The organism is Bacillus altitudinis (assembly GCF_001191605.1).
Classification (GTDB): Bacteria; Bacillota; Bacilli; order Bacillales; family Bacillaceae; genus Bacillus; species Bacillus altitudinis.
In genome coordinates, this window is the sequence record NZ_CP009108.1 from 402,274 (window position 1) to 1,325,019 (window position 922,746).

The following is a 922,746-nucleotide window of genomic DNA, read 5'->3' on the forward strand; positions in this document are numbered from 1 at the left end:
CAAGCAAAAGCCCATCAATTTAACAAGAAGAGAATTTGATTTACTTATGTTTCTTCTGCTCAATCAAGGCCAAGTCTTTTCCCGTGAACAGCTCTATCAAAAATTGTGGGAATCACACTCACCTAGTGGCTCTTTAAGAACAGTCGATACACATATTAAAACACTAAGACTGAAATTAAAGGAAGCGGAACGGTATATTAAAACCGTTTGGGGTGTCGGCTATAAGTTTGAGGAGGACAAATGAAGCCATTATCTATTAAAAGGAAAGTGCTTTTCTTAATCCTTTCAGTTATAGGCATCGTTGCTGCCTCAGCTCTTGCCCTGACTTATTACTTATACCAGCACTTATATATAGATAAACAGATTGACTCTTTAAGTTTACAAGGAAAGAAACTGGCAGAAATCTATCACAAACACGGGAAAGACACATATTTTACTGACAGAATGAAGTGGGCAAATGACTCAAGTCAGGCAAGTGTTATTTTTACTGATGATCCTATGGAGCTTTCAAGCGGTATTCCTTTTGATACGAATACAAACGATAACCTCATTACGTTTAAAGAACGCCAAAAGCTTCTTCAGGGGAAAACAGTTGTGTTAATTAGAGAACACCCCCAGTTTCATCAAGATATTCTCGGGATTGCCATCCCTGTGTTCTCAAACAAAAATGATTTATCAGGAACCATTTTCCTCTCTATGCCTTTATCTGATGTGTATGAACCGTTTGTTCAAATTCGATTAACGCTTGGCATCTCTATTTTAATTATCCTGCTTTTGATTTTCTTTATTGGATATAAAAGTTCTAATAAAGTCGTAAGGACGATCAATCAAATGAAAGAAATTGCAATGGAAATGGAATCTGGTGATTTTTCAAAACGCATGGCTGTGACCAAAAAAGGGGATGAGTTAAATCAGCTGAGCCGTTCCTTTAATAAACTGTCCTCTACCTTAGAAAAAGTTGAACAACATCGCAGAGAGTTCCTTGCCAATGTCTCCCACGAACTGAGAACGCCTTTAAGTTATATGAAAGGCTATGCTGAAGGAATTGAAGAAGGCATTATTGATCAAAAGAAAGGCATGCAGATTATTCAAGACGAATCCACACGATTAAGCCGGCTCGTCCATGACCTTCTTGATCTCGCACAGTTAGAGGGGGAATCTTACCCACTAACGATGGAACCAATCGTCTTTGCGCAGCTTATTCATGATGTTCTTGATCAAATGACATTCATTACTAGTCAAAAGGGAATCTCGTTCAACCGAGAACTCGAAGAAGATTGTATTATTTATGGTGATAGCGATCGACTTGAGCAAGTCGTTCGTAATTTATTGGACAATGCCATCCATTACACGCCATCAGGAAAATCGATTTCGATTGAATTATTCGTTCACCAACAAACTGCTGAATTGAGAATCACAGATGAAGGCAGCGGAATTCCAAAAGGAGATCTCCCTCATGTTTCTGAGCGTTTTTATCGAGTGAATAAAGCCCGCACAAGAAAAGATGGCGGCTCTGGTCTTGGACTAGCCATTGTTTATCAAATTATAAAAAAACATCGTGGCACGTTCGTTCTTCAATCTGAACAAGGCCTAGGTACGACCGCTGTTATACAATTACCAAGTGCAGAGAGCACTGAAACTCCGCCTGTCTCCTCATAAAATAAGATGACATCTTAAACAAAACAGCTCTTTTCTAGAGCTGTTTTTATTCAACAGAAAAATAAAGAATTGGCCTTTTTTTATTAACAATTTATTCATATTTGCTTGTTACACTTTTTTCAAGTTAAGAAAAAGGAGTGACAAGCTTTTGATTAGACGCTTTCAGAAATTTGATCTTTATTTATTTTTCATATTGATTTTATCTGCCATTTTAAACATTTATAACATTTGGAACGACGATACGGTGAACGCTTATTATACAGCGGCGGTCACAAGTATGATGCAAAGCTGGCATAATTTCTTCTTTGCTTCGTTCGATCCCTCAGGTTATGTCACGGTGGATAAACCACCGCTCGCCTTCTGGCTGCAAACGATCAGCGCCAAAATTTTCGGCCTGCATGGCTGGAGTGTGATCTTACCCCAAGCTTTAGCTGGCATTGGATCTGTTTATTTAATCTACCGCCTAGTCAAACCTACATTTGGCCAGGCTGCAGCAAGACTGTCAGCACTCATTATGGCGTGTACACCAATCGCAGTTGCTGTATCTCGTACAAATAACATTGACAGCTTACTCGTCTTTATTCTTTTACTCGCAACAGCCATGATGTTCAAGGCTGTGAAACAGCAGAAAGTGCTTTGGGCGATTGCTTCTTTTGCAATGATCGGTGTCGGTTTTAATACAAAAATGCTACAAGCGTATATGATTGTACCGGCTCTCGTCCTGTTTTACATCATTGCCTATCGAACGACATGGAAGAAAAAGTTGTTATCGCTGATGATTTCAATGATTGTTCTTTTAGGTGTATCTGCTTCATGGTCTATAGCGGTTGATCTCACTTCCAAAGACAATCGTCCTTATATGGGATCAAGTCAATCGAACTCAGCACTAGAATTAGCCTTTGGTTACAATGGTCTGCAGCGGTTGACTGGTCAACAGTCTGGCGGAGGAGGCGGCACAAATCAGGGTGAGGGACAGCCACCTTCACAGCAGGGTGATCAGCAAAATGACAATAATTCATCCACCATGCCTCAGCCGCCATCAAATGGAACTCAAAACAACTCAGATAATTCAAACCAATCATCCAGTCAGGAACAGCCTTCAATGCAAGGACCACCAAGCAATGCAAACGGCACAACACCACCTGATATGCCTTCAGGCGGTAATGGTGATGGACCGCCAAATGGCGGGGGCGGAAAAATGGGAAATGGTTCTGGCATGTTTGGAACAGGAACAAAAGGGCCATTACGTCTGTTCCAATCTGAACTGTCCGATCAAATCAGCTGGCTGCTTCCATTTGCGCTCTTTGGTGCGATTGGTATCTTCTTCTCGACAGCCTTTGAAAGAAGACGTCTCAATACAAAACAAAAAGAAACACTATTTTGGTTAGCTTGGCTTATACCTGTTGCTGCATTCTTCAGTGTAGCTGGATTTTTCCATCACTATTATTTAATCATGCTGGCACCGCCAATTGCTGTATTAGCAGGAGCCGGATGGGTTTCTATGACTCAATTGTTTCAAACGGGAACTGGCTTTAAAAAATGGCTACTGCCAATTGCGATATTCGTCACAACCGCATTTGAAATCTTTATCCTATCCACTTTTACAAGCACGATCGGTCTTGGACTAAGCATTGCAGTCGGTATCATTGGTGTTGGAAGCACCCTTTCTCTACTCTTGGTAAAAGGGAAAGAAAAACTAAAACAATTCATGTCTCTCATTGCCATCCTTGGGATGCTGATCGCACCACTATACTGGGCAAGCACACCTCTTCTTTACGGAGGAAACAGTATGCTGCCAGAGGCTGGTCCTCAGCTTGCAACTTCAAGTGGCAGCATGAGTTCACAAGTCAATGAAAAGCTGATCAGCTATCTTGAGAAAAACAATACGGGAGAAGAATTCCTATTCGGGACAACAGATGCAACCACTGCTTCGCCTTACATTATTAAAACAGGAAAAGCTGTTATGGCATTAGGTGGATTTAGTGGATCTGATAACATTCTCACGCTTAATGAATTCAAACAGCTCGTTAAAGACGGCAAAATCAAATACTTCTATCTTTCTGGTATGAGAGGCGGCAGCTCTGACATTCTTACTTGGATTCAAAAAAATGGCAAAGAAGTAACTGCTTCTAAATGGCAGAATAGCTCTACATCCAAAACGAACCAGCAAACAGGCAGCCAACAATCCGAACAAAATGATCAGTCAAATGGACGAATGGGCGGAATGGAGAGCGGTACTCTTTATGAACTATCCGTTGATTAATTCATCTATTAAAAGGGAGGAACGATGACTGATGGAAAAGAACATACAATACTCTGTTGTAGTCCCAGTGTATAATGAAGAACTTGTGATCCATGAATCGTATCAGCGCCTCAAGACCGTCATGGATTCGACGGGAGAAGCATATGAGCTTCTCTTCGTCAATGACGGCAGTATGGATCGAACAGCTGAACTGATTAAAGGGTACTGCCAGACTGATCCGCATGTGAGACTTATTGATTTTTCTCGTAACTTTGGGCATCAAATTGCCATTACAGCGGGAATGGATTATGCAAAGGGAGAAGCTGTCGTAGTGATTGATGCGGATTTACAAGATCCACCTGAATTGATTTTAGACATGATTGAAAAATGGAAGGAAGGCTATGAGGTCGTATACGCGGTCCGCACGCAACGAAAAGGCGAAACAGCTTTCAAAAAGTACACGGCTTCCCTTTTCTACCGAGTGCTACGTCAAATCACCGAAGTAGATATTCCTATTGACACCGGCGACTTTAGATTGATGGATCGTAAAGTGTGTCATGAAATGAGAAAAATACGCGAGAAAAACCCATTTGTCCGCGGATTAGTGAGCTGGGTTGGCTTCAAACAGATTGCGGTAGAATATGTTCGGGATGAGCGGTTGGCAGGAGAAACAAAGTACCCTCTCAAAAAGATGCTCAAGCTCTCGATGGATGGGATCACATCTTTTTCTTACAAACCTTTAAAGCTGGCCAGCGTGGCAGGCATTGTCCTTTCAGCTATTGGCTTCATTTCGATGTTTCTTGTCTTATATTTAAAGCTTTTTACTAACAGCACCATCACCGGCTGGAGTTCATTAATTGTCATTCAGCTATTCTTTAGCGGGATCATCCTCTTTATGTTAGGCATGATCGGAGAGTATATCGGCCGAATCTACGATGAAGCCAAGGACCGGCCGCTTTATATCGTCAGGGAGAGCTATGGCCTTCAGGCAAAGCCACATCCCGTTCAATCCCCTGTCCATTTCAAGCAATATAAACAGCATTAAAAAAAGCGTGCGAGACCCTTCAGAAGGTCCTGCACGCTTTTTAATAAATTAGACGGCTGTTTCAAACCGTTTTCTGTTAATAAAGAAAGAAAGTGTAATGATTAAATAAATGCCCATTGTGACCAGCGTTTGAACAATTGGTGTATTGAATACAACGCCGACAAAAATGGCCATGATCGCAATAACGGAAAACCACGTTGTGAAAGGATACAGCTTCACGCGATATCCGCCTGGCTGTGCGACGCTTCGAGATTTCAAATGACCGACGGCAATGATAAACCAGATGAATAGAACTGTGTAACTTAAAGAGCCCATCAAGTAATTAAACGTTTGACTTCCTACAAAAAGAGAAATCAATACAGCTGCATACAAAGTAGATGTACATACAAGGATGGCTCGAACAGGCACCTGCTGTTTTGACAGCTTGGAGAATCCTTTCCATACACGGCCATCCATTGCCTGTGTATAAAGCACCCGTGATGAAGCATACAAGCCAGAGTTCATAGAAGACAAAATCGCTAGTAAGATAATGCCGTTCATGATGTCACTGGCATACGGTACTCCGATCGTTGCAAACACTGTCACAAATGGACTTACTTGCTCATTGTTTACTTGATTCCAAGGGATTAAGCTGACAATGATAAAGAACGGCAATACATAAAAACCGATGATTCGTATAAACGTACTTTGAATAGCCTTTGGAATGACTTTTTCAGGGTTTTTTGTTTCTGCTAAAGTGACCCCAATCATCTCCGTCCCACCATATGAATACACGACAACCAGCATTGCTGCAATTAATCCGCCAGTACCATTTGGGAAAAATCCACCGTGATCCGTTAAGTTAGACAATCCAGGTGCTGCATGCTGTCCGAATGAGACAAATAGCATGGTGAATCCAATGATAATAAATAAGATGATGACAGCAATTTTAATAGAAGCTAACCAATACTCTGTCTCAGCAAACATTTTGACTGAGCAAACATTAATGATTGTGACTACAAGTGAAATGATTAACACAAGCATCCAGATTGGTACTTGTGGGAACCAGTACTGAATAAAGATGGCCGACACAATCGCTTCTGCTGCAATGTTCAGCACCCACATTTTCCAATAGATCCAGTCTAAGAAATAGGCCGGATATTTTCCTAACACAGGTTCAATCAAGTCACGGAATGTTCTTGCTCCAGGTCGTGCAACGGTCATTTCGGCAAGTCCTTGCATAATAAATAATAAAATAAGACCACCAATCATGTATGCCAAAATGACAGCAGGACCCGCAATATCAATGGCAGAACTGCTTCCTTTAAACAGACCAGCACCGATGGCACCGCCAAGCGCAAGCATCATAATATGCCTTGATGTCATTGTTCGTTTTAACTGCACATGTTCCTTTTCCATTTTCTATAGCTCCTTTAAATTTGAATCTTCAGACAAATATGAGATAAAAGCATATAAAAAGGCCAGCCATCTCCTGGAAGAGACGACTGACCTTGCAACCGCGTTACCACTCTTATTGATTCAGCCATGGCTGAATCCAACTTAAAACCCGATAACGGAGGTCACACGTAAAGACTTACTATTCATTCAGTCTTACCGCTCTTTGAGCGAGTTCAATGATTCGTTTTACTGCGTTGCACCGACCCGCAGCTCTCTTAAAAAACGGATGTTCATTTACTATTCTCAAGTCAAAGCGTTTATAGTCAAATTTGTATATTCGTCAAAGATTTTATTTTTTAAATATACTGACTAACCACGCAATTGTCAACAGCCTTTTTCAGACAAACAGCGATTAACGAATCCAAACAGCTACTTCATCCATCGGGCGACGTGTTTTGCCGCGTTTTGGCTCAGTGACACGATAACCAAAGGCTGCCATGACAGAGATGTCGTATTGACCATCCTCCAGTAACCCTTCTTCTTCTAAGATACGATGGATGTGATCGTAGCTAAATCCTTCAACTGGGCATGAATCAATGCCGATCTGTGCCGCAGCTGTCATCATGTTACCTAAGGCAATATACGTTTGTTTTGAAGCCCAATCAAATAATGTACGGTCATTTTCTAGCAGATGAAGATCGTTCTCTTGGAATTCTCTGTAGCGCCCCTTGACCATTTCAAACGTTTCGTCTGTCATTCCTTTGATTTGCTTGTTGATGTATTCTGCATATGCTGAATCATAGCGGGCATCTGTTCTTGCCAAGATGATCACAAAATGGCTGGCAGTTGGAAGCTGCTTTTGCGCCCCCCATGTATACTCTTTTAATTTTTCTCTAAATGCTTCATTTTGAACAACGAGGAACTTCCAAGGCTCAAACCCTACAGAGCTTGGAGAAAGTCTTCCTGTTTCTAAAATAAATGCAAAATCATCCTCTGGAATCTTTTTCGCTGGGTCAAACTCTTTTGTCGCATGACGGAATTCATACGCCTCAATGATTTCTTTTTTTAACTGCTCTTTGTCTCGCATTTTATTCATCCTTTCTAATGAACAGGTGTGCTCCCACAATCCAATTTCTTTCCATTCCCTCATAGAAATTGTTATGATAGGAAAACAAACAACCCGAATGTGTGATGTCCTATCTCTATGGTAAAAGAAAAGCTTCCATTGATTCAAGTACGCACATTTTTGTTCGTTAGGTACAAACATGTTCGTTTATGACCATTTTCGTTTAAGAAAGGAATGTTGAGATGAGTGCACCATCCAATCCAGTCAGTATTGTGAATCATGGCTGTCCCGTGTCTATCACTACAAATGTCATCGGAGGGAAATGGAAAGGCGTCATCCTTTATCATTTGACTTGCGGTCCAAAGCGTTACAACGAAATACGCCGGCTTCTGCCAAGAATTTCGCAGCGTGTCCTGACGTTGCAATTACGAGAACTTGAACAAGACGGGATTGTTCACCGTGAAGTCTATGAGGAAGTTCCTCCTCGTGTCGAGTATTCACTGACTTCTCTTGGAAATACGTTAAAGCCCATTATCTTTGCCATGCGTGAATGGGGCGAATCCTATGGGAGAGAAACGCGCCCAAAAGAAAAAAGCTGCCATCTCTAGCAGCTTTTTTTAAGATGAAATCGCCGTTGGCTCTTGCTGTGGATCGTCCTTCACAAACAAGATACCAAGCTGGTGATGCTCCCCTTCGTAAGAGGCGCGTTTCTCAAACCTTGTCTGACCATTGAGACCAATGATCTCAAGCTTTGTCAGAGCACGATTGGTTTGTAGTGCTTCATAAAATTCTGAAACGGTTTTGATCTCGATTCCATTGACCTTTGTAATAATTTCTCCGATCTCAAGCTTTAAATCAGCCGCAGGGGTATTCGGTATGATACCAAGCACCATAAGCCCTTGATTCCGCTTAGAGAAAAAGAATGGTGCAGCGTTGTCATTCGCCCTCTGCTTCCATGATAAAAAGGCTCTTCCTGCAATCGCTAGAACAACAGCTCCCCACGCAATCGGCTCAAACCAAATACTTGCCGCACCTACTGCAGCAACAGCTAGACCGAGCATCATAATTCGGCGTGACGTAATTTGAATACTGACAATTGGCAGCGATCCTTGAATACGCTGGCCAAAGCCGATGATGTACGGGATCACAATAAATGAAAAGCTTTGATCGTGCACTTGAAGCACAGGCCACCATGGCAGAGAAGAAGTCCATTCACCTGCCGGCATCAGCAAAACAAGTGGTAGAAGCCACAGACGGTTTGCTCGCTGCTGGCCGATCAAAAGTCCTCTCGCACTCATCACCATTGCAGGCGATGTACGTAAATGCGCCGTTCGATAGGCTAACATGCCTTCGGTCATTAACAGTAGCCCTAACAGGATCACAACGGCTGATGCATTCATCATTGAAAGCTGCGGCAGCCAAGAATGGCTCACTTGAACAGACATCAATCCAAATGCCGCAATAAAACTGAAACCGAGTGTGTATGCAGACGAAAGCGCACTCGCCTTAAAGAATAAAGAGAAAACGATGGTCATCGCTGCAATCAGCACGATGAATCCAGGCGGAAGGGAAATCCCTAAGCCTACAGATATGATCGATAGACAAATTCCTGGAACCCATCCCTTTGAATATGTAAATTTCAGTTCATCGTAAACATCTTCTATTCTTGTTTGAAACGCTTTTCTCTCCCGCTTTACGCGGATGTAGCCATATAATAGGCTGATTAATACCATAAAATAAAAAAGAGGATGGATTAAAAACAGACCGACCGCTTTTAATCCGGCTCCCATCCACTCCGAGCTCATTATCGTTCACCGCCCAAGTCAAGCATTTTCTCTTATTCTATCAAATAAATCGATGCTTGACATCAGGTTTATTTCTCCTGATTCATCCAAAGTGTGACATTCGACAGTGAAAAATCTTTTAAATAGTGATTCACATCTACATCTAGTATGCCGCCGAGAAGCTGCATGGACCTCTTGATGTCGGTTAAGTTTATACCAAGTCTCTTATGATTATCCATTAAATAATTGAAGTATATCTCAGCACAGTCTTCATCGATCTCGTCGACTGATTCTACCGTTGTGTAATTGACCAAGTACCTGCTTAACAGCATGAGTAGACTTAATGCCTTTGTAGCCGAAAACGTCACATCTTTCGTACGACTCTTAAGCTCCTCTACCAACTCGTAATATTTTTTCTCTCTCACAATACTTGCCCTTTTCAATTGTGTACCCCCATTTACTAGTTCTTTTAAGAAAAGCGCAAACCTCGGTACAGCTCAATGCTTAAGCTGAATATCCGCAAAAAATAAAATATTTAAAATGAGTGCTACTTTTTATTGTAAGAATTATTTATGTAACATACAACTTTCAAAAGTTTCATTTTCATGACATGTTTAAATCAACAGAAAGTCTCTTATATAAATATGTTATCGGGTAAATTCGAAGGAATGTTATGTTTTTTGTAAAATAAATGAATATATTTCTCGATATAATATATTTTTAAGAATAAATTATTACATGTTCGTAACACTTATGAACCAAAAAAAAGAGGCATTTATTCGCCTCTTTATTTTTTGAGATATAGTGCTTTTAGTGCAGTTTGCAGCTGAAGATCATTCTTTTCATAAGATTTCACTTCATCTACCATCTTGTTCATCATTTTCGCTGTCTTTAAATCAATCACGCCTGATTTTTCGAGATTGTATGTGCTTTGAAATGCGAGTACAGCCTTTTTCGTTTCTTCGTCAAAATATCCATCTACTCTGCCAGGGTCAAATGATAACCCTTTTAACAATGTCTGTGCTTGTCTGACTTCTTCATTGTTCATATCAAGCTGAAGCGGTTCTTTCAGCTGGAGCGGGCCAACGGTGAAGTAATCTGGTTGATGAATCGCAATGGTCGGCACAACGCCTTTTTTGTGAATCCAATTCCCTTTCGGTGTCAGCCACTTATACAGCGTTAATTTAATGTTACTTCCATCTCCCATTGGTACCGCCTGCTGCACAGTTCCTTTACCAAAGGAAACGTCACCTACCACTTCATACTTCCCTGCTTCTTTCATGGCACCAGCCAGAATTTCAGAAGCGGATGCACTTCCTTTATCAATTAAGACATTGACCGGGTATGGTTTTTGTTCTTTTCGTTTTGAAAAATATCGTTTTCGATCGCCATTCCGTTCTGCAATTTGAATATATGGCTGATCCTTTGTGATAAAATGTTTCAAAATATCTTCCACACTTTGTAGATAGCCGCCAGGATTTCCTCTCACGTCCAGCACAAGGCCTTCCATGCCCTTTTTCTCGAGCTTATTCAAGCTTGCCGTGAAATCCTTCGCCGTATCTTCAGAGAAGCTAGAGATCGCGATATAGCCTGTTTTATGACCATTGACCTCTTTCATTGAAGCCGTTACGGTTTCAAGCGGGATTTCTTCTCGTTTGATATGGAATGTTAGCTCTTTTTCAATTCCATTTCGTCTGATTTTCAAGGCGACAGACGTTCCTTTTTTTCCTCTTATTTTCAGTACAGCATCGTTTAGGCTTTTTTCTTTCATCGTCTCACCGTCAATGCTGATGATTTCATCTTTCGGTTTCAGACCCGCCTTTGCTGCAGGGGATTTTTTAAAGGCAGAGACAATGATAATCTTTCCTTCATCCATTCCAACTTCTGCCCCAATTCCTTCAAATGAGGAATCAAGTGAATCCGAAAATTGCTTTGCGGTTTGCTTGTCCATGTATACTGAATACGGATCATTTAAGGTTGAAAGCATTCCTTGAATGGCACCTTCAAGCAGCTTTTGACGATCCACTTCCTCTACATATTCATTCGAAATGAGGTCATAGGCTTTCTCAATTTTCTCCATTCCGTTTTCCTTCGCTCGATCACTTGATTGAGCTTGTCCAGCCACTGCAGCAGCCGCTTTCGGTGACTCCGCCTGAGTCGCCTCTTTATGCGTCACAACCCCTGCACTGATGATGAGAATGACACTTGCCATGATGGATGCGATTTGTTTTTTCATATTTGGCCTCCTTCTTCAACTCTTCCTGATGACCTGAGTTATTATATGCCAGAAGAAGGGATTTCATGTAAAGACATTCTCCTAGGGAGGCTTGACTAATCATTTCATTAGGTGTAATTTTTATTTTGTTACGATCGAGAAGGAGTCATCGCTATGTATATTATATTGACTATGCTTTTATTAGGAATTTTACTAGGGTTTGTAGGAGCTGGCGGGGCTGGTTTTGTCATCGCATTGTTGACGTTAATCTTTGATGTACCAATCCATACTGCACTTGGGACATCTTTAGCTGCTATGGCATTTACGACTTTATCTGGTGCATACAGCCACTACCGGGAAGGAAATATCCAGCTCAAATCAGGTTTGATTGTCGGTGCACTAGCTTGTATTGCTTCATTTGCCGGAGCAAAAGTGGCTCCTTTTATTCCAGAGGATAGCCTGCACTATTTAACAGCTGGTATGCTCTTTTTATCTGCTGTTTTTATGATGATCAAATTGTTTGTCCTAAAAGAAGATGCTGAGCAGCAGCCGCTTTCTTCACGCCAATTGCTGATCAGAGGCATTATATTAGGCCTTGTATCAGGGATGCTTTCAGGGATGTTCGGTATCGGATCAGCACCATTTATTCAAGTGGGGCTTTTGATTTTGCTGAAGCTGTCTATTAGACAAGCTGTTGGCACAACGATGCTAGTGATTATTCCAATCTCTATTGGCGGTGGGATTGGTTATATTTCAGAAGGCTATGTTGACTTTATCCTGCTCGTTCAGATCTTAATCGGTACCGTATTAGGGGCTTTTATTGGGGCAAAATTTACACGCCTTGCGCCAAAACTTTTATTAAAATCCGCTGTGCTTTTAACACCTATTATTGCCGGATTACTGCTGTTATTTTAATTTCATCTACATGAAAAAAGCCGATAACATGATGTTATCGGCTTTTTGTCAGCGGATATATTGTGCTGGATTGACTGCATTTGATTTCGCGCCATTCCATAATCCTTTATGAATTTCAAAATGAAGATGCTGGCCATAAGACTGACCTGTGTTGCCCATATATCCAAGGAATTGACCTTGCTCGACTCTTTGACCTGTTGACACACTTCTTGTTGAAAGATGAGCGTATACCGTTTGATACGTTTGGCCATTGATGTTATGTGTAATGAACACCACATTCCCATAACTCGACGAGTAGCTTGAGTTCGTGACTGTGCCAGATGCGGCTGCAACGACAGATACAGTGCCTTTTGCAGCGATATCTAATCCGTAGTGCTGTCCGCCAGAACGCCCGCCAAAGCCTGATGAGAAACGGCCTGCAGCTGGTTTAATGAAACCTGAGCTACTTGCTGGTGTATCTGACACTTGATCAGATCCTCCACTTGGTGCAGGTACACTTTTTTCAGCAGCTGCTTGTTCTGCTTTCTTCGCTTCTTCTTTTTGACGGCGTGCTTCTTCAGACTTTACCGCCGCTTTCTGATTCGCTAGAATTTCTTGTTCATTTTCAAGCTTTCCTAGTTCATCATGTGCATGTTCTTTTTCTTCCGTTACATGACCAAGGACTTTTCCTTTTTCTTTTTGCTGTTTAGATAGGTCCTTTTTCAACGTTTCAAGCTCTTTCAAAGATGTTTCAAGTCCACTTAGCTGTTTATTTAGCTCTGCTTCTTTTTGCTCCACTAGCTCCAAATCATTTTCGTGTTCTGTAATCATGTCTTTATCTGCTTCGACGATGGTTGTAACAGCTCCCACACGACTGACAAAATCACTAAAGCTACGAGCACCTAGCAGCACATCTAAATAGTTGATTGTACCGCCACTTTTTTGCATAGAACGAATTCGATCTTTGAAAATCGCTTTTCTCTTTTCAATTCGCTCGTTGATGACTTCAATCTCTTTTTTTAGTTTTTTGATCTGTTGTTTCGTCTGTTTGACCTCTTTTTCTTTTTCAGCGACTTTTTCAGTTGCGGCACTTACTTTTTGGTCAATTTTTTCAATTTCTTGCTTTAGCTTTGATTCTTTCTTTTCAAGCTTTGCCAGTTCTGATTTCTTTTTCTTCAAGGTTGATTCAGTCTTCGATGTTTTCTCTTCAATTTGTTGACGTTTTTGATCTAGGTCTTCGTATGCGAATGCACGATTTTCGTTCCCTGGAATGTATAGCCACGTTGTTCCAATAAACGCTGCCATTCCAGCCATCATCAGCTTTCTTTTCAAAACGATATTCCCCTCCCATGACAACTGCCTGCATGAAGAGTCGACCGGATGAATTGGATCAACCGGTCACATCTTCTATAGAATCCTCGAGTGCTGCCATCAATATAAATAGATTTATACTTTCAAGAATTTACGGATGGACGTTAAACTTCCCCACACACCGATAATGGCACCGATCAATAGAAGAACCAGTGATACTTGATAGACAAACGGATTGTATGGAAGCATTGAAATAAATGAACCTTGTACCCTTGGCGCCACCCAGCCGACAGCATATTGATACGTGCCAAGCAATACAGCGATTGGTATAATCGAGCCAAATACACCAAGTAGTAATCCTTCGATGAAGAACGGCCAGCGGATAAACCAGTTCGTTGCACCTACTAGTTTCATAATCTCAATTTCTTTACGTCTAGCAAAAATCGTAATTTTGATCGTATTGGAAATCAAGAACATCGCTGTAAATAAAAGCCCAATAATAAGTGCGATGCCGACATTACGCGCCACTCCGACAACATTAAAGAGTCGGCTGACCTCTTCTTTTCCATAAGTGACTTTATACGTCCCTTTTAGGTTTTCTAATTTCTTCGCTACTTTTGGTGTATCGTGGGGATCTGTTGTTTTCACAATAAACGCATCATTCAATGGATTTTCTTGATCAACCAGTCCCATAGATTGTCCATTTTCACCAAAGCTTTTAATCAGTGCTTTTAGTTCATCATCCTTGGATGAGTATTTCACATCACTAATTTCAGGAATCTTCTCAATTTCTGCTTTTAATTCATCCTGCTGCTTTTGATTCGCAGTTAAATCGATGAGAACTTTTACTTCTACTTCTTTCTCAGCGTTCGATGCCATGTTATTCAAGTTGAGCATAATGACAAGAAAAACCCCAACTAAAATCAATGTGACAGTGACCGCACTAATTGATGCAAATGTCATCCACGTGTTTCTTCCAAGTGAACGGAAGCTCTCACGTAAATGCCGCGAGAGAGTTTTAATCATAAATTCCGTACTCCCCTCTTGCTTCGTCACGCACAATCATTCCATCTTCGATTGCGATGACGCGTTTCTTCATGCTGTTTACAATCTCTTTGTTGTGTGTCGCCATGACGACTGTTGTTCCGCGGTTATTAATCTCTTCGAGCGTCTTCATGATTTCCCATGAAGTATCTGGATCAAGGTTTCCTGTCGGTTCGTCTGCAATGACAACCTCAGGATGATTGACGATCGAACGAGCGATCGATACACGCTGCTGTTCACCGCCGGAAAGCTGATCTGGAAATTGACGAGCTTTGTGCTTTAATTGCACCAAATCAAGTACCTCAAGCACTTTTTTCTTAATAATACTTGGCTGTTCACCAATGACTTCAAGAGCAAATGCCACGTTCTCAAAGACCGTGAGACTTGGAAGTAGTTTGAAATCTTGGAATACTACGCCAATTTCTCTTCTCACGTAAGGAATTTCTTTTTCCTTCATCGAGCCTAAATCTTTGTTATTAATTAAGATTTTTCCTTTGGTTGGCTTCTCTTCACGATACATCATTTTAATGAACGTGGATTTACCAGCGCCACTGGGACCAACAACATACACAAACTCTCCTGGATGGATAGAGACATTGATTCCATTGATCGCCTTTACACCATTAGGATAGATCTTATAGACTTCCTTCATTTCAATCATGTAATCACCTAATCTTTTCTTATTCGCTGTCAAACAGCTTATCATGATGTTCTGACACTTCTCGTCAAAAAACGTTATGTATGGTCACGCACATACCCTTCGATACGCACAAGCAATTTATGTCCTTTTCATCCAAAAAGATGAAAAAATTGAATCGTCTAAATTTCAACAACTCCAATTATACGTCATGAATCGACGCAATGGTATTACATTTATATTTCAAAACTTATAAATAAAAGGTAAATAGAGCAACCAAAACCGAAAAACATGTCTTTTTACCCTTATTTTTTAAATAAAATTTAATATAATACGTTTTCATACTATCCAAAAGTCTTTTTCTACAAATAGAAAATAAAAAAACCTTGTCGATTAGACAAAGGTTTTATTTTTTCTCTGCAAGCCATTTGGCGACTTCTTTTGCTTGTTTTTCATCTACCATTCCACTTGGCATAGATCCTTTACCGTTCTGGGCAATATCTGCAATTTGGCTTTCATTATATTTCTTCCCGACTTCTTTCAGGCTTGGGCCGCCTCCGCCAGATAAGTCTTTTCCATGACAGCCAATACAGTTTTGCTGATAAATCTCTTCACCACTGCTCACATTTGAAGCACTTTTACTGCCTTCTTTGTCACTGCTGCTTGAATTTCCTCCACAGGCCGCAAGTACAAAAAGCATAGCGACAAAAAGAAGCGTTAATCCGCTCTTTTTCATGTATTTCCCTCCCTTACAATCATTTGGTCAACGTTATTATATCCTTGTTTACGCCCTTTTAAAACCCTCACCAAGCACCTCTTTTGCATCCATGACAATGACAAACGCTGATGCATCGATCGCTTTTACCACTTGTTTCAACTTTGTGAATTGTGACTGCCCTACAACACACATTAAAATAGGCCGGTCATGGTCGGTGTACCCACCTACTGCTGAAATCTTCGTTACACCACGATCAATTTGATCAAACACCGCCTGTCTGACCTCATCCTCATGGCCCGTAATAATCATAGCCATCTTCGAGTGACTAAAGCCAGCCTGTACGACATCAATCGTCTTGCTAGAAATGAACACTCCGATCACAGCGTACAGTCCTTCTTCAATCCCAAAAACAGTCATGGCCGCCAAAACAATCAAACCGTCCATCATCGCTAAACAAGTACCTAACGTCAGCCCTGTATATTTATTGATGATTTTGGCCGCAAGTGCCGTTCCTCCCGTTGAACCATTGCCGAGGAAAACGAGCCCAATCCCGATCCCAATCACTACACCGCCAAATATTGCGGCGAGCAGTGCTTCATGGGTGACAGGAGCAATGTGTCTTGTTAAGAACACCATCAAAGGTAAAAAGACAGAACCAACGAGCGTTTTCACCCCAAATGTTCCACCTAATAAATAAAAGCCTGCGATAAACAGCGGAATATTGAGACCCCATTGTACATATGCAGCTTCAAAGCCGAATGATTGCATAATGGTACTGATTCCGCTCACACCGCCAGCAGCAATCTGATTTGGTAATAATAACGTATTAAAGCCAACCGCTACGATAGCTGATCCTATTAAAATGAGTACATAATTTTTCACTTCAATCCAAAATTGAGAATGTTCCTGCTTCATGTCTTTCTTCCTCCGTTACTTCTGAATGCACACCTATTTTAAGCCCTCTCATTCGGATTGTAAATAACAGCCAAATGCAGTGCTAATGGATTAATACTTTATCACACAGCCGGATCAGCGTACTTGCCGTTTGGCAGAAGAGTAAATGATGGTATATTTAATATGTACATGAGAAAGAAGGGACATACAATGAAGAAAATACTGAAGATCACCGGTATTACATTACTTGCACTCATCATCTTAGCTTTTGGTGCTTTCTATACATGGAGCCGCTTTACATATGGACCATCGGAAGCGTTAAAAAAGCAGATGAACATTGAGCAGGTCGATCATAAAAACGGGGTATATTCATTTGAAGCATCGAAAAGCGATACTGGCATCATTCTATATCCTGGGGCAAAAGTTGAACCTCTTGCGTATGCCTATCTTGGGAATGCGCTGATGAAGAAAGGCTATTCGGTCTTTATCCCAGACATGCCATTTTCCTTCGCAATATTTAATACGAAGAAAGCAGACGATATCCTCAAAAATCATCCAGCCATCAAGCATTGGTACATTGGCGGGCATTCACTAGGCGGGACAGCTGCCGCTATGTATGCAGAGAAAAATCAAAGCAAGCTGGACGGCCTCTTTTTCCTTGCCTCCTATCCTGCATCAGATGATTTGAAACAGGCTTCCTTGCAAGTATTATCTATTTCAGGCGAAAAAGATGGTCTCGCAACACGAGAAAAAATCAAAAAATCGAAAAAGCAGCTGCCTTCTCAAACGGTGTATCATGAGATAAAAGGCGGTAATCATGCGCAATTTGGCATGTATGGCAAACAAAAAGGGGATCAGCCTGCAGACATTCCAGTCCTCACGCAACAAAAAGACATCGTTCAGACGATGCTGGAATGGGTAAAACCAGCAAAAAAGCTCCCGTAATGGGAGCTGCCAGATTGTTGACAAAGGGCTAAAATGAACTTGATTTTAGCCCTTTGTCTTCTTTTCAGCGTGATAGAAAACCTTTGCAGTCTAGGAAGGACGAGCATCGGCGCGGAGCGAATTTGACATTCGTGAGCACCGAAGCGCAGGACTGACAACGAATGCGAGGGTTTGTCTACACGCTGAAGCTCCCGTAATGGGAGCTTTTCATTTTTTATGCCTTCGTCGCTTCTAAAAACTCTTCAGCATCTGCCACAGCCAGTGAAATGGCCTCTTCCCAAAATGCTTTTTGAGTAAGGTCGACACCTAGGTGCTTATATGCCAAATCTTCTACAGTCATTGACGCTGTATCTTTTAATAGCGCAATATATTTCTCTTCAAATGATGCCCCAGCCTGCAATGCTTTCGCGTAAATACCTAGCGAGAACATGTACCCGAAGGTGTAAGGGAAGTTATAAAACGGGACACCTGTAATATGGAAATGCAGTTTAGACGCCCAGAAATGCGGATGGTATTCATCTAAAGAGTCGCCAAAGGCTTCCTTCTGTGCTTCTACCATCAACTCATTCAAGCGGTCAGCTGGCACTTCTCCTTGTTTGCGCTCTTCATAAAAACGTTGTTCAAATAAGAAGCGTGATTGAATATTCATAAAGAATGCCACACTGCGCTGCAGCTTATCCTCTAGCAAACTGAGACGCTCTTCTTCATTGGCCGCCTCTTTTAATGAAGCATCTGCCACAATCATTTCAGCGAATGTCGACGCAGTTTCAGCTACATTCATCGCATATTTACGATTCAACATCCGAACATCCTGCATGACTTCCTGATGGAACGAATGACCAAGCTCATGTGCTAGTGTCGCTACATTGGATGGAGTCCCTGAGAAGGTCATAAAAATACGTGATTCTCCGCTATCAGGGAAATTCGTACAGAAACCGCCCACTCGTTTGTTTGGGCGATTCTCAGCTTCTACCCAGCGTTCATTAAAAGCTTTTTCAGTAAAAGCAGCAAGCTCTTTTCCAAACCCTGCGAAATGCTTGATAATAAAAGCGGCTGCGTCTTGATAAGAATAGGTCTTTGTCTCACTTCCAATAGGCGCCCCCACATCAAACCAGCTCAGTTTATCAACCCCAAGCATGTCAGCTTTACGTTGTAAATATTCAATGAATGGCTGTTTATGTTCATCAATGACAGACCACATTGTATCGAGCGTCTCTTGTTTCATCCGGCAAATATCAAGAGGCTCTTTTAATATATGATCCCATCCTCTGGCTTCATATACTTGTAGACGAAAACCAGCGAGATGATTGAGTGTGCTTGCAAACAAATGTTCATCCTGTGTCCATGCATGTTCTAAATTATGATACACGGCTTTTCTCACTTCACGGTCTGAATCATCCATCGCATTTTCTGCTTGGCCTACAGAGATCATTTGTGTTTCACCATTTTGCTCAAATGGAATGGTAATTTTGTTCACCAAGCTAGAATAAAGTTCATCCCACGCATGATACCCATCTACTGCTAGCTTTTGAATGAGTGTTTCCTGTTCAACAGGCAGTTGATCTTTCACATGTTCTCTTCGTTCATTTAATATGTAACGAACATCTGAAAAAGCGGCTGAATCCATTAATTCTTCCCACTGGCTAGTGGGAATCGCAGCAAGTGATTGATCAAACCCGGCTAGAATGGTTCCTAATTCAGCTTCCAGCTTGGCAATGGACCCCCGGAGGCTGCCCGCCTTCATATCCTTTGTATTTTGAGATTGTAGACAAGATACAAATGAACCTGCTTGTGCTAATTTTTTATATGTGATTTCATACGTTTCAAGGACAGCTGTTAACTTTTTTTCAATTTGTGTATCTTCTTTTGAAAAGGCATCTACCTTTTGTCGTAACTCATCTAATAGCTGCTGTATATGCTCTAAGTATGTGATAAATTCTGATGAAGAACTGCCTCCTTTAAAAAAGGCATCTAAATCCCACGTCTCTTGTAATGGTTTTAATCCCAAATTATTTCCCCCTTTAATTGCTAATTTCATCATACAAAGGATATAGAGTCAGTATGGCATATGTATTCCTTTATATTCATTATATTTTCTCACAATTAAAAAAACCCGGCAAGAAGCCGAGTTTTTATGATAATTTTGAACGTAAATACGCATCGATAAAGGAATCTAAATCTCCATCCATCACCGCTTGAACATTTCCCATCTCCGTGTTGGTACGATGGTCTTTCACAAGGGAATATGGGTGGAAGACATACGAGCGAATTTGGCTTCCCCAGCCAATTTCTTTCTGTTCTCCTCTGATTTCATCCAATTCCGCCTGTTGTTCTTCGATCCGTTTTTGATAAAGCTTAGATTTCAGCATTTTCATTGCACGTTCTCTGTTTTTGATTTGGGATCTTTCCGTTTGGCACGTCACGACGACATTTGTTGGGATGTGTGTGATACGAACCGCAGAGTCCGTCGTATTGACGTGCTGACCCCCTGCACCACTTGCACGATACGTATCCACCTTAATATCCTCTGTACGAATATCGATATCAATTTCTTCATTAAATTCTGGCATGACATCACAGGAAACGAAAGATGTGTGTCTACGGCCAGATGAATCAAATGGAGAAATACGGACTAAACGATGGACACCTTTTTCTGCTTTTAAGTAACCGTAAGCGTTATGTCCTTTAATCAGCAATGTCACAGACTTAATTCCCGCTTCATCCCCTGGAAGATAATCAAGGGTTTCAACCTTAAAGCCTCTGCGCTCTGCCCAGCGGGTATACATTCTGAGGAGCATCGATCCCCAGTCCTGTGATTCCGTTCCACCTGCACCCGGGTGAAGCTCAAGAATGGCATTGTTTTTGTCATACGGTTCACTTAAAAGAAGCTGCAATTCAAACTCGTTAAATTGTTTTGTTAAGTTCTTCAGCTCTTTTTCAAGCTCTGCATGAAGATCCTCATCGTAGTCTTCTTTTAATAAATCATGCGTCATTTGCAGCTCATCATGAGATTCACTGAGCTCATGATATGTATTCACATAATCCTTCAGTGCATTGGCTTCATTAATGACACCTTGCGCTTTTTGCTGGTCATTCCAAAAGTCAGCCTCTGACATCGTGGCCTCAAGCTCTGCAATTTTCGCTTCTTTTGTATCGAGGTCAAAGAGACCCCCTAAAATCAGCTAGCCTGCTAGCCATATTTTCAAGCTCTTGTCTAATTTCTACTAATTCCATATCCTTCACCTCATAGATGTATGGGGGCTGACATGAATAGAAAGAGGTTTTCACCTCTTTCCATTACTTATTCTGTCTTCCCATGACAATTTTTATATTTCTTGCCGCTTCCGCAGTGACATGGTGAGTTTCTTCCGATATCCACCACTTTACGCACCGGCTTTTTCTTCACTGTTTTCTCCTCATCGCCTTCTTGAGGCTGATGAGCAGTTGTTTGTCCTTGAACGACTTCTTCACGTTCTAGGTTGTTTTGGATTTCTGATTTTAGCACATATTTAGCAACGTCATCTTCAATTGAAGCGACCATATGCTCAAACATCGCAAATCCTTCCATTTGATACTCACGAAGCGGATTGGTTTGTGCATATGCACGTAAATGGATTCCTTGACGCAGCTGATCCATTGCATCGATATGATCCATCCACTTCGAATCTACTGCACGAAGAACGATGACTTTTTCAAATTCACGCATTTGTTCATCGCCAAATGTCTCTTCTTTTGCATCATATTTCTCTTTAATCCGCTCCATGATGAATTCGGTGATCTCATCTGCTTCTTTACCGAAGATATCTTTGACCGAAATGGCACCTTCATCTAAATAGTTCGTGTTGATTAATTCAACAAGACCATCTAGTTTCCATTCTTCTGGAAGTTCTTCTTTCGGCGTATACGATCCAACAGCCCTCTCAATAGACGATTGAATCATATTGATCACAATCGATTTCAAGTTATCAGAATCGATGACTTCAAAACGCTGTTTGTAAATGACTTCACGCTGTTGACGAAGAACATCATCATATTGCAGAAGCTGCTTACGGGAATCAAAGTTATTCCCCTCAACACGTTTTTGAGAAGATTCAACAGCTTTTGAGACCATTTTACTTTGAATTGGAGTAGAGTCATCCATACCGAAGCGATCAAGCATCGCCATTGTCCGCTCTGCACCAAATCGGCGCATCAATTCATCTTCCATTGAGAGATAGAATTGAGTAATCCCTGGGTCTCCTTGACGACCAGAACGACCACGGAGCTGGTTATCAATACGGCGTGATTCATGACGCTCTGTCCCAATAACAGCAAGACCGCCTAGTTCTTTCACACCTTCGCCAAGCTTGATGTCTGTTCCACGTCCCGCCATGTTTGTCGCAATTGTGACGGCACCTTTTTGTCCAGCTTCCTCAATAATTTGTGCTTCACGCTCATGGTTTTTCGCGTTTAACACTTGATGAGGGATGCCTTTATTTTTAAGCAGTTTTGAAATCAATTCAGATGTCTCAACCGCAACAGTTCCGACAAGGACCGGCTGTCCTGTCATATAACGCTGTGCGACGTCTTCAGCTACTGCTTTAAATTTGCCATCCATTGTGCGGTAAATTAAATCAGGTCTGTCATCACGCACAACCGGTTTATTGGTTGGGATTGTGACAACCTGCATATTGTAAATGTTACGGAATTCCTCTTCTTCCGTTTTCGCTGTACCTGTCATACCAGATAGCTTTTCATACATACGGAAGTAGTTCTGGAACGTAATGGTTGCAAGTGTCATGCTTTCATTCTGCACTTCAAGACCTTCTTTTGCTTCAATGGCTTGGTGCAGACCTTCACTATAGCGACGTCCTTTCATTAAACGTCCTGTGAAGGAGTCAACGATAACGACTTGTCCATCTTCCACAACATAATCAACGTCTTTTTGCATCGCAACATGTGCCTTAAGAGCCTGCGCGATATGATGGTTAAGAGCGACATGTTTGACATCAAACAAGTTCTCGATGCCAAATGCTTTTTCCGCCTTCGTCATTCCGCTTTCAGTCAGCTGTACACTTTTTGTTTTAATATCATAAGTGAAATCGTCTTCTATTTTTAACGTACGAACAAAGGCATTTGCTTGTACGTAAAGTTTCGTCGACTTTGCAGCTTGTCCAGAAATAATAAGAGGTGTTCTCGCTTCATCAATTAAGATGGAGTCAACTTCATCGATGACGGCATAATGAAGTGGTCTTTGAACCATTTGCTCTTTGTACAGCACCATGTTATCTCGTAAATAATCAAAGCCAAGCTCATTGTTTGTTGAATACGTGATATCAGCAGCGTACGCTTCTCTTTTTTCATCTTTGTCTAAACTGTTTAAGTTCAAGCCAACCGTTAATCCAAGAAATTCGAAAATCTTGCCCATTTCCTCTGCATCACGGCTTGCCAAATATTCGTTGACTGTCACAATGTGGACGCCTTTTCCAGAAAGAGCATTCAAATAAACAGGCATCGTTGATGTCAACGTTTTCCCTTCACCTGTTTTCATCTCAGAGATATTCCCTTCATGTAGGGCAATCCCCCCCATGAGCTGCACCTTAAATGGGAACATTCCTGTCACGCGGCGGGAAGCCTCACGAACCGTTGCAAATGCTTCAACCAAAAGGTCGTCTACAGATTGTCCTTTTTCAAGTTTTTCTTTAAATTCGATCGTTTTATTTCGTAAAGCCTCGTCTGATAATTTCTCGAAATCTTGAGCGAGAGCTTCGATTTCATTTGCCTTTTTTTCATATCGGCTGATCGTACGTTTCGTAGGATCAAACACTTTGTTTAAGATTCCAAGCATATAATAACGCTCCTCTATTTCATGCAATTTTTCGGCATGTCCAAAAGTTTGACAGGTCCATATTTACCTGCATTTATCATACCATACCTTCCTTGATTTCCAAAGAATTTGCAATGATTTAGCACAAAAAACCCGCCCCTAATGAAGGGAACGGGTTTACTTTTTTTAGGTCATTTTCGGATCAAAAGGAACGAATGATTAAGCGTTCGGCTCAATGAGTCCGTATTTACCGTCATTTCGGCGGTATACCACATTGGTCAAATTTGTCTCAGCATTTGTGAAGACAAAGAAACTGTGACCTAACATGTTCATTTGGAGAATGGCCTCTTCGCTATCCATTGGTTTTAGATTGAAGCGTTTTTGTCTGACGATTTCTGTTTCATCAATTTCTTCGTCATCTTGAACTGCTACTTCGGAAGCACCGTTTCCTCCAGCAAATAAATGCTTTTTCGCACCTTGCTCACGGAATTTACGGTTCACTTTCGTTTTATGTTTTCTAATTTGACGTTCTAATTTACTGGTTGCTAGGTCTACTGCATTGTACATATCCTCATTATGCACCTCTGCTCGAAGTGCTAGATCAGTCATTGGAATGGTAACCTCAACTTTAGATTCTTGATCGTTGTAAAATTTCAAGTTCACGTTGACTGAAGCATCAACATCTGACTCAAAATAACGCTCCAACTTTCCAATTTTTTTCTCGACATGATCTCTTAGTGCAGGTGTTACTTCGATGTTTTCTCCTCGGACATTGTAATTCATGTAAAGAACGCCTCCTTTAAAATTAAGGATATGTAAACTTATTTCTACTTTTCCCTCCTTTTCTCCTGCTCAAACGTAAAAAAAATGTGAATTTTTATTGAAATTTGTCGAATCCTGCGGTGCTTCAGCTTTTACTTGATAGGTGATGAATATATATTCGATTGATTCTTGAAAAAGACCATCGCACTGTTAAATCTTGAAAGATGAAATAGATGTTTTCAGTGATTGAGACAAAGATTTTAAATCTTCCGCAGCTGCTTTCATTTCCTCATTCGCCGCTAGTGATTCTTCAACAGCCGCCGACATGTACTCTGTTTCCTCAGAATTCCGCTTAGCACCTTCTTCAATAACACCAATTGTTTGAGAAATTTCTTCTGTACTAGCTGAGATTTGCTCTGTCGTAGCAGAAAGCTCCTCTGCTTTCATCGAGATATCACGTATGGATTCCAGAATTTCTTGGAAGCTCTGTTCAGACAATTGCGATACTTTCACACCTTCTGCTACATCTCGTTCCACTTTCGTCATAGATTGAGACGATCTTTCAGTATCTTTGTTCACGTTGGCGAGTAACTGACTAATTTGATCAGTCAGTTGACTTGATTCTTCTGCCAGCTTTCTGACTTCATCTGCAACAACCGCAAAACCTCGTCCATGTTCCCCAGCCCTTGCTGCTTCAATGGCTGCGTTTAAAGCAAGTAAATTTGTCTGATCTGCAATGGCATGAATATTCCCCAGCAGGTCTTGAATGCCGGTAAACTGTACTTGTACATTGGCCATTGTAGAATGATGTTCATTCACAGATTCCTTAATAGAACTCATTTGTTTCACAAATTGTTGAATGAGGGATGCGCCCTCTTCAGCCTTTTCAGTCACTGAAATTGAGTGACCCGAAACATCAGACGTATGTTCAGCCGCATTATGCATACCAGTCGAAACTTCTTGAATTGAAGAAGCTACTTTTCCTACTGCATCCGATTGTTCACGTGAAGCTTCACTGACCTGTTCAATCGAGCTAGACGTCTGTTCACTAGCCGATATGGTTTGACTGATGGTTTCTTCAAATTGAGTAGCTGAATCGGCTAATTGCCTTGACCCGTTTTGCACCTGTAAGATGAGCTGACGCAAATGAGCAGTCATTTGGTTAAAAGCTGTACCGAGCTGGCCAATTTCATTTTTAGAGGTCACTTCAACCTCTTCAAGTGTGAGGTCACCATCTGCCATTCTTCTTGCTGCATGTGTGACAGAGACAATCGGTTTTGTCATACGATGAACAAACCTTGTGCCAATGACTAAAAAGCCGACTATAATCGCTGCGCTAACGAGAATGAGTGTCAGCAATAATTGGTTACTTTCTTCATTGAGCTGACTGATTTTTTGATCACGCTGTTTCAATTGTGTTTGAGCAAATTCTTTTGTAAAAGTATGTATTTCTTGTTCGATAGGTTGTAATTCTTGACTGAGGCGGGTGTTGAATTCTTTTTGATTGTTGGTATTCAATGAGATAAATAGCCTTTTCGTGGATTCATAGTAAAGCTCATTCTTCTGAGAAATCTTTTCTAACAATTTTTTTGCTTGTTTGACTGTACTCAGTTTTAAAGCATCACCTGTTTTTTTATTAATATCAACATAGGTATCTTCAATATTTTGTGAGACTTTCCTATCCTGCACAACCACATACGTTTTAATTTGTGCTTCCTGTTTTTGCAGCAGTGCTTCTAATTCCAGCGAGGTCTGGTACAGCTTCACTTCTTTGGTGAGGAGTGCTTTATACGATTGATCTGTTTTGTAGTAGATAAAGCTAGAAAATCCTAAAATACTGACAAACAATATACATATGACAATAAGCCCAAATAAAAATTGATTTTTTAGTCTCATAAATTCCTCCGAATGGTCTGAATTGAACAAAAATTAATGAATGACATACGGCCTCATACAGGCATGTATTTCATCCATCCACTTTCTATATTCAGGTATAAAATACGATGTAAGGAATGATTGGAAGTGATTTGAAGGGAATGTATAGAAAGCTAGTATATCGAAACTTAAAAAAATTTGGTCAAACGATCGAATCGTCTTGGCAAAGTGCTCATTTTCAATAATTGAAAGAAGAAGCGGGTGTGTTGTCTCTAAATGAAAGAAGGCATGGATCAGATCATTAAAGATCCGATCCCCTTCTGTTTTAGCGAAATCCTTCTCAATTTCATCTAAATATTTTAGACTCTCTTCTATCGTATATAGAAGGTCATAATATGTGGTTAATAAAATATAGTCATCTGAACGATACGCCACAGGTCTCACCTATTTATTTCCGTTTATCGTAGTATACGCCGTCACTTGTCATGGGCTGATACGGATTTTGATAATTCAGCTGTTTTGTTTTCTTACGTTGAATGGCTTGTATATCTGCCTTGATCCCATTTTGAATTTCCGTTAATTGCTTGGCCATCAGTTGATCTGTTTGAATGATTTCTTTGATTTTCTCTTTTTCTTGAACGGAAAGCTCATGTTGAATGTCTCTCATTAGTTCGTCTCTCTCAACTAAAAAAGCATCAAAGTCTTCAACGAGTGTTTCGCTTTGCGGGTTGGCCTCTATTTCCGCTGCCATTTTTAACGTTTGGTCATGCAGTTGGTCCACAATACTCATAGAGATCCCCCAATAGAGTGGTGACGCCCTTTTCGATCGGTTTGAATGACTTCCTTCCAAGCATCTCGGAAATCAGTCACATATTGCTCTACTTCATTCAGGATCTCTTCGTCATTTTGCAGATTGGCTTCAATCAGTCTTCGATAGATGTAGTCATACATACTTGCCATGCTCTTTGATACATCATACGTACGATTTAAGGTAACATTTAATTCTTGGATGATGTTTTGAGCCTTTTTCAGGTTCAAGTTTCTCATTTCAGCATCTTCTTTTTGAATGCCATGCTTTGCTAGTCTAATAAACTTTAAGCATCCTTCATAAAGCATAAGCGTTAACTCGGCCGGTGTTGCGGTCTCAATAGAATTTTTCTGATAGGCGGCATAAGGGTTCTGAATTGCCATATGTTATAAACCTCCAATTATTGTCCAAGCAGTTGAGAAAGATAGCCAGATTGGTTGTTTAGCTTTTGAATCGCACTATCCATGGCGTTAAACTTTTTGTAGTAACGAGCTTCCACTAATTTTAAACGATCTTGGAATGTATCCATTCGTTTTGTCAAAGAATCTAAATCCTTACCAAGTCCATATTCTTTTAGCTCCATTGTTGTACTACCAGCTTTTGTTTGAATACTCTTCGTGAAGGCTGATAAGGAATTTTTGACGCGATAGATGATTCCTTGTTCTTTATATTGCTGCTGTGCTTTGTCTTTGTCTTTAGAATCAACATTTAAAGAACCAGAGATAAACATTTGTCTTACCTTTTCTGGGTCTTCTTCAATGGCTTTTTTTAATTTCTCTACTCCATTAATATTAATTAATTCAAGCTTCCCGCCATCTTTATACGAGGATGAAGTAGAAATACCGATTTGTGTCATGTGAATTTTATTCCCATCACTTGTCGTAATATCAGCATAAAAATCACTTCTTATTTTAGAGGCACCAGCTCGTAAAATAGAATCACTTCTCAGTAAGCCAGACTTAGCGGTTGTTTCCCATAACTCAATTTCTTTTTCAGACATGGCTTTTTTCTCTTCAGCCGTTAATGGTTGATAGTCTCTATTTCGCTTTTCATTCACTTTACCATTGACCAGTTCAACGAGTTCGTTGTATTTATCAACAAATTGTTTAATTTTATCAAAGATGGCATCGACATCTGTTGAAACGTTCAAGCTGACAGGCTTATCTGTTGTTCCTTTCAGCTCATATGTGATACCAGCCTGCGTGAAGGTATTATTGTTATTTTCCATTTTGAGACCATTAATTTCGTATTGCGCTTTCTGCCCTTGAGTAGTCGCAACTAATTTATTATCTCCATCCACTTGGAAGCCTAATTGCGTTAAAAATGAAGCGGAATTGCCATCTGCTGCCTTAATACTGACACCTTCACCAGTCGTACGCGAAGTCAGAGCGATCGTATCTACGTAGTTGGTTCCATCAAAGATCTGGCCTTTATAAGCCGTGACACCTAGTTGAGCATTGTTCAATTTTGACACGATTGAATCAAGGGTATCTGTATCAGTTGTATTAATGGTCACTGTTTTAGGTGTTGTAGAATCTGGTGTCGTCACCTCAAACGTGAACGTACCGTTTGCAGCAGTAAATCCAGATGTGCCAGAAGATTTGAATACGGATGCTGTCGCTAGTTGGGTCACATTAATCGAGCCAGAGGTAGCATTTGTTGAGCCAGTTGCTGTGACAGCAGATTCATTGGAGCTGGTGACCTTTTTTGCGCCATAAGTACTCGGATATGTTAAATTTAGTTTGGCAATGAGATCATCTAATTCTTTGACCTTTGAATTGACCTCGCGGTAGCTGTCTCTTTGCCATTCAAGTGTTTGTTTCTGTCGTGTCATTTTATCAAGTGGTGCTTGCTCAGTTTTCATTAGCTTTGAGACGATTTCATCAATATCAAATACATTTGAAAATCCAGTAATTCGATTAACCATGGTTTATGTTCTCCCTTCAATTACATTCTTTTATCGACAAATAAACCGACAATTTCTGTCATTGCCGCATAGAAATCAAGCCATTCTTTGGAAGGAATCTCTCTAATGACTTCTTCGGTTTGGTTATCTACGACTTTGACATAATATTCATTGAGTTTTTCATGCAATTCAAATTGAAGATGAAATTGAGTAGGTTCAATCAGCTTATTTGCTCCTTGAAGCGTTTTCTCAATTTCTTCTTTTGAAACGACTTTTCCATTTGCTTGTAAATCAGTGTTTGCATTGTCATTTTGATGATTCGTAACACGGGTTTGAAATGCATCAATCAGTGGCTCTAGCGAAGTCAACTTACCAACAGACATAGTTATTCAGCTCCTGTGCTTTAATCTATCTTTTATATCGGCTTTGAATTATTAAATTAAATATAGATGGACCGATTTGTTAAAGTTTCATATAGATGGTGTACTTCTACGGTTTCACACGGAGGAGGATCGACAAATAGGATAAAAAAATCCTCACTTTTTTTGTGAGGATAATTGAGAAAGTAAATCGAAGGACAAGCTAGCAGCACGGCTGTTTTCTTCTTGAATAGACAGGTATACTTCCTTCCTGTGAATATCAATATGCTTAGGAGCCTCAATTCCGACTTTTACTTGATCGCCTTCGATCGCAATAATTTTGACTTCAATATCGTCGCCTATTTGAATCGATTGATTTAATTTACGAGATAGAACTAACATGAGGAAGCCACCTCTAGCAAATGTTTTGTATGATAGGCTGAATCATGCAAAATGACCTGCTTGGCTTTCATGTTTTTCCGATTTACAATAATAGGCGCTCTTAAATTGGCTGTCGTTTTTTCAATAGAAGATCCCATTGTTAAAATAACCATGACTTCCACATCATTGGCATCTTCCACCCCAAGAATGTCTACAACCGATTCTTCTAAGTCAAATTCATATTGATTGAAGAACAAAAATGGGCTGCTGACAATAAAGCCTAGTTCCGCATTTTCCAAAGATTGGAGAACTAAAAATGGGGATTCCTCTGATAAAGGTAAAATGACAAATTGTTTTTGATCCAGAAATCCTGGTATCCCATTAGAGAAGTGAATGATTTGCTCCTCTTTAATCGTCACTTCACCATGGTATTTTGTTTGAATGATCATAATTCACGACCTTTTTCATTTTTCTTAACTATACCTTATCACCATTTTGACCTGTTTCGTCAACTTCTATTTTTAATTCTGGGTATTGTAACATATCAATATGAACTTTACCTGGCTGGTAGTTAACAATTGGTTTATGAGGTGTTGCCTCTATAATAGCTTTTTGCGGCTCCACATCAATTTTAAGTTCAGATGGCTGATAGTGAATTTTCACACTAAAAAATGAAGGAATCACACCGATGTTGAATTGTTTTGCTGGAGGACTGCCATTGATTTTCGCAAACTCAGCAATCGCATTCCCACCATTCTCGATCTTGATGAGTTCACTTCCTTCTTCCGCTCTACGCCCCATTCCTTCTCCAATCGCACGTTTCCCCTCCGCAGCCCATTCCTCTGAACGTCTAAAAATCGACTTAATATCCATATCGGCAAATGCCTCGGTTTGATCTATGGTTAATTTCGACGGTGTCCTTGTGATATTCATGACAGCTCTTGGCTGCTGAATCTCAAGCTCAGCTCTTGGCTGCTCTACTTCTTGCCTGGAAGGGGTTGTCGACATTTGCAGCTTTGCATAAGTTTGCTCCATTAACAATCTAGGGATTTGCATAGGTTCACCTCCATGATGCAAAAAAGCACCCAACGGATGCTTTTTCTTATCTTAAGAAATCGACAAGGGATGGCTGAATCACTTTAGCTGTCGTCGCTAAAGCAGCTCTATTTACAGTCTCTTGTTGAAGAAGATCAAGAATGGCTTTCTCACTTTCTACATCTTCGGCATCTGATTTAGCCTTTTTCAGCACTTCAAATTGCGAAGTCAAACGGCTCCCGACTAAGTCGATACGATTGGATCTAGCCCCAAGATCTGAACGCTCAGCACTCATCACTTCTTTAAACTGATCGATATTTCCTAATGCATCATCAGAATTTGTAAACGTTCCATTTTTTAATGAGTTTTCTAAATCAGTCAGCATTTCAATGACATTTTGACCACTGGCAGATTGCCCACCAAAAGCTGAAAGAGGATTTGAATTCACATTTAATGTGATTCCATCAGAAATGTTCGATTGAACCACGTTTGCATCTGTATAGTTTTCAAAGTTAAATGTAAACGTACCATCTGCATTCTCTACAACTGGTTTAACATTTGTATTCGTCCCATTAAAAACAAACTTACCTAACATCTGCGTGTTCATTGCATCAATGATTTGATTCTTCATCTGACCAATTTCCACTCCGATAGCAGCTAAATCTTCTGGCTGTTTTGTTCCATTGGCCGCATCGAGTACTTTATCTCGTATATTTGACATGATATCAATTATTTCAGTGACACTTGTTTCAGATGTATCAATCCAGTTTCGTGCCTCATTTAAATTAGTTTGGTATTGCTCATTTCGAAACATGGCTGTACTATACTGAAGACTTTTCACTGCTGCCACAGGATCATCAGACGTTTTTGTGAAACGTTTTCCAGACTGTGCCTGCTCATTAATTTTAGAGAGTTTTTCATAACTTTTACTAATATTCCGAAGTGAATTTTGAGAAATCATACCTTGCGTGACTCGCATCAGTTACCCTACCTTCCTACGACACCCATGCCGTTTATTATTTTATCTAATACTTCGTCTTGTAACGTCATAATTCTTGCAGCTGCATTATACGCATGCTGAAATTGGATCATGTTCGTCATTTCTTCATCAATAGATACAGAACTAGTTGACATCCTGCGTTCATTGGCTGAATTCACAAGAGCTGCTGAACTGCTTTCAAGGGTCATGTTCTTTTTAGCTTGTATCCCCATTTCGGCAATGACATTCTGATAGTAATCCTGAATCGTTGTGGTAGTTCCGCCGATTGGCAGCTTTAAGTTTTGAATATTAGCTAATTTCGTAGCATTCGAACCATCACCTTGCGTTTGATTAAGAGATGCAGCAATGTTATCTGTCGATGCTAAAATCACGTCACTCACTTTGATACGTGCTGCCAAGCCTTTATTCAAATCATTGTTATTCTCAATATCGAAAAAGTCTTGTCCACTTGTGCCATTTAACGTGTACCCTTGCTTATGGACATCGTTAAAAGTATCCATAAATACTTTTGCTACTTCATCCAGCTCAGCAAGCATATCTGGGTACATGCCTTTTTCAGCTCCATTAGACATGTAGCCATACGCCTCAACAAGTGCTTTTACTTTACCATTCACTTGTAATTGATCAGCTGCGATGGTTGTCGTTCCAAATTGGAGTGAGTTAACAAGTCCTGTCGTATTATCATAGGAAAGTTGTAATTCAGATTTTTCATTGGTAATGCCATTTAAAATTGTACCAGCAGATTGTCCATTAGCACCGATAATGTCGATGTTAACGGTTCCTTCAGCAATTTCCAGAGCATTTCCTCCAGAAGGGTTGTAGCTCACTTTAATATCAACAAGTGAGGAAAGCTGATCTATAAGAGCGTCTCGGGTATCATAAAGATCATTGGGAAGATAACCATTTGGCTCAACTGTTGCAATCTGTTTATTCACTTCATCAATTTGAGTTAATAGGGTGTTCACATTTTTTGCCGTTGAATCGAGTTCAGTTTTCAAATTCTTTTGTATCGTTGTTAAAGAAGAATTTAGCAGGCGGAATTGATCTACTAAAGCCTGAGCACTTGTCTTAACAACTGTACGGGCTGAAGCAGTATCAGCATTTTTCGATTCCGATAAGACTTGTAATGATTTCCAGAGATTATCAAAGGCTCTATTCAAGCCTTCATCTGTTAAATCATTCATCACTCCTTCCATTTGTGAAAGAGCATCAGACTTCGTCGCATAATAAGACAGGTTATTGTTATGATCTCTATACTGAAGATCTAAAAAGCTGTCTCGAATTCTTTCAACAGTTCCAACTTGGACACCTGTCCCCATTTGGCCGTATGTCTTGCCATCATAAACTGAAATCACTGGGTAAGGATTCTCTGCTTTAAAGGTAACTCTCTGTCTTGAGTAGCCATCAGTATTTGCATTGGATACGTTGTTTGATGTGACATACAGCCCTGCACGCTGGGCTGTGATTCCTCGTTTTGCCGTTTCTAGTCCCATGAATGTAGAACCCATAGATATCCTCCTTGTTTACGCCTTTGAATCAAACAAAGCCCTATGCTGTTTAGGCTTTGAACTCTCAAGACCATTTTGTCCGTAATTCATATTTTCTTTGTTAGGATTCACAAGATCGAATGTCAGTGAAATAAATTGAAGTGACTGCTGAATAAGCTGTTTGTTCAGTTCGTTTACATCTTTCAGTTCCACCATGATGTCATTCAGCTTCTCATATAACGAAATAAGCTCTTCTTGATCCGTTCCTGTAGCTTTTTCGATACATGCGGTGATTGTCGGCGATTGATCACTTTGTAAAAATTGAACTGCTGCTTCAATCCGCTTTTCTTCTAATTGTGAAATGGCCTGAATATATTTTTGCTCAAGGTTCAGAACCTCTGAAAGAGCATCGATCTCGTTATTTTTCAGCATTTCTGTTTTATTCTTAGACAGCTTTAGAAGCTGTTCATGTAATCCGTAGAGACGGTGCAGTTCTTCAATCATTATTTTTACTGACATTCACGCTACTCCCTTTTGTTATTGTTGTTTATAAAAATTCAACATTTTATCTGCAATGCCTTTTGTATCTACTTGATATGTTCCGGCTTCAATGCTTTTTTTAATTTGGTCTATTTTATCTTGACGTTCTTTCATGATATTCGGCACCTTTTGCATTTCGATTGCCTTTTTAGAAATTTCGACTTTGTCAGTTGATTTTGCTTGATTCGATTGCAACGTTTGTTTCTCATATGTTTTCTTGTAAGGATTTACTGGTTGTGTTCCATATCGATTAATTTTCACGGGATTCCTCTCGCTTTCCGTTACAGTCTGTCTTGATTCTATCCATTTTATCGACCAAACTGCAACTTAGTTTAGGGAATCAGTCGTTTTTAGGATTAATGGCATAATAGGTGTCTTTTTTCCTAGATTCAATCTCCCTTTTACGCTCTTCTTCTTGGTCCATTTGGCTGATTTGCGTCTTTATATCCTTTTCACAATGGCTACACAGCTTGTTTTTCCTGATCGGTTGGCCGCATCTTTCACAAGGATAATTGATATTCGGGAATTGACTAATTTGAAGTCTTTTCAAACGGATAAATTTCAGGATTAATTCTTCATCAACTTCTGTTGCGTCTACTATTTCAGCAATGGTTGATTGTCTATTACTTTGCTTACGCAAGAATTTATAAACGATATCAAAAGAACGTTCTTCTTCTTCAAAGCATTTGTTACAAACCGTTTGGATGGTGGTTTTTAAAAATAACTGATTACATTGTGGACAGTTTGCCAATTGATTCATAACCAAAACCCCTTACGTTATTTTCTTTTCTTAATATCGGTTGATTGTCATGATTTTTAACTACGAATCAACGTAAAAGAGGAAACACTTTTGGCGCCTGCTCCTTTTAAAATTTTTGCTGCATGATAGACTGTCGCCCCAGTTGTATAAATGTCATCGATTAACACGACATCCTTTAGAACGATCGGGTTTGACTGCCTTAATTGGAACAAATTCTGTTGATGTAAACGTTCATTTTTTCTTTTCTTAGACTGCTTACTTTGATGTACTTTTATAAGTGGCTCCAATATAGGTCCGCCAATCATGGAAGCAAGCATCATTGACTGATTGAATCCTCTTTCCTTTAATCTCTCTTTACTCAAAGGAATTGGGACAAGGACCGGTTCTTTGATTGAAAAAGAACGTTTAAACGCTGACTGTACATCTTTTTTAAATAGATCAGCTAAAGCCGTATCACCTCGAAATTTAAATCGAGCTAGAATATCTTTCATAAAGTCGTTGTAAGCATAAACAGATCGATTCATCACAAGAATCTCAGCAAAATCCCGTCGTTTATTCCACCTTGAACAATCCTGACACAATTGATCATTTAATTGCGCTCTTCCGCATTTGGGACAAGTAGGACCTTGAATCTTCATCAGGTGGTCCTTACATGCTACACATAAACAATCTTCATTTAATAGTAGGAATGATTTCCATGTAAAAGCAGCCACAAAATGGCTCTCACAAATTGGACAAATCAACGATTTTCTTTGTTCAACGGCAAATGATTTTCGCACCTTGGATATGTTGTGACCGTTGAAGCAGCTTCTGTCAGAATGACGAGCATCGCCGTATTTTTCTGTTTATCCACCATCTCGGATTTACTGTAGGATATTTTATCGATATCTGTTATATATTGCGGTTTCACTTGATTTAGAGAAATGGCTAATACATCTTCTATACATTTTTCACAATGACAAATCATGTTTAATTGGTTGAGATATTGATAGAGAATTTCTTTAAGTAGTATTTCTTTTGCGTTGAGTAGCATATTTTGTCTCTCCTGCCATTTGTGTTTTGTGAATATAATGTACCATGATTTAGTTGAACCCACACTATTTTTCAGAAAACTCTTTTTCAGCTGTATTATTCATTTTTACGATATGTTTCTTTGCTTGTTTCATACTTCTCGTTAAACCAAAATGAAAAAAGTACACGTCTCCATTAAAAAAATCTGGATGTCTCCCTGCTCTACCAGAAATTTGGACAAGTGCACTTTCTGTAAAAATAGGAGATTCCGCACCTAATACGCCCACTTGAACATCTTGAATGGTAACGCCTCTTTCTAGAATAGTTGTTGTAACCAATACATCGTATCTATGATCTCTGAAATGCTGGACTTTTTGCTTCCTTTCTTGATCATCGGCAGAAACTCCCTGTACATTTACACATTGAACTTGAAGAATATGAGTTACCTTCTTCATAGTAGAAATAGAAGGAACAAAGAGTAGCACTCTTTTTTTCTTTGTGATATGTTCATGCAGCCAGTTCATTGTAGATGCTGGAAGCCGATTTCTTTTTAATTTCTTTTTCCAATCTCCAACCCATTGAAATGTTGGGACAGGCAGCGGTTTTTGGTGGAAGCGCAGAGGAATTTTGATCGCTTCTAATTGTCTACAAGCAACATCCTTTTGCATTTTTTTAGATGGTGTGGCACTTAAGTAAATTCTAACTCCTGTTTTTTTCATTGACTTTAAAACAGCAAACTGAAGCCGTTCATCCATTGAATAAGGAAAAGCATCGACTTCGTCTACAATGAGGACATCAAAAGCGTTTTTATATCTCATTAGCTGATGGGTTGTAGCGATCATAAGCGGTGCCATTTGAAATCTTTGAGAACTCCCGCCATAAAGTGCAGCTATATTCAGTCCTTGAAATGCCTTTCTCATTCGAGGTTCAAGCTCAAGTACAACATCGGTTCTAGGCGTCGCAATACAAACACTCATTCCGTTATTTAGCGCATATTTTATTCCGTGAAAAAGCACCTCCGTTTTCCCCGCACCACAAACAGCCCAAACGAGCAGATCAAATTTGTTTTGGATTGCTTCTACTAGCCTATCGGACGCTCTCTTTTGCCCTTTAGAAAGTTCTCCCTGCCATGTTAATTCAACTTGTCTTGTTTCTTTCTTTTGTGGACCCGTCCATTCATAGAGAAAGCCACATTCACTTACTTTTCCCAGCATGATGCAGGATCTACAGTATACACAGTCTTTTTTACATGTTTCACACGGAGAGAGGGCAAAGTAGCGCTTGTTTGATACACCGCACCGGCAGCAGATCAAACCACTCGCCACCCTATTGACAGCAGGTGTTCTATGGATGAATCCTTGATTCTCCAGCCACTCCAATTCGGACTGTGTACATTGACATTCAATAGGAAGAAGATGCCTTGATTGTAGCTTGTGACTGAGTTCCATTGCTTTTTCCAGATTCAATTTCACGCACTACCTTTCCATTCATGTTGACCCATTATGTACAAAGAGAAGGCCTTTCGTCTAATTGTAAAAACAGAAAAACAAATCCCCTTTTCCATGAGAAAAGGGGATTTTGATATCTATCTGATGATCCAGCCAAGTGCTAAAGAGCCTTCGCCTAGATGAGTGCCAATCACGGCACCAAAGTAGCTTTTATAAAATTCAACATGAGGATACTTTTCTAATAAGTGCGCAATTAATTCATCTGCTTCTTCTTCTCTATTACCATGTATCAGAGTTGCTCTCATTGGAACACCACGTGATGCATCTTCATCAAATAATTCAAAAATACGTGAAATGGCTTTTTTGCGTGTACGAATCTTCTCAAAAGGGACAATTAGCTTGTTGTCAAAATGCAAGATAGGCTTTACCTTTAAGAGGCTTCCAATAAAAGCCTGAGCACCATTTAATCTGCCGCCACGTTGTAAATGAGTTAAATCGTCTACCATAAAATAAGCTCTTTGATTTTCTTTCAGATAATTGAGATGGGAAATCACTTCTTCTGGAGAAGCACCACCTTGGATTTTTTCAGCAGCTTCTAACACATAAAAACCTTGCGCCATACAGCTAGTCTCTGTATCAAACGGATAAATGTCGATTCCGTCAACTAGTTCATTCGCTGAGGCCGCACTATTGTATGTTCCACTAATTCCGCTTGACAGATGTATACTAATCACAGCATCATATGTTTCACTAAGTTTTTCATATAATTCTATAAGTTCACCGAAAGCAGGCTGAGAGGTTGTTGGAAGATCTTTATGTTTCTTGACTTCTTCATAATATGTCTTCCAATCCATTTCTACTTCTTCACGGTATGATTCAGTACCAAAGATGACATTCAGAGGGATCATATGAATATGATGTTTATCACGTAGTTCTTGTGGTATATAAGCAGTACTGTCTGTTACAACGGCTATTTTCATTCTTAAATACCTTCCTTATCCGTTAAGTTGCTTTTTGATCATTGTTTTTCACTAGATTTATAATACTAATCAAAAAAGCTTGCCTAATCAATAGGCAAGCCCGCTATATCCGAAAAAGACTCCTTACCTGCCCATCATTGCTCTCTAACTTGAATGTGAGAGAACTAAAAACAGGCGAAAAAGGAGTACTTGTCCGGAACATTATCTCATTTCTACCCAGCCGTTTTTAATTGCTACAACAACAGCTTGAGTACGGTCGTTTACATTCATTTTTTGCAAGATGTTACTCACGTGGTTTTTGACTGTTTTCTCACTAATAAAGAGCGACTCACCAATACCTCTGTTGCTCTTTCCGTCAGCTAACATTTGAAGAACTTCACATTCACGTCTTGTTAAGATATGAAGTGGTCTGCGAATTTCAGGATATACCTCATGCTGTGGATGTGCTGAAACGCCGCTTGTTGCTAAGCGTCGGAATTCATTTACTAAGTTATGAGTGACTTTCGGATGTAAATAAGAGCCTCCGTCAGCTACTACTTTTACTGCTTCAATGAGGGTATCTGCATCCATTTCTTTTAACAAGTAGCCTCTTGCTCCTGTTTTTAATGCATGTGTCACATAGTTTTCATCGTCATGAATAGATAGGATAATGACTTTTGATTCGGGATAAAGCTCTACTAGCTGTTTTGTAGCCTCCACACCATTTACATTCGGCATATTAATGTCCATAATGACAACATCCGGATGATAGTGTTCTACGATACGTGCAGCTTCGTCACCGTCGTCTCCTTCTGCAACTACTTCAAAAGTAGGTTCAAAATCTAAAATCCGTTTGACACCTTCACGGAATAATTGGTGGTCATCGATAATTACAATATTTACTTTAGTCACAAGCTACGCCTCCCCATGTTTATTGTTCTACACCTGAACTTTATGGTCAATATGTCTTTTGTCTCTATTTTACAATTTTATTTTGTAATGTTAACGGTACTCTAATCATGATGAATGTCCCTAGACCTATTTTTGAGTCTATGGTCATTTTACCTTCTAGTAAGTCTACGCGCTCTTTCATACCAAGTAACCCAAAGGATTTGTTTTTATTTGTTTTCACATCTTTCATATCAAAGCCTTTTCCATCGTCTTTGATAATTAACGTGACAAAGTCTTTTGTCACTTCTACTTTTACAGAGATTTCTTCAGCTTCGGAATGCTTCAATGAATTTGTGACAGCTTCTTGGGCTAGTCTAAACAGTGCCACTTCGAACTGAGAAGCAATTCTTTCATTTTCTGTATCCCCTAGGCATTGGAACGTAATTTTGGTTTTTCCATCATATTCTTCAATTGTGTTTAAGTATTTTCGCAGTGTCGGAATGAGACCCAAATCATCTAAAGCCATCGGTCTTAAATCATAAATGATTCTTCTCACTTCGTACAGTGCATTTCGCACATTCTGTCTTAGACTTCTAATTTCTTTAAAGCCTTCTTCTGTTCCACGGTCTCTAAAAATTCGTTCAATTAGTTCTGAACGCATCATCACGTTTGCCAGCATCTGAGCAGGTCCATCATGGATTTCTCGTGATACCCTTTTGCGCTCTTCTTCCTGGGCTTCAATAATTCTTAGTCCAAAATCTTGTTTTGCCTGAGCATCTTCAAGTAAAACACCGACCTGACGTAAATCTTGGTTCAAGTAGTTGAGAACGACCGTGATCTGGCTCACAAGCGTTTCTGAACGTTCAATGACATCTTGTAAGCTTAACAATCGTCTTTCGAGATCATCTCTTCTTTCCCTCAGCTGTTTTTCGCGCTGCTGGATCATGGTCAATTCTACTTGCAGGTTATGTGCTTTTTCATAGGCTTCTCGTATTTCTTCTTCGCTGAATTTGTTGAAGTTTCTGCTGACCTCAGATAATCGATTTCTAGCATGTCTCGTATGTACTTCTAGTTTATCCCCAAAATCAATTACTTCGTTGACTTGCTGTTTAATTTGCTTGAGCTCTTCTACTAGGCTTTCATATTGTTGACGGGACTGTTCGCCGATTCTAAATACTTCGTCCTTACTGCCATCAACTGTACTTAGCATTTTCATGATGATTGAATCCAATAACTTCGGATCCATTTTAGGTGTTGTCATGGCTTTTCCCTCCCGTAACAGTGATGTCATCTTTTTTTATTATAAATGTCATTGATCTGCATTTTATGTCGAATTATAATGAAAGAATGCGTATAAATCATGAAATTTTTATGACGACCCTTTTTCCGCTCCTATCATCATAACAAAATACGCTGTAAAATTCTAAAACCAATGCAAATTTTCTCTAGCCTTACAATTTGCTTGTCAGGAGGGTATGTCTTTTGCTGAACCGCTATCTCACAGTCAAAAGCCGTGGCGAGCATGAGATCGTCATTGAAAAATCACGTTTTATTTGTCATATACAACGTGCTGTCTCAGAAGAAGAAGCACAAGCCTTTATACAATCCATAAAAAAACAACATTGGAACGCCACTCATAATTGTTCCGCCTATTTGATCGGTGAACATGATCTGATTCAAAAAGCAAATGATGATGGTGAACCAAGCGGTACGGCAGGGGTACCCATGCTTGAAGTGCTTAAAAAACGCAAGCTGAAAGATACAGTTGTTGTCGTCACTCGTTATTTCGGCGGTATTAAGCTAGGTGCCGGTGGATTAATTCGCGCGTACGGAAAATCTGTGTCTGAAGCAATTAATCATGTTGGTATGGTAGAGCGCTGTTTAATGCGTACGATGCACACAACAATAGATTATACATTGCTTGGAAAGGTAGAGAATGAGCTTAGAGCCTCATCTTTTCAGCTAAAAGACATCCATTATGCAGAAGATGTGATTTTTGAAACGTATGTAGAAGAAACACAAACAGAGCAGTTCATTGAATGGATGACTGAGTTAACTAATGGAAAGAGTGTTACTAAAGAAGGCGAATTGATTTATTTAGAAAAGGACGTTGGTCCGATAAAGGAGACAGATGAATGGCACAACGAGTAAAAGTGCGTGTACGAAAGAAAAAGAGTAAGAAGAAAAAGATTTTCAAACGGATTCTGGTCTTATTTTTGCTTCTCTTCATCTGCATGGGCGGATTTGCAGTTTATAAGATTGTGAATACACTCCAGGCTGCTGACAAAACTTATGATGAATTAGAGCGTGGGGAGAAATCGAAACTCCGTGATGCTGTCATTGATATAAAGAAAAAACCTTTCTCTGTCCTATTTGTTGGTATAGAGGATTACGCCACAAATGGTGATCACGGCCGCTCAGATTCACTCATCGTCGCAACGATTAATCCTCAGGATAAAACGATGAAAATGGTCAGTATCCCCCGTGACACACGAGTACAGCTTGCTAGTGACACAACGGGAAATAAAGTAAAGATCAATGCGGCATTTGCTAAAGGCGGTAAAGACGAAACGATTGAAACTGTCGAACAATTCTTGCATATCCCAATTGACAAATATGCAACAGTAGACTTTGACGGTTTTAAGGATGTCATTGATGAAGTTGGGGGAATCGATATAGACGTTCCATTTGACTTCAATGAAAAAAGTGACGTCAAAAAATCGAAAAAGATTTACTTTAAAAAAGGGAATATGCATTTAAACGGGGAAGAGGCACTTGCTTATGCGCGAATGAGAAAACAAGATCCACGTGGTGATTTCGGGCGTAACGATCGTCAGAAACAAATCTTACGTGCCATGATTGATCAAATGGCGAAACCTCATAACATTGCAAACGTGGATAATATCGCAAAAGAAGTAAGTGATCATATAACAACCAACTTCCGCATCACAGAAGGACTTGCTCTACAGCAAATTTACAGTGGTTTTAAAGGAGACGATACTGAAACACTATCTATTAAAGGATCAGACCTTTATTTAGGACCAAATCGAACATACTTCTTTGAGCCAGATCAAACCAACTTGGCTGAGGTGCAAAATGAGTTAAGGACGCATTTAAAGCTTCCTGCTGAGTCATCGTCCTCAACTGAAACAAATACACAAACCGATTCATCTTCTGATGCAACAGGGTCAGCCGATACCCAGGCCCCTTCGACCAGCACATCAGGACAATAATAGGAAAACAGCCCGTTCCTTGGAAGCGGGCTGTTTTTTATTGTCTTTTGACCATACGTTTGTAGAATTTCGTAAATGGTTTAAACTCTTCGTTCACCAAACCAGTGACTTCAGCGATAACTTGCATAAACATGACCAGTAAAAAGATGATGATCAATGACAGCCAAATGGTGGCACTTGTCAGCAAAATCGCGCTTAAGCTGAAGACTAAACCAATCATGTAAATCACAATCACTGCCATTCGATGTGATAAGCCAAAGGCCATCAGTCGATGATGGATGTGTGATTTGTCAGGTGCTGAGATAGGCTGTTTATTCAATATTCGTCTGATGATCGCAAAGGTCGTATCAAAAATAGGCACACCTAAAATAATTACAGGGACAACAACACTAAACAAAGTAACACTTTTGTACAATCCTAAAAGTGACAGGACCGAGATCATATAGCCTAAAAATAACGACCCTGTATCACCCATAAATATTTTTGCTGGATGGAAGTTATAAAAAAGAAAACCGATGGTACTGCCAATGACGACAAGAGATAACGAAAGAATCAGGATCTTGTCCGCAGAAAATGCCATGACGGCAATCGTGGTTAAACCGATAACCGAAATTCCGGCAGCCAGTCCATCTAATCCGTCAATTAAATTGATCGCATTTGTAATCCCAACAATCCATAGTACAGTCAGGGGATATGCCATCCATCCTAACTCCAGTCGATCTGTTAAGAAAGGAACAGAGAAAAAGTCCATTTTTAAGCCCGTGCTCACGATTAAGCAAGCAACGAGGACTTGCACAAGAAATTTAAATTTTGCACTTAAATTATATTTATCATCAAATATACCTAAAATGACGATGAGTACAGCGCCAACTGATATAGCTGTAATTTTATTATGTAGAAACAGCCCGCCTGCTAGTGCTCCAGCCGCTACCCCAATAAAAATCGCCAAACCGCCCATTCGAGGCATTACTCTATCATGAACTTTTCGTTTATTCGGCTGGTCCACTGCACCAATCTTAATTGCAAACTTTTTGACGATTGGTGTCACAATTAAAACTGTAGCCAGAGAGACAAAAAACGCTAATAAGGCGCGTTCGTAATCCATAGGTCAGTCTCCTTCTAAATTGAAATCTGTATTTTGTATATTGGCCGCTCTTTCCATTATACAATTGAATATAGGATGATCACAAGCTCCCCCTAAGAAGAAGAAACAAATAAAAACGCACAATCCTGAATGAATTATGCGTTTTCTTTAATATTCGTTAATTCCACCATGTTTGTGAACAGTGCGTGCCAATCTTTTTTCATTGCCCGGCTTTGTCTTAGATGTCTGCATGTCATGTCATCTTTTTTACTGATCACTTTCTGGCAGGCTTCGACGAAGAGAGCTGGATCTTCGCCCTCTACATATTCATACACATCATTCTCTTTTAGCCTTTCCGTTGATGGAAGATTTAAACCAACAACAGGGATTCCGGCAGCTAAAAATTCATACAGCTTGAGCGGAAAAACCGCTTGATTGTAAGGAGACTGTTTGTATGGCATCATCCCTACATCAATTAATTTCATATAAGCAGGCACTTCTTCTGGTGCGACTGCTCCTGTCCATATGACATTGGGCAGTTTGAGTGCATGCTGAAAAGATGGATCTCCATTCGTTCCATCCGGACCGACAAATAAAAATGTCCAATCTGGCTGCATTCGAGCAGCTTGAGCGATCATGTCAAAATCGAGCTTCGGCTTGATCCCACCTATAAAGCCAAGAACCGTTCCCTCTCTTCCCTCTAGCACGTCTTCCCTGCTAGGGAGGTTGCTTTTTGCAAACACATCATACTCGACGCCATTTTCTACTGTAAAGACATCTTTCGGTTCACCCATGAGCCTTTTTTTGATTTGATCATGTAAGTATTGTGAAGAGCATGTAATGCTGTGTGCATATTTAATAATGCGGTTTTCAGCTTTTACAATGACTCGCTGTCTCATATAAGAGAGAATGTTGTTTTTTCCGCTGATGGGCTCTCCCCACAGGTCACTGCAATCATACACAATATGTTTCCATTCAAATAAAGAAGATAAGAGCGGAAATCCCGGAAACGTATACCATAAACAGACGGCTATGCCCTGCTTTTCTTCTTGACGCAAATGCTCAAGAAGAGGAGATAATTTATGAAAATAAAACATATCTTGATAACGGCCAAAGCGAAAAAACTTGCTCTTGAGCACATCAGGAATGGTCATTTGCTTCATTCGATCCGTTATAGGCTGAAAGGGAGTTGAATGACGAGTGGAAGATGGGCATACCCAGATGACCTCTTTCGTTTCTGGATCAGATGCAAGAAATTCCGCCAGTCGATGCCGTCTGTACCTTAAGCCATCGTGGCCCCATTCTCCCGTTGCGACAATCACATGTATGATCGAGTCTGCTTTCACCTTTATCACCTTTTTTCCCTTCTGTTTATAAACGCTTTTTGACAGCATTTGTGGCATAGTGCATAAAACACCAAGATGCTTTCACAAAATGAAGCTGCTCAATTTCTCTATAGACAAACCATGTTTTTTTCGCTGCTTTCCACTTGTTACTAGAAATCGAGTTTCCCACGATGCGATATTCACTGAGCGGCTCACTCATTCCATAGGCAGTAAATCCTTTTTTTAAAATAGAGAGCCATGTGGCTAAGTCCTGCCTTGTTCGAATGTTTGGCATTTCCACGTGTCCTACTTGTTGAAGATCGAGCATCACCGTCAAACAGCCGATAATCGTATTTTTTAAAGCTTCATTGTAGTTCAACTGAGCCGGCGCTGTGACGGTTTTTTGTAACGGCTCTCCATTTTCTGAAATGATGTCATATGCCGTGAAAGTAAAGGCATGATCATTTTCTAACATAAACTTGACCTGCTTTTCGAGCTTTGTCTGTTTCCACATATCATCGCTATCTAAAAAAGCGATAAAGCGGCCTTTCGCCTGTTTGATGGCGGTGTTTCTAGCAATAGCGGCTCCCCCGTTTTCCTCTAAATAAATGACGTTGATTCTGTCGTCCGTCTGACTTAATTCCCCTAACAACTTCCTTGTGCCATCTGTTGAGCAATCATCTGCAATGATCAGCTCCCAGTTGGAATAGGTTTGGGCAAGGACGGAATGAACTGTATCCGTTAAATAACGTTCCGCATTATACGCCGGTGTAATAATTGATACTAACGGTTGATTGTTCACCTAAGACTCATCTCCAGTTCATCATTAAGATTCTTTGAACACTTCAGGTAACACCACAAACATAAGCGAGATGCTAAGGCCAATGACAAGTCCAAGCAGTGCTCGTTTTTTCGCTGACATCCCTTTGTTCCCTTCATCAAGTACTTGGGCAGGATCGACAATCTTTGCCTGCTTCATCCCGAGCTTTGTCGATTCCAATTCATATAAAAATCGTTCTTTATCGACTTTGGAGTCATTGCTGACAGATTCATCTTCAAGAGCGGATAGTCTCCTTTCAATGACTTGCTGTCTTTTCGTAAATAAGGCTTTGTCCTGCTTTAAAAATGTATCTGACACTTGTTTCACTACCGCCAAAGCTCGAGCTTGATCAGCATCTGTAAACGACAACTGCAATTGTGTATCGGACTGGTTCGTGAGAATCAAACGATTTTTCACATCCTGCCTTTCTTCTTCCTTTACATCACGGAGTGCTTGATTCAGAAATGCATCGCTTTTTAATAGAGATGTCACTTCTGACAGATTGTTATACACACCGTCGTCATATTTCCCAAGCGTCAAGGTCACAGCAGCTGTGTAACTAGACTGGTCTACTGTCCCTTTGGCAAAAAAGAAACCAAAAGCAGCTAATGCGACAGGCAGCAGCACAAGCCAGACGATATATTTTTTCATTCGCTTCCCTATTCTTAACATAAAACCAGACATGCTCATTCTCCCAACATTGACGTATTTGCTTTTTCACTAGTGTAGCCATACAAAATCAGCATCACACGTTTGCCCACGGCTTGAAGCGCTGTTTATTTTTCATGATATTGACCGCTGCGATCACCAGCCCTAGAAACACCCAGTGGAAATATAAATTCGAGACGGAACTAGGACTGATACTTGAGACGAGAAAGCTCAGCATGGCAGCAAATAGACCTTCAATGATCATCTTGGCTGATCTCGTGTCAGCCAATTGGTATTGTTTGTACAGTGAGAACATGAGATAGGCATACACTGAGATATAACCTAGCATGACGGCAAACCCAAAATTCGTCATTACCTCTAGCAGCCAATTGTGAACTTCAACGACCTGATCTGTATCAAAGATAGAAAAGTGAGCTAAGTAATAAGACACATTGCCCGCTCCGACTCCGAAACCGTATGAATTCGTAAAGAAATGCCAGGCGTTTTTGATTAAATTCGCACGGGCAATGTTGGACGGAAGTGGTTCGCTAAAAGAATGAGCGACCTGAGAAGCGAGAAACAAGTCATCAAAGACAGAATAGATTTTGGCTGAAAAAATGGCGATACAGATGAATCCAAGCCCGCCTGCTGCCATGATAGACCACTTTTTTAAAAAGCGAGGCATCAGTAGCCATACATAGATTGCCGCTCCAGCTAATATGCCAAGCAAGCTGGCGCGCGATTCTGTTAACAAAATAAGATACAGCGCTAAGATGGCTCCTAGTAATCCGAACGCTTTGATATAACCATTTTTCATTTGGCGCATGCACGCCACATATAAGAAAAAGCTAATAGATAAAAACGTCGCAAAGTCATTTTGGTTAAAGAAGACAGCCGTAGGATAGTGCTGTTTGTACGCTGGTCCAAGATATAATGAGGTATTCGGTAAATGATTCAAGGTCAAGTGATTATAGAACCCGATTCCCATCACAAATACAGTCATGACTAGCCAAATACTATAAAAAGTCACGATCTGATCCATTCGCTGAATGTACATGACCACAAGAAAGACAAAACCCATTCCCATCGCAAGAAGAGACATATATTTCAGGCCGTCTGTGACCGAATGAGCCCAAAGCAGTGAGATGAGTCCGTAAAGAAACCATGCAGCGAAAAAACCAAGAATGCCTTTAACACGAATTTGCTGCCACTGGGATATGTACGTTCCTTTGTCTCTCATCCGCCATATGAATAAAGCAAAGACAGCCAAGAGCATGATGCGGTAGAGAAAGAGACTAAAGAACCCAACACTAATAGAGAAAAAAGCATTATTGAGAAATGTTAATGCAATTAAAAGGTAAATGGCTGACATGAATATGTGTTCACCATTCATGTAGAGCTTCATACATATAGCAGCCGCCATGAGCACCACAAGTAAAACCGGAATGACCACCATCTTCTTTAACCCGATAGGCTGTGCGGATGCCATTTGTACAAGCCCTATACCCGCTGCTAATAACATACATCCGATCATGATTTGCCATGCTGTTTGTTTCACACTCATACCTATTTTCCTCCTAAGCAACCCATCCGATTTGAGGGATTAAGCCTTTACTTCCTGTTCATAGTAGGAAATGGTACGAGCCAAACCTTCTTGTAAAGTCACAACAGGCTCCCATGCTAAGACTTGTTTCGTTTCCTCATTTGCCAATGTACTATGCACAATATCTCCTGCACGCTGCGGCTTATAAATCGGTTCAAGATCTGATCTCGTGACTCGCTTCATCGTTTGAAACAGCTCATTCACCGTGATGGAATGACCACATGAGATATTTAAACAAACGTTTGATTGAGCGGTTAAAGCTGCAACATTCGCTGCGGCTAGATCGCCTACATAGATGAAATCTCTTGTTTGTTCCCCGTTTCCGAAGATGAAAGGTGCCTCATGCTTTGCAAACTTATCAGAAAAAATTGAGACAACACCGCCTTCACCAAGTGCGTCTTGGCGCGGACCATATACATTGCTGTACCGCATAATACAATAGTCCACATCATAGAGTGATTTTGCCATGTGTAAGTATCGTTCAACTGTCAGTTTTGACAAGCCATAAGGTGAACCAGGCTGCAGTGGATGAGCTGTGTCGACCGGCAGATAGACTGGGTCTCCATAAACTGCTGCCGATGAGGCAAACACCACTTTCTCCACCCCGGCTTCAGCCGCTGCTTTGATCACATGCAGCGAACCTTTAATATTGACCTCTTCGTCGTAGACGAAATGTTGAACCGAAACGGCTACACTCACTTGGGCTGCAAGATGAATGATATAATCTGGTGCAATGTGTTTGATCAAATCGACCGTTTCTGATTTTGTGACATCTGCTTCAATGCATTGTACGGAAAGATGAGCGATATTTTCCTTCGATCCAGTTGAAAAGTTATCAAGAACGATGGGCTCATAACCTTTCTCTAATAAAGCCTCTACCGTATGAGATCCTATAAATCCACTTCCCCCAGTGACCAATACTTTCTTCATCCAAGTTCCCCCTATTATTGTGCCTTCGATACCAATTCTGTTTCCCATACGCCTGGGCGGCCGATGGACTGGTAAATAAATCCTCTCTCTTTCATTTCTGCTGGATCAAACAAATTCCTTCCATCAATTAAAATGGGAGAACGAAGTAGCTGCTTGATCTGATCCTTATCCATCTTCTGTACGTCATCCCATTCCGTTAAGATGAGACAAGCATCTGTATCTTTCACTGTTTCATAGAGATCATTGCTGAAGACCGCCTGCGGGCCAAGCTCTCTTTCTGCTTCTACATAAGCAATTGGATCATAGGCTTTGACAAAAGCTCCGAGCTCTCTCAGCATTGGGATAATATCTAGTGCTGGCGCTGAACGCATATCGTTTGTATTTGGTTTAAATGCGAGCCCTAAAACGGAAATCGTTTTTCCTTTAATATCACCGAACACACTCATCAGTTTGCTGACAAGATGGGCTCTTTGGTGGTTGTTTGTTTCAATGACAGATTCGATCAGCTTGAACCGGTAGCCGGCTGTTTCGGCAATTTTGAGAAGAGCCATCGTATCTTTTGGGAAACAAGAACCGCCAAATCCAATGCCTGCTTTTAAAAATTTATGCCCGATACGGCTATCTAACCCAACGCCTTCGCTGACTTTTTCCACATCAGCACCAACTCTCTCGCAAATGTTCGCAATATCATTGATGAATGAGATTTTTGTGGCGAGCATGGCATTTGCCGCATACTTAATCATTTCTGCACTTTCTAGATTGGTCTCAACCACTTCTGTTTGAAACGGATCATGCAATTTTTTAATGATCGTGGATGCATGTGCGCTTGTAGAGCCAATGACCGCTCTCTCCATATTCATCGTATCTTGAATAGCTGAACCTTCCCGCAGAAACTCTGGATTGGAGACGACGTCAAATGGATATTTACTGCGTGAAGCCTTTTGAACAATGGCTTGAACAAGACGTCCTGTTCCAACTGGCACTGTGCTCTTATTCACGATGATTTTGTAGCCATTCAGGTGTTCTCCAACCGTTTGAGCCACAGCTTTCACGAATGTTAAATCCGCTTCCCCCTGAGGTGTCATTGGTGTTCCTACCGCAATATAAATAATCTCTGATTCTCGAATTGCAGCGGGAATATTGGTTGTAAAACACAATCTTCCCTCTTCTGTATTCTTCTCAATCAATTCCTTTAAGCCCGGTTCATAAATTGGAACGAGACCGCTTTTTAAGCTGTTGATTTTTGATTCGTCGATGTCACAACAAATGACGCGATTTCCGATATCAGCAAAACAAGTACCCGATACTAACCCGACATATCCTGTTCCAATCACAGCAATTTTCTTCAACATGTTTCATCCTCTCAGTAAAAGCATATTGGTCGTTCCAAACTGTTTATCTATCAGTCTTTGCACATTTCATCCTGTTTAAACGGTGGATGTTGATTGATTCAGCACCTTTTCATATTGCTGAATCAGGAGCGTAGCATTATGTGATGATGAATAATCTGTATGGACGATGTGGTGAAGATCGTTCTTCACTTGCTCGTTCCATCTGTTTTCATAAAGATAAGCGTGAATCGCTTCTTTTAGCTGACTCGTTGAACGCGGTTCAATGAGCAGATGTTGATAGGTAGAAAATAGTGATGGGAGACCACCAACCCGTGTTGCGATGACAGGCAGTTTTAAAGCGAGCGCCTCAAGGACGACAGTCGGCATTCCTTCACTGTAGGATGGAAGGGCAAACAGGTCAGCTGCCATTAAATAATGTTTGACTTGTTCATTCGGCACCTGCCCCGGGAGTATAATGGATTCTCCCGCCCGTTCGGCCAGCTCCTTTGCGAGGGGGCCTTTTCCGACAAAGACGGCTTTTACACCCTCCATCCCGCTGACAGCTTCCGCTAATTCAAGCAAACCTTTCTCTTTGACTAAACGGCCGACAAAAACGACGAGCTTGTCGTGAAGCGGTAAACCAATCTGCTTTCTGATGGCTGTTTGATCCTCTGGTGTTCTAGAAAATGACTTGAGCGGAATTCCCAGCGGAAGACATTGTGCATCCACCTCTGTCATGTCATGTGTTTTCTTTGCCAGCTCTTCACTCACTGTGAGAACAGCAGACGCCTGTTTTACTGCTGCTTTAAAGGCTGCAAGCGCCCCTTTGCTATAGTTTGGATAGATGTTCACATCACTGCCGTGTAAGGTCAGAAGATAAGGGATGCTCGCTTCCTTTTGGATCACAGCTGCTGCGCCGCCAGACGGCATGGCAAAGTGCGCATGGATGAAATCCGGTGACAGTTCATAACGCTCCATTGCGCGCAGGACAGAAGCTGCGATTCGTTTACTCGGCTGAGCCCATTTTAGCTGTCCAGGCAGTGCTGTATAAGGCGGTCTGTAAACCGGTACTCCGCACCTCACTTCCTGCTGGGGAAGATCTTTTCTCTGACGATAGGAAGCTTTAAGCATCCGTAAGATGGGCGGATTGACAGGGGTAGGACAAATCACGCTCACTTCTACGCCTTGTTTGACCAGCTCCTGCACTTGCGTTTCATGGAAGACGCCTTCACTTGGATGTTTTTCACTAGGATATACACTTGTCAGCCATAGCACCTTCATGACGAACGACCTCTTCTCCATAATTTCCCTGTCACCTGCGGATACATTTTGACAAGCAGCAAGCTATATAAAGCCGCACTTAAACAAATCGTCAGTAGTAATTGAAGCAGTATATCCGCTGATGTCAGCTTCATCCCTTGATGAACAGCTACTGCGCAGCCGGCCATTAACAGCGTCATGACAGCAGGCTTTACGAGTGATTTTACATACACCTTCATATCTAGCTGAATGACATAAGCCATCAGCCACCTGCCGACAATGAAGTTCAGCAGGCTGACCCCTGAGTAGACCCAAGCTACAGTCAATAGACTGCCAGTATGGACTCCTGCATATAAGGCGCATCCATATACGATGAGCATGCCTGTATCCCAATAAAAAGCTAAGTCAGCTCTTCCTTTTGCAAGAAGGATGGAACCATTTGGATTCATCAGCACACGGAGTAGACCAACAATGCACAAAATATTCAAAACCGGGACCGCCACTAGCCATTTCTCTCCAAACACCACTTCTATAAAGCTATCTGATACGGCAGCAAGACCGATGAGGAGTGGAAAACTAATGAGTGCGAGCATATTCGTCATACTGAGGAAGCCCTCACGCAGCCTAGAATGATCACGCTGACTTTTTGCGAAAACTGGGAAAGCCACTCTCGTCACAATCGGGTTAATTTTCAGCACCGGGATTGTGACGATTTGATAAGCCAGGCTGTAAATCCCTAAAGCTTCTGCTCCAAGAAACCGTCCTATTAAAATCATGTCGATATTTGAGCCTGCCCGATTGACTAGTCTTGACGCAAGCTGGAAAGCCCCGAAGGAGAAAAACTCTTTCACTTCCCCTAATGCGAAAACGGGTGCTGGGCGCCACTTCTTCCAATAAGCCGCTGCATACATGAGTCCTTTTCCTGATTGAAGCAGTACTTGAGAGATCACATAGGCCACAATTGGATTAATAAAAAAGGCTAGAATCAGTAGAACAATCAGCGAAATGATCGTCGCTATCGTCTCAATCGTACTTAAGGTTTTAAAGGCTAAATCTTTCTGCATCATATATTGGTATTGCTGACCAATTGGTGCAATAAGAAACATGATCGATAATAACTTGAGCAAGCCTTCCAGCTCAGGTCTGGCATAAAAGGCGGCAATCAAGGGACTTGCGAGGATCAATACACAAAACAAGAGAATTCCCGTCAGCAAGTTGATCCAATATAATGTAGATAATTGACGTTCCGTCGTTTGTTCCTTTTGAATGATCGCAGCACCGATACCTAGATCAAGTAAAATCTGTGTAAATATTGTGACCGTTGTGATCATGCCAACGAGTCCAAATTCTTTCAGTGACATTACGTTTCCTAAAAAGGCGAACTGTGCAATTTGGATGATGGTAATGATCAATGCGGACAAGCTTGTCCATTTTGCTCCGCCCAGCAGGCGATTTTTCATACTTGCCATTTCTCTTCCCTACTTTACTTATCTGGCTCCGTCACCAGTCACGATGACTTTTAACGTTTTTACCATAATCTTCGTGTCGAGAGAAAATGTCAAGTTTTGAATATACTGTAAGTCGTGTGATAATTTCTCACTTGGACTCATTTCATATCCCCCATTTACTTGAGCAAGACCAGTCAGCCCCGGCTTCACTGTCAGTCTTTTTGTAAAGCCTGGAATCGTCCGATTAAATTCGGCAGTAAACATTGGTCTTTCAGGACGTGGACCTACAATACTCATTTCTCCTTTTAACACGTTGATAAATTGCGGCAGTTCATCAATTCTTGTTTTTCTGATGAATGCCCCCACTTTGGTGATACGAGGGTCATTTTTTTGCGCCCATTTCGCTCCTCCGCTTTCTGCGTTGGTTCTCATCGATCTGAGCTTCCATAATTTAAAGTAGACACCGTCTTTTCCGACCCTTTCCTGCATATAAAAGGCTGGCCCTGGTGTTTCTAGCTTAATTAAAAGGGCAAACAGTAAAATGATTGGCGTACTCAACATCAATCCGATGAACGAGAACACGACATCTATGAAACGTTTTGCAAATAAATATCGAACCATATGTTCTGTTAAAGCAAAAGAGTGGTTTCGTCTCACTTCATATTCTCTGTAAAGGTTCATCGCTTTCTCTGCGCTCACTGACCTGCACCTCACCATTCAAAGTAGTTGTTGTGTAAAGAGATGTTCTATGAAAGTCAGTTTAGCAGAGCAACATTAAGCAAATGTAAATGGACTGTTAAGTCTTGTAAAAGTGTGTTAAGAATGTGCCCTTATATCAAGTTATGCCCTTTTAAACGTAAAAAAGACCCGCATTTCTGCGGGTCTACGTGTCTTTTTTTATTTTGCCTTTACGGATTCGATCGTCTTCAGTCTAAGCGTTCCGTTTGCATCTTTTGTATAAGTTACTTTCACTTTTGATTCTTCTTTTAGGCTGTTCACTTGTTTAGAAAATGTATTTCCGAATTGAATGGCTACTTCTTTTCCATCAATGTTGACAGCAATTGTATGTCCATCAGCCAAACCGACATATGTGCCTTCTTTGGTGACTTCATTTTTCTTCGTTGTAGATTCTTTTTTTGTTTTAGATTCAGCTTTTGACTGATCATTTGTCGTTTCTTCTTTTGTGATTTCCTTACTTGAGCTTTCTTTTGCATCTTCATCAGATTGACCTGCTTGGTCTTCTGTTTGAGCAGCTGTTTCTTTGCTTTCATCATCTGCTTTTTCACTTGCAGACTTGTCTTCCGTCTTTTCATCTGTTGCATTTTCTTTCTTTTGATCTGCTGCTTCAGTTGTTTCTTTTTTGCTGTTATCCGTATTGTTATCGTTTGACTGATTTGATGTGCCGCATGCTGTGAGCATTACACCTAGAAGTAAGACTAAAAACGGCATTGTGATTAATTTTTTCAAGATCGTCACCTCTTCATGATTTGTCGATTTGCTGTCATTGGAAGGCAAATACGTGAAAAATCCACCCTCTATGTTTCGATTATAACAAAAATAACCTGAAATGAAATGTATTTTTAACTTGACATATCATTCATCCGATCTATTTTATTCAAAATATTGAGATACACCTGCTGCGATTCCTGAAGCCAGCCTCTCCTTGGCAGTCGTTGATTTTAATATACTGGCATCAATCGGGCTGGTTACGAACCCCGTTTCAAGCAAGATGCTGGGCATTTTTGAATACTTGATCACGTAGAACCCTGCTGTTTTCACACCACGATCCCTTGTGCCAAGGGCTTTCACCATCTGGGGCTGTACCTTTTGTGCCAGCTTTAAACTATTGGCCGAAGCATACGTCGCATCATAATACGTTTCTGTTCCATTTGCACCGCTATGATCATTTGCATTGGCATGGATGCTGATGAACACATCCGCACCAGCCTGTGATCCTTTGCTTACACGTGTTTGCAAGGAATCAAATGTATCAGATGTTCTAGACATGACCGTCAGCGCACCCGCTTGTTTGAGCCTTGCTTGCAGTTTTAACGCGACATCCAGATTAACATTTTTTTCAAACAGCCCATTTCCTACCGCTCCAGCATCCTGTGCACCATGACCTGGATCAATAAAGATGGTTTCACCTAACACATGATTTTTCAGCTGTGTGATCACACTGGTTCGTATGGTTGATGTTCCGCCTAACACTGTAAATGTTGAAATCTTTTTAGTCCCAATGACACGACGAATCGCGTCTGGCACTGATTGAGCGTCTGTAAGAAGAAGGGTTTGCCCTTGCTTGGCTGCCGTACTTGCCGCAGCTGCCGCATCGGCATATGCATAGCCGTTACTCATATACGTTTGGGTTGTCTTCATCGGGTATGTTTTCGCAATTCGGGCTGCCACTTCATACCGATTGGCTCCGCTGATTCTCACGGGTGATGGTAGCTTTTGATAGGCTGCTTGATTGACACTTGTTTCCCCGCCAATCACAATCGTCCGTTTCACCGCTTTGCTTTTTAATAGATTGGCTGTTTCCTGCCGCAGCCCTTTTGCATCGGTTAATAAAATAGGAAAGCCCTGTTTTGCAGCATACGGAGCAATCGCCACAGCGTCTGCATAAGCAGAACCATTCACAATCACAGCTGTATCAGCACTCTTCATTTGCTTAGCAACGTTTGCCGCCAATTCATATCGATTCTTTCCTTGTATTCGCGATACGGATAGATTCATTGCTTTTAGCTGCGCTACGACTTTTTGAGAAATGCTTGCGGTTCCGCCAAGAATGATGACACGCTTCGTTTTCAACTGCTGAAGACCTGACTTAGTTGCACCTGAAAGACTGCTAGTATTCGTTAACAGCACTGGGGCTCCTTGCTGAAAGGCATACGGCACAGCACTTAGCGCATCTGCATAAGCTTCACCGCCTACTAAAACAACTGTAGGTGCTGTCGACCAGCCTCGTTTTGCAGCGTTAACTGCCACCTCATATCGATTACTTCCCTCGATCTTCGATACATTGTGCTGCGCAAATGCAGATGGTACATACAAACATAGTGAAACCACAATCAAAACAAAACATTTGATATAAGAACGCATGAAGTCAACCTCCTTGGTTTTGAACCCTTCACCCCGGAAACACTTCATGTACTTTTGAAAAAAGGCTGCCGAGAGTCGTTTCTCGAGCAGCCTAAGAGGTGTATCTTAGGCACCCCTCATCTGTATGTTTTCTTATCTAAAATAGCCTGAAACACCGCTTGAAATACCTGACGCTAATCGATCTTTATAAGTAGCAGATTTCAAAATATTTGAATCAACTGGACTGGAAACAAAACCAGTTTCTAAGAGAACACTTGGCATCTTAGAATATTTAATCACATAGAAACCAGCTGTCTTCACGCCACGGTCTCTTGTGCCTAATGCACTGACCATTTTAGGCTGAATATTTTGCGCGAGCTTCAAGCTGTTTGTTGCCGCATATGTTTTGTCATAATACGTTTCAGTTCCATTTGCACTGCTGTTATCATTTGAGTTCGCATGGACACTGATGAAGATATCTGCATTTGCTGACGCACCTTTGCTCACCCGTGTTTGAAGACTGTCGAATGTGTCTGATGTTCTTGACATCGTCACAAGTGCACCTGCGTTGTTTAACTTTGTATTTAGACGTTTGGCTACATCTAAGTTTAAGTTCTTCTCATATAATCCGTAGCCTACCGCTCCTGAATCATGAGCGCCATGACCTGGGTCAATGAATACTTTTTTGCCAACGACAGGATTTTTCAATTGATTCACGACAGTTGGTGTCACTGTATTTGTACTGCCAACGACAGTAAATTTGGTGATTTTTTTGCTGCTAATCGTCGCTCTTGTTACCTTTGGCAGCGTCTTTTCATTCGTTAGGAGCAATGCTTTGTTTTGCTTTGCTGCAATTCCTGCCGCAGAAGATGAAGTGGCATAGCCAAACCCTCTTCCTACATAGGTATTATTTGTGCTCATATTGTATTTTTTCACAATATTCGCAGCCACGTCATAACGAGTAGAGCCTTTGATTCGCGTTGGAGATTTTAATTGATTATAAGCTGCTTTTGTGACGTAATTCTCTCCGCCTACGACAATGGTTTGTTTCACATTGCTTGCTTTTGCAACAGAAGCGATTTCAGAACGAAGGCCCTTTTTATCTGTATATAGAATTGGGAACCCTTTTTGTGCCGCTACAGGTGCAATGGCAATTCCATGTGCATAGAATGACCCTTCAACCACAACGACGCCAGCTGGCGTTTTCATTTTTTTCGCGATATTTGCCGATAGCTCATATCGGTTTTTTCCTGAAATACGTTGTGTAGAGATGCCCATTTTCTTTACTTGATTGACCACGTTGTTTGACACACTTGATGTGCTGCCTAAAACAATAACTGTCTTCGTTTTTAAAGCCGTTAAGGCTTTTTTTGTATCTCCAGAAAGGCTTGTACTATTTGTGTAAAGAACTGGTCCATTTTTTTGATGTGCCAGTGGAATTCCTGCTGTTGCATCTGCATATGCAGTTTTCCCCACTAAAACAACTGTACTTGCTGTTCCCCATCCTTTTTTCGCTACGTTTGCTGCTACAGCATACCGGCTCCCACCATCAATTCGGGAGACCGAGTTATCTGCTGAAGCTGTTGGAACAATAACGAAAATGGCGATGAGGCTGAGGATGGCTGTTTTGATCATTGAGCGCATCTTCTAAGTCCTCCTTTTATTCTTAATAGTTTGTTAGTTTTGTACCTGGATAGTAGAACGAAAGTATGGAAGAATACGAGTTTCCAGATTCAGCTCTAGCTTTGGCGCCGTATTGACTCATACCAATGCCGTGACCATAGCCTTTTCCTGAAATCGTGAAATCATTTGTATTATTCTTTACTGACGCAAACGTACTTTTCACCTTTGTTGCGCCCATGACTGTTCTAAACTCTGTCATTTTCATACTTGCCGTTGTACTTTTGTTCACTGTATACGTACCTGTTTTGTTTTTCAGATGGTAATTCAGCTTGATTGAAACGGTCTTCGCACGCTGACCTTTTGTTTTTCCTGAGAATGTCAGGCTTGAAATAGATGCAATTCTCATGTCAGATGCAGCTGTTTCTTTATTTTTCAACAGCCATGATTTTAGACCAGCAAGGTCGGCAGCATTGGCTTCTTTTGCCTTAGACCACTCAGAAGCTGCTGTACTTGCAGTCAACGTAGTACCTAATTGCTTTTTAGACAACTTCAGTGTCCACGCATTGACAGGATCTTTTGTGTCTTTTTTGGCGACTAAGTATGGCAGTGCATTCCCCCACACTTCTTCACTCGCCTCAGTGTATCCGCCATTACTAGAATAATAGGTGGCTGAAATAAGTTGATTGTTGTATTTCAGAACCTTGCCTTTTGTGGCATCCACAGCTTTTGTCGAATTTGTGTACCAGTTATATCCTCCATATACTTGGAAGGCTGTTGTATCAGGTACGACTTTTCCAATACTTTTCACTGAATACGTTCTAGCGGCAACAGCTTGTGCTTTTAATGCCTCAACATGCCAGCTCGCAGGCATTTCGTTTGGCACAACACCTTTTAGATAGTCTTCAAATGGAATATTTTCATTAGTCGGCCTGATATATCCTGATTCAATGGCAAAGTTGACGTTACCTAAGTAAGGCTTCCCTGCGATTTGAAGGACATTTTTGGTTGAATATTTCTCTGGAACAACTCTTAATGTGTTATACGTCTTAATGCCTTTTAATGAAATTTTTCCGTTAGAAATATTCAATTGGTAGTTTTGATTTTTTTTCAGATAGACTTGTTTGGCTAAAGAATTTTTTAAACTATCTGTAATCGCACTTGTGCTACCAGCAAGATGGTAAGCATATGTACCTTTTTCTTTCAGCAATGCTTTTAATGACGCTGTGACAGAATCCGGCTTCACATACACAACGGTACTGTTAGATTTTGCAGCCAATTGCGACAAAGGCATTGCATAAATATAGCTAGAGGCTTTTGCCAAGTACACTTTATCTGCATTAATGTTTAATTTTTTAATGATATTCACAGATAATTCATAGCGATTGGCACCGCTGATTCGTGTCACCTGTGAGGTTTTCTTGATTTGATTTTCTACTTTTTGTCCCGTACTTTTTGTACTGCCGATGATAATGACTTTACTTGGCATTTTATAAGACGGAATGGAATCTTTTTTTGTTAATAGGATTGGGTATCCTTTTCTCGATGCATAGGATGCAATTGCAATCCCATTCATGAATGAGTTCCCGCCGACAACAATTGCTTGCTTATAGTTACCCATTTCTTTGGCGATTTTTTGGGAAATTTCAAATTTGTCTTTCCCACTAATGCGTCTCACTTTTCCATACTTTTTGATTGATTTCTCAGCAGCTGTTGAAATACTTTTCGTATTCCCGACAATTAAGATGTTATCAGGATTCATCTTTTTCAACTGATTTTCGGTTGTCTTCGTTAGCTTTTCAATGTTCGTGTACAAAATTGGGGCGCCTAATTTGTATGCTAACGGCGATACAGAAATGGCATGATCAAAAGCATCTCGGCTCACAATCACAACGGTTGAAGGATTTTTCCATCCTGCAGAAGCAATACTATTGGCTACTTCGTAACGATTTTTGCCGTCGTATCTTTTCGTCACAGCGACATTTGATCCTGATAGTTTGTATTCCCCCGTTGTTGAGAAATCCATGCTGTTTTTGTTTCCGATATAGTTAGACAGTTTTACTGAAATTGTCGAGCTGGCCATGGCAGACTGAAAAGGTGCAATTAGTAGTGTCAGTGTCATGAGAACGATAAGTGTAATGCCTGTTTTCTTCAATTTTGTTCATCCCGCCCATCTTTTTTTACTTCTGTTTTTCAATCTTCTGAATTTCTTTTTGACCACTGTCATTGATAAAGTAAGAGATTTCTACTTTGTCACCTGGTTTAAATTCATTTAATACATCTTTAAAATTATCCGTAAATTCATAGCTTAAAGTCGTATTCACTTTTTTCACTTCGACTGTATGTGCATCAGCCATTCCAATAAATTCAGCTTTTTCTTCCAGCACCTGAGGAGTTGAACTGCTTGTCTTGTTTTCTCCTGAGGATTGCTCAGCCGTTCCACATGCTGCGAGCACGATACCTAGTAGTAGTATTAAGAACGGTAAAACGACGATTTTCTTCATTTTTTTCACCTCATGTCTTTGTATCGTCTTATAACTTAATATTTTAAGGTAAATTTAAGGTTTTTTGAAACCTTTTTTTTGTTACAACGTCTATATCTAGGTTCAGAGTAAAAAAATAACTTGTTTATCAAGATTCGTAAACCTATAATCTTGGAAGAATGATAGAAAAGGTGAGGGACATTATGAGAGCTGAGAGAAAAAGAAAGAAAAAGAAGGTTCTTTGGATTGTTTTATCGATTATTGGCTTATTCGTATTAGCCACTGGCGGATACGCGTATCATCTTTGGAATACAGCCGCATCCACTGTCGCAGGCATTCAAGAGAACTTAAAGAAGTCAGATAAGCGTGACAAAGATGTCGATTTAAGTAAAAAAGACCCGATCTCCATTTTAGTCATGGGTGTCGATGAAAGAAAGAATGACCGAGGCCGTGCAGATACATTAATATACATGACAGTGAATCCGAAAACGAAAACAACTGAAATGGTGAGTATCCCCCGTGATACGTATACAAAAATTGTCGGAAAAGGCACAATGGATAAAATCAACCACTCTTATGCTTTCGGTGGTACACAAATGGCTGCAGATACAGTAGAGGAACTGCTTGATGTACCTGTGGATTACTTTGTGAAAGTGAATATGGAAAGTTTCAAAGACATTGTCGATACACTTGGCGGCATTACGGTGAACAGCACGTTTGCTTTCAGCTATGATGGCCATTCATTTGGTACAGGAGAAATTAACCTGAACGGCGATGAAGCCCTTGCCTATACAAGAATGAGAAAGCAAGATCCTAAAGGTGATTTCGGCCGTCAGCAAAGACAGCGTCAAGTCATTGAAGGCATCATTGCAAAAGGCGCTAACATTTCATCTATTACGAAATTCGGCGATATGTTTAAAGTCGTTGAAAACAACATGAAAACGAATATGTCCTTTGACGACATGTGGACGATGATGAATGATTATCGTGATGCAAGACAAAATGTGAAACAGCACGAGCTGAAAGGTACAGGCGCACGAATCAATAATATTTATTACTATCAGCTTGATGACAGCAGTTTAGCGAAAGTGAAGAAGGAATTGAAGGATAGTTTGGAGCAGTAAAAAAGAAGACTACAGGAATGTAGTCTTCTTTTTTTATGATTGGAATGGGGCTGGTTTTTCATCACTTAAACCATAACGATGGAGAAGCTCTTCGACAATTCGTTTTGACGCTTGTCCATCACCATATGGATTAGACGCCTTTGACATGTTGTCGTACTCTTTCTGATCGACTAGAAGCTGTTTTGCCATGTTGTAAATGGTCTCTTCATCTGTACCTGCGAGCTTCAGCGTACCAGCTTTCACACCTTCAGGGCGTTCTGTTGTATCGCGCAGCACTAGTACTGGCTTCCCTAGAGAAGGCGCCTCCTCTTGTACACCGCCAGAATCCGTTAGAATAAAGTGCGAGGCAGCAGCGAAGTTATGGAAATCAACTACTTCGAGCGGCTCAATTAAGTGCACACGATCAAGATCACTGAATTCTGTCTGAGCCGCATCACGAACAGCAGGGTTTAAATGTACAGGATATACAACCTGAACATCTTCAAACTCTTCTACAATACGTCTAATCGCTCTAAACATGTTTTTCATCGGCTGGCCGAGATTTTCTCTGCGATGAGCCGTTAACAAAATCATTTTATCTGTGCCTATTTTCTCTAAAATAGGGTGTTGATACTGCTCTGTAACCGTTGTTTGCAATGCATCAATCGCTGTATTCCCCGTCACACAAATCGTCTCTTCTTTTTTATTTTCAATTAAAAGATTCTGTTTCGCCTCATTTGTAGGAGCAAAATGAATATCGGCAATCGTGCCTGTCATTTGTCGGTTCAATTCCTCAGGGAACGGCGAGTATTTATTGTGTGTTCTTAAACCCGCTTCGACGTGGCCGACAGAAATTTGGTGGTAGAATGCGGCCAAGCTTCCTGCAAAGGTTGTAGTGGTGTCTCCATGAACAAGGACAATATCAGGTTTTTCCTCTTGGAATAATTGATCTAGTTTCAACAATGCATTTGATGTGATTTCAGATAATGTCTGGCGCTGCTTCATGATGTTTAGATCATGGTCTGGCGTAATAGAAAATGCCTCAAGAACTTGATCTAGCATTTCTCTATGCTGAGCTGTTACAGTGACAATTGAATTTATTTGTGGATGTTTATTAAGTTCAAGGACAAGTGGAGCCATTTTGATTGCTTCAGGTCTAGTACCGAAAATAGTCATTACATTTAGTTTTTTCACTTGTTTATGCCTCTTTCCTAGTATAATACTTTCAATTATACACAATTTGGAGGATAAATTTAATGATATAAAAAAGAAATTTACATTGAATTAACGTTATCATTCACCCTCCTTTACATTTAACATATAAAATGTAAACTATCTAAAAATCATTTTTAGTGAAATCATTTGTCTTTCCTATGATTTGTAAGTTACACTTTATAAAGACGACCAAGAACTAACATTGATTATTAAATCGGTTATCTATGTAAGGAAGGTGCAAAGTTCATTGAAAAAAGTACGTAAAGCCATAATACCAGCAGCAGGCCTCGGAACACGTTTCCTCCCTGCCACAAAGGCTATGCCTAAAGAAATGCTGCCAATCGTTGATAAACCAACCATTCAATATATTATTGAAGAAGCTGTTGAATCAGGAATTGAAGACATTATTATTGTCACTGGAAAAGGAAAAAGAGCCATTGAGGATCATTTTGATTTTGCGCCAGAGCTTGAGCGCAACCTTGAAGAAAAAGGAAAAAGTGAACTTTTAGAAAAAGTGAGAAAATCCTCTAATATTGCTGATATTCATTACATCCGCCAAAAAGAACCTAAAGGACTCGGACATGCCGTTTGGTGCGCACGCAACTTTATCGGTGATGAACCCTTTGCTGTTTTATTAGGTGATGATATTGTCCAAGCCGAAACACCTGGACTTCGCCAGCTAATGGATGAATATGAAAAAACCCTTTCGTCCGTGATCGGCGTTCAGCAGGTAGCGGACAGCGATACGCATCGCTACGGGATCATTGACCCTCTTACCCAAGAAGGGCGCCGCTACCAAGTGAAAAACTTTGTTGAAAAGCCGCCGCAAGGAACCGCACCATCCAATTTAGCCATTTTAGGGCGCTACATTTTCACGCCGGAGATCTTTATGTACCTTGATCAACAAGAAATTGGTGCAGGCGGAGAAATTCAGCTGACAGATGCCATTCAAAAGCTCAATGACATCCAGCGTGTATTTGCCTATGATTTTGAAGGAAAACGATATGATGTCGGAGAGAAGCAAGGTTTCATTGAAACGACGCTAGAGTTTGCCCTTCAAGATGAAGAGCTCAAGAAAAAACTCATTCCATTTATGAAACAACTTCTTGAAAAAGAAGAAGTGAATTAAAAAAAGCTGCCGGCATCGGCAGCTTTTTTATTTGGTCGCTGAAATGGTCAACGTATGCTGTTCATTATCAATGACAAACAGGTTATGTTCGCCCTTTACTGCGAACTTCGTTTGTTTCTCATTCATCCAGACATTCTGTTCTGTCAGTCCAAGTGTTGAAGGAGAGATAGGCATGATCTCGCGGAACACCATCGTATTTGCCTGGCCATTTTGAATCACATAATCGGTTTTCTCAGTGGTCAGCCGCTCAACGGTATCACCTTGCTCACTTTTGACCGAGCTAAGTGTTTGCATTCTTTGCTTCAGCACAGACTCTTCTTTTCCAAGGAAAGAAAGTAAGTACTCATACGAACCCGCAGATGCGGGTGATACGTAGGAATTGAACTGTGCTGGTCCGATGGATAATGGTTTCAATTCATCTGCGTTTTGTAGCGCATCAGGTTTCACATAATACGTCTCTGATGCTGTTTTGATTTGAATGGCTTTTTTATTTTTAGCCACAGCCTTTACTTCTTGTCCAAACGATAATGTGACGTCTGCCTTTTCTTTCATGGCCCTGTCTGTATAAACCGTCATTGGATCTGCCTTAACTATGGCCTGTTGATCAATCTTTTTCATATCATCAGGGGCACCTTTCGTCTCATGGTTCGTTGACTGGGGCGCCTCTGTTTTACCTGAAGGAATTGCACCAAATGTCGCAAGTGTACGAAGCGGGCGATCCGAAAACATTGAAAGGGCAAGTAAGATGGTTAAAACAGCTATCATGGTCACTTGAAACGCTGGTCCAAAAAATGAACGTCGTTTCTCGTTCTCATGATAACGAGACACCTTCTCTGTCTTTTGTACGCCTTTTCGACCTTCTTTGTGCTTCAATTGGTATTCCTTTTTTTCTTTCTTGGAAAGCTTGTTAAACCAATCAACAAACTCCTTATACTCTTTCACAACCTTTTTCGTATCATCAAACATACGAAGTTCACCATAATGCATCCAAGCAACCCGATCACAGATTTTTTGGATTTGACTAATGGAGTGACTGACAAAAAAGATCGTCTTTCCTTGTTCTTTGAATTCGGTGATGCGATCCACACATTTTTGATAGAAGGTTTGGTCTCCTACAGACAGTGCCTCATCAATAATGAGGATATCTGGATCTATATGTGCTGAAATAGCAAAACCAAGACGGGATTTCATTCCGCTTGAATAGCTCTTTACAGGCTGGTCTATAAAGTCTCCAATATCCGCAAACTCTACGATTTTTTCATAAAGATCGTCAATTTCCTTATTTGTCAGACCCATCATTAAGCATTTTAAACGAATGTTGTCTTTACCGCTTAACTGATTGTTCAGCCCTGCCGCAATGGCAATTAACGATGGCTGGCCGTCCATATCAATCTCACCACTTGTCGGTGGAATGATTTTCGCTAGAAGGTTCGACATCGTGGATTTCCCAGAACCGTTGATCCCTACAAAACCAATCGTCTCTCCTTCATAGACATCAAACGACACATCACGAACGGCAAAGAAACCTTTTTCATTTTTATTAGGAAAAAACAGCCCTTTGATCTTGTCAGACTGCTTTTTATATAAGACGTATTGCTTGGATACGTTTCGAAACGAAACCTTTAGTTTCATCGTATAATCTCCTTACTTTTTAAAGAAAATCGACAAATTTATCCCTAAATTTCATATGAAGCAATGAACCGACTGTTAAAAAAAGAAGCGTAATCAGCCAGAAATAAAGCGTATATTTCACATCATGGAAGAACCATTCTCCCTTTAACAAGCTATTTCTGAAACCATCAATAATGTAGAAAAGAGGATTTAATCTTAAAATATCTCCTATCCATGCTTTGTCTCCAGTGAGCTTCTCTGAGATATTCCAAAAAATCGGCAGCAAAAAGAAAAGTAAACGTGTCACTGATTGTAAAAGAAATTGATAGTCCCTTACGAGTACACTAATTGTTGAATTAAACAAACTAAACGAAAACATAAACGCGATCATACATATAAGGTAGTAAATATATTGTAGCCAATGCGCGTCAGGATATATGCCATAAGAAATCAGCACAATAAGATAGACACCCATCATGACAAAATAGCTGAACAAGTTGGACATGATGACCACAGACGGCAGCGCACTAATCGGAAAATTCATTTTTGATACCATATTAATGCGTTTAAACACACTGTTTGATCCATCAAGGATCGTCGGACTAATGAAGAACCACGGTATTAATCCAGCAAGCATCCAGATGATAAATGGAACCTCCATGCCTCCAATGACAATTGGCTGTCCTCCGCGAATGCCTAAACCAAAAACAAACCAGTAAGCCAGCATTTGAATCAATGGATTTAAAAACTGCCATAAAACACCTAAATAATTCATCTGATATTTTGATTTTGTTTCATAAACAGCAAGTCGCATAATCAGCGAAAATGAGCTGATTTGCTCCTTCAGTATCGTCAACATTGCGTTCATTCTAATCTTCCTTAGATATAAGTTTTTGGGATCACTTTTTTAAAAAGCACCGCTCATAATTGTAACAGATAACGATTCACATTTCATCTTATAACAAAAGTCGTATCATTTATTCAAGAAACTAAAAATCCCCCTGAATCCTTGCGATCGTAGATTCAGGGGGCCCCTCAGATGTTAGATGATTTGATGCTCTTTTAAGAAATCAGTAATTCTTTTTGTATTTTGATTATCGTTAAAGCTATTGATCTTCAAATATTTTTCTTTATACTCATCTTCTACCACATACTGATGATCGATTGCATGTTTGACAATACGAATCAGGTCTTGAGTGTTATATGCAATTGGACCTGGTGCATTCTCTTCGTTCACAGGCGGAATGGCCTTGTACTGTCTAATTAAGTAATCTTTCTCTTCCCAATAAAAGATCGGGTAGGCTCCTCTATATTGCGCATCATAAATAGCAGAAGAATAATCTGTAATAAACACTTTCGACACTTTTAGCGCTTCTGAAGGGTTATCAGAAATAATATGTTTATACTGCGGTAAATTCTGATACACATATTGTGAAAATTTATTATGCGGTACAAGTAAAAGACGATCAAGCAAGCCTGCTTCTTCAAAGCTTTTAATGATTTTAATTAGAACTCTATAATAAGAGGTTTCCTCAATTCTATTCGTATAAATAAGCCCCTCTTCCCAATATCGGTAAGTTGGCATGAAGGCAATCTTATCTGCACCCTTTACTAACTTTGCATGGTCAAAGGTCGCAAGCCCGGTCAAAATTAAATCATCACGGTCATAGTTCATTTTATAAAACTCACCGGCTTCTAATTCAGAGCTGATGACTGATTTATAAATATTGTATTGGTTCTTGTCTTTATGGAATCCAAAAGCCATTGGATTATCAACTGGCTTAGCAAACATAATGCCATGCTGTAAAAATACGAGCGGAACACTCATGATTCTCTCTCTAAGATGATCAATATATAGTCTATCATTCAGAACATGGTTAGATAGCTCACTTGAAATAAAATAACTGGCATTAAAAATACTTAAATAGTGTCTCAGACTATATTTCGGAATGATTCCTTTTCCATATTTCGCCTTCAATGCTGGATATGCACTGGATTTCTTATTGAGAATAAAGTAATTCTTTGAGTCTGTTTGACAATTCTCTTGAACATAGTCATAAACCCTAATAGCTGATTCATCTGCTTTGTCACTCTTTTTCTCAAAAAACAAATTGACACCATATTTTTTGTCTTTATAAAACGATGATAAAATGCTCGCTACTTTTATTTTGACCTTACTAAATAAAGAATATTCCTCAGAATAAGGAATAATAGTTGACGTGACATTTCCAAAAAGATTTGTTCTTAGTACTTGTAGCTTGTCCCCATTCTTTTTCGTGATATATGTCTTAACCTTTTTATCTCTTTTTTTCAATCTTAAACTATGGATAATCCGGTGATCATTTCCTACGAACAAGTTATTGTGGATTCTGCTATCTAAATCAAGATCATTTAACGAAATTTTAAAGAAGCCATATCTTTTCAGAAACTTGATCTTTCTAAATGGTCTTGTAAATTTCGCCAATTGGTGCTCAGAGTTTCTAATATAAAGATATTCATACTTCTGGTCTGAATTATATGCGTAATGAGTCAGTCTTCCATAAACATAGAAGCTATTAAACAAACTAAAAATACGTAATCTAGAAGTGTGTTTTGTGACAAGATATGGATTTCCTCTTACTAAATAAACACCATTTGTTCTTACATATATGTAATATCTTTGTTTATTTATCACTAGAATATTAAGAATGTTATCTTCTTTGAATTGCTCTAATGTATCTTTACCGAAAATCTTAAGCGGCTGATATGTAGGAACGAGTCTAAAGTTGACGATTTTCTTTTGCTCAGTTACCTTATTTAGAATTTTGATTTGATTACGGTTATTTACAGTCACTTCAATCTCTTTATGTTCCTGCATCACATCAAACAAGATTTTTCTAACATTTAGTTCTTTATTTTGACAATCGTACGTAATAACAAAGTGGAAAAGACCATATATGATAAAGGAGATGTCCACAAATCTTTTTTCTTCTCCATCAATGGCTAAATCCATTTTGTAATTTTGATTGATCTCATCTACATTTAGCAGCCCTGAGAATAACAACAGTTCCTTTTCTCCACTGTACAAGCCATAGCGGTCTAATCCTAATTGTTTAACATAGATTTTTTCAAATTGATTGTTAATTTCAATTGAATGTATTTGTTTTGGCTGAATCATGTCAGAGCTTTCTTTCAAGATATACAAATTTTGATCCTTAGCATAGAGATAAATCATTTCATTAGAATGATCTATTGTGGATTCAAAAATCATTTGATCCTTTACATCAATTTTACAAATCCACTTTGAATCGTTTACATTTAACTCTTTAAATTCAAAAGTGGACAACTTCTCTATTTCGTCAATATATATTACTAGCTTATGTTCATCAAAATTTAGAATTTCTATAAAATTATGATAAAGTTTGTACATTGAAGCACCTCTATATTATTTTCAGCATATTTACAATACCGGATAATCTTATCTAAATTTAGCATGTTTACTGTTAAATTTCTATGTTTTTTTATTTTTACCATTACTTTTAAATATGTGTACAATGGAATAAAAAAAACAAAAAAGTACCGTTCTACATGAGAGGAACGGTACTTTTTTTACTATTTTTCAGAAAACACTACTTCCACCACACGCTTCGATGACTCTCCGCTCTCTAGGTAGCAGAATTTTTCATAAAACGGCGTAAATGAAGGTGGTAATGTAAATGTCGGCTGTTCTGTTTCTCTTACCCATTCAATCACGCGTGATGTTTCTTTTACAAGTGGTCCTGGTGCTTCTTGTTCAAAGTCGAAGTAGAATCCTCTGAGCTTGTCACGATATGTTTCGATGTCTGGTACATAGAACAGCATCGGACGTTTAAGGTTTGCATAATCAAAGAACACGGAAGAGTAATCTGTAATGAGTAGGTCGGAAATCATATAAAGGTCTCGAATGTCCTCGTAATGAGAGAAGTCATAGGCAAAGCCTTCATATGGTCCGAGATCAAAGTTTTCCGCTACTAAATAGTGCATACGAAGGATGATGATATATTCTTCTCCGATAGATGCTCGTAGCTCATGCAGATCAAGGTCTAAATCAAATTTGTACTGCCCTTTTTTATAAAATTGATCGTCTCTCCATGTCGGTGCATATAAAATCAATTTTTTATCAAGCGGCAAGTTCATTTTTTGTTTGAGCGCTCTCATTGTTTCTTCATTGTTTTGATTGTGAAGGAAATCATTTCTCGGATATCCTGACTCAATCATGGTCTTTTGGAATTGGAACGCACGGGTAAAAATTTCGGTCGAGTATGCATTAGGAGAAATCAGATAATCCCAATTCGATGCTTCTTTCGTGAAATTCTTTTTGTACTTCTTCGTGTTTGTTCCAGGCATATGCACTTCGTCCATGTCCATCGCCAGTCGTTTTAATGGCGTGCCGTGCCATGTTTGTAAGTATTGGGTGTGTTCTGGTTTTGGAACCCATAGCGGCAAACGACTGTTTACGACCCAATACTCAGCTCTTGCCATTGCAAAAATCCATTTCAATGACAGACGATTGATATAGTAGATGCCTTTTTCTTTAAATGGTGCTTCATGACCTTTTTTAACACTCCAGATCAGCGTATATTCAGGGTGAATTTCTTTCATATATTCATAAATAGCACGCGGGTTACAGCTGAATTGTTTCCCATTAAAGCTCTCAAAAATAACGGTTTTCTTTTTGACAGACAGTTTACTCGCCAGTGTAAAGGTCGTTTGGAAAGTACTTGTCACAAGGCGATTGCGAACTTTTTTAATCTTACCCACTTGCTTCTTGAATTTCTTCCACTTGCTTTTTACGTAGTACTTAGCACGTGTCTTCATGGTGTAATCATTAATTCGGATGCCTAAAGTTTGTCTTTTTTTCTTTCTGTACACTTCATATCGAATCGGTACATCGTTTCTTTTATGAATTTGAACAAGTCCTTTGAGTTTGTTTGAACGATCTCCAAGCACTAAAGAAGTTGTTGTTAACGTTTCTTCCACTCCGTTAACATCGCAAATAAACTCAAAATAGAAGCGATAGACAAACCGTTTGTTTAAGGAATAAGTTAACTCCTCTAAAGGAACTTCTGCTGAAAATTGATACAGTTGTGGTGTTTGATGGTCGTCACGATATTGAATGACTTCATCTTTTTTATGTGTCATCTTGACAGGAAAACGATGCTCAACTGGTTCCTCACCATTTTTCTTCAATAGAAGCTTTACTTCTTTGATCTGATAAGGATGCTCTGCACTTAGAACGCCTGCATACCCAGATAAAGATAGCGTGCATTCTTTGTTGAGCTCGATATGATGGAATTTCACAACTTTGAGCTCCCGTTTGATTTTCAATGAAGCATTGCCTTTGTCTGTACGATATGGAATAACATACAACAGCGCTTCTTTATCTTCTAAAAATGTCAGCTCTGGCGTTTCAATTTCCATTTTCAAACGACGTTTATAATATGGTGTTTTTTCTTCTATTTCGGAAGTCGCGCTGGTATCCGCTTCTTTTGCGTCTTCATCCTCTTCTTCCGAATCAGAATCATAGGCTGAGTCTTCGAGCTCGTCTTCGTCCTCTTCTTTGTTTGCGCTCAGATAGTCCGTGACATATAAGTTGTATGTCTGGCCTTGCTCTAACGCAAGCGGAAGCGATGCTTCACTCAGTACCAATTTGAATAGATTCTCTTCTTGATGAACAAGCGGGAGGAATAGTTCTTGTTTTGAGACCCTTTCCCTCATAAACAGATAAAACTCTCTATCTGCTAATGGCATGTCATCGTAGATGCGAACGAGCATTTCCAATTTTTCATGATGATTTTTTAAACCTTCAACGACACTCTTCTTATGGATTCCCTCTTCAATCATTAATCGTTAATCTCCTCTGTTCAAAAATCTTACCGTTATTTGTATCATTATTTTACTTTCCAAGAATAGTTCCCCTGTTTCGTTTGATACGACCAACCATCAATTGAAGATGGTTTATTGGTAAGGAGCTCTCCCTCTACTTCTAGACGTTGCAAAACTTCTTGAAGTTCTTCTGTTTTAAAGCGGATGTAAAAATCCACAAATTTTGTTTGGTTGGTTTCGATGTTTTTCTTTGTTTGAAAATGACCAATTGGGAAACTGACTTGATCATTCTCATCAATTGTTTGAGAAATGATTTCAGCTCCATTCACTCGATCATATCCTGCAAAATCAATTTCCACATGATCCGCTTGGCTCATTTCGTCTGTCATCTTAAGCTGAAGATGAAGAACATGGTGTTCAGAGCTAAGATCATGCAGCACCCATTTCGTGCGATCCACGATCTTTCTCAGCTCATCTTTACGTATACGGTTTTCCAGCATCTGATGAAGTACTGTTTTCCAAGCTGACATTTCATCAGAAGGCACATGGTAGAAATAAGTTTGTTCTCCTAAAACCTTCTCAACATCTTCTTTATGCTTAGTATCGCCAAAGAAGACGGCATCCACTTGCTGTTTTCTTATTTGTTTAAATAATTCTCCATATTGAGAATTGATATGGTGCGGATTTTCCTCATAATGGGCTTCATGCACAAAAGCAGCATAATAAGTTGATTCCGGTTGATCTATTTTAAACAAGTGGCGGTCCTGGTCCCGGTCCTCTGTGACCATCAGTTTTAACCGGTCATTTTGTAATTGAATGCTGGATAGCCATTGTTGTTTTATATCCGTCTTCTTTGTAAATGTTTGAATTCCTGTTTTTTTATACCAATTAATGTGACGGACTGGATTCTTTTTTGCATCACCAGCATAGATGATCTCCATAAAAATGCTGCCATCGTCCTTGATCAATTCTTCTAAATAGAGAGCACCTGTATGAGGAACAAAGCTTTGAACTCTGCGTAAAGCTCCCTGCCAATTGTATTCTTCTCTCTTCATTAATTGCTGCTCTTCATTATATTGATCAATCATACAGATTGGGGAAGAAGGCAGTTCATATCTCGTCACCTGAATGGTCGATGTATCTGCCGGGATAACTGCTTCATTGATGGATTGAGGTACTTCACCCGCAATAAACTCCGAATAATACCTTTTACTTCCGCTCTCTGGCAGAATGTAATGTTCAAATACATTCAGGATGTCAATTTGAGGATGAAAGGTCTCCTCCAAGCGGCGAATACGTTCCTTCACATTTACATCGAAATTCAAAGTTAACATCGCAGTACGTTTATGTTTCTCAGCCAATGGCTCTATTCTTGCTTTTAAAGACTTCGTTAAGCCGTCTTCCTCATTTGGTACGTCACCTACAATAAAGTAGTAGTCCATGTCAGGAATTTCAACTAATGTCATCGTTTCATTTTGTTCAGGTTGATCCAATGTATCTTCAACTTTTTTCTTCATCCAATTTTGAAACAAAGGAAGCTCTCCTTAAAAATCATGATAACTTGCTCATTGTATTTTACATGAAAAAGCACTTCTCACCAAAAGATAAGAAGTACTTTTTTTCGATCTATTAAAGTCCCGCAATTTCTTCCTTAATTTGAGTTGTCGAGATACCTTCTGTTCTCTTCAAGTAAACGACTTCGCAATGCTCTTTCAAGAAATCGAATTTACCTTCCCAGTCATCTCCCATGACAAAGACATCAATGTCATGCTCTTGTACATCGCGGACTTTTTGATCCCAGCTGTTTTCTGGAATGACTTCGTCTACATAACGAATGGTTTCTAAAATCAGCTTTCGATGCTCGTAGCTATGATAAGCCTTTTTGGATTTTTGTAAATTAAATTCATCTGTCGAGATGGCTACCACTAAGTAATCTCCAAGCTGCTTTGCACGCTCTAGCAGCTTAATGTGCCCCCAGTGTAATAAATCAAATGTACCGTAAGTAATAACTTTCTTCATTGCAAACATAAACTCCTTTCTTCATTCCTTATTCGACTGCTTCAAGCAGTAATGTTTATCCGTAATCCTATTATCTTCGATCGTGTTTTTCGCTCTTCGGAACCTCATTATATCACAGCGCCTAACAAACGTTAAGCAGATGTAAAGACAAACTATTTCCAATTTAATGGGCACGGAACGTAAAGTCCGAAAAATCAATGTTTTATGAAGCACCTTCCATATGAAGTTATCAAAATGTCACGAAATTTAAAGGATTGTAAAGTTATTGTTAATATTTCATGGAGCAACTGTGATAAAATGATGAGTAGGCGAAGAATGAATTTACAATGAACGTTTCATAGATAACAAAATGAAAAAGGAGGTCTGAACAATGCAAACAGAAGTGGTCTCTAACCTTTCTTATGTAAATGGTGACTTAGATGAATTTATTAACTATATCAACCAGCATCATATTTCCCAGAGAAGAGGCGCCATGATTGCGACAGTGAATCCAGAGATCGGCTATGCTGTCATGAAGGATGATGCATATCATCAAGTGGTTTCTTCCGCGGATTATGTACTGCCGGATGGTGTAGGTGTTGTGTTGATGTCACGCATGACGCAAAGTCCATTGAAATCAAGAATTGCAGGTTTTGATGTGTTTATGTCTATGCTTGATCTTGCAAACAAGCAATCTAAAAGTATCTTTTTATATGGGGCGAAAGAAGAAGTGCTCGAGGCTGTCAAACAGCGAATTGATACGGAATATCCGAATGTGGTGATTGCAGGGAGCTGTGATGGTTATCAAGCGGATAAACGGTTTGTGGCAAAACAAATTGCTCGTTCAAAAGCAGATATGGTGTTTGTTGCTTTAGGTTATCCAAACCAAGAGAACTTTATTTATGAATACCGTCATTTGTTCCCGCAAGCTGTTTGCATCGGTTTAGGTGGAAGCTTTGATGTATTTAGCGGAACGGTGAAGCGTGCACCACGCTGGATGATTAAAACAAATACGGAATGGCTGTACAGACTCATTGTCAATCCGTGGAGATGGAAACGAATGCTGAATATTCCAAAGTACGCTTTTGCCGTATTAAAAGAAAACAAAGGGAAAAAGCGCTACTATCCTGAGCAAGTAAAAGATCAGACGAAGCAGCTGTGAGAGACTGATACATGATGAATATACGCTCAATGATCATCTCATGCTATGCAGCTTTTGTTTCTTTTGCTGGATGGCTCATGAGCGGCGTGAAACCTCGTGACAATCAGGTGACGCTGCTTGTTTCATTCCAAGAGAATGCAGCTGCTCTCATCGATACTTATCAACAACAGGCGAATATGACAATGAAGCTCACTGTCCTCTATACGAAGCATGCTTCCGTGATAGAAAAGGACGTGCCTCATGTGTCATTTCGCTATTTTCATGAAAAAAATCCCTTCCATCTCATTCAATGTATCTATACGATGCTAAAAAGCAAAGTTGTCGTCACAGATAATTATTTTCTGATGACAAGTGTGCTAAGAAATAGACCTTCTACCACTTGTATTCAAGTGTGGCACGCCAATGGTGCTTTGAAAAAGTTTGGTCTTGAAGATGCTTCAAATCATCACCGGAGTTCTCGTGATCTGCAGCGTTTCAAGCGGGTCTATGCGTCTTTCGATTATATCGTTACTGGCTCAGATCACATGCGCGAGATTTTCAAAACTTCATTTGGCGTCAAGGACGATCGTTTTCTGCCAACAGGTGTACCATTCACAGATGCGTACTATGATGAGCGCCCTATTTCCTTTCAGATGGATATTTTTCCAAAAGGCAAAAAAGTGCTGCTGTATGCGCCGACCTACCGGGACTTTGCAATGGACGGTCTTGTCTTACCTTTTTCTAAAGAACAATTGCAGAGTGAGCTGAATGGTGACTATATCCTGCTCGTCAAACTTCATCCTGCAGTGAAACATTTAGCCAAAGCAGAAACAGATGGTGAGTGGATATTTGATGTGTCCGATCAGCCGCTCTTTCCATTGCTCTCTGTATGCGATGTCCTGATTACAGATTATTCGTCCATTGTGTTTGAATATGCGCTGCTCCGAAAGCCTGTTTTGTTCTTCACTTACGATCTAGAGACTTATCGCATGAAACGCGGTTTAGTCGAACGTTATGAAGACATTATTCCAGGAAAGGCTTGCGTCACTCAAGATATGCTCTTAAAGGAGCTTAAGGGGCTAAACGAATCAGCCAATCAAGACTTATTGAAAACCTTTGCTGAGGAATGGAACCAATATTCAAAAGGGAAATCAAGTCAGCAGCTTCTTTCCTTTATTGAACATCAGCTCTTACACAAAAAACGTCCGGCTTCTCATTAAGAAGCACGGACGTTTTTTTATTTGTTATACACGGGGATATCATAATACAGCGTATAGTTATCAAGTAAGTTATACAAACTATACATACGAGTGACCTGTTTAGAAGCCCAGCCAATATCTGTTGCATATTGGTGAGTCGCTGTCGCAGACCACCGCATTTTGTAAATGGTATCTTGTTTGTATGTGGCGTTATTGATGTAGCTGTTGCCAATGAATTTTGCCCCGCCAATAATGGCTGCCTCTGGTGTGAACCATTGCTGTTCATACGCATACTTTGCACCGAGGTAATTCGGGTTACTGTCATATGCACCAATGCCATACATGTTGTAAACGATTCTATCATTAAACTTCGTACCGTTCGCTAAAATGGAACTGCCGTTGCCTGTTTCCAGCAATGCATGTGAAATGAGATAGATTTCGTTAATATGATACGTTTTCGCTGCTGTGATAAAGGCTTGTCCTTTTCCGGCAAGAATGCCTTTCCCTGCTAAAATCTTCGTATTCACTTCAGTCGGGTTGAGATTTGCAGCTTCAGAGAGTTTGAGAAATTGAAAATAAGATTGAGTGCCCTCCGCGATATTCGCTGGGTCTACATATTTTAATACTTCTGCTGAACTCGCATTTCTCCAGCCGAGGCTGATCTTGATCCAGTTGCCTTCTTTTCCAAGCTGCTTCACTTTTGTTCCTTTGTTCAGCTGTGCGACGATGTTGCTTGCCGAACTTGAATCAGGTGTAGAACGTACATTTAGCCCGTCTGTATTCACTGTGGATGTCGCTGGGTCTACATATGTCGCATAGACATATGCTGCACCATCTGTCTGCGGCGATACCTTCATTTGTTTGTTTACCATCTCATTGACAGTGAGGTTATAATTCGTCTGCATCACCATTGGACCGTTTTTGATTTTTGTCGCTGTGGCTGTCCAGCCGTATTGGCTTTTCACAAAAGCAATGGCCGCATTCGCATTTGGTAACCCTGTAAACTGCTGTGTGATGTTGATTTTATATGCCGGTTTTGTCGTTGTTGTATAAGCAGCTGGTTCATTTCGTTTTTTGAAGAATGTCATGCCTTGGTCTCTTAAGGCAGCAGTCGAAATGACCCCTGTTTTGATCTGATATTGACCATAATCAGTTGCTCCCGTTTTTTGAGCGGCTGCTTTCATTTTTTGTTTGGTTAAATAACTTAAGGCTTGATTCAGTTTTGTCTGATTCACAGTCGCCTCTGTCGTAATACGGTATTGCTTAACAGCTTCTGTTAATGTTTTTGTACTGCTGGCAACTCCATTTTTCTTGATGATCTCTTGCGCTTGCTTTACTTTGCTTTGATCATATACAGGGGTTGTGATTAGGCTGTATGCTTTACTGACGGCTTGTCCCTTGCCTGTTGTGATGCTGCTTGTCACCTTTTGTGCCTTTAAGTATGTAGCACCTTTATTTACTTTTGTCTGATCTGTTGCCTGATTCACAACAAGTCGATACGTGCTGTCAGATGCTTTGCCTGTTTTTTTCGTTGTGGCGGATACTTTTTTCTTTTGGAAAAATGCCGTTGCTTTTTTCGCTTGATCATCGCCCAAAAGATTCCCAGTCACTACTTGATATGGCTGTGTAGAGGAGATCTTTTTAGATGTATAGCGCCATTTCTTTTTCTTGAAAAAGGCAACTGTTTTTGCGTAAGTTGTGTCATTTAATTGATTGAGCTTTACGATATAATTTTTCGTTTTTCCTACTCGCTGTACAGTCCCTGACACACCAGCTTGTTTCTTAATCTGAGCCGCCGCTGAGGCTGCTTGCTTACTGTCTTTGAAATAGCCTGATTCCATGCTATATACATTTTTAACAGCTCCAGCCTTCTGAATCTTTCCGCTAATTTTCGCTTCTTTTTGCAGCTGGGTCAGAAGGGTTTGCGCTTTAGACTGATTCGTTTGTGTAGCAGATGTGACGATGTAATACGGTTTGCCTGCTGCTACCGTTTGGAGTACTGCTTTTAAACCAGATTCCTTTTGAAAACCTTGCAGGATGGTATTTGCCTTACTCTGTCCAACAATATTGCCTGAGATCAGCTGATACACGGTGCCGGCCTTGTTTTCAGTTTGGTATGTACTCGTGACTCCGGCCTGTTTTTGTAGTTCGGTTTGAATATTTTTGACTTTCGTTTCAGAATCAATGGCTCCTGAAATGACCTGATATGATGGTCTGCTTTGATTGATAGCTTCATACGTGCTATTGAGTCCTGATGTTTTCGTCAGCTCGAGCGTCAGTTTTTTCGCCTGACTTTCATCGTTGATTGGATCAGATACGATTTTCTGTAAAGGAAGGCGGTCACCTACTGGAGACACCGTACCGCTCATGCCTAACTCTTTTTTTAATGCAGCGGCACTTGCATTAGCTGCTACTTGTGAGTCATATCCTGAGGCAGTCAGTTGATAAGTCGATGTATTTCCTGAAGTTTGATAAGTGGCTGTCCATTTCTTATCCTTTTTCAACGTGTCAACCGCTTTTTTCACTTCTGCTTCTGTTGTAAATACTTTTGAGGTGCTAATCGTATAAATGGATTGATCGACATAGGAGGCTGCTTGCACTTCTTTGCCTGTGTGTAATGTCATACCAAAGGCAGCTGCGAGTAACATAATCTTGATGGTTTTTTTCACGTTCCCTGTCCCTCTCTTAACTTTGCATAATAGTCTACTAATCTCTTTATCGACAAAAACAAGTCTCTTTCAAGTCTTTTATGCAATAGAAAAATAGAGGACTCTCGAAGTCCTCTTCCTCTTTTTCTTTATATATGTGACACAATCAATTCACAAGATCCTTCAATTGTGAAGTTCCCTGTTTCAGCAGGCAGGATAAAATGGGCTCCTTTTGGCAGCGGATATGTATGTCCATTATGCTCTAAGGACCCTTCCCCATTAATAACGCTGCACAGCAAAAACGGATAATCTTGCGATAGCTCTACTTTTTGATCAATTTCCCATTTATACACAGAGAAGTATTCTGCTTCTACAAATGTTCTAATGGTCACCCCTGGACGAGTTTCTACTGATTCATCTGCATAACCGTCTACATGAGGAACCGTTGTGACATCAATGGCCTGCGTGAAGTGAAGTTCACGTTCATGGCCATTTTGGTCTTTTCGTTCATAATCATACACCCGATAGGTCGTATCTGAACTTTGCTGCGTTTCGAGAACCAGTGTGCCTTCACATAGTGCATGAATGGTACCGCTTGGCACATAATAAAAATCGCCCGGCTTAATTTTCACTCGCCGCAAAAGGCCTTCCCAATCTCCACTGTTCATCATGGTCACAAGCTCAGTTCTCGTCCTTGCATTATGACCGTAGATCATTTCTGCGCCTTCTTTGCAGTCAATGATATACCAGCACTCTGTTTTCCCAAGCTCACCATTTTCATGTCTTTCCGCATAATCATCATCTGGATGAACTTGAACGGATAAATCTTGGTTTGCATCTAAAATTTTTGTTAAGAGCGGGAAGCGATCGCCTTCTATTCCCCCAAACAATTCTCTGTGATTGTTCCATAGTTCGATCAGCGTTTTCCCTTTATATGGACCGTCTTGCACGACACTTGGTCCGTTTGGATGAGCAGAAATTGCCCAGCATTCTCCCGTTTGATCAGAAGGAATATCATAGCCAAATTGATCCCTTAAGGCTGTACCTCCCCATATTCTCTCCTTCAATTCAGGCAGTAAAAAAATTGGTGACTGCTTCATTCAGGATGACTCCTCCCTTTGCTACCCTTTGATAATCCTTGCCTAGCATAATGAAAACTAGCAAGTCTCAACTTTTATTATGACGCTATCTAAAGAGAAGTCAATCCTTTCAGTACACCGAATGAAAACGATAACAAGAAAATCATTTCACCCTTTGACAGAGCCTGCAAGAAGCCCTTTCACAAAGTATTTTCCGAGTAGAATATAGACCAAAAGTGTTGGCAGCGCAGCCAAGATGGCACCTGCCATTTGAACATTCCATTGCACAATTTGACTGCCTGATAAATTTTGCAGTGCAACCATGACCGGCTGATTCTCTGCCGTGGTCATAGTAACCGCAAATAGAAACTCATTCCACACATTTGTGAATTGCCAAATGGCAACCACGACAAACCCTGTGATGGAAAGCGGCAGAATCATATGTCTGAAGATCCCGATAAATCCGGCACCATCCATCTTCGCTGATTCAATCATTTCATCAGGAATGCTCACATAAAAATTGCGGAACATGAGTGTTGTGATTGGCAGGCCATATACGACATGGACAAGCACAAGTCCCGGAATGGAGTTATACAAGCCGATTTCACGTAAAAATTGAATAAGTGGAATGAGGATACTTTGATATGGAATAAACATACCAAACAACATGAAGGTAAACACCACTTCTGATCCTTTAAAGCGCCATTTAGACAGCACATAGCCATTCATCGCACCTAATACAGCTGACAATAAGGTAGCAGGAATGACTAGATAAAGAGAATTCATTAAATTGGGTGATAACTTTTCAAAAGCGATTTTGTAGCTTGAGAAATCTAGTGTAGATGGGAGCGACCACATTCGCTCAAGGGTCACTTCACCTAATGGCTTTAAGCTTGTGACGAGCATGACATAAACAGGCATGAGAAAAAACAAACTGCACATTATTAATAAAGCATAAAGAACTGGACGGACAAACCCTCTTGCGATCATGATGAAGCCCCCTTCCGGCTAGACAGGAGATACGGCACGATAAAGACTGCAACAGAAATCAGCATAACGATCGCAATGGCGGCACCACCTGCATAATGGTTTCCTCTAAAGGTCATTTCAAACATATAAACACCTGGCACATCGGTGACAAAGTTTGCACCTGGTCCTGTCATCGAGTAAATCAAATCGAAGATCTTTAAAGAGATATGTGCCATGATAATGACGACACTCGCTGTGATTGGTTTTAACAGCGGAAAAATGATTTTCCAGTAGATTTGCCACTCGGTTGCGCCATCCATTCTAGCAGCCTCTCTCACTTCCTCTGGAATTCCTCTAAGACCAGCCAAATACATCGCAAGTGAAAATCCTGTCATCTGCCAGACAGCAGCGATGACAACTGCAATCATTGCTGCCGGTACACCAAACTCAATTTTTCCCCAGACAAATCCAGCTAAAATGTTCGTATCCGTGTACCACTTGGGCTGGATGCCGAGTGTTTTTAAAAACAGATTCACCCCAGTTGATGGATTTAGGATCCATTGCCACACAACACCTGTGACAACAAAGGAAAGGGCCATCGGAAAGAAAAAGAGATTCCGAAAAAGTGATTCCCCCTTGATCTTCTGGTCTAGTAAAATGGCCAGTACAAGCCCAGAAGCAATGACTGCTCCAATAAAGAATAATGTAAAAAAGACCGTGTTTCGAAGATCTGACTGAAAGCGAAAATCTTGAAACAGCATGACATAATTTTTCATACCTGCGAAAGAAAAATCAGGAACAAGCGAGGTCCAGTTCGATAATGAAACATATCCTGTCCAGCCAATAAATCCGTAAACAAAAATGAATAATAAAACAGCTGACGGTGCTAAAAATAGCAGGGCAAGCAGCTGGTCTCCATTCCATTTTTTCCGAACACGTTTCACTTTTGCTGCTGGTGTTTTTGTGGTCGGCGATGTGTCCATGCGCATGAAGCTACACTCCTTTTTTTAAAAAAGAGGCGGTGCCTAACGGCCGCCTCTTTCATCTTTATTTCATTGAATCTTTTAAAGAAGAAACGAACTGGCTGCTGTCTTTTTGTGTCACGAAAATATTGACGGCTTGGTTCGCCTTCGTGACAAAACCTTCTTCAGCAGCTGAGCCATGCGCAAGAGACGGTGCCAGCTTTGACTCTTTAAACGCCTTCATTGCCGATTTTCCGTATTCATCATATTTTGATACATCTGCATCCACACGAGCCGGAATTGACCCTTTCAGCGGATTAAACGCATCCTGTCCTTCCACAGATCCTAAGACAGATAAGAATTTTTTCACGTTTTCTGGTTGTTTGACACCCTTCGGCAGTCCGAATGTATCCGTGATGACCATAAAGCTGCCCTCCGTACCAGGAGTTGCCACGTATCCAAAGTCTTTATTCACCTTCAAATCTAGATCATTCACAAAGTATCCTTTTGCCCAGTCGCCCATGACATTCATTGCAGCTTCCCCTTTTGCCACGAGTTGTGAGGCATCCTGCCAGTTACGCGAGCTATGATCGTCGTTGACGTACTCGAGCATACGTCCAAAGATGTCTGCCGCTTCCTTCACTTTTGCATCATCCATTTTTAAGTCGCCCGCCCAAAGTTTTTGATAGTCATCTGCACCTAATACACCTAGAAGAACGCTCTCAAACAAATGAGTCGCTGCCCAAGGTTCTTTATCCCCAAGCGCAAGAGGAGTAATCCCTTTTTTCTTTAAGGCATCGGCTGTTTTGAAAAATTCATCAAACGTCGTTGGTGGCTGTAAGCCCTGTTCTTCAAATACTTTTTTGTTATACCAAAGCACATTGCCTCTATGAATATTCACTGGAACGGAATAGATTTTCCCGTCTTTGCTCACAAGGTCAATCAGTGATTCTGGAAATTTATCCTTCCAGCCTTCTTTTTCATATAGATCATCCAGCGGCTCCATTTTGCCTGCGGCTACCCAGCTCTCATTCAGCTCTGCTCCCCCGTGTACTTGGAAAGTAGCTGGCGGATCATCTCCTTGCATCCGGCTTGTTAGAACAGCTTTCGCATTCGTACCAGCGCCACCAGCGACAGCTGCATTTTCAATTGGAATGTCTTTATTTTTCTCTTCAAACAATTGAATGAGTGCCTTCAGCCCGTCTTCCTCACCTGCACCAGTCCACCAAGAGAAAATTTCTAGTTTCTCCGCTCCGCTCTCTTTTTTTGCATCTGAGTTCGTCGATGAACTGCAAGCAGAGACGACCAGCATACAGAGTGCCAATAAAGTAAAGCCTAATTTAAACTTCATCATGGATCCCCCATCCCTATTTTGTAAGCGTTATCAAAATAAGTATACTGGCAGATCCTTTCCTTTTTTCAGGCAAACTTCTTCACTTTTTTATGAAATTCTTCATTTTTTTACGACCTGTTTTCGATATTCCTTCGGTGAACAGCCAACCATTTTTTTAAACACACGACTGACGTAATTTGGATCAGTATATCCAGCTTGATAGGTGATTTCTTTTAAACTAAGCGAACTCTCTTTCAGTAGCTTCTTCATTTTATCCATCCTACAGGTCGTCACATATTCTTTAAACGTTAGACCTGTCTCATCCTTAAAGCGTTTGGTGAAATACGTCGGGCTTAAATCAACATAGGCGGCCGTTTGCTCCAGCGTGATATGTTCGCAAAAATGTGTTTGAATGTATCGTTTCGCCCGTTCTATATCATTCACCGTCTGGGTTCTTGCTTCATACAGATCAAATAAATGTTCACAGCATTGGCGGCATTCTGTTTCTGTGGTGATAGCTAGAATTGGCACATCTGCACGAAGTCGTGATTTGAGTAAAATGAGCAGCTCTTTCACATGAGAAATGGTTGCCCCTTCTAATTGGAAGGCATCATAGTAAGCAAGAGCATCATCTCTTCTCCCTTCTTCTAGTGCCAGCATCATGTCATCGGCAAGCTCAGGCAAGTTGATCAATACGTAAGATTGTCTATCTGTATAGTAAAAGCCATAACGAACCGCACCGTCATCTTTTTTTCGCTGATAATAGGAAAGCTTCGCTTCTGCCGCACTTTTCTGAAGTTGAAGTGGATTTGAGACAGGATGACCCATGCCAACAATGACAGGGGAATCCTGCTCGCTTGTCATAGCAGCGCGAATGGCTTGCAGTACATTCGCCTTTAGATGACCAGGTGATTGACAGCTGTAAATCAAGCATGTAAACAGCTCACCGCTCACTTGGATAGGCACTGCTTGAAAAAGAGCAGACTCCTGCAAATGATTCAGGAGTTGATCCCCGCCTGTCCGCTGAACAGCGATCACTAGACCTGCTTGAAAATCCTGAAACAGCCGCTCAAACGCTGTTGAAGTATAAGATTGACCGTTCAACACATGGGCTTCCAGCCATTTTGACTGCTGATTGACTTTCTCCGCCTGCCGCAGGGAGACCTCCTGCTGAATTTCTGCCGCAACAGAACGAATCGCTGTAATGGTTTCGTCTTTATCAGCTGGTTTGACAAGGTATTGTTTGACCCCTTCCTGCATGGCTTGCTTGGCATAATCAAATGTATCGTAGGCTGTCAGCATAATAAATTTAGTATAAGGGCAGCTTGCTTTGATCTGTTTGATCGCTGTGAGCCCATCCATGCCTGGCATCTGAATATCCATGAGCACAAGGTCAATTGGCTTAGACCGCGCCAATTCCACCGCCTTTTTTCCATTCGCAGCTTCCCCTGCAATATGACAGTCTGGCAGCCATTCGGTCATGAACTTACGCATCGCCATTCGTTCAATTTTTTCATCATCCACAATCAGCACGTTCAGCATGCTCGTTCCTCCTTGATTGGTATTGTCAATTGAATCGTGGTCCCTTCGTTTGGCTTTGAATCAATTTGAAGGGCATCCTGCACTCCGTAAAACAAACGCAGCCTCGACATCACATTTCGAAGACCAATTCCTGTCGAGTGACCTTTACTACGTGTGTCTGAAAGATCTTCTTCCTCTTGCGATAGCAATCTCTTTTTCTCTTGATCACTGATGCCAAGTCCATTATCCCGAATCCGAATCATGACAAAGCGATCATCTCGATCAATAGAGAGCTCTACAAGCCCCCCCTCCTCTTTTGGTTCTACCCCATGAATAAAGGCATTTTCAACAAGCGGCTGCAATGTAAGGCTCGGAATGTGAACAGATAGACACGACGCATCTATGGTCGTTTTGCATGTAATACGATCGGAAAATCTTGTTTCTTGTATATGAAAATATTCTTTTACCACTTTCACTTCTTGTTCTAACGTAACAGATGCGCTGAGAGGAGATAGCGAATACCGCATCAGCGTAGAAACGGATTGTATCAATCTCGATGTCGCATCAGCTGATTCTAAGTACGCCATACGTGAAACGATGTTTAATGTATTAAATAAAAAATGTGGATTCATTTGGTTTTGTAGTGTTTTCAGCTTCATGTCTTTAATTTTCTGATCTAAAGCAGCCTTTTGTTTCATCTCTTCAATCATGACCTTCATCTCTCGCCGCATTCGCTCAAAGGCATGATTTAACACAGAGATTTCGTCCTTTGATGACACATGCAAATTCGGACCATCAAAATTTCCTTCTGATACTTCTTTGGCACTTCGAGACAGATGAACGATCGGTCTTGAAATTCCACCCGCAATGATATAGGCCATCCATAAAGCGATTCCTATCGATAATGTAAACAGACATAGAGTAAAAAGCGCATACGTTTGATGTCTTTTTTGAAGGGATTGGTAGAGTACTTGATACTCAGATAATTCATCATCCAAAAGAGTCATTGTCTGTTCTTGGATATAAGAGGACACGGTTCTTACTTCTTTCACACTTGCAGCATATTCTTTGATTTTCCCTTTTTTGACATGATTCATTGTCGCATCACTTTCGTTTATGAGCGTCCGCATCATATATTGATATTTTTCAATGGACGGGATGGCGGCATGAAGCCCAGCATCTTTGAGTAATGCTTGATCATATGATGTCATTTTCCGTTTTGATTTAGCATAGCCCTTGGCAAACGCCTGATCCTTTTCGATGGCAAAGGCGTTGACCTTTTCATACATCGTTTTTGCCTCTGTCGAAATATCATTCAGCAGGAGAAAGGAACGAAAGCTCTTGCTATATTCTGATGTGATTTTTGAACTGCTCCAATACACAAAAAAAGCGGCCACATTACCAAGGAGCACAAGAATTAAAAATGCCAATAATAATTTACTTCGTATTTTTCTCATGGCTGAACCCCCTGTGGTCTTTCTGTTTGATGAAGGGGCAGGTCTCCTCGCCGAATCACACTCGTCCCTGTGTACTGAAGCGGTTCTTGTTTATCCCCTTGTTGCAAACGAACAAGAGATTCAACCGCTTGATAGCCCATTTCATAAGGGTGCTGTACAACCACTGCATCAATTTTCCCATCATCCAGCGCTTGAATCGTATCAGGCAGAGTATCAAATGCGAGCACATAAACATCTTTAGATGAATGATATTGCTCTGTTGCTTGAATAATGCCGACACCGTCTAATGCACTTGTTCCATAAAATGCGGTGAGCTGCGTATGATCATTTAACAATTTATACGCAGCACCGGAAGCACCTGATTTCGTAATCGCCGACTCTTCTATTCCAGCAATATGAATGCGTTTCTCACCAGAAACGGCATCTCGAAACCCCTTCACGCGAAGCTTCTGGTGAATCGCATCAAGCCGTCCCGTCACAATGCCCACATACTGTTCGCCTTTTGTATCGGCGATGAGTGCCTGTCCGGCGATAAAGCCAGAATAATAGTTATCTGTTCCGACATACACTTGACGCTTGCTCCCCTCTGCATCGGTATCGACTGTGACGACATCTATACCTTTCTCTCTTGCTTTTTGAAAGAGCGGTTTGTATCTCTTTGCATCAAGTCCTTGCGTCATAATGCCATCCACATGACCAGCAATCGCCATATCAATGGTTTTCAGGTGATCATCCAAATCAGCCTGCTTTGGACCTAGGTATTCAAGATACACCCGATGAACTTCCGCCGCATCAGCAGCTCCCTTTTGCACCAATTGCCAATATTCATTATCAAGTTCCTCCGGTACAAGAACAAAGTGATATTGATAAGTTGATACTGCCTCTTCGGAAGCGCTTTCAATTTTAACTAAATCTTGACCTAATACAGATAAAAAAAGAACAGATATAACACAAAATGTGAGAAATGCGCCTATTCCGAACAACTTCGACCTTTTCATTCACATCCGCCTCCTTCCATTGTTGCCGCATAAAAAAAGAGCTGCTTATAAAAGCATACTCTCTCGACCTCTATAATTCCTTTGTCATAAATAAACTGTTTGGATCTTCTTGGTATGAACCAAAAGGCGGACAATATTGAAATCCAAAGCTTTCATATAATCTTCTTGCTGGTTCAAAGAAAGCAATCGCACCTGTTTCAAGGCTCACTCTTTTATACCCCCGCCGCTTCGCCTCTTGGAGAAGGTGGGTCAACAGATGCTTCGCCACGCCTTTTCGCATATGGGCTGCTGCCGTCCTCATCGATTTGAGTTCACCATGTTCACTCGATAGCTCCTTGATGGCTCCGCAGCCAAGAAGCACCTCGCCATCCCTTGCACTCCATACTGTGACATCTTGTTTTTTCAGATCGTCTAACGGAAGGGCATGAATGCTTTCTGGCGGTGAATGTTTTTTCATCTCTTCTAAATGAGCTTGAATCAATTGTTCAATTTGACCATCTTTTAGTTCATCTTGTTGAATGTACATATCGACCTCTCCTTTATGCTCATTTTACGTGAAAAGATGCGTCTTCTGAGCTTTTTTGTCAGATAAACGAACAAACAACCGGCAGTCATCCGCCGGTTGTTTATGTGAACTACATGATGGTGGAAGAAAGAACAGCCTGTAATTCTTCTGCTGTACTGCTTTCAAGCTGGCTGCCGACACCTACTGCCACGGCTCCTGCTTCAAGCCACTTTGGCACATCGACTGGATGAATGCCTCCTGTTGGGATGAACTCAATCTCTGGAAACGGGCCTTGCAAATTTTTCATATAGGACAAACCGAAGGCGCCGCTCGGAAAAAGCTTTAACACGCTGTATCCATTTGCTTTTGCCTGCATAATTTCACTCGGGGTCAAAACACCTGGAACGTAAAGTGTATCATGAAAAGATAGGTGCTCTCCGATGACAGGAAGATATCCCGGGCTGACGATAAATTGAGAGCCGGCTTCAATGGCTGATTGTGCCTGCTCAAGCGTTGTAATCGTTCCGGCTCCGACAATCAAGTCGTGGTCATGCTGGTAAGATGCAATGATCCGCTCTGCATTGGGCGTGGTATATGTCACTTCGATGGCCCGCACCCCTTTTTTCTTTAAACGACCAATCATCTCTATCCCCTCTGCTTCACTACCTGCTCTGACCACCGCAATGAGTTTACAAGCTGCGAGCTTCTCTTTAACACTCATACTTGCTGACTTTCCCATACCTCTCATCTCCCTTCATATCGTGTCGCCTTTGATATCGTTTGGCTTCTTTTATAAATGCCTGAAGCTCTTCACGAGTCGGCAGTCCCTCGTGATCTCCTGGGGACATGACTGCAAGTGCTCCAATGGCATTGCCTCTTGCTACCGATTTTTCATATGATAAACCGTCCAGCAGACCGCTCATCACTCCCACTGCAAATCCATCACCAGCTCCGACTGTATCCACGACATGAGACACATGGAAACCATCCACTACACCTTGGCCGGATGCACTTTTGAAATAGGCTCCTTCCGCTCCCAGTTTAATGACCACAAGCTTGACACCTTTTTGTAAATAAACATCCGCAATCGCTTCCGGCTCATGACACCCCGTGAGTCTTTGACCTTCTGCAAGCCCAGGGAAAAACCAATCTACTTGAGCAGCCATCTGATTCACCGTATGAATCATGTCTTCTTCCTCTTCCCATAGTTGAAGTCTCAGGTTCGGGTCAAAGGAAATGGTTTTTCCTGCTTCTTTCATTTCTTTAAGGGCATGAAAAGAAAACGCTCTCATTTCACTAGACACAGCAGGCGGGATTCCGGTCATATGAAGATGTCCTGCCTGCTGAAAATAAGTGGACGGGAAATCGCTTGCGTTCAATGTGCTCGCAGCAGAGCCTTTTCGGTAGTACGTCACATCAGGGTCTCCATCGATGACTTTTGATTTAAGCAATATCCCTGTTTTAGCCCCATCATTTGAACGGAGCACTGCCTCAGTATCGACCCCTTCTTTTTGAAGCTCTTCTAAAATAAATGTACCAAGTGAGTCCGCCCCGACCTTGCTCATCCAGCCTACGCTAAAGCCTAATCTTGCCAAGCCGACCGCAACATTACTCTCTGCACCAGCAAGTGCTTTTTGAAACGTATGCACTTGGTGAAGCTCGCCAATTTCTTTTGCATAAAACATCGCCATTGATTCCCCAAATGTGATCACATCCAATGCTTTCACTGATTTCTCCCCTTTCTTGGTACCGGTTTCAAAACAGTTGAAAAAGAGAGAGCATGCACGTATGTATACTCTTCTCTGCCTGACGTTTATAAAGATTTTCTCACAATGATTTCTCCATCAAGTTGAATGGTCTGGGGTGCACTCTTATCCCCTTCAAGACGCGTCTTGATTTTTTGCATCGCCGCTCTCCCCATCTCATGAGATGGCTGCGCCACCGTAGTGATGCCTGGCCCGATCAGCTTATACCATTCTGTATCATCAAATCCAGCAATGCCTATCTCCTCAGGTATCTTCACCCCAAGATCGACGAGTTCACTGATGAGCTTCAGCATAAGTAATCCATTGCCTGCTAAAATCGCTTTTTTCTGATGGTTTGATTGTAAAAACCGACAAATCTCATCTCGCATTTGTTCCTTTTGCTTCAAATTGATTTCTGCAATCATAGGTGTCTTATGTTGACTCATGGCCGTCTGTTCATAGGCTTCTTTTCGTTCTTCACGTGGACTAATCCCATCGACCGGCTCAGTAAAGAAAGCGATATGTTCGTAGCCTTTTTCATACATCTGATGAAGTAGACGAGCCGTGATGTCACGGTTATTCGTTGTGACGGTATCGACCTTGAGTTCAGGTAACTTACGGTCAACAAGAACAATCGGTACACCGTTTTGCTTAAAGTCTTGCAAAATGTCATTGTTTTGACCGGTCGTATTGATGATCAGCCCTTCAATATAATGCGCATTCAGCTTCAGAAGCATTTCTCGTTCTTTTTCTGGACGATTATCTGTGTTGCACACCATGATGCTGTATCCATATTCATCACAAATCTCTTCCACACCACGAAGTGTCGCAACAGAGAACGGGTTCGTAATATCAGCCACAATAAAACCAATGACCTTGCTCTTTCTTACTTTCAATCCTTGGGCAAGCTGACTCGGACGGTAATGGAGCTCCTCAATGGCTTTTTTAATCTTTTTTACCTTTTCAGGAGAAATTTCATTTGTTCTGCCATTGATGTATCTGGATACCGTTGATTTTGAGACACCTGCATATGCAGCAACTTCGTTAATGGTGACTTTCGTTTGCTTTTTCTCTTTCATACAAAAAACTCCCAAGATCGATCTTCTCATTTGTTTCGAAACCGATTTCAAATAAACTTAAAAAAAGCATACCACAAGTTGAACTGTATCAGAAGATTTTTTTCATGAACATGAAGAAAAAAAAGCTTTTATACAATTAAAGAAAGCGATTTCAAATTAACGGTTGACGCCGCTCTCTTTTTCCTCTAGAATTTTCCTTGAAACCGATACCAAATAAAACAATCATATGTTTCAGATGGAAAGGGAGGCTTATCTCAAATGGAAAATCGTTATGCTGTACATCCTGAGCAGGTCAAGCGTTTTACAACAGAGGAACTTCGTCGTCATTTTCATATTCCGACACTCTTTGTCAGTGGTGAATTGAAGCTATATTATTCGCATGAGGACCGTGTGGTGATTGGCGGTGTTATGCCGACATCAGAACCGATCAAGCTAGATGCCGGCGACTTTTTACGTACAGAATATTTCCTTGAAAGACGGGAAATTGGCATTGTGAATGTCGGCGGCCAAGGTACGGTTACAGTCGATGGTGAGTCATTTGTGCTGCAGCATAAAGATTTCTTATATATTGGACTTGGACACGAACATGTACAGTTTGCTAGTTCATCAGGTGAGCAGGCCAAATTTTATCTTGTGTCAGCCACCGCTCATAGAGCGTATCCGACACAAAAGGCTGCGATCGCTGAATTAACACCGAATCATTTAGGGGAAGCATCCGCCTCGAACGTACGGAATCTGTATCAGGTCATTCATGCAGACGGCATCCAAAGCTGCCAGCTTATGATGGGCATCACTCAGCTTGAAACCAATAACACATGGAACACGATGCCTGCTCATATACATGACCGGCGGATGGAAGTGTACTTATATCTTGATATAGAGGAAGACGCACGTGTCTTTCATTTTATGGGGGAGCCATCTGAAACGAGACATCTCGTTGTAGCAAATGAAGAAGCCGTCATCTCACCTGCCTGGTCCATTCATTCAGGCTCAGGTACCGCAAATTATTCATTTATTTGGGCAATGGCGGGAGAAAACTATACGTTTAAAGATATGGACTTTGTCCCGATGGACCAGCTGAGGTAATGAGATGACGACGACATCCTATGTAGCGTCCCTCTTTTCCCTCGAAGGCAAAACAGCTCTTGTCACAGGTCCTGGAACTGGAATTGGGCAAGGGATTGCCGTAGCGCTTGCTCGTTCAGGTGCAGATATCATCGGCACCTACCACCATACGCCGCTTGATGAAACAAAAGAACTTGTCGAACAGACCGGCAGATCATTTCATGCGATTCAAGTAGACTTTTCAGATCCTAAGTCCGCAAAGCGGGATGTTGATGCCCTTTTAAAGCAGCACACAATTGATATTTTGATCAATAATGCTGGGACCATTAAAAGAGAAGAGGCCGCTCAATATTCAGAGGAAAACTGGCATACTGTGATGGATGTGAATATCAACAGTCTCTTTTTCCTCACGCAAAAGGTCGGACAGCAGATGCTGAAAAAAGGGCAAGGGAAAATTGTCAATATCGCTTCCCTTCTATCATTTCAAGGCGGTGTCTTTGTTCCCGCTTATACAGCAAGTAAGCATGCTGTCGCAGGTTTGACGAAAGCATTTGCAAATGAATGGGCAAGTCAGCATATTCAGGTGAACGCGATCGCGCCTGGTTATATTGCAACCAATAACACGCAAGCCATTCGTGACGACGCGAACCGGAATGAAGAGATTCTGAAACGAATCCCCGCTGGACGCTGGGGAAGGCCTGAAGATCTAGCAGGTGCCGCCGTCTTTCTCAGCTCCCCTGCATCTGATTATATGAACGGGCATATTTTAGCCGTAGATGGCGGCTGGCTGGCGAGATAAACATGTGAAGAGAATTCCTATTTTAGGGGATTCTCTTTTTTCTATTTGCATAATTCTTCTCCTTCCGAGTCACTCTATAAAAAAAGACATGAGGGTGAGGTATTATGAAAAGTCGTATTGAACAAGATATAGAGTCCGTCATTCAGCGTGTCAAAAGCTTTGCCGGCAAAAGTGATGATATCGTGTTTCACTCTTTTTCATTTGGTCCTTCCGCTGTCTCTGCATGTCTCGTGTACGTTGAAGGACTCACAGAATTTGAGATGCTTTCCAAACAAATCATTTCACCTATGCAAAAGGAACTGACCATCACCGAGGTCGACCACACCACACTTTCTTCCCTTTCTAAAACGTTCTTTGGCATTCAAAATGATGTGCTGGAAGATATGAACCTTGCCATCGAGCAGTTATACAGCGGCAGGGCTATTTTATTTGTGGATAGAGCCACTCAAGCGCTTGCGCTCCATACGAATCTTTTTCAATTTAGAGAAGTAGAGGAGCCGCAATCAGAAGTCCTTGTAAGAGGACCCCGGATTGGATTTATTGAAAATCTTGAAAAAAACACGGCATTGCTTCGTGAAAGAGCAAACGACCCGAACCTTGTCATTCAAAAGGTAAACATAGGAACTCGCAACAAGAAATCTGCTGCTCTTGTGTATGTTCGTGATATCGCAGACCCCAAACTAGTAGATGATGTCTTCTCTCGTATGAAGCAAATCAAAATGGATGATATTCCTGAGAGCGGCTACATAGAACAGCTGATTGAAGACAGTCATATCTCTATTTTCCCGCAGATTCAAAATACAGAACGTCCTGATCGGGTGATTGCCTCTGTGTTAGAAGGAAAGGTGTCTATTTTGCTCGATGGGACGCCGTTTGCCCTCATTATGCCGATGACTCTCACTGCCTTGATGCAATCACCGGAGGATTATTATCAAAGATGGACAAGTGCGACTCTTTTGCGTTTGCTCCGTTATATTGCCGTGCTTTTGACGATCTTTTTACCGGGACTCTATATCGCCCTTGTTTCCTATCATCCTGGTTTATTACCAACACGAATGGCACTTACCATCGCAGGCAGCCGGCAAAATGTGCCCTTTCCTCCTGTAGTGGAAGCCATTTTGATGTCGTTTACGATTGAACTGCTGCGGGAAGCTGGACTTCGTCTTCCTAGGGCGATCGGGCAGACGATTGGACTGATTGGCGGCGTCATTATTGGACAGGCGGCTGTCCAAGCCAATATCGTCAGTGCCTTAATGGTCATTATTGTGTCTCTGACGGCACTAGCCGATTTCACTGCTCCATCATATGATTTCAGCTTCCCCCTACGCATTCTGCGGTTTATGGCCATCTTCAGTTCAGCCATGTTTGGATTATACGGCCTCATCATGTGTTATTTATTTGTACTTTGTCACTTGATGCAGCTAAAGACCTTTGGTTTTGACTATTTCACACCTGTTTTGTCTTCACCGTTTTCAGATTTAAAAGATACGTACGTTCGTTTACCAATAGGGCTATTTAAATCGAGACCGAAAACAGCCAAGACAAAAAATCTCAAAAGACAAGGAGAGTAAACGATGTACAGAGCTGAGAAGCTATCATTGTTACAAGTCACCATTCTGTGCAGTTCTACAATGATAGGCGCTGGAATTTTAACCATTCCTCGCAGTTCTGCCAATTCAGGATTCCCTGATGGCTGGATCATTGTATTAATACAGGGAGTCATCTTTGCTTTCGTTGCTTTTTTGCTAGGTTGGATTGCGGAGAAGAATGCACCGGATACCATCTTTGAATCGAATACAAAAGGAGCCGGTGCATTCTTTGGCACGATTTTCAACCTAATGCTGATCGGTTATTTACTAGCCATTGTTGGCTTTGAGGCGCGTGTACTTGGGGAAGTGGTTCAATTTTTCCTGCTGCAATCGACCCCGATGACCGTGATTGTGATGATTTTTTTACTAGTGGCCACCTATCATTTAAAAAGCGGAATTTTTCCGGTAGTGAAAATAGTGACATATATTTATCCGATGACCATGATCATTTATATTGGGCTCATGCTGTTTAGTTTGAAAATATTTGATTTTGATTACTTACGCCCGGTAATGAATCACGGGTTTAAAGATTTTAGTAATTTGTTCTCTCAAACATTTATTCAATTTACAGGCTTTGAAGTCATTTTGTTTGTCGTACCGCTTGTCTATAAGGACAAATGGCCAAAAGCGAAATGGGCCGCAGCGATCGGGGTAGGGATCACCACACTTATTTACTCCCTCACGCTCTTTATTGTGATTGGTTCCATGACAGTTGGAGAAACGAAATCACTCACCTGGCCCACTGTCTCCCTCATTCAAGCGCTAGAACTAGAAGGGGTCTTCATTGAACGCTTTGATATTTTCTTACTGACGATCTGGACGTGCCAGCAGTTTATTTGTATGCTTGGCTTTTTCCAATTTGCTATTAAAGGCTGTCAAACGGTTTTTAAAACAACCAATTTAACGAGACTGCTATGGTTGCTGTTTCTGCTGACCTCAGCTCTCTCTCTTTTTCCGAGAAATATCAATGAAGTCTTTTACTACTCGACTTTACTCGGCTATGCATTATTCGTTGTTTTAGCGATTCCTTTTATAACAGCTGTTCTGCTCATGATACGTAAAAAATGGGGAGGTCGATCTGCATGAAAGTGCGGCGTTTATGGCTCACCTTTCTGTCTTGCTGTCTTTTGCTTTTATCGACAGGTTGCTGGGACTTAAAGGATATTGAGAAATTATCGTTTGTGCGCGGTGTTGGCATTGACGAGGAAGATGATAACGGAGTCAAACTTACCTATCAAAACCTTGTCCCTAAAATGGGCGGAACACAAGAAGCAGATTCCCCTGGCTATGTGAATGTCGTCTCAAAGGGGAAAAATGTACTGGAAGCAGTCAGCAATGTCGCTTTGAAGGACCCGCCGATTTACAGTGATCACCTCAAAATCTTTTTGTTTGGCAAAGATCAAGCCGAGCATCATGATATTCAAGGGACACTCAACCACTTTATACGAGATGATGAGGTTCGAAGAAGCAGTTACCTCCTAGTGTCACGGCACGAAGCATCAAAAGTCATCAACCAAAAATTAAAATCACAGCAAAAGGTTCCAGTTGAGCATATTTTTGAAACATCAAAAAACCGGAGCTTTAACGGGAAGATTTTACTGCCAACACGTATTGGCCGAGCGTCCGATTACTTTCAGATGGGTACAAGCTTTCTTGTCCAAAGTGTGGATGTCGTTAACGGAGAACTCACCTATGATGGCGCAGGCATTATCCATGGGAAAACGCGAAAGCTGATAGGATTCATACCAGCAAAAGATGTCCAATCTTTAAACTGGGTCATGAATCGTATCTCAGGCGGAGTCGTACCCGCCACCTACAAAGGCTTTCCGATTACGTATGAAATCAAGAAAGCAAAATCCAAGATTGAACCCTATCTGAAGAACGGAAAGATTTCCTTTAAAATTAGTGTACAAACAAACGGGAAACTATCAGAAGATCAATATCCCCCTGAAAACTCATACGATGAGCAATACATCAAACGATTTGAGCGCATTTTTGAACGCAAAATCAAAGAACGCATTCAAAAAGCTGTCCACCACATGCAAAAAGAAGTTGGCGTTGACCCGATCCTTTTAAATCGGCAGGTGCGCATCAAGTATCCAGACTTTTGGGATCAGCACCGCAATGAATGGGATACACTATTTCAAGAAGTAGACATTGCATATGACGTAAAAGTGAGCATTTTGAACTTTGGTGCAGAAGGCGCTACAAAAAGCTTTAAATGGTAGCACAAAAGGCGGTCATCCGCCTTAGGTGGTTGACAAAGGGCTAAAATGAACTTTGTTTTAGCCCTTTGTCTTCTTTTCAGCGTGATAGAAAACCTTTGCAGTCTAGGAAGGACGAGTACCGGAGCGGAGCGAATGAAGGATTTCCGAGCACCGGCGCGCAGGACTGACAAAGAATGCGAGGGTTTGCCTACACGCTGAGGCGGATTACCCGGAGGGGGAACCGCCTTTTTTACGTGCAACGATCAAAAGCTGATAGAGCGTCACTTGATCAGATAATGCTTTTGTTTGAAATCCAAGTGACTCTCCTACTCTCGCCACTTCGTCAAAAAACAATTGAACGTTTTGATCAATTGGCACATTGATCGGCTGTTCAATCACGCGATGAAATAAATGGTCTGGAAAGAGCGCCCGCATTGTGTTTGGTGTGAAAAATCTCATATGTGTTCGATCTAAAATCCCCACATCTTGATACGTAAAATCACCTGCCAATAAAGGCAGCAGTACTTCCGCATGCATCATATTAGGTAAGCAGCAAATGATCACGCCACCTGGTTTTAAAGACGCATGCGCTTGAGCAATCATCTGCCATGGGTCTGACACATGCTCTAACACATCAGAAAAGATCACAGCATCAAAAAAAGCTTCTTTCTCTGACCAAGGATACGCCTCCGCTTTTGTCTCAATCACTTCTTTGTAATACGCCTTTGCCATCTCTGCTTTTAATGCATCCGCCTCTACTCCGTACATGTCAACGGACTGCCGGTTGATCAGTTCAAGTCCTGTCGCCCCAGCACCACAGCCAACATCCAGCACACATCCGGCATCCTCAGGGAGCAGTGCTGCAAAATATGGATGGGGGGAGATCAGGTTTAAATCAATACCCCATTTATCTAAAAATCGAAGCCTGTTCTCCGCAAACAATGTAGAGATATTCGTTTCTTCATTGGCATTGAATGTGGCATGACCGTGATGATGTACAAATGAATCATGGACGATTTGCAGCTGGTATCCCTTTAGCAAAGAACGCAGACAAAGGTCATCATCCTCAAATGATCCATATACAAACCGCTCATCAAATAACCCTACATCCTCGATCAGCTCTCTTTTGACCAGCAAACAAAAACCAACAAGTCTATGCACATATGTTCTTTGACCTTTTCTCGAAGCCGTATATGCCTTTGCAAAGGCAGGAAGCTCCTTCACATCTGTGTAAGATGGCTGAACGAGCTGAGGACCACTTACATAATTGGAGACAGGCCCTACCATGCCAATACGCTCTGATGCAAAAAGGGCTTCTCTTAAAGGCAAAAGCCAGTTTTCGGTCACAATCGTGTCGTTATTTAAAAAAAGAATACTATCTCCTGTTGCCTTTTTCGCCCCTTGGTTACAGCCCTTGGCAAAGCCTTGATTCTTCTCGTTGTCAATCAACACGACATCTTCCAGTTGTCTCACATATTCCTTTGTTCCGTCTGATGAAGCATTATCCACGATAATGAGTTCATATTCATCACGCCGAGTATGCTTCTTGATACTGTCGATACATTTTTTCGTTAGGTGCAGTTCATTGTACGTCAGCATCACAATGCTCGTTTTTCCTTTCATCTCATTTCCACCTTTCGCCCGCCTGTTCCATATGTATGTCATAGGCAGCACGTTCAGAAGATGAGTGATTGTCCTTTCTTGATTAAACGTTTGTTTAACAAAGGAAGACCAGCGGCCTCATGCAGCTGGTCTTTTTTCATACCGTTTCCCCTTCGTCATTCACGACGGCACGGTTTCTCTTTTTTAAATCTTCTTCAATCTCTTCAAGACTTTTCCCTTTCGTTTCTGTGACTAAATATTTCACAAATAAGAAGGCACCTATGCCGATGGCTGCATAAATAAGGAAAAGGTTACTGATGCCAATTGCACTTAACAAGGCTGGGAATGTGAGCGAGATGATCAAATTCCCTGTATGCAGTAGGAAGGTCGATACCCCCGTACCGATTCCCCGGACATGTACTGGGAACAGCTCCGGCAGCATCACCCATACGACCGGGCCCCAGCTGACAGCAAAAATGACGATGAAAAGTCCTAAACATATAATTGTCGTCCACCCTGCAGCTGTTGATCCCTCGAAAAAACGATTGACCACTGCTAGAACAATCAAACTAAGAACCATCCCTACATTTCCAAATAGGAGTAACGCTTTCCGCCCGACACGATCAATGATTTTAATCGCAACAAACGTCATGACAACATTGACTGCACCAATTCCTACAGTTCCTAAAATGGCTGCTGAATCGCCAAAGCCGACACTTGTGAATGTTTTTGGTGCATAATAAATGATCGTATTTGTCCCAATAAACTGCTGTAAAAAGGCTAAACCGACACCAGCAATTAAAGCGGGGCGCACCCATGGTTCGAGTAATTCCTTAAGACCGCCTTTTTCTTCACTTTCTGCTTTTTGAATATCCGCAATTTCGTCTTCAACTTCTTGCTTGCTTTGTCTAAGTTTGGACAATATTTCTTTCGCCCGGTCCGCCTGTCCTTGGACAAACAGCCAGCGAGGACTTTCTGGCATAAACAAAATACCACATAACAAGAGCACAGAAGGAACAACGGCAATTCCAAGCATCAGACGCCATGCCTCTGCATCTGCTAAAACGTAGTTCACAATATAGGCAAGAAGAATACCAAATGTGATCATGAGTTGGTTTAATGAGGAAAGTGCCCCTCTTGATTCCTTTGGCGCAAGTTCAGATAAATACAATGGAACAATCGTCGTCGAGCATCCGACAGCAAGTCCTAGCACGATTCGAAATAAGACCATGACCTCCGTATTCGGTGCAAGGGCTGTTCCAAATCCGCCGATAATAAATAAAATGGCTGCGGCGATTATCGCTTTTTTCCGTCCGAATTGATCTGTCAGTTTTCCAGAAAGAGAAGACCCGAGCATCGCCCCGATTAAAATCGAGCTGACCACAAGTCCCTCTGTAAATGCATTTAAACCTAAATCCTCTTTCATAAATAAGATAGCGCCAGAAATGACACCTGTATCATAACCATATAAGGCGCCTCCAAGTGCGCCGAAGAAATAAAGCCACCCATTCCGATTTTTCATGATCATAACCCCTCTTTTATCTATGTAATGACTGGATGTTTCTCTATGAAAAATCATTTTCCTCACTTCCTGTCATTTCAAACATTTCGATGTTTTATGACAAATATATTTCATTTGCGTATCATTGAAACTTTTTTAGATAAGGAAACGTCAATTAAGCGTTAGTGAAAAAAATGTCGCACTATATCCCGTTTTAAGGTATATTTGTTTTAGTTTGTAAGCATGAAGAAGGACATCTTTACTATAAAATCATAGCGAGGGTTTAAAATATATGGATCAAACAAGAAGTAAACGCAAAGGCAAAAAGCGTTTAAAACCATGGGTGAAAGTCACTCTTTTTATTTTTGGTATTCTTTTACTGACAACCGCTTCTGTCACCGGCTATGCCTACTATAAAGTGACAACAGCTGCGAAAAAAGCACAAGTCTCTCTAGACCGCGGTGCACAATCTGTCAAACGGATTGAAGCATTTGATCCTGGGAAAGACAGCTTTTCTGTCTTGCTGCTTGGCATTGACAGCAGACCAGGCGAAACCGTCAAACAAGCACGAAGCGATGCTATGGTATTAGCGACAGTAAATCGAACGAATAAAACCGTGAAATTATTAAGTATTCCAAGGGACTCATATGTTAATATTCCAGGTCATGGTTATGACAAAATTACACATGCACACGCATTTGGTGATGCAGACCTCACGGTGAGTACAGTTGAGAATTTACTAGATATCCCTGTCGACTTTGTGATTGAAAGTAATTTCAAAGCGTTTAAGGAAATTGTGAACGAATTAAACGGTGTTTCCGTTAACATTAAAGATGAATATGTTGTGAAACAGATTCTCAAAGATACAAAGGGCAAAGTTCAGCTGCAAACGGGCACTCACACACTAGATGGTAATCAAGCTCTCGCTTATGTGAGAACAAGAAAAGCAGACAGTGATCTCATGCGTGGACAGCGTCAAATGGAAGTATTAAAAGCCATTTTCGATAAATCAAAATCAGTAACATCTATTCCGTCTTATGACAATATCATAGATACTCTAGGCGATAACGTCTCAACTAACCTGTCAATGAAAGAACTAGTCGGTCTTTTCCCACTACTCACTTCATTGAAATCTGTTGATACGATTCAACTAAAAGGATCTGATTACCAGCCAAATGGCGTTTATTATTACCAATTGGATCAAAACCAACTGAACGAAGTCAAAACGGAATTGAAGAAACAGCTTGAATTATCATAAACACAGAAAGCGTCCTTTTGGGCGCTTTTTATGTGTTGAAAAAGGTGTTTGCCCTTTTTCTTCTTTTCAGCGTGATAGAAAACCTTTGCAGTCTAGGAAGAACGAGCACCGGAGCAGAGCGAATTTGATATTCGTGAGCACCGGAGCGCAGGACTGACAAAGAATGCGAGGGTTTGTCTACACGCTAAAAGCGTCCTTTTGGGCGCTTTTTCTTATATCCTTGATCAATTGACCATTTTTGTTTAGCCTTAAAGAGAGGAATCCACGATCCGACTCTTTCATGAGAATGAAGGAAATCGTACATACTTTGAAGAGGCTATTGCATGAATGAAGGAGGATATAACAGCAATGAAAAAAATGATTGCGATTGATTTAGACGGTACACTCTTAAATACGAAAAGTGAAATATCCGCTCAAAACCGGCAGGCATTGATTCGTGCGAAGGAAGCTGGATATATTGTGACCATTTGTACAGGGCGCGCGACTTTTGATGTAAAAGAGCTTCTCGAGGATTTGGATATTCCCATCATTGCGGCAAACGGAGGAACTGTCCATACAGAAGGGTACAAGCTCTTCAGCAGAATCACCCTTGATCAAGAAGCTGGTAGACGTGCTGCAAAGGAATTAGTGGAACGGAACATTTATTTCGAGGTCTATACAGACGATGCCCTCCTTTCCCCATTTGATGGAAAAGATAAGCTCAAAGCTGAATTTGATATGATCAAAAGCGCCAATCCTAACGAGGATGTAGCTGATTTATGGGAAGGGGCGATGACTCAATTTAAACAGTTTGGCATCAAACCTGTCGATGACATCCGTCAAATTTTTGAGTCGAATGAACCAACTTATAAATTACTATGCTTCTCATTTGATATGAATAAGCTGCAAGAAGCACGAGATCTTCTTTCTAAGATGCCTGAGCTCTCCTTGACCTCATCTGGAGAACATATCATTGAGGTACTGCCAAAAGAGTCAGGCAAAGGACATGCCCTCAAGAAACTTGCAGCCCATTATGGCGTTGACCGATCCAATATTTATGCGATCGGTGACAGCCCTAATGATCTATCCATGTTCGATGAAGCAGGACACAGGATAGCGATGGGGAATGCGGTGGATGTCATTAAAGAAAAAAGCACCTATATCACAAAAGGCAACCATGAAGATGGCGTCGCCTATTTTATTGATCTGCTTTTGCAGAATCAATTTCAAGAAAAAAAGACGCTTGTCTGATCAGCGCCTAGTGAGAAGTCGAGAAGTCCGATCTGAGCATTGATCGGGCTTTTTCTTTATTTTTTGATTCTAACAGCCGTCTCATATTTATCCTTCCAATACGTACTTGTTTTCATATTGGTAATGACAACGCCATTTGAAACCGTCACATGAATGACTTGATTTGAACCAGCATAAATGGCTGGCATCAACGAAGTCCCTTTAAAAAAGACAAGATCTCCTGGCTTTAGTTCCGATCGTTTCACAGGTGTACCTGCTTTAACTTGTCCCGGCGCATAGCGAGGCATCTCCATTCCAAGCACTTCTTGATAGATATACTGCGTGAATCCTGCTGTATCAAAGCCTTGCTTTGGGCTCGCACCACCTTTTACATAGGGTACTTCTCCAATATACGTGGCAGCTTTTGATACGACTGGGTCTTCTTTCGCTAGTTTCAGCTCAGTTAATCGTTTCGCACCTGTCCATTTCTCACGCCAATACGATTCAGACAAATAAGAAATTGTCACACTTTCCGAACGGCTCGCATGAATAAAGCGGTCTCCTCCGATGTACATGCCTACATGTGAAATTCCTTTTTTATACGTGTTGCTAAAAAAAACAAAGTCTCCAGGGCGAATATCGTCTCGTGCTACTTTCTCTCCAACCATCCATTGCTGCTCAGCACTTCTTGGTAAATAAATCCCAAGTGATTTTTCAAATAAATATTGTAAAAAACCTGAACAATCGAAGCCTACTTTTGGATCTGATGCCCCGAATACATAAGGGATTCCTAAATATTTCATCGCATCTTTCACCAGTTGATCATCCGACATCTCTTGGGAGACAGGCAGCCGTTTGACCGCATAGAACCGATCGGTCCAATATTTACTTTTGCTGACATCTGTTTTCACCACCCCTTGACTGAGTGTGATGTGGATCACTTGATCATTTCCAGCGTACAAAGCAACATGTGTCGGGATGTCTTTTGTTTCTTCAAGACTGCGAAAATAGACAAGGTCTCCAGGCTTCGCTTTTTCCCATGATACGTTTTCACCGATTTGGTATTGATCAATCACCTTTCGCGGCAAATCAAATGCACCGGTTGTTTTATATACATATTGTATAAAGCCAGACGCATCAAAGCCCGTTTTCGGATCGATTCCTCCTTTATGATAAGGCGTACCTATCAGCGTTTCCGCTTGTTTTAAAGGAGATGTTGTTTGAGCAGACACCTCTGTTTGAGACATAAACATGAGTCCTACAATGGCACATCCTCCAAGCAGTATTCCTTTCCATTTCATCCTCTCTTCCTCCTTTCTTTTATAGTTTCGACATGACCCCTTTCATTTTACACCTTTTTCCGTCAAAAAAGAGCACGCCTCGCGTGCTCTTTTCATCATCATTTCTTTATTTACTCGCTTCCGCTTTTGACTGCTTTTGCTGTTCAATTTTCTGCATTTCAACCGAGATCTTTTGTTTCTCATGATCGGTGAGGCTGTCACTAAATTTAAAAGCAGACATAAAGACAAAGACTAAAATTAACGCAACAAACGGCCAGCTTGCTTTAAGGAATTTCATTTTTTATCCTTCCCCTCGTTTTCTTTTAATGTTTGAACTTTATCAGAATGATCGACTTCAAAGAAAATATGTCCGTCTTTTTCTTTCCAATCCGCATTCGTGCCATTTGTCAGCATACGGATAATCGATTTTGATTCAAGAGATCCTGCTTTGACTGGAGCAGGTGTCGCTTCTTTGATGTACATTGGAACCACTTCAAATGTCGCTTTTCCATCTTCATTCAGATGATACTGAACAATGGCAGAATCACGTGTTCTTGACCAGCCTTGGTCAAAAATAAAGTTCCCCAAGCTATAGAAAATCGCTGTTCCGTTATAGACTTCCATCGGCTCAAGAACGTGCGGGTGTGCACCGATAATGATATCAGCACCAGCCTTTGACATCGCTCTTGCCAGCTCTCTTTGTCTGTCGTTTACTTCATTGTTATATTCCTGTCCCCAGTGCGCATGAACGACAACGATATCTGCCTTTTCAGCAGCTTGTGAAATCATCGGAATAAAGATAGATGGATCAGCTGGTAGAATACCTGCCTTGCGATTTGTTGCTTTAAAATCTTTTCCATATACATCTGTAAAACCAAGGGTAGCGATTTTAACGCCATTCACTTCTTTGTATGAAATGTTCTGCTTCGCATCATTGACGTTGCGCCCTGCCCCTGTATAATCCATGTCAGCTTTTTCAAAGGCATCAATCGTGTTATTTAAGCCTTTTTCACCGTAGTCTGCTGCATGGTTATTCGCAAAGTTTAGTACAGAGAAATTCAAATCCTTTAACGCTTGTACAGAATCTTCATCTGTTTTCAAATGAATATTCTTTTGTGCTGCCTGTTCCTTATCTGAAGCCACTGGATGCTCAAAATTCCCAGTTACATAATCTGATACATCAAAATACGGCTTCGCATAGCGGAACAGGTGCTGCTTTCCATAACGGTCTGTTACTTTCTCTACATTTCTTCCAAACATAATATCTCCGACAAACGAAGCGGTCAGGATGTTTTCTGGATTCTTTTCTACAGTTGGTACTTGTGCTTTCCCGATAAATGTAAATAGAAATGTACAAGCAATGACAATAGGTAAAGCAATCAGTACGTGTTTATTCGTCTTTTTCTTTTGGTTCTTTGTGATTTTCAGCAGCTTTTCCTGAAAGCTCAATTTTTTATTCATCATTGGACACACCTTATCTTAAAATAGATAGTAAACATACATGATGGCAAATGTTGCACCACTTAGAAGTAATGTGCTTCCAAGGGTAATCGTAAGACCTTGCTTTTGAATCGTATTCGCAATCAATCCAGGCACGATGATTCCGATTCCGCGGAATTCTGCTATTTCAAACGGAACCACTGGATAGAAGAAATCAAATATGAGCTTTAAGGCAATCCCTGTAATCAGCATCGCCGCAAACTTTCTGCGTCCGTACAAAATCATAAATTTCGATAGACCAAAACGAACGATCACATATGTCAGCAAGCTGACAGATAAAACAACTAAAATGAAGACTGGCTGGTTAAAGACGAGCGCCAGATAACCTGGAACAACCAACCCAGCTGGTACGATTCCTGTTTTTTCTGCAAAAATTAAACTGAGTAGAACACCTAAAATTAACGAGATATAAAGATCTGATCCGAACATTTTCTATATTTCCTCCTAGCTGACAAGCTGCTTAATTTTGTATTCTTGAATTTTTTCGATTAAAGGTTCAGCGGCGCCGTGAATATTGCCGACTCCATAAACCACTCGATTATGAAGCTTTTTCTCAAGCATGTTCATAATTTGTTCTGTAGATTGATATTCAAGGTTGTGTAAGTGGTCAGCCGGAATTTTCCCATCCTCAAATGCCTTCACAATTGGATCTGTCGTTTCACCAATTAAGACAAGATCACTTGCTTCAATATAAGGAAGTACATCCTCCGCAAACTGGATCGTTCTATCTACGCGATCCGCACGACAGTTCATGATAATAATCGGTTCATCTGTTGGATACCCAATTTCCTTCACACGCTTCCAAATGTTCAATGTAGATGCTGCGTCATTAGCCGCAAATCCATTTACAAAATGTCCAGGTGTTTTTGCATCCATTAATGGAAGAATTCTCATCGCTCCTGGATCAGGCGGCGCATTTAACATTCCTCTGAATGCCGTATCTTCATCAATTCCCAATGCTTGTGCAACACCAAGTGCAAGTGAAGCATTATCCGGGAACACCATATACTCAAATTTCCGTAAATACTCATCGGTAATCTTGGAATTATCTGCAACAATCACTTCAGTATTGCGTTTTTTCGCAATCTCTTTAAAGAAATCTGTATATTCACTATCCGTAATAACCAAGTGCCCATTGTAAGGAATTGTCGCTGTAAAGGCTTCAGCTATTTCATCAAGAGTTGGCCCCATCACATCCATATGATCTTCAAGAACGTTTACGATCACGCCAATATTCGCTTGAAGCAGCTCTTCCTGAAAGATAATTTGGTAATCTGGATTCACCGCCATACATTCACTGACGATGGCATTTGCTCCTCTTTCAACTGTTTCTCTCATAACTTCTTTCTGCTCTCCGATATTTGGTCCTTGCGGTTTCCTTTTAATCGGTTTCTCTTCTGGCGTATCCCAATAAATCATTCTTGCATCCGTTCCTGTTGTTTTGCCGACAGTTTTATAACCTGCCTCCATTAAGATACCGGTTGTCAATCTTGTAACGGTAGACTTTCCGCGTATACCATTAATATTGACGCGTACCGGCAGGGCATCGATATTTTTCTGATGACGCTTCTTTTCAATAAAGCCAATCCCTAACATGATGACACAGGCTATAACGATTAACCACATCGCTTATCTACATCTCCTTTTTTTATGAGTGTGATATGTAAATTCAATCAACAGTATATAGGTTCAGCATAAAATCACAATCGGTATTATGTAACATAATCTTTCACTTCCTCGTATGCCAAATTCCTCTAATCAGAAGGCGTATTTGCCTACCTCACGCTCAAATGAAAAGGCCAAAAGACGGACAAAATGACGGCTGAATTTCTGCTTCAAACAAGAGAAAGCGTTACCATCAAACAGTGAAAAATCTTTTGTCCTTTTCTCCCTAAATTTTTCGACAATTATTAAGATGTATTTTGAATCAATGTTTTAAAGTCCTTTCATCTCTACGAAATCAGTCATATCAGTGCTTTAAATGAATAGTGCGTGTTTTAGAATATTTTATATTTTTAAATGAACAGGTTAGAAAGTCATCCTCATTGGTCAGAACGCTATGTGTTGACCTATGACAAAGGTCACCTGTCAAAAAATCAAGTCATCTGCTTATTTTCAGGTCACAAAAAATTGGGATAAGATGTCAAAGATTAATCATTTTGTTATAGCCTCTCTTTACGATATTCACTCCTTATGACCTAAACAATGAAACATTATTCATTTCTTTTTATCAAGATTCATCATTTCTTAACATTTTTAATGTGATTTTAGTTGAAAGTTGTCGGTGCATGTCATGCTTTCCCCAAAGATGACGCATAAAATCATCTTCTCGGCTTACACTATGGTTAAAAAATCTGTGAGAGGAGGCTAAAGATGCCAAATACGAATGAGCAAACACGCTTACACTTTTTATCAGGCGGTTTTGAGGAAAAGATTCGGATTCTGAAAAAAGCATTTCAACAAAGCGCTGATTTTGAATACCGGGAATTGATGGTGAATGAAACGAAATCAGTGCTGTTTTTTATTAAAACAAGAGTGGATGAAAGTAAATTAAACAACTTCATTATTGGCAACTTGCTTGGCCCTCCTGGAAAACAGGACTATGCAAAATCTCTTAGTTCACTCGAAACAGGTGACTTGACGCTGATTGTCGACAGCATTATTGCCGGAAGTATTGCCTTCCTTGATGAAAAATCCGCACAGATCAAAATATTTGCTGTTGGGCAGCCGCCGCTGCGTTCCATTTCTGAACCTTCTTCTGAAAGTATTATTGCAGGCGCACATGATGGGTTTGTTGAGAGTTTAGATACCAATTTATATTTGCTGCGTTCACACTTAAATGATCGAAAACTTGCAATCCAGTATCATAAGGTCGGTACAAAATCTGAAACAAAGGTTGCAACGGTTTATATTTCTGATATTGCCAATCAAGAAAAGATAGATGAGGTTAACAAACGAATTTCTTCTATTAAAGTAGACACGCTGCTTAGCCCCGGTTCTATTGTAGAGGCGATTGAGGATGATTCGTATTCCATCTTCCCGCAGCTTATTGACACAGAACGACCTGACAAAGTGAGATCCGCCATTCTTGAAGGAAGAATTGTCGTCTTAATGGACGGCAGCCCAATGGCTATCATTCTGCCTATTACGTTCTTTAGCTTCTTTCAATCACCAGATGACTACAATAGCCGCTGGATTCCGGCTACATTTATTCGTATTCTTCGTTATATTGCCTGTATCATCGCTGTGATTTTGCCTTCTTTTTATATTGCAGTCATCGGCTTTCATTATGAGGTAGTCCCGGATGAATTAGCGATTACGATGAAAAATTCCATTATCGGCATTCCTTTTCCGCCGTTAATTGAAGCAATGCTGATGGAGATTACGATTGAGCTCATACGAGAAGCAGGGGTGCGACTGCCAAAGCCAATTGGTCAGACGATTGGGATTGTAGGCGGTTTGGTGATTGGAGACGCTGTGGTAAAAGCTGGACTCATTTCGAATGTCCTTGTCATTGTTGTTGCCGTGACAGCTGTTGCATCCTTTGTCCTCCCATCCTTTGAAATGACGTCCACCATTCGTATGCTTCGTTTCCCTCTCATGTTTATGGCATCGATGTTTGGGTTTATTGGCATTTCATTCGGCCTGTCGATCGTATTGATGAATTTATGCCGCCTCGAATCACTAGGTGTCCCGTACTTATCACCAGTGGCTCCATTTAACTGGCAGGACTTAAAAGATACTGTGATTCGATTACCGATGTGGATGTACAAAAAGCGCCCTGTTTACTTAAATCCAAAAAAGAAAGAGCAAATTGAAAATTTGAGAGGATGGAAAAATAAAGATGAAAAATAAAATATCTCCACCTCAAGCTGTCTTTTTTATCATTCAATCTCAAATTGGTGTCGGTATTCTAGCCCTGCCTCATTTGCTGATGAAAGACATGGGACACGATGGGTGGATGGCGATTATCTTAGCCTGTTTTTTCATTCAAATCATTAACACCATTTTTATTTACATCATTCAGAAGTATCCTGATATATCATTTTTCCAAGCCTTAATTGAAGTGTTCGGAAAATGGATCGGCCGGACTTTGGTGGCACTATATACGTTATACTTCGCCTCCGTCTGCATTGTTGTTTTATCCATTTTCACAAGAATTCTTGGCATTTGGGTACTGCCGCTCACACCAAATTGGGTCATTAATCTGTTACTGATGATCTCCATCATTTACATTGCAAAGGAGCAAATTACGGCCATTGTCAGGTTTAACTTCGTTTTGACGCCCTTTTTGCTCATGCTCTCTCTCTTAATGCTCTATTCATTAAAAGGAACCAATATCGACTACCTCATGCCTTTTTTCCAAGTGGATCTTTCTCAAGTTTCACTTGGATTAAAAGACGTCGTTCTATCTATGAATGGGTTCGAGATGATCCTCATTATCTCTCCATTGATGAAAGGAACCATTAAGGAACGATATAAAGTCATGACCATTGCCAATATATGCACGACGCTTTACTACCTATTTATTACATTGATTTGTTTTATGTTCTTCAGTCCGATTGAGCTCAATATCATTCCCAACCCAGTTCTTTATCTATTAAAAACCATTTCGTTCGGTGTGATTGAACGGACCGATTTAATTTTCCTTAGTTTCTGGGTATTTGTCATTTTAGCTACACTCAGTAATTACCTTTACTTTTGTGCGAAAGGCGTGGCAAGTATTCTTAAGAAAAAAGAACACAAAAAATATGTCTTATATTTTGCCATTTTGATTTATGCGGCTAGCTGTTATCTTGCAACTGATAATTTTAGAATACAGCGCTTTAATGACTTTACCACCATCGCTCAATATTCATTTATTTACACACTCCCAATCTTTATGGCCATTATCATCTTTATCAAACATCGCAAAGGGAAGGTGAAATCACATGCGTCATAAGTACATACTGACGTTGCTTATGTGTCTTTCTCTCATATTCATGCCTGGCTGCTGGGATCAAAATTTATTAAAGAACATCTCTCTTGTGTTAACCTCCGCGGTTGATCAAGGAGAGGATGACAATGCGAAGTACTCAATCACTTATCGAAAAGTGCAGCAGTCTCAAAGTATGGAGCAGGGAAATACCGGCAGCTTTTTAACCACTCTTCTCACAACGGAAGCACCTACTTTAAGAAAAGCAAGAACCAACTTCAGCCGGATAGTGGATCAAAAAATAGACATGTCGAAAATGCGGGTGATGCTGATCGGTGATGAATTTGCGCAAAAGCGTCTTCTGCCCTACTTAGATATGTTTTATCGTGATCCAAAAAGCCCTCTCCTTGCAAACCTTGCCGTTGTTCAAGGGGGAACCTGTGAAGAATTGATAAACGCGCTGCTCAAGGAGAAACTCATCGTGAGTGACTATTTAAATAACTTGATCACAACCGCATCCCGCTCCTCCCAAGTAGCACCTAAAAACATTCAAAGTATTCGATCTAAAATGCTCCAAACTGGAGAAGACTTCACACTGCCGTTGATTCATTTCGATCAATCGAAGAAATTAATCAGTGTAAAAGGGGTTGCTCTATTTGATAATGAGAAGAAGAAAGGCGAGTTGTACGGTCAAGATGCAATTCTGCTCACCGTCATGGACGGAAAAATGGGCAAATATGCCAACTTCACAAAAAAAGTGAGAAGCGACATGAAGTCAAAAGAAAACAATTACATCACCATCCAAGTCACTGATGTGAAGAGAGACATCGAGATTCTGAATCCTGATCATCGAAACTTAACATACTCACTCAAATTTGAATTTAATACTTCTGTCCTTGAGTACCCAAAAGATAATCTAGATACAGACAAAAAAATTGAAATGCTGAACAAAAGACTTTCAACCATCTTAACAAAAGAAGCAGAAAAAATTGTTGCTACATTACAAGAAGCAAATTCTGACGTCTTAAGCCTCGGCAGAAAATACAGAGTCAGACATTATGATGAGTATATGAAAATGAATTGGGTCACCGATTATCCAAAAGTGAAGATCATCCCAAAAATCAAAGTGAACATTACCCAAACGGGCATTATTAGTTAAGAAAAGGAAGACGCCCTCTTTCTTTTCTTTTTTTATTTTTTTAAGATTGTCTTTTTAATGCTTTCGTGATAATCTATCTATGTAAACGGTTACACATCAAAGAAGGGAGGCACTCCATTGGCTACAATTAAAGATGTTGCAAAAGCTGCTCAAGTGTCTGTTGCGACTGTTTCACGCGTGCTTAACGATACTGGATACGTCCATATTGATACGAAAACCCGTGTGACACAAGCGATGCAGGAGCTAAACTACTTCCCCAATGAAGTGGCACGATCCCTTTTTAAAAGAGAATCAAGATTAGTTGGTCTCATCTTACCTGATATCACAAACCCCTTCTTCCCTCAGCTGGCTAGAGGCGTTGAGGATGAGATTCATGCAAACGGTTTTCGCTTATTATTCGGAAACAGTGATGAAGATCGGGAGAAGGAAATGGCCTATTTACAAACCTTTAAGCAAAACCAGGTGGTCGGTGTCATCGCTGTCACAAACGAACCTGAATCGGATTTGTACAATGATGATGAACTGCCTGTTGTCTTCTTAGATCGTACCGTTCCAAATGCGCCTTCTGTGTTTGCAGATGCTACGGCAGGCGGGAAAATGGCTGCAATGGAATTAATCAAACGCGGCAGTCAGCAGATCACATTGCTAAAAGGGCCCGCTCATCTTCAAACGGCGCGGCAAAGATTCAAAGGCGCACTTGATGTTCTGACTGAAGAAGGTGCTAACTTTCATGTGATGTCTAACGCTTCTTTTTCTTTTCAGGAAGCCCGAAAAAGCGCCAAGGCTCTTTTCAAGCTGTACCCTGAAACAGATGGCATCATTGCCAGCAATGACATCGTCGCAGCAGCCGTCGTACACGAAGCACTTCGAATTGGAAAAGCCATTCCAGAAGACGTCCAAATCATTGGATTTGATGATATTCCGCAAAGCGAACTGCTCTTCCCTTCTTTATCAACGATCCGGCAGCCTGCCTATGATATGGGGAAAGAAGCCGCAAAGCTGATCATTAAAGCCATTCAAAAACAGCCTATAGATCAAGCAGTTATTCAAATGCCCGTCTCTTTTATTGAACGAGAGACCACAAGAAAGGTGGATTCACAATGAGTCAAATTGTTGTCGTAGGAAGTTGTTCCATGGATTTAGTTGTTACATCGAATAAACGTCCTAGTGCCGGAGAAACCGTCCTAGGCGAATCATTTAAAACGGTTCCTGGGGGAAAAGGAGCCAATCAAGCAGTAGCAAGCGCAAGGCTCGGTGCAGATGTATATATGATCGGCCGAGTTGGGGATGACGCGTATGGTCAGGACATTATGAGCAATTTGCAAGCACAAGGTGTTCGCACCACCTATATGAAACCGGTTACCGAAATGGAAAGCGGAACAGCTCATATCATTTTAGCTGAAGGAGATAACAGCATTGTTGTCGTCAAAGGAGCAAACAATGAGGTAACACCTCATTATGTAAAAGATGCTCTTTCTTCTATTGAAAATATCGGAATCGTCCTCATCCAGCAGGAAATTCCTGAAGAAACAGTCGAAGCCGTCTGCGCCATTTGCAGCGAAAAAGGGATTCCTGTCATCTTAAATCCCGCACCAGCTCGCAAAGTCTCTCAGCAAATATTAGATCAAGCTGCCTATATCACGCCAAACGAACACGAAGCAGCTCTTATGTTTGATGGACTCACCATAGCAGAAGCTTTGCGCCAATATCCAAACAAATTACTCATTACAGAAGGAAAAAATGGGGTTCGTTACTTTGATGGATCAAAAGAAGTGTTGGTACCGGGCTATCCTGTGAAAGCCGTCGACACTACAGGCGCTGGTGATACTTTTAACGGCGCTCTAGCTGTAGCACTGACAGAAGGAAAATCCCTATTCGACGCACTTGCCTTTGCCAACTTAGCCGCATCTATCTCAGTCACAAAATTTGGTGCCCAAGGCGGCATGCCAGCAAGAGAAGAATTGGAGAATAAGAAATGAAGAAAAATGGTATTTTAAATAGTCATATCGCCAAGGTGCTTGCTGATCTTGGTCATACAGATACGATTGTCATCGCAGACTGCGGCCTGCCCATTCCAGAAGGCCCGGTCAAGATCGACCTTGCATTATCCATCGGCACACCATCCTTTCAGGAGGTTACTTCCCTCCTTCTTGAGGAAATGGCCGTTGAACACATCACAATCGCCAGTGAAATCAAAGAAGCCAATGAGAGAGATCATTTATTTCTAAAGAAAGCGTTCTCACATCCGTTAGATGAAGTCGATCACGAGACGTTCAAAGACATGACCAAACAGGCAAAAGCAGTGATTCGAACGGGTGAAGCCACCCCATACGCAAACTGTATTCTTCATGCCGGTGTCATCTTTTAAAAGGAGGAGCCACTTATGAACATTGAAATGCATAACATCCATAAGGCCTTTGGAAAAAACACTGTTCTCGCCGGGGTCTCCTTTGACCTCGTCACAGGTGAAGTCCACGCACTTATGGGTGAAAACGGGGCAGGAAAATCAACGTTAATGAATCTGCTGACAGGACTCTATTCACTGGATCAAGGAACGATTCAAATCGACGGAAAAGAAACCGCTTTCAAGAATCCGAAAGAAGCCGAGCAGAACGGGATTGCCTTCATTCATCAGGAGCTGAATATATGGCCTGATATGACGGTACTAGAGAATTTATTTATCGGGAAAGAAATCTATACAAAACTTGGTCTCCTAGACACCAAGAAAATGAAAGCCCTCGCCCAAGCACAGCTCGACCGATTGTCTGTCAACCTCTCGCTCGATCAAGAGGCAGGAAGCTGTTCTGTCGGACAAAAGCAGATGATTGAGATTGCGAAAGCGTTAATGACCGATGCGAAGGTCATCATTATGGATGAACCAACGGCCGCTCTCACAGACCGTGAGATTGAAAAGCTATTTCAGGTCATTGAATCACTCAAAAAAGAAGGCGTTTCCATCGTCTACATTTCTCACCGGATGGAAGAAATCTTTGCCATCTGTGACCGAATTACCATCATGCGTGACGGAAAAACGGTCGATACGAAAGCGATACCAGACACGAATTTCCATGAAGTCGTCAAAAAAATGGTCGGCCGCGAATTAACCGATCGTTACCCTGAGCGCACACCTTCTACTGGTGATATCGTCCTAGAGGTGAAGCAAGCAACGAGGAAAGGCCGCTTTCAAGATGTCAGTTTTTCCGTCAAAGCTGGGGAAATTGTCGGTGTTGCAGGCTTAATGGGCGCTGGCCGGACGGAAATGATGCGGTCGCTCTTTGGACTCGATCCCCTGGATCAAGGAGAAATTTGGGTTCATGGGAAAAAGGCTGTCATTAAAAAACCAAGTGATGCGGTCAAGCTTGGCATCGGTTTTATCACAGAGGATCGCAAAGATGAAGGACTGATGCTGGATGCATCCATTCGGGAAAACATCGGGTTACCTAACTTAGACAGCTTCTCTCAAAAGGGGCTGATTGATAAGAAAAACGAACAGGATTTTGTTGACCTGCTCATCAAACGACTCACGATTAAAACCGCTTCATCTGAAATTTCTGCACGCAGCCTGTCCGGTGGAAATCAGCAAAAAGTCGTCATCGCCAAATGGATCGGCATTCAGCCGAAGGTACTGATTTTAGATGAACCAACAAGAGGTGTCGACGTCGGGGCGAAACGAGAAATTTATCAGCTCATGAACGAGCTGACAGATCGAGGTGTTGCCATTTTGATGGTCTCCTCTGAGCTCCCAGAAGTTCTTGGGATGAGTGATCGAGTGCTTGTCATCCATGAAGGTACCATCAGCGGAGAATTAAGTAAAACAGAAGCTACACAAGAACGAATTATGACACTAGCTACAGGAGGGAAGTAACATGAAACCACTTACTTCAAATGGACGATTTGATCACATCATGCAAAAGCTTGGCCCATTCTTAGGACTCATCATCCTTGTCGCCATTGTTTCTATCTTAAATCCGGCCTTTTTAGAACCATTAAACATTTTAAACTTACTCAGACAAATCTCCATTAACGCCCTCATTGCCTTTGGCATGACATTTGTTATTTTAACCGGAGGAATTGATTTGTCTGTCGGTGCCATTCTAGCGCTGTCTAGTGCTCTGACTGCCGGCTTTATTGTTTCTGGTTTGGACCCAATTCTTGCCATCATCGTTGGATGTATCATCGGTGCCATCCTTGGAATGATCAACGGTCTTTTGATCACAAAAGGAAAAATGGCTCCTTTTATCGCAACACTTGCGACGATGACGATTTTCAGAGGATTGACGCTTGTTTATACAGACGGAAACCCAATTACAGGGCTTGGCTCTAACTATGCATTTCAGCTATTTGGCCGTGGATATTTCTTAGGAATTCCTGTTCCAGCGATCACCATGCTTCTCACCTTTATCGTACTTTGGGTCTTGCTTCATAAAACACCTTTTGGCAGAAGAACGTATGCCATTGGCGGAAATGAAAAAGCAGCCCTCATCTCAGGCATTAAAGTACCACGCGTCAAAATCATGATTTACTCATTAGCAGGCTTTATGTCTGCTTTAGCAGGTGCGATCTTAACATCTCGTCTCAACTCAGCACAGCCAACAGCTGGTACGTCGTATGAACTTGATGCAATTGCTGCCGTTGTACTTGGCGGGACAAGCCTATCCGGCGGAAGAGGACGAATTGTCGGCACACTCATCGGGGTGCTCATTATTGGTGTCTTGAACAATGGTATGAACTTACTTGGTGTTTCATCATTCTATCAGTCTGTTGTGAAAGGGATTGTCATCTTGATTGCAGTCCTACTCGACAGAAAGAAATCTGCTTAAGGAGGCAGCTGCTATGAAAAAATATGTAATCCTGATCGTGACTCTCTCATTATTCATGCTCTCTGCCTGCTCGCTTGAACCGCCAGAGTGGGCCAAATCAACAAAGGATGGCAAGAAAAAAGACATTAAAATCGGACTGTCGATCTCGACTTTAAATAACCCATTCTTCGTTTCTCTTAAAAACGGCGTGACAAAAGAAGCGAAAAAGCTTGGCATCGAAGTTGTCATTGCCGATGCACAAAATGATTCAGCGAAACAAACGAGTGATGTAGAAGATTTAATTCAACAAGGGGTTGATGCATTACTCATTAACCCAGCCGATTCCTCAGCTATATCAACGGCTGTCGAATCTGCGAATGCTTCAGACATACCGGTCATCACATTAGACCGCTCCGCAGAAAGCGGAAAGGTTGAAGCGCTCGTTGCTTCCGATAACATCAAAGGCGGCGAAATGGCCGCTAACTTTATCATCGACAAGGTTGGTAAAGGCGCAAAAGTGGCTGAACTAGAAGGTGTACCAGGTGCTTCTGCGACACGTGAACGAGGAAAAGGTTTCCATCAAATTGCAGACAAAAAGTTAGATGTCACAGCAAAACAAGCCGCTGACTTCGACCGGACAAAAGGGCTCAACGTGATGGAAAACCTTCTTCAAGGAAACCCTGACATCAAAGCCGTTTTTGCCCACAATGATGAAATGGCGCTTGGCGCACTAGAGGCCATCCAAAGCTCTGGAAAAGACATTCTTGTCGTCGGTTTTGACGGTAACGAAGATGCACTCAACTCGATCAAAGCAGGAAAACTATCTGCAACAGTCGCACAGCAGCCAGAGCTGATCGGTCAACTGGCAGTCGGCGCTGCGGACGATGTATTAAAAGGAAAAAAGGTAGAAAAAAATATCGCCGCTCCATTGAAACTAGAACAAAAGAAATAAACACTAAACCCCCGATAGCCTCGGGGGTTTTAGATTGTAGACAAAGGCTGAAATGAACTTTATTTTAGCACTTTGTTTTCTTTTCAGCGTAATAGAAAACCTTTGCAGTCTAGGAAGGACGAGGACCGGAGCAGAGCGAATTGACATTCGTGAGCACCGAAGCGCAGGACTGACAAAGAATGCGAGGGTTTGTCTACACGCTGGACCCCCGATAGCCTCGGGGTTATAGATGTTATTCCGGTCTCTTCAGTACAAATGGCGTACCTAAATGGGCATAATCATTCCCCGCTAAACGTGCAACTGGCTTTAATTCATTCGTAAAAATATATCCTTTTTCCGCATCATAGACGGATTCATCTAAATGCGCACACACCACCCGGCCAATGATATGATCGACTGTGATCTCCCCTTCATCATTTTGAAAGGTCAGATGTTTTTCCAGCTGACATTCAAAGCGAATGCGTGCTTCCTTGATTCCTGGCACTGACACCACGCTGCTCTTCACTTGATGAAGACCGGTACGAGTCAGCTCACTCTCTTCCTCTGGCAGTGTAGCAGCTGTTTCATTAATATCTTCAATCATCGCTTCATCACTCACATGGACAACAAATTCTTCCCTGTCGATGATATGTTTTGCTGTATCTTTCATCTCTCCTTGACGACGTCCAATAGAAACAGCGATCAGCGGAGGATGGCCGCTAATGACATTAAAGAAACTAAATGGTGCAGCATTGACGACTTCTTCTTTAGAAAGGCTTGTAATAAATGCAATGGGTCTTGGAACGACGGAACCAGATAATACTTTATATGCTTCTTTTCGTGACAACTGATCCATTTGTAATGTAATCACTTCAGACATGCCTCCTCTTGTATGTAACGACATCATACCATACCCCGTTCTCTCTTCCCTTATTCCGGCTCAGCGCGATGGAGAATATGATGGACAAGATGAAACAATGCCGGATTATGATTTTCTCGTCTATAAGAAATGGTCCATTCCGCGAGTAGCTGCTCACCTTCAATTGACCGATACACCACATCTAAATTAAATAAACGCCGGGCCGATGTTGGAATGATAGCAATTCCGATTCCCGCTGTGACAAGCCCAATGACCATTTGATATTCTGCTGCTTCCTGCACGATATTAGGTGAAAATCCATACTGTTCACAAAGTAGGACAAAATGCTGATAAAGGGACGGCCATGATTCCTTTGATAAAGAAATAATCGGCTCATCACGAATATCTTCAATCGTGACCGCTTCTTTTTCCGCCAGCGGATGGTTTTTCGGAATCGCAAAAATACATTCACTTTGCTTCATTAAACGACTGACCAACTCTTCTTGCGGTGATGTAGGATGCAAAAAACCAATATCAATCTCACCATTCAAAAGCGCCTCAAGCTGCTGCGGGACAGAGAGCTGTTGCAGTTCAATACTGACAGAGGGGTACAGCTCTCTGAATTCACGGACAACTGGCGGCAGAATATCATATGTCGCTGTACCAACGAAACCGATGATAATCTTCCCAAGCTCCCCTCTTGCCGTATGCCGGGCATGATCAACGGCTTTATCAAGCTGATGCAGCACCCCCCGGACCTCATGTAAAAAAACCTTTCCAGCAGCTGTTAACTCCACCACTCTTTTAGACCGGTGAAACAAAGGAAATCCCAATTCTTCCTCAAACTGCTTAATTTGCTGACTAAGTGGAGGTTGTGTCATGTTCAATCGTGCGGCCGCTCTGCCGAAATGCAGCTCCTCCGCGACTGTGACAAAATACTGCAAATGTCTCAGTTCCATCCTTTCACTCCTCAAACACTTATTCGTGAAACATATTAAAACTACGTTAAACATATATTGGAAAATTTATTTTGTGAAATGTATAGTAAATCATATCATGAAAATATATTTTCATAAAAAATTTTACTTGCCGAAAGGAGTGCGGGGTAAATGAATTCTCAAACACAACCCCTAACAAAACGAGGAGCAGAGTTAATTGTCGATACGCTCATTGCCCAAGGTGTGACCCATGTTTTTGCGATTCCAGGCGCAAAAATTGATGCAGTATTTGATGTATTAAAAGACAGAGGTCCAGAGCTTGTGCTATGCAGACACGAACAAAATGCGGCATTCATGGCAGCAGCTGTCGGTCGTTTAACTGGCAAACCAGGCGTTTGTCTCGTCACATCAGGTCCTGGGGCATCCAATTTAGCGACAGGTCTATTAACAGCCAATACAGAAGGTGACCCTGTTGTTGCAATCGCTGGAAACGTCATCCGTGCGGATCGGCTCAAACGAACACATCAATCACTCGACAATGCGGCATTATTCAAACCAGTGACAAAATATAGCGTTGAAGTACAAGACGTAAACAATATACCAGAAGCCTTAACAAATGCTTTTCGCGCGGCACAAAGAGGTCAAGCTGGAGCAGCATTTATCAGCTTTCCACAAGATGTCGTGACCGAACACACCACACAAACACCAGTGTCTGCTCACCCTTCTCCAGAACTAGGTCCTGCACCGGATGCTCTCATCAGTTCGGCCATCGCCAAAATTCAAAATGCGCACTTACCTGTTGCAATTGTGGGAATGAAAGCTAGCCGTCCAGCTGCGGCAAATGCGACAAGAACATTATTAAAAACACTTGGTATCCCATTTGTCGAAACGTACCAAGGAGCCGGCGTTCTCTCAAGAGAGCTTGAGCCTCAATATGTGGGCAGAATCGGCTTATTCCGTAATCAGCCAGGGGACCTTCTCATTGAGAAAGCGGATGTGATTTTAACTATTGGCTTTGATCCAATCGAATACGATCCGAAGCATTGGAATTTGAAACCGCAGCAGCGTCACATCATCCATGTAGATGACATGCAGGCAGATATTGACCATTTCTATGAACCGACGCTTGAGCTTGTGGGCAATATATCTGAAACGGTGCAACATCTAGCCCACGACAGCGTTCCACTTTCATTATGCAAAAAGAACGTAGATCTGGTCACAGAATTACAAGAGCTGTTAAGTGATATCGAAAAAGCACCAGAAAGAGAAAGTCATTTATCACACCCGCTGGATGTCATTCATACGTTGAGACGTATCATCCCAGATGACACGAAAGTGACATGTGATATCGGATCTCATGCCATTTGGATGTCTCGCCACTTCCGTGTTTATGAACCGAACACGTTCCTAGTGAGTAACGGAATGCAAACACTTGGCGTGGCATTACCATGGGCAATTGCAGCCTCCATATTGAATCCAGATGAAAAGATCATTTCAGTCTCAGGTGATGGCGGTTTTCTCTTCTCCGCCATGGAATTAGAAACAGCCGTGCGCATGAAAACAAATCTCGTTCATCTCGTTTGGAACGACAGCACATACGATATGGTGGCATTCCAGCAGGAAATGAAGTATGACCGTACGTCTTGTGTTGAGTTCGGTCAGATCGACTTAGTGAAATATGCAGAAAGCTTTGGAGCAACTGGATTACGTGTCAACTCACCTGAAGAGCTTTCAACTGTCCTTCAAAAGGGTATAAACATAGAAGGACCCGTTATTATTGATATTCCGATAGACTATCAAGACAACCCAGACCTCGCCAGTCAAAAATGGCCAGAAGTCTTTCGTGAAAAACACACAACGAACGTCAGATAAGACTTCGATACATTACTTTAAAGGAGTGAGCGGATATGGGTATGATGCACCCAATGAATCAACAAAACAACACAATACCGCAGGACAAAAAGCAAGAGGTCTATCAAGTATCAACCATGACCTCCTTGCTGGAAGCCGTATACGATGGAGATTTCTCCCTATCACATATTCCCGAGCACGGTGATTTTGGCATTGGCACATTCAATCAATTAGATGGGGAACTAATCGGCTTTGATGGCGCTTTTTATCGACTGCGCTCTGATGGAACAGCCACACCAGTAACCGATCAAGATTATTCACCATTCTGCTCTCTAGCATTCTTTGAAACGGACATCGTTCATCGAATTGATGCACCGATGACGTCCAAAGAGCTAGAGGAAGAAATCGACCGAATCTTACCAAGCAAAAATGTCTTTTATGCGATCCGCATCGATGGGTCATTCAAAAAGGTTCAAACCCGTACGGTTGAAAAACAGGAAAAACCTTACGTTCCGATGGTGGAAGCAGTCAAGTCACAGCCTATTTTCGATTTTGAAAATATTCGCGGGACGATCGCAGGCTTCCGTACACCACAGTACGCACATGGCATTGCGGTAAGCGGATATCATCTCCACTTTATTGATGATGATCGCAGCGTAGGCGGGCATGTATTTGATTACACTGTGGATCAAGTGACCATTCGAATTTCCCAAAAACGTCACATGAATTTACACCTTCCAAATACGCAGGAGTTCTTCCAAGCAGACATTGATCGTGCTGACCTTGCACAACAAATTGCCAGTGCGGAAAGCAGCCCAGAAAAATAAAATGAACACACCCCGGTGATACTGGGGTGTTTTTTCATGCAAAAAGATATGTTATCTTCTTTTATTATTTCATTTCGTTACTCAATTGAAAATCAAACATTCTATTCGTAATAAAATATGATAGAATATCAACAGAAGAAAGGTGGTTATACGGTGGCACATGAATATCGCATTCCAAACTTAACATTAGATGAAAGAGATAAACAAATTCTTTCCTTATTACACGAGGACGGGCGTATGTCCTACACGGATCTAGGGAAACAAGTCGGCCTTTCCCGTGTTGCTGTACAAGCCCGTATTCAGCAGCTCATTGAAGCAGGTGTCATTGAACGATTCACCGCTGTCATTAATCCAGCAAAGATCGGCATTCATGTCTCTGTCTTTTTTAACGTAGAGGTTGAGCCGAAATGTTTAGAAACAGTCGCCCTTCAGCTTGAGCAGGAAACAGCCGTCACAAGCCTTTATCATATGACAGGACCAAGCAAACTGCATATGCATGGCATTTTTCAAAATGAACAGGAAATGGAGACGTTCCTGACAAAGAAGCTGTACCCGCTTGAAGGCGTCGTCAGTGTTGACTGTCAAATGCTCATTAAACGATACAAAAGCCGAATGGGCATGAAATTGTAGATAGGAGTTGAACCACTTGCAATCATATCTTGAACTCATGATCGCCATGGTGCGAACCGGTATTCTGGGATTTGGCGGAGGACCTTCTGTGATCCCGCTCATTCGCCATGAAGCGGTCGTCAAATACAAATGGATCAATGATGACGAATTTGGAGAAACACTCGCCATCGCCAACGCATTACCTGGACCGATTGCTACGAAAATGTCGGCATACCTCGGCTATCGATTAAAAGGTGTATCTGGCGCCATTGTTGCAACAGCTGCACATATTTTACCGACATGTCTCGCTATGGTGGCACTTGTTACACTTGTCAGCGTCTTAAGCTCTTCAGTCATCATTCAAAATATGATCGGTGCTGTGACACCAGTGATTGCCGTTCTGTTAGGAATGATGGCATATGAATTTGGACAAAAAGCGTTGAAGGGCTTCGGCATGATCTTCGGAATCGCCCTATTCCTTTTGGCATTTGTTGGTCTTCAAGTACTCTCGATTCATCCAGGAATCATTGTCATCATCTTTTTATGTTATGGTGCCTTTCATTTTAGACTGAAAGATCGCTGGAATCGAACAAATAAAGAGAAAGGAGTGTCTTCGTGATGCTAATTCTCTTTTTATTCTGGGCATTCTTCTTATCCAATCTGTTAGGGTATGGCGGAGGACCTGCCTCCATTCCGCTCAATTATGAAGAAATCGTCAATCATTTTCATTGGATGACAAACGAAGGGTTCTCCAATATGCTCGCATTAGCCAACGCACTTCCAGGTCCAATCGCTACGAAAATTGCGGCTTATGTAGGCTATGATGTCATGGGATGGCCAGGCTTTATCGTTGCACTGCTTGCGACGGTCCTGCCGTCTGCGATTGGATTGATTTTATTGCTAAAACTCATTGATCGTTTTCGCCAATCTTCTGTCGTCAAAGGCATGACCTTATCTGTACAGCCTGTCATTGCGATGATGATGCTTTTATTAACATGGGAAATTGGCGGAGATGCCGTGAAAGCCATTGGCTGGACGCAATCACTCGCCATTGCTGCCATTTCATTTTTCTTTATGACCAAATTCAAATTGCACCCTGCCTTTCTGATTGTGGCTGCATTTTTATATGGCGGATTCATTCTTCCTCATTAACGAAAAAAACCGATAATCTCACTGTTATCGGTTTTTTTATTTACATATAAATAGGAGAAACAGGCCTACGTCCAATAGAATGATACTCGACCCCAGCTACTTCTGCCGCTTCAAGCGTATGACAATTCCGGCCATCAAAAATGATCGGCTGCCTCATGAAATCTTTATAAGCTGAAAGTGGAAATAACTGAATATCCGACCACTCAGTTAATATACAGACAGCATCAGCATCCTTGATCGCCTCTTCAATCGTTTGAGCAAAAAGGACTTGATCAGGCAGTTCTTGAGCTGCATTGCGAGCGGCAGCAGGATCATAGGCTACGATCTCCGCTCCTAATTGATGGAGCTGATGAGCGATCGGGATTGACGGCGCCTCTCTCATATCATCAGTATTCGGCTTAAAGGAAAGGCCAAGAAGAGCCATTCTCTTCCCTTCCAAGTTTTCTCCCATCCGCTCCTTCACACTTCGAATAAAACTTGCTCGCTGCTCATTGTTGACTTTGATGACAGCCTTCAATAGCTCAAAATCATGGGACACATGCCCTGCAATTTGGACAAGGGCATTTGTATCCTTCGGAAAACAGGAACCTCCGTAACCAATGCCTGCCCTAAGAAACGAAGCACCAATCCGCTGATCGAGTCCCATCCCCTCTGCAACTCTCTCAACATCAGCTCCCGTTTTTCCACAAATCGAAGCAATTTCATTCATAAAGCTGATTTTTGTGGCAAGAAATGCATTTGATGCGTATTTGATCATCTCTGCACTTTTCCGATCTGTTCTCACGAATGGAATGTGGAAATCCGCATACATAGACTCTAGCTGATCTAATCCGTTCTTTGTTTCGGCTCCAATCACCAGCCGATCCGCTCGCAGCGTATCTGAGATGGCAGACCCTTCTCGTAAAAATTCTGGATTCGATGCGATAGATAATGGCTCCTTACGACCTAACACGTGATGAATCAAATGATCAATTTGATCGCCCGTTCCGACAGGCACTGTACTTTTCACGACAAGCACTGCGCCTGGCTTTGCTTGTAAGCCCATCTCCTTTGCCGCTTGAAAGACATACTGCAAATCAGCTTGACCGTCTGCCTGTTGCGGGGTACCGACAGCAATCATTAACACGTCAGCCTGCGAATAGGCTGACGCTCCATCAATATGAAAACGAATGCGTCCTTGCTCCATATTCCGTTTGAGCAGTTCTTTTAATCCCGGCTCGTACATCGGAGGATTCCCTTGCTTCAGCTGCATGACCTTCCGCCGGTCAATATCCATACATGTCACGTCGTGACCCGCCTCTGCTAAACACACACCTGTGACAAGCCCTACATACCCACAGCCTGCAATCGCAACCTTCATGTCACATCAGCTCCCCATACTCCTTATGCTTGTAATGTCATCGTATGCCGGGGATTTTCGTTCCATTCATAAAAGCATACAAAAACCCCCTGCTGAGAGAGCAGGGGGCTACTTTTATGAAACAAGGCCATTTCGAATATGAGCAATCAGATTTTCAAGCATTTCTTTTGTTGTGACATCATTTGAATTTTCACCAATATCATGAGCGTACATCAAAATCTTTAAAAACTCTTCTTGATTTAAACCCTTATTATCCATGTCTGTATCCTTTCGATTCCACTAATTTCATTATTATATGCTGTATGGTTGGTTTATGCAATACTCTAATACATCATTCGACAGCTTTTGAAATTTATGACCATTTTCATGAAAAACTTTTTTATAAATCACCATTGAGCTATAATAAAAGAATTGGAATCTTTTACTTGGTTAGGAGCGGATCAAATGCTTCAGCACAACATCAACGAAGAAGAAATCAAACAAACAGCCGAACAGATCAAAGAACTTCTTCCTGCAACAGATGAAAACAAGCAACTCATCAAAAAAGCATTGATTACTTATAGACAGGACAGCGTATATCGGCTCAAGCAAGAGTCTGATACCGAATGGTCAGCTTATGTACATGATGTCGTGGCAGCAAGAGTCCACCTTCATGTGCTGTTTCCAGTGAGAAGCAGCTGCTCATGTCCAGCTGATGGACTATGTAAACATATCCTCGCTGTCTTCTTTTCGCTATACGCTCAAGTAGAGAGTGTGACCGGCTTTACAGAAAATTGGTCAGAGAAGGATGAATTACAGCGCAGCAAAGAACTCATTCGCCAGCACTTCCAAGTGAAGCGCCCAGATGAACAATCACTTCAGAGCTGGCTGAATTTTTTCCAGGAGGAATTTCACCTCTGGCTGAAACGGACACCGAAGCACCAGCAAACACCACAGCATTTGTATTACGGCTATTTATCGATCCTGAAAAAACACGCACCCACTTCACCTGAATTCAAGAGTTTGTATGCGATTCATACGTCCATCGATGTGTGGTTAAGGCTCCATGAGCTAATCGACCTCGGCCGCCTTGATGCCGAAAAAGACTTTTATTCAATGAATCCATATGTAGAACAGCTCATGAACACCATTTTTGATTCAGTGGATCATTTGAGGACATACGCCCTTTCCTTTTCCCTCGATCCGTTTCTTGAAAACACACCAACTGCCGTTCGGACACTTCTTCAAATCAGCGGACCTTTCCAGCATGAACGAGTTGCGGTCTTTATGGAAATGTGGGGAACTATATTAAATAGAGGGAAATGGGTCAAAAAAGAAACAGAATTACTCAAGAGCGCCCAACAGCAGGAGCAAACGGTTGAGCGCACCATTGGGCTGATGCATATGGATTATTTGCTAAAAGAAGACGAAAGACTCTTCCAGCAATTAAAATTGCTCAATGCAGATATGCTGCCGAATGTGCTCAATTGGCTAAAGGATCTCACAAACCGCAAGGACTGGAAGCGTCTCAAACTTTGGTATCAAGAGATCACATATGTATTAGAAGAATATTGCCAGCTTGACCTATCTTATAGAGAACTGCGTGGAGCCGTCAGCGATTTCTTCTTTTATTTAGACGCGTACTTTAAACAGACGAAAGATCATTTCTTGTATGAACGCTATCTCCAAATCTGTATGCCTTATGCATTTACTGAATATAGTCAGCTCTTATATGCACAAGAACGCTATGCAGAATGGATTGAAATACACAGCCTCGTTGGTTTCTCTATCAGTGAGTTGGAGAAAGAATTAATAAAACAGATTGCAAAGGAAGAGCCTGAAGCACTCATTCCTTCATACCACCGGGAAATCTCACTGCTTCTCGATCAAAAGAATCGAAGTGCTTACCGGGAATCTGTGAAAATGCTCCAGAAACTGCGTACGCTTTATCATAAAACGAAGAAAAACGCGGTGTGGGAAAGATATGTACAGCAGCTGCAAGATTCAACAAAACGGCTGCGTGCGTTCCAAGAGGAAATGAAGAAAGGAAAATTAATTGATGACACGCCATAAACAAATTGTCATTCATGCAGAACAAACCGAAGATTTCTCTTTCACCATTTCAGCGCAAGCAGAGGACGGACAGCCTGTACCGCTAAATGAAATGAAGAGGCAGCTTTTCCAATGGCACGAATCATCTTTTTACGGAACATTCTTAGAAGATGTGAGCTTTATTGGCACACCTGCCTTCCTGTTAAGTCCTTGGATGACCGTTGAATTGTTAGGGAAAAATTCATTCAATACTTTCAGCCATGTGACGTTAACGGATGAAACAGAGCCGCTTATGAAAACAGCCTCAACCATTTACGAATTCATCGAGGATGAAGATTTTGTCCCAGATTTCGAGGCTTGGACAAAAGGGATGCTTCGCTTTAAAGACAAAGAAGGCCTGTTAGATGGCTACACAGCTGATTGGTTCTCCTTTGCCGTACAGGATTACATTCAATATGATGATGCCTTGCAGCACAAATGGAACCGAATGACTGCACAATCGCCTGCTCTTTCCTCCTTCCAAGGTCATTTTTTAGATGAACAGGATTTCTTGGAAACGATCGGCTGGATTGATGATGAGACGCCTTTCACTGTCGGCTTGCGTTTAAATGAGCCTGATTTCGACGGAGATGATTGGAAAATTGAATTGTTTTTGCGTGATAAGAAAAACAGTGATCTGCATTTCTTTGAAGGCATCCGTTCTTTAAAAAAATCATGGCGTCCGTTTCAAGAAAAAATCACCAGAGAGCTAGAGCGGTTCGGTCAGATTGTCCCTTGGCTCTCATTTACATCTGGTACCACCCTCATGTCAGAAGAAGAAGCGTGGCTCTTCCTATCTGAAGCGAGTGAAACACTTGTGAACATGGGGATTGAGATCCTGCTTCCATCATGGTGGCAAATCGTCAAAGAAAGCACCATGATGCTAAAAGCACGGATTTCCTCCACACCACGAGGCGAATCGCACGTTGGAATGGATGCCCTTATGGACTTTAATTGGCGCTTTGCCACAAATGGGATTGAGCTGACAGAAGATGAGTTCAACGAGCTTGTTCAAAGTAAACGTCGTCTTGTCAACATTCGTGGACAATGGATTAAAATTGATCCGACCTTTATCCAGCAAATGAAGAAATGGATGGAGCGCGCTGAGAACGAAGGACTTCATATGTCGGATATTTTATCACGTGAACTCGCAGACCAAGAAGCCTCTTCTGAGTCGATTCCTGAGCTGCTAGACAGTTCAGCCTTTGCCCATATTCAATTTGAACTTTCGTCTCAATTACGAGGGCTTGTTCATCAGTTAAATGATACACAAGAACTGCCATCCTATGAGATGAGTGAGTCCTTTAAGGGCACACTGCGCCCGTATCAGCAACACGGTGTCAACTGGCTTCTGTTCTTAAGGTCTCATGGATTCGGGGCTTGTTTAGCAGATGATATGGGGCTTGGAAAAACGATTCAAATGATCGCTTATTTCACCTATTTGAAGGAGCATCAACAAGACGCTGCTCCATCTCTCATCATTGCACCGACTTCCGTATTAGGGAACTGGCAAAGAGAGCTTGAAACATTCGCACCACATTTGAATGTCGCTCTGCATTATGGACCGTCACGTCCACAAGGTGAGAACTTTACAAAAGCGTACGAATCAACAGATATCGTCCTCACTTCGTATGGTCTCTCACATTCTGACCGTGATGAATTAACAGCAGCCAAATGGAATACCATTTGCTTAGACGAAGCCCAGAACATTAAAAATGCCCATACGAAACAATCGAGAGCCATTAGGCAATTAAAAGGACAGCACCACATTGCCCTCAGCGGGACACCGATGGAGAACCGCTTGACAGAGCTTTGGTCTATTTTCGACTTCGTGAACAAAGGATATCTCGGCAGCCTGACCAGTTTTCATAAAAAGTTCGTCCTTCCGATTGAAAAAGACCGTGAAGAAAAAAGAATCCAACAGCTGCAGCAGCTGATCAAGCCATTCTTATTAAGACGAACAAAACAAGATGAAGAAGTCGCACTCAATCTGCCAGAGAAACTAGAAGAAAAAGAATTCATCCCGTTATCTGCAGAGCAGGCATCTTTATATGAACAGCTGGTCAAAGATACATTCGAACATATGGCCTCATTAACAGGGATGCAGCGGAAAGCCATCATTTTAAGTATGCTTGGCAGACTCAAACAAATTTGCGATCATCCTGCTCTTTATTTAAAAGAGAGCGGGACAGATGTGAAATTGTTGAAACGTTCATTAAAAATGGATAAATTAGCAGAGCTGTTAAAAGCCATACACGAACAAGGAGAAAGCTGTCTCATTTTTACGCAGTATATTGAAATGGGCAACATGATCAAACAGCTGGCTGAAAAGATGTTTGGAGAACCAGTTCAATTTTTAAATGGGAGCTTATCAAAACATGATCGGGACAAAATGGTGGAACGCTTCCAGAAAAAAGAGTTCAACATCTTAATTCTTTCTTTAAAAGCAGGAGGAACCGGACTAAACTTAACCGCCGCCAATCATGTCATTCACTACGATAGATGGTGGAATCCTGCTGTAGAAAACCAAGCAACAGACCGTGCTTACCGCATCGGGCAAAAGCGGTTTGTTCACGTCCATAAGATGATCACAACCGGCACGATAGAGGAAAAAATTGATCAAATGCTCGAAACAAAACAAACGTTAAATGATCAAATTATCCAAAGTGAAAGCTGGATTACAGAGCTGTCAACGAACGAACTAGAAGATTTATTCACGTTAAGTGCAGCCGCTCAATCATCTTAATGACAGCAAAAAGAGGACTTTTCTCAAACTTGATGAAAAGTCCTCTTTTTTTAATCTCATATAAAGGAATGCTTAAATTTGTAGCTTTTTCAATGCAGATTTCACATTCATATACGTATTCAACTCACGGAAGTCCTCTCTCATTTCTCCCATTTTCATCGCAAGATTTGGTTTAATACCTGTCACGATCAGTTCAGTGCCAGTCATTAAAATCAAATCGTTCAGCTTAAAGATCGCATCCGCCACAAATGAATCCACCTCTAATAAACCAGACAGATCCACAATGAAGTAATCGTCTTTGGATTGAGAGATATAAGTGGAGACCGTTGAGATGATTTTATCAAATCTTGGCGCTGTTAACGTACCAATGATCGGCAGTACAGAAATACCATCCTTCACCGGAACAATCGGGACAGAAATATTCAATACTTCATCAATAGATTGCTCAAGAAGCTCTTGCTGTTCCTTCTCTTTCGTAACATCCTTTTGCAGACCGACGAAATAAAGGCGTTTCCCTTCATTTTCATCAATCCATAGAGGCGCCACACTTAACTCGTTCCAAAACATTTGACCAGATTTTTTATAGTTTTTCAACTGTACAGTGACAGCCTCTTTGTTTTCAATGGCTGCCCTAATTTGTTTGAGAGCAATCTGTTCAGTTTCATCTCCTTGAAGGAAACGACAGTTCTTTCCTAATACTTCGGTTTCTTGATAGCCTGTCATATCTAAAAAGCCCTTGTTCACATATATTAAAGGATTATCAGGTAAAGACGGGTCCGTCACCGTCAGGCCAACCTGAGTATAGTCTAAGGCTTCCTTGATTAAATGCAGATTGTCGGACTTATAAGATTCCAGCGCCATTCGTTTACTCTCCTTAACTTCCTTACAAGCGGGTTATATTCATAATTAAATTATATGATGTTCCATAGCAGGTGTAAATAGAAGTAGTTCTGAATTCCTCTTTTGTAGAATGCGCTTCATCCTATGTCATTTATACAAATACATACGATTCAATTATTTCAAAAGATGTTGAATCATATGTGCCACACCATGTTCATCATTTGTTAACGTGACGTGATCAGCTAATTCTTTTATATCCTTTCTCGCATTCCCCATTGCAATTCCAACCCCAGCTGCCCGAATCATCGATTCATCATTTAAACTGTCTCCTACAGCCGCTGTTTGGCTTAATGGAATACCGAGCTTTTCCGCCAGCCTGGTTAACGCCTGCCCTTTCGACGCTTCCTTTGCACCAATTTCAAAGTTATGATCAGCCGAACTGACCAATGTTAATTCAGAATCATGTCCAAACGCATCCCATCCGGCTTTCAATCTGTCTTGAAAAAATGAGAAACCTAAGATGTTATAAAATGAAAGCTTCTGATCCTCACGAAACAATTCTTGATATGTATCAATATAAGCAAAACCTGACTGGCTGTATTGAACTTCAGCCGCTTGCTCAAGAACACGCTGATCCGTTTCTGGATTTGCACTCTTTAAGCGGTCCATTTCTATCGCCAGAAGCTCTCTGCCGCGGTTTGGTGTGTAAATGGCTTCATTCGTAAACACTTCATAATAATAATCACGCTCCTCAAGCCATGATAAGATGTGTTTTGCTTTTTCTTCTTCTAGAACAGCCGAATGATATACCTGACCTTCTGGATCATGAATCACAGCTCCATTTGCACTGATGACCCACGTATTCATCCCAAGCTGATCAAAAATAGATTTCACATCAAAATACGCTCTTCCTGTTGAAACGACAACCTCAATCCCGCTCGCTGCTGCTTCCTTTAACGCCTGCTCGTTTTCCTGACTCACTTTGTGCTCACTGTTCAATAAAGTTCCGTCTAAATCCGTTGCGATTAATTGAATGTTTGTCATCGGTCTCTCCTTTTTTGCCTTCATTTTCAGTTGACCTTCCGTTTATCAAATCCATCATCATTATGAAATGAGTATCCACTATTTGCAAGGGATGATCGGCTTATCAATGAATATAAGAGTACCCGGTCACTCTACATGACCGGATACGCATAAGGGGATTCACAGGGGACACATGACTGATACAAATAAACCTTGGTTCTACTATTACGCAGTGAATATGTGTACAAGGCAAAGTCTATCAGCTATAGCTAGAGGGGGGCCGCGAGATGCTAGACCTTTGCCTTTTGCCTCCTTTCCTTTCAGCTAACCCTAGTCTACTGAGAAATAGCACAAGAGACAAAAAACGAAAATGACAAAATCGTTCTTCAAATTCTTTATTTCCTCAATCATTTTTACTTTTTACCGCTTGCGTATAAAACATCATCTTATTTTGTTTGACGAAATACTTATTTTTCATAAATTGATAAAAAACATCTGAATGAATCCAATTACTAGAAGGCATGTGAATATAGTCAGACCCGTCCCACGCAAACCAATAAAAACAAAGCCTTCCATCATGAATGGACAATTGAAATTCAAAACAGTCCATTTGATCGTCTGTCACGTATTGAAAAGTGAGGGACTCCCCTTCTTCCATATACACATCACAAAATGAGAGAATGTCTCCCCATGTATAGACCCTCACATTGCTTTCCTTTTCCTCACCAATATGTATGTTTCGAAGTTGATAGGACTCCATAAAACATCTCCTTTCACTTATATGCAGCTAGTTCTGAGTAGGTAGCGGTTTCATTTATACAGATGTTGTATGCTATAATGATACTTACGAATAATGAACGCTTGTGAGGTGATAAATATGAAAACCTTTAGGCTGATTGATTTAAAAATCGAACTTGATCCAAAGCAAGATAAAATGTCCAGCATTCCCCTTCGTGACGGCTTAATCATTAATAAAGAAGATGGCGAAAATCACTGGATGATCGAGGCACTGATTCCAAAGAAGCATAGACAAGTGTTTGAGGTGCTCTTCCAGCAGCATACAGAAGTAAAGATTCTCGTGACGATTACAAAAGAAAACAACCGCCCTGTTCATCTATCGGTCCAAGTCAAAAACATCGTTGCCTTAGAAGAAAACATATCTGTATTACTCGACGGTAAAATGATCACAAATCGTTACAGAACAGAAACCGAAGAAGTATTAAAAGACCTCGTCAAAGAGGGGCTGTCAGGAGAAAAACTGCTGGATGCTTTTAAACAGAACACATAAAAAAAGAGCGGGATGAGCCGCTCTTAGATGGTTGACAAAGGGCTAAAATGAACTTTATTTTAGCCCTTTGTCTTCCTTTTCAGCGTGATAGAAAACCTTTGAAGTCAAGGAAGGGCGAGCACCGGAGTAGAGCGAATTTGATATTCGTGAGCACCGGAGCACAGCCCTGACAAAGAATGCGAGGGTTTGTCTACACGCTGAGAGCGGGATGAGCCGCTCTTTTTCTATTGCACATCTTTCGATTGGCTTTGTTTTTTCAATAAATCTCTAATTTCGGTTAACAACACTTCCGTTTGATCTGGCGTTTCAACCACTTCTTCTTCCTCTACCTTTTTCCGTTTTAATTTATTTAAATAACGAATAAAGATAAAAATGGAAAAGGAGATAATCAAGAAGTCGACCACTGTTTGAATGAAACTTCCATACAAAATTTGAGCAGAACCGATTTTAATAGACAATCCGCTAAAATCGTGCCCCCCCACAATAATACCAACAAGCGGCATAATTAAATCATTCACAAGAGAAGTGACAATTTTGCCAAATGCTCCCCCGATGATGACACCGACAGCCAGGTCAATCACATTCCCCTTGACGGCAAACTCTCTAAATTCTTTCAGCATTGTTTATCACCTTCATCTTTTTTTGTCTAATATGACGTTTTTTTGTCAAAAAAGCAAGTCCTTATCCGCTTTGGCTGAATGTTTCCATATAAAAAACGGTTCATACATGATGAACCGTCAGACACATTACGATACTTTAGGACCGATAGAAAATGTCAGTTCTGCTTCACATGCCACTTCGCCATCTACTGTTGCAACTGCTTTTCCTTTGGCAACTGGACCGCGAAGACGCGTGACTTCAACCTCTAAACGTAGCTGATCGCCGGGTTTGACCTGTCTTTTGAATCGGCAGCTGTCAATCCCTGCAAACAAACCAATTTTCCCTTTGTTCTCTTCTTTACCTAACATGATGACCCCAAAAACTTGAGCGAGCGCTTCTACAATAAGCACACCCGGCATGACGGGGTATCCTGGGAAATGGCCATTAAAAAATTCTTCATTTACTGTGACATTTTTGATTCCAACCGCTCTTTTCTCACCATCAACTTCTAAAATACGGTCAACCAATAAAAATGGATAACGGTGTGGAATAATGTCTTGAATTTGCTGAGCATCAAGCATGTCTTGATCTCTCCTTCTTTTCTATATCGCTAATCTTCATTTGATTCCTATTGAAGTATATTATGAATGCAGTCATTTTTCAATGTCTAGCCAACAATTATGGTAAAAAATAACATCTATTATTACCTATTGTCATGAAATATAATCCACTCTACACTCATCGTTTTTTCACAAATATGGTAATATATATTACATCATTGATTGAATAAGAGGGTAAAAATGAATTTTATAAGCGATAAATCCATTAAAAAACTTCTCCATTCGTGGTATACAATGCTAAAACATCGACACTTTTCGAAGGCTGAAGAGATCAAAACGTCCTTAACCAAATATAAACGTAGATTGTCAAAGAAACAGGAGCTTCATTTACATTATCAGCTTATGCTTTTTCGCCATCAGCTCTGGATGAACCAAACAGAAGACTTAGAAAAACTGAAGCATGAACTCATGCTCCACAAAGATCAAATGAACGATCAACTACAATATTATTTTTACTTTTTTCTCGGTTTATACGAATCTTTGAAGAGCGATCAAAATGATGCCATTCATTATCTTGAAAAAGCAGAAGAGAAACTGCCCCTGCTAGACGATGAGCTAGAGGAAGCAGAGTTTCATTTCCGTACAAGTGGTGTTTATTATAACAACCGCTATTCACTGTTATCCATTCGACATGTTGAAAAAGCCATGAATATCTTTGCAAAGCACGGGGATATCCACAGCATTTATCGGTGCAAAATTGTGCTCGCACTTAACTTTAGTGACCAAAAAAAATATGAAGAAGCAGAAGCTATTTTTATTGAAATTATTGAATACGTGAAAATGATTGATGACCAAGAACTGCTTGGTATCGTGTATTATGACGCTGGTTTTATCAAGTCGAGACAGAATCGTCATAAGGAAGCACTAGAATACTTTAAAAAAGCGCTTCGGCTCCCAGCATACCGGAAGTCTGCCCACTCCTATGTATCGTGTCTCTATGAAACTGTGCGTTCCTGCTTTAAAGAGAATTTAACTGATGAAGGAATGAAATATATTCAAAAAGGGCTAAAAGAAGCCGTTGATGCCCAATTTGATCTATTAAGAATCAAGTTCCAAATTTTATTCCTTCTCTACAGCCAAACGCCCAAGGCAGATGAACAGATTGCTACACTCGTCACATGTCTTGAACGAAAAGAAGCCTGGATTGATCTTGAAGATCTGCTTGCAGATGTCTCAGATTTTTATAAAAAAAAGGGCGACTTTGAGCGAGCCGCCTTTTTTATCATGAGAGGCTGACATCCGCCTGCTCATTATCGAATGGTATTAATGAGTCCTAGCATCTGATCGCCCATCGTAATGGTTCTTGAGTTCATCTGATACGAACGCTGTGTTGTCATGAGGTCTGTTAATTCTTTAGACATGTCCACATTCGACGTTTCAAGTGCACCTTGCTGAAGTTGAATGGCCTGACGGTTTGCCCCATTCAGTGCCGTTAAAGCGCCTTGATAGTTGCCGTCGACTGAGAACAAATTTTCTCCTTCAGAGATGAGTGCTGAAGAATTATTCACTTGAACAACCCCAAGATTCACCTGCTGATTCGGTTGATTGCCTCGAGAAATAGCTGTAAGCCGGCCATTTTTATCGATAGAAATATCACGAAAATTCGCATTTAAGACAATCTCATTCCCGTTTTCGTCAAGAATCGGATGGCCTTCGCTTGTCACCAGCTGGACTTGATTCCGATTATTTCCTGGCTGTAAATAAAGAGAGCCATCTCTTGTATACCGGATGTTACCGCCAGCATTGACCTGCAAATACTGAGATGGCGCACCAAATGCAACATCAAGGTCACGACCTGTTTCTTTAATAGACCCTTGCAATGAGTTAATGGATGCATTGACCATCGTTCCAGTTCCAAGCCTTAAACCAGCAGGTGTCAGACGACTGTTTGCCACCTGCTCATTTTTTTCATCTACCTGATTAAACTGTTGTCTCACCAGCTCTGAAAAACGGGTGTTTTTCGCACGATACCCTGTTGTTTCACTGTTTGCGATGTTATTACTAATGATATCAAGCTGCTTTTGCACCTCGTTCATCGACACAGCTGCATTGATCATCGTTCTAAGCATGAGAATCCTCCTCTCTCTTTCATTTCTTCATTAATACACTCTTCCGATTTCATTCACTGCTTTTTCTAAACTTTTATCATATGCCTGAACCACTTTTTGGTTTGTTTCAAATGCGCGGTAGGCTGTTGTCATTTCTGTATATGATTTCGTCACATCAACGTTCGACAGCTCTGATACACCTTGGCTTAATGTATAGGACATTTGACCGTTATTGACCGCACTTGGAAGAGGCTGGTTATCAGCTGTACGGTATAAATCATTTCCTTCACGCGCAAGGTTTCTTGTATCCATTGCAACACGTACATCAATTTGTCCAAGGTTTTGTCCGTTTTCACTCACGGTTCCATCTGCGTTCACTTTGAAATTCTCACTTTGAACGGTAATCGGCTGGCCCGTCACGGAGAGAAGGGCACGTCCATTGATCGTCAGCTGATTTTGATCATTCAATGTAATGGAACTGCTTTTCGTATAACGAACGCCTTCTGGTGTATTCACAGCATAAAAAAGCGCTGACTTTTGATTTGTCTCCGGGTTGATGGGTACATTATTTTCTACTAATGCAATATCAGTTGTTTGATCCGTTGTTTTTAATGTTCCTTGTGTAAATTGGGGAATCAATTCCTGCATGTATGTTCCCGTATTAATTCCGCCGATCGCCGTTTGCTGCGGGATACTAAAGCCTTTGCCTGAAGATGTTTGGAAACGTCCTGATTCCATTCGGCTTAGCAGCATTTCTGGAAATGCGCGCATGGCCCCTTCATCTGCTTTATAGCCTGGAGTATTCGCATTTGCGATATTATTTGAAAGCATTTCTGTCCGCCGCTCTTGAGCGATCATGGCAGATGTTGCGGTGTATAGTCCTTTTAACACGTGCTCACCTCATTCAAATTCTTTCACATGACCTAAAATCATCAGTACACAATCTTCTATGAAATATATCGGCATATTGGCAGGCTTCTTTAATAAAAATCCCCCATTCTTTCTAAAAAGAATGAGGGAAATCATTAGCTGAGTTTACGCTTTGGCAGCTTGTCCATATTATCAAGCATCACGCCAGTACCAACTGCTACACAATCCATTGGATTTTCTGCAACGAAAACTGGTACTTTCAGCTCTTCTGCAAGCAATTGATCAAGCCCGTTTAGAAGCGCTCCGCCACCAGTAATGATGACGCCGCGGTCAATGATATCAGCTGATAATTCAGGTGGTGTTCTTTCAAGAACTTGTTTCGCAGCCTGAACAATGGCAGATACAGATTCACGTAATGCTTCTTCTACTTCTTTGCTTGTGACGGTAATCGTTCTTGGTAATCCTGTCACCATGTCTCGTCCACGAATCGAAATCTCTTCGTGACGTGCGTCTGGGAATACCGTTGCAACTTGGATCTTAATGTCCTCTGCAGTTCGCTCACCGATCAACAGCTTGTACTCTTTTTTAATGTAGTTGAGAATTTCCAGGTCAAATTTGTCTCCAGCCATTTTAATAGAAGAGGCGGTTACAATGTCACCCATCGAGATGACAGCGATATCTGTCGTTCCGCCTCCAATATCTACGACCATGTTTCCACTTGGCTGAAAAATATCCATACCAGCACCAATTGCTGCTACTTTTGGCTCTTCTTCAAGAAATACATGCTTCCCGCCGCTTTTTTCAGCAGCTTCTTTGATTGCCTTCTGCTCAACAGATGTAATGTTTGTCGGGCAGCAGATGAGCATACGCGGCTTAGAGAACAGCCCTTTCACATTCAATTTGTTAATAAAATGCTTGAGCATCGCTTCAGTTACTTCAAAATCAGCAATTACGCCATCTTTTAATGGACGAATCGCAACAATATTCCCAGGCGTACGTCCAACCATACGTCTCGCTTCTTCTCCAACAGCTAATACTTTCCCGCTGTTTTTATCAAGAGCGACAACAGATGGTTCATTTAACACAATTCCTTTTCCTTTGACATGAATCAGTACATTTGCAGTACCAAGATCAATTCCAATATCCCTAGCAAACATCTATATATATCCTCCTTGAAAATCTGTTTCCATAGCAAATACCACATTCTGCCCTAATTATATATTCTATCATAATTTGCAGAAAAAAAGATATTTCTTTACAAAAGTCTTTACAAAATTTGTGGTTAGAAACTACCGATAAGAGGAAGATATATATATCATGTTTATGAACAAAGAACTAAAGCTTACTGTTTTACAGGCTCACCTTCTAAAATTTCTTCTTTTTTATACTTTAACTTTGTGGCTTCTCCCCCTCGCAGGTGACGGATTGATTTATGATAATCCAGTATCTCCTTCACTTCGTTAGCCAGATCTGGATTAATTTCTGGCAGTCTTTCTGTTAGATCCTTGTGTACAGTACTTTTAGAGACTCCAAATTCTTTCGCAATTACACGAACGGTTTTCTTTGTCTCCACGATATACTTTCCTATCTTGATTGTTCGCTCTTTGATGTAATCGTGCACACCACTCGACCTCCCTAAAATGGATGTGAGAAGTGTGAAATGAGATCCGTATCAATATTATCCATTTTCAGCAGCGCTTGTTCGTCTTAATTTCTCATCCATTAGGTAGTAAATGCCAAACACGATCCCTCACCTCAAACACTCTCTTTGTCAGGTTTGTAACAGTGTATTAGCATTGCATAGGGAATATGCTAAAAATGAAGATGGGACAAGGGATTTATCAGAAAAGACAAAACAAAAAATCATTTCGAGTGGCGAAAATTTTCACTTTACAAGCATCGGTGTAACACGTAAAATAGGAAAGGTGATTTTATTTACCTAGATAAATAATGAATAAAGGTGAGCCTATGGATACGTTAAACAGAGAGTGTTTACATCAAATACATCAAAGCGCGCGGCTGCTGTCTAAAAAAGCGAACGAAGCGCTTGCTGCTTATGACTTGTACATGTCCCAGTGGACTGTACTTTTTTGTTTGGATACATTCGGCCCTAAAACACAAAAAGACATTTGGACCTATTTGAACGTCGAAGCACCGACGATTACCAGAACCGTGACGCGTCTAGAAGCAAACGGCTGGGTGAAACGAGTCCAAGGAAAAGACAAACGTGAGAATCTCATCGTCATGACAGACGATACAAAAACAAAGTTTAAAGAAATCAAACAGACGATGGAACAATTTGAAGAAGAATGTCTTTCAGATTTCACCTACGAAGAAAAACAACTCCTCCATACACTTTTACACAAATTATCAACTGAATAGGAAGTGACATACACCATGAACGAACGCATTTGGACAAAAGACTTTATCATGATTGTCCTGGTGAATTTATTTACATTCACCTCTTTTTATGCCCTTTTGACACTACTCCCCATTTACACAATGGATGAATTAAATGGAACAGAATCACAGGGTGGCCTCCTTGTGACGGTCTTCTTATTATCAGCAATTGTGACAAGGCCATTTTCAGGGGCCATTATTGAGAAATTCGGCAAGAAACGCATGGCGATTTTTTCTTCAACGGCTTTTGCCCTGCTCACTTATTTATACATTCCAATTGATCAATTCCAAACACTTCTCATGCTGCGTTTCGTGCAAGGAATCTTCTTCAGCATTTTGACAACCGTAGCAAGTGCCATTGCAGCTGATATGATTCCGAAACATAAACGAGGAGAGGGTCTTGGATACTTTGTCATGTCGATGAACCTTGCCGTGGTCATCGGTCCGTTTATCGCACTGAATCAAGTCGGAAAAATCGGATTCCATTCTTTATTTCTGCTCTTTTCCATCATCGTCTCCATCGGTGCAGCTTTCACGATGCTGATTAGACAGCCAGAGCCTGAAAATGGCGGAAGTGTCGTCTTTCGATTCACTTTTTCTCATCTGTTTGAAAAAGGCGCTTTAAAAACGGCAGCAGTTGGAATCATTATCTCCTTCTGTTACTCGCCGATCATTTCATTTATTTCAGTCTATGCCAATTCACTTCACCTGATGGGTGCAAGCAGTTATTTCTTCATTGTTTTTGCAGCTGCAATGCTTGGATCACGTCCATTTACAGGCAGACTGTTTGACCGAGTCGGGCCTCATATTGTGATCTATCCATCTATTGCTCTCTTTGCGATTGGTTTATGGATGCTGACCGCTACACAAACAGCCACCATGCTTCTTTTATCCGGCGCTGTCATCGGCCTTGGCTACGGCTCTTTGGTGCCATGTCTACAAACACTTGCGATACAGCACTCACCAGCACACCGTACAGGCTACGCCACAGCAACTTTCTTTACCTTGTATGATACGGGGATTGCCGCTGGATCCTTTGTCTTCGGACTGCTTGTCAGCTTCACAGATTTTTCAAATGTATATCTCATTGCTGGCGTTGTCGTGTTACTCAGCATGGGCGTTTTTTATTGGAGCGAACGAAAACCGCAAGAAGCAAAAGCACAAAAGGTTTCCCTATCAGAATAGGATACTGTTTTAAACTTCACTGAAAACATGCTAAAATATAGGATATTTCAAATGAACAGATAGGTCTTTTGAAAAATAGTTGGCGTTAAGCGAAAGTATAGGTGATGTTTTGAATTACGAATTGTTTAAAGTCATACACGGGATGGCTCATCATTCTGAGTTTTTAGATCAGGCCATGATTTTCATTACGAAAAAGGCCATTCTCGTATATGCCCTCGTCTTATTGATTTGTTGGTTTTTAGGTAATCACAAATTTAAGAAGCATGTCTTCTTTTCTGGTGTAACAGGCATCGTGGCACTCATCGTCAATTTTGCCATTACGCTGTTTTATTATGAAGAGCGGCCGTTTGTGGCGCACAAAGTCGACACACTCATCCCGCACTCAGCAGACGCTTCCTTCCCAAGTGACCATACAACAGGTGCACTGGCTCTTTCACTAGCCATTCGATCCCGTAATAAAAAACTCGGCAATATTTTGCTTGTTTTTGGATTACTGACAGGGTTCTCCCGCATCTGGGTCGGCCATCATTATCCATTTGATGTATTAGGCAGCTTAATCGTATCGATTGTGGTTGTCTTTATCATGAATAAATTATGGAAGTTCTTTGACTCTCCAATTGACCGTATCGTGACATTTTACGAGAACATTGTGGGCAAAATTTTCAGAAGGAAGCAAAAGGACCAAGGGTCAGACCTGTCCAACTCTTAAGCGGCTTGCGATAAAGTATGGAAGACCTCTCTTCTACTTTATCCCAGCCGCTTTTTTCATTGTTTGTTTTCCTCTGACCATACTCGAAAAATAAAGGCTGACGCTAATGCCGACAAGAGAAATCATGATCAATGTCCAGCCTAATTGGTCAAAATGAGAACCTGCAATTTCCTCACCAAACAGCATGCCAAGCACGGCAGATGACAGAATGGAACCAAGGTACCTGCATGTTTGAAAAAGCCCAGAGGTCGTGCCAATCATTTGTTGAGGGCTCGCTTTTAACATCGCAGCTTGAAGCGCAACATTTCCAATCCCGTAACTGAGTCCAAGCAAAGCAAGAACCAGTCCTTTCCCCCAGAATGGCGCAGGAATAAAAAAGAAAGTCATGGCGGAAGCGCCGGCCAGCATGAGCACAGCACTTGCCAAAACAGGATGCCGTTCATCGCCGCGATCTACCCACTTGCCAGTCAGCGGCGATACCATAATGCTCACTCCAGACATGCAAAGCATAAAGAGACCCGTCATCTCCACACGCCAGCCCAATTCATCCTGAAAATAACTTGGCAAGCCAAAAAAGAGACAATAGAAGAAAATATTTAAAATGATAAATTGCACATACACAAGTGAAAGCCGTTTCTCCTGCCTGAACATCCGAATTTGGATAAATGGCTCATCCACCTGATGCTCCCACCATATAAAAGCACCCGCACTCACAAGACAGAGAATGCCCTGTACATACTGAATACCATCAGATAGTGATAATAAAAAAGAAAGCAAAAGGACAATACAAACTGTAAATAGCAACATCCCTGGCAAATCAAGCTTTCGGACAGTGTCTCCTATACGCAATTTTTTCTTCTTCTCCTTAGGAAATAAGGAAAAGCCTAGAAAAAAACTGATCAATATGAATGGCAGATTTACTAAAAAGATCGCCGGCCAGCTGCCGATCGTCATCAAAAACCCGCCAAGTGTCGGCCCGAGTGCTGTCATCGCTGAAGCAAAGATGGACAATACCGCTAAAGCAGAAGCTTGTCGTTCCTTCACATGATCCCGAATCAGTCCAACACCTGAAGGATAGATCGCACTGCTTCCAATCGCCTGAAGAAGCCGGATCACAATCAGCACCGCAAAAGTCGGGGCAAACGGCGCACAAATGGCTGAGACTGCCACTAGAACTAGTCCAAATAAAAATAAGGTTCTCCGGCTCATCACATGATCTCCAATTCGTCCACTCACCGGCTGCGTGACCGCGCTGGCCAAATAAAAGGTTGAAATGAGCCAAGATACCGTCGTAAACGACAAACCGAACTCATGCTGAATTTGATGCAAGGCTAAAGAAATCATCGAGGAATTCAGTGGATTTAACATCGTGCCAAAAGCAATCGCCGTTAAAAAAACATTCCGGTTGTCTTTCCATTTGATCATACACCCGCCCCCTTCTTTTGACATACACGTTCTTTGTCTATCTCCTCGTTATTATGAGATTCATTTCCCTTTTTTACCCTTAGCAATTCAAGTTCTCTCTCCGAAAAGCAAGACATACATTCTAAAAAGGGCAAGTGTTGGAAAAGCGCATATAAAATTGAGAATATGAGGAACAAATGGTAAGATGCTACACATATTTAAAAGCCTACTTTCTCCTTATACGGAGAACGGCTGAAAAGGAGGAGAAGCTTATTATTAAAAAAAGACGGTTTTGGGTCCCAGCCCTTTTCTCGGTTGCAGTATTACTTCTGTCTTCGTGCGGTTCAAATGAAACAAATGGGAACGGAGATAAACGTAATTCTACAGCGAAAGGGTCGCCGATTTTGGAAGATGGGAAATTTATTTTTGCAGCATCAGGTGAATTCCATCCATTCAGTTACATGGATGGAAACCAGATGTCCGGCTTTGATATTGATGTCGGCAATGCGATTAGCGACAAGATGGGCCTCGAGCCTGTACAGAAAAAATATAAATTCGCAGGCATCGTCGAAGGCGTCAAAGCAGGCAAATTTGATGCGGCCGTTGCAAGTCATACCATCAACGAGGAACGAAAAAAACACGTCCTTTTTTCTCAACCGTATTACTACTCCGGTCCGCAAATCTTCACAAGACCCGGCGCAGACATTCACAGTGCAGATGACTTAAAAGACAAGGAAATCGCTGTCTCTAAAGGTTCGTCCTATGCGGATATTGCCAAAGAACATAGCGGGCAGGAACCAAAATATTACGACAGTGATGTTGTCGCTTTAGAAGCACTAGCCAACGGCAAACACGATGCGGTCGTCACTGATTTTGCCACGGGTGCAGAAGCCATGAAGAAAAAACTTAAAATTGAAGCACAAGAAAGACTCGGGCAAAGTGAGCAAGCAATCGCTGTCTCTAAAGACAATAAAGAGCTCATGAAAGAGATCAATGATGCGATTGATGCACTCAAAAAAGACGGAACATTAAGACAAATTAGCGAAAAGTATTTTGACGAAGATATTACCGTCAAACAGGATTAAAACCACGATTGTGCGCCTTTCTCTAGGCGCACTTTCTTCAAATGGAGATGATTGTTTTGCCTACCTTATCACACTTTTTTCAAACGCTGATTGATTCTAGAGGCGTTTTCTTAGAAGGAATGCTGCTTACCTTACAACTCACTGTCATCAGTATTTTCATCGGCATGTTCATCGGGCTTTTCTTTGCCTTACTAAAAATATCCCGCGTAGCCGTTTTCGGTTATATCGCAAATGCCTATATCTTCCTTGTACGCGGGACACCACTCATTGTGCAGATTTTTATCCTGTATTTTGGGCTTACAGAATTAAATATACCCGACTTTTGGGCAGCCTCTATTGCGCTTGCCTTCCATAACGGTGCCTATATAGCAGAAATATTTAGAGGTGCGATTCAATCAATCGATCAAGGTCAAAAAGAAGCAGGACGTTCTCTTGGCATGGGGCGATTTCTAACCATGAGACGTATCATTCTCCCGCAAGCGATGCGGCGTGCCCTTCCCCCTCTCGGCAATCAGTTTATTATCGGCTTAAAAGATTCATCACTTGCCGCCTTCATCAGCGTCAATGAACTCTTTAACATAGCCACCACTCAAGGTTCCAACAGTTTTGACAACATGACGTACTTACTTGTCGTGGCTGTCTATTACTTAGTTCTTGTCCTGCTGTTAACATTCGCTGTGCAAACCGTTGAGAAGAAACTTTCAGTCAGTGATCATTAGGAGGAGAAGCATGACAGAATCAAAAGAGATCATTCGTGTTGAAAAACTGAATAAATACTTTGGAGAGCTGCATGTCTTAAAAGATATCGATCTCACTGTATATGAAAATGATGTCGTCGTCTTAATTGGTGCAAGCGGCTCTGGGAAAAGCACCTTGCTCCGTTGTATGAATTTTTTAGAAATAAAAAATGACGGTCAGATCATCATTGATGGCAGTCCCGTTCATCCAAAACGAGATCAATTAAACGAAATGAGGCAGAAAATAGGCATGGTGTTTCAGCATTTTAATCTCTTCCCGCACAAAACCGTGCTTGAAAACATCATCGAAGCACCGGTCATGGTGAAAAAAACAAAGAAAGCACAAGCGATAACTGAAGCCAATGTCTTATTAGAGAAAGTCGGACTAGCGGATAAAGCAAAAGTGTACCCTTCAAAGCTATCAGGCGGTCAAAAACAGCGCGTTGCCATCGCACGAGCTCTCGCCATGAAGCCCGATGTCATGTTATTTGACGAGCCTACTTCTGCGCTGGACCCAGAGCTTGTAGGCGAAGTGCTGCAAACCATGAAAAGTCTTGCCAAAGAAGGCATGACAATGGTCATCGTCACTCATGAAATGGGCTTCGCAAAAGAAGTAGCTGACCGAGTTGTTTATATGCATGAAGGACGAATCGTCGAACAAGGTACCCCATCAGAATTATTTGATTCTCCTCAAGAGGAGCGAACCAAATTGTTTCTCAGTTCGATTTTATAGGTCAAACGCCCTTTATTTTTCGTGATTCATGCACGTTTATTCTCATTTTTTACGAACTTTTCATCCATTTATATTGATAATGACCAAAAAACCATGTTAGATAAACTTACATGAATATGTTATATATGACTTTTCTCTCTATAATGAAGAATTAAGAAATCTATTAATTCTGAATGATTCGGGGGAATGCAGCATGCAAATGGGTGATACAGTATTTATGTTCTTCTGCGCACTACTCGTGTGGTTAATGACACCGGGTTTAGCCTTATTCTACGGAGGACTTGTGAGAAGTAAAAACGTGTTAAGTACGACAATGCACAGCTTAACCTCACTAGCCATTGTCTCTATCGTCTGGATCGTGTTTGGGTATTCACTCGCCTTTGCGCCAGGCAATGCATGGATCGGAGGCTTTGACTGGGTTGGACTAAAAGGCGTTGGCTTTGAACCTGGTTCATATAGTGACACGATTCCACATTCATTGTTCATGATGTTCCAAATGACCTTTGCCGTCCTCACAACAGCCATTATCTCTGGTGCCTTCGCTGAACGTATTCGTTACTCAGCGGTGGTCGTGTTTACACTCCTTTGGGTCACATTTGTATACGCTCCAGTCGCACACTGGGTATGGGGCGGCGGCTGGATTGGAGAAATGGGAGCACTTGACTTCGCCGGTGGAAACGTCGTCCACATATCATCCGGTGTGGCTGGTCTAGTCGTAGCCATTGTTCTCGGGAAGCGAAAAGAAGCGGCAAGTTCTTCTCCGCATAACTTGATCTACACACTTCTTGGTGGAGCTGTGATTTGGTTTGGCTGGTTTGGGTTTAACGTAGGAAGTGCCCTCACATTAGACAGTGTCGCCATGTATGCCTTTATTAACACCAATACAGCAGCTGCTGCAGGAATCATCGGCTGGCTGTTAGTCGAATGGATGATCAACAAAAAACCAACGATGCTAGGTGCAATCTCTGGAGCCATTGCAGGCCTAGTAGCGATTACACCTGCCGCAGGCTTTGTCACACCATTCGCTTCGATCATCATCGGAATCATCGGCGGAATCGTTTGTTTCTGGGGCGTCTATTCACTCAAAGCCAAGTTCGGCTATGACGATGCACTGGATGCATTCGGTCTCCACGGAATCGGCGGTACGTGGGGAGGCATTGCTACAGGCCTTTTCGCCACTACATCTGTCAATGATGGCGGAGCCAACGGCTTATTTTACGGCGATCCAAGCTTACTTTGGAAACAAGTTGTCGCCATCGTGGCCACATACGTCTTTGTTGCAGTTGTCACATACGTGATCATCAAAGTCGTCAACATCTTCTTCAAGATCCGCGCAACTGAAGAAGAAGAATCAGTCGGTCTTGATTTAACGATGCACGGCGAAAAAGCATATCAAGATTAAAGAAAAAAGGGGTGTCTCTATGAGCAAAATGTATAAAGTGGAGATTGTCACACGTCCAGCTAATTTTGAAACATTAAAGGTGGAGCTTGGAAAGATTGGTGTCACCTCGATTACCTTTTCCAATGTGCACGGCTGCGGATTACAAAAGGGACATACGGAACTATACCGTGGCGTCAAAAAGGAAAGCAATGTGTACGAACGTTTAAAGATTGAAATCGTCTTAAGCAAAGTACCTGTTGAACAGGTCGTGGAAACAGCACAGAAAGTACTGCGTACAGGCGAACCAGGGGATGGGAAGATTTTTATATATGAGATAGAAAATACAATCAACATTCGGACAGGTGAAGAAGGACCTGCCGCCTTATAGCATCCCCTCCGCCATATGGCGGAGGTTTTTTTAAAGACAGAAAAAAACCTCTGTGCATTTATCTACACAGAGGATCTGACATGACATTAAGATTGTTTTGTTTCTTCTGACTGACTGCGGTCTTTAGAGGAATCAGAAGACTTTTCTTGATCAGAGGATTTCCCCTTCTCATCAGACTTATCTTCAGATTTTTCTTCAGCCGGCTCTTTTGCCTTATCGTCAGCAGCAGGTTCCTTCGTTTTTTCATCAGCCTTTGGCTGTGCAGGTTCTTTTGCTTCTTCTGTCACTTCTTGCGCTGCTTTTTCAATGGAAGAAACAGGCTTATCAATGAAGCTAAGCGGATTAAGCGCTAAACCTTCCATACGAATTTCAAAGTGAACATGGTTGCCGCTTTCAGCACCATATAGATTCTTACCAGAAGCACCGATGACATCATTCTGCTTTACTTCATCGCCTTCTTTTACACTCACTTGAGACAACGATTGATACACAGTAGACAATCCATCTTCATGTTCAATTTCAACAACGTGACCGAGAACTGGATCTTTTTTCGCCTGAACGACTGTTCCACTAAGAGCAGCTGTGACATCAAACACTTTGCCATCTTTATCTGCAAGATCAATACCTTTGCTTAAGGTATAGGTGTTATTATAGTTTACAAGTGCTGCTTCTTTTTCTTTTTGATCAGCATCTGCTTCATAGAACTTTTTCACGACAGAAACATTCTCAGAATTCTGGACCGGCATAGCAACATTTTCAATTGGCTTTCCAACTTCAACGGCATCATCACGCTGTTCTTGTCCTGTTTGATTTCCATCAGATAATTGGTCTTTCACATCTTTCGATACAGCTTGATACCAAAGAACGGCTGTTAACACGACCGCTGCGCTGACCAAGTAAATAGCAGGGAATACCCAGCGCTTACGGAAAAATTGCTGAACTTTTGTGATTTTGGAAGTACGTTTCTTTTCTTCCTCTCTCATTTTTCATCACCTCAGCAACATTCTGAACACTTTTCAAAAAATATATACACACGAAATCATTTTTCTTTTTATTTTGCGCAATCGCATCAATAATATGTATGATGAATGAAAAAAGATGGGGGTACATATGGTGAAAACTTTCAACCGCATGGCAACAGAAGATGACCTCAAAGAGATCGTCGATATCTACAATTCAACGATTGCTTCAAGAGAAGTAACGGCCGATACAGAACCTGTTACAGTAGAAGACCGCCGTCAGTGGTTTTTGAATCATTCAGAGAAACGTCCTCTCTATGTGAAAACAGATGAGGAAGGAAATATCTACGGCTGGCTCAGTTTTGAAACGTTTTACGGCAGACCTGCATACAACGGTACTGTTGAAATGAGTATTTACTTGAACCAAAACTATCGAGGAAAAGGTTTAGGGTCACTGTTCTTACAAGAGGCGCTCGAATTGGCACCCTCATTAGGCATCCGAACGTTACTTGCCTTTATTTTCGGCCACAACGAAGCCAGCATCAAATTATTTAAGAAGCACGGATTTGAGACTTGGGGACATTTGCCACGCATCGCAGAAATGGACGGCAATCGGTACGACTTAGATATTTTAGGAAAAGAATTATAAACTGAGCGTCTCTTGAAGAAAGACACGCTTTAGATTGTTGACAAAGGGCTAAAATGAACTTTAATTTAGCCCTTTGTCTTCTTTTCAGCGTGATAGAAAACCTTTGCAGCCCGAGGAAGGACGAGTACTGGCGCGGAGCGAATGTCACATTCGTGAGCACCAGCACGCAGGACTGACAAAGAATGCGAAGGTTTGTCTACACGCTGGAGCGTCTCTTGAAGAAAGAGACGCTTTTTTATGAAGCATGCACCAACTGCTCAAATTGCTTCGCATTTTGAAGCGATTTTCTTTTCAGAATGATACCATGTTCATCAATCAGAAGCGCTTGCGGAACAACTGTTACTCCATACAACTCCATAATTTGTGATGAGCGCATATAAACAGCTTGCTCCGGCAGCAATTGAAGAAGCGAGGCATCATCGGCTTGTTCATCTCCATTAATAACAATCACATGAGCATCATCATGTGAAGTTTGAGGCTGCACATCAGACAAAATACTTTTACAAGTCATACAAGTAGAATTCACAAATAACAGCATCACAGCTCGCCCATTTTGCAAATACTCCTTCAAGATCACCTTTTCACCTACATGCGAATAACTGCGAAATAACGGAGCCGGGTCACCAATATCCGCTTCCTTCAATTCAATTCCATCAAGAGATTTTATTTTATTCATAAATCTCCCGATAAAACGGGCAAGCAAAAACACGACAGCCAGCTGGGCAATGACAATTAATAACACAATGATTAATAAAATATCTGTCATTTCATTTTATCTCCTTCTATAATTGATCCATCTGCAATCTGGAATGAGTCGATCCACTTTCGCTTCAATAGCACAATTTCTTGGCTGACCGCTATGATCAAACAGACAGCCGCTGCAATGAGAAAACAAATCATTTTCAACCGCAATGAAATCATTTCAACACTAGGATGTACATAAAATAACCCTGCCACAAGAGTAAGCATCAGCAGATTGCGAATCACAATCCCCCAATGCAGGCGATCGTTTTCCAGTAATCCTCCACAACCGCACGAAATATCACGATGCCCCCTCATTAAATTGAACGTAACCGCTCCAGTGTAAATACATAACAGGGCTGTAAGGCCCACTGCAGGCAGGACAGACATGTTCCATATAAACAAATGAATCGTACAAACCAACTCAATCAACAAAAATACATAAAACATGGGTGCCGCGAAAGAAGGCGGCAGCAGCCGATAAGCATTGATCTGTTGGACATGTGCCTTCTGTTTCCTTGCTTTATCCAGCCATGCACCTGCAAAAATGATTCCTAGTAAATAGACTCCTATGAAATAAAAGACACTCACCTTACACCATCTCCTTTTGTTGAAATAGTTGAGATTGTGCCTCGTATAGCCTTCTGTATTCTCCGTGTAATGCCATCAGTTCATCATGGTTGCCCTCTTCAATGAAAGCACCATCTTTCATGACGATGATACGGTCTGCTAAGCGGGCCGCTCCCATACGATGTGTAATAAACAAAACACCTTGATCCTGCGTATGATCGAACAACTTTCGAATGAGTGAGATCTCCGACAATGGATCGAGAGCAGAGGTCGGTTCATCTAAAATAATAAAATCACTTTCTCTAAAGAAGGTTCTCGCCATCGCAAGCTTTTGCCATTGTCCGCCAGACAATTCATGTCCCTCTTCAAAAAAGCGACCTAGCTGCGCATCATATGTGTCTTCCATTTCATTAATTCTTTTCTCTATACCTGCTTGACGGGCGGCTGAAATCAACCGCTCTTCCTCTTCTATATCATCAATACGGCCAAACCCTATGTTTTCTCTCACAGTGAATTCGTACTTCATAAAATCTTGAAAAAGAACAGCCATTCTCGCATGATAGGACTTTTTATGGATGGTGGAAATATCCTCTCCATTGACTTTGTGCATATTCTGTTGATCTGGATCGTATAAGCCGGTTAAACATTTGATTAAAGTGGTTTTACCGGACCCATTATCTCCTACTAATGCAATTCGTTCACCTTTATTCATATGAAAATGAATATGCTCAATCGCTGGTTTTTTCATATTCGGATAAGTAAAAGAGAGATTGTCTAATGTAATGGACTGGATATGCTCAATTCCCTGAAGCGACGCTGCCTCTTCCGTCTGTTCATGCATTTCCTCTTCTCTCTTTAGAAAAGCTCTCATTTCATCAACATATAGGCTCGTTTCATATAAACTAGAACATTCCCTCGTTAAATCTTGAAACCCACTTTGAATGTTTTGTACAGCTTGTAGCACTGCAACAAACGTACCCGCAGCTAATTTTTTTTGAAAAATAAGAAAGACAATCAATAAACCACAGCACACATAGGCCAATGTCATGAGCAACCCGCCTGCCATCTCCCAGCGCACTTGGCGTTTCAGCAAATTATATTTTTCATCTGCACTTTTAACGTAGTGACCTCTCCACTTTTGAAGAAGATAATTCCCTATTCCATATAAACGAACTTCCTTTAAAGAATCTCGCTGTGCGACGAGATCAGATACATACATTTCTCTTCGATCATTAGCCGTTAACAAACGATTTAATCGATAACGTGCGCCTCCAAAGAAAAGTTCAATCCATAATACAGGCAAGGTAAACAAGAACAATATGACCGCTAAGCCCCAATGAATACCGATCATATAAATAAGAAGTGATACAACAGTAATCAACGCGCTCATCATTGTAAAAATACTTCTCACCATACTGAGAACATGCTGATGACTGTTCATCACACGTTGACTTTCATTGTAAAAGGACGGGTGCTCAAACGTAATAAACGGCAGTCTTATCGCTTTTTGAAGCAATTCACCTTTCAAATGGAGACCAATCAGATTTGTTGCTTTCTGTTGACTAAGCTGAAGAATAAATTGAAGCCCATATCCTAAAATCACAATGACCATTTGCAGTCCAAATAACCACAAAACCTTTTGGATGTCACCTGAAGACGTCATAAATAAAATAATTTCATTAATCAAAGTTTGAATAATCCAGACACTAGCCAAAGGCATAAAACCAACGATCACTTGAATGAACAAAGTTAAAAGAAGATAAGAACGACTTTTTTTCCAAGTATAGGAGATTGCATATAAACAATGGTTCACTGTACTCATGAGATGCTCCACCTTACACCATTTAGTATAATTGACATATTTTTGATATTTGTAATATGATAGCTTTGCGTAACTTCACTTTGAGAGGACGATATACGATGAATTCAATTTTTCTTATACAGCTCGCTCTTATGATTTGCAGTCTTCTATTAACGGCTGGAATTATCATCTATTTAAAACAACAGATGCAGCTTATCATCTTACCTATAGAACACGTGGGGCAGAAACTTGCGCATCCACTTCTCGAACAGCCATCACCCATTCACATGAATGATCTGCTGCAAACAAATCGTACACAACAATTACTGATCTTCACTGACACAGCATGTCCGCACTGCATTCCATCACTCGAACAATTCCTAGAAACAAAAAAGCAGCGTAAACTAAACGTTTCATTGAGTATTTTGTTGAAAAACGGGCAAAAAAAGGACCAAGAATTATATCGTGATAACGAAACAAACTTGCGAATTATTCCGGTAGACGAACAATTGATAAACGCATTCCAAATTCAGGAGTTTCCGTTCTACATCATGGTAGAAGACAATGATACCATCTCATATGCAGCACCTTTTCCAGACGGTCTTTATTCAAGACTAGCTGCAAACTAAAGATAAATGAGGCATGTGAAGAGCATCAAACACATGCCTCATTTTTTATTACTGTGAATTTGGCTGAACATCCTTCCCTTTTTCCTCTGCAGCGATTTCATTAGCTTCGCTTGAAGCGGATGTTTGTTCCTCAGCTTGTTCAAACTCACTGCGAGCTTCATTTGAAATGTCAACTTGATCACCGTGCTGATTCACAGTAACGGAAGAAGACCCCTCTTTTTGAACCTCTTTCTCTAGTTCTTTTAATTTAGAAACATGAAGCTCTAAATCTTTTCCTTGCTGAACTAAAGTCAGTTGTTGAAATAACGCCTTTCTCTCTTCTGGAGAATGGTCGCCTTGAACAATTTGCGCTGCTTGGGTCAAAAAAGAATTTGATGTATGGCCTGCTTGACGCTTATTTGACGTCTGCATAGCATTTGTTACTAATGAAATTGGAGTTATGCTCATGCGTTCACACCCTAATAAATAAGATACTTAGATTTAGCAGCCACATTTAACGCGTTCTTGGCTAGTACAAATCTCACCTGTATCACGATCCACATAGTAACGGAAAGTTCCAACGCCTTGAAGGAAACAAGTTGGTGCTGATTGACAAGAAGTTACCAATCTTTGCAAAATACATCTAGCAGCTGCAGGTTGAACATTGGTCATTTTGTTTAAAATTCGATCTAACATATGAATTCCACCTTCCAATTTTTATGGTAATACAATACAATAATAACCAATTGATAGACAACTAACAACATATTTTGATAAATTTTCTAATTACTTCAAACTACTTTTCTTATTTATGACAAAATTTTTCGATTACAATTGTAGTAATTGTTACTTTTTTCTTATTCGAAAATAATTTATTTATCCATAAAAAGTAAATAAAAGATAGAAATAAGGTCAATTCACTCTTCCTAAAGTACTACTTGCTCAAGTATGATATAGAGTGAATACATAAAGGAGTGAACACAATTGCAACAAACTGAGAAAATCATTCAATCTCTTCATTCAATAACAAAGTGGGGAAAGGTTGGGAGCATCTTTCTCTATATTTCAGGTGGTCTATCCATCCTCAGTGGGTTTTGGCTTGTTCTTCCTGCTGCCATTGGCGTTTTTCTGATTATGATGGGAATTCATGTCCAAAAATCCGTGAAAGCAGCTGAACAATTGATTCAAGCGCCTGATACTTCTTACGAAGAATTATTGGAACAATATGCTAAGATGATGAAAATGCAGACACTGTTTGCCATTTCAAGTATTGCCGCCGTTATTCTCTCATTCATCGCTATCGTTTTGATGTTTATACTAGGCGGGCTAGCCTTTCTCCAAGAGCTTCCTACCGATGTCCAACAGTACGAAGATTATTACGAAGAAGAACTTGGTGACTTTTATTAATAGAAAGGGGTATCAATAAAATGCGATACCCCTTTTTTATTTGAGTTGGCATAGCCTTGATACTAAACTTGACAATCAGCCTTTATCATTTTAAAATACAAATCGTAATCATTACGGAATAAAGGAGGGTTATAGCACTTATGCGCGTGAAAATCACCTTAGCCTGTACAGAAACAGGTGACAGAAACTATATCACTACAAAAAATAAACGAACGAACCCAGACAGATTGGAGTTAAAAAAATATTCTCCACGATTAAAGAAATACACCCTTCATCGGGAAACAAAATAATTTTTGGGATTCAAATCGTAACAATTACTATTTAAGCGAGGCGGCATACAAAATGATTATGTTCAAAAGGACTAAACCAAATGGATAAGAGAATACCTGTCACAGTTCTAAGCGGCTTTTTAGGAGCTGGAAAAACCACGATATTAAATCATGTTCTACAGAATCGTAAAGGGCTAAAAGTAGCTGTTATTGTCAATGACATGAGCGAAATAAATATTGATGCAGAATTAGTTAAGCAAGGCGGAGAACTCTCTCGATCAGATGAGAAACTGGTTGAACTATCTAATGGTTGTATTTGTTGCACATTGAGAGAAGATTTATTAATTGAAGTAGAACGCCTTTGTAAGGCTGGGAATATCGATTATATTGTCATTGAATCTACAGGTATTAGTGAACCAATTCCTGTCGCTCAAACTTTCTCTTACATTGATGAAGAAATGGGCATAGATTTGACACGTTTTTGCAGATTAGACACGATGGTAACGGTGGTAGATGCAAACCGTTTCTGGACAGATTTCCAGTCAGGAGAAAGTTTATTGGATCGTAAAGAAGCAGTTTCAGATGATGATGAACGAGAGATTTCCGATTTACTTATTGATCAAATTGAATTTTGTGATGTGCTCATTATCAATAAATGTGATCTTGTATCAGCATCAGAACTAGATCGGCTTGAGCACGTGTTAACCAAACTTCAACCAGAAGCAGCCATTATTAGAACCTCTAAAGGTAACGTACAGCCTAGTGATATTTTGAATACTGGTTTATTCGATTTTGAAAAATCTAGTGCTTCTGCGGGCTGGATCAAAGAAATTAATGCTGGACACTCTCAGCATACGCCTGAAACAGAAGAATACCAAATCTCATCTTTTGTTTATGAAAGAAGGCTTCCTTTTCATACTGGCAGACTGAATGCATGGTTAGATCAAATGCCAGAGCAGATTGTTCGAGCGAAAGGATTTACATGGCTAGCGACACATCATGATTTAACCATTTTAATTTCACAAGCCGGAAAATCTGTTGCAATTGAACCAATCGCATACTGGATTGCTGCCTTGCCTGAGCAAGAACGATCACGGATCTTAAATCAGGAACCAGAAATTCTAGATGAGTGGGATGCAGAGTTTGGTGATCGACATACAAAACTTGTCTTTATCGGTGTAGATTTACCTAAAGCAGATATTATTCGTACACTAGATCAATGCTTACTCACACCTGAAGAATTTGATCAAGATTGGACAACGTTTGAAGCCCCCTTTCAATGGAACATACACACTTAAACCAGGAGGGTTTTAAATGGCAAAGAAATCAAAAATAGCAAAAGAAAAAAAGCGGCAGCAGCTCGTTTTGAAATATGCACAATTAAGGAAAGAGCTAAAAGAAAAAGGTGACTATGAAGCTTTGCAGAAACTACCTAGAGACTCTTCACCCACTCGCTTAAAAAACCGCTGTGAATTAACTGGCCGTCCTAGAGGTTACTTGAGAAAATTTAAAATGTCTCGAATTGCTTTTCGTGAGCTTGCCTATAAAGGACAGATTCCAGGAGTGAAAAAATCGAGTTGGTAAAGATTGATTTGATCTTAGCATAGTTCCTGTCAATGTAAAGCAGGACAAAATGAATAAAAATCTTTTTTTCATCCTTACTCCGTCAATTTTGAGGTACAAAATAGCATTTTAAAAAAACAGCAGAATCTCTGCTGTTTTTTTATGGGGATGAGCTTATAGGAAAGATTGTCCTGATGTTAAAAGAAGATTTTCAACAGTGATTATACCATTTTCTCTTCTTTTCAAAAATCGATGATCATGATACTTTGTTGTCATTACCCGCCGATGTAGGACATCTCAACTTTTTTCTGATCTTTCTTTTGCTCTCTCTCAGCTGAATATTGATCCTGTCTGTTTGACCAAAGTTCCTTCAATATGTTCACTAGATATTCATCATTTTCTGAATTACGGATGAATCGTCTCAGATCAAAGCCCGATGATGCAAAAAGACAGGTGAATAATTCGCCACGTGCAGATAGTCTAGCTCTATTACACGATCCACAAAAAGCATCTGAAACGGAAGAAATAATGCCAATCTCTCCTGACCCATCCTCATAAAAATAACGCTTGGCTACTTCACCTTGATATCGAGGGGGTTCTGGTTTAATAGGGTATTTTGAATGAATTAGCTCCATAATCTCTTTTTTCGTCAATACATGCTTGAGATTCCATTTGTTCGTATTGCCAACATCCATGAATTCAATAAATCGTAGAATGTGTCCTTCTTTTTTAAAATAGGCTGCCATTGGTAAGATATCTTGATCATTCACACCTTTTTGGACAACCATATTGATCTTAATAGCAAGTCCAGCTTTTTTTGCAGCCTCTATCCCATCAAATACTTTTTGGATAGAAATGTGTCTTCCATTCATCTGCTTAAAACGATCTGGATTTAAAGAATCTAAACTAATGGTGACTCTATTCAGACCTGCTTTCTTTAGCTTATCTGCGTACAACGGTAACAGCGTTCCATTGGTTGTCATAGCGATGTCTTCAATACCTGGAATTTTTGCGAGTTTTTCTATCAAAACGGGCAAATCTTTACGCATTAAAGGTTCACCGCCCGTAATACGTAATTTCACCACACCTAATTCCTTTGCAAAAAGCGCAGCAAGTCGTTCAATTTCCTCGAAGCTAAGCAGCTCTTCTTTATCTAAAAAAGGATAATCTGGTCCAAAGATTTCAGCAGGCATACAGTACGTACATCTAAAATTACAGCGATCTGTTACGGATATTCTTAAATCGCGCAATGGTCGATGTCTTTTATCCAAAATACTGACCATACTTAGCCTCCTATTCTGTAATACGCTGATGATGAGTATAGATATTAAAAGATTCTCCTCTTACGAATCCAACTGTTGTTATATTTAATTCTTCTGCCATTTTAAGTGCTAACTCAGTAGGAGCTGATTTTGATATGACGATTGATACCCCTAATTTTGCTGCCTTCAACAGAACTTCAGACGATATCCGGCCGCTAAATACAAGGATTTTATCTCTCAGTGGGATTTTATGAAGTAAACAATATCCATAGATTTTATCCAACGCATTATGCCGTCCTATATCCGTCCTAGTGATGAATAGCTTTTCTGTATCACATAGTCCAGCATTATGGACACCACCAGTATGTTGAAATAACTGACTTTCCTCCTGTAAACATTTCATTAAATGAATACAAGTTTCAGCAGAAATACTGATTCGGTCAATGGCTGTTTTTGCCGTCTTCACATCTTGGAGAAAATAAAAATGTCTTCCTTTCCCACAGCAAGATCCGATCACTCGTTTTGTAAAATCTGAGGATTGGAACTGAGTTGAGTGATGTAAGTCAACATATGCAAAACCCATACTTTCATCTATTGTAAACCTTTTAATCTCTTTTTCAAATCGCATGACTCCTTCTGAAGCTAAAAAACCGATCACCAATTCTTTCAAATGATCCGGTGAACAAACGAGTGTGACAAACTCTTCACCATTCACCAGCACGGTTAAAGGGAATTCTTCTACAACTTCATCTGTTTTACATGTCATTTGACCTCTGCGATATTGGTGTATACGTCGTTTCGTTTTAACAGAAGGATTCATGATCTGATCTTCCTTTCAACACAAATTTAGTTATATGAACCAGACGAATTGTGATATTATTTTAAAAAGTCATAAAAATGTAACATATTTCTATCTTATCAAACTTTTTGTTTGCTTTATATGGAGGGAACACAATGAACAAAACAAAAAACCGTTGGCTTATCGCTACAAGTGCTGTGGGGATTCATTTATCTATCGGATCTGTTTATGCATGGAGTGTTTTTACGAATCCTTTACATCAAACCTTTCAATGGTCATTAACAGAAATAAGCCTGACATTTAGCATCGCTATTTTATTTTTAGGTTTATCGGCTGCCTTTATGGGGCATTTCGTTGAAAAGTATGGGCCGAGGGCATCAGGGCTCTTCTCAGCTATTTTCTTCGGCATTGGGATGACTGGATCAGGGTTTGCTGTTCACATGTCTTCATTACCTCTCCTCTATTTATTTTATGGTGTACTCGCTGGAATCGGATTAGGTGTAGGCTATATTGCACCAGTTTCAACATTAGTCAAATGGTTTCCAGATCGAAGAGGACTCGCAACGGGTTTAGCCATTATGGGTTTTGGATTTGCTTCTCTTATTTGCAGTCCCATTATTCAATTTCTCATTGAAAAAGTTGATATTGCAAATACCTTCTATATTCTCGGAATCTCTTATTTTATCATCATGGTCGTTTCATCTCTTTATTTATCACCACCAGCACCTGATGATGTCAAACAATTTAACGTGCTAAAAACAAACCAAAGGAAAATTCCTCAAGATTTATCACAGCTCACAGCAAATGAAGCCATTAAAACACGGCGTTTTTATTATTTGTGGGTCATGCTCTTTATTAATATCACATGCGGAATTGCCATTATTTCTGTAGCATCACCGCTTGCTCAAGAAAGTGTTGGTTTCACGGCCGGTGCAGCAGCTACTCTTGTTGGAATTTTAGGTGCTTTTAATGGGCTAGGACGGATCGGATGGGCATCCTTCTCTGATTATATCGGAAGGCCAAATACGTATACGATTTTCTTTACTATACAGCTCATTGCTTTTCCTTTACTTCCCTACTTAAAAGAACCGCTCATCTTTTCAATCGTGATGGCAATCATTTATACGTGCTACGGAGGAGGGTTTGCTTCAATTCCAGCCTATATAGGAGATTTATTTGGTACGAAGCAGCTAGGTGCCATACACGGTTATATTCTCACCGCTTGGGCCGCTGCTGGTTTAGCAGGACCTTTATTTTCCTCCTTTATTCGTGACATTACAGGCAATTACACACAAAGTCTCATGGTCTTCTCTGGCCTATTTTTCATTGCGTTTATCATATCTCTTCTCATTCGGAAGGATATTAAACAACTTCGTGAATCAAATCTTACTGCTCCTTCTTCTGTCACGGTCCGCTCTTAAGATGAATTTGACAGAATGACAATCTACAGGTAATTTTTAGATATGAAAACGCTTTACAAAGTAATAGGAGGGTGACGATATCATGGGAAAAACAAAACACAAGGGGCCTATTAAACTCAACAAAAAACCCTCACCAAAGCTATGGGCCTCTTTTGCTCCTATGGGGCTTGGAAAAGTAAAACCGAAACACATTCGAGACACAATGAAAGTGGCATGGGAGAACAAAGATAACCTCCCCTATGCGTACCGTATATTGACTCAGGGCGTTTGTGACGGCTGTGCTCTTGGTGTATCAGGTTTATACGATCAAACACTAGCAGGACCCCATATATGCACAACAAGACTGAATGTGCTACGGCTTAACACAATGCCAGCTATTGATCCAAAATGGTTCGAAGATATTGAGCGGCTCAAACAAATGGATAGCACGTCTCTTCGAAAACTTGGGCGTATTCCTTATCCCCTGATTCGAAAAAAAGGTGAGAATGCCTTTACACGCATTTCTTGGGATAGTGCATTAGATCAAATCGCCGCTAAAATCAAATCGATTGATAAACGTCAACTTGCTTTCTATTTAACGGCTAGAGGGATTACAAATGAAGTGTACTATACTGCGGCGAAAGCTGCGCGATTTATCGGAACAAATCATATCGATAATGCTTCTCGTATTTGCCATTCACCAAGCAAAACCGCTCTTAAACGCTCCCTTGGTATAGGTGCATCCAGCTGTAATTACAGTGATTGGATTGGAACAGATGTATTGATATTTTGGGGCTCTGTTGCAGCAAACAACCAGCCGGTTTCGACTAAATATATGTACGCCGCTAAAAAGAAAGGAACCAAAATCATTGTCATCAATCCATATAAAGAGCCTGCAATGGAAAAATATTGGGTCCCTTCTATTCCAGAAAGTGCTTTATTCGGCACAAAAATAGCGGATGATTTTTATCAAGTCAATATAGGCGGCGATATTGCGTTTATGAATGGTGTCATCAAACATTGGTTTGATATGGAGGAGCAAGCGCCCCATTCCGCTCTTGACCATGAATTTATCCAAGCGCATACAACCGGCATAAAAGATGTAAAGCAGCATGTCACTCAGTTAAAATGGTCGGATCTCGAAGCATCGTCAGGCTTATCTAAAGAAAGAATGAAGGAATTCGCTGTACTGCTTGCCAATGCCAATTCAGGGGTGTTTATTTGGAGTATGGGTCTCACTCAGCATCGCTTTGCCACTGATAATATATCACAAGTCGCAAACCTTGCCATGTTACGCGGGTTTATTGGCAGAAAACATTGTGGCGTTATGCCTATTCGTGGCCATAGCGGTGTCCAAGGTTCAGGCGAAATGGGTGCCGATCCATTCGTATTGCCCGGCAGTGATTTTGATGAAGAGAATATTAAAAGAATCGAGAAGATATGGGGATTTGATATTCCAAAATGGCATGGTGACACGATTGGGCAATCATTTGAAAAAATGGCTCTTCCAAAAGAACACCCGCAAAAGCTGAAGATGCTGTTTACTAGCGGTGGAAACTTTTTAGAAACAATGCCAAATCCTGAAGCGATTGAAAAAGCACTATCCGAGCTTGAACTCCGTGTCCATCAAGATATTATTTTGAACACCTCTACACTGATAGAAGCAGAAGAGACTGTGATTGTTCTGCCTGCAATGACAAGATATGAACAGCCAGGCGGTGGTACATCAACCAGTACGGAACGCATGGTGTATTTCAGTCCGGAAATTGAAGGACCTCGCATTGAAGAAGCCAGAGCTGAATGGGACATTTATATTGACCTAGCAAAAAGAGTTCGCCCAGAAGACGCGAAGTTGATTCATTTTGACCATGCTGAAGACATTCGCCGTGAGATTGCCATCGCAAATCGGAACTATGATGGGATCCAGCATTTACGTCATAAAGGGGATGTCTTTCAATGGGGTGGCGCATGGCTTTGCGAAGATGGGGTGTGTCCAACACCGGATGGAAAAGGACACCTGCTCCCAGCACAGCTGCCTCAATATCGAAAAACTGAGGGGCATTTCAATATCACGACAAGACGAGGCAAGCAATTCAACTCTATGATTTACAGTGAAAAGGATGCCTTTAATGGTGGAAAGCGGCATTCTATCTTGATGAATGAAGAAGATGCGAAAGAGCTTTACGTCCAAGAAGGCGATCCCGTTGTCCTTTTTAATCAATATGGATCCTACCAAGGAGTTGCTCAATTCGGAGAGCTGAAACGTGGAAATATCGCAGTTTATTGGCCTGAAGGAAACGTGTTAATACCAAAAGGAGTTTACGAAAGCTATTCCCAGATTCCAGAATACAATACCACCGCAATATTAGAAAAAGCCGAAACCTTTCATGCAAGAAAAGATCAGCACTACGTGGAGAAACGGATTGATGAATTGGAAACGACTTTAAATTGATCCTTTATGAAAAAACAGCTGGGGGTTTCTCCCCAGCTGTCTATTCACATCCTATTGACCAAAAGAGTTCGCTTCTTTTTGAAGAATATGATTCAATTCTTCTGCATTTGCTGCTGGTTGATATTGTCCACCACCAGCTTTGGCAACAGATTTTAGACTTTTTGCTTCTTTTTCATTTACATCGAAGCCAATGATATTGACGATTGTGTCAATACCTTCTTCATGTAATTGCTTTGCTGCTTGTGATGGGCTTCCGCCGCATGTTTCCTCACCATCGCTGACAACATATACAATATTTTTTCCTTCAGCTTGGTGATCTTCAAAATCTTGTTTCGTATCAGTTAATGCTTTGGCAAGTGGTGTCCAGCCTGTTGGACCATACACATTTAGCGCTTGTTGAAAGGTTGCTTGCTCATATGTTCCAAATCCATAAACTGCTTCGGAACTTGCACAAGAAACGGCTTTTCCTGCATTTTTATTCGTTCCTTCATGACCAAAAACACGAAGCAAGACTTGTGTATCTTCTGATAAAATACTTGCGAAACTTTGGATCGAGCGTTTTGCGATATCGATTTTCTTTTCGCCTTCAACCGATTGTGCCATGCTTCCGCTTAAATCAAGTAAAATCACCACATGAGCAGGCTCCTTTTTCGTTACAGCATGAGCTGGTGAAGAAAGAAGCAGAACAAGACTCGCTAAAATGGTTAATATAATATTTCTTTTCATTAAAAAATCTCCCTTTTTTTCATTTGTACAGAAAAAGAGAAACGAAAGCATCAATCAATCGTTTCCCTTTTCTTCAGCAAGTTATTCGTGTAGTTTTAATGATTCTGCTGTAAGGATAGAACCCATTTCTTTCCCAGTGCTTGCTTGGTAGTACTGACCTTTACCAGCTTTAGCTACTTGCTTCAATTGACCTTCATAGCCATCGTTAAAGTCTAATCCAATCACATTGACTACAGTAGATCCTTTTGAGTTATGAAGCTCTTTCGCTACTTTCACTGGATCTCCACCACAAGTTTCTTCACCATCAGTAATTAAGTACACAATGTGTTTTGTTCCCTTATGAAGCTGTTTATCCGCTTGCTTTGCACTTTCAAGAGCACGTGCAATCGGTGTCCAGCCATTTGGTCCAAGACCGTTTAGAGAGTTTTCGAAACTATCCTTTTCATAAGGCTGAACGCCATAAACGCCTCTAATGACTTCACATGATTGAGCTTTACCTGAGTTTTTGTTGTTTCCTTCAGACCCAAACAAGCTCATACGGATTTTAGCATCTTTCGGAAGAGACTGAGCAAATTTAAATACCTCTTGTTTTGCTAAATCGAATTTACGCTCTCCATCCACTTTTCTTGCCATACTTCCACTTGCATCAAGTAAGATGGTCACTCTTACATCTTTCTTATGTTTTTTGGCTGATGCTGCTTCTGCAAATACTGGTGAAGAGATTGACATTGATAATGTCAATACAGCTAAGGTTACGAGTGTAAATACTTTTTTCAACATGCTTTTCCTTCCTCCTTATGTATTTGATTGAAACATCTTAATCGTAAAATATTCTGTCTTGGAATGGTATAGGACTCGATCCCTTTTTCTCTTTCATCAAAATCACTAAAATTCTGTCAGATGTCTAGATATATTCACCTAAAGACTCTTTTGTCACCCTCGTTTTCTCATTCTTTCGAGGGGCTTTGTATCGGCCATCGGTTCTTGTCGGGATGTAAATGTTTAAGATTTCCTGAGGTGCGTCTTAAGTCGCAATTTGTCACATTCTGTTCAAACCTCTTCACACATAAAAAAAGATGCCCCCATTTTGAGGCACCTTTGCTTTTATTTCTTAGCCATATATGTGTTCAGAAAGCGATCAGCTGATTCAATTTTTATCCCTTGATAATAATGTTTCACGATCGCCTCTACTTTTTTGCCTGACTGTGCCATATAATGTGCACCATACTGACTCATGCCCACACCATGGCCATACCCTTTTGTCGTAATCACGATTTGCTGACCCTTTCGTTCCCATGTAAAGTCTGCAGAGTGCAATCCTAGTGATTCGCGAATGTCTCTGCCCGACAATGTTTTTCCGTTAATGACGGCTTTGGCTACTTGATTGCCTGGTGTTCGTTCTACAATTTCTCCCACCTGCTGCTGGCCAAGGGTCACACCCAGTTTTTGCTGAAATTCACTCACTGTGATGGTTTTCTTGTTTTGGAATTTGGGTGATTTTTCGTCCCATTTACTTGAGACGCTTTTCAAATAAGGGATTTCATTTTTCCAATAAGCTTCTGCATTTTCGGTTTTCCCATTACTTGTTGAAAAGAAGGAAGCATCAATTGGTTTTTCGTCATACGTCAGTACTTTCCCTTGTGTACTGGCAACCGCTTCTGTGACCTTTTTTAATTTCCAATTGTACGCTTTTCCCCAAATTTTCTTCAGTTCCTGTTTATTTTTGTACACTTGGAACATTTGGGTGTCATCTACAAGAGAACCCTGTGGAGATTTGACGGTTTTATCAATGATCATTTGTCTGACGATATACGTTCTAGCGGCGAGTGCCTGTGCCTTGAGCGCCTCTATTTCAAAATCGGCTGGCATTTCAGAAGCGACGACACCGATCACATACTCTTCTAAGGGGATGTTTTCTACCTGCTGATGCGCTGAACGGTAGACGGGAATGGAGACGGGTGATTGTTTCAATTTGACTGAACCTTTCACTTCTTTTTTAACTGATGGTTCTGCTGCTACGTGTTGGCTGGCTGCTGGTTTTCCTTGGAACGTCGGCAACACGAGTAAGGTTGGAATCATTAAAATGATGATGCAAATTCCTGCGATTGTCCATATCATTGGTTTCATATTGGCTGCCCCCATTTGTCATTGAATCTCTTTTATCCTATGGGCAAGGACAAGCTAATATGACAGCTTCTTTCATTCATTGGACAAGTCTTTTGGTGATATGTTTGTGCTCTTCATCATTTGATTTACTGTTCGTCTTTATGAATAAAATTTAAAACGATTGGATACACTAATGATAAGCTTTTGAAAATGAAACCAGTCTATGATTCTAAAAAAAAAAATCAGCATACCCAAATGGACACACTGATTTCTTTTATGATTATGCGTTTAGATCTGATACAACTTGTTCTTGTGTCACATCTGCTGATTCATCATTTACTCTTTCAATGTCTGCACCGATTGCTGCTAGTTTTTGGTGGAAGTTCACATATCCACGGTCAATATGCTTCAATTCAGTGACACGTGTATGACCTTCTGCCACTAATCCAGCAAGTACAAGTGCTGCTCCTGCTCTTAAATCAGTCGCTGCCACTTCAGCACCTTGAAGTTGAACAGGTCCATTGATTATCACAGAGCGACCCTCAATTTTAATATCGCCATTCATGCGGCGGAATTCTTCAGCATGCATAAAACGATTTTCAAACACAGTTTCTGTGATCATGCTTGTTCCGTTCGCACGAAGCAATAGCGCCATCATCTGAGATTGCATATCCGTTGGGAAACCAGGATGCGGCATTGTTTTTAGATCGATTGGCTTGAGCTCAGATGGTCCAATGACTCTTAAACCTTCTTCTTCTTCAATGATCTGAATACCCATTTCTTCCATTTTCGCCACAAGTGAAGTCATGTGCTCAGGCACAGCGCCTTTTACAAGAACATTTCCTTCAGTAATGGCTGCTGCCACCATAAACGTACCAGCTTCAATTCGGTCAGGGATGATGTTGTGTTTTGCACCGTGAAGTGTTTCTACACCTTCGATTTTGATTGTACCAGTTCCAGCACCGCGAACCTTACCGCCCATGGCATTGATATAGTTTGCCAAATCAACAATTTCAGGTTCTTTTGCTACGTTTTCTAAAATCGTCGTTCCTTCAGCCAATGCTGCTGCCATGATGATGTTTTCAGTTGCCCCTACACTTGGGAAATCCAAATAGATTTTTGCACCTTTTAAACGGCCATTTACTTCAGCCTCGATGAAACCATTACCTACTTGAATTTTAGCTCCCATTGCTTCAAAGCCTTTTAAATGCTGATCAATTGGTCTTGAACCAATCGCACAACCACCAGGTAATGCAACTCTTGCATGACCTGTTCTAGCTAAAAGTGGTCCCATGACGAGCACAGATGCTCTCATTTTACGGACGTACTCAAACGGAGCCTCAGTTTCTAGTGCATGAGATGCATCTACTGATACTTCGTTATTTTCAAAATGTACTTCTGCTCCTAAATGACGTAACACTTCATTGATTGTATATACATCGGAGAGCGTAGGTACATCACAAATTACGCTTTTTTCTGTACTTGCTAACAAAGATGCAGCGATAACTGGTAAAACGGCATTTTTTGCGCCTTCTACTTTAACTGTGCCGTTTAACTTTTGACCGCCGCGGACGATGATTTTTTCCAAGGTCTTCCCCTCCGCGTCCCAAATTCTCTATATTAATATTCAGTCGTTACGATTGGTGTGCCAACCGTAATCGTATGATTTTCGTTCATTTCCGAACTTCTGATGGCAATTTGAACATTCATTTTATCATTTGAAGTCATAATGAACTGTTCCCACTTCTCTGTGTAAGCGGAAAGCGACACAAAATTAGACTCAACGAGATACTCAACTGGTTTTGCTTGAAATTCATTTGCTATCATTTCAGCTTTTTTTTGCAAAACAACATCCATCATACCATTTACATGACCATCGAGACAAGTAAAAATCACAAATTTTTCTTGTAATATGCTTTTTGCATGACGTACGAACTGATCATATGTATGCTCCCAGGTATTCAGTGGGCGAGCACCTTTTTGCTCATATAATAAATACGACTTTTGGTTTGATTTTGTGTCGGTCTTCACGAGTAAAATTTTCGATAATGTATCATTTTTTTCATCTTTGTAAATTCCTGTGACTTTGGTGACATGTTTCTCTTTTTTTTCGGTCCACTCATACTGTCGTAGTTCGTCTTTCAAACGTTTCACTTTTTTTGAAAATTGTTCGGATGAAATGTCTATATTTGTTTTGGCATGAAGCGTCCATCCACTTACTTCGATTTGCTGGTTTTTCATACCTTCTGCTATTTGGGCGAGCGTGGATGTTTCTTCCGCCCGAACACCTTGAATCATCAGAACAAAAAAAAGAATAAATGCAAATAATGGCCAACCTTTTAAATACTTTCTCACTTGTCATTCCCCCTTGCTACAAGTGTTGCCGCAAGGAGGTCAATGCATACGTGGAAAAGTCATCAAAGGCCATATTTTTGACACTTCTTTTTATGTTCCCGCAGAAGGCAGTGACCAAACCTTTTATGTTAAAACATATAAGGGATTTGTCTGGAGAAATTTAAATAATCAAGGAAGAAATTGCTGACTGCCGATGCAATAGCAATCGTGAGCAGCATCATGAGCAATCTAGCTTGAATAATTTTTCCTTTTTTAATCAGTGGATCAATATTCACCGCAAGCAATGCCCACCACGTAATGGCAATAAAAAATAGGTGGATCACAATACTGACAATTGCTTGTTGTCCTACGTCTTCCATACACTTGAATCCTCCTTTTATTGATTTCTGTAAAGGAAAACTCCCTTTCATTATATCCTCCAAAATCGGAAAGATGAATCATTTGGAAAAAAGAGCTACATTTAGAGTGAATCCCCTCTTATTCTGATGCGAAGGAGATGATATACTGCGGTGGAAGGAGCTGATCATATTTGAAAGATTCTTTTCCTGACTTTGTTGATTTGTACGGAGAACTGGTTCCCTCATTTGAACATGAATGGGAAGCCATTGCTTTCTACTTTGATTATAGACAGACACAGCTAGAAGAATTAGCACAATTGTGTCATTTTCATAACATTTCTTTGGATTACTCAGAGGAAAGCCTTTATCAGTTAGAGTCATTATACTTCGATGCCTTCCGTCAGCAACTTTTTGCTGAGTGGAAAATGCCAATAGATGCATTAGAAGCGATGTTGAGTGTGTATTTAGGAGAGGTTGTCATCCGTCATCATTCAGATGCTGATTGGGTCGTGCGGCCTTATATGGACTCTTCGCACCAATATACGCTTGGCTTACGCAGAAACAATAAAACATGGCATTGCAGTACGCAATTTTGCGAGCAGTTATATCTAGAAAAGCAAGCATCTCATCCGTATGTGTCGATGTATCAATCTCTCATGTCATCCTAAAAAAAATCCTTCTTATCACAGTGATAAGAAGGATTTTCTGTTTTATTTCCCTGCTACATTTAAACGGTTTAATGCCCGTTTTAATGCGAGTTCCGCCCTGCGTACATCACTTTCATTCGGGTGGTTCAAATGCTCTTCAGCACGCTGTTTCGCTGATTTTGCACGATCTACATCAACTTTGTCTGATGTTTCAGCAGCCTGAGCAAGAATGGTTACTTTTTCGGGGCGAACTTCAACAAATCCACCGCTTACTGCAACCAATTCAGTTGATCCACTATGTTTTAAGCGAACTGCACCGATTTTTAGCGGAGCAACCATTGGAACGTGGCCAGCTAAAATCCCAAGCTCACCGCTTTCTGCTCTTACACTGACCATTTCCACATCCGCTTCATACACTGGGCCGTCGGGAGTAACGATATTGACTTGAACGGTCTTCATGCTTTTACCCTCCTAAGGACCAGATTAGGCCTCTACACCCATCTCTTTGGCTTTTTCAACCACTTCTTCAATGCGGCCGACTAAGCGGAATGCATCTTCTGGAAGGTGATCGTATTTACCAGATAAGATTTCCTTGAAGCCTTTAACAGTTTCTTGCAATGGCACATAAGAACCTTTTTGGCCAGTGAACTGTTCTGCTACGTGGAAGTTTTGAGATAGGAAGAATTGAACACGACGTGCTCTGTGAACCACAAGCTTATCGTCCTCAGATAATTCATCCATACCTAAAATGGCAATGATATCTTGCAATTCTTTATAACGTTGCAATGTTTGCTGAACTTCACGCGCGATCGCATAATGCTCTTCGCCAACAATCTCAGGTGCAAGGGCACGAGATGTTGAAGCAAGTGGATCTACCGCTGGGTAAATCCCCATCTCTGTCAACTTACGCTCAAGGTTTGTCGTTGCATCAAGGTGAGCGAACGTTGTAGCTGGAGCTGGATCTGTATAGTCATCCGCAGGTACATAAATCGCTTGAATCGATGTAACCGATCCTACGTTTGTAGACGTGATACGCTCTTGAAGCTGACCCATTTCTGTTGCAAGAGTTGGCTGATAACCTACCGCTGAAGGCATACGTCCAAGAAGGGCTGATACTTCAGAACCTGCTTGTGTAAAGCGATAGATGTTATCGATGAAGAACAATACGTCTTGACCTTGTTCATCACGGAAATGCTCTGCCATTGTCAAACCAGTTAGAGCTACACGCATACGTGCACCTGGTGGCTCGTTCATTTGGCCGAAGACCATCGCTGTTTTTTCGATAACGCCAGAATCTTTCATTTCGTAGTAAAGGTCATTTCCTTCACGTGTACGCTCTCCAACACCAGCGAATACAGAAATACCGCCGTGTTCTTGTGCGATGTTGTTGATCAATTCTTGAATCAGAACGGTTTTACCAACACCGGCTCCACCGAATAGACCGATCTTTCCACCTTTGATGTAAGGAGCAAGAAGGTCAACAACTTTGATACCTGTTTCAAGAATTTCAACTTCTGTAGAAAGTTGATCGAAAGAAGGCGCTTGTCTGTGGATTGGGTCTCTTTGCGCTTCCACACCAAGTGGCTCATCTAAGTCAATGTTATCTCCCAGTACGTTGAATACACGTCCAAGTGTTACGTTACCAACTGGTACTGAAATTGGTTTTCCAAGGTCTACAGCTTCCATACCGCGCTTCACACCGTCTGTTGATGCCATTGCGATGGTTCTCACTGTATCATCACCTAAATGTAGTGCTACTTCTAAAGTTAAGTCGATATCAACTTCACTTTCGCTTTCCGCTTTATGCGAAACTTTGATCGCATTATAAATCTCAGGCAAGTGACCGTCTTCAAAACGAACGTCTACGACTGGTCCCATGATCTGACTGATGCGTCCTGTTTTCATTGCATTCCCTCCTGACAATTATTTCTATTCTAAGGCAGCTGCTCCGCCGACAATTTCTGTAATCTCTTGTGTAATCGCTGCTTGACGAGCACGGTTGTAAGAGAGTGTCAGGCTGTCGATCAATTCTTTTGCGTTGTCTGTTGCACTCTTCATTGCTGTCATCCTTGCAGCATGTTCACTTGCTTTGCTGTCAAGAAGCGCACCGAAAATCAAACTCTCTGCATATTGAGGAAGGAGAACTTCAAGAATTTCTTCTTCAGAAGGCTCAAACTCATAAGATGCGGAACGTTTATTTGGTGTCGCTGCGGCCGAAAGGTCCGTTAGCGGCAATAATTTTTTCTCTGTTACTTCTTGTGAAATGGCACTGACGAAATGGTTATAGAACATGTAAAGCTCATCAAACGCTTCATCAGAGAACATTTGCACTGTACTGCTTGCTAATTCTTTAATATCAGCAAACGCTACTTCGTCTCCAAGCCCTGTTACTTCAGAAATAACTGGAATACCACGCTTTTTGAAGAAGTCGCGTCCGATTTTACCAATCACAATCACCGCATATTCATCAGCAGATTGATGACGAGATTGAATGGCTTGGTAAGCGGCACGTAAAATCGAGCTGTTAAAAGGTCCTGCAAGTCCTCGATCAGATGTAATGACGAGATACCCTGTTTTCTTAACAGGTCTTGAAAGAAGCATTGGGTGCTTAGCACTTGTTCCAGTTGCAATTGCCGCAACGACTTCTTGGATTTTCTCCATGTAAGGAACAAAGGACTTCGCATTATTTTCAGCACGATTCAGTTTCGCAGCTGATACCATTTGCATCGCTTTTGTGATCTGACTCGATTTTTTTGTTGACGTGATCCTTGACTTAATATCGCGTAATGAGGCCAAAGATTTCACCACCTTTTTTCAGGAATCCGTGTTCATTTACGTGAAAAGAGAGAAAAAGAGAATCTTTTTCTCTCGGAAAGATTACTAATTAGTTGCTTGGTGCAAACGTACGTTTAAAGCCTTCGATCGCTGCTTTCCACTCTTCATCAGCAGGCATGTTTCCTGTTTGAGAGATTGTGTCAAACAAGTCTTTATGGTTTTCTTCAATGTACATGAATAACTCAGCTTCAAAGCGTTTGACATCAGCAATCGCTACATCATCTAAGTATCCTCTTGTCAGTGCATAAAGAATCGCTACTTGTTTTTCAACTTTCAGCGGTTTGTTCAAGTCTTGTTTTAAGACTTCAACTGTTCTAGCACCACGGTTTAATTTGGCTTGAGTCGCTTGGTCTAGATCAGATCCAAACTGAGCGAATGCTTCAAGCTCACGATAAGAAGCAAGATCCAGACGAAGTGTACCTGCTACCTTTTTCATCGCTTTGATTTGTGCAGATCCACCTACACGAGATACAGACAATCCTGCGTTTACCGCTGGACGTACGCCTGAGAAGAAGAGGTCAGATTGTAAGAAGATCTGTCCATCTGTGATTGAGATAACGTTTGTTGGGATATATGCAGAGATATCACCAGCTTGCGTTTCTACGAAAGGCAATGCTGTGATAGAACCGCCACCCTTTTCATCACTAAGCTTCGCTGCACGCTCTAATAAACGAGAGTGAAGATAGAAAACATCACCAGGGAATGCTTCACGGCCTGGAGGACGACGAAGCAATAATGAAAGCTCACGGTAAGCTGCCGCTTGTTTAGAAAGGTCATCATACACAACAAGCACATGCTTGCCGTTATACATGAATTCCTCACCCATCGTTACACCTGCATAAGGAGCAAGGTAAAGAAGTGGAGCTGGCTGTGATGCAGAAGCTGTGACAACGATTGTGTAGTCAAGCGCACCATGCTTACGAAGTGTTTCAACAACACCACGAACAGTTGATTCTTTTTGTCCGATCGCTACATAGATACAGATCATGTCTTGATCTTTTTGGTTCAGGATCGTATCAATTGCAACAGATGTTTTACCTGTTTGACGGTCCCCAATGATCAATTCACGCTGTCCGCGTCCGATTGGAATCAAGGCATCAATTGCTTTAATTCCCGTTTGAAGCGGCTCATGTACCGATTTACGATCCATAACGCCTGGTGCTTCACTTTCGATTGGACGTGTTTTGCTTGTTAAAATTGGTCCTAGTCCATCAACAGGCTGACCAAGTGGGTTCACAATACGTCCGATTAACTCTTCTCCTACTGGAACCTCCATGATACGACCTGTACGTTTTACGTCGTCACCTTCACGGATATCTTTGTAAGGTCCTAAGATTACGATACCTACGTTAGACTCCTCAAGGTTTTGAGCCATACCCATTACACCGTTAGAGAACTCAACAAGCTCTCCTGCCATAATGTTGTCAAGGCCATGTACACGCGCGATACCGTCCCCTACTTGAATGACTGTACCGACATCTTTTACTTCAATTTCAGATTGATAGTTTTGGATTTGCTGCTTTATCAGCGCGCTAATCTCTTCAGCTTTGATACTCACTAAGGTTTCACCCCTTCTAACGATTTTCGCCTGCAAGCTGACGTTCAATGCGGGAAAGCTTTCCGCTGACACTGCCGTCATAAATGCGGTTTCCGATACGGATTTTCACTCCGCCTATTAGATCCTTGTCAATCACGTTTTCTACACGCAGTGATGTGACTCCGGCTTTTTTGGCAAATACTTCAGATAAAGATTGAATTTCAGCTCCGCTGAGCGGTTTAACTGAATACACGATCGCATCGTCTATTTGTTTCGTACGGTTTGCAAGTTTCACAAACTCAGACGCCATTTCAGGAAAAATATTCGTGCGCCCGCGGTCAATCAGTAAATACATTGTGTGCAAAACATATGTCGAAACACCTTTGAAAGCTTCTGCAATCAGATGTTTCTTTTTGTCTGCCGTAATCTTCGGATGAACAAGAAAGTCATTTAATTCTTGGTCAGCCTTCAGAACTTTTTTGATCTCATTCAGCTCTTTTTCAGTTTCGTCTACTGCCGAAGAAGCAAGAACGATGTCAAAAAGAGCAGAAGCGTAACGCTTAGAGACAATAGTCACGCTCATCGGCTTTCGCCTGCCTCTTTAAGATACTCTTGGATCAATTTCTCTTGTGCTTGCTCATCAAGTTCTTTTTCAATCACTTTAGAAGCAATTAATACAGATAGTGATGCAACTTGCTCGCGCAGTGCAGCCACAGCTTGTTCTTTTTCTTTCACGATTTCAGTTCTAGCAGACTCTTTCAAGCGCTCTGATTCTTGACGCGCTGCTTGAATGATATCTTCTTTTTGTTTCTCACCAATCTTTTTCGCATTTTCGATGAGTGTATGTGATTCTTCGCGTGCTTCTTTTAATAAGACACGTTGTTCTTCAAGAAGCTTTTCAGCTTGAACGTGCTTTTCTTCAGCACTTGAAATTTCATTTCCTATATAATCTTCACGCTGTTTCATAATCCCTAATAAAGGCTTAAGCGCAAATTTCTTTAAAAGTGCAAGCAGGATGAGCATAGCGATCAGCTGGAATATGATATCTCCGGTGTTTAGACCTGCTCCTAAAACTACTGGTAACTGAGACATTTAGTACGGCAACTCCCTTCTTTAAATAATATGTTAAGAAACAAAACATAAAGGAATGGCGAAGTTTCGAACTAATCTGATCTTCGCCATTAAAATTCATATTAGAACGCTTCTCACATATTAACCAAAGAATGCCAAGAATGCGATAACGACAGCGATAATTGGAAGTGCCTCAACTAAAGCTACCCCGATGAACATAAGTGTTCTTAGTTCTCTACCAGCCTCTGGCTGACGAGCGATTCCTTCAACTGTTTTAGATACGATTAGACCGTTACCAATACCTGCTCCTAGTGCTCCTAAACCGATTGCAATTGCTGCTGCTATTAAATTCATTAAAAAGCTCCTCCTTTAAAATAACGTCCATTTTGGACTCTCAATTTTTTAGTGTTCGTCGCTGACTTTATGGGAGATATACACCATTGTCAGCATGGTGAAGATAAATGCCTGGATGGTTCCGACAAACAAACTGAATGCCTGCCATACAATCATCGGCACGATGGCACCTAATGTACCAATGATACCTAGTGCAAGGTTTTGCGAATAGAAATTAGTCGCAAGTCCTGCAAGTAAACCAAGAAGAATCTCTCCAGCGAAAATATTTCCATAAAGACGCAAACCAAGTGTTAATGTGTTTGCAAATTCTTCAATAATTTTCAGCGGTACTAAGAGTGGGATTGGTCTAAAGTAGTCTTTTGTATATTCCTTGACTCCTTTTGCTTTAACACCATAGTAGTGTGTCAATCCCATGACCATAACCGCTAGTGTCATTGTGATTGCAGGATCAGCAGTTGGTGATTTCCACCATAAGTTGTGATCGACCGTAATCGAGAATGGCAGTCCAAGCATGTTTGAAACAAATATGTACATGAGTAATGTAACGCCAAGCGCTAGAAATGGGGCTCCTGTTTTCATGTCCATCGAACTACCTATGATATTTCGAACAAAATCAACAATCCATTCCATGAAGTTCTGCGCCTTTGTCGGACGAATAGCCAGAACACGAGTAGTCAGCACCGCTATGAGAAGAACGATGATACTAGCAATCGTAATCATGAGAACATTGGATAAGTTGAACGTTAACCCTAAAAATTCTGTAGTTTTTGAACTGTGACCCAAAGAGTATTCACCTCTCTTCCATAGTAGAACGTTTAAGTTGAATGAAGGAATCTATCATAATGACAGGATATATTGTCATTAATCCTATAACAACACCTGCCAGATGAACTTCGTTAGGGTAACGCCAAGCAATCGCTACTGCGAGAATTGCGTTGGCCCACCTGGCTGTACTTCCCATTGAACGAATAGATTTTCCTTTTTTAACTGCTCGATCAAAAGCATGCATTCTCCGAATAAGCAGGAATAAATTAAAGAAAGCAAAAATTGTGCCGATAATGAAACCAAGAAACAGTGGTTTAAAACCAGGCATGGCATAGCCAAACACAAAAATTGCCAATAAATAGAACATATATTTACTCTGTCTGCGGAAAATGACGTTTGGATCGTTCATTCATCTGACTCCCGATGAAAAATATTGTAAAAAAGGTGATAAATGGTGATGAAAACTGCGTAGAAGACGCTTATAATAAGCCGTCCTGTTTGAAAAAAATCAATCACCCATCGGTCTAATTGTGCAATCAGACTTGAAATCTTTAGATCTATGGGATTCTGCTTCATTCGCTGATACAAACCCTGATTATTAAAGGGTTCACAATGAGGATTAGTAGAGTGCTATAGGCTATGAAAACCTTACCATAATACCCTCGTTTAGCATACAATAGCGTCTATGATGTGTCAATCCGTTGAAAGTTAAAAAACTTTTCTATAATGAGAGAGCACACAAAATGTTCACAATTTCATCAAACTTTAGGAGAGTTGTGACATTCATGCAAAAAAACTGCTAATGTTCAGTATACATTGATTTTTCTAAGAACGATATCAACCGTTTGTCATATTTTTCAAAAAAGCCCACATGCACGTTTGCATGTGGGCTTTTCATGAATCATTCTTATTTTGTTCCATACATACGGTCACCAGCATCACCAAGACCTGGGATGATGTAACCTTTTTCGTTTAACTTCTCATCTAATGCCGCAATGTAGATATCAACATCTGGATGATGTTTTTGCATTTCTTCTACACCTTCTGGCGCAGCAATCAGACACATGAAGCGGATGTTTTTCGCACCGCGTTTTTTCAAACTGTTTAATGCTTCTACTGCTGATCCGCCCGTTGCAAGCATTGGGTCTACTACGATAAATTCACGCTCTTCCACATCAGATGGAAGCTTCACATAATATTCAACAGGCTTTAATGTCTTCGGATCACGGTATAAACCGACATGTCCCACTTTGGCAGCTGGAATGAGTTTCAAAATCCCGTCTACCATTCCAAGACCTGCTCTTAAAATCGGCACAACTCCGAGTTTTTTACCTGAGATCACGTTTGATTTAGCGACTTGTACAGGTGTTTCTACATCTACCTCTTCAAGCGGTAAGTCTCTTGTGATTTCAAATGCCATTAATGTTGCGACTTCATCCACTAGCTCTCTAAATTCTTTTGTTCCTGTATGAACGTCACGAATATATGTAAGTTTGTGCTGAATAAGCGGGTGATCAAATACATAAACCTTTGCCATTGCTTGCTACAACTCCTTTTCTGTCATCTTCCGGTGAACTTTGCACACTTCCTACAATTCTACATAAAAAGACATCATCTTTCAATATGATTCGCAAATCCTACAAAAAAAACCCACATGCCAAAAATAGGCAAATGGGTCTACATCTTAATAATCTAATTCTTGATATAGAGGGAAACGAGCTGTCAGATCAGATACACGCTTTTTCGCCTCTTCTAATTTCGCTTCATCTTCATGATGTTTCAGAGCAAGCGCAATGATGGAACCGACTTCTTTCATCGCTTCTTGATCGAAGCCACGGCTTGTCACTGCTGCTGTACCTACACGTACACCACTTGTAACAAATGGTTTCTCTGGATCATATGGAATTGCATTTTTGTTCACCGTGATACCAATTTCATCAAGAACGTTTTCTGCAATTTTTCCTGTAATGCCAAGAGAGCGCAAGTCGATGAGAACAAGATGGTTATCTGTTCCACCAGATACAAGCTGAATATCCTCAGATAAAAGGGTTTCAGCTAGTTGTTTTGCGTTATCAATCACATTTTGTGCATATGTTTTGAAATCTCCGTTCAATACTTCACCGAAAGAAACAGCTTTTGCAGAGATCACATGCATGAGTGGTCCACCTTGAATACCAGGGAAGATCGATTTGTCGATCTTTTTACCAAACTCTTCACGGCATAGAATCATTCCGCCGCGAGGTCCGCGCAATGTTTTGTGAGTTGTCGTTGTCACAAAGTCAGCGTAAGGAACTGGATTTGGATGAAGACCTGCTGCAACAAGACCCGCGATGTGAGCCATGTCCACCATAAAGTAAGCACCGACTTCATCGGCAATTTCACGGAACTTTTTGAAATCAATTTGACGTGGGTAAGCACTTGCACCCGCTACGATTAGTTTCGGCTTATGCTCACGTGCTTTTTCAAGTACATCTTGGTAGTCGATATGTTGTGTTTCTTTATCTACACCGTATTCTACAAAGTTGTACTGTACGCCGCTAAAGTTTACAGGGCTTCCATGTGTTAAATGCCCGCCATGTGATAAGTTCATGCCTAGCACTGTATCGCCATGCTCAAGGATTGTAAAGTATACGGCCATATTCGCTTGAGCTCCTGAGTGAGGCTGTACGTTCACATACTCAGCGCCAAAAATTTCTTTTGCGCGGTCACGTGCGATATCTTCTACAACGTCTACATGTTCACAGCCGCCATAGTAGCGTTTACCAGGGTAACCTTCTGCATATTTGTTTGTTAAGACAGAGCCCTGCGCTTCCATGACTGCTTCGCTTACGAAGTTTTCTGATGCAATTAATTCGATTTTGTCCTGCTGGCGTTTCCGCTCTAGTTGAATTGCTTTGAATACTTGTGCGTCTTGCTCAGGTAAATGTTTCATCAGCGAAATCCTCTCCAATCTATTTCCATTCGATGTTTTCACCATCTCATTGTACACGGTTTTTGAGTAAAATGTAAAAGTTTTTTTTGGAAAATCGACTTATTTTTTATGAAAACCCGAATATTCAAAGGGTGAAGCGTCTTCATCATTCAACATTATATTAGAAATATATCCGAACTATGATCTTGTATAAACGGCTCGTTCTCCGCCAATCAGCTTTGGACGAGTTTTTGCAAACGTCACATGTGCTTGTCCTAATTGATGACGGCTGAGACGGACCGGTACGGCTACCCGCTTTAAGTGCATGCCGATGAATGTATCACCGATATCAATACCTGCATGTGCTGAAATGGATTCAACCAGCACAGGGTGTTCCATTTGCTGATACGCATGAGCCGCCATAGAACCACCCGCCTTACGGACAGGTACTGCCGCTACAATCTCTAAGTTAAGCCGGTACGCCACCTCTTCTTCCACAACGAGGGCACGATTCAAATGCTCGCAGCATTGGAAGGCCAATTCAATTCCTGTCTCGCGTCTCAGTTGATCGAGCTCTTGATAAATAGCTTCAGCAATTTGCTCACTTCCCGCTGTCCCAATGTGCTCGCCAGCCACTTCTGATGTACTGCAGCCAATCACTAAAATGTGGCCGGCTCGCAGTTCAACTGTTTGATGAAACTCTTTTAACATCTCAAGCCAATCTTGACCAATGTTCATGTTAAGCGCTCCTTACAGGTGCTTTTCTTCGTAATCAGCGATTTTACCAATCCGCACAGCATGACGTCCTGCAGTAAATTCTGTTGTCAGCCAAATGTGAGCAATCTCTCTTGCCAATCCTGGTCCAATGACTCGTTCTCCCATCGCAAGAACATTTGTATCGTTATGTTCTCTCGTCGCCTTTGCACTGAATGTATCATGCGCCAGTGCACAGCGGATGCCTTTCACTTTGTTTGCTGAAATGCTCATACCGATACCTGTCCCGCAAATCAAAATGCCGCGATCGACTTCTCCGTTTGCCACCATATTGGCTACAGGAAAAGCATAGTCAGGGTAGTCTACAGAACCTGATCCACATTCACAACCCATATCAATGTATTCAATCTTTAATTCATCCATTAGTTGTTTGATTTCTTCACGAATATTCGTTCCGCCGTGATCGGATGCAATGGCTACTTTCATCGGGCAATTCCTCCTAAGGGTGAGTTAATCTGTCATGTCTTACATTCATTTTTTATTTACAGTTATATTTTAACCTCTGCCTAGTCATTTGCAAACAAAAGCAGAAAAACCGTTTGCGCAACGGTTTTACAGGTTGTCCATTTATGAGGATTTATGATCCTGTTTAAGCTTTTTAGCAAGTTGATACAATAGCGTTTCTAGTTCATCTCGTGTCTCCTGATAAATGGAGAGGCTCCCTCCAAATGGATCCGACACGTCACCTTCTGATCCTGTCGCAAATTCTTTTAAAGTGAAGACCTTGTCTTTCACATGAGCATATTGCTCCACAATCAACTGTTTATGCTGAATCGTCATGGTGAAGACATAATCTGCTTCATGAAGAAGTTCTTCTGTTAGTTTAGACGACGAGTGATTGAGTGGAATGCTTTTCTCAAATAATGCTTCGACTGCTTGAGGAGAAGCCTTCCCTGCATCAGAGGCGAAGATGCCCGCTGATTTTACAGTGACCTGTAAGCCTTTTTCATCTGCAATGGAGGAAAAAAGGGCTTGAGCCATCGGACTTCTGCAAGTATTTCCCGTACAAACAAATAAGATATTCATCTTTCGACCTCCTTTTCTTCTATTATATAGCATTTCATTCTACATGTTATGTAAGGAGACTGGCTAGAGCGGAAATAATAATTTGATTCCAAAGGCTAGTAAAATCAATCCACCAAGCGCCCCGCTGTATGAACCTACCCATGACCGAACCTGTTTACCGAGTAATAATCCAAGCCATGTGAGCATCATACTAAAGAAGCCAAACAATAAAATGGTCATCAACACCCGAGAACCGTAAATCCCCAGGCTTAAGCCAACGGAAAAACTATCTAAACTCACACTTGTTGCAAAAAGAACGAGACCGGCCCCAACAGGTGCGATAAATGGCTTATCTTCTTTTCGGATAGAAGCGATGATCATTTGCAGACCCAGCACCAAAAGCAGCGCCCCGCCAATATAGGTTGCTAGGAGTCCAAGCCAGCCAGATAAAAGCTGACCTGTCAGCATGCCAAAAAGAGGCATAAACATATGAAATATCCCAATGACAAGTCCAATATAAACGATCTGACGGAATCTCAGCTGAATCATCCCCATGCCGAGTCCAACCGAAAAGGCATCCATTCCAAGTGCAAAAGCCATGATACTGAGTGTCAGCAATTCGCCAGCTAGTTCATTCATGTAAATCCCCCTTGGACACGCATTCTCCTTTAACCTATGTTTGTCCAAGAGAGGTTAGAACTATTTGAATGAAGAGAGAGTGCGCCCTCCTGCCGCTTTTTGCAGACGGTTCATGATCGCAGAACCAACTCCCTGCTCTGAGAAGGCTTCTGAAATGATCAAGTCTACATCCGTTTCATCAAATTGTCTCAGCACACGATATAAGTTTGCCGCAACCGTTTCAGGCTTTTCTCTCCATCCACAGCTAAAGATAACATCTGCCGCAAACCATTCCTTCTTTTCTTCTGTCGTCAGCACACCTACTTTTAGCCCTTCAGCTCGGTACTTCTGAATGTGCAGCTGCATGTCTTCATCACTTCCATGAAATATATACATTTGTGCTTCAGGTGCATAATGTGTGTATTTCATTCCCGGCGATACAGGCGCCTCATCCTTTTTCGTCAACCCTGGATCCATGTTGACCGTTCCTACGACCTCTTCTAACGCTTCTTTTGTAATACCGCCCGGCCTTAAGATCACTGGAATCTCGTCTATACAGGATACAACCGTTGACTCCACGCCAATACCTGTTGAACCACCATCGACAATGCCAGCAATTTTCCCATCAAGATCACTCGCGACATGATCCGCAAGTGTCGGCGACGGTTTTCCCGAACGGTTGGCACTAGGCGCGGCAATTGGCAGACCAGCTGCTCGGATGAGTTCAAGCGCAACAGGATGATCAGGCATTCTTACGCCTACTGTAGATAAACCTGCCGTCACCTGCTTTGATAATGTGCCCGGCTTACAAGGTAGAACAATGGTGAGAGCGCCTGGCCAAAAGGCATCCATCAGCGCTGTTACTTTTTCATTTTCTATTTGCGCAAATTCATGAAGCTGTTGAACGTCCGCAATGTGAACAATCAACGGATTATCACTTGGGCGTCCTTTCGCTTCATAAATTTTTTTCACAGCCTCTGTCTCTTTTGCATTTGCCCCTAGTCCATAAACCGTTTCTGTCGGAAAAGCGACCACTTCATTCTGCCGCAACAACAGAGCTGCTTGTTCAATTTGTGGATAGTATGTGGATAAATCCTTTTTTAAATCCACAGACCACCTTTTTGTATTTAACATCATACAAACTCCTTTTAAAAAAGATAAAACTGTTGATATATCTCAATTATCCTTTTGAAAGTATAAAAGATGATGCTAAATAAAACAAGCGTTGTCCACAATTTGTGGATAACGCTTGTTTTACAGTGGATAAGTATGTGAATAAGTCCGGTGTTTTGTGATTAACTAGCTGTTTTTTGCAGCACAACCGCCTGCTCTTTTCCCAACGACTCTTTTGCATGCGCAGATACCCACACACTTTCTGGGATTTCCTCTATAGGCGTAAAGCCCATCAGCGCTAAAAAATCATGCGAGGAGGAGTGATTGGCTACAACATAAAAGGTGTCCACACCTTGTTTTTCCCCTAGCGTTTGAACACTTTGGAACAAAGAAACGATATGCCCTTGGCCGAGTTTATCTGATATCACAAGTGATCTTAGCAATCCTTCTTGTTCATTTAGTCGTTCAAGACCTAAACAGCCTGCAAGCTCACCGTCTGCATCTTCCATGACCACAAATGACGTACGCTCTGCAATCGTCACCCCGCCTTTTGCTTGGCCTTTTTCAAGAAAAGCATTAATGGCCGGAGCATCTTCTTCTTTCGCTATTCTTAATTGATAATACATGCTTTCACCTCTTTTTGTTCTCTTACTTCAACTCTATGAGGCAAAAACAGATTTAGACCTTTTTTAAGAGAAAAGACTAGAGACCCATTCGAACAGAAAGAATTTCACTTCACCCGTCTCTTCTTCTTTTACCACTTCATTGACAGATTCATTTGATTGCTCTGCGGCTACCTGCTCTTTATCATCTCCTTCTGGTGAGGCGATCGCTTCTCCGTTTGAAAAATCGATAAAGCAGAGCGGTGGGAATAACACACACCACCAATTGGCTCCGTCTCCTTCCCCTAACGTAATCAAAATGGCTTCATATTTCCCAGCAGGATAAACAAAGTTGCCATAAAGCTTTGTTGGAAATGAGGCTTTTTGAAAGCTGACCGATACGGATTGATCAATGTGTTGTTCCTTTAATTTTGCTTTGGCGATACGATTGATGTCTGGAAGCTTTGAACGAATCACACGTCTAGCTTCTTCAATGGATGTGAGGTCTTTCACCCACTCCGTTATATTGGCATTGACCTCATCTCGAATACTTCGTTTCACATCTTGATCTGCCGACCGGTCACTGTTGGCTAAAATGCGTAAACGAATGGCTTCATCTGGAATCACAACAGGCTGATTGGCAGATGCAGCTGCCGTCTCCTCTTTTCCAAGGTTTGCAAAAGCACCACATAATAATAGAAACATATAAAGACAAATCATCATTTTACTTTTGAACATGATGTGTTCCCCCCACTTTTTCTCTTCGCTAAAAACATTGTGTCCAGGAAACGCATCTCGTAAACAGCAAAAATGATTTTTTTAATAGATTATGAGTAAAAAACAACTACATGAGGTGAGCGAATCAATGTTTTTTCTGCATGCAAAAAAGCCATTCAACAACTTATGAACGGCTTTTTAGTGAGGATTGGTAATCGGAAGGGTACAGTCTCCCATCCCAATCTCGGCTGATTTTTAATCCCGAATCTGTTTTGATAACTGTCATTGCACCTTTTTTCTCAATTTCCTTTTTGACCTTTCCTTTATGGTCAATAAATTGAATGATCATTTCATAGTCAAATTCAATCCTGTCATCGCTTTCATCTGAAGGTGTAAACGTAATTTTTTTCAGTTTAATTTGACAATCTTGATCTTTTGCTGCTTCTAATACACTTGGAAACATGCTGTCTTGTGTATATTCTTGATATTCATGCTCGGTTAAATAATCCTTCAACTTCTCCTTCATGTCAGATAGGTCATCCGTCCGATTCACTGTGTATTGTGCTTTTTTATAGTTTTCCCCAAATGCTGCTGCTTCTTTTTTAAAGCTCGTTTTACCGCAAGCACTCACAATCAATAGTACACTGACGATGACCAACACCATCGCATACCTTCTGTTCACACCATTCGCTCCTTCAAAACAAATTTATGTAAAAAATCATGATCAGAATGTTCATTCTTCTATATATACGTTTCCCTTTTACCATAAGTTTCATCTTTACATAATAAAATAGTCCGACTTTATTCAGCCGGACTTCCGTTTTGAATGTGTGCGCAAACTGCTCGATCTTTTCCGTTGATGTCCTTGATGATATGAACATCAGCTGAAGGGAACGCCTGCAAAAGAAGCGCTTTTACATCTTGTGCTTGTGTATGTCCTATTTCAAACACAACCACCGCTTGCTGATGAAGTACCTTGTGGAGATCACAAGCGATACGCTCATAAAACCACAGGCCATCACGCCCATCTGTCAGCGCATTGACAGGTTCATGCTTTGTGACAACCTCTGATAAACCATCCATTTCTTCTGCCGCAATATAAGGCGGATTGGAAATAAACACATCGACTTTGATGCCTTGAGCCATAATCGGTTCAAGTAAATCCCCTTGGACAAAATGAACGTCTGCACCAAGCGCTTCTTGATTTCGCTTTGCTACTTCAAGTGCTTCATGTGAAATATCCGTCGCTGTCACAGTGAGAGATTCTTTTTCAAGAGCTAACGTAATCGCAATTGCACCGCTACCTGTTCCTACATCAACAGCTTTGAGCGGCTGATCATTAGGAAAAACGCGATTCATCATATTCAATGCCGCCAGCACCACTTCCTCCGTTTCAGGACGAGGAATCAGAACGTGTTTGTTTACCTCAAAAGGACGCCCATAAAAAAATTCAACACCCGTTAAATGCTGCACAGGCACTCCACGCTTGTGCTGCGTAACGAACTTGCTGAATTGTGAATCTTGCTTCTCTGGCAGTGGATCATGAAAACGAGCAAGAAGTTCACTTCTGCTCCATCCAAGCACATGCATCAACATTAACTCTGCTGCGTTTTGGTCTCTGCCCGCTTCCGTTAACAAAGAAGAAGCCCATTTAAGGGCTTCAAAGATCGTTCGCTCTTTATTTTGCATTTTGAAGTTTTCTTGCTTGGTCTTCCATAATTAATGCATCAATGACCTCGTCAAGTTTTCCTTCTAAAATTTGATCAAGCTTTTGAATCGTTAATCCAATGCGGTGGTCCGTCACGCGGTTTTGTGGGAAATTGTACGTACGGATACGTTCTGAACGATCCCCTGTTCCAACAGCAGATTTACGGGTTTGATCATATTCAGCTTGTGCTTCACGCTGGAATTTATCATAAATTCTCGCACGCAAAACTTTCATCGCTTTTTCTTTGTTTTTGATTTGTGATTTCTCATCCTGACAGGAAACCACTACACCGGTTGGAAGGTGAGTCAAACGAACAGCAGACATTGTGGTATTAACACTTTGTCCCCCAGGTCCGCTTGATGCGAATGTATCCACACGAATATCTTTTTCGTGGATATCAATTTCAACTTCCTCAGCCTCTGGTAATACAGCAACTGTCGCTGTTGATGTATGAATACGGCCGCCTGACTCAGTTTCTGGAACACGCTGCACGCGGTGTGCACCGTTTTCAAACTTTAGTTTAGAATATGCACCTTTACCGCTAATCATAAAGATGATCTCCTTATAACCGCCAGTTCCAGTGACACTCGCTTCCATGACTTCCGTTTTCCAGCCTTGCATTTCAGCATAACGGCTGTACATCCGGTACAGGTTTCCTGCAAACAGTGCAGCCTCTTCTCCGCCCGCTGCACCACGAACCTCCACAATAACGTTCTTATCGTCATTCGGATCTTTCGGGATGAGTAAGATTTTCAGCTCGTCTTCTAAACGTTCTGTTTCCTCTGTGAGCTCTGAAATTTCTTCTTTGACCATGTCGCGCATATCGGCATCGAGCTTATCTTCCAGCATGGCTTTCGCATCACTTAGCTGATCATATGCCGCACGATATTGTCTATATACCTCAACAGTTTCTTGAATATCAGATTGTTCCTTCGAATATTCACGAAGCTTCTTAGGGTCGTTCACCACTTCAGGGTCACTTAAATATTCATTTAGCTTTTCATAGCGTTCTTCAATTGATTTTAAACGGTCTAACATGGTCTTCACCTCTGTTTTGTGCGTAACAGTCTAATTATAGTATAGCGGGGTATGACAGTCAAAAAAATTTCCAAAACAATTGATTTTCTGCAATTTTTCACTAGAAAACACGATCTTTGGCGATTGGTTACTTGTTTTGTCTAACGTGAAGGAACGGATGCTCACGAAAGAGAATGGTACTTGTAATTGAAAAAAGGGAGGGCATTTGGTTTGAATACAAATGAGGTTGCAAAGGAAATTGGTGTATCTTCAAAAACCATTCAGCGCTGGGTCAAACAGCTCAACATCCCTGTCGCCCGGAATGAACTAGGACATTATGAATTTCATGATGACATTGTCCAGCTGCTCAAAGAGGTCCAACACCAAATGAACGAAGGTGTGATTCTCCATGACATTAGACTGCCGATCCATGAAGAAACCGCCCAGCAATTATCACCTACTGTAGAAACTTCTGACTCATCAAAACGGATAGAAGCCTTAGAAAAACAAATGAAACAGCTCCTTCAAGAGCAATCACACGTCAGTCATATTGAAGCGCGTTTTCAAGAAATGGAACGGAAACTCGCTAAGAAAGCAGATGAAGGCGTTTCCTACCAGCTCCTCCAGCACAGAAGAGAAATTGAAGAATTAACTGCAAAATTAGAACGCCTCACAGCCGCATTGACAAAACCAAAACCATTGAAAGAAGAAGAAAAGGAAGAGGCACACCCCGAAATGAAAAAAAAGCGTGTGCTCTTCCCTCTGTTTCATTCATTTCGCTAAGAAAGGCTGCCTAACGAGGCAGCCTTTCTACTATATTATACGGTAAGTGCAATAATGATCGGTAATGTAATGAGTGACATGATCGCACTGATCACAAATGCGGATGCTGTTTCTGCTTCCTGTTTCTCAAATCGAGTGGCGATCATGGCCGCAACAGCTGAACCTGGGAAGGCAACAAGCAATACAGCTTTTGTAATTTCATCCGCCGAAAGTCCCATAAGAATGGCGATAAAATACATAAGTAACGGTTGTACAGCTACTTTGAGCAATGCGATACTGAAAGCTGGTAAGCTCAGTTTAATTTTGCGGATACCGACTGTGACACCGACTGCAAAGAGCGCAACCCCTGATGTCACACTTCCAATTTCCTCTAGCATTTCATGTCCGATTTCAGGAAGTTTAAATCCTAAAAGAACAAGAATGATACTTGCTAACGGTGCAAGCGCAAGCGGCTCTGATAAACCGTGCAAAATCGCTTTCGTCGTCATTTTTAGGAAACTTTCGCCGTCTTTGGCTTTTCCTTTTGTTTTTTCACCGACAGTTGACACAATAATAGCAATTGGATCAAGCAATGCATTTACAACTATTCCGGTAATAGCAATCGGAATTGCAACTTCTTGAGCCCCAAATAAACTGCCCAAGACCGGAATCCCCATAAATGCAAAGGTCGGTTGTGCTGAGTTTAATGAGAAAACAGATGAATCTGTTAAATCATATTTAAAAGCAAATTTCGTAACTAAAAGGATAATGATATAAAAGCCTACGATTCCGAAAATCAATGCAACGAAAAATGGAATTTGACTATAGAATTTATCTTTTGGTGTTGACAGAATGCTGGCGATAAAGTGCGCTGGCAAAGCATACTTTGTAACAAGTGTACTTACACCTTTTGCAGATTTAGCGTCATAGCTGCCGAAGTTCCCTGCGAACCAACCCAGCGCGATAACGAAAAAAATCGGTGCTAGGAGGATCAAAATATTTAAAAAGTCCATCTTACTATTCCTCCTTGAATCCTTTACATGTTTCTTATTTTATAGCGGCATTGCTTACATTACCCGAAACAATGCCGCGTTACACATTTTATTATGCTCTTACAATTTTTTTATATTCAGGAATCCACATAGCATCTTTCACAGCTTGTTCAATGTTTTCAGGTGTTTTTCTTGCGACACCATCTTTAATTGCTGCTTTTGCCACTTCAATAGCTACTTTGATAGAAACTTCTTGTAACTTATCAATGCTTGGAAGTAGACCAGCACCTGGTTTATCATGATCAACCATTTCAGCAATCGCATCCGCTGAAGCAACGAACATGCCTTTTGTGATGATTTTTGATTCCGTTACGATTGAACCAAGACCAAGTCCAGGGAAAACGAACGCATTGTTTGATTGTCCGATTTCATGTTCAATTCCGTTATACTCGACATTTTCGAATGGGCTTCCAGTTGCAACAAGCGCACGACCGTCTGTCCATTTGAATAGATCTTCCGGTACTGCTTCAGCAAGTGGTGTTGGGTTAGACATCGGCATGATCACTGGACGCTCTGTATGAGCTGCGATTTCTTTAATAATTTCTTCAGTGAATGCGCCGCCTTGACCTGATGTACCAATAAGAATAGTTGGCTTCACCTTGCGAACAGCTTCAGCAAATGAGATTTGTCCTTTTTCATCACGAGCCCAGCCTTCTACTTCATCAGAAGAACGAAGGTATGGTTTTTGGAAATCAAGCACTTCATCTTCAAACTGATCTGTTAGCAATCCTCTGTAGTCTAACGTCCAGAATGCATTGTTTGCTTCTTCTTCACTTAGACCTTCAAGAACCATTGTGTCACGCATTTGATCGGCGATTCCGATTCCAGCTGATCCAGCTCCGAAAATCATCACACGGTGATCTTTCAATTGAGTACCAGTTTTCTTGACAGCTGCAAGAACACCCGCTAAAGTAATGGCACCAGTACCTTGGATATCATCATTAAATGTTAAGATGTTGTCGTTGTATTTTTTCATGATGTTACGCGCATTTTTGTTTCCAAGGTCTTCCCAGTGAAGCAATGCTTTCGGGAAGAATTTAAGTGCTGCTTTGACATACGCATCAATGAACTCTTCGTATTTTTCACCTTGTACACGTTTGTGGTGGTTCCCGATGTACAATGGATCATTTAATAATTTCTCATTGTTAGTTCCAACATCTAATACAACTGGAATCACGCGGCTTGGATCAATCCCTGCTGCAGCCGTGTAAACAGCTAATTTACCAATTGCGATGTTGATACCACCAACACCCCAGTCACCAATTCCAAGAATACTCTCAGAGTCAGTTGCTACGATGAGGTCGATGTCGCCTGCTGTTGCATGTAAGTTTTCAAATGCTTTCTCAATACCGTCAATGTTGTCGATTGAAAGGTAGACACCATGAGGTCTTCTGTATTCATGGCTGTATTCTTGAATCGCTTCACCAACAGTTGGTGTGTAAACAACAGGAAGCATTTCACGAAGCTTGTCCGTTAGAAGCTTATAGAATAATACTTCGTTACGGTTTTGCAAATCACTTAAGTATACGTTTTGACGAAGACGATCTGGCTGAGCTAGAAATTGTTTGTATGCTCTCTCTGCTTGCTGTTCTAAAGTCAGAACAGTTGGAGGAAGTAATCCTTCTAGTCCAAGCTCTTGTCTTTCTTCTTCAGAGAAAGCAACGCCTTTGTTCAACGTTGGAATCGATAATACATCTTTACCTGTCAAAGTGGTTTCGAGGTACCCTTCTTTTGTTTTCTTCACGTTGTTCATCAAAAACTACCCTCTTTCTAAAATATAAATAAAGTGAACTATTAATACAAAGAACGATCAAGGAGAAAAATCCTTAATCAAAAAAATTATGACAAGAAATCGAACTTTTCGTTTAAATGCTTTACACTACAGTTAGTCATTTTATGCCTGCTTATACCAAAACGCAAGCGTTGAAAATTAGATAATTTTTTCGTAGCGTTATTTAATTTATTTAAGTACAAATGATGGGTGTTCAGCCAAAAACTCGAAAAACGAAACACAGCGGCATTTGCTATTTTTTTAATTGTCAAGTGTTGTACCAACATCTAGTTTTGGTACTTCATGGTGATGTCTGCATCGTGCTTCGTATGATTCCTGCGCACCTACTAAAATAATGGGATCATCATAGGATGCGGGTTTACCGTCGATCAAGCGTTGTGTTCTACTCGCTGGGGAGCCGCATACCGAACAAACTGCTTGAAGTTTTGTTACAAGCTCTGCACATGCCATTAAATGCGGAACAACACCAAATGGCTCTCCTCTGAAGTCTTGATCAAGGCCTGCAACAATGACTCGGTAGCCTTTATCAGCCAATTGAGTGACAATATCAATGATTGTCTCATCAAAAAATTGCACCTCATCAATGCCAATGACATCGGTTCGTTCTGATATGTGCGTTATTATGTCTTTTGGTGAGGTTACTGCAATCCCATCGACCGATGAACCGTTATGTGACACAACTGAGCTTGTGCTATACCGGTTATCAATCGCTGGTTTGAATATTTTTACTTCTTGTTTGGCAAAGGTGGCTCTTTTGGCTCTCCGAATCAATTCTTCCGACTTTCCAGAAAACATACTTCCGCAGATGACTTCAAGCCAACCGCTTTGTTTCATCACATACATAAGGTCTTCTCCCCCGTTTTAAAGTTCCATCAATCCACGTAAAAAAACAGGCAAGAACGGATTCCTGCCTGTTTATTGTATCTATTATTACTTAAGACCGTATTTTTTGTTAAAGCGGTCAACACGTCCATCAGCAGAAGCGAATTTTTGACGGCCTGTATAGAAAGGATGGCACTCAGAGCAAATCTCGATGCGTACCTCTTCTTTTACTGATCCAGTTTCAAACTCATTTCCACAAGCGCATTTGACTGTAGCTTTTTTGTAGTTAGGATGAATTCCTGTTTTCATCTACTGTCATCTCCTTCCGCCCTGAATCCAATTCGGAAACAGAGTTAATATCTCAGAATAAATTCTGAAACGCACATGATAAAATTATAACAGTGTAAGTCTATGATTGCAAATGTATTTTTTCAGGAAGCTATCTTCTTGATGCAGACATATTTGCTTGTTTCCACTCTTGCGTTAAAATATCGAAAAATTCTTGGTTTGTCTTTGTTTTTCTCATTTTGCGCATGAATTTCTCAGCGAAATCAGGTGTATCTGACATTGATTTTCTCATCGCCCATAGACGATCAAGATGCTCTTTAGGCACAAGCAGTTCTTCTTTTCTTGTACCGGAACGACGAATGTCGATGGCTGGGAAAATTCTTCTTTCTGCAAGAGAACGATCTAAATGGAGCTCCATATTTCCTGTTCCTTTAAACTCTTCATAAATCACATCGTCCATACGTGATCCCGTATCAACAAGTGCAGTAGCTAAAATGGTCAAGCTCCCACCTTCTTCGATGTTACGCGCAGCACCAAAGAAGCGTTTTGGACGGTGGAAAGCCGCTGGATCAATACCGCCGGAAAGCGTTCGGCCGCTTGGCGGGATGACAAGGTTGTATGCACGAGCAAGCCTTGTGATGCTGTCCATTAAGATGATGACATCTTTTTTATGTTCAACTAGACGCATCGCACGCTCTAATACAAGCTCTGCTACTTTAATGTGGTTTTCCGGTACTTCGTCAAAGGTTGAGCTAACGACATCACCTGCAACAGATCGTTCGATATCTGTTACTTCCTCTGGACGTTCGTCAATAAGAAGAACAATCAGTTCCGCCTCTGGATGATTTTCAGAAATGCTGTTGGCAATTTCTTTGAGTAAAATGGTCTTCCCTGCCTTAGGCGGCGCAACAATTAATCCACGCTGTCCAAAACCAACTGGTGCCATCATATCCATAATTCTAGTAGACAGATGATTAGGCTGTGTTTCAAGAATCATTTGACGATCAGGGAATAGCGGTGTGAGAGCAGGAAAGTGAACACGTTCCTTTGCTGATTCTGGGTCGTCCCCATTTACCGCTTCGACATGAAGGAGGCCATAGTAGCGTTCATTCTCTTTTGGAGGTCGTACCTTTCCAGACACCTTATCACCATTTCTTAAATCAAAGCGTCTGATTTGTGAAGCTGAAATATAAATGTCTTCAGAGCTTGGGGAGTAGTTAATTGGTCTTAAGAAACCAAATCCCTCTGACTGAATAATTTCTAGAACCCCTTCCATAAATAAGAGATCCTCTTGCTCAGCATTCGCCTTTAAGATGGCAAAAATTAATTCTTTTTTTGTTAGTTTGCTGTAATAAGAGATTTTGTACTTTTTTGCTAACTCATACAGCTCTTTTAATTTCATATTTTCCAAAGATGAAATCGAAACATCTTTCAATATGGACACCACACTTTTCTAGTCAATGTATTTCATTACGAATGCATGACTATTGTATTTGATTAGCTTTTAATTCCGTTTTTGTTGGAATGACCTCGCTCTCATGGTAACGCTCCCACTCGTTTTATCGTAAAGATAGGAACAATGTGAAATTGAGCTTTGTCAACATAGAGAAGGATAATGAGTATATCGTCATGATGCGGCAGTATTTAAACTTGTTGAAGCTTAAAAGAAGTAAATTCGTAGAAAATTTCGCAGCACTCTTTAGTTTTACCTCATTTGCAGGGAATATTCAACTTTAAAAAGAAAATGATATATATTTGACACCTATATGAAAAGCGGGTAAAGAATACCCGCTTTCAGATTACGGACGAATGACAAGATTCGGTTTTTTCTTTAAACTGTGTCTGCCATCGACGAATCGAACAGTACCTGATTTCGCACGCATGACAACACTATGTGTTGTTCCAACAGAGCCTTTAAATTGAACACCTTTTAATAACTCGCCATCTGTTACACCTGTCGCTGCAAAAATGGCGTCATCGCCTTTCACGAGGTCTTCCATTCTGAGGACTTTTCCAACATCCAGTCCCATTTTCTCACAGCGTCTCAGCTCTTCTTCACTTTGTGGAAGAAGCTTACCGTGGATTTCTCCACCAAGTGCTTTAAGCGCAACAGCAGAAAGGACACCTTCAGGCGCTCCACCTGAACCAAATAGAATATCAACACCTGTGTGATCAAATGCTGTATTAATGGCTCCTGCAACGTCACCATCATCGATCAGCTTGATTCTTGCTCCAGCTTCTCTCAGCTCAGCAATGATCTTTTCATGTCGCTCTCTGTTTAAAATTGTCGCAACAACATCTTCAATATCTTTGTTTTTCGCTTTTGCAACAGCACGAAGATTGTCAATGACAGGCGCTTCAATGTCGATGCAGCCTACCGCTTCTGGACCTACTGCGATCTTATCCATGTACATATCAGGTGCATTCAGCAAGTTGCCATGATCTGCAACAGCGATAACAGCTAAAGCATTCCAGCCGCCGCTCGCCACAATATTTGTTCCTTCCAATGGATCAACAGCGACATCCACGCGAGGTCCATATCCGTTTCCAAGCTTTTCCCCAATATAAAGCATTGGCGCTTCGTCCATTTCTCCCTCGCCGATGACCACAGTTCCCTTCATCGGAATCGTATCAAATACATCACGCATGGCACTTGTTGCAGCATCATCCGCTTCGTCTTTTAAACCTCTACCCATCCAACGAGCAGATTTTAATGCAGCTGCTTCTGTCACCCGTACTAGTTCCATCGATAAACTTCTTTCCATTTTTGTCCAAATCTCCTCTCACAGTCAAAGCCTTATGAATTTTGAAGTTCTTCTATTTCTTGGTCATTCAGCTTTTCACGCCAGATGGTTGCACCCAAGCCTTCAAGCTTCTCCTCAAGCATACTATATCCTCTGTCTATATGTTCAAGCCCTGTGATTTCGGTCACACCGTCTGCCATTAACCCTGCAACAACGAGACAAGCACCTGCTCGCAGATCACTTGCTTTGACCTTTGCACCTTGAAGCTGCGTTTGACCTGTAATAATGGCAGATCTTCCTTCCACCTTCATGTTAGCACCCATTCGACGCAATTCGTCAATGTGTTTAAAGCGGGCAGAGTAAATGGTATCTGTCACGACACTCGTGCCTTTCGCTTTTGTTAACAAAGCCGTCATCGGCTGTTGAAGATCGGTCGGAAAGCCCGGATACACAAGGGTTTTGATATCGACAGGCTTGAGTCCTTCATTTCTGCCAACGATCAGCATTTGATCGTTGCTTGTTTCAATTGTGAATCCCATCTCTCTAAGTTTCGCCGTAATTGATTCTAAATGAGTTGGGATCACATTATCAAGCACAACTTCATCCCCCATCGCTGCACCTGCAATTAAAAATGTACCTGCTTCTATGCGGTCAGGGATGATGGAATGCCTGCAGCCATGAAGAGATTCCACACCTTCGATCCGAATCACATCCGTCCCCGCACCTTTGATTTTAGCTCCCATGCTTGCAAGCAGTGTCGCTACATCAATAATTTCGGGTTCTTTTGCGGCATTTTCAATCACTGTTTTCCCTTCAGCTAGCACGGCTGCCAGCATGATGTTGATGGTCGCACCTACACTGACAACATCAAGATAAATACGGGCTCCGACTAATTTTTCAGCGCGCAAATAAATCGCACCCTGTTCGTTTGTCACCTCGGCTCCAAGTGCTTCAAAGCCTTTGATATGCTGATCGATCGGTCTAGGTCCTAAGTGACATCCTCCTGGCAATCCAATGACAGCCTGTTTGAATCTACCGAGCATGGCGCCCATTAAATAATAGGATGCTCGTAGTTTCTTCACTTTCCCATTAGGAAGCGGCATACTGATCATGGAGGCAGGATTGACAACCATCTCACCTTTTTCAAACGTGACCTTTCCGCCAATCTCTTCTAACAGATCTCGTAATGTGTCAATATCTGAAATATGCGGAAGGCCTTCAATGGTTACTGGAGAATCAGCGAGAATCGTGGCAGGAATCAGTGCCACAGCACTATTTTTCGCACCACTAATATGTACGGTCCCGCGCAAGGGGTCACCGCCGGCAATGTTTAACTTTTCCATATTTGTCTCCCTTCTTAAAGAAGATCACTGTTGGAGTTATACTGTTTGTGGATGTCGCGCTTTAAAAGGTCTTGTCCAAAATTTAGCCAATATCAAGAGAAAGAATACAGGTTAAACGAAATTTGTCGGAAGAAAAATAATCGAAGCTTTGCGAGGCTGTGATGTTCTCTTCTTTGCACAAAACATTTCTTAGCGTATTTAAGGAAAACTGCGGCAAACGGATGGGTATCCGTCTGCCACAATCACTTATTTATTCCAGTCTGCTAAAAATTGCTCAATGCCTGCATCCGTTAATGGGTGTTTTGTCAGCTGCTTGATGACTTTCAGCGGCATTGTGCCGATATGAGCACCTCTAAGCGCAGCTTCTGTCACATGCTGCGGGTGACGAATGGATGCAGCAATGATTTGTGTATCTAATCCATGAACATCAAAAATGGTTTTCACTTCACTAATGAGATCAAGACCATTTTGGCCAATGTCATCTAAGCGGCCGAGGAATGGAGAGACATACGTCGCACCAGCTCTAGCTGCAAGAAGTGCCTGGTTTGCACTAAAAATCAACGTGACGTTTGTTTTAATCCCAAGGTCTGTTAACGCTTTGACCGCTTTAAGACCGTCTGTTGTCATTGGGATTTTAACTGTAATATTTGGTGCAATAGCAGCAAGCTCTTTTCCTTCTTCGATCATTTCTTCTGCTTTGAGGGAAATGACTTCCGCACTAACTGAACCTGATACCACGTCAGTGATTTCACGAAGGCGGTCGTGGAACGATACGTCCTTTTCTTTCGCTACTAAACTAGGGTTTGTTGTCACGCCTGCTAAAATGCCAAGCTCGTGTGCCTCTTTGATGTCTGCGATATTCGCTGTGTCTACGAAAAATAACATAACTGTGCCACTCTCCTATCAATAAATTGTCTGAAATGTAAATTTGATTGCGCTTTCTCAAGATATGGAGAAAACCGCCTGTGACTCAGGCGGCTTTCGGTTCTCATCAAATTATGCTTGGTTAGAAGAACCAAATTCACGCATTTTGCCGATAACAGTCGCTTTAATTGCGTCACGAGCTGGTCCAAGATATTTACGTGGATCATACTCTTCTGTTTTTGCAGCAAGTGTTTCGCGAACTGCTTTCGCAGAAGCAATTTGGTTTTCAGTGTTTACATTGATTTTTGCTGTACCAAGTGAAATCGCACGCTTGATGTCAGCAGTCGGGATACCTGTTCCGCCGTGAAGAACAAGTGGAAGTCCAGTTGTTTTACCGATTTCTTCCATTTCAGCGAAACCAAGGTTTGGTTCACCTTTGTATGGACCATGAACTGAACCTAGTGCAGGCGCAAGGCAGTCAATACCAGTACGTTCTACAAGCTCTTGGCACTCTTTTGGATCAGCATAAATAACGCCCTCAGCGATGACGTCGTCTTCTTGTCCACCAACAGTTCCAAGCTCAGCTTCTACAGATACACCGTGGAAATGTGCAAGCTCAACCACTTTTGCAGTTGTCGCTACGTTCTCATCAAATGGATGGTGAGAAGCATCAATCATCACAGAAGTAAATCCTGCATGAATCGCTTTTGCACAAGATTCAAAGCTTGAACCGTGATCTAAATGAATCGCAACAGGAACTGTTACATTATATTCTTCGATTAACGCTTTTACCATTGCGACAACTGTTTTGAAGCCGCCCATGTAGCGTCCTGCTCCTTCAGATACTCCTAAAATCACTGGAGATTTCTCTTCTTCAGCAGCTTGTAAAATCGCTTGCGTGAATTCTAAGTTATTTAAGTTAAACTGTCCAACAGCGTAACCTTTTTCCTTTGCGTCTTTCAACATTTCTGTCATTGAAACTAAAGGCATGATGAAAAATCCTCCCTATGTAGCTAATTTGCTTACTAAAAAAAGCTCTCCACCCTAGCATGACCAGAATTTCTCGCCATATGTAAACTTTCAAAGTCAGATCGCTTTCTTCTTCTTATCTAGAATACCAATTATTCGACAAATCGGCAACAGAATGACTTGATTCAATCATTTCCATCTAGCCATTTGTTTCGAGTGGCAAGTATTCTTTGACTGCATCACGGATTTCATCAATATCAAATGGTTTAGCAAAATGCGTTAATGCACCGAGCTCTTTAGACTCTTGAATCATATCTAGTTCGCCATAAGCTGTCATAATGATCACGCGGATGTCTTCATCAATTAATTTCATGCGTTTTAAAATCTCAATGCCATCCATTCCGGGAATCTTCATATCAAGCAGGACGAGGTTTGGTCTATGGTTTTTCACAATATCTAATGCCTGTAGTCCATTAGCGGCTTGAAAGGTTTGATAGCCTTCTTTATGAAACACTTCATTCAGCAATATTCTAATACCGTACTGATCATCGACAATTAAAATTTTCTCATTCATCTGTTACACCCCATTGCTTTCATTTTTCGCCATAAAAAGAGCTGTTGTTAAATAATTCTGTTTGATTTTCACATTTCCTTTAATTATAATAGTTTACTTTACGACATTTTCTGAGCATTTTTCCTAATATTCTCTTTATATTCTATTATAAAATGATCTGACAGAAGGAGGAAATGAGTCTTGTTAAAAATTTTCACTACCCAATTATCAGGTATTTTTTCACGTATTGGAGATAAGCAGGCCGAAGCGATCGAAGACGGTGCACGCCTTCTTGCTCAGGCCGTTGTCAGTGGACATGCCGTGTATTTTCATGGCAAGAATGAACTAGCGGCTGTAGCCTTAGAGGCATCCGAGAGCAAGGAGCCGTTTCCGGGTGCGAAGGTTCTGCCGCTGGATCAAAAGGAGCGCAGCTTACTTCATCCAAGTGACAGGGTGCTTTTATTTTATTCAGATCCAGAAGATCAAGAGATTCAATCCCTTGTCAAAGAGCTGCACGAACAAGGCACACCTATTGTCGGTGTCGGTCCTGCACAAAAGGAGACATCATTCATTGAAGAGCATTGTGATGTCCACATTGATTTTCAGCTCAAAAAACCACTTGTGCCTGCTGAAGATGGAACAAGGTTCGGCTATCCTGCACTGATGACCTGCTTATATGTCTACCATGCTCTATCGTTTACTGTGAAAGAAATCGTTGAGGAATATGAATAAAAAAACTGCCGAGAAGATGATATTCTCGGCAGTTTTTGTTTTATTTTGATTCAGATGCCTGTAGTGAAGCACCAACGAAATCTCTAAATAACGGCTGTGGTCTTGTTGGTCTTGAAATAAATTCTGGGTGGAACTGAGAAGCAAGGAACCATGGGTGATCCTTCAGTTCAATGATTTCAACAAGGCGTCCGTCTGGGCTTGTACCAGAGAAGACAAAACCTGCTGCTTCCATTTGCTGTCTGAATTCGTTATTAAACTCATAGCGATGACGGTGGCGTTCGTACACGACTTCGTCATTGTATGCAGCAAATGCTTTTGAGTCTTCGTTTAATTTACAAGGATATAGGCCGAGGCGAAGTGTTCCACCTAAGTCATCAACATCCTTCTGTTCTGGAAGAAGGTCGATGATTGGGAATGCTGTTTCTGGATCAATTTCAGCGGAATGTGCTCCCTCTAAACCTAGTACGTTTCTCGCATATTCGATAGATGCGACTTGCATACCTAAGCAGATTCCGAAGAATGGCACTTTGTTTTCGCGCGCATATTGTGTTGCAATGATTTTCCCTTCTACTCCACGGTCTCCGAAGCCTCCAGGAACAATAATGCCGTCTACATCTTGAGCGAAATCAGCCATATTTTCTGCTGTGACTTCTTCTGCGTTGATCCATTTGATTTGAACATCCGCATCAAATGCATAGCCCGCATGACGAAGGGATTCAACGACAGAAATGTATGCATCTTGCAGCTCAACATATTTCCCTACTAGACCAATCGTAACTTGTTTTGAAAGGTTTTGTACTTTATCAACAAGCGCCGTCCACTCCGTCATGTCCGCATCTTGACAGTCAAGCTTCATGTGCTCACATACAAGCTTGTCTAATCCTTGTTTTTGTAAATCAAGCGGAATCGAATAAAGGGTATCTGCATCCTGACATTCGATGACTGCTTTCGTATCAATATCACAGAATAGCGCAATTTTGTCCTTCATGTCTTGTGCCAATGGCATTTCAGTTCTGACCACAATGACGTTTGGCTGAATACCAAGACTGCGAAGTTCTTTTACACTATGCTGTGTTGGTTTTGTTTTCAGTTCGCCTGCAGCACGGATGTAAGGAACAAGGGTACAATGAATGTACATCACGTTTTCACGGCCGATGTCACTCTTCATTTGACGAATCGCTTCAAGGAATGGAAGGGATTCGATGTCTCCTACTGTTCCACCGATTTCTGTAATGACCACATCTGCACCCGTTTCTTTTCCGGCACGGTACACACGGTCTTTGATTTCATTTGTAATGTGGGGAATAACCTGTACTGTTCCACCTAAGTAGTCGCCGCGGCGCTCTTTCTTCAAAACAGTAGAGTAGATTTTACCTGTTGTAACGTTGCTGTACTTATTTAAGTTAATGTCAATGAAACGCTCGTAGTGACCTAAGTCAAGGTCTGTTTCAGCACCGTCGTCTGTAACAAATACCTCACCGTGCTGGTATGGACTCATTGTCCCTGGGTCTACGTTGATATATGGATCAAATTTTTGAATGGTGACATCCATCCCTCTATTTTTCAGAAGGCGGCCTAACGATGCAGCCGTGATCCCTTTTCCAAGTGAGGAAACAACTCCTCCTGTTACAAAAATATACTTTGTCATTTCGTATGCTCCTCTCTTTTTTACCCTTGCATGACTAGACATGCACAGCTTCATCCTTTTAGAGTGTATCCCTAAATCTCTTGAAAAATAAGAAAGCTCCCTTTCAAATAAATGAAAGGGAGCGTAAATGAACGTATCTTTACGTACTCTTTTTTAGAGAGCCCAAAATACATACTACATAGTTCGCTCTGGAAAGTCAAGACGGTTTTGTCCTGTTTTCAGGACCGGTTTGTGAGGGTTATTTGTCTTCCTCATCATCGTCTAAATCGTCTTCATCAATTTCCGTTAAGCCGTCATCATCTTCATCATCATCTTCGTCGAAGTCTTCTATCTCTTCATCGATTTCTTCATCATCTAGGTCAAGGTCCTCGTCGTCTTCAACAAGATCAAGATCTTCTTCAAGCTCGTCGATTTCTTCTTCCTCTTCAATATCATCGAAGTCTTCTTCAACGACAGCAGCTTTTGTTTTTTTCTTTTTCGCTTTTGTTTTCACAGCTGGCTGAACTTCTTCTTCGATTTGATCAACTGGATACCAGCTGCGAAGTCCCCATCTCTGATCACCTAACGAAATAAAGCGGCCATCTATATTTAAGTCTGTATAAAATTGAGCAAGTCGATCATCAAGATCAGATTTTTGTATCCCTTGCAAACGGACAATTTCATCTATTAACTCGGAAAACGTAATCGGTGTTTTGCTGTCTCTGAAAATTTCATAAGCAAGTTCAACTAAAGACATTTGTTTGAGCTGTTCCTGTGAGTATTCTTTCAAACTCAAGGTCAGACACTCCCTTTCTATTACATGTATGTATCCATTTATCAGTGAAATAATAAGTATTTATACCTTATTCTTACGACAAACCATACCTCTCATTATAAACAAATTAGGGGAGTTTATGCCACCTTTATTGATGTTAATTTTTGATTTTTTCACAAGAGAAGCCTCTAGCGGTCAATCATTTGTGCCGAATTGGCATAATTCATGTGTGAAGTACACATTTTGCATGCTTTTTTGTCTTCTCTTTTGATGAATACAAAGCCATTTACTCTTCTTAAAAAAGGGGATTTATTCCTTCACAAAATGTTCACTTACGACGAATTGAAACAGAAATCTATAATAAATAGACTAATTTTGAGAGGTTGATCAAATTGCCAATGACAAAAAAAGAAGATATACAATTTGGTGTCTTGATGTGTTTTTGTATGTTTTCAGTGATGTTCTTTTATAACCTATTTTTAAATGGACGGCTTGGACATATGACATGGTTAGAAGGTGTACTCACCTATGTGATCGGTTTTGCCATCACGTTGTTGATTGAGATGTGTATTGTTGGGCCTTCAGCAAAAAAAGCAGCCAACCGTTTTGCCCCAAAAGGCAAGAAAATCTATTTTATTCTTACTCTTTCTATCTTTATCGTGTTTGGGATGGTGTGTCTCATGTCTTTATGCGGATATGTTGTTCAAAGCATCGGCACAGGATTTCAAACACAATCGATTCTATCTGATTACTTAACGATTTTCGGCCATAATGTCATGTTGGCGTTCCCTTTGCAGATGTTGATTATGGGACCACTCGTCCGTTTTGTTTTCTTCAAATGGATGAAATTAAAACAGACAGCAGCGGTTTAGTCGAAGGGATATGTTACAGCTGGATATTCTGAATGAGTGAAAAAACCAAAGGTACGGTGAATAAAGTGCCCGCAGACATGAGTACAATGAGTTTTCTGCGGCTGTTTTCTTTTTCTTCCTTCCTTTTTGGAGACTTTGAAAGCTCTGTGGAGACCATAATCCATATGATCATCGTGACGATTCCTAAAATGCCAATAAATGTTGTGTTCATCATGATAACCTCCATTTTGGTTCTTTTCCCAATTTTACCATAGTGATCAGGTGATATGAGATCATATTGGAGAGATTTCACATTTCACACAAAAACAGACCACCTCATATCAGGTGGTCTTTACTTGGTTTCTACATATCTAGCAGTTTCCGTGAGATGACCAGCCGCTGAATTTCTTGTGTACCTTCATAGATTTGAGTGATTTTCGCATCACGCATGTATCGTTCGACTGGGTAATCCTTTGTATAGCCGTATCCGCCGAAGATTTGTACAGCTTCTGTCGTCACCTTCATGGCTGTATCACCGGCAAAAAGCTTGGACATAGCTGATTCTTTCCCATACGGAAGCCCTTTCGTTTCAAGCCATGCTGCCTGATAGGTGAGCAGTCTTGAGGCCTCAATTGCCGTTGCCATATCCGCTAACTTAAAAGCAATGCCTTGCTGCTGAATGATTGGTTTACCAAATTGTTTGCGCTCCTTTGCGTAATTGACTGCTGCATCCAGAGCACCTTGAGCAATGCCAACAGCTTGTGCGGCAATACCGTTTCTGCCGCCGTCAAGTGTCATCATCGCTATCTTAAAACCTTCGCCTTCTTGACCAAGCCGGTTCCTTTCGGGTATACGACAGTCTTCAAAGATGATTTCTGTCGTTGGCGATGAGCGTATGCCCAGTTTGCTTTCTTTTTTGCCGATTGAGAAGCCTTGCGTCTCTTTTTCTACAATAAAAGCGGTTGTATTGCGCGATGAAGCATCCCGGTCAGTAACAGCAAACACAATATAATAATCCGCAATGCCTCCATTGGTAATAAAAATCTTTGCCCCGTTCAAGACGTATTCATTCCCTGCTTTTACTGCTGTTGTTTTCATTCCGCCGGCATCTGAACCCGAGCCGCTCTCGGTCAGTGCGTATGCGCCGATCTTCTGTCCTTCTGCAAGCGGCTTTAAATACGTCTCCTTTTGCTCATCTGTTCCGAATGTATAGATTGGCCATGAGGCGAGTGATGTGTGAGCAGATAGGGTGACGCCTGTTGAGGCGCACACTCGTGAGAGCTCTTCAACCGCTATGACATAGGCCAAATAATCACTACCAATCCCCCCATTTTCTTCTGGCCAAGGGATTCCCGTTAAACCAAGCTCCGCCATTTGACGAAAAATAGCGGGATCATACGATTCTGTTTCATCTCGCTCTGCTGCTGTTGGCTCCACTTCATTTTTCGCAAAATCTCTCACCATTTTTTGTATCATTTCGTGTTCGTCACTTAATTGGAACTGCATCATGAGCCACCTCACTTCATATTAGCTGTTTACAAATAACCAGCCTTTGTATTTCACTTGTTCCTTCATAAATCTCACAAATTTTCGCATCACGAAAGTACTGCTCTGCTCGGTATTGCTTCGTGTAACCGGCTAGACCAAGCAAATGGATGACTTCAGTACTAATATCAACCGCTGTTTTAGATGCAAATAACTTCGCCATCGACGCTTCCTTCGTGACAGGGCGATTGGCCTCTTTATAAGAAGCCGCTTGATAGACAAGAAGTTTTGCCGCTTCCAGCTTGGTGCCCAGATCGCCCAACCGAATGGTCGTTTCAAGGCCAGCTGGATGCTGCTTTAAATACGTGACCGCCTCAGCTAATGCGGCTTCTGCAATACCAAGGCTTTGAGCCGCAATGCCAATTCTCCCCGCATTTAAGCTAGACATGGCAATCCGAAAGCCTTCTCCTTCTGCACCGAGCAGCTGTTTTTTTGGAATTCGAACACCGTCAAAATGAAGTGTGACTGTTTTTGATCCATGCAGGCCCATTTTCTTCTCATCTTTTCCGATCGTAAATCCTGGTGTCCCCTTCTCCACAATGAACGCTGATATATTTTTCTTAGCAGAAGCAGGGTCTGTCACGGCAAATACAAGATAGACTTCCGCTTCACCGCCGCTTGTGATAAAAATTTTCGTTCCATTTAACACATAGTGATCGTCTGCCCGCTCTGCTTTCAACTGAATACTAGAGGCATCTGATCCTGCCTTCGGTTCAGTTAGACAAAAGGCGCCCAGCTTCTGCCCGGACGCAAGCTTGGGAACGTAGGATTCTTTTTGTTCAGTCGTTCCAAACGCCAAAATCGGCATCGTCACAACGGATGTATGAACGGATACAATGACACCGATGGTTGCACTTACTTTGGAAAATTCATGAATCGCCATGATATAGGTTGTGAAATCTGCCCCTAATCCGTGATACTTATCTGGGATCGGAATGCCTAAAAAGCCTTGCCGACCCATTTCAGCTAAAAGCGTTTTCGGGAACACGCCCTGTTCCATCGCTTCTATTTCAGGGAATACATGCTGGCGTGCAAATTCTGCTACTCGTTTTCTCCAAAGACGTTGTTTTTCTGTCAGCAACACATCCATCTTGACTCCCCCTATGAGTGGTCGTGATAAGTGTAAAAACCTCTCTTTGTCTTTTTTCCCAGCCAGCCTGCGTTCACGTATTTTTTCAAAAGAGGACAAGGTCGATATTTGCTATCTCCAAGACCCTCGTGAAGGGTATTCATAATAAATAAACAAGTATCGAGCCCGATGAGGTCGGCGAGACGAAGCGGGCCCATTGGATGGTTCATTCCAAGCGTCATGATGCCGTCAATACTTTCTACATCTGCCACGCCTTCATAAAGGGTGTAAATGGCTTCATTGATCATCGGCATCAAAATACGGTTTGACACAAACCCAGGGAAGTCTTCCACTTCAATTGGCGTTTTGTCTAATGTCTTTGCGGTGTCAAAAACAAATTGGTACGTGGCATCATCCGTTTGTAGCGCACGGATTACTTCCACAAGTTTCATCACGGGAACTGGATTCATAAAATGCATGCCAATCACTTTCTCAGGCCGTTTCGTCACGGCTGCTAATTCTGTGATCGACAAGGAAGACGTATTTGTCGCAAATATCGTGTCATCAGGTGCAAATTGATCGAGGGTTTCAAAGATTTGTTTTTTGATCTTCATTTGTTCAGATGCGGCTTCAATCACTAAATGCGTCTGCTGTACATCCTTTAAATCTGTTGAAACAGCCAGTCGCTGTGTAATATCACGGACTGCCTGATGTGCCAGCTTTCCTTTTTCTGCTCGTTTCGTCAGTTGTTTGGTCATAGAGGAAATGGCTCGATGAATCTGCTCCTCTTCCGTATCATGGAGCAGGACGGTATAACCTGACTGTGCAAATACTTGGGCAATACCCGAGCCCATTTGCCCAGCCCCAACGACCATGACGGTCTCTTCTATACTCATGACAATGAACGCCTCCCTTTTAATCCACCTTGATCATGATCGCATCACCTTGACCCCCGCCGCTGCAAATCGCCGCAATGCCGATCCCGCCGCCTCTTTGTCTGAGTGCATGGATCAAGGTCAATATAATACGTGTTCCGCTTGCTCCAATCGGGTGACCAATCGCGACTGCCCCTCCGTTCACATTCATTTTCCGCCGATCCAGTCCAAGAATTTTTTCGCATGCCAATGCAACCGCTGAAAAAGCCTCATTGATTTCAAACAAATCGATATCCTCTACTCGCTTCCCTGTTTTCTTTAACACTTTTTCGATGGCATAGGCTGGTGTTTTCGGAAAGTCCTTTGCCTCTACTGCTACTTGCGCATGCCCAAGCACAACTGCCATAGATTTTTCACCTTGCTGCATGGCGTATGTGTCTTTCATTAATAGAAGCGCACTTGCACCATCATTGACACCCGGTGCATTGCCAGCGGTGATCGTACCTGCCTGATCGAAAACAGGCATCAGTTTTGACAAACGTTCATATGACGTATCACGCCGCGGGGCTTCATCTTCTGAAATCAGCTGATCTCCTTTTTTATTCTTGACAGTAACGGGGATGATCTCCTTTTTAAAAAAGCCATTTTTTTGCGCCTCAACGGCTCGTTCATGACTTCTTAACGCCCAAAGGTCTTGTTCTTCTCGTGTAATGCCAAGCTCTTTCGCCGCCATGCTTCCATACTCACCCATATGAACACCTGTAAACGAACAGGTTAATCCATCTAAAATCATGGCATCTTGTACTGCACCATCTCCCATTTTGTAACCCCATCGTGCTTTTTTCAGAAGATAAGGAGCATGAGACATGGATTCCATGCCGCCTGCCACGATCACATTGGCATCTCCCGCTCGAATGATTTGATCGGCTGTCGTGACACTGCGCATTCCTGAAGCACAGACTTTGTTGATGGTTTGCGTCGGAACCGACCAAGGGAGACCTGCCTGTCTAGCTGCCTGTCTTGAAGGAATTTGACCTTGTCCTCCTTGAAGGACACTGCCCATGATGACTTCATCCACTTCATGAACATTTGAGGCTCTTTCCAGCGCAGCTTTTATCGTCATCCCGCCTAATTCTGCAGCAGTCAAACGACTGAAAGTTCCACCTATTTTTCCAAATGGTGTTCTCGCTCCAGATACAATGACCGTCGTGCTCATTTCTTTCCCCTCCTATTTGTTACCGCTTACATAAATGCTAGACAGTTCATAAAATATCGGTGTCCACTGGCCGATGAACAGTCGATCCATCGGCCTGACACCTTTATGAAGCCTGCGTTCTCGTTTCGCCAAACACTGATTTTTCAAGAAGTTCTGCGACATCAAATGTGCCGACCTGCTCTTCTACTTCCTTCGCTTTCGTCCCATCCCCAAGCATGGTTAAACAATATGGGCATCCTGAGCTGATGATGGATGGCTGTACCTGTAAGGCCTGCTCCGTCCTCGCTGTGTTAATTCGAGTACCTGTCTCTTCTTCCATCCACATTAAGCCGCCGCCGGCACCACAGCACATCCCGGATTCACGATTCCGTTCCATTTCTTTCAGTGTCACACCCGGAATGGATTTTAAAATATCTCTTGGCGGATCATAGACCTCGTTATATCTGCCTAGGTAGCAAGAATCGTGGAAAGTAATGACCTCGTTCACTTCATGAATAGGCGTTAATTTTCCCTCTTTTACTAGCTCTGCCAGTAATTCTGTATGATGATACACCTCTGCCTCAAGTCCAAAGTCTGGGTATTCATTTTTAAATAAATTGTAAGCATGCGGATCGATCGTGACGATTTTGGTTACGTCATTTTTTTGAAATTCTTCGATGTTCTTTGCAGCAAGTTCTTGGAACAAAAATTCATTCCCAAGTCTTCTCGGTGTATCGCCTGAGTTTTTCTCTTTATTACCTAGGATGGCAAAAGAAACCCCTGCTTCATTGAGCAGTTTTGCGAAGGCAAGAGCAATCTTTTGGCTTCTATTGTCATATGCACCCATCGATCCAACCCAGAATAAATAGTCAAAGGTCTGATCTGCTTTTTTCAGCTCTTTCACTGTCGGGACATGCACATCTTCTCTTAGTTCACGCCAGTTTTCTCTTTCTTTTCGGTTCAATCCCCATGGATTCCCTTGGCGCTCGATGCTTGTCATCGCACGCTGTGCATCTGCGTCCATTTTTCCTTCAGTCAGCACTAAGTATCTGCGCATATCAATGATTTTGTCGACGTGTTCGTTCATGACAGGACACTGATCTTCACAGTTTCGGCATGTCGTGCATGCCCAGATTTCTTCTTCTGTAATGACCTCTCCAATGAGAGAAGGATGATACATTGCGCTCGCCGCAGATTCTTCCGCTCCAGCTCCTCTTGCCTGCATCGCCAGCTGATTTCCTGTCGTCTGTTTGAAAGCAAGCTGCGGAACCCACGGTGTCTTTGAAGTAATGGCAGCCCCTTTATTTGTTAAATGATCTCTTAATCGTAAAATCAAATCCATTGGAGACAGCATTTTCCCCGTCCCTGTCGCCGGGCACATATTCGTACAGCGCCCGCACTCCACACAAGCGTAAAGATCAATCAGCTGAGATTGACGGAAATCTTCAATTTTCCCAACGCCGAACGTTTCTTGTGTCTCATCTTCAAAATCAATTTTTTGCAGTTTGCCTGGCGGGTCCAATCTGCTGACAAATACGTTGACCGGGCCAGCGATGAGATGGGCGTGCTTAGACTGCGGGACGTACACTAAGAACGTCAGTAAAATAAGAAGATGCACCCACCATGCGACATAGAACACAATTGTTGCCACAAGTGGTGACAGCCAGCCCAGCAAGAAAGCAACGCCGGAAGCAATTGGCTCAGTTGCTGATAGTGAGTGCCCATGCCAAATGATGTTCATTCCGTTTCCCAGTAATACGGTCAGCATCAATCCGCCAATAAACAAAAGGACAAGCCCTGATTTAAAGCCCCTTTTTAAACGGACTAACTTCTCGACATATCTTCTATGGAACGCCCAAACCACCGCCACTAAAATGAGAAGTGTGACTACCTCTTGGAAGAACGTAAAGACACCGTAAAGCGGACCTAATGGTAGCCCGCTGTCTGGAACAAGTCCCTTCATAATAAAATCAAGGGCTCCGAACTGCACTAAAATAAATCCATAGAAAAACAGCACATGAATGATGCCGCTCTTCTTGTCCTTCAGCAGTTTCTTTTGCCCAAACACATTCACCCAAACACGTTCTAAGCGTTTTTTCATGTCTTTTTGAAATTCTTCTTTTTTGCCAAGACGAATATACGCCGCTCGTGTTCGAATGAGATAAATAAACAAATACACAGCGTAAGCGGTCACTGCCGCAAATGCAATCAAGTTAACAATTAAAAGGCTATTCATCTTGCTCCCCCTTTCATTCCCCAAGACCCACTTTGTTCCGTTTCCATGTTGTACCTCTATCATAAATAATGAATGAGTATTCAGTCAATATTTTTTGCCCATTTGGGTACACTATCGTCATATATAAAAAAGGAGGAACCTTCATGATCGCATGGATCATTCTACTCGTCGTCTTCGTCATTGTTCTACTCGTCAGGCTAGATCTTTATATAGGGAGAAAATATTTTTCTACCCATGCTTTTGAACGGTCTTTTGACCAAACAAGCGGCGATGCAGCCTTTTATCATGATGGCGAACCACTGTTTGATCAGCTTCTTACGGATATACAGCAAGCCTCTTCTTCTATTCATATGATGTTCTTTATTGTAAAGAACGACAAGATTGGGCAAAGGATTCTGCAAGCACTTAAAGCGAAAGCAGAGCAAGGTGTTTCGGTTTTTTTGCTCACTGATCGGTTAGGCTCCTATTCATTTGATCAAACATCCATTCAGATGCTAGAAAAAAGCGGCATTCAATTTTACTTTTTAAATAAACCACGTTTTCCTTTTTTCATTTATCGTTTGAACATGAGAAATCACCGGAAGATCACGGTCATCGATGGGAAGATCGGCTACATTGGCGGGTTTAATATCGGCGATGAATATGTAGGGAAAAACGGCAGGTTTGGCATTTGGAAAGACTATCACCTGCGCATGACAGGACAGGTTGTCGCAGACCTCCAGCATGTGTTTCTGAATGATTTGTACCGCTCATCTGGTATTCAACAGCTGCAATACGAGGTTTTTCCTACACTGGAACCGGGAACATTACAGTGCACTACACGTGCGACGGCAGGTTTTTCTTTAGAGGCCTTATTTCTTCACGATATTCAAAAGGCGAAAAAGCAAATCACCATCTGCACGCCCTATTTTATTCCATCTGCTCCTCTTCTAAGCGCCCTTCTTGACGCACGGAAGCGAGGCGTGACTGTCGACATCATCATCCCAATGAAGGCAGATCACCCGCTTGTGAAAGAAGCTGGATTTCATTATTTGAAAGATCTAATTGCTGCTGGATGTCTTGTGTATCGTTTTTATAAAGGGTTTTATCATGCGAAAGCCATTCTCATCGATCATAGCCGTTGTATGATCAGTACAGCGAACTTTGATAAACGAAGTTTGTTTTTCAACGAAGAAGTGGATGTGGCCATTGATGATCCCGCCTTCACCGCACATGTAGAGGAAAAGATTCGTGAACACATGGAAGTGTCAGAACTGATGACTGAAGAAAAATACAAACAACGCCCACTTCTCACGCGTCCAATTGAGTGGATAGGCGCCCTGTTCTCGTATTTTTTATAAAGGAGTTGACCTATGCGTTATCGATTTGGTTATGTATCCAACGCCGTCACTTTATGGGAAGCTTCACCTGCCAAGTCGCTGACCTTTGCAAGATACAGTAAGCTCTCAAAGGAAGAGAGGACAGAGGCTCTATTGCGAACGACGAAAGCCAACCTCGTCAATACATTAAGAACACTTTATTTTGCGATTGCCCATGATATTCCGCTTTACCGTTTTTCAAGCTCGATTGTCCCGCTCGCCACCCATCCTGAGGTGCGGTGGGACTTTGTGACACCCTTTCGCAAAGAATTTCTAGAGATTGGTCAACTCGTAAAGCGGCACGGATTACGAGTGAGCTTTCACCCCAATCAATTTACTTTGTTCACAAGTCCAAAGCCATCTATTACAGAAAACGCAGTCATTGATATGACCTATCATTATGAAATGCTTGAGGCCATGGAGCTTGAAAAGGAAGGCTATATGAACATTCATGTCGGAGGTGCATATGGCGACAAGGCATCTGCTTTACAGCGTTTTGATGAAAATATAAAGCAGCTTCCTGCACATATCAAGGCGAGAATGACGCTTGAAAATGATGACAAAACCTATACGTCATTAGAAACGCTTGATGTTTGTGAAAAGCATAGCATCCCGTTTGTATTTGATTACCACCATCACATGGCAAACAAAGATGATGATGCGGCGCTTGATGACATTCTGCCAAGAGTGTTTGACACGTGGGCAAACACTGGCATACCGCCTAAAATCCACTTATCCTCACCTAAATCAGAAAAGGCGATACGAAGCCATGCGGATGGAGTGGAGATGTCGTTTGTTTTGCCACTTTTTCAAGCTTTAAAGCCGTATGGTCGTGATGTGGATTTTATGATTGAGGCAAAGAAAAAGGATCAGGCTTTGCTCCGTCTTGTTGAGGAGCTGTCAGCGATCAGAGGCAATCGGCGGACGGGCGGAGGCACCATTGAGTGGAAATCGTAGAGAAAGGTTTACCTCTATCACAACGGGGGTAACAAAGCTATTGTGAGAAAGTATTTAACAGGAGGATATGAAGATGTCACAAATCTATTCAATCCGAATTGCTGCGAAAGCATTGAATTTACATAAGCTTATTTCTCTATACGAAAAGTGCCAGCACGCTCAGCATCGTTTATATGTATATTCTAAAAAAACAATGTGCAACATTAAGAACATCGTAGAGCTAGAAACCTTTAGGCTCACTCATTTAGAATCAGACTATTTAATCGTGGTAGAAGGAAAAGAGGCACAAGACCTTCTACAGCCATTTGAAAAAGAACATGCTTCGTAAAGAAGAGCAGTATTAGAGCTGCTCTTTTTTCTATATCCACGCTTCTGTCAGCCAAACCTCGCGTGACGTTGCATTCATTTTTACTTGTGTACCGATTGGCATCGTGAGCATCGGATGCGTATGGGCACTGTCAAATTCTGCGATGAGCGGCCTCTTTGTATCTCCCAGTACTTCAAGTAAGAGATCGTGCGGCCTTTTGCCCGTTCCTTCATCATCAAACAGCTCATGTTTCCCTAAGAGGATACCAGATACCCGTTCAAACACACCATTTATCTTTAACAGAGAGAAGTTCTTTTCGACGATGGAGGCTGTTTTCATACAATCTTCAATGAGAAGGATATCGCCTTTTTGGATTTGAGGCATGAATTCACTTCCCCATATGCCATACATGGCATTTAGGTTCCCGCCGATCAGTCTGCCTTCTGCCTGCCCTTCAATGACGCACATCCACTCGTTTGGACGTTTTTCTTTTTCTCGTATTTTCTCTTCCCAGTTGATCCGTTCTTCCGTCCAGAAGGGCGGTTTTTTCACCTGATATGGGATGGGCTGCGGATGAATGAGAATGTCCTCGAAAGATTGATATGTATGATTGACAAATGGTTCAAACTCTCCAAAAGACGGCACAAGTGCAGGCCCGTAAAAAACAGGAAGACCCGTTTTTTCATAAGCCGCTAAAAGAATTGCCGTCGCATCTGAATAACCAATCATGATTTTCGGATGCTTCATCAGCAGCTCAAAGTCGAGATAAGGAAGCAAACTATTCGAGTTCGTCCCCCCAATCATCGACATGATACAGGACAAATCTTCTCTCGCCATCAGCTCATTCAGCTCAGCTGCTCGTTCTTGAATCGTTCCTGAACGATAGTGATCCTCTTTCCCTGTTAATGATCCTGGTACCACAATGAATCCTTTTTGTTCAAGCCATTCCTTCGCCCGCTCATACCTAAGAGGCGAGGTAGCAGATGCTGGACTTGAGGGAGAATAAATACCTATTTTATCGCCCTTCTGTAAATGCCGAAGCCCCTTCATTCCATCAGATCCTTCCTACACGAGTTTTTACTATCCTAGCAAAAAAAGCCCTTTTTCAAAAGGGCACAGATTTAATATAAGAGCTTAAACACAGCCCAAACAATATGACAGCAAAACTGATGGCCAGCATCGCAAATATCTTTTTTCTGCTCAGAGAACTGTCTATGACGTTTACTCCCGTGTTGATGCCAAACAAAATCATTCCCACATAAAAAAAGACTGGATTGAGTCCAGCGGGAATGATTAAGATAAATAAGCCAACGAGCGTCACATAGTGAATGCTTTTGATCATGACTGTTTTTGCCGTTTCACTCAAGCCATCCTCTCCTTTTGAATCCAATTGCCTTATAGTATATCAACATTCCATTTAAATGGAAAAGAAGATTTTATCCTATCAAAAAGAGCCCAGCTTAATAGCTGGACTCATTCAATCACTTCTCTTCAATGACCAAACTGCGCTTCATGCAGTCTGCTATAGACACCGCCCATTTGGATTAAGTCTTGATGGCGGCCTTGTTCTTCAATGCCTTCCTCTGTCACGACGATGATTCGGTCTGCATGTTTAATTGTCGCAAGGCGGTGAGCAATGACGAGTGTCGTCCGACCGACTGCCAGTTCGCTTAGTGCGTCTTGGATCGCTTTTTCTGTTTCTGTATCAAGTGCTGACGTCGCTTCATCCAAAATAAGAATAGACGGGTTTTTCAAAAACATCCGTGCAATTGACAGGCGTTGCTTTTGACCGCCGGATAGCTTAACGCCGCGTTCACCAATGACCGTATTCAACCCTTCTGGGAACCGCTGAACGAGCTCCTCTAAATGGGCACGTCGCACCGCCTCCCAAATGTCTGCATCACTCGCTTCTAGGTTGCCGTACGCAATATTCTCACGAATGGTGCCTGAGAATAAAAAGACATCCTGCTGCACAATGCCAATCTGCTGTCTTAAAGAGGACAAGGTCATCGATTTCGTGCTCACACCATCAATGGTGATGTCTCCTTCGTCCACATCATAAAAACGAGGCAGCAGACTACAAATGGTCGATTTCCCCGCTCCTGATGGCCCGACAAATGCAACAGTTTCCCCTTGTTTGATCTTCAAGTTGATATCCTTCAATACATGATTGTGCTCATCATAGCCAAATGTCACGTTTCGATACTCAATTTCACCTTTCAAGCCGTAAATATCACGTGCACCTTCTGTATCCTTCACATCTGGCTCTGTTTCAAGCAAATCGACATAGCTTTTAAAACCGGCAATGCCTTTTGGATACATTTCAATCACCGTGTTGATCTTATCAATTGGTCTGAATAACACATTTGTGATCAAGACAAAGGCGATAAATCCGCCTGCCGTTAATTGACCTTGAAGAACAAACCATGTACCTGCCAGAAGGACAAACAGCGTCACAAGCCTTGTGAGAATATAGCTGATTGATCCGTTAACCGACATAATTTTATAGGAAAGAAGTTTCGCTTTTCGAAAGCGGTTGTTGTTTTCAGCAAAGCGCTTTTTCTCGAAATGTTCATTTGCAAAGGCTTGAACAAGACGAATACCACCAATATTATTTTCAACCCTTGCATGAAAGTCTCCAATGTCATTGTTGAGTTGTGTAATCGCCTGTGTCATTTTTTTATTAAAATGAAGGGCTAACCAGATGATGACTGGCATAATCAAGAACGTTAAAATGGCAAGCTGCCAGTTAATCATGAGCATGACGGCAAAGGCGCCAAGAATGGTCATAATCGCAATAAACAAATCCTCAGGTCCATGATGCGCTACCTCACCAATGTACATGAGGTCATTTGTCATCCGTGACATGAGTTTGCCCGTTTTGTTGTTATCGAAAAATTTGAAGGACAGACGCTGAAAATGATCAAATAGTTTTTTTCTCATATCTGTCTCAATATTAATGCCAAGCATGTGCCCCCAATACGACACGATAAATTGCATCACTGAGCTGAGTGCGTAAATGACAAACAGCGCAAGTGCGGTCCAGGCAATGACCGTCCAGTTCCCTGTCGGCAGTAATGTATCAATGAAGTAGTTCACGATCAGCGGGAAACCTAGTTCCATGAGTCCGACGGCCACAGCGCAAAAGAAATCTAAAAAGAACAGACCACGATAGGGCCTGTAATAGGCAAAAAAGCGTTTTAGCATATGTAAAAGAACCTCACTTCCTCTATAATTGATAATCATTTTCAATTATAGAGGAATCATTATAGAAATACTAGATCAGGAAATGATTTCTTCCCCTGGATTCCCTCACAATACACCTGAAAACAACCGAGCAAACGATTCCTTTAAACGTTCCTTTAAGCCCCTTTTATAAAAATGAACCGGCCCCATTTGCTCACATTCCTTCATATCTTCCTCATAATGAGCCATCAATTGCTCGATCGGTTTCTTTGCCGCTGTAAAGACATTGACCTCAAAATTGAGTTGGAAGCTTCTCATATCAACATTGGCCGTTCCGACAGAGGCAAGCTCTCCGTCTGCAATCATGACCTTTTGATGCATGAATCCTTTTTGATAGTGATACACCTTGATGCCTTCTTTCAAAAGCTCAGAAAAATAAGATCGTGTGGCGTATTGCGTGAGAAAGCCATCGTTTATCTCAGGCACCATCACACGCACATCCACCCCTCTTGTGGCCGCAATTTTTAACGCTGTGCGAATGGATTCATTTGGGACAAAATAAGGCGTCGCAATCCAGACAAATTGCTGTGCATTCGAAATGAGTGCGTCATATAAATCACTCATACTTTCCTTCATATCAGGTCCAGTCGGCACGACCTGTATGACATCTTCTCCTGTCACAGGATGCGGGGTGTGATACTTCGGATCATCAATTAACACTTCATCTGATACATACTCCCAGTCCAGCATAAATATGGAGTGAAGTGTCTGAACGGCTTCACCCTTTAACATCGTATGCGTATCACGCCAAAAGCCGATGTTTTCATCGCGTCCTACATATTCCTTCCCCACATTGAGCCCACCAACAAATCCTGTTTCTCCATCAATAATCACGATTTTTCGGTGATTTCGGAAATTGAATTTTTGATTAAAGAATCCGTATTTTAATGGCAGAAAAGGAGCGACCTTTATCCCCGCCTGCTTCAATCGTTTAATATCTTTTCGTGAGAAGCGAATGCTGCCAGCCGCATCATAGATGAATCGGACCTCTACTCCTTCTTTCGCTTTTTCAATTAGGATCTCCATCATCCGGTGACCGAGAAAATCAGATTTGAACATGTAATATTCTATATGGATGAACGTTTTTGCCTTTTTTAATTCTTCAAAAATACGTGGAAAGGTTTCCTCTCCATTCTTTAAAATCTCCATATCACTATTTGTATTTACATGCATCCCTGTCGCTTTTTCTGTGTAATGAAAAAAAGCACGCTGATTATCGGTTAAACGCGTCTCATCCGGCTTACTCTCAAGCTCTGATATTCTGCGTAATTTTTCTCGGTTATACATTCTCTTTGATTTAAACAAATGTCCTTTGACATAAAGCTGCCCCGAGAACAAATAAAACATATAGCCGATGATCGGGAAAAAGATCAGTACATACATCCATAACAGCGTGTGCTGTGATGTCCGGTTCTCTAGCATAAGCGAGATAATACTAAATAAAATGATGGCGATATAACTAGCTGCGTAAAGCTGAAAACCCCACGCTGGAACCGGCCACCAAAACACCACATATGCCCCAAATATCATGAAATATAAAAATAGAAATTCCAGTCTCCTCTTTTTCACATTCTCCGCCCTCATTCTGTCTTTTTCTTTTCCATACCCTTTGCACAGCTCGTCTGAAACGCACGGTTTGCTGCTTTCTTTTAGCTTTTACAGACTGGAGCGTTTTGATCCGATATAATGGAAAATATGTGAAGGAAGGGACGAATGACTGATGCGTACACCATCTGCTTTAAAAAAGGGAAGCCACATTCGGGTAATTGCTCCAAGCCGAAGTGCCAGCATTTTATCAGAAGAAGGAATGGCTCAGGCAAAAAAACGTTTAGAGGCATTAGGGTTCACTGTTTCTTTTGGACAACACGTGTTTGAATGTGATCTGCATTCCTCTTCTTCTATTGAACACCGTTTATCTGATCTACATGAGGCTTTCTCAAATGATGAAGTCGACGGCATTTTGACAGCAATCGGCGGCTTTAACTGCAATGAGCTTTTGCCTTATATAGATTATGATTTGATTCGTCAGCACCCAAAGGTTCTTTGCGGCTACAGTGATATTACCGCACTTGCAAACGCCATTACCGCCAAATGTGACATGGTGACGTACTCAGGTCCTCATTTCTCCAGTTTCCAAATGGAACAAGGACAAGAGGAGCAGACAGCCATGTTTCAAGCGTGCGTGATGAGCAGCGAGCCATTTGATTTCACCCCTTCTACAAAGTGGAGTGATGATGCGTGGTATCTTGATCAAGCAAATAGGCAGTTTCATCCGACAACATGGGGGATTTATCAAGAAGGAACAGCTGAAGGCACCTTATATGGCGGAAACCTTTGTACACTGAACTTATTGCAAGGGACACCCTTTATGCCTCGCATCAAGGATGCCATCTTATTTGTGGAGGATGATGACTTGGTCTTTCCTGAAACATTCGCCAGAGACCTTGCCTCGCTTTTGCAGCATGCCGAATCCATTAAAGGGTTAATCATCGGACGTTTTCAAAAGAAATCCAAGATGACAGAGGAACATTTGAGGTTCATTCTAGATAAGCACCCAATGCTTCAACACATTCCAGTGATTTACGATGTCGATATCGGACATACACAGCCAGTCTTCACCTTGCCGATTGGCGGGAGTGCCGAATTATCCTGCGACGGCGGGCAAATCCAATGGCGTGTTCATGCATAAATAAAACCTAAAAAGCACCCACATATGAGGGTGCTTTTTCTATGCCTTTATTTCTTTTTAAAATTTTTTTAGAAAAAGTGATCCAATCCTTCATCCCCTTCGTTAAGTAGATGTAAAAAGAAAAGAGAGGAGGCAAAAACATGTTCTCTGATGTACTTAGCCAATTATTCGATTCTATCTCTAACATTATCAATACACTTGGATAATCCCATTAACGCACACATACTACATGCTTGCCGAAGGGAGGATACAAACTATGTTCTCTGATGTACTTAGCCAATTATTTGATTCTATCTCTAACATTATCAATACACTTGGATAATCCCATTAACGCACACATACTACATGCTTGCCGAAGGGAGGATACAAACTATGTTCTCTGATGTACTTAGCCAATTATTCGATTCTATTTCTAACATCATTAACACACTTGGGTAATTCCTATGACACGCACATACTACATGCTTTCTGAAAGGAGGATACGCTCATGTTCTCTGATGTACTTAGTCAATTATTCGATTCTATTTCTAACATTATTAATACGCTTGGTTAATGTTCAAAACCCGCTATCTCTCGAGAATAGCGGGTTTTTATATAAAGAAGCCCCGCTCATAAAATAGAGCGGGGCTTTGTGCATTACATTTTTTCCGGTGCAGATACGCCAATGAGTTTTAATGCGTTGGCTAGTGTAATTTGTGTCGCCTTCATTAGTGATAGACGTGCTGTTGTTTTTGTTTCATTTTCAACATCAATGACCTTCTCGGCGTTGTAGAAGCTGTGAAGGGCTGATGCTAGATCATAGATATAGTTTGTGACGCGGTGCGGAATACGTTTTTCTGCTGCTTCTGCTACAACCTCTGGGAAGCTGCCGATGATTTTCAGAAGATCGTATTCTTTATCGGATTGAATGTGAGAGAAATCTGCTTTTTCAAGGTTTGGCTCGTAGCCTTTTTCTTCCCCTTGACGGAGCATGCTGCAAATTCTCGCATGTGCATATTGCGCGTAGTACACAGGGTTTTCGTTAGACGTAGAAATCGCTAAGTCTAAGTCAAAGTCCATATGTGTCGCCGCACTTCTCATCGCAAAGAAATAACGAGTGGCGTCTAAGCCCACTTCTTCAATCAAGTCACGCATTGTGACGGCTTTACCTGTACGTTTACTCATCTTCATCTTTTCACCGTTTTTGTAAAGGTGAACAAGCTGAATGATTTCGACTTCCAGTTTGTCCTCTGGATATCCGAGTGCTTGGATCGCCGCTTTCATTCGAGGAATGTACCCGTGATGATCCGCTCCCCAAATGTTGATGAGCTGGTCAAAACCTCTGTCCAATTTGTCCTTGTGATATGCGATATCTGGAAGCAAGTACGTGAAGCTGCCGTCTTTTTTAATCAGGACACGGTCCTTGTCATCACCAAAATCAGTTGAACGTAACCATGTTGCGCCATCTTCTTCAAAGACATAGCCTTTAGCGCGAAGTGTTTCTAGCGCTGGTTCGATTTTTCCGTTTTCATATAAAGACGTTTCAGAATACCACACATCAAATGGGACACGGAAATTCTCTAGGTCGACACGTAGTTTTTCTAGTTCATATTTTAAACCGTACTCACGGAAGAATTTCATACGCTCTTCTTCTGGTTCATGCACGAAACGGTCACCAAATTCATCCGCAAGTTTCTGTCCGATGCCTTTGATGTCTTCTCCTCTGTACCCGTCCTCTGGCATTTCTTTTTCAAGACCGAGCGCCTCAAAGTAACGTACTTCTACAGATAGAGCAAGGTTATTGATCTGATTGCCTGCATCGTTGATATAGTATTCACGGCTCACGTCGAAGCCTGCTTTATCAAGGATGTTGCAAAGAGAATCTCCTACAGCTGCGCCGCGGGCATGTCCAAGGTGAAGGTCACCTGTTGGGTTGGCTGAGACGAATTCGACTTGCACTTTTTGACCGCCGCCTGTATTCGTTTCGCCATAAGCCTCTTTTGCCTCAAGAACTGCCGGAATCAGTTTCGTTAAATACTGATTGTTCATATAAAAATTGATGAATCCTGGACCTGCAATATCCAGTTTTTCAATTGACGCTTTGCCTTTGTCAAATGCATTCACAATGTCCTCGGCGATTTGACGAGGTGCTTTTTTCGCAATGCGTGCAAGCTGCATCGCCATATTGGTGGAATAATCACCGTGAGTTTTGTCTTTTGGCACTTCCAAAAGAACATCCGGCACCTGGCTTTCATCAGCAAGTCCTGCTTTGACGACTGCCGCAATGATTTCTTCTTTTAACGCATCTTTGACCTGTTCTGCGATATTCATGAACGTAAATCCTCCTTATATGAAATCGATAATGTATGTAAATGCTTTTGATCTTCACCTGTCAGCATATCGTACGTAATGTGCAGAAGCCCATTGTCTACATCAAGATCAATGCCATGTGTGTGCACATCGAGCTGAAGTGTGCCAAATGGCATCGTGTAATGTGTCACGGTCGTTTCTCCAATGAGAAAGCGCTGCTTCATTTGAATTGCACCTGATCTCATGACAAAAATTTCTTTTTCACTTATTTTGACAACAGTTTTTACTTGACCCATTTCATGTTCTTCATGGTAAGTGAGATACGTTTTGTCATTCTTCTCTTGATACGTTCCAGTTGTTCGGAATTCGATCGTTTCAGCCGGTTCCGTCTCTGGTTTCATCACTGACTTTACATGAATTGAAATTTGGTTTTGTGTCATTTTGCACTTCCTTTGCTAAGACCCGTTTAACTAAAATAGTATACCATAATCCCGATTGCCTATCATCCCATCATTTCTCATCTTCGTGTGGATGAAACTCCATTTTTGATCTTCACATTTCTCTTAGAAAAAAAGAAAAATGAAGCTCACCCCTATCACGAGTCCAGTCTTGAGCCCTGCGCTTTTTCGATTGATGAGATAAAACAGTGCTTGGATGCCTGAACTTGCCAAAAATGCCTGAAAGAAATCAAATGGGAGAAGATGCCCTTGCTTATAAACAAACTGCATCAACAGCGCTATGCCAGTGAGATAGAAAAAGCCTCGATCCTGAAACAGATGAACCATCTCATCCTTTGCCTCTTTTTTCGAGGTGAACGTGGGCGGACTCGCTGCAAGCTCTCTTTTCAGCGTAAGAAAGCCTGCCGCTAACACACATAAAGCGAGTAATACCATCAATACAGAAGAAAACACGACCTGCCTCCTTTATCATGTCACCCATGTAAAAAAAGAGCTTGTCCCTATGAGATGACAAGCTCCTCTATCAAGATGTTATTTCACAAATCCAAGCAGCATTTCTCGTAAAAGTTTGCTTGCTGTATTCGCCGTTTGATCGGAATGATCATATACAGGCGCTACCTCTACAAGGTCTGCACCGACGACATGCACATCAGAACCAGCAATGGCATGAATAGATGCCAGCAGTTCTTTTGACGTAATACCGCCAGCATCCACCGTTCCTGTACCAGGTGCATGAGCCGGGTCAAGTACATCGATGTCAATTGTCACATAAACTGGGCGGCCTTTCAGCTTTGGTAATACTTGTTTCAATGGCTCCAGCACTTCAAATTTAGAAATGTGCATGCCTGCTTCTTTTGCCCATTCAAATTCTTCTTTCATCCCTGAACGGATGCCGAAAGAGTATACATTTTCAGGTCCAATAAGTCCTGCAACTTTACGAATCGGTGTCGAATGTGAAAGCGGCTCACCCTCATATTCCTCACGAAGATCGGTATGTGCGTCCATATGGATGATGGCCAAATCAGGGTATTTCTTATACATCGCACGGAAAACCGGCCAAGACACAAGATGCTCTCCGCCCATTCCTAATGGAAACTTCCCTTTTTCTAAAATGCTGTCGACATACTCTTCAATTAAATCTAAGCTTTTCTGTGCATTGCCAAATGGAAGCGGGATGTCGCCAGCATCAAAGAATGGTACCTCGTGCAGTTCACGATCTAAATAAGGACTGTATTCCTCTAATCCAATGGATACTTCACGAATACGGTTCGGGCCAAAACGTGAGCCTGGACGGTAACTGACGGTCCAATCCATCGGCATCCCGTATAAAATGACTTTCGCATCTTCCCATGTTGGATGACTTCCAATAAACACTTTTCCTGAATAAGCCTCGTCGAATCTCATACAAGATTCCTCCTTTTACGCTTCAAAAAATGCGCAAACTTTCATTTGCGCATTTCTACTTCGCTTGATTTATTTGATTAAGTCGCTCACAAATTTCGGCAGAACGAATGCCGCTTTGTGCAATTCTTTTGTGTAATATTTCGTATCGATATCAAAGAAGCGGCTGTCTTCTACAGCAAGTGGATCATACTTCTTAGAACCGATAGTAAATGTCCAAAGACCGCTTGGATATGTTGGGATATTCGCTGTGTATAGCTTGGTAATCGGGAAAATTTCTTTTACATCACGCTGTACATTTGTAATTAACTCAGGTGTGAACCAAGGGTTGTCCGTTTGTGCAACGAAAATACCATCTTCTTTGAGTGCTTTTGAGATTCCTGCATAGAAACCTTTAGAGAACAAGTTCACAGCTGGTCCAACTGGCTCAGTTGAGTCAACCATGATCACGTCATATTCGTTGTCGGCTTCCGCAATGTGCATAAAGCCGTCTCCGACTTTCACATCTACACGAGGATCGTCTAGTTTCCCAGCAATTGAAGGAAGGAACTTCTTCGAGTATTCAATGACCTTGCCATCAATATCAACAAGTGTCGCTTTTTTCACACTTGGATGCTTCAGGATTTCACGAATAACACCACCGTCTCCTCCGCCTACGACAAGAACATTTTCAGGGTTTGGATGAGTGAAAAGAGGAACATGTGCCACCATTTCGTGGTATACAAACTCATCTTTCTCTGATGTCATCACCATACCGTCTAAAAACAGCATATTGCCAAACTCTTCTGTTTCCACCATTTCTAAATGCTGAAAATCTGTTTGTTCTGTGTGAAGGGTTTTGTTCACCTTCAATGTAATGCCAAAATTCTTCGTTTGCTTCTCTGTATACCAAAGTTCGCTCATTGTTCATCTTCCTCTCATCCAATAATAAACAAACATCTATTGTTAGCGCCTTTTATCGGCTATGACTATATCGATTGTCCAAGAAAAAAGTATAGTGGATTCGTATCAAATTGTAAAGAACCGCATGAGATAACTTCATTTTTAAAGCGCACCCTTGCAGTCGCCTGTTTAAAACGGTTTTCTTTGTCCCATACTGATAAAAAATCGTCAAAATGGGGGCTTTGCATGGACACAATCATGAGTAATAAAAAAATCCGCATGACCGTGAAAACGATTCGGGCCTGTTTTTTTATCGGCTTGCTCGCTTTTCTATTTGCAGGCACAGTCTTTTTGACGATTCTTTTACTTGCTAAGTGGCAAGGCGCTCCCTCTGTTCAAGTTCCCCAATCCACGACCATTTATGCAGCCGATGGGTCTAAACTTGGCGAATCGAGCTTTGGAGAAAAGAGATACTGGGTTCCGTTAAAGGACATGTCTCCTCATATACAGCAGGCAGTGGTCGCGGTTGAGGATAAAACCTTTTATCAGCATCACGGCTTTGATGTGAAACGAATGGCAGGTGCTGCGGTGGCAGATATTCGTGCAATGGCAAAAGTACAAGGCGCCAGCACGATCACCCAGCAATACGCACGAAATTTATATTTAGATCATGATAAAACATGGAAGCGGAAGTGGAATGAAGCCTTTTACACGATCCGCTTAGAACAAAACTATACAAAAGATGAGATATTGGAAGGATACTTGAACACCATATATTATGGCCACGGCGCATACGGCGTGGAAGCGGCATCCCGCCTTTACTTTGGAAAAAAAGCGAAGAACTTAACTTTAGCTGAGTCTGCCTTGCTTGCCGGGATTCCAAAGGGGCCTTCTCTCTACTCCCCTTATGTGAATGAGGAGAAAGCCAGCGCAAGAAAGAATATGATTCTGAGGCAAATGCAAGAGGATGGCATGATTACGAAAAAAGCGGTTGCTGATGCCAGCAAGGAAAAGCTGTCCTATCGCCCGCTCAAACAAAAGCAGCTACAAGCAAAGCAGGCCCTGTATTTTTATGATGATGTGATTCGCGAACTGAAACAAACGCTGGGTTTAACCGAGGAACAAATTGAAACGTATGGTCTTCATATCGAAACGACCTTACAACCTGAATTACAAAAAATCGCTGAAAAGACTTTAACCAACATCATGGATTCTGAATCAGATATCCAAATCGGCTTTGCTGCCATCCATCCCCAAACAGGGCATGTACTCGCCCTCATAGGCGGGAGAGATTACGAGAAAAGCCCATTCAATCGTGTCACACAAGCAAAAAGACAGCCGGGTTCAACAATGAAACCACTTCTCTATTACATGGCTTTGCAAAATGGGTTTACACCAGCAACCGTGATGCGCAGTGAAGAAACTGTTTTTGAACTCGATGAGCAAGGAAGCGGCGCCGCTTATTCACCAAGCAACTATCATGGCTATTACGCCAATGACGGTATTACGATGCTTCAGGCTTTGGCTCTATCTGATAACATTTATGCGGTCAAAACCCATCTATTTTTAGGAATGGAACAGCTTGTACGTGCAGGGAAAACGTTCGGGATTCACGAAAAACTAGATCAAGTGCCTTCACTTGCGCTAGGTACTTCACCTGTCAAACCAATCGAAATGACCAATGCTTACGCGATGCTGGTCAATGGAGGAAAACGTGTCAAGCCAACCTTTATTACGAAAGTAACGGACGCAAAGGGCAACTTACTCTTTGAGGAGAAACAAAAACGAGAGCAAGTACTAGATGAAAAAGCAGCATTTGTCACCACTGACATGATGTCAGGGATGTTCAATGATCAATTAAATGGCTATACAAGTGTCACAGGACGTACCATTTCAAAAGATCTTACCAGAAATTATGGAGGAAAATCGGGGACGACAGGCGCTGACAGCTGGATGATCGGCTTCTCTCCCCAGCTCGTCACAGGTGTGTGGACCGGCTACGATAAAGGACGCACCATTGACTCGGTCACAGAAACCGCCTATGCGAAAAAGATATGGGCTTCCTTTATGGAATCAGCCCTCTCAAACCAGCCAGCCTCCTCCTTCATGCCGCCAGACGGTGTAAAAGGCGTATATATCAATCCAAAAACGGGTGATCTCGCAGGCCCAGGATGCGAATCAAAGGTATTTACCTATTTTATAGAAGGAACGGAGCCGACCGGTGTCTGCTACGGTGCCGAGAACAAAGCATCTGAGCAAGACACGGCTCAGGATCAACAACCTAAGAAATGGTGGGAAAAGTGGCTGAAGCGTTAAAAATGGACATGAAAAACCCCGAGATCTGCATCTCGGGATTCTCCATGTCCTAGCTTTAACACCAGTTTACTGAAAAAACGACTGGAATTGGTATCCATTCATCATTCTTCACAAAAATTTCACAATTACTCAGGAACAGCCAATCCTTCTTTTAATTCATCTGTGGATGCTTCCCATAACGCCTCATTGTGACTCTTCAAGAAATCAGCGAGCACCTTTTTCGAACCATCATCCATATGACTGACAACGATTTTACGCTTCATGGATTTATCCATTAAATTCACATGCTCAGGAAGCGACTTATATCCTCTGCGAATCGAGCGGTCAACGGTCATTTCACAAGCTGTGACACCAGCATAATATGGCCCCTCTTCTCTACGGTCAATCGTCACCCATACGAGCCAGTAAGGTTTTCCGTTAGGTACCTCTTCTTTGGTTTTTAAAAATTTAATTCCTTTTTCGACGGCACTTCTTGCATGCATCGCACCAATATCAATGACGGCTTCCTTTTCCTCCACATCAATGATCACCGGCGAGATATTATCAAGGCTGAGGGCACCTGCTCCAAAACCTCCATGTCCATCCGTTGCATCTGTTTTTTTAATGATATTAAAACCAATTGGTTTCTTCTTTTTACCTTCCATTCATTAAACCTCCTAAAGCAGCGGCTTCAAAATAAGATTAAACCAGTATATGATTTGATCCCGCATTCCGATCAACGGAACAAAAACAAACTGACCTAGCGGTGTGATGACAAAGATGAGGAAAATGATGATTCCATACTGTTCAAACTGCGTCATCTTTGCACGGATGCCGGGACTGACAACATCCTCAATAATACGATATCCATCCAGCGGCGGGATCGGTAATAAGTTAAATAGGAACAAAATCACGTTCAAGTTAATAAAGATTTGGAAGAAATAATCGACCCCCGGCTCAAAGCGAATGAGCGACTCCCCACCAAATTTCTGAAGAAGCGCATACACACAAAAGCCCAAAAATGCCAAAACCAAATTGCTTAATGGTCCAGCGATCGACACACATATCCCTGCGAGACGTGGGTTTTTGAAATGGTACCGATTCACAGGTACAGGCCTCGCCCAGCCAAACCCAGCCACAAAGATCAAGATCGTCCCGAAAACATCAAGGTGCTTCAATGGATTGAGCGTCAGTCTCCCTTGATTTTTAGCTGTCGGATCTCCAAAACGATACGCAACATATGCATGCGCCAGCTCGTGCATCGTAAAAGCCACAACAAGCGTAATGGCGACATATGGAATCAGTTCTAATGGATAAACAAGAAATTGGTCCAAAGGCATGAATCCCTCTTTCTTTCTATACAATGATTTACTTCATTCAGTATACTATAAGAAGTCCCTTAAACTAAAGGGAAGCGTAGCATGAAAGGAAAAAGGAGGTTTTCGCCATGCCAATTATCACCGTTCAAATGCTTGAAGGAAGAACAGATGAGCAGAAAAGAGCTCTTGTGGAGAAAGTCACAGATGCCGTTGTTGAAACAACAGGCGCAGGTGCAGAAAAAGTCTCTGTCATTATTGAAGAAATGAAAAAAGAACATTATGCTGTAGCAGGAAAGCGAATGAGCGACCTGTAAGCATATAAAAAGGACAAACACTTTTTCGGTGTTTGTCCTTTTGTCTCTTACCTTATCTGTACCAAGCTTTATTACGGTTCACTTGATTTTTATGAGCCGCATCGAAGTAATCGACAGTGTAAGAATAATCATAATTCATTAAGCAGACAATTCCGCTGCCTTGAGGGTCATGCGGCAAACCAAAGTTATGGCCGTATTCATGTGTAGCCGCTTTTGCTGTATTCGCTGTTCCTTGATCAAGGTTGACACTGAATGCACTTCCGCTCGGTGCACTATTGTAAACATAAGCGATTCCGCCAGCATCAAAGTTTGGATTTGCTGTAAATCCTGTGACAAAATCGTATCCTCTGCCATCAAAGCTGCGCTGAAGGTTAGACAAAATTTGTGATGCATTTGATCCTGAAGACGTCCAAGACCCTACGGCTTGTACGACAAAGTCCACATCATGATCACGGTTAAATGTCACATCCGCTTGCTCAATGATGCTGACAATGCGTGTCTGCCAATCACTATATTTCGCACGATACTGCGCATCAGCTACTGCGTAGACGGTCACTTTCTGACTGCCTGTACTAGCTTTTGTTGAAATCGAATCTCCTGTATTTGCTTTAAAGGTTCTAGACCCTACCTGTTTACCAGACTCGTCTAAAATTTTTGTTGTCACATCTCTTTCAATAGGAGGTGCCTTCGTCAAATCTTTAAAATCGTTTGCCTTTGGCAACCCTTCACTAATATGTGTTTCGAACGGCGCATGACCATGATCATGCCCATGACCTGCACTTGCAACTGGTGCTGAAGCTGAACTTACCCCCGGTAACAAACTACCTACCAATAAAAATGACAAAAAGACTGAACGCTTTTTCATTCCTATCCCTCCTTTGTTTTTCACAAGGTTATATATTCACTGAAAATTCACCATTTTCCTTCTATTCAGTTAAAAACAGGGAATTTGATATACAGGAAGAAAGTCGAATCATGTCATTTTCACTAATTTTTCGGATATTTTGACACACATTTCATCAAAAAACAGCACTTTTGGTCTGGGTCATTTACATAGTAATCATCCGCCTTTTTCTAAAATGATGTCATAGACCCAGCCACATCATATAAGGAAGAAAAAATTGATATTAGAAAAGATAAAGTCAGACTTTACTGATACGAATTATACTTCTTTGCGATTCTCCCTTATGATGAAGAACATAAAAACAATGCTACTTCAAAACAGAAGGGACGATCCACATGTCTGAAAAAAAGCACATACAATTTGGATTAATGTTACATGGTCCAGGAGGTCATATGAATGCATGGAAGGATGAATCCGTTCCAGCAGATGCAAGTGTGAACATTGATTATTATCAAGCAATGACAAAAAAGGCAGAAGCAGCGGGTTTCCGTTTTGTCTTTGTCGCAGATGGCTTATATATTCATGAACATTCAATTCCTCATTTCTTGAACCGATTTGAACCATTAACCATCTTATCCGCTCTTGCAGCGGTCACAAAACAGATTGGACTTGTGGGCACCGTATCCACTTCTTACAGTGAGCCCTTTACCATTGCACGGCAATTTGCATCCCTAGATAAATTAAGTAAAGGCCGGGCCGGATGGAATGTTGTGACTTCCCCACTTGAAGGCTCTGCTGAAAATCACATCATTCGTCCGCATCCAAGCCATTCACTTCGATATGAAATTGCAGAAGAATACTTAAAAGTAGTGAACGGCCTATGGAGCTCATGGGAAGAGGATGCTTTTATAAGAGATCGATCAACAGGGGTTTTCTTCGATCGGGATAAACTGCACACATTAAACCATCATGGCAAACACTTTTCTGTCAAAGGTCCTTTGAATATCGAACGATCTGAACAAGGTCAGCCCGTGATTTTTCAGGCAGGTGCGTCAGAGGCAGGAAAGGATCTAGCCGCAAAAGAAGCGGACGCAGTATTTACGAATGCAGACTCACTTGAGAAGGCGAAAGCATATTACCGCGACGTGAAAAATAGAGCCGCAGCGCTGGGCAGAAATCCAGCTGATATCAAAATTTTCCCTGGCATCCACCCGATTACAGGGAGAACAGTCGAAGAAGCAGAAGAAAAATATGAAGCCATTCAACATCTGGTCTCTATTGAAGAAGCCCTTCATTACCTGGGCAGGTTCTTTGATCACTTGGACTTCAGTCAATTTCCACTTGATGAGCCATTTCCTGATATCGGTGATGCCGGTTCAAACAGCTTTCAATCCACAACAGAATCGATTAAAAAAATGGCGAAAGAACAAAACTTGACCTTAAGAGAAGTCGCTCTACGAGTGACCACTCCCAAAAGTGCTTTTTTCGGAACTTATGAACAAGTGGCAGACCAGCTGATCCAATGGATCGAAGAAGATGCCGCAGATGGATTTATTTTTGGCGCGCCTATTCTAGCAAGCGGTTTATCTGAATGGACGGAACACGTCATTCCGATATTAGTAGAAAGAGGATATTACGACCCGAATTATCCAGCTCATACCCTTCGTGAAAATTTGGGTCTGCCTATCAAGAAAAATCAGTTTCTTAAACAAACCGTGAAATAAACATGAAAAGAGGGGTTAGCTCAAAGGCTACCCCTCTTTTCATGTTGGTTGATGAAGTCGATTTTCGATGAGATCAATGAATTGAAGTACGGCTCTTCCTGGCGAATCATTTGTTTTCCTCAATAGACCAACTGGCGGGGAAACATGAATGCCCTTTATTTCTAATACCTTGGTGCCTGGAAGGGTAAAGGAATGAGCAGTTCGTGTAAAAAGAGAGACACCTAATCCAGCCTGAACATAATGTTTATGGGACATGCTGCTCGTAATCTCTAACTTATTGTAATTGGTCCCAATGACATCGACGATTTGTTGTTCAATTTGAATACGTATGGGGCAATTGTGTGGCGTGAATAAAATGGTCTCATCCTTTAAATCTGTCACCTCCACTACCCCTTTTTCCGCTAATCGATGGGAAGACGGGACGAGCAGCACGATATCATCTTGAAAAAGAGGCTTATAGCTATTCTCCATCGAAGCTTCTGGTGCTCCGCAAATCGCAAAATCAATCTCATCATGAGAAAGTAAGGAACTCAACGTATTCGCATCCGCTACTTGCACAGAAAATTCTACATTAGGAAACCTTTCCTTGAATTCTGCAATAAGTGCAGGAAATTCTAAGCTGGCTGTAGGCTCAGAAACACCGATGCGAATGAACCCCGCAATGCCCACTTCTAAATCTTGGAGTGTTTTCGTCAATTTCTCATATTCATTGAGTAAAGAATTGGCTCTTTCATAAAAAAGCTGTCCTGATGCTGTTAACTTTAAGGTCTTCCCTCTTTCTAGAAGCTTCTCTCCAATTTCCTCTTCTAAATGTTTGATGTGCAAAGTGATGGTTGGCTGAGAATAATTCAGCGCTTCTGCTGCTTTTAAAAAATTTCCGTATTTCACGATCGTGGCAAAGGTGCGTATCGCTCGAATCTCCATGAAAACCCCTCTTCTCCCTATATTTTAAATATCTGAATCGTGTATTTATGATTACTAATTATACTTTTCTATTGGTTTGCCTTATTATAATTTATATTATCAACTATTCCAAGTTGTTTAGAAGGAATTATCAGAAATGGAGGAGACGAATTGGCAAAAGTAACGATTATAGCAGGCGGGCATTCCGTCCAATCTCGGTTAACCGGTGTCCTGCAACATATCCATCATCGTTTGGCGTTACATGGGATTGATGTTCATGTCATTCAAGTCCACCAGCTTCCTAGCGGTGCCTTAATAGGAGCAGATTTTTCAAACGAAGCCATTGTGAAAGCCATTGAGCTTGTGAATGAGAGCGACGGTGTCATTGTGTTAACACCTGTCTACAAAGCGTCTTTTTCCGGTATTTTAAAAACTTTTTTAGATCTACTCCCCCAGAAAGCGTTACAAGGGAAACCCGTTCTCCCCTGTGTTTTAGGAGGAACATACGGACATTTGCTCGTCATTGAATATGCACTTAAACCTATCATTCATCAACTCGGTGCAACCGTCGTTCAATCTGGCGTGTATGTTGTCGATCAACAGGTCTCAAAGCAGGATTCAGATAGCTATGTGCTTGATCCAGATGCCACAAACAGATTAAACCTCGCACTATCTCAATATCAAAGTCTAATAGGAGGAACAGCCAATGTCGCTCACCCTTAGTATTCTTGATCAAAGCCTCGTCAGTGAAAACGAGAAAGCAGAGACGGGTATTCAGCATACTGTCAGATTGGCTGAAGCAGCAGATCAGCTTGGTTATCACAGGTTTTGGGTGTCTGAACATCACAATAATTCTCAAGTGGCAGGATCATCCCCTGAAGCCCTCGCTGGTTATCTTTTAGCAAAAACGAACCATTTGCGAATTGGGTCTGGCGGTGTCATGCTTCAGCATTACAGCCCGTTTAAGGTGGCTGAAACATTTCATGTACTGGCATCACTAGCGCCTGGCAGAGTCGATTTAGGCGTTGGGAAAGCACCGGGAGGGTTGAACCTCTCGACACAAGCGCTTCAGGAAGATTATCAAGCGTCACGGAAAGACTTTTCTCAAAAATTAGTGGATCTCAAAACGTATCTTACTGAACAAGCAAATGAATTAAATGCTCAGCCAATTCCTAGCGTATCACCCGACATGTTCCTTCTAGGCGGCAGTATTGAGAGCGCGGAATTCGCAGCAAAACTTGGGATATCCTTTGTGTTTGCCTATTTTATTAACGGGGATGACGCATTATTAAAAGAAGCAAGAGAGACTTTTCAAAAATTCAAGACACAGAACACGCACCAGCAATTTCTTCTCGCCATCACCGTATCTGTAGCAGAAGACCACGAACAAGCCCTCTCGTACATCAAGCAAAAGGAAACAGTAAAGGTCTCCTTTTCCGATGGAAGAAAGCTTAATGTGACGTCACTAGAAGATGCAGAAAAGCTGGTGAAAGGAACAAACAAGGAACACTACAACATTCACGTTCAAAAAACCGGTTATACCGCTGGCACAAAAGAAACCGTTCATCACCGGCTGACTGAACTAGCCGAGACATATGAGATCAACGAGTTCATTGTGCTATCTCCGATTGTAGACATTGAGGCAAGAATAGCGTCTATCACATTATTAAAAGAAGCATTTGATCATGAACTAACAGCAAAAAAACAAATAAACCAAGAGGTGAGCGTCTAATGTCAAATAATCAAAAAATCATTTTATGGAGCAAAAATGGATGCAGCTATTGTCAGGGCATTCAGTCCTATTTCAACGAACAGCATATTACTTATTCAACCATTGATGTAACAGAGCATGATCATTACAGAAATATTTTAGAAGAAAAATACGGCGTCCGTTACGTGCCAGTAGTAGAAATCAGCCGTGATCCCCATGTGTATCAAGCATTGCTGAATCCAGATATCGATGCTTTACGAAAAGCGTTGAGCTGACATTACACACTACCCTTTTGATTGGAGGTTTGTCATGAGTCGAGATATTTTTCGCATCGCTACCGAAGAAGATGCACCGGCTTTTCTAGAATTGCTGTCCAGTGCATTTAAACCGCTTGGAGAAATGGGCATTGATTGGCCATCCACGAACGCCACACTTGAAATGGTCACAGAAAACATCAAACAATCCGTTGCTGTTGTGTTAGAACGAGACGGGCGGCTCATATCAACCATCACCATACGTTTTCCATGGGAGAGCACTCAACCGGTTTCAGGCTATCCATTTGTTTGGTGGTTTGCCACAGCTCCTGATTTAGCCGGTCAAGGGATTGGAAATAAGCTGCTCGATTATGTAGAAAACACCTTGCTCCGGCAGACATTTAAAGCACCAGCATACACACTGGGTACTTCTGGCCGGAAACACCCCTGGCTTCTAGAGATGTACGAACGAAAAGGCTATACAGCATATATTGAACGTGAAGCCGATAATGGCGACTTAGGTGTATTAATGTATAAAGTCCTCATACCTGAACGGTTCGATGCCGCCATATTAGGCGCACCGCCCTCAGAAGAAAAAGTCCAAACGACTTCAACATAGGAGGTGATTCAACATGGGGGAGTTTTTCAAATGGGAGTATGTCGTCACACTCTTCCCCAAAGTATTGTCAGCCCTTCCAACAACCTTACTGATCGTTTTATTTGCCACTTTGATTGGCAGTTTTCTTGGATTCATTCTTGCTTATTTTCGAATTGAGCGTATTCCCATCCTGCATCAGCTCAGTGCAATTTATGTCTCATTTATTCGTGGAACACCTATCCTTGTTCAAATGTTTATTGTGTTTTATGGCCTGCCTGGTGTGCTTGCAACAATAGGGCTTGATATCTCCATGTGGAACAAATTGATCTTTCTGTATATTACATATGGACTCAATACAGCTGGGTATTTTTCAGAAATATTCCGATCTGCCCTATCGAGTGTCCCAGCATCTCAATATGAAGCGGCCGCCTCGATTGGACTGACGAAATGGCAGATTTATAGAAGAACGCTCATTCCTCAAGCAGGGAGAATCGCCCTTCCTAATATCGGCGTGGCCATTGTCAACTTATTACAAAATACCTCCCTCGCCTTTACATTAGGTGTGATGGACATGATCGGAAAGGTTCAAACATTAGGGGCTTTATACTATCGCGTATTAGAAGGATACTTTATTGCTGCCGTTATATTTATCATTTTAAGTATGGTGTTAGAAAAATCATTTGACCTATTGGAAAAACGGATCAATACACCGAAAACAAAAAAACAGCGTCAGACGGCATTGCTTCCCTTAAAAAGAGCCGAAGCGGCCTTTACTGTAGAAAAACGTGCAAAATAAACTAAGGAGGAATTTACATGAAAAATAACATAATATTCAGTAATCATTACATCATCGGCCTGCTTCTACTTGGTTCATTGCTCCTTGCCGCCTGCGGAAATAATGAGCAATCGGATGAAATCAAAGCAGAAGCAAACAATAATGACCCAGATGCAAAAGAAATCGTCATCGGGACAGGGAACGCCTATCAACCCTTCGTTTACTTAGATGAAAACGGCAAATTAACAGGCTACGAGAAGGCTGTATTAGATGAAGTGGATCAGCTGCTGCCACAATATAAGTTTAAATATGAATCCTTTGAGTTTAAAAATATTCTGCCTGCTTTAGATGCCGGTAAAGTTGATCTCGCTGCACACCAATATGAAATCAATGACGAGCGTCAGAAGAAATATCTATTTGGAAAAGTTGGCTATACAGATTATACAAGCTATGTGGTGGTGAATAAAGCATCCGGTCATGACTTTCAAAGCCTGGACGATTTAGCTGGACACAAAGTGCACACCTCTACAGGGAGTAATTTCGCTTATCTTCTAGAGCAATATAACGCAAAGCATGATCGGAAAATTGACATTGTCTACGGGGATGGCGGGAACGAAATTTTAGTCAAAAACCTGCAGAATGGCACGGTCGATGCTGCCTTACTCACAAAGTATGACGTCAATAAGCTAAACAAACAGTTCAATGCTCATCTTGTGACATCCGGAAAGCCTGTAAACGTATCTAAAACGTATTATTTATACCAAAAAAACAATACAAAACTTCAAAAGGACATTGATCAAGCCCTGCAAAAACTGATTGATAACGGCAAGCTCGCTGAATTGTCTAAAAAAATATTGGGCGGAGACTTTACTACATCATAAGAAAGGAGCGATCTGAGTGGATTTTGACGTTGCTTTTATGTTTCAGGCCTTTGTAGCCGCACTTCATTATTTGCCAACGACGCTGCTATTAGGCTTTCTTCCGCTAGTATTCGGCTCCATCTTTGGCTTTGGTATTGCCCTTATCCGTTTTTATCAAGTGCCTGTATTGTCTCCATTGTTCAAATGGTTTGTGGCGATTTTTAAAGCCATTCCTGTTGTATTAATCTTGCTCGTATCTTATCTTATTTTTTCCGATTCGCTCGATCAATTGGCTGCATCTCTTTCGTTGCCCATCCGTTTTAGCGATTTAGATAGACGATGGATTGCCATTTTCGCCCTTTCTTTATATGCCGTCAGCGGGTTATCAGAGATATTTCGAAGCTCTCTTGCGTCCATCCCAAAGGGTCAATTTGATGCCGCTCTATCCGTTGGTTTCACAGGCAGGCAGGTGTTGCGAAGAGTGATCATTCCACAAGTCTTTCCCATCTCTCTTCCTTTACTGAACAACATGCTCATCAGTTTAATCAAAGCCTCTTCTCTCGTCTCTATGGTATCTGTGGTCGATATTTTAAACGGCGCTTTAATTAAAGCCAATGTGAACTATCGTTATCTTGAAGCATACATTGCTGTTGCCCTTATTTACTGGGCTTTGTGTGCCTCTATTGAAGCCATCACTGCTGGATATGAGAAATATGTACACAAAAGTAAAAGGGGGCGGTTCGCATGATTCACATCAAACAAGTGCATAAAGCATTCGGTCAAAACCAGATTCTAAAGGGAATTGATTTAACGGTAGAAAAAGGCGAAGTCGTTGTCATTTTAGGACCGAGCGGCTCTGGGAAATCAACATTTCTCAGATGCTTAAATTTTCTTGAGCGTGCGGATCAAGGCGAGATCAGCATTCATCACACCACTGTCACATTCAATCAAGCAAAACCGAAAGACATTCTAGCAATTCGCAGAAAAACAGCCATGGTCTTTCAGCAATACGACCTGTTTATTCATAAAACAGCACTTGAGAATGTCATGGAAGGCTTAGTCATTGCCCGTAAACAACCGAAAGACCAAGCCTATGACACAGCACTCCAATTGCTCAAAAAAGTGGGGTTACTAGAGAAAAAAGATGCCTATCCGCATCAATTATCTGGCGGACAGCAGCAGCGAGTAGGCATTGCAAGAGCACTTGCATTGAATCCGGAGGTCATTTTGTTTGATGAACCGACCTCCGCTTTAGATCCCGAGCTTGTAGGTGAAACACTTGACGTCATTAAACAAGTGGCACAAACAGGCGTCACCATGATCATCGTCACGCATGAGATGAGCTTTGCCTATGATATTGCCGACAGGGTCATTTTCATGGAAGATGGTGTGATTGTCGAATCAGGCACACCAGAAGAAGTCTTTGAACAGACGAAAGAAGAACGGACAAAACAATTTTTAGCAAGATTTTCTTATCATCATTCCTAAAAAACAAGTCGATCCATGAGGTCGACTTGTTTCTGTTTCTATATGCGTACAAAATAAAAACCAGTCTGTTCTAGCCATTGGCTATCACAAACTGGTTCTTGTCGTTAGTTCAATTCCTTCAACTGATCAATATACGCAAGGGCTGCCTCAAATTCTTCGTCCGTATAGCGCTGCTTGCTTTTAATGATGAAGACCTTTTCCTTTACCTCATCTTTTGGCAGATCATCAAAGTATAAAATCGTTGAGACAAGCTCTAGAAAACGAGACGATTGCTCATTCATCTGCTGCGTCAGCACTTTGAGGTCAGGCATGTCCACTTCACACTGATCGAGAAACTCTTTCCCATTGTCCGTCAGCGAATAGCGATATTGATAGTATCCGCCCTTTTTTTCCTTCATTTCGTCCAAGAATCCAAGGTTGCACAGCTCTTCAATTCTGAGCGTCAACTCCTCTGAATAGGGGCCATAAAAATGAAAATCGTATTTCTCGTAAAAAGGCAAATCTAGCTTTTTTGCTATGTAAATCATTTTTTGCAGCTTCTTCCGTCCAACGATTTCCCCAGATTCAGAGAACACCTTCATCAACTTTGCATGCTCTTTCAACAAATTCCCGACATCTCCTTTTTCAGTACTTCCTTATCCCAATCCAAGCAGCTTCATGATCGCCTTCTTTTCTTCAGCTTTTTCCGACATATCTACAATTAAGTCCATCGGGAAATAAAGTTTATGATCGGTTCTTCGTTTACCGGAAATGGCGTCAACAATATCTGACTGTCTCGACAGTTCTTTAATATGACCACTTTGCGTCAAAAGGTGGATCGGCAGCCGTTCTTCTTCTTCGCCCGGTCTATAGAAGTCATAAGGCAAATCAGAGGAAGAATCGACCACTAAATAATAGTCAGGATCAATTCCTGCTTCTTTGAACAAAGCCGTCAGCTTGAAATATTTCGTCATTTCTTCGTTTGGATTAAACTCTGTATATTGGAATAAACGGCGGTTCATAAAACGGCGGCACAAATCAGCCAGCACGTGATCTTCTTCATCTTCCCACGCCTGAAAATAAAATAAGACAATGGATTCATCCAGCTTAATATAGTCCTCTGTGGTGACATTTCCTTCAAAAATTGAATAAAAATGCACAGGAGCATGTGTGAAAATATATCCCGTTTCATGCAGCTCTTTTGCACGATGGAGGATTTTTGTTAAAATGACCTCCGCGCTGCGGGTCACTGGGTGGAAATACACTTGCCAGTACATTTGATAGCGGCTCATAATATAATCCTCTACGGCATGCATCCCGCTCTGTTTCATCACAATCTGATCTTCTCTTGGACGCATCACGCGTAAAATACGTTCCATATCAAAGTGACCATAGCTGACGCCTGTATAGTAAGCATCACGCTGCAAGTAATCCATTCGGTCGGCATCAATTTGACTTGAAATCAAACTGACCACCTGTTTGTTTTGATACGTTTTGGCAATGACTTCTGCTACATGCTTTGGAAAATCGTCACTGACCCGGCGCAGCACTTCATTTACTTCCGTCTGCCCTAAAATGATATCTCTTGTAAACGATTCATGATCTAAATGAAAGACCTTTTCAAAGGAATGAGAAAACGGACCATGTCCAAGGTCATGAAGCAGGGCGGCACTCAGTACAAGCTCACGCTCCCCTTCATCCCATTCGGGTCTTCCTTTAAACACATCATCCACAATTCGTCTGACAATCTCGTATACACCGAGTGAATGATTAAATCGGCTGTGTTCTGCCCCATGAAACGTTAAATAAGTGGTGCCTAGCTGTTTAATTCGTCTAAGGCGCTGGAACTCTCTCGTTCCGATTAAATCCCATATCAATGCATCCCGTACGTGAACATAGCGGTGCACAGGATCTTTAAATACCTTTTCTTCGGATAATTTCCCTTTTGGATACGCCATCGTTTCGTCCCTCTTTTTTTAAGACGTGTTTCTATTATATCGGGTAACTTTTCCCGAAAACATCCTTGAATTTGCTGGCGAATGTGTTCTCATAGATTGAACGGACGTAAAAAGCCCGACCTGACAGGGACGGACCTCTTTTTAGGTCGACTGAACACATTCAGTGACATTTATTTGACTTTTTTTTGAACCTTTTCGAGTAACTCATCTTCTGTTGGTGCGGATAATGGGCGATTGTTCACAAACGCAAAAGCCTTTTTTCGTCCTGGACCGCAATACGATTGACAGCCAATCTCAATTTTTGCATCAGGGTCAACCGATTTAAGTCGAGGCAATAACGTTTTTAGGTTCGTCGCATCACAATCGTCACATACGCGAAACTCATTAGCCATGTTCTTACGCTTCCTTTCAATGATGAAACTTCATTCTATATGAAACAGTTGGACAACTAAGAGTGAATAATATACCACCCAACATTGTACATCGAAGCGACTGGAGTTGCAAGAAGCTTTGTCAGCACAGAGACGTATTCACATAAAAGCTAGTATTTTCCACTATCCTTTTAGCAAACTTGTATAAACCTTCTTCAACTTGGCTAATCTAATACCATCAAATCTTATGGGGGTTTAAACACATGTCAAAACAAAGACAAGATGCTTGGTCAGAGGAAAATGATCTCCTTCTGGCAGAAACCGTCTTACGTCACGTCAGAGAGGGCAGTACACAGCTGAACGCATTTGAAGAAGTGGGAGACAAGCTAAACCGTACCTCAGCGGCATGCGGATTTAGATGGAATGCTGTCGTGAGGCATCAATATGAAAAAGCATTGGCACTTGCCAAAAAACAGCGTAAACAACGCATGCGTGCACTCGGCAATGGGCAGCCTGCGAAAAAACGTTTGCTCTATCAGCCGCAAGTTGAAGAAACGATCACACAGGAAGAGTTCTCTCAAGAACTGGAACCTGCGCAAGAAGAAACGTTTGCACCTGCAGCCGAAACAGCCGACCAGCTTCAGTTTGTGGATCAAAGCTACAATGAAGAGTTAGCTAGTTTATCACATTTATTGTCACAGGCTTCTCAAGTGACAGAGAAAAAGCCAGAAGCCAATCCATTTGGGCAGCGCCAAGAGTTAACCATTGAGGATATCATTGATTTCTTACGCCGCTATGAAGGCGATGGACAGCAATCCTCTGCCTTACGGATGGAAAACAGCCGGTTAAAACGAGAAAACAACGAACTTTCACATAAAGTGGCTCAACTAGAAGCTGAAGTGAAAAAGCTTGAAAAGGATCAGCTCACCATTCAAGAAGATTATGAAACACTCGTCAAAATCATGAACCGTGCAAGAAAACTAGTTTTGTTTGAAGAGGACGACAGTGCCGCACCAACCTTTAAAATGGACCGGAACGGCAACCTTGAAAAAATGGCTGAATAACCAAAAAGTGCTCCCCACCTGCGGGAAGCACTTTTTTAAATATCCAAAAATAGCATCACACTAAAAAGGACATTGATCAAGAAGACGAACATAAAAATATACCTAACTTGCCTCACCTGAAAATCACCAAAGATAAAAATATAAAGCCCTGCGATACCAAGCGTCAGTACAGGTTGAAGAAACGGCACGAAAAGCGAAATGCAGTAGCCGGCTCCTATGATGACAGGAAGCCATAATAAATAGAGATAACCGCCATTTTTGGATTTCAAGAAACCACTCCCTCTCTTTCTTCTATCTGCTTGATTTCAGGCTGAACAAACTTGAGTCCGGCCATTGTACGTCTGCGTTTTTGTGATGTCCAAATCGCAATCGCCGGCTGATCCGTTAGAGATTCTGTGTCAATGGTGATCAGCACTTTCCCATTTAATTCAATTGAATCTTCAAACTCAATTTTGCACCCAGATAAACTGATATCATGTATGATCACCGGCACCTTCTCTTCTAGTCGGTCCTCATAGGCGATCGTGCCTGTCACACCTTGCAATGGCCTTCTCATCCATTTGCGACGCAGAGCCTTTGGTACCTTCTCCGTTTCTCTTAAAAAGCGGAGAAACGTCCGAACAGCATACGATTTTTTCTCACGATCCGTCATCGCTACATGCTCTCGTGTGAATAAGAAACGGATTAGTGATAAATACTCTGATTTTTGTGTGTCAGTAAAAGCAACACCAACCATCAGCTTGTCTCCCTCTGGATAGCTCCAAACCACGTCACACGCCACACTTTCATTCTCTGAAAAAAATAATTGCGTTTGTCCTTGATAAAGAGAAGACGCTTGGTCCAATGGAATGGATAGGCGCGCACCTGAATCACTCATATCTAGTAGAAAACAAGCAATCGACTGATCTTGATGATCAGAACGAAGATGCCCCTCTTTTTCAATGACAAATCGCTCTGATTTCCGGTAACGCGGTCGATCAAACGCCACAAGCAGTGCCATGAATAAACCTGCACCGTTATAAAGCACCCAAAAAATATTAATCAACATGAGATCAGCGTTCATCGTCCCATTTACCTTCACATCGTAACCTATTTTCACAAGGGCAAGCAATGAGAGCAGCAAGAAGAGCAGATGGGGAATCATCGTTTTCAAATGAAAATGCCTTTTGTCCGTTTGAATTCCCTTCGGTGTCACCAGAAATTCAACCCGTTTCTTCAGGAACAGTTCACTGAGTGCCACACCAGCTAAGTGGAATGCCATTGAACTTTCATAAATATGACTCCAAAACATACTTCTTTTTTGATTCGACACAAGTTTAAATGCTAAATACGAGCTAAAGAACGCCGGCAGCCAAAACATGAAAACGGACTGGAAATCTGCCCAGAAACTTTGAATACCAAACAATAAAAACAAAATCGGTGTGAGAATGTAAATCATTTTAAACAAACCGTTAAACCAATACAAAATGCCATCTAAATAAAGAACTCTCTGCATCAGCGTTAAGCCGCGCACCTTCAAAGGATTAAACTTACGGGCACACTGAATGTTCCCTCTCGACCAGCGATCTCTCTGCTTTAACAGATCAAGCCAGCTTTCAGGTGCCAGACCGACGGCTAATACTTCTCCGACAGACACAGATTTGAATTTCCCCTGGAGAAGCATTCCTGTTGCCATGTCTTCTGTAATCACTCCAGTAGCAAATCCGCCAATTTCATCTAATGCCGTTCTTCTAAATACCGTATTACTCCCAACATACATGACGGCATTAAACCGATCCTTACCAGCTTGGAGAGTTTGCATGAAGAAGTCCTGCTCATTTGGAATTCGATCTTTCGAGAACATATTATATTGGAAAGGATCTTCGTTATAAAACGCCTGTGGAACTTGAACAAACGCAGTTGCTCCATCATGAAAATAGGGCACTGTTTTTTCTAAAAAGGAAGGAAGAGGGACCATATCTGCATCAAGTGTCAGAATCAGCTCTCCATCCGTTTGAGACATCGCATGATTTAAATTACCTGCCTTAGCAAATCTGTTATCTGTTCTTGTCAGATAATGAACACCAAACTCAGAAGCAAGCTGCTCTACAGCTTCCCTATTGCCATCATCACATAAATAAATTTGAACGCTTTCCTTCGGATAAGAGAGATTCAAACAACCTGCAACAGTGCGTTTCAGCACCTCAATCGGTTCATTATATGTAGCTATGAAAATATCAACTGTTGGCAGCCTTTCAAGATCACTGATCATGACTTGTTTCCGATTTGAAGGCTTCCAAACAAGTGTATAAAACACAAGCAGCTGGATAAACCCAATGCATTCACAGGCAACAAGCAAAATGCCCATGACAATATTAAAAGTACCTTCATGCGGCAATGTAAAGAAGAGACGCCAGCAAATATAGGCAGCATTTGTTAACACACATAGCACAATGATGATTTTTTTCACAGTAGAAGCCATTGGCTGGATACGATATATCATATACAAAAGAGACAAAATACAAAGCATAAACAGCGGGTAATACGTGGTGATGAATGACAAAACATTTTCCTTCTTTCTTATGTCATAAAGGACTATCACATATAAAATGTCATAGCAAAGGAGGGGATTCTTTCATAACATTGCCCCTCCATTTCTATATAAATCATTTCCACAATCGATCTAACTGATCTGAATAAAAGTCAATGGCCTTTCGATAACTCAAAATAGCAGGATCGTTTGTCGTCTCAGTTAAACAGTTCAGTAATATTTCCATTGCTTTGCTATGTTCATTTAAATTATACAAAGTCATGGCATAAAACGTTTGAATGGCTTTATTATGCGGATAAGCTTCCATCGCATGGAGGAATATCTGTTTTGACTTTTCATATTCCCCTAAGGTTCTGTATGTACTTCCTAATCCTAAAAAAGCATCTTCTCTTTCTTCTGAAGACAAACCTAGCTCAAGCGCCCTCTCATAAAAAAAGACAGCTTGTTTTTCCTTCCCTAACACATCATAACTCCAAGCACATTGATAGTGAATGGAGGCATGATCTGGATACTTTTCTACAAGACGGATGAGCATGTCATTGGATTCTTGAAGTTGTCCACTTTCTCGAAGTTCAATCGCTTTCAGAAGTTTCGTTTCCATTACATCACCCCTATTTTTAAGATGGCTGGAAAGATATGTTTACGAGAACACTTTCTCATTCCGCTCAATCATCCGCGTCATGTTTTTCTCAAACTCCAGCTGTTCCTCGGTGGTCAACCCTGAAGCGGTCAGTTGCTCGCTCAGCTTTTGAAGTTCTTCAAGTAAAAGACGCATGAGAAGCGCACAGTCAATGGGTTTTCCAGTTAATTCTGATAGGGATGCCATCGTATCAGGCTGTATATCAGGGAATACCGCTTTCACCTCATGCCGTTTATCCTTTAAGGCTGCCTCATAAAAACGGCGAATCAAATCAGCTCGTTCCCGGCCGCTTCCATCTGCACACAAATAGATTTGCACAGCGACCCCTCCGCGTAATCTACGCTGAGAAATGCCGGCAAATTTCTTTCCATTGATGCTCAAATCGTAGCTACCTGGACAGTAAGAGCCGACAATTTCATAGGCTTCAATGTCCACCTCATACATCGACAGCATCCGGCGGATTAATTCCACCATCGCATCATATCCTCGGTCAATATCAATGCCCTTCTTTTGTTCAGCAAAGATTAAAGACACATTCAGTACGCCTTCATCCAGCACAACAGCAAGACCGCCTGAATTGCGTACAATCACGCGATATCCCTCTTCCTCAAGAAGCTTTACACCATCTTGGAGAAATGGAAGTCTTGTATCCTGAATCCCAAGAACGATCGTATTGTGGTGCACCCAAGAACGCGCTGTCGCTGGTGAGAGCCCTTTCCCAACCGACGCACAAAGCGTATCATCCATCGCAAAAGATTGCTTTGGGTCTACATAGAGACCAAGGCTCGATTGATCTATGATTCGCCATGTCGGCTGCGTCAATAACTCAATAGGTTCATTTTTCATGTCCTGCATATCCTCTCGTTCATAAACTGTGTTTATTATAACATGGAGGGAGAATGAGAGAGAAAAAAGCTCTATGACAAGGAACGTCACAGAGCTTTTCAACTGGATGCTTTGGTTTTCTTGTTCTTCCTTTTCGAGATGAAATAAACAGCTGCAATCAAAACGACAGGAACCCCAACCACGAGGCATGCAGCGATCAATGTGTTCCACGGCAAATCGATCATCTCCTTAATAGACTAAACTTCTATGAAACAGCCGTGACTTACCCAGCTTAACAAGTCTTCAGCCACCAATTCCGCATGCTGAGGGTCCATCACACCAGCATCGACGATCCACACTTTTTTCTCTTCTTCTGCCTGCCGCATAAGAAATACTCGCCCTCCGCCATCGTCACCAATGGCTACATAGCCGCTGGCATAATGATGGACTTCCCATGTTTTATTGCGTTCTACTATGTCTTCAGTTCCGTATAGAAGAACATCGCCTTCGACGGAACATCCATTTGTCTGTTTCAGCAAGGTCTTATAAGCATGGGGCAGCACCATGTTTAGCTGGGATTCTGCCTCTTTGATATGTATATCACTTGCTGGTTTGTTTATGACCAGGTTGGGAATCTGAGAAAAATGAATCATTTTGAAAGCCTCCTAAAAGGTTGAACTAGCGTTTATTCAGCTGATTTTGTCATAATCATTTTATACACCCGCAGGAGCACCTTTAATAGAAAATAGAAAATGATGACATCGAGTATAAAACCAAAAAATAGAAATTCAACACCATAATTTGAATGCAGGACTAGCCAATCAATGGGAAAACCCCGATAAACCGAACCGGCATGTGGGACATAAACCCCTCTCATAAAAGCTGTCCCAATGACGAGAAGAACACTGATGCTTAATAGCCAATTGACTGTTTTTTTGTTGATGTGTTTTTTCTGATTCATACGAATTCCTTTCTGTGTTTTTGTATCGCTTTCTAATAGAAAGACTTCTACATATCACTATATAATCAATACAACAGTTCTTTTAGTAGACTTTCCGCTTTATGTAATTCATCTAAGAATGGATTTAGATAGTCATTATGACTATCCAAGTAAGCCCTAACTCCGCCAATGATAAAGATCTTTTGGAGATCATCATTGGCTTGCATGATTCTTTGGGCATTCTTGTATCTTCTATATATTAATTCAAGTACACCTTGATGGATCTCTTGCGAATATTCTTTTTCTAGGATGTTGATGACCGTTTGGATTTGTTTCGTTAGTTCTTGTTTTTTGTGCATTTAATGCTCCTTAAGACTTCGGCTCATACTAATAAATATCTAACCGTTGACAATTAAAACTTATAAAATCGCCTTCATTTATATCTCCCGGTATATTGCAATCCAATTCTAATAAAAGTCCGCCTACCTTCACTTTTTCATCACGCTTATCAATTAATTGTCCTAAAAAACTATAACTGAAATTATCATCTAATTTTTCAATTCTATACTCTGACAATTCAGCTTTCACTAAGTCTGACACATCTAAACAATAAATAGGTTCTAATAGTTCATTTTCTTCAAGGTAATTTAATGGTTGAGCAAAACACATTATTTCCAGTTCGCCATCTGTTACAATCACTTCAGCTTCTGAGGCTTCTTGTGAAATCCAGTTTATTTTTTTTATTTTCAATACGGTCACCTTTTCTATCACTTATTCTCATTTTTTTCGAAAAGAACCTGGTCTTTCCCACTCCTATTAGAGGTTCAGTTAACGATACATTCAGGTGAAAATTTCACAAAAACAGAGTTTGTACCATCATCCATCATTCTTTTTAATTCCTTACCTAATGAATAATTAGAATCTGGTTCTGTTTGCAATACACAAACAATATTTCCACCCTCACCTTGAGTAAGACAGGTTAATTGTAAATATTCATTGTTATCATAAATAAAAGAAACGATGTAATCATAGAAATTACCTTCTAGGTTATCCTTATTTAATTCCTCCGTAAAAACTCTAACTACGGTTCCGGCCCATATTTGAGTATCATCTTCAACTTCCTGAACAGTTATCCAATCATTATTCATCATTCTATTACATCCCTACTTTAATCCTACTTTCACTTCACCATCATGAAATATTTCAATAACATAACCAGAAGATGGTGAAAAAATCCATGTATCAAAACTGACTGCAGTAACATCATCTATAGCTTCAAAAACTTTATCTAAAGTAGATTGAATAATTGGTAACGTCCCTTCATCCCAAATGATATAAACAACATCATTATACTCATCCATTTTTTGATTTAAAAAGGATTGTATCTCATCAAACGTATTCACTTCAGCATAAGAAGATAAATTTTTCCATTCAATTTGCCCCCAATCAGAAAATGGAAATGAACTTTCAAAATGGCTTAATATTTTCTCCCTACTATTATCATATAAAACGTGTACATTCTCACCAAGTGCCTCAATACATTCTTCAAATAAACTCATATAAAATCTCCTTATCTATTCAGATGTTTTAATAAAGATTTAAAAGTACCTTCGTTACCTTCAAATGGTATAGCGATTTTCTTTGCATTAGCTCCTTTGCCATTACGAAAATCTTCAATATTTATATGTGGTCCCTTATTAGGATCATAATCTAATCTCCATCTTACTTTTCCGTCAGCAGACTGCCTACCAACAACTTTACCATACCCAGCACTCGACTTAAGCGTACCTGTATATGGTTGTGCATTGGGTCCTAGGTCTCCAACTAAGTCTACTGTCTTATTTCTGGCTTGTTCATAGGTTTTAACTTTATCTAATATTTGTTCTCCTCTTCCAATACCCTTTGCACTCTTCTCAACCCTCTTAGCTACCTTCTCCCCTTTAATAATCTTAAAAACATATTTCCCCACTTTAACAATGTTAGCGCTTGGAACCATGTACACCCCTGATACCAAACGATCCATACCTGCGACTTTATCACCTGTTATTGGATCTCTTCCTGTAATAACCCGAATCGCGTCGTTTATTCCTGTAAATTCAACTGCTGCATTTAAAATATTTTGGGGTTGATCGCCTGTTTTCACATCAGAAATCGGTTTAACGCTCTCAATCGTTACTTTGTTTTTTTCTGATATCCGTAACCGATACAGCATTCCATCTCTCATGACTTCAACCGTCTTTGCATTTTCGAAGTTAATCTTTTTGTACTCATTTAACTTGTATACTTTTCCATTTAAGGTTACGGTGGTTTGATTAATTTTACTAGACGACATTTCTCGAACCACCGTATCCACATTCGCCTGTTCTTTCTCATTCAATTTCTTCAGCATGATCATCATCGGATTGTCTTTCGGATTGTCTATTTTGTCATTCAATCCGCTGATCGTGCTGCTTACTTTTTCTTCTTTTGTGTCTTTGAAAATAGACCCTTTTTGATAGCTCGTGATGTCGATTTTTGGACCGGTGAACATGGTGCTTAGCGTGTTGATGTATTGCTTCATTGTTTGCAATGCACTTGTTGTTTCATTCATAGCACTTGTTTGTTCTCTGTCAAAGGCATGGAGCAGTCCAATGGTTCTGGATGTCTCAAGCCACGCTTTTTGATAGCTCTGTTGAAAAGCAGACTCGTCTACATGAGGCAAGTGAACGATATGACTGACCCTGCCGATCGCCTGGCTCACATCTGAAACAATGTCAGAAATCGCTCGCTCTGCTTTTTTTAAACCTGAATCAAGTTCGTGTTCAATAAAAGCTTGTGATATAAAGCCATGCTGATTTGATTCAAGGGTATGAAGCGCCTGCTTTGTTTGTTTGAGCGCAGAGCTGTACTCCTCAATGACAACCTGAAAAAATTGCAGGAAGGGAATATGGCATTCTGTATAAAAGGAGCGGATGGCTTGTCCCGCCTCTCCCTTTAGTGCGCCATCAAGTGAGATGATCTGTTGGATTTGTTTTTCTATGGATCTAATCTGTTGTGATTGCTGTTTTAATGTATTCAGCGTTTGGTCAATTCCGTTTATTAGCGCAAAAGCATCAAGGGTTTTCATTGCGTTCTCCTTCATTTTCTTTTACTGCTGGAAGCAAGCGCCTTGTCCGTTTCGATCATGGTGTTCACCGCTTGTTCTGTTTGTACAAGTTGTTTCTGAAGAATGTCTATATAGGATGTACTTAATTCGTTCAGCTGCTGATTGATTTTTTCTAATGTGTCTGCCGTCAGGAGCTGATTTCTTCCTTTGATGGTTGTTGGAAGTGTTGCATTCATTTGAGCGCCTGATTGTTTTGCATGCTGCAATACTCGTTTGACCTGACTGGCATCTATTTTAATTTCTCTGCTCATGTGACTACCCTCTTTTTTCTTCCAGTTGTTTCTGCTTTTCTTTCTCTATTTTTCTTTCAACCGAATGAATTTCATGTTCTAATGAATGGATCTCTGATTTTAAGTCGCTGATTTTCTCATCAATTCGGTTCACTAGATTGGTCAGCTGTACACTTTTTATCTCTTGACTGGCGGATGCCATCTCGTCTCGAATGTCATCAAACGTATCTGCGAGATGGCCAAACCATGTATGTGATGTCAGATCTGGATGAGTCATTTTCTTGTTAGCATCTGCCAGAGCAGACTTTGCTTCTTTTATTTCTTTTCGACACATGTTCAGTTCTATGATTTGTTCTTTTTTTATGGATATGTCTGCCTTTAACGAATACAAGGCTGTTGTATAACCGATGATAGCTCCAGACATCGTCAAACACCTCTATTCCTCAAATAGTCCTCCGTTATGTTACCATTTACTAGCACAAGAGGCATATGATTGAAAACGAATTCACTAAAAAATGAATCGTATGTATTGGGTTTTTATACCTAATTCACATAAAAAAAGCTGAATCCTTCGATAGGATCCAGCTTTTGATGCTTATTTTAAAGTCTAACCGACTGATGCTGAGCCATGATCGTTACATGCAGCGTCTTTCTTCTCAGGGATATAATGGAGTGAAAACCCGACAAGGCTAAAAAAGGCACTTAACACCAGTGTTGGGTTTTTAAATAGGTTTGTACTAGCAATGATCATATCTCCCTTTTGCAAGAGTATTCCTAGTATTTGACCGAATACCAACAACGTTCCTGACGTTAGAAATAGGACAAGCAGCACTTTAAATAAGAATTCCATCAATACTCTCATCTGTTTCTCCTTTCTATACGGGAAGTATCTCCATTCCAATGAGCCAGCCAATGCCAACGATCGGAAGCATATAATAGAGGATCAGTGGGATAAAGGTTTTTTCTGGTCTGGCCCCTGCAAGACCAGAAGCGATAAATATGGACCCTGATGCAGGCGGGGAAGCGCCTTCAGTTGATGAAAAAGCAAGAATGGCAACTACAGCCACAACTGGGTCCACTCCAACTGAGATTAAAGCTGAAAATGAGACAAGTCCAACTGCTGTTAATGTCGCTGTTGAAGATAGAGGGCCTGCCACCAGTGTGACAAGAACACCCACAATGAGCACCATGAGCCATTTCGGAATGGCAAGTACTGATGTGATTTGCGTCAAATCATCTGCGAGCCCTAATTCAGCAAGCACTTGACTAGCAGCCACTGCAAACAGCATCAAAGCTCCGATCGTTGTAAACTTAGGAATAGCCGACTTGAAAAACTGAGACCAATCAAGTGCAGACGCCTTTTTTCTTCCAATTGTTAGACTAATTAATATCATGAGAATCGGAATCCACGTAATTAAAGAAATTTGATCCATTGCCTCCGGTCCGATGTTTGGATTACTTTTTAAGTAGTTTGCAAACGGACCAATGGTGATCATGATAGGAATCAAGGCACCGAAAAAAATAAAGATCGACTTCCACCCTTGTTTTACCGCTTCCCAGAAAGGAAGAATATCATCTGGCGGCATGGCCTGAATTTTATTCTTTTTCACCAGAAGATACACCAAAATAAATCGGTATACGACTTGATACAGTCCTCCTATTAGAAGGGCAATATATAAATCTCCCTCAGATACAAGGGCGGCAACTGGGGCAAAACCAAGCATGATAAACATGGAAGAGTTCGGAGGCAGTGCCGCTCCAAGTCCGCCATTCCCTGCTAGAATCGTGGCCGTGTGGGTCCGGCTCCACCCGGATTTAATCATCCAAGAGGCGGTGATAGAGCCAGTCGCAGCTGTGTTTGCAGAATTTGAACCTGAAAGAGCGCCTAACACTGCTGAACCTAACGTACTCATATAAGCCGCTCCGCCAGGAAGTTTGCCTACAACCGAATTTAGGATTCGTAAGAGTGCATGAATTAATTCCAACTTTTCGATTAAATAGGCCATGAATACAAATGCAACAGCTGCATAAAGCACCTCATATGTGGATGCAAAGATTAAACCATCCCAGAAAAGTCTTAATGCATCCAATCCGCCAAATAATGTGGTCGCAATAAAGCCTAGTAGCATGGCTTCTCCCATATTCCGTTTCACCATAACATTCCATATAATGATGACAGCTATGAACACAATCAACGCAATAAAACCCATATCGTTTCTTCGCCTCCCCTTTATTAAATAAAACGCTTACAATTTATTCCCCTTGCTGCATCACGTCAATGACTTCTTCCCAGCTAGCAGGTTTTACCCCGTCAAATCGTTCAGCAAAGTGAAAGTCTGCTAATCTCTCAAGCTTCTGTTGTGCTGCCCGAGACATGCTGGCATCAATCTCTGCTTCATCTAGCATTTCAATAGAGCCAAGCAGCTCAATCGCCCGTCTTTTTGCATGCAATGCACTCCCTGTCACAAGACGGTTCATGGTCTCTTCAAAACTTTTGCTATCGATTGTATCGCTTAGTGAAGAAATCACTTGATGTTCCACATTATATTTTTTGGAAATTTGCAAAAATTCAATCAAGAGACCGACAATCCCCTTCATATAAATGCTTCTGATTAGCTTTAGTGCCGAAGCATCTCCTGGCTGGTCACTAATTTTTGTGATATTCATGCCATAAGCATTCATCACTTTCATGAATTGGTCAACTCCACTGCCGCTTGCCGTGATCGGAACCTTGTGTTTGTTGATTGGAAGAGGCCCTAGCATGGCGGCATCTACAAATAGAGCTTCTTGCTTTTCAATTTCGTTTGCTACTTGTTTTTTGATGTCTGGTGTTGATGCCGATACATCTACATATAATTGATTCTTTTTCAAACTTCCCGATACGGATTGTGCCACTTCTAAGGTTTTATTCGCTGGCACAGCTGCAATCACAAGATCAGATTTCTCAATGACTTCGCTAATACTGCTCGTTAATTGAACGCCTGTTTGCGATGCTTTTTCTTTCAACGAGCCAGCTAATTTCTCACTTAGTAATAGGACATCATACGCATAAAATTGGTCTAATCCTTCTGTTTTCAATCCCGTTGACAGCTCATATGCTGCTTCACCATATCCGATAAAGCCTATTTTCATCACCGATTCCCCTATCCTTGAAATTTTTTCATTCTGCCTTCCAGCCATGCCGGTGCTAAGAGACTGATGTCTTGCTTTCCTTCGTCCACATACTGTTGAATCGTTTTTAATCTCTGATGTTCATACGCTTGTTTCTCTTCCGCTAGTGTCAGCAGGTGTTCCGCCTTTTCCTTTGGAACGATGACGACTCCATCATCGTCAGCAATCACTAGATCACCTGGGGCTACTTTGACACCGCCGCACGAGATGGTTTGATTCAATTCCCCAGGACCATCTTTAAAAGGTCCGTTTGGCATAAATCCCTTGCTGTAGATTGGAAAAGCCAGCTCCTCTAAAGAGAGTTTGTCGCGAACAAGCCCGTCAATCACGATTCCTTCTATTCCTACAGCCTTTGCTGAATGTGCCATCAATTCCCCTAAATAGGCATGACCCTTATGGTCTTTTCCATCAACAATCAGTACATCTCCTTCTTTAGCAGAGTAGATCGCTTGATGAAGAAATAAATTATCCCCTGGCCGTAAGCTAACAGTAAAAGCTGTGCCGACTACATTCATGCCTTTCGCAACTGGTTTGATTTGATGATCCATCGCGCCGGTGCATCCCATTACGTCTGACAGCAAGGTCGAGTTAAGCTTTTTTGCCCTAGCGATAAGATCATTTGACACGAAATGAACAGTACTCATTGTTTCCATCATCCCCTTTGAGTTATATTCATTACAATTATTTTTATTAAAGTAATATTTATTACTTTCGTGATATGATCATACCACCTCATTTTCAATTAGTAAAGCGCTTTCAAAAATAAAAAAATGAGTTCCACACGACTAATGTGTTGTGTGGTAACTCATTTTCGTTAACATATGATTGATTTGATCTAAACGTGGTTTTGTTCTTTCAGGATCATTCATCGCTAAGGCACTTAAAATGTAATCGACGATAAAGATAGCAGATACGACAGAGTTATGAGAGCCTACACTTGCTGAGGAACATGGTAATACATATTGTGCATATTTGGTTAATGGAGAGCTGTAGCTGTCTGTAATTAAAAGGACTTCCACCCCATAAGACTTCGCTGCTTCCATCAAATCTTTCATACGCTTTGCATAGCGCGGATAGCTGACAGCTATAATGAAATCACCCGAGTTGAAATGAACCAAATCATCCACCCAGTCGCTTTTGTCTGCATCAATGTATTGGCAATTCCCCAATAACCGATTGATTCCGAGTGACAGATACTCACCAACAGGTCTTCCACTTCGAACACTTGTACACAAAACGTGGCGTGCGCTGGCTATTTTCCCAACAATCTGCTGAAAGGTTTCTTCCGTGATATTGTCTAGTGCATACTGGATATTTTGAAATTGCAGTTCTACATGGTCATGCAGGAGCTTATTTTTATTTGAATGCTTGAGATTCGCTTCAAGTCTCGTTTGAGGGTCGGCTTTATGCTTCATAGCTGATTGAAGCTCTTTTTGGAATTCAGAAAAACCGGAATACCCCACAGCAGCAGAGAAGCGCATGATCGTTGCTGTACTCGTCCCGACTTTTGACGCCAATTTATCGACAGTTAAAAAAGCGACTTCCATTGGATTTTGTACGATATAATCTGCAATTCTCCTCTGCGCATCGGTTAAAAATGCGACCTTATGCTGAAGTTTATATATTAAATCCTCCATTATAGCACCTGCCTATCCTATCGGCTTTATCTACGATTCGTGTTTTCTTTTCACTCTTTATTGTACACATTTGGACAAAATAAAAAAACAGCCAGCACGAATCTATCGTACTGACTGCTCTAGTCGAGATGCTATTTTATAGTGCTTGAGCTGCTGTAATCAGCGCAAGATTGTAAACGTCTTCGGCATTACAGCCTCTTGAAAGATCGTTTACTGGCTGATTTAGACCTTGTAGGATTGGACCTACAGCTTCAAAGTTACCTAAGCGCTGGGCAATTTTGTAGCCAATGTTTCCTGCTTCAAGGCTAGGGAAAACAAATACGCTAGCATCGCCTTTGATGACGGAATCTGGTGCTTTTTTCGCTGCCACTGAAGGAACGAAAGCTGCATCGAATTGGAACTCTCCATCAAGAACAAGCTCAGGTGCTTTTTCTTTTGCAATGCGAACCGCTTCAGATACTTTGTCTGTTTCGTCTGATTTTGCTGAACCTTTTGTAGAGAAGCTAAGCATTGCTACACGTGGTTCGATGTCAAACATTTTTGCTGTGTTTGCACTTTCGATCGCAATTTCAGCAAGATCTTGGCTGTCTGGTGCAATGTTGATCGCACAATCAGCAAACACATATTGCTCTTCGCCGCGAGCCATAATGAAGACGCCAGAAGTTTTCTTTACGCCTTCTTTTGTTTTAATGATTTGAAGTGCTGGGCGCACTGTGTCAGCAGTTGAGTGTGCTGCTCCGCTTACAAGGCCGTCTGCAAGGCCTTTATACACAAGCATTGTACCGAAGTAGTTTTCATCCAGTAATGCTTTTCTCGCTTGCTCTTCTGTCGCTTTGCCTTTACGTCTTTCGACGAAAGCTTGTACAAGATCGTCAAAACCTTCATATGTATGAGGATCATACACGTCAACACCATCAAGTGTAAGACCTAATTCTTTTGCTTTTGCTTCTACTTCTTCCTTCTTACCTACAACAATTGGCTGCAATACTTTGCCATCTGCTAGTTTTTGAACGGCTGTTAGAATGCGTTCGTCCATTCCCTCAGGAAAAACGATCTTAACTCCTTTACCTGCAACCTTTTCCTGAACTGTTGAAAAAATATCTGCCACTTCAATACCCTCCTTGATTTTACAAAAAAAGCGTTCTCTTTTAAGCATACTCTTCTTCTACATAAATTCAAACTACCAACTTACATTATAGCGCTTACAATTTAAATTCTTATTTTTCAAACTAATTAAATCAATTTCTAGAAAAGCGTTTTCGTCGTTCAAGTTTTGATCACATCTTCATTTGGACAAACTATGTTATAGTTGGAACAGATGGAAAACTGTAAATAGGAGTGAAAGAAATGAGCGAACAACATACAACAAATGAAGCAGCTCAAACACTAGATGGCTGGTATGCGCTGCATGATTTTAGAACGATCGACTGGACGGCTTGGAAGCTGCTGACAAGCGATGAGCGTCAAGCGATCATTCATGAGTTCACAGGTCTATTAGAAAAATGGAAAACAGCTGAGCACCATCAGGCTGGAAGCCAAACAATCTATAGTATTGTCGGCCAAAAAGCAGATATTATGCTCATGATTTTACGTCCGACCATGGAAGAACTAGGTGAAATTGAACTTGAATTCAACAAGACACGACTAGCTGAGTTTACGATTCCAGCTTATTCTTACGTGTCAGTTGTTGAACTCAGCAACTACTTAGCAGGAGGCGGAGATGGCGGAGACCCTTACGAGAACCCGCATGTACGTGCGCGCCTCTATCCTGAGCTTCCTTCTTCTCAATATGTCTGTTTCTATCCAATGGATAAAAGACGTTCTGGCAATGACAACTGGTACATGCTTTCAATGGATGAACGTAAATCCCTTATGAGAAGCCATGGCTTAATTGGCAGAAGCTATGCTGGGAAAGTAAAACAGATCATTACAGGTTCTGTTGGCTTTGATGATTATGAGTGGGGCGTCACTCTTTTCGCTGACGATGTGCTTCAATTTAAAAAATTGGTTTACGAAATGCGATTTGATGAAGTGAGTGCACGTTACGGCGAGTTTGGTTCCTTCTTTGTTGGAAACCGATTAGCAAACGAGCAGCTAGCGTCTTATTTCAATGTATGATAAACTCATAAGGCTTCGGATCTCTCCGAAGCCTTTTTATGTATTTGTTTAGAAAGGTGATCTCATCATGAAAAACTTCCCCATCGCTATTTTTGCGTTAACGCTCGGTGCGTTTTCGATTGGCATGACTGAATTTGTGATCATGGGTCTTTTGCCAAATGTCGCAAATGATCTCCATGTATCTATTTCTGCTTCAGGTCAACTGATTACCGGATATGCACTCGGTGTCGCAGTTGGCGGCCCTATTTTAACGTTATCAACTGGAAAAATGTCGAGAAAACGTCTCCTCATCCTATTAATGATTCTTTTCGTGGCGGGAAATGCTGTCGCCGCTGTATCGACTTCTTATGGTCTGTTGATGGCTGCACGTATTTTAACGTCATTTGCTCATGGTACCTTCTTTGGTGTCGGCGCCATTATGGCTGCACGGCTTGTACCTAAGGAGCGAAGCGCAAGTGCGATCAGCTTCATGTTTACAGGACTGACAGTAGCCAATGTACTGGGTGTGCCATTTGGTACCTTTATAGGAAATCAATTCGGCTGGCGCATGTCATTTCTCGTCATTGCCGTCATTGGTCTCATTTCCTTAATCGGTATTATCAGTTTAGTACCAAATCAATCGAAAGAAGAAGTATTAGATATTCGAAATGAAATATCGGTGTTGAAAAAGCCGCAGGTCCTCGTCTCCTTTGCGATGACGATTTTTGGTTTTGCGGGTGTGTTTACCGCCTTTACGTATATCAGCCCGATCCTGCTGCAAGTGACTGGCTTTCAGGAAAACGGGGTCACCCTCATTCTTGTCCTCTTTGGGCTTGGGGTCACCATTGGGAATTTAGTCGGCGGAAAGCTTGCCGACTGGAAGCTGATGCCGAGTATTATCATCACATTGATCTTGCTGATGGCTGTTCTGTTGTTATTCACATATACATCTGCCTTTAAAGTGCCTGCCGTGCTGACGATTTTTGTGTGGGGAATTATTTCATTTATTCTCGTTCCTACCTTGCAATTCCGCACGATGAACATGGCACATGAAGCCCCGACACTCGCATCAACGCTCAGTCATTCTGCCTTTAATATTGGAAATGCCGGCGGTGCAGCGCTTGGCGGTCTTGCTATTGAAATCACACATTTACAGCTTGTCCCGCTCTTTGCGGCAGGTGTGACATTCATTGGATTGATCATTACGATCATGAGCTATCAGTCAGATAAACGAATCAAAAGGACCTGAGGGCAGGTCCTTTTTCTATTTCACCACGGTCATTTCTGGCTCTTCTATTTGTTTCACACGTTCCTGAATGGGATGGGTAAAGGAATGCTCTGATAAGACAATATGGGAGACCGTTTTTGTAAAGCCAGACACATCTTGAATAAACGCTTCAATTTCTTCAAGAGAAGAAACAGACAGCTTAATGAAAAAACAGGACTGTCCTGCCACTCGATAAGCAAAGAATGCACGTGGATGCTGGTTCATAAATGTCACAAAACGCTGATACTCCCCATTTAATACGGTGACTTCCAGTAAACAGTCTATCATCAGACCCAGCTTTTTATAATTGACTTGAACAGAATACCCTTCGATAATCCCTGCATCCTCTAGTTTTCGCACTCTTTCTGCTACCGCAGGCGCCGATAAATTCACTCGTTTGGACAATTCCCTCATTGATAAGCGGGCATCTTCTCTCAATTCGTTTAAAATATGCACATCCACATCGGTGATTTTCATTCGTTACGCTCCTATCCCAAAATCGTTCCATTTGAAAAGTATTTTATGATGATACTTATGATACGAAATGTAAAATAAAACTAAATAATGGTAGAATTTATTTTAACGGAATTGAATGAAAAAGCAAGTATGGAGGGATCACTTGATGAAAGAATCTTTAGACAGCCAGGCTTCTAAAACATTTCCCATCACACTTGCCATTGCACTCACACTTGGCGTTTTTGCGGCGGGATCGGAGGAACTGGTGATTTCACCACTGCTGCCTGATTTATCAAACTCCTTTCAGCACTCTCTTGATGTTCTCGCTCTTTCCATCAGCATTTATGGGTTAGCTGTGCTGGTTGGAGCTCCGCTACTCGTTCCTTTAGGGGACCGATATTCAAGAGAGCTGTGTTTGATAATTGGGCTGTCCTTCTTTTTAATTGGAACAGTGATGTGTGCTGCTGCCCCAAATTTGGCCGTGTTTTTTGCAGGCCGTGCTATTTCAGGGCTGGCGACAGGTGTATTTGTGCCAACAGCCTATGCTCTTGTGGGCGACCGGGTTCCATACGAATACCGCGGCAAAGTGATGGGACTCATTGTATCGAGCTGGTCTCTTTCTCTTGTCCTTGGTGTGCCCATTGGCGCCTTTATCGGCCAGAGTTTAAACTGGCGCTGGACGTTTTGGATCTTCGCTATGATGAGTCTCATTGTCCTGCTGCTCGTCATCCTTGAATCAAGAAAACAAGTCAGAGCAGCTGATCCGAAGGCACCTCAAGCTAGAGAGACAACAGGCTCTTTATGGGGAGCTTTGAAAATTGATCGTGTGCCTGCCTATTTGACTGTGACGTTTTGCAATATGCTTGGATTTTACGGCATGTACTCGTTTTTAGGTGCTTATTTGCAAAGTCTGTTTGATGGCGGACAATCAACAGCTGGACTTCTTATTATGGCTTATGGCGTCGGCTTTTCTATGAGTATGTTTACTGGAAAATTAGCAGACTGGTTCGGTAAAACCCGTTCCCTTGTCTTCGTGCTGGGTGGAATTGCGCTTGTTCTAGCCTTGCTTCCTTATGCGCCATTCTCGTGGATGTTGCTGATTTTCGCCCTATTTATTTGGGGTGCAATGCAAAGCTTATCTGTCACGCTTCTAAGCACCGTTCTAAGCGACTGCTCTCAAACCCATCGCGGGAAAGTGATGGCTTTTTACAGCCTGGCCTCCAACCTTGCTGTTATGCTCGGTTCCGCACTGATGGGACCCGTTTATGTCCATTTCGGATATCATACGGTAGGTCTTGTCTGTGCATTGATCACACTTGTTGGTTTTATCATCAGCTTCGGCAGCTATAAACGAGAACGTGCCTTACAGAAAAAACAGCCAACTACACTTGAAACGTAAGCACATTTCACTGCACATCTCGATATGTGCAGTTTTTTAGATCAATTTTTAATATCATTGTATATTACATTTTTTATAAAATTTGTTGACAATTGCCAATTTTAAATTTTATAATCTAGTAAAAATTTGAAAAAGATTGGATGGTAAACATGATCCTAAAGAATGATGTGTTTCATTTCAAAGAAGAGCCTAGCCCTTCACCCAAGATGTTTACAGTCAACACACTAGGTCCTAAGGGGACAAGCAGTGAATACGCAGCAAAACATTTCATCTCTCAATCCACCACTACACTCGGCACTCATACGAAACTATCCCTTTATGACACATTCGAAACTTGCATTGAACATACTCTCTCTCAACCACTTCAATTTACTCTCGTTCCACACGCATATGAAGGCATCAAACACTTCTACATGAGACCAGATCTACAGCTTTTACAAATTTTCAGATGTGACACGCCCATGTATGGTTTGGCTGTCAGACCTGATTTCCCATTCCATGAACAAATGCTCCACCATTTAAAAATTGTCTCACATCCTGCACCTGTCAATTTAATTCAATATTTCATTCACCAAAATGCTGAATTTGAACTTGTTAATTCTACAAGTACTGCCGCGCAGAAAGTAAGGGACGGCGAATTTGATTTTGCTTTAACGAATGAGGTGGCAAGAGCCACATATGGCCTCATCTTCATTCGAACGTTTAAAAGTATACCCATGAGCTGGTCCATATTCGGAAAAGGAGAGATGTAAGATGCAAACTGAACAAAAGACGCAAGAACGATATTTTCCTCAAGCGAAAAAATTAGAATGGGATAATGGCGTTATCCAATATTCCACTGTAAGAGGCGGTACGGAAGTGTTAATTTCATACGTCCCTCCCCGCACGATCATTGAACCTCACGAACATCCCGAAGCACAAATCGGTATTGTGTTAAAGGGCGAGCTTCAAATGACTGTCGGCCAATCGACTCAACTGCTCACCCCATTAGAATCAGCCTATATCGCACCACCGTTTGTCCCTCACGGCGCTTCAAATCTGACAGATGAAGAAGTGATCGCCATTGATATTAAGAGATTAAAGGATGACGAAGAATATACAGCTCCCCCCACTTATTTCTTAGACATTTTCAAAACACGGGATTTACTCCCTGGCATGGAAGTGACTTTTTTTGTGGAGGATTGGATGGAGCTGATGATTGCCAATATCCCTGGAAACGGCGGAGAAATGCCTTTTCATAAACATAGAAATGAACAAATCGGCATTTGCATCAGCGGAGGGTATGATATGACGATCGAAGGCTTTACAGAAAAGATGGAATTTGGCACCACCTATTTCTGTGACCCAAGGGAAGATCATGGGGCCATCAATCCAAAGCCAGAAGCTTCAAAGTCTATTAATCTCTTCTTCCCTCCTCGCTATAATCGCTTAAAACCAAAAGCATCTAAGGTGAAGAAATGATGCTGGACGGAAAAGTTGTCCTCATTACAGGAGGTGCGTCGGGGATTGGGCTTGCTGCCGTCAAGCTCTTCCTCGAGCATGGAGCAAAAGTAGCTGTCGCTGACATCAATGAAAGCAGCGGCAACCAACTCATTGAATCATTGCCGCATGAGCACCTTGCATTTTTTAAAACAGATATTACGAAGGAGTCTGACTGTCACCAAACCGTTCAGAACGTGCTGAGCCGATTCGGTGCCATTGATGTCCTCATTAACAATGCAGGCATCGAAATTGTCTCACCTATTCATGAGATGGCACTGGAGGATTGGCATCGTATTCTTCAGGTCAACCTGACCGGCGTCTTTCTCATGAGTAAGCATACATTGCCGCATATGCTTGAAAAGAAGAGTGGAAGTATTATCAATACCGGATCTGTCGGAGGTCTTGTGGGCTGGCCTGACATTCCGGCATACAATGCAACAAAAGGCGGTGTCATTCAGCTCACCAAATCAATGGCCATCGACTATGCCGCTCATCAAATTAGGGTAAATTGTATTGCCCCTGGCATCATTGATACGCCACTAAATGAAAAGTCCTTTTTAGACAATCACACAGAAAGTCTCGAGATCGTCAAAAAAGAAAAAGCAAAGGTGAATCCTATGCTGCGGCTTGGAAAACCTGAAGAAATTGCTGGCGTGATGCTCTTTCTCGCCTCTGACCTATCCAGCTATATGACTGGAAGTGTCGTCACTGCAGATGGCGGTTACACCGCTAGATAAAAGGAGTGCTTTCATTGAGTAAAAAAACTGTACTTGTCATTGCTGACTTAGGAGGGTGCCCACCCCATATGTTTTATGAAAGCGTGGCGGCATCATACCATATCGTTTCTTATATCCCAAGACCCTTTGCGATTACAAAGGGACATGCCGAGCTAATCGAAAAATGCTCCATTGCGGTCATCAAAGACCGTGATTATTTTGAGACACACCCTTCTTTTGAACACCCTGATTCTATTTACTGGGCACATGATGATTATCCGAAATCAGAAGAAGAGGTTGTGGAAGACTTCATTCAAGTGGCTTCCTTTTTCAAAGCAGATGCAATCACGACCAATAATGAATTATTCATTGCACCGATGGCAAAGGCTGCTGAACGTCTTGGTCTGCGAGGTGCCGGTGTCAAGGCAGCCGAAATGGCGCGTGATAAAAGCCAAATGAGGGCTGCATTCAACGCCTCTGGTGTCAAAGCGGTGAAAACTCAGCCTGTCACGACTTTATCTGATTTCCAAAAAGCCATTGAGTCTATCGGAACACCGCTCATTTTAAAGCCTACATATTTAGCCAGTTCTATTGGCGTCACCTTGTTTCATGACAAAGCCGGAAGTGATGATCTGTTTTTACAAGTACAATCGTATTTGGAAACCATACCAGTCCCAGACGCTGTCACGTATGAAGCACCGTTTGTCGCTGAAACATATTTAGAGGGTGCTTACGAAGATTGGTATGAAGATGAAGGATATGCTGATTATGTCAGTGTAGAAGGGCTGGTCGTAGAGGGCGAATATCTCCCTTTTGTCATACATGATAAAACCCCTCAAATCGGTTTTACAGAAACGGCTCATATCACTCCGACGATCTTAGACAATGAAGCCAAGCAAATCATCATTGAAGCAGCAAGGAAGGCAAATGAAGGGCTAGGTCTTGAACATTGTGCAACCCATACAGAAATCAAACTCATGAAAAATCGAGAAACTGGACTGATCGAATCAGCGGCTCGATTCGCTGGCTGGAATATGATCCCGAATATTAAAAAGGTCTTTGGCGTCGATATGGCCAAGCTATTGATTGATGTATTAGTTGATGGAAAAAAGGCTGTACTGCCAAAACAGCTGCTTTCTGGACATACATTCTATGTAGCGGACTGCCACCTGTACCCTCAGCATTTTAAAGAGAGTGGGCTTATCCCACCTGAAGCCACACATATCACCATTGATCATGTGTCTATTCCGCAGGAAGCATTCGTTGGAGATACTGCGATTGTCAGTCAATCATTCCCTGCCAAAGGGACTATGGTGGATCTTGATTTATTTGAAGCTTTTAATGGAATCGTATCTCTTGAATTAAAAGGATCATCCTCACAAGATGTTGCCGCGTCCATCCGCAATATTCAGAAACAGGCAACGATTCAGTTAATGGATGAATTAGTGAAGGGATAGAAAGAGAGGCTGCTGTGGTGAAAATGTTAGCATCTAAAATGATTGAACGGCTGCCTGAACAGAAATTCGGCACCGTCTTTGAAAAAATAGCTCAAAAGACAAAAAACGGAGCAAACATCATGAATCTAGGTCAGGGGAACCCTGATCTACCAACTCCTCCCCATATCGTGAGTGCCCTACAGGAGTCAGCGGATGTTTTGCCATTTCAACAATATGCCCCTTTTAGAGGCTTTGACTTTTTCAAACAAGCTATTGCAGATTTTTATAGATCGGAATTCGGTGCTGAGATTGATCCGCAGAAGGAAATTGCTCTTTTCACTGGCGGAAAAACGGGGCTGTATGTCATGAGTCAGTGTCTGCTTGATCCAGGAGATATCGCACTCGTTCCCGATCCAGGATACCCTGAATATCATTCAGGCATTTTGATGGCGGACGCCAAGCCATACAGTATCAAACTTGAAGAGAAAAATGGCTATTTACCAGATCTCTCCTCAATTGATCCTGACATAGTCAAAAAAGCAAAAGTACTGTTCTTGAATTATCCGAATAACCCCACGGGCGCTGTTGCAAATGAGGCATTCTTTGAAGAGGCTGCTACCTTTGCGGACGCTCACGAGCTGTATGTTATTCATGATTTCGCCTATGGTTCATTTCATTATGAACAAACACCCGTGAGCTTCATGAATACTCCTCTCGGGAAAAGTGTAGGAGTGGAATTATATTCTCTATCAAAGACTTTTAATATGGCAGGATGGAGAGTCGCTTTTGCTGTTGGAAATGAGGAGATCATCCAAGCCATCAACACCTTCCAAGACCACGTGTTTGTCAGTATGTATGGCGGATTTCAACATGCAGCGACTGCTGCCTTGCAAAGTGATGACTGTCATATTCAATCATTAAAGGCGATATACCTTGAACGAATCAATTTCTTCATCCGGCAAGCGGCGAGAAAGCTTGGTTGGACAATCGAACGTCCACCCGGCGCCTTTTATTTATGGGCTCCGATTCCTGATGACTTTGAACACTCTCATGCCTTTGCTGACTATTTACTCGAACATGCCGATGTTGTTGTCACGCCTGGAGGAGTATTTGGAGCCAATGGAAGCCGTCATGTACGTATTTCCATGGTTGCCCCGATTGAGGAGCTTGCTCTCTTTATCGATCGCCTGTCCATCCTCCCCATTCGATTTCATCAAAAAACCCGCCTATAGCGGGTTTTTTCAGTTTATATACTTTTCATCGTTCCACCGTCTACGGAGATTTGTTGCCCTGTGATATAAGAAGCTTCCTCTGATGCCATAAAAGCTGCCAATGACGCCATCTCACTCGCTGAGCCTACTCTTTGCATTGGGATACCTGATGCGACAGCTTGTACAGCCTGCTCTCGTGACACTCCCTGCTTCGTCATCATATTGCCGATAAATTGTTCATACCGATCGGTTGCAATAAAACCAGGATTTAAACAATTCACCGTAATACTAGACGACGCAAGCTGTGTGGCTGCATTTTTACTGGCATTAATAATCGCTGCATTCATCATACTATTCGTAAACATTTGTTCACCAGGTTCCTTCCACAGGTTCCCGACAATTTGAATGATCCGTCCATATTCATGTCTTTTCATCAATGCTACTGCACGCTTCATTGTATCTACGTAGGCGATGGCTTTTTGGGAGAAAGCAGCCAGCATCTGGTCAGTTTCACATGAATCAAATGTATCTGGCTTTCCTCCTGGAATGTTATTGATCAGCACATCGAGTCTGCCAAACTCCTTTTCTATTTCTTCAAAGGCTTCCGACCTCACTGCTTCAAGCGACATATCTCCACAGAATAGAGACAGCGGTTCCTTTGTTTCTGTCATATCTTGAATGTGCTGTTTCGTCTGTTCAAGTGAGGCCATATTTCTAGAGTTGATGATCACCTTCATATCGCTCTGAGCGGCAAGTTTTATTGCGATTGCCTTTCCAATGCCTGTACTTGCCCCTGTTACAAATGCAATTCTTTTAGACAAACTCATCCACATCCCTTTTCATCAATATACATAAAATGACACATACAGAATGTATTTCAACAAAAAAAGACCTTTCTCCTGCGAAAGGCCTCTCTTCTCTATTTAAATGTCGTTTCCCAATTAAATCCGATCGCCTCATCATTCCACGCAATTCTCTTCTCATCTGGGTTTTTTGGGTCGTACGATTCTGTTGTAAAATACACAATCTGCAGCGGCGTCTCCCCTAATACGCGGTAGCCATGGGCAACTCCCTTTGGGATGAGGAGCAGCATCGGATTATCTTCTCCCATATAATACACATCGGTTTGATCCTTTGTCGGAGAATCTTCTCTCAAATCGTATAAAACGACCTGTGCATGACCTGCTGGGAAAAACCAAACATCGTCTTGTTTTTCATGATAATGAAAGGCTTTGATGACTCCTGGGAAACTTTTCGACCACGACGCCTGCCCAAAGCGCTTCAGCATCGGTTCGTCATCTCGAATAAGCTCTGCGAAAAAGCCGCGATCATCACAATGTTTCATGAGTTTTTTCGTTTGTACACCATCAATCATGCTGCTCGAATCTCCCTTCTTTCTGCAAGTATTCGTGAAGTGCATCCTTCCAATGTCTTGGCTTCCAGCCTGTCGCTTCAATCGCTTGAAGATCTAAAACAGAGTAGGCGGGCCGAGGTGTTTGGAAACCATACTCTTCAGTGGAAATGGGCTCAATTATCGTAGACAGACCGCTTGCTGCCACAATTTCTGCCGCAAAGTCAAACCATGAACAGCTTGCTCGGTTACTGACATGATAAATACCTGCTTTCTGGTCAAACAAGTGAATCAAAGCTTCTGCGGCATCCTTTGTATAAGTAGGAGACCCTAACTGATCATTGACGATGCGCAAATGATCCTTCGTTTCAGCCAGTCGAAGAATGGTATTCACAAAATTATGTCCCTCATGTCCATAAAGCCACGATGTCCGAATGATCTTCACTTCATCTGATACAAGATGAATCAATTCTTCTCCAAGTTTTTTACTCTTTCCATAAATGGTTTGCGGATCTGCTTGTGCGTCGATTTGATAAGGGGTATCCGCTTGCCCATCAAATACATAATCTGTGCTGACATGTAACACATCAGCCCCTACGTTCTTAGCCTCAAGCGCTGTATAGTAGGCGCCAATCCCATTCACAAGATAGGCTTTTTCCGTTTCTATTTCGCATTGATCCACAGACGTATAAGCAGCCGCACTGACAACAATATCCGGTCGGAAATGTCTCATTGCATGTCTGACTGCCTGTTGATCTGCGATATTCAGCATACTCCTTGTTAAAGCAATGACGGTGATGTCTTTTTCTTTCATCTGTTTCGTCAATTCTTTCCCTAATTGGCCGCCTGCACCGGTGATTAAAACTTTCATCGGTCACCCTTCTTCACTTTGATCATATTTGGCACGGTACCAATCAATCGTTTTTTCGATACCTTTTTCGAATGAAGTTGCCTGCACCCAGCCAAGCTCTTCTTTTAGCTTACTGGCATCAATGGCATACCGCCTGTCATGCCCTTTCCGGTCTTGAATAAACGCGATTTGATCATGAGAGATGCCTAGATGTGTGAGAATGGTTTTGGTTAAATCAAGATTTGTTTTCTCGTTGCCGCCGCCAATATTGTACACCTGACCGGCTGTTCCGTTTTCTACTACTTGCTTTACGGCTCTCGCATGATCCTCTACATACAGCCAATCGCGGATCTGCTGGCCGTCTCCGTATATCGGAATCTTTTCACCATTGACCGCTTTTCTAATAATGGTTGGGATTAATTTTTCTTCATGCTGATAAGGTCCGTAGTTGTTGCTGCATCTTGTGATCATAGCGGGTAGTTGGTGGGTGTGGATATAAGATTTCACAAGCAGGTCTGAACTTGCCTTGCTTGCTGAATAAGGATTATTCGGTGAAAGTGGTGTTTGTTCTGTGAAAGCAGGATCATTCGGCTCCAAATCTCCATATACTTCATCTGTGGAAATATGAATGAGTTTTTTCGCCTTTCCCTTTAAAACAGCTTCTAGCATACGATAGGTACCAAGGACATTTGTTTGAATAAAGGGTTCTGCTGACTCAATACTGCGATCGACATGTGATTCTGCTGCGAAATGAATGATGGCATCATAGGCTTCATCAAATACTTGATCCAGTTCGTCTTGCAGCGTGATGTCTCCTTGGACAAAACGGAAATGAGGCAGCTTTGATAAATATTCCATTTCCTCTGGATGACTGGCATATGTTAATTTATCAAATACGGTCAGCCGGACATCGGATTCTTGAAGCAGCAGCTTCACAAAATTCAGTCCAATAAACCCTGCTCCACCTGTAATTAAATAAGACTTCGTCATTCGTATCCCTCTTTTTCCTTCATCGTTTCAAACATTTTTATAGATGCTTCGTGGAGAGATTCATGTGTTCCTGCATCAATCCACCACCCTTTTAACATATCATAGGTCAGCTGGCTATTTGAGATGTAGAGATTGTTCACATCAGTAATCTCTAGTTCACCTCGATCTGACGGCGAGATTTCCTCGATATATTGAAAGACGTCTTGATCATAAAAATAGATGCCCGTGACGCAGTAAGATGACCTTGGGTGCTCTGGCTTTTCTTCTATTGATAAAATTCGATGATGAGCAGGATCAATTTCTGCAATGCCAAACCGTTTTGGATCTGCCACCTCTTTCAATAAAACCTTGGCTCCGCTTTCTTGTTGCCTAAAGGCGTCGACAAAAGGGCATAATGAATCTTCAAAAACATTATCACCAAGCATCAGCACAAATTTTTCCCCTTTAACAAAGGGCTTTGCATAGGATAAACCATCGGAAATACCAGACGCTTCTGGCTGTACTTGATACACAATGTTCATCCCAAGTTCACGATCATCTTCCAGTAACTTTTGAAACAACGGAATTTGTTCTTCCTGTGAAATCAGCATCACATCTACAATTCCTGCTTCTTTCAGTTTGAATAATGACCAATAAATCATCGGGTATGGACCAACCGGCAGCAAGTGTTTGTTGAAAATCTTCGTTAATGGTGCCAGCCGTGATCCCTTTCCTCCTGCTAAAATAACTCCCTTCACATCTACACATCCTTATGTTCTTTTTGGTGTGAATTCATGAGGTGTATAAGAATGTTTTTCACTCGTTCGATTCCTTTTCCATCAATGAGTGAACGTCCATTAAGATGAATGCTTCTGCGGAGAAAATAGCTGTCAGACAGTTTTTGAACAGCTTGCAACAGGTCTTTTTCTTCCACAAGGTCACCTAATCCAAGGTGAAAACAAGCGCCCTTTTGCGCAAACATGCTCGCTGTCACTGCTTGGTGGTCTACTTGCGATAGGACAATGCTGGGCACCCCGATACAAATTACCTCATATAACGTCATACCGCCTGCTACGATAGCCACATCAGCTTCTGATAAAAGAACCGGTAGTTGATCTGTATGTTGAATGAATTGGATATGTTCCGCCTCTACTTGCTCTTTGATGTGAGAGGCTTTTCCTGCGACCGCTAAAATGTCTAGGTGATTTGTTTGAAGAAGCGCCGATACAGCTTTTGATAACAGGCCGCACGGATCACTACCGCCAAGACTGATGACCACCTTTTTACATTCTTTCCGAACCTCATATGTGTCTTTGAATCGTTTAAACTCGTGATCTAACAATAAATAGGGCGTTCCATGATAATAAGCCGTGCCATTAACCTGCTCGTGCTTCCCGTCCAGACCGCCATAAATGCCGTTTATGACCGTGTCCGCAAGCTGACAGGCTTCCTCTCTTTTTTCCTCAAATAAGACCAGCCTCGCACTGCCACAGGAGTCTTTGATCGTTTGAAGAAACTGAAGATCACAATCAAGCACATCTATGACTAAAAGGTCAGGCTTTAGCTTTTTGATGTCTTGTTGGACCTGGAGAAGCGCATTCGGCTCATGCACCATGTGAACTTGCCACTCTGGGTGCGAAAGTATTTCTACACAAATCTGATCATTTGTATAGAAATATAAGTCGTTCCCTTCTTGAAGCAGTTCTTTTGCCAAACGTTTCATTCTGACGACATGACCCATTCCTCTTAAAAAACCACCATAAACAACAATCATGATTTTTTTGTTCATTCAGCATCCTTCTGTCTCACAGATTGATTCAAACGAACAATGTCTGGATGTTGTTCACAGATGGAAATGAGCTCAGCTGTCGGCACAGCAATAGAACCACCAGCTTTCTCTAGTAAACGGGTAGCAAACACATAATCTTCTTCTGTATCAATCGTGAATCGATAAGCAGGATATGCAAGTTCTTTGGGCGGTGTGAATAATTGAAGGGAAAATTGCTCGGGATGCTTTCTGATATACAGCGTGACATGCTCACGTTCTGAATAAGTGAGGGGAAATTTGTCGATTTCACATAAAATAGATGCTTCAATCATTTCCCCGGAAATACCGAGTGGTGTTCCGTTCGTATATGTGTAATCAGCCTTTTCCTGTCTATGTTTTTCAAGCATTTTCGACAAAAGCGAAGGATCTATAAATGGATTGTCTCCCGTTAAACGTACAACCGTTTTAGGTTCAAATTGGCGGACAATCTGCGCAAACCGCTCAAGCACATCTGCCTCACTGCCTCGAAACACCTTATAGCCCTTTGACATACAATATTGAGCCAAATAGTCATCCTCTGGCTCGACCGTTGTGGCAATCATAAGGTTTTGCATTTTGTGATGGTAATCATCTGATTGCTTCACCCGCTCCACAATCAAATCAATCAGCGCCATGCCGCCGATCGGTTTCATCACTTTTTTAGGCAGTCTTGTTGACCCCATCCTAGCCTGAATGACAAAAAGCACATCATGCATCATCATGAGACTCCTGCTGCGTCAGTACGTCTTTCCACGAAACGCCTGTATGAGCTGGGATGTCTCTCACAGCCTTTGTGCCAAGTAAAATTGGCATATATCGCGGATGCAACCCCTGATTTTTTTGTCCAGGGCGCAGCACGGCTACATTTTCTGACGTGAGGGTCTCACCCTTTGCAATGCCTTTTGTCGTAAAAATTCCTCGATACGCAAATTCTCGAATCTGCCCTTCAATGGCTGTTGTCGTTTTATAAGAACTGCCAAGAAGCTCCTCTGGTAATGAATGAACGTCTATTTCTGCTTGATTCCGCTGCTTTTCTGCCGCTCGAATGTGCTGAACCATTTCCTTTAATTCTTCAGGATCAAGAGCAAAGGAATGATCCGCTCCGGGTAATGTTTTATCTATTGTAAAATGTTTTTCAATCATTGCTGCCCCGAGCTTCACAGCGGCTACTGGCGCTTCCGTCGGGTGTTCACTATGATCTGAAAAGCCAATGACTGCTTCAGGGAAAGCGGATCTTAAGGTTTTAATCACCCGCAGGTTCGTATATGCTCTAGGCGCTGGATACTTTGCCACACAATGCATGATGGCGACTTGCTTATTTTGCTGGCTCGTAATCGTTTCGTATGCTTCATGAACATCTGCAATGGTGGCCCCAGCTGTTGAAAAAATGATCGGCTTTTGAAAAGAAGCCGTATGACGCAAAAGAGGCAAATGGTTGATTTCATAGGATGCCAGTTTAAAAGCAGGCGGATTCGTTTGATTCAATAAATCAGCCGATTCTTCGTCACACACGGTGCTTAAAAACATCAGTCCTTTTTCCTTACAATGTGTCAATAAGATAGGCAGCCATTCAGGCGGCATCTCCATTTGTTCCACTAAAGAAAAAATAGACACTTCTTCTCCTTTGGCCGTTTCGTATAACCCCGGTTCCTTTTGATACATCCGATCCGCTTGAAACATTTGAAACTTCACCGCATCAGCCCCTGCTTCTTTTGCCACATCAATTAAAGCAAGTGCCTGATCCAGCTTTCCATCATGATTAATGCCTGCCTCTGCAATGATAAAGACAGGCGCATCATCTCCCACTTTGCGATCTCCGATATAGAAATGCGCCATCTTACCTCTCTCCTTTTTTCGGCCACACATGGTAATACAAAAAGGCATTTGTTGTCCTAAACCCCATCTTTTCGTACAGCTGGATGGCTGTCGTATTATGAAGCTGTGTCCCCGCAGAAATGAAGTGATGCCCTCTGTGATGAGACACTTTCATCATCTCAATAAACAGCTTTTTTCCGATCCCTTTTCCTTGAACATCCGGTCTAATCGCAAAAAGCTCAAGCCCCATCTCATGCCCCTTTGTCATACCTTGAATCAAGCCAACCACTTCATCATTTACCTTGGCAACGAGGTTGATATCTGCGCGTCCGAGTAGGTTGTTTCTCATCCACTCCTGATAAAAATGCTGAACAACACGCTGGTCTAAATATGGGTCAAGGGCATAACGGCTTTTCACAAAAGCCCGATCACCTAGTAAGACCGCCTCATCGTAATCCTTTTCATCTGGCACACCCATCACCACATCTTGATCTGATGATGGCATCTCCATGAGGGCAGGCGGTGCCTCAAGCCTAGTGAGACCACCGACATAATACACATGAGATAGTTTTTGAACAATGCGGTTTTTTTTAAGATCAGCCGCCTCAAGACGTAAAAAGAAAAAATCACATTTTTCTGTTCTCATCCAATTGATGAATCTCTCCATCAATTCTTTAAAGAGCTGCGCTGATTCAGCTTCCACAAACTTCACATGAAAAATATGCTTGTCAAAAATACCGCTCTCCCATTTGGACCATTCGTATAGCAGCACTGCTTTGAGCTTAGCGCCGCTGACAAGAGCAAACTGCTTGAATCCTGCCATGCGTTCCGCTTCATGATCATATGTTTTCAGCCAAGCTGCCAGCACCTGATCGTCTATTGCATGAACGACTTTCATGAAGAGGCCTTCTTGTCTTTTAAAATTGACACAACTGCGGTGATGACATCCTGCACATCTTCATCTGTCATACTTGGATAGAGCGGGAGCGAAAGCGTTCGTTTGTAATAAGTGAGTGCCTCAGGGAAATCCTCTGGTGAATGGTTGTAGGTCTCTTGATAATATGGATGCAAGTGAACGGGAATAAAATGAACACTCGTGCCGATTTTATATTCCTTTTGCAGCTGATCAATCATGTCATCGCGTGTGATCAGTGCTTCTTTTGGATCAACTTGCAGCACATATAAATGCCACGCATGTCTTCCCTCATCATGTACAGGCGGCAAGATGAGACCAGCTTCATGTTGAAATGCCTGATTGTATGTCTTCGCAATCTGTTCTCTGCGTGTCTGCATCTCCTTCAACCGGCTTAGCTGAACGAGCCCTAACGATGCTTGCACGTCAAACATGTTCATTTTATAGCCCGGTTCCTCGACCTCGTAATACCATGTTCCCTTTTCTCCATAACGATTCCACGCTCCCTTACTCATCCCGTGAAGCGCCAGCCTTCTGATTCTAGCCGCAAGTGCATCATCATTTGTCGTCAGCATGCCGCCTTCACCAGTCGCTATGTTTTTCGTTGCATAGAAGCTAAAAGCGGTCGCATCACCAATTGATCCAATCGGTTGATCGTGATAGGTCGTATAAAGGGCATGAGCGGCATCCTCCAGCACGAACAAATCATACTTTTTGGCTATCGCTAAAATTTGGTCCATATCACACGATTGACCAGCAAAATGTACAGGGACAACCGCTTTTGTATGTGGTGTAATGGCCGCTTCTAATTTTTTCGCATCTAGATTGAGTGTCGCCGGATCAATATCGACGAAAATAGGGGCTGCCCCCGTATGGATGATCGTATTGGCTGTTGCGCAGAACGTCAGAGGCGTTGTGATGACCTCATCACCAGCTCCAATGCCTCTCGCCTTTAACGCTAAAAATAGAGCAGCTGTACATGAATTCACTGCTATTGCGTGCTTTGCTCCAGTCAGCTGCTTAAACTCTTCTTCAAACTGTCTCACTTTTGGTCCGGTGGACAACCAGCCGGACTTTAATGTTCCAATGACTTCATCAATTTCTTCCTGTTCAATAAAAGGCAGTGCATAAGGAAGAAATTGTGCTCTCTTTTGTCCCATATCGCTTGCACACCCCTATCTTCATCTCTGAAAATCCACGCCTGTTTTTGTTTTGAGCAGAGAAAGCAGAACATCGGTCGATTGTGCATGCGGATAATGTTCTTGAATGAAACGAGCCCCTTGCTGTTTCGCCAGCTTCATTTCTTGTTCATCCGATAAAATACGGATCGCTTTCTCGGCCAGCTCAATAGGGTTTTCCATGTGGCAGCTGCCAAGCGACTCGTAATAAGGGTATCTTCTGCCTTCTGTCATTTTTCCAATCAGTACACTCTTTTTAAAGAGCATTGCTTCCAAACCAACTGTTGATGTGAGCGTAATGACCATATCCATATACGGCAGGAGGTCATACAAGTCGATCTCTTTTTTAATTAATCTCACATGGTTCCCCGCGCGCTCAATCGCTGTATAGTCATTTAAACGATTTCGAGCAATTTCCCACGGATGCGGCTTCATAATCAGCTGAATGTCTTTCCGTTTTGCAATCGTTTTAAGAACATCACCGTAAAAGGCTTCTGAAAACGGCTGTGTTGCCACGAGCACAGTCTTTTTGGCAGGGTTGAAGTTTAATTTACGAAAGACCATTTCCTCTTGAAGCGGTGTTCGCTCCTGCACCAAATCAAATCTCGGGTGTCCTGTGATCTCCACCTGCTCAGGCTGACAGCCTTTATCTACATACCAGTCCTTTTCATATTTTCCAAACACCCCGTGGCAGGTGGTGAAAATCGGCAAAAAGGCTTCGTCTCCCATGAGCGCACCGTGCTGAAGACAAATACTTGTTAGATGGCGCTTCACAGTTTGTAAGGCGAGCACACGGCTATAAGCATCCTCCGTCGTACCAACAACAACAGCTGTGATTGGCTGCATCTCAAATAGCGTTTCTATTTGGTCAATCACATCAATAAAGTGCACAAGGTCCTTCCGAAGCTTTTCTCTAAAAAAGACATTGCCAAAGACAGGATGGTGGGCGTAAGGTTTCAATAGAGCATTTGCTTTTTCAATATATTCAACATGGGCTTCTTTATTAACCTCTCCGGCTAATTCCGGCTTGCTGATCACTGGTAATCCGAAATAATCAGCCTTCTTCCAGCGCGCGAGCACCACTGTTTGGTTCGGATGGAACCGCGTGTAATTTTGTTCAGTAAAACGCAAGTGTTCAAAGTGAAGCAGCACCTTTCCATGACTCGGACGATAAGGGGTACGCTTGATCTGCTGTTTATGCTGATCAAAAAAGGGCTGAATGTCTTGCGGCTTTGGACAAGTTGTTGTCAGCTCTTCACCAAACGCCTTATCTTCCATACGTTCTCTTACTTCAGGGCTGATGTATTGATAAAAATTACTGATTAACCCAAGGGGTATGTGGCGATAAGATAAGTCTTTCATCAGATTCACATACTCAAAGTACACTTGCCAATAATGATGAATATAATGCGACACTTAAGGTCACCTCCCATGTCTCTGTTTTAATATATGGCGGAGCTCCCTGCAGGTAGACTGCGGAGGAAGTGCTTGAATAAAATCGTTTTTCTCTTCCTCTGCCAACTGATAATGAATAGACTGTTCTGTGATGTAATTTGTATCCAATACCTCATCAAAAGGGTAGAACGGATAAAAGTGATTTAATCTAAAAAAGAACCGGGCATCCCCTATTCGATAAAAATGCGGACTCTCGTCCCAGTAGGATCCAAACTCAGCTCGAATCTTTGTTAAAATGGATGCACGATGTACAACCGAGCAGTGATCAATAGCACAAGGTGCATTCCACTGCACCGTTTGCGCAGGTCGAATCGTTTCCTTTACTGGCTCTTTTTCGCTATTTAAATAGATAACTTTTGAACTAGAATAGACAATTTCTTCATTCGGACGAGCATCTAAATATTTCGTGAGCTTCTCTAAACGGTCTGGTGCATAGACATTGTCATCTGTGGCATAGGAAATATACTCGCCCTTTGCCTGTTCTAATGCTTGATTAATGAGGACGGCATAGCGTGTTTTCGCCGTTCTTTCCTCCAGCGTTTTCACCCCACTTTGGATAAAATGGACGCGTGGATCTTTACGGAAAGGCTCAATAGCAGCAAGGGTTTGTTCGTTTGATCCATCATCCATGATAAAAAGTTCAAGGTCTGACAAGGTCTGCTGCAGCACCGCTTCAATTGATCTGCCAACGTAGGCCGCTTTGTTGTAGCTCGTCATAATGACCGTTACTTTCGTCAATGTTTTCACCTCGGTCTCTTTTAAACTATGGTTATCATATGTGTCTCCTCTTAAAGAGACTGTAGAGTGACCTATTTTTTATAAAATTGGATTTTTTTCATGATCTATCTTTGAAAAACGTAAAAATTTTGGTAATATAAGTAATCATTTATGTGTAATAAAGGAGTAAAGAACATTGGAGTATATGAAGAGTGATCTCTCCCAAGAAGAGGAAGCAAAAGGTTTTTTTCGATTCTTTAAAATTTTTGTCGCGACAAAAACGATTATTCGCTCATATGAACATACCTCTATTCCCATGTGGCTGATGATACTCCTTGCAAGTATCGCTGGTACTAGCTGGATGTACGAAGGGTATTTTAGTGAGTATATGGGCAATCATATTCCATATCCTTTTATTCTGTTACACGGAGCAGGTTTTGGTATTTTAGTAGGCAATTTTCTTCTATTTTTCGGTTCATTCATTTTACAGTGGTTAGGACGACTGTTTTTTGGCAGTAAAGCGCCGTATCGAGATGTGCTCAAAGCTTGCACACTGACGGTCATTTTTCCTTCCACCTTATTTGCTCTTACTTGGATTATTACTGTGGGGTTGCTTGGTCCGTATACATTTGTGAAAATCTCACCCTATTTAGACCAGCACTATGAAGTATGGTATTATCTCAGCGTTTTACCACTGGTTGATGCGTATACCAAGGCATGGATATTTGGGATGGCTGTTTTAGGCCTTGTTGCTGTGATGAAGCTGAGAATATGGCAGGCCTTTATCATTGCCATCGCACCGATCGCCTTATTTTTTCTCACGATGACCCTTCTCTATGACGTCCAGCGGGCTATGAATTGGTTGATGTAAAGAGGCATTCCTTAAATTGTTGGAAACCTTTGCAATCTAGGCAGTACGAATAAGGGGTTTGTCTGAATACTGAGGAACTGCACAAAGCAGTTCCTTTTTTTCGTTCAATGTACATATTCTCTCTTCCTGTCTCATAGTGTGAAAGAGAAAAAGAATGCTATGGAAACAACAGGCGCTTTTCTGCCTTCTGTTTAGAACACCATGAGGAAAGAGGAGGAACGTTATGAAATTGAAAAATCAATTTGGGCAAGGTTCGGGTTTCGAAGGTCAAGATTTTCGCCAGCAACAATATGGAGCAAATCCGTATCCTGCGCAGCAGATGGGTTATTCAGTCCCTCCCCAAACGCAGGGTCAAATGCAAGGTCAAATGCAGCAGGGGTATTCGCCAATGCCGTCTACTGGTACTTCACAAGGAGGCCAAGGTGGGCAAAGTGGCGGGCAGCCCTATCAAATTCCTTCGGGACCGATTTATCAGCAGAACGTCACCGGTCAGCTGCCGCTTGAGCAGTCCTATATTGAAAATATTTTACGATTAAACCGCGGCAAAGTAGCCACGATCTATATGACGTTTGAGGCAAGTAAAGAATGGAACTCTAAGATTTTTAGAGGAGTCATTGAGGCCGCAGGACGTGATCACATTATCATTAGTGATAACAAAACGGGGACACGATACTTATTGTTAACAATCTACCTTGATTACATTACGTTTGATGGGGAAATTCAATATGACTATCCATACTCGATGTCTACGTATTCTCCGAGATAACCTCAAGGTCATATCAGCAGCAAGGTGCAGACGCCCTTGCTTTTTCTTTTGTCTAGGTTTTTGACACACCTTCGGGGGAAGGCTCATAAGATGCCTAGTAGTTTTTATTAAACGCCTAGAGGTGACATCAATGACTGTTGAGCTGGATTATACATCGCCGAATGTCAAATATTCATTTGATTTGAACCAAAGTCCCCTTGTGAAATATGACCAACACAACCTGATTAATGTTTTAGGAAAAAAACAATTAAATTCGCTCGATCAAGTATCTCTGCTGGATATATATTTGAGTAAAAGCAAAGTAGTAGAGCCTCATTATCATCAAAATGCTGCCGAGCTTGTTTATTGTATCGCCGGCTCTGCTGCTGTATCCATGCTGAACCCATTTACAAAAAAGCTGTCCACCTACACCATTACCCCCGGGCAGGTAGCCAATGTGCCACAAGGCTGGTGGCATTACGAAGTCGCCTTACAGGACAAAACCCATTTGTTAGCCATTTTTAACGCATCGACACCAGAAGTCATCTTAGGTTCAGACCTTCTAACCCTCACGCCTTCTCACATCATGGCACATACTTATTGCATGAACGAAACGCAGTGGAAACAGGCGACGCAGCCTGTGAAACCTGGTGTGTTTATCGGACCTTTCTGCCATCGGGAGGAAGAGGCACAAACGCACCCTGTCCCCCCTTCTCACTATGTACCTTATTATCAAGCACCTCCGAACTATTCTCCTTATTGGAGTTAAGAAAAAAACCGATGCCCCTATGAGAGCATCGGTTTTCCTAGCTTATAAATTTTTTGCTGCTGCAATCACTAGCATGATCCAAGAAGCGATAAATGCCACTCCGCCAATTGGTGTAATGGCACCTAGAATCTTCACCTGAGTCAAGGCAAGCACATAAAGGCTTCCTGAGAAGAAAAGAATGCCTGCCAGCATCACCCAGCCAGCGGTCGGCACTAGGGAAACACCTGACAGCTTATCTGCCAGAAAGGCGACAATAAACAGGCCAATTGCATGGAACATCTGATATTGAACCCCTTTATTCCATATCTCAATATACTTTTCAGGAATTTTCCCTTCCAGTCCATGTGCACCGAAGGCTCCAAGACCAACCGCAAGCATGGCGTTAATGGCACCTAATATGAAAAATAGTTTCATTCGTCATTCTCCTTATCTCATCAATTATGTTTATCATAGCGCGGGTCTTATCCAACATTCAACTTTCCTATGATGCTGACACGAGATTGTCGGATTTCTTCTTTCGCAGCAGCACTTGATCGACCACAATCGCAATCAGTGTGCCAAGAACAAGACCATTGCTCAATAAAGAAATCAGCACAGGATGCATGCCTTTCAATGCCCCTTGTGGCACAAACATTGCGCCCACGCCTGCTAAAACAGCGATGCCAAGCACAAATCGAATGCGCGGGATGTCTTCTTTTTCATACTGATCGAATTCTGACATGGCAATCCCAATCATAGAAGAGAACACTACAAAGTTCACAGCAAGCCCCACAGGTGACGGCAATGCAGAGAAAAAGCTCATCAATAATGGAAATAAACTAATGAGGACAATGAGCAGACTGCCAAGAAAAAATGGCTTTCTCGATGGAATTTTTGTTGTTTGTATAAAGCCCGCTGCCCCTGAAATAGGAACAGGCGCAATCGCACCAATCAGTCCGCTCAGCAAATGACCAAATGCAGCGACAAAACCAGCCGGTCTGGCTCGTTTCCGCTCACGCAGTTCACCAAATGCCTTGACGGAACTTTCCACAATTCGAATACTTGCCAGCATATTCACAATGAGTAAGATCGTAATAAAGAAGGACGTGACAAGCAGTCCACTGTCAAAGACCGGCATGCCAAACGGAAACAGTTTTGGAAACTCAATGATCTGCTCAGGAATGCGAACAGGCTTCGCTAGTCCGAGTAAAGCAAATAACAACCAGCCGCCTGCAAGTGCGAATAACACAGAAAACTGTCTTAAATAATGCCATTTTGAGCGGCTGATCATGAAGGTGATGACAATAATCAAGATCGATAGACAAAAGACAAGCCCATCTACCTGATTTCCCCGATAGCCGATCCCCATCAGCCCTTTCATGATTGGCTGACTTAACTGCACAACAAGCAGCAGCAAATAAATACCTGTGACAACCGGCGTAAATAAAGACGCAAGCCAATTAATGATTTTAAAGAGACTAAAAATAAAAAAGAACGCTGCACTAAAAATTAACGCCCCTTGCAATGCTTGCAAGGTTTCAGGATATGTAGCAAAAATCGTCCCTGTCATGCCTGCATAAAGGGTATATACCCCCCACCACAGCCCTGCTGGACTTTCATTGATCGGCAGCATATGACCGCATAAACACTGCACCATCGCCACAAGTCCAAGTGAAAAGAATGTACTCTGAATCAGTTCCGCCGACTGCACTTGATTTAATTCAAATGCTTGTGCAATCGCAATCGGCACAGCAATAGAAGCTGCGATAAAAAATGCCATCCACTGAATGGCGCCCAAAAATAGTTTCAACCCGATCACCTTCCCTTTGTCGTGACAAGACCATTAAAAATCAAAAATAGAGTCACCGTTGCCATCTTTCTCTTGTTGACCCTCTTCTTTATGCTGAAATTTCTTTGCACCGCTAGTGCCCATCAATTTCTCTAGCATGGCTTGATCCGTAGACACAGCCGGTGCAGATGGTGTCTGTATAGATGGAGGTGGTGAAATAACCGAAGACTGCGGCATTTGCACCTGTGATGATGTGTCGAGAATGACATCACATAGTGAAGAAATGACCGCCGCTTGACGTTTCACCTCTTCATCATTTCCACTTTGTTTTGCTTTTTGAATGGCTTCCTCCATTTTTTGAAGCAGACTTGATATATGAATATTCAAGGGTAGACCCTCCAATCTAAAAAATTCGTTTTCCAACATTATTTTACCAAATGAACAAACCGAATGGGCTCATTTTTTCAAAGCTGTGTGCTTCTGTTCATCTGATTTGACCCTTACCCAAGATTCACACATAATAAAAAAGAAACAATATCGTCTTTGAAAGGACTGAAAGATGAACAAACTCACTGAACTCATTCACAAACAAAAAAACGTGCAAACACCAGCGGTTCAAGATCGAATCCGTCTTCTTAACGATTTGAAAAAAGCCATTAAACATCATGAAAAGGACATATTACAAGCCTTAGCCCATGATTTACATAAATCCGAACAGGAAGCCTATACAACAGAAATTGGCATGGTATATGAAGAGATCAATCATACCGTCAAACATCTTCACAAATGGGCCAAACCATCTCGCGCGAAAACACCTCTGACCCATATCGGATCAAAAAGTATGATCATTAAGGAACCGTACGGAAGTGTTCTGATTATTGCCCCTTGGAACTATCCTTTCCAATTGGCCCTCTCGCCATTAGTTGGAGCCATTTCTGCGGGAAATGCCGTTACTTTAAAACCGTCAGAATTAACGCCGCACGTCTCAAACGTGATTGGCACGATTGTGGAAAGCGTGTTTCAAGAAGATCTTGCAGCGGTCGTTGAAGGCGGTGTGGATGTCAGCACAGAGCTTCTGAAACTACCTTTTGATTATATTTTCTTTACTGGGAGTGTAGCCGTCGGCAAAGTCGTCATGGAAGCGGCCGCAAAACATCTCACACCTGTCACACTTGAGCTCGGCGGAAAAAGTCCATGCATTGTCATGCCTGATGCAGACATCAAGCTCGCTGCGAAACGAATCACCTTTGGTAAATTCACGAATGCTGGTCAAACATGTATTGCACCAGACTATTTACTTGTTCATGAATCGATCAAAGAGGACCTATTGCGTGAAATGACGACCTGTATCCGAGACTTTTACGGGGACCAGCCTGAAACAAATCCGCATTTCGGAAAAAATGTCAGCCAGCGTCATTTTGATCGACTTTCACAATTTCTCTCTAATGGCACGATTGTGACAGGTGGACAGCGCAATGAACAAGAGCTCAAAATCGCACCGACCATTCTAGATCACATTACATGGGAAGACCCTGTGATGCAGGAGGAAATTTTCGGACCTATTTTGCCTGTCATCTCATTTGACTCTCTTCAAGAGGCAGCTGACATGATTAAGGCAAGACCGAAGCCGCTCGCTCTTTACTTATTTACAACAAATAAAGAAACAGAAGCCTATATTCTAGACAACCTCTCATTTGGCGGAGGCTGCATCAATGATACGCTGATGCATGTCGCCACTCCATACTTACCATTTGGCGGCGTTGGTGAAAGTGGTATCGGACGATATCATGGAAAAGAAAGCTTTTTCACCTTTACGCATGAAAAAAGCGTCCTGCGCCAGACCAATCGCTTTGATTTTTCTTTCCGCTATCCAAATGCGAAAAACGGACTCGACATTGTCCGTAAATTTTTAAAATAAACAGGACGAAGGGATTTTCCCTCGTCCTATTTTGATTCGATGTCCTTGATACACCAGTTGATTTCATCGATCCCCATTTGCTTTAAATAGGCGTTTACTTTTGAGAACGGACGACTGCCAAAAAAGCCGTTTCTTGCGGAAAAAGGACTTGGATGAGGTGACTCAATGATGTAATGCTTGCTTTGATCAATGCGTTCTTTTTTATTTTGCGCATGTCTGCCCCAAAGCACAAAAACGACTGGCTGATCTCGGTCATTCAGGACGTCGATGACGCGGTCTGTCACACGTTCCCAGCCTTTGCCTTTATGCGAGTTCGCTTCTCCTTTTCTTACAGTGAGCACGGTGTTTAACAGCAAGACACCCTGCTCTGCCCAGCTGACAAGCGAGCCATGGTTAGGGACCGGACAGCCGAGGTCATCCTTTAGCTCCTGAAAAATATTTCTCAAAGATGGCGGATGTTTGACACCAGGCTGAACAGAAAAGCTTAATCCGTGTGCCTGTCCTGGGCCATGATAAGGGTCTTGTCCCAAAATCACGACCTTCACATCTTCATACGACGTCAAATGGAGGGCACGATAAATGTCATCTGGCTTTGGAAACACGATCTGCGTATGATATTCTTCCTTTACCCACTCACGTAATTCCTGATAATATGGCTGTTCAAATTCACTTTTCATCACAGCCCACCAGCTATCATTTAAAAATGGCTTCATTGCGGTTGTCCTCCTTCTGTCTGCTGTGCCAATCTTGAGATCATCGGTTTTCCATCCCATACAATCTCACTCTCTGATTCTCGTTTTTTCATCGCTGGTTCTTCTAATAGGACAGCAAAGTTCGCTGTCGGCAAATCACCGAGCCCATGCTTTTCACTCAGATCATCTAAATAGTTCTTCCTTGTTTCACCAAGATCACTCGACTGATTGCCCCCACCATCAAAGAACGCATAGATCACGCTGGCAGCTGGCACTCGTTTGGCTCGTGCATGCTGCGTAACACGCAGGAAAAAGTCCCAGTCCCAGTAGTGATGCATCGCTGGATCAAAATAGCCGATCTCATCATGTATGCGGCGTTTGTACATACTGCCAGAAGGAACGTATGTAGAAAAAACACGCATGTCCTCAATGTCCGCTGTATAAGCAAACAAACGTCTTGATACTGGAAAACGAGTCGCACCTCGTTCTTCAAACGAAACAATTTCCGCATCCGAAAAGACAAAATCAGCGTCTTCCAACGCCTTGCTCATACGTTCAATATGACAAGGTGTAAAATAATCATCGTCATCACTCAGCATAATGACGTCACCTGTCAGCTCCCGCACCCCAACATTTCTTGCGTTCACATGCTGGACATTCTCATCTAAATGAATCAAGCGGATTGGCAGCTCTGGATAGAGTTCCTGAATCACGTCCACTCGCTCTCCTGCATCATTTACGACCACAATTTCAAAAGGCTGTACGCTTTGTCTCGAGATGGATTCAAGCAGTTCACACAATGCGCTCAGCCGGTTATGTGTCACAATTAATAAAGAAATCTTCATATCGGCCTAACTCCTTTAATAGATTCGTCTTTTTCATTAAAACATAAATCGGCTTTCTTCTCATGATATAAAAGGCGGTTTGATTGATCGAGAAAATGGGAATTTTTGATGAAAAGGAGTGATGATGATGGAATTTTTCACAGTTGAGAATAGTAAAGAAGCCAAACAGACGATCGAACAGATACAATCAGCAAAGGACGATGTGTTTGTGTTTGCGTATGACCCCGAACGCTCTGATACCGTTACTGAGTACACGGAAGCAAAGAGCATGACAGCTGTCGATCAAGGGATTTTAGATCAGATCGCCAATGTCATTCGCACCAGGGATGATGAACTGATGGCCAAAATCATGTCGACCGGTGCCGATCAAGAATTAGCCTTAACGCTTTTAGAGGAGCTGAAAAAAGGGAAATTGGTGATTTGTAAAAGATAAAGAATGAGGCGTTCCATGAAGAGTGGAACGCTTTTTTATGCCGTTTCATTGTGATAAATGGAAAAGCTGATTATAATAAGGGGTAGAACAGTAACTGTTACACATCACATTGGAGGTTCAGCAACTATGTCTATGAATAAAGCACTCACCATCGCAGGTTCGGATTCAAGCGGCGGTGCAGGTATCCAAGCAGATTTAAAAACGTTTCAAGAAAAAAACGTCTACGGGATGACAGCTTTAACCGTTGTCGTTGCAATGGATCCTCATAACAACTGGGATCATCAAGTGTTTCCAATCGATACATCAACCATCCGCGCACAGCTCTCAACGATCGTGGAAGGCATCGGTGTAGATGCGTTAAAAACAGGTATGCTGCCAACAGTTGACGTCATTGAACTCGCAGCTGAAACGATCAAAACATATGAGCTGAAAAATGTCGTCATTGATCCTGTTATGGTATGTAAAGGTGCGAACGAAGTCCTTTATCCAGAGCACGCTGAAGCATTGCGCGAAAAGCTCACACCACTGGCAACAGTTATCACACCTAACCTTTTCGAAGCAGGTCAATTAAGCGGCATTGGCGAGATCAAAACGATGGAACAAATGGAAGAAGCCGCAAAACGCATCCATAAACTTGGTGCAAAGTATGTGGTCATCACTGGTGGCGGTAAGCTAAGCCCTGATAAAGCGATTGATTTGCTTTATGATGGACAAACCTTCGAACGCCTTGAAACAGATAAGATCGACACAGAATACACACACGGCGCAGGCTGCACATTCTCAGCCGCAGTCACAGCTGAACTAGCAAACGGCTCAGACGTGAAAGAAGCCATTTATGCAGCAAAAGAATTCATCACAGCTGCCATTAAAGGCTCTTTCCAACTAAACGAATACATCGGACCAACGAAACATTCCGCACATCGTTTGGACAAATAAAACAAAAAAAACCGATCCGCCGCTTGGATGAATCGGTTTTTTTTGTTTATCGTAAGCTGAGTCTCTGTGCAAATAACCAATCTGTTAAGCCTGGCGTCTCATAAGCAGGTGTCCATGATGCATGATCATACCCATACTTGCTTGCATACTCGGTATAAATCGGTCTTCCACCAGCTTTTTGAATCGCTTGAATTGTATTTCTCGCATAACTGATAGGAATAATGGAATCATCCTCTGCATGAAATGCCCATATTGGCTTGTTCGCTAAAATTCCTGCCTTGCTTGGATCTGCACCCCCCGCAATAGGAATCATCGCTGCAAACAAACGAGGATATGTGATGTTCAACTGATACGAGCCAAATCCGCCTTGAGATAAACCAGTCGCATAAATCCTTTTCTGATCAATCTTATAAGAAGTTAAAACATGCTGAAGCACTTCATGCGCTTTGTGTAAATCTGGTGAAAATTGAAACACATTTGTCAGGTCGATTTCATTTTGCGCGTTTCTTGTTAAAGCAAAACCCCCATCCACAGCATTTCGAGCCTGAGGTGCTAGTACGTATGCAGGATGTTTCTTTTGAACTTCAGGAGAAGCCCATAAAACTGCACCATCATTTGCAAGTAGCTGCTTTTGATTATCAGTCCCCCGCTCCCCTCCTCCATGTAAGAACAAGACGAGAGGATAAGCTTTACCCCTCTTATGATTTTTCGGAATGTATAATCGATAAGGCATTCCTTGATATTCAAAAGATAAAAAAGATGAGGCAATGTCTTCTCGTGTGACAAAACGATAATTGTACGTAGACGTAGCAAGGCGATGCCTATTTTTGTAAACGCTTACTTTTAAAGTCGTATCGGTATCAATTTGAATAGGCTTTGTATATCGCTGACTTTGAGTTGTCGGCTGGCTGCCATCTGTTGTGTAATAAAGAGAAGCTTTTGGCACCTGAGATTGGAGAGCCACCTCTTGTGAGCGATAATATTGACCAGATGGTACGGAGGCAGTAGGTGTAAAAAATGATGTGTGTTGCGTTCGTGCAGATGAAACGGAAGGATGAAGAAAACTCATAGAAAATAGCACAATGATAAAGGTGATCAGACATTTCTTGGTTGCATGGTTCATATCGTTCCTCCTGTATATGCTCAGATGAATTTTTATTTATTTTGTATCATGACAAAAGGAATGTCAACGCTTTCATTTAAATTTCTGAATGATCTGACTAAAATAAAAAAAGCATACCCGCTCCCAGGTACACTCTTTCACCATACTTTTTTACCTACTTTTGCTGATCGGATTCTTTCGCCATTTTTCGAATAAAGGCTTCAATGGATTCAACAAATAAGGCATATTCTTTCATTTGTTTATACGTATCTGACAGCTTCTCTTTTAATTCTTCCTGCTCTAGAGAAGGTTCACCGAGAATAGATTGGACTTGAATCAGCAATTCTTTATATTCTTCACGTTTATCTTCAACATGATCTGCCATTGTCTCCAAGCGTTTTCTAGTCGTCGGCTGCTGTTTTGAATTCAAGTAAACAACCCCTTTTTGTCCTACCGCATTTGGATAAACGTCAGCCTCAGCTGTATATATTTTAAAATGATACCATAATTGAACCTGTTATCATATATGTAAAACGTCATCAAACCGCTTCAGGCCAACCTTGTATATACATGATATAGGCTTTAAGATACAGGCTGATCTCACTAGAAAAAGCAGATCAATGATCTGCTTCTTTTTGCAAATGCCACGTCTTCAATTTAAGCTTCGTTTCATTTCTACCACTGATGGAGATTGATTTATTTCCCGGGGAAGGAAAGTAACGTGCAGTAAATACTTCCCGGCCTCCGTTGACAAAAATCTCAATCGATGATGCATCAATAAAGATATGCAAATCCTGTAATTCCTCAATTTCTACTTCACGAACTTCCTTTGTTCGATCTTCAAATCGATCTCGCTCTAACGTTAGTTTGCCTTCATCTTTATCATAAATGATACGAGCAGCAGCACGGATACAGCATTCAAATCCTTTTTGTGTTTCAATTTGATCAATGAATACCTCTGCGCTCGTCAAATCTTCAACAGGAATGGAGTGAACAGATCGTTTAACGTGAAAAACATGCTCCTGCTCATTTGTCCGCATAGATCGAAGTTCACTTACCGGCTGTTGAATAAGACGTCCTTCATCATCTAAACGGAGCTCTCTCGGAATCGTCAAGCAATGTATCCATTGATAAGAGATGGTTGGATGATGCTCTTCCCCTTGATCTGGTACACCCATCCATCCCATTAAAATGCGTCTGCCCGATTCATCTTGGAAAGTCTGCTGTGCATAAAAGTCAAAGCCACGATCCAGCTCATCAAACGCTCCATGCGTATATTGGTAGGTACGATCATCCAATGTACCAACAAAATAACCAGATTGATGTGTATTGTTGTATTTGAATCCATCAGGCTTCAGCCCCTGTGGTGACACGATCAATACATCCTGACCGTCTAATTCAAACAGATCTGGACATTCCCACATGTATCCGAAATGATCTAAACCATTCTTTCCACTGCCTGCAATAATGTCTTGAAACGTCCAATTGTCTAATGTATCAGATGTGAATAAGACAAGATGTCCTTTGAGATCTTCACTTTGTGCTCCAAGGACCATGTACCACTTTCCATTCCGCTTCCACACCTTCGGGTCACGAAAATGTGCAGTGAATCCCGCTGGCAAAGTCGCCACGACACCTTTTTTCTCAAAATGAACCCCATCCTCTGACACAGCTAAACATTGATATGTCTCACGATTCCCTTGCTCGTCACGGACATTTCCGGTATACATCACATACATACGACCATCGTCAATGACTGCACTGCCAGAATAACAGCCATTTTGATCAAACCAATCACTTGGGGTGAGGGCAGCCTCTTCATGCTGCCAATTCACTAGATCGGTTGATGTGTAGTGACCCCAGAATTTTGCCCCATGTCCTGTTTTAAATGGCTGCCATTGATAAAACACATGGTAGACTCCCTTCCACTGAATCAATCCATTCGGGTCATTTAAAAGACCGACTGGCGGCATTAAATGGAAGTTCTGACGGTACACATCTTTTTTCACCAAATGCTCATAGTTTCGAATACGATCTGTTACCTTTTGACGAAGTGCTGCGTCCATTGTTGTCATCACTGTGACCACTCCTTGATTATTTTTCGACTTCTTTGACTTTAAAGATGATGGTAAGAATAAATGAAACAGCAACAGCTATTAACATACCAATAACATAATTTACCACATTTTGTAAACCGAATGGAGCTGCAATGGCAATCATCGGAATCCCTGTTAAACCATAAGCGTTGGCGGCTACCTTCGTGAAGACGACAAACGCCCCGCCTAATGCACCTCCGATCATTGCAGCAATAAATGGCTTACGATAACGAAGATTCACACCGAATATGACCGGCTCAGTAATACCTAAGAAAGCAGAAAATGCTGCTGGTAATGCAATTTCTTTTGTTTTTGCACGCTTTGCTAAGAAAAAGACCGCTAGCCCAGCTCCGCCTTGAGCGACGTTGGACATGGCCCAGATCGGCAGCAAATAATTCCGTCCAATATCATTCAGAAGTCCTGCCTCAATCGCATGGAAGCTATGATGAACACCTGTCAGTACAATTAAAGAATAAGCGCCTCCGAAAATCAGTCCAGCTAAGAATCCTGCATGGTCATAAACATAAGTGAGTGCATTCGAGATCCCTGTTCCAAGCATTCTCCCTAGCGGTCCTACAGCAATAAACGTCACAAATCCAGTCACAATCACCGTCACAAACGGCGTCACAAGTAAATCAATACTGTTCGGCACAACTTTTCTTAAATTCTTTTCAATCACGCACATGATATACACAGTTAATAACACGGGAATGACCGTTCCTTGGTAACCAAGAAGAGCAATATCAAAGTTGAATAGATGCATATATTCTGGTTTTGCGTCTGTCAGTCCCCATGGATTCAGCAAGCTCGGGTGAATCATAATGCCCCCAATGACAGCTCCTAAATATGGATTTCCACCAAACTCTTTGGCTGCACTAACCCCAATTAAAATCGGTAAAATGATAAAGGCAGCACTTGAGAACATATCTAGCATTTGGAAGATGGCAGAGCTTGGATCAGTCCATTTGAAGGCTTTCATCATACCTAATAGGCCCATTAATAAACCGCTTGCTACAATCGCCGGAATGATTGGTACAAAAATATTCGATAGCGTCTTGGCAAAACGTGCAAGTGGATTCATTTTTTGCTTCACGGCTTCATCATGGCTGGCTGGTTTTTGATTCTCGTCGTCTGCCTCAAGACCCGTCTCACGAGCAAAAGGCTCATATACTTTGTTGACAGAACCTGTTCCAAATATGATCTGGAATTGACCCGAGCTTGAGAAGGCACCCTTCACACCCTCAAGTTCTTCAATGGCATCTTTGTCAATCAACGCCTCATCTTTCATCACCAATCGGAGTCGTGTGGCACAATGTGTTGCGCTAATGACATTTTCTTTGCCGCCTAATAATGTTGTTAATTCTTTGGCTGTTTTTTGATAATCCATGTTGTCTCCCCCTTTTTTTAAAACAAAAAAGACCTAAAATTCACCAACGATGAAAGGACATACACGTCCCCTCGTTACGCAAATTTTAGGTCTTGCCTGCCTGACAGTCACAATCCCACGATATTGGTTTTTGATTACGCTTTCATCATATTATAAGAGCGTGACCTGCGTCAACCTATTTTTTCGAATCAAATGACCCATATACACTAATTAAAGTAGTGTGCATAAAAAAAAGCCTGCGGACAGGCACAACCTTTACACCAATTCGGCATCCTGCAGACGCTGGACATGCAGCGTGATGTAGCCGATCTCCGATTTAGGGAGATGAAGTCCATATTCTTTTTTCAGCAAATCAGCCAGTCCAAGTGCACACCGGTAAGCCGAATCATACTTTGTTTGGATAAAAGTCAGCATGTCATCGTCCATGATTTGAAATGCTTCATTCGATTCCAACCTGCCTAATGCATACCTCAAATGTGTCACAAGCCGCTGATATGAAATACTATCCTCATCAATCGAGCGCTCAAAAACGCTTTCGACATGCTCGATCATTTCTTTGATCATCGTTGTGTATTTGACCGTCTTCTTCATGGACTCCGTATTCATTTTGGCCGTATGAATATGAAGTGCCACATACCCTGCCTCATCGTCCGGCAGGTCAACCCCAAGCCGCTCCTTTACATAACGAATGGCATACTTTCCAATATCATATTCCTGCTTATATAAGACTTTGATCTCACCAAGCAATTTATTATATAAGACAATGCCTTTTTGAACGCGTTCAATGGCAAAGGATAAATGATCTGTCAGTGAAATGTGGATATGATCACTGAGCGGCATCATGAGTTCACCCTCTGCATAACTAATAATATGCTCTGCCACCTCAATATGCGCTTCTGGCAATGTCGCAAGAATTTGTTTAAACTTCTCATTTTCTTCACGCACAACAAAAATCTTCTCTATTTTTTGAACGGGAACGACGTCATTTTTCCCCTTCTGAAAAGCAATTCCGGGCCCCATCACAATTTTCTCCTGATCATCCTCCTTTACAACCACTGCATTGTTATTCAATATTTTATATATCTTCAAGGGGCATCCTCTCCCACAGATAACGTGTCTTATGTGGGATTTTACCCTGTTTCAACTTTTCTGTAAAGATAAGAACGGACCGGCACGCGCCTCTCTCGTTGTCTTTTCATAAAGCATCATCAGACTTTCTTGAAACGGCTTTTCTGTCCTGCGCTTCTTCTTCTTTTCATCTGCCAGTTTCTCTAGCTTTCTCTCATTCACCGCAAGAAAGAATCCTCCATCCACTGCTGCCACTTTCACCCCTTGCTTCTTCAGCAGCTCACCAGGATTCACAAGCACATTCATCACAAAACCAAACCATACACTCAACCAGTTCTTCCATTTCTTCACTGAACATCCCTCCGCTTTCCTTAGAATCTAGCAGTTCTAGCAAATTAACTGTTCCTATCATATCCCGAGAAAAAAGAGAGGTTTGTCACAATCTGGGTGAAAAAACGAACTAGTTTTCAGAAGTTTTGTTGAAAAGTGCAGAAGATGAGCATGTTCCACAATGTTTCTATGAAAATTTTATACACACACTATCCCAAAGATAAGCACATCTTATCAACAGGGTTTATCCACATATCAACACCCTCTTACTAGATTTTGTGTATGAGATTTTTTTATTTTCCATATATATATCTGAATAATCGAGTTATCAACAGATTATTGTGCATAAGTGTGACTTTATAAACAAAATAGTTCTTTGTGACTATGTAAAATAAGACCATTTTAGTAAAGGAATTGGTTTCATCGTATGGAATACTTAATAACGGGCAGTGAATCTTTCCTATTTATCCACAAAAAGAAAGGCTATCTCCCTAAATACACAGCTAGAAAGGGGAAAATTAATTGAAAAAAGTAATCTCTCGTTCTTCTGTTCTATTGTTCTCCACTATTTTTACCTTATCCACATTCTTTTCAGGTCAGGCTGCTGCCGCTCCATCGAACAAACAGGTGGAACTGGAAAAAGCAGAAATCTTCGGCGAAATCAATGTTAAGTCTAGAAAACACACCACTGTCATTGTTGAATTAAAGGAAAAATCCTTAGTTGAAGCCAAGCAAGAAGGCGAAGCACAAACAAAAGCCTCCCTCAAAAAATCTCGAACGAAAGTAAAGAATGCAGCACTCAAAAAGTTAGATAAAGCGAGTGTTCGTCAAGAATATGAAAAAGTCTTCTCTGGTTTCTCTATGAAACTTCCTGCAAACGAAATCCCGAAACTGCTCGCAGTTGACGGAGTAAAAGCCGTTTATCCGGATGTTACATATCAAACAGATGAAGTGAAAAAGAAAAGCGTCCAGCTTCCTAATGAGGATGTCTCTCCACTCATGGATAAAAGTGCTCCATTTATCGGTGCCCCAAAAGCATGGGATGCCGGCTACTCTGGAAAAGGGGTAAAAGTCGCTGTCATTGATACTGGAGTAGACTATACCCACCCTGATTTAAAAGGAAACTTCGGATTATACAAAGGCTATGACTTTGTTGATAATGACTATTCTCCACAAGAAACACCAAAAGGAGATCCTAGAGGCGAATCGACAGATCATGGTACACACGTCGCAGGAACAATTGCGGCAAATGGACAAATTAAAGGTGTCGCTAAAGACGCTACCCTTCTCGCCTACCGTGTCCTTGGACCAGGCGGATCAGGAACAACTGAAAATGTCCTTGCAGGCATCGACCGGGCTGTCACTGACGGAGCCGATGTCATGAACCTTTCTCTTGGGAACAGTGTGAATAACCCTGATTATGCAACAAGCATCGCACTGGATTGGGCCATGTCTGAAGGGGTTGTTGCTGTGACATCAAACGGAAACAGTGGGCCAAACAGCTGGACCGTTGGATCTCCTGGGACATCAAGAGATGCTATTTCTGTCGGAGCCACTCAGCTTCCGTACAGTTTATACAACGTGAAATTCCCGAACTATTCAACAGCAAAAGTGATGGGCTACTATCAAGAAAATGATTTAAAAGCACTTGACCAAAAACAAGTCACACTCGTCCAAGCAGGCATCGGTGACGAAAAAGATTTTGAAAACATCGATGTCAAAGGAAAGGTGGCAGTGATTGAACGTGGAGCCATTGCCTTTGTTGATAAAGTGGACAATGCGAAAGCTGCTGGTGCGATCGGCGTTGTCATGTACAACAATACCGATGGAGAAATCCCTGTGGATGTACCAGGTCTAGCACTTCCGACGATTAAGCTGTCAAAAGCGGAAGGAACAGCACTTGTTAAAGCCATTGAGGCTGGTAACAATACAACAACTTTCTCGATTCAATTTGTGAAAGAGTTAAGTGAACAAGTCGCTGACTTCTCATCTCGCGGACCTGTTGTCGATACGTGGATGATCAAACCAGATCTTTCAGCACCTGGCGTGAGTATTGTCAGCACCATTCCGACACACGATCCTTCTCAGCCATACGGCTATGGATCGAAGCAAGGAACAAGCATGGCATCTCCTCATGTAGCCGGAGTAGCAGCGATTATTAAACAAGCAAAACCATCGTATTCTACAGAGCAAATTAAAGCGCTGATGATGAATACAGCAGAAACATTGTATGACCCAAATGGCAGCCAGTTCCCTCACAATACGCAGGGCACAGGCAGCGTTCGAATCATCGAATCACTTCAAGCGTCTTCTATTGTGTCTGATGCAAGCTATTCGTACGGCACTTTCTTAAAAGAAAAGGGCGTTCAAATCAAAACGAAGAAGTTCAAGGTAGAAAACCTGTCAAAAGCACCGAAAACCTATACCATTGATTACAAGTTCGATGGCAACGGCATTAGCACAAACGGCACGAAAAAAATCACAGTAAAAGGGAATTCCACAGGGTCCTTTACTTCCGCAGTACAAGTGAATTATGGAAAAACGAAAAAAGGAACGTACCAAGGCAGTATCACCATTCGCGAAAATGGCAGAAAGGTCACTGAAATCCCTACTTTATTGATTGTAAAAGAGCCTGATTACCCGCGCGTCACTTCGGTTTCCGTAGAGCCGGATAACCGTGCTGGAAGCTATGTCATTAGCAGCTATCTCCCAGGCGGTGCTGAAAATCTTGCATTCCTCGTCTACTCGACAGATGGAGAGTATTTAGGTGAAGCAGGAGTTTATCAACATGTTGATAAAGGAGAGCATCGTGTGAAATGGAATGGCACGATCAATAAAGGACAGAAGTTAGAAGCAGGTGAGTATACAATGCTTGCGTATGCAAGCCTGAAAGGCAAATCAGATACGGTTCAAACGAAAGAACCATTCGATATTTATCCTGAATAAATAAGAATCACATAAAAAGCCTTGTATGAGCCCATCAGCTCAACAAGGCTTTTCTATCATGTATGGAGGAAAGAGAAATTCATGTTGATATTGCTATGGATCGTTTCTTTTATGACGGCTTTTTTTCTCACGATCACCTTGGTTTATTTTTTTACCTTTTTACATGCAAAACAGCCTCGTCCTTTTCATCAAGCATGTGAACTGACTGTCTATACCACCTGCATTTATCCGCTTAGCTTGGCGGTGACAGCTGCCTTTATTCTCACCATGATGCTCCTCTATCCCTTTTATTGGCTGCGCGGTCGGTAAAGTTACATACGTTATGCATCAAAAGCTTCTTTTAATAAACGATACGATGTGAGACGGTCTTGCATGTGGTGTGTGATGGTCACAGCGATCACTTCATCTGTACGATACGCCTTTGAGAGTGCTGTCAGCTGCTGCTTCACAGAGGATGGCGTACCAACAACCATTCTCTGTCGATTGGCTGCTACTCGTTTTTGTTCATATGGACTGTAGGAATAGGCCTTTGCCTGTTCAAATGAAGGAAAGCCGCCAAGGTTCTGTCCTTGTTCGTTAGCTAATAATGATAAATCTAAGCTAACAGCCAATTTTTCTGCCTGTTCCTCTGTTTCTGCACATAAAACGAAGACCGCAAGACTGACACGCGGCTCATCACCAAATTCCGAAGGTTCAAATCGGCTGATATACTGTGACACAGAGTCTTCTCCGCCTTCTCCATTAATGAAAAGAGCAAACGTATAGCCTGCACCTGCTTTTGCGGCAAGCCGTGCACTTCCTCCAGAAGAACCTAACATCCATACCTCTGGGGCAGTTTCTACTTTCGGAGAAGCGGTCAGGTGAGGCAGCGGATAAAATTCATCGGCTAAATCATGTAAATACACCTTCAATTCTTCTACCTGCTCAGGGTATTGATCACCAAGGCGCTTCCGTTCTCCATGATGAAGGGCAATGGAGGAGATCGGCATACCTCCAGGAGCACGTCCAATGCCAAGATCGATTCTGCCCGGAGCCAGGGCTTCGAGCACTCTGAAGTTCTCTGCTACTTTATAGGCACTGTAGTGGGGCAGCATGACGCCGCCTGAACCAATATGGATATGTGACGTCACAGCAGATAAATGACCGAGAAGCACCTCTGGACTCGATCCTGCGAGCCGGTTTGAAAAGTGGTGCTCTGATACCCAAAAACGATGATAGCCCCATTTCTCTGCCTGCTTCGCCAGCTCGACGGTTTGCTTCAGTGCCTCAGCAGGCGTCGCATCTCCAATCAAAGGAGATTGATCCAGTATACTTAATTTCATGATGTCGCACCTCCTACACAAATCCCCCTCTCTCACTCGAAAGGGGGATTTCCTAATTTATTTTCGATTAAAGCCCTTCTCTTTCACAAAATCTCCGAGGAAAGCACGTTTTGGCTGGCTAAAGCCTCGAAGCATTTGCTCAGACCATGTATCTTTTCTCTCACCGTTTGTTCGTTCTTCATAATATGATGAAATACGATCATCGTATTCTTTTAAATAACGATCCACATGAGCTTCGTCTTGCTGATATGTGTTTTCATGGTAGATCAGCTCAACGGGCAGCCGTTCCTTTTGAGATGATGGATTGGCAGGATGTCCTATGGCCAAGCCGAATAGCGGCAGCACATAGGAAGGCGTTTCAAGTAATTCTGATACTTCCTTCAGCTGATTACGCAGTCCGCCGATATAGCAGATGCCAAGTCCCATAGATTCTGCTGCGACACTGACATTTTGCGCTGCGAGCGCCGCATCAATCACACTGATCAGAAAGGCTTCAGTATTCTCAAGCGCTTCTTGATGGTTTTTTCCTGCTTTTTTTGCAATATAGTCGTGACGTTTCAAGTCCGCACAGAAAACAAAGAAATGCCCATTCTTCTCAACGTATGGCTGATTTCCAGCCAGTTCCGCAAGCTTCGCCTTCTTCTCCTGATCTGTTACACCAATGATACTATACGCCTGTACATAGCTTGATGTCGAAGCAGCCTGTGCACTTTTGATAAGTGTCAGCACTTCTTCGTCTGTCAGACGCTCATCTGTAAACGAACGGATGGACCGATGATTTAAGATGGTTTCTATCGTTTTATTCAATTCGAAGACCTCCTTCACTCCTACTATCATAAGTCAAATGAACATCGCTTTTCAAAAGTTAGAACTCACGCCAAAAAGGCAGCCTACGCTTAGACTGCCCTTTACCCGTTTTATTTAAATAAATAACTTTGATATTTCGTTAACTGAACACTTGCATTATAGGCGATACCAAATCCAATCAGAACAGATAAAACAGAGCTTCCCCCGAAGCTGATGAATAAGAGTGGTATCCCCGTTACAGGCATGACGCCTATGTTCATGCCAATGTTCTGGAATGTATGGATGACAATCAATGCTGTATATCCTACACAGAAAAATGACGCAAACCGGCTATAAGGATGGATACGGTCAATCAGCACAACAAGCCTGTAAATCAGGAAGAAGAACATGATCACCACAAATGCGCAGCCGACAAAACCAAAGGCTTCCCCTATGATAGAGAAAATCATATCTGTCTGTGCTTCTGGAACATATACTTTTAAGTTCTTAACACCGTTCCCAAAAATTTGTCCTGCCCCAATTGCCATAATGGCTTGCTCGACTTGATATTTATCCGATCCCGATGCATCCTGTGTCTGGGCTTGGTTGGCTGTCGAAGAACTATCAGGCAGCCAAGCGGTAATCCGGTTGATCTGATACTGCTGAATTCCGATCTTTTGTGCGAAATCAGGGAATAGAATAATCACGGCTAACACAGCGGCAACTAAGAGCACAACCACTGAACCGATGAGAGAGATCAATTTCCAGTTGACCCCTGATAAAAAGACCATGACAACGACAATAAACATACATACCGCAGCCGTACCTGCATCTTGCAAAAAGATGAGTCCGACTGGTACAGCAGCCACGCCGGCAATTTTTAATAGTAGGAAAATATCATCTTCTAATGTTCGTTTTCCTCTTGGGGTTGCCTTCCCAATGACAGAGGCGAGCATCATAATCAAACCAATTTTCATGAACTCTGAAGGCTGAAATGTTCCAATTCCCGGTAACACAAACCAACTTTTTGCACCATTTTTAATTGGAGCAAAATCATGACCTGCAATTTGTGCAGGAGCAATTTTTAAAAGAATTAAGAGCATAATGCCGCCTATAAAAATATATAGGCTTAACTTTTCTAATTGTTCCAGATCGAAGTAATTAATAGCCACAATACAGATGACCCCGACCATGTAGTAAATGATCTGTCTGGTCCATGCATTAGATCCATATTGCCCAAACTGTCCCGCAGCATAAATAGCGATGACACTGATGGCAAAGAAGGCTAAAAATATAAAAATCAAATCTCCTTGATAGTAAGGAGATGTATTCTGCTTGTTCATGAACTAACCACCCTTATTACAAAACATAAAAGCCCTTATTTATATTAGATTGAAATTTTCACAAAAGCAACTCACCTTAAATATGACGGAAGTGACACCTGAAAGGTTCCATTCTAATTTCAAAAAATGAAATACTTTTCATCCTAACAATAGGAAAAAATTCCTTTCCACTCTATCATGACAACCGATCATAAGTCCTTTAAAAAGATTATTTTACAGATTTTAAGGGGAAAATTCAATGACTTATGTGGCGATATGAAAGGTGCACATCTTGCCAGCATAAGCTTAACTGAGGTATAAGAAAAAAACAATTTCTGCGGAATAAGGCCCATTTTCCAATTATTGAGTTTACTTCAAAGTCAATTGTGGTATAATATTTGTAACAAAATGTTCACAATATCTCCTAAAAACAGACACAATTGCATCCTGACCTCTCATTTGAATTGAACATCAACTTACAAAGGAGTTGGATACGATGGATATGTTCTTTGCGTACCTATGTATTGCAACAGCTACACCCCTGTTTTTATGGTTGGAAAACAGAAAGATTGCATTAGCATCTATTCCACCCATCATGATTATGTGGATTTTCTTCGGTCTTTACATGACAAGCAGTTTATCTCCAGCAGGACATACCTTCATGATCGCATTCTTTGCCATTAACGTGATTCTGGCTCACATTGCAGCTTTCCTCATCTATGGACTTCCATTCATTCGCAAAAGATTCAGCAGCAGATAGATATCGCATCATCAATTGGAAGCGTTATCACAATCAGCATAAAAACCACTCACCTATGAAAGATGAGTGGTTTTTTATTATTTCTCTGAATGCTCAGACTGCTTTGGCGCAGATGGTGAATAACCGTCTTTGCTGTTCTCTCCGTGGCTGTAGTGAGCCGCAAAGATCCAAACAGACCCGATGACGAAAATGATCGCACAGAACAGACCAAACAAAGTATTTCCGACTTGAACAGTTCCGTTCTCACTCTCTGTCATGTGCATGAACATGAACAGCTGCAAGAATGCTTGAATGAAGGCAAAACCAAAGATAATCCATAGTTTCGCAGAACTGCCAATTTCAGCTCCGATGGCAATCCAGAATGCTAAGATGGTTAGCACAATGGAGAGAATGAAGCCGACTACGTGTTTCCAAGGGAAGTGTTCGTGCTCTGCTGAGGAATGTGTTTTTCCAGCCATATCACAAAAGCCCCCCTAATCCGATCAAGTACACAGCTGTGAAGATGAAAATCCATACAACATCAAGGAAATGCCAGTATAGACTTGAGATAAAGATCTTCGCTGCTGTTTGTGGTGTTAATCCACGTTTTTTAATTTGGAACAAGACACCTGTAATCCAGAAGATACCGATGGATACGTGTAATCCGTGAGTTCCTAAAAGAACAAAGAATGCAGACCAGTATGCACTTGTATGGATGCTCGCACCCTCATGTACATAATGGAAGAATTCGAAAATCTCAAAACCAACGAAGCCTGCACCTAGAAGCAGTGTCAGAATCGTCCAAATGACAACCCCTTTTGTACTTCCACGGCGCATTTCATGAACGGCAATCCCGCATGTAAATGAACTCACCAATAGCAGGAATGTCATGATCAATACAAGCTTCATATCAAATAGCTCAGCTGGCAAAACGCCGCCAGCTGTTCTGCCATGAAGAACAAAGTAGGTCGCAAAAAGTGTTGAGAATAACACGATTTCCGCGCCAAGGAATATCCAGAAACCAAGGATGTTTAAACGTCCTGTTTCAGACTGATATTCAAGCGGTGCATTTGCATAGCTGCTATCATTATGTCCCATTACTTCTGCGCCTCCTTATTCTTTTTCTCTGTTTCAATCACTTCTTCAACAGGAATATAGTAGCCATCGTCATATTCAAATGAACGTAAAATCATTGTTGCGAATACACCGATTAAGCCGATAACGCCAATCCAGTACCATTCAAATACAAGACCGAATGCACCAAGTCCGAAGAATGCAGACATGATCAGCGGTCTGCCTGAATTGTGCGGCATGTGAATTTTCTTGAATTCTTTTTCAGGATGAACGTCTACATTGTTTTGCTTCCAATGATGGAATGCATCTGGTGACGTCACTTCTGGAAGTGCTGCAAAGTTATAATGCGGCGGAATTGCAGAAGATGTCGCCCAGTCAAGCGTACGTCCTTCTCCCCAGCTGTCTCCAGACACTTCACGTTTCGCGTGTCTCCAGCTGTAGTAAATGTTATAGCAAAGGATGATGAATCCGATACCCATCATGAATGCACCAATTGTTGAAATAAAGTTTAGTGCAGTCCAGCCATCTTCTGGTCCATACGTATAAATACGTCTTGGCATTCCTTGCAGTCCTAAGAAGTACTGCGGGAAGAAACAGATGTTAAATCCGATCATGAATACCCAGAAGAACCATTTGCCGATTCGTTCGTTTAACTTGTAACCAAACATTTTCGGATACCAGAAAACAAGACCTGCAAAACAAGCAAATACAGTACCTGCGATTAATACATAGTGGAAGTGGGATACTAAGAAGTACGTGTTATGGTACTGGTAATCCGCAGCTGCCATCGCAAGCATAACCCCAGTCACACCACCGATTACGAAGTTCGGGATGAAACCAAGTGCCCAAAGCATTGGGGATGTAAAACTGATACGGCCTCGATACATTGTAAAGAGCCAGTTAAAGATTTTCACACCTGTTGGTACAGAAATCGCCATTGTTGTAATCGAGAAGAATGAGTTAACCGCTGCACTGTTCCCCATTGTAAAGAAGTGGTGAACCCACACAAGGAAACTAAGAACAGAGATTGCCACAATCGATACAACCATCGCTTTGTAACCAAACAACTGCTTTCTTGAGAACGTCGCAAAGATTTCTGAGAAAATACCGAAAGCCGGCAGGATAACGATATATACCTCAGGATGTCCCCAAATCCAGAAAAGGTTCGCCCAAAGCATTGGCATACCGCCCGCTTCGAGTGTAAAGAATGCTGAACCGAATAAACGATCGAATGTCATAAGTGCTAAAGCAACTGTTAAAACAGGGAATGCGAAAACGATAATGACAGACGTGATCAATGTTGTCCATGTAAACATCGGCATACGCATAAGCGTCATACCTTTTGTACGCATTTTTAAGATGGTCACCATGAAGTTAATACCTGTCATTAGTGTACCAATACCTGCAATTTGGAGCCCGAGCAAGTAGTAGTTCTGTCCAGGTCCTGGTGAGAAATCATTTCCGGCGAGCGGCATGTAACTCGTCCAGCCTGCACTTGGTGATCCTCCAATAACGAAGGAAATGTTGAACAGCATTGCTCCGACCATAAATGTCCAGAAGCTCAAGTTGTTCAAATACGGGAATGCAACGTCACGTGCACCAATTTGAAGAGGAACCACGACGTTGATTAAACCAATTAAGAATGGCATCGCCATGAATAAAATCATGATCGTACCATGCGTTGTGAAAATTTCATTATAGTGGTTTGAATCTAAAAACGTATTATTAGGAAGCGCCAGCTGCGCGCGCATCATCAGTCCGTCTACCCCACCGCGGAAGAACATAATCACAGCAGCAAGGATATACATGATTCCAAGCTTTTTATGATCAACTGATGTCAGCCATTCTTTCCAGAGCCATTTCCACTTTTTGAAGTAGGTTAAAACAAACACAATGGCAATGGAAGTAAGAGCGATAGAAATTTGCGCACCAAGAATTAATGGGTCTCCAGTTACAAAAAACTCATCCCATTTTAAATGCATAACGGCCTCCTCCTTTCCTTAGTCAGTTTATTCGTTTTCTAGTTTTCTTTTATAGTTCTTCACATTCTCGAAAGGATCTGTCTTGGAATGCGGAGAAACTGATTGGTAACCTAAACGTTTGCGTGCTTGGAGTGCATATTCAGAATCCTCTCCGTGCTTCGCAAAAGATAAATGTGTTGATGAGAATGTCTGCACATCTGCAGCATCAGGAAGCATCAAGTAGTCATACGTTTTCTTCGTTAACTTTGGTGCTTCTTTTTTCGTTTTATTTACCCATTTATCATAGTCAGACTGCGTCATCGCATTGACTTTGAATTTTTGCTGAGCAAAGCCTTCGCCTGTGAAGTTGGCGTTTCTTCCTTCATATGTGCCTACTTCATCAGCTTGAAGATATTGTTCCATTTCCATTCCAGCCATCGCATACTTCTCCCCGCCTAGCTGAGGAATCCATAGTGATGCCATTGTATCAGCGGAAGTGATTTTGAATAAAACCGGCTGATCTTTTGGAATGTTTAAGTAGTTCACTGTTTCAATATTTTCCTCTGGATAACTGAAGATCCATTTCCAATCAACTGCTGTAGCATAAACGACAAGTGGATCTTTATGACTTGTTGCTTGAGGCGCCTCTTCCAAAGAGTAAATTGTTTTTACAGTTGGAACTGAAAGGGCAGCAACGATTAATATTGGGATCACTGTCCAGACAACTTCTAGAAGCGTATTCCCGTGTAGTTCTGGGTTATAAGAGGCGTTTCCAACGTCCTTACGCTCACGGTATTTAACCAAAATGATGGTAAACAGTACAAATACCGCACCAACGATAAAGAGCATGAATCCAATAGATAAAAGGATTAAGTCTTTTTGTTGTGCTGCGACTGGTCCTTTAGGATCTAAAACAGCGATATTGCTGCAACCTCCTAATACAAAAACACTCACGAGCATCGCTAATAAAAGCATAGGTTTAATGGCTCTGAACAAGAAGATCACCATCCTTCCTTAAATAATGTATAAATTGCTGAATAATTGTGAAAAGCCATCTGCCTTCGAAAACTTTTCTTCCCTTTGTAATGCTATCAAAATCTGTTGGAGTTAGCTTCCCTTTTTTCAAAAGTTCATTTATTTTTCAACAGATTTCTATTAAAATGTCATAAATTCGACATAAATATATATTATTGCACACACAATAAATTTCTAGGATTTTGAAAAGTTGAGAGTTGAAGGCAAAGGACATACAATCAAGAACTTTGTCAAATTTAGGTTTACCACAATAAAAAAGTTTGGTCAAATTTCAATTTAACTTTATGAAATTTTATCTAGGTAAACAATTCCGAAATAGGTATCCCCATATTTAACAAAAACCTTACTCATTTTAACGCAAGTCGACAAGAAAAGAAAGTATCGATCCTCCCCCTATGCGCTGTAATGATTGGTAATGGTGATAAATGAGTGGAAACTCGCTAAAGACTTCCAGCAAAAAACCGGCTCATCGCCGGCTTCTCATTATTCGTCTCTCACCAAAATGTCTGGTCGTCTATAGATGCTTCCTTCATGTTCTACGTCTATATACGTCCACTTGCCTGTATAGGTTAAAAAGCGATTTCCTTCTTTCTCAACGACCATCGTATCTTCTGATTTCAATCCTGGTAAGGAAGGATTCCAAGTGAATACTTGATGAAACTGGATCTCTTCCACCGATGTAGGAACTGCAATGATCTCTCTAGACACAAATCCAGTCTTGCCACCTTGGTGAAGCTTTTTCCAGCTATCAGGAAATCCTTCTTTTTCATATTGAGCAATGCCGGCCTTCAATACATCTCCAATGGTGTTCCCTGGACGAGTAGCCGCATTCATGACCGTGTCAATTCGCGCAAGCCTTTCCTTGCTTTCTTCAAGCTCCTTTGGTAGCTGTCCAAAGTAAACGGATCTTGTGACATTTGCCACAAGCCCATGCCGTTCAGCACAAAGGACAACCAGTGCATGCTTTTGAAGTGCTTTTTCTGTTGGGATCGGGTGGCGATATTGATGAATCCGGTCATCTGTCGCCACAAGCAGCACTTCTATCGTCATCCCCTGCCCGATCGCTCTTTGAGCAACAAGCGAAGCAATTTCATGCTCCGTCTGTCCTGGAACGATTTCTTGACAGACACTTTCTACAATAACAGCTGTGTCATGACAAAGGGTTTCGTATTGGCTGAGCTGTGGTGCTGAAAGGATTGATCGAACACGAGACAAATCGGGTTCGATCCATTCCACTCCTTCCATGTGAATATCCGCACCGATTCGTTTGTCTTTTATGAGTGTTTGAATGTAAGAAGTCTCATCCTCAAACCAATCCATTGTGACGACTTGAAAGGGATGGTCAAAATACGCCATTTCTTCTTCAATGATTCGTTTTTCTTCCATTTGATTCACAACTAGGACAATATCGTCTTTCAACACAAGGAGCTGACAAACGCCCTCTGGCGTGTTTAACACAATGTGGTTTCTTCTTCCTCCTGTAAGCCAAGAAAAGTTATTACGCTTTTGAATCAGAACACCGTCGAGTTGTTTTTCTTCCATTAAAGTTCTTACCTGTTCAATCATCAACTCATCACCTGCCTGTATGGAGTGTTTGAATGAAACGTTTAAATGCTGTTTTCCCTTGCTCTGTTCTTTTAAACACACCCGCCTGCGCGAGTATACGAGAAAAAATGAGGCCGATTTCTTTTTGTATGATGGCTTCTACGTTGTCCTTCGTAAAGGTATTCTCTTCGATCAGACGCTCTGCCCATGACTCGTGCTTCATGATAGATGGGCAGGCTTTGATTTCTTCAAGAGGGTTTTTGGATAGCAACGCCGCTTTTAGCTGGCTTAATTCCTCTGCTAATCTTCCAGGAAGCACGGCGAGACCCATGACTTCGATTAATCCGATATTCTCTTTTTTAATATGATGAACTTCTTTGTGCGGGTGGAAGATTCCGCCTGGGTGCTGCTTGTCTGTACGGTTATTTCGTAGCACGAGATCTAATTCGTACTCATCCCCATGGCGGCGTGCGATCGGTGTAATGGTATTGTGCGGGGTCTCTCCTGTATGTGAGAACAGCCCCGCTTCTGGATCTGAATACATTTTCCACTCATGTAATATAAAATCCGCTGCCTCCGCAAGCGTCTGCTGGTCGCTGCTTTGAAGCCTGATCACTGACATCGGCCATTTCACAATGCCTGCCTTCACCCTCGGAAACTTTTCGAGAGAAAACACTTCTTCCATCTTTGCTTTCGCCATCGGAAATTCATGAGCACCACCTTGAAAGTGGTCATGACTTAATATGCTCCCTCCAACAATGGGAAGATCAGCATTTGATCCTATGAAATAGTGCGGATATATAGATATGAAGGAAAGCAGACGCTCGAAGGTCTTTTTAGATATCTGCATTGGTTCATGCTCGCCCTTGAACACAATACAATGTTCGTTGTAATACACATACGGCGAGAATTGCATAAACCACGACTCATTTGTAAGTGTCACCGGAATAATCCGGTGATTCTGTCTTGCTGGGTGATTGATGCGTCCCCCAAACCCAACGTTTTCTTTACAAAGGAGACAAAGAGGATATTGCTTTTGACTAAGCTTTTTGGCTTCAGCGATCGCTTTTGGGTCCTTTTCCGGTTTCGATAGATTAATCGTGATCTCAAGCTCACCATCTTCTGTCGGTGTAAACCACTGCACATTTTTGGCGATTCTGCCTGTATGAATATAGTGGGCATGCTGCTGCATTTCATAAAACCAACTTGTCGCTGCCTTTGGTCCGCAATGCTTGCGTTTCTCTTCAAACTTTGCATAGATGACACTCGGAGGCGCCACCAAGCAGCCCATGATTTTGGCATCTAATAAATCACGATACGTATCTGTCCCGTCAGGAATAAGACCTGTTTCAACTGCCCAATCGAGCATCGGCATTAAGATGTCTTCAAGGTCGTTGTCTCCTGAGACTGTTCTTGCCTCAGCATCATCGAGACCAAGCACCTCTAGCAGCCGGTTCCTTGTATAATCCATATCTAGTGGTGATATCAGCTCTTTATTAACCCCATATTGAATCAGCTGTTCTAGCTTTTCAAAAATATCAATCGCCATTCCCTTTGTCTCCTCCCCTGCCTGCTACACGTTACTCACTTTGATAGCCATCTGGATGTTTCTGAAACCAATCCCATGCACTTTGAATGATGGTGTGGAGATCTGCATACTGCGGCTTCCATCCTAGTTCTTTCAGCGCTTTTTCTGATGAAGCAATCAGCTTAGCTGGATCACCCGCACGTCTTTCTGCCACCTGTGCTGGAATGGCATGCCCCGTCACTTCTCTTGCAGCTTCTACGACCTGCTTCACAGAGAAGCCTGTGCCGTTCCCTAAGTTGTACGTCGCGCTTCCTTTTCCTTCACGCAGACGCTCAACCGCTAGAATGTGCGCCTCTACTAAATCCATGACATGAATGTAGTCTCTAATGCATGTGCCATCCTCTGTTTCATAATCCTCACCGTAAATCATGATTTGATCACGCTTTCCTAAAGCCACTTGTAGAATAATCGGGATTAAATGCGTTTCTGGCTGATGATCTTCACCGACAATCCCTTCTGTATGAGCACCGGCTACATTAAAATAACGAAGCACAACATATTCAATACCATATGCCTGCTCAGACCACTTCAGCATTTTCTCAATCGCGAGCTTTGTTTCCCCATAAGGATTCGTTGGGTTCGTCTCATCCGTTTCAACGATCGGTACACGCTTTGGTTCACCATATGTCGCAGCAGTTGAAGAGAATACAATGCGTTTCACATCAAATTCATTCATCACCTGAAGTAAAGCCGTTGCCCCTCCGACATTGTTGTCATAGTACTTCAGTGGGTCTGTTACACTTTCTCCAACAAGTGAATCTGCCGCAAAGTGCATGACTGCTTCAATGTCATGTGTTTGAAAAACACGTCTTAAAAAAGCGTGATCCCTTAAATCCCCCTCTTCTAATACGGCACCCTTTACGACTGCCTCTTTATGACCTGTCTGCAAATTATCCACAATCACCACTTGTTCTCCTTTAGCCAAAAGAGCCGCTACCGCATGACTGCCAATAAAACCTGCTCCCCCACATACTAAAATTGCCATCAAAATTCCTCCTTCGTTAATTCTCTAGCGCCGCCTCCAATTCCAGCTGTGTAAAAAGAGGCTTGAATGCCTGTTTTTTCTTGATAAATCGCACCTGTTTCTTCTATAAATGAGTCCAGTAGCTCTTCTTTCACAATGCTGACGGTACAGCCCCCAAAGCCAGCACCTGTCATACGGGAACCAATCGCCCCTGGATGTTGCCATGCGGCTTCGGCCAGTGCATCTAGCTCATGCCCAGTGACTTCATAATCATTCTTTAAAGAAAGGTGAGATGCCTTCATGAGTGCACCTAGTTCTTCCATTTTATCATCTTTCAGAAAATTTACTGCTTTCATGGTCCTCTCGTTTTCCGTGATGGCATGTCTTGCACGTCTTCTACACGTTTCATCTTGTATCAAATGTTCATGCGTAGCGAATTCATCCACCGTGAGCTCACATAAATGCGCAATATCTCGTTCTTTTCTAAGATCGTTTAAAGCCGATTGACATTCTGAACGGCGTTCATTGTATTTGGAATCTGCAAGTGTTCGTTTTTTATTTGTATTGGCAATGACAAGTGCCAGACCCTCTTGCCGAAATGGGCTGTATTCAAAGGAAAGTGTGTCACAATTGAGCAAAATAGCGTGACCTTCTTTTCCAAGACTAATTGAAAATTGATCCATAATGCCGCAGTTCACGCCTATAAACTCATTTTCAGCACGCTGCGCAAGAAGGGCTAGGTCGATTTGCGTTACGCCGAATGACGACCATTCATTGATCAAGACAGCCGTGACGAGCTCAATAGAGGCAGAAGATGACAGACCTGCGCCATTTGGAATATTGCCAGCATACACAATATCAAAGCCTTCTTTCACATCCATGCCTGCTTCGATAAACTGTTGGAATACTCCCTTCGGATAATTCGCCCAGCCGTCCGATTCTGAGAAAGCGATTTCAAAAAGGTCGAACTCTTTCACACCTTCTTCTTCAAAATTCAAGGAATACATTCTGACGCGTCCATCTGATCGTCTTGCTCCCGCAGCATATGTACCAAGAGTGAGTGCACATGGAAAGACATGGCCCCCATTATAATCTGTGTGTTCACCAATCAGATTGACTCTGCCTGGGGCGAAAAAATAGCGGAGTTCTTGCTGATCTCCAAATTGCTGGTGAAATGCTGCTCGTAATGTGTCGATCATATCCATTCCCCTTTTCTCTTCTGATAATCTTATTTTAGTTGCCCCATCAGCTGAAGTTCAATGGTAAAAAAATCGTTAAAAAATACCCTTTTTTTGCTGTGAATGGTACGATGTGATATGAGGTGTAACATGATTCAAAATAGAAAAAGGTTGTTTTTTGCTGTGAAGGAGGGTTTCCAATTTGAAGAAGGAAGCATTTGCATTTCGTTTTCACCATTCTGATGTGACATTGCCGGCCCAAATCTGGTCTGTTGGCTGGGAAGTTCAATCATCCTCGTTATACAGCTGGAATGGCGTAGAGCGGAAGGATCAGGGCAAGTGCATCTTTCAGCTCACACTGTCTGGACACGGCATGATTGAAATCGGACAGAAACGATTCAAAGTATTGCCTGGACAGGCCTTTCTGGTGAAAAGCCCCAGTGCTTATCAATACTATTTTCCAGAAGACAGTGAACATTGGGAATTTCTCTATTTAACACTTTATGGGGAAGCCTGTGACCTTTGCTTTGATCAATTTATCGATCAAGGAAAGCAGGTCATGCGTTTTCATCCGAATTCCAAACCGATCCGCCTGCTAAAGAAGATTTATGATGAAGCCAGTGAAAGACGGATTACCAATCCATTTGAGGGGTCTAGCCTTGCTTATCAATTTGTCATGGAACTGTATTCATATTTGCCAAAGCTTGAGGGACAAATGGAGAAATGGCCTGAGCCCATCGTCCAAGCGGCCTTATTTGCAAGCCACCATTTTCACGAGGAGATTGGGCCTGACGATATGGCAGCTGCGGCACGTTTATCCAAAAGTCATTTTACGAGGGAATTCAAAAAGGCAACTGGCTTCACACCGATTCATTATTTAACCAATATTCGTTTAGAAAAGGCGGAAACGTTACTGAAAACAACGAAATACTCGATTGAAGAAATCGCCATACAGTGCGGCTACCGAAACGCGAATTACTTGAATAAAGTCTTTCGAAAGAAAATCGGCATGTCTCCAAAGCAACTCCGGGAAACAAGCGATGCATAATAAAAAGCAGCCGCTTTTCAATTGGCTGCTTCTTTTACGCTTTCGTCAGGTCAACACGAATTCTCCCTTGTCTTAAAACAATGGTCATTTGCGTATCAGGGGTCATTAAATTTTCTAAAATGTCCGTCGCTGTTTGAAGCGCAATGTCCATTCGGTTGATCTTTTCCTTTTCTTGTTCAGAAAATGCTTCTGGATGTGCGGTCATTTCTTTGACTAGCCTCAACACTTGTTCATGCTGCTTTTCTGTTTGTTGATATATGGCATCATATAATTCGTCTGGCCTGCTGCTCATTTCACATCACCTATCTTTTTCATGTGTTAAATCGCATCTTCTTTTGTTTTCTTGAAGACGAACCATTTACTGGCGACATAATTGACCACGACAATCACAAAGTTAACAAGAATTTTTGCGACGGTTTCGTTGAGCGCCATTTGGCTCACAAATAAAATCATCAGCCCCAGATCTACACCTAGAGACATGAGACGGACACTAAAAAATGAAGAAAGCTCACGCATCAGGCTTTTTGTGTCACGAGCCTTTTGCTTGAAGACATACTTCTTATTGGTGATATAAGCAAAGAGCACAGCAAATACCCATGAAACAACCGTTGCTGTTTTGTAATCCATAGAAAACATCTCAACGAATAAATAGAAGCTGACTATGTTGACAATGGTTGTACACACACCCATGATCAGATACATGACAACTTCTTGATACTTTTGAAAAAGGCTATACATGTCTTTCTTCATTCCTTCTTGGTGAATTCTGTTTCTTTTAGAATACCATCTTAAGAAGAACTTCCCAAACGAACAATATGTGCGTCCTGTAAAGATGAAATTTGTTCTCGCTGATGGCATATGTCAACCTTATGGGTTTATATGAGTCAAATGATTTAGGTCTTTATCATTATTTTAATTTATAATCTTTTAACTGACTTTACAATTGTTTATTATGAGAAGTAAGAATTCAATATTTATGGGTTTTTTAGTCATTTTTTTAGGGACGTGGTAGGTGATAGATTTTACAAAATAGGTTAAATGTCATCATTTTTCGACAAAAATCTATTTTTGTACTCCATTCACATACACGTACAGTTACTAGACGGTTTGTTCAAGTCATTGGTTGCAGATGAATATGTCTTATTGAACTGGAGGATATTATGGATACGCAAGTGAAAAGAAGAGTTGACGAAGAGTGGGTTTATTTGATTCAAGAAGCGAAAAAAATTGGACTAGGCATCGAGGAAATACAAGCTTTTTTAACATCCAACGGTGATCAGAAGATGATAAACAAACCGTAATCAACGCCGTTATCCTTTGTCTTTCAGATTGCTTTGGCTAAAGTTCTAACCTGTCAATTGACCTTTAAACATCCTTTCATGACGATACGCTACAATAATTGAACACCTCATCATACCAATCCCTTCCACTCAATGGGGTTCTGTCTTTCTATTTTTAGGAGGACAGTCCGTTCCCTGTTCTTTATATGACCCCTTTTTAGCTGTCATTCATGAAAATTGCCCATTTTCGTTATAAAACCAAGCTCCCCACCCATATATTAAGCATAAGACACAAGAAAGAAGAAAGGTGGGTGGCGCGTGAGTTCAGATTCCCTATCTTATTATCATCAAAAGAAGGATCAATATTATCACGGTGTGAACCCTGTGATTGTCCATCGTATTCGCAAGGAATGGACGTCTATCTTGGATATCGGATGCGGCACAGGCCAGCTTGGAAAAGTCTTAAAACAACAAGACCGTACCATATATGGAATTGAATCTTTTGAAGATGCAGCAAAGCAGGCTGAGAAAGCGCTGGATCATGTTTTATGCGGCAATATTGAACAGATGGCGCTGCCTTATCAGCATGAACAATTTGACTGCATCATTTTCGGAGATGTTCTTGAACATTTATTGGACCCTTGGGCCGTTTTAAAAAAGGTCAAACCTTTTCTGAAAAAGGAAGGGGTCATCTTGTCTTCCATTCCGAATATTGGTCATATTTCAACGGTTTTAGAATTACTGGCTGGGAGATTTTCTTATACAGATGCAGGATTAATGGATCAAACACATTTACGCTTCTTTACCCTTCACGAAATTCATGCCCTCTTTCAGTCAGCCGGGTTTCATGTTCGTGAGCTTGAAACCATTCGTGTACAACACCCTTCCTATACGGGCGTCATGAATGATCTACATGAATTACTCGTAAAACATGGCATCCGTTTTGATTTTAACGAGGCAGCGACAGCCTATCAATACGTGGTTGAGGCGGTTCAACTCAATGAGTAGCCCCACCATCTTATTTGTTTTATGTGTAAATGATGAGTCGATGTTTCAAGCTTGCTTCCGGCAGCTCGCTTCACTTCCTGCTCCGCACGGGTATCATGTAGAGGTTTTGCCCATTAGACATGCATCAAGTATGGCCTCTGGATACAATGAAGCTCTCACTCATCCTGCACAGTTTAAAATTTATCTTCATCAAGATACACTCATCGTCAAACAGCATATGCTTCTCGAGCTGATCCCACTTTTCTTGCAAAATCCGTCACTTGGCATGCTTGGGGTAATAGGTGCAGAAAGTGTGCCAGACAATGGAATCTGGTGGGAGAGCCATGATTGCAGAGGGAAAGTCATTGAATATCGGCACGACACCTATCAGCTGCTAACGTTTGAATCTGGCCATCCACAGACAGAGCCCCAAGGTTATATCAAAGCTTCAGCTATTGACGGTCTTTTTATGGCAACACAATATGATATCAAATGGCGTGAGGATCTTTTAGACGGCTTTCATTTTTATGATGTGTCACAGTCTTTTGAGTTTGCACAGCAGGGATATGAGGTTGGGATTGCAAGGCAAGTGGAGCCCTGGTGTATTCACAAATGCGGAGATCATTTTGATGCAGAAGCATATGAAAAAGCAAGACAAACATTTCTTGCGCATTATCGGTAGAAAGCACCCTTTTCGGGTGCCTTTTTTATGATATACTGTCATAAACAACCAGATCGTCTCATATGCATTGGAGTACCTTGTCCCTAATTCGTACAAAGGAGGAAACAATGGCAGACAAAAACGTTCATTATAAGAAGGTTGCCGCTTCAAAGGATTTTCGAAAACTTCTTGAGGAAAAACGCAGATTTATCGTACCGATGACGATTTTCTTTTTTCTCTTTTACTTTTCACTTCCGGTTGCTACATCCTACTTCACCTTTTTGAACACGCCAGCAATTGGAGCGATCACGTGGGCTTGGTTATTTGCCCTCACGCAATTTGTGATGACATGGGTTTTATGTGGGCTTTATGCAAAAAAAGCAGCTCAGTTCGACAAATATGTAAGCGCTTTAAAAATTGAATCAAGAGGTGATGACGAATGAGCATGACCGCTTTTATTTTATTCATAGCGATCGTAGGGCTCACATTGGTCATCACGTATTTTGCTGCGAAAAAAACAAGCAATGCGAGTGATTTTTACACCGCAGGCGGCGGACTGACTGGATTTCAGAACGGCCTTGCCATCGCCGGGGACTATATGTCTGCTGCTTCATTTTTAGGGATCGCCGGCATGATCGCCTTAAATGGATTTGACGGCTTTTTCTATAGTATTGGTTTTCTTGTAGCGTATCTTGTCGTCCTTTATGTCGTGGCTGAACCGCTTCGAAATCTAGGAAAATATACGATGGCTGATATGATTGCTGCACGATTCAAACGCCCTGCTATTCGAGGCGTGGCTGCTTTTAACACCATCACGGTTTCCACTTTTTATATGATTGCACAGCTTGTTGGGGCAGGTGCATTAATCAAACTGCTTCTTGGCATTGATTACTGGATTGCGGTGCTGATCGTAGGTGTCTTGATGACCATTTATGTCGTGTTTGGCGGCATGATCGCAACCAGCTGGGTACAGATCACGAAAGCTGTGCTTCTCATGCTGGGCACGCTGATTATTTCGCTGCTTGTGTTTGCCAAGTTTGATTTTAGCCTGCTGAAGATGTTTGAGCAGATGAAAACAGCGACCCCGCTTGGTGGGGCATTTCTTCACCCGGGAAATAAATATGATGTGCCTTTAGAGACCCTGTCTCTGAACCTTGCCCTTGTGCTAGGAACAGCAGGTTTGCCGCATATTTTGATCCGTTTTTATACGGTAAAGGATGCCATTTCGGCGCGTAAATCTGTTCTATCTGCTACGTGGATCATCGGGATTTTTTATTTAATGACGGTTTTCCTCGGCTTCGGTGCCGCTGCTTTTGTCGGAACAGATGCAATTACGGCAGCCGATGCAGCAGGAAACATGGCAGCGCCACTGCTTGCACAGGCACTGGGGGGAGATTTATTATTTGCCTTTGTTTCCGCTATTGCCTTTGCGACTATACTGGCAGTGGTCACCGGTCTCGTTTTATCCGCCGCGTCTGCCTTTGCTCATGACTTTTATAGCCAGATTATCCGCAAAGGGAAAGCGAGTGAACGGGAACAGGTGAAGGCGGCACGCTTTGCTTCTATCGGCGTGGCCATCCTTTCCATCATTCTTGCATTATTTGCGCAATCTTTAAACGTCGCTTTTCTTGTGTCACTTGCCTTCGCAGTGGCAGCAAGTGCGAATTTACCGTTGATTATCTTCACTGTCTTTTGGAAACGATTTAACTCAACAGGTGCTATCGCAGGAAGCTTAACAGGTCTTCTGAGCGCACTCCTGATTGTGTCACTCAGCCCAAGCGTCTGGGACCCATCAGGGGCAGCCATTTTCACAGGAGAGCCGCTTATCCCACTGTCGAACCCTGGGATTATCTCGATCCCGCTCGGATTCCTTGCGGCTTACTTAGGCACCATTTTCTCCTCTGAAAAAGCAGATGAAGACACCTTTACTGAAATTCAAGTAAAAGCACACACAGGTATGCATATGGATACAGATTGATGAGAAAAAGCCGGCTGCTCTGCCGGCTTTTTCAGTGTTCTTGCTATTTCAAAACTGTACTCAATATGGGATAAATTGGCCTTTTAATCTCTCTTTATATCTTTCTAACTTGTCACATTTCCTCAACGTGATCAACGAACAGCATGTGATGATGATCAGCAAAATTTCATGAACTTCTCCTCTGTTATCAATGATTCTTTTCAATCCTATTACCCCCATAGACTTCAATTCTCTTGTTATTCTTATGTTATCATTTTAAACACATACTGGAAATTCACCCCACAAGGAAGAAGTGAAACATATGCATAAATTGTACTCAGCAAAATTATTATTTGAATCTAGCTCCTCACCAAAGGTGAGACCGGATAAAATCTTTGAGGAACGAATCATTTTAGTGAGAGCAAAAAACAATCGAAAAGTGAAACAAATCGTCAAAGACCATTTTCCAGATGAGACATTTGAAAATGGGGATCATGGACAAACAACCACAAAACTAGTAGCCGTACTAGATATCTTTGAGCTAGTTGAAAACTTAGACGAAGGTCCCCTGCATTTAAGCGAAGTGTACAGCCGATATCTTCTTTTTGATCAAGAAACATCTGCTAAAGAAGCGATTGACGCTTATTCGTTAGACAAATAAAAGAAGTCTAAGCTACCAGTGTGTGAACTCAAATTGCTAAACAGTTAGATAAGAGGGATAAGTGCACTAATAATGGTTGGATAGATATATATTAGGAGGACTGTTGTGAAGAGGATAATCAAGTATGCAGTGATGATTTTATTTATGAGTGTATTTTTCTATTATTACAATATGTTTGTACCTAAAAACGTTCTGTACATTTTCATTGCATTTCCATTTTGTTTTGTTGCTATAAGTTTGATTGATAAGCTATTTACGGATAAATAAATCTAATAATAAGCAAGCCTCATGCTTGCTTATTATCTCATACTGTCTAATTAGAGGGGATAATATCCGCTCTGCCGGCTTTTTAATATCGCTGGAATAACTCTGGGTTTTTCGGGACGTTTTCTAAATAAACGATCTTTCCTTGATCATCCAGCTCCGCAATATCAATGCCTTCTGCTGTATATACACGACCGTCTGTTAACTTTCCGCAAACAGCCCAGTTTGTTTCATACTTCCCATCTTCTCGTTTCACCCAGCCATCCCACATGTGCTTAATGTCTTCATGTACGTGGAAAAATGTGTTCAAAAACTGTGTGAACGCTTGGATGCCAGGCTTTTCAGCACCATTTAAGACAATCATGACATCATCAGAAAACAATGCCAGCAATTCGTTCATTTGCTCTTGCCCTTTTCCCGCTTCATCATATCGGCGAAAATACGTATCGAGCACTTCCATGATTCATTCTCCTTTATTTACCTGTCATTTCGAAAACAATCAAACAATTAGATTGTACACAATTGTATCTCTTCTGTCTATTTTTCACGCAGGTAGAAAAGACATGGATGAGTCAATCCATGTCTTTTAGAGATGAAAGAGCTGCTTTCTCTGACTCGACGAGAGATGTTAGTTCTTCCGCAGCTTCTTTCGGATCAGCGCTTTGGCTAATGGCGCTGATGATGCTAATGCCATCGGCTCCCGCTTGGATGACTGGTGCCGCATTTTCATACGTGATCCCGCCGATGCCCACAATAGGAATGTGAAGACCATGTTGACGTACTTCGTTGATTAAAGAAACACCCTGGACACTGCGTGTATCCTTTTTTGTTTCTGTAGGATAGACTGGACCCATCCCAACGTAGTCTGCCCCGTCCTTCATCGCTTGCCTCACTTCATCTAGATTGTGCGTGGACACGCCTAATATTTTATTCCCGATTCTTTGCCGTACATCTTGTGCAAGTGTATCTTCCTGCCCAACATGGACACCATCTGCATCAAGATCGATTGCAAGTTGTACATCATCATTTACGATAAAGGGAATATTCGCTTCTTGGCAAAGTGCTTGAATCTGCTGAGCGATTTTTTTCTTTTCTTCACCTTGCAGAGCACCTTCACCCTTTTCACGAAACTGAAACATCGTGATCCCGCCTTGAATGGCCTCTTTCACCACATCAAGCGGATGCCGGCTTGTATTCGCTGTTCCCATAATAAAATAAACCGATAATTGCTGTTTGATTAGCTGCTGATCAACCTTCGTCATGCAAAACTCCCCCTATTTTTCCTAACGTGATTACATCTTGACCATTTGTATTGGACAGCGCGTTTAGCAATTCGATTTGAAAGGTCCCTGGCCCTTTCTCATCTGTCTGCTGAGCTGCCTTTTCTGCAGCGACACCATAAAACAGCAGAGCTGATGCCGACGCATGAATTGGACGTTCCCCTGTTGCACAAAATGCCCCTATGACAGAGGTGAGTAAACAGCCAGTCCCTGTCACCTTGGTTAACCATTCGTGTCCATTATGAATAGATAGAACCTCTTCTCCATCTGACACGACATCCACTTTCCCCGTAATCGCCACAACGGTTTGAAGGGCTTTTGCCGCCTGCTTTGCTAAAGACGATACATCTCCATTTGCCCCTTTTGCATCAACCCCTTTTGACTGCCAGCCATTCACTCCAATTAAATGAGCTATTTCAGCAGCATTCCCTCTGACAATAGTGATGTCCACTTGCTGTAACAGCTGTTTCGCCGCACTCGTCCGAAACGTTGTCGCACCAACACCAACAGGATCTAATAGAACTGGTACACCTTTTTCATTGGCCGCTTGTCCAGCAATGATCATTGCCTCCACTGTATCATTTGTTAGTGTGCCGATATTCAGCACAAGTGCATCCGCTAATTGCGCCATTTCTGCCACTTCTTCTTTGGCGTTTGCCATGACTGGAGAAGCACCTAAAGCAAGCAGTCCATTCGCTGTAAAGTTCGTCACAACTTGGTTGGTGATATTATGGACAAGCGGATTTTCCGCTCGAACCTTTTCCAAAAGATGAGACACGCAGCTTAATTTCATCTGTATCGTCCTCCCTTTTACTCTGCATCCCACACATAGGATTTTGTATGCTTTAACCATTCTCTTGCAGCAAAGGACAAGTAGCGGTCCTTTCGCCAAATGACACCCAAATGCCACGGAATAGACGGATTTAAGGAAATGATCCTCACTTTATCAGGATCTAGATCACGGCAAATCCGTTCAGGCAGAAGCCCGATTCCAAGGTTCTCAGCAACCATTTCACTGATGAAATCCCATTGTGACGTTTCATAAATAACGTTTGGCCTGAATCCCGCATTCATACATTCATTTAAGATTCGGCTGTGCAGAACGAAATCTTCTCGAAAGAAAATAAAAGACTCTTCCTTTAAATCAGCCAAATGAACCTCATCACGTCCTGCCATCGGATGTGATGGATGGGTGACAAGCTTCATATTCTCTTTAATGATGGTGTATGTATGAAAAATTTTATCATTTGCAGGTAGAACAATGACACCAATATCTAATGATCCATCCTCTACCCCTTCCTCTACTTTAATGGAGCCGTGCTCCACCAATTGAAAGGTGACATCTGGATACTGCTGGCGGAATTCCCCCATCACATTTGGGAAAAAGCTTGATCCAATCATGGGCGGCAGTCCTATTCGGATATGTCCTTTTTTCACATTCATTAAATCATTTAATTCACTCGTTAAATTCTGAAAGGATTGTGTGATTTCACTCGCCTGTGTATACATGGTTTGTCCAGCATCTGTCATTTCAACCTGTCTGCCATTACGGTAAAACAACTGCACACCTAGCTCATCCTCTAGGTTTTTGACCATCTTGGAAATGGTCGGCTGCGACACATAGAGCGATTGCGATGCTTTCGTAAAACTCTTTAACCGTGCCACTTCTAAAAAATATGTTAAATGTCTGATGTCCACATGGTTCACCCTTTCTATAGACAAAAGGAATACTAACTATTCGATATATGTATTTTACCTATAATAGAACGTGCTGTACACTTTAAAGTAAGCTCACCAATTAGAACGTTGTATTGTTTTTGTGAAACAGTGAACAATTTATATAGAAAAAGGAGTGAACAGAAAGTGCAATTGCTCAAAACGTCGCTGATTGCTACCCTTCAGATTATGGCTTTATTTGCTTTTGCGAAATTGATGAATGTGCTAGCGGCCTTTTTGCATTTAAGAATTCCGGGCACGATCTTAGGCATTCTTGTCATTTTCTTATTACTTCATTTTAACATCATTAAATTAAAATGGATTGAACTTGGCGCCGTATGGCTGCTCGGAGAACTGCTGCTCTTCTTTATCCCTTCAGCAGTAGGTGTGATTGATTACGGAACATTACTTTCTCAATCTGGCACAAGTATTGTCCTTGTGGTTTTACTTAGTACCTTTGTGGTCATGCTCTCGACTGGCATGATGACGCAGATGATTGCGAAAAGAAAGGAGCGAAAAAAGCTATGTTAGTTGGTGGACTATTTTTGATCTTAACCATTCTGATCTATCTCGGATCAAAAGCGGTTTATAAACGTCATCCGAAAGTCTATGTCTCCCCTTTACTTGTAACACCGGTTGTTCTTGTGGTCTTGCTGTTAATCGTGAACATTCCTTACGATGCTTACAATCAAGGCGGAAAATGGCTGACAAATATGCTTCAACCTGCGACTGTGGCATTTGCCATTCCTTTATATAAGTATTTTCATATTTTGAAGAAGCATGCAGTAGAAATTATTTTGAATGTGGCTTGCGGTTCTATCGTTGCGATTTTATCAACAGCGTTTATCGCTAAATTGTTTCATTTGGACACGAGTCTGATCGAGAGCCTCGTCCCAAGGTCCGTCACAACACCCGTTGCAATGAGTGTGTCTGAAATGATTGGCGGGATGCCGTCCGTTACGGCTGTATTCGTCATTTTAACAGCATTATTTGGTTCAATCATTGGGCCATTGGTTATCCGTTATTTCCGCATTGATAATGACATTGCAATGGGCGTTCTGCTTGGTACAGGAGCACACGGTGCAGGCACATCGAAGGCCTTTGAACTGAGCTCCGTCTCAGGCACGATCTCAAGTGTGTCCATGATCATTTCGGCCATTATTACATTATGTGCAGCGCCTATCCTGATGTCGTTTGCCTTATAGAAAAAGCCATTTCCCCTTATCGGAAAATGGCTTTTTCTTATGCTTGGATGAAGACAACCTTTAAATAGTTCCCCTCAGGATAATTTTTCGTTGTACGGAAGTCCTCAGGAAGTGTATATTCCTCAAGAATACGATACGTTTTCCCCGATTCTTTAAAGGCCTGTGCAATAAATCCTTTAAACTTTTTCATCCCAAATGCACTGCTATTGGTTGACGCCACAATGACGCCGTTCTCAGCTGTGATCTGGATGGCTTCTTTTAATAGTTTCTTATAATCCTTCGCCGCACTGAATGTGTGTTTCTTCGTTCGTGCAAAGGAAGGTGGGTCCAAGATCACAACATCATAGCTCCAGCCTTTTTTCGCCGCAAACGGGAAATATTTAAAGACATCCATGACTTTGATATCCTGCCCGTCTACATCAATGCCATTCACTTCAAACTGCTCGGATGTTTTTTTCAAACTGCGGTTTGCAACATCTACACTTGTCGTACGGCTTGCCCCGCCAAGCGCTGCTGCTACAGAGAAAGCGCCGGTATAAGAGAACGTATTAAGGACGGTCTTTCCTTTTGCATAGCGATCTCGAATTGCTTTTCGCACATGACGCTGATCAAGGAAAATACCTGTCATCGCACCATCATTTAGATAAACCGCCACGTTCATCCCATTTTCTTTGACGATAAAAGGAAATTCACCTTTCTCCCCTTTTACAAAATCGTCATCTTCGATATATTGTCCAGACGTATCAAATCGTTTCTTTTCATAAATGCCTTTATAGTCAGGGTACACCTGCTCAATCGCAGCCAATACATCTTCTTTTAATGTATAAACACCTTCGCTATACCATTGGATGAGATAGAATCCATCATAATAATCAATCGTGATTCCACCAATTCCATCCCCTTCCCCATTGAACACACGGAAAGCCGTCGTCTGTGCATCACGAAATAGATGCGTTCTGCTTTTGGATGCCTGTTCAAGTTTAGAAACAAAAAAGGGCTGATCTATTTTTTCGTTAGCGTCAAAGGAAAGCACCCAACCGATGCCTTTATTTTGCACACCATAATATCCTTTCCCTAAAAAAGAGCCTCTTTCATCTACCCATTCAATGAGCTCGCCTTCCTGTACACCGTTCACACGCGACACAGCATCTTTTGAAATAAGCGGATATCCCTTTTTCACTTGTTCTGCAAATGTTTGTTTTAATGAGATTTTTTTCATTTGTGTCATCCTTATCCTAAATTGACTCTCTCTATCCTACCATATGAATGTATACGTTACTTCTATTATGATAAGATGAGGAGAAAAATATCAACTCGACATAGAGGAGGCTCTTTTTTGACAACATTACGCTTAGATCATACAGGGATTATGGTGACAAATATTGATCAGTCCATTGATTTTTATGAAAAAGTGGTGGGCATGAAATTAAAGGATCGCATCACTCATACAAACGGAGTCATTGAACTTGCCTTTCTTGGCTTTAAAGACGAAGCGGAAACGGAAATCGAACTCATTCAAGGGTATAGCAGTGACCTTCCATCTGAAGGAAAGGTTCACCATCTCGCCTTCACAACAGATAATATTCACGCTGAATTTAACCGTATTCAAAAGCTGCAAATTGAGCTAATAGATGAAGAAATCACAACATTGCCCAATGGCTATTGCTACTTCTTTTTCCGAGGGCCAGACCAAGAGTGGATTGAGTTCTTCCAGCGATAATATTTCCTAGGAAATGCATGCGAATCGGTATATTCATTCTCGTCACAAAAGAAAAAGAGTAAGAGCATACCTGCTCTTACTCTTTTTTTATAGCACCTTACTAAGAAATGATTTGGTACGCTCATGCTGCGGGTTTCCAAAGAGTGCTTCTGGTTTGTCTTCTTCGACGATATATCCGCCATCCATAAAGATCACGCGATCTCCCACTTCTCTTGCAAAGCCCATTTCATGTGTGACGACAATCATCGTCATTCCTTCGACTGCTAATTGTTTCATAACAGCTAATACATCCCCAACGACCTCAGGGTCAAGAGCAGATGTCGGCTCATCGAATAAGAGCACTTTCGGGTCCATCGCCAAGGCTCTTGCAATGGCAACACGCTGTTTTTGTCCACCAGATAATTGGTTAGGGTAACTTTTTGCCTTGTCTTTCAAGCCGACCTTTTCAAGCAAGTCTAATGCTTTATCGACTGCGGCTTTCTTCTCCATCCCTTTTACTTTCACCGGTGCGATCGTGATATTTTCTAACACGGTTTTATGAGGAAATAAATTAAAGTGCTGAAACACCATGCCAACTTCTTGTCGTACTTTATTGATATTCACTTTTGGGTCTGTAATCGTATGTCCGTGGACAACAACTTCCCCAGCCGTAATATCCTCTAATTTATTGAGACATCTTAGAAATGTGCTTTTCCCTGACCCTGAAGGACCAATGACACATACAACCTCTTTTTCCTCGATGACTGCATTAATATCCTTTAAGACTTCGTTATCACCAAAGGATTTCTTCAAGTTTTTCACCGTAATCATACTCATTTCACATCAAATCTCCTTTCTGCGTAGCTAGCCAGTAGAGAAAGTAAATAAATGATCACGAAATAAATGACACCGACAATGAGCCAGACATTCAAAGGATCAAATGTAGCCGATGCTTGAACTTGTCCCCGCTGCATGATATCAGCAATACCGATAATCGATAAGAGAGAGGTGTCCTTCAAACTGATGATGGCTTGGTTCGTAATGGCTGGAAGCATACGGCGGAATGCCTGTGGAAGAACGATAAAACGCATGTTTTGTCCACCTGTGAATCCTAAAGAGCGTGCGGCTTCTGTTTGTCCTTTATCAATGGACTGAATCCCTGCACGAATGATTTCTGAGAAATAAGCTCCTGCATTAATCGCTACTGTAATAATCCCTGCCGGCACTCGATCAAGCGAAATGAATTCAAGTGTATTAAGCCCAAAATAAATGAAGAATAGCTGTACGATAAATGGCGTACCTCGAATGGCATTGACAAAAACGAGTGAAATAAAGTTCAAGATTTTAAATGGTGATAGGCGGAATAGCGCCACAATTAACCCGATGATAAAACCTAAAATGATAGCAACAACAAAGATATATAAAGTGGTTTGCAAACCATCCATTAAATACGGAAATGCATTAACAATCGTATCCATGTTTCTCCCTCCCTAATTCACATACGGTTGACACATAAAGAAAGCGCGCTCTGAGCGCGCCTCGCTTGTGTTATGACTTCAAATATTTCTCAATAATTTTGTCATATTCACCGTTTTTCTTTAGGTTTTCAAGCCCTTTATTGATTTTCTTCAATAAGTCCTGATTTTTCCCCTTCATGACTGAGATCCCGTATTGGTCGCCATTCAAGCGGTCTCCAACTGTTTTCAATTTCAAGTCTTGCTGTGCGATCGCATACGTAATGACAGGATAATCCTCAATTAAAGCATCTGCATTTCCATTAGATACTTCTTGGAACATAGATGGACTGTCATTGAATTGAACTACTTCATACCCATATTTGTCTGCGTTATCTGATGCAAATTTTGCACCTGTTGTCCCATTTTTAACAGCTAGCTTTTTCCCCTTTAAATCATCAATCGATTTGATGCTGCTGTCCTTTTTCACAACAACTGTCAGACCAGCGTCGAAGTATGGATCTGAAAAATCCACTTTCTTTTTACGCTCATCTGTAATACTCATACCACCCATTCCAACATCAAGCTGACCTGCTTGCATCGCTGGAATGATCCCTGAGAAATCCATTGCTTCAAGCTTCACTTTGAAGTCTTGGTCTTTTGCAATTGCGTTAATTAAATCAACGTCTATTCCCTCATATTTACCGCCCTTTTCAAATTCAAATGGCGGATATGTTGTATCTATCCCGATTTTATATGTGCCTTTGCCTTCTCCCGAACCGCTGTCCGATTTTGAACCACAGGCTGCCATGACGAGCACAACAATTAGTCCCATGATCAGTAACATCGATTTCTTCATAAAACACGACCCCCAATTATCAGTTTTGTCTAAATATTCGCAACAACAATCTTACTATACCACGCTAAAGCTATACTGTGTGATATTTTTTATCAATACCAAAGATCCATACAATTCTAGATCGATAGTCTCTTTAAATTTTACTTTTTTGCGAATAACTCATTTTATTCTGAAAGAAGCATGTTTCACAATATTCATGTGATATAATCTCACAAAAAACCGCGAACACTCCTTTTTCAATACCACTTCTTTCTCACCTATGAAAAAACCCTCTTTCACTGTCTCTCTTCCCCTATTGATATCCTGATATATTTTTTTCAACATCCTCTTTTTACCTAAAAAAATGTAAACGTATACAATTTGATCGCTACTCCCTATTTTTTTCACTACTGGTTGAATTTACATCAAAAAACATGTTTTACAAATTGAGATAGACCGCTTAAAATATAAGAAGATACTTAATATGGAAAGATGATTCAGACAAATAAGAATCCGCAGAAATGAATAGGTGAAGAAAGGAGGATACCAATTGGCAGAAACAGGTGTTTTGTCATCCGTTGATGTAGCAAATATGCTAAATGACTGGTATGTCTTGATGAAAAAAAGAGACATACAAGAAGCCATACAGCTAAAAGAAGAGATTCTTCAAGCATTTGATCGAATGGAAGAGAATCAAGATGTCTTACTCTACTATCAACTTTTAGAATACCGTTTCAAAGATTTAGTCGAAGATACAGCTTCGTTAGATCACAGTCTTTTTGTGGATGAAAATGCGATTCGTACAGATGATATGCTCAGCTACTATTTCTATTTCTTTAAAGGCATGTATGAAATGCGCAGAGGGAATCAAGATTCAGCATTTCACCATTTGAAATTGGCAGAGGATAAATTAGATCTCGTACATGATGACATTGAAAAGGCAGAATTCCATTATAAAACAGGCTGTCTATACTATAATATAAGATCCACACTTCTCTCCATCCACCACTTAAAAAAGGCTTCGTCTATTTACGACGCAGATCCATGTTATGTGAAAAAATCAATCAGCTGTCAAATGATGCTTGCTCTGAATTATGCGGATCAATCTAAATATGATGAGGCAGAAACTTTGTTTGGACAGGTGATTCACTCACTAGAACAGATGGAGGATCCAGATTTACTTGGTCACGCATATTGCAATGCAGCCTTTATTAAAAGTCTAAGAAGTGAATACAGTGAAGCTGTGCCGCTCCTAGAAAAAGCTTTATTGATTGAGGCATTCGAAACTTCTTCTCCAGGCGGTTATTTACTGGCCTTATATGCCTACACGAAAGCGCTATTTAAGCTGAAAAAGCCTGGTTTGTTCCACTATTATGTACAGCTTTCACTTCAAAAAGCAGAAAATTTAAAACAACGAAACATTTCACTTAAATTATCCATTTTAGAAACATTGATGCTCCAGCCAAACAACATGATTGAGCAGATCATTTCTTATTGTGATCAATTAGAATCTATGAATTTCCTTGTTGATCTTGAGGCTATCTGTCAGGATGTAGCCGCCTACTTAACTGAAAATGGTCTTCCGAAAGAAGCAATGTATTTTCAGAACAAGGCATTGTCATTCAAAACTTGTTAAGAAGATGGAGTGATGTATGATGAAAAAATGGCTGATCTCAAGCGCGATTTTTGCGCTCTTGTTCACAGGTGTTTGGATTGGTACTTCTACACAAAAAGGCAGCCCGTCTGCACAATCGCAAGATGACGGTACGATCATTCAAAAGAGAGATCGAGGCACCAATCCTTAATAAGACTGAAAAGAGTAGCTGTCATTCAAAACAGCTACTCTTTTTATTGGTTAATCAATTTCTCGTTTGATATTTTGCATTTTTTCATCTAAGTAGTGAGCGATATCTGCCGCTTCCTTTAGTTCATCGGTGAGCTGATGAGGAACATCGTTTTGCAGTTTATAATAGATTTTATGTTCGAGACTCGCCCAGAAATCCATCGCAATGGTCCGCACCTGAATTTCAACCTTCACATGCTCCACACGATTCGTTAAGTAAACAGGAATCTCAACAATTAAATGAAGACTTCGATAGCCATTTGGTTTCGGATGCTGAATGTAATCCTTCACTTCAAGGATCTTTAAATCCTCTCTTTGCCTCAGAACATCAATGATGTTATAGATATCTTGAATAAACGAGCAGATGATGCGGACACCAGCGATATCATGTATGTACTCCTTGGCACATTGTGTGGTGATGTCACATCCTTTTCTCGCTAGTTTATTCACGATGCTTTCAAAGGATTTGATCCGTGATTTTGTATGCTCTATTGGGTTGTGTCCATGGATTAAATTATATTCCTGACTAATAATCGAAAACTTTGTATCCATTTCATCTAATGCAAATTTATATACTAATAATTCATTTTTCCAGTCTTCCATGACACTTTTCAAATCTTCTACATGAGTTGCTGACATATTCATTTCTTTTTGTCATCTCCTTTTGGCAAACAGCTGTTACACTGCTTTCCGTTTACTAGACGGAGAGAGAACACAAATGGTTTTAAAAAAGTACATCTTAGCCCCGTTGTTTGTAATAAGTCAGCGCGAGTGCCAGTGCAAGTACAGATCCTTTCACGATATCCATTGCATAATACGGGACAGACATCATCACAAGTCCATTTTGCAAAATACCGATGAGCACCGCACCAATAAACGTACCGAATGCGTTTGGTTTACCTGCTCCCATGACTGAAAACCCGATAAAAGCAGCAGCTACCCCATCCATTAAATATGGCGTTCCTGCGTTAATTTCTGCTGTCATCACCCTTGATGCCAGCACGATACCACCGATCGCCGCAAATAAGGCAGACAACAGATATGCTGCGATTTTGTATTTGTTCACATGAATACCAGACAATCGAGCGGCTTCTTTATTTCCACCAATGATATACATCAACCGCCCATGCTTTGTGTAAGTCATAAAAACATGTGCAAAAAGCACAATGGCCGCCATAATCAAAATGATATAGGGGACCTGCCCAATCTTGCTGAAAAAGGCAGGGATGGTGCCAGTTGAAAAAGTACCATCAGGCAGCACCATATTTTCAGAAATGGTCGCACCTTTCGTATAGGTTTGTGCCAGCCCTTGAATGATAAACATCATGGCTAGTGTCATGAGCATATCTGGAATCTTCATTTTGACAATCATCCAAGCATTCAGCAAACCGACAATAAGAGAAGCCGCCAGCGCAGAAAGGATCGCAATGAGTGGGTTTTGCGAGAACCATACAAACATGGAGATCACAATTGCATTTGATAACGTTGCAACTGAACCTACAGATAAATCAAAGCCATTCACTGCTAATGAGATCGTCAGCCCTACTGCAATGATGGTTACAATCGAGATCGATCGTAAAATGTTGATGATATTTCCTGACTGTAAAAATGCCGGATTGGCTGCCGCAAAGACAACAATCAATACGACAATCGTTAAGATGGTGCCATATTGATAAAAGAAATCAAACAGATGAAAGGATGGCCGCTGTTTCTTGATTTGTTGAACTGGGGCTGAAACTTGTCGTTCACTCATGATTGTCCTCCTGTTGAATGATATAAAAGCTCTTCTTCAGTCATTGGTGCCGTCATTTCCCGGGCAATGCTGCCATCATATAAGACGTATACTCGGTCGGCAATTCCTGCAATTTCTGAAAGCTCACTTGAAGCATAAATAACCGCTTTTCCTCTTGCAGCTAGTTCTGCAATGAGGGAGAAAATGTCCTTTTTGGCTCCAACGTCTACACCTTTGGTTGGTTCATCAAAGAGATAGACATCTGCCTCAGCCAACAGCCATTTTCCAATCGCAATCTTTTGCTGATTTCCACCAGAGAGATGCTTCACCTTCGCTTCAAGAGAAGGTGTCTTGACGCCAAGCCGCTTGACGATTCCATCTGCTGCCTTCCGTTCCTTAGAACGATGTAAGAAGCTGAACGGCCGTGTAAACGAACGTAGACTTGCAGCTGTTACGTTCCATCCAACATTTTCTTCTGTTAGAATCCCTTCTTTTCTCCGTTCTTCAGGCACAAGGGCAATACCCGCTCTCACAGCGTGATGAGGCGACTTGATATGAATGGTTTGACCATGCAGCTGCACAGTGCCTGACTTTTTTTCTGAGGCGCCGAATAGGGCTTTGCACAATTCTGTTTTACCAGCACCGACTAGTCCTGCAATCCCGAGAATTTCTCCTTTTTTCACATGAAGATGAATGTTGTTTAATTTATGCTGGTCATGCAACTCTTTCACGTCAAGCACAATCGGTGCATCCTCAAGCGGTGTACGGGATGGGAATTGATCCTCTAATGGCGCGCCAAGCATTTCTTCAATGACCTGCTTTGGATCGGTTTCTTTAATGAGGTGCGCCGCCACATCGGTTCCATTCTTCATCACAGTCAGTTCATCACAGATGTTGAAAATTTCTGGCATGCGATGCGAGATAAAAATGATGCCTGTGCCGTTCTTTTTCAATTGATGAATCATTGAGAATAGCTTGCTTGTTTCTGCATGACTAAGTGGAGCGGTTGGTTCATCCAAAATTAAAATGCTGCATTTGATCGACACAGCCTTGGCAATGAGCACCATTTGTTTTTCTGCCAGTGTCAAATCACTCACAAGACGCTTCGTCGAGATGTCAATATTCATCTCTTTTAACAGCTGTGCTGCCTTGCGGTGAATCTCTTTCCAGCGGACGAAGGTTTTTTTCTCCATTTCATGGATCATCATATTTTCGCCAACACTTAAATAAGGCACTAGAGCTGTATCCACTTCTTGATGGACGGTCTGCACACCGTATGAGGCCGCATCCTTCGGTGTATGAATGGTCGCCGCCTCGCCATTGATGTGGATGGTTCCTTCAAAATGTGAATGAGCACCAGAGAGAACTTTCATTAACGTTGACTTCCCAGCACCGTTCGCCCCAATCAGGGCATGGACTGTGCCTTTTTTTAATGTGAAATTTGCTTGATCTAACGCTTTGACTCCTGGGAATTCAATCGAAATGTTTTTCATATGAACTAGCGGCGTTGTCATAGGTGTCCTCCTTCTCTCCTGATCGTCAATTGAAAAACGAAACACCCTCTATGAAAAGAGAGTGCACGTGGTTTATTTTGCATAATGCTTCTTCAAGGTCTTCATCCAGTCTTCTTCAAAAGCAGTCGATGATCCGAATCCTTTTACTTCTTCTGCAAGATTAACCATATTGATGGCCTTTCCTGCATCCTGAAGCTGCTTTTGTGAAATGAGAGAGGCCTCAAGGTCATAGGAAGATGGTGTTTTCTCGCCAGCTAGTTTCTTCGCAAGAATCCTTACGTCGATTGCACCAATGAGCTTCGGATCGACAGCGGCAGTGTACTTCCAAGGACTGTCTTTCGCCGTCATTTCTTGGAGATCGGCATTAGACACATCAATACCGTATATTTTCACTTCGGTTCTTCCTGCTTCTTTTAAAGCTCTTGCGGCACCAATCGCAAATGCATCCCACGTGGCAAAAATCGCATCCAGTTTACCCTTTGGATATTTATTCAGCATAGCCGCAACCGCATTTTGTGTTTGAACTGATGTATCAGAGGCCGCAACGCCAAATCGGTCAAGTTCCTTGATCCCTGTATGCTGTTTAAGCGTTTCTTGGTACACCTTGTTTCGTCTCACCATTGGAGGGAATCCGTCTACCCAAAGATACGCAATATTTGCTTTCCCTTTAAAATCAGCCACGAGTGCGTCTAATGATTTTTTCGCTAATTGTTCATCATCTTGAGACGTCACTGTGACTCCTTTGATATCCTTCAGCTTCGGATTTGAATCAAACGCCACAACTGGAATGCCTTTCGCTGTGATCTTCTTCACATCAGCGACTGTCGCCTCATCATCCCCATGAGAGATGATAAAGCCATCATAGTTTTCTTCTAGTGCTTGAGAAATAGCATCATGAAACTTCGCCGTATCACCATTTGCCGTGTAGACATCTACTGTAAAGCCTAGCGCTTCCCCTTCTGCCTTCGTTCCTGCTAAAAACTGAGCAGTATGATCGTCCCCGCCAATTTTACGGATGACTTTAATTTTTGCTCCCTGTCCTTTTGCAAATCGCTTCGGGACATTGTCAAAGGAGACCTTTTCGTTTGCATTAGCCTTTGAGCCTGCGCTTGATCCCGTACCGCAGCCAGATAATAGCACGGTCAGGACCGTCAATAATACAAGAGATGATGTCCAATATTTACGTTTCATTGCTGTTCCTCCTCAAGTTGTTTTATTTTTCTCATCGGAAAACTAGGTAAAAAAGTGAGAATATGCCTGAGAACCCCGTCGTTTGATTCTCAAAAAAGAGATCAAAAAAAGCCTCTCTTGATAAAGAGAGGCTTGATCACCGTTGCATGAAACATGTATCGGGAAGTCTTCCTCTCTTATCTGTCAAAGCTGTAACAGCTTTGCAGGAATTAGCACCAATTTCTTAGATAGAAACGGTTGCTGGGCGTCATAGGGCCAGTCCCTCTGCCTCTCTTGATAAGAGATCCGTTATGAAATTTGTTTTAGTTGAAATGTCTTCTTTACTTTAATGTGATGTCTCATCAATGTCAATGATTTTTTTGAAAATTTCTAAAATGATCATTTGCACCGAATGCCTTGTTTACCTGCCGATGATTTTCTTAGCAGGTGATGATGCCTTAAGACGGAAATCATATTTTTTCTCATTCACAAATTGGGGATTGAGGTGTGCTGATCCTTTATCTTGACCGCTTTTCGAGCGATACGTTTTGTAGCCTTCCATCCATTTCCCTCGCCATACCCACTGAGAGGCTTTTGCACCTTTGCGGTCATCGTAGACATTCTTTTGGAATGTATTCTTCTTGTTCACTTCGTAGAGATTCACGACTAAATAATGCGAAGCACTGGCTGTCATGATATTATTCGTGATTCGATTGTTCACCGATTGATATTGCATCAGCAATTGACCGCCTTCTAAGCCGGCTGTGTCATTTTTGTACAAAATGTTATGGGAGATGGTTGTGTTTGTGGTTCCGCCGCGCTTCTTGTCATATCCGCCAATGGAGATGCCTGTATAACGATTTAAATATACTTGATTGTGCTCAATGCGAATGCGTTCGGCCATCTTCCCTTTATGTTCACTTGTGACCTCAATCCCAAGGTCATTATGATGGCTGATGTTATGATCGATCACGATGTCTTTCCCGCCATCCACATAGATTCCTCCTGCGGAGATGTCCTTGCCGTACGCTGGATTCCCAACACTCGTAATCTCATAAACTTTGTTTCTAGATACGACACCATTTCTCACTTGATCATACTTTTTAGAAGGTGCGACATTCTCAAAACCAATTAAATCAATCCCGATATTGTCCGTATGCCGGACTGTATTATGTGTCACGCGGAATTTTTTAACGTTTCCGTTTAGCACAAGGGCTTCACTAAAACCCAGCTTTAACTTTTCCACAGTGTTTCCTTTGATTTCGATGTCTTCAATGGCTGCTGGTGCTTTCGTTCCATAGACCGCAATGCCATGAGCATTCCCATTTTGATGTGTCGTCTGAATGTCGTACACACGGTTGTTAAGCAGTTTGACGCCTTTGCCGCTGCCTGTGATGAACATACCGATGGGTGTCACATCTTCTTGATTCGTTTTAATATGTCCGACTGTCAGCCCTTTCAGGGTGATATAGCTTTTTTGATCAATCTTCACAAGACCACCGTCTGCTTGATTTCCTTTAAGAGATGCTCCGCTAATGACAGGCTTCTCTTTTCCATACGCTTGAAAAACAACTGGTGCTTTCTTTGTTCCAGAGTGGCGGACAATCAATTTCTCTTTGTATGTACCGCCTCTCATATAAACTGTTGTCCCAGCTTTCGCGATACTTGTCGCTTTTTTCAACGTACGGAAAGGCTTTTGCTTCGTCCCTGGATATTTGTCGTTCCCATTTGCTGCGACATAATAGGCAGTACCTTGCTTCGCACCAGCCTCCTCCGTCATCGCTTGACAGCCAAAACTAATGGCGGTCATCAATAAAATCAATAAGGCGCCTGATATCATTCGTTTCATCTCGTTGTTTGCTCCCTTCCATTCTCTTCTATCTTTATCGGTTAAAAAAAGAGGATTAAAATATGGCAATGCCCCTTGCAATGTACTAGTCAAAAGGTGTATGGTTGAAAGAATATCTTACAGGAAAATAAATCGCTTTTAAATTGTCAGATTAATCAGTTAATAACGAAATTGGATTTTATTTCTAAGGGGAAACTTCAGTAAAACCACGATAGAGAGGAGGAAAGCGCTTTAACAGATTTTTCTTGTCTGAATTCCAGAAAACCTATTGCTAATATTTTGTGAAGGTATAGAATAGAATCATAATTATTTCATATTATTAGAATTTTCAAATAATCAAACAGCAAGGAGATTTACGATGCCAAAACAACCCATCCGCGTTGAACTTAGTTCAACAAAAAAACCAAAACCTCAATCTGATCAACTTGAATTCGGAAAAATCTTCACAGACCACATGTTTGTGATGGATTATTCAATTGATAAAGGCTGGTATGATCCGAGAATTATCCCTTATCAGGCGATTCCAATGGACCCAGCTTCTATGGTTTATCATTATGGCCAATCTGTTTTTGAAGGCTTGAAGGCGTATGTGTCTGAGGATCAAAAGATTCTCTTATTCCGTCCCGAAAAAAATATGGAACGCTTAAACAGATCAAATGACCGCCTATGTATCCCGCAAATTGATACAGAAACGGTTTTAGAAGGCTTAAATGAACTCATTCGCATTGATAAGGATTGGGTACCTGATGCAGAGGGCACTTCTTTGTATATTCGTCCATTCATTATTTCTACTGAGCCCTATTTAGGTGTTGCACCGTCAAGTACCTACAAGCTGATCATCATTTTATCTCCAGTAGGTTCTTATTATAAAGAAGGCATCCATCCGGTCAAAATTGCGGTGGAAAACGAATTTGTCCGCGCTGTTAAAGGCGGAACAGGAAATGCCAAAACAGCTGGAAACTATGCATCAAGTCTGAAAGCACAGCAAGTTGCTGAAACGAAAGGATTTTCACAAGTCCTGTGGCTTGATGGCATCGAGAAAAAGTACATTGAAGAAGTCGGTAGTATGAATATCTTCTTTAAAATCAACGGAGAAATCGTGACGCCTGAACTGAACGGCAGCATTTTAGAAGGGATCACACGGAATTCTGTGCTTGAGCTGTTAAAGCATTGGGAAATCCCTGTGACAGAACGTAAAATTTCAATTGATGAGTTAATTGAAGCACATCAGTCAGGTGAACTTGAAGAAATCTTCGGAACAGGAACGGCAGCCGTCATTTCTCCTGTCGGTGAATTAATTTATCACGATCAGCCATACGTCATTCAAAATGGTCAAACAGGCGAAGTATCGAAGAAATTGTACGAAGCGATTACCGGAATCCAAAAAGGAACTCAGCCAGACATCTTCGGCTGGACAGTAGAAGTCGATTCGGTCGTCAAGCAGGCATAAGCAAGCGAAAGAACCTTTCATTTGATGAAGGGTTCTTTTTTTGTTTCTTTATCTCCTTCATTACCTCATAATGGAAAATGTGGATCTATTCCACACTTAAGGAGTGATGGTATGTTTTTTACTTATTTACTAGCGTTCTTTGGGATTTGCATCGGATCAATCATCATCGCTACAGGTTTCGACGATTCACCGTTCTTCACCCGTTTTCTATTTAAGTTTCTCGGAATTTCTATCTTTGTTCTTTCCATTACTTTTGTAAAAGTGAGGCGAAAGAGGTTACGCAACAAAAAGGCGAAAAAGACTTAGATGTCCATCAGCCTCTCATCAAAGCGTGCACCAAAACAAGACCGATATCCCCACAATGGCCCCTGCATATATCCACTGTTTCCCTTTGATACTCCGCTTTCTCTCGATCAGTAAAAAGATCTCTGGTAAAAAGACGATGATGATTTCTAGGATAAAAACAAGATGATAAACTGGCGGCATCGGCTGGAAATCAAAGTCTCTTTCATCTCCACCGATGGTTGCGAAATACATTAACAGATTGGTTACTGGAATGGTAAAACAAACGAGCAAGCGGAGAACATACATCCACACATCCTGTCTATGCCGAATCAGGCCAATAAATGAAGCGATGATTCCATACAAAAACAAAACCACTGTGCCGTAACTAAGTAGAGGTTGAACGATAAAGCCGTAAAGCATTAACCCAATTGCCACCATATTCTAACCGTCCTTTCTGTGAAACAGTACATGTTGTTTTTTCTATCATACACTGATTTCTCCGGTTTCCATATGAAAAAATCATAAAAAACGACCCCATAAAGGGGCCATTTTATTTTAAGCATTCACTGATTTGAAGAACTGCGGTAAATATTCACGGTGCGCTTCAAGCATTTCATCTAAGATTTGCTTTGCAATTTCATCAGATGGAACGAGTGGATTGATGGTCATGGCGACAAGAGCCGTCTCGTAATCTCCTGTCACAGCTGCTTCAGCTGCCACACGCTCGAAGGACTTGATTTGTTGAACGAGTCCTCTTACAGCCACAGGCAGATCACCTGTCGCGATTGGTTTTGGTCCGTCCTTTGTAATGATACAGTTCACTTCAACCGCTGATTCGGCCGGAATGCTGGCAATCGCTCCTCTGTTCACTGTATTTACCGGTTGAATGTCATGTTTATCATTATAGATGGAGCTGATCAAATTACATGCTGCATCGCTGTAATAAGCCCCGCCTCTTTTTTCGAGCTGCGGCGGTTTAATCGATAAATCTGGGTCTTTATATAACTCAAATAGTTCATGCTCGACTTGCTGCACAACCTCTGCTCTTGTTCCTTTTTCTTGAGCCGCTTTTTGTTCTTCCTCTAGCATATCTTTCGTTTTATAGTAATAACGATGATACGGACATGGAATGACCCCTAAGCCTTTGACGAAAGAAGGCTCCCAGTTTTTCGCTTCAATATTCCTCATGGACCACTGGCTATTTGGATTTCCTAATTCATCGAGCACTTGATCCATAATGCTGACCCCGTCTAAATACACATCTAAGCCATAGACCATGTGATTGAGGCCTGCAAATTGTACTTCAATGCGTTCGACATCGACATCCAGCGCTTTCGCAATGCCCATTTTGATTCCAATCGGCACATTGCATAGACCGACTACTTTTTTCAGATTCGTGTAGCGTAACACCGCCTCTGTGACCATGCCTGCTGGATTTGTAAAGTTCACCAGCCAGGCATCTGGGCAAAGCTCTTCCATATCCTTCACGATGTCTAGAATGACTGGAATGGTGCGTAGACCTTTAAATAAACCGCCTGGACCATTCGTTTCCTGTCCAATGACGCCATATTTAAGCGGGATTCTCTCATCCTTGGCTCTGGCTTCGAGCAGTCCTACACGAAATTGTGTCGTGACAAAGTCCGCATCTTTCAGAGCTGCTCGGCGGTCAAGGGTGAGGTGCACTTCAATCGGCAAACCTGCTTTTTCGACCATACGTTTTGCAAGGGCACCCACGATGTTCAACTTTTCCTGACCTGCTTCAATATCCACAAGCCATAATTCCTTTACAGGCAATTCTTGATATCGTTTAATAAACCCTTCGACGAGCTCAGGCGTATAGCTTGATCCACCGCCTATTGTGACAATTTTGATTCCGTCTTTCATGAATTGACACCTCCGAATTGCTTCATTTTTTCATGGAGCTCAATGATTTCAGCTGCAAGCTCCTTGACAGTCATAGCGTTCATCAGATGATCCTGTGCATGAATCATCAAGAGACTGACGTCGGTTTTCTCTCCTCTGATTTCTCCTTGGATCAGCTCTGTCTGTGCGTGATGCGCCTCATTTAACGCGTCTTGTGCTTCCTGCAATTTTTGCTTCGCCTCATCAAAATTGCCTTGCTTTGCACATGTAATGGCCTCCATGGCCGAGCTTCTGCCATTACCACCGTGCAAGATGAGTTGAAACACAATTTGTTCCATTTCCATCGGCCGCATCCCCCTTGTTCCCTCTATTACATGCTGACGACATTTTCATCTGTTGATGCTTTTGCTTCAAGCTCATTTTCTTCTTTCAATTTCTGCTTATCCCACATTCTAAAGAATGGATAGTATAGCGCAAATGACAAGGCAAGGTTAATCAGCTGCATGACCGCGCCAGAGATTTTCCCGCCTGTTGCGAGATAGCCTGAAATGATTGGCGGCATTGTCCACGGGACAGCGATCCCTGCCGGTTTTGCTACAAGTCCTGTGCTCATTCCGATATATGTGGTGATGATCATCATAATTGGCGTAAGGATAAACGGAATGAGAAGCATTGGGTTCATCACAATCGGCATTCCAAAAATGATCGGTTCGTTGATGTTAAAGATGGCTGGCCCAATCGCAAGACGGCCAAGCTGTTTCATTTGTTTACTTCTCGCACGCAAGATCATGGTCAGTACCAAAGCAAGCGTCGCGCCGCTTCCGCCGACATTGATAAAGATTTCAAAGAACTGCGCTGTGAAAATATTCGGCAGCACTTCTCCTGCTTGGAAGGCAAGACGGTTTTCATCCATCGCACCGAGCCAAATCGGACCCATGACTCCTCCGACAATGGTGGCTCCGTGAATACCACATGCCCAGAGGAGCATTTGCACACCGATGGCAACGATACTTCCGCCTAAGCTTCCACCAAGAATGGATAGTGGTGTGCCGATTAAGACCGTGATGATATTATGAATACTCTCAAAAGGTGTCATCTCAATCAGAAGCCTAGCGACCCAGATCAGCGTGATGACCACAAAACCTGGAATAAGTGCGATAAACGATTTACTAACTGCTGGCGGTACACCATCAGGCATTTTGATGACGATATTCCGCTGTACAATAAAGCGATAAATTTCGGTGGAAAGCATGGCAATAATCATGGCAACGAATAGCCCTTTACTGCCCATCAGTGTGACGGGAATACCGCCATTCACTAGGATAGCTTCTGTTGATCCTTCAGGTGTGAACGGTACTTGATAAGGTGTGGCTAGGAGGAAAGCTGCGACAGCAATTGCACCAGATGACAGTGCATCGACTGCATACTTTTCAGCTAACCTGTACGCGATCCCAAAGGTCGCAACAAGTGCCATAATGTCAAAGGTGGCATTCACAGGATAGGATAGTTTCGTGGCCCATTCGGCTCCGAAGACACTTGCCATAAAATCGCTGTATCCTGGAATCGGAAGGTTGGCTAAAATAAGAAACAGTGAACCGACGATAATGAGAGGCATGGTTAAAACAATTCCGTCACGCAATGCTTGTAAATGTCTTTGAGCGGCAATCTTCCCTGCAAACGGCATAACCTTCTCTTCTAGAAATCGGTTGAATCCATTCATCCCTTCCGCCCCCTTTATCCGTTCACTAACTGTTCAGCAGATTTTAAAACCTCAGCGCCATTACATACGCCATAATGCACGGTATTAATCACATCTACTGGAATTCCTTTGTCTTCTCCGAGTTTTTTCATTTGCGGTAATAAATAACGAACTTGAGGTCCTAATAAAAGCACATCGGCTTGATCAATATGATTTTTAGCAGCATCTCCAGATACTGCCCAAATACGATAGTCTTTTCCTTGTTCTTGTGCACTCTTCTCCATTTTTGTGACAAGTAAGCTTGTTGACATACCTGCTGCACAAACTAATAAAATGTTCATTGTAAACGCCCCCTTTTTGAAGTATGAAGCTTTTCTTTACACATTCATCATATTATGAAACCGCTTTCATAAACACCCATACTTTTTCCTTTAGGAAGCGGAAAAAGTTAATATCACACCATTAGTTCTTGTACGAAGGCGCTTTTTTATCCATGACATCCAGCATGTCTTCAAAGGTGTCACAGGTGATGAGGTGCTGAATAAATTTCACATGATGGACAAGCTCTCCAAGCAGACGGTACATGCCTTTTAAATCTTTGGCGTTCTCCTTTTCGACACAAAGCAAGCACACAAATTGAACTTTTTTCTCTCCCCAAATGATCGGTTTTTCTAATGTACAGATCGCCCAAAACGTCTCTTCTGTCAGCGGGGTCATCGGATGCGGAATCGCTGTATAATGCCCAAATGAAGTCGGTGCAGACTCTTCTCTTTCCATCACAGATTGTGTAAGTTCTGCTGGCGCTAAGCCCATGTCAATGACCTTTTGCGTGAGAAAGTGTATGACCTCTTCCTTTGTTTGAAAGGCGCGTTTTGTAAAGACCAATTCCTTTTTCATATATTGCGTGGCTAATGTCACTCTTGTTTCACTTGTCAAAGCATCTTCTATTTTTAAAAAATCACTGCCTCCTAAAATCGTGTTCACTTGAATGACCGGAATCGGTAGATCCATATGAATGGGAATGGTCGTAATAATTAAATCCAATGCATGTAAAGAGACATGCGGAAGGGAATAAAGCTCTGCTGTTCCTAAAATGGTCAGCTTTGACCCAAATTGTGACCGCAAACGATCTTGAAGTAGCCTTGCACTCCCTGCACCAGACGCACAGACAATCAGGCATCGCTTCGGTGGTATCTCCATTTTCCTACGCTCTAAGGCCGCACCAAAATGAAGTGCCATATAGCCGATCTCATTTTCATGAATGGACAAACCTGTCTCTTCTTCAATGACCCTGCTCGCCACAATCCCTGCTTCAAAGGCAATTGGATAGCCCGCTTTGATCTCATCTAGCATTGGATTTCTTAAATTCATTCCATACTTACACCGATTGATCGCTGGCTTTAAGTGCAAACTGAGGCCAATCAGCAATTCCGCATCTCCCGCTAAATCCAGCTGCAATTTTTGATCAATGGCTTTCAGCATCAGTTGAACAAGACGGCTCGTGTCATCATCCACAATTTGTTTTTGACCGCCCGTTGAAAAAGACTGTACCATTTTGGCTGTTCCTAGCAAATGGATGGCGATATAAACGATTTCCTCTTGTGGAAATGAGACATCCAGCAGCCCTTCAAGACGCTCAACCATTTTTTTGGCTACCTTGTATTCTTTTGCCCTTGGGATTTCGTTGATTTCTTCAGGCAGCACAGATACATAGTTTCCGTGTCTAATCCGTTTACAGGCAATAGCAATATGAACAATTAAATTATTCATGCAAATGTCTGATAGATTCATTTTTTCCTCGTTGATATAATCAATCATGGTTCTCTGAATCAATTCCAGCTCATGTTTTGGCAAAATCGTAACCGCCGTGTCCAGCATTGTTTGATAGGAACGCCGTTCATTGAATAAATATTCTGACATGCAATAACGGATTTTCATCTCAGATCCTTTAATCCGGCAGCCTTTATTCGGCTTTGCTTCAAGCTTCAGATCAAAGGGTTCGAGCTTACGTTTGACCCATTTCATGTCATTACTCATCGTCGATTTACTAATAAACAGCTGCTCCTGTAAGTCTTCCAGCTTCACATATGATTCCGCTAGAAGCAGCTTTTTCAAAATAAATCGAACTCGTTCTTCTGGAAGAACAGCAAGTGGTTCTTCCTGTTCGACTTCTTCCTTCATAAAACGGCGAAAGGCATTCTCATCGTTGATCAACAGCTCATAGCCAGCGCCTCTAACAGCTGATACAGCTGCTTGATAAAGGGCTAGACGCTCATTCAGTTCCTTGATGTCTGTTCGGATGGTGCGGCTTGTCACTTGTAAACTGACAGAAAGCGCTGCGCTCGTGAGAGGAGTCTCAGCTGCCATCAGCTGACTTAAAATGTGCGCCAGTCTTTTACTCAGCATTAGATCGGCCTCCTTCATTTAGGGTGGAGAATCTGCCTTGTTTGGACAGGTTGTATACGCTTACAGTTCTCTTCATTACTCATATTCTACTGAAAAGAAATAAAAATTGCCAACTCATTTATATGACAAACGCCCCTATTTATACAACCAACCATATCTAATGACCTATGAATCTTCTTCTAAGATGCTGTTGTGGAAATCATGAAAAAAAGGCGTTACACCTCCGTGTATCCGCCTTTTTCTTATGAGGAAATCAGTTGTGTAAAGACAACCAATCTTTTTTCATGTGTACCGGCTGCATGATCAAAAGTTCCCGTACATGTGATGAAATTGAGATTCCGTGTAAAGGCGTACCCGAAAAAAGCATTTGGTTTCTCTTCGCGCGGATAGCTTTTCACCTTGAGAACCTCAAAGGTTCGCTTTTCCCCTGACGAGGATGTCACAATGACTTTGTCTCCCTTTTTTAGCTCCTTTAGTCGATAAAAAACAGCTGGACCCCATTTATTATCAACATGACCATTTATGACAGCATTCCCTTTATCACCAGGCTTCGGACCATCTTTAAACCAAGCTGTGTGATCTGTATTTTGTGGAACACCCATACTGCCATCCTTTGATAAAGTCGTTTTCTCCACTTTTGCTTGGACATCAATCGCTGGAATGGAGATGTCAGCAGGAACAATACCCGATGGCTCATCTTTTAACGTGTCGTGTGAATGAGATTGATTCTTGGCTTGTTTTGCTGTCATTGGCTCAGGAGATGATGCAGTTTCAGAGGATGACTTTTCATCTATTGATTGGGATGCGCAGCCCGTGATGATGAAAAGCGTCAGAATACCAAACAGCCATCTTTTCACGCAAGTCGACCTCCTTTTGAAGAAAGGAACGGCACGATTGTGCACGTTCCCTCTTGTCTTGATGCCTGCTTAATTTGATGGTTTACGGCGAATGAGGAAGAACGCCCCCACTGCACCTCCGGCTAAGATGAGACTTGCCATCATCCCAGCAAATGCTTCATATGACATACCTAATGGACCGGCTGTGCCTCCCATACCTGTTTTCGGCATCTCATTTGGCATGTTGGATTTGAACATGTCAGGATGCTGATCGACAATAGCTGATGCGACATCTTGACCAACCATGAACATATGGCCGTATGCTTCTCTGACAGTCGGGTACAGCTGATCATATTCACCATGATGATAAGACGTGTACGTTTTGATGAGCTCATCAATATGCGTTTTCAACCCAGCTTCTAAGTCAGCCGCCTTCAATCGTCCATCTGTCGCTTGATCTAAAAATTTTGCTTGTTTCATACGGTAAGCATCTAAATCTTTGACAGCCTTTTCTTTTGCTTGCTCGTCTCCTGATGCATCTGCTTTAACATAATCAACTAAATATCCGATATGACTTGACCAGATCGTTTTAAATTGTTTTCCTGCATCTTTTCCATAAACAGAAGCGATCGCATCTGATAAATCATTTGTATTTTCATTTAAGGCTGCTGCCGCTTGGTCAAAGTCCTTGCTGCCATCATTCCCTTTTTGCATAGCCACTACCGCGAGTGCCAAATGCTCTGAGAACAAGTAGTTTAAATCCTCACGAAGATCTGCGGCTGGAGTATCCACTGATTTTTGATCAAATTTCCCAGGAAATTGATCTGTAATCGCCCATGATACGCCTTTACCTACTTCAAACATATGATGAATGGATTTTCTGACCGTTTCATAGGTTGTATCAAAATCCTTTTCTGTGTAACTGTCAAAAGCTTTTAGCAGTTCATTGACGTGCATTTTTAAACCTTCTTCAAGTTCACTTGCTTTCAATCTTCCATCCGTTGCTTTATCAAGCATATCAGCTTGTTTCATGCGGTATTGATCAAGCTCTTTGACCGCTTTCTTTTTACCTGCTTCATCTTTTTTCGCTGTTGCTTGTACATAGTCAACAAAGTAACCGATATGGCTTGACCAAATCTCTTTGAATTGTTTCCCTGCTTTTTTTCCATACACAGAGGTGATCGCATCCGATAGATCATTCGTGTTTTCATTTAACGCTGCGGCTGCTTGATCAAAATCTTTACTGCCGTCAATTCCCTTTTGCATCGTGATCACTGCTAAATAAGCATGCTCTGAGAACAGCTGATCAAGCGCTGCGCGAAGATCCGTTGCTTTATTTGACACCTCTTGTGATGATGACGACTTTTTTGCATCCCCATGCATATGTCCTTCGTGTGCACTTGCCATTTGAGCAGTTGGTAATAATAATGCTGCACTAAGCGGGATCGTTAAAAATGCTTTTTTCATTTTCATCTGTTTTGCCTCCTCTTTCCGTTTGTTATGTACTTAACGGAGAGAGAAGTGAAATGGATCATTCACACAGCATATTTTTTTGTTTCATTCATTTCATAAAAAAAAGCCGGATTACCCGGCTGATACGTTACGACTTTTGGATGCTTTTCGTTCTTTGTATATTTTCCTCACCACTGGATAAATCACTGGTGCCCATTTGACAATTTGTTTCAGCCACTTTTTCATTTTCTCCCGCGCCTCCTTATTGTCATTCTTACAAGACGATTCCCGATCTTGTCATGAAATAAACAGGTGCGGGAGAGCAGGAGTTAAATGACGCCTTGTGCGATCATGGCATCTGCCACTTTGCGAAATCCTGCAATATTTGCGCCTACCATTAAGTTTCCAGCGTATCCGTATTCTTCAGCTGTCTCAGTACACTGACGATAAATCGACTGCATCATTTGTTTCAACTGACCATCTACTTCTTCAAAAGTCCAAGACATTCTCGCACTGTTTTGCGCCATTTCTAACGCCGAAACACCCACTCCCCCAGCATTTGCTGCTTTTGCTGGTGCAAACAAAATATCATGTTGTTCAAATACTTTGACGGCCTCAAGTGTGGACGGCATATTGGCCCCTTCTCCTACAGCGATGACACCGTTTGCCACTAGCTGCTGTGCTTGCGACTCTGAAATTTCATTTTGGGTCGCACATGGCAGCGCAATGTCACAAGGGAGAGACCAAATTTGTTCGCAATCTTCAATCAATTCAGCATGCGGGTGAATGTCTATGTAGGCACTAATTCTCTGGTTATCGACTTCCTTCAGCTGCTTCACTGTCTCAAGTGAAATGCCTTGAGGGTCGTAAATGGCTCCGCTTGAATCACTACAAGCCACAACCTTTCCGCCTAATTCCAATACTTTTTCCATCGCATAAATCGATACATTTCCTGACCCAGACACAACAACAGATCGTCCTTCAAATTGCATTCCGTGGGCTTTTAACATTTCTTCCATAAAGTACACCAGTCCATAGCCGGTCGCTTCTTTTCTCGCTAAGCTGCCTCCAAAACCAGGGCTCTTTCCTGTCAGGACACCTGCTTCATACGCACCACGCATTTTTTTGTACTGGCCGAACATATAGCCGATTTCGCGTGCGCCTACCCCAATATCTCCTGCCGGTACATCTTGATCAGGTCCAATATAACGACTGAGTTCACTCATAAAGCTTTGAACAAAACGCATGATTTCTCCATCAGATTTCCCTTTAGGGTCAAAATCTGATCCACCTTTTCCTCCGCCGATCGGCAAACCTGTCAGTGCGTTTTTAAAGATTTGTTCAAACCCTAAAAACTTGATGATGCTTGCATTGACCGATGGGTGGAAACGAATGCCCCCCTTATAAGGACCGATGGCACTATTAAATTGAACCCTGAATCCTCTGTTCACCTGTACTTTGCCTTCATCGTCTACCCACGGTACACGAAACATCACAAGCCGCTCAGGCTCAATTAAGCGTTCTAAGATCCCCTGTTTTTCATACTCTGGGTGTTTTGCAAAAACCGGGACGAGGGATTCCAGAATTTCTTTCACGGCTTGCTGGAATTCCGCCTCGCCTGGATTCCGTTTTTCTACATCCTCTAGCACACGGTGGATGTAGCTTTGTGCTGTTTGTGCTGCTCGATCTAAGGTCAACATGTCTCATCTGCCTCCTTGTCAATATCTCACTCTTTGGTTGTTAGATTTTCTAACGCATATTGAGATTAATTTAACACCATTTGTAAAAACTGATCAATATTGATAACAGATGAAAACGATGCCGAAATGAGATAGATTAAGCAGAATCACCTTCCGTCATGAAAATGACGCGCTCAAAGAATGACTATCGTGCTAGAAATGACGAACTGGACGTTCAACATCCCGCTTTCTTTGACACATTCATGAAACTTTCATTGTTTCTAGATGATGATCATTCAAAAAAAAGGTCAAAAGTTTTACAACGTCTTCAATTTTTTCTGAGCTTTTCTCCTCTTTTACGATCAGGTAAGACAACACACAGCCAATATAAAATAGAAGAAGATGGGAAGTTGATTAATCCAATGATGCCCCAGAACCATTTATAACGCCCTCTTTTCTTAGCATCCATAAATAAGAGAAATCCTTGTGCAAACAGTAACGGTAATGCGCACAATAAGATGATCATTTCCGTATGACTCATAAGGAGGACCCTCCTTTAATATGTTGATATTCCTTGATGCCGACAACCACACAGAGCGGCACACTCACCACTTGGAGAAGAATGAAGATGATGGGCAAATGAGTAATGGCAGCTGCAAAAAGTGTCATGATGGTCAGACTGACGATGATGTACGCCAGCACTTCTTGTTTAAAACGTTTTTTCTCTTTTTCCTTTGCCTGCTTTAGCATCAACATCAAAGCTTGTTCACTCGGCTTTTCTACTTCGATTTGTTCATCGAGCTCCTGCAGCTCCTCTTTTAAACGATCGGCGAAACGATCTTCTTTCATCAGTCCCACTCCTTTCGAATTTTCTTGATCCCATGATGAACCCTCGATTTCACCGTACCTTCTCTCACCCCGAGCATCGAAGCGATTTCAGGGTAAGTAAAGCCATAATAATAATGGAGAAGGATCGGTGCTCTCTCCTGAGCCTTTAACTCATTTAAAGCATCCCACATGTCATGCCAAGTATGGCCTTTTTGCTGAACATCCCATTTGAACCGGCGGATGGCTTCTTGATTCGCCTTCCCTTCTCTCGTTTGTTCACGTTTTCTTTTCTTTTGATGATCTAAAAATTGTCTAGATGCAATGGACATGAGCCATGTTGAAAATAATGAATCTCCTCTAAAAGAAGAAAGTTTCATGTACGCTTTGAGCATCGTTTCTTGCATGATCTCCTCTGTCAGCTCTTGTTGAAGGGTCAATTTCATCAAATAACGGTAAAGAAACGAATAATGATGCCGATAAAGGGCGGTAAATGCAGCATCATCCCCCTGTTTTGCCCGCTTGATCCATAAAGTCTCCTCGGTCTGCTCCAAACACGTCCCTCCTTCCTCTCTTTCTCTTATTGATTAGACGACACCGGTGATCGCATCGTTTAAAATAGACCTTCTTTTTTTAAATTGGAGCTTTTTCTACCTGCTGTTCAGCGCATGGATCTATTTGATATCCATTTTTTTCTTATGTAATGATTATGACATTTCTTTGTCTCTAACAAAATGACGCTTTTGTAATCATCTTGATTTTCCTTCAAATGGGGAACGTCCTTTTCATAATCACTAGGTTACCCCAATACCTATCGTCAATGATCCTTGTCTCATTTAGATAAATTGAAATAATCATTGCCTTAGTTTCCTAGAAAATCGTGGAATACTTCGTTCCAATTCTTAGCCGATGATACCTTTTTGCGTGCTATGCTCTTCCTACATTCCGAAAGAGGCGATGCTGGCGAAGGAAGGAGGAGCGATTGAATCGCAGCTTATTTTGGAAACGTTTACATTAAGACAAAATATAGAATGGAGATGTTCATGTTGAAGAAAAAAGTTCCAATGTTAGCTGGTGTGTTAGCGGTTGGTCTCGTGACTTCATTATTTGCGCCAAATGGAGAGGCAAAAGCAGCAACGAAATATCCAGAAAGCCCTTCGATTATGGCCAATTTTAATCAGCAAGGATTCTCCACATTAAATGGCGGTACAACAGGCGGTGAAGGCGGTAAAACGGTGACGGTAAAAACCGGAAATGAACTATTAGCTGCCCTCAAAAGTAAAGGAACAAATGAAAAATTGAAAATCGTGGTAGACGGAACGATTACTCCTTCTAATACTTCAGCCAATAAAATTGATGTGAAAGATACAAACAATGTCTCCATCGTCGGTAAAGGGACAAACGGCGAATTTAACGGGATTGGTATTAAAGTATGGCGCGCCAATAACGTCATCATCCGCAACCTCAAAATCCATCACAGCAAAATCGGTGATAAAGATGCCATCGGAATCGAAGGCGGCTCTAAAAACGTATGGGTCGACCATAATGAACTCTACAACACTTTAAACTCTGATAAAGATGACTATGATGGGTTATTCGATGTGAAAAATGACTCTGATTACATTACGTTCTCATGGAACTATGTCCATGACAGCTGGAAAACGATGCTGATGGGCAGCTCCGATAACGATAACTACAACAGAAAAATCACGTTCCACAACAACCGTTTTGAAAACTTGAACTCTCGTGTACCGTCTATGCGCTTCGGGGAAGGCCATGTGTATAACAACTATTACAAAAACATCCTAACAACAGCGATTAATTCACGTATGGGCGCGAAAATGAGAATTGAACACAACGTATTTGAAAACACGAAAAATGCCATCGGCAGCTGGGACAGCAGTAAAGTTGGTACTTGGCATGTCATCAACAACTCTTATATTAACAGCACAGGTAGCCTGCCAACGTCTTCAACAGGTACGTACAACCCTCCTTATAACTACTCTTTGCTTAACGTGAACAATGTGAAATCAGAAGTTGTATCAAATGCGGGTGTAGGAAAAGTAAATCCTTAATCTCAAAAAAACGTTCGGGCAGAAATCTTCTGTCCGAACGTTCTTGTCATCCATTTTTTACACGACCGAAAATGGACGGTCCATTTCATACAGCTTTTGATAACGCACATTTTCTTTCAGCAAATCATGATGCTGCCCCTGCATCTCAATGCGTCCATCTTCAATAAACATCATACGGTCACATGCCTCACAGCCAGTGAGATGATGGGTGATCCAAATGACTGTTTTTCCTTTTAACACACGGAAGATCGTTTCAAGCAATTCACGCTCTGTGCGTGGATCAAGCCCGACGGTTGGTTCATCTAATACAACAATCGGTGTGTTTTGCAGCAAAATCCGTGCTAGAGCCATACGCTGCCTTTCTCCACCAGAGAAACGAACCCCTGTCTCTTGTACACCTGTGTGATAACCTTCTGGCAAAGACTCAATGTAATCGTGCAGCTGCACTTGCCGCGCGGCTTCTTTTACTTGCTCTTCTGTCGCTTCTGGAGAACCTAAGCGAATGTTGTTTAAAACAGACGTATCGAATAAATAGGGCTGTTGATTGAGTACAGACACATAGGAGGAAATCTCCTCTTGAATGCTTTGTACCGGTTTCCCCTGAATGCTGACAACCCCTTGATTTGGCACGACTGCCCCTTCTAACAATTTTAAAATGGTCGATTTGCCTGCACCGCTTTTTCCTAAAAGAGCGAGCGATTCACCTTGCTTCAGTGAAAACGAAAAATACTTGAGTACATGTTGATCTGCTTCATATCCGAAGGTGACTTGATCAAAACAGACCGCTTCAACGCCATCAGAGACGGGTGTCTCGTCTGCTGCCTTCCTCTCCACTAATCCTTCATACGACTGCTCTTCATAATGATTTAATCTGCTGACGGCATGCTGATAAACAGGAATATCGCCTGCTGCATCTGACAGCGGAAGAAAGGCTTCTGTTAATGGAAACAGCACAAGCACAAAAGCTGCGATCAGCGTGTGCGGCATAGAACCAGCCTGAACGACTGAGCCGCTCCAATACACGACAAGGACGACTGCTCCTCCAATGACTAGCTGTGCTAAAAATTGGCGCAGACGGATAAACCGGTGCTTTGCCGATTCGAGCGCTAATAGCTTTGCTTCTTTTCGTTCATAGCCTTCAACAAAATCGTTCTGTCTGCCGCTAAACAACCAGTCACTCACGCCCATGACGGCATCTGTTAAATGGCTGTACAGTTCATTTCTGCCTTTCTTCATTTGAATTTGTCGTGCCCGGTTCACAAGTACTGTGATGTATGGGAATACAAATACGAGCAGCGCCATATAAAGCAGCATCAATCCGGCAAAAGGCCATGAAAAAAGCCCAAGTGCTCCAATCGAAGCGGCATATAAAAGCAGCGCACCGATGGATGGAAAAATTGTTTTTAAATACGCATCCTGTAATCTCTCCACATCTTCTGATAACAGCCCAAGCATTTCACCTGTTCCAAGCTTCGTCTGTTTGGCACTTCGTTCAGCCATGTCATAAAGACGTACCCGCATTTTTTCAATCATCGTCAAAATGAGCTGATGACTCGCCAGTCTCTCTGCATAACGAGCAGCTGAGCGTGAAATACCAAAGGTACGTACTGCCACGATTGGGACATAGACCATCAAGATATTCTCAGGTCTTGTGGCAGCTTTTGAAATGAGGAACCCTGACGTATACATGAGCATAGAAGCAGAAAACACCGCAATCGCCCCTAAAAAAAGCACCAAGGCAAACAGCTTTTGATTCTCCTTGATATAAGGTATAAACCAGCCTTTACTGACCATGTGTGACCGCCCCCATTTGTTCCTGTACCAATTGATAGTACACACCTTTTCTTTTCATTAATGATTCATGAGTCCCCATCTCTGCAATCGTCCCATGATCCATCACAATGATTTCATCCATATCCGTCATCCAATGAAGTCTGTGTGTGGCTAAAAACACAAGTTTATTTTCAAACAATGGAAGCATTGTTTTCTTCAATTCATACTCTGTCTCAATATCCAGATGAGCCGTTGGTTCATCTAACAGCATAATGGATCGCTGGCCGAGCACTGTGCGAGCGAGGGCAATCCGCTGCGCTTGTCCACCGCTCAGTCCTCTGCCCTGTTCGCCAATGACCTCATCCAGTCCATTGGAGAGATCCGCTACAAGCTGAGACAAACCTGCCTCTTCCACCGCTCTTTCGACGTCTTCATCGGTTGCATTCGGTTCATAAAAACGAATGTTTTCTCTCAGTGTCATGTGAAATAAATAAGGATGCTGCGGCATATAAACGACTTCTTTTTGCCATGCCGCCAGCTGTAAATGAGCAAGCGGCTTTCCGTTTAGGATGATTTCACCTGCAGACGGTTCAACAAAACCGCCGAGAACATCCGTTAACGTCGATTTCCCCGAACCACTGGCACCGATGATCCCAATTTTTTTCTTTCCTTTCACAGTGAGGTCCACATCCTGAATCGAATATGGTGCATGCTCATCATGCAAGACACTGACATCTTGCAGTGTGAGCTCAGATTGCTCATTCCACTCGTTCAGCTGCACGGATTGTGTCTCCTGCTCTCGGAAGCCCTTTTCCTCTAAAATCACTTGAATCGCCTCATTCGCTTCTTTACCGTTTAACGTCGCATGATAATCATTACCTACTTCACGTACTGGCAAGAAATATTCTGGCGCAAGCATCAGTGCGGTCAAAGCGGGCAATAACAAAAGATCTCCTTCAATTAAGCGCAAGCCGAGAAATACAGCGACAGTCGCAATGGACAGCATAGAAAAGAAATCGAGAGCAAAAGATGAAAGAAAGGCGACTTTCAGTGTGCTCATCGTCGCCTTTCGATAACGCTTTGAGACCTCTGCAATATTGCGAGAATGCTTTTTGCTAATCCCTAAGTAGCGAAGCGTTTCAAGGCCACGGAGAGAATCAGTAAAATGATTGGATAATTTCTCATACGATCTCCATTGTTTGGCCGCTTTACGCTGAGCGACAAGTCCTAGCAAAATCATAAAAACAATTAAAATCGGCAGCGTGACAATGAGAATGACAGCAGATGTTTCATCTAATGTCCAAACATAGACAAGCACCATCACCGGAATAACTGCCATGTTCACCATTTTCGGCAAAAACAGCTGTAAATACTGACGATATTGGGCAATTCCCTCCATCGCCAATGTCACAAGCTTTCCTGTTCCTTTTTTCTTCGTGAAAGCTGGCCCTAAACGGAACAGTTGGTCCAACAGCTGCTTTCTGACGTCTGCTCCAATTCGGGAAGAATAGGTGAACATGACCTTCTCCCGCATCAAGGTGAGACCGTGCCGCACCAGAAAGGCAGCAAGAAACAGCAAGACATAAGGTGTTGCCTGCATGAGGCTCTTCCCGTCAAACAGCGTTGTTATGGCATGTGCCAGCCACTGTGCTTGAAAAATAATACTTGCTCCTTGGATGATTGACACAATACCTAAGAGGGCAAGAAGCCCCCTCATTCCTTTTAGTTGAAGCAAACGTTTATCCATTAGTAGGTCATTGGCTCCTTACCGCTTACACGTTTACGGAAGACATAGTAGCTCCAGATTTGATACCCAAGCACAAAAGGTAGCAAAGAAATGGCAACAATCGTCATGACCGTCAGTGAATAAGATCCTGATGCAGCGTTTTGAATGGTGAGGTCGAATGCATGGTTGATCGAACTAATCATGACACGCGGGAATAATGCTGTGAAAAGCATGGTCACCGTCACCATAATACCTGCACCTGTGAATAAAAATGTCCAGCCATCACGCTCTTTTCTCATAAAGAATAGAGCCGCTACATAACAAACCACAATGAGTACAGTTAAAGGGATTGTGATGATTGGACGTACGGTATAAATGTCTGTTTCAAGAATAGACACACCAACAAATAGAACAAGAACTGGTAGTGCAATCAATAAAACACGCTGACCGAGCTTTCTTGCACGATTTCTTAAATCACCCTCAGTGCGGAGTGTGACGAAAATCAATCCATGCAGAAGGCAAAGAACCGTCACGGCTACCCCTCCGATCACTGAATAAAGATTCACAAAGTCTGTAAATCCAGCGTACATATTCATGCTTTGATCAATGGGCATTCCTCGTAAAATACTTGTGAATAGCACGCCGAGTAAAAATGGCGGAAGCAGGCTGCCAAAGAAGATGACCCAGTCCCACGTTTTGATCCATGAAGCCTTCTCGACCTTCCCTCTAAATTCAAAGGCGACCCCCCGCCCAATGAGCGCTAATAAAAGAACTGCAAACGGAATATAGTATCCGCTGAACATCGTAGCGTACCAATGAGGAAAAGCGGCGAAAATAGCTCCACCAGCTGTAATCAGCCAGACCTCATTCGCATCCCAGAAAGGGCCAATCGTATTGATTAAAATGCGGCGCTCATGTGCATCTTTTCCAAGAAGCTGCATGGACATCCCGACACCAAAATCAAATCCTTCTAAGAAGAAAAATCCAACAAACAATACTGCGACAAGAATAAACCAAATCTCGTTAAGATATGCCATGATATGCGCCTCCATCAAATGGATCTGTAGACAGGTCCGTTTCATCCTTTTGATCTGTATTCTCTTCAGAATGTGCACCTTTTTTAATTTCTCGAATGAATAAGTAGGCAAGCACGATGGCAAGAATCAGATAAATGGTCGTAAAGCTAATGACTGAGAATAGCAACATGCCGTACGATACGTTTGGTGAAATGGATTGTGCGGTTGTCATCATACCAAAGACTGTCCACGGCTGACGCCCAATTTCCGTCATGATCCAACCAGCTGAGTTTGCAATAAACGGGAACGCAATCATCCATACCATGAAGCGTAAATACCATTTGTTTGATTCTAGTTTTTTTCTAAAGCTCAAATACAAACCAATCATACTAGCAAAAATCATCAACATGCCGGCACCCACCATGATTCTAAAGCTCCAGAAGGTTGTTTTGACTGGAGGAATGTAATCTCCAGGACCAAACTTTGCTTCATATTCTTTTTGAAGGGTCAGCATGCCTGGCACATCTCCACTAAACTTCGAATAAGCCAAGTAACTTAAAGCAAACGGAATATTGATCTCCGCAGAGTTTTCTTTTTTATCTGTGTCAATGTTGGCAAATAGTGTCCAAGCCGCTGGATCTCCACTATCCTTCCAAAGGGCTTCACTTGCTGCCATCTTCATCGGCTGTGATTCCATTAAGTGCTTTGCTTGATCATGTCCAGAGAACGCCACACCTAAGCCAGAAATGAAAGCAAGCACCATGGCAATCTGGAAAGATTTTTTGAAAAAGGTCACTTCTTGTTTTTTGATCATTTTATAGGCACTGACACCCGCGATAAAGAAAGCACCGGTTGCCAATGCACCAAACAGAACGTGCGGGAACTCTACCCAAAGTTGCGGATTTGTCACGAGCGCCCCAAAGTCATTCATTTCTGCACGGCCATTTTTAATCACAAATCCAACTGGCTCCTGCATAAATGAGTTGGCGAGTAAAATCCAAAACGCCGAAAAGATCGTACCAAGAGAAACAAGCCAAATACATAACAAATGAATTTTTTTCGGCAGACGGTCCCAGCCGAATATCCAAAGGCCAATAAAGGTCGATTCAAGGAAAAAGGCCAATAGCGCTTCAATGGCAAGCGGTGCACCAAAGACATCACCGACAAACCTTGAATAATCAGACCAGTTCATCCCAAACTGGAATTCTTGCAGAATCCCTGTCACCACACCTACTGCAAAGTTAATTAAGAAAAGGTGACCCCAAAATTTCGCCATCTTTTTATAAATCTCTTTTTTCTTGACGACATAAAGGGTTTGCATCAATGCAACGATAAATACCAAACCTATAGACATAGGAACAAAAATAAAATGAAATAATGTCGTTGAGGCAAATTGAAATCTTGCTAAAAACAGCTCACTCACAGCCTTACATCCTCCCTTACTTTCGCATGCCGAATGATTCGAGATATTTATGCTCACCATTTCACAAAAAGTTCACTATTTGTTCAATGATTCACAAGCGGAAGTCCATTTGATATAGTTCACTCGGTGAAATTTTACTCTTGATTTTCATTCGGTTAGTTATTTATACCTGTACTTTACACCCATGCGCTTCAAAAATAAAGTAAATTTTACCTAAAATTTGGATAGGATTGTGTCAGTTGTTTGAATACTTTGTCAAAAATATGTGACGGAAAGAGACAATCACAAAAAAAATAGCGCTGCTTCTTCGCTGCAGCGCTTTTGAATATTTAGGCTTTTTTCTGTAAAGCAGGTCTTGTGACTTGCACTTCATAGTACGTAATTTTGTTTTTTAACAGGCCTTCAGGTTTCGCCTTTCCGTGAGCGTGCGCATCACCAAATGCCTGAGATTTTGTCCAATTCACAAAGTCTTCTTTTCGATTCCAGCGGGTGTGAATGGTCACTTCATCGTAATCAGTTGTCTGCTGAGTGACCCATACTTCCATACCTAAAAATCCTTCCATAAATTCTACTTGTCCCTGCTTGTTAAACCGTTTAACAAGGTGGTCGGCACTGCCTTTTTCTACTCTTACTTGGTTATTTACAATAATCATGTTTGGTTCATCTCCCTTTTGTTGTTGAATGGAGGCGATGGGGATAATGAGCGGATGCGGTCCGTCTAAGTGAACCTCTGCCTGAATCCCAAAAACCTCCTTGAAAAAGTCTTCTGTTAACACTTCATTTGGTGAGCCAATTTGATGCACCTGACCTCGCTTCATAGCAATGAGACGGTCACAATATTTTGCGGCCTGCTGCAAGTCATGGAGAACCATTAAAATGGTGATGCCATGTGTTTGATTCAGCTGTTTAAGCAGCTCCAGTAATTCAAGCTGATGCGCAATGTCTAAATAAGTGGTTGGCTCATCCAGAATGATAGTCTCTGTCTTCTGAGCCAGTGCCATTGCAATATATGCCTTTTGTCTTTCTCCGCCTGATAATGTATGGAGCATTCTGTTTTCATTGGTGCGGCTATTCGTCACCTCAAGCGCCCACTCAATCGCTTCATGATCTGACGTGCCGCTTTTTTTCCAGATGGAACGGTGCGGACTGCGTCCAAGTGCGACCAGCTCACGTACTGTCATCGATGGAATGGCGGTTCTTGTTTGCATGAGAACCGCCACCTCCTTGGCGATCTCCTGTGCCGTCATCTCTTTTTGCGGGATGTCGTGAATGTAAATCATGCCGCTTTCGATTGAGGTCAGTCGTGCGGCCGCTTTGATAAAAGTCGACTTACCTGACCCATTTGGGCCAATGATTCCGGTCACACTCCCTTTAGGAACAGCTGCTGAAATGGAAGACAGCCGAAAGCCGCCTTGACTGAGACTCACGTCATCCATTGCAATGACATCCATCTTAACCCCTCCCTTTCTTTTTTAATAAATAGAGGAAGAAAGGTGCACCGATGCAGGCAAGCAAGATCCCTACAGGCAATTCAACCGGTGTAAACCAGACCCGTGCCGCTGTATCGGCAAAGACCACAAGCACGCCCCCTCCAAGCATTGAAATCGGTAGCAAATACCGGTAATCATCTCCGATTAAAAGACGGATAAAATGGGGTACAACAAGCCCGACAAAACCGATTAAACCGCTGACACTGACAGCCGCTCCAGCTAAAAGAGCGGCCAGCGCAATGAGAAAAAATCGAGTCCTCTCTACTCGAAGGCCTAATAGCTGAGCCGATTCATCGCCAAGCAAAAGGAGATTGGACGGTTTAATGGCGAAAAAACAAAGACATAATCCAGCCAGCGCATATGGCGACACGAAGCTAAGATGATGCCAGCTCCGTCCGTTTAATCCCCCTGATAGAAAAGGCAAAACAGCCTGCACACGCTCACTGTAAAGCACCATAAACCCATTCATCACCGCACCAAGCAAGGCATTGACGGCAACACCTGCCAAGATCAATTTAAGCGGTGAAACCCCTTGATCAAATGACAGCATATACACGACAAGAGCTGCTAATAAGGCGCCCAGAAAAGCGGCTGCCGGAAGCAAATACGTGAATTGCGGAAGAACAATCATGCTGAGTACAGCAGCTAACCCGCCGCCCGCAGTCACACCAATGATCCCAGGGTCAGCCAGTGGATTTCGGACAACTCCTTGTAAAATCGCTCCTGATGCTGCGAGACAGGCCCCAACGAGAAAACCAATGAGCACACGCGGAAACCGTAAATCCATGACAATTTTTTCATGAACAGGCAGACCTGATCCCGTGAACACAGCCATTAAATCCGGTAGCGACAATTGGACAGAACCTACCGCAAGTCCTAGACAGACGCCCACACATAAAGAGAGAAACAATCCTGGTAACAGCCATTTTCGTCTTGACTGCCTTTTTTGAAAATCTAGTTCTGCATTCATCTTCATGATGACAATCGCTTCAATTTCTTCTCTAATTCATCGATCGCTCTGATGACTTCTGCGCCTGGATTTGTCCCAAATAGGTCACTTGGTAGAATCTCAACGTGTCCATTTTTGACAGCTGATACATCGTGCCACGCCGCATTTTGCTTCATTTCACTCATAAAGCCTGCTTTGACATCTTCAGGATTGCTGTGTGTCATCAGCAAAATGAGATCTGGATCGGCCTCGATTACCTTTTCTGCATTGATTTGTGCATATTGCGGAAACTTTTCGAGTGCTGGTTCATTTTCAGCAATATTCGCCCCACCAGCGATCCGCAGCAGATCACCGCTTAAAGATTGCGGAAGTGCCGCCATATATGTGCCGGGTGCACCATACACAACGAGCGTCTTTACTTTTTTCTCAGGCTGCTTCACTTGCTTGATCCGCTGATCGATTTGAGCATTGAGCGCTTTGGCCTTTTGCTGCTTTCCAAGTAAATCACCAAATAAAGTAACTTGACGCTGGATATCCTTCACTGAGTTGGCACTTGTCAAAAGAAGCTGTGAACCAATTCCTTCTATAGTAGAGATATCCTTGCTGTTTAATGATTCATTCCCAAGCACCACATCGGGCTTTAAACTCGTGATCAGCTCGACATCAAATTGATGGGTTGTGCCAATTGATTGTACGGACTTTGCCTTTTGTAGATTGTCTGGCAATTCGGCAGTTGGCCGGCCGACAACCTGACCACCTAGAGCATAAATGATGCTCATGTCGCCAGTTGACAACGAGACGATCCGTTCAGGTGATTCATGAAACGATAATGTTCTGCCGGCAAAATCCTGAATGTTGAGCGCACCTTGCTTGCTCTCATTCTCGACAGGCGCCGCCTGGCTGCATCCGCCGAGGAGAAGCACGGCGACGAGTCCTGCCCAAATCACATGTAAACATTTCAACCGTCTGTCTCTCCTTTTCTAGTAAACTTTCTTTAGCTTCGCCTGTACCACGAGACGCTTGTTTTTAGGTGCCAGCACATGATCACAGGTCGATAATGTGAGAATCAAGTCATCTGTGGATACGTCTGTTTTCGTTTGATAGATGGACTTCTTACGCACAGCTTGCAAGTAGTGCGCATATTCACCAAGATCCTGAAAATCAGTCTGAATATAATCAAAGTCGACTGTCGTCTCATACACAGCAAAAATCTCTGCTTCATAGCTTTGGTACAGCGTATCGTACTGAAATGTGCGATGATCTTGGAAGAAATCTTTTTTCAAATAGTTTGTGAGACCAGCAAACATAGACCCATCCCTCATCCGATGACCGTACACCACTGTATTGGGACTTTCATGCAAGACGTCATTACGATAATCCATAAAGATACTGCCTGCCCGTGTGTCATCCTTTACATAATTACGAGTTAAATAGAATGCATTATCGTTTGACTGAACAATTGGATACTGAATCATCGTGTCCTTCATATCAATCCAACCGACAATGTCTTGATTCACCTTTCGCAAATCATCAAATGACTGACGGATTTCTCCAGGTTTTCGCTGTTTCATTCCATCCTCGTGTGTGTAAAGTGTCTGAGCCTTTGCAAGCACCTGACGATTTTGATAATTGCCAAAGAGCTCCAAGCCAATGGCAGTACCGCTATATAGAAAAACACCTAAACAGACGATCGTCAGCATTCGCTGCCCGATCCTTTTCCCTCGTTTCACACTGTCTCACCTGCTTTTTGCACAACTTATATGCCTACAGGCACGATATACATCCCTGTTTCTGCATCCTGCTTAATTGTGACGGACACATGATAAATGTGCCGCACCATCTCTTCTGTTAACACATCATTTGGCCGTCCTTCGCGGATAATTTGTCCATCTTTCATGGCGATGATGACATCACTATAGCGAATCGCCTGATTCATATCGTGCAGGACCATCACGATGGTTAATCCATGCTCGACATTGAGCTCTCGAATGAGCTCCAGAATGTCAAATTGATAATACATATCCAAATAAGTCGTCGGTTCATCTAAGAAAAGGATCGGTGTTTTTTGCGCTAAAGCCATCGCAATCCATACACGCTGCCGTTCTCCGCCTGACAATGAGGCGAGAGGCACCTTTCGCTTATCCGTCAGCTTTGTACAGGACAGTGCCCACTCGATTGCTTTCTCATCCTCTTCCTTGTCACTGCCGCGCATCGTCTGATAGGGCGTTCTCCCAAATGCCACGACTCGTTCGATCGTTAAATCGAGCGGCGCTTCATTTTGCTGATGTACGACTGCCAGCTTTCTCGCGAGTTCCCTTGGCTTGAACGCATTCAGTTCTTGCCCATCTAAATGAATCTGTCCTTTATGTGGACAATGGTTATGTGCCATCAAGGAAAGCAGTGTGGATTTGCCCGAGCCATTTGGACCGATAATGGTCGTAATTTTCCCTTTTTCGATGTGCGTGGTGACCGATTGAACAATATCCCTCTGCCGATCATAGGAAAACGACACCTCACGAATGTCCATGAAGACGATCACCCCTTCTTAATAAAAAGATCAGAAACGGCCCGCCAATGACAGCCATGATTGTAGAAGCAGGGATTTCATTTGGAGCCACAAGCGTTCTGCCGAGCGTATCAGCCGTCAAAATGAGCAAGGCCCCGCTTAACGCAGAAAATGGAATCAGTACTCGGTGGTCCGAGCCGACAAGCCTTCTAGAGATATGTGGAATGAGCAAGCCGACAAAGGCAATCACGCCCGCTACCGCAGCAGTCACCGCTGCTAATAACACCGCCGTGATTGAAATCAAAAGGCGCATTCTGGTCACACGCAATCCTAAGTTTTTCGCCGTCTTATCTTGAAGGGCAAGCAAGTTACACCATCTGCTAAAGAAAAGCGCAACCACAAGCCCAATGGCGCCATAGACACCGATTAAACGGACATCTCCCCACGTTTTCATCGTCAGATTCGACTGTCCCGACTGATTAATAGTGATATTGAAATAGCTGCAAATGGTCACAAACGCTTCTGCCATCCCTGTAAACATGGCATTGATGGCGATCCCCACCAGAATCATTCGAATCGGGCTTAAGCCGCCTTTCCAAGACAAGACGTATACGAGGAAGCAGGCAATTGCCCCGCCTAAAACTGAAAATAAAGGAGAGTAGAAATAAAATTGAGGAAGCGCTGTAATTGCCATTAAAGAAAAGAAGCTAGCTCCCGATGAAATACCAATAACACCGGCATCTGCTAATGGATTCCTCATCACAGACTGCAAGAGGACACCGGAGACAGATAAAGCCGCCCCTGTAAACATCGCAATGAGCATGCGGGGGATTCTTAAATCTTTAATGATTTCTACCTGTGCATGTTGACCGGTCATAAGCCCTTCCAATAATTCAATCGGTGTAACATGAATGCTCCCCGTAATGGCGGAATAAATAAATACGCCGGCTAGTAAGAGACTGACTATCAGAAATAAAATCCCTGTTTTTTTCATCTTGAACGTCCTTTTATCATTAAGATTCGCCGCTTATGACGGGTACAACATACGAGTTAATTCATCTAATGCCTCTGCTGCCTTTAAGTTGCCTGTTGTCCCGAATAAGCTTTCTTCGAGGTCGTACACCCGGTCTTGTTTGACCGCATTAAAATGTTTCCAAATATCATTTGTTTTAAATTCTTGATCAAACATTTTGACGACTTCATCCGGCATCCCATGTGCGGCTCGGAGAATGATATCTGGATTGGCTTTTTGTAAATACTCCGTATTGGATGCCAAATACTCCATTTTCTCACCTTTTACGATGTTCTTTCCTCCTGCAATACGCACAAGATCACCGATATACGAATTCTCTGTTGCCACTAAATAACTGCCTGGTACACCAAGCAAAATGAGAACGGATGGCTTCGTCTTTCCCTTCGTTCTCTCTTGTATGTCTTTCTTTTTTTGTTCAAAATCATCCACAATGCGTTTCGCTTGTGTCTTTCTATCATATTTTTCTCCAAGCTTTGTGATGGCGTTCTCCATCTTGTCCAGGCTCTCAAGGTTGAGGTATGTCGCAGGGACAGAAGCTTGTTGAAAAGGCGTTTCTAAATCATATTGAAGAGTCGTGACAGACAGGACATCTGTCGGTTGAAGTGATTGGATGATTTCCATGTCCGGGCTCATTGGGTTACCGACTGCTGGGAGTCCTTTGTATCGAGCCGGCAAGGATTTTTGACTTGTTGGCACCCCGACAAGATCCACCTCTAGCGCATCCATGATCTCAGCAGCAGCTACAGTCGTTGCCACAATGCGGGCACTTGATGCTGCATTTTTTTTGCCTTTCGCTGAGCTTTCAGCTGATTGTGAGCAGCCTGCTAAGAAGACGCACACACATAGAGCCGTGATCAGGGTACATAACATTCGATGCTTCAAAAAACAGAAGCCTCCTTTCGAAAAAAAGGAAGTGGATGCGCCGAGATGAATGGCGCACCTCACTTAAAATAGATTCTTTATCTTGTACGAGTTTGATACTTTCTGACGAGCACGAATAGTGATCCGCCGAATAAAAGAATGTACACCCAAAGAAGTGAAGTATCTCCTGTTTTTGGGTTCAACTGACCTGTCTCAGACTTGGTTTGGTCATCTGATGGCGTAAAGGTCATCTGCTCTGCGCCCGTTTCCTCTGGTGCGAGATTCGCAAGCTGGTTTGGTTGAGAATCGTGATCATTCGGATTTTTCACAAAGCCGATGCTCTCATCGTCTCCGATCACCGTCGCAATTCCGCTTCCTTCACCACTTGCGATACCTTTCGTATCATAGACAAGTTTGACATCGTACTGCTCATGATAATTGGCAGCTGGAATGTCAATTTTCACGCGTGCTGCCTGATCACTACTCAAACTTTTTGCTTCATATTGAATCACTCGTGTATCTGCTTTTTGATCAGCCTTTGCAACTAGCGTCTCTTCAAATTTACCGCCGGTTCCTACTTGGAACGACGTGATGGCTGAGCTGTTCTTCACAGTGTATGAAACGAAATGGCGGCCATTTTTCACCACCAATGTCGCAGGGCTCACGACGTAATCGTTCATGCGAGAAAGCTCATCTTTGTCTGCTTTCTTCATTGAAAAAGGAAGCTTGTACACTCCGTCTTTTAGCTGAACTGTCTCTTGATTCGTTCCGCCGTTCGTTGTGTCTGGTGCTGGTTTATTTGGTTTTGGTGTTTCTGGTGTAGCCGGGGTTTCTTCCTCTATTTGACCGTCCTTCAGTGGAACGATACTTTTTGAATCAAATTGAAAACGAATATCGTACGTTTGATCATAGTGAGCGGCTGCTACTACAATGTGTACTTTTCCGTTAACTGCTTTTTTCAGATCAGACACTTCAAATGAAACCACTCTTGTGTTCTTTGCTTGATCTGTGCTCACGTTTTTCACTTCTTGATAAGAACCGTTTCTCTCTATTTTCAAAGAATCAACTGACGTATGATCCTTCACCGTAAAGGAAACGGTTTGCGTTCCATTTTTAACGGTTAACGATGCTGGATGTGAGAAGTATTGGCTCATCCGAGATGCCTCATCCTCATCGCCCTTCAGCACACTGTAGTTGATACGATACACACCATCTTTTAATTGGTTCTGCGTCGAATCAACTGGTGTTGTGCCGTTTTGATCATCTGGCTTTGTTTCGCTGTCGCCTGGCGTCGTGCCACTTTGATCATCCGGCTTTGTTTCGCTGTCGCCTGGCGTCGTACCATTTTGATCATCCGGCTTTGTTTCGCTGTCGCCTGGCGTCGTACCATTTTGATCATCTGGTGTTGTTTCGCTATCGTCTGGCTTCGCAGGCGTGACAAGTGTGAGACTGCTCTGATCGAAAGCGAGCTGTACGTCATACGCCTCATCATAAATAAAGCCGCCTAAGTCCCAGTAAATTTTGACCCAGCCATTTAATTTGGCTGATACATCGGCTACATCAAATTTGATTACACGCGTATTTGCTGTCTCATCTTCACTGACCGTTTCAGTGGTGACGAGAGAGCCATTTTGTTCGACCTTGAAATCTGTGATTTCTTTGCTTTGCTTCAGCGTAAGATAGGCAGTCGTCTTGCCATTTTCGATGATGAGCTTAGCTGGCTTTTCTGTATACGTATCCATCATGGATGCTTCAGTGCTGCCATTTTTTAAAATGGTGAATCCGGCCGTATATTCACCATCAGCCAATGATGCCGCCTGAGCCGTTCCTTGAGGCAGCTGAAACGCAGTCAACAAACTGAATAAAACGAGCAGAATAGCTGTCTGTAGATGAAAAAGACGTTTCAAAAGATGACACTTCCTTCCGTTAATGCTTGATGATCCACTTTCTCGCTAAAAACCCGCCTGAACATAAGACAAGCACAAGGAGCCATCCCATCTGGCTTGTATCACCAGTTTGAGGATTTTCTTCTTGTTTTGTTTTGGTGGATGAATCAGTTGTTTTGGTTGTTTCTTTTGATGATTCTTGATGTTTTGCTGCACCTGCTGTTTCTTTTGAACTGTCAGAAGAAAGTGACTTGATGCTGCTTTCATCGAATTTCAGCTGGATGGTATAGTCGTGATCATAATCAGCCGATTTGACTGTGACATGGATTTTTGACTTGATTGGTTTAGACAAACTCTGTGCTTGGAATTGAACAAGCCTTGTATTGGCTTTCTTATTCGTTGATAGAACCGTCGTATCGACATAGCCACCATTTCCCGGCACTTTAAATTCCGTTACCCAGCTGCTGTTTTTAATGGTCATTTGCACAGTCAGCTTGCCATTTTTCACGATCACTTTTGCCGGCTTCAGCCAGTAATCATTTGCCATCGAAACGGCAGTTCCTTCGGCCTTCATCACAGTGTAATTGACGGAGTATGTACCATCATTTAATGAGGCAGCCTGTGCATTTGAAAAAGGCAGTATAAGTGCCAGCAATAATGCAGCCACAAAGGCTGGCATCCTGATCCATTTTTTCATCAGATGAATTTCCTCCCTTTTTATTGAACAGTTGCTGCATCAAACTTGACGCGAATATCGTAATTGCCTGTATATCCAATGACCGGTACTGTCACACTCACTTTAGCTGGTACAACATCTGTCAGGCTGTTGACATTGAACTCTACCGTTCTCTTATTGACAGCTGTGTTTGTACTGATCACCTTCGCATCTTTGTAGACACCTTGATCCAATGTTTTAAAGCTTGTAATCCAAGAGCTGTTCGTTAACGTGACTTGCGCTTTGATTTTTCCGTCCTTCACAACAAGCTTAGCTGGTTTTTCAAAATACGTATTTGCTGTTGACGTTGAATCACTGTCTGCTTTCCATACCACATATTGTGCTGAATATTGACCATCTGCTAAGCCTGCTGCTGAGGCAGAGCTAACCGGGGCTAGAGCAAACAATAGAACAAAGCTAAAGAATAATAAGACGTGTGATGCTGAACGAAGTGATTTCATATTTATCCTCCTAATTGATATTGATAATTATTCTCAATAGATAATAAAAAAAATAACCTTTATCAGCGTATGAATCACGCTCATAAATGATTATGATAATCATTATCAATTGAGTTTAAAAAATAAATCTTTGCTTTCGACAAGTCAAAGATGTCTGCTGCTACATGATGTAGTGATACACGGTTTAGGTAATCTGTCCCATTCATGATACCATGGCATAACCTCCCCCATTCCATTACAGGGAAAAGAACCCTCTTCTCCTTGATATTATATGATGAATGAAATTATTGTCAACATCATTTTTCATACTATTGACTTAGATTTCTGGAAAATCACAAAAAAAATCGATCAGGGACACTGATCGAAGTCCATTAAGAAGGGACATGTTCACCCTTTTCACTATTTTTGCGCTCTAAAGACCAAGCATACATTTCCCGTATGACTGGTTCAATTTTCTTTCCTTGTTCTGTTAGTTCATATTCAATCCGCACTGGAATGTCGGGATATACTTTTTTCTCAACAAGACCTTCAGCTTCTAAATCTTTCAGCCTTTCTGATAATAACCGTCCGCTGATGTTCATTTCATTTTCTAGCTGACAAAAACGTTTTGGCCCTGTCAAAAGCTGATTGATGATGAGAATCACCCACTTCTTCCCTAAAATCTCCATGGCATCTGTAATTGGGCAGCCATCTACTTGAGCCATACTTTACTCCCTCCTGCTTTTCTCTACTTTTTTTCATTATAACATAATTAATTACTTGAAATAAGTCACTAACTATTATATAGTTTAGTTACTAAAAGTAACAAGGTAATCATTTTTATCAATTTTCAATAAACCATTGAACATACAGATGCATATAACATGAAGGAGATGACCGAGCTTTGAATACAATAGAGCAAGTAAGATTAGGTGTAACAGAATTACATGTGTCCAGCTTTGAGCGTTCTTTGCCTTTTTATACAGACATTTTAGGTTTTACTTTATTAGAACAGACGGATTCTACTGTCACGCTTGGCAGCAACGCAAAGGAACCAATCCTTGTGCTGAAAGAAGATGTGCAGCTGAAAGAGAAGCCGGATCATGAGCCAGGACTTTATCATTTTGCGGTTTTATTACCTACCAGAAAAAACCTGGGCACATGGCTGGCGCATGTGATCAAAAAAGGCTATCCTTTAATTGGAGCAAGCGATCACTTTTTCAGTGAAGCCATTTATTTAAGTGATCCAGATGGCATCGGCGTTGAGATTTATGCTGATCGTCCTCAGGACATATGGGTAGGTGAGCATGGAGAGCTGAAAGGTGGCGGAAATGCCCCGCTTGATGGAGATGGTCTCCTGCAAGAAGCCGCTGATTCCACCTGGGAAGGACTCCCGGCTGGTACAGTCATGGGACACTTGCATTTCCATCTCAACCCAGAAGAAGCCGATTCCTTTTATGTGAACACGCTCGGTTTTCATATCCGAATGGCTCCCCCAGCCAGCTTATTCGTTGCTGGTGGCATCTATCATCACCACCTTGCCTTTAATGCATGGGGACGAGGGAGAAAAGGAGCCATTGATCCACGTTTTTCAGGAATTAGAAGCTATACACTGGTTTTCCCAAAAGAAGACGATAGAACATCCGTCGTCGAACGTCTGACAAAAGCAGGTGTTCACATGAACACGACAGGAAAAAGCAACGAATTTATTGATCCATTTGGCGTTCTCGTTCGTTTACAGATTGAAGAAACAGACAAAAAAGAAGGTGTAGAATATGGACAAACACACAGAGGTTAAAACAGCCATTTTAAAAGATAAAATCAAACGAGTACAGCAAGAAGACGGATTTATATATATCACTGGACCTATTAAACTGCCAGTGAATTTAGACGGTAGAACGGTCATGTTTAACTGGTATTCATGGTTAAAAGACGATGGGAAAGAACCATTATCAGATGAAGCTTTAATCGAAAGCCTTTCCTCCCGTGAACTTGCAGATCACCAGCAATCAAGCGTCCTTGTTTACGGAGATTTCGAACATGCTGATGAAGCGCTGATCCGCATGCATTCCATCTGCCACACCGGCGATATTTTCGGAAGCAAACGCTGTGATTGTGGGTTCCAATTGAAACAGTCTATGCGAATGATTGAGGACAATGGAGCAGGCGCACTGTTTTATTTAGCCAACCATGAAGGACGCGGGATCGGTCTTTTCAGTAAAGCCATGGCCTACATCTTGCAAGAAAACGGCTACGATACAGTAGAAGCGAACGAAGCACTAGGCTTTGAAGATGATACACGTCAATATGAAGAAGCGATTGCTGTTCTTCAAACATTGCGTACAAAGCCAGTCAGACTGATCACAAATAATCCGAAAAAGACGGATGCTATCAGTCATGCAGGCCTTTCTCTTTCTGGACGGATTCCACTTTGGGGTGATGTCTCTGAGTTCAATGAAAAATACTTGCAGACAAAAATTAACCGCTCAGGCCATATGAAAGCGGATCAAGAGGTGCGTACGATTGCCACATCATGAGCGATATATGAAACTAGCCCTTGAAAATGCTGAAGCAATGAAAGGTCAGACATCTCCCAATCCGCTCGTCGGGGCTGTGATTGTGCGTGAAAATGAAATTGTTGGGGTCGGGGCGCATATGAAGGCCGGCGAACCACATGCAGAAATTCATGCACTTAAAATGGCTGGAGACAAGGCAAAAGGTGCCACGATCTATGTAACACTAGAGCCTTGTTCCCACCATGGCCGCACAGGCCCATGCGCTGAAGCACTTGTGAAAGCTGGCGTAGAAAAAGTTGTCGTTGCTGCACTGGATCCGAACCCGCTTGTTGCCGGGCGCGGGATTGCCATTTTACAAGATGCAGGCATTCAAGTCATCACAGGCGTCATGGAGCAGGAATCCATTCTCATGAATGAAGTGTTCAACCACTTTATTACGAAAAAAACGCCTTTCGTGACACTCAAAGCAGGCATTACGTTAGACGGAAAAATTGCATCTGCTACGTCTGACAGCAAGTGGATTACATCAGAAACGTCCCGTTATGATGCACATCACATTCGCAGTATCAACGATGCGATCTTGGTCGGTGCGCAAACCGTCATTCACGACGATCCTTCATTAACAGCACGCATTCCAAACGGTCATCATCCGATTCGAATTGTCTTAGACTCTAAACTGTCTATCCCGCTGACAGCAAAGGTGGTCACAGATCAGATGGCACCAACATGGATTTTCACAACAAAACAAGCCGATGAAGAAAAACGAGCCGCTTTAGAAGCAGCTGGCGTCAGTGTCATCATGACGGATAGCGATATCCGGGTGCCCTTACAAGAAGTACTTCAAGTGCTCGGAGAAAGAAATGTCTCCTCCCTGATGATTGAAGGCGGCGGACAAATCAATGCCTCATTTTTGGAGCAGCAGCTTGTCGATAAACTCGTCATCTACATGGCACCTAAGCTCATTGGCGGACGACTCTCTCCTTCTTTTTTCGGAGGCGAAGGCATACGCCTCATGAGTGATGCAATTGAACTGGATCAACTCTCTCTTGAACCACTTGGAAAAGATATAAAGATAACGGGTTATCCTGTTTATCAATAAACAACAAAGCTTGTAGATTGAGTCTGCAAGCTTTTTTCTCATCATTGAATTTGAGGTGATTAAATTGAACATCAAAGGAATAAACCATTTATTATTTTCTGTTTCTGATTTAGAGACATCTATTGATTTTTACACAAAGGTCTTTAATGCCAAATTGTTAACAAAGGGCAGAACGACAGCTTACTTTGATTTGAACGGCCTGTGGCTTGCCCTCAATGTAGAAAAAGACATTCCTCGTCAAGACATCCATCACTCTTACACACACATCGCTTTTTCTATTGATGAGGAGGATGTAGATCCAATGCATAACAAACTAAAAGATTTGAACGTCAACATCTTACCAAGCCGGCCAAGAGACGAAAGAGATCAGAAGTCGATTTATTTCACAGACCCTGATGGACATAAATTTGAATTTCATACAGGAACCTTGAAAGATCGATTGGATTATTACAAACTAGAGAAAACACATATGGAGTTTTATGAATGAAACGCAAAGAAAAACAGAGAGGAAACAACAAGGTGCTATTCGTCATTAAATAGGAAAGATGGTAAAATATACATAGAAACGTGTTGCAAACGATAGTCCTCCCCCCTTCCATACTAAAGGTGTTTTTATGCCTAGAAAGGAGGGGTCAGTTTGAGAACAAAACTTGTGCGTTCACGCGTTGAGAGACGCAAAAACAAAAAGAAAAAAGCTTGTACCTGTAAGTACAAGCTTTGGTTCCTTATCTTAAATTCAATCCGAACTCTAGTCCAGTTCATCATATGGATTTTAGATAAGAGAACGTTCTGAATGAACCCTTAAGATGATAATGAAAAATAAAGCGGCACCTTCATTACCCCTAGTCAAGGTAATGCTGGTTCTATCTCGTTTCTGTTTTTTGGAGGGCTGCTTTATTTTTTCATATTATTTCAGTTTATTCCTCACATTTTAAATTTATACATAGAAAAAGCACACGGTAGTCAGCCGAGTGCCCAAATTAAATTTCTTTTCAGTTGTATGGTGAACGTTCAAGAAATTCACCTTGAAGCTCTCGTGCTTCAGTTTGAAAACTAGTTCAACTTAGTCCGAGTTGAACAAAAAACTTGTGCAACAATATGTTACCATAAGTAACAATTTGTTACCATAGTTAAGCTTATTTTTTAATCTTACTTATTCATTTCAAATGCAGAATTTTCATTATTTCAAATAAATTATACAGCTTTTTGTTATGCAATGAATCAAATAAACTGAACAACACTCAAAATAACTTTCAAGTATAATAACCTGTACTTTTCTTCTAAGCCCTCCTACTTTCTATTGGCAACTGTAAGACCTTATTTAGTTAAATAAAAAAGAATCAGTATATAAAAACTGATTCTTTCTGCATACATTTATCTCAAACAAATCGTATTTAATCCACGAAACGTGTCGTAAAATGTTTCATGTGAAACATCTGTGATCTAATATTGATCAATTTCCCTCTATCAGTCTGCCAAAGCTTTCGGGTGAAAGTCCCGGTGAAATGCGCAGGCGGTGTAAGGACATCATACCTTGTTCTTTCTTCGCATGTCCTGGTTCAGTGGTTACAGCCATTTCATATCCTGCTTCCTTCGCCAACTTCAGCGTGTCTTCGTTATAGCGACCGACCGGATAGCTGACCATGATCGTTTGTTGAGAAAACCGCTGGTCAAAGAATACCTTCGATCCTTTTAATTCTTCTTCCTGCTGCTTCTGTGTTAAACGATTGAGTTCTAAATGATGAATGGTGTGACTCTCTATTGAAATACCATGCGCCACCATATCATCCATTTGGGCATCGGTTAAATGATGCGGACGGCCGATGGACTGCTCGATCATAAAAATCGTGGCTTTCATTCCATATTCCTTTAAAATCGGAAATGCCTTTGTGTAGTTATCCGTGTATCCATCGTCAAATGTGATAAGAACATACTTTTCACTTGGTGTCGAATTGGTCGAGAGAACTTGATATGCCTCTTTCGGCGACAGCGTGACATAGCCGTTGTCTTTCAGCCATTTCATATGAGCTGCAAATTCGCTCTTTGGCACACGTAAAGAATTACCACTAGAAATGCTGTGATACATCAAGATTGGAAGCGCAACGGGTTCCTTTTGCTGAATCCAGTTTTGTTTGTCTATCTCTGCCGCTTCAATTTGCTGCGTTTCTGTTGTTTCTTTCGTTTGTCCTTGACCCTTTACCTCTTTGATGGCTTGCTGGTTTCCTTCTGTTTGCTGTTTCGTACCCATACAGCCCGAAATGAGCAGCATGACTAAACCAACTGCAAGCCACATACATGTTTTTTTCATTCACCAATCCTGCTTTCTCTTTATCTACCGAATGATTATAACAGAAATTGGTTAATAACTGATATCTATTTTGACAGGGTATTCATTTTTTTACACATTTCGATCATTTCAATGGCAAGCAGATGGATGGTCTCTGTTGTGAGCATTTGGTCTTCTGCATGTATGAGCAGTAAAGAAAAGGGAAGCTGTTCCCCTGCCGCCTCTTTTTGTATCAGTGACAAGTGCAGGTCATGGATGCTTCGAAACGCTTCCTCCCCTTTTTCAATCAACTGCTGCGCTGCTTCAAAGTCATCCGCTCTTGCTAGACGAATGGCTTCTACATAATGGCTTCGTGCCTCACCTGCATGGGCAATGATTTGAAAGGCTGCTCCCTGCATTTCCTCTAATACCGTCATCTGCTTCTCCTCCGATTGCTCAAGATTCATTTGCTAGTTTCAGTGCATGTTCTAGAATTTTTTCTCCATTCGCTGTTCCATATAATCTTACATTTACCACATCGACAGGTATATGATAAGGTGCCGCTGTTTTTTCTGCTGCCTTTCTCATAAAGCTAACTTGCGGCCCTAGCAAAATGACCTTTACATCGTCCCCATGCTCTTCTAATTCGTCCGCAATGGCCCCTTCAGGTATCGCATAAATTTCATAATCCAGCCCTTTTCCTTCTGCGGCTGCCTTCATTTTAGATACCACAATCGACGTTGACATTCCTGCTGCACAAGCGAGAATGATTCGCTTCATATCCCATCACTCCTATTGATAAATAAAATCTGGTTCATCCCTTAATTTCCTCGTTTGGATTAATGTCTTGTACCAGTATCCTGACGCTTTCATCTGACGATTCCGTTCATTCTCCAGCTGGATCTCTACTAATCCGTAGCGATTCTTGAATGCATTCATCGGTGAGACATTATCCGTAAAAGCCCACAGCATATATCCCTTGCAGTTTGAACCTTCTTTTTTCGCTTGAAGGGCTTTTTTCAAATGCTGACTGATAAATGAAATTCGGTACTGATCATCAATGATGCCGTCTTCGTTTTTAAACCGTTCTTCCTGCTCGACCCCCATACCGTTTTCAGCCACAAACCACTCGATATTCCCGTATTCCTCTTTTATTCTCATACCCATATCATAGACAATATTCGGATAGATTTCCCAACCTCTGAATGGATTCATTTTTCTCCCTGGGAGCTCAAATAGATCGTAATAATAAGATGGATGAAACGGTGTATTTTCGTTCCAAGCCTTGCTAGGTGCCTTAACGCGATGCGGATAGTATAAATTAAGACCGACCACATCGACTGTATGATCTTTAATGATCTGAAGCTCTTCTTCCGTTGCATCGAAAAGAATGTCATGCTTTTTCAATACATCAAGCAGTTCTTCTGGATACTCGCCTTTAATGGAGGGATCTAAGAACACTCGATTAAAAAACAAATCATACATGCGGGCAGCTTCTTGATCATGTGACGCAGTCGATCTCGCATACGTCACTTCTGGATTGAGAATGACCCCGATTTTTGCACCGGCTGATTCCTTCAAGCCCATTTCCTGAAACAGCTTCACCACTTTTGCTGTCGCCAAGGCTTTATGATAGTTCCACTGCATCCACTTCTTCGTATTTTGCTCGAAAGGATAACGAATAGCATCTAGATACACACGAGTCTGAACAACAATTGGTTCATTAAAGGTAAACCAATGTTTGACCCGGTCTCCATAGCGTTCAAACACCTTTTCTGCATAGAGAACAAACAGATCGACAACATGTTTAGATGACCAGCCGCCGTACTTTTCAAGTAAAACGGCAGGAAGCTCATAATGCTCTAAGCAAAACATCGGCTCTACACCTGCTTCAAGTAATTCATTGATGAAATCATCAATATAACGAGCATAGGCCTCATCTACAATTCCATTCTCGTAATCTATGAGAAACCTCGACCAATTGATCGATGTCCGGTAATGAGATAACCCAATTTCCTTCATAAGGGCTACATCTTCAGGATAGCGCTCGTAAAAATTCGTTGCTCCCGCTGGTCCGTATCCTTCGTGCCATACGTGATACCCCTCCTTATACCAAAGGTCTATATACGAATCCTGATGCGGTTTCTTCCCTTTCCAACCCTCTGTCTGCCAAGCAGAAGCCGCAGCACCTAGAATAAAGTCATTGGGTATGTCGATTTTGTTCATGTTGCCACCTGACCTTTCTTCGTGTGAATTTGAAGTCCTTCCCACATCCCTTGTAAATACATAGCTCCAAGTGCCCGGTCGTATAATCCATAGCCAGGTCTGCCCGTCTCACCAAAGATCATTCGTCCATGATCTGGCCGGACATAGCCAGCAAATCCTTCCTTAAACAATACGTTCACAATCGCTCCCATTCAAAAGCAAGATCGTGACGTTCGATTTCCGCTTTTAAATGAGCAATACTTTCCTCCGGCCACAGATCACCAGCCGGCACATCATAGACTGCACTGACAATCCCTTTCATGCCGGGAATTTGCCGAATATATGAAAGGGAGACAGGATCTTCTTTGCCATACCATCTAAATTGCATGTTCATTCATGAGCCCTCCTTCTATTCTGAATCAGGTGCTGATTCTGGCTTCCGGTTGGATAAGAGGACAAAAGGTAAATAGATGAAAACAGCGACAACAATACAGATAAGCTGTGTGATGACAGCCCCCATACTGCCAGCGGTAGACAGCCAAGCATTCACAATCGGAGGTGTCGTCCACGGCACCATCACCACCGCTTTCCCCGCAAAACCTGTAGCGGTTGCGATATAACCAATCGTACCTGTCACGAGTGGTGTAACGATAAACGGAATTGCCATCACAGGGTTCAACATGACAGGTAATCCGAAAATAACTGGTTCATTGATGTTAAACAGTCCAGGTCCTGATGAAAGCTTGGCAATGCTCCGCATCTCTTCTCTTCTTCCTGCTATAAAAATGGCGATCAACAGACCAATCGTCACACCCGAACCACCAATGCTCATATACACATCCCAAAATGGCATCGTGATAATATTTGGAATCTCTTTGCCCTCTTGAAATGCTGTCATATTCACTGCAATTGATCCTAATAACAGCGGCTCGCGAATCGGTTTAATCATTTGGTTGCCATGAATACCGATCACCCAGAAAAATTGAGCCACAAACATTAACGTTAAAATACCAGGCAGTCCCTGCACAACACTTTCAAGCGGACGCTGCACGACGTTATACACCGCTTCATGCAAATAAATGCCTGTCACACGATGAAACGCAAATCCGAATGAACTAATGATTGTAATCGTAATAATTGATGGGAAAAGTGAAGAAAAAGATGTCGCCACATTTGATGGAACAGAATCTGGCATCTTAATTTGCAGCCACTTCACCTCGGTAAGCTTACAAAAGATCTCTACAGAGACAATGGCAATGATCATACCCAAAAATAAGCTTTTTGGATCGGAGAATTGCCTCGCCAGCACATCGACAACCTCACGCATTGATCCATCGACTTCAAGAAGAAGTGTCGTCGGAATAACGGATATAAATGAAATCAATGCCATTAATCCTGGGAACAATGATTTGTGTCCATTGATTTTCCCGAGCTCAATCCCGATAAGGAACACAGCCCCGATCGTTAAAAAGTTCAGCGTGGCATAATTGATTGCCTTCATAATTGGCTGAAGCTCTGCTAAAAACCTGAATATCTCAAAATGGGCAAGCCCCGTTTCCGGGCTCATGATCATATTTGCGACCAGTACAGCAAATGCCCCCGTAATGATAATTGGCATTAATGTGACAAATGCTTGCTTAATCGCCATAATATATTTCTGATTTGTAATACGATAAGCGACATGTCCCATGACGTCGGCCGCTCTCTCTTTAAAGCTCATGATCCGTCTCCCCCTTTACAAAAACTCGTGATCATCCTCCTTTTGATGTTATTTTAAAAGCGCTTTCATTAACATCTAATCTTTTTCCTCACAGATGCGGAAATGGGTGTCCTATTTTTTCATCTGGCTGTTCCAACACGTGCAGCGCCGCCGTCAGTTCTTCAAATGAAGCAGCTTTGATGATTTGCTCCACCACTTCCTTCTGCTCTGTCAAACGCACAAGAAATTGATAAAGTGACTGCAATTCTTTCTGATACGTCTTCTGTATACTTAACAAACAGACGACTTGTACCCGCTCTTCTCCCCACAGCACTGGTTTTCTCAACGTACAGATCGCACAAAATGTATCATCTGTTGCCGGTTTGATTGGGTGAGGAATTGCGACCAAATGACCGAACGACGTAGGTGACACTTCCTCTCTTTCCAGCAATAGCTGTTCAAAATCATCCGGGATTCGGTTTTGTTCCTGCAATACATTCACGAAAAATTGAAGAACCTCTTCCCTTGTTTGTAGATCTTGCTGAAAAAAAGTCATCTTCGGACTGATATATCGCAAGACCCCCATTTCTTGTGACCCCTGTACAAATCGTTTCAACCTCAACATATCGTCTTCACTGAGGATCGTATGTACATCAATCACTGGCACAGGTAGTGTGTTCTGAAGAGGGATGGTACTAATGATCAAATCGATACTTCTCAAGTCATACGACAAAAGGTCACTGACACTTGCAGTTCCAGCAATCTCTAGCCTTTCGCTAAAGGCGGCCTTCAGCTTATGAAGAAGAAGCTGACTGCTCGCGACACCCGTTGCGCACACAATCAAGCATTTTTTTCTCACAGTCTGAGTTTTTGTCCGCTCTATGGCAGCACCAATATGCAGCGCCAAATATCCGATTTCATCTTCATGAATCTCTACATTCTCTTTTTCCTTCAGCCATCTTCCCATATAGACACCTGCTTCAAAAGCAATCGGATAATGCCTTTTTATGTCTGATAAATAGGGGTTACGGATGTTCATATCATATCGGAACCGATGAATCGCTGATCTCAGGTGAAGACTTAGTCCTACAATCAATTCCTTGTCTGTCTGAATATTAAGTGACATGTGCTCTTCGACATAACCAAGTAATTGGTGAGTTAAACGGAAATGCTCTTCATCAAGCATGTGAAATAGCGTGTGGCCCGTTTCTCCATACGCCATCATTTTTGCCCCCATTAAATGAATCGCAATATAGGCCATTTCAGATAATGGAAAATCTATACCGAGCACGTGACGCATATCTTCTGCCATTTGCCTCGCCACTTGAAAAGCGGGCTGTGTTTGAATGTCTTTGAGTTCTCCTTCCGGCATCATGACCAATTTTTTCTCTTCAATTCGTTTGCACGCAATGGCGATATGTGTCACTAAGTTGCTTAAACCGATCTCTGACACATGAAGACCGCTTGCCTTTGTACGTGAACGCACCATATCTTGAATCAATTGATACGTTTCTTCAGGTAAAAGGGCAGGGTTCGGATGCTCCTGCTGAAACACATGCTCAGCTAGACAATATCTTAATCTCATTTCATCTCCAGTCAGCCTCAGCCCATATTTAGGTCGGTGTGCAACAGAGAGTCCATGTAAAGAAAATATATGCTTGACTGCTTTCAGGTCATTTTTCACAGTAGATTCACTCACAAATAATTCCTCGGCTAATTCATCTAATTTCATATAGTCTTCAGATAATAAAAGCCTTCTCAATAAATAAGAGATACGATCCTCCGGCTGATTTGGAATGACTTGATTCTTTTTTTCATTTCTTTCTCTCATTGAGTTTTTCAAAAAAGTACGAAATGCTCCATAATCTTCGACAGTCAATGTATACCCTGCTCCACGTTTCATATGAAGTGTTGCCCCATGTGCTTCTAATATTGATTTAAGCGCTTTCATATCTGTTCGAACTGTTCGTGATGTGACCCCTATCAGGCGTGCAATTTCTTCACCTGTCAGCTCCTGCTCTGCCTGCATTAACCGCCTCAACAGCTCCTCCTGACGTAGAGATAACATAGACTCCCCTCCCTTGGTCAATTACTTTTGCCTATCATCATAAACGAAAATAGAACTCTTTGCCCAGTTTTTCTTTCCGGCCGGGAACTTTGTTATGGCTCAAACGTATGAATATGAAACAATAGGAGGGATACATCATGTTTGTGATCATGATCATACTAGCTTCTTTAGGCGCCATTGCCGCCCACATGTTTACACCAAAAGATAAGCGTTCATCTTCTAAGCATTCTGCACATCACAGTTCAACAACCAGTAACTATACTGATTCGTATACACATCACGCTTCTGATGCCTCCTGCGGTGGTGATTCAGGTGGTAGCGGCGGATGTGACTAAACCAAAAAAACAGCCGCTTGTTCAGCCGGCTGTTTCGTTTATTTTATTAAAGAGCTTTCCAGCCCCGTTCAATTAAATGTTTGACATCCTTTGCAAAATCCTCGCCTTTTTCCATCACATCTTGGGCTCTTCCTGCAAAATTACTAGCGACAGCGAGTTCCATTTTTTTTAACTCAAAGTGCATAATTTTTTGGTCTATCTCCGTAATATAGGTTTCATACTCATTGTTCACAATGTCGTGTAGCACGTGATAGGCTTCTTTTCGATGACGGTGAAAGTCCGTTCCTCTCTCACCTTTCCATGACGAATCTAGAGCAGGCTTCTTGATTTCCTTTATGTCAGACTGCGCAAGATCTTGTTCTGTTCGAATATTAATTTTGGCTGTCTTTAACCGAGAGATCATTTCGTCAAATTCTGCACGTTTGTTTTCAATCCCCATATGCAGATGGTGCAGCATCTCGGATAAACTCATGTCATCCACCTCTATTAGACCTCATAAGAAAGCACGGCGTCAGAGTTTTTGAAACCGAGCAGATCATCTGCTTTTTCCAGTCCTGACATTTCTATCGTTCGCTTTCATTAAGTATAGTATAAGGTGAAAAGCCTTAGGCTTAAATAGGGAAAAGGTGTCCTTTTAACATGGTGTTTGGAAGAAAAACGGAATATTCTAAGGTCATAAATCCCGAATTATATATGAGTCTTTACGACTATATTTTACATCGTACTCAGCTACGCTATCAATAAAACGATTGGGGCTTATGATTTTGCCGCTATCGCTTCATCCTGTTCTTTTAGCGTCTTCACATTTGAGCGTGTATCCTGAACGTTTTTGATTAAGGCTTCTTTAAAGCTTGAGACCATTTCGCCCACCTCTGCTTCACGTGCCGTCCATTTGGTCACAAATTCAAGGCTGTTTTCACCAGCTTTATCTGCTGCTTTTTTCATTGTTAAAGCTTCAACTGCTTGGGAGACTTCATCTAGTTTATCCATAACTGTTTGGTAGTTTAACTTAATTTGTCCCATTGTGATATCCTCCAGATTTAGTCAGCATGAAGCTCACTTACAAGCTGCTCCATGCTTTTGAGATCAAGCGTTTTGCGTCTTCTACTGCGTCTTCTCCTTTTTCAGCCAAACGTGCGGCATCTCCAGCTAAAGAGCTGGCAAAGGATAAGGCAGCCTGCTCTGCTTCTAGTGTACTGATTTTGAATTCGATTCGGCTCACGTAGCGTGGGTATTTATCGCTTACGATCGTTTGCAGCGCATCATGCGCTTCATTTCGTTCTGATTTGAAATCTTGGCTCCGCTCCCCTTTCCAAGAGGCCCCAAGCTTTGGCTGCTTGATTTGTTTTAGGTCTGTTTCTGCGGCATCTTGTTCACGTTCAATCTTACTTTTTGCCTTTTTGAGTCGAGCAATTTTCTCTTCGATCTCTGCCTTTTTATTTGAAATGCCACCGTTAAGGGCAGACAGCATATCCGATAAGCTCATATGGGTTCCTCCTCCTGTCAAAAATAAAAACGCTGCTTAGAGTCCCTCTAAACGAGCGTAATGGTGAATCGCACTTTTTCCAATATTGTTATTATAAGGTTCAAAGACTCATGTTTGAATAGGGATTTGTGCCCTTTTTATGGTATAAATATGCTTTCAATCTGCTTCACACCACACCTTAAGCCCTCTTTTATAGGGGGTCAAAATACACAACCACCCTTCTGGAAACACACATAGTCTTACGGTCCTAGGACAAACAAAAGCCGCCCGGGGGAGGGGCGGCTTTTGCAGTGGCTTATGATGCCGATTCTTCTGAGTCTTGTTGATTTTTCACGTACCAAATGAATTTCCCTGTATATCCGTAGATGATGGCAAGACCAATGGCAACAAAGCTCAGCCACATAAATGGTAAATAAGAGAATGTCGAGACGCCTAGAATCCCTGCCATGTAAATTCCGTTATCTGACCATGGAACCATACCAGACGTAAGTGTTCCACCAACCTCAGAGTTTCTAGATAACACACGTCTGTCTAATTTTAATTTGTCATAGCTTTTTTCCATGATTTTTGGTGTAAGAATTAATGAGACATACATTGCACAACCAAAGATATTCGCAAAGAATGCTACTACAAGTGTAGACAGTGTCACATTTCCTGCATTGTGCAATTTTTTCTCGAATGTTGCGACGATCACTTTTAACACGCCTAAGTATTCAAGAACTCCACCAAAACCAAGTCCAAGAATAATGACCACTAGAGATCCTAACATATTGACAATACCGCCACGGTTCAACAGTGTATTTAAGAAATCTACATCTGAATTAATAGAGAAGCCGTTATAAGCTGTACCAAGCGCATCAGCTGGGTTCATCCCTTGGAATGCCATCGCCCAGACTGCCCCAAGCAGTGCACCAATTGCGATAACAGGCATTGACGGTTTTTTCAATACAAGTAATAGGACAACAATGACTGCCGGAATGATCATCCAAATATTAATCGTGAATGTATCCTGCAATGCTTGTTTCAAAAACTCTACTTTATCTTGATCAATATTTCTTCCACCATACATAAATCCAGTAATTGTAAACATAATAGCCGTAATAACAAAGGCCGGTATGGATAAAACCATCATGGCTCTTACATGCGCCAGCACGTCCACTTTTGAAAGAGAGGAAGCGAGCACAGTACTATCAGATAGAGGAGATAATTTATCACCAAAATAAGCGCCAGATAAAACAGCCCCAGCTACGATCGGTAATGGGATACCCAATCCTTCACCAATCGCAATCATCGCAATACCTGCCGTTCCAACTGTACCCCAAGACGTACCAGTAGCAACAGACATAATAGAACAGATAATCAGTGTAGCTAATAAGAAGATATTAGGATGAATAAATTCCAGTCCGTAATAAATTAACGTGGGTACAACACCGCCAGCAATCCATGTACCAACAAGTGCACCTACTGCAATTAAGATTAAAACAGCCTCTAATCCATTTGATATCCCTTTTGTGATCGCATTTTGAAGGTCTTTGTACGAATGCCCTAAACGAATTCCTAAAGCAATAACCATAAACCATGAGATGAACAATGCTAGCTGAATATCTAATTTGAAGTAAAGAGTGAATGATAAAACAATTGCTAAAAATAAGCCAAGTACAGACACGACTTCTAAAATAGACGGTAGACGTGGTGTTTTCATTTTGTTTCCTCCCTTTGTGCGTGCGTTAAGCGTTTTCAAAATATTGTGAAAAAAGTGTGTCAATTCGAAAGAAAGTGAATTGCCTGTTTTTCTCTATTTCACAGGCAATTCCACATATTAATAAAATAAAATTTTTGATATTATTATCGCTCCAGGAGCTCTGCACCCGCAATACCAGGCTTTGTCATCTCGTAAGGATTCAAAATAATATCAAGTTCTTCTTCTGTTAACACATCATTTTGCAGGCAAAGATCTCTGATCGATTGTCCTGTTAAAATGGCTTCTCTTGCGATTCTAGCCGCAGCTTCATAGCCTAAGTGAGGATTTACCGCTGTAATGACACCTGCACTTTTTTCGACATATTCTTTCAAACGTTTTTCATTTGCTTCGATGTCCGCTAAACAGTGATCTGTGAATGAGCGGAATCCGTTATTCATTATACTAATAGATTGAAGCAAGTTAAAGACCAGAACAGGCTCCATCACATTTAACTCAAGCTGGCCTGCTTCAGAAGCAAGACAGATGGTGTGGTCGTTCCCAATGACCTGGAATGCGATTTGGTTAATGAGCTCTGCCATGACTGGATTGACTTTTCCAGGCATAATGGATGATCCCGGCTGACGGGCTGGCAATGCAATCTCAGCAAGACCTGCACGTGGGCCAGATGCCATTAAGCGAAGGTCATTCGCAATTTTAGACATGTTCATCATGCATACTTTTAAGGCAGCAGATACTTCTGTGTATGCATCTGTATTTTGCGTCGCATCGACGAGGTGCTCTGCGCCTACTAATGGCAGTCCAGAAATATCAGCAAGCTTTTTCACTACGATTTCGATGTAGCGAGGATCTGCATTGAGGCCTGTTCCAACAGCGGTCGCACCCATATTCACTTCATATAAATGCTGTTTTGATTGGTTGATTCGTTTAATATCACGACTGAGCACACGGCTGTATGCTTCAAACTCTTGTCCTAAACGGATCGGAACAGCATCTTGTAAATGAGTACGCCCCATTTTGATCACATGATCGAATTCTTTTGCTTTCTTTCGAAATACGTCATGCATGGCCTGCATCGTCTCAAGTAAAATGTCTAACTGCTTGAGCACTGCAATATGGATCGCCGTTGGGAACGAATCATTTGTCGATTGTGACATGTTCACATGTGTGTTTGGACTTAAATGAATGTATTCGCCCTTTTGATGTCCCATGATCTCGAGGGCTCTGTTTCCAATGACCTCATTGGCATTCATATTCATAGACGTTCCTGCGCCGCCTTGAATCGGGTCTACGATGAAATATTCATGGAATTTGCCTTCAATGACTTCATCTGAAGCTTGAACGATCGCATTTCCAATTCCTTCATATAAACGTCCGACTTCCATGTTGGCTTGAGCTGCTGCTTTTTTGACAATGGCAAATGCTCGAATGAGTTCCTCATGCATGCGATATCCTGTAATCGGAAAATTCTCTTTTGCACGAAGCGTTTGAACACCATAATACACGTCTGCGGGAATTTCTTTTTCACCTAGAAAATCCTTCTCGTAACGATAAGTTGCTTGAACCATCTCGTATGACCTGCTTTCTATAGAATAGTTAAATCACTAAATCTTCTGCGATTGGCGTTTCCATAATCTTTTTCACTTCTCGTGGATCTGTTGTTTTACCTAATGCCCACATGAGCTTTGGCACGATGGCTTCTGTGTTCATGTTTCTTGAACGAGCAACCAGTTCTTGATTGATTTTACGTCCTACTTCATACACACTCATGTCTTCTCCTTCTTCGAGACACTGAGTGGTGATCACAACAGAAATGCCTTCTTCCAGCAATTCGTTGATTTTTTCTAAAAGGTTTCTTCCTTCGAAAGGAATTCCGCCGCTGCCGTAGCTTTCAATGACGACCCCTTTGTACAAACCTTTGATTGAATCTAAAAACTCAGGCTTCAGTCCTGGATGCAGTTTTAATAAACAAACGTCTGTGTTCAAGGATGCATCTAATTTAAGCGGTTTCATTGATGATCTTTTTACTTTGCTATTGTATTCAATTTGATGATTTTCAATCGATGCAATATATGGGTAGTTAATACTTTCAAATGCATCGTAGCTTTTCGTTCTTAGTTTGATTGCGCGAGTTCCTTGAATGACTCTGCCATCAAATACGACGTATACGCCGCCAACACCGTCACATGCAAAACGAATCGCATCTGTAATGTTTTTCTTCGCATCTGTTTTCTTAAACGTAATCGGAATTTGTGACCCTGTAATGACAATTGGCTTATCAGGATTTTGCAGCATATACGATAGTGCTGCTGATGTATAGGCCATTGTGTCTGTTCCATGCGTGACGACAAATCCGTCATATTGGTCATAATTTTCATAAATGGCTGTTGCGATATCAACCCAGTATTCAGGCTGCATATTGGTACTATCTATACTCATTAGGGACTTTGTGTCCATTGTGTAGTCTGCATTAATTTCGTTTAAATAGCTTAAAAGGTCCTCAGCTTTAACACCTGGAGCTAAACCATTTTCACTCTCTACAGATGCAATCGTCCCACCAGTGGTTAAAAGCAATAATTTCTTCAACAGGTCCACCTCTTTCAGTAAAATTACTTCGTTTGTCACACATATTATAAGCCAGCTTGTGCTATTCTATAATATACGCTTTACGCGTACCTTCATTGCCATTATAGTCACATAACGCGAATTAATCAAGAAATTATTACGCATAACGCGTACACTCTTTGTCAAAATATGATATACTGTTGTTGTATATAAAGGAGCGTTCATGTATGATACTCGATCGTTTAACCACCCTTAGAAAAAAGAAAAAATGGTCTCTCCAGCATACGGCAGATCGCCTAGGTATCGCCAAAAGCACCTATGCCGGTTACGAATCTGGGTACCGACGACCTTCGCTTGAAGCAGTGAAACTGCTGGCTGATTTGTATGATACGTCCATTGATTTTTTACTTGGTAGAACGGACGAGCCAGAGATACAACGCAAAATCTCTGATATCAAAGTTGAACTGACGGAAGCAAAAGAAGGAACCATCCATGTAGACGGCGTTCCACTAACAGATGAAGAAATCAAACAGCTTGTTGCCTTTATTCGGGCGAAAAACACTCTGAAAGTATAAACAACACAAAAAAGAGAGGTCCCTGTCATAGAGGGACCTCTCAGATTGTTGACAAAGGGCTAAAATGAACTTTATTTTAGCCCTTTGTCTTCTTTTCAGCGTGATAGAAAACCTTTGCAGTCTAGGAAGGACGAGCATCGGCGCGGAGCGAATTTGACATTCGTGAGCACCGAAGCGCAGGACTGACACCGAATGCGAGGGTTTGTCTACACGCTGAGAGGTCCCTGTCATAGAGGGACCTCTCTTTTTCTGCTTACGACAGCTCACTTAATTCCTCTAACCGCCGCTTCGCTTCTTCTTTATTAAAGGAACTATAATAGCGATAATTCTCATCATCTAAGATGCGGTAATGCTGGCTTAGTACATTCTGCTGAAGACGAAACGTACCTTTTTTCACAGACGTCCGCCACCAAACCTTTCCGCCAATCGTACGTTCAACAGATAAATGCAATTCATCGTGTGCGACGACTTCCAAAATCTCAAGCGGATCATCCCCAAGTGTCCCTTTTAAAATGTCACTATCCCTGAATAATGCACATACGGCCGCAGATTGCGTCCAGTTGAGGCGAAGACGATTCTTTTCTACCTGCTGCAAATGCCGTTTGGATAGCCCAAGCACCTCAGCCATGCGGTCCTGTGTATAGTTTTTTTCTTTTCGAATTCGTGCCATTTGTTCTGTGACGAGGTCGATTACCATTTCTTTGTCCATCTCTCATCACCTCTTGATTGTTCAGTCTTTACTGACATCATACACGATTTCTTAAAAAAAGTGGCGTCTCACCTCATGGAATGATGGCGAAAACATCTATTGATTCTACTTTTCACCATGACCATGCTGCTGTTTCCAATTTTCTTGGGCAGTCTCATGTAAATATGGATAAATGTTTTGTTTCACCGTTTGCTCAAATACTTCTTCATCTAAAATACTGTACGCCGGAATCTTGATCAATTTCCCATCCATTTTCCGAATGAGCACATCCATGAACAGAAATCCCCTGATACTGTAACGATGCCTGCGCATATCTATAGATTGAATGTCTTGAAAAGGGATTGTTTGTTGCCGGTATAAAACAGCACCATTCTCTCCACGCTGAATGCGAAAAATCACATTTCCCTTCTTCGTAAAAGCCGGAAGAATCATCAAAAAAGAGATCCACCCATAGACAATGCCTAATAATCCGCCTAAAAATAAAAACAACGTATAATTCGATTCAAATGTAAGAGCTTCTGAAAATAACCAAATACCGATGATGCCAAATCCGCCCGTTGCTAAGAATGCCCATACTCTTAGAAAGGGTCTGCTCCTCACTTCTATTACTTCACTTGGATTCAAGCGTCATTCTCCTTTTCTCCATTAGAATATAGAACGTAATCCGTCTCTATGAGCCGTTTCTATCCGAAATTCATTTTCCTTCATGCCCGACACTAGCCAAGAATGCTTCTGCCCCGGAATAACAAATATCATAGACTCTACATCCGGCGTATTATTTTTATCATAAGTGACCTTCATCAAAGAATCCATTTTTCCTTTTCTAACCCTTACATCAGAAGCAAATGCCCGCACAAGCTCTTGGTTCTCTGCTTTATTTAGAAAAGAAGGGCAATCCTCATTCCCTTGACTGGCTTGTTCTAACAGCAGTTCAAATTCTTCCGCCTGCAAATTGATGACTGGTGTGAGGTGTTCACTCATGTGTATGTTCAAAAAGGTTGTCACTTGCTCCACAGTCTGCTGATCGTCTTTTAGTTTGTGAATCTGATGCACTTGTTGATCATAAAGCGTATGGTGTGAATACACACCTGCCTGAGTCGTATGAAAGGACGTACTGACCTCTTCATCTAATGCACCAAACCTTGAAGCTTTCACGGTATGTGATGCATCATTCATGGCTTGAATGAAATGCCGGTATTCTTCTTTATAACGGTATTGTCTATTTCGAAATTCCAGCACGTCTTTTGCCAGCAAAGAGCGGCATGCAATTTCAAATAAAAATCCAAGACGTTCATCCTCTACATCTGGATAATAGGCTTCCTTTAAAGACATCCCTTGCTCAAAATAGCCTTCACTGTAAAAACTAAAGATGAGTTCCTCGATACTTAGACTTAGCTGATCCAACTTGATCTCTCCTTATCCAAAAGAAAATGCGCCCTTCAAGAAATCACCTGCACCTTTCAACAGCGAATCTGCGGTTTCTTTTGTTTTTTCTATTCCTTTATGTATCACCTGATTTGCTTGATCAATGGTGTCATTGACTGCTTTAACACCTTGACCTGCCAGTTCAAATGCTTTTTTTCCTTTATCGACAACCGCATGAATTGGGTCTTTTAATTTCACTGCGACCTGTTCTGCAAAACCAGAAGTAAGCTTGGCGACTTTTTCACCAATAAAGCCACCTACTGCTGATCCTATCGCACCGCCAACCACTGTTCCAATCGGTCCTGCAAAGCTTCCAAGAGCGCCGCCCACAACGGCACCTGCAACAGATCCGCCTGCAATAAAGACCGTATTATTCACTGCATTTCCAACAGCCTTTGCATTTTCACGCTTGAGAACTTCTGGCTGATCCCCAAATTCCGCATAGTTCTCCGCAATTTTCAGACCGCAGCCAACCGTTTCTGTTGCACCCGTGACGACCGTTGCAATGATGGCATTTCCTTTCGCAAACCTTGCACCATTTTTCAGAACAGACTTGATGCCAGCTGTGTCCTTCCAATTGATACTTCCTTTTGTGAAATCACGTACACTGTTCGTGAACGCAACTGTATCGCTAGGATAAAATTTCGTAAATTTCTTATGGACCAGGTCAGCCATCGACCAATTCGATCGTTTTAATAATTCTTTTTTGCTCAGCCAAATCCTTGCCAGCCGGTCAAATCTCGTTCCTTCTACCCGTCCGGTCACATCAAGAAGGAGCTTTGAATGTTGCGCAGCATAGCGGCCATTTTCTTTGATAAAGGTTGTCATGCCAAGCCCATAGTATTTCGCCTGCATCATCACAATACCAGCTAAGCTCGTGAGTGTACCATATTGATCATACAAACTGTACATTTTCCTTAAAATATCATCAGCTTCGACCATTTTATCCGTTGCATGACGAATAGCAATGTCGTCACTGCTCAATTTGCTCATTAAGGCTTGTCCAGAACCCCACGCATCTCCTACTCCAGAAAAACAGCTTCGATAACGGGGATCACAGCCTAGGATGAGGCCATCCAGTTCACTATGTAAATCGTGGTGCTTTGTTTCGATGGCCGAAAGCTCTCCTACAAAATCATTCGCCAGCCCTGTCAGCTGATCTGGATCTACTACAATGTCACGCGCCATCACATCATCTCCCTTCTCGGTTTCTTTCTCTCCGTTCTTCTCGCCTTTTTCGCTCAAGCTCTTCCATTCTGGCGATTTCAGCTTTACGTTCCTCGATTTTGACAGCAGCATCCCGCAGTTCCTGACTTGTTTCAAGCAAGTCCTTTTCAAATTGATCATAGCGTGTCACTGTTTCCTCAAAGCTTTGATCAAATTTATCTCTTGCTTCCCCTTGCCAGCCTGATCCAACTGCCTTCAGCCGATTCTCAAGTAGCTGCTTCGACTGCCGAATGCCATCAGCGGCTTCTTGGAACTTTTGAGCGAGTGCAAGTGTTTGACTAGAATCCAACTTTCGCACCCCTTTCTCCCAAATTAACGTACAAATGGATGATTTTATATGTCCTCATTATAAATAAAAAGACACCCAAAAAAATCACCCTAAAGAACCATTCAGCACATCGCAAAATAAAAGTAGGTCTTTTTCCTCTCTAATTGTCAGAGAAAGCCTTTCTTGTTATGAAGCGCATTCAAGACATGATAAAATGAACATATTCTACAAAAGGAGTGACGTATTGATGAAAGAGGAAATGATCCAGCGATTCACAAGTTATGTAAAAGTGGATACACAGTCTGATGCAGACATAGAGAGCTGCCCATCCACTGAAGGACAGCTGAACCTAGCAAGGCAGCTAGTTGAAGAGATGAAATCCATCGGCATTCAAGAAGTGACAATGGATGAAAACGGTTATGTCATGGGCACGATCCCATCTAACACAGACAAAGAAGTGCCAACCATTGGCTTCCTGGCTCATATCGACACAGCCACTGACTTCACTGGCAAGAACGTGAAACCGCAGATTCACGAGAACTATCAAGGCGGGGACATCACGTTAAACGAAGATCTACATATCGTATTATCTCCAGCACAGTTTCCAAATTTACAAAAATACCAAGGACATACGCTCATCACGACTGATGGCACGACCCTGCTCGGTGCAGATAACAAAGCTGGTATCGCAGAAATTATGACCGCCATGCATTACCTGATTGAGCATCCAGAAATCAAACATGGAAAAATTCGTGTCGCCTTCACACCAGATGAAGAGATCGGCAGAGGACCTCACAAATTCGATGTTGATGCCTTTGGCGCTTCTTATGCTTATACGATTGACGGCGGCCCGCTAGGAGAGCTTCAATATGAAAGCTTCAACGCCGCAGGTGCAAAAGTATCAATTAAAGGAAACAACGTCCATCCAGGGACAGCAAAAGACAAAATGGTCAGTGCTGCAAAGATCGGCATGCTCTTTCACAACAAACTTCCTTCAGATGAATCTCCAGAATACACAGAAGGATACGAAGGCTTTTTCCATCTCACAAGATTTGTAGGAGAAGTAGAAGAAGCAGAGCTGCAATATATTATTCGTGATTTTGATAAAGAGAAATTCAACAAGCGCAAAGCACTATTTGAAAAAATCGCAAGCGACTTAAAAGCGGTCTACGGCGAAAACAGCATCACCCTTAGCATTCAGGATCAATATTACAATATGAAAGAAAAAATTGAGCCAGTCAAACATATCGTAGACATCGCTCATGAAGCCATGGAAAACCGCTCAGTGACACCTGTCATTGAACCAATCCGCGGCGGTACAGATGGCTCACAGCTTTCATATAAAGGACTTCCAACGCCAAACATCTTTACTGGCGGGGAAAACTTCCACGGTAAATATGAATTCATCTCTGTAGAGAACATGCTGAAAGCATCAGAAGTGATCGTGGAAATAGCACGTTTATTTGAAGAAAAAGCATAAACATGTTTACAACCGTTCCTGTTCGGGAACGGTTTTTTAATAAAAGTTTACAATTTTCTGAAACTTTTATGACACTTAATCGTACTAATAGAGACAACCCCAGAAAAATTCTTCTTGACGAGTGAAATAACTGGAAATATAATAGTTAAAAACAACCAGTATTTTAGACCTAAAAAAGAAGCAAGAATAAATCTTTAGAACTAAACGCTATTTGCTCACTATTTTCAGTTATAAACATCACTCACCCTGTCTACACTTAAAGAATAGGATGAATTGGAGGAATGTCATATGATGATTTTATTGATTATCGCTTCACTTTGCTGCTACTTACTATTCTCTTTCAAAAAAGATAACCGCACCCAAAAACGAAAAAGCGCAGAGCTTTCGGAGTTTGAAATCTTTCGTATGCGCCGCCACTACAACGGCAAACGCCGTCACCCACTAAACGATGCACCCAAACAAGTATAAATGTAAAAGAAGAGCCTCATCATCAGGGGCTCTTTTTATGTATAAAAAAACGACCAAATTCATGGCCGTTTCTCTTGTTTATTTATACACCTTCGCAGGTACTTGAATCATAGGAATTCCTACATAGTACGGTGAAATTTCATATGGCTGGAAGACAACAGCGATTCCCTTTTTCGTGAAGTAGTACTGCGTGTCGTAGCCAATTTGAATATCGCTTTTTTTCAGATTCGCATAGAATTTACTTTTATGCTTCTTTGTGTAGTTATAGATATAATCTCTTACTTTTGTACGCTTTTTCTTTGTTTTTACCACATCTGTAAAGTACAGTTGCTTTGTTTTTTTCTTTGTTAACACATAGTTCATGCTCGTAACCATCGTATCCCCATGCGCTCCACCGTTATACATGTAATCATAGTTTAAGATACTCAGTTTCTTACCATTGTTAAATTTCGTTTCATACGTTCTCTCATACGTGACCTTCCCGTAGCCTTCCTTTTTCGCTTCCTCCTTTAAGAACAAGTACGTAGAATAAGAGAATGCAATATCATCTTTTAAATCACGATTGATGGTTTTCATATGCGCTTTACTAAGGTTTTTCACCTGTGCATATTTAAACGTTTTTTTCTTTTTATAATAGTGTGTACTTACTTTTGCTTTTTTCACTTGTTTGGCATCCGCAGATCCAACTGGCGCAAACAATGAAACAATCAGCGAAAAAATGAGCAGGCTGATCGTTAGGCCTTTTTTCATTGTCATAGTAAAAACCCCCATTTTTGTCTATTACCAATTGAGTATACCATGACAAAAGAACCAAAAGAAGTGTTTTCTTCCATATTATTCTTTATTTTTCATGTGAGGTTTGTTTACCGTTTTCATAAGTTCCTGTATGCTTAAGATAGAATGTTAGATGAAGTGTGGTGTTTATCATAGAAGAGAATATTTTTAGTCATATCCGGACAACATTTCATAGTTTGTCCCCTACCCAGAAAAAGATTGCCAATTACATTTTACAAAACCCTCAGAAAGTTGTGCTTCATTCGATTAGTGCACTCGCTGCTGAATGCAACACAAGTGAAACGACGATCTTTCGTTTTCTGCGAAAAATTGGCTATGAGTCCTATCAAGTGTTTCGTGTCCATGTCGCGCAGGATATTGCGACCAATACACCTCAATCCATATACGGTGAGATCGAAGCATCTGATAGTGTCGTAGATATTAAACATAAGGTCATAGAGTTAACAACCAACTCTATTCAGGATATGAAACATATTTTAGAAGACCAAGCTGTGACACAATTTATTGAGCAAATGAAACAGGCACATAAAACAGTCTTCTTTGGAGCAGGTGCCTCCAGTTTTATTGCCGGAGATGCCTATCATAAGTTTCTCCAGCTTGGCTTTGAAGTGAGTCTATGCAGTGATCCTCATATGATGAATATGATTGCAACACATGCAACGGAACATGATTTTATCGTCGCGATCTCACATTCAGGGGAAAGTAGAGAAATCCTTGATGCCGTGCAATTTGCAAAGGAAAAAGGTGCAACGGTCGCCTCGATTACGAGCTATCCGAAATCAGAGCTCGCCAAGAAATCCGACTTTCATCTGCTCAGTTCATCGAGAGAAACAACCTATCGTTCTGACTCAATGATTTCTCGTATTAATCAGCTTGTGATTATTGATGTTTTGTACGTCACAGCTGTTTTAGAATTAGGATCAAATGCAATCGACAACGTCAAACGATCTCGATTAGCTGTAGCTAAAAATAAAACATAATCGACCATAGACCGGAGCTGTTTCCGGTCTTTTTTTTGTGACTTTTCTCATATTTTCCGTTGACACATTCCTATTTCGTCATGTACATTAAATGAACAATAGTTTATTTCCTACTATTAATTTAAATCGATAGTATATATACTAACAAAAAGAAAAGAAAGCGCTTTTTGTAAGGGGTTTCTAAATAGGAGGCGGACAAAATGGCAAAACAAATTGGATTCATTGGATTAGGCATTATGGGGAAACCTATGGCACTCAATCTATTAAAAGCCGGTCATACTGTGACTGTTTTCGATATTCATACAGAAGCTGTTCTAGCATTAAAAGAAGTGGGCGCAAATGCCGCTGCATCAGCTGCTGAGGCAGCATCTGAAAGCGATATCATCATCACGATGCTTCCAAAAGGTGAGCATGTAGAAGCAGTCGTAGCAGGTGAACAAGGCATATTGGCTACAGCAAAACCTGGCACGATCATTATAGATATGAGCTCTATTTCACCTGTTACTTCTAGAGCATTAGCGGCACTGGCAAAACAGCATCAGGTCGAATTTATCGATGCTCCTGTCAGTGGCGGAGAGCCAAAGGCGGTAGACGGGACACTTGCGATTATGGCGGGCGGAGAAAAAGAGATCTTTGAACAAGTAAAGGATGTCCTCTATGCCATGGGCACAGATGTCGTATTAGTTGGTTCAAATGGAAGCGGGACAACCGCAAAGCTTGCGAATCAAATCATCGTCAACTTAAATATCGCTGCCATGTCCGAGGCACTCGTCCTTGCCGCTAAGTCTGGCATTGCGATTGATAAAATGTATGAAGCCATCCGAGGTGGACTGGCAGGAAGTGCTGTACTCGATGCGAAGGTTCCTCTCATTTTAGAACGAAACTTTGAGCCTGGCGGACGTATTGACATCAACTTAAAGGATTTAACCAATGTCATGGAAACTGCCCACGATATCGGCGTTCCTCTCCCGCTTTCTAGTCAGCTGCTGGAAATCTTCCACGCCCTCAAAGCGGACGGAAAGTCTGGACTTGATCACGGCGGAATCGTTCAATATTACGAAAAAATGGCTCATGTTGAAGTGAAGAAAGGATGAGGTTCTATGAAACAAAGCATTGAGTTACTAAATGCCATTCCGAAAGCGGATTCAGACCGCATTCAATCAGCATATGAACAAGCACTAAACCATTTTCACCATAAAGTGATTGTATTAGACGATGACCCAACAGGCATTCAAACCGTACACGGCGTCTCTGTTTTCACCGATTGGTCAGAGAAAAGCATTGAAGCTGGTTTTCTTGAAGACAGCCGTATGTTCTTTATCTTAACCAACTCTCGCAGTATGACAGAGAAAGAAACGGCGGTTCTTCATGAAACGATCTCATCAACGATTGTGAAAACGGCTGAACGGCTTGATCAAGATTTCATCATTGTCAGCCGGGGAGACTCCACCCTGCGTGGACACTTCCCGCTAGAGACTGAAATTCTCAGAACGACCATTGAACAGCAAAGCTCCCGCCAATTTGACGGCGAAATCCTTCTTCCCTTTTTTAAAGAAGGCGGCCGCTTTACGATTGGCAATATTCACTACGTACAGGAAGGTCACGAATTAATTCCTGCTGGTGACACAGAATTTGCATTGGATCGTACATTCGGATTTCAATCTTCTCACCTAGGAGAATGGATCGAAGAGAAATCAAACGGATCGTTCACTAAGGAAAACACTACTTATATTTCTTTAGAAGATATCCGGGCTTTACGTATTGAACAAATCAAGGATCAGCTGATGACCGTGAAGGATTTTCAAAAAGTGGTTGTAAATGCAGTAGACTATGACGATGTCAAAGTCTTTGTCATTGCCCTCATAGATGCCATCAAAGCAGGTCAGCACTTTCTATTTAGAAGTGCGGCAGCTCTCACAAAAGTGCTTGGCGGTGTTGAGGATCAAGCACTATTAACTAGACAAGACTTAATACAGGAAGAAAGCACGCACGGTGGCCTCATCATGGTCGGTTCCCATGTCAAAAAAACAACCGAACAATTGCGAGCGCTACAGCAAAATAAAGACATCGCATTTATTGAATTTGATACACACCTCGTGTTAGAACCTGAAGCATTTCAAGAGGAAATTGACCGCGTGATTCAACAAACTGAACGGCTTTTAACAACCGGGCAATCGGTTGCTGTTTATACAAGGAGAGAACGGCTTGATCTTGGGGATGATCGTCAAGAGGAAGAATTGAAACTGTCTGTTCAGATTAGTGATGCTGTGACAAGCATTGTTCAGCGCCTCTCCATTCGCCCTAAGTACCTCATTGCCAAAGGTGGAATCACCTCTAGCGATATTGGAACAAGAGGACTCAGCGTCAAACGTGCGACCGTCGCAGGTCAAATCAAACCAGGTATTCCCGTTTGGCAAACAGGAGAAGAAAGCAAATTCCCATTTATGTCTTATGTGATTTTCCCGGGAAATGTTGGCTCAAAGGATACGTTAAAAGAAGCAGTAGACATACTTGAAGGATAAAGCAGAGGGGGCGTTCACGCTCCCTTATGCAGCACAAAGGAGGAAAGATCATGTCGTTAGTTTTTATCGGACTTGGCGTTTTGTTATTACTTTTACTCATGGTTGTCTTTAAGTTAAACGCTTTCATTTCGTTGATTATTGTCTCTTTAATCGTTGCCGTTTTAGAAGGCATGTCACCACTTGAAGCGATTGCTTCAGTCGAAAAAGGGCTTGGAAGTACACTCGGCCATCTGGCGTTGGTTCTTGGCTTTGGAGCGATGCTTGGTAAATTGATGGCTGATTCTGGCGGTGCTCAGCGTATTGCCATGACACTCATCGACCGCTTTGGTATCGGGAAAATCCAATGGGCGACGATGCTGACTGGATTTGTTATCGGAATTGCTCTATTTTATGAAACCGGATTCATTATTCTTATTCCATTAGTCTTTACCATTGCTCAAGCCGCAAGACTTCCTGTGTTGTATGTGGGAATGCCGCTCGTCGCTGCACTCATTACAACACATGGCTTCCTCCCTCCTCACCCAGGGCCGACAGCCATTGCCAATGTATTTCAAGCCAACATGGGACAAACCTTATTGGTTGGAATTATTTTAGCCATTCCTGCTGTTTTAGTAGGCGGACTTCTGTTTACGAAACTATTTAAGAAAGACCAACTGCATGCACACATTCCAAAGGACTTGTTTAATCCAAAGGAATTTACAGAAGAGGAAATGCCAAGCTTCGGCATTAGTATTTTCACCGCTATTTTACCTGTATTGCTCATGACATTCAGAGCATGTTTAGAAATTTTCTTCCCGTCCTCCCCGCTGCTACCGGCAGCTGAGTTTTTAGGCGAGCCGGCGATTGCCCTATTAATCTCTGTGCTGCTTGCCATCTACACATTTGGTCTTGGCAGAGGAAAGAGCATGCAGGACGTCATGAAGTCGATTACAGATTCAATTGGCTCCATTGCGATGATTTTATTGATCATTGCAGGCGGCGGCGCCTTTAAACAGGTGCTCATTGACAGCGGTGTTGATCAATACATTGCAGGGATTATGCAAGGAAGCACACTGTCTCCTCTGCTCCTCACTTGGCTGATTGCAGCTGTCCTTCGTGTCTCTTTAGGGTCAGCAACTGTCGCGGGTCTCACAGCAGCTGGCATTTCTGCACCGCTAATTGGTTTGACGGGAGTTAGCCCCGAACTAATGGTGATTGCAACAGGCGCCGGCAGTATAACATTCTCTCATGTGAATGATGCAGGTTTCTGGATTTACAAAGAATACTTTAATTTGTCGATGGCTCAAACTTTTAAAACTTGGACATTGATGGTGACTGTTCTATCACTTGTTGGATTAGCCGGTGTTCTCGTCGCTGATTTGTTTATGTAGGAAAATAAATAGGAAAAACCATTGACTTTTTCTCGAAAAGATTGAATAATTGTGTTTATTAAGAAAATTGAATCAAAGGTAACCTTATTAAGAGTGGTGGAGGGACTGGCCCTGTGAAACCCGGCAACCGCTGTTCCTAGGAACAGAATGGTGCTAATTCCTTAAGCAAGCTGATGCTTGTTTGAAGATAAGGCAGAGATCTCACAGTATATGATGCTCTTCCTTATCCAAGGAAGAGCTTTTTTATTTGATTTATAACCTGAAGAAAGAAGGGATTCAGCATGACACAAGTACAAACCATTGGTAAGAAAACAACAAAGCCGCCATTTCGCGCAGATCAAGTAGGGAGTTTACTTCGTTCTGAACGCATCAAAGAAGCACGTAAGCAAAAGGCAGACGGTACACTGACAGCAGAACAGCTCAGACAAATTGAAAACGAAGAAATCACTCGTATTGTAGAGAAGCAAAAAGAAATTGGATTAGAGGTTGTCACAGATGGAGAATTCAGACGTGCATGGTGGCATTTTGACTTTCTAGAAGGGCTTGATGGGGTCGAAGGATTTGAAGCAGACCAAGGCATTCAATTCCACAATACGACGACAAAAGCGAGAGGCATCAAAGTAACAGGTAAGATTGATTTTACTGATCATCCAATGCTAGAGGATTATCGCTTCCTTCACAGCATCGCGGGTGATCATACGGCTAAAATGACGATTCCAAGTCCGAATATGCTCTTTTTCCGTGGAAAGCTTGAAGAAGGTGTGTACGACAGCTTAGATGATTTTCACCATGACGTGGCACAAGCTTATAAAAAAGCCATCCGTGCTTTTTATGATGCAGGCTGCCGTTACTTACAGCTAGATGATACAGCTTGGGCTGTGTTCTTTTCTGAAAAAGGACATGAACAAATCAAAGCTTTTGGCCGCGAGGAAGATGAACTGCGTGAATCGTTTGCGAAAACAATCAATGAAGCGGTTGCCGATCGACCAGATGATTTAGTGATCACCATGCACATTTGCCGTGGTAACTTTAAATCAACTTGGGCAGCCGAAGGTGGTTATGAGGCAGCGGCAGAAACGATTTTTGCGGGTCTCGATTTGGATGGTCTCTTCTTAGAATTCGACGATGACCGTTCTGGTGGATTTGAACCCCTGCGTTATGTGAAAAATCCAAACCTTCAAATCGTACTAGGTCTTGTCACTTCAAAGTACGGAGAACTTGAACCCGTCGATCAGATCAAAAGACGAATCGAGGAAGCGGCTCAATATGTGGACATCAACCAAATCTGTTTGAGCCCACAATGCGGATTCGCCTCAACAGAGGAAGGCAATTTGTTAACAGAAGAGCAGCAATGGGAAAAGCTGCGTCATGTGATTGAGATTGCGGATCAAGTGTGGAAATAACACATCTAGTTCTAAGCTCTCAAAGCCTAGTTGTTAAAAAAAGAACTGCCAATTAGCAGTTCTTTTTTAGTTACGTAATCTTGATACGATATTTTCTTGTGACAGTTCTTTCTTCATACGTTTTGTGATAATGTATCGCACAAACCATTTATTTAATAGAACCAAGACAAGTAGAAGTCCAACAGCTGTTCCACCAATCCATAGAATGATCTCTCCCGGTAATTGTCCTAGCAGGAAAGCACCCAAGACAGCAATGAATAGTAACGCAACAATATACACTTTTAGGTTCATCTTATCTATACTACGATAGAATTGCTTGATCATATCCTTTGATGACATCCCATTTAAATACAAGGACAACAAATCTCGATTCAAAATACTAATCAGTGTATGCATCTGACCTCGATAAATAAAAGTAATCACCACAAATAAAATGATCTGAAATACGACAAGCAGTAAAAATGACAATTTTGAATTAGCAACTAGTTTCTCTAGCCCTTGCGCTTGATAGTATACAAAAACATCTTCTTCATCAAACATTCGATCAAACTGGTTCACAAATTCATAAATATCCTCGGTTTTATTTAAATTAACAATGAGTGTTCTAACACCATCGTAGTTCTCACCAATCTTAATTTGATTACTTAGCTTTTTATACAGATCAGGTGATAAGTAACTGTAATCTTTTAAGAAATAGTTCCCTTCTCCTTTGTAGTAATCAATATTCGCTTTTAATGGTTCCACTTCACCATCAAAAACTTTTATTTTTTTACCTTTAAATCTTTCTGGAAGCAGGATAGTGTTTTCTTTTAGATCTCCTTCATAACTCACAGTCTCTTTTGTTGTCGGATTGAATGATAAAGCCGACAATATATCCGTTTCTCCATTTGCTTCAATAGATAACGAGACGTCATATTCATAGACAATGTCTTTGACATTCGGCATACGCTTAATTTTATCTGTATCGTACTGATACTCACCAGTTTTCGAATATCCATTAATTAAAACCATTGATAGACGATCATTAGTCAATACGTTTTTATAAATATTATCGGCAGAAATCAAGATAGTAAATATGGAGAAAAAGATTAACATCAGTAAAACAAAATTCAAAACAGCTAATTTTCTCAGGGTCGGTCGATGTTTCTTTTTTAAATACTCAAAGACGAATGTTGTTTTCATATGGATTGGTCCTTTTTATTCAAGTCTTCAAATCGAAGGACGACATCAGCATGTTGCACTACGGTATCAGAATGTGTAACGACTAAAATGGTCCTCGTTTTCTTCAATTCAGATAACATACCAAGCATCATCTGAATATTATCTTTATCAAGGTTATTTGTTGGTTCATCTAATAGAATCAATGAATAATCAAACAGCATGATTTTCAAAAAAGCCGCGCGCTGCCTTTCTCCCCCTGATAAGTTGCTCACTGTGACATCAATTTTCTCGCTCATTTTGAGCTTCGCAGCCTGTTCCACTAATCTTTCATTTGAGATTTCTTGTTCGTTAATTAATGAGATAACGTGTAGATTTTCTCTGACAGTTAAAGACTCAATCAAGTTCAAATCCTGAAAAAAATAGGCGATTTTTTTGCGGTAATTATCAATCTGTTCTTGATTTGTAAAATCAATGGGCTGATTGAACAACGTCATCTTCCCAGTACTCGGTTTTTGAATCAATGCAATAATATTAATAAATGTCGTCTTCCCACTACCACTTTCTCCATGAAGGGCATAAAGGCCAGAGCCTTGAATATGTAAAGACAAATTTTTTAAGATGGTTGCATTCCCATATTGAAAACCAAGGTGGTCGACCTTTAAAATCGACGCATCTTCCTTATTATCTAAGTTCACTTGCCATCTCAATCCCCTCTAAATAAATTAAGTGTGTGATTTCCATAAACACCTAATTCAAAATCGTAACTTCCTTTAAATGTGTAATAACCTAAGCCACATTGAGAAGCTTCTATTTTCCTCCATCAAGATTCTATTAAAAAAGACTCACACAAAACGGAAGATACCACCATTAAACGACTAACTATACATGCTAATTTACCATTATATACACAGTACTTGTTTACAATATCATACATCAATAATGGTTGTTAATAAATATTCTAGTCATTACTTTAAACTATATTAATAACTTTAAACCGTAAAAAACAAAACCACTCATGTAGTTGAGTGGTTTTGTTTTTATATAATTTTTATGCGTCTAAATGCTTTCCATTTGTCGCAATCACTTGTTTATACCAATCAAAGCTTTTCTTTTTCTTTCGATCTAATGTACCGTTGCCTTCATTGTCGCGGTCGACATAAATGAAGCCGTAGCGTTTTTTCATTTCAGCTGTTGATGCACTGACAAGATCAATTGGGCCCCAGCTTGTGTAGCCGATCATATCAACGCCGTCTGCGATCGCTTCTCTTGCCTCAAGCAAATGACTTCTGAGGTAATCAATTCGGTAATCGTCTTGAATGGAGCCGTCTTCTTCTACTTGATCCACAGCACCCAATCCATTTTCTACGATAAACAATGGTTTTTGGTAGCGGTCATATAGTTGGTTTAGTGTTGTACGAAGTCCTTTTGGATCAATTTGCCAGCCCCAATCACTTGCTTCTAGATAAGGGTTTTTCACGCCTTCAAATAGGTTACCACCAGTCACTTGTCCAAGAACCTCTGGATCTGTACTTGTCACAAAACTCATATAATAGCTGAAGCCGATATAGTCGACTGTATGGTTTCTTAGAATGTCTTCGTCACCGTCTTGGAATTCAATGTTGATGTTATTTTCCAGGAAATAACGTTTCATGTATCCAGGGTAATAGCCTCTTGCCTGTACATCTGAGAAGAACAATGTTTTACGATCTTGATCAATCGCAGCAAACATATCTTCAGGTCTTGAGCTGTACGGATATGTGGTCATCGCTGCAATCATACAACCGATTTTCGCATCTGGAATGATTTCGTGTCCTGCTTTAACAGCTAGAGCACTTGCAACAAACTGATGATGCGCTGCTTGATATTGAATGCTCTTCTCGTCTTCGCCTTCTTCAAATACAAGGCCACCCCCTGTGAAAGGAGCATGTAACACAACGTTGATTTCATTAAAAGTCATCCAATATTTCACTTTATCTTTAAAGCGAGTGAACAATGTTTTAGCGTATGTTTCATAAAGACCCACAAGCTTACGGTTTCTCCATCCGCCATAGTTTTTCACAAGTGCAAGCGGCATTTCATAGTGAGAGATCGTGACAACTGGCTCAATTCCATGCTTATGCAGTTCATCAAATACTTTTTCATAGAAAGCGAGGCCTGCTTCATTCGGTTCCGCATCGTCGCCATTTGGGAAAATACGTGGCCAAGAAATGGATAGTCTGAAGCACTTGAATCCCATTTCTGCAAACAGGGCAATATCTTCTTTGTAGCGATGATAGAAGTCGATCGCATCATGATATAAGTTAAGGTCTTTCATTGATTCATCGAATGGGTGCATAATACCGTGTGGTGATACATCCGCTGTGGATAAGCCTTTTCCATCTTTGTTATAAGCGCCTTCAATTTGGTTGGCGGCTACTGCGCCGCCCCATAAGAAACCTTTAGGAAATGTTTTTTCTAAATTGGTCATGTTGAATGCCCTCCTCATTTTCTTCTACACTGACTGTAAGCAATGTCTCTTTTACTGTAATCGCCCCATCTGTTTTCGCATCAACTTGTGCATAATCATTTGTGTTGGTGACGATAATTGGCGTTGTTACATCATAGCCTTCTTGCTGAATGCCCTCGATATCAAATTCAACGAGCACATCTCCTGCTTGAACAAGATCACCTGACTCTACATGACTTGTGAAATGTTTACCGCCAAGTTTTACTGTATCAATCCCCACATGGATGAGAAGCTCTGTGCCTTGATCACTCTTTAAACCAATGGCATGTTTTGTTTGGAAAATGGTTTCAACCTTGCCATTGAACGGTGCTACTACACGTCCAACTGTTGGGACAATGGCTGTTCCTTTACCCATGATTTCATTAGAGAATGTTGCATCATTTACTTGATTGAGCGGCTTTAGTTGACCTTCAAGCGGGCTTTGTACCAATTCATTTTGAAGCGCTACTGTGTCTTTCTTTTCTTCTGGTTTGTCTGCTTTTGTATCATCTTTCACTGGTACATCTTTGAATCCTAGAACAAGTGTCATGATGGTTGCTACAACAAAGCCGATCACTAATCCAATGATGGAGTAAACAAATGTCGGTCCAATGAACGTTGGGAGACCTGGGAGACCTGCTGATCCAGATATCACATACGACTTTACTTTGAAGATGGACATGAACACGCCGCCTGCTGCTGCACCAATGAGGGCTGCAAGGAACGGTTTTTTCAATCGCATGTTCACACCATACATAGCAGGTTCAGTAATACCCATTAATGCAGTGATACTTGTAGACATCGCCAATGATTTGAATGTTTTGTTTTTTGATCTTAAGAAGACACCGAATGCTGCGCCTGCTTGTGCCATATTCGCTACAAACATCATTGGAAGAATGAAGTCAAAACCGTTTAATGTAATGTTGTTGATCATGATTGGAAGTAGTGCATAGTGCATGCCCGTAATGATCAATGGTGACATAAAGCCACCGATTAAGAGTCCGGCCAAAATACCTGCATGTTTGAACAATAAATCAATTCCACCTGAAAGGCCATTTCCGATAATCCCACCAAGCGGTCCAACCGCGATGAGCATAATTGGTACCACGACAAGAAGTGTAACTGTTGGAACAAGAATGATTTTTAGTGATTTCGGACTATATTTTTCTGCGAATCTTTCAACATATGAGCCGAGCCAGATAGTGAGTAGAATTGGAATCACCGATGAAGAGTACACAACGGCAACCACTGGCAAGCCTAGAAATTCTGTATTTCCTGCACCTAGTAAAGCAGTTAACTGCGGGTGCAGTGCGGCTGCTGCAATGGCAGCGGCGATATACTGATTTGTGCCAATTTTCTTGGCTACGCTTACAGCAAGCAGAATCGGTAAGAAGTAAAAGGCTCCGTCTCCGATAGCTGTTAAAATCGCATATGTGCTGCTTTTATCTGAGATCCATTGGAACGTCAGCATTAATGCCAAGATCCCTTTGATCATACCAGCTCCAGCGATGGCTGGAAGAATCGGTGTGAAGACACCAGAGATAAAATCGAAAAGCTTTGAAATCACATTTTGTTTTGATGCTTCTTCTGAATCGCCTGACTTTACATCTGTTGATAACCCAGAATCAGCAATCATTGCTTGAAAGACGTTTGATACGTCGTTGCCAATAATGACATGGTATTGACCGCCGCTTTGATTCACGCCCATGACGCCGTCTGTTGATTGCAGCTTCTCTTTATCCGCTTTGCTTTCATCGTATAAGTTGAAGCGGAGCCTTGTCATACAGTGCGTGACATGCTTAACATTCTTTTCACCGCCGACAAGCTCTAGAACTTCTTTTGCTGTTTGTTTGTGGTTCATTGTGTTACCCTCCAATCGTTGATTTCATCTTGATATAGAAAAAACCTAAACATCCATTAATGCCCGAAAAATAGCGATTCAGACATTAATCGATATTTAGGTTTTGCCTGCTTAACCAGTAACAATCCTTCATAGCGATTGATCGTTATTCAATTTTATAAGCCTTTAGATACAAAAAAACCTAAATCATGCCTTATCAAAGATAGGGACAATGATTTAGGTTTTGCCTGCTTGACCAGTAACAATCCTAAAAGATTGTGGGTTATTGAGTTTATAGTTATAAATTAGCATGTTAATTTTGATATGTCAACGCTTTCTTTTTGATTTATTTTCTTTTTATGACTCGATCGATGTGCAAAGTTAAGTATAACATCTCATCTTCTATGAGACTTCGGTTGTATTCTTTTTGAACATAGTCATTAATTTTCTCCGCACATTGAAAAGCGGCTGTATTTTTTTCCTTTACCACTTCATACAGAAACTCATTTTGATTTTCCATTTGTGTTTCGTTAAACAGACGCTGTCCAAAAAACTTCAAATGCGTGACAAAACGGAAATAATTTAATGATTCTTCGTCCAAATCAATTTGGAAATGATACTTTACGATGTTCAAAATATCTTGAATCAGTTTTGTAATTTGAATGACATTCGGCATTTCCTCATTCAGTTCTGCATTGACAATATGCATCGCAATAAAGCCTGCTTCATCCTCGGGAAGATGGATGTTGAGCTTGTCCTGTATGATCCGAATCGCTTCTACACCACACATGAATTCCTCTTTGTACAGCCGTTTGATTTCCCAAAGCAAGGCATTTTTTATGTCCATTCCTTTTTGATGACGTTCAATAGCAAAGGTAATATGATCCGTTAATGTGACATAGATGCTGTCATTTAAATTTTTGTTAAGGGTCGTTCTCGCGTAATCGATAATTGCCTCACACACTTGCATATACTCGATCGGAATATCATAAAGCAGGGTTTTGAATTTTTCTGATATATCTTTATTTTGAATGGAAAATACTTTTTCAATACGTTCTTCGTCAATCGGGTCTCCGCTTTTCTTTTGAAACGCAATCCCTCTACCCATAATGACCAGCTCATGCTGCTCGTCATCATACGCACTGACCACATTATTGTTGATTACTTTCGAAATGATCAATTGATCCCCCCCAGTACATTCCGCTTTTTCGAGCATTTCATTGTTGATTGATATGTCATTTTATTATTATTTTCAAAAAAGAGGACTTTAAGATGATTTTACATTTTTTTTTGATACGGTCAACTAGAAAGAATGACATATTACCTCTCAGAAATGACGATTTAGGGGCAAAAAGGCTAAAAATAGACAAAAAACACTCTTCAAAAAGAGTGTTTTTTACAAAATTAGGAGCAATCCCAGTTATAGACGACATTTTCGAAATGTTTTCGTTTGAGGTCTTCTGGTTTGATAAAAAAGTTAGCAATGCCGCAATCTCCCCATAACATGTCCACTTCATCATCTGAGTCAATTTGCAATAATAGCACACTATGTTCTTGGTCTACATAGGTACGCGGGTCTTCTTGTGTAAAACCTGGGTATCCGCCAACTTTATGGCCAAAACCACTTGCTGTCTCATAAAATTCATCTAGCAATTGATCTGCTTCATCACCATCAATACCAACAGCATCTTCGAATAGATCCCAGCTTCGCTTTCCTGTGACTTTTTCAAAGCGGAAATCTTCTACACTGATCGTTTCGCTTGATAATTCACCTGTAATCGCGCCTTCCTTCGTAACTGGAAAATAAAAATCGTCAGGAATTTTCACGAATGAAAAATCAGTCAATAAGTCTTCTTCAGCTAAGAAAGGTTCCTCAATAAATTTGATCCGAAAATCTTTTTGCTCTGTTTTATGGTCAATATTCATCCCATAAAGATCATCATGTACAGAAATAAACACTTGCAAAAGTCCTGTTTCTGGGTAATCTTTCAGCTTTGGCAGCTGGCCGAAATTGATTTGTGCCAGCAGCTTCATAGGATGGCCTTCTCCATCAACGGGATATTCGTCGTTTTTTGGGAAATAAGGATCACCTGATATTTTGCTGTCATATGGTCCTGTTTTTCCTTGTTTTATCTGTAATTGAATCAGTGGTTTTTCAGTTTGATCTAGCAATGGACGGTAAGGCGCAAGTACTTCTTGCAGCTTTGCTGATTGTGTCAAGATGGTCTTCCTCCTTATGAATAGGTCTAATGATCAAAACAGGTCTCTCTTTTTCTATCATACAGAAGTGTAACTTCCCTGTCAGTGAAAAACCCGTCAATATCATGACAAAAAACTCACTTCAACACGTTAAAAAAACCTCCGATACGGCTGGAGGTTTTGTGATTCGTTTATTTATTTCACTTGATAATTCACTAAGTCTGTTGCCAATGTTTTCATCGTTTCGTTCGTTTCGTGCAGCCCCTCAATAATTTTTGTGAAAGTGCCAACGAGTTCTGCTTGATGTTCAGATGAAGCCACGATTTGTGCTATTTCTTCTTCCATTCCTTTGATAGAGCCTTGCACATCTTTTAGCGCTGTTTCAATATCAGTCGTTGCTTGCTTCGCGTGAGTAGACAGCTTTCTCACTTCCGTAGCAACCACCCCAAAGCCTGCACCTGCTTCACCGACTCTTGCAGCCTCAATGGATGCATTGAGTCCAAGTAAGTTCGTTTGATCAGAGATACCTTTGATGAGATTAGACACTTGATTGATTTTAGAGGAATTTTCGACAGTGGTTTTTGTATTTTGTAGAATTTGTTCACTTGTCGCTTGTAGTTCCTCTGAATGTGCAGCCACTTGCTGTACCATCGCGACCAGTTTTTCGGAAGCATCGTTACTTTCCGTCATAATGTGTTCTAATCGTTGTTGATTCGTTTGGTCATATGCTACACAGAAGGCAGCGATTACTTGACCATTGTCATCTTTAATCGGGACGGCGACGATGTCCATAGGAATTCCGTACACCTCTTTAGGAATCTGGATAAATGATGGCTCTCTCCCATTTTTCAACATCGAAAAGTTTTGGAACCCGGGAGCTACAACGTCCCCTGCTTTAAACCCTAAGTCAATGTTCCCGTGCTGCTGATAATAAAGAACCTTCTCTTTCCCTAATACAGAAAAGGTTAGCTGCTCTCTCATAGCTAGTCCAACGATTGGTAAAGCGTCTATTATGTTATCAATTCTCTGTGACATTCGCTCACGTTCATCCTCTCTTTTTCTCAGTACACTCTCTTTATCGGTTCTTTATATGATCTATTACAGCCTGCAATGTGTACTAATATCAACCAAATGACCTAAGACATATAAAACAGCCACATTCTATCAAGAGAATGTGGCTGTTTTTAAAAAAAGAACATGCATATCAACACACTGATGACGATGAAAAAAAGATACATGCAGTCGATCCATGAAGTGCTGATGACATGATAATATGTTCTCTCCCTCGTCCCTGTGAAGCCTCTTGCTTCCATCGCAATGGCTAGTCGTTCAGATTTCCGTACGCCTTGCGTGAAAAGGGGGAGTGCATAACGTATAAAAGCTTTCCAACTGTTTTTTTGCTTGTAACCTCTAATTTTATGTGCAGCCTTCATTTGCTTCAATTCACTTTGAAACAACGGGATAAACCGGAAGCCTGCCAGCATCCCATATGCCCATTTGGGTGACATTCGGCATTGATGGATTAAGCTCATCATAAAGGCCGTCAAATCAGTTGTTGATGTAAAAAGGAGACCAAATGTCACAAAGCCAAGCATTCTAAAAGAAATGGTCAGCCCATTTCTTAAACTCTCCTCTGTGATATGAAACCATGCCCACTTCCAAACTGTATGATCTCCCTTGCCAAAGGCCGCCATCATCCAAAACACGAGAATGAAAAAGAGCAGATAAGGTACAAGTCTGGTGATGAGGTATTTCAAATTCCAGCCGCCTAGGACAAGTCCAATTCCTAGTGCAAACAGCCAGATGATGAACGTCGTTTTAGGATCAGAAATCGCCATCAGACAGCACATCGCAAGGAGATGGGCGAGTAATTTCATGACTGGATTTACAGTGGATAGAAAGGAGTGATTACTTTGCAATCGTCATCACTTCCTTTCTTTCAGCCATATAGCGATAATGTAACGGCACTCTCAGCTCACACGAAGTGACAAGTTCCTGATGAGAAAATAAATCAAAAGGCGAACCATCATATACATGCTCCCCTTGATGAAAAACAAGCACCTGATCAGCGCACTCATCAACGAGTTCCATATCATGTGTGACCATGATAATGGTGGTGCCTTGTCGTTGCCGTTCTTTTAAACGCCGGATTAACTCCCTCGCCGTTTTCTCATCCTGCCCGAAGGTCGGCTCATCTAAAATGAGAACATCCTGATCAAAAAGAAGCATCGTGGCAACACTTAATCTTCTTTTTTGTCCTAAACTTAAGGTGAAAGGATGCACGTCTCTATGCTTCTCTAGGCCGAACTCTGCCAATAGCTGATTCGTTTTTTCTTGCACCACAGACTCTGGCCAATTTCGCTGTCTCCCACCAAATGCGATTTCATCAAACACTGTGTCCTGTATAAATTGAAGTTCTGGATTTTGAAATACAAAGCCTGATTTTTCATATAATGTTCGGTCAGACCACTTTTTCAGGTGTTTTCCTTTTAAGAAAATGTGACCTTTCTTTATTGGTTCTAAACGTATGACATGTTTAAGAAACGTACTTTTTCCGCTTCCATTTTCACCGATGATCGCAACCCAATCTCCTGCTTTTATATCCAGATGCAGGTCATCTATAATGCTTTTTTTTCCGTAGCTTAGTTGTAAATGATCTGTGCGAATGATTGTCTCTCGATCTGTTGATGACACTTTCTCATGCCGTACTTTTCTCGCCTCAAAGGTTTGCAAGAGTGTTTGACTCAATGGATGAAACGGATTTTGTACGACAGTGGACCATTTCTCGGGAAATATTTTCGGACGCCAAATGCCGGCTTCTTTCATTTCTCCCTCAAATGTGTTCATCACGTCTTTTGGCGTTCCATCTGCTATGATACGGCCTTGATGATCTAATAAGATCACCCGATCCATCCACTCGATGACACCGTCTAACACATGCTCCACAAAAATCATCGTCTGATTCTGTTCAGCTGAAAGCTGCTGAAGCAATTGAAATATCTCCATTCTTCCTGCTGGGTCAAGCTGTGCAGTCGGTTCATCAAAGAACAGGACATCTGGCTCTAATGCTAGTAAACAAGCAAGCGCCAACCGCTGCTTCATTCCGCCAGATAAGGTATGAATATCTGTATTTGGGTCGACATCTAGCTGTACTTTTTTCATGAGATGCTGAATCATATCATCCATTTGTTCTCGAGGGACAGATCGATTCTCTAAGCTAAACGCAATTTCTTCATTGACTCGGTGCATACAAAACTGCGAATCTGGGTCTTGAAACATGACACCAGTATGCCTTTGCCGCATCACTTCTCCCTGTACTTCAGCTTCCATATGCTCTGGAATAATGCCAGCAAGCACAGAAATCAGCGTAGATTTCCCGCTTCCACTTGGTCCTAATATCAGCACCTTTTCCCCCTTTTGAATAGAAAGAGATACTTGATGAAGAACGGGATTCGGCTGTTCATAAAAACGGACAGTGAGATTACTGCACGCGAGAAATGAATCCATGCTGGTCACCCTTACTTCGTTTTTCTTTCATGATGGCATATTGATTCAGCACACCTGTTTTAGATAAAGCATCCACCACAACCTTTGCCAAGCAACCGCCGAGTAACATACCGCTGATGACTTGAGTGACAAGTGTCATGAGTAACACTTGAGGCGTGTAATAGCCGAATCCATTGGCAATGAGGCTATATGCCATTGCCCCGACTGCTGCAAAGGCACCAGACAACATGAGTGTCCACATGCGATATCGCTTATAGCCAAATAGAACGAAGGCGATTTCTGCTCCAAGTCCTTGGCACACACCAATCAAAAGCGCAGAAAGACCGAAGTGGCTGCCTGTCAGTAATTCCACGGCGGCGGCAGCTGTTTCTGCGATGAGGGCAGCGCCAGGCTTTTGGATAATGTAAGCAACGATTGGACTGGCAATGACCCAAATTCCGAACATGATGTTGCCTCCTGCTGGACCGACAAGGGCTGTAATCGGTAAATAAAGAGTCGACCACCCTAAATAGATGACTCCGCATGCCACAGATAAAATGACAGCAAGAACGACTTCTTTCATCTTCCATGTCATGAAGAATGCACCTCCATTTGGACAGGCCACTCTTCGACAGTAAAGGCCATGTCCCAGAATTTATACTCAAGCTGACAGCTTAAGATGAAGTGCTGTTTCATTTTCTTCTTTTCCTTCTCACTTGCTTCTTCTGCCCACTGATCAAGCCGTTTGCAAAGCTCCACTGTAACAGAGTCCGTTAACCCGCCATAAAACGTGATCCACTCATAGAATGGATGGGCAGGATCGGGCTCTACATCTCTGAGCATTCGTTTGCCTATTTCCCAATAGGTCCAAGGGCAAGGGAGCAAAACCGCAATGATTTCTCCTAGCGTCCCTTCCTCGGCGACTTGCAGCATGTGATGAATATAGTGATGAGCACTTGGCGCCAAAGATGCACCTTGCAGTTCATCATAAGCGACACCTGCCACCCGGCAAAGGTTTTGATGAGGATGTGTCTCACTATCAAGGACAAAAGCCATTTGTTGATGGAAAAAGGTAATGTCCTCTCTGTCTGTACATCTGCTAATGGCTGCCGCATAAATTTTAATAAAGGCATTTAAATATTCTGCATCCTGTTTGACATAATGAATGATCTGTTCCTTTTCGAGTTCTCCTGCTGCGAGTCCTCTCACAAACGGATGCTGATAAATCGCTTCAAATAATGGTTCTGCTTCTTGCCTTAATTGGGTTGAAAATGTCATAAAAAAAGCCTCCTCTTTTTCAGTTGAATAAATGAAAAAGCCACCCCAAATGGAGCGGCCTTCTTATCGATTCAATCATGAATAAGACAAGGTCCAGCTCCACTTCCCTCCGCTAGTACAAACTAGATCAGGTTCAAAGGGTCCAAGATTTCCTCTTGTCTCAGTCATACATGACTCCCCTAGTGGACTTTTGTCATTTAATTATCTTTACTCTACACATGTGGCGATTTGATGTCAACTGCCGGTCTTAATTCAATGTATTGATCGTTGGCAGCTTCTCGATCCCTGCTGCATAGTAGAAATTAAGGACACTGAAGAAATCAATTGGCTTTCCTGTCTTTAAATCAACAGCCAAAATATGATCGCCGTAATTTGTCAGGTCATCAATGTCTAAACGCCTTGGCGTTGTCTTTCCGAGAGTATCAACAAAGCTGCTATGGTAGTACTGCCCACTAGCAAACGATGATTCATGATACATAAATAATGTCTCCACATCTAAGTAGACAAGAATGGCCTCAGAGGAACTCGCGTATGGAGCAGAGTACGATACTGGTGCCGAAATACTTTTCACTTTTACACTGTCAACAGAATGCGTTCTCTGTTGATATTTTCCATCATATGAGAAATAAAATACACGCTCCCATTTATAATCAGCGGTCTTAGATTGTTTGTTATACACTTTTGTACCATTTGCGAAAACATCCCCATTGGCATACGAAGCAACAAAGTATTGCAACGTTGATGACAGGGATTCAGCACCTGTGAAATTTGGTGGGTTTTTTGCATTCACCTGTAATGTGTATGAGTCTCCAAAGTCTCCACCGCTAGTAATACCAAACGCATAATCACCCGCTGGTAAATTGCTTAACGCAAGCAGACTGCCTGCTGGTTGAATCAGATCCGTTGGATAAGCTTGTCCTTCTTCATAATCAATAACAAATAACTGAACGAAATAATCAGCATTTGGAGAGGTAATCCGGCTGATGAGCGCCTTAGGAGACGATGTACTTAAGAACCATAAATCAACTGGATCTTCCTCGTTTAAAACTGCCGATTGATTAATGGCTAGTCCATCAATAGAGCGAACGGCAGACGTGCGCATCTTTCCATCTGCAGCCGCTTTTCGTTTAATACTTATTCCCTTTTTCTTATCTACTTTAAATGATTTTTTTACTTCCTTCTGTTGAACCGCAGTCCCTTTATCCTGCTTTTCAAACGACTCTTGCACTTGCTGAATGGCTTTTTCAGTCAGTGGCGATACTTTTTCACTTGATTTTGGTGCATCTTCTGCTTTGATTGCTGGTGAAAATAAACCTGTTGTGACCAATAAAATAGACAGTAAGGCGGCGGTGATTTTGACATAAAATGCTCTCACAGGAACATCCCCTTTTCCCTAATTTGGGTTTTTTACCCTGTGATTATTTTACCATTTTTCTAATACTTGTTTTGGACTTTTTTAGGAAATTTTCATAACAAAAAACCAGCCGTATGAGTCACGACTGGTTTATTTGATGATTTATGCAATGGTTTTGACAAATAAGCGTGCTGTTTCTGCACTTGATCCTGGATTTTGTCCAGTAATAATTTGTCCGTCTACAACAGCGAATGGCGCAAATGCATCGCCTTTTTCAAATGCTGCCCCTTGCTCGCGAAGTTTTGTTTCCAATAAAAATGGAACTTTAGATGTCAGCTGAACAGCATCCTCTTCCTCGTTTGTGAATCCTGTTATTTTCTTGCCGTCGATAAATGATTTTCCATCACGATCCTTCACATCAACAAAGGCAGAAACGCCATGGCAAACTGCCCCAACGGCTCCATTTTTGTCTGAAATCGCTAAGATCGCATCGGCAACCAATTGATTGGACGCAAAGTCGATCATTGGGCCATGTCCTCCAGCAAAGAAAATGCCATCATACTCAGCTGGGTTTACATCTGTCAGTGCCTTTGTGTCTTGAAGTAATTCATACACATCTTGATATTGTGCTGGAACTCCTTCAGGAATTGAATTTTTATCGATCGGTACTGTTCCACCTTTTATTGAAACGATTTGCACGTTGAGTCCATTTTCTTTAAAGATATGAAATGGCTCGGCCAATTCTTCTAGCCATAAGCCTGTAGGGTGTCCGTTCATTTCTGAGCTGCTTGTTGATACTAATAAGACGTTTTTGCTCAACTTTATCATCCTTTCTATTTATCATGTGGCTATTTTATATTTTGCACAATTAAATATCAAGCAATCAGACTTGGATACAACTCTTTATGTTATACCCGATTTTTTAAAAAATATAGCCTCACTTCAAATCTAATCATTCTGTCACATTCTATTGACAGGGAATTTCATGTAAAATTGTGATGAAATGATATAATATGAGAAACAATTGACAGACCTCTTGCGCTAGAGGGAATTTAAAAGGAGTGGAAAAAGAGATGAAAACCTATTCGATTGTGATGATTATCATCACGCTCTGTATCATATTGGCTGTCTTTTTAATGAATCTTACGGGCGTCATGTATGGAAAAATCATATTGGCTGTCGCTGTTGCCCTTTGTCTTACGTCCATTATTCGTTTGATGGGAATGCGTAAAAGATAAAAGCCGCCCTCTGGGGCGGCTTTACTGTGTAGACAAACCCTCGCATTCGGTGTCAGTCCTGCGCTTCGGTGCTCACCAATGTCAAATTCGCTCCGATGCTCGTCCTTCCTAAACTGCAAAGGTTTTCTATCACGCTGATAGGATTATATAGCCAGGATAAGTGCAATTAATGCAAGAAAAGCTGGTAACCCTTGTTTGATGATAATCGATTTATTAGACGTCACCCCGCCAAATACTGCTGCGATGAACACACAAAGAACGAAAAATAGCTGAATCATATATCCTACGGTATTCGAACCAAGAATGAGCCCCCAAATGAGTCCAGCAGCTAGAAAGCCATTGTATAGCCCTTGATTAGCAAACATCACTTTCACATTTGGATCCTTTTGTAAGTGTTCAGGCAGATTGAAAGATCTTTTCGCCATTTTTGATTCCATAAAAAACATTTCTAGTAACATGATGACAATGTGCTCTAAAGCGACAATTCCTACTAAAATCATTGCTAAAATATTCAATTTAGTGAATTCCTTTCTGATAGACGGTCTCGTATTTGTATTTTGTCCGTGTATAAATCAAAGTCTTGGATTAGCTCTAACGCCTCATGAAAACGACTTTGTGGAATGTCTTTCATTTTTCTTACACCAAATTCCTTTTTAATAAAAGCCATGATGGTATTAATATGAAGCTTACCGTGGCCATCATACTCTAAATGGCTGCAAAAAGTCTGCATCGTCCCTCGGATCACCTTTAATTGCTTGGCAGTGACACAACTCATTGGTAACGCTCATCCTTTCTTGGTTTTTTAACAACTAAAAAGAACATTGAATGAAAGAAAAACCTTCCAATCTCTATTATATAATGGTTTCATTCGGATATCAAAATAAAAAAGAACAAACATTCGATCAAAGACGAGTCATACGCTAAAAATCCATGTCTTAACGTATCAAAAAGCCGGATTCATGGATTGAATCCGGCTTTTTGTTTAGTTGCTTTTAGAAATTAATACCTTTCCAACAGAACGGTCCTTACTTTGTCCGACGACTTTAAAAGATAGGCCGTATGTTGGCACATCACGTCCTGCATCCGGGTTATTTGGATTCACATAGTTCTTTTTATCACTAAATGTACGCGTTGGGCGGATATAGCGATCCTCTAAGGTTAAGCCTGTTGTCGCTGTATAATCAATATTCAGCTTCGTGCTTGGATTCAAAGAGAATGCTGCATCATGTACTTGGAAACCTGTCGCTGCAATAGAGCCGTCACTCCATTTCAACACTTGTTGATCTGCATCTACGACTCCAAGGAAGCCGTTCCCTGGATGTTTTCCAACCCAGTTATCACTGTACGATTGATCGACGTACCACACGACCAAACCGTTATTATAGCTCATCAGACTTGCTCCTCGTTTGATATGCTTTAAGCCTTTATCGACATCAGCATAAGAGCGCCATTCTAGTAAATAATACTGAGCGGCATATTGTTTTCCATTAGATTGAGAGAATCCATTAAAAGTGAACGTGGACGTTCCCTCGGCATCATCTGACCACACTTTTGATCCATCTACTGTAATCTTTAGATCATCTACAAATAAACCTGGCAGTGAATATCCTGCATCGGTTGTATAGCGGAATTGCAGATCGATCTTCTTCCCTGCATAAGCAGAAAGATCAAAGGATGCATCTACCCAGCCATCTGATTTTCCATCGATGCCATTGCCTTCATTCGCTCCTGCCTCATTTCGATCATTCGTAATATTACCAGCAATGGTTGTCCATTTGTCTGTCCCAGTTTCACGAACTTCTACATACGCATAGTCATAATCTTCTTCGATATCGTACCATGCTTTAAACGTAAGCTCGGCTTTGCTTCCCTTCGACAAATCAATCCCTGATGTCGTCATGGTAGCATTCAAATTGTCACCTGTTCCGCTGAAGTATGAATATTGCCCTTGTGCAGGCTGAGTGACCACAATCTCTTTATCTGGCAAATCGACTCGAACCGCATCATGGTTGGTTCCTTTTGTTGCTGCTTCATCGATTAAAACTGTTTTGCTTTTTGTTAATGTCTTACCATCAATGGTTTTTCCAGAAAGCCAGTTGCCGCCATGCAAGTTTTGAAGCATTTCTTTTGCATATGGACTAAAACCTGTTGGTTCCGTACCAGGTACTTTACCTGCCCAGCTTCCGCTTGACATGATAGACCAATAAGAAACGGGCTCTCCTCTGCCTGTGTATTGTGTATCGTATTCATCAGGCAGACCAAGATCATGTCCAAATTCATGTGTGAACACGCCTGCTGCGCCATCTTCAGGCTCAATCGTATAATCTAGAGCGCCTAACTTTCCGCCTTGACCCACTTCTGATTCAGTGTTTGGAATCTCAAATACATCACCAAGTGACCAGCGATGCGACCAAATCGCGTCAGAGCCAAGCTGTCCGCCGCCAGCTTCTTCACCTACGCCAGCGTGTACAACCATGAGGTGGTCAATGATACCGTCTGGCTCATTATAAACACCGTCCCCATCCATATCATAGCGGTCCCATTGATCATATTCACCAAGGTCAATGTTTGGATCCTTTGCCGCTGCTTCGAGGGCTTCTTTCACCAATTCGCGCGGTCTGCCGTCACTTCCTGATTCGTCTGGTACGTTCCCGCCATAATATGCTGCTTCATGCTTGGCTGTATACCATCCAGCTACTGTTCCACTAATCGTGTAGCTTCCACCGGACTGCTTTTCATAATACTGCTTCATAGATACTTTTCTTTTACCATCTGGACCAATGTAGCCATTTTTTCCGAAAAGCATATCTTGGTAGTGCTGCTGATCGTACTTGTCATAGTACATATCAGTCTCTTCTTTTTTAATACTATTATGCTTATAATCTTTAAAATCTACTAATAAGACCAAAACTTTATCATTACGGACGTCGCCTTTATATTTTTCCTTTTTCACCGGCTTTACTTGATTGCCTTCTTTTCCTTTATGCTTCTTTAACTTTTTCTTTTTGGCTAGTTTATTATGTACATTTTGTTTGTATTCTTTTAGGAATTCAGGTTCTTCTGTTAAGGTACTTGCGCTTTGTTTCATCGCTGCTTCTTCTTTTTTCTTTAGGTAGTTCTTTAATGCTTTTTGGGTTTCTGCCTCATTGGCATTCTTTTTGATCTTTCCTTGTTTTTTCAAGGCTTTGATGAGGCGGTCTTCATTGACAACGCTTGCGTCGAATGGAATACCTGAATAATGACCACCATCTGAGGATGTTGACTTTTCTGAGGTGTGGGCAGATAGAGGGGTGCTGAAAGCTGTCAATGTGCCTAAACTGAGGACAGCTGTTAGTGCGATGCTTGTCCATTTCCCTTTTTTCATATTGGTTCCTCCCTAATTTGGTAATAAATAATATCTAATTCTAGCATATTCCAATATACTTAAGTCGAAAAACATTTTATTTTCAGAAACTTTGTGGAAAATGCACAATACGTGATTGAAATAGGTGAAACGAATTGTCGACAATAAAAGAACCCTAGGCTATAAATGCCTAGGGTTCTTTTATTGTTTTTCTATGAAAGCTGCTCTCCTTGATATGCAACAACATCAAGTGGAGCGGCTAAAAATTCTTTTGCCTTTGCGACGAAAGCTTGGAAATGTGCACTTGCATTATGGCTTTGAACCGCTGCTTCATCTTTCCACACTTCGAGCATTAAAAAGGTGTTTTCTTTCTCTGTATCCTTGAAAAGCTTGTAGGACACATTGCCTTCTTCTTCCTGTGAAGCTTTCATTAAACCGTTGATTTCTTCTAGAAATACGTTTTCTTTCTCTGGATGAATGGTCATCCCTGCATGAATAATAATCATATGATCGTCTCCCTTTTTTTAAAAATTATTTCCACTCTGTGATGCGGTCGATCGGTAAACGGTAAGAAGCATAACCTTCGTCAGCCGCTTTCCCAATGGATAGAAGCATAACTGGTACATAACGCTCTTTATCCCAGCCGAATGTTTCAGCGATGACTTCTTTGTCATATCCGCCAATTGGGTTTGTATCATAGCCATGCGCACGAGCAGCAAGCATCAGCTGCATTGACACAAGTCCACCGTCAATTAAGATCGTTTCACGATTCACTTGCTCTGGAAGAGCTTCAAAATGTGCAGTTAATGCAGCAATTTGTCTTTCTTTTACTTCCTGCGGCATGTAGCCATGTTCTACTGCTTTTGAATAAATTTCTTCTAAGTATTCATTGTTTTTCATATCTGCAAACACAGCGATGACAGCTGATGATGTAGCTACTTGTGTTTGGTTGAATTTTGCGAGTGGTGCAAGCTTTTCTTTTCCTTCTGGGCTGTCAATGACCATGAAGCGCCAAGGCTGTGCATTCACTGATGATGGTGCTGTTGTTGCCTCTTCTAAAATCTCCGTCATTTCTTCTTTGCTAATTTTCACTGCTGGATCATAGTTACGAATGGAGCGGCGCCCTTTCATAATATCCATAAAATCGTTTGTTTTTAATGTTGTAGCCATGTGTAACACTCCTTTAGGTTGTTTGAATCTTTTCGATGTTTTGTTGTATACGGATGAGCACATCAGTGAGAAGCTTTCGTTCTTCATCACTTACGTTTTCAAGCATTTCTGAGATAAATCGTTCTTTTTCTTTTTTAGAAGCTTCGATTCTTGTTCTGCCTTCATCTGTCAGACGAACAAGCGTGACTCGATTATCTTCCGGCTTTCTTCTGCGCGTGACCATTCCTTTTGTTTCTAACTGTTTTAAGTGACGCGTCACAGCCGCACTATCAATATTTACTTTTTTCTGCAAATCGGATTGGCTGATTTCGTCGGCTTGGAATAACAGTGATAGCAACTCCAGTCTTGATTGGCTGATGCCCGTGCATGCTTCGAACTTCACACCCATCATACGGTTCACGCACTGCAAACGATATAATACCTCTGCTTCTTCAGAGCAAAATGCAGTCAATGCCATCCCCTCTTTTCTATTCAGATCAATTAGTTGATATATCAATCATTGACTCGTCAACTAATATACACCCATTGTTTCATGATTGCAAGAGGTTTGTTTCATAAAGTGAAATTTTTTATTTCAATCAAAAAAGACGAGCTTTTGCTCGCCTTAAGAACTTGGTGTCGATGTTGGTCCCACATAGTAGCTGATAAATCCAATGATCATCAAGACAACAAAAATAAAGAGAATGAGTTTGAGCATTCTCATGGTTTATCCCCTCCCACTCATCTAACTTATCATATCTAGAAGAAGCGCTACCTAAAATTTACATAAAAAAGACAAAAGCGATTCATCACTTTTGTCTTTTTCTCTTTATTCAGTAATCACTGTATGAATCAAAGTCGGAGCATCGGCATGGTCATCAATGCGGATGTTGTCATAAATTTTCTCCATGACATTCGCAACATCTTCACGGTTTGCATGCAGCGTCACGAGAGATTCACCTTTTTCTATACGATCGCCTACTTTTTTGTTTAGCATAATGCCAACAGATAGGTCGATTTCGTCTTCTTTTGTTGCACGTCCTGCTCCAAGAATCATCGCTGCAACACCGATTTCGTCTGCGACGATTTCAGCGATCACACCTGATTCTTTTGCCGGCACTTCGATTTGATAAGGTGCTTGTGGCAGTTTTTCCGGTTGATCTACAATCGAGCCGTCTCCACCTTGGTTTTCTAAAAATTCCTTGAATTTCTCAAGTGCTTTGCCGTTTTTCATGACTTCAATTAGCTTTTCTCTTGCTTCATCAAGTGTCTCTGCTTTTTTCGCAAGAACGACCATTTGACTTCCTAATGTGAGCACAAGCTCGTTTAAGTCTTCAGGGCCTTCGCCTTTAAGCGTGTCAATCGCCTCTTTCACTTCAAGGGAATTTCCAATCGCTAATCCTAGCGGCTGAGACATGTCTGAGATGACAGCCATCGTTTGTCTGCCAACATTATTTCCGATACGAACCATTGCTTTTGCAAGCTTCTCAGAGTCTTCAGGTGTTTTCATGAAAGCACCTGCGCCTGTTTTCACGTCTAATACGATTGCATCTGCGCCAGCAGCGATTTTCTTACTCATAATCGAGCTTGCAATGAGCGGGATGGAGTTAACAGTTCCTGTTACATCACGAAGGGCATACAGTTTTTTATCAGCAGGTGTCAGGTTGCCTGATTGTCCAATGACCGCTACTTTATGACGGTTCACCAGCTCGATGAACTCGTCTTTTGTAATTTCAACGTGGAAGCCTTTGACTGCCTCTAGCTTGTCGACAGTTCCACCCGTATGTCCAAGACCACGCCCAGACATTTTTGCAACAGGTACATCAAGTGCTGCAACAAGAGGAGCGAGTACAAGCGTTGTTGTATCGCCTACACCGCCTGTTGAATGCTTGTCTACTTTAATGCCGTCGATAGCAGACAGGTCAATTGTGTCCCCTGAGTTTGCCATAGCGAGTGTTAAATCTGCACGTTCTTGATCCGTCATATCTTGGAAGAAAATCGCCATCGCCAAGGCACTTGCTTGGTAGTCAGGAATTGTTCCGTCCGTATAACCTTTGACAAAGAAAGAAATTTCCTCTGAAGATAATTCTTTTCCGTCACGTTTTTTCGCAATGATATCTACCATTCTCATTGTTTTCACCATTCCTTCTTTAGTTTAGTAAATCAAACCGACAACGCCTGCTGTTAAGAAGCTGACAAGTGTTGCACCGAATAACAGCTTTAATCCAAAGCGTGCGACAACGTTTCCTTGTTTTTCATTCAAGCCCTTAACGGCTCCAGCAATGATACCGATAGACGAGAAGTTCGCAAATGACACAAGGAATACAGAAATGATCGCTTCTGTACGAGCAGTGAAATGGAAGGCATCGCCAGAAAGAATTTGCATCGCCACAAATTCGTTAGACACCATCTTGGTCGCCATAATACTTCCTGCTTGTACTGCTTCGCTCCATGGTACACCAACAATAAACGCAAATGGTGCAAACACATATCCAAGTACATCTTGGAAAGAAACACCGATGGCAGCTGTGAAAATACCATTAATCATCGCAATTAATGCAACAAATCCAATCAACATCGCAGCCACAACAATGGCTACTTTGAAACCATCCATAATGTATTCGCCGAGCATTTCGAAGAAAGATTGTCTTTCTTCTTCTACGACTTCAAGCATGTCTTCGTCTTTAGACACTTCATAAGGATTGATGATAGACGCAATAATAAATCCACCAAATAGGTTCAGCACAAGTGCTGTAACAACGTACTCCGGTTTAATCATTTGCATATACGCACCGACAATGGACATTGATACAGTCGACATCGCAGATGCACACAATGTATAAAGACGCTGTTGAGGTAATAATCCAAGCTGCTTCTTAATGGAAATGAACACTTCGGATTGACCTAAAATCGCTGACGCTACGGCGTTGTAAGATTCTAGTTTCCCCATTCCATTGACTTTACTAAGCAAATACCCAATTCCGCGTACGATCAGCGGAAGGATACGCCAATGCTGCAGGATACCAATCAAGGCAGAAATGAAGACGATCGGGAGCAAGACATTGATAAAGAAAGTTGACGCATTATCATTCATTAAACCACCAAATACGAAGTTGATCCCTTCACCAGCATAGCCTAGAAGCATTTGGAATCCTTTTGCAAATCCCCCGACTAGGAAGTTCCCAACACCTGTATTGAGCAGAATATAACCTAAAATAAATTGCAGTACAATCATGACAATGACTGGACGGAATTTCACTCGCTTTTTCCCGTTACTTGCCAGCCATGCAATGGCGAGAATCACCAGCAAACCGATAATACCAATGACGTATTTCATGTTTTTCCTCCTTGAATGAATTCGTTTACATTAATGTGCTTGTATGGAACAAACCCTATTTCGCAAACAAATTGCGGAAGAAAATCCCAGAAATGAGATCCTTCCGCATATGACTTTTTCATCATCTAATGAGTCATGATTGTTATCCTACCATAGGATCGTATGAATTAATAGTCTTTAGAAGGAGCTGATTGATCCCCTTTAATAATGGAAACGCCTGCACTGGCACCAATACGGGTTGCGCCTGCAGCTGTCATCGCTTCTACGTCTTCTTTTGTTCTTACGCCGCCTGATGCTTTGACACCGATGTCAGGTCCAACTGTTTTACGCATTAATGCGATGTCCTCAGCTGTTGCACCGCCTGTACTAAATCCAGTCGATGTTTTGACGAAATCAGCGCCAGCTTTTACAGAAAGTTCACAAGCTTGTACTTTCTCTTCATCCGTGAGTAGACAAGTTTCAATGATGACTTTCACTAAGGCTTTGCCTTTTGCTGCGTCTACAACGGCACGAATATCTTGTTCAACTGCATCATATTCGCCATCTTTCAATGCCGCAATATTGATGACCATGTCCACTTCAGTTGCACCGTTTTCAATGGCATCCTTTGTTTCAAATGCTTTCACTGCTGTTGTGTTTGCACCTAACGGGAAACCGATGACTGTACATACATCAACGCCTGTTCCTTCTAGTTCTTTCGCCGCAAGAGATACCCAAGTTGGGTTCACACAAACGGAAGCAAATTGATATGTCTTTGCTTCTTCTAGTAACTGCATGATCGCAGCTTTAGATGTATCTGGTTTTAGTGCTGTATGATCAATGAGCTTTGCTATTGTCATGATTCACACTTCCTTTTAAATATGATACTTTCATCTTAAATGACTATTGAACAATTGTAAATATAGTTATGAAATTTTGTTCATCTATTTTGTGACATTTAAAAGAGCTCTTGCTGTGTGCTGATCGATCATCAATACGTTCGCATATTTTCCTCTCAGCGCCCCATGGATAGAGGCAACCTTTCGATGTCCACCAGCAACAAGAATGGAGCGCTCTTTTGTTCTCAAATCATCCAGCTCCACACCGATTGTGCGATTGTTAATCGCTTCACTGCAAATGCGTCCTTCTTGATCATAAAAACGTGAACAGATATCTCCGACACTGGATGTCTTGAGCAACGCCTTTTCTTCTTCACGGAAATAACCAAGCCTAAACAAAAGCGCCTCATCTCTTACCGTCCCAACAGTAAACACAGCGATATTTGCCTGTTTGCCCATTTCAATAATGCGATGAATATGTCTGTCCTGTTCGACCATCTCTTTAACGGCGGCACTATCGAACACAACAGGCAGTGGCAAATAGCGTGGTGCCGTTTGAAAAGCTGATGCAAACAGCTGAATCGTTTCCGCAGAATATGTATTCACATGTGAATGGCTGATTCCACCTTTCAACTGAACAACTTCTACCCCTTTTACCTGTTTAGGTTGCATCTTTTGAGCAATTTGATACATCGTGGTGCCCCAGCTCACTCCAACGATATCGCCGTCTTTCACCGTATTCTGAAGATAATCTGCACCAAACCGGCTCAAGTAATCCGTAATCGTTGGATAATCGTCCTTTGGTGAAAATACCACATGAGCCTCGAGCAGATCATATTTTTCTTTCAGCAATAAGGACAGCTCATTTAAATCCTCAAATGGGTCCATCACTGTAATTTGGACGTACCCTTTTTCCTTCGCATACTGAAGCAGACGAGACACCGTTGGCCTCGACAGGTCAAGCTGCTTGGCGATTTCCTGCTGACTGTAATCAGATAAGTAATAGAGCCTTGCTGCTTCAATACTTAATTGCTGTTTCTCCCGATCCATTCGTACGCCTCCTTTTTTCCTCTATCATAACAAATTGTTCACTTCACCATGCACAAATGTTCATTTAAAGAAAATGGTGTAAGCTGCGTGAAAGGTCTCTTGCTTCTCTAAGGTTTGAATGCCGAATTTCTCCTTATACTGCCCGTTTGTCCCTTCCATATCAGCGATCCCATACCAAGGCTCAATACAAACAAAAGGAGCCATTGTTCCCTTTTCTTGATCATATGGAGACCAAATACCAACGAACGGAAAATCACTGAGATCGACCTCAACGCCGTGACCTGCTTGAGAAGTCAATGATACTTGATCAATATGACTAAAGATCATTGCATCGTTCTGAAAAAGTTCTGGGCGAAGTTGAATCGGCTCAAACTCAACACCTTTCTCCTTCTCTCTCACAAGTGAATCATGAAGTTCATATTGGACTGGATCATGTTCGGTGGAAGGGATCAATGTGAGTGAATAATCAGCTGTCTGCTCGCCTTCAACAAGCGGGACATGAAATGCCGGATGTCCACCAATCGAGAAATACATCGTGCCATCTCCTTCATGAACAATTTCCCAGGAAATCGTTAGTCCATTTTCCGACAGTGCATAACTGATGCGCGCTGTAAATTCATACGGATATTGTGACGTGTGACGGCCATTTGATTGATATTGAAAAACCACCTGATCTTTTGCTTCTTCAAATAGTTCAAAATCAACATCACGCAAAAATCCATGCTGCGAGAGTTGATACGTTTGATCGTCTATCTTGTATTGATCATCCTTCAACCGTCCGACAATCGGAAATAAGACGGGCGACACCCTGCCCCAATAAGCAGGGTCACCAGACCACATATATTGACGTCCACTTTCTTTATGAAGCACCTCTCTCACCTCGGCACCTCTCTCATTGATTTGAACCAATAACAGATCATTTTCAATCGTTCTCATTCAACACATCCCCTTTCCTTCTTCTTTTATTATGACAGGGATTTTCGGTTTGAGTATAAAAATAAGAATCCCTCAATCCTTAGAAAGTTTCTTCATATAAAAAAATTTTAAAAAAGACAGAAATTCGCCAACAAAATGTAATGCTGATTCGTCTAATCTTATATAAAATAAAAGAATCGTTGTTCTTTTGGTGTAACAACAAAAAAGACGCGTTTGACATTGATGGGGGATTCTTTTTCATGAACAGCAAGGAAAACCGTTTACGTTACATATTAGGATTAGATGGGCTGAGAGCTGTTGCCGTATTGGCGGTCATTGCTTATCACTTACATATTGAACCCGCAAGCGGCGGGTTTCTTGGCGTTGATTTGTTTTTTGTGATTTCTGGTTACTTGATTACAACCATCTTGCTGCATAAGCAGGATTTGGGCTATCAAGAGCTTCTGCCTTTTTGGATGGGCCGCATCAGAAGGCTGCTTCCAGCTGCCTACGTCATGATTTTTTTAATCGTCAGCTGGTGCGCCATTGCTGGTTCAAATGCATTAATGTCCATTCGTGGCGATGCCTTATCGTCCTTTTTTTATGTGAGTAACTGGTGGTATATTTTTCATCAGCTCTCTTACTTTGACAGCTTCAATGCTGTATCTCCACTAAAAAATTTATGGTCTTTGGCGATTGAAGAGCAATTTTATCTCATTTGGCCGGTACTGTTGATTGCTGGACTGAAATGGGTGAAAAATAGATCCCATCTTCCTATGATCACCTTTGGTCTGGCACTTGTATCTGCGTTATGGATGGCCATTCTCTATTCACCGGATACTGACCCGAGCAGGATCTATTATGGAACAGACACACGTGCGTTTGCACTCCTCATCGGGTGCAGTCTTGCATTTGTCTGGCCCATGCACAGACTTTCCAGCAGAAAATTACTTCCTGTCGGCAGACGTATACTACATATAGCCGGATTCGGTTCGATGGTCATTTTCCTCTTATGTGTTTATGCAGTCGATGAATTTGACGGCTTTCTCTACCAAGGCGGTATGCTTTTATTCTGTCTGAATGCAGCGATCTTAATTGCGTGTGTCTGCCATCCTGCCAGTCTTATTGGGAAATGGCTGTCTTTTCAACCACTCGTATGGCTCGGAAAGCGGTCTTATGGCATCTACTTATGGCATTATCCAATTATCGTGCTAACCACACCGGTCATTGAGATTGGACAGCCTTCCATGGGACGTGTCACATTACAGCTCATCGCAATTCTACTCATATCAGAGGCTTCCTATCGTTTGATCGAACAGCCGATTCGTAAACTCGGGTTTAGACACTATTTTGCCTCTTGGTCGATTTGGAAAACAGGAATCAAGCAATGGTCTATGTCCAATAAAGTGTTTCTTGGGATTGCCGCAGTCCTTTTGATTTTATTTACCATTGGTATGTCTAGCTCGTCTCATACATCCCCGCATGCACAAGAAGTAACACAAATTAAGACAGCGCCCCAAAAGGCAGGCGGTCAGACAGAATCAAAAGTGAAGAAAAAGAAAGACAAACATGAGAAAAAAGCAGCGGATCAGAAGCAGTTTCGCCAAATTCTTGCTATTGGTGATTCCGTCATGCTAGACATAGCGCCGAATCTTGAAAAAGCATATGCACAAATCACCATCGATGCAAAGGTTGGCAGACAAATGAACGAAGCCGTCAACATCGCTCCTCAGTATGCTTCATTTAATCAATCTAATGCCGCTGTTATTATTGAGCTTGGCACAAATGGTTATTTTACAGAGGGGACTTTGACCTCATTCATTCAACATTTCTCGAAGGCTCATATTTTTCTTGTGAACACTCGCGTTCCAAGATCTTGGGAAAATGTTGTGAATGCAGTCATTGAGCGTGTGGCCAATCAACATCACAATGTGAGCTTAGTCGATTGGCATTCAGCTGCCACAGGACAGCCATCCTATTTTCAGCCAGATGGTGTTCATCTTTCCACAAAAGGCTCTGACACATTGACTCAGCTCATTAAAGCCAGTATCAAGAAAAAAGGAGATGTGTCCTCAGCATCATAAGAAAGCTAGCATCCTGTGAAGAGAGATTCAAAAAAGACATGCTTTCCTATGATTGGAGGCATGTCTTTTTTGTGATGGATGAGCACAGAGCTGCATTATGTTTTACTTTTAAAAGACCAAATGATGACAGGGATGAGAATTAATGATAAAATTCCTCCACTTAAAGATAATGTAGCATAACTCGTATTCGCCACGACCATTCCTGAAAGGGCACCGCCAGAAGCACCTGCTAACGCAACAAAAACATCGAGTGTTCCTTGGGTTTTTGCCCGGGTTGATGGTTCTGTAGCATCCACTATTTGAGCAGTACCACTAATTAAACCAAAGTTCCATCCCAATCCAAGTAAAGACAAAGCAATGATTAATAGAATCATTGAATCACTTGGTGCGAATGCTGCTAATAAACCAGCAAGTAACAGTGTGATGCCCGACGCTATGCTCATAGCTGTTCGTCCTAGTTTATCTACAAGTACACCCGTGATAGGTGAAGGAAGATACATGGCTCCTATATGAAAACCAATCACAATGCCCACTTCGGCTAATCGATGACCATGATGCTGCATATGCACCGGCGTCATGGTCATGAGTGCCACCATGACAATTTGAGTTAAGATCATCACTGTGGCACCTACTGTAAGCCCTTTTTTATCTGTTTTTTTATCAGCAGCATCTGCTTTATTTCCATGACCATGTTCTGCTTTGTAAGTTGCTATTCTTCGGGCAATGTCTAATGGATCAGGACGCAACAGAATAAAAAGGACAAGACCAGCTACAATAAATGCTACTGCTGATAAAATAAAAGGACCGGCAAGTGCTGGAACACCAATGGACACTGCAAATTTACCCATCACTTCAACTAAATTCGGACCTGCTACTGCTCCAAATGTTGTCATGACCATTGTTGTACTAATGGCAGTTGCACGCTGTTTAGAATTCGCTAAGTCCGTCCCAGCATAACGCGCTTGTAAGTTCGTGGATGTTCCTGCTCCGTAAATGAAGAGCGATGCAAATAATAAAGTGACACTATTCATCATAGCTGCCAGTACAACGCCAATTGCTCCGAGCCCTCCAGCAACAAAACCTGTCGATAAACCGATGCGTCGTCCATAACGTTGCGAAAGCTTTCCTACAATGAAAGCTGACCCAGCTGACCCCAAAGTAAATAAAGCGATTGGGACTCCTGCATAGGCTTCAGTTCCAAGCATTTGTTGCGCTAAAATGGCACCTACCGTAATTCCTGCAGCTATTCCAGCCCCTCCAAATATTTGCGATAGACTGACAACGAACAATACTCGTTTATATAAATTTTTCAATTTTTGGGGTGAATCTATATAATTCTTCACTACATCTTGTTCTGTATCTAACACTTGTAAACACCCACTTGAGGTTTATTTGCCCAATGTAACCATTATATCAGTTCCGACTACAATCCTTGATTTAAATCTCTTCCGCCTCTCGGCCATTTACATGGCGAGCAAGCTATTGTTTTCGGATCATAGACACCTTGTTTTGAAATGGATCATGAATAAAGCGCCCACATGACTGACCTGTACTTTTGAGCTGATGCGTATCTTTTGTCGTTTTCTTTTATGCCGTTAAAAGACTGGCACTCAATGCTAATGCGTGCTTTTCCTTCGTTTTTTGATCCACCAACGCAAAATCACCATTCTCATACGCTAATGAAAATAATTCTTCGATATGAAAGACACCTGCCTGAAACTGCTTGCTCAATACATGCAGTGCCACAGCACTGGCGACTTGAGCTGTTGCTTGAGACTCATCGCGACCTTTTATTCCAAGCGCTGCTTGATGAATTTCGTTACCCTTCATTCCTACCGCTTCCACTTTCACTGCATATTGATCTGTACCCATTTGAGCAGATTGAATCAGTGAAATGGCACGTTCCTTGATTTTCGGCATCGTGAGAAGGGACGTCATTCCGAGTTTCCTTGTGAGAGCAAATGCACGTGTCGCTACACCAGAATCAAAACAGAGCCTTGTTGTCACAGAAGGCACATGGAGCGTTGAAGGCAATGTTTGCTGGTCAGAGAAAGGAAACTGATAGGCTTGCCGCTTTCCAAGCGTTTTGCCAAAATCAATGCGTTTCCCTCCAGTAAAACTTTTGACTTTCTTTCGCTGATGATTCTTCGTCAGCTCATAATCTGTATGCACATGATCAAGCGTCCATTCAATAGCTGCTTTTCCATGCTGGTCGCCTAACCCAAGCATGATACTAATATCAATTTGCTCCACAGAGGTCAGAATAGATGCCGCCTTCGCTGCAAGCAAATTGGTGAGACCTGGTGCAAGACCTACGCTCAGCACAGCCGTTGCGTTCAATTGCTGTTGATGGACCTTTGCCAGCTTCTCAATATAGGCTCCTTTTGCCGAAATATCGAGATAATCAATACCTGATCGTAAGCATGTTTCAGCAAATGACGTGTCATCTTGATCAAGACACATGATCACGAGTTTCGTTTCATCCATCCAGTCCGTATCCACTGGTTGTCTTACGTCTATCTGAAATGGACGTACACGCCCATTCGTTTGGCGTGCAAATTGTTCAGCCTTCTCATAACTTCGGCCAGCCGCAAAGACTTGCCCAGGATACACGTCACTTAATTGAAGACATATTTGCTGCCCCACATGTCCATAACCGCCTATCACCATCACTTTTGACCTCATTTTCCAACCGCCTTTCTATTGCCTCTTTTACAAACAATCCCTTTGATCATGCCAGCTTGAAAATAAGGTCTGATGTCTTGAAATCCTGCTTCGGTTAATTGTGCTGTCATCTTTTTTTCAGACACGGGATATGTTGTGACACCCAGCCTTTCTCGGAAGGACGTAAACACTTCCTTTCCCAAGCCTTGACGCTTCATGAATAGAGAAAGCATATGAAGCTCCTGCTGAAATGCAGGCGTTTCTGGGTCTCCTTGAATAAACGCCAGCACGAGAGGCGCCCCTGGCTGAAGCCGGCGGGCAATCTCCTGTAAAAAGGTCAGCTGATCTTTTACAAAATGAATGACAAGCAAACTTACTGCTGCATCGTACAACTTTTCAACCGGCACTTTGTCTAAGGCCATCTCATACCATGTGACGCGATCTTGCATATGAAGCTGTGCCACTCTGCGCTTGGCCATATCAAGCATGGTTGGAGATGGATCAACCCCTGTGATATGCCAGTCTTTATTTCTTTGAAGCATGTTGATGATCTCTTCGCCCCCACCTGCTCCGACTGTTAACATGCGAGAAGCCGCTCCCATTAATTCGATTTCTACTCTATCCACTGTCAGCTCATGCAAAAGATGATAGCCCGGTACTTTATGTGCAATTGTCGCTGCATAGGATTCAGCAACAGGATCATGCCAATGTTGATTTACACTCATATGTCTTCTCCTCCAGTTTCCGCTTTGCTTCGTTCCCTTTACACTAACGGTATGTTATCTTCATTGTAAGAAGATAGATGAGAAAAAACGATCCCTAAAAGTGGGGATATTGAGGAGGAGATCAAATGAACAATCCAGCCGCTCATTTTCAGCAGCTGAGAAAAAGCATTCGAGATGAACTTGCTGCTATCTGTGATTTTGATGCTGCCTGTATCACATCTATTGATCCAGCTACTCTCCTCTCGACGGGTTCTTTTACAGATGAACCGATTGAAGCCATACATAACGAGCTGTTTCAAAATGAATATTTAAAAAAAGATGTGCACCAGCATGAAGATCTAGCGAAAGGTCCTGTCCACGTTGCCAGTCTCGTCCAAAGCGGAGAATACCTCAATAGTGGTCGATACCAGCAAATTTTGTTGCCTAACGGATGGGCAGATGAATTGCGGGCAGCCCTTGTGATTCAAGGTGAATGCTGGGGAATCGCCAGCCTTTATCGGAAAAAGGAGAAGGAACCTTTTCATGAACAAGATATACAAGCGGTTAGTCGCCAAACACCAGCACTCGCAGCCAAGCTGAGAGATGAACTTTTTAAAAGAAGAGAAACGGAAGAAGATGAAACGGCGGAACACCAAGGCTTCCTCATTCTTTCACACGATTACCATCTTCTTTATGGAAATGAAACCGGTCTTCATTGGCTCCACACCTTCCAAACCTTTGAGCAAATTCATGACGGTGCCATCATGCCCCGTCCGTTTAGAGCATTAGGTGCTAAGCTTTTATATGGCGGCGGTGACCAAACAGCGGTCAGCATCACCAGAATGCCGACAGGGCGTTTTCTCTCTCTTCAAGCATTTCGTTTAGCACAAGCAGCCGGGCAGGAAGAGGCTGTCATGATTCATATTAAACGAGCTCAAACAAGTGACATCCTTCCTTATATAGCGAAAACATATCGGCTAACAGAAAGAGAAATGAACGTCCTTGACTGCTTAATAAAAGGACAATCCACAAAAGAAATTGCCAGTACGTTATTTATCTCGCCTCATACGGTGCATGATCATGTAAAGGCGATGCTCGAAAAAACAAATTTGAACAGCAGACGTATGCTTGTTTACTTTTTCTCACACATATAAAAAAGCGGCTACCTCATTGGTAGACCGCTCTTTCTTTATTTTCCGATGACTCGCTCATGCAAGATATGTGCGACTCCTGCTTCGTTATTGGATTTTGTCACAACATCCGCAACTGCTTTGACATCTTCAATGGCATTTCCCATCGCAACGCCACAGCCCGCAAATTCTAGCATCGACACGTCGTTCCCATTGTCACCAATCGCCATCACTTCTTCACGAGAAATCCCCAGTTCATGCGCTAGAAGCTTCACAGCATTCCCTTTGCTCACATCAGGATGAAGAATTTCTAGGAAGAAATCTGTGCTTTTTACCATCATGTACTGATCCTTCACTTCAGATGGAATGGCTTGTATCGTCTTTTCCAAACGTTCCGGCTGATCAATATACATCATCTTCGGAAGTCTCATGGATGGGTCTGCCTCTTCGACAGGTAAATACTTAAGCGGCAATTTCGTCAAGTACGATTCAAGTACCGTGTATTCACTAATATCCCGATTTGGTGTGTATAGATGAGCTGAATCGAAATAATGCATAGGTGTATCCAGCTGACGGCTCAGTTCATATAAAGAAGTCAAATCATCATAGGATAAAGTTAATTCTGATACGACTTCATTTGTATGGCTGTTTTGTACAAGCGCTCCATTATAGGCGATGACATAATCCCCCTCTTGATCAAGCTGCAGCTCTTTTAAATAGCGATGCACCCCGCCAATCGGCCGGCCTGTACATAAAACAATTTTAACGCCTTCTGCCTTCGCCTGTTGAATCGCTTCAAACACCTCATCCGGCACCATATGCTGATCATTTAATAACGTACCATCCATATCAATTGCGACTAATTTATACATTCACTGCTCCCCTTTTCTCAGCAAAACGTGCTGTCACTATTTTGAGTGATCATCTACATGATCACATGCTGTTCATCATACTATGTACCTATTTTAGCCTATCGTTTTTTTCTCACACTGTCTACTTGTTCATATCTGTAACAAAAAATCACTTCATCCTCATCTATTATAACCTATTCTATGAAATCCGCTGTGAATAGGACAGACCTGTCATTTTAACAGTATGAAAAGGAACAAATGTTCATCGGAGAATATTTTGAAACTAGCAAATCTAATTGTATGATGGATAGCAAAGAAAGGAGGTGCAGGGAATGATTACATTTACGAGAGGAAAATTGTCAAAAATGTCTGGTGTACATATTGAAACCATTCGTTTTTATGAAAATGAGGGTGTGCTCCCCGAGCCTAAGAGAGCACATAACGGCTATCGTTTATATGATAAAAAATATGTACTCATGCTATCCTTTATCACTGAAGCAAGAAAGCTAGATTTTTCACTCAAAGAAATTCGAGAAATTATCACGTCACTATTCGAGAAACAGTCGAAAACAGAAGCGGAACAGCTGCTCGAACAAAAAGTAGAAGATATTCAAAAATCCATTCAAGAGTTAAAAAAGAGGAAGGCGGCCATTCAACTGTTAACGAAACAAACATTAGCTAACATTAGTTAATTGTAGAGGCTGCCAAAGATGTGCCGGTATTTTTTACTGGCACCCCTCTGCGCCTAGCTGTTAAGTACACGTTGGATGAAAACATCAGGTATACTAGAGACAGCTTGACGTGACATCAATCGTATGGAAGGGGTTATGAATAGAATGAGAATAGCAACCATTGGAACAGGTGTGATTGTGGAAGGATTCCTCCAGGCAATTGAACAGCTTGAAGGTGCTTCTTGCCACGCTGTCTATTCAAGAAAGGACGCTACGGCAAAGAAACTCGCAGATCAATTTGGGGTGCAAACGACTTATACGGATTTAACCGCTATGTTAGAAGATCCCCATATAGAAGCGGTATATATCGCATCACCCAATCGTTTACATAGCGAGCATGCCACGGCTGCATTGAAACACGGAAAACATGTGATTTGCGAAAAGCCTTTTACCTCTAATGTGAAAGAGCTAGAAGCCTTAATCGCTCTCGCAAAGGAAAAGCAGCTCTTCCTATTTGAAGCCATTACGACCGTTCATATGCCCAACTATCATTTAATCAAAAAACACCTTCATCAATTAGGCAGAATCAAACTCGTTCAATGTAACTATAGTCAATATTCAAGTAAATATAATCAGCTGCTCGCCGGGGAAACGCCGAATGTCTTTAACCCAGAGTTTTCTGGCGGTGCCCTAATGGATATTAACATTTACAATGTTCATTTCATTATGAATCTATTTGGTTCACCGAAAGACGTTCGTTACCAGGCCAACCGCCATCCAAACGGCATCGACACATCTGGTGTTTTAACTTTTACTTACAATGATTTCATCGCCACAAGTGTTGGCAGCAAAGATACAAGCAGTATGAATTTCGCTTTGATTCAAGGGGAAAAAGGGTTCCTACATGTGAAAAATGGTGCGAATGGCTGTGAGGAAGTGTTGCTGCATATAGGAGACCAAGTCACTTCACTCAATGCACAAACCAATTCAAACCGCCTGTTTTATGAAGCAGAAGCATTTCAGCATATCATTGAAACCGGAAATGTCGAAAAGTGTTATGAATGGCTTGATGACAGTCTTTCTGTCATGAAGGTTCTTGAAGCCGCTAGGAAAGACGCCGGTATTGTTTTCCCAGCGGATCATGCTTAAATAAAAAAACCGCCTTCTGAAGGCGGTTTTTTGACATTAGATACTCTTTGAATATGCCACCAGACGCTGAGACATATGATTCACTTCATCAACTGAAGCGTTCACTTGCTCTGTTAAAGCAGCCTGTGTTTGCGTAAGAGCTGTCATATTGGAGATATTTTCAAGAATTTGATCGATTTGTGTTTTCATTTCAGTTAAACTAGATTCGATATTTTCTGTCGCATTGGCACTATGAAGCGCTAGCTTACGCACTTCATCGGCAACAACTGAGAAACCGCGTCCCTGCTCGCCTGCTCTTGCCGCTTCAATTGCGGCATTCAAACCAAGCAGATTCGTTTGGTTTGCCACTTCTTTGATCAAGTCTGAAATGTTCTTCGTCTCATCTGCACTGTTTTTCGCCAGATTAGCAGCAGACGTTGACTGCTCTTGAGCGACAGCAAGCTCCTGTGCTTGGTTTGTCACAGAGCTGATGCCAGATACCATTTCACTAATAGAACTTGAAAGCTGCTCTACTTGAGAAGCCATTTCATTCGCTGTTTTTTCTTTATTTTTTTCTAACGTAATATCACGAATCGTTCCTGCGACACGTAAAGGGACACCCTTCTCATCACGAATGGTCTCACCGCCCGCATGATACCAGCGGTACTCGCCATTTTTACTCTGCAATCTATAATCAATGTCAAATGGTGTGCGGCCAGAATGGTCATTTAAGTGATCCGCAAAGGCCTGGAGAGCCGATTCTTTATCTTCAGGATGCAAACGATCACTCCAGCTGCTCAACACGTTCGGGAAATCCTTTTCATCTGTAAAACCAAGCGTTTTTCTAAACTGCGGAGACCACCAGAATTCATTGTTTGGATTGACAGGATCGCCAGCCTCTACAACCATATCCCAAGGCGCTTCCACAAGCGCACGGTTGATCAAGTCATACCTTGTCACGAATGCTTGCAGCTCTTCTTCTTTCAATTTCTGATCATGAATATCAAAAAGAGCCCCTGCCACACGAAGAGGTACCCCATTTCGATCTCGAATCGTCGTTCCAGTTGCTTTGAACCAGCGATACTCGCCATTTTTCAACTTCAGACGATACTCGATATCATACGGTGTACGGCCAGAATGATCCAATAAATGCGTAGAGAATGCATTCAAAGTGTATTCCTGCTCATCTGGATGAATTCGAGATGCCCAGCTGTCTAAGACATTCGGAAAATCGTTTTCATTTTGAAAACCTAGCATTCTGCGGAAATCATCTGTCCATGTGAATTCGTTTTTTGGATTCACAGGATCTCCTGCTACAACCGTCATATCCCATAGACCCACTTGAATCGCTTTTGTCACTAAATTCATACGCATATGAATATCTTCTTGCGCTTCTTGCATCTTTTGTAACGCTTCATTTATTTGAGCCACAGCTTCTATTGTTTGACTAGAAGAGAATGCAGCAGTATCAATTCTGGCTGAAAAATCTCCCTTCTCAATTCGTTCAACTAATTGACTGCTTTCACTAAGAAGGGCCCCCGACGATGAATCACTTGCTTTTCTCATAAACATCTTCAATAACTCCTTTCATTCTTCCATACTTTTTTTGAAATATTTTACAGTTATAAATAATTCTTTATTAGGACTTTAGTAATACAAAAGATATATCGACAAAAACTGAAAATTGTTTATGTCAGAATGAAGGCAAAAGTTCATTTTTTCACGAAGTTTCAGATTTTGGGGATGGGTCATGGAAAGGATTTATGGAAGAAAACGGCTCATTTGATAGAATCAACCGCCTATTTTGTCTGAAAAATCTCTTTTTTTATATTGACACTGACCGCTCGAAAAAAGAAAATGGAACATAAGCATTTTAAAAAAGGAGAACGTCATGAGCGCGAATCAGGAACAACACGAATTAAAAAAGCTTTTATCGCCGCGTCATATTCGCATGATTGCGATGGGCGGGGTCATTGGTACAGGAATCTTTAAAGGAAGTGCCGATACAATCGGCTTAGCAGGTCCTGGAGTCATCTTTTCCTATGTATTTGCTGGATTGCTTCTTCTCATTGTCATGGCGGCTTTAGCTGAAATGGCCATCGTCTACCCGGGGAATAACCTTCGCGACCTCATACAGATTGCGCTTGGTCAACGTTTTTCATTTGTTGTCGGATGGGTTTACTGTTTTATGTGGCTCACTGTATGTGTCATTGAAATCATTGCAGCGGGGAGTTTACTTCAATATTGGATGCCAAACGTACCTTTATGGTCTTTATGTTTACTTTGCTCGCTCTTAGTCATCGGAATTAATTTAAATAATGTAAAATACTTTGGTGAAATTGAGTTTTGGTTCGCTGGAATGAAGATTTTCGTTATTATTGTGTTTATTATTCTCGGTGCTGCATTATTATTTGGAATCATTCCGAGCGAACAAAGCACACCTGTTTTCACCAATTACCAAAACTTTGTCCCGAACGGATGGGGTGCTGTCTTTGCCTCATTATTAGTGGTGATTTTCTCGTATGGAGGCTCTGAATTGATCGGGCTGACCATTACAGAAACAAAGGATGCAGAAAAGGTGTTACCTGGTGTTGTCAAAAGTATGATGTGGCGCATCATCTTGTTTTACACACTGCCGATTTTGATTATTTGTGGACTCATTCCTTGGAATCAAATTGATCCGAATAACAGTCCTTTTGTCCAAGTCTTTTCAGCAGCTGGCATGCAAGGTGCCTCTCACTTCATTAATTTCGTCTTAATTACAGCCGTTCTATCTGCCGCCAACTCTGGTATTTACGGCACGACGAGAATGATTCATTCTCTATCTAAATCAGACGGCGGTCCAAAAAAGCTGGCACAGGTCAACAAAAGAGGTGTACCTATTTTAAGTTTATGGGTGACCGTTCTGTTTCTTTTAATCGGAACATTCTTTGCTTACTTGTACCCAGATCAAATTTTCAGCTATATGCTGGCTATTCCTGGTTTTGCGGTTTCTCTTATTTGGATCAGCATCTGTCTGGCTCATTTGAAACTGCGTCCAAAATATCCGCAGGAGCCGTATTTCAAAGTTTGGTTATTTCCGTATTTCACTTTATTTGCTGGTCTTGTACTCAGTGTCAGTTTTGTTCTGTTCCTATTCAGACCAGAGAACTTACCTAGCTCGATTATCAGTATCGGTTTCTTAGCAGCCGCCATCATTGCTTCATTCTTAATGAAAAAGAAAGCTTAGAAACGCAAGCAAAGCCCGCCTCAATGGCGGGTTTTTTCATGAGCAGCTGCTGCGACTTCGAAATCAACAGACGCTTTTGGGATGCCGTTGATGATGATGGTTAATGTATGAATGCCCTCATAGTGCTTTCTCGTTGTCATATTTTGAAACGACTGTGACCGGACAAATTCTCTATGCAGCGCCGATCCTGTTTCAAATTCTGTGATTTTAAATACCTTTTGATTGCGTGTACCACGAGCTTTCACGTAATCAACGGCATACTCTACGCGCAGCTTTAATGGCTTATCAACCTGAAGAATAAAATGAAAGGTCAGCTTCTCTCCAATACGAACGGGGTCTTGCGTCACCTTCAAATCCGTTACTTGGATAGACGGATCATCTCCATAGCCAAATAAAGCCATGATATCTGGATCGCCTTTTTTCAATAACGTACGGGATGCATGTTTGACAATCCAGTTTGTATGTTCATTGGTTCCATACCAGCTTTTCACCATTTGCTTCATGAGGTCTGGCTGAATTGCAGAAATATCATTTAAATGATTCGCCACACTTTTTTGCACATACTTGGCCGAATCTGACTTCAAATTTTCTAAAATGGGCAGCGTGACAGAAGGGTCCTTTTTCAGCGCAGGGACGGATAATCCCCACGGCAAACGAGGCCTGCATCCTTCAATAGCGAGACGGCGAATATGTTCATTTTGATCCTGTGACCACACAAGCATCTGCGCCAGCATTTTCTCTTGATCTTGTATGAGAAAAGGTCGAACGGCAAATTCAGCAGTGGAAAACGGTGTAAAGAATTCAAGTGCTTTGATCGAGATATCCCAATGGTCAACACCATATGTCTCGACGTAGTCTGGAAATACAAGCGCACTGAGCCCTGTAAAATGCGGTGCTGTCTGACGCAGTACATCGATTGCCTTCTCATAATCCTCAGGCAGACAGGCGTGCATCGATTCAGTCACTCTTCTCATTCGTCCTTTTAACTCCAGCTGCTCCCAATCCTCTTGAAACACAAGCTGCTGAAAGTGATCAGCATCAAATACAGTTGACGCTTGCGCAAGTTTTTCTGCTAAATGTTGAATAAATGGTTCATTATATACATGTTTTAAAGGTTCGATCATGTCCGCCTCCCATAGCTCAATATCATTATTTTATCCTAAATTGTCAAAAGCGGCATAACAACAAGCCAAAAACAGCCCAATCCCGAAGAATTGAGCTGTTGTCCCGTTATATAAACATATTTATGATCATAATAAATGCAATGGCGCTAACGGAAATGATGGTCTCCATAGCCGTCCATGTCAAAAACGTCTCTTTGATGGTCATACCAAAATACTCTTTGATCAGCCAAAAACCAGAATCATTGACATGAGACAAAATCAGTGAACCCGCTCCTGTTGCTAAAACAAGCAGCTCTCTGCTCACATCCGGCATGGATGCAGCGATTGGGGCTACAATTCCGGCCGCTGTCATCATGGATACTGTAGCAGATCCTGTTGCCACACGAATAACCGCAGCAATCAACCAGCTAAGTAAAATCGGTGAGATTGGGGAGTGTTTGGCTAAATCAGCAATATAATCCCCAACACCTGAATCGATCAGTACATTATTGAACGCTCCGCCTGCTCCAATCACAAGCAGAATGGAAGCGATCGGTCCCAAACATTCATTACTAAATGACAGCACTCGGTCACGGCTCATCCCTTGTATAAAGCCAAGGCTAAAGAAAGAATACACTGTTGCAATCAATAAAGCTGTTATGGGATCTCCAATGTACTTGAACATCTGATACCACATACTATCCTCTGGCAAAATAATATCCGCCAACGTGGCAAGCAGCATAAGAATGACCGGCACCAAAATGGTAAACATCGTATTCGCAAAACCAGGAAGCTTCCGATCAGCATTTCGTTCCGTGAATTGCTTTCTGAGCATCTCTGGAACTGGTTTATGTATTCGTTTTCCAATCCACTTACCATACAACGGTCCAGCAATAATAGCTGTTGGCAAACCGACGATGATTGAAAAGAAAATCGTTTTCCCCACGTTGGCATGATAGATGCCTACTGCTGCCATTGCAGCTGGATGAGGCGGGACTAGCCCATGCACAACAGACAAGCCTGCGATTAATGAAATCCCAATCGTCACGAGCGAAATGCCCGTTTCAATCGCAATGGTAAAGAGTAAGGGAATGAGAAGAACAAATCCGACCTGGAAAAAGACAGGTATCCCCACGATAAAGGCTACAAACATCATCGCCCAATGCACATTCTTCGTCCCAAAACGACTGATGAGTGTTTGAGCGATCCGCTCAGCGCCCCCTGACTCAGCCATCATTTTCCCAAGCATGGTCCCAAGCGCTAGCACAATCGCCAGTAACGATAACGTGTTCCCTAATCCCGTTTTAATCGATTGAATGATTTCCTGTAAATTCATTCCTGTAGCAAAACCTACTAGCATAGAGGTAATAATCAAACTCACAAACGGATTCAACTTAGCGACTGTAATGAGAATGAGTAAAAGGACAATCGCCGCAATCACAATGAATAAAAGCATGTTCTCCCACCTTTTCCCCGATGTTTAACGATTTTGTTTTAATTGCAACGCACTAATGACATCAAATTCATCCTTCAGTTTGTCATAGAGACGCTCATATAAATAAAACAGCTCTATGTATGTTTCGTTGTTCTTCATATTTGGTTCATGGCGGGCAGAAATACGAATCCATTCCTGCACCTCTTCTATCTCTTCCATATGACCTAAACTATGAAGTGCAAGGACAGCCGCCCCAAGTGCGGAAGCCTCGTAGCTTTCTGGAACGAGCACTTCTCTGCCCATCGTATCGGCTAAAATCTGCCGCCATAACGGGGATCTCGCAAATCCACCAGAAGCCCTGACATCCTTCGCTGGACCTGTTAAATCTCTTAGTGCCACACCGATCGAGAAAACACTCATAATGACGCCTTCTAACACGGCTCTAATAAAGTGCTCGCGCTTATGCTGAAGACTGATCCCGAAGAACGTGCCTCTTGCGTTTGGATTCCAATAAGGTGCTCGCTCACCTGTTAAAAATGGTAGAAACAGCAGTCCTTCTGAGCCAGCTGGAACCTTCTCTGCAATATCAATCATCAGATCGTAAGGGTCTACACCTAGACGCTTTGCTACCTCCACCTCGGAAGACCCAAATTCATCCTTGAGCCATCTCAGCATAATTCCGCCGTTATTGGTCGGTCCTCCGACCACCCAATGCTTGTCTGTCAATGCATAGCAAAATGTTCTTGATTGCTCATCTGTAATTGGATGATCTACGACTGTACGTACTGCACCACTTGTCCCAATCGTGACTGCTACCTCACCTTTGCCAATTGCACCAACACCAAGATTCGCTAGGACACCGTCATTTGCACCCACAACAAATGGTGTATCTTCTTCAATGCCCATTCGCAGCGCAATTTCTGGCTGAAGCCCACGCAGCTGATGCGTCGTTGGAACAAGTTCAGACAGCTGATTCACCTGAATTCCTGCAATACGTAGTGCCTTCTCGTCCCATTGAAGCGTTTCCAATCGGAACAGTCCTGTTGCTGATGCGATTGAATAATCGACCACATACTGACCGAAGAAATGATAAAGAACATACTCTTTGATGGAAATGAATTTTGCTGCCTGATTGAAGACGTCAGGTGTCACTTCCTTGATCCATCGTATTTTTGAAAGCGGTGACATTGGATGGATCGGTGTTCCGGTTCTTTTATAAATTTGAAAGCCATCTAAGTCCGTTATGATTCGTTTCGCTTGTTCTGCACTTCTGTTATCAGCCCAAATGATACTGTTTGTTAATGCTTTTCCATTCTCATCCATGACGATTAAGGAATGCATCGCCGTACTAATTCCCACACCTATGAGATTTTTTGCATCAAATGCTGCTTTCGTCAAGGCGCCTCTTACACTCGCAATCACAGCATCTAAAATATGTTCAGGGTTCTGCTCAACCCATGCTGGCTGGGGGTGAATGAGGTCATAAGGAACAGAATGTTTTGATATGACTTTCCCCTGTGGTCCAAATAGAACCGCCTTTGTACTTGTTGTTCCAATATCCAAACCAATTACCGCCTGGTTTCCCTTCATCTGTATCACGCCCAATCATTGATTTGAAATAAAGTGTCGTGGTGCTGGTGTACCTGATAAATCCCATTATAGGAATATTTTTTTCGACATTCAACGATCAAAAAGAAAATAATTTTCATTTAAAACCTTAGAATCGTTACCACAACAGCATTTTTCACTAATAGAAAAATTTATTTTTGAAACCATTACACTCTTTTTTGAGAAATGGTTTCTCTCATTTGCTTTAAGTTTGTTAATGTTTCCTGCTGCCTTAAATGTGCAAGCGCAAAATATAGCACATCAATCACAGTAAGCTGGGCAAGCCTAGCAGACATCGCTTCCGTTCGGAAAGCCGTTTCTTGCGTTGATGTATACAGCGTGACATCTGCAAGCTGACTCAATGGAGAACGCTGATAGCTTGTAATGCCTATGGTTTTCGCTCCTTTTTCCTTGGCTGTTTTCATCGCATCCAGCAAATCCTTATTTCGACCAGAATGAGATATACCAAGCACTGTGCTCTTTTGATCAAGCAGACCTGCCGACATCGCTTGAAAGTGAGAATCTGTATGAACAATACAGTTGATGCCTGTTCTCATAAATTTGTGAAAAGCATCTGTGGCGATGAGGCCAGACCCACCGCTGCCATAAAACTCTAAGCGCTCTGCTTCATGGATTAATTGTACGGCTTTTTCTACATCTTCTGGATTCAACAATTGAAAACTATCCTTTAATGCAGTGATGTTTGCCTGAAATACCTTTTGCATAAAAATGGCAGTATCATCGTCAAGACTCATCTCTTCATCTACATAATCAGGCTTCGTTTGGTCTATTTCCTGGGCAATAGCAATCTTCAAATCTTGATACCCCTCAAATCCAAGCCTTTTACAAAGACGAAAAATCGTTGCCTCTGAGCTCGCTGTCTTTTTGGCAAGCTCGACAATCGACAAATGGATGATGTCGCGGGGCTCACTCGTAATGTGCTCAGCAATTGCTTTCAGTTTTGGCGGCAATCCTCTGCTTGCTGCCCTTATCTTATCCATACTACTTAAACTGACAGAAGCCAATTGACTTCACTCCTTCCTCATTCATGTGAGCGCATACATTTCCTCATGTTCCCATCTTATAAAAAAGAAGCCTGTTTGCACAGACTTCTTTTTTAAGAATTCAAGACTTTGATCATTAAATCAAAAAACCCTTCAGCATCTACATCCATACACACTTGAAGATTGCGATCTTTTCCCCATTGGTGCTGAAAATCACATATCATTTGACCATCGCAGAACTCACTCTTCGTCTCCACTTCTACATGAAAAGCCTGTGTATTCACAAGTTGTTTATCAATTGCAAGACTTACAGCAAGCGGATCATGCATGGCACATGCCCACACCCCATTTCGCTCAAAATAGCGCTGGCGGTAAATGCTTGTGCTCTCTCTGATATAACTGGCTAACGTTTCATTTTGAATGGCATCAATTCTCTCATCCGTTAACAAGACCTGTCTTGTGACATCCAGCCCTACTTGAGTCAGTGAAGGGAAACCAGCCTCCAGCACCAATTTCGCCGCTTCTGGATCTGCATATGTATTAAATTCCGCAACCGGTGTGACATTTCCCTGTCCCTGCACGACACCCCCCATAAAAATGACTTCTTTCACATGATGAATCAGCTCAGGGCATTTTTTTACCGCAAGGGCTAAATTCGTTAACGGCCCTGTCAACACGAGCGTAACCTGCTTCGAATACTTCAGCACTTGGTCAATGATAAAATCAGGGGCAAAACCTTCATCTGCGGTCTTCTTAGGCCGGGCGTCCTTTAAAGCGCCACCAATTCCATCCTCCCCATGCACCCGATGTTCATAATGAGGGGCTCTTAAAAGAGGCGTTACTGCACCTTTGATGACAGGGATTTCCTCTGCCTCAACCAGCTCAAGCACTTTACACGTATTCAACGTCGCCGCTTCAACAGACACATTCCCGCACACCGTTGTGATCCCCAACATATCAAACCGCTTACTTTTCACTGCAAGCAAAATACCAATCGCATCATCAATTCCAGTGTCTACATCCAAGATCAATTTCTTTTTATTTGCCATGTTTGAAAGCTCTCCCTTGTTTGTAAGTGTTGTTAGGGGAATGATAGCATATTTTGAAATTGATTTAGGGAATCAATCGGCTTTGTCGACTTGTTATTTCACTTTTTCTCCAATGTCTTTCAAATATTGTTCGCGTTCTTTTTTAGATAAACTATTTAAATAGTCTTCTTTCACTTGAGGATCAAAATCATCCCAGTTCTCAAAACGATCTCCTAGTTCTCCTGAATAACTCATTGAACCAATTTCTTTTGTTCTATACTTTAATGAAGCGGAGAACTCGTACTTTTCTGGCTCATCATTTATATATCCTCTAATTACGATGTAGCCCATAGGATTAATAGTTACCCTCTTCTTAAACGTTATGGTCTTAATAAAGTGATGGATGTCTTCTTTGCGTAAACATTCTTCTATTTTAGGCTTCATTTTTTCTGCTAGCTCTTCTGCTTTTTCTTGATCACTCTTTTCTTTTACCACATCATTTGATTTACTTTGCTTATTGTGCTGAGTGATTAACGAAGTCACTGAGACAATGATGATAACGACCAAAACAGATACAAGTTTTAAAGTATTTTTCATACAACGCAACACTCCTTACAATCAAAACTTCTCAATTAATGATAATAAAAAAATAAAACAGGTGGGTAGACACCTGCTTCACTCTTTTTCTCCAATGTCCTTTAGATATTGCTCTCGTTCTTTTTCAGAGAGTCGTTTAAGATAGTTTTCCTTTAATTCTGGTTCATCTTTAAATTTGTCCCAATCTTTAAAACGATATGACAACTCAGGATCATAACTCATTGAACCTATTTTTTTAGCTCTATATTGTAAAGAAGCTGAAAATCCGAACTTCTCCGGTTCATTATTTATATAGCCATCGATTATAATATCCCCCATAGGATTGATGGTCACTTCTTTTTCAAACGTTATGGTTTTGATAAAGTGATGAATGTCTCTTTTATGTAAATGCTCTTCAACCTTAGGTTTCATCTTCTTTGCAAAATCTTCTGCTTTTTCCTGATCACTTTTCTCTTCCACTACTTCATCTGACAGACTCTTATTAATGTACTCTACAATAAAAACAGTTACTGAAATGATGACGGCCACAATTATAATAGAAAACTTCATTGTATTTCTCATAAAAAGCAAAACTCCTTAATGGATTTTTAATCCATCGACTAATGAAATTGACAAAATAAAAAACAGGTAGGTGATTACCTGCTTTATTATTTTTCTCCAATATCTTTAAGATACTGTTCACGTTCTTTTTCGGAGAGTCTTTTAAGATAGTTTTCCTTTAGTTCAGGTTCATCTTTGAATTTATCCCAGTCTTTAAATCGATAAGATAATTCAGGAGAAAAAGTCATGGTACCTACTTCCTTAGATCGGTATTCTAATGATGCAGAGAAGTCATACTTTTCTGGGTTACCATTAATATACCCTCTAATTATTATATAACCCATTGGATTAACATTTACTCCCTTATCGAACGTAATGGTTTTAATAAAGTTGTGAATATCTATTTTATGTAAACGTTCTTCTACTTTCGGTTTCATTTCTTCTGCGAATTCTTTTGCTTGTTCTAAATCGTTCTTCTCTTTCACGATTGTTTCACCTTCTGATTCATTCAATTTTTTTTCTTTATCTTTTTGAAAAACAAGTGATAATACTAGAATAAAAACGATAGTAATCAAAACAATCAGTACAACCTTAAATGTCTTTTTCACAAAAAATATCCCACCTTTTAAATATTCAACCGATAGGTTTTTATACCTTTTTTTATAGATATTTACCATACAATATCTTATAATATACATGATAATTATTACAGGAGTGTAAATGTTGGCCAAAAAATATGCAATTAATCAACTTAGCGATAAAGAATATAATGAAATATCATCAGCCTCTTATGATATCTTCAACTATGAAAATTCTAAAGATATACACTTGAAAAATGGTAAAATAATGTATGTTGTTGACCACCAAGAAACAAAAAAAGGGCTTAACTCACTAACCCTTGTATCAGAAGAAGATTTCGAGCGCTCCGATGGCGGAAAAGACCTCACCAAAATCAAAAATGCCGTCATCGCCTACCGCGGGTCAGAACCAATTGGCGCAGGCCAATATAAAGATACCATTAAAAAACATGGAAAAAAAGAGTCAGATGATCTTCTTTCTACCATTTTGACAAAGCTTCCTCCTTTTAGCCAGTCAGAGACGTCAAAGGAAGTCACGACGAAGATGACGACAGGGACAACGACCTATACAAATGAGATTGTACAAGATTGGTTGATTTCAGATACGAAGTATTTGATTAAAAATATCCCTTTTGAACACGGTGCAGAGAATCAAATGGTGCAAGCGGACCGGTATGCGAAAGAGATCCATAAGAAAATGCCGAATGCGAAGATGTATGTGACAGGGCATTCACTTGGCGGATCAAATGCTTCTTATGTTCTTGTCAAAAATGATTTTATTCAAGGCGGGGTCACCTTTGAGAATCCGAATATTTACCCAAATCTATCGGATGGTCTGCAAGCCAAAGCATTAAAAGGTGATTACCGTAGTAGATTAACAGAATATATCAATCTCAATGACGGGCTATCTCTCTTAAATCGTCATACGACAGAAATCGGTCGTGTGAAAGTGATGTATGATGCCGCTTTACCTGAAGGCGTCGATTACACTGAGGACTCCTCAAAGGCCGTCCAGTTTATGAAAAATCTCCTCAATCGGGCAATGAGTGTGAACCCTTCACTTGATGCGAATTTATTTCTTGAAGCCCTCGCCGGCAGCCATGGCTTAGACCGGTATTCCTTTTCGTCAGATGGCTCCGTTCAAACCGTTGATGATATGTTGAGAAAAAACCCTTCTCTCACTACCGCCATGTTACATCAATTGAGCCAATCAAATGTTCATCCGCAAAGTGTGGTAGCGATTTTAATCAAGTCGCATGTTCTCATGAACACAGGTCGTACATTCTCTACATATGCCGAGCACCATATGCAGCAAATCATTCGCAAAATTGAGAAACTCGATGACAAAGTGGATCAATCGGTAGAACGAGTACGTTCAAGATACAAACAAATTGTCGGTTTTGGCTCGTATGATCAGCTGACGGCTTCAGATGTGGATGCTGTCATTCGCCACTTAAAAACAGAGGGTCTTGACAATGAGTTCTATTCAGTTAAAAAGTATGATGCAGCGATTGATCATGCGATGAATATGAAAAGGTGGTTGGACTCGGTATCAGATGATATGAGCCAGCTAGGAAAACAATACCACGATGCAGATACGGCCCTAGCCAAGAACATGGGTATTTCTTAAGGAGAACGATAAATGGAATTTTCAAAGAAACAACCAACAGATGCAGATCGTTTTTTGCAAAGAATGACAGATACGCATACATCAAGCTCCATTTTCTCAAAAGCAAACTTTGACACGGAAGACATGACACCAGCAGAGCTGGCTGCTTTGAAAGCAAAGATCAAAGAAGAACAGAAAACAGCGCTGATCAGAGCCATCCGGCATCAGCTTCAAAATGAATTTGCAGAGGATCGTCAAGAAGCCAAAAAAATAGTAGATCTGATTGATGACCTTCTGATTAACGTGTACAAACATCAAAGGAACATCCAAACCCATATGTCAGGTGAAGCCATTGACGCCTTAATCGAAAAAATCGAAAAAAGACTCACATTTTTTGAGCTGAAAGAAGATGTTCAATCCGCCATCGACTCGATCGGCATTTAAATGAACCTTCTATCCGGTGAATCTTTTCCCTGTCTCACTCGTATATACTAAAAGAGTGATTGATTTGAAAGGAGATCTGTTTGTGGGATATATGTTGTTATTTTCGGTTGTGATCGGTCTTGTCTTGACCCTTTTGCTCACACCACTCAGGTTGATCGTTAGAAAGAAAGGGACCGAACAACAGGTGCCGCTTATGTGGATTGCAGGACTGGCACTGCTGTTCATCATCGGGATTTTCGGCTTCTACTACATCACCAATTTAGACCGCAACCCATCATCACTGTGGCTCATTGGACTTGTTGTGACAGCAGCAGGTGCCTTTTTATCAGTGGGGTTGGAGCGGAAGATCAAGGGCGTTTTATTTCTCATATTATTGTTGCTCGGTGTTTATATGGCAACCGCTTTTCTATTCAATGCAAATGAGAAATTCGACGTGTCTAAGATGGATCAAAAAGTCGAAATCAAAGCGTTTGATGAGACAGAAACACCTGCGAGTGTACCACCGCAATTTGCTCGCAATAAGATGAAGAAATCGTTCGGTCAGGTGCCAAACACGAGTTACTACGAGCTGGGCAGTTTGCAAATTCAGAAGGTCAATGGTGAGTATGTGTATATCGCACCCGTCGAGTTCTCCGATTTCTTTAAATGGATTCGTTCTGGTAGCACACCAGGTTACTTTACATTAAGTGCGACCGACTCATCTGCCAATCCAAAGTTTGTGAAAACCGAGATGGTCTATACGCCTTCTTCCTATTTCAATAAAGAAATTGAGCGGCATATCCGTCTTCAGTATCCAGACTTGATTTTCTATGGAGACACGCAGCTAGAGATCAATGATGATGGCAAGCCTTATTACATCCAAACATTTGGAGATTTCATCTCTGCACGAAACGGGTTTAAAGCTTCAGGTGTGGTTGTTGTGGATGCCAAAACGGGTGAAACGAAGAAATACGCCTTAGACAAAGTACCAGCCTTTATTGATGGCGCTGTGTCACCAGAGGCCGTCAGTCTGCAGAATAGTTACTTCGGCAACTATGTACATGGTTTCTGGAACAGCCTCTTTGGAAAATCGGATGTGAAGCTGCCTTCTGATGAGGGGACTGAGGCCAATGTAAGTCCAGTGTTTGATTCAAAAGGGGATATGTATTACTTCACAGATTTCACCAGTCCAAAAGAGGGCGTTGATTCCATGCTCGGGTATGCACTAACAAATGCCCGAACAGGAAAAGCCACGTATTATACGGGTAATCTTGAAGAATCCTACATGGATTCACAGGGAGCTTTGCAAATTATTGAGAAACGATTTATCGAGAAGAAATGGAAGGGCCGCATGCCGATTCTTTATAATTTCTATGGGGAAGCTAGCTGGCTTACACCTGTTCTCGATTCAAACGGGTTCCTGCAAAACTACTTTATTGTTTCGGCAGCCAATCCTGAAATCGCCGCATATGCTTCTACACCAAACGAAGCACTAAGAGCCTATAAAACAGCTCTTCAAAAAGGCGGCGGTACCGTCAATAGTTCATCGAAGCAAGAAAAGAAAGAGTCAACAGGTAAAGTGAAGAGGGTGTATAAGGAAAAGACCGGTGATTATACAACCGTCACCTTCTTACTAGACGATGGGAAAAACTACACGATGTCTTCTGAAAAAGAGCCTCTTATTATTTATTTAAAAGAAGGGGATCAAGTCATCATGAAGTACACAGATACAGGTGAGATTTTCCTACCAGTCGATGAAATCAACATCAAAGGATTATAAAAAAAGACGTTTCTCCTACTGCGGAGAAGCGTCTTTTCTCTCTTTTCTCAACAACTCAACAAGCAATTCCTTATTCTTATTCCCACCTGTCATCGGGGATTCAACATAGGAAAATGTCCGTTTAAAGTCCATTCCCCTCACAGAAATGACAGCCAATTCCCCGCCAATGCTGCCCCGCTGGAGCACATATTTAGATAAAACAGACAGCCCCATTCCATGAATGACAGCTTCTTTAATCGCTTGATTGCTGCTAAATGTCACAAAGGTTCGCGCTTTCAGTCCATTTGATTTCAGGACGTGCTGTAAGTATTCTCCTGTCCCAGATCCTTCTTCTCTTGTGATCCATGTTTCATTTTGCAATTGATCAATGGTGACATCCTTTTTCTTTGCAAACGGATGGTCTAATGGTGCAACGATATACAATTCATCCTCTAGAAACGTTTCCACAGAGAGTTCTTTGTCATTGGTTTGTCCTTCGATCAGTCCGATGTCGACATGGAATAAGCGAACATGTCTGGCAATCGCCTCTGTATTATCAATAACTACCTCAATATCAACATGCGGATAAAGCTGATGAAATTGTGCCAAGATTTGCGGCAGCACATACTCCCCAATGGTAAAACTCGCTCCAATCGTGAGCTTCCCTCGTGCCAGATGATGATGCTCATAAATATCCTGCTTCGCCTGTTCATATAAACGAATGATTTGTTTTGATCGATGGTACAGCATATCCCCAGTTGGCGTCACCGTTAATTGCTTTGGCGAACGATTAAGCAGAACCGTCTGAAATTCCTGCTCCAAGTTCTTAATGTGAAGACTGACACTCGGTTGAGAAATCCGCAGCTTCTGAGCTGCTTTTGTAAAGTTTTTCTCTTCTACCACTGTCACAAATGTCTTCAGTGCATCATAATACATCTGTCCCTCTCCTATCAGAAATCTTAATCCTACATCTTCAATACATATATCTTACTAATTCCTTTCCAACTCGTAAAGAACAGCCTAAACCAATCAATTTAATAAAAATATTTACTAATTTTTTTAAAGACTCTATACTGAAAGGAGATATTTTCTATAGGAGGTGCTGACTTGGCAGCTAAAATAAAGGACATTGCGGAAAAAGCCGGATTATCCATCGCCACCGTGTCTCGCGTACTGAACCAAGATCCCAACCTATCGGTTACGGATCAAACACGTGAGAGAGTATACGCGGCAGCAGAAGCTTTGTCCTATCAAAAAAAGACATTCAAACATTCACTAAAAAAAATTGCCTTTCTCTATTGGATGACAGAAAAAGAGGAGCTTGAAGATATTTATTTTAAATCCATTCGTCTAGGCATTGAGGAACTCACCAATACCAGAAGCTTAAATGTTACCGCTTACAAACCGTCTGATGGTCTTCAATCGATTGATCCTTCTACAGAAGGCATCATCGCCATCGGTCGATTTAAAAAAACTGAGCTGGATCAATTATATGCGATCACAAAACATATCGCCTTTATTGATACATCACCAGATGAAGACCGCTTTGATTCTGTAAAACCAAACCTGAAACGAATTGTAGAAAAGATTATTGATTCTTTTATCGAAAAACAGCACACATCCATCGGATTTATTGGCGGGACAGATCTTGATCTCAATACAAATAGGCGGATTCCAGATATTCGTGAAACGACCTTCCGCCAGTACATGACAGCACACAACAAACTGGATGAACAATTGGTCTATATCGGTCACCACTTCTCTGTAGATGAAGGCTATTCATTGATGATGAAGGCGATCGACGAGCTCGGTGATCACCTGCCAACCGCTTTTTGTGTCGCAAGTGATCCTCTTGCGATAGGCTGTTTACAAGCATTAAATGAACGCGGTTTTTCTTTACCAAATCGAGTGAGTGTCTTTAGTATCAACGATATTCACGTCTCTCAATATGTGTCACCACCGCTCACAACTTATCACATCCATACCTCTTTACTTTGCGAGACAGCTGTCGATTTACTTTTAGAAAGACTTGTTGATGGCAGAACATTACCAAAAACCGTGCTGATTGCCTCAGATCCTGTCTTTCGGAAAAGCACGATATAAACAGCTGGAAGCCCTGCCATATATGGCGGGCTTCTTTTCTCTTTATTTCAGTAAAAAATTTTACTTAATAAATTTAATAAAATGTGTTTACTTTTTTTACTCAAGTTGATATTCTCACATTAAGAAAGCGTTTTCTTATCATCTGTGAAAAAAGAACGAGAGGGGATTACGAATGAAAAAGGGAAAATGGGCGACATTATCGGCAGTCGTTGGTACTGCTGTGCTGCTGCTGTCAGCATGCGGACCAGGAGATGACAATTCAAGCGGTACACAGCCGGCATCTACAGGTACAAAGACCTTGCTAGTGTGGGAGGATGTCAAAAAGTCTGATGGGATTCAAGACGCTGTCAAAGAATTTGAAAAACAAAACGACGTGAAAGTCAAAGTAGTCGAAAAAGCATATGCCGACCAAATTGAAGCGCTTCGTCTTGATGGCGCAGCCGGCACTGGTCCAGATGTCATCACCATGCCTCACGACCAAATTGGATCAGCTGTCACAGAGGGATTGTTACAAGAAATCAAACCAGATCAAAAAGTAATCAATTCCTTCACAGACGAATCGATTCAATCACAAACGGTAGATGGTAAGCTGTATGGCCTGCCAAAATCCGTTGAAACCACTGTGCTTTTCTATAACAAAGACCTTGTGAAAAAGGCACCAACGACACTCGATGGCTGGTATGACCTTTCGAAAAAGCTGACAAAGGACGGGAAATACGGTTTTGTTGCGAAGTGGGATGAAATTTATTACGCAGAAAGTGTATTAGGCGGTTCAGGTGGCTATATTTTCAAACAGAAAAACGATGGGTCTTATGACGTCAATGATATTGGTCTTAATAACGATGGTGCCATCGAAGGCGGAAAATACATTCAGACATTCTTTAGCGAAGGTCTTTTCCCGAAAGGCATCATTGGTGAGCAAGGAATCAATGTCCTCAATTCCTTATTCACTGAGAAAAAGGCAGCGGCTGTGATTTCTGGTCCATGGTCATTTGGTCCTTATAAAGAAGCGGGTATCGACTATGGCGTGACGGAACTGCCAACACTCCCTAACGGAAAACATATGAGCTCGTTCTTAGGTGTAAAGAGCTACAACGTCTCCTCTTATTCTAAAAATAAAGAACTTGCCGAGAAATTTGTTGAGTTTATCACGAACGAAAAAAATTCGAAAAAGCGCTTTGAAGTCACAGAGGAAATTCCACCAGTGAAAAAGCTGATGAAAGACCCAGTCATTACTGAAAACGCTAATGCGGATGCTGTTTCAAAGCAAACGAAATATGCCACGCTGACACCGAATAATCCAGAGATGGCAGAGGTGTGGAAGCCGATTGACAGTGCATTAGGACTGATTGCGACTGGCCGTACCGATGTGAAAAAGGCATTTGATGATGCGGTCAAACAAATCGACTCGCAAATTAAAGCGAATCACTCCAAATAAACATCAAGCGCAGGTAGCTGTTCATCTATCATGCTGCCTGCACTTGATCTAATTTCATATGAAGTAGGTGTTAGACGTGACGGGTAACCTTGAACTAGACCGCACACACATTGTGGAATCAAAGACACACCGGAGACGGGCGCTAATGTTCTCTCTTATACCCGGGATGGGGCAAATATACAACAAACAGTATGGCAAAGGGGCACTCTTTTTCCTGTTTGGCGTTTCTTTTCTAGTAGTGTTTTATGATTTATTCAATATTGGCTTCTGGGGGCTGTTCACACTTGGTACGATGCTGCCTCGTGACAACTCTGTTTTCCTTTTAGCAAAAGGAATTATTGCACTTTTAACAGCTGGATTTGGCATCGGTTTTTATATACTCATGATACGAGATGCATTTATGAACGGAAAGAAACGTGATCAAGGGGTTCCGCTTCATTCCATCCGTGCTCAATACCATCAGCTCATCGACCAAGGCTTTCCTTACTTAATGAGCACTCCTGCTTTCTTTTTACTTCTATTCTCTGTTGTCTTTCCTATTATGTTCAGCTTTGCGCTGGCCTTTACAAACTATGATTTATACCACTCGCCTCCTGCCAATCTCATTGATTGGGTAGGCATCAAAAACTTTCAAAATATCTTTTCAATCGATATTTGGAGAGACACATTCATTGATGTACTAGGCTGGACGGTCGTATGGACGTTGGCTGCATCGACCCTTCAATGTGCTGTCGGCATTTTCCTAGCGGTTCTGCTCAATCAAAAAGATTTAAAAGGAAAACGGTTTTTCAGAACGATTTTGATTCTGCCGTGGGCTGTTCCAGGATTTGTGACCATTTTGGTGTTTGCTGGATTGTTTAACGACACGTTTGGTGCGATTAACAATACCCTTTTTGCATCGATTGGAATTGATCCAAAACCATGGCTGACAGATCCATTTTGGAGCAAAATCGCTCTTATTGCGATGCAGACTTGGCTTGGTTTTCCTTTTGTGTTCATTATGACAACCGGCGTTTTACAGGCCATTCCTGAAGATTTATACGAGGCTGCAACCATTGATGGGGCAAATTTCTTTCAGAAATTCCGTTCCATTACATTACCGCTTGTCCTCTATTCAATTGCACCTATATTAATCACGCAATATACGTTTAACTTTAACAACTTTAATATCATCTACTTATTTAATGGCGGAGGACCGCCTGTGGCTGGCTCAACTGCTGGGGGAACGGACATCTTGGTGTCTTGGATTTACAAACTGACGATGCAGTCTTCTCAATATGCACTTGCTGCCGCTGTTACGATCTTACTATCAATCTTCGTCATTGCCATTGCACTTTGGCAGTTTAAGAGAACGAATTCATTCAAAGAGGAGGACATGATGTGATATGGGATCAAAACAAAATAAGCTCATTCGTCTGAGTATCACTTATTTCATCCTTTTCATCGCCTCCGTATGTATTCTATATCCACTCCTTTGGACGATCGGTGCTTCCTTTAATCCCGGGAACAGCCTGATGAGCACAAGCATGTTTCCGAAGAATCCAACGTTCAGCCACTTTACAGAACTCTTCTTCGGTCAGGGAGCACTTTATGCAAAATGGTATTGGAACTCAATGAAAATCAGTATTGCGACTATGCTCTTAACGTTGATACTTGTCAGCTTTACAGGTTATGCCTTTTCTAGGTTCCGATTCAAAGGACGGAAAAATGGGCTGATGCTCTTTTTGCTGCTGCAAATGATTCCTCAATTTTCAGCGCTGATTGCCATTTTTGTATTGGCTCAAATGCTTGGACTCATTAACAGCCACCTCGCATTGATTTTGATTTATGCAGGCGGACAAATCCCGATGAATACGTATTTAATGAAAGGTTATCTTGATGCGATTCCAAAGGATCTCGATGAATCAGCCAGAATGGATGGCGCAGGGCATTTCAGGATTTTCATCCAAATTATTATGCCGCTTGCCAAGCCGATTTTAGCCGTTGTTGCCATCAACTCATTTACAGGACCGCTCGGTGATTTCATCATCTCCAGTGTCATTGTCCGTTCACCCGAAATGTATACGCTCCCAATCGGTCTATACAATCTTGTATCAGACAAAATGGGTGCCAGCTACACGACCTTTGCAGCCGGGGCTTTACTCATTGCGATTCCAGTTGCTTTATTGTTTCTTGTTTTACAAAAACAATTTGTATCCGGCCTCACACAAGGCGGGACAAAAGGATAAGGGGAGATTTGATGAAGAAATGGTTGCTTGTCACTGTTGTCGTTTTCTTTCTGATGGGGTTAGGTATTCTGCCTGAAGCAAAGGCTGATACGATTTCGGTGAAACCGATCAATGGATTGCAAGGTGATTTCATCAAAGGAGCCGATATCTCCATGCTCGCAGAAGTGGAGCGAAGCGGCGGCAAATACTACAACCAAAACTGGCAGCAGGTTGATCCGCTCAAGCTATTAAAAGAGAAAGGTGTCAACTATGTGCGCATCAGACTCTGGAACCATCCATACGACAACCAAGGCCGTGCCTATAACGGCGGGACAAACGATTTAAATACCGCCATTGCTCTATCGAAACGTGCAAAAGCACAAAACATGAAAGTGCTGCTTGATTTTCACTACAGTGATTTCTGGACCGATCCCGGTAAACAGTTCAAACCGAAAGCTTGGACCAATCTCTCGCAAAGCGATTTAGAGAAAGCGGTTGGCACTTACACAAGCGATGTGCTCAAAGCGATGAAAGCACAAAACGCCCTGCCAAATATGGTACAGGTCGGGAATGAATTGAATTCAGGTATGCTTTGGCCCAACGGAAAGAGCTGGGGTGAAGGCGGCGGTGAATTTGACCGGCTCGCTGCTTTGCTAAAAGCGGGAACAAATGCTGTCCGCTCTGTCGATTCAAACATCAAAGTCATGCTTCATCTTGCACATGGAGGGGACAATGGTGCATCTCGCTGGTGGTTTGATGAAATCACCAAACGAGGCGTTTCGTTCGATACGATCGGTTTATCTTACTACCCGTATTGGGACGGCGGATTTAGCGGTCTTACTAACAACATGAATGATATTAGCGCCCGCTATAACAAAGATGTCATCGTGGTCGAAACCGCCTACGGCTTTACAACAGCAAATGGTGACAACCTCGATAACTCATTTAACCAAGATTCAGTCAATACGGCCGGTTATCCAGCATCACCACAAGGGCAGGCATCTTTTATACGAGATCTATCAGAAAAAATTTCACAAGTAAAAAACAATCGCGGGAAAGGGTTCTTTTATTGGGAGCCGCTTTGGATTCCAGCAAAAGGTGCTCCGTGGTCTAGTCAATACGGGCTCGCTTATATTCAAACAACCGGGACAGTCGGGAATGCTTGGGAAAATCAGGCCATGTTCGATTTCAACGGAAAAGCCCTGCCTTCTCTTGATGTATTTAAACAAATGACACCGTAATTAAACAGATAGGACGTGACAAAATGGGAAAGCGTTACCCACTCGTCCACCCAAATGTGAAAGGCTTTTTGCATGGTGGCGACTATAATCCTGATCAATGGCTCCATATGCCGGAGATCATTGACGAAGATTTTCGATTAATGAAGCTTGCACACTGTCAAACATTCTCTATCAATATTTTCGCTTGGAGCAAGCTCGAGCCAAAAGAAGGGGAATATGATTTTGCCTGGCTGGATGATATCATGGACCGCTTGGCAGCGCAGGGAGCTCACGCCATTCTCGCCACGCCAAGCGGAGCAAGACCTGCTTGGCTCTCGCAAACATATCCAGAAGTCTTACGCGTTGAAGCAAACCGCCAGCGCAACTTACACGGACTTCGCCATAATCATTGCTTCACCTCGCCGGTTTATCGAGAAAAAACGAATACACTCAATCGTTTGCTTGCTGAACGCTACAAGGATCATCCAGCGCTGATCATGTGGCACATTTCAAATGAATACGGCGGTGAATGTCATTGTGATCTTTGCCAAGAAGCATTTAGAGACTATTTGAAAGACAAATACAACCATGACCTTGAAGCTTTGAATCAAGCATGGTGGACGGGATTTTGGAGCCACACCTTTACCGATTGGTCGCAAATCGAGTCACCTGCACCGCACGGGGAGCACATGATTCATGGCATGAACCTAGACTGGAAGCGTTTTGTCACAGCCCAAACGATCAATTTTTATCAAAATGAAATTGAACCGCTACGAGAATTAACACCTCATGTGCCAGTAACCACCAATTTTATGGGCGACTATCCGCATATGCGTCCATTCCTTGGACTGGATTATCATCAATTTGCAAAAGAAGTCGACGTGATCTCATGGGATAGCTATCCAGCATGGCATAGCGGCAGAGAAACCACTGCAGAATTAGCGTCAAACGTCGCCTTCGTTCACGATTTATATCGTTCATTAAAGGACGGTCAGCCGTTTCTCGTGATGGAAAGCACACCAAGCCTCGTGAACTGGCATGAAGTGAATAAGGTGAAGCATAAAGGAATGGCACACCTCTCTGCCATGCAGGCGATTGCCCACGGGTCCGACTCCGTCCTTTATTTCCAGTGGAGGCAAGGCCGAGGCGCCTCTGAAAAATTCCATGGCGCCGTTGTGGATCATTCAGGACATGAACACACGCGTGTGTTTCAAGAAGTCGCTGATTTAGGAAAACAGCTGGAGCAGCTTCAGCCGATTGCGGGTACGTCCGTTCAACCAGAAGTCGCCATCATATATGATTGGGAAAACCATTGGGCGATTGATGATGCGCAAGGCTTAAATAATACCAACAAACGCTATGTAGAGGCTTGCCAAACTCATTATCGAAGCTTCTGGAAAAAGGGCATCCCTGTTGATATTGTCGGGATGGAAAAGGATTTCTCATCCTATCGAGTGCTTGTTGGACCAATGCTCTACATGATCAAACCAGGCGTGGCAGAAAAGATCGAAGCATTTGTCAAAGAGGGCGGCATTTTTGTGGCAACATACTGGAGCGGCATTGTCGATGAAAACGACCTCTGTTTCCTTGGTGGTTTCCCCGGTCCTCTCCGCCATGTACTTGGTGTTTGGGCAGAGGAAATCAACACATTGATGCCAGATGAACACGTTTTAATGACCACAGGAAATGGACGCACTTATCATGTCGGGCAATATTGCGAGTCCATTCATCCTGAAACAGCCTCTGTGTTAGGGCATTTTGAGAATGGCTGCTATGAAGGACAGCCCGCCCTTACTGTCCGTCCATTTGGCAAAGGGAAAGCATACTATATGGCTTCTGAAAATGAGCAGGCGTTTTATGATGATTTTTACGAAGACCTTATCACAGGAATAGGCATACAACCGATCCTATCCTCTTCGATTCCAGAGGGCGTCAGTGTCCAGAAACGAACAGATGGATCGCAGGACTTTGTGTTTATGATGAATTTTACAGAACAGCAACAGAACATTTCACTAGATTCAGCGGAAAGCTATGAAAATATGCTGACTGGACAGCATACATCTCAACAGTTACAACTGAATCCTTACGAATACGTTATTTTGAAAAAATAGCGTGAAAGAAGCGTCCATCCAAAGGGCGCTTTTTACTTTTAAGTGAATCTAAATACCTATAAAATCTCTTCCGGTAGTAGATTACCAATAGAATCATTATTTTTTATCTAAATTTTTTGACATATTGAACACCGCGCCACGATTGGATTCACCATCCTTTTTTACCATTGTATAGGTATGAAAGCGGTTGCCTAATACTCATATTTTTGATACTCTTTTTTTCAATGCAGATGTGGGACTGCATTGGTATAAAAACAAACAAATGTAAACGGTTTATTGTAGGGGGAGGGGCTTATGTTAACGTTTGTTGGATTGTTGATTATTTTAACGATTGTTGTTTTGCTGATTTGGGGGAAAGCGAGTCCAATTGTCGCCATGGTCATGGTGCCTTTAATAGGGGCGCTCATCGCGGGATTTGGTATCAATGACATTCAAACTTTCTTTGAACAAGGGATTATCAAAGTATTGCCAGTGGCGACCATGTTTATCTTCGCCATTTTATTTTTTGGCATTTTACAAGATACAGGGTTCTTTGAACCTGTAATTAAAGCATTAATCAAGCTGACAAAAGGAAATGTTGTCACAGTTGCGATGGGAACTGCCTTGATTGGGGTCATCGCACACTTAGACGGAGCAGGAGCTACCACCTTTTTATTAACTGTACCTGCACTGCTTCCGCTTTATAAAAAATTACATATGAGTCCTTATTTATTGCTTTTGTTAATCGGGACAAGTGCTGGATTAACCAATATGATTCCATGGGCCGGCCCCACAGGACGGGCAGCGAGTGTCCTTAATATGGACCCATCTGAACTGTGGGTACCGCTCATTCCAATTCAGTTGATCGGGGTCGTGCTCATATTAGGAATGGCATTCATTTTAGGAAAAAGAGAAGAAAAACGAATTCGGGTGAAAATCGCCGCAAATGAAGTAGCCGCTGTCCAATTAGAAGGCGCCGATTGGGATCGTGCCATTCAATCGATCAGCGAAACAGGCGATGCGTCTTTAAAGCGTTATCACTTAATGTGGGTCAACCTCATTCTATTTTTAGCTGTTGTTGTCCTTCTTGTGCTGAACGTGATTCCTGCTAGCTATATGTTTATGATTGGTCTTTCACTAGCACTTCTGATTAACTTTCCAAATGTGAATTTACAAATGGAGCGAATAAAGGCACATGCCCCAAGTGCACTAATGATGGCAGCTGTAATTTTCTCCGCAGGTTCTTTTTTAGGAATTCTTGAAGGAACGGGCATGCTAAAGGCGATTGCAGTGGACAGTATTCACATTTTGCCAGCTTTCTTACTGCCATTTTTACATATCATTGTGGGGATATTTGGGGTTCCTCTTGATATGCTGACAAGTACAGATGCCTATTATTATGCACTCTTGCCGATTGTCGAATCGATTACATCAGAGGTTGGTGTGTCAGGAACATCTGCGGCATACGCCATGATGATTGGAAATATCATCGGCACCTTTGTCAGCCCCCTTGCACCTGCTGTATGGCTTGCCATCGGTCTTGCAGGGGTCGATATGGGGAAACATATCCGCTACTCCTTCTTTTGGATGTGGGGGTTCAGTATCGTTTTACTCATCATCGCCAAACTGATTGGCATCATATAAAAAAGAAAGACATGCGCAAAATCAGCGCATGTCTTTTTCTTTGAATTATGAAGGATATTCACTCGTGTGAATGTCTGTTTTCGGTTTTCTAATCAGTGACATCAATCCAACGATTAGCAACAAGATCATTGGAACGAAAGCAAGACCTACAGTTCCAATTAAAAGAGTCACAGCCGAAACCAAGAAAAGAATACCAGAAAGCACGGCACGGCGGTCTGTTTTCAAGACAATCACACCAACAAGGGCTAAGACAGCCGCAATTGCGGAAACAACCATAAACTGAACGCCAAAGGCATGAACCGAAGCTTCAAGTGTTTCAACTGGCAAGGCGCTGCCTTCCTCTTGTAAAATTTCATTCATTTCTTCATAAAATGCTGGGTCCACAGAGAGCATCAATGCCCCAAAACCAACACCAATTACGTTGAGGACAATACTGATAATCCCCATAATTTTTTCACCTTTACGCTTAATCATTGATAGAAACCTCCTAAAAAGTTAAATTAACCTGTTTTTACTTCTCGCTTTTGGAAGACGATTAAAGCAACCGCCAAGAAGATGGCCCAATAAATGACTAGGACCGTTAGTGAGAAACCTAGGGACATGCCTTCGATAACAGTAACCTGTTCCATAAAGTATTGGGATGGATCATTTGCGAATAACAAATATTTTGTCCAATCAAAGAAGAGCATTAAAATACCTGTAATCGTTCCACCTACAATATAAGCTAACACACTAATGGCAATGGAGATAGCTTCACTTCTGAAAATTGTTGATATAGCGAACGAAAGTGTCCCTAACACAACAAACATTGCGCAATTAGCTAAATAATAAAAAACCATATTGGCAAACTGCGAACGTTCAATCACTTCACCATTTTGATAGATCACACTCACATAATCAGTATTGAGTCCGAAGAAAATGGCACCCAATATAAATGACAAGATAAACAGCACCACCACCAGTAGAAGAGCATACAGTTGCACCGTAATATATTTAGATATTAAGATTTTTAGTCTTGATGGTGGGCGAATCAATAATAATTTAATTGTACCATGCTTGTATTCAGCCGAGACAATGGTGGAAGCGATAATGATCACAAACACACCTACAAGCTGAAGTAAACTGGCGTTTGTTTTCACATAGTCCCATACACTGTCGCTAAACTGATCAGCTGGCGGCAAGTTATGCTTAATTCGATAATCATTAATAGCGATCTCTTTTTCAAGGTTTCTTTTAAAGTAACCATTTTCTATTTCTTTGAGTTCCTTCTTGTTCTCAGTATTCATCATCTCTAGCTGGGCTTTCCATGCTCCAGATGATTGATCTTCGTCGTTTGTTTTAAGTGCAAAAATCAACGTCGCAATCATACCTAAAACAAGAAGCCCAACCATAATCCAAGTACCCACACGATAACTGATTTTCATCCACTCGTTTTGAATGAGGCGAATCATACGTCTGCCTCCTTTTTACCTGTTAAGCTTAAGAACTTATCTTCTAAGGTTTGTTTTTCTATTTTGATTTCGTACAAATGAATAGAAGCCTCGCTCAAATGACGAATCAATTGTGGCATTTTCTCTTCTAGGATGGAGAAGAATAAGTACTGCTCCTCTTCTCTAACTGTGATGCCTTCCTCAAATGCTTCAATGAGCTTTTGAGCTTCTTCAAGCTCACTTGATGCTACTTTCATTCGATAATTGACCAAATCATCCTGCTTCGTCTCCGCACGCTGATCCTCAATCGCAATCAGCTTTCCTTTTTGGATAATGGCGAAACGATCACACATCAATTCCATTTCTGACATGAGGTGACTTGAAACAATGACAGCAAGCCCTTCTTCCTTTGCCAGCCTTCTCAAGTAATCTCGTATCATACGAATTCCCTCTGGATCTAGTCCATTGGTCGGCTCATCTAAGATTAGCAGTTTCGGTTTATGTATCAATGCCTGAGCAATCCCCAAACGCTGCTTCATTCCTAATGAAAACGTACGGACACGCTTATGCTTCACATGCTGCAAACTAACTAGTTCTAGTAGTTCATCAATTCGACCTTCATCCACTTTTCCATTCATTCTGGCAAAATGAACAAGGTTTTGTCTAGCCGTTAAATGATTATACATTTCTGGATTTTCAATAATTGCACCGACATCTTGGATGGCATGCTGATATGAGGTTTGAATACTATGACCATTAATCAGAATGTCACCAGATGTAATGGGAGAAAGACCGACCATCATGCGAATGGTTGTCGTTTTTCCTGCGCCATTCGGCCCTAAGAAGCCAAAGACTTCGCCCGCTTGGACAGAGAAACTCAAGTCTTGAACAATCTTTTTCCCACGAATATGCCTAGATACATTTTGCAGTTCTAAAACGTTCGTCACGTTACCTCTCCTTCTTTGTCTAAGTATCATCTATCATCTATTTCCTGATAAACACCATGATCCGTCAAAAATAGAAGAACACTTCCATATGGTACAGCAATGCCCAAAAGTTGTGAAGGGGATTAGGCAAAATTTAGAGAATCATCTGCCTTTTTTAAGGTAGAGTTAAGAAAAGCGTGAATTTTTATAAGAAAAGAGGCTTGATTTCTTAAAAAAAGAATGATTTTCAATAGGTACATATGTATGAAATGATGTTTAAGATTATACCTTTCACCTATAAATATCGAAATAAAAAAGAGGCTGATGATCGACAGCCTCTTTTCATATATTATACTTTCTTCACAAACTCCGATTTTAACTTCATTGCGCCAAAGCTAGGAATTTTACAATCAATGTTATGATCGCCTTCGACTAAACGAATCCCTTTGACCTTCGTCCCTATTTTTAAAACCGAAGAAGAACCTTTGACTTTTAAATCTTTAATCACAGTGACCGTGTCACCATCACTTAATAGATTTCCATTCGCATCTTTGACAACAAGCTGTTCCTCTGCCGCTTGTTCTTGTTCTAGCGACCATTCATGCGCACATTCTGGACAAATAAGCATGCTGCCATCCTCGTATGTATAGGTTGAACTGCACGATGGACAATTCGGTAGATTAGACATTTGTGTTTCCTCCAACTTTCTTTTTCATTTAGAACCATTTTACCACATTTCTATAGAAAGAAATGTGATAGAAAAGGAAACATTTTTCATCATTTACTTATCTCTTCCAAATGTCATGACGGCCGCAATATTCCGCGCTGTTCTCTCTACATGCACACTAGCATCATGCATGGCTTCAGCCAGAGTCGTGACGCCAGGGACAATACTAAAAAGTGCATCAATGCCATGATCATGTACGACTGCACTGTCTTTTGAGAGGGACCCAGCGATGCCAATGACAGGGAGTCCATATTGTTTCGCAGCTTTGGCTACACCGATTGGCGTTTTGCCGTAAATGGTCTGCTGATCAATCCGACCTTCCCCTGTAATGACTAGGTCAGCGTCCTTTAGTACGTCAGCAAAATGTACGGCTTTCAGTACAATATCGATTCCCTTTTGCAGATCAGCCTGTAAAAAGCCTAATAAACTCGCGCCCATTCCTCCTGCCGCTCCTGCACCTGCCGCCTCACCAAAGGAGACATGAAGATGCTGCTTAGCCACTTGTGCAAAATGAGATAAATTCTTGTCCAACAGTTGAACCATTTCTGTATCTGCTCCCTTTTGAGGACCGAACACAGCAGACGCTCCTCTTTCACCCGTTAAAGGATTATCCACATCACACGCCACTTCCAGACGGACTGATCGCAATCTTGGATCCAGTCGAGATAGATCAATAGAAGCTAATTGATTCAGTGATCCACCGCCCGGCGTGAGGTCTTGGCCTGCTTCATCGAGAAAAGAAGCACCTAAACCTTGCATCATGCCAACGCCACCATCATTTGTTGCGCTTCCGCCAAGCCCAATGATTAAATGCTTCGCTCCTTTATCCAGCGCTGCAAGCATTAATTCTCCTGTCCCTCTAGACGTCGTGAATAAGGGGTTCCGTTTTTCTGGCGGGACAAGATGTAATCCTGATGCTGCTGCCATCTCTATGACAGCTGTCTGCCCATCTCCCAACATACCAAAAAAGGCATCTACAGGTTTGCCAAGCGGGCCTGTGACCACTTGCTGGACAATGGTTCCGCCTGTCGCATCCACTAACGATTGAACTGTGCCTTCTCCTCCATCTGCCATTGGGATTTTCATATATTCTGCATATGGCAAAATAGAGCGAAATCCTCGTTCGATGGCACATGCTGTCTCATAAGCAGATAAACTTTCTTTAAATGAATCTGGTGCGATCACAATTTTCATCCAAAAACCCCTCGTTTCTCATTAAGTCCTCAGCCGAACAGCTGGAAAATACCAAAGATAATGGTCGATACAACGGTTAATGTCAAACCAATTAACGATTCAAAGGGCATTAATTTCAACCGTTCTTTTATATCCATTTGAACACTTCCCGCCGTTGCATGGAAAAAGCTTCCGTGCGGCATATGGTCTAGCACAGTTGCGCCAGCGTGAATCATAGCTGCGCCTGAAAGGGCAGATACACCAAGACCAATAAGAGTTCCGCTAAATACACCACTTGCAACTGCCGTCCCTGCAGTTGTCGAAGCTGTGGCTGCCGACATAAAAATTCCAGACGTTGGTGCAAGCAAGTAAGGAGGTAATCCCGAAGCGTCAAGCGCCTGAATAAATACCTCTTTCATGGAAGAATTCGATACAATTCCAGCTAATGTGCCTGTACCTAGTAACATGATCGCTACACCTGACATTTTATGCAGCCCTGACATCGCATAATCATTGAGAAACTTCCCTTTTTTCATGAAAAGAGCGCCTACAATTCCTCCTATTGGTAAGGCAATCATTGGATCAATATTTATTTGAAACAACGGTCTTAAGGCTAACAAGAGAATGGTCACAAGCGGGCCGACAAGCGCTTGTAGAAAACCAGGTGCTTGAACCTCGCCTTGGTCTGCTCCCTCTTCCAAAACAGGTGTCCCTTTATTCGCAAGCTTTTTGGCTAATACATACGTGACGGCTATCCCGAAAATAGCCGGTATGACACCTGCCGCCATCAGGGAAGTAAGCGGTACACCAAAGGCATCAGAGGCTGCAATGGCATTCGGATTCGGTGACATGATATTCCCCGCCTTCCCTCCTCCAATCATCGCAAGTAAAATCCCCGTTTTAGAAAGTTTTGCACGCTTGGCAATGGCAAGTGCGATTGGTGCTACTGTAATGACTGCTACATCTACAAAAACACCCACCGTTGTTAAAATCATTGTTGCAAGTGCGAGTGCTAAAAGTGCCCTCGCCTCTCCAAGTTTTTTCACGATGGCCTCCGCAATAGATAACGCTGCACCCGACTCAATTAAAACCCCTGCCAGTACACCTGCCGCCATGATTCGAAGAACAGCCGGAATCATGTCCTTTGCGCCTTCCATCATGACGTTCACGGTCTGCACAACATCTACACCGCCAACCAAACCGCCAATAAATGCGCCTGCCAGCATGCCATAAGCAGGTGATACTTTTTTTAGAATGAGAACAATAGCGATCACAAGCGCAGTCAATGCGCCCAATGTACTTACTGTCACATCTCCACCCATACTCCATCCCTCCTAATTGTCTTTTCTTAATTGTAAGCGTTTACCCATTGGGATCGAGTTGTGAATCTAGATGAACTTCTTTTATTTATTTCTTTATCCAGTTGTGCAAATGCACAATTAAGACAGTTGATGGTCCAATTGTGCTATGTACAGCTCCATCAACTGTTTCACATGACGAGGATCTTTTCCGGTCAATGCCTGGATTTTATCTAAACGATATCGCAGTGTATTGCGGTGAATAAATAGACGATCAACGATTCTTTGTAAGTCCCCGCCCTCTTCAATGTAAACCTTTAACGTTTGAACGAGTTCCGTTTCTTGTATCAGCGGATGATAAAAATCACTCCACCGTTTGCCCTCTTTGGCGGCTCTCGCTTTTATAAACAAGCTTTCAAGCTGATAAGATTCAAAGACATATATGCTTTCCTCTGGATGGAGCACCTTTCCTAACCGCAGGGCCTCTCTCGCATGCTGAAAGGACAACGGTAATTGACTCATATCCTCAGCGACAGTTCCTACACCCACGAGCACTTGTCCATCAACTGCACCTGCCATTGTTTGTTGTAGCTGTTTCATCACATGCTTGAATTGATGGTCACATATCGGCTGTCTTAACAGGATCAATTCATGACGGAAGGTCATGCCTAGTAAATCATCCGCATTCTTATCGTATTGAATGGCATGCATCATTTTGTGTACCGTATCCTCGGACGATGGAATCGGCTGAAAAACAATAGCCATTCGCCGCTTGTCTAAATCCATTCCAAGCCAGTCAGCACGGTGCTTCAGCTGATGATCACCCATGTCAGACTCGGAGATGAGCTGATTCACAATTTCACTCTCTATTCGCTGCCGCCACTGGAAGCGTTCAAGTAGAAAAGACTGCTCTAATACGAGCTCAGCTGCCATTTTCACCAGCTCGGCATGATGACGAATATCCCCTGGCTCACCCGTAATCCCAATGACACCAACAACTTGTTCGCGAAAGCAAATAGGCAGATTGATTCCAGGTCTCACGCCTTTTAAGCGGTGGGATGTCTCCTGATCAATCTCCACACTATCTCCGCTTGACAGCACTAGACGTGCTCCATCATGTTTTTGTCCAATCCTTTTTCGTTCACCAGACCCAATAATGACACCATCCGCATTCATGACATTGATGTTTTGATGTAAAATATGCATCGTACGTTCAACCATCTCTTGCGCCAATTCACTGGTTAAAAATTGCATTCAGCATCTCTCCTGAAGGGGTTTTCATTCAATGTATCATAGTGTCATTGCACAATAAATGCAAAGCTGAAAAAAACAGCCGTTGACAAAGATACGCCAAAAAGTGTTTAATCAAATCAAGGGACCGACCGACAGTCTAGTCAAAAGAAAGGATGGCTTTATGAGAACCGTTAAACATCCTGAGGAACGCAAAAATGACATCTTAAATGCAGCAGAGAAGCTTTTTTCAACCAAAGGCTATCAGCAAACCACAATTATTGACATCCTCAAAGCCGTTGGCATTGCAAAAGGCACATTCTATTATTACTTTACTTCCAAAGAAGAAGTGATGGATGCAATCATTGACCGGATCATAAAAGCAGATATCATCGAGGCAAAGCGTATTGCCGCTGATCCAGATATCTCAGTGGTTGATAAATTATTTCGCATCATCATGGCACAATCTCCTAAACAGGGCAGCCATAAAGAAGGCATGATCGAACAATTTCATCAGCCTGCTAATGCAGAGATGCATCAAAAAAGCTTGATCAAAGCCATTACAGAGCTATCACCCGTTTTAGCAGAAGTCATTCAGCAAGGGGTAGAAGAAGGGATATTTCAAACGGATTACCCGCAAGAAACTGTCGAATTTCTCCTCGCTTCTGCTCAGGTTATCTTTGATGAGGGACTTTTCCAATGGACCGCAGCGGAAAGCATACAACGAGCTCTAGCATTTATCGCAATCCTTGAAGCCTCATTACATGCAGAAAAGGGAAGTTTCTCCTTCCTTCTCCAACGTTTAACTGGAGAACCGGAAGACAATAATCAGTGATTGGTCACTTCAATACCAATCCTGCATACATTATAGACTGACGGTCGGTCTAAAAGGAGAGTGATTTTCATGTCGTTATCAGCCAAAAATGGCTCCACCCATTTTATCTATCTCGTTCTCGGGCAAATTATTTCCGTTTTCGGGTCTTCCTTGATTCGTTTTGTTCTATCTTTACACGTCTTGGATATGACACATCGTGTTGATTTATATGCTCTGCTTTTCGCTTTATCCAATATCCCGCTCCTCCTTTCGCCATTAGCAGGAGCAATTGCTGACCGGTTTAACAGAAGAAATTTGATGATTTTATTTGATGTTCTTACTGGCATTATGATTCTGGCTTTTTATTTCTGGTTATTTTCAGGTCATGATTCACTTTATATGATTGGAGCCGTCATGATTCTCCTTGGTGTCATGAGTACGTTTTATGCTCCTGCTGTGATGTCCAGTATTCCTCAGCTAGTGAAAGAAGACAAATTAGAACAAGCGAATGGCATCGTGAATGGCGTGCAGGCCCTTTCAGGTGTTGTCGCTCCTATCATTGGCGGCGTTTTATACGGACTCATTGGGAGCCAGGTCATCATAGGTGCTAGCAGCATTGTATTTTTTCTATCAGCATGCATGCTTTTACGGTTAAATATCTCTTTCTCACCTAGCCCACTCGCAGAACCGATGACCAAAGTACTCTTGAAAGATATGAAACAAGGATTTTCCTATATCGGAAGCCAGCCATTTTTAAAAAGAGCCATGCTGCTTGCAGCGCTGCTAAATTTCATCCTCACACCATTTTTTATCGTTGGAGGTCCCATTATTTTAAGGGTCACAATGAAAAGCAGTGACATCATGTACGGAATAGGAATGGGTATCATTGAGTTTGCCGTCATCGCAGGCGCCCTGCTAGTTGGGCTTGTAGCGAAACATTGGCGCATTCCTACTTTGTATCGCTGGCTGCTCGTCATCGCAGTCATTTTGCTGCCTGTTGCTTTTTCAACATCCAAGATGGCTCTTCAATTTGGTACATTTCCAGCCTATTTTCTCTTTTTAGCAGGGTGTCTCCCAATTGCCATGCTGCTCACCATGATTTCGATCGTTGTCATCTCACATGTGCAAAAGAAAACACCCAATGCTCAATTAGGAAAAGTCATGGCCAATCTGACAATGGTCTCTCAATGTGCTGCACCGCTCGGTCAAATGATGTACGGGTTCTTGTTCAACACTTTTTCCGCCAGCATGTATGTGACCGTGTTAATCGTCAGTGCCTTGATGTTTGCACTTGCCTTCCTTACAAAAAATATGCTTCGACATGAAGGAGAATCAGCCTCATGAGATTGACGTTTATCAAGAAAGACCTAACCCGCCACCGTCTCATTTCAATCGGCTTAACCCTTTGCATCATGATGACATCATTTTTAGCAACAAGCGCTGCGCAAATGACGGTCCAGCTGAATGGTTCCATTTCTGATCTACTCCAATCAGCCAAAGCACCAGACTTTGTCCAAATGCACGATGGCAGCTTAGATGAAAAAGCGGTCGATATATTTTCAAGTAAACAGTCGATGGTAAAGGCACATCAAATTGTTCCAATGATTCCGATCGAACACGTCAGCATCAAGTTCGGGCAGGAGCCTGCTCAAGCGGGTGTGATGGATCATTTATTTGTAAAACAAAATCGCTATTTTGATTTTCTTTTAAACGAACGAAATGAAAAGCTCACTGTAAATAAAGGAGAAGTAGCAGTCCCTATTTATTTTCAACAAAAATACCACTTAAAGATTGGCGAAAGGTTACTCATTACAAAAGGCTCTCATCAATTCTCTTTTCAAATCAAAACGTTCTTACGAGATGCCCAAATGAATCCAAGTCTTGTCAGTTCAAAGAGATTTCTTCTGCATGATGCGGACTGGGCGGCACTGAATCAAGTGTTTCAAAAAAAGGAGTACTTAATTGAATTTTTATTGCATGATGCTGGTCAAGCAGATGCTTTTCAATCACTCTATCAATCATCTGAGCTGCCACAACAGGGGCCTGCTGTCACATTACCCCTGCTTCGCATGCTGAATGCCCTAACAGATGGTATGGTGATCGCCATTCTCCTTCTTGTCTGCTTTCTACTCATTAGCATTTCTCTCCTCTCTCTTCGTCTCGCTATGACCGCCGCTATAGAAGAGGATGAACGTGAAATTGGAATCTTAAAAGTACTTGGAATCCCTTTATCAAAAATCAAACAATTATACGTTGGGAAATATGCTGTGCTTGCCTGTATAGGGTGTATAGCAGGATATTTAATGACGCTCATGTTTGGTGATTTGTTTACAGCCAATATTCAGCAATATATGGGGAATCGCCTCTCTTTTATTCATCAGGTGATCCCGCTTTTGGTATCAATTTTGACGGCAATGATCGTCATCTCATTCAGCTATACTGTCCTAAGGAGATTTGGTCAAATATCAGCCGCTCAAGCCATTCAAGGCGGCATAAGCTCACCAAGCCGTAAAAAACAAATTCCTATGCACCTCCAGAAAAACAGATTCCTCCCAGTCAATTTTTGGTTTGGTTTGAAAGATCTGTTCTCGCGAATAAAGGTGTATTCAACAATTACCTGTATTATTGCGCTTTGTACATTTTTAATGTTAATGCCGATTCAGTTATGGTACACATTACAATCACCCGATTTCGTCACATATCTTGGCTCAGGAAAAAGTGACCTTCGAATTGATATTCGGCAGGGAAACCATTTAGAGAAAAGTACAAATAAAATAGAGTCTATGATTAGCGTAGACCAAGACATTCAAACATCTGCCGTCTATGAAACAACTTCTCTACAAGCCAAAACAATGGAGAATACACTAGAAACGCTCTATTTAGAAACAGGTGATCTATCAGCATTCCCTCTCACCTATTTACAAGGAAGGGAACCGTTGAAGGAGGAAGAGATTGCTTTATCGGTGTTGAGTGCTGCCTCACTTCAGAAAAAGATAGGCGAAAAAGTCACTCTCGCCACAAATGGACAGCAAGTTCAAAAAATGGTTACCGGCATTTATCAAGACGTCACCAACGGAGGGAAAACAGCTAAAGCATTATCTCAGCCTTTTCCGCATTCATCCCTTTGGAAAACCATTCAAATACAATTAAAACAAGGAATAGATATGGCAGGAAAAAAAGCAGCACTTGAAACAAATATATCTCCTGCAAAAGTGACGGATATGAAAGAATATGTGCATCAAACAATAGGAAGCACCGCATCTCTAGTAAAAGTGATTGCATTATTTTCAACCATCGCAGCTTTTGGAACAGCCAGCCTCATGTTAATAATGTTTCTGCACATGTTAAGGGCGAAAGATTTAAATCGTACTCACTTGTTAAGGACGATTGGTTTTTCTCAAAAAGATTTAACCTATCAATACTTAACAAGTTTTATCGTCGTTCTCTCTATTGGTGCCTTCATTGGAGCAATCGCTGTTCATACTATTGGTCCGGCGTTGATGAGTGCAGGCGGCGCATCATTAGGAGCATCCAGCCTTCAGTGGTTAGCCCCGAAATGGGTTTGGATCGTGTATCCTCTCCTGCTGTTTATGGTGAATTTAACTGTCATCTCGTGGTTATTGAAGTCCTTTTTTTCTAGTAAAATCAGCCGTCATACACTTTCATAAGGAGATGTTTCACATGGAACAATTAATTGAAGCGAAACAATTGTCTTTACAAATTGATTCATTAAAAGGACAAAAACAGACCATTCTTAGAAATATTCACTTAACCATTAAACGTGGAGAATTTGTCACCATTATGGGACCTTCAGGGTGTGGAAAAACCTCTTTGCTTTATCAACTTAGCGGTATAGAGACATCCTCCAGAGGAGAAATCAAATATAAAGGTCAACTGCTATCAGAAATGACAGACAAACAGTTAACAGCTTTGCGCTTATCAGAGATGGGATTCGTCTTTCAACACAGCCACTTACTAAAAAACCTCAATCTATTTGATAACATCATTGCTGCAGCTTACTTAGCGAAGAAAATGCCGAGAAAAGAAGTCAATGAACGAGCAAAATATCTAATGGAGAAACTTGATATTGATCATTTAGCTGATAGATATTTATCAGAAGTATCAGGAGGACAGCTCCAAAGAGCCTCTATCTGTCGAGCTCTTATGAATGAACCAAACATTCTTTTTGCCGATGAGCCCACAGGTGCTCTTAATTCAAGCACCACAAAGGAAGTCATGGATATTTTTTCACAAATCAATTCTGAAGGAACAACTTTGCTTCTCGTCACCCATGATCCAAAAGTGGCCCTTTGCTCTGAAAGAATTTTGTTTATGAATGACGGTGAAATTTCAGCCCATTTAAATTTAGGAAAATACGATCGCTTCACCGCTGAGAAACGAGAGGCCTTGTTAAACAAGTGGTTACAAAACTTAGGGTTTTAATTGGTGTCAAACAGGCAGCTTTCTGCCTGTTTTATTTTTTCTTACACTCAAAGGAGTAATCCATAGTCAAACTATTTGTTTCTAGTATGATTTTGCCGTCTTCTTGTTGACAAGATTCTGTCAGCAACTCAATTTCTTTGCTATAAAAGTATCTCTTTGAGATATAAAGAGTGACTAAAACAAGTAAAAGCGTCGTCATCACAATTGTCATTTGCCAGTTTAACATTTGAAATCTTTTTTTCATTTCAACATCCTTTCTGAAAGGTCAACACTTGTCTCGGATATTCACCTTTCTCAGTAACTACCAGTTTCTTTTCCAAAATCATCTAGCAACATCATAACTGATTTTCCCTTCTAGATCGACCTTTCATTGTTCTCCTCTCATAGCTAAAATAGCTTTATTTCATATATTCAGATGGTATTTTCGACCATAAACTTAAAACTAATAGTATCTATCACGTTTTTAGACTTCCAAAAAAAGATTTTACTCATTTGAATAAACAATCAATCATCATTACAATAACGTACATCTCATGACATAAGGTCCTTTTTATTACCTCCTGTCAATCACCTCCCAGAAACGATTATATTTTACCAAAAATTGTGATATCGTTTTTTATTGAAACAGGCGAAAGGATGTTAAAGAGGTGAAATTTCCATGAAAATCATTTCAGCTGAACAGGTGGGGAATCGTTTAAATGATTGGCGAATTGCCATTCGTAAGCATGATGTACACAATGCAAAGACAATCTACACAGAATTAAAGGAATTACTTCAAGAGATGGAAGAGAATCAGGAGGTCTTGACCTACTATTCATTGCTAGAAGGCAAGTTTAAGCTCATGTTATATGAACGAAGGGGTAAAAAACTGAATGAACCGACAGTGCTAGAATACCCTTCTAAAACAAACGACTTAATTGAATACTATTTTTACCTATATAAAGCCCTTTACGCTTCATATAACAGAGACTATGCATCAGCCATCGGACTGTTTAAAATTGCTGAGAAAAAACTACAAAACATTCCTGATGAAATAGAAGTAGCAGAATTCCATACGAAGGTCGCAAACCTATATATGATGCTTCGCCAAAGCCTGATTTCACTTCATTATATTCAGAATGCCATCGATATTTTCAAAGGTCATGATGGCTATGAAAGAAGACTGGCAGCAGCTTTTGTGATCGCAGCCACCAACTTCATGGATATTGGCGATTTCGAAAGAGCTGAGAATTACTACACAAAAGCATTACACATCTCAAATCAATTAAACGATCATTTTTTAGCATCACAGCTTTATCACAATATCAGTATTCTATATGCCGAAGTTGGAGAATCAAAAAAATGTATTGATGCCCTAGAAAAGGCTCTTAGTGATGATGACTACCTTTCATCTTGTTATTTCGAACACTCCATGTTTATGTTACTAAAAGAGCTACTCTCCATTGATGAAAAGTCGCAAGCTCTCTATTATTTTGAATTAGTCAAACAAAAACAAGAAATAGACAGAAACCCCATCTATACAGCAAAAATGAATTTTCTCTATCACCTATATTTCACTGAAGACATATCCAAAAAAGCTCAAACCTGTTTCGATGACATCAGTATTCTGAAAGAATTAAAGGATGTTGAAGGTGCCCGTGAATTAAGTGCACTAGCTGCCAAACACTTTGAAGAGCTAGGTTCAATTCACCAAGCATACCTCTTTTTGAAGGATGCCTATCAATTAGAACACACTACACTTAATTGGAGGAATTATGATGAAAAAAGTGAGTTTACTCATTTTCGCTTTAGCCATCGTTGTTTTCGGACAAACGGTGTCTTACAATTCGTTAAATGATACAAATCTTGGCCCAACAGAACGACCTATCGGAACATAAACCTATACAATACAAATAACCACTTGCCTCATTACAAGGCAAGTGGTCCACATTTATTTTAGTTCTTGATAAGAAATGAGGCGGTGAATATGTACCGCCAGATACGTAAGTTCGTCATTTGGAATAACAATACTATGCACCTGTTTAATATAATCTTTGATTTTGAAAGCTACATCCATCGCTTGAGGATACAAGTGTGCAATTTGTTCAAACAACTCATTTTCTTGATCTGATAATAATTTATTTGCGTAAAATCTTTCAACAAAGAATTTCACATGTGTAATAAATCGGCTGTAATGAATATTCTCTTGATCCATTTTCATATTCAACGTATAGCGGACGAGATTCACAATACTTCCAATCATCTTGGCATACTTCATGCCATCTTTAGAATCGGACTCTTCACCTAACGCATTAATTAAATGGAAGGCGATATTGGCCGCTTCTTCCTTTGGTAATTGTATGCCCAATGTATTGTTGACTAACTCAAGCGCATAATTACCTACTTCAAATTCTTCGGTATAGTAGTTTTTGATTTCCCAGTATACTCGATTTGTAATATTAATATTCTTCTTGTGCCGTTCTACTGCAAAATTCAAGTGGTCCATCAAGGTAAAATAGACACCAGAATTCAGACTCGAGTTTAAGCGTTTTTCAGCATATTGAACAATATGCTGAGTTAAATCGATAAACTCTTGTGGCATTGAATCTAATAGTTGGAGAAATTCCTTCGCTCTCATGTTATCGACAGACATAAACACTTGATCTGCCTTCTTTTCTTCAATCATTTGACCTGGTTTTTGTCCATAACCAATCCCACGGCCGAATAGAACCATCTCCTGTTGGTTCTGATCTTCAGCCAGAACCACACTCGAGTTTAAAACTTTTTTGATTTTAAACATCGTCATCACCTGTTTTCATGATTGTGGTTTTTCAATCAAGCGATTCACCATTTGTTTCAATGACCTTTTTGTACCAATAAAATGAGTCTTTACGAGAACGTTTTAATGTACCGTTTCCATCGTCATCTTGATCTACATGAATGAACCCGTATCGTTTTGACATCTGTGATGTACCTGCACTAATAATATCAATTGAGCCCCAGCTCGTATATCCGAAGAGGTCAACGCCTTCTTCCACCGCTTCTCTCATTTGGCGGAAATGCTCTTTGAAATAGTTAATACGATAATCATCGTGAATTGATCCATCACTTTCAACAACATCTTTTGCACCCATGCCGTTTTCTACAATGATCAGTGGTTTTTGATAACGATCATATAATTCTATTAAAGAAATTTTCAGACCAACCGGATCAATTTGCCATCCCCAATCAGTAGATGGAAGGTAAGGATTTTTGACCCCACGGATGGTATTTCCATCCGTTTTTTCTAATCCTTCATCAGCTGATTCAGTTAAAGACATATAGTAGCTGAACGAGATAAAATCTACTGTATTTTCTTTTAAAATAGAAAGATCATCTGATTCCATTTGGATATGAATGTTTTTTCTCTCAAGCATGCGCTTGATAAGCGGAGGGTATTCACCAAATACCTGAACATCTGCATAGAAATAGTTTTCTAAGTTTTGTTTCAATGCCCGCTCCACATCATTCGGATGACAAGTGTGCGGATACGTTGTTAATTTTGTCAGCATACACCCTACTTGACTGCCTGGTATGATGCGATGACAATCTGCTGTTACGAGTGCAGAGGCAATGAATTGATGATGGAGTGCTTGATAAACCGTCTCTTCCTCTTTCCCTTCTGGGCAGCGATCAGGAATAATTCCTGCTGTAATAAAAGAGTGGCGGTGAATACTATCTATTTCATTAAAGGTCAGCCAATATTTCACATCATGTTTATAGCGTTCAAAACATACATTGGCGAACTTAACAAAGAGATCAACGACTTTTCTTTCAACCCAGCCATTATATTTCACGCTCAGTGCTAACGGCATTTCATAATGTGACAGCGTCACAATCGGTTCTATGTTGTGTTTTTTCATTTCTGCAAATAAACGATCGTAAAATTGGAGTCCTTTTTCATTTGGTTCTTTCTCTTCTCCAGTTGGGAAGATACGGCTCCATGCAATAGAAATGCGAAGAGTTTTAAAACCCATTTCAGCAAATAGAGCCAAATCCTCTTTATAGTGATGATAGAAATCAACACCTCTGCGTTTTGGATACTTTTTATCATCTGGGTCTTTCATCGCTCGATCTATATTTTCAGAAGTAACAGCTAGATGCCCTTCATAATCTTCTACACTCAAATTAGAACGGTACATCGCAATATCAGCAACAGATGGGCCCTTTCCATCTACATTCCAAGCGCCTTCTGCTTGGTTGGCGGCAATGGCGCCGCCCCATAAAAATCCTTTTGGAAAACCTTTTATTGTCGTCATATGTTTAGCCTCCTAATTGGGTGATAACCATCAATGTATCTTGGCGATTGACCTCTTGTAATGGCTGTACCTTAATATCATATTGATCTGTATTCGTGATGACAGCAAGCGTAACTGGATCGTATCCTGCTTCCATGATTTTTTCTACATCAAATTCAATGAGTAAATCCCCTGCTTGTACACGATCTCCTGCCTGCACTTTTGGATAAAAATACTGTCCTTCCAACTGTACAGTATCAATGCCAATGTGGAATAATACTTCCACCCCTTTGTCCGTTTTCATACCAAGTGCATGGTTTGTTTCGAACAGCAAGGTGACCTCACCTTCTACTGGTGCATATAGCGCTCCTTCTGAAGGAACAATGGCAATTCCGTCTCCCATGACCTTTGAAGAGAAAATATCATCTTTTACTTCAGCTAGAGAGATCATTTGACCAATCACAGGGCTTTTGAAAGTTTCCCCTGCTCCAATTTGTTCAGCAAATGCTTCTTGATCATTTGTCTTTTCTTCTACTTTTTTATCCTTACCTAATACAAAAGCAGCGATAAAAGCAACAACGAAGGAAATGACAGCTCCAATGACAGCAAACATTAGATTTCGTGGAAGCTCATCTGATATAAACATCGACATACTTGCTAATCCAGGACCAACTAGTACAAAGGCTTGTATACCAACTAATCCAATGAAGATCCCGCCAACAAACGAACCAATCATGACACTTCCAAGTACGCGTTTATTTTGAAGTGTCACACCATACAAAGCAGGCTCTGTGATGCCAAAAAATGCTGAAATTCCTGCCGAAATGGCTGTTGATCTGAGTACCTTGTCTTTCGTGCGTAGTGCCACTGCGAAACAAGCTCCACTTTCCGCAATATTATGCGCAAGGGATGCTGGTAAATAAAGTGCTTCTTTCCCGAGGTTCCCCATCGTTGTCACTGCATAAGGGACCATTGCTTTGTGCATGCCTGATGCAACCATAAACGGGAGTACCGCTGCTAAAATTGCAACAGCTACCCAGCCTACTGTATTAAACATCGCAAGAATAACGGATGAAAACCCTTGTCCTGCTGTAAAACCAAGTGGTCCTAATAACAGTAACGTAACGGGTACAGTAATGACTAATGACATCATTGGGACAAAGAAAATCCGAATTGGTTTTGGTGAAAATCGTGTGAAGAATTTTTCCATTTGAGCGTAAAGCAATACAGAAAGGATTGCTGGAAACACTTGATACGCATAAGCTATATTTTTTACGTCGAATGACATTAATTGCGCACCTTCAGTAAGCATGGCTGTCATGTTCGGAAGAAGGAGTGCACCGACTGCTGATAATGCGACCAGTGGGTTTACCTTTAGTTTATTTGCCGTTGTGACAGCGACTAGTAATGGCAGGAAGTATAGTGGTGCGTCACCCACCATGTTCAGTATTTGATAGGTTTGGCCTTTTGCATCCACCCATCCTAATAAAGAGAAGAGGAGAAGAAATGATTTTAAAATCCCTCCGCCTGCGATAGCCGGAACAAGCGGCTGGAAGACACCCACAATGAAATCTAATAGAACTGTGCCTGCTTTTCTTTTTTCTTTTGGCTGATTGGATGGCATGCTTTGCCCAGACGAGCTGCCGCCCATTAAATTTGTTACCTGTTGATACACTTCAATCACGTCATTCCCAATGACCACTTGGCATTGTCCTGACATTCTGACAGCTATGACACCTGGTGTTTTTTCTAATGCTGGTACATCTGCTTTTTTCTGATCAATTAGTGTGAAGCGAAGTCTTGTTGAGCAGTGTTCAAGGTGCGCAATGTTTTCTTTACCACCTACATGCTGTAAAACATCTTTGGCGACTTGTGTGTAATCCATTTTTTCTCCTCCTTTTCTCATACATGAGACCTATATTTTGGCAATAAAAAAAGGATCTAAAACGACAAATTAAAGAAATTCATCGTTTTTAGATCCTGCCTGCATGACCAGTCACATGTCTAATTTATTTATATTGGATTTGTTTTTAGTATATATTGATTATATGAAAGCGTCAACATTTATTTTTCTGAAATTTATTAAGGTCTATATACCCAAAATACTTTTCTTTATTTACTTAAAGCAACTCTTTTGTTCCTTCTATCATCAATCAACAAAATGTTTCTCCATAAAAAACCAGATAAGTTGATTCACTCATCTGGTTTAAGATGCCTATTTTCTCTTTTCTTCTGCTTTCTTTTTAAATGCTTTCGCTTGTTTTTCATATTCCTTTTTCGTGACAGCTTTTAACTCTACTGAATCGCCTGTCATGATATATGGTCTAGGGAGTTTTTTAAATTCCTGATACGTGAAAGCTTTTATCTCTATAGTACCGTTAGTCTTTTTAATTGGCAGTTTGATTGATTTTGCATCTCGATCAGTCGAACCTATAATGACACCTCGTTCAATTATAGGATCGTAGCTCATGTCTAAATAGTCTCCACCATCAGTTTCGCCCCCGACTTCTAATTTCATTTCTTTATAGGGCTTACAACCATCTTCAGAAACAGTTGTTATTAGAAAAGAGCCGAGCCATCCATTCTCAATATGCATGCTTTCCACTTGTAAAAATAGTTGTTTGTCCTCTGCCGTATATAGAAAACCATATACCTTCGCCACTTTATCCCTGAAGTGTCTCATATTGTCATAAAATCTAGTTTCTGAAGTATCAACTAGATGTTGATGTCGAACTTGAAGTTTTTTGTGATACGAATCTAGCTTTTTTCGATTGATTGCTTTATATATTCTGCTTTTTTTATCACCTTGTTTTTTCACAGATAGGTCTTTACCGGACATTTGAACTTCGTATATGATTGTTTCTTTGCCTTGTTTGACTCGAAATTCATAACCGTTTTCCTTTGAACTCCCGGACACTACATATTGTTTTTTATATATTTTGGGATCCCACCATATTTCTTCTATATACTTTTCATTCAAATGCCCCGTTACTTTGCCTTTATTCTCAGATATCTCAAACCAGCTCATTTTATCCTTCGTTTTATACGCAAATGCATAGGCATGATTCAATGAATTCTTTTGTGCGATTGCTTGATATGCTGTCCAGCCGCCTCCACCTAAGACGAGTACTGCCAGGATAGACACGACCCACATTTTCAATTTACTCATAGGTACCTCCACTAATATATGATTTAAAATATCTTCATGATCCCTATTTATTCAACTAAATTCTGATCGCCCTGAAATGCCATTCACAACAATCATCTGTTCCAACACGATCTACTTTTGCCATTCTTTCGCCTTCTTTTTGAATGCTTCCGTTTGTTCTTGATATTCCTCTTTCGTGACCGCTTTAAATTCTATTGTCCCGCCTGCCATTTTAAAAGGAAATTTAATGTATGTTGCGTCTCGGTCAGTTTCCCCTAAAATAAAACCCTTTTCAATTGCAGGATAAGTACTCAAATCAAACATCATCCCATCTGAAACTCCACCTGCTGTATGTTTCGTTTCTTTATAAGGTTCACCACCATCTCCTGGAACCTTTCTCATTAGAAAAGAACCTGCCCATTCAGACTGCATATACATTCGTTTTACTTTTAAAAATAGTTGGTATGAACCATCCTCTGCTGTATACAGATAACCATAAGCGCCTGTTACTTTCTTAATGAAGTTTCGTACATAATCATGAAATCTATTTTCCGTGTCATCCATCAGTTTCTCATATCGAGTATGAATGTCCTGTTGAACAGCACGTAGGTTTTTTTGATCAACTGCTTTGTATGTGATGCTGTGCTTTTCACCTTGTTTTTTCACAGAAAGATCTTTTTCGGCAAGGTGAACTTCATATGTGACCGTTTCTTTCCCTTGCTTCACATAAAATTCGTAACCGTTTTCAATTGATTTTCCGGTTAATTGATATTTGTTGATAAATAGATTGGGATCATAATGCCTTTGCGGATTTTCCTCTAAAATGGTTTCGTTCAGCTGGCCTGTTACTTTTCCGTTTCTCTCCGTTACCTTGAACCAGTTCACACGATCATGAGTCTTATATGCAAAGGCGTAGGGATGATTCAAACCACTCTTTTGTGCGATTGCTTGATAGGCTATCCAGCCGCCTCCACCAATCAGTAGTACCGCCAGAATAGTCATGATCCAGATTTTCGATTTACTCATATGTCCCCTCCAAACTATGATCGTTCACTCTATATGAAGGATTCATCTCATTGATTAACAAATCAGTGATCTCTTCACCTCCTTTCTAGCATTTATTTTTTTCTCATACCTCTTGTATCTGCAGTTATACATCGTTTATTATATATCTAAATGATATATCTTTTAGATAGGTGTGTTAATCAATGAAAAAATACAATGATACGACGTATGCGATTTTGGGGATTTTAACGACAGATTGTAAGTCTGGGTATGAAGTGAAGCAATTAATTGATAGGAGCTTGCATCACTTTTGGAAAATTAGTTATGGACAAATTTATCCAGCTTTAAAGTTAATAGTCGAGGAAGGGCTTGCGAAGGTTTCACCCACTTCTACAACTGGCCGCTCAGACAAGCGGGAATATCATCTAACTGAAAAAGGGCTGGACACGTTGAGGCAATGGCTGGCGCAGCCGCTCGATCAAGTACCATCAGAACGAAATGAGGTGTTATTAAAGTTATTTTTTGGTCAATATCTTTCGTTTGAGAAAAAATTGGTGCTTTTACAGGATTATGAGAGGCAGCTCCGTATCCGTTATGAGACATATGTTGCGATTGAACAAAACATTCAAGAGCTGTATCCAGATGAAGCTGATGCGAAGTATTGGCTGTATACGTTAGATTACGGAAAGAAAGTGGCGCAGGCTGGAATTGATTGGTGCGTGGAGACCTGTGAATCAATGAGGAAAGAAGGGTGAACAAATGAAAAAAAATATACGTGCAGGCAGGTATACAACAGACAATTCTGAGCCAATTGTTGTGTTCATTATCGGAATGAGAATCAATAAACGCTGGGCTGTCCATCAATGGCTGCCAGTATTTAAGGCGATGCCGGGGATGATCAAAGAACTTTATACACATCAAGAAGAACTTGGTTTTCTCGGGACAGAAAATTACTTCGGTTTACGCACCACCACCATGATCCAATATTGGAAATCAACAGAGGACCTCCTTGCCTATGCCAAGATGGAGAAGCATTTGGCTGCTTGGAAAGGATTTAACCAAAGAGCACGAAATAATGACGCGGTCGGAATTTATCATGAAACGTATCAAATTCAAGCCGGCTCATATGAATCTATCTACGTGAACATGCCTTCATATGGATTGAGCAAAGCTAAAGCACCCATCCTAATTGGAAAAGGGAAAGGAAAAGAAACCGCAAAAGAACGCCTTTCCACAACAAATTCCTAGAGCTGGTTCTCTAGGAATTTCTTTTTGCAACCATCACAAAATGTTTTAATATGCGGGCAGTTAATCCCCAAATGGTGTAACGATTGTAATCATAAAACCACTCTTCAATCGAACGACTCCCCCAGCTGTATTTTTCACCATTCATGATTTTTTCATAAGGAAAGTCCTCTCCTGGTGTTGGCTGCACCGATACATGGTGTAAGTACGGTTCGTATTGGCTGAGCCATGATAGAGGCACAGTAAAGGTCTCCTCTACTTCTTCTTGATTAAAGGAATGTTTGACCTGCTGTTCATCAATAATCCCGACAAATGGATATACCACAAAGGATGGTGAGGCAATATAAGGGCTGAGCTGCCCTAAAACCTTGACGGATTCGGGCGGAATTCCTAGTTCTTCATATGTTTCCCGCAGTGCAGCTTCTTGTGCGGTTTCCCCACCGTCGAGTTTGCCTCCTGGGAAGCTAATATCGCCAGGCTGTTTTCTCATCGTCAGTGATCGCACTTCAAATAAAACATGCCATTCCCCGTCTACTTGCACCAAAGGGACAAGGACTGCCGCTTTGAACGCTGTCTCTTCTCCAATAAATAGCGGCTGTGATTGATGTAAATCACTTTTTAATTGATCAATGAACATGGGCATCACCTATTTTCTGTTTCTCTTTTCTTTAGCGTATCATTGATTCCCTTTTGAATAAAGGCGATCTTTTGACAATTATTTTTATCATTTTGACAACTATACTTGTCAAAATGAATATAATACTTTACAATCAAGATAACATTTTGATCAGAGTTGAGGTGACAGAATGAAAAATCGGCTAAAAGAGCTGCGGGCGCGTGATGGTTTAAACCAAACGGAGCTTGCGAAACGGGCAAAGGTTTCCCGCCAGACGATCAGCTTAATGGAACGAGATGAATTAATGCCGTCTCTCTTACTTGCTATGAGGCTTTCACGTATTTTTCAAGAACCCATTGAACAAATTTTTCTATTCGAGGAGGATGAACTCACATGAAAACTGTATACAAAATGCTCTTAGGTGCTCTCCTTGGTTTTCTCGGTGCTTACTGTTTGCTGGCTGCCGAATTTGAGCTGACACTTCTGCAAGCTGCATTTGAAGCGACTCTTGTCATCACTGGCTTGACAGTTCTATTCATCATTTATTGTTTTTCAGGCATTTCACGCATGAAGAAAAGAGTCTCTCTTTCAGTATCTGGTGATGAGGAAGATGAACTAGAGGTAAAACAGTACCGAACCTTTACTGATGTAACGTTAGCTAATACGGTGAGTACCATTTTATCGATTATTGCAATTGGAATTTCCATCGTAACCGAGCAGCCACTCTGGCTGATTCTCGCAAATGCTGCCTTATTTTTGATCACCGTCATTCTTTCTTATGTATCGATCTCTGTCCTAAAGCTCGTCTATCCTAATCGTCACCTACCTAGTCCAACTGATAAAGATTATGGCAAAAAACTGCTCGCCATTTCTGATGAAGGCGAAAAGCATGTGATGCTCGATGGGCTTTTTCACACTTTTCAAATGATGAATATTTTATTGACTGGTGCCATGTTTATTTTGATTGTCTATTCTCTTGGCGCCAATCACTCTCAGCTCTTCTCTATCATCGTCGTTGGACTTGTTCTAATCATTCTTAATGCATACTATATGTTGAAGATTCGAAATCGTTAAATAAGCAAAAGCACAGCCATTTAAAAAGGCTGTGCTTTTTTCGTTCATTATGCTGAACGGCGTTTCTTTCGTGCATAAATCAAAAATAGAAACCCAAACCATACGGGTGTCAATAACAGGGCTGGACGTGTTGCATCAGCGAAAAGCATGATGACAAGAATGGCAGCAAAGAGCACAAGAACCGCTATATTCACAAAAGGTGTAAATGGTGTTTTAAAGGTAGACGCCTTATGCAGTTCAGGACGTGTTTTCTTATATTTCAGATGGCATATTAAAATAATACTCCATACCCAAATGAAACAAATGGCACTGATCGTTGTCACAATACCAAAGGCTTGTTCAGGAATCAGCTTGCTTAAAAGAGCCCCTACTGACACCACAATCGTCGACACAAACAGGGCATTACTTGGAACAGCATGCTTATTTAGACGGCCAAAAGATGCCGGTCCTTGTTTTTGATGACTGAGATTATACAAAATTCGGCTCGTTGAGAACATACCGCTATTACAAGCAGACGCCGCAGATGTCAGGACGACAAAGTTGATGAGTCCCGCCGCTACTGGTATCCCAATGAGTCCAAAGGTTTTCACAAAAGGACTTTCTGATGCACTGAGTTCTGTCCATGGGTTGATGCATAGTAATACAAAAATCGCACCTACATAGAAAAAGAGAATTCTTAATGGAATTTTATTAATCGCAGACGGGATATTTTTTTGCGGATTCGCTGTTTCTGCTGCTGACACACCGACAAGTTCCACGCCCACATACGCAAAAATCACCATCTGGAATGACAATAAGAAGCCTGTCACACCATTTGGAAAGAATCCTCCGTGTGACCACAGATTCGTTACCGTCACGGGCCCTGCATCTGTTTGAAAACCAATGATTAACAGGACAATTCCAACGCCAATCAACAGTAATATCGTAATCACTTTAATAAGTGCAAACCAAAATTCCATTTCTCCAAAAAGCTTCACCGTTAATAAATTAAATCCTAGCAAAATCAATAAACAAATAATAGCAGGAATCCACTGCGGAATATCAAACCAATACTGCACATACACCCCGACCGCAATAACATCTGCCATCGCTGTCATAATCCAGCAAAACCAATACGTCCATCCTGTCACAAAGGAAGCCCATGGTCCAAGATAATCCTCTGCTATATCCGTTAAAGATTGATAGCCCGCCTTAGATAAGAGCAATTCTCCAAGTGCCCTCATGACAAAAAAGATGGCCATTCCGACAATTAAGTACGCAAAAATGATCGATGGTCCTGCCAATTGAATAGCCTTTCCAGACCCTAAAAACAGCCCCGTTCCAATCGTTCCGCCAATGGCAATTAATTGAACATGACGGTTTGATAAATCTCGCTTTAACTCTTGTTGTGCCAATTTCAACACCCTCCTACGACACGATCCTATACTGAAATAATAAACTCACAAAAAGTCCATAAAAAAAGAGATTGGATGCGCTCCAATCTCACGGTCATAAAAGAATAGCAAAATAGAGAAAAGCAATACACAGTATGATCCATGCATCACAAATACAATATTTCGTACTCTTCTGTCCTTTTGCCTGAGATTGTGAACCCTTCGGCGCCGCACATACATGCGGTCTCTCCAGAAGCTGCTCCTGCCATAGTGTGACCCACAGCAATCATAGCCTTCGATATTTACTTTAAATGTTGCTATTTCTGAATAATTTTATATTTTACGCCTCTAAAAGAAAGCTGTCAATGGTAATCTTTTAAGATGTTGTTTCCTCCTTATCTGAAGCTGATATGACATCACTTCATCAACACCCCTTGATTAAGGTATAATGAAACAAAGAATGTTCGGCTCGTTTGGTGGAGACATCCATCTTGATGATGAACCATAGTTAGGCAATCCAATGAAGTTGGTGAAGACAAATGAAAAAAATGAACAAACAGCGTGTGACATTACAAGAAGTCGCTCGGCATGCCGGTGTATCGACTTCAACGGCCTCACTCGTTGTTCGCAACAACCCTAGGATCTCTGAAGCCACCCGGAAAAAAGTGCTGCAATCCATGGAGGATTTGGGATACGTGTACGATCGCGTCGCTGCCAATATGCGGTCGAAAAGTTCAAATATTGTGGGTGTGATCGTCACGGATATTTCAAACACCTTTATTTCTGAATTTTTAATCGGTGTGCAAACCACCCTTGAGTCACTTGGCTATACCGTTTTACTTGGGACAACCTTTGATAGTGTGGATAAGCAGGAGCGGCTCATCTCCACAATGGTAGAGCACCGAGTGGGTGGAATCATCTTAAATCCAGCATCGAAAAGTTCGACACGAACGGTCAAACAATTAAACAACATTCGCACGCCAAAAGTATTGGCAAATCGTGAATTAGCAGATGTCCATTGTGATTATGTCGGTGTTGATTATGAACAAGGCACTTGGATGGCGGTCCGTCATCTTCTTCAAAAAGGGCATCGCCGCATCGCTTTCTTAGGTGGAATCAAATCCTCCTCGACTTGGATTGAACGGATGAAAGGGTTCAAAAGAGCCCATGATGATGAGGACCTGACGATGGATGAATCTCTTATTATCGATATGGTGCCTACCCGTGAAGGCGGGAAAGAAGCCCTTGCCCAAGTGATTGACCTTCCCGAACCACCTACTGCTATTTTTTGCTTCAGTGATTTAGTGGCGTTTGGGGTGATTCAAGAATTGGCAGCGCGTGACATCAAGCCTGGTGAAGACATTGATGTAGTTGGGTTCGATAACATCCCTGAAGCGGAGATGTATCACCCGCCGCTCACCACAGTCTCATCATTTCCACGATCCATTGGAGTCAAAGCAGCCAACCTTTTGTATCATAAAATGAACGAGCAGGATGAAGAACTGCAGCGATTGATATTAAAGCCTCAACTTCATATTCGAGAAACCTCGACATGATCATGAAAAGGAGAATTGCAAAGCGATTCTCCTTTCAGATTGTTGACAAAGGGCTAAAATGAACTTTATTTTAGCCCTTTGTCTTCTTTTCAGCGTGATAGAAAACCTTTGCAGTCTAGGAAGGACGAGCACCGGAGCAGAGCGAATTTGACATTCGTGAGCACCGGAGCGCAGGACTGACAAAGAATGCGAGGGTTTGTCTACACGCTGAAAGGAGAATTGCAAAGCGATTCTCCTTTTTTTATTGAGCAAGTCAACTATTTCTTTATTACATTTTTCTTTTTTTAAATCACAAAGTCATAAACTTGACACATTTTATACACAGGAGTATATTTATCTCGTTGCTTCTTTTAGTATATCGTTATACCTTTTGTGAACATATCGTTATTTATGATATCAACTACAGTTAAAGATGGATCTTTTGATTCTGATCAAATCGAGGAAGTCCATCAACTTATGATAACTGTTTTTATTTTTAATTATTTAGTAGAACGATGTACTTATTTGAAGAACAGATGAATATTCATTATTTTTTCATCAATCACACAAGGGGTGTTGTGATGGACTTAATATTATTTACGTTTAAGGAAATAACAAAGGGTAACAAGAATTTGGCCCGAACAGGGTTTCAAATATAGGAGTGGGAACATGAAAAATCCATACATTAAATCATCACTTGGCATGTACTTAAACTATTTCATGCTAGGCATGATCAATATTATTGTGGCATCAAACATGGAAAGCTTATCTGAACGCTACCATGTAGATATTCCAAAAATCAGCTTGCTTGTATCAGCAATCGGTATCGGTAAATTAATTGCTCTCTTTTTCTCTGGCCGGCTGGCAGACAGCTGGGGGCGAAAACCTGTCATTATTACAGGTAACTTTCTCTACTTATTATTCTTAATTGGGATTCCAACAACGACCAATTATACATTGGCTTTCATTTTTGCCATTTCCGCAGGGATTGCGAACTCATTACTTGATTCAGGAACATATCCTGCTTTGACAGAATCATTTCCTAAAAAAGCAAGTTCAGCTTCTGTTTTAGTAAAGGCGTCTGTATCAATTGGTGCGACTGTTCTTCCATTTATCTTGGCATTCCTTATTGCACATGACATCTTCTGGGGCTGGGCATTCTTTGGTTTAGGACTTCTCTATTTACTTGTAGGCATTTACTTGATCTTTATGCCGTTCCCAAATCATAAGCAAACGGCTTCTCAAAACGATCTTCCCGTTCAAGAGCAAATGAAGGAAGAACCGAAAATGTTTGGTGAAGGTTTAGCTGTTGTACTTATGGGATTCACGTCTACTGCATTATTTGTTGTATGGCAAACTTGGCTTCCACAGCTCGGATTGAAATTGATTGGGCTTGGCTCAGGACAAGCGACACAGCTTCTTTCTTATTTTAGTATTGGTGCACTCGTATCTGTTCTATTGCTTTCAATCGTATTAGATAAATTCATTTCACCGATTATGGTCGCCATTATTTACCCAATCGGGGCATTCCTTGCCATGCTTTCACTATTTCAAATTGAAACGTACGGCATTGTCATTGTTAGTACCTTTTTCTTAGGATTATTTACAGCCGGCATTTTCCAGTTGGCGATGAGTATTATGATGAAATTATTCCCTACAAACAAAGCAACGGCTTCATCATATGTCAACATTGCGGCAAGTTCAGCGTTTATCCTTGTTCCGCTGATTACAAGCGGACTCGTTAGCACGTACGATATTAAAATGACTTTATTCTTCGATATGATCATTGCGGTCATCAGCGTATTGTTAGCAGTCTTTGTTTTACGACGCATGAAAAAATTGTTTAGATAATTAAAGGAGATGTCAATCATGACAAACATACACGAACGTAATATTGATGGAAAAACAAAATTAGTCGGTCTTCTTGCAACACCAATCGGGCACAGCCTGTCACCACGGATGCACAACCTTGGCTATACACTAACAGGAATCAACTATGCTTACCTTGCTTTTGAGGTAGGAAATGATGAACTAGAAGCAGCAGTAAACGGGATGAAAGCGATGGGTGCAGCTGGATTTAACGTATCCATGCCGAACAAAATGAAAGTACTTGATTACTTAGATGAACTAGATGATTCTGCAAGACATACTCGCGCAAGCAACACAGTTGTGAACAAAGATGGCAAGCTGGTTGGCTACAACACAGATGGTCTTGGTTACGTAAGAAACTTAATTGAACATGGCGTTGAATTAGCTGGACAAAAGGTTACACTCGTTGGATCTGGCGGCGCTGCAACTCCGATTGCCATTCAGCTTGCACAATCAGGTATTCGTGAAATTAGTATTTTTGCTCGTAATGACCAATACTTTGTTCAAGCAGAAGAAAATGTAAATTACATCAACAACGAAATGAAATCATTCGGTGTCAAAGCGAATATCTTCCCACTTGAAGACAAAGACGCTTTCCGTCGTGAAGTAGCTGAAAGTGCGATCTTAGCAAACGGGACAAGCCTTGGCATGAAACCATTAGATGAGCTCAGCATTATTGACGATACCCTTGATGTATTACGCAAAGACTTAATCGTGACAGATGTCGTCTACAACCCGCAAAAAACAAAACTTCTTGCTCAAGCACAAGAAGCTAGTGCCAAAACGATTAACGGTCTTGGCATGATGCTATGGCAAGGTGCCCTTGCGTACAAACTGTTTACTGGCGAGGATATGCCAGTTGAACAAGTGAAACAAATTCTATTTGAAAATGACCGTTTCTAAACGAAACATAGAAAAAAGACGACCTCCGCTTTGGAAGTCGTCTTTTTTTATTCGTGTATCATAATCCGGCGATATCGATTGAGGATATACATCGCGCCGATGATCGCAACAACAGCGACACCCGCATCAAATATAAAGATTTGCAAAATCGTCGAGTGGGTTTCGATCAAACCAGTGACGACCGGAATCACAATGGCGGACACTCCGCCTGCTGTTGAGATAATTCCTGTCATCGTCCCTTTGTTTTTCCAGAAGAACTCAGCCATTACGGTTAACGTCAGCTGAAAGACACCCGCTGTTGAAAAGCCCAATACAAATGCATTGACGGTCCCAATGACTGGAGACTTCACGACCAATAGCACACAGATAGAGGCTAATGTAATAATCGGATAGAGTAGCAGCACGGTGACCGGACGAACAATACGGCGCAAAAGAAATGCGAGCAATAAGACAGACAGCAAACCGCCCATGCTATAGTAACTAAGCAGCTTCACAGCACTGCCAGAAGCCATTCCCAATATTTCCTCACCGTACGTAGGCAGCCAAATTTGCGGCAAGGCGTACAGACCATTTGATGTAAAACTGATCACAATCAGTGCGACCCCTTCTCTCCAAAACGTAGGCTCTGATGAGAAGCGCGGAAGTCCATCATGCTCCGTCACCTGAACTTGCTCCACCTTGCGATGATTCGGAAATGGCAATGTCCACAACATCATCACATTCACTAAATAGATAAAAGCAGGTACAAAAAACGCAAATCCATAAAACAGATCATGCTCTGCTAAAAAGAAAATAGCGAGCGGCAGAATGGTCGCCCCAATCGAAATAAACGCCTTCACCATCACATTTGCAGATCCCGAGTTTTGAGGAAAAGCTTCCATTAAAGCCGGATACGTCCCTGCATCCATCGCCGAATTCGCCACCCCTGCCAAAATCGCAAACGCAAACGCGATTTGATAATTCGGAGACAATGGAATTCCAATGAGGAACACCGCCATCAGCACCCCCGAAACCAAAATGACCGGCTTTCGTCCAAAACGATCTGACAGTACGCCCGATAAACCATACGTGAGCACCCTGCCAATACCGAGTGCAGATATCATATAACTTATCCCAGCACTATTTGTATCTAATTGTTTGATCAAAAATGGCATATTAGAAGCCAAAATAATATTGACCATACCTAATAAAAAATAATTGATATAAAGACTAGAAGCCGTTCTCAAATACGGATTCCTATTCCTCATGCTGACACACCCCTCAACACATTGCAATGAAGTGACAAATAATGGTTGCGCTTACAAGATTCATGCGTGAGGAGAAACAGCTTTGCAACCTTCACGTACTTGAAACATCTCATCATTTCATGCAGCTTACATGCCCTTCATTTATCAAGCATCTCTTCAAATTTTCACTAGCTCTTATTTTATATGAATGTGAAAGGTAATGATAGTGAATTGCTTAAATTTGAGGGAAATGGTGATAGAGAAAAATCCCTGTCATTTTTTGAAATGAAGCTTGATCTAAACTCACATTCCCCAAAAACTAAACTCATAAAAATATTCTGTACGCTCTATGCATAATCCAAAATGAAAATCCTCTGCTATTAAAATGAAATCTCCGTATCCACTTAAAAATTTGGTTTGCTCAAGAAGTTGATTTAAATGATGAAACACTTCATCCACATTCACTAAAAGCGCTTCAATTTCATGATCTCGGAAAAAAAGCAATCTCCCTTGTTTAGGAGTCTCTTTTATCCTCCCGACCATTTCATTTAACATTTGTGTAGACTTTTCAATATGCTCTAGATCGTTGTCTCCATGTATTTGACTTTTATGTTCTCTCGATTGCAGGAAAGTAAATACCTTCTGACAAAAAAATTGATTCTCTTCGACCTCCAAAAAAGGGGGTTCTGGAAGTGTCATATAGCTTAATTCGTTTATTAAGTGCTTTCTTCTGCTTTTTCTTTTTAAGGTTTCGATTTTTGTTTTTCCTTTATTATTCATAGGAGCACCTCCACAAGGCGTATAAACATTGCTCTCTAGACATCTCCCCCTTGAAAATTCCACCAGGCTACACGGTGGAATGAACTGATTTCTAGATAACTATGCTTTTTTTCAAAATTTCCGGATATAAATCTAGGAAATCAATATAAATGGGGACTTTGTATAATTACATGTACGTAATAATGAATCTTATGTTGTTTAAAATCCGAATAAAAGTGTAAATTAAATAATCTTGATCAGTATAAAACCAATCAAAGTACTATTTTTGTACCCTCTTCAATAGGATAACTTCTTAATGTATCAATACAAATCTCAAATAATTCAACATCATTAGTATTCAGCAAATCCAATAAAATATGAAACTCATATTCATTGCACTCATTATCGAGACAGTACGCAATTTTTCGCTGCCACTCTATCGGTTTATTGAGTACCTGTTTTGATAGTTCTCCCCAATCGTTTAGGCTAAAATACAAGAGTATCTCACTTACTAGTATTTATCAGCGGATAAAATTTTATCCAGTTCTATATACATTTTTAATGCTCCAATGATGGTTCCACATATTTTGCTTTTTAAGCATTGTTTGGTTTTTATTCATTATAAGACCACCACCATAGAAACGGCAAAACAGAGAAGCAATAGCCTTATTAACCTCGTAGAAATACATACAGTTTTATTTCCACCAGTTATATGTAATTTCTTTTAAATGAAATTCTATAAAATCTATCACTTTGCTATAGTCATCAGAGCTAAACTCCTGAATAGGATTGTCCCAATCTGTATTTTTAACTATTAGAACAAGATAGTTGCCATCTGAAGATAAATCGGGATACCAACCTAAGTCCAATGTTATTGATGATTTCTCATGATAAAGCTGTAACAAACTTTCAGTGAACATAAACCATCTTTCATCTTCTGTTTCTAACTTTCTAGGGTCAATTTCCCAAAAATGATTATAACGGACATTCCAACCTTCAGTTATCCTCAAGGGATGAATGTTTACTTCCGGAATATCAAGTTTCACATGCTTTCTCATCTTTATCCGACCTCTTTGTTAATTTTATAGTTATTTTATTCCTAATTTGTTTAAATACTTATTTAATCTATCACCAGCTATTGGATGACCGTGATACACATTACCACTCGTTAGTTCTCCTCTAATCCAACTAGTAGATTTTCCATTATCATAACCAACAACTTTACCAGTATCATAAATGAAGTAAAAATTATTATTGCCATTATCAATGATATGCCCTCTTTGAAGAGCTTCTTTTTCTATCACTTTATTATTTATTTCAGGTAGGTATTGAGCATTTCGTCTTCCGGTTTCACTAAAACGTTTCGCTTCTTCGGCAGTTCTAGCCTTTAAATGCTTATTATCATGATGAGAATATACTGCACTATTTATCTTTATTCTAAAATCTTTTCTACCATAATAACTTTTATGAGCAATTTCATCATGCCTTTTTGAAATATTAGGTATACCTGAACTCTTTACACCCATCTTCCCATGAAACCCTTTTGCCCCAAACGGCAAAAGCATCCCAAGCGCTGCATTCATACTCGCTTCCTGCTGTTCTTTCGAGATCTTATTTCCAAACATATCTCGGCCTGTGATCGCTTCGCTGAAGCCGTTGGTTGCGGTGAGTCCATATAAGCCTTTTTGAGACGTTTTCAGGGCGTCAAAAGATTTTTGTGATGTCTTGTAAATGTCGACTGCTCTGACTGCGGCTGACGCGGCTTGAGTCGTTTTATAGACGGCTTTTCCTCCTTTGAAAATGCGTCCTGCCCAACCGACGATCGGGATGTAGCCTGCTGCTGCCATGCCACCTGCAGCGACTCGTTGGCCTGCCGTGAGTTCCTCGCCTGTTATTGGATCAATGCCTGTTGCTGCTCGTTTTGCATCATTCACACCGGTTAGCTCATTGACAATGTTTCCCCCATAATCAAGGGCTTTTTCATACCAAGGACGGTTGGCGAGCGCTTCTTGTTCCTTTGCGATCTTGCGGGCTTCTTCTTGATCTTTTTTGATTTTTAGATATTCAGAAGTTTGCTTCTCAATATCGCTTTTTGCCTTGTAGATTTCGCTATTTTGATACGCTTTCTTGTCAAAATTCATAGGCGAAATGGATTTTCCGTCATTTGTGGCATTGATCATTTCTGCGTACAATGCCATTGTAGCCTTCTCCTCAGTCTCTGACAAAGCATATTCATCTTTTAGATTTTGATCAAGTTCTATTAAATCTTTAACCGTTTTCTTCCGTTCACCTTCCGCATCTGCAATCTTTTCGTCAAAGGTTTTACTATCAAATACCTCCAGAGAAATGAGGTCGTCAATATCTTGAAAAATCATTTTGAGTGCCTTTTTTTGATCCTTCACGATGCTTTTGGCATTCTTGATTCCCATATGTACAGCGTTGTCTAAAAAGTGTTCTTCTACAAAGGTGTTGCCGCCAAAGTTTGTATCATCAAGTGTCCCAGAAACACCTTCATGAAAGGCTTTTTGTTTATCAATGAAGCTAATAAACATGTCCACATTTCCGGCGAGTTCTTTGTAGAAGCTTTTAATGTTATCGGCACCTTTTCCAGTGAAGTCGTCACCGAGATTGGCAACACCTTGAAGTGCCTTTTTTAAATCTATCATTTGTTCACGGAGTTCCTGATAGTGTTTTGCCCTTGTATCCATGGCATTGGTTAGTGCTTTTGCATCAAGTATCTTGCCCAGATTAAGCCACTCCCTCCATTATTGATCATAAAGTCTATTTTACCGTGACCTCCAAAACGGAAAAATAGGCCAAATGACATAAAAAATGGAATGGACTTTCTATTCAATTTACCCTCTAATTTGGATAAACGAGTTTATCCATTGTAGAGATATAGAAAAGGCCAGACAGTTCATTATACTCTGTCTAGCCACATGTTCACGTTACTTATAGTCATTGATTGGTCCTTTATCCATCAAAACATCAATTTCATTTGAAGACTTCATTTTTAATTTAGGTCTGCGCTCGGAATTCGGCTTGCTGTAAAGCTCTAGTGGACGGATGATCACGCCATCATTTGTGTTTTGAAGTATACCAGGAACACAAGAATAAATTCGATCATTGTCATTTGCATGTTTTGCATAAATCGTGACAGACGTTCCTTGATGATTATCGATACTCATAGACACTCTATATCTATAGAAAGAACCTGTTCCATTTGATTGAGCAGAGTAAACAACGGGTACCACCGCAAGGATATCATCATTTAACCTTAGTTTAATGACTTCTGTTTTCATTGATTCACGATCTCTACCGACATCTCCCATATGCTCAACAGCCCCGTTACCGTAACTTTTGAGAGCGGGAACACCTTTTGCGCCAAACATGGCCACATCTATTTGTTTTCCTGACTTCGTATAGATCAACGCGTAAATATCATAATCGGTACCAGACTCCCAAGATACTGTAGCCGTAATCTCTGGTGTTTTGTCAATGATGATCGGTTTATGACCTTTGTCTAGACTAATTTTACCTTGAACTTTCTCTAAGCTAATAGGTGCAGAGACTTTCTCTTTAGCGGCTGTGTTCATTGGAGCAGGCTCATTAATTTGTTTTTCAGAAACCATTTGAGGAGGTGTAGAAACATCCTGTTCATCAGGTTCAACCTCCACCCCATAAAGCTTGCATAGCCCTTCCAATCCAGAATCGAAGCCACGCCAGATGGATCGTGCTTTCGTTTCACTATTTCTTATGTATAGCTCTACTACGACAATACCCTTTTCATTTGTAAAGCTTACTGGTGTTAGGTATAGCTCCTCATCACCTGTTCGAATTTCTGCTTGCAGATTCTTCACATGAGAAAAGCCGATTCCTCGATCCTCTGTTAGTGTAATAGCCATCTTTGTGATTCCGACAGGCACTTTGCTCATATCAAAATTCAATTGATGTCTTTTCAACTGATCTGATACCTCTGCTGGTAAAAGTGTCGCGACACCCGTAGTACTCTCCGGCTGATTGTAAAAAATAATGCCATTATCTCCTTGAACTAGATTTGAATCTGTTAAGAGAAACGCCGTTAAAGAAATATCAATTGCAGATGAGACTTCATAACTGATGGATAATTGCCCCTTTGGAGAGTTTAGTACGGTATTGGCACCCATTTGCAGAGTTTGATTCATTTCAACAACTCCTATTCTTTATCTACCATTTATCGTTTTTATAGACCAATTATACCAAATTATGCAATAGAACCTATTAATATCTTTCTCTCTTTTCATCTCTGCAATGATATGAGACAATGCCACCTAAAAACAAACTACTCTCGAAAGGAGAATCAATGTGTATAAAAAAATCATCCCAGCTGTTACAGTGATATTCGGTTTTTGGATTCTTCTTCAATTAGCATTTAGCATCAATATCTTTCACAATCCAATGAATTATTTTATTGTGATCACTCTCTTTTTTCTTTGTATTCAGGCTACATTGAAGCATAGGAAATAAAAAAACCCGAACAAGCGAATCCCACGCTCATCCGGTCCAGTCATTTCTTTATTACACTTCTTCACCATTCGTTGCGATGACGTTTTGATACCAAGTAAACGAATCTTTTTTGAGTCTCTTCATTGAACCATTACCTTTGTTATCACGGTCAACATAAATCATGCCGTAGCGTTTTTTCATTTCACCGGTTGTGAATGACACGATATCAATGATGCCCCAAGGTGTGTAGCCGATGAGGTCCACACCGTCATATTCAACCGCTTTTTTCAGTGCTTGAATATGAGAAGCGAGATATTGAATTCGCTCTGGGTCATGAATAGAACCGTCTTCTTCCACTTGATCAATGGCACCAAAGCCATTTTCCACAATGAATAGCGGGATTTGATAGCGATCGTAAAAACGATTCAATGTATACCTTAAACCTGTCGGATCAATGGACCAGCCCCAGTCACTTGATTTGATATACGGATTTTCTACACCATGTGGCAGTGCTCCATTGACAATGTCTCCTTTGTGATCAGATACTGCATCGCTTTTGACCGTTGTTGACATATAATAGCTAAAGCCAAGGTAATCTACTTTTCCTTTTCTTAAACTTTCTTCATCGCCTTCTTCAAATGGAATATGATAGCCTTCGCGCTCAAATTCTTTTAACGCGTAGCTTGGATAGTAGCCACGTACTTGGACATCTGGGAAGAAATAGCGCTGTCTCATATATTCTTCTGCCAGCATGACATCTTCTGGGTTTGAGGAATATGGATAAATTGGCACGTGGGACACCATCGCTCCAATTTGAAAGGACGGATTGATCTCTTTTCCTTTTGCCACTGCCCATGCACTTGCAAGCAATTCATGATGGCCCGCTTGATACATGACTTCTTTGGCATTTTCGCCTTCTTTGACAGATACCCCTGAATTTGTCCAAAGGAACAACGGGTTGTTGACGTCCATTTTGTTATTGATTTCATTAAATGTCATCCAGTACGTAACCTTGTCCTTGTAACGATTGAAGCATACTTCCGCAAATTTCGCGAAATATTCAGCGACTGTTCTGCTTCGGAATCCGCCGTATTCTCTTGCCAAATGAAGGGGCATTTCAAAGTGAGACAGTGTAATGACAGGCTCGATTCCATGTTTAATCAGCTCATCAAACACATCATCATAAAACTGTAAGCCTGCTTCATTCGGCTCTTCTTCATCCCCTTTAGGGAAAATTCGGCTCCAGCCGATCGATGTTCGCAAGCATTTTAATCCCATTTCAGCAAACATGGCGATATCTTCTTTGTAACGATGGTAGAAATCAATGGCTTCATGGTTTGGATAAAAAGTTCCTTCTTCTATCGTTTCCGTGATCTGTCTTGGAACACCATGAGCACCTGCTGTCATGACATCTACAACACTCGGCCCTTTGCCAGCTGCATTCCATCCACCTTCGAATTGATGAGCGGCTAATGCCCCGCCCCATAAGAAATCTTTTGGTAAAGTCATTATCTATTCCTCCTATTTCACAATTGTCATCATGACGTCAGTTGGCTGACATGTCGAACGTTTCTCTACAATCACATCTTCGTATGCTTGGGTATTGGTAAGGATAACAGGTGTGATTGTTTGTAATCCTTTGCTTTCAATTGCTTCCTGATCAAATGTCATCAACAAGTCACCCTTTTTCACCTTGTCGCCTTCTTTGATATTGAGTGTAAATGCCGATCCATCTAGAGAGACCGTATCAATTCCTACATGAACAAGTAACTCCACACCAAATTCAGAACGCAGACCAATCGCATGTTTTGTTGGTGCAAGCATGACGACACTGCCATCAAACGGTGCAAACAGTTTGTTATCGGTCGGATGAATGGCAAAGCCTTTCCCCATCGCTCCAGAGCTAAATACGGCATCTGGCACTTCAGATAACGAAAGCACCTTTCCTGTAAGTGGAGCCGTGATCATTTCTTCATTGTTCATAGAAGCTTGTGTCGTTTCTCCGCCTTGATCTTTAACAGGTGTTTCACCAGCTGGCTGGTCTAACGTATCTTCCCCATAACCGAACAATTGAATAAGCACAACTGGTAATATCAGCGCAATGGCCACACCAATCAAAATACCAATGATAGACGTTGGATAATCTGCACTGATTCCGTTCACAATGGTCAGAGGGCCAGGCAGCCCTGCATATGCAAAGTAATAAGGCGTAAAGAAGCTGGCCACAATGGCACCGACTGCTCCAGAAATACACCCGAAAATAAACGGCTTTTTAAAACGTAAGGTGACACCGTAAATCGCAGGCTCCGTAATACCGAAGAGTCCTGTGATTCCAGCTGAAACCCCAACTTTCCGTGTTTCCCGATTTCTTGCTTTTAAAATAACTCCCAGCACCGCACCGACTTGAGCGATAACAGCGATGGTTTGATATGCCTGAAAGGAGTCACGTCCATATTGTTCAAAGTTCGCAAGTACCATTGGCGTGATGCCCCAGTGAACACCGAAAATCACGAGTACTTGCCAGAAACCGCCGATAATGGCCCCTGCCAGAGCTGGTACATTTTCAGCTAAGATATTGTATCCGTTTGCAATCCCATTTGCACCTGCTGTCGAAAGAGGACCGATTAATAGAATGGTTAACGGAACCATGACGACCATACATAGAAATGGGACAAATAGCGGTTTGACAACCTCATGAATTCGTTTGTTTAAGAATTTTTCTACATAGGAAAGAATCCATACTAAGAAAAGCGGTGGCAAGACGGATGATGTATAAACCGTTTCAGATAACGCAATCCCTAAAAAGGTCACACCTTCCCCTGATGCTACACGTCCAGCAATCTCTGTCCAAGAAGGACTGACAAGCGCTGCTGTACAAGCAACCGCGATATACATATTTGTTTTGAAATGCTTGGCTGCAGTTATCGCAATAAAAATGGGCAAGAACGTAAACGGTGCCCAAGAAATAAAGCTAAACACTTCATAAGTTCCTGTTTTCGAGAAGCTTGGAAATATCAAATTTATTAAGATAAGTGCACCTTGTAAAATACCAGCTGCGGCTAAAATATACACAAATGGCGCAAACACAGCGGACATGGTCGCAATGACCCGATTCAGAATCGTTCCTTTGTTTTCATTCGGCTGATCATCATCCGACGTTTGGAGCTGAACAAGGTTGGAAAAATGCTCATATACCTCACCTACATGCTGACCGATCACAACCTGAAACTGACCACCGTTTTCCACCACTGTAATGACACCAGGCATGGCGTTGACTGCTTCTTTTGCCTTTGGATTAGAACGCTTCAGCACCAAACGCAGCCTCGTGGCGCATCTTGCAGCACTCACCACATTTTCTTCTCCGCCAACTGCTTCTAAGATGTCTTCTGCAAGCTTTTGATAATCCCTCACTTTTGACATATAAAACCCCCCTTTATCACTACTAGTATATGTACATTATAATTATACCGGTACAATTTATCAATACATATATAATTTGAGTTTGCATATCAAAGAGAAATCGGGATGTGCTATAATACAAAGACAATAAATCGTGAAAACAAAGAGGAATGGCTATGTTAAAGTATCAACAAATTGCGAGCGATATTGAAAAATATATTGTCACACATGAGCTGCAGCAAGGAGACAAACTCCCTGTGCTTGAGACGCTCATGAATCAATTTGCTGTGAGCAAAAGTACAATTATCAAATCATTAGATTTACTCGAAAGAAAAGGGATTGTCTATCAGGTGAGGGGCAGCGGCATCTTTGTGAGAAGGCACAGGCGCAAAGGCTATATCAGCCTTTTATCCAACCAAGGATTTAAAAAAGATTTAGAGGAATTTCAACTGACATCAGAAGTTCTCACGTTAGATACCGTCAAACCGCCAGAAGAAGCTGCGCTGAATTTAAACATTGAACCAGATGAGGATGTTTTCTACCTTAAACGCATTCGTTACATCAATGGACAAACTTTATGTTTAGAAGAGTCCTATTACCGGAAAACCATTATTCCTTACCTCAACACAGAAATTGCAGCCGATTCTGTATTTAAATTCATTAGTGAAGGCCTTGGTCTTAAAGTGGGCTTTTCTGACATGTACCTGCAAGTTGGCAAACTAAACGAAACTGAAGCGAAGCACCTCGGACTTAAGCAAAATGATCCTGCTCTTCGCGTCGAAACCGTCTTTCATCTCACAAACGGCCAGCCTTTCGACTTCTCGAAAATCACTTATAACTACATGCAATCCCAATTTTTTATTCAGGCGAATAATTATTATGGGTGATGAAAGGAAAAAGCCCCTCATTTTTGAGGAGCTTTTTTTAATGCTGGTATCATTTGTAGTAGTTATAGTCATTGAATGTTGCGATCATATCTTCTTGTGTCCCTTTTTTCCCACGATTCGTATTAAAATATAACGTTCCGTCATCGAAATCAACAGCTTCTATCTCAAAAAGAGTAAATGCACTGCTCGTTATTCGGAAAGATAGGTCATTTCTAGTAAACAACTCTTTTGAAAAATCTATTGTTGTTGTTCCCTTTTGCTCTTTGATCATTTGGTTGATATTTAACGGATACGTGAGAATAACACTCGCATTAGAAGCCCCTCCGTTGGGATCTGGCTTAGATAAAGGGACATATAATGTTCCTTGGTAAAAAGAAATTCCTTGAAGAATGTACTTCGAAACATCTACCACTGATTGATTTATCACTGCTTTTGTATAATTTAATGTAAATGTGGCCTCATACTCAAATTTTCCTGTTTGATCATTAAAATCTCCAATGAAAAAGCGATTGCCAGACCTCACAATAAATTTGTCTGCTCCAACAGAATACGTGATGCCGCTAACTGATAAATTCGTTCCCTGGTACTGAAGGACATAGGCTTTAGCCACTTTGTATGTACTTTTTTTCGTGTTCACTTGTAGCTTCACGATCTTTTTTACATACTTGACACCATCGGTCATAGGGGCTACATAAATACTAACTTGCTCATCTCCTTTTTGGGCTTTGACAGCTAAGTCATTGGCATGTCCTAAATCATAGCTAGTACTATTCGTGTCAGAGTTTTTAAGAAGCTTCACTGTTCTATTGCTTGACGAGCTGTTCATTTTAATAGAGTACAATTGTGTCAGCTGGGTTGAAGTATTTATTTTTGCAGCATAAATCATGTTATTGTTACGGTCGACACACATTCCTTGCATAGAGGTGTAGAATCCAGAGCCTGACATTCCAGTATACGTTGTATATGTGTTGAAATAACCGGATTGAGCTTGAACACTTGAAGACCACATACTGCAACAAAAGATAATAGCCGTTAGGACAACATATTTTATTTTTTTCAAGATTGGCACCATCCTATGATTGGAGTTATTTTGAAAATACGATCTGAACATAAAATCGTCACCCTTAAAATGAATGACGATTGTTATAGAAATTAAGTGTGATCATTTATTAGGAAAATCTACTTTTCAGCCTTAAACGTCTTTACTATCTTACTACTCTCTGACATTCCTTTTCCTGTAACGGTAACGTAGATCTTTCCGCCCTTAGCGCCTAGTTGTTTGATGGTCACCTTTACAACCTTACCTTTAGAGACCGTTGACTGACCAATTAATTTTCCTGATTGGTTATAGATTTTAACAAGGTCCTGTTTCGCTAATTTACTGACGGTGATCACGTCATTTTTCTTCTTGTTGTTGACGATGTTGATTTGGCTGCCTTTTAATGCAGAGGATGGCTCACCTTTAAAAGAAACAGCCTGTTTTCCGCTTTCCAACATCTTGTCACTGCTTCGTGTAACAAATACTTTTCCGCTCTTAGCCCCAACTTGTTTGACGTACAATTTGATGGATGAACTGTTAGCCGGTTTTGATGCGGCTAGTAGTTTGCCGTTTGTTGAATAAACTTTGATGACGTCTTTTTTCTTAAGCTTACTCACTGTAATGACGTCATTTTTATTTTTAAGATTATTGATTTTGATCTGGTTGACTTTTAGAGCGTCTGATTTTTCACCCTGATAGCGAATTGGTACTCGATTTCCCTCTTTTAGACTAGGTTCTTTCATGCTGATATAAAGCGTTCCACTTGTTTGACCCAATTGTTTCATGGAAATCGTCATGTTCGTGCTCGATGCAGTTTGCTGGGCAATCGCTGTTCCACCAGAAGCTTGTTTAAAGATTTTGATGACGGATTGTTTTTTGATTCCTTTTATCGTTACCGTATCGTTTTTCCCTTTATTGTTCGTCACCTTCACTTGGGATGCTGCAAGCGGAGATGTGACGATTTTTTTGACGGTTACAGCAGGCAGAGAGACCTGTCTATTTCCACTTAGCAACGTGATCGTCACTTTAGACCCCTGTCTTAATTTTCCCGTTTTTAATTTGAAGTTTTTGCCTGGCGTAATGGCAAATGGTCCATATTTCTTTTTCGTGGAACTTGTGCTGAGCTTGGACATCGCTTTAATTGTGTTATTCGATGCATCAGATTGCACTTCTACAACAGCTTTATCCCCAAAAGTACTGATACCATTAATGGTATCACTTGAGTCATCGATTTCTTCCACAAATACTTTCTGTACATCTTCTTGAGATTGATTTGCTTCAGTCGGGTTATCAGCCATGAACGACTTTACGGTCATTAAGTCGCCACCGATTAGCTTTGAAACAGGAACTTCATAAAACCCTTTAGCGTCTGTCTGACCTTCTCCAATGATTTGGTCCTCTCCATTTAGAATATGGATGATACTTTCTGGAGTTGCGGTTCCACTAATTGATGTTGATAGCTGGGTAAATGGGTTGATTGTTGGAGCCGTCGATCTGATACGAAAAAATCTTTCATTCAAAACATTGTCATATGCTGGTTCCATGACTTGTAATTTATTTTGGTCTAAGAGCTTTAGGGTATCTTTGTCTACACTAAATTCAAAATTTCCATCTCCATCTGCTGTCACCGATTGATTGATGACACCAGATTTCTCGTTTTTAAAGACGATCTTTGCATATGGAATTCCCGTTTGGCCTTTCACTGATTTAGACCATTTTGTCGTAGGAATAAGTGAGATTTTATTAGGATTAACAATTTTTTTGTAAACGTCGATATTGCTGCCAGTCGTCATTTTCACTGTTAGGAATGTGCCTGCATTTAGGACAGGAAGCTTTAAATGAATGGCATCATTAAATGTTCCTGAGGCAATCACTTCACCATCTTTCATGACCTCTACTTTTGTGTTCTTCACAGTTTTCCCAGTTAGCTCCTGAGAAGTATCATATATCGGATCTAATGAGGTAAACGATTCCTTGAAAACATACACTTTGTTTGAAGAAAGCTTTGTCCCATTTTGGTCATACGTATCTAGCTCTATCGTTTGGCCTGAACTAAAATTTGAAGAGAACAACTTAAAGTTTCCGTTACTATCTGCTGTTGCGTAGTGCATATATTTAGATTTCCAATTAGCAGGAACACCCCAATCTGCAAATGCGACAATCGCATTTGGCGTTGTTTTACCCGTCAAATAGTTATCACCATATTGATAACGATCAACCGTTGTTTTCGTTCCACCCTCTGCGGCACTTACATTTTCTTGTATATTCAAACTCAACATCATCATACAAAGAATAGAAGCTACTACTTTCAGGACTATTTTCATAAAGATATCCTCTCTTTTCCTATTAATGTTTTTATATACAAATATTATACATTTTAACCAATATAGGTACAAGGTTTAATGTTGAGTCTAAAGACTTGTATAAAATCCATATTCATAGATATAGAGGGTGATATCGAACGATTTTTCATTTTGCATTAATCATACAAATTCATCACATCAAAAAGATTCATTTTACTAATGCATCATACAAATTTATGATGAACATAACAACATGTTTAGGAGGATTCGTCAGATGAAAGATATTAGAGTGTATCATGTCGATGCGTTTACAACTGAGAAATTTGGAGGTAATGCCGCTGGGGTGGTGTTGGATGGGGAATGGTTAACGGAGGATGAGATGCAGAATATCGCCAAGGAGTTGAACTTACCCGAGTCCGTTTTCTTACTACCGGCACATGATGAGAAAGCCGATTATCGAGTGAAGTATTTCACTCCAACGGAAGAGGTCAATTTCTGCGGGCATGCGACGGTTGGGTTGACTTGGCTTTTAGCGACGGAGCTAGGGATGGCTAAAGAAAAATCAGGGGTTGTGTTAGAAACAAAGATCGGCCATGTTCCCGTTGTATGGCACGAAGAGAATGGCAAAGTTGTGGATGTGGAGATGACACAGGTTACGCCAAAGACGCGAGATTTTATCATGGATGTAGAAGAGCTTAGTGACATGCTCGGTATAAGCAGTGACAGGATTGATCCATCCTATCCTATAAAATTAGCAAACACCGGAAACTGGCATCTCCTTGTTCCGCTGAAACATCAGGATGACATTGATCAAGCTGCACCAAACTTAGCAGCTTTAGGAAAAATGAATAAAGAGCAGGATATCACAACGACTCATCTTTATACGTTTCAATCCACAAAAGATGGTGATCTTTATACAAGGGATTTTGCACCTGGCATTGGTATACCCGAAGATCCTGTAACGGGAGCAGCAAACGGAGCATTAGCCGGATATCTGTATTTGGAAGGGATCATTCCTCAGCAAGAAATCACTCATCTGCGCATTGCTCAAGGTGATGCCATCGGCAGACCAGGATTGCTTCGTATCACGGTCATTCCGAATGAAGCAAAGCCGGTCATTAAAGTAGCAGGTGCAGCGGTTATTACCATTCGCGGGGTGGTCACGCTATAAATTGATCAGCTTGAATAGAGACTCTCGTTCAAGCTGAATCTATTTAAAATGATCTTTGACTGCTTCAATCCATCTTTTAGTAGAGGGAGAGGCTGCGTTAAAAGATTTAAACGCCATATTGATTTCGCGATAAACACGGGTCTCAAGTGGAATTACGTTCGCATGAGGCACCTGAGGCGGCAACATCAATTTCGGAATGATCGTGAGCCCAAGGCCTTCCTGAACCATAGAGATGAGCGTATTGTTGTCCCCAATCTCAAATAAAACATGGGGTTTTACGCCGCTTTCTTTTAATAATTTCTTAATGAGTTGATCACAGCCCGCTTTTGGCATAATAAATGGTTCATCTTGGAACGAAGCCACTTCCATCACCTTCTTTGTATGGAAACGATGACTCTCTTGCATGAGCACTACCAATTCATCTTGAAACAGTGGAACAGTTTCCAAATCTCTAGATGGCTGTGTTAAAAACCCAAGATCAACTGTGCCAGACGCGATCCACTCTTCAATCTCTTCATAGCCGCCTTCGTATAACTCCAATTGGATATTGGGATAACTTTTCGTAAAACGATGAATGAGCTGCGGAAGCATTTTTGAAGAAAAACTAGAGAACGTGCCGATCTTGATACTCCCCACTTCCATCCCTTGAATCAACGCCGCCTCCTGCTCAAGCAATGACGCATGATGAATGATTTGGCGAATATGGGGCATCACTCGTTCACCTGCATCTGTCAGCGACAGCCCGTTTCGATTCCGATGAAGCAGCACAATCCCAAGCTCTGACTCAAGCTTCGTCATATTATGACTCACCCCAGACTGCGTCAGCCCAAGCTTCTCACCAGCTTTTGTAAAGCTGCCGCATTCAACAACTGTTTGAAATACTTTGTATGGGAATGTCATTCGTTTGCTCACCTCACTTTAGATCTTGGCAAAACCTACTGTTAGACATGTCTGTGATTTTTCGATTTAATTGTTGTTCGACCAATTGAAAACATGCCTGCTGAATCCATAAACGTTTAAATGTATAGAGTTGTTCTTTTTCATCGCCATGCATCTCTTCATCTTCTTCTAACTGAAAATCTGTTAATTCGATTTTGTCATGAACATGCATGTGAATAAAAACATGCGCATTGTGAAAATCATGCATATGCTCTACTAAAGCTGAGATATTGGTGATAAAATCATCGAATATATCTTCTGCTAGCGTTTTCTTGAGATCTAGATGGCTGTGCACATCCATTGATATGTAATTATCTCTTTCATCCAGTTCTTCTTGAGTGGCCAGAGGGTTATCATGAATCGTTGCTTTTCTATTTAAATCTGTAATCGAGAAATAGACGATGATGTCTTTATTATCGAGAAATTCATACTCCCATATCTCTGCATCTCTTAATCTTAAAATGCGGGTGAGATTGTCCAACTTTAAACCCTCCAATTAATTATTCATTGTCGTCGACGAAGACCTAGACGCTGCTTCATCCGCTTTCACACAATCAATCGCAACAACCAATGCAATCATCACAGGCTCCATCTCTTCTTTCAAAATACCCACCTTGTAGCTATCTCCCCAAGTAAACCATTCCTTCTTCACCTGGCCGACCACTTCGCCGCTTTGCAGCACTTGGAAATTCATATCCCACCAGTTCCCTTGCACTTCGATCCCAGCAGCATCAATTGAATATTTGGCTTTGAAGAATGTAAACTCTTTTTTGATCGTCAATACCTCTTGTCCACCGACTTCTACTAAAAACTTTGGTAAAAAGCTAAACATTTTCTTCGTAATTACAGCGATGACGTCTCGTTCTGTATTCAAAATGGTGAACGTCTTTGGCACCTTCATAAAGCTGCCTTCGACCACATATACATCATTCTCCTGTTGATCTTTTACGGTAAACCTACCGCTCAGACTAAATACTTTCTGTTTCATATAAAGTTGTTTCATATGTACCTCCGATTAAGTTCAAAAATTTATCCGAATCTTACCTTACCCCTGATTATACCAAAAAATAGAATGTGCAAAAAACCACCTGATAGTAGGTGGTTTTCGATTACTGATCCATTTTCAGAGATTCTTTTTCATATGTTTGAAAAGCATCTTCCATTCCCATGATGACCTCTTTAATTTTGACATAACCACTTGTGTAAGGAATAGAATCTCTAATCTCTTCCCACATAAAATGATAGAACTTCAGGTCATCCGTTTCACACATCACAAAATCTGTGTAATCCTTACCTGGAAGAGCTTCAGCATCAAAAAAGCGCACCGTCACATGTTCCTCATATTTCTGCATCAATTCTTGCAGCGAAGCCGCATGGGTTCTGCGCTCCTCTCGTGGTAATGCAAGCCAAGATGGATAGAACTCTAATAAAACAACCATCATATATTTCATCATCAAGCCCCTCGATTCTTCTATGATGTGATGATTGTACGCCAGTTCTAGAGAATGTGCATTAACATAGGTTAATGTTCAGCAGGATGCAGCAGCCTGCTCAGCGAAACTGGAGAAATACCGATATATGAGGCAATATGATATTGAGCGATACGTTGATGTAACCCGGGATATTTCAATAAAAACGCCTGATATCGCTCAATTGCCGGCAAATATAGCAGTTCCCTCTCACGCTCTTCCTTTCTCGTATACAGCCTTTCAACACTCACCCGAACAAACCGCTCCCACATATGACTGCTGTCCATCAATATTTGAAGTAGATCATACGGAATTTCAATCACGATAGAATCCTCCATCGCTTCAATCGAATAAGGAGAAGGCTGCCCGTTGATCATACTTGCATAAGAAGTAGCAAAATCATCTTCCAACGTAAAAGCCACGTTGTACTCCCTTCCATCCGGTAACAAATAGAAGAGACGGAAGAGCCCCGTTAGACAGAAATAAGCATGCTTCACTGGATCGCCAGCCTTGATCATGCATGTACCCGCTTTTAATTGTTTAATCGCTGTTCCATCTTTGAAAGCTTGCCAATGATTTTGTTCAATTGGATATTTCGATATTTTGGTTTTGAAGGTGTCGTATGGGTCAGTTATTTTGTCCATCTGTAAGTAACCTCTCGATTAATAGAAGAATTGATAAAAAATGGTGTCAGAAAACACTCAGGTTATAATGGAAATATAAGCGAAGATGAGGGGAGAAACAATGAAAAAAATCACTTTTTTTGAGTGGACCATCCATTTACAAGCAGACTTAACAGCGATTACAGATCATTATGAAAAGAAAATGGTCATTTTAGAGCCATCTATTGAACTAAATAGCATCATCTGGTTGGATGACAACAACGAGCTACAAATCAAACCTACTTGGGATTGTGTCATTTCAATTGATCCAACCAATAAATCACTGACAATCCGGCAAACAAAAGAAGTATTCGGAGATGTGTACGAATGAAAATAGGAGGAACTATGAAGAAAACTACTTTTTATGATTGGACCGTTCACTATCCTGAACATTTAACAGCAGTCAAAGATGATACAGAAAAGAAAATGGTTTTTCTAGAACAAACGGTTGAATTTAAAGGAATGATCCGTATTGATGAGAATGATGAACTGCAAATAACGCCCACTTGGGATTGTGTCATTATTATGAATGCAAAACAGATGTCTGTCACAGTTCGTGATGCAGAAGACTTTGTAGGTTTACCATAGAAATAAAAAAGTCTCGTTTGAGGAAAATCACTCAAATGAGACTTTTTTTATTTATTATTTAATATCCATTTACAAAGCACTCTATAGTTTCTAATTCATCTTCTTTCAGTTCTCTGTTCACGTACTTTTGATATTCATTCGTGATTTTCTGCTTATCTCCACCACATAGATCAGTGAATTTCGCAATCTTCCTAAGCTTGTCTGTTTCCTGTCGAAACTCCTCTTTTGTCCATGGTCTTTGGTGCGATGGAATATACGTATCGGCATCAAAAGCATCTAACTCATCTAAAAGACGCAAGATTTCATTCAACGTAAAATGTACTTTTTCTGCATACATTTTCGGATAAATGCAATCTCCTAGGAATAGAATTTTCTCTTCTTTCACATACACGATCACTGAATCTGCGGCATGATCGCCTCCAACATGCTGCACAACACAAGTCACCCCGCCAAGATCAATCTCCATCCGACGATCAAACGTCACATCCGGTAAAACGACCTGAATTTCTCGATGATTCTTATATTCTTCTTTGATAGCCTTCGCGCAAAACTCAATCTCCGTTCCTTCCCTCACCCGCTCATCAATCGCCTCATCTGACCAAGAAAACGGAAGAAGCTTCTCCATTTCCTTTCTGGTTTTTACAGAAGCAATTGAAACCGCATGAGGCAACGCCGGTAGACCAAAAATATGATCCCAATGCCAATGAGTGAGGACAACAAGATCGGGAGAGGCGAGCTCATGCTTTAAAGTTTTTTGGATGAAATAGTTCGCATGATCTTCTGAATTGCCTGCATCGATCATTAATGTTTTGTTATTGCCTACGACCATGCCTAGGATGGGGCGGTCGGTGAGTGATACTGGTGTGATATAGGAGAAGGTTTGGCCTATTTTTTTGATTGTGTGCATGGTGTGCCTGCTTTCTAATATTCAGATTTTATTTTCGTAGTGCGAAGGTAAACCGAATCCTATTTCTTTAATAAGTATTTGGCTAACTTTCGATCTTCCTTATCCTTTGTCTTCACAGCAATATGTTCAATCAATTTTCTTGTGGCCATTTGCTGCGAATACGAAGGAGACCATTCTTTTAATACACTTAAAGCATGATACTGTAAATTTCCATCATCTGATCTAAGTGCAGCTTGAATCAATGGCAATCCTACACCTTCGTGTTCATATAAATCTTGCACAATATATTGTAAACAAGCCACTTCATCATCTGAAAGACTTGATAACGATAAATGTGTTTCTGCAAATGTACAAAGCTCTCTAATATTCTGGTGATGATTTGTGTCCATCACAGCAAAGTATATTTCACTATTTGCCGGATCTTTCTCAAGTAAAGCAAATAGATGCTCAATCACATCTAAACGATAAAAGAGAGCGATTTTAAGTGCTTGGGAGCTAAAACCCTGTTGTAACGAATCGATTGCAAGCTTTGGCCATCTACTGTCATTGATAAACGGTTGAACCGCTTCCTGGACAGCCTTATAATCGCCCTGTGTCCCTGAATCATTCAATCGTTCTTCCCAAATCTCTTGTTCATCATTTAAAAACTCATTTATTTTCAATATTGGATAAAAGTCCTCAATTGCTTGGCAGTGCTTATGAGCATGGTGAATAAATCGGCAGAGAACTGAGCTTGCATTTGAATACTCATCGATTCCGTAGATAGAAACCTCATCTTCTAATAATGCTTGAATGATGAGACTCGCTCCATCGTATAATTCTTTGGAAATTTCATCTTCTGATAAAGCTGTTTCCAGATCACCATTAAGAGCACAAGTATAAGCTAAGTATTCATTCATAATTGTGTTTTCGCAGCCCTTTGTTAGTAGCCATCGTTTTATTTCTGGCGTCGATGCTTCCAATTGCTCAACAGCCGAAATCTTCCCCCATCCATCGACGGACTTTGCAAGACGCCAAACATGTTCGTTTCCTTGAATTGTGCCATTCTTCAATGCAAACACGACATAAGAAGTAAATTCTTCATGCATACCTATTGTGAATAAAAGCTCTTTGTATTTTTCACAGTTTGTACATCCCAGTATCATGACTGCAAATTTGACTACCTCCCGATGTGCTGCATGTTCAAGAAGCCATAACGCTTCTTGCTGTACACGGGATTCATCCCATTGTGTTTGCTGAAATCGTTCATTTAATTCACTACTGCGGCTCGCCATATTGTTAGAAATAATTTTTTCATATGTTTTCTTTCTAGTTTCGTTTGTAGGATGATTCAGTTGTATTTCAAAAAGCTTCAATAATTTCTTTACATAAAAAGGGGCAGGTCGTTCATCTACATAATAATCAGATAAACCGGGAGCCAATCGTGGTTCATTTTCGTCAAATAAATAATCTTCATCGGGTAAACGGTCGTCTACTATTTTATGATGTGATTGAATTTGTTGCTGAATAAAGGGAACGATTTTCTCTTTATGATCCCAAGGTAGAAAGTCTATCTTCATTGAATCATCTAAAACCGTTTCATGATCTACTTTCACAATACAACGAAATCGTACATACCCACCAAGTTTAACGGACACTTTGTGTTTTGTACCATCTTGAAGCTCCAATATCCCTGACAATTTTGAATAAGGGATCATATGAGTCAATAAACTTTTTCGTTGTTTTTTATCAACTGTCACACCATCAATGATTAGTTGCTCTTCTTTTATTTGATTTATAATTTCTATAGAATGCCCTTTATATTCAATTTTCCATGTTTTATTTATTTCTTTTTCTACGTCTTTTATTACGTTACGTATTTCATGTTTAAAATCAGCTTTGAAACCCATGAAAGTCTCCTTTAAGAACGCAATATGTCCTTATATATGTTCGTTGTCAAATACTGAAATAATAATTCAATATTAATTACTTAAATAAAGCTTCACTTTTATTTTATAACTCCCAGAATCATTACTAATTAACTCCTTCATACATATTTTTTAACAAATTTAACAAAATCCACATTAACTATTTCGATCTTATTTAATAAATCACTATGTTTATTTTTATTCTGAAATAAATATGCAACCGCTACTAATGTATCACGAAATGTAAAGTTACTATTATTTAATAAATAGTTTAAAATCAACTTTATTTTCGATCCATTTATGACATTTTTTCTTTCTAAATGCCGACAAATTAATACATATAAGACGGTAAATTGAGATGGATTGAATTGAATATATCTCCAGTTTTCAACTAAATTCTTTAACTCTTTATCACTTAACACTTTCCATTTACCAGAGAAAATAATATTATTTAATATTTTTCTATTATCTTCGCCTTCAATTGATATGTATTCATCTAATATTTCCTTGTACCTTTTCAAATCTATACCGCTCTCTTCTTCTAATCTACATAATTTATTAACTAATTGAATTAAGTTACCATTATTAATTATTTCTTTAGTTCTTTTATCTATAATTTTTTCACTAGTGAAGGATACCATTTCTTCACCATAGTCAAAGCCAATTACTTCAACTGTATTTTTATATTCTTCTGGACTTAAGAATTTTGTTTTCGAGGAATTTAACACTAACTCTTCATTCCATAGTAAATAGCTTATTTCATTAAGCAAGTTATTATTTCTTTTATAGTCCATCTCACCATCTAAATAAATAAAATACATATCATCAACAAATCTAATTAGATTTATGTTTTCTCTTGAAGCTATTTTCTCTATTTTTGAATCAAAGTCTTGCAAATATACTTGAGATAATATTGATGAACCTATTGAATAATGAAATTGTGGTAAACAATCAAATCCACAAAAATTAAGAAAATAACTCAAATCATCAATAATCTTATTTTCTCCTAGTAACGTTTTTAATTTATTTATCAACGATTTTAATTTAATCGAGTTAAAAAAATCCTGTAAATCTATTTTTAACACGGGAAAATCAAAGTATCTCTCTCTCTCTTTTTGAAAACTGCTATAACTTTTATTAAATCTAGCATTTTGTTTGACATCCGAATGATTAGAACTTATGTCTAAAAATCCTGAATAAAATATCTTCATTCGTTCTTTTGAGAAATCTAATTTAGTATCTTCATCTAAAAACAATTTGGCTATTCTAAAAACAATATAAGTATAATAGGTATAGTATATTGGACTTATCAAATACATATTTCTAGGTGTAAAATAATCGTTCTTATAAATAAAATCTCTTGCTTTAAAAGGGTAATTATTTTCACAAAAATCTTTAACATCTCTTTCTAATTCAATTTTAATAGCCGAGAAACTATGTTTATCAAAGTAATTGGTAATAGCAATAGTTTGTGGATTATATTTTTTAGATTTGGACATTGATAATATATACTTATATGTAAGCTCAATTAGTTCCATCATATCACTCACTTTAGAAAATAAATATAAATAGTAACTATAGGAAATAAGAGTATGGCCATATTAACATGTAATAAAATGTTGTCTACTGTAAAATCTTTTATTTTCTTTTTCTTAAATTCTTTATCTTCTATTATTTTATTAAATCTATGTTTTGCATCATCAACAGAATCATGATTTTCGTTATTCTTAAGTATTGACTGATACTCAAACATAATAATATCAAATCTCTCTATTAATGACTTGTCATCACTATTACTATTATTCTTTTCTAAAAACAACTTTTTTAACTTTAAAATTAAGTCTTCTATATCTAATTGATGATAGTGTGTTTTTAAAGCCCTCTCATTATAATTCAACTCATTTACATAGTATTGTAATAGGATTACGTAAATCGAGAAAACTCCAGCAATTAAGCTAAAACCACTATTTGAAAAACTAGGTTCTACTTCCTTTCCTCCAAGAGACAATAACACAAATATTACCGCTTCAATGTTTAACCAGAAAAAAATTATTTTCCATTTGTCACTATACTTCTTTAAACGTTTACTCATTTCTATTCTATTATTTCTAGTTCTATTTAAAGTATTAATTTTTGTTTCTATCTCTGATATTATAGTTATATTTTTGTACTCCTTCTTCACAATTCCGCTCCTTTCTTAATATAAAATACTATATATATTAATACTAACGATTTGATTTTACTTATGATAAGGCTCTCCGTAATGCACCTAAGTGAGGTTTTATCTAAAGGCAGCTCCTAACACGAATGATAGTCACTGCTCAATACTTTATATTATAAAACTCTCGCCCTTTAATACATTTTTAAAAGGCTCTTGAGCATTTTTTTAAAGTCTAAAAAAATATTTTACTTTTTTAGGTCTAAACTACCTATCTATTTAACGAATTTTTTTACAAATTTAGCGCTCTTAATAGAATAGTTCCAGAGATGTCATCTTTTAAGATTTCTCTTGAAGAACTTATTGCTCTATCAGGGCTAAACAAATGAAGCTCTATACGATTATATCTATTCTTATTTTTCTTCATTATAAAATCCACTAAGTAGGGAGTAATATCTAAAGGAAATTGTATAATCTGATGCCATTCTTCATTAATCAAAGCCTTAATTTCGAGTATCAATTTATTATGATTTTCTAGTACTACAGGTCCAACGGTTACTAGATTTGTACCTTTATAAAGAGTTAATAATTCTTTTGGAGCCTCTGCAAATAAAGATAATGTACTTAATCCTGTAGGATACTTTTTTAAATACACACCCTTACTTATCTCTATTTCTCCAGCTTTATTTTGTAAATAATCTTGTAATATATCTTCAATCATTGTAAAGACTGATGAAAATGCCGCTACATTAACTCCCTTAAATTCTTCATTTTCAATATGTTTAATAAAATTGCTTTTACTTAATGCAATATTTTGTCCATCTTTAGCTACTTTGGATAAGTCCCCTTCTTGTTCTTCATACTTCATAATTTTAAAATCTAAAATACCTATATCACTAGACTCTTTATTTATTTTAAGTGCATATAAATTAGGAATTAGTAGATGTTTTTTTGTAATTTTATCGAATTCTTTTACCATATATAGTCTTCTTCCATTAATATCTTCTCTAAATAAATCCTTATCGAAATAATAATGTTCGATACTAATATATGGTGTGTCTTTACGGTGCTCTGGTACTGGTAACAACATAGAATACACATTGTTCCCATGATATAATACTTCAGCATCTCCAAATTCACTATTAATATCATCAGCATCTCTATCAAAAATAAATATTTTACAATATTCATTCTCCAATAAAGCATGATAATCACGAATTTTTTTTAATTTATCGTTACCCATCTGAGTTTTTTTATCAGGTTCAAAAAATTCAATATCTAAGCTTTGAAACATGTCATTTCCATTTAACTTTTTTAAAGCATATTTTAAATGTCTCCAGTCTGTTTGTCCTTCTGTAATAATTATATTTTTACTAGGATTAGTTAGTTCATCTAATCTAACGTTTAAGATAGGAAGATATTTTTTTATAAATACCTCTATAATTCCATCGGAGGAGGCTATTTTAAAAAGAATTTCATCTTCTTCAGGGGAACATTCAGTTTGAACAATTCCGCTTTTGTTTAAATACAGCCTATCCTCATCCTCATTCCCATATAAAAATATATCATCATCTAAGAGCATAAGATCCTTCAGCTTAAATTTAAAATAGGCACAATTACTCGAGTTTTTAGAAGTATGTGATACCATCTTTATATAAATCCAATTATCTTCAAATTTCTTTAGTATTTTAAAACCCAAATTCAAATCTATAATTTTCAAACGAATATCATGTTCCATATTCATCCCCCTTATAATAAGAACTCTATTACATCAGATTATATATATATTTCTTCAAAAACCTCATTCACTTATGATAAGGCTCCCCCCGCACAATCCGAAACGCCCGATAAATCTGCTCCACCAACACCAACCTCATCAACTGATGCGGGAACGTCATTTTCGAAAACGACAGTTTCTCATTCGCCCGCTGCATGACAGCGTCGCTTAATCCAAGGGATCCACCTATGACAAAACATACCTTACTTTTTCCGTATGTTGCCAGCTTATCTATTGTATCGGCTACTTCTTCGGAAGTTTTCATTTTTCCTTCGATGGCGAGGGCGATGACGTGGGCGTCTGGGTTGATTTTGCTTAGGATGCGTTCGCCTTCTTTGTCTTTGATGATTTTCATGTCTTGCTCACTGAGATTCTCGGGTGCTTTTTCGTCTGCGAGCTCAATGATCTCGATTTTTGCGTATGCCTGTAATCGTTTTGTGTATTCGGCTATGCCTTGCTTTAAATATTTCTCTTTTAGTTTTCCTACTGTGATAATTGATATATTCACAGGTCATCCCCACCTTAAGAACAAGTTATTCATATAAGTTATCAACAATTGTGGATAAAATTTGTGTATTTTGTGTCCGATCATTCGTTCCCCACTATATATATTGCAGGTTCATCGCACAATTCACAGGTTGTGGATAAGCTGTGTGTATGTTCGATTTTTCTGAATTCTGGCGGTGTTTCGTGATCATCTATGTACATGTCTAGTACGGTTTCTATATGTTCTGCACAAGCATAAAGTGATTTGTTCATAAGTTTCTAATTCCTCCAATATATTATCTGGTTATTCACAAGTATTTCGCTCATTGTTCAATATAACCGATTTATTCACATGTTAATAGTCTTTTACCATTTTCCACACCTTTTATCCACAAACCAAATAAAAAAGCCTCCACTCCTGTGAAGGCTTCCTTCTATCAAAACGGATTGTAAAATCTCGTTCCTCTAACAAATGTAATCACTAGCGACACAATCAGTACCGCTCCAACAAAGATTAACGCCGCATAATCTGCTTTTTGAAAGTCTTTCGCCGTAAACCATGTGCGCTTTTTATGCTTTCCAAACCCGCGCAATTCCATCGCATTGCTGATCTTTTCAATCCGCTCTAGGCTGGAGAAAATCAGCGGCATCACAATCGAAAGCGCATTTTTAATCCGTTTTCCCAGTTTTTCATTCTTCGATAAATCAATGCCTCTTGCTTGCTGAGAAATGGCAATCGTTCGAAAATCACGCTGAATATCTGGAATATAGCGTAGCGCAATCGCTACCGCATACGAAATCCGGTAGCTGACCCCGATTCGGCTGAGCGATGAGGCGAATTCACTTGGATTTGTTGTCACGATAAACAAAAGCGCCGCTGGCATCACAGTCACGTATTTCAGTGTAATGTTCAATTGATAGAAAAGCTGTTCAAGTGTGACATTGTACCAGCCTGCAATATGAAATAGCTCGTGCTTTGCTCCGTAGATGGCGACACCTTGCTGGGGCGCAAAGACGTAGATGGCGATGTTGTTGATCACAAGAAAAATCGCCAGGACGATCACCACAAAGGAGATATCACGAAATCGTACGTTTGATAGCTGAAAGAACACGATACTGGCAACTAGCATAAACACTAATACGCCTGTATCATATGTGAGCATCGCTGCGGATGACCAGAGGATAAAGCAAATGAGTTTGGTTGCCCCTGTCAGCCGGTGAATTGGCGATGGGCGATCGATATAAGACAGCATGTCTACAGCCATGTCATTCGTTCCTTTCTGTCAACCTCAATGAAGCGATCCACGAGTTCATTTGGATTTGGCCAGTCTGCTTTTAGCGCCAGTTCATACAGCGACGTTTCCTTTAAGCTCGCCTTTTGGACTAGCAACTGATCTGTCAGCACTTTGGCTGGTGTATCATCTGCGATTTTTTCTCCATCTGAAATGACGATGGTTCTTGTTGTGTATTCGAGCATGAGATGCATATCATGGGTGATCATCAAGATCGTGACGCCCTGCTGATTTAATTGCTCTAAAAACGTCATCATCTCTGTGTAATGTCTAAAATCCTGTCCGGCCGTTGGCTCATCTAAAATGATGATTTCTGGCTCTAACACAAGAATGGATGCAATGGTGACGCGCTTTTTCTGTCCAAAACTGAGTGCTGAGATCGGCCAATTTCGAAATGGATACAGCCCGCATACTTTTAAGACTCGCTCCACTCGTTCCTTGATGTCGTCTTCCTTCACACCTCTTAAAACGAGACCGAGTGCGACTTCATCAAAAATCATTTGTTTCGAAATCATTTGATTTGGGTTTTGCATGACGACACCGATTCGTTCGGAGCGCTGTTTGATGGTGTCTCCTGTGATGTCATCGCCATTTAAAAGGATTGTCCCTTTTGTTGGCTTTTCAAATGCGCAGAGCACCTTGGATAGTGTCGTCTTGCCTGCGCCATTGGCACCGGCGATGCTGATCATTTCTCCTTTTTTGACGGTAAAAGAGATGTTGCTCAGCGTGTTTGGTCTTGTCGGATAATCAAAGCTCAGCTCACGCACTTCTAGTAAATCCGGCGATTCATTCTGCTCGACTGATGGCTCAGATGCTTCCATCCATTGCTCGATTTTCTCTTTTGCCTCGTCATTTAAGGTGAAATGCTGTAAATCAGCGATTTGATCTCCTGCTGCAATCGGAATGCCTGCATATTTCATCGCTCTCACATATAAAGGCTCACGTAAATATGCCGCTTCTAATACATTTGAGGCGAGCAATTCATCTGGTGTCATATCCGCTGCAATCGTGCCGTCATTGACAACGATGATGCGGTCGACATGGCGGAAGAGGACGTCTTCCAATCGATGTTCCACCATCACGACCGTTTTTTTCGTTTCTTTTTGCAGACGGTCAATGAGGTCGATCACCTCTTTTCCTGTTGCGGGATCAAGGCTTGCCAGTGGTTCATCAAACAGCAAAATGTCGACATCGTTGACAAGTACGCCTGCGATGGCGACACGTTGTTTTTGACCGCCTGACAGCTCATGCACGGATGATGCCAGTTTGCCGTCTACCTCTGTTAATTTTGCCGCTTTCTCGACACGTGTTTTCATTTCTTCGCGTGTGACTTGATCATTTTCTAGTGTGAACGCGATATCTTCTCCAACGGTCAGCCCGATAAATTGTCCATCAGGATCTTGCAGCACCGTTCCGACGAGCTGTGAGAGGGAGAAAATGTTCTCTTTCTCTGCATTTTTCCCGCCGATGTGAAGACTTCCTTCCATAGAACCTTTATAAGACGCAGGAACTAGCCCATTGATACAATGGGCTAGTGTGCTTTTTCCCGATCCAGACGGGCCTGCGATGAGGACTTTTTCTCCTTCATAGATGGTCAGGTTGATATCTTTCAATGTTGGTTCTGCCTGACTGCGATACTTGAATCCGAAATGTTCGAATTGAATCATCGGTTTCTTCATTTATGTGTTCCACCTTGCTTCATGATGTTTCTTTCGATAGACTGCCGCTTTTGCTTCTTGTTTTCGCATAAGCCGCAATGATGATGGTGCCTAGTACACCGACTGTGATGATGTTTGAGATTCCTGCTACGATGCCTTGAACAAACACTTTATTTGCAGGTTCTGCATAGATCACAATGTCGAGTACCGGCGCAATGACAAACCAGCCTAATGCTTGTGCGCCGGCTTGGACGGCGTTGAAGAGCGTGATTTTTTTCCAGCCAAAGTCGCCCTCTTCTACTTTTAAACGGTTCGAAATGAGGCCGATCAATAAACCAACAACACCCGAAACGATAATCCAGCTCCACCAAGGTCCAAATGTGGTGGCATCTTTAATGAGATGACCAATAAATCCAATCAATGCGCCTGCAATAGGACCAAATAACACGGCCATTAATGCAAGGAACGCGTACGATGTTTCAATTTGTGTATTCGGAATCCCAGTTGGAATGGAGACGAAGCGTCCTAAAATGACAAAGACGGCTGCGCCAATCCCGATGGCAACGACAGTTTTCGTTGAAAGTTGTTTACCTGCCATGATGTTTCCTCCTCTTATTCGTATATAATGCGCGGAGCTTTGCGAATCGAAAGGCGCCAGCCTGTGCCTGTACCGATGTTATAAGCCTTTGCAAATGACCCTTGATTGATCGCCACGCCTAAATGATCGAGTGAATTGACATATACGAGTGGTTCGCCTACCTTTAAATCGGCAAAAGATCGTCCATAGGTCATGATATTTTTATACACATTTTTTGGCCCGTTGGCAATGGTAACTTCTATTGCATCCCCATAATTGATTGAAAGCTGTTCAAATAACGTATGATGAATGTTTGTCCATAGGTTTCCGAACCGCACATCTAAAATATCAATCGTCCCTGTGATCACTTCTTCTTCCGCATAAGCTTGTACGACTGGAAGGTGAATAATGTCCTCTATATTCGCCTTTGGCCCGACCTCTTCAAAAGAAATCACACCTGAAGCAATTCTCGCGCCTGTATAGGCGTAAATGTCTCTACCATGGAAAGTATGTGATTTTCCTGACTTCGGCAGACGGTTGATGGTTTCATCTAAATACCGAGCCTCCACGATACCAATATCCTGTGCGACATGCGTAAGTGTCCCATTATCAGGTGTGATGATGTAGTGTGAGCTTGTTGTTTTGACGACGAGGCTCTTTCGCTCTGATCCAACGCCTGGATCAACAACGGAGACAAATACCGTTTCTTCCGGCCAATATGTGACCGTCTGAAGCAAGCGATAAGACGCTTCCCAAATGTCGTATTGGGGAATGTTGTGAGTTAAATCAAAAATGCGGATGCCGCTTCTCACTGTATTGGCTACGCCGTACATTGCGCTGACCGCTCCATCATCAATACCGAAATCTGATTGTAAAACCAATGCATGTTCACTCATGTTAATCTCCCTTTCATTTGAAAAAATGGTTGTAGTGTTTCACGTGGAACATTTGAACATTTGTATGAAAAAAAGTGGACAATAAAAAATACCCCATCCTTATCTATGAATCATAAGGACGAGGTATTTGTCTCGTGGTACCACCTTTATTTACTGTTTGCTCGCGCTAAACAGCCTCTACAAGTACAAAGCTCCAATTTGGCTCATATACTGTGGTTTTGATAACGAGTACCAACTCTCGTCGTCACCTACTAATATCATGGATATGTTCAGCACGAGGCTCAGAGACCATTTTTCGAATCATTATTTTTGCTTCTTTTCAGCTACCGAAGCTCTCTGTGGAAAAATTGATGATTGTACTTTCTCTCGTCATTGCCTGTTTAACTATCTTGAATTAAAGCTATCATACATGATGTTTTTTGATAAATCAAGATATTTTTCTGAACATTTTTAAAAATGAGTTAACTGTTCTGGAAGAGTCTTCTTTTTTATAAAATTTAAGCAAATGTTAAAGAGCGAGATATGGTGTCTTTCTTTTCTAGGGGTATAATAAAGATGAAGGGAGGTACAGTGTGTGTGGACCATCTGTATGAATGAATTTAAGCAGCTCTTCAAAAGCAAAAAATCCATCTTAACAATTGTTATTATTTTCATTTTATCTACTTTTGTATCAAGTCTTCCATTTATAGCTGCTTATCAAGGGAAGTGGGAACAGGCAAAGGACCCTTATTCCATTGGGAATGAACTAGTGATTTCGTTATTTGGTTTCTTCCTTATTTTTTTATTATCTCATGATATTTTGAGCCGCGAAATTCATTTGAAAACCATTCGTTTTCTCGTCAGCAAAACGACCCGTTTAAACATTGTCATCGGGAAATATCTTGGGCTGATGCTGTTTTGGCTCAGTTGCATTATGACCACATATATATTAAATATGGTGATTTCACATCGTTTTCTGTTCTCTGATGCCTTAAAAATATTAACGTTTATCAGTGTCGGCATCTCCTGTGCTTTGTTTTTGTCCATGCTCTTTCCAACACCACAGAAATCGATGTTTGTTGGCATGTTGTTTTCCTTTCTATTTCCGATCATGAGCATGATGTCTGTTCTTTCTTCAGAACGGTTGATTCACTGGTTCCAATACGTGACGCCTTATTATTATGCGCGCTGGAGTGAACCGCTGACCTATGTGCTGATGAATGCCGCATTGACTGTTGTCTTACTCGTTGGAACTGCACTACTGTTTCAGAGGAGGGATGTCTAAGTGCTTCACACAAAAGGGCTGACAAAAAAATATCGGACAAAAGTCGCAATAGATCATATTGATCTTGATATCCATCAAGGGGATATCTTCGGCCTCATTGGACCGAAGGGTGCTGGTAAGACGACCTTTTTTAATATCATTACAGGGATCTCCCGCCCCACCTCTGGCACGTTTATCATGATGAACATGACGTCGTTAAAAAAAGTACGTCATCATATCGGTGTTCTGCCTGAATATACAGATTTATATGAAGGGCTGACTGCTATTGAGCATATTGCCTATTTATCGAAAATTACGGGTACTCGCCAGAAAACGAGCTATTATGAAGAATTACTCGAATTTGTTGGCTTACATCGTTATCATCAAGAGAAAGTCGGTGCCTTTACACCTGGGATGAAGAAACGGCTCGGAATGGCTCAGGCCATCGCTCATCGGCCTGACTTTATTTTACTTGATGAGCCTTTTGCGGATATTGATGCAGATTCTATCTTACATATCCAGCGGGTGATTGAATCGTTAAAATTCGAAGGAAAAACCGTCTTTTTAACAGCAGACGAGCCAAGGTTCACCCAGCCTATTTGTACCAAAACAGCTTTCATATCTGAAGGAAAAATCGTGTCCTCAAGTACTCATCCTCAAGAGAAAACCATCACGTCCTCAACCATTCGTGCCACCTTCAAGCATGCATGGATTGATGATGAGGTGAAGCCTGTTCTCACGCAGTACTTACAAAGTGTGGGAACAGACCTTGTGATCAGAGATGACGAGACCTCATTGTTGATTCGTTCAGAAGCTCAAGTCCCAGCCATCATCCGTGCGTTTGTGAAATGCAAAGTCGACCTATACCGAGTCACGGCGCAAGATGCCATGATGTCCACATAAAAAAGTACCGTACGCTCACTGCACGGTACTTCTCTTTTTTTATAAAGGCTTGCTCATGTAAATCCCAGTCTCAGCAAATCCCGTTTTCTCATAAAGTGAGCGGGCGATTTGATTATGGGCAAAGACATGCAGCGATAGTTTCTTCACACCTAATGACTTTGCCTGCTCTTCTAATGCCGTCATGGCCTGTTTTGCCAAGCCTTTTCCTCGATACGCTTCAAACAAAATAAAATTATAAATAAAGCCTTCATGCTGGGGATGATCTGGATCATAGCAAAGCCATACCCACCCAATGGATTCGTCTCCATGCATGAAGGTCCACAGCTCATGATCCTCTGTCTGAAGTCCTTCAGGAAGCAACCGGTCAAATTGTTCCTCTGCGTTCTTTTGCGCTTCTTCCTGATCCCATGTCCCTGCGAGTACCTTTTCTCCTGCGTACCTCTTAATAGACTCCTCTATTAAGACGTCATAATCCGTTTGTGACATCGGCTGTAATGTGACCAAATCCTCTCTCCCCCTTTTCTTTATCATATGCCGGGCATATAAAAAAAGCCAGTCCCCTATAGGAACTGGCTAGCCTCCGAACCGATCGGTTTGGGAGAGCTTGATCTCGACTGATTTTTTCTTTCCGCTTCGGTAAAATTGCACCTTTACCTTGTCGCCGACTTTCTTTTGATAAAGATATTTACGCAGATCGACGATATTCTGTACTTGCTTGCCGTCAAACGATGTCACGACATCCAGCTCTTTTAGCCCCGCTTTTCCTGCTGGAGACAAAGGCTCGACACTCATCACGACGACTCCGGTTGTGACCTTTGATGGCAGTTTTAATGTTTCCTGCCAATGATAGCTTGCAATATCTGCTAGTGATTTCATCCCAACACCAAGGTACGGACGCTTCACCTCTCCATAGCGCTCTAAATCCTCTATGACAGGGATCACCAGATTCGCAGGAATAGACAGCCCAATCCCTTCCACCTCTGACTCCGCAATCTTCATTGAATTGATGCCGATCACTTTACCGTCCATATTGATCAAGGCTCCGCCGCTGTTCCCAGGATTAATGGCGGCATCCGTTTGCAAAACTTCCGCATTCCAATCCGTCTGTCCATCACCATTAGAATCAACAGGGATTGCACGCTCCGTTCCAGAAATCACACCTTGTGTGACGGAGCCAGCAAATTCAAGGCCTAATGGATTTCCAATGGCGATGACAGGCTCACCTGGTTTGACATGGTCTGAATTGCCGAAGGCAGCGGTTTTCTTGATCTTATCACTTTTGACCGTGAGTACCGCTAAATCCATCAGTTGATCACTGCCGACAAGATTTGCCCCGATCCTTGTCCCGTCCTGAAGGCTCACTTCAAGCTGGTTTGCGCCTTTGATGACATGATGGTTGGTCACGATATAAAAGGTGTCACCCTTTTTTTTATAAATCACACCTGACCCGCTTCCTGCTTCACCGCCTTCTTCCCAAAAGCTCGACTTTTGAATGTTAATGACGCCGACAACTGTATCCGACATACTCGATACCACTTTTGTGACCGCATCATTCACGTTCACATTGACGGTCTTTAAAGGGCCATCTGATGCCTGCTGATCTCCAGCTGACTGCCAGCCAAAGGGGCTGCCGCTTTGGCCAGACACATAGGGGAAAAAGAATCCCATTAAAAAAGCTCCTACCAATACACCGATCAGACCAGATAGGAAATATCCTTTTCTGCTTCGTCTCGGCTTCCACTCTACATCGCGATAATCCACTATGTTTCCTTCCTTTCAGTGAATAGATGATGTATATAGTGTTGGTAAGAAGCTCTTATCTTAATCATACGATTGTAAAAATCATACGGCGCAAAGCGGGGTTGCTTTTTTCGGGTCCGTATCATATAAATCAAAGCCGTCCCCTACAACAAAGCCCTTCATTTCAAGCGTCTGCTGGACCGCCATACGGGCTAAGTCCTTCATGTTGTTGTCTTGACTCAAGTGGGCCAAATAAATGCGTGAGGTGGCGTCTCCAATCACGTCTGTCATAGCAAGAGCTGCATCTTCATTGGATACGTGTCCGACATCGCTCAAAATTCTGCGTTTAATACTCCATGGGTAGCGTCCCATTTGCAGCATGCCGACATCATGGTTGCTCTCAAATACGAACGTATTGGCTGATTTAATAATCCCTTTCATCCGGTCACTCACATAGCCTGTATCCGTCATAAGGGCAAGTTTACGCCCGCCATAATGGAATACATAAAACATGGGCTCTGCCGCATCATGTGATACGCCAAATGATTCAACATCGAGACCGCCGAATGATTGAACCGTCTCCATATCAAAGTGGAATTTCTGCTCCGTATCCACTTTCCCAATATGTGACTCCATCGCCTTCCATGTTTTCGCATTTGCATAAACAGGAAGCTTGTACTTTCTTGCCATCACACCGAGTCCTTTAATATGATCTGAGTGCTCGTGTGTGACAAAAATTCCGTCCAAGTCTTCCGGCTTGCGATCGATTTGACCAAGCAGCTCTACCATCTGTTTGCCGCTTAAGCCCGCATCTACTAAAAAAGCATGCTCGTCTGTTTCTAAATAAAAAGCGTTCCCCGTACTTCCGCTCGCTAGTACACTGAACTGCAAGCTCATGTTCTCTCACTCCAATGAAGATTTGTCTTCTTTCTCTATATGATCAAGGGTTGAGCCATCAATGGCATTGATCAAATATTCTTCCTCTGTCTTTTTCTTTGAACCAGTTGCCACGCCTTCAATCTCTACTCGCCATACAGGAACCATGACTTGAGTGCTTGCACCTGGGTATTGCGTGTAGTAGCCAAGCTCCACTTTTTTCACTGTCGTGTTTTGGCTCAGCATATTTTGTGTATATAAGTCCTTCACCGTTTCAAGCGCTGGGACAAGGGTTTCTTTTCTCACTTCATTAATCGATGTCACCATCGACTGCCGATACGAGACGACCTCGTTTTGATCGTTCACATCCAATGTGATCTTCCCAATAGTTTCGGTGTCATCAAGACCTTCTTGGAAGATGTATTTTCCTTTATACGTTTGGAAAAAGACGATTTCACCTGTTTCTTCATCGATGCTCCAGAGCTTATAATTCTTACCATCCAGTAAACGCTGGCTCACAAGATTGGTCGCTGCTGTTTTCATATCTTTTTTCGGCAATGCAACTGGTTTATTGAAGGTCATTTCAAGCAGGGTGACAGGATCATCTTTCTCGGTTTTCGGGAATGTGCTTTTCGTCTTTTGATCAGCTAATCCGTCGACATCCTTTTTCGTATATTGCTTTTTCTCAGCTGTAATGCGGTATCCAATCTTCGCTTCATCTGATAGATTGCCATATTTGATTCCGTCTGCCTTCATTTCTTCCAGCGTATCTGTTTTTTCGATAATCGCAAAATGATCGGTCGATCGCTTTTCAAAGTATTGAAAACCTAGAAAGATATCGAGAACGAGAAAGGCTAGGATAAAGATCGTTTTGGTCTTATTCCACTCCATGATTCTCGCTCCCCTCTGTCAGCAAATCATTCGTTAAAATGACGGTTTTTCCGTTATATTTCATACACCATACCGGCTCTAGCCAGACAAACATCGCTTGATCCTGATCTGATGCCGTGGATGTCGCTTGATAGGCAGGGAAAATCTGTTCAATTTTCTCTAAATCATCATACTTCGTCTGCTTGATGATCAAGTTTTTCAGCTCTGTCCCATTCATCAGTTTGACCTGTTCACTCTGACTCGCTTTGTTGCCGAGAATGTAGTTTGGACGCTTATAACTCAAGATGTCATCATTCGCCCATTGTACTTCAAGTGATGTCATACCAAATGGATGTTTTGTGCTGTTGACGATCGGCAGTCCATCCATAAACATATTAAAGGACAGCTGCTGGTTGCTGTTGATGCCGAAGTATTGATAATTATCGGTAAAACTTCCGTTATCATTGAAATATTTCACGCTTCGCTTGATCAAATCTCCCGTTTGGAATACGGTACTAGAATTGATATTACGATGCTGATATTGGATGCGGTGGTCTTTTTGATTTGCTTCAAGACGACTCGTTCCATCTGTATACACCGTCCGGTTTAAATTAGACTCTTCCCCAACTAGACTTGGGTCTGTAAACAAAGCGTCCTTGAATTTGCTTGTCTTAATCGTTTCGATAAAGAACATTTTCGCTTCAAGCTGCTTTTGCTTCTGCGGCAGAAGGAAATCTCGTTTTGAATTTGTAGAGAAAGTATATAGATCATAGCGCGGCATCTCGTTTTGAGCGGCGGCAATGCTATCCATCAGATTACGATAGTTGGCTGATTCAATCGTCAGCTCAAGCACCGATTCCTTGCTGTATGAGATCAAATAGACTTTCTTATTGGCCTTATCCGGCTGAGCGAACGGCACAATCATCCGGTCAAACGAGTTGTATTCAATGGATTTATTCGGCCATTTAAACAGCGCTTGGAAAATATCAATCGGAATCGGATCATTGAACACAAGATCCAATGTTTTACCTTGCCCCTCGCGTCCATAGAAGAAATTCTTAAATTTCTGCTCGGAATATTGGTCCGACACATCGGCAATCTCTTTGACATCCCACAGGCTCACATCATTCCAAAAGTTTTGGAAGAGTTCCTTTTGATCCACTTTGAAATGCTCTCCATTGGAATGGATGAACATCTCACGCGGCTTCACGACATCAATGAGACTCCGAGGCTCGTCGCTTGAAATCTTCTTCGTTTCCACGACCTTTGTGCCGGCATCCGCCTGATCCTGCATGACGGGCTGGAACATCCAAATATTCCACGTAAACACAAGACTGATCGCAATTAGGATTGTCAATATAATGGTTTTAAAGGTCTCACGCTTCATCCCAATCATCCTCTTGTTCTTCATTGTACGGAAGGGTAAAGGTTACCGTTGTTCCTTTTCCTTCAATGCTGTCAGCCCAAATATCTCCGCCATGAGCCTGAACCATTTCTTTTGCAATCGCAAGGCCTAGGCCGGTTCCGCCAAGCTTTCTTGTTCTTGCCTTATCCACTCGATAAAAACGTTCAAAGATTTTATCCATATCCTTCTTCGGAATACCGATTCCTTCATCTTTGACGCTGAATAACACAAGGCCCTTCTCCTCGTCCAGATCGACGGTAAACGTAATGTGTCCACCCTCTGGTGAGTATTTCATGGCATTGGAAATGATATTATCGAGCACCTGTGTGATTTTGTCTTGATCAATTTCCACATATATTTCACGCTGCGGCAGGTTGCGGATGAAATCGACATGCTGCTCCTTCGTCATTTCAAAACGATCAATGACGAGCGAGATAAACCTGATAAAATTCGTCCACTCACGATTGAATTGATAATCCTTGCTGTCGAACTTAGACAGCTGGAGCAGGTCATTCACAAGTCTAATCATGCGCTCTGTTTCATTTTGCGTGACACTGAGGAACCTTGGTGCAAGCTCTTTATCACCAATCGCACCTTCAGCGAGTGCCTCAAGATAGCTTCGCATCGTCGTTAGCGGTGTACGCAGTTCATGCGATACGTTCGCCACGAATTCGCGGCGTTCAGCATCAATTTTCTCTTGCTCTGTCACGTCATAAATGACCGCGATCAAGCCATCAATCTTCCCATGCTCTTTCTGGATGACTGAGAAATTGACACGCAAAACAGACAACTGATCTTCGCGTTCAATTTCTAGCAGCATGGAGTCTTGATTTTCGACTAAATCTTCAAATGTATGAGTTTCCTCTAAGCCGAGCAAGGACGTGATCGGCATCTCTAGAGCTGTTTCACGTGAAACATTCAAAAGCTCTAGTGCCGGGCTGTTTAATAGAATAATGGCCCCGTTTTGATTCGTGGCAATGACGCCATCTGTCATATAGGCGATAACAGAAGAAAGCTTTTTCCTCTCACCCTCTGTCATCAGCTGCGCTTCCTCCAGCTCTCTCGTCAGATGGTTAAATGTCGTCGCTAGCTGACCAATCTCATCATGTCCATACTTTCGGACCTTTCTGGAAAAGTTCCCTTTGGCGAGCTCGATCGCTTGCTTTCTCATATCCGAAATTGGGTGTGTAATGGTTCTGAATATGAATATACCAAGTAGAGCGGTCGTCCCAAGTGCGATGAGTGTACCCGTCGCCAAAATGGTGTTGATCGTTCGCATTTGGTTAAAAACACTTTCCATGGATGAGACCACATAAATGACACCAACAGTTTCTTGGTTCTCATTTTTCACGGCTGTCGCCGATATGCGGACTCGTTTATTTGATTCTGGGTCATAGAATTTTTTCTCGTAGTCTTTGCCAACCGCGAAAATACGGCTAATGATTTGATCTGTGATTTTCTTCCCGGCAATCTCTTGACTGCCGTTATTCACAGAGGCAATGACCTCTCTGCTTTCGTCAATATAGCTGACTTCAGAAATTTCATTAGACTCATCTTTGTTGTTAAAATCGTTTAATATCTTTTGAGCATCCTCTTTTAATTCTGCCTTGCTTTTCGATGAATCTTGTTCTAGGTAATACGATAACGAGTAGATTCGCTGATTCAAGGAATTATCATATGAATTAATTAAGGACTGCTCTAGCTGCTTCACAAAGTACACGCCAATGATCTGCATGGCGACAATGATCAGCAGCACATAAATCAAGGTCAATTTAAAGTGAATCGAGCGAAAAAAACCTACTTTACTCATAAGAATCTTAGTCCTGCTCTGGGTTTCTTAAATAGTAGCCGACGCCTCGTCTTGTCACGATCCAGCTCGGGTGGCTAGGGTTGTCTTCAATTTTTTCACGAAGACGGCGGACTGTCACGTCTACTGTACGGACATCTCCGAAGTAATCGTAGCCCCAAACCGTTTGCAGTAAGTGCTCACGTGTCATGACTTGTCCAATATGTTTCGCTAAGTAATGAAGCAATTCGAACTCACGATGCGTTAACTCAATCGTTTCGTCACGCTTAGACACGACATACGCATCTGGGTAGATCACAAGTGAACCAATCTCGATATCATTTGATTCAGATTCTTCCTCTGATTGCGGAGCAGCAGTCTGTCTTCTTAAATTTGCTTTTACACGTGCAAGCAGCTCGCGTGTACTGAATGGCTTTGTGACATAATCGTCCGCGCCAAGCTCAAGACCAATGACTTTATCGATTTCAGAGTCTTTTGCTGTCAGCATGATAATCGGCATATCATATTTCTTTCTCACTTCACGGCATACTTCAACGCCATCTTTGTTCGGCAGCATAATGTCGAGCAAAATAATGTCTGGCTTGATTTCTTCTACCATTTCAAGGGCTTCATTTCCGTCATACGCACAATGAACCTCGTAGCCCTCTTTTCTTAAGTTAAATTCCAATATATCCGCAATCGGCTTTTCATCATCTACGACAAGAATCTTTTTTTCCATTGTGATTTCCTCCTGCATTTTTAGCATCTATGTCATTCCATTTTGCATGTCTCATTATGCCTTCTTCATTTACGAAAAAAAGGCTCACTGTCTATTATAACGTTTTACGAGGCAAAGATAAAAATAATAACGGCTTTCTTTGCTAGTAAACGTTGGATAGAAGAACCCCGCCCAAAAGATTTGATGACTTTTTCCTTTTTTATTGAAACTTTTCCAGTCACCAAACGTCTATATACATGTAACGTCTTCTTCTTATGGAGCCGGGCCCTACCTAGGTCCGGCTTCTCCCTTTTTATGCCTTCTTTTCATAATAAAAACGCACCTGCGATTGCAGATGCGTTTGGAAGTGGCTCGGGACGGAATCGAACCGCCGACACACGGATTTTCAGTCCGTTGCTCTACCAACTGAGCTACCGAGCCATCATCAAAAGATGAATATGTATAAATGGCGGTCCGGACGGGACTCGAACCCGCGACCTCCTGCGTGACAGGCAGGCATTCTAACCAACTGAACTACCGGACCTCAGTAACTTGCCCGAAAAAGCAATCGTGGTGCTCCTTCAAGCAAGTGAGGAAAAATTAGCTTAACGCTAAAGTAAATCAATGACCCGTACGGGATTCGAACCCGTGTTACCGCCGTGAAAGGGCGGTGTCTTAACCGCTTGACCAACGGGCCAAAACATGGTGAGCCATGAAGGACTCGAACCTTCGACCCTCTGATTAAAAGTCAGATGCTCTACCAACTGAGCTAATGGCTCTCGGTTTGTGAAAAGTAATTCTGAAGAAGTTGTACTGCGTCAAACCAATCGCTTTAAAAAAGCTGGAACATCGCATCCTAACAAGTTTCAGAGACCTTTGCAACAACGAGATTTATAATATCATAGAGTAATTACATATGGCAATACGTTTTTCGACATTTTTTTAAAAAAAGTGTCGGATTTGATATCTTCTGTTAAACCGCCTAATCCTGCAAGCGCCTTCATTCAATCATTGGCTACTGCCCAATCCAGCACACAGAAACGTTTGATTCCGACCAATATTGGTTATACAAGAAACAAACAACATGGTGATTGAAAAAGGAGGAAGCATAGGATGAGTTCATTTAAATTAGGAGATAAAATGCCCGATTTTTCACTGCCAACAGTGCAGGGCGATCACATTGAGTTTTACAAACATTTAGAGGAGCATCAAAGCTGGCACCTCATCGTTTTCTTTAGAGGATCATGGTGCCCAGTATGTGTCGAGGAATTAAAAGAGCTGGAAAAACAGCAATCCTATTTTCAAGACAAGGATATTCACTTAATGACGATTTCAACAGATAACCCTGAAGACTTGAAGGAATTTGCAGACAAAGAGGGACTTTCTTTCCCCATCATGTCTGACCAAAACCTCACATCATTGAAAGCCTATGAAGTCTTCTATCACGGAGAAGATGCCCCATATGAAGATCACGGGGTGCACGGAGAACCTGCCTATTTCTTATTAAATGAAAAAGGCCAAGTCCTCTATCAGCAAAGACAAACAAGTCCATTTGGCAGACCGCATGCCAACGAACTGCGCAAAATCATTCAATACATTCGTAAAAATTTAAAAGGCCAATATAAAAGCCTAAAATAAAAAAGAAGCTCTCATCAGAGGGCTTCTTTTTTATGAATGTTTTTTATTGTATAGCCAATCTGCGGTGAAAAACACAAGAAGACCTGTCATTAAAATCACAAAAGTCACAGGTGTACTCTCACCTTGAAAAAAAGCGTAAGACGCATGTCCACCTAATGCTAGAAGATAAAAAACAAACGCCGATCCTGCTGCTTTTTGTGCATTGGCTTGTTCTCTTTTCGTCGTTTTTTTGAAAAACATTGTATCTATTCCCCTTTAAGATGCTTTCTTCATTGTCACACGGCGAAGTGCCCGTGATCGGATATACTCCATTGGCCCAATTCGCCAGACGTGTAAGCAAAGGGCTGAAATAGCGATTTGCAGCAGGGAGATCAACAGCCATGACAAGACGATAAGGGGGGCGTTGATTTGGCCGCCAAGACCCAATCCCCAGCTGTAAAAAAGGATCGAGCAGATGACATTTTGCAGGATATAGCAGCTAAGCGCCATTTTCCCTACATATTCAAACCAAGTCCACATGAACCATGACTCCGTCCGTGCTAGAAGCTTCGCCACGACAGCAATATAGAAAATAGAGAGGAATGGCGAAAACACATAGCGCACCACGAATTCTACTATGTCATTTGGTACGAAGACGAGCGCATTCAGCGGCAGTCCAATCCACAAACCCATTCGGAACAATATTTTCCGCAGAGATTGCCCACGCTCATTTGCATAAAATACACCAGCTCTCATCATCCGCACACCTAATAAAAACAAAAAGGTATTCATTGGGATAATAAAGATCGCTTCTTCTCGGTACATCAAAAAGTGCTGTAATCGGTCTTGAACTTGAGATATCCATGTCTCCGGCAGTTGTTCTTCGTACGTTGGTTCACTGCTCCCGTCATAGGATTCAGTTTCCAATTCAGAGAAAGAAAATACAACGAGAAAAGCCGTCACCAACAAATGAATGACACCCGAGACAATCATGCCTTTTTTGATGCGCCGACTTCCTCCACGGACAATAAATGCCACAAGCAAACCCGTGATGGCGTAACTCATGAGCACATCATATTCCATCACTAGCGCAAAATGGACAAAGCCTTCAATAAATAAAAATAAAAGAATCCATAAATATGTACCCGGCCAAGTCGTATTTTTTCTTTTCGCCTGCTGGTATTTCAGCTCTAGCCCTACGCCAAACATGATTGTGAGCAGCGATAGCATTTTGCCATAAACGAACATAGAGACAAGACTTTCAAGAAAACTGCCATTTTCATATTCATCCGCAATCTGATCTGTCGCAAAGGTATCCCCTGCGTATGCAAAAAACCAGACGTTTGTACCCAATGTACCTAATATCGCAAAACCTCGTAAAATATCTAATAATCGTATTCTTTCTTTCACTAGAACGCTCCTTCCCTTTTATACAGTTATCATATTTTGGTAATATCGGGAAGTCAGTTCCGTAGAAATTAAGGAATATTTAAACAAAAAAAACACCAGTAAAATGTGTAATTTTACTGGTGTCTGATCAGTCTATAATGATGGACGGTACACGCTGCGGACAACGTTCGTTTGGGAACGGTCTGGTCCGACTGAGAAAATAGAAAGTGGAATACCTGTTAATTGTGAAATGCGCTCTAAGTAATGACGGGCATTTGCAGGCAGTTCACTTAAATTCTTCACGCCTGTAATATCCTCTGTCCAACCTGGCATTTCTTCGTAGACAGGTTCACATTTCGCTAATTCATTTAGACTTGCTGGGAATTCTTCAGTGATTTCTCCGTTCAATTTATAAGCAACACAGATTTTCAATTTCTCAATCCCTGTTAGTACATCGATGGAGTTAAGAGATAAATCTGTAATTCCGCTCACACGGCGCGCATGACGGACAACAACACTGTCAAACCAACCAACACGGCGCGGGCGGCCAGTTGTCGTACCGTATTCACGGCCAACTTCACGGATTTGATCGCCAATTTCATCATGGAGTTCTGTCGGGAATGGGCCATCACCTACACGAGTTGTGTAAGCTTTTGATACGCCGACCACATGTTGAATTTTCGTAGGACCTACACCAGAACCAATCGTCACGCCTCCAGCCACTGGGTTAGATGACGTCACGAACGGATATGTCCCTTGATCGATATCAAGCATAACGCCTTGTGCCCCTTCAAAAAGAACACGGCGGCCTTCATCTAGAGCATCGTTCAATACAACAGATGTGTCCACGACATATTTTTTCACTTGCTGACCATATTCATAATACTCATCTAAAATATCTTCAATTTTGAAGCCTTCTGTGTCGTACATTTTCTCTAAAAGACGATTTTTCTCTTCTAGATTACGGGCAAGCTTCTCTTCAAATACTTCACGATCTAATAAATCTGCGATACGGATTCCGACGCGGGCAGCTTTGTCCATATAAGCTGGTCCGATTCCTTTTTTCGTCGTACCGATCTTGTTAGCCCCTTTCCGCTCTTCTTCTACCTCGTCCAATTTTAAGTGATAAGGCAGAATGACATGGGCTCTATTGCTGATTCTGAGGTTATCTGTACTCACATTCCGTTCGTGAAGATACGCAAGCTCAGTGACCAACGCTTTAGGATCAACCACCATTCCATTACCGATGACACAAGTTTTCTCTTTGTAAAAAATACCGGACGGAATGAGGTGTAGCTTGTAAGTCACTCCATCAAATTTGATTGTGTGACCTGCATTGTTTCCCCCTTGATAACGGGCAATCACCTCTGCATTTTCTGAAAGGAAATCGGTAATTTTCCCTTTCCCTTCGTCACCCCACTGCGTACCTACTACGACTACTGAAGACATATCGTGCACCTCCGTTAACCTTTCAAAACGTTATCTCTTTCAAACACATTTATTTTATCAATGGACAATGAAAAAGTCAACGTGAAATCCGAACATTAATATCTCGAAATCAAATTTTGTTCGTTTTACATGTGAGGAAAAGCGCTTTAATTGCTCATTCTACGCTTAAACAAGAAGATTTCGATCAAAATTACTGTTTTTCTCATTTCCGTTTGTTCAGTGATTTTCAATCAATTGAATCATCGAACTTGCCATAAAGTCGGGTGAATATGGTCTACCTTTTCTCAGCCACCACTCAGCTGTTCCAACATAAGCAGAAATGACAAATTGCTTCTGCATTTCGAGAGGAACGTGTTGTGGATCAGGTGGTGAACCTGTAACTTCTTCGAGCCCCAAAGTAAAGCTTTCTTCAAAAAAAGCACTGGCCGTCTGATGAATATTAAGCTCTTTTCCCCTTTTCAAGAGAATCTGATACTCCTCTTCATGTTCCTGCAAATGCTGATAAAAGCGATAAATATACACATATGCTGCATGGTCGCTCTTCCACTCATTTTCATGTACAGGAGCAAAAATAGCGGTTTTCATGACATCAAACATCTCATCCATGACCTGCTGAGCTAAGTCAAACTTATCCTCATAATGCTGATAGAAGGTTGTGCGATGGATCCCTGCCTTGTTCGTCAAATCTTGTACAGAAATCTTCCCCCATTCCTTCTCCTTTAATAACTGAAATAATGCTTTTCTTAATTGTTGCTTTGATTCAGTTGCGCGCTTATCCCCTCTGTAGCAGTCCGCCACAAGCCGCTCTCCCCTTCCCATTTTCTTCAACAGATTTCGCTTTTCTGTTGGTTGAATCCTTTCTCCTGATGAATTACCTTTAAATCTAACACAGTAAAAAAAAGGAATCATCTGACAACCCATAAGGAGTGATGATCATGGAAACAACAACACCTAGTGCCGTTCAAAAAGCGTTATTAAGAGGGAAAAATAAGCAGGACCCGTATCACCCATTTGATTGGTACGCCAAAATGCGTCAAGAATCTCCTGTTCATTTTGATGAACACAGCCAAACATGGAGTGTCTTCACCTATGAAGAAGCAAAGCGCGTCACCATCGATAAAGATACCTTTTCTAGTCAACCTCCTCAAGACCACCGGAAACATTCACTGATGAAAACAATGGTCATGATGGACCCGCCAAAACATACACGAATCCGTTCCATTGTGAGCAAAGCTTTTACACCCCGGGTGATGAAATTGTGGGAACCACGCATTCAAGAGTTAATGGATGATCTCATTGGACAAATAGAAGGTAAGGAAGAGATTGATCTTGTTCAAGACATCTCCTATCCGCTTCCTGTGATAGTCATTGCAGAGCTTTTAGGTGTGCCAACAGAACATAAACAACCCTTTAAAGAATGGTCCGATATCCTCGTCAGCATGCCTAAAAGTGAACATGAAAAAGATGTCGTTGAATGGCAAAAAACACGGGATCAAAGCGAAGCGGACATGATGGCGTTTTTTGCTGACATCATTGAAGAGAAGCGGCAGAACCTTAGTGAGGATTTGATTTCGCTTTTAATCCAAGCGGAGGAAGATGGAGATAAGCTGTCCGCAGACGAATTAATTCCTTTCTGCAATCTTCTCCTGTTAGCAGGCAACGAAACGACCACCAACCTGATCTCCAATATGATCTTTAGTTTGTTAGAAAATCCGGGGTCGTATGAAGCGCTCGCTCAATCACCTGACCTCATTCCTCGAGCTGTGGAGGAGGCTGTCCGTTTTCGTGCCCCTGCGCCTACAATTGTCCGGTATGTCACAGAAGACACCGAACTTGGAGGGAAAGTCTTGAAAAAGGGAGACAGTGTGATTGTCTTTCTTGCTTCTGCGAACCGGGATGAGCGTCAATTTCCAAACGCACATGAGTACGATATACACAGGCACCCTAATCCTCATATTGGCTTCGGCCACGGCATTCATTTCTGCCTAGGCGCACCACTTGCTCGCCTAGAAGCCTGCACTGCCATCAAAGCCATACAGTCACGATATGAATCACTAGAGCTTCTCTCTTACGTCCCAATGACAAGCAGCGGTATGTATGGACTAAAAGAACTGAAGCTCCGTGTCACGCCTCGTTCCTAACAAAAAAGGCTCCCACGAGATGGGAGTCTTTCTTAATCAGGTGTAATTCCTTCTGTATTCATGAGCACCACTCGATATCCATCTGGATCTTCAATCGTCACGCCTCCTCGATCCCAGTACGGGTTCGTAGAGGTGACATGCCGTCCACCAAATGCGATCAGTCTCTTTTTCATCTGCTGAAATTCTTCTTCATTCGGAATATAGAATACAAGCAGCTGCTCTGGGTGGGGAACAGGCAAGCTTTCGTCTTCTTCATGTTTGGTGATTTCCAGATGAACATGCTGGTGAGGAAGCCCAAGCATGACCCCATCATACCCTTCATGCTGATCAAATGAGCCAATTCGTTTCAGCCCTAAACCTTCTTCATAAAAAGAAACAACCTCTTTCATGTTGACGGTCGGACGTGCGATGCGTAATTGAGCGGCTTCGAATTGTTGAAACTTCATCAGTCATCACTCCTTTTCTCCCTTTAGTATACGATCTGTATTTCTGTCTCTCCTCCTCATTTCGAATGTTTTTCAGTCATTCTTTCGATGTAGATGGATCAAAAAAGCCCAGCTTCTTGAGCTGGGCTTTAAGCACCGGGCGGAACACCCGCATCGTCAAATCTTCTTTCTAAGTTGACGAATTTGTTATATTCTTTCACGAAAGCCAGTGATACCGTTCCAACTGGACCGTTACGCTGTTTCGCAATAATAATTTCAATAATGTTCTTATTCTCTGATTCTTTGTCATAGTAATCATCACGATAAAGGAACGCCACAATATCGGCATCCTGCTCAATACTTCCTGATTCACGAATATCAGACATCATCGGACGTTTGTCCTGACGCTGCTCTACCCCACGAGAAAGCTGTGATAAGGCAATGACCGGCACTTCAAGTTCTCTTGCTAGTGACTTTAAAGCCCTAGAAATTTCAGATACCTCTTGCTGACGGTTATCGCTTGATCGTCCACTCCCTTGGATGAGCTGTAAGTAGTCAATCAGGATCATGCCAAGCCCGTTTTCTTGCTTCAAACGGCGGCATTTCGAGCGAATTTCACTGACTCTAATGCCAGGTGTATCATCAATGAAAATCCCACTGTTTGATAGCGAACCCATCGCCATTGTCAGCTTACCCCAGTCCTCTTCTGTGAGGTTACCGGTTCTTAGGTTTTGTGCATTGATATTTCCCTCGGCACAAAGCATACGCATGACCAGCTGCTCAGCGCCCATCTCTAAACTAAAGATGGCGACACTTTCATCTGTCTTGGTCGCGACGTTTTGTGCAATATTTAACGCAAAGGCTGTTTTCCCTACGGACGGACGAGCCGCTACAATAATCAAGTCATTTCGCTGGAAGCCAGCTGTCATGCGGTCAAGCTCTGAGAAACCCGTTGGAATCCCAGTGATATCACCTTTTCGATTATGAAGCTGTTCAATATTATCATATGTCTGAACAAGAACGTCTTTAATGTTTTGGAAAGCTCCTGAGTTTTTACGCTGAGCCACTTCCATAATGGTTTTTTCAGCATCACTCAATAGATCTTCTACTTCATCCTCACGCGTATATCCATCCTGTGCAATGGTTGTTGCTGTACGGATCAGACGTCTTAAAATAGATTTTTCTTCCACGATTTTTGCATAATATTCAATGTTTGCGGCAGTTGGGACAGAGTTCGCAATATCGGTTAAATACGAAATCCCGCCTACCTCTTCTAGTAAGTCTGTATTGGCAAGTTCTGATGTCACCGTGACAAGGTCAACCGGTTCCCCTCTATCACCAAGTACAAGCATCGCATTGTAAATCTTTTGATGCGACATTCTATAGAAATCCTCTGGAATTAATACTTCAGAAGCGAGCGTTAGCGCAGATGGTTCTAAAAAAACAGCACCTAATACGGCCTGCTCGGCTTCTATATTTTGCGGCGGCAGCCGGTCATCGAGAAGTTCCGTCATGCCAAGCACCGTCCTTTCATAAAAAAATACGCTACTCATCATTTTAACATTTTCATCAATAAAAAAGTGAAAAACATCAACTATAGTCAAAATTACCATGTCGATGTTTTGTTGAACAGCGAAACAACACACTTCAAATAGAAAAGACTCTGTAACATAAATTGTTATAGAGTCCTTTGTATCGCTAATGGAATTTGTAGCTGTTGTTCACACATGTGATCGATACTCCAACATGGCATGTACACGCACATGATCAAATATTGAAAATATCAGGTGCGTTTTTTAATCTATCGTTTTCTTAACTCCGTAATTCACCTTTTGTCCAATGTCATATAAAGACCCGTTTTCATACCCAATAGATAACACCAAATCGGGAATAGAATCATATCCGTTTTTGGCTAAGTCAAAGAGCTGTGCACCATAATGTGATGCAGCAATACGGGCATTTTCTGCTGTGTATGGGTTTTTCAGAAGTTCTTCTTTGTAGATATCAAAAATATTCGCTCCGGTATCCGTTACAAATTGACCGTTTACAATGCTTAAATCTTTTAAATTGTAGCCTGTCACCGTTTTAATTTGATTGACAAGGTGGAACTTTGCAAGTGAATCCGGCGTGAATTGAGTCGAATCATCATTTCTACTTTTCATAATATGGAAAAATAGTTCTCTTGTATTGTTGCTTGTATTTAATATGTCTTCTATTTGTTTGATCAGTGATTCATCAGTTGATCCACTCACCACTAATTTGAAATGATTTGGGTCAATGGTAAAAGTTAAATTGGCGTTTTTAGGAATGTTCAAACCATTGGTAGAAAACAAAGCTTGCAGTTGTTCATTCACCTTTTGACGATTTAATAGTTTCTTTTCTACACTTTCCTGGGTAGGATCGTACCGTTTTTCATTACGGAAGGCGGCATCATTAGAATTATAATGTCCTCCTGTTCCATTATTAGCCCAGCCAATTTCAATAGAGTAAGCCGCTTCTCTTTCTGGTTTGGTTAGGTCACTTCTGAAATAAGGAGAGTATGGATTTCGATACTTATCAAATATATGACCATGAGGATCTTTGAATCGTTTATTTTGTTCATTTATTTTTTCGTATTTTTCATCTAATATTTTCATCCGTCTATCAGATTCGGTCATCACTTCATTTGTACTTTTAATAGCTGATTGGCCTTTAGAGTCTATTTGGTTCAGATTGTTTGAAGCACTGGCTGTGTATGACGTATTAATATTCATTTTGATTCTCCTTTTTTAAGAAAATAGTGATTATTAAATATATCGGCATTTCAGTTAAAATTTGTTAGTTTAATGTCGATATAGTAATTATTACAAGGAGGGTTAATATATGACAAATACGATCTTTAAACGTTTATTATTACCAGCATTATTATTGGCGCTTGTTACTAGTTTTTTCGCACCTACGTCAGCAGAAGCAGCAATTACGGGGAATAACAGTCCTAACACTGCAAGTTCAATGGGATATTGGAAAAATAGTCGTTCAGACACGACAATCTTACCTGAAGGTGAAAATGAAGCGTATTATCAGTTTACGATCAATAAAGGTGAAAGAGTTTATGTCCGAAGTTCGTATAATAAGCAATATACAGGTATGAAAATCGAGGTGTATAATTCAAAAAATTCGGACGGAAGGTCCAGAGTCATTAATCCTGATTCAGTCACACCCTTTATTTTTGCAAATACTGGTGACGTGACTTCAACTTCAGAAACTTATTTTGTGAAAGTGACCCGTGGTACATATACAGGGAATATGTATTTTACTGTTTCCATTCAAGATCGTATTAAATCTGGAAATGGGACATTCAATTTTACGGGGACGGCTACAAACTTGGGAAATTCTTCTTTAAATTTTTTAGGGGTTGATTCTTCTGTCATTACAATGGATTTAACGAACAATTCTTCTATTCCTAAAAGTGCAATCGTTAAATCGATTACGACAACTAGTACTCAAACACCCAACCAAGGGAATGTCACACACAAATTAATGGATAGTGAAAGTAACATTTGGTATCAATCACTTTTCTCCTCTGCAACAAGTGGTTCTTATCGTATATCTCTGGAAGATCAATTAAGAGTCGCTCAAAAATGGAACTTTAAGTACAACGCAAAAGCTACGGCGAGATCTACTATAAGCAATGTCAAAGCCGATATCCGTTACGAATATGATGTCACAGATGGATTTTAATTAACTAGTGTTGACAGATACGATCAAAAAGTAAGGGTACCTCCCTTACTTTTTTTATTGCCTCATTTTTGATGTTATATGTTATTTCGTCACTTTTAAAACAGCCCCTCCTCTTTCAACACGCTCTCTAGCAGAACCCCGACTGACCATTTCATTTTGTTATGAATGAAAATGTTAAAAAGAAGAGTAGTGTATTTTTGTATGAAAGGACGGTGCTTGGTATGGCGGAACTTCTCGATGACCGGCTGCCTACGCAAAATATAGAAGCAGAGCAGGCCGCATCAATGAATTGGGCGAAATTAACATTTACATAACTTTATGAACATTTGACTTTATAATTAATAGCTATTATTATTTGGTTTGCTCACATGATAATTGAGAATCATTTTCATTTGAAGTTTTCAAGTAATACTCTCATCCAACCAATATTCACAAGTCTGCTTTTATCACCATATGAGGATCATTTTGAGGAAGGGAATTTTTATATATGTTGAAACACCCTGAAGGAATGGGTACTGAGAATTCACTTTTCGGAGAAAGCCGTCCCTTTTTTATACCTGGGACGGAGCAACTGGATATCACAGCACACCCATACAGACTTTTTATATTTAAACCGAATGCTACTCCTCCAGCGGCTGGTTTTCCAGTCATGTACGTACTTGATGGAAATTCGCTTTTTGGCACAATGGTCGAAGCCATTCGTTTACAGTCAAGAAGACCTGAAAAAACAGGAATCATACCTGCAATCATTGTTGGAATTGGCTATCAAACAGAAGAATCCTATCATCCGCTTAGGCATTATGATCTCACTTTTACCGCCCCTGATGCTTCCATTGGGAGGAAAAGAAAGGACTTCTCCAACCATACATATGGCGGCGCTTCTACTTTCTTTTCTTTTTTAGAAATGACGGTAAAGCCCTATATCGAACAACGCTTTCCGATCAACCAAAGTCGTCAAACACTGTTTGGGCATTCTCTTGGTGGTCTTTTTGTATTACACACACTATTTGAGCACCCTGATGCTTATCAGACATATATTGCAGGGAGCCCTTCTATCCACTGGAACAAAAAATTATTTCTAGAAAAAGAACACCAATTCACCAACTATATACGTCAGGTGCCTATGGATGTCAGGCTGCTTGTAGGTGTAGGTGAGTTAGAAAAACATCATCCATGTCAAATGAATGATCATGCCAATTCACTAGCAAATCGTATGTTGCCTTTATCGTCATACGGCTTGCATACTGCCTATCACGAGTTCCCTGAAGAAGGACATACGTCCGTTTTGCCGGTGCTGATGAATTATGCTTTTCGTTTTGCACTCTATCATGATGATCCTTTAACAACCACAGACATGGAAAAAAGCTAGTGAACACACGAAACATAGTGATCTATCTCAAAAGATTGCCCTTATCACATGCGCAGGACGGACAACGAATGCAAGTATTTCTCTACACCCTACGCACCCTGATCTCCATCAGGGTGCTTTTTTGACAGAATAAACACACCATTTTCCAGCTCTTTCTGATACAATTCAATTGAGAATATTTATCAATTAATAAGAGATCAGGTGGTTTTATGGGAAACAATCATCAATTATGTACAAAGGTAAATGCTGAACAATGCATTTATCGATTAACATATACTGAAAAAATAAATAATGCAGATCTTCCACATACGGAGCAGCAGTTTTCAGATACTTTCTGCCTCCTCTTTAACATAAGCGGCAGCGGTTTACTTACATTGAATGATCAAAGATGGCGATTGAAAAATCTGACACTCTATACGATGATGCCTGGGGAAACATTTATGTTGAAAACAGAGCCACATCAAAAACACGAGCTCTATCTGTTTCGCTTTCAGATGTACACGCCACAAGGTCAAAGCATAGAAGAAGTATCAACTGAACAAGCCCAATCTTTACTGAATGTATGGCAATTTATCGATATTAGCTCGATTGAACACATTCATTCTTTACTGTCCGACATGACAACAGAATGGCAAAAACCTGAATCCATTAGCTTTTTTAGAAGCCAAACCCTTTTTCAACAGCTCATCCTGCAGCTTTTCACACTGCATAAAGAAGACATTTGTGACACAACACACGCCCTTTTCAAAACAAAACAATATATCGATCAACATTCCGAAGAACCTCTCAGCCTTACAAGTCTATCTCATATGGCTGGTATCAGCGCCAATCATTACAGCGAGTTATTTAAAAAGCATTTTGATGTGAGTGTCACTGATTATATCACCAAGAAAAGACTGGCTAGAGCCAAACAGTTCATGGCAAAAGGTCATGCAAAGCTCAAAGACATTGCACAGGACATCGGCTATCAAGACCCCTATTACTTTAGCCGCATCTTTAAGAAAAAAACGGGTATCACTCCTTCTGCTTATATGAAAAGCCGTCAACGGAAAATGGCTGCCTATGGTCATTCCATACTCGGGCAGCTCACACCCATTCATATCATCCCATATGCTGCCCCTCTTCACCCTAAATGGACAGCACATGATTTTGAGCATTATGCAGAAGAAATTCCGATTCATCTGAGTGCACATCGTATCAACGAACACGCTGAAGCCAATTTACAGCAATTGAAGGAAGCACAACCTGAGCTGATCATTGCAAATGATCATGTGACAGAGGAAGAAAAACAAGTGTTGAAAACCATCTGTCCTGTGCACTTTGCTCCATTCACACAATTGGATTGGCGCACTCAATTCAGACAAATAGCTCTGTTCTTAAACGAAACAAGAGAAGCAGAAGAATGGCTGTTTCATTACGAAAAACTCGTTAATCAAGCGAAAAAGGCATGCGTTATTGATCATCCACCAAGAACCGTCCTGCCTCTTCGTATCTTTCAAGATCAGCTCTACTTATCTGTCAATCGCACCATGTCAGAAGTAATTTTTCATGACATTGGCCTTCTGCCAGCTTTTCAGAATGATGGCCAGCTCATCGAAAAAAAAATCAGCATTCACTCTATACAGCAGTTAGACCCAGATGCCATCTTCCTCTTGTTGCATAAAGAACCAAAAACCATTGCTTTTTATCAAAAATTAAAGCAACAGGAGGCTTGGCAAAATCTCAAGGCTGTGACGCAACAAGCCGTCTATCCACTCGCTTCTGACCCTTGGCGTGAATACACAGCAGCCAGTCATCAACGAGTCATTCAGGACCTTTTATCTTTTTTTCCGTAAAAAGTCCATCACTAGACAGATCATTGTCTATGGATAAAAGGACGAATGACTACTACAATCTTTAATTGAGAACAATTATCAGTTAAAGGAGAAAACAAATGAAAAAATGGTTCGCATTGCTTATCCTTTGTATCATGACGATCACCGCAGCAGCCTGTGGTGCTGCAGAAAATAAACCGGCTTCCAACACAACCAAAAGCAAGTCAGCTGAAGCAGCAGAAACAAACATCAAATATTTAGATCAAACGTACAAACTCAAAACACCAGTGAAAAGAGTCGTCATTGCTGGAAGCCTAGAATCGATGGAAGATGCAAAACTACTTGGTATCCAGCCTATTGGGGCTTCTACTGTAGGCGGCAATTTCCCGGAATTATTTAAAGACATTACAGCAAAAACAGAAGGCATTGGGGAAAAAACTGAACCGAACCTAGAAAAAATCTTAAAACTAAAACCAGACGTGATACTCGGATCAACCAAGTTCCCGCCTGCAACAATTAAAAAAATAGATAAAGTTCAAACGACGATCCCAGTATCACATGTCTCTTCCGACTGGAAAAGCAACCTTTTATTACTCGGTGAACTGACTGGAAAAAGTGAAGAAGCGAAAAGCATCATTTCTGATTATCAGAAAGATCTCAAACAAGCGAAAGAAACCCTGAAAGACAAAAGCAACAACAAAACAGCTGTCATTTTACGCATTAGACAGGGCGACCTGTACGTGTACCCTGAAGACGTATACTTCAACTCTACTTTATATGGGGACTTAGGATTTACAGCACCAAGTGATATCAAAAAAGCCAAAGCACAAGCAATGATTTCATTGGAACGCCTAGGTGAACTCAATCCTGATTATATCTTTGTTCAATTCTCCCAAGAGGAAAACTCATCGAATCCAAATGCATTGAAGGACTTAGAGGGAAATAAAATTTGGAACAGCCTAAAAGCTGTGAAAAATGGACACATCAATGAAAATGTCGTTGATCCTATGCTTCAGGGAGGAACAGCACTAAGCAAAACCACCTTCCTTGATCAGGCTGTCAAATGGCTAGATCAAACCAACTAAAAAGATGCGCATCTTGACAAAGGGCTAAACATTTTAGTCCTTTGTTCTTCTTTTCAGCGGAGCTTGAAAACTTGAAGGAGAGAATACACATGAACGGAACGTTTCTATATGACGAATTGAACGGGCGGCAGCTTGATATTTACCTTCCACCGGACACCTCTATTGATGTTCCAGCTGTCTTTGTACAAGATGGCTCTTCTTTGTTTAGAACCCACCTGCTAGAGATCGAAAGCATGATTGAAGCCAAAACCATCTCGCCAATCATCATCGTCGGTATACACCCCTTCAATCGACTTGACGAATATACACCATGGAAAGCATCATCACTGCATTCTGGATTCCCTGACTTTAAAGGTGAGGCACAGACATATGTGTCATTTTTAGAAAATGACTTGCTTCCATATATCAAAAGAGAATACCCAGTTAAACAGACCGGTCATGAACATAGCCACGTAGGTGCTTCATTAGGTGGACTCTTTGCTATTTATACCTTATTCATGTACCCTGACCTTTTTAAAAACATCGCGTCCCTCTCCGGGTCATTTTGGTATCCAGATTTTCTATCGTTTGCTAAACAACAAAGCATTCAGTCTGTGGACCACCTTGTCTATTTGTCTGTAGGCAGTGAAGAAGGGAAAGGCAAAACATCTGCCCAACAGCACATGCCTTTATTCAACAAACAACTCCATGATCTTTTATTACAGAAAGGGATGCAGGAACGAAAGCTTCACTTTCACATTGAACAAGGAGAGGGCCACCATCTGAAACAATTTCAAAAAAATTTCTTATCGGCCATCAAGTGGTTTTATAAAAGAAAACCCAAATTTTTTATCAGCAAGTCACAAAGTCGATATGGTATATTGGAACGTATAGATTGAAAGAGGAGGGATTTGCGCATGAGACCTTTACAAATCTCAGCCGATACCGCACAAAAGCTTGCTGTATCACTCAATGTACCGTTAGAGCAAATCATGCATATGCCGCAGCACATCTTATTAGCTAAATTAGCGGAGCTTGAACAGAAGAAAGATCGTCCTTAAAGAAATAAAGGAGTTTACATTCATGGAACAACAACTAGAAAAATCAACATTTCATCCTCGCAGTACAGGGCAAACCATTTTGCTGATTGCTGGGATTTTACTCATTGCCTTTAACCTGAGGCCAGCCATTACGTCTGTTGGTCCTGTGATCGGTGCCATTCGTTCTGATTTACAGCTTTCAAATGGACTGGCTGGTTTCCTCACGACATTACCACTGCTCTCATTCGCATTGCTATCTCCCATTGCACCTAAAATCGGAAAACGTCTTGGGAATGAACGAACACTTTGGCTTGGGCTTGCTGTCCTGCTCTTTGGGATTGTCATTCGTTCATTTGGCAGCATCACCTTTTTAATGATGGGAACGGCGCTAGTAGGCGTCGGGATTGCGATTTGTAATGTGCTTTTACCTGGACTTGTGAAACATAAATTCCCTGCACATGCTGGATTAATGACAAGCGTGTATACGACATCGATGTCCGTTTTTGCTGCACTTGCATCTGGTGTCAGTGTTCCGCTCAGTCATGCGATGCCTGGGGGCTGGAATACATCATTCCTTGTCTGGGCCGGACTTGCCCTTCTTGCGATGATGGTGTGGGCGCCGCAGCTTCTTCATCAGAACACAGCGGCTGTCAAAAGCATTTCGCTCAAAGAGCAGCCAATATGGCGTTCACGTGTCGCTTGGCAGGTGACCTTTTTTATGGGCTTGCAATCATTTCTTTTCTACAGCAGTATCGCATGGTTTCCTGATATTTTGACATCACATGACATGAACCTGGCGACAGCGGGATGGATGCTCTCTATTATGCAGTTCACTGGTCTGCCATCCACCTTCTTAACGCCAGTTTTTGCAGAAAAATTAAAAACGCAAAGACCGCTTGTCGTCGGCCTTGTCCTTGTGTATTTACTCGGCATGATTGGTCTCCTTCTCGGAGGGTCGACGCCTATTCTTGTCATCTCTGTGCTATTCATCGGCGTCGGACAAGGGGCCAGTATCAGTCTTGCCCTCACATTTATCGGATTAAGAACAACCAATATGGAACAAGCAGCTGCCCTCTCTGGAATGGCGCAGTCACTCGGTTATTTATTAGCCGCTGTTGGTCCATTCATGATCGGTATCCTTTTTGATGTGACACATACATGGACGCCAGCCATTATCATCTTTATCATCGTCCTATTTTTCATGTTTATATCCGGTATGCGTGCTGGACGAAGCGTCTATATTTCAGATCCATCATAAACAAAGAACCCGTCTCACGAGGAGACGGGTTCTTTTCTGTTTATGCTTGTTCTGTGACGTGTACTTTTAATGTTGCTTGTACTTCTGGGTGAAGTTTCACCGGTACATTTGTGAATCCTAACGCACGAATGGCATCATTCAACTCGATTTTACGCTTATCGAGTTTGATTTGATGTTCTTTTTGCAATTTATCAGCGATTTGTTTGCTTGTAATCGATCCAAATAGACGACCGCCTTCACCTGATTTCGCAGTGAGTTCCACTGTTAACGCCTCAAGTGTTTCTTTTAATTGTTTTGCTTGTTCAAGCTCTTGGATGGCATTCTTTTTCTCTTTGTTTTTCTGCCCTTCCAATGCACTTAGGTTCGTTGGAGTTGCTTCAACAGCTAACCCTTGTTTGATGAGAAAGTTGTGAGCGTATCCGTCAGCTACATTTTTGACTTCGCCTTTTTTCCCTTTGCCTTTTACGTCTTTTAGAAAGATGACTTTCATCTTTGAACCCCTCCTTCGAAATATTCGTCTATGGCAGCTTTTAACTTCTCTACCGCTTCTTCAATGGTTATACCATAAATCTGGGTCGCAGCGTTAGTCAAATGACCGCCGCCATCTAATGCTTCCATAATAATTTGAACGTTGATATCCCCTAACGATCTTGCACTAATACAAACCGTATCGTCATCTCGCCTTGCGACAGCAAATGATGCTTCAACCTCACTCATCGACAAGAGAGAATCAGCCGTTTGTGCGATCGTAATTTGATCATAATACTCAGACCTGTCAGACGGCAAGGAAGCAATCGCTACCTGATTTTGATACAGCTCTGTATGCTGAATGAGCTTTGCCCGTTTGATGTAATGATCGACTGTCTCTTTCAAAAACTTTTGCACAAGGACAGGATCTGCCCCTTTTGCACGAAGGTAGGATGCTGCATCGAACGTTCTTGACCCCGTTCTGAGGGAGAAACTCTTCGTATCCACGATGATCCCAGCAAGAAGTGCTGTGGCTTCAATCATGTTAATCCGCAATTTCTTCGGCTGATACTCTAACAGCTCTGTCACAAGTTCTGCTGTAGATGAAGCATACGGCTCCATATAGACAAGTAAAGGATCACGGATAAATTCCTCACCACGTCTATGGTGGTCAATGACAACGACGTTTTCGATCTTATTTAGCAGTCGTTCTTCCATCACAAGGGACGGTTTATGTGTATCTACGACCACAAGCAATGTGTCATCCTTTGCAAGCTCCATCGCTTCCTCAGGCGTGATAAAACGGGACCAAAGTTCTTCATAATTCTTAATTTCACTAATTAAGCGTTGAACGCTGTCCCCGATCTGGTTGGCATCAATGACGATGTAACCTTCTTTTCCATTCGCCTGAGCAACCTTTAAAATCCCGATCGAGGCACCGATAGAATCCATGTCGGGGAACTTATGCCCCATGATCATGACATTACCGCTTTCAGATACAATTTCTTTTAAAGCATGTGAAATGACCCGTGCGCGTACTCGTGTCCGTTTTTCCATTGGATTGGTTTTTCCGCCGTAGAATTTCACTTTCCCATTCGGCTGTTTAATCGCTACCTGATCCCCGCCTCGTCCGAGGGCAAGGTCAAGACTTGACTGCGCAAGTGCGCCAAGTTCTTTTAAAGAAGGAACAGACGCACCGATTCCAATACTAAGGGTAAGCGTGGCGCTATGTGCCCCTGTTTTCTCACGAACCTCGTCTAAAATGGAAAACTTCGACGCTTCAAGCTCTGCTAAGATGCTCTCGTTTAATACCGCCATAAATCGTTCAGATGAAATTCTTTTTAGGAAAATGCCATATTCTTGTGCCCAATTGTTTAACAGCGATGTGACTTCACTATTTATCGCGCTACGTACCTGATCATCAAGACCCTGCGTCACATCATCATAATTGTCTAAAAAGATATAAGATAACACCGTTCGTTCATTTTCATACTGTCTTTCAATCTGCACTTGTTCCGTGACATCAAAGAAATATAAAAGGCGCTCTGACCGTTTAATAATGACTTTGAATTTCCGGTCATTCAGCGTCACATTTTCTGTCTCAACCTCTTGTTTAATAAGAGGCACAATGGATTCAAATGTATCATACAAGGATCTGCCGACAAGTGTGCTTTCATGGAAGCACGAAGCGAGAAATGGATTGGTCCATTCGATATAATACTGGTCATTAAACAGCATAATACCAATTGGCATCTCCATTAATGCTTCTTCTCCAACCTTTTTGACTCGATAGGATAATGTTGAAATATATGAATCAATCTCTTTTTGTACCTGCGTATCTGCCCACTTTAAAAAGTAGAGCACACCCGCAAGGACTAAAAGACCAACCGCTCCTATGATCCAATTAAAATAAAGGTTGAGGAGGACTGTGATCACCGCAAGGACAATTAACGCGAAGATCGGATACTTGATGACAGGTTTTCGATAGAAGCTTGGCACTGATATCAACTCCTCAACATTCAGAGTGAATTATTTGTTTTTACTTTTTCTCTTAAATCAAAGCCTATGTCAGCAATCCCTATAATACGCACAATCACACCGATTGGCGGAAAGAGAATCGTCAATACGACGGCAAAAATGGGTACCACTTTTGAGATGTTTTTTTCGTGGCAATAATAGAAGATAAAAGAAAAGCCCTGAATAAGCACCAGTATAAATAAAATTTGAAAAGCACTCGTTTGCACGAGCGATAAAAAGCTGCCTTTCTCCGGCTGAATCAGCATCAAAAGCAGTGTGAGTAAATAATACCATACCATGCTTTTTGGCAGTCGCATATCCTTAAATTTCTTAAGAGCTGGCATGTCTGGAACAAACCGTTTGATCAACGGCCGCACAAACCAATGATTGACGAAAGACATCAGCGTGACAAAAATCAAAAGCGCTACAGGTAAAGAATTTAATGCCGTATCCTGCATCTCTCTAAACTGCTTGAGTTGTTTTGCTATGTCCTGATCAGAAGCGCCAGATTGTTTTAAGGTACTCTCTACCATCGGCATGATTTGGTCAATTGATTCCTTTGCGACACCCAGTATATCTACTTGAAACAGCTGGACACTGACAACAAAGTAAATGAGAAAACTGAATAAGTAGATCAGCGCACCCGTAATGATAGCCTGACCTGGCTGCCTCCTGCTGTAGAAAACACCCATACCTATTCCAACAGCAATCAGCATTGGCGCACTTAACAGCCCATTAATAGACCCAATTAAAAAGCTGATCACTATGCCAATAGCGCCAGCCGCAATTCCTTTTTTCAAGCCATGCCTGATTGTATAGAGAATGATCGGAATCGGAGCAGCCATGAAGAAAATAATGGATAAAAGTGGCACATACAAATAAAACAGCGTCATTACCGCAAAAATACTGATCATGATAGCGCCTTCTACTAACGCTTTTGTTTGTTTCACACCTTCACCTCAATCCAATCATTTTTCTATATCTTGCTCAATGTGTACTTCTATGTATACGTACGATGTACGCTCCGTCATATCTTGACCCAACCTTTATTTTACCATAGCCGCAAATCGCAAGTAAAATGCAGGCTATCCCAAGAGCGTTTCACGTGGAACAACTTAGATCGTCTTGTACATGCAACTTTTCAGACAGCATGTTACAATTTTTTAGATTATTCTTAGCTATAAACCCTGAATTCAAGGTCAAAAGCTGTTAGAATAGAAACATCATCAATAAAAGTAAGAAGGAGAATTCACATGGGAAAAACACTCGTATTCGGACACAAAAACCCTGACACAGACACGATTTGCTCTGCTATCGCTTACGCTGATCTGAAAAACAAAATTGGCGTTCAAGCAGAAGCTGTCAGACTTGGAGAAACCAATGGAGAAACACAATACGCATTAGATTTCTTTAAACAAGAAGCACCTCGTTTCATTGAAACGGCTGCAAACGAAACAAAACAAGTCATTCTTGTCGATCATAACGAATTCCAACAAAGTGTAAGCGATATTGATCAAGTACAAGTGACAGAGGTCATTGACCATCACCGTATTGCCAACTTTGAAACAAGTGAACCTCTTTACTATCGTGCTGAGCCAGTTGGCTGCACAGCAACGATCTTAAACAAAATGTACAAAGAGCACCAAGTCACAATTGAAAAAGAAATCGCTGGTTTGCTTTTGTCTGCGATCATTTCTGATTCCTTGCTATTCAAATCCCCAACATGCACACAGCAGGATGTTGATGCTGCGCATGAGCTGGCAAAAATCGCAGGAGTAGACCCTGACGTATATGGTTTAGATATGCTGAAAGCAGGAGCTGACCTAAGCCAAAAAACAGTTCAAGAATTAATCACACTGGATGCAAAAGAATTTGCACTAGGTAACAGCAAAGTCGAAATTGCACAAGTTAATACAGTTGATATTGCTGAAGTAACAGCAAGACAAGCTGACATCGAAGCAAAAATCAATGAAGTTATCGCAGCGAAAGGTCTTGATCTATTTGTTTTAGTGATCACAGACATTCTAGAAAATGATTCTCTTGCGCTTGCCCTTGGTGCTGAAGCAGCAAAAGTAGAAAAAGCATTTAATGTCACACTTGAAAACAACACTGCTTTACTCAAAGGTGTTGTATCAAGAAAGAAACAAGTCGTGCCTGCACTAACAGACGCACTTTCTTCATAAACATAAAAAGACTGCTGACATCTTCAGCAGTCTTTTTTCTTCTTTTAATGAATGTACATATCGCTGACAAGAACATCCTTTAGCACACTTGTTGGAATCGTGAATTCAACTACACCCATGTAACCAGGCGCCACATCATATTCGTTGAAGGAAATCACCAGTTTGCCTTTTGAATTGATATAGAAGCTTTGATCTGGCTGAATCTTCTTAAACGGGTCAACCGTATCTTGCTTCGTCATCCAGTAAATCTTATTTGAATCCTCTTTCATCTGTTTCTTCATTTGTTCTTTAATATTTTCACTAATCACATCAATATAACGGTCATCTTTAAACAGACTTGGTAATGTAATGAGTACATGGTTTTTCTTATCCACCGTATCATATGTCATTTCCTCTGCCGCAGAAGCCTGAGTTGTCACCTTGTATCGACCTAGTGAAAGAATTTGATCATTATTTGTTCTTACTTCATATCCGCTCTCTACACTCAAATGACCATTTTTATAACCCTTTGTTTCCTTTTCAAAATCTTGATACAGCTTTTTGTTTTCAGCTAAATATTTTTGATTCAGGCTGTCTTGTAATTTTCCGTCCCCAAGCCCTGAAACGTGTGGTGTTTTGAGATCAATATTTGTTCCCTGATCGCTCTTTTTAAATTCTGTGAACGTCACGACTTTCACAAGCTCTCCAATGACGGGTACTTCTGAAATCGCTCTTGCTGCCTGCGGACTGACATTTACAGTGGTGACAAATAAAGCAGCCGCAGCAACAAGTCCGATCGTCCATTTCTGAAAATGAGGTTTCTTGTTTTTTCGTTTTAATGTCCGTTCAACCATAGCATCGTATTCCGGGGGAATAGGGATTTCTAAATATTCCTCTTTTAACTGTTCCAAATGCTTATCCATTTATATTTCCTCCTGCAATAATTCTACTTTTAAAAGCCGCAACGCCTTATATAATCTTGTTTTAATGGTGTTTTCATTTTCTCCAAGAATATGAGCAATGTCCTCTAGCTTTAAATCCTCAAAGAATCTTAATATAATGATGACCCGATACATCTCCGGCAAATCTTCTATCGCCCGTCTGACATCTTGATCCTCATAGACATCCGATTCACCCTGTGATAAAAATTCCAGCGTGTCATCGTCTGTCACTTGCACACGCTTCTTCTTTCGTAAAAAGTCGAGGGCAGCGTTTACGACGATTTTATAAAACCAGCTATGCATCTTGGTCGCATCCTCTAATCGGTGAACAGATTTGAGTGCTTTATGAATCGCCTCTTGAACGACATCCATCGCATCTTCTGGGTTTTTGACATAGCTATAGGACAATCGATAAAAACTGTGTTTATGCTCCATTACGTAATCCGCAAATTGATCATCAATCTTTCGTTTCTTCATTTTACAAAGAGCTCCTTTATCTTAAATGCGCATCTGTTATTTCTTACATTGGATAGACGCGCACCTGTTAAAAATAGTTTGCGCTCCATTATTTTTTTAACATGTCATCCCATTTACGTTTCTATACAAAAAGAGCGAACCTGACGGGTTCACTCTTTTAAAGCCGTTATTTTTTGATAAACAAATGGTTTAAGTGGTGATAGCGGATGAATGATGGACACTCCTGTTTCCTGCTCCACCTGCTTTGCAGCGTGAACCATCGAGAGCTGCATCACACAAATATCTCCATGCTGCTGCTTCACAGATTGCCTTAACTGTTCCATGATTCGCTCATGATAGGCTTGTATATCACCGTTCAAGCAAAGATGAAAGACATCCTCTAGCACAACCACTTCTGCCTTCAACTGCTTTCCCCGCTCTTTTACATATGAAGACAGTCGCTTCATCGTTCCTTCTACTGTATCTGGGTTTGAAAACACCAGCTGAAGCGGACCCTCTCGCTCACAAATCTGCTCAAATAACGGCTCATCTATCGAAACAATTGGTTGTTTGAACAGGTGCTGCTGCTCCCCCAAAGCCGCAATGTATTGTGTACACGTTAATAAAACAAGATCAGCCTCTCCTTCTTGCATGAGTCTGTTGATGGCATAGGTTTGCTGCTGCTCAAGATCAAATGCGGGATCTTGTTTGGCTCGTTCCATAAATGATGAATCGACGATGTGATGCAGATCAAATCCTGTGTCATAGAAAGCGTCGTCAATGTAAGAAATATTAGATGGATGTGCGTGAAGGCAGTGTAATCGAATCATTAGGTCCGCTCCTCATAAAAGTTTTCACTCATTATATCAATCCTTGTATGAAATAGGGAGCAACATGACCATATTGTTAGGGAGATATTGAAGGAGGGATTCTACCTTGAAAGAAGATCAACAGCCTACATCATCTTCAGAGTCAGAAGAAACCTTGACGAATCGACAAGGTCACCCGGTAACAGATAATCAAAACATGAGAACCGTTGGGAATCGAGGACCGACTACGCTTGAAAACTACGATTTCCTAGAGAAAATCAGTCATTTTGATCGTGAACGCATCCCTGAACGTGTCGTTCACGCACGAGGTGCCGGCGCACACGGATACTTTGAAGCCTACGGTACATTCGGTGACGAACCCATTTCCACTTATACAAGAGCCAAATTATTTCAGGAGAAAGGAAAAAAGACCCCTGTCTTCGTTCGATTCTCTTCTGTTATTCACGGCGGACATTCACCAGAAACTTTACGCGATCCACGGGGATTTGCGATCAAATTTTATACAGAAGACGGCAACTGGGATCTTGTTGGGAACAACCTCAAAATTTTCTTTATTCGAGATGCTTTGAAATTCCCTGATTTGGTTCATGCCTTTAAGCCTGACCCTGTCACCAATCGTCAGGATGGCGAGCGCATTTTTGATTTCGTTTCACAATCACCTGAAGCAACACATATGGTGACATTTCTCTTCTCACCATGGGGCATTCCCGCCACATACCGGCACATGCAAGGCTCTGGCGTCCATGCCTATAAATGGGTGAATCATGAAGGAAAAGCAGTACTGGTCAAATATCACTTTGAACCGAAGCAAGGGATTCGCAACCTGACACAAGAACAAGCCCAAGCCATTCAAGGGGAAAACTTTAATCATGCCACACAGGATTTATATGAAGCCATTGAACAAGGGGATCATCCTGAATGGGAAGTATACGCTCAAATCATGGAAGATGACACCCACCCCCATCTAGACTTTGATCCACTCGATCCGACAAAGCTCTGGTACAAGGATGACTATCCATGGAAACCGATCGGACGAATGGTGCTAAACAAAAATCCAGAAAATTATTTTGCAGAAGTGGAACAGGTTGCCTTTGGGACGGGGGTTCTTGTAGACGGATTAGATTTCTCAGATGATAAATTGCTGCAAGGACGTACCTTCTCATACTCTGATACGCAGCGATATCGTGTCGGGCCAAATTATTTACAGCTGCCGATCAATGCCCCGAAAAAGCATGTTGCCACCAATCAGCGAGATGGGCAAATGGAATATCATGTGGATCAAGGAAAAGGACAAAACCCCCATGTGAATTATGAACCGTCCATTCTCGGGGGATTAAAAGAAGCGCAGCAAGATGGAAAGGATCATACGCCTTTTGTAGAGGGTGAAGTCAAACGAGAAGCCATTGACCGCCCGAACAATTTCGGACAAGCGGGAGAAACCTATCGCCGCTTCAATGATTGGGAACGTGAGGAACTGATTAAAAACTTAGTCAACACCTTAGCTACCTGCCAAAAAGACATCCAAGACCAAATGATCGAAAACTTTACAAAAGCTGATCCTGACTACGGAAAACGTGTGGCCGATGGCTTAAAAGCCTTCAAACAAGAGGAGCCAAGCGGACCAATTGGATCAACAGGCGCGGCACAGGCTGTCAATGATGCGATCAACAACAGCACCCCTTCAGATCCTTATTAATGAAAAAAGAATGCAGCGGAGTGGCTGCATTCTTTTTGTATACATCTATTAAGCGTTTTGACCTTTTTTGATCCATTCTGCTACATTCACTGTACGTTTCGCCTGATGTTTTGCGGCTGCTTCTGCATCCTCTTGGATCTTTCCATTTTGGTCAACAGTCACACTCACACCATAAGGGTTACCCCCTGCGCCGTATAGGGAATCATCCGTGTAGCCAGGAGCGGCAATAATGGCTCCCCAGTGGAACATCGTTGTATACAGGCTCAGAACCGTCTGCTCCTGTCCGCCATTTGGGTTTTGTGCAGATGTCATCGCACTCACTGCTTTGTTTGCTAGTTTCCCTTGGAACCATAAACCGCCTGTTGTGTCTAAGAATTGTTTCATTTGAGCCGGTAAGTTACCGAAACGTGTCGGCATGCTGAAAATAATGGCATCTGCCCACTCTAAGTCACTTAACTGAACCTCAGGGACATCTTTTGTTTCATCTAAATGTGCTTTCCATGCTGGATTTGATGCAACAACTGCTTCTGGTGCCAATTCAGGAACCTTTAAAATTTTGACTTCAGCACCAGCTTCTTTCGCTCCAGCCTCAGCCCATTTTGCCATCTGATAGTTTGTACCTGTTGAACTATAATAAATAATCGCTAGTTTTACGTTTTCCACTTGTTCCATCTCCTTTTGTTTGGTTTGTCCAAATAGCTTCTGTAAAAATCCCACCTGTATTCCCCACCTTATTTAAATTGACGACGATACCACAATGCCGCAGCATCGACTTCTTCTCTCGTTAGCTGATGTCCACGATTTTCCCAATGAAGCGTTACGGAAGCTCCCGCCTCCTGAAGCAGTTGCTCCAATTCCTGAGATTCCTCAGGACGGCACATTGGATCATTTTCACCAGCTGCTATAAAGACTTGTTTCCCCGCTAATGAAGGTAATGAAACCCCTCGTCTTGGGACCATAGGATGATGCAGGATCGCTCCTTTCAGCGCATCTCCGTAATGGAATAACAGACTTCCAGCAATGTTCGCCCCGTTTGAATAGCCGATGGCTACAACATTGTGACGATCAAATCCATACTTATCTGCTGCTTCCCCGATAAATGTATATAATTCCTCTGTACGCGCAATTAAATCTTGCTCATCAAAAACACCCTCTGCCAAACGTCTGAAAAAACGCGGCATGCCGTTTTCTGATACATTCCCTCTCACACTAAGAACAGATGCTTCAGGGTCTACCACTTCTGCAAGCGGCAATAAGTCATGCTCTGTCCCACCAGTTCCATGCAGCATGAGAAGGACAGGTTTTTGTTCATTCTTTCCTTTTTGAAAAAGATGCTTCATCATGAATCTCCTTTCCCTTTGATTTCTCTTACCTCAATCGGCAGCACGATTTGTTCAATCTGACTACGCTGAGCCTCATATTGCGGTGGCAGTTTCAACGCTTCACCCATCGTTTCCACAGATTCATCGTGTGCAAACCCTGGAGGATCGGTCGCAATCTCAAATAATATGCCGCCAAGCTCTCTAAAATAAATCGCATTGAAATAATTTCGATCTTGCACAGGCGTCACTTGATATCCGCTTTGCGCCACATGTCTTTGCCAATCTAATTGATCCTGATCATCCGTTGCTCTCCACGCAATATGATGTACAACACCTACGCCCATACGTCCTCGTGCAACAGGTGTCTTGTTCACATCAATCACATTGCCGATTTCTCCAAACGAACGGAATCTCACATAATCTCCTTCTGTGCCGACTTTTTCAAGTCCCATCGTTTGCTCTAGCAGCTGCATCGTTTGCTCAGGCTGTGAAGTTAATAAAACAGCTCCGCCAAACCCTTTAATCGCTACTTCTGGTGTCACCCCATTAAATGTCCAGTCATTCTGTTTTCCTTCTTCACGCTCTACAAGTTCTATCAATAAACCGTGCGGATCTTCAAATGAGAGAAAGGCCTCACCAAAGCGTTCAATCATTTCATAAGAAACGTCAAACTGCTCAAGGCGTTCCTTCCAAAAAGAGAAGGCACCGGTCGGTACGACATATGTTGTCACACCTACTTGACCTGCTCCAATTTGTCCCTTTTGTGCACCTGGCCAAGGGAAAAACGTAATAATGGTACCTGGAGAACCTCCTTCATTTCCAAAATATAAATGGTATGTGCCTGGATCATCAAAATTGACGGTCTTTTTCACGAGACGCAGACCTAAAACACCTGCATAAAAATCAACGTTCTCCTGAGGATGACCAACAATTGCTGTGATATGGTGAATTCCTTCTGTTTTCTTCACTTCTAATGACCTCCTCTTCATGACGTAACATGTCCCTACTCATTATGTCTTGACTGATGCTTTTATATTATCTCGAATTCGAGATATATGATCAAAAAATATATTTATCTCGAATTAAGGATATTCTTTTTTGAAATAGATGTCAATGATTTTTGTTTTTTTTCTTTTCAAAAGCAGGTCGCTTTATATATAGCAGACCTGCTTCCCTTTGATTATTGAAGCAATTTTTTCTTTTTTAAATAGGCTTCAGCTACTTGGAATGCAACTTTCCCCTTCACATTGACTTCGTAATTCATTTCTCTCATCTCATCATCTGTGATTTGACCAGCGAGCTTGTTGAGAGAGGCCTCAATCTCAGGATACTCTTTTAATGTCTCCTGTCTTAGCAAGGGCGCTCCTTGATAGGGCGGGAAAACATGCTTGTCATCATCAAGCACCTTCAACTTGTATTGTCTCAATTCACTGTCTGTTGAATACGCATCGACCAACTGAATATTCCCTTTTTGAATGGCTCGATATCGAAGTTTCGGTTCCATCGTGACCACATCGTCAAAAGAAAACTGATAAGCTTTTTGAATGCCTAAATATCCATCCTGACGATCAGAAAACTCTAAAGTAAAGCCAGCACGTATACGATTCTTGATTTGACCCAGATCTGAAATCTTTGATAAATCATATTGATCCGCTAGTGATTGAGGCACGGCTAAAGCATATGTATTGTTATAAGCCATCGGCTGAAGAAGCTGAAGCTGAAAGGATGACGCCAAACCTTGGCGCGCTTGCTCATACACTTTTTCCTTATCCGTGCTTTTCGCTGTTTCTTTCAGAAATTCAGAAATCGCTGTCCCTGTAAATTCAGGATAGATGTCAATATCACCAGACCGCAGTGCTTGAAAAACAAAGGACGTCTTACCAAGACCAGGCTTAAGATTGACTTGGATATCTGTATCCTGCTCAATTAAAAGCTTATACATGGAGATCAAAATTTCAGGCTCTGACCCCAGCTTCCCTCCAATGGTGATCTCTTTCTTTTCTTGTTGAAACAGCAATGGGGCAGCGACAACTGCTCCTGCTATTACAGCAAAGACCGTCACAGAGATCACGGTTTTTTTAAAGGAGATTTTCTCAAGTGTCCGCAAAACCACATCAAATAAGAGCGCAAGTAATGCAGCTGGAATAGCTCCAATGATGATCAAAGACATATCATTTCGATCAATTCCAAGCAAAATCAGACTCCCTAATCCACCTGCCCCAATAAGAGCTGCAAGAGTGGCTGTCCCTACAATCAGGACCATCCCCGTTCGGATACCTGCCATGATCACCGGCATAGCAAGAGGGAGTTCTACTTTTAATAAGCGTTTGCGGTGATTCATTCCCATAGCGAGCGCCGCTTCTCGCAGCGACGGATCGACCTCACGAATGCCTGTATATGTGTTCCTTAAAATAGGAAGAAGAGCATAGACGACAAGAGCGATAATTGCGGGCACTTGACCAATCCCAACGAGAGGAATCAGCAGTCCAAGCAGCGCCAAAGACGGAATTGTCTGCAAGACAGCCGTCACCCCAATGATCCACTCTGCTATCTTAGGGACTCTCGTTAAATAAATCCCTAATGGAATGGCAATCAAAATCGCTAGAAATAACGCAATGAAGGAAATTTGAATATGCTCAAGTAAGGCGTGTCCGAGCTGATCTTTTCGAGCCCATAGCACACTGGTCCATTCATTCATGTGTCTCGCCCCTCTCAGCAGAAGTACCGGCTAAATACTGAATCACCGCTTGACGAGTGATGAGCCCGATCCGTTCCCCATCCTTTTCAACAACAAGCTCTTCATGCTCTGCCAGTCGAGATAGAACCTCTTCCAGCGTCGCATGGATGGAGACCGCCTCATCGCCTAACAGATCATCTTGAGGCATGGGCTGATAAATAGTTGTCAGCTCAAATGCTTGATGGTCTACATGACGGGCAGCTCCTGAAACAAACTCCCGCACAAATGGATTAACTGGATGCTGAATCAATTCCTCTGGGCGTCCAACCTGCACCACTTTTCCTTCATTCATCACACATATTCGATCTCCAAGCTTCATGGCTTCCTGCATATCATGTGTCACAAAAACGATGGTCTTTTGAATACGGCGCTGTAACTCAAGCAGATCATCTTGTAATTTCTCTCTCGTCAGTGGATCTAACGCACTAAAAGGTTCATCCATTAGGACAATCTCAGGATCAGCAGCAAGTGCCCGTGCTACGCCTACTCGCTGCTGCTGTCCTCCTGAAAGCTCTGCTGGCTTTCGATGTCGATAGGTAGAAGGCTCAAGCCCCACCATGAACATCAACTCATCAACACGCTGATTCGTCTCAGTCCGCTTCCATTGTTTCAGCTCTGGCACTACAGCAATATTCTCTTCTATGGTCATATGAGGGAACAACGCTATTTGCTGAAGCACATAACCAATATCCCAGCGCAGCTCATAAATATCATAATCGCTGATGGTTCGACCCTTTATGTAAATCTCACCTTCTGTAGAAGAGATGAGACGATTAATCATTTTCAAAGTCGTCGTTTTCCCGCTTCCACTAGGTCCAATCAATACAAAAAATTCACCTTTCTGAATCTCCAAATCAACAGATTGAACGGCATAGCGGTCATCAGAAAATTGCATCGATACATTCTTAAATTCAATCATCTTCCCACGCCCTGACTGCAAGTATATTTTAAAATACCAATATGACAGATTAACCTAGTATTTGTATAGAACAAACTGTCACGTTAACTCTCTTTTTACATACTTCCCCTAGTTAGACTGCCAGAAACGACTTTCTCATAAAAGTGAGACAAATAAAAAAAGCGAAGAGCTCAAGGCCCTTCGCTTTTAAGTCAACGACTTACTCACCAGTAACGTATGGAAGTAATGCCATTTGACGTGATTTTTTAATCGCTAATGTCAATTTACGTTGATACTTAGCGCTAGTTCCTGTTACACGACGAGGTAAAATTTTACCACGCTCAGAAACAAACTTTCTAAGAAGATCAACATCTTTGTAATCGATGTGCGTGATTCCGTTAGAAGTAAAGAAACATACTTTACGACGTTTCGCACGACCGCCTCTGCGTCCACCTGCCATTTGTTTTCACACCTTTCCTTTGGTCATTTTTTTCAGATCAATTAGAATGGCAAATCATCATCGGAGATGTCAATCGGTTTACCATCATTCGCAAATGGGTCATCATTGAAGCTATTTCCCTGATTACGATTTTGGTTGTTTTGATTGCCATATGGATTTTGACTTGGTTCATTTCCAAATGGATTCTGATCATTTTGGCTGCCGCCATAATACTGGCCTCCGCTATTGCCACCGCCGCTGTATCCACCTGAACCAGCACCGCCGCTTTTAGGCTCAAGAAATTGAACACTTTCAGCTTGAACTTCTGTCACGAAGACACGCTGTCCTTGCTGGTTTTCATAGTTTCTTGTCTGCAAGCGACCGTCTACACCGGCAAGACTTCCTTTTTTCAAGAAATTAGCCACGTTCTCGGCTTGTCTTCTCCAAGTAACACAGTTAATGAAATCGGCTTCACGCTCTCCAGATTGATTCGTAAACGTACGATTCACAGCTAGAGTAAACGTGGCTACAGCCGCACCATTAGGCGTGTAGCGAAGCTCAGGGTCTTTTGTTAGTCTTCCGACCAATACAACACGGTTTAGCATATTGAAAGACCACCTTTAAATATATATTTCAATGATTTATTCTTCTTCTTTAACAACAATGTGGCGAATGATATCGTCACTGATCTTAGCTAAGCGGTCAAATTCTTGAACTGCTGCAGCGTCAGATTGAACGTTTACGATTTGGTAGAAGCCTTCACGGAAATCGTTGATTTCGTATGCAAGACGACGTTTACCCCAATCCTTTGTTCCAGTGATCTCCGCACCGTTAGAAGTTAACACGTTATTAAAACGGTCGATAACTGCTTTTTTAGCCTCATCGTCAACTGTTGGGCGGATGATGTACATAACTTCGTACTTTCTCATCTGATTGCACCTCCTTTTGGTCTAAGCGGCCCTATACGGGCAAGGAGCAATAAATTATATTACTCACAATTGTATATTATAACAAATTACTTGGCCTATGACAAGAACCTATACGTTAAAACGGAAATGAATAACGTCTCCATCTTTCACTATATATTCTTTACCTTCTAAACGAACTTTTCCTGCTTCTTTTGCAGCAGACATACTTCCGCCAGCTAGTAAATCTTCATAAGCAACCGTTTCAGCACGAATAAATCCACGCTCGAAGTCCGTATGAATGATTCCAGCACATTCCGGCGCCTTCATTCCTTTTTTAAATGTCCAAGCACGTACTTCTTGCTCACCTGCTGTGAAATACGTAGCTAAACCTAGAAGTGAATAAGACGCTTTAATCAACTGATCTAGACCTGATTCTTTAATGCCAAGCTCTTCAAGGAACATTTGCTTCTCTTCTCCTTCAAGCTCTGCAATTTCAGACTCAATCTTCGCACAAACGACGATGACTTCAGCGTTTTCGCCAGATGCAAACTCACGAATTTGCTGTACATATTCGTTTCCGTCCTGATCTGCTACTTCGTCCTCACTCACATTTGCTACATACAGAATAGGTTTTGACGTGAGTAAATGAAGTTGCTTCACAAGCTTCTGCTGCTCATCTGTAAATTCAACCGATCTTGCAGATTTTCCAGCTTCAAATGCGTCCTTCAGCTTTTCCAAAATATCAAATTCAGCTACCGCTTCCTTATCTTTTTGTTTCGCTAGCTTACTCACACGAGTTAAACGCTTTTCAACCGTTTCTAGATCAGCCAAAATCAATTCTAAATTAATCGTTTCAATATCTGACACTGGGTCAACCTTACCTGACACATGTGTAATGTTATCATCAGCAAATGCTCTCACCACGTGACAGATTGCATCTACTTGACGAATGTGAGAAAGGAATTTATTCCCTAAACCTTCTCCTTTAGATGCACCTTTCACAATACCAGCAATATCAGTGAATTCGAAAGCAGTCGGAACTGTCTTTTTTGGCTGCACTAATTCTGTCAGTTTTTGCAAACGCTCGTCTGGAACTTCTACAATTCCGACGTTTGGATCAATGGTACAGAACGGATAGTTAGCAGACTCCGCTCCAGCCTGTGTAATTGCATTAAATAGCGTTGACTTCCCGACGTTAGGTAAGCCAACAATACCAGCTGTTAAAGCCATTCTTTCATCTCCTCTATATGAAACGTGCTCGTTATACTGCGTAATATGAACCTAGAGCAATTATAAGTAGGTTTACATGAAAAGACAAGCTAACCATCATGCATTTTCAATAGAAGAAACATTACCAAAAAGACTAAATCGGAGCTTTAAAATAAGAAATTGCATCTGTTTCTCTGAACAAAAGACAAATTTCATCAAAAAAGCATGAGGCCTACTTAAGCAGTTGGCTCCTCATGCTTGACGAGAATTTTCTTCATTTTTCGTTCAAAATCTCTTCTTGGGATCATCACGCTGTGCCCGCACCCTTCGCATTTAATACGAATATCCATGCCCAAACGAATGACTTTCCACCGATTGGCACCACATGGATGGGGTTTTTTCATTTCAACGACGTCATGTAACCCAAATGCTTTGTCTGCCATCAGCATTCACCTCTCTTGCTCACTTCATTAAATCTATTGTACAAAAAAATGCCGATAGAGAGCAATGCACAAAATAAAGAGCCGCTGTCATGTATCAATCCCGTTCTTTTTTATAGAAAAAACCCTTCTTTTAGATCATTTTATTTGTGACCAATAGTTACTTAAACTCCGCTTTTTTTCAATATTGTCACAAACACTGTAGGTCAAAAGGTTTTTATTGGTAGAACGCTGTGGTTTTTCCATATTTTTTGATTTATGATATCTGCATAAATGTTATGTGAGGGAGCAGGTACGATGGTCAATCGAAAGGATAGATTAACCGACAAAGATTATAAAATCATATCCGATCACGCTGGAAACGCAGAGAATTACCAGCAGAACCATACGATAGAAGTAGGTCAGCATACGCTCACTGTCAACGATTTTCTAAAAATAGATCATCAATTATATGGTTTAACGATGCAGCAGGAACAGTCAGATGAGTTCATTGTCGCGTTTCACTGTCCTCTGCCAAAACAAATGACGGTGACATCGACACAAGATGTTCAAACGGCTACCCAATCATTGTTAAAAACGGATTATGCCTACCCCATTGAAAGAAAATCCTTAGCCGGGAAACAAGATCATGTCTTTTTTAAAGGGAAGGAATACATCAAGGACGTCTGTCAGAAGCACCCGAATGCAACCATCTATCTCACTGGACAAGCGCTTGCCGGTGCTGTTTGTGCTTACATTGCGACAGAACAGCCAGCTGTCAAAAAAGCCATCACATTCGATAGCCCAAATATATGGAGCAGCCTGGCACCTTCCATTCAGCAAAAAGCAGTAGAAGGAAAATATAGCCATGTTCTCACAGAATATATTCAACCCAATCATTATGTAGGTTTACTCAATCGCCATGATCATGGAGTTGGACAAGTCAAGTACACCGTACCGCCCCGGGAGCAGGGATCGGTCCAAGAATCCATAAAATATAAACCAAGAGAAATTGACACCTTTTTAAGATCAGCTTTTGCATCAATGAATATAGAGTGGAACGAATCATTTGATACAAATGCATTTTTAGCTCTCGTTTCAGGAGATTTTAAAGTAAATGGGCATTCATTCCATTCGAATGGAACCGCTCGTATTTTAGATGAACAGCTTGATCACAATACAAGTTTTACAGCGATGCTTTTACAAGACATCCATTCAGGCCGTGCATATGCACAAAACGGGATTGAAATTATCATAAAATCCCATTTACTAAAAAATTCATCTTATGATCTACAAAGTATTATTGAACATGAAGTACACACTGTATTTGAGAAAATAGATGGAATTGATGATAGTGTCAAAGATGCCGTCCATCATGTAAAACAAGAGCTGAAAGGACTTGTCGGCTTTGGTCACTATGATTTATTAACCCATAGCGATGTAGAAGCACTGTTAGAGGAAGTAAGGATGGAGCAGCCGCAATCATCCTTTTATTCTCATGAAAAACAACTGAATGCCTTGTACACCTTGAGAGACTACGAACAAGAACTTTCCACCCTTTCAAGACATATGTACACAATGGGTGATGACTATGCCAAGGCAGATAGACGCCTTGCGATGCAAATGGGTATTCGTTAAGAAAGGAGTCGACATATGATCAATCAAAATAAACCTCCTAGTGACGCCCAGCGTTTCTTGCAAAATGTGAGTGCCCGCCGCTCCATGTCTGTATTCGAAAGTCAATCTGCACCACAAACACAATCGCAATCACCTGAAGAAATTGCCGCTATTCAGGCCATGCGCAGAGAAGGACAACGAAAAGATTTAAAGCGATTGCTGAAAATGCGGCTTCACGATGAATTGGCAAACACACGCATGCACTTGGAGTACCAATTGTCCAAAACCGAAGACATGATAAACCAGACAACCATTGTCAAACAGCACGTATCCCAGCATTTAAAGGGACAAGCCATCTCAGAAATAGAGGAACGCATGCAGCGTCTCCAGCACATGCCTGTATATGACGATATCAAGGAAGCGATTGATTCCATTCGGATAAAATAAGCACTTCTCTTTAAAAGAGAGGTGTTTATTTTATTTTATCAGTATAATTTTTAGAACGGAAAAATATCTTTTTACTTAAAATCGGATACAGCATTAAACAGACAAGCAAATAAAGATTGAGCAAGCTGTAAATCGGATACAAGAAAGCAATCAAATCAGCAAATCCAAGAGAGGTTAAAGGTGCCATCAAAAGAAGCATGATGAATACAATGAACCAGCGGGGCATTCGTACAAAAGAGAGCATGCGGCTGGATAAACCAAATAATCCCGCAGCGGTTGTTGTATAAATCGCTAAACAAAGAACAATGGTCATAAACACAAACAATGATGTTGGTGCCCCCTCTAATACTGTAAACAAAGGAATCCCTTCTGCTGAAAGACTCCCAGAAATATCAACTAGTATTTCGTTATACACATAAGAAATGACTCCAAAAATCAAACCGCTTAATATACTTGCAACCTTGGCCTCTCCAAGCCCCTTCATTTCTTTCCCCACTGAAGATAGCACCGCCACAACAGATAATATATTCAAAGAAGCAAAGACGATACTAGCAGGCCAATTGTATTGCTGGCCAAAATCAATTCTCCACATATGATCATGATTCATATAATAAAAAACAAACGCATAGATGAGCCCCGCCACCAAAATTGGTATAATGAAGGCATTCACAGATAAGAGTCCTTTCACATCCCAGAAAAAAATCATAAATGAGAATAAACAAAATGCACCGATTCCAACCCAAAATGGCACATGATACATCTCAAGTGTCACCCCGCCACCGGCAATCATGACTGTTGTTGTCGTGAATAGATAAAGAACAATTAAAATATCATACACCTTGGCCAGCCAAGGACCTACAAGACGCTCTAACACCGGCACAAAATGATCAGCACGCACCTCATAACTGATTTTTAACACCACATAGGTCGACAGCATAAACATGAGCGTAAACAGTAGAATGGCTAGTCCGCTATCAAGGCCAAAAAACTGCCAAATTTCTTGACCGGAGGCATATCCCGCTCCTATCAAGCTTCCTAAAATTAAAAGCGTCCACCTTGAACCAGCCTTCCACACAATCATCACCTCATAGGTATAGAATTAAGCTTGTTTCCGTATACTGTTACTAACTACTATGACAAGGAAGTGAGACCTATGAATAGCAAGAACGGTCTTTTTTTAAGAAATAGGGTGAAAGAATACGTGTCCCATACGGATACAAATGCCATTCAGCAGCTTAAAAGTATTTTATTCTCGCATCTTCAGAAAGCAGGAAAAAGACCCGTTGCCATCGTCTGCATAGGAACAGACCGCTCAACCGGTGACTCTCTAGGTCCACTTGTAGGAACAAAGCTTTCAGGTCTGGATTTAAAAAAGATGCATGTATACGGCACTCTCTCTGACCCAGTGCATGCGGTCAATTTAAAGGAAAAGCTCGCTGAAATTGAACAAGCTCATAAACATCCATTTATCGTAGCCGTTGATGCCTGTTTAGGGAGAGTGAAAAGTGTAGGATCGTTTCAAATTGGAGAAGGACCGTTAAAGCCCGGTGCAGGTGTGCAAAAAGATCTTCCAGAAGTAGGCAATATTCATATTAATGGAATCGTCAACGTGAGCGGTTTTATGGAATACTTCGTTCTCCAAAACACACGTCTTCATCTTGTGATGTCTATGGCCAATACACTGTCTGAAAGTCTATCCCACATTGATCAAATGGATTGGACGAGAGAAAAAAGCCGTTCTCTCTTCACCCCTATTCAAAATATCACGGGAAGAATATAAAAAAGACCATCTCATATCAAGATGGTCATTCCGATGATTCTCTCGTAGAAAGCAATTCAAGGATTCTTTCTAAATCTTCATTTGAGAGAAATTCAATCTCAATTTTCCCTTTTTTCTTCTGTTTCTTGATCGTCACTGAAGTACCAAAGTAATTTTGTAAGAAAGATTCTCTTTCTTTCAACATGCGATCCTTTGGTGCTTCTTTTTTCTTTGTTTCACGTGGAACATTTTCATTTAATTGCTGAACAAGTTTCTCAACCTGACGGACATTTAATCCTTCGTCCACGACCTTCTTTACCAATGGCGCCAGCTTCTTTTTGTTTTTCAAACTAAGCAGCGTGCGTCCATGTCCCATGGATAATGTTCCATCCGCAATCAGCTTTTGTACTTCATCCGGTAATGTTAATAAACGAAGGTGGTTCGCAATATGCGGTCTGCTTTTGCCTAATCGCTTAGCTAATTCCTCCTGAGTCACACTTAAGTGATCTAGTAAGGAGGCATAGGCTTCCGCTTCCTCTAATGGAGATAAATCCTCGCGCTGTAAGTTTTCTAAAAGAGCGATCTCCCTCATCAGTGTTTCTGAAAATTCCCTGACGATCGCAGGAATCGTTGTCAAACCAGCTTGTTGTGCTGCACGGAAACGGCGTTCTCCTGCAACAATGTCATATCCTTTAATCGATTTACGAACAATAATCGGCTGTAAAACACCGTGCTGCTGAATTGATTCTTTGAGATCAGACAATGCATCATCATCAAACGTTTTCCTTGGCTGATAAGGGTTTGGGCGCAAATCCTTCAACTTAATTTCTTCGACAGTTTCTTCATTGGCATCCACATTGTTAAATAGCGCATTAATACCCTTTCCAAGACCTTTAGCCATTCGCGTCCACTTCCTTTGCTAAGTCTAAATAGACATCTGCACCTCTTGAACGTGGATCATACAAGATAATAGGTTTCCCATGACTAGGCGCTTCACTTAGTCTCACATTCCTCGGAATCACAGTCTGATAGACTTTATCTCTAAAGTATTTTTTTACTTCTTCGATGACTTGGATTCCAAGATTTGTTCTTGCATCAAGCATTGTCAGTAAGACACCTTCAATGGCAAGGTCGGTATTTAGATGTTTCTGCACAAGACGAACCGTATTCAACAATTGACTCAATCCTTCAAGTGCATAATATTCACACTGAACCGGTATTAAAACAGAATCGGATGCAGTTAACGCATTAATCGTCAGTAACCCAAGTGATGGCGGGCAGTCAATAATCATATAATCATAATTTTGCTTCACAGATTCAAGTGCTCTTTTCAGCCTCACTTCACGTGAGATCGTAGGCACAAGCTCAATTTCCGCCCCTGCAAGCTGTATCGTCGCAGGAATGACATCAAGATTTTCGACCTCTGTCGTCTTAATCACATCAAGTACATCTGCATCGTCTACTAAAATATCGTACACGCACTTCTCTACATCGGCCTTCTCAATCCCAATACCACTCGTGGCATTTCCCTGCGGATCAATATCAACTAACAACACTCGTTTTCCTATGTATGCTAAACACGCACCCAAATTAACAGAAGTTGTCGTCTTCCCAACGCCGCCCTTCTGGTTGGTAATCGCTATGATTTTCCCCACGATGTCACCCACTTTCAACTTAACAAGTTTCTCATTCATTCATACTTCCTATTCTATCAAAAAAAGTATGAAACGTTTGCTTTTTTTGTTTCTCCATTATAAATTCGTGAATGAATCTGTGTTTCCGTACATGGATAGATGCATAAAAACGCGCTTAGAAGATATATTAATATATCTTTTTGAAGAAAATAACGAGACAAAAAACCCCCACTTTTCATGAAAAGTGAGGGAGATACAATCAAAAGTTTAACCCGCCAATTTTACGGCCTTCGCTCACAATGACTTTAGGTGTCACTGTTTTATAGTTCTTCTTTTTCAAAAACCCATAGGGTGCTTTAATGGTAAATGTGGCATGTCCAACAGCGTCCCCGGTTTTCGCGTAAGCCTGCCATACAATCTTTGAACAATAAGTAGGGTCCAAGGATTGAATAGACATAGTGATCGAATATCGAGCCTTCGGATGGTCTTTCACGTAATCGTGCGCCCAATCCCCAGCTAAATCTGCCTTTTCCTGATGATTAATCCGAATCACCTTTGTATTGGCACTATAGCGAAACCAGCTTTGAATGGAATCAATATTTGGATGCTGCCGGAACCCAGGAATGGATGCATAGCTTTTCTCATTAATGACGATGCCTGCATGACCAATTAAACCATTCAAAGCACCAGTGCTCGTCACCAATATATCCCCTTTTTGAGGCATAATATCGGTTCCAGGATACGGTTTACCAAAAAGATGGCGAATGGTATTCGGCCTTTCATCTGTTACCATTTCATCCTGTTTGTTTTGCCGTAAGCCATAGTTCTCCAAATCATCATCAGCTGTGATGACATCGATCGCATCGTCCTGAGACGCTTGCTCTTGATTTAATTGTTGAACCGTTACATCTGTCGAAACCACACCTTGTTTCTTCAGAGCACTGAGTTCTTCTTTTGTAATCGTTTCTTCCGCTGAATGAGTATCATGATTCGTTGACGTGCTCACAGCAAACACAGTCGTTTCATTTGAAAAAAGAGAAAAAGAGATTAGTAAATAACAGATAATAGCAAAAATAGTCTTTTTCATTTTCATTGGTTATATGTCACCTCCCTTCTACTATGAAAATCATATTTTACCAATTAATTAATAATAAGTAAATATCATGAATTTAAGGGATGGAAAGACAAAAAAAGCTGACGAGTAATGCTCATCAGCTTTTTTCTATTTAGGAATGCGAATGGTTAATTGGATATATTCCTCAAATTCTTCTTCCTCGGTATTTATTTTAAGTCCGCTATCTTCTACCATATGGAGAGACTGACGAATGGTATTCATCGCAATTCGCGTATCTCGGCTAAACGCCTTACGTTTCGGCTTCGGTTTGCGATCTGTTTTTTGTTCAAGCATCTTCACTACACGCTCTTCAGTCTGTTTCACATTTAGCTGCTTTTCAATGATTTCCTGCAACAGCGTGATTTGTAATTCTGGAAGCTTTAGAGGTACAAGTGAACGGGCATGCCTCTCAGAGATTTTTTTCTCCAAAATGGCTTGCTGTACCTCTTCAGGCAACTTTAAAAGTCTTAGTTTGTTTGCAACAGTCGATTGTCCCTTACCTAAACGCTGAGCAAGCGCTTCTTGCGTTAAATCATGAAGCTCTAAAAGACGTGCATAAGCATGAGCCTCTTCAATTGCAGACAGCTCTTCTCTTTGCAAATTTTCAATCAATGCCACAGATGCCGTTTCCGTATCAGTAAAATCTTTTATAATAGCGGGGATCTTCTCCCATTGAAGAGTTTGTACCGCTCTCCAACGTCTTTCGCCGGCGATCAGTTCATATTTTCCTTCTTCTTCTGTTGGTCTAACAACAATCGGTTGAATAATGCCATGGGTATGAATGGTTGTGGCCAGCTCCTGTATCTTTTCTTCTGAAAAAATGGTGCGTGGCTGAAAACGGTTAGGCATAATTGTGTCGACCGGGAGCTCCTGTATCTCTTCCTTTAATGTTTCATGCTCAGCAATCTCTGCCTCTATTTCGGTATCACGCTCTGGATGTTCTTTGTCACCAAGCCCGAAGAAGCGTGAGAGTGAATGCTTCATGAACCTACACCACCTTTAAAAACTACCTTTTTATAATTCTATTTTCTCATGTTTTTTCCTTCTGTAAAATCATAAATATTGAAGAAAAACCGACCTTTTACATGATCAACCCTCTATTGGTGATTTATTAGGTGTTCCTGGTTTTCTAGGATATTTTTTTGGTGTTTGTTTTTTCTTTTCAATGACAATGATGTTCCGTTCGCTTTCTTCTAAAGGAAGAACAAAGGAATGCTTTTCAACAACCTCTCCTCCGAGGACAGTGACGGCTTTTTTTCCTGCTTGCATCTCTTCATCTGCAGCAGATGCTTTTAATGCAACAAACAAACCTTCCTTTTTCACAAGAGGCAGGCATAGTTCGCTCAAGACAGATAAGCGCGCAACTGCTCTAGCGGTGACAAGGTCATAGCTTTCACGTTGATCTTTACGTTGTCCAAAGGTCTCCGCACGATCATGATAAAAAGTAGTATCTTGTAAGTTTAACCCTTTTGCTAACTCATTGAGAAACGTAATGCGTTTCTGGAGAGAATCAACAATGGTCACATGTAGATGAGGGAAACAAATTTTAAGAGGAATGCTTGGAAAACCAGCACCAGCTCCAATATCACAAATTGTTGTCACATTGTGAAAATCAATAAAAAATGCTGCTGATATCGAGTCATAAAAATGCTTTAAATATACTTCTTCCTTTTCTGTAATGGACGTTAAATTCATCTTCTCGTTCCATTCTACAAGCATATGGAAGTAAGTTTCAAATTGTTCAAGCTGCACTGGAGAAAGAGTGATCCCTTTCTCCTCTAGTGCTGCTGTAAATTGTTCAATGTTCATGCCGACATCCTTTCTACTCTGCTATCTTCGCAATACGTCCCTGCTCCAAATACACTAAAAGGATAGAAATATCAGCAGGGTTAACGCCTGAAATACGAGAAGCCTGTGCAACAGAAAGCGGTCGGACTTCTTTTAGCTTTTGCTTCGCTTCAGTTGCAATCCCTTTGATGGCATCATAATCAATTCGATCCGGAATCTTTTTGTTTTCCATCTTTTTCAGCTTTTCAACTTGTTGGAGCGACTTTTCAATATAACCTTCATATTTAATTTGAATCTCTACCTGTTCACACACATCAGCAGGAAGCGGTGTGTCAGCAGGAGCTAGTTTCACAACAGATTCATAGTTCATCTCTGGACGCTTCATCAGATCACTAGCGCGAATACCGTCCTTCAATTCACTTCCACCAAGAGAACGGATATATTCCTGTGTCTCTGCTGTAGGTTTAATAATGACAGAATATAAACGTTTTTTCTCTGCTTCAATAGCCTCTTTTTTCTGTGTGAATGCTTGGAATCTCTCTTTAGAAATTAAACCAATGTTATATCCAAGTTCCGTTAATCTTAAATCAGCATTGTCATGACGCAGAAGTAAGCGGTACTCTGCACGAGAAGTTAAAAGACGGTAAGGTTCATTTGTACCCTTCGTGACAAGATCATCAATGAGAACACCGATATATGCATCAGATCGGCTTAAAATGACTTCTTCTTTACCCAATGCTTTTCTTCCTGCATTGATACCTGCCATAATTCCTTGACCTGCAGCTTCCTCATAACCAGAGGTACCATTAATTTGGCCAGCTGTATATAATCCAGAAATTTTCTTCGTCTCAAGTGTCGGCCACAATTGTGTAGGCACAATCGCATCATACTCAATGGCATAACCCGCTCGCATCATTTGTACATTTTCAAGCCCTGGAATGGTTGACAGCATTCGCTGCTGTACATCCTCTGGCAGACTTGTAGATAAACCTTGAACATACACTTCTTGCGTATTACGGCCTTCTGGCTCTAAGAAAATTTGATGTCTCGGTTTATCATTAAAACGAACCACCTTATCCTCAATAGACGGGCAGTATCTAGGACCTGTTCCTTTAATCATACCTGAATACATAGGAGAACGGTGAAGATTCTCATCAATAATTTGATGAGTCTCTAAACTCGTGTATGTTAACCAGCATGGTAATTGATCTGTAATATATTCCACAGTTTCATAAGAAAACGCACGTGGTACATCGTCACCTGGTTGAATTTCCGTCTTACTATAATCAATCGAGTGGCTGTTTACTCGAGGTGGTGTCCCAGTTTTAAAGCGAACCAAATCGAATCCTAATTCTGCTAGATGATCCGATAATTTAATGGAAGGCTGCTGATTATTAGGACCGCTTGAATAAGAAAGATCCCCTAAAATAATGCGGCCTTTTAAGAAAGTACCAGTCGTTAGAACAACAGACTTCGCGCGATAATTTGCACCTGTTTGAGTCACAACACCTTTACATTCATCATCTTCTACAATTAAATGGTCTACCATCCCTTGCAGCATTGTTAGGTTTGGTTCATTTTCCATTGTTTTTTTCATTTCGTGCTGATATTGAAACTTATCTGCTTGCGCTCTTAACGCACGGACAGCAGGTCCTTTCCCAGTATTCAGCATACGCATTTGAATATGCGTCTTATCTATATTTCGTGCCATTTCCCCGCCTAGCGCATCAATTTCTCTGACGACAATCCCTTTAGCGGGACCTCCTACGGACGGATTACATGGCATAAAAGCAACCATATCGAGATTGATGGTCAATACAAGTGTTTTGGCGCCCTGTCTTGCAGAAGCAAGAGCAGCCTCAACACCAGCATGACCGGCACCGACGACGATTACATCATATTGGCCAGCTTCATAACCCATTTCTTTTGTTCCTCCCTTTACTTTCCTAAACAGAATTGAGAGAATAACTGATCAATTAAGCTTTCATGAACAGCATCCCCAATAATTTCACCTAGCTGCTCCCAACAGCGTGTTAAATCTATTTGAACAATGTCGATCGGTACATCCATTTCAATTCCTTCTAGAGCATCCTCAATCGATTGTTTTGCTTCTTGAAGGAGCGCAATATGCCTAGTATTGCTTACATACGTTAAATCTCCACTTTCAATTGAGCCAGTGAAGAATAAAGATTGAATGGCCATTTCAAGCTCATCAATCCCTTTTTCTTGTAATAAAGATGTTGTCACGACTGGACGATCTTTCGCTAACTCTTTTACTTTTTCTACATCAAGTTTAGGCTCAAGATCAGTCTTATTGACAATCACAATAATATCCATACCCGAGACAGCCTCAAATAGCTTAATATCTTCCTCAGATAACTCTTCACTATAATTGAGCACAAGTAAAATCAGGTCAGCTTCTTTTAAGACCTGTCTTGATCGTTCGACCCCAATACGCTCAACAATGTCTTCAGTCTCACGTATACCTGCAGTATCTACTAAACGGAGCGGCACTCCTCTTACATTCACATATTCCTCGATGACATCTCTGGTTGTTCCAGGAATATCGGTCACAATCGCCTTTGTTTCCTGAACAAGACTATTTAATAAGGAAGACTTCCCAACATTTGGCCTTCCAATAATAACAGTAGATAAACCCTCACGTAGGATTTTCCCCTGCTGTGAAGTCGTTAGAAGCGATTCAATTTCCTTTTTCACAGATGTCGCCTTTTCAACTAAGACTCGATGTGTCATTTCTTCCACATCGTCATACTCTGGATAATCAATATTCACTTCTACATGGGCAAGTGTCTCCAATATCTCACCACGAAGACGTTTAATCAAACCGGAGAGACGTCCCTCCATTTGAGTCATTGCGACATTCATCGCACGGTCAGTCTTTGCACGAATCAAGTCCATTACGGCTTCTGCTTGTGACAAGTCGATTCTTCCATTTAGGAAAGCACGTTTTGTAAACTCACCTGGCTCCGCTAATCTCGCTCCTTCTTTTAAAGCAAGCTGCAAGACTTTATTGACCGTGACAATTCCGCCATGGCAGTTGATCTCAATAACGTCTTCTCTCGTAAATGTTTTTGGTGCTCTTAATACAGACACCATGACCTCTTCTATCACTTGCTCGGTACTTGAATCTACAATATGACCATAATGAATGGTATGAGAATCCACTGATACAAGTTTTTTCTCCTTAGGCCCCTTATACATGCGATCAGCAATCTGAACTGCATCAGGCCCGCTTAAACGTATAATGGCAATTGCCCCTTCACCCATTGGTGTAGAAATTGCTGCAATTGTATCCACCGCTCATTCACCTCTTTCTCTATTCAATAGACAGTCTTATATCTATTAAATGGACGTTGTCCATCTCTATATCAAAAACGCTTAATCCAAAATTTAAAGATACCACAAATGCATGCGAAGCGAAAGTAGCCCACATTTAATTATCCACAGTTTTGCACCCTGTCTATTTTAACACTTAACTTATCCACATGTGAATAACGACGTTCTAAACTTGTCTTCACATCTTACACCTAAATCCAATAAATTAAAACGTCCTTCTCCCTTTGCAACTAAGGGAAAATGACGTTTTCGATCTAAATAACACACTAACTTTTTAGAAATAAAGGAGGAATCTACTATTAAAAGGTAATTTTTCAATAAAAAAAGACTAAAATCCAGCTTTGCTGAATCTTAGCCTTTCTGCTATTTTTTATAAAACACCACAACATGACGCTTGGTGCCCGTATCTTCAGATGCCGTGGCAAGTTCTTTAGAAAATGCTGCAATCGTATCATGAACGACTTTTCGTTCATTCGAAGGCATCGGTTCTAAATGAACCTTTCTCTTCGTTTTTAAAACACGGTTTGCCGTTTTGATTGCATATTGTTCAAGTGCTTCTTGTCGTTTCTTCCTATAATCTCCAATATCAATTGTAATATGATGATACTGATCAGAATAACGATTAAACACTAACTGCACCAAGGTTTCTAAAGAGTACAGTGTTTGTCCTCTTTTTCCAATCATTAATGAAGTTTTGTCTCCATTAATGTGAAAAGAAATCTTTTTCGTTTCTTTTTTCGAAACAATGTTTGCTTTAGGATCAATTGATTTAACAATTTTATCTAAATACTGTGTTGCTAATTTGAGCGCATCTCGCTTTTCTACTAACTTGACAACAGCTTGTCTTTTACCAAATAATCCTAAAAACCCTTTGTTTCCTTCATCTACTATTGTGATATCTACTTCTTCTTGTAGTAGTTGAATTTGTTTCAGTCCGGAATCTACTGCTTCTTCGACTGTGCGACCGACAGCAGTTATTTCCTTCATTTTTTGTTCCCGCCAGCTTTTTCTTTTGTATCAACTTTTACTTGAGGTGTTTTAATGACCAAAGTTTGAATGATCATGAAAATGTTACCTACAACCCAGTACAGTGAAAGTGCCGCTGGGAAACTGATTGCAAATACAATGATCATAATTGGCATCACCCAAAGCATAATCGCCATTTGAGGGTTGTCCGAAGGATTTCCAGCCATCATTAGCTTCTGCTGAATAAAAGTAGCTACACCTGCAATAATCGGTAGCAGGAATAATGGATCTGGACTGCCTAAGTCAAACCATAAGAAAGTATGTTTCTTGATTTCAGCTGTTCTCATGATCGCATGATAAAAACCAATTAAGATTGGCATTTGAATTAAGATTGGGAAACACCCTGCTAATGGATTTACACCATTCTTTTGGAAAAGAGCCATTGTTTCCTGTTGAAGCTGTTGCTGTGTTTTTTGATCTTTTGAACTATATTTTTCACGAAGCTTCTTTAGTTCTGGCTGAAGTGCTTGCATTGCTTTTGTACTTCTTAATTGTTTAATCATTAATGGTAAAATAAGCAAACGAATTAAAAGAGTTACGATAATAATCGCTACACCATAGTTTTCACCAGTTAAGTTTGCCATGTAAGTGATTAATTGAGATAGCGGGTATACAATGTAAGAATTCCAGAATCCCTTACTATCTGATGTGATTGGTTCATTGATTTGTGTACATCCTGCCAATAGAACCAACACGCCAATCAAGCTAAATATTAGTAATAATCGCCTTTTCAACAAGATTCCTCCCATTACTTCAAACTTTATTTAAGTTGGAATTGATTACGAAAGTGACTCACCTAATCAGTATGGTAACATTTTTTCATTACAAAGTGGTGGTTTCATTTTAATTCACTAGATGAAGGAAGCGCTTTTAAAAATTGATTCAACGAAAGTTTCTATTACGAAGACTTTTTCGGTTGTTGTTGATAAACAGCGGATTTTCTAAATAAATGCTGGAGAGACTTCTTTGTTTCTTCAAAGGTCAATTCGCTTGCTGGTTTTCGTGCGATAACAATGTAGTCTTTTTCTTGCTTTAGCTTATGACCTTCCTCTAAGAACACCTGACGGATCAGTCGTTTAATCCGGTTTCTTATCACTGCATTCCCTATCTTTTTACTGACAGACAATCCTAAACGCAGTTCTTCTTGATTTGGTTGGTCCAGCTGATAAATGACGAATTGGCGATTAGCCATTGATTGACCTTTTTTGAACACTGTTTGAAACTCTTCATTTTTTTTTAGCCTGTTTCGCTTCTTCATGTTTTCTTCCACTCCGATAAAAACTGACAGTTCATTTACGATTTTATGTAAAAAAGACCACTGACATTATTCAGTGGCCTAAGCTGATAATTTTTTTCTACCTTTGCTGCGGCGTCGCTTTAAAACTAGACGTCCGTTTTTAGAACTCATACGGCTGCGGAAGCCATGAACTTTACTACGCTTACGGTTATTTGGTTGAAACGTTCTTTTCATTTATGACACCTCCCTGAGGAATAGCTGTTTAAGACAGTCTAACTCATTATATTTGTGTAACCCATCGATTGTCAATATCAATGATAAAACTCTTATTATCAACCTTATAAGCATAACACAAGTTATCAAGTGAAGAAACCTTCTTTTTTAGTTTCCAGCATTTTATTCTTTTTTTCCTTCAAAAAAACCTTCAAAACAAGATTGTGGATATTTTTCCGGCATATTTTGACTATCCACATCCATTATCGACATTTTTTTCACACAAATAACCTATGTGGATAATTATTTTTCAACAGGATGTAAAGTGTGTGGATAAGTTTGTGACACCCATTGCACCATCTTGTTTATTTTGATATTATATTTGTGTTTTAACTCTTAATTACTTATCTGGCCTATTTATCTTATCCACAATTTGTGGATAACCTGTGGAAAGTTATTACACAGCTTGTTGAATTGTTTATCCACAACCTGTGTAATTTGTCGAAAAGACGTTTTTCTACTATATTAATTGTTTTCAACAAAGTATGTGCACGAATGGTGATGACCATTTGCTCTTTTTCGTGTTCTATAACAGTTTGATACTGGTCATTTTAAAAAGAAAAGGAGGGGGGAGAAGCCTTATGGAAAATATTTTAGATCTGTGGAATAAAGCACTTCAAAAAATAGAGACAAAATTGAGCAAACCTAGTTTTGAAACATGGATGAAGTCCACTAAAGCCCATTCTCTTCAAGGAGATACGCTGACTATTACTGCACCTAATGAATTTGCAAGAGACTGGCTCGAGTCAAGATACCTTCACTTAATTGCAGATACCATCTATGAACTGACAGGCGAAGAGCTCAGCATCAAATTTATCATTCCTCAAAATCAGGACGAAGAGGAAGCCATGCCAAAATCTCCAATCAAAAAAATGTCGAAAGAAGAACCCGTTGAAATTCCACAAAATATGCTGAATCCAAAATATACATTTGATACTTTTGTTATTGGTTCAGGCAACCGTTTTGCTCATGCCGCTTCACTTGCAGTCGCAGAAGCACCAGCAAAAGCATATAACCCGCTTTTTATTTATGGGGGCGTTGGTTTAGGAAAGACTCACTTAATGCATGCGATCGGTCATTACGTCATCGACCATAATCCATCAGCCAAAGTGGTCTATCTATCATCTGAAAAATTTACTAATGAATTTATCAACTCAATCCGGGACAACAAAGCAGTCGATTTCCGTAATCGCTATCGGAATGTAGATGTGCTTTTGATAGATGATATTCAATTTTTAGCAGGAAAAGAACAAACACAAGAAGAGTTTTTCCATACATTCAACACACTTCACGAAGAAAGTAAGCAAATCGTCATTTCTAGTGACCGGCCGCCAAAGGAAATTCCGACACTTGAAGACAGATTACGCTCTCGATTCGAATGGGGCTTAATTACAGACATTACCCCGCCAGATCTAGAAACGCGTATTGCGATCTTACGTAAAAAAGCAAAAGCAGAAGGTTTAGACATTCCGAATGAAGTCATGCTTTATATTGCCAATCAAATCGACAGCAACATTCGGGAACTGGAAGGTGCTTTGATTCGTGTCGTTGCTTACTCTTCTTTAATTAATAAAGACATCAATGCTGATCTAGCAGCTGAAGCCCTAAAGGACATCATTCCTTCATCAAAACCTAAGGTGATTACAATTAAAGATATTCAAAGAATTGTAGGGCAGCAATTTAATATTCGATTAGAAGATTTCAAAGCGAAGAAACGTACGAAATCAGTTGCTTATCCAAGACAAATTGCGATGTATCTCTCTAGAGAAATGACAGATTCCTCTCTACCTAAAATCGGAGAAGAATTTGGTGGACGAGATCATACGACCGTCATTCATGCTCATGAGAAAATTTCAAAATTAATCGTTGAAGATGAACAGCTTCAGCAGCATGTCAAAGAGATCAAAGAACAACTAAAATAATCAAGCTGATAAGATAAGTACGGGAAAATGTGAATAACTAGAGCATAGTCATACACAGTCTGTCCACATGTGGATAGGCTGTCTTTCCTTTCTTTCTACTGACTTATCCACATATTCACAAGCCCTACTAGTACTTCTACGATTTTTATTAAATAAATATATATACATGTCATTAAGAAAAATTAGGAGGACCACTATGAAATTCACGATTCAAAAAGATCGTCTTGTTGAAAGTGTCCAAGATGTATTAAAGGCCGTATCCTCTAGAACAACGATTCCTATTTTGACAGGGATTAAAATTGTTGCATCTGACGAAGGGGTTTCTCTCACAGGGAGCGATTCTGATATCTCAATCGAATCTTTTATTCCTCAAAGAGATGGAGATTTAGAAGTCATTACAATTGATCGACCAGGAAGTATTGTGCTGCAAGCCCGCTTCTTTAGCGAAATCGTTAAGAAACTGCCTATGTCTACTGTCGAAATTGAGGTAGAACAAAATCATCTAACCATCATCCGCTCTGGTTCAGCAGAATTTAATTTAAACGGCTTAGATGCTGAAGAATATCCGCATCTGCCACAAATTGAAGAGCATCATGCTTTTCAAATTCCAACAGATTTGCTTAAAAACCTTATCCGTCAAACGGTTTTCGCAGTGTCCACCTCAGAAACACGTCCTATCTTGACAGGTGTAAACTGGAAGGTTGAAAAAGGTGAATTAATATGCACAGCAACGGATAGCCATCGCCTGGCTTTAAGAAAAGCGAAGTTGGATATTAACGAGGAAAGCTCGTACAATGTGGTCATTCCTGGAAAGAGTTTAACAGAGCTAAGTAAAATTCTTGATGATGGACAAGATCTTGTGAGCATCGTCATTACGGAGACACAGGTTCTCTTTAAAGCACAGAACGTGCTGTTCTTCTCAAGATTGCTGGATGGTAATTACCCAGATACAGCTCGCCTCATTCCGCAAGAAAGTAAAACGGATGTAGTGGTGAATACGAAAGAATTCCTTCAAGCGATTGATCGCGCGTCACTTTTAGCAAGAGAAGGGCGTAACAACGTTGTGAAGCTTTCTGCTGATCCTGCGCAAAGCCTTGAAATTTCTTCTAATTCGCCTGAAATCGGTAAAGTAGTTGAAACGGTGCAAGCAGATGACATTAAAGGGGAGGATCTCAAAATCTCTTTCAGTCCGAAATATATGCTTGATGCTTTAAAAGTATTAGAGGGAACAGAGATTCATGTCAGTTTCACTGGCGCAATGAGACCATTCCTATTACGCACGCCAAATGATGATTCCATTTTGCAATTGATTCTTCCAGTTAGAACGTATTAATTTGGTCTAAAATGGCTGCTGTGTGAGCGCACAGCAGCTTTTTTCCTCGTTTCCTCTGTTTTCTTTCATCCCAGTTCGCTTTCCCCCTTTCCTTCTTGTCTTGTTTTTTAGTACAATTAGATATTAGTGATATTGAAAGAGGTCGATACAATGCCTAATCTGATAACGATTGAAACAGAAATGATTACATTAGGGCAGTTTTTGAAATTAGCCGAAGTCATTCAATCTGGTGGAATGGCGAAGTGGTTTTTAAGTGAACATGAGGTGTTCATCAATCAAGAGCCAGATAATAGACGGGGACGCAAATTATACCCAGGTGATGTTGTCGAGATAGAAGGTCACGGCACATTTCAAGTTGTGAATTAGAAACGGGTGACAATACATGTACATTCAAAGTCTGGCGTTAACTTCATACCGAAACTATGAACACACCGAGCTTCAATTCGACAATAAGGTGAATGTGATGATTGGTGAGAACGCCCAAGGTAAAACGAACCTGATGGAAGCGATCTATGTATTGTCGATGGCAAAGTCTCATCGTACGTCAAATGATAAAGAACTTATCCGATGGGACGAAGACTATGCTAAAATAGAAGGTAGAGTCATCAAAAAAAATGGTCCACTCCCCATGCAGCTCGTGATCTCAAAAAAAGGAAAAAAGGGCAAGGTCAATCACATTGAACAACAGAAACTCAGTCATTATGTTGGTGCCTTGAACACCATCATGTTTGCACCAGAGGATCTCAACCTTGTGAAAGGTAGCCCGCAAATCCGCAGAAGATTCCTCGACATGGAGATTGGACAAGTGTCTGCTGTCTACTTGCATGATTTATCGCTCTATCAAAAAATCCTCACTCAGCGAAATCATTACTTGAAACAATTGCAAACAAGAAAGCAAACGGATCAAGCGATGCTGGAGATTTTAACAGAGCAGTTGATTGATGCGGCAGCGAAGGTTGTCAAAAGACGACTGACTTTTACGAAACAACTCGAAAAATGGGCGCAGCCGCTGCATTTTGGGATTTCAAGAGAGCTGGAAACGCTCACGCTCCAATACCAGACGGCCATAGAGGTATCAGAAGCGTCAGACTTGTCGAAAATAAAAAATAGCTATGAAGAATCGTTTCAGAAACTAAGAGACAGAGAAATAGACCGAGGGGTGACGCTATGGGGGCCTCACAGAGATGATCTTCTTTTCTTTGTGAATGGTCGGGATGTTCAGACATATGGCTCTCAAGGGCAGCAAAGAACAACAGCTCTTTCACTAAAGCTGGCAGAAATTGATCTGATTCATGAAGAAATCGGTGAATACCCAATTCTTCTACTCGATGATGTTTTATCTGAACTTGATGATTACAGACAGTCTCATTTGCTCCATACCATTCAGGGACGTGTACAGACCTTTGTCACCACTACGAGTGTTGAAGGCATCGACCACGCCACCCTGAAAGAAGCGGAAATTTTCAGAGTAGCCAGTGGAAAAGTAATTGACTGATAAATGAGGTGTGAGTCTTGTATATTCATTTAGGTGATGATTGTGTTGTTTCTACACGAGAGATTGTCGCAATTGTTGATTACAAAATGAGGTCATCTTCTGTTGTAGAGGAATTTCTTCAAAAACAAGAAGAACAAATCATTTCGTTGTCACAAGGGACACCCAAATCCATCGTCGTCACAACTGAATCCGTGTATTACTCTCCTCTTTCCTCAAGCACGCTCAAAAAACGTGCTTCATTTGTGATTGAAATTGAAGTCTAAAAGCTCAATTCATATAAATATATCGTTTAAGAAAAGTGTAGGTGAATGTACGTGGCAATGGAACAGCAACATAATAGTTATGATGAAAATCAGATACAGGTGCTCGAAGGACTAGAAGCGGTTAGAAAACGTCCAGGAATGTACATTGGGTCAACCAGTGCAAAAGGACTTCACCATCTTGTATGGGAAATTGTCGACAACAGTATTGATGAGGCTTTAGCTGGTTATTGTACAGACATTACAGTGCAAATTGAAAAAGATAATAGCATCACAGTGAAAGATAACGGCCGCGGAATTCCTGTTGGGATTCACGAAAAAATGGGACGTCCTGCTGTAGAAGTCATTATGACGGTTCTTCACGCTGGTGGTAAATTTGACGGCAGCGGTTATAAAGTATCTGGCGGTCTGCATGGTGTAGGGGCATCTGTTGTTAATGCGTTATCTACGACCTTAGACGTGACCGTATACCGTGATGGAAAAATTCATTACCAGCAATTCAAACGCGGTGTTCCAGTTGGAGATTTAGAGATCATCGGTGAAACAGATGTAACAGGGACAACCACTCATTTTGTGCCAGATCCAGAAATTTTCACTGAAACCATTGAATTTGATTACGACACACTTGCTAACCGTGTACGTGAGTTAGCTTTCTTAACAAAAGGCGTCAACATCATCATTGAAGACTTACGTGAAGGCAAAGAACGAAGAAACGAATACTGCTATGAAGGCGGTATTAAGAGCTATGTAGAACATTTGAATCGCTCGAAGGAAGTCGTTCATGAAGAACCAGTTTACATCGAGGGTGAAAAAGACGGAATCACCGTTGAAGTTGCACTGCAATACAACGATTCCTATACAAGCAATATTTATTCTTTCGCCAATAACATCAACACATATGAAGGCGGATCACACGAAGCTGGCTTTAAAACCGGTCTGACGCGTGTCATCAATGATTATGCTCGTAAAAATGGCGTATTCAAAGATGGTGACTCGAATTTGAGCGGAGAAGATGTACGAGAAGGCTTGACAGCCATTATCTCTATCAAACATCCAGACCCTCAATTCGAAGGACAAACGAAGACAAAGCTCGGTAACTCAGAAGCAAGAACCATTACCGACTCCCTCTTCTCCGAAGCACTTGAGAAATTCCTCTTAGAGAACCCTGATGCTGCAAAGAAAATTGTGGAGAAAGGTGTGATGGCAGCTCGTGCAAGAATGGCTGCCAAAAAGGCACGTGAGCTGACAAGACGTAAAAGTGCACTGGAAGTCTCTAGCTTGCCTGGGAAACTGGCAGACTGTTCTTCTAAAGATCCTTCCATCTCTGAGCTTTATATCGTAGAGGGAGATTCTGCGGGCGGATCTGCTAAGCAAGGTCGTGATCGACATTTCCAAGCGATCTTACCGTTAAGAGGGAAGATCCTAAACGTTGAAAAAGCCCGACTAGATAAAATTTTATCTAACAACGAGGTTCGTTCAATGATTACAGCGCTAGGGACTGGAATCGGAGAAGACTTCACTTTAGAGAAAGCACGTTATCACAAAATTGTGATCATGACTGATGCTGATGTTGATGGAGCGCATATACGGACGCTACTCCTAACATTCTTCTATCGCTACATGCGTGAAATCATTGAAAACGGTTATGTGTATATTGCACAGCCGCCTTTATATAAAGTACAGCAAGGAAAACGTGTTGAATACGTGTATAACGATAAACAGCTAGATGAACTGTTAAAAACGCTGCCTCAAACACCGAAACCTGGACTTCAGCGTTATAAAGGTCTTGGAGAGATGAATGCTACTCAGCTTTGGGAAACAACAATGGATCCTGATGCGAGAACACTTCTTCAAGTTACACTTGAGGATGCAATCGATGCTGATGAGACTTTTGAAATGCTAATGGGAGATAAAGTAGAGCCGAGACGTAACTTTATCGAAGAAAATGCACAATACGTAAAAAATCTTGATATTTAGATAGGTATCCCCCTTGAGAGCAACCTTATTTCTTGTTTGGAATAAGGTTGTTTTTCAAGAAACAGGGGCGTGAAACGAATGTCCTGGTTTTCTGCGTTTCGTTGATTTTCTAGTAAATAAATGTGTATAAAGGCAAGATTATTGATATAATGGAGAATAGTCTTGTGAAGATAAATACATATTTTACTCCCACATAATTTATTTCATGTGATACGTAAAGGGAGGTTCTTATAGTGAGTGAACAACATACACCAAATGTACGCGAAGTGAATATTAGCCATGAAATGCGTACGTCCTTTTTAGATTATGCAATGAGTGTTATTGTTTCGCGTGCATTACCAGATGTGCGAGACGGATTGAAGCCCGTGCATCGAAGAATTTTGTATGCGATGAATGACCTAGGTATGACAAGTGATAAACCATTTAAGAAATCTGCTCGTATCGTTGGGGAAGTTATCGGTAAGTACCACCCTCACGGTGATAGCGCTGTATATGAAGCGATGGTTCGGATGGCGCAAGATTTCAACTATCGTAATATGCTGGTTGAAGGGCACGGGAACTTTGGTTCTGTCGATGGAGACGGTGCAGCAGCCATGCGTTATACCGAGGCACGTCTTTCTAAAATTTCGATGGAGATCCTGCGTGATATCACAAAGGACACCATTGATTATCAAGATAACTACGATGGCAGCGAAAGAGAGCCAGTCGTTATGCCTGCTAGGTTCCCGAACTTATTAGTGAACGGGGCAACTGGAATTGCTGTAGGGATGGCAACGAATATCCCGCCTCACCAACTGGGTGAAGTGATTGATGGGGTATTGGCAATTAGTCAAAATCCTGAAATGACGACACAGGAACTAATGGACATCATTCCAGGTCCAGACTTCCCAACTGCGGGACAAATCATTGGCCGAAGCGGTATTCGTAAAGCGTATGAAACAGGACGCGGCTCTATTACATTACGTGCAAAGTCAAATATCGAAGAAACATCTAGTGGTAAGCAGCGCATTATCATCAATGAGATTCCTTACCAGGTTAACAAAGCTCGTTTGATCGAAAAAATCGCTGATCTTGTCCGTGATAAAAAGATTGATGGCATTACAGATCTTCGTGATGAATCTGACCGTAATGGAATGAGAATCGTCATTGAACTACGAAGAGACGCAAACGTCCATGTTCTATTAAACAATCTTTATAAACAAACGACACTTCAAACGTCTTTCGGTATTAACTTGCTTGCACTTGTTGATGGACAGCCGAAAGTGTTGTCTCTCAAACAATGTCTCGAATATTACCTTGAGCATCAGAAAGTGATCATTCGTCGAAGAACGGCGTATGAATTGCGTAAAGCAGAAGCAAGAGCTCATATTTTAGAAGGCTTAAGAATTGCGCTTGATCACTTAGATGAGGTCATTGCCTTAATTAGAGGCTCTCAAACTGCTGAAATTGCAAGAAATGGTTTGATGGAAAACTATAGCTTGTCTGAAAAACAAGCACAGGCCATTCTCGATATGCGACTCCAGCGTTTGACTGGTTTAGAAAGAGAGAAAATAGAAGATGAATACAAAGGGCTTGTTGAATTGATTGCTGAATTAAAAGCCATTTTAGCAGACAATGAGAAAGTTCTAGAAATCATTAGAGAAGAATTAACAGAAATCAAAGAACGCTTCAATGATACGCGCCGCACAGAAATTGTGACAGCGGGTATAGAAACAATCGAAGACGAAGATTTGATTCCTGTTGAAAATATTGTGATCACACTGACTCATAATGGTTATATTAAGCGCCTGCCTGCATCAACATACCGCAGTCAAAAAAGAGGCGGTAAAGGTGTACAAGGAATGGGAACCAACGAAGATGATTTCGTTGAACAGCTGATCTCAACATCTACGCACGATACGATTCTCTTCTTCTCTAATAAAGGGAAGGTCTATCGAGCGAAGGGCTATGAGATCCCTGAATTCGGACGAACAGCGAAAGGGATTCCGATTATTAACCTTCTTGAAGTAGAAAAGGGAGAGTGGATAAACGCCATTATTCCAGTCAGCGAATTTGATGAAGATTCGTATCTCTTCTTTACAACAAGACACGGTGTATCGAAACGAACGTCATTGTCTCAATTTGCAAACATCCGTAACAACGGTTTGATTGCACTCAGCCTGCGTGATGAAGATGAATTGATGGCTGTTCGTTTAACCAATGGTGAAAAACAAATCATCATCGGAACGAAAAAAGGAATGCTCATTCGTTTCGACGAGACAGATGTTCGTGAAATGGGACGTACAGCAGCTGGAGTTAAAGGGATCACACTTTCTGAAGATGACATCGTCGTTGGAATGGAAATCCTTGAGCCAGATGCAAATGTATTGATCGTAACGGAAAAAGGTTATGGTAAATTAACGCCTGAAAAAGAATATCGTGTCCAAAGCCGTGGTGGTAAAGGTCTGAAAACGTGCAAGATCACTGACAACAACGGTCCGCTTGTTGCAGTGAAGGCGACTAACGCTGAAGCTGAAGAAGACTTGATGATTATCACAGGCAGTGGTGTCATCATCCGTATGGCTGTTTCAGATATCTCCACAACAGGCCGAGTCACTCAAGGTGTCCGTCTGATCCGTCTAGGTGATGATGAACATGTCGCTACAGTGGCATTAGTAGAACAATCACCAGAAGACGATGAAGAGAATAGTGAAGAAAACGTAGAAAACGTAGAAAATGTAGAGTCAGATCAAGAGCAATCTGAGTAAAAATAAAGCCGGTTTTTCGCCGGCTTTATTTTTTTTTGAAAAAACATGATTTTTTTTGAAGTTTATAATGCTTTTTTCATAGATATGTGTTAACCTTTCAAAGGAGCAAAAAGAGGCTCTATTTTTTATCTCTTTCATAACAAAAACTTCTTAAAAAAATAAAATGTTTTTCAAGAAAAATGTTGACTATTGATAGAGATATATGATATATTTAAGTGGTCGCTTTGAGAGAGTGACAAACAAGTTCTTTGAAAACTAAACAAGACAAAACGTACCTGTTAATTCGAGTTTTTATAAAAAATCCTATGATACATCATAGGTAGTCAGTCAAACGCTGACGAAAAACAAAACTTCGGTTTTGTACTTTTTCGGAGAGTTTGATCCTGGCTCAGGACGAACGCTGGCGGCGTGCCTAATACATGCAAGTCGAGCGGACAGAAGGGAGCTTGCTCCCGGATGTTAGCGGCGGACGGGTGAGTAACACGTGGGTAACCTGCCTGTAAGACTGGGATAACTCCGGGAAACCGGAGCTAATACCGGATAGTTCCTTGAACCGCATGGTTCAAGGATGAAAGACGGTTTCGGCTGTCACTTACAGATGGACCCGCGGCGCATTAGCTAGTTGGTGAGGTAACGGCTCACCAAGGCGACGATGCGTAGCCGACCTGAGAGGGTGATCGGCCACACTGGGACTGAGACACGGCCCAGACTCCTACGGGAGGCAGCAGTAGGGAATCTTCCGCAATGGACGAAAGTCTGACGGAGCAACGCCGCGTGAGTGATGAAGGTTTTCGGATCGTAAAGCTCTGTTGTTAGGGAAGAACAAGTGCAAGAGTAACTGCTTGCACCTTGACGGTACCTAACCAGAAAGCCACGGCTAACTACGTGCCAGCAGCCGCGGTAATACGTAGGTGGCAAGCGTTGTCCGGAATTATTGGGCGTAAAGGGCTCGCAGGCGGTTTCTTAAGTCTGATGTGAAAGCCCCCGGCTCAACCGGGGAGGGTCATTGGAAACTGGGAAACTTGAGTGCAGAAGAGGAGAGTGGAATTCCACGTGTAGCGGTGAAATGCGTAGAGATGTGGAGGAACACCAGTGGCGAAGGCGACTCTCTGGTCTGTAACTGACGCTGAGGAGCGAAAGCGTGGGGAGCGAACAGGATTAGATACCCTGGTAGTCCACGCCGTAAACGATGAGTGCTAAGTGTTAGGGGGTTTCCGCCCCTTAGTGCTGCAGCTAACGCATTAAGCACTCCGCCTGGGGAGTACGGTCGCAAGACTGAAACTCAAAGGAATTGACGGGGGCCCGCACAAGCGGTGGAGCATGTGGTTTAATTCGAAGCAACGCGAAGAACCTTACCAGGTCTTGACATCCTCTGACAACCCTAGAGATAGGGCTTTCCCTTCGGGGACAGAGTGACAGGTGGTGCATGGTTGTCGTCAGCTCGTGTCGTGAGATGTTGGGTTAAGTCCCGCAACGAGCGCAACCCTTGATCTTAGTTGCCAGCATTCAGTTGGGCACTCTAAGGTGACTGCCGGTGACAAACCGGAGGAAGGTGGGGATGACGTCAAATCATCATGCCCCTTATGACCTGGGCTACACACGTGCTACAATGGACAGAACAAAGGGCTGCGAGACCGCAAGGTTTAGCCAATCCCACAAATCTGTTCTCAGTTCGGATCGCAGTCTGCAACTCGACTGCGTGAAGCTGGAATCGCTAGTAATCGCGGATCAGCATGCCGCGGTGAATACGTTCCCGGGCCTTGTACACACCGCCCGTCACACCACGAGAGTTTGCAACACCCGAAGTCGGTGAGGTAACCTTTATGGAGCCAGCCGCCGAAGGTGGGGCAGATGATTGGGGTGAAGTCGTAACAAGGTAGCCGTATCGGAAGGTGCGGCTGGATCACCTCCTTTCTAAGGATATATGGAGCAGCGTACGTTTTTCGTCTTGTTTAGTTTTGAAGGAACTTGCAAAAGATCCTACAACATCATATCTTCGATATGAAAGATGGGCCTGTAGCTCAGCTGGTTAGAGCGCACGCCTGATAAGCGTGAGGTCGGTGGTTCGAGTCCACTCAGGCCCACCATCTTCTATTAAATCGGGGCCTTAGCTCAGCTGGGAGAGCGCCTGCCTTGCACGCAGGAGGTCAGCGGTTCGATCCCGCTAGGCTCCACCAACGTGTTCTTTGAAAACTAGATAACAATAAGTAATACATTCACATTGAATGCAATGCAAAGTTCATCACACATAGTGATTCTTTCTAAAGTAAGAAATGGTTAAGTTAGAAAGGGCGCACGGTGGATGCCTTGGCACTAGGAGCCGATGAAGGACGGGACGAACACCGATATGCTTCGGGGAGCTGTAAGCAAGCTTTGATCCGGAGATTTCCGAATGGGGAAACCCACTGCTCGTAATGGAGTAGTATCCATACTTGAATACATAGAGTATGAGAAGGCATACCCGGGGAACTGAAACATCTAAGTACCCGGAGGAAGAGAAAGCAAATGCGATTCCCTGAGTAGCGGCGAGCGAAACGGGAACAGCCCAAACCAAGAGGCTTGCCTCTTGGGGTTGTAGGACACTCTATACGGAGTTACAAAGGAACGATATAAGCGAAGAGGTCTGGAAAGGCCCGCCAAAGAAGGTAACAGCCCTGTAACTGAAATGTTGTTCTCTCCAGAGTGGATCCTGAGTACGGCGGAACACGTGAAATTCCGTCGGAATCCGGGAGGACCATCTCCCAAGGCTAAATACTCCCTAGTGACCGATAGTGAACCAGTACCGTGAGGGAAAGGTGAAAAGCACCCCGGAAGGGGAGTGAAATAGATCCTGAAACCGTGTGCCTACAAGTAGTCAGAGCCCGTTAACGGGTGATGGCGTGCCTTTTGTAGAATGAACCGGCGAGTTACGATCCCGTGCAAGGTTAAGCAGAAGATGCGGAGCCGCAGCGAAAGCGAGTCTGAATAGGGCGCATGAGTACGTGGTCGTAGACCCGAAACCAGGTGATCTACCCATGTCCAGGGTGAAGTTCAGGTAACACTGAATGGAGGCCCGAACCCACGCACGTTGAAAAGTGCGGGGATGAGGTGTGGGTAGGGGTGAAATGCCAATCGAACCTGGAGATAGCTGGTTCTCTCCGAAATAGCTTTAGGGCTAGCCTCAAGGTAAGAGTCTCGGAGGTAGAGCACTGATTGGACTAGGGGCCCCTACCGGGTTACCGAATTCAGTCAAACTCCGAATGCCGATGACTTATCCTTGGGAGTCAGACTGCGAGTGATAAGATCCGTAGTCGAAAGGGAAACAGCCCAGACCGCCAGCTAAGGTCCCAAAGTATACGTTAAGTGGAAAAGGATGTGGAGTTGCTTAGACAACCAGGATGTTGGCTTAGAAGCAGCCACCATTTAAAGAGTGCGTAATAGCTCACTGGTCGAGTGACTCTGCGCCGAAAATGTACCGGGGCTAAACGTATCACCGAAGCTGCGGACTGTTCTTACGAACAGTGGTAGGAGAGCGTTCTAAGTGCAGTGAAGTCAGACCGGAAGGACTGGTGGAGCGCTTAGAAGTGAGAATGCCGGTATGAGTAGCGAAAGACGGGTGAGAATCCCGTCCACCGAATGCCTAAGGTTTCCTGAGGAAGGCTCGTCCGCTCAGGGTTAGTCGGGACCTAAGCCGAGGCCGAAAGGCGTAGGCGATGGACAACAGGTTGATATTCCTGTACCACCTCCTCACCATTTGAGCAATGGGGGGACGCAGGAGGATAGGGTAAGCGCGGTATTGGATATCCGCGTCCAAGCAGTTAGGCTGGGAAATAGGCAAATCCGTTTCCCGTGAAGGCTGAGCTGTGATGGCGAGCGAAATTTAGTAGCGAAGTTCCTGATTCCACACTGCCAAGAAAAGCCTCTAGCGAGGTGAGAGGTGCCCGTACCGCAAACCGACACAGGTAGGCGAGGAGAGAATCCTAAGGTGATCGAGAGAACTCTCGTTAAGGAACTCGGCAAAATGACCCCGTAACTTCGGGAGAAGGGGTGCTTCTTAGGGTGTTAAAGCCCCGAGAAGCCGCAGTGAATAGGCCCAGGCGACTGTTTAGCAAAAACACAGGTCTCTGCGAAGCCGTAAGGCGAAGTATAGGGGCTGACGCCTGCCCGGTGCTGGAAGGTTAAGAGGAGCGCTTAGCGTAAGCGAAGGTGCGAATTGAAGCCCCAGTAAACGGCGGCCGTAACTATAACGGTCCTAAGGTAGCGAAATTCCTTGTCGGGTAAGTTCCGACCCGCACGAAAGGCGCAACGATCTGGGCACTGTCTCAACGAGAGACTCGGTGAAATTATAGTACCTGTGAAGATGCAGGTTACCCGCGACAGGACGGAAAGACCCCGTGGAGCTTTACTGCAGCCTGATATTGAATGTTGGTACAGCTTGTACAGGATAGGTAGGAGCCTTGGAAACCGGAGCGCTAGCTTCGGTGGAGGCATCGGTGGGATACTACCCTGGCTGTATTGACCTTCTAACCCGCTGCCCTTATCGGGCAGGGAGACAGTGTCAGGTGGGCAGTTTGACTGGGGCGGTCGCCTCCTAAAATGTAACGGAGGCGCCCAAAGGTTCCCTCAGAATGGTTGGAAATCATTCGCAGAGTGTAAAGGCACAAGGGAGCTTGACTGCGAGACCTACAAGTCGAGCAGGGACGAAAGTCGGGCTTAGTGATCCGGTGGTTCCGCATGGAAGGGCCATCGCTCAACGGATAAAAGCTACCCCGGGGATAACAGGCTTATCTCCCCCAAGAGTCCACATCGACGGGGAGGTTTGGCACCTCGATGTCGGCTCATCGCATCCTGGGGCTGTAGTCGGTCCCAAGGGTTGGGCTGTTCGCCCATTAAAGCGGTACGCGAGCTGGGTTCAGAACGTCGTGAGACAGTTCGGTCCCTATCCGTCGCGGGCGCAGGAAATTTGAGAGGAGCTGTCCTTAGTACGAGAGGACCGGGATGGACGCACCGCTGGTGTACCAGTTGTTCTGCCAAGGGCATCGCTGGGTAGCTATGTGCGGACGGGATAAGTGGTGAAAGCATCTAAGCATGAAGCCCCCCTCAAGGTGAGATTTCCCATTCCGCAAGGAAGTAAGATCCCTGAAAGATGATCAGGTTGATAGGTCTGAGGTGGAAGGGGGGTGACACGTGGAGCTGACAGATAGTAATAGATCGAGGACTTAACCTATATTGTAATGTGAAGCATGAACGTTGTTATCTAGTTTTGAGAGAACATTCTCTCCATCAGGTTTGGTGGCGATAGCGAAGAGGTCACACCCGTTCCCATACCGAACACGGAAGTTAAGCTCTTCAGCGCCGATGGTAGTTGGGGGTTTCCCCCTGTGAGAGTAGGACGCCGCCAAGCTTTTCAAAGGATCAGTTCCAGTCGGAACTGGTCTTTTTTGTGTTTTCTTCTAGCAGCATCATGATATAAGCCGGAAACTTGTCCTCTGCAATCTCCATATAACGTTCAATCATGACATAATCATCACTAATGTATTGAGATAAAAGCTCGTACCACCATTCTGTTTCGTAGCGGGCAATCATACTGAGGTTATACATTAACAAGTAATGGCTGATAATCTCAGGAATCCCTAAAAAGGCATCTCGTGTTGCTGGAATGAACCATTGATTCATTTCTAAATCATAATGAAGATGAGTAGCAAGAGCAGGGTTTTCTTCTGAAAATACATCAAATGTTAGTTTTTTAGCCTCTCGTTGCTTAAGCTTCCAAGTTGTATGGAACTCAAAATATTCAATAAAACGTTCGGCAGACATATTATAGAGCAAGGGAATATGATCTTGAATCAATATGCCATTGGCTTGCTCTACTTTAACTAAAGTCGCGGGCTGTTTTTGAAACTCAAGAATATGACCCATTTCAGGTATTTTTGAAAGGAGTTTGATCATCGTAAATCGCTCATCTTCAAGACCATTTAAATGAAATAAGTGCTTTAATACATGCATACATAATCCGTTTCGCTGAATCTTGACTTCATCCTCACTAAAGCGATAATGTTGCTTCTTTCTTTTTCTTGAGGTGACACCATGAGCTAAGACAGAGGTTTGAGAAGGATAGTCGGGATCCACTGTCAGCAAACATGCCTTTAACAGCTGTGCCATTCCATAAAACAATAAAATCGGTTTTAGTTCAAGTGGAGCTGATGCAGCTTGGTCATAAAATGTATGACCGTGCTTTAAAAAGTAAATAAATCGTTCACAGTTTTTATAGGCCTGCTGGTTTGCCTCCTGAATGTTCCGTTTCTCGTACTGTTGAAATAGAAACTTTTGGGAAGTTTCAAGTGAGTAAAAACGTTTTAAATCCTTCCATCCTGAACTTTTCATCTTCTTCCTCAACTCTCTTTATATTTTCTAAAAATTGCAACTGTTTGTTGCTTCCTTGACATGCTGTTTCCTAGTTGATAATCTACATATAATATTTTGCCGAAAAGAGGGGGATTTACTAATGTGGGAAAGTAAATTTTCAAAAGAAGGTTTGACGTTTGACGATGTGTTGCTTGTTCCAGCAAAGTCTGAGGTGCTTCCGCGTGATGTCAATTTATCAGTTGAGTTAACAAGCACTTTAAAGCTGAACATTCCAATTATTAGTGCAGGAATGGATACTGTGACGGAATCACAAATGGCGATTGCAATGGCACGTCAAGGTGGTCTTGGAATCATCCATAAGAACATGTCTATTGAGCAGCAAGCTGAACAAGTGGACAAAGTAAAACGTTCAGAGCGTGGTGTTATTACAAATCCATTTTTCTTAACACCGGATCATCAAGTATTCGATGCAGAACATTTAATGGGTAAATATCGTATTTCTGGTGTACCGATTGTTAATAACGAACAAGATCAAAAGCTTGTTGGGATTATTACGAACCGTGACCTTCGTTTTATTTCGGATTATTCAATGAAGATTAGCGACGTGATGACAAAAGAGGAACTTGTGACAGCTTCTGTTGGAACAACATTAGAAGAAGCTGAAAAAATCCTTCAGCAATATAAAATTGAAAAATTACCTCTTTTAGATGACGAAGGAACATTAAAAGGTCTCATCACCATCAAAGATATTGAAAAAGTGATCGAATTCCCTAACTCCTCTAAAGATGCACATGGCCGTTTAATTGTTGGTGCCGCTGTAGGTGTCACTGGCGATACAATGACTCGTGTGAAAAAATTAGTAGAAGCCAATGTTGATGTGATCGTCATTGATACAGCACACGGTCATTCTCAAGGTGTTCTAGACACTGTATCGAAAATCCGTGAAACGTATCCTTCTCTTAACATCATTGCTGGTAACGTTGCAACAGCTGAAGCAACAAAAGCATTGTTTGAGGCTGGAGCAGATATTGTAAAAGTGGGTATTGGACCAGGATCGATTTGTACAACACGTGTTGTTGCAGGGGTCGGTGTACCACAAATCACAGCGATTTATGACTGTGCAACAGAAGCAAGAAAACATGGTAAATCTATTATTGCAGATGGTGGAATTAAATATTCAGGTGATATCGTGAAAGCATTAGCTTCTGGTGGACATGCTGTTATGCTGGGAAGCCTGCTTGCTGGTACATCTGAAAGCCCAGGAGAAACAGAAATTTTCCAAGGTAGACGTTTCAAAGTATATCGTGGTATGGGTTCTGTTGCTGCAATGGAAAAAGGAAGTAAAGATCGTTACTTCCAAGAAGATAATAAAAAATTCGTTCCAGAAGGTATCGAAGGACGTACACCGTATAAAGGACCAGTTGTTGACACTGTTTACCAACTCGTTGGCGGTATTCGCTCTGGTATGGGCTACTGTGGAACACAGGACTTACGTACTCTTAGAGAAGAAGCACAATTCATTCGCATGACAGGTGCAGGTCTTCGTGAGAGTCATCCACATGATGTACAAATTACAAAAGAATCACCAAACTACACAATTTCTTGATAAATTGTGACAATCAAATTACATTTGACAGGGTCTATGACTCTGTCTATTTTTTTTGTCTTTATTGTGATAAAATTTATACTGTTGTGTCGAAATAAGCCCTTGTGGATTAAATATATATGAAAAACGTCGAAAAAAGATGAATACGGAGGTATGACGATTGAACAGCAAGATGTTGAAACAGCTTATGGTCTCTATCCTTGCATTGGCATTGATTGTTACTGCATTTACCCCAATGTCCAAAGCAAAAGCGGCTGAAGATCCATTCAATGTGAATGCGAAAGCAGCCATCCTTATTGAAGCTTCTACAGGTAAAATTCTTTATAGTAAAAACGCAGAACAAAGACTGCCTATTGCAAGTATGGCAAAGATGATGACAGAGTATCTATTACTAGAGGCGATTGCTGAAGGCAAAGTGAAATGGGATCAAACATATACGCCAGATGATTACGTGTACGAAATTTCTCAGGACCGCAGTTTATCCAATGTTCCATTGAGAAAAGATGGTTCGTATACTGTCAAAGAACTTTATCAAGCAACGGCTATTTATTCAGCAAATGCAGCAGCAATTGGTCTAGCAGAGGTAATCGCTGGATCAGAATCAAAGTTTGTTGAAAAAATGAATGCAAAAGCAAAAGAACTTGGCTTAACCAATTACAAATTCGTGAATGCAACTGGATTAGAAAATAAAGACTTACATGGCAAACAGCCAAAAGGTACGGGACCTGATGAAGAAAGCGAAGTTTCCGCAAAGGATATGGCTTTGCTTGCACAGCATCTCATCAAAGATCATCCAGAAATTCTTGAAACAGCAAGCATCGCGAAAACAAAGTTCAGAGAAGGCACAGATGACGAAATGGACATGCCAAACTGGAACTTTATGCTTAAAGGACTTGTGAAAGAATATGAAGGCGTAGACGGTCTGAAAACGGGCTCTACTGATTCAGCTGGTTCTAGCTTCACAGGTACAGCAAAACGTGGTGACATGCGTGTGATCGCAGTTGTCCTGAATGCTAAAGGGAATCTTCATACAGCTCGTTTCGATGTGGCGAAAAAATTGTTCGATTATGCCTTTAAAAACTTCACGATGAAAGAAATGTACAAAAAAGGCCAACAAATCAAGGGACATGAAAACATCGAAGTCGATAAAGGGAAAGATAAAGAAGTACCCGTCGTGACGAAAGAAGCTTTCTCTGTACCGGTTAAAAATGGTGATGAGAAGAGCTATAAAGCGAAAGTAAATATTGATAAAAAGAACCTAGAAGCTCCTATTAAAAAAGGAACAAAGGTTGGCATGTTGACGACTTCTTATTCTGGTGATGAGAAGGACTACGGCTATTTGAGTAAAGACCAATCAGGTGTTGAGCTTGTGACGAAAACAGGTGATGAAAAAGCAAACTGGTTCATCCTTGCAATGCGTGGTGTAGGTGGATTCTTCGCTGGCATTTGGGGCGGAATCGTCGACACAGTAAAAGGTTGGTTCTAATAAAAAACTGCTCTCTATATGTGAGAGCAGTTTTTTTATCGTTAAAAGAAAAGAGATTGTTTGTGGTTTTGAGGTGTAGACAAGGCCTGCTGAAAAATACCACATAACTTTTCCATCCCTTCCGTCAGTGCCTTTTCGTTCACATAAGAAAAACTGAGACGTATATAATTCTGCTTCGGCTCCCCAGGATAGCAGACAGAGCCAGGCAGGAAGGTGATTTGCTGCTTCCGTGCCTCATGTAATAGGGCACGTGTATCGACCCAGGAAGGAAAACTAAGCCACAAATTGAGCCCGCCCTGTGGTATTTGCCACGTGACGTCCTTTGGCGCATGCTTTGTCAACACTTCCATCATCAAATCGCGTCTCACCTTCAAGGCAGTTCTTAATTTTTTCGTATGATCGATCATTTTCTTGGAAGTGAGAAACGGTAAGATCGCCTTTTGGGTGAGAAGCGGGCTCCCTAAATCATTATTGGCTTTTGCAGCTAATAAACGGTTAAATATAGAGCCTGACGCTGTAATGATTCCAATCCTGCATCCTGGAGCCAGTGTCTTGCTTAATCCTCGTAAATAAATGACGTGTCCATCGTGATCTAGGCTTTTAATGGGTGCCGGCGGTTTCTTTTCAAAATAAAGCTCACGATAAGGATCATCCTCTACAATGAGACAATCAATGCTTTGTGCCAGTAAAAGCAGCTGCTTTCTTCGTTTCATCGACATACTGGCGCCTGTAGGACTGTGAAAAGTAGGGATGGTATAGATGAGCTTTGGTTTATATTTATCACAAATGCTTTGAAGCTGTTTCATGTTCATTCCTTCATGATCGACAGGAACCGTAATAATTCGTGCCCCTCTCCCCATAAAGACATCAATTGCGCCTGGATAGGTGGGCGCCTCCATGACAACTACATCATCCGGCCCGATAAATGTACGTGCTACTAAATCAAGCCCTTGCTGAGAACCGCTAGTGACAAGGATATTTTCAGGAGTAGAAGGGACATCTAATTTTTCTAGAAATGATTGAATGACCTGACGAAGCTGAAGGTCACCTTGTATTTCTCCGTATTTTGACATGATTTGAGGATGCCGGGCTAGGACATGCTGCATTTCTTTTTCTAAATACCGGTTAGGTAAAAGACCAGGATCAATCATAGAGGAAGAAAGATTAATGGCTTCTTCGACATAGTGATACTGAGCGAATTGAGACCTTGGTAAATAATCTGGAATCGATAACTGCCAATCGAAAGAAGTAGATGACTGAACCGGGATGTCAGTTTGCTCATGCTGCTCATTCACAAACGTACCTTTTCCTTGTACAGTCGTTAAAAATCCGTCGTCCTTAAGCCGTGTATAGGCTTTTGCTGCTGTGACAAGACTTACATTCAGCTGTTTCGCTAGATCACGTACAGTCGGCAGCTTATCGCCTTGCTGAAGCAGACCTGATTGAATGTGATCAACGATGGAAAAGTAAATCTGATTCGAAAGAGATGTATCTGAATGTCGATGGATATCAATATGCATGAAAATCCTCCAATGGGTGTGGAATTGTTATAGATGTTTTCGAATTGTTATAGATGCATTATAACATGTTAATAACACTTAAAAGAGGGAATGATGCCTTTTTAACTATGAAACCTTGATATATAAGGGTTTCTTCTTTTTTATGAGCTAATTGAATTGTTATACTATTCACTTTATTGTTATACTCTAACGCTTGTATGATAAAGGTGTTGAATTAATCGAATAGACAAATGGGAGGAAACAATTGTGAGCAATAAGGGAACTGAACGAGTAAAACGTGGAATGGCAGAAATGCAAAAAGGTGGCGTCATTATGGATGTCGTCAATGCTGAGCAGGCAAAAATCGCAGAAGAAGCAGGCGCAGTGGCAGTAATGGCACTAGAACGAGTACCAGCTGATATCCGTGCAGCAGGCGGTGTTGCCCGTATGGCAGATCCAAGAATCGTAGAAGAAGTACAAAATGCAGTAACGATTCCAGTCATGGCAAAAGCACGTATCGGCCACATCGTGGAAGCTCGTGTTCTTGAAGCACTTGGTGTTGATTATATTGATGAGAGTGAAGTGCTGACGCCCGCAGATGAGGAATTCCATTTAAATAAAAATGAATACACGGTACCTTTCGTATGTGGCTGTCGTGACCTAGGTGAGGCGACTCGCCGTATTGCAGAAGGCGCTTCAATGCTACGTACAAAAGGTGAGCCTGGTACAGGAAACATTGTAGAAGCTGTTCGTCATATGAGAAAGGTCAATGCTCAAATTCGTAAAGTGGCGGCAATGAGTGAAGATGAATTGATGACAGAAGCCAAGAATCTGGGCGCACCTTATGAATTATTGGTTCAAATTAAAAAAGAAGGCAAATTGCCAGTTGTAAACTTTGCAGCTGGAGGTGTTGCGACACCAGCAGATGCAGCACTCATGATGCAGCTTGGAGCAGATGGTGTATTTGTCGGCTCTGGTATCTTCAAATCAGACAATCCAGCTAAGTTTGCAAAAGCGATTGTAGAAGCAACGACTCATTTCACAGATTACCGTCTGATTGCAGAGCTTTCTAAAGAGCTTGGAACAGCGATGAAAGGAATTGAAATTTCAAATCTATTGCCAGAAGAGCGTATGCAAGAGCGTGGCTGGTAATTAAGGGAGCGCGACGAACATGCTAACAATTGGTGTACTAGGGCTTCAAGGAGCGGTGAGAGAGCATATTCAATCGATTGAAGCTTGTGGCGTAGCGGGAAAGATCATCAAACGGGTAGAGGAGTTAGAAATTGTTGACGGTCTCATTATCCCTGGTGGTGAAAGTACGACGATGAGAAGACTCATGGATACGTACCAATTCATTGAACCGATTAAAGCGTTCGCTGCTCAAGGTAAACCGATATTTGGGACTTGTGCCGGTTTGATTATGCTGGCAAAGCATATAGAAGATCGAGAAGATGCTCATCTTGGACTGTTAAATGTATCTGTTGCACGTAATTCGTTTGGCAGACAGGTAGACAGCTTTGAAGCAGATGTAGAAGTGAAAGGACTGGATGCGCCGTTTACAGGAGTGTTCATCCGTGCGCCTCATATCATCAGCGCAGATGAGAGCGTAGAGGTCATGGCTGAGTATGACGGCAGGATTGTGATGGCAAAAGAAAACAATATCTTAGGTTGTTCTTTTCATCCAGAGCTGACAGACGACCACCGGTTAACACAGCTGTTTGTTGAGATGGTGGAGTCCTATAAAACGAAGCTTGCTGTATAAAACGGTTGAAAATAGATAAAACTTATAGTACATTAAAATCACAATCAAAGATCGAAAAAGCGTTGACGGGAAATAGTAAGAAGCCCCTCTTTCTCAGAGAGCCGATGGTTGGTGAGAATCGGTGAAAGATGCATTCTGAATCCATCCTTGAGCGAAATGCTGAAACACGAAGTAAGCATTTACGGTGATGCCGTTACAGAGGAAAGAGGAAAGCATGCTTTTGGCGTGTTTTCAATCAGGGTGGCAACGCGAGAGCTCTCGTCCCTTTCATGGGATGAGGGCTCTTTTTATTTTTCGACAAAAAAGGAGTGTTACACATGCTGGATATTAAACAACTGCGCACGGATTTTGATCAAATCAAAGAAAAATTAGCCCATCGAGGCGAAGATTTAGCGGATTTTGATAAGTTTGGTGAGCTGGATCAAAAAAGAAGAGAATTAATCGGCAAAACAGAAGTATTAAAGAGCCGAAGAAATGAAGTATCACAGCAAGTGGCTGTTCTAAAAAGAGAAAAGAAAGACGCCGATCACATTATTCAAGAAATGCGTGAGGTAGGCGATGAGATTAAGAAGTTGGATGATGAATTAAGAACAGTAGAGGAAAGCCTGCAAACCATCCTGTTCTCAATTCCAAACATCCCTCATGATTCTGTACCAGTCGGTGAGACAGAAGATGACAACATTGAAGTGAGAAAATGGGGCGAACAGCCAGCCTTCTCATTTGAACCAAAGCCGCATTGGGATGTAGCCGATGAGCTGAAAATTTTGGATTTTGAACGTGCAGGAAAAGTGACAGGAAGCCGTTTCGTTTTTTATAAAGGGCTAGGCGCACGGTTAGAGCGTGCACTTTATAATTTTATGCTGGATTTACACGTAGATGAATTTGGTTTTACTGAAGTATTACCACCTTATATGGTAAACAGAGCAAGCATGACAGGAACTGGACAGCTTCCAAAGTTTGAAGAGGATGCTTTTAAAATTCGAGAAGAAGATTATTTCCTCATTCCAACGGCTGAAGTGCCAATTACGAACATGCACCGTGACGAAATTCTTGAAGGAGAGCAGCTGCCAATCAATTATGCAGCATTTAGTGCTTGTTTTAGATCAGAAGCTGGTTCTGCTGGCAGAGATACGCGCGGACTCATCCGTCAGCACCAATTTAACAAAGTAGAGCTTGTGAAATTTGTCAGACCAGAAGATTCTTATGAAGAATTAGAGAAACTAACAAACCAAGCAGAAAAAGTTCTTCAATTATTGAACCTGCCATACCGTGTCATGAGCATGTGTACAGGAGATTTAGGCTTTACGGCTGCGAAGAAATACGATATCGAAGTATGGATTCCAAGCCAAAATACATATCGTGAAATTTCTTCTTGCAGTAACTTTGAAGCGTTCCAAGCGAGACGAGCAAACATTCGTTTCCGCCCTGAGCCTAAAGCAAAGCCAGAACACGTCCACACATTAAATGGATCTGGTTTAGCAGTAGGAAGAACTGTTGCAGCCATTTTAGAAAACTATCAACAAGAGGATGGAACAGTGATTATTCCTGAGGTGTTACGTCCTTATATGGGAAATAAAGAAGTGATAAAATAAGATGCCGTCATGGCATCTTATTCTTTTTACCTAAACTTCTACAGCTTTTCTAAAATAAGCCGATAAAAGAACTAAAAGCATCTAGGAAAGAAGGAATAACCTTGAATAGGCTTGACTATTATGTTGAAATGGCTCAATTACTCAGAAAAGTTCTAGATGAAAGTGTCCTTTTCGGCATCACTGATACAGAAAAGGTACTTTGCTATTATCCATCGACCACAGTAGATTTTGGCATTAAAGTAGGGGACGCTTTAAACCCAGAGGACCAAAACGTGGCGACGACATTAAGAGGACAAGAATATGATGGTCATTTGCCAGAGTCTTTATATGGTTATGAAATTGCTGTAAAAGGTTATCCGATTTTTGATGAAGATAGAAAAGTGATTGGCTCTTTTTTAGTGGCTTTTTCACATCATCGTGAGAAGAAATTAAGCGGCTATATAGAACATATCAATAAAGTAGCGAAAGAGTTACAAGGTGGAATTGAGCAAATTGCTGCTCATTCTCAAGAACTGGCTGCGACAAGCTTGGAAATTAGTGAGCAGGCCGGAAGAGCAGAAGAGAAATCCGCAAACATTGAAGAAGTCGTCAAAACTATTGGCGGTATTGCGAGACAAACAAACCTGTTAGGACTCAATGCTGCAATTGAAGCGGCAAGAGCAGGTGAAAATGGAAAAGGCTTTGCTGTTGTTGCAGACGAGGTGCGTAAGTTATCAGATGGATCAAAGGAAGCAGCTGAAACCATTAATGCATTTTTAAAAGAAATCCAAGACAGCATTGGCACTTTATCTGAAAATATCTCACAAATCAGCAGTTCAACAAACGAACAAGCTAAACAAGTGACAGACTTTACAAAGATTATTGAGTCATTAAATGATTTTAAAGAAGAGATGAATCTTTTTATAGAAGAAATTAGACAGGATACGTAATAGATGAAGAGCAGCCGATAATCGGCTGCTTTTTATAGGCTAAACATCATACCAAAATCAAATGTTGAAATTTTTTTCGAAAAGATGTTGACTTAAAATAAGATGATATGATATATTAATTCTTGTCGATACGGAGGAATACCCAAGTCCGGCTGAAGGGATCGGTCTTGAAAACCGACAGGGGTGTCAAAGCCCGCGGGGGTTCGAATCCCTCTTCCTCCGCCATATTGATTTTACCTTAGTTGAATTGAAACGCATAAAAATTGGAAATTGTCAAACCGCTGCATTCGAGAAATGCAGCGGTTTTTTTTATTTTGTGTTAAAGCGATTTTTTTGAATAACAGAAGCAATTTCATGAAGAATTGGATCAAGTGAGCTTTCATCATGAAGTAAGTCATAATCTTCAATATTAATTTTAATCACAGGGCACAGATCAAATTGTTCGATCCATTCTGTATATCGAGTGTACATTTCTTCCCAATATGCTCGATCGGTTTGAGTTTCCATCTCTCTCCCGCGCTCTTCAATACGATGTAATATATGATCTAAATCCCCATGTAAGTAAATAAGGACATCTGGGTGAGGGAAGTAAGGTGTCATCACCATCGCCTCAAATAGACTCGTATACGTTTCATAGTCTACCTCTGACATGGTACCTTTGTCTGCGTGCATTTTAGCAAAAATACCAGTGTCCTCATAAATGGACCGGTCTTGTACATAACCTCCACCAGACTCGAAGATTCGTTTCTGCTCCTTAAAACGTTCAGCTAGGAAATAGACCTGTAAATGAAAGCTCCATCTTTGGAAATCTGAATAAAAAGGCTCTAAGTATGGATTATCATCTACTTTTTCGAGAGAAGTTTGAAACCCTAGCTTGTCCGCTATTGTTTTCGTCATGGTCGATTTTCCGACACCAACTGTCCCTGCAATTGTAATGACAGCATCCTTTGGTATTTCAATATTTTTCATAGTACTTGCTCCTTTATTTTCTGTACAATTTGCTGGTAATCTTGCTGTGAGGAAACGAAGTCTGTATGATCGCCTTCAATTGTAATGATAGGAAGACCTGGGTCAGTTTGTTTTAAATGCTCGATGGCCAACTCATAATCTTCAATCAGGGTTTTTAAATAAGCTGGATCAATGTCTTCTTCAAAAGATCGGCCTCTCATCTTTATTCTATCAAGTAAGGTGGGAAGGCTGGCTTTTATATAGATCATGGCATTTGGTTTAGGAAGATCATCTGTCAGCAAGTGATAGATTTTTCTGTATTTATCCATGTGCTTTTTGGATAAGGTTCTTTCTGCAAATATCATATTTTTATAGACATGATAATCAGTGACAATCGGCTGCTGTTTTTTGACATAGTTCTCTTCAATAGATTCTAACTGTTTAAACCGATTGCATAGAAAGAACATCTCAAGCTGAAAGCTCCATTGTTCCATATCTTCATAAAATTTATCTAAGAATGGATTTTCTTCTACAATTTCTTTTACTAAAGGAAATTGAAATTCCTTTGAAAGCATTGTAGCCAAGGTTGTTTTTCCGGCTCCAATTGGGCCTTCCACTGCAATAAAAGGGGCAGGATACATAGGCGTTCTCCTCTATCTATAAAGTTGTCAAACCAATGTATATTGTACCATACCCCTTCTGAGAGATAGAGCGTATGAATTACGATGTCGTTCTTTTTTCAATATTAAATTGATCTGATAACAACAACCAGTTTTGTGGGAAGGATAGACCTAATTTCCAGTAAGCAATTCCATTTAGGTTTAACTCTTTAATGAGATTAAATTTGGCTTGAATGGATCTTGCATCTTCAAACCAAACCTCGTGTTCTTTGTTGTTAGCATCTATATAACGGAAATAAGGTGCTTGTGCTGTTTCGTCATATAAAATGGATACATTATTCTCTCTAGCAATGGCGACCGCTTGTTGAGGGCTGACGGCTTTGGCGATAGGGCCTCCTTGAACATAAGGAAGCGTCCAATCATAACCATATAAATTCTGCCCCATCACAATTTTATTGGCAGGTATGACAGTCAGTGCATATTCAATGACTTGGCGGACAGGGCCGATCGGAGAGACGGCTTGTGCAGGCCCGCCGCTGTAGCCCCACTCATAAGTCATTAGCACAACATGATCAACGATCTTACCGATTGCTTCATAGTCATGCGCCTCATACCACTTTCCTTTCTGTTCACTGCTTGTTTTAGGAGCAAGTGCCACAGAAATAGTCCAACCCTGTTGATGAAAACGAGTTGTTGCTTCTCTTAAAAATTGAAGGTAGGCTTCTTTATCAACAGGGCGTAAATATTCAAAGTCAAAATGGATTTCTTTTAATTGATACTTTTGAGCAACGCGGACGATTTCATTTAATAATGTCGTTTTGACAGATTGATTTGTTAAAAGGATTCGCCCGAGTTCATCACTAAATTTATCATTCTCTAGATTTGTGACTACCATGGTTAAAACCGTTCTGCTTTGAGCGGCAATCTGAGGTAATTGATCTAAAGGTGGCTCGCGAAGTGTGCCGTCTCTTTGCGCTTGAAAACTAAAGGCACCGAGATGGGTTAAGTATGGAGATGCCTCTCTGGCTGCTTGCTTTAAATTTTCGCTGACTTGGTTTCCGCGAGGTTCTATATAAGCATTAGAATTAATATTTCTTTTCGGTCTTTGTGGAATATAAAGCAAAAAACGAATAGGCAATATGGCTTCAGGCCGAATCCGATTCACACGTGCCAATTCTTCTACCGAAATTTGAAATCTTCTTCCAATTTGATAAAGTGTATCATTTTGTTTGACCTCATAAAATTGACCTCTAATAGGGATGACAATTGTTTGTCCAACGACTAGTTGATTTGGTGTTTCGATGTCGTTGGTCCGAATGATTTCATTTGCCGTTGTTTTAAAACGCATGGCAATTTCATTTAATGTATCTCCTCTTTTGACAACATAAATTTGAATGGTCAACGCCCCCTTTGTTATTGCTAACAATTTATGAGGGTGATGGATAAATCATGTTTGATTTTCATCCGTGATCTCTTTAGTTGTTGTGATTTTGGCAAGAAGAACGTTCTCCATCATCGTTAAAGCGTACTCGTTGTCCCTATCATCATTTGAAGCAATACAATCTTTAGGTACAGTAAGGTTGTACTCTCGCATGTAAGCGTCATTTGCAGTGAACAGGACACAGATGTTTCCGGCAATTCCAGTTAAAATAAGATCTTGCACACCTAATTCATTTAGGAGTGTCTCTAGTGCTGTTCCGTAAAAGGCAGAGTGCTTAGGTTTAATTAAGAAGTAATCATCTTTAGATGGTGCCATTTGCTCTAAAATAGGGGCGCTTCGTTCGTTTTTGCATGTTTCCATAACTGCTTTGATATCAGCCTTCCAGAGTCCATAGTGGTCGTTGATATAGATAATTGGCCAATTTTTCTTGAAAGCGTGTCGTTTAAGGGCTAAAATTTTATTGGTCATTTGCTCTGTTTTTTCAGCGAGCACATGTCCCATTTCGAAATCAAAATTATTGATCATGTCAATAATAAGTAGTGCCTTTTGTTGTTTTGGCAAATCAAGACCCCCTTTAAAAGATTGTGATAATATGTTAACCTCAATATCCTTTAAAAAAACATGAAAAGAGAGCCGTGCTATGACGAAAGATGAACAATTTATGCAAGAAGCTATTTCTGAAGCTTTGAAAGCAAAACAAATAGGAGAAGTTCCAATCGGTGCCGTCATCGTTGTTGATGATCAAATTGTAAGCCGTGCTCACAATTTAAGGGAAAGTGAACAGCGATCAATTGCTCATGCGGAATTACTTGCTATTGATGAAGCTTGTAAAATGACTGGTAGCTGGCGTTTAGAAGATGCTGTACTTTATGTTACACTCGAACCGTGCCCAATGTGTGCAGGCGCTATTGTACTTTCAAGAGTGAAAAAGGTCGTTTTTGGTGCCTATGATCCTAAAGGTGGATGTGCTGGTACTTTAATGAATTTATTGGACGATGAGCGGTTCAATCATCAGTCTGAAGTCATTGGCGGTGTGCTTGAAAATGAGTGTGGTGAGCTGTTAAGTCAGTTCTTTCGAGACCTCCGTCAGCGTAAGAAGCAGGCGAAAAGTAAATGAATGGATGTCGTTTGCAATTTTATCACTTAGAAGGTATACTTATGTCTGCGTCACCAACAATTTAATATTCATTTTGCCGTGCTAAGCGGGGAGGTAGCGGTGCCCTGTACTCGCAATCCGCTCTAGCGAGGCCGAATCCCTTCTCGAGGTTCGTTTACTTCAAGGTCTGCCTTAAATAAGTGGTGTTGACGTCTGGGTCCTGCGCAATGGGAATTCATGAACCATGTCAGGTCCGGAAGGAAGCAGCATTAAGTGAAACCTCTCATGTGCCGCAGGGTTGCCTGGGCCGAGCTAACTGTTTAAGTAACGCTTGGGGTAGCGAATCGACAGAAGGTGCACGGTAAATCAATATTAAATGTAACTCATCTAGTTTATCTAGGTGAGTTTTTTGTTGCTATTGAAAGAATATATCAGTTGTTTTGTTTATACAAATAGCAAAAAAGCCATTTTCAGGGTGAGGTTTTTTTGAAGCAATTCATATAGAGAACAAATGTTCTTGTTGATCTGGCAGACATTTTCAGAAAGCAGGAAAACACGTTTTTTAATCAAGAAAAGTAAAAAGTCTTTAAAGGAAATGCTCTTTTTCGTTTGTTAGAAAATAAAGGTGTACTTTTGAATTGATCGTTGCATCATGTATAATGAACATGATGATAAATGGAGGAGGGCGTATTTGTGAGTTATCAAGCTTTATACCGAGTGTTCAGACCTCAAGTTTTTGAGGATGTTGTTGGACAAGAACACATCACAAAAACGTTGCAAAATGCCCTTTTGCAGAAAAAGTTTTCTCATGCTTACTTATTTTCAGGTCCTAGAGGAACAGGTAAAACAAGTGCTGCCAAGATTTTTGCGAAAGCAGTGAACTGTGAAAAATCACCTGTTAGTGAACCGTGTAATGAGTGTGATGCCTGTAGAGGGATTACGACCGGTTCGATTTCAGACGTGATTGAAATAGATGCTGCCTCAAATAACGGGGTAGATGAAATTCGGGATATACGTGATAAAGTGAAATTTGCTCCTTCAGCGGTTACATATAAGGTTTATATTATAGATGAGGTACATATGCTCTCTATCGGGGCATTTAATGCACTTCTTAAAACGCTAGAGGAACCACCTGCTCATTGTATCTTTATTTTGGCTACCACAGAGCCTCATAAGATTCCTCTTACCATCATATCAAGATGTCAGAGATTTGATTTTAAACGGATCACGACAAAAGATATTGTTGGACGAATGGAGAAAATTGTAGATGCAGAAAGCCTAAATATACAAGAGGGTTCACTCGAGATTATTGCTAGCGCGGCAGATGGAGGCATGCGTGACGCACTCAGTCTCCTTGACCAAGCGATCTCATTTAGTGGTGAACAGCTCACAATTGATGATGCACTGCTCATTACAGGTGCTGTATCTCAGCATTTCATTAGTCAGCTTGCTGAAGCCATTTTTGAGCAAAATATTGCGATAGCGCTGGATACGTTAAATGAATTGCTTCAACAGGGGAAAGATGCGGCGAAATTAATAGAGGATATGATCTTCTACTTTAGAGATATGCTTCTTTATAAAACAGCACCGGATCTTGAAGGTGTCCTTGAAAAAGTCAAAGTTGACGATAAGTTTGTGGCTCTTTCAGAACGTGTGGCACCTCAGTTTCTTTATGAAACGATTGAAGTGCTGAATAAAAGCCATCAGGAAATGAAATGGACAAATCACCCTAGAATTTTCTTTGAAGTAGCTGTGGTTAAGCTCTGTCAGTCAACGGCTGGTGCTGTATCATCTCTGGCTGATTCCGATCTAACAGCGTTAACGAATAAAATAGACAGGCTGGAACAGGAGCTATCTAGGCTAAAAGCTGAGGGTGTTCCAATGACTCAGTCTCAGAGTCCTCAAGCAAAAACGGAAGCACCTCGACCTCAAACGAGTAATAAAAATGGCTATCGTGCACCTGTCGGTCGAATTCATGAGATTTTAAAAGAAGCGAAGCGACCGGAACTAGAAAAAATAAAAGGCAAATGGGGAGAGCTTCTTGCCCAATTAAAACAGCAAAATAAGGTTTCTCACGCTGCGCTATTAACAGATAGTGAACCAGTTGCGGCGGCAACTCATGCCTTTGTTTTGAAATTCAAATTTGAAATACATTGTAAGATGGTGGCCGAAGATAAAAGTGGTGTTCGAACCAATCTTGAGCAACTGCTAGAATCTATGCTAGGAAAAAGAGTGGAATTAGTTGGCGTTCCTGACGCTCAATGGGGTAAAATAAGAGAAGAATTTTTAAGAGATCATCAGCCTGAAGAACAAGCAGATGGTCAGGCAGCTTCTGCTGAAGAAGATCCATTAATTGCGGAAGCAAAGAAGTTAGTAGGAACCGATTTAATTGAAATTAAAGATTAACAATTTGAAAGAGAGTGGTGTTCATATGCGCGGTGGAATGGGAAATATGCAAAAAATGATGAAACAAATGCAAAAAATGCAGAAGGATATGGCTAAGGCTCAAGAAGAGCTTGCAGAAAAAGTCCTTGAAGGTACGGCAGGTGGCGGCATGGTCACTGTAAAAGTAAATGGACAAAAAGAAGTCGTTGATGTGGCGATTAATGAAGAAGTTGTTGATCCTGAAGACATCGATATGCTTCAAGACCTAGTACTTGCAGCAACAAATGATGCATTGAAAAAAGTGGATGAATTAACGAATGAAACAATGGGTCAATTCACAAAAGGAATGAACATGCCAGGTTTATTCTAGGAGGAATAACTGAAGATGCAATATCCTGAACCAATATCAAAGCTGATTGACAGCTTTATGAAATTGCCAGGAATCGGACCTAAAACTGCGGTCCGTCTGGCTTTTTTTGTTCTTAGTATGCAGGAAGACGTCGTGCTGGATTTTGCGAAGGCACTTGTTAATGCAAAGCGTAATTTAACTTATTGTTCTGTTTGCGGACATATCACTGATCAGGATCCTTGCTATATTTGTGAAGATACAAGAAGAGATCAATCTGTAATCTGTGTCGTGCAGGATCCAAAAGATGTGATTGCAATGGAAAAAATGAAAGAATACAACGGCTTATATCATGTGCTTCATGGAGCTATTTCTCCAATGGACGGAATAGGACCAGAGGATATTAAAATTCCTGACTTATTAAAAAGATTACAAGACGATCAAGTCACAGAGGTCATTCTTGCAACCAACCCAAACATTGAAGGAGAAGCGACAGCCATGTATATCTCTAGATTGTTGAAACCATCAGGAATTAAACTCTCTCGCATTGCTCACGGACTCCCAGTAGGTGGAGATTTAGAGTATGCGGATGAAGTCACACTTTCTAAGGCTCTAGAAGGCAGACGTGAGATGTAGGAAGGAGAAGTACGGTACATGGGTTTTCTTCGCAGAAAATCAATTCGAAAAGAATTCGATGAGATATTAATTCAACAGCTTTTTAAGCAAAAGGAAGAATGGAACAGACAAAAAAAGCTTGTCGCAAATAGCGTTGAGCCTTCACCGGACATTCTATTCGAATTAAAGCTTGCTCAAGCGAAGTACTTTTTCTATCTGAGAGAAGCGAAAAAGAGAAATTTACGTTTAAACAACTGGAGGTAGCAGGTCTATTTTCCATAATCCTCTCATATGCTTGTACTATTCATATGAAGAGGAGATGAGAGGATTATGGAACCTGTTATTGTGATTGGTTCAATTTTGTTAGCTGTTTTATTGTTGTTTATGTCAGGTGTTCAAGCGAATCCATTCAAATGGTTAGGGCTTATTGGAGTTAAGTTTGTCGCAGGTGCTCTTTTTTTATTTTGTCTCAATTTATTCGGTGAGAGTTTAGGGCTTCATGTTTCCATTAACCCTGTAACGAGTGGAATTAGTGGTTTGTTGGGCATTCCAGGTGTAGCAGCTTTAGTCGTAATTGAAAAGTTTATTATTTAATGCAAAATATTGTTGACTTTGATTATATATGGTGGTAAATTAATATACGTCGCTGATGACGAAGAAACGAAAAAACATAATAACAAAAAAGCTGTTGACACTAACAACTTGGACGTGATAAGATGTTCTAGTCGCTTCTGAAGCGGTAAACAAGTTCTTTGAAAACTAAACAAGACAAAACGTACCTGTTAATTCGAGTTTTTATAAAAAATCCTATGATACTTCATAGGTAGTCAGTCAAACTGGCGAAAAACAAAACTTCGGTTTTGTACTTTTTCGGAGAGTTTGATCCTGGCTCAGGACGAACGCTGGCGGCGTGCCTAATACATGCAAGTCGAGCGGACAGAAGGGAGCTTGCTCCCGGATGTTAGCGGCGGACGGGTGAGTAACACGTGGGTAACCTGCCTGTAAGACTGGGATAACTCCGGGAAACCGGAGCTAATACCGGATAGTTCCTTGAACCGCATGGTTCAAGGATGAAAGACGGTTTCGGCTGTCACTTACAGATGGACCCGCGGCGCATTAGCTAGTTGGTGAGGTAACGGCTCACCAAGGCGACGATGCGTAGCCGACCTGAGAGGGTGATCGGCCACACTGGGACTGAGACACGGCCCAGACTCCTACGGGAGGCAGCAGTAGGGAATCTTCCGCAATGGACGAAAGTCTGACGGAGCAACGCCGCGTGAGTGATGAAGGTTTTCGGATCGTAAAGCTCTGTTGTTAGGGAAGAACAAGTGCAAGAGTAACTGCTTGCACCTTGACGGTACCTAACCAGAAAGCCACGGCTAACTACGTGCCATCAGCCGCGGTAATACGTAGGTGGCAAGCGTTGTCCGGAATTATTGGGCGTAAAGGGCTCGCAGGCGGTTTCTTAAGTCTGATGTGAAATCCCCCGGTTTCTACCGGGGAGGGTCATTGTAAACTGGGAAACTTGAGTGCAGAAGAGGAGAGTGGAATTCCACGTGTAGCGGTGAAATGCGTAGAGATGTGGAGGAACACCAGTGGCGAAGGCGACTCTCTGGTCTGTAACTGACGCTGAGGAGCGAAAGCGTGGGGAGCGAACAGGATTAGATACCCTGGTAGTCCACGCCGTAAACGATGAGTGCTAAGTGTTAGGGGGTTTCCGCCCCTTAGTGCTGCAGCTAACGCATTAAGCACTCCGCCTGGGGAGTACGGTCGCAAGACTGAAACTCAAAGGAATTGACGGGGGCCCGCACAAGCGGTGGAGCATGTGGTTTAATTCGAAGCAACGCGAAGAACCTTACCAGGTCTTGACATCCTCTGACAACCCTAGAGATAGGGCTTTCCCTTCGGGGACAGAGTGACAGGTGGTGCATGGTTGTCGTCAGCTCGTGTCGTGAGATGTTGGGTTAAGTCCCGCAACGAGCGCAACCCTTGATCTTAGTTGCCAGCATTCAGTTGGGCACTCTAAGGTGACTGCCGGTGACAAACCGGAGGAAGGTGGGGATGACGTCAAATCATCATGCCCCTTATGACCTGGGCTACACACGTGCTACAATGGACAGAACAAAGGGCTGCGAGACCGCAAGGTTTAGCCAATCCCACAAATCTGTTCTCAGTTCGGATCGCAGTCTGCAACTCGACTGCGTGAAGCTGGAATCGCTAGTAATCGCGGATCAGCATGCCGCGGTGAATACGTTCCCGGGGCCTTGTACACACCGCCCGTCACACCACGAGAGTTTGCAACACCCGAAGTCGGTGAGTAACCTTTATGGAGGTAACCTTTATGGAGCCAGCCGCCGAAGGTGGGGCAGATGATTGGGGTGAAGTCGTAACAAGGTAGCCGTATCGGAAGGTGCGGCTGGATCACCTCCTTTCTAAGGATATATGGAGCAGCGTACGTTTTTCGTCTTGTTTAGTTTTGAAGGAACTTGCAAAAGATCCTACAACATCATATCTTCGATATGAAAGATGGGCCTGTAGCTCAGCTGGTTAGAGCGCACGCCTGATAAGCGTGAGGTCGGTGGTTCGAGTCCACTCAGGCCCACCATCTTCTATTAAATCGGGGCCTTAGCTCAGCTGGGAGAGCGCCTGCCTTGCACGCAGGAGGTCAGCGGTTCGATCCCGCTAGGCTCCACCAACGTGTTCTTTGAAAACTAGATAACAATAAGTAATACATTCACATTGAATGCAATGCAAAGTTCATCACACATAGTGATTCTTTCTAAAGTAAGAAATGGTTAAGTTAGAAAGGGCGCACGGTGGATGCCTTGGCACTAGGAGCCGATGAAGGACGGGACGAACACCGATATGCTTCGGGGAGCTGTAAGCAAGCTTTGATCCGGAGATTTCCGAATGGGGAAACCCACTGCTCGTAATGGAGTAGTATCCATACTTGAATACATAGAGTATGAGAAGGCATACCCGGGGAACTGAAACATCTAAGTACCCGGAGGAAGAGAAAGCAAATGCGATTCCCTGAGTAGCGGCGAGCGAAACGGGAACAGCCCAAACCAAGAGGCTTGCCTCTTGGGGTTGTAGGACACTCTATACGGAGTTACAAAGGAACGATATAAGCGAAGAGGTCTGGAAAGGCCCGCCAAAGAAGGTAACAGCCCTGTAACTGAAATGTTGTTCTCTCCAGAGTGGATCCTGAGTACGGCGGAACACGTGAAATTCCGTCGGAATCCGGGAGGACCATCTCCCAAGGCTAAATACTCCCTAGTGACCGATAGTGAACCAGTACCGTGAGGGAAAGGTGAAAAGCACCCCGGAAGGGGAGTGAAATAGATCCTGAAACCGTGTGCCTACAAGTAGTCAGAGCCCGTTAACGGGTGATGGCGTGCCTTTTGTAGAATGAACCGGCGAGTTACGATCCCGTGCAAGGTTAAGCAGAAGATGCGGAGCCGCAGCGAAAGCGAGTCTGAATAGGGCGCATGAGTACGTGGTCGTAGACCCGAAACCAGGTGATCTACCCATGTCCAGGGTGAAGTTCAGGTAACACTGAATGGAGGCCCGAACCCACGCACGTTGAAAAGTGCGGGGATGAGGTGTGGGTAGGGGTGAAATGCCAATCGAACCTGGAGATAGCTGGTTCTCTCCGAAATAGCTTTAGGGCTAGCCTCAAGGTAAGAGTCTCGGAGGTAGAGCACTGATTGGACTAGGGGCCCCTACCGGGTTACCGAATTCAGTCAAACTCCGAATGCCGATGACTTATCCTTGGGAGTCAGACTGCGAGTGATAAGATCCGTAGTCGAAAGGGAAACAGCCCAGACCGCCAGCTAAGGTCCCAAAGTATACGTTAAGTGGAAAAGGATGTGGAGTTGCTTAGACAACCAGGATGTTGGCTTAGAAGCAGCCACCATTTAAAGAGTGCGTAATAGCTCACTGGTCGAGTGACTCTGCGCCGAAAATGTACCGGGGCTAAACGTATCACCGAAGCTGCGGACTGTTCTTACGAACAGTGGTAGGAGAGCGTTCTAAGTGCAGTGAAGTCAGACCGGAAGGACTGGTGGAGCGCTTAGAAGTGAGAATGCCGGTATGAGTAGCGAAAGACGGGTGAGAATCCCGTCCACCGAATGCCTAAGGTTTCCTGAGGAAGGCTCGTCCGCTCAGGGTTAGTCGGGACCTAAGCCGAGGCCGAAAGGCGTAGGCGATGGACAACAGGTTGATATTCCTGTACCACCTCCTCACCATTTGAGCAATGGGGGGACGCAGGAGGATAGGGTAAGCGCGGTATTGGATATCCGCGTCCAAGCAGTTAGGCTGGGAAATAGGCAAATCCGTTTCCCGTGAAGGCTGAGCTGTGATGGCGAGCGAAATTTAGTAGCGAAGTTCTGAATGCCACCACTGCCAGAAAAGCCTCTAGCGGAGGTGGAGAGGTGCCCGTACCGCAAACCGACACAGGTAGGCGAGAGAGAATCCTAAGGTGATCGAGAGAACTCTCGTTAAGGAACTCGGCAAAATGACCCCGTAACTTCGGGAGAAGGGGTGCTTCTTAGGGTGTTAAAGCCCCGAGAAGCCGCAGTGAATAGGCCCAGGCGACTGTTTAGCAAAAACACAGGTCTCTGCGAAGCCGTAAGGCGAAGTATAGGGGCTGACGCCTGCCCGGTGCTGGAAGGTTAAGAGGAGCGCTTAGCGTAAGCGAAGGTGCGAATTGAAGCCCCAGTAAACGGCGGCCGTAACTATAACGGTCCTAAGGTAGCGAAATTCCTTGTCGGGTAAGTTCCGACCCGCACGAAAGGCGCAACGATCTGGGCACTGTCTCAACGAGAGACTCGGTGAAATTATAGTACCTGTGAAGATGCAGGTTACCCGCGACAGGACGGAAAGACCCCGTGGAGCTTTACTGCAGCCTGATATTGAATGTTGGTACAGCTTGTACAGGATAGGTAGGAGCCTTGGAAACCGGAGCGCTAGCTTCGGTGGAGGCATCGGTGGGATACTACCCTGGCTGTATTGACCTTCTAACCCGCTGCCCTTATCGGGCAGGGAGACAGTGTCAGGTGGGCAGTTTGACTGGGGCGGTCGCCTCCTAAAATGTAACGGAGGCGCCCAAAGGTTCCCTCAGAATGGTTGGAAATCATTCGCAGAGTGTAAAGGCACAAGGGAGCTTGACTGCGAGACCTACAAGTCGAGCAGGGACGAAAGTCGGGCTTAGTGATCCGGTGGTTCCGCATGGAAGGGCCATCGCTCAACGGATAAAAGCTACCCCGGGGATAACAGGCTTATCTCCCCCAAGAGTCCACATCGACGGGGAGGTTTGGCACCTCGATGTCGGCTCATCGCATCCTGGGGCTGTAGTCGGTCCCAAGGGTTGGGCTGTTCGCCCATTAAAGCGGTACGCGAGCTGGGTTCAGAACGTCGTGAGACAGTTCGGTCCCTATCCGTCGCGGGCGCAGGAAATTTGAGAGGAGCTGTCCTTAGTACGAGAGGACCGGGATGGACGCACCGCTGGTGTACCAGTTGTTCTGCCAAGGGCATCGCTGGGTAGCTATGTGCGGACGGGATAAGTGCTGAAAGCATCTAAGCATGAAGCCCCCCTCAAGATGAGATTTCCCATTCCGCAAGGAAGTAAGATCCCTGAAAGATGATCAGGTTGATAGGTCTGAGGTGGAAGCGTGGTGACACGTGGAGCTGACAGATACTAATAGATCGAGGACTTAACCTATATTTTAATGTGAAAAATGAACATTGTTATCTAGTTTTGAGAGAACATTCTCTCCATCAGGTTTGGTGGCGATAGCGAAGAGGTCACACCCGTTCCCATACCGAACGCGGAAGTTAAGCTCTTCAGCGCCGATGGTAGTTGGGGGTTTCCCCCTGTGAGAGTAGGACGCCGCCAAGCTTTTCAAAGGATCAGTTCCAATCGGAACTGGTCTTTTTTGTATTTTAAAAAAGGAACAAACACTCGATCTGGCATGGATACATATACTAAACTATCATCTAAAACATTCTTAATTTTGTATACAATTGAAAGCGTTAGGGCATACTGAAGCTATAAGTGGAGGTGTCACAATGAGCAAAAAAGAGCGAGAAGCAATTTGTTTGATTTGTGAAGAGAAAAAAACAAAGGGAATTTATTTATATCATCAGTTTTTATGCCGAGATTGTGAACGGAAGTTAATTTCTACATCAACCTCGGATCCTAGTTATGCTGATTATGTAAGAAAGCTTAAAAGTCTTCATACGCCGCCTTTGTATTCATAGACCATTAGATGGTCTTTTTTTATGGGCAATCGGGGATTGGGCCTGTTTTTTGGAACTTAGTTTGGACATCAACCGTAATAAATAATAAGATAAACAGAGAGCCTGATTATTCATAGGAGTCGATGAACATGAAATCAATTTTTTACACATTTGTATGGGCCGTTCTCTCTACTCTTTTTTCGCTGGTGATTTTAACTGTCAGTATTGGTGTTTTCCATCATCATGTTGGATTGTCGATACTGTATGCGATGATTGGGTGGGGTGTGATGTTTGCAGGAAGCCGATGGGCTGCCTTCCAGTTGTTTTTGAAGAAACACGGACTGTCTCGCAGTGATTATGTATATATTAAACAGCATTTAAAAGAAGCCGGGCAAAAGCTGGTTCGTTTGAAGAAAGCTTTATTTGCTGTGAAGAACGTACAGACGATCAAGCATAATTATGAAATTCTTCGGCTTGCACGACGCATCTATACGATAACAAAAAAGGAACCGAACCGGTTTTATGATGCACAGCGGTTTTATTTTGAGAGTTTGGATTCTGTTGTTGAATTAACTGAGAAATATGCACTGCTGTATAATCAGCCGAATCGTAGCCATGAGCTTGAAATGACATTAAGCCAAACTCGAGTCACGCTGACTGAACTGCAAAAGCAATTAACGAATGATTTACAGCAAGTTTTAGGAAGAGATATAGAAGCACTTCATATTGAACTTGAAGTGGCCGATAAAATGATTAAAAAATAGATATGAAAGGAGTCAAACTCGATGAAACCAGAAGATCCAGTCATACCAACAGCCCCATCTACTACAGATCTTCCGTTTCGGGTGTTTGATACCTTATCTGATGAGGAAAAGCAGGAGGCGCTACAGCGAGCTGAGAAGATCCCTGACCATCCACAAAAACTGCTTTTCTATGGCACACGTGTGCAGGAACGATTGTTAGAACAATCAAAACAAATGATGCAATATGTGGAGAAAAAAGATATTGACCAAATCGGAGACGTTCTAGAAGCTTTTTTGCAGCAACTGCATTTAGTGGAGCCAGAGGATTTATTGCCAAAGAAGCGAGGCTTTTTTTTAAGGTTGTTTCAGCGAGAAAAGCGTTCTACTCAGGAGATCATATCTCGTTTTAAACAAGCAGAAGCACAGATAGAGAGATTGTCAGCAAGGCTTCGTTACGCCAGAGGCGTGTTAATTTCGGACCATAAGTTATTGGAGCGTTTATTTGAAGAAAATCAATCATACTTTCAAGAGATGACGTTACAGGTTGCAGCAGTTGAAGCAAAATTGACGCTGTTAGAGCGACATGCCCTAACAGAATCAACACAGTCACATGATCGGACATTAGAGGAGCAATTGATGAATCGGGAAGTCGATGAAGAAGAATATATGGAGAGATTAAAAGAACGGAAGTATGATTTGCTGTTGAGCCGTCAAATTGCACTGCAATGTAATGCCCAAATTCGAATGATTCAGCATACAAACCATACATTAGCCAATCATATTCAATCAACTGTTTCCGCATCAATTCCTTTATGGATCAACCAAATGTCGATTGCGTTCAATCATATTCAGCAGCGAGCCAATTCAGCGCTTGAGCAGCGTATCCAGCAAACATATGAACAGGTATCGAAGCAGCAAGGACAGCTGCTTGAAGATGCATCCTTAACGCCTATAGATACGTTGAAAAAGGTTCAGCGCCAATTGGCCGAAACATTGCAGGAAACGTTGCAGGTAAAAGAACATGGGAGCCAAGAACGAGCTCAATTAAAAAGTAGCATGCATGAGGCAGAGCAAAAGCTGGTGAATCATAAACCAATAAAGGAATGAGAATCCATCTTTCAGTTCACTTGTTTGAACGTTATAATAGATATAAGATTTCGTTTAAGTGAAAAGGGTCGATTTGTTTGAAAACACCTTTATATACAGCATTATCACAACATGCGGAAAAGAAGCCCTATTCTTTTCACGTTCCGGGACATCACAATGGAGATGTCTTTTTTGATGAGGCACGGTCCTATTATGAATCCATTCTTCAGCTGGATGTGACAGAACTTGAAGGTCTAGATGATCTTCACCATCCGACTGGGGTGATTCAAGAGGCAGAGGATTTATTGGCAAAGCTATATGGAGCTAAACAAAGTTTTTTCCTTGTGAATGGCACAACCGTTGGCAATTTGGCAATGGTGATGTCTGCGTGTCAGGCTGGGGAGGGCATTTTCGTTCAGCGAAATTGTCATAAGTCTGTGTTCCATGCGATTGAGCTTGCGGGAGCGACGCCTATTATGCTAGAAACCGAGAGTGATCCGCACTTGCACGTCCCAACCCATGTGACGGAGGAAACAGTCAAACAAGCTATGGAGACACATCCTAACTGTCGGGCAATCGTTTTGACATATCCGAACTACTACGGACATGCAGCTGATTTATCAGGGCTCATTCAAATGTGTCATGAAGCTGGCATCATTGTATTAGTTGATGAGGCGCATGGTGCTCATTTTGTATTAGGCGGTGCCTTTCCTCCATCTGCCCTTTCCTATGGAGCAGACGTGGTGGTACAATCAGCACATAAAACCCTTCCGGCAATGACGATGGGGTCTTATCTCCATCTTCAAGGAGACCGAATGGATGTGAAGCGGATAAAGACGTTATTAACGATGCTTCAAAGCAGTTCACCTTCTTATCCAATTATGGCTTCGTTAGATTTGGCGAGAGCTTATGTGGAGGAGTTGAAGGGAAAAGGGTTAATGGATGAAATCATGAGAGACTTGGCAAAGCTGAAAGCACAGTTCAATATGATCTCCAATCTCGAAGTGGTTGAGTCTGACTCTTTACCTATGGATCCATTAAAATGTGTCATTCGTTCAACAAAAGGGCTGACAGGCTATGAACTCAAAAAGGTGCTTGAGTCGGTGGATGTTCACCCAGAACTTGCGGATGAACATCAAGTGTTACTCGTTTTTGGTCTAAGACATACAAAGGACATTCCTTTTACAGCTATAGAGCAGGCTCTTCAGCAAAGTGATTCATTGCTTGTAAAAAAAGAGCCTCAAACGGGAACGCTCTTCTTAGAGCACGATCAGCAGAAGCGAGATGTAGAAGCTGTTCCATTCGAAAAAGCAGCTGGCCGGATTAGTGCAGAATCGGTCATTCCCTATCCGCCTGGCATTCCTTTGATGATTAAAGGACAACCGATTGAATCAGATCAAATTGCGACGTTAAGCCGTTTGCTTGGGCATCAAGTTCATGTGCAAGCAAGTCAGGTGATTCACCAGAGAAAATTATATGTTTATATAGAAGAGGAGACACTATGAGCGGTATGTTTATTACGTTTGAAGGGCCTGAGGGTGCTGGAAAAACGACAGTGATTCGAAAAGTGTACGAAGAAATGGAACGTCAAGGCTATGCAGTGATGGCGACACGTGAGCCCGGAGGCATTGACATTGCAGAGCAAATTCGTGAAGTGATTTTAAATGAAAAAAATACAAAAATGGACGCAAAAACAGAGGCACTGCTTTATGCAGCAGCTAGAAGGCAGCATTTGGCTGAAAAAGTAGAACCGGCATTGAAGCGGGGGGAAACTGTTTTATGTGATCGTTTTGTCGACAGCTCCCTTGCTTATCAGGGCTATGCGAGAGGGCTTGGGATTGAAGAAGTCAAGTCCATTAATGATTTTGCCATTGATGGCACGATGCCGCAAATGACCATTTACTTTTCCATTACACCAGAGGAAGGTCTAAAGCGAATTGATGCCAATCAAGGAAGAGAAAAAAATCGATTAGACATGGAAACACTGAATTTTCATCAAATGGTCAGAGAAGGATATGAGCTGCTGATTGCGCAATCACCAGAACGATTCCGTGTAGTAGATGCGTCTCAGCCTGTTCAGGATGTCTTTAATGAAGTGTTTCAGCTGATTCAGGACACATTAAAGAAAAATCAAATATGACCTCATTCCCAATCGTTGTTATAATATAGAGGAAGACATCGGCATGTCACCTGTGCCTAAAATGAAGGAGGCCATTCAAATGAAATTAATTGTTGCCGTTGTACAGGATCAAGATAGCAGCAAGTTATTGAAAATATTGACCGAACATCAATTCGGCGTGACAAAATTAGCTTCGACTGGTGGATTTCTAAAGTCTGGGAATACGACTTTTATCATTGGTTGCGATGATGTCCGAGTGGATAAAGCGTTACAGCTAATCAAGGAAAATTGCCGTAAACGTGATCAAATGATCGCGCCTGTATCACCAATGGGTGGAAATGCAGATTCATATGTACCATACCCTGTTGAGGTTGAAGTTGGTGGAGCTACCGTCTTTATTCTGCCAGTTGAACAATTTCATCAATTTTAAGGATGGGTTGCTGTGAAAATTAATCAAGATATGCGGCTGCTTTTAGAAAAGCGTGAACTTCAAGCGATGAAAGGAAGCCAAACTTCAGCATCGTTTAAATCATCGATGGAGACACAAAGCGGTAAACTGCGTTTAGAGCAGCTGACAGTCATGCTGAGCGATATCGAAGTCTTCGGCAAGAAACTGACAAAGTCACGAAACCTTAAAGATTTGGCTAGGTTTAAAGGACTTGTGAAACGCTTTGTAAAAGAAACAGTCGATAATGGATTAAATATAGAGACATCAAGGAGCTTTGACATTTATGGCAACACGCGAACACTCGCTTTAGTCAAAGCATTAGATGAAAAGCTGATTGAGTTAACAGAGGATATGATGAATCAGGAGAAACCCTCGATTGATTTGCTTGAACGTATTGGAGAAATAAAAGGTTTATTGATTAACCTTTACACATAGAGAGTGATAACATGGCAATTAGCTGGGATGACATGAATGAGTTGCAGCCGCGCGTCATGCGGCTGATTTTTAATAGTATTGATAAAGACCGACTGGCTCATGCTTATTTATTTGAAGGAAAAAAAGGGACAGGAAAGCTAGATGCTGCGATGCTTTTAGCGAAGAGCTTTTTTTGTTTGGAAGCAGGAGTGAAACCATGCGAGTCCTGTCAAAACTGCAAAAGAATTCAGTCTGGCAACCATCCAGATTTACATCTAGTGCAGCCTGACGGTCAATCAATTAAGAAGGCGCAAGTGCAGGCTTTGCAGGAGGAATTTACAAAAGCAGGCGTAGAATCGCATCGGAAAATGTATATCATTCTCCATGCGGACAAAATGACGGTCAATGCTGCGAACAGTTTATTAAAGTTCCTAGAGGAGCCCAACCGGGAAACGATGGCAGTTTTAATCACTGAACAATCGCATAAAATGCTGGATACGATTATTTCAAGATGTCAGATGCTTAGCTTTCAGCCGCTACAGCCGCAATCTTTGGAGCAGCAGCTCTTACAAGAAGGCGTGTCTCAGGATCTTGCAAGGCTTTTGTCGAATTTAACCAATAATTTAGCAGAAGCACTCGAATTAAGTCGAAATGATCAGTTTGCAGAGTCTAGAGCGAAAGTGATAAAATTGTATGAAGTCTTACACCAGCGAAAAGAACATGCATTTTTTTATATACAAGATCAATGGATGCCTTTTTTCAAAGAGAAAGACCTTCAAGAAACTGGTCTTGATATGCTTTTATTTATATATCGTGATGTATTGTCGATTCAAATAGGAAATGAAGATAAAGTCATTTATCAAGACTTATTCCAGACAATGAAGCAGCACGCGCTGCATTCCACACAGCAGATGGTGACGAATCAGATCCTTGCTGTATTAGAAGCGAAAAAGAGACTTCAATCCAACGTGAATGCCCAAGGGCTAATGGAGCAATTGGTGTTGATGTTGCAGGAGGGATAAGCTTGTACAACGTAATTGGTGTTCGCTTTAAAAAAGCGGGCAAAATCTATTATTTCGATCCTAATGGATTTCATATAGAAAATGATAGTTGTGTCATTGTAGAAACAGTCAGAGGTGTTGAGTACGGGCAAGTGGTCATCGCCAATAAAAAAGTAGATGAACACGATGTGGTTCTCCCTTTGCGTAAGGTGATTCGCGTCGCAGACGAACGAGACCGGCTCATCGTTGAGGAGAACAAAGAAGCAGCGATGGCAGCCTTTGACACATGTCTTCAGAAAGTAAGTGAACACGGCCTGGAAATGAAGCTGGTCGATGTCGAATTTACATTCGACCGCAACAAGGTCATCTTCTATTTTACAGCGGATGGCAGAGTAGATTTCCGTGAGCTGGTCAAGGATCTTGCATCTATTTTTAAGACGAGAATTGAACTTCGTCAAATCGGTGTAAGAGACGAGGCAAAAATGCTAGGCGGCATTGGTCCGTGTGGACGTATGCTTTGCTGTTCAACTTTCTTAGGAGATTTTGAACCTGTGTCCATTAAAATGGCAAAAGATCAAAACCTCTCGTTAAACCCTACCAAAATTTCAGGGCTTTGCGGCCGTTTAATGTGCTGCTTGAAATATGAGAATGATGAGTACGAAACAGCAAAAGAACAATTACCGGACATCGGTGAAACGATTCAGACGTCTAATGGCTCTGCAAAGGTAGTAGGGCTTAATATTTTAGAACGAATTTTGCAAGTTGAATTAACCGGGCAAGAAAAAGTGATAGAATATACTTGGGAAGAATTATTACAAGAAGGCGTTGTATCTGCACAAACAACTGAGTAACGAGGTGTGCCACCTTGGATAAAAAGGAACTATTTGATACGGTGATTAATTTAGAAGAACAAATCGGTTCTCTTTATCGCCAGCTAGGTGATTTGAAAAATCATATCGGTGAAGTGATTGAAGAAAATCATCAGCTGCAGATGGAGAATCAGCACTTGCGTGAACGTCTGGATCAATCCGATCGAGATAAATCGTCTGAGGCAGAGCATGATTCTGCCCAGAAGCCAAGTCATTCTGATATAGGAGAAGGTCATGATAACCTCGCTCGTTTATATCAGGAGGGCTTCCATATTTGTAATGTACATTATGGGAGCATTCGGAAAGAGGGAGACTGTTTGTTCTGTCTGTCATTTTTAAATAAAAAATGAGAAAAGGCTTCCGCTGAATCGGGAGCCTTTTTCACAGGAAAAGAAAGGATACATCATGGTTTCGTTAAGAGAAGATGAACGTTTAGACTACTTGCTCGCAGAAGATATGAAAATTATTCAAAGTAAAACGGTGTTCGCCTTTTCATTGGATGCAGTGTTATTAGCAAAATTTGCGTATGTGCCGATTCAAAAAGGGGAGATTATTGATCTTTGTACGGGAAATGGCATCGTTCCATTGCTGCTTTCGACGAGATCTAAAGCCTCTATTACAGGGGTTGAAATTCAAGAACGCCTGTTTGATATGGCAAAGAGAAGTGTGGCGCATAATCAACTGGAGCAGCAGATTGAGTTGATCCATGGTGATTTAAATGATATGCCTAAACGGTACGGAAACCACAAAGTAGACGTGATTACTTGTAATCCGCCATATTTTAAGACTCCTTCTAAAGATGAAATCAATGAAAATGAGTATTTGGCGATTGCACGTCATGAGATTCATTGTACATTAGAAGATGTCATTCGTGTTTCTTCCACTTTGCTAAAGCAAGGAGGCAAACTGGCAATGGTTCACCGCCCTGGGCGTTTGCTTGAGATAATTGAAATGATGAAGAAATACCGAATTGAGCCAAAACGAATTCAATTTGTATATCCGAAACAAGGAAAAGAAGCGAATACCATTTTAGTGGAAGGGATGAAAGATGGAAAGCCGGATTTGAAAATCCTCCCGCCGCTTTTTGTTTATGGAGAAGACCAAGAGTATACAAAAGAAATCAGGACGATACTGTATGGAGAAGCATAGTCATTATTTCTATGTATTGAAATGTGCAGATGGCAGTTTGTACGCTGGGTATACAAATGACTTACAAAAAAGGCTGACTGCCCATAATAGTGGGAAGGGTGCAAAGTATACGAGAGCTAGACGGCCGGTGGAACTCTATTACCATGAATGCTTTTTAACCAAAAGAGAAGCCATGCAACAGGAATATCGTTTCAAAACATGGACACGTCGAAAAAAGGACATGTATATAGAAGAAAAGCGAATCAAAAAGGAGGCGGCACATGAAAAAGACACAGAAAAGCTTTGATGGTCAATCAGAAATGGGTATTCTTTATCTCGTACCAACCCCGATTGGAAACTTAGAAGATATGACATTTCGAGCGATACAAACGTTAAAAGATGTAGACTATATTGCCGCAGAAGATACGAGACAAACGAAAAAGCTTTGTCATGTCTATGAAATTGATACCCCATTAACGAGTTATCATGAACATAACAAAGATAGCAGTGGTCACAAGTTAATCGAATGGTTAAAAGAAGGGAAGAATATTGCACTCGTGAGCGATGCCGGTTTACCGACGATCTCTGATCCAGGAGCCGAAGTGGTTCGAGACTTTACGAACATCGGAGGCTATGTCATTCCGTTACCTGGTGCAAACGCAGCACTTACGGCGCTTATTGCGTCAGGAATCGCACCACAGCCATTTTTCTTTTACGGTTTTCTTGATCGTCAAAAAAAGGAAAAGAAAAAACAGTTGGAAGCATTGAAGAAACGCCAAGAAACAATTATTTTCTATGAAGCGCCCCATCGGTTAAAAGAAACGCTGACTGTGATGAAAGAAGTGTGGGGGAACCGGAATATTGCCATTACGAGAGAACTGACAAAGAAATTTGAAGAGTTTATTCGTGGAGATTTAGAATACGCGCTGACTTGGGTGACAGAACAACAAATCCGTGGTGAGTTCTGTCTCGTCGTACAAGGAAATGATCAGGATGAAGAAGAACTGAATGAAGAAGCTTGGTGGAATTCTTTATCTGAAAAAGAGCACGTCATCCATTACATAGAGGAAGGGTTAACGTCAAAAGAGGCTATTAAACGTACTGCGGTCGAACGTGGTGTGCCAAAGCGGACGATCTATGATGCGTATCATATTGAACAATAAAGAAAGGTTCTTGCAAACGGTGCAAGAACCTTTTTATATAAAACTTATTTTTGTGATTGAAGTTGGTTTTGGATTTCGTTAATGATTTGCTCTGCACCTTCACGGCTAAGAACTAATTTACCATTAGCAAGTTTAAGGTTATCGTCTGATACTTCACCTGTTACTTGGCAAGTCATGTTTGGTTTATATTTTTTTAGGATAATTTTTTCATCATCAACATAAATTTCCAAAGCGTCTTTTTCTGCGATTCCTAACGTACGGCGAAGCTCGATTGGAATCACCACGCGTCCTAATTCGTCAACTTTACGTACAATACCTGTAGATTTCATCTTCATTCTCCTCCCAAAAAGTTCTTATTCTTAATATAATATTATCTTCGTCATTATTCGACAAATTCCTTACATTCCTAGCATAACAAGGTTTCCATAAATCGTCAATCATTTTGTTTACTATTGTTTGTAAAATATGACTCTTAAAGTCAAAGGACCTTGAAACTACCGGTGTATAAGGATTTTTCAGAATTTATCTATAAAAATATGAAAAATGACGATAACAGATTAACAAGACTTTTGCCCTAATTTAGCCAATTGTAAATCTGGAAATAGATTTTATACGACAATATTCGACAAAATGTCGAGCGGTTTGTCGTTTTTTTCGAAAAACTCATCTTTTTCATTCATTTCATTCTGTTCTATGTATATATGCTTGATCTTAAAGGCTAAGATGGTATCATAGAGAAAGCACAAGTGCAAAACATAATGAAATGATCTGACACATTTTAATGAAGTATGATGACCGCTCTCGTCCATTGGGCGGGAGTTTTTGACATTTACACACAAGCAGGAGGTTCCGACATGCCGGAAAAGAAAAAAACGTTTTATCTGACTACACCAATTTACTATCCGAGCGGAAAATTACATATTGGACATGCTTATACGACAGTGGCAGGGGATGCCATGGCTCGTTATAAACGTCTGCAAGGCTATGATGTGATGTATTTAACGGGTACTGATGAGCACGGACAAAAAATTCAGCAAAAAGCTGAAGAACAAAATATTACACCGATTGAGTATTTAGATCCGGTCGTTGCTGACATTAAATCATTATGGAAGAAACTCGACATTTCCAACGATGATTTCATTCGTACAACGGAAAAAAGACATACGAAAATCATTGAACAAGTCTTTCAAAAGCTGCTTGATCAAGGAGATATTTATTTAGATCAATATGAGGGCTGGTACAGTATTCCTGATGAAACATTCTATACGGAAACACAGCTTGTTGATGTTGAGCGAAATGAGAAAGGGGAAGTCATTGGAGGGAAAAGCCCAGACAGTGGACACCCTGTTGAATTGATTAAAGAGGAATCATATTTCTTCCGTATGAGTAAGTATGCTGATCGCTTACTAGACTATTACGAAAAGAACCCGTCGTTCATTCAGCCTGAATCAAGAAAGAATGAAATGATTAATAACTTCATTAAACCGGGGTTAGAGGATTTAGCTGTATCAAGAACAACCTTTGATTGGGGCATTAAAGTACCTAATAATCCGAAGCACGTCATCTATGTATGGATTGATGCGTTATTCAACTACTTAACAGCGATTGGCTACGGAACCGATCAAGATGAAAAATATAAAAAATATTGGCCTGCCAACGTACACCTAGTCGGGAAAGAAATTGTACGATTCCATACAATTTACTGGCCAATTATGCTGATGGCACTTGATCTGCCGTTGCCAAAACAAATTTTTGCACATGGCTGGCTACTCATGAAAGATGGCAAAATGTCTAAATCAAAAGGGAACGTAGTAGATCCTGTTACATTAATTGATCGCTATGGTCTTGATGCTCTTCGTTATTACCTGCTACGCGAAGTACCATTTGGTGCAGACGGTGTGTTTACACCAGAAGGATTCGTGGAACGTGTAAACTATGACCTTGCCAATGATTTAGGAAACTTGCTTAATCGTACAGTGGCGATGGTGCAAAAATACTTCGACGGTACATTAAGCAGCTATAAGGGACCAGTCAATGAGTTTGATGAGGAACTAAAAGCTGTAGCTGAACAAACGGTGAAAGCCTATGAAGAAGCGATGGAAAACCTCGAATTCTCAGTGGCTCTTTCAAATGTTTGGACATTAATCAGCAGAACGAATAAATATATTGATCAAACAGCTCCTTGGGTATTAGCGAAGGATGAAACAAAACGAAAAGAACTGCATTCTGTGATGTACCATTTAGCAGAATCACTTCGAATCACAGCTGTATTGTTAACACCATTCTTAACAAAAACACCTGAGAAAATCTTCTTCCAGCTTGGAATTGAAGAAGAGAAACTCAAAAGCTGGGAAAGCATTCTTTCTTTCGGTGCGATTCAAAAAGCGACGGTACAAAAAGGTGAGCCATTGTTCCCTCGTTTAGAAGTTGAAGAAGAAGTGGCATACATTAAAGAGAAGATGCAGGGAAGTGCGCCTAAGGTAGAAGAAGAGACAGTTGAAATAGAAGAAACTGAATTACCTGAGCTGGGTGCCGAAATCGCCTTCGATGATTTTTCGAAAGTTGACCTTCGTGTAGCACAAGTATTGGAAGCAGCACCAGTGAAAAAAGCTGATCGTCTCTTAAAGCTTCAGCTTGATTTTGGATTTGAAAAGAGACAAATTGTCTCAGGGATTGCCAAGCATTATCAACCAGAAGAATTGGTAGGGAAGAAGCTCGTCTGCGTAGCGAATCTCACACCAGTTAAACTAAGAGGGGAAATTTCCCAGGGAATGATTTTAACTGGAGAAACTGGTGGTAAATTGCAGGTTCTTGAAGTAGATCAATCTCTAGCAAATGGAACAAAAATTTTATAATTCAACAAAGGTGTTCCACGTGTAACATTTCGTCGAACACCTTTTGTTTTTCAGAAGAATTGTCGAAAGGAGCAATCAACCATGTTATTTGATACACATGCCCACTTAAATGCTGAACAATATAATGAAGACTTAGAGCAGGTGATTGAAAGAGCCAAAAGTGAAAAGGTAGAGAAGATTGTGGTGGTCGGGTTTGATCGTCCAACCATTACGAGAGCGATGGAGCTAATTGAAGCATATGATTTTATGTATGCAGCCATCGGCTGGCATCCTGTTGATGCCATTGATATGACAGATGAAGATTTGGCTTGGATCAAAGAATTATCTCAGCATGAAAAGGTTGTTGCCATTGGAGAAATGGGTCTAGATTACTATTGGGACAAGTCGCCAAAAGATGTGCAAAAAGAAGTCTTTAGACGTCAAATTGCTCTTGCGAAAGAAGTGAATCTGCCAATTATCATTCATAACCGTGACGCTACGGAAGATGTAGTGACGATCTTAAAAGAAGAAGGAGCGGCAGAAGTTGGAGGAATTATGCACTGCTTTACTGGCAGCCTCGAAATTGCAAAAGCGTGTATGGAAATGAACTTTTATATCTCATTTGGTGGACCTGTGACATTTAAAAATGCAAAAAAACCAAAGGAAGTTGTAAAGGATATTCCAAGTGATCGTCTGTTGATTGAAACAGACTGTCCATATTTAACTCCAGCGCCATTTAGAGGGAAACGGAATGAGCCGAGCTATGTGAAATATATCGCAGAACAAATTGCTGAATTGCGAGAAATGAGCTTTGAAGAGCTTGCTGCATTGACAACAGAAAATGCGAAAAAAGTTTTCCGTATAAACTGACAGTATATGATGTCAATCCTTGTTTAAGCTTGTCCAATTGTGAAACATAACGAAAAAGTTCTACACCTTTGCGCCTCCTCATAGGATAAGTTGTCGATAAGTCTTTCTTCCCTTCCTTCCAAAAATCTCCCATAATAGGTTTACAATCGAGCATTTTTGTACAGTGGGTGGAAGGGTTGACAGGTTTTGAGATACTCTATATAATCTCTCCGAGGAGAAGGAGGCGTTTTTCATCGTACAAAAAATGAAAAATCTGTTTTCTGTCAAGCTAGGAAAAGGCAAGGTTTTATTTCTAGTCGCTTGCTTGCTTTTAGCTGGAACTGGGACGGCTTACGGTGCGCATGAGCTCACTAAGCAGTCTATTACCATTTCAATCAATGGCAAAGAGAAGACAATTCGTACACATGAAGAGACAGTAGCACAGCTGCTTTCAGACCTTGGAATAAGGACCAGGGCGGAGGATCATATCTCTCCAAGTCTAAATACAAAGATTCAAGACAACATGAACATTGTGTATGATGCGGCTATACCGGTTCATCTCACCCTAGATGGGAAAGAGAAAACGATATGGACAACAGATCAGACGGTTGGAGCATTATTGAAGAATGAGAAGATAGATATTGGGAAGCACGATCAAGTAACTCCAGGAAAGAATGACAAGATTAAAAAGAATATGGATCTTGTGGTTCAGCAGGCCTTCCAGGTCAGCTTAAACGATGGAGGAAAGGATAAGAAAGTGTGGACCACTTCGACTACGGTCGCTGACTTTTTAAAGCAACAAGAGCTGAAGCTCAAGAAGCACGATAAGATCAAACCTGCGTTACATAGTCACCTTTCTAAAAAAAGCGCAGATGTGAAGATCACTCGGGTGGAAAAAGTCACCGATGTAGTGGAAGAGAAAATTGCTTTTGATACCAAACATAAAAAGGATCGATCTCTTGAAAAAGGAAAAGAGAAGGTGCTTGAAAAAGGTGAAGAAGGTAAATTAAAGAAGCACTATGCCATTGTGAAAGAAAACGGCAAAGTGGTGTCTAAAGAATTAATTAAAGAGGTTACTGCAAAAGACAGTAAGGATCGTTTAGTGGCCGTTGGTACACAAGTGTCCAAGAAGGAACCTAAAGCGTCACCTGCGGTTTCAAGAAGTAATGAATCTTCAGGAAAAGAGTTCTATGTGACGTCTACAGCCTATACAGCGAGCTGTGCTGGATGTACGGGCAGAACGTCTACAGGCTTTAATTTAAAAGCAAATCCAGGTGCAAAGGTCATAGCAGTAGATCCGAGTGTCATTCCGCTGGGCTCTAAAGTGTATGTGGAAGGCTATGGGTATGCCGTTGCATCAGACACTGGATCTGCTATAAAAGGGAATAAAATTGATGTGTTCGTCCCAAGTAAGTCGGCAGCTTATCAATGGGGAAATAAACGAGTGAAAATTAGAGTGCTCAAATAAACACATCAAATCATTTATATGAACAGAGGGCTTTGCGCACCCTCTGTTTTTTTGGTTATAATAGAAGCACTGTTTTCTAATTAATTAGACGCAAAAGCAGCATGGAAGGTTTCATTTTTTGACAAAAAAATGTAGATTGTTTTTGCAAGCGGAGGAATACATGAAAATCAAAGAAATCATTGTGGTGGAGGGTCGTGACGACACTGCTAGAGTAAAGATGGCAGTTGATGCAGATACGATTGAAACGAATGGATCTGCCATTGGCGATACAGTCATTCAACAAGTGCGTCTTGCTCAGGAGACGAGGGGGGTTATCATTTTAACTGATCCTGATTTCCCTGGGGAAAAGATCCGTAAAACCATCGCAGAGGCTGTCCCTGGCTGTAAGCACGCCTTTTTACCAAAACACCTTGCGAAAGCGAAGCGGGACAAAGGAATTGGTGTTGAGCATGCTTCCTTGGATAGTATTCGAGAATGCCTTGCTCATGTCCATGAGGAAATGGAAGAATCAGAAAGCGAGATTACGTTAGACGATTTATTTGACGCAGGCCTTATCGGAGGCGAAGCATCAAAACGCCGCCGCGAACGATTAGGTGTGCTTTTAAATATAGGATATACAAATGCGAAGCAGCTGCAAAAGCGTCTTCACATGTTCCAAATAACGAAAGAGGATTTTATTGCGGCCTTAAAGACCGTCATGCAGGAGGAAGCCGATGAATAAAGATATTGCGACGCCCATCAGAACGAAGGAAATACTGAAGAAGTACGGTTTCTCTTTTAAAAAGAGCTTAGGGCAAAACTTTTTAATTGATACGAATATTTTAGATCGCATTGTCGATCATGCAGAGATTACGGATGAGACAGGTGTGATTGAAATTGGCCCTGGTATCGGTGCGTTGACTGAACAGCTCGCTAAACGGGCAAAGAAAGTCACGGCTTTTGAAATCGACCAGCGCCTATTGCCGATTTTAAACGATACGCTTTCTCCATACGATAATGTCACCATTATACATCAAGACGTATTGAAGGCAGATGTAAGAAAGGTGATTGAAGAACAGTTTGCTGACTGTAAAGAAGTAATGGTCGTAGCAAACCTTCCTTACTATGTGACGACACCAATTATTATGAAATTGCTTGAAGAAAACCTTCCATTGAAAGGAATCGTTGTCATGCTGCAAAAAGAAGTAGCAGATCGCATGGCTGCTGTTCCTTCATCAAAAGAATACAACTCTTTGTCGATTGCAGTGCAATTTTATACAGAAGCGAAGACGGTCATGGTTGTGCCGAAAACGGTTTTCGTCCCACAACCAAATGTGGATTCAGCGGTAATCAAACTAACTGTTCGTGAAACGCCTGCGGTCTCAGTAGACAATGATACGTTTTTCTTTCAACTGATTCGTGCGAGTTTTGGCCAGCGCCGGAAGACATTGATGAATAATTTGATGAACAATCTGCCAGATGGCAAGAAACATAAAGCGATCATTGAAGAAGCCCTTGTAACAGCTGAGGTTGATGGGAAACGCCGTGGTGAATCATTATCAATCGATGAATTTGCCCGTTTGTCCAATGTTTTACACAAAGCCCTTTCATAAGGGCTTTTTTCTTTTGGTTTTCACCACTTCATCTGTTCAGGCATAGGCTAGAAAGAACAACACACCTGAAAGAAGAACAAGTGTAGCGTAAGACGATACCAACAGGATAAGAGCCTGATTGTGGAGTGAAAAGCATGCAATTTCAAATAGGAGATATGGTGACGAGGGCATCCTATCAGATGGATATTATGTTTCGTATCATTCGAATTGATGAGACAGACCAGCACGAAGCCACCGCCATTTTGCATGGGAATGAAGTGAGGCTGATCGCCGATGCGAAGATGTCAGATTTGGTCTTGATTCAAAAAGAGGAGCAACTGACAAGAGAGAAAGACGATGAACGGAAAATTAACGAATCGCTCGACTTACTCAGGCAAGATTATCAGCTGCTTCGTGAAAAACAAGAGTATTATACGTCTGGACAATATCAGCATCAGGAGCAGTATTTTCATATGCCCGGAAAGGTTCTGCATTTAGATGGAGATGCTTCATACTTAAAGAAATGCTTAGATGTATATGAAAGAATTGGTGTACCTGTGTATGGTGTGCATTGCCACGAGAAGAAAATGCCAAGCATGATTGATTCATTAATTGATCAATACCGGCCTGATATTTTGGTCATCACAGGACATGATGCGTATTCTAAACAAAAGGGCGGTGTACACGATATCGGTGCATATCGTCATTCTCGTCATTTCGTTGAAACGGTTCAAAAGGCAAGAAGGAAGGTTCCGCATTTAGATCAGCTCGTGATCTTTGCAGGTGCCTGCCAATCTCATTTTGAATCATTAATTCAAGCAGGTGCTAATTTTGCAAGCTCACCCTCACGTGTCAACATTCATGCACTTGACCCCGTCTATATTGTTGCCAAGATCAGCTTCACTCCATTTGTAGATCGAATCAACGTGTGGGATGTGCTCCGAAATACACTGACGAGAGAAAAAGGTCTCGGAGGGATTGAAACAAGGGGTGTTTTAAGGGTAGGTATGCCATATAAAAGAGACCATGAATCGACATAACCCGACTGATTTCAGTCTGGTTTTTTTTATGCTCAAAAAGAAATTTCATATGAATACATAATTCACCGGAATTTGAGAAAAATAGGGAGGAGAAAAGGTAGAAGTTTGTCAAAATTATTTTGTTGACAATGGCTCGTGTTGGTTGATATAATTTAATTTTTATTTGACAAAAATGGGCCGTTGTTGTATAATTATCTCAGTGAGGTGGATGCAATGGCGAAGACTTTGTCCGACATCAAAAGATCGCTTGATGGTAACTTAGGTAAACGTTTGACGTTAAAGGCTAACGGAGGCCGCCGAAAAACAATTGAGCGTTCGGGCATTTTAGCTGAAACGTACCCTTCTGTTTTTGTGATTCAATTAGATCAAGATGAGAATTCGTTTGAAAGAGTTTCTTACAGTTATGCAGATATACTGACTGAGACGGTCGAATTAACGTTCGATGATACCGCTAGCTCAGTCGCCTATTAATGGGCAGTGAACTTTTTGTTTACTGCTTTTTGTTTTGCCTTTTTTTCTGTATGGGAGGCTGTCCATTATTTGAAAGGGGTAAAAGGCGGGAATCGATGCAAAATAAGAAAGCCACAAAGGAGTGGCGATGATTCGAATTCTCGACCAAAGGGGCTGTTTCGTTTGGGTAGACGCCGAGGCATTATGTCAGATGAGTTCAAATACGAGCTGGCGAAGGATCTTGGATTTTATGATACCGTCAAAAATGGAGGCTGGGGAGAGATTCGTGCGCGTGACGCAGGAAATATGGTCAAACGTGCCATTGAATTAGCTCAACAGCACATGGCTCAAGAAGAGAATCAACGATAAAGAAATGATCAGGGATACCTCGGGTGTCTCTGGTCTTTTTTGCTTGAAAAAGTGAGTGTGCTGGGGGCAAAAGCCAATATTCATCAGATCCATCAAATGTGATACAATATTGATACTTATGTTTAGATGGAGAAGTAGGTGAAATGTTTGCGTATTTTAGAAAAAGCACCGGCAAAAATTAATCTCTCACTTGATGTTCATGGAAAAAGACCGGATGGATACCACGAAGTGGAGATGGTGATGACAACAATAGATCTTGCAGATCGACTAGAGCTGACGGAGCTGGACAAAGACGAAATCCGTGTATCATCTCATAATCGTTTTGTGCCAGATGATCAACGGAATTTGGCTTATCAGGCAGCTAAATTATTAAAAACAAGATTCGGTATTCAAAAAGGCGTATCGATTGTCATCACAAAAGCAATTCCCGTCGCAGCAGGTTTAGCTGGAGGCAGCAGTGATGCCGCAGCAGCGCTTCGCGGCTTAAACCGTTTGTGGAAGTTAAATCTCACGTTAGATGAACTAGCTGAGCTTGGAGCGGAGATCGGCTCAGATGTCTCTTTTTGTGTACACGGAGGGACGGCGCTAGCGACAGGACGTGGAGAGAAACTAAAGCATATTGCGACACCGCCGCATTGCTGGGTGATTTTAGCGAAGCCGGTGATAGGGGTATCTACAGCTGAGGTCTACAGACAATATGACGCAAGCAAAGTAGAACACCCAAATGTACAGCGTATGATTGAAGCAATTGAAGCGAAAGATTATAAAGAGATGTGCGGCTCACTCGGTAACGTGTTGGAATCTGTGACATTAAAGATGTATCCGGAAGTCGATATGATTAAGAGACAGATGAAGCGTTTCGGAGCAGATGCTGTATTAATGAGCGGCAGCGGGCCAACTGTATTTGGCTTGATTCAATATGAATCGAAGGTACAAAGAATATATAACGGACTGAGAGGATTTTGTGATCAGGTTTACGCTGTCCGCATGATCGGCGAACAAAATACCCTTGATTAAATCCGTATATTAAGTTATATTATTCATAAATTATTCGGGTTCTGGGGGTAAGTTCATGAAGTTTCGTCGAAGCGGCAGATTGGTGGACTTAACAAATTATTTGTTAACCCACCCGCACGTACTAGTACCTTTAACTTTTTTTGCAGAGCGATATCAATCTGCGAAGTCCTCTATTAGTGAAGACTTAACGATTATCAAACAGACCTTCGAACAGCAGGGAATAGGGACTTTACTTACTGTACCTGGCGCTGCTGGCGGAGTGAAATATATTCCAAAGATTCATCTAAAAGAAGCAGACGAAGTCGTCAACGATATCGGAGAGGCATTATCAACTCCTGAACGTGTGCTTCCTGGCGGTTATTTATATTTAACTGATGTTTTAGGCAATCCATCGATTCTTGCGAAAATCGGTAAGCTTTTTGCGACCATTTTTTCGGATCGACCGATTGATGTTGTCATGACTGTTGCGACGAAAGGTATTCCGATTGCCTATTCTGTTGCAGGTTATTTAAATGTGCCTGTTGTGATCGTTAGAAAAGATAATAAGGTAACTGAAGGATCAACTGTGAGTATTAATTATGCATCAGGTTCTTCTAACCGAATTCAAACCATGTCACTTGCAAAGCGGAGCTTAGATAAAGGATCCAATGTGTTGATTATTGATGACTTTATGAAAGCAGGCGGAACCATTAATGGCATGATGAATCTTCTAGAGGAATTTAATGCAAATGTTGCAGGGATCGGTGTTTTATTAGAAGATGAAGGCGTAGATGAACGTCTAGTCGATGAATATGTATCACTTTTAAAGCTTTCAACCATTGATATGAAGCAGAAAATCATTGAGATTAATGAAGGCAATTTCCACGAGTTTTTTCATTCGAAAGCTTAAGCTTTGATCAAACATGTATTTGAATGGGAGAGATTGATATGACAAAAGTTGTTCAAACCAAAAACGCGCCAGCAGCCATTGGACCTTACTCTCAAGGGGTTATCGTCAATAACATGTTTTACAGCTCAGGGCAGATTCCGTTAACGCCAGCTGGAGATTTTGTGAATGGAGATATTAAAGAACAAACACATCAAGTGTTTCATAATCTTAAAGCCGTCCTTGAAGCAGCGGGTGCTTCCTTTGAAACAGTCGTGAAAGCAACGGTTTTCATTAAAGATATGGAACAATTCGCTGAAGTGAATGAAGTGTACGGTGAATACTTCCATACACATAAGCCAGCTCGTTCATGTGTAGAAGTAGCCAGACTTCCAAAAGATGCACTTGTAGAAATTGAAGTTGTGGCATTAGTGAAATAAACAGGCCATCTCTTTAGAGACCGTTTGGTTTCATTATATGTATGAAAAGGCATCGTCATGATGTCTTTTTTCACGCAACCGATGTAAGCGTCGTCATTAAAATGACAAAAAATGTATAAATATCCCGATATTTCAAAAAAAGTTTAAAAAAAGAGCAGGAGAATCACCACAATCGTTGAATACCTAATTAATGCTTTTATATTGGGAAAAGGTGGTGAACTACTGTGGAAGTTACTGACGTAAGATTACGCCGCGTGAATACCGATGGTCGCATGAGGGCGATTGCATCCATCACGCTGGACCACGAATTTGTTGTTCATGATATTCGTGTGATTGATGGAAATAATGGGTTGTTTGTTGCAATGCCTAGCAAACGCACGCCTGATGGAGAGTTTCGTGATATTGCACATCCGATTAACTCAAGCACTCGGGGTAAAATCCAAGATGCTGTTTTAAATGAATATCATCGCTTAGGCGAAGAAGAAGAAACAATTGAATATGAAGAAGCTGGAGCTTCTTAATCATATGTGAATCCAAAAAGACAGCTTTAAGGGAAAATGGAATGTTTTCTTTTAAATGCTGTCTTTTTTGCGTTTTTCCTCATGATTCTTCTAGGTTTCAACCATTAGAAAATTAATGTACTTCCTCTTGTATCCTTGAAATCAGTCCTTATTTAGGATATATTTTTCTATGGATAATAGGGATATTGGAGGCCAATCAATGGATAAGCGGTTCGCAGTGATTTTAGCAGCGGGAAAAGGAACAAGAATGAAGTCAAAGTTATACAAAGTACTTCATCCAGTTTGCGGAAAGCCAATGGTCGAGCATGTGGCAGATCAAGCGTTAAAGCTATCTTTAGCCAAGCTTGTGACGATTGTCGGCCATGGAGCAGAGGACGTCAAGAAGCAACTTGGGGACAGAAGTGAATATGCACTTCAAGAAGAACAGCTGGGAACAGCACATGCCGTCAAACAAGCTAAATCGTTCCTCGCGCAGGAAAAGGGAACAACCATTGTCATTTGTGGAGATACACCATTATTGACAGCGGAAACAATGGAAGCCATGTTAAGCGAGCATCAAAAACAACAAGCAAAAGTGACGATTTTGACAGCACACGCGGATGATCCAACAGGTTATGGACGTATTCTTCGTGATGAAACAGGTGCTGTAGTAAAAATCGTCGAGCATAAAGATGCAAATGATGCTGAACGTCAAGTGAATGAAATTAATACTGGAACCTATTGCTTTTCAAATGAAGATCTCTTCCGTGTGATTGAGCAAGTGTCAAATGAAAATGCACAAGGTGAATACTATTTGCCAGATGTCATTGAAATTCTAAAGAATGAAGGGCAGACGGTTGCAGCGTATCAAACACCGCATTTTGAAGAAACACTTGGAGTCAATGATCGTATCGCTCTATCACAAGCAGAGCAATTCATGAAGCGACGTATTAATCATCAGCATATGAAGAATGGTGTAACCTTGATTGATCCTGAGAACACGTATATCTCGCCAGATGCAGTCATCGGTGAAGATACAATGATTTATCCTGGGACGGTCATCAAAGGGAATGTAAAGATTGGTGCAGATGCCACAATCGGTCCGAACACTGAAATTGTTGATAGCGTAATTGGAGATCGGACAGTCATTAAGCAGTCTGTTGTCTGCGATAGTGAAGTTGGGGTAGATGTGACAATTGGACCGTTTGCTCATATTCGCCCGTTGTCGAAAATTGGCGATGAAGTGAAGATCGGGAATTTTGTCGAAATCAAGAAAACAGTTTTCGGTGACCGAAGCAAAGCGTCTCATCTAAGTTATATTGGAGATGCAGAGGTCGGAACGGATGTAAACCTTGGTTGTGGATCCATTACAGTTAATTATGATGGGAAGAACAAATTCTTAACGAAGATTGAAGATGGCGCATTTATTGGCTGCAATTCAAATCTCGTTGCACCAGTCACTGTCGGAAAAGGGGCATATGTTGCAGCCGGTTCAACGGTTACAGAAGATGTACCGCAGGATGCATTGTCTATTGCTAGAGCAAGACAAGTCAATAAAGAAGATTATGTGAAAAATATTCATAAAAAATAATCCAAATACCCGGAGGTTTACCATGTCTAATCGTTATGCTGATGCGAATTTAAAGATATTCTCTTTGAATTCAAACCCTGAACTTGCCAAAGAAATTGCCGATCGTATCGGAGTTGATGTAGGAAAGAGCTCTGTTAAACGTTTTAGTGACGGTGAAGTCCAAATCAATATTGAAGAAAGTATCCGCGGCTGTGATTGTTATGTTATTCAATCTACTAGTGCGCCAGTCAATGAGCACATTATGGAGCTACTCATTATGGTAGATGCACTAAAACGCGCTTCTGCGAAAACGGTCAATATTGTCATCCCTTATTACGGATATGCACGTCAAGATCGTAAGGCAAAACCTCGTGAGCCAATCACGGCGAAGCTGTTTGCGAACTTACTTGAAACAGCAGGTGCTACACGTGTCATTGCACTTGATCTTCATGCGCCGCAAATCCAAGGTTTCTTTGATATTCCAATCGATAACTTAATGGCTGTGCCAATCTTAACAAACTATTTCGAACAGAAAAACTTGAATGATATCGTTGTTGTGTCTCCTGACCACGGTGGTGTTACGCGTGCGCGCAAAATGGCGGACCGCCTGAAAGCACCAATCGCAATTATCGACAAACGCCGTCCAAAGCCAAACGTGGCTGAAGTGATGAACATCATCGGGAACATTGAAGGTAAAACGGCGATTCTCATCGATGATATCATTGACACAGCTGGTACGATTACACTTGCTGCAAATGCACTTGTGGAAAATGGAGCGGCTGAAGTCTATGCTTGTTGTACTCACCCAGTATTGTCTGGACCAGCAGTAGAACGTATTACAAACTCTAAAATTAAAGAATTAGTTGTGACAAACAGTATTCACTTAACAGATGACAAGAAAGTTGGAAAATTCATTCCGCTTTCAGTTGGGCCTTTGCTTGCAGAAGCCATCATCCGTGTACATGAAGAAGAATCTGTGAGCTACCTTTTCAGCTAATTTTCTGATTGAAAAAGGCCCTAGGCATCAGCTTGGGGTCTTTTTGCTGTGATAAATGAACGGCAAGCATGTTTAAAATGATTCAGTTATGGGTATTTATGAAAGTAGTGACAAAAAAGAAATAGGATGGTGCTGAATATGGCAACTTTAAAAGCAAATAAAAGAACTGATTTCAAACGTTCCACACTGCAAAAAATCCGTCATTCAGGACACGTTCCTGGTGTCATATACGGAAAAAATACAGACAACCTGGCTGTTTCATTAGACAGCATTGATTTATTAAAGACATTACGTGATGAAGGAAAAAACACAATCATCACATTAGACGTTGGCGGTGAAACAAAATCTGTGATGGTGACAGAACTGCAAACAGATCCGTTGAAAAATGAGCTTGTCCACGCTGATTTCCAAGTGGTCGACTTGCAGCGAGAAATTGACGCAGATGTACCTGTACAACTCATTGGCGAATCCAAAGGGGTAAAGGATGGCGGTGTGCTTCAGCAACCACTATTTGAGCTATCCATTACAGCGAAACCAAAGGATATCCCGCAAAATATTGAAGCTGATATTACAAATTTAGAAGTAAATGACGTACTAACAGTTGGTGATCTGTCTGTTCAGTCTACGTATCAAATTAATAATGATCCAGAAGAAGTTGTTGCTTCGATCTTACCGCCTCAGCAATCAGAGGTTCCAGAGCCAGATAGTGAAGAGGAAACGCAAGAGCCTGAGGCCATTAAAGAAAAAGATGATAGCGAAGAATAACTGGTCAATTAGAGACGTAACCCTCCCGCGGTTACGTCTTTTGTGCTAGAATGAAAAGAATTCATACGTTTTGCATGAGGCAATCACATTGGCTCATTTTTTAGGCGTGTGCATGTGCGACAAAGGAGGTTATTGGTTTCATGATTGCGTTCGTTGGATTGGGTAATCCAGGAAAAGAATATGAAAAAACAAGACATAACGTCGGGTTTATGACAATAGATGAACTATCAAAAAAATGGGACATCCCATTAAATCAATCAAAATTCCATGGACAATATGGAACTGGGTTTGTTTCGGGGCAAAAGGTTCTACTTGTGAAGCCTCTTACATATATGAACTTATCAGGGGAATGTGTGCGTCCGCTGATGGATTACTATGATATTCCCCTTGAACATTTGAAGGTCATCTATGATGATCTTGATTTGCCAACGGGCCGGATTCGTTTGCGTACAAAAGGAAGTGCAGGCGGACATAACGGAATCAAATCGTTGATTCAGCATTTAGGTTCACCTGAGTTTGACCGATTCCGTATCGGCATTGGCCGTCCACAAAACGGCATGAAGGTCGTCGATTACGTACTAGGACGCTTCTCAGAGGAAGAACAGCCTGATATCTTATCTGCTATTCAAGCATCTGTTGAAGCTTGTGAAGCGGCTTTAACAAAGCCATTTTTAGAAGTGATGAATGATTTTAACAAGAAGGTATAAGAATGATAAGCAAAGCACATACTGATCATAAAATCTCAGCATGGGAGGATCACGTATGGCTTTGCACTATTACTGCCGGCACTGTGGTGTAAAGGTTGGCAGTCTAGATGAATCCGCTGTCCAAAGTGAAGCACTTGGATTTCATCACTTAACAAATGAGGAAAGAAACGATATGATTTCTTATAGGGAAAATGGTGATTTACATGTACAAACCATTTGTGAGGATTGCCAAGAGGCGCTCGAAAGAAATCCTGATTACCATCAGTATCATACTTTTATTCAATAAAAAAGCTTTGGTGTAGATATTAGACCAAAGCGTTTTTCTGTTTTAAACAAGCAGGGAGGAGGAGCCAAATGAAAAACATACAATCATTTATCAAACAAAGTGATGATTTTCAGTCCATTTTTAACGGACTAAAAGAAGGGTTAAAAGAACAGCTGCTCGCCGGACTATCAGGCTCCGTCAGATCTTTATTTACAGCCGCCATATCAGACGAATTAAAGCGTCCGATGTTTATTGTGACACACAACTTATATCAAGCGCAGAAGGTCACAGATGATCTAGCAAGTGTGATGCCAGATCGCTCGGTCCTTCTTTATCCTGTCAATGAACTCATTGCATCTGAGATTGCTGTAGCAAGCCCTGAGCTTAGAGCGCAGCGTCTTGATGTATTGAATCGTCTCGCGAATGGAGAAAATCCGATTGTCGTGACCCCAGCAGCTGCAGTGCGTAGAATGCTTCCTCCTGTTGAGCTCTGGAAGGAGAGTCAGATCCATTTAAAGGTTGGTGAAGAAATTGATTTGGAGGCGTTTTCAAAACAACTCGTGCAAATCGGTTATGACCGGACGTCCATGGTCGCTGCGCCCGGAGACTTTAGTGTGCGCGGAGGAATCATTGACATTTATGCGTTAACGGAAGACCACCCGATCCGTATAGAGCTGTTTGATACAGAAGTGGATTCTATTCGGTCCTTCCACTCTGACACGCAGCGTTCATTGGAAACACTTCAAGAAATCAAGATTGGCCCGGCGAAAGAGCTGATTGTAAGAGGGCCTGAACGAGTGAGAGCGATTGAACAGCTTGACGAAGGTCTTGCCAGTAGCTTAAAGAAATTCAACTCGGATAAACAAAAAGAACTGCTCCATCAGAATATTTCTGCTGATCGTGAGAAGCTGCTAGAAGGTATTGTGACACAAGAAATGACGAAGTATCTGTCCTATTTCTATGAAAAGCCTGCTAGTTTGCTAGATTATACATCGCAGGATACGATTATCATTCTAGATGAAATCAGCAGAATTCAGGAGATGGAAGAACAGCTTGAACAGGAAGAAGCAGATTGGACAATTAGTCTGCTGGAAGAAGGGAATATTCTGCATGATCTAGCCCTTTCCTTCCCATTTCAAGAGCTGTTCAATCAGCAATCGAGATCGATTCTGTACTATTCCTTATTTTTGAGACATGTTCAGCAGACCAATCCGCAAAATATCGTCAATGTATCTAGTAAGCAAATGCAGAATTTCCACGGCCAGATGAATGTGCTTGCAAGTGAAATTGAACGCTACAAAAAGCAGAATTATACGGTTGTCTTTTTAGGTGCGGATGAAGAGCGGACAGAGAAGTTGTCATCTGTCTTGCATGATTATGACATTGAAGCAGCTCTTGCTAAACCTGATGCTGAGCTTGTCAGCGGGCAAGTATATATTTTACAAGGTGAGCTTCAAACCGGTTTTGAACTACCTTTATCCAAAATTGCTGTCATTACAGAGGGTGAACTTTTCAAGAAACGTGTGAAGAAGCAGGCACGTAAGCAAAAGCTGACAAACGCAGAGCGAATCAAAAGCTATTCAGAACTGCAAGTGGGCGATTATGTGGTGCACATTAACCACGGGATCGGTAAGTATTTAGGAATTGAAACGCTTGAAATTGGCGGCATTCATAAAGATTATTTAAATATTCATTATCAAGGAAGCGACAAGCTTTATGTCCCTGTTGAACAAATTGATCAGGTGCAGAAGTATGTAGGGTCAGAAGGAAAAGAACCAAAGCTATACAAACTAGGCGGCAGCGACTGGAAACGTGTGAAGAAAAAAGTAGAATCATCTGTGCAGGACATTGCAGATGATCTGATTAAGCTGTACGCAGAACGTGAAGCAAGCAAAGGGTATGCCTTCTCGCCTGACCATGAGATGCAGCGCCAGTTTGAATCTGCATTCCCTTACCAAGAAACAGATGATCAAATTCGCTCGATTCATGAAATCAAGCAAGACATGGAGCGGGAGCGCCCGATGGATCGTCTGCTTTGTGGAGATGTGGGCTATGGAAAAACAGAGGTGGCGATTCGAGCGGCCTTCAAAGCCATTGCTGACGGGAAGCAGGTGGCACTGCTTGTACCAACAACGATCTTAGCGCAGCAGCATTTTGACACGATTATGGACAGATTCCAAGACTATCCTGTTAAAATCGCTCAGCTTAGCCGCTTCCGTACACGAAAAGAAACAACAGAAACCTTAAAAGGGCTGAAAAATGGAACGATTGATATGGTCATTGGGACGCATCGTCTTCTTTCAAAAGACATTGTGTACAAGGATTTAGGACTGTTAATTATCGATGAAGAGCAGCGCTTCGGTGTGACGCATAAAGAGAAAATTAAGCAAATGAAAGCCAATATTGATGTGCTGACGTTAACGGCAACGCCAATTCCTCGTACGCTTCATATGTCGATGCTTGGCGTACGTGACTTATCTGTTATTGAAACACCACCTGAGAACCGTTTCCCAGTTCAAACCTATGTTGTCGAGTACAATGGTGCGTTAGTTAGAGAAGCTATTGAGCGAGAACTGGCAAGAGGCGGTCAAGTGTACTTCCTTTATAACCGAGTGGAGGATATTGAACGAAAAGCAGATGAAATCTCGATGCTTGTTCCAGACGCAAAAGTAAGCTACGCACACGGGAAAATGAGTGAGAACGAGCTGGAATCCGTGATGATTAATTTCCTAGAAGGTGAATCGGATGTACTCGTTAGTACAACCATTATCGAAACGGGCGTAGACATACCAAATGTGAACACGCTCATTGTTCATGATGCTGATAAAATGGGGCTTTCGCAGCTGTACCAGTTAAGAGGACGAGTTGGGCGCTCGAATCGTGTGGCCTATGCTTATTTCACTTATCGAAAAGACAAAGTGCTTTCTGAAGTAGCTGAGAAAAGACTTCAAGCTATTAAAGAATTCACCGAGCTCGGATCAGGCTTTAAGATTGCGATGCGTGACTTAACGATTCGAGGAGCAGGGAACTTACTTGGTGCACAGCAGCATGGATTTATTGATTCTGTTGGCTTCGACCTTTACTCTCAAATGCTGAAAGAAGCCATTGAAGAAAGAAGAGGCGATACGACTGCTCAAGAAAAATTTGAGCCGGAAATTGACCTCAAAATTGACGCCTACATTCCAGATAGCTATATTTCTGATGGCAAACAAAAGATCGAGATGTATAAACAGTTTAGAGCGATTGGATCAATAGAAGAGCGGAAAGAGCTTCAGGATGAAATGATTGACCGATTCGGAGAATATCCGCAAGAAGTGGCTGATTTGTTCACGATTGCGACGATGAAGGTGTACGCTGTGCAGGAACGTGTCGAGTTGATCAAGATGGAGAAAGGCATTGTTAGACTCACTCTCGATGAAAAAGCAAGCAGCGACATCGATGGTCAAAAATTATTTGAGCTTGGCAGTCAATATGGACGTGATATCGGTCTTGGCATGGAAGGCAGCAAGCTGATTATTTCTGTCCAAACAAAAGGCAAGAAAACGGAGGAGTGGCTTGAAGTCGTTCTTCGTATGCTTCGAGGTCTTCAAGATGTGAAAAAAGAAACCATTCCATCTTCATAAAATTTTGTTGGTCTCTCGTGTATATTACGTTTGATGTGACAGATACTAAACTCAGGGTCAAGTGGTGAATGTTGCATAAAGTGGACGCTTTTGTTCCATTCACCCAACACATCATCAAACGAAAGAGAGGCAGCAGTGAATGAAAGCAACTGGAATTGTACGCCGCATCGATGATCTAGGTAGAGTGGTTATACCGAAGGAGATTCGCAGAACATTGCGCATCCGGGAAGGAGATCCGCTTGAGATTTTCGTCGACCGCGATGGAGAAGTGATTTTGAAGAAGTATTCACCGATTAGTGAGCTAGGAGACTTTGCGAAGGAATATGCTGATGCTTTATTCGACAGTTTGGGTCATTCTATCCTCATCTGTGATCGTGATACGTATATTGCTGTATCCGGCAGTTCAAAAAAAGAGTACTTAAACAAATCCATTAGTGATTTACTTGAACGAACAATGGATCAGCGTAATTCTGTATTAGAGGACAGCAAGAAAGAAATTCAGCTTGTGGATGGTATTGATGATGATGTATCAGCTTATACCATTGCACCTATTGTTGCAAACGGAGATCCAATTGGCGCCGTCGTCTTATTTTCTAAAGAGCGTTCAATGGGAGAAGTGGAGCATAAAGCGGCGGAAACGGCAGCTGGCTTCTTAGCCCGTCAAATGGAACATTAGGTCTAATAATTCTTCATTTTGATAAAACGAAAGAATGCCGATGAAATCATCTGATTTTGTCGGCGTTTTTTATATGGAATGAAACAAAATAATGAATGTATCGTCTACTCCTTAGAAAGAAACGGCTTGCCAGTCACGTATGATATAATGAGTGCGTTTAAATGCAGGTTTATTTTTTGATTGAACATAAAGGAGTCATCCATGAAAAATGCTGTAAATCAGCCGCATTGGCTTTTCCAAGGTGCGGTGATTTTAACCATCGCAGGCTTGTTATCAAAGGTACTGAGTGCCGTATATCGTGTCCCTTTTCAAAATATCGTAGGAGACACAGGTTTTTATATTTATCAGCAGGTCTATCCCTTTCTTGGCATTGCGATCATGCTTGGCACCACTGGTTTTCCTGTGATGGTGTCCAAGCTCCTGAGCGAGCATGGTGAGGAGAATCGCCGAATCATTACAAAGGTATCCTTGGTGTATATCACTTTGCTGAGCTTGGTCTTATTTCTTTGTTTATACATAGGAGCAGGCACAATTGCGAATCTCATGGCGGACAGTCAATTAATGTTGCTCATCCAGATGAGTTCGTTTGTGTTTTTGTTTCTGCCGCTTACCGTGATGCTGAGGGGTGTTTTTCAGAGTGATGGGCTGATGCTCCCCACTGCGGTCTCTCAATTGGCTGAGCAGCTCATCAGAGTAGGCGTCCTGCTTGTTTTATCTTTCTATTTTGTGAGACATGGCTATTCGCTTTATGAAACAGGAGCGGGTGCGGTGTTCTCTTCTATAGCTGGAAGTGCGGCTTCACTCATTTTGCTTCTTTTCCTTTGGCTGACCTATCGGAAGCGGTCGTCAGCGAGCAAGACATTAAAACAGGCTACACTGCGGAAAAAAAATGTGCTGAAGAGTTTGGTGCTGTATACATTGACGATTTGTGTGAGTGGATTGCTGATCCTATGGATGCAAATGATCGATGCTTTTCACCTGTATGCGCTACTGCGCAGTGAGGGACTGAGTGAAGCAGCTGCAAAGGCGGCAAAAGGCGTATATGACCGAGGTCAGCCGTTCCTGCAGCTCGGGACGGTGTTTGCAATTAGTATTGGAACGTCTCTTGTTCCGTTTTTGTCGTCGGCCTTAAGAAAAGGGCAGCATGAAGCAATTCGTGAAAAAGTACGTACATCGTTTAAGGCAACATCGGTGCTGGGGATTGGTTCAGCTGTCGGGCTTATATGTATTTTATCGTCTGTGAACATTATGCTTTTTCGTAATGATTTAGGGACAGATGCGCTGCAAATATTTTGCATATCCATTGCCTTCACATCAATGGCGATTACGCAAACCGCTTTACTTCAGGGTCTGGGACATACCGTGTATCCGGCTGTCGTAGTCCTGATTAGTGTACTGGTGAAATGGGGGCTGACGCTGGCTCTTGTCCCGTTAATCGGCATTTATGGAGCCGCATGGTCGACTGTTTGTGGGTTTCTCGCCGCCGCTACGCTCAATGCGGTGTATTTGAAGAATAAAGGGTGGATTTCAATAAGAGAGCTATTCCCAGTGAAAATTCTTTTATCAGCAGCATTCATGGCTGTCGTTTTAATTGGATATCAGGCATTGTTTTCTTGGGTCATTCCCTTTGAGAAACGTCCGTTTTCTGTTTTAGAGAGCCTGACTTCAGTTTTTATTGGTGGTTTCGCCTTTTTATATAGTATTCTTAAGCTAGACGTATTTACGGAAGAGGAATGGAGACTCATTCCATTAGGAGAAAAGATTTTATATTTTAAACAGATGAGAGGGAATCGAAATGGCAGGTAAGATTACAGTCGTTGGTCTTGGGGCAGGCGACATGGATCAGCTGACGCTCGGTGTATATAAGCAGCTGAAGCAGGCGAAAGAAGTATACATGAGAACGCAGGATCATCCACTCACCGCAGAATTGATGCAGGAGGTCCCGTCTCTGACCTTTTTTGATGAGATATATGAAAAGCATGATCAGTTTGATGCAGTGTATGAGGAAATCACAGACATTCTCTTCCAAGAGGCTGCGGAGAAAGATATTGTGTATGCAGTACCAGGTCACCCGTTTGTGGCGGAAAAGACAGTGCAGCTTCTTGTTTCACAACAGAAGAAGCGCGGGGTTGAGGTGTACGTGGCTGGTGGACAAAGCTTTTTGGATGCGACGTTTAATTCCTTACAGATTGACCCAATCGAAGGGCTTCAATTCGTTGACGCAGGGGATATGAGAGCGGATGATCTGAAGTTGACCCAGCATGTGCTGATCTGTCAGGTATATGATCAGATGACAGCCTCGAATGTGAAGCTGACCCTCATGGAAAAGCTACCTGACGATTATGAAGTCTTTATCGTAACGGCAGCTGGAAGCAGTCAGGAGCAGATTACAGGTGTTCCTTTATTTGAACTTGATCGAGATGTGTCGATAAATAACTTAACGAGTGTTTATGTACCTCCCATTCAAGATGAAAAGCTGCTCTATCAGCAATTTGACACTTTCCGCGAAGTCATTCGTACATTAAGAGGTCCTGGCGGCTGTCCTTGGGATCAAAAACAAACGAATGAGTCGCTCAAACCATATTTAATTGAAGAATGTTATGAGCTGCTGGAAGCCATAGATGAAGACGATCCAGATCATATGGTTGAAGAACTCGGAGATGTACTGCTTCAAGTTTTACTCCATGCCCAAATTGGTGAAGATGATGGTTACTTCTCAATGGATGACGTCATCCAGCATGTCACAGAAAAAATGATTCGACGACATCCGCATGTGTTTGGTGATACGGATGTGTCTGAAGCATCAGATGTCGTCGCCAACTGGGAAAAAATCAAGCAGCAGGAAAAACCGGAGCGTGCAGCTTCTATTTTGCAATCCATTCCAACGACTCTTCCAGCTTTAACAAAAGCCTATAAGCTCCAAAAGAAAGCAGCAAAAGTGGGCTTCGACTGGACAGAAGTAGAGGATATTTGGAACAAATACGAAGAAGAAAAGCAGGAATTCCTTGTGGAAGTGGCAGATAAGACGGGTGAAGGTGCAACAAAGCAAATGAAGGATGAATTTGGGGATCTTTTGTTTGTTCTCGTCAACATTGGAAGATTTTATCATCTAGAGCCTGAAACCGCCCTCTCTTCTGCAAACACAAAATTCATGCGGCGCTTTCAGCATATTGAACAAAAAGCAAAGGACATAGGGCGTTCACTAGAGGACTTGACCTTAGAAGAAATGGACGATCTGTGGAACGATGCCAAACGCATAGAAAGAGGTGAACACACATGAGACTAGATAAATTCTTAAAAGTGTCTCGTTTAATCAAAAGAAGAACATTGGCAAAAGAAGTAGCCGATCAAGGGAGAATTTCCATTAATGGCACGCAGGCGAAAGCCAGCTCTGACGTGAAAGAAGGGGACGAGCTTCAAATTCGTTTTGGCCAAAAGCTTGTGACTGTTCAAGTCAACGAGTTAAAAGACACAACGAAAAAAGAAGAAGCTGCTGGCATGTATACCGTGCTAAAAGAAGAAAAAACAGCAGAATAGGGCTTGTTCTAAATGTCCCGCCTGTCACATACAATGCAGTAACAATGCAAGTATGAGATATGGGGGATGTATAAATGAATCAATATTATAATCAACCTCAAGGCACGAAGTTGTCATCAGAAGCCGAGCATCATGTCACAATGCGCAACAGAAAGCATTTAGATATTACCGGGGTCAAACAGGTCGAGAGCTTTGATAATGAAGAATTTCTGCTTGAGACTGTCATGGGAGTCCTCGCCATTCGCGGAGAAAATCTGCAAATGAAAAACTTAGATGTAGAAAAGGGCGTTGTGTCCATTAAAGGGCGTGTCTTTGACTTAATCTATGTAGATGAGCAGCACGGGGAGAAAGCTAAAGGATTTTTTAGCAAGCTGTTTAAATGACACTGACGGTCCAGTTTTATACGATGCTTTCGATGGCGGCGATGGGCATCTGGCTGGGCGCATCGCTGGATACGTACAAGCTGTTTGTGAACCGGGAAAAAACAGCAAAATGGCTGCTGGTCATTCACGACCTCCTTTTTTGGGTGGTGCAGGGTCTCTTATTCTTTTATGTCCTGCTGCTGACCAATGAGGGAGAATTCAGGCTTTATATTTTTCTAGCTGTTGCTCTAGGTTTCTCGATGTACCAGGCATTGATGAAACAGCTGTATATGAACATCCTCAAGTTTGTGATGAGGTGTATTTATCAGACTGTTCTCGTCCTGAAAAGGCTGATCATGTCGATGGTTTTCCAGCCCATTCGCTGGATCGTCGGTTTGATCATAAGTGCTCTTCTGTTCTTGTTCCACTCGCTCTTACGCCTTGTTCGTTTTGCGTTTCGACTCGTGTGGAAGGTGCTGTATATTGTTTGTTATCCGCTTATTTGGTTACTCAATGTGACCATTATTCATCGAATTCCCGAAAAATGGCGAACATCAATGAGGTTGTTTTTCTCAAAAGGAGCAGGAATTTTACAAGGGATCAAGAAATTATCTCGTACCATGAAAACGAAATGGAAACAATTCTGGACAAAGTAAGAGAGGAGGCCTTCATCCTTGAACGAGAGAAAAAGAAATATCGCACAAATTCAAAATGATTATCAAAAACAAATGGAACAGCAAGCGCAGCGCCTAAAACGCAAACGCCGGGGACTCCTTAGAAGGCTTACCGTGTTTGGAGTCATTGTGCTCATGTTTGCTGTTTTGGTAACAAGTGCCCTCTGGTCGCAATCGTCTGCATTGAAAGAAAAAGAAGAGAAGAAGGTTGCGCTTGAAAAAGAATTGAAGCAATTACAAACAAAGCAGGAAGATATTTCTGATGAAATCAAAAAGCTGAAAAGCAAAGAATACGTACTCGAACTGGCACGACGGGACTATTATATGTCTAAAAAAGGCGAAAAAATCTTTGATGTGGGCAATAAGAGCGATTAGCCTTGTTGACACTTAAAATTCAGTTTATGTATAATTGAACAAATGAGATTTTTTTATAAGTCTAAGGAGGAGCACTTTTTTTATGTCGATTGAAGTTGGCAGCAAGTTACAAGGGAAAGTTACGGGCATTACAAATTTTGGAGCTTTTGTGGAGTTGCCAGGCGGTTCAACTGGTCTCGTTCATATCAGTGAGGTAGCCGATAACTATGTAAAAGATATTAATGAGCATTTAAAAGTCGGTGAACAAGTTGAAGTGAAAGTGATTAACGTTGAAAAAGACGGTAAAATCGGCTTGTCCATTAAAAAAGCAAAAGATCGTCCTCAACAACAACAATCAAGACCGAGCAGAAATGATTTCCGTCCGAAGGAATCGTTTGAGCAAAAAATGAACAAATTCTTAAAAGATAGCGAAGATCGCTTAACATCTTTAAAACGTAACACGGAATCAAAACGTGGGGGGCGCGGAGCAAGAAGAGGTTAACTTGTTGCTGCTTTCTATATATTTTTCACAACAAAGCATCTGCTGTTTAGCGGGTGCTTTTTTTAATACAAATTCAACGTTTTTTGTGCATTTGCCATTTAATTTAAAACTTTCTATTGACGGACAAGCGAATCCTTTGTATTATAGTTCTTGTGCTTCTTAGCGCATTTTACATTATGGCGGTGTAGCTCAGCTGGCTAGAGCGTACGGTTCATACCCGTGAGGTCGGGGGTTCGATCCCCTCCGCCGCTATCCTTTTAAAAAGAACAATAAGCAAGGCCCGTTGGTCAAGCGGTTAAGACACCGCCCTTTCACGGCGGTAACACGGGTTCGAATCCCGTACGGGTCATCTTCAAAACAGCTTTCTATAGGAAAGCTGTTTTTTTTTGTGCTTTCGTAAAATTCTGATGAAAGACATCGACTTTCAAGAAAGTATGCATCTTTGGCAAATAAAGCGTCGAACGTTTTATGGAAACGACAACTTCTTTTGACAAAATTTCTTTTTCACCTTCGCTATAATGACAAGCAACGAATATCAGGTGGGGGATGAAAAGATGGAAAAACTAGAAAGAAGAACTGATTTAACGGGAGCCGGGTTTGAAAGAATCAGTGCAGGGTTAAAAAAGATGAAAAACCTGTTTCTTCATCATACGCATTCTCTTTTTTTCTATAAAGGGTTTATTTATGTTGTTCTGGGCTTTTTATTGGGACGAGCCTTTATCTTATCTGAAATTATGCCGTTTGCATTGCCTTTCTTTGGGTCCATGCTGCTCATTAAAAGGGATAAATCGATGCTTGCTTGTCTTGCTTTACTCGCTGGGGCGATGACGATATCACCTCAAAATGCATTATTCGTGTTTGCGTCATTGATCGTGTTCCTTCTCATGTTAAAGGTCGTTTCATTCATCATCAAAGACCCGGTGAAAACATTACCGGTTGTAATTGTGCTCTCAATGCTGATAACCAGGGGAGCTTTTGTATACCTCGAGCAGGGTGCGGTTCAAAGCTATGACTATGTGATGGCAGGGGTTGAAGCTGGACTTGCCTTCATTTTGACACTGATTTTTCTTCAAAGTTTGCCGATTTTTACAGTCAGGAAAATCAAACACTCCTTAAAGGTTGAAGAAATTATTTGCTTTATGATATTAATCGCTTCAGTTTTAACAGGTCTGGCTGGGATCACATTTCAAGGAATGCAGGCAGAGCATATTTTGTCAAGATATGTAGTGCTGAGCTTTGCCTTTATTGGAGGAGCGAGTATTGGTTGTACAGTGGGTGTTGTAACTGGATTAATTCTTGGTCTCGCCAACATCGGCAACCTTTATCAGATGAGTCTGCTTGCCTTTTCGGGCTTATTAGGCGGATTACTAAAAGAGGGGAAAAAAGCAGGAGCCGCCATCGGCTTGATTGTGGGTTCTTTACTAATCTCCCTCTACGGTGAAGGGTCAGCAGGGCTAATGACCACGCTATATGAATCACTCATCGCAGTTGCACTGTTTTTGCTCACGCCACAGTCAGTAACGTCCAAGGTGGCAAAATATATTCCTGGTACGGTAGAGCATGTACAGGAACAGCAGCAATATGCCAGAAAAGTACGGGACGTGACAGCAAAAAAGGTAGATCAATTCTCTAATGTATTTCATGCGCTGTCTGAGAGTTTTGCGACATTTTACGATTCCATTCCTGAGGAGAAGAAGCAGGAAGAGGATGTAGATCTTTTTTTAAGTACGATCACAGAACGTTCCTGTCAAACGTGCTATAAGAAAAATAAATGCTGGGTGCAGAACTTTGATACAACCTATGAACTCATGAAACAAGTTATGCATGAATCTGATGAAAAAACGTACGAGCATAACCGGAAGTTGAAAAAGAAATTCAGTCAGCACTGCTCAAAATCAAAGCATGTAGAAGAATTGATTGAAGAGGAGATAGCTTACTATAAAGCAAATCAGACCTTAAAGAAAAAGGTCCAAGACAGCAGGCGCCTTGTGGCCGAACAACTTATGGGTGTCTCACAAGTCATGGAGGATTTTTCCCGGGAAATAAAACGAGAAAGAGAGCAGCATTTTATTCAGGAAGAGCAGATGATAGAAGCACTTCAGAACTTTGGAATTGAAATTCAGCAAGTTGAAATTTATAGCTTAGAACAGGGAAATGTTGATATAGAGATGAGAATTCCCTATTGCCAAGGTCATGGGGAATGCGAAAAAATCATCGCTCCAATGCTCTCGGATATTTTAGAAGAACAAGTTTTAGTCAAAGCAGAGCAGTGTGCGGAGCATCCAACAGGTTATTGTCATGTTGTATTCGGTTCTGCAAAATCGTATCGAGTGTCTACAGGTGTAGCACATGCAGCGAAAGGTGGAGGATTAGTATCTGGAGACAGCTACAGCATGATGGAGCTGGGTGCAGGTAAATATGCCGCAGCTATTAGTGATGGGATGGGAAATGGAGCAAGAGCCCATTTTGAAAGCAATGAAACGATCAAGCTGTTAGAAAAAATCTTGGCGTCTGGTATTGATGAAAAAGTAGCGATTAAAACGATTAATAGCATTTTATCTCTACGGACAACGGATGAAGTCTACTCTACATTAGACTTATCCATTATTGATTTACAGGATGCGAGCTGTAAATTCCTCAAGATTGGCTCCACCCCAAGTTTTATTAAACGTGGTGATCAAGTGATGAAGGTACAGGCCAGCAACTTGCCTATTGGCATTATTGATGAATTTGAAGTAGAAGTGGTGAGTGAACAGATGAAGGCAGGAGATCTCCTTATCATGATGAGCGACGGTATCTTTGAAGGACCAAAGCATATCGAAAATCATGATTTGTGGGTCAAACGAAAAATGAAGAGCTTTAAAACAGAAGATCCGCAAGAGATTGCTGATTTATTAATGGAGGAGGTCATTCGCACAAGAGCAGGTCAAATTGATGACGATATGACGGTTGTCGTCATTAGGCTCGACCACAATACACCAAAATGGGCATCCATTCCGACAGGTACATTCTATCTTCAGAAACAAGAGATTTCTTGAAATATCGTATAATATGAATTTCTTCTGGCGATGATGGGGATATAAGCATTCAGTTACAATCCCAGGAGGAATGAAGATGCGAAAAGGTCACGTAAACCAAATCTTACTGATTACAGATGGCTGCTCAAATCATGGGGAAGACCCACTTGCGATTGCCGCATTGGCAAAGGAGCAAGGGATCACAGTCAATGTCATTGGCATTATGGAAGAGAACAGACACGATCATGAAGCGATGAAAGAAGTAGAGGGGATTGCTCTAGCAGGCGGAGGCATTCATCAGGTTGTCTACGTTCAGCAATTGTCTCAAACCGTACAAATGGTGACAAAAAAGGCGATGACGCAAACGTTACAAGGTGTTGTGAATAAAGAATTGCAGCAAATTCTTGGCAAAGATACTGAAATTGAAGAACTTCCCCCAGATAAGCGTGGAGAAGTGATGGAGGTTGTGGACGAGCTCGGTGAGACGGTTCATCTTCAAGTGCTTGTGCTTGTGGATACGAGTGCAAGTATGAAACCGAAGCTGCCAACGGTCAAAGAAGCACTCATCGATCTCTCTATTAGTCTAAATTCGAGAATTGGTGAAAATCAGTTTGGGATGTGTGTATTTCCCGGGAAAAACTCAGATGCAGAAATTGTGTTGAACTGGACGCCGCGGTTCGATTCGTTATCATCAATTTTCCCGAAGCTGACAACAGGAGGAATTACACCGACAGGACCAGCAATTCGAGAAGCACTCCAGCATTTCAAATCAGTTCGTTCACGAAAAGGGCTGCTTGAAGCGAAGGAAGAACATGATGAATTCGGCTTCTAACATCCCATTAGGTACAATGATAAAGGGAAAGTGGCATCAACAACATTACCGCATTGTAAAAGAGCTGGGAAAAGGGGCGAACGGTGTGGTTTATCTGGCCGAATCGTCAAAGGGGCAAGTGGCCCTTAAAGTGAGTGATGACAGTATGCTCATTGCATCTGAAGTCAATGTATTAAAATCCTTTTCAAAGGCTCCTGTGAAAACCATGGGGCCTTCTTTTTATGATATGGATGATGCTCTTTATCCTGGTATGTCAGAGAAACGGTCGTTTTATGTCATGGAGTATGTCAGAGGACCATTGCTGCTTGAATTTGTGAAACAAAAAGGCGATGAATGGATCGTCGTTCTCATGATTCAACTGTTGTCTAACCTTGCTCACTTACATAAGGAAGGCTGGATCTTCGGTGACTTGAAGCCTGATAATCTCATCGTTTCAGGCCCCCCAGCTACGATTCGATGTATTGATGTTGGAGGAACAACGAAGGCGGGAAGGGCGATTAAGGAATACACCGAGTTTTTTGACCGCGGCTACTGGGGCTTCGGTACAAGAAAAGCAGAACCTTCTTATGATCTATTTGCTTTAAGTATGGTCATGGTGAACTGTGCCTATAAAAAAGAATTTAAAAAAGGGGCAGAACCAGAAAAGCAGCTTTATCGGGCGATTGAAGGACATCCTTTATTAAAGCGATATGAGAGGGTGTTAAAAGCGGCTCTCCAAGGCAAATATCAATCAGCGGCAGACATGAAAAGCGCGATGCTGAAAGAAGGACAATTGCTTGCTTCAAGAAAATCACAACAAAAGAAGCCATCACAGCAAAATAGGCAAAAGCCAGCTGTTCCCCAACATCAACAGGCCGCACCTTCACGATCAAGAGTTGCTGCTGCGAAAAGAACATCAGTACGCAAAAAATCAGGCGGGCTTTTTGAAACCATTCTCATCTTATGCAGTGTGCTCGCTCTTTACTGTGCTTATGTGGTTTTATTCCTATTATAGAGCTGTAAAAAAGCAGGCTTCTTCTTTGCTTGGAGCTAATGAAAGTGATAGGATATGTATATCTTTAAATTACCTGCTCTTTGTGAGGAGGAAGTTGTGAATAGAATTGAATCTTTTTTGAAAAAACATGATGTTTTCCTTGAAAATACGACAGTCATTGTCGGGGTTTCTGGCGGACCAGATTCTATGCTCTTGCTGCATGAACTAAACAAACGTCGAAAAGGTTCCTTTCAGCTGATTGCAGCCCATGTAGATCACATGTTCAGAGGAGAAGAATCCTTTGCTGATTTGGCATTTGTTGAAGCGTACTGTAAAGAGCATGAGATCCTTTTTGAATCGGCTCGTATACAGGTCACCCAATATGCAAAAGAAAACCGCTTAAACAAACAGGCAGCTGCAAGAGAGTGCAGATATGCTTTCTTTCGTCAATTGATGGAACAGTACAACGCTCAATTTATAGCGCTTGCACATCATGGAGACGATCAAGTAGAAACAATGGTGATGAGGCTGACAAGAGGGACTGTTGGAATAGGACTCGCAGGTATGCAAGCAAAGCGCCCTTTTCAAGAAGGGTGGCTGATTCGTCCGCTGATTGGATATTCTAAGGATGATGTACTCACTTCTTGCGAAAAAGAACAAGTTCCTTATGTCATTGATCAAAGCAATCACACCGATGACTACTTGAGAAACCGGATCAGAAGACACGTTCTTCCCGTGTTAAAAGAAGAGGCACCTCATGTGCATGAAAGCTTTCAGTTTGTAAGTGACATGCTGACTGAGGATGAGCAGTACTTGCAGGCATTAACAAAGGATCAAATGCATCAAGTCATTACGAATCAAACGCCTAAGCAAATTGAGATCAAAACGAAGCCTTTGCTTGACCTGCCTTTGCCTTTACAAAGAAGAGGCATTCAACTAATATTAAACTATCTTTATGAAAACACTCAATCAGCGTTTTCAAACCAGCATATTCTAGGGACTTTGGACTGGTTATCTCATACTGATCAACCGTCTGGATCATTAGATTTGCCAAAAGGTTTACAAGCTGTCAAATCTTATGATCACTGTATGTTTACCTTTGAACGATCGCTTGTCATAGATCAGTCATATACTCATCATTTAAAAGGTGAGCTTGGCGAGGAACTTTTTCTCCCGAATGGACAGTCTATCTTGGTATCAAATCATGTTCCGAAGGATGCACGGAACGGAAACCATTTTTTCTTGCTTCAAAAAGATCATGTTCGTCTTCCTTTGATCATTCGCTCACGAAAAAACGGTGATCGAATCAAACTAAAAGGGATGAATGGATCAAAAAAGGTGAAAGATATATTTATTGATAAAAAAGTGCCTCTTGCAGAAAGAGACAGCTGGCCGATCGTCACTGACTCGGATCATCAAATCATCTGGATCCCAGGTCTGAAAAAATCCGTTTTTGAAGAAATTGATATGACAAACAGCGATCTCATTGTATTACAATATAGACAGCACGAAAATTTGTAGGGGGCAAGCAAAAGCATGAAACAAGATATTGAAAAGATTTTGATCTCAGAAGAAGAGATCCAGCTAAAAGTGAAGGAACTGGGTGCAACATTAACCAGCGATTATGATGGTAAATTTCCCCTGGCTATTGGTGTTTTGAAAGGGGCTCTTCCATTCATGGCAGACCTGATCAAACACATTGATACATATTTAGAGCTTGATTTTATGGATGTATCTAGCTACGGAAAGTCTACCGTATCTTCTGGAGAAGTGAAGATCATCAAAGATCTAGATACTTCTGTTGAAGGAAGAGATATTCTAATTATGGAAGATATCATCGACAGTGGGTTAACTTTGAGTTATCTGGTAGAGCTTTTCCGATACCGTAAAGCAAACTCCATTAAAATTGTGACATTGCTTGATAAACCAAGCGGCCGCAAAGCAGACATCAAAGCAGATTATGTTGGGTTTGAAGTACCAGATGCATTTGTTGTTGGCTATGGATTGGATTTTGCCGAACGTTACCGAAACCTCCCGTATATTGGAGTGTTAAAACCATCTGTTTACGAAGGCTAATGAGCACACGTTTACATGAGGTTATTGGTTGTGTTGGAATGATTTTCTATGATACTATTGAACATAGTTGTGCTTACTGTGGGAGGAGGTAAGGAATGAATCGGGTTTTTCGTAATACGATTTTTTATATACTTATTTTATTACTTGTGATAGGGGTTGTCAGTTGGTTAGGATCCCCTAATCAAAAGCCTGAGAACATGTCTTACAGCAAATTTTCGCAAAATTTAAGTGCGGGAAAAGTGGAGAGTATCTCCATCCAGCCTGTAAGAGGGGTTTATGAAATTCGTGGTCAATTAGATGGCGCGAAGAAAGATGAATACTTCATTACCCACGTTCCAGACGGTCAAGGTGTTGACCAGATTTACAGTGCACTGAAGAATACAGATGTAAAAGTAGAACCAGCACCTGAAACAAATGGATGGCTGCAAGTTCTGACAACCATCATTCCATTCATCATCATCTTTATCCTGTTCTTCTTCTTATTGAACCAAGCTCAAGGCGGTGGAAGCCGTGTCATGAACTTTGGTAAGAGTAAGGCGAAGCTTTACACAGAAGAGAAGAAACGTGTGAAATTTAAAGATGTTGCCGGTGCGGATGAAGAAAAACAAGAGCTCGTAGAAGTGGTTGAATTCTTAAAAGATCCACGTAAATTTGCGGAGCTTGGCGCAAGAATCCCTAAAGGGGTTTTACTAGTAGGACCTCCAGGTACAGGTAAAACATTGCTTGCGAGAGCATCTGCGGGAGAAGCAGGCGTTCCTTTCTTCAGCATCAGTGGTTCTGACTTCGTCGAGATGTTCGTCGGTGTCGGTGCATCACGTGTACGTGATTTGTTTGAAAATGCGAAAAAGAATGCACCTTGCTTAATCTTTATTGATGAGATTGATGCAGTGGGTCGTCAGCGTGGAGCAGGTCTTGGCGGTGGTCATGATGAGCGTGAACAAACGCTTAACCAGCTTCTTGTTGAAATGGATGGTTTTAGTGCCAACGAAGGGATTATTATCATTGCTGCAACGAACCGTGCAGATATCCTAGATCCTGCATTGCTGCGTCCGGGACGTTTTGACCGTCAAATTACGGTTGACCGCCCAGATGTCATTGGCCGTGAAGAAGTACTGAAGGTTCATGCGAAAAACAAACCGCTTGATGATACAGTCAACCTGAAAGCCATTGCAAGCAGAACACCAGGTTTCTCAGGGGCAGATCTTGAGAACTTACTAAACGAAGCAGCGCTTGTTGCTGCCCGTCAAAACAAAAAGAAAATTGATATGCGTGATATCGACGAAGCAACTGACCGTGTCATTGCTGGACCGGCTAAGAAAAGCCGTGTCATTTCTAAGAAAGAACGCAATATCGTGGCGTACCACGAAGCAGGTCATACCGTCATTGGACTTGTCCTTGACGAAGCTGACATGGTGCATAAAGTAACGATCGTTCCTCGTGGTCAGGCAGGCGGATATGCGGTCATGCTTCCAAGAGAAGACCGTTATTTCCAAACGAAGCCAGAGCTTCTTGATAAAATCGTCGGCTTGCTCGGCGGTCGTGTTGCAGAGGAAATTACGTTTGGTGAAGTAAGTACAGGCGCTCACAACGACTTCCAGCGTGCAACAGGCATTGCAAGAAGAATGGTCACAGAGTTCGGTATGTCTGATAAACTTGGTCCTCTACAATTCGGTCAAGCACAAGGAGGTCAAGTATTCCTTGGCCGTGATTTCAACAACGAGCCGAATTATAGTGAAGCGATCGCTTATGAAATTGACCAAGAAGTTCAGCGCTTCATCAAAGAAAGCTACGAACGTGCGAAACAAATTCTCACTGAGAATAAAGATAAGCTAGAAATCATCGCACAAGCTCTTCTAGAAGTGGAAACATTAGATGCTGAACAAATTAAATCTCTTTACGATACTGGAAAGCTTCCAGAGCGTGTATACGCAGATGACGAAGAGAAAAACGATGATGTGAAAGTGAACATCAAGAAAAAAGAAGAAGACGAGGAGATTTAATCTCCTTCTATAAAAAGCTGTCGGGCTCACCGGCAGCTTTTTTTATTTCGATTCATGAATGGATCGGTTTCGAATTGTTTACAAATGGAACTCAATTCGTGTATGGTATGATAGAAAGTCGAAAAATGCTCTTTTTGAGACACTATTCAAAGTGGTGATGAAGTTGTTACTCGTGATAGATGTAGGAAACACAAATACCGTTTTAGGTGTTTATCATAATGGCGATTTGAACTACCATTGGCGGATTGAAACAAGCCGTCATAAAACAGAAGATGAATTTGGTATGGCAATCCGATCCTTATTTGACTATGTAGGGCTGATGTTTGACCAGATAGAAGGGATTATCATTTCTTCTGTTGTCCCGCCAATGATGTTTGCTCTGGAAAGAATGTGCGAAAAGTATTTTCACATTACTCCTCAAATCGTTGGGCCTGGCATGAAGACTGGATTAAACATTATGTGTGATAATCCAAAGGAAGTCGGCGCTGATCGAATTGTGAACGCAGTGGCGGCCATTCACCTGTATGGGGCGCCTCTCATTGTGGTAGACTTTGGAACGGCCACAACCTACTGCTATATCAATGAACAGAAACAATACATGGGTGGGGCGATTGCACCTGGTATTACCATCTCAACAGAGGCTTTATATACAAGAGCGGCAAAACTGCCGAGAATTGAAATTGTCCGTCCAGATCACATTGTTGGAAAAAATACCATCAGTGCGATGCAATCCGGCATCCTTTATGGATATGTTGGTCAAGTCGAGGGCATAGTGAAACGGATGAAGCAGCAAGCCAAACAAACACCGAAAGTCATTGCAACAGGCGGTTTGTCTACATTGATTGGAAATGAATCAGACTGTATTGATATTGTCGATCCGTTCCTCACATTAAAAGGACTTCAATTAATTTATGAACGCAATCGTGTCGGTGTATTATAGGAGGGTTTAATCAAAATGGATTATTTAGTTAAAGCGTTAGCATATGACGGGAAAGTCCGTGCGTATGCTGCGAACACAACAGATACAATCAACGAAGCGCAGAGAAGACACCATACGTGGCCAACTGCTTCAGCTGCAATCGGCAGAACCATGACAGCGACTGTCATGATGGGAGCCATGCTGAAAGGCGAGAATAAATTAACTGTCAAAATTGAAGGCGGTGGGCCGATCGGAGCCATCATTGCGGATGGAAACGCAAAAGGTCAGGTGCGCGGATATGTCTCAAACCCACAAGTTCACTTTGATTTAAATGAACATGGGAAGCTGGACGTTAGACGTGCTGTTGGAACATCTGGAACGTTAAGTGTTGTCAAAGATATCGGACTGAAAGACCACTTTACAGGGCAAACAGAAATTGTCTCAGGTGAAATTGGAGATGACTTTACTTATTACCTCGTCTCCTCTGAACAAGTGCCATCCTCTGTAGGTGTGGGTGTTCTTGTCAATCCAGATAACTCGATCCTTGCAGCAGGCGGTTTCATCATTCAATTGCTGCCTGGAACAGAAGATGCAGTCATCGAAAGACTCGAAAAGAGATTATCAACCATTGAACCAATCTCTAAACTGATTGAAAAAGGGATGACTCCTGAAGAAATTTTAGAAGAAGTGCTCGGTGAAAAACCTCAAATTTTAGAAACTGTACCTGTCGAATTTTCTTGTAACTGCTCAAAAGAACGGTTTGCCAACGGTATTATCAGCCTAGGGAAAGCCGAAATTGAGGATATGATTGAACAAGACGGACAAGCAGAAGCTCAATGCCATTTTTGTAACGAAACGTATGTATTTACAAAAGAAGAGCTAGAAGAGCTACGTGAAGAAATAACCCGCTAAGCTCTAAGCAGCGGGTTTTCTTTTTAGAATGGAAAGGAGACGAAAGATGAGACTGAAAGCAAGAGTGGTATGGACATTTATCCTCGTTCTGCTCATGATTAATGCCGTTGTCATTGCATATGTATTAACAAAATCACAAATGTCGCAGGCTTCTTCAAATGGGAAGAGCGGTGAAGAAATTGCTTCTATTGGGAAAGAGAAAGTCACACGTCAAGAATGGTTAAAGAAAATGGAAGACCGCTACGGAAAGGCAACACTTGAACAAATGATCAATCAGAAGGTAGTCAATCAACTTGCGAAAGAAAACAAGCTGGAGGTATCTTCAAAAGAGATCAATCGTGAGCTGCTGATGCTGAAAGCGGTATCTAATAATTTCTACGAAGACGGTCATACAAGCGAAAAGGAATGGAAAGAGCAGATTCGTTATCAAATTTTATTAGAACAGCTTCTAACGAGAGATGCGGTCGTTTCTGAAAAAGAAGCCAAATCCTTTTATGAAAAAAACAAAGACTTGTATCAATATGATGACTCATACCGAATTCGCCACATTGTTGTGAAAACAAAAGACGAGGCACAAAGTGTATTAAAAGATTTAAAGGGCGGATCTAGTTTCGAAGCTGTAGCAGCTGAACGATCCACCGATCGATATACCTCTCCTTACGGCGGAGATCTTGGATTTGTCACAGAAGAGCAAGAAAGCATTCCAGCCCTATACATACAAGAAGCCCAAAAGCTTCAGCCAGATGAATGGACGAAAGAGCCGATCGAGATCAAAAACGGTTATGCCATCATACAATTAAAAGAAAAATTAAATGGCCGCTCCTTCTCTTATGAAGAAGTCAAAGATCAGATCAAAAGGCAGATCGCCATGGAAGATCTGGGTGAAAAGGCGAATGTCAAAACCCTGTGGAAAGAAGCAAAAGTCACATGGTTTTACGATGGAGAGCAGGACTAAAAGCATTGACAAAATTTTTCGAAATTGATAATTTAATATTAATACAATAAAATTACTCGGAGATAGAGGTGTTAGTGATGGCTCGTATTGCAAATTCAGTTTTTGAACTAATAGGAAATACACCAGTCGTTAAATTAAACCGTTTAGTAGATGAAGACAGTGCGGATGTCTACTTGAAACTTGAATATATGAACCCAGGCAGCAGTGTAAAAGATCGTATTGCGTTAGCGATGATCGAAGATGCTGAAGCAAAAGGTACATTAAAAGCTGGTGACACACTCATTGAGCCAACAAGCGGAAACACAGGAATCGGTCTTGCGATGGTCGCGGCTGCAAAAGGAATCAATGCGATTTTAGTTATGCCGGATACAATGAGTCAGGAGCGCCGCAACCTTTTACGCGCTTACGGTGCAGAGCTTGTATTAACACCCGGTGCAGAAGGAATGAAAGGTGCCATCAAAAAAGCAGAAGAATTAGCAGAAGAGCACGGATACTTCATGCCTCAGCAGTTCAGCAATGAAGCCAATGCTGAGATTCACCGCCGCACAACAGGGAAAGAGATTCTTGAACAGTTTGACGGCGACCTTGATGCATTTATTGCAGGAGTTGGTACGGGCGGTACGATTACAGGTGCTGGTGAAGTCCTGAAAGAAGCCATTCCATCTATTCAGCTTTATGCGGTAGAACCAACAGATTCTCCTGTACTATCAGGCGGGAAACCAGGTCCGCATAAAATTCAAGGCATCGGAGCAGGCTTTGTTCCATCTATCTTGAACACAGAAGTATATGACGGCATTATCCAAGTGAAAAACGAAGATGCATTTGAACTTGCAAGAAAGGCAGCGAAAGAAGAAGGAATCCTTGGAGGTATATCTTCAGGAGCAGCCATTTATGCAGCGCTTCAAACAGCGAAGAAGCTTGGTAAAGGGAAAAAGGTTCTAGCGATTATTCCAAGTAACGGTGAACGTTACCTTAGTACGCCGCTTTATCAATTTGATTAAACAATACACCCCAGCATTTGCTGGGGTTTTTTCATGAATTCTGAAGATGGAAAGCAAATACTATTTTCTAATTAAAATGGATTGCATTACAATAAGATTAATGAAAATGAAAAAGGATGATAACATGACACAACGTAGGCCGATGGGCATCAAAATTCCTTTTACGAAAGATGCATTCTTGAAACGATACGAACAATTAACGGCTCATGAATCACATCACGTCCTTCTTGAAAGTGCACGTGGCGGAGAATACAGTATTGCCGGCATTCATCCGATCGCTAAAGCGAAAGGGAAGGACGGGATGACCACCATCCATTATCAGAATGAGGTGTTGTTCAAAGAGGGAGATCCTTTTAGGGCATTTGCTGATTGGTTTCAAACCCTACAAACCGAAACGAACGACGAATACCCTGACTTCCAAGGTGGAGCGATTGGATTTTTAAGCTATGATTACGCAAGATATATCGAGCATTTTAAAATGCTGTCCATCGATGATTTGAAGACGCCTGATTTGTATTTCCTCGTATTCAATGATGTCGCTGTCTTTGATCATAATAAAGACGTCCTCTGGCTGATGACTCATACAGAAGGAGACGAACCTGTCAGTGAAGTTCATCAAAGACTCGAAGAATTAAAGCAAAGCTGGACAAGCACATCAGAAGAGTCAGCACATTCATCTGTCAACGTGTCTTCTTCGGAATGTGTACCTGCTGCACCTTTTACTGAAGAAGCTTTCGGGGAAGCTGTAGAAACGATTAAACAATATATCGCGAACGGTGATGTGTTCCAAGTGAACCTATCCATTAGACAAGATGAACAGCTTCATACCCACCCATATCATTTATACAAAACATTACGTCACGTGAATCCATCTCCATATATGTCATATCTGCACACGCCAGATTTCCAAATTGTCTGTGGATCTCCAGAGCTGCTTATTAAGAAAAAAGGCATTCAGCTCGAAACAAGACCGATCGCTGGCACAAGATCAAGAGGCAAGGATGATGTGGAAGATCAAGCGCTGGCAAAAGAACTCATTGAAGATGAAAAAGAACGCGCAGAACATGTGATGCTCGTTGATCTTGAGCGGAATGATCTTGGACGAGTGTCTACTTATGGCTCAGTCAAGGTGAACGAGTTTATGGCCATTGAGAAATATTCACACGTGATGCACATTGTATCAAATGTCCAAGGGGAGCTGCGTGATGATTGTGATGCGGTAGATGTCATGAGAGCTGTATTCCCAGGCGGCACGATTACAGGTGCGCCAAAAGTGAGAACAATGGAAATCATAGAAGAACTTGAGCCAACAAGGCGTGGGCTTTATACTGGATCTATAGGCTGGTTTGGATTCAATCAAGATATGCATTTTAATATCGTCATTCGTACGGCTTATTGTACAGGGGGCAGAGCCTTCATGCAGTCAGGTGCAGGCATTGTCATCGATTCTGTACCAAAGCACGAATACAAAGAATCGATTAAAAAAGCCTATGCAGTGAAAAAAGCATTACAGTTGAGCAAAGAAGAGACTATTTTGAGTTAGAGGTGAGCAGAGTATGATATTAATGATTGATAATTACGATTCATTTACGTACAACCTGGTCCAGTATTTAGGTGAGCTTGGGGAAGAACTGATTGTAAAACGAAACGATCAAGTCACTATTCAAGAAATCGAAGAGCTCAAGCCAGACTTTCTGATGATTTCTCCAGGACCTTGCAGTCCGGATGAAGCAGGAATTAGTATGGAAGCGATCAAACATTTTGCTGGGAGGATTCCGATCTTCGGTGTCTGTTTAGGTCATCAATCCATTGCACAAGTATTTGGTGGAGATGTCATTCGTGCGGAGCGGTTAATGCATGGGAAAACATCAGAGATTGAACACGACGGCAAAGGTGTCTTCACGGGACTACAAAATCCGCTCGTCGCCACGAGATATCATTCATTAATTGTTAAAGACGAGACGCTGCCGGAGTGCTTTGTCAGAACAGCGAGAACAAAGGAAGGCGAACTCATGGCCATTCGCCATAAAGAACTTCCGATTGAAAGTGTTCAATTCCATCCAGAATCGATTATGACGTCCTTCGGTAAGGAAATGCTCAGAAATTTCATTGAAACCTATCGTAAAAAGGGGAATGAAGTAAACGCATGATCATTTACCTGAACGGTCAGTATATAGAGGAGAAAGACGCGACTCTTTCTCCTTTTGATCATGGTTTTCTATATGGCATCGGTGTATTCGAAACATTTACCTCTCTAGCAGGACAAGTCTTCTTGTTAGACTGGCATCTTGAAAGGCTCAATCAATCATTGCGTGACCTTTGCATCGAATCCACAATAGAGAAACCATTTGTACTCGACATCATTCATACATTATTCAAACAAAATCAAATAACGGGCGGTCATGCGAGAATCCGCTTCAATGTTTCTGCGGGCAGAGGCAATGGATTTTCTGCAGACCCTTATGAGGAGCCTGTTGTTTTTGTGATGATCTCCCCATTCCGGCCAGAATCAATAGTAGATGAAAAACAGGGAATCATTCTTGATACAAGAAGAAACACACCGGAAGGTCCAAGACGGCTCAAGTCGCATCATTACATGAACAACCTGCTGGCGAAAAGAGAAGTAGGGAACGATCCGTCTGTAGAAGGGATCTTTTTAACAAAAGAAGACGATGTGGCAGAAGGAATTACATCAAATCTATTTTGGCGAAAAAAAGATGTGATCTATACACCTTCACTTGATACCGGCATTTTAAACGGGGTTACCCGTCGATATTGTATCGAAACGCTGCAAGCTTCGGGGATCCCACTAATAGAAGGAAGATATCCACTCTCACACTTGCTCTCAGCTGATGAGGCGTGGATGACCAATTCGGTTCAGGGAATTGTGCCTTTTAAAAATATCGGAGACAACGTCCTGCAAAACCACAACCGAACGATTTCGACCAAGCTGAGAACAGAATATACAAAAGCACGTCTAGAACATAAAGAGTAGGTGGACACAATGACACAACAATTGATAAAACAGCCTAAAATCATACAAGCCAAGCACCATACCCTTAGTTATGAAGAAAAGACATTGGTCATGGGCATTTTAAATGTCACACCGGACTCTTTTTCAGATGGAGGAAAATTCAATCAAATGGATAAAGCGCTGGCTCATGCAGCGCAGCTCATAGAAGATGGGGCGCATATTATTGATATTGGCGGTGAATCGACTCGGCCGGGGGCGGCACTTGTCTCAGAGCAAGAGGAGCTTTCAAGGGTCATTCCTGTCATTGAGAAGATCACAAAAGAATTGGACATACCTATTTCTATTGATACGTATAAAGCCCCTGTCGCAGATGAGGCAGTGAAAGCAGGAGCCTCAATCATTAATGATGTATGGGGGGCGAAAGCTGATCCTCAAATGGCGCATGTGGCAGCGAAGCACAACGTGCCAATCATCTTAATGCACAATCGACCAGAGCGGAATTACACCCATCTGATTTCAGATATGATTGCAGATCTGAAAGAAAGTGTTCAAATTGTAAAACAAGCGGGTGTCCGTGATGACATGATTATATTAGACCCTGGTGTAGGATTTGCGAAAAATAAAACTGACAACCTCATGGTCATGAATGAACTTGAACATTTTTGCCACCTTGGGTATCCGCTGCTGCTAGCAACATCCCGCAAACGATTCATCGGTGCAGTTTTAGATCTGCCGCCTGAAGAACGTACTGAAGGAACGGGTGCGACGGTCTGTCTTGGGATTCAAAAGGGCAGCGCGATGGTCCGAGTGCACGATGTAAAAGAAATCGCAAGAATGGCAAAAATGATGGATGCCATGCTGAATAAAGGAGGCGCTTATCATCGATAAAATATATGTAAACGGAATGGAATTTTACGGCTATCACGGTGTATTTGCAGAAGAGAATAAACTAGGCCAGCGCTTTCGTGTGGACCTAACAGCTTCACTTGATTTAAGTAAGGCAGGACAAACGGATGACCTAAATGAGACCATCAACTATGCTGAGCTCTACAACATCTGCAAAAATATTGTAGAAGGGGATCCGGTGAACCTCGTTGAAACGCTGACAGAAAGAATTGCAAACCAAGTGTTAAAGGACTTTCCGACAGTTCAAGAATGTACAGTAAAAGTAATCAAACCAGATCCGCCAATTCCAGGACACTATCAGTCCGTTGCTATTGAAATGACGAGATCACGCACATGAACAATACAGCATATATCGCTTTAGGCTCAAACATAGGAAAAAAGGAAACCTACTTAAAAGAAGCTGTCAAAAAACTTCACGAACATCCAGGTGTTCAAGTTGAATCCATTTCATCTATATATGAGACAACACCTGTAGGTTACGAGAATCAGGATGACTTCTTGAACATGGCTGTGAAGATTTCCACCTCGCTTCGTCCTGAAGAACTTCTATCACTGACTCAGGACATTGAGCAGGAGTTGGGCAGAACAAGAGAAGTGAGATGGGGTCCACGGACAGCTGACCTTGACATTTTACTTTATAATCGTGAAAATATTGAAACAGAACAACTTGTAGTGCCGCATCCTAGAATGTACGAACGTTTATTCGTTCTTGTTCCGATGAGTGAGATTTGCCCAGAAATCGGCGAAGCCCAGATAAACGCCGTAACAGACCAAGAAGGTGTAAGCATATGGAAAAAGACATGTGGGGTAGAAGAATTCGTGCATACCGAAAGCTAAAAGGGTATACTCAGGAAGGGTTCGCCAAAAGACTGGGCATCTCTGTCTCTGTCTTAGGGGAAATTGAGCGAGGCAATCGATTACCAACAAACCAAATGGTTGGTCAAATAGCAGATGCTTTAAATATAACGGTGGAAGAACTTTCACCAATTCTTGAAGAAGAAAGGAGGGGACATGATGTTTAAAATCGGAGATATCGAAATTAAAAACAAAGTAGTGCTCGCACCAATGGCTGGTGTGTGTAACTCTGCTTTCAGACTCACGGTGAAAGAGTTTGGAGCGGGCTTAGTCTGCGCTGAAATGGTCAGTGACAAAGCGATCTTGATTAATAATGCCAGAACGATGGGCATGCTGTACATTGATGAACGTGAAAAACCGTTGAGCCTTCAGATATTTGGGGGAGAAAAGGATACGCTCGTAGAAGCGGCCAAGTTTGTAGACCAGAATACAACGGCGGACATTATTGATATTAATATGGGATGTCCTGTACCAAAGATCACGAAATGTGACGCAGGAGCGAAATGGCTGCTGGATCCTAACAAGATTTACGAAATGGTATCTGCAGTCGTAGAAGCTGTAGATAAACCTGTTACTGTGAAAATGAGAATGGGCTGGGACGAAGACCATATCTTCGCTATCGACAATGCCCGTGCTGTTGAACGAGCAGGTGGACAAGCGGTTGCGCTTCACGGACGGACACGTGTGCAGATGTACGAAGGAACAGCGAATTGGGATATTATAAAAGAGGTCAAACAATCTGTTTCCATTCCAGTCATCGGCAATGGAGATGTCAAAACCCCTCAGGATGCAAAACGTATGCTTGATGAAACGGGTGCAGATGCTGTCATGATCGGAAGAGCCGCACTAGGAAACCCGTGGATGATTTACCGGACGGTTCATTATTTAGAAACGGGTGAACTAAAAGAAGAGCCTAATGTGCGTGAGAAAATGTCTGTGTGCAAACTTCACTTAGACAGACTCATAGACCTGAAAGGCGAGCATGTGGCTGTCAGAGAAATGAGAAAACATGCAGCATGGTACTTAAAAGGTGTCCGAGGCAATGCAGATGTAAGAAATCAAATCAATCAAAGTGAAACGAGAGCGGAGCTTGTAAAAGTTCTAGATGACTTTACGATCGAAGCCGAGGCAAAAGAGCTTCAAAGAATAAAAGTAGGATAAGACTATCTTTCTTTTTGTAGCTCACTGCTAGTGCACGTACTGGCAGTTTTTCTGCTTTTCTCTGCAAAATACATTATTGGAGTGATATAAATGAGTAATGAAGGGCTTAATAACGAAGAATTAAATGATCAATTCCAAGTAAGACGTGACAAAATGAATAAAATGAGAGAAGAGGGTATCGATCCATTCGGTGAACGATATGACCGTTCTCATCAATCTGCACAAATTATTGCTGAATATGACGAGTTTTCAAAAGAAGACTTAGAAGAAAAAGCAGCTCAAGTAACAATTGCTGGCCGTATGATGACAAAGCGTGGAAAAGGGAAAGCTGGCTTTGCACACATCCAAGACTTAGAAGGACAAATTCAAATCTATGTACGTAAAGATAGTGTAGGAGAAGAAGCTTACGAATTATTTAAAAGCTCGGACCTAGGCGATATTATCGGTGTGACGGGAACAGTATTTAAAACGAATGTAGGAGAACTTTCAATTAAAGCGACTAGCTTTGAGGTTCTGACAAAAGCACTTCGCCCGCTCCCTGATAAATATCACGGACTAAAAGATGTAGAACAACGCTATCGTCAGCGTTACCTTGACTTGATTGTCAATCCAGAAAGTAAGCAGACGTTCATCATGCGAAGCAAAATCATTCAATCAATGAGAAGATACTTAGATTCAAAAGGATACCTAGAAGTTGAAACACCAACAATGCATAGCATCCCTGGTGGTGCATCAGCGCGTCCTTTCATTACTCATCACAATGCACTTGATATGCCGCTTTATATGCGTATTGCGATCGAGCTGCATTTAAAACGTCTGATTGTCGGTGGTCTAGAGAAAGTATATGAGATTGGCCGTGTATTCCGTAATGAAGGTGTATCGACTCGTCACAACCCAGAATTCACTATGATCGAGCTGTATGAAGCATACGCAGACTACAAAGACATCATGAATCTGACAGAAAACCTGATTGCTCATATTGCCCAAGAGGTGCTAGGGACAACAACCATTCAATATGGAGAAGATGAAATTGATCTCAAACCTGAATGGAAGAGACTTCATATGGTTGAAGCGGTCAAAGAAGCAACAGGTGTAGACTTCTGGCAGGAGATGTCTGTTGAAGAAGCAAAACAGCATGCGGCTGATCATTGTGTTGAAATCACGAAAAATATGACAGTAGGTCATATTATCAATGAGTTCTTCGAGCAAAAAGTAGAAGAAACATTGGTTCAGCCTACATTCATTTACGGACACCCAGTGGAGATTTCTCCATTAGCTAAGAAAAATCCTGAAGACCCGCGCTTTACTGATCGCTTTGAGCTGTTTATCGTACGCCGCGAGCATGCAAATGCATTCACAGAGCTAAACGATCCGATCGATCAAAGAGAACGCTTTGAAGCTCAATTAAAAGAACGTGAAGAAGGAAATGACGAAGCGCATCTCATGGATGACGATTTTGTTGAAGCATTAGAATATGGCATGCCGCCAACAGGTGGACTAGGAATCGGTATCGACCGATTAATCATGCTACTAACAAATTCTCCATCAATCAGAGATGTACTGCTTTTCCCGCAAATGAGAAACCGTTAATACATCAACAAAAGCGCCATTTGATCTGTGGCGCTTTTTATTTTTCATAAAATGAAAATTTTTTTAAAAAAACTATTGCAAGGAAAGAATCCAGATGGTATATTATTATTCGTTGCCGCAAAACAGCAACGAGGTTGAAAAAAGAAAATGAAAAAAGTTCTTGACTTCAACTGAAGCGAAATGTTAAGATATTAAAGTCGCTTACGAGCGATAACGAAAATGATCTTTGAAAACTAAACAAGACAAAACGTACCTGTTAATTCGAGTTTTTATAAAAAAATCCTATGATACATCATAGGTAGTCAGTCAAACTGGCGCGAAAAACAAAACTTCGGTTTTGTACTTTTTCGGAGAGTTTGATCCTGGCTCAGGACGAACGCTGGCGGCGTGCCTAATACATGCAAGTCGAGCGGACAGAAGGGAGCTTGCTCCCGGATGTTAGCGGCGGACGGGTGAGTAACACGTGGGTAACCTGCCTGTAAGACTGGGATAACTCCGGGAAACCGGAGCTAATACCGGATAGTTCCTTGAACCGCATGGTTCAAGGATGAAAGACGGTTTCGGCTGTCACTTACAGATGGACCCGCGGCGCATTAGCTAGTTGGTGAGGTAACGGCTCACCAAGGCGACGATGCGTAGCCGACCTGAGAGGGTGATCGGCCACACTGGGACTGAGACACGGCCCAGACTCCTACGGGAGGCAGCAGTAGGGAATCTTCCGCAATGGACGAAAGTCTGACGGAGCAACGCCGCGTGAGTGATGAAGGTTTTCGGATCGTAAAGCTCTGTTGTTAGGGAAGAACAAGTGCAAGAGTAACTGCTTGCACCTTGACGGTACCTAACCAGAAAGCCACGGCTAACTACGTGCCAGCAGCCGCGGTAATACGTAGGTGGCAAGCGTTGTCCGGAATTATTGGGCGTAAAGGGCTCGCAGGCGGTTTCTTAAGTCTGATGTGAAAGCCCCCGGCTCAACCGGGGAGGGTCATTGGAAACTGGGAAACTTGAGTGCAGAAGAGGAGAGTGGAATTCCACGTGTAGCGGTGAAATGCGTAGAGATGTGGAGGAACACCAGTGGCGAAGGCGACTCTCTGGTCTGTAACTGACGCTGAGGAGCGAAAGCGTGGGGAGCGAACAGGATTAGATACCCTGGTAGTCCACGCCGTAAACGATGAGTGCTAAGTGTTAGGGGGTTTCCGCCCCTTAGTGCTGCAGCTAACGCATTAAGCACTCCGCCTGGGGAGTACGGTCGCAAGACTGAAACTCAAAGGAATTGACGGGGGCCCGCACAAGCGGTGGAGCATGTGGTTTAATTCGAAGCAACGCGAAGAACCTTACCAGGTCTTGACATCCTCTGACAACCCTAGAGATAGGGCTTTCCCTTCGGGGACAGAGTGACAGGTGGTGCATGGTTGTCGTCAGCTCGTGTCGTGAGATGTTGGGTTAAGTCCCGCAACGAGCGCAACCCTTGATCTTAGTTGCCAGCATTTAGTTGGGCACTCTAAGGTGACTGCCGGTGACAAACCGGAGGAAGGTGGGGATGACGTCAAATCATCATGCCCCTTATGACCTGGGCTACACACGTGCTACAATGGACAGAACAAAGGGCTGCGAGACCGCAAGGTTTAGCCAATCCCACAAATCTGTTCTCAGTTCGGATCGCAGTCTGCAACTCGACTGCGTGAAGCTGGAATCGCTAGTAATCGCGGATCAGCATGCCGCGGTGAATACGTTCCCGGGCCTTGTACACACCGCCCGTCACACCACGAGAGTTTGTAACACCCGAAGTCGGTGAGGTAACCTTTATGGAGCCAGCCGCCGAAGGTGGGACAGATGATTGGGGTGAAGTCGTAACAAGGTAGCCGTATCGGAAGGTGCGGCTGGATCACCTCCTTTCTAAGGATATATGGAGCAGCGTACGTTTTTCGTCTTGTTTAGTTTTGAAGGATCATTCCTTCAAACATGTCTCTAGCGAGACAGGATTGTTCTTTGAAAACTAGATAACAATAAGTAATACATTCACATTGAATGCAATGCAAAGTTCATCACACATAGTGATTCTTTCTAAAGTAAGAAATGGTTAAGTTAGAAAGGGCGCACGGTGGATGCCTTGGCACTAGGAGCCGATGAAGGACGGGACGAACACCGATATGCTTCGGGGAGCTGTAAGCAAGCTTTGATCCGGAGATTTCCGAATGGGGAAACCCACTGCTCGTAATGGAGTAGTATCCATACTTGAATACATAGAGTATGAGAAGGCATACCCGGGGAACTGAAACATCTAAGTACCCGGAGGAAGAGAAAGCAAATGCGATTCCCTGAGTAGCGGCGAGCGAAACGGGAACAGCCCAAACCAAGAGGCTTGCCTCTTGGGGTTGTAGGACACTCTATACGGAGTTACAAAGGAACGATATAAGCGAAGAGGTCTGGAAAGGCCCGCCAAAGAAGGTAACAGCCCTGTAACTGAAATGTTGTTCTCTCCAGAGTGGATCCTGAGTACGGCGGAACACGTGAAATTCCGTCGGAATCCGGGAGGACCATCTCCCAAGGCTAAATACTCCCTAGTGACCGATAGTGAACCAGTACCGTGAGGGAAAGGTGAAAAGCACCCCGGAAGGGGAGTGAAATAGATCCTGAAACCGTGTGCCTACAAGTAGTCAGAGCCCGTTAACGGGTGATGGCGTGCCTTTTGTAGAATGAACCGGCGAGTTACGATCCCGTGCAAGGTTAAGCAGAAGATGCGGAGCCGCAGCGAAAGCGAGTCTGAATAGGGCGCATGAGTACGTGGTCGTAGACCCGAAACCAGGTGATCTACCCATGTCCAGGGTGAAGTTCAGGTAACACTGAATGGAGGCCCGAACCCACGCACGTTGAAAAGTGCGGGGATGAGGTGTGGGTAGGGGTGAAATGCCAATCGAACCTGGAGATAGCTGGTTCTCTCCGAAATAGCTTTAGGGCTAGCCTCAAGGTAAGAGTCTCGGAGGTAGAGCACTGATTGGACTAGGGGCCCCTACCGGGTTACCGAATTCAGTCAAACTCCGAATGCCGATGACTTATCCTTGGGAGTCAGACTGCGAGTGATAAGATCCGTAGTCGAAAGGGAAACAGCCCAGACCGCCAGCTAAGGTCCCAAAGTATACGTTAAGTGGAAAAGGATGTGGAGTTGCTTAGACAACCAGGATGTTGGCTTAGAAGCAGCCACCATTTAAAGAGTGCGTAATAGCTCACTGGTCGAGTGACTCTGCGCCGAAAATGTACCGGGGCTAAACGTATCACCGAAGCTGCGGACTGTTCTTACGAACAGTGGTAGGAGAGCGTTCTAAGTGCAGTGAAGTCAGACCGGAAGGACTGGTGGAGCGCTTAGAAGTGAGAATGCCGGTATGAGTAGCGAAAGACGGGTGAGAATCCCGTCCACCGAATGCCTAAGGTTTCCTGAGGAAGGCTCGTCCGCTCAGGGTTAGTCGGGACCTAAGCCGAGGCCGAAAGGCGTAGGCGATGGACAACAGGTTGATATTCCTGTACCACCTCCTCACCATTTGAGCAATGGGGGGACGCAGGAGGATAGGGTAAGCGCGGTATTGGATATCCGCGTCCAAGCAGTTAGGCTGGGAAATAGGCAAATCCGTTTCCCGTGAAGGCTGAGCTGTGATGGCGAGCGAAATTTAGTAGCGAAGTTCCTGATTCCACACTGCCAAGAAAAGCCTCTAGCGAGGTGAGAGGTGCCCGTACCGCAAACCGACACAGGTAGGCGAGGAGAGAATCCTAAGGTGATCGAGAGAACTCTCGTTAAGGAACTCGGCAAAATGACCCCGTAACTTCGGGAGAAGGGGTGCTTCTTAGGGTGTTAAAGCCCCGAGAAGCCGCAGTGAATAGGCCCAGGCGACTGTTTAGCAAAAACACAGGTCTCTGCGAAGCCGTAAGGCGAAGTATAGGGGCTGACGCCTGCCCGGTGCTGGAAGGTTAAGAGGAGCGCTTAGCGTAAGCGAAGGTGCGAATTGAAGCCCCAGTAAACGGCGGCCGTAACTATAACGGTCCTAAGGTAGCGAAATTCCTTGTCGGGTAAGTTCCGACCCGCACGAAAGGCGCAACGATCTGGGCACTGTCTCAACGAGAGACTCGGTGAAATTATAGTACCTGTGAAGATGCAGGTTACCCGCGACAGGACGGAAAGACCCCGTGGAGCTTTACTGCAGCCTGATATTGAATGTTGGTACAGCTTGTACAGGATAGGTAGGAGCCTTGGAAACCGGAGCGCTAGCTTCGGTGGAGGCATCGGTGGGATACTACCCTGGCTGTATTGACCTTCTAACCCGCTGCCCTTATCGGGCAGGGAGACAGTGTCAGGTGGGCAGTTTGACTGGGGCGGTCGCCTCCTAAAATGTAACGGAGGCGCCCAAAGGTTCCCTCAGAATGGTTGGAAATCATTCGCAGAGTGTAAAGGCACAAGGGAGCTTGACTGCGAGACCTACAAGTCGAGCAGGGACGAAAGTCGGGCTTAGTGATCCGGTGGTTCCGCATGGAAGGGCCATCGCTCAACGGATAAAAGCTACCCCGGGGATAACAGGCTTATCTCCCCCAAGAGTCCACATCGACGGGGAGGTTTGGCACCTCGATGTCGGCTCATCGCATCCTGGGGCTGTAGTCGGTCCCAAGGGTTGGGCTGTTCGCCCATTAAAGCGGTACGCGAGCTGGGTTCAGAACGTCGTGAGACAGTTCGGTCCCTATCCGTCGCGGGCGCAGGAAATTTGAGAGGAGCTGTCCTTAGTACGAGAGGACCGGGATGGACGCACCGCTGGTGTACCAGTTGTTCTGCCAAGGGCATCGCTGGGTAGCTATGTGCGGACGGGATAAGTGCTGAAAGCATCTAAGCATGAAGCCCCCCTCAAGATGAGATTTCCCATTCCGCAAGGAAGTAAGATCCCTGAAAGATGATCAGGTTGATAGGTCTGAGGTGGAAGCGTGGTGACACGTGGAGCTGACAGATACTAATAGATCGAGGACTTAACCTATATTCTAATGTGAAAAATGAACATTGTTATCTAGTTTTGAGAGAACATTCTCTCCATCAGGTTTGGTGGCGATAGCGAAGAGGTCACACCCGTTCCCATACCGAACACGGAAGTTAAGCTCTTCAGCGCCGATGGTAGTTGGGGGTTTCCCCCTGTGAGAGTAGGACGCCGCCAAGCTTTTCAAAGGATCAGTTCCAGTCGGAACTGGTCTTTTTTGTGTTTCAATAAATGATATATCTATTTATATTGAAAATAGTGGTCTTTCACTACATTCTCAATAACTCATTCATTTCATCCCCTTCACTGGAATTCTAGACATTCTATAATATTCTTATCATCTAATCTCGTCGCTCGCTCATCTTGCTAAGAGTCAACATCGAACGAGTAAACATGTCTAAGAAGGATCTTCTCCTCTGGCAACCATATGTAGCGAACTGCGCTTGCTGCTAGATCATTGAAACCTACATAAGAGAGCAAAGGGCATCTTGGTTTGCTAATGAGAGAGGGGAGGAAGATTTGAGTTAAGCACCACAATGTTTGATGAGGCAAGGGAACATTGAGACGAATTTTTGGAAAATGACCAGGATCAATTTAATATAAAGCAAATTTACAAAATGGTTTCTCGGAAAAATAAAATAATAAAAAAATTCGTTTCTATATGCACGTTATCTGAGGATTTAAGGAATAAAACAAACATTTTTCAGCTTTAAAAGAGCTGTTTTTACATTGAAAAAGCGCTATTAATCCCCTTTTTAACAAAAAAACATAAAAAAATGAAAAAAAGACTTTTAAAATGAAGAGACAAGTGGTAAACTTCTTTAGGTGCCTTAACGAAAAGATGTGAAAAAATAGCTTTAAAATAAATTCAAAAATTATTTTAAAAAAGTCTTTACAAACAATATCTTATCGTTATATAATACTATTTGTCAGATCGAGAGACATTCGAAACGACATAATATGGAGGATTAGCTCAGCTGGGAGAGCATCTGCCTTACAAGCAGAGGGTCGGCGGTTCGAGCCCGTCATCCTCCACCATATTTATTCTTACATAATGTTAGGATAGATAAAGCCGGTGTAGCTCAACTGGTAGAGCAACTGACTTGTAATCAGTAGGTTGGGGGTTCAAGTCCTCTTGCCGGCACCACTTTCATATGGTAAGATAGACAAGTCGCTTTAAAAGCGAGCCATTAGCTCAGTTGGTAGAGCATCTGACTTTTAATCAGAGGGTCGAAGGTTCGAGTCCTTCATGGCTCACCATTTTCATGCGGGTGTGGCGGAATTGGCAGACGCGCTAGACTTAGGATCTAGTGTCTTTATGACGTGGGGGTTCAAGTCCCTTCACCCGCATTGCCAAACAACATAAAGAAATCCTGTAATGCGGAAGTAGTTCAGTGGTAGAACACCACCTTGCCAAGGTGGGGGTCGCGGGTTCGAATCCCGTCTTCCGCTTATACCATCCACGCCGGGGTGGTGGAATTGGCAGACACACAGGACTTAAAATCCTGCGGTAGGTGACTACCGTGCCGGTTCAAGTCCGGCCCTCGGCATTATAAAATAAGCGCCCGTAGCTCAATTGGATAGAGCGTTTGACTACGGATCAAAAGGTTAGGGGTTCGACTCCTCTCGGGCGCGCCATTAAGATCGGGAAGTAGCTCAGCTTGGTAGAGCACTTGGTTTGGGACCAAGGGGTCGCAGGTTCGAATCCTGTCTTCCCGACCATCTTTTATGGGGCCTTAGCTCAGCTGGGAGAGCGCCTGCCTTGCACGCAGGAGGTCAGCGGTTCGATCCCGCTAGGCTCCACCAATATGATCTTTGAAAACTAAACAAGACAAAACGTACCTGTTAATTCGAGTTTTTATAAAAAAATCCTATGATACTTCATAGGTAGTCAGTCAAACGCTGACGAAAAACAAAACTTCGGTTTTGTACTTTTTCGGAGAGTTTGATCCTGGCTCAGGACGAACGCTGGCGGCGTGCCTAATACATGCAAGTCGAGCGGACAGAAGGGAGCTTGCTCCCAGATGTTAGCGGCGGACGGGTGAGTAACACGTGGGTAACCTGCCTGTAAGACTGGGATAACTCCGGGAAACCGGAGCTAATACCGGATAGTTCCTTGAACCGCATGGTTCAAGGATGAAAGACGGTTTCGGCTGTCACTTACAGATGGACCCGCGGCGCATTAGCTAGTTGGTGAGGTAACGGCTCACCAAGGCGACGATGCGTAGCCGACCTGAGAGGGTGATCGGCCACACTGGGACTGAGACACGGCCCAGACTCCTACGGGAGGCAGCAGTAGGGAATCTTCCGCAATGGACGAAAGTCTGACGGAGCAACGCCGCGTGAGTGATGAAGGTTTTCGGATCGTAAAGCTCTGTTGTTAGGGAAGAACAAGTGCAAGAGTAACTGCTTGCACCTTGACGGTACCTAACCAGAAAGCCACGGCTAACTACGTGCCAGCAGCCGCGGTAATACGTAGGTGGCAAGCGTTGTCCGGAATTATTGGGCGTAAAGGGCTCGCAGGCGGTTTCTTAAGTCTGATGTGAAAGCCCCCGGCTCAACCGGGGAGGGTCATTGGAAACTGGGAAACTTGAGTGCAGAAGAGGAGAGTGGAATTCCACGTGTAGCGGTGAAATGCGTAGAGATGTGGAGGAACACCAGTGGCGAAGGCGACTCTCTGGTCTGTAACTGACGCTGAGGAGCGAAAGCGTGGGGAGCGAACAGGATTAGATACCCTGGTAGTCCACGCCGTAAACGATGAGTGCTAAGTGTTAGGGGGTTTCCGCCCCTTAGTGCTGCAGCTAACGCATTAAGCACTCCGCCTGGGGAGTACGGTCGCAAGACTGAAACTCAAAGGAATTGACGGGGGCCCGCACAAGCGGTGGAGCATGTGGTTTAATTCGAAGCAACGCGAAGAACCTTACCAGGTCTTGACATCCTCTGACAACCCTAGAGATAGGGCTTTCCCTTCGGGGACAGAGTGACAGGTGGTGCATGGTTGTCGTCAGCTCGTGTCGTGAGATGTTGGGTTAAGTCCCGCAACGAGCGCAACCCTTGATCTTAGTTGCCAGCATTTAGTTGGGCACTCTAAGGTGACTGCCGGTGACAAACCGGAGGAAGGTGGGGATGACGTCAAATCATCATGCCCCTTATGACCTGGGCTACACACGTGCTACAATGGACAGAACAAAGGGCTGCGAGACCGCAAGGTTTAGCCAATCCCACAAATCTGTTCTCAGTTCGGATCGCAGTCTGCAACTCGACTGCGTGAAGCTGGAATCGCTAGTAATCGCGGATCAGCATGCCGCGGTGAATACGTTCCCGGGCCTTGTACACACCGCCCGTCACACCACGAGAGTTTGTAACACCCGAAGTCGGTGAGGTAACCTTTATGGAGCCAGCCGCCGAAGGTGGGACAGATGATTGGGGTGAAGTCGTAACAAGGTAGCCGTATCGGAAGGTGCGGCTGGATCACCTCCTTTCTAAGGATATATGGAGCAGCGTGCGTTTTCGTCTTGTTTAGTTTTGAAGGATCATTCCTTCAAACATGTCTCTAGCGAGACAGGATTGTTCTTTGAAAACTAGATAACAATAAGTAATACATTCACATTGAATGCAATGCAAAGTTCATCACACATAGTGATTCTTTCTAAAGTAAGAAATGGTTAAGTTAGAAAGGGCGCACGGTGGATGCCTTGGCACTAGGAGCCGATGAAGGACGGGACGAACACCGATATGCTTCGGGGAGCTGTAAGCAAGCTTTGATCCGGAGATTTCCGAATGGGGAAACCCACTGCTCGTAATGGAGTAGTATCCATACTTGAATACATAGAGTATGAGAAGGCATACCCGGGGAACTGAAACATCTAAGTACCCGGAGGAAGAGAAAGCAAATGCGATTCCCTGAGTAGCGGCGAGCGAAACGGGAACAGCCCAAACCAAGAGGCTTGCCTCTTGGGGTTGTAGGACACTCTATACGGAGTTACAAAGGAACGATATAAGCGAAGAGGTCTGGAAAGGCCCGCCAAAGAAGGTAACAGCCCTGTAACTGAAATGTTGTTCTCTCCAGAGTGGATCCTGAGTACGGCGGAACACGTGAAATTCCGTCGGAATCCGGGAGGACCATCTCCCAAGGCTAAATACTCCCTAGTGACCGATAGTGAACCAGTACCGTGAGGGAAAGGTGAAAAGCACCCCGGAAGGGGAGTGAAATAGATCCTGAAACCGTGTGCCTACAAGTAGTCAGAGCCCGTTAACGGGTGATGGCGTGCCTTTTGTAGAATGAACCGGCGAGTTACGATCCCGTGCAAGGTTAAGCAGAAGATGCGGAGCCGCAGCGAAAGCGAGTCTGAATAGGGCGCATGAGTACGTGGTCGTAGACCCGAAACCAGGTGATCTACCCATGTCCAGGGTGAAGTTCAGGTAACACTGAATGGAGGCCCGAACCCACGCACGTTGAAAAGTGCGGGGATGAGGTGTGGGTAGGGGTGAAATGCCAATCGAACCTGGAGATAGCTGGTTCTCTCCGAAATAGCTTTAGGGCTAGCCTCAAGGTAAGAGTCTCGGAGGTAGAGCACTGATTGGACTAGGGGCCCCTACCGGGTTACCGAATTCAGTCAAACTCCGAATGCCGATGACTTATCCTTGGGAGTCAGACTGCGAGTGATAAGATCCGTAGTCGAAAGGGAAACAGCCCAGACCGCCAGCTAAGGTCCCAAAGTATACGTTAAGTGGAAAAGGATGTGGAGTTGCTTAGACAACCAGGATGTTGGCTTAGAAGCAGCCACCATTTAAAGAGTGCGTAATAGCTCACTGGTCGAGTGACTCTGCGCCGAAAATGTACCGGGGCTAAACGTATCACCGAAGCTGCGGACTGTTCTTACGAACAGTGGTAGGAGAGCGTTCTAAGTGCAGTGAAGTCAGACCGGAAGGACTGGTGGAGCGCTTAGAAGTGAGAATGCCGGTATGAGTAGCGAAAGACGGGTGAGAATCCCGTCCACCGAATGCCTAAGGTTTCCTGAGGAAGGCTCGTCCGCTCAGGGTTAGTCGGGACCTAAGCCGAGGCCGAAAGGCGTAGGCGATGGACAACAGGTTGATATTCCTGTACCACCTCCTCACCATTTGAGCAATGGGGGGACGCAGGAGGATAGGGTAAGCGCGGTATTGGATATCCGCGTCCAAGCAGTTAGGCTGGGAAATAGGCAAATCCGTTTCCCGTGAAGGCTGAGCTGTGATGGCGAGCGAAATTTAGTAGCGAAGTTCCTGATTCCACACTGCCAAGAAAAGCCTCTAGCGAGGTGAGAGGTGCCCGTACCGCAAACCGACACAGGTAGGCGAGGAGAGAATCCTAAGGTGATCGAGAGAACTCTCGTTAAGGAACTCGGCAAAATGACCCCGTAACTTCGGGAGAAGGGGTGCTTCTTAGGGTGTTAAAGCCCCGAGAAGCCGCAGTGAATAGGCCCAGGCGACTGTTTAGCAAAAACACAGGTCTCTGCGAAGCCGTAAGGCGAAGTATAGGGGCTGACGCCTGCCCGGTGCTGGAAGGTTAAGAGGAGCGCTTAGCGTAAGCGAAGGTGCGAATTGAAGCCCCAGTAAACGGCGGCCGTAACTATAACGGTCCTAAGGTAGCGAAATTCCTTGTCGGGTAAGTTCCGACCCGCACGAAAGGCGCAACGATCTGGGCACTGTCTCAACGAGAGACTCGGTGAAATTATAGTACCTGTGAAGATGCAGGTTACCCGCGACAGGACGGAAAGACCCCGTGGAGCTTTACTGCAGCCTGATATTGAATGTTGGTACAGCTTGTACAGGATAGGTAGGAGCCTTGGAAACCGGAGCGCTAGCTTCGGTGGAGGCATCGGTGGGATACTACCCTGGCTGTATTGACCTTCTAACCCGCTGCCCTTATCGGGCAGGGAGACAGTGTCAGGTGGGCAGTTTGACTGGGGCGGTCGCCTCCTAAAATGTAACGGAGGCGCCCAAAGGTTCCCTCAGAATGGTTGGAAATCATTCGCAGAGTGTAAAGGCACAAGGGAGCTTGACTGCGAGACCTACAAGTCGAGCAGGGACGAAAGTCGGGCTTAGTGATCCGGTGGTTCCGCATGGAAGGGCCATCGCTCAACGGATAAAAGCTACCCCGGGGATAACAGGCTTATCTCCCCCAAGAGTCCACATCGACGGGGAGGTTTGGCACCTCGATGTCGGCTCATCGCATCCTGGGGCTGTAGTCGGTCCCAAGGGTTGGGCTGTTCGCCCATTAAAGCGGTACGCGAGCTGGGTTCAGAACGTCGTGAGACAGTTCGGTCCCTATCCGTCGCGGGCGCAGGAAATTTGAGAGGAGCTGTCCTTAGTACGAGAGGACCGGGATGGACGCACCGCTGGTGTACCAGTTGTTCTGCCAAGGGCATCGCTGGGTAGCTATGTGCGGACGGGATAAGTGCTGAAAGCATCTAAGCATGAAGCCCCCCTCAAGATGAGATTTCCCATTCCGCAAGGAAGTAAGATCCCTGAAAGATGATCAGGTTGATAGGTCTGAGGTGGAAGCGTGGTGACACGTGGAGCTGACAGATACTAATAGATCGAGGACTTAACCTATATTCTAATGTGAAAAATGAACGTTGTTATCTAGTTTTGAGAGAACATTCTCTCCATCAGGTTTGGTGGCGATAGCGAAGAGGTCACACCCGTTCCCATACCGAACACGGAAGTTAAGCTCTTCAGCCGCCGATGGTAGTTGGGGGTTTCCCCCTGTGAGAGTAGGACGCCGCCAAGCTTTTCAAAGGATCAGTTCCAGTCGGAACTGGTCTTTTTTGTGTTTTTGGGACGTTTGGCACCAGATAAATGTGGAAATAATATTGTTAGTTGAGCGATTATCTTGAAAAATCGATCGAAAAAATTTATAGTAAGATTAAAGTCAAATATAGTCAAAGTCAATGGAGGAGGAGGCGGAGTGGCACAAAATATTTCTGATATCATCGAGCAGTATTTGAAGGAAGTCTTGGATCAGAATGGTCGAGAAATATTAGAAATTAAACGCAATGAAATTGCAGATAAGTTTCAATGCGTACCTTCACAAATTAACTATGTTATCAATACACGCTTTACGAGCGAAAGAGGTTATATCGTCGAAAGTAAGCGTGGCGGCGGTGGCTATATCCGTATCATTAAAGTCAAAATGAATGATGAAGTCGATTTATTGAACAACATTATTTCCCAAATATATCATCGTTTATCACAGGCTGCATCTGATCATATCATCATGCGTCTTGTTGAGAACAACATTTTATCCGAAAGAGAAGCAAAGATGATGATTAGTGTCATGGACCGTTCTGTTTTACACATTGATTTACCTGAACGAGATGAACTGAGAGCTCGGATGATGAAAGCGATGTTAAATGCTTTGAAATTAAAGTAAAGCGGGTGAAAAGATTGATTTGTCAAGAATGCAATGAGAGACCAGCCACTTTTCACTTTACGAAAGTAATAAATGGAGAAAAACAAGAAATGCACATATGTGAACAATGTGCAAAAGAAAACAGTGATTCATATGCTATGAGTGGAAACCAAGGTTTCTCGATTCACAACTTATTATCAGGCTTATTGAATATTGATCCTAGCTTTACCACAAGTGCGAATAAAGGATCATCTATTTTTCAAGAGGCAAGAGAAGTGGATCAATGTCCTAAGTGTGGCTTAACTTTTCAGCAATTCAGGAAAACAGGCCGTTTTGGCTGTGCAGAATGTTATCGAACCTTTGATCAGTATTTAAATCCTGTTTTAAGGAAAGTCCATAGTGGAAATACAGTCCATAATGGAAAAGTCCCTAAACGGATTGCCGGCAGTCTGCATGTTCGCCGGAAACTTGAGTTAATGCAGCAAGAACTAAAGCAGCTGATTGAACAGGAAGAGTTTGAAAAAGCAGCGGAAGTTCGAGATCAAATTCGTGCATTAGAGCATGAGCAATCTCAGCAGAGGGAGGGAGATTAACGACATGTCGCTCCAGCATTTTATTCAAGACGCATTAAGTCAATGGATGAAACAGAAAGGACCAGAAAGTGACATTGTTCTAAGCAGTCGTATTCGGTTGGCACGCAACCTAGAGCATGTTCGTTTCCCAACTCAGTTTTCTCAAGAGGAGGCTGAAGCTGTTCTTCAGCAATTCGAGCAAAAGTTTGTGAGCCAGGAAGTGAAGGACATTGGAAACTTTGTTCTGATTCGAATGAATGAAACGCAGCCTTTGGCTAAAAGGGTACTTGTTGAAAAGCATTTGATTAGCCCCAATTTAGCAGAATCAAGATTTGGCGGCTGTTTGCTTTCAGAAAATGAAGAAATCAGTGTCATGCTGAATGAGGAAGACCATATTCGTATTCAATGCTTGTTCCCAGGATTTCAGCTGGCCAATGCACTAAAAGCAGCTAACCAAATAGATGACTGGATTGAAGAGCAAGTGGATTATGCGTTTTCTGAAAAGCGAGGATACTTAACGAGCTGTCCGACCAATGTAGGTACAGGTATTAGGGCTTCAGTCATGATGCACTTACCAGCATTAGCCCTGACAAGACAAATGAATCGCATTATTCCTGCAATTAATCAATTAGGTCTTGTGGTCAGAGGAATTTATGGTGAGGGTAGCGAAGCAATAGGAAACATCTTTCAAATTTCAAATCAAATGACACTGGGTCAATCAGAAGAAGATATTGTAGATGATTTGAATAGTGTGACGGCACAGCTCATTGAACAAGAGCGATCTGCACGTAAGGCATTATATCAGACGTCTAAAATTGAACTTGAAGACAGAGTGTACCGTTCCTTGGGGATTTTGGCTAATTGCCGCATGATTGAATCTAAGGAAACGGCTAAGTGTTTGTCAGATGTGCGACTTGGAATTGATTTAGGTATCATTAAGGGGCTTTCAAGTAATATACTGAATGAACTCATGATTTTGACACAGCCTGGCTTCCTTCAGCAATATTCAGGAGGAGCCTTGGAACCAAATGAAAGAGATATAAAACGAGCAGCAATTATCAGAGAAAGGCTGCGCTTAGAAATGCATAGGAATGGACAGGAGGATGAAACGATATGATGTTTGGAAGATTCACTGAAAGAGCTCAAAAGGTATTAGCACTTGCACAAGAAGAAGCCATTCGCCTAGGCCATAAGAACATCGGAACAGAGCATATTTTACTTGGTCTTGTACGTGAAGGTGAGGGCATCGCCGCAAAAGCATTAGAAGCACTGGGCCTTGTTTCAGATAAAATCCAAAAAGAAGTCGAGAGCTTGATTGGAAGAGGGCAAGAGGTGTCTCAAGCTATTCCTCATTACACACCTAGAGCGAAGAAGGTTACGGAGCTTTCTATGGATGAAGCGAGAAAGCTGGGTCATTCCTATGTAGGAACAGAACATATTCTTTTAGGTCTTATTCGTGAGGGAGAGGGTGTAGCTGCCCGTGTTTTAAATAACCTCGGAGTGAGCTTAAATAAAGCACGCCAGCAAGTATTGCAGCTTCTAGGCAGCAATGAAACGGGTGCATCTGCGGCAGGATCTAATAGCAATGCCAATACACCAACTTTAGATAGCCTGGCAAGAGACTTAACGGCTATTGCGAAAGAGGACAGCTTGGACCCTGTGATTGGCCGTAGCAAAGAAATCCAGCGTGTCATTGAGGTATTAAGTAGAAGAACAAAGAATAACCCTGTGCTGATTGGAGAGCCTGGTGTTGGTAAAACAGCGATCGCAGAAGGCCTCGCACAGCAAATTATTCACAACGAAGTGCCTGAAATTCTGCGTGATAAACGAGTCATGACACTTGATATGGGAACCGTTGTAGCGGGAACGAAATATCGTGGTGAATTCGAGGATCGTTTGAAAAAAGTCATGGACGAAATCCGTCAGGCTGGAAATATCATTCTCTTCATTGATGAGCTTCATACACTGATTGGTGCAGGAGGAGCAGAGGGTGCGATTGATGCCTCTAATATTTTAAAACCATCTTTAGCACGTGGTGAGCTTCAATGTATCGGGGCAACAACGTTAGATGAGTACCGTAAATATATTGAAAAAGATGCTGCACTTGAACGTCGATTCCAGCCAATTCAAGTGGATCAGCCGTCTGTTGATGAAAGTATTCAAATTTTAAGAGGGCTTAGAGACCGTTATGAAGCACATCACCGTGTGTCTATTACAGATGAAGCCATTGAGGCGGCGGTAAAGCTTTCTGATCGTTATATCTCCGATCGTTTCCTTCCAGATAAGGCGATCGACTTAATTGATGAGGCGGGTTCAAAAGTTCGCTTACGTTCTTTCACAACACCGCCTAATCTAAAGGAACTTGAGCAAAAGCTGGATGAAGTACGCAAGGAAAAGGATGCAGCTGTTCAAAGTCAAGAATTTGAAAAAGCCGCTTCTCTTCGTGATACGGAGCAACGTTTGCGTGAAAAGGTAGAAGTGACGAAGAAATCTTGGAAAGAAAAGCAGGGACAAGAGAATTCAGAGGTTTCTGTGGATGATATCGCAATGGTTGTTTCTAGCTGGACGGGAGTACCTGTTTCGAAAATTGCTCAAACAGAAACAGATAAGCTTCTAAACATGGAACAATTGCTCCACTCTCGCGTCATTGGACAGGATGAAGCAGTTGTTGCTGTTGCAAAAGCTGTAAGACGTGCCCGTGCTGGACTAAAAGATCCGAAACGTCCGATTGGCTCCTTTATTTTCTTAGGGCCAACAGGTGTTGGTAAGACTGAGCTTGCAAGAGCACTCGCCGAGTCTATCTTCGGTGATGAAGAAGCGATGATTCGTATTGATATGTCTGAGTACATGGAAAAACACTCGACTTCAAGACTTGTTGGATCACCTCCAGGCTATGTGGGCTATGATGAGGGCGGTCAGCTGACTGAAAAGGTGAGAAGAAAGCCGTATTCTGTCGTGCTTCTAGATGAGATTGAAAAGGCACACCCTGATGTGTTTAACATCTTACTTCAAGTATTAGAAGATGGTCGTCTCACTGATTCTAAAGGTCGTACTGTTGACTTTAGAAATACGATTTTGATTATGACTTCAAACGTTGGAGCTAGTGAGCTGAAGCGCAATAAATATGTTGGCTTTAACGTGCAGGATGAAAGTCAAAATTACAAAGATATGAAAGGCAAAGTAATGGGTGAGTTGAAACGTGCGTTTAGACCGGAGTTCATCAACCGTATTGATGAAATCATTGTCTTCCACTCACTCGAAAAGAAACATCTAAAAGAGATTGTGTCTCTCATGTCTGATCAATTAACAAAACGACTAAAAGAGCAGGACCTTTCAATTGAATTGACGGAAGCAGCAAAAGCCAAGATTGCCGACGAAGGCGTAGATCTTGAGTATGGTGCTCGTCCGTTAAGAAGAGCGATTCAAAAGCACGTCGAGGATCGACTTTCTGAGGAATTGCTGAAAGGCAATATTGAAAAGGGCCAACATATCGTATTAGATGTAGAAGATGGAGAAATTGTCGTAAAAGCAACGGCTGCTACGAACTAATATAGTAAGAAAAAAGTGTGAGGCATACCAGTAAGTTGGATGCCTCCCTTTACTTATTTTCTGACCAGTATAAGGAGTTGTATTCTTCAATCTATGGCTAAGTCAAAATCAAAATTTATATGCCAATCGTGCGGTTATGAGTCAGCCAAATGGATGGGGAAATGTCCTGGCTGCGGCACTTGGAACAGTATGACAGAAGAGGTCGTTCGTAAAGAGCCGGCAAATCGTCGAAGTGCGTTTAATCATTCTGTTCAAACCATTCAAAAACCTTCACCTATATCTGCAATTGAAACATCCGAAGAACCCCGAATTAAAACGAATTTAGAAGAATTTAACCGAGTATTAGGAAGTGGAATTGTCAAAGGTTCACTCGTTCTTATTGGCGGTGATCCTGGGATTGGGAAGTCCACACTATTATTACAAGTTTCAGCACAGCTATCAGATCAAAATCAGAATGTGTTATACATATCTGGTGAGGAATCAATCAAACAAACGAAGCTTAGGGCGGACCGTCTCGGTATTGAAAGTGCCTCTTTACATGTTTTGGCTGAAACCGATATGGAGTATATAACGTCTGCTATACAAGAGATGAAACCCGCTTTTGTTGTGGTCGATTCAATTCAAACCGTTTATCAAAGCGATATCACGTCAGCTCCTGGATCTGTTTCTCAGGTGAGGGAATGCACTGCGCAGCTGATGAAAATTGCCAAGACGAATGGTATTCCTATTTTTATTGTTGGTCATGTGACGAAGGAAGGCTCGATTGCTGGGCCGCGCCTTTTAGAGCATATGGTGGATACAGTTCTTTATTTTGAAGGGGAGCGCCATCATACGTTTCGTATTTTACGGGCAGTGAAAAACCGTTTTGGTTCAACGAATGAATTAGGGATTTTTGAAATGAGGGAGGAAGGGCTCACAGAGGTATTAAACCCATCAGAAATCTTCTTAGAAGAGCGGTCAGCAGGTGTATCTGGATCGTGTGTTGTTGCCTCAATGGAAGGAACAAGACCTGTTCTAGTGGAGATACAAGCACTTATTTCACCGACGAGCTTTGGGAATCCACGGAGAATGGCTACTGGCCTTGATCATAACCGAGTGTCATTGCTTATGGCCGTTTTAGAAAAACGGGTAGGGCTGCTGCTGCAAAACCAAGATGCCTATTTAAAGGTCGCAGGTGGTGTGAAACTTGACGAACCAGCGATTGATTTGGCTATTGCCGTCAGCATTGCATCAAGCTTTAAAGATGCAGCGCCGCATCAAGCAGATTGCTTTATAGGAGAAGTGGGTCTGACGGGAGAAGTCAGAAGAGTATCAAGAATTGAACAGCGTGTGCAGGAAGCTGCTAAACTAGGATTTAAACGAATGTTTATTCCTCAGGCGAATATAGATGGATGGAAAAAACCGAGAGGGATTGAATTAGTCGGTGTAGAAAATGTAGCAGAGGCACTTCGTATTTCACTAGGGGGATCATAGAAATGGAAAAAGAGAAAAAAGGAGCGAGAGAAGTCGATCTCTTAGATATTGTCCAGTTTGTGGCACCGGGGACACCCCTGCGGGCAGGGATTGAAAACGTCCTAAGAGCCAATACTGGAGGGCTCATTGTTGTTGGTTATAACGATAAAGTGAAAAGTGTGGTAGATGGAGGATTTCATATTAATTCTGCTTTCTCCCCAGCACATTTATATGAATTGGCGAAGATGGATGGGGCGATTATTTTAAGTGACTCTGGTCAAAAAATCTTGTATGCGAATACACAGCTCATGCCGGATGCAACCATTCATTCATCAGAAACAGGCATGAGACACCGAACGGCTGAACGTGTAGCAAAGCAGACAGGCTGCTTAATCATTGCCATTTCTGAACGTCGGAATGTCATTACCTTATACCAAGGGAATCGACGATATACGCTGAAAGATATTGGTTTTATTTTGACGAAGGCTAACCAAGCGATACAAACACTTGAGAAATATAAAACCATTTTAGATCACGCCATTTCTGCGTTAAGCGCCTTAGAATTTGAAGAGCTTGTGACCTTTGGTGATGTATTATCCGTGCTGCATCGTTATGAAATGGTACTTAGAATCAAAAATGAAATCAATATGTATATCAAAGAGCTTGGGACAGAAGGACACTTGATCCGTCTGCAAGTCAATGAGCTGATTACAGATATGGAGCAGGAAGCGGCTTTATTTATTAAAGATTACGTGAAAGAAAAGATCAAAGATCCATATGTGCTGCTGAAACAGCTCCAAGATATGTCGAGCTTTGAACTTTTAGATGACTCTATTTTGTACAAGTTACTCGGCTATCCAGCATCTACAAATATTGACGAATATGTGTACACTAGAGGATACAGATTACTTCATAAAATCCCTAGACTGCCTATGCCAATCGTTGAAAACGTGGTCGAAGCATTTGGTGTGCTAGATCGAATTATGGAAGCAGATGTACAAGATTTGGATGAAGTAGAAGGAATTGGAGAAGTAAGAGCGAAAAAGATAAAAAAAGGATTAAAAAGACTGCAAGAAAAACATTATATCGACCGTCAGCTATAAAAAGAGAAATTTTTCTTAAATACGGTTAAAAATGGATGAATATGGGTATATTAATGATGGTTTTGTTTTCTGTTCATGATGATAGGAAACTTAAGCATATATCAATGTCAGATGAAGGTGGATTGACAGATGAAAAATAAAGGAGGTGAAGGTATGTTAAAAAGAATCGTTCAGGCGTTTTTTATCATTTTCGGTGCAGTTGTAGGGATTTTTATCATTCCAGAGTTATTTCTGCTGTTAAATGTGAAGGACATACCTTTCATAACAAATGCTTACTCTTCAGCACTAATAGGAGCCGCTGTGTTCTTTATCATTGGTAAATGGTGCACAGGCTATGTGGTTAATTGGGTGAAATGGATCGAGGATTCTCTATTGAAGGCGCCTCTTCCTGATCTTATATCTGGAAGTTTCGGTTTAGTATTTGGACTTATTCTAGCATATCTTATTGTAAACGTGATCCCGCTAAACAATATCCCATATCATATTTTTGGTACCATTATTCCGATTTTCCTGGCTTTCTTTTTAGGATACCTTGGATTTCAGGTAGGGTTTAAGAAGAAGGATGAAATGATGGGGCTGTTCTCCCGATCTGCAAAGGTCACAAAGAAAAAAGGAGCAGCTGATGATGAACCTGAAATAGAAGATAAAAAGCTGAAAATTTTAGACACAAGTGTTATCATTGATGGAAGAATCGCAGATATTTGTCAAACTGGATTCCTAGAAGGTGTGATGGTCATTCCTCAATTTGTACTCGAGGAATTACAACATATTGCAGACTCTTCTGATGTATTAAAGAGAAATAGAGGCCGAAGAGGTCTTGATATTTTAAATCGTATTCAAAAAGAACTGGATATTAAAGTTGAAATTTACGAAGGTGACTTTGAGGATATTCAAGAGGTTGACAGCAAGCTTGTGAAACTCGCTAAGTTAACTTCAGGTGTTGTTGTGACAAATGATTTTAATTTAAATAAAGTATGCGAACTTCAAAAAGTAGCAGTGTTAAACATCAATGATCTAGCCAATGCAGTCAAACCGGTTGTACTGCCTGGGGAAGAAATGAAGGTACAGGTCATCAAAGATGGGAAAGAGCATAACCAAGGTGTTGCTTACTTAGATGACGGTACGATGATTGTGGTCGAAGAAGGACGCAATTATATTGGAAAAGACATTGATGTGCTCGTCACGAGTGTGCTGCAAACTGCTGCTGGAAGAATGATTTTTGCGAAGCCAAAACTTCTGGAGAAGGCGCTCTAAAGGGAGAACGAACATGTATTATGAAGTAGTTATTCCGGCTGCGGGGCAGGGGAAGCGAATGAAGGCCGGCCGCAATAAACTTTTTATTGAATTGAAAAGAATGCCGGTCATCATCCACACACTGAAGGTGTTTGACGCTCATTCACAATGCAGACGCATGATCTTAGCGATCAATGAAGAAGAGCGTCGTGACTTTGAAAGGCTACTGAAGGTACACGCTTTTCAAACGCCTGTTTCACTTGTCACTGGCGGTGAAGAACGGCAGCAAAGTGTATACGAAGGATTGAAGGCTGTGCAAGATGCGGACATCGTGCTTGTTCATGATGGCGCAAGGCCTTTTATTAAGCATACACAGATTGACTTGCTCGTTAAAGCAGCGATTGAAAAAGGCTCCGCAGTCGTAGCGGTACCAGTGAAAGACACAATCAAACGCGTTCAAGAAGGCAAAGTGGAACAAACCATTGAACGTCAGAGCTTGTGGGCAGTCCAGACCCCACAAGCTTTTCGTCATTCTATTTTAAAAGAAGCGCATGAACATGCGGAGCGGACAGGTTTTCTTGGAACAGATGACGCCAGTCTTGTGGAACAATTACACGGTGAGAGTGTGTATATTGTCCAAGGAGACTATACCAATATTAAACTGACAACACCGGATGATTTATTGGTTGCCAAGGCAATTATGGATGCGGAAAGAGGGTACTAGAACATGTTTAGAATAGGACAAGGTTTTGATGTACATCAATTAACAGAGGGAAGACCTCTTATTATTGGCGGTGTGACGATCCCTTATGAAAAGGGTCTACTTGGGCATTCAGATGCGGATGTACTGCTTCATACTGTGGCGGATGCCTGCCTAGGTGCGATTGCAGAAGGAGATATCGGCAGACATTTCCCAGACACGGATCCTGAGTTTAAAGATGCAGACTCTTTTAAATTACTTCAGCACGTGTGGGCACTTGTAAAAGAAAAAGGCTATACACTGGTGAATATCGATTGCACGATCATGGCGCAAAAACCAAAGATGGCACCATACATTCAGCCAATGTGTGAGAAAATCGCAGAAGCCCTTGAGGCAGATGTCACACAGGTGAATGTCAAAGCAACAACGACAGAGAAACTTGGATTTACAGGAAGAGGCGAAGGAATTGCCTCTCAAGCAACCGTACTTCTTCAGAAAAAGTAAAATCCATTTTGATGAGAATGGGTTTTGATGATAAAATACGTTTATAAAAAATTGGTGTCAGACAACATGATGCAGATGAAAGGAAGTTAAACTCATGGGAAATGAAGTGCGTGTTCGTTATGCACCGAGTCCAACTGGTCATTTACATATTGGGAATGCTAGAACGGCTCTTTTCAACTATTTGTTCGCACGCAGCCAAGGCGGCAAATTTATTATTCGAATCGAGGATACGGATCAAAAGCGTAATGTAGAAGGCGGAGAAGAAAGCCAGCTTCGCCACCTGCAGTGGCTCGGAATTGATTGGGATGAGAGCATTGATAAAGATGGGGGCTACGGTCCTTACAGACAATCAGAGCGTAATGATATTTACAAAAAATATTATGACGAGCTGCTAGAGAAAGATTTGGCGTATAAGTGCTATTGTACGGCTGAAGAACTAGAAGAAGAGCGTGAAGCACAAATTGCCCGCAGTGAAATGCCTCGATACTCTGGTAAATGCAGTCATTTATCAAAAGAAGAAGAGGACAAGCTGATTGCTGAAGGAAGAGAGCCAAGCATCCGCTTCCGAGTGCCTAAAGGAGAAATCATCAAATTTGACGATATGGTCAAAGGCGAGATTTCATTTGAAACAGACGGCATCGGTGACTTTGTTATTGTGAAGAAAGATGGTACACCAACGTATAACTTCGCTGTAGCGGTGGATGATCATTTGATGAAAATGACTCACATTCTTCGTGGTGAGGATCACATCTCGAATACACCTAAACAAATTATGGTCTTCAATGCATTTGGCTGGGATGTTCCGCTGTTCGGACATATGACGCTGATTGTAAACGAGAACCGCAAGAAATTAAGCAAACGTGATGAATCAATTATCCAGTTCATCGAACAGTATAAGAACTTGGGCTATTTACCAGAAGCTTTGTTTAACTTCATTGCACTACTTGGGTGGTCTCCAGTTGGCGAAGAGGAACTATTTACAAAAGAGCAGTTCATCGATATTTTCGATGTCAATCGACTTTCTAAGTCACCAGCTCTCTTCGATATGCATAAACTAAAATGGGTGAATAACCAATACGTAAAAGCACTTGATCTTGATCAAGTTGTGGCACTTACACTTCCACATCTTCAAAAGGCAGGCAAGGTAAGCGAGCAGCTGACAGAAGAAGAAAACACGTGGGTGCGCAAACTCATTTCTCTATACCACGAGCAATTGAGCTACGGAGCAGAAATTGTTGAGTTAACAGAGTTGTTCTTTAAGGAACAAATTGAGTATAATCAAGAGGCAAAGGAAGTTCTTGCAGAAGAGCAAGTACCAGAAGTGATGGCTTCGTTTGCAGGTCAGCTTGAACGTCTTGAGTCTTTCACACCTGATGAAATCAAAGCTGCCATTAAAGCGGTACAAAAAGAAACAGGGCATAAAGGTAAGAAACTATTCATGCCAATTCGTGTGGCTGTCACTGGACAAACGCATGGCCCAGAGCTTCCGCAAAGTATTGAACTACTAGGTAAAGAGACGGTATTAAACCGCATTAAACAAATATAAGGAAAATCGTTGCGAGGGAGAAGTACAATGTTATCGTCCATCACAGAAAGAGTCTTCACCGGCTGAAAGAGACTTATGGGCAGACGTTGGAAATGCACCCTCAAGACCCTTGAGGAACACGTATGTTAGTATGCAAGGGCGGTACCCTCCGTTATGGGATGAAGTTGAGAAGGCTGCGAAATGAGGGCTTTCTAAACAGAGTGGAACCGCGTTTTCAAAACGTCTCTGTCATATGGCAGAGGCGTTTTTTATTTGTCCAAAAAAGAGAGCAAGTCCTAAGAGAGATTGATGGGGAAGAACGGGGGGAGCATGTGTTTTTCAAAATGCTGAAAGAAGATATTGATACTGTGTTTGATCAAGATCCTGCTGCTAGAAGCTATCTTGAAGTAGTGCTAACCTATTCAGGGCTTCATGCGATTTGGGCTCATCGTGTTGCGCATGCATTTTACAAGCGTAAGCTGTATTTTCTTGCGCGGATCATTTCTCAGGTCAGCCGGTTTTTCACAGGGGTTGAGATTCACCCAGCAGCAACCATCGGCCGGCGGTTCTTTATTGATCACGGCATGGGCGTCGTGATTGGGGAAACATGTGAAATTGGCGATAACGTCACTGTTTTCCAAGGCGTGACATTAGGGGGAACAGGGAAAGAAAAGGGAAAGCGGCATCCAACTATTTTGGACGATGCGCTGATTGCGACTGGTGCTAAGGTGCTCGGTTCTATTACCGTAGGAAAAGGGTCCAAGATTGGTGCGGGGTCTGTTGTGTTAAAAGACGTACCAGACCATTCTACTGTTGTAGGTATACCTGGGCGAGTGGTCGTTCAAAATGGAAAGAAAATCAATCGTGATCTCAATCATCAAGATTTGCCAGATCCAGTTTCTGATCGTTTCAAAGAATTGGAGCGAGAAATGGAAAAGCTAAAACGTGAGCTGGCTTCATTGAGCAGAAAGGAAGAACAATCATGACAATCAATATTTATAATACATTGACACGTAAGAAGGAAGAGTTTGTCCCACTTGAACCAGGAAAGGTCAAGATGTATGTGTGCGGACCAACCGTGTATAACTACATTCACATCGGGAATGCAAGACCTGCCATTGTATATGACACGGTACGTAAGTATTTAGAATATAGCGGCTATGATGTGAATTTCGTATCCAACTTTACTGATGTGGATGATAAACTCATCAAAGCAGCAAATGAATTAGGCGAAGATGTCCCAACGATTGCTGATCGATTTATCCAAGCATACTTTGAGGACGTCAGTGCATTAGGCTGCAAAAAAGCAGACCTTCACCCGCGAGTGACAGAAAATATGGATGATATCATTGCGTTTATCGCCACATTGATTGAAAAAGGCTACGCCTATGAAGCAGATGGTGACGTGTATTACAGCACACGCTCATTTGAAGGCTACGGAAAACTGTCTCACCAATCGATTGATGAATTAAAGACAGGTGCCCGTATTCGTGTAGGTGAAAAGAAAAGGGATGCACTCGACTTTGCATTATGGAAGGCCGCAAAGGATCAGGAGATTTCTTGGGATAGCCCGTGGGGCGAAGGGCGTCCAGGCTGGCACATCGAGTGCTCTGCGATGGTCAAAAAATATTTAGGCGATACGATTGACATTCATGCTGGCGGACAGGATTTAACGTTCCCTCACCACGAGAATGAGATTGCTCAATCTGAGGCTTTGACAGGAAAACCTTTTGCGAAGTATTGGATGCATAACGGGTATATTAATATTGAGAATGAAAAAATGTCAAAATCACTTGGGAACTTTGTGCTCGTACATGACATTATTAAAGAACAAGATCCAGATGTGCTTCGTTTCTTTATGCTGTCGGTTCACTATCGTCATCCAATCAATTACTCCATTGACTTATTGGAAAGTACAAAGAGTGCATTTAACAGACTCAAAACATCTTATTCAAATCTACATCATCGCCTTGAGAGCAGTACCAATTTAACAGAGGATAACACGGAATGGCTGACAAAGATTGAAGAGCAGCGTGCGACATTTATTTCTGAAATGAATGATGACTTCAATACGGCAAATGCCATCTCTGTTTTATTTGAACTAGCGAAACAAGCGAATTACTATATGGAAAATGATCATACTTCCGAGGAAGTGATCAAGGCATTTATTGGCTTGTTCCAAGAAATCACATCCGTCCTCGGCTTCTCACTAGAAGAAAAGCACACGCTTGACGAAGAGGTAGAAGCATTAATTGAGAAGCGGAATGAAGCTAGAAGGAATCGTGACTTCGCATTGTCTGATCAAATTCGTGACCAGTTAAAGAGCATGAATATTGTATTGGAGGACACTCCTCAAGGTACGCGCTGGAAAAGAGGAGAATAGGTCATGTTGAATTTTGAAAAGCTGAAAGACGGAAAACAGTTGAACGGACTTGCGCTTGCTTATATGGGTGATGCCATTTTTGAAGTATACGTGAGGCATCACCTCCTCCAAATGGGGGCGACCAAACCAAATGAGCTTCATAAACGTGCAAGTAAGATCGTTTCAGCTAAATCTCAGGCCGCTATTTTATTTGAGCTTCAGCAGAAGGGCTTTTTCACAGAAGCGGAAGAAGCGGTGCTGAAAAGAGGAAGAAATGCAAAATCAGGCACAGTGCCTAAAAACACAGACGTTCAAACGTATCGTTATAGTACAGCGTTTGAAGCGCTCATGGGTTATTTATTTATCGAGAAGCAGGACGAACGCTTAGAAGAGTTGATTAGTCAGGCGATTGAAATCGGAACGTCAGGGAGGAAGACAAATGAGTCAGCAACATGATTATGTGATTGGGAAAAATGCAGTGATTGAAACACTGAAGTCAGATCGGGAGTTATACAAGCTCTGGATGGCAGAAAACACTGTAAAAGGACAAGCCCAGCAGGTCATTGAACTCGCGAAAAAGCAAAATATCACCATTCAGTATGTTCCGAGGAAAAAGCTTGATCAGATGGTAACAGGTCAGCACCAGGGAATCGTTGCACAAGTAGCAGCATATGAATATGCAGAATTGGACGATCTGTATCAAATTGCTGAAAAGCGGAATGAACAACCATTTTTCATCATCTTAGATGAAATTGAAGATCCGCACAATTTAGGGTCGATCATGCGTACGGCCGATGCTGTTGGTGCACATGGAATCGTCATTCCAAAACGACGAGCGGTAGGCTTGACGACAACTGTTGCGAAAGCATCTACTGGAGCCATTGAACATATCCCGGTCGCAAAAGTAACCAATCTTTCCAGAGCTCTTGATGAAATGAAAGAAAGAGGAATCTGGGTCGCAGGAACAGATGCATCTGCGAAGCAGGACTACAGACAATTTGACGGCACGATGCCTCTCGCTCTTGTCATCGGCAGTGAAGGAAAAGGAATTGGCCGATTGATTAAGGAAAAATGTGATTTCTTGATTAAATTGCCAATGGCCGGGCAGGTCACTTCATTAAATGCATCAGTTGCCGCTAGTCTATTGATGTATGAAGTGTATCGAAAACGTTATCCGTTAGGAGAATAGAGATGGACATCCTCTTAGTCGATGGATACAACATGATAGGTGCATGGCCTCGTTTGCAGCACTTAAAAGAAAACAGCTTTGAAGAAGCCAGAGACGTGCTGATTCAACATTTAGCAGAATATCAAGCATATACAGGGTATCGAGTCATTGTCGTATTCGATGCCCATATGGTCAAAGGAATCGAAAAGAAGCGGACAAACCACCGAGTAGAGGTCATCTTTACAAGAGAAAATGAAACGGCTGATGAGCGGATTGAAAAACTGGCACAAGACTTGAATAACATTCGGACGCAAATTCATGTGGCGACCTCTGATTATACAGAACAATGGGCAATTTTTGGACAGGGTGCACTTCGTAAGTCAGCACGAGAGCTCTTAAGAGAGATAGAAGTGATTGAACGAAAGATTGAAACACGTGTCAAAAAGATTACTTCTGATAAACCAGCATCCAAAATTGAATTGTCAGAAGATGTATTGAAAACGTTTGAAAAATGGCGGCGGGGAAACTTGGAATAGCTTGACGATATTTCAACCATTATTGTATAATATTTCTATCTAGGTGCGGTCGGGGGGATCGAAGTGAATCTAAACAACAGCAAGGGTAAGTCCATCAGAGAGCAATTTTGCCAGTTGGAAGATGAACAAGTCATTGAAAGGGTTCATGTCGGAGATAGTGATGCGCTAGATTATTTAATAACGAAATACCGCAATTTTGTACGTGCGAAAGCAAGATCTTATTTCTTGATTGGAGCGGATCGAGAGGACATTGTCCAAGAGGGGATGATCGGACTTTATAAGTCTATCCGCGATTTCAGAGAGGACAAGCTTACTTCATTTAAGGCTTTTGCAGAATTATGTATTACCCGCCAAATTATCACCGCAATTAAAACAGCTACTCGCCAAAAACATATCCCGTTAAATTCCTATGTATCATTAGACAAGCCGATATACGATGAAGAATCGGACAGAACATTATTGGACGTCATTTCCGGTGCTAAAGCGCTTAACCCAGAAGATTTAATCATTAGCAAAGAAGAATTTGATGATATTGAAATGAAAATGGGTGAATTACTAAGCGAGCTGGAAAGAAAGGTACTTGTGCTTTATCTTGATGGTAGGTCCTATCAGGAGATTTCTGAAGATTTAAACCGTCATGTGAAATCAATTGATAACGCACTCCAAAGAGTAAAGAGAAAATTAGAGAAATATTTAGAGCTGCGCGAGATCAGTCTCTAATCAAACCTATATTGACAGCTTTTTCGACACTGTGATAAGGTACTAAGGAAATGATGTCGAGAAAATAGGTGTAAATATGAGGAAAAAGATTACTCTAGCCTGTAAAGACTGCGGAAGCCGCAATTATACGACAATGAAAAGTGTTGCTTCAGCAGCTGAAAGATTAGAAGTTAAGAAATATTGCAAGACTTGTAATTCACATAAAACACATTTAGAAACGAAGTAGGATTTGCGTTCTTTAATCTGTGGAGGTCTTTTACATGCGTATTATCAGTTTCTTAAAAAGTGTCGGGAAAGAAATGAAAAAGGTCAGCTGGCCAAAGAAAAACGAAATGGTCCGCTACACGATCACTGTTATTTTAACAGTCGTATTTTTTGCCATCTTTTTCTCTTTTCTTGATATAGGAATCTCACAATTAATCGAATTAATTCATTAATACTTGAATAATGGTCTGCTGAACGTGCTATAATAGATCATAATATGACTTGCCAAAAAACCCGTTTTACGGGTTTTTTCAATTGCTTGAAAATATTTACCGGTACTCGAGATTCGTCAAATAGACATTACGAAATGTGGGGAGGGAAGGACTAAATAGTCCTGAACGAAAATGGAAAAGAATTGGTATGTTGTGCATACGTACTCTGGCTATGAGAACAAAGTGAAAGCGAACTTGGAAAAGCGTGTTGAATCAATGGGCATGCAGGATAAAATTTTCCGCGTTGTTGTACCAGAAGAAGAAGAAACGGACATTAAAAACGGTAAGAAAAAAGTAGTGAAAAAGAAAGTATTCCCTGGATATGTGTTAGTAGAAATCGTCATGACTGACGATTCTTGGTATGTCGTTCGTAATACACCAGGTGTGACAGGATTCGTTGGATCAGCTGGATCAGGCTCTAAGCCGACAGCGTTATTACCTGGCGAAGCAGAAACCATTCTGAAGAGAATGGGGCTTGAAGAGCGCAAGACAGAAATCGACTTTGAACTTAAAGAAACAGTCAAGGTCATCGATGGACCATTTGCTAACTTCACAGGCTCTATCGAAGAGATTGATTATGATAAAAGCAAAGTCAAAGTATTCGTTAATATGTTTGGTAGAGAAACTCCTGTGGAACTTGAGTTCACACAGATCGATAAATTGTAATTTAAAAGAGCTTGAAATGAGTGTATAGAAGTGGTAATATAGCAAAGGTACGTCTTGAGTTCGCTCAAGATCGCTAGCTAGTTATTTCGTCATTCATATAAAGAATGAAGTTGTTGAGTGGGAGGGGGATTCCCCTATTACCACATCACGGACTTTAAGGAGGTGTGTCTCGTGGCTAAAAAAGTAGTTAAAGTTGTTAAATTGCAAATTCCTGCTGGAAAAGCTAACCCAGCTCCACCAGTTGGACCTGCACTAGGTCAAGCCGGTGTTAATATCATGGGATTCTGTAAGGAGTTTAACGCTCGTACAGCTGACCAAGCTGGTCTTATCATTCCTGTTGAAATTTCGGTTTTTGAAGACCGTTCATTTACATTTATTACTAAAACTCCACCTGCTGCAGTTTTACTTAAAAAAGCAGCTGGTATTGAGTCTGGTTCTGGTGAACCTAACCGTAATAAAGTGGCAACTGTTAAGCGTGATAAAGTACGCGAAATCGCGGAAACAAAAATGCCTGACTTAAACGCTGCTAGCGTTGAATCAGCTATGCGCATGGTTGAAGGTACTGCACGCAGTATGGGTATTGTCATCGAAGATTAATTTTTTGTCTTGTTGGGTTGCGAGTTTGGTTTTGACAAGTTCGCAACCCTTATTCGTGGGAGGTTATTCCGCTAAAACCACATAAGGAGGATTTTTATAATGGCTAAAAAAGGTAAAAAGTATGTAGAAGCTGCTAAGCTTATCGATCGTACAAAAGCGTATGATGTTGCTGAAGCTGTTTCTCTTACAAAAAAAGCAAATACAGCGAAATTTGATGCGACTGTAGAAGTTGCTTTTCGTTTGGGCGTAGACCCTCGTAAAAACGATCAACAAATCCGCGGTGCAGTTGTACTTCCTAACGGAACTGGTAAAACTCAACGCGTTCTTGTGTTCGCTAAAGGCGAAAAAGCAAAAGAAGCAGAAGCTGCTGGAGCAGACTACGTTGGAGATTCTGATTACATCACTAAAATCCAACAAGGCTGGTTCGAATTCGATGTAATCGTTGCGACACCTGACATGATGGGTGAAGTTGGTAAGATCGGTCGTGTACTTGGACCAAAAGGTCTTATGCCAAACCCTAAAACAGGAACTGTAACTTTCGAAGTAGAAAAAGCAATCAATGAAATCAAAGCTGGTAAAGTAGAATACCGCGTTGATAAAGCTGGTAACATCCACGCGCCAATCGGAAAGGTTTCTTTCGAGGACGAAAAGCTTGTTGAGAACTTTGCAACAATCTATGACACAATCCTTAAAGCAAAACCTGCAGCGGCTAAAGGTGTATACGTGAAAAACGTTTCTGTTACATCTACTATGGGCCCTGGCGTGAAAGTGGACCCATCTTCTTTCTCTGCAAAATAATTCTTGACTTGTCACAACCGTTTTGATAATATCAAAATGTTGTAAAATAGAATAATCATTTATACCGTAGACAGCAGGGGCCTTATGGCTTAATTAACCCGCCGAGGTGTATATGTCACAGTCTTACGTTAACGTATGCTTGTATATACAGCCTCCATGTCTTAATGGAGGCTTTTTATATGGAGAACCGTTCGTTAGGAACGTGATGGCCTGATCGGTATAAGTGTTACACAAAGAATGTACAGGAGGTGTAACCATGAGCAATGCAATCGATACTAAAAAAGTTGTCGTTGATGAAATTACTTCTAAATTTAAAGACAGTTTGTCTACTGTAATCGTAGATTACCGCGGTCTTTCAGTTTCTGAAGTGACTGAACTTCGTAAACAGCTTCGTGATGCTGGCGTAGAATTCAAAGTTTACAAAAATACTTTGACTCGCCGTGCAGTTGAACAAGTTGAACTAACGGGTTTAAACGATTTCTTAACAGGTCCAAACGCTATCGCATTCAGTAACGAAGATGTTATCGCACCTGCGAAAATCATCAACGAATTTGCGAAAAGCCACGAAGCTTTAGAAATCAAAGCTGGTGTTATCGAAGGAAACGTAGCGACTGTAGAAGAAGTGAAGGCTCTTGCGGAACTTCCGTCTCGCGAAGGCTTACTTTCTATGTTGCTTAGCGTTCTTCAAGCTCCAGTTCGTAACCTTGCTCTTGCTACTAAAGCAGTTGCAGATCAAAAAGAAGAACAAGGCGCTTAATGCGTACTTGACGTAAAAAAACTTAAAATGGAGGAATTACAAATGGCTTTAAATATCGAAGAAATCATTGCTTCAGTTAAAGAAGCAACTGTACTTGAGTTAAACGACTTAGTAAAAGCAATCGAAGAAGAATTTGGCGTAACTGCTGCTGCTCCTGTAGCTGTAGCTGCTGGTGGCGGTGCTGCTGCTGAAGAAAAAACTGATTTTGATCTAGTACTTGCTGGTGCTGGAGACCAAAAAATCAAAGTTATCAAAGTGGTTCGTGAAATCACTGGTCTTGGCTTGAAAGAAGCTAAAGAACTTGTTGACAACACTCCAAAACCACTTAAAGAAGGTATTGCTAAAGAAGAAGCTGAAGAACTTAAAGCTAAGCTTGAAGAAGTTGGCGCTTCTGTAGAAGTTAAGTAATCTTCGCCTAATCTTTTGGGAAAGCTCGCTTTTACTGGCGGGCTTTTTCTTTTCTTATCTCCTGAAACGATTGAATCCAGAGGAGGTCCATTCACCATGAGTGACCACTATTATACGGAAAAGCCATCAGTGAAAAGCAATAAACAGACATGGGACTTCACCTTGAGAAACCGTAGCTTTACTTTTACAAGTGACAGTGGAGTGTTTTCTAAGAAAGAAGTCGACTATGGTTCGAGGCTTTTAATTGAAGCTTTTGAAGAACCTGACTTGGATGGCGACGTCTTAGATGTCGGTTGCGGTTATGGACCGATCGGCTTATCGTTAGCAAACGAAATGACAGGCCGCACCATTCATATGATTGATGTGAACGAAAGAGCAGTCGAACTTTCAAAGGAAAACGCTAAGCATAATCGCATTGATAATGTCCGCATCTATCAAAGTGATTTGTTCTCGAATGTTCATTCATCAGCTGCTTTTGCCTCTATACTGACCAATCCCCCAATACGGGCAGGGAAGAAAGTAGTACATGCGATCTTTGAAAAAAGTGCTGATCATTTATTGCCGGAAGGTGAGTTGTGGGTGGTTATTCAGAAAAAACAAGGTGGACCATCTGCGATTGAGAAATTAGAGCAGCTTTTTGGAGAAGTGACGGTCGTTATGAAAAAAAAGGGCTACTATATTATCAAAGCTAAAAAAGTTTGACGCAGTTTCCTAGCTGTGTTAACATTATAAAATGCCAATGTGTATATTTTGCTTGATAGGCTTAAAAAACAACTATTTTGTATAAATTATGCATACTTGGGAAAACTAATAAAATCGGTATTTGTTTTTGGATGTGGTTTTCTTATTTTAGAAACCCTTTTTTCTTTTGTCTTGTAAAAGTATTTCTTTACTGACATTTGAAAGACAGAAATACTTTTTACACATATAATACGCATGATTTGAGGGGTGAATCAGTTGACAGGTCAACTAGTTCAGTATGGACGACACCGCCAGCGCAGAAGCTACGCACGCATAAGCGAAGTGTTAGAATTACCAAATCTCATTGAAATTCAAACCTCTTCTTATCAGTGGTTTCTTGATGAGGGTCTTAGAGAGATGTTTCAAGATATATCCCCAATTGAGGATTTTACTGGTAACCTTTCTCTTGAATTCATTGATTACAGCCTAGGGGATCCTAAGTATCCTGTAGCAGAATCAAAAGAACGTGATGTAACTTACTCTGCTCCACTAAGAGTAAAAGTTCGTTTAATTAACAAAGAAACTGGAGAAGTAAAAGACCAAGATGTGTTTATGGGTGATTTCCCAATCATGACAGACACAGGTACTTTTATCATTAATGGTGCGGAACGTGTAATCGTTTCTCAGTTAGTACGTTCTCCAAGTGTATATTTCAGTGGTAAAGTAGACAAAAACGGTAAAAAAGGTTTTACTGCGACTGTCATTCCAAACCGTGGCGCATGGTTAGAATACGAAACTGATGCGAAGGATGTAGTCTATGTACGCATCGATCGCACACGTAAGTTGCCGGTTACGGTTCTTTTGCGTGCTCTCGGCTTCAGCTCTGATCAAGAGATTCTTGACCTCATTGGCGAGAATGAATACTTACGCAACACGTTGGAAAAAGACAATACAGAGAATGCTGATAAAGCACTTCTCGAAATCTACGAGCGTCTTCGTCCTGGAGAGCCGCCAACTGTTGAAAATGCGAAAAGCTTGCTAGACTCTCGCTTCTTTGATCCGAAGAGATATGACTTAGCAAATGTTGGACGCTACAAGATTAATAAGAAGCTTCATATTAAAAATAGACTATTCAATCAAAAATTGGCTGAAACGCTAGTTGATCCTGAAACAGGTGAAATCCTAGCAGAAAAAGGTCAAATTTTAGATAGAAGAGTGCTTGATAAAGTTCTTCCATACTTAGAAAACGGCATCGGATTTAGAAAGCTTTATCCAAACGGTGGCGTAGTAGAGGATGAAGTAGAACTTCAATCTATCAAGATTTACGCACCAACTGATCAAGAAGGCGAGCAAGTGATCAACGTGATTGGTAATGCATATGTAGAGGAAGCTGTGAAGAACATCACGCCTTCTGACATCATTGCTTCAATCAGTTACTTCTTTAACCTACTTCATGGAGTAGGTGACACAGATGATATCGATCACCTTGGTAACCGTCGTCTGCGTTCTGTAGGTGAACTTCTGCAAAACCAATTCCGTATTGGTTTAAGCAGAATGGAGCGTGTTGTTCGTGAAAGAATGTCGATTCAAGACACGAACACGATCACACCTCAGCAGCTGATCAACATCCGTCCTGTGATCGCTTCTATCAAAGAGTTCTTTGGTAGCTCTCAGCTTTCTCAGTTCATGGATCAAACAAACCCGCTTGCTGAATTGACACACAAACGTCGTCTATCAGCGCTTGGACCGGGTGGTTTGACACGTGAGCGTGCAGGAATGGAAGTTCGTGACGTTCACTATTCTCACTATGGTCGTATGTGTCCGATTGAAACACCAGAGGGTCCAAACATTGGTTTGATCAACTCTCTATCTTCATTTGCGAAAGTGAACCGCTTCGGATTTATCGAAACACCTTACCGTCGGGTTGATCCTGAAACAGGTAAAGTGACGCCGAGAATCGATTACTTAACGGCTGATGAAGAGGATAACTACGTAGTAGCACAAGCGAACGCTATATTAGGTGAAGATGGTTCGTTTATTGATGATAATATCATTGCTCGTTTCAGAGGGGAAAACACAGTTGTCCCTCGAAACCGCGTTGACTACATGGATGTTTCGCCAAAGCAGGTTGTTTCTGCGGCGACAGCATGTATCCCATTCTTAGAAAACGATGACTCTAACCGTGCTCTAATGGGAGCAAACATGCAACGTCAGGCTGTGCCTTTGATGCAGCCGGAATCACCGATTGTTGGTACAGGTATGGAGTATGTATCAGGTAAAGACTCTGGTGCTGCTGTGATCTGCCGTTACCCAGGTGTTGTAGAACGTGTTGAAGCGAAGAATATTTGGGTTCGCCGTTATGAAGACGTTGACGGACAACAAGTCAAAGGAAACCTAGACAAATACAGCTTGCTGAAATTTGTCCGCTCTAACCAAGGAACTTGCTACAACCAGCGCCCAATTGTAAGTGTTGGAGATGAAGTCGTCAAAGGAGAAATTCTTGCAGACGGTCCTTCTATGGAAAAAGGTGAATTGGCTCTAGGACGTAACGTCATGGTCGGCTTCATGACTTGGGACGGTTACAACTATGAGGATGCGATCATTATGAGTGAGCGCCTTGTAAAAGATGACGTCTACACTTCTATTCATATTGAAGAATATGAATCAGAAGCTCGTGATACAAAGCTTGGACCAGAAGAAATTACACGTGATATTCCAAACGTTGGGGAAGATGCTTTACGCAACCTTGACGAGCGTGGAATCATCCGTATTGGTGCAGAAGTAAAAGACGGAGACCTTCTTGTCGGGAAAGTAACGCCTAAAGGTGTAACAGAACTAACAGCTGAAGAACGTCTATTACATGCAATCTTCGGTGAAAAGGCTCGTGAAGTACGTGATACGTCTCTACGTGTACCACACGGCGGCGGCGGAATCATCCACGATGTCAAAGTCTTTAACCGTGAAGATGGAGATGAATTACCACCAGGTGTTAACCAGTTAGTTCGCGTATACATCGTTCAGAAGCGTAAAATTTCTGAAGGTGACAAAATGGCCGGACGACATGGTAACAAAGGGGTTATCTCTAAAATCCTTCCAGAAGAAGATATGCCGTATCTTCCAGACGGAACACCGATTGATATCATGTTAAACCCTCTAGGGGTACCATCTCGTATGAATATCGGTCAGGTACTTGAGCTTCATATGGGTATGGCTGCACGTTACCTAGGCATCCACATTGCGTCACCAGTATTTGATGGTGCTCGTGAGGAAGATGTTTGGGAAACGCTTGAAGAAGCAGGTATGTCCCGTGATGCGAAAACAGTCCTTTATGATGGTCGAACTGGTGAACCATTCGACAACCGTGTATCTGTTGGAATCATGTATATGATCAAACTGGCTCACATGGTTGACGATAAACTTCACGCACGTTCAACTGGACCATACTCACTTGTTACGCAGCAGCCACTGGGCGGTAAAGCACAGTTTGGTGGACAGCGTTTCGGAGAGATGGAAGTATGGGCACTTGAAGCTTACGGTGCAGCATATACACTTCAAGAAATCTTAACTGTAAAATCGGATGACGTTGTGGGTCGTGTGAAAACATACGAAGCGATCGTCAAAGGGGATAACGTACCTGAACCAGGTGTCCCTGAATCATTCAAAGTATTAATTAAAGAACTTCAAAGTTTAGGTATGGATGTGAAAATTCTATCTGGCGATGAAGAAGAGATAGAAATGAGAGATTTAGAAGACGATGAGGAAACGAAGAAAGCAGACGGATTAGCGTTATCTAATGACGAAGATGCTGCAGACCTCGCACCTGTCGATCTTGAACGTGACGCAGTCACAAAAGAATAGCAGAAACGATTAGAGCAAGTGACTAGGGTATAACCCGAAGATTAAAAGGGAGGTAGGCCCCTTGCTAGATGTGAACAATTTTGAGTATATGAACATCGGTCTCGCATCACCTGATAAAATCCGTTCTTGGTCTTTTGGTGAAGTGAAAAAGCCTGAAACGATTAACTATCGTACACTGAAACCGGAAAAAGATGGTCTCTTTTGTGAACGTATCTTCGGACCGCAAAAAGACTGGGAATGTCATTGTGGAAAGTATAAACGCGTTCGTTATAAGGGTGTTGTATGTGACCGTTGTGGTGTAGAAGTAACACGGGCAAAAGTCCGTCGTGAGAGAATGGGGCATATCGAACTGGCTGCCCCAGTTTCCCACATTTGGTATTTCAAAGGTATCCCAAGCCGTATGGGTCTTGTTCTAGATATGTCACCACGTGCGTTAGAAGAAGTGATTTACTTCGCTTCTTACGTCGTGACTGATCCGGGCAACACACCGCTTGAGAAGAAACAACTTCTTTCTGAGAAAGAATTCCGTGCTTATTTAGATAAATACGGTAACACCTTCCAAGCAGCTATGGGTGCAGAAGCAATTAACAAACTTCTTCAAGATATCGATCTTGTGAAAGAAGTAGATACACTCAAAGAAGAGCTAAAAACAGCTCAAGGACAGCGTCGTACACGTGCGATCAAACGCCTTGAAGTGTTGGAAGCTTTCCGTAACTCAGGAAACAAACCGTCTTGGATGATCCTTGATGTACTTCCGGTTATTCCACCAGAATTACGTCCAATGGTTCAGCTTGATGGCGGACGTTTTGCTACTTCTGACTTGAACGACCTTTATCGTCGTGTCATCAACCGTAACAATCGTCTGAAACGTTTATTAGATCTTGGCGCGCCAAGCATCATTGTACAGAACGAGAAGCGTATGCTTCAAGAAGCTGTCGATGCCTTGATTGATAATGGACGTAGAGGCCGACCAGTAACAGGACCAGGAAATAGACCATTGAAATCTCTTTCTCACATGCTGAAAGGGAAACAAGGACGTTTCCGTCAAAACTTGCTTGGTAAACGTGTTGACTATTCTGGACGTTCCGTTATCGTCGTTGGACCACATTTGAAAATGTATCAGTGTGGACTTCCGAAAGAAATGGCTCTTGAACTATTCAAACCATTCGTGATGAAGGAGCTTGTTGAAAAAGGATTAGCTCACAACATTAAGAGCGCGAAACGTAAGATTGAGCGCGTGCAGCCGGAAGTTTGGGATGTTTTAGAATCAGTAATTCGTGAGCATCCAGTTTTACTAAACCGTGCACCAACTCTTCACAGACTTGGTATTCAAGCGTTTGAACCTACACTTGTGGAAGGACGCGCAATTCGTCTGCATCCACTTGTATGTACTGCCTACAACGCTGACTTTGATGGTGACCAAATGGCGGTTCACGTACCATTATCTGCTGAAGCTCAAGCTGAAGCTCGTATCTTAATGCTTGCTGCTCAAAACATTTTGAACCCGAAAGATGGAAAACCTGTTGTTACGCCATCTCAGGATATGGTGCTTGGTAACTATTACCTTACACTTGAGCGTAAAGGTGCTATCGGAGAAGGTATGGTCTTCAAAGATACGGATGAAGCCCTTCTTGCTTATCAAAATGGGTATGTACATCTTCATACACGTGTAGCTGTTGCAGCTAGCTCGTTGAAGAACGTTACATTCACTGATGAACAGCGTTCTAAATTGTTGATTACAACAGTTGGAAAATTGATCTTTAACGAAATCTTACCGGAATCATTCCCATACATGAATGAACCGACTAAGAGCAATATTGAAGAAAAAACGCCTGATCGTTTCTTCCTTGAAAAAGGTGAGGATGTCAAAGCTGCGATCGAGAAACAAGAAATCAATGCGCCGTTCAAAAAAGGTATTTTAGGTAAAATCATTGCTGAAATCTTTAAGAGATTCCATATCACTGAAACATCTAAAATGCTTGACCGCATGAAAAATCTTGGTTTCAGATATTCTACTAAAGCCGGTATTACGGTTGGTGTATCTGATATCGTGGTACTAGACGATAAACAAAAAATCCTTGAAGAAGCACAAGCAAAAGTAGATAACGTCATGAAGCAATTCAGACGTGGTTTGATTACAGAAGAAGAGCGTTATGAGAGAGTCATTTCAATCTGGAGTTCTTCTAAAGATGTCATCCAAGGTAAACTGATGAAGTCCCTTGATGAAGTCAACCCAATCTACATGATGAGTGACTCTGGAGCGCGTGGTAACGCATCTAACTTCACTCAGCTGGCTGGTATGCGTGGTCTGATGGCCAACCCGGCTGGACGTATCATTGAACTTCCGATTAAATCTAGTTTCCGTGAAGGTTTAACAGTATTGGAATACTTTATTTCCACTCACGGAGCGCGTAAAGGTCTTGCCGATACAGCTCTTAAAACAGCTGACTCAGGTTACCTCACGCGTCGTCTCGTTGACGTTGCACAGGATGTTATTATCCGTGAAACAGATTGCGGTACAGACCGTGGAATCTTGGCGAAGTCCATTAAAGAAGGAAATGAAATTATTGAGAAACTTGAAGAACGTCTTATCGGACGTTTTGCAAGAAAACCAATTATTCATCCTGAAACGGGCGAAGTCATTGTTGGCGAAAACGAACTAATTGATGAAGATAAAGCACTTGAAGTGGTTGAAGCAGGAATCGAGGAAGTATGGATCCGTTCTGCATTTACATGTAACACGCCTCATGGTGTATGTAAACGATGCTACGGCCGTAACCTTGCAACTGGTACTGACGTTGAAGTCGGTGAAGCAGTTGGAATCATCGCTGCACAATCGATCGGTGAGCCAGGAACACAGCTTACAATGCGTACGTTCCACACCGGTGGGGTAGCAGGAGACGATATCACTCAAGGTTTACCTCGTATCCAAGAGTTATTTGAAGCGCGTAATCCGAAAGGGCAGGCAACCATTTCTGAAATTGATGGTGTCGTTGCTGAAATTAACGATGTTCGTGACAAGCAGCAGGAAATTGTGGTTCAAGGCGAAGTTGAAACTCGCTCTTACACAGCTCCTTACAATGCACGTCTGAAAGTTGTTGAAGGTGACAAAGTCACTCGTGGTCAAGTACTGACAGAAGGTTCAATCGATCCGAAAGAACTTCTTAAAGTGACTGACATGACAGCTGTTCAAGAATATCTGCTTCATGAAGTACAAAAAGTATACCGTATGCAAGGGGTAGAAATCGGAGATAAGCACGTAGAAGTAATGGTTCGCCAAATGCTTCGTAAAGTGCGTGTCGCTGATGCAGGGGATACAGATGTATTACCAGGCACACTTCTTGATGTACACCAATTCACAGAAGCGAACAAAAAAGTACTATTCGAAGGCAAACGTCCTGCAACAGGCCGTCCAGTTCTTCTTGGTATTACAAAAGCATCGCTTGAAACAGACTCATTCTTGTCTGCAGCATCCTTCCAAGAAACGACTCGTGTCCTAACAGATGCGGCGATCAAAGGAAAACGTGATGAACTGCTTGGCTTGAAAGAGAATGTCATCATCGGTAAACTTGTTCCTGCTGGAACTGGAATGCCAAACTACCGTAAAGTTAAGCCGGTTTCACAAGTGCAGCCGTCTGACGATATGGTTCCTGTAGAGTAATCTTTCTCTTAAGATTTCTATAAAAATCATCAAAAAATGGTGAAGGATGTCAAGATAATCTGTCAAACGATATTGACATCCTTCTGCCATGATGATAATATAACCAAGGTGCTCAAAATAAAACCTGTTACTTTGGAGGATATTCGATGTCTTATGATAAAGTATCACAGGCTCAATCCATTATTATTGGTACGAAGCAAACAGTAAAAGCTCTGAAACGAGATTCAGTGAAGGAAATCGTCGTAGCGAAAGATGCTGATCCTGCTTTAACCGCTAGTGTAATGAAACTAGCGCAAGAGAAGGGTGTAGACATTTTAGTGGTAGATTCCATGAAAAAGCTCGGCAAGGCCTGCGGAATTGAAGTTGGGGCAGCAGCTGTTGCCATTATGTTATAGCGTACTTGTTTTGTTTTTGCATGCTTAAAATGCAAAAGCATTGTTTTTTGCCTTTTGATGAACCACCTGGGTATGTGGGTTATAAAAAAAGTAATGAAGGGAGGAATAACAACATGCCTACAATTAATCAGCTAATACGCAAAGGACGCGTGAGTAAAGTTGAAAACTCAAAGTCTCCTGCACTTAACAAAGGATACAACAGTTTCAAAAAAGAGCACACTAACGTAACATCTCCACAGAAGCGCGGGGTTTGTACTCGTGTCGGTACAATGACACCGAAAAAACCAAACTCAGCACTACGTAAATATGCTCGTGTACGTTTGTCTAACCTGATTGAGGTAACAGCTTACATTCCTGGTATCGGACATAACCTACAAGAGCACAGTGTAGTACTTATCCGTGGCGGACGTGTAAAAGACTTACCGGGTGTACGTTACCACATCGTTCGTGGTGCGCTTGATACTGCCGGAGTTGACGGTCGTATGCAAGGACGTTCTAAATACGGAACAAAACGCCCTAAACAAAGCAAATAATATAACAAACATAAGGGTTTTTAGAAGTTGAGTTCAGATCAGTGGAGTCAGGCAGCTGACAATGAAATTGAGATGGAAGACAGATAGAAATCCTTTTAAAAGAGAAGGGAGGCTATTCAGATGCCACGTAAAGGTCCTGTAGCAAAAAGAGACGTTTTGCCAGATCCAATTTACAATTCTAAACTTGTATCTCGTTTGATCAACAAAATGATGATCGACGGTAAAAGAGGAAAGTCACAAACTATTCTCTACAAGTCATTTGATATCATCAAAGAACGTACTGGTAATGAAGCGATGGAGGTTTTCGAACAAGCCTTGAAAAACATCATGCCAGTTCTTGAAGTTAAAGCACGTCGTGTAGGTGGAGCTAACTACCAAGTTCCTGTAGAAGTTCGCCCAGACCGTCGTACGACTTTAGGTCTTCGCTGGTTAGTAAACTACGCTCGTCTTCGTGGAGAAAAAACGATGGAAGAGCGTCTTGCTAACGAAATCCTTGACGCAGCTAACAACACTGGTGCTGCTGTTAAGAAACGTGAAGATACACACAAAATGGCAGAAGCGAACAAAGCATTCGCTCACTACCGCTGGTAGGATTTATACCAAACTAAAAAAACTATTCCCTAATAAGGAAGGAGAAATTACCCAATGGCAAGAGAGTTCTCCTTAGACAAAACTCGTAATATTGGTATCATGGCTCACATCGATGCCGGTAAAACGACAACGACTGAGCGTATCTTGTACTACACTGGTCGTATCCATAAAATTGGTGAAACTCACGAAGGAGCTTCACAAATGGACTGGATGGAGCAGGAGCAAGAACGTGGTATTACAATCACTTCTGCTGCTACTACAGCACAATGGAAAGGTTACCGTGTAAACATCATCGATACACCAGGACACGTAGACTTCACTGTTGAAGTTGAACGTTCTTTGCGTGTACTTGATGGTGCGGTTGCTGTTCTTGATGCACAATCAGGTGTAGAGCCTCAAACTGAAACAGTTTGGCGCCAAGCAACAACTTACGGAGTACCTCGTATCGTATTCGTTAACAAAATGGATAAAACCGGTGCGGACTTCCTTTACTCTGTAAGCACATTAAGAGATCGTCTTCAAGCGAACGCTCATGCAATTCAATTGCCGATCGGCGCTGAAGATCAATTCGAAGGAATCATCGACCTTGTAGAAAACGTAGCATACTTCTACGAAGATGACCTTGGAACTCGCTCTGATGCACAAGAAATCCCTGCTGAGTATAAAGACAAAGCTGAAGAGCTTCGCAGCAGCTTAATTGAAGCTGTCGCTGAGCTTGATGAAGAGCTTATGGAAAAATACCTTGAGGGTGAAGAAATCACAATTCCTGAATTGAAAGCTGCAATCCGTAAAGGAACTTTGAATGTTGAATTCTACCCAGTTCTTGTTGGTTCTGCTTTCAAAAACAAAGGTGTTCAGCTTGTACTTGACGCTGTGCTTGACTACCTTCCTGCACCAACTGATGTTGCTGCAATCAAAGGTACATTGCCAGATACAAATGAAGAGGTTGTACGTGAGTCTACTGATGACGCACCATTCGCAGCTCTTGCATTTAAAGTTATGACTGACCCTTATGTTGGGAAACTAACTTTCTTCCGCGTATACTCTGGAACACTTGATTCTGGTTCTTACGTGAAGAACTCTTCTAAGAACAAGCGTGAGCGTGTTGGACGTATCCTTCAAATGCACGCAAACAGCCGTGAAGAAATCTCTACTGTATATGCAGGGGATATCGCAGCAGCTGTTGGTCTTAAAGATACATCTACTGGTGATACTCTTTGTGACGAGAAAAATCTTGTTATCCTTGAGTCTATGGAATTCCCAGAGCCAGTTATCGATGTAGCTATCGAGCCTAAATCTAAGGCTGACCAAGATAAAATGGGTATCGCTTTAGCTAAACTAGCTGAAGAGGATCCAACTTTCCGTACACAAACAAACACTGAAACTGGTCAAACGATCATCTCTGGTATGGGTGAGCTTCACCTTGATATCATTGTTGACCGTATGAAGCGTGAGTTCAAGGTTGAAGCTAACGTAGGAGCTCCTCAAGTTGCGTACCGTGAAACATTCCGTTCTAGTGCAAAAGTTGAAGGTAAATTCGTACGTCAGTCTGGTGGACGCGGTCAGTTCGGACACGTTTGGATCGAATTCGAACCAAACGAAGAAGGCGCAGGCTTCGAATTCACAAATGCAATCGTCGGTGGGGTTGTTCCACGTGAATACATTCCAGCAATTCAAGCAGGTCTTGAAGATTCACTAGAAAATGGTGTATTAGCTGGATTCCCATTAATCGACATCAAAGCAAAATTATTCGATGGATCTTACCACGATGTTGACTCTAACGAAATGGCGTTTAAAATTGCTGCATCTATGGCATTGAAAAATGCTGTCAGCAAATGTAACCCAGTTCTACTTGAGCCAATGATGAAAGTAGAAGTCGTTATCCCAGAAGAATACATGGGAGACATCATGGGTGATATCACATCTCGTCGTGGACGTGTAGAAGGTATGGAAGCTCGCGGTAACGCTCAAGTTGTTCGCGCTATGGTTCCACTTTCTGAAATGTTCGGATATGCAACTGCACTCCGTTCTAACACACAAGGACGCGGTACTTTCACTATGCACATGGATCACTACGAAGAAGTGCCTAAGAGCATCAGTGAAGAAATCATCAAAAAAAATAAAGGTGAATAATTGATTTTGCCTTTAAACTAAAGTATAACTACTATTGAAGATCAGAAAGTGAGAGGTAACTCTTCACTTTCTATCACTCATACCAAATACAATGAACCTTTAAGGAGGATTTTTAGAATGGCTAAAGAAAAATTCGACCGTTCCAAATCGCATGCTAACATTGGTACAATTGGACACGTTGACCATGGTAAAACAACTCTAACTGCTGCTATCTCAACAGTTCTTCATAAGAAATCTGGTAAAGGTACAGCTATGGCTTATGACCAAATCGATGGTGCTCCAGAAGAGCGCGAGCGTGGAATCACAATCTCAACTGCACACGTTGAGTATGAAACTGAAACTCGTCACTATGCACACGTAGACTGCCCAGGACACGCTGACTATGTTAAAAACATGATCACTGGTGCTGCTCAAATGGACGGCGCGATCTTAGTAGTATCTGCTGCTGATGGTCCAATGCCACAAACACGTGAGCACATCCTACTTTCTCGTAACGTAGGTGTTCCTTACATCGTAGTATTCCTTAACAAATGTGACATGGTTGACGATGAAGAGTTACTTGAACTTGTTGAAATGGAAGTTCGTGACCTTCTTTCTGACTATGACTTCCCTGGTGACGATGTACCAGTTATCAAAGGTTCTGCTCTTAAAGCTCTTGAAGGTGATGCTGATTACGAAGCAAAAATCTTCGAACTTATGGATGCGGTTGATGAGTACATCCCAACTCCAGAGCGTGACACTGAGAAGCCATTCATGATGCCAGTTGAGGACGTATTCTCAATCACTGGTCGTGGAACAGTTGCTACTGGTCGTGTTGAGCGTGGACAAGTTAAAGTCGGTGACGAAGTTGAAATCATCGGTCTTCAAGAAGAAAACGGTAAAACAACTGTTACAGGTGTTGAAATGTTCCGTAAACTTCTTGACTATGCTGAAGCTGGTGACAACATCGGTGCACTACTTCGTGGTGTATCTCGTGAAGATATCCAACGTGGTCAAGTACTTGCTAAACCAGGTACAATCACTCCACATAGCCGTTTCAAAGCTGAAGTTTATGTACTTTCTAAAGAAGAGGGTGGACGTCATACTCCATTCTTCACTAACTACCGTCCGCAGTTCTACTTCCGTACAACTGACGTAACTGGTATCGTACATCTTCCAGAAGGTACTGAAATGGTAATGCCTGGCGATAACACTGAGATGGAAGTTGAACTTATCTCTACTATCGCTATCGAAGAAGGAACTCGTTTCTCTATCCGTGAGGGTGGACGTACTGTAGGTTCTGGCGTCGTTTCTACTATCATTAAGTAATAACAGTTAAAAGAGACTCCTTGCAAAAGGGTCTCTTTTTTTGCTTTTCCAGTGCATAACGGCTACTATAAGCTATAGAATCTAAATGGAACCGAGAGGATCACTGGAATGGCGAAGACAATATTGAAAAAGTGGCTGATTGGCGGGCTTGATCAATGGATTATGATAAAAGAAGATCAAGCGAAAAAAATAAAACCTGTTTTATTATTTTTACACGGTGGCCCAGGGTCAGCTCAAATGAGTTATATCGATTCCTTTCATAAGGAACTTGATCAAGACTTCACTGTTGTTCATTGGGACCAGCGCGGTGCAGGACTGTCTTATCAAAAAAACATTCCTGAGTCTTCTATGACCATTGGGCAATTCGTAGAGGATACGATTGAGCTTACAGAAAAACTGCTTTCTTATAATGATCAAACGAAAATATACATTGCGGGTTATTCATGGGGATCATTAATTGCGATACAAGCTGTACATAAACGACCAGATTTGTATCATGCCTATTATGGAATTAGTCAGGTGGTTGATGTATTAAAAGAGGATATTGTATCGTACGAACTTCTTCTAAAAAAATATCAAGGCAAGCATTTCTTCAGTAGATGTCTAAGATTGCTGACACCACCCCCTTGGAAACGCACCTCTGCTCATGCTTTGTTCTCTCTATACAAAGAGTTCGCAAAAGTAGGGCTCACGCATAGGTGGAAGCCACTTTTTCAAATGCTGTATGCATTTCTTGTTAGTAAGCATTATCAGCTAAAAGATAAGTGGAAATTCCTTATGGGACAGAAGTATAGCCAGGATTTGCTGTGGGACGAGCTGATGAACGAAAGCATTCAATACCGAGTTTCTTCTATATTAATACCCTGCTACTTTATCATCGGTGAACATGACATGATTACACCAGCTGCTGTTTCAAAACCATATGTTGATCAACTTACAGCACCAATAAAAGAGTGGTTTACTTTTAAAGAATCTGCGCATTCTCCGCATATTGAAGAGCCAGAAGAATTTATTCGTATCGTCAGGAAGACAGCTACACATCATCTTCAGGGAAAGCTTGATTTATAGGCTGAACCCCTGTATAATATGAAAAGTGTGCAAATCATAAATTTATCCGATTTATTATTGCAACACTCAGGCCAATTTGGTACAATAGTGCATGTTGGTCTTTGACTGCGATGAAGTGAGAGGTTGCTGACACACCCGGCCGCTTTGCCATGGCAAGGTGATCAGGTTTTTCTCACGGAGAACTGTCTAACGTAAGTAGGCGAAAAGGAGGGAAAATAATGGCAAAACAAAAAATTCGTATTCGTTTAAAAGCATATGATCATAGAATTCTTGATCAATCTGCTGAGAAGATTGTTGAAACGGCTAAGCGTTCTGGTGCTAGTGTATCTGGTCCAATCCCGCTTCCAACTGAAAAATCAGTTTACACAATCCTTCGTGCGGTGCATAAGTACAAAGATTCTCGTGAGCAATTCGAGATGCGTACTCACAAACGTCTAATCGACATTGTGAATCCAACTCCGCAAACAGTTGATGCACTTATGCGTTTAGATTTACCATCCGGTGTAGATATCGAAATCAAACTTTAATTCAAATAGAAAACACATATTATAGGAGGTGTGACGAATGACCAAAGGAATCTTAGGTAGAAAAATTGGTATGACGCAAGTATTCGCAGAAAACGGTGATCTTATCCCTGTAACTGTTGTTGAGGCTGCTGCTAACGTTGTTCTTCAGAAGAAGACTACTGACACGGATGGCTATGAAGCAATCCAAATCGGTTTTGACGACAAACGTGAGAAGCTTTCTAACAAACCAGAGAAAGGCCACGTTGCTAAAGCGGAAACTGCTCCTAAGCGCTTCGTAAAAGAATTACGCGGTGTGGAGTTAGATGCGTATGAAGTTGGTCAGGAAGTCAAAGTTGATATTTTCGCAAATGGAGATATCGTAGATGTAACAGGAACATCAAAAGGTAAAGGATTCCAAGGGGCTATCAAACGCCACGGACAATCACGCGGACCAATGACTCACGGTTCACGTTACCACCGTCGTCCTGGTTCAATGGGACCTGTTGATCCAAACCGAGTATTCAAAGGTAAACTTCTTCCAGGACGTATGGGCGGAGAGCAAATCACTGTCCAAAATCTTGAGATCGTTAAAGTTGATGCAGAACGCAATCTTCTTTTGATCAAAGGTAACGTACCAGGAGCTAAAAAATCTCTAGTAACTGTAAAGAGTGCAGTTAAAACTAAATAACTCTCTTAGGAAAGGAGGAAACAAGTCATGCCAAAAGTAGCATTATTTAACCAAAACGGTTCTACTAACGGTGAAATCGAATTAAACGCTTCTGTGTTTGGAATTGAGCCAAACGAAAGCGTAGTATTCGATGCTATTCTTATGCAAAGAGCTTCCTTACGTCAAGGAACTCACAAAGTAAAAACTCGTTCTGAAGTACGTGGCGGAGGTCGTAAACCTTGGAGACAGAAGGGTACAGGTCGTGCTCGTCAAGGTTCTATCCGTTCACCACAATGGCGCGGAGGCGGTATCGTATTCGGTCCAACACCACGCAGCTATTCTTATAAATTACCTAAAAAAGTTCGCCGCTTGGCTATCAAGTCAGTATTGTCTTCTAAAGTAATCGACAACAACATCATCGTTCTTGAAGATCTTACTCTTGATGCAGTGAAAACGAAAGAATTCGCAGGCATCCTTAAAGGGTTATCTGTTGAGAAGAAAGCGTTGATCGTCACTGCGGATGCAAACGAAACAGTTGCTTTATCTGCTCGTAACATCCCTGGAGTAACAGTTGTTGAAGCTAACGGTATCAACGTTCTTGACGTTGTCAACCACGACAAACTTCTGATCACTAAAGCAGCGGTTGAAAAAGTAGAGGAGGGACTTGCATAATGAAAGATCCTCGTGATGTTCTAAAGCGCCCTATCATTACTGAACGTTCTGCTGATCTAATGACAGAGAAGAAGTACACGTTCGAAGTTGATGTCAGAGCTAACAAGACAGAAGTGAAAGACGCTGTTGAAGAGATCTTTGGAGTGAAAGTTGAGAAAGTCAACGTTCAAAACTACAAAGGTAAATCAAAACGCGTTGGACGCTACACTGGTATGACTAGCCGTCGCAGAAAAGCGATCGTGAAATTAACTGCTGACAGCAAAGAAATCGAAATTTTTGAAGCGTAAATCTTAAAAAGAAGGAGGGAAATTCAAAATGGCGATTAAAAAGTATAAACCAACCAGTAATGGTCGTCGTGGCATGACTACTTCAGATTTTGCTGAAATCACGACTGACAAACCAGAAAAATCGTTGCTTGCACCGCTTCACAGAAAAGGCGGACGTAACAACCAAGGTAGATTGACTGTTCGTCATCAAGGTGGCGGTCACAAACGTCAATACCGTATCATCGACTTTAAGCGTGATAAAGACGGTATACCTGGACGCGTTGCTACAATCGAGTATGATCCAAACCGTTCAGCGAACATCGCTCTTGTAAACTATGCAGATGGTGAGAAACGTTACATTCTTGCTCCGAAAGGAATCCAAGTTGGTACTGAAGTTACTTCTGGACCAGAAGCTGACATCAAACCAGGTAATGCTCTTCCACTTATCAACATCCCAGTTGGTACAGTTGTGCATAACATTGAATTAAAACCAGGTAAAGGTGGACAATTAGTTCGTTCTGCTGGTACTTCTGCTCAAGTTCTAGGTAAAGAAGGTAAATACGTTCTTGTACGTTTGAACTCTGGTGAAGTACGCATGATCCTTTCTGCTTGCCGTGCGACTATCGGTCAAGTTGGAAACGAACAACACGAACTAATCAACATCGGTAAAGCTGGACGTTCTCGCTGGAAAGGCGTACGCCCAACAGTTCGTGGTTCTGTAATGAACCCTAACGATCACCCACACGGCGGTGGTGAAGGACGCGCTCCAATCGGACGTAAATCACCAATGTCTCCATGGGGTAAACCGACTCTTGGATTCAAGACTCGTAAGAAAACCAACAAGTCTGATAAATTCATTGTACGTCGTCGTAAAAACAAGTAACGGGGTTGTCTACGGTTCATTTAGGACCGTAGTTCAATCACGAAGGGAGGTTCCACAATGGCTCGCAGCTTAAAAAAAGGACCATTTGTTGATGATCATTTGATGGCTAAAGTCGAGAAATTGAATGAAACTGACAAAAAGCAAGTCGTAAAAACTTGGTCTCGTCGTTCTACAATTTTCCCACAATTCATCGGTCACACAATCGCTGTCTATGACGGACGCAAACATGTACCTGTTTTCATTTCTGAAGATATGGTAGGTCACAAATTGGGCGAATTCGCACCAAGCCGTACTTACAAAGGTCATGCTAGTGACGATAAAAAAACAAGACGCTAATGAGAGGAGGCTTTTAAATGCAAGCTAAAGCTGTCGCAAGAACAGTCCGTATTGCTCCTCGTAAAGCACGTCTAGTAATGGACCTGATCCGAGGTAAGCAAGTAGGAGAAGCAGTTTCTATCTTAAACCTTACACCTAAGGCTGCTTCACCAATTATTGAAAAAGTATTAAAATCTGCTATCGCAAATGCTGAGCACAACTACGAGTTGGACGCTAACAGCCTAGTGATTACTCAAGCATTCGTTGACGAAGGTCCAACACTTAAGAGATTCCGTCCACGTGCTATGGGTCGTGCGAGCGCAATTAACAAACGTACTAGCCACATTACAATCGTTGTATCAGAAAAGAAGGAGGGATAATCCGTGGGTCAAAAGGTAAATCCAGTAGGTCTTCGTATTGGCGTCATTCGTGATTGGGAATCTAAATGGTTCGCAGGAAAAGATTACGCTGACTTCTTACATGAAGACTTGAAAATCCGTGAATTCATCAGCAAGCGTTTGTCTGACGCGTCTGTTTCTAAAGTAGAAATCGAACGTGCTGCAAACCGCGTAAATATCACAATCCACACGGCTAAACCAGGTATGGTAATTGGTAAAGGCGGATCTGAAGTTGAAGCACTTCGTAAAGCTCTTAACAGCCTAACTGGCAAACGTGTACACATCAACATTCTTGAAATCAAGAGAGCAGATCTTGATGCTCAGCTAGTTGCTGAAAACATCGCTCGTCAACTTGAAAATCGTATTTCATTCCGTCGTGCACAAAAACAAACAATCCAACGCACAATGCGTGCTGGAGCACAAGGAATCAAAACAATGGTTTCTGGTCGTCTTGGCGGTGCAGATATTGCTCGTTCTGAATATTACAGTGAAGGTACTGTTCCATTGCACACACTTCGTGCTGACATCGACTATGCTACTGCTGAAGCTGATACTACTTATGGTAAGCTTGGCGTAAAAGTATGGATCTATCGTGGAGAAGTCCTTCCAACTAAGAAGAATACTGCGGAAGGAGGAAAATAATATGTTATTGCCAAAACGCGTGAAGTATCGCAGAGAACATCGTGGAAAAATGCGTGGTCGTGCAAAAGGCGGCACTGAAGTACATTTCGGTGAGTTCGGTATCCAAGCTCTTGAAGCTTCTTGGATCACTAACCGTCAAATCGAAGCTGCTCGTATTGCTATGACTCGTTACATGAAACGTGGCGGTAAAGTTTGGATTAAAATTTTCCCTTCTAAGCCATACACAGCTAAACCTCTAGAGGTCCGCATGGGTTCCGGTAAAGGTGCTCCAGAAGGCTGGGTAGCTGTAGTAAAACCGGGCAAAGTTTTATTTGAAATTTCTGGTGTGTCTGAAGAAGTTGCTCGTGAAGCTCTTCGTCTTGCATCTCACAAATTGCCAATTAAAACGAAGTTCGTAAAACGTGAAGAAATTGGTGGTGAATCAAATGAAAGCTAATGAAATTCGTGACCTTACCACTGCTGAAATTGAACAAAAAGTAAAGTCTCTTAAAGAAGAACTTTTCAATCTTCGTTTCCAATTAGCGACTGGGCAGCTTGAAAACACTGCTCGCATTCGTGAAGTGCGTAAATCAATCGCACGCATGAAAACTGTGATTCGTCAAAGAGAAATCGCTGCTAATAAATAATAATTAGAGGGGAGGCCCCGCAAACATGAGCGAACGTAACCAACGTAAAGTGTATCAAGGTCGTGTTGTTTCTGACAAAATGGATAAAACCATCACTGTTGTAGTTGAAACATACAAAAAGCATTCACTTTATGGCAAACGTGTAAGATACTCTAAAAAGTTCAAAGCACATGATGAAAACAACCAAGCAAAAATCGGAGACATCGTAAAGGTCATGGAAACTCGTCCATTATCTGCGACTAAACGCTTTCGTCTAGTTGAAGTTGTCGAAGAAGCTGTTATTATCTAATAAAGTTCGGATTTCTTTTTCCGAAGGGAGGTAACATTAATGATTCAACAGGAGACTCGTTTAAAAGTAGCTGACAACTCTGGCGCACGCGAAGTACTAACGATTAAAGTTCTTGGTGGCTCTGGACGTAAAACGGCTAACATCGGTGATGTCATTGTTTGTACGGTTAAACAAGCAACACCAGGAGGCGTTGTCAAAAAAGGTGAAGTTGTGAAAGCAGTTATCGTTCGTACTAAGAGCGGAGCTCGCAGAAACGATGGATCTTACATCAGTTTTGATGAAAATGCATGTGTCATCATCCGTGACGACAAGAGCCCACGTGGAACTCGTATCTTCGGACCAGTAGCACGTGAACTTCGTGAAAACAACTATATGAAAATTGTTTCTTTAGCACCAGAAGTACTTTAATGAATACAATCCGCGACTCAAGGAGGTGCGATTAAATGCATGTTAAAAAGGGCGATAAAGTAGTGGTTATCTCTGGTAAAGATAAAGGTAAACAAGGTGTCATCCTTGCTGCTTTCCCTAAAAAGGACCGTGTTTTAGTAGAAGGTATTAACCTTGTGAAAAAACACTCTAAACCAACTCAAGCTAACCCTCAAGGCGGAATTTCTGAACAAGAAGCGCCGATCCACGTATCAAACGTAATGCCGCTTGATCCTAAAACGGGTGAAGTGACACGTATTGGATATAAAGTTGAGGACGGAAAGAAAGTCCGTGTAGCGAAAAAATCTGGGCAAGTTCTAGATAAATAGTAAATAAGGAAGGGAGGTCTTTCTCATGAACCGCCTTAAAGAAAAGTATGTTAAAGAAATTACACCTGCATTAGTTTCTAAGTTTGAATACAAATCAGTAATGCAAGTGCCAAAAATCGAAAAAATCGTGATCAACATGGGTGTTGGTGACGCCGTTCAAAACGCTAAAGCAATCGATACTGCTGTTGAAGAATTAACGTTTATCGCTGGTCAAAAACCTGTCGTTACTCGTGCGAAGAAGTCTATTGCTGGATTCCGTCTACGTGAAGGAATGCCAATCGGTGCGAAAGTAACACTTCGCGGAGAGCGCATGTACGATTTCCTTGATAAACTTATTTCTGTATCTTTACCACGTGTACGTGACTTCCGCGGGATTTCTAAGAAATCTTTCGACGGTCGTGGAAACTACACGCTTGGTATTAAAGAACAGTTAATCTTCCCAGAAATTGATTACGATAAAGTAACAAAAGTCCGCGGTATGGATATCGTTATCGTTACGACTGCCAACACGGATGAAGAAGCACGTGAGTTATTAACTCAAGTAGGTATGCCGTTCCAGAAATAATCAATGAAAGGGAGGCGAAATCGTGGCTAAAAAGTCTATGATTGCGAAACAACAACGCAAACAAAAGTTTAAAGTTCAAGAGTATACGCGCTGCGAACGTTGTGGACGTCCACATTCAGTAATTCGCAAGTTTAAACTTTGCCGTATTTGTTTCCGCGAACTTGCATATAAAGGACAAATTCCTGGCGTTAAAAAAGCCAGCTGGTAATCCCCATAAATGGGAAGGAGGTTATTAAATAATGGTTATGACAGATCCGATTGCAGATTTGCTGACTCGTATTCGCAATGCGAACATGGTACGTCATGAGAAGCTAGAAGTACCGGCTTCAAAAATCAAAAGAGAAATTGCTGAAATTTTAAAGCGTGAAGGTTTTATCCGTGACGTTGAGTACGTCGAAGACAGCAAACAAGGAATTATCCGTTTGTTCCTTAAATACGGCCAAAACAACGAACGTGTTATCACTGGTCTTAAAAGAATCAGTAAACCTGGTTTACGCGTATATGCGAAATCAAATGAAGTACCACGTGTACTTAACGGACTTGGAATCGCAATTATTTCTACATCACAAGGTGTTTTATCGGACAAAGAAGCCCGTGCTAAACAAGCTGGTGGAGAAGTACTTGCTTACGTATGGTAAAAAAAGTTTAAGATGAATGGAGGTGCTTGGTATGTCTCGTATAGGTAAAAAGCTAATCGAGATCCCTTCAGGAGTAACTGTGACAAACAACGATAACACAGTGACAGTAAAGGGACCAAAAGGTGAACTAACTCGTGCATTTCACCCTGATATGGAAATTAAAATTGAGGACAACGTCTTAACTGTAAGCCGTCCGTCTGAAAATAAAGAACACCGTGCATTACATGGTACAACACGTAGCTTAATTGCAAACATGGTTGAAGGTGTATCTAAAGGTTTCGAAAGAGGTTTAGAACTAATCGGTGTCGGTTACCGTGCTGCTAAATCTGGAAACAAACTTGTTCTTAACGTTGGATACTCTCACCCAGTTGAAATCGTTCCTGAGGCTGGAGTTGAAGTAGAAGTTCCATCTCAAACGAAAGTAATCGTTAAAGGTATCGATAAAGAGCGTGTAGGAGCTCTAGCTTCTAACATCCGCGCTGTCCGTGCTCCAGAGCCTTACAAAGGTAAAGGAATTCGTTACGAAGGTGAATTCGTTCGCCGTAAAGAAGGAAAAACTGGTAAGTAAGATCGCTTAATGTGAAGAAAGGAGTGACTCGGATGATTACGAAAACTAGCAAAAACGCTACTCGTCTTAAAAGACACGCTCGTGTTCGTGCGAAACTTTCAGGTACTGCTGAAAGACCTCGCCTTAACGTTTTCCGTTCTAACAAGAACATCTACGCTCAAGTAATTGATGATGTTAACGGTGTAACACTTGTAAGTGCTTCTACTCTTGATAAAGAGTTAAAGATCGAGAATAGTTCTGACGCTGCAGCTGCTACTAAAGTTGGCGAACTTGTTGCAAAACGTGCTGTTGAAAAAGGCATCTCTAACGTGGTATTTGACCGCGGAGGATACTTATATCATGGACGTGTAAAAGCTCTAGCTGAAGCTGCTCGTGAGGCTGGACTTAAATTTTAATAAAAGAAGGAGGGACACATCCGAATGAGTCGTATTGACCCAAGCAAATTAGAGTTAGAAGAACGCTTAGTTACGGTTAACCGGGTAGCGAAAGTTGTTAAAGGTGGACGTCGTTTCCGTTTTGCAGCTTTAGTTGTTGTCGGTGACAAAAACGGTCATGTAGGATTCGGTACTGGTAAAGCACAAGAAGTACCAGAAGCGATCCGCAAAGCTGTTGAAGACGCGAAAAAGAATTTAATTGAAGTACCAATGGTTGGAACTACAATTCCACATGAAATCATCGGTCGATTCGGTGCAGGAAACGTTCTATTGAAGCCTGCTTCAGAAGGTACAGGAGTTATCGCTGGAGGCCCAGTGCGTGCGGTACTTGAGCTTGCTGGTCTAGCTGATATCCTTTCTAAATCTCTAGGTTCTAATACACCGATCAACATGATCCGCGCAACACTTCAAGGTTTAAGTGAACTTAAACGTGCTGAAGATGTAGCGAAGCTTCGTGGAAAATCTGTAGAAGACCTGTTAGGATAAGGAGGGAACAATAATGGCAAATAAATTAGAAATTACCCTCAAACGCAGTGTAATCGGTCGCCCGGAAGATCAGCGTGTCACTGTTCGTACTCTTGGTCTAAAGAAAACAAACCAAACAGTCGTACATGAAGACAATGCAGCGATCCGCGGCATGATTAACAAGGTGTCTCATTTAGTTTCTGTTAAAGAACAATAAAACATTTTTAATCGATAAGGAGGTGCCCAAATGAAACTTCATGAATTGAAGCCTTCAGAAGGTTCACGTAAAGTACGCAACCGTGTTGGTCGTGGTATTGGATCAGGTAACGGTAAAACTTCTGGTAAAGGTCATAAAGGTCAAAACGCTCGTTCTGGCGGCGGTGTACGCCCTGGATTCGAAGGTGGTCAAATGCCTTTATTCCAACGCCTTCCAAAACGTGGTTTTACAAACATCAACCGTAAAGATTACGCGGTAATCAACTTAGACAGATTAAACAGTTTTGACGAAGGAACGGAAGTCACTCCTGAACTTCTTCTAGAGACTGGTGCAATAAGCAAGTTAAAAGCAGGAGTAAAAATTCTTGGCAACGGTAAATTAGAAAAAAAATTAACTGTAAAAGCCAATAAATTCTCTGCTTCTGCTAAAGAAGCGATTGAAGCTGCTGGCGGTACAGCCGAGGTGATCTAACTTGTTTAAGACAATCTCCAATTTTATGCGTGTGAAAGATATACGGAATAAGATTATATTTACACTTTTAATGTTAGTCGTCTTTCGTATAGGTGCTTTCATCCCTGTGCCTAATGTGAACGCCGAAGTTCTCCAGGCACAGGATCAAATGAGTGTTTTCGGAATCCTCAATACGTTTGGGGGCGGGGCACTTTTCCAATTCTCCATTCTTGCAATGGGGATTATGCCGTATATCACTGCTTCGATCATCATCCAGCTCTTGCAGATGGATGTTGTACCGAAGTTTACTGAGTGGTCAAAGCAAGGAGAGGTTGGCCGCCGAAAATTAGCACAATTCACAAGGTATTTTACAATTGTTCTAGGATTTATCCAGGCGTTAGGAATGTCATATGGATTTAACAATATGGCAGGAGGCATGCTGATTGAAAACCCAGGTGTTTCAACGTATCTCTTAATTGCGGTCGTACTCACTGCGGGAACAGCATTTTTAATGTGGCTGGGAGAGCAGATTACTGCTCACGGTGTTGGTAACGGTATTTCGATTATTATCTTTGCCGGTATCATCGCAGGTATCCCTCAAACATTAAAGCAAGTGTACGCTCAGCAATTTGTAGGTGGAGATGGACAGCTGTTCATGCAAATCCTGAAAATTGCCCTTATTGTGATTGCTATTCTTGTCATTGTTATCGGTGTTATTTACATTCAAATGGCAGTGAGAAAGATTGCGATTCAATATTCAAAAGGAACTGGCCGTGCACAAATGTCTGCTAGTCAAGCAACGCACCTTCCATTGAAAGTGAATCCAGCAGGGGTGATTCCAGTCATCTTTGCCGTTTCGTTCATTATTACTCCGCAGACGATCGCATCGTTCTTCGGAACAAATAATGTGACAACCTGGATAACTAACAACTTTGACTATACTAAGCCAATCGGTATGACGATTTATGTAGCACTGATTGTTGCTTTCACATATTTTTATGCCTTTGTCCAAGTAAACCCTGAACAAATGGCTGAAAATCTGCAAAAGCAGGGTGGCTATATCCCGGGAGTTCGTCCAGGGAAAATGACTCAAGATAGAATTACGAGCATTTTGTACCGACTCACGTTTGTGGGCGCCATTTTCTTAGCCGTGATTTCAATACTTCCTATCTTTTTCATTCAATTCGCTGGATTACCTTCCGCTGCACAAATTGGCGGCACAAGTCTTCTCATTGTTGTAGGTGTTGCACTTGAAACAATGAAACAGCTTGAAAGCCAATTAGTGAAACGAAACTACCGTGGATTTATGAAATAAAACAGAGGGCTGGGCTGCTGCCCAACCTCTCTAAGTAAGGAAGGGGAAATCCGAAATGAACTTAGTCTTAATGGGGCTTCCGGGTGCTGGTAAAGGCACTCAGGCAGAACGAATTGTTGATGATTATGGGATCCCTCATATCTCAACAGGAGATATGTTCCGTGCTGCTATGAAAGAGGAGACACAACTTGGGCTCGAAGCAAAATCCTTTATCGATAAAGGAGAGCTTGTTCCTGATGAGGTCACAATCGGTATTGTTAGAGAAAGACTTGGCAAGAATGATTGTGAACAAGGTTTTCTTCTGGACGGATTTCCGCGAACAGTCGCTCAGGCTGAAGCTTTAGAAGACATTCTAAAGGACCTTGGCAGAACGATTGATTATGTCATTAATATTAAAGTCGATAAAGATGCTTTGATGGAGCGTCTGACTGGCCGAAGAATTTGCAAAGATTGCGGAGCAACATATCATTTAGTATTCAATCCACCTGCGAAAGAAAATGTTTGTGACAAGTGTGGAGGCGAGCTTTATCAACGTGCAGATGATAATGCAGAAACCGTTTCGACAAGACTTGAAGTGAACTTAAAGCAGACTGAACCTTTACTGAACTTCTATTCAGAAAAAGGATATCTTGTAAACATTGATGGTGCGAAGCACATTAACGATGTTTACGCTGATATCAAGGACCTGCTTGGGGGATTAAATAAATGATTATCTGTAAAACTCCTCGCGAGCTTGAAATTATGAGAGAAGCTGGACGCATTGTCGCACTGACTCATGAAGAGCTGAAGAAACACATAAAACCAGGTATTTCGACAAAAGAATTGGATCAAATTGCCGAACGTTTTATTACAAAGCAGGGTGCAATCCCATCTTTTAAAGGGTATAATGGTTTTCGCGGGAGCATTTGCGTTTCGGTGAATGAAGAACTCGTTCACGGTATTCCTGGTAAACGGGTTTTACGTGATGGAGACATCATTAGTATTGATATCGGCGCAAAGTTAAATGGCTATCATGGTGACTCTGCTTGGACTTATCCAGTTGGGGTAATCAGTGATGAGGACCGCAAACTACTGGAAGTCACAGAGGAATCTCTATATAAGGGCTTACAGGAAGCAAAGCCAGGTGAACGTCTGTCAAACATTTCCCATGCCATACAAACGTATGTTGAAGGTGAGAATTTCTCAGTTGTTAGAGAATATGTTGGACATGGGGTCGGACAGGATCTTCATGAGGACCCTCAAATTCCTCATTATGGTCCGCCGAACAAAGGCCCACGGCTCAAACCTGGAATGGTGTTGGCCATCGAACCGATGGTGAACGCAGGCAGCCGATATGTGAAAACACTGGCTGATAACTGGACGGTTGTAACGGTTGATGGGAAAAAGTGTGCTCACTTTGAGCATACGATTGCGATTACAGATACAGGTTTTGATATACTGACTAAGATTTAGGTCTTCACTGAAGCCTTTCAGGCCCAAATCGGGCAGGTTGTCTGTATAGTCCAAGGAAAGAACAAGATCAGTATACAGTTGTTATCGGCGTGTTCGATGGCTGCCATGTACTAATCGCAGACGGAGAAAAGCGTAAATTCATTCTCCTAAGAAAAAATATCAATCATTTAACCTTTTATGATTGCGTATCTCCGGAAGTTCAGAACAGTATATTCAAAACAGGTCGGGTGATAGATGGACAATTGAGAACATCTCATTTGGACATTTATCAGAGAGCAAGTTACTGATTTGAAGAAGGGAGAACACTTGAATGGCGAAAGACGATGTAATTGAAGTGGAAGGTACTGTAGCAGAAACTTTGCCAAATGCAATGTTCAAAGTTGAACTAGAGAATGGTCATACAGTTTTGGCTCATGTATCAGGAAAAATCCGTATGCACTTCATTCGCATTTTACCTGGAGACAAAGTTACGGTAGAATTATCTCCATATGACTTAACTCGTGGTAGAATTACGTACCGTTACAAATAAAGCAACTCCGGAAGAAGGAGGTTGGAAACACATGAAAGTGAGACCATCTGTTAAACCTATCTGTGAAAAATGTAAAGTGATTCGCAGAAAAGGAAAAGTAATGGTGATCTGTGAAAACCCAAAACATAAACAAAAACAAGGCTAATAACAAGGAGGTGCCCAAATCATGGCTCGTATTGCTGGTGTAGATATTCCACGTGATAAGCGTGTTGTCATTTCTTTAACATATGTTTTTGGAATTGGTCGTACGACGGCTCAACAAGTCCTTAAAGAAGCAGGTGTTTCTGAAGACACTCGCGTTCGCGATCTAACTGAAGACGAACTAGGTAAAATCCGTGATATCATTGACAAACTTAAAGTAGAAGGTGACCTTCGTCGTGAAGTTTCACTTAACATTAAGCGTCTAATTGAAATCGGAAGCTACCGCGGAATCCGTCATCGTAGAGGACTTCCTGTTCGTGGACAAAACACAAAAAACAACGCGCGCACTCGTAAAGGTCCGCGTCGTACTGTAGCTAACAAGAAAAAATAAGTAAAGGAGGTAGTTAAAGAATGGCTGCTGCTCGTAAACAAAATACGCGTAAACGTCGCGTGAAAAAGAATATTGAAGCTGGAATCGCTCATATCCGTTCCACTTTCAACAACACGATTGTAACGATTACTGATGTTCATGGAAACGCAATTTCTTGGTCAAGTGCTGGTGCATTAGGATTCAGAGGTTCTCGTAAATCTACTCCTTTCGCTGCACAAATGGCTGCTGAAACTGCTGCTAAAGGTTCTATCGAACATGGTCTTAAAACACTTGAAGTAACTGTTAAAGGTCCTGGTTCTGGTCGTGAAGCTGCAATTCGTGCGCTTCAAGCTGCAGGTCTTGAAGTTACTGCAATCAGAGACGTAACTCCAGTTCCTCATAACGGATGCCGTCCACCAAAACGTCGCCGCGTGTAATTTGTTTGTATAGATTTTGTGTCCCTGTCAATAATGGGTTATGATACAGTTATTTATGAGACGAATACACGACTCGTTGCCTGAGCACATACGGGACTAAACAATGAGGAATTTCGGATGGAATCTCATATGATTCTATTCGAGGTTTCGACGTTTTGAAGGAGGGTTTTATTAGATGATCGAAATTGAAAAACCAAAAATCGAAACGGTTGAAATCAGCGACGATGCCAAGTATGGCAAGTTTGTCGTAGAGCCACTTGAGCGTGGATATGGTACCACTTTAGGGAACTCCCTTCGTCGTATCCTTTTATCCTCACTTCCTGGTGCAGCTGTAACATCGATCCAGATAGATGGTGTCTTACACGAATTCTCAACGATCGAAGGCGTGGTTGAAGATGTTACAACGATTATCTTAAACATTAAAAAGCTTGCACTCAAAATCTACTCTGAAGAAGAGAAGACGCTTGAAATTGATGTACAAGATGAAGGAACTGTAACAGCTGCTGATATTACACACGACAGCGATATTGAAATCTTAAATCCAGATCTTCACATCGCAACTCTTGGCAAAAATGCGAGCTTCCGTGTTCGTTTGACTGCACAAAGAGGTCGCGGGTATAATCCTGCTGATGCAAACAAAAGAGACGATCAGCCTATCGGCGTGATTCCGATCGACTCAATCTATACACCTGTATCTCGTGTAACTTATCAAGTGGAGAACACCCGTGTTGGGCAAATCACAAACTATGATAAATTAACACTAGATGTATGGACTGATGGAAGCACAGGACCGAAAGAAGCGATCGCTCTAGGTTCTAAGATTTTAACTGAACACCTAAATATTTTCGTTGGGTTAACTGACGAAGCTCAGCATGCAGAAATCATGGTTGAAAAAGAAGAAGACCAAAAAGAAAAAGTGCTTGAAATGACAATTGAAGAGCTTGATCTTTCTGTTCGTTCTTACAACTGTTTGAAGCGTGCGGGTATTAACACTGTTCAAGAGCTTGCTAACAAGACAGAAGAGGATATGATGAAAGTTCGTAACCTTGGACGTAAATCTCTTGAAGAAGTGAAAGCGAAACTAGAAGAACTTGGACTGGGTCTTCGTAAAGACGATTGACTAGTTTCATTGTGAACTAGGATTTTCGTGTGTTTTTTATTCATACAGCATCTCTAATTAAGGAGGGGACATCACATGGCATACAGAAAGCTAGGACGCACTAGTGCACAACGTAAAGCAATGCTTCGTGACCTAACGACTGATTTGATCATCAACGAACGCATCGAAACAACTGAAACACGTGCGAAAGAACTTCGCTCTGTAGTTGAAAAAATGATCACTCTTGGCAAACGCGGAGATCTTCATGCTCGCCGTCAAGCTGCAGCTTACATTCGTAACGAAGTAGCTAACGCTGAAACAAACCAAGATGCACTTCAAAAATTATTCGCTGACGTTGCAACTCGCTACGAAGATCGCCAAGGTGGATACACTCGTATCATGAAGCTTGGACCTCGTCGCGGCGATGGCGCACCAATGGCTGTCATTGAATTAGTTTAATCACATATCGTGTATCTAAGAAAGGGCGGGACAGTTCATAACTGGATCTATGCCCTTTTTTAGATACTACGGCTTTTTAGCAATAGGCAAAGTAGAGGTTGAGCTGAGAGGAGGTCCGGTAGAGATGGAGAAGACATTAATTGACGTAAAAGACATTGTATTTCGTTATCACAAAGATGCGGACAAGCCCGCTTTAGACCAAGTGTCATTGCATGTGAATCAAAATGAATGGCTTGCCATTGTTGGCCACAACGGTTCAGGTAAATCCACACTTGCCCGTGTACTGAATGGGCTCATTTTACCGGATGCAGGAACGGTCAAGGTTGGTGAGATTGAGCTGAAAGAAGAAAGTGTTTGGGATATTCGCAAAAAGGTCGGCATGGTCTTTCAAAACCCAGACAACCAATTCGTTGGCTCAACGGTTCGTGATGATGTGGCTTTTGGTTTAGAAAATAACGGGGTTGAGCGGGAATTGATGATAGAGCGTGTAGATTGGGCTGTCAAACAGGTCAATATGCAGGAGTTTCTTGATCAAGAGCCGCACCATCTATCAGGCGGGCAAAAGCAGAGAGTAGCGATCGCTGGTGTACTTGCCGCAAGCCCTGACATCATGATCTTGGATGAAGCAACATCAATGCTTGATCCGATTGGCCGTGAAGAAGTGTTAGAAACCGTCAGACTACTGAAGGAACAAGGAACGGTCACGGTCATTTCCATCACACATGATTTAGACGAGGCTGCGAAGGCAGACCGCGTTATTGTGATGAATGGCGGGAAGAAATTTGCCGAGGGAACACCAGAGGAAGTATTTGAACTAGATGAACAGCTGGTTCAGATTGGACTTGATCTGCCATTTTCCTACCGGTTGAGTAAGCAATTGAAGCAGCAAGGTGTGCCGCTTGCAAATGCCCATTTGACACAAGAAGGATTGGTGAAAGAGCTATGGACATTACGATCAAAGAATTAGAGCATCGTTATCAAATGAAAACGCCGTTTGAGCGTCTCGCTTTGTATGATGTCAATGCTTCCATCAAAGAAGGCAGCTATGTTGCTGTCATTGGTCATACGGGTTCTGGCAAGTCGACATTGCTGCAACATTTAAATGGACTGCTCAAACCAACAAAGGGGAGCATTACGCTTGGAGATACCGTCTTACAAGCCAATAAAAAGCAGAAGGAACTGAAATCTCTTCGAAAAAAAGTAGGTATCGTGTTTCAATTTCCTGAACATCAGCTCTTTGAGGAGACCATTCTGAAGGATATCTGCTTTGGTCCGATGAATTTCGGCGTTCCAAAAGAAAAGGCAGAAGCTAAGGCTAAAGAAATGCTGAAGCTTGTAGGCCTTCCTGAATCCTTGTTATCTCGATCACCCTTTGAATTAAGCGGTGGTCAAATGAGACGTGTGGCGATTGCAGGTGTTCTAGCGATGGAGCCAGAAGTGCTTGTGCTTGATGAGCCGACTGCGGGATTAGATCCACGCGGACGTAAAGAAATCATGGACATGTTCTATGAGCTTCATCAAAAAGCCAACCTGACGACGATCCTTGTGACACACAGTATGGAAGATGCCGCTCATTATGCGGATCAAATGATTGTGATGCACAAAGGAACAGTAAAAGCGACAGGTACGCCGAGGGAGCTATTTGCCAATCGTACCGACATGTCTTCTTTCGGACTGGACCTCCCGGAAACGATCAAATTCCAGCAGGCTGTTGAAGAAAAACTGGGGATGACGTTTCCAAGACCGCTTCTGACCATGGATGAAATGGCAGAAGCCTTAACAGCTTTATATCAGGAGGACACGACATCATGATGGATAGTATGATTATCGGCAAATATGTGCCAGGTACATCCTTTGTCCATCGTCTTGATCCAAGGACAAAGCTGTTATCAATTTTCTTTTTTGTCTTTATTGTCTTTTTTGCGAATAACTACATCACTTACGGGCTTCTAGGGGTCTTTACGATCCTTGTGGTGATGGTGTCTCAGGTGCCGCTGTACTTTATTCTCAAAGGAATGAAACCCATCCTGTGGATTGTTCTGTTTACCTTTATTCTGCATATCTTCATGACAAAGGATGGCGCTTTGCTCTTTCACTTTGGTTTTCTGAATATTTATGAAGAAGGTCTAAAACAGGGGATTTTCATTTCACTCCGTTTTGTCTATCTCATCATGATGACAACACTTCTGACGTTGACCACAACGCCTATTGAAGTGACAGACGGTATGGAGAAGCTGCTGCATCCTTTCCGTAAAATCAAGCTACCTGTTCATGAACTTGCTCTTATGATGTCTATCTCTCTTCGATTTATTCCGACTTTACTCGAAGAAACAGACAAAATCATGAAAGCCCAAATGGCAAGAGGTGTTGATTTTACAAGCGGACCCGTGAAAGATCGTTTAAAAGCGATTGTTCCGTTGCTTGTCCCACTTTTCGTCAGTGCGTTTAAGCGTGCGGAGGAATTGGCGACCGCTATGGAAGCGAGAGGCTACCGCGGGGGAGAAGGGCGCACGAAATACCGTCAGCTTGTCTGGGGAATGAAAGACACGTTCACGCTGCTTCTATTCATCCTGTTAACAGCACTCCTTGTGCTGCTTAGAAATTAGGTGATGCCTAGATGAAAGTAAAATGTACCGTAGCATACGATGGGACACATTTTAAAGGTTATCAAGTGCAGCCAGGACAGCGTACTGTACAAACGGAGATTGAATCTGTTCTTGCTAGAATGCATAAACAAGATGAACTAATTCCGATTGTGGCTTCCGGCCGGACAGACAGTGGCGTTCACGCAAAGGGGCAGGTCATCCATTTTGACACCCCGCTTGCCATCCCGATGGAAAGATGGCCTTTTGCCCTCAACAGCTTGCTGCCAGATGACATTCGTGTTCTAAAGGCTGAAGAAGTGGATGAATCGTTTCATGCACGTTTTAGTGTCGTTTCGAAGGAGTACCGTTATAAGGTCTCAACGGAAACGCACCAAAATGTGTTCACTAGACAGTATGCCTGTCATTATCCTTACCGGCTTGATGCAGACAAAATGAGAGAAGCTGCTGGGCACCTGATTGGCACACACGATTTCACAAGCTTTTGTGCGTCCAATACAGAGGTTCAGGACAAGGTGAGGGAGATTTATGCCCTTGAGTGGAAAAACGTCTCAGACGGGCTTGAAATGCGTGTGAGAGGGAATGGCTTTTTATACAACATGGTGCGAATTATAGCCGGCACGTTACTTGAAATTGGTTCTGGTAAATTTCACCCTGAGGAGATAAAAGCCATGCTTGCCGCCCGAAATCGCGAAGCGGCAGGCAAGACTGCGCCCAGTCACGGACTGTATTTATGGGAAGTTTTCTATGACAACTAAACCAGGTGTAACATGTTCTTGACACAGGAAGCAGAAAGTTATAAGATATCATATGGTATGTATTTCAACCCCACAAATAAGCCCCGGAAGACTTATCTGTGTTTTGAAATAGAACGTAGCATTTGATTCAGGAAAATTCATTGATTTATTTAGGAGGGAAACTCATGCGTACAACACCAATGGCGAACGCAAGCACAATTGAGCGCAAATGGCTAGTGGTTGATGCGGCAGGCAAGACTCTAGGTCGTCTTTCTACTGAAGTAGCATCACTTTTGCGCGGTAAGCACAAACCAACTTATACACCACACGTTGACACAGGTGATCACGTGATCATCATCAATGCTGAGAAAATCGAATTAACTGGTAAGAAATTGACGGACAAAATTTACTACCGTCATACGATGCACCCAGGTGGTTTGAAACAAAGAACTGCTCTTGAGATGCGTACAAACTACCCTGAAAAAATGTTGGAGCTTGCTATCAAAGGTATGCTTCCAAAGGGTCCACTAGGTCGTCAAATGTTCAAAAAATTAAATGTGTACCGTGGTTCTGAGCATCCACATCAAGCACAACAACCTGAAGTTTACGAACTTCGCGGTTAATTATAAGGGAGGTTAACAATTTGGCACAGGTTCAATATTACGGTACAGGTCGTCGTAAAAGTTCTGTAGCGCGCGTTCGCTTAGTTCCAGGTGAAGGCCGTATCGTCGTTAATAATCGTGAAATTACTGAATACATTCCATTCGCTGCTTTAATCGAAGACGTGAAACAGCCTTTGAACATCACAGAAACAGCTAACAGCTACGATGTTCTTGTAAATGTTCACGGTGGTGGATTCTCTGGTCAAGCTGGAGCAATTCGTCACGGTATCTCTCGTGCTCTTCTAGAAGTAGATCCTGAGTACCGTACACCACTTAAACGTGCTGGACTTCTTACTCGTGACTCTCGTATGAAAGAGCGTAAGAAATACGGTCTTAAAGGCGCACGTCGCGCACCTCAGTTCTCAAAACGTTAATCAATTTTATATTGTATGGACGTTTTACAAAGGTTTGTACAGACAAACCCTATATGAAAAGCATCAGCATCCTGCTGGTGCTTTTTTATTTGTGTTTTTTTCTGTCTGGAAACATATAAAATAGGATCATAGTCAGGTTTCTGTTTAACAAATGATGTTAAAGGGGGATGGCATTTATGAATCTAACAACAGAAAGATGTCTCATTCGACCGTTTATTGAGGATGATTGGCAGGATGTCTATGCATATACATCTGATCTAGCGGTGATGAAGTATATGCCAGAAGGTGTTTTTTCTAGAGAAGAGGCGCAGGAATTTGTCAAAAATAATCGTCTTGAGACGGGCAAGAATTTTGCTGTTCTATTAAAAGAAGATCATACATGCATCGGGCATATCGTGTTTCATCCTTACTTTGGTGAGCACACATATGAAATTGGCTGGGTCTTCAATTCTGCATATCAAAACAAAGGCTATGCATCAGAAGCTGCATTTGCTGTCCTACATCATGGTTTTCACACAATGAATTTACATCGAATCATTGCCACTTGTCAGCCTGAAAATGTGCCGTCATGGAGAGTGATGGAGAAAATGGGTATGAGGAGAGAGGGATATTTTAAAAAATGTATACCACAAGGAAATGAGTGGTGGGATGAGTTTTATTATGCCATCTTACGAGAGGAATGGAAAACTTGATAAGTTTTCATGATATGAAGTAATTCGTCATTCCAAATATCCCTTGGCTTTCTCTATTGATATAATCAGGTCAAATAAGCAGAAGAGGGGCGCGGGCATGAGGATTTTTGATGCACATTTCCATATCATTGATTTTGATTTTCCCATTCAAGAAAACCAAGGGTATACACCGCCGAGTTATGTGGTGAATGATTATAGGAGAGAGACGGCTGATTTGGGGATTGTAGGTGGAGCGATTGTATCAGGGTCGTTTCAGGGCTTTGATCAAGGCTATTTGTTGAAAGCACTAGATGAAATGGGACCGGCTTTTTGCGGTGTGACACAATTACCTTTTACAGCAACTGAAAATGAAATTGTTCATTTGGATCAACATGGGGTGAAGGCTTTACGTTTTAATGTGAAGCGGGGCGGTTCGGAGGATATTTCGAAGCTCGATTATTTTGCGAGAAGGGTGTATGAGCTGGCTGGGTGGCATAGTGAGATTTACATAGACGCTAAGCATCTCCCTGACATCTCATCAACGCTTGAACAGCTGCCGGCCGTTTCCATTGATCATCTAGGCTTATCTGAAGAAGGTTTGCCGCATTTGCTCAAGCTGGTTGAAAAAGGGGTTCGAGTGAAAGCAACAGGTTTTGGACGCGTTGATTTAAACGTGGAACATGCGTTGACATCAATTTATCAAACGAATCCTGATGCACTGATGTTTGGTACAGACCTTCCATCTACAAGAGCGAAACGTCCATTTGAATACGGTGATATTGAATTGATTCAACATCTTTTTGATGAGGAAGCAGCGGATAAAATTTTATATGAAAACGCTGTTAATTGGTATTTTGGCGAATGAATAAAAGTTTCCGTTCCATTATAGGAGGTGTGTTCATTGAATCTGAATCAATTGACATTTAGAGAAGCCGTCCAAGGAGACCTCGACAACATCGTTTTGATGCTTTCAGATGACAAATTAGGCCAAAAGAGAGAACGCTACACTCGTCCATTATTAGAAAGCTACCTCAATGCCTTTCATTCGATCGAAGCGGATCCCAATATTGATTTAATCGTCGCTTGTGATCGGGAAGAGGTAGTCGGTGTTCTCCAATTAACAATGACTCCATTTCTAACGTATCAAGGAGGATGGAGAGCTTCAATAGAAGGAGTTCGCACAGCCTCGACTCATAGAGAAAGAGGAATTGGCACATTGTTGATAAAATGGGCTATTCAACGCGCAAATGACCGTGGGTGTCATATGATTCAGTTGACAACTGACAAACAGAGGCCAGAAGCACGCTGTTTTTATGAAAAATTAGGGTTTGAAGCCACGCATGATGGGATGAAGCTGCAGCTTGATTTCAAATAAAAAGCAGAAGGTGGCATCCCTCTGCTTTTTATGATTGTTTCACCGGAAACGCTTTGTATACATCTTGACGTTTATCTTTTGACTTCACAACTCCATCAACCAGTTCCTTTTGCCAAAGCGCTGTATCGTCTTTGTACACTTTAAAAGAGTGAGGCAGCTTTTTTTCTAGCTGTTTTCTTTTAAACGTGACGGATGGCTCGTCTTTAGCGTTCATCTGGAGTGTCACTTGCTCCACGTTATCGATAAGAATAAAAAGTGCCAATGCATTATATAAGTAGTTTTTTTCAATCGTATCCTTCTTATCAAACCAAAATGAATCAAATTGTTCTTCTGTATCATTGGTATTTTCTTTCACGCCGTATGTCACTTTTAGCGCTTTTTCATCTACGATTTCATACTCGCGAATCACGTTACCTGGAAGATCTGATAAAATAGCGCCGACTGCTCCATTGTCTCCAATATAAGAATTTTTATGTTTGGAGAGCTGTTTTAATGATATGTCTTCTATTCCTTTTATGTCGCTCTTTTGCTCGGTTGCTTGACTGTTGCAACCAGATAAGACGACTGTTAGTAGCAATAGGATATACATCCACTTCTTCATGAATTTTGCCCCTTTTCTATTCTTTCTATAATATATGTTCATTTTATCACAATTTTCCAATCCGTTAGCTCATTGATTTCCAATTACTGAACTGCATGTTTTGTTCAAACCAACGAACAATACAAAGAAAAAAGGAGTTCAGTCCATGGCAGAAGTTCTTTCATTTTATCAATTGAAAACAAAACGAGATGTCACGCTTGAAAAGAAGCTGTTGCGTACATTGTCTCTTCAACAGGTGACGGTCGCTTCCGAGAAATTCACGAGGAAGCTGTTCCCATTTGCAGATGATCCAGCTGGGATTATGAGTGATGGCTGTATTGATTTCGCTATTGAGGCTTTTTTAGCAGGTGGGAGATACGGTGAGTCGAGTAAGTATGGTGAATCATTCGATGATATAAAAAAGCGGTCAGTTCATGAAGAAGATGAGCTGGTTGAGGAGCTAGCAGGGTGTTTGCAATCGTGGGGGAATATGTTTCGAATGGAGCGTAAGATGTCGTGTCTGTATCCATTTGCTAAGGAATTTTTAAGTAAGTGGTGGCAGGAAGGCTTTCGGGAATCAGAAAAAAGGCATAAGCTTCGCCTGCACTAAGCATATTTCCAGCCCTTGTCCCATATCTATAAAATAATGGTGTATGGGAGGGACAGGGATGAAAAGAAAGCTGAAATGGACAGGGTTTTTAATCGGGTTTATTGTCCTCTTATTCTTATTCAGATTTCAGTTTCTAAATGATGATTCGTGGAAATCGTGGAACTTGCCTTTGAGCGGCAAGATCATCTATTTAGATCCGGGTCACGGCGGTCCAGATGGCGGTGCTGTTGGCGGCGAGTTGCTCGAAAAAGAGATTGCACTGGATGTGTCCATGAAGATAAGAGACTATTTGCAGGAGCAGGGAGCACTTGTTCTCATGACCCGGGAAGATGACTCTGATTTATCATCAAAGAATACAAAGGGTTATGCCAGAAAGAAAGCGGAGGACTTGAGAAACCGTGTGAAAGCCATCAACGAATCTGAAGCGGATCTCTATTTAAGCATTCATTTAAATGCGATCCCATCGAACAAATGGAGCGGGGCACAGACGTTCTTTTACGGAAAGTATGAAGAGAATGAAAAAGCAGCGAAGTTCATTCAAGATGAATTGCGCAACAACCTTGAAAACACAGATCGCAAGGCGAAGCGAATCAACGGGATTTATTTAATGCAAAATGTCACGAAGCCAGGAGCGCTTGTCGAAATCGGATTTCTATCGAATCCAAAAGAGGCTGGTCAGCTGGCGACTCCTAAATATCAGGATCAAATTGCTGCTTCGATTTATAAAGGCATTCTCAGATATTTAACAGAGCAAAAAGAGCCGCCTGAATAAGGGGCTTTTTCCTGTTTATCGCAGGCAAAGAGGACAGACATTGTAAGGATATGTATGATATACTTGAATTGTAAACGAATTCAATAAAGGGTGAGGTTCTGCTATGATCGGACAAGATGATGTGAGAAAACTAGTTGGGAAGATGGACGAACCTTTCCTTCATATACCGCTTGGTGAGCTGGATGCCATCAAGGAAATCAGCCTAAAGCCTGAAAAAGAGCATGTGAGCTTAAAAGTGGCGATTGCCAAAACCGGCACTGCTGAGCAGATGAAGCTGCAGCAAGACATCGTACAAGCTTTAAAAGCAGCGGGCGCGAACACTGTAGGACTTCGTTTTGAAGAACTGCCTCAAGAAACGCTTGAAAAATTTATGCCGTCACAGGATGAGGAAGAAAATTTGCTCAACTCTAAAAATCCGCCTGTGTTCTTAGCGATTGCGAGTGGAAAAGGCGGAGTTGGGAAATCAACTGTTTCCGTTAACCTGGCTGTGGCACTGGCTCGTCTAGGGAAAAAAGTGGGACTGATCGATGCTGATATTTACGGCTTTAGTGTACCGGATATGATGGGAATCACCGTCAGACCGACAGTTAAAGGGGAAAAGATTATTCCTGTGGAACGCTTTGGCGTCAAAGTGATTTCAATGGGCTTTTTTGTTGAAGAAAACGCACCGGTCATTTGGAGAGGACCGATGCTTGGTAAAATGCTAAACAACTTCTTCCACGAAGTAGAGTGGGGAGAATTAGATTACTTACTATTAGACCTTCCGCCTGGAACAGGTGATGTGGCACTTGATATTCATACGATGCTTCCGAGCTGTAAAGAAATCATTGTGACGACACCGCACCCAACAGCCGCTTTCGTTGCTGCTAGAGCAGGCGCAATGGCACTGCAAACAGATCACGAGGTGTTAGGGGTCGTTGAGAATATGAGTTACTATGAAAGCAAAAAAACAGGTGAGAAGGAATATGTCTTTGGAAAGGGCGGCGGGGACAAGCTGGCGGAGGAGCTGCGCGTATCAGTACTTGGTCAGATCCCTTTAAGACAGCCTGATTGGAATGAGGACGATTTTGCACCTTCTGTCTATGATGCGAGTCATCCGACAGGGGAAGTGTATCAACACATTGCCAATAAAGTCATTGAACAATTAACAGTGAAAGCATAATGAAAGCCCGAGTGGACCTTGTGCCACTCGGGTGATGTTTAACTGCCGCTTCCTTGTGAACCGGAATCATTGCTGCTTTCAGAGACTGCTTTTTTTAGCTCATCTTCGAATTTCTTCTTATAGAGAGGGCTGCTTAATGTTTCTGTGATGACTTTCTCTAAGTGTTTTCGGAACTCTTTGCTTTTGACCAGTTCACCGTATTTCTTTTCCATTTCAGGATCCTTGAGAATATCCATCATCATTTGTTGATAGTCAGGGTCCTTCATCAATTGTTTTAACATCTTTTCATGCTGTTGCTGCATGGATTTTGCGAAAGTCTCGGCAAATTTAGAATCCTCAAAGACCTTCTTCCAGAACTCTTTGCCTTTATCAGAAGTCAGTGTTTTCTCTATTGTTTTTTTCACAGTTTGTTCATCCATTACCAAAGCTTCATTCATTGCCTCGTCATTTAATAACTGTTGAATGGCCTTTTTACCGTCATCTGTTTTCAAAATATCGACGACCATTTTTTTCGTTTCGTCATAGTCCATATTAGATGAGGATTGGGTTTTGGGAGCACAAGCTGTTAGAGATAAAAGAAGAAAACAGCTCATTATACGCAAGATGCCTTTTGACATACTGTGGCTCCTTTCGTTACATGTCTTACTTTTAATATGAATGTTTCACGTGAATTTATACATAACAAAAATAGGGGTTGGGTCAATTCAATGAAAAGTCGGGATTTAGTTCGTTTTTTCTTCTCTGTGCTGGCTGTTGGAGCGGTCATTACAAGCGTGGTAGGTTTTGCGCTGGAGTGGGGGAAATATCAGAAGCTGTTTGTATCGTTTGAGATTTTAGAGATTGCGTCTGTGTTATTTTGGTTTATTGGTGTGGGGATGATCTTTAGTGTAATCAGTCAGATGGGGTTTGTTGTCTTTTTGACAGTGCACCGGTTTGCGCTGGAGATTTTCAGGTCGCATTCTTTATGGAATACCATTCAGTTATTCCTTGTGATTTTCGTGCTGTTTGATTTAGCTTATTTGCGGTTTTTGTTTTTCGGGGAGAATGAATCATTTCTTCCATACTTGTGGCTGCCTGTTTTTATCGGTGTGTTTGCATTGATCGTGTCTTATTTTAAACAGCAGCAGTCCTCTAAGAAAACATTTATTTCTGCAATGTTTCTCATGGTCGTCATCACGTCGTTAGAATGGTTTCCGGCGCTTAGAGTCAATGAAGAGGACTGGCTGTATTTAATGCTATTCCCGCTATTAGGTTGTAATGCGTTTCAGTTATTAGCTATGCCGCGGTTTTCAAAAGCAAAAGCTACTTAACCTCAGTTGACTTTGTTTTTGTATTAGAGATAAGTTCGCCAACCGTGACGTTTCTTAAATTCTTATCTTTTAAGTGTTTTAAAATAGCTGGTAAGGCTTGAGCGGTTTGGGTGGCTGAATCTGAGGCGTGAAGGAGAATAATGTCTCCGCTTTTCATTCGATCATTTACATTATGAACAATCTGGTCGACGCCCGGGTTCAGCCAATCTTGAGAATTGATGCTGTAATGGACAACGGTATAGCCATACTGTGTTGCAATTTTCAATACCGTTTCATTAAATTGCCCAGTTGGCGGTCTTAATAATTGAATGTCTTCCAGTCCAAGCTTTTGAAATGTATTTTGTGCACGGACAAGATCACGCTTAATTTCGTTTTCTTCAAGCTGGCTATAATTTTTATATGCATAGCCAAGGCTGCCAATTTGATGGCCGTCCTCTTTAATCCTTTTCACAATATCCGGGTGACGCTCAGCCCAAGAAGCAGACAGAAAGAAAGTGGCGTTCTTTATATCGTACTCTCGGAGGACATTTAAAATAGGAACAGCCTTCTCGTCTCCCCAGCCAATATTAAACGTAAGGGATGCGTGTTTTGATGAGGTCTCTCCTTTATAAATTGCTCGGGGCCCTTGTTCTGTTTTAAATACCGACAGCGGCGGTGCCTTTTGTACATAAAAAAAGGTTGCAGCTGCAAGGGCTGCTACAAGAATAATGACTACTTGCTTCAGCCGTTTAATAGGCAACACATATAATCGACTCAATTCAAACACTCCTGCCTTGTCCAAGATTGTTACTTGATTGTATGCAGGACAAGGGTTTAACATGCACGATAAAACTATTTTAAAAAAAGTTCTGAAAAGGCGTTGACCAACAGAATGTTTTCGTGATATATTATTAATCGTCGCTGACACACAGTGACAAACACAAACGCTTCGGGAAATAAACTTGAAAAAAGTTGTTGACATAAGATGAAGCGAAATGTTATATTATTAAAGCCGCTAAGAACGGCGAAGATGATCTTTGAAAACTAAACAAGACAAAACGTACCTGTTAATTCGAGTTTTTATAAAAAAAATCCTATGATACATCATAGGTAGTCAGTCAAACGCTGACGAAAAACAAAACTTCGGTTTTGTACTTTTTCGGAGAGTTTGATCCTGGCTCAGGACGAACGCTGGCGGCGTGCCTAATACATGCAAGTCGAGCGGACAGAAGGGAGCTTGCTCCCGGATGTTAGCGGCGGACGGGTGAGTAACACGTGGGTAACCTGCCTGTAAGACTGGGATAACTCCGGGAAACCGGAGCTAATACCGGATAGTTCCTTGAACCGCATGGTTCAAGGATGAAAGACGGTTTCGGCTGTCACTTACAGATGGACCCGCGGCGCATTAGCTAGTTGGTGAGGTAACGGCTCACCAAGGCGACGATGCGTAGCCGACCTGAGAGGGTGATCGGCCACACTGGGACTGAGACACGGCCCAGACTCCTACGGGAGGCAGCAGTAGGGAATCTTCCGCAATGGACGAAAGTCTGACGGAGCAACGCCGCGTGAGTGATGAAGGTTTTCGGATCGTAAAGCTCTGTTGTTAGGGAAGAACAAGTGCAAGAGTAACTGCTTGCACCTTGACGGTACCTAACCAGAAAGCCACGGCTAACTACGTGCCAGCAGCCGCGGTAATACGTAGGTGGCAAGCGTTGTCCGGAATTATTGGGCGTAAAGGGCTCGCAGGCGGTTTCTTAAGTCTGATGTGAAAGCCCCCGGCTCAACCGGGGAGGGTCATTGGAAACTGGGAAACTTGAGTGCAGAAGAGGAGAGTGGAATTCCACGTGTAGCGGTGAAATGCGTAGAGATGTGGGAGGAACACCAGTGGCGAAGGCGACTCTCTGGTCTGTAACTGACGCTGAGGAGCGAAAGCGTGGGGAGCGAACAGGATTAGATACCCTGGTAGTCCACGCCGTAAACGATGAGTGCTAAGTGTTAGGGGGTTTCCGCCCCTTAGTGCTGCAGCTAACGCATTAAGCACTCCGCCTGGGGAGTACGGTCGCAAGACTGAAACTCAAAGGAATTGACGGGGGCCCGCACAAGCGGTGGAGCATGTGGTTTAATTCGAAGCAACGCGAAGAACCTTACCAGGTCTTGACATCCTCTGACAACCCTAGAGATAGGGCTTTCCCTTCGGGGACAGAGTGACAGGTGGTGCATGGTTGTCGTCAGCTCGTGTCGTGAGATGTTGGGTTAAGTCCCGCAACGAGCGCAACCCTTGATCTTAGTTGCCAGCATTCAGTTGGGCACTCTAAGGTGACTGCCGGTGACAAACCGGAGGAAGGTGGGGATGACGTCAAATCATCATGCCCCTTATGACCTGGGCTACACACGTGCTACAATGGACAGAACAAAGGGCTGCGAGACCGCAAGGTTTAGCCAATCCCACAAATCTGTTCTCAGTTCGGATCGCAGTCTGCAACTCGACTGCGTGAAGCTGGAATCGCTAGTAATCGCGGATCAGCATGCCGCGGTGAATACGTTCCCGGGCCTTGTACACACCGCCCGTCACACCACGAGAGTTTGCAACACCCGAAGTCGGTGAGGTAACCTTTATGGAGCCAGCCGCCGAAGGTGGGACAGATGATTGGGGTGAAGTCGTAACAAGGTAGCCGTATCGGAAGGTGCGGCTGGATCACCTCCTTTCTAAGGATATATGGAGCAGCGTGCGTTTTCGTCTTGTTTAGTTTTGAAGGATCATTCCTTCAAACATGTCTCTAGCGAGACAGGATTGTTCTTTGAAAACTAGATAACAATAAGTAATACATTCACATTGAATGCAATGCAAAGTTCATCACACATAGTGATTCTTTCTAAAGTAAGAAATGGTTAAGTTAGAAAGGGCGCACGGTGGATGCCTTGGCACTAGGAGCCGATGAAGGACGGGACGAACACCGATATGCTTCGGGGAGCTGTAAGCAAGCTTTGATCCGGAGATTTCCGAATGGGGAAACCCACTGCTCGTAATGGAGTAGTATCCATACTTGAATACATAGAGTATGAGAAGGCATACCCGGGGAACTGAAACATCTAAGTACCCGGAGGAAGAGAAAGCAAATGCGATTCCCTGAGTAGCGGCGAGCGAAACGGGAACAGCCCAAACCAAGAGGCTTGCCTCTTGGGGTTGTAGGACACTCTATACGGAGTTACAAAGGAACGATATAAGCGAAGAGGTCTGGAAAGGCCCGCCAAAGAAGGTAACAGCCCTGTAACTGAAATGTTGTTCTCTCCAGAGTGGATCCTGAGTACGGCGGAACACGTGAAATTCCGTCGGAATCCGGGAGGACCATCTCCCAAGGCTAAATACTCCCTAGTGACCGATAGTGAACCAGTACCGTGAGGGAAAGGTGAAAAGCACCCCGGAAGGGGAGTGAAATAGATCCTGAAACCGTGTGCCTACAAGTAGTCAGAGCCCGTTAACGGGTGATGGCGTGCCTTTTGTAGAATGAACCGGCGAGTTACGATCCCGTGCAAGGTTAAGCAGAAGATGCGGAGCCGCAGCGAAAGCGAGTCTGAATAGGGCGCATGAGTACGTGGTCGTAGACCCGAAACCAGGTGATCTACCCATGTCCAGGGTGAAGTTCAGGTAACACTGAATGGAGGCCCGAACCCACGCACGTTGAAAAGTGCGGGGATGAGGTGTGGGTAGGGGTGAAATGCCAATCGAACCTGGAGATAGCTGGTTCTCTCCGAAATAGCTTTAGGGCTAGCCTCAAGGTAAGAGTCTCGGAGGTAGAGCACTGATTGGACTAGGGGCCCCTACCGGGTTACCGAATTCAGTCAAACTCCGAATGCCGATGACTTATCCTTGGGAGTCAGACTGCGAGTGATAAGATCCGTAGTCGAAAGGGAAACAGCCCAGACCGCCAGCTAAGGTCCCAAAGTATACGTTAAGTGGAAAAGGATGTGGAGTTGCTTAGACAACCAGGATGTTGGCTTAGAAGCAGCCACCATTTAAAGAGTGCGTAATAGCTCACTGGTCGAGTGACTCTGCGCCGAAAATGTACCGGGGCTAAACGTATCACCGAAGCTGCGGACTGTTCTTACGAACAGTGGTAGGAGAGCGTTCTAAGTGCAGTGAAGTCAGACCGGAAGGACTGGTGGAGCGCTTAGAAGTGAGAATGCCGGTATGAGTAGCGAAAGACGGGTGAGAATCCCGTCCACCGAATGCCTAAGGTTTCCTGAGGAAGGCTCGTCCGCTCAGGGTTAGTCGGGACCTAAGCCGAGGCCGAAAGGCGTAGGCGATGGACAACAGGTTGATATTCCTGTACCACCTCCTCACCATTTGAGCATGGGGGGACGCAGGAGGATAGGGTAAGCGCGGTATGGATATCCGCGTCCAAGCAGTTAGGCTGGGAAATAGGCAAATCCGTTTCCCGTGAAGGCTGAGCTGTGATGGCGAGCGAAATTTAGTAGCGAAGTTCCTGATTCCACACTGCCAAGAAAAGCCTCTAGCGAGGTGAGAGGTGCCCGTACCGCAAACCGACACAGGTAGGCGAGGAGAGAATCTAAGGTGATCGAGAGAACTCTCGTTAAGGAACTCGGCAAAATGACCCCGTAACTTCGGGAGAAGGGGTGCTTCTTAGGGTGTTAAAGCCCCGAGAAGCCGCAGTGAATAGGCCCAGGCGACTGTTTAGCAAAAACACAGGTCTCTGCGAAGCCGTAAGGCGAAGTATAGGGGCTGACGCCTGCCCGGTGCTGGAAGGTTAAGAGGAGCGCTTAGCGTAAGCGAAGGTGCGAATTGAAGCCCCAGTAAACGGCGGCCGTAACTATAACGGTCCTAAGGTAGCGAAATTCCTTGTCGGGTAAGTTCCGACCCGCACGAAAGGCGCAACGATCTGGGCACTGTCTCAACGAGAGACTCGGTGAAATTATAGTACCTGTGAAGATGCAGGTTACCCGCGACAGGACGGAAAGACCCCGTGGAGCTTTACTGCAGCCTGATATTGAATGTTGGTACAGCTTGTACAGGATAGGTAGGAGCCTTGGAAACCGGAGCGCTAGCTTCGGTGGAGGCATCGGTGGGATACTACCCTGGCTGTATTGACCTTCTAACCCGCTGCCCTTATCGGGCAGGGAGACAGTGTCAGGTGGGCAGTTTGACTGGGGCGGTCGCCTCCTAAAATGTAACGGAGGCGCCCAAAGGTTCCCTCAGAATGGTTGGAAATCATTCGCAGAGTGTAAAGGCACAAGGGAGCTTGACTGCGAGACCTACAAGTCGAGCAGGGACGAAAGTCGGGCTTAGTGATCCGGTGGTTCCGCATGGAAGGGCCATCGCTCAACGGATAAAAGCTACCCCGGGGATAACAGGCTTATCTCCCCCAAGAGTCCACATCGACGGGGAGGTTTGGCACCTCGATGTCGGCTCATCGCATCCTGGGGCTGTAGTCGGTCCCAAGGGTTGGGCTGTTCGCCCATTAAAGCGGTACGCGAGCTGGGTTCAGAACGTCGTGAGACAGTTCGGTCCCTATCCGTCGCGGGCGCAGGAAATTTGAGAGGAGCTGTCCTTAGTACGAGAGGACCGGGATGGACGCACCGCTGGTGTACCAGTTGTTCTGCCAAGGGCATCGCTGGGTAGCTATGTGCGGACGGGATAAGTGCTGAAAGCATCTAAGCATGAAGCCCCCCTCAAGATGAGATTTCCCATTCCGCAAGGAAGTAAGATCCCTGAAAGATGATCAGGTTGATAGGTCTGAGGTGGAAGCGTGGTGACACGTGGAGCTGACAGATACTAATAGATCGAGGACTTAACCTATATTCTAATGTGAAAAATGAACATTGTTATCTAGTTTTGAGAGAACATTCTCTCCATCAGGTTTGGTGGCGATAGCGAAGAGGTCACACCCGTTCCCATACCGAACACGGAAGTTAAGCTCTTCAGCGCCGATGGTAGTTGGGGGTTTCCCCCTGTGAGAGTAGGACGCCGCCAAGCTTTTTGTTTATATCCTTCCAATGGAAGAAGTTACTTTATCCATTCCGCAGTAGCTCAGTGGTAGAGCTATCGGCTGTTAACCGATCGGTCGTAGGTTCGAGTCCTACCTGCGGAGCCATGCTTCCATAGCTCAGTAGGTAGAGCACTTCCATGGTAAGGAAGAGGTCAGCGGTTCGAGCCCGCTTGGAAGCTTTCCTCTATATGATAATGGTAAATGTTAAGGTTTCTCGTTGATGAGAAGGCTTTTTTTGTTTGTTTTAAAATATATATTTAACGTTTATTGATCTTGGTTCGGCTTATTAAACTAGAAAATGAATCGAGCGATTTTGATGGAAGCTTTGCCTTAGCTTTCTACATACTCCTTCTATTTGTTCTTGATTCTTCGGCGTATTTTTTTTTATCCTTACTAAAGTGATGACTTCCTCTCTTACAAAAGACTCTGTACGTTCCTCTTTTTCCCCGAAATTGAATGGTTATTGTTTTTTCCTTTCTGTATCTCCGGGTTTTATTCGCCTTCTTTTTCCTTGTGCGGTATGTATATAAAAAGGAGTAGATGGTTTGAAAGATTTATTTGTAAAGCAAGAATGGTTTGGACATGTGCGTCAGGATGTGCTGGCGGGTATTTTAGTGGCCTTGGCTTTGATTCCTGAAGCGATTGCGTTTTCGATTATTGCGGGCGTTGATCCTAAGGTCGGTTTGTATGCTTCGTTTTGTATTGCGATTGTGATTTCGTTTGTTGGTGGACGGCCAGGTATGATCTCTGCCGCTACTGGTGCTATGGCGCTGGTCATGGTCAATTTGATTGCAGATCATGGATTGCAGTATTTGTTCGCAGCTACGATTTTAACAGGCTTGATTCAAATTGTGTTTGGAATGTGCCGTGTTTCTCGTCTGATGAAATTTATTCCGAGGTCTGTGATGGTTGGTTTTGTCAATGCGTTGGCAATTATGATCTTCATGGCACAGCTGCCGCATTTCGTTGGGGAATCCATGGCTATGTATATCATGACAGGTGGAGCATTGTTCATCATTTATGTATTGCCGATGGTCACAAAAGTTATTCCCTCTCCACTTATTGCAATTATTGTGATGACGATGATTGCTGTATTTGGGCATATTGATGTCAGAACGGTTGGAGACATGGGAGAGCTGCCTAGCTCTTTGCCAACTTTTCTTATTCCCAATGTACCGTTTAGCTGGGAAACACTTGCTATCATTTTTCCTTATTCCTTAGCACTTGCAATGGTTGGTTTACTTGAATCTTTATTAACAGCACAAATTGTAGATGATATGACGGAAACGTCTAGTCGTAAAAATAAGGAAGCGAGAGGCCAAGGAATTGCCAATGTGGTGGCAGGATTTTTTGGCGGTATGGCTGGCTGTGCGATGATTGGTCAATCTGTGATTAATACAAAGGCAGGGGGACGAGGTCGGCTTTCTACCTTTGTGGCTGGTGCATTTTTAATGGTATTGATTTTTGTGCTCGGTGATGTGGTTGTTCAAATTCCGATGGCTGCTCTTGTGGCTGTCATGATCATGGTTTCTATTGGTACATTTGATTGGAGTTCATTCCAGCAGCTGAAAAAGAACCCAAAAACAGATTCTCTTGTGATGCTTGTCACGGTCGTGACGGTGGTGTTCACTCATGATTTATCAAAGGGTGTTTTTGCAGGTGTTCTTCTTAGTGCGGTATTCTTTGTAGCAAAAATATCGAAGCTTCATATTACGTCTACAGAAAGCCAAGCAGGGACTTGGATTTATCGAATAAAAGGCCAAATTTTCTTTGCTTCTGTGACTGATTTCATCCAAGCGTTCGATCAGAAAAAAGATCTCCAAGCTGTTGTCATTGATTTGTCTGAAGCGCGTATATGGGACGAATCAGGTGTGGCCGCGATTGAACGTGTGAAGGAAAAATATCGTATAGCTGGTGTAGAGGTGGACGTAGTTGGAATGGATACGTCTAGTCAAAAGCTTATGAAACAAGTGATTGGATCTTAAAAGACTTTTCTTTTTGTTACAATAAAACAAGGAAGAAAGTGAAGGATGGAGGTGGCCGGCATGCTTGTCCGTTTGAATCAGGTGCTCGGCCGGATGATGCCGCTCATTACGCCTGTCAGCGTGCTACTTGGTGTATTATTGGCGGCGTATTTAAAAGATTTGACCTTTTTGGTGCCATGGGTGTTTGCCGTGATGACATTTGCAGGAAGCCTGTCTGCTACCTTTTCAGCTTTAAAGCATACAGTGATGCATCCATTGCCTTTGATTTTAACGTTTTTGATTTTGCATGTGCTGATGCCTCTTTATGCTTGGACATCGGGACATTTGATCTTTGCGGGTGACTCCATGACGATCACCGGTTTGACACTTGCCATGGTGATCCCAACAGGCGTTTCTAGTTTAATATGGGCAGCGATGTATAAAGGGAATGTGGGATTAACGTTATCCATTATTTTAATTGATACACTGCTGTCGCCATTTATTGTACCTGCCAGTCTGTCACTTCTCGTCGGTTCACAGGTCCATATGGACATGGCGGCCATCATGAAGGGGCTGTTTGGTATGGTGGTGCTTCCATCTATATTAGGGATGCTCGTACATCAATATGCAAAGCCAGCGGTAACGAAAAAGATCAGTCAGACCTTGTCTCCTTTTTCAAAAATAGGCTTGTTTGTTGTGGTCTCGATCAATAGTTCTGTTGTTGCTCCCTATTTACGTGAACTGGATGGTGCGTTTTTTAGTAAAGCAGCCATTGTGTTTTTCATTGCAATGAGTGGATATGCTTTTGCGTGGTTCATTGGGAAGGCGATGAAATGTACTCAAGGAGAAATTGTGGCGATTGTGTATACGGGCGGTATGCGGAACATTAGCGCGGGTGCGGTGCTTGCCATTAGCTTTTTCCCGCCTGCTGTTGCTGTCCCTGTCGTGATTGGCATGCTGTTTCAGCAAGTACTTGCAGCCTTGTTTGGCTTTTTACTTCATCGTTTTGAGCTGAAAGAACCTGCTGTGATTAAGTCTTTATCATGAAAAAGCCTCCATCCTTTAAGGTGGAGGCTTTTTTTACGATTAATAGATGAGAGATTTTTTCCGTTTCTTTTCGAATGTTTTCAGGTCATGGTGGTATTGTTTCATGATGTGTTTGATGGAAGTGCCTTTATTGATTTCTTCTTTGATCCAGCTATTCCCGATGAGTTTATCAAAGCTGCCTGTTTGTAGGAATTGAAAGTCATTAGGATACAAGTCGTGTATTGCTTTGATAATGGATAGACCTGTTTTGACTGCTTCGAATGATTTTCGGTCTGTGACATAAAGCTGTACCCCGTGAGACAAAGTCCCGGCATGTTTTGAAAAGGTAGGGGTAAATGAGACAGGTCTAAATTGAACGCCTTTTAGTTTTAACCCATTTAAATGATCTGCTAGCTCATTGCTATTGATATATGGAGCGCCAATGAGTTCGAACGGTTTTGTCGTTCCTCTGCCTTCAGAAACGTTTGTGCCTTCGATTAATCCTGTTGCTGGGTAAACAAAGGTACTATCAACGGTCGGCATGTTAGGTGAAGGGAGGACGAACGGTAGCTTCGTGTCATCGAACGTCATGGATCGTTTCCAATGTTTCATTTTGATCACTTTTACATCAGCGTTGATATGAAACTCTTTGTTAAACATGTATGCAAGTTCTCCAGTTGTCATCCCATGTCTTAATGGGATGGGATAGAGACCTACAAATGAGGCGTGTTCTGGCTCTAATACGGGTCCTTCTACTTTTAGTCCGCCTATTGGGTTTGGACGATCTAAGACAACAAATGGAATATTGTTTTCCTTAGCCGCTTCCATTGCATACGCCATCGTGTAAATATAGGTGTAATAACGAGCACCAACGTCTTGAATATCAAATAGCAGGACATCTACATTTTTGAGCATTTCAGGAGTTGGCTTTCTTGTTTTTCCATAAAGAGAGTAAACAGGCAGGCCTGTTTTTTCGTCAGTATACGATTCGACGCCTTCTCCTGCTTGTGCATCACCACGGACGCCATGTTCAGGCCCATACAAGGCAGTCAGTTTAATATCGGGGTGTTCAAATAGCAGATCGACACTGCTTTTCATGTTTGCATCAATGCCTGTAGGATTCGTAATAAGCCCTACTTTTTTCCCTTTAAGCCAAGAGAGGTTACTTGAGAGTAATGTTTCGATACCTGTTTTGACTGTTGCTTTTTTTCCTTTTGTATCTGTTCGTTCTGAATCTGCGGGGGAGGCGGCGGTCAATGTGCTGATCATGAGAATGCTAGCGAGTATCAAGCTTGCTGTCTTTTTCAAGAGAATCCCTCCTATTTGATCTGTTTGCCTTTTAAATTGAGTCCATAGCCAAATGGGTAAAGGGTTTGATTAGGATGAGTGACTGATGGGATAGCGACGGGCAATTTCCCTTTAGGTGAGGCCGCTCCAAAAATCACTTCTAGTCCCGCAGGAATATTCGGTTGATTGAATTGTCCATTTGAGTAGCCTTTAAAACCGTACACAGCTAGTAAGGCGTCGGCTTCCTCGAAATTTGCAGCATCATATGGGTTTCTAAGACTCATGATGACCAATTTTTTGTTTTGTGCTGCTGCTTCATTCATGACAGCACGAGGGAAGGCCGTTGCCCATTTTTTCGGATCCTGTACACCGTCATCAATGACGCCATCATTCACAGCCGGGTCATTTTGGACAACGTAAGAGCCGGTAATGACATAGTCAGCATCTTGAATGAGTTTGGCTGTTTCTTTGGAGAAGCTCTTATCTGCAAATGCGTATGATTGGATACGCACAGGTTTGATCTTTTTCTGTTTGATCAGAGATTCAATTGTGACGGACATTGCTTTTGTTTGATCTTCGTATGGTGCCATGAGTACGATTTTGTCATTCTTTTTAGGCTTAAAAGGCAAGGTTTTGTCGTTGTTTTTGAGTAGAGTGATTCCTTCACGTGCCATTTCTTGTTCTGCTTTTCGGTGCGACTTTTGACCAACGAGCTGTGTGGCTTTTTTGATTTTCTTCTCAAGGCTTACTGATTTATTGGCGGAAATGATGCCGCGTTTGATCTTTAATTGAAGGATTTTTTCGACAGATTGATTGATCTGGGACATTGGAATTTCGTTTGCGAGAACTGCTCTTTTTAAAGCATTGAACACATTCTCTAGGTTTTTTTCTGTCTTTAAGGATGTGACAGGTGCTGGCATGAGGGCAATGTCGACGCCTGCTTTAATAGCCATTACCACAGCTTCTTCCTGTCCGAAGTTATCTGCAATCGCTTTCATATTGAGGGCGTCTGTTACAACCACTCCTTGAAAGCCCATGTCTTCTTTTAATAAGTTTGTGATGACTTTTTTTGATAAGGTTGCTGGAACCATAATGTCCTCGCCATCTTTTTTACTTTTATACGTTGTGTCATCAATGGCTGGGAATTGAACATGAGCGGTCATGACCATATCTGCCCCTGCGTTGATTGCTTGTTGAAATGGATACAGCTCCACCTTTTTAAGACGATCTAGATCATGTTCTACAAGCGGAAGACCGTAGTGACTATCAACAGCTGTATCACCATGTCCCGGGAAATGCTTTAATGTGGAAATGGTCTTTTCCTTTTGAAGTCCTTTCATGGTTTGAAGACCAAGTCGCGTGACTAGTGCAGGGTCAGAGCTAAAGGAACGGACACCAATGACGGGGTTATTCGGGTTATTATTCACATCAAGAACAGGAGAGAAGTTTGTATTGATACCTAGAGCGTTTAATTCTTTGCCGATGATTTTTCCTGTGTCATATGCATTTTTCTTACTTCTAGAGGCACCAATCGACATATTTCCTGGGAAATGTGTTCCCTTTTGTAGTCTTGTGACGATTCCGCCTTCTTGATCAATGGAAATGAGTAAAGGAATGTTGGGTGATGCTTGTTGAAATTCATGTGTGAGTTTGACGGTTTGTTTCGTATCAACGACATTTTCTGCAAATAAGATGACACCGCCTAAATGATATTTCTCTACAAGGTGAGAGACTTCTTTATTCATTTTTGTGAAGCCTGTAGGAGCGGATGCACCTTCTGCTTGCCAATTGCGAAAGTCTGGCATGAGCATTTGACCGATTTTTTCATCCAAGGACATGTCTTGAACCATTTGTTTGGCAGTTGGGAGAGGGGCGGAGCTCACCTTTTCCGTTGGAATGGAAGAGGTGAGCAGGGCCAAAACGAGTGCAGCGGGGAACAGAGCTTTTAACATCGAATTCCTCCTTTTACTTAAAAGATTCGTAGATTGCGGTCATGATGCTTCCATAAGTACCAGTTGGGAAAAGGTCACCTTCAAATTGATTTGGGTTGACTTCAGGTGAAATGACGGGTGAATGTTTTTTATTTGTCAGCAAGACGACGCCTAGATTGTGTTTTGGATCAATCAATGTCATCGTTCCGGTCCAGCCTGTGTGTCCATACGCTTCTTTACTTGCGTACTTCCCAAACATCCATTCCATGTCAGTATTGCCGTTTTTCCGCCAGCCTAGCCCGTAAGTTGGGTTCGTGTCTGATGATTCCGTAAAGAGATCGATAGAAGCTTGGTCAAAGATGGTTGTTTTTCCATAGCCTCCTTTATTGAGCATCAGCTGAAGCAGTACGGCCATATCTGATGTATTAGAGAAAAGTCCAGCATGTCCGGAGACACCTGCCATTGAGTAATAGGCTTTCTCATCATGGACTTCACCTAGCAAGGTATACCTGCGAATGTTTTCAAAATCAATGACTCCATCTCTTGTATTGCCTAGACGTTCGGTTGCTGCAAAATGCTTTGGCTTGAACCCCTTTTTCAGCGGATTGAACATGGTATGTTTTAGACCAAGCGGTCGATAAATCGTCGACTCTACATATTGATCAAGTGGCATACCGGTTTTTTTCTCGATGATCATGCCTAACAGCATGTAATCAATATCACTATAAATATGCTGAGTGCCTGGCTTGTATTGCAGAGGCACCTTTGGCAGCCATTTCATGGTTGTTTGTCTCTCTTGGGAGAAAAAAGAGCCCGCTTGCTCTTTGCTATAAAATAAAACACTGGAAGGAAGTCCGGCAGAATGGGTGAGAAGATCCTTGACTCGAAGCTGATCTTTGCCGGTTACCTTTGCATCTGGTTCATCTTGAAAGTCAGGCAGGATGGTTTGTATTTTTTCATTTACATCTAGTTTTTGTTCATATACTAGCTTTTGCAGGGCATAGTTGGTGGCATACATTTTTGTATTGGATGCCAAATCGAACAGTGTGTTCTTTTTCATTTTCTTATAGAATTTGAGTTCTGTTGTCCCTTTATATTTTTGTCTGTAGCCATAAGCTTTTTGATGGACGATCTGACCATCCTTGATAATGATGAGTGCTGCCCCTGGAAATCCTGCTTTGATATCGTTTTGAATCATGTGATCAACCTTCCTAAGCTGCCTAGAAGAAAAACCTACTTGTTCCGGTCGTTTTGCTTTTTTTAAGACGGGATATTCTTCAGGTGCTGTTTTAGACAAAGACGATACAGGATGGGAGCTAGTTGCAAATGTTTGTACTGGTAACCCAAGGAGCATGAACAGACTTGTGATGATGAGAAAATATTTCTTCAAGAGCTAGACCTCCTATTGCTTATTTTCCTCGAATTCAACAGCCATATCATCATGAAATCCAAATAAGTATGTGAAGATAAATCCAGCGACATATGCAATAAAGAGTCCTATTAAGTAAAGTAGCATTTGATGTGTGTGAACGATAAAGGTTAATGGGAGACCTGATACCCCGATTGCTTTAGTGGCGATTTGGAAATAGGCTTGAAATGCTCCGCCGATTCCAGCGCCGAGACAAGCGGTGAGGAAGGGTCTTCCGAGCGGGAGTGTGACACCGAAAATGAGCGGTTCTCCAATTCCAAGCATTCCTGAAGGAAGTCCGCCTGCAATGGCTCTTTTCAGCTTTTTCTTTTTTGTTTTCATATAAATGGCAAAGGCAGCACCGACCTGTCCTGCGCCTCCCATAGCGAGGATTGGCAGAAGCGGGTCATCTCCAATTGAATTAATCAGTTCCATATGAATAGGTGTTAGGCCTTGGTGAAGTCCAGTGACAACAAGAGGAAGGAAGGTCGCACCAAGAACAAATCCGGCAAAAATACCGCCAATGTTTAATAGATAAGTAAGTCCAGAGGTGATGGCATCAGATATAAATCCGCCGACTGGCATGAAGATAACGTACGTGAAAATGCCTGTAATGAGTAGTGTGATGGTTGGTGTGACGATGATATCGAGTGATTGCGGGACGAAGCGTCTGATCCGTGTCTCAACAAGTGCCATAAAAATAGCTGCAAGAAGAACACCGATGAGTCCGCCTCTGCCTGGTAGAATATTAGTGCCAAATAACATAATATCAGCGGCAGCTGGGTTAATGATGAGAATACCTGCTAATGCGCCTAATGCAGGAGAGCCACCAAATTCTTTTGCGGCGTTTGTTCCTACTAATATACCGAGATAAGCAAACAAGCCTGAGCCTATAACGGTTAGGATAATCGCAGCTTGAGATTTTTCATCGAGCCAGCCTGCTTGCACGACCGCTTTTGTAATACCCGTTATAAGACCCGATGCAACGAGTGCTGGAATAATGGGAATGAAAATGCTGGCGATCCGCCGTAAGAACAGCTTGAATGGTGTGCGGTTCTTTTGTGAAATGGCTTGTTTGTTTTTCTGTGCTTCGTTGTTTAAGTCATATGAACCTGAGGCGTTGAGCAGCTGTTCAAACGCACTTGATACTTGGTTGACAACACCTGTGCCTAAAATGATTTGCAGTGTTTCCGCTTCGACGACGCCAATGACGCCATCGAGTTCTTTGATCGCGGTGGTTTGCACTTTTTCACGATCAATGGGTGTAATTCGGAGACGTGTCATACAATGTGTGTGGGAAGAGATGTTTTCAGAACCACCACAGAGTGAAAGGATTTCTTTCGCCAACTGCTGATATTTTTTTTGATGACTCATGTTGAATCCCCCTTTGTTTTTCGTTTCATGGAGCGGATGGCATGTCTTGTTTTGTCAATATATTGTGCTGTCTGTTCATATTGACGGGAGGCTAAACTGAGGAACAAGACATCGATTAAATAGAGCTGTGCCATTCTAGAGGAAGTGGCAGCACTGCGAAAAGGTGCTTCATTGGAACCGGACGTTGATAGATGGACATCACACAATGCAGAAACGCTTGTATGACCTGGGTGCGTTAAAGCAATGGTTTTTACTTCATTTTCTTTGGCGAGCTGAAGCGCTTGGATGATGTCTAATGTTTCTCCTGAGAAGGATATACCGAACACAATGTCATTCTTTCCAGCATTTGCGATGACCGTAGATGCGATGTGCATGTCAGTGAAGGCGGTGGCTGCATAATTGATTCTGAGAAATTTCTGCTGGGCATCAGCTGCGACGATGCCAGATGCACCCACACCGATAAAATGGATTTGGTTTGCATTCAGCAGCAGTTGCACAGCTTTTTCTAAAGCTTCTACATTTAAAATAGAGGCTGTATCTTTGATCGATTGAATGGTGTTTCCTGCTGTCTTTTGAATAATGGATTGAAGTGGTTCATCTTGTTCGATATCCCGGTAGCCTTGTTTATCAGTGTGCATTAAGTCTCCAGCGATCCGCATTTTCAAATCGTGATAGCCATCCAGACCGAGAGACTTACAGAGACGGATGACGGCAGAGCTGCTTGCACCGGCAGCCTGACTGATTTCATGCACTGTGCTTTTAATGAGTTTGTCAGGATGGGCAAGGATATAGTCTGCAATGATTTTTTCAGATTGGGGAAGCTTTGATTTCATTGTGTGTAGTAAGGTGAGTCCGCCTGCTGACATGAGTTTCCTCCTTTAAGATTGATGACGTAAGATGGCTTTGTCGATGTGACCATCTGCTTTGTTGAGCAGGTCTTTGGCTGTCTTTTTATCTGTTTTGGTTTGGAGCATGACGATGGCTGTTTTAACTTCTAAATCGGCTGCTTCAAGGGCTTTTACGGCTTGTTCGTAGGGAGCATTGGTCATATGCTGAATGATGGTGATGGCGCGTTCTTTTAGTTTATGATTGCTTACTTTTACATCTACCATCAGGTTTTCATATACTTTGCCTTGTCTGATCATGACAGAGGTGGAAAGCATATTTAAAATCATTTTATGAGCGGATGCGGCTTTCATTCGTGTTGACCCAGTGATGGCTTCTGGTCCTACGACGACTTCAATGGCGCAGTCTGCTAGTTCGCTAATCTCTGCTTGTTCATTGCAGCTGAGGGCTACTGTTTTTGCTCCAATGGTTCTAGCATAGTTTAAAGCGCCAATGATATAGGGTGTTCTACCGCTCGCCGCGATGCCGACAACCGTATCTTTTGATGTCAGGTGGATGTGTTCTAAATCTTTTTGACCAGCTTCTTCACTGTCTTCCACATCTTCTGCTGCATGTGAAAAGGCAGAGTCGCCACCGGCCATGATGCCTACGATGACATCAGGTGAAATGCTATAGGTAGGTGGACATTCGACCGCATCCATTACCCCAATTCTGCCGCTAGTTCCAGCGCCTAGATAAATGAGTCTGCCTCCATTCGAGATGGATGCAAAGGCAAAGTCACTTGCTGTCTTTACGTCTGGAAGGACACGGTTGACGGCTTGAGCGACCTTCATATCTTCCTCATTTATCATTTGGAGCATTTCTATCGGGCTTGCTTGTGAAATTCCCATGGTGTTAGGGTTTCTTGATTCTGTTGTCAAAGAACGCAGTTGAGATGGCTGCATGTGACATACCTCCTTATTTCTTCATTTTCAGTATATTGAGTATGACATGAAATTTCAATATTATATTTAAATACTGAAATTATATTTCAGTCAAAATGTTGTGCTGATGAGGGTTGAATAGTTAGAAAATAAAAAAAATAAAAATCCCCTTTACAAAAGGGGGACAACCTGTATATAATAACTTTTGTCAGCTTCACGGAAACAGTAAACTTGACAAACTGGCCCGTTGGTCAAGCGGTTAAGACACCGCCCTTTCACGGCGGTAACACGGGTTCGAATCCCGTACGGGTCACCATGATGTGGAGGATTAGCTCAGCTGGGAGAGCATCTGCCTTACAAGCAGAGGGTCGGCGGTTCGAGCCCGTCATCCTCCACCATATGCCGGTGTAGCTCAACTGGTAGAGCAACTGACTTGTAATCAGTAGGTTGGGGGTTCAAGTCCTCTTGCCGGCACTGTTTTTCTTTTATCAATTCCATATGTGGAGGGGTAGCGAAGTGGCTAAACGCGGCGGACTGTAAATCCGCTCCCTCCGGGTTCGGCGGTTCGAATCCGCCCCCCTCCACCATTTTTGGGCTATAGCCAAGCGGTAAGGCAACGGACTTTGACTCCGTCATGCGTTGGTTCGAATCCAGCTAGCCCAGTTAAGACACCTTTTTTAAAAAGGTGTCTTTTTTTTATTTTGACGATTGGAATGTATAACTATTCAAAATATTGTTGAGTTGAGTCAGAAGGCACCGAGAAAGTAAAATATAAGCATGAACGGAAAGGGGATGTACATATGGGAGATCAAAAGAAGGTCACGATTGTTGGGGTGCCGATGGATCTCGGTCAAATGAGAAGGGGCGTCGATATGGGGCCGAGTGCCATTCGCTGTGCTGGTGTAAAAGAAAAATTGGAATCGCTTTCATTTAATGTCGAGGATTTAGGGGATATTCCCGTTGAGCAAAGAGATGATGAGAAAGGTCTCTATACAAGTGAAAAACTGAAAAACTTAACGGAGAATGCTGGCGCAAACCAGCTTCTTGCTGAAAAGGTTAGCAGTATTGTGCAGTCCGGTTCGTTTCCGCTGATTTTAGGCGGGGATCATAGCATTGCAATTGGTACACTAGCCGGTGTAGCCAAGCATTATGAAAATTTGGGTGTCATTTGGTATGATGCACACGGTGATTTAAATACAGAGGAAACCTCTCCTTCTGGGAATATTCATGGGATGCCACTTGCTGTCAGTCTCGGTCTTGGGCATGCTGATCTAACGAATATTGGCGGTTATGCGCCAAAAGTAAAGCCTGAGAATGTGATCTTGATTGGTGCTCGTTCTTTAGATGAAGGAGAGCGGGCATTGATTAGAGAAAAAGGCATTAAAGTGTATACGATGCATGAAATTGATCGATTAGGGATGACGAGAGTAATGGAGGAAGCCATTGCGTATTTAAAAGAAAGAACAGATGGTGTTCATTTGTCGCTTGATTTAGACGGCCTTGATCCAGCGGAGTGCCCTGGCGTGGGAACGCCGGTTGCTGGCGGCCTCAGTTATAGAGAGAGTCATCTTGCAATGGAGCTTTTAGAGGAAGCAGGGATTTTGACATCTGCTGAGTTTGTTGAGGTGAATCCGGTATTAGATGAGAAAAATAAAACAGCAGAAGCGGCAGTTGCATTAATTGGTTCTTTAATGGGTGAAAAGCTATTATAGAGCGGGACTTGTTCCCGTTCTTTTTTTAATTTTGGGGAAATTTAAGGATATGTTAAGGTTTTTACCGGCTGATAAGCGTAACATGCTGTCAAAAATTTGTTACACTATTTTTTAGAGGAGAATGAAACCTTTTGGAACGAGGTTCGTATACATAAAGACCGGTGAAGGCAGAGGTTGAATATACTATGGAAACAATGATTAAAAAGAGAATTAAGCAAGTGAAAAAAGGCGACCAGAACGCATTTGCAGACATCGTAGACCTGTATAAAGACAAAATTTATCAGCTGTGCTATCGTATGCTTGGGAATGCACATGAAGCAGAAGATATTGCGCAGGAGGCGTTTATTCGTGCCTATGTGAATATTGAGAGCTTTGATGTGAATCGTAAGTTTTCCACGTGGCTGTACCGCATTGCAACCAACCTGACCATCGACCGTATTCGTAAAAAAAAGCCGGATTATTATTTAGATGCAGAGGTGGCAGGGACAGAAGGACTGAATATGTATTCTCAAATTGCGGCTGACGGCATTTTGCCAGAGGACGAGGTGGTGTCGCTTGAATTATCGAGCACCATTCAGCAAAAAATTTTAAGATTACCCGATAAATATCGCTCGGTCATCGTATTAAAGTATATTGATGAACTCTCGTTAAAAGAAATTAGTGAGATTCTGAATATACCAGTTGGTACGGTGAAAACGAGAATACACAGGGGTAGAGAGGCTCTCCGGAAACAGTTGAGAGACCTTTGAGTGAGGTGATTTTGATGAGCTGTCAGGAAAAAATCGTCCTGCTTATGCATCAGTATTTAGACGGGGACATAGAGCCCGAAGATGAAAAAGAATTAAAGAGCCATCTGCAATCGTGTGAGGAATGCCGTACTCATTTTCAACAAATTGAGAAATCCATCGCGCTCGTGCAGAGTACATCTCATATAGAAGCACCATCTGATTTCACTGCAAAGGTGATGGCAGGTCTTCCAAAGGAGAAAAAGCGTGTGTCGATTCAAAGATGGATCAAAGCTCATCCGCTAATGGTCGCCGCTGCCCTCTTTGTCATATTGATGGGAGGCAGTCTGTTTACAAGCTGGAATACGGATCATAATTTCAGTGTGTCAAAGCAGCCGAATCTCGTGGTTGAAAATGATACAGTGACGGTACCTAAAGGGGAAACCGTCAAAGGTGATGTCACTGTGAAAAATGGCAAGCTGATTGTAGAAGGCAAGGTTGATGGGAACGTAACAGTCGTCAATGGAGAACAGCTGACTGCTTCTGCCGGACAAGTCACTGGTCAAATCAATGAAATTAATGAAGTGTTTGATTGGGTTTGGTACAAAATGAAATCTACAGCACAAGATGTGATGCGGGTCATTGGTCCAGAGGAGCAAAAGTAAATCAAACAGTTTGAGAGCAGTCTCTAAGGGGACTGCTCTTTTTCTATTGATGGACAGACTTGAATGCCAGCCAGATATGGCAACTATTTTCCTTGCTGAAACAAAATGTGGTATAATAGCCACGCTATGTACTTACACATAGGCTCTTTTTTTATAAAAAATAAATCGAACGAAGAATAACTGAAAATTCTGGAGGACGAGGAAATGGCTTTAGGGGATATTCCTTTTTTGCAGTACCTCGGTAATGCTGTTGATATTCTCGTTGTTTGGTATGTGATATATAAATTAATGATGGTCATCCGCGGAACAAAAGCGGTTCAGCTTTTAAAGGGAATTGTCGTCATTGTTCTCGTCAGGATGGGAAGTGCGTATCTCGGTCTTAACACACTTCAATGGCTGATGGATCAAGCGATTACGTGGGGGTTCCTTGCGATCATTATTATTTTTCAGCCAGAGCTAAGGAGAGCGCTTGAGCAGCTTGGGCGCGGCCGTTTCTTCTCTAGAAGCGGAACACCTGTAGAGGAACAGCAGCAGAAAACGATCGAGGCAATTACAAAAGCAATTAACTATATGGCAAAACGAAGAATAGGCGCGCTGTTAACGATTGAGCGCGATACTGGAATGAATGATTACATAGAGACCGGAATTCCTTTAAATGCAAAGGTCAGTTCTGAGCTGCTGATTAATATCTTCATTCCGAATACACCGCTTCATGACGGCGCTGTGATTATGAAGCGTGATGAGATTGCAGCTGCAGCGTGTTATTTACCGCTGTCTGAAAGTCCTTTTATCTCTAAGGAGCTCGGTACACGTCACCGCGCGGCAGTTGGTATTAGTGAAGTAACGGACAGTTTAACCGTCATTGTCTCCGAGGAGACAGGCGGCATTAGTGTCGCAAGAAATGGTGATCTCCATCGAGAATTGACAGAAGAAGCGCTTGAAGAAATGCTGATTGCTGAGTTTAGTAAGAACAGCAAAGATGCTTCCTCGACCAAATGGTATTGGAGGGGCAAGAAAAATGGATAAGATTTTGAATAATCGCTGGGCCGTTAAGTTTCTTGCATTGGTCTTCGCTTTATTGCTGTATGGTGCAGTCAATTCAGCGCAAGCGCCCACGCCGAAAAAAATCGGTGAATCCTTTTTCCCAACATCGACAACAGACGAAGCAACCTTAACGGACATTCCTGTTAAAGCGTATTATGATGACGAAAAGTATGTAGTCACTGGTGTGCCGCAGACAGTCAATGTCACGATTAAAGGATCAACTAGTGCTGTGAAAACAGCAAGACAAACGAAAAATTTTGAAATTTACGCAGATATGCAAAACCTGACGACAGGTACACATAAAGTCGAATTGAAGGCAAGAGATGTATCGAAAGGAATCACGTTAACGATTAATCCGTCTGTGACGACTGTGACGATACAAGAAAAAACGACAGCTGAATTCCCTGTTGAAACGGAATTTTATAATCAAAATAAAATCAAAGACGGCTATTCACCAGAGCAGCCTATTGTGAATCCGAAAAATGTCACGGTTACTGGCTCAAAAGACGTGATCGACAAAATTTCTGTCATTAAAGCATTTGTGAACTTAGAGGATGTCGATCAGCAAATTGAGAAAGAAGCGAAGCTCACTGTGTATGATAGCAGTGGGAATGAGCTGCCGGTCGAAGTGAGTCCGTCTGTGGTAGATATTACGGTCCCTATTACGAGTCCAAGCAAGAAAGTTCCGTTTAAGATTGAGCGGACGGGCAACTTGCCAGATGGGATCAGTATCTCAAGCATTGAGACAAGCCCAAGTGAGGTTACAGTTTACGGTTCTCAAAAGGTGCTGGATGCACTTGATTTTATTGACGGAGTTAAGCTCGACCTAAGCAAGATTAAAGATGATACAGAGATTGATGCCGACATTCCACTGCCAGATGGTGTGAAAAAGGTATCGCCTGAAACTGTTAAGATCAAAGTGAAGGTTGCAACAGCTGAAGAAAAAAAGATCGATAATGTCCCAATTTCTGTCGTGGGTCTGAGCAAGGATCTTAGCTCTGCTTTTGTGAGTCCGTCTTCTGGGCGTCTCACACTAACAGCAAAAGGTTCAAAGAGTGCAATTGATAAACTAAAGGCTTCAGATATTGAAGCCTATATCAATGTGGGGGACTTAAACGAAGGAACACATGAGGTCAAAGTACAAGTGAATGGCCCTCAAAATGTGACATGGACATTATCTAGATCGAAGGTCAAAGTGAAACTGACTTCTACTGATACAGAAGATCAGCCGGCTTCTACGAATGATCGGAAAGATCAATCATCCGATGATGATCAGGAAGAGAAGAGTCAAAAGGAATCAACACAAGATAAAGCAAAAAAAGAATCGAGTCAAAGACAGCGGGTCAAAGAAGATAACAAAGAGGACGCAGCGTCCTCTTGAATGGTAAAAAAGGAGCGATTGAAACATGGGCAAGTACTTTGGAACTGATGGTGTAAGGGGTGTGGCTAATAGCGAATTAACGCCAGAGCTCGCATTTAAAATTGGGAGATTTGGGGGCTATGTGCTCACGAAGGATAAAGAACGTCCAAAGGTACTCGTTGGACGAGACACGCGTGTATCTGGTCATATGTTAGAAGGAGCACTCGTAGCAGGCTTACTTTCAATTGGGGCTGAAGTCATGCGTTTAGGTGTGATCTCAACACCTGGTGTGTCTTATTTAACGAAGGCAATGGATGCAGAAGCAGGTGTCATGATTTCAGCTTCGCATAACCCAGTTCAAGACAACGGAATTAAATTTTTCGGCGGTGACGGCTTTAAACTGTCAGATGAACAGGAGAATGAAATCGAGCAGCTGATGGATCAGCCGGTCGATCAATTGCCACGCCCAGTTGGAGCGGACCTTGGAACAGTAAATGACTACTTTGAAGGCGGTCAGAAATACTTGCAATTCTTGAAACAGACAGCAGACGAGGATTTCACAGGTATTCACGTAGCGCTTGACTGTGCACATGGTGCAACCTCTTCTCTTGCGACACATTTATTTGCGGATTTAGATGCGGATGTGTCAACAATGGGAACATCACCAAACGGATTGAATATCAACGATGGCGTAGGTTCTACTCATCCAGAGGCACTTTCTGCTTTTGTGAAAGAAAAAGGAGCGGATATTGGTCTTGCGTTTGATGGTGATGGCGACCGCTTAATTGCAGTTGATGAAAAAGGTGATATTGTAGACGGCGATCAAATTATGTACATATGCGCACGTTATCTAAAGGGTGAAGGCCGATTGAAGGATGACACGGTCGTGTCAACGGTCATGAGTAACCTAGGTTTCTATAAAGCGCTTGAGAAGCAAGGCATTAAGAGCATTCAAACCGCTGTTGGTGACCGCTATGTGGTCGAGGCGATGAAAAAGGATGGCTATAATGTCGGAGGCGAGCAGTCAGGCCACTTGATTTTCCTTGATTATAATACGACAGGTGACGGCATGCTTTCTGCGATCATGCTGGTGAATACACTAAAAGCAACAGGAAAAACATTGTCAGAGCTTGCAGCTGAAATGGAGAAATTCCCGCAACTTCTAGTGAATGTGAAGGTATCTGATAAGTATAAAGTGGAAGAAAATGAAAAAGTAAAAGCTGTGATCCAAGAGGTTGAAAAAGAGATGAACGGTGACGGACGTATCCTTGTTCGTCCATCAGGAACAGAGCCGCTTGTACGTGTCATGGCAGAGGCGAAAACAAAAGAGCTGTGTGATGAATACGTGGCTCGCATTACGGCTGTTGTCAAAGAAGAAATGGGTATTGAGTAATTGATCAAAGCAAATCGCTAAGCAGCGGTTTGCTTTTTTTCGAATAAACGTCATAAGAGGAAAGTTCTATACGAATGATATAAGCGAGGGCAATTTGCTGCTTGCTTTCATACATAAGAGAGCACATCAAAGGTAGAACGTGACAAGCCTCATCGCATATAGTGTAGGGAGGTCTTACTTTCTAACATGAAGGGATCACCCGCTAAATTGTGATTGACGGAGGTCAGACCTTATAGTACAATCATCCTTGTGTTACTGGATTTTTATTCTAGCAGGAAAGGCAGGGTAGATGTTCAGCCACTCTTATAATTATAGCGCCCGAACTAAGCGATCGAACGAGACAGATGCTTAGTTGACGAGGATGGAGGTTATCGAATTTTTCGGCGGATGCCTCCCGGCTGATCAAATATAGAGATCACAGCCGTAAGTGTTTCTTTAAAGCAAAGAGGTGACTCTTTGTACAAAGGGAATACACATGATCTCCCAAAATAAACATGTAGAGAGGGACGAAGAAATGTCCCTTCTATTTTAGTAGGCTTTCTTTGTCCCTTTCACATGATCGGGAGGAAGAATATTTATGTGTGGAATCGTAGGTTATATTGGTCAGAATGATGCGAAGGAAATCTTATTAAAAGGTTTAGAGAAGCTTGAGTACCGTGGGTATGACTCAGCAGGTATCGCTGTGGCAAACGAAGAAGGCGTGCATGTGTTCAAAGAAAAAGGACGTATCGCTGAGCTTCGTGAAGTCGTTGATGCAAACGTGGCATCTTCAGCAGGAATTGGACATACACGCTGGGCAACACACGGTGTACCAAGCCATCTAAATGCGCATCCGCATCAAAGTGCTTCTGGCCGTTTTACGCTTGTTCATAACGGTGTCATCGAGAACTATGTACAATTGACACGCGAATATTTACAAGACGTCACACTAAAAAGCGACACAGATACAGAGGTTGTTGTTCAAGTCATCGAACAATTTGTGAATAGAGGTCTTGATACAGAGGAAGCTTTCCGTCAAACGCTTCTTCAACTAAAAGGCTCTTACGCAATTGCCCTTTTCGATAACGAAAACAAAGAAACAATCTATGTGGCGAAAAACAAAAGCCCATTATTGGTTGGTTTCGGCGAAGATTTCAACGTTGTGGCTTCTGACGCAATGGCGATGCTTCAAGTAACAAACGAATATGCGGAATTAATGGATAAAGAAATGGTCATTGTTACTAAAGACGAGGTTATTATTAAAAACCTTGACGGCGATATTATGACACGTCCTTCTTATATCGCTGAGCTAGATGCAAGCGACATTGAGAAAGGCACATATCCTCACTACATGTTAAAAGAAACGGATGAACAGCCGCTAGTGATGCGCAAAATCATCCAAGAATATCAAGACGAAAACGGCAAGTTATCAGTCGCTGGCGATATCGCAAGCGCAGTAGCAGAAGCAGACCGCATCTATATTGTGGCTTGCGGAACGAGCTACCATGCTGGACTTGTTGGTAAACAATACATTGAAGACTGGGCGAAAGTACCTGTAGAAGTCCATGTAGCAAGTGAATTTTCTTACAACATGCCGCTTCTATCGAAAAAACCGTTGTTCATCTTCCTTTCTCAATCTGGGGAGACTGCGGACAGCCGTGCTGTACTTGTTCAAGTCAAAGAACTTGGTCATAAAGCATTAACGATCACAAACGTACCAGGATCTACGCTTTCTCGTGAAGCAGACTTCACATTGCTTCTTCATGCAGGACCAGAAATCGCAGTGGCTTCAACAAAAGCCTACACAGCACAAATCGCTGTTCTTGCGATCCTTGCATCTGTTGCAGCTGAATTAAATGGTCAATCTCTTGACTTTGATCTTGTGAAAGAGCTTGGGATTGTAGCAAACGCAATGGAAGCCCTTGTCGATCAAAAGGATGAAATGGAACAAATCGCTCGTGATTTCTTCACAGTGACACGTAACGCATTCTTTATCGGAAGAGGACTTGACTACTATGTGTGCCTTGAAGGTTCACTCAAACTAAAAGAGATCTCTTACATCCAAGCAGAAGGCTTTGCTGGCGGAGAACTCAAACACGGCACCATTGCTTTAATTGAAGAAGGCACACCGGTCATTGCCCTTGCCACGCAAGAGCACGTGAACCTCAGCATTCGTGGTAACGTCAAAGAAGTTGTTGCACGCGGCGCAAACCCATGTGTCATCTCACTAAAAGGCCTAGAAGACGAAGGCGACCGTTTCGTCCTTCCAGCTGTACACCCAGCACTTGCACCACTTGCATCTGTTGTGCCATTACAGCTGATCGCTTACTACGCAGCCCTTCACCGCGGGTGTGATGTGGATAAACCACGTAACCTTGCGAAGAGTGTGACGGTGGAGTAGGTTTTAAATAAAATCGGTTTTTTGATACCCCTTTTAGATATAATTGTCTAAAGGGGTATTTTTGTGTCAATAGAACTAGCAGTTGAAAGATTTAAGCTGAACTTTGATTGATAGATACTATTTCCATGTTGCTATTATGATAAATATTCTTAGGGGGAAATATTATTTTTATTCGATACGTAAAAAAAGAAAAATGGGGAATTGTTTTTTTCTTCATTGGTTATATTGCATTGTTTATCATTTCTTATTGTTTAATTGGTGGTCCTGTCTCAAGTGGAGGACCAATAGGTGTATTCCTTGGATTTTGTATTGTTCAATTTCTTAAATATAGAGCTTTCAAAAAAGATGAAAGAAATAATAAAGGCATATATCATCGTTTATAAGTTATATTTTTAACACATTATACTAAGTGCATAATGAGAGAGCGTCCCCTTGAGAAAGCGTGACAGTTTAAATATTTAACGAAGAAAGAGAGCAGATACATGACCAAACCTAAAATTTACACAATGAGCTTTGCAAAAGTCTATCCTCTCTACATCGCAAAGGCAGAGAGAAAGGGAAAAACGAAAGCTGAAGTCGATACGATTATTTGTTGGTTAACAGGCTACAGTCCAGAAGAGCTTGAGGAACAGTTGGACAAGCAGATAGACATTGAAACCTTTTTTGCCGAGGCTCCTGAGCTCCATCCTTCCCGCAGTTTAATCAAAGGAGTCATCTGTGGTGTTAGAGTAGAGGACATTGAGGAAGAAACGATGAAAAACATTCGGTATCTAGATAAGCTGATTGATGAGTTAGCCAAGGGAAAGAAAATGGAAAAGATTTTGCGAGATTCGTCATGACCATCACAAGCAAGCTCAGTGAATAACCTTCACTGGGCTTTTTTATATTTATAGACCATTCGACCAATAAAAATAAAATCCATTTGAACGAAGTCGTTCTTCATGTCGTCAAAAGAAGTAATACCAAAACAAATTGGCGTTTGGAAAGGGAGTGGCGTGATGGACATGAAGATGATTTTACCTCTTATTTTGCTACAAGCGATTTTAATGGTGATTGGTTTGTTTGATTTGTTGAAAAGAGATCCATCGAGGATTAGGGGAGAAGTGAAGTGGGTTTGGGCTTTGGTGATTGTGTTTGTGGCGAGTGCCGGTCCTATTGCGTATTTCATTTTTGGTCGTAAACAATCTTAGTAGGGGGGATTCGCTTGAATATGTTGGAGTGTCAAGGCCTGACGAAATCGTATGGACGGCATGAAGTGTTAAAAGATGTCTCGTTTTCTGTTGGGGAGGTTGGATGTGTTGGCTTTTTAGGAGCCAATGGAGCGGGGAAGACAACGACGATCCGGATTTTGACGGGGCTTGCTCGTCCTACGTCTGGCGTTGTGAAGGTGGCAGGTTTTGATGTCACAAAGGACATGGATCAAATCAGTCAGGTGATTGGGTACTGTCCGCAGCATCCTGCATTTTATCAGGATATGACGGGGCAGGAATGGATGCATTGGGTTGGCGGGTTATTTCATTTAGAGAAAAACACCATTCGTTCTAAAACAGAGGAATTGTTGAAGCTTTGCCGCATATACGAGGCGAAGGATCGTGCCATTGGCAGCTACAGCGGAGGGATGAAGCAGAGACTTGCCATTGCGCAGGCACTCATCAACAGCCCGAAGGTCCTCATTCTAGATGAACCTGTGTCGGCACTTGATCCCATGGGGAGAAAAGACGTCCTGACTTTGATTGAGCGTCTAAAGCATGAGATGCTGATCTTTATGTCGACCCATATTTTAGATGACATTGAACGTGTGGCTGATCATATTATCATGATCAACAGCGGCAAAATTGAGATGTCCTCTTCGATGAAACAGATCAAAGAAGACTATATCCAGCCCGTGATTGAATTTCAATTAGAACAACAGAATATGAAACTAGTGGCTTTGTTAAAAGAACGGGATTGGGTGGAGGAATGTATTGAGACAGGAGGCACTTATCAGGTGCGAGTCAACAATCAACATACGGCATTGGAGGAGCTGCCGGGTCTCATCACTGAAACTGGCGGTGTTCTTCTCCAATATCGACTATCTAAGCTAACGCTTGAAGATATTTTCATGAAGGTTGTGACGGCATGATGATGTTGAAAAAGGAATTTAGGGAGTTATTCACTAGTTATAAAATCTTATTTGTGCCGATCATTTTTACGATTTTAATGATTACACAGCCTATTACGCTCAAAATGCTGCCGGATCTTTTATCGAAATCCGCTAATTTACCTGAAGGGTCGACATTTTATATACCAGAGCCTAGTGCTGGAGAGGCTTTAGCTAGTGCATTGAGTAAATTTGATTCACTCGGCGTGTTTATCCTCATTATGATCGTGATGGGGACGATTGCTGGAGAGCGTGCCTCTGGGGTGACGGCGATGATTATGGTGAAACCGATCAGTCGAATGAGTTATTATGCCTCAAAAATATGTGCCTATGCCTGTTTAACGTTGTTTAGTTTGGTAGTGGCGGTTCTAGCTTCCGTTTATTATGTAGACATTCAATTTGGGCATGTGGCTTGGGGCGATGTGTTAAAAGGAACGTTTTTGTATTATCCAAACTTACTGCTTATTGTAGTATCGACCATTTGTGCATCGGCGTTTTTTAAGCGCTCAGTGACTGCGGGCGGCGTTTCCCTTTTGATCAATCTCATCCTGTTTACCGTTCCTTCGTTTTATGAGAATACATTAGGGAAGTTTGCACCTAAAGGCGTCACAAGTGCGGCTGAGGAGATGATTCATAGAGGGACTTATTCGGATCAGGCACTCACAAGCTTTCTAGGTGTATCGGTATTGATTGGTTTCTTTTTTCTCATCGGATGGTTTCTTTTTAGAAAACAAGAATTATAGCATGATGTACCCTTTAGATATGAAAATCTAAAGGGTTTTTTATGTATTTAGTAAGTAATAAATAAGATGTGAATACATATTATCATGATTTAAATGTTGAAATAATATATACTTAGTATATAATTACTCCGTAAAGGGATGGGAGGAGTTTGCAGATGATTCAGATCGAGAATGTGAAGAAGGAATTCTTTCAAGGCCAGGAGCGGACTGAGGTGCTGAGGGGCGTTGATTTGACGGTAGAAGAAGGGGAGTTTGTAGCGGTGATGGGACCGAGTGGTTCTGGAAAAAGTACATTACTTCAGCTGTTAGGCGGGCTTGATCTGCCTACTGATGGAGAGATTTTGATAGATGAGCATCAGTTGAGTGAGATGAATGAGAAAGAGAGAACGATTTTTCGCCGAAAACAGATAGGGTTTGTGTTTCAAAATTATCAGTTGCTCCCTACATTAACTGTCGAAGAAAATGTGGCGTTTCCGCTGCATGCAGATGGACGTTTAACAAAGGAGAATCAACAGACGGTTGTAGAGCTGTTAGAGGCTGTTGGCTTGAATGGACTTGGACGGAAACGGGCTAGTTTACTGAGCGGCGGGCAGCAGCAGCGTGTAGCGATTGCAAGAGCTCTAGTCAATCAGCCGTCAGTGCTGTTAGCAGATGAGCCGACGGGGAACTTGGACCGGCATAGAGCGGAGGATATTTTGGCGTTAATGTGCAAGTTCAATCGAGAAAGCAAGCAGACGATTATCATGGTGACGCATGATATTTTCGCAGCGGGGTTTGCGGATCGAATCATCCTTTTTAAAGACGGTGTTATTGATCAAGTGATATCTAGAAAGGATGATGATTATGCTCAGTATGTGGCGAATTTCATGGCGTAACATGATTCAGCATAAAAAGCGGTTCGCCATTTCTGTATTAGGCATCATGGTGGGAATTGCTTTTGTCACGTCGATGCTCATTGCCGATCGAACGACAAATGATGTGTTTCATTACTATGAGCAAATGTATGTCGCTGATGCAGATTATTGGGTGTTGAGTGATGATCATACGTATGATGAGGAACAGATCTCCTCCATTTTAAACCATCCTGATGTGACAGGATCATTATTAGCGCTGGATAAACAGACGTTTTTTGAGGTAGAAGGTGATCACTCTCTTAACCAACGGGCAGTGCGCATTACCGGAGTACAAGATCAAACGAGCTCTTTACTGAAGCTGCCTGTGATTGAAGGGCGTTTGGATAATCAGGGGTTGGTCATACCAGATGTTGTGGCGAAGCTGCTGAATAAAAAAGTGGGAGATACCATTCGTTTTTCTGATTTGGGCGAAGCGAAGGTATCTGCCATTGTGGAATATACACAGCTGCTTTCAAGTCCGAGTGACTGGAAGAGTGCAGAATCATCGAGTTTTCGTGTGATGGCGCCGCTTGATTTATTGAGAGACTGGACGGGACTCGATCATCAGCTTTCTTATATGAGATTTCAGACGAATGATGGCGGAGAGCAGCTCTTTCAATCTTTACAGAAAGAGTTCAAGGATGCCGATGTTTTTGTCCAGCCTGTGGTGGCGGATGACCGGCAAAGTAATGACATTGGCGGGTTGTACACGTTCTTTTACCTCATCGCAGGGCTGTCGATGTTTATGAGCGGTTTTATCGTGTTTAATATGATTTATACGAGTGTGATGGAACGGAAAAAGGAATTTGCGATTATGAAGAGCTTTGGTTATACGCAGGGCTCTGTTTCTAAGCTGATGTTGATTGAGGTTTTGATCTTGGCATGTATTGGAACAGCCATTGGGGTGCCGATTGGCGTTTGGCTTGGAGATGTGTTCATGCAAACACTGCTTGGTGTGTTCGCTTTTGATATGGTGTATTCGTTAGATTGGCAAGTGCCTGTTGTAATAGCAGTGATCGTTGGTATTGTGTTCCCTGTGCTGTTTTCGTTATTTCCGATCTACCATGCAGGAAAAACGTCTGTGCTGCTGACTTTAAAATCCACTACCCAAACTTCTGCACCGAAAAAACGATCGGTCATTAGGGCGGTGATAGGGATAGGCTTGCTTTCATTCATATGGGTGGATCATCCGGCTGCTTATCTTGCCATTTTAGCCAGCATGGTTCTGTTATTCCCATTTTTCCTGCTCTTTTTGAACCGGTTGTTGGCGCCTCTTTTGAAGCTGGTTTTTGGCTATCCAGGTCATCTATCAGCGCAGCATGTCACGCAGCAACTGAATCGAAACGCTAATACGGCGGCGATTCTAGCTGTTGGGATTGCTGTGATCTTGCTTTTAAGTGCGGTCATTGAATCGGCTCCAGACGGCTACGAAAGAGAGATTCGTCAAACGTACGGCGGTGATCTCAGGGTTACTTCTGAAGCGCCATGGACGAAAGCGGATCAAGAAAAGCTGTCATCCTATGAGGCTGTTGAACGGGTGGAACCGATGATGGAAGCGGCTCCTTTGACATGGGAAACGGCTGATGGAGAGAAAAGACAATTTTCTCTGATCGGCGTAGAGGAAAAGGGACCGTCTTTTATAGAAGGTGACAATAAAGGCGATTTGTATCAACGATTATCAGAAACGCCTTCTATCGTGTTAGGAGAGCGTGCGTTTGATGAATGGGGTGGGCGTATTGGAGAGAGTGTGTATCTCAATGCACCTTCTGGCCGGCAACAGTTACAAGTCATTGATGTGGTCAAAACTTCTCATCATTCGGGTTATGTGGCATTTGTCGATCAGACATTTTTACAAGAGGATTTAGGGTGGGCGCAGCCCCTTGATATCCTGCTTACGTTAAAAGACAAAGGTGCCGGTGAGTCTTTACGAGATCAGCTATGGGAAGACTTTGGACATCGGCTTTCAAAGGTGAAAACAGTAGAGGATGAGATTGAATCAACGACATCGGCTTTCACTGGTATGAACGAGTTAATTTCTATGATGCTCATTTTCATTATTGGGCTCGCGAGCATTGGAACAGCCAATACACTGCTGATGAACACGCTTGAACGTACATCTGAGATTGGCACCATGCGGGCGCTGGGGCTGACAAAGCAGCAGGTGAGAAAAATGATCGTCGGAGAAGGTGTGCTCATTGGGTTAACAGGTGTGATTGGCTGGGTGGATTTGTTTCATTCCAATTGCCGCCTGTGCATCTACTGCTGGCAGTGATCGCAGGAATTGCACTTAGTTTAGCGGCTTCGTGGATTTCTAGTGCGACAGCGAGTAAAATAGAGATGATATCATCTCTCAAAGAAGGTTAAATCATATGTCAGTGAAATACGGAATTTTAACATCGCTCTGTCAGCAGCAACATCATGGATATGAATTAAAGCTAGAGCTGGAGTCATTGCTCGGAATAAAAGGAAAAATCAACCCGGGTCAAATCTACACGACGCTTGATCGGTTAATTCGTGATCAATTGGTGACAGCAGTGGGAATAGATGACCAAGATCGAAAGCTGTACGACGTGACGGAAGAAGGCACACAAGAGCTGGAATCATGGCTGTTGGCACCTGTTCCATATCATGCTGCAAAGGATGATTTTCACTTTAAATGGGGCTGTGCACGGAAAATCAGATTTCATCAAGAAAAAGAAATGCTTCAGCAGCAGAAAGCCGTCATCATGAAAGATGTGATGGAACTCACGAAGCTAAAAACGGAATGTCTTGTGCAAGGTGATGAGAGTCGGTACTTATTGATTTCTGGCACACTGCTTCATTTAGAGGCGGATTTGAATTGGATTCATCAAATTGAGCATCGGAGCGGGTCATCATTTTAGAGAGGTCTTTCTTTTGAAGAAAGGTCTTTTTTTTTTGCTTCGTTTGGAGCATATGCAGATAGGATGGGAAGAAAGTTTGGTATGATAGGTGGAAATTGATTGTATTTTCAGAAAAGGGGTTTGATCAATGAAAACATCACGTAATCCTGAGACCATTCACGCACCAGTTGCACCGTACATCCATCAAATAGAGACAACAGGGCCGCAGCGGTGGTTAACCTTATCAGGGCAAGTGGGGATGGAAGTCGATGGAACCATCCCAGCGAGCCCGATGGAACAGCTCGAGCTAGCGTTAGAGAATGTAAAACGCAATGTAGAAGCGGCAGATATGAAAGTGGAAGATATAACGAAGCTTGTGTTCTATTTAGTAGGGGAGTTTGATGCTGAGAGTAGAAAACGAATCATGGGTCAGTTTTTAGGGGATCACCTGCCTTGTATGACGATGATTTATGTGGTGGCTTTGGCTTCACCTGTTTTAAAGGTTGAGGTGGATGCATGGGCTTGTCGGGATATGGATTGATGAAATGATTGTTTATATCAGTTGAATATGCTAAAAATGGTATATAAGAGTGTTAATAAAGAGGTGGTTTTTTGTTTCAATCAAACCAAGAATTGAAAAAAACGGTGGTCTTTTATGCAGGTGTGGGAGCTGTTTTGCTGATTCTCATGATGTTGACATGGCTGCCGGTTTCTGCAGACTGGGAGTTGCCGTTGATTTTGTTTGGATTGGGGATTTTGTTTTATGTGAAGCGTGTGCTTTGGAAGGATGAAAAAGGTAAGGGCTAAAATGTTTAGCCCTTTTTTACGTAATCAAAGTTTCAACTTAAGTGAGTGCCTGAATTTGATTTAAATTATGTTGGTTTCTGAACAGTAAATAGATTTAATGAATGATCATTAGGTATGTTGATAGAAGTTTGTTCTGCTATTCCTTTTGAATACCAATCATAATAATTTTCGGCTATTTCTTTTGGTAAATCATGCATGATAGTTGTTTTTGTTGGTTTTGCTCTATTAACTATTTTAATTGAAGCCAACCCTAATTTCCTTTGGATAAGTGTCTCTGAGATTATTAATCTTTCTATATTATATTTGTGTGTTATGAGAAGTCTATCTGTAAGGCCGCCTTTTTTTATTTGCAAATAATGATCATTACAACTGTAGGAGCTGTACAAACTGCTAAACAATTGAATGAGTAAAAATACAACACTTATGAATATTGAAATATACCATAAGTCATTTCTGAAAAATAAAAGAAGAGCTGGCGTTAAACACCAAAATATGACTGATCTAAATAATTTAGGTATGATAGAATACCATGGTATTCTCTTCATATTGGTCTCTAGTCTAATGCTTGGAAAGATATCTAAAATTAATTTATTTGCCAAATTTTTATTTATAAAAGGAAATAATATATTTGGTGATTTTACATTTTCGTCATTAACTTCAGTCGAACTGATGATTTTTACTTTCACAATAGAAAGTAATTTTTGTATAAAACTGCTAGTGAAGTATAACGCTTCAATCTTTTCTTTTGGGATAGAGAAGTCAGTAATATTCAATTTACCTTTTTCGATGTACAGTCTAGTTTTGTCCGAAGATAATTTAAATCCTCCATATTGCAAGTATGTCTTTAAAATTCCATATAGAATAGACAATATAATAAGTAAAAAAACACTCAAAATAATTGTCATTGGAGAGGATTTTACAAATGAAATCAAACTATCTATATACTTTTCTAAAGACAAAAATTGATTGATTTCTGAGTAAGCAGAATAGAGAAGAAGTAGAAAGAAAAGTAATCTTAAAGATGTAAGGGAAGCAATAAATATCTCCTTCATTTGGATTTCATAATGAAGTTTCTGAGCACTTTGTTGTATAGGTTCTTCAAATTCACTTTCTACATTAGCATTGATACTGCCTTTTTCCGTAAGGTGCTTTTTTATGCTCAAAGCTTCTGAAGTTGTAATCATATGTAATTTTACTACGTGGTCATTATTGCTTGATCCTACATCAATTAACAAAGAGGTAAGGTCAAAAAAACGATGGAAAAAAGTAGATGTTTGATTCACACCTTGAATACTGTTAATTGGAAAATGTCTTTTTACAGTAATGAACCTACCCTTTTCTAAATATAACTCCTCTTCGCTTAGGTCATAACCAAAATGTTTCCACTCTAATAATATAGTAATGACCTTGTAGATTACAAAAATAACAATAATTAAAAAACCTAATTTAGAGAATATTGATATGGATGAAAAACCAAATAATACTGATAAAAAAATACAGAAGAAGATGAAACCTTTAATCGATTTTAATAATTCAAATAGCATCCATAATGGATGTAATCTTTTTAGGCGACTATTAGTTTCCATTTATAGAGAGCTTTCCTTTCTAATTTCATTCTTTTTGGTTTGATTATCAGTAATATGCGCTATATAATCACGAATATCTGAGGCTTCTTTTTCTGGAATGCAAGGTATTTCATGTACATAGCCAATCGTACCAATCTTAATAGAAGATAATTCATATTTTTTTAATAAGGGACCTTGATATGTATCTACAAAATATACTTTATTCATAGGAATTATTAGGTGTTTCCTTCTGAAAATTCCTCCATGCTTTAATTGAATCATATTTATATCTATTTCATAACGCCAAGTTTTTTGTTTGTAAATAGGGACTAACATGAGTTCTACAATAGCTGATATAATTAAAATACCCATAAGGCTATAAATAAGCCAAACAATCCATTCTGACCAACTATAATAGTTGTGTAGAACTAAAAGGACAACTAAAACGCTAGTTGATATAATAAAATTTATAAAGTCGACTATCCGCCAAACCTTAATCGCATCTTTAGAAATTTTTTTTGAGGGCTCCTTCAATTGATACAAATATAATCCTCCTTATCCTTTGTAGATTTAGTACCACTTGGATACTAAATCTACTTTTTATAGGATTCTTAATTATTATCTCCAATATTAAGAAATATTTCTTCTAATGATGGCTCATCGACTTCTATTCTAAATACATCAATGTTTTTAGAAATAAAAAGCTTGTTGATTAATGGTATAGATGATTCATCTTCAATGGTTATTTGAGATGATAGTTCACTGATTTCACTTTTTATAGAAAGACTCTTAAGGTCTACTGTTAATGACTCAATCTGTGCAATTGAAGCAACACTATGCTTTATATAAACGGTCATATTCTTTTTGTATGCTGTTCTTAACTCTTTCATACTTCCTTTAATTTGAATGACACCTTTGTTCATAATAGCAACTTCATCACATAATTTCTCAACTTCATCTAAATTGTGTGAGGTTAGAAATACGGTAGTACCGTTTGTGGCGATTTCTTTAATAATAGAATGGATATTTAATACTGAATTTGCATCTACCCCTGAAGTCGGTTCATCTAAAAAAATTAAATCAGGTTTATTTAATAATGCTTGGGCGATCCCTAGTTTTTTTTTCATTCCAAATGAAAAGTTTTTAGTCTTTAACTTAGCTGCATCTTTTAACTCAACTTTATCTAGAAGTTCAATTAAATCTTTTTGTTTTAAATCTAATTTCAATATTTGACTAAAGTATTTCAAATGATCTAGTGCGGTCATGTTTTCATAGAATGTAGAATAGTCAGGGAGAACCCCTATTTTACCCCAGATTGATTTTTGTTGATTCTTTTTATAGCCCAATACTTCATAAAGTCCTTCAGTTGGTTCAATTATACCTGTAATCATATTTATAAATGTTGATTTACCGGCACCGTTCTTCCCTAGAAAACCAAATATTGTGCCTTTATCGATTGATAAGTTCATTTTATCAACAACAATTTTATTTCCATATCTCTTTGTTAGATTGGTCGTTTTGAGTGCATACACTATAAATCCCTCTTTCTAAAAAGCATTAAACTTACGATTAAAAACAAAATTGGGAAAAGGATGACTATATATGTAAAAGCAGTCTGCTCTTGAGTGAAATAATAATAGGGTGTGATATAACTAATCATTTTAATGATAATATTATTTGATCCAATGCTAATCATACCGATAACAGGTAAAATAATCGACAATGTAATACCTAGAAACATTGTAATTGAAGGGTTTGAAATGATAGTGGATAGTAATAGAGTTAACCCTAAGAAGTAAGAAATAAACACAATACATTGTATTAATTCTAGAAAATAAAAAGTGTTTGAAAACGGGATAATTAATATTAAGGAAATTGTTAAACATACAATCCAAAAAAGAAGATTACCTAAAAACTTTCCTAATAATATGTTATTTCTAGATGTTTTCGTCACTAAAAATCGAACAGTACGAGAGTATACCTCTTTATTGATTACATTATGGGCTAGACTGGTGACAAATAGTGGGGCAGCAATGAAAAGTAATACCATTAATCCACCCACATATGCATTATCACCTAGACCTAAAGATTTCAATTGGTCACTAAATTGGCTAAGGATTTTTGCCGTACCGGTTGTAATTCCAATTAGGACAATAATAATTAGGATAGAGCGTATACTTTTAAACAGTGCTTTGAATTCATTCAAACCAATTGCAAACATAGTTTCACCTCTTTTAGAATGACTGATCTGTCCCGTTTCTTGCTTTTTTATCTTTCACAATTATAGTAATTCCAGCAATTAGATACGCAATGCCGCCAAGTATGCCTAAAAAGATTGTTAATAAGGAGCCTAAAATAGAGGTAGTTATTAATAGAATACCGGCAGAGCGTGCTCTGTTTTTTAATAATATTAATGAAAAAATTCCTGCTAGTATGCTCAATATCGTTATTGTGATCATATATAAAGAACCATTGGCAAGGATGTTAATTACTTGTTCCGGTGTGATATCTTGTACGTTTTCTTCATCAATAAAGTCTTGGATTAGTTTGTTAGTATCATTGTTATTTTTTGTTCCTTCATAAAACATAAAGCTCCCAATAAGTAAGGCTGTGAATAAAATAACACCTATAATAGTAAAAGTCTTTTCTAAAGTACGTTTCATGCTTAACCTCCACAAAATACAATTTATTGGTTAAATAACCTAAACTTACAATAACATATTTTGGATAGATTTTTCCACATAAATTTTAAAAAAGTTTTAAAAAAATAAACATTATTCATTTTTTTATTCATTTTTTGATTACATTTATTTTTTCTGTGTTATAATAATAAAAAAGCGGGGTGGCTGATATATGGAGAAAGATATTCCAACATGGATTTTATCTGTAGATTCTGAGGACAGAGAATTTATAAGAAAATTTATACTTAGTTCAGGTTCATTAAAACAAATGGCGAAAGATTATGATGTTTCTTATCCAACAGTTAGAACCCGATTAGACAGAATCATTCAATTGATTAGATTAAATGAAACTTTAGAGCAAGAAACTCTAATTAAATATGTAAAGAAACTCGCGATTGAGGAAAAAATTAGTTTAGAAGTTGCCAAAAACATTATTGAAAAATATAAAGCAGAAAGGGATGGAGATTAAATGAATGAATTAATGTATTTTATTTTAGTAGTTGTCGTTTTTGCAGTTCAGTATTTCCTTTCAACAAGAAACAACCTTTTGTGGGGAGCTTTAATCCCGATCGTCTTTATCGCTGGAATGTCATGGTTTTATTTCGAAAATAAAGCAAGTAATAATATAGGTTTTCTTATTATTGCGCTAGTTGGATTAGCTCTTTTAATTGAAGAGTGGAACCGCGGTCGTAGAATGCTCCACAAAAAAAGAGTCAAAGAAATTGAAAAGATGAAAACACAAGACATCACTATAAAAAAATAATCACAAAAATTATGATTTTTAGGTTTTAAATGTTTGATTTTTGGCTATAATAAAACAATAGGGATAGAGTGTTTACACTATCCCTATTGGGCTAACGAACAACTAGCCATTGATGATGCTGTCAATTTTATCGCTGATCCATTGGAACGTTGCACCGTTCTTGATCCAGTTGATAACAGTTGATTTGTTAGCCCAAGCCCATTTAGCTGCTTTAGTACCAAGTTGAGCAACAAGTCTTAAGAAAGCTACCATTATTTATTTCACCTCCTGAATTCGTTTAGCCTGCTAAAGCTCGGATAATTTGGTTTGAAATCCATTTAAAAGAAAAGCCTTGTCCTATCCATTCAAGTACCTTTTTTTTGTTAGCCCAAGCCCAAATCGCCTGTTTAGCTGTAAGTTGAGCAACAAGTTGTAAGAAAGTTGCCATTCTTTTCACCTCCACCAAACTACTTGGAAAGATAATCTCAGAATTAGCCGTTGATGATGCTGTCAATTTTATCACTGATCCATTGGAACGTTGCACCGTTCTTGATCCAGTTGATAACAGTTGATTTGTTGTCCCAAGCCCATTTAGCTGCTTTAGTACCAAGTTGAGCAACAAGTCTTAAGAAAGCTACCATATTCTTTTCACCTCCAAAATTCCACTTTTAAAAAATTCAGAATTAGCCATTGATAATGCTGTCAATCTTATCACTGATCCATTGGAACGTTGCACCGTTCTTGATCCAGTTGATAACAGTTGATTTGTTGTCCCAAGCCCATTTAGCGGCTTTAGCGCCAAGTTGAGCAACAAGCCTCAAGAAAGCTACCATTGTTTTCACCTCCACCAAACTACTTTAAAAGATATCTCAGAATTAGCCATTGATAATGCTGTCAATTTTATCACTGATCCATTGGAACGTTGCACCGTTCTTGATCCAGTTAATAACAGTTGATTTGTTGTCCCAAGCCCATTTAGCGGCTTTAGTACCAAGCTGAGCAACAAGTCTTAAGAAAGCTACCATTGTTTTCACCTCCTGCTAATTTATGTATTAAATATTAAAACAAAATAAGTTTAAACACAACAATATTTTCATATTTTTTCATATTTTACATTAAATTGAAACTAACGAACTATAATTTCTGGGTTTTTCAATATAATTCACCGTCATATAGTAAAAAGGACTTTGTTTTATAGAAATGCGAGTAAGAACATTAAATTATGTATATTAATTAATCTAATGGTTGTTTAAATTTTAAGGTATATAATTATTTCTAGTCTACAGATTCGATAAACAATGAATTTAGGGTTTTATAACATTCAGGATTATATAACTTTTCTTATATAAATGAGTTATTATATATAGGTGTATTTATACTTTCCGAAGGAGCTGTCGTGTTGAAGGGATCTAGGGTTGAGTTTATTGATAGTTTACGTGGTTTTAGTTTATTAGGTATTTTGATTGTGAATATGCTTAATTTTCAATATGATTATGATTTTGAGAAGATGTTTGATCCGAGCATATGGGGACAGGAGTTTGGGGTATATGTGACGGAGATCTTGTTCCAGGGGTCATTTTATCCGATTTTCTCCTTTTTGTTTGGGTATTCTTTTATCAAGTTGATTGAATCTACGAAGGCCAAGGGACTAAATACGAATGCCATTGTCGTTCGCCGTGGTTTCGGTCTCATTGTGCTTGGGATGCTGCATTACATATTCATTTGGAATGGTGATATTCTCTTATATTATGGAGCATGTACGTTTTTCTTGATGATGTTTTTAAGCAGCCGGATCAAAACAATGCTGATTTGGTCAGGTGTGTTAGGTGCTTTGTCATTAGTGGTTTTACCATATCTGATGACCTTTGTTTATGGAAATGATGATTTGTTAACTGATGTGTATGCGAAGGGTGCATACGGTGATATTTTATTGAGCCGGGTGACGATTGAAGACGATATGATGATTGTGACCATTATTATGGCGATCGTGACCATTACGTTGATGCCGATCTTAGGTTTTCTATTCGGTACGATCATGGTGGGGCCATTTGCACTGCTTGGCATGGCCATTGGGAAAAAAGGTCATCTGACAGAAGAAGATCGAGGAATGGCGTATCGTAAAGGCTGGATCTGGATGATTTTGATCGGGCTCGCTTTAAAATGTGCGACGTTTATTGATGCCCCTTGGAGTGAAATGGTGATGACGTTAGGAGCCTATGTCCTGACGATCGGTTATATTCAAGCTTTTATTGTCTTTTACTATTCAAAGGTTGCACAAGGATTGAAACGTCTGCTTGCAGGACTGGGCCGATTGTCTTTATCAAACTATTTGGCTCAATCTATTATTTGTACAACGATTTTCTATTCTTACGGACTTGGTTTATTTGGACAAATGGGCTCAATGTTTGGATTGCTGCTTGCTGTTGGACTTTACACAGCACAGCTGTTCATCAGCTATCTCTATTTGAAAAAGTGGAGAAGAGGGCCTGTGGAATGGCTTATGGGAAAATGGGTATATTGGAGATAAATTGATTTGTTGAGGAACCGCATGGCTGAAGAGCTGTGCGGTTTTTTAGTTGGATCGCATTCAAAAAAGTTCATAAAAGGAGTTGAATATTTTTTCAGTGTGTATATAATGTATATATAGTGTATATACAATATTTCATTGCGAATACCAGTACAGAAAAAAGAGGTTTTTATATGCAAATTACGATTTCTAACCATTCTAAGGAGCCTATCTATGAGCAAATTACGACGCAAATCAAATCGTTGATCTTAACGGGTGAGCTTGCAGAAGGTGCGGGACTGCCGTCTATCCGAAAGCTGGCGAAGGATTTACAAATCAGCGTCATCACAACAAAACGTGCATATGAAGAGTTAGAGAAGGCAGGATTTATTTATTCGATTGTCGGTAAGGGATCATTTGTTGCCGAGCAAAACCTAGAGGTCATGAGAGAGAAAAAATTGAAGGTGATTGAGGAACAGCTTGGAGCGGTTGTTACAAACGGCAAGGAATTAGGCTTATCTTTTGATGAATTGCAGCAGTTATTAAAGTTCTTGTATGAGGAGTGAGATGAGTGGAGCATGTGATTGAATTCAAAGGAGTATCAAAACGGTTCAAAGACTTTTCTGTGCAGAATCTTGATTTACAGGTCAAAAAGGGCTTTGTTACTGGGTTTATTGGAGAAAATGGAGCCGGTAAGTCGACCACGATTAAAATGATCATGAATTTGTTAAAACCAGATTCTGGTGAGGTTAAAATTTTTGGATTAGATTATCGCACCCATGAAAAAGAGATTAAGGAACGAATTGGCTTTGTTTACGATGCTAACGTTTTTTTCCCAGGATTGAATTTAAAAGACATCAAACGAATTGTGGCACCTGCCTATAAACGCTGGGATGATAGACTATTTTATCAATATATTGAACAGTTTGGTCTGCCGCTGAATAAAGCGATTAAAACATTTTCAAAAGGGATGCAGATGAAGGCATCGCTTGCGATTGCGCTGTCGCACCATGCAGAGCTGATTATCATGGATGAACCAACTGCTGGTTTAGATCCGGTATTTAGAAGAGAGCTGCTCGGCACGTTACAAGAATTGATGATTGATGGAAACCGAACGATTTTTTTCTCAACGCATATGACGACTGATTTAGATCGCATCGCGGATTATATTGCGTTTATACAAAATGGAAGATTGGTCTTTCAACAGTCGATTCATGAGGTGGTGGAGAATTATGCGCTGGTGAAGGGGAGCCTGGATTTGCTGGATCGAGACACAGAAAAGGCGTTTATCCATATTCAGCGTACGGCAGCCGGATTTGAAGCATTAACAGATCGGATTGATGAGGTGAAACTTATTTTTGGGGATGCTGTTGTGATTGAACCGGCGTCGCTTGAGGATATCATGTTTTATTTGAAAGGCGGGGTTGCGCATGTTTCATTTAATTAAGCGTGATGTGATTTTGCAAAAGAAGCAACTGATGATTTTTCTTCCGTTTATCTTATTTTTTATTTTCATGGATGTACATCCGGTATTGACGTTTCTAGTTGCTAGTGTCTTCATTCCATTTAACACATATGCGTACGATGAGAAGGCAGAAACGAATATTCTATTAAATTCTTTGCCGTATACCCGCAAGGAAATCATTGCATCACGTTATTTAGGTGCTGTTGTTTATATGATCCTTTCGATTGGGCTGACAAGTGCTGCTTTCATTAGTTTTGGGAAGCTATTTTCGATGACCGATATTGCGATTGGTAGCGGGCTATTTTTATTGTTTGCGGCGTGCACATTTCCATTGTTTTATATCTTAAAGCCTGGCTATATCACAACGGCAGTGATTATTGGCTTTATCATTTTATCTGCTATGGGGCCACCTGTTGTGATCTATTTAGCAGAGCAATTCAGTGGGATCACTGATTTTATAATGAATTTATCAATCCCTATTTTATACACTGGGTCCGTTGTGCTGATTATGCTTATTTACTTGCTATCTTGGGGGCTCTCTACTGCGATTTATCAGAGGAAAGTGTTTTAATTCAGCTAGAATACAAACAGATCATAATAAAGAATCATTCATTTTGAGGAAGTCCTTTTCAAAATGGATGATTCTTATTTTTTTGATTCATATGAAATTGACATCCAGTAGAAAACAGGTTATTGTTATTTAACATAATGTTAATTATTTTTAACATTATGTTAAATAAAACATCCTTTAAGAAAGGAATCTGAAATGGAGATTAAAAATAGAATGAAAGTATTACGGGCAGAAAAAGACTGGACACAAAAGGATTTGGCAGAGAAGTTAGGTGTGACTCGTCAAACTGTGGCAGCGATTGAAAATGGTAAATATTCTTTGTCTTTAAAACTAGCATTTCAAATTGCGAGAACATTTGAAGTTGATTTATATGACGTTTTTCAAGAGGTCGACAAGGAGGAACAACAGCGATGATGACAACGATCATACTTTATTCTCTGATTATCCTTTCTATCTTAAGTACGGTCTTTCAATTTAAGAAAAGCCGTGAATATAAACAGGATGAACGGGGCCAATTTATTTTAGCGAAAGCCGGAAGTTTTTCAATTGTAGGTGTGGCATTAGCCTATATATTGGTTGCTGTCATTCAAGCTTTTGTTCATGAATTATCATCTCCAACGGAATGGTTTTATATAGCGATTACGTTTATGTATGTATCAAGTGTTTGCGCAAATACAATTGGCATTATCTATTGTGAAAGAAAATACTAATCTTTCATCTGCGGATGCAAGCTAGGGTACTTCATCATGAAGGGAAGAAAAAATATTGAAAAAATTACTGAAAATAATGCTGATTGCTCTATGTACCATTCTGACTGTCTTGGTTGTATTTGTAGCAAGTGTTTATGTTGTTAATCTAATTAGTAAGGAAAGACAACAGGGGAAAATAGAAGCTTATGGGCAAAAGGTCTTGGTGGATGGGAAGCAGATGAATGTGCTCATTCAAGGCGATGGGAAAGAAACGATTGTCCTTCTCCCAGGCTATGGAACTGCTTCACCCGTGCTTGATTTTAAACCGTTAGTCAAGGAGTTATCGCCATATTATAGAGTTGTTGTAATTGAACCGTTTGGTTATGGTTTAAGTGACGACACAGATAAAGCAAGGACAAGTCAAAACATTGTGGATGAGATTCATGAATGTTTGCAGAAACTTAACATTAAAAAATATACGCTGATGGGTCATTCGATTGCTGGCATCTATGGATTAGAATATGTGAATCAATACGAAAAAGAAGTCAAAGCCTTTGTCGGCATTGATACAAGTGTTCCTCAACAGGAAACGGAAGAATTGCCGGTTTCTAGCTTGCAGCTGCTCAATCAATCTGGCTTTTACAGATTGTTATTGAAAGTGAATCCAGATCAACTGGTGATGCCTAACGTGGATCAACAAACGAAAGATCAAATCAAAATGCTGACCTTTCGAAATTTCTTGAATGAAAGCCAAGCGAGTGAGGCGGAAAATTTCACAAATAACTTTAAAAATGCAGAGCGTTTACATTTTCCTAAGCGTCTCCCTGTTGTTTTCTACCTAGCGGATCAAACGGAGGAAGAAACACCAAGCTGGAAACCAATGCATGAAGAGCTGCTGAAACATGTAGACCACGGAAAAGTCGTTACTTTCAAAGGTGGTCATTATTTGCATCATACGAAATCAAAAGAAATCGCAGATGATGTGAGGGAGTTTCTAGCGAACAACGAGCGCTCACGTTAGCGTTTTTCCTCCTCAGCTGGACAGATGAAACATCGCAATTTTGATCAAAACGAGTGAACTGATTTGTTTTATGATCAAGAAGAGGTGAGGGAGATGATGTATAGTCGGGTGACGCAAGAGGTGATTTCTTATTTGGAGTCGCATTTGATGGATGAGCTGTCGCTGAGACAGGTGCATGAGAAAGTAGGATATTCACATTTTCATTTGCTGCGTGTATTTAAACGAGAAACCGGGCTGTCGATGGGGGAATATGTGCGGAAACGAAGATTGGCTACGGCTGCACAGCTTCTTTTGTATACGGATCAGGGGATTTTAGACATCGCTTTTTCGTTACAATTCCAATCGCAGGAAGCCTTTACGCGTGCTTTTAAGCATCTTTATTCTTTACCTCCCGGAATGTACAGGTCCATGATGAGAGATATGCAAATGAAAAAGGAGGAAGATTCGATGACAATACATGAAGCAGTACCTGGCTGGGGTTTGAGTGGTTCACATCCGCATATGTATGAGATGGGTGTTGATACAGCAGAGTTTCATACGGGAAAGCAATCAGGTGTTTTATCATCTAAAGAAGGCGTACAAGAAGGACAGTTTGCGACGATGATGCAGGGGTTTCAAGCAAAAGAGTATGTAGGCAAGCGGTTGAAGCTCTCTGCTTTCTTGAAAACAGAGAATGTATCTTCAGCAGGAATTTGGATGCGGGTAGATGACGGAAAGGGTGATACGGTGCAGTTTGATAATATGCAGAATCGACCTGTGACAGATTCTACGGAATGGAATCAATATGCGATCGTATTAGATGTTCCTACGCGCAGTGAATCCATTCATTTTGGAGTGCTACTCAGCGGTCATGGAACAGTCTGGGCTGACGGTTTTCGATTTGAGGAAGTGGATGAGAAAACACCTACAACGAATATGGTAGAGGCTTCGGCTCTGCCAGATGTGCCGATGAATTTGCATTTTGAGCTTGAGAAGACCGTGTGAGCGGTCTTTTTTGTTGTATACAAATCTGCATGAACCGTTTATAATGAAAAATATAATTAAACATACCGACGGTCGGTATGTAAAAGGAGGCGTTTGAACTGGCGCGAAATAAGTATCCAGAAAAGACGATGCAGCAAATTTTGGACGTGTCGACAAAGTTGTTTCAGGAAAAGGGATTTGAAAAGACAAGTTTGCAAGATATTATCCATGAATTGAATATGTCTAAAGGGGCTATTTATCATCATTTTAAATCGAAGGATGAAATATTACGCGGCGTGATGGATCGGCAGTTTCGTTATGCAACCGAGAAGCTTGAGGAGTTAATTGAGCATACGGAGGCAGCTCATGCGAAAGAGAAGCTGCAGCTTATTCTGGAGCAGCTTGTGGCAGACCCGCAGTCTCATTCGATTGATGGGATCTTGGTTGATCAGATGAAAAATCCGCAATTTGTGATTGAAGGCATGAAGACAGGTGTCAATCAGGATGCTTTGAGAATCAAACAGTTAATCATTGAAGGGAATGAGGATGGTTCGATGGAAACTGCATTTCCTGGTGAAGTGGCAGAAGTATTTTTGCTTCTTGTGAATATATGGTTGAATCCCACATTGTTTGTCCGCAATCATGAAGAAACAGTTCAGCGTTTGTGTTTTTTAAAGCAGATGATGAAGGGGCTTGGCGTGGATATTGTGAGTGATCTATTTATTCAAAAGGTGACAGCGCACTATGCTGAAATTGGCGGGTATGATCTGCCCGAAAGATAAAGAATGCCAACTGATAGGAGGATGACGTATGATTCATTTTATGAAGGTTGAGCTAAGAAAAGGCCACATGAAGCAGTATATTCAAGCTAGTTTCATCGCGAGTATTGTGCTGCTAGTATTCATCTATTTTATTGCGTTTGCTGCAAAAATTGAACGCGAACCGGGTTTTCAGCAATATACGAATATTTATTTGTTAACGAGTACAGTATGGATGATCTTTTTTTCTATCATCACAGCTATGCTGTATTGGCGTGTAGGCAAGACTGTTTATCAGGAACGCACATCCAATTCAGTGAGATTCCTTTCTCATATGATATGGATGGTGTGCCTTTCAACGTTTGCGATGATGTGCAGTATCATTCCTTCGTTTGTTGTGTTTAGTGTGACTGAAATGTTTTTCCCTATTGTTCACGATACGCTGACGGCAGGTTCTCTGTTTCAATTGATGAAAACATTCTTTATGTTGATTGTTTGTGTTCAAGCGATTGGCATGATGGCGATGAGAATAGGGTTGAGCAAGAAATCGGTTTTGATGACCGTCCTGACTGCAATTGTTTTATGTGCTGTTTTAGGAAATGTATCGCTCGCCATTTATGGCAATGATCAATTGAACCTCGTCCTGTCAGGAGCGATGATCTCGGCAATTCTCATTGTGATCTTGGAATTGTGGAGCCGCATCGGCCGGCTGCAAACGAGGTAATTCATGATGGGAAAAGGATGGAGACATGTGAAGCATACGGTTCAAATTGAAGAAGCAATAACGCAACTTTCGTTAAACTGGCTGGTGGGAGATGTTCGCCTTTATCACCATGATCATCCTTATTTATTGATGAAGCAGACCACCAATCACGTATTCCCCCATCGGTATTTACTGCATCATCAAGTGCAGGAAGGCAGGCTAGTCATTCAAGATAAAAGAAAACGAGCGATCAGCTTGGGGCTTCATCTTCATCAAACGAATTTGGAGATTTACCTCCCTCAGGCACAGTTACAGTCCTTGTCTATTCATTGTAAAGGAGCAAATCTATTCTTGGATGGACTGAAGGTGAAGGAGGCTGACTGCCAATTGATTTCTGGAAAGTCCATGTTCACGGGAGAAATCAAGCATCTGCGCTTGCAGACAGTGGGTGGATTTATTTCTAGTCAACAGCTCAACACGCAGACAATGAGCCTGCGTACTACTTCGTCAAAAGTGGAGATGGTAGGTGCTTTTTCAGATATTGATCTGAATTTAATAGGCAGAAGGGTACAGATACATTCAAAGGCCATGCTGCATTCGCTCAAATCGACGTCAACTGGGTCATCTGTCAAAGTGGCAATTCCGGAAAATGATGGATTTATTTGTTATGTGAAGAAAAGATCAGGTACTTTTCACAATGACTTTCCTTGTGTTGATGATCAGGAGAGAATGGTTTATAAAAATGGAGGGAAAAGCTTTGAGGTCGATATAAGGGGAGGTTCTTTTCTATTAAGTGATGGGCATTGAAGCGATGATGATCTTCTGATTCGATATATCAATATAAAATAATTTGAATATCTTTTTATGTCAGAATATTTTGTTAATAGTGTTTTCCTCAAAAAAACAATTGTTTTTTAAGGGTAGATTTATTATGATAATATACATCGAAAGATTGAAGATTTTGAATCAGAATGAAAATTCTGATTTTTTATTTTTTATGTTGTTTGTTGATGAGGGGGAATAGAAGTGGCTCAAAAGGAATTAAAGAGAGGGTTAAGTGCTCGTCATATTCAAATGATTGCGCTTGGCGGCACAATTGGTGTTGGTTTATTTATGGGGTCAGCTAAAGCCATTCAATGGACAGGTCCATCGGTTCTTCTCGCGTACGCAGTGTGTGGTATTTTTATCTTTTTTATTATGCGTGCGATGGGAGAAATGTTGTATCTTGAACCGAGTACGGGATCGTTTGCTACATTTGGGCATCAATATATTCATCCGCTTGCGGGGTATATGACAGCTTGGAGTAACTGGTTCCAGTGGGTCATTGTTGGAATGTCTGAGATTATCGCCGTAGGTGCTTATATGAAATATTGGTTCCCGGAGTTACCGGCGTGGATTCCCGGATTAATCGCCATGATCATTTTAGGTGCGGCCAACTTGATTTCGGTTAAGTCATTCGGTGAGTTTGAATTCTGGTTTGCGATGATCAAGATTGTGACAATTATTTTAATGATCATTGCAGGTTTAGGCATTATTTTCTTTGGGTTTGGCAATGGTGGAACAGCGATTGGTTTGTCTAACCTTTGGGCGCACGGCGGGTTCTTTACAGGTGGATTTAGCGGTTTCTTGTTTGCATTGTCCCTAGTGATTGCTGCCTATCAAGGGGTAGAGCTCATTGGGATTACTGCAGGTGAGGCGCAAAATCCGCAAAAGACGCTGACAAATGCCATCAAAAGCATCATCTGGCGTATTTTGATTTTCTATATCGGTGCGATCTTTGTCATCGTGACGGTGTATCCGTGGGATCAGCTGAATACGCTCGGCAGTCCATTTGTGGCGACGTTTGCGAAAATTGGAATTACGGCAGCAGCAGGTATTATTAACTTTGTTGTCATTACAGCAGCGATGTCCGGCTGTAATAGTGGAATCTTCAGTGCGGGACGTATGCTTTATACATTAGGTGTGAATGGACAGGCACCTGCTTTCTTTACAAAAATTTCGAAGAATGGTGTACCGTATTTTGGGACATTTGCTGTGCTGATTGGTTTAGCGGTTGGGGTGGTCTTAAATTACGTTTCTCCGCCAAACATTTTCGTTTATGTGTATAGTGCGAGTGTCCTTCCTGGTATGGTGCCTTGGTTTGTGATTTTAATTAGTCACATTGGCTTCAGAAAAGCGAAGGGGGCAGCGCTTGATCAGCATCCGTTTAAGCTGCCGCTTGCGCCATTTTCTAACTATTTGACAATCGGATTCTTGCTGATGGTGCTTGTGTTTATGCTGATTAATCAGGATACACGAATTTCTCTTATTGTAGCAATTGGGTTCTTGATTTTAGTGGCGCTTAGCTTTTTTGTATTTGGAATTGGTAAACGAAAACCGATTGAAACAGCTTCTTCTGATCAAACGGTGAAATAATCAAAAGCCTTGCGGAGTGGACCCGCAAGGCTTTTGTCGTTTACAGAGAAGCTTTGACACGCTGAAAGACATCTGGAAAGTTGGTGAAAAGACCGGTGACGCCGTACTGCAAAAGCCGTGTCATATCTGCCTCGCTATTGACTGTATATGGGTGAAGGAGGAGTCCATGGCTTCTGACCTGCTGTACATTTTCAAGTGTCAAAGCTCTAAAATTCGGTCCGACCCCCACTGCATATGATTTGATGAAGTCGAGCTGATCATCTGTAATAGACGTCATTTGCGCTCTATCTAATAGCTGTACTTTTGGAAGCCGAGGGGCGAGTTTCTGCAATTTTAATAGACTTTCTTGGCTGAAAGATTGGATGATGACCTGCCCTTTTCTCGTATGTTTTCCAAGAAGATGATGTTTCTTTAAGACGGCCAATAGTTTTTCTTCCATTTGCGGATAGATGTCTGGTTTTTTGGTTTCAATATAATAATTTTCTCGTTTACCGAAGTAGCGTAATACCTCATCTAATGTGAGGACTTGCTGTCCAATAAAGTGGGCATTTTGTTTGTCGGGGTTGGCTTCGTTAAACCATGCACCGGCATCGAGCTGTTTGATTTCGGCAAGTGTGAGGTCTTTGACCCAGCCTGTTCCGTTTGTCGTCCGGTCAACCGTTTCATCGTGCATGACGATGAGGTGTCCATCCTTTGTCATTTGAAGGTCGAGTTCGAGGTAATCTGCATTCATCTTTGTGGCGAGCTTGTAGGAAGCTAGGGTATGCTCTGGGGCATACCCTGATGCTCCGCGGTGTGCAACGGTTAAAATGCGATCTGGAGATAAAAGATGTTCATGTGCCGATATGGTGGTCGGCACCCAACCAAAAGACAGTAAAGCAAAAGAGAGTAACACGAAAGCAAGTAATCTACTTTTCTTCATATTTTATCCTCCTTTTACGGTAACTGCCTCCATCATAAGAAATAGATGTAAAGGGCATGTTGGGCGGAGATGAATCTTTTATGTGATTTTCATTAAGCTTGCTCTACGCGCTTTCCTGTATTCCATGTCATGGCGAGGAACACAATCGCAAGGATACAAGAACCAACTAGTAAAATGAAACCTCCTGTCCAGTCATAGTGATCGACGACGACGCCCATCATGGCATTAGCAAAAGCAGAGCCACCAATATATCCAAAGAATCCTGTCAGCCCGGCAGCAGTGCCAGCGGCTTTTTTCGGAGCGAGATCAATGGCTTGCAGTCCAATGAGCATGACAGGTCCGTAAATTAAAAACCCGATGCTGATGAGGGCAATGTTATCAACCATTGGATTGCCAGCAGGGTTTAACCAGTACACAAGAACCGCAATTAATACGCCAATCATAAAGAGTACGCCAGCAGGTGCGCGGCGGCTTCTAAAGAAGCGGTCACTAATCCACCCGCACAATAATGTACCAGGGATGCCTGCATATTCATAAAGGAAATAAGACCAGCGTGAATGCTCTGGTGAGAATCCTTTTGCTTCTGTTAAATAGGTAGGTGCCCAGTCTACGACCCCGTAACGGACAAAGTACACAAAGACGTTGGCAATGGCGATATACCAAAGGAATTTATTGTTGAGTACATATTTAAACAAAATCTCTTTTACGGTTAATTCTTTTTCTTGATCTTCATATTGTTGTGCCGGATAGTCATTTCGGTATTCTTCAATTGGCGGAAGACCAGCGGATTGCGGGGTGTCCCGTACGAGAAGAATGATGACGAAGGAGACGATAATGGCGATGATGGCAGGGAAGAAAAAGATACTTTTCCACGTCGCAAACAAAACAATTCCTAATGTGATAAGCGGTGCAAGAATTCCCCCACCGATATTGTGAGCGACGTTCCAAATGGACATTTTCGTACCACGTTCACTTACCGAAAACCAATGCGCCATCGTTCGTCCGCATGGCGGCCACCCCATTCCTTGAAACCAGCCGTTTAAGAACATGAATAAAAACATGATCCATACACTGGATGTCACCCATGGAAATGAGACAAATAGAATATTGATAAGAGCTGATAGAAAGAGTCCAGCGGCTAAAAAGTATCTTGGGTTACACCGGTCTGAGATCATCCCCATAATGAATTTACTAAAGCCATAAGCGATTGAAACAGCCGCCAGTACAAAGCCTAATTCACTTTTTGTGAACCCCTCTTCCTGTAAATAAGGGATGGCAAATGCGAAATTTTTGCGCAGCAAATAGTAGCCCGCATATCCGATAAAGATCCCCAAAAAGACTTGCAGACGCAGCCGTTTATAGGTTTCGTCTGTTTTGGCATCATCGAGCCTGTCGATATGCGGAGCTGGTTTAAACCATTTGAACATAAACACCCTCCTCATGTAGATATGACTGAAACAAAAGTACGAGGTCTGTCTTTGATCTTGTACTTTTTCAGAGACAAAAGAATTGATAACGCTTTCTTTTGTACTCCCATCATATCGGATGGAGAAGATGTTTATGATGAGGCTTTTGTCATTATTTTGGAAAAACAGTTCATGAAGTGATGAAAAAAATCCGCACAATGGCGGATTTTTAATAGTGGTTAAATTGATACATCAATTTTTGCAGATTTCTTTAGTTGATCAATTTCTTTTTGTACTTCTTTTTGCTTTTCTTGAGATTCTAACTGCTTCTTGATTTGTGATTTGACGTCTTTGAAATCAGGTGCTTTTTGTTTTTGTTTTTTCATTTGTTCGGCGTATTGGTCATAGTACGCTTTGACGTCTTTTTCAGACACAGAGGCTGATTTAATTTCTTTGTCGACATATTGGCTGTATTTGATGCTGTCGGCAATATCACTTTTCAGCTGATCCATTGTCAGTCCGCTCTTTTTGAGTGCTTCTTCAAATTGAGCATTGTCTTTAAATTGTTTCTTTTCTTCTTTTAGCTGCTGATCGACTTGCTTGTCAGAGGCTTTATAGCCCTTCTTCTCAGCATCTTGCAGGATGAGCTCTTGACCTACTAGCGCATCAATGGTTTGCTTCTTGACAGCTTTTGCGCCTTCTTTAGATGTTGGGTCTTGTCCTGACTGCTGAAGTTGACCTTGAATGGTCGATAGGGCGCTATTGTATTCACTGCCTGTGATTTTATCTTTGTTGACGGTCGCAACGACCTTTTGATCATCAATTTTTTGTGCGTCTAATTTCTTTTGCATCTCTTCCATTTGCTTTTGCTGCTCTTTTTGGTCAGCCTGTGTTGTTTCCTTGCTTTTGGCTGAATCGTTTTGCTTATCCTGTTTCGCATCGTTTGATGAGCAGGCTGCAAGCCCCACTGATAACAGACAAGCAATGAGTGTATATGATACTTTTTTCAATTATTTTCTCTCCCTTCGGTATGAGAACATCTAGTGCGCATTCTAACCGTTTTAGAGGAAAAATAAAACCGTACAGACGAATTGTTAGCGGATTGACATGTTTTTTATCTGTTTGTCCTCATTTTGTCTTCTCATAGTCATCATATGACAGCTCAATTTTGGAATAATTGTTCCATCGCTTCGTCGAGATTGGTGATCGGCTGGCGGCAGCTGTAGTTTTCACAAATATAGACCGTCGTGCTGTCGTTGATCGTTTTGTAATCTTTTGCAAAAGGTGCGAGCCTTGCTAATTCTTGCCCTGTTTCGGCAGTTAAAATGAGATCAAATGGCATGAATCGTTTTTGCAATGCTTGTAGAAGCTGTTCTTTTTGCGGATCGCCCTTTTTCCCGAGAATAATGATTTCTCGTTTGACGGCATATTGGCTTAATAGTCCTTGTAAAAAGGCGGTATGTCCGCTTGGATAGGAAGAGACATCGACGTAAAAGGCGCTGAACATCTTCTCTAGTGTTTCGATCCAGTCTTGACGTCCGATCATTCTGCTTAGTTTCAGAAGCTGTTGGAGTGCAGTACTGTTACCAGACGGCATGGCCCCGTCGTATACTTCTTTTTCACGAACAATAAGCGCTTCTGCATCTGAGCCTGAGAAGAAAAAGCCCCCGATTTGCTCATCCCAAAACAGTTCAAACATATTTTCAGCAACGGCTCTGGCTTTTGTCAGCCAATCTAGGTCAAAGGTCGCTTCGTATAAAGACATATACGCTGTGAGCATGTGCGCATAATCCTCGATAAAGCCTAGATGCTTTACGTCCCCTTCCCTATAGCGGACCATGAGCCGTCCCTGTTGAACGAGCTGTGTTTCGAGAAAAGACATTGCCTGTTTTGCCATGCGTATGGCTTCTTCTACATGAAAGACACTTCCTGCTTTGGCAAGTGCGGAAATCATCAGCGCATTCCACGAGGTGAGTACCTTGTCATCGATTAGCGGTGCAGGTCGCTGCTGTCTTACAGTGAGTAAGATGTGTCGAGCGGATTGCAGTTTGGAATGAAGGGTTTTGTCGTCGATTGAATATGCTGCCTTGATGTCATCAAATGAGGTGGAAATGGTATGAGGGATGTTCTGTCCTTCAAAATTTCCTTCCTCTGTGATGTGGTAGACCGCACAAAATAAAGTGCCGAGGTCATCACCTAAATGAGTCATGATCTCTTCTTTTGTCCAAACGTAATATTGCCCTTCCTTTCCTTCTGAATCGGCATCGATTGCCGAATAAAAAGAGCCATCATGATTCATCATGTCTCGTTTGATAAATTGAATGAGGCCTTGGACAAGCTTTTCGTACTCATGATGTTGAGTGATTTGATAGGCTTCGGTGTAGGCATCTATCAGCAAGGCGTTATCGTACAGCATCTTTTCGAAATGCGGCACAAGCCATTTTTCATCGGTTGAATATCGAGTAAATCCAGAACCAATATGATCATAAATACCGCCGTTTGCCATACCGTTTAACGTCTTTGTGACAGCATATAACGCATTTTCTTGCCCTGTCCATTCAAAATAACGCATGAGAAACGTGAGCATATGAGGTGCGGGAAATTTAGGCGCAGAACCGAAGCCGCCATACAGCGTATCAAAGCTGCTCATGAGCTGATAATAGGCTTTGTGAATCGACTCCTGAGTGAGCGTATTTTCTGTCTGCCCTGCTGCCTTGATCCGCAAATTATTTGTTGCCTTTTCTGCCAATGATTCAATATGATCTCGGTCGTTGTGATACGCATCCAGCAATTGCGTCAGTGCTTCAATGAAGCCGGGACGGCCGTAAGCACTTCTTTTTGGAAAGTATGTCCCCGCATAAAAAGGCTTTTGATCAGGCGTGACAAACACGTTGAGCGGCCAGCCGCCTTGCCCAGTCATCATCTGACAAACGGACATATACATCGAGTCAATGTCTGGACGCTCCTCACGATCGACTTTGATTGAAATGAAATGCTCGTTTAGGATGTCAGCGACTTGTTGATCTTCGAAACTTTCGTGTGCCATGACGTGGCACCAGTGGCAAGTGGCATAGCCAATGCTGACAAGCACCGGTTTATTTTCACGTTTCGCTTTGTCGAATGCTTCTTGCCCCCACGGGTACCAGTGAACTGGGTTGTGGGCGTGTTGAAGGAGGTAGGGTGATTTTTCCGTGATGAGTGGGTTGGGTGTTTGGTTGTTTGGCATGGGTCACCTGCTCTTTCAATTTTTTAAGTATTTTCTTTTCTCCATTTAATATATCAGATTGCTGAGGCTCGTCATATTTTGTCTGTGAGGTATTCCCATCATGAAAAAAACAAGGGCTATAAACCCTTGTTTTGTCATTATTTCACCTTTTCATCACTTCAATCGTAATGTTTTAACAAGATGGCTGAATTATGTCCTCCAAAACCAAAAGAATTGGATAGCCCATATTTCAATGGAAGTTGTCTCGCTTCTAATACAACATCTAAATTGCAATCTGGATCTTGTTTCTCTACATTAATAGTTGGTGGAATCATTCCTCGTCTCAAACTTTCCACTAAAGCAATCGCTTCTACTCCGCCAGCAGCACCAAACATGTGCCCCGTCATTGACTTGTTCGCAGTTGTTGGAATTTCGCCTGAACGATCACCAAATAATTTCTTAATGGCTAGAACTTCTGAACGATCACCTACTTGTGTACTTGTTGCATGAGCACTAATAACATCGATTTCACTTGTTGATATATCTGCACTTCTCAATGCTTTCTTCATGGCTAAGTAGGCACCCCTACCTTCTGGGTGTGAAGCGACCATATGATGTGCATCTGAACTAGCTCCGTATCCCACTACTTCACATAATATCGGCGCATCTCTAAGAATTGCGTTGTCTAATGATTCTAATACTAAGATACCTGCGCCTTCACTCATCACAAAGCCATCTCTATCTGTATCGAATGGGCGGCTGGCTCGACTTGGGTCTTGGTTTCTAGTAGATAGTGCGTGTGCGTTTCCAAAACTAGCCAAAGATATCTGATTGACGGCAGCTTCTGCTCCACCGGCAAATATAATATCTGCTTCTTCATTTCGGATCGCATTGAAAGCTTCACCAATAGAAGTGTTCCCGATAGAACAAGCTGTGACCGGTGACAATGATGGCCCTTGTGCGCCTAATTTGATGCTGATTTGGGCCGCAGCTGCATTTGAAATCATCATGGGGACAAGGCTGGGGCTTACTCTCGATGGACCTCGTTTATCTAATACATTCACATTATCAACAAGCGATTGTATCCCCCCGATTCCTGAACCAACATATACGCCTAAACGTTCAAGATCTACTTGATCTAACTGTAATTGTGAATGTTCTAATGCTTGTTCGGCTGCTGCTAACGCAAACTGACTAAAACGATCTAATCGTTTTGCTTCTTTTCTCCCTAATATTTCATCTGCATCGAAATCACGAACGATTCCAGCTATTTTTGTTTTATAATCAGTCGTATCAAAAGAATCAATGAGAGATATTCCTGATTGTCCTTTAACTAATTGATTCCAAAAGCTATCTATATCATTTCCTAGCGGGGCAATAACTCCCATTCCAGTAATAACAACTCTTTTCATGATCATTCCCTCCTTGTTTTTATTAACTTTAGCCATTGTGTTATCCTATTACAAGTTGTTGTTTATCCTAGTATAACGAATAATATTTTAAAAGGAGACTTTAATGAAACCTGAAACAAGACTTCAAGCATTATCAGAATTTCTAAAAAACCAACGTTCAAAAATTACGCCTCAAACGGTTGGTTTACCTGTAGGAACCCGCCGAAGAACACCAGGACTCAGAAGAGAAGAAGTGGCTCAACTAGCCGGTGTGAGTCTTACTTGGTATACCTGGTTAGAGCAGGGCAGAGATATAAAAGTATCTACTTCGGTATTAGATGCGATTTCTAGTGCATTACAATTAAATAACGATGAAAGGAGATATTTGTACGCTTTAGCGTTAGAGGAAGGTGTGAAACAATCCTATATCATTGAGAATGAGAAGGAAATCAGTCCGGCTTTAGTGAAAATTCTGCAGGAACTTCGTTATTGTCCAACGATTATATCTGATAGAAGAAGTCAGATTGTTGGGTGGAATCAAGCAGCAGCTAATGTATTTTTGGACTTTGAACAAATCATCCCGGAAGAAAGAAATATCATCCGCTTACTATTCGCAAGAAAGGAATTTAAAAGTTTAGCCGTGAATTGGGAGCATTTTGTAAGAGGATATATCGCCATATTTAGAACGTATTATGGTCAGTATGTGGCGGATGAATGGTATGAGCAATTTATAGAGGAAATGGAGCAGGCATATCCTGAGTTTCGTAAAATATGGAATGAAAATGAGATCAGCTATGCACCTGAAGTATTAATTGAATTTCGTCATGCTAAGGTAGGGAAAATGTTGTTTAATCTCACTTCATTACAAGTGTACGGGGATACTGACTTAAGATGCAGTGTCTATACTCCAGTTGAGGATACTGAAACGGAGCTTAAGTTGAAACGTTTGATTGAAGGGTAGCTATTGTTTGGAGAGAAGAATAGATTTGAGGTATCCTTCCTTCGTTATAATTTAGATAAATTAAGTATTTATGGTAGAAATTATTTTGTGCTTTTTAAACTTAATCATGACATTTAGCTTCTTCGGGTATCGCTGATTGAGACATGCCGTCTATTCGCTTATCTAGTTCAAATAATATGAAAAATTTTATGATGTTCTGAAGAGAGGTAATTGAGGAAATTTTGGTTCCTTCAACTACCTCCGTGTTACATTTCTATTCGCTTTTCTATTCATAACTCCAATTGATCCTTTGCTTAACCAAGGTTACGCTTCTACAATCTCTAATAACACAGCATTTTGATGTAACTTGTCAATTCTCCTCTACCTCTTCACTAGTACATATTGTAAGTTTTCTAATTCAAACATATCAATCAGTTCATCGATCCCTTTAAAATCGATATGTTTTCCAAACCGTTTTTTGCTTAGGTCAATTTCTACATCCAATTGATCGTCCTTTTCTTTCATTTCGAGTCCATCTAGACAAGAATAGATTTCGATGGTTTCTCCTTTTGACAGTTCTTTTTCAATGAATTTAAAAAGTGCACGAAGAGAATGAATGATGCCTAATTCATAAACAAAAGGATGCGTGAATTTGTCTCTTACCTCTTCATAGACGGGATCTAGATAATCAATATGAATGCCTTCGAAATCCTCTTCTGTTTCAAATACTTCTATCAAAAGATCTTCCTTTTGATAGGTTTTATGCTTTTTTTGTTTTTTATCAAACATGCTGATATTGAGTTCAGAGAATGGTTTATAGGTAGGATTTTGACCAATGGTACCAAGCGGCAGTTCTTTGTTTGATCCAATATAATGCTGTAAAGTCATGGGTTGCCCTCTTTCCTTGAAATATTCCTTATAGCGTTGATTATTTCCTTTTTACCAATTTAGAGGTGAATATGCAATGGCTTGACATATCGGTATTTCTAGATATACAATGTCTGCCATGGAACCTATTGATGTGTTTAAGGCATTATCGAATGAAACAAGGTTGAATATTTTAAAGTGGCTCAAGGAACCTGAGAAGCATTTTCCTAAGCAAGGCGCTCATTTACCGAAGGAGGTTAGTTATAAGGGGGGCGTTTGTGTTGGGGATATTCAAGAAAAGGCGCAAATTTCTCAATCAACGGTCTCTAGCTACTTACATTTGATGCAAAAGGCTGGTCTGCTTGAATCGGTACGGCATGGACAATGGACATACTATAGACGAAATGAAGAATTTATCCAACAGATCGGACAATATATGAAAACAGAGATCTAAAGGATGTGTGATTTCTGTTTTTTTCTATTCTATATATCTGTTTATCTAGATATATAAATATATGAATTGAAGGAGATTTGATGATGCGTTTGATTTTTTATGTACTTGCGCTACTAGCGGGTGCGGCACTTAGTTTTGAAGGAGCCATCTATGCGGAACTGGGGAAGTCGATCGGACAGTTAGAAACGAGTTTTTATAACTTTTTTGTCGGTTCAATTATCATGGGGCTATTGTGGCTCTTTTTTGGCAAAGGTGACCTTTCCTATACGTTGAAGGCACCGAAATGGTCGCTACTTGGCGGAGCGATGGGGGTTGTGTATTTAACGTCTATTGTGGTGAGTGTTCCATTTGTTGGTGTGGGGGTAACGATGGTTGCTGTCATTATTGGTCAGCTGCTGATGAGTATGGTGATTGAGCATTTTGGCTGGCTTGGGAGTCAGAGAACGAGAGTAAACAAAGAGAAGGTATTTGCGGTCATTTCGATGATCATTGCCCTTATTCTTATTCATTAGGAGGAAAGTCGATATGGCATTATTGTTAATTTTATTTACTTTCATCGGAGGCATTACGTTAAGTGCGCAATCTTCCATAAACGGTACGTTTAGCAGGAGAGCAGGTACGATTGAAACGACCTTTTTGACCTTTTTAACGGGTACGATGTTTTTGACCATTCTGATTTTATTCTTTGGGAGCGGCCATCTGTTGAATCTCTTGCATGCACCAAAGTGGCAGTTGAGTGCGGCTTTTCTTGGAACGGCTTATTTAATCCTGACAGTGATCGCTGTTCCGAAAATCGGTGTCATTGCTGCGAATATTGCGGGGATTGCTGGGCAGCTTGTCATTGGAATGGTTATCGATCATTTTGGCTGGTTCCATAGCCTGGTGATTTCACTTGATCTCAAACGCATATTGGCATTGTTCTTTATGCTGATCGCTCTTTATTTTATTTACAAAGGAAATAAGCGCTCTCGAGAGGAAGCGAGTGCTTAAAGAGAACGTGCTGCTGCGACATTTGCTCTCAGCAGCTCTTTTATACTAATTCATCATGTTTGACTAAATACCTATCAGGGTATACTATCTGATCATAAGGAAAAGAGAAAGGAGTGTTAAACGTGGAGTATAATCAGCAGATGAAGAATCGTCTTCGCCGGATTGAAGGGCAGATTAAAGGGGTTCTTGCGATGATGGAGCAGGGAAAAGATTGCCGCGAAGTGGTGACGCAGCTATCTGCATCACGCAATGCCATTGATCGTGCAATGGGTGTGATTGTGAGTACAAACCTTGAACAATGTGTCCGTGAAAGTCTTGAACAAGGCAAGGATACAGAGGGGCTTGTCAAAGAAGCGGTTGAGCTCTTGGTGAAAAGCCGGTAAGAAATTCCTCAGCCTTTGGAGGTTGACGAATTTTTTTACTTGTTATAATATACCCTTACCGGTATATGTATATATTTTTTGCTTTTTGTATACCCCCACGGGTAATTAAGATAAGGAGGATCATGATGGAAGAACAAAATAAACGAACGACGATTGTTTTATTTAGTGGAGATTATGATAAAGCGATGGCCGCTTATATTATTGCAAATGGCGCAGCAGCTTATGATCACGAGGTGACTATTTTTCATACTTTTTGGGGGCTGAATGCCTTGCGTCAGGAAGAGATGGTGCCACTGAAGAAGGGATTTTTAGAAAAAATGTTTGGCAAAATGATGCCGCGTGGCGCTGATCGAATGGGGCTGTCAAAGATGAATTTTGCAGGAATGGGACCGAAGATGATCAAGCATGTGATCAATAAACACAATGCCATGACCCTGCCGCAGCTCATTGATATGGCGAAGGAACAAGAGATCAACCTCGTGGCATGTACGATGACGATGGATCTTTTAGGGCTGCAGGAGAATGAATTACTAGCAGACATTCAATATGCCGGTGTGGCCGCGTATTTAGCAGAGGCAGAAATCGGGAATGTGAACTTATTTATCTAGGGAGGTGTCCATACATGATTCAAATGCTTTTGCTCATCATTGTGATCGCTTTGCTTGTGAGCCGTTTTCTTCCCGTACGGGGTGTGAAACAAATGGACGCAGCTCATCTGAAACCTAAATTGCATAGTCGGCATCAACAGCTGATAGACGTGCGATCACCTTTAGAGTTTCAAACAAATCATATAAAAGGATTTCAAAATATCCCCTTACCACAGTTAAGGAATCGAGCGCATGAGCTTGAGAAAGACAAAGAAGTGTATGTGATCTGCCAAAGCGGGATGAGAAGTATGCAGGCGGCTAAATTGTTAAAAAAACAGGGATTTACCCACATTACGAATATCAAGGGTGGCATGAATGCTTGGCGATTATAGGTATAAATAGGCTTTAAAATATACCCCCCCCCCTATAAAAAGGAGGAAAAACAATGCAGCAACCAACAGCAATTCTAGATGCAAAAGGATTGGCATGCCCAATGCCCATTGTCAAAACGAAAAAACAAATGAATGAGCTCTTGCCAGGAGATGTGCTTGAAGTGCAAGCAACCGATAAAGGGTCTACAGCGGATTTAGCAGCTTGGTCAAAAAGCGCCGGTCATGAATTTTTAGGAACAAAAGTAGAAGGACAGGTGCTTCATCATTTGATTCGTAAAGGCGGAGCGAAACAGGAGGAGGAGCAGTCAATGATTTCGGAAATGTCGTTGAACATGTTTCAACAGAAGGTAAAAGAAGATCAGTCATTGTTTATTTTAGATGTACGAGAGCCAGATGAATACGAAGCGGGTCATATTCCAAGAGCTGTTCACATCCCTCTTGGCGAGGTGGAACAACGTGCTGAAGAATTGAACCGAGAGACGCTCATTTACCTCATCTGTCATTCAGGCAGAAGAAGTGAATTAGCCGCACAAAAGTTAAAAGAAAAAGGATTTCATCAATTGATCAATGTAGTGCCAGGTATGAACAGCTGGACAGGAGAGATTGAAAAATAGGAGCTGAATGAAACGATGACTGTAAAAGCAATGACAGCAGAACAGTTAACAAAAAAGATCATCAACAAAGAGCCGATCTTTTTGTTGGATGTACGAAACGAATCAGATGTGCAGGACTGGAAAATTGAAGGGAAAGCCGTTGAATATTTAAATGTGCCTTACTTTGAGCTTCTTGATGGCGTAGAGGATATGGTGGAGAACATACCGGATGACCTAGATGTACTGGTCGTTTGTGCGAAAGAGGGCTCTTCTATTATGGTGGCAGAGATGCTGTCAGAGGCAGGCAGAACGGTCCATTATTTGCAAGGCGGCATGAAGGCATGGAGTGAGCATTTAGAGCCAGTGAAGATCGGTGATTTAACTGGCGGTGGAGAGTTGTACCAATTTGTGCGAATGGGCAAGGGTTGCTTGTCCTATATGATCATGTCGAATGGAGAAGCTGCGATTATTGATGCAGCTAGAATGACGGAGGTCTATACGCAATTTGCTAAAAAACACCAAGTCACGGTGACGCATGTGTTTGATACGCACCTTCATGCGGACCATATATCTGGCGGGAAAAAGCTGTCTGAACAGACTGGCGCTATCTACTGGCTGCCGCCAAAAGACGCCGAAGAGGTGACATTTGCGTACAATCACCTTGAAGAAGGACAGCGTGTGACGATTGGAGCGGCGGATATTGATATTCACGCCCTTTATTCACCAGGCCATACGATTGGTTCAACCTCTTTTATCGTAGACGACCGTTATCTCCTTTCAGGTGATATTTTGTTCATTGATTCGATCGGACGACCTGATCTAGCCGGTATGGCGGAGGACTGGGTAGGTGATTTGAGGGAAACCCTTTATACGCGATATACGGCGCTTTCGGCAGAATTGATTGTGCTACCTGCACATTTTATGATCGTGGAGGAGCTTAATGAAGACGGGAGCGTTTGGAAGGAGCTGGGCGCTTTGTTCGAAGAAAATCACGGGCTGAACATTGAAGATGAAGACGTATTTAGACAAATGGTCACGCAGGATCTTCCTGCACAGCCAAACGCTTATCAAGACATTCGGTCTACCAATATGGGGAAGCTGCATCCAGACGAGGAAGCGCAGCGAGACATGGAAATTGGTCCAAACCGTTGTGCGATTCGATAATGTTCAATAAAATAAAGAAGCGAGGGATGATCAGATGACATCAGATCACATTTTAGACGTAACCGGGCTTGCATGCCCAATGCAGATTATTCGGACGAAGAAAAAAATGAACGACTTGGCTGAAGGCCAAGTATTAGAAATACATGCAACAGATAAAGGGGCCAAAGCTGATTTGACTGCATGGGCTAAGTCAAGCGGACATGAATTGATCATGCAGACGGATGAAGGACAGGTGCTGAAGTTCTGGGTGAGAAAAGGGTCCTAAAGGGGAGAGGGGTATCTATGAGGGAACCCCTTTTCCTTTTGCAAAGGAGGAGACCAGCGTGGATTTTGCATTTTTCATTACTTTATTTATCATCGGATTTATTGGTTCCTTCTTATCAGGAATGGTCGGAATAGGAGGATCGGTGATCAACTATCCCATGCTGCTTTATATCCCACCTCTTGTCGGAGTGATGGCATTATCGGCTCACGAGGTTTCAGGGATTGGTGCCATTCAAGTACTGTTTTCGACACTCGGCGGTGTGCTGGCGTATCGAAAAAGCGGATTTTTACATCGTCCATTGATTTTATATATGGGGAGCAGTATATTGGCAGGGAGTTTATTAGGCAGCTATTTATCACATTTCCTTCCAGAGAAAGGCATCAATGTAGTCTATGGTCTGCTTGCCATTGTCGCTGTCATTTTAATGCTTGTTCCGAAAAAAGGTCAGCGGGCAGAAGCAGATGGAGAGGTGACCTTTCATAAAGGATTGGCGGCTGGTATTGCCTTTGTGATCGGAAGTGTATCCGGTGTATTAGGTGCAGGCGGTGCCTTTATTTTAGTGCCGGTGATGCTATCGATTCTCAAAATCCCTGTGCGGATGACGATTGCCTCGTCTCTGGCCATTACGTTTCTCTCTGCGATCGGCGCATCGGCTGGGAAAGTGCTGACTGGTCAAGTCATGTTCATGCCTGCGCTTGTCTTAATGGCAGCCAGTTTGATTGCTGCGCCGATTGGGGCGAAGATTGGTCAGAAGATCAATGCCGTTTATTTGCAATGGGCACTTGCCGTGATGATTACAGCTACAGCAATTAAAATCTGGCTGGATTTATTATAAAAAAAAGACCAACAACTGAGAGCAAGGGCTCTTTTCCATGTGTTGGTCCTTTTTATTTCATATCATCGTGCTCGATATACGTTTCAAGTGCAGGGTGGTACTCTTTTTGATAATGAAGATTGGGGCATGTTTTCACGACTTTGCCTTGCAAGGCATTGGACTTCGAGACATCTAATGCTGTTTTACATTTTGGACAACGTTCGTTAAATATTGAGAGCCAGCGCTTCATAGATCACCACTCCAGTTAAAGTCTTAAAAACCGATTATATTAATATGAATTATAGGGGATTGTGTGAAGGAGGTCAATGGATATTTGGCTCTTTTTAACAAAAAAGAAGCATCGTATAAGATGCTTCAGTGTATAGACAAACCCCTGCATTATTTGTAAAAAAATTTGAAATATGATTAGTAGGCTTTTGCCCAGAACACCATATCAGAAGCTGGTTTCCCGCAGCAGACACATGTGTCAGAAACGGATTCTTGTTCAAACGGGATACAGCGTGATGTCGCCCCTGTTCTCTCTTTGATGTCGTTTTCACAGTCTTCATCGCCGCACCACATGGCTTTGATCAACCTGTTTTCTTCGGCAAGAAGCTGCTCGATGTCTTCGATTGTGTGGGCGTTTGATGTTTTTTCATGTAATCGTTCTTTTGCTTTTTCGTACATCGTCTGCTGAATGTCTTCAAGCGTGGACGTGATGGTTTGTTCAAGTGCATCTAATGTGACGGCTTGCTTTTCACCAGTGTCTCGTCTTGCGAGCATCACCTGACCTTTTTCCATATCCTTTGGTCCTACTTCTACGCGTAATGGGATGCCCTGCATTTCGCATTCGTTGAATTTCCAGCCAGGCTGTTTATCACTTGCATCGATGTCAGCGCGTGCGATGCGGGCGAGTCTATCCTTTAATTCATAGGCATGATCGAGGACACCTTCTTTATGGGAAGCAATTGGCACAACACGTACTTGGGTTGGCGCAATGTTTGGCGGCAGGACAAGTCCTCTGTCATCGCCATGCACCATGATCATAGCGCCAATAATTCTTGTGGTGAAGCCCCATGATGTTTGCTGGACATGCTCTAATTTTCCTTCTCGATTTAAAAATTCAATGCCAAACGCCTTGGCAAATCCGTTGCCGAAGAAGTGAGAAGTGGCGGTTTGCAGGGCTTTTCCATCATGCATCAAGCTTTCAACCGTATAGGTGAAGCGGGCGCCAGCGAATTTTTCTTTCTCTGTTTTCCTGCCTTTAATGACAGGGATCGCTAGAAGCTCTTCACAAATAGACGCATAGATATGAAGCATTCTTTCTGTTTCTTCAATCGCTTCTTGCTCAGTCTCGTGACAAGTGTGCCCTTCCTGCCAGAGGAATTCAAGGGTTCTAAGGAATGGACGTGTTGTCTTTTCCCAGCGGACGACATTGGCCCATTGGTTATATAGCTTCGGTAAATCACGATAGGAATGAATGATGTTTTTATAATGCTCGGCGAACAGCACCTCGGATGTTGGTCTGACGCAGAGTCTTTCCTGTAATTCCGAATCACCGCCATGTGTCACCCATGCCACTTCAGGAGCAAAGCCTTCGATATGATCTTTTTCCTGCTGGAGAAGGCTTTCTGGGATAAAGAGCGGCATATAGACATTCTCGTGACCCGTTTCTTTGATTTGACGATCAAGTTCGTCGCGAATATTCTCCCAAATTTTAAAACCGTATGGCTGAATGATCATACTGCCTCTAACGCTTGAATAATCGACGAGACGCGCCTTTGTGACAACATCTGTATACCACTGGGCAAAGTCGTCTTCCATGCTTGTAATTTTCTCAACAAATTGTTTCTTTGACATCGTCTTTTTCCTCCTTTTAAAAAAACAAAAAAGCTGTGCTTTAAGTTAGGGACCATTCCTGGTGGTACCACCCTAATTTAAAGCACAGCTTTACACTCGATCATGATAACGGTATGAACCGCTGTATGAAACAGAACTAAATCGGCAGGTTCACTTGAAGATGTCAGTAGGAACTTCTCAGCACCGTTCCCTCTCTGGTAAAGATCGATTCAAGCTACTATTCCAGATCTACGTTGATTCTTGTTCGTTGATTTTTCATCAGTTTACCTGTAAATGGGGGAGAAAGCAAGTTGGTCCGCAAGTTCATTTCATGCCCTTCTGAGGTCGTTTATGTTGCTGAGCCATTGGCAGACACTTTCTGTTTTTGCAGCTTGCACGTTATGGAAGGCTATGCTAATATATTTGAAGAAAAAAATAGACTTGTATAACCTCAATAATATGGTTTGAGGGTTTCTACCAGGATCCGATAAATCCTGATTACAAAAGCGCGCTTTCCTTTTTTGTAATCAGGGTTTTTTTGTTTGTCTGCACCCTGTATCAAAAGTGAAAGCCATGATATAGAGAAGGGATGTTAGACATGAACTGGAGAGTTTATTTATTAGCTGTTTCTACTTTTGCGGTTGGATTAGTTGAGCTTGTGGTCGGGGGCATTCTGCCAAGTTTAGCAGAGGATCTCAATGTGTCTCTTGCGACAGCTGGGCAGCTGATCACGGTATTTGCGATTGTGTATGCTATTTCAGCACCGGTGCTACTGACCGTCACAGCCAAAATCGAACGAAAGCGTCTTTATTTAATCGCATTATTGGTCTTTACATTAGGCAATGTATTCACATATTTTAGTTCCACCTTTGCCCTTGTCATGATCTCTAGGGTCTTGATTGCCATGAGTACAGCGCTTGTTGTGGTACTATCATTGACGATTACCGCCAAGCTGGTGGAACCAGCGCATCGAGCGAAAGCATTAGGTCTGATTTTTATTGGGATTAGCTCATCACTTGTTCTCGGTGTACCGATCGGTATTTTTATTACAGAGAGCTTTGGCTGGAGAGTGATGTTTTTAGGAATCAGTATTCTGTCAGCCATATCTATGGTACTCATTTATTTTCTATTGGAGAAAATGCCTGTTGAAAAAGTCACGCCGCTTAAAGAACAAATTCGTTCTTTAGGGCATCCGAAAATTTTCAGTGCACATTTGATTAGTTTGTTCATGCTTGCTGGTCATTATATGCTGTATTCTTATTTCACGCCATTTTTGATGGAAGTTCTGCATATGACTCCGTTTTGGATTAGTATTTGTTATTTGGTCTTCGGACTTGCGTCGATTGGCGGGAATGGGTTTGGCGGCTGGCTGAGTGACAAACTAGGATCAGGAAAAGCCATTTTGCTTGTGACCATGGCGTTTGCCATTGTGATGTTTATCCTTCCTTATACAGCGGGAGTGTTTATGCTCTTTATGGTGATGGTTGTCCTATGGGGTGCTCTTAGCTGGGCACTGACACCTGCTTTGCAGAGCTATTTGATTCAAACAGACCCTGTGACGTCTGATATTCAGCAGAGTTTGAATACATCCGCTTTGCAAATTGGGATTTCCATTGGATCAGCCGTGGGCGGTGTCATGTTTACAATGACCGGTTCATCTGTTGATTTGGCTAAATTCGGCGCTGTTTTTGTGCTGATTGCCTTTAGCTGTGCAGTGATTTCATTAAAGAGGCCGCCGCTTTATATGGATCGTCAGCATCACGCTGAATAGAAGAGAATAAGATCGTTTAGCTGCCTCATCATAGGCAGCTTTTTATTTTTTGAAAACCACACCTTCGCTTTTACCAGTAATGACTTCTTCTCCATGCTGATTGATATAACGGGAAAAAAGGTAGACTCGATGGTATTTTTCAAGGGGTTCTACCTTGGTGACGGCCATCTGACAGGTAATGGTGTCACCTGTATAAACAGGGCGTATGAAGGTACATGTCATCTCTTGACCGATAAAATGAAACTGCCCGCCAAGTTTCGTGGCTAGACTTGCTGTGAGAAAGCCGTGTACCATGAGCCTGCCTTGATCATCTAGCTCGGTATGATGTTTGCCAAGATCACCTGTCATCTCGCCAAATTGGATTACATCTTCATGCGTATAGGTTTTGCTTGTTTGAAATTGATCGCCTGGTCGAACCATCTGTTCTTCAGCTCCTTTTTTTAAATGTACCAAAGGAGTGAATGAATGTACATTCATTTTTGTGATGAGATGTTAGAGGCAAAGAAGAGACAGGATGCCTTTCTTTGCCCTTGATAGGTCAGGAAAAATGTCATCTTCTATTCAAAAATAACCATTTCTCCAATTGGATGAAATCCGGCACGCTGATAGATATGTTTGCCGTCATTTGAGGCTTGTAACATCACACACTTTTGTTTGTTATCTGTCTGGGTCAGAAGGTAATGAAACATGTCACTGCCAAGTCCTCTTCCGCGGTGTTCTGCCTTTGTGATGACATCATAAATACCGTAGCTGTCTGTTGTTTCAATCAATAAGCCCGTTGTGACCGGTTTGTTGTGTTCATATCCAACGAACATGCGTGTACTCGGGTGTAATCGTTCAATCGAAAAGCGCTGGAAATAGCTGTTTAAAGAGATTGCCTCAGGTGATCCTTCGAAAAGTTCGATAAATAAATGTTGATAATCGAGAAAAGTTTGATCGTCAGTCACTTCCTTGATCGTAAGCGATTGAGAGGTCCTTTGATCGATGTCGTTTGTATGTTCAAACATCATGATTGTATTGCGTTCCACTTCTTGAAGCCCATATTTCTGCATGATATTCGACCAATCGGGATGGAGCAGGCTTTGAGTGATCCATGTGCTGAATGTTAGCTGCTGTTGCTGCATTTGTTCGATGGCAGCTTCCACTTTTTGTTGATCTTGTATGTGCGCTGAAATGGGTAATAACAAATTGAACGTGTCAGTTGATATATGCGTGTTTGATAGAACGAAATCCTCCGTTGATAGGAACGATCCGTTGACAACAGAAGAAAACAAATTTATTTTTTCTTCTAACTGGCGAATGGCCATTTGCTGCTCTGTTTTCATTCTCTCACCTTCTTTTTTTGATTGAGGGTTACTTATCATAAATGATAGCAAAGAAAAGGAAATTGTGCCGTCTCTTGCAATCTAGTAAAAAAGTTCTTTTATTTATCAGGTCTGATGACCCATTCTTTTCCTCATCCCCACATTTCTTTTGACTCCTTTATTGATTATTAGTACCATTTTATTAACCAGTTAAGAGTGGAGGTTCAGATGGAAACAAACGAGCAGATTGTCTTAAAAGCGATTCAAGATTTGATTATGCATAGGGAAAAGAAAAGGAACGATCCAACAGATCCACTGATTACCACGACTGATACACTCAAGCAAGATTGGACACTTACACAGCTTCATATTTTATCTATGATTCAAGCAAACCCTAACGAATCCAATAATACATTTCTTTCACAACAACTAAAACTATCAAAACCAGCTATTACAAAAGCTGTAAAAAAGCTCATCGAAAAAGGCATGGTCGACTATCGCCACCGGCAAGGTGACAAGAAATCCGTCTATTATTCACTCACAGAGGAAGGCACACAGCTTGCGGCACTGCATGATGAGCTTCATGAACAGGCAGTCTCCTCCTATTTAGAATTCCTCCATGAATTTAATGAAGACGAACTACATGTTATTGAGCGCTTCTTAAAGGCTTGGAAGGAAAAGATATAAATAACGAACCGAAAGCTTTCTATAAACTAGATGCTTTCGGTTTTTTATGGTAAAATTAACATATATTGACGTTATTCGTGATGATGATTGAGGGAGGGAGCCGTGTTGGTGAAAGAGATGATGGAGAATTTTAAAAAATCTATTTTTATCATGCCGTTCGTCGGATTGTTTGTCAGCTTGCTATTATTTGTTTATTTCTTTGGAGTGACAGGAGTTGAAGGGTCCATGTGGGCGGCTGTTTTGTATTGTGCTCTGCCCTTTCTGATGTACACGATACTCTGTTTGCCTTTATGGATTTATTTTAAAGTCAGCAAAAAACGTTCAATACATAGAAATGAGGAACATACATGATCGTTGTCAGCGCTTGTCTTGCGGGATTAAAGGTCCGTTATAATGGCAGCCATCGATTAGATCAACGTATCGAGGAGCTTGTGCAGGAAGGAAAGGCGATAACAGTTTGCCCTGAGCTGCTTGGCGGTTTCTCAACACCAAGACCTCCCGCAGAAATTATTGGTGGAGATGGTCATGATGTCTTACGAGGGCAGGCTGCTGTTGTTGATGTTCATGGAACAGATGTGACAGAGATGTATGTAAAAGGTGCACAAGACACGCTTAAGCAGGTTCAGACTATTGGCGCAACATCCGTCGTGTTAAAAGAGTACAGCCCTTCTTGCGGAACCCGGATGATCTATCGGGGAGAGTTTAACGGGAAGACAAAGGCTGGGGACGGTGTGGCGTCTGCCTTGCTGAAACAGCATGGGATTCAAGTATTCTCTGAGGAGGATGATTGGACCTCGCTGTTTGTATAGGAATAAGTAGAAATCTATTTAATTAAAAAACAAATATATTCACATAAAAATTTTGTGTTGTTAGTATGGGACAAAATGAAATTAGATCATAGTAGCCCTTGCATGGTCTATTTTCATGCATGATCTTTCGCACATTCGGGTATAGTGCATGGTAAGCAAAAATGAAGCGGAGGTTTGTTTGATGAGTGGATTAACAGATACAGTCACATTAGCAAACGGAGTGAAAATGCCGAAGCTTGGCTTTGGTGTATGGCAAGTAAAAGATGGGGATGAGGCTGTAAATGCAGTCAAAGACGCACTTGAAGCTGGCTATCGCAGTATAGATACAGCAGCGGCCTATCAAAATGAAGAAGGTGTTGGCAAAGCCATTCAGCAATCAGGCATCTCTCGCGATGAGCTGTTCATTACGACAAAAGTGTGGAATAGTGATCAAGGATATGAGTCAACGCTTGAAGCCTTTGAAACGAGTATGAACAAACTAGGTCTGGATGTATTGGATCTTTATTTAATCCATTGGCCGGTTGAAGGCAAATATAAAGAAACGTGGAAGGCGCTAGAAAAGCTTTATAAGGATGGCCGTGTGAAAGCCATTGGCGTGTGTAACTTCCATCAGCACCATTTAGAAGATTTATTAGAAGAGGCAGAAGTGGTGCCAATGGTCAATCAAATTGAACTGCATCCGAAGCTGACGCAAGAGCCTTTACGTGACTACTGCAAGGCAAAAGGCATTCATGTAGAAGCATGGTCGCCATTAGGCAGCGGGAAACTTCTTAACCATCCGGTGCTTCAAGATATTGCAAAAAAACATGAGAAGTCAGTAGCGCAAGTCATTCTTCGCTGGGACTTGCAGCATGGCATTATCACCATTCCCAAATCGGTGACGAAGAGCCGAATCATCGAAAACACAAACGTATTTGATTTCGAGTTGTCCGCCCATGAAATGAGTGTCATTGATCAGCTCAATGAAGATGAGCGCACGGGTCCAGACCCAGATAACTTCGATTTTTAATATAAGTAAAGCACAGGCGGGATGCCTGTGCTTTTTATTTGCCCATATGTTCAAACCGTCTTTTGAGGCTGATAGGTCTCAATGATTTGAATGGCGTCGACAATTTGCTCTTTCGTATAGTCTCCAATCAAACAAAAGGTTTCATCTTTACGTGCAGCATGGTTTGCCACTGTATGTGCTGCTTCCTCTAGCTGAGCTGTGATGCCAAGCTCACGCATCGTTCTAGGTAATCCGAGTGTTTGATAGAGCTCAAGTAATTCTTCTACTTCCGTCATACGGTTTTCTGCGGCAAGCTGGACGAGAATGCCATAGGCCACTTTTTGTCCATGTAACACATGATGTGTTGCATCAATAAATGTTAATCCATTATGAACGGCATGGGCTCCTGCCATTCTGCCATAACGTCCTCCATAGCCGCCGACTGTTCCGGCTAACGTAATGATCGTATCTGTTACATCTGCAAAGGCTTGAGAAAGCTGGCCTGTTTTTAAACTGCTAACGGCTTCTTCACTATGAGTCAGAAGAATGTCACGAACGTACACTGCCTGCTTTAATGCAGCATGTACCATGAGCGGCAAGGTGCCTTTTGTGTTACGAATAATGGCTTCCGCTTCATACCATTTTGCGAGCGTATCCCCAATTCCGCTTTGGAGATAGGAAAGAGGAGATGAAAGCAAAAAAGTATGATCAATTAACGTGAGATAGCTGGACCGCTTATGATAGTCGACCCTCATGAAATTTCCCTTGTCATCATAAATGACGCTGAGCGGTGTAGAAGCCGCACATGTCCCAGGAATCGTCGGCACCATGATCACTTCAATTTGGAGAGCGTCGGCAACAGACTTCGCTGTATCTAAAATCGTTCCGCCACCGATCCCGATGATCACGTCTGAACTCTTGAGTTCTTCCGCAATTCGTGTGATCGCATTTGGTGAACTGTAACCTTTATGCTGAACAATAGGCCACTCGGATGGAAGCTTTGTGTACTGTGAAAAGGCTTGATATGAGTCATATCCTGTCACTATAGCAGGTGAGTGAAAAGGAGATGCAAGTGACTCGAGTTCGTGATAAATTCCCTTTTGAGAAATAAACTGGTTAGGACCGCTTCTGACGATCTCTTCTGGCTGGATCATTGACTTATGCTCCTTTACGAAATCATATAGTTCTTAAATCATCTCATTTTACAGAAAGTTCTGTCAAATAATCGAACAATATGAGACCATAGACCCTTCCGTTTTATGGAATTGAACTACTGACATTGCCTTAAGGTATGTATTTCCTGTATGATATAAAATGGTATGTTTTGATTAAATTTAAGAGGTGTTTATATATATGGAAAAACAATATCGTGTATTACTTTACTACCAATATGTCCCCATTGAGGATCCAGAAACATTTACAGCAGAGCATCTAGCATTCTGTAAGGAACTTGGTTTGTTAGGTCGTATTCTTGTTTCATCTGAAGGCATAAACGGAACCGTTTCTGGTACCATTGAGCAGACGGACAAGTACATGCAAGCATTGAAAGAAGATCCACGCTTTGCGTCCATGCCAATTAAAATTGACGAAGCAGATGGTCATGCGTTTAAGAAAATGCACGTCCGCCACCGAAATGAATTGGTGAATTTAAGTCTTGAAGATGATGTGAATCCGCTAGAATTAACGGGGAAACATCTCAGCCCAGTTGAATTTTACGAGCAAATGCAATCACCTGATACGGTCGTGATTGATGCACGTAATGATTATGAGTTTGATGTCGGTCACTTCAGAGGTGCTGTGCGCCCTGACATTGAGACATTCCGTGAATTGCCTGAGTGGATTCGTGACAATAAAGAGATTCTTGAAGGAAAAAAAATTCTGACGTATTGCACAGGCGGCGTACGCTGTGAGAAATTCTCAGGATGGTTAAAGCGTGAAGGCTTTGAAGATGTATCCCAGCTTGACGGTGGAATTGTCACGTACGGAAAAGACCCAGAAGTTCAAGGAAAGCTATGGGACGGTCAATGTTATGTGTTTGATAACCGCCTAACGGTTCCAGTCAATCAAACAGAGCACGTTGTGGTAGGAAAAGATTTCTTCACTGGCGAACCTTGCGAGCGTTATGTGAACTGTGCGAACCCTGCATGTAACCGCAAAATGATTGCAACAGAAGAAAGCGAGCATAAATATATGCGCAGCTGCAGCCATGAATGCCGAACAAGCGAACGTAACCTTTATGTGAAACAGCACAATTTATCTGAAGAAGAAGTTCAAGAAAGACTAGCTGTCATTGAAAAAGAACAAGCAATCTCACAAGGATAAGAGGGTTTCCCTTTTATCCTTTTTTCTTTGGATGATATGTGTTCAGAGGGAAGAGGAAGTCATTTCCTCTTTCTTTTTTGTTTTGTTTTTTTCAAAATAAGGGTAAAGGTAGTTAATCAGTCTAATAGATTGAACAGTTGAAAAAGCGCTTTCTTTTGAAATAAGCATGTTCGACTATTTCAGAAAATGGAGAATTGAGAGATAATATAACAGGCAAAAAAATGAACAAAGATAAAAGTTCAGATCAGAAAGTATTTGCCAATGGAATGAAAGGTGAGCTGCTATAAAAGAAAGGCGCTTGCTCGACACATCTCTGTATTTTAATCGAAAGGTGTTATGAACATGAATCATTTGCATCGTAGGATGGGAACTTTCGCTTTAATGATGGTAGGTCTTGGCTCAATCATTGGTTCAGGATGGCTCTTTGGTGCGTGGCGGGCTGCTCAAATCGCCGGCCCTGCTGCTATTTTGTCATGGTTGATCGGGATGGTTGTTATTTTATTTATCGCATTGTCTTATAGTGAACTCGGGTCGATGTTTCCAGAGGCAGGCGGAATGGTCAAATATACGCAATATTCACATGGCTCTTTTATTGGATTTATCGCCGCTTGGGCAAACTGGATCGCCATTGTCTCAGTGATTCCTGTTGAGGCAGTTGCCTCCGTTCAATACATGAGCTCATGGCCTTGGGAGTGGGCAAAGTGGACAAGCCATTTGGTCACAAAAGGGGTTTTGACGACCGAGGGGCTCATGGTGGCAAGTGTGCTGCTGGTGATTTATTTTCTGCTCAATTATTGGACAGTTGGGTTGTTTTCAAAGGCGAATACATTCATTACGGTTTTTAAAATCGTCATTCCAGGATTAACAATTGGTGCGCTCTTATTCGTAGGTTTTCATAGTGAGAATTTTACTTCTGGAACAAGTATTGCGCCGAACGGCTGGGCGAGTGTGCTCACAGCTGTCGCAACATCAGGGATTGTGTTTGCTTTTAATGGCTTCCAAAGCCCGATTAATATGGCAGGAGAAGCGAAAAATCCAGGGCGTTCGATTCCAATCGCCATTGTTGGATCGATTTTGATTGCAACGGTCATTTATGTGCTGCTGCAAATCGCTTTTATTGGCGCTGTCGATCCATCAATGATTGTGAATGGCTGGGGGCATTTGAATTTTAACTCGCCATTTGCTGACCTTGCCATTGCGCTAGGGATCAACTGGCTTGTCCTTATTTTATATGCAGATGCGTTCGTTTCTCCTTCTGGCACAGGGATTACGTATACGGCGACGACGTCTCGTATGATTTATGGGATGGAAAAAAACAAGTACATGCCGAGTGTACTTGGTCGTCTGCACCCAATTTATGGTGTGCCTCGTCCAGCGATGTTTTTTAACTTAGGCGTATCGTTTATCTTTCTGTTTTTGTTTAGAGGATGGGGGGTTCTCGCTGAAATTATCTCTGTGGCGACCCTGATTTCCTATTTGACAGGACCTGTGACAGTGATGACGCTGAGAAAGACAGGCACAGATTTATATCGTCCACTGCGAATTAAAGGACTCAGCATCATTGCTCCGCTTGGTTTTGTCTTTGCATCATTGACACTGTACTGGGCGAGATGGCCGCTGACGGGTCAGGTGCTGTTCATTATTCTCATCGGTCTGCCAATCTATTTTTACTATCAAGCAAAAGCGAAGTGGAAGGGCTTTGGCCGTCACTTTAAAGCAGGTGCTTGGATGGTTGTGTATTTGCTTGTGATGATGACGATTTCTTGTCTCGGCAGTGATAAATTTGGCGGGTATAACGTCATTCATTATGGTTGGGATATGGCGCTCATTGCAGTTGTGGCGTTGTTATTTTATATGTGGGCACTCAAAAGTGGATTTGAAACAGAGTTTTTAGAAGATGCGAAAAAAATTAATGATGAACTGCGTGCTTCTCAGAAAGAAGCCGCCTCATCTAAGGAATAACGGAAGGGCTGCCTGAATACGGAGGGCAGCCTTTTTATTTGGATAGATGATGCATGACATGCTGCTTTAGCCAAGTGGTAACGCCGTGTAGAACGGTGGCTGTCACAAGACAGATAAGCGCATATCTCCATAGCTGATCTAAGCCTTGTCCACTAAGCCAAAAAACAATACCTAGAATAAAGAGAGTCAGAATGAACATGAATAAAAAAGATGCTGACCAGAAAAAAGCCTTCATCGAAGGTCACCTCCTCGGGGTATTGTATGCAGGCCGAGGGAGGATCAGACCAGCAAGAAAGAAGTGAAAATATCGTTAAATCTATTTCAAAAGTCAGATAAAAACGCCAAGTGATTTGACAGTTGTGTTAAGATGAGAGCATATTTTGAGTGTAGATGGCTGGTTATAGACGGAGGTGTTTGGAGATGCAGATTCAAAAGGTTCTAAACAATAATGTCATTAGTGTGATAGATGAACAAGGAAAAGAAATCGTCGTCATGGGCAGAGGCATCGCTTTTCAAAGACGTCCCGGCGACCCGGTGGACGAGGCGTTAATTGATAAAGTGTTCCGCCTAGAGGATCATTCCGTACATGAGCGGATGAAAATGTTGCTTCAAGAGGTTCCATATGATGTCGTCAAGGTGACCGAGGAAATGATCCAATACGCACATACAAAGCTGAACCGAAGATTAAACGAAAGTCTGCATGTATCGCTGGCAGACCATATTCATTACGCCATCGAACGATTAAAGAAAAACCACTTGATTGAGAATTCGCTGATTTGGGAGATTAAACGTTTATACAAAGATGAATTTCTCGTGGCGAAGGAATGCCTTGAGATGATTGAAGATCGTCTTGATATTGAACTGCCCGAAGATGAAGCGGGCTTTATTGCCATGCATATCATTAATGCAGAGCTCAATGAAGACATGAATACAACGGTCAATATCACAAAAGAAGTGAATGCCATACTGACCATTGTGAAATATCACTTGAACATGGAATTTGATGAAGACTCGCTCAACTTTTATCGTTTTCTCACACATTTACGCTTTTTCGTACAGCGTCTCATCAACGAAACGTTACTCGTCAGTGAAGATCAAGATTTATATCAGCTGATTAAAGTGAAATATCCGAAGGCGTACGAATGCGCAAAGAAAATCGCGGAATATGTGTATCAAACATATCATCGCGATCTAACATCAGAGGAGATGCTCTATCTATCGATTCATTTGAATCGACTCATCAAACGAGAAAAATAAAGATAGAATTTTAAAAGAAAGCGTTGACATCATAAAAAGTGAGTGGTACTATTTGCTCATAAACATAAAAGAATACGGTTTCACAATGATCGTCTTAGAGGATTGTGACTGTTCGGCAGGCAAAACCTAAACGTTCACTGAAAAAGCGCAATAGCAAGTTGCGACTATTTTTGGTGCCCGTTTAGGTTTTTATTTTGCCTAAAAACGTATTTTTTTGAAAAAAAGGGGGTTTTTGTATGAGTCATCGTCAATTAGCAGAAGACATTATCAAACATATCGGGACAGAGAAAAATGTTCATTCATTGGTTCACTGTGCCACAAGACTTCGCTTCACATTAAATGACAGATCAAAAGCAGATAAAGCGGCCATTGAAAAATTAAATGGTGTGGTGACTGTCATGGAAAGCGGCGGCCAGTTTCAGGTGGTCATTGGCAACACCGTACCAGAGGTATATCGAGAGATTGGAGAGTTTACGAATCTATTAGAGGATTCCACTTCTTCATCTGCTAGATCAAGTGAAGAGAGTACAAGTCTTTTTGGAAAATTCGTCGACATTGTTTCTGGAATTTTCACACCGCTTCTAGGTGTCATGGCGGGTGCCGGTATTTTAAAAGGACTTCTAGGCATCTGTATCAATGCAAAATGGTTATCTCCTGAAGATACGTCGTATCAAATTTTATTTGCCGCATCAGACAGCTTGTTCTACTTCCTGCCGCTGCTGCTCGCATTCACTTCTGCTAGGAAGTTTAAAGCGAATCCATTTGTCGCTGTGACGATTGCAGGTGCACTGATCTACCCGACTATTCAAGAGCTCACAAAAGGCGGCGGAGATGTGTCGTTCTTCGGCATTCCGGTTGTCTTAATGTCTTATACATCAACGGTTATCCCGATTATTTTGGCAGTGTTTGTGATGGGATATATCGAACGTTTCTTTAACAAAGTCATTCATGAAAGTGTGAAAAACTTTATTACACCACTGATTTTACTGGTCACGGTCGTTCCACTGACACTGATCGTATTTGGACCATTTGGTGTGTATGCAGGGAACGGAATTGCAGCCGTCCTGCTGAAAGTATTCTCCTTTAGCCCTACACTTGCCGGTGCTTTAATTGCGATGGCATGGCAGGTTCTTGTCATCTTCGGTATCCATTGGGGGCTTGTGCCAGTCATTTTAAATAATATTGCGGTTCATGGAAAAGATCATATTAAGCCGGCCACTGCGCCAGCTGTATTTTCACAAGCCGGTGCTTCCATCGGTGTTATGCTGAAAACAAAGAACAAAAAGCTGAAATCATTAGCTGGATCGACAGCGGTTTCTGCTGTATTTGGAATTACAGAGCCTGCTGTATACGGCGTCACACTTCGTTTGAAAAAACCATTTATTGCAGCGGTGATCTCTGCCGGTGTCGGTGGTGCCATTATCGGTTATTCACAAAGTATTGCGATCGCGTCAGGTCTTCCGAGTTTACTGACACTTCCGATCTTCTATGGTCAAGGATTTACAGGGTTCTTAATCGGAATTTCCGTTTCATTTGTCCTTTCAATCGTCTTAACCTATTTGATTGGATTCAAAGATCCTGTGGATGAAGAAGATGCTCCTGCAGCTAGTTCTGCACCAGCATCTGAAAATGAACATGGTGTCAAAGCAGCTCATGTGAAAAGTCCTTTATCTGGCGAAGTCATCAAGCTAGAAGAGGTGCAGGATAAAGCCTTCTCATCTGGCGCATTAGGTAAGGGCGCAGCCATTATTCCATCAGAAGGCAAGCTGTTTGCACCAGTAACTGGGGTCGTGACAACGGTATTCCCAACAGGACATGCATACGGTCTCACCTCTGAAAGCGGAGCAGAAGTACTCATTCATATTGGACTGGATACTGTACAACTTGGGGGCCGTCATTTTACGCCGAAGGTTGAGCAGGGCCAAACGATTACAGAAGGTGAACTGCTTGCGGAGTTTGATATTGAGGCCATTCAAGCAGCAGGTCTTTCTGTCACAACACCTGTGATTATTACCAATTCCGGTGAATTTAGCGATATCATTGAGACAGAAGAAAAACAAGTGACACCAGGACAATCATTTTTACACTTAGTTTAAGAAAAGGGAGGACATAATCATGAGATATTCAACACTAGCACCATTTCCAAAAGACTTTTTCTGGGGCGGATCGACTTCCGCCTATCAAGTAGAAGGTGCGTGGAACGAGGATGGCAAGGGACCGTCAGTCATTGATATGAGAGAAAGCTATCCTGAAGGAACAACTGATTTTAAGGTAGCCAGCGATCACTATCATCGATATAAAGAGGACGTGAAGATGTTTGCAGAAATGGGCTTGAAGGCTTATCGTTTCTCTATTGCATGGACACGTATCATTCCAGATGGAGATGGGGAGATCAATCAAAAGGGAATTGACTTCTACCATTCTCTCATTGATGAATTGCGCCGCTATGACATTGAACCAATTGTGACGATGTATCACTTTGATTTACCTCATGCGCTTCAAGTGAAAGGCGGCTGGTCAAATCGTTCGACAGTCGATGCGTTTGAACGTTATGCGGAAGTTTTGTTCCAAGAGTATGGTGAGAAGGTAAAATATTGGCTGACCATTAATGAACAAAACATGATGATCTTACATGGATCAGCTCTAGGTACACTGGATCCAAATTTAGAAAATCCGAAAAAAGAACTATATCAGCAGAACCACCATATGCTTGTGGCACAGGCGAAAGCCATGACGCTTTGTCATCGTTTACTGCCTGAGGCGAAAATCGGACCAGCGCCAAACATCGCCCTTATTTACCCGGCATCTCCAAAACCTGAGGATGTCATTGCTGCGGCTAATTACAATGCGATCCGCAACTGGCTGTATCTTGATATGGCGGTATTCGGCCGTTATAACAACCTTGCATGGGCATACATGAAGGAAAAAGACATTCTTCCTGTGATTGAAGAGGGAGATATGGATATTTTGAAAAGTGCAAAACCAGACTTCATTGCCTTTAACTACTACACATCTCAAACGGTTGAAGCGAGTAAAGGAGATGGCAATGATGAATTTGCCCGCGGTGGAGATCAGCATTTAAAATCCGGTGAAGATGGCGTCTACAAAGGCGGGAACAACCCGTTCTTAAGTAAAAATGCATTTGGCTGGGAGATTGACCCTACCGGTTTCCGATCAACGATGCGTGAGATTTACGATCGCTATCAGTTGCCTCTTATTATTACGGAAAACGGGTTAGGCGCTTTTGACAAGTTAGAAGCGGATGGATCGATTCAGGATGATTATCGAATTGATTATTTAGAAAAACATATTGAACAAATCAAATGGGCGATCACTGACGGTGTTGAGGTATTCGGGTACTGCCCATGGTCAGCCATCGACTTAATCAGTACACACCAAGGCTGCTCAAAACGCTACGGTTTTATCTACGTCAACCGTGATGAATTTGACCTAAAAGACCTCAAAAGAATTCGGAAAAAGAGCTCTTATTGGTATGAAACATTGATCGAGCAAAATGGAGAGAACATCGGGAAGTAACAGGAAAAAAGCCAGTCACCTTATTAGCGGGTGGCTGGCTTTTTTGTTCGTTCACTTTATTGGCAAGAGCATATTGTTCGAGTTGTTCTAAAATGTTAGTCTAATGATATATTGTAAAAATTGGTTGATTATCCATTATAAGAAAGAGGGTTATGTAGATGATGACGATCCTTTATTTGTTTTTCTTATTGTTCTTTCTTTTTTACGCTTTAAACTATATTGGTCAGAAATTAATTGCGAAGGAACACCCAATGAACCACGGATTGATTGTGACGCTGTCAGCAGTGGAAGGTATTCTTGTTTTTGTTCTTGTTGGAATCAATGAGAAATTTCCTTTTTTTTAAACGATCTTACTCTCTACTATCATTATACCCCGAATTTAATCTCATTTATAGACTGTTTTCCGCCCGCATCAGCCCGTATACTGTTATACGCAAGTCAATAACGATAAGGGATGTGGCTGTATGAATGACAAGAAAGATGTTTTAGATCCTGGGCCGTTTTTTCATGGGACGAAAGCAGAATTGAAGATTGGGGACCTGCTTGAACCGTTGCATTTATCCAATTATCAGGATAAACAATCGAACCACATCTATTTCACCGGAACATTAAATGCAGCCAAATGGGGAGCTGAATTAGCCCGGTCTGATTCCAAAGAGAGAATTTATGTTGTAGAACCGACAGGCGAGTTTGAAGATGATCCGAATTTGACGGATCAAAAGTTTCCAGGGAATCCGACCCGTTCTTATCGGTCGACATCTCCTTTGAAAATAGTCGCAGAACTAGGTGCGTGGGAAAGACATTCCGATGAAGAAATCAACCATATGCTGACGTCGTAAAAAAAGTTAAGGGAAGAAGGAAAAAATGTCATATATGATTGATTCGTATGTGAGGAATAGATGAATAAAAGGCCGCCCGATTTCACTTGGGCGGCCTTTAGTGCTATTGAAACAGGACATGCATCAGCTCATCAAATGTCTTTGCATGTGTCAAGGATTGAAGGCGGTCAGGACTGTCTAACAAATCGACAGCTTGTTCAAAAAATTGATTCATGCAGGCAGCGTCATCTTTCTGAATGGCTAATAAGAAAATCAGAGATACTTGATCTCCCTGCCAATCAATCGGCTGTTTCAATCGTGCAATTGCCACGCAGGAGGTGCCTTCATTTGTGATGAGCGGGTGAGGCATTGCAATTCCCTTGCCAAGATAGGTCGATGACATTTGCTCCCGCTCCAGCACGGAGGAACGAAAAGAAGATGAAACAAGCTGATGCGCCTCCAGCCGGCTGCAAAGCGTATCTAATACCTCTTCTTTGCTGGAAAGGTTCACATCCAACAAGGTCAATCGTTCTTGGAAAAAAGCCATCAGCTCCTGCGAAGGGAAACTGTGTCCGTTTAACAGGTGAATGACCTCACTCACACGCTGGACATCATGATGTTCAAAAAAAGCATTCACTTGAATGATTGGTTTCCCTTTTGGTGCGAGAGGTACGGTTGTAATAATCACATCACATGGCAAAGTGGTGCTAAAAGCGTAATCCTGATAAGAATAAAGCTCAACAATCTCAAGCTCATGTTGAAAGGCCGCCTTCAATTTAATTTCAAGCAGCCGTGCCGTTCCTAGTCCAGACCCGCATACAATAATGGCCCTCTTTTTTTGTGAGGTGTCAAGATGACTTCTTTCAAATGAAGCAGCAATATGTAAGGCAACATATGCAGCTTCATCTTCATTTGGCGTCCGCACCAGCTGTAAGGCATTGAGTCCGCTGACAGCCAAATCAAACGGATAAGGATAAGAAGTTTTGATCTCATGCAAAAGCGGATTTTGTAAAGACACGCCGTATTGAATTCGATTTAATAATGGCTTCATATGCAGCATCAAATCTTGACGCAGGATATCGTCATCTACAAAACGATGACCGCTTGTTTTTTCAATGTGCTGGAGAAATCGTGTCACCGCCTGACGCACTTCTTCTGTCGTTTGGTGCTCATCGATTTCTTTCCACGTTTGATTCGCTAAGAGATGCATCACCAAGTAATCTGTTTCATCCTCTGATAAGGTGACGTGAAACGTGTCACTTATTTGATGAGTGATCTTTTGAGCGATTCTTGTTAACACTGGCGGTCTTTGTGTGTGAGTGGTACTGGCGGGTATCCGCTGTTTTTTTTGCGTTTGCTGAATGGCAATCGCTAAGTGAATCACTAAATTCTTTAGGGCAATATCTTTAATGAGCAGTGATTCTTGATATAGATTTGTCAGCACAATGGATCGAATGGTTTCAAGTGAAATGTCAGGGAAATGAAGCTGTTCCCGCTCAGTTATATGAGATAGGGCGGGTTCTTCTTCAAGCAGTAAGTCTGCGTAGCACGTCCTTTTTTGCAATTCGTCTCCGTCTACTTTTAAGCCAAATCCGGGCTTTGAGACAAGGGTCATACCGTAACGGGCTAACAGCTCCCGTCCTTTTTTTAAATCACTGCTGACCGTCATACGGCTGATGAACAATTCTTCTGCTAATTGATCAATTTTTAAGTAGTCTGATTGAAGCAATAGTTTTCTCATCATAAATCGTATGCGCTCTTCTGCCATGACGGGTACGAGAGAGCGGGCAGGAAGCTTTTGCTGATGAAGCCAAAGCAGGAAAGCGTCTTGGTCACTTGTTAAGAGCGTATACCCTTTCCCGCGTATGGTCTTGATCATGGCTCCAGCTTGTGTTAACAGTTCGTTTGCTTCTTTGATTAAATTGCGGATGGAGCGGTCAGATAAGCGAAAAGAGGCAGTGAGCTCCTCCAGCTTCACGAACCCTTTCGTTTCAAATAGCCGCTGAATGAGCTGGTAGGTTCGAGTATCTGCCGTCATCATCATTGCGCTGCTCCTTGTTCTTTTAAGGCATCAGCTCCAAGGGCGATGGCTCCCATTAAACCAGATAATCCGTCAAAGGAAGGCTTTGTGACGATTTCATTTAATGGCTTTGGTAATTGTAAGTAACCATGAAGGCGCTCGTCTGTTTCTTCAAGGATGAGCGGCAGCAAGGCCGGCCGTTTCATGACACCTCCACCAAAAATAATGCGTTCTGGTGACAGGGTGAGTAATAAATTTGCGGTCATTTGCCCGAGATAATAAGCTTGAAGTGACCAGGCAGGGTGTTCCTCTGGCAGCATTTGTGCCAATGTATGATAGCGGCCTTCTATGGCAGGTCCCGATGCTAGTCCCTCTAAACAATCATGGTGGATCGGACAGCAGCCCCCATAGGTGTCATGAGGGTGGCGCTGAACGGTGATATGTCCCATTTCTGGATGAAGCAGTCCGTGAATGAGGCGGTTTTCAATATAGGCACCGCCGCCGATTCCCGTCCCAACCGTGATATAGATCAAGGAATTTGGTCTGTCTGTTTCTGTTGAAAAACGAGCTTCACCGAGCGCCGCACAGTTCACATCCGTATCAAGCTTCATAGGGAGACCGAGTGCTTGTTTTAAGGTTGAGAGTAATGGAAATTGGCGCCAAGCTGTTTTGGGTGTTTCGAGAATCGTTCCATAGCTGGGGCTGTGTTCTTTTACATCGACAGGTCCGAATGCGCCTATGCCAATCGCATCAACTGGATGCTCTGTAAAGTATTCGATCACTTGCCGGCATGTTTCTTCTGGGTTCCCTGTTGCAAAGGAAGTCATATGTTCAATCGTTCCGTCTGTTGTTCCGTAGCCGCAGACAAATTTTGTACCGCCTGCTTCGATGCCTCCAATTCGCATGATCAATGCCCTCCATTAAAGAGAGGCGGAATCCAAATGGATCCCGCCCCTACATGTTCATTTTTTCTTTACAATGTAGGTTTGTACCTGACAAGGTGTGAGCGGTTCAATGTGTAATGATCCATGTTGTGCTTTCAGTATATGTCCTTCAGGTGTTTCGCCTAAATTCGCTGTTTCTCCATGTTGTAGAGATGAACTATTGATTGAAGCGGCTGTTTGACGTGTTAAATATGGATTGAAGAGACGAATGACAATGCCTGTTCCATGCTCTTCTTTTTTCAAAGCGCTTAGAACGACCCCGTCTGTCTCAATGTCAAGCAGGCTATAAGTAGATTGTAAGTCTTCTTTTTCATCTCGGAAAGAGAAAATTAAACGACCGTTTAAAAAGTCTGCCCGCTCGTAGCACTGAACCGGGGTGGTGTAACGTTTAGCAAGCTGAGCCAAGTGTCCTTCATTCACCGCTTCTTGGCTATAGTGCATGCCAAAGGAGAATGATAGCGATCCTTGAAGCTGGGCGTCAGGTGTTTCTACGATTTTTTCTCCAGAAGCCCGGCCAGGACGATAAAGAAGGTTTTCTTTCCCCATTTTTCCGAAACAGCGGAAGAGTGTGTAAGCAATGGTTGTGTAGCCCGCGCCTGTGATTTGGTATTCTCTGACGCAGTCCGTCAAAAGAGAGACACCATATGCTTCATCGCGAAGTGCAACAAATGATTGCATGGGTTCAATGGTAATCGGTTTTTCTTCCCAATGTTCATTGTTCCACCATTCTAGCTCTTGCGTCAGCTCCGTTGGACGTTCGATGGTGCCAAACTGTTGATCGCTGAGTGATACGTTTGATGCAATACCTGTATCAAAGAGTACCCGTAGACGGTGGTCTAGCGCATGGTTGTCAACATTTACATGAAAACGGATGACCGCTTCATCTTTATTTAAAGCCACCTTCGCTGTGATCGGAAGGGAAGTCGTCACCTTTTGCTCCGAACGTTCCTCTAAATCATATGGGACAGTCAATTGAAGCTTGATGGTGAGCTCTTCCTGTAAACTGCTTTTAGATACGGTGATGTCAGCTGATGAGATATCTTTAGACGATACATAATGATCCTCACGCGGTGGTGAATAGTTATAAGAATCCCCATCATCTCCGTTGTCTTCAAAGATCATTTGCTCAGAGAAAGTTCGTCCGGTCTGTTTATCCGTAATTTCTAATGACCCATTGTCATTTGCTGCAATGCGGTAAAACGTATTTTCAATGACACGACCTTCTGTTTTTTCCAAAATGGATTCACTAAATTCATCGAACACCATGCTGACTTGTGTATAACCAACGGATGGCAAGTCGACTGCTTCAATGAGTAAAACAGCTTTCCATACTTGCTTTGGCATGTACACCTCTTTGCTTGGGTTAAGTGAAATCTGCTGTGCTAAGACATAATCTGTCACATCGGTTTTGCTTTTGACTGTGTAGTGAAGAGTTCGTCCATCAGCGTCTTTTAGTGTAAATGGACGTTCTGTGATAAAGGTTTCGACTTCAATGACTTCAGAGCGCTTTGAAGGCAGTGTGTTAAATAAAGTGAACGTGATTTCTTGCTCAGTTTGCAGCCGGATGGCGATGAGACGCATGTGTAAGTCCACAAGATTCTCGGCGATTTCCTTTGCCTGTTTATAGCGGAAGAAGACATCTTGATTCGTCGTATCACTGTTACAGCCACCAACGCTATCATGCGCTGCATTTTCAAACATGAGGTACCAAATATCACGTACGGTGTCATGCGGATAATCGTGTCCGAGAGAATAGCTGATTGTAAGGATCGGCTCCATCACATTGACAAGATAGTTTTCAATTTGATTGTTTAAGATTTTCAAATCTGCTCTTGTTGAAAAAATGGACTTATGAATTCGCATATGCTTGGCATGAATGAGCTCTCCTTCTAATGTCTCAAAAGAAGTCCGCTCTTTTTTCACTGCTGCAATGTAGTCTTCTAAACTGCTGATTTGATAGTGGTGCTCGTCTATTTCATTGGCTTTTTCTAATAAGTCAGGCAGGTTTTTACGAATAGGCGCCTGGTCAAAGCCATTTGGGAAATAGACATTCTTTGTCGTGGCTTTTGCTTGCAGCGCCCCGATTTTTTCAGAAAGAAAGGCTTGCAGGTCTTCATCCTTTTCAGGAATATTTCCTCCGTAGTAGTAGCCAAATGGCAGATTCACTGCAAACACTTCACTGCCATCAGCCCCGCGCCAATTAAATTCTGTGTGATTCGTCATATGATCAGAAACGCCGCGCCAAAAGGCTGTGTCGACAATACCAAAGCCTTGATAAATTTGAGGCATTTGTGCAGATTGACCGAAGGAATCAGGGACATAACCGACCTTCATGACATGTCCAAACTGCTGACAGCGCTCAATCCCATATTGCAGGTTCCGTACAATCGATTCCCCAGAAATCACGAGCTGATCCGTTTGTGTATACCACGGACCGATGATGAGGCGTTTTGCTGTGACGAGCTGTTTGATTCGATCCTCATCCTCTGGGCGCCATTTCAAGTAATCATCTAGCAAGGATGCTTGTGCATCGAGCATGAAGTAATGGAATCGTTCATCTGTTTCGAGGGTGTCCAATATGTCCATTACGCTTTTCATTAAGTAGATACGGGAGCGGGAGGTGGTAAAATACCATTCCCGGTCCCAGTGAGTATGTGGAATCACATGTACATTGACAGTCATTGTGTAACGACACCTTTCTTTGTTCAAATTATCCTTCTAGCACAAGGTCAAAATCATCTTCTTCTTTCTGCTTCTGATCATGTTCTGGCTTTTGGGGTTCTTTTTTCTCAGAGAAGTTCACAAGTAGGTTGGCACCAATTCCAATAACAAGTGCGCCAGTTAGCGCGCCGATTAAATATGCCCACCAGTTTCCTACTGAGAAGAATCCGTAGAGTCCGCCAATTGGCGGCATGATGTCATGGACACCTAATAAGGCAGCAACCCCGCTTCCAGCAGCACAAGCGACGACATTCAGCGGAATCAATTTCAAAGGATTGACGAGTGTAAAGGGAATGGCTCCTTCTGTAATCCCGATAATCCCCATCACAAGACCGCCTCGTCCGGCTTCTCTGAAGGTAGGAGAGAAGTTGCGTTTTCGAATCAATGTCGCAAGCCCGTATCCAAGCGGCGGAATGACAATCGCGATATTGACGAGAATGGCAGGAAGATAGACACCTGATAGGAAGAGCGCGTTACCAGCCATCCAAGCTGATTTATTCACTGGGCCGCCAAGATCGAAGCCAATCATGGCACCTAGAATGAGAGCAAGTGCGAGTGTACTTGTTCCATCTGCAACCATGCCTTTGATCCATTCAATTAATGCGGTGTTCAAAGCCCCTAATGGACCGCCCAGCAGAACGGACATGAGAAGTCCGGTTAAGCCAACAGTAATGAGCGGTAAGATGAGCAGAGGGACGAGTCCAGCTGCGGAGCCTTGAATTTGAATTTTTCTTTTCACAAAGAGAGCGACATATCCGGCGAAGAAACCTGCAATGACGGCGCCGATAAAACCAGCATTTGTTGAGCTGGCAAGAGCTCCGCCGATAAAGCCGGCCGCAAGACCAGATTTATCCGCAATCGAATAGGCAATAAAGCCAGCGAGCAGTACGTTCATTAAGCCAATGCCTGTCCAGCCAACCTGTTCCATCAAATAGGCACCATGTAAAATGCCGCCTGCATCTTTATAGGCGTTTAAATCTGACACACCAAAACCTAACCCGACTAGTTTGGCTAAACCAACGATAAGTGAAGCTCCGATGATCACCGGAAGAATATAAGAAATACCGGTCATGAGGTGGCCTTCAATGACTTTTAATTTTGCTTTCATTCTGCTTTGCTCCTTTCTATATGGCATTGCTCTTGTTTATTGGGATTCAGATTTTTTCTTTTCAACCAGCGCAACGGCTTTTGTGATGATTTGCTCGGCATTTTTTAGGGCGCGTCCGATTTCGACACGAACAGTAGGAATACCTGAGAAGCGTTCAGCGTCGTTAATATGCTGATTGGAGGCGATAATGCAAAGGTCTGCCTGCTTGGCTTCCTCTGCTGTAATGCCATTCACCTGTCCCATAATTCCTTGTTGCTCGATTTTAATCTCGTGTCCAAGCTGTTTACCCGCATTCTCTAATGCTTTTGCTGCCATTGGTGTATGAGCTAACCCTGCTGGGCATGAAGTGACACCGACAATTTTCATTGTGTAATCCCCTCTTTCAATTGTTGTTCAATGACTTCGTAATAATAGTCTGCTGTTTGACCGGGTTGAATCTTTTCGATGAAAGCAGGCTCCATTAAACTTGTGGCAATGCCAGACAGTAATTTGAGGTGTGTGACATTGGCCTCTTCTAGTGGAACGAGCAGTGTAAATAAATAGCTTGTTGGCAAATCGTCGAAGCTTCCCCAATCAATGGGTTGTTCAAGTTCTAAAAAGAGAAGTGAAGCCGTTTGAACAGCAGAGCTTTTTGTATGAGGAATCGCAAAACCTTGCTGAAGTCCTGTTGAGACTTCGTCTTCGCGTTTCAACAAATCTGTTAATAACCCTGACTGATCATCTGTAATGTGAAGGTCTTCAGCTTTCTCGGAAATGTATTGTAAAATCTCATTCTTTGATCGACCGTTTACTTGTGTAAAAACATGATCTTTTTGGAACAAGCTGATCCCTTCTCTCTTGTTTGTTAAGCGCTTACATTTTGATTGTAATGTACTTTTCGATATGGTTAAATAGCATCATTTTCCGTTTGAAATGGCAAAAAGTTTATGAAGCGATTAGACTAGCCATCTGAATATCTCAAATCCTAGCTTAAAACGAGTTTAATTATGTCAAAAATAGATTCTACTAAAAGGGATTCTGTGATATTCTTCCAAGGTATTGTAAAAGATAAGGGGGTCTTTTCATGTTTAAAAAGCAGGTCAAATCCTGTGTGGTTGTACTCATGGCCATCATTCTATGTATGGCTGCATTACCTGGGTACGAGGCATCAGCAGTTAGTAAGGGCACAAGTGTCAATGAAGCCATTGGGTTAAAAAATGGTGAAGTCATCTCAGGTACATTACAGAATGAAAAAGAAGAGTCATGGTACCAAATCACGCCATCTGCTCAAGATGTGGCAAAACATACACATATGCAAATTGCTGTCAAAAGCAAACAAGTGTTATCTGTATCGGTCTACCCAAGTAAGGATAGAGCGATAAAGGATGACACTTATTCGAGATATCGTGTGGACACAGCAAGTGGAGAGACAGAAATCAACTTCCCGCATGCATGGTCAGGTCCTTACTATGTCAAAGTGCTGTATTTAGGTTCAGAGGAAGACAGCCGTGATGAGGAAGAGGATGCAGCATATACAATCGGGTATAAAGGCGCGAATCTTCCGCCATCTGAACCGATTTTCCCTGAAGAAGAAGAGCCAGGGATCATCATTATTGAGAAAAAGCATGGACGTCAAATTCTTCAATCCATTCGTACGATCGAAGACAAACGATTCAATGAAACAGCCGATGGTCAGAAGCTTACACGTCTGCTACAAAAAACAAAGCCGTTTCTTAAATCTAAACTCATCAACAATCAAAAAAAGCAGCAAACGGTGTACAATCATTTGCTTACATTAAAATCATTGCTGAATGACGTAGAGAAAAATGGTGCATTCAGCGGTCATATCGTCACAGAGAAAGAGCAACAGGCGATCCGTTCCCTTTTTGATATGCTCAAAGAGGCAAGTCCAGCCTATCTAAAAAAGGAATTAGAAACAGTGGGACAAAAAGTAGGAATCGATCAGCTTGAAGGAAAATCGATCGGTTATGTATTAGAGAAACAAAAGCTTGTTCCAGAAGAAAAGGTCAACACAAACAAAATCATCTTTAAATTAAAGGATGGACAAACGCTTCAATCCGCAAAAAAGAAGATGAAAGGCTACGGAATTCAAGAAAACCGTGTGACATCTCAGTCAGTAAATCCTTTATTTAAAGGAATGTATGTTTACGATGTACCGGCAGGGAAAGAATCAGCTGGCAAAACGCTTAAAGCAGGCAAAGCTGTGATCAAAAGCACGGCGAGAAAGCTTTCTAGTATGCCAAATGTTGATTTTGCAGAGCCTGTACAAACGTATCGTGCGCTCAGCAATGACGCGCAGTATGGTTATCAGTGGCCGCTGAAAAACAGTGCGCAGAACAGTGGGAAAAAAGGCGCTGATGTGAAGTTTGAACAAATGAATACATTGATTGGCACAAGCAAAATGAAGCAAACGTTAATCGCTGTTGTGGATACAGGTGTCGACAGCCGTTTGTCCGATTTAAGCGGAACGGTTCGCACAGACTTAGGTGCCAATCTCATCGGCCGAAATAAAGATGCAATTGATGACAATGGCCACGGCACCCATGTGGCAGGTATCATTGCAGCAAAAGCCGATAATCATTACTCCATGGCAGGGCTGAATCAACATACAGGAATCATCCCAGTCAAAGTGCTGGATGCGTATGGAAATGGAGATACAGAGCATATTGCTCTTGGCATTAAACATGCAGTGGACAAAGGTGCAAAGGTCATCAACATGAGCCTTGGTGGCTACTATAGCAAGGTCATTGAATATGCGATGAACTATGCTGCACAAAAAAATGTATTAGTGGTAGTGGCGAGCGGAAACGATGGCATTCCAGAAATGGGTTATCCTGCGACTTCCAAATATGCCATGGCAGTTGGTGCAAGCAATCGCATGGATATTGCCGCTGAATTCTCAAGCTATGGGAAAGGATTAAGCATGTCTGCACCAGGGTCCGATATCCCAAGCTTAATGCCTGATGGGAATGTTTCATACTTGAGCGGGACATCAATGGCTACACCGTATGTTGCAGCAGCAGCAGGATTACTGCTTTCTAAAAATCCAACCCTGAAACCAAACCAAGTGAGAAATATTTTACAAAATACAGCGGATGATATTTCATTTAAAGCTGTTGATGGAACAGATGACATTTTCTATGATGAAAATGACGAGCCTGTTGTCGATCCGAAAATTCCGGGTATCGATTGGATGACTGGACATGGCAGACTCAATGCTTTTGCCGCATTAAGTGCTGTTGAATTAAACGCATCAGTCAGCAAAGTAGAAGATCAGCATCAAAAGGTGACAGGAAAGGCGAAAGCCGGCGCTGCCATTTCTGTGTATAGAGGCAAAACCCTGCTTGGAAAAGGCACGGCAAGCAAAAAGGGAACCTTTAGTGTGAAGATCAAGCATCAAAACAAAAATAAAGTGCTTCACATCAAGATATCAAAAGGAAAGGCTGCGACTTCGCTCAAAACGGTCGTGAAAAAGGGCAAAGCACCAGCTAAGCCAAAGGTGAATCGAGTAACAGTGAAAAGTAAAACGGTCAAAGGAACTGCGGGTGCAGGCTTGACAATCAAGGTGAAGAACAAATCAAAGAAAGTCATTCAAACGGTCAAAACCAATAGCAAAGGCGCATTTACGGCTAAAATCAAGCCGCAAAAAGCCAAAACCGTCTTGTATGTGACGGCTTCAGATGTGAGAAAAAGAGAAAGTAAAGCAGTGAAAGTTGTTGTGAAAAAATAGTTTTGCAGCTTCCCTTTTGAATAAAAAGGGAAGTTTTTGTTTTTTACTGGAAAAATGACAATAACTGTCGATAGTAATATAGTAGGAAAAAAAAGGAGGATTTATCGATGAAAAAAATCATGTTTGCTTTCTTTCTATCATTGCTTCTCGTTTTCCCAAGCTTTGCACATGCAGAGGAAACAGGAGCAGTACCAGCATCCGTACAAGTAACAGGCGTCACAGCAGCAGACGGTGGTATGGTTAATTACGGTTCTGGCAGTAAATATCGTGTAGGTTCATATTATCCAGCTACTTTTAAAGGAACATTAAAGGACACAAGTGGTCAACTCATGGCGAATCAGCCAATTCAGCTTTATTTTGAAGCAGCAATCAAATCATATGCTCAAACAGCGACAGGTACAACAGACGAGAATGGACAATTTTCACTAACGATTCAAGTTCCTGCAGGTGCAGGCTACCGTACATACAATAATGCAGGCTGGTCTACACATTACTACGATATCGTTCCAGTGACTTTTACTTCAAACGACATCACGCTATCTTCAAATGTGACAAGTGTGTACCATTTGGCATATACATCACGTTACTAATCTGCTAGAAGAGGCGACTTGGCGAAATTCCTGTCGTTTTCATAGAAAAAAAGGATGTCAGCTAGTGACATCCTTTTCTTTTTGTTAGCAAACCTGCTGGGCGGCAACCGAAAGAGTCGATAAACAAACACTCATGAGCCGTTTCTCCCAGATTCGATCGAGCATTGAGCTTTTCATCTTGAACTTTGATGGATAAGAACTTTGAATACTTGAGCTTTCAGCTTTGAACGTTCAGCTTTGAGCTTTTATCATGGATCATCCTAAGATGATCATCAGATGAGGAGGGAATGACCTTTCCCTCGGAGGTGTTTAGTCCTATCGATTTTCGGCTCACTAACAAAATCGACTAGTCGATCTGTATTTTTGTCAAGGTATTGCTTTCTGACAAGGAGAAATCCACTTCCATTTGGAAATCTTCAATCTCTTTCGAAAGCTGTTCAATCTTCACTCGGAGACGAAGAGGGTCAATGATCGCCGCCTCATTTTCAGCTAGGAATGACTTGACGATCTCTTGGTTGGCAGCGGCTTGTGTTTTCCCGTCTTTCCCAAATAGTGTTTCTAAATGCTGATCCAGTCTCTTTTTCACATCTTCATTGATTTGTTCTGACCGGTCAACCAGCTCTGTGTAGACCTTTTTTAATTTTCGTAAATAACGAATATCGTAATCTATGGATGTCTTGCGTTCAATGGCTTCTGCTACGGTCATGCTAACACCCGCCACCTCAATCGTTGTCGTAGCATTCGACACAACGATGGCTGATTTAATGGCATTTCGGCGTTTGATTAATGCTTGAATCGATTGGTCATCTGCTTTTGCCTTTTTTTCTACTTCTTCTTGATTTTGAAATCCGTTCTGTATATGTTTCCCGATGATCAAACCACCGAGTACGGCTTCATCAATCGTTCGGCTGATTCTCTTATCTAACATTTTCAGTTCACTTAATGCTCTTGTAATGGTCATTTCCATATTAAAAACAGCTCCCTTGATTCATCCTGAAAATCATAGATTCCTATCATATACCAAAATGTCTTTGTTTTGCTAGTGATATCCTTTTTTGGGACAAACAAAAACCCTGGTGCTATACACCAGGTTTTTCTCGTTTTTTCTGAATCCATGTTGTCATGTAATAGGCAGCATAGCAGAGTGCGATAAAAGGGATACCGCAGATAAGAGCAATACGCTGATTTGGATCAAAAGCAATGCCGATCACAGATGCAAGGCATAGGAGGAAGGCAGCAATCGGAACCACCGGATAGAGCGGGGTTCGGAAAGATAAATCATGAAGCTGTCCGCCATCCTGTAAGAATTTTTTGCGAAACATGAACTGTGAAGCTGCAATTCCCATCCATACAACAACAACGGCGAGTCCAGAGATTGAAACAAGAACCAGATACACCGTTTCAGGTGCGATGACACTCGATAGCAAAGAGAGAATGCCCCCAATCATACTCAAAATGAGTGCATTCAAAGGAATTCCCTTTGACGTCAATTTTGCCAGCTTTTTAGGTAATGTTCGTTCTTCAGAAAGGGACCATAGGATGCGAGATGAAGCGTATAGTCCTGAGTTTGCAGCAGATAAGATCGCCGTCAGAATGACAAAGTTCATAAAATCTGCCGCATAAGGAATACCGATGCGGTCAAAGACCACAACGAAAGGACTTTTGATCACCCCGGCTTCTTCTACTGGAATTAAGCCGGCTAAGACCACGATCGTTCCGACGAAAAACAGGACAAGACGTAGCACAGTCGTGCGAATCGCCCGGGGAATGGTCTCATCTGGATTGACACTTTCGCCCGCAGCAATCCCAATTAGCTCAGTACCCGAAAAAGCAAAATTAACAGCCAGCATTGTCATTAAAATCGGTAAAAAGCCGTTTGGGAAGAGACCCCCATCTCCAGTGAAGTTAGAGAAGAACGGAGCGGCCTCACCGCCTTTTAGTGGAATCAATCCAAACATCGCGGCTCCGCCAAGGATAATAAAGAGAATAATAGCCATGACTTTAATGCTAGAAAACCAAAATTCCGATTCTGCAAAAAACTTAACTGTAAAAGCATTGAGTAAAAAGATGAGAATGGCAAAAACACCGCTCCACATCCAAACTGATGTGTCCGGGAACCAGCGCTGCATTAAAAGACCTGCCGCTGTAAATTCTGAACCAAGTGCCACGGTCCATGTCAGCCAATAAAGCCAAGCCACTGTATAGCCAGTGCCGGGCCCGATGTATTTTGTTGCATATGTGTGAAAAGCGCCTGTAACCGGCATTGCGACAGACAGTTCACCTAAACAGAGCATCACAAGGTACACAATTAATGCCCCAACCAGATAAGCCAAAATCGTTCCCGCAGGTCCGGCCTGATTGATCGTATATCCTGAGCTTAAAAAGAGTCCTGTGCCAATCACGCCGCCTAAAGAAAGCATGAACAGGTGACGGCTGGTCATTTTTCGTTGATATTGTTGTGACTGATCTTTTGCTTGTTCCATGTCTTCCCGCCCTTTTGCTTAAAAGTATGTGTGTTGAGTCATGATGCTACGATGTTGCCTGTTTTAAGATATCGGTAATATCCTCTGGTGTCGTCCGGCAGCAGCCGCCGATGATTTGTGCGCCGTCTTTATACCATTGCTGCGCACATTCACCAAATGTATGGTGAGACGTATCGCCGCTCCAAACCTTTTCTTCAGGATCATATAATTCCCCTGAGTTCGGATACACGACAATCGGTTTGCTCGTCCCTTTTTTCATCTCCTGAATAAGAGAAGACATATATTGCGGCGGTGTACAGTTTACGCCAACAGCAGCGATTTGCTCATATGGCTCGAGTGCTTGTACACAGTCTCTAAGTAAATCTCCTTCACTAATGTGCTGACCATCTTTTGCACTAAATGTAATCCACGCATATACACCGCTGAACTCATCCTCCAGCAGTTTAGCGATGGCGATCGCTTCAATGAGACAAGGGATGGTTTCACAAGCGAGAATATCTGCACCAGCCTCTACCAATGCTTGAATTCTTGGTCTGTGAAAATCAATGAGCGCCTGCTCTGTGAGTCCGTAATTCCCCTTATATTCTGAACCGTCAGACAAATAAGCGCCGAAGGGCCCCACAGATCCAGCGACGAATGGTTTTGTCCGCTCTTTACGATGTGTCTCATCCTGCCAAAACTGCTCGCATGCTTCTTTTGCTAACGTGACAGATCGTTTCATTAATTCGATGGCTTCTTCTTTTGTATAGCCTTTTTCAGCAAAGCCATCAATTGTCGTTTGGTAGCTGGCTGTTGTTGCACAGTCAGCACCTGCTTGGAAGTAGTCCAAGTGTACTTGCTGAATCAATTCTGGCTGTTCAATGAGGATTTTGGCTGACCATAAACTGTCGTTTAAATCACAGCCCTTTCGTTCAAGCTCCGTTGCAAGTGCACCATCTAAAATCAATGGTGTGTGAGCCTGTAAACGGCTTTGAATAGGATTCATATAAATCAAACAGCCTCCTTTGTCGATCGGAAATAATGGATATGATATGAGGCAGTAGTTTAAATGACTAAAGTGTTTTTGTCAAGGAGAGGAATAAGCATCATATGACGGAAAAACCCTGAAAACATGCGGGTTTGAGTGCATAAACATACAGTTGAAATAATAGAAAACCAAGTCATTGACAGCCTCTAAAAAGAGATATATATTATGGAAAGGTTCATTTCAGAAAGCTTCATCAAAAGGCGCCGTCTTTTGATTTTTATTTTGTCCAACGACTGTCTTCTTTCGTGCAGAAAGAGGGTTTTTTATATGCTTAAAAAAGGAGGAAAGAAGAAATTGAAAAAATGTGTAAAAGATATTGCAATGATTCTAGTCGGTTCTTTTTTATTTGCTGCAGCTGTGAACATGTTTGTCATTCCACTTGAGTTTGGTGAAGGCGGCGTAACGGGGCTGTCCATCATTTTCTACTATATGTTTGAGATTGCGCCGTGGCTGACAAACCTTGTGTTGAATGCGATTTTATTACTTGTGGGGTATAAATACTTGGACAAGAAGACCACGATCTACACAGTGGTAGCTGTCGCGAGTAACTCTCTATTTTTACATTTGACCACTACATGGGTGGTGAATGTCCATGAATTGATCATTGGTTCTATTTTCGCAGGGATCATCATTGGGATTGGCATTGGTCTTGTTTTAAGAGCGGGCGGTACAACAGCGGGATCTGCCATTCTTGGCCGAATTGCGAATAAGTATCTAGACTGGAACGTGAGCTACGCCATCTTGTTCTTTGATCTGATCGTTGTTTTTGCTTCTTACTTTATTATTGGTGCGGAAAAATTAATGTTTACGATTGTGATGCTGTATGTGGCGACTAAGGTGATGGATTTCGTCATAGAAGGGCTTAACACGAAAAAAGCAGTGACGATTATTTCTTCATGCAAAGATGATATTGCAGAAGAAATCAATCACACCTTGGATCGAGGCGTGACCATTTTAAACGGTCGCGGTCATTATTCGAAGGAATCGAAGGAAATTCTCTATGCAGTCATTCAAAAACAGGAGCTGATGCGTTTAAAGAAAATCATTAAGAAAATTGATCGAGACGCATTCGTTGTTGTCCATGACGTGCGGGATGTGTTTGGAGAAGGATTTGTGAATATATAAAAACGAAAAGACCCAAAAGGGTCTTTTTTTATATTTGATACCTCTTGTCACATCATACTATGTATTGTATAGTATAAAAAGTTAGGAGTTGTAAACATGAATGCACAACTAAAAAAAGGATTACTGGAATTCTGTGTATTGGCGGTATTAAAGAAAGGCGATTCCTATGGTTATCAAATGATTAAAGATATGTCCCATTGTATTGAGATTTCAGAATCGACATTATATCCGATATTAAAGCGGTTAGAGCAAAACAATTATGTGGAGACCTATTCACAGGAACATAACAGTCGATTAAGAAAATACTACCGGATGACAAAGAACGGACGGGAGCATATCGCGCAATTTTTAGCGGAATGGGATCAAGTGATGGCGATTTACGACTTTATTTCTGGAGGACAGAGCAATGAATAAAAAAGAATTTTTAGCCAGCTTGGAGAAGCATCTGCATCGTCTAGGCGAAAAAGAAAGTGATCGGTTCATCGAGTATTACGATGAAATGATCGAGGATTATCAGGAAGATGGCTACAGTGAACAGGAGGCAGTTCATCAAGTCGGTCAGCCTGCCATCATCGCTGAAGGGATTATGAAGGAACAAGGAATCAAAACCGTTCAGGTGCCGACGTTTGGAGAAAAAGCCACAAGACTCTCCATCCTCATTTTGGGCTTTCCGTTATGGGGCAGTATTCTAGCAACAGTCTTCCTGCTGATTCTTTCTGTGTATATGGTGATTTGGTGCATTCCACTCGTGACAGGTACAATGACGCTAGTTGGTCTGCTCGGCGGTTTTTGGAGCATCATTGGTTCTCCGTTTATCTTTCAAGACGGTTTGCATGTGGTGGTGACGCAGATCGGAGTTGGTATTCTTCTATTAGGTGTCGGATTATTAAGCGGCATAGCCACGGCGTATTTGACAAAGCTATTTGTGCAAGGGACTGTTCAATCCACTAAGGCATTCATGGGAATGTTTAAAAAGAAGGTCGTGAGAGTATGAACGTGAATGATTTAAAAAAGCAATGCATCAAATGGGGGATCATCTTCACCGTTGCCGGAGGAATTGTCATGGCAATTGGTTTTGGACTTTCAGGCTTTGACCTAGATGCATATCAAAATAATGACCAGTACAATGTGTTCCGCACGATCAATTGGAGCAAGCCATAAATGAAAGGCCCGCTTATGCGGGTCTTTTTTTCGCTCTGGCAACAAAGAAAAAATAACAGCAAAGTGCGCCAAGGTCACAGAGCATAATAATCAGCCCCATTGGAAAGGCAGTCTGGCTACCAGCTAAGCCGACAAGTGGTGTCATGCAAGCGCCTAGCAGCATTTGCGCCACACCGATGAGGGCAGCGGCACTTCCAGCATGTGCGCCGTGATGCTGCATCGCAAGAGATGGTGCAGAGGTGCCGACAATCCCAACGCTTGAGACCACAAAAAAGAGCGGAATGAGAATGCCATACAATCCTGCATCAATAGAGATCATCACACACAAGGTGACGCCCCCTAAAGCAGCTGTCAGCAGCCCGATGCGAAGGACTTTCTCCTCACCAATTTTCGCAGCAACGCGGGCAAATACTTGTCCGGCTGTGATGATGCCAAGACTATTCACCGCAAAGGCAGCGCTGAAGCCCTGCGGAGAAAGGTTGAAAATCTCCTGCAATACAAACGGTGATCCAGAGATATACGCAAACATGGCGGCGAAGACAAGTCCTTGTGAGAGAGCATATCCGACAAAGAGTCGATCGCTCGCTAGAATTTTCATCGCACCTAGGATCTGTTTGAAGCCCCCAGTCTGTCTACGTTCCACAGGTAAGCTTTCTTTCAATGAAAACATCGATCTTAGGAGCATGAGTGCCCCGAGGATTCCTAGCAGAACAAACACACCCTGCCACGTCGTGAACCGTAACATTTGTCCGCCCACGATCGGTGCCGCTGCTGGAGCCACTCCGTTGACTAACATGAGCAAAGCAAAGAATTTCGTCATTTCTGAGCCTTCATAATGATCTCGTACGATGGCTCGTGCAATGACAATGCCTGCTGAACCAGCAAGTCCTTGAATCAGTCTTAAAAGAATGAATGTCCAAATTGATGTGACCACTGTACATAAAAGAGAGGCCGCAATAAAAATGATCAATCCAATCATGAGCGGCTTTCTTCTGCCGACTGTATCACTGATTGGACCTGCAATGAGCTGTCCAAGCGCAAGTCCAATCAAACAAGCCATGAGACTTAACTGAGACAGCGCCGTGCTTGCTTCAAAGTCACGGGCGATATTAGGTAAAGCAGGTAAATACATATCCATTGCCAGCGGTGCAAGGGCTGTTAAAGAGCCAAGAAGCGCGGCAAGGAGGAATCGATTTTTTTTCGATTCTTGGGGATAAGATAAAGAATTCATATGATGCCACTCCTTGTATACGTCCTCAAATCAGCATAATGAATCAAGCTTTCCATTTCAATCAAAATTTTCAAAGAAAATTTCGTGCAAAATAATTGATCTTTAAAAGAAGACTCTTTACATTGAATGAGTAGAGAAAAGAATCAGATCATCGGCATGCAGTGATTGCATGATACGTATATCCATTCATAGACAAACAGGAGGTGCTGGCATGGAGCAGCAAGAGTTGATCATTCGTCAAGCGGTGAGTGAAGATCATGAGGCGATCACACATGTGCTGATCAAATCATACGCACAGTATGAGCCTCAATTTACAGAGGAAGGCTGGCAAAATTATTCTGCAGCCCTGCGAGCGGCTGTAGATAACCCAAACATGGAGTTGATGCTTGTGGCCGAGCTTGAGGGCAAGGTCGTGGGGACCCTTCAAATGTTCCGATCATCAGAACAAGCATATGACAAGCCGGAGATGGGCATTACTTCAGCGATTGTCCGGTTTTTAGGGGTAGATCCTGATGTGAGAGGAAAAGGCATTGCAGAGTCATTGTTGCGTAAAAGTATAGAACTGACGCAATCGTGGGGCGAGAACGTCCTGTATCTTCATACATCGGATAAAATGCAGGCCGCCATTCGTTTATATGAAAGAATGGGCTTTGAACGGGCACTTGATAAAGAATTTGTGAATCAAAATGGGACGCATGTGAAGAGCTATCAGTATGTGATCAAAAAAGAACAGCCGGCTGGCTCATAACAAGCTGCATAAGAAGAGGAAGAGCATGTCCTGCATGGACGGGGCTCTTCCTCTTTCTCATGATACCCATACGTTCAGTGCCATATATGAAAAGCACCAAGAGATTAACCCGAACATGACAAAGAATTTCAACACATGTTCATAAGGGGTTAGCTTTCGATCTCTTTTCGTTTTCACAAGCCGCCAGTAAAGGGCATAGCCACAAAAAACCAAGATGCTTTGTCCGAGTTCTGCTACGGTTTCGATGATTGTGATTCCGTTCATTTGTTTTCACCTCACCATATGTCTTCCATAGGCAGCAGCAGTGAACCTTTATTTCTTCAAAGGAAAGCAGTGTATACTAGAATAAGAAGTAGATGCAGAAGGGGTTGTGACCGATTGTTTCCGCTATATGCAAATTCTTGGGATGACGTAATCGAGAGAAAAATCAAATACGATGATCAGGTTGTGGAACATACGTGTCAGCTGTTAGACGCACAGGAGCAGCAAGTCGTGTTGTTTCATAAAATTCAAGAACCATTTACAATGGTTGCTGGTGATGGCACTGTCACGATTCCAAAAGGGAGTTATACGACCGCCTATTATTGGACGGACCGGCCTTACAATGTCTATTTTTGGCGAGATGATCAAGGTAATGAACTTGGCTCTTATGTGAATATCGTCAGACATACATGGTTTGAAGAACGGGCGGTTGTTTTTGAAGATTTATTGATTGATCTACTCGTTCTTCCGAATGGTGATTTCTTTGTTTTGGATGAAGATGAACTGCCGGAGAGTTTAGCTTCCTTTGAGCAGGGCTCGGTTCATCGAGCACTCCGTGATGTCATCCATTCGATAGCGCACATCCTCGATCAAGTGAGGCTGGATGCGAAAGGGAAATATCATCACACCCTGTTTCAGAAGATGTTGAAATAGAAAAACGATTCCTTGCTGAAAGGAATCGTTTTTTATCAAACCTTGATCCGGTTTAGTCGTTTTTGTAAATCAGTTTTTGTTTTAGATGCTTTTAGTTGTTTGACCGCACTTTGAGCGGTTGCTTTTGTTTTCTTTGTTCGTTTGGCTTCGGCTTTTTTGACTTTTTGTTTGGTATCTGTCACTTTCTTTTGATAGGCGACTTGTTTTTTGACTTTGTCGAGCCGGTTTTGCAGGCTTGTTTTTTCTTTGCCTTTGGATAGCTTTTTAATAGCCGTTTGGGCACTTTTAATCGAGCCTTGGGTTTTATTTTTTTCAGCTGATTTGACCTTCGCTCGTGCGTCACGAATATCAATGGCTGTTTGGACTTTTTTGACTCGGTCAGTGAGTGCGGTTTTTTGCTTGCTGGCAGTGAGTCTGCCAATTTTCGTTTTGGCTTGATCAACATCTGTTTGTTTTTTAGATGTTTCGGCTGTCTTGACTGCGCTTGTCGCAGCCTTTAAAAAGGTTGACTGCGGCACATATTGCACGCGGCCATAGCCGAATTGTGGATCTTTTCCTTTTGCGCCAAGATCCACTGTATAGCTGCGCAATAAAGTACGGAGCTGAACATTTGTTTTCTTAGGATGTAGCTGTTTTAACAGCGCCAGCATCCCTGTGACATGCGGTGCCGCTTGTGATGTACCCGTTGCATACCAATATTCATTTTTCAAATAGGTACTGATGACGTTCTCGCCGGGAGCGGAAAATTCAATTCCTTTCCCCGTATTAGAGATGGAGGCGAGTTTGTCTTTGTCAGTCGTTGCGGAAACAGCAATGACACTATTGTATGCGGCAGGATAACTAATACCATTCTTCTTTCCATCATTTCCACTTGCAGCAACGACCAGCAGTCCTTTTTTGTATGCTTCATCAACTGCTGAACGTAAAATCGGAATGTTATCTTCAAAAGCTAGACTTAGGTTGATGATGTCCATCTTATTGCTAATCGCCCAATCAATGCCTCGGAGCAGACTGTATAAGTCGCCCTCTCCTTTTTTATCTAATACTTTTACAGCATACAGCTTCACACCAGAAGCGACGCCGACCGTACCGTAATCATTATTGAGCGCCCCAATTGTACCGGCGACATGTGTTCCATGTCCTTCATCATCTTTGTAAGAAGACGTGTAATCGACGAATGATTTACCACCGGCTACCTTTAAATCTTCATGTGGGAAAATGCCAGTATCGAGAACGGCTACTTTCACATTTTTCCCTGTCACACCTTCTTTGATTGCTTGCTTTACATTGAGCTTCTGCAAGTTATAAGATTTTTGTACCAAAGCATCCTGACCAGTAGCAGCAGCCGTTTTTTTCACGGTAGAAGCAGCGAGTTTGACCCTAACGTTTTTTGAAACATAAGCGATGTTCGGGTCTTTTTTAAGTGAGGTGACAGCTTGCTCATCTGCTGTCACTGCTACAGCTGGAAGATGTATGTATTGAGCGTTCACTTTTTCACTTTCTTGAATAGCCGTCTGTTTTCCTTTTTGATTTTTATAGACGATGATGACATCTGTTTCTTTTGGTGGTGCAACTGCCTGCGAATGGAAGGGCAAAGCAGTTGTCAAAGCAAGAAGAAACGCGATGACCACGACGATTTTCTTTTTCAAGGCAATGGCTCCTTGCATATGAGGTGACCTCCGTCTTTTTTTCTTTATTATATCGGAGAAATAGGATGGATGGTTAGAAGAATCATAGTCTGGAAAGAAAGTTTTTTTCACACGTATCCCGAAATTGAATTTCATAGAATTCTAGTAGACAATAGAGAGATCATAATATGAGAAAGAAGGACATGCCGATGAATGTAAAAGAGTATATGACGTATGATGCGACGGGACTGGCGTCACTTGTGCAGAAAAAGCAGGTCACGCCCAAAGAGCTTGTACAAGCTGCATTTACTAGATTGGAAGAAGTGAATCCAGTACTAAATGCGGTGATTCAGACAAGGCGAGATCAAGTGTTCAAAGACATGAAGTCACTAGATGCGGATCAGCCGTTTGCTGGTGTTCCGTTTGTGTTGAAAAATATATCGCAGGGGCTGGAACATGAACCTTTGACGGCGGGTGCTTTGCTGTTAAAGGATGTAAAGGCGCAAACAGATTCCCACTTTGTCCGTCGATTGAAGCAGGCTGGGCTCCTCATGATCGGTCATACGAACACACCTGAATTCGGATTGCGAAATGTGACAGAACCCTTTTTATATGGTCCGACGAGAAACCCTTGGAATGCTGACTATTCTCCGGGCGGTTCAAGCGGCGGGACGGCAGCAGCTGTGGCAAGCGGCATCGTACCGGCGGGTGGAGCGAGTGATGGCGGAGGGTCTATTCGGATTCCGGCATCCTTTACTGGTTTATTTGGACTCAAGCCAACAAGGGGGAGAACACCGGTCGGCCCGGGTGCAGGAAGGCAGTGGCAAGGAGCTTCCATTGACTTTACGCTCACAAAAACAGTTCGAGACAGTGCAGCCCTGCTTGATTTGCTTCAAGTCATTCAGCCAGAGGCTGCGTTCCAAACGCCATTATATGACGGTAGCTATCAGGAGGATTTAGTGAAACGAACCTCTTCGATGCGAATTGCTTACAGTGTAGACTCTCCAGTAGGCACGAAGGTGAGTGAGGAAGCAAAGCAGGCAGTCTTGAACACTGTGAAATGGCTGAGTGAACAAGGGCATCAAATAGAGGAAGCGAAGCCGGACATTGATGGTGTCCATCTGATGCAGCAATATTATGTCATGAACAGCGGTGAAATGTCTGCCTTATTTACCTCTCTGGCTCGTTCATTCGGGCGTCCGGTGAAGCCTGAGGAGACAGATATTGTGGCATGGGTACTGGCGGAAGCAGGAAAAAATGTGACAGCTGCTGATTATACAGAAAGTCTTGATGCATGGGATATGGCCGCTGCAAAAATGGCCGCATTTCATCAAACCTACGATCTATATGTGACCCCAGCTACTGCCTATTCGGCTCCAAAGGTTGGCGAGCTGATGCATAACGATCAAGAAATTGCTGCATTGTTACGTGTGTCATCCCTTTCAATGCAAGCACAGCAGGATCTGATTTATGAAATGTTCCTCAAGAGTTTGACCTACACACCATTTACACAGCTGGCTAACCTAACCGGCCAGCCATCTATGAGTGTGCCAGTTCATCTCACAGAAGCAGGCATGCCTTTAGGCGTACAGGTGACAGCACCGAAAGGAAAAGAGGACTGGCTGCTCAGACTGGCGTCAGAAATAGAATCATCCTCATTATGGAAAGGAACGCATCCATTACTGAATCAATAATACAATGGCATCGACGTTGGTCTATGGAGGAAAGGAGTGTCACACGTGAGTACGAAGGACAAAATCATTCAAACGGCCGCACTTCTTTTACGTAAACAGGGGTATCATGCGACAGGGTTGAATCAAATCATTCGAGAGAGCGGCACGCCGAAAGGATCTCTTTATTATTACTTTCCAAATGGAAAAGAAGAGCTAGCCATAGCAGCCGTTGAATATATGAGTCAAAGGGTCATCGATCAAATTGAAGCAAGCTTTGCCTATTCTGATGACCCATATGTCGCCGTCGATCATTTTATGACAAATATTATTCGGGGTTTTATGGAGCAAGAAAGTGAAAGAGGGATACCGATTGTCTTACTGGCGGCAGAGTCAAAACCTGAACATACAAAACTTCATGCTGCATGCAAACAAGAAATGATCCGCTGGCAAGAGCTTGTCAAAGAAAAGCTGATGAATAGCGGATATGATGAAATAAAAGCGGATGAGCGGGCATCTCTCCTTCATTCAATGGTCATCGGCGGATTATCAATGACTACTGCATTAAAGCAAACGACACCTTTAGAGCACGTAAAATGTTACCTTAGACACTTATTTATGCGAGAAGAGTAAAATCTCTCGCATATTGCCTATCTATTATATCAATTGGTCTATATAATAAAGATAGTCAATTAGTCATGAGGAGTGATGGGATGTCGGAGCAACCACAATCGATCAAGCAATCCGAAGATACCTCTTTTTATACCGTGTCCGGTTCGGGGGAGCTGTATGGTTTGGAAAATCAGCTTGTACATGTGCTGGCAGAAGCAAATCAAACAAATCAACTGTTTGAGCTTGTCTTAATCACAGGTGGGAAAGGTGCTTACTTTCCGCTGCATTGTCATGAGACGCTATTTGAAACCATCTTTGTGCTGGAAGGGAAGCTGGAAGTGATACTGGACGGTAAAAAGTATATGGTGACGGCCTGCGATTATATTCATATTCCGCCCAAAACAATTCATGGCTATAGAATGCATAGTCACAAAACAAGGTTTATTTCTTATACACTGGGCGGGCAAATGACAGATGTCTATCAGCAAATCGGAAAGAGGCTGTTGCAGAATGAATGGCCGATGACTGATCACCCATTTGATGCAGACAGCTTTCATCAGGCTGAAAAAGAAAGCGATATCATGTTGATGCATGGCATTAGGGAGCTATCCAATACAACCAAGCCAGCTGTTTTGTTTCATAGTCAGCTCCCGCGCGCAGTGCAGCCATATGTGCTGGAGGCTGGTGAAGGAAAGCAATACATGGTCGAAGGTCAGCTTCATGAGCTGATTGCGACAACGGAAACAACAGGAGACGGATTTAGTTATTTTGTGATTGAAGGGACAAAGGGAAAAGGGTTACGTTCGCATTATCATGAAATGCATACAGAAGCACTTTATTGTGTTGAAGGCAGAATCAATCTTCAGTTAAACGGAGAAAATATTTGCTTGATGCCAGGGGATTTTGCCTATATTCCTCCGAATACCGTTCACTTGTATGAATTCGTGTCTCATTCAAATAAAATGTTGGTTTTGCTGCTGCCTGGCTATATTGAGCAAGTGTTTGAACAATTTGAAGAAGCACAAAGTCCAGGTATGTGCCCTTATTTTATACAGGAAGGGGACATGATGGAGGATGGGGAGACCTCTGCTCAGTATGATTTGGTGTTTGTCGAAGAAAAATAGCTGTGTAACGCGTTACACAGATTTGAATAAACAGCCTGCCGAATCAATCGGCGGGTTATTTTATTTCCCTTATGGAACAGCATCCCTATTCATATGTATGAACCATCCATTCAAGGTGAAGCTATAGACATGATGACCTTAGCTAAAGGAGGAAATGCACATGAGAGCTGTCACCTATCAAGGCAAAAGCCGCATTGCGGTGAAGGAAATAGCTGTACCATCTATACAAGATCGTGAAGATGTCATCGTTCGGATAACATCTACAGCAATTTGTGGGTCAGATTTACATTTATATCAAGGGAATTTCCCGCTTCCTATCGGCTATGTGATTGGGCATGAACCGATGGGGGTGGTAGAGGAAGTCGGGCCGGATGTCACTGCGGTGAAAAAGGGAGATCGTGTCGTCATTCCATTTACCGTGGCATGTGGTCAATGCCAGTATTGCCATCATCATCTAGAAAGTCAATGCGATCACTCAAACCCCCATTATGATTCAGGCGGACTTTTTGGATACAGTGAGAAATATGGGAATTACCCCGGAGGACAGGCTGAATATTTACGTGTGCCCTTTGGAAACTATACACCATTTAAGGTACCGGATGATTGTGAGCTAGAGGATGAACAATTGCTGTTTTTATCAGATGTTCTGCCAACTGCTTATTGGAGTGTAGAACACGCAGGTGTAAAAAAGGGGGATACAGTCATTGTGCTGGGGTGTGGACCTGTTGGGTTAATGGCACAGCAATTTGCTTGGCAAAAGGGAGCAGAGCGGGTCATTGCTGTTGATTACATAGACTATCGCCTTCACCATGCAAAACGAATGAGCGGCGTAGAAGTATTTGATTTTACAGAAGACCCTGACATGGGAGAAACCCTAAAAGAGCTCACTAAAGGCGGGGCGGATGTTGTCATTGATTGTGTGGGGATGGATGGAAAAAAGTCACCGCTTGAAAAGATTGAACAGAAGCTCAAGCTGCAAGGCGGAACGATAGGGCCCATTCAAATTGCCACAAAAGCCGTGAGGAAATGCGGGACTGTTCAGCTGACGGGTGTGTATGGAGGTCTTTACAATATGTTCCCATTGGGTGCTTTTTTCGCAAGAAACGTCACGCTGAAAATGGGACAGGCACCGGCGAGAGGGTACATGTCAAAGCTTTATCAAAAAGTGACAACCGGGGAAATTGATCCTAGAGCGATCATCACGCATCAATTACCGCTAGATGATGCAGCTCATGCGTATCACATATTCAATGAAAAACAAGATGATTGTATAAAAGTCATCTTAAAGCCATAAAAAGAAGGCTTAGGATATTTCCTAAGCCTTTAATGTGCGCTCGTCCATCATTTTTTCGATTAATTCAAAAAATGTTTTTTTATCTTCTTCTGATAGGTGATTGAACAGTTGATTGACAAGCAGCTGACGATTGTCGATCATTTGTCTGGCGATTTGTTCGCCTGATTCAGAGAGTGTAATCCATACCGTACGGCGGTCATTGTTATTTCTAGAGCGGATAATCAGCCCTTCATCTTCTAAGTGATTGAGAGCGGTTGTTGTTGCGGAGGGAGATAATGAAACTTCCTGCAGAATATTTTTCACAGTACATGATTGATGGCGGTAGATGATGCGTAAAATAAACCCTTTTACATTCGTGACGTTTTTGGGGATATTCTCTTCATCTATTCGTTTCGTCGCCTTTAAATACTTTGTCAGTGCATGGTCTAACAAACTTGCCTCTAGCTCGAAATGTTGCATTCTCCATACCTCTTTTCCTATTGCATTCGCATTTTCCGATCAATTACTAGGTCTATCTTATCATAATAAGCATCATCATTTAAACCAAAATGGAAGACGGCTATAAAATTACCTATATTATCAATTAATAAAAGGAACAATTCCAAAATGAAATGATTTTACTTTCACCTCTTTTTATTTTAGAATGTGAATGAGATAAAATCTGCCAATCCAATTCACTGGAAATTGGCTATTGGACATCAAACGTTTGGAGATGAAGATATTGAATACTTTACAGGCATTACTAAACGACAGAATGGAACGCTCTTCACAAATTGAAGCGGTAACTGGCGGAGGTGTGTCTTATACATTTGAAGAATATGCAAAACGCATTGATCAGCTGGCACATTACTTACACCGTAAAGGAATTCGAAAAGGTGACCGGGTGTGCTTTATTTGTCAAAACCATCATCACTTTTCTACGATTATGCTGGCAGCCATTAAAGCAGGTGCAGTCGCCGTACCGCTTAGCTGGCAACTTACCTCTTTTGAGCTAGAAGGTATCTTGAAAAAAGCAGAGCCAAAGGCTTTATTTTTTGACCGTGAATTCCGCGACATCATTGCGGCAGTGAATGTGTCTTTAGAAGATTGTCTCATGGTGGAATCTGGTGTCAATGCGAAAACAACACAGCTGTTTGAAGACATATTGGCGTCTAATGATGGCATTGATCTTGCTGAACAGGTATCAGAAGAAGATTTGGCCATGATTTTATTCACCTCAGGTACAACAGGTAATCCAAAAGGCTGTATGGTCGGACATGGACGAATCTATCAATTTTTAACACGACGTGGGAACCGAGGATTTGATCTGAGAGGAAAACGGTACTTGGCAAGTCATCCGCTGTATCATATGAGTTCAATTAATCACCTGATTGCAGCTGCAATTGAAGGGTATACGTTAGTCTTCTTACATGATGCAACGCCGAAACGCATTTTAGAAACAATTGAGAAAGAAAGAATTACGTTTATGATGGCTTTCCCATCAGCTTACACGTACATGCTAGAAGAAATGAAGCGCGGTTCTTACGATCTCTCATCTTTTGAAATTGCAATTTCTGGCGGTACGAAGGTACCGGTACGCTTAATTAAAGATTACAAAGAAGTAGGCATTCAGATGATGCATGGCTATGGAAGTACAGAAGCGTGGGTTGTGAGTGCGTGGCATCCAGCGATGGGCGAGGATAAAATGGGCTCTGCTGGTAAAGTGGATCCGGATGTAGAAGTCAAAATCGTGCATCCTGAGACAGAGGAGGCGCTGCCAGCTGGAGAAATTGGCGAGGTCGTCATGAGAAGCCCATTTTATTTCTTAGGCTACTATCATCAACCTGAAGCGACAGAGAAAGTGCTCAAAGATGGCTGGTTCCATATGGGGGATGCAGGCTATCTGGATGAAGACGGTTTTCTTTACATCACAGGGAGATACAAAGATGTGATTCTATACGGTGGGGATAATATTTATCCTGACCAAGTGGAAGAGGTCATTGATCAAATTCCAGGTGTAATTGAATCTGCTGTCATTGGGGTACCAGATGACTTATATGGTGAAGTACCAAGTGCATATATCGTAAAAGACGAATCTGTCGATTTCTGCGAAGAAGATGTGTTGAATTACTGCAAGGAACGTTTAGCAGATTACAAAGTGCCATCCATTCATTTCACGCACGATCTGCCAAAAAATAAACTTGGTAAAATCATGAAGAAAGATTTACGTGAATTGGTTGTGAATGCGTAGGACCTATTCTGCTATAATGAAATTTGAATGATTTTTTTGTTTTTCTAACGTTTTGGAGGGAAAGGGTTTGCGACATATACTTCGTAAGAAACACATTCACGATTTGTTAGAACAGAGCAGACAGCAAAAGGTAAAGAAAACACTGGGCGGGCTCGATCTCACGCTCCTTGGCATAGGGGCTGTGATTGGGACGGGGGTCATGGTGTTAACCGGAATTACAGCAGCTAAGGATGCAGGACCGGCTGTTATTTTCTCCTTTGCGATCGCAGCGATTGTGTGCAGTTTAGCAGCACTTTGTTATGCAGAAATGGCTTCCGCGCTGCCTGTGTTCGGCAGTGCGTACATTTATTCATATACCACAATGGGTGAACTCGTAGGTCATCTCATGGGATGGACGTTATTATCTGTTTATATGCTGACTGCTTCAGCTGTAGCGAGTGGCTGGTCGAGTTATTTTAACAGCCTGCTGGAGGGGTTTGGAATCTCAATTCCACATCAATTTTTAGCTGGTCCAGAACAAGGCGGATATATGAATTTTCCAGCAATTATCATTGCTTTACTCATTGCGTGGATCCTATCTAGAGGAACGAAAGAAAGTAAAAAATTCAATAATATCATGGTGTTTGTGAAACTTGGCATTATTGTTCTTTTCATTGTAGTAGGTGGTTTTTATGTAGAGCCAGCCAATTGGCAGCCGTTCATGCCGTTTGGTACGGAAGGGATTATTGCTGGTGCCGCTGCTGTGTTTTTTGCCTTTTTAGGATTCGATGCCATTTCGGCTTCTGCAGAAGAGGTGAAAAATCCACAGCGGAACCTGCCAATTGGCATTATTGGTTCATTGCTCATTTGTACGATCATTTATATTGTCGTTTGTTTGGTCATGACAGGTATGGTGCACTATACGAAGTTGAATGTGACAGAGGCAATGTCTTATGTATTGCAAAGTGTCCATCAACATAGCGTGGCTGGTATTATTTCTGTCGGTGCTGTCATTGGATTGATGGCTGTGATTTTCGCCAATAATTATGCGGCAACTCGAATTGCTTTTGCGATGGGGCGGGACGGGCTCTTGCCTAAAGTGTTTTCAAAAACAAATAAAAGTGATACACCTGTTGCCAGTATATGGGTGATTGGCGGGATGACAGCTGTTATTTCAGGGTTTATTGATTTGAAGGATCTGTCCAACCTAGCCAATATCGGTGCATTATTAACGTTTGCGATGGTGAGCTTATCCGTACTCATTTTGAGAAAGACACATAAACAGCTAGAAAGGGGATTCCGGGTTCCGTTTGTACCGGTTTTGCCAATTATCTCGATGGGCTGTTGTGTGTTTCTGATGCTCAATTTACCAGGCCGGACATGGCTGTACTTCGGGGTTTGGCTGATGATCGGTGTCGTCATGTACGCAGCATATTCTAACAAACACAGTGAATTAGCGAAATCTGCTTGAGAAAAAGGTGCAAATCCGTTGACGATTTGTGCCTTTTTTCATACGATTTGGGATAAGCTATATAAGAGATAATGAACGGAACAAGAGGAGGATGAGGGAAATGATCAGCGTTAGTCCTTATATTGTCGTAGAAGACGTCAAAGAATCTCTTCAATATTATCAAGGAATTTTTGGCGGAGATATTCGTATCTTAAATGAACATCAAGACCGTGTATTGCATGCTGAGCTACACCTTGGAGAATCACTGCTCCACTTTTCAGATACATTTGGCCGCACACCAAAACCGGAGAATCTTCGATTGATCATGCAGTTTGACAATGAGGAAGAGTTAAAGGCTGTATACGAGGCGCTTGAAGCTGACGGAGATGTCCTTGTGGAATTACAGGATACGTTTTTTGGCGCACTTCATGGACAAGTACAAGATCGGAAGAATGGTCTGATATGGGTGCTGAATTATATGAAATAAATAAAGACCTTCACCCTTGTAAAGGTTTTTTTGTGAGTGTTTTTATTTTCTGAAAAATGGAAAATATGCTATGTTGGAAGAATGATAAGACATGGGGAAAGGGTGGAAAAGGAATGGATCAAGTTGAGTTTCAATATATTCAAACAAACGGCATAAAGCTCCATACAGCAATGGCTGGTCCTGAAGATGGCCCACTGCTGGTTCTGCTGCATGGATTTCCTGAGTTTTGGTATGGTTGGAAAAATCAAATCCGCCCCCTGGCTGAGGCAGGGTATCGTGTCGTTGTTCCTGATCAAAGGGGATACCATCTGAGTGACAAACCAGAAGGAGTCGAATCATACGTCTTAGACAAATTAAGAGATGATATCGTGGGATTAATTAAGGCACTGAGCCCAAATCAAAAGGCCATTGTCGGCGGACATGATTGGGGTGGAGCTGTTGCTTGGCATCTTGCTTCAACCCGTTCTCAATATGTAGAAAAATTAATCATCGTCAACATGCCGCATCCTCGTGTGATGATGAAGGTCCTTCCGTTTTATCCGCCGCAGTGGAAGAAGAGCTCTTATATCGCGTTCTTTCAGCTTCCAAATGTACCAGAGGCAGCCCTTCAAGAAAATCACTTTCAAAGACTGGATGAAGCCATTGGACTGTCTGCTAGACCTCATCTGTTCACGAAGGAAGATGTCTCAAGCTATAAGCTGGCATGGACGCAGCCGGGAGCCATTACGTCCATGTTGAATTGGTATCGAGGTATTAAAAAAGGCGGCTTTGAAAAACCGATTTCCAAACGAATTCTCGTGCCTGTCCGCATGATCTGGGGAATGGAGGACAAGTTTCTAAGCAGAAAGCTCGCAAAAGAAACGATCAAAATTTGCCCAAATGGACAGCTGATTTTTGTCGATGATGCCACTCATTGGATCAATCATGAAAAGCCAGATGTCGTGAATAAGCTCATACTCGAATTTTTAACATAAAGAAATAAGCTCTGATCATATGACCAGAGCTTATTTGTTTTATCCGATTTGATTCTTTTTCAAGGAAACAGGTTCGTCGTCCCAGCATTCAATCTGTTCATTGTTCGGAACGGCGTTTTTATAGAAAACAGGATCTTTGCCTTCTTTTTTCTGTCGCATGTAATCCTTCAGTGCTGCAAAGGCGACTTTAGACAGCATGGTAATGGCAATGAGGTTGACGATGACCATGAGACCCATGAATAAGTCGGCCAGACCCCAAACGAGAGGAACAGTGGCAATGGCTCCGAATAGAACCATGCCAATGACAGCCACACGATAGATGTTGAGCCAAATTTTATTCGCTCCCAAGAATTCAATGTTCGTTTCACCATAGTAATAGTTACCGATTAACGTACTAAAAGCGAATAAGAAAATCATGATCGCTAGGAATCCAGAAGCCCAAGGCCCAATGTGCTGACTTAATGAAGCCTGAGTTAGCTCAATTCCTTGCAGATTGGTTGTTTTATACGCATCAGAGAACAGGACAAGAAAGGCTGTGCTTGTACATATAATTAACGTATCTGTTAACACACCAAATGCTTGGATTAACCCTTGTTTGACTGGGTGGCTCGTGACAGCAGTTGCTGCTGCGTTAGGGGCGCTACCCATACCGGCTTCGTTTGAGAAGAGACCGCGTTTAATCCCTTGTAACAATGCTCCACCTAGTGTACCGCCGGCAAACTGTTCAAATCCGAAAGCGTGCTTCACAATCGTACTGATGACACCTGGCAGTTCAGTAATATTTGTGACAATCACAAAGAAAGCAATCCCGATGTAAGCAACGGCAAGAACCACGACAATATATTCAGATGCTTTTGCAATCGCTTTGATCCCTTTGAAAATAATCGCTGCAAAAATAACAGCCATAACGATTCCGACAGTTAAGCGATCTAGACCAAAAGAGTTTTGAAAAGCGACGGTGATTGTATTTGATTGCACGGCGTTAAAGACAATCCCAAAAGAGATCGTGATCAGGATGGCAAATAAAATTCCCATCCAGCGCTTGTTTAACCCTTTTTCCATATAATAAGCAGGTCCACCGCGGAATCCTGTTTTATCTTTTACTTTATACACCTGAGCTAGTGTACTTTCAACAAAGCTCGAAGCAGAACCGATAATCGCTACGATCCACATCCAGAAGATTGCGCCAGGTCCACCGATCGCAATAGCGATAGCAATCCCTGTGATATTCCCTGTTCCTACACGTGCTGCCATACTGATGGCAAATGCTTGGAACGGTGAGATTCCCTCTTTTTCTTTTCTTCCTTCTTTTAGAACACGCAGCATTTCTTTCAGCATTCTGACTTGCAAGAAGCGTGATCTATATGTGAAGTAGACCCCTACTCCAAGTAACAGAGCAATGACAAGATAAGTCCAAATAAAATCATTTGTAGTTGTTAAATAAGATAGCAAAGCTTTTTCGTTCATAACATCACCTCTTCGATTTCATCACTGTTCTTTTTAAAAAATACTGAGATCCCACTCTTTCGCGAGTTTCTTCAGCATCATGACACCGGTAATACTATTTCCACAATCGTCAATGGCAGGACCATAAATGCCGATACCGCAGCCTGTCTGAAATGGGAATTCTCTTCTTGCGCTTGGCGGAACGCAAGCCATGATTCCTCCAGACACACCACTTTTAGCTGGAACGCCTACGAAAGCAGCAAAATTACCAGACGCATTGTACATGCCGCATGTCAGCATCAATGCCTTTGTTAGTCTTGCGATATCTTTTGGAATGACTTGGACTTGTTTAAAGGGATGGTAGCCATCACTTGAAATAATCAGTCCAATCAAGGCGATGTCCTCTGTTGTGACCTCAATGGAACATTGCTTTAAATACACTTCTAACGTGTCCTCGACATCTGATTCTAAGTAATTGGTTTCTTTTAAATAATAAGCAAGTGCCCGGTTGCGGTGTGCAGTTGCCCATTCTGATTGATAAACTTCTTCATTAACAGAAGGACGCTTACCTATTAAGTTTTCGATTAAATCGAAAATATATGCTAGCTTTTCTGTAGAAGTCTTTCCAGGAAGGATGGAGGATACGGTAATAGCTCCAGCATTAATCATTGGATTAAAGGGCTTCCCTGGTTTATGCATCTCAAGGCGGTAGATGGAATTAAATGCATCACCAGTTGGCTCTACATCTACCCGATCCAAGACGTACGGAACGCCTCTTCCTAAACAGGCAGCTATAAAGCTGATGACTTTTGAGATACTTTGCAGGGTAAAGGGAACGTCCCAATCACCATAACGTACAGATGATCCATCTGGGCCTATCACGCTGATACCAAGTTGAGAGGAATTTACTTTTCCGAGTGCTGGAATGTAGCCAGCGTTCTGCCCGTTTTTGTAATACGGACGTATTTCTTCTGCCCATTGATCAACAGAAGACTGGCATGCGTGTTGTGTATTATTAGAAATTGCTGTTTTCATACGATTCCTCCAATCAAAAATCAAAAAGTACCCTATTGAATTGGCGGATGACAAAAAATGCGATCAAATAGGCACGAAAACATGTTACACATCTTCAAAGAACTTGTCATGCGCTGCTTGTACCACTCCTTTACACCTAAATATATGTTCAAATGAAGGCTTTGGCGGCGAAACAACAAAAAGGGTTTTTAGTGAAAATTCAGAAAACGCTTACATATAGTTTCACTAAAATTGTTCATTCAATTTATCTTGGAAACTACACAATCTGACGAAAATCTACAGAAAAACTTACAAATAAAAATCAGTCCGTATGCAATTGTCTAAACAATTCCCATTATTGTAGACAATCTCCAAATCGTAGAATAGCTGAAAGGTCACCATGCCTTCTCGGAGAATAGTCATAAAAAATGATTTTGAAGAGAGAAGAAGCCGTGAAAATAATTTTTTTGCTCATTGTGAAGCAAAGAGTCTCCTTGTATACTGTGGCTATGTAAACAGGGGAAGGGATGTCAGTCATTTGAGTTTAAACCAGCTTGTCAAAAAAGACGCATTTATTTTGATTTTTATGATCGTCATTGTGCCGCTTGCGGGAGAGCTGAAGTTTTATCCTGTGAATGAAACATTTCGCATTAGTTTTGGGGCACCTGCGTTTTTCTTTTGCTTATTACTTTTAAGAAAATCAAGACCATTGCTGCCAGGGTTTTTAACAGGCGCAGCCATTGTCCTATTTCGGGTAGGTTTAGATCTTATTCAGCAAAAAGCTGATCTGGCTCTGTCATTTTATCAGCAGTTTCCAAGCTTCTTTTTTTACTTTACTTATGCTTTTGTTTTCTTTGTTGTCCGTACAGGACGTTTTAAGCAGCGTTCCATTTTTATTGGGCTGATCGGACTGATGATTGAACTGCTTGCTGATTTTGTTGAGCTGTTTGTACAATTTTTAGTGTTTGATACAACCATGACTTTCTCAAAGCTGAGTGATATGATCCTCATTGCATTTGCTCACAGCTTCGTGGTCATCAGCTTTTTTAATATGATGAGACTGTATGAGGCACAATCAAGAGAGAAACAAATCATGAAGCAAAATGAGCATATGATGATGGTCATTTCAAATCTATATGAGGAAACAGTTCATTTAAAGAAAACGTTAAATCATACAGAGCACATAACGCAAGAATCCTATCGGCTCTATCGTCTGCTGAATGAACATGAGGCGGGAAGGAAAGTGAGTCAGGAGCTGCTGAAGCTTGCAGGGGAAATACATGAAGTCAAAAAGGACAATCAGCGTATTTACGCCGGGCTTTCAAAGCTGATTTCAAAGGAAAATATGCAAGATTATATGAGGGCAGAGGATCTTGTTCAAATCGTGATTCGCATTCAAGAGAAATATGCGCTATCTCTCGGGAAGAACATTTCCTTTACATCTGATATAAAAGGCATTCACTTGCATGAGTATCATGTGTTCATTTTTTTATCGCTGATTAATAATTTAATGGCAAATGCAGTTGAAGCAATCAAGGATGATGGAGCCATCTCACTCGTATTGAAAGGCAGTCATGATAAAATAGAGGTTCGGGTTGAGGATGATGGACCGGGTATTCCTGAGAAATTGAGAGAGATTGTATTTGATCCTGGATATACCTCAAAATTTGATGCATATGGAACACCGTCAACTGGGATTGGCTTATCCTATGTGAGAGAGCTGGTTCAAGAGCTGGACGGTCAAATCCAGATTGAGCAAAAAGAAACGAAAGGAACAGCTTTTCAGCTTGTCCTTCCGATAAAAAATTTAATACAGAGAGGGTGAGTGTATGCGATTTTTCATTGCAGATGATGATCGTGCAATACGCTCGATTTTAGGTCAGATCATCGAGGATGAGGATTTGGGAGAGGTCGTGGATGAGGCTGATGATGGTGTTGGATTAGAGGCGCATTCATTGAACCTGAAAAAAGTAGACATCCTTCTGATTGATCTTTTAATGCCAGCTAGAGACGGCATTCAAACCATACGTCATATTCACCCTGAATTCAAAGGCAAGGTCATCATGATATCTCAAGTAGAAGCAAAAGAGATGATGGCAGAAGCCTATGAACTTGGAATTGAATATTATATTCATAAACCTGTCAATCGAATTGAAATTGTCAGTGTCATTCGAAAGGTCATGGAGCGGATCAAGCTGGAAAAATCAATTTACGATATTCAAGCTTCTCTTCGACATGTGCTGCCATTAGAGCCAGTGATTTCTCATGAGACAGGTACTGGATCAAAGCGAAGAACGATGAAAGAGGCAGGAGAATTCCTCCTATCTGAATTAGGAATTGTCGGAGAGAGTGGCTCTAAGGATTTACTAGAGATATTGATCTACTTACATGAAACGCAGACAGCCAATTCTCATGAGGTGAATTTTCCGCCATTAAAGCAGCTATTTATCAAAACGGCGGAACGAAAGCTTGGTCGTGGTGCGTCGGATGTGGAAGTGATGCGGGAAGTGAAAGCAGCAGAGCAGCGAATTAGACGAGCCATCCATCATTCCTTAAATCATTTCGCATCACTAGGGCTTACAGATTTTTCAAACCCTAAATTTGAGCACTATGCGTCGAAGTTTTTTGATTTCACTGATGTCAGCCAAAGAATGAAAGAAATGCAGAAGACTTCTTCATCCGCAGGGTCAACAGGCAGAGTCAATACGAAAAAGTTCGTGCAAATCTTTTATTTTGAAGCAAAGCAGCTATTCGAAGGGATGAGCTGAGGGAAATCTATTGGAATGATTGGAGAAAATAAACAGAGACAGAGTGCTTTTGACTATGAGTCGCCTTGCTCTTTTAGACGTCTTTGTTATTTATCTGATCATTCTGATTTTTCTTTTTTCTTGAAAATAAAACTCTCCTGTGCAATCGTTTGTTAAAATAGTGAGGTTAGACTAGAATGTCGGAGGTTTTATTTTGGGAAAAATTAAACGAAATGCGCTCTGCCCATGCGGAAGCGGAAAAAAATATAAACATTGCTGTGGTCAAAAGTCAGGCGGAGAACAAACGTCTGAGCTTGTGTTTAAGGAAGCTGTACAAGTTCAAAAGGATTTAATGAATTATGCGTTCTCTAAGCATCAGAGAGCGATCAATCAATTCATTAATGAGTTTTCTTTCCTAGCAGATATGGATAAAGAAACGCAACAAATCTCAGTCTTTCATTTGAGTGTATGGGGCATTTTCTTCCGCCCATTAACAGATAAGAAAGAGACCATCTTCCAAGAATTCCTGACAAAAAAAGCAGAAGATATTACCCGTCCTAAAACAAGACAAGTGGTGGAATCTTGGACAGACATGGAGCCATCTTTGCTTTTATTAAATGAAAAAACGGACGAGTCTCTTTACTTTGAGAATATGGTGACAGCTGAGAAGGTTGAAGTTGATGTGAAGCCGGATCAAACCGTGCTGCCAGAGAAAGGCAGCCTTGTTCTTGGTTTCCCTGTTCAGTTTGAAGAAAAAGCAGAGTTTTTCATTCAATATACGATGTTCGCGAAAGAGTTTACTGATACGCTTCTTCTTCAGGTTCGCCAGCTCGTTGAAGCACATGAGGCAAACGGAGGAGCACGTAGTACATTTATGAGAGAAGCCTTCCCTGAAGTGCTGAAGTGTATGTTTGCGAAGCAAGAAGTTGAAGAAACAGAAGCGCCTGCTCAAACAGAAGGAAATACAGTAGGACTATCAGCAGATCGTATGGAATGGGCTAGTGACGTTCAGCTGGAAACAGCCAAGCTAATTGAAGACGGGATGAAAGAGCACGGTGACCAAAGCCTGACAGATGGCGCTTTAACGGTTTGGAAAGCTTACTGTGATCAGAAAGCACCTGTGATCCGTAAAGCGGCGTCATTTGCTGCGGGAATCGAATATTATATTCATTCACTTGCAAGCGATGCCCCGCTTTCTCAAGCACAAGTTGCTAAAAAGTATGGCATTAGTGCGTCCACTGTATCGAGCCGATTTAAAGACATTGAAAAAGCGGTCAAAGAAGAGCAAGAGACGACTGTATCATAGCATGAAAAAAGACGCGGCACCTTTCAAGGAGCCAGCGTCTTTTTTTCATCATCTTGTTTTAATAAAACCACTCATGTATTGCTCTGTATTATAATCATTGAGGTCAATTTTCCACTGACCATCTCCGTTACGTTTCATTTTCACTTCATACTCAGCAGGGCTTGAGACTGGAGGAAGCTTTTCAAACTCAGATGCGTACATATTCAAGCTTTTCTTATACAATTCTTCTTTCGAACGGATTTTGCCGTTGTAAAACTCATCTCTTTGTTTGTCTAGTTTGTCTTTTAAGTTAGAAGCATCAATACCGGTTACTTGAGCGACAACCTTCGCTTCGTCATCTGAGATGGTTTTCACACTTGTTTCCACTTTCGCTTTATCCTTCATTGTATGTTGCATGCGTTTGTACATGGATAAAATATCGCGGTCACTGACTTCGTTTCCGTATATGCCTGCACTTCTCTTGAAGTCTTTCACAAACATTTCGTGATATTTATTAACGACATCTGATTGATTGTCACCTGTTAATTCTGAGAATTGATCATTCTTTTTGTCAAAAACAATGATATCTGTATAAGCAGATAGTGCTTTTGCTGGGTTATCTAGCTTTTTCGCTGTATCCAGTATCTTTTCGCCATCTAGTTCAATTTCGATCGAATCGCTGTTTTTCTTGATGCTATCTTGGTACACGAACTGATATTTTTTGCCTTTATCTACTAGGAAATAAAGAGCTCCTGATAGTGATTTCCCTTTGTTCAATGACCCAAGATCAAGGCGGTCTTTACTGCCGTAGAATTTTAAATCAGAGACTTTGGCATCGTCCTGATAAAGGGTGAAATCAGAGTTATATAATGAAAGGGCTTTGTCACCTTTGTTCGTGATCGTCAGGTTGACTTTTAACACCAATTCATTGTCCCGCAGGGTAGTTGTTGAGTCTTCTGGTAACGTATATTCGTAGCTATTCACTTTTACCTCTGCTGTTTTTGTTGATTTTTGGTCAGCCTTTGTTGATTTTGCTGAGCTCTGGCAGGCTGCAGAGATGATCATCACGAATGAAATCATGAGGAGTGCACTTATTTTTTTAAGATTCACAGTTGATGCTCCTTTGCTTTTCTTTCGTCATTTTCTTCCCGCTATCTGACTAAGAAAAAAGAAACAGATAGAATGGTATATTCGGGTGTTAAAGGGGAAAATCTCCTAATGACGATTTGCACTATTCATTCTATCGAATTTCATTCGTGATGAGGAATAGGTTTTAGTCCCTATCTTTAATAGATTTTTACACAAATACCTATAAAAAACGGAATTTAATAAGTAAAATATACTAGTTAATAAGAATTAATTTATCTATTTATCATGGGTTTTAAATGTTTTTTGTATAAAATTCTTGAAATGGAGGTAGTTTTCATTTCAAAAGATGTGTTAGAATTCACATCGCAAAACTTTTTTCTTTCAAAGCGTCCACCTCCAGATTGATTTTCAGAGAGCAGAAAACTTGAATGTTGAAAATGATTCATGGGAAAATAAGGATGATTAAGCAGATAAGGGAGATGAGCTTTTGAAAAAAGTAACGCTTGGACGAACTGATTTACAGGTGAATCCGATAGGGCTTGGAACAAATGCAGTAGGCGGGCATAATTTATTCCCGAATCTGAGTGAAGATGCAGGGCGGGAGCTGGTAGAAACAGCTCTTGATCATGGTGTCAATTTCTTAGATTCTGCTTTTATTTATGGGCTGGGCCGTTCAGAAGAATTGATTGGTGAGATCATTGCCAAAAGAGGTGGCAGAGACGAACTGGTTCTTGCGACAAAAGGGGCTCATAAAGAGGTAAACGGGCAAATTGAACTGGATAATAGCCGAGATTTCTTAAGACAGCAAGTCGAAGACAGCCTGAAGAGGCTCCAAACCGATTATATTGATTTGTACTATATGCATTTCCCAGATGGCCGCACGCCGCTGGATGAAGTGGCCGGTACTTTAAAGGAATTGAAGGATGAGGGGAAAATCCGGGCAATTGGGGCATCAAACCTTGATTTTGAACAGCTTCAAACCTTTAATCGAGATGGATACCTAGACGTGCTTCAATCAGAGTATTCTCTGCTGAAACGTCAGGCCGAGCAAGACCTTCTCCCATACTGCGTGGAGCATGGGATTTCCTTTATCCCTTATTTTCCATTGGCGTCAGGCCTGTTGACCGGGAAGTTTACAAAGGATGCGACATTTGATGATATTCGAGCAAAGGACCCGCTTTTCCAAGGCGATGCTTTCCTTCAAAACCTCGAAAAAGTAGACAAGCTGAAGGCCATTGCGCAATCAAAACATGCCGAAACAGCTCATGTAGCGCTGGCGTGGCTATTGGCGCAGGAGGGCATTGATGCCATAATTCCTGGTGCAAAACGAGCCGAGCAAGTCTTACAAAACTTGAAAACAAACGATGTTCAGTTAACAAAAGAAGAAATCAACGAAATCGATCAGATCTTTTCATAATATAAAAAATAAGGTGCCAAGCAGCACCTTATTTTTTATGCCATTGTGAGAGGAATCTTGATCACGAGCCTCAGGTTTGGAGAACGATACGTAAAATCAAGCGTGCCGTCTGCCTTTTCAACAAGCTGATGAATGATATAAGTACCCATACCTTGATGATCACCGCCTTTTGTCGAGCGGCCAAACGTTTTGAACAGATGATCTAATACGTGTTTTTCCATTCCCTTCGTACTGTTTTCACAATGAATCAAAAAGAGCCCGCTCCGTATGGAAGTCATGACCGAGATGCTTCCTTCGTTCCCAGCTTGCTTCGCTTCAATGGCGGCATCTAATGCGTTATCAAGCAGGTTGCCAGTAAAACTCACCTGATCCGCCTTAGAAAAAGGCAGAGAAGAAAAGGGTGCTTGAAGATCTAGTGAAAGGGCGATGTCCTCTTTTTCAGCCCGCTGGAAAAAGGAATGAAGGGTGGAGGCCAAATAAGCATTTTCCCCTTTGATCCAAGGGAAATGTTTCACGTATTGCTGAATCAAATCTTTGATCTCATGCTCGTCATTCGATGCGGAAAAGGCATTTAAATGTCTAGCTGTTTCATGGTGTTTACTTCGCAGCTCAAGCAGCAAGTCATTGGTTCTCGACTCAGCATGGATCAGCTCTTGAAGCCGTCCATTTAATCGTTGCTCCGTTTGCATCACCTTGAAGGAAAGGAGATCGGCTGTCAAAATGATGATGACAGTTAAAAGATGGCTGAGTCCATTTCCGTGATTGAGAAAAAGTGAAATGCCTGAACAGGTGATGAGCACAAAAGCGCCTAATATCACGTAACCACTCATACCTAGCCAAAACCTTTTGTAAATGAAAAAGGTGTAAAGGCACAGGATGCAAAAGGTCAGAAGCCACACCATGCTTGATGACAAAGGCAGAACAGCTTTAGCAGCAGCATGAACTGCAAGACCCAGCCAGATGAGCGTATATATGCGAAATCCAAGATAGAAAGCGTTCACGTTCGTTCTCCTTAAAAGTAGTATTTCTTAAAGTATTCTAATTGCTGCTTCGTCATCATGGCTTTTTTATCAGTCCCTTCAAAAGACACGATAAATGAATTTTTGGCATACGCCGAAAAGTTCTTAATGTAATGAATATTGATGATAAACGAGCGGTGGGAGCGGATAAAGTCTTTCTCAGCTAAATCACCTTTTAACTCGTTGAGAGTTTGGTATGTTTGAATATCTCCTGTTGTTGTGACAATGGTCGTCGACCTGCCAGTACGTTCAACAAAGATGACATCCTTTTTTTGCAGTACATGGATATCTGATTGCTGCTTGATGAGAAGCCGTCCGTGAATGCTTTTCTCCTGCTTGGTGGACATGTAGCGCTCTAAGGATTTGGCGATTCGATCAGCTTGATAAGGCTTCATAATATAATCGTGGACATTCAAATCAAAGGCATGGACAGCATACCCACTGTTTCCCGTCACAAATACAACATCTACATTCAGTGCGTGAGAGTGAATAAGGTCTGCTAATTCATAGCCTGACATGCCAGGCATCTCAATGTCTGCAAACAATAGATCAATGTCTCCCTGTTTGACCTTCTCATATGCCTCCTCCGCTGACTGCGTCACAAAAACGATGTCAACGGCATCCATTCTGCCGACAATGGCATGCAGCTTTTCTAAATCCACTCGGTAATCATCGACAAGACCTACTTTTATCATAAAAATCACCTATGACTCTTCTTATTATTTGTCTATTTTACCATTTGTTTTTTAAAATGGATCATTTCAAGACAGAAAAAGGACGATTCGCGACATTTTTATGTCAGTCAGGCGGTATTTTTTCTATCATAGACGTAGATAGTCGAAAGGGGCGAACCAAATGATTACTCTCAGCGATTGTAGTTGCTGGTTTACAGATAAGAAAAAAGTCGTAAAGGCGATGAAACATATGACATTCTCCGTGAAGGAAGGAGAAGTCGTCGGCATCTTAGGAGAAAATGGAGCGGGGAAAACCACATTATTACGCGCCGTTGCCACATTATTAGAACCTACGCACGGATCAGTCACTGTCGCAGGCTTTGATACAGTCAAAGAAGCAACTGAAGTGAAGAAGCGAATTGGGGTCTTATTTGGCGGCGAGACGGGACTTTATGACCGTTTGACGGCTCGTGAAAACCTTGAATACTTTGGGAAATTATATGGCTTAGATCAGCATGAAATCAAAGCAAGAATTGAGGATTTGGCAAAGCGATTCGGGATGAGGCAGTACATGGATCGCAAGGTAAAAGGATTTTCAAGAGGGATGAAGCAAAAGGTGGCGATTGCCAGAACATTGATTCATGACCCTGACATTATTTTGTTTGACGAACCGACAACAGGTTTAGATATCACATCGAGTAATATTTTCAGAGAGTTTATTCATCAGTTGAAACAGCAAAATAAAACGATTCTATTTTCAAGCCACATCATGGAAGAAGTCAGCCTGCTTTGTGATAGTGTCATGATGATACATCAAGGGGAGCTCGTGTACAAAGGAACGCTTCCAGAATTATATGCACAGGAACAAAGTGAAGACTTGAATTACATCTTTATGTCGAAGCTCGCAAGGGGGAATGCATAATGTGGAAAACCGTCTTTTTAAAAGAAATGACAGATTCGCTCAGAGACAGGAAAACGTTGCTCTTAACAGTGTTGATCCCTCTTTTGACGATGCTCGGACTCGTGTTTTTCTATGAAAGCATGATCGCTGATCCAGGCGATAAAACGTATACAGTCGCAATCAATGAAAAGCTTCCGTCCGATATGAATGACATGATCAAAGAAGTGAAAAACCTGAAACTTGAAACTTTTGATGACCCGCAGCAAGCCGTTAAAGACGGTGAGGCAAATGCTTATCTAGAAATGCCAAAAGATGCAGGCGATATGCTTCAGCATCAAACATCGTTTGCCATTAAAGTCCATGGGTATCCAACAGATGATGATTCCGTGATTGCGGTTCAAATGCTGCAATCATTGCTTGAACAGTATCAAAACCAAGTCGTAGAAAAGCGTTTGGCACAGGATCAGATCAAATCGTCAGTGATTCATCCATTTGAGGTGCAATCGGTTGATGTGCAAGAAGGAGAGGACGGGGACGGAGAAAACGGTGTGACCACCATGCTGCTGTCGATTCTCCTTCCAATGATTTTAGTGACGTCCGTGATCTCAGGTGCTTTGCCAGCTGCTCTTGATATCGTAGCAGGTGAAAAGGATAGAAAGTCAATTGAAGCTTTATTCCTGACACCGGCCAGCAGACTTCAGCTTTTGATTGGAAAATGGCTAGCTGTTTCTATGTTTGGTATATTAAGTGGCATTGTGGCGATTGGTATGCTGCTGCTCTCTACATTGCTCTTTACAGAAAAGCTGAAACAAGCGCTGAACTTCGGAGATCAAGTGTGGAGCATCATCGGTGTTATGTTTGCGGCATTAATTATTTTCTCATTCATGGTATCCATGATTGAACTGCTGCTCAGTGTCGTTTCAAGCTCAGTGAAAGAAGCACAATCGTACATGTCCATGATCATTACACTAGGTGTGATTCCGATGTTTTTCACCATGAGAGCAGGCGCTATGCAGCTAGATACGTATTACTTTGCGATCCCATTCCTTAATATTCACGCACTATGCAAGCAATTGATGTTTGGCATCGTTGACCCAATGTCGATTGGCCTGACGCTCGGCTCCTCGGCGCTGACAGTGATGATCTTGTTTGTCATCGTGAGAAGTTTGTTTATGAAAGAGAAATGGATGCTTGCGAAATAGAAAGAACATTTCATTGATAGAAATGAAGAACTTGTAGATTTTTTCTACAAGTTTTTTGTTTTGTATGTTTAAGTGAGTGATAAAAAAGGGATCACAATGTGAATGAGGTGATAGAATAAAAATGCTCAGTCGTGTAAAATTGACTTCATTTCACTTAAAAGGGGTTTTGTATATGAGTGATCAATTAGAAGATGATGATGTTTTGGGGTTATGTAATATATATGCTCAGCAAACACATCATTTTGAAGCTTTCATTTTAGGGAATAAAAAAGGACTGATAGAATTGAGAAATGCAATTGATAGAGCTTTAGAAACAGGTAGTTCTGTTGCACATTTATCAATCTGACTATGAAGGCGATGAGCAAAGGTTCGAGAAATTAATCACTCCTTATGTAGAGGAATACATACAAGAAGATGATGCAGTTGATCCGATTGACATCATAAAAGGATATGATGCTGAAAAGGGGAATTTATCTTCATAGTATGTTGTATCCTTTTGTCAGTATACGCCTTACAATAAGGAGGTGCGAAAATTGCCCGCAGCTTTCAGTTATGGAATCACCTGTTTCATCGCTTTTCTACTAATCATTTTCGTTATCACCCATAAAAAACTAGAAAAAAAACTAGATCTCACAATTTTGATTGTAGTAGCCACCACATTATTGATGGTGAATGTCTTGTGGGTGTGGATCACCATTTTCTTCCTTACTTGTTTGTATGTCGGAATCAAATATAGACATCAATCAAAAAAAGACTAAAGAAAACCCCCGGGAACCGGGGGTTTTTCTTTAGTTCTTGATGAACTTTTCAACCAATGAGCTTGTTTTGTAGTCGTTCAAATCAAGTTTCCATTGGTCGATATCGTTTTTCTTCATGTTCACTTCTACTGTTTCTTCAGAAGATGATGGTCCTAATTTTTTAAATTCATCTGGATAGATAGAAAGTAGATATTTCTGTGCATCATCATAAGATGCTGTACGGTTTTTGCTGTAGAATTCAGTTGCTTTTTCTTTTAAACGATCGACAAGCGGGCTTGCATCAATTGGTGTAAGTGTCACAGTCACGACAGCTTTATCACCGCTGATTGATTTTGTTTTCGTTGATACTTTTGATTTTTCAGCTAATGTTTCTTTTACAGCTTTTAGAAGCTTATCAAGGTTTTCGTCTTTTGCTGAGCTAGATGAAATACCAGAAGAAGAAATGTAGCCTTGTTTGAATGATTTATCAAATTCGTTTACGACAGTTGATTTGTTATCACCTGTTAGTTTTTCGAAATCGTCATTTTTCTTGCCAAAAATCATGACATCAATATAAGAAGAAAGGGCTTTTGCAGACGCTTGAAGTGTATCTGCCTTTTTCATCAAGTCTTTTCCTTTAATATCGAATTCTAGTGTTTTGTCATCTTTTTTCGATCCAGTACCAGGCTCTGTGTAAACCAATTGATAGTCTTTTTCTTTATCAACCACAAAGAAAAGACCACCTTTTGATACTTTACCTGCATTTAGAGAGCTGGAAGATAATACTTCGTTGTAGTCATCAGGAGAGATGGTAGACACCTGAGCGTCATCTTGGTAAAGCGTAAAGTTGCTTTTATCCACATTCAATGGTTCTTTGCTGATGTTTTTTACAGATACATTCACTTTTAGGACATATTGATCATCCTGAACAGATGTATCGTATTGAGGTGGTAAAGTGTACTCAGCACTTTCTACTTTTACTTCAGCTGCATCAAGGGATTTTTTTGTATCGCTTTCTTTCGCAGCAGTTTTGTCTTTTCCACCACTACAAGCAGCAGCGACAACAGTTACACACAAAATCAGAAGAAACAGGGATAATTTCTTTTTAAACATGAGATGTTTTCCTCCTCGGGTTTTATGGTGAATTTCATTGGAAAGCTTTAGTTCATATCGTTCTTTTTGCACAAAAAGAAAAATACTGTATGTTTTTTACTGTAGAATGAAGCGAAAGTACTGTCAATACCTCAGTGCGTTCGAAAGGTTCATCCACTTCAAGTAGTAAAAATGACACTATGTTGAGAGGAGAAATGTGTATTTTATTGTTTGAAATCTCCTGTAAAAACTCAACATTTTATATTTTAAGGTTTTGAGTCGGATTATTGAATAGGTTCAAATGACTGTTTTTGAAGAAGATGTAGCAAATAGAAGGATTTTTATGACTTGTAAATGAGTCGTTAGTAATGAATATTTTTTCCTGTGATGTGTATGATCACTAGGTTTGTGTGTTGTTGACATAGAGACACTTGTCCAGCGAAATGTTGAGGTATTTAGACAGGCTCTCGACACGGAATGTGTCTTTTCCCTTCAAAATGGCAGTCATCTACACAGAAACCCTACATAAAATAAAAGAGAAATGAATGGGAGGTGGATGTATGGCAGTGGTAAGAGCGACAAGCTCTGATATTGATTTAATGGCCAGACTGCTGAGAGCCGAAGCGGAAGGTGAAGGGAAACAAGGGATGCTGCTTGTAGGAAATGTAGGCATCAATCGTTTGCGTGCCAACTGTTCTGACTTTAAAGGGCTGCGTACGATTCCACAAATGATTTATCAGGAGCATGCGTTTGAGGCAGTCACGCATGGCTATTTTTATCAGCGAGCACGAGAAAGTGAAAAGACACTTGCACGGAGGAACATTAATGGTGAACGATTTTGGCCTGCGAAATTCAGTCTTTGGTATTTCAAACCGCCTGGAAATTGTCCATCCACTTGGTACAATCAGCCGTTTGTGGCAAGATATAAGTCACATTGCTTTTACCAGCCCACAGCTGAAACATGTGAGAATGTTTATAACACCTTTTAGCTTGATGAACAGCACAATCCTTTGTATTCAAGAGGATTGTGTTTTTCTTTTTTTCAAAATGGGTAACCATTGTGTATCAACAAGATGAAGCACGTGATTGGAGGAAATGAAGATGTATCAAGATTTAAAAGGGAAAACAGCCATTGTGACAGGTTCTTCTAAAGGAATTGGACAAGCCATCGCCTTGAGATTTGGACAAGAACAAATGAACGTGGTTGTGAATTATAAAGGTGATGAAGAGGGTGCTGAAAAAACAGTACAAGCCATTCAGCAGCATGGAGGTAGGGCGGTGAAAGTACACGCAGATGTCTCCAAAGAGGAAGGAATTCAGGCGTTAATGGATGCCGCGCTGGAGAATTTTAACGCACTAGACGTGTTCGTCAATAATTCGGGATTTAATGGTGAAGAAGCAATGCCGCATGAAATGACGTTGGAACAATGGCAAAAGGTCATTGATGTGAATATCACAGGCTCATTTTTAGGAGCAAAGGCAGCAATTGCCTATATGATGGAACATGATGTGAAAGGCTCAATCTTGAATATATCCAGTGTCCATCAAGAGATCCCGCGGCCGTTCAATGTTCATTACTCTACTTCTAAAGGAGGAATGAATATGATGACGAAGACGCTGGCTCTTGATTATGCCGAAGCGGGTATTCGGGTCAATGCGATTGCACCAGGTACGATGGCAACGGAATCAAATGACGACCTTCAAGATGAACAGAAAAAACAAAAGCAGCTTGAGAAAATTCCAATGAGAACGTTTGGCGAGCCAAAGGAGATTGGGTCCGCCGCTGCATTTCTCGTATCGAAAGAAGCTGCCTATATTACAGGTACTACATTATTTGTTGATGGAGGAATGACGCTTTATCCTTCTCAATTAAATGATGAATAATAGAAAAACATCCGCCCCATTAGCCGGCGGATGTTTTTTCTTTGTAGCGGTGTGCTGACTTTGCTGGTTTGCCGAGCAGCATAGGATACTTGCTCAAGAAAGAGATACATGGCACCATGAGCAGCAATGTACCGATCGTATAAAAGAGCGTCCAAGAAAGCTGCGCTGTATCAGAGATATTGATGCCTAGTCCGTAATAAACAAATGCCTTCATGATATCGATACCGGCAAATTGCAGGACGAGAATCACAATGGAATGACGTCCGAGATACGTCAATATCGTGGACGTTTTCAATTTGAAGCTTAAATAAATAACAGCAGCTGAACCGAGCAGTGCACAAGCATAAAAAATGAATAGATCCCCATAGTCATTGACCCGCATATCAATTCGTGAATTAAAGCTTTGCATATATGCAGTCAGTACCAGCAGACCTGTACATAACAGAAGGGTAGGATCTGTTTTTAATTCCACAAACCATTGTTTTGCTAAAAATCCGATTGAATAAAACACAACAGCCGTTAACGCAACATTGGCATTCCAAGGGAGACTCTGGTTTAACAATAGCGTGGAAGCATATCCGGCTCCACCGCAAAGGATGGTCAGTAAAATCAATACAGCTGGTTTTCCTTTTGTCAGACGATGCATTAAGAAAAACAACATTTCCACTAAAAAGAGCGTCGTTAAAAACCAGATGGCTGGGTTATGCGTCAGTCTTGCTTCATCGGCATTTGAAATGAAAATTCCCGTAAATGGAACGAAGGGATCAATATCTGTTTGCCCTTTAAAGGCGAAAAATCGGGTCACCGTGAACCAGAAAACGTACGTAATAATGGAGAAATAGAGATAAGGTAAGAGCAAGCTTTTCGCTTTTTTCTGTATAAATGACATAGCAGGTTGTGAGGATGATCGAAACATCATACCTGATAGTAAAAAGAAGAGTGGCATATGAAAAGAGTATATAAATTGCTTGAATGAATCAGGAATGGGTACATGCGCCATAACGACGAGCAGAATGCCGATTCCTTTAGCCGCATCCACCCAGTCGAGTCGTTTATTCATGGCCAGTCATCTCCTTCCATCTCAGCATTGTAAACCGTTACTTCATATGTACCTCTACTATATAAAAGGTACACCTACAATGCGTTTACAGTTCGCTAACGATTAGAAGACACATTTGCGATCAGATGACAGAAGGAAGCTTTTTGACATCTCGATGTTACATTTCCCATTTTTTATAACAATGTAAAAAAAGAAGCCAATGAAAGATTGGCTTCAAAATAGTTCTGCGATTCGTTCAAAGGAACGCTGTTTTTCCATTGGATCAAATGAATTGTTTAATATCATCATCTCGTCCGTTTGATAGCGGTCCATTAAGATTTGCAGCTGTTCTTTCACTGTTTGCTTTGAGCCAACAATCATTCGCTGGCGGTTTTGTAACACTTTTTTCTTTTCTTGCTCAGTGTAATGATAGTTCTCTGCTTCTTCTATAGAAGGAACGCGACTGTCCAGCCCTTTTTCAACCCGAAGTAGCCATAAGTCTGTACTGGTGGCAATGCGGCTTGCTTCCTCGTCTGTGTCTGCACAGATCACAAAGACAGCAAACATAGACTGAGGCTGACGTGAGAAAACGGATGGAGAAAAGTGTGACCGATACGCTTCAAAAGCTTGCCGGCCTCGTGCAGGATGAATAAAATGTCCGAAAATATAGTTGATTCCAAGTGATGCCGCCTGGATGGCACTGTTTTCCCCGAGTCCAAGCAGCCAGACTGGCGGATAAGAATCAACGAGCGGAGCCGCTTTCACTCCTGCATGCCGATGACCAGAAGGCAGGCTGTCAGATAAGTAAAAAAGAAGGTCCTCCAACTGGCGGTCAAATTGAGACAGTTCTTTCTTCACGCCGTCTGTCAAAGCGAGTCTCGTCCGTTCAATTCCGCCTGGGGATTTACCAACCCCGATCTCAATCCGCCCAGGGTAAAGGGCTTCAAGCTGGCGGGTGACTTCTGCTACTTTAAAAGGGCTGTACTGCGGGAGTAAAATCCCCCCAGAGCCTGTGCGCAATGTCGATGTGTGTGAAGCAATATGTGCCATTAATATTTCAGGCGCTGTACTCGCGAGTCCTCTCGTGCTGTGGTGTTCAGCAAACCAATACCGCTCATACCCCAGTGTTTCCGCAAGCTTGGCCAGCTCTGTCGTATGAACCAATGTTTCTTGTGCGGACTGGCCTTTAGGGATGGCGACTTGATCTAATATATGAAGTGATGGCATCATCAACACCCTTTCATCAATACGTTGAATTCTATTCATAAGTATAAAGAAAGTCATGAACGGAAGGAAATGAAAGGGTTTATCACAGCTATGTATGTGAATTTTCTATATCAACATATGAAGTGGGTGCGCGCCCTGTTTTTAAGCGAGAGGCTGTGTAACGGGAACATTCGACAATGTTTCACATGAAACACTTCTTTTACGACATGAATCATTTTTGTCATGGATCTTTCTTTAAAAAAATATCATCATATTGAAACCTCTTTTATACATAGATCGTATATACTAGTAAATAGAAAAAAGAGTAAGAGGCTCCAATGTCATTTCATGAATTTTGTCGAATTTTCATGTATGATGATTTTAATAGGGTCCATCGCTTAATAAATAGATTTTTATTATGCTGGAGGAGTGATTGATTTGGCGATTACATTAGAAAAAGGTCAACGTATTGATTTAACAAAAGGAAAAGCAGGACTAACCAATATTCTAGTTGGACTTGGCTGGGACCCTGTGTCACAAGGCGGCGGTTTTCTTGGAAAGCTGTTTGGCGGCGGAGGCGGCGCTGATATTGATTGTGACGCTTCAGTGCTGATGCTGAAAAATGATAAGTTTGTTGAAAATAAAGATTTGATTTACTTTGGTAACTTGAAAAGCAAATGCGGCAGTGTCGAACATACAGGTGACAACCTGACAGGTGAAGGAGACGGAGATGATGAACAAGTCCTCGTCAACTTAAGCAAGGTACCAGGCAATGTGAATAAATTGGTGTTCGTTGTGAACATTTATGATGCACTTAGAAGAAACCAACACTTTGGTATGATTCAAAATGCTTACATCCGAATTGTTGACCGTTCAAACAATCAAGAATTAGTGAAATATAATTTGAAAGATGAATATGCAGGTAAAACATCATTAATCGTTGGAGAGCTTTATCGCCACGAGAATGAGTGGAAGTTTGCAGCTGTAGGAAATGGTACAAACGATGCGAAGCTTGCCGATATTACGAGAAACTACATTTAATTAGAAGGGAGAGGTTCCTAGTGGGAATTTCTTTAGCGAAAGGTCAAAAAATTGATTTAACAAAAACGAATCCAGGTTTAACAAAAGTAGTCGTAGGTCTTGGCTGGGATGTAAACAAGTATGATGGCGGACATGACTTTGATCTAGACGCAAGCGTATTCCTTTTAGATGCAGCAGGGAAAGCAAACTCTCCATCTGACTTTGTCTTCTACAATCAAACAACTGGCGGTGGCGGAAGTATCGTACATACAGGCGATAACCGTACAGGTGAAGGAGACGGAGATGACGAGCAGGTCAATGTTGATCTTTCAACTGTACCAGCAAGTATTGAGAAAATCTCCTTCGTCATTACAATCCATGATGCAGAAGCACGCAGCCAAAACTTTGGACAGGTGTCTAACGCTTACGTCCGTATTTTAAATGCGGCATCAAATGAAGAGCTCATTCGCTATGATTTGGCAGAAGACTTTTCAATTGAAACAGCGATTATTGTAGGCGAATTATACCGTCATGGCGGAGAGTGGAAATTCTCAGCTGTTGGATCAGGCTATCAAGGCGGACTTGCCCGCATTGCAACAGACTTCGGCTTAGATATCGGGTAACGCCCGTTTTCATATTTTCAGGAGATAGGAGAGATACGAATATGGCGATTCAGCTTTCAAAAGGACAACGTGTCGATTTAACGAAAACCAATCCAGGGCTGACAAAAGTGATGATCGGACTTGGCTGGGATACGAATAAATATTCAGGCGGAGCCGAATTTGATTTGGACGCTTCGGCTTTCTTAGTAGATGCAAACAATCGTTGTCAGCAAGACACAGACTTCGTGTTCTATAATAATCTGCAGCATCCAAGCGGCAGTGTCACTCATACCGGTGATAACCGTACGGGTGAAGGAGATGGAGATGACGAGCAAATTCTCGTTGATTTCTCGAAAATTCCTGCTAACATTGATCGTATCGGAATTACAGTGACGATTCATGATGCAGAGGCACGCAGCCAGAATTTTGGACAAGTCTCTAATGCATTTGTTCGTGTTGTAAATGAAGAGGGCGGGGAAGAATTGATTCGTTTTGATTTAGGGGAGGACTTCTCAATTGAAACAGCTGTCGTCGTATGCGAACTATATAGACACGGCAGCGATTGGAAGTTTAACGCAATCGGAAGCGGATTCTCTGGCGGACTTGCAGCTCTTTGTCAAAATTATGGGTTAGAAGTGTAAAGAGAAGAAACAACTTCATTCAAGAGGCGCTGCCAATGACTCATATGAGGGTATTTTCCAAAGTGAGAAAGAAACAGCGATCAAGAATAACAGCAGGCGAAAGCCTGCTGATGCTTCTACACTTATAGGAGGAAAACCAGTTGGACATTTTGAAACATATGTTGGACACGTATGCCTCGTTTTTTGATTGGCATATGTGGGCAGAGGTATTAACAAATCCTGTCTCTTGGGGGCTTATTGGGACCCTTGTCGTGCTTGAAGGTTTGTTGTCAGCGGATAACGCACTTGTATTAGCTGTTATGGTGAAACATTTACCTGAAAAGCAGCGTAAAAAGGCATTAACCTACGGATTAATTGGCGCTTATTTCTTCCGTTTTCTATTCATTGGCGTAGGGATGCTGCTCATCAAGTTTGCTTGGGTGAAAGTCCTGGGCGCTGCATACTTAGCTTGGCTGGTCATTAAGCACTTCTGGTTAGGTGACGGAGATGACGAAGCGAAGGAATTGAAAAAAGAAGGCTGGATGATTCGCGTATTTGGCGTCTTCTGGGCAACTGTTATTTCTGTAGAAATTATGGACCTTGCCTTCTCGGTAGACAGTATCCTTGCTGCATTCGCTGTATCTGAGGAAGTATGGATTCTTCTTTTAGGTGGAATGCTTGGAATTCTCATGATGCGTACAGTGGCACAATTATTCCTTGTGCTCATCGACCGTATACCAGAGCTTGAGAATACGGCATTTATTCTCATTGGAATTATTGCCATCAAAATGGGCTTAAGTGCTGCTCATATTGAAATCCCGCATCTCGCATTCTTTGCGATTATTATCCTAGCGTTTATCGGAACGTTTATTGTTCATAAAATCAATAAGAAGAAGCATCAAGGTGTAACAAACGAAGCTGCGGCTTCAAAAGAAGAATAGGACGATCAAAAAGGAATGGAGTTGACTAGCGGCTCCATCCTTTTTTGAATCATCAAGTCATTACAACAGGAGGTGGCACTGCATGCGATATTTTCGTTTTTTATCAGAGACGAGGCAGCACGATATTTTTTTAAAGCGGCCGGCGGCAGTTCATTCATTGACGCCAAGGCATGTACTTGCGCATGCATTAGGTGCTACTTTGTATATGCCTGCGACAAGACAGGATGTAGCAGACATGCTGCTTTCGCAGAAATATGAAGCGCTTTGCTCTGTTGTGTTTTGCTTGGAGGACGCCATTGGTGATCAGGAAGTGGACATGGCTGAACAGAATATAGTGGTACAATTGACCTGCCTTACTGAGACAATTCATCACTCTCCAGAAATAGCTGAGCATTTGCCGCTTTTATTTATTCGAGTTCGTTCGCCTAAACAACTGCTCAAAATGGCAGATTTGCTCGGTCCCTCTCTTCATTTACTGACTGGTTTTGTGTTTCCAAAGTGCTCCGTTCACAATGCAAAGGAATATGTGGACAGTTTGAAACAGGCTTCAGCACAAACTCAGAAAACACTATACGGAATGCCCATTTTAGAAACACCAGATTTATTAGAAAAAGAAACGAGATATCAGGTGTTGTCTGAATTAAAGCAGATCATGCTGAATGATGAGGAATATATTTTGAATATTCGCATTGGAGCAACGGATCTGTGTGGATTATACGGCATTCGCCGTGATCGCGAGACCACCATTTATGAGATCAGAGTCATTGCTGAGTTGATCACAGATATCATCAATTATTTTGGTCGTTCATTTGTGATATCAGGTGCTGTATGGGAGCATTTTGGACCGGCACGAAAAGAACAAAATCCATTCATCTGTGCAATTTCTAAGAGCGGTGAATCTTCCTCATCTGAACTCGATCATATGCAAGGTCTGCTCAAAGAGACAAAGATGGATGTGGTAAACGGTATTCATGGCAAGACAGTCATCCATCCAACGCATCTCAAGCCAGTTCAAAGCATGTACGTTGTCACAAAGGAAGAGTACATGGATGCATTAAGTATTTTAGAGCATGCAGATGGTACAGTCGGCGTGATGAAGAGTACCTTTTCTAATAAAATGAACGAAACGAAGCCGCACTATCGCTGGGCGGAAAACATTTTAATGAAGTCAGACATTTACGGGGTGTTTCATGAAAATAGAAGCTATATCGACATACTCACAGAAGCAGAAGCCGCATACGCTGAACATCTTGGAACATATGGAGGTGGAGCTTAACCTCAAAGAGGGTACGCTTCAGCTTGAAAAAGAACATCTTTTTGACATGGCGGCACGGGTGAACAAAAAGAGAGCCTTTTTATTTGTTAGCAAGGTGCTCGGGAAACATATGCCTGTTCACCCGTTGAAGCCACTCCTCGTCTCAGGTCTTTTGGCAATGGCTTATGCAAAAGAACAAACAGGCAAGACGCCCCCGCATCAAGACGATGTAGTAGAAGCACTAAAAACGAATGATCATGTTAAGTTAACTGAAGCCTATGCTGCGCTCAAAAAAGAGAAGCTTTCGGCGGTAAACGAGCCGATTGTGATCGGCTTTGCTGAAACGGCAACAGCGCTTGGTCATGGTGTGTATGACGTCATAGAAGGAGCATCTTACATTCATACGACACGTGAACAGCTGTTGGATCTTGATCCTTCACTCGTATTTGAAGAGGAACATTCTCATGCGACAGATCAGCTTTGCTACGCAGATGACGCCTTACTTCGGACGGATCGCCCGATTGTGCTAGTAGATGATGAGGTCACGACAGGCCGGACAAATATGAATATCATTCGGGATCTGCACGCAAAGCACCCTAGATCCTCTTATACGATTCTATCCATTTTGGATTGGAGAACAGAGGAGCACGAGGAAGCGATGCTTCAGCTTCAAGAGGAGCTAGGGGTAAATATCACATCATTATCTTTATTAAAAGGGCAGATGATGTTTCGGGGGACAACACTGGATGAGCCTGCTTATTCGTATGAAATTGCTGCGCAAGAGAAAAGACCTGAACTCTCTTTTCATTCTCTTCAATCCTTCTTTAAGCAAGTGCCATATTCACTTTCCCATGCAGTCAATCCGGCGGGGCATTCGCCGTATATCCATGAAACAGGTCGTTTCGGTTTAAGCGCAGCGGACACGGACGCCATTGATCAAGCAACTGCTGAGGCTGGGCTGAAGCTTCAGCGAAAACGAAAAGGAAAACAGACACTTTGCTTAGGAACAGGAGAATTGATGTATGTGCCGATGAGACTTGCAGCTCATATGGGCGAAGGTGTCCTTTTTCATTCGACGACAAGAAGTCCGATTCATCCAGTTGAAAAGGAAGGGTACGCTGTTCAAAACGGATTCGCATTTTTGAGTCCAGAGGATGCCCGCATTCAGCACTACGTGTACAATATCCCTAAAGATCAGTACGATGATGTCTTTTTGTTTTTTGAGAAAAAGGTGTCTCAAGAAGCTTTGATGCCGCTGATCCACTTATTTGCCGAGCGGCATGTGAAGCATGTGCATATTGTGACTTTATCAGATGAGGTGAAGGTGAATGGCTAACGTGTATACAAAGATGGGAAGCTATCCAGAGCAGGACGTAACCTTCTTACTCAAGGATTTATCATCGATTGAGATGGAGAAAAGTACAGAAGAGCGGGAGCGCTCTATTCAAAGCGGTGCCCATTACTCAGAAATGCTGCCAATTGAATATAAGCCGACGGCATCTTATATGGACTTATTCTATCAATCTCTTGAAGAAAGTAAGCAAAAGGTAGCGGAAGCCGTAGCGATTGTCGCAGAACAAATTGTGAAAAAGCGAGGATTTCAAACCGTTCTGTGCAGCTTGGCACGGGCTGGGACACCAATCGGGGTGCTCATTAAACGGTATATCAGAAAGACGTATGGACTCGATTTGCCGCATTATAGCATCTCTATTATTCGTGACCGTGGAATAGATGAAAATGCGCTGCATTATATCCTCAAAGAACATCCAGGTTTTGAGATTGCCTTTATTGACGGTTGGACTGGAAAGGGTGCTATTTCCAAAGAGCTTCAAAAAGCGGTGCTCGATTTTGAACAGAAATATGGAATTCGTCTTTCGAGTGAGCTGGCTGTGCTGGCTGATCCTGGTTATTGTACGAGTGTTTACGGAACGAGAGAGGATTTCCTCATTCCAAGTGCCTGCTTGAATTCAACGGTCTCTGGTCTAGTTAGTCGAACGGTGCTAAACAACCGCTGGATCCATGCCGATGATTTCCATGGGGCTAAGTATTATGAAGAGCTCATTGATGAGGATGTCTCTAATTTGTATGTCAATACAATTGAAGAAGCGTTTTCTGAACTTGATGCAAATGTAAAAGAGAAAGCAGAGACCCTTCTCGCACAAGGAACGCCTCCAGACTGGCGAGGGATGACCTCCATTGAAGCGATTGGTCAGGAGTTCCAAATTGACAATACGCATTTGATTAAGCCAGGCGTCGGTGAGACGACCCGTGTGCTGCTCAGAAGAGTCCCTTGGAAAATACTCATTCAGCCTGGATCTCGGGAAAAGCTCAAGCACATTTTACTACTCGCAGAGGACAGAGGCGTGCCCGTCATTGAATATGCCAACATGTCCTACACATGCTGCGGGCTCATCCGCCCGTTGGAGCAATCGTCATGAAGAACATCGCATTTGCCAGTGATTTAGACCGGACACTGATATACTCACATCGAATGCTTGAGCAGTATGCATACAAGGGAGCATACGAATTAATTGAGGTGCTGGACGACCGGCCGCTTTCCTATATGTCTATTGAAACGAAAGCCTCCTTACAGGCAATTCATCAAGCAGGCTGGTTTATCCCAGTGACGACAAGAACGACAGCACAATTTGAACGAATCACTCTCTTTCAGCAAGAGATCAAACCAGAGTATGCCGTCACGACAAACGGCGGCTGTATCCTTCATCACGGTAAGCCGCTTGAGGAGTGGCAGGCGATTGTAGATGAGAGACTGCAAGAGTGTATGCCGGTGAGAGATATGCTGCGGGCGATCTCTGAACTTCCGGTTGCCGCTTGGGTGAAACGTACTCGAACAGCTGAGGGAAGATTTCTTTATTTAATTATGAAAGACGAGTTTCTTTCTCATATTCCGCTCGCTGAATTAAGGCTGTGGGGTGAGGAGAGAGGCTGGCAAGTTTCCCTTCAGGGTCGAAAGCTGTATTTTATTCCAAAGCCGCTCAATAAGTGGGCTGCTGTTGCTTTTCTAAAAGAAAGGCTACAACTTGAATATGTATATGGTGCGGGCGACTCCTTGTTAGATGCTGATCTCATACGTCAAGCGGATAAAGGCTTCGCTCCGAGTCATGGTGAAGTCTTAGATGTTGATCTATCGCTTGAACCGACGACAGCCTCTGGCATGGCGGCGGCAGACGAAATCGCCGCTTCTGTCGCAAAGAAGATGAACACAGCAAAAAAGCCTTCGATTCGATAGCAGAAGTAGAAGGCTGAATGATATGATAGTAGTAGCTTTCGAGAAAATATAGGAGAAAGGAAGGAGCGGCGTGAGTTATAAAGAAATCAATGTAACCCAGACACGGGCGAAACAGGAAGCTTGGAAAAACCTGCTGAAAAAGCCGCTCCCTGAACGAGACGGCTACGTCAAGGACGAGCACACCTTATCCTTGCCGCGTCTCGCCGCCCGTGTCCTTGGAACTCCGCATGATGCAACCGATTATTTTATTTATTTACATGAATTATACGAAACTGACGGCATGCATATTTTAAGTGAAACCCTCAACCGGCATATTGAGCCGGAGCACTTTCAAGCGCTCCAGCGGATTCATATGATCAATCAGGAAGAAAAGGGATTGTCCGTGAATCGATTTGTGGCTTTCTTAGACGGTGAACAGCTCATTGTCCGTCATCCAAACCCAGTGATGAACCGGCATATCCGCCTTTCGTTAATTCAGGTGTTTGAACATTTCAAGCAGCTGCATGAAGGGGGATTCCAGCATCCTGATTTCCGCCGCGTGCTGCTAGATGTGGTGAAGTTTTCAAATAATCATCTAGGACCATGGCTGAAGGAAGGCAATATGGAAGAAAAAATGCCAGCTGTCATTTGGTATGGAGAGGCGAATAAAAGTCAGCTTTATTTTCTTTACTATGTCATGCTGATTGGCTGTGATGTGGTGCTGTTTCATCCAGAAGGCAAGGATCAATTTCGTGAATTAGATCCAGAAGAAAAGCTGACTTTTATTGATCAGTATCCAGGGACGTCAAAGCTTGAACCGTTCCCTACAGAAAAGCCTGAGAGGAAATCAACGGTGGCGTACCGTTCGACAAGAGAGCTTGAAGAGGTACTTCACACAGAAGATTCCATGCTGTATAAGCCATGGCAATTCAGAGATCATACCCCTCATTCTATTACGCTAAAGACAACGTATGATGAGCTGTTTTTAATTGCGAAGGAACGGTCGTTTATCCGCCCGAATTTCAAAGCAGACCGTGACACCATACAGATTCCGAATCTTTTTGCGAAGATGATGGGGGTGACGAGAGACAAGCGAGAATATTGGGACCGTATCCACACGCTAATGGAGGGGAAAGAAACGAAAACGATTCGTCATTTCCCTTTCACACAAGAAGTGTCTTCGAATTATCAATTTCATTATCAGCATGCACTCTCTAAAGCAGGAGAGGTTGACCCTGATTTGGTAATGAAAAGCAATGTGTGGCAGTTCTCGCATTTATATGAGGGCACGCAGCGTGCGATCGCAGAGGCCATTTCTCGCATATGTCAGCATCCGAAGCTGTTAAAAGAAGGCCATGAGACCGAATTAGATGTGCGTATTTATTTATTCAAGCAGCTTTTGCATATGAACCAAGATGTAATTGAACTCATTCAAACCTTTGATTATGCCCAGACTGTACCGAAAGTGATTTTATACCATACGGAATATAATGGTGAGCTGACTCGTTCTGATGCGGCTGCCCTGATTTTCCTAAATGAAATGGGTGTGGATCTCTTCGTCTATCATCCCGCCGGCTATCAGTGTATAGAGCGGTATATAGACGATCAATTATTTGATACACATTGGCTTGATGAAATGGTCATGAACCAAGAGTTTAAAGAGCCGTCTATTGTGAGAAAGTTATTTCAATCCATTAAAAACCGATAAGGAGATCAAAGCTTATGACAAATACAAACGGAAATGACATCATTTCAATTGATAAAGAGGAAATCACGATTGAAAAGGCAGACGATATTCGCATTCAGCTGCGCAATGAACCAGAAGTCCAAAACATTGCGAGACAGATTGATGCCAAAAATCAGCTTGAACTGCTTGAATACGGGAAACAGCCGGCTGTCGAAATCTCTAAGTTTTCTGACCGTATCCTCTCTATGATGCGATCAACAAGTGTCACAGACTCAGGAACGATGCTTACACAGCTTGGAAAGATTATGGATCGTTTTGATAAAAATGATTTTGACGAGCCGAAGGGCGGTTTGTTATCAAAAATCTTTAAACGCGGTGGCAGCATGATCGAAAAGATTTTCAGCAAATATCAAACGCTCGGTGCAGAAATTGAAAAAATCAATGTGGAAATCAGTAAATACAAAGATGAAATGACCAAATCGACGGTTACGCTTGAAGAAATGTATGAGCATAACATTCAATACTATATGGAGCTTGAAAAGTATGTCGTCGCAGGGCAAATGAAGATCGAAGAATTAAAACAATTGGTCCCTTCTTATGAAGAAAAAGCGGCGGGGGGAAACCAGCTGGCACAAATGGAGCTAGATACGCTTCGTAATGGGATTCAAGCGCTTGAAGAGCGTGTATATGATCTTGATATGGCACGGATGGTGGCACTTCAAACGGCACCGCAAATCCGTTTGCTACAGCGTGGTAATACGAAATTAATCGGGAAAATTAACTCTGCCTTCATCATTACGATTCCAATTTTCAAAAATGGAATTATTCAAGCGGTGACAGTGAAGAGACAAAAGCTTGTGGCTGATTCCATGAGTGAACTGGACAGAAGAACGAATGAAATGCTGAAACGAAATGCTGAAAATATCTCAAGTCAAAGTGTTGAGATTGCTAAATTATCAGGTCGTCCAAGCATCGACATTGAAACGATCGAATCATCCTTTAATACGATTGTACAAGGGATGAAAGAGACGAAGCAGATTGAAGAAGAAAACAAACGATTACGTGAGGACGGAACAAAACGTATGCTTGAGCTTCAAGATAATATTAAGAAAGCTGCCCTAGAGTCCTAAAAAAACAGGCTGTCTGTAACGAAAGTTGCAGGCAGTTTTTTTCATGAATTTGATTAAAATTTGAGGAAAAAGGTTTTTATGTGACCTTTTTCGGGTAAATCCTGTTCAGGGGCATGGTTCACCCATGAAAGAAAAAGTCCGCTATCACAAGGATTCGACTTATTTTTTAGCACAATAAGGAATTTCCAGTAAAATATTGTCTGATGAGAGAAAATACCCCGTAAAATATGTAGTTTATGAAGCATTCTATAGGATTTACGAGTAATACGGCGTATAAACTGTAATCACCAGACCTCTATATGGAATTCATACATATTGTACGGAAATAAGCGAATTCTAAAGATTGTTCGCATCATAACGCTTATGTTACGGTTATAAAGATGCTAATTTGGAGGGAAAAAATGAATTCTGAAGAGAGAAAGATCAAAATCAAGATAAATAATGTATCTAAAATTTTCGGTAAAAATGCTAAAAAAGCATCTCAAATGCTTGAAAAAGGGAAGACAAAAAGAGAAATCCTAAAAGAGACCGGCGCAACAGTTGGTGTCAATCGAGCAAATTTTGATGTGTATGACGGCGAGATATTTGTCATCATGGGGCTATCAGGGAGCGGAAAGTCCACACTTGTGCGGCTGCTAAATAGGTTAATCGAACCAACCTCCGGCGAAATTTATATTGATGGGGATATGATAACAAATATGTCAAAGGATCAATTGCGTGAAGTTAGACGGAAAAAGATCAGCATGGTCTTCCAAAACTTCGCATTGTTCCCGCATCGTACCATTCTGGAGAATACAGAATACGGGCTTGAATTGCAAGGTGTAGAGAAAGAACAGCGCCGCTCTAAAGCGCTTGAATCTTTAAAGCTTGTTGGACTTGAAGGTTTTGAAGAGCAGTACCCAAATCAATTAAGTGGCGGTATGCAGCAGCGTGTTGGATTGGCACGTGCACTAGCTAATGACCCTGATATTTTGTTAATGGATGAAGCATTCAGCGCACTAGATCCATTAATTCGTAAAGACATGCAGGATGAATTGCTTGAGCTTCATACGTCTGTAGGAAAAACAATTATTTTCATCACGCATGATTTAGATGAAGCGCTTCGTATTGGCGACCGCATTGTACTCATGAAAGACGGGAATATCGTTCAAATCGGAACACCAGAAGAAATTCTGATGAACCCATCGAACGAGTATGTTGAACGTTTCGTTGAAGATGTAGACCTTTCTAAAGTATTAACCGCTGGTCATATTATGAAACGTGCAGAAACAGTTCAGATTGATAAAGGGGCACGTGTTGCGCTCACGCTCATGAAGAACCTTGGTATTTCGTCTATCTATGCAGTAGATAAGAAAAAGCATTTATTAGGTGTTATTTCTGCACAAGCAGCGAAAAAAGCGGCAGAAACGGGTGCGTCGCTAGAAACTGTTCTTGATAAAGAATTTACGACAGTATTGGAATCAACGTATTTAACAGAGATCTTTGACGCGGTGTCTGATGCGAACATTCCAATTGCCGTTGTAGATGAGAAAAACAGAATGAAGGGTATTGTGGTCAGAGGTGCATTGATTGGTGCATTATCAGGTAATGATGAATATATCAACATGTCTTCTAACAAGCTAGAGGAAATTAAAGCACAAGAGCCTTCTGCACAGGAGGTAGAATAAGATGTTTAGTATGAGTGATTTACCTAGAATTCCGTTCGCGGATTATATCGATCAATTTGTTGACTGGTTAACATTAACCTTTGGTGGTTTCTTTGATGGCATCACAAATGGATTAGCTGGAACAGTAAATGGTATTGTAGCTGCACTTGGCGTGATTCCATCTATTATTTTAACGCTTATCTTTGCCGGCATTGCTTGGTGGATCAGTACAAGAGGAGTTGCTCTTTTCACACTTATTGGATTCTTACTGATCGACTATTTAGGCTACTGGCAGCCAATGCTGCAAACACTTGCGCTCGTTCTGACAGCTGTGGTCATTTCTATTGTGATCGGGGTTCCGATCGGTATTTGGGCATCACAGAAGGAAACGGTGCGTAAAATTGTCACACCTATTTTAGACTTAATGCAGACAATGCCTGCATTCGTATACCTTTTACCAGCGATCTTCTTCTTTAATATTGGAGTTGTTCCTGGGGTTGTGGCATCGGTTATTTTCTCTATGCCGCCAACGATTCGTATGACCATTCTTGGGATTAAACAAGTACCATCTGATTTAATTGAAGCAACCGAAGCATTTGGTTCTACGACATTCCAGCGTTTGTTCAAAGTTCAGCTTCCACTTGCTACAAAAACCATCTTAGCTGGGATTAACCAAAGTATCATGCTTGCTCTATCCATGGTCGTCATTGCGGCAATGGTTGGTGCACCAGGACTTGGTTCGGAAGTATATAGTGCAGTAACGCAGCTGAAAACAGGGATTGGTTTTGAAGCTGGTATTGCCATTGTTATTGTAGCGATCACACTGGATCGTATTACACAAAACATTAAAACGAAAAAAACCAGGGGGAATGCTTAATGTGGAAAAAGTCTCTCTACATTGGGATGACCGCCCTGCTCGTCTTTTTACTAGCGGCTTGTGGTGCACAATCAGATTCAAATGCAAGTGCAGCACAGCAGGTCAATAAAACGATTATCGGGATTGATCCGGGTTCAGGTATTATGGCCTTAACCGATCAAGCGAAAAAGGATTACGGTTTAGAGGATTGGACGGTTGTATCTGCCTCAAGTGCAGCGATGACAGCGACATTGAAGAAATCGTATGACCGTAAAAAACCGATTATCATCACTGGCTGGAATCCTCACTGGATGTTTTCCCGCTACGATTTGAAATATTTAGATGATCCGAAAAAATCATATGGTGACGAAGAAGAAATTCACACCATTTCTCGTAAAGGATTTGCGAAGGATCAGCCGGAAGCAGCCAAAATGCTCAGTCAGTTTAAATGGTCTCAAAATGATATGGGTGAAGTGATGCTTGATATTCAGGATGGCGTCAAACCAAAGGATGCTGCAGTTAAATATGTGAAAAAGCATAAAGATCAAGTAGCGAAATGGACAAAAGGCGTGAAAAAATCAAACGGTGACAAAATCAATCTTGCCTACGTTGCGTGGGATAGTGAGATTGCAAGTACCAATGTGGCCGCAGAGGTATTGCGTGAACTTGGCTTTAAAGTGACCTTGACTCAGGTTGAAGCGGGCCCAATGTGGACAGCAATTGCAACCGGAAGTGCTGATGCATCATTATCTGCATGGCTTCCAAATACGCATAAAACGTATGCAGCGAAGTTTAAAGGAAAATATGATGATCTCGGTACAAGTATGAAGGGTCTTCGCATGGGTCTCGTTGTTCCGACTTATATGAAAAACGTCAACTCGATCGAAGATTTGAAAAAATAGCCAATTGTATAACAGTTCCCTTATAATAGAAGGGAGCATATGGAAAAAGCAGTCTGCTCAAAAAGCGACTGCTTTTTCTTATATATAAGGATGGTGGATGAGTTGTCGATGGTGGAAAAACCAATGATGATTTTCCTGCACGGTGGAGGCGTAAGCAGCTGGATGTGGCAGGAGCATATGGAAATATTCAAGGAAACGTATGAATGCTATACCCCTGATTTTATTGGTCACGGGACAAGAGCAAATGAAACGTCGTTTTCCATGCGAGAAAGTGCTTATGAAATCATTTCATGGATAAAGGAGCATGCACATGGCCGTACAGTCATTCTAATTGGCTTCTCTCTAGGTGCACAGGTAGCCGTTGATGTGTTATCGAGAGAGCCAGACATCGCAGACATCGCCATCATCAATAGCGCCCTTGTGTTGCCATTACCATGGCTCTATTTGATGGTAAGGCCCATTTTACCTCTTACATATCCGTTATTAAAGAAAGATTGGTTCATCCAGCTGCAAGCAGAAAAGATGGGACTTCCAAACGATGTACTGGATCATTATGCAGCGGATTCCAAACAATTGCAGAAGAAGACGCTGCTTACGATGTTTCAAGAAAATCTTCATTACAAGCTCCCTGACACGTTTCAACAAGCAAAGGCACGGATTCTTGTGACAGTGGGAGAAAAGGAAAAGGGCATTATGACTAGGTCAGCAGAAAAAATCACGAATGCACACCCGAATGCAGCCGGGTTCATCGTTCCTGACATTGGACATACGTTTACTTTTGAAAAGAAAGAACTTTTTGTCGACATGATCAAAAGCTTTATAGAAGAGCGTGCGTTACCAGCGGAATTAAAGGAAATAAGGAAGCTAGGCCATTTAGAAAGTGAAGATGAGCATAAAAGGGGCAGGCATGTATAAGACACTGTATGATATAGGTATAAAACGCTTACAGATGAATGGGTGTATGGATGGAAGCTCGTAAGTGAGCCATGAAGGAGGAAGCATGAGTAAAAACTATATCATATTTGGTGCGAGTCAAGGATTAGGGGATGCCTTTGTAAAAGGTCTTCCTTCAAGTGGAGATACAGTATGGATTGTGTCACGAAGTGAACCAAGCAGTTTGAACATAGACGATGGGGTGCGTAGAATTTGGCTGAAGATCGATTTATCAAGCCAAACCCATATCCCTTTTATGCTCGAAGCATTGAAGAATCAGACAATTGATGTACTTATTTATAACGTAGGTTTATGGGAGAAACGCGGCTTTGAAGATGATTATTCTTTCGATCTTGATCAACCGGAGGATATCGCTCATTTAATCAATGTGAACGTTACCTCAACGATTACCTACATCCAAGCTCTGCTTCCGCACGTAAGGACATCTGAGAATGGAAAGATCATCGTCATTGGTTCTACTGCGGGACTTGACCATACGAATTTGTCTCAGGTTTCTTTTGTTGCTTCTAAATTTGGGCTTCGTGGTATTGTGAACGCACTAAGAGAGCACGTGAGGAAAGATAAAATATCCGTTACCTGTATCAATCCAGGAGAGCTAGCGGCAGAAGTTCCATACGAAGATGGCGCTGAAAAAGCCATTGCTCTGTATGATGAAACGAGAATACCTGTACAAGATATTGTCGAGCTGGCGAGATGTGTCATTCATCTATCCAGGGTGTCCTGTGTGAAAGAAATCAATGTCCCGGCGATGACAGATGTGAATGCGTAAAATAAAATAAAGGAGACCACCCGCTTCAGGAAAGACGGGTGGTTTTTTTATTTTACGATGAATGCTGCTGAAGTGTTTCGTATACAGCTTCGGTCAAAATCTCAATACCGGTAAAAATGGCGGAGCGATCGAATGTCATATAAGGGTGATGAAGCCCAGGTTTTAAATCACAGCCTAAACCGAGCATCGTCGATTTAATATGAGGAAGCTTTGCTGCATAAAAATGAAAGTCCTCTCCGCCTGTCGTCACGATCGGTGGATCGAGCTGTTCTTTGCCTAGCACTTGCTCTATGGCATGTGACATGATCTCCACAGCTTCTTCATTTAATGTCGCAGCTGGAAGACGATGGTCAGTTGAAAGTGTGATAGAGGCGCCAAAAGCATCCGCTACAGAATGGCATGCTCTTTCAATTTCCTTTTCTAATTCATCCATCACTTCGTTTGTCTGCGCCCGAACGTCGAGTGTAAAAGAGGCCTTGCCAGGTATGATGTTGGAGCTGCCGCCGCCTGCATTTAAATTGGTCATTTTCACAGAATGGGCGACTCGTGGATCAACATGGATATGTGCCAGTCTCTGCACAAGCGTAGATGCAACTTCAATGACGTTGACCCCAAGATGCGGGCGTGCACCGTGTGCTTCCTCCCCTAGAATCGACCCGACGTAATGATTACTTGATCCGTGCAAAATGGCAGGAGCGCAGCGTCCGTTTAAGGTTTCTTGAATTGGGCGCACATGCACCCCGTATAAATAATCGACGTCAGCTAACACACCTTTTTCGATCATCTTTAAAGCGCCGCCTCCTCTTTCTTCGGCAGGCTGAAAAATGAATCGGATCGTGCCACTTGGAAGTTCTTTATCTTTCAATGCCATGAATGTCCCAAGTGCCATCGTCATATGAGCATCGTGTCCGCATGAATGGTTGGCTTGAAATACGCCATCTACTTCCTGCCACAATGCGTCAATATCGGCTCTCACAGCGACTACTGGTGCGCCTTCCCCAATTTCACCGATTACCCCTGTACAGTCTTCAAATGTTCTCGTTTTACAGCCTAATTTCTTTAATAGATCTTCAATATAAGCAGTCGTATTTGTCTCTTCCCAGCTGATTTCTGGATGGGCGTGCAGATGTTCAAAGATGTCTGTCACGGTTTGTTTCATCTCGTTTGTCAAAGTTGTCATGAGAAGCCTCCTTGCTGACAGATAATCTGCCAAAACATTCTTTTAGTGAAATAATATTGATCTTAAATATCATCAGTGTTTATAATATAACACATCATTTGATTATTCTGAAAATTAAGTGAAATTTCGATCGGGACAAAGGGGTTTTGACAGATGAAAACAGCGACAGTATCAGCACCTGAGAAACAAAAAAGAAAACTTCAGATGCCGGATGCATATGTACTCTTATTTATGATTGCTTTAATTTGTACGATCGCAACGTATTTTGTACCAGCCGGTGAATTTGATCGAAAAACGTCAGGAGAAATCACAACAGCTGTTCCTGGCAGTTATCACCGTATAGATCAATCACCAGTTAGTCCGGTTGGTTTTTTTACAGCGATTCAAGAAGGGATGGTTGGTTCATCCTCTATTATTTTTCTGATTCTTTTTACTGGCGGAACCATTGCGATTTTGGAAAAGACAGGTGCCATTAACGGGATGATTCACAATGTCATCAGCCGGTTCCAAACGAAACAGCTATTGTTTATTTGTATTGTTGGCGGATTGTTTTCTGTACTTGGGACGACCGGAATTGTGGTGAACTCGGTCATTGGTTTTATTCCTATTGGAATCATTGTGGCACGTTCTTTAAAGTGGGATGCAGTGGCGGGAGCGGCGGTTATTTACATCGGCTGTTATGCAGGTTTTAACGCAACTATTTTGTCTCCATCTCCATTAGGTTTATCACAAACGATTGCAGAACTGCCGATTTTTTCTGGTATTGGTCTGCGTGTCATCATTTATCTTTGTTTTCTCCTATCTAGTATTGTGTACATCTATTTATATACAAAACGCTTGAAAAATAAAGAAAAGGGAAGCCTGCTTGGTGACGAGTGGTTTCCAGCTAAAGGGCTAGGAGGAGCTGATGCGGAATCTGTGGACAAGCCTGAATTCACCGGCAGACATAAGCTGATTTTAGCGGTGTGTGGTTTGTCGCTTGGGGGTTTTTTGTATGGTGCGCTTCAGCTTGGCTGGACCGATAAGGAAATGGCTGGTGTGTTTATTTTCATGGCCATTGCTGCTGGACTGCTTGGGGGATTAGCTGCCAATGATATTGCAAAAACGTTTATTGTCGGCTGTCAAAGCCTTGTATACGGCGCACTCATTGTTGGCATGGCACGCTGCATTTCAGTCATTTTGGAAAACGGCAAGCTGCTTGATACTGTGGTGAATGGGCTTGCGAGTATGCTGACAGGGTTTAGTCCAATCGCTGGTGCGATCGGCATGTATATCGCCAGTGCGCTCCTTCACTTTTTGATTTCATCAGGATCAGGAGAAGCGGTTGTCTTTATACCGATTCTTGCGCCGCTTGCTGATTTAATGGGTATCACGAGACAAGTAGCGGTAGAAGCAGTGATGCTCGGTGAAGGGGTGGTCAACTGCGTGAATCCGACTTCAGGTGTGTTGATGGCTGTCTTGGCTGCAAGTGGGATTCCATACGTGAAATGGCTGCGTTTTATGGTGCCGCTTGCGCTCATTTGGTTCGTCATCGGCCTTGTCTTTATTTGTATCGGTGTCATGATCAATTGGGGACCTTATTAAATAAGAGAGAAGCCACCAAAGAGTGTTTGGTGGCTTTTTTCTTATGAGAACATGTATGGGGACAGCGGTTTAAAACCACAATATGAGTGTTCACAAAATGGCTACATTATTTTTTTGAGCAATCCCCTTGCAAAAGTTTGTGAAGTGTTGCACAATAAGAATGTGAAATATTTCACATAAGAAAAACAACCTAGTTTTACTCAGGAGGATGAGATAAATGACAAACGAAAAAGTAAACAAAGTAGCACTTATTGGAGCAGGTTTTGTCGGCAGCAGTTATGCCTTTACATTAATAAATCAAGCAATCACAGATGAATTGGTAGTCATCGATTTGAATCAAGATAAAGCAATGGGTGACGTCATGGATTTAAACCACGGGAAAGCATTCGCCCCGCATCCTGTGAATACTTGGTATGGAGATTATGAGGATTGTCAGGATGCTGACATTGTATGTATCTGCGCTGGTGCAAACCAAAAGCCAGGTGAAACGAGACTTGATCTTGTTGAGAAAAATTTAAATATATTTAAAGGCATTGTAGACAATGTGATGAAAAGCGGATTCGATGGTATTTTCTTAGTTGCTACGAACCCAGTTGATATTTTGACATATGCGACTTGGAAATTCAGCGGACTGCCAAAAGAACGAGTGATTGGTAGTGGAACAACGCTTGATACGGCAAGATTCAGATACATGCTTAGTGAGTACTTTGAAGCAGCGGCGCACAATGTGCATGCGTACATCATTGGAGAGCATGGAGATACAGAGCTTGCTGTTTGGAGCCATGCGAATATCGGAAGTGTACCGATCACAGAATTAATGAAGAGAAATGACCAATACAAACAAGAAGATTTAGACGACATCATGGAGAATGTCCGTCATGCTGCTTACCAAATCATTGAGAAAAAAGGAGCGACTTATTACGGCGTAGCGATGAGTTTAGCCCGTATTACTAGAGCCATTTTACACAATGAAAACAGTATTTTGACTGTCAGCACTTATTTAGATGGGGAATACGGAGCAGAAGATGTCTACATTGGTGTACCTGCCCTCGTGAACCGAAATGGTGCAACAGAAGTGATGGAGCTCGCACTGAACGACACAGAAAAAGAAAAATTCGCACATAGTGTGAATGTGTTAAAAGAAATTTTAGCTCCTCATTTTTAATCAATCAAAGGCAACCTATCTGAGCAGAAAAGGATGAATCACTATGTGGCAGCAAATATATGATCCGTTTGGTAATGAGTTCGTCAGTGCATTGGTGGCCATGCTTCCAATCTTGTTTTTCCTACTTGCATTGACTGTATTTAAGTTAAAAGGGGTATTAGCCGCTTGTTTTACCTTGATCGTCAGTTTTGTAACAGCTGTTTTCTTCTTTCATATGCCAATTGAAAAAGCATTATCTGCTGTGGTGCTCGGTGTATCTAATGGGCTGTGGCCGATTGGATATATCGTCATCATGGCCGTGTGGCTCTATAAAATTGCTGTGAAGTCTGGAAAGTTTGATGTCATTCGTTCTAGTATTGCAGGAATTTCTCAAGATCAACGGTTACAGCTCTTATTAATTGGTTTTAGTTTTAACGCATTTTTAGAGGGAGCCGCTGGATTCGGTGTACCGATTGCGATTAGTGCCGCTCTTTTAACAGAGCTTGGGTTTAAACCACTAAAAGCCGCCATGCTCTGCTTGATTGCAAATGCTGCGTCTGGCGCTTTTGGTGCAGTAGGTATCCCAGTTATTACTGGAGCACAAATGGGGAATATGACGCCGCTTGAGCTGTCTCAAACCCTTGTGTACACCATTCCGTTTATTTCTTTCTGTATCCCATTTCTGCTGATTCTCATTGTAGACGGCTTTAAGGGAATCAAAGAAACACTACCAGCCTTGCTTGTTGTGAGTGGAAGCTATGCGATTCTGCAGGCTGTTACAATGGTCACGATGGGTCCTGAGCTTGCCAATATTATTTCAGCTTTAGCGAGTATGGGAATTTTGGCTTTATTTCTTCGAAAATGGCAGCCGAAACATATTTATCGTGAAGAAGGGGCACCAGCCATTGAGAAGAAACAAACGTATAGCGGTGTTGAGGTGCTGAAAGCATGGTCTCCGTTTTATATTTTAACTGCCGTCATTACTGTATGGAGCCTACCAGCTTTTAAAGCATTATTTGCTGAAGGAGGACCGTTTAACTGGACAACCATTTTAGTGAAAATGCCGTTTCTGCATCAGCAAATTGTGAAATTACCGCCAATTGCCCAAACAGAAACACCGATTGATGCGATCTTTAAAATTGATGTTATTAGTGCAACAGGTACCGCCATTCTAATTGCGGTGATGCTGACAGGGTTGTTCAGCAGACATATTACATTAAAAGAAGGGGCTGCCTGCTTAAATGCAGCGGTCAAAGAGCTTTGGGTCCCTGTTCTTACGATTTGTTTTGTCATGGGCTTTGCCAACTTGGCGAACTTTGCAGGCCTAAGTTCTGCTATCGGACTAGCACTTGCTAAAACAGGCGATTTATTCCCGCTTGTCAGCCCAGTGCTTGGCTGGATCGGCGTGTTTATTACGGGATCTGTTGTGAGTAACAATGCCTTATTTGGTAACCTTCAAGCAGTCACCGCTTCTCAAATCGGCTCTCAGGCAGGTTTGTTAATCGGGGCAAATACGACCGGTGGTGTAATGGCGAAATTAATTTCTCCACAATCTATCGCTATTGCAACAGCAGCTGTTGGAGAAACAGGTAAAGAATCTGAGCTCTTCCAAAAAACAGTGAAGTACAGCTTCATTTTGCTCGGCATCGTATGTATATGGACATTCATTCTTGCTCAATTTATATAGGTTGATCGATTGATTGAAAAATGAAAGACTGAGAGATTTCTCAGTCTTCAGATTGTTAACAAAGGGCTAAAATGTACTTTTTTTAGCCCTTTGTCTTCTTTTCAGCGTGAAAGAAAACCTTTTCAGTCTAGGAAGGACGAGCACTGGAGCGGAGCGAATTCGGTATTCGTGAGCACCAGAGCGCAGGACTGACAAAGAATGCGAGGGTTTGTCTACACGCTGAGACTGAGAGATTTCTCAGTCTTTTTTTTATGTGGATTCTCGTGTGACAAGCCGAGTAGGCAGTTGAATATGTTCACGTTGTAATGGTTTTTGATCTTGCAGCAGCTGAATCATTTGTTTGACAGACTGCTGGCCAAGCTCGACGATGGGGATGTCGATGGTCGTGATCGTTGGTGCTGTCACCTCGCAAATGTCTTGATTGTCATAACCGATCACCGCTACATCCTTAGGAATGTCATATCCATATGAAATGGCTTGTTTAATGAGGCCTGCTGCAACTTGATCATTGCCGGTGAAAATCGCATCCGGCGCATCCGGCATCCGGTGGATTAAGTCCATCAAACGAAAGCCGTCTTCAATGGTAAAAGCCTCGCCAAACAGCCAATCTTCTTTAAGCGGCAAACCGTGATCAGAAAGCGCATCAAGATAGCCTTGCTTTCTTTGTTTTTGTGCTTCACTGCTTTCTGTATCAAAGCAAAATCCAATGGATGTACGCCCTGATTGAATCAAGTAGTCAACCGCTTTATAGGCAGCTTCCCGCTCATCATATCCGATAATCGGAATGTCTGCTGTTTGATGATACTCATTTGCCATGACGATCGGGCCGTTTGATAAAAATGGCTCGATTGTTTCCCACTTATTTTCTAACGCCCCCAATATGACACCATCTACTTCTTTTCTTTTTAATAATTGAAGCCCTTCAAGTTCTACTGATTCTTGATAAAACGTCTGGAGCACGATGGCTTTATACCCTTGATCCAGTGCTTCCTTTGAAATGCCTTTAATCAATTGTGCAAAAAAAGGATGGTCCACAGCTGGAACAGACACAGCAATGGTTTTTGTCTGATGTGACCGAAGGGTGCGGGCTGCTGAGCTTGGTGTATACTCCATTTCCTTCATCACCTGTAAAATGTGCTGGCGCTTTTCTTCGGATACATATGGATGGTTGTTCAGCACCCGAGAAACAGTGGTCGTTGAAACCCCGCAGCGTTTGGCAATTTCATAAATTGTACACATATTAACAAATCCTTTACACAAAGTTATTGTTCTGAAATCGATAACATCATTTACAATGTGAAACAAGTTAAATATTAACAAATGGAATTGATTAATTGGAGGGAATGGAATGCAAATATTGACGAAGATATCAGGTAAAAGCAAGGATTATCTACCGTTGCTGGATATGATCAATCAAGGTGTTCAAGTAAAGGCTGATTCAGTTGAAAAGAATCTAGCGAATGATAAGCTTGCTGCGTTCCTTGAGCAAGATATTGCGCGTACAGGTTTGGAAAAAATTCTCTTCCATTATAAACAAAATAAGGAAAAAAAGATACCGTTCCTGCCGGTCGATAAACTGATTTCAGAGGATGAGATCGATGATATTATGCAGGTGCTGAAAGAAGTATTAAGTTCAGGCCGTTTTACATCAGGCCCTTATATTCCAAAGTTTGAAAAGACGCTCGCAGCGTACTTAGGGAAAAAATATGTCATTGCCACATCAAGTGGAACAGATGCCTTGATGATCAGTTTAATATCAGCAGGCGTCCATCCTGGAGATGAGGTCATCCTGCCTGCCAACAGCTTTGCTGCAACAGAAAATGCAGTGCTTGCGATTGGTGCGATTCCAGTCTATGCCGATATTGATCCAGACACCTACTGCCTAGCGGCGAATGAAATAGAAAAGCATATCACAGATAAGACAGTATGTATTCTCCCGGTTCATTTGTATGGAAAGCAAGCGGATATGAAGGCCATTTCGACGATTGCAAAACGGCATGGTCTATCGATCATTGAGGATGGCTGTCAGGCGATTGGCAGCAGCGGGCTTGGGGCATTTGGGGATGGACTTGTTCTCAGCTTTAATCCTTACAAAAACCTTGGAGTTTGCGGGAAGGCAGGAGCCATCGCAACAAATGATGAAGCCCTAGCAGAAAAATGCATGGAAATCAGCTATCACGGTTTTGAACCAGGAAAGAAAAACGTGAAGCGCAGTGACTATGGCTTTAATTCTAAGATTGATAACTTACAGGCCGCAATCGGGCTAGAACGAATGAAATATTTAGGTTTACAAAACTTTAAACGTTTTTACTTGGCAAAGAGATACATAGATCAGCTGCAAACGCTGGAAGATGAAGGCTATATAAAGCTTCCGAAGCTGACAGACGATCATGTATGGCATCTATTCCCGATCAGAGTGGTGAAGGGAAGCCGAGATGAGCTGGCAGAGAAATTACTGGAAATGGGCATAGAAACAGATGTCTATTACCCGATTTTATCGCATCAGCATCAAACGAATCTTGTTTCTCAAAAGTATAGACAAACGGAACTACCACATACGGAAAAAGCCGTACAGCAATTACTCCACTTGCCGCTTTACCCAGGAATGCCGCTGCAAGATCAGGAGAAAGTCATCGAGGGGGTCCATCATGTTATCAAATCTTCCATTCAATAAAAAGCTTGTGCATCAACCGCAACATCCGCAGTGGATCGTCTTCTGTGATTTCGATGAGACCTATTATTCTCACGGAATGACCGAGGAGCAGAGAGAGGATGTAAAACGGCTGGAAGCTTTTGTGGCAGAAAAGAGCGAAGCCGGACAGCTCATGCTGGGCTGGGTGACGGGAAGCAGCCTCGATTCTGTTACGAGCAAAATGGAGAAAGGCGGTTTCTATCAATTCCCGCATTTTATTGCGTCGAATTTAGGAACTGAAATCGTGTATACATCAGATGGGAAATTTGGACAGCCGGATGCAGAATGGATGAAACGGCTTGATGCACAAGGCTTTTCAGACGAAAAAATTGAAGATATTCTGCAAGCCGTACGTGAAAAGGGGATTACCCTTAGGCCGCAAACGCAGCTAGGCAGCTCTGGGTATAAAAAGAATTTCTATTATCAGGAGCAGGATGAACGAACAGATCTCCATCATCTATCGTTCATCCAAACACTTGCGAAGGAGCGGGGTGTGGCGGTGAACATCAACAAATGCAACCCACTTGCGGGTGACCCTGCGGATTGCTATGACGTTGATTTTTTACCAGTGGGAACAGGGAAGGATGAAATCGTTCGGTTTATGCTGAATCAATATAACCTGTCAAAAGATAAGGGCTTTGCTTTTGGTGATAGTGGGAATGATCTGCGGATGCTTCAATCCGTCACACACGGCTTTCTTGTCCAAAATGCAACAGCCGAAGCCAAACGGCACCATCATCAAATTTGTCATCATGGGTATGCAAAAGGAATCTATGAAACATTGAAAACAGTGATGTATAAACATGAGGAGGCACATTCATGAAGAAAATTGGAATTGTTGGAGCAGGGAATATTGCAAAAGCACATGCTAGAGCATTATCAACGATCAAAGGTGCAGAATTATCTGGGGTCTATGACTTGCACGAATCCGTTGCACAAGGATTTATTAAACAGTACGGCGGACGGGTGTATTCCAGTATCGAAACACTAGCGGATGCATCAGATGGATTGATCATTGCTTCCCCTAACTTCTGTCACAAGGACCATGCCCTTCAGGCGCTTAGAGCGGGACAGCCGATTTTATGCGAAAAACCGATGGCTGTATCGTTAAAAGAAGCGAAGGAAATGGTGGAGACAGCCAAACAGTTCCAGGTTCAAGCCAGTATGGGCTTTAACTATCGCTATTTATCCTTTGTGAATATTTTGAAGAACTTGATTGCCAATGGTGAATTAGGACGCGTTTTGACAGTACGGACACATTTTAAGAAAAATAGTGCCCTTAGAAGAAAGACATTTTCGTGGAGAGACAGCGGTGAAAGTCTGCGTACAAGTGGTGCATTAGGAGATTTAGGGATTCATTTGATTGATATGCTGTGGTACTTATTTGGCAGTGAAATGAAAAAAGAATCCCTTAATACGAAGATGCTGACACATGTAAAGGAAAAGGAAGAGAAAAAGGTACAGGTCGATGACCATACCGAAATTTTTGGGCAAATGGAGAATCAAGTGTTCTTTCATTTGGTGACGTCCAAAAGTACGCAGCCCGAGGAATGTGGATTTAGTGTAGAAGTAGTGGGGCATGACAAGGTTTTTAAATACCATACAAACATGAAAAACGAATATGAGATCAGTGATGGCTTGTGTGTAGAGCGTCATCAAATGCCGCAAACATTGCTGACAGATCCGCCGAATGAATTTTATGGATGGTCTGATACATTCCGTGATCAGCTGATGCATTGGGTAAATACAAACTCATATCCATCTCATATGAAGGTAGCTGATTTTGAAGATGGTTATCGCGCGCAGGCTGCGCTGAATACATGCTTCGAGAGGGAAGAGGCTGTCGTCTCTGCCCGTGCATATTAATGAAGAGGTGGAGCGGAGGATATCATGACTCCGCTCCTTTTTAGAGGAAGTGAAAAGATGAAAAAGGTGTTTTATTTTGGCTGTATCTTTTATTTTTTTATTGGGACCATTCATGTGTTTTTTGGCAGTTTAACGCCTTATTTGCTGTCTAGTTATGAGAAGGGTCCTGGGGAATTATCTTCTTTAATCTTCTTTCAGTTTATTGGCTTTTTGACAGGCGTTCTTTTGTCGCCCATTCTTGTGAGGAAAAAAGGCTACGGCGCTGTTTTGACGATGGGATTGCTGCTGATGATCGGAGCGCTTCTTCTTGGCCTTTTGGTGCCAGGTTGGACGATTCTTGTGGTGGCAGGTTTTTTCCTTGGGAGCGGTGCAGGCAGTCTTGAGACGACGGCCGGGGCGTATGTGATTTCAATGGCAAACAGTGCAAAGCGAATCAGCATCATGGAGGTCTTTTTTGGATTAGGTGCGCTATTATTTCCTCTATTGATTCTGCTGACTGTGACAGAGGAAACGTGGCATTATGTGTTTTTATTTCAAGTCGGTGCACTGACTTTTTTTCTCATGCTCTGGCTTACCTTTATGAATAAACTCCCTCGTGGGCAGATGGCGGCTCCTGTTCAAGACATGAAGAAACCGTCCTTGCTGTTTGATCGAGGGAATCGAATGATTGTGGTGCTTATGATCTGTTTTGCGTTTTTCTACGCAGGAATTGAAACGAACTTTGCGAACTTTTTACCGTCGATCATGCTGGAAAAAGGGGGAGACAACTGGGGTCTTTTTGCGGTCTCTACTTTTTGGACAGCGATCGTCATTGGCAGAACTGTCATTGCGAGAAAAGCCGATCAGCTGCATCCGCTGCGTTTTTTAAAACTAAGTGCAGCACTTATGATTGTGCTGCTCGCCGTATTTGCTCTAGCCACCCACATCGCTGCGCAGCTGATTCTTATCTTTTTCATCGGTCTGTGCGCAGCTGGCATGTTCCCCATTGCCTTGACGGCTTCTGCATTAATGATTGAAAATGCCATCGACGAGGCAACGAGTTATTTTATTGCCGCCGCTAGTTTAGGTGGAGCCTGTTTGTCCTTTTTGATTGGGTTTAGCCTTGAGTGGGCAGGTGCGGCAAGCGCCGTCTTTGTTTTCGCCTTTTTAGCTGTTCTCCTTTTTGCGGCTGCCATTCAAATGAATCGATCTCGGAAAAAAGAAACCATACCCACACAGCCGCCGGCGATGAAAGCCGATCGATAAGCAGCTGATCTGGTGGCTCCTCCTTTTGTATAGCTTATCTTCAGAAAAGGTGACGAAGGACTTGTACTAAAACAACGAAAGCGTGAATAACATGTACAAGTCAGCATCAAAAGGAGGACGTCTATGTGGCGGTGTTTTTTGGTTATATCTTTTTAGGGTTGTCACTTTCAGCGCCTGTTGGGCCAGTCAATGCAGCCCAAATCGACAGAGGGATTAAAAGTGGATTTTGGCACGCTTGGATTTTTGGTGTGGGGGCTATGGCTGCGGATATTGTCTATATGATCCTCATCTATTTTGGTGTCGCCCAGCTTTTGACTGCACCTCTTGTGAAAACCTTTTTGTGGCTGTTCGGCTTTTTCGTTCTGACCTATACCGGTATTGAAAGCCTTCGTAAAATCAATTTGCATGAAAGCCCAAAGAAGGACGGAGGAAACACGTCGATCGGGCATTCGTTCATGACGGGATTTTTTATTTCCCTTTCCAATCCGCTTAGTATATTATTTTGGCTTGGGATCTATGGCAGTATTTTAGCCAATACGATTGAAAAGTACGGGGCATCTCAAATGCTGATGTACAGCATCGCTATTTTCATCGGCATGCTCTTATGGGATTTCTGTATGGCGCTGCTCGCCAGTACGTTTAGACGATATTTAAATGAACGGATTTTGCACGGCTTATCCGTTCTGGCAGGTCTCTCTTTACTCGGCTTCGGTGCTTACTTTGGATATCAAGGGATCATGGCGCTCATTGGATAGAATGGTTGATAAGAAAAAGGGCTAAAATCTAAATCATTTTAGCCCTTTTTCATATTTGACAATAATAGGACACTCTTCAATAATGATGGAAGATACATAAAATTGAAGGAGTTTTTGCCATGCGTATGTTCCTGCCAGCATTCAACTATGTGTGTATGCTGATTTTGTCTGTGATCACAGCGACATTCGTTTATACCATGTTGTTTGCCCCACCTGAATCCAGATTCAGTTATGTGGAGGTCACCAGTCTTTTTATTTTGATCGCTTATGTCCTATTTGCTGCACCTATCCAAATGGTTTTACACCGTCATCCTGAGAAGTTTCGGCGCCGTGATTTATTGGTTTATTTTATCGGGGCGTGGGTGGTTTGTTCGGCGCTTGCTTTATGGATTGATTATGGTGTTGTCGTCTTTATTAGCTACAAAGTTTATCTATTTAGCTTTTGCGCGGCCTTTATTTATTGGCTGCTTGATTCAGTCTTTTTAAAGAAGAAGAATCAATCATAAAGGTTTTTCCCGTTTTTTCTCCTGAAAATGAACGTGTATGACCTTCGAGAATCCGCTTGATACAAAAGCAAGAGCCGTCATCAGAAGGACCCAGTATAGATTGCTAAGGTCAAATCCAGTATAAACGAAGATGAAAATCATCGAGATCACGGACGTTAATATGAGGACAGGCCATATCCGTTTAAATAGCAGATAACCAACAAATCCCCAAAGGAAAGCCATCACTGGTAGTGTAAATAAGATCAGATACATCGGATGGAGAAAAAGAAGACGCATGTCATTCACCCATTTCTTTTATGATGACCGACTCTATTAGATAGAGGCGGCTAAATGATGATATGCAGAAGCATACTCATACATGATTAGATAAATGGAAGTGAATTCCTGCTTCATCCGGCAAATCAACCACCTTGTGAATGTCCAGTGAAAGTCGTTGAAGGACAGTCACCACAGCTTTTTCCTCCTCATAGGCTATGGAGAAGACGCTAAAACGAGGTGGAAAAAAATGGCCCAGCTGTATGCAAAAAGTTGCCTTGATCAAAATCTACGATCACTAGATGAATGGAAGCAGGATGCTTTCACACAGTTTGGAGAAATGGTCGGGGATGAGGCAGATACATTTCCGTGTGTACCAGGCAGACAAGGATTTTTTCTCGATCATTTGCGTTATGGATTTGTCGGTGATCCGCGGGGAGAAGAGGCCGTGAATGAATTAGCAGAGCTTTTAAGGGAATACCAAAGCTGCTCTAGGGAAACCGGTCAATATGCTTCGTTCATTTGCTTTTTTGAAACACCGCAGGATATGAAGGAGTATTCGCTCGAAGAGTATGAGGAGCAGTTTTGGTCGATGGTTCAGCAATTACATCAAAAGGATGAAATGAAATGGCCAGAGGAAATTCCATCAGATCCTGAAAATCATGAATGGGAATTTTGTTTTCATGGGGAGCCTTATTTTATTTTATGTGCGACACCAGCGCATAAGCTAAGAAAAAGTCGTCACTTTCCTTATGTGATGTGGGCCTTTCAACCAAGGTGGGTGTTTGAAAAGATGAACGGTTCCACCACATTTGGTCAAAAAATGAGTAAACTCGTTCGGAAGAGGCTGAAGGCGTATGATCAAGTAGATGTACACCCAGCATTAAAATGGTATGGGGATCAGAAAAATTTAGAATGGAAACAATACTTTCTCTCAGATGATGAGGCGGAGAAACCAGCCTCCGCCAAATGTCCATTTACTGCTTTAAAAAACATGATGAAATTATGATGCGGCCTGATCCTGTTTCCACTTTTTTCTCATAAAGAGTACCATGATGCCAATGACAGCAATGATTCCAAGGCTAATAAAAAAGCCAGGTCGTCCGCTTGCCTCTGTCAGAGTACCTGAAACAGCTGCACCAATTAAGATCAGGGCAAGAACCATTTCGCACGTTTGGCGAGTGGATGGCTTTGACAGCTTTTTGCTTGAAAGCAGAATAAACACCCATGTGTACAAAAGAGTTAAACCGGCTGCCGTTGTGAGATGCTCGTAAATGTGTTTGGACAAAAAGAGTGCCAGCAAAATCGAGACAATCAACCCTGTAGCAGTTAAAAGAATTGAAGACCATCTGACATGAGATGGTTCTTTTTGTTTAAAACAAGCAGGTGCATCCTGATGCTCCGACATCGTGCCAAGCAGTGTTGTGACCGCATAGAGGGAGGCAACCAATGTGGAAAACCCCGCAATAATGAAAATGCCATTAAAAATATGAAGGAAAATCGATAAATGAAATGGCTCCAGTGATGTAATAAATGGACTGCTATTCTCGTTAAAGGCTGTCACTGGAACAAGCAAAAGCGCAAGTCCGATGGAGACGATATAAATGACAGCAAGAATGATCAGCATCACACGTCCAGATTTTGCGGCGTCTTTCGGGTCTTTTAAATGAACCGCCATCAGCCCCATGATTTCAATCCCCCCGAAAGCATAAAACGCATAAATTAGACCATTCCATAAACCGAGCGGACCGAGCGGCATCCATTCGTGGTCTTTATTTGGAAGATGAAGGGTGGGCCTATGCTCTGTGAGAATGCCACATAAAACAAGAACCGCAAGAATCATAAACAGCAGAATCGCCCCGGTCTTCAGCACGGCAAGGACATTTTCCGTCTTTTGAAAAGAAGAAAGCCCAATGATAATCACAAGCAGGGCAAGAGCGGAATAAATCGCTGAAAACACCCATAGTGGAATGGATGGAAACCAGTGACGAGTAAAAAGAGAAATCGCCGTCAGCTGACTCCCTGTGATGAGCATTTCTGAAAACCAATACACCCAGCCATTACTAAAACCCGCCCAGCGCCCATAGGCTTTTCGGGCATAGGAACAAAATGATCCCTTATCTGGGTTTTCGGCTGTCATCGCAGCCAGGTGTTTAAAGACGAGATATGTGCCGACTGCCGCAAGCAAAAATGAAATGCAGACGGAGTAACCGGACTTTGTAATGGCGATGCTGGAACCAAGGAAGAAACCAGTGCCGATTGTACAGCCGACTCCGATAAGAGAAAGCTGCCACCAAGATAAAGATTGTTCTTCTTTCAATGCATGTGCAACACCTTTCTGATTCAATAGCATTAGCTTGTGACCGCCTCTTTTTTTTATACATGATCAAGAGGACGTTTTGGGCATACTGTCAACATGGAAAGGAGTGCATGTGATGAACGGAGAATACGTGATTTTACCAAAGGATGGGCTTGGTTTTCGGTTAGGAAAAGGACAATGTATGCGAGTGGTTGATGTCGAAGGGCAGCAAGTAGCAGATGTGATGGCCTATCATGAAAAGGATTTTTATGAAAAATTTGATCAAGGCGCTACAATGGACAGCCTATTCTCTTCCAAGGTGAAAAAGGGAGATCAGCTTTATTCTAATTTATATAAACCAATGTTTACGGTCATTGAAGATACAGTTGAATGTCATGATTTATATATGCCTGCGTGCCGGCAAGAAATGTATCAGCTCTTATATGGGCGTACGCACCTAGAGGTCATGCATACATGCTACGATAATCTCAGGACGGCCTTTGAGCCATTCGGGATTCCAAAAGAGGATATGTATTATCCTTTTAATGTCTTTATGAATACAGTCATTGATGACAAAGGAAAGTTGTCTGTCGAGCTGCCAAAATCGCTCTCCGGTGATTACATCCGCCTGCGTGCAGAAATGGACCTCATTGTCGCGGTGTCTGCATGTCCTGCCGACATTGGAAAATGCAATGGCTCAAGCTGTACATCCATCCGAGTGGAGATCGATTGAAAAGGAGAGACCAGTCAAAGCGGCTAGGTCTATTTCGTTTGTGAATGTTTGATCATTTATGAAAAAGGGGAACGTCTAAAAAATATCCTTTATCAAAACATGATATAATAAAGTGGCTAAAATCGTAGGTAAATCAATTGAAATGGAAGTAAAACCTGTTCTCTTCATGTAGAGGATGCTTAGGAGGAAAAGTGTATGAGTTTGCAGAAAAAAATCAGCCAAGAGTTGCATGTGCAGCCCTCAATTGACCCAAAGCAGGAGATCGAAAAACGGGTTGGATTTCTAAAGGCTTACTTGAAAAAGACCGGTGCAAAAGGATTCGTTCTCGGTATTAGCGGCGGACAGGATTCAACGCTTGCCGGCCGTCTCGCTCAGCTCGCTGTAAGTGAGCTTCGTCAAGAAGGAAAAGAGGATGCTGTCTTTATTGCAGTCCGTCTTCCGCATGGCACGCAGCAAGATGAAGACGATGCGCAGCTGGCTCTATCATTTATTCAGCCGGACAAGTCTTGGAAATATGATATCGCGCCTGCCGTGACGGCATTCAGTGAACAATACCAAAAGGAAACAGGCGGTGCGCTGTCTGATTTTAATAAAGGGAACGTCAAAGCACGCATGAGAATGATCGCACAGTATGCCGTCGGTGGACAGGAAGGCTTACTTGTCATTGGAACGGATCATGCAGCCGAAGCTGTGACGGGCTTTTTCACGAAGTATGGGGATGGCGGTGCAGATGTCCTTCCGCTCACAGGTTTAACGAAACGCCAAGGACGGTTGCTGCTTGAGACCCTTCAGGCGCCGGAGCGATTATACTTAAAGAAACCGACAGCCGATCTGCTGGATGACAAGCCTCAGCAAACGGATGAAACAGAACTTGGTATTACGTACAATGAAATTGATGATTACTTAGAAGGAAAACCAGTTTCAGATCAAGCAGCAGAAGCGATTGAAAAACGTTATGTTCAATCAGAACATAAACGTCAAGTGCCAGCTTCTATGTTTGATGACTGGTGGAAATAAAATAAGTGACCTCTCCAGAAGATGGAGGGGTTTCAGGCTGTCGAGAAAATCTCGACAGCTTTATTTTTTCCTTAAAGTTTCCATATCCAAATTTTATAATAGAGATACAACATCAATCTGTAAAGGATTTATCCGATCGCCGCATTTCTGGTGTCATCGCACATAGACGCTTTCATCGAACAAGAGGAAATTCCAGTATCATTTTGAACATGATCATTACATATGCCCAAATGGTGAAAAGCTATCATATACGACAACTGACCGAAAAGGTTATAGGTACTATAAATCAGACCCTAAAAAATGCGTTTCTTGTCCTTTCCTTGAAAGCTGTACAAGATCGAAAAATTATCAAAAAGTGATCTCAAGACATGTATGGGAGGAACAAGAAGAAAAGATTAGACAAAATCGTCTGTCTATCTCTGGAAAAAAATATATAAAAAGAGAAAAGAAAAAATAGAGCGAAGCTTTGCAGATTCAAAACAACTGCATGGGCTTCGCTACTGTTGGTTGAGGGGAAAACAGAATGTGAGTGTGCAAGTTCTCCTCACAGCTACGTGCCAGAACATGAAAAAGATTGCCACAGACCTAGCCAAGCTAGGCTAGGTCTGTGGGAGGCCTTTTTTATTTATTGTTGCTTAACAGTAATTTTTAAGGTATTTTTACAGTATATGCTAAATTAATAAACATAATATTTACGCCTACATCAACTTTCTTATATTTGTTTTTAACTGCCCATGCAACAGCACCAGAAGTTCCAGCAGTAATAGCCGCAGCGGCTCCAGCACCCCATGGTCCAGCAGCAGCAATTCGACTTGTGTACCAACCGATATATCCGGCTGCAAATCCACCTGCTACTATGGCATTCATGCTTCTAACTTTCGGTCCTAATTTGAGGTGTAAACCTACAAAACCTAATGTCTGCATGTCACCTTTTTTCTCATTCTCTTCAAAACTAAATTCTTCTGATTTCATTGAAGTTATTAGTAGACTGTCGTGTTCTGAAATTCCCATTTCCATAAGGGTTTCTTTATCAGCTGTAAAATGAATATTTCCATCCGCATCTAATTCAAAGAAATTAGATAGTTTCTCTGCTAATTCCAATTGTTTTTGATCTACACTGACTGGGGGGGTCTCATTATTACCTTGACTGGCATGACTAATCATTGGAGAAGAGAAACCAAATGTAATAGTAAGCACACATAACACTACTAGAAATTTTTTAAACATACGTGCCACTCCTATTTGTTTTTTGGGGTAACGCATACATGATATTTCCTTCTATTGGGGTGGAATACTTAGAGGTTAAGGAGAGTAATAAAATGTATTTATTCTTATTTACTTTGATTTATTGTGTAATCACACAAATGTTGAGTTTTTCCTTTGAGATGTCTTTTGGTGTGTACTTGATAGGGTTAGCTTTAATCAAAGGACTTTCCAGTGGGGAAATTAAAGACATCTTTAATTTCAAAAAGACAAGTGACGTGTTCAAAGAAAACAGATTTATAGATTCTTTGATGGAATTGTTTTCTTTGGTAATAGTGTTTATTAATGCATACTTAATTGATTATGAACCATTCTCTCCCTTTGAGTTTGTTTATACTTTTTTCTTGCTTGTAGTTCTGTACAGGTTCCTATTTTGGGGGATCATAAGAGAGTCTAAAAAATGGTTGCATAAAGAGTCATAAGAGACATGGGCTTATAAAAATCACTCACTTTCTTTGATACATTCCAATGCTACCATTTATTTCTATATAATTGGTAATATGGTGGGAATTTTATTTTTCAGTTGCGGTGTCCGCAATAAAGGTTCTTTTAATTGGGAGGAGAAATTTCGAATAGAGAAGAATTAGATTGTCAATTATCGCTAATGAACAGGCTGGAGAGCCTGTTTTTTTTAAAAAAAAATATTATGTTTTTGTTGAAAAATTCCATTTTGCTTGCGGTGTCCGCAAGCATTTTTTTTATTATTCAGTGCTTCATTTTGACGGATTTTTTTTTGTGATAAAATCCAGTCACTGCGGAGGTGAAGCATGTGAAGGTAGAAGTAGGAATAAACCTGTTTGAGATAGGGTTTCTCATTCTAGGTGTTTCAGTTTTGTTTTTAATCAAAGCTAATGAGGAACGAAAACGAAAAAGAAAGAGCTAGGCTGCTTCTTGAAAGGCGCTTGACGGAAATCAAGAGATTTTAACACTCACATAGAGGCTTACTTAAAAATTTCAGTTGAGATCGCTCAGATTTGGTTCTGATCGCTTTTTTTGTTTAGGTATTAAAAGTAGGGGTGGTGTGTCAAAAACGCTTATAAGGGCTTTAAATGTGTTTTTTCGTTCTGAGACCTCTCCAGAAGATGGAGGGGCCTTTTTATGTCAAATTTCAGCTGAATTTGACAGAATGAATCGAAAATGGTTCATTAATTAGTAGAACGATATACATAAGTCTGTTTGACTAAATAAAGGATGAATTGAATAATAAGTGGTGAAATAATTAGTTCGATTCACTTAATTTCTCATCAAAAGACAGTATTTTCAGAAAAAATGATTGACGATAAAAACGAATGCGCTTACAATGAAAACACATTCCAAAAAGTGAAATTGAATTCCACTAGACGGAATAAAAGGAGTCGTTCATCTCCAAATAAGTGGCTAAAGGAATGATTCACACAATGAAAAATCGAAGTGCACTGGAAATATACAAAGAAGGAGGCGCTTGGTGGGAGACTGAGATTAGTCATATTCAAAAAAATTCAATTGAACTTCGGGGCTATCCAATTGAAGAGCTTATTGGTGAATTGTCGTATCCACAAATGCTTTATTTACTGCTTGTTGGTGAATTACTAGATGATTCGAAGGCAGCTCTTTTTGAAAGTGTTCTGGTCGCAGGTGCGGATCATGGGCCAAGGGCACCGTCTATTGCAGCGGCAAGAATGGCGGTTACATGCGGCATTTCGTTTAATTCCTCTGTTGCAACAGGGGTGAATCTATTAGGTGATATTCATGGCGGAGCCGGAGAAAAGGCGATGCGTATGTTATACGAAGCCAAAGCGGTTTATGATGCACAAAAAGATATGAAGTCTGCTGCAAAGCAAGTATGTCAGACGTGGTTAGCTCGCAAGGAAAAAATTCCAGGAATCGGTCATCAGCTGCATGATGATGATCCGAGAGTGAGACGGCTGTATGAGCTGAGTCAAACATATGTGCAACAAGGTGATATCAGCGGAACGTACTTACGGTTAGCTGAGGCGATTAGACATGAACTAGAACAATTAAAAGGGAAAAAAATCACGATGAACATAGATGGTGTATCTGCTGCGATCCAATGTGAATTAAACATTCCAGCTGAAGCGGCAAAAGGCATCTTTTCCTTATCCAGAGGAATGGGCATCGTGGCGCATGCATATGAAGAGCTGACAAAAGGTGCCCTAGTGAAAGGCCCTTGTCCGAATGAAGAAAGACTGGTTCGTTATGCGGGGGTCGGGACGCGTCACTTGAAGGAGGGTGAGAAAATTTGAGTGAATTGAAAGCGTTGTCATATATAAACGGCGAATGGCTGGATGCAAACCATGTCAAAGAAGACATTATCAATCCATACACTGGGGAAATGATCGGTACATCCTATCTTGCCTCCTCAGAAGATATAGAACAAGCGCTTTCTATTGCGCAGCAAGCTAAAAAACAAATAGCGGCAATATCAGCATTAGAACGTTCAACGCTTCTAACAAAGGCAGCCGCCTTATTGGAAGAACAAAAAGAGCATTTTGCAAAACTCATTTCTTTAGAATTAGGCAAACCGCTTAAAAATACAAGAGATGAAGTCTCACGATCAATTGAAACGCTGGCGCAGTCAGCCGAAGAAGCCAATCGACTAATCGGTGAGACCATTCCTGGCAATGTATCTTCCCGTGGACAGAGAGCAATGGCGATGACATTTAAAGTGCCGGTTGGGGTTGTGCTGGCGATTACGCCTTTTAATGCGCCTCTCAACTTAATTTGTCACAAAATCGGTCCAGCTTTTGCGGCAGGGAATGCGATTATTTTAAAACCAGCACCGCAAACATCAGCTGTTGCCACAGCGTTTGTTAAGCTCCTGCTTGAAGCAGGGTTTCCTGAAAAGAGCCTGCAGCTTGTGATTGGAGGAGTAGACGCCGGCAGACAGTTAGTCACTGATGAAAGAACCAATCTTGTTTCTTTTACTGGTGGTGCGGTGGGCGGAGAACATATTTCAAACTCGGCTGGATTAAAAAAGGTACTGCTGGAACTCGGAGGAAATGGAGCGACGATTGTTCATCATGATGCAGATATCGAGCAAGCCGCATCTCTTTGCGCTAAAACGGGCTTTAGCAACTCTGGTCAAAGCTGTATTTCTGTTCAAAGAATTTATGTTCACAAGCAAATTTTGTCGACATTTACTGAGACACTTAAACAAAAAGTAGAACAGCTCGTCGTTGGAGATCCGCTGTCTAGTGAAAGTGATATCGGCTGTATGGTTGATGTACAAGCAGCAAAACGTGTGGAGGCATGGATACAAGAGGCAGAGAAAATGGGTGCCGAGCTTCTATCTGGAGGACAACGAAATGGCGCAAGCATCACACCGGCTATTTTGCTAAACCCTCCAAAACAAGCCAAGGTTGTCTGTGAAGAAGTGTTCGGTCCAGTTGTCAGTGTCCTTCCATACGAGGAACTGGATGAGGCAATCAAAGAAGCAAACGATAGTCGATACGGTCTGCAGGCAGGCGTCTTTACGAATCAACTGGATATTGCGTTACACGCAGCAAAAGAGCTTGAAACTGGCGGCGTTGTCATCAATGGGACATCGAATTTTAGGCTGGATCATTGGCCATATGGCGGAATTAAACGAAGCGGTATTGGAAGGGAAGGCCCGCGTTTCGCCATCGAGGAGATGACCGAAACCAAAATGGTTGTGCTGCCAAATGGGCTATAAAGGGGGCAGATGGATGTGAATATCTTTCAGCAAAAGGTAAAGATTGCGCAGACAGGCGGTCAACCGATGATTTGTACGCCGCTCATTGGACAAACAAAGGAAGAATTGTTTCTTGAAGTTGAGGTGTTAGCTGAGAAGAAACCTGATGTGATAGAGTGGCGAGCGGATTTTTTCAATCACCTCAATGACAAGGAACAAGTCATCGACACCCTGAAAGGGATGATTGAAAAGGCAGGTAGCATCCCATTTTTATTCACCATTCGTTCTGAAAAAGAGGGCGGCGAATGCATCTCACTCTCAGAGGATGAAAAGGTTTCCCTGCTTGTCGAGCTTTGTGCCACTCAGCTTGTGGCTGCCGTTGATTTTGAATTAATGCATGATGTCTCGCATATCCAGCAAGTCAGTCAGGCGGCTAAGAGAAACGGGGTCATCTTGATTGTGTCGTACCACGATTTCCATCGTACCCCGGAGGCAGATCGGCTCGTGGAGCTATTCACCAATGCAGAATCGGTTGGCGCCGATATCGCAAAGATCGCCGTCATGCCGCATTCCTATGAGGATGCACTGACACTGCTCTCTGCGACAGGCAAGGCGAAAAAGCATCTGTCCATCCCCGTTATTTCGATGGCGATGGGAGAATATGGTGCCTTCACAAGAATGGTAGGTGGACTCTTTGGGTCTGTCATGACCTTTGCTGTAGGGAAAGAAAGCTCGGCACCTGGACAAGTTGCGATACAGGATTTGAATGCCGTTCTATCGATTGTGTTTTCAAAGAATCAGTGAGTAGCAGATTCATAGCTGCACCGTGAGAGGAGAGAAACATGAAGAAGAATATATCTACACAGGTCATTCAGTATTTAGAAAATCGAGGAGTTGAGCATATCTTCGGTCTGTGCGGTCATACGAATATTGCTTTTTTATCAGCCCTAGAAAAAAGCCGTATTCAATTTGTGAATGTTAGACATGAACAGATAGCGGCGCATGCAGCAGACGGTTATGCACGAGCGAAAAAACAGACGGCTGTTGTGCTCAGTCACTTAGGTCCTGGACTCACCAATGCGGCAACAGGCGTAGCGAATGCCGCACTCGATTCCATTCCAATGGTTGTCATTGCAGGAGATGTTCCAAGTCATTACTACGGAAAGCACCCACACCAAGAAATCAATCTTCATTCCGATGCTTCTCAATACGAAATTTATCGCCCATTTGTGAAAAGAGCATGGCGAGTCGACATTCCAGAATTATTTCCAGAAATTTTATCAAAAGCGTTTCAGTTAGCTGAAAGCGGCCGCCCTGGGCCAGTCCTGATTTCAGTTCCGATGGATGTGTTCTCAAAAGACTTAGATGTGTCGTTATTTGAACAAATCGCTCATCATACACACACCGTTGAAAAACCATCTATTGATGATCAAACAGCGAATCGGATATTAGATCGATTGCTGCAGGCAGACAAACCGCTCTTATATGTAGGGGGAGGCATTTTACTAGCCGATGCAGCAGAAGAGTTAAAGGCATTTTCTGACCATTTGAGCATCCCTGTTGCCCATTCTCTGATGGGGAAAGGGGCGATGCCGGATGATCATCCAATGACCCTTGGCATGACAGGATTTTGGGGAACGAAATTTATCAATGATCAGTGTAAAGAAGCGGATTATATATTGGCATTAGGCACCCGTTTTGCTGAAGCAGATGCGAGTTCGTGGGAATCGGAGTATACGTTCAATTTCCAATCAACCAAGCTCATTCATATTGACATTGATCCGAATGAAATTGGCCGGAACTATCCTGTTGAAATTGGAGCGGTAGCAGATCTCAAGCAGGCGTTGACTGTACTCAATCGTGTGGCGAAAGAAAGGCTGCCAGAAGGTCTGGATCGCCCTCAATTGAAAAAAGACATTGCGGCATATCGTGAGGAATTTCAGAAGAGCAATTTGACGAATATTCAAGACGAGTCTTTCCCAATGAAACCACAGCGTATTTTGCAGGAAGTGCGAGAAGTATTGCCGCCGGATGCTTTCATTACAACCGATGTTGGCTGGAATAAAAATGGGGTCGGACAGCAATTTCCTGTATACACGCCAGGCACTATTTTAACCCCAGGTGGTTTTGCGACGATGGGATTTGGCGCTCCCGCTGCACTTGGAGCAAAGATTGCCCAGCCTGACCGTGTCGTTGTATCACTTGTTGGGGACGGCGGATTCGGTCAAAATCCATCTGTTCTCGCAACAGCCATGGAAGAAAACATTCCTGTCGTGTGGATTGTGATGAACAATAGTGCGTTTGGGACGATCGCCGGCTTGCAAATGGCACACTATGAAACGACATACGGCACTGTTTTTAGAAAAGATGGAGAAAGCTATTCACCTGATTTTGCAGCCATTGCGAGAGGTTATGGGATGAAGGGAATCAAAATTACGGCGGCTTCTGAATTCAAAGAAGCTTTGGCTGGAGCAATCGCCTCTCAGGAACCATGTGTCATTGATGTAGCGATGAAAAATGATCCAGTGCCTACTGATGGACATTGGAACATTAATGATATTTATTCACCAAATACAAAACGCTCACATGTCAGTGTGAACTAAACATTACTAGGGAGGAATAAACAATGAAAATTAAAGTATTAAATCCATTTCAAGACGGTCATCCATTATGGTTAGGTTTAGATCATCCAGAAGAGAAAATGATTCGAAAAGTGTTTCAAACGATAACACCAGATACCGTAGGGTCAGAGCATATGATGGCAGGTCTCACTATTTTTGAGCCGGGCGAAGCAAGCTCGGTACACAATCACCCGGGTTCAGAGGAATTTGATTATGTGATTAAAGGGTCTGGCGAAGTCATTTGCGATGGAGAAAGACAATCATTTAAACAAAATGACTTTATGTTTATTCCAGATGGTGTCTCACATCAGCATGTGAACACAGGGGACGAACCTTTATGGCTGATTTGGCTCTATACACCGCAAGGGCAGCTTCCGAAGGACTAAAAAAACCTTGCACGAGAGAAAGAAGAAAAGGGGCTAAAATAGAAAGCATTTTAGCCCTTTATCAATTGAATGAAAGGGAGTCAAGCAATGAATAAGAATACACCGCTTGAAGGAATCAAAATATTAGATGTTTCTACGATGATTGCTGCACCATACGGCGCGGTGCTTCTAGGGGATTTTGGTGCAGAGGTCATTAAAGTCGAGATTCCTGGAAAAGGGGATACACTGCGGCATGTTGGTCCTTTTGCAGATGGTGAACCTTTGAGGTGGTCAGGGCTTTCAAGGAATAAGAAATCTCTTACACTCGATTTGCACAAAGAAGAAGCAAAAGACATTTTTAAAAAGCTTGCAGCGCAGGTTGATGTGATCATTGAAAATTTTCGTCCGGGAACACTAGAAAAATGGGACGTTGGGTACGATGTATTAAAAGAAATCAACCCTCGTTTAATTATGATTCGTGTTTCGGGTTATGGGCAAACCGGTCCGTTTAAGGACAAGGCGGGATTTGGTACACCTGCGACGGCGTTTAGCGGCTTTACATATATTCAAGGGTTTCCAGATCGGCATCCAGTCAGCCCTTCCTTTTCCCTTACGGATTATATCGCAGGAATCTATGTGGCGTTTGCCACTGTGACAGCGATGTATTACCGTGACACACATCCAGAAGGAACAGGGCAAATGGTGGATTTGGCTCTCTATGAATCTGTGTTCCGCATGTTAGAATTTTTGGTTGCTGAATATGACAAGCTAGGAAAGGTGCGTGAGCGTTCACCAGGGTTAAGCGGTCATTCAAGCCCTGCCGGCACCTATGAGACAAAGGATGGGCATTATTTGGTTCTTGTGACGAGTACAGATTCGACCTTTAATCGATTGGCAGAGGCGATGAATCGCTTAGATTTACTTGAGAACGAGAAATTCTCTGTGAATGCAGCCAGGCTGAAGCATAACGATGAAATGGATGCGATCGTCTCGCAGTGGATTGCGTCCAAAACAAGAGATGACGTCCTAGACATTCTAGATACACATGGTGTGCCTGTGAGTCCGATTCTAAGCATTCGGGATATCTTTGAGCATCCGCAATTTAAAGCACGAGAAAATATTGTCGAGGTGCATCATCCGCGTCTTGGAAAAGTGAAGGTGCCTGGGATCATTCCGAAGTTTGAAAAAACCCCCGGCCGTATTCGCCATATTGCGCCTGATTTAGGTGAACATAATTATGAAATTTTAACGAAAATGCTTGGCTTCACAGAAGAAGAGTGTAAACAGTTAGAAGAAAAAGGGGTCATTTAAGACACTCAACCGATCCGCACGCTGCGGAAACAAAGGAGGATGGTTATGAAAGTGCATTCAGAACTGAAGGGGAACGACTTGCGGCCTACTTATGCGAAACCAACAAAAGCTCGTTTCGGCATCTTGATTCTGTTGTTTTTTATTACCGCTATTAATTATATTGATCGAGCCAGTGTATCCATTGTTGCACCTGCGATTCAGTCTTCATTGCAATTAAACCCTGCCTTATTAGGCCTCATCTTTTCAGCATTTAGCTGGACCTATACAGCCATGCAGATCCCTGGCGGCTTTATTCTTGATAAGTTTGGATCAAAGGTAACGTATGGAATATCACTCATTACTTGGTCTATTTTCACCGGTTTACAGGCGTTTGCGAACAGCTTTGCCTTCTTATTTGGCTGCCGTTTGTTTATCGGAATTACAGAATCTCCCGCATTTCCTGCGAATAATCGCATTGTGACCACATGGTTTCCAAGGCGTGAACGCGCATTTGCAACAGGGGTTTATACCGCTGGAGAGTATGTGGGGCTTGCATTTGCGACACCTCTTCTTTTTTGGATCATGACAACTTTCGATTGGAGAACCGTCTTTATCACTGCTGGTGCGCTCGGTATTATATTTGCTTTCTTTTGGTACAAGTATTATCACGAACCGAAAGAGCATCCGAAGATCAATGAAGATGAGTTAGAATTGATCCGTCAAGGCGAAGGGCTGACAGTGGCATCACAGGAGAAATTGAAATGGGCAGACTTTGCCGCACTTTTAAAATATCGTAAATTGATTGGACTCTATATTGGTCAATTTTCTGTTGCGTCTACCCTCTTTTTCTTTTTAACATGGTTTCCGACCTATTTAGCAGAGGCGAAAAATATGGCCTTTCTCAAAGTGGGTTTTGCGGCATCTCTGCCATACATTGCTGCATTCTTTGGGGTACTGTTTGGAGGCTATGTGTCTGACTGGTTGCTTAAAAAGGGTGTATCGGTCAATATAGCGAGAAAGCTACCGGTTGTGGTCGGCTTGCTTCTGACAAGTACCATTGTTTTAGCGAATTTTACAACGAATATTCCGCTTGTGCTGACCATTTTATCCATCGCTTCCTTTGCACAAGGACTGTCTAATATCTCCTGGACCATGCTGTCTGAGGTGGCACCAAGAGAAATGGTAGGGCTGGCTGGCGGCGTATTCAACTTTTTTGCTAACTTATCCGGCATCATCACCCCGCTGATCATCGGATTCATTGTATCGGCGACAGGCTCTTACAACGGCGGTATTTTATTCGTCAGCCTAGTGGCATTAGGGGGAGCGTTGTCGTATATCTTTATTGTAGGTAAGATTGAGCGGATTCAATTAAAATAATAGAGAGCAAGAAAAAGAGAACTCATTGGGTTCTCTTTTTCTATGAATAAAAGATGACGGTGATGATCGTTGCACATGCGATACCCATGCTGATATAAAAACCAGCAAACCAGATATTCCATCGAGTGATTCGGTAAGGGTTGACCTTCATCAAATCGGCTAATAGGGAGACAGATACATTATATGGGCTAAACATGACCGTTGAGGTTCCAGCGATAATGAGCATGATGGCGATGGGAAGGGCAGGTAGTTCATGAATGACAGGTGCCATCAAGCTCACTAAGAGAGCAAGCGAAACGAGCGGGTGAAAACCGCAAAGAGCGGTGATGAGAAAATACAGCCCGATGACCCCATAAACCCAAATGGCATGATCTGATATACTGACGATAAATGCTTGAATCGGCTGCAGGCTGTTTGTGACAAGCAGCATATCGACAAAGAAGCCCGCGCTTAAAAATAGACACATATAATTGGAGAGCTGACGGGTTCGTTCTTTCCAATGGGGAATAGAGACAGCTACATATTGTTTTCGTTTTTTGATGATAGACGAGAATAATAGAGCGAAAGGAATAATCGTCAGCACAACAGCGAACAGATAACCTTTTCCAATCCAGGCGTCAACAAGCGAAACGACTGTCATAAAACTGAGCAGCATGAAAGCAAGCTGAAGGGTTTTTCTCTTGATGCGATGAGGGTTGGAGTGAGCTTCTGCCGGCTGGATGATATGCGGCAATCGTTTGCTTTGACGAGAAAACAGCAACCAATCCGTCAACAGCACAAGCACCATTAAACAAAAGGTAACGGGTGCAATCTGATAATATTTCAATTTGGTTGCATCAATGGTGACACTCACCAGTACTTCGACAGGACTCCAGCTAAGACATAGCGCATATGACCTTAAAAGATTGCGCGTATAAAGGTGCTGTTTGACTTGTTCCTGAAGGGCGTTCAGCGACGGTTTCAAGGATGTATATAATAAGGGAATCGTTGCGATATTTAAAAACATGCCAAGAACATGAGTGACAAATGAACTCTTGCGATAAAGCTGATTTGTACTTGTTGTATGTAAGGTAAGCAGTTTATTTAATTGAGTATCGAAATGTCCAACATGTATGAGAGAATGAATAAATGGCAACATGAAAAATAAAGAAAGCAAGCCTAGCATGGAATGAAAATGAAGGAAAAGCGTATGCAAAGGCTGTTCTGACCAGAAAAATAACACCAATCCAATCAAGAGAAACATAGCACCCGTTTTCAAATAAAGCCCACTTGCCTTCTTAAAGGAAATGATGAGCGAAGCAGCCGCCAGCAGACCAACCAAATAGGAGAGAATGGGAGCAGGGAATAGTTGATGAACGATGTATAAGCTAATAAGAAGTGTGAAAATGAGCAGGTAGATCATGATATCTCCTCCATCAAAACATCTATCGGTTTTATTCCGTACAGTGGAATTTGTTTTCTTTTAATGGAACATTTAAAATGGATTATAGCAAAATTGGTTAATCATGTCGATAAGAAATCAAAGGGGAAAAGGAGAAAGTGAACATGGCTGATAAAAAGTCAAAAGAAGAATCAGGATTGCGTACCGTTCAGCGCGCTTTGGATATTCTTTCTTGCTTTAGCGAAGAACGTCAAGAGCTGACGCTAACGGACATTTCAAAAGAGATGAACTTAGCAATGTCTACCACAACGAGACTGCTCAAGGCACTTGAAATGAATCATTTTGTGGAAAAGAACCAAGAGACGATGAAGTACCGGCTCGGTCAAAGACTTTATCTTCTCGGTTATATTGCTGGGAAGTCCATCAAATTGAGGGAACTGGCAAAACCGCTCATGTACACACTTCGTGATGAAACAAAGGAAACCGTCAACCTGTATGTGCTCGATCACAAAAGCAGAGTATGTATTGAACAAGCCGAAGGGCTGCAATCGATTCGGCATCTTGTGAAAATCGGTGAGAAGCTGCCGTTATACGCTGGTGCTGGTGGAAAGGTGCTGCTTGCTTTCCAAAGCGAAGAGTTTCAACAGCAAGTTTTCGCGTCTGAGGCTGATCACATGACGATGGAGGAATGGCAAAAAGAATGTCTTCATATTCTTGAAACGCATACCGCTTGCAGTATTGATGAACGGGAAGTCGGATCGGCGGCAGTGGCGGCACCGATCTTTAACATTCATGGGGAGGTGCAGGCATGTTTATCCATCTCTGGACCGACCCAACGATTTACTGAAGATGTCATCCCTCAATTGCAGCAAAAAGTGAAAGAGCATGCCGAGAAGCTCTCCGAACAGCTCGGTTACGTCGTCAAACACAATTTTTAAGAATGCCTATCTTTTCTCAGTCCATTTATCATATAATAGAAACATTATGTAGCATTCCTTGTCGTAAGGAGGACGTGTCACGAACATGAAAAACAATAGAGAGATTCCTGTGAGACAGCGAAATATTGTCCTCATTGGCTTTATGGGCGTTGGGAAAACAACCATTGGGCAGCTGGTTGCCAAAAAGTTATATAGAGATTTTATTGATGTTGATCAGGAGATTGAGAAAAAGTACAACATGACGATTCCAGAAATGTTTCAGCAAAAAGGAGAAGCGTTCTTCAGGCAGGCTGAAAAGGACTATATCGTCGATTTATGTGAACATACTCAGCTAAAGATCGTGTCTCTTGGAGGCGGTGCGTTTAAACAGGAAGAAATCAAACGATCTTGCTTAAAGCATTGTACGGTTCTTTTCCTTGACCTATCTTGGGAGAATTGGAAGCAGCGGCTGGATATTTTAATTGAAAACCGTCCTGTTCTTCATAACCGCACGCTTGACGAGATGAAAGAGCTGTTTGAAGAGCGCCGGGAAATTTATTCCCTTCATAACTCAAGAGTGGAAACAGATCATCTAGAAGCTGAAGAAGTCGCCAATTATATTGTCGACACACTCAAGCTTGGCTGGGATCTATATTCTAAATAAAAAGTCTACCGCTTTAGGGTAGACTTTTTTCTATAGGATCAGTGTTTGATCCCTTGAAGCAGTGCGGCTTTTAGGCAAAAGGATATTGGCTGACGATGTTCGTCGAATTGCAGTTGAAACAGCTGTTTCGTTTCATCGTCTGCAGCATGAAGGTGGGCAACGATTTCCTTTTGAACATTTTCTGGTGTATGTCCTCGTATGATCCAGTCCTGATAATCAATATGCATATCCCAGTAACGGATATCTTCTTTCGTCAGATGGTTGTCAGCGAAAAGCTCTTTCCATTCTGATAACGAGCTTTCTCGCACATGGGAGGGATCTCTCAGTCTATTTAAATGATTAATAAAGTCATCCTGTGCTTGGTTTTCAGGTGCATAATGATCGACAAGTAGAAATTTGCCGCCTTTCTTTAAGACTCGGCTGATTTCAGACATGGCTGCCGGGAGATGTGGGAAGTGATGAGCAGCAAATCGGCATGTGACGAGATCAAATGATGCATCAGAAAAGGGCAATGCGTCTGCGGATGCCTGCTCAAACGTAATGTGGTTCAGCTGGCGCTCATCCGCAAGTGCTGTAGCAACCTCGATCATTTTGTGTGTGACATCAATCCCGATTCCTTTAGAGATGACGTCTGAAAAGGAAAACACGGTATGACCTGCCGCGCAGCCGATATCAAGTAGATGCTCATCGCCCTTTGCCTTCGCCGCCGTTTTCATCCATTCAAGTTCTTTTCCAGCTGAAAAGATGGGTGAATCTCGGTAGTTCTCTGCATTTTGTGAGAATTGTTTCTCGGCTTTTGAATATGGATTCATTCCTTTACCCCCTTTTTGTTGTTTCTTTATCGTAGGGTTCTTCCCGTGATTTGTCTAAGACATAAAAGATATGATATGAATAGTTAAAACCTATGAGGTGAGAGAAGTGGATATACGAATGATGGAATATGTCATGGAAGTGTACCGGCAGCAAAGCTTTACAAAAGCAGCGGAAAAACTTCACATTGCACAGCCCTCGTTAAGTCAGCAAATTAAAAAACTTGAGGAGGAATTAGATACTCCTCTGTTTATTCGGAAGTATGGACAGGTCACTCCTACACCTCAAGGAAACCGATTGATCAAAAGAGCAGAAACCATTTTGAAGGAACGAGATGATTTATTGCGTGAGATGGGAGAAGCTGCTTATGAGGTAGGGAAAGAACTGATGATCGGTGCGCCAGCTGTCACAGGGGGATATGTCCTACCAAGTTTATTAAAAACCTATTGTCAAACGTATCCGCACGTTCACGTTCATTTGATAGAAGAATCGCCTCGTGAGCTAGAAAGACGTTTACTCGCTGGGAAACTGGATCTGGCGATTCTTTCTCTGCCTGTCGAGCATGAATCATTGAAAACAAAACAAATGCTGACAGAGCCGCTTCTCCTCGCCATTCCGCAAACGGCTCAACCGTGGTTGACGGATGAACTCAATGAAATCATCAATCAAGCGGATCAAGAAGGGTCTGTCCCGTTTCACCTTCTGGAAAACGCCCCATTTATTATGCTGAAAGAGGGATATGGCTTTCGGCAAGTGGTCATGGAACTGTGCCGTCATCATGGCTTTCGGCCGAGGATTGCATTTGAAACAAGTCATATTCAAACAGCTCAGGCATTGGTTGAAAATGAGCTAGGTGTGACGGTGGTGCCGAAAATGGTGGCACAAGAGGAAAGGAAAGAAGTCACTTATTTACACATTGATTCATGCCCAACCCGCACACTTGTGTTTGCATATGTGGAAGAAAGATATTTAACGAAAGCCGCTCAAGCCTTCATGGACCTTCAACAGAATCAAGGAAAAGCTTAAACAAACGTTTAATTAAACGCAAAAAGCAGGGGAGTCCCCTGCTTTTACCTTTTTTCAGCGTGATAGAAAACCTTTGCAGTTTAGGAAGGACGAGTACCGACGCGGAGCGAATTTGACATTCGTGAGCACCGGCACGCAGGACTGACACCGAATGCGAGGGTTTGTCTACACGCTGAAAGCAGGGGAGTCCCCTGCTTTCTAATATAAATCCAGCCGCTGATCTGTCATGACGGGGATTTGTTGTCTCACTTCATCTACGAGCTGAAGATCAATGTTTGCATAATAAATGTCTTCTTCATCATTTGTCTCAAGCAGAATGCGTCCGAGCGGGTCAATCACCATGGAGTGACCAGGGAATTCAGTGTCTCTGCTTGTGCCCGTCCGGTTCACCGCAATCACAAATGACTGATTCTCAATGGCTCTTGCGATGAGCAGACTGCGCCAATGGTCCACTCTTGCTGACGGCCATTGAGCGGTATTAACAAGCACCTTCGCCCCTTTGTTCACGAGCGTTCTAGAAAGCTGAGGGAAGCGGAGGTCATAGCAGATCATGGTGCCAATCTTGACATCTTCATTATAGTTAAATAAACCAAGCTGATGACCGGCGGTTAAATAGTTGTGTTCATCCATTAAGCGGAATAAATGAATTTTATCATAATCTAACAAAAGCTCACCTTGACGGTTAAAGACATACATTGTATTGGTGATGTTTTCATCTTCTGTCCTCTTATTTAAAACACTGCCTGCGATGAGATACACTTGGTGCTGACGAGCAAAGGAAGAGAAGAGTTGTTTTGTTCGCTCGCCATCTGCATCGGCAAGCTCATCCGCTTGTTCTAACGCATAGCCGGTATTCCACATTTCAGGTAGAATAATCAAATCAGGCTGTTGGCGGATGGCTTCTTCTAAACATGCTTCTGCTTTCTGAAAGTTTACATCAGGTTCTCCTATTTGTACGTCCATTTGAATCAGGGCGATGTTCATGTCGGTCGTCCTCCTTTATTCGTTTCATGCAATGAATGGTTCGGGTGATATTGCCTGAAGCATCTAGTCTTCAAGCCAGTTTCTTTATCATAAAGCTTTCCGCTATCTTTGCCAATAGAAATGTCAGAAGGTTTTGTTAAATGACTTTCTCAATCAAGAAATGAGTGGTATGATACTCATAACTAATAAAACAAAGGGGAATAGTATGATATGCAATTGTTCGATTTATCACTAGAAGAGCTAAAGAAATATAAACCAAAGAAAACAGCACGTCCTGATTTCTCAGACTTTTGGAAGAAATCGCTCGAAGAACTGCACCAAGTGGAGGCAGAGCCAACACTTGAATCTTATGACTATCCAGTGAAAGGCGTCAAGGTGTACCGCCTGACGTATCAAAGCTTTGGACATTCTAAAATTGAAGGCTTTTATGCTGTGCCTGATCAAACTGGTCCGCATCCAGCGCTCGTTCGTTTTCATGGCTATAATGCCAGCTATGACGGCGGCATTCACGACATCGTCAACTGGGCGCTGCATGGCTATGCGACGTTTGGAATGCTTGTCCGTGGTCAAGGTGGCAGTGAAGACACATCAGTGACGCCAGGCGGGCATGCATTAGGGTGGATGACAAAAGGCATTTTATCGAAGGATACGTACTATTATCGAGGTGTTTATCTAGATGCTGTTCGTGCACTCGAAGTCATTCAGTCTTTCCCCGAAGTAGATGAACACCGTATCGGCGTGATCGGTGGAAGTCAGGGGGGTGCATTAGCGATTGCGGCCGCAGCCCTTTCAGACATTCCAAAAGTCGTTGTGGCAGACTATCCATACTTATCAAATTTTGAGCGTGCAGTTGATGTTGCCTTGGAGCAGCCTTATTTAGAAATCAATTCATACTTTCGCAGAAACAGTGATCCGAAAGTGGAGGAAAAGGCATTTGAGACATTAAGTTACTTTGATTTAATCAATTTAGCCGGCTGGGTGAAACAGCCAACATTGATGGCGATCGGTCTGATTGATCAAGTGACACCGCCATCCACCGTGTTTGCGGCATACAATCATTTAGAAACAGATAAAGAGCTGAAAGTGTACCGATATTATGGGCACGAGTTTATTCCTGCTTTTCAAACAGAGAAGCTGTCCTTTTTACAAAAGCATTTGCTTCTATCAACATAAGAGCATGACAAAGAGCTAAAATCACATTCATTTTAGCTCTTTGTCTTTTTCAGCTATTGGAGCTTTCAGCTTAATAACTGGTGTTCTGTCTTGTTTTTTCATCAGGTACTAATGCTGTAACGATCAGGGCAAGGGCTGTGATGATGTGAAGGATGAATCCGAGAATCGGAATCCATGCAAGGCAGGATGTGACAATTCCAATGATACTTCCGATCATTGGTCCCTGGTCTCGCTTCGATAAGACGAGTGTGATAATATGCAGAATAAGCATGACCATGAGCGGTGAATAGCCATTGCTGATAACGAATAGACCTCCGATCACAGGGATAGCAAGGCAAGCTTCAAAAATCCCAGTGATCCATTTCATAATGCGAGATATAGACATCAGATCCAACTCCTTTTTCATATATGTCTTATTCGTATTTTCCCAAAAGGTGAAGAAGTCATGCAGAATTCTATAGAAAGAGTTGATGGACACTTGAGAGAGAGAATTAAGGAAGAGCTGAAAATCATTGAAAAAACGTATGACATCAAGATTTGTCTCGCCGTTGAATCGGGCAGCAGGGCATGGGGATTTCCTTCAACTGACAGTGATTATGATGTTCGCTTTTTATACGTTCCCCGGAAAGAATGGTATTGGGCGATGGAAGAGCATCGTGATGTCATTGAACGGCCAATTGATGACATGCTTGATATAAGCGGCTGGGAGCTGCGAAAGGCGTTGCGTTTATTCAATAAATCGAATCCATCCATTATGGAATGGCTGTCTTCTGACATCATTTATGCTGAATCCTTCTCTCTAGCCAAGCAGCTAAGAGAATTAAAGGATCGAGCGTTTTACCCTGCGGCTTTGATGTATCATTACCTCAATATGGCGAAGCGGAATGAAAGCCGGCATTTACGAGGAGAGCAGGTGCGAATCAAGAAGTATTTCTATGTGCTTCGTCCGCTGCTTGCCTGTCAGTGGATTGAACGTTATCGAACAGTTCCACCAATGGACTTTCATGAATTACTCAAGGAGCTAGTGGAGGAAGGCCCGCTGTTAACAGAAATTCACGAACTGCTCAAACGTAAAATGGACGGAGAAGAAATGGATGTAGAGAACCGTCTCGCTCATGTCCATCCATTTATTGATCAAGAGCTGGTGCGTTTTGATGAATTGGTGAAAAGCTACAATCAGCCGAAAGACAATCTGATGCAAGAATTAAATGAGCTTTTGCAGTCTACCCTTGATGAGGTGTGGGCGTAAGCATGAAAGAGCCAGCCGGTTAGCGGTAGGCTCTTTTTTATCTCTTATTGTGATAAAACCACAAAAAAAGTCAGAATTTTTGTCATCTTCAAATATTGTAGCGGACAGCTCATGAGCCTTACAATAAAGACATAGCTTACAAAGAGTGGGAGGTGCCCTTTATGGAGTCGGTCACAAGAAATTTCTTCTTGTTTTTGTCAAAGAGCAGTCTCTTGAACCATATTGCTCGTAATTGGGGAAGTGCTGTTGCATCAAAGAAAATCATCGGTGGGAAGGATTTTGAGAGCGCTATCCCTGTCATCAAACGATTAAATGATCAAGGTATGGCCGTAACGGTCGATCACCTCGGTGAGTTTGTCACAAAGGCAGAGATTGCAAATGAGCGGACGAATGAGTGTATTCAAACCATTCAGCGAATTGCAGAGGCGGGACTCAATTCCCACGTATCACTTAAAATGACATCGCTTGGCTTAGATATTGACGATGATCTCGTGTATCGCAATATGAAAAGCATTTTAGATACGGCAGAGAAACACCGTATTATGGTGACAATTGATATGGAGGATGAACAGCGCTGTCAAAAAACGCTGGACATTTTTAAAGAAATGAAATCTCAATATGAGTATGTCAGTACGGTTTTGCAGGCGTATTTGTACAGAACAGAACAAGATCTTGATGACCTAAATGAGTTGCAGCCATTTTTAAGACTTGTAAAGGGTGCCTATAAGGAATCCGCCGAAGTGGCGTATCCAAACAAAAAAGACGTCGATCAGAATTACAAGAAGCTGATCGAAAAGCAGTTACTCTCAGGGAATTATACAGCCATTGCGACACATGACGATCAAATGATCGAATTTACGAAACATATTGTGAAAAAACACAATATACAGACAGATCAGTTCGAATTTCAAATGCTGTATGGCATGAGATCAGAAACGCAGCAAGCACTCGTGAAGGAAGGCTATCAAATGAGGGTCTACACCCCGTATGGACGAGAGTGGTATGGCTACTACATGAGACGTCTTGCAGAACGACCGGCAAATATTGCATTTGCTTTAAAAGGGATGACGAGAAAATAATTTGAAACGGGAGCGTGACAAAGATGACAACACCTTACAAGCATGAACCATTCACGGATTTTAGCCAGGAAGAAAATCGCCAAGCGTTTGAACAAGCATTAGCCAAAGTAACAGAATCACTTGGGCAAACTTATCCGCTTGTGATTAATGGAGAAAGAATCGAAACAACAGACAAGATTGTCTCGATCAATCCGGCGAAGAAGGAAGAAGTCGTGGGTACCGTATCAAAAGCTGGGAAAGAAGAGGCAGAGCAAGCGATTCAAGCTGCAGCAAAAGCGTTTGAAACATGGCGCTACACGTCTCCAGAAGAAAGAGCAGGCGTCTTATTCCGCGCTGCGGCAAGCATTCGCCGTAAAAAGCATGAGTATTCAGCTCTTCTCGTTAAAGAAGCAGGGAAGCCTTGGAATGAAGCGGATGCAGATACAGCAGAAGCCATTGACTTCCTAGAGTATTATGCCCGTCAAATGCTAGAGCTTGCGAAAGGCAAACCGGTGAACAGCCGCGAAGGGGAACGCAATCAATATGTGTACACACCAACTGGCGTGACGCTTGTCATTCCACCATGGAACTTCTTGTTTGCGATCATGGCAGGGACAACCGTTGCACCAATCGTCACAGGGAATACAGTCGTATTAAAGCCAGCAAGTGCGACGCCTGTCATTGCTGCCCGCTTTGTAGAAGAACTGGAGCAAGCAGGTCTGCCGAAAGGTGTTGTCAACTTCGTGCCAGGTAGCGGAGCAGAAGTTGGAGATTACTTAGTAGATCATCCGAAAACAAGCCTTATTACATTCACTGGATCAAGAGAAGTGGGCACACGTATTTTTGAACGTGCGGCAAAAGTACAGCCAGGACAACAGCATTTAAAGCGTGTCATTGCTGAAATGGGCGGTAAGGATACAGTCGTTGTAGATGAGGATGCAGATGTTGAATTAGCGGCTAACGCCATTTTCACATCAGCCTTCGGATTCTCAGGTCAAAAATGTTCAGCTGGATCTCGGGCAGTCGTCCACGAGAAACTGTATGACCAAGTCGTTGAGCGAGTGAAGGAAATCACAGAAACGAAAACAACAGCGAATCCGTTATCAGCTGATGTGTACATGGGACCTGTCATTGATCAAGCTTCCTTTGACAAGATCACAGAATATATCGAGATTGGCAAGCAAGAAGGCCGTCTAGTCACTGGCGGAACAAGTGATGATTCAGAAGGGTACTTCATTCATCCAACCGTGTTTGCAGATCTAGAGCCAACATCTCGTTTAATGCAAGAAGAAATCTTTGGACCTGTCCTAGCTTTCTCAAAAGTCTCAAGCTTTGATGAGGCGCTTGAAGTAGCCAACAACACAGAATATGGGCTAACCGGTGCGGTCATTACAAATAATCGTGATCACATCAACCGTGCGAAGCAGGAGTTCCATGTCGGGAACCTTTACTTTAACCGTAACTGTACGGGAGCGATTGTGGGATACCACCCATTTGGCGGCTTTAAAATGTCAGGAACTGATTCAAAAGCAGGCGGACCAGATTATCTTGCTCTGCACATGCAGGCCAAAACGATCAGCGAAATGTTTTAATATGGAAAAGCATGAACTCGTGCAGGCGAGTTCATGCTTTTTTTACCTGTCTACGACTTGTTTCTATACAAATATGACTGGAAAGAAGTATGATAAATGTATCACTTATTCAGGGAGCAATCGGGATGGAAGAGATATTAGAAAAGCTTCATACATTTTTTGATGTCGATAAATTAATTGCATTTATTAGTGGTTATTTAAAGAAACCAGTCATTTTAGAAAGTACTGAATGTCAGCTGCTTGCTTATAATTCTTACAGCATCCAGCAGTTCGACCCAGTCAATCAGCAAACCATTTTCTCAAAGGAATGTCCGGGTGCTGTGGTGGATTGGTTAAAAAAAACAGGGGTCATTGAGCAGCTATATACAGATTCAAATCCTTTTTATGTGAATGGTCATGAGGAGCTCGGGTTTAATCGACGAGTAGCTGTGAGCGCCAAGCACAAGCAAGAGGTTGTCGGCTTTATTTGGGTGCAGGACATTGAAGATTCTCTCTCTCAAGAGGAGCTGCAATTTTTACACGAGGCATCGTTTCAAGTTGGAAAAGTCATTTATAAAAATAAGAAACAGTTGGAGAAAAAAGAAGGCAAGATTGAAGAGTTCTTCAAAAAGGTCATGGATGATCATTTTTATACAGAAGAAGAGCTGAAATGGGAAGCTGAGAATTTAAGCATACCACTGCCAGCTGTCTTTACTGTGATGGTTGTTCATGCCGCCGATAACAAAAGTGAGACGGCAGAAGATGTGAAGGATATGATTAGAACCTATTTACAGCTAGAAGACAAGGTCAATCATGTCTACTCTGTGCAAGCAGACATCGTCGTGATATTAGGCAGTTTGTCAGATCGCCACTCACCAAAAGCGACCGCTGCGGATGTCGTCGCCCATCTTCAATCGAAAACGCATACACACCCATCTCCTTTATATATTGGGATGGGAAGAGAATATCGAGATGTCATGAAAATGAGCACAAGTCGATTTGAAGCGATAGAAGTCGTGAAAGCAGTGAAGATTGTCGGCGGACAGGAATTGATTCCATACGATTACGAGCATTTGGGGGTCTTCCGGTTCTTAGACTCGATTTACAGTCACCAAAAAAAGAAAAACGACTTTAATCCAGATTTGTTGCGCCTAAAGGAAAAAGACCGTGACAGCCAAACATCATTTTTAAAAACCTTAGAGGTCTACTTATTGAATAATTGCAAGCTAAAACCAGCTGCAGAGCAGTTGTTTATTCATCAAAATACACTAAACTATCGAATGAAACAAATTTTTGAAATGACGTCTATTGATTTAAGTCATTTTAGCCAGCGATGTGAGTTATTTATTGAATTGATGCTGATGAAAAAAGATCAATAGGCGTGGACTCCGCAGGTGCAAAGGATGACCTGCGGATTTTTATGCGAGATCATAAAATGGCATACAATTGCCTTATTTCGTTGTATGATAGATAAAGATTTTATGAGGAAAGTGAAAGGAGGGCCACCTTTGGGATCAGTCACCTTGGCCATTTTGATTTTCATCATGACCCTCGTCCTTGTCATTTGGCAGCCAGGACGTTTAACCATTGGATGGTCAGCGTGCGGGGGAGCGATTCTTGCTCTTGCTTTTGGGGTCGTTCATTTGGGCGATGTATGGGAAGTTACCCAAATTGTCTGGAACGCCACCTTTGCATTTATTGGAATTATCATCATTTCATTGATTTTAGATGAAATTGGTTTTTTTGAATGGGCGGCACTTCATATGGCAAAAGCCGCAAGAGGGAACGGGGTCCGCATGTTTATTTATTTAACATTGCTCGGCGCTGTGGTAGCAGCTTTTTTTGCCAATGATGGAGCGGCACTTATCTTAACCCCGATCGTTTTATCTGTGGTCAGAGCGCTGAAGCTGGATGAGCGTATGATCCTGCCATTTGTCATGGCAAGCGGCTTTATTGCAGATACGACGTCTCTGCCATTTGTCATTAGTAACTTGGTCAATATCGTATCAGCCGATTATTTTCATATTGGCTTTCTTGAATATACAGCAAACATGTTCGTCCCAAACCTTGTATCGCTTGGCGCTAGTATGCTTGTGCTGTATGTGTTTTATCGGAAACTCATCCCGAAAACGTACGATGTTTCGCAGGCGAAGGAACCAGCTTCGGCCATTCGTGATCTGCGCATGTTCCGGTTATCTTGGTATGTGTTAGGATGCTTGCTTGTTGGATATTTTGCTGGGGAATTGGCAGGCATTCCGGTGTCAATCATTGTAGGCGGCATTGCCATTGCTTTCTTATGGCTGGCGAAACGGAGTCCACAAGTGGCGACAAAACGAGTCGTCAAAGAAGCACCTTGGTCGATTGTGTTTTTCTCTATCGGCATGTATGTCGTGGTGTATGGGCTGAAAAATGTCGGCCTGACAGAAATTTTAGCGGCGTGGATTGAACAGGGGGCGTCACACGGTTTACTTGCGGGAACGATGTTTATGGGGATCCTGGCAGCAGTGCTATCTTCTGTCATGAACAATCTCCCAACCGTTTTAATTGATGCGATTGCCATCGGTCACACAGATACAGCAGGTGTGATGAGAGATGCACTGATTTATGCCAACGTCATCGGCTCAAACCTTGGCCCGAAAATGACCCCAATCGGTTCATTGGCGACATTGCTGTGGCTTCATGTCTTGAAGAAAAAAGGTGTGCATATTTCTTGGGGGGCATACATGAAAGCTGGAATCATTCTAACCATACCGACGCTGATCATCACGTTATTGGGGTTGTATGTGTGGTTATGGCTGATACATTAAAAAGCAGATCCCATGGATCTCAGCGCATAGACAAACCCTCGCATTCTTTGTCAGTCCTGCGTGCTGGTGCTCACGAATGTCAAATTCGCTCCGTGCCAGTACTCGTCCTTCCTAGACTGCAAAGGTTTTCTATCACGCTGAAAAGAAAACAAAGGGCTAAAATCAAGTTCATTTTAGCCCTTTGTTAACAATCTGAGCAGATCCCATGGATCTGTTTTTTGTTGTTATAGATATTTTGCATAGCGTTTTTCCAAAAAGTCTTGGAGCAATGAGACCACACTGCATATGCCCCAGTAAATCAAGGCAACCAATATATACATGGTCATATAATCGAATTCTCTTCCGCCCACAATTTTTGCTTGCTGGAAGAGTTCGGGCACAGTAATCATTGCCGCTAGTGAGGAAGCTTTGATTAAATCAAGCATGACGTTGGTCAGGGGCGGTAGTGCAATGCGCACGGATTGAGGCAAAATGACTCCGCGCATCGTTTGCCAATAGCTGAGACCAAGTGATTTGGCGGCTTCCACTTGACCACTTGGAACAGAGGAGAGGGCCGCCCGGTTAATTTCGGCAATGTATGCAGCACTATTGAAGCTGAATCCAATAATAGCAGCAGTGACAGCTGTAAATTCAATGCCGATGTAAGGGAATCCGAAATAAAGGATAAACAAAATGACCAGAATGGGAACCCCTCGCATGAATGAAATATACAGCCGTGCAGGCAGCCGAAGGAACCATGTATTTGCCATTCTAGCAAGGGCAATAAAAAAGCCAAGAATCGTACCAAAAAACATGCTCACAAAAGAAATGAGCAGCGTCAGCCAGATGCCTTTCATCACAAACGGAAATGACGCTTTTGCCAGTGCAGGATTAAAGATATATTCTAAATGAATATCTCCCACGGCTGCGGCTCCTTATTTAGAAATGTCGACATCTTCGACATCAACATCAATTTTCTTTGAGACGTCAGCATGATTAAAGAATTTCTCCGAAATCTTTTTCATGGTTCCGTCTTTTTTCATCTCTTTTAATACACGATTTAATTCTTTTTGAAGCTCTGTATTGTCTTTTTTCATCACAAACCCTTGTTCATTCGGCATGTATTTTAAGTCTGGATGGATCGTAATATTTAGCTTAGGGAATGCAGCAAGCGCCAGTGTTTGCAAGTAGTAGTCATTTAAAATGACATCTGTACGGCCGTTTGCAACATCCTTTAAATATTGCTCGTTTGTGGCATTATCATAGATGACTTCTTTTGCACCATACTTACGGGCAACATCCATATAAATGGTCGTTGCAGCACCTGCTGCTTTCTTTCCTTTTAAATCCTTTAGCGTTTTAATACCTGACAGATCATCTTTTCTGACGATAGCGGTTCCATATGAGTATTTATAAGGTGTTGAAAAGGCGAACTTATCTTTCCTGTCATCTGTGATGTCGATATCGTTTGCAGCGGCATCCACCTGACCTGAATTAATGGCACTGAGCATACCGTCATAACCCATTTCTTTAAATTCTACTTTTACGTCAAGGCGCTTAAATGCTTCTTTGACGACTTCCACTTCATAGCCAGTCAATTGATCCTTGCCGTTCGATGTATCATGGTAAGACGTAGGATACAAGGTGCCTGAAGTAGCGACCACGATTTTCCCTTTCTTTTGAATCTGATCCCACTTTGATTCTCCAGACTGAGATGAGCCTGATTGATTGCAAGCAGACATGACAAGCATGAGAGCAGACACAACAAGCAGCACCCATATAGGTTTTCTATGATAAAAACGACTCATTTAAGAATCCTCCTCTATTTTTTATACAAAACAAAACATAGCACGCTTTTTCAGTTAGGACAACGTTTTCAGATGAAAAGCGAAAAAGTAAGAATATTATGTGCAATTTGATGGGGTGAATAATGTATAAAAAAGGAAAGAGTGCGCAAATTAAAATCGAATAAAGGAGGGAACGACAGAGATGAAAAAAACAAGTGGTTTGATCATACTAACGATGGTGCTATTATTTGGGTTTCAGGTGAATACGGCTCATGGAGAAACACCCCAAATGGAAAAGCGCCCCGTCACGCATCAAGTAAAATTAACGACAGAGCAACAAAAACAAATTGAAGTACTTGAACAGCAAATTTTGTCTAAACGAAAAGAAGTGATCGAAAAATACGTTCAGTATGGTGTGTTAACGAAGGAACAAGGCACGCACATCACAAAACGAATGGATGAACATTACAATCACTTAAAAAATAACGGGTTTGTTCCATTACTAAAAAAACCACAGCACCATCGACCATAAGTTCAAGAAAACCGGCAGCAAGGTGCCGGTTTTTATTGTTTATGTGTTAAAAGGTCAGCGTCTCACCATCTTGAGGGACAAAAATGGCCTGATCTGCATGATTCTCTTGAATGTAAGATGTTAATGCGGCTCTTGTTAATAAACAATGATTCACGGCTTCAAGGTGACAGGCGATGATTTGAGCTTGTGGTTGAGAATGGTGAATGTCTACAATCTCTTCCTTTGTCATCGTAATTGGATCTCCCTCTAAAAATTGGGCAGCCCCACTATTGACCACAATAATATCTGGCTGACATGTATTCACAACCTCTTTCGGCTCATCACACCAAATGGTATCTCCTGCAATATAAAGAGTAGGCTCATCAGGATGAGAGAAAACAAAACCGCTCACTTGTCCCATCCGTTTAGCGGTTTCTCCTGTCCCGTGCTGCCCGCCAGTTCGTTTGATATGAACACCGCAAACATCCATTTCATCTTCAATGCATGTAACATGCTGAAATCCAGCTTCTTTTACTTCCGTGCGATCTTTCTCTGATTGAGTATAGATCGGCAAAGTTTGAGCTAATCTCTTTTTTGCCTCGTCGTCAAAGTGATCTACATGTAAATGAGTGAGCAGGACAGCATCCGGCTGTAATATCTTGTCCAAATCAATGTTTGCAGGCAGCTCAACAATTGGATTGTTTGCATGTTGATTGGCAGTATGCGGGAACGGTGGATAGGTTCCTTTTGCTGCTAAAAAGGGATCGATTAAAAATGTTGACGGACCATATTGAAGGTATAAAGTAGCATTACGAATGAGTGTTATTTTCATTAGAAAGGCCTCCTTTTTTTCTCATTAAGTTTACAGTATATTAAAAGAGCCTCATGTGACAGAGGATCATGAAAGTCTTTCAGCGGAACGACTTGATTTTTGAAAGAGGTGAGCCAATGCTAGACAAAACAGATATGGATATATTAAAAGAACTCTCAAAGAATAGTCGATTGACGATGAAAGCACTTGGTGAAAAAGTCCATTTAACCGGTCAAGCTGCTAAAAATAGAGTTTTAAAGCTTGAAGAAGAGGGGATTATTGAAGCCTATACCATTTCAATTAACTGGCGGACACAACAGAACATCCAAACATTTTTACAGCTCTTTACCCGAAGTCATGATCATGAACCGCTTTTATCGTTTCTCCATCAAAAGGAAGAAATCAAAAACCTGTTTAAAATTAGTGGAGAGGGCTGTTATATGGCTGAAGGACATTTCTCCAGTCATGATGAGCTTGATCAATTTTTAACGGAGCTAACAAAGCATGCAAATTATAAATTGTCTATCGCTGTGAAACGTCTCACTCATCAAGAATAGATGAGGCGCAGGAGGAAATAACCGATGAAAAGATTAATTGAACATCAGGCTGAACCAATCACAAAGGAAAGAATCAAAGCGGATTTGGTTCAACTCGGTGTGAGGCAGGGCATGACCTTATGTGTCCACTCATCCTTGTCATCTATTGGCTGGGTGAATGGAGGGGCCATAGCAGTTATCCAAGCTATGATGGATATTTTAACAGATGAAGGAACACTGATTATGCCGGCACAAACATTAGAGCTGTCTGATCCTGCTGATTGGATCAATCCGCCTGTTCCTTATTCTTGGTGGAAACCGATCAAAGACACGATGCCTGCATTTGATCCGGCTTACACAGCTCCAACAGCAATGGGAAAGGTAGCGGAGACCTTTTGGAAATACCCAGGCGTAGAAAGAAGCAATCATCCTCATTTCTCATTCACCGCCTGGGGGAAAAGGAAACATGAAGTGTTGAACCACCATGCGCTTCCTTATGGTTTAGGAGAAAATTCACCTCTTGGACGTATGTACGATCTTGATGCAAAAGTGCTGCTAATTGGCACGTCATTCGAAAGTGTGACAGCTTTTCACTTAGCTGAATATCGAATCCCACAGCAAGACCTCATGACACGAGGGGCCCCCATTTTAGAGAATGGTTGGAGGGTGTGGAAAGAGTATCAAGATATCATCACAAGAGAAGAACTATTTGAACAGATTGGTCGTGACTTTTTACAATCAGAATGTCGTTATAACCACAGTCAAATCGGGCTAGCCAATTCGTATTTATTGCCGATGAGAGAATCAGTCGATTTTGCAGAAAAATGGCTTGAGCAGTACGACCAGGCGTGATCTAAGCAGTCTGAAAATCAAAATAATAGAGATCTTGATCAGGGTGCTCAGATATATAGCAGGTGAGCTGATAGTCTCCTTTTGGAATGGAGAAAGACAGTACCTGTGCCATGACGCTTGTTAGATAAACATGATCACTTGAATGAGTAAATGGCACTGTGATGACTCTATCAACGGATGATGGAGGCTCATGGCTGTTTAATGTCACGATAATAGAAGCCTTTCCGTTATTGATGCCTTCAAAAGAAATACCTCGATCCCCAGTTGCGAATCCTTGAAGAATATCGTCATCTGTCCAATCAATCACAGGTGGCGTCGTGCTTCCAGTGTATACGGTGATTTGGTGATAGGAGATAGATAGGGGATACATTTGATTTAAATCATTCATATAGATTAACTCCTTTATTCATAAAATTTGTCCAGCTGGCGATCATGTTGAAAAGTGAATGTTTGAAAGTATGATAATTGAAGAGAATGTTAGGCAGCAAGACGATTGTCGCCGTCTTGCGCTACTGTTTGAGGGATCTAGATGTGAAATTGCGAAACCATTTCTTTTAGGTCTCCTGCTAAATGGGCAAGAGCCTCTGATGAAGCTGTTACTTCTTCCATTGCTGCAAATTGTTCTTCTGTTAAACCTGCTACTTGTTGTGAATGTTCACTCGTCAGTTTAACGCCTTCTGTGATAGAGGCAAAGGTCTGCTTCGCATCATTTGTATAAGCTGCGATTTTTTGGGATGCATCTGATAAATGTTGAATGCCATCTGCCATTTCCTTCATTGACTGCTGAATGTCAATAAATGAATCCTCTGTATGAGAAATAAGAACAGCCCCTTGAGCCGCTTCCTCTCGTACTCGTTTAATGGCACTCGTCGAATGATTCATCTCTTTTTGTATTTCGGAAATGAGATGTGAAATCATGTTGGATGATGTTTGCGATTCTTCTGCGAGTTTCCTCACTTCGTCTGCCACAACGGCAAAACCTTTTCCATGTTCACCTGCGCGTGCTGCCTCAATGGCCGCATTAAGAGCAAGTAGATTAGTTTGGTTAGCGATATCTGTAATCACTTTGGAAATTTGATCAATCTCGGCTGAACGTGTTTCTAGCGCTTGAATTGCTGTACCGTTCTCTTCAATTGATTTTGCAATAGATGTCATTTGTGAATTGACTTCACCGATATTTTGTACACCTTTTTGGGCCATTTCTTGTGCGGATTGGCTTCTTGTTGCCATTTGTCCCGCATTTTCAGTGATGTTTACTAGCTCGTTAGATACTTGTCTCATCGTGTGCTCACTAGCTGTCATTTGGGCTGATTGCTGTTCAGACGATTGAGCGACTTCTTGAATGGTATGGGTAATTTTTTCTGATGCTGCACTCGTTTCTTCTGCGCTAGCTGACAGCTCCTCAGAAGAGGTGGCTACTAATTCAGATGTTTTGATCACATTTAAAATGGTTTGATTTAATTTCTCACGCATCTTATTAAAGTGACCTGCCAGCTCAGAAAGTTCATCGCCTGTGTGATCTGTCACGTTGATGGTTAAATTTCCTTCGCCTGCACTCTTAATAGCAGATGCCATATGTTTGAGACGTGTCTGAATCCGCTTTGTGAAAATAGAAATAATGATAACAGAAACAATTAAACTTAACAGTAGAACCGTGACAAATTGAATAAAGAAAGACTGAAGCATTTGTGAAATCATGCTTTGATTTGCACCGGTATAGAAAATACCAATCGTTTCCCCTGTATCATTTTTGATGGGCATATAAGCCGTTTGGTAGTCTTTCCCGGCAACATTGGCTGTTCCGTAATAATTCTCGTCTTTATCCAAAACAGCGGCCTTTACTTCAGGTGAGACTTCGGTTCCTACAGCTCGTTTCCCGTTTAACATGACATTTGTGGCAACACGGGTATTTCCTTGGAAAATCGTGATTGTATCACCAGTATATTCGGCTAATTGATCAACCAATGTGTCATGGTTATTGATTTGAGTATTTCCTTTGTAAAGCTTGCCATCTTTTATCTGCCACGAGCCAGCAACCTTTTCAGTTAGGTAAGCGTATCCTAGCTTTAGATCGCCTTTTGCTTTTTCGGTGGCCATTTGCTTAATGTTCTCTGTCATTTCGCGGTTCACTACATAACCAACCACTGCTGAAAATACGATGAGGACACTTAAAAAGATCAGCATTATTTTGGCGCCAAGCCTCAGTTTTCCTTTTTTCTTCATGCTTTTTACTCCTTTAGGTATAAGGTAGGGTATCCCTCCTTAAAGATTATCGGCATGAAAAAAATGTTTGATATACGTGAATGCACTTACACAGAAATTTTTGTTATGAAAAAAGGAAAGATCGTGCTACTCGATAATAAATTGGATTCTTGTGCCATCAGGATCATCTGATAATTGATGACTTACCCAAGAGCCTGCCCCCCTATTATCCGAAGGACGTACATATTTGACAGAAGCCCCTGCTCCACCTTCTTTACACATCGCCATTGGCCATTCATCACGATCATAACCACGCTTTGTTGGAATGCCATGAAGTGATTTGTCTCTTTGCTCATCACTATTTTTTCGATCAAT

General features: G+C 41.9%; 905 protein-coding genes, 27 tRNA genes, 15 rRNA genes, 1 other RNA gene, 7 pseudogenes, 5 riboswitches and 5 other annotated features (2 of these 965 cut by a window edge). Of the genes and pseudogenes, 484 read left to right on the forward strand and 471 right to left on the reverse strand.

Annotated elements, in window-relative coordinates; all coding sequences use genetic code 11:
* From ID12_RS02045 to ID12_RS02060, 4 genes are all read left to right on the forward strand, one after another.
* Positions 1-244 carry the final stretch of a response regulator transcription factor gene (locus ID12_RS02045; protein WP_024719907.1) on the forward strand. The gene continues 443 nt to the left of window position 1, outside the view, so the window shows 244 of its 687 coding nt (coding positions 444-687); its start codon lies beyond the left edge, outside the window; the stop codon is at positions 242-244.
* Positions 241-1,659 (forward strand): HAMP domain-containing sensor histidine kinase, encoded by a 1,419-nt coding sequence (locus ID12_RS02050; protein ID WP_046526817.1) that lies wholly within the window; start codon positions 241-243, stop codon positions 1,657-1,659. Before ID12_RS02045 ends, ID12_RS02050 begins: the two co-directional genes overlap by 4 nt.
* Before the next feature lie 148 nt (positions 1,660-1,807).
* The gene (locus tag ID12_RS02055; protein WP_046526816.1) at positions 1,808-3,922 is read left to right on the forward strand and encodes an ArnT family glycosyltransferase; all 2,115 of its coding nucleotides are present in this window, start codon (positions 1,808-1,810) and stop codon (positions 3,920-3,922) included.
* A 31-nt stretch (positions 3,923-3,953) separates the two neighbouring features.
* Positions 3,954-4,946 (forward strand): glycosyltransferase family 2 protein, encoded by a 993-nt coding sequence (locus tag ID12_RS02060; protein ID WP_008348213.1) that lies wholly within the window; start codon positions 3,954-3,956, stop codon positions 4,944-4,946.
* A gap of 48 nt (positions 4,947-4,994) precedes the next feature.
* Here ID12_RS02060 and ID12_RS02065 read toward each other — a convergent pair whose 3' ends face one another.
* Positions 4,995-6,344 carry an amino acid permease gene (locus ID12_RS02065; RefSeq protein ID WP_050826650.1) on the reverse strand — a complete coding sequence of 450 codons (1,350 nt, stop codon included), beginning with the start codon at positions 6,342-6,344 and terminating at the stop codon, positions 4,995-4,997.
* A 75-nt stretch (positions 6,345-6,419) separates the two neighbouring features.
* Positions 6,420-6,644: a binding site (T-box leader), on the reverse strand.
* A gap of 91 nt (positions 6,645-6,735) precedes the next feature.
* Positions 6,736-7,410, reverse strand: coding sequence for an NAD(P)H-dependent oxidoreductase (locus tag ID12_RS02070; protein ID WP_008348217.1), 675 nt, complete (start codon positions 7,408-7,410; stop codon positions 6,736-6,738).
* A 221-nt stretch (positions 7,411-7,631) separates the two neighbouring features.
* On the opposite strand from ID12_RS02070, the gene ID12_RS02075 reads away from it, so the two are divergent.
* A complete protein-coding gene (locus ID12_RS02075; RefSeq protein ID WP_017357877.1) occupies positions 7,632-7,997 on the forward strand; it encodes a winged helix-turn-helix transcriptional regulator in 366 nt (121 codons plus the stop codon).
* Between the two features lie 9 nt (positions 7,998-8,006).
* On the opposite strand, the gene ID12_RS02080 is transcribed toward ID12_RS02075, so the two are convergent.
* The 3 genes from ID12_RS02080 to ctpB form a co-directional block, all read right to left on the reverse strand.
* Positions 8,007-9,194, reverse strand: coding sequence for a PDZ domain-containing protein (locus ID12_RS02080; RefSeq protein WP_039956492.1), 1,188 nt, complete (start codon positions 9,192-9,194; stop codon positions 8,007-8,009).
* A 68-nt stretch (positions 9,195-9,262) separates the two neighbouring features.
* Positions 9,263-9,616 carry a swarming motility protein SwrAA gene (locus ID12_RS02085; RefSeq protein WP_007500014.1) on the reverse strand — a complete coding sequence of 118 codons (354 nt, stop codon included), beginning with the start codon at positions 9,614-9,616 and terminating at the stop codon, positions 9,263-9,265.
* Between the two features lie 344 nt (positions 9,617-9,960).
* Complete coding sequence (gene ctpB, locus ID12_RS02090) at positions 9,961-11,409, reverse strand: carboxy-terminal processing protease CtpB (protein ID WP_017357875.1); 1,449 nt, start codon at positions 11,407-11,409, stop codon at positions 9,961-9,963.
* Between the two features lie 153 nt (positions 11,410-11,562).
* On the opposite strand from ctpB, the gene ID12_RS02095 reads away from it, so the two are divergent.
* Entirely contained in the window at positions 11,563-12,303 is a 741-nt protein-coding gene (locus ID12_RS02095) for a sulfite exporter TauE/SafE family protein (RefSeq protein ID WP_008348223.1), read from the forward strand.
* A 48-nt stretch (positions 12,304-12,351) separates the two neighbouring features.
* Here ID12_RS02095 and ID12_RS02100 read toward each other — a convergent pair whose 3' ends face one another.
* The 5 genes from ID12_RS02100 to ID12_RS02120 form a co-directional block, all read right to left on the reverse strand.
* The gene (locus tag ID12_RS02100) at positions 12,352-13,614 is read right to left on the reverse strand and encodes a murein hydrolase activator EnvC family protein (RefSeq protein ID WP_017357874.1); all 1,263 of its coding nucleotides are present in this window, start codon (positions 13,612-13,614) and stop codon (positions 12,352-12,354) included.
* A 114-nt stretch (positions 13,615-13,728) separates the two neighbouring features.
* Entirely contained in the window at positions 13,729-14,619 is an 891-nt protein-coding gene (gene ftsX, locus ID12_RS02105) for a permease-like cell division protein FtsX (RefSeq protein WP_017368131.1), read from the reverse strand.
* Positions 14,612-15,298: a cell division ATP-binding protein FtsE gene (gene ftsE, locus ID12_RS02110; RefSeq protein WP_008348229.1), complete on the reverse strand. Its 687-nt coding sequence runs from the start codon at positions 15,296-15,298 to the stop codon at positions 14,612-14,614. The genes ftsX and ftsE overlap by 8 nt, the downstream gene beginning before the upstream one ends.
* Positions 15,299-15,680: 382 nt before the next feature.
* On the reverse strand, positions 15,681-16,010 hold the full coding sequence (cccB, locus tag ID12_RS02115; protein WP_007500002.1) for a cytochrome c551: 330 nt from the start codon (positions 16,008-16,010) through the stop codon (positions 15,681-15,683).
* 48 nt (positions 16,011-16,058) lie between these two features.
* Positions 16,059-16,907 carry a YitT family protein gene (locus ID12_RS02120; protein ID WP_007500000.1) on the reverse strand — a complete coding sequence of 283 codons (849 nt, stop codon included), beginning with the start codon at positions 16,905-16,907 and terminating at the stop codon, positions 16,059-16,061.
* Positions 16,908-17,096: 189 nt separating this feature from the next.
* Here ID12_RS02120 and ID12_RS02125 point away from each other — a divergent pair, with 189 nt between their 5' ends.
* Positions 17,097-17,831, forward strand: coding sequence for an alpha/beta family hydrolase (locus tag ID12_RS02125; RefSeq protein WP_050826651.1), 735 nt, complete (start codon positions 17,097-17,099; stop codon positions 17,829-17,831).
* A gap of 214 nt (positions 17,832-18,045) precedes the next feature.
* Here the strand turns inward: ID12_RS02125 and ID12_RS02130 are convergent, their stop codons facing one another.
* The 24 genes from ID12_RS02130 to ID12_RS02245 form a co-directional block, all read right to left on the reverse strand.
* Positions 18,046-19,839: a M3 family oligoendopeptidase gene (locus ID12_RS02130; protein ID WP_050826652.1), complete on the reverse strand. Its 1,794-nt coding sequence runs from the start codon at positions 19,837-19,839 to the stop codon at positions 18,046-18,048.
* 124 nt (positions 19,840-19,963) lie between these two features.
* Positions 19,964-21,065 (reverse strand): peptide chain release factor 2 gene (gene prfB, locus ID12_RS02135; protein ID WP_098680723.1). Its coding sequence is split into 2 segments (ribosomal slippage): positions 19,964-20,992 and positions 20,994-21,065, totalling 1,101 coding nucleotides; the frame shifts between segments, so codons are not numbered across the junction.
* 67 nt (positions 21,066-21,132) lie between these two features.
* Positions 21,133-23,658 (reverse strand): preprotein translocase subunit SecA, encoded by a 2,526-nt coding sequence (gene secA / locus ID12_RS02140; RefSeq protein ID WP_035701569.1) that lies wholly within the window; start codon positions 23,656-23,658, stop codon positions 21,133-21,135.
* A gap of 198 nt (positions 23,659-23,856) precedes the next feature.
* Positions 23,857-24,420, reverse strand: coding sequence for a ribosome hibernation-promoting factor, HPF/YfiA family (gene hpf, locus ID12_RS02145; RefSeq protein WP_007499992.1), 564 nt, complete (start codon positions 24,418-24,420; stop codon positions 23,857-23,859).
* A gap of 189 nt (positions 24,421-24,609) precedes the next feature.
* Positions 24,610-26,295: a methyl-accepting chemotaxis protein gene (locus tag ID12_RS02150; RefSeq protein ID WP_050826653.1), complete on the reverse strand. Its 1,686-nt coding sequence runs from the start codon at positions 26,293-26,295 to the stop codon at positions 24,610-24,612.
* A 33-nt stretch (positions 26,296-26,328) separates the two neighbouring features.
* Positions 26,329-26,709: a DUF8042 domain-containing protein gene (locus ID12_RS02155; protein WP_008348244.1), complete on the reverse strand. Its 381-nt coding sequence runs from the start codon at positions 26,707-26,709 to the stop codon at positions 26,329-26,331.
* A gap of 13 nt (positions 26,710-26,722) precedes the next feature.
* Positions 26,723-27,064, reverse strand: a complete 342-nt coding sequence (gene fliT / locus ID12_RS02160) for a flagellar protein FliT (protein WP_008348246.1) — start codon at positions 27,062-27,064, stop codon at positions 26,723-26,725.
* The gene (fliS, locus tag ID12_RS02165; protein WP_008348247.1) at positions 27,061-27,465 is read right to left on the reverse strand and encodes a flagellar export chaperone FliS; all 405 of its coding nucleotides are present in this window, start codon (positions 27,463-27,465) and stop codon (positions 27,061-27,063) included. The genes fliT and fliS overlap by 4 nt, the downstream gene beginning before the upstream one ends.
* A gap of 17 nt (positions 27,466-27,482) precedes the next feature.
* Positions 27,483-29,009: a flagellar hook-associated protein 2 gene (locus ID12_RS02170; RefSeq protein WP_017357869.1), complete on the reverse strand. Its 1,527-nt coding sequence runs from the start codon at positions 29,007-29,009 to the stop codon at positions 27,483-27,485.
* A gap of 20 nt (positions 29,010-29,029) precedes the next feature.
* Complete coding sequence (flaG, locus tag ID12_RS02175) at positions 29,030-29,371, reverse strand: flagellar protein FlaG (protein WP_007499987.1); 342 nt, start codon at positions 29,369-29,371, stop codon at positions 29,030-29,032.
* A gap of 153 nt (positions 29,372-29,524) precedes the next feature.
* Complete coding sequence (gene csrA / locus ID12_RS02180) at positions 29,525-29,749, reverse strand: carbon storage regulator CsrA (RefSeq protein ID WP_008348252.1); 225 nt, start codon at positions 29,747-29,749, stop codon at positions 29,525-29,527.
* Positions 29,743-30,177: a flagellar assembly protein FliW gene (gene fliW / locus ID12_RS02185; protein ID WP_007499985.1), complete on the reverse strand. Its 435-nt coding sequence runs from the start codon at positions 30,175-30,177 to the stop codon at positions 29,743-29,745. Before fliW ends, csrA begins: the two co-directional genes overlap by 7 nt.
* A gap of 28 nt (positions 30,178-30,205) precedes the next feature.
* Entirely contained in the window at positions 30,206-30,784 is a 579-nt protein-coding gene (locus tag ID12_RS02190) for a DUF6470 family protein (RefSeq protein WP_035701576.1), read from the reverse strand.
* A gap of 46 nt (positions 30,785-30,830) precedes the next feature.
* Entirely contained in the window at positions 30,831-31,742 is a 912-nt protein-coding gene (gene flgL, locus ID12_RS02195) for a flagellar hook-associated protein FlgL (RefSeq protein WP_017368141.1), read from the reverse strand.
* Between the two features lie 8 nt (positions 31,743-31,750).
* On the reverse strand, positions 31,751-33,271 hold the full coding sequence (flgK, locus tag ID12_RS02200; protein ID WP_017368142.1) for a flagellar hook-associated protein FlgK: 1,521 nt from the start codon (positions 33,269-33,271) through the stop codon (positions 31,751-31,753).
* A gap of 15 nt (positions 33,272-33,286) precedes the next feature.
* Positions 33,287-33,769 (reverse strand): flagellar protein FlgN, encoded by a 483-nt coding sequence (locus ID12_RS02205; protein ID WP_007499977.1) that lies wholly within the window; start codon positions 33,767-33,769, stop codon positions 33,287-33,289.
* 18 nt (positions 33,770-33,787) lie between these two features.
* On the reverse strand, positions 33,788-34,051 hold the full coding sequence (flgM, locus tag ID12_RS02210) for a flagellar biosynthesis anti-sigma factor FlgM (protein ID WP_003213252.1): 264 nt from the start codon (positions 34,049-34,051) through the stop codon (positions 33,788-33,790).
* Between the two features lie 79 nt (positions 34,052-34,130).
* Entirely contained in the window at positions 34,131-34,550 is a 420-nt protein-coding gene (locus tag ID12_RS02215) for a TIGR03826 family flagellar region protein (RefSeq protein WP_017357864.1), read from the reverse strand.
* A 56-nt stretch (positions 34,551-34,606) separates the two neighbouring features.
* Complete coding sequence (locus ID12_RS02220) at positions 34,607-35,188, reverse strand: ComF family protein (RefSeq protein ID WP_234717161.1); 582 nt, start codon at positions 35,186-35,188, stop codon at positions 34,607-34,609.
* A 101-nt stretch (positions 35,189-35,289) separates the two neighbouring features.
* Positions 35,290-35,583, reverse strand: coding sequence for a late competence protein ComFB (comFB, locus tag ID12_RS02225; RefSeq protein ID WP_035701582.1), 294 nt, complete (start codon positions 35,581-35,583; stop codon positions 35,290-35,292).
* Positions 35,584-35,647: 64 nt separating this feature from the next.
* Complete coding sequence (locus ID12_RS02230) at positions 35,648-37,027, reverse strand: ATP-dependent helicase ComFA (RefSeq protein ID WP_142675479.1); 1,380 nt, start codon at positions 37,025-37,027, stop codon at positions 35,648-35,650.
* 119 nt (positions 37,028-37,146) lie between these two features.
* On the reverse strand, positions 37,147-37,989 hold the full coding sequence (locus ID12_RS02235) for a DegV family protein (RefSeq protein ID WP_024719242.1): 843 nt from the start codon (positions 37,987-37,989) through the stop codon (positions 37,147-37,149).
* Positions 37,990-38,190: 201 nt separating this feature from the next.
* Complete coding sequence (degU, locus tag ID12_RS02240) at positions 38,191-38,880, reverse strand: two-component system response regulator DegU (protein ID WP_008348273.1); 690 nt, start codon at positions 38,878-38,880, stop codon at positions 38,191-38,193.
* 64 nt (positions 38,881-38,944) lie between these two features.
* Positions 38,945-40,120, reverse strand: a complete 1,176-nt coding sequence (locus ID12_RS02245; protein WP_024719243.1) for a two-component sensor histidine kinase DegS — start codon at positions 40,118-40,120, stop codon at positions 38,945-38,947.
* Positions 40,121-40,341: 221 nt separating this feature from the next.
* Here ID12_RS02245 and ID12_RS02250 point away from each other — a divergent pair, with 221 nt between their 5' ends.
* Both ID12_RS02250 and ID12_RS02255 read left to right on the forward strand, forming a co-directional pair.
* Positions 40,342-41,010, forward strand: a complete 669-nt coding sequence (locus tag ID12_RS02250; RefSeq protein ID WP_050826655.1) for a YigZ family protein — start codon at positions 40,342-40,344, stop codon at positions 41,008-41,010.
* A complete protein-coding gene (locus tag ID12_RS02255) occupies positions 40,995-42,092 on the forward strand; it encodes an LCP family protein (RefSeq protein ID WP_007499958.1) in 1,098 nt (365 codons plus the stop codon). Before ID12_RS02250 ends, ID12_RS02255 begins: the two co-directional genes overlap by 16 nt.
* A gap of 37 nt (positions 42,093-42,129) precedes the next feature.
* On the opposite strand, the gene ID12_RS02260 is transcribed toward ID12_RS02255, so the two are convergent.
* The 15 genes from ID12_RS02260 to ID12_RS02330 form a co-directional block, all read right to left on the reverse strand.
* Positions 42,130-43,197: a glycosyltransferase family 4 protein gene (locus tag ID12_RS02260; RefSeq protein WP_007499956.1), complete on the reverse strand. Its 1,068-nt coding sequence runs from the start codon at positions 43,195-43,197 to the stop codon at positions 42,130-42,132.
* A gap of 134 nt (positions 43,198-43,331) precedes the next feature.
* Entirely contained in the window at positions 43,332-44,579 is a 1,248-nt protein-coding gene (tuaH, locus tag ID12_RS02265) for a teichuronic acid biosynthesis protein TuaH (protein ID WP_050826656.1), read from the reverse strand.
* On the reverse strand, positions 44,548-45,303 hold the full coding sequence (tuaG, locus tag ID12_RS02270; RefSeq protein ID WP_008348281.1) for a teichuronic acid biosynthesis protein TuaG: 756 nt from the start codon (positions 45,301-45,303) through the stop codon (positions 44,548-44,550). Before tuaG ends, tuaH begins: the two co-directional genes overlap by 32 nt.
* A gap of 24 nt (positions 45,304-45,327) precedes the next feature.
* Complete coding sequence (gene tuaF, locus ID12_RS02275) at positions 45,328-46,005, reverse strand: teichuronic acid biosynthesis protein TuaF (RefSeq protein WP_017357858.1); 678 nt, start codon at positions 46,003-46,005, stop codon at positions 45,328-45,330.
* Positions 46,006-46,066: 61 nt separating this feature from the next.
* Positions 46,067-47,533: a teichuronic acid biosynthesis protein TuaE gene (tuaE, locus tag ID12_RS02280; RefSeq protein ID WP_050826657.1), complete on the reverse strand. Its 1,467-nt coding sequence runs from the start codon at positions 47,531-47,533 to the stop codon at positions 46,067-46,069.
* 39 nt (positions 47,534-47,572) lie between these two features.
* The gene (locus ID12_RS02285) at positions 47,573-48,502 is read right to left on the reverse strand and encodes an NAD-dependent epimerase/dehydratase family protein (RefSeq protein WP_035389680.1); all 930 of its coding nucleotides are present in this window, start codon (positions 48,500-48,502) and stop codon (positions 47,573-47,575) included.
* Positions 48,503-48,516: 14 nt separating this feature from the next.
* Positions 48,517-49,854 (reverse strand): UDP-glucose 6-dehydrogenase TuaD, encoded by a 1,338-nt coding sequence (gene tuaD, locus ID12_RS02290; RefSeq protein ID WP_017368147.1) that lies wholly within the window; start codon positions 49,852-49,854, stop codon positions 48,517-48,519.
* 75 nt (positions 49,855-49,929) lie between these two features.
* Positions 49,930-51,114, reverse strand: a complete 1,185-nt coding sequence (tuaC, locus tag ID12_RS02295) for a teichuronic acid biosynthesis protein TuaC (protein ID WP_050826658.1) — start codon at positions 51,112-51,114, stop codon at positions 49,930-49,932.
* Positions 51,111-52,562, reverse strand: coding sequence for a teichuronic acid biosynthesis protein TuaB (gene tuaB / locus ID12_RS02300; RefSeq protein WP_050826659.1), 1,452 nt, complete (start codon positions 52,560-52,562; stop codon positions 51,111-51,113). Before tuaB ends, tuaC begins: the two co-directional genes overlap by 4 nt.
* Positions 52,563-52,580: 18 nt before the next feature.
* Positions 52,581-53,240 carry a sugar transferase gene (locus tag ID12_RS02305; RefSeq protein WP_008348294.1) on the reverse strand — a complete coding sequence of 220 codons (660 nt, stop codon included), beginning with the start codon at positions 53,238-53,240 and terminating at the stop codon, positions 52,581-52,583.
* Positions 53,241-53,438: 198 nt separating this feature from the next.
* The gene (locus ID12_RS02310) at positions 53,439-54,008 is read right to left on the reverse strand and encodes a hypothetical protein (RefSeq protein WP_019743577.1); all 570 of its coding nucleotides are present in this window, start codon (positions 54,006-54,008) and stop codon (positions 53,439-53,441) included.
* A 144-nt stretch (positions 54,009-54,152) separates the two neighbouring features.
* Positions 54,153-55,643 (reverse strand): N-acetylmuramoyl-L-alanine amidase, encoded by a 1,491-nt coding sequence (locus ID12_RS02315; RefSeq protein WP_008348296.1) that lies wholly within the window; start codon positions 55,641-55,643, stop codon positions 54,153-54,155.
* 132 nt (positions 55,644-55,775) lie between these two features.
* Positions 55,776-57,266, reverse strand: coding sequence for an N-acetylmuramoyl-L-alanine amidase (locus ID12_RS02320; RefSeq protein WP_008348299.1), 1,491 nt, complete (start codon positions 57,264-57,266; stop codon positions 55,776-55,778).
* 22 nt (positions 57,267-57,288) lie between these two features.
* Positions 57,289-59,397: a SpoIID/LytB domain-containing protein gene (locus ID12_RS02325; RefSeq protein ID WP_008348301.1), complete on the reverse strand. Its 2,109-nt coding sequence runs from the start codon at positions 59,395-59,397 to the stop codon at positions 57,289-57,291.
* A 25-nt stretch (positions 59,398-59,422) separates the two neighbouring features.
* Complete coding sequence (locus tag ID12_RS02330) at positions 59,423-59,746, reverse strand: hypothetical protein (protein WP_017357851.1); 324 nt, start codon at positions 59,744-59,746, stop codon at positions 59,423-59,425.
* A gap of 182 nt (positions 59,747-59,928) precedes the next feature.
* Here ID12_RS02330 and tagU point away from each other — a divergent pair, with 182 nt between their 5' ends.
* Positions 59,929-60,849 carry a polyisoprenyl-teichoic acid--peptidoglycan teichoic acid transferase TagU gene (tagU, locus tag ID12_RS02335; protein ID WP_017357850.1) on the forward strand — a complete coding sequence of 307 codons (921 nt, stop codon included), beginning with the start codon at positions 59,929-59,931 and terminating at the stop codon, positions 60,847-60,849.
* 33 nt (positions 60,850-60,882) lie between these two features.
* Here the strand turns inward: tagU and wecB are convergent, their stop codons facing one another.
* Entirely contained in the window at positions 60,883-62,022 is a 1,140-nt protein-coding gene (gene wecB / locus ID12_RS02340) for a non-hydrolyzing UDP-N-acetylglucosamine 2-epimerase (protein ID WP_017359979.1), read from the reverse strand.
* Positions 62,023-62,290: 268 nt separating this feature from the next.
* On the opposite strand from wecB, the gene galU reads away from it, so the two are divergent.
* Positions 62,291-63,172 carry a UTP--glucose-1-phosphate uridylyltransferase GalU gene (gene galU / locus ID12_RS02345; RefSeq protein ID WP_008343198.1) on the forward strand — a complete coding sequence of 294 codons (882 nt, stop codon included), beginning with the start codon at positions 62,291-62,293 and terminating at the stop codon, positions 63,170-63,172.
* Positions 63,173-63,199: 27 nt separating this feature from the next.
* Here galU and tagH read toward each other — a convergent pair whose 3' ends face one another.
* The 6 genes from tagH to tagD form a co-directional block, all read right to left on the reverse strand.
* Positions 63,200-64,804: a teichoic acids export ABC transporter ATP-binding subunit TagH gene (gene tagH, locus ID12_RS02350; RefSeq protein WP_050826660.1), complete on the reverse strand. Its 1,605-nt coding sequence runs from the start codon at positions 64,802-64,804 to the stop codon at positions 63,200-63,202.
* 19 nt (positions 64,805-64,823) lie between these two features.
* Positions 64,824-65,651 (reverse strand): ABC transporter permease, encoded by an 828-nt coding sequence (locus ID12_RS02355; RefSeq protein ID WP_008343200.1) that lies wholly within the window; start codon positions 65,649-65,651, stop codon positions 64,824-64,826.
* 174 nt (positions 65,652-65,825) lie between these two features.
* Entirely contained in the window at positions 65,826-68,192 is a 2,367-nt protein-coding gene (locus ID12_RS02360; RefSeq protein WP_050826661.1) for a CDP-glycerol glycerophosphotransferase family protein, read from the reverse strand.
* A gap of 182 nt (positions 68,193-68,374) precedes the next feature.
* Positions 68,375-70,645, reverse strand: coding sequence for a CDP-glycerol glycerophosphotransferase family protein (locus ID12_RS02365; protein WP_050826662.1), 2,271 nt, complete (start codon positions 70,643-70,645; stop codon positions 68,375-68,377).
* 47 nt (positions 70,646-70,692) lie between these two features.
* Entirely contained in the window at positions 70,693-72,159 is a 1,467-nt protein-coding gene (locus ID12_RS02370) for an alpha-glucosyltransferase N-terminal domain-containing protein (protein ID WP_050826663.1), read from the reverse strand.
* Between the two features lie 97 nt (positions 72,160-72,256).
* Complete coding sequence (tagD, locus tag ID12_RS02375; RefSeq protein ID WP_008343212.1) at positions 72,257-72,646, reverse strand: glycerol-3-phosphate cytidylyltransferase; 390 nt, start codon at positions 72,644-72,646, stop codon at positions 72,257-72,259.
* Positions 72,647-73,016: 370 nt separating this feature from the next.
* Between tagD and ID12_RS02380 the strand changes: the two genes are divergently transcribed.
* Both ID12_RS02380 and ID12_RS02385 read left to right on the forward strand, forming a co-directional pair.
* Positions 73,017-73,787, forward strand: a complete 771-nt coding sequence (locus ID12_RS02380) for a WecB/TagA/CpsF family glycosyltransferase (RefSeq protein ID WP_048001918.1) — start codon at positions 73,017-73,019, stop codon at positions 73,785-73,787.
* Between the two features lie 11 nt (positions 73,788-73,798).
* Positions 73,799-74,986: a CDP-glycerol glycerophosphotransferase family protein gene (locus ID12_RS02385; protein ID WP_080987756.1), complete on the forward strand. Its 1,188-nt coding sequence runs from the start codon at positions 73,799-73,801 to the stop codon at positions 74,984-74,986.
* Between the two features lie 17 nt (positions 74,987-75,003).
* On the opposite strand, the gene ID12_RS02390 is transcribed toward ID12_RS02385, so the two are convergent.
* The 12 genes from ID12_RS02390 to ID12_RS02445 form a co-directional block, all read right to left on the reverse strand.
* Positions 75,004-77,634 (reverse strand): N-acetylglucosaminidase, encoded by a 2,631-nt coding sequence (locus ID12_RS02390; protein WP_050826664.1) that lies wholly within the window; start codon positions 77,632-77,634, stop codon positions 75,004-75,006.
* Positions 77,635-77,762: 128 nt separating this feature from the next.
* Entirely contained in the window at positions 77,763-78,713 is a 951-nt protein-coding gene (manA, locus tag ID12_RS02395) for a mannose-6-phosphate isomerase, class I (RefSeq protein WP_041507862.1), read from the reverse strand.
* Between the two features lie 147 nt (positions 78,714-78,860).
* The gene (locus ID12_RS02400) at positions 78,861-79,682 is read right to left on the reverse strand and encodes a carbohydrate ABC transporter permease (protein WP_050826665.1); all 822 of its coding nucleotides are present in this window, start codon (positions 79,680-79,682) and stop codon (positions 78,861-78,863) included.
* Positions 79,679-80,650 (reverse strand): carbohydrate ABC transporter permease, encoded by a 972-nt coding sequence (locus ID12_RS02405; protein ID WP_017359986.1) that lies wholly within the window; start codon positions 80,648-80,650, stop codon positions 79,679-79,681. The genes ID12_RS02400 and ID12_RS02405 overlap by 4 nt, the downstream gene beginning before the upstream one ends.
* Positions 80,651-80,708: 58 nt before the next feature.
* Complete coding sequence (locus ID12_RS02410; RefSeq protein WP_050826666.1) at positions 80,709-81,977, reverse strand: ABC transporter substrate-binding protein; 1,269 nt, start codon at positions 81,975-81,977, stop codon at positions 80,709-80,711.
* Positions 81,978-82,076: 99 nt separating this feature from the next.
* On the reverse strand, positions 82,077-83,498 hold the full coding sequence (locus ID12_RS02415) for a response regulator transcription factor (protein ID WP_050826667.1): 1,422 nt from the start codon (positions 83,496-83,498) through the stop codon (positions 82,077-82,079).
* Positions 83,492-84,934, reverse strand: a complete 1,443-nt coding sequence (locus ID12_RS02420) for a sensor histidine kinase (protein WP_050826668.1) — start codon at positions 84,932-84,934, stop codon at positions 83,492-83,494. The genes ID12_RS02415 and ID12_RS02420 overlap by 7 nt, the downstream gene beginning before the upstream one ends.
* Positions 84,931-85,932, reverse strand: a complete 1,002-nt coding sequence (locus ID12_RS02425) for a sugar-binding protein (RefSeq protein ID WP_050826669.1) — start codon at positions 85,930-85,932, stop codon at positions 84,931-84,933. Before ID12_RS02425 ends, ID12_RS02420 begins: the two co-directional genes overlap by 4 nt.
* A gap of 70 nt (positions 85,933-86,002) precedes the next feature.
* On the reverse strand, positions 86,003-86,458 hold the full coding sequence (locus ID12_RS02430) for a GNAT family N-acetyltransferase (RefSeq protein ID WP_035389715.1): 456 nt from the start codon (positions 86,456-86,458) through the stop codon (positions 86,003-86,005).
* A gap of 109 nt (positions 86,459-86,567) precedes the next feature.
* Positions 86,568-87,176 (reverse strand): bifunctional 4-hydroxy-2-oxoglutarate aldolase/2-dehydro-3-deoxy-phosphogluconate aldolase, encoded by a 609-nt coding sequence (locus tag ID12_RS02435; protein WP_050826670.1) that lies wholly within the window; start codon positions 87,174-87,176, stop codon positions 86,568-86,570.
* Positions 87,148-88,164, reverse strand: coding sequence for a sugar kinase (locus ID12_RS02440; protein WP_080987757.1), 1,017 nt, complete (start codon positions 88,162-88,164; stop codon positions 87,148-87,150). Before ID12_RS02440 ends, ID12_RS02435 begins: the two co-directional genes overlap by 29 nt.
* 86 nt (positions 88,165-88,250) lie before the next feature.
* Positions 88,251-89,261, reverse strand: coding sequence for a LacI family DNA-binding transcriptional regulator (locus ID12_RS02445; RefSeq protein ID WP_017368168.1), 1,011 nt, complete (start codon positions 89,259-89,261; stop codon positions 88,251-88,253).
* Between the two features lie 258 nt (positions 89,262-89,519).
* On the opposite strand from ID12_RS02445, the gene kduI reads away from it, so the two are divergent.
* The 5 genes from kduI to ID12_RS02470 all read left to right on the forward strand — a co-directional run bounded on the left by kduI (position 89,520) and on the right by ID12_RS02470 (position 94,942).
* The gene (kduI, locus tag ID12_RS02450) at positions 89,520-90,347 is read left to right on the forward strand and encodes a 5-dehydro-4-deoxy-D-glucuronate isomerase (RefSeq protein ID WP_017359994.1); all 828 of its coding nucleotides are present in this window, start codon (positions 89,520-89,522) and stop codon (positions 90,345-90,347) included.
* Between the two features lie 4 nt (positions 90,348-90,351).
* Complete coding sequence (kduD, locus tag ID12_RS02455) at positions 90,352-91,125, forward strand: 2-dehydro-3-deoxy-D-gluconate 5-dehydrogenase KduD (RefSeq protein ID WP_017359995.1); 774 nt, start codon at positions 90,352-90,354, stop codon at positions 91,123-91,125.
* Positions 91,126-91,229: 104 nt separating this feature from the next.
* On the forward strand, positions 91,230-92,696 hold the full coding sequence (locus ID12_RS02460; RefSeq protein WP_035702242.1) for a spore germination protein: 1,467 nt from the start codon (positions 91,230-91,232) through the stop codon (positions 92,694-92,696).
* Between the two features lie 3 nt (positions 92,697-92,699).
* Complete coding sequence (locus ID12_RS02465; RefSeq protein WP_050826671.1) at positions 92,700-93,800, forward strand: GerAB/ArcD/ProY family transporter; 1,101 nt, start codon at positions 92,700-92,702, stop codon at positions 93,798-93,800.
* The gene (locus tag ID12_RS02470; protein ID WP_050826672.1) at positions 93,797-94,942 is read left to right on the forward strand and encodes a Ger(x)C family spore germination protein; all 1,146 of its coding nucleotides are present in this window, start codon (positions 93,797-93,799) and stop codon (positions 94,940-94,942) included. Before ID12_RS02465 ends, ID12_RS02470 begins: the two co-directional genes overlap by 4 nt.
* A gap of 204 nt (positions 94,943-95,146) precedes the next feature.
* On the opposite strand, the gene ID12_RS02475 is transcribed toward ID12_RS02470, so the two are convergent.
* Together ID12_RS02475 and ID12_RS02480 are read right to left on the reverse strand one after the other, a co-directional pair.
* A complete protein-coding gene (locus ID12_RS02475; RefSeq protein ID WP_050826673.1) occupies positions 95,147-96,544 on the reverse strand; it encodes a bifunctional glycosyltransferase family 2 protein/class I SAM-dependent methyltransferase in 1,398 nt (465 codons plus the stop codon).
* 136 nt (positions 96,545-96,680) lie between these two features.
* Positions 96,681-98,045 carry a sugar porter family MFS transporter gene (locus tag ID12_RS02480; protein ID WP_100218329.1) on the reverse strand — a complete coding sequence of 455 codons (1,365 nt, stop codon included), beginning with the start codon at positions 98,043-98,045 and terminating at the stop codon, positions 96,681-96,683.
* 271 nt (positions 98,046-98,316) lie between these two features.
* Here ID12_RS02480 and ID12_RS02485 point away from each other — a divergent pair, with 271 nt between their 5' ends.
* Positions 98,317-99,282, forward strand: coding sequence for an LCP family protein (locus ID12_RS02485; protein WP_035389731.1), 966 nt, complete (start codon positions 98,317-98,319; stop codon positions 99,280-99,282).
* 348 nt (positions 99,283-99,630) lie between these two features.
* Entirely contained in the window at positions 99,631-100,512 is an 882-nt protein-coding gene (locus ID12_RS02490; RefSeq protein WP_181362752.1) for a Cof-type HAD-IIB family hydrolase, read from the forward strand.
* Between the two features lie 56 nt (positions 100,513-100,568).
* Here the strand turns inward: ID12_RS02490 and ID12_RS02495 are convergent, their stop codons facing one another.
* The 5 genes from ID12_RS02495 to pgsB all read right to left on the reverse strand — a co-directional run bounded on the left by ID12_RS02495 (position 100,569) and on the right by pgsB (position 104,897).
* Positions 100,569-101,792 carry a C40 family peptidase gene (locus ID12_RS02495; RefSeq protein WP_035389736.1) on the reverse strand — a complete coding sequence of 408 codons (1,224 nt, stop codon included), beginning with the start codon at positions 101,790-101,792 and terminating at the stop codon, positions 100,569-100,571.
* Between the two features lie 106 nt (positions 101,793-101,898).
* Entirely contained in the window at positions 101,899-102,069 is a 171-nt protein-coding gene (edmS, locus tag ID12_RS19315) for an extrachromosomal elements maintenance protein EdmS (protein WP_008343253.1), read from the reverse strand.
* Positions 102,066-103,232 carry a CapA family protein gene (locus ID12_RS02500; protein WP_017360004.1) on the reverse strand — a complete coding sequence of 389 codons (1,167 nt, stop codon included), beginning with the start codon at positions 103,230-103,232 and terminating at the stop codon, positions 102,066-102,068. Before ID12_RS02500 ends, edmS begins: the two co-directional genes overlap by 4 nt.
* Positions 103,233-103,250: 18 nt before the next feature.
* Complete coding sequence (gene pgsC / locus ID12_RS02505) at positions 103,251-103,700, reverse strand: poly-gamma-glutamate biosynthesis protein PgsC (protein WP_007497520.1); 450 nt, start codon at positions 103,698-103,700, stop codon at positions 103,251-103,253.
* Positions 103,701-103,715: 15 nt separating this feature from the next.
* The gene (pgsB, locus tag ID12_RS02510) at positions 103,716-104,897 is read right to left on the reverse strand and encodes a poly-gamma-glutamate synthase PgsB (RefSeq protein ID WP_007497522.1); all 1,182 of its coding nucleotides are present in this window, start codon (positions 104,895-104,897) and stop codon (positions 103,716-103,718) included.
* Between the two features lie 747 nt (positions 104,898-105,644).
* Between pgsB and ID12_RS02515 the strand changes: the two genes are divergently transcribed.
* The 9 genes from ID12_RS02515 (at position 105,645) to rbsB (ending at position 115,096) form a co-directional block, all read left to right on the forward strand.
* A complete protein-coding gene (locus tag ID12_RS02515; protein ID WP_017368177.1) occupies positions 105,645-107,126 on the forward strand; it encodes a spore germination protein in 1,482 nt (493 codons plus the stop codon).
* A complete protein-coding gene (locus ID12_RS02520) occupies positions 107,116-108,213 on the forward strand; it encodes a GerAB/ArcD/ProY family transporter (RefSeq protein ID WP_046526702.1) in 1,098 nt (365 codons plus the stop codon). The genes ID12_RS02515 and ID12_RS02520 overlap by 11 nt, the downstream gene beginning before the upstream one ends.
* Positions 108,203-109,345 (forward strand): Ger(x)C family spore germination protein, encoded by a 1,143-nt coding sequence (locus ID12_RS02525; RefSeq protein ID WP_046526703.1) that lies wholly within the window; start codon positions 108,203-108,205, stop codon positions 109,343-109,345. The genes ID12_RS02520 and ID12_RS02525 overlap by 11 nt, the downstream gene beginning before the upstream one ends.
* Before the next feature lie 117 nt (positions 109,346-109,462).
* Positions 109,463-110,449: a LacI family DNA-binding transcriptional regulator gene (locus ID12_RS02530; RefSeq protein WP_008343265.1), complete on the forward strand. Its 987-nt coding sequence runs from the start codon at positions 109,463-109,465 to the stop codon at positions 110,447-110,449.
* Positions 110,446-111,324 (forward strand): ribokinase, encoded by an 879-nt coding sequence (gene rbsK / locus ID12_RS02535; RefSeq protein ID WP_025208105.1) that lies wholly within the window; start codon positions 110,446-110,448, stop codon positions 111,322-111,324. Before ID12_RS02530 ends, rbsK begins: the two co-directional genes overlap by 4 nt.
* Positions 111,321-111,713, forward strand: a complete 393-nt coding sequence (rbsD, locus tag ID12_RS02540; RefSeq protein ID WP_017360008.1) for a D-ribose pyranase — start codon at positions 111,321-111,323, stop codon at positions 111,711-111,713. The genes rbsK and rbsD overlap by 4 nt, the downstream gene beginning before the upstream one ends.
* Before the next feature lie 15 nt (positions 111,714-111,728).
* A complete protein-coding gene (locus ID12_RS02545) occupies positions 111,729-113,210 on the forward strand; it encodes a sugar ABC transporter ATP-binding protein (RefSeq protein ID WP_050826674.1) in 1,482 nt (493 codons plus the stop codon).
* A 1-nt stretch (position 113,211) separates the two neighbouring features.
* Positions 113,212-114,165 (forward strand): ribose ABC transporter permease RbsC, encoded by a 954-nt coding sequence (rbsC, locus tag ID12_RS02550; protein WP_008343271.1) that lies wholly within the window; start codon positions 113,212-113,214, stop codon positions 114,163-114,165.
* A gap of 13 nt (positions 114,166-114,178) precedes the next feature.
* Positions 114,179-115,096, forward strand: a complete 918-nt coding sequence (gene rbsB, locus ID12_RS02555; protein WP_017368181.1) for a ribose ABC transporter substrate-binding protein RbsB — start codon at positions 114,179-114,181, stop codon at positions 115,094-115,096.
* A 232-nt stretch (positions 115,097-115,328) separates the two neighbouring features.
* On the opposite strand, the gene ID12_RS02560 is transcribed toward rbsB, so the two are convergent.
* Both ID12_RS02560 and alsR read right to left on the reverse strand, forming a co-directional pair.
* A complete protein-coding gene (locus tag ID12_RS02560) occupies positions 115,329-115,946 on the reverse strand; it encodes a flavin reductase family protein (protein ID WP_024718717.1) in 618 nt (205 codons plus the stop codon).
* Positions 115,947-116,005: 59 nt separating this feature from the next.
* Positions 116,006-116,893 carry an acetoin biosynthesis transcriptional regulator AlsR gene (gene alsR / locus ID12_RS02565; RefSeq protein ID WP_025208109.1) on the reverse strand — a complete coding sequence of 296 codons (888 nt, stop codon included), beginning with the start codon at positions 116,891-116,893 and terminating at the stop codon, positions 116,006-116,008.
* A 150-nt stretch (positions 116,894-117,043) separates the two neighbouring features.
* Here alsR and alsS point away from each other — a divergent pair, with 150 nt between their 5' ends.
* The 5 genes from alsS to ID12_RS02590 all read left to right on the forward strand — a co-directional run bounded on the left by alsS (position 117,044) and on the right by ID12_RS02590 (position 121,311).
* Complete coding sequence (alsS, locus tag ID12_RS02570; RefSeq protein WP_017368183.1) at positions 117,044-118,744, forward strand: acetolactate synthase AlsS; 1,701 nt, start codon at positions 117,044-117,046, stop codon at positions 118,742-118,744.
* Between the two features lie 44 nt (positions 118,745-118,788).
* Positions 118,789-119,550: an acetolactate decarboxylase gene (gene budA / locus ID12_RS02575; protein ID WP_370529243.1), complete on the forward strand. Its 762-nt coding sequence runs from the start codon at positions 118,789-118,791 to the stop codon at positions 119,548-119,550.
* A gap of 153 nt (positions 119,551-119,703) precedes the next feature.
* Entirely contained in the window at positions 119,704-120,180 is a 477-nt protein-coding gene (locus tag ID12_RS02580) for a chromate efflux transcriptional regulator ChrS (protein ID WP_017360010.1), read from the forward strand.
* A gap of 37 nt (positions 120,181-120,217) precedes the next feature.
* The gene (locus ID12_RS02585; RefSeq protein ID WP_041091499.1) at positions 120,218-120,778 is read left to right on the forward strand and encodes a chromate efflux transporter ChrB; all 561 of its coding nucleotides are present in this window, start codon (positions 120,218-120,220) and stop codon (positions 120,776-120,778) included.
* Entirely contained in the window at positions 120,778-121,311 is a 534-nt protein-coding gene (locus tag ID12_RS02590; protein ID WP_007497548.1) for a chromate efflux transporter ChrA, read from the forward strand. Before ID12_RS02585 ends, ID12_RS02590 begins: the two co-directional genes overlap by 1 nt.
* A 40-nt stretch (positions 121,312-121,351) precedes the next feature.
* Here ID12_RS02590 and ID12_RS02595 read toward each other — a convergent pair whose 3' ends face one another.
* On the reverse strand, positions 121,352-122,671 hold the full coding sequence (locus tag ID12_RS02595) for a UDP-glucose dehydrogenase family protein (RefSeq protein ID WP_050826675.1): 1,320 nt from the start codon (positions 122,669-122,671) through the stop codon (positions 121,352-121,354).
* A gap of 114 nt (positions 122,672-122,785) precedes the next feature.
* The gene (locus ID12_RS19320) at positions 122,786-122,929 is read right to left on the reverse strand and encodes a YwzD family small protein (RefSeq protein ID WP_003214884.1); all 144 of its coding nucleotides are present in this window, start codon (positions 122,927-122,929) and stop codon (positions 122,786-122,788) included.
* Positions 122,930-123,115: 186 nt separating this feature from the next.
* Between ID12_RS19320 and ID12_RS02600 the strand changes: the two genes are divergently transcribed.
* Both ID12_RS02600 and ID12_RS02605 read left to right on the forward strand, forming a co-directional pair.
* Entirely contained in the window at positions 123,116-124,723 is a 1,608-nt protein-coding gene (locus tag ID12_RS02600) for an SWIM zinc finger family protein (RefSeq protein ID WP_050826676.1), read from the forward strand.
* Positions 124,710-127,487 carry a DEAD/DEAH box helicase gene (locus ID12_RS02605; RefSeq protein ID WP_017360014.1) on the forward strand — a complete coding sequence of 926 codons (2,778 nt, stop codon included), beginning with the start codon at positions 124,710-124,712 and terminating at the stop codon, positions 127,485-127,487. Before ID12_RS02600 ends, ID12_RS02605 begins: the two co-directional genes overlap by 14 nt.
* Positions 127,488-127,559: 72 nt before the next feature.
* Here the strand turns inward: ID12_RS02605 and ytvA are convergent, their stop codons facing one another.
* The 3 genes from ytvA to ID12_RS02620 form a co-directional block, all read right to left on the reverse strand.
* On the reverse strand, positions 127,560-128,348 hold the full coding sequence (gene ytvA, locus ID12_RS02610; RefSeq protein ID WP_017360015.1) for a YtvA family blue-light photoreceptor: 789 nt from the start codon (positions 128,346-128,348) through the stop codon (positions 127,560-127,562).
* A gap of 153 nt (positions 128,349-128,501) precedes the next feature.
* Positions 128,502-129,362 (reverse strand): Cof-type HAD-IIB family hydrolase, encoded by an 861-nt coding sequence (locus ID12_RS02615; protein ID WP_208970838.1) that lies wholly within the window; start codon positions 129,360-129,362, stop codon positions 128,502-128,504.
* Positions 129,363-129,753: 391 nt separating this feature from the next.
* Positions 129,754-130,110, reverse strand: coding sequence for a hypothetical protein (locus ID12_RS02620; protein WP_008343305.1), 357 nt, complete (start codon positions 130,108-130,110; stop codon positions 129,754-129,756).
* A 117-nt stretch (positions 130,111-130,227) separates the two neighbouring features.
* Between ID12_RS02620 and ID12_RS02625 the strand changes: the two genes are divergently transcribed.
* Positions 130,228-130,638, forward strand: coding sequence for a YwpF-like family protein (locus tag ID12_RS02625; protein ID WP_003215215.1), 411 nt, complete (start codon positions 130,228-130,230; stop codon positions 130,636-130,638).
* A 224-nt stretch (positions 130,639-130,862) separates the two neighbouring features.
* Here ID12_RS02625 and mscL read toward each other — a convergent pair whose 3' ends face one another.
* Entirely contained in the window at positions 130,863-131,258 is a 396-nt protein-coding gene (mscL, locus tag ID12_RS02630; RefSeq protein ID WP_008343317.1) for a large conductance mechanosensitive channel protein MscL, read from the reverse strand.
* A gap of 126 nt (positions 131,259-131,384) precedes the next feature.
* The gene (gene fabZ / locus ID12_RS02635) at positions 131,385-131,819 is read right to left on the reverse strand and encodes a 3-hydroxyacyl-ACP dehydratase FabZ (protein WP_007497564.1); all 435 of its coding nucleotides are present in this window, start codon (positions 131,817-131,819) and stop codon (positions 131,385-131,387) included.
* A gap of 219 nt (positions 131,820-132,038) precedes the next feature.
* Here fabZ and ID12_RS02640 point away from each other — a divergent pair, with 219 nt between their 5' ends.
* Positions 132,039-133,094, forward strand: coding sequence for a tetratricopeptide repeat protein (locus ID12_RS02640; protein ID WP_008343319.1), 1,056 nt, complete (start codon positions 132,039-132,041; stop codon positions 133,092-133,094).
* A 14-nt stretch (positions 133,095-133,108) separates the two neighbouring features.
* On the opposite strand, the gene ID12_RS02645 is transcribed toward ID12_RS02640, so the two are convergent.
* The 4 genes from ID12_RS02645 to spoIIID form a co-directional block, all read right to left on the reverse strand.
* Positions 133,109-133,927 (reverse strand): flagellar hook-basal body protein, encoded by an 819-nt coding sequence (locus ID12_RS02645; protein ID WP_007497568.1) that lies wholly within the window; start codon positions 133,925-133,927, stop codon positions 133,109-133,111.
* 30 nt (positions 133,928-133,957) lie between these two features.
* Positions 133,958-134,797 (reverse strand): flagellar hook-basal body protein, encoded by an 840-nt coding sequence (locus tag ID12_RS02650; protein WP_017360018.1) that lies wholly within the window; start codon positions 134,795-134,797, stop codon positions 133,958-133,960.
* A gap of 134 nt (positions 134,798-134,931) precedes the next feature.
* The gene (gene mbl / locus ID12_RS02655; protein WP_007497573.1) at positions 134,932-135,933 is read right to left on the reverse strand and encodes a cell shape-determining protein Mbl; all 1,002 of its coding nucleotides are present in this window, start codon (positions 135,931-135,933) and stop codon (positions 134,932-134,934) included.
* A 185-nt stretch (positions 135,934-136,118) separates the two neighbouring features.
* Positions 136,119-136,397 carry a sporulation transcriptional regulator SpoIIID gene (gene spoIIID, locus ID12_RS02660; protein ID WP_008343327.1) on the reverse strand — a complete coding sequence of 93 codons (279 nt, stop codon included), beginning with the start codon at positions 136,395-136,397 and terminating at the stop codon, positions 136,119-136,121.
* Positions 136,398-136,744: 347 nt separating this feature from the next.
* Between spoIIID and ID12_RS02665 the strand changes: the two genes are divergently transcribed.
* The 3 genes from ID12_RS02665 to ID12_RS02675 all read left to right on the forward strand — a co-directional run bounded on the left by ID12_RS02665 (position 136,745) and on the right by ID12_RS02675 (position 139,070).
* Complete coding sequence (locus ID12_RS02665) at positions 136,745-137,158, forward strand: MarR family winged helix-turn-helix transcriptional regulator (protein ID WP_050827640.1); 414 nt, start codon at positions 136,745-136,747, stop codon at positions 137,156-137,158.
* A 15-nt stretch (positions 137,159-137,173) separates the two neighbouring features.
* Positions 137,174-138,361, forward strand: a complete 1,188-nt coding sequence (locus ID12_RS02670) for an MFS transporter (RefSeq protein ID WP_008343329.1) — start codon at positions 137,174-137,176, stop codon at positions 138,359-138,361.
* Positions 138,362-138,470: 109 nt separating this feature from the next.
* The gene (locus ID12_RS02675) at positions 138,471-139,070 is read left to right on the forward strand and encodes an undecaprenyl-diphosphatase (RefSeq protein WP_008343330.1); all 600 of its coding nucleotides are present in this window, start codon (positions 138,471-138,473) and stop codon (positions 139,068-139,070) included.
* 33 nt (positions 139,071-139,103) lie between these two features.
* Here ID12_RS02675 and ID12_RS02680 read toward each other — a convergent pair whose 3' ends face one another.
* The gene (locus ID12_RS02680; protein ID WP_046526712.1) at positions 139,104-140,495 is read right to left on the reverse strand and encodes an MFS transporter; all 1,392 of its coding nucleotides are present in this window, start codon (positions 140,493-140,495) and stop codon (positions 139,104-139,106) included.
* Between the two features lie 176 nt (positions 140,496-140,671).
* On the opposite strand from ID12_RS02680, the gene ID12_RS02685 reads away from it, so the two are divergent.
* The 5 genes from ID12_RS02685 (at position 140,672) to ID12_RS02705 (ending at position 144,798) form a co-directional block, all read left to right on the forward strand.
* Positions 140,672-141,559, forward strand: a complete 888-nt coding sequence (locus ID12_RS02685) for a transporter substrate-binding domain-containing protein (protein WP_046526713.1) — start codon at positions 140,672-140,674, stop codon at positions 141,557-141,559.
* Between the two features lie 41 nt (positions 141,560-141,600).
* Positions 141,601-142,278 carry an amino acid ABC transporter permease gene (locus ID12_RS02690; protein WP_007497584.1) on the forward strand — a complete coding sequence of 226 codons (678 nt, stop codon included), beginning with the start codon at positions 141,601-141,603 and terminating at the stop codon, positions 142,276-142,278.
* Between the two features lie 10 nt (positions 142,279-142,288).
* Positions 142,289-143,029 carry an amino acid ABC transporter ATP-binding protein gene (locus ID12_RS02695; protein WP_008343342.1) on the forward strand — a complete coding sequence of 247 codons (741 nt, stop codon included), beginning with the start codon at positions 142,289-142,291 and terminating at the stop codon, positions 143,027-143,029.
* A gap of 193 nt (positions 143,030-143,222) precedes the next feature.
* Positions 143,223-144,431 carry an ammonium transporter gene (locus tag ID12_RS02700; protein WP_008343343.1) on the forward strand — a complete coding sequence of 403 codons (1,209 nt, stop codon included), beginning with the start codon at positions 143,223-143,225 and terminating at the stop codon, positions 144,429-144,431.
* A 19-nt stretch (positions 144,432-144,450) separates the two neighbouring features.
* Entirely contained in the window at positions 144,451-144,798 is a 348-nt protein-coding gene (locus ID12_RS02705) for a P-II family nitrogen regulator (protein WP_007497589.1), read from the forward strand.
* Positions 144,799-144,884: 86 nt separating this feature from the next.
* On the opposite strand, the gene ID12_RS02710 is transcribed toward ID12_RS02705, so the two are convergent.
* On the reverse strand, positions 144,885-145,781 hold the full coding sequence (locus ID12_RS02710; protein ID WP_007497590.1) for a stage II sporulation protein SpoIIQ: 897 nt from the start codon (positions 145,779-145,781) through the stop codon (positions 144,885-144,887).
* Positions 145,782-145,908: 127 nt separating this feature from the next.
* Here ID12_RS02710 and ID12_RS02715 point away from each other — a divergent pair, with 127 nt between their 5' ends.
* Positions 145,909-146,406 (forward strand): GNAT family N-acetyltransferase, encoded by a 498-nt coding sequence (locus ID12_RS02715; protein WP_008343345.1) that lies wholly within the window; start codon positions 145,909-145,911, stop codon positions 146,404-146,406.
* A 235-nt stretch (positions 146,407-146,641) separates the two neighbouring features.
* Here the strand turns inward: ID12_RS02715 and ID12_RS02720 are convergent, their stop codons facing one another.
* The 3 genes from ID12_RS02720 to ID12_RS02730 are packed head-to-tail and all read right to left on the reverse strand — an operon-like array spanning position 146,642 to position 149,539.
* Positions 146,642-147,172, reverse strand: a complete 531-nt coding sequence (locus ID12_RS02720; protein WP_007497592.1) for a TlpA family protein disulfide reductase — start codon at positions 147,170-147,172, stop codon at positions 146,642-146,644.
* Positions 147,169-147,738, reverse strand: coding sequence for a MauE/DoxX family redox-associated membrane protein (locus ID12_RS02725; RefSeq protein ID WP_017360025.1), 570 nt, complete (start codon positions 147,736-147,738; stop codon positions 147,169-147,171). Before ID12_RS02725 ends, ID12_RS02720 begins: the two co-directional genes overlap by 4 nt.
* Before the next feature lies 1 nt (position 147,739).
* Positions 147,740-149,539, reverse strand: a complete 1,800-nt coding sequence (locus ID12_RS02730) for an ABC transporter ATP-binding protein (RefSeq protein WP_046344658.1) — start codon at positions 149,537-149,539, stop codon at positions 147,740-147,742.
* A gap of 98 nt (positions 149,540-149,637) precedes the next feature.
* Here ID12_RS02730 and ID12_RS02735 point away from each other — a divergent pair, with 98 nt between their 5' ends.
* A complete protein-coding gene (locus tag ID12_RS02735) occupies positions 149,638-150,147 on the forward strand; it encodes a hypothetical protein (protein ID WP_017360027.1) in 510 nt (169 codons plus the stop codon).
* A 48-nt stretch (positions 150,148-150,195) separates the two neighbouring features.
* On the opposite strand, the gene ID12_RS02740 is transcribed toward ID12_RS02735, so the two are convergent.
* Positions 150,196-150,594, reverse strand: a complete 399-nt coding sequence (locus ID12_RS02740; protein ID WP_007497596.1) for a hypothetical protein — start codon at positions 150,592-150,594, stop codon at positions 150,196-150,198.
* A 33-nt stretch (positions 150,595-150,627) separates the two neighbouring features.
* Positions 150,628-150,822, reverse strand: coding sequence for a hypothetical protein (locus ID12_RS18740; protein ID WP_072367358.1), 195 nt, complete (start codon positions 150,820-150,822; stop codon positions 150,628-150,630).
* 288 nt (positions 150,823-151,110) lie between these two features.
* On the opposite strand from ID12_RS18740, the gene ID12_RS02745 reads away from it, so the two are divergent.
* The 4 genes from ID12_RS02745 to rpsN (ID12_RS02760) all read left to right on the forward strand — a co-directional run bounded on the left by ID12_RS02745 (position 151,111) and on the right by rpsN (ID12_RS02760) (position 153,386).
* A complete protein-coding gene (locus ID12_RS02745) occupies positions 151,111-151,533 on the forward strand; it encodes a DUF5362 family protein (RefSeq protein ID WP_007497598.1) in 423 nt (140 codons plus the stop codon).
* A gap of 140 nt (positions 151,534-151,673) precedes the next feature.
* Positions 151,674-151,823, forward strand: coding sequence for a 50S ribosomal protein L33 (gene rpmG / locus ID12_RS02750; RefSeq protein WP_003214771.1), 150 nt, complete (start codon positions 151,674-151,676; stop codon positions 151,821-151,823).
* A gap of 80 nt (positions 151,824-151,903) precedes the next feature.
* Positions 151,904-153,100 carry a GTP-binding protein gene (locus ID12_RS02755; protein ID WP_050826678.1) on the forward strand — a complete coding sequence of 399 codons (1,197 nt, stop codon included), beginning with the start codon at positions 151,904-151,906 and terminating at the stop codon, positions 153,098-153,100.
* A 16-nt stretch (positions 153,101-153,116) separates the two neighbouring features.
* Positions 153,117-153,386, forward strand: coding sequence for a 30S ribosomal protein S14 (gene rpsN / locus ID12_RS02760; protein WP_008343369.1), 270 nt, complete (start codon positions 153,117-153,119; stop codon positions 153,384-153,386).
* Positions 153,387-153,640: 254 nt separating this feature from the next.
* On the opposite strand, the gene moaA is transcribed toward rpsN (ID12_RS02760), so the two are convergent.
* The gene (gene moaA / locus ID12_RS02765) at positions 153,641-154,648 is read right to left on the reverse strand and encodes a GTP 3',8-cyclase MoaA (RefSeq protein WP_017360030.1); all 1,008 of its coding nucleotides are present in this window, start codon (positions 154,646-154,648) and stop codon (positions 153,641-153,643) included.
* A 10-nt stretch (positions 154,649-154,658) separates the two neighbouring features.
* Positions 154,659-155,447: a formate dehydrogenase accessory sulfurtransferase FdhD gene (gene fdhD / locus ID12_RS02770; protein ID WP_008343373.1), complete on the reverse strand. Its 789-nt coding sequence runs from the start codon at positions 155,445-155,447 to the stop codon at positions 154,659-154,661.
* A gap of 134 nt (positions 155,448-155,581) precedes the next feature.
* Between fdhD and ID12_RS02775 the strand changes: the two genes are divergently transcribed.
* Positions 155,582-156,847 (forward strand): L-lactate MFS transporter, encoded by a 1,266-nt coding sequence (locus tag ID12_RS02775; protein WP_046526719.1) that lies wholly within the window; start codon positions 155,582-155,584, stop codon positions 156,845-156,847.
* Between the two features lie 82 nt (positions 156,848-156,929).
* Positions 156,930-159,278 carry an FdhF/YdeP family oxidoreductase gene (locus ID12_RS02780; protein WP_050826679.1) on the forward strand — a complete coding sequence of 783 codons (2,349 nt, stop codon included), beginning with the start codon at positions 156,930-156,932 and terminating at the stop codon, positions 159,276-159,278.
* Between the two features lie 51 nt (positions 159,279-159,329).
* On the opposite strand, the gene ID12_RS02785 is transcribed toward ID12_RS02780, so the two are convergent.
* From ID12_RS02785 to ID12_RS02810, 6 genes are all read right to left on the reverse strand, one after another.
* Positions 159,330-160,004 (reverse strand): VWA domain-containing protein, encoded by a 675-nt coding sequence (locus ID12_RS02785; RefSeq protein WP_039165296.1) that lies wholly within the window; start codon positions 160,002-160,004, stop codon positions 159,330-159,332.
* 81 nt (positions 160,005-160,085) lie between these two features.
* Complete coding sequence (locus ID12_RS02790; protein ID WP_080987758.1) at positions 160,086-160,784, reverse strand: VWA domain-containing protein; 699 nt, start codon at positions 160,782-160,784, stop codon at positions 160,086-160,088.
* A gap of 324 nt (positions 160,785-161,108) precedes the next feature.
* Positions 161,109-162,131, reverse strand: coding sequence for a stage II sporulation protein D (spoIID, locus tag ID12_RS02795; protein ID WP_008343381.1), 1,023 nt, complete (start codon positions 162,129-162,131; stop codon positions 161,109-161,111).
* A 259-nt stretch (positions 162,132-162,390) separates the two neighbouring features.
* Positions 162,391-163,698 (reverse strand): UDP-N-acetylglucosamine 1-carboxyvinyltransferase, encoded by a 1,308-nt coding sequence (murA, locus tag ID12_RS02800; protein ID WP_007497616.1) that lies wholly within the window; start codon positions 163,696-163,698, stop codon positions 162,391-162,393.
* A gap of 32 nt (positions 163,699-163,730) precedes the next feature.
* Positions 163,731-164,465 (reverse strand): YwmB family TATA-box binding protein, encoded by a 735-nt coding sequence (locus ID12_RS02805; protein WP_008343385.1) that lies wholly within the window; start codon positions 164,463-164,465, stop codon positions 163,731-163,733.
* Between the two features lie 128 nt (positions 164,466-164,593).
* Positions 164,594-164,824 carry a DUF1146 family protein gene (locus tag ID12_RS02810; RefSeq protein ID WP_008343389.1) on the reverse strand — a complete coding sequence of 77 codons (231 nt, stop codon included), beginning with the start codon at positions 164,822-164,824 and terminating at the stop codon, positions 164,594-164,596.
* Positions 164,825-164,994: 170 nt separating this feature from the next.
* Here ID12_RS02810 and ID12_RS02815 point away from each other — a divergent pair, with 170 nt between their 5' ends.
* Entirely contained in the window at positions 164,995-165,471 is a 477-nt protein-coding gene (locus ID12_RS02815) for a hypothetical protein (protein ID WP_007497620.1), read from the forward strand.
* A 42-nt stretch (positions 165,472-165,513) separates the two neighbouring features.
* Here ID12_RS02815 and ID12_RS02820 read toward each other — a convergent pair whose 3' ends face one another.
* The 21 genes from ID12_RS02820 to prfA all read right to left on the reverse strand — a co-directional run bounded on the left by ID12_RS02820 (position 165,514) and on the right by prfA (position 182,498).
* Entirely contained in the window at positions 165,514-165,909 is a 396-nt protein-coding gene (locus ID12_RS02820) for a F0F1 ATP synthase subunit epsilon (protein WP_008343393.1), read from the reverse strand.
* 24 nt (positions 165,910-165,933) lie between these two features.
* On the reverse strand, positions 165,934-167,355 hold the full coding sequence (gene atpD / locus ID12_RS02825; protein WP_008343395.1) for a F0F1 ATP synthase subunit beta: 1,422 nt from the start codon (positions 167,353-167,355) through the stop codon (positions 165,934-165,936).
* A 24-nt stretch (positions 167,356-167,379) separates the two neighbouring features.
* Positions 167,380-168,246: a F0F1 ATP synthase subunit gamma gene (locus ID12_RS02830; RefSeq protein ID WP_007497628.1), complete on the reverse strand. Its 867-nt coding sequence runs from the start codon at positions 168,244-168,246 to the stop codon at positions 167,380-167,382.
* Positions 168,247-168,334: 88 nt separating this feature from the next.
* On the reverse strand, positions 168,335-169,843 hold the full coding sequence (gene atpA, locus ID12_RS02835) for a F0F1 ATP synthase subunit alpha (RefSeq protein WP_008343398.1): 1,509 nt from the start codon (positions 169,841-169,843) through the stop codon (positions 168,335-168,337).
* A 16-nt stretch (positions 169,844-169,859) separates the two neighbouring features.
* Complete coding sequence (locus tag ID12_RS02840) at positions 169,860-170,405, reverse strand: F0F1 ATP synthase subunit delta (protein ID WP_007497632.1); 546 nt, start codon at positions 170,403-170,405, stop codon at positions 169,860-169,862.
* Positions 170,402-170,914, reverse strand: coding sequence for a F0F1 ATP synthase subunit B (atpF, locus tag ID12_RS02845; protein ID WP_007497634.1), 513 nt, complete (start codon positions 170,912-170,914; stop codon positions 170,402-170,404). Before atpF ends, ID12_RS02840 begins: the two co-directional genes overlap by 4 nt.
* Before the next feature lie 120 nt (positions 170,915-171,034).
* Entirely contained in the window at positions 171,035-171,247 is a 213-nt protein-coding gene (gene atpE, locus ID12_RS02850; protein ID WP_003214968.1) for a F0F1 ATP synthase subunit C, read from the reverse strand.
* A 48-nt stretch (positions 171,248-171,295) separates the two neighbouring features.
* The gene (atpB, locus tag ID12_RS02855) at positions 171,296-172,030 is read right to left on the reverse strand and encodes a F0F1 ATP synthase subunit A (protein WP_007497637.1); all 735 of its coding nucleotides are present in this window, start codon (positions 172,028-172,030) and stop codon (positions 171,296-171,298) included.
* Positions 172,031-172,037: 7 nt separating this feature from the next.
* Positions 172,038-172,421 carry an ATP synthase subunit I gene (locus ID12_RS02860; protein WP_007497639.1) on the reverse strand — a complete coding sequence of 128 codons (384 nt, stop codon included), beginning with the start codon at positions 172,419-172,421 and terminating at the stop codon, positions 172,038-172,040.
* Positions 172,422-172,919: 498 nt separating this feature from the next.
* Entirely contained in the window at positions 172,920-173,549 is a 630-nt protein-coding gene (upp, locus tag ID12_RS02865; protein WP_003214553.1) for a uracil phosphoribosyltransferase, read from the reverse strand.
* Positions 173,550-173,696: 147 nt separating this feature from the next.
* Positions 173,697-174,944, reverse strand: coding sequence for a serine hydroxymethyltransferase (glyA, locus tag ID12_RS02870; protein WP_024718755.1), 1,248 nt, complete (start codon positions 174,942-174,944; stop codon positions 173,697-173,699).
* 177 nt (positions 174,945-175,121) lie between these two features.
* Positions 175,122-175,661 carry a TIGR01440 family protein gene (locus tag ID12_RS02875; RefSeq protein ID WP_007497644.1) on the reverse strand — a complete coding sequence of 180 codons (540 nt, stop codon included), beginning with the start codon at positions 175,659-175,661 and terminating at the stop codon, positions 175,122-175,124.
* Positions 175,662-175,673: 12 nt separating this feature from the next.
* The gene (gene rpiB / locus ID12_RS02880; RefSeq protein WP_003214714.1) at positions 175,674-176,123 is read right to left on the reverse strand and encodes a ribose 5-phosphate isomerase B; all 450 of its coding nucleotides are present in this window, start codon (positions 176,121-176,123) and stop codon (positions 175,674-175,676) included.
* Between the two features lie 141 nt (positions 176,124-176,264).
* Positions 176,265-176,723 carry a low molecular weight protein arginine phosphatase gene (locus tag ID12_RS02885; protein WP_017360042.1) on the reverse strand — a complete coding sequence of 153 codons (459 nt, stop codon included), beginning with the start codon at positions 176,721-176,723 and terminating at the stop codon, positions 176,265-176,267.
* Positions 176,724-176,786: 63 nt separating this feature from the next.
* Positions 176,787-177,341 carry a manganese efflux pump MntP gene (locus ID12_RS02890; RefSeq protein WP_017360043.1) on the reverse strand — a complete coding sequence of 185 codons (555 nt, stop codon included), beginning with the start codon at positions 177,339-177,341 and terminating at the stop codon, positions 176,787-176,789.
* A gap of 60 nt (positions 177,342-177,401) precedes the next feature.
* Entirely contained in the window at positions 177,402-178,454 is a 1,053-nt protein-coding gene (locus tag ID12_RS02895; protein WP_080987759.1) for an L-threonylcarbamoyladenylate synthase, read from the reverse strand.
* Between the two features lie 161 nt (positions 178,455-178,615).
* Positions 178,616-179,059 (reverse strand): GNAT family N-acetyltransferase, encoded by a 444-nt coding sequence (locus tag ID12_RS02900; RefSeq protein WP_046344667.1) that lies wholly within the window; start codon positions 179,057-179,059, stop codon positions 178,616-178,618.
* 63 nt (positions 179,060-179,122) lie between these two features.
* On the reverse strand, positions 179,123-179,773 hold the full coding sequence (gene spoIIR, locus ID12_RS02905) for a stage II sporulation protein R (RefSeq protein ID WP_046344668.1): 651 nt from the start codon (positions 179,771-179,773) through the stop codon (positions 179,123-179,125).
* A 163-nt stretch (positions 179,774-179,936) separates the two neighbouring features.
* Entirely contained in the window at positions 179,937-180,416 is a 480-nt protein-coding gene (locus tag ID12_RS02910; RefSeq protein ID WP_050826682.1) for a hypothetical protein, read from the reverse strand.
* Positions 180,417-180,553: 137 nt separating this feature from the next.
* Positions 180,554-181,441 (reverse strand): peptide chain release factor N(5)-glutamine methyltransferase, encoded by an 888-nt coding sequence (gene prmC / locus ID12_RS02915; RefSeq protein WP_050826683.1) that lies wholly within the window; start codon positions 181,439-181,441, stop codon positions 180,554-180,556.
* Positions 181,431-182,498: a peptide chain release factor 1 gene (gene prfA, locus ID12_RS02920; protein ID WP_008343422.1), complete on the reverse strand. Its 1,068-nt coding sequence runs from the start codon at positions 182,496-182,498 to the stop codon at positions 181,431-181,433. The genes prmC and prfA overlap by 11 nt, the downstream gene beginning before the upstream one ends.
* 210 nt (positions 182,499-182,708) lie before the next feature.
* Between prfA and racA the strand changes: the two genes are divergently transcribed.
* Positions 182,709-183,260 carry a chromosome-anchoring protein RacA gene (gene racA / locus ID12_RS02925; RefSeq protein WP_050826684.1) on the forward strand — a complete coding sequence of 184 codons (552 nt, stop codon included), beginning with the start codon at positions 182,709-182,711 and terminating at the stop codon, positions 183,258-183,260.
* A 35-nt stretch (positions 183,261-183,295) separates the two neighbouring features.
* Here racA and ID12_RS02930 read toward each other — a convergent pair whose 3' ends face one another.
* From ID12_RS02930 to ID12_RS02975, 10 genes are all read right to left on the reverse strand, one after another.
* Positions 183,296-184,252, reverse strand: coding sequence for an AEC family transporter (locus ID12_RS02930; RefSeq protein ID WP_017368214.1), 957 nt, complete (start codon positions 184,250-184,252; stop codon positions 183,296-183,298).
* 91 nt (positions 184,253-184,343) lie between these two features.
* Positions 184,344-186,044: an oxaloacetate-decarboxylating malate dehydrogenase gene (gene malS, locus ID12_RS02935; protein WP_017368215.1), complete on the reverse strand. Its 1,701-nt coding sequence runs from the start codon at positions 186,042-186,044 to the stop codon at positions 184,344-184,346.
* Between the two features lie 279 nt (positions 186,045-186,323).
* Positions 186,324-186,926 carry a thymidine kinase gene (locus ID12_RS02940; RefSeq protein WP_007497666.1) on the reverse strand — a complete coding sequence of 201 codons (603 nt, stop codon included), beginning with the start codon at positions 186,924-186,926 and terminating at the stop codon, positions 186,324-186,326.
* A gap of 87 nt (positions 186,927-187,013) precedes the next feature.
* A complete protein-coding gene (rpmE, locus tag ID12_RS02945; protein ID WP_003215407.1) occupies positions 187,014-187,214 on the reverse strand; it encodes a 50S ribosomal protein L31 in 201 nt (66 codons plus the stop codon).
* Between the two features lie 130 nt (positions 187,215-187,344).
* Positions 187,345-188,628 carry a transcription termination factor Rho gene (gene rho / locus ID12_RS02950; RefSeq protein ID WP_007497667.1) on the reverse strand — a complete coding sequence of 428 codons (1,284 nt, stop codon included), beginning with the start codon at positions 188,626-188,628 and terminating at the stop codon, positions 187,345-187,347.
* Positions 188,629-188,992: 364 nt separating this feature from the next.
* On the reverse strand, positions 188,993-189,958 hold the full coding sequence (gene glpX, locus ID12_RS02955) for a class II fructose-bisphosphatase (protein WP_007497670.1): 966 nt from the start codon (positions 189,956-189,958) through the stop codon (positions 188,993-188,995).
* Positions 189,959-189,990: 32 nt separating this feature from the next.
* Entirely contained in the window at positions 189,991-191,280 is a 1,290-nt protein-coding gene (locus ID12_RS02960) for a UDP-N-acetylglucosamine 1-carboxyvinyltransferase (RefSeq protein ID WP_007497673.1), read from the reverse strand.
* A gap of 246 nt (positions 191,281-191,526) precedes the next feature.
* Positions 191,527-192,165, reverse strand: coding sequence for a fructose-6-phosphate aldolase (fsa, locus tag ID12_RS02965; protein WP_003215343.1), 639 nt, complete (start codon positions 192,163-192,165; stop codon positions 191,527-191,529).
* Between the two features lie 111 nt (positions 192,166-192,276).
* The gene (locus ID12_RS02970) at positions 192,277-193,134 is read right to left on the reverse strand and encodes a class II fructose-bisphosphate aldolase (protein ID WP_007497678.1); all 858 of its coding nucleotides are present in this window, start codon (positions 193,132-193,134) and stop codon (positions 192,277-192,279) included.
* Between the two features lie 178 nt (positions 193,135-193,312).
* Positions 193,313-193,687 (reverse strand): response regulator, encoded by a 375-nt coding sequence (locus ID12_RS02975; RefSeq protein ID WP_003214681.1) that lies wholly within the window; start codon positions 193,685-193,687, stop codon positions 193,313-193,315.
* Positions 193,688-193,867: 180 nt separating this feature from the next.
* On the opposite strand from ID12_RS02975, the gene ID12_RS02980 reads away from it, so the two are divergent.
* Entirely contained in the window at positions 193,868-194,398 is a 531-nt protein-coding gene (locus ID12_RS02980; RefSeq protein WP_008343445.1) for a DUF2529 domain-containing protein, read from the forward strand.
* A 40-nt stretch (positions 194,399-194,438) separates the two neighbouring features.
* Here the strand turns inward: ID12_RS02980 and pyrG are convergent, their stop codons facing one another.
* Together pyrG and rpoE are read right to left on the reverse strand one after the other, a co-directional pair.
* Positions 194,439-196,046 (reverse strand): glutamine hydrolyzing CTP synthase, encoded by a 1,608-nt coding sequence (pyrG, locus tag ID12_RS02985; RefSeq protein WP_017360053.1) that lies wholly within the window; start codon positions 196,044-196,046, stop codon positions 194,439-194,441.
* Positions 196,047-196,284: 238 nt separating this feature from the next.
* On the reverse strand, positions 196,285-196,821 hold the full coding sequence (gene rpoE, locus ID12_RS02990) for a DNA-directed RNA polymerase subunit delta (RefSeq protein WP_017368217.1): 537 nt from the start codon (positions 196,819-196,821) through the stop codon (positions 196,285-196,287).
* A 377-nt stretch (positions 196,822-197,198) separates the two neighbouring features.
* Between rpoE and ID12_RS02995 the strand changes: the two genes are divergently transcribed.
* Positions 197,199-197,672, forward strand: a complete 474-nt coding sequence (locus ID12_RS02995; protein WP_224559426.1) for a DUF2798 domain-containing protein — start codon at positions 197,199-197,201, stop codon at positions 197,670-197,672.
* A gap of 13 nt (positions 197,673-197,685) precedes the next feature.
* Here ID12_RS02995 and ID12_RS03000 read toward each other — a convergent pair whose 3' ends face one another.
* The 6 genes from ID12_RS03000 to ID12_RS03025 all read right to left on the reverse strand — a co-directional run bounded on the left by ID12_RS03000 (position 197,686) and on the right by ID12_RS03025 (position 204,571).
* On the reverse strand, positions 197,686-197,883 hold the full coding sequence (locus ID12_RS03000) for a hypothetical protein (protein ID WP_050826685.1): 198 nt from the start codon (positions 197,881-197,883) through the stop codon (positions 197,686-197,688).
* A 131-nt stretch (positions 197,884-198,014) separates the two neighbouring features.
* On the reverse strand, positions 198,015-199,157 hold the full coding sequence (locus ID12_RS03005) for an acyl-CoA dehydrogenase (protein ID WP_050826686.1): 1,143 nt from the start codon (positions 199,155-199,157) through the stop codon (positions 198,015-198,017).
* Positions 199,158-199,173: 16 nt separating this feature from the next.
* Positions 199,174-200,286 (reverse strand): acyl-CoA dehydrogenase family protein, encoded by a 1,113-nt coding sequence (locus ID12_RS03010; protein WP_048002972.1) that lies wholly within the window; start codon positions 200,284-200,286, stop codon positions 199,174-199,176.
* 11 nt (positions 200,287-200,297) lie between these two features.
* Entirely contained in the window at positions 200,298-201,161 is an 864-nt protein-coding gene (locus tag ID12_RS03015) for a 3-hydroxybutyryl-CoA dehydrogenase (protein WP_007497692.1), read from the reverse strand.
* Between the two features lie 19 nt (positions 201,162-201,180).
* Positions 201,181-202,356, reverse strand: coding sequence for an acetyl-CoA C-acetyltransferase (locus ID12_RS03020; RefSeq protein ID WP_050826687.1), 1,176 nt, complete (start codon positions 202,354-202,356; stop codon positions 201,181-201,183).
* A gap of 103 nt (positions 202,357-202,459) precedes the next feature.
* Complete coding sequence (locus ID12_RS03025; RefSeq protein ID WP_050826688.1) at positions 202,460-204,571, reverse strand: (Fe-S)-binding protein; 2,112 nt, start codon at positions 204,569-204,571, stop codon at positions 202,460-202,462.
* A gap of 143 nt (positions 204,572-204,714) precedes the next feature.
* On the opposite strand from ID12_RS03025, the gene cls (ID12_RS03030) reads away from it, so the two are divergent.
* The 3 genes from cls (ID12_RS03030) to ID12_RS03040 all read left to right on the forward strand — a co-directional run bounded on the left by cls (ID12_RS03030) (position 204,715) and on the right by ID12_RS03040 (position 207,214).
* A complete protein-coding gene (gene cls / locus ID12_RS03030) occupies positions 204,715-205,911 on the forward strand; it encodes a cardiolipin synthase (RefSeq protein ID WP_050826689.1) in 1,197 nt (398 codons plus the stop codon).
* A 12-nt stretch (positions 205,912-205,923) separates the two neighbouring features.
* Positions 205,924-206,886, forward strand: a complete 963-nt coding sequence (uvsE, locus tag ID12_RS03035) for a UV DNA damage repair endonuclease UvsE (RefSeq protein WP_050826690.1) — start codon at positions 205,924-205,926, stop codon at positions 206,884-206,886.
* 73 nt (positions 206,887-206,959) lie between these two features.
* The gene (locus tag ID12_RS03040; protein WP_017360064.1) at positions 206,960-207,214 is read left to right on the forward strand and encodes a hypothetical protein; all 255 of its coding nucleotides are present in this window, start codon (positions 206,960-206,962) and stop codon (positions 207,212-207,214) included.
* Positions 207,215-207,244: 30 nt separating this feature from the next.
* On the opposite strand, the gene ID12_RS03045 is transcribed toward ID12_RS03040, so the two are convergent.
* The 4 genes from ID12_RS03045 to cls (ID12_RS03060) all read right to left on the reverse strand — a co-directional run bounded on the left by ID12_RS03045 (position 207,245) and on the right by cls (ID12_RS03060) (position 212,008).
* The gene (locus ID12_RS03045) at positions 207,245-208,243 is read right to left on the reverse strand and encodes a S66 family peptidase (RefSeq protein WP_050826691.1); all 999 of its coding nucleotides are present in this window, start codon (positions 208,241-208,243) and stop codon (positions 207,245-207,247) included.
* 55 nt (positions 208,244-208,298) lie between these two features.
* A complete protein-coding gene (locus tag ID12_RS03050) occupies positions 208,299-208,559 on the reverse strand; it encodes a hypothetical protein (RefSeq protein WP_050826692.1) in 261 nt (86 codons plus the stop codon).
* Between the two features lie 125 nt (positions 208,560-208,684).
* The gene (locus ID12_RS03055) at positions 208,685-210,400 is read right to left on the reverse strand and encodes an ABC transporter ATP-binding protein (protein WP_050826693.1); all 1,716 of its coding nucleotides are present in this window, start codon (positions 210,398-210,400) and stop codon (positions 208,685-208,687) included.
* A 105-nt stretch (positions 210,401-210,505) separates the two neighbouring features.
* Positions 210,506-212,008 carry a cardiolipin synthase gene (gene cls / locus ID12_RS03060; RefSeq protein WP_046526736.1) on the reverse strand — a complete coding sequence of 501 codons (1,503 nt, stop codon included), beginning with the start codon at positions 212,006-212,008 and terminating at the stop codon, positions 210,506-210,508.
* Between the two features lie 151 nt (positions 212,009-212,159).
* On the opposite strand from cls (ID12_RS03060), the gene ID12_RS03065 reads away from it, so the two are divergent.
* Positions 212,160-213,128 carry a S66 family peptidase gene (locus tag ID12_RS03065; protein ID WP_050826694.1) on the forward strand — a complete coding sequence of 323 codons (969 nt, stop codon included), beginning with the start codon at positions 212,160-212,162 and terminating at the stop codon, positions 213,126-213,128.
* 636 nt (positions 213,129-213,764) lie between these two features.
* Here ID12_RS03065 and argS read toward each other — a convergent pair.
* The 5 genes from argS to speE form a co-directional block, all read right to left on the reverse strand.
* Positions 213,765-215,438, reverse strand: coding sequence for an arginine--tRNA ligase (gene argS / locus ID12_RS03075; RefSeq protein WP_007497706.1), 1,674 nt, complete (start codon positions 215,436-215,438; stop codon positions 213,765-213,767).
* On the reverse strand, positions 215,435-215,857 hold the full coding sequence (locus ID12_RS03080; protein ID WP_007497707.1) for a YwiB family protein: 423 nt from the start codon (positions 215,855-215,857) through the stop codon (positions 215,435-215,437). The genes argS and ID12_RS03080 overlap by 4 nt, the downstream gene beginning before the upstream one ends.
* A gap of 123 nt (positions 215,858-215,980) precedes the next feature.
* A complete protein-coding gene (locus ID12_RS03085; protein WP_050826695.1) occupies positions 215,981-216,328 on the reverse strand; it encodes a hypothetical protein in 348 nt (115 codons plus the stop codon).
* 78 nt (positions 216,329-216,406) lie between these two features.
* On the reverse strand, positions 216,407-217,279 hold the full coding sequence (gene speB / locus ID12_RS03090; RefSeq protein ID WP_017360073.1) for an agmatinase: 873 nt from the start codon (positions 217,277-217,279) through the stop codon (positions 216,407-216,409).
* Positions 217,280-217,348: 69 nt separating this feature from the next.
* On the reverse strand, positions 217,349-218,179 hold the full coding sequence (gene speE / locus ID12_RS03095; protein WP_003214614.1) for a spermidine synthase: 831 nt from the start codon (positions 218,177-218,179) through the stop codon (positions 217,349-217,351).
* A gap of 225 nt (positions 218,180-218,404) precedes the next feature.
* On the opposite strand from speE, the gene ID12_RS03100 reads away from it, so the two are divergent.
* Complete coding sequence (locus ID12_RS03100) at positions 218,405-220,474, forward strand: transglycosylase domain-containing protein (RefSeq protein ID WP_050826696.1); 2,070 nt, start codon at positions 218,405-218,407, stop codon at positions 220,472-220,474.
* Between the two features lie 125 nt (positions 220,475-220,599).
* On the opposite strand, the gene ID12_RS03105 is transcribed toward ID12_RS03100, so the two are convergent.
* Both ID12_RS03105 and ID12_RS03110 read right to left on the reverse strand, forming a co-directional pair.
* On the reverse strand, positions 220,600-221,118 hold the full coding sequence (locus ID12_RS03105) for a YwhD family protein (protein WP_007497712.1): 519 nt from the start codon (positions 221,116-221,118) through the stop codon (positions 220,600-220,602).
* Between the two features lie 12 nt (positions 221,119-221,130).
* Entirely contained in the window at positions 221,131-221,793 is a 663-nt protein-coding gene (locus tag ID12_RS03110; protein ID WP_050826697.1) for a site-2 protease family protein, read from the reverse strand.
* A gap of 107 nt (positions 221,794-221,900) precedes the next feature.
* On the opposite strand from ID12_RS03110, the gene ID12_RS03115 reads away from it, so the two are divergent.
* Positions 221,901-222,086 (forward strand): 2-hydroxymuconate tautomerase, encoded by a 186-nt coding sequence (locus tag ID12_RS03115; RefSeq protein ID WP_008343530.1) that lies wholly within the window; start codon positions 221,901-221,903, stop codon positions 222,084-222,086.
* Positions 222,087-222,138: 52 nt separating this feature from the next.
* Here the strand turns inward: ID12_RS03115 and ID12_RS03120 are convergent, their stop codons facing one another.
* Complete coding sequence (locus ID12_RS03120) at positions 222,139-222,951, reverse strand: zinc-dependent metalloprotease (protein WP_035389836.1); 813 nt, start codon at positions 222,949-222,951, stop codon at positions 222,139-222,141.
* A gap of 374 nt (positions 222,952-223,325) precedes the next feature.
* On the opposite strand from ID12_RS03120, the gene ID12_RS03125 reads away from it, so the two are divergent.
* On the forward strand, positions 223,326-224,654 hold the full coding sequence (locus ID12_RS03125; protein WP_025208149.1) for an LLM class flavin-dependent oxidoreductase: 1,329 nt from the start codon (positions 223,326-223,328) through the stop codon (positions 224,652-224,654).
* Between the two features lie 39 nt (positions 224,655-224,693).
* Here the strand turns inward: ID12_RS03125 and ID12_RS03130 are convergent, their stop codons facing one another.
* Positions 224,694-225,578 carry a LysR family transcriptional regulator gene (locus ID12_RS03130; protein ID WP_008343536.1) on the reverse strand — a complete coding sequence of 295 codons (885 nt, stop codon included), beginning with the start codon at positions 225,576-225,578 and terminating at the stop codon, positions 224,694-224,696.
* Positions 225,579-225,728: 150 nt separating this feature from the next.
* On the opposite strand from ID12_RS03130, the gene ssuE reads away from it, so the two are divergent.
* The 8 genes from ssuE to ID12_RS03170 are packed head-to-tail and all read left to right on the forward strand — an operon-like array spanning position 225,729 to position 231,243.
* Complete coding sequence (gene ssuE, locus ID12_RS03135; RefSeq protein ID WP_050826698.1) at positions 225,729-226,280, forward strand: NADPH-dependent FMN reductase; 552 nt, start codon at positions 225,729-225,731, stop codon at positions 226,278-226,280.
* Complete coding sequence (locus ID12_RS03140; protein ID WP_019743233.1) at positions 226,264-227,289, forward strand: LLM class flavin-dependent oxidoreductase; 1,026 nt, start codon at positions 226,264-226,266, stop codon at positions 227,287-227,289. The genes ssuE and ID12_RS03140 overlap by 17 nt, the downstream gene beginning before the upstream one ends.
* Complete coding sequence (locus ID12_RS03145; protein ID WP_050826699.1) at positions 227,289-227,543, forward strand: glutaredoxin family protein; 255 nt, start codon at positions 227,289-227,291, stop codon at positions 227,541-227,543. Before ID12_RS03140 ends, ID12_RS03145 begins: the two co-directional genes overlap by 1 nt.
* A gap of 34 nt (positions 227,544-227,577) precedes the next feature.
* Positions 227,578-228,141, forward strand: coding sequence for a GNAT family N-acetyltransferase (locus tag ID12_RS03150; RefSeq protein ID WP_008343543.1), 564 nt, complete (start codon positions 227,578-227,580; stop codon positions 228,139-228,141).
* 13 nt (positions 228,142-228,154) lie between these two features.
* Positions 228,155-228,916, forward strand: coding sequence for an amino acid ABC transporter permease (locus ID12_RS03155; protein WP_008343545.1), 762 nt, complete (start codon positions 228,155-228,157; stop codon positions 228,914-228,916).
* A 17-nt stretch (positions 228,917-228,933) separates the two neighbouring features.
* Positions 228,934-229,776: a transporter substrate-binding domain-containing protein gene (locus ID12_RS03160; RefSeq protein WP_050826700.1), complete on the forward strand. Its 843-nt coding sequence runs from the start codon at positions 228,934-228,936 to the stop codon at positions 229,774-229,776.
* 16 nt (positions 229,777-229,792) lie between these two features.
* Positions 229,793-230,503, forward strand: coding sequence for an amino acid ABC transporter permease (locus tag ID12_RS03165; protein ID WP_008343549.1), 711 nt, complete (start codon positions 229,793-229,795; stop codon positions 230,501-230,503).
* On the forward strand, positions 230,500-231,243 hold the full coding sequence (locus ID12_RS03170; RefSeq protein WP_050826701.1) for an amino acid ABC transporter ATP-binding protein: 744 nt from the start codon (positions 230,500-230,502) through the stop codon (positions 231,241-231,243). Before ID12_RS03165 ends, ID12_RS03170 begins: the two co-directional genes overlap by 4 nt.
* A 104-nt stretch (positions 231,244-231,347) precedes the next feature.
* Here the strand turns inward: ID12_RS03170 and ID12_RS03175 are convergent, their stop codons facing one another.
* The 3 genes from ID12_RS03175 to ID12_RS03185 all read right to left on the reverse strand — a co-directional run bounded on the left by ID12_RS03175 (position 231,348) and on the right by ID12_RS03185 (position 233,572).
* Positions 231,348-231,848, reverse strand: coding sequence for a YwgA family protein (locus tag ID12_RS03175; RefSeq protein ID WP_050826702.1), 501 nt, complete (start codon positions 231,846-231,848; stop codon positions 231,348-231,350).
* A gap of 30 nt (positions 231,849-231,878) precedes the next feature.
* Positions 231,879-233,180, reverse strand: coding sequence for an HD domain-containing protein (locus tag ID12_RS03180; protein WP_007497716.1), 1,302 nt, complete (start codon positions 233,178-233,180; stop codon positions 231,879-231,881).
* A 170-nt stretch (positions 233,181-233,350) separates the two neighbouring features.
* Positions 233,351-233,572: a YuzB family protein gene (locus ID12_RS03185; protein WP_003215259.1), complete on the reverse strand. Its 222-nt coding sequence runs from the start codon at positions 233,570-233,572 to the stop codon at positions 233,351-233,353.
* Between the two features lie 242 nt (positions 233,573-233,814).
* Here ID12_RS03185 and ID12_RS03190 point away from each other — a divergent pair, with 242 nt between their 5' ends.
* Positions 233,815-234,615 carry an RsfA family transcriptional regulator gene (locus ID12_RS03190; RefSeq protein ID WP_050826703.1) on the forward strand — a complete coding sequence of 267 codons (801 nt, stop codon included), beginning with the start codon at positions 233,815-233,817 and terminating at the stop codon, positions 234,613-234,615.
* Positions 234,616-234,650: 35 nt separating this feature from the next.
* Here ID12_RS03190 and ID12_RS03195 read toward each other — a convergent pair whose 3' ends face one another.
* The 19 genes from ID12_RS03195 to pta all read right to left on the reverse strand — a co-directional run bounded on the left by ID12_RS03195 (position 234,651) and on the right by pta (position 248,841).
* Positions 234,651-234,884, reverse strand: a complete 234-nt coding sequence (locus ID12_RS03195) for a DUF5970 family protein (protein WP_050826704.1) — start codon at positions 234,882-234,884, stop codon at positions 234,651-234,653.
* Entirely contained in the window at positions 234,881-237,157 is a 2,277-nt protein-coding gene (locus ID12_RS03200; RefSeq protein WP_050826705.1) for a glycosyltransferase, read from the reverse strand. The genes ID12_RS03195 and ID12_RS03200 overlap by 4 nt, the downstream gene beginning before the upstream one ends.
* Positions 237,158-237,260: 103 nt before the next feature.
* Positions 237,261-237,746, reverse strand: a complete 486-nt coding sequence (locus ID12_RS03205) for a tetratricopeptide repeat protein (RefSeq protein WP_050826706.1) — start codon at positions 237,744-237,746, stop codon at positions 237,261-237,263.
* Positions 237,747-237,785: 39 nt separating this feature from the next.
* A complete protein-coding gene (gene lipL / locus ID12_RS03210; RefSeq protein ID WP_035702395.1) occupies positions 237,786-238,631 on the reverse strand; it encodes an octanoyl-[GcvH]:protein N-octanoyltransferase in 846 nt (281 codons plus the stop codon).
* 236 nt (positions 238,632-238,867) lie between these two features.
* Positions 238,868-239,263, reverse strand: a complete 396-nt coding sequence (locus ID12_RS03215; RefSeq protein WP_050826707.1) for an SMI1/KNR4 family protein — start codon at positions 239,261-239,263, stop codon at positions 238,868-238,870.
* Positions 239,264-239,295: 32 nt separating this feature from the next.
* Positions 239,296-239,571, reverse strand: a complete 276-nt coding sequence (locus ID12_RS03220) for a hypothetical protein (RefSeq protein ID WP_048002983.1) — start codon at positions 239,569-239,571, stop codon at positions 239,296-239,298.
* Positions 239,572-239,636: 65 nt separating this feature from the next.
* Entirely contained in the window at positions 239,637-239,909 is a 273-nt protein-coding gene (locus ID12_RS03225; RefSeq protein ID WP_017360092.1) for a hypothetical protein, read from the reverse strand.
* Positions 239,910-239,937: 28 nt separating this feature from the next.
* Entirely contained in the window at positions 239,938-240,300 is a 363-nt protein-coding gene (locus tag ID12_RS03230) for a hypothetical protein (RefSeq protein ID WP_008343573.1), read from the reverse strand.
* A 74-nt stretch (positions 240,301-240,374) separates the two neighbouring features.
* Positions 240,375-240,701, reverse strand: coding sequence for a hypothetical protein (locus tag ID12_RS03235; RefSeq protein ID WP_048002985.1), 327 nt, complete (start codon positions 240,699-240,701; stop codon positions 240,375-240,377).
* Between the two features lie 12 nt (positions 240,702-240,713).
* Entirely contained in the window at positions 240,714-241,109 is a 396-nt protein-coding gene (locus tag ID12_RS03240) for a CDI toxin immunity protein (protein ID WP_017360095.1), read from the reverse strand.
* A gap of 11 nt (positions 241,110-241,120) precedes the next feature.
* Positions 241,121-242,656, reverse strand: coding sequence for a T7SS effector LXG polymorphic toxin (locus ID12_RS03245; protein ID WP_080987760.1), 1,536 nt, complete (start codon positions 242,654-242,656; stop codon positions 241,121-241,123).
* A gap of 11 nt (positions 242,657-242,667) precedes the next feature.
* A complete protein-coding gene (locus tag ID12_RS03250) occupies positions 242,668-242,946 on the reverse strand; it encodes a YwqI/YxiC family protein (RefSeq protein ID WP_008343583.1) in 279 nt (92 codons plus the stop codon).
* Positions 242,947-242,950: 4 nt separating this feature from the next.
* A complete protein-coding gene (locus ID12_RS03255; RefSeq protein WP_008343584.1) occupies positions 242,951-243,349 on the reverse strand; it encodes a YwqH-like family protein in 399 nt (132 codons plus the stop codon).
* A gap of 183 nt (positions 243,350-243,532) precedes the next feature.
* On the reverse strand, positions 243,533-243,787 hold the full coding sequence (locus ID12_RS03260; protein ID WP_050826708.1) for a hypothetical protein: 255 nt from the start codon (positions 243,785-243,787) through the stop codon (positions 243,533-243,535).
* A 13-nt stretch (positions 243,788-243,800) separates the two neighbouring features.
* Positions 243,801-245,135: a TRAP transporter large permease subunit gene (locus tag ID12_RS03265; protein WP_050826709.1), complete on the reverse strand. Its 1,335-nt coding sequence runs from the start codon at positions 245,133-245,135 to the stop codon at positions 243,801-243,803.
* A 43-nt stretch (positions 245,136-245,178) separates the two neighbouring features.
* Positions 245,179-246,057, reverse strand: a complete 879-nt coding sequence (locus ID12_RS03270) for a prephenate dehydrogenase/arogenate dehydrogenase family protein (protein ID WP_050826710.1) — start codon at positions 246,055-246,057, stop codon at positions 245,179-245,181.
* An 11-nt stretch (positions 246,058-246,068) separates the two neighbouring features.
* Positions 246,069-246,740 (reverse strand): RraA family protein, encoded by a 672-nt coding sequence (locus ID12_RS03275; RefSeq protein WP_079919313.1) that lies wholly within the window; start codon positions 246,738-246,740, stop codon positions 246,069-246,071.
* 141 nt (positions 246,741-246,881) lie between these two features.
* Complete coding sequence (locus tag ID12_RS03280) at positions 246,882-247,733, reverse strand: MurR/RpiR family transcriptional regulator (protein ID WP_048001138.1); 852 nt, start codon at positions 247,731-247,733, stop codon at positions 246,882-246,884.
* A gap of 136 nt (positions 247,734-247,869) precedes the next feature.
* Complete coding sequence (gene pta, locus ID12_RS03285) at positions 247,870-248,841, reverse strand: phosphate acetyltransferase (RefSeq protein WP_017360101.1); 972 nt, start codon at positions 248,839-248,841, stop codon at positions 247,870-247,872.
* Between the two features lie 239 nt (positions 248,842-249,080).
* Here pta and hemQ point away from each other — a divergent pair, with 239 nt between their 5' ends.
* Together hemQ and ID12_RS03295 are read left to right on the forward strand one after the other, a co-directional pair.
* Positions 249,081-249,851: a hydrogen peroxide-dependent heme synthase gene (gene hemQ / locus ID12_RS03290; protein ID WP_050826711.1), complete on the forward strand. Its 771-nt coding sequence runs from the start codon at positions 249,081-249,083 to the stop codon at positions 249,849-249,851.
* A 67-nt stretch (positions 249,852-249,918) separates the two neighbouring features.
* Positions 249,919-251,079, forward strand: a complete 1,161-nt coding sequence (locus tag ID12_RS03295) for an MFS transporter (RefSeq protein ID WP_017360103.1) — start codon at positions 249,919-249,921, stop codon at positions 251,077-251,079.
* Positions 251,080-251,094: 15 nt separating this feature from the next.
* Here ID12_RS03295 and ID12_RS03300 read toward each other — a convergent pair whose 3' ends face one another.
* Positions 251,095-251,574, reverse strand: a complete 480-nt coding sequence (locus ID12_RS03300) for an Lrp/AsnC family transcriptional regulator (RefSeq protein WP_008343601.1) — start codon at positions 251,572-251,574, stop codon at positions 251,095-251,097.
* Positions 251,575-251,719: 145 nt separating this feature from the next.
* Here ID12_RS03300 and ID12_RS03305 point away from each other — a divergent pair, with 145 nt between their 5' ends.
* From ID12_RS03305 to ID12_RS03330, 6 genes are all read left to right on the forward strand, one after another.
* Positions 251,720-252,952 carry an MFS transporter gene (locus tag ID12_RS03305; protein WP_039963017.1) on the forward strand — a complete coding sequence of 411 codons (1,233 nt, stop codon included), beginning with the start codon at positions 251,720-251,722 and terminating at the stop codon, positions 252,950-252,952.
* A gap of 149 nt (positions 252,953-253,101) precedes the next feature.
* Positions 253,102-253,704, forward strand: coding sequence for a bacilysin biosynthesis protein BacA (locus tag ID12_RS03310; RefSeq protein ID WP_050826712.1), 603 nt, complete (start codon positions 253,102-253,104; stop codon positions 253,702-253,704).
* A gap of 1 nt (position 253,705) precedes the next feature.
* Positions 253,706-254,413, forward strand: coding sequence for a 3-((4R)-4-hydroxycyclohexa-1,5-dien-1-yl)-2-oxopropanoate isomerase (bacB, locus tag ID12_RS03315; RefSeq protein ID WP_017368257.1), 708 nt, complete (start codon positions 253,706-253,708; stop codon positions 254,411-254,413).
* On the forward strand, positions 254,410-255,171 hold the full coding sequence (locus ID12_RS03320; protein WP_050826713.1) for an SDR family NAD(P)-dependent oxidoreductase: 762 nt from the start codon (positions 254,410-254,412) through the stop codon (positions 255,169-255,171). The genes bacB and ID12_RS03320 overlap by 4 nt, the downstream gene beginning before the upstream one ends.
* A 14-nt stretch (positions 255,172-255,185) precedes the next feature.
* Positions 255,186-256,607: an alanine--anticapsin ligase gene (locus tag ID12_RS03325; RefSeq protein WP_050826714.1), complete on the forward strand. Its 1,422-nt coding sequence runs from the start codon at positions 255,186-255,188 to the stop codon at positions 256,605-256,607.
* Between the two features lie 17 nt (positions 256,608-256,624).
* Positions 256,625-257,818, forward strand: coding sequence for an aminotransferase class I/II-fold pyridoxal phosphate-dependent enzyme (locus tag ID12_RS03330; RefSeq protein ID WP_025208167.1), 1,194 nt, complete (start codon positions 256,625-256,627; stop codon positions 257,816-257,818).
* Between the two features lie 14 nt (positions 257,819-257,832).
* Here the strand turns inward: ID12_RS03330 and ID12_RS03335 are convergent, their stop codons facing one another.
* From ID12_RS03335 to ID12_RS03390, 12 genes are all read right to left on the reverse strand, one after another.
* A complete protein-coding gene (locus ID12_RS03335; protein WP_272914028.1) occupies positions 257,833-258,624 on the reverse strand; it encodes an SDR family oxidoreductase in 792 nt (263 codons plus the stop codon).
* A 92-nt stretch (positions 258,625-258,716) separates the two neighbouring features.
* Entirely contained in the window at positions 258,717-259,172 is a 456-nt protein-coding gene (locus ID12_RS03340; RefSeq protein WP_035702434.1) for a dTDP-4-dehydrorhamnose 3,5-epimerase family protein, read from the reverse strand.
* On the reverse strand, positions 259,165-260,019 hold the full coding sequence (gene rfbD, locus ID12_RS03345) for a dTDP-4-dehydrorhamnose reductase (protein ID WP_050826715.1): 855 nt from the start codon (positions 260,017-260,019) through the stop codon (positions 259,165-259,167). Before rfbD ends, ID12_RS03340 begins: the two co-directional genes overlap by 8 nt.
* 3 nt (positions 260,020-260,022) lie before the next feature.
* Positions 260,023-260,988 (reverse strand): dTDP-glucose 4,6-dehydratase, encoded by a 966-nt coding sequence (gene rfbB / locus ID12_RS03350; protein ID WP_050826716.1) that lies wholly within the window; start codon positions 260,986-260,988, stop codon positions 260,023-260,025.
* A complete protein-coding gene (locus tag ID12_RS03355) occupies positions 260,985-261,725 on the reverse strand; it encodes a sugar phosphate nucleotidyltransferase (protein WP_050826717.1) in 741 nt (246 codons plus the stop codon). The genes rfbB and ID12_RS03355 overlap by 4 nt, the downstream gene beginning before the upstream one ends.
* 2 nt (positions 261,726-261,727) lie before the next feature.
* Complete coding sequence (locus ID12_RS03360; RefSeq protein WP_050826718.1) at positions 261,728-262,756, reverse strand: glycosyltransferase; 1,029 nt, start codon at positions 262,754-262,756, stop codon at positions 261,728-261,730.
* The gene (locus tag ID12_RS03365) at positions 262,753-263,493 is read right to left on the reverse strand and encodes a cytidylyltransferase domain-containing protein (RefSeq protein WP_048001140.1); all 741 of its coding nucleotides are present in this window, start codon (positions 263,491-263,493) and stop codon (positions 262,753-262,755) included. Before ID12_RS03365 ends, ID12_RS03360 begins: the two co-directional genes overlap by 4 nt.
* Positions 263,483-264,610 carry an N-acetylneuraminate synthase family protein gene (locus tag ID12_RS03370; protein ID WP_050826719.1) on the reverse strand — a complete coding sequence of 376 codons (1,128 nt, stop codon included), beginning with the start codon at positions 264,608-264,610 and terminating at the stop codon, positions 263,483-263,485. Before ID12_RS03370 ends, ID12_RS03365 begins: the two co-directional genes overlap by 11 nt.
* A gap of 1 nt (position 264,611) precedes the next feature.
* Positions 264,612-265,487 (reverse strand): GNAT family N-acetyltransferase, encoded by an 876-nt coding sequence (locus tag ID12_RS03375; protein WP_050826720.1) that lies wholly within the window; start codon positions 265,485-265,487, stop codon positions 264,612-264,614.
* Complete coding sequence (locus ID12_RS03380; protein ID WP_050826721.1) at positions 265,484-266,662, reverse strand: DegT/DnrJ/EryC1/StrS family aminotransferase; 1,179 nt, start codon at positions 266,660-266,662, stop codon at positions 265,484-265,486. Before ID12_RS03380 ends, ID12_RS03375 begins: the two co-directional genes overlap by 4 nt.
* A gap of 21 nt (positions 266,663-266,683) precedes the next feature.
* Positions 266,684-268,096, reverse strand: a complete 1,413-nt coding sequence (locus tag ID12_RS03385) for a capsular polysaccharide export protein, LipB/KpsS family (RefSeq protein ID WP_050826722.1) — start codon at positions 268,094-268,096, stop codon at positions 266,684-266,686.
* Positions 268,097-268,102: 6 nt separating this feature from the next.
* Entirely contained in the window at positions 268,103-268,873 is a 771-nt protein-coding gene (locus ID12_RS03390) for a glycosyltransferase family 2 protein (protein ID WP_050827643.1), read from the reverse strand.
* A gap of 175 nt (positions 268,874-269,048) precedes the next feature.
* On the opposite strand from ID12_RS03390, the gene ID12_RS03395 reads away from it, so the two are divergent.
* The 3 genes from ID12_RS03395 to ID12_RS03405 all read left to right on the forward strand — a co-directional run bounded on the left by ID12_RS03395 (position 269,049) and on the right by ID12_RS03405 (position 271,237).
* Positions 269,049-269,723, forward strand: a complete 675-nt coding sequence (locus tag ID12_RS03395) for a YIP1 family protein (protein ID WP_008343625.1) — start codon at positions 269,049-269,051, stop codon at positions 269,721-269,723.
* Between the two features lie 223 nt (positions 269,724-269,946).
* Positions 269,947-270,489 (forward strand): spore coat protein GerQ, encoded by a 543-nt coding sequence (gene gerQ, locus ID12_RS03400; RefSeq protein ID WP_007497781.1) that lies wholly within the window; start codon positions 269,947-269,949, stop codon positions 270,487-270,489.
* Positions 270,490-270,619: 130 nt separating this feature from the next.
* Entirely contained in the window at positions 270,620-271,237 is a 618-nt protein-coding gene (locus ID12_RS03405; protein WP_007497783.1) for a cupin domain-containing protein, read from the forward strand.
* A 42-nt stretch (positions 271,238-271,279) separates the two neighbouring features.
* Here the strand turns inward: ID12_RS03405 and ID12_RS03410 are convergent, their stop codons facing one another.
* From ID12_RS03410 to ID12_RS03420, 3 genes are all read right to left on the reverse strand, one after another.
* On the reverse strand, positions 271,280-271,651 hold the full coding sequence (locus ID12_RS03410; protein ID WP_003215282.1) for a DUF423 domain-containing protein: 372 nt from the start codon (positions 271,649-271,651) through the stop codon (positions 271,280-271,282).
* A 67-nt stretch (positions 271,652-271,718) separates the two neighbouring features.
* The gene (locus ID12_RS03415; protein WP_017368272.1) at positions 271,719-273,026 is read right to left on the reverse strand and encodes a purine/pyrimidine permease; all 1,308 of its coding nucleotides are present in this window, start codon (positions 273,024-273,026) and stop codon (positions 271,719-271,721) included.
* 33 nt (positions 273,027-273,059) lie between these two features.
* Complete coding sequence (locus ID12_RS03420; RefSeq protein ID WP_008343634.1) at positions 273,060-273,392, reverse strand: YwdI family protein; 333 nt, start codon at positions 273,390-273,392, stop codon at positions 273,060-273,062.
* Between the two features lie 172 nt (positions 273,393-273,564).
* On the opposite strand from ID12_RS03420, the gene ID12_RS03425 reads away from it, so the two are divergent.
* Positions 273,565-274,923, forward strand: a complete 1,359-nt coding sequence (locus ID12_RS03425; RefSeq protein ID WP_050826723.1) for an aldehyde dehydrogenase — start codon at positions 273,565-273,567, stop codon at positions 274,921-274,923.
* A gap of 26 nt (positions 274,924-274,949) precedes the next feature.
* Here the strand turns inward: ID12_RS03425 and ID12_RS03430 are convergent, their stop codons facing one another.
* Together ID12_RS03430 and ID12_RS03435 are read right to left on the reverse strand one after the other, a co-directional pair.
* On the reverse strand, positions 274,950-275,636 hold the full coding sequence (locus ID12_RS03430; RefSeq protein WP_008343640.1) for a uracil-DNA glycosylase: 687 nt from the start codon (positions 275,634-275,636) through the stop codon (positions 274,950-274,952).
* On the reverse strand, positions 275,633-276,460 hold the full coding sequence (locus ID12_RS03435) for a glycosyltransferase family 2 protein (RefSeq protein WP_007497795.1): 828 nt from the start codon (positions 276,458-276,460) through the stop codon (positions 275,633-275,635). The genes ID12_RS03430 and ID12_RS03435 overlap by 4 nt, the downstream gene beginning before the upstream one ends.
* A 127-nt stretch (positions 276,461-276,587) precedes the next feature.
* Between ID12_RS03435 and ID12_RS03440 the strand changes: the two genes are divergently transcribed.
* Together ID12_RS03440 and ID12_RS03445 are read left to right on the forward strand one after the other, a co-directional pair.
* Positions 276,588-276,893: a general stress protein gene (locus tag ID12_RS03440; protein ID WP_017368274.1), complete on the forward strand. Its 306-nt coding sequence runs from the start codon at positions 276,588-276,590 to the stop codon at positions 276,891-276,893.
* A 126-nt stretch (positions 276,894-277,019) separates the two neighbouring features.
* Positions 277,020-277,829 carry a bifunctional hydroxymethylpyrimidine kinase/phosphomethylpyrimidine kinase gene (locus ID12_RS03445; RefSeq protein WP_017368275.1) on the forward strand — a complete coding sequence of 270 codons (810 nt, stop codon included), beginning with the start codon at positions 277,020-277,022 and terminating at the stop codon, positions 277,827-277,829.
* A 46-nt stretch (positions 277,830-277,875) separates the two neighbouring features.
* Here ID12_RS03445 and ID12_RS03450 read toward each other — a convergent pair whose 3' ends face one another.
* The 6 genes from ID12_RS03450 to ID12_RS03475 all read right to left on the reverse strand — a co-directional run bounded on the left by ID12_RS03450 (position 277,876) and on the right by ID12_RS03475 (position 283,833).
* Positions 277,876-278,952 carry a chitobiase/beta-hexosaminidase C-terminal domain-containing protein gene (locus ID12_RS03450; RefSeq protein WP_035389870.1) on the reverse strand — a complete coding sequence of 359 codons (1,077 nt, stop codon included), beginning with the start codon at positions 278,950-278,952 and terminating at the stop codon, positions 277,876-277,878.
* A gap of 154 nt (positions 278,953-279,106) precedes the next feature.
* Complete coding sequence (locus ID12_RS03455) at positions 279,107-279,361, reverse strand: hypothetical protein (protein ID WP_008359596.1); 255 nt, start codon at positions 279,359-279,361, stop codon at positions 279,107-279,109.
* A gap of 187 nt (positions 279,362-279,548) precedes the next feature.
* Positions 279,549-281,006, reverse strand: coding sequence for a sucrose-6-phosphate hydrolase (locus tag ID12_RS03460; RefSeq protein ID WP_050826724.1), 1,458 nt, complete (start codon positions 281,004-281,006; stop codon positions 279,549-279,551).
* Between the two features lie 19 nt (positions 281,007-281,025).
* Complete coding sequence (locus ID12_RS03465; RefSeq protein ID WP_050826725.1) at positions 281,026-282,414, reverse strand: sucrose-specific PTS transporter subunit IIBC; 1,389 nt, start codon at positions 282,412-282,414, stop codon at positions 281,026-281,028.
* A gap of 255 nt (positions 282,415-282,669) precedes the next feature.
* Complete coding sequence (locus ID12_RS03470) at positions 282,670-283,503, reverse strand: PRD domain-containing protein (RefSeq protein WP_050826726.1); 834 nt, start codon at positions 283,501-283,503, stop codon at positions 282,670-282,672.
* A 51-nt stretch (positions 283,504-283,554) separates the two neighbouring features.
* Positions 283,555-283,833: a hypothetical protein gene (locus ID12_RS03475; protein ID WP_024719488.1), complete on the reverse strand. Its 279-nt coding sequence runs from the start codon at positions 283,831-283,833 to the stop codon at positions 283,555-283,557.
* Positions 283,834-284,334: 501 nt separating this feature from the next.
* Between ID12_RS03475 and ID12_RS03480 the strand changes: the two genes are divergently transcribed.
* Positions 284,335-286,758, forward strand: a complete 2,424-nt coding sequence (locus ID12_RS03480) for a S8 family peptidase (RefSeq protein ID WP_050826727.1) — start codon at positions 284,335-284,337, stop codon at positions 286,756-286,758.
* 81 nt (positions 286,759-286,839) lie between these two features.
* Positions 286,840-287,067: a hypothetical protein gene (locus ID12_RS03485; protein ID WP_050826728.1), complete on the forward strand. Its 228-nt coding sequence runs from the start codon at positions 286,840-286,842 to the stop codon at positions 287,065-287,067.
* Positions 287,068-287,078: 11 nt separating this feature from the next.
* Here ID12_RS03485 and ID12_RS03490 read toward each other — a convergent pair whose 3' ends face one another.
* The 3 genes from ID12_RS03490 to ID12_RS03500 all read right to left on the reverse strand — a co-directional run bounded on the left by ID12_RS03490 (position 287,079) and on the right by ID12_RS03500 (position 290,209).
* Positions 287,079-288,083, reverse strand: coding sequence for an LLM class flavin-dependent oxidoreductase (locus ID12_RS03490; protein WP_050827645.1), 1,005 nt, complete (start codon positions 288,081-288,083; stop codon positions 287,079-287,081).
* A gap of 54 nt (positions 288,084-288,137) precedes the next feature.
* On the reverse strand, positions 288,138-288,887 hold the full coding sequence (gene nfsA, locus ID12_RS03495; protein WP_008345486.1) for an oxygen-insensitive NADPH nitroreductase: 750 nt from the start codon (positions 288,885-288,887) through the stop codon (positions 288,138-288,140).
* A gap of 110 nt (positions 288,888-288,997) precedes the next feature.
* The gene (locus ID12_RS03500) at positions 288,998-290,209 is read right to left on the reverse strand and encodes an FtsW/RodA/SpoVE family cell cycle protein (RefSeq protein ID WP_008345489.1); all 1,212 of its coding nucleotides are present in this window, start codon (positions 290,207-290,209) and stop codon (positions 288,998-289,000) included.
* 475 nt (positions 290,210-290,684) lie between these two features.
* Between ID12_RS03500 and ID12_RS03505 the strand changes: the two genes are divergently transcribed.
* On the forward strand, positions 290,685-290,948 hold the full coding sequence (locus ID12_RS03505) for a spore morphogenesis/germination protein YwcE (RefSeq protein WP_008345491.1): 264 nt from the start codon (positions 290,685-290,687) through the stop codon (positions 290,946-290,948).
* 77 nt (positions 290,949-291,025) lie between these two features.
* On the opposite strand, the gene qoxD is transcribed toward ID12_RS03505, so the two are convergent.
* The 8 genes from qoxD to ID12_RS03545 form a co-directional block, all read right to left on the reverse strand.
* The gene (gene qoxD, locus ID12_RS03510) at positions 291,026-291,406 is read right to left on the reverse strand and encodes a cytochrome aa3 quinol oxidase subunit IV (RefSeq protein WP_007497818.1); all 381 of its coding nucleotides are present in this window, start codon (positions 291,404-291,406) and stop codon (positions 291,026-291,028) included.
* A 1-nt stretch (position 291,407) separates the two neighbouring features.
* Complete coding sequence (qoxC, locus tag ID12_RS03515) at positions 291,408-292,025, reverse strand: cytochrome aa3 quinol oxidase subunit III (protein WP_007497820.1); 618 nt, start codon at positions 292,023-292,025, stop codon at positions 291,408-291,410.
* Positions 292,025-293,983, reverse strand: coding sequence for a cytochrome aa3 quinol oxidase subunit I (gene qoxB / locus ID12_RS03520; RefSeq protein ID WP_008345496.1), 1,959 nt, complete (start codon positions 293,981-293,983; stop codon positions 292,025-292,027). The genes qoxC and qoxB overlap by 1 nt, the downstream gene beginning before the upstream one ends.
* Before the next feature lie 27 nt (positions 293,984-294,010).
* The gene (gene qoxA / locus ID12_RS03525) at positions 294,011-294,967 is read right to left on the reverse strand and encodes a cytochrome aa3 quinol oxidase subunit II (RefSeq protein WP_089374137.1); all 957 of its coding nucleotides are present in this window, start codon (positions 294,965-294,967) and stop codon (positions 294,011-294,013) included.
* Between the two features lie 513 nt (positions 294,968-295,480).
* Positions 295,481-296,563 carry a M24 family metallopeptidase gene (locus ID12_RS03530; protein WP_050826729.1) on the reverse strand — a complete coding sequence of 361 codons (1,083 nt, stop codon included), beginning with the start codon at positions 296,561-296,563 and terminating at the stop codon, positions 295,481-295,483.
* 7 nt (positions 296,564-296,570) lie between these two features.
* The gene (gene galT, locus ID12_RS03535; protein WP_050826730.1) at positions 296,571-298,091 is read right to left on the reverse strand and encodes a UDP-glucose--hexose-1-phosphate uridylyltransferase; all 1,521 of its coding nucleotides are present in this window, start codon (positions 298,089-298,091) and stop codon (positions 296,571-296,573) included.
* 31 nt (positions 298,092-298,122) lie between these two features.
* Positions 298,123-299,115 (reverse strand): UDP-glucose 4-epimerase GalE, encoded by a 993-nt coding sequence (galE, locus tag ID12_RS03540; RefSeq protein ID WP_017368288.1) that lies wholly within the window; start codon positions 299,113-299,115, stop codon positions 298,123-298,125.
* Positions 299,115-300,293 carry a galactokinase gene (locus tag ID12_RS03545; protein ID WP_050827648.1) on the reverse strand — a complete coding sequence of 393 codons (1,179 nt, stop codon included), beginning with the start codon at positions 300,291-300,293 and terminating at the stop codon, positions 299,115-299,117. The genes galE and ID12_RS03545 overlap by 1 nt, the downstream gene beginning before the upstream one ends.
* 181 nt (positions 300,294-300,474) lie before the next feature.
* On the opposite strand from ID12_RS03545, the gene ID12_RS03550 reads away from it, so the two are divergent.
* The gene (locus ID12_RS03550; protein WP_007497828.1) at positions 300,475-301,320 is read left to right on the forward strand and encodes an AraC family transcriptional regulator; all 846 of its coding nucleotides are present in this window, start codon (positions 300,475-300,477) and stop codon (positions 301,318-301,320) included.
* 34 nt (positions 301,321-301,354) lie between these two features.
* Here the strand turns inward: ID12_RS03550 and ID12_RS03555 are convergent, their stop codons facing one another.
* Both ID12_RS03555 and ID12_RS03560 read right to left on the reverse strand, forming a co-directional pair.
* Positions 301,355-301,612 (reverse strand): hypothetical protein, encoded by a 258-nt coding sequence (locus ID12_RS03555; RefSeq protein WP_008345502.1) that lies wholly within the window; start codon positions 301,610-301,612, stop codon positions 301,355-301,357.
* Positions 301,613-301,638: 26 nt separating this feature from the next.
* Positions 301,639-302,022 (reverse strand): GtrA family protein, encoded by a 384-nt coding sequence (locus tag ID12_RS03560; RefSeq protein WP_024719496.1) that lies wholly within the window; start codon positions 302,020-302,022, stop codon positions 301,639-301,641.
* Between the two features lie 458 nt (positions 302,023-302,480).
* Here ID12_RS03560 and ID12_RS03565 point away from each other — a divergent pair, with 458 nt between their 5' ends.
* The 6 genes from ID12_RS03565 to ID12_RS03590 all read left to right on the forward strand — a co-directional run bounded on the left by ID12_RS03565 (position 302,481) and on the right by ID12_RS03590 (position 306,866).
* Positions 302,481-302,621, forward strand: a complete 141-nt coding sequence (locus tag ID12_RS03565) for an anti-repressor SinI family protein (protein ID WP_008345506.1) — start codon at positions 302,481-302,483, stop codon at positions 302,619-302,621.
* 297 nt (positions 302,622-302,918) lie between these two features.
* Positions 302,919-303,608: a class I SAM-dependent methyltransferase gene (locus ID12_RS03570; protein ID WP_017368290.1), complete on the forward strand. Its 690-nt coding sequence runs from the start codon at positions 302,919-302,921 to the stop codon at positions 303,606-303,608.
* On the forward strand, positions 303,601-304,269 hold the full coding sequence (locus tag ID12_RS03575) for a glycosyltransferase family protein (protein ID WP_035389886.1): 669 nt from the start codon (positions 303,601-303,603) through the stop codon (positions 304,267-304,269). Before ID12_RS03570 ends, ID12_RS03575 begins: the two co-directional genes overlap by 8 nt.
* Positions 304,270-304,376: 107 nt before the next feature.
* Positions 304,377-304,691: a DUF485 domain-containing protein gene (locus ID12_RS03580; protein ID WP_017360149.1), complete on the forward strand. Its 315-nt coding sequence runs from the start codon at positions 304,377-304,379 to the stop codon at positions 304,689-304,691.
* Positions 304,688-306,226, forward strand: coding sequence for a solute symporter family protein (locus ID12_RS03585; RefSeq protein WP_017360150.1), 1,539 nt, complete (start codon positions 304,688-304,690; stop codon positions 306,224-306,226). Before ID12_RS03580 ends, ID12_RS03585 begins: the two co-directional genes overlap by 4 nt.
* Positions 306,227-306,527: 301 nt before the next feature.
* Positions 306,528-306,866: a DUF4288 domain-containing protein gene (locus ID12_RS03590; RefSeq protein WP_017360152.1), complete on the forward strand. Its 339-nt coding sequence runs from the start codon at positions 306,528-306,530 to the stop codon at positions 306,864-306,866.
* A 349-nt stretch (positions 306,867-307,215) separates the two neighbouring features.
* Here the strand turns inward: ID12_RS03590 and ID12_RS03595 are convergent, their stop codons facing one another.
* The 4 genes from ID12_RS03595 to cidR all read right to left on the reverse strand — a co-directional run bounded on the left by ID12_RS03595 (position 307,216) and on the right by cidR (position 310,108).
* The gene (locus ID12_RS03595; protein WP_008345523.1) at positions 307,216-307,590 is read right to left on the reverse strand and encodes a nuclear transport factor 2 family protein; all 375 of its coding nucleotides are present in this window, start codon (positions 307,588-307,590) and stop codon (positions 307,216-307,218) included.
* 112 nt (positions 307,591-307,702) lie between these two features.
* Positions 307,703-308,392, reverse strand: a complete 690-nt coding sequence (gene thiE, locus ID12_RS03600) for a thiamine phosphate synthase (RefSeq protein ID WP_050826731.1) — start codon at positions 308,390-308,392, stop codon at positions 307,703-307,705.
* Positions 308,379-309,203 carry a hydroxyethylthiazole kinase gene (gene thiM, locus ID12_RS03605; RefSeq protein ID WP_050826732.1) on the reverse strand — a complete coding sequence of 275 codons (825 nt, stop codon included), beginning with the start codon at positions 309,201-309,203 and terminating at the stop codon, positions 308,379-308,381. Before thiM ends, thiE begins: the two co-directional genes overlap by 14 nt.
* Before the next feature lie 17 nt (positions 309,204-309,220).
* Positions 309,221-310,108 carry a cidABC operon transcriptional activator CidR gene (gene cidR, locus ID12_RS03610; protein ID WP_008345526.1) on the reverse strand — a complete coding sequence of 296 codons (888 nt, stop codon included), beginning with the start codon at positions 310,106-310,108 and terminating at the stop codon, positions 309,221-309,223.
* Between the two features lie 165 nt (positions 310,109-310,273).
* Here cidR and ID12_RS03615 point away from each other — a divergent pair, with 165 nt between their 5' ends.
* On the forward strand, positions 310,274-310,657 hold the full coding sequence (locus ID12_RS03615) for a CidA/LrgA family holin-like protein (protein ID WP_008345527.1): 384 nt from the start codon (positions 310,274-310,276) through the stop codon (positions 310,655-310,657).
* Positions 310,651-311,331, forward strand: coding sequence for a CidB/LrgB family autolysis modulator (locus tag ID12_RS03620; RefSeq protein ID WP_007497850.1), 681 nt, complete (start codon positions 310,651-310,653; stop codon positions 311,329-311,331). Before ID12_RS03615 ends, ID12_RS03620 begins: the two co-directional genes overlap by 7 nt.
* Before the next feature lie 37 nt (positions 311,332-311,368).
* Here ID12_RS03620 and ID12_RS03625 read toward each other — a convergent pair whose 3' ends face one another.
* Positions 311,369-312,550 carry a class I SAM-dependent rRNA methyltransferase gene (locus ID12_RS03625; protein WP_050826733.1) on the reverse strand — a complete coding sequence of 394 codons (1,182 nt, stop codon included), beginning with the start codon at positions 312,548-312,550 and terminating at the stop codon, positions 311,369-311,371.
* 117 nt (positions 312,551-312,667) lie between these two features.
* Here ID12_RS03625 and ID12_RS03630 point away from each other — a divergent pair, with 117 nt between their 5' ends.
* Entirely contained in the window at positions 312,668-313,051 is a 384-nt protein-coding gene (locus ID12_RS03630) for a glyoxalase GlxA (RefSeq protein ID WP_008345541.1), read from the forward strand.
* Positions 313,052-313,138: 87 nt separating this feature from the next.
* On the opposite strand, the gene ID12_RS03635 is transcribed toward ID12_RS03630, so the two are convergent.
* The 3 genes from ID12_RS03635 to ID12_RS03645 form a co-directional block, all read right to left on the reverse strand.
* Positions 313,139-313,867, reverse strand: a complete 729-nt coding sequence (locus ID12_RS03635; protein ID WP_025208197.1) for an amino acid ABC transporter ATP-binding protein — start codon at positions 313,865-313,867, stop codon at positions 313,139-313,141.
* A complete protein-coding gene (locus ID12_RS03640; protein WP_007497860.1) occupies positions 313,864-314,508 on the reverse strand; it encodes an amino acid ABC transporter permease in 645 nt (214 codons plus the stop codon). The genes ID12_RS03635 and ID12_RS03640 overlap by 4 nt, the downstream gene beginning before the upstream one ends.
* 70 nt (positions 314,509-314,578) lie before the next feature.
* On the reverse strand, positions 314,579-315,343 hold the full coding sequence (locus ID12_RS03645) for a transporter substrate-binding domain-containing protein (RefSeq protein WP_045033805.1): 765 nt from the start codon (positions 315,341-315,343) through the stop codon (positions 314,579-314,581).
* Between the two features lie 529 nt (positions 315,344-315,872).
* Here ID12_RS03645 and ID12_RS03650 point away from each other — a divergent pair.
* A complete protein-coding gene (locus ID12_RS03650) occupies positions 315,873-316,958 on the forward strand; it encodes a response regulator aspartate phosphatase (protein WP_050826734.1) in 1,086 nt (361 codons plus the stop codon).
* Positions 316,959-316,977: 19 nt separating this feature from the next.
* Complete coding sequence (locus tag ID12_RS19325) at positions 316,978-317,127, forward strand: hypothetical protein (RefSeq protein ID WP_017368302.1); 150 nt, start codon at positions 316,978-316,980, stop codon at positions 317,125-317,127.
* 50 nt (positions 317,128-317,177) lie between these two features.
* Here ID12_RS19325 and ID12_RS03655 read toward each other — a convergent pair whose 3' ends face one another.
* From ID12_RS03655 to ID12_RS03675, 5 genes are all read right to left on the reverse strand, one after another.
* Entirely contained in the window at positions 317,178-317,810 is a 633-nt protein-coding gene (locus ID12_RS03655; protein WP_007497867.1) for a GTP pyrophosphokinase YwaC, read from the reverse strand.
* A 94-nt stretch (positions 317,811-317,904) separates the two neighbouring features.
* Entirely contained in the window at positions 317,905-318,918 is a 1,014-nt protein-coding gene (locus tag ID12_RS03660) for an ABC transporter permease (RefSeq protein ID WP_017368303.1), read from the reverse strand.
* On the reverse strand, positions 318,915-320,411 hold the full coding sequence (locus ID12_RS03665; protein WP_050826735.1) for a sugar ABC transporter ATP-binding protein: 1,497 nt from the start codon (positions 320,409-320,411) through the stop codon (positions 318,915-318,917). Before ID12_RS03665 ends, ID12_RS03660 begins: the two co-directional genes overlap by 4 nt.
* A gap of 72 nt (positions 320,412-320,483) precedes the next feature.
* Positions 320,484-321,602: a sugar ABC transporter substrate-binding protein gene (locus tag ID12_RS03670; RefSeq protein WP_035389900.1), complete on the reverse strand. Its 1,119-nt coding sequence runs from the start codon at positions 321,600-321,602 to the stop codon at positions 320,484-320,486.
* Between the two features lie 173 nt (positions 321,603-321,775).
* Positions 321,776-321,885: riboswitch (SAM riboswitch) on the reverse strand.
* Between the two features lie 117 nt (positions 321,886-322,002).
* Entirely contained in the window at positions 322,003-323,430 is a 1,428-nt protein-coding gene (locus tag ID12_RS03675) for a DUF1565 domain-containing protein (RefSeq protein WP_050826736.1), read from the reverse strand.
* 358 nt (positions 323,431-323,788) lie between these two features.
* Between ID12_RS03675 and ID12_RS03680 the strand changes: the two genes are divergently transcribed.
* A complete protein-coding gene (locus ID12_RS03680; protein ID WP_008345553.1) occupies positions 323,789-324,880 on the forward strand; it encodes a branched-chain amino acid aminotransferase in 1,092 nt (363 codons plus the stop codon).
* Between the two features lie 324 nt (positions 324,881-325,204).
* Here the strand turns inward: ID12_RS03680 and ID12_RS03690 are convergent, their stop codons facing one another.
* The 13 genes from ID12_RS03690 to sigY all read right to left on the reverse strand — a co-directional run bounded on the left by ID12_RS03690 (position 325,205) and on the right by sigY (position 336,479).
* On the reverse strand, positions 325,205-325,603 hold the full coding sequence (locus tag ID12_RS03690; protein ID WP_007497884.1) for a hypothetical protein: 399 nt from the start codon (positions 325,601-325,603) through the stop codon (positions 325,205-325,207).
* 117 nt (positions 325,604-325,720) lie between these two features.
* Entirely contained in the window at positions 325,721-327,049 is a 1,329-nt protein-coding gene (locus ID12_RS03695; protein ID WP_007497885.1) for a 6-phospho-beta-glucosidase, read from the reverse strand.
* On the reverse strand, positions 327,046-327,372 hold the full coding sequence (locus tag ID12_RS03700; protein WP_008345561.1) for a PTS lactose/cellobiose transporter subunit IIA: 327 nt from the start codon (positions 327,370-327,372) through the stop codon (positions 327,046-327,048). Before ID12_RS03700 ends, ID12_RS03695 begins: the two co-directional genes overlap by 4 nt.
* Before the next feature lie 26 nt (positions 327,373-327,398).
* Positions 327,399-328,748: a PTS cellobiose transporter subunit IIC gene (gene celB / locus ID12_RS03705; protein WP_007497888.1), complete on the reverse strand. Its 1,350-nt coding sequence runs from the start codon at positions 328,746-328,748 to the stop codon at positions 327,399-327,401.
* 14 nt (positions 328,749-328,762) lie between these two features.
* The gene (locus ID12_RS03710; protein ID WP_007497889.1) at positions 328,763-329,068 is read right to left on the reverse strand and encodes a PTS sugar transporter subunit IIB; all 306 of its coding nucleotides are present in this window, start codon (positions 329,066-329,068) and stop codon (positions 328,763-328,765) included.
* Between the two features lie 121 nt (positions 329,069-329,189).
* Positions 329,190-331,133, reverse strand: a complete 1,944-nt coding sequence (locus ID12_RS03715) for a BglG family transcription antiterminator (protein ID WP_050826737.1) — start codon at positions 331,131-331,133, stop codon at positions 329,190-329,192.
* Positions 331,134-331,375: 242 nt separating this feature from the next.
* On the reverse strand, positions 331,376-331,990 hold the full coding sequence (locus tag ID12_RS03720) for a class F sortase (protein ID WP_035389906.1): 615 nt from the start codon (positions 331,988-331,990) through the stop codon (positions 331,376-331,378).
* A 69-nt stretch (positions 331,991-332,059) separates the two neighbouring features.
* The gene (locus ID12_RS03725; protein WP_050826738.1) at positions 332,060-333,442 is read right to left on the reverse strand and encodes a hypothetical protein; all 1,383 of its coding nucleotides are present in this window, start codon (positions 333,440-333,442) and stop codon (positions 332,060-332,062) included.
* A gap of 111 nt (positions 333,443-333,553) precedes the next feature.
* Positions 333,554-333,667: a hypothetical protein gene (locus tag ID12_RS19445; RefSeq protein ID WP_008345567.1), complete on the reverse strand. Its 114-nt coding sequence runs from the start codon at positions 333,665-333,667 to the stop codon at positions 333,554-333,556.
* Between the two features lie 83 nt (positions 333,668-333,750).
* Positions 333,751-335,121, reverse strand: coding sequence for an NADP-specific glutamate dehydrogenase (gene gdhA / locus ID12_RS03730; RefSeq protein WP_008345568.1), 1,371 nt, complete (start codon positions 335,119-335,121; stop codon positions 333,751-333,753).
* A 307-nt stretch (positions 335,122-335,428) separates the two neighbouring features.
* Positions 335,429-335,641, reverse strand: a complete 213-nt coding sequence (locus tag ID12_RS03735; RefSeq protein WP_035389911.1) for a hypothetical protein — start codon at positions 335,639-335,641, stop codon at positions 335,429-335,431.
* Positions 335,638-335,949 (reverse strand): YxlC family protein, encoded by a 312-nt coding sequence (locus ID12_RS03740; RefSeq protein ID WP_035389913.1) that lies wholly within the window; start codon positions 335,947-335,949, stop codon positions 335,638-335,640. Before ID12_RS03740 ends, ID12_RS03735 begins: the two co-directional genes overlap by 4 nt.
* Entirely contained in the window at positions 335,949-336,479 is a 531-nt protein-coding gene (gene sigY / locus ID12_RS03745; RefSeq protein WP_007497895.1) for an RNA polymerase sigma factor SigY, read from the reverse strand. Before sigY ends, ID12_RS03740 begins: the two co-directional genes overlap by 1 nt.
* Before the next feature lie 489 nt (positions 336,480-336,968).
* Here sigY and ID12_RS03750 point away from each other — a divergent pair, with 489 nt between their 5' ends.
* Positions 336,969-338,000, forward strand: coding sequence for a pectate lyase family protein (locus ID12_RS03750; RefSeq protein WP_050826739.1), 1,032 nt, complete (start codon positions 336,969-336,971; stop codon positions 337,998-338,000).
* A gap of 57 nt (positions 338,001-338,057) precedes the next feature.
* On the opposite strand, the gene cydC is transcribed toward ID12_RS03750, so the two are convergent.
* The 15 genes from cydC to ID12_RS03825 all read right to left on the reverse strand — a co-directional run bounded on the left by cydC (position 338,058) and on the right by ID12_RS03825 (position 354,543).
* Positions 338,058-339,794, reverse strand: a complete 1,737-nt coding sequence (gene cydC / locus ID12_RS03755; protein ID WP_050826740.1) for a thiol reductant ABC exporter subunit CydC — start codon at positions 339,792-339,794, stop codon at positions 338,058-338,060.
* Positions 339,784-341,520, reverse strand: a complete 1,737-nt coding sequence (gene cydD, locus ID12_RS03760; RefSeq protein ID WP_035389917.1) for a thiol reductant ABC exporter subunit CydD — start codon at positions 341,518-341,520, stop codon at positions 339,784-339,786. The genes cydC and cydD overlap by 11 nt, the downstream gene beginning before the upstream one ends.
* The gene (gene cydB / locus ID12_RS03765; RefSeq protein ID WP_025208210.1) at positions 341,520-342,536 is read right to left on the reverse strand and encodes a cytochrome d ubiquinol oxidase subunit II; all 1,017 of its coding nucleotides are present in this window, start codon (positions 342,534-342,536) and stop codon (positions 341,520-341,522) included. Before cydB ends, cydD begins: the two co-directional genes overlap by 1 nt.
* Positions 342,523-343,938, reverse strand: coding sequence for a cytochrome ubiquinol oxidase subunit I (locus tag ID12_RS03770; protein WP_008345582.1), 1,416 nt, complete (start codon positions 343,936-343,938; stop codon positions 342,523-342,525). Before ID12_RS03770 ends, cydB begins: the two co-directional genes overlap by 14 nt.
* A 329-nt stretch (positions 343,939-344,267) precedes the next feature.
* Entirely contained in the window at positions 344,268-345,389 is a 1,122-nt protein-coding gene (gene isdG / locus ID12_RS19575) for a heme oxygenase (RefSeq protein ID WP_050826741.1), read from the reverse strand.
* Between the two features lies 1 nt (position 345,390).
* Positions 345,391-346,404, reverse strand: coding sequence for a FecCD family ABC transporter permease (locus ID12_RS03780; protein WP_035389923.1), 1,014 nt, complete (start codon positions 346,402-346,404; stop codon positions 345,391-345,393).
* Positions 346,401-347,339 carry an ABC transporter substrate-binding protein gene (locus ID12_RS03785; protein ID WP_035389925.1) on the reverse strand — a complete coding sequence of 313 codons (939 nt, stop codon included), beginning with the start codon at positions 347,337-347,339 and terminating at the stop codon, positions 346,401-346,403. The genes ID12_RS03780 and ID12_RS03785 overlap by 4 nt, the downstream gene beginning before the upstream one ends.
* Before the next feature lie 18 nt (positions 347,340-347,357).
* Entirely contained in the window at positions 347,358-348,107 is a 750-nt protein-coding gene (gene srtB / locus ID12_RS03790; RefSeq protein ID WP_008345589.1) for a class B sortase, read from the reverse strand.
* A 26-nt stretch (positions 348,108-348,133) separates the two neighbouring features.
* Complete coding sequence (locus tag ID12_RS03795) at positions 348,134-348,904, reverse strand: ABC transporter ATP-binding protein (RefSeq protein ID WP_008345591.1); 771 nt, start codon at positions 348,902-348,904, stop codon at positions 348,134-348,136.
* The gene (locus ID12_RS03800; RefSeq protein ID WP_050826742.1) at positions 348,891-349,877 is read right to left on the reverse strand and encodes a FecCD family ABC transporter permease; all 987 of its coding nucleotides are present in this window, start codon (positions 349,875-349,877) and stop codon (positions 348,891-348,893) included. The genes ID12_RS03795 and ID12_RS03800 overlap by 14 nt, the downstream gene beginning before the upstream one ends.
* A 33-nt stretch (positions 349,878-349,910) precedes the next feature.
* Complete coding sequence (gene isdE / locus ID12_RS03805; protein ID WP_008345594.1) at positions 349,911-350,798, reverse strand: heme ABC transporter substrate-binding protein IsdE; 888 nt, start codon at positions 350,796-350,798, stop codon at positions 349,911-349,913.
* A 77-nt stretch (positions 350,799-350,875) separates the two neighbouring features.
* Positions 350,876-352,684 carry an NEAT domain-containing protein gene (locus ID12_RS03810; protein WP_008345597.1) on the reverse strand — a complete coding sequence of 603 codons (1,809 nt, stop codon included), beginning with the start codon at positions 352,682-352,684 and terminating at the stop codon, positions 350,876-350,878.
* Positions 352,685-352,703: 19 nt separating this feature from the next.
* Positions 352,704-353,360, reverse strand: coding sequence for a heme uptake protein IsdC (gene isdC / locus ID12_RS03815; protein ID WP_035702537.1), 657 nt, complete (start codon positions 353,358-353,360; stop codon positions 352,704-352,706).
* 20 nt (positions 353,361-353,380) lie between these two features.
* A complete protein-coding gene (locus ID12_RS03820) occupies positions 353,381-353,839 on the reverse strand; it encodes an NEAT domain-containing protein (RefSeq protein WP_008345600.1) in 459 nt (152 codons plus the stop codon).
* 371 nt (positions 353,840-354,210) lie between these two features.
* Entirely contained in the window at positions 354,211-354,543 is a 333-nt protein-coding gene (locus ID12_RS03825; protein ID WP_007497926.1) for a winged helix-turn-helix transcriptional regulator, read from the reverse strand.
* 179 nt (positions 354,544-354,722) lie between these two features.
* Here ID12_RS03825 and ID12_RS03830 point away from each other — a divergent pair, with 179 nt between their 5' ends.
* The 4 genes from ID12_RS03830 (at position 354,723) to fosM (ending at position 357,920) form a co-directional block, all read left to right on the forward strand.
* The gene (locus tag ID12_RS03830; protein WP_041091551.1) at positions 354,723-355,616 is read left to right on the forward strand and encodes a VOC family protein; all 894 of its coding nucleotides are present in this window, start codon (positions 354,723-354,725) and stop codon (positions 355,614-355,616) included.
* Positions 355,594-356,355: a GTP cyclohydrolase II gene (locus ID12_RS03835; protein WP_008345606.1), complete on the forward strand. Its 762-nt coding sequence runs from the start codon at positions 355,594-355,596 to the stop codon at positions 356,353-356,355. The genes ID12_RS03830 and ID12_RS03835 overlap by 23 nt, the downstream gene beginning before the upstream one ends.
* On the forward strand, positions 356,342-357,433 hold the full coding sequence (ribD, locus tag ID12_RS03840; RefSeq protein WP_007497931.1) for a bifunctional diaminohydroxyphosphoribosylaminopyrimidine deaminase/5-amino-6-(5-phosphoribosylamino)uracil reductase RibD: 1,092 nt from the start codon (positions 356,342-356,344) through the stop codon (positions 357,431-357,433). The genes ID12_RS03835 and ribD overlap by 14 nt, the downstream gene beginning before the upstream one ends.
* A 64-nt stretch (positions 357,434-357,497) precedes the next feature.
* Entirely contained in the window at positions 357,498-357,920 is a 423-nt protein-coding gene (gene fosM, locus ID12_RS03845) for a FosM family fosfomycin resistance protein (protein ID WP_035389942.1), read from the forward strand.
* A 966-nt stretch (positions 357,921-358,886) separates the two neighbouring features.
* On the opposite strand, the gene ID12_RS03850 is transcribed toward fosM, so the two are convergent.
* From ID12_RS03850 to ID12_RS03885, 8 genes and pseudogenes are all read right to left on the reverse strand, one after another.
* The gene (locus ID12_RS03850; protein ID WP_035389944.1) at positions 358,887-359,741 is read right to left on the reverse strand and encodes a polysaccharide deacetylase family protein; all 855 of its coding nucleotides are present in this window, start codon (positions 359,739-359,741) and stop codon (positions 358,887-358,889) included.
* Positions 359,742-359,806: 65 nt separating this feature from the next.
* On the reverse strand, positions 359,807-360,136 hold the full coding sequence (locus ID12_RS03855) for a PTS sugar transporter subunit IIA (RefSeq protein WP_008345614.1): 330 nt from the start codon (positions 360,134-360,136) through the stop codon (positions 359,807-359,809).
* Between the two features lie 19 nt (positions 360,137-360,155).
* Positions 360,156-360,479 (reverse strand): PTS sugar transporter subunit IIB, encoded by a 324-nt coding sequence (locus tag ID12_RS03860; RefSeq protein ID WP_008345616.1) that lies wholly within the window; start codon positions 360,477-360,479, stop codon positions 360,156-360,158.
* A 12-nt stretch (positions 360,480-360,491) separates the two neighbouring features.
* A complete protein-coding gene (locus tag ID12_RS03865) occupies positions 360,492-361,925 on the reverse strand; it encodes a glycoside hydrolase family 1 protein (RefSeq protein WP_050826743.1) in 1,434 nt (477 codons plus the stop codon).
* Positions 361,922-362,107 (reverse strand): annotated as a pseudogene (locus tag ID12_RS19460) (mannonate dehydratase); the annotation flags it as partial. The pseudogene ID12_RS19460 and the gene ID12_RS03865, both read right to left, overlap by 4 nt.
* Before the next feature lie 29 nt (positions 362,108-362,136).
* Positions 362,137-362,298, reverse strand: a pseudogene (locus tag ID12_RS19465) (mannonate dehydratase); the annotation flags it as partial.
* 15 nt (positions 362,299-362,313) lie between these two features.
* Complete coding sequence (locus ID12_RS03880) at positions 362,314-363,624, reverse strand: PTS sugar transporter subunit IIC (protein WP_025208221.1); 1,311 nt, start codon at positions 363,622-363,624, stop codon at positions 362,314-362,316.
* An 88-nt stretch (positions 363,625-363,712) separates the two neighbouring features.
* The gene (locus ID12_RS03885) at positions 363,713-365,671 is read right to left on the reverse strand and encodes a BglG family transcription antiterminator (protein WP_050826744.1); all 1,959 of its coding nucleotides are present in this window, start codon (positions 365,669-365,671) and stop codon (positions 363,713-363,715) included.
* 137 nt (positions 365,672-365,808) lie between these two features.
* Here ID12_RS03885 and ID12_RS03890 point away from each other — a divergent pair, with 137 nt between their 5' ends.
* Complete coding sequence (locus tag ID12_RS03890) at positions 365,809-366,006, forward strand: hypothetical protein (protein WP_008345626.1); 198 nt, start codon at positions 365,809-365,811, stop codon at positions 366,004-366,006.
* Between the two features lie 46 nt (positions 366,007-366,052).
* On the opposite strand, the gene ID12_RS03895 is transcribed toward ID12_RS03890, so the two are convergent.
* From ID12_RS03895 to ID12_RS03920, 6 genes are all read right to left on the reverse strand, one after another.
* Positions 366,053-366,478, reverse strand: coding sequence for a DUF5082 family protein (locus ID12_RS03895; RefSeq protein ID WP_019743647.1), 426 nt, complete (start codon positions 366,476-366,478; stop codon positions 366,053-366,055).
* Between the two features lie 284 nt (positions 366,479-366,762).
* Positions 366,763-367,029 carry a YwqI/YxiC family protein gene (locus tag ID12_RS03900; RefSeq protein WP_008345634.1) on the reverse strand — a complete coding sequence of 89 codons (267 nt, stop codon included), beginning with the start codon at positions 367,027-367,029 and terminating at the stop codon, positions 366,763-366,765.
* Between the two features lie 37 nt (positions 367,030-367,066).
* Positions 367,067-367,492 carry a YwqH-like family protein gene (locus tag ID12_RS03905; RefSeq protein WP_017358667.1) on the reverse strand — a complete coding sequence of 142 codons (426 nt, stop codon included), beginning with the start codon at positions 367,490-367,492 and terminating at the stop codon, positions 367,067-367,069.
* 295 nt (positions 367,493-367,787) lie between these two features.
* The gene (nhaC, locus tag ID12_RS03910; protein WP_017358666.1) at positions 367,788-369,194 is read right to left on the reverse strand and encodes a Na+/H+ antiporter NhaC; all 1,407 of its coding nucleotides are present in this window, start codon (positions 369,192-369,194) and stop codon (positions 367,788-367,790) included.
* A 143-nt stretch (positions 369,195-369,337) separates the two neighbouring features.
* Positions 369,338-370,759: an aspartate ammonia-lyase gene (gene aspA, locus ID12_RS03915; protein ID WP_025208223.1), complete on the reverse strand. Its 1,422-nt coding sequence runs from the start codon at positions 370,757-370,759 to the stop codon at positions 369,338-369,340.
* Between the two features lie 28 nt (positions 370,760-370,787).
* Positions 370,788-371,777 (reverse strand): asparaginase, encoded by a 990-nt coding sequence (locus tag ID12_RS03920; protein WP_017358664.1) that lies wholly within the window; start codon positions 371,775-371,777, stop codon positions 370,788-370,790.
* Between the two features lie 206 nt (positions 371,778-371,983).
* Between ID12_RS03920 and ID12_RS03925 the strand changes: the two genes are divergently transcribed.
* Entirely contained in the window at positions 371,984-372,331 is a 348-nt protein-coding gene (locus ID12_RS03925; RefSeq protein ID WP_008345648.1) for a helix-turn-helix domain-containing protein, read from the forward strand.
* Positions 372,332-372,584: 253 nt separating this feature from the next.
* Here the strand turns inward: ID12_RS03925 and ID12_RS03930 are convergent, their stop codons facing one another.
* The 5 genes from ID12_RS03930 to ID12_RS03950 form a co-directional block, all read right to left on the reverse strand.
* Positions 372,585-373,040, reverse strand: coding sequence for a helix-turn-helix domain-containing protein (locus ID12_RS03930; protein ID WP_007497964.1), 456 nt, complete (start codon positions 373,038-373,040; stop codon positions 372,585-372,587).
* 105 nt (positions 373,041-373,145) lie between these two features.
* The gene (locus ID12_RS03935; RefSeq protein ID WP_035389953.1) at positions 373,146-373,664 is read right to left on the reverse strand and encodes a YfjD family protein; all 519 of its coding nucleotides are present in this window, start codon (positions 373,662-373,664) and stop codon (positions 373,146-373,148) included.
* 21 nt (positions 373,665-373,685) lie between these two features.
* Entirely contained in the window at positions 373,686-374,444 is a 759-nt protein-coding gene (locus ID12_RS03940) for a hypothetical protein (protein ID WP_046344781.1), read from the reverse strand.
* 12 nt (positions 374,445-374,456) lie between these two features.
* Positions 374,457-375,653, reverse strand: a complete 1,197-nt coding sequence (locus ID12_RS03945) for a DUF6861 domain-containing protein (RefSeq protein WP_017358662.1) — start codon at positions 375,651-375,653, stop codon at positions 374,457-374,459.
* A 4-nt stretch (positions 375,654-375,657) separates the two neighbouring features.
* A complete protein-coding gene (locus ID12_RS03950) occupies positions 375,658-375,981 on the reverse strand; it encodes a WXG100 family type VII secretion target (protein ID WP_008345659.1) in 324 nt (107 codons plus the stop codon).
* A 226-nt stretch (positions 375,982-376,207) separates the two neighbouring features.
* On the opposite strand from ID12_RS03950, the gene pepT reads away from it, so the two are divergent.
* Positions 376,208-377,440 (forward strand): peptidase T, encoded by a 1,233-nt coding sequence (gene pepT / locus ID12_RS03955; protein WP_050826745.1) that lies wholly within the window; start codon positions 376,208-376,210, stop codon positions 377,438-377,440.
* Positions 377,441-377,728: 288 nt separating this feature from the next.
* Positions 377,729-377,908 (forward strand): hypothetical protein, encoded by a 180-nt coding sequence (locus ID12_RS03960; RefSeq protein WP_008345664.1) that lies wholly within the window; start codon positions 377,729-377,731, stop codon positions 377,906-377,908.
* 78 nt (positions 377,909-377,986) lie between these two features.
* Here the strand turns inward: ID12_RS03960 and ID12_RS03965 are convergent, their stop codons facing one another.
* Positions 377,987-378,664 (reverse strand): DUF3298 and DUF4163 domain-containing protein, encoded by a 678-nt coding sequence (locus tag ID12_RS03965; protein ID WP_050826746.1) that lies wholly within the window; start codon positions 378,662-378,664, stop codon positions 377,987-377,989.
* Positions 378,665-378,825: 161 nt separating this feature from the next.
* On the opposite strand from ID12_RS03965, the gene ID12_RS03970 reads away from it, so the two are divergent.
* The 5 genes from ID12_RS03970 to ID12_RS03990 all read left to right on the forward strand — a co-directional run bounded on the left by ID12_RS03970 (position 378,826) and on the right by ID12_RS03990 (position 384,978).
* Positions 378,826-379,683 carry a MurR/RpiR family transcriptional regulator gene (locus ID12_RS03970; protein WP_017358658.1) on the forward strand — a complete coding sequence of 286 codons (858 nt, stop codon included), beginning with the start codon at positions 378,826-378,828 and terminating at the stop codon, positions 379,681-379,683.
* Between the two features lie 200 nt (positions 379,684-379,883).
* Positions 379,884-380,777 (forward strand): 2-hydroxy-3-oxopropionate reductase, encoded by an 894-nt coding sequence (gene garR, locus ID12_RS03975; RefSeq protein ID WP_050826748.1) that lies wholly within the window; start codon positions 379,884-379,886, stop codon positions 380,775-380,777.
* Positions 380,778-380,783: 6 nt separating this feature from the next.
* On the forward strand, positions 380,784-382,205 hold the full coding sequence (locus ID12_RS03980) for a four-carbon acid sugar kinase family protein (protein ID WP_050826749.1): 1,422 nt from the start codon (positions 380,784-380,786) through the stop codon (positions 382,203-382,205).
* A 50-nt stretch (positions 382,206-382,255) separates the two neighbouring features.
* On the forward strand, positions 382,256-383,575 hold the full coding sequence (locus ID12_RS03985; RefSeq protein ID WP_008345676.1) for a gluconate:H+ symporter: 1,320 nt from the start codon (positions 382,256-382,258) through the stop codon (positions 383,573-383,575).
* A gap of 81 nt (positions 383,576-383,656) precedes the next feature.
* Positions 383,657-383,769: riboswitch (SAM riboswitch) on the forward strand.
* A gap of 87 nt (positions 383,770-383,856) precedes the next feature.
* On the forward strand, positions 383,857-384,978 hold the full coding sequence (locus ID12_RS03990; RefSeq protein WP_025208229.1) for a 5-methyltetrahydropteroyltriglutamate--homocysteine S-methyltransferase: 1,122 nt from the start codon (positions 383,857-383,859) through the stop codon (positions 384,976-384,978).
* Between the two features lie 66 nt (positions 384,979-385,044).
* Here the strand turns inward: ID12_RS03990 and ID12_RS03995 are convergent, their stop codons facing one another.
* The 13 genes from ID12_RS03995 to ID12_RS04055 all read right to left on the reverse strand — a co-directional run bounded on the left by ID12_RS03995 (position 385,045) and on the right by ID12_RS04055 (position 399,600).
* Positions 385,045-385,989 (reverse strand): hypothetical protein, encoded by a 945-nt coding sequence (locus ID12_RS03995; RefSeq protein WP_234717164.1) that lies wholly within the window; start codon positions 385,987-385,989, stop codon positions 385,045-385,047.
* Positions 385,990-386,156: 167 nt separating this feature from the next.
* A complete protein-coding gene (locus tag ID12_RS04000) occupies positions 386,157-386,834 on the reverse strand; it encodes an ATP-binding cassette domain-containing protein (RefSeq protein ID WP_080987763.1) in 678 nt (225 codons plus the stop codon).
* Between the two features lie 353 nt (positions 386,835-387,187).
* On the reverse strand, positions 387,188-388,606 hold the full coding sequence (locus tag ID12_RS04005; protein ID WP_050826752.1) for an aryl-phospho-beta-d-glucosidase: 1,419 nt from the start codon (positions 388,604-388,606) through the stop codon (positions 387,188-387,190).
* Positions 388,578-390,485 (reverse strand): beta-glucoside-specific PTS transporter subunit IIABC, encoded by a 1,908-nt coding sequence (locus ID12_RS04010; RefSeq protein WP_050826753.1) that lies wholly within the window; start codon positions 390,483-390,485, stop codon positions 388,578-388,580. Before ID12_RS04010 ends, ID12_RS04005 begins: the two co-directional genes overlap by 29 nt.
* A 325-nt stretch (positions 390,486-390,810) precedes the next feature.
* Positions 390,811-391,644, reverse strand: coding sequence for a BglG family transcription antiterminator LicT (gene licT, locus ID12_RS04015; protein ID WP_017358647.1), 834 nt, complete (start codon positions 391,642-391,644; stop codon positions 390,811-390,813).
* Positions 391,645-391,868: 224 nt separating this feature from the next.
* The gene (locus tag ID12_RS04020) at positions 391,869-392,684 is read right to left on the reverse strand and encodes a YwqG family protein (protein ID WP_008345690.1); all 816 of its coding nucleotides are present in this window, start codon (positions 392,682-392,684) and stop codon (positions 391,869-391,871) included.
* 174 nt (positions 392,685-392,858) lie between these two features.
* Entirely contained in the window at positions 392,859-393,698 is an 840-nt protein-coding gene (locus ID12_RS04025; RefSeq protein WP_008345693.1) for a methyl-accepting chemotaxis protein, read from the reverse strand.
* A gap of 149 nt (positions 393,699-393,847) precedes the next feature.
* Positions 393,848-394,582 carry an energy-coupling factor transporter transmembrane component T family protein gene (locus ID12_RS04030; protein WP_045033732.1) on the reverse strand — a complete coding sequence of 245 codons (735 nt, stop codon included), beginning with the start codon at positions 394,580-394,582 and terminating at the stop codon, positions 393,848-393,850.
* A complete protein-coding gene (locus ID12_RS04035) occupies positions 394,572-396,170 on the reverse strand; it encodes an ABC transporter ATP-binding protein (protein WP_050826754.1) in 1,599 nt (532 codons plus the stop codon). The genes ID12_RS04030 and ID12_RS04035 overlap by 11 nt, the downstream gene beginning before the upstream one ends.
* Complete coding sequence (locus tag ID12_RS04040; RefSeq protein ID WP_035702599.1) at positions 396,145-396,744, reverse strand: ECF transporter S component; 600 nt, start codon at positions 396,742-396,744, stop codon at positions 396,145-396,147. The genes ID12_RS04035 and ID12_RS04040 overlap by 26 nt, the downstream gene beginning before the upstream one ends.
* Entirely contained in the window at positions 396,741-397,427 is a 687-nt protein-coding gene (gene tenA / locus ID12_RS04045) for a thiaminase II (protein ID WP_048001186.1), read from the reverse strand. Before tenA ends, ID12_RS04040 begins: the two co-directional genes overlap by 4 nt.
* An 87-nt stretch (positions 397,428-397,514) precedes the next feature.
* Positions 397,515-397,618, reverse strand: a riboswitch (TPP riboswitch).
* Positions 397,619-397,674: 56 nt separating this feature from the next.
* Positions 397,675-398,802: a hypothetical protein gene (locus ID12_RS04050; RefSeq protein WP_050826755.1), complete on the reverse strand. Its 1,128-nt coding sequence runs from the start codon at positions 398,800-398,802 to the stop codon at positions 397,675-397,677.
* Between the two features lie 141 nt (positions 398,803-398,943).
* A complete protein-coding gene (locus ID12_RS04055) occupies positions 398,944-399,600 on the reverse strand; it encodes a type 1 glutamine amidotransferase domain-containing protein (protein WP_017358640.1) in 657 nt (218 codons plus the stop codon).
* A 224-nt stretch (positions 399,601-399,824) separates the two neighbouring features.
* Between ID12_RS04055 and ID12_RS19235 the strand changes: the two are divergent.
* Positions 399,825-400,019 (forward strand): annotated as a pseudogene (locus tag ID12_RS19235) (hypothetical protein); the annotation flags it as partial.
* 143 nt (positions 400,020-400,162) lie between these two features.
* On the opposite strand, the gene ID12_RS04060 reads toward ID12_RS19235, so the two are convergent.
* The 11 genes from ID12_RS04060 to ID12_RS04110 all read right to left on the reverse strand — a co-directional run bounded on the left by ID12_RS04060 (position 400,163) and on the right by ID12_RS04110 (position 410,652).
* Positions 400,163-400,534: a DUF1304 domain-containing protein gene (locus ID12_RS04060; RefSeq protein ID WP_007498006.1), complete on the reverse strand. Its 372-nt coding sequence runs from the start codon at positions 400,532-400,534 to the stop codon at positions 400,163-400,165.
* A complete protein-coding gene (locus ID12_RS04065; RefSeq protein WP_008345710.1) occupies positions 400,531-400,794 on the reverse strand; it encodes an ORF6C domain-containing protein in 264 nt (87 codons plus the stop codon). The genes ID12_RS04060 and ID12_RS04065 overlap by 4 nt, the downstream gene beginning before the upstream one ends.
* A gap of 207 nt (positions 400,795-401,001) precedes the next feature.
* On the reverse strand, positions 401,002-403,383 hold the full coding sequence (locus ID12_RS04070; protein ID WP_050826756.1) for an immune inhibitor A domain-containing protein: 2,382 nt from the start codon (positions 403,381-403,383) through the stop codon (positions 401,002-401,004).
* A gap of 191 nt (positions 403,384-403,574) precedes the next feature.
* Positions 403,575-403,868: a putative quinol monooxygenase gene (locus ID12_RS04075; RefSeq protein WP_017358637.1), complete on the reverse strand. Its 294-nt coding sequence runs from the start codon at positions 403,866-403,868 to the stop codon at positions 403,575-403,577.
* A 25-nt stretch (positions 403,869-403,893) separates the two neighbouring features.
* On the reverse strand, positions 403,894-404,532 hold the full coding sequence (locus tag ID12_RS04080; protein WP_025208240.1) for a nitroreductase family protein: 639 nt from the start codon (positions 404,530-404,532) through the stop codon (positions 403,894-403,896).
* A gap of 13 nt (positions 404,533-404,545) precedes the next feature.
* Positions 404,546-404,989, reverse strand: a complete 444-nt coding sequence (locus ID12_RS04085; RefSeq protein ID WP_045033720.1) for a MarR family winged helix-turn-helix transcriptional regulator — start codon at positions 404,987-404,989, stop codon at positions 404,546-404,548.
* A 351-nt stretch (positions 404,990-405,340) separates the two neighbouring features.
* Positions 405,341-406,642 (reverse strand): pyrimidine-nucleoside phosphorylase, encoded by a 1,302-nt coding sequence (locus ID12_RS04090; RefSeq protein WP_050827650.1) that lies wholly within the window; start codon positions 406,640-406,642, stop codon positions 405,341-405,343.
* A gap of 24 nt (positions 406,643-406,666) precedes the next feature.
* Positions 406,667-407,848 (reverse strand): NupC/NupG family nucleoside CNT transporter, encoded by a 1,182-nt coding sequence (locus ID12_RS04095; protein ID WP_019743592.1) that lies wholly within the window; start codon positions 407,846-407,848, stop codon positions 406,667-406,669.
* A 167-nt stretch (positions 407,849-408,015) separates the two neighbouring features.
* On the reverse strand, positions 408,016-408,687 hold the full coding sequence (gene deoC, locus ID12_RS04100; protein ID WP_017358631.1) for a deoxyribose-phosphate aldolase: 672 nt from the start codon (positions 408,685-408,687) through the stop codon (positions 408,016-408,018).
* A gap of 84 nt (positions 408,688-408,771) precedes the next feature.
* Complete coding sequence (locus ID12_RS04105) at positions 408,772-409,716, reverse strand: DNA-binding transcriptional repressor DeoR (protein ID WP_050826757.1); 945 nt, start codon at positions 409,714-409,716, stop codon at positions 408,772-408,774.
* 60 nt (positions 409,717-409,776) lie between these two features.
* Positions 409,777-410,652 carry an aldose 1-epimerase family protein gene (locus ID12_RS04110; RefSeq protein ID WP_050826758.1) on the reverse strand — a complete coding sequence of 292 codons (876 nt, stop codon included), beginning with the start codon at positions 410,650-410,652 and terminating at the stop codon, positions 409,777-409,779.
* 239 nt (positions 410,653-410,891) lie between these two features.
* Here ID12_RS04110 and ID12_RS04115 point away from each other — a divergent pair, with 239 nt between their 5' ends.
* On the forward strand, positions 410,892-412,715 hold the full coding sequence (locus ID12_RS04115) for an acyltransferase family protein (RefSeq protein WP_050826759.1): 1,824 nt from the start codon (positions 410,892-410,894) through the stop codon (positions 412,713-412,715).
* 95 nt (positions 412,716-412,810) lie between these two features.
* On the opposite strand, the gene ID12_RS04120 is transcribed toward ID12_RS04115, so the two are convergent.
* From ID12_RS04120 to ID12_RS04130, 3 genes are all read right to left on the reverse strand, one after another.
* The gene (locus tag ID12_RS04120; RefSeq protein WP_050826760.1) at positions 412,811-414,082 is read right to left on the reverse strand and encodes an MFS transporter; all 1,272 of its coding nucleotides are present in this window, start codon (positions 414,080-414,082) and stop codon (positions 412,811-412,813) included.
* 220 nt (positions 414,083-414,302) lie between these two features.
* The gene (locus ID12_RS04125) at positions 414,303-415,400 is read right to left on the reverse strand and encodes a saccharopine dehydrogenase family protein (protein WP_050826761.1); all 1,098 of its coding nucleotides are present in this window, start codon (positions 415,398-415,400) and stop codon (positions 414,303-414,305) included.
* Positions 415,397-416,104 carry a class I SAM-dependent methyltransferase gene (locus ID12_RS04130; protein ID WP_050826762.1) on the reverse strand — a complete coding sequence of 236 codons (708 nt, stop codon included), beginning with the start codon at positions 416,102-416,104 and terminating at the stop codon, positions 415,397-415,399. Before ID12_RS04130 ends, ID12_RS04125 begins: the two co-directional genes overlap by 4 nt.
* A gap of 125 nt (positions 416,105-416,229) precedes the next feature.
* Between ID12_RS04130 and ID12_RS04135 the strand changes: the two genes are divergently transcribed.
* Complete coding sequence (locus ID12_RS04135) at positions 416,230-417,237, forward strand: helix-turn-helix transcriptional regulator (protein WP_050826763.1); 1,008 nt, start codon at positions 416,230-416,232, stop codon at positions 417,235-417,237.
* Between the two features lie 35 nt (positions 417,238-417,272).
* Here ID12_RS04135 and yidA read toward each other — a convergent pair whose 3' ends face one another.
* The gene (gene yidA, locus ID12_RS04140; protein ID WP_007498032.1) at positions 417,273-418,085 is read right to left on the reverse strand and encodes a sugar-phosphatase; all 813 of its coding nucleotides are present in this window, start codon (positions 418,083-418,085) and stop codon (positions 417,273-417,275) included.
* 311 nt (positions 418,086-418,396) lie between these two features.
* Between yidA and ID12_RS04145 the strand changes: the two genes are divergently transcribed.
* A complete protein-coding gene (locus tag ID12_RS04145; protein ID WP_007498034.1) occupies positions 418,397-418,756 on the forward strand; it encodes a MerR family transcriptional regulator in 360 nt (119 codons plus the stop codon).
* 144 nt (positions 418,757-418,900) lie between these two features.
* Positions 418,901-419,884 carry a Gfo/Idh/MocA family protein gene (locus ID12_RS04150; RefSeq protein ID WP_050826764.1) on the forward strand — a complete coding sequence of 328 codons (984 nt, stop codon included), beginning with the start codon at positions 418,901-418,903 and terminating at the stop codon, positions 419,882-419,884.
* 36 nt (positions 419,885-419,920) lie between these two features.
* On the opposite strand, the gene ID12_RS04155 is transcribed toward ID12_RS04150, so the two are convergent.
* Complete coding sequence (locus ID12_RS04155) at positions 419,921-421,435, reverse strand: methyl-accepting chemotaxis protein (RefSeq protein WP_050826765.1); 1,515 nt, start codon at positions 421,433-421,435, stop codon at positions 419,921-419,923.
* 319 nt (positions 421,436-421,754) lie between these two features.
* Between ID12_RS04155 and ID12_RS04160 the strand changes: the two genes are divergently transcribed.
* The gene (locus ID12_RS04160) at positions 421,755-423,092 is read left to right on the forward strand and encodes an amino acid permease (RefSeq protein ID WP_050826766.1); all 1,338 of its coding nucleotides are present in this window, start codon (positions 421,755-421,757) and stop codon (positions 423,090-423,092) included.
* 20 nt (positions 423,093-423,112) lie between these two features.
* Here the strand turns inward: ID12_RS04160 and ID12_RS04165 are convergent, their stop codons facing one another.
* From ID12_RS04165 to ID12_RS04200, 8 genes are all read right to left on the reverse strand, one after another.
* Positions 423,113-424,213, reverse strand: coding sequence for a DNA alkylation repair protein (locus ID12_RS04165; protein ID WP_390308718.1), 1,101 nt, complete (start codon positions 424,211-424,213; stop codon positions 423,113-423,115).
* A gap of 109 nt (positions 424,214-424,322) precedes the next feature.
* The gene (locus tag ID12_RS04170) at positions 424,323-425,651 is read right to left on the reverse strand and encodes a GntP family permease (RefSeq protein WP_050826768.1); all 1,329 of its coding nucleotides are present in this window, start codon (positions 425,649-425,651) and stop codon (positions 424,323-424,325) included.
* A 24-nt stretch (positions 425,652-425,675) separates the two neighbouring features.
* Positions 425,676-427,220 carry a gluconokinase gene (gntK, locus tag ID12_RS04175; protein ID WP_017359904.1) on the reverse strand — a complete coding sequence of 515 codons (1,545 nt, stop codon included), beginning with the start codon at positions 427,218-427,220 and terminating at the stop codon, positions 425,676-425,678.
* Positions 427,221-427,405: 185 nt separating this feature from the next.
* On the reverse strand, positions 427,406-428,239 hold the full coding sequence (locus ID12_RS04180; RefSeq protein WP_038475582.1) for a MurR/RpiR family transcriptional regulator: 834 nt from the start codon (positions 428,237-428,239) through the stop codon (positions 427,406-427,408).
* Positions 428,240-428,355: 116 nt separating this feature from the next.
* Positions 428,356-429,291, reverse strand: coding sequence for a nucleoside hydrolase (locus ID12_RS04185; RefSeq protein WP_050826769.1), 936 nt, complete (start codon positions 429,289-429,291; stop codon positions 428,356-428,358).
* A gap of 93 nt (positions 429,292-429,384) precedes the next feature.
* Positions 429,385-429,867 carry a DUF1433 domain-containing protein gene (locus tag ID12_RS04190; protein ID WP_050826770.1) on the reverse strand — a complete coding sequence of 161 codons (483 nt, stop codon included), beginning with the start codon at positions 429,865-429,867 and terminating at the stop codon, positions 429,385-429,387.
* Positions 429,868-429,945: 78 nt separating this feature from the next.
* Complete coding sequence (locus tag ID12_RS04195; RefSeq protein WP_017368377.1) at positions 429,946-430,428, reverse strand: DUF1433 domain-containing protein; 483 nt, start codon at positions 430,426-430,428, stop codon at positions 429,946-429,948.
* 86 nt (positions 430,429-430,514) lie between these two features.
* Positions 430,515-431,015 carry a DUF1433 domain-containing protein gene (locus ID12_RS04200; RefSeq protein WP_041092634.1) on the reverse strand — a complete coding sequence of 167 codons (501 nt, stop codon included), beginning with the start codon at positions 431,013-431,015 and terminating at the stop codon, positions 430,515-430,517.
* A 112-nt stretch (positions 431,016-431,127) separates the two neighbouring features.
* Between ID12_RS04200 and ID12_RS04205 the strand changes: the two genes are divergently transcribed.
* The 3 genes from ID12_RS04205 to ID12_RS04215 all read left to right on the forward strand — a co-directional run bounded on the left by ID12_RS04205 (position 431,128) and on the right by ID12_RS04215 (position 434,797).
* Positions 431,128-432,615, forward strand: a complete 1,488-nt coding sequence (locus ID12_RS04205) for a lipase family protein (RefSeq protein ID WP_234717165.1) — start codon at positions 431,128-431,130, stop codon at positions 432,613-432,615.
* Positions 432,616-432,627: 12 nt separating this feature from the next.
* A complete protein-coding gene (locus tag ID12_RS04210; RefSeq protein WP_017368379.1) occupies positions 432,628-433,038 on the forward strand; it encodes a hypothetical protein in 411 nt (136 codons plus the stop codon).
* Positions 433,039-433,120: 82 nt separating this feature from the next.
* On the forward strand, positions 433,121-434,797 hold the full coding sequence (locus ID12_RS04215) for a hypothetical protein (protein ID WP_050826772.1): 1,677 nt from the start codon (positions 433,121-433,123) through the stop codon (positions 434,795-434,797).
* A gap of 15 nt (positions 434,798-434,812) precedes the next feature.
* Here ID12_RS04215 and ID12_RS04220 read toward each other — a convergent pair whose 3' ends face one another.
* The gene (locus tag ID12_RS04220) at positions 434,813-435,712 is read right to left on the reverse strand and encodes a LysR family transcriptional regulator (RefSeq protein ID WP_017359912.1); all 900 of its coding nucleotides are present in this window, start codon (positions 435,710-435,712) and stop codon (positions 434,813-434,815) included.
* A gap of 171 nt (positions 435,713-435,883) precedes the next feature.
* Here ID12_RS04220 and ID12_RS04225 point away from each other — a divergent pair, with 171 nt between their 5' ends.
* From ID12_RS04225 to ID12_RS04255, 7 genes are all read left to right on the forward strand, one after another.
* Positions 435,884-436,879: a LacI family DNA-binding transcriptional regulator gene (locus ID12_RS04225; protein ID WP_050826773.1), complete on the forward strand. Its 996-nt coding sequence runs from the start codon at positions 435,884-435,886 to the stop codon at positions 436,877-436,879.
* A 172-nt stretch (positions 436,880-437,051) separates the two neighbouring features.
* The gene (locus ID12_RS04230; RefSeq protein WP_050826774.1) at positions 437,052-438,317 is read left to right on the forward strand and encodes a galactooligosaccharide ABC transporter substrate-binding protein GanS; all 1,266 of its coding nucleotides are present in this window, start codon (positions 437,052-437,054) and stop codon (positions 438,315-438,317) included.
* Positions 438,318-438,462: 145 nt separating this feature from the next.
* Positions 438,463-439,701, forward strand: coding sequence for a carbohydrate ABC transporter permease (locus ID12_RS04235; RefSeq protein ID WP_026050180.1), 1,239 nt, complete (start codon positions 438,463-438,465; stop codon positions 439,699-439,701).
* 1 nt (position 439,702) lies between these two features.
* Positions 439,703-440,545 carry a galactooligosaccharide ABC transporter permease GanQ gene (locus ID12_RS04240; RefSeq protein ID WP_007497274.1) on the forward strand — a complete coding sequence of 281 codons (843 nt, stop codon included), beginning with the start codon at positions 439,703-439,705 and terminating at the stop codon, positions 440,543-440,545.
* Positions 440,546-440,556: 11 nt separating this feature from the next.
* On the forward strand, positions 440,557-441,765 hold the full coding sequence (locus tag ID12_RS04245) for a glycoside hydrolase family 53 protein (RefSeq protein ID WP_039962843.1): 1,209 nt from the start codon (positions 440,557-440,559) through the stop codon (positions 441,763-441,765).
* Positions 441,766-441,788: 23 nt separating this feature from the next.
* Positions 441,789-443,855 (forward strand): beta-galactosidase, encoded by a 2,067-nt coding sequence (locus ID12_RS04250; protein WP_048002503.1) that lies wholly within the window; start codon positions 441,789-441,791, stop codon positions 443,853-443,855.
* Positions 443,856-444,149: 294 nt separating this feature from the next.
* Complete coding sequence (locus tag ID12_RS04255) at positions 444,150-445,478, forward strand: CitMHS family transporter (protein ID WP_050826775.1); 1,329 nt, start codon at positions 444,150-444,152, stop codon at positions 445,476-445,478.
* Between the two features lie 45 nt (positions 445,479-445,523).
* Here the strand turns inward: ID12_RS04255 and ID12_RS04260 are convergent, their stop codons facing one another.
* From ID12_RS04260 to ID12_RS04290, 7 genes are all read right to left on the reverse strand, one after another.
* A complete protein-coding gene (locus tag ID12_RS04260) occupies positions 445,524-445,952 on the reverse strand; it encodes a DUF4064 domain-containing protein (RefSeq protein WP_007497283.1) in 429 nt (142 codons plus the stop codon).
* Positions 445,953-445,978: 26 nt separating this feature from the next.
* Positions 445,979-446,929, reverse strand: coding sequence for an ABC transporter permease (locus ID12_RS04265; RefSeq protein WP_035703987.1), 951 nt, complete (start codon positions 446,927-446,929; stop codon positions 445,979-445,981).
* Positions 446,926-447,855 carry an ABC transporter ATP-binding protein gene (locus ID12_RS04270; protein ID WP_008347360.1) on the reverse strand — a complete coding sequence of 310 codons (930 nt, stop codon included), beginning with the start codon at positions 447,853-447,855 and terminating at the stop codon, positions 446,926-446,928. The genes ID12_RS04265 and ID12_RS04270 overlap by 4 nt, the downstream gene beginning before the upstream one ends.
* Before the next feature lie 328 nt (positions 447,856-448,183).
* On the reverse strand, positions 448,184-448,522 hold the full coding sequence (locus ID12_RS04275; RefSeq protein WP_017359922.1) for a zinc ribbon domain-containing protein YjdM: 339 nt from the start codon (positions 448,520-448,522) through the stop codon (positions 448,184-448,186).
* A gap of 93 nt (positions 448,523-448,615) precedes the next feature.
* Positions 448,616-449,755, reverse strand: a complete 1,140-nt coding sequence (locus tag ID12_RS04280; RefSeq protein ID WP_050826776.1) for a glycerate kinase — start codon at positions 449,753-449,755, stop codon at positions 448,616-448,618.
* A 29-nt stretch (positions 449,756-449,784) separates the two neighbouring features.
* Positions 449,785-451,056, reverse strand: a complete 1,272-nt coding sequence (locus ID12_RS04285; RefSeq protein ID WP_050826777.1) for a GntP family permease — start codon at positions 451,054-451,056, stop codon at positions 449,785-449,787.
* Positions 451,057-451,173: 117 nt separating this feature from the next.
* Positions 451,174-452,286: a CdaR family transcriptional regulator gene (locus tag ID12_RS04290; protein ID WP_035703978.1), complete on the reverse strand. Its 1,113-nt coding sequence runs from the start codon at positions 452,284-452,286 to the stop codon at positions 451,174-451,176.
* Positions 452,287-452,446: 160 nt separating this feature from the next.
* Between ID12_RS04290 and ID12_RS04295 the strand changes: the two genes are divergently transcribed.
* The 5 genes from ID12_RS04295 (at position 452,447) to ID12_RS04320 (ending at position 459,356) form a co-directional block, all read left to right on the forward strand.
* Positions 452,447-453,097, forward strand: a complete 651-nt coding sequence (locus ID12_RS04295; RefSeq protein WP_035703974.1) for a TetR/AcrR family transcriptional regulator — start codon at positions 452,447-452,449, stop codon at positions 453,095-453,097.
* 69 nt (positions 453,098-453,166) lie between these two features.
* Positions 453,167-454,420 (forward strand): MFS transporter, encoded by a 1,254-nt coding sequence (locus ID12_RS04300; protein ID WP_035703969.1) that lies wholly within the window; start codon positions 453,167-453,169, stop codon positions 454,418-454,420.
* Positions 454,417-456,744, forward strand: coding sequence for an FtsX-like permease family protein (locus ID12_RS04305; protein WP_050826778.1), 2,328 nt, complete (start codon positions 454,417-454,419; stop codon positions 456,742-456,744). The genes ID12_RS04300 and ID12_RS04305 overlap by 4 nt, the downstream gene beginning before the upstream one ends.
* A gap of 13 nt (positions 456,745-456,757) precedes the next feature.
* A complete protein-coding gene (locus ID12_RS04310; protein WP_017368394.1) occupies positions 456,758-457,519 on the forward strand; it encodes an ABC transporter ATP-binding protein in 762 nt (253 codons plus the stop codon).
* Between the two features lie 658 nt (positions 457,520-458,177).
* Complete coding sequence (locus ID12_RS04320; protein ID WP_050826779.1) at positions 458,178-459,356, forward strand: response regulator aspartate phosphatase; 1,179 nt, start codon at positions 458,178-458,180, stop codon at positions 459,354-459,356.
* Positions 459,357-459,449: 93 nt separating this feature from the next.
* Here the strand turns inward: ID12_RS04320 and ID12_RS04325 are convergent, their stop codons facing one another.
* From ID12_RS04325 to ID12_RS04345, 5 genes are all read right to left on the reverse strand, one after another.
* Entirely contained in the window at positions 459,450-460,298 is an 849-nt protein-coding gene (locus tag ID12_RS04325; protein WP_008347382.1) for a PRD domain-containing protein, read from the reverse strand.
* Between the two features lie 31 nt (positions 460,299-460,329).
* Complete coding sequence (locus tag ID12_RS04330) at positions 460,330-461,796, reverse strand: glycoside hydrolase family 1 protein (protein WP_025208280.1); 1,467 nt, start codon at positions 461,794-461,796, stop codon at positions 460,330-460,332.
* A 4-nt stretch (positions 461,797-461,800) separates the two neighbouring features.
* The gene (locus tag ID12_RS04335) at positions 461,801-463,660 is read right to left on the reverse strand and encodes a beta-glucoside-specific PTS transporter subunit IIABC (RefSeq protein WP_046527530.1); all 1,860 of its coding nucleotides are present in this window, start codon (positions 463,658-463,660) and stop codon (positions 461,801-461,803) included.
* A 330-nt stretch (positions 463,661-463,990) separates the two neighbouring features.
* Positions 463,991-464,944, reverse strand: coding sequence for a hypothetical protein (locus tag ID12_RS04340; RefSeq protein WP_035390045.1), 954 nt, complete (start codon positions 464,942-464,944; stop codon positions 463,991-463,993).
* Positions 464,945-465,055: 111 nt separating this feature from the next.
* Positions 465,056-465,949: a hypothetical protein gene (locus ID12_RS04345; protein ID WP_041092663.1), complete on the reverse strand. Its 894-nt coding sequence runs from the start codon at positions 465,947-465,949 to the stop codon at positions 465,056-465,058.
* Positions 465,950-466,131: 182 nt separating this feature from the next.
* Between ID12_RS04345 and ID12_RS04350 the strand changes: the two genes are divergently transcribed.
* Both ID12_RS04350 and ID12_RS04355 read left to right on the forward strand, forming a co-directional pair.
* Complete coding sequence (locus ID12_RS04350) at positions 466,132-466,683, forward strand: PadR family transcriptional regulator (protein WP_017368401.1); 552 nt, start codon at positions 466,132-466,134, stop codon at positions 466,681-466,683.
* A gap of 4 nt (positions 466,684-466,687) precedes the next feature.
* Entirely contained in the window at positions 466,688-467,176 is a 489-nt protein-coding gene (locus ID12_RS04355) for a DUF4188 domain-containing protein (RefSeq protein ID WP_046344840.1), read from the forward strand.
* 10 nt (positions 467,177-467,186) lie between these two features.
* Here the strand turns inward: ID12_RS04355 and ID12_RS04360 are convergent, their stop codons facing one another.
* A complete protein-coding gene (locus ID12_RS04360; protein ID WP_048001214.1) occupies positions 467,187-467,810 on the reverse strand; it encodes an NUDIX hydrolase in 624 nt (207 codons plus the stop codon).
* A gap of 169 nt (positions 467,811-467,979) precedes the next feature.
* On the opposite strand from ID12_RS04360, the gene ID12_RS04365 reads away from it, so the two are divergent.
* Together ID12_RS04365 and ID12_RS04370 are read left to right on the forward strand one after the other, a co-directional pair.
* Positions 467,980-468,186, forward strand: a complete 207-nt coding sequence (locus ID12_RS04365) for a helix-turn-helix transcriptional regulator (RefSeq protein ID WP_025208285.1) — start codon at positions 467,980-467,982, stop codon at positions 468,184-468,186.
* A complete protein-coding gene (locus ID12_RS04370; protein ID WP_050826780.1) occupies positions 468,183-468,863 on the forward strand; it encodes a DUF3169 family protein in 681 nt (226 codons plus the stop codon). The genes ID12_RS04365 and ID12_RS04370 overlap by 4 nt, the downstream gene beginning before the upstream one ends.
* 47 nt (positions 468,864-468,910) lie before the next feature.
* On the opposite strand, the gene ID12_RS04375 is transcribed toward ID12_RS04370, so the two are convergent.
* Positions 468,911-470,257 (reverse strand): amino acid permease, encoded by a 1,347-nt coding sequence (locus ID12_RS04375; RefSeq protein ID WP_050826781.1) that lies wholly within the window; start codon positions 470,255-470,257, stop codon positions 468,911-468,913.
* Between the two features lie 162 nt (positions 470,258-470,419).
* Positions 470,420-470,499, reverse strand: a riboswitch (glycine riboswitch).
* 276 nt (positions 470,500-470,775) lie between these two features.
* Between ID12_RS04375 and ID12_RS04380 the strand changes: the two genes are divergently transcribed.
* From ID12_RS04380 to ID12_RS04390, 3 genes are all read left to right on the forward strand, one after another.
* Positions 470,776-471,792, forward strand: coding sequence for a LacI family DNA-binding transcriptional regulator (locus tag ID12_RS04380; RefSeq protein ID WP_024720466.1), 1,017 nt, complete (start codon positions 470,776-470,778; stop codon positions 471,790-471,792).
* A 648-nt stretch (positions 471,793-472,440) separates the two neighbouring features.
* Positions 472,441-473,622, forward strand: a complete 1,182-nt coding sequence (locus ID12_RS04385) for an MFS transporter (RefSeq protein WP_007497314.1) — start codon at positions 472,441-472,443, stop codon at positions 473,620-473,622.
* 18 nt (positions 473,623-473,640) lie between these two features.
* Positions 473,641-474,543: a shikimate dehydrogenase gene (locus ID12_RS04390; protein ID WP_050826782.1), complete on the forward strand. Its 903-nt coding sequence runs from the start codon at positions 473,641-473,643 to the stop codon at positions 474,541-474,543.
* Positions 474,544-474,590: 47 nt separating this feature from the next.
* Here the strand turns inward: ID12_RS04390 and ID12_RS04395 are convergent, their stop codons facing one another.
* From ID12_RS04395 to ID12_RS04430, 7 genes are all read right to left on the reverse strand, one after another.
* Positions 474,591-475,790 carry an MFS transporter gene (locus ID12_RS04395; protein ID WP_050826783.1) on the reverse strand — a complete coding sequence of 400 codons (1,200 nt, stop codon included), beginning with the start codon at positions 475,788-475,790 and terminating at the stop codon, positions 474,591-474,593.
* Between the two features lie 282 nt (positions 475,791-476,072).
* Positions 476,073-476,549: a YxiF family protein gene (locus tag ID12_RS04400; RefSeq protein ID WP_050826784.1), complete on the reverse strand. Its 477-nt coding sequence runs from the start codon at positions 476,547-476,549 to the stop codon at positions 476,073-476,075.
* Positions 476,550-477,223: 674 nt separating this feature from the next.
* On the reverse strand, positions 477,224-477,586 hold the full coding sequence (locus ID12_RS04410) for a hypothetical protein (protein ID WP_046527526.1): 363 nt from the start codon (positions 477,584-477,586) through the stop codon (positions 477,224-477,226).
* 30 nt (positions 477,587-477,616) lie between these two features.
* Entirely contained in the window at positions 477,617-479,275 is a 1,659-nt protein-coding gene (locus tag ID12_RS04415) for a ribonuclease YeeF family protein (protein WP_080987764.1), read from the reverse strand.
* Positions 479,276-479,476: 201 nt separating this feature from the next.
* Positions 479,477-480,712: a TerD family protein gene (locus tag ID12_RS04420; protein ID WP_050826785.1), complete on the reverse strand. Its 1,236-nt coding sequence runs from the start codon at positions 480,710-480,712 to the stop codon at positions 479,477-479,479.
* 373 nt (positions 480,713-481,085) lie between these two features.
* Positions 481,086-482,525, reverse strand: coding sequence for a 6-phospho-beta-glucosidase BglA (gene bglA, locus ID12_RS04425; protein WP_116306569.1), 1,440 nt, complete (start codon positions 482,523-482,525; stop codon positions 481,086-481,088).
* Between the two features lie 9 nt (positions 482,526-482,534).
* A complete protein-coding gene (locus tag ID12_RS04430) occupies positions 482,535-484,433 on the reverse strand; it encodes a beta-glucoside-specific PTS transporter subunit IIABC (protein ID WP_050826787.1) in 1,899 nt (632 codons plus the stop codon).
* A gap of 155 nt (positions 484,434-484,588) precedes the next feature.
* Between ID12_RS04430 and ID12_RS04435 the strand changes: the two genes are divergently transcribed.
* Positions 484,589-485,299, forward strand: a complete 711-nt coding sequence (locus ID12_RS04435; protein WP_046527583.1) for a GntR family transcriptional regulator — start codon at positions 484,589-484,591, stop codon at positions 485,297-485,299.
* A 49-nt stretch (positions 485,300-485,348) separates the two neighbouring features.
* Here ID12_RS04435 and ID12_RS04440 read toward each other — a convergent pair whose 3' ends face one another.
* Together ID12_RS04440 and ID12_RS04445 are read right to left on the reverse strand one after the other, a co-directional pair.
* Entirely contained in the window at positions 485,349-486,359 is a 1,011-nt protein-coding gene (locus ID12_RS04440) for a hypothetical protein (protein ID WP_186366145.1), read from the reverse strand.
* 119 nt (positions 486,360-486,478) lie between these two features.
* On the reverse strand, positions 486,479-488,662 hold the full coding sequence (locus tag ID12_RS04445; protein WP_050826788.1) for an Ig-like domain-containing protein: 2,184 nt from the start codon (positions 488,660-488,662) through the stop codon (positions 486,479-486,481).
* Between the two features lie 253 nt (positions 488,663-488,915).
* Here ID12_RS04445 and ID12_RS04450 point away from each other — a divergent pair, with 253 nt between their 5' ends.
* Entirely contained in the window at positions 488,916-489,812 is an 897-nt protein-coding gene (locus ID12_RS04450) for a PhzF family phenazine biosynthesis protein (RefSeq protein WP_050826789.1), read from the forward strand.
* A gap of 39 nt (positions 489,813-489,851) precedes the next feature.
* On the opposite strand, the gene ID12_RS04455 is transcribed toward ID12_RS04450, so the two are convergent.
* The 5 genes from ID12_RS04455 to ID12_RS04475 form a co-directional block, all read right to left on the reverse strand.
* On the reverse strand, positions 489,852-490,712 hold the full coding sequence (locus tag ID12_RS04455; protein ID WP_050826790.1) for a LysR family transcriptional regulator: 861 nt from the start codon (positions 490,710-490,712) through the stop codon (positions 489,852-489,854).
* A 13-nt stretch (positions 490,713-490,725) separates the two neighbouring features.
* The gene (locus ID12_RS04460; RefSeq protein ID WP_025208302.1) at positions 490,726-491,232 is read right to left on the reverse strand and encodes a hypothetical protein; all 507 of its coding nucleotides are present in this window, start codon (positions 491,230-491,232) and stop codon (positions 490,726-490,728) included.
* A 15-nt stretch (positions 491,233-491,247) separates the two neighbouring features.
* Positions 491,248-491,754 carry an LURP-one-related/scramblase family protein gene (locus tag ID12_RS04465; RefSeq protein ID WP_050826791.1) on the reverse strand — a complete coding sequence of 169 codons (507 nt, stop codon included), beginning with the start codon at positions 491,752-491,754 and terminating at the stop codon, positions 491,248-491,250.
* A 106-nt stretch (positions 491,755-491,860) separates the two neighbouring features.
* Complete coding sequence (locus ID12_RS04470) at positions 491,861-492,202, reverse strand: darcynin family protein (RefSeq protein WP_008347446.1); 342 nt, start codon at positions 492,200-492,202, stop codon at positions 491,861-491,863.
* Positions 492,203-492,273: 71 nt separating this feature from the next.
* Positions 492,274-492,864 (reverse strand): Crp/Fnr family transcriptional regulator, encoded by a 591-nt coding sequence (locus tag ID12_RS04475; protein WP_050826792.1) that lies wholly within the window; start codon positions 492,862-492,864, stop codon positions 492,274-492,276.
* A gap of 100 nt (positions 492,865-492,964) precedes the next feature.
* Between ID12_RS04475 and ID12_RS04480 the strand changes: the two genes are divergently transcribed.
* Positions 492,965-493,213, forward strand: a complete 249-nt coding sequence (locus tag ID12_RS04480) for a hypothetical protein (RefSeq protein WP_008347450.1) — start codon at positions 492,965-492,967, stop codon at positions 493,211-493,213.
* Positions 493,214-493,227: 14 nt separating this feature from the next.
* Complete coding sequence (locus tag ID12_RS04485; protein ID WP_050826793.1) at positions 493,228-493,470, forward strand: hypothetical protein; 243 nt, start codon at positions 493,228-493,230, stop codon at positions 493,468-493,470.
* A gap of 58 nt (positions 493,471-493,528) precedes the next feature.
* On the opposite strand, the gene ID12_RS04490 is transcribed toward ID12_RS04485, so the two are convergent.
* The 11 genes from ID12_RS04490 to ID12_RS04535 form a co-directional block, all read right to left on the reverse strand.
* Entirely contained in the window at positions 493,529-494,377 is an 849-nt protein-coding gene (locus tag ID12_RS04490; RefSeq protein WP_050826794.1) for an MBL fold metallo-hydrolase, read from the reverse strand.
* A 59-nt stretch (positions 494,378-494,436) separates the two neighbouring features.
* Entirely contained in the window at positions 494,437-496,266 is a 1,830-nt protein-coding gene (locus ID12_RS04495; protein WP_050826795.1) for a hypothetical protein, read from the reverse strand.
* Between the two features lie 137 nt (positions 496,267-496,403).
* A complete protein-coding gene (locus ID12_RS04500) occupies positions 496,404-497,822 on the reverse strand; it encodes an RNA-directed DNA polymerase (RefSeq protein WP_234717167.1) in 1,419 nt (472 codons plus the stop codon).
* Between the two features lie 8 nt (positions 497,823-497,830).
* Complete coding sequence (locus ID12_RS04505; RefSeq protein ID WP_050826797.1) at positions 497,831-498,466, reverse strand: SLATT domain-containing protein; 636 nt, start codon at positions 498,464-498,466, stop codon at positions 497,831-497,833.
* 268 nt (positions 498,467-498,734) lie between these two features.
* Complete coding sequence (locus ID12_RS04510; protein WP_050826798.1) at positions 498,735-500,180, reverse strand: hypothetical protein; 1,446 nt, start codon at positions 500,178-500,180, stop codon at positions 498,735-498,737.
* 67 nt (positions 500,181-500,247) lie between these two features.
* On the reverse strand, positions 500,248-500,727 hold the full coding sequence (rlmH, locus tag ID12_RS04515) for a 23S rRNA (pseudouridine(1915)-N(3))-methyltransferase RlmH (protein WP_050826799.1): 480 nt from the start codon (positions 500,725-500,727) through the stop codon (positions 500,248-500,250).
* 80 nt (positions 500,728-500,807) lie between these two features.
* Positions 500,808-500,978, reverse strand: a complete 171-nt coding sequence (locus tag ID12_RS18760) for a CxxH/CxxC protein (RefSeq protein WP_008360116.1) — start codon at positions 500,976-500,978, stop codon at positions 500,808-500,810.
* Between the two features lie 164 nt (positions 500,979-501,142).
* Positions 501,143-501,970 (reverse strand): energy-coupling factor transporter transmembrane component T family protein, encoded by an 828-nt coding sequence (locus ID12_RS04520; protein ID WP_050826800.1) that lies wholly within the window; start codon positions 501,968-501,970, stop codon positions 501,143-501,145.
* Entirely contained in the window at positions 501,961-503,676 is a 1,716-nt protein-coding gene (locus tag ID12_RS04525; protein ID WP_050826801.1) for an ABC transporter ATP-binding protein, read from the reverse strand. The genes ID12_RS04520 and ID12_RS04525 overlap by 10 nt, the downstream gene beginning before the upstream one ends.
* Before the next feature lie 19 nt (positions 503,677-503,695).
* Complete coding sequence (locus ID12_RS04530) at positions 503,696-504,253, reverse strand: ECF-type riboflavin transporter substrate-binding protein (protein ID WP_024718471.1); 558 nt, start codon at positions 504,251-504,253, stop codon at positions 503,696-503,698.
* A gap of 14 nt (positions 504,254-504,267) precedes the next feature.
* Positions 504,268-505,128, reverse strand: a complete 861-nt coding sequence (locus ID12_RS04535) for an SAM hydrolase/SAM-dependent halogenase family protein (protein WP_017368438.1) — start codon at positions 505,126-505,128, stop codon at positions 504,268-504,270.
* 111 nt (positions 505,129-505,239) lie between these two features.
* Positions 505,240-505,510 (reverse strand) — a binding site (T-box leader).
* Positions 505,511-505,702: 192 nt separating this feature from the next.
* Between ID12_RS04535 and ID12_RS04540 the strand changes: the two genes are divergently transcribed.
* The gene (locus ID12_RS04540) at positions 505,703-506,392 is read left to right on the forward strand and encodes an ABC transporter permease (protein WP_046527570.1); all 690 of its coding nucleotides are present in this window, start codon (positions 505,703-505,705) and stop codon (positions 506,390-506,392) included.
* Entirely contained in the window at positions 506,393-507,274 is an 882-nt protein-coding gene (locus ID12_RS04545) for an ABC transporter ATP-binding protein (protein ID WP_017359972.1), read from the forward strand.
* A gap of 39 nt (positions 507,275-507,313) precedes the next feature.
* Here the strand turns inward: ID12_RS04545 and ID12_RS04550 are convergent, their stop codons facing one another.
* The 11 genes from ID12_RS04550 to ID12_RS04600 all read right to left on the reverse strand — a co-directional run bounded on the left by ID12_RS04550 (position 507,314) and on the right by ID12_RS04600 (position 515,448).
* On the reverse strand, positions 507,314-507,778 hold the full coding sequence (locus tag ID12_RS04550; protein WP_080987765.1) for a GNAT family N-acetyltransferase: 465 nt from the start codon (positions 507,776-507,778) through the stop codon (positions 507,314-507,316).
* Positions 507,779-507,847: 69 nt separating this feature from the next.
* The gene (locus ID12_RS04555) at positions 507,848-509,035 is read right to left on the reverse strand and encodes a S1C family serine protease (protein ID WP_050826803.1); all 1,188 of its coding nucleotides are present in this window, start codon (positions 509,033-509,035) and stop codon (positions 507,848-507,850) included.
* Positions 509,036-509,116: 81 nt separating this feature from the next.
* Positions 509,117-509,911, reverse strand: a complete 795-nt coding sequence (locus tag ID12_RS04560) for an MBL fold metallo-hydrolase (protein WP_007497388.1) — start codon at positions 509,909-509,911, stop codon at positions 509,117-509,119.
* A gap of 6 nt (positions 509,912-509,917) precedes the next feature.
* Entirely contained in the window at positions 509,918-510,781 is an 864-nt protein-coding gene (locus tag ID12_RS04565) for a two-component system regulatory protein YycI (RefSeq protein ID WP_024718467.1), read from the reverse strand.
* Entirely contained in the window at positions 510,768-512,147 is a 1,380-nt protein-coding gene (gene yycH / locus ID12_RS04570; RefSeq protein ID WP_050826804.1) for a two-component system activity regulator YycH, read from the reverse strand. The genes ID12_RS04565 and yycH overlap by 14 nt, the downstream gene beginning before the upstream one ends.
* Positions 512,137-513,975 carry a cell wall metabolism sensor histidine kinase WalK gene (walK, locus tag ID12_RS04575; protein WP_019743492.1) on the reverse strand — a complete coding sequence of 613 codons (1,839 nt, stop codon included), beginning with the start codon at positions 513,973-513,975 and terminating at the stop codon, positions 512,137-512,139. Before walK ends, yycH begins: the two co-directional genes overlap by 11 nt.
* Positions 513,976-513,982: 7 nt before the next feature.
* Positions 513,983-514,690 carry a response regulator YycF gene (yycF, locus tag ID12_RS04580; protein WP_017359978.1) on the reverse strand — a complete coding sequence of 236 codons (708 nt, stop codon included), beginning with the start codon at positions 514,688-514,690 and terminating at the stop codon, positions 513,983-513,985.
* Positions 514,691-515,037: 347 nt separating this feature from the next.
* Positions 515,038-515,110, reverse strand: a tRNA-Phe gene (locus tag ID12_RS04585).
* A gap of 26 nt (positions 515,111-515,136) precedes the next feature.
* Positions 515,137-515,213, reverse strand: a tRNA-Asp gene (locus ID12_RS04590).
* 81 nt (positions 515,214-515,294) lie between these two features.
* Positions 515,295-515,366 (reverse strand) — tRNA-Glu (locus ID12_RS04595).
* A gap of 6 nt (positions 515,367-515,372) precedes the next feature.
* Positions 515,373-515,448 (reverse strand) — tRNA-Lys (locus ID12_RS04600).
* A gap of 334 nt (positions 515,449-515,782) precedes the next feature.
* Between ID12_RS04600 and ID12_RS04605 the strand changes: the two genes are divergently transcribed.
* Entirely contained in the window at positions 515,783-516,307 is a 525-nt protein-coding gene (locus tag ID12_RS04605; RefSeq protein ID WP_017368445.1) for a peroxiredoxin family protein, read from the forward strand.
* A gap of 30 nt (positions 516,308-516,337) precedes the next feature.
* On the opposite strand, the gene ID12_RS04610 is transcribed toward ID12_RS04605, so the two are convergent.
* The 4 genes from ID12_RS04610 to ID12_RS04625 all read right to left on the reverse strand — a co-directional run bounded on the left by ID12_RS04610 (position 516,338) and on the right by ID12_RS04625 (position 519,922).
* Complete coding sequence (locus ID12_RS04610; RefSeq protein ID WP_024718463.1) at positions 516,338-516,547, reverse strand: hypothetical protein; 210 nt, start codon at positions 516,545-516,547, stop codon at positions 516,338-516,340.
* Between the two features lie 15 nt (positions 516,548-516,562).
* Positions 516,563-517,696: a DUF418 domain-containing protein gene (locus tag ID12_RS04615; RefSeq protein ID WP_050826805.1), complete on the reverse strand. Its 1,134-nt coding sequence runs from the start codon at positions 517,694-517,696 to the stop codon at positions 516,563-516,565.
* Between the two features lie 132 nt (positions 517,697-517,828).
* Positions 517,829-519,124, reverse strand: a complete 1,296-nt coding sequence (locus tag ID12_RS04620; protein ID WP_007497400.1) for an adenylosuccinate synthase — start codon at positions 519,122-519,124, stop codon at positions 517,829-517,831.
* Between the two features lie 216 nt (positions 519,125-519,340).
* On the reverse strand, positions 519,341-519,922 hold the full coding sequence (locus ID12_RS04625; protein WP_304414256.1) for a TetR/AcrR family transcriptional regulator: 582 nt from the start codon (positions 519,920-519,922) through the stop codon (positions 519,341-519,343).
* A 137-nt stretch (positions 519,923-520,059) separates the two neighbouring features.
* Between ID12_RS04625 and ID12_RS04630 the strand changes: the two genes are divergently transcribed.
* Entirely contained in the window at positions 520,060-521,265 is a 1,206-nt protein-coding gene (locus ID12_RS04630) for a cytochrome P450 (RefSeq protein ID WP_050826806.1), read from the forward strand.
* A 32-nt stretch (positions 521,266-521,297) separates the two neighbouring features.
* On the opposite strand, the gene ID12_RS04635 is transcribed toward ID12_RS04630, so the two are convergent.
* The 3 genes from ID12_RS04635 to ID12_RS04645 form a co-directional block, all read right to left on the reverse strand.
* Entirely contained in the window at positions 521,298-521,711 is a 414-nt protein-coding gene (locus ID12_RS04635) for a VOC family protein (RefSeq protein WP_008347509.1), read from the reverse strand.
* Positions 521,712-521,839: 128 nt separating this feature from the next.
* The gene (gene dnaB / locus ID12_RS04640) at positions 521,840-523,204 is read right to left on the reverse strand and encodes a replicative DNA helicase (protein ID WP_003214779.1); all 1,365 of its coding nucleotides are present in this window, start codon (positions 523,202-523,204) and stop codon (positions 521,840-521,842) included.
* Between the two features lie 282 nt (positions 523,205-523,486).
* On the reverse strand, positions 523,487-524,443 hold the full coding sequence (locus ID12_RS04645; RefSeq protein WP_046344900.1) for a DUF4885 family protein: 957 nt from the start codon (positions 524,441-524,443) through the stop codon (positions 523,487-523,489).
* A 109-nt stretch (positions 524,444-524,552) separates the two neighbouring features.
* On the opposite strand from ID12_RS04645, the gene ID12_RS04650 reads away from it, so the two are divergent.
* From ID12_RS04650 to ID12_RS04675, 7 genes are all read left to right on the forward strand, one after another.
* On the forward strand, positions 524,553-525,410 hold the full coding sequence (locus tag ID12_RS04650) for a hypothetical protein (RefSeq protein WP_050826807.1): 858 nt from the start codon (positions 524,553-524,555) through the stop codon (positions 525,408-525,410).
* A gap of 487 nt (positions 525,411-525,897) precedes the next feature.
* Positions 525,898-526,779, forward strand: coding sequence for an alpha/beta hydrolase (locus ID12_RS04655; RefSeq protein WP_007497413.1), 882 nt, complete (start codon positions 525,898-525,900; stop codon positions 526,777-526,779).
* Between the two features lie 209 nt (positions 526,780-526,988).
* A complete protein-coding gene (locus ID12_RS04660) occupies positions 526,989-528,614 on the forward strand; it encodes an ABC transporter substrate-binding protein (RefSeq protein ID WP_050826808.1) in 1,626 nt (541 codons plus the stop codon).
* Between the two features lie 98 nt (positions 528,615-528,712).
* Positions 528,713-529,678 carry an iron-hydroxamate ABC transporter substrate-binding protein gene (locus tag ID12_RS04665; RefSeq protein ID WP_050826809.1) on the forward strand — a complete coding sequence of 322 codons (966 nt, stop codon included), beginning with the start codon at positions 528,713-528,715 and terminating at the stop codon, positions 529,676-529,678.
* Positions 529,679-529,767: 89 nt separating this feature from the next.
* Positions 529,768-530,556, forward strand: a complete 789-nt coding sequence (locus ID12_RS04670; protein ID WP_035704090.1) for an alpha/beta hydrolase — start codon at positions 529,768-529,770, stop codon at positions 530,554-530,556.
* 18 nt (positions 530,557-530,574) lie between these two features.
* Entirely contained in the window at positions 530,575-530,718 is a 144-nt protein-coding gene (locus ID12_RS18765) for a YycC family protein (protein WP_080987766.1), read from the forward strand.
* 22 nt (positions 530,719-530,740) lie between these two features.
* A complete protein-coding gene (locus ID12_RS04675) occupies positions 530,741-531,955 on the forward strand; it encodes a CynX/NimT family MFS transporter (RefSeq protein ID WP_050826810.1) in 1,215 nt (404 codons plus the stop codon).
* Positions 531,956-531,995: 40 nt separating this feature from the next.
* Here the strand turns inward: ID12_RS04675 and rplI are convergent, their stop codons facing one another.
* The 3 genes from rplI to ID12_RS04690 are packed head-to-tail and all read right to left on the reverse strand — an operon-like array spanning position 531,996 to position 535,389.
* On the reverse strand, positions 531,996-532,445 hold the full coding sequence (rplI, locus tag ID12_RS04680) for a 50S ribosomal protein L9 (protein WP_050826811.1): 450 nt from the start codon (positions 532,443-532,445) through the stop codon (positions 531,996-531,998).
* Positions 532,442-534,421 carry a DHH family phosphoesterase gene (locus ID12_RS04685; protein WP_017359884.1) on the reverse strand — a complete coding sequence of 660 codons (1,980 nt, stop codon included), beginning with the start codon at positions 534,419-534,421 and terminating at the stop codon, positions 532,442-532,444. The genes rplI and ID12_RS04685 overlap by 4 nt, the downstream gene beginning before the upstream one ends.
* Before the next feature lie 20 nt (positions 534,422-534,441).
* The gene (locus ID12_RS04690; protein ID WP_017368456.1) at positions 534,442-535,389 is read right to left on the reverse strand and encodes a YybS family protein; all 948 of its coding nucleotides are present in this window, start codon (positions 535,387-535,389) and stop codon (positions 534,442-534,444) included.
* Positions 535,390-535,692: 303 nt separating this feature from the next.
* Here ID12_RS04690 and ID12_RS04695 point away from each other — a divergent pair, with 303 nt between their 5' ends.
* A complete protein-coding gene (locus ID12_RS04695) occupies positions 535,693-536,622 on the forward strand; it encodes a manganese-dependent inorganic pyrophosphatase (protein WP_050826812.1) in 930 nt (309 codons plus the stop codon).
* Between the two features lie 44 nt (positions 536,623-536,666).
* Here the strand turns inward: ID12_RS04695 and rsiV are convergent, their stop codons facing one another.
* From rsiV to ID12_RS04710, 3 genes are all read right to left on the reverse strand, one after another.
* Positions 536,667-537,524: an anti-sigma-V factor RsiV gene (gene rsiV / locus ID12_RS04700; RefSeq protein WP_048001995.1), complete on the reverse strand. Its 858-nt coding sequence runs from the start codon at positions 537,522-537,524 to the stop codon at positions 536,667-536,669.
* Positions 537,525-538,019, reverse strand: a complete 495-nt coding sequence (locus ID12_RS04705; RefSeq protein WP_050826813.1) for an RNA polymerase sigma factor SigV — start codon at positions 538,017-538,019, stop codon at positions 537,525-537,527.
* A 149-nt stretch (positions 538,020-538,168) separates the two neighbouring features.
* Positions 538,169-538,828: a hypothetical protein gene (locus ID12_RS04710; RefSeq protein WP_050826814.1), complete on the reverse strand. Its 660-nt coding sequence runs from the start codon at positions 538,826-538,828 to the stop codon at positions 538,169-538,171.
* Between the two features lie 196 nt (positions 538,829-539,024).
* On the opposite strand from ID12_RS04710, the gene katX reads away from it, so the two are divergent.
* Positions 539,025-540,524, forward strand: a complete 1,500-nt coding sequence (gene katX, locus ID12_RS04715) for a catalase KatX (protein ID WP_230677060.1) — start codon at positions 539,025-539,027, stop codon at positions 540,522-540,524.
* 48 nt (positions 540,525-540,572) lie between these two features.
* Here katX and wrbA read toward each other — a convergent pair whose 3' ends face one another.
* The 10 genes from wrbA to ID12_RS04765 form a co-directional block, all read right to left on the reverse strand.
* Positions 540,573-541,196 (reverse strand): NAD(P)H:quinone oxidoreductase, encoded by a 624-nt coding sequence (gene wrbA, locus ID12_RS04720; protein ID WP_045034926.1) that lies wholly within the window; start codon positions 541,194-541,196, stop codon positions 540,573-540,575.
* A gap of 59 nt (positions 541,197-541,255) precedes the next feature.
* The gene (locus ID12_RS04725) at positions 541,256-541,867 is read right to left on the reverse strand and encodes an alpha/beta hydrolase (protein WP_050826815.1); all 612 of its coding nucleotides are present in this window, start codon (positions 541,865-541,867) and stop codon (positions 541,256-541,258) included.
* On the reverse strand, positions 541,864-542,835 hold the full coding sequence (locus ID12_RS04730; RefSeq protein ID WP_007497450.1) for a ring-cleaving dioxygenase: 972 nt from the start codon (positions 542,833-542,835) through the stop codon (positions 541,864-541,866). The genes ID12_RS04725 and ID12_RS04730 overlap by 4 nt, the downstream gene beginning before the upstream one ends.
* A gap of 191 nt (positions 542,836-543,026) precedes the next feature.
* A complete protein-coding gene (locus ID12_RS04735; protein ID WP_050826816.1) occupies positions 543,027-544,544 on the reverse strand; it encodes an ABC transporter permease/substrate-binding protein in 1,518 nt (505 codons plus the stop codon).
* A complete protein-coding gene (locus ID12_RS04740) occupies positions 544,537-545,502 on the reverse strand; it encodes an ABC transporter ATP-binding protein (RefSeq protein ID WP_035704107.1) in 966 nt (321 codons plus the stop codon). The genes ID12_RS04735 and ID12_RS04740 overlap by 8 nt, the downstream gene beginning before the upstream one ends.
* A 199-nt stretch (positions 545,503-545,701) precedes the next feature.
* Entirely contained in the window at positions 545,702-545,941 is a 240-nt protein-coding gene (gene rpsR, locus ID12_RS04745) for a 30S ribosomal protein S18 (protein WP_008347556.1), read from the reverse strand.
* Positions 545,942-545,982: 41 nt separating this feature from the next.
* Positions 545,983-546,525, reverse strand: coding sequence for a single-stranded DNA-binding protein SsbA (ssbA, locus tag ID12_RS04750; protein ID WP_007497456.1), 543 nt, complete (start codon positions 546,523-546,525; stop codon positions 545,983-545,985).
* A 36-nt stretch (positions 546,526-546,561) separates the two neighbouring features.
* Complete coding sequence (rpsF, locus tag ID12_RS04755) at positions 546,562-546,849, reverse strand: 30S ribosomal protein S6 (RefSeq protein ID WP_008347557.1); 288 nt, start codon at positions 546,847-546,849, stop codon at positions 546,562-546,564.
* A 108-nt stretch (positions 546,850-546,957) separates the two neighbouring features.
* Positions 546,958-548,058 carry a redox-regulated ATPase YchF gene (gene ychF, locus ID12_RS04760; protein ID WP_007497458.1) on the reverse strand — a complete coding sequence of 367 codons (1,101 nt, stop codon included), beginning with the start codon at positions 548,056-548,058 and terminating at the stop codon, positions 546,958-546,960.
* Between the two features lie 215 nt (positions 548,059-548,273).
* Positions 548,274-548,480 carry a DUF951 domain-containing protein gene (locus tag ID12_RS04765; RefSeq protein ID WP_008347561.1) on the reverse strand — a complete coding sequence of 69 codons (207 nt, stop codon included), beginning with the start codon at positions 548,478-548,480 and terminating at the stop codon, positions 548,274-548,276.
* A 294-nt stretch (positions 548,481-548,774) separates the two neighbouring features.
* On the opposite strand from ID12_RS04765, the gene ID12_RS04770 reads away from it, so the two are divergent.
* Together ID12_RS04770 and ID12_RS04775 are read left to right on the forward strand one after the other, a co-directional pair.
* Positions 548,775-550,094 carry a hydrolase gene (locus ID12_RS04770; RefSeq protein WP_050826817.1) on the forward strand — a complete coding sequence of 440 codons (1,320 nt, stop codon included), beginning with the start codon at positions 548,775-548,777 and terminating at the stop codon, positions 550,092-550,094.
* 15 nt (positions 550,095-550,109) lie between these two features.
* Positions 550,110-550,520 (forward strand): hypothetical protein, encoded by a 411-nt coding sequence (locus ID12_RS04775; RefSeq protein ID WP_035390143.1) that lies wholly within the window; start codon positions 550,110-550,112, stop codon positions 550,518-550,520.
* A 25-nt stretch (positions 550,521-550,545) separates the two neighbouring features.
* Here ID12_RS04775 and ID12_RS04780 read toward each other — a convergent pair whose 3' ends face one another.
* Positions 550,546-551,601: a YkvI family membrane protein gene (locus ID12_RS04780; protein ID WP_079919768.1), complete on the reverse strand. Its 1,056-nt coding sequence runs from the start codon at positions 551,599-551,601 to the stop codon at positions 550,546-550,548.
* 72 nt (positions 551,602-551,673) lie between these two features.
* On the opposite strand from ID12_RS04780, the gene yyaC reads away from it, so the two are divergent.
* Positions 551,674-552,300, forward strand: a complete 627-nt coding sequence (yyaC, locus tag ID12_RS04785) for a spore protease YyaC (RefSeq protein WP_050826818.1) — start codon at positions 551,674-551,676, stop codon at positions 552,298-552,300.
* A 25-nt stretch (positions 552,301-552,325) separates the two neighbouring features.
* Here yyaC and ID12_RS04790 read toward each other — a convergent pair whose 3' ends face one another.
* The 11 genes from ID12_RS04790 to rpmH all read right to left on the reverse strand — a co-directional run bounded on the left by ID12_RS04790 (position 552,326) and on the right by rpmH (position 562,669).
* Positions 552,326-553,180, reverse strand: a complete 855-nt coding sequence (locus tag ID12_RS04790) for a ParB/RepB/Spo0J family partition protein (protein ID WP_035390144.1) — start codon at positions 553,178-553,180, stop codon at positions 552,326-552,328.
* Positions 553,173-553,934, reverse strand: coding sequence for a sporulation initiation inhibitor protein Soj (gene soj / locus ID12_RS04795; protein ID WP_008360890.1), 762 nt, complete (start codon positions 553,932-553,934; stop codon positions 553,173-553,175). Before soj ends, ID12_RS04790 begins: the two co-directional genes overlap by 8 nt.
* A gap of 238 nt (positions 553,935-554,172) precedes the next feature.
* Entirely contained in the window at positions 554,173-555,006 is an 834-nt protein-coding gene (locus ID12_RS04800) for a YiiX/YebB-like N1pC/P60 family cysteine hydrolase (protein ID WP_017359870.1), read from the reverse strand.
* A 129-nt stretch (positions 555,007-555,135) separates the two neighbouring features.
* A complete protein-coding gene (noc, locus tag ID12_RS04805; protein ID WP_024718432.1) occupies positions 555,136-556,011 on the reverse strand; it encodes a nucleoid occlusion protein in 876 nt (291 codons plus the stop codon).
* A 105-nt stretch (positions 556,012-556,116) separates the two neighbouring features.
* Entirely contained in the window at positions 556,117-556,836 is a 720-nt protein-coding gene (gene rsmG, locus ID12_RS04810) for a 16S rRNA (guanine(527)-N(7))-methyltransferase RsmG (RefSeq protein WP_007497477.1), read from the reverse strand.
* A 13-nt stretch (positions 556,837-556,849) separates the two neighbouring features.
* Complete coding sequence (mnmG, locus tag ID12_RS04815) at positions 556,850-558,736, reverse strand: tRNA uridine-5-carboxymethylaminomethyl(34) synthesis enzyme MnmG (protein ID WP_050826819.1); 1,887 nt, start codon at positions 558,734-558,736, stop codon at positions 556,850-556,852.
* A gap of 17 nt (positions 558,737-558,753) precedes the next feature.
* Positions 558,754-560,133 (reverse strand): tRNA uridine-5-carboxymethylaminomethyl(34) synthesis GTPase MnmE, encoded by a 1,380-nt coding sequence (mnmE, locus tag ID12_RS04820; protein ID WP_017359868.1) that lies wholly within the window; start codon positions 560,131-560,133, stop codon positions 558,754-558,756.
* A gap of 402 nt (positions 560,134-560,535) precedes the next feature.
* Positions 560,536-561,159 (reverse strand): RNA-binding cell elongation regulator Jag/EloR, encoded by a 624-nt coding sequence (jag, locus tag ID12_RS04825; RefSeq protein WP_050826820.1) that lies wholly within the window; start codon positions 561,157-561,159, stop codon positions 560,536-560,538.
* Positions 561,156-561,938: a YidC family membrane integrase SpoIIIJ gene (gene spoIIIJ / locus ID12_RS04830; protein WP_089374159.1), complete on the reverse strand. Its 783-nt coding sequence runs from the start codon at positions 561,936-561,938 to the stop codon at positions 561,156-561,158. The genes jag and spoIIIJ overlap by 4 nt, the downstream gene beginning before the upstream one ends.
* Positions 561,939-562,096: 158 nt before the next feature.
* The gene (rnpA, locus tag ID12_RS04835; RefSeq protein ID WP_008347592.1) at positions 562,097-562,456 is read right to left on the reverse strand and encodes a ribonuclease P protein component; all 360 of its coding nucleotides are present in this window, start codon (positions 562,454-562,456) and stop codon (positions 562,097-562,099) included.
* Between the two features lie 78 nt (positions 562,457-562,534).
* Positions 562,535-562,669: a 50S ribosomal protein L34 gene (gene rpmH, locus ID12_RS18770; RefSeq protein WP_008360908.1), complete on the reverse strand. Its 135-nt coding sequence runs from the start codon at positions 562,667-562,669 to the stop codon at positions 562,535-562,537.
* 620 nt (positions 562,670-563,289) lie between these two features.
* Between rpmH and dnaA the strand changes: the two genes are divergently transcribed.
* The 12 genes from dnaA to rrf (ID12_RS04895) all read left to right on the forward strand — a co-directional run bounded on the left by dnaA (position 563,290) and on the right by rrf (ID12_RS04895) (position 577,825).
* Complete coding sequence (gene dnaA, locus ID12_RS04840; RefSeq protein WP_008347594.1) at positions 563,290-564,630, forward strand: chromosomal replication initiator protein DnaA; 1,341 nt, start codon at positions 563,290-563,292, stop codon at positions 564,628-564,630.
* 196 nt (positions 564,631-564,826) lie between these two features.
* A complete protein-coding gene (gene dnaN / locus ID12_RS04845; protein WP_008347596.1) occupies positions 564,827-565,963 on the forward strand; it encodes a DNA polymerase III subunit beta in 1,137 nt (378 codons plus the stop codon).
* 150 nt (positions 565,964-566,113) lie between these two features.
* Complete coding sequence (gene yaaA, locus ID12_RS04850; RefSeq protein ID WP_008347598.1) at positions 566,114-566,329, forward strand: S4 domain-containing protein YaaA; 216 nt, start codon at positions 566,114-566,116, stop codon at positions 566,327-566,329.
* A 16-nt stretch (positions 566,330-566,345) separates the two neighbouring features.
* A complete protein-coding gene (recF, locus tag ID12_RS04855) occupies positions 566,346-567,458 on the forward strand; it encodes a DNA replication/repair protein RecF (RefSeq protein ID WP_035390152.1) in 1,113 nt (370 codons plus the stop codon).
* Positions 567,459-567,475: 17 nt separating this feature from the next.
* Positions 567,476-567,721, forward strand: coding sequence for an extracellular matrix regulator RemB (remB, locus tag ID12_RS04860; protein WP_008360920.1), 246 nt, complete (start codon positions 567,476-567,478; stop codon positions 567,719-567,721).
* A gap of 57 nt (positions 567,722-567,778) precedes the next feature.
* On the forward strand, positions 567,779-569,695 hold the full coding sequence (gyrB, locus tag ID12_RS04865) for a DNA topoisomerase (ATP-hydrolyzing) subunit B (protein WP_025206585.1): 1,917 nt from the start codon (positions 567,779-567,781) through the stop codon (positions 569,693-569,695).
* A gap of 233 nt (positions 569,696-569,928) precedes the next feature.
* A complete protein-coding gene (gyrA, locus tag ID12_RS04870; protein WP_050826821.1) occupies positions 569,929-572,442 on the forward strand; it encodes a DNA gyrase subunit A in 2,514 nt (837 codons plus the stop codon).
* A gap of 365 nt (positions 572,443-572,807) precedes the next feature.
* Positions 572,808-574,356 (forward strand): 16S ribosomal RNA (locus ID12_RS04875).
* Between the two features lie 96 nt (positions 574,357-574,452).
* Positions 574,453-574,529: transfer RNA gene (locus tag ID12_RS04880), tRNA-Ile, on the forward strand.
* A 14-nt stretch (positions 574,530-574,543) separates the two neighbouring features.
* Positions 574,544-574,619, forward strand: a tRNA-Ala gene (locus tag ID12_RS04885).
* A gap of 98 nt (positions 574,620-574,717) precedes the next feature.
* Positions 574,718-577,648: ribosomal RNA gene (locus tag ID12_RS04890) — 23S ribosomal RNA — on the forward strand.
* Between the two features lie 61 nt (positions 577,649-577,709).
* A 5S ribosomal RNA gene (gene rrf, locus ID12_RS04895) occupies positions 577,710-577,825 on the forward strand.
* The 16S, 23S and 5S rRNA genes sit together here with 2 tRNA genes alongside, the layout of an rRNA operon.
* Positions 577,826-577,836: 11 nt before the next feature.
* Here rrf (ID12_RS04895) and ID12_RS04900 read toward each other — a convergent pair.
* Complete coding sequence (locus tag ID12_RS04900; RefSeq protein WP_050826822.1) at positions 577,837-578,805, reverse strand: YaaC family protein; 969 nt, start codon at positions 578,803-578,805, stop codon at positions 577,837-577,839.
* 121 nt (positions 578,806-578,926) lie between these two features.
* On the opposite strand from ID12_RS04900, the gene guaB reads away from it, so the two are divergent.
* The gene (guaB, locus tag ID12_RS04905; protein ID WP_008342039.1) at positions 578,927-580,393 is read left to right on the forward strand and encodes an IMP dehydrogenase; all 1,467 of its coding nucleotides are present in this window, start codon (positions 578,927-578,929) and stop codon (positions 580,391-580,393) included.
* A gap of 160 nt (positions 580,394-580,553) precedes the next feature.
* Positions 580,554-581,879 carry a D-alanyl-D-alanine carboxypeptidase family protein gene (locus ID12_RS04910; RefSeq protein ID WP_008342036.1) on the forward strand — a complete coding sequence of 442 codons (1,326 nt, stop codon included), beginning with the start codon at positions 580,554-580,556 and terminating at the stop codon, positions 581,877-581,879.
* Positions 581,880-581,920: 41 nt separating this feature from the next.
* Here the strand turns inward: ID12_RS04910 and pdxR are convergent, their stop codons facing one another.
* Positions 581,921-583,399: a MocR-like pyridoxine biosynthesis transcription factor PdxR gene (gene pdxR, locus ID12_RS04915; protein WP_007496070.1), complete on the reverse strand. Its 1,479-nt coding sequence runs from the start codon at positions 583,397-583,399 to the stop codon at positions 581,921-581,923.
* Between the two features lie 246 nt (positions 583,400-583,645).
* Here pdxR and pdxS point away from each other — a divergent pair, with 246 nt between their 5' ends.
* The 5 genes and pseudogenes from pdxS (at position 583,646) to ID12_RS04940 (ending at position 587,886) form a co-directional block, all read left to right on the forward strand.
* Positions 583,646-584,530 carry a pyridoxal 5'-phosphate synthase lyase subunit PdxS gene (gene pdxS / locus ID12_RS04920; protein ID WP_025206589.1) on the forward strand — a complete coding sequence of 295 codons (885 nt, stop codon included), beginning with the start codon at positions 583,646-583,648 and terminating at the stop codon, positions 584,528-584,530.
* Positions 584,531-584,549: 19 nt separating this feature from the next.
* A complete protein-coding gene (gene pdxT, locus ID12_RS04925) occupies positions 584,550-585,140 on the forward strand; it encodes a pyridoxal 5'-phosphate synthase glutaminase subunit PdxT (protein WP_050826823.1) in 591 nt (196 codons plus the stop codon).
* A 53-nt stretch (positions 585,141-585,193) separates the two neighbouring features.
* Positions 585,194-585,409 (forward strand) — a binding site (T-box leader).
* A gap of 48 nt (positions 585,410-585,457) precedes the next feature.
* Positions 585,458-586,732: a serine--tRNA ligase gene (gene serS / locus ID12_RS04930; RefSeq protein ID WP_008342028.1), complete on the forward strand. Its 1,275-nt coding sequence runs from the start codon at positions 585,458-585,460 to the stop codon at positions 586,730-586,732.
* Positions 586,733-587,328: 596 nt separating this feature from the next.
* Positions 587,329-587,661, forward strand: a pseudogene (locus ID12_RS19690) (methyl-accepting chemotaxis protein); the annotation flags it as partial.
* A 132-nt stretch (positions 587,662-587,793) separates the two neighbouring features.
* A tRNA-Ser gene (locus ID12_RS04940) sits at positions 587,794-587,886 on the forward strand.
* Between the two features lie 84 nt (positions 587,887-587,970).
* Here the strand turns inward: ID12_RS04940 and ID12_RS04945 are convergent.
* The 4 genes from ID12_RS04945 to ID12_RS04960 form a co-directional block, all read right to left on the reverse strand.
* The gene (locus ID12_RS04945; RefSeq protein WP_050826825.1) at positions 587,971-588,630 is read right to left on the reverse strand and encodes a deoxynucleoside kinase; all 660 of its coding nucleotides are present in this window, start codon (positions 588,628-588,630) and stop codon (positions 587,971-587,973) included.
* Positions 588,627-589,250, reverse strand: a complete 624-nt coding sequence (locus ID12_RS04950; RefSeq protein ID WP_050826826.1) for a deoxynucleoside kinase — start codon at positions 589,248-589,250, stop codon at positions 588,627-588,629. Before ID12_RS04950 ends, ID12_RS04945 begins: the two co-directional genes overlap by 4 nt.
* Positions 589,251-589,329: 79 nt before the next feature.
* On the reverse strand, positions 589,330-590,577 hold the full coding sequence (locus ID12_RS04955) for a glycoside hydrolase family 18 protein (protein ID WP_234717178.1): 1,248 nt from the start codon (positions 590,575-590,577) through the stop codon (positions 589,330-589,332).
* A 99-nt stretch (positions 590,578-590,676) separates the two neighbouring features.
* On the reverse strand, positions 590,677-591,231 hold the full coding sequence (locus tag ID12_RS04960) for a cysteine hydrolase family protein (protein ID WP_080987767.1): 555 nt from the start codon (positions 591,229-591,231) through the stop codon (positions 590,677-590,679).
* Between the two features lie 79 nt (positions 591,232-591,310).
* Between ID12_RS04960 and tadA the strand changes: the two genes are divergently transcribed.
* The 25 genes from tadA (at position 591,311) to rsmI (ending at position 610,326) form a co-directional block, all read left to right on the forward strand.
* On the forward strand, positions 591,311-591,787 hold the full coding sequence (tadA, locus tag ID12_RS04965; RefSeq protein ID WP_008342015.1) for a tRNA adenosine(34) deaminase TadA: 477 nt from the start codon (positions 591,311-591,313) through the stop codon (positions 591,785-591,787).
* A gap of 76 nt (positions 591,788-591,863) precedes the next feature.
* Positions 591,864-592,128: signal recognition particle sRNA large type (ffs, locus tag ID12_RS18775), an RNA gene on the forward strand.
* A gap of 331 nt (positions 592,129-592,459) precedes the next feature.
* Complete coding sequence (gene dnaX / locus ID12_RS04970; protein ID WP_050826828.1) at positions 592,460-594,172, forward strand: DNA polymerase III subunit gamma/tau; 1,713 nt, start codon at positions 592,460-592,462, stop codon at positions 594,170-594,172.
* 25 nt (positions 594,173-594,197) lie between these two features.
* Complete coding sequence (locus ID12_RS04975; protein ID WP_008342011.1) at positions 594,198-594,521, forward strand: YbaB/EbfC family nucleoid-associated protein; 324 nt, start codon at positions 594,198-594,200, stop codon at positions 594,519-594,521.
* A gap of 15 nt (positions 594,522-594,536) precedes the next feature.
* Positions 594,537-595,133 (forward strand): recombination protein RecR, encoded by a 597-nt coding sequence (recR, locus tag ID12_RS04980; RefSeq protein WP_003218094.1) that lies wholly within the window; start codon positions 594,537-594,539, stop codon positions 595,131-595,133.
* Positions 595,134-595,151: 18 nt separating this feature from the next.
* Positions 595,152-595,376, forward strand: coding sequence for a YaaL family protein (locus ID12_RS04985; protein WP_008342008.1), 225 nt, complete (start codon positions 595,152-595,154; stop codon positions 595,374-595,376).
* A gap of 66 nt (positions 595,377-595,442) precedes the next feature.
* The gene (locus tag ID12_RS04990; RefSeq protein ID WP_008342006.1) at positions 595,443-595,706 is read left to right on the forward strand and encodes a pro-sigmaK processing inhibitor BofA family protein; all 264 of its coding nucleotides are present in this window, start codon (positions 595,443-595,445) and stop codon (positions 595,704-595,706) included.
* A gap of 273 nt (positions 595,707-595,979) precedes the next feature.
* Positions 595,980-597,544: ribosomal RNA gene (locus ID12_RS04995) — 16S ribosomal RNA — on the forward strand.
* A 96-nt stretch (positions 597,545-597,640) separates the two neighbouring features.
* A tRNA-Ile gene (locus ID12_RS05000) sits at positions 597,641-597,717 on the forward strand.
* Positions 597,718-597,731: 14 nt separating this feature from the next.
* Positions 597,732-597,807 (forward strand) — tRNA-Ala (locus ID12_RS05005).
* 98 nt (positions 597,808-597,905) lie between these two features.
* Positions 597,906-600,837 (forward strand): 23S ribosomal RNA (locus ID12_RS05010).
* A gap of 61 nt (positions 600,838-600,898) precedes the next feature.
* A 5S ribosomal RNA gene (gene rrf, locus ID12_RS05015) occupies positions 600,899-601,014 on the forward strand.
* A 170-nt stretch (positions 601,015-601,184) separates the two neighbouring features.
* The gene (locus tag ID12_RS05020; RefSeq protein ID WP_050826829.1) at positions 601,185-601,376 is read left to right on the forward strand and encodes a sigma factor G inhibitor Gin; all 192 of its coding nucleotides are present in this window, start codon (positions 601,185-601,187) and stop codon (positions 601,374-601,376) included.
* Positions 601,377-601,504: 128 nt separating this feature from the next.
* The gene (locus ID12_RS05025) at positions 601,505-602,119 is read left to right on the forward strand and encodes a 5-bromo-4-chloroindolyl phosphate hydrolysis family protein (protein WP_017359333.1); all 615 of its coding nucleotides are present in this window, start codon (positions 601,505-601,507) and stop codon (positions 602,117-602,119) included.
* 21 nt (positions 602,120-602,140) lie between these two features.
* A complete protein-coding gene (locus ID12_RS05030) occupies positions 602,141-603,205 on the forward strand; it encodes a toxic anion resistance protein (protein WP_050826830.1) in 1,065 nt (354 codons plus the stop codon).
* 77 nt (positions 603,206-603,282) lie between these two features.
* Positions 603,283-604,689 carry an aminotransferase class I/II-fold pyridoxal phosphate-dependent enzyme gene (locus tag ID12_RS05035; RefSeq protein WP_050826831.1) on the forward strand — a complete coding sequence of 469 codons (1,407 nt, stop codon included), beginning with the start codon at positions 603,283-603,285 and terminating at the stop codon, positions 604,687-604,689.
* On the forward strand, positions 604,686-605,324 hold the full coding sequence (tmk, locus tag ID12_RS05040) for a dTMP kinase (RefSeq protein WP_007496237.1): 639 nt from the start codon (positions 604,686-604,688) through the stop codon (positions 605,322-605,324). Before ID12_RS05035 ends, tmk begins: the two co-directional genes overlap by 4 nt.
* 79 nt (positions 605,325-605,403) lie before the next feature.
* Complete coding sequence (locus tag ID12_RS05045) at positions 605,404-605,733, forward strand: cyclic-di-AMP receptor (protein WP_012008640.1); 330 nt, start codon at positions 605,404-605,406, stop codon at positions 605,731-605,733.
* A gap of 12 nt (positions 605,734-605,745) precedes the next feature.
* Positions 605,746-606,186, forward strand: coding sequence for a YaaR family protein (locus tag ID12_RS05050; RefSeq protein WP_035391564.1), 441 nt, complete (start codon positions 605,746-605,748; stop codon positions 606,184-606,186).
* A gap of 11 nt (positions 606,187-606,197) precedes the next feature.
* Complete coding sequence (holB, locus tag ID12_RS05055; RefSeq protein ID WP_007496231.1) at positions 606,198-607,187, forward strand: DNA polymerase III subunit delta'; 990 nt, start codon at positions 606,198-606,200, stop codon at positions 607,185-607,187.
* A 2-nt stretch (positions 607,188-607,189) separates the two neighbouring features.
* Positions 607,190-608,017, forward strand: coding sequence for a competence/sporulation regulator complex protein RicT (gene ricT, locus ID12_RS05060; protein WP_007496230.1), 828 nt, complete (start codon positions 607,190-607,192; stop codon positions 608,015-608,017).
* 14 nt (positions 608,018-608,031) lie between these two features.
* Entirely contained in the window at positions 608,032-608,385 is a 354-nt protein-coding gene (yabA, locus tag ID12_RS05065; RefSeq protein ID WP_007496228.1) for a DNA replication initiation control protein YabA, read from the forward strand.
* 55 nt (positions 608,386-608,440) lie between these two features.
* Positions 608,441-609,184: a tRNA1(Val) (adenine(37)-N6)-methyltransferase gene (locus ID12_RS05070; protein WP_039962495.1), complete on the forward strand. Its 744-nt coding sequence runs from the start codon at positions 608,441-608,443 to the stop codon at positions 609,182-609,184.
* Positions 609,171-609,470 (forward strand): GIY-YIG nuclease family protein, encoded by a 300-nt coding sequence (locus tag ID12_RS05075; protein WP_019744059.1) that lies wholly within the window; start codon positions 609,171-609,173, stop codon positions 609,468-609,470. Before ID12_RS05070 ends, ID12_RS05075 begins: the two co-directional genes overlap by 14 nt.
* A complete protein-coding gene (gene rsmI, locus ID12_RS05080; protein ID WP_008341890.1) occupies positions 609,445-610,326 on the forward strand; it encodes a 16S rRNA (cytidine(1402)-2'-O)-methyltransferase in 882 nt (293 codons plus the stop codon). Before ID12_RS05075 ends, rsmI begins: the two co-directional genes overlap by 26 nt.
* A gap of 44 nt (positions 610,327-610,370) precedes the next feature.
* Here the strand turns inward: rsmI and ID12_RS05085 are convergent, their stop codons facing one another.
* Positions 610,371-610,661 (reverse strand): transition state genes transcriptional regulator AbrB, encoded by a 291-nt coding sequence (locus ID12_RS05085; RefSeq protein WP_087975202.1) that lies wholly within the window; start codon positions 610,659-610,661, stop codon positions 610,371-610,373.
* Between the two features lie 519 nt (positions 610,662-611,180).
* On the opposite strand from ID12_RS05085, the gene metG reads away from it, so the two are divergent.
* From metG to ID12_RS05745, 133 genes and pseudogenes are all read left to right on the forward strand, one after another.
* Complete coding sequence (gene metG, locus ID12_RS05090; RefSeq protein WP_008341884.1) at positions 611,181-613,181, forward strand: methionine--tRNA ligase; 2,001 nt, start codon at positions 611,181-611,183, stop codon at positions 613,179-613,181.
* Positions 613,182-613,262: 81 nt separating this feature from the next.
* Positions 613,263-614,030, forward strand: coding sequence for a TatD family hydrolase (locus ID12_RS05095; RefSeq protein WP_050826832.1), 768 nt, complete (start codon positions 613,263-613,265; stop codon positions 614,028-614,030).
* Positions 614,031-614,274: 244 nt separating this feature from the next.
* The gene (locus ID12_RS05100; RefSeq protein ID WP_017359324.1) at positions 614,275-615,477 is read left to right on the forward strand and encodes a G5 and 3D domain-containing protein; all 1,203 of its coding nucleotides are present in this window, start codon (positions 614,275-614,277) and stop codon (positions 615,475-615,477) included.
* Positions 615,478-615,637: 160 nt separating this feature from the next.
* Positions 615,638-616,198, forward strand: coding sequence for a ribonuclease M5 (gene rnmV, locus ID12_RS05105; RefSeq protein WP_008341876.1), 561 nt, complete (start codon positions 615,638-615,640; stop codon positions 616,196-616,198).
* Positions 616,191-617,069: a 16S rRNA (adenine(1518)-N(6)/adenine(1519)-N(6))-dimethyltransferase RsmA gene (gene rsmA, locus ID12_RS05110; protein WP_008341873.1), complete on the forward strand. Its 879-nt coding sequence runs from the start codon at positions 616,191-616,193 to the stop codon at positions 617,067-617,069. The genes rnmV and rsmA overlap by 8 nt, the downstream gene beginning before the upstream one ends.
* A gap of 134 nt (positions 617,070-617,203) precedes the next feature.
* Positions 617,204-618,088, forward strand: a complete 885-nt coding sequence (gene yabG, locus ID12_RS05115; protein ID WP_007496216.1) for a sporulation peptidase YabG — start codon at positions 617,204-617,206, stop codon at positions 618,086-618,088.
* Between the two features lie 213 nt (positions 618,089-618,301).
* Positions 618,302-618,559, forward strand: coding sequence for a biofilm formation stimulator Veg (gene veg, locus ID12_RS05120; protein ID WP_003217979.1), 258 nt, complete (start codon positions 618,302-618,304; stop codon positions 618,557-618,559).
* 162 nt (positions 618,560-618,721) lie between these two features.
* Positions 618,722-618,907 (forward strand): small, acid-soluble spore protein, alpha/beta type, encoded by a 186-nt coding sequence (locus ID12_RS05125; RefSeq protein ID WP_017366434.1) that lies wholly within the window; start codon positions 618,722-618,724, stop codon positions 618,905-618,907.
* 147 nt (positions 618,908-619,054) lie between these two features.
* Positions 619,055-619,924, forward strand: a complete 870-nt coding sequence (gene ispE, locus ID12_RS05130; protein WP_017359321.1) for a 4-(cytidine 5'-diphospho)-2-C-methyl-D-erythritol kinase — start codon at positions 619,055-619,057, stop codon at positions 619,922-619,924.
* Between the two features lie 55 nt (positions 619,925-619,979).
* Positions 619,980-620,813 carry a pur operon repressor gene (gene purR / locus ID12_RS05135; RefSeq protein ID WP_007496210.1) on the forward strand — a complete coding sequence of 278 codons (834 nt, stop codon included), beginning with the start codon at positions 619,980-619,982 and terminating at the stop codon, positions 620,811-620,813.
* Positions 620,814-620,851: 38 nt separating this feature from the next.
* Positions 620,852-621,229, forward strand: a complete 378-nt coding sequence (gene ridA / locus ID12_RS05140; protein ID WP_046527604.1) for a 2-iminobutanoate/2-iminopropanoate deaminase — start codon at positions 620,852-620,854, stop codon at positions 621,227-621,229.
* A gap of 224 nt (positions 621,230-621,453) precedes the next feature.
* A complete protein-coding gene (gene spoVG / locus ID12_RS05145) occupies positions 621,454-621,750 on the forward strand; it encodes a septation regulator SpoVG (RefSeq protein WP_008357439.1) in 297 nt (98 codons plus the stop codon).
* Positions 621,751-621,949: 199 nt separating this feature from the next.
* Positions 621,950-623,320 (forward strand): bifunctional UDP-N-acetylglucosamine diphosphorylase/glucosamine-1-phosphate N-acetyltransferase GlmU, encoded by a 1,371-nt coding sequence (glmU, locus tag ID12_RS05150; RefSeq protein ID WP_017366436.1) that lies wholly within the window; start codon positions 621,950-621,952, stop codon positions 623,318-623,320.
* A 22-nt stretch (positions 623,321-623,342) separates the two neighbouring features.
* Positions 623,343-624,296, forward strand: coding sequence for a ribose-phosphate diphosphokinase (locus tag ID12_RS05155; RefSeq protein ID WP_003217907.1), 954 nt, complete (start codon positions 623,343-623,345; stop codon positions 624,294-624,296).
* A gap of 138 nt (positions 624,297-624,434) precedes the next feature.
* A complete protein-coding gene (locus ID12_RS05160; RefSeq protein WP_008341853.1) occupies positions 624,435-625,061 on the forward strand; it encodes a 50S ribosomal protein L25/general stress protein Ctc in 627 nt (208 codons plus the stop codon).
* Between the two features lie 140 nt (positions 625,062-625,201).
* Positions 625,202-625,768: an aminoacyl-tRNA hydrolase gene (gene pth / locus ID12_RS05165; protein WP_050826833.1), complete on the forward strand. Its 567-nt coding sequence runs from the start codon at positions 625,202-625,204 to the stop codon at positions 625,766-625,768.
* Between the two features lie 55 nt (positions 625,769-625,823).
* A complete protein-coding gene (locus ID12_RS05170; RefSeq protein WP_003217967.1) occupies positions 625,824-626,054 on the forward strand; it encodes an anti-sigma-F factor Fin in 231 nt (76 codons plus the stop codon).
* A gap of 68 nt (positions 626,055-626,122) precedes the next feature.
* Positions 626,123-629,656 (forward strand): transcription-repair coupling factor, encoded by a 3,534-nt coding sequence (gene mfd / locus ID12_RS05175; protein ID WP_050826834.1) that lies wholly within the window; start codon positions 626,123-626,125, stop codon positions 629,654-629,656.
* A gap of 139 nt (positions 629,657-629,795) precedes the next feature.
* Positions 629,796-630,332: a stage V sporulation protein T gene (gene spoVT, locus ID12_RS05180; RefSeq protein WP_007496196.1), complete on the forward strand. Its 537-nt coding sequence runs from the start codon at positions 629,796-629,798 to the stop codon at positions 630,330-630,332.
* Between the two features lie 201 nt (positions 630,333-630,533).
* Entirely contained in the window at positions 630,534-632,138 is a 1,605-nt protein-coding gene (locus ID12_RS05185; RefSeq protein WP_050826835.1) for a putative polysaccharide biosynthesis protein, read from the forward strand.
* The gene (gene yabN, locus ID12_RS05190) at positions 632,128-633,612 is read left to right on the forward strand and encodes a bifunctional methyltransferase/pyrophosphohydrolase YabN (protein ID WP_050826836.1); all 1,485 of its coding nucleotides are present in this window, start codon (positions 632,128-632,130) and stop codon (positions 633,610-633,612) included. The genes ID12_RS05185 and yabN overlap by 11 nt, the downstream gene beginning before the upstream one ends.
* Positions 633,609-633,869, forward strand: coding sequence for an RNA-binding S4 domain-containing protein (locus ID12_RS05195; RefSeq protein WP_008341839.1), 261 nt, complete (start codon positions 633,609-633,611; stop codon positions 633,867-633,869). The genes yabN and ID12_RS05195 overlap by 4 nt, the downstream gene beginning before the upstream one ends.
* A gap of 74 nt (positions 633,870-633,943) precedes the next feature.
* Positions 633,944-634,252, forward strand: a complete 309-nt coding sequence (gene yabP / locus ID12_RS05200; RefSeq protein WP_007496190.1) for a sporulation protein YabP — start codon at positions 633,944-633,946, stop codon at positions 634,250-634,252.
* Complete coding sequence (gene yabQ, locus ID12_RS05205; RefSeq protein WP_017359315.1) at positions 634,249-634,887, forward strand: spore cortex biosynthesis protein YabQ; 639 nt, start codon at positions 634,249-634,251, stop codon at positions 634,885-634,887. Before yabP ends, yabQ begins: the two co-directional genes overlap by 4 nt.
* 18 nt (positions 634,888-634,905) lie before the next feature.
* Entirely contained in the window at positions 634,906-635,280 is a 375-nt protein-coding gene (locus ID12_RS05210; RefSeq protein WP_007496186.1) for an FtsB family cell division protein, read from the forward strand.
* Between the two features lie 82 nt (positions 635,281-635,362).
* Positions 635,363-635,761 carry a S1 domain-containing RNA-binding protein gene (locus tag ID12_RS05215; RefSeq protein ID WP_003217901.1) on the forward strand — a complete coding sequence of 133 codons (399 nt, stop codon included), beginning with the start codon at positions 635,363-635,365 and terminating at the stop codon, positions 635,759-635,761.
* Between the two features lie 178 nt (positions 635,762-635,939).
* Positions 635,940-636,013, forward strand: a tRNA-Met gene (locus tag ID12_RS05220).
* Between the two features lie 25 nt (positions 636,014-636,038).
* A tRNA-Glu gene (locus tag ID12_RS05225) sits at positions 636,039-636,110 on the forward strand.
* 205 nt (positions 636,111-636,315) lie between these two features.
* Positions 636,316-638,799 carry a stage II sporulation protein E gene (gene spoIIE, locus ID12_RS05230; RefSeq protein ID WP_050826837.1) on the forward strand — a complete coding sequence of 828 codons (2,484 nt, stop codon included), beginning with the start codon at positions 636,316-636,318 and terminating at the stop codon, positions 638,797-638,799.
* Positions 638,800-638,875: 76 nt separating this feature from the next.
* Positions 638,876-639,610 (forward strand): vWA domain-containing protein, encoded by a 735-nt coding sequence (locus tag ID12_RS05235; protein WP_008341829.1) that lies wholly within the window; start codon positions 638,876-638,878, stop codon positions 639,608-639,610.
* Positions 639,594-640,604, forward strand: coding sequence for a protein kinase domain-containing protein (locus ID12_RS05240; protein WP_080987768.1), 1,011 nt, complete (start codon positions 639,594-639,596; stop codon positions 640,602-640,604). Before ID12_RS05235 ends, ID12_RS05240 begins: the two co-directional genes overlap by 17 nt.
* A gap of 96 nt (positions 640,605-640,700) precedes the next feature.
* Positions 640,701-642,123: pseudogene (gene tilS / locus ID12_RS05245) on the forward strand (tRNA lysidine(34) synthetase TilS).
* Positions 642,120-642,659, forward strand: a complete 540-nt coding sequence (gene hpt / locus ID12_RS05250; RefSeq protein ID WP_007496175.1) for a hypoxanthine phosphoribosyltransferase — start codon at positions 642,120-642,122, stop codon at positions 642,657-642,659. Before tilS ends, hpt begins: the two are co-directional and overlap by 4 nt.
* Positions 642,660-642,754: 95 nt before the next feature.
* Positions 642,755-644,659: an ATP-dependent zinc metalloprotease FtsH gene (gene ftsH / locus ID12_RS05255; protein WP_007496173.1), complete on the forward strand. Its 1,905-nt coding sequence runs from the start codon at positions 642,755-642,757 to the stop codon at positions 644,657-644,659.
* Positions 644,660-644,822: 163 nt separating this feature from the next.
* On the forward strand, positions 644,823-645,599 hold the full coding sequence (locus ID12_RS05260) for a type III pantothenate kinase (protein ID WP_008341820.1): 777 nt from the start codon (positions 644,823-644,825) through the stop codon (positions 645,597-645,599).
* Between the two features lie 15 nt (positions 645,600-645,614).
* Positions 645,615-646,490, forward strand: coding sequence for an Hsp33 family molecular chaperone HslO (gene hslO, locus ID12_RS05265; protein WP_007496169.1), 876 nt, complete (start codon positions 645,615-645,617; stop codon positions 646,488-646,490).
* A 52-nt stretch (positions 646,491-646,542) separates the two neighbouring features.
* Positions 646,543-647,445 (forward strand): peptidyl-prolyl cis-trans isomerase, encoded by a 903-nt coding sequence (locus ID12_RS05270; RefSeq protein ID WP_025206605.1) that lies wholly within the window; start codon positions 646,543-646,545, stop codon positions 647,443-647,445.
* Between the two features lie 77 nt (positions 647,446-647,522).
* Positions 647,523-648,446: a cysteine synthase A gene (gene cysK, locus ID12_RS05275; RefSeq protein ID WP_008341814.1), complete on the forward strand. Its 924-nt coding sequence runs from the start codon at positions 647,523-647,525 to the stop codon at positions 648,444-648,446.
* Between the two features lie 124 nt (positions 648,447-648,570).
* On the forward strand, positions 648,571-649,989 hold the full coding sequence (locus ID12_RS05280) for an anthranilate synthase component I family protein (protein WP_025206606.1): 1,419 nt from the start codon (positions 648,571-648,573) through the stop codon (positions 649,987-649,989).
* Positions 649,990-650,002: 13 nt separating this feature from the next.
* Positions 650,003-650,596 (forward strand): aminodeoxychorismate/anthranilate synthase component II, encoded by a 594-nt coding sequence (gene pabA, locus ID12_RS05285; protein WP_025206607.1) that lies wholly within the window; start codon positions 650,003-650,005, stop codon positions 650,594-650,596.
* Positions 650,593-651,441 carry an aminodeoxychorismate lyase gene (pabC, locus tag ID12_RS05290; protein WP_025206608.1) on the forward strand — a complete coding sequence of 283 codons (849 nt, stop codon included), beginning with the start codon at positions 650,593-650,595 and terminating at the stop codon, positions 651,439-651,441. Before pabA ends, pabC begins: the two co-directional genes overlap by 4 nt.
* Before the next feature lie 9 nt (positions 651,442-651,450).
* Positions 651,451-652,308 (forward strand): dihydropteroate synthase, encoded by an 858-nt coding sequence (folP, locus tag ID12_RS05295; protein ID WP_008341807.1) that lies wholly within the window; start codon positions 651,451-651,453, stop codon positions 652,306-652,308.
* Positions 652,301-652,663 carry a dihydroneopterin aldolase gene (gene folB, locus ID12_RS05300; RefSeq protein WP_025206609.1) on the forward strand — a complete coding sequence of 121 codons (363 nt, stop codon included), beginning with the start codon at positions 652,301-652,303 and terminating at the stop codon, positions 652,661-652,663. Before folP ends, folB begins: the two co-directional genes overlap by 8 nt.
* Positions 652,660-653,163, forward strand: a complete 504-nt coding sequence (gene folK, locus ID12_RS05305; protein WP_025206610.1) for a 2-amino-4-hydroxy-6-hydroxymethyldihydropteridine diphosphokinase — start codon at positions 652,660-652,662, stop codon at positions 653,161-653,163. Before folB ends, folK begins: the two co-directional genes overlap by 4 nt.
* A complete protein-coding gene (locus ID12_RS05310) occupies positions 653,115-653,348 on the forward strand; it encodes a helix-turn-helix domain-containing protein (protein WP_008341798.1) in 234 nt (77 codons plus the stop codon). The genes folK and ID12_RS05310 overlap by 49 nt, the downstream gene beginning before the upstream one ends.
* Entirely contained in the window at positions 653,341-654,342 is a 1,002-nt protein-coding gene (dusB, locus tag ID12_RS05315) for a tRNA dihydrouridine synthase DusB (protein ID WP_008341796.1), read from the forward strand. Before ID12_RS05310 ends, dusB begins: the two co-directional genes overlap by 8 nt.
* Before the next feature lie 90 nt (positions 654,343-654,432).
* A complete protein-coding gene (gene lysS / locus ID12_RS05320) occupies positions 654,433-655,932 on the forward strand; it encodes a lysine--tRNA ligase (RefSeq protein ID WP_050826840.1) in 1,500 nt (499 codons plus the stop codon).
* A 344-nt stretch (positions 655,933-656,276) separates the two neighbouring features.
* Positions 656,277-657,825, forward strand: a 16S ribosomal RNA gene (locus ID12_RS05325).
* 182 nt (positions 657,826-658,007) lie between these two features.
* A 23S ribosomal RNA gene (locus ID12_RS05330) occupies positions 658,008-660,938 on the forward strand.
* A gap of 61 nt (positions 660,939-660,999) precedes the next feature.
* Positions 661,000-661,115: ribosomal RNA gene (gene rrf / locus ID12_RS05335) — 5S ribosomal RNA — on the forward strand.
* Positions 661,116-661,897: 782 nt separating this feature from the next.
* Positions 661,898-661,973, forward strand: a tRNA-Val gene (locus tag ID12_RS05340).
* Positions 661,974-662,006: 33 nt separating this feature from the next.
* Positions 662,007-662,082: transfer RNA gene (locus ID12_RS05345), tRNA-Thr, on the forward strand.
* Positions 662,083-662,119: 37 nt separating this feature from the next.
* Positions 662,120-662,195, forward strand: a tRNA-Lys gene (locus ID12_RS05350).
* Positions 662,196-662,202: 7 nt separating this feature from the next.
* A tRNA-Leu gene (locus ID12_RS05355) sits at positions 662,203-662,285 on the forward strand.
* Between the two features lie 30 nt (positions 662,286-662,315).
* Positions 662,316-662,387, forward strand: a tRNA-Gly gene (locus ID12_RS05360).
* A 12-nt stretch (positions 662,388-662,399) separates the two neighbouring features.
* Positions 662,400-662,485: transfer RNA gene (locus tag ID12_RS05365), tRNA-Leu, on the forward strand.
* A gap of 11 nt (positions 662,486-662,496) precedes the next feature.
* Positions 662,497-662,573: transfer RNA gene (locus ID12_RS05370), tRNA-Arg, on the forward strand.
* A 7-nt stretch (positions 662,574-662,580) separates the two neighbouring features.
* A tRNA-Pro gene (locus ID12_RS05375) sits at positions 662,581-662,657 on the forward strand.
* Between the two features lie 8 nt (positions 662,658-662,665).
* A tRNA-Ala gene (locus ID12_RS05380) sits at positions 662,666-662,741 on the forward strand.
* Positions 662,742-662,868: 127 nt separating this feature from the next.
* Positions 662,869-664,417, forward strand: a 16S ribosomal RNA gene (locus ID12_RS05385).
* 181 nt (positions 664,418-664,598) lie between these two features.
* Positions 664,599-667,529, forward strand: a 23S ribosomal RNA gene (locus ID12_RS05390).
* Positions 667,530-667,590: 61 nt separating this feature from the next.
* A 5S ribosomal RNA gene (rrf, locus tag ID12_RS05395) occupies positions 667,591-667,707 on the forward strand.
* A 177-nt stretch (positions 667,708-667,884) separates the two neighbouring features.
* The gene (locus ID12_RS05400; protein WP_003217184.1) at positions 667,885-668,349 is read left to right on the forward strand and encodes a CtsR family transcriptional regulator; all 465 of its coding nucleotides are present in this window, start codon (positions 667,885-667,887) and stop codon (positions 668,347-668,349) included.
* A gap of 14 nt (positions 668,350-668,363) precedes the next feature.
* Positions 668,364-668,921, forward strand: coding sequence for a protein-arginine kinase activator protein McsA (locus ID12_RS05405; protein WP_007496258.1), 558 nt, complete (start codon positions 668,364-668,366; stop codon positions 668,919-668,921).
* 4 nt (positions 668,922-668,925) lie between these two features.
* Positions 668,926-670,017: a protein-arginine kinase McsB gene (locus tag ID12_RS05410; RefSeq protein ID WP_017366451.1), complete on the forward strand. Its 1,092-nt coding sequence runs from the start codon at positions 668,926-668,928 to the stop codon at positions 670,015-670,017.
* Complete coding sequence (gene clpC / locus ID12_RS05415) at positions 670,014-672,449, forward strand: ATP-dependent protease ATP-binding subunit ClpC (RefSeq protein ID WP_007496263.1); 2,436 nt, start codon at positions 670,014-670,016, stop codon at positions 672,447-672,449. Before ID12_RS05410 ends, clpC begins: the two co-directional genes overlap by 4 nt.
* 93 nt (positions 672,450-672,542) lie before the next feature.
* The gene (gene radA, locus ID12_RS05420) at positions 672,543-673,922 is read left to right on the forward strand and encodes a DNA repair protein RadA (RefSeq protein ID WP_017359160.1); all 1,380 of its coding nucleotides are present in this window, start codon (positions 672,543-672,545) and stop codon (positions 673,920-673,922) included.
* Positions 673,923-673,924: 2 nt separating this feature from the next.
* Complete coding sequence (gene disA / locus ID12_RS05425) at positions 673,925-675,004, forward strand: DNA integrity scanning diadenylate cyclase DisA (protein WP_007496267.1); 1,080 nt, start codon at positions 673,925-673,927, stop codon at positions 675,002-675,004.
* A 153-nt stretch (positions 675,005-675,157) separates the two neighbouring features.
* Positions 675,158-676,258, forward strand: coding sequence for a PIN/TRAM domain-containing protein (locus ID12_RS05430; RefSeq protein WP_003217214.1), 1,101 nt, complete (start codon positions 675,158-675,160; stop codon positions 676,256-676,258).
* Between the two features lie 13 nt (positions 676,259-676,271).
* A complete protein-coding gene (gene ispD, locus ID12_RS05435; RefSeq protein WP_008345432.1) occupies positions 676,272-676,961 on the forward strand; it encodes a 2-C-methyl-D-erythritol 4-phosphate cytidylyltransferase in 690 nt (229 codons plus the stop codon).
* A 3-nt stretch (positions 676,962-676,964) separates the two neighbouring features.
* Positions 676,965-677,441, forward strand: a complete 477-nt coding sequence (gene ispF, locus ID12_RS05440; protein WP_007496273.1) for a 2-C-methyl-D-erythritol 2,4-cyclodiphosphate synthase — start codon at positions 676,965-676,967, stop codon at positions 677,439-677,441.
* Between the two features lie 94 nt (positions 677,442-677,535).
* Complete coding sequence (gltX, locus tag ID12_RS05445) at positions 677,536-678,987, forward strand: glutamate--tRNA ligase (protein WP_007496275.1); 1,452 nt, start codon at positions 677,536-677,538, stop codon at positions 678,985-678,987.
* Positions 678,988-679,217 (forward strand) — a binding site (T-box leader).
* A gap of 81 nt (positions 679,218-679,298) precedes the next feature.
* A complete protein-coding gene (gene cysE, locus ID12_RS05450) occupies positions 679,299-679,952 on the forward strand; it encodes a serine O-acetyltransferase (protein ID WP_017366453.1) in 654 nt (217 codons plus the stop codon).
* Positions 679,949-681,349 carry a cysteine--tRNA ligase gene (cysS, locus tag ID12_RS05455; RefSeq protein WP_008345429.1) on the forward strand — a complete coding sequence of 467 codons (1,401 nt, stop codon included), beginning with the start codon at positions 679,949-679,951 and terminating at the stop codon, positions 681,347-681,349. The genes cysE and cysS overlap by 4 nt, the downstream gene beginning before the upstream one ends.
* A gap of 3 nt (positions 681,350-681,352) precedes the next feature.
* Positions 681,353-681,784, forward strand: coding sequence for a Mini-ribonuclease 3 (locus ID12_RS05460; protein WP_046342446.1), 432 nt, complete (start codon positions 681,353-681,355; stop codon positions 681,782-681,784).
* The gene (rlmB, locus tag ID12_RS05465) at positions 681,768-682,517 is read left to right on the forward strand and encodes a 23S rRNA (guanosine(2251)-2'-O)-methyltransferase RlmB (RefSeq protein ID WP_008345427.1); all 750 of its coding nucleotides are present in this window, start codon (positions 681,768-681,770) and stop codon (positions 682,515-682,517) included. The genes ID12_RS05460 and rlmB overlap by 17 nt, the downstream gene beginning before the upstream one ends.
* A 2-nt stretch (positions 682,518-682,519) precedes the next feature.
* On the forward strand, positions 682,520-683,032 hold the full coding sequence (rae1, locus tag ID12_RS05470; RefSeq protein WP_007496285.1) for a ribosome-dependent mRNA decay endonuclease Rae1/YacP: 513 nt from the start codon (positions 682,520-682,522) through the stop codon (positions 683,030-683,032).
* Positions 683,033-683,095: 63 nt separating this feature from the next.
* On the forward strand, positions 683,096-683,752 hold the full coding sequence (gene sigH, locus ID12_RS05475; protein WP_008345424.1) for an RNA polymerase sporulation sigma factor SigH: 657 nt from the start codon (positions 683,096-683,098) through the stop codon (positions 683,750-683,752).
* Positions 683,753-683,828: 76 nt separating this feature from the next.
* Positions 683,829-683,978 (forward strand): 50S ribosomal protein L33, encoded by a 150-nt coding sequence (rpmG, locus tag ID12_RS18785; protein WP_008356502.1) that lies wholly within the window; start codon positions 683,829-683,831, stop codon positions 683,976-683,978.
* Between the two features lie 34 nt (positions 683,979-684,012).
* Positions 684,013-684,189: a preprotein translocase subunit SecE gene (gene secE / locus ID12_RS05480; protein ID WP_008345422.1), complete on the forward strand. Its 177-nt coding sequence runs from the start codon at positions 684,013-684,015 to the stop codon at positions 684,187-684,189.
* Positions 684,190-684,360: 171 nt separating this feature from the next.
* On the forward strand, positions 684,361-684,894 hold the full coding sequence (gene nusG / locus ID12_RS05485; RefSeq protein WP_003217197.1) for a transcription termination/antitermination protein NusG: 534 nt from the start codon (positions 684,361-684,363) through the stop codon (positions 684,892-684,894).
* A gap of 171 nt (positions 684,895-685,065) precedes the next feature.
* Positions 685,066-685,491, forward strand: a complete 426-nt coding sequence (rplK, locus tag ID12_RS05490) for a 50S ribosomal protein L11 (RefSeq protein ID WP_003216956.1) — start codon at positions 685,066-685,068, stop codon at positions 685,489-685,491.
* A 99-nt stretch (positions 685,492-685,590) separates the two neighbouring features.
* Positions 685,591-686,289, forward strand: a complete 699-nt coding sequence (gene rplA / locus ID12_RS05495; RefSeq protein WP_017359164.1) for a 50S ribosomal protein L1 — start codon at positions 685,591-685,593, stop codon at positions 686,287-686,289.
* 46 nt (positions 686,290-686,335) lie between these two features.
* Positions 686,336-686,476: a sequence feature (ribosomal protein L10 leader region), on the forward strand.
* Between the two features lie 69 nt (positions 686,477-686,545).
* Positions 686,546-687,046, forward strand: a complete 501-nt coding sequence (gene rplJ, locus ID12_RS05500; RefSeq protein WP_007496293.1) for a 50S ribosomal protein L10 — start codon at positions 686,546-686,548, stop codon at positions 687,044-687,046.
* Positions 687,047-687,088: 42 nt separating this feature from the next.
* Positions 687,089-687,454 carry a 50S ribosomal protein L7/L12 gene (gene rplL, locus ID12_RS05505; protein WP_008345418.1) on the forward strand — a complete coding sequence of 122 codons (366 nt, stop codon included), beginning with the start codon at positions 687,089-687,091 and terminating at the stop codon, positions 687,452-687,454.
* A gap of 96 nt (positions 687,455-687,550) precedes the next feature.
* The gene (locus tag ID12_RS05510; protein ID WP_007496296.1) at positions 687,551-688,156 is read left to right on the forward strand and encodes a class I SAM-dependent methyltransferase; all 606 of its coding nucleotides are present in this window, start codon (positions 687,551-687,553) and stop codon (positions 688,154-688,156) included.
* A gap of 255 nt (positions 688,157-688,411) precedes the next feature.
* Positions 688,412-691,993, forward strand: coding sequence for a DNA-directed RNA polymerase subunit beta (rpoB, locus tag ID12_RS05515; protein WP_007496297.1), 3,582 nt, complete (start codon positions 688,412-688,414; stop codon positions 691,991-691,993).
* Positions 691,994-692,054: 61 nt separating this feature from the next.
* Positions 692,055-695,654 carry a DNA-directed RNA polymerase subunit beta' gene (gene rpoC, locus ID12_RS05520; RefSeq protein WP_017366455.1) on the forward strand — a complete coding sequence of 1,200 codons (3,600 nt, stop codon included), beginning with the start codon at positions 692,055-692,057 and terminating at the stop codon, positions 695,652-695,654.
* Between the two features lie 146 nt (positions 695,655-695,800).
* Positions 695,801-696,049 (forward strand): 50S ribosomal protein L7ae-like protein, encoded by a 249-nt coding sequence (locus ID12_RS05525; protein WP_008345416.1) that lies wholly within the window; start codon positions 695,801-695,803, stop codon positions 696,047-696,049.
* Positions 696,050-696,162: 113 nt separating this feature from the next.
* The gene (gene rpsL, locus ID12_RS05530) at positions 696,163-696,582 is read left to right on the forward strand and encodes a 30S ribosomal protein S12 (RefSeq protein ID WP_003216962.1); all 420 of its coding nucleotides are present in this window, start codon (positions 696,163-696,165) and stop codon (positions 696,580-696,582) included.
* A gap of 120 nt (positions 696,583-696,702) precedes the next feature.
* Positions 696,703-697,173, forward strand: coding sequence for a 30S ribosomal protein S7 (gene rpsG / locus ID12_RS05535; protein WP_003216884.1), 471 nt, complete (start codon positions 696,703-696,705; stop codon positions 697,171-697,173).
* A 54-nt stretch (positions 697,174-697,227) separates the two neighbouring features.
* Positions 697,228-699,306 (forward strand): elongation factor G, encoded by a 2,079-nt coding sequence (fusA, locus tag ID12_RS05540; RefSeq protein ID WP_007496301.1) that lies wholly within the window; start codon positions 697,228-697,230, stop codon positions 699,304-699,306.
* Positions 699,307-699,423: 117 nt separating this feature from the next.
* On the forward strand, positions 699,424-700,614 hold the full coding sequence (gene tuf, locus ID12_RS05545) for an elongation factor Tu (RefSeq protein ID WP_007496302.1): 1,191 nt from the start codon (positions 699,424-699,426) through the stop codon (positions 700,612-700,614).
* A gap of 108 nt (positions 700,615-700,722) precedes the next feature.
* A complete protein-coding gene (locus ID12_RS05550; RefSeq protein ID WP_050826841.1) occupies positions 700,723-701,682 on the forward strand; it encodes an alpha/beta fold hydrolase in 960 nt (319 codons plus the stop codon).
* A 218-nt stretch (positions 701,683-701,900) separates the two neighbouring features.
* A complete protein-coding gene (rpsJ, locus tag ID12_RS05555) occupies positions 701,901-702,209 on the forward strand; it encodes a 30S ribosomal protein S10 (RefSeq protein ID WP_003156464.1) in 309 nt (102 codons plus the stop codon).
* 37 nt (positions 702,210-702,246) lie between these two features.
* Positions 702,247-702,876: a 50S ribosomal protein L3 gene (rplC, locus tag ID12_RS05560; RefSeq protein WP_007496311.1), complete on the forward strand. Its 630-nt coding sequence runs from the start codon at positions 702,247-702,249 to the stop codon at positions 702,874-702,876.
* Between the two features lie 27 nt (positions 702,877-702,903).
* Complete coding sequence (gene rplD / locus ID12_RS05565) at positions 702,904-703,527, forward strand: 50S ribosomal protein L4 (protein WP_007496312.1); 624 nt, start codon at positions 702,904-702,906, stop codon at positions 703,525-703,527.
* Entirely contained in the window at positions 703,527-703,814 is a 288-nt protein-coding gene (gene rplW, locus ID12_RS05570; protein ID WP_003217016.1) for a 50S ribosomal protein L23, read from the forward strand. The genes rplD and rplW overlap by 1 nt, the downstream gene beginning before the upstream one ends.
* A 28-nt stretch (positions 703,815-703,842) precedes the next feature.
* Entirely contained in the window at positions 703,843-704,676 is an 834-nt protein-coding gene (gene rplB, locus ID12_RS05575; RefSeq protein WP_007496314.1) for a 50S ribosomal protein L2, read from the forward strand.
* Between the two features lie 57 nt (positions 704,677-704,733).
* Positions 704,734-705,012, forward strand: coding sequence for a 30S ribosomal protein S19 (gene rpsS, locus ID12_RS05580; RefSeq protein WP_003216920.1), 279 nt, complete (start codon positions 704,734-704,736; stop codon positions 705,010-705,012).
* Positions 705,013-705,029: 17 nt separating this feature from the next.
* Positions 705,030-705,371 carry a 50S ribosomal protein L22 gene (gene rplV, locus ID12_RS05585; protein WP_007496316.1) on the forward strand — a complete coding sequence of 114 codons (342 nt, stop codon included), beginning with the start codon at positions 705,030-705,032 and terminating at the stop codon, positions 705,369-705,371.
* 3 nt (positions 705,372-705,374) lie between these two features.
* Positions 705,375-706,031, forward strand: a complete 657-nt coding sequence (gene rpsC / locus ID12_RS05590) for a 30S ribosomal protein S3 (protein WP_003217241.1) — start codon at positions 705,375-705,377, stop codon at positions 706,029-706,031.
* A gap of 1 nt (position 706,032) precedes the next feature.
* Positions 706,033-706,467: a 50S ribosomal protein L16 gene (gene rplP / locus ID12_RS05595; protein WP_003225801.1), complete on the forward strand. Its 435-nt coding sequence runs from the start codon at positions 706,033-706,035 to the stop codon at positions 706,465-706,467.
* Positions 706,457-706,657, forward strand: a complete 201-nt coding sequence (gene rpmC, locus ID12_RS05600; RefSeq protein ID WP_003217155.1) for a 50S ribosomal protein L29 — start codon at positions 706,457-706,459, stop codon at positions 706,655-706,657. Before rplP ends, rpmC begins: the two co-directional genes overlap by 11 nt.
* 25 nt (positions 706,658-706,682) lie before the next feature.
* Positions 706,683-706,946 carry a 30S ribosomal protein S17 gene (gene rpsQ / locus ID12_RS05605; protein WP_003216906.1) on the forward strand — a complete coding sequence of 88 codons (264 nt, stop codon included), beginning with the start codon at positions 706,683-706,685 and terminating at the stop codon, positions 706,944-706,946.
* 39 nt (positions 706,947-706,985) lie between these two features.
* The gene (gene rplN / locus ID12_RS05610) at positions 706,986-707,354 is read left to right on the forward strand and encodes a 50S ribosomal protein L14 (protein WP_003216882.1); all 369 of its coding nucleotides are present in this window, start codon (positions 706,986-706,988) and stop codon (positions 707,352-707,354) included.
* A 35-nt stretch (positions 707,355-707,389) separates the two neighbouring features.
* Positions 707,390-707,701, forward strand: a complete 312-nt coding sequence (gene rplX / locus ID12_RS05615; protein ID WP_007496325.1) for a 50S ribosomal protein L24 — start codon at positions 707,390-707,392, stop codon at positions 707,699-707,701.
* A 25-nt stretch (positions 707,702-707,726) separates the two neighbouring features.
* Complete coding sequence (gene rplE, locus ID12_RS05620; protein ID WP_003217159.1) at positions 707,727-708,266, forward strand: 50S ribosomal protein L5; 540 nt, start codon at positions 707,727-707,729, stop codon at positions 708,264-708,266.
* Positions 708,267-708,288: 22 nt separating this feature from the next.
* Positions 708,289-708,474: a 30S ribosomal protein S14 gene (gene rpsN / locus ID12_RS05625; RefSeq protein ID WP_008356542.1), complete on the forward strand. Its 186-nt coding sequence runs from the start codon at positions 708,289-708,291 to the stop codon at positions 708,472-708,474.
* 31 nt (positions 708,475-708,505) lie between these two features.
* Entirely contained in the window at positions 708,506-708,904 is a 399-nt protein-coding gene (rpsH, locus tag ID12_RS05630; protein WP_007496327.1) for a 30S ribosomal protein S8, read from the forward strand.
* 31 nt (positions 708,905-708,935) lie between these two features.
* The gene (gene rplF, locus ID12_RS05635; protein ID WP_008345395.1) at positions 708,936-709,472 is read left to right on the forward strand and encodes a 50S ribosomal protein L6; all 537 of its coding nucleotides are present in this window, start codon (positions 708,936-708,938) and stop codon (positions 709,470-709,472) included.
* A gap of 32 nt (positions 709,473-709,504) precedes the next feature.
* On the forward strand, positions 709,505-709,867 hold the full coding sequence (gene rplR / locus ID12_RS05640) for a 50S ribosomal protein L18 (protein WP_003216951.1): 363 nt from the start codon (positions 709,505-709,507) through the stop codon (positions 709,865-709,867).
* Positions 709,868-709,891: 24 nt separating this feature from the next.
* Positions 709,892-710,392, forward strand: a complete 501-nt coding sequence (gene rpsE, locus ID12_RS05645; protein ID WP_007496332.1) for a 30S ribosomal protein S5 — start codon at positions 709,892-709,894, stop codon at positions 710,390-710,392.
* A gap of 13 nt (positions 710,393-710,405) precedes the next feature.
* Entirely contained in the window at positions 710,406-710,588 is a 183-nt protein-coding gene (gene rpmD, locus ID12_RS05650) for a 50S ribosomal protein L30 (RefSeq protein ID WP_003217067.1), read from the forward strand.
* Positions 710,589-710,618: 30 nt separating this feature from the next.
* Entirely contained in the window at positions 710,619-711,059 is a 441-nt protein-coding gene (gene rplO / locus ID12_RS05655) for a 50S ribosomal protein L15 (protein WP_003216888.1), read from the forward strand.
* A gap of 1 nt (position 711,060) precedes the next feature.
* Positions 711,061-712,353, forward strand: coding sequence for a preprotein translocase subunit SecY (gene secY / locus ID12_RS05660; protein WP_007496334.1), 1,293 nt, complete (start codon positions 711,061-711,063; stop codon positions 712,351-712,353).
* A gap of 55 nt (positions 712,354-712,408) precedes the next feature.
* The gene (locus tag ID12_RS05665; RefSeq protein ID WP_048002128.1) at positions 712,409-713,062 is read left to right on the forward strand and encodes an adenylate kinase; all 654 of its coding nucleotides are present in this window, start codon (positions 712,409-712,411) and stop codon (positions 713,060-713,062) included.
* On the forward strand, positions 713,059-713,805 hold the full coding sequence (map, locus tag ID12_RS05670; RefSeq protein WP_007496338.1) for a type I methionyl aminopeptidase: 747 nt from the start codon (positions 713,059-713,061) through the stop codon (positions 713,803-713,805). Before ID12_RS05665 ends, map begins: the two co-directional genes overlap by 4 nt.
* A 310-nt stretch (positions 713,806-714,115) precedes the next feature.
* On the forward strand, positions 714,116-714,334 hold the full coding sequence (infA, locus tag ID12_RS05675) for a translation initiation factor IF-1 (protein ID WP_003217190.1): 219 nt from the start codon (positions 714,116-714,118) through the stop codon (positions 714,332-714,334).
* 31 nt (positions 714,335-714,365) lie between these two features.
* A complete protein-coding gene (rpmJ, locus tag ID12_RS05680) occupies positions 714,366-714,479 on the forward strand; it encodes a 50S ribosomal protein L36 (protein WP_003156543.1) in 114 nt (37 codons plus the stop codon).
* A 21-nt stretch (positions 714,480-714,500) separates the two neighbouring features.
* Positions 714,501-714,866, forward strand: coding sequence for a 30S ribosomal protein S13 (rpsM, locus tag ID12_RS05685; RefSeq protein ID WP_003217023.1), 366 nt, complete (start codon positions 714,501-714,503; stop codon positions 714,864-714,866).
* Positions 714,867-714,886: 20 nt separating this feature from the next.
* A complete protein-coding gene (rpsK, locus tag ID12_RS05690; RefSeq protein WP_003217231.1) occupies positions 714,887-715,282 on the forward strand; it encodes a 30S ribosomal protein S11 in 396 nt (131 codons plus the stop codon).
* Positions 715,283-715,457: 175 nt separating this feature from the next.
* On the forward strand, positions 715,458-716,402 hold the full coding sequence (locus tag ID12_RS05695) for a DNA-directed RNA polymerase subunit alpha (RefSeq protein WP_003217009.1): 945 nt from the start codon (positions 715,458-715,460) through the stop codon (positions 716,400-716,402).
* A 75-nt stretch (positions 716,403-716,477) separates the two neighbouring features.
* Positions 716,478-716,840, forward strand: a complete 363-nt coding sequence (rplQ, locus tag ID12_RS05700) for a 50S ribosomal protein L17 (protein ID WP_003216944.1) — start codon at positions 716,478-716,480, stop codon at positions 716,838-716,840.
* A gap of 124 nt (positions 716,841-716,964) precedes the next feature.
* Positions 716,965-717,807 carry an energy-coupling factor ABC transporter ATP-binding protein gene (locus tag ID12_RS05705; RefSeq protein WP_008345218.1) on the forward strand — a complete coding sequence of 281 codons (843 nt, stop codon included), beginning with the start codon at positions 716,965-716,967 and terminating at the stop codon, positions 717,805-717,807.
* On the forward strand, positions 717,783-718,652 hold the full coding sequence (locus tag ID12_RS05710; RefSeq protein ID WP_050826842.1) for an energy-coupling factor ABC transporter ATP-binding protein: 870 nt from the start codon (positions 717,783-717,785) through the stop codon (positions 718,650-718,652). The genes ID12_RS05705 and ID12_RS05710 overlap by 25 nt, the downstream gene beginning before the upstream one ends.
* On the forward strand, positions 718,649-719,446 hold the full coding sequence (locus ID12_RS05715; protein WP_008345215.1) for an energy-coupling factor transporter transmembrane component T family protein: 798 nt from the start codon (positions 718,649-718,651) through the stop codon (positions 719,444-719,446). Before ID12_RS05710 ends, ID12_RS05715 begins: the two co-directional genes overlap by 4 nt.
* An 11-nt stretch (positions 719,447-719,457) precedes the next feature.
* Positions 719,458-720,201: a tRNA pseudouridine(38-40) synthase TruA gene (gene truA / locus ID12_RS05720; RefSeq protein ID WP_050826843.1), complete on the forward strand. Its 744-nt coding sequence runs from the start codon at positions 719,458-719,460 to the stop codon at positions 720,199-720,201.
* Between the two features lie 164 nt (positions 720,202-720,365).
* Positions 720,366-720,803 (forward strand): 50S ribosomal protein L13, encoded by a 438-nt coding sequence (rplM, locus tag ID12_RS05725; RefSeq protein ID WP_003217042.1) that lies wholly within the window; start codon positions 720,366-720,368, stop codon positions 720,801-720,803.
* A gap of 20 nt (positions 720,804-720,823) precedes the next feature.
* On the forward strand, positions 720,824-721,216 hold the full coding sequence (gene rpsI / locus ID12_RS05730) for a 30S ribosomal protein S9 (protein WP_007496354.1): 393 nt from the start codon (positions 720,824-720,826) through the stop codon (positions 721,214-721,216).
* 176 nt (positions 721,217-721,392) lie between these two features.
* Positions 721,393-721,908: a GNAT family N-acetyltransferase gene (locus ID12_RS05735; protein ID WP_050826844.1), complete on the forward strand. Its 516-nt coding sequence runs from the start codon at positions 721,393-721,395 to the stop codon at positions 721,906-721,908.
* Between the two features lie 97 nt (positions 721,909-722,005).
* Entirely contained in the window at positions 722,006-722,752 is a 747-nt protein-coding gene (locus ID12_RS05740; protein WP_050826845.1) for an amidohydrolase family protein, read from the forward strand.
* 36 nt (positions 722,753-722,788) lie between these two features.
* Positions 722,789-723,262: a GNAT family N-acetyltransferase gene (locus ID12_RS05745; protein WP_080987769.1), complete on the forward strand. Its 474-nt coding sequence runs from the start codon at positions 722,789-722,791 to the stop codon at positions 723,260-723,262.
* A gap of 28 nt (positions 723,263-723,290) precedes the next feature.
* Here the strand turns inward: ID12_RS05745 and ID12_RS05750 are convergent, their stop codons facing one another.
* Positions 723,291-723,863: a DUF4825 domain-containing protein gene (locus ID12_RS05750; RefSeq protein ID WP_050826846.1), complete on the reverse strand. Its 573-nt coding sequence runs from the start codon at positions 723,861-723,863 to the stop codon at positions 723,291-723,293.
* A gap of 145 nt (positions 723,864-724,008) precedes the next feature.
* Here ID12_RS05750 and ID12_RS05755 point away from each other — a divergent pair, with 145 nt between their 5' ends.
* The 3 genes from ID12_RS05755 (at position 724,009) to ID12_RS05765 (ending at position 726,386) form a co-directional block, all read left to right on the forward strand.
* Positions 724,009-724,452, forward strand: coding sequence for a YbaK family protein (locus ID12_RS05755; RefSeq protein ID WP_035389125.1), 444 nt, complete (start codon positions 724,009-724,011; stop codon positions 724,450-724,452).
* A gap of 58 nt (positions 724,453-724,510) precedes the next feature.
* Positions 724,511-725,224: an N-acetylmuramoyl-L-alanine amidase CwlD gene (cwlD, locus tag ID12_RS05760; RefSeq protein WP_008345202.1), complete on the forward strand. Its 714-nt coding sequence runs from the start codon at positions 724,511-724,513 to the stop codon at positions 725,222-725,224.
* A gap of 103 nt (positions 725,225-725,327) precedes the next feature.
* A complete protein-coding gene (locus ID12_RS05765) occupies positions 725,328-726,386 on the forward strand; it encodes an Mrp/NBP35 family ATP-binding protein (protein ID WP_008345199.1) in 1,059 nt (352 codons plus the stop codon).
* A 38-nt stretch (positions 726,387-726,424) separates the two neighbouring features.
* Here ID12_RS05765 and gerD read toward each other — a convergent pair whose 3' ends face one another.
* Positions 726,425-727,003, reverse strand: a complete 579-nt coding sequence (gerD, locus tag ID12_RS05770) for a spore germination lipoprotein GerD (protein ID WP_007496366.1) — start codon at positions 727,001-727,003, stop codon at positions 726,425-726,427.
* 90 nt (positions 727,004-727,093) lie between these two features.
* Here gerD and ID12_RS05775 point away from each other — a divergent pair, with 90 nt between their 5' ends.
* A complete protein-coding gene (locus ID12_RS05775) occupies positions 727,094-727,696 on the forward strand; it encodes a KinB-signaling pathway activation protein (RefSeq protein ID WP_008345196.1) in 603 nt (200 codons plus the stop codon).
* Here the strand turns inward: ID12_RS05775 and pdaB are convergent.
* On the reverse strand, positions 727,689-728,453 hold the full coding sequence (gene pdaB, locus ID12_RS05780; RefSeq protein WP_017366469.1) for a polysaccharide deacetylase family sporulation protein PdaB: 765 nt from the start codon (positions 728,451-728,453) through the stop codon (positions 727,689-727,691). The genes ID12_RS05775 and pdaB overlap by 8 nt on opposite strands.
* 378 nt (positions 728,454-728,831) lie before the next feature.
* On the opposite strand from pdaB, the gene ID12_RS05785 reads away from it, so the two are divergent.
* The 7 genes from ID12_RS05785 to ID12_RS05815 all read left to right on the forward strand — a co-directional run bounded on the left by ID12_RS05785 (position 728,832) and on the right by ID12_RS05815 (position 736,691).
* Positions 728,832-730,381: ribosomal RNA gene (locus ID12_RS05785) — 16S ribosomal RNA — on the forward strand.
* A 181-nt stretch (positions 730,382-730,562) separates the two neighbouring features.
* Positions 730,563-733,490, forward strand: a 23S ribosomal RNA gene (locus ID12_RS05790).
* A 61-nt stretch (positions 733,491-733,551) separates the two neighbouring features.
* A 5S ribosomal RNA gene (rrf, locus tag ID12_RS05795) occupies positions 733,552-733,667 on the forward strand.
* Between the two features lie 43 nt (positions 733,668-733,710).
* A tRNA-Asn gene (locus ID12_RS05800) sits at positions 733,711-733,785 on the forward strand.
* A 1-nt stretch (position 733,786) separates the two neighbouring features.
* Positions 733,787-733,859 (forward strand) — tRNA-Thr (locus ID12_RS05805).
* Positions 733,860-734,225: 366 nt separating this feature from the next.
* On the forward strand, positions 734,226-735,665 hold the full coding sequence (locus ID12_RS05810; protein WP_050826847.1) for a SulP family inorganic anion transporter: 1,440 nt from the start codon (positions 734,226-734,228) through the stop codon (positions 735,663-735,665).
* Between the two features lie 60 nt (positions 735,666-735,725).
* The gene (locus tag ID12_RS05815) at positions 735,726-736,691 is read left to right on the forward strand and encodes a bile acid:sodium symporter family protein (protein ID WP_050827659.1); all 966 of its coding nucleotides are present in this window, start codon (positions 735,726-735,728) and stop codon (positions 736,689-736,691) included.
* Positions 736,692-736,730: 39 nt separating this feature from the next.
* Here ID12_RS05815 and ID12_RS05820 read toward each other — a convergent pair whose 3' ends face one another.
* Genes ID12_RS05820 through murQ form a run of 6 tightly spaced genes read right to left on the reverse strand, consistent with a single transcriptional unit; the run spans position 736,731 to position 744,460 of the window.
* On the reverse strand, positions 736,731-737,978 hold the full coding sequence (locus tag ID12_RS05820; protein WP_050826848.1) for an exo-beta-N-acetylmuramidase NamZ family protein: 1,248 nt from the start codon (positions 737,976-737,978) through the stop codon (positions 736,731-736,733).
* An 11-nt stretch (positions 737,979-737,989) separates the two neighbouring features.
* Entirely contained in the window at positions 737,990-739,909 is a 1,920-nt protein-coding gene (locus ID12_RS05825; protein WP_050826849.1) for a glycoside hydrolase family 3 protein, read from the reverse strand.
* 13 nt (positions 739,910-739,922) lie between these two features.
* Entirely contained in the window at positions 739,923-741,278 is a 1,356-nt protein-coding gene (gene pbp4b, locus ID12_RS05830) for a penicillin binding protein PBP4B (RefSeq protein ID WP_050826850.1), read from the reverse strand.
* Positions 741,279-741,290: 12 nt separating this feature from the next.
* Positions 741,291-742,670: a PTS transporter subunit EIIC gene (locus ID12_RS05835; protein WP_008344031.1), complete on the reverse strand. Its 1,380-nt coding sequence runs from the start codon at positions 742,668-742,670 to the stop codon at positions 741,291-741,293.
* Positions 742,667-743,536: a MurR/RpiR family transcriptional regulator gene (locus ID12_RS05840; protein ID WP_017366475.1), complete on the reverse strand. Its 870-nt coding sequence runs from the start codon at positions 743,534-743,536 to the stop codon at positions 742,667-742,669. The genes ID12_RS05835 and ID12_RS05840 overlap by 4 nt, the downstream gene beginning before the upstream one ends.
* A 12-nt stretch (positions 743,537-743,548) precedes the next feature.
* Positions 743,549-744,460, reverse strand: coding sequence for an N-acetylmuramic acid 6-phosphate etherase (murQ, locus tag ID12_RS05845; protein ID WP_050826851.1), 912 nt, complete (start codon positions 744,458-744,460; stop codon positions 743,549-743,551).
* A 220-nt stretch (positions 744,461-744,680) separates the two neighbouring features.
* Here murQ and ID12_RS05850 point away from each other — a divergent pair.
* From ID12_RS05850 to ID12_RS05950, 21 genes and pseudogenes are all read left to right on the forward strand, one after another.
* Positions 744,681-744,755 (forward strand) — tRNA-Glu (locus tag ID12_RS05850).
* A gap of 6 nt (positions 744,756-744,761) precedes the next feature.
* Positions 744,762-744,837, forward strand: a tRNA-Val gene (locus ID12_RS05855).
* A 3-nt stretch (positions 744,838-744,840) separates the two neighbouring features.
* A tRNA-Thr gene (locus ID12_RS05860) sits at positions 744,841-744,913 on the forward strand.
* A gap of 28 nt (positions 744,914-744,941) precedes the next feature.
* Positions 744,942-745,026 (forward strand) — tRNA-Tyr (locus ID12_RS05865).
* Positions 745,027-745,030: 4 nt separating this feature from the next.
* Positions 745,031-745,102 (forward strand) — tRNA-Gln (locus tag ID12_RS05870).
* Between the two features lie 137 nt (positions 745,103-745,239).
* Positions 745,240-746,151 carry an arginase gene (gene rocF, locus ID12_RS05875; protein WP_050826852.1) on the forward strand — a complete coding sequence of 304 codons (912 nt, stop codon included), beginning with the start codon at positions 745,240-745,242 and terminating at the stop codon, positions 746,149-746,151.
* Between the two features lie 185 nt (positions 746,152-746,336).
* Positions 746,337-746,900 carry an RNA polymerase sigma factor SigW gene (gene sigW / locus ID12_RS05880; RefSeq protein ID WP_007498553.1) on the forward strand — a complete coding sequence of 188 codons (564 nt, stop codon included), beginning with the start codon at positions 746,337-746,339 and terminating at the stop codon, positions 746,898-746,900.
* Positions 746,901-746,914: 14 nt separating this feature from the next.
* A complete protein-coding gene (rsiW, locus tag ID12_RS05885; protein ID WP_008344028.1) occupies positions 746,915-747,541 on the forward strand; it encodes an anti-sigma-W factor RsiW in 627 nt (208 codons plus the stop codon).
* Positions 747,542-747,745: 204 nt separating this feature from the next.
* On the forward strand, positions 747,746-748,567 hold the full coding sequence (gene cdaA, locus ID12_RS05890; protein ID WP_008344027.1) for a diadenylate cyclase CdaA: 822 nt from the start codon (positions 747,746-747,748) through the stop codon (positions 748,565-748,567).
* Positions 748,560-749,966, forward strand: a complete 1,407-nt coding sequence (locus ID12_RS05895) for a CdaR family protein (RefSeq protein WP_025206631.1) — start codon at positions 748,560-748,562, stop codon at positions 749,964-749,966. The genes cdaA and ID12_RS05895 overlap by 8 nt, the downstream gene beginning before the upstream one ends.
* Before the next feature lie 25 nt (positions 749,967-749,991).
* Positions 749,992-751,338: a phosphoglucosamine mutase gene (gene glmM, locus ID12_RS05900; protein ID WP_008360584.1), complete on the forward strand. Its 1,347-nt coding sequence runs from the start codon at positions 749,992-749,994 to the stop codon at positions 751,336-751,338.
* A 577-nt stretch (positions 751,339-751,915) separates the two neighbouring features.
* Positions 751,916-753,718: a glutamine--fructose-6-phosphate transaminase (isomerizing) gene (gene glmS / locus ID12_RS05905; RefSeq protein WP_008360582.1), complete on the forward strand. Its 1,803-nt coding sequence runs from the start codon at positions 751,916-751,918 to the stop codon at positions 753,716-753,718.
* A 482-nt stretch (positions 753,719-754,200) separates the two neighbouring features.
* The gene (locus ID12_RS05910) at positions 754,201-754,557 is read left to right on the forward strand and encodes a DUF2200 domain-containing protein (RefSeq protein ID WP_050826853.1); all 357 of its coding nucleotides are present in this window, start codon (positions 754,201-754,203) and stop codon (positions 754,555-754,557) included.
* A 159-nt stretch (positions 754,558-754,716) separates the two neighbouring features.
* A complete protein-coding gene (locus ID12_RS05915; protein ID WP_003217265.1) occupies positions 754,717-754,908 on the forward strand; it encodes a PLD nuclease N-terminal domain-containing protein in 192 nt (63 codons plus the stop codon).
* 14 nt (positions 754,909-754,922) lie between these two features.
* On the forward strand, positions 754,923-755,840 hold the full coding sequence (locus tag ID12_RS05920) for an ABC transporter ATP-binding protein (RefSeq protein ID WP_050826854.1): 918 nt from the start codon (positions 754,923-754,925) through the stop codon (positions 755,838-755,840).
* The gene (locus ID12_RS05925; protein WP_050826855.1) at positions 755,837-756,601 is read left to right on the forward strand and encodes an ABC transporter permease; all 765 of its coding nucleotides are present in this window, start codon (positions 755,837-755,839) and stop codon (positions 756,599-756,601) included. Before ID12_RS05920 ends, ID12_RS05925 begins: the two co-directional genes overlap by 4 nt.
* A 155-nt stretch (positions 756,602-756,756) precedes the next feature.
* Positions 756,757-757,476 (forward strand): ABC transporter ATP-binding protein, encoded by a 720-nt coding sequence (locus ID12_RS05930; RefSeq protein WP_008343922.1) that lies wholly within the window; start codon positions 756,757-756,759, stop codon positions 757,474-757,476.
* Positions 757,445-759,858 (forward strand): annotated as a pseudogene (locus ID12_RS05935) (FtsX-like permease family protein). The gene ID12_RS05930 and the pseudogene ID12_RS05935 overlap by 32 nt, the downstream one beginning before the upstream one ends.
* A gap of 5 nt (positions 759,859-759,863) precedes the next feature.
* A complete protein-coding gene (locus ID12_RS05940; RefSeq protein ID WP_050826856.1) occupies positions 759,864-760,376 on the forward strand; it encodes a PadR family transcriptional regulator in 513 nt (170 codons plus the stop codon).
* A gap of 127 nt (positions 760,377-760,503) precedes the next feature.
* On the forward strand, positions 760,504-760,896 hold the full coding sequence (locus tag ID12_RS05945) for a RidA family protein (RefSeq protein ID WP_050826857.1): 393 nt from the start codon (positions 760,504-760,506) through the stop codon (positions 760,894-760,896).
* 71 nt (positions 760,897-760,967) lie between these two features.
* Positions 760,968-761,162 carry a hypothetical protein gene (locus ID12_RS05950; RefSeq protein WP_050826858.1) on the forward strand — a complete coding sequence of 65 codons (195 nt, stop codon included), beginning with the start codon at positions 760,968-760,970 and terminating at the stop codon, positions 761,160-761,162.
* A gap of 65 nt (positions 761,163-761,227) precedes the next feature.
* Here ID12_RS05950 and ID12_RS05955 read toward each other — a convergent pair whose 3' ends face one another.
* From ID12_RS05955 to ID12_RS05975, 5 genes are all read right to left on the reverse strand, one after another.
* A complete protein-coding gene (locus ID12_RS05955; RefSeq protein ID WP_050826859.1) occupies positions 761,228-762,748 on the reverse strand; it encodes a PH domain-containing protein in 1,521 nt (506 codons plus the stop codon).
* Positions 762,749-763,270, reverse strand: a complete 522-nt coding sequence (locus ID12_RS05960; RefSeq protein ID WP_050826860.1) for a PH domain-containing protein — start codon at positions 763,268-763,270, stop codon at positions 762,749-762,751.
* 68 nt (positions 763,271-763,338) lie between these two features.
* The gene (locus ID12_RS05965) at positions 763,339-764,259 is read right to left on the reverse strand and encodes an ABC transporter ATP-binding protein (RefSeq protein WP_050826861.1); all 921 of its coding nucleotides are present in this window, start codon (positions 764,257-764,259) and stop codon (positions 763,339-763,341) included.
* Positions 764,259-764,948, reverse strand: a complete 690-nt coding sequence (locus ID12_RS05970; RefSeq protein WP_050826862.1) for an ABC transporter permease subunit — start codon at positions 764,946-764,948, stop codon at positions 764,259-764,261. Before ID12_RS05970 ends, ID12_RS05965 begins: the two co-directional genes overlap by 1 nt.
* A gap of 13 nt (positions 764,949-764,961) precedes the next feature.
* Positions 764,962-765,390 (reverse strand): DUF4064 domain-containing protein, encoded by a 429-nt coding sequence (locus tag ID12_RS05975; protein WP_050826863.1) that lies wholly within the window; start codon positions 765,388-765,390, stop codon positions 764,962-764,964.
* 190 nt (positions 765,391-765,580) lie between these two features.
* Between ID12_RS05975 and ID12_RS05980 the strand changes: the two genes are divergently transcribed.
* The gene (locus ID12_RS05980) at positions 765,581-765,877 is read left to right on the forward strand and encodes a DUF2089 family protein (RefSeq protein ID WP_017358893.1); all 297 of its coding nucleotides are present in this window, start codon (positions 765,581-765,583) and stop codon (positions 765,875-765,877) included.
* Complete coding sequence (locus tag ID12_RS05985) at positions 765,878-766,171, forward strand: hypothetical protein (protein WP_035390640.1); 294 nt, start codon at positions 765,878-765,880, stop codon at positions 766,169-766,171.
* 102 nt (positions 766,172-766,273) lie between these two features.
* Here ID12_RS05985 and ID12_RS05990 read toward each other — a convergent pair whose 3' ends face one another.
* From ID12_RS05990 to ID12_RS06010, 5 genes are read right to left on the reverse strand one after another with little or no spacing between them, the layout of a single operon-like run.
* Entirely contained in the window at positions 766,274-766,423 is a 150-nt protein-coding gene (locus ID12_RS05990) for an aureocin A53 family class IId bacteriocin (protein WP_017358895.1), read from the reverse strand.
* Positions 766,424-766,448: 25 nt separating this feature from the next.
* The gene (locus ID12_RS05995; RefSeq protein WP_017358896.1) at positions 766,449-766,598 is read right to left on the reverse strand and encodes an aureocin A53 family class IId bacteriocin; all 150 of its coding nucleotides are present in this window, start codon (positions 766,596-766,598) and stop codon (positions 766,449-766,451) included.
* Positions 766,599-766,641: 43 nt separating this feature from the next.
* Positions 766,642-766,791 carry an aureocin A53 family class IId bacteriocin gene (locus tag ID12_RS06000; protein ID WP_035390638.1) on the reverse strand — a complete coding sequence of 50 codons (150 nt, stop codon included), beginning with the start codon at positions 766,789-766,791 and terminating at the stop codon, positions 766,642-766,644.
* A 42-nt stretch (positions 766,792-766,833) separates the two neighbouring features.
* Positions 766,834-766,983 (reverse strand): aureocin A53 family class IId bacteriocin, encoded by a 150-nt coding sequence (locus ID12_RS06005; protein WP_050826864.1) that lies wholly within the window; start codon positions 766,981-766,983, stop codon positions 766,834-766,836.
* 42 nt (positions 766,984-767,025) lie between these two features.
* The gene (locus tag ID12_RS06010) at positions 767,026-767,175 is read right to left on the reverse strand and encodes an aureocin A53 family class IId bacteriocin (protein WP_035390638.1); all 150 of its coding nucleotides are present in this window, start codon (positions 767,173-767,175) and stop codon (positions 767,026-767,028) included.
* 374 nt (positions 767,176-767,549) lie between these two features.
* On the opposite strand from ID12_RS06010, the gene ID12_RS06015 reads away from it, so the two are divergent.
* The 12 genes from ID12_RS06015 to ID12_RS06070 all read left to right on the forward strand — a co-directional run bounded on the left by ID12_RS06015 (position 767,550) and on the right by ID12_RS06070 (position 777,241).
* Positions 767,550-768,677: a DUF418 domain-containing protein gene (locus ID12_RS06015; RefSeq protein WP_017366489.1), complete on the forward strand. Its 1,128-nt coding sequence runs from the start codon at positions 767,550-767,552 to the stop codon at positions 768,675-768,677.
* Positions 768,678-768,850: 173 nt separating this feature from the next.
* Entirely contained in the window at positions 768,851-769,222 is a 372-nt protein-coding gene (locus ID12_RS06020; RefSeq protein WP_008343911.1) for a GntR family transcriptional regulator, read from the forward strand.
* 5 nt (positions 769,223-769,227) lie between these two features.
* Positions 769,228-770,103 (forward strand): ABC transporter ATP-binding protein, encoded by an 876-nt coding sequence (locus tag ID12_RS06025; RefSeq protein WP_050826865.1) that lies wholly within the window; start codon positions 769,228-769,230, stop codon positions 770,101-770,103.
* Entirely contained in the window at positions 770,087-770,692 is a 606-nt protein-coding gene (locus ID12_RS06030) for an ABC-2 transporter permease (RefSeq protein ID WP_046527284.1), read from the forward strand. Before ID12_RS06025 ends, ID12_RS06030 begins: the two co-directional genes overlap by 17 nt.
* A gap of 195 nt (positions 770,693-770,887) precedes the next feature.
* Entirely contained in the window at positions 770,888-771,106 is a 219-nt protein-coding gene (locus ID12_RS06035; RefSeq protein WP_017358703.1) for a helix-turn-helix transcriptional regulator, read from the forward strand.
* Entirely contained in the window at positions 771,103-771,402 is a 300-nt protein-coding gene (locus tag ID12_RS06040; protein WP_017366494.1) for a hypothetical protein, read from the forward strand. Before ID12_RS06035 ends, ID12_RS06040 begins: the two co-directional genes overlap by 4 nt.
* A 55-nt stretch (positions 771,403-771,457) precedes the next feature.
* Positions 771,458-772,402, forward strand: a complete 945-nt coding sequence (locus ID12_RS06045) for an alpha/beta fold hydrolase (RefSeq protein ID WP_050826866.1) — start codon at positions 771,458-771,460, stop codon at positions 772,400-772,402.
* 93 nt (positions 772,403-772,495) lie between these two features.
* On the forward strand, positions 772,496-773,386 hold the full coding sequence (locus tag ID12_RS06050) for a helix-turn-helix domain-containing protein (protein ID WP_050826867.1): 891 nt from the start codon (positions 772,496-772,498) through the stop codon (positions 773,384-773,386).
* Positions 773,387-773,514: 128 nt separating this feature from the next.
* Positions 773,515-774,147 (forward strand): TetR/AcrR family transcriptional regulator, encoded by a 633-nt coding sequence (locus ID12_RS06055; protein ID WP_080987771.1) that lies wholly within the window; start codon positions 773,515-773,517, stop codon positions 774,145-774,147.
* A 28-nt stretch (positions 774,148-774,175) separates the two neighbouring features.
* Positions 774,176-774,847 carry a hypothetical protein gene (locus ID12_RS06060; RefSeq protein ID WP_050826869.1) on the forward strand — a complete coding sequence of 224 codons (672 nt, stop codon included), beginning with the start codon at positions 774,176-774,178 and terminating at the stop codon, positions 774,845-774,847.
* Between the two features lie 27 nt (positions 774,848-774,874).
* Positions 774,875-775,633, forward strand: a complete 759-nt coding sequence (locus tag ID12_RS06065; RefSeq protein ID WP_050827661.1) for a DUF4097 family beta strand repeat-containing protein — start codon at positions 774,875-774,877, stop codon at positions 775,631-775,633.
* 219 nt (positions 775,634-775,852) lie between these two features.
* Positions 775,853-777,241, forward strand: coding sequence for an amino acid permease (locus ID12_RS06070; protein ID WP_008343901.1), 1,389 nt, complete (start codon positions 775,853-775,855; stop codon positions 777,239-777,241).
* Positions 777,242-777,281: 40 nt separating this feature from the next.
* On the opposite strand, the gene ID12_RS06075 is transcribed toward ID12_RS06070, so the two are convergent.
* The 5 genes from ID12_RS06075 to fabF form a co-directional block, all read right to left on the reverse strand.
* On the reverse strand, positions 777,282-778,163 hold the full coding sequence (locus tag ID12_RS06075; protein WP_017358710.1) for a glycerophosphodiester phosphodiesterase: 882 nt from the start codon (positions 778,161-778,163) through the stop codon (positions 777,282-777,284).
* 92 nt (positions 778,164-778,255) lie between these two features.
* A complete protein-coding gene (glpT, locus tag ID12_RS06080; RefSeq protein WP_008343899.1) occupies positions 778,256-779,590 on the reverse strand; it encodes a glycerol-3-phosphate transporter in 1,335 nt (444 codons plus the stop codon).
* 218 nt (positions 779,591-779,808) lie between these two features.
* Positions 779,809-780,579, reverse strand: a complete 771-nt coding sequence (locus ID12_RS06085) for a SurA N-terminal domain-containing protein (protein ID WP_035702985.1) — start codon at positions 780,577-780,579, stop codon at positions 779,809-779,811.
* Between the two features lie 152 nt (positions 780,580-780,731).
* A complete protein-coding gene (locus tag ID12_RS19635; RefSeq protein ID WP_050826870.1) occupies positions 780,732-782,795 on the reverse strand; it encodes a thioredoxin domain-containing protein in 2,064 nt (687 codons plus the stop codon).
* A 158-nt stretch (positions 782,796-782,953) separates the two neighbouring features.
* Positions 782,954-784,186, reverse strand: a complete 1,233-nt coding sequence (fabF, locus tag ID12_RS06095; RefSeq protein WP_050826871.1) for a beta-ketoacyl-ACP synthase II — start codon at positions 784,184-784,186, stop codon at positions 782,954-782,956.
* A gap of 103 nt (positions 784,187-784,289) precedes the next feature.
* Between fabF and ID12_RS06100 the strand changes: the two genes are divergently transcribed.
* Positions 784,290-785,126 carry a helix-turn-helix transcriptional regulator gene (locus ID12_RS06100; RefSeq protein WP_048002325.1) on the forward strand — a complete coding sequence of 279 codons (837 nt, stop codon included), beginning with the start codon at positions 784,290-784,292 and terminating at the stop codon, positions 785,124-785,126.
* 360 nt (positions 785,127-785,486) lie between these two features.
* Here ID12_RS06100 and ID12_RS06105 read toward each other — a convergent pair whose 3' ends face one another.
* Positions 785,487-785,993, reverse strand: a complete 507-nt coding sequence (locus ID12_RS06105) for a hypothetical protein (RefSeq protein ID WP_017366508.1) — start codon at positions 785,991-785,993, stop codon at positions 785,487-785,489.
* Positions 785,994-786,111: 118 nt separating this feature from the next.
* On the opposite strand from ID12_RS06105, the gene ID12_RS06110 reads away from it, so the two are divergent.
* The 10 genes from ID12_RS06110 to ID12_RS06155 all read left to right on the forward strand — a co-directional run bounded on the left by ID12_RS06110 (position 786,112) and on the right by ID12_RS06155 (position 791,635).
* Entirely contained in the window at positions 786,112-786,426 is a 315-nt protein-coding gene (locus ID12_RS06110; protein WP_008343888.1) for an ArsR/SmtB family transcription factor, read from the forward strand.
* A gap of 83 nt (positions 786,427-786,509) precedes the next feature.
* The gene (locus ID12_RS06115; protein ID WP_008343887.1) at positions 786,510-786,938 is read left to right on the forward strand and encodes a DMT family transporter; all 429 of its coding nucleotides are present in this window, start codon (positions 786,510-786,512) and stop codon (positions 786,936-786,938) included.
* A 13-nt stretch (positions 786,939-786,951) separates the two neighbouring features.
* Positions 786,952-787,416: a DMT family transporter gene (locus ID12_RS06120; RefSeq protein ID WP_017366510.1), complete on the forward strand. Its 465-nt coding sequence runs from the start codon at positions 786,952-786,954 to the stop codon at positions 787,414-787,416.
* Between the two features lie 122 nt (positions 787,417-787,538).
* A complete protein-coding gene (locus ID12_RS06125; RefSeq protein ID WP_003217059.1) occupies positions 787,539-787,799 on the forward strand; it encodes a metal-sensitive transcriptional regulator in 261 nt (86 codons plus the stop codon).
* A gap of 125 nt (positions 787,800-787,924) precedes the next feature.
* Positions 787,925-788,407 carry a DsrE/DsrF/DrsH-like family protein gene (locus ID12_RS06130; protein WP_050826872.1) on the forward strand — a complete coding sequence of 161 codons (483 nt, stop codon included), beginning with the start codon at positions 787,925-787,927 and terminating at the stop codon, positions 788,405-788,407.
* A 14-nt stretch (positions 788,408-788,421) separates the two neighbouring features.
* Positions 788,422-788,778 (forward strand): rhodanese-like domain-containing protein, encoded by a 357-nt coding sequence (locus ID12_RS06135; RefSeq protein WP_050826873.1) that lies wholly within the window; start codon positions 788,422-788,424, stop codon positions 788,776-788,778.
* A gap of 53 nt (positions 788,779-788,831) precedes the next feature.
* Positions 788,832-789,392 (forward strand): sulfurtransferase TusA family protein, encoded by a 561-nt coding sequence (locus tag ID12_RS06140; protein ID WP_050826874.1) that lies wholly within the window; start codon positions 788,832-788,834, stop codon positions 789,390-789,392.
* Between the two features lie 15 nt (positions 789,393-789,407).
* Positions 789,408-790,535, forward strand: coding sequence for an MBL fold metallo-hydrolase (locus tag ID12_RS06145; RefSeq protein WP_017366513.1), 1,128 nt, complete (start codon positions 789,408-789,410; stop codon positions 790,533-790,535).
* 34 nt (positions 790,536-790,569) lie between these two features.
* Complete coding sequence (locus ID12_RS06150; RefSeq protein WP_050826875.1) at positions 790,570-790,800, forward strand: sulfurtransferase TusA family protein; 231 nt, start codon at positions 790,570-790,572, stop codon at positions 790,798-790,800.
* Positions 790,801-790,858: 58 nt separating this feature from the next.
* A complete protein-coding gene (locus ID12_RS06155) occupies positions 790,859-791,635 on the forward strand; it encodes a sulfite exporter TauE/SafE family protein (protein WP_017366514.1) in 777 nt (258 codons plus the stop codon).
* Between the two features lie 52 nt (positions 791,636-791,687).
* On the opposite strand, the gene ID12_RS19330 is transcribed toward ID12_RS06155, so the two are convergent.
* Together ID12_RS19330 and proS are read right to left on the reverse strand one after the other, a co-directional pair.
* The gene (locus ID12_RS19330; RefSeq protein WP_017358723.1) at positions 791,688-791,864 is read right to left on the reverse strand and encodes a hypothetical protein; all 177 of its coding nucleotides are present in this window, start codon (positions 791,862-791,864) and stop codon (positions 791,688-791,690) included.
* Positions 791,865-792,040: 176 nt separating this feature from the next.
* The gene (gene proS / locus ID12_RS06160; RefSeq protein WP_035703007.1) at positions 792,041-793,474 is read right to left on the reverse strand and encodes a proline--tRNA ligase; all 1,434 of its coding nucleotides are present in this window, start codon (positions 793,472-793,474) and stop codon (positions 792,041-792,043) included.
* Between the two features lie 400 nt (positions 793,475-793,874).
* A riboswitch (purine riboswitch) is annotated at positions 793,875-793,974 on the forward strand.
* Between the two features lie 77 nt (positions 793,975-794,051).
* Here proS and ID12_RS06165 point away from each other — a divergent pair.
* Positions 794,052-795,224: an MFS transporter gene (locus ID12_RS06165; protein WP_017358727.1), complete on the forward strand. Its 1,173-nt coding sequence runs from the start codon at positions 794,052-794,054 to the stop codon at positions 795,222-795,224.
* Between the two features lie 42 nt (positions 795,225-795,266).
* Here ID12_RS06165 and ID12_RS06170 read toward each other — a convergent pair whose 3' ends face one another.
* On the reverse strand, positions 795,267-795,644 hold the full coding sequence (locus tag ID12_RS06170; protein ID WP_048002330.1) for a hotdog domain-containing protein: 378 nt from the start codon (positions 795,642-795,644) through the stop codon (positions 795,267-795,269).
* Positions 795,645-795,781: 137 nt separating this feature from the next.
* Complete coding sequence (locus tag ID12_RS06175; RefSeq protein WP_050826876.1) at positions 795,782-796,549, reverse strand: GNAT family N-acetyltransferase; 768 nt, start codon at positions 796,547-796,549, stop codon at positions 795,782-795,784.
* Between the two features lie 207 nt (positions 796,550-796,756).
* Between ID12_RS06175 and ID12_RS06180 the strand changes: the two genes are divergently transcribed.
* The 3 genes from ID12_RS06180 (at position 796,757) to ID12_RS06195 (ending at position 799,033) form a co-directional block, all read left to right on the forward strand.
* On the forward strand, positions 796,757-797,215 hold the full coding sequence (locus tag ID12_RS06180) for a MarR family transcriptional regulator (protein WP_050826877.1): 459 nt from the start codon (positions 796,757-796,759) through the stop codon (positions 797,213-797,215).
* A 347-nt stretch (positions 797,216-797,562) separates the two neighbouring features.
* A complete protein-coding gene (locus ID12_RS06190) occupies positions 797,563-798,024 on the forward strand; it encodes a 2-thiouracil desulfurase family protein (RefSeq protein WP_050826878.1) in 462 nt (153 codons plus the stop codon).
* A 181-nt stretch (positions 798,025-798,205) separates the two neighbouring features.
* Entirely contained in the window at positions 798,206-799,033 is an 828-nt protein-coding gene (locus tag ID12_RS06195; RefSeq protein WP_017358734.1) for an aldo/keto reductase, read from the forward strand.
* A 50-nt stretch (positions 799,034-799,083) separates the two neighbouring features.
* Here ID12_RS06195 and ID12_RS06200 read toward each other — a convergent pair whose 3' ends face one another.
* Complete coding sequence (locus tag ID12_RS06200) at positions 799,084-800,166, reverse strand: iron-containing alcohol dehydrogenase family protein (protein ID WP_050826879.1); 1,083 nt, start codon at positions 800,164-800,166, stop codon at positions 799,084-799,086.
* Positions 800,167-800,365: 199 nt separating this feature from the next.
* Here ID12_RS06200 and trhO point away from each other — a divergent pair, with 199 nt between their 5' ends.
* Together trhO and ID12_RS06210 are read left to right on the forward strand one after the other, a co-directional pair.
* A complete protein-coding gene (gene trhO, locus ID12_RS06205; RefSeq protein ID WP_007498459.1) occupies positions 800,366-801,334 on the forward strand; it encodes an oxygen-dependent tRNA uridine(34) hydroxylase TrhO in 969 nt (322 codons plus the stop codon).
* A 342-nt stretch (positions 801,335-801,676) separates the two neighbouring features.
* The gene (locus ID12_RS06210) at positions 801,677-803,296 is read left to right on the forward strand and encodes a glutamate/serine transporter AimA (RefSeq protein WP_024719047.1); all 1,620 of its coding nucleotides are present in this window, start codon (positions 801,677-801,679) and stop codon (positions 803,294-803,296) included.
* Positions 803,297-803,330: 34 nt separating this feature from the next.
* Here the strand turns inward: ID12_RS06210 and ID12_RS06215 are convergent, their stop codons facing one another.
* Positions 803,331-803,531, reverse strand: coding sequence for a hypothetical protein (locus ID12_RS06215; RefSeq protein WP_035390601.1), 201 nt, complete (start codon positions 803,529-803,531; stop codon positions 803,331-803,333).
* Positions 803,532-803,716: 185 nt separating this feature from the next.
* On the opposite strand from ID12_RS06215, the gene licT (ID12_RS06220) reads away from it, so the two are divergent.
* The 5 genes from licT (ID12_RS06220) to arr all read left to right on the forward strand — a co-directional run bounded on the left by licT (ID12_RS06220) (position 803,717) and on the right by arr (position 808,929).
* Complete coding sequence (licT, locus tag ID12_RS06220) at positions 803,717-804,553, forward strand: BglG family transcription antiterminator LicT (protein WP_035390599.1); 837 nt, start codon at positions 803,717-803,719, stop codon at positions 804,551-804,553.
* A 236-nt stretch (positions 804,554-804,789) separates the two neighbouring features.
* Entirely contained in the window at positions 804,790-806,649 is a 1,860-nt protein-coding gene (locus ID12_RS06225; RefSeq protein ID WP_008343857.1) for a beta-glucoside-specific PTS transporter subunit IIABC, read from the forward strand.
* Positions 806,650-806,668: 19 nt separating this feature from the next.
* Positions 806,669-808,090 (forward strand): glycoside hydrolase family 1 protein, encoded by a 1,422-nt coding sequence (locus tag ID12_RS06230; protein WP_008343856.1) that lies wholly within the window; start codon positions 806,669-806,671, stop codon positions 808,088-808,090.
* 158 nt (positions 808,091-808,248) lie between these two features.
* Positions 808,249-808,434 carry a hypothetical protein gene (locus tag ID12_RS06235; RefSeq protein ID WP_008343855.1) on the forward strand — a complete coding sequence of 62 codons (186 nt, stop codon included), beginning with the start codon at positions 808,249-808,251 and terminating at the stop codon, positions 808,432-808,434.
* A gap of 120 nt (positions 808,435-808,554) precedes the next feature.
* On the forward strand, positions 808,555-808,929 hold the full coding sequence (gene arr, locus ID12_RS06240) for an NAD(+)--rifampin ADP-ribosyltransferase (protein WP_050826880.1): 375 nt from the start codon (positions 808,555-808,557) through the stop codon (positions 808,927-808,929).
* Between the two features lie 103 nt (positions 808,930-809,032).
* On the opposite strand, the gene ID12_RS06245 is transcribed toward arr, so the two are convergent.
* From ID12_RS06245 to ID12_RS06270, 6 genes are read right to left on the reverse strand one after another with little or no spacing between them, the layout of a single operon-like run.
* Entirely contained in the window at positions 809,033-810,952 is a 1,920-nt protein-coding gene (locus ID12_RS06245; protein ID WP_050826881.1) for a BglG family transcription antiterminator, read from the reverse strand.
* Positions 810,949-811,833, reverse strand: coding sequence for an ROK family protein (locus ID12_RS06250; RefSeq protein ID WP_050826882.1), 885 nt, complete (start codon positions 811,831-811,833; stop codon positions 810,949-810,951). Before ID12_RS06250 ends, ID12_RS06245 begins: the two co-directional genes overlap by 4 nt.
* 57 nt (positions 811,834-811,890) lie before the next feature.
* Complete coding sequence (mngB, locus tag ID12_RS06255; RefSeq protein ID WP_050826883.1) at positions 811,891-814,554, reverse strand: mannosylglycerate hydrolase; 2,664 nt, start codon at positions 814,552-814,554, stop codon at positions 811,891-811,893.
* Positions 814,555-814,582: 28 nt separating this feature from the next.
* Positions 814,583-815,701 carry a PTS fructose transporter subunit IIC gene (locus ID12_RS06260; protein ID WP_017358746.1) on the reverse strand — a complete coding sequence of 373 codons (1,119 nt, stop codon included), beginning with the start codon at positions 815,699-815,701 and terminating at the stop codon, positions 814,583-814,585.
* 36 nt (positions 815,702-815,737) lie between these two features.
* A complete protein-coding gene (locus ID12_RS06265) occupies positions 815,738-816,067 on the reverse strand; it encodes a PTS fructose transporter subunit IIB (protein ID WP_007498438.1) in 330 nt (109 codons plus the stop codon).
* A complete protein-coding gene (locus ID12_RS06270) occupies positions 816,064-816,522 on the reverse strand; it encodes a PTS sugar transporter subunit IIA (RefSeq protein WP_008342176.1) in 459 nt (152 codons plus the stop codon). Before ID12_RS06270 ends, ID12_RS06265 begins: the two co-directional genes overlap by 4 nt.
* Positions 816,523-816,764: 242 nt before the next feature.
* On the opposite strand from ID12_RS06270, the gene ID12_RS06275 reads away from it, so the two are divergent.
* A complete protein-coding gene (locus ID12_RS06275; protein ID WP_050826884.1) occupies positions 816,765-819,431 on the forward strand; it encodes a S8 family peptidase in 2,667 nt (888 codons plus the stop codon).
* Positions 819,432-819,538: 107 nt separating this feature from the next.
* Positions 819,539-820,021: a DUF2059 domain-containing protein gene (locus tag ID12_RS06280; protein ID WP_007498435.1), complete on the forward strand. Its 483-nt coding sequence runs from the start codon at positions 819,539-819,541 to the stop codon at positions 820,019-820,021.
* 346 nt (positions 820,022-820,367) lie between these two features.
* On the opposite strand, the gene ID12_RS06285 is transcribed toward ID12_RS06280, so the two are convergent.
* From ID12_RS06285 to mmuM, 3 genes are all read right to left on the reverse strand, one after another.
* A complete protein-coding gene (locus ID12_RS06285; protein ID WP_017366532.1) occupies positions 820,368-820,988 on the reverse strand; it encodes a hypothetical protein in 621 nt (206 codons plus the stop codon).
* A gap of 112 nt (positions 820,989-821,100) precedes the next feature.
* Positions 821,101-822,504 (reverse strand): S-methylmethionine permease, encoded by a 1,404-nt coding sequence (gene mmuP, locus ID12_RS06290; RefSeq protein WP_050826885.1) that lies wholly within the window; start codon positions 822,502-822,504, stop codon positions 821,101-821,103.
* Between the two features lie 46 nt (positions 822,505-822,550).
* Complete coding sequence (gene mmuM / locus ID12_RS06295) at positions 822,551-823,489, reverse strand: homocysteine S-methyltransferase (protein WP_050827662.1); 939 nt, start codon at positions 823,487-823,489, stop codon at positions 822,551-822,553.
* 336 nt (positions 823,490-823,825) lie between these two features.
* Here mmuM and ID12_RS06300 point away from each other — a divergent pair, with 336 nt between their 5' ends.
* The 4 genes from ID12_RS06300 (at position 823,826) to ID12_RS19335 (ending at position 825,817) form a co-directional block, all read left to right on the forward strand.
* Positions 823,826-824,656 carry a YitT family protein gene (locus ID12_RS06300; protein ID WP_025206673.1) on the forward strand — a complete coding sequence of 277 codons (831 nt, stop codon included), beginning with the start codon at positions 823,826-823,828 and terminating at the stop codon, positions 824,654-824,656.
* A gap of 96 nt (positions 824,657-824,752) precedes the next feature.
* On the forward strand, positions 824,753-825,070 hold the full coding sequence (locus ID12_RS06305; protein WP_025206674.1) for a PadR family transcriptional regulator: 318 nt from the start codon (positions 824,753-824,755) through the stop codon (positions 825,068-825,070).
* Positions 825,063-825,650, forward strand: coding sequence for a DUF1700 domain-containing protein (locus ID12_RS06310; RefSeq protein WP_035390581.1), 588 nt, complete (start codon positions 825,063-825,065; stop codon positions 825,648-825,650). Before ID12_RS06305 ends, ID12_RS06310 begins: the two co-directional genes overlap by 8 nt.
* The gene (locus ID12_RS19335; RefSeq protein WP_017360401.1) at positions 825,647-825,817 is read left to right on the forward strand and encodes a hypothetical protein; all 171 of its coding nucleotides are present in this window, start codon (positions 825,647-825,649) and stop codon (positions 825,815-825,817) included. Before ID12_RS06310 ends, ID12_RS19335 begins: the two co-directional genes overlap by 4 nt.
* A 13-nt stretch (positions 825,818-825,830) precedes the next feature.
* Here ID12_RS19335 and ID12_RS06315 read toward each other — a convergent pair whose 3' ends face one another.
* Complete coding sequence (locus tag ID12_RS06315) at positions 825,831-827,048, reverse strand: multidrug effflux MFS transporter (RefSeq protein ID WP_048001339.1); 1,218 nt, start codon at positions 827,046-827,048, stop codon at positions 825,831-825,833.
* Between the two features lie 211 nt (positions 827,049-827,259).
* On the opposite strand from ID12_RS06315, the gene ID12_RS06320 reads away from it, so the two are divergent.
* Entirely contained in the window at positions 827,260-827,796 is a 537-nt protein-coding gene (locus ID12_RS06320) for a GNAT family N-acetyltransferase (protein ID WP_008342165.1), read from the forward strand.
* A gap of 57 nt (positions 827,797-827,853) precedes the next feature.
* Here the strand turns inward: ID12_RS06320 and ID12_RS06325 are convergent, their stop codons facing one another.
* Complete coding sequence (locus tag ID12_RS06325) at positions 827,854-828,060, reverse strand: hypothetical protein (RefSeq protein WP_050826886.1); 207 nt, start codon at positions 828,058-828,060, stop codon at positions 827,854-827,856.
* A gap of 114 nt (positions 828,061-828,174) precedes the next feature.
* On the opposite strand from ID12_RS06325, the gene ID12_RS06330 reads away from it, so the two are divergent.
* Entirely contained in the window at positions 828,175-828,711 is a 537-nt protein-coding gene (locus tag ID12_RS06330) for a ribonuclease FAU-1 family protein (RefSeq protein ID WP_035390575.1), read from the forward strand.
* Between the two features lie 35 nt (positions 828,712-828,746).
* Here the strand turns inward: ID12_RS06330 and ID12_RS06335 are convergent, their stop codons facing one another.
* Positions 828,747-830,360, reverse strand: coding sequence for a S8 family peptidase (locus tag ID12_RS06335; protein ID WP_234717168.1), 1,614 nt, complete (start codon positions 830,358-830,360; stop codon positions 828,747-828,749).
* Positions 830,361-830,548: 188 nt separating this feature from the next.
* Between ID12_RS06335 and ID12_RS06340 the strand changes: the two genes are divergently transcribed.
* The 4 genes from ID12_RS06340 to ID12_RS06355 all read left to right on the forward strand — a co-directional run bounded on the left by ID12_RS06340 (position 830,549) and on the right by ID12_RS06355 (position 835,039).
* On the forward strand, positions 830,549-832,033 hold the full coding sequence (locus tag ID12_RS06340) for an amidase (protein WP_050827664.1): 1,485 nt from the start codon (positions 830,549-830,551) through the stop codon (positions 832,031-832,033).
* Positions 832,034-832,078: 45 nt separating this feature from the next.
* On the forward strand, positions 832,079-832,642 hold the full coding sequence (locus tag ID12_RS06345; protein WP_008342160.1) for a TetR/AcrR family transcriptional regulator: 564 nt from the start codon (positions 832,079-832,081) through the stop codon (positions 832,640-832,642).
* Positions 832,643-832,722: 80 nt separating this feature from the next.
* Complete coding sequence (locus ID12_RS06350) at positions 832,723-833,745, forward strand: quercetin 2,3-dioxygenase (protein WP_050826888.1); 1,023 nt, start codon at positions 832,723-832,725, stop codon at positions 833,743-833,745.
* Positions 833,746-833,905: 160 nt separating this feature from the next.
* On the forward strand, positions 833,906-835,039 hold the full coding sequence (locus ID12_RS06355; RefSeq protein ID WP_050826889.1) for a zinc-dependent alcohol dehydrogenase: 1,134 nt from the start codon (positions 833,906-833,908) through the stop codon (positions 835,037-835,039).
* A gap of 21 nt (positions 835,040-835,060) precedes the next feature.
* Here ID12_RS06355 and ID12_RS06360 read toward each other — a convergent pair whose 3' ends face one another.
* Positions 835,061-835,498: a MarR family winged helix-turn-helix transcriptional regulator gene (locus ID12_RS06360; RefSeq protein ID WP_007498406.1), complete on the reverse strand. Its 438-nt coding sequence runs from the start codon at positions 835,496-835,498 to the stop codon at positions 835,061-835,063.
* Between the two features lie 262 nt (positions 835,499-835,760).
* On the opposite strand from ID12_RS06360, the gene ID12_RS06365 reads away from it, so the two are divergent.
* From ID12_RS06365 to ID12_RS06380, 4 genes are all read left to right on the forward strand, one after another.
* Positions 835,761-837,269, forward strand: a complete 1,509-nt coding sequence (locus ID12_RS06365; protein ID WP_050826890.1) for a class I adenylate-forming enzyme family protein — start codon at positions 835,761-835,763, stop codon at positions 837,267-837,269.
* A gap of 67 nt (positions 837,270-837,336) precedes the next feature.
* On the forward strand, positions 837,337-838,719 hold the full coding sequence (locus ID12_RS06370; RefSeq protein ID WP_050826891.1) for an amino acid permease: 1,383 nt from the start codon (positions 837,337-837,339) through the stop codon (positions 838,717-838,719).
* Between the two features lie 100 nt (positions 838,720-838,819).
* Positions 838,820-839,185, forward strand: coding sequence for a VOC family protein (locus ID12_RS06375; protein WP_008342155.1), 366 nt, complete (start codon positions 838,820-838,822; stop codon positions 839,183-839,185).
* Positions 839,186-839,298: 113 nt separating this feature from the next.
* Positions 839,299-840,159, forward strand: a complete 861-nt coding sequence (locus ID12_RS06380) for an alpha/beta fold hydrolase (protein WP_008342154.1) — start codon at positions 839,299-839,301, stop codon at positions 840,157-840,159.
* Between the two features lie 39 nt (positions 840,160-840,198).
* Here ID12_RS06380 and ID12_RS06385 read toward each other — a convergent pair whose 3' ends face one another.
* Complete coding sequence (locus tag ID12_RS06385) at positions 840,199-841,626, reverse strand: alanine/glycine:cation symporter family protein (RefSeq protein WP_046342539.1); 1,428 nt, start codon at positions 841,624-841,626, stop codon at positions 840,199-840,201.
* A 33-nt stretch (positions 841,627-841,659) separates the two neighbouring features.
* Positions 841,660-842,640 (reverse strand): glutaminase, encoded by a 981-nt coding sequence (locus ID12_RS06390; RefSeq protein WP_008342152.1) that lies wholly within the window; start codon positions 842,638-842,640, stop codon positions 841,660-841,662.
* A 517-nt stretch (positions 842,641-843,157) separates the two neighbouring features.
* On the opposite strand from ID12_RS06390, the gene ID12_RS06395 reads away from it, so the two are divergent.
* From ID12_RS06395 to ID12_RS06405, 3 genes are all read left to right on the forward strand, one after another.
* Positions 843,158-844,444, forward strand: a complete 1,287-nt coding sequence (locus tag ID12_RS06395) for an ATP-binding protein (RefSeq protein ID WP_050826892.1) — start codon at positions 843,158-843,160, stop codon at positions 844,442-844,444.
* Positions 844,445-844,448: 4 nt separating this feature from the next.
* Positions 844,449-845,387 carry a response regulator gene (locus ID12_RS06400; protein ID WP_008342149.1) on the forward strand — a complete coding sequence of 313 codons (939 nt, stop codon included), beginning with the start codon at positions 844,449-844,451 and terminating at the stop codon, positions 845,385-845,387.
* A gap of 193 nt (positions 845,388-845,580) precedes the next feature.
* Positions 845,581-846,672, forward strand: a complete 1,092-nt coding sequence (locus ID12_RS06405) for an SEC-C metal-binding domain-containing protein (protein WP_017366546.1) — start codon at positions 845,581-845,583, stop codon at positions 846,670-846,672.
* Between the two features lie 48 nt (positions 846,673-846,720).
* On the opposite strand, the gene ID12_RS06410 is transcribed toward ID12_RS06405, so the two are convergent.
* Complete coding sequence (locus tag ID12_RS06410) at positions 846,721-847,761, reverse strand: DUF4352 domain-containing protein (RefSeq protein WP_050826893.1); 1,041 nt, start codon at positions 847,759-847,761, stop codon at positions 846,721-846,723.
* Between the two features lie 466 nt (positions 847,762-848,227).
* Between ID12_RS06410 and ID12_RS06415 the strand changes: the two genes are divergently transcribed.
* On the forward strand, positions 848,228-849,157 hold the full coding sequence (locus ID12_RS06415) for an aldo/keto reductase (RefSeq protein WP_050826894.1): 930 nt from the start codon (positions 848,228-848,230) through the stop codon (positions 849,155-849,157).
* Positions 849,158-849,192: 35 nt separating this feature from the next.
* Here the strand turns inward: ID12_RS06415 and ID12_RS06420 are convergent, their stop codons facing one another.
* Together ID12_RS06420 and ID12_RS06425 are read right to left on the reverse strand one after the other, a co-directional pair.
* Positions 849,193-850,158, reverse strand: coding sequence for a sensor histidine kinase (locus ID12_RS06420; RefSeq protein WP_050826895.1), 966 nt, complete (start codon positions 850,156-850,158; stop codon positions 849,193-849,195).
* Positions 850,159-850,169: 11 nt separating this feature from the next.
* Positions 850,170-850,871, reverse strand: coding sequence for a LytR/AlgR family response regulator transcription factor (locus ID12_RS06425; protein ID WP_017358602.1), 702 nt, complete (start codon positions 850,869-850,871; stop codon positions 850,170-850,172).
* Positions 850,872-851,031: 160 nt separating this feature from the next.
* On the opposite strand from ID12_RS06425, the gene ID12_RS06430 reads away from it, so the two are divergent.
* The 4 genes from ID12_RS06430 (at position 851,032) to ID12_RS19500 (ending at position 853,435) form a co-directional block, all read left to right on the forward strand.
* Positions 851,032-851,772: an ATP-binding cassette domain-containing protein gene (locus ID12_RS06430; protein ID WP_041508193.1), complete on the forward strand. Its 741-nt coding sequence runs from the start codon at positions 851,032-851,034 to the stop codon at positions 851,770-851,772.
* The gene (locus ID12_RS06435; protein ID WP_050826896.1) at positions 851,772-852,953 is read left to right on the forward strand and encodes an ABC transporter permease; all 1,182 of its coding nucleotides are present in this window, start codon (positions 851,772-851,774) and stop codon (positions 852,951-852,953) included. Before ID12_RS06430 ends, ID12_RS06435 begins: the two co-directional genes overlap by 1 nt.
* Before the next feature lie 172 nt (positions 852,954-853,125).
* Positions 853,126-853,299 (forward strand): hypothetical protein, encoded by a 174-nt coding sequence (locus tag ID12_RS19495; protein ID WP_234717169.1) that lies wholly within the window; start codon positions 853,126-853,128, stop codon positions 853,297-853,299.
* A complete protein-coding gene (locus ID12_RS19500) occupies positions 853,280-853,435 on the forward strand; it encodes a hypothetical protein (RefSeq protein ID WP_230677034.1) in 156 nt (51 codons plus the stop codon). The genes ID12_RS19495 and ID12_RS19500 overlap by 20 nt, the downstream gene beginning before the upstream one ends.
* Before the next feature lie 306 nt (positions 853,436-853,741).
* On the opposite strand, the gene ID12_RS06450 is transcribed toward ID12_RS19500, so the two are convergent.
* The gene (locus ID12_RS06450) at positions 853,742-854,803 is read right to left on the reverse strand and encodes a DUF4352 domain-containing protein (RefSeq protein WP_024719008.1); all 1,062 of its coding nucleotides are present in this window, start codon (positions 854,801-854,803) and stop codon (positions 853,742-853,744) included.
* Positions 854,804-855,342: 539 nt separating this feature from the next.
* On the opposite strand from ID12_RS06450, the gene ID12_RS06455 reads away from it, so the two are divergent.
* Together ID12_RS06455 and ID12_RS06460 are read left to right on the forward strand one after the other, a co-directional pair.
* Entirely contained in the window at positions 855,343-855,771 is a 429-nt protein-coding gene (locus ID12_RS06455; protein ID WP_008342138.1) for a cell wall hydrolase, read from the forward strand.
* A gap of 112 nt (positions 855,772-855,883) precedes the next feature.
* Positions 855,884-856,666 carry a glucose 1-dehydrogenase gene (locus ID12_RS06460; protein ID WP_050826898.1) on the forward strand — a complete coding sequence of 261 codons (783 nt, stop codon included), beginning with the start codon at positions 855,884-855,886 and terminating at the stop codon, positions 856,664-856,666.
* Between the two features lie 19 nt (positions 856,667-856,685).
* On the opposite strand, the gene ID12_RS06465 is transcribed toward ID12_RS06460, so the two are convergent.
* A complete protein-coding gene (locus ID12_RS06465) occupies positions 856,686-857,726 on the reverse strand; it encodes an acyltransferase family protein (RefSeq protein ID WP_050826899.1) in 1,041 nt (346 codons plus the stop codon).
* 213 nt (positions 857,727-857,939) lie between these two features.
* Positions 857,940-858,932, reverse strand: a complete 993-nt coding sequence (locus ID12_RS06470; RefSeq protein WP_045034624.1) for an LLM class flavin-dependent oxidoreductase — start codon at positions 858,930-858,932, stop codon at positions 857,940-857,942.
* Positions 858,933-859,349: 417 nt separating this feature from the next.
* On the opposite strand from ID12_RS06470, the gene ID12_RS06475 reads away from it, so the two are divergent.
* The 15 genes from ID12_RS06475 (at position 859,350) to ID12_RS06545 (ending at position 874,522) form a co-directional block, all read left to right on the forward strand.
* Positions 859,350-859,952, forward strand: a complete 603-nt coding sequence (locus tag ID12_RS06475) for a TerD family protein (protein ID WP_017358594.1) — start codon at positions 859,350-859,352, stop codon at positions 859,950-859,952.
* A 20-nt stretch (positions 859,953-859,972) separates the two neighbouring features.
* Complete coding sequence (locus ID12_RS06480) at positions 859,973-860,554, forward strand: TerD family protein (RefSeq protein ID WP_008342133.1); 582 nt, start codon at positions 859,973-859,975, stop codon at positions 860,552-860,554.
* A gap of 41 nt (positions 860,555-860,595) precedes the next feature.
* Entirely contained in the window at positions 860,596-861,174 is a 579-nt protein-coding gene (locus ID12_RS06485) for a TerD family protein (RefSeq protein ID WP_007498343.1), read from the forward strand.
* A 140-nt stretch (positions 861,175-861,314) separates the two neighbouring features.
* Complete coding sequence (locus tag ID12_RS06490; RefSeq protein WP_050826900.1) at positions 861,315-862,094, forward strand: TerC family protein; 780 nt, start codon at positions 861,315-861,317, stop codon at positions 862,092-862,094.
* Between the two features lie 82 nt (positions 862,095-862,176).
* Positions 862,177-863,370, forward strand: a complete 1,194-nt coding sequence (locus tag ID12_RS06495; RefSeq protein WP_050826901.1) for an HpcH/HpaI aldolase/citrate lyase family protein — start codon at positions 862,177-862,179, stop codon at positions 863,368-863,370.
* A complete protein-coding gene (locus ID12_RS06500; RefSeq protein ID WP_050826902.1) occupies positions 863,354-864,685 on the forward strand; it encodes a phosphoribosyltransferase family protein in 1,332 nt (443 codons plus the stop codon). The genes ID12_RS06495 and ID12_RS06500 overlap by 17 nt, the downstream gene beginning before the upstream one ends.
* Positions 864,678-865,787, forward strand: coding sequence for a cysteine protease StiP family protein (locus tag ID12_RS06505; RefSeq protein WP_017358589.1), 1,110 nt, complete (start codon positions 864,678-864,680; stop codon positions 865,785-865,787). Before ID12_RS06500 ends, ID12_RS06505 begins: the two co-directional genes overlap by 8 nt.
* Positions 865,784-866,599: an HAD family hydrolase gene (locus ID12_RS06510; protein WP_050826903.1), complete on the forward strand. Its 816-nt coding sequence runs from the start codon at positions 865,784-865,786 to the stop codon at positions 866,597-866,599. Before ID12_RS06505 ends, ID12_RS06510 begins: the two co-directional genes overlap by 4 nt.
* A gap of 70 nt (positions 866,600-866,669) precedes the next feature.
* The gene (locus tag ID12_RS06515) at positions 866,670-868,286 is read left to right on the forward strand and encodes a YceG family protein (RefSeq protein ID WP_050826904.1); all 1,617 of its coding nucleotides are present in this window, start codon (positions 866,670-866,672) and stop codon (positions 868,284-868,286) included.
* A 14-nt stretch (positions 868,287-868,300) separates the two neighbouring features.
* Positions 868,301-869,395: a toxic anion resistance protein gene (locus ID12_RS06520; protein WP_046526593.1), complete on the forward strand. Its 1,095-nt coding sequence runs from the start codon at positions 868,301-868,303 to the stop codon at positions 869,393-869,395.
* 401 nt (positions 869,396-869,796) lie between these two features.
* Positions 869,797-871,062: a glycine/proline betaine ABC transporter ATP-binding protein OpuAA gene (gene opuAA / locus ID12_RS06525; RefSeq protein ID WP_017358586.1), complete on the forward strand. Its 1,266-nt coding sequence runs from the start codon at positions 869,797-869,799 to the stop codon at positions 871,060-871,062.
* 10 nt (positions 871,063-871,072) lie between these two features.
* Positions 871,073-871,918, forward strand: coding sequence for a glycine/proline betaine ABC transporter permease subunit OpuAB (gene opuAB / locus ID12_RS06530; RefSeq protein ID WP_024718999.1), 846 nt, complete (start codon positions 871,073-871,075; stop codon positions 871,916-871,918).
* On the forward strand, positions 871,918-872,799 hold the full coding sequence (locus ID12_RS06535) for a glycine betaine ABC transporter substrate-binding protein (RefSeq protein ID WP_046342553.1): 882 nt from the start codon (positions 871,918-871,920) through the stop codon (positions 872,797-872,799). Before opuAB ends, ID12_RS06535 begins: the two co-directional genes overlap by 1 nt.
* A 108-nt stretch (positions 872,800-872,907) precedes the next feature.
* Positions 872,908-873,714 (forward strand): alpha/beta fold hydrolase, encoded by an 807-nt coding sequence (locus ID12_RS06540; protein ID WP_224562876.1) that lies wholly within the window; start codon positions 872,908-872,910, stop codon positions 873,712-873,714.
* A gap of 85 nt (positions 873,715-873,799) precedes the next feature.
* Positions 873,800-874,522 carry an SDR family NAD(P)-dependent oxidoreductase gene (locus ID12_RS06545; protein WP_039166374.1) on the forward strand — a complete coding sequence of 241 codons (723 nt, stop codon included), beginning with the start codon at positions 873,800-873,802 and terminating at the stop codon, positions 874,520-874,522.
* Between the two features lie 52 nt (positions 874,523-874,574).
* Here the strand turns inward: ID12_RS06545 and ID12_RS06550 are convergent, their stop codons facing one another.
* Positions 874,575-875,702: a M20 peptidase aminoacylase family protein gene (locus ID12_RS06550; protein WP_050826905.1), complete on the reverse strand. Its 1,128-nt coding sequence runs from the start codon at positions 875,700-875,702 to the stop codon at positions 874,575-874,577.
* 153 nt (positions 875,703-875,855) lie between these two features.
* On the opposite strand from ID12_RS06550, the gene ID12_RS06555 reads away from it, so the two are divergent.
* The 3 genes from ID12_RS06555 (at position 875,856) to ID12_RS06565 (ending at position 880,117) form a co-directional block, all read left to right on the forward strand.
* Positions 875,856-877,286: a YfcC family protein gene (locus tag ID12_RS06555; RefSeq protein ID WP_007498311.1), complete on the forward strand. Its 1,431-nt coding sequence runs from the start codon at positions 875,856-875,858 to the stop codon at positions 877,284-877,286.
* 217 nt (positions 877,287-877,503) lie between these two features.
* Positions 877,504-878,451 (forward strand): L-lactate dehydrogenase, encoded by a 948-nt coding sequence (locus tag ID12_RS06560; RefSeq protein ID WP_007498309.1) that lies wholly within the window; start codon positions 877,504-877,506, stop codon positions 878,449-878,451.
* A gap of 43 nt (positions 878,452-878,494) precedes the next feature.
* Positions 878,495-880,117, forward strand: a complete 1,623-nt coding sequence (locus tag ID12_RS06565; RefSeq protein ID WP_050826906.1) for an L-lactate permease — start codon at positions 878,495-878,497, stop codon at positions 880,115-880,117.
* A 249-nt stretch (positions 880,118-880,366) separates the two neighbouring features.
* Here ID12_RS06565 and ID12_RS06570 read toward each other — a convergent pair whose 3' ends face one another.
* A complete protein-coding gene (locus ID12_RS06570; protein ID WP_050826907.1) occupies positions 880,367-881,356 on the reverse strand; it encodes a LacI family DNA-binding transcriptional regulator in 990 nt (329 codons plus the stop codon).
* A gap of 109 nt (positions 881,357-881,465) precedes the next feature.
* On the opposite strand from ID12_RS06570, the gene ID12_RS06575 reads away from it, so the two are divergent.
* The 7 genes from ID12_RS06575 to ID12_RS06610 all read left to right on the forward strand — a co-directional run bounded on the left by ID12_RS06575 (position 881,466) and on the right by ID12_RS06610 (position 888,445).
* Positions 881,466-882,791, forward strand: a complete 1,326-nt coding sequence (locus tag ID12_RS06575) for a DegT/DnrJ/EryC1/StrS family aminotransferase (RefSeq protein ID WP_017358580.1) — start codon at positions 881,466-881,468, stop codon at positions 882,789-882,791.
* On the forward strand, positions 882,766-883,632 hold the full coding sequence (locus tag ID12_RS06580; protein ID WP_024718989.1) for an HAD-IIB family hydrolase: 867 nt from the start codon (positions 882,766-882,768) through the stop codon (positions 883,630-883,632). Before ID12_RS06575 ends, ID12_RS06580 begins: the two co-directional genes overlap by 26 nt.
* Complete coding sequence (locus ID12_RS06585; protein ID WP_050826908.1) at positions 883,629-884,675, forward strand: Gfo/Idh/MocA family protein; 1,047 nt, start codon at positions 883,629-883,631, stop codon at positions 884,673-884,675. Before ID12_RS06580 ends, ID12_RS06585 begins: the two co-directional genes overlap by 4 nt.
* Before the next feature lie 57 nt (positions 884,676-884,732).
* Positions 884,733-885,920, forward strand: a complete 1,188-nt coding sequence (locus tag ID12_RS06590; RefSeq protein WP_050826909.1) for an MFS transporter — start codon at positions 884,733-884,735, stop codon at positions 885,918-885,920.
* A gap of 125 nt (positions 885,921-886,045) precedes the next feature.
* Entirely contained in the window at positions 886,046-886,675 is a 630-nt protein-coding gene (locus tag ID12_RS06595; RefSeq protein WP_008342111.1) for a LysE family translocator, read from the forward strand.
* Between the two features lie 119 nt (positions 886,676-886,794).
* A complete protein-coding gene (locus ID12_RS06600) occupies positions 886,795-887,181 on the forward strand; it encodes a UPF0715 family protein (protein ID WP_050826910.1) in 387 nt (128 codons plus the stop codon).
* Between the two features lie 505 nt (positions 887,182-887,686).
* A complete protein-coding gene (locus ID12_RS06610; RefSeq protein WP_017366569.1) occupies positions 887,687-888,445 on the forward strand; it encodes a YqcI/YcgG family protein in 759 nt (252 codons plus the stop codon).
* Here the strand turns inward: ID12_RS06610 and ID12_RS06615 are convergent.
* Positions 888,440-889,789, reverse strand: a complete 1,350-nt coding sequence (locus tag ID12_RS06615) for an amino acid permease (protein WP_050826911.1) — start codon at positions 889,787-889,789, stop codon at positions 888,440-888,442. The genes ID12_RS06610 and ID12_RS06615 overlap by 6 nt on opposite strands.
* A gap of 82 nt (positions 889,790-889,871) precedes the next feature.
* Here ID12_RS06615 and ID12_RS06620 point away from each other — a divergent pair, with 82 nt between their 5' ends.
* The 3 genes and pseudogenes from ID12_RS06620 to ID12_RS19505 form a co-directional block, all read left to right on the forward strand.
* Positions 889,872-890,468, forward strand: a complete 597-nt coding sequence (locus tag ID12_RS06620) for a DUF1989 domain-containing protein (RefSeq protein WP_008342104.1) — start codon at positions 889,872-889,874, stop codon at positions 890,466-890,468.
* Positions 890,469-890,663: 195 nt separating this feature from the next.
* A complete protein-coding gene (gene nadE, locus ID12_RS06625) occupies positions 890,664-891,485 on the forward strand; it encodes an ammonia-dependent NAD(+) synthetase (protein ID WP_007498287.1) in 822 nt (273 codons plus the stop codon).
* A 106-nt stretch (positions 891,486-891,591) separates the two neighbouring features.
* Positions 891,592-892,088: pseudogene (locus ID12_RS19505) on the forward strand (transposase); the annotation flags it as partial.
* A gap of 45 nt (positions 892,089-892,133) precedes the next feature.
* On the opposite strand, the gene ID12_RS06635 reads toward ID12_RS19505, so the two are convergent.
* Positions 892,134-892,712 carry a hypothetical protein gene (locus ID12_RS06635; protein ID WP_123768169.1) on the reverse strand — a complete coding sequence of 193 codons (579 nt, stop codon included), beginning with the start codon at positions 892,710-892,712 and terminating at the stop codon, positions 892,134-892,136.
* Positions 892,713-894,133: 1,421 nt separating this feature from the next.
* Here ID12_RS06635 and ID12_RS06650 point away from each other — a divergent pair.
* From ID12_RS06650 to ID12_RS06680, 7 genes are all read left to right on the forward strand, one after another.
* Positions 894,134-894,991, forward strand: a complete 858-nt coding sequence (locus ID12_RS06650) for a citryl-CoA lyase (RefSeq protein WP_080987775.1) — start codon at positions 894,134-894,136, stop codon at positions 894,989-894,991.
* Positions 894,988-896,421, forward strand: a complete 1,434-nt coding sequence (locus tag ID12_RS06655; protein WP_050826916.1) for an aldehyde dehydrogenase family protein — start codon at positions 894,988-894,990, stop codon at positions 896,419-896,421. The genes ID12_RS06650 and ID12_RS06655 overlap by 4 nt, the downstream gene beginning before the upstream one ends.
* A 9-nt stretch (positions 896,422-896,430) precedes the next feature.
* Positions 896,431-897,204, forward strand: a complete 774-nt coding sequence (gene aroD, locus ID12_RS06660) for a type I 3-dehydroquinate dehydratase (RefSeq protein ID WP_050826917.1) — start codon at positions 896,431-896,433, stop codon at positions 897,202-897,204.
* Between the two features lie 38 nt (positions 897,205-897,242).
* Positions 897,243-899,003, forward strand: a complete 1,761-nt coding sequence (locus ID12_RS06665; RefSeq protein WP_050826918.1) for a thiamine pyrophosphate-binding protein — start codon at positions 897,243-897,245, stop codon at positions 899,001-899,003.
* A gap of 23 nt (positions 899,004-899,026) precedes the next feature.
* A complete protein-coding gene (locus tag ID12_RS06670) occupies positions 899,027-899,407 on the forward strand; it encodes a cupin domain-containing protein (RefSeq protein ID WP_008342095.1) in 381 nt (126 codons plus the stop codon).
* An 87-nt stretch (positions 899,408-899,494) separates the two neighbouring features.
* The gene (locus tag ID12_RS06675; RefSeq protein WP_008342089.1) at positions 899,495-900,697 is read left to right on the forward strand and encodes a CaiB/BaiF CoA transferase family protein; all 1,203 of its coding nucleotides are present in this window, start codon (positions 899,495-899,497) and stop codon (positions 900,695-900,697) included.
* Between the two features lie 45 nt (positions 900,698-900,742).
* A complete protein-coding gene (locus ID12_RS06680; protein ID WP_050826919.1) occupies positions 900,743-902,053 on the forward strand; it encodes an MFS transporter in 1,311 nt (436 codons plus the stop codon).
* Between the two features lie 40 nt (positions 902,054-902,093).
* Here the strand turns inward: ID12_RS06680 and ID12_RS06685 are convergent, their stop codons facing one another.
* Complete coding sequence (locus ID12_RS06685; protein ID WP_050826920.1) at positions 902,094-903,455, reverse strand: hypothetical protein; 1,362 nt, start codon at positions 903,453-903,455, stop codon at positions 902,094-902,096.
* A gap of 143 nt (positions 903,456-903,598) precedes the next feature.
* Here ID12_RS06685 and ID12_RS06690 point away from each other — a divergent pair, with 143 nt between their 5' ends.
* Together ID12_RS06690 and ID12_RS06695 are read left to right on the forward strand one after the other, a co-directional pair.
* The gene (locus ID12_RS06690; RefSeq protein ID WP_017358564.1) at positions 903,599-904,372 is read left to right on the forward strand and encodes an IclR family transcriptional regulator; all 774 of its coding nucleotides are present in this window, start codon (positions 903,599-903,601) and stop codon (positions 904,370-904,372) included.
* A gap of 85 nt (positions 904,373-904,457) precedes the next feature.
* Positions 904,458-905,015 (forward strand): shikimate kinase, encoded by a 558-nt coding sequence (locus ID12_RS06695; RefSeq protein ID WP_007498270.1) that lies wholly within the window; start codon positions 904,458-904,460, stop codon positions 905,013-905,015.
* Positions 905,016-905,053: 38 nt separating this feature from the next.
* Here the strand turns inward: ID12_RS06695 and ID12_RS06700 are convergent, their stop codons facing one another.
* The gene (locus tag ID12_RS06700) at positions 905,054-905,827 is read right to left on the reverse strand and encodes a class I SAM-dependent methyltransferase (RefSeq protein ID WP_050826921.1); all 774 of its coding nucleotides are present in this window, start codon (positions 905,825-905,827) and stop codon (positions 905,054-905,056) included.
* Between the two features lie 118 nt (positions 905,828-905,945).
* On the opposite strand from ID12_RS06700, the gene ID12_RS06705 reads away from it, so the two are divergent.
* A complete protein-coding gene (locus tag ID12_RS06705; RefSeq protein ID WP_050826922.1) occupies positions 905,946-906,851 on the forward strand; it encodes a LysR family transcriptional regulator in 906 nt (301 codons plus the stop codon).
* Positions 906,852-907,049: 198 nt separating this feature from the next.
* Here ID12_RS06705 and ID12_RS06710 read toward each other — a convergent pair whose 3' ends face one another.
* Complete coding sequence (locus tag ID12_RS06710) at positions 907,050-907,835, reverse strand: carbon-nitrogen family hydrolase (RefSeq protein ID WP_050826923.1); 786 nt, start codon at positions 907,833-907,835, stop codon at positions 907,050-907,052.
* 210 nt (positions 907,836-908,045) lie between these two features.
* Between ID12_RS06710 and ID12_RS06715 the strand changes: the two genes are divergently transcribed.
* Positions 908,046-909,008 (forward strand): acetylxylan esterase, encoded by a 963-nt coding sequence (locus tag ID12_RS06715; protein WP_050826924.1) that lies wholly within the window; start codon positions 908,046-908,048, stop codon positions 909,006-909,008.
* A 70-nt stretch (positions 909,009-909,078) separates the two neighbouring features.
* Here the strand turns inward: ID12_RS06715 and ID12_RS06720 are convergent, their stop codons facing one another.
* Complete coding sequence (locus ID12_RS06720) at positions 909,079-909,393, reverse strand: hypothetical protein (protein WP_008342068.1); 315 nt, start codon at positions 909,391-909,393, stop codon at positions 909,079-909,081.
* Between the two features lie 60 nt (positions 909,394-909,453).
* Between ID12_RS06720 and ID12_RS06725 the strand changes: the two genes are divergently transcribed.
* The 5 genes from ID12_RS06725 to ID12_RS06745 all read left to right on the forward strand — a co-directional run bounded on the left by ID12_RS06725 (position 909,454) and on the right by ID12_RS06745 (position 915,693).
* Positions 909,454-910,257, forward strand: a complete 804-nt coding sequence (locus ID12_RS06725; protein WP_080987776.1) for a nucleotidyltransferase domain-containing protein — start codon at positions 909,454-909,456, stop codon at positions 910,255-910,257.
* Between the two features lie 161 nt (positions 910,258-910,418).
* Entirely contained in the window at positions 910,419-911,336 is a 918-nt protein-coding gene (locus tag ID12_RS06730; RefSeq protein WP_007498256.1) for a proline dehydrogenase family protein, read from the forward strand.
* Positions 911,337-911,359: 23 nt separating this feature from the next.
* Positions 911,360-912,907, forward strand: coding sequence for an L-glutamate gamma-semialdehyde dehydrogenase (gene pruA, locus ID12_RS06735; RefSeq protein WP_007498254.1), 1,548 nt, complete (start codon positions 911,360-911,362; stop codon positions 912,905-912,907).
* 125 nt (positions 912,908-913,032) lie between these two features.
* Complete coding sequence (locus ID12_RS06740) at positions 913,033-914,265, forward strand: PucR family transcriptional regulator (protein WP_008342058.1); 1,233 nt, start codon at positions 913,033-913,035, stop codon at positions 914,263-914,265.
* A gap of 129 nt (positions 914,266-914,394) precedes the next feature.
* Positions 914,395-915,693, forward strand: coding sequence for an arsenic transporter (locus tag ID12_RS06745; protein ID WP_050826925.1), 1,299 nt, complete (start codon positions 914,395-914,397; stop codon positions 915,691-915,693).
* A 224-nt stretch (positions 915,694-915,917) separates the two neighbouring features.
* On the opposite strand, the gene ID12_RS06750 is transcribed toward ID12_RS06745, so the two are convergent.
* Both ID12_RS06750 and ID12_RS06755 read right to left on the reverse strand, forming a co-directional pair.
* A complete protein-coding gene (locus tag ID12_RS06750; RefSeq protein WP_008347854.1) occupies positions 915,918-916,595 on the reverse strand; it encodes an amino acid ABC transporter permease in 678 nt (225 codons plus the stop codon).
* A gap of 12 nt (positions 916,596-916,607) precedes the next feature.
* Positions 916,608-917,423 carry a transporter substrate-binding domain-containing protein gene (locus ID12_RS06755; RefSeq protein WP_370529221.1) on the reverse strand — a complete coding sequence of 272 codons (816 nt, stop codon included), beginning with the start codon at positions 917,421-917,423 and terminating at the stop codon, positions 916,608-916,610.
* A gap of 238 nt (positions 917,424-917,661) precedes the next feature.
* Here ID12_RS06755 and ID12_RS06760 point away from each other — a divergent pair, with 238 nt between their 5' ends.
* The gene (locus ID12_RS06760; protein WP_017366586.1) at positions 917,662-917,991 is read left to right on the forward strand and encodes a YckD family protein; all 330 of its coding nucleotides are present in this window, start codon (positions 917,662-917,664) and stop codon (positions 917,989-917,991) included.
* Between the two features lie 46 nt (positions 917,992-918,037).
* Here the strand turns inward: ID12_RS06760 and ID12_RS06765 are convergent, their stop codons facing one another.
* On the reverse strand, positions 918,038-918,802 hold the full coding sequence (locus ID12_RS06765) for an MBL fold metallo-hydrolase (RefSeq protein ID WP_050826926.1): 765 nt from the start codon (positions 918,800-918,802) through the stop codon (positions 918,038-918,040).
* 116 nt (positions 918,803-918,918) lie between these two features.
* Between ID12_RS06765 and ID12_RS06770 the strand changes: the two genes are divergently transcribed.
* Together ID12_RS06770 and ID12_RS06775 are read left to right on the forward strand one after the other, a co-directional pair.
* Complete coding sequence (locus tag ID12_RS06770) at positions 918,919-919,338, forward strand: Lrp/AsnC family transcriptional regulator (protein WP_026050043.1); 420 nt, start codon at positions 918,919-918,921, stop codon at positions 919,336-919,338.
* Positions 919,339-919,362: 24 nt separating this feature from the next.
* Entirely contained in the window at positions 919,363-920,169 is an 807-nt protein-coding gene (locus ID12_RS06775) for an AAC(3) family N-acetyltransferase (RefSeq protein ID WP_050826927.1), read from the forward strand.
* 1 nt (position 920,170) lies between these two features.
* Here the strand turns inward: ID12_RS06775 and comJ are convergent, their stop codons facing one another.
* The 3 genes from comJ to ID12_RS06790 form a co-directional block, all read right to left on the reverse strand.
* A complete protein-coding gene (comJ, locus tag ID12_RS06780; RefSeq protein WP_050826928.1) occupies positions 920,171-920,557 on the reverse strand; it encodes a competence protein ComJ in 387 nt (128 codons plus the stop codon).
* Positions 920,558-920,694: 137 nt separating this feature from the next.
* A complete protein-coding gene (locus tag ID12_RS06785) occupies positions 920,695-922,392 on the reverse strand; it encodes a methyl-accepting chemotaxis protein (RefSeq protein ID WP_048002413.1) in 1,698 nt (565 codons plus the stop codon).
* 126 nt (positions 922,393-922,518) lie between these two features.
* Positions 922,519-922,746, reverse strand: partial view of a NucA/NucB deoxyribonuclease domain-containing protein gene (locus ID12_RS06790; protein WP_007498233.1) — the 3' portion only. 201 nt of this gene lie beyond the right edge of the window; 228 of the gene's 429 nt are visible here — the last part of the coding sequence; its start codon lies off the right edge, out of view — the gene reads right to left on this strand; its stop codon occupies positions 922,519-922,521.

What these genes read in the sequence shown, in the direction of transcription:
- ID12_RS02050 (WP_046526817.1), top strand. Translation starts at nt 241, where the DNA reads ATGAAGCCATTATCTATTAAAAGGAAAGTGCTTTTCTTAATCCTTTCA.
- ID12_RS02060 (WP_008348213.1), top strand. Translation starts at nt 3,954, where the DNA reads ATGGAAAAGAACATACAATACTCTGTTGTAGTCCCAGTGTATAATGAA.
- ID12_RS02065 (WP_050826650.1), bottom strand. Translation starts at nt 6,344, where the DNA reads ATGGAAAAGGAACATGTGCAGTTAAAACGAACAATGACATCAAGGCAT.
- ID12_RS02070 (WP_008348217.1), bottom strand. Translation starts at nt 7,410, where the DNA reads ATGCGAGACAAAGAGCAGTTAAAAAAAGAAATCATTGAGGCGTATGAA.
- ID12_RS02075 (WP_017357877.1), top strand. Translation starts at nt 7,632, where the DNA reads ATGAGTGCACCATCCAATCCAGTCAGTATTGTGAATCATGGCTGTCCC.
- ID12_RS02080 (WP_039956492.1), bottom strand. Translation starts at nt 9,194, where the DNA reads ATGAGCTCGGAGTGGATGGGAGCCGGATTAAAAGCGGTCGGTCTGTTT.
- ctpB (WP_017357875.1), bottom strand. Translation starts at nt 11,409, where the DNA reads ATGAAAAAACAAATCGCATCCATCATGGCAAGTGTCATTCTCATCATC.
- ID12_RS02095 (WP_008348223.1), top strand. Translation starts at nt 11,563, where the DNA reads ATGTATATTATATTGACTATGCTTTTATTAGGAATTTTACTAGGGTTT.
- ftsX (WP_017368131.1), bottom strand. Translation starts at nt 14,619, where the DNA reads ATGATTAAAACTCTCTCGCGGCATTTACGTGAGAGCTTCCGTTCACTT.
- ftsE (WP_008348229.1), bottom strand. Translation starts at nt 15,298, where the DNA reads ATGATTGAAATGAAGGAAGTCTATAAGATCTATCCTAATGGTGTAAAG.
- cccB (WP_007500002.1), bottom strand. Translation starts at nt 16,010, where the DNA reads ATGAAAAAGAGCGGATTAACGCTTCTTTTTGTCGCTATGCTTTTTGTA.
- ID12_RS02120 (WP_007500000.1), bottom strand. Translation starts at nt 16,907, where the DNA reads ATGAAGCAGGAACATTCTCAATTTTGGATTGAAGTGAAAAATTATGTA.
- ID12_RS02125 (WP_050826651.1), top strand. Translation starts at nt 17,097, where the DNA reads ATGAAGAAAATACTGAAGATCACCGGTATTACATTACTTGCACTCATC.
- secA (WP_035701569.1), bottom strand. Translation starts at nt 23,658, where the DNA reads ATGCTTGGAATCTTAAACAAAGTGTTTGATCCTACGAAACGTACGATC.
- hpf (WP_007499992.1), bottom strand. Translation starts at nt 24,420, where the DNA reads ATGAATTACAATGTCCGAGGAGAAAACATCGAAGTAACACCTGCACTA.
- ID12_RS02150 (WP_050826653.1), bottom strand. Translation starts at nt 26,295, where the DNA reads ATGAGACTAAAAAATCAATTTTTATTTGGGCTTATTGTCATATGTATA.
- fliT (WP_008348246.1), bottom strand. Translation starts at nt 27,064, where the DNA reads ATGAGTATTGTGGACCAACTGCATGACCAAACGTTAAAAATGGCAGCG.
- fliS (WP_008348247.1), bottom strand. Translation starts at nt 27,465, where the DNA reads ATGGCAATTCAGAACCCTTATGCCGCCTATCAGAAAAATTCTATTGAG.
- ID12_RS02170 (WP_017357869.1), bottom strand. Translation starts at nt 29,009, where the DNA reads ATGGTTAATCGAATTACTGGATTTTCAAATGTATTTGATATTGATGAA.
- flaG (WP_007499987.1), bottom strand. Translation starts at nt 29,371, where the DNA reads ATGTCTGTTGGTAAGTTGACTTCGCTAGAGCCACTGATTGATGCATTT.
- csrA (WP_008348252.1), bottom strand. Translation starts at nt 29,749, where the DNA reads ATGTTAGTTCTATCTCGTAAATTAAATCAATCGATTCAAATAGGCGAC.
- fliW (WP_007499985.1), bottom strand. Translation starts at nt 30,177, where the DNA reads ATGATCATTCAAACAAAATACCATGGTGAAGTGACGATTAAAGAGGAG.
- ID12_RS02190 (WP_035701576.1), bottom strand. Translation starts at nt 30,784, where the DNA reads ATGCAAATCCCTAGATTGTTAATGGAGCAAACTTATGCAAAGCTGCAA.
- flgL (WP_017368141.1), bottom strand. Translation starts at nt 31,742, where the DNA reads ATGCGAGTCACGCAAGGTATGATTTCTCAAAATTCACTTCGGAATATT.
- flgK (WP_017368142.1), bottom strand. Translation starts at nt 33,271, where the DNA reads ATGGGTTCTACATTCATGGGACTAGAAACGGCAAAACGAGGAATCACA.
- ID12_RS02205 (WP_007499977.1), bottom strand. Translation starts at nt 33,769, where the DNA reads ATGTCAGTAAAAATAATGATTGAAGAACTGCACCGTCTCTACGGATTA.
- ID12_RS02215 (WP_017357864.1), bottom strand. Translation starts at nt 34,550, where the DNA reads ATGAATCAATTGGCAAACTGTCCACAATGTAATCAGTTATTTTTAAAA.
- ID12_RS02220 (WP_234717161.1), bottom strand. Translation starts at nt 35,188, where the DNA reads ATGAAGATTCAAGGTCCTACTTGTCCCAAATGCGGAAGAGCGCAATTA.
- comFB (WP_035701582.1), bottom strand. Translation starts at nt 35,583, where the DNA reads ATGCTACTCAACGCAAAAGAAATACTACTTAAAGAAATTCTCTATCAA.
- ID12_RS02235 (WP_024719242.1), bottom strand. Translation starts at nt 37,989, where the DNA reads ATGAAAATAGCCGTTGTAACAGACAGTACTGCTTATATACCACAAGAA.
- ID12_RS02245 (WP_024719243.1), bottom strand. Translation starts at nt 40,120, where the DNA reads ATGACAACACCTAAAATGGATCCGAAGTTATTGGATTCAATCATCATG.
- ID12_RS02255 (WP_007499958.1), top strand. Translation starts at nt 40,995, where the DNA reads ATGGCACAACGAGTAAAAGTGCGTGTACGAAAGAAAAAGAGTAAGAAG.
- ID12_RS02260 (WP_007499956.1), bottom strand. Translation starts at nt 43,197, where the DNA reads ATGGATTACGAACGCGCCTTATTAGCGTTTTTTGTCTCTCTGGCTACA.
- tuaH (WP_050826656.1), bottom strand. Translation starts at nt 44,579, where the DNA reads ATGCCACAAATGCTGTCAAAAAGCGTTTATAAACAGAAGGGAAAAAAG.
- tuaF (WP_017357858.1), bottom strand. Translation starts at nt 46,005, where the DNA reads ATGTCTGGTTTTATGTTAAGAATAGGGAAGCGAATGAAAAAATATATC.
- tuaE (WP_050826657.1), bottom strand. Translation starts at nt 47,533, where the DNA reads ATGAGTGTGAAACAAACAGCATGGCAAATCATGATCGGATGTATGTTA.
- ID12_RS02285 (WP_035389680.1), bottom strand. Translation starts at nt 48,502, where the DNA reads ATGAAGAAAGTATTGGTCACTGGGGGAAGTGGATTTATAGGATCTCAT.
- tuaD (WP_017368147.1), bottom strand. Translation starts at nt 49,854, where the DNA reads ATGTTGAAGAAAATTGCTGTGATTGGAACAGGATATGTCGGGTTAGTA.
- tuaC (WP_050826658.1), bottom strand. Translation starts at nt 51,114, where the DNA reads ATGAAGGTGCTATGGCTGACAAGTGTATATCCTAGTGAAAAACATCCA.
- tuaB (WP_050826659.1), bottom strand. Translation starts at nt 52,562, where the DNA reads ATGGCAAGTATGAAAAATCGCCTGCTGGGCGGAGCAAAATGGACAAGC.
- ID12_RS02315 (WP_008348296.1), bottom strand. Translation starts at nt 55,643, where the DNA reads ATGCGTTCTTATATCAAATGTTTTGTTTTGATTGTGGTTTCACTATGT.
- ID12_RS02320 (WP_008348299.1), bottom strand. Translation starts at nt 57,266, where the DNA reads ATGCGCTCAATGATCAAAACAGCCATCCTCAGCCTCATCGCCATTTTC.
- ID12_RS02330 (WP_017357851.1), bottom strand. Translation starts at nt 59,746, where the DNA reads ATGAAGAAAATCGTCGTTTTACCGTTCTTAATACTACTACTAGGTATC.
- tagU (WP_017357850.1), top strand. Translation starts at nt 59,929, where the DNA reads ATGAGAGCTGAGAGAAAAAGAAAGAAAAAGAAGGTTCTTTGGATTGTT.
- tagH (WP_050826660.1), bottom strand. Translation starts at nt 64,804, where the DNA reads ATGAAACTAAAGGTTTCGTTTCGAAACGTATCCAAGCAATACGTCTTA.
- ID12_RS02355 (WP_008343200.1), bottom strand. Translation starts at nt 65,651, where the DNA reads ATGAACGCAATGTTGACGATACTGAAGGAGCAAATCAGCTCATTTTCG.
- ID12_RS02360 (WP_050826661.1), bottom strand. Translation starts at nt 68,192, where the DNA reads ATGTACAAACTTTATCATAATTTTATAGAAATTCTAAATTTTGATGAA.
- ID12_RS02365 (WP_050826662.1), bottom strand. Translation starts at nt 70,645, where the DNA reads ATGATTGAAGAGGGAATCCATAAGAAGAGTGTCGTTGAAGGTTTAAAA.
- tagD (WP_008343212.1), bottom strand. Translation starts at nt 72,646, where the DNA reads ATGAAGAAAGTTATTACTTACGGTACATTTGATTTATTACACTGGGGG.
- ID12_RS02380 (WP_048001918.1), top strand. Translation starts at nt 73,017, where the DNA reads ATGCAAACAGAAGTGGTCTCTAACCTTTCTTATGTAAATGGTGACTTA.
- ID12_RS02385 (WP_080987756.1), top strand. Translation starts at nt 73,799, where the DNA reads ATGATGAATATACGCTCAATGATCATCTCATGCTATGCAGCTTTTGTT.
- manA (WP_041507862.1), bottom strand. Translation starts at nt 78,713, where the DNA reads ATGAAGCAGTCACCAATTTTTTTACTGCCTGAATTGAAGGAGAGAATA.
- ID12_RS02400 (WP_050826665.1), bottom strand. Translation starts at nt 79,682, where the DNA reads ATGATCGCAAGAGGGTTTGTCCGTCCAGTTCTTTATGCTTTATTAATA.
- ID12_RS02405 (WP_017359986.1), bottom strand. Translation starts at nt 80,650, where the DNA reads ATGCGCATGGACACATCGCCGACCACAAAAACACCAGCAGCAAAAGTG.
- ID12_RS02410 (WP_050826666.1), bottom strand. Translation starts at nt 81,977, where the DNA reads ATGATGAAGTTTAAATTAGGCTTTACTTTATTGGCACTCTGTATGCTG.
- ID12_RS02415 (WP_050826667.1), bottom strand. Translation starts at nt 83,498, where the DNA reads ATGCTGAACGTGCTGATTGTGGATGATGAAAAAATTGAACGAATGGCG.
- ID12_RS02420 (WP_050826668.1), bottom strand. Translation starts at nt 84,934, where the DNA reads ATGAGAAAAATACGAAGTAAATTATTATTGGCATTTTTAATTCTTGTG.
- ID12_RS02425 (WP_050826669.1), bottom strand. Translation starts at nt 85,932, where the DNA reads ATGAAAAGGTCGAAGTTGTTCGGAATAGGCGCATTTCTCACATTTTGT.
- ID12_RS02430 (WP_035389715.1), bottom strand. Translation starts at nt 86,458, where the DNA reads ATGTACATTCAACAAGATGAACTAAAAGATGGTCAAATTGAACAATTG.
- ID12_RS02435 (WP_050826670.1), bottom strand. Translation starts at nt 87,176, where the DNA reads ATGGGAAAGTCAGCAAGTATGAGTGTTAAAGAGAAGCTCGCAGCTTGT.
- ID12_RS02445 (WP_017368168.1), bottom strand. Translation starts at nt 89,261, where the DNA reads ATGAAAGAGAAAAAGCAAACGAAAGTCACCATTAACGAAGTTGCTGCA.
- kduI (WP_017359994.1), top strand. Translation starts at nt 89,520, where the DNA reads ATGGAAAATCGTTATGCTGTACATCCTGAGCAGGTCAAGCGTTTTACA.
- kduD (WP_017359995.1), top strand. Translation starts at nt 90,352, where the DNA reads ATGACGACGACATCCTATGTAGCGTCCCTCTTTTCCCTCGAAGGCAAA.
- ID12_RS02460 (WP_035702242.1), top strand. Translation starts at nt 91,230, where the DNA reads ATGAAAAGTCGTATTGAACAAGATATAGAGTCCGTCATTCAGCGTGTC.
- ID12_RS02465 (WP_050826671.1), top strand. Translation starts at nt 92,700, where the DNA reads ATGTACAGAGCTGAGAAGCTATCATTGTTACAAGTCACCATTCTGTGC.
- ID12_RS02470 (WP_050826672.1), top strand. Translation starts at nt 93,797, where the DNA reads ATGAAAGTGCGGCGTTTATGGCTCACCTTTCTGTCTTGCTGTCTTTTG.
- ID12_RS02475 (WP_050826673.1), bottom strand. Translation starts at nt 96,544, where the DNA reads ATGAAAGGAAAAACGAGCATTGTGATGCTGACGTACAATGAACTGCAC.
- ID12_RS02480 (WP_100218329.1), bottom strand. Translation starts at nt 98,045, where the DNA reads ATGAAAAATCGGAATGGGTGGCTTTATTTCTTCGGCGCACTTGGAGGC.
- ID12_RS02485 (WP_035389731.1), top strand. Translation starts at nt 98,317, where the DNA reads ATGGATCAAACAAGAAGTAAACGCAAAGGCAAAAAGCGTTTAAAACCA.
- ID12_RS02490 (WP_181362752.1), top strand. Translation starts at nt 99,631, where the DNA reads ATGAAAAAAATGATTGCGATTGATTTAGACGGTACACTCTTAAATACG.
- ID12_RS02495 (WP_035389736.1), bottom strand. Translation starts at nt 101,792, where the DNA reads ATGAAATGGAAAGGAATACTGCTTGGAGGATGTGCCATTGTAGGACTC.
- edmS (WP_008343253.1), bottom strand. Translation starts at nt 102,069, where the DNA reads ATGAAATTCCTTAAAGCAAGCTGGCCGTTTGTTGCGTTAATTTTAGTC.
- ID12_RS02500 (WP_017360004.1), bottom strand. Translation starts at nt 103,232, where the DNA reads ATGAATAAAAAATTGAGCTTTCAGGAAAAGCTGCTGAAAATCACAAAG.
- pgsC (WP_007497520.1), bottom strand. Translation starts at nt 103,700, where the DNA reads ATGTTCGGATCAGATCTTTATATCTCGTTAATTTTAGGTGTTCTACTC.
- pgsB (WP_007497522.1), bottom strand. Translation starts at nt 104,897, where the DNA reads ATGTGGTTAATCGTTATAGCCTGTGTCATCATGTTAGGGATTGGCTTT.
- ID12_RS02515 (WP_017368177.1), top strand. Translation starts at nt 105,645, where the DNA reads ATGCCAAATACGAATGAGCAAACACGCTTACACTTTTTATCAGGCGGT.
- ID12_RS02520 (WP_046526702.1), top strand. Translation starts at nt 107,116, where the DNA reads ATGAAAAATAAAATATCTCCACCTCAAGCTGTCTTTTTTATCATTCAA.
- ID12_RS02525 (WP_046526703.1), top strand. Translation starts at nt 108,203, where the DNA reads ATGCGTCATAAGTACATACTGACGTTGCTTATGTGTCTTTCTCTCATA.
- rbsK (WP_025208105.1), top strand. Translation starts at nt 110,446, where the DNA reads ATGAGTCAAATTGTTGTCGTAGGAAGTTGTTCCATGGATTTAGTTGTT.
- rbsD (WP_017360008.1), top strand. Translation starts at nt 111,321, where the DNA reads ATGAAGAAAAATGGTATTTTAAATAGTCATATCGCCAAGGTGCTTGCT.
- ID12_RS02545 (WP_050826674.1), top strand. Translation starts at nt 111,729, where the DNA reads ATGAACATTGAAATGCATAACATCCATAAGGCCTTTGGAAAAAACACT.
- rbsC (WP_008343271.1), top strand. Translation starts at nt 113,212, where the DNA reads ATGAAACCACTTACTTCAAATGGACGATTTGATCACATCATGCAAAAG.
- rbsB (WP_017368181.1), top strand. Translation starts at nt 114,179, where the DNA reads ATGAAAAAATATGTAATCCTGATCGTGACTCTCTCATTATTCATGCTC.
- alsR (WP_025208109.1), bottom strand. Translation starts at nt 116,893, where the DNA reads ATGGAACTGAGACATTTGCAGTATTTTGTCACAGTCGCGGAGGAGCTG.
- alsS (WP_017368183.1), top strand. Translation starts at nt 117,044, where the DNA reads ATGAATTCTCAAACACAACCCCTAACAAAACGAGGAGCAGAGTTAATT.
- budA (WP_370529243.1), top strand. Translation starts at nt 118,789, where the DNA reads ATGCACCCAATGAATCAACAAAACAACACAATACCGCAGGACAAAAAG.
- ID12_RS02585 (WP_041091499.1), top strand. Translation starts at nt 120,218, where the DNA reads ATGATCGCCATGGTGCGAACCGGTATTCTGGGATTTGGCGGAGGACCT.
- ID12_RS02590 (WP_007497548.1), top strand. Translation starts at nt 120,778, where the DNA reads ATGCTAATTCTCTTTTTATTCTGGGCATTCTTCTTATCCAATCTGTTA.
- ID12_RS02595 (WP_050826675.1), bottom strand. Translation starts at nt 122,671, where the DNA reads ATGAAGGTTGCGATTGCAGGCTGTGGGTATGTAGGGCTTGTCACAGGT.
- ID12_RS19320 (WP_003214884.1), bottom strand. Translation starts at nt 122,929, where the DNA reads ATGGATAATAAGGGTTTAAATCAAGAAGAGTTTTTAAAGATTTTGATG.
- ID12_RS02600 (WP_050826676.1), top strand. Translation starts at nt 123,116, where the DNA reads ATGCTTCAGCACAACATCAACGAAGAAGAAATCAAACAAACAGCCGAA.
- ID12_RS02605 (WP_017360014.1), top strand. Translation starts at nt 124,710, where the DNA reads ATGACACGCCATAAACAAATTGTCATTCATGCAGAACAAACCGAAGAT.
- ytvA (WP_017360015.1), bottom strand. Translation starts at nt 128,348, where the DNA reads ATGGCGCTGGAATCTTATAAGTCCGACAATCTGCATTTAATCAAGGAA.
- ID12_RS02620 (WP_008343305.1), bottom strand. Translation starts at nt 130,110, where the DNA reads ATGGAGTCCTATCAACTTCGAAACATACATATTGGTGAGGAAAAGGAA.
- ID12_RS02625 (WP_003215215.1), top strand. Translation starts at nt 130,228, where the DNA reads ATGAAAACCTTTAGGCTGATTGATTTAAAAATCGAACTTGATCCAAAG.
- mscL (WP_008343317.1), bottom strand. Translation starts at nt 131,258, where the DNA reads ATGCTGAAAGAATTTAGAGAGTTTGCCGTCAAGGGGAATGTGATTGAC.
- fabZ (WP_007497564.1), bottom strand. Translation starts at nt 131,819, where the DNA reads ATGCTTGATGCTCAGCAAATTCAAGACATTATTCCACACCGTTATCCA.
- ID12_RS02640 (WP_008343319.1), top strand. Translation starts at nt 132,039, where the DNA reads ATGAATTTTATAAGCGATAAATCCATTAAAAAACTTCTCCATTCGTGG.
- ID12_RS02645 (WP_007497568.1), bottom strand. Translation starts at nt 133,927, where the DNA reads ATGCTTAGAACGATGATCAATGCAGCTGTGTCGATGAACGAGGTGCAA.
- mbl (WP_007497573.1), bottom strand. Translation starts at nt 135,933, where the DNA reads ATGTTTGCTAGGGATATTGGAATTGATCTTGGTACTGCAAATGTACTG.
- ID12_RS02665 (WP_050827640.1), top strand. Translation starts at nt 136,745, where the DNA reads ATGGATACGTTAAACAGAGAGTGTTTACATCAAATACATCAAAGCGCG.
- ID12_RS02670 (WP_008343329.1), top strand. Translation starts at nt 137,174, where the DNA reads ATGAACGAACGCATTTGGACAAAAGACTTTATCATGATTGTCCTGGTG.
- ID12_RS02680 (WP_046526712.1), bottom strand. Translation starts at nt 140,495, where the DNA reads ATGATCAAATGGAAAGACAACCGGAATGTTTTTTTAACGGCGATTGCT.
- ID12_RS02685 (WP_046526713.1), top strand. Translation starts at nt 140,672, where the DNA reads ATGGTAAGATGCTACACATATTTAAAAGCCTACTTTCTCCTTATACGG.
- ID12_RS02690 (WP_007497584.1), top strand. Translation starts at nt 141,601, where the DNA reads ATGGAGATGATTGTTTTGCCTACCTTATCACACTTTTTTCAAACGCTG.
- ID12_RS02695 (WP_008343342.1), top strand. Translation starts at nt 142,289, where the DNA reads ATGACAGAATCAAAAGAGATCATTCGTGTTGAAAAACTGAATAAATAC.
- ID12_RS02700 (WP_008343343.1), top strand. Translation starts at nt 143,223, where the DNA reads ATGCAAATGGGTGATACAGTATTTATGTTCTTCTGCGCACTACTCGTG.
- ID12_RS02705 (WP_007497589.1), top strand. Translation starts at nt 144,451, where the DNA reads ATGAGCAAAATGTATAAAGTGGAGATTGTCACACGTCCAGCTAATTTT.
- ID12_RS02710 (WP_007497590.1), bottom strand. Translation starts at nt 145,781, where the DNA reads ATGAGAGAGGAAGAAAAGAAACGTACTTCCAAAATCACAAAAGTTCAG.
- ID12_RS02715 (WP_008343345.1), top strand. Translation starts at nt 145,909, where the DNA reads ATGGTGAAAACTTTCAACCGCATGGCAACAGAAGATGACCTCAAAGAG.
- ID12_RS02720 (WP_007497592.1), bottom strand. Translation starts at nt 147,172, where the DNA reads ATGACAGATATTTTATTAATCATTGTGTTATTAATTGTCATTGCCCAG.
- ID12_RS02730 (WP_046344658.1), bottom strand. Translation starts at nt 149,539, where the DNA reads ATGAGTACAGTGAACCATTGTTTATATGCAATCTCCTATACTTGGAAA.
- ID12_RS02735 (WP_017360027.1), top strand. Translation starts at nt 149,638, where the DNA reads ATGAATTCAATTTTTCTTATACAGCTCGCTCTTATGATTTGCAGTCTT.
- ID12_RS02740 (WP_007497596.1), bottom strand. Translation starts at nt 150,594, where the DNA reads ATGAGCATAACTCCAATTTCATTAGTAACAAATGCTATGCAGACGTCA.
- ID12_RS18740 (WP_072367358.1), bottom strand. Translation starts at nt 150,822, where the DNA reads ATGTTAGATCGAATTTTAAACAAAATGACCAATGTTCAACCTGCAGCT.
- rpmG (WP_003214771.1), top strand. Translation starts at nt 151,674, where the DNA reads ATGCGCGTGAAAATCACCTTAGCCTGTACAGAAACAGGTGACAGAAAC.
- ID12_RS02755 (WP_050826678.1), top strand. Translation starts at nt 151,904, where the DNA reads ATGGATAAGAGAATACCTGTCACAGTTCTAAGCGGCTTTTTAGGAGCT.
- rpsN (WP_008343369.1), top strand. Translation starts at nt 153,117, where the DNA reads ATGGCAAAGAAATCAAAAATAGCAAAAGAAAAAAAGCGGCAGCAGCTC.
- moaA (WP_017360030.1), bottom strand. Translation starts at nt 154,648, where the DNA reads ATGGTCAGTATTTTGGATAAAAGACATCGACCATTGCGCGATTTAAGA.
- fdhD (WP_008343373.1), bottom strand. Translation starts at nt 155,447, where the DNA reads ATGAATCCTTCTGTTAAAACGAAACGACGTATACACCAATATCGCAGA.
- ID12_RS02775 (WP_046526719.1), top strand. Translation starts at nt 155,582, where the DNA reads ATGAACAAAACAAAAAACCGTTGGCTTATCGCTACAAGTGCTGTGGGG.
- ID12_RS02780 (WP_050826679.1), top strand. Translation starts at nt 156,930, where the DNA reads ATGGGAAAAACAAAACACAAGGGGCCTATTAAACTCAACAAAAAACCC.
- ID12_RS02785 (WP_039165296.1), bottom strand. Translation starts at nt 160,004, where the DNA reads ATGAAAAGAAATATTATATTAACCATTTTAGCGAGTCTTGTTCTGCTT.
- ID12_RS02790 (WP_080987758.1), bottom strand. Translation starts at nt 160,784, where the DNA reads ATGTTGAAAAAAGTATTTACACTCGTAACCTTAGCTGTATTGACATTA.
- spoIID (WP_008343381.1), bottom strand. Translation starts at nt 162,131, where the DNA reads ATGAAACCAATGATATGGACAATCGCAGGAATTTGCATCATCATTTTA.
- ID12_RS02810 (WP_008343389.1), bottom strand. Translation starts at nt 164,824, where the DNA reads ATGGAAGACGTAGGACAACAAGCAATTGTCAGTATTGTGATCCACCTA.
- ID12_RS02820 (WP_008343393.1), bottom strand. Translation starts at nt 165,909, where the DNA reads ATGAAGACCGTTCAAGTCAATATCGTTACTCCCGACGGCCCAGTGTAT.
- atpD (WP_008343395.1), bottom strand. Translation starts at nt 167,355, where the DNA reads ATGAAAACAGGACGCATCAGTCAGATCATGGGACCAGTCGTAGACGTT.
- ID12_RS02840 (WP_007497632.1), bottom strand. Translation starts at nt 170,405, where the DNA reads ATGAGCGTGACTATTGTCTCTAAGCGTTACGCTTCTGCTCTTTTTGAC.
- atpF (WP_007497634.1), bottom strand. Translation starts at nt 170,914, where the DNA reads ATGTCTCAGTTACCAGTAGTTTTAGGAGCAGGTCTAAACACCGGAGAT.
- atpE (WP_003214968.1), bottom strand. Translation starts at nt 171,247, where the DNA reads ATGAATTTAATAGCAGCAGCAATTGCAATCGGTTTAGGAGCACTAGGA.
- ID12_RS02860 (WP_007497639.1), bottom strand. Translation starts at nt 172,421, where the DNA reads ATGAACGATCCAAACGTCATTTTCCGCAGACAGAGTAAATATATGTTC.
- upp (WP_003214553.1), bottom strand. Translation starts at nt 173,549, where the DNA reads ATGGCAAAGGTTTATGTATTTGATCACCCGCTTATTCAGCACAAACTT.
- glyA (WP_024718755.1), bottom strand. Translation starts at nt 174,944, where the DNA reads ATGAAACATTTACCTGAGCAAGACGCACAAGTATTCAAAGCAATTCAA.
- ID12_RS02875 (WP_007497644.1), bottom strand. Translation starts at nt 175,661, where the DNA reads ATGAACATTGGTCAAGATTGGCTTGAGATGTTAAAAGAGTTTCATCAA.
- rpiB (WP_003214714.1), bottom strand. Translation starts at nt 176,123, where the DNA reads ATGAAAGTAGCCATTGCATCCGATCACGGCGGAACGAATATTCGTGAA.
- ID12_RS02885 (WP_017360042.1), bottom strand. Translation starts at nt 176,723, where the DNA reads ATGAATATCTTATTTGTTTGTACGGGAAATACTTGCAGAAGTCCGATG.
- ID12_RS02890 (WP_017360043.1), bottom strand. Translation starts at nt 177,341, where the DNA reads ATGAATGAACTAGCTGGCGAATTGCTGACACTCAGTATCATGGCTTTT.
- ID12_RS02895 (WP_080987759.1), bottom strand. Translation starts at nt 178,454, where the DNA reads ATGTTAAATACAAAAAGGTGGTCTGTGGATTTAAAAAAGGATTTATCC.
- ID12_RS02900 (WP_046344667.1), bottom strand. Translation starts at nt 179,059, where the DNA reads ATGTATTATCAATTAAGAATAGCGAAAGAAGAAGATGCTCCGGCCATT.
- spoIIR (WP_046344668.1), bottom strand. Translation starts at nt 179,773, where the DNA reads ATGTTCAAAAGTAAAATGATGATTTGTCTTTATATGTTTCTATTATTA.
- ID12_RS02910 (WP_050826682.1), bottom strand. Translation starts at nt 180,416, where the DNA reads ATGGTGTTGGTCATCGTCAGTGTACTATTGATTGTGAGTGCTTGCGGT.
- prmC (WP_050826683.1), bottom strand. Translation starts at nt 181,441, where the DNA reads ATGCAAAATAAAGAGCGAACGATCTTTGAAGCCCTTAAATGGGCTTCT.
- prfA (WP_008343422.1), bottom strand. Translation starts at nt 182,498, where the DNA reads ATGTTAGACCGTTTAAAATCAATTGAAGAACGCTATGAAAAGCTAAAT.
- ID12_RS02930 (WP_017368214.1), bottom strand. Translation starts at nt 184,252, where the DNA reads ATGGACTTTTTAAATATTTTGATCCTCCTAGCACCGATTTTTTTCGTT.
- malS (WP_017368215.1), bottom strand. Translation starts at nt 186,044, where the DNA reads ATGAACAACGTGAAGAAAACAAAAGAAGGGTACCTCGAAACCACTTTG.
- ID12_RS02940 (WP_007497666.1), bottom strand. Translation starts at nt 186,926, where the DNA reads ATGTATGTGATGAAACAAAGCGGTTGGCTTGAAGTCATCTGCGGAAGT.
- rpmE (WP_003215407.1), bottom strand. Translation starts at nt 187,214, where the DNA reads ATGAAAACAGGAATTCATCCTAACTACAAAAAAGCTACAGTCAAATGC.
- glpX (WP_007497670.1), bottom strand. Translation starts at nt 189,958, where the DNA reads ATGGAAAGAAGTTTATCGATGGAACTAGTACGGGTGACAGAAGCAGCT.
- ID12_RS02960 (WP_007497673.1), bottom strand. Translation starts at nt 191,280, where the DNA reads ATGGAAAAGTTAAACATTGCCGGCGGTGACCCCTTGCGCGGGACCGTA.
- fsa (WP_003215343.1), bottom strand. Translation starts at nt 192,165, where the DNA reads ATGTTATTTTTCGTAGACACAGCGAATATCGCAGACATCAAAGAGGCA.
- ID12_RS02970 (WP_007497678.1), bottom strand. Translation starts at nt 193,134, where the DNA reads ATGCCTTTAGTTTCAATGACAGAAATGTTGAAAGACGCAAAGGAAAAA.
- ID12_RS02975 (WP_003214681.1), bottom strand. Translation starts at nt 193,687, where the DNA reads ATGAATGAGAAAATTTTAATTGTCGATGATCAGTACGGTATTAGAATA.
- pyrG (WP_017360053.1), bottom strand. Translation starts at nt 196,046, where the DNA reads ATGACAAAGTATATTTTTGTAACAGGAGGAGTTGTTTCCTCACTTGGA.
- ID12_RS02995 (WP_224559426.1), top strand. Translation starts at nt 197,199, where the DNA reads ATGACAAAAAAAGAAGATATACAATTTGGTGTCTTGATGTGTTTTTGT.
- ID12_RS03000 (WP_050826685.1), bottom strand. Translation starts at nt 197,883, where the DNA reads ATGAACACAACATTTATTGGCATTTTAGGAATCGTCACGATGATCATA.
- ID12_RS03005 (WP_050826686.1), bottom strand. Translation starts at nt 199,157, where the DNA reads ATGCAGTTCCAATTAAGTGACGAACACGAAATGATACAAAAAATGGTG.
- ID12_RS03010 (WP_048002972.1), bottom strand. Translation starts at nt 200,286, where the DNA reads ATGGATGTGTTGCTGACAGAAAAACAACGTCTTTGGAGAAAACGAGTA.
- ID12_RS03015 (WP_007497692.1), bottom strand. Translation starts at nt 201,161, where the DNA reads ATGAGTATAGAAGAGACCGTCATGGTCGTTGGGGCTGGGCAAATGGGC.
- ID12_RS03020 (WP_050826687.1), bottom strand. Translation starts at nt 202,356, where the DNA reads ATGAGCACGACGGTCATTGTATCTGGAGCGAGAACACCATTTGGAAAA.
- ID12_RS03025 (WP_050826688.1), bottom strand. Translation starts at nt 204,571, where the DNA reads ATGAATAGCCTTTTAATTGTTAACTTGATTGCATTTGCGGCAGTGACC.
- cls (WP_050826689.1), top strand. Translation starts at nt 204,715, where the DNA reads ATGATCGCATGGATCATTCTACTCGTCGTCTTCGTCATTGTTCTACTC.
- uvsE (WP_050826690.1), top strand. Translation starts at nt 205,924, where the DNA reads ATGCGTTATCGATTTGGTTATGTATCCAACGCCGTCACTTTATGGGAA.
- ID12_RS03040 (WP_017360064.1), top strand. Translation starts at nt 206,960, where the DNA reads ATGTCACAAATCTATTCAATCCGAATTGCTGCGAAAGCATTGAATTTA.
- ID12_RS03045 (WP_050826691.1), bottom strand. Translation starts at nt 208,243, where the DNA reads ATGAAGGGGCTTCGGCATTTACAGAAGGGCGATAAAATAGGTATTTAT.
- ID12_RS03055 (WP_050826693.1), bottom strand. Translation starts at nt 210,400, where the DNA reads ATGCTAAAACGCTTTTTTGCCTATTACAGGCCCTATCGTGGTCTGTTC.
- ID12_RS03065 (WP_050826694.1), top strand. Translation starts at nt 212,160, where the DNA reads ATGCGTACACCATCTGCTTTAAAAAAGGGAAGCCACATTCGGGTAATT.
- argS (WP_007497706.1), bottom strand. Translation starts at nt 215,438, where the DNA reads ATGAATATCGCAGAACAGGTCAAAGATGCGTTAAAAGAAGAAATCATT.
- ID12_RS03080 (WP_007497707.1), bottom strand. Translation starts at nt 215,857, where the DNA reads ATGACACAAAACCAAATTTCAATTCATGTAAAGTCAGTGATGAAACCA.
- speB (WP_017360073.1), bottom strand. Translation starts at nt 217,279, where the DNA reads ATGAGATTCGACGAGGCTTATTCAGGAAAAGTGTTTATTGGAAGTCAT.
- speE (WP_003214614.1), bottom strand. Translation starts at nt 218,179, where the DNA reads ATGAGCGAACTTTGGTATACAGAGAAGCAAACGAAGAATTTTGGCATT.
- ID12_RS03100 (WP_050826696.1), top strand. Translation starts at nt 218,405, where the DNA reads ATGGACACAATCATGAGTAATAAAAAAATCCGCATGACCGTGAAAACG.
- ID12_RS03105 (WP_007497712.1), bottom strand. Translation starts at nt 221,118, where the DNA reads ATGGAAGGTAAAAAGAAGAAACCAATTGGTTTTAATATCATTAAAAAA.
- ID12_RS03110 (WP_050826697.1), bottom strand. Translation starts at nt 221,793, where the DNA reads ATGCCTTTGGACCAATTTCTTGTTTATCCATTAGAACTGATTCCATAT.
- ID12_RS03115 (WP_008343530.1), top strand. Translation starts at nt 221,901, where the DNA reads ATGCCAATTATCACCGTTCAAATGCTTGAAGGAAGAACAGATGAGCAG.
- ID12_RS03120 (WP_035389836.1), bottom strand. Translation starts at nt 222,951, where the DNA reads ATGAAAAAGCGTTCAGTCTTTTTGTCATTTTTATTGGTAGGTAGTTTG.
- ID12_RS03125 (WP_025208149.1), top strand. Translation starts at nt 223,326, where the DNA reads ATGTCTGAAAAAAAGCACATACAATTTGGATTAATGTTACATGGTCCA.
- ID12_RS03130 (WP_008343536.1), bottom strand. Translation starts at nt 225,578, where the DNA reads ATGGAGATTCGAGCGATACGCACCTTTGCCACGATCGTGAAATACGGA.
- ID12_RS03140 (WP_019743233.1), top strand. Translation starts at nt 226,264, where the DNA reads ATGTCGCTCACCCTTAGTATTCTTGATCAAAGCCTCGTCAGTGAAAAC.
- ID12_RS03145 (WP_050826699.1), top strand. Translation starts at nt 227,289, where the DNA reads ATGTCAAATAATCAAAAAATCATTTTATGGAGCAAAAATGGATGCAGC.
- ID12_RS03150 (WP_008343543.1), top strand. Translation starts at nt 227,578, where the DNA reads ATGAGTCGAGATATTTTTCGCATCGCTACCGAAGAAGATGCACCGGCT.
- ID12_RS03155 (WP_008343545.1), top strand. Translation starts at nt 228,155, where the DNA reads ATGGGGGAGTTTTTCAAATGGGAGTATGTCGTCACACTCTTCCCCAAA.
- ID12_RS03160 (WP_050826700.1), top strand. Translation starts at nt 228,934, where the DNA reads ATGAAAAATAACATAATATTCAGTAATCATTACATCATCGGCCTGCTT.
- ID12_RS03170 (WP_050826701.1), top strand. Translation starts at nt 230,500, where the DNA reads ATGATTCACATCAAACAAGTGCATAAAGCATTCGGTCAAAACCAGATT.
- ID12_RS03180 (WP_007497716.1), bottom strand. Translation starts at nt 233,180, where the DNA reads ATGGCGTATCCAAAAGGGAAATTATCCGAAGAAAAGGTATTTAAAGAT.
- ID12_RS03185 (WP_003215259.1), bottom strand. Translation starts at nt 233,572, where the DNA reads ATGGCTAATGAGTTTCGCGTATGTGACGATTGTGATGCGACGAACCTA.
- ID12_RS03190 (WP_050826703.1), top strand. Translation starts at nt 233,815, where the DNA reads ATGTCAAAACAAAGACAAGATGCTTGGTCAGAGGAAAATGATCTCCTT.
- ID12_RS03205 (WP_050826706.1), bottom strand. Translation starts at nt 237,746, where the DNA reads ATGGAAACGAAACTTCTGAAAGCGATTGAACTTCGAGAAAGTGGACAA.
- lipL (WP_035702395.1), bottom strand. Translation starts at nt 238,631, where the DNA reads ATGAAAAATGAACCTATTGAGTTATTGACGCAGCCGACATGGCGAATC.
- ID12_RS03215 (WP_050826707.1), bottom strand. Translation starts at nt 239,263, where the DNA reads ATGATTCATTTTTCTCAGATTCCCAACCTGGTCATAAACAAACCAGCA.
- ID12_RS03220 (WP_048002983.1), bottom strand. Translation starts at nt 239,571, where the DNA reads ATGAATCAGAAAAAACACATCAACAAAAAAACAGTCAATTGGCTATTA.
- ID12_RS03225 (WP_017360092.1), bottom strand. Translation starts at nt 239,909, where the DNA reads ATGCACAAAAAACAAGAACTAACGAAACAAATCCAAACGGTCATCAAC.
- ID12_RS03235 (WP_048002985.1), bottom strand. Translation starts at nt 240,701, where the DNA reads ATGATGAATAATGATTGGATAACTGTTCAGGAAGTTGAAGATGATACT.
- ID12_RS03240 (WP_017360095.1), bottom strand. Translation starts at nt 241,109, where the DNA reads ATGAGTTTATTTGAAGAATGTATTGAGGCACTTGGTGAGAATGTACAC.
- ID12_RS03245 (WP_080987760.1), bottom strand. Translation starts at nt 242,656, where the DNA reads ATGAAAACCCTTGATGCTTTTGCGCTAATAAACGGAATTGACCAAACG.
- ID12_RS03250 (WP_008343583.1), bottom strand. Translation starts at nt 242,946, where the DNA reads ATGAGCAGAGAAATTAAAATAGATGCCAGTCAGGTCAAACGAGTATTG.
- ID12_RS03255 (WP_008343584.1), bottom strand. Translation starts at nt 243,349, where the DNA reads ATGTCTGGAGCTATCATCGGTTATACAACAGCCTTGTATTCGTTAAAG.
- ID12_RS03260 (WP_050826708.1), bottom strand. Translation starts at nt 243,787, where the DNA reads ATGAGAGTATTGATGGAATTCTTATTTAAAGTGCTGCTTGTCCTATTT.
- ID12_RS03265 (WP_050826709.1), bottom strand. Translation starts at nt 245,135, where the DNA reads ATGGGTTTTATTGCGTTGATTGTGTTCATAGCTGTCATCATTATATGG.
- ID12_RS03270 (WP_050826710.1), bottom strand. Translation starts at nt 246,057, where the DNA reads ATGAAAATAGGCTTTATCGGATATGGTGAAGCAGCATATGAGCTGTCA.
- ID12_RS03275 (WP_079919313.1), bottom strand. Translation starts at nt 246,740, where the DNA reads ATGAGTACTGTTCATTTCGTGTCAAATGATCTTATCGCTAGGGCAAAA.
- ID12_RS03280 (WP_048001138.1), bottom strand. Translation starts at nt 247,733, where the DNA reads ATGGAGGATTTAATATATAAACTTCAGCATAAGGTCGCATTTTTAACC.
- hemQ (WP_050826711.1), top strand. Translation starts at nt 249,081, where the DNA reads ATGAGCGAACAACATACAACAAATGAAGCAGCTCAAACACTAGATGGC.
- ID12_RS03295 (WP_017360103.1), top strand. Translation starts at nt 249,919, where the DNA reads ATGAAAAACTTCCCCATCGCTATTTTTGCGTTAACGCTCGGTGCGTTT.
- ID12_RS03300 (WP_008343601.1), bottom strand. Translation starts at nt 251,574, where the DNA reads ATGAAAATCACCGATGTGGATGTGCATATTTTAAACGAATTGAGAGAA.
- ID12_RS03305 (WP_039963017.1), top strand. Translation starts at nt 251,720, where the DNA reads ATGAAAGAATCTTTAGACAGCCAGGCTTCTAAAACATTTCCCATCACA.
- ID12_RS03310 (WP_050826712.1), top strand. Translation starts at nt 253,102, where the DNA reads ATGATCCTAAAGAATGATGTGTTTCATTTCAAAGAAGAGCCTAGCCCT.
- bacB (WP_017368257.1), top strand. Translation starts at nt 253,706, where the DNA reads ATGCAAACTGAACAAAAGACGCAAGAACGATATTTTCCTCAAGCGAAA.
- ID12_RS03320 (WP_050826713.1), top strand. Translation starts at nt 254,410, where the DNA reads ATGATGCTGGACGGAAAAGTTGTCCTCATTACAGGAGGTGCGTCGGGG.
- ID12_RS03335 (WP_272914028.1), bottom strand. Translation starts at nt 258,624, where the DNA reads ATGAGTTTGTCTAAAAGAATTGCATTTGTAACAGGGGCAAGTACAGGC.
- ID12_RS03340 (WP_035702434.1), bottom strand. Translation starts at nt 259,172, where the DNA reads ATGATTGATGGTGTACAAACGAAAAAACTCATGAAACATTGTGATGAT.
- rfbD (WP_050826715.1), bottom strand. Translation starts at nt 260,019, where the DNA reads ATGAAAGTTTTAATCACCGGTGCAGGCGGCCAATTAGGGAAAGAATTG.
- rfbB (WP_050826716.1), bottom strand. Translation starts at nt 260,988, where the DNA reads ATGACGAAGTCTTATTTAATTACAGGTGGAGCAGGGTTTATTGGACTG.
- ID12_RS03360 (WP_050826718.1), bottom strand. Translation starts at nt 262,756, where the DNA reads ATGAACAAAAAAATCATGATTGTTGTTTATGGTGGTTTTTTAAGAGGA.
- ID12_RS03365 (WP_048001140.1), bottom strand. Translation starts at nt 263,493, where the DNA reads ATGATGCATGATGTGCTTTTTGTCATTCAGGCTAGGATGGGGTCAACA.
- ID12_RS03370 (WP_050826719.1), bottom strand. Translation starts at nt 264,610, where the DNA reads ATGGCGCATTTCTATATCGGAGATCGCAAAGTGGGAGATGATGCGCCT.
- ID12_RS03375 (WP_050826720.1), bottom strand. Translation starts at nt 265,487, where the DNA reads ATGAAAGTCGTTCATGCAATAGACGATCAGGTGCTGGCAGCTTGGCTG.
- ID12_RS03380 (WP_050826721.1), bottom strand. Translation starts at nt 266,662, where the DNA reads ATGGGACAAAAGAGAGCACAATTTCTTCCTTATGCACTGCCTTTTATT.
- gerQ (WP_007497781.1), top strand. Translation starts at nt 269,947, where the DNA reads ATGAAATTGAAAAATCAATTTGGGCAAGGTTCGGGTTTCGAAGGTCAA.
- ID12_RS03405 (WP_007497783.1), top strand. Translation starts at nt 270,620, where the DNA reads ATGACTGTTGAGCTGGATTATACATCGCCGAATGTCAAATATTCATTT.
- ID12_RS03410 (WP_003215282.1), bottom strand. Translation starts at nt 271,651, where the DNA reads ATGAAACTATTTTTCATATTAGGTGCCATTAACGCCATGCTTGCGGTT.
- ID12_RS03425 (WP_050826723.1), top strand. Translation starts at nt 273,565, where the DNA reads ATGAACAAACTCACTGAACTCATTCACAAACAAAAAAACGTGCAAACA.
- ID12_RS03430 (WP_008343640.1), bottom strand. Translation starts at nt 275,636, where the DNA reads ATGAAGCCATTTTTAAATGATAGCTGGTGGGCTGTGATGAAAAGTGAA.
- ID12_RS03435 (WP_007497795.1), bottom strand. Translation starts at nt 276,460, where the DNA reads ATGAAGATTTCTTTATTAATTGTGACACATAACCGGCTGAGCGCATTG.
- ID12_RS03440 (WP_017368274.1), top strand. Translation starts at nt 276,588, where the DNA reads ATGGAATTTTTCACAGTTGAGAATAGTAAAGAAGCCAAACAGACGATC.
- ID12_RS03445 (WP_017368275.1), top strand. Translation starts at nt 277,020, where the DNA reads ATGTCTATGAATAAAGCACTCACCATCGCAGGTTCGGATTCAAGCGGC.
- ID12_RS03450 (WP_035389870.1), bottom strand. Translation starts at nt 278,952, where the DNA reads ATGAACCATGCAACCAAGAAATGTCTGATCACCTTTATCATTGTGCTA.
- ID12_RS03460 (WP_050826724.1), bottom strand. Translation starts at nt 281,006, where the DNA reads ATGACAACAATGGACGCAGCACTTCGTCAAAAGGTAACAGATCGTATT.
- ID12_RS03465 (WP_050826725.1), bottom strand. Translation starts at nt 282,414, where the DNA reads ATGGATTATCAAAAAACAGCCAAAGAATTAACAACATTATTAGGCGGC.
- ID12_RS03485 (WP_050826728.1), top strand. Translation starts at nt 286,840, where the DNA reads ATGTTGATATTGCTATGGATCGTTTCTTTTATGACGGCTTTTTTTCTC.
- ID12_RS03500 (WP_008345489.1), bottom strand. Translation starts at nt 290,209, where the DNA reads ATGAACAAGCAGAATACATCTCCTTACTATCAAGGAGATTTGATTTTT.
- ID12_RS03505 (WP_008345491.1), top strand. Translation starts at nt 290,685, where the DNA reads ATGGATATGTTCTTTGCGTACCTATGTATTGCAACAGCTACACCCCTG.
- qoxD (WP_007497818.1), bottom strand. Translation starts at nt 291,406, where the DNA reads ATGGCTGGAAAAACACATTCCTCAGCAGAGCACGAACACTTCCCTTGG.
- qoxC (WP_007497820.1), bottom strand. Translation starts at nt 292,025, where the DNA reads ATGGGACATAATGATAGCAGCTATGCAAATGCACCGCTTGAATATCAG.
- qoxB (WP_008345496.1), bottom strand. Translation starts at nt 293,983, where the DNA reads ATGCATTTAAAATGGGATGAGTTTTTTGTAACTGGAGACCCATTAATT.
- ID12_RS03530 (WP_050826729.1), bottom strand. Translation starts at nt 296,563, where the DNA reads ATGATTGAACAGGTAAGAACTTTAATGGAAGAAAAACAACTCGACGGT.
- galT (WP_050826730.1), bottom strand. Translation starts at nt 298,091, where the DNA reads ATGGCGATTGATATTTTTGAAAAGCTAGAACAGCTGATTCAATATGGG.
- galE (WP_017368288.1), bottom strand. Translation starts at nt 299,115, where the DNA reads ATGGCAATTTTAGTATGTGGGGGAGCAGGTTTTATTGGCAGTCATGCG.
- ID12_RS03545 (WP_050827648.1), bottom strand. Translation starts at nt 300,293, where the DNA reads ATGATCGACACATTACGAGCAGCATTTCACCAGCAATTTGGAGATCAG.
- ID12_RS03555 (WP_008345502.1), bottom strand. Translation starts at nt 301,612, where the DNA reads ATGAGCAGCAGGCCAGACGAATTATATGATGCCATATATCAACAAACA.
- ID12_RS03560 (WP_024719496.1), bottom strand. Translation starts at nt 302,022, where the DNA reads ATGTATCTGATCATGGGTGTGTGTACAACCATTGTCAACATAGTCAGC.
- ID12_RS03565 (WP_008345506.1), top strand. Translation starts at nt 302,481, where the DNA reads ATGGATACGCAAGTGAAAAGAAGAGTTGACGAAGAGTGGGTTTATTTG.
- ID12_RS03575 (WP_035389886.1), top strand. Translation starts at nt 303,601, where the DNA reads ATGAGTAGCCCCACCATCTTATTTGTTTTATGTGTAAATGATGAGTCG.
- ID12_RS03580 (WP_017360149.1), top strand. Translation starts at nt 304,377, where the DNA reads ATGGCAGACAAAAACGTTCATTATAAGAAGGTTGCCGCTTCAAAGGAT.
- ID12_RS03585 (WP_017360150.1), top strand. Translation starts at nt 304,688, where the DNA reads ATGAGCATGACCGCTTTTATTTTATTCATAGCGATCGTAGGGCTCACA.
- ID12_RS03590 (WP_017360152.1), top strand. Translation starts at nt 306,528, where the DNA reads ATGCATAAATTGTACTCAGCAAAATTATTATTTGAATCTAGCTCCTCA.
- ID12_RS03595 (WP_008345523.1), bottom strand. Translation starts at nt 307,590, where the DNA reads ATGGAAGTGCTCGATACGTATTTTCGCCGATATGATGAAGCGGGAAAA.
- thiE (WP_050826731.1), bottom strand. Translation starts at nt 308,392, where the DNA reads ATGACGAAGGTTGATCAGCAGCTAATCAAACAGCAATTATCGGTTTAT.
- thiM (WP_050826732.1), bottom strand. Translation starts at nt 309,203, where the DNA reads ATGAAATTAAGCTGCGTGTCTCATCTTTTGGAAAAGGTTCGAGCGGAA.
- ID12_RS03620 (WP_007497850.1), top strand. Translation starts at nt 310,651, where the DNA reads ATGTTAGTTGGTGGACTATTTTTGATCTTAACCATTCTGATCTATCTC.
- ID12_RS03625 (WP_050826733.1), bottom strand. Translation starts at nt 312,550, where the DNA reads ATGAAAAAAATCTCATTAAAACAAACATTTGCAGAACAAGTGAAAAAG.
- ID12_RS03635 (WP_025208197.1), bottom strand. Translation starts at nt 313,867, where the DNA reads ATGAGTATGATTACGGTGAAAAACTTGAAGAAATCCTTTGGTGATAAC.
- ID12_RS03640 (WP_007497860.1), bottom strand. Translation starts at nt 314,508, where the DNA reads ATGGATACGATTGTTAATGCATTTCCGTATTTAATGGATGGTTTGCAA.
- ID12_RS03645 (WP_045033805.1), bottom strand. Translation starts at nt 315,343, where the DNA reads ATGAAGAAATCGATGTTACTGATCATGGGACTAATTGTTGTGCTCGTC.
- ID12_RS19325 (WP_017368302.1), top strand. Translation starts at nt 316,978, where the DNA reads ATGAAAAAATGGCTGATCTCAAGCGCGATTTTTGCGCTCTTGTTCACA.
- ID12_RS03655 (WP_007497867.1), bottom strand. Translation starts at nt 317,810, where the DNA reads ATGAATATGTCAGCAACTCATGTAGAAGATTTGAAAAGTGTCATGGAA.
- ID12_RS03660 (WP_017368303.1), bottom strand. Translation starts at nt 318,918, where the DNA reads ATGAGTGAACGACAAGTTTCAGCCCCAGTTCAACAAATCAAGAAACAG.
- ID12_RS03665 (WP_050826735.1), bottom strand. Translation starts at nt 320,411, where the DNA reads ATGACAACGCCGCTAGTTCATATGAAAAACATTTCGATTGAATTCCCA.
- ID12_RS03670 (WP_035389900.1), bottom strand. Translation starts at nt 321,602, where the DNA reads ATGAAACGTAAATATTGGACATCATCTCTTGTATTATTGACGGTCCTG.
- ID12_RS03675 (WP_050826736.1), bottom strand. Translation starts at nt 323,430, where the DNA reads ATGAAACGAATGATATCAGGCGCCTTATTGATTTTATTGATGACCGCC.
- ID12_RS03680 (WP_008345553.1), top strand. Translation starts at nt 323,789, where the DNA reads ATGCCAAAACAACCCATCCGCGTTGAACTTAGTTCAACAAAAAAACCA.
- ID12_RS03690 (WP_007497884.1), bottom strand. Translation starts at nt 325,603, where the DNA reads ATGGTGGCAATTGGGTTAATGCTTTACGGCTTTATCGTTCAACCTCTA.
- ID12_RS03695 (WP_007497885.1), bottom strand. Translation starts at nt 327,049, where the DNA reads ATGAAAGACGGAATCAAAATTGTCACAATAGGCGGTGGATCAAGCTAT.
- ID12_RS03700 (WP_008345561.1), bottom strand. Translation starts at nt 327,372, where the DNA reads ATGGAAATGGAACAAATTGTGTTTCAACTCATCTTGCACGGTGGTAAT.
- celB (WP_007497888.1), bottom strand. Translation starts at nt 328,748, where the DNA reads ATGAATGGATTCAACCGATTTCTAGAAGAGAAGGTTATGCCGTTTGCA.
- ID12_RS03710 (WP_007497889.1), bottom strand. Translation starts at nt 329,068, where the DNA reads ATGAACATTTTATTAGTTTGTGCAGCAGGTATGTCAACAAGCTTACTT.
- ID12_RS03715 (WP_050826737.1), bottom strand. Translation starts at nt 331,133, where the DNA reads ATGCTGAGTAAAAGACTGGCGCACATTTTAAGTCAGCTGATGGCAGCT.
- ID12_RS03725 (WP_050826738.1), bottom strand. Translation starts at nt 333,442, where the DNA reads ATGAAAATGAAAAAAGCATTTTTAACGATCCCGCTTAGTGCAGCATTA.
- ID12_RS19445 (WP_008345567.1), bottom strand. Translation starts at nt 333,667, where the DNA reads ATGAAAAAGTGGCTGAAACAAATTGTCAAATGGGCACCAGTGATTTAT.
- gdhA (WP_008345568.1), bottom strand. Translation starts at nt 335,121, where the DNA reads ATGTTGACCTTAGATCGAGCAGCACAAACAGCACAAAGCTACATCCAC.
- ID12_RS03735 (WP_035389911.1), bottom strand. Translation starts at nt 335,641, where the DNA reads ATGAGTCATACGGAAATGATCATCTTATTGTGCGCATTACCGTTACTG.
- ID12_RS03740 (WP_035389913.1), bottom strand. Translation starts at nt 335,949, where the DNA reads ATGAAAGAAGATCGTTTCGCCGATCGTTTAAAAGAGGAGCTGCAGGAG.
- ID12_RS03750 (WP_050826739.1), top strand. Translation starts at nt 336,969, where the DNA reads ATGTTGAAGAAAAAAGTTCCAATGTTAGCTGGTGTGTTAGCGGTTGGT.
- cydC (WP_050826740.1), bottom strand. Translation starts at nt 339,794, where the DNA reads ATGGTCAGTAAAGGCTGGTTTATACCTTATATCAAGGAGAATCAAAAG.
- cydD (WP_035389917.1), bottom strand. Translation starts at nt 341,520, where the DNA reads ATGGATAAACGTTTGCTTCAACTAAAAGGAATGAGGGGGCTTCTTGCC.
- cydB (WP_025208210.1), bottom strand. Translation starts at nt 342,536, where the DNA reads ATGGCATATCTTAACGAGATTTGGTTTATTCTTGTCGCAGTATTGTTT.
- isdG (WP_050826741.1), bottom strand. Translation starts at nt 345,389, where the DNA reads ATGGATGTCATTGCAATGGATGACGTGAGTCTCAGTCAAGGCGGCTTT.
- ID12_RS03780 (WP_035389923.1), bottom strand. Translation starts at nt 346,404, where the DNA reads ATGAAGATGAATGCAGAACTAGATTTTCAAAAAAGGCAGTCAAGACGA.
- ID12_RS03795 (WP_008345591.1), bottom strand. Translation starts at nt 348,904, where the DNA reads ATGGACATTCGTGAGGTGTCGTTTTCCTATGATCGGCAGAGGGATATT.
- ID12_RS03800 (WP_050826742.1), bottom strand. Translation starts at nt 349,877, where the DNA reads ATGAAAAAAACAGGGATTTTATTTCTGATAGTCAGTCTCTTACTAGCC.
- isdC (WP_035702537.1), bottom strand. Translation starts at nt 353,360, where the DNA reads ATGAAAAAATGGATCAGGATGCCAGCCTTTGTGGCTGCATTATTGCTG.
- ID12_RS03820 (WP_008345600.1), bottom strand. Translation starts at nt 353,839, where the DNA reads ATGAAATCACTTCGTTCAGCATCACACGTCTTATTATTCTTTAGCTTT.
- ID12_RS03825 (WP_007497926.1), bottom strand. Translation starts at nt 354,543, where the DNA reads ATGGCTCAAGTAGATGGCTGCCCAATTACAGATGCCATGGAGATTTTA.
- ID12_RS03835 (WP_008345606.1), top strand. Translation starts at nt 355,594, where the DNA reads ATGGACAAACACACAGAGGTTAAAACAGCCATTTTAAAAGATAAAATC.
- ID12_RS03850 (WP_035389944.1), bottom strand. Translation starts at nt 359,741, where the DNA reads ATGAAAAAAACATGTATGTGGCTTGCAGTTGGTTTAGTCATGCTGCTC.
- ID12_RS03855 (WP_008345614.1), bottom strand. Translation starts at nt 360,136, where the DNA reads ATGACGGTATTAGAGGAAATGCAGGGAGCAGCCTTTCAAATCATTGCC.
- ID12_RS03860 (WP_008345616.1), bottom strand. Translation starts at nt 360,479, where the DNA reads ATGAAGCGAATCATTCTCGCTTGTGCAGCAGGAATGTCAACGTCGATT.
- ID12_RS03865 (WP_050826743.1), bottom strand. Translation starts at nt 361,925, where the DNA reads ATGAACAAAATCGACATACCCAATGACTTTATTCTAGGTGCTGCGGCT.
- ID12_RS03880 (WP_025208221.1), bottom strand. Translation starts at nt 363,624, where the DNA reads ATGAGCTTTAAAGAGAGAGCGGCCGACGTCATGGGACATGTCGCTTAT.
- ID12_RS03885 (WP_050826744.1), bottom strand. Translation starts at nt 365,671, where the DNA reads ATGTTATCTCTACGTCAGGAGGAGCTGTTGAGGCGGTTAATGCAGGCA.
- ID12_RS03890 (WP_008345626.1), top strand. Translation starts at nt 365,809, where the DNA reads ATGTTTGTGATCATGATCATACTAGCTTCTTTAGGCGCCATTGCCGCC.
- ID12_RS03895 (WP_019743647.1), bottom strand. Translation starts at nt 366,478, where the DNA reads ATGAGTTTATCCGAGATGCTGCACCATCTGCATATGGGGATTGAAAAC.
- ID12_RS03900 (WP_008345634.1), bottom strand. Translation starts at nt 367,029, where the DNA reads ATGGGACAAATTAAGTTAAACTACCAAACAGTTATGGATAAACTAGAT.
- ID12_RS03905 (WP_017358667.1), bottom strand. Translation starts at nt 367,492, where the DNA reads ATGAGCTTATCGGATATGCTGTCTGCCCTTAACGGTGGCATTTCAAAT.
- nhaC (WP_017358666.1), bottom strand. Translation starts at nt 369,194, where the DNA reads ATGAAAACACCACGTCTACCGTCTATTTTAGAAGTCGTGTCTGTACTT.
- aspA (WP_025208223.1), bottom strand. Translation starts at nt 370,759, where the DNA reads ATGGTTCAAGCAACTTATCGTTACGAGAAGGATTTTCTAGGTGAAAAA.
- ID12_RS03925 (WP_008345648.1), top strand. Translation starts at nt 371,984, where the DNA reads ATGATACTCGATCGTTTAACCACCCTTAGAAAAAAGAAAAAATGGTCT.
- ID12_RS03930 (WP_007497964.1), bottom strand. Translation starts at nt 373,040, where the DNA reads ATGGACAAAGAAATGGTAATCGACCTCGTCACAGAACAAATGGCACGA.
- ID12_RS03945 (WP_017358662.1), bottom strand. Translation starts at nt 375,653, where the DNA reads ATGGCGCGTGACATTGTAGTAGATCCAGATCAGCTGACAGGGCTGGCG.
- pepT (WP_050826745.1), top strand. Translation starts at nt 376,208, where the DNA reads ATGAAAGAGGAAATGATCCAGCGATTCACAAGTTATGTAAAAGTGGAT.
- ID12_RS03960 (WP_008345664.1), top strand. Translation starts at nt 377,729, where the DNA reads ATGATGATTTTATTGATTATCGCTTCACTTTGCTGCTACTTACTATTC.
- ID12_RS03965 (WP_050826746.1), bottom strand. Translation starts at nt 378,664, where the DNA reads ATGACAATGAAAAAAGGCCTAACGATCAGCCTGCTCATTTTTTCGCTG.
- garR (WP_050826748.1), top strand. Translation starts at nt 379,884, where the DNA reads ATGGCAAAACAAATTGGATTCATTGGATTAGGCATTATGGGGAAACCT.
- ID12_RS03980 (WP_050826749.1), top strand. Translation starts at nt 380,784, where the DNA reads ATGAAACAAAGCATTGAGTTACTAAATGCCATTCCGAAAGCGGATTCA.
- ID12_RS03985 (WP_008345676.1), top strand. Translation starts at nt 382,256, where the DNA reads ATGTCGTTAGTTTTTATCGGACTTGGCGTTTTGTTATTACTTTTACTC.
- ID12_RS03990 (WP_025208229.1), top strand. Translation starts at nt 383,857, where the DNA reads ATGACACAAGTACAAACCATTGGTAAGAAAACAACAAAGCCGCCATTT.
- ID12_RS03995 (WP_234717164.1), bottom strand. Translation starts at nt 385,989, where the DNA reads ATGGTTTTAATTAATGGATATTCGAAAACTGGTGAGTATCAGTACGAT.
- ID12_RS04005 (WP_050826752.1), bottom strand. Translation starts at nt 388,606, where the DNA reads ATGACCAATTTAGAAAAAACATTTCCTAAAGGTTTCTTATGGGGCGGC.
- ID12_RS04010 (WP_050826753.1), bottom strand. Translation starts at nt 390,485, where the DNA reads ATGAACCACAAACAAACAGCAAAAGAAGTTCTAGAGCTTGTCGGCGGT.
- ID12_RS04025 (WP_008345693.1), bottom strand. Translation starts at nt 393,698, where the DNA reads ATGTCACAGAGAATTGATAACATAATAGACGCTTTACCAATCGTTGGA.
- ID12_RS04035 (WP_050826754.1), bottom strand. Translation starts at nt 396,170, where the DNA reads ATGGATTCATTTCTCGCGTGCAGTAATCTCACTGTCCGTTTTTATGAA.
- ID12_RS04040 (WP_035702599.1), bottom strand. Translation starts at nt 396,744, where the DNA reads ATGACATGGAAGATGAAAGAAGTCGTTCTTGCTGTCATTTTATCTGTG.
- tenA (WP_048001186.1), bottom strand. Translation starts at nt 397,427, where the DNA reads ATGACATTTTCAACCCAATTAAGGCAAGAAGCAGAACCATTATTTGAA.
- ID12_RS04065 (WP_008345710.1), bottom strand. Translation starts at nt 400,794, where the DNA reads ATGAGTTGTGTCACTGCCAAGCAATTAAAGGTGATCCGAGGGACGATG.
- ID12_RS04070 (WP_050826756.1), bottom strand. Translation starts at nt 403,383, where the DNA reads ATGAAAAAAGGGAAATGGACAAGCATCGCACTAACAGCTGTCCTCAGT.
- ID12_RS04075 (WP_017358637.1), bottom strand. Translation starts at nt 403,868, where the DNA reads ATGATTATTATTCATGCAGGGATGACCATTCATCCAGAGAAAGAAAAC.
- ID12_RS04080 (WP_025208240.1), bottom strand. Translation starts at nt 404,532, where the DNA reads ATGGCTACAACATTAAAAACAAACGATTTTATGGATATTATGAAAGGG.
- ID12_RS04085 (WP_045033720.1), bottom strand. Translation starts at nt 404,989, where the DNA reads ATGGCATTGACTGCATTTTGCTCTGAAGAAGCAGAGGTATTATATCGT.
- ID12_RS04090 (WP_050827650.1), bottom strand. Translation starts at nt 406,642, where the DNA reads ATGAGAATGGTAGATATCATTGCGAAAAAACGTGACGGAAAAGAATTA.
- ID12_RS04095 (WP_019743592.1), bottom strand. Translation starts at nt 407,848, where the DNA reads ATGAAATACGTCATTGGTATTATCGGTTTGCTGGTGATTCTCGCCATT.
- deoC (WP_017358631.1), bottom strand. Translation starts at nt 408,687, where the DNA reads ATGACAATAGCAAAGCTCATTGATCATACAGCACTAAAACCAGATACA.
- ID12_RS04105 (WP_050826757.1), bottom strand. Translation starts at nt 409,716, where the DNA reads ATGGATCGGGAGAAACAGCAATTAAGTATTGAAGCAGCAAGGCTCTAT.
- ID12_RS04110 (WP_050826758.1), bottom strand. Translation starts at nt 410,652, where the DNA reads ATGAGAACGATTGAAAATGATCTGTTATTGGTTCAAATCAATGAGAGA.
- ID12_RS04115 (WP_050826759.1), top strand. Translation starts at nt 410,892, where the DNA reads ATGAACAGCAAGGAAAACCGTTTACGTTACATATTAGGATTAGATGGG.
- ID12_RS04125 (WP_050826761.1), bottom strand. Translation starts at nt 415,400, where the DNA reads ATGAGGTCAAAAGTGATGGTGATAGGCGGTTATGGACATGTGGGGCAG.
- ID12_RS04130 (WP_050826762.1), bottom strand. Translation starts at nt 416,104, where the DNA reads ATGAGTGTAAATCAACATTGGCATGATCCTGTTGCTGAATCCTATGCA.
- ID12_RS04135 (WP_050826763.1), top strand. Translation starts at nt 416,230, where the DNA reads ATGAACAATCCAGCCGCTCATTTTCAGCAGCTGAGAAAAAGCATTCGA.
- yidA (WP_007498032.1), bottom strand. Translation starts at nt 418,085, where the DNA reads ATGTATAAATTAGTCGCAATTGATATGGATGGTACGTTATTAAATGAT.
- ID12_RS04145 (WP_007498034.1), top strand. Translation starts at nt 418,397, where the DNA reads ATGATTACATTTACGAGAGGAAAATTGTCAAAAATGTCTGGTGTACAT.
- ID12_RS04150 (WP_050826764.1), top strand. Translation starts at nt 418,901, where the DNA reads ATGAGAATAGCAACCATTGGAACAGGTGTGATTGTGGAAGGATTCCTC.
- ID12_RS04155 (WP_050826765.1), bottom strand. Translation starts at nt 421,435, where the DNA reads ATGTTTATGAGAAAAGCAAGTGATTCATCGTCGGGGGCCCTTCTTAGT.
- ID12_RS04160 (WP_050826766.1), top strand. Translation starts at nt 421,755, where the DNA reads ATGAGCGCGAATCAGGAACAACACGAATTAAAAAAGCTTTTATCGCCG.
- ID12_RS04170 (WP_050826768.1), bottom strand. Translation starts at nt 425,651, where the DNA reads ATGCTTTTATTCATTGTGATTGCGGCGATTGTCCTTTTACTCATTCTC.
- gntK (WP_017359904.1), bottom strand. Translation starts at nt 427,220, where the DNA reads ATGAAGGGAAACCAGGCGGTAATTGGTTTGGATATTGGAACAACAAGT.
- ID12_RS04180 (WP_038475582.1), bottom strand. Translation starts at nt 428,239, where the DNA reads ATGGATAAGATAAGGGCAGCAAGCAGAGGATTGCCGCCAAAACTGAAA.
- ID12_RS04185 (WP_050826769.1), bottom strand. Translation starts at nt 429,291, where the DNA reads ATGGCAAATAAAAAGAAATTGATCTTGGATGTAGACACTGGAATTGAT.
- ID12_RS04190 (WP_050826770.1), bottom strand. Translation starts at nt 429,867, where the DNA reads ATGAAAAATACTTTAAAACTTGTATCTGTTTTGGTCGTTATCATCATT.
- ID12_RS04195 (WP_017368377.1), bottom strand. Translation starts at nt 430,428, where the DNA reads ATGAGAAATACAATGAAGTTTTCTATTATAATTGTGGCCGTCATCATT.
- ID12_RS04205 (WP_234717165.1), top strand. Translation starts at nt 431,128, where the DNA reads ATGTTGGCCAAAAAATATGCAATTAATCAACTTAGCGATAAAGAATAT.
- ID12_RS04210 (WP_017368379.1), top strand. Translation starts at nt 432,628, where the DNA reads ATGGAATTTTCAAAGAAACAACCAACAGATGCAGATCGTTTTTTGCAA.
- ID12_RS04220 (WP_017359912.1), bottom strand. Translation starts at nt 435,712, where the DNA reads ATGTATTATGATGCACTGAAGACATTTGTGACAGTGGTAGAAGAGAAA.
- ID12_RS04230 (WP_050826774.1), top strand. Translation starts at nt 437,052, where the DNA reads ATGAAAAAGGGAAAATGGGCGACATTATCGGCAGTCGTTGGTACTGCT.
- ID12_RS04235 (WP_026050180.1), top strand. Translation starts at nt 438,463, where the DNA reads ATGTTCTCTCTTATACCCGGGATGGGGCAAATATACAACAAACAGTAT.
- ID12_RS04240 (WP_007497274.1), top strand. Translation starts at nt 439,703, where the DNA reads ATGGGATCAAAACAAAATAAGCTCATTCGTCTGAGTATCACTTATTTC.
- ID12_RS04245 (WP_039962843.1), top strand. Translation starts at nt 440,557, where the DNA reads ATGAAGAAATGGTTGCTTGTCACTGTTGTCGTTTTCTTTCTGATGGGG.
- ID12_RS04250 (WP_048002503.1), top strand. Translation starts at nt 441,789, where the DNA reads ATGGGAAAGCGTTACCCACTCGTCCACCCAAATGTGAAAGGCTTTTTG.
- ID12_RS04255 (WP_050826775.1), top strand. Translation starts at nt 444,150, where the DNA reads ATGTTAACGTTTGTTGGATTGTTGATTATTTTAACGATTGTTGTTTTG.
- ID12_RS04260 (WP_007497283.1), bottom strand. Translation starts at nt 445,952, where the DNA reads ATGATTAAGCGTAAAGGTGAAAAAATTATGGGGATTATCAGTATTGTC.
- ID12_RS04265 (WP_035703987.1), bottom strand. Translation starts at nt 446,929, where the DNA reads ATGATTCGCCTCATTCAAAACGAGTGGATGAAAATCAGTTATCGTGTG.
- ID12_RS04275 (WP_017359922.1), bottom strand. Translation starts at nt 448,522, where the DNA reads ATGTCTAATCTACCGAATTGTCCATCGTGCAGTTCAACCTATACATAC.
- ID12_RS04280 (WP_050826776.1), bottom strand. Translation starts at nt 449,755, where the DNA reads ATGAAAATTGTGATCGCACCAGATTCATTTAAAGAAAGTTTATCTGCT.
- ID12_RS04285 (WP_050826777.1), bottom strand. Translation starts at nt 451,056, where the DNA reads ATGGGTGGAGATGTGACAGTAAGTACATTGGGCGCATTGACTGCGCTT.
- ID12_RS04290 (WP_035703978.1), bottom strand. Translation starts at nt 452,286, where the DNA reads ATGCAATTTTTAACCAGTGAATTGGCGCAAGAGATGGTTGAACGTACG.
- ID12_RS04295 (WP_035703974.1), top strand. Translation starts at nt 452,447, where the DNA reads ATGAGAACCGTTAAACATCCTGAGGAACGCAAAAATGACATCTTAAAT.
- ID12_RS04300 (WP_035703969.1), top strand. Translation starts at nt 453,167, where the DNA reads ATGTCGTTATCAGCCAAAAATGGCTCCACCCATTTTATCTATCTCGTT.
- ID12_RS04305 (WP_050826778.1), top strand. Translation starts at nt 454,417, where the DNA reads ATGAGATTGACGTTTATCAAGAAAGACCTAACCCGCCACCGTCTCATT.
- ID12_RS04310 (WP_017368394.1), top strand. Translation starts at nt 456,758, where the DNA reads ATGGAACAATTAATTGAAGCGAAACAATTGTCTTTACAAATTGATTCA.
- ID12_RS04320 (WP_050826779.1), top strand. Translation starts at nt 458,178, where the DNA reads ATGAAAATCATTTCAGCTGAACAGGTGGGGAATCGTTTAAATGATTGG.
- ID12_RS04325 (WP_008347382.1), bottom strand. Translation starts at nt 460,298, where the DNA reads ATGTTTAAAATCAAAAAAGTTTTAAACTCGAGTGTGGTTCTGGCTGAA.
- ID12_RS04330 (WP_025208280.1), bottom strand. Translation starts at nt 461,796, where the DNA reads ATGACGACAATAAAAGGTTTTCCAAAAGGATTTTTATGGGGCGGCGCC.
- ID12_RS04335 (WP_046527530.1), bottom strand. Translation starts at nt 463,660, where the DNA reads ATGGATTACACACAAGTCGCCAAAGATGTTTTACAGCATGTAGGTGGT.
- ID12_RS04340 (WP_035390045.1), bottom strand. Translation starts at nt 464,944, where the DNA reads ATGAGTAAATTGAAAATGTGGGTCGTGTCTATCCTGGCAGTACTCGTC.
- ID12_RS04345 (WP_041092663.1), bottom strand. Translation starts at nt 465,949, where the DNA reads ATGAGTAAATCGAAAATCTGGATCATGACTATTCTGGCGGTACTACTG.
- ID12_RS04350 (WP_017368401.1), top strand. Translation starts at nt 466,132, where the DNA reads ATGAAAAAATACAATGATACGACGTATGCGATTTTGGGGATTTTAACG.
- ID12_RS04355 (WP_046344840.1), top strand. Translation starts at nt 466,688, where the DNA reads ATGAAAAAAAATATACGTGCAGGCAGGTATACAACAGACAATTCTGAG.
- ID12_RS04360 (WP_048001214.1), bottom strand. Translation starts at nt 467,810, where the DNA reads ATGTTCATTGATCAATTAAAAAGTGATTTACATCAATCACAGCCGCTA.
- ID12_RS04365 (WP_025208285.1), top strand. Translation starts at nt 467,980, where the DNA reads ATGAAAAATCGGCTAAAAGAGCTGCGGGCGCGTGATGGTTTAAACCAA.
- ID12_RS04370 (WP_050826780.1), top strand. Translation starts at nt 468,183, where the DNA reads ATGAAAACTGTATACAAAATGCTCTTAGGTGCTCTCCTTGGTTTTCTC.
- ID12_RS04380 (WP_024720466.1), top strand. Translation starts at nt 470,776, where the DNA reads ATGAAAAAAATGAACAAACAGCGTGTGACATTACAAGAAGTCGCTCGG.
- ID12_RS04385 (WP_007497314.1), top strand. Translation starts at nt 472,441, where the DNA reads ATGAAAAATCCATACATTAAATCATCACTTGGCATGTACTTAAACTAT.
- ID12_RS04390 (WP_050826782.1), top strand. Translation starts at nt 473,641, where the DNA reads ATGACAAACATACACGAACGTAATATTGATGGAAAAACAAAATTAGTC.
- ID12_RS04395 (WP_050826783.1), bottom strand. Translation starts at nt 475,790, where the DNA reads ATGAGGAATAGGAATCCGTATTTGAGAACGGCTTCTAGTCTTTATATC.
- ID12_RS04400 (WP_050826784.1), bottom strand. Translation starts at nt 476,549, where the DNA reads ATGAATAATAAAGGAAAAACAAAAATCGAAACCTTAAAAAGAAAAAGC.
- ID12_RS04410 (WP_046527526.1), bottom strand. Translation starts at nt 477,586, where the DNA reads ATGAGAAAGCATGTGAAACTTGATATTCCGGAAGTAAACATTCATCCC.
- ID12_RS04420 (WP_050826785.1), bottom strand. Translation starts at nt 480,712, where the DNA reads ATGAATCAAACTCTGCAAATGGGTGCCAATACCGTACTAAACTCTCCA.
- ID12_RS04430 (WP_050826787.1), bottom strand. Translation starts at nt 484,433, where the DNA reads ATGTCAAAAGTGAGGGATTATCAAAAGCTTGCAGAAGACATCTTAGAA.
- ID12_RS04435 (WP_046527583.1), top strand. Translation starts at nt 484,589, where the DNA reads ATGTTAAAGTATCAACAAATTGCGAGCGATATTGAAAAATATATTGTC.
- ID12_RS04445 (WP_050826788.1), bottom strand. Translation starts at nt 488,662, where the DNA reads ATGAAAATAGTCCTGAAAGTAGTAGCTTCTATTCTTTGTATGATGATG.
- ID12_RS04450 (WP_050826789.1), top strand. Translation starts at nt 488,916, where the DNA reads ATGAAAGATATTAGAGTGTATCATGTCGATGCGTTTACAACTGAGAAA.
- ID12_RS04455 (WP_050826790.1), bottom strand. Translation starts at nt 490,712, where the DNA reads ATGACATTCCCATACAAAGTATTTCAAACAGTTGTTGAATGCGGCAGC.
- ID12_RS04465 (WP_050826791.1), bottom strand. Translation starts at nt 491,754, where the DNA reads ATGAAACAACTTTATATGAAACAGAAAGTATTTAGTCTGAGCGGTAGG.
- ID12_RS04470 (WP_008347446.1), bottom strand. Translation starts at nt 492,202, where the DNA reads ATGAAATATATGATGGTTGTTTTATTAGAGTTCTATCCATCTTGGCTT.
- ID12_RS04475 (WP_050826792.1), bottom strand. Translation starts at nt 492,864, where the DNA reads ATGGACAAAATAACTGACCCATACGACACCTTCAAAACCAAAATATCG.
- ID12_RS04480 (WP_008347450.1), top strand. Translation starts at nt 492,965, where the DNA reads ATGAAAAAAATCACTTTTTTTGAGTGGACCATCCATTTACAAGCAGAC.
- ID12_RS04485 (WP_050826793.1), top strand. Translation starts at nt 493,228, where the DNA reads ATGAAGAAAACTACTTTTTATGATTGGACCGTTCACTATCCTGAACAT.
- ID12_RS04490 (WP_050826794.1), bottom strand. Translation starts at nt 494,377, where the DNA reads ATGCACACAATCAAAAAAATAGGCCAAACCTTCTCCTATATCACACCA.
- ID12_RS04495 (WP_050826795.1), bottom strand. Translation starts at nt 496,266, where the DNA reads ATGGGTTTCAAAGCTGATTTTAAACATGAAATACGTAACGTAATAAAA.
- ID12_RS04500 (WP_234717167.1), bottom strand. Translation starts at nt 497,822, where the DNA reads ATGGAACTAATTGAGCTTACATATAAGTATATATTATCAATGTCCAAA.
- ID12_RS04510 (WP_050826798.1), bottom strand. Translation starts at nt 500,180, where the DNA reads ATGGAACATGATATTCGTTTGAAAATTATAGATTTGAATTTGGGTTTT.
- ID12_RS18760 (WP_008360116.1), bottom strand. Translation starts at nt 500,978, where the DNA reads ATGAACAAATCACTTTATGCTTGTGCAGAACATATAGAAACCGTACTA.
- ID12_RS04520 (WP_050826800.1), bottom strand. Translation starts at nt 501,970, where the DNA reads ATGGCTGTAGACATGCTGTCTTATATCGATCGCCCATCGCCAATTCAC.
- ID12_RS04525 (WP_050826801.1), bottom strand. Translation starts at nt 503,676, where the DNA reads ATGAAGAAACCGATGATTCAATTCGAACATTTCGGATTCAAGTATCGC.
- ID12_RS04530 (WP_024718471.1), bottom strand. Translation starts at nt 504,253, where the DNA reads ATGGCAGGTAAACAACTTTCAACGAAAACTGTCGTTGCCATCGGGATT.
- ID12_RS04535 (WP_017368438.1), bottom strand. Translation starts at nt 505,128, where the DNA reads ATGAGTGAACATGCATTGGTTTTACAATCAGATTTCGGTATTGATGAT.
- ID12_RS04560 (WP_007497388.1), bottom strand. Translation starts at nt 509,911, where the DNA reads ATGAGCTTGCAGTTCAGTGTACTAGCGAGCGGAAGTACGGGGAACGCT.
- ID12_RS04565 (WP_024718467.1), bottom strand. Translation starts at nt 510,781, where the DNA reads ATGGAGTGGAATAAGACCAAAACGATCTTTATCCTAGCCTTTCTCGTT.
- yycH (WP_050826804.1), bottom strand. Translation starts at nt 512,147, where the DNA reads ATGAAGCGTGAGACCTTTAAAACCATTATATTGACAATCCTAATTGCG.
- walK (WP_019743492.1), bottom strand. Translation starts at nt 513,975, where the DNA reads ATGAGTAAAGTAGGTTTTTTTCGCTCGATTCACTTTAAATTGACCTTG.
- yycF (WP_017359978.1), bottom strand. Translation starts at nt 514,690, where the DNA reads ATGGAAAAAAAGATTCTTGTCGTAGATGATGAAAAGCCGATTGCGGAT.
- ID12_RS04605 (WP_017368445.1), top strand. Translation starts at nt 515,783, where the DNA reads ATGAGTTCATTTAAATTAGGAGATAAAATGCCCGATTTTTCACTGCCA.
- ID12_RS04610 (WP_024718463.1), bottom strand. Translation starts at nt 516,547, where the DNA reads ATGTTTTTCAAAAAAACGACGAAAAGAGAACAAGCCAATGCACAAAAA.
- ID12_RS04620 (WP_007497400.1), bottom strand. Translation starts at nt 519,124, where the DNA reads ATGTCTTCAGTAGTCGTAGTAGGTACGCAGTGGGGTGACGAAGGGAAA.
- ID12_RS04630 (WP_050826806.1), top strand. Translation starts at nt 520,060, where the DNA reads ATGGAAACAACAACACCTAGTGCCGTTCAAAAAGCGTTATTAAGAGGG.
- ID12_RS04635 (WP_008347509.1), bottom strand. Translation starts at nt 521,711, where the DNA reads ATGAAGTTTCAACAATTCGAAGCCGCTCAATTACGCATCGCACGTCCG.
- dnaB (WP_003214779.1), bottom strand. Translation starts at nt 523,204, where the DNA reads ATGACGGAACTTCTCGATGACCGGCTGCCGCCGCAAAATATAGAAGCC.
- ID12_RS04645 (WP_046344900.1), bottom strand. Translation starts at nt 524,443, where the DNA reads ATGAATATTAATACGTCATACACAGCCAGTGCTTCAAACAATCTGAAC.
- ID12_RS04650 (WP_050826807.1), top strand. Translation starts at nt 524,553, where the DNA reads ATGACAAATACGATCTTTAAACGTTTATTATTACCAGCATTATTATTG.
- ID12_RS04655 (WP_007497413.1), top strand. Translation starts at nt 525,898, where the DNA reads ATGTTGAAACACCCTGAAGGAATGGGTACTGAGAATTCACTTTTCGGA.
- ID12_RS04660 (WP_050826808.1), top strand. Translation starts at nt 526,989, where the DNA reads ATGGGAAACAATCATCAATTATGTACAAAGGTAAATGCTGAACAATGC.
- ID12_RS04665 (WP_050826809.1), top strand. Translation starts at nt 528,713, where the DNA reads ATGAAAAAATGGTTCGCATTGCTTATCCTTTGTATCATGACGATCACC.
- ID12_RS04670 (WP_035704090.1), top strand. Translation starts at nt 529,768, where the DNA reads ATGAACGGAACGTTTCTATATGACGAATTGAACGGGCGGCAGCTTGAT.
- ID12_RS18765 (WP_080987766.1), top strand. Translation starts at nt 530,575, where the DNA reads ATGAGACCTTTACAAATCTCAGCCGATACCGCACAAAAGCTTGCTGTA.
- ID12_RS04675 (WP_050826810.1), top strand. Translation starts at nt 530,741, where the DNA reads ATGGAACAACAACTAGAAAAATCAACATTTCATCCTCGCAGTACAGGG.
- rplI (WP_050826811.1), bottom strand. Translation starts at nt 532,445, where the DNA reads ATGAAAGTCATCTTTCTAAAAGACGTAAAAGGCAAAGGGAAAAAAGGC.
- ID12_RS04695 (WP_050826812.1), top strand. Translation starts at nt 535,693, where the DNA reads ATGGGAAAAACACTCGTATTCGGACACAAAAACCCTGACACAGACACG.
- rsiV (WP_048001995.1), bottom strand. Translation starts at nt 537,524, where the DNA reads ATGGATAAGCATTTGGAACAGTTAAAAGAGGAATATTTAGAAATCCCT.
- ID12_RS04705 (WP_050826813.1), bottom strand. Translation starts at nt 538,019, where the DNA reads ATGAAGAAACGAAAGATTGATGATCAATTTGCGGATTACGTAATGGAG.
- ID12_RS04710 (WP_050826814.1), bottom strand. Translation starts at nt 538,828, where the DNA reads ATGATTCGATTACACTGCCTTCACGCACATCCATCTAATATTTCTTAC.
- katX (WP_230677060.1), top strand. Translation starts at nt 539,025, where the DNA reads ATGAGAACCGTTGGGAATCGAGGACCGACTACGCTTGAAAACTACGAT.
- wrbA (WP_045034926.1), bottom strand. Translation starts at nt 541,196, where the DNA reads ATGGAACAAGTGGAAAACGTAAAACTAGCGATTATTTATTATAGTTCA.
- ID12_RS04725 (WP_050826815.1), bottom strand. Translation starts at nt 541,867, where the DNA reads ATGATGAAGCATCTTTTTCAAAAAGGAAAGAATGAACAAAAACCTGTC.
- ID12_RS04730 (WP_007497450.1), bottom strand. Translation starts at nt 542,835, where the DNA reads ATGAAGAGGAGGTCATTAGAAGTGAAGAAAACAGAAGGAATTCACCAT.
- ID12_RS04735 (WP_050826816.1), bottom strand. Translation starts at nt 544,544, where the DNA reads ATGAATGAATGGACCAGTGTGCTATGGGCTCGAAAAGATCAGCTCGGA.
- ID12_RS04740 (WP_035704107.1), bottom strand. Translation starts at nt 545,502, where the DNA reads ATGATTGAATTTAAGAATGTATCGATGCAATTTTCTGATGACCGCTAT.
- rpsR (WP_008347556.1), bottom strand. Translation starts at nt 545,941, where the DNA reads ATGGCAGGTGGACGCAGAGGCGGTCGTGCGAAACGTCGTAAAGTATGT.
- ssbA (WP_007497456.1), bottom strand. Translation starts at nt 546,525, where the DNA reads ATGCTAAACCGTGTTGTATTGGTCGGAAGACTAACAAAAGACCCTGAG.
- rpsF (WP_008347557.1), bottom strand. Translation starts at nt 546,849, where the DNA reads ATGAGAAAGTACGAAGTTATGTACATCATCCGCCCAACAGTTGACGAT.
- ychF (WP_007497458.1), bottom strand. Translation starts at nt 548,058, where the DNA reads ATGGCTTTAACAGCTGGTATTGTTGGCTTACCTAACGTCGGGAAGTCA.
- ID12_RS04765 (WP_008347561.1), bottom strand. Translation starts at nt 548,480, where the DNA reads ATGGCAGACAAAGCATTTGGGTTACATGACGTCGTTGAAATGAAAAAA.
- ID12_RS04770 (WP_050826817.1), top strand. Translation starts at nt 548,775, where the DNA reads ATGGTCAATCGAAAGGATAGATTAACCGACAAAGATTATAAAATCATA.
- ID12_RS04775 (WP_035390143.1), top strand. Translation starts at nt 550,110, where the DNA reads ATGATCAATCAAAATAAACCTCCTAGTGACGCCCAGCGTTTCTTGCAA.
- ID12_RS04780 (WP_079919768.1), bottom strand. Translation starts at nt 551,601, where the DNA reads ATGATTGTGTGGAAGGCTGGTTCAAGGTGGACGCTTTTAATTTTAGGA.
- yyaC (WP_050826818.1), top strand. Translation starts at nt 551,674, where the DNA reads ATGAATAGCAAGAACGGTCTTTTTTTAAGAAATAGGGTGAAAGAATAC.
- ID12_RS04790 (WP_035390144.1), bottom strand. Translation starts at nt 553,180, where the DNA reads ATGGCTAAAGGTCTTGGAAAGGGTATTAATGCGCTATTTAACAATGTG.
- ID12_RS04800 (WP_017359870.1), bottom strand. Translation starts at nt 555,006, where the DNA reads ATGAAAATGAAAAAGACTATTTTTGCTATTATCTGTTATTTACTAATC.
- noc (WP_024718432.1), bottom strand. Translation starts at nt 556,011, where the DNA reads ATGAAGCATTCACTCTCACGCTTCTTCGGGCTTGGTGACAAAGAACAT.
- rsmG (WP_007497477.1), bottom strand. Translation starts at nt 556,836, where the DNA reads ATGAACATTGAACAATTTACAGCAGCACTAGAGGAGAAAGGGATCACT.
- mnmG (WP_050826819.1), bottom strand. Translation starts at nt 558,736, where the DNA reads ATGGGTTATGAAGCTGGCCAATATGATGTAATCGTCGTCGGTGCCGGT.
- jag (WP_050826820.1), bottom strand. Translation starts at nt 561,159, where the DNA reads ATGAAGGAAATAACTGCTGTCGGTCGCACAGTCGAAGAAGCAGTAGAT.
- rnpA (WP_008347592.1), bottom strand. Translation starts at nt 562,456, where the DNA reads ATGAAGAAGCGAAACAGGCTAAAAAAAAATGAAGAGTTTCAAACAGTG.
- rpmH (WP_008360908.1), bottom strand. Translation starts at nt 562,669, where the DNA reads ATGAAAAGAACGTTTCAACCAAATAACCGTAAGCGTAGTAAAGTTCAT.
- dnaA (WP_008347594.1), top strand. Translation starts at nt 563,290, where the DNA reads ATGGAAAATATTTTAGATCTGTGGAATAAAGCACTTCAAAAAATAGAG.
- dnaN (WP_008347596.1), top strand. Translation starts at nt 564,827, where the DNA reads ATGAAATTCACGATTCAAAAAGATCGTCTTGTTGAAAGTGTCCAAGAT.
- yaaA (WP_008347598.1), top strand. Translation starts at nt 566,114, where the DNA reads ATGCCTAATCTGATAACGATTGAAACAGAAATGATTACATTAGGGCAG.
- recF (WP_035390152.1), top strand. Translation starts at nt 566,346, where the DNA reads ATGTACATTCAAAGTCTGGCGTTAACTTCATACCGAAACTATGAACAC.
- gyrB (WP_025206585.1), top strand. Translation starts at nt 567,779, where the DNA reads ATGGAACAGCAACATAATAGTTATGATGAAAATCAGATACAGGTGCTC.
- ID12_RS04900 (WP_050826822.1), bottom strand. Translation starts at nt 578,805, where the DNA reads ATGAAAAGTTCAGGATGGAAGGATTTAAAACGTTTTTACTCACTTGAA.
- guaB (WP_008342039.1), top strand. Translation starts at nt 578,927, where the DNA reads ATGTGGGAAAGTAAATTTTCAAAAGAAGGTTTGACGTTTGACGATGTG.
- pdxR (WP_007496070.1), bottom strand. Translation starts at nt 583,399, where the DNA reads ATGCATATTGATATCCATCGACATTCAGATACATCTCTTTCGAATCAG.
- pdxT (WP_050826823.1), top strand. Translation starts at nt 584,550, where the DNA reads ATGCTAACAATTGGTGTACTAGGGCTTCAAGGAGCGGTGAGAGAGCAT.
- serS (WP_008342028.1), top strand. Translation starts at nt 585,458, where the DNA reads ATGCTGGATATTAAACAACTGCGCACGGATTTTGATCAAATCAAAGAA.
- ID12_RS04945 (WP_050826825.1), bottom strand. Translation starts at nt 588,630, where the DNA reads ATGAAAAATATTGAAATACCAAAGGATGCTGTCATTACAATTGCAGGG.
- ID12_RS04950 (WP_050826826.1), bottom strand. Translation starts at nt 589,250, where the DNA reads ATGTATCCTGCCCCTTTTATTGCAGTGGAAGGCCCAATTGGAGCCGGA.
- ID12_RS04955 (WP_234717178.1), bottom strand. Translation starts at nt 590,577, where the DNA reads ATGCGTTTTAAAACAACGGCAAATGAAATCATTCGGACCAACGACATC.
- tadA (WP_008342015.1), top strand. Translation starts at nt 591,311, where the DNA reads ATGACGAAAGATGAACAATTTATGCAAGAAGCTATTTCTGAAGCTTTG.
- ID12_RS04975 (WP_008342011.1), top strand. Translation starts at nt 594,198, where the DNA reads ATGCGCGGTGGAATGGGAAATATGCAAAAAATGATGAAACAAATGCAA.
- recR (WP_003218094.1), top strand. Translation starts at nt 594,537, where the DNA reads ATGCAATATCCTGAACCAATATCAAAGCTGATTGACAGCTTTATGAAA.
- ID12_RS04985 (WP_008342008.1), top strand. Translation starts at nt 595,152, where the DNA reads ATGGGTTTTCTTCGCAGAAAATCAATTCGAAAAGAATTCGATGAGATA.
- ID12_RS04990 (WP_008342006.1), top strand. Translation starts at nt 595,443, where the DNA reads ATGGAACCTGTTATTGTGATTGGTTCAATTTTGTTAGCTGTTTTATTG.
- ID12_RS05020 (WP_050826829.1), top strand. Translation starts at nt 601,185, where the DNA reads ATGAGCAAAAAAGAGCGAGAAGCAATTTGTTTGATTTGTGAAGAGAAA.
- ID12_RS05025 (WP_017359333.1), top strand. Translation starts at nt 601,505, where the DNA reads ATGAAATCAATTTTTTACACATTTGTATGGGCCGTTCTCTCTACTCTT.
- ID12_RS05030 (WP_050826830.1), top strand. Translation starts at nt 602,141, where the DNA reads ATGAAACCAGAAGATCCAGTCATACCAACAGCCCCATCTACTACAGAT.
- tmk (WP_007496237.1), top strand. Translation starts at nt 604,686, where the DNA reads ATGAGCGGTATGTTTATTACGTTTGAAGGGCCTGAGGGTGCTGGAAAA.
- ID12_RS05045 (WP_012008640.1), top strand. Translation starts at nt 605,404, where the DNA reads ATGAAATTAATTGTTGCCGTTGTACAGGATCAAGATAGCAGCAAGTTA.
- holB (WP_007496231.1), top strand. Translation starts at nt 606,198, where the DNA reads ATGGCAATTAGCTGGGATGACATGAATGAGTTGCAGCCGCGCGTCATG.
- ID12_RS05070 (WP_039962495.1), top strand. Translation starts at nt 608,441, where the DNA reads ATGGTTTCGTTAAGAGAAGATGAACGTTTAGACTACTTGCTCGCAGAA.
- ID12_RS05075 (WP_019744059.1), top strand. Translation starts at nt 609,171, where the DNA reads ATGGAGAAGCATAGTCATTATTTCTATGTATTGAAATGTGCAGATGGC.
- rsmI (WP_008341890.1), top strand. Translation starts at nt 609,445, where the DNA reads ATGAAAAAGACACAGAAAAGCTTTGATGGTCAATCAGAAATGGGTATT.
- ID12_RS05085 (WP_087975202.1), bottom strand. Translation starts at nt 610,661, where the DNA reads ATGAAGATGAAATCTACAGGTATTGTACGTAAAGTTGACGAATTAGGA.
- metG (WP_008341884.1), top strand. Translation starts at nt 611,181, where the DNA reads ATGCCGGAAAAGAAAAAAACGTTTTATCTGACTACACCAATTTACTAT.
- ID12_RS05095 (WP_050826832.1), top strand. Translation starts at nt 613,263, where the DNA reads ATGTTATTTGATACACATGCCCACTTAAATGCTGAACAATATAATGAA.
- ID12_RS05100 (WP_017359324.1), top strand. Translation starts at nt 614,275, where the DNA reads ATGAAAAATCTGTTTTCTGTCAAGCTAGGAAAAGGCAAGGTTTTATTT.
- rnmV (WP_008341876.1), top strand. Translation starts at nt 615,638, where the DNA reads ATGAAAATCAAAGAAATCATTGTGGTGGAGGGTCGTGACGACACTGCT.
- rsmA (WP_008341873.1), top strand. Translation starts at nt 616,191, where the DNA reads ATGAATAAAGATATTGCGACGCCCATCAGAACGAAGGAAATACTGAAG.
- yabG (WP_007496216.1), top strand. Translation starts at nt 617,204, where the DNA reads ATGCAATTTCAAATAGGAGATATGGTGACGAGGGCATCCTATCAGATG.
- veg (WP_003217979.1), top strand. Translation starts at nt 618,302, where the DNA reads ATGGCGAAGACTTTGTCCGACATCAAAAGATCGCTTGATGGTAACTTA.
- purR (WP_007496210.1), top strand. Translation starts at nt 619,980, where the DNA reads ATGAAGTTTCGTCGAAGCGGCAGATTGGTGGACTTAACAAATTATTTG.
- ridA (WP_046527604.1), top strand. Translation starts at nt 620,852, where the DNA reads ATGACAAAAGTTGTTCAAACCAAAAACGCGCCAGCAGCCATTGGACCT.
- glmU (WP_017366436.1), top strand. Translation starts at nt 621,950, where the DNA reads ATGGATAAGCGGTTCGCAGTGATTTTAGCAGCGGGAAAAGGAACAAGA.
- ID12_RS05155 (WP_003217907.1), top strand. Translation starts at nt 623,343, where the DNA reads ATGTCTAATCGTTATGCTGATGCGAATTTAAAGATATTCTCTTTGAAT.
- ID12_RS05160 (WP_008341853.1), top strand. Translation starts at nt 624,435, where the DNA reads ATGGCAACTTTAAAAGCAAATAAAAGAACTGATTTCAAACGTTCCACA.
- pth (WP_050826833.1), top strand. Translation starts at nt 625,202, where the DNA reads ATGATTGCGTTCGTTGGATTGGGTAATCCAGGAAAAGAATATGAAAAA.
- ID12_RS05170 (WP_003217967.1), top strand. Translation starts at nt 625,824, where the DNA reads ATGGCTTTGCACTATTACTGCCGGCACTGTGGTGTAAAGGTTGGCAGT.
- mfd (WP_050826834.1), top strand. Translation starts at nt 626,123, where the DNA reads ATGAAAAACATACAATCATTTATCAAACAAAGTGATGATTTTCAGTCC.
- spoVT (WP_007496196.1), top strand. Translation starts at nt 629,796, where the DNA reads ATGAAAGCAACTGGAATTGTACGCCGCATCGATGATCTAGGTAGAGTG.
- ID12_RS05185 (WP_050826835.1), top strand. Translation starts at nt 630,534, where the DNA reads ATGAAAAATGCTGTAAATCAGCCGCATTGGCTTTTCCAAGGTGCGGTG.
- yabN (WP_050826836.1), top strand. Translation starts at nt 632,128, where the DNA reads ATGGCAGGTAAGATTACAGTCGTTGGTCTTGGGGCAGGCGACATGGAT.
- ID12_RS05195 (WP_008341839.1), top strand. Translation starts at nt 633,609, where the DNA reads ATGAGACTAGATAAATTCTTAAAAGTGTCTCGTTTAATCAAAAGAAGA.
- yabP (WP_007496190.1), top strand. Translation starts at nt 633,944, where the DNA reads ATGAATCAATATTATAATCAACCTCAAGGCACGAAGTTGTCATCAGAA.
- yabQ (WP_017359315.1), top strand. Translation starts at nt 634,249, where the DNA reads ATGACACTGACGGTCCAGTTTTATACGATGCTTTCGATGGCGGCGATG.
- ID12_RS05215 (WP_003217901.1), top strand. Translation starts at nt 635,363, where the DNA reads ATGTCGATTGAAGTTGGCAGCAAGTTACAAGGGAAAGTTACGGGCATT.
- spoIIE (WP_050826837.1), top strand. Translation starts at nt 636,316, where the DNA reads ATGGAAAAACTAGAAAGAAGAACTGATTTAACGGGAGCCGGGTTTGAA.
- ID12_RS05235 (WP_008341829.1), top strand. Translation starts at nt 638,876, where the DNA reads ATGCGAAAAGGTCACGTAAACCAAATCTTACTGATTACAGATGGCTGC.
- ID12_RS05240 (WP_080987768.1), top strand. Translation starts at nt 639,594, where the DNA reads ATGAATTCGGCTTCTAACATCCCATTAGGTACAATGATAAAGGGAAAG.
- hpt (WP_007496175.1), top strand. Translation starts at nt 642,120, where the DNA reads ATGAAACAAGATATTGAAAAGATTTTGATCTCAGAAGAAGAGATCCAG.
- ftsH (WP_007496173.1), top strand. Translation starts at nt 642,755, where the DNA reads ATGAATCGGGTTTTTCGTAATACGATTTTTTATATACTTATTTTATTA.
- hslO (WP_007496169.1), top strand. Translation starts at nt 645,615, where the DNA reads ATGGATTATTTAGTTAAAGCGTTAGCATATGACGGGAAAGTCCGTGCG.
- cysK (WP_008341814.1), top strand. Translation starts at nt 647,523, where the DNA reads ATGGCTCGTATTGCAAATTCAGTTTTTGAACTAATAGGAAATACACCA.
- ID12_RS05280 (WP_025206606.1), top strand. Translation starts at nt 648,571, where the DNA reads ATGACACAACGTAGGCCGATGGGCATCAAAATTCCTTTTACGAAAGAT.
- pabA (WP_025206607.1), top strand. Translation starts at nt 650,003, where the DNA reads ATGATATTAATGATTGATAATTACGATTCATTTACGTACAACCTGGTC.
- pabC (WP_025206608.1), top strand. Translation starts at nt 650,593, where the DNA reads ATGATCATTTACCTGAACGGTCAGTATATAGAGGAGAAAGACGCGACT.
- folP (WP_008341807.1), top strand. Translation starts at nt 651,451, where the DNA reads ATGACACAACAATTGATAAAACAGCCTAAAATCATACAAGCCAAGCAC.
- folK (WP_025206610.1), top strand. Translation starts at nt 652,660, where the DNA reads ATGAACAATACAGCATATATCGCTTTAGGCTCAAACATAGGAAAAAAG.
- ID12_RS05310 (WP_008341798.1), top strand. Translation starts at nt 653,115, where the DNA reads ATGGAAAAAGACATGTGGGGTAGAAGAATTCGTGCATACCGAAAGCTA.
- dusB (WP_008341796.1), top strand. Translation starts at nt 653,341, where the DNA reads ATGTTTAAAATCGGAGATATCGAAATTAAAAACAAAGTAGTGCTCGCA.
- lysS (WP_050826840.1), top strand. Translation starts at nt 654,433, where the DNA reads ATGAGTAATGAAGGGCTTAATAACGAAGAATTAAATGATCAATTCCAA.
- ID12_RS05410 (WP_017366451.1), top strand. Translation starts at nt 668,926, where the DNA reads ATGTCGCTCCAGCATTTTATTCAAGACGCATTAAGTCAATGGATGAAA.
- clpC (WP_007496263.1), top strand. Translation starts at nt 670,014, where the DNA reads ATGATGTTTGGAAGATTCACTGAAAGAGCTCAAAAGGTATTAGCACTT.
- radA (WP_017359160.1), top strand. Translation starts at nt 672,543, where the DNA reads ATGGCTAAGTCAAAATCAAAATTTATATGCCAATCGTGCGGTTATGAG.
- disA (WP_007496267.1), top strand. Translation starts at nt 673,925, where the DNA reads ATGGAAAAAGAGAAAAAAGGAGCGAGAGAAGTCGATCTCTTAGATATT.
- ID12_RS05430 (WP_003217214.1), top strand. Translation starts at nt 675,158, where the DNA reads ATGTTAAAAAGAATCGTTCAGGCGTTTTTTATCATTTTCGGTGCAGTT.
- ispD (WP_008345432.1), top strand. Translation starts at nt 676,272, where the DNA reads ATGTATTATGAAGTAGTTATTCCGGCTGCGGGGCAGGGGAAGCGAATG.
- ispF (WP_007496273.1), top strand. Translation starts at nt 676,965, where the DNA reads ATGTTTAGAATAGGACAAGGTTTTGATGTACATCAATTAACAGAGGGA.
- gltX (WP_007496275.1), top strand. Translation starts at nt 677,536, where the DNA reads ATGGGAAATGAAGTGCGTGTTCGTTATGCACCGAGTCCAACTGGTCAT.
- cysS (WP_008345429.1), top strand. Translation starts at nt 679,949, where the DNA reads ATGACAATCAATATTTATAATACATTGACACGTAAGAAGGAAGAGTTT.
- ID12_RS05460 (WP_046342446.1), top strand. Translation starts at nt 681,353, where the DNA reads ATGTTGAATTTTGAAAAGCTGAAAGACGGAAAACAGTTGAACGGACTT.
- rlmB (WP_008345427.1), top strand. Translation starts at nt 681,768, where the DNA reads ATGAGTCAGCAACATGATTATGTGATTGGGAAAAATGCAGTGATTGAA.
- rae1 (WP_007496285.1), top strand. Translation starts at nt 682,520, where the DNA reads ATGGACATCCTCTTAGTCGATGGATACAACATGATAGGTGCATGGCCT.
- rpmG (WP_008356502.1), top strand. Translation starts at nt 683,829, where the DNA reads ATGAGGAAAAAGATTACTCTAGCCTGTAAAGACTGCGGAAGCCGCAAT.
- secE (WP_008345422.1), top strand. Translation starts at nt 684,013, where the DNA reads ATGCGTATTATCAGTTTCTTAAAAAGTGTCGGGAAAGAAATGAAAAAG.
- nusG (WP_003217197.1), top strand. Translation starts at nt 684,361, where the DNA reads ATGGAAAAGAATTGGTATGTTGTGCATACGTACTCTGGCTATGAGAAC.
- rplA (WP_017359164.1), top strand. Translation starts at nt 685,591, where the DNA reads ATGGCTAAAAAAGGTAAAAAGTATGTAGAAGCTGCTAAGCTTATCGAT.
- rplJ (WP_007496293.1), top strand. Translation starts at nt 686,546, where the DNA reads ATGAGCAATGCAATCGATACTAAAAAAGTTGTCGTTGATGAAATTACT.
- rplL (WP_008345418.1), top strand. Translation starts at nt 687,089, where the DNA reads ATGGCTTTAAATATCGAAGAAATCATTGCTTCAGTTAAAGAAGCAACT.
- ID12_RS05510 (WP_007496296.1), top strand. Translation starts at nt 687,551, where the DNA reads ATGAGTGACCACTATTATACGGAAAAGCCATCAGTGAAAAGCAATAAA.
- ID12_RS05525 (WP_008345416.1), top strand. Translation starts at nt 695,801, where the DNA reads ATGTCTTATGATAAAGTATCACAGGCTCAATCCATTATTATTGGTACG.
- rpsL (WP_003216962.1), top strand. Translation starts at nt 696,163, where the DNA reads ATGCCTACAATTAATCAGCTAATACGCAAAGGACGCGTGAGTAAAGTT.
- rpsG (WP_003216884.1), top strand. Translation starts at nt 696,703, where the DNA reads ATGCCACGTAAAGGTCCTGTAGCAAAAAGAGACGTTTTGCCAGATCCA.
- fusA (WP_007496301.1), top strand. Translation starts at nt 697,228, where the DNA reads ATGGCAAGAGAGTTCTCCTTAGACAAAACTCGTAATATTGGTATCATG.
- tuf (WP_007496302.1), top strand. Translation starts at nt 699,424, where the DNA reads ATGGCTAAAGAAAAATTCGACCGTTCCAAATCGCATGCTAACATTGGT.
- ID12_RS05550 (WP_050826841.1), top strand. Translation starts at nt 700,723, where the DNA reads ATGGCGAAGACAATATTGAAAAAGTGGCTGATTGGCGGGCTTGATCAA.
- rpsJ (WP_003156464.1), top strand. Translation starts at nt 701,901, where the DNA reads ATGGCAAAACAAAAAATTCGTATTCGTTTAAAAGCATATGATCATAGA.
- rplC (WP_007496311.1), top strand. Translation starts at nt 702,247, where the DNA reads ATGACCAAAGGAATCTTAGGTAGAAAAATTGGTATGACGCAAGTATTC.
- rplD (WP_007496312.1), top strand. Translation starts at nt 702,904, where the DNA reads ATGCCAAAAGTAGCATTATTTAACCAAAACGGTTCTACTAACGGTGAA.
- rplW (WP_003217016.1), top strand. Translation starts at nt 703,527, where the DNA reads ATGAAAGATCCTCGTGATGTTCTAAAGCGCCCTATCATTACTGAACGT.
- rplB (WP_007496314.1), top strand. Translation starts at nt 703,843, where the DNA reads ATGGCGATTAAAAAGTATAAACCAACCAGTAATGGTCGTCGTGGCATG.
- rpsS (WP_003216920.1), top strand. Translation starts at nt 704,734, where the DNA reads ATGGCTCGCAGCTTAAAAAAAGGACCATTTGTTGATGATCATTTGATG.
- rplV (WP_007496316.1), top strand. Translation starts at nt 705,030, where the DNA reads ATGCAAGCTAAAGCTGTCGCAAGAACAGTCCGTATTGCTCCTCGTAAA.
- rplP (WP_003225801.1), top strand. Translation starts at nt 706,033, where the DNA reads ATGTTATTGCCAAAACGCGTGAAGTATCGCAGAGAACATCGTGGAAAA.
- rpmC (WP_003217155.1), top strand. Translation starts at nt 706,457, where the DNA reads ATGAAAGCTAATGAAATTCGTGACCTTACCACTGCTGAAATTGAACAA.
- rpsQ (WP_003216906.1), top strand. Translation starts at nt 706,683, where the DNA reads ATGAGCGAACGTAACCAACGTAAAGTGTATCAAGGTCGTGTTGTTTCT.
- rplN (WP_003216882.1), top strand. Translation starts at nt 706,986, where the DNA reads ATGATTCAACAGGAGACTCGTTTAAAAGTAGCTGACAACTCTGGCGCA.
- rplX (WP_007496325.1), top strand. Translation starts at nt 707,390, where the DNA reads ATGCATGTTAAAAAGGGCGATAAAGTAGTGGTTATCTCTGGTAAAGAT.
- rplE (WP_003217159.1), top strand. Translation starts at nt 707,727, where the DNA reads ATGAACCGCCTTAAAGAAAAGTATGTTAAAGAAATTACACCTGCATTA.
- rpsH (WP_007496327.1), top strand. Translation starts at nt 708,506, where the DNA reads ATGGTTATGACAGATCCGATTGCAGATTTGCTGACTCGTATTCGCAAT.
- rplF (WP_008345395.1), top strand. Translation starts at nt 708,936, where the DNA reads ATGTCTCGTATAGGTAAAAAGCTAATCGAGATCCCTTCAGGAGTAACT.
- rplR (WP_003216951.1), top strand. Translation starts at nt 709,505, where the DNA reads ATGATTACGAAAACTAGCAAAAACGCTACTCGTCTTAAAAGACACGCT.
- rpsE (WP_007496332.1), top strand. Translation starts at nt 709,892, where the DNA reads ATGAGTCGTATTGACCCAAGCAAATTAGAGTTAGAAGAACGCTTAGTT.
- rpmD (WP_003217067.1), top strand. Translation starts at nt 710,406, where the DNA reads ATGGCAAATAAATTAGAAATTACCCTCAAACGCAGTGTAATCGGTCGC.
- rplO (WP_003216888.1), top strand. Translation starts at nt 710,619, where the DNA reads ATGAAACTTCATGAATTGAAGCCTTCAGAAGGTTCACGTAAAGTACGC.
- ID12_RS05665 (WP_048002128.1), top strand. Translation starts at nt 712,409, where the DNA reads ATGAACTTAGTCTTAATGGGGCTTCCGGGTGCTGGTAAAGGCACTCAG.
- map (WP_007496338.1), top strand. Translation starts at nt 713,059, where the DNA reads ATGATTATCTGTAAAACTCCTCGCGAGCTTGAAATTATGAGAGAAGCT.
- infA (WP_003217190.1), top strand. Translation starts at nt 714,116, where the DNA reads ATGGCGAAAGACGATGTAATTGAAGTGGAAGGTACTGTAGCAGAAACT.
- rpmJ (WP_003156543.1), top strand. Translation starts at nt 714,366, where the DNA reads ATGAAAGTGAGACCATCTGTTAAACCTATCTGTGAAAAATGTAAAGTG.
- rpsM (WP_003217023.1), top strand. Translation starts at nt 714,501, where the DNA reads ATGGCTCGTATTGCTGGTGTAGATATTCCACGTGATAAGCGTGTTGTC.
- rpsK (WP_003217231.1), top strand. Translation starts at nt 714,887, where the DNA reads ATGGCTGCTGCTCGTAAACAAAATACGCGTAAACGTCGCGTGAAAAAG.
- ID12_RS05695 (WP_003217009.1), top strand. Translation starts at nt 715,458, where the DNA reads ATGATCGAAATTGAAAAACCAAAAATCGAAACGGTTGAAATCAGCGAC.
- rplQ (WP_003216944.1), top strand. Translation starts at nt 716,478, where the DNA reads ATGGCATACAGAAAGCTAGGACGCACTAGTGCACAACGTAAAGCAATG.
- ID12_RS05705 (WP_008345218.1), top strand. Translation starts at nt 716,965, where the DNA reads ATGGAGAAGACATTAATTGACGTAAAAGACATTGTATTTCGTTATCAC.
- ID12_RS05710 (WP_050826842.1), top strand. Translation starts at nt 717,783, where the DNA reads ATGGACATTACGATCAAAGAATTAGAGCATCGTTATCAAATGAAAACG.
- ID12_RS05715 (WP_008345215.1), top strand. Translation starts at nt 718,649, where the DNA reads ATGATGGATAGTATGATTATCGGCAAATATGTGCCAGGTACATCCTTT.
- truA (WP_050826843.1), top strand. Translation starts at nt 719,458, where the DNA reads ATGAAAGTAAAATGTACCGTAGCATACGATGGGACACATTTTAAAGGT.
- rplM (WP_003217042.1), top strand. Translation starts at nt 720,366, where the DNA reads ATGCGTACAACACCAATGGCGAACGCAAGCACAATTGAGCGCAAATGG.
- ID12_RS05735 (WP_050826844.1), top strand. Translation starts at nt 721,393, where the DNA reads ATGAATCTAACAACAGAAAGATGTCTCATTCGACCGTTTATTGAGGAT.
- ID12_RS05740 (WP_050826845.1), top strand. Translation starts at nt 722,006, where the DNA reads ATGAGGATTTTTGATGCACATTTCCATATCATTGATTTTGATTTTCCC.
- ID12_RS05750 (WP_050826846.1), bottom strand. Translation starts at nt 723,863, where the DNA reads ATGAAGAAGTGGATGTATATCCTATTGCTACTAACAGTCGTCTTATCT.
- ID12_RS05755 (WP_035389125.1), top strand. Translation starts at nt 724,009, where the DNA reads ATGGCAGAAGTTCTTTCATTTTATCAATTGAAAACAAAACGAGATGTC.
- cwlD (WP_008345202.1), top strand. Translation starts at nt 724,511, where the DNA reads ATGAAAAGAAAGCTGAAATGGACAGGGTTTTTAATCGGGTTTATTGTC.
- ID12_RS05765 (WP_008345199.1), top strand. Translation starts at nt 725,328, where the DNA reads ATGATCGGACAAGATGATGTGAGAAAACTAGTTGGGAAGATGGACGAA.
- gerD (WP_007496366.1), bottom strand. Translation starts at nt 727,003, where the DNA reads ATGTCAAAAGGCATCTTGCGTATAATGAGCTGTTTTCTTCTTTTATCT.
- ID12_RS05775 (WP_008345196.1), top strand. Translation starts at nt 727,094, where the DNA reads ATGAAAAGTCGGGATTTAGTTCGTTTTTTCTTCTCTGTGCTGGCTGTT.
- ID12_RS05815 (WP_050827659.1), top strand. Translation starts at nt 735,726, where the DNA reads ATGCTTGTCCGTTTGAATCAGGTGCTCGGCCGGATGATGCCGCTCATT.
- ID12_RS05825 (WP_050826849.1), bottom strand. Translation starts at nt 739,909, where the DNA reads ATGTTAAAAGCTCTGTTCCCCGCTGCACTCGTTTTGGCCCTGCTCACC.
- ID12_RS05835 (WP_008344031.1), bottom strand. Translation starts at nt 742,670, where the DNA reads ATGAGTCATCAAAAAAAATATCAGCAGTTGGCGAAAGAAATCCTTTCA.
- ID12_RS05840 (WP_017366475.1), bottom strand. Translation starts at nt 743,536, where the DNA reads ATGTCAGCAGGCGGACTCACCTTACTACACACAATGAAATCAAAGCTT.
- murQ (WP_050826851.1), bottom strand. Translation starts at nt 744,460, where the DNA reads ATGCAGCCATCTCAACTGCGTTCTTTGACAACAGAATCAAGAAACCCT.
- rocF (WP_050826852.1), top strand. Translation starts at nt 745,240, where the DNA reads ATGGGAGATCAAAAGAAGGTCACGATTGTTGGGGTGCCGATGGATCTC.
- sigW (WP_007498553.1), top strand. Translation starts at nt 746,337, where the DNA reads ATGGAAACAATGATTAAAAAGAGAATTAAGCAAGTGAAAAAAGGCGAC.
- rsiW (WP_008344028.1), top strand. Translation starts at nt 746,915, where the DNA reads ATGAGCTGTCAGGAAAAAATCGTCCTGCTTATGCATCAGTATTTAGAC.
- cdaA (WP_008344027.1), top strand. Translation starts at nt 747,746, where the DNA reads ATGGCTTTAGGGGATATTCCTTTTTTGCAGTACCTCGGTAATGCTGTT.
- ID12_RS05895 (WP_025206631.1), top strand. Translation starts at nt 748,560, where the DNA reads ATGGATAAGATTTTGAATAATCGCTGGGCCGTTAAGTTTCTTGCATTG.
- glmM (WP_008360584.1), top strand. Translation starts at nt 749,992, where the DNA reads ATGGGCAAGTACTTTGGAACTGATGGTGTAAGGGGTGTGGCTAATAGC.
- glmS (WP_008360582.1), top strand. Translation starts at nt 751,916, where the DNA reads ATGTGTGGAATCGTAGGTTATATTGGTCAGAATGATGCGAAGGAAATC.
- ID12_RS05910 (WP_050826853.1), top strand. Translation starts at nt 754,201, where the DNA reads ATGACCAAACCTAAAATTTACACAATGAGCTTTGCAAAAGTCTATCCT.
- ID12_RS05915 (WP_003217265.1), top strand. Translation starts at nt 754,717, where the DNA reads ATGGACATGAAGATGATTTTACCTCTTATTTTGCTACAAGCGATTTTA.
- ID12_RS05925 (WP_050826855.1), top strand. Translation starts at nt 755,837, where the DNA reads ATGATGATGTTGAAAAAGGAATTTAGGGAGTTATTCACTAGTTATAAA.
- ID12_RS05930 (WP_008343922.1), top strand. Translation starts at nt 756,757, where the DNA reads ATGATTCAGATCGAGAATGTGAAGAAGGAATTCTTTCAAGGCCAGGAG.
- ID12_RS05940 (WP_050826856.1), top strand. Translation starts at nt 759,864, where the DNA reads ATGTCAGTGAAATACGGAATTTTAACATCGCTCTGTCAGCAGCAACAT.
- ID12_RS05945 (WP_050826857.1), top strand. Translation starts at nt 760,504, where the DNA reads ATGAAAACATCACGTAATCCTGAGACCATTCACGCACCAGTTGCACCG.
- ID12_RS05955 (WP_050826859.1), bottom strand. Translation starts at nt 762,748, where the DNA reads ATGGAAACTAATAGTCGCCTAAAAAGATTACATCCATTATGGATGCTA.
- ID12_RS05970 (WP_050826862.1), bottom strand. Translation starts at nt 764,948, where the DNA reads ATGTTTGCAATTGGTTTGAATGAATTCAAAGCACTGTTTAAAAGTATA.
- ID12_RS05975 (WP_050826863.1), bottom strand. Translation starts at nt 765,390, where the DNA reads ATGAAACGTACTTTAGAAAAGACTTTTACTATTATAGGTGTTATTTTA.
- ID12_RS05980 (WP_017358893.1), top strand. Translation starts at nt 765,581, where the DNA reads ATGGAGAAAGATATTCCAACATGGATTTTATCTGTAGATTCTGAGGAC.
- ID12_RS05985 (WP_035390640.1), top strand. Translation starts at nt 765,878, where the DNA reads ATGAATGAATTAATGTATTTTATTTTAGTAGTTGTCGTTTTTGCAGTT.
- ID12_RS05990 (WP_017358895.1), bottom strand. Translation starts at nt 766,423, where the DNA reads ATGGTAGCTTTCTTAAGACTTGTTGCTCAACTTGGTACTAAAGCAGCT.
- ID12_RS05995 (WP_017358896.1), bottom strand. Translation starts at nt 766,598, where the DNA reads ATGGCAACTTTCTTACAACTTGTTGCTCAACTTACAGCTAAACAGGCG.
- ID12_RS06000 (WP_035390638.1), bottom strand. Translation starts at nt 766,791, where the DNA reads ATGGTAGCTTTCTTAAGACTTGTTGCTCAACTTGGTACTAAAGCAGCT.
- ID12_RS06005 (WP_050826864.1), bottom strand. Translation starts at nt 766,983, where the DNA reads ATGGTAGCTTTCTTGAGGCTTGTTGCTCAACTTGGCGCTAAAGCCGCT.
- ID12_RS06010 (WP_035390638.1), bottom strand. Translation starts at nt 767,175, where the DNA reads ATGGTAGCTTTCTTAAGACTTGTTGCTCAGCTTGGTACTAAAGCCGCT.
- ID12_RS06020 (WP_008343911.1), top strand. Translation starts at nt 768,851, where the DNA reads ATGCAAATTACGATTTCTAACCATTCTAAGGAGCCTATCTATGAGCAA.
- ID12_RS06030 (WP_046527284.1), top strand. Translation starts at nt 770,087, where the DNA reads ATGTTTCATTTAATTAAGCGTGATGTGATTTTGCAAAAGAAGCAACTG.
- ID12_RS06035 (WP_017358703.1), top strand. Translation starts at nt 770,888, where the DNA reads ATGGAGATTAAAAATAGAATGAAAGTATTACGGGCAGAAAAAGACTGG.
- ID12_RS06040 (WP_017366494.1), top strand. Translation starts at nt 771,103, where the DNA reads ATGATGACAACGATCATACTTTATTCTCTGATTATCCTTTCTATCTTA.
- ID12_RS06050 (WP_050826867.1), top strand. Translation starts at nt 772,496, where the DNA reads ATGATGTATAGTCGGGTGACGCAAGAGGTGATTTCTTATTTGGAGTCG.
- ID12_RS06055 (WP_080987771.1), top strand. Translation starts at nt 773,515, where the DNA reads ATGCAGCAAATTTTGGACGTGTCGACAAAGTTGTTTCAGGAAAAGGGA.
- ID12_RS06060 (WP_050826869.1), top strand. Translation starts at nt 774,176, where the DNA reads ATGATTCATTTTATGAAGGTTGAGCTAAGAAAAGGCCACATGAAGCAG.
- ID12_RS06075 (WP_017358710.1), bottom strand. Translation starts at nt 778,163, where the DNA reads ATGAAGAAAAGTAGATTACTTGCTTTCGTGTTACTCTCTTTTGCTTTA.
- glpT (WP_008343899.1), bottom strand. Translation starts at nt 779,590, where the DNA reads ATGTTCAAATGGTTTAAACCAGCTCCGCATATCGACAGGCTCGATGAT.
- ID12_RS19635 (WP_050826870.1), bottom strand. Translation starts at nt 782,795, where the DNA reads ATGCCAAACAACCAAACACCCAACCCACTCATCACGGAAAAATCACCC.
- fabF (WP_050826871.1), bottom strand. Translation starts at nt 784,186, where the DNA reads ATGAAAAGAGTTGTTATTACTGGAATGGGAGTTATTGCCCCGCTAGGA.
- ID12_RS06100 (WP_048002325.1), top strand. Translation starts at nt 784,290, where the DNA reads ATGAAACCTGAAACAAGACTTCAAGCATTATCAGAATTTCTAAAAAAC.
- ID12_RS06105 (WP_017366508.1), bottom strand. Translation starts at nt 785,993, where the DNA reads ATGACTTTACAGCATTATATTGGATCAAACAAAGAACTGCCGCTTGGT.
- ID12_RS06110 (WP_008343888.1), top strand. Translation starts at nt 786,112, where the DNA reads ATGGAACCTATTGATGTGTTTAAGGCATTATCGAATGAAACAAGGTTG.
- ID12_RS06115 (WP_008343887.1), top strand. Translation starts at nt 786,510, where the DNA reads ATGCGTTTGATTTTTTATGTACTTGCGCTACTAGCGGGTGCGGCACTT.
- ID12_RS06120 (WP_017366510.1), top strand. Translation starts at nt 786,952, where the DNA reads ATGGCATTATTGTTAATTTTATTTACTTTCATCGGAGGCATTACGTTA.
- ID12_RS06130 (WP_050826872.1), top strand. Translation starts at nt 787,925, where the DNA reads ATGGAAGAACAAAATAAACGAACGACGATTGTTTTATTTAGTGGAGAT.
- ID12_RS06135 (WP_050826873.1), top strand. Translation starts at nt 788,422, where the DNA reads ATGATTCAAATGCTTTTGCTCATCATTGTGATCGCTTTGCTTGTGAGC.
- ID12_RS06140 (WP_050826874.1), top strand. Translation starts at nt 788,832, where the DNA reads ATGCAGCAACCAACAGCAATTCTAGATGCAAAAGGATTGGCATGCCCA.
- ID12_RS06145 (WP_017366513.1), top strand. Translation starts at nt 789,408, where the DNA reads ATGACTGTAAAAGCAATGACAGCAGAACAGTTAACAAAAAAGATCATC.
- ID12_RS06150 (WP_050826875.1), top strand. Translation starts at nt 790,570, where the DNA reads ATGACATCAGATCACATTTTAGACGTAACCGGGCTTGCATGCCCAATG.
- ID12_RS19330 (WP_017358723.1), bottom strand. Translation starts at nt 791,864, where the DNA reads ATGAAGCGCTGGCTCTCAATATTTAACGAACGTTGTCCAAAATGTAAA.
- proS (WP_035703007.1), bottom strand. Translation starts at nt 793,474, where the DNA reads ATGTCAAAGAAACAATTTGTTGAGAAAATTACAAGCATGGAAGACGAC.
- ID12_RS06165 (WP_017358727.1), top strand. Translation starts at nt 794,052, where the DNA reads ATGAACTGGAGAGTTTATTTATTAGCTGTTTCTACTTTTGCGGTTGGA.
- ID12_RS06170 (WP_048002330.1), bottom strand. Translation starts at nt 795,644, where the DNA reads ATGGTTCGACCAGGCGATCAATTTCAAACAAGCAAAACCTATACGCAT.
- ID12_RS06175 (WP_050826876.1), bottom strand. Translation starts at nt 796,549, where the DNA reads ATGAAAACAGAGCAGCAAATGGCCATTCGCCAGTTAGAAGAAAAAATA.
- ID12_RS06180 (WP_050826877.1), top strand. Translation starts at nt 796,757, where the DNA reads ATGGAAACAAACGAGCAGATTGTCTTAAAAGCGATTCAAGATTTGATT.
- ID12_RS06190 (WP_050826878.1), top strand. Translation starts at nt 797,563, where the DNA reads ATGATCGTTGTCAGCGCTTGTCTTGCGGGATTAAAGGTCCGTTATAAT.
- ID12_RS06195 (WP_017358734.1), top strand. Translation starts at nt 798,206, where the DNA reads ATGAGTGGATTAACAGATACAGTCACATTAGCAAACGGAGTGAAAATG.
- ID12_RS06200 (WP_050826879.1), bottom strand. Translation starts at nt 800,166, where the DNA reads ATGATCCAGCCAGAAGAGATCGTCAGAAGCGGTCCTAACCAGTTTATT.
- trhO (WP_007498459.1), top strand. Translation starts at nt 800,366, where the DNA reads ATGGAAAAACAATATCGTGTATTACTTTACTACCAATATGTCCCCATT.
- ID12_RS06210 (WP_024719047.1), top strand. Translation starts at nt 801,677, where the DNA reads ATGAATCATTTGCATCGTAGGATGGGAACTTTCGCTTTAATGATGGTA.
- ID12_RS06215 (WP_035390601.1), bottom strand. Translation starts at nt 803,531, where the DNA reads ATGAAGGCTTTTTTCTGGTCAGCATCTTTTTTATTCATGTTCATTCTG.
- licT (WP_035390599.1), top strand. Translation starts at nt 803,717, where the DNA reads ATGCAGATTCAAAAGGTTCTAAACAATAATGTCATTAGTGTGATAGAT.
- ID12_RS06225 (WP_008343857.1), top strand. Translation starts at nt 804,790, where the DNA reads ATGAGTCATCGTCAATTAGCAGAAGACATTATCAAACATATCGGGACA.
- ID12_RS06230 (WP_008343856.1), top strand. Translation starts at nt 806,669, where the DNA reads ATGAGATATTCAACACTAGCACCATTTCCAAAAGACTTTTTCTGGGGC.
- ID12_RS06235 (WP_008343855.1), top strand. Translation starts at nt 808,249, where the DNA reads ATGATGACGATCCTTTATTTGTTTTTCTTATTGTTCTTTCTTTTTTAC.
- arr (WP_050826880.1), top strand. Translation starts at nt 808,555, where the DNA reads ATGAATGACAAGAAAGATGTTTTAGATCCTGGGCCGTTTTTTCATGGG.
- ID12_RS06245 (WP_050826881.1), bottom strand. Translation starts at nt 810,952, where the DNA reads ATGATGATGACGGCAGATACTCGAACCTACCAGCTCATTCAGCGGCTA.
- ID12_RS06250 (WP_050826882.1), bottom strand. Translation starts at nt 811,833, where the DNA reads ATGCGAATTGGAGGCATCGAAGCAGGCGGTACAAAATTTGTCTGCGGC.
- mngB (WP_050826883.1), bottom strand. Translation starts at nt 814,554, where the DNA reads ATGACTGTCAATGTACATGTGATTCCACATACTCACTGGGACCGGGAA.
- ID12_RS06260 (WP_017358746.1), bottom strand. Translation starts at nt 815,701, where the DNA reads ATGAAAGCAAAATTAAAAGTCATTGAAGGCCACCTCATGACCGGTATT.
- ID12_RS06265 (WP_007498438.1), bottom strand. Translation starts at nt 816,067, where the DNA reads ATGAAAATTGTCGGTGTCACTTCATGCCCAGCAGGGTTAGCTCATACA.
- ID12_RS06275 (WP_050826884.1), top strand. Translation starts at nt 816,765, where the DNA reads ATGTTTAAAAAGCAGGTCAAATCCTGTGTGGTTGTACTCATGGCCATC.
- ID12_RS06280 (WP_007498435.1), top strand. Translation starts at nt 819,539, where the DNA reads ATGAAAAAAATCATGTTTGCTTTCTTTCTATCATTGCTTCTCGTTTTC.
- ID12_RS06285 (WP_017366532.1), bottom strand. Translation starts at nt 820,988, where the DNA reads ATGGAAATGACCATTACAAGAGCATTAAGTGAACTGAAAATGTTAGAT.
- mmuP (WP_050826885.1), bottom strand. Translation starts at nt 822,504, where the DNA reads ATGGAACAAGCAAAAGATCAGTCACAACAATATCAACGAAAAATGACC.
- mmuM (WP_050827662.1), bottom strand. Translation starts at nt 823,489, where the DNA reads ATGAATCCTATTCAAAGCCGTTTACAGGCTCACACACCATTGATTTTA.
- ID12_RS06305 (WP_025206674.1), top strand. Translation starts at nt 824,753, where the DNA reads ATGAATGCACAACTAAAAAAAGGATTACTGGAATTCTGTGTATTGGCG.
- ID12_RS06310 (WP_035390581.1), top strand. Translation starts at nt 825,063, where the DNA reads ATGAATAAAAAAGAATTTTTAGCCAGCTTGGAGAAGCATCTGCATCGT.
- ID12_RS19335 (WP_017360401.1), top strand. Translation starts at nt 825,647, where the DNA reads ATGAACGTGAATGATTTAAAAAAGCAATGCATCAAATGGGGGATCATC.
- ID12_RS06315 (WP_048001339.1), bottom strand. Translation starts at nt 827,048, where the DNA reads ATGAATTCTTTATCTTATCCCCAAGAATCGAAAAAAAATCGATTCCTC.
- ID12_RS06320 (WP_008342165.1), top strand. Translation starts at nt 827,260, where the DNA reads ATGGAGCAGCAAGAGTTGATCATTCGTCAAGCGGTGAGTGAAGATCAT.
- ID12_RS06325 (WP_050826886.1), bottom strand. Translation starts at nt 828,060, where the DNA reads ATGAACGGAATCACAATCATCGAAACCGTAGCAGAACTCGGACAAAGC.
- ID12_RS06340 (WP_050827664.1), top strand. Translation starts at nt 830,549, where the DNA reads ATGAATGTAAAAGAGTATATGACGTATGATGCGACGGGACTGGCGTCA.
- ID12_RS06350 (WP_050826888.1), top strand. Translation starts at nt 832,723, where the DNA reads ATGTCGGAGCAACCACAATCGATCAAGCAATCCGAAGATACCTCTTTT.
- ID12_RS06355 (WP_050826889.1), top strand. Translation starts at nt 833,906, where the DNA reads ATGAGAGCTGTCACCTATCAAGGCAAAAGCCGCATTGCGGTGAAGGAA.
- ID12_RS06360 (WP_007498406.1), bottom strand. Translation starts at nt 835,498, where the DNA reads ATGCAACATTTCGAGCTAGAGGCAAGTTTGTTAGACCATGCACTGACA.
- ID12_RS06375 (WP_008342155.1), top strand. Translation starts at nt 838,820, where the DNA reads ATGATCAGCGTTAGTCCTTATATTGTCGTAGAAGACGTCAAAGAATCT.
- ID12_RS06380 (WP_008342154.1), top strand. Translation starts at nt 839,299, where the DNA reads ATGGATCAAGTTGAGTTTCAATATATTCAAACAAACGGCATAAAGCTC.
- ID12_RS06385 (WP_046342539.1), bottom strand. Translation starts at nt 841,626, where the DNA reads ATGAACGAAAAAGCTTTGCTATCTTATTTAACAACTACAAATGATTTT.
- ID12_RS06390 (WP_008342152.1), bottom strand. Translation starts at nt 842,640, where the DNA reads ATGAAAACAGCAATTTCTAATAATACACAACACGCATGCCAGTCTTCT.
- ID12_RS06400 (WP_008342149.1), top strand. Translation starts at nt 844,449, where the DNA reads ATGCGATTTTTCATTGCAGATGATGATCGTGCAATACGCTCGATTTTA.
- ID12_RS06425 (WP_017358602.1), bottom strand. Translation starts at nt 850,871, where the DNA reads ATGATAAAAGTAGGTCTTGTCGATGATTACCGAGTGGATTTAGAAAAG.
- ID12_RS06430 (WP_041508193.1), top strand. Translation starts at nt 851,032, where the DNA reads ATGATTACTCTCAGCGATTGTAGTTGCTGGTTTACAGATAAGAAAAAA.
- ID12_RS06435 (WP_050826896.1), top strand. Translation starts at nt 851,772, where the DNA reads ATGTGGAAAACCGTCTTTTTAAAAGAAATGACAGATTCGCTCAGAGAC.
- ID12_RS19495 (WP_234717169.1), top strand. Translation starts at nt 853,126, where the DNA reads ATGAGTGATCAATTAGAAGATGATGATGTTTTGGGGTTATGTAATATA.
- ID12_RS06450 (WP_024719008.1), bottom strand. Translation starts at nt 854,803, where the DNA reads ATGTTTAAAAAGAAATTATCCCTGTTTCTTCTGATTTTGTGTGTAACT.
- ID12_RS06455 (WP_008342138.1), top strand. Translation starts at nt 855,343, where the DNA reads ATGGCAGTGGTAAGAGCGACAAGCTCTGATATTGATTTAATGGCCAGA.
- ID12_RS06460 (WP_050826898.1), top strand. Translation starts at nt 855,884, where the DNA reads ATGTATCAAGATTTAAAAGGGAAAACAGCCATTGTGACAGGTTCTTCT.
- ID12_RS06465 (WP_050826899.1), bottom strand. Translation starts at nt 857,726, where the DNA reads ATGAATAAACGACTCGACTGGGTGGATGCGGCTAAAGGAATCGGCATT.
- ID12_RS06470 (WP_045034624.1), bottom strand. Translation starts at nt 858,932, where the DNA reads ATGCCATCACTTCATATATTAGATCAAGTCGCCATCCCTAAAGGCCAG.
- ID12_RS06485 (WP_007498343.1), top strand. Translation starts at nt 860,596, where the DNA reads ATGGCGATTCAGCTTTCAAAAGGACAACGTGTCGATTTAACGAAAACC.
- ID12_RS06495 (WP_050826901.1), top strand. Translation starts at nt 862,177, where the DNA reads ATGCGATATTTTCGTTTTTTATCAGAGACGAGGCAGCACGATATTTTT.
- ID12_RS06500 (WP_050826902.1), top strand. Translation starts at nt 863,354, where the DNA reads ATGGAGGTGGAGCTTAACCTCAAAGAGGGTACGCTTCAGCTTGAAAAA.
- ID12_RS06505 (WP_017358589.1), top strand. Translation starts at nt 864,678, where the DNA reads ATGGCTAACGTGTATACAAAGATGGGAAGCTATCCAGAGCAGGACGTA.
- ID12_RS06510 (WP_050826903.1), top strand. Translation starts at nt 865,784, where the DNA reads ATGAAGAACATCGCATTTGCCAGTGATTTAGACCGGACACTGATATAC.
- ID12_RS06520 (WP_046526593.1), top strand. Translation starts at nt 868,301, where the DNA reads ATGACAAATACAAACGGAAATGACATCATTTCAATTGATAAAGAGGAA.
- opuAA (WP_017358586.1), top strand. Translation starts at nt 869,797, where the DNA reads ATGAATTCTGAAGAGAGAAAGATCAAAATCAAGATAAATAATGTATCT.
- opuAB (WP_024718999.1), top strand. Translation starts at nt 871,073, where the DNA reads ATGAGTGATTTACCTAGAATTCCGTTCGCGGATTATATCGATCAATTT.
- ID12_RS06535 (WP_046342553.1), top strand. Translation starts at nt 871,918, where the DNA reads ATGTGGAAAAAGTCTCTCTACATTGGGATGACCGCCCTGCTCGTCTTT.
- ID12_RS06540 (WP_224562876.1), top strand. Translation starts at nt 872,908, where the DNA reads ATGGTGGAAAAACCAATGATGATTTTCCTGCACGGTGGAGGCGTAAGC.
- ID12_RS06545 (WP_039166374.1), top strand. Translation starts at nt 873,800, where the DNA reads ATGAGTAAAAACTATATCATATTTGGTGCGAGTCAAGGATTAGGGGAT.
- ID12_RS06550 (WP_050826905.1), bottom strand. Translation starts at nt 875,702, where the DNA reads ATGACAACTTTGACAAACGAGATGAAACAAACCGTGACAGACATCTTT.
- ID12_RS06555 (WP_007498311.1), top strand. Translation starts at nt 875,856, where the DNA reads ATGAAAACAGCGACAGTATCAGCACCTGAGAAACAAAAAAGAAAACTT.
- ID12_RS06560 (WP_007498309.1), top strand. Translation starts at nt 877,504, where the DNA reads ATGACAAACGAAAAAGTAAACAAAGTAGCACTTATTGGAGCAGGTTTT.
- ID12_RS06565 (WP_050826906.1), top strand. Translation starts at nt 878,495, where the DNA reads ATGTGGCAGCAAATATATGATCCGTTTGGTAATGAGTTCGTCAGTGCA.
- ID12_RS06570 (WP_050826907.1), bottom strand. Translation starts at nt 881,356, where the DNA reads ATGTGTACAATTTATGAAATTGCCAAACGCTGCGGGGTTTCAACGACC.
- ID12_RS06575 (WP_017358580.1), top strand. Translation starts at nt 881,466, where the DNA reads ATGCAAATATTGACGAAGATATCAGGTAAAAGCAAGGATTATCTACCG.
- ID12_RS06580 (WP_024718989.1), top strand. Translation starts at nt 882,766, where the DNA reads ATGTTATCAAATCTTCCATTCAATAAAAAGCTTGTGCATCAACCGCAA.
- ID12_RS06585 (WP_050826908.1), top strand. Translation starts at nt 883,629, where the DNA reads ATGAAGAAAATTGGAATTGTTGGAGCAGGGAATATTGCAAAAGCACAT.
- ID12_RS06590 (WP_050826909.1), top strand. Translation starts at nt 884,733, where the DNA reads ATGAAAAAGGTGTTTTATTTTGGCTGTATCTTTTATTTTTTTATTGGG.
- ID12_RS06600 (WP_050826910.1), top strand. Translation starts at nt 886,795, where the DNA reads ATGCGTATGTTCCTGCCAGCATTCAACTATGTGTGTATGCTGATTTTG.
- ID12_RS06610 (WP_017366569.1), top strand. Translation starts at nt 887,687, where the DNA reads ATGGCCCAGCTGTATGCAAAAAGTTGCCTTGATCAAAATCTACGATCA.
- ID12_RS06615 (WP_050826911.1), bottom strand. Translation starts at nt 889,789, where the DNA reads ATGCTATTGAATCAGAAAGGTGTTGCACATGCATTGAAAGAAGAACAA.
- ID12_RS06620 (WP_008342104.1), top strand. Translation starts at nt 889,872, where the DNA reads ATGAACGGAGAATACGTGATTTTACCAAAGGATGGGCTTGGTTTTCGG.
- nadE (WP_007498287.1), top strand. Translation starts at nt 890,664, where the DNA reads ATGAGTTTGCAGAAAAAAATCAGCCAAGAGTTGCATGTGCAGCCCTCA.
- ID12_RS06635 (WP_123768169.1), bottom strand. Translation starts at nt 892,712, where the DNA reads ATGTTTAAAAAATTTCTAGTAGTGTTATGTGTGCTTACTATTACATTT.
- ID12_RS06650 (WP_080987775.1), top strand. Translation starts at nt 894,134, where the DNA reads ATGATTCACACAATGAAAAATCGAAGTGCACTGGAAATATACAAAGAA.
- aroD (WP_050826917.1), top strand. Translation starts at nt 896,431, where the DNA reads ATGGATGTGAATATCTTTCAGCAAAAGGTAAAGATTGCGCAGACAGGC.
- ID12_RS06665 (WP_050826918.1), top strand. Translation starts at nt 897,243, where the DNA reads ATGAAGAAGAATATATCTACACAGGTCATTCAGTATTTAGAAAATCGA.
- ID12_RS06670 (WP_008342095.1), top strand. Translation starts at nt 899,027, where the DNA reads ATGAAAATTAAAGTATTAAATCCATTTCAAGACGGTCATCCATTATGG.
- ID12_RS06675 (WP_008342089.1), top strand. Translation starts at nt 899,495, where the DNA reads ATGAATAAGAATACACCGCTTGAAGGAATCAAAATATTAGATGTTTCT.
- ID12_RS06680 (WP_050826919.1), top strand. Translation starts at nt 900,743, where the DNA reads ATGAAAGTGCATTCAGAACTGAAGGGGAACGACTTGCGGCCTACTTAT.
- ID12_RS06685 (WP_050826920.1), bottom strand. Translation starts at nt 903,455, where the DNA reads ATGATCTACCTGCTCATTTTCACACTTCTTATTAGCTTATACATCGTT.
- ID12_RS06690 (WP_017358564.1), top strand. Translation starts at nt 903,599, where the DNA reads ATGGCTGATAAAAAGTCAAAAGAAGAATCAGGATTGCGTACCGTTCAG.
- ID12_RS06695 (WP_007498270.1), top strand. Translation starts at nt 904,458, where the DNA reads ATGAAAAACAATAGAGAGATTCCTGTGAGACAGCGAAATATTGTCCTC.
- ID12_RS06700 (WP_050826921.1), bottom strand. Translation starts at nt 905,827, where the DNA reads ATGAATCCATATTCAAAAGCCGAGAAACAATTCTCACAAAATGCAGAG.
- ID12_RS06705 (WP_050826922.1), top strand. Translation starts at nt 905,946, where the DNA reads ATGATGGAATATGTCATGGAAGTGTACCGGCAGCAAAGCTTTACAAAA.
- ID12_RS06710 (WP_050826923.1), bottom strand. Translation starts at nt 907,835, where the DNA reads ATGAACATCGCCCTGATTCAAATGGACGTACAAATAGGAGAACCTGAT.
- ID12_RS06715 (WP_050826924.1), top strand. Translation starts at nt 908,046, where the DNA reads ATGCAATTGTTCGATTTATCACTAGAAGAGCTAAAGAAATATAAACCA.
- ID12_RS06720 (WP_008342068.1), bottom strand. Translation starts at nt 909,393, where the DNA reads ATGTCTATATCTCGCATTATGAAATGGATCACTGGGATTTTTGAAGCT.
- ID12_RS06725 (WP_080987776.1), top strand. Translation starts at nt 909,454, where the DNA reads ATGCAGAATTCTATAGAAAGAGTTGATGGACACTTGAGAGAGAGAATT.
- ID12_RS06730 (WP_007498256.1), top strand. Translation starts at nt 910,419, where the DNA reads ATGGAGTCGGTCACAAGAAATTTCTTCTTGTTTTTGTCAAAGAGCAGT.
- pruA (WP_007498254.1), top strand. Translation starts at nt 911,360, where the DNA reads ATGACAACACCTTACAAGCATGAACCATTCACGGATTTTAGCCAGGAA.
- ID12_RS06740 (WP_008342058.1), top strand. Translation starts at nt 913,033, where the DNA reads ATGGAAGAGATATTAGAAAAGCTTCATACATTTTTTGATGTCGATAAA.
- ID12_RS06755 (WP_370529221.1), bottom strand. Translation starts at nt 917,423, where the DNA reads ATGCTTGTCATGTCTGCTTGCAATCAATCAGGCTCATCTCAGTCTGGA.
- ID12_RS06760 (WP_017366586.1), top strand. Translation starts at nt 917,662, where the DNA reads ATGAAAAAAACAAGTGGTTTGATCATACTAACGATGGTGCTATTATTT.
- ID12_RS06765 (WP_050826926.1), bottom strand. Translation starts at nt 918,802, where the DNA reads ATGAAAATAACACTCATTCGTAATGCTACTTTATACCTTCAATATGGT.
- ID12_RS06770 (WP_026050043.1), top strand. Translation starts at nt 918,919, where the DNA reads ATGCTAGACAAAACAGATATGGATATATTAAAAGAACTCTCAAAGAAT.
- ID12_RS06775 (WP_050826927.1), top strand. Translation starts at nt 919,363, where the DNA reads ATGAAAAGATTAATTGAACATCAGGCTGAACCAATCACAAAGGAAAGA.
- comJ (WP_050826928.1), bottom strand. Translation starts at nt 920,557, where the DNA reads ATGAATGATTTAAATCAAATGTATCCCCTATCTATCTCCTATCACCAA.
- ID12_RS06785 (WP_048002413.1), bottom strand. Translation starts at nt 922,392, where the DNA reads ATGAAGAAAAAAGGAAAACTGAGGCTTGGCGCCAAAATAATGCTGATC.